This window comes from Shewanella sp. W3-18-1 (assembly GCF_000015185.1).
Taxonomy (GTDB): Bacteria; Pseudomonadota; Gammaproteobacteria; order Enterobacterales; family Shewanellaceae; genus Shewanella; species Shewanella putrefaciens.
In genome coordinates this window covers 519,045-1,441,790 of sequence record NC_008750.1, presented here as the reverse complement: position 1 = coordinate 1,441,790, position 922,746 = coordinate 519,045, and the positions used below count along the sequence as shown (strand labels likewise).

The 922,746-nt window shown below is 45.1% G+C and carries 771 protein-coding genes, 14 tRNA genes, 1 other RNA gene, 16 pseudogenes and 3 riboswitches (2 of these 805 running past the window's edge); of the genes and pseudogenes, 312 read left to right on the top strand and 490 right to left on the bottom strand.

Annotated elements, in window-relative coordinates; genetic code table 11:
* From alaS to recA, 3 genes are all read right to left on the bottom strand, one after another.
* On the bottom strand, positions 1-935 hold the beginning of the coding sequence (gene alaS / locus SPUTW3181_RS06525) for an alanine--tRNA ligase (protein ID WP_041408349.1). Its footprint begins 1,690 nt before the window's first position; the window shows 935 of its 2,625 coding nt (coding positions 1-935); its start codon is at positions 933-935; the stop codon falls past the left edge of the window.
* A gap of 340 nt (positions 936-1,275) precedes the next feature.
* Entirely contained in the window at positions 1,276-1,746 is a 471-nt protein-coding gene (locus SPUTW3181_RS06520; protein WP_413540240.1) for a regulatory protein RecX, read from the bottom strand.
* A gap of 17 nt (positions 1,747-1,763) precedes the next feature.
* Positions 1,764-2,837, bottom strand: a complete 1,074-nt coding sequence (gene recA / locus SPUTW3181_RS06515; RefSeq protein WP_011788615.1) for a recombinase RecA — start codon at positions 2,835-2,837, stop codon at positions 1,764-1,766.
* A 383-nt stretch (positions 2,838-3,220) separates the two neighbouring features.
* Here recA and mutS point away from each other — a divergent pair, with 383 nt between their 5' ends.
* Positions 3,221-5,791: a DNA mismatch repair protein MutS gene (gene mutS, locus SPUTW3181_RS06510; protein WP_011788614.1), complete on the top strand. Its 2,571-nt coding sequence runs from the start codon at positions 3,221-3,223 to the stop codon at positions 5,789-5,791.
* A gap of 96 nt (positions 5,792-5,887) precedes the next feature.
* Here mutS and rpoS read toward each other — a convergent pair whose 3' ends face one another.
* From rpoS to mazG, 11 genes are all read right to left on the bottom strand, one after another.
* Positions 5,888-6,868 (bottom strand): RNA polymerase sigma factor RpoS, encoded by a 981-nt coding sequence (rpoS, locus tag SPUTW3181_RS06505; RefSeq protein WP_011788613.1) that lies wholly within the window; start codon positions 6,866-6,868, stop codon positions 5,888-5,890.
* Between the two features lie 81 nt (positions 6,869-6,949).
* Positions 6,950-7,834, bottom strand: a complete 885-nt coding sequence (locus SPUTW3181_RS06500) for a peptidoglycan DD-metalloendopeptidase family protein (RefSeq protein WP_011788612.1) — start codon at positions 7,832-7,834, stop codon at positions 6,950-6,952.
* 92 nt (positions 7,835-7,926) lie between these two features.
* Positions 7,927-8,562, bottom strand: a complete 636-nt coding sequence (locus SPUTW3181_RS06495) for a protein-L-isoaspartate(D-aspartate) O-methyltransferase (protein ID WP_011788611.1) — start codon at positions 8,560-8,562, stop codon at positions 7,927-7,929.
* Positions 8,559-9,308, bottom strand: coding sequence for a 5'/3'-nucleotidase SurE (gene surE / locus SPUTW3181_RS06490; protein WP_011788610.1), 750 nt, complete (start codon positions 9,306-9,308; stop codon positions 8,559-8,561). Before surE ends, SPUTW3181_RS06495 begins: the two co-directional genes overlap by 4 nt.
* Complete coding sequence (gene truD / locus SPUTW3181_RS06485; protein WP_011788609.1) at positions 9,305-10,387, bottom strand: tRNA pseudouridine(13) synthase TruD; 1,083 nt, start codon at positions 10,385-10,387, stop codon at positions 9,305-9,307. Before truD ends, surE begins: the two co-directional genes overlap by 4 nt.
* A 21-nt stretch (positions 10,388-10,408) precedes the next feature.
* Positions 10,409-10,894 (bottom strand): 2-C-methyl-D-erythritol 2,4-cyclodiphosphate synthase, encoded by a 486-nt coding sequence (gene ispF / locus SPUTW3181_RS06480; RefSeq protein WP_011788608.1) that lies wholly within the window; start codon positions 10,892-10,894, stop codon positions 10,409-10,411.
* Positions 10,895-10,934: 40 nt separating this feature from the next.
* Positions 10,935-11,642, bottom strand: coding sequence for a 2-C-methyl-D-erythritol 4-phosphate cytidylyltransferase (ispD, locus tag SPUTW3181_RS06475; RefSeq protein WP_086022290.1), 708 nt, complete (start codon positions 11,640-11,642; stop codon positions 10,935-10,937).
* Positions 11,643-11,704: 62 nt separating this feature from the next.
* On the bottom strand, positions 11,705-12,004 hold the full coding sequence (gene ftsB / locus SPUTW3181_RS06470) for a cell division protein FtsB (RefSeq protein ID WP_011788606.1): 300 nt from the start codon (positions 12,002-12,004) through the stop codon (positions 11,705-11,707).
* Between the two features lie 99 nt (positions 12,005-12,103).
* Positions 12,104-13,399, bottom strand: a complete 1,296-nt coding sequence (gene eno, locus SPUTW3181_RS06465) for a phosphopyruvate hydratase (protein ID WP_011788605.1) — start codon at positions 13,397-13,399, stop codon at positions 12,104-12,106.
* Positions 13,400-13,604: 205 nt separating this feature from the next.
* A complete protein-coding gene (locus tag SPUTW3181_RS06460; protein ID WP_011788604.1) occupies positions 13,605-15,242 on the bottom strand; it encodes a CTP synthase in 1,638 nt (545 codons plus the stop codon).
* 116 nt (positions 15,243-15,358) lie between these two features.
* Positions 15,359-16,285, bottom strand: a complete 927-nt coding sequence (gene mazG / locus SPUTW3181_RS06455) for a nucleoside triphosphate pyrophosphohydrolase (RefSeq protein ID WP_011788603.1) — start codon at positions 16,283-16,285, stop codon at positions 15,359-15,361.
* A gap of 536 nt (positions 16,286-16,821) precedes the next feature.
* Here mazG and aguA point away from each other — a divergent pair.
* Both aguA and SPUTW3181_RS06445 read left to right on the top strand, forming a co-directional pair.
* Entirely contained in the window at positions 16,822-17,934 is a 1,113-nt protein-coding gene (gene aguA, locus SPUTW3181_RS06450; protein ID WP_011788602.1) for an agmatine deiminase, read from the top strand.
* A gap of 73 nt (positions 17,935-18,007) precedes the next feature.
* Positions 18,008-19,714: an amidase gene (locus SPUTW3181_RS06445; RefSeq protein WP_011788601.1), complete on the top strand. Its 1,707-nt coding sequence runs from the start codon at positions 18,008-18,010 to the stop codon at positions 19,712-19,714.
* Positions 19,715-19,895: 181 nt separating this feature from the next.
* Here the strand turns inward: SPUTW3181_RS06445 and SPUTW3181_RS06440 are convergent, their stop codons facing one another.
* Both SPUTW3181_RS06440 and SPUTW3181_RS06435 read right to left on the bottom strand, forming a co-directional pair.
* Complete coding sequence (locus SPUTW3181_RS06440) at positions 19,896-20,960, bottom strand: methionine synthase (protein WP_011788600.1); 1,065 nt, start codon at positions 20,958-20,960, stop codon at positions 19,896-19,898.
* A gap of 55 nt (positions 20,961-21,015) precedes the next feature.
* Positions 21,016-21,990 (bottom strand): DUF1852 domain-containing protein, encoded by a 975-nt coding sequence (locus SPUTW3181_RS06435; RefSeq protein ID WP_011788599.1) that lies wholly within the window; start codon positions 21,988-21,990, stop codon positions 21,016-21,018.
* A 661-nt stretch (positions 21,991-22,651) separates the two neighbouring features.
* On the opposite strand from SPUTW3181_RS06435, the gene SPUTW3181_RS06430 reads away from it, so the two are divergent.
* The gene (locus SPUTW3181_RS06430; RefSeq protein ID WP_011788598.1) at positions 22,652-27,421 is read left to right on the top strand and encodes a DUF3320 domain-containing protein; all 4,770 of its coding nucleotides are present in this window, start codon (positions 22,652-22,654) and stop codon (positions 27,419-27,421) included.
* Positions 27,422-27,705: 284 nt separating this feature from the next.
* Here the strand turns inward: SPUTW3181_RS06430 and relA are convergent, their stop codons facing one another.
* Positions 27,706-29,913, bottom strand: a complete 2,208-nt coding sequence (gene relA / locus SPUTW3181_RS06425; RefSeq protein WP_011788597.1) for a GTP diphosphokinase — start codon at positions 29,911-29,913, stop codon at positions 27,706-27,708.
* 152 nt (positions 29,914-30,065) lie between these two features.
* Positions 30,066-31,418, bottom strand: a complete 1,353-nt coding sequence (rlmD, locus tag SPUTW3181_RS06420) for a 23S rRNA (uracil(1939)-C(5))-methyltransferase RlmD (protein WP_011788596.1) — start codon at positions 31,416-31,418, stop codon at positions 30,066-30,068.
* A gap of 100 nt (positions 31,419-31,518) precedes the next feature.
* Here rlmD and barA point away from each other — a divergent pair, with 100 nt between their 5' ends.
* Positions 31,519-34,320: a two-component sensor histidine kinase BarA gene (barA, locus tag SPUTW3181_RS06415; RefSeq protein WP_011788595.1), complete on the top strand. Its 2,802-nt coding sequence runs from the start codon at positions 31,519-31,521 to the stop codon at positions 34,318-34,320.
* Positions 34,295-34,894, top strand: a complete 600-nt coding sequence (locus SPUTW3181_RS06410) for a YjaG family protein (protein WP_011788594.1) — start codon at positions 34,295-34,297, stop codon at positions 34,892-34,894. The genes barA and SPUTW3181_RS06410 overlap by 26 nt, the downstream gene beginning before the upstream one ends.
* Positions 34,895-35,155: 261 nt before the next feature.
* On the opposite strand, the gene lldR is transcribed toward SPUTW3181_RS06410, so the two are convergent.
* Entirely contained in the window at positions 35,156-36,055 is a 900-nt protein-coding gene (gene lldR / locus SPUTW3181_RS06405; RefSeq protein WP_011788593.1) for a LysR family transcriptional regulator LldR, read from the bottom strand.
* A 374-nt stretch (positions 36,056-36,429) separates the two neighbouring features.
* On the opposite strand from lldR, the gene SPUTW3181_RS06400 reads away from it, so the two are divergent.
* Both SPUTW3181_RS06400 and recN read left to right on the top strand, forming a co-directional pair.
* Positions 36,430-37,392: an AEC family transporter gene (locus SPUTW3181_RS06400; RefSeq protein WP_011788592.1), complete on the top strand. Its 963-nt coding sequence runs from the start codon at positions 36,430-36,432 to the stop codon at positions 37,390-37,392.
* A 127-nt stretch (positions 37,393-37,519) separates the two neighbouring features.
* On the top strand, positions 37,520-39,178 hold the full coding sequence (recN, locus tag SPUTW3181_RS06395; protein ID WP_011788591.1) for a DNA repair protein RecN: 1,659 nt from the start codon (positions 37,520-37,522) through the stop codon (positions 39,176-39,178).
* A 153-nt stretch (positions 39,179-39,331) separates the two neighbouring features.
* Here the strand turns inward: recN and SPUTW3181_RS06390 are convergent, their stop codons facing one another.
* From SPUTW3181_RS06390 to glyA, 9 genes are all read right to left on the bottom strand, one after another.
* A complete protein-coding gene (locus SPUTW3181_RS06390) occupies positions 39,332-39,826 on the bottom strand; it encodes a phosphatidylglycerophosphatase A (protein ID WP_011788590.1) in 495 nt (164 codons plus the stop codon).
* 15 nt (positions 39,827-39,841) lie between these two features.
* On the bottom strand, positions 39,842-40,798 hold the full coding sequence (thiL, locus tag SPUTW3181_RS06385) for a thiamine-phosphate kinase (RefSeq protein ID WP_041408090.1): 957 nt from the start codon (positions 40,796-40,798) through the stop codon (positions 39,842-39,844).
* Between the two features lie 78 nt (positions 40,799-40,876).
* A complete protein-coding gene (gene nusB, locus SPUTW3181_RS06380; RefSeq protein ID WP_011788588.1) occupies positions 40,877-41,281 on the bottom strand; it encodes a transcription antitermination factor NusB in 405 nt (134 codons plus the stop codon).
* 14 nt (positions 41,282-41,295) lie between these two features.
* Positions 41,296-41,772, bottom strand: a complete 477-nt coding sequence (gene ribE, locus SPUTW3181_RS06375) for a 6,7-dimethyl-8-ribityllumazine synthase (protein ID WP_007646164.1) — start codon at positions 41,770-41,772, stop codon at positions 41,296-41,298.
* Between the two features lie 131 nt (positions 41,773-41,903).
* Positions 41,904-43,007 carry a bifunctional 3,4-dihydroxy-2-butanone-4-phosphate synthase/GTP cyclohydrolase II gene (gene ribBA, locus SPUTW3181_RS06370; protein WP_011788587.1) on the bottom strand — a complete coding sequence of 368 codons (1,104 nt, stop codon included), beginning with the start codon at positions 43,005-43,007 and terminating at the stop codon, positions 41,904-41,906.
* A gap of 65 nt (positions 43,008-43,072) precedes the next feature.
* Positions 43,073-43,729: a riboflavin synthase gene (locus SPUTW3181_RS06365; protein WP_011788586.1), complete on the bottom strand. Its 657-nt coding sequence runs from the start codon at positions 43,727-43,729 to the stop codon at positions 43,073-43,075.
* Positions 43,730-43,740: 11 nt separating this feature from the next.
* Positions 43,741-44,895 carry a bifunctional diaminohydroxyphosphoribosylaminopyrimidine deaminase/5-amino-6-(5-phosphoribosylamino)uracil reductase RibD gene (ribD, locus tag SPUTW3181_RS06360; protein WP_011788585.1) on the bottom strand — a complete coding sequence of 385 codons (1,155 nt, stop codon included), beginning with the start codon at positions 44,893-44,895 and terminating at the stop codon, positions 43,741-43,743.
* 107 nt (positions 44,896-45,002) lie between these two features.
* Positions 45,003-45,452: a transcriptional regulator NrdR gene (gene nrdR, locus SPUTW3181_RS06355; RefSeq protein ID WP_011788584.1), complete on the bottom strand. Its 450-nt coding sequence runs from the start codon at positions 45,450-45,452 to the stop codon at positions 45,003-45,005.
* Positions 45,453-45,652: 200 nt separating this feature from the next.
* Positions 45,653-46,906 (bottom strand): serine hydroxymethyltransferase, encoded by a 1,254-nt coding sequence (gene glyA / locus SPUTW3181_RS06350; RefSeq protein ID WP_011788583.1) that lies wholly within the window; start codon positions 46,904-46,906, stop codon positions 45,653-45,655.
* Between the two features lie 189 nt (positions 46,907-47,095).
* On the opposite strand from glyA, the gene ettA reads away from it, so the two are divergent.
* Positions 47,096-48,763, top strand: a complete 1,668-nt coding sequence (gene ettA, locus SPUTW3181_RS06345) for an energy-dependent translational throttle protein EttA (RefSeq protein ID WP_011788582.1) — start codon at positions 47,096-47,098, stop codon at positions 48,761-48,763.
* Positions 48,764-48,907: 144 nt separating this feature from the next.
* Here the strand turns inward: ettA and SPUTW3181_RS06340 are convergent, their stop codons facing one another.
* The gene (locus tag SPUTW3181_RS06340; protein ID WP_011788581.1) at positions 48,908-49,849 is read right to left on the bottom strand and encodes a LysR family transcriptional regulator; all 942 of its coding nucleotides are present in this window, start codon (positions 49,847-49,849) and stop codon (positions 48,908-48,910) included.
* 195 nt (positions 49,850-50,044) lie between these two features.
* Here SPUTW3181_RS06340 and SPUTW3181_RS06335 point away from each other — a divergent pair, with 195 nt between their 5' ends.
* The 5 genes from SPUTW3181_RS06335 (at position 50,045) to SPUTW3181_RS06315 (ending at position 56,876) form a co-directional block, all read left to right on the top strand.
* Complete coding sequence (locus tag SPUTW3181_RS06335) at positions 50,045-50,968, top strand: MBL fold metallo-hydrolase (RefSeq protein WP_011788580.1); 924 nt, start codon at positions 50,045-50,047, stop codon at positions 50,966-50,968.
* A 154-nt stretch (positions 50,969-51,122) separates the two neighbouring features.
* Positions 51,123-51,824 (top strand): DsbA family protein, encoded by a 702-nt coding sequence (locus SPUTW3181_RS06330; RefSeq protein ID WP_011788579.1) that lies wholly within the window; start codon positions 51,123-51,125, stop codon positions 51,822-51,824.
* A complete protein-coding gene (locus SPUTW3181_RS06325; RefSeq protein ID WP_011788578.1) occupies positions 51,817-52,314 on the top strand; it encodes a nuclear transport factor 2 family protein in 498 nt (165 codons plus the stop codon). The genes SPUTW3181_RS06330 and SPUTW3181_RS06325 overlap by 8 nt, the downstream gene beginning before the upstream one ends.
* Positions 52,315-52,617: 303 nt before the next feature.
* Positions 52,618-53,736, top strand: a complete 1,119-nt coding sequence (locus tag SPUTW3181_RS06320) for an efflux RND transporter periplasmic adaptor subunit (RefSeq protein ID WP_011788577.1) — start codon at positions 52,618-52,620, stop codon at positions 53,734-53,736.
* Complete coding sequence (locus tag SPUTW3181_RS06315; protein ID WP_011788576.1) at positions 53,736-56,876, top strand: multidrug efflux RND transporter permease subunit; 3,141 nt, start codon at positions 53,736-53,738, stop codon at positions 56,874-56,876. Before SPUTW3181_RS06320 ends, SPUTW3181_RS06315 begins: the two co-directional genes overlap by 1 nt.
* Positions 56,877-56,963: 87 nt before the next feature.
* Here SPUTW3181_RS06315 and SPUTW3181_RS06310 read toward each other — a convergent pair whose 3' ends face one another.
* Positions 56,964-58,133, bottom strand: a complete 1,170-nt coding sequence (locus SPUTW3181_RS06310) for a multidrug effflux MFS transporter (protein ID WP_011788575.1) — start codon at positions 58,131-58,133, stop codon at positions 56,964-56,966.
* 142 nt (positions 58,134-58,275) lie between these two features.
* Here SPUTW3181_RS06310 and SPUTW3181_RS06305 point away from each other — a divergent pair, with 142 nt between their 5' ends.
* Both SPUTW3181_RS06305 and SPUTW3181_RS06300 read left to right on the top strand, forming a co-directional pair.
* Complete coding sequence (locus tag SPUTW3181_RS06305; protein WP_011788574.1) at positions 58,276-59,052, top strand: AraC family transcriptional regulator; 777 nt, start codon at positions 58,276-58,278, stop codon at positions 59,050-59,052.
* Between the two features lie 146 nt (positions 59,053-59,198).
* A complete protein-coding gene (locus SPUTW3181_RS06300; protein WP_011788573.1) occupies positions 59,199-59,672 on the top strand; it encodes an NYN domain-containing protein in 474 nt (157 codons plus the stop codon).
* Between the two features lie 105 nt (positions 59,673-59,777).
* Here SPUTW3181_RS06300 and SPUTW3181_RS06295 read toward each other — a convergent pair whose 3' ends face one another.
* On the bottom strand, positions 59,778-62,954 hold the full coding sequence (locus tag SPUTW3181_RS06295) for an efflux RND transporter permease subunit (RefSeq protein ID WP_011788572.1): 3,177 nt from the start codon (positions 62,952-62,954) through the stop codon (positions 59,778-59,780).
* A 13-nt stretch (positions 62,955-62,967) separates the two neighbouring features.
* A complete protein-coding gene (locus tag SPUTW3181_RS06290; RefSeq protein ID WP_011788571.1) occupies positions 62,968-64,206 on the bottom strand; it encodes an efflux RND transporter periplasmic adaptor subunit in 1,239 nt (412 codons plus the stop codon).
* 416 nt (positions 64,207-64,622) lie between these two features.
* Between SPUTW3181_RS06290 and SPUTW3181_RS06285 the strand changes: the two genes are divergently transcribed.
* A complete protein-coding gene (locus SPUTW3181_RS06285; protein WP_011788570.1) occupies positions 64,623-65,267 on the top strand; it encodes a TetR/AcrR family transcriptional regulator in 645 nt (214 codons plus the stop codon).
* Positions 65,268-65,339: 72 nt separating this feature from the next.
* Here the strand turns inward: SPUTW3181_RS06285 and SPUTW3181_RS06280 are convergent, their stop codons facing one another.
* Positions 65,340-65,768, bottom strand: a complete 429-nt coding sequence (locus tag SPUTW3181_RS06280; protein WP_011788569.1) for an OsmC family protein — start codon at positions 65,766-65,768, stop codon at positions 65,340-65,342.
* Positions 65,769-65,975: 207 nt separating this feature from the next.
* Here SPUTW3181_RS06280 and SPUTW3181_RS06275 point away from each other — a divergent pair, with 207 nt between their 5' ends.
* The gene (locus tag SPUTW3181_RS06275; protein ID WP_041408084.1) at positions 65,976-66,815 is read left to right on the top strand and encodes a substrate-binding periplasmic protein; all 840 of its coding nucleotides are present in this window, start codon (positions 65,976-65,978) and stop codon (positions 66,813-66,815) included.
* Here the strand turns inward: SPUTW3181_RS06275 and SPUTW3181_RS06270 are convergent.
* Entirely contained in the window at positions 66,796-67,686 is an 891-nt protein-coding gene (locus SPUTW3181_RS06270; protein WP_011788567.1) for a LysR family transcriptional regulator, read from the bottom strand. The genes SPUTW3181_RS06275 and SPUTW3181_RS06270 overlap by 20 nt on opposite strands.
* A 140-nt stretch (positions 67,687-67,826) precedes the next feature.
* On the opposite strand from SPUTW3181_RS06270, the gene SPUTW3181_RS06265 reads away from it, so the two are divergent.
* Positions 67,827-69,083, top strand: coding sequence for an adenylosuccinate synthase (locus SPUTW3181_RS06265; RefSeq protein ID WP_011788566.1), 1,257 nt, complete (start codon positions 67,827-67,829; stop codon positions 69,081-69,083).
* A gap of 150 nt (positions 69,084-69,233) precedes the next feature.
* Here SPUTW3181_RS06265 and SPUTW3181_RS06260 read toward each other — a convergent pair whose 3' ends face one another.
* Positions 69,234-70,214, bottom strand: a complete 981-nt coding sequence (locus tag SPUTW3181_RS06260; RefSeq protein ID WP_011788565.1) for a chemotaxis protein — start codon at positions 70,212-70,214, stop codon at positions 69,234-69,236.
* Positions 70,215-70,456: 242 nt separating this feature from the next.
* Here SPUTW3181_RS06260 and SPUTW3181_RS06255 point away from each other — a divergent pair, with 242 nt between their 5' ends.
* The gene (locus tag SPUTW3181_RS06255) at positions 70,457-70,882 is read left to right on the top strand and encodes a thioesterase family protein (protein WP_011788564.1); all 426 of its coding nucleotides are present in this window, start codon (positions 70,457-70,459) and stop codon (positions 70,880-70,882) included.
* 73 nt (positions 70,883-70,955) lie between these two features.
* On the opposite strand, the gene SPUTW3181_RS06250 is transcribed toward SPUTW3181_RS06255, so the two are convergent.
* A complete protein-coding gene (locus tag SPUTW3181_RS06250) occupies positions 70,956-72,452 on the bottom strand; it encodes a putative bifunctional diguanylate cyclase/phosphodiesterase (protein ID WP_011788563.1) in 1,497 nt (498 codons plus the stop codon).
* Between the two features lie 34 nt (positions 72,453-72,486).
* Positions 72,487-73,329: an HDOD domain-containing protein gene (locus SPUTW3181_RS06245; protein ID WP_011788562.1), complete on the bottom strand. Its 843-nt coding sequence runs from the start codon at positions 73,327-73,329 to the stop codon at positions 72,487-72,489.
* A gap of 310 nt (positions 73,330-73,639) precedes the next feature.
* On the opposite strand from SPUTW3181_RS06245, the gene yegQ reads away from it, so the two are divergent.
* Positions 73,640-75,007, top strand: a complete 1,368-nt coding sequence (gene yegQ, locus SPUTW3181_RS06240; protein ID WP_011788561.1) for a tRNA 5-hydroxyuridine modification protein YegQ — start codon at positions 73,640-73,642, stop codon at positions 75,005-75,007.
* A gap of 3 nt (positions 75,008-75,010) precedes the next feature.
* The gene (locus tag SPUTW3181_RS06235; RefSeq protein WP_011788560.1) at positions 75,011-75,262 is read left to right on the top strand and encodes a YfhL family 4Fe-4S dicluster ferredoxin; all 252 of its coding nucleotides are present in this window, start codon (positions 75,011-75,013) and stop codon (positions 75,260-75,262) included.
* Between the two features lie 95 nt (positions 75,263-75,357).
* Here the strand turns inward: SPUTW3181_RS06235 and ubiT are convergent, their stop codons facing one another.
* Entirely contained in the window at positions 75,358-75,894 is a 537-nt protein-coding gene (gene ubiT / locus SPUTW3181_RS06230; RefSeq protein ID WP_011788559.1) for a ubiquinone anaerobic biosynthesis accessory factor UbiT, read from the bottom strand.
* A gap of 138 nt (positions 75,895-76,032) precedes the next feature.
* Here ubiT and ubiU point away from each other — a divergent pair, with 138 nt between their 5' ends.
* Positions 76,033-77,034, top strand: coding sequence for a ubiquinone anaerobic biosynthesis protein UbiU (gene ubiU, locus SPUTW3181_RS06225; protein ID WP_011788558.1), 1,002 nt, complete (start codon positions 76,033-76,035; stop codon positions 77,032-77,034).
* 41 nt (positions 77,035-77,075) lie between these two features.
* Positions 77,076-77,951, top strand: a complete 876-nt coding sequence (locus SPUTW3181_RS06220) for a U32 family peptidase (RefSeq protein ID WP_011788557.1) — start codon at positions 77,076-77,078, stop codon at positions 77,949-77,951.
* Positions 77,952-77,975: 24 nt separating this feature from the next.
* Here the strand turns inward: SPUTW3181_RS06220 and SPUTW3181_RS06215 are convergent, their stop codons facing one another.
* Positions 77,976-78,656 carry a hypothetical protein gene (locus SPUTW3181_RS06215; protein WP_011788556.1) on the bottom strand — a complete coding sequence of 227 codons (681 nt, stop codon included), beginning with the start codon at positions 78,654-78,656 and terminating at the stop codon, positions 77,976-77,978.
* A gap of 716 nt (positions 78,657-79,372) precedes the next feature.
* Here SPUTW3181_RS06215 and SPUTW3181_RS06210 point away from each other — a divergent pair.
* The 5 genes from SPUTW3181_RS06210 to SPUTW3181_RS06190 all read left to right on the top strand — a co-directional run bounded on the left by SPUTW3181_RS06210 (position 79,373) and on the right by SPUTW3181_RS06190 (position 87,916).
* The gene (locus SPUTW3181_RS06210; protein ID WP_041408080.1) at positions 79,373-80,731 is read left to right on the top strand and encodes a YjiH family protein; all 1,359 of its coding nucleotides are present in this window, start codon (positions 79,373-79,375) and stop codon (positions 80,729-80,731) included.
* Positions 80,732-81,492: 761 nt separating this feature from the next.
* Complete coding sequence (locus tag SPUTW3181_RS06205) at positions 81,493-84,081, top strand: AAA family ATPase (RefSeq protein WP_227498146.1); 2,589 nt, start codon at positions 81,493-81,495, stop codon at positions 84,079-84,081.
* 329 nt (positions 84,082-84,410) lie between these two features.
* A complete protein-coding gene (locus SPUTW3181_RS06200; RefSeq protein WP_011788553.1) occupies positions 84,411-85,478 on the top strand; it encodes a UDP-2,3-diacylglucosamine diphosphatase in 1,068 nt (355 codons plus the stop codon).
* Complete coding sequence (locus SPUTW3181_RS06195; RefSeq protein WP_011788552.1) at positions 85,468-87,360, top strand: GNAT family N-acyltransferase; 1,893 nt, start codon at positions 85,468-85,470, stop codon at positions 87,358-87,360. Before SPUTW3181_RS06200 ends, SPUTW3181_RS06195 begins: the two co-directional genes overlap by 11 nt.
* Before the next feature lie 124 nt (positions 87,361-87,484).
* Complete coding sequence (locus SPUTW3181_RS06190) at positions 87,485-87,916, top strand: CBS domain-containing protein (protein ID WP_011788551.1); 432 nt, start codon at positions 87,485-87,487, stop codon at positions 87,914-87,916.
* Between the two features lie 112 nt (positions 87,917-88,028).
* On the opposite strand, the gene SPUTW3181_RS06185 is transcribed toward SPUTW3181_RS06190, so the two are convergent.
* On the bottom strand, positions 88,029-89,381 hold the full coding sequence (locus SPUTW3181_RS06185; protein WP_011788550.1) for an NCS2 family permease: 1,353 nt from the start codon (positions 89,379-89,381) through the stop codon (positions 88,029-88,031).
* Between the two features lie 589 nt (positions 89,382-89,970).
* On the opposite strand from SPUTW3181_RS06185, the gene SPUTW3181_RS06180 reads away from it, so the two are divergent.
* Positions 89,971-90,342, top strand: a complete 372-nt coding sequence (locus tag SPUTW3181_RS06180) for a PilZ domain-containing protein (RefSeq protein ID WP_011788549.1) — start codon at positions 89,971-89,973, stop codon at positions 90,340-90,342.
* A 59-nt stretch (positions 90,343-90,401) separates the two neighbouring features.
* Here the strand turns inward: SPUTW3181_RS06180 and radA are convergent, their stop codons facing one another.
* Positions 90,402-91,766, bottom strand: a complete 1,365-nt coding sequence (gene radA, locus SPUTW3181_RS06175; RefSeq protein WP_011788548.1) for a DNA repair protein RadA — start codon at positions 91,764-91,766, stop codon at positions 90,402-90,404.
* 156 nt (positions 91,767-91,922) lie between these two features.
* Between radA and SPUTW3181_RS06170 the strand changes: the two genes are divergently transcribed.
* Positions 91,923-94,310 (top strand): PilZ domain-containing protein, encoded by a 2,388-nt coding sequence (locus tag SPUTW3181_RS06170; RefSeq protein WP_011788547.1) that lies wholly within the window; start codon positions 91,923-91,925, stop codon positions 94,308-94,310.
* A 12-nt stretch (positions 94,311-94,322) separates the two neighbouring features.
* On the opposite strand, the gene SPUTW3181_RS06165 is transcribed toward SPUTW3181_RS06170, so the two are convergent.
* Positions 94,323-95,300, bottom strand: coding sequence for an alpha/beta fold hydrolase (locus tag SPUTW3181_RS06165; protein WP_011788546.1), 978 nt, complete (start codon positions 95,298-95,300; stop codon positions 94,323-94,325).
* Positions 95,301-95,415: 115 nt separating this feature from the next.
* Entirely contained in the window at positions 95,416-96,411 is a 996-nt protein-coding gene (serB, locus tag SPUTW3181_RS06160; RefSeq protein ID WP_011788545.1) for a phosphoserine phosphatase SerB, read from the bottom strand.
* Between the two features lie 79 nt (positions 96,412-96,490).
* On the opposite strand from serB, the gene SPUTW3181_RS06155 reads away from it, so the two are divergent.
* Positions 96,491-97,507 (top strand): AhpA/YtjB family protein, encoded by a 1,017-nt coding sequence (locus SPUTW3181_RS06155; RefSeq protein WP_157037403.1) that lies wholly within the window; start codon positions 96,491-96,493, stop codon positions 97,505-97,507.
* A 186-nt stretch (positions 97,508-97,693) separates the two neighbouring features.
* Here SPUTW3181_RS06155 and deoD read toward each other — a convergent pair whose 3' ends face one another.
* The 10 genes from deoD to SPUTW3181_RS06105 form a co-directional block, all read right to left on the bottom strand.
* The gene (deoD, locus tag SPUTW3181_RS06150; protein ID WP_011788543.1) at positions 97,694-98,404 is read right to left on the bottom strand and encodes a purine-nucleoside phosphorylase; all 711 of its coding nucleotides are present in this window, start codon (positions 98,402-98,404) and stop codon (positions 97,694-97,696) included.
* 91 nt (positions 98,405-98,495) lie between these two features.
* Complete coding sequence (locus SPUTW3181_RS06145) at positions 98,496-99,710, bottom strand: phosphopentomutase (RefSeq protein ID WP_011788542.1); 1,215 nt, start codon at positions 99,708-99,710, stop codon at positions 98,496-98,498.
* A gap of 9 nt (positions 99,711-99,719) precedes the next feature.
* Positions 99,720-101,051, bottom strand: a complete 1,332-nt coding sequence (deoA, locus tag SPUTW3181_RS06140; protein ID WP_011788541.1) for a thymidine phosphorylase — start codon at positions 101,049-101,051, stop codon at positions 99,720-99,722.
* 184 nt (positions 101,052-101,235) lie between these two features.
* The gene (deoC, locus tag SPUTW3181_RS06135; RefSeq protein ID WP_011788540.1) at positions 101,236-102,006 is read right to left on the bottom strand and encodes a deoxyribose-phosphate aldolase; all 771 of its coding nucleotides are present in this window, start codon (positions 102,004-102,006) and stop codon (positions 101,236-101,238) included.
* Positions 102,007-102,412: 406 nt separating this feature from the next.
* Positions 102,413-103,270 (bottom strand): outer membrane protein OmpK, encoded by an 858-nt coding sequence (locus SPUTW3181_RS06130; protein ID WP_011788539.1) that lies wholly within the window; start codon positions 103,268-103,270, stop codon positions 102,413-102,415.
* A 359-nt stretch (positions 103,271-103,629) separates the two neighbouring features.
* Positions 103,630-104,889 (bottom strand): NupC/NupG family nucleoside CNT transporter, encoded by a 1,260-nt coding sequence (locus SPUTW3181_RS06125; RefSeq protein ID WP_011788538.1) that lies wholly within the window; start codon positions 104,887-104,889, stop codon positions 103,630-103,632.
* 176 nt (positions 104,890-105,065) lie between these two features.
* Positions 105,066-105,830, bottom strand: a complete 765-nt coding sequence (locus SPUTW3181_RS06120; protein WP_011788537.1) for a TatD family hydrolase — start codon at positions 105,828-105,830, stop codon at positions 105,066-105,068.
* Between the two features lie 10 nt (positions 105,831-105,840).
* Complete coding sequence (locus tag SPUTW3181_RS22265) at positions 105,841-106,026, bottom strand: hypothetical protein (RefSeq protein ID WP_011788536.1); 186 nt, start codon at positions 106,024-106,026, stop codon at positions 105,841-105,843.
* An 82-nt stretch (positions 106,027-106,108) separates the two neighbouring features.
* Positions 106,109-107,695, bottom strand: a complete 1,587-nt coding sequence (gene prfC / locus SPUTW3181_RS06110; protein ID WP_011788535.1) for a peptide chain release factor 3 — start codon at positions 107,693-107,695, stop codon at positions 106,109-106,111.
* 256 nt (positions 107,696-107,951) lie between these two features.
* Complete coding sequence (locus SPUTW3181_RS06105; protein WP_000854920.1) at positions 107,952-108,599, bottom strand: LexA family protein; 648 nt, start codon at positions 108,597-108,599, stop codon at positions 107,952-107,954.
* Between the two features lie 117 nt (positions 108,600-108,716).
* Between SPUTW3181_RS06105 and SPUTW3181_RS06100 the strand changes: the two genes are divergently transcribed.
* From SPUTW3181_RS06100 to eexS, 7 genes are read left to right on the top strand one after another with little or no spacing between them, the layout of a single operon-like run.
* Complete coding sequence (locus SPUTW3181_RS06100; RefSeq protein ID WP_011788534.1) at positions 108,717-108,968, top strand: transcriptional regulator; 252 nt, start codon at positions 108,717-108,719, stop codon at positions 108,966-108,968.
* A gap of 55 nt (positions 108,969-109,023) precedes the next feature.
* Positions 109,024-109,893 (top strand): hypothetical protein, encoded by an 870-nt coding sequence (locus SPUTW3181_RS06095; protein ID WP_011788533.1) that lies wholly within the window; start codon positions 109,024-109,026, stop codon positions 109,891-109,893.
* Positions 109,880-110,542, top strand: coding sequence for a DUF6475 domain-containing protein (locus tag SPUTW3181_RS06090; protein WP_001158521.1), 663 nt, complete (start codon positions 109,880-109,882; stop codon positions 110,540-110,542). Before SPUTW3181_RS06095 ends, SPUTW3181_RS06090 begins: the two co-directional genes overlap by 14 nt.
* Complete coding sequence (locus tag SPUTW3181_RS06085) at positions 110,529-111,077, top strand: lytic transglycosylase domain-containing protein (protein WP_000848909.1); 549 nt, start codon at positions 110,529-110,531, stop codon at positions 111,075-111,077. The genes SPUTW3181_RS06090 and SPUTW3181_RS06085 overlap by 14 nt, the downstream gene beginning before the upstream one ends.
* Positions 111,074-111,373, top strand: a complete 300-nt coding sequence (locus SPUTW3181_RS06080; RefSeq protein WP_011788532.1) for a flagellar transcriptional regulator FlhD — start codon at positions 111,074-111,076, stop codon at positions 111,371-111,373. Before SPUTW3181_RS06085 ends, SPUTW3181_RS06080 begins: the two co-directional genes overlap by 4 nt.
* On the top strand, positions 111,370-111,903 hold the full coding sequence (locus SPUTW3181_RS06075; protein ID WP_000566753.1) for a FlhC family transcriptional regulator: 534 nt from the start codon (positions 111,370-111,372) through the stop codon (positions 111,901-111,903). The genes SPUTW3181_RS06080 and SPUTW3181_RS06075 overlap by 4 nt, the downstream gene beginning before the upstream one ends.
* 57 nt (positions 111,904-111,960) lie before the next feature.
* Positions 111,961-112,392: an entry exclusion protein EexS gene (gene eexS / locus SPUTW3181_RS21555; RefSeq protein WP_011788531.1), complete on the top strand. Its 432-nt coding sequence runs from the start codon at positions 111,961-111,963 to the stop codon at positions 112,390-112,392.
* 32 nt (positions 112,393-112,424) lie between these two features.
* Here the strand turns inward: eexS and SPUTW3181_RS06065 are convergent, their stop codons facing one another.
* From SPUTW3181_RS06065 to cadR (SPUTW3181_RS06040), 6 genes and pseudogenes are all read right to left on the bottom strand, one after another.
* Positions 112,425-115,994 (bottom strand): conjugal transfer protein TraG N-terminal domain-containing protein, encoded by a 3,570-nt coding sequence (locus SPUTW3181_RS06065; protein ID WP_011788530.1) that lies wholly within the window; start codon positions 115,992-115,994, stop codon positions 112,425-112,427.
* A gap of 3 nt (positions 115,995-115,997) precedes the next feature.
* Positions 115,998-117,386: a conjugal transfer protein TraH gene (locus SPUTW3181_RS06060; RefSeq protein WP_011788529.1), complete on the bottom strand. Its 1,389-nt coding sequence runs from the start codon at positions 117,384-117,386 to the stop codon at positions 115,998-116,000.
* Positions 117,387-117,388: 2 nt separating this feature from the next.
* The gene (locus tag SPUTW3181_RS06055) at positions 117,389-118,333 is read right to left on the bottom strand and encodes a thioredoxin family protein (RefSeq protein WP_011788528.1); all 945 of its coding nucleotides are present in this window, start codon (positions 118,331-118,333) and stop codon (positions 117,389-117,391) included.
* Positions 118,334-118,768: 435 nt separating this feature from the next.
* Complete coding sequence (locus tag SPUTW3181_RS06050; RefSeq protein ID WP_011788527.1) at positions 118,769-119,095, bottom strand: YnfA family protein; 327 nt, start codon at positions 119,093-119,095, stop codon at positions 118,769-118,771.
* Between the two features lies 1 nt (position 119,096).
* A pseudogene (locus tag SPUTW3181_RS06045) lies at positions 119,097-120,004 on the bottom strand (cation diffusion facilitator family transporter).
* A gap of 31 nt (positions 120,005-120,035) precedes the next feature.
* Positions 120,036-120,500: a Cd(II)/Pb(II)-responsive transcriptional regulator gene (gene cadR / locus SPUTW3181_RS06040; protein WP_011788525.1), complete on the bottom strand. Its 465-nt coding sequence runs from the start codon at positions 120,498-120,500 to the stop codon at positions 120,036-120,038.
* Between the two features lie 22 nt (positions 120,501-120,522).
* Between cadR (SPUTW3181_RS06040) and SPUTW3181_RS06035 the strand changes: the two genes are divergently transcribed.
* The 5 genes from SPUTW3181_RS06035 (at position 120,523) to SPUTW3181_RS06015 (ending at position 127,362) form a co-directional block, all read left to right on the top strand.
* On the top strand, positions 120,523-121,428 hold the full coding sequence (locus SPUTW3181_RS06035) for a cation transporter (RefSeq protein WP_011788524.1): 906 nt from the start codon (positions 120,523-120,525) through the stop codon (positions 121,426-121,428).
* 42 nt (positions 121,429-121,470) lie between these two features.
* Positions 121,471-121,836: a hypothetical protein gene (locus SPUTW3181_RS06030; RefSeq protein ID WP_011788523.1), complete on the top strand. Its 366-nt coding sequence runs from the start codon at positions 121,471-121,473 to the stop codon at positions 121,834-121,836.
* Positions 121,837-121,887: 51 nt separating this feature from the next.
* A complete protein-coding gene (locus tag SPUTW3181_RS06025) occupies positions 121,888-123,132 on the top strand; it encodes a TolC family protein (protein WP_008985545.1) in 1,245 nt (414 codons plus the stop codon).
* Positions 123,133-123,210: 78 nt separating this feature from the next.
* The gene (locus SPUTW3181_RS06020; protein ID WP_011788522.1) at positions 123,211-124,230 is read left to right on the top strand and encodes an efflux RND transporter periplasmic adaptor subunit; all 1,020 of its coding nucleotides are present in this window, start codon (positions 123,211-123,213) and stop codon (positions 124,228-124,230) included.
* Between the two features lie 9 nt (positions 124,231-124,239).
* Positions 124,240-127,362, top strand: a complete 3,123-nt coding sequence (locus SPUTW3181_RS06015; protein ID WP_011788521.1) for an efflux RND transporter permease subunit — start codon at positions 124,240-124,242, stop codon at positions 127,360-127,362.
* Between the two features lie 65 nt (positions 127,363-127,427).
* On the opposite strand, the gene SPUTW3181_RS06010 is transcribed toward SPUTW3181_RS06015, so the two are convergent.
* From SPUTW3181_RS06010 to SPUTW3181_RS05945, 15 genes are all read right to left on the bottom strand, one after another.
* Positions 127,428-127,838: a DUF3703 domain-containing protein gene (locus SPUTW3181_RS06010; RefSeq protein ID WP_008985542.1), complete on the bottom strand. Its 411-nt coding sequence runs from the start codon at positions 127,836-127,838 to the stop codon at positions 127,428-127,430.
* Positions 127,839-128,210: 372 nt separating this feature from the next.
* Positions 128,211-128,918: a hypothetical protein gene (locus SPUTW3181_RS06005; RefSeq protein ID WP_011788520.1), complete on the bottom strand. Its 708-nt coding sequence runs from the start codon at positions 128,916-128,918 to the stop codon at positions 128,211-128,213.
* Positions 128,919-129,007: 89 nt separating this feature from the next.
* Positions 129,008-130,081 carry a primase-helicase zinc-binding domain-containing protein gene (locus tag SPUTW3181_RS06000; RefSeq protein ID WP_011788519.1) on the bottom strand — a complete coding sequence of 358 codons (1,074 nt, stop codon included), beginning with the start codon at positions 130,079-130,081 and terminating at the stop codon, positions 129,008-129,010.
* Positions 130,082-130,172: 91 nt separating this feature from the next.
* Entirely contained in the window at positions 130,173-130,514 is a 342-nt protein-coding gene (locus SPUTW3181_RS05995) for a hypothetical protein (RefSeq protein ID WP_011788518.1), read from the bottom strand.
* Complete coding sequence (radC, locus tag SPUTW3181_RS05990) at positions 130,514-131,011, bottom strand: RadC family protein (RefSeq protein ID WP_011788517.1); 498 nt, start codon at positions 131,009-131,011, stop codon at positions 130,514-130,516. Before radC ends, SPUTW3181_RS05995 begins: the two co-directional genes overlap by 1 nt.
* Before the next feature lie 83 nt (positions 131,012-131,094).
* The gene (locus SPUTW3181_RS05985) at positions 131,095-132,750 is read right to left on the bottom strand and encodes a VWA domain-containing protein (RefSeq protein ID WP_011788516.1); all 1,656 of its coding nucleotides are present in this window, start codon (positions 132,748-132,750) and stop codon (positions 131,095-131,097) included.
* Between the two features lie 69 nt (positions 132,751-132,819).
* Complete coding sequence (locus tag SPUTW3181_RS05980) at positions 132,820-133,260, bottom strand: hypothetical protein (RefSeq protein WP_011788515.1); 441 nt, start codon at positions 133,258-133,260, stop codon at positions 132,820-132,822.
* Positions 133,261-133,321: 61 nt separating this feature from the next.
* The gene (locus SPUTW3181_RS05975) at positions 133,322-134,275 is read right to left on the bottom strand and encodes a DUF3150 domain-containing protein (RefSeq protein WP_011788514.1); all 954 of its coding nucleotides are present in this window, start codon (positions 134,273-134,275) and stop codon (positions 133,322-133,324) included.
* A gap of 99 nt (positions 134,276-134,374) precedes the next feature.
* Complete coding sequence (locus SPUTW3181_RS05970) at positions 134,375-135,142, bottom strand: hypothetical protein (RefSeq protein ID WP_011788513.1); 768 nt, start codon at positions 135,140-135,142, stop codon at positions 134,375-134,377.
* On the bottom strand, positions 135,142-136,101 hold the full coding sequence (locus tag SPUTW3181_RS05965) for an AAA family ATPase (RefSeq protein ID WP_000139695.1): 960 nt from the start codon (positions 136,099-136,101) through the stop codon (positions 135,142-135,144). The genes SPUTW3181_RS05970 and SPUTW3181_RS05965 overlap by 1 nt, the downstream gene beginning before the upstream one ends.
* Before the next feature lie 209 nt (positions 136,102-136,310).
* A complete protein-coding gene (locus SPUTW3181_RS05960) occupies positions 136,311-137,327 on the bottom strand; it encodes a YqaJ viral recombinase family protein (RefSeq protein WP_011788512.1) in 1,017 nt (338 codons plus the stop codon).
* 60 nt (positions 137,328-137,387) lie between these two features.
* Complete coding sequence (locus tag SPUTW3181_RS21975) at positions 137,388-137,531, bottom strand: hypothetical protein (RefSeq protein WP_169460295.1); 144 nt, start codon at positions 137,529-137,531, stop codon at positions 137,388-137,390.
* Between the two features lie 82 nt (positions 137,532-137,613).
* Positions 137,614-138,432 carry a phage recombination protein Bet gene (bet, locus tag SPUTW3181_RS05955; RefSeq protein ID WP_011788511.1) on the bottom strand — a complete coding sequence of 273 codons (819 nt, stop codon included), beginning with the start codon at positions 138,430-138,432 and terminating at the stop codon, positions 137,614-137,616.
* 79 nt (positions 138,433-138,511) lie between these two features.
* On the bottom strand, positions 138,512-138,931 hold the full coding sequence (locus SPUTW3181_RS05950; protein ID WP_000795984.1) for a single-stranded DNA-binding protein: 420 nt from the start codon (positions 138,929-138,931) through the stop codon (positions 138,512-138,514).
* Positions 138,932-138,946: 15 nt separating this feature from the next.
* Positions 138,947-139,273: a hypothetical protein gene (locus tag SPUTW3181_RS05945; protein WP_011788510.1), complete on the bottom strand. Its 327-nt coding sequence runs from the start codon at positions 139,271-139,273 to the stop codon at positions 138,947-138,949.
* A 367-nt stretch (positions 139,274-139,640) separates the two neighbouring features.
* Between SPUTW3181_RS05945 and SPUTW3181_RS05940 the strand changes: the two genes are divergently transcribed.
* The gene (locus tag SPUTW3181_RS05940) at positions 139,641-140,243 is read left to right on the top strand and encodes a hypothetical protein (RefSeq protein WP_011788509.1); all 603 of its coding nucleotides are present in this window, start codon (positions 139,641-139,643) and stop codon (positions 140,241-140,243) included.
* A gap of 108 nt (positions 140,244-140,351) precedes the next feature.
* Positions 140,352-141,026 carry an endonuclease gene (locus tag SPUTW3181_RS05935; protein WP_011788508.1) on the top strand — a complete coding sequence of 225 codons (675 nt, stop codon included), beginning with the start codon at positions 140,352-140,354 and terminating at the stop codon, positions 141,024-141,026.
* Between the two features lie 58 nt (positions 141,027-141,084).
* On the opposite strand, the gene SPUTW3181_RS05930 is transcribed toward SPUTW3181_RS05935, so the two are convergent.
* The 12 genes from SPUTW3181_RS05930 to SPUTW3181_RS22335 all read right to left on the bottom strand — a co-directional run bounded on the left by SPUTW3181_RS05930 (position 141,085) and on the right by SPUTW3181_RS22335 (position 154,899).
* Positions 141,085-141,603, bottom strand: coding sequence for a hypothetical protein (locus tag SPUTW3181_RS05930; protein ID WP_011788507.1), 519 nt, complete (start codon positions 141,601-141,603; stop codon positions 141,085-141,087).
* A gap of 19 nt (positions 141,604-141,622) precedes the next feature.
* Positions 141,623-143,896, bottom strand: a complete 2,274-nt coding sequence (locus SPUTW3181_RS05925) for a dynamin family protein (protein WP_011788506.1) — start codon at positions 143,894-143,896, stop codon at positions 141,623-141,625.
* 9 nt (positions 143,897-143,905) lie between these two features.
* Positions 143,906-144,154, bottom strand: a complete 249-nt coding sequence (locus tag SPUTW3181_RS05920; protein WP_011788505.1) for a hypothetical protein — start codon at positions 144,152-144,154, stop codon at positions 143,906-143,908.
* Between the two features lie 241 nt (positions 144,155-144,395).
* A complete protein-coding gene (gene traN, locus SPUTW3181_RS05915; RefSeq protein ID WP_011788504.1) occupies positions 144,396-148,088 on the bottom strand; it encodes a conjugal transfer protein TraN in 3,693 nt (1,230 codons plus the stop codon).
* Between the two features lie 2 nt (positions 148,089-148,090).
* Positions 148,091-149,119: a TraU family protein gene (locus SPUTW3181_RS05910; protein ID WP_011788503.1), complete on the bottom strand. Its 1,029-nt coding sequence runs from the start codon at positions 149,117-149,119 to the stop codon at positions 148,091-148,093.
* The gene (locus SPUTW3181_RS05905) at positions 149,103-150,227 is read right to left on the bottom strand and encodes a TrbC family F-type conjugative pilus assembly protein (protein ID WP_011788502.1); all 1,125 of its coding nucleotides are present in this window, start codon (positions 150,225-150,227) and stop codon (positions 149,103-149,105) included. Before SPUTW3181_RS05905 ends, SPUTW3181_RS05910 begins: the two co-directional genes overlap by 17 nt.
* 10 nt (positions 150,228-150,237) lie before the next feature.
* Positions 150,238-150,750, bottom strand: coding sequence for a S26 family signal peptidase (locus SPUTW3181_RS05900; protein WP_011788501.1), 513 nt, complete (start codon positions 150,748-150,750; stop codon positions 150,238-150,240).
* Entirely contained in the window at positions 150,734-151,081 is a 348-nt protein-coding gene (locus tag SPUTW3181_RS05895; protein ID WP_011788500.1) for a hypothetical protein, read from the bottom strand. Before SPUTW3181_RS05895 ends, SPUTW3181_RS05900 begins: the two co-directional genes overlap by 17 nt.
* The gene (gene traC, locus SPUTW3181_RS05890) at positions 151,074-153,473 is read right to left on the bottom strand and encodes a type IV secretion system protein TraC (protein ID WP_011788499.1); all 2,400 of its coding nucleotides are present in this window, start codon (positions 153,471-153,473) and stop codon (positions 151,074-151,076) included. Before traC ends, SPUTW3181_RS05895 begins: the two co-directional genes overlap by 8 nt.
* Positions 153,473-154,165: a DsbC family protein gene (locus tag SPUTW3181_RS05885; protein WP_001228924.1), complete on the bottom strand. Its 693-nt coding sequence runs from the start codon at positions 154,163-154,165 to the stop codon at positions 153,473-153,475. Before SPUTW3181_RS05885 ends, traC begins: the two co-directional genes overlap by 1 nt.
* Before the next feature lie 210 nt (positions 154,166-154,375).
* Complete coding sequence (gene tnpB, locus SPUTW3181_RS05880) at positions 154,376-154,630, bottom strand: IS66 family insertion sequence element accessory protein TnpB (RefSeq protein WP_011788498.1); 255 nt, start codon at positions 154,628-154,630, stop codon at positions 154,376-154,378.
* Positions 154,627-154,899, bottom strand: coding sequence for a hypothetical protein (locus SPUTW3181_RS22335; RefSeq protein ID WP_071979591.1), 273 nt, complete (start codon positions 154,897-154,899; stop codon positions 154,627-154,629). The genes tnpB and SPUTW3181_RS22335 overlap by 4 nt, the downstream gene beginning before the upstream one ends.
* A gap of 119 nt (positions 154,900-155,018) precedes the next feature.
* Here SPUTW3181_RS22335 and SPUTW3181_RS05875 point away from each other — a divergent pair.
* Positions 155,019-155,521: pseudogene (locus tag SPUTW3181_RS05875) on the top strand (IS4 family transposase); the annotation flags it as partial.
* A 78-nt stretch (positions 155,522-155,599) separates the two neighbouring features.
* On the opposite strand, the gene SPUTW3181_RS05870 reads toward SPUTW3181_RS05875, so the two are convergent.
* The 7 genes and pseudogenes from SPUTW3181_RS05870 to SPUTW3181_RS05840 form a co-directional block, all read right to left on the bottom strand.
* A complete protein-coding gene (locus SPUTW3181_RS05870; protein WP_015066565.1) occupies positions 155,600-155,791 on the bottom strand; it encodes a heavy-metal-associated domain-containing protein in 192 nt (63 codons plus the stop codon).
* Positions 155,792-155,888: 97 nt separating this feature from the next.
* A pseudogene (locus tag SPUTW3181_RS22330) lies at positions 155,889-156,272 on the bottom strand (efflux RND transporter permease subunit).
* Positions 156,263-156,763 (bottom strand): annotated as a pseudogene (locus SPUTW3181_RS22325) (efflux RND transporter permease subunit). Before SPUTW3181_RS22325 ends, SPUTW3181_RS22330 begins: the two co-directional pseudogenes overlap by 10 nt.
* A 16-nt stretch (positions 156,764-156,779) precedes the next feature.
* Positions 156,780-156,869, bottom strand: coding sequence for a hypothetical protein (locus tag SPUTW3181_RS22320; protein ID WP_122040756.1), 90 nt, complete (start codon positions 156,867-156,869; stop codon positions 156,780-156,782).
* A 216-nt stretch (positions 156,870-157,085) separates the two neighbouring features.
* Complete coding sequence (locus tag SPUTW3181_RS05850) at positions 157,086-158,579, bottom strand: efflux transporter outer membrane subunit (RefSeq protein WP_011788495.1); 1,494 nt, start codon at positions 158,577-158,579, stop codon at positions 157,086-157,088.
* Position 158,580: 1 nt separating this feature from the next.
* Entirely contained in the window at positions 158,581-161,772 is a 3,192-nt protein-coding gene (locus SPUTW3181_RS05845) for an efflux RND transporter permease subunit (protein WP_011788494.1), read from the bottom strand.
* A complete protein-coding gene (locus SPUTW3181_RS05840) occupies positions 161,769-163,079 on the bottom strand; it encodes an efflux RND transporter periplasmic adaptor subunit (protein ID WP_011788493.1) in 1,311 nt (436 codons plus the stop codon). The genes SPUTW3181_RS05845 and SPUTW3181_RS05840 overlap by 4 nt, the downstream gene beginning before the upstream one ends.
* 205 nt (positions 163,080-163,284) lie before the next feature.
* Here SPUTW3181_RS05840 and SPUTW3181_RS05830 point away from each other — a divergent pair.
* Positions 163,285-164,435, top strand: a protein-coding gene (locus SPUTW3181_RS05830; protein ID WP_086022277.1) for an IS3-like element ISShes1 family transposase whose coding sequence is annotated in 2 segments (ribosomal slippage) — positions 163,285-163,528 and positions 163,528-164,435 — 1,152 coding nt in all. Because the reading frame shifts where the segments join, the coding sequence is not laid out codon by codon here.
* Positions 164,436-164,687: 252 nt separating this feature from the next.
* Here SPUTW3181_RS05830 and SPUTW3181_RS05825 read toward each other — a convergent pair.
* From SPUTW3181_RS05825 to SPUTW3181_RS05815, 3 genes and pseudogenes are all read right to left on the bottom strand, one after another.
* A complete protein-coding gene (locus SPUTW3181_RS05825; RefSeq protein ID WP_011788492.1) occupies positions 164,688-167,342 on the bottom strand; it encodes a heavy metal translocating P-type ATPase in 2,655 nt (884 codons plus the stop codon).
* Positions 167,343-167,848: 506 nt separating this feature from the next.
* A pseudogene (locus SPUTW3181_RS05820) lies at positions 167,849-168,217 on the bottom strand (ArsR/SmtB family transcription factor).
* A 44-nt stretch (positions 168,218-168,261) separates the two neighbouring features.
* Positions 168,262-169,290, bottom strand: a complete 1,029-nt coding sequence (locus tag SPUTW3181_RS05815) for a cation diffusion facilitator family transporter (RefSeq protein WP_011788490.1) — start codon at positions 169,288-169,290, stop codon at positions 168,262-168,264.
* A gap of 345 nt (positions 169,291-169,635) precedes the next feature.
* On the opposite strand from SPUTW3181_RS05815, the gene SPUTW3181_RS21540 reads away from it, so the two are divergent.
* Positions 169,636-170,334, top strand: coding sequence for an FAD-dependent oxidoreductase (locus tag SPUTW3181_RS21540; RefSeq protein WP_015066563.1), 699 nt, complete (start codon positions 169,636-169,638; stop codon positions 170,332-170,334).
* Entirely contained in the window at positions 170,246-170,614 is a 369-nt protein-coding gene (locus tag SPUTW3181_RS22100) for a hypothetical protein (protein WP_223420022.1), read from the top strand. Before SPUTW3181_RS21540 ends, SPUTW3181_RS22100 begins: the two co-directional genes overlap by 89 nt.
* 40 nt (positions 170,615-170,654) lie before the next feature.
* Here SPUTW3181_RS22100 and SPUTW3181_RS05805 read toward each other — a convergent pair whose 3' ends face one another.
* The 3 genes and pseudogenes from SPUTW3181_RS05805 to cueR (SPUTW3181_RS05800) form a co-directional block, all read right to left on the bottom strand.
* The gene (locus SPUTW3181_RS05805) at positions 170,655-171,008 is read right to left on the bottom strand and encodes an ArsR/SmtB family transcription factor (protein WP_011788489.1); all 354 of its coding nucleotides are present in this window, start codon (positions 171,006-171,008) and stop codon (positions 170,655-170,657) included.
* A 370-nt stretch (positions 171,009-171,378) separates the two neighbouring features.
* Positions 171,379-171,587 (bottom strand): annotated as a pseudogene (locus SPUTW3181_RS21840) (IS4 family transposase); the annotation flags it as partial.
* 183 nt (positions 171,588-171,770) lie between these two features.
* A complete protein-coding gene (gene cueR, locus SPUTW3181_RS05800; RefSeq protein ID WP_011788488.1) occupies positions 171,771-172,196 on the bottom strand; it encodes a Cu(I)-responsive transcriptional regulator in 426 nt (141 codons plus the stop codon).
* 620 nt (positions 172,197-172,816) lie between these two features.
* Between cueR (SPUTW3181_RS05800) and SPUTW3181_RS05790 the strand changes: the two genes are divergently transcribed.
* A protein-coding gene (locus SPUTW3181_RS05790) for an IS3-like element ISShes1 family transposase (RefSeq protein WP_086022277.1) occupies positions 172,817-173,967 on the top strand; the annotation gives its coding sequence in 2 pieces (ribosomal slippage) (positions 172,817-173,060 and positions 173,060-173,967; 1,152 coding nt in all).
* A 22-nt stretch (positions 173,968-173,989) separates the two neighbouring features.
* Here SPUTW3181_RS05790 and istB (SPUTW3181_RS05785) read toward each other — a convergent pair.
* Both istB (SPUTW3181_RS05785) and istA (SPUTW3181_RS05780) read right to left on the bottom strand, forming a co-directional pair.
* A complete protein-coding gene (istB, locus tag SPUTW3181_RS05785) occupies positions 173,990-174,745 on the bottom strand; it encodes an IS21-like element ISSpu15 family helper ATPase IstB (RefSeq protein ID WP_011788485.1) in 756 nt (251 codons plus the stop codon).
* Positions 174,738-176,243: an IS21-like element ISSpu15 family transposase gene (gene istA / locus SPUTW3181_RS05780; protein WP_011788484.1), complete on the bottom strand. Its 1,506-nt coding sequence runs from the start codon at positions 176,241-176,243 to the stop codon at positions 174,738-174,740. Before istA (SPUTW3181_RS05780) ends, istB (SPUTW3181_RS05785) begins: the two co-directional genes overlap by 8 nt.
* Before the next feature lie 399 nt (positions 176,244-176,642).
* Here istA (SPUTW3181_RS05780) and istA (SPUTW3181_RS05770) point away from each other — a divergent pair, with 399 nt between their 5' ends.
* The 3 genes and pseudogenes from istA (SPUTW3181_RS05770) to SPUTW3181_RS05755 all read left to right on the top strand — a co-directional run bounded on the left by istA (SPUTW3181_RS05770) (position 176,643) and on the right by SPUTW3181_RS05755 (position 179,971).
* Complete coding sequence (gene istA / locus SPUTW3181_RS05770) at positions 176,643-178,184, top strand: IS21-like element ISSpu5 family transposase (protein ID WP_011788482.1); 1,542 nt, start codon at positions 176,643-176,645, stop codon at positions 178,182-178,184.
* Between the two features lie 11 nt (positions 178,185-178,195).
* Entirely contained in the window at positions 178,196-178,951 is a 756-nt protein-coding gene (istB, locus tag SPUTW3181_RS05765) for an IS21-like element ISSpu5 family helper ATPase IstB (RefSeq protein ID WP_011788481.1), read from the top strand.
* A 504-nt stretch (positions 178,952-179,455) separates the two neighbouring features.
* Positions 179,456-179,971 (top strand): annotated as a pseudogene (locus SPUTW3181_RS05755) (Cd(II)/Pb(II)-responsive transcriptional regulator).
* 86 nt (positions 179,972-180,057) lie between these two features.
* Here SPUTW3181_RS05755 and cueR (SPUTW3181_RS05750) read toward each other — a convergent pair.
* The 8 genes from cueR (SPUTW3181_RS05750) to traL form a co-directional block, all read right to left on the bottom strand.
* Complete coding sequence (gene cueR / locus SPUTW3181_RS05750; protein WP_011788480.1) at positions 180,058-180,522, bottom strand: Cu(I)-responsive transcriptional regulator; 465 nt, start codon at positions 180,520-180,522, stop codon at positions 180,058-180,060.
* A 25-nt stretch (positions 180,523-180,547) separates the two neighbouring features.
* Entirely contained in the window at positions 180,548-183,043 is a 2,496-nt protein-coding gene (locus SPUTW3181_RS05745; RefSeq protein WP_011788479.1) for a heavy metal translocating P-type ATPase, read from the bottom strand.
* A 408-nt stretch (positions 183,044-183,451) separates the two neighbouring features.
* Positions 183,452-183,841 carry a TraA family conjugative transfer protein gene (traA, locus tag SPUTW3181_RS05740; RefSeq protein WP_011788478.1) on the bottom strand — a complete coding sequence of 130 codons (390 nt, stop codon included), beginning with the start codon at positions 183,839-183,841 and terminating at the stop codon, positions 183,452-183,454.
* Entirely contained in the window at positions 183,838-184,410 is a 573-nt protein-coding gene (locus SPUTW3181_RS05735) for a TraV family lipoprotein (protein WP_015066557.1), read from the bottom strand. Before SPUTW3181_RS05735 ends, traA begins: the two co-directional genes overlap by 4 nt.
* 74 nt (positions 184,411-184,484) lie before the next feature.
* Positions 184,485-185,774, bottom strand: a complete 1,290-nt coding sequence (locus SPUTW3181_RS05730; protein WP_011788476.1) for a TraB/VirB10 family protein — start codon at positions 185,772-185,774, stop codon at positions 184,485-184,487.
* A 2-nt stretch (positions 185,775-185,776) separates the two neighbouring features.
* A complete protein-coding gene (locus tag SPUTW3181_RS05725; protein ID WP_020743644.1) occupies positions 185,777-186,673 on the bottom strand; it encodes a type-F conjugative transfer system secretin TraK in 897 nt (298 codons plus the stop codon).
* Positions 186,657-187,283, bottom strand: coding sequence for a TraE/TraK family type IV conjugative transfer system protein (locus SPUTW3181_RS05720; RefSeq protein ID WP_000667170.1), 627 nt, complete (start codon positions 187,281-187,283; stop codon positions 186,657-186,659). Before SPUTW3181_RS05720 ends, SPUTW3181_RS05725 begins: the two co-directional genes overlap by 17 nt.
* Positions 187,280-187,561: a type IV conjugative transfer system protein TraL gene (gene traL / locus SPUTW3181_RS05715; RefSeq protein WP_011788474.1), complete on the bottom strand. Its 282-nt coding sequence runs from the start codon at positions 187,559-187,561 to the stop codon at positions 187,280-187,282. The genes SPUTW3181_RS05720 and traL overlap by 4 nt, the downstream gene beginning before the upstream one ends.
* Before the next feature lie 288 nt (positions 187,562-187,849).
* On the opposite strand from traL, the gene SPUTW3181_RS05705 reads away from it, so the two are divergent.
* Entirely contained in the window at positions 187,850-188,437 is a 588-nt protein-coding gene (locus SPUTW3181_RS05705) for a hypothetical protein (protein WP_011788472.1), read from the top strand.
* Positions 188,438-188,463: 26 nt separating this feature from the next.
* Here SPUTW3181_RS05705 and SPUTW3181_RS05700 read toward each other — a convergent pair whose 3' ends face one another.
* The 17 genes from SPUTW3181_RS05700 to SPUTW3181_RS05620 all read right to left on the bottom strand — a co-directional run bounded on the left by SPUTW3181_RS05700 (position 188,464) and on the right by SPUTW3181_RS05620 (position 209,786).
* A complete protein-coding gene (locus SPUTW3181_RS05700) occupies positions 188,464-189,099 on the bottom strand; it encodes a DUF4400 domain-containing protein (RefSeq protein ID WP_011788471.1) in 636 nt (211 codons plus the stop codon).
* Complete coding sequence (locus SPUTW3181_RS05695) at positions 189,086-189,646, bottom strand: hypothetical protein (protein WP_011788470.1); 561 nt, start codon at positions 189,644-189,646, stop codon at positions 189,086-189,088. The genes SPUTW3181_RS05700 and SPUTW3181_RS05695 overlap by 14 nt, the downstream gene beginning before the upstream one ends.
* A 9-nt stretch (positions 189,647-189,655) precedes the next feature.
* The gene (gene traD, locus SPUTW3181_RS05690) at positions 189,656-191,479 is read right to left on the bottom strand and encodes a conjugative transfer system coupling protein TraD (protein ID WP_011788469.1); all 1,824 of its coding nucleotides are present in this window, start codon (positions 191,477-191,479) and stop codon (positions 189,656-189,658) included.
* A gap of 48 nt (positions 191,480-191,527) precedes the next feature.
* Positions 191,528-193,678: a MobH family relaxase gene (gene mobH, locus SPUTW3181_RS05685; RefSeq protein ID WP_011788468.1), complete on the bottom strand. Its 2,151-nt coding sequence runs from the start codon at positions 193,676-193,678 to the stop codon at positions 191,528-191,530.
* A gap of 117 nt (positions 193,679-193,795) precedes the next feature.
* Positions 193,796-194,509 carry a hypothetical protein gene (locus tag SPUTW3181_RS05680; protein WP_011788467.1) on the bottom strand — a complete coding sequence of 238 codons (714 nt, stop codon included), beginning with the start codon at positions 194,507-194,509 and terminating at the stop codon, positions 193,796-193,798.
* Positions 194,510-195,700: a nucleotidyltransferase gene (locus tag SPUTW3181_RS05675; protein ID WP_011788466.1), complete on the bottom strand. Its 1,191-nt coding sequence runs from the start codon at positions 195,698-195,700 to the stop codon at positions 194,510-194,512.
* Positions 195,693-196,847 carry an HNH endonuclease gene (locus SPUTW3181_RS05670; RefSeq protein WP_011788465.1) on the bottom strand — a complete coding sequence of 385 codons (1,155 nt, stop codon included), beginning with the start codon at positions 196,845-196,847 and terminating at the stop codon, positions 195,693-195,695. Before SPUTW3181_RS05670 ends, SPUTW3181_RS05675 begins: the two co-directional genes overlap by 8 nt.
* A 9-nt stretch (positions 196,848-196,856) precedes the next feature.
* Positions 196,857-197,225 (bottom strand): metal-dependent hydrolase, encoded by a 369-nt coding sequence (locus tag SPUTW3181_RS05665; RefSeq protein ID WP_011788464.1) that lies wholly within the window; start codon positions 197,223-197,225, stop codon positions 196,857-196,859.
* A 303-nt stretch (positions 197,226-197,528) separates the two neighbouring features.
* The gene (locus SPUTW3181_RS05660) at positions 197,529-198,080 is read right to left on the bottom strand and encodes a MarR family transcriptional regulator (RefSeq protein ID WP_000811851.1); all 552 of its coding nucleotides are present in this window, start codon (positions 198,078-198,080) and stop codon (positions 197,529-197,531) included.
* Between the two features lie 22 nt (positions 198,081-198,102).
* On the bottom strand, positions 198,103-199,188 hold the full coding sequence (locus tag SPUTW3181_RS05655; protein WP_011788463.1) for an ATP-binding protein: 1,086 nt from the start codon (positions 199,186-199,188) through the stop codon (positions 198,103-198,105).
* Positions 199,189-199,210: 22 nt separating this feature from the next.
* A complete protein-coding gene (locus tag SPUTW3181_RS05650) occupies positions 199,211-202,228 on the bottom strand; it encodes a type I restriction endonuclease subunit R (RefSeq protein WP_011788462.1) in 3,018 nt (1,005 codons plus the stop codon).
* Between the two features lie 14 nt (positions 202,229-202,242).
* A complete protein-coding gene (locus SPUTW3181_RS05645; RefSeq protein WP_011788461.1) occupies positions 202,243-203,406 on the bottom strand; it encodes a DUF4268 domain-containing protein in 1,164 nt (387 codons plus the stop codon).
* A 9-nt stretch (positions 203,407-203,415) separates the two neighbouring features.
* Entirely contained in the window at positions 203,416-204,705 is a 1,290-nt protein-coding gene (locus tag SPUTW3181_RS05640) for a restriction endonuclease subunit S (protein WP_011788460.1), read from the bottom strand.
* 6 nt (positions 204,706-204,711) lie between these two features.
* Entirely contained in the window at positions 204,712-207,135 is a 2,424-nt protein-coding gene (locus SPUTW3181_RS05635) for a type I restriction-modification system subunit M (RefSeq protein ID WP_011788459.1), read from the bottom strand.
* A gap of 113 nt (positions 207,136-207,248) precedes the next feature.
* Positions 207,249-208,172 (bottom strand): WYL domain-containing protein, encoded by a 924-nt coding sequence (locus SPUTW3181_RS05630; protein ID WP_011788458.1) that lies wholly within the window; start codon positions 208,170-208,172, stop codon positions 207,249-207,251.
* 321 nt (positions 208,173-208,493) lie between these two features.
* Positions 208,494-208,793: a hypothetical protein gene (locus SPUTW3181_RS05625; protein ID WP_011788457.1), complete on the bottom strand. Its 300-nt coding sequence runs from the start codon at positions 208,791-208,793 to the stop codon at positions 208,494-208,496.
* 87 nt (positions 208,794-208,880) lie between these two features.
* On the bottom strand, positions 208,881-209,786 hold the full coding sequence (locus SPUTW3181_RS05620) for a 3'-5' exonuclease (RefSeq protein ID WP_011788456.1): 906 nt from the start codon (positions 209,784-209,786) through the stop codon (positions 208,881-208,883).
* A gap of 639 nt (positions 209,787-210,425) precedes the next feature.
* Here SPUTW3181_RS05620 and umuD point away from each other — a divergent pair.
* Positions 210,426-210,875, top strand: a complete 450-nt coding sequence (gene umuD, locus SPUTW3181_RS05615; protein ID WP_011788455.1) for a translesion error-prone DNA polymerase V autoproteolytic subunit — start codon at positions 210,426-210,428, stop codon at positions 210,873-210,875.
* Between the two features lie 7 nt (positions 210,876-210,882).
* A complete protein-coding gene (gene umuC, locus SPUTW3181_RS05610) occupies positions 210,883-212,151 on the top strand; it encodes a translesion error-prone DNA polymerase V subunit UmuC (protein ID WP_011788454.1) in 1,269 nt (422 codons plus the stop codon).
* 10 nt (positions 212,152-212,161) lie between these two features.
* Here umuC and mobI read toward each other — a convergent pair whose 3' ends face one another.
* On the bottom strand, positions 212,162-212,605 hold the full coding sequence (gene mobI / locus SPUTW3181_RS05605; protein WP_011788453.1) for a conjugative transfer protein MobI(A/C): 444 nt from the start codon (positions 212,603-212,605) through the stop codon (positions 212,162-212,164).
* 464 nt (positions 212,606-213,069) lie between these two features.
* Between mobI and SPUTW3181_RS05600 the strand changes: the two genes are divergently transcribed.
* From SPUTW3181_RS05600 to SPUTW3181_RS05590, 3 genes are read left to right on the top strand one after another with little or no spacing between them, the layout of a single operon-like run.
* Positions 213,070-214,044: a ParM/StbA family protein gene (locus tag SPUTW3181_RS05600; RefSeq protein WP_011788451.1), complete on the top strand. Its 975-nt coding sequence runs from the start codon at positions 213,070-213,072 to the stop codon at positions 214,042-214,044.
* Between the two features lie 2 nt (positions 214,045-214,046).
* Entirely contained in the window at positions 214,047-214,316 is a 270-nt protein-coding gene (locus SPUTW3181_RS05595) for a hypothetical protein (protein ID WP_011788450.1), read from the top strand.
* A gap of 1 nt (position 214,317) precedes the next feature.
* Positions 214,318-215,559, top strand: coding sequence for a tyrosine-type recombinase/integrase (locus tag SPUTW3181_RS05590; RefSeq protein WP_008305558.1), 1,242 nt, complete (start codon positions 214,318-214,320; stop codon positions 215,557-215,559).
* A gap of 16 nt (positions 215,560-215,575) precedes the next feature.
* Here SPUTW3181_RS05590 and SPUTW3181_RS22260 read toward each other — a convergent pair whose 3' ends face one another.
* The 3 genes from SPUTW3181_RS22260 to pnp all read right to left on the bottom strand — a co-directional run bounded on the left by SPUTW3181_RS22260 (position 215,576) and on the right by pnp (position 219,590).
* Entirely contained in the window at positions 215,576-215,770 is a 195-nt protein-coding gene (locus SPUTW3181_RS22260; RefSeq protein ID WP_000127614.1) for a helix-turn-helix transcriptional regulator, read from the bottom strand.
* 623 nt (positions 215,771-216,393) lie between these two features.
* Positions 216,394-217,299 carry a lipoprotein NlpI gene (gene nlpI, locus SPUTW3181_RS05580; RefSeq protein WP_011788449.1) on the bottom strand — a complete coding sequence of 302 codons (906 nt, stop codon included), beginning with the start codon at positions 217,297-217,299 and terminating at the stop codon, positions 216,394-216,396.
* Positions 217,300-217,490: 191 nt separating this feature from the next.
* Positions 217,491-219,590, bottom strand: a complete 2,100-nt coding sequence (gene pnp, locus SPUTW3181_RS05575; RefSeq protein ID WP_011788448.1) for a polyribonucleotide nucleotidyltransferase — start codon at positions 219,588-219,590, stop codon at positions 217,491-217,493.
* Between the two features lie 195 nt (positions 219,591-219,785).
* On the opposite strand from pnp, the gene SPUTW3181_RS05570 reads away from it, so the two are divergent.
* Positions 219,786-221,834: a putative bifunctional diguanylate cyclase/phosphodiesterase gene (locus tag SPUTW3181_RS05570; protein ID WP_011788447.1), complete on the top strand. Its 2,049-nt coding sequence runs from the start codon at positions 219,786-219,788 to the stop codon at positions 221,832-221,834.
* 76 nt (positions 221,835-221,910) lie between these two features.
* Here SPUTW3181_RS05570 and rpsO read toward each other — a convergent pair whose 3' ends face one another.
* The 14 genes from rpsO to rlmE all read right to left on the bottom strand — a co-directional run bounded on the left by rpsO (position 221,911) and on the right by rlmE (position 235,271).
* Positions 221,911-222,180: a 30S ribosomal protein S15 gene (gene rpsO / locus SPUTW3181_RS05565; protein ID WP_011788446.1), complete on the bottom strand. Its 270-nt coding sequence runs from the start codon at positions 222,178-222,180 to the stop codon at positions 221,911-221,913.
* Positions 222,181-222,308: 128 nt separating this feature from the next.
* Positions 222,309-223,265, bottom strand: coding sequence for a tRNA pseudouridine(55) synthase TruB (gene truB, locus SPUTW3181_RS05560; RefSeq protein WP_011788445.1), 957 nt, complete (start codon positions 223,263-223,265; stop codon positions 222,309-222,311).
* Positions 223,265-223,714, bottom strand: coding sequence for a 30S ribosome-binding factor RbfA (gene rbfA, locus SPUTW3181_RS05555; RefSeq protein WP_011788444.1), 450 nt, complete (start codon positions 223,712-223,714; stop codon positions 223,265-223,267). Before rbfA ends, truB begins: the two co-directional genes overlap by 1 nt.
* A gap of 63 nt (positions 223,715-223,777) precedes the next feature.
* On the bottom strand, positions 223,778-226,420 hold the full coding sequence (infB, locus tag SPUTW3181_RS05550) for a translation initiation factor IF-2 (protein WP_011788443.1): 2,643 nt from the start codon (positions 226,418-226,420) through the stop codon (positions 223,778-223,780).
* A 25-nt stretch (positions 226,421-226,445) separates the two neighbouring features.
* Positions 226,446-227,945: a transcription termination factor NusA gene (nusA, locus tag SPUTW3181_RS05545; protein WP_011788442.1), complete on the bottom strand. Its 1,500-nt coding sequence runs from the start codon at positions 227,943-227,945 to the stop codon at positions 226,446-226,448.
* Between the two features lie 29 nt (positions 227,946-227,974).
* A complete protein-coding gene (gene rimP, locus SPUTW3181_RS05540) occupies positions 227,975-228,430 on the bottom strand; it encodes a ribosome maturation factor RimP (protein ID WP_011788441.1) in 456 nt (151 codons plus the stop codon).
* A gap of 174 nt (positions 228,431-228,604) precedes the next feature.
* Positions 228,605-228,681, bottom strand: a tRNA-Met gene (locus tag SPUTW3181_RS05535).
* A gap of 82 nt (positions 228,682-228,763) precedes the next feature.
* Positions 228,764-228,850, bottom strand: a tRNA-Leu gene (locus SPUTW3181_RS05530).
* Between the two features lie 11 nt (positions 228,851-228,861).
* The gene (gene secG, locus SPUTW3181_RS05525) at positions 228,862-229,197 is read right to left on the bottom strand and encodes a preprotein translocase subunit SecG (protein ID WP_011788440.1); all 336 of its coding nucleotides are present in this window, start codon (positions 229,195-229,197) and stop codon (positions 228,862-228,864) included.
* A gap of 1 nt (position 229,198) precedes the next feature.
* A complete protein-coding gene (tpiA, locus tag SPUTW3181_RS05520) occupies positions 229,199-229,981 on the bottom strand; it encodes a triose-phosphate isomerase (RefSeq protein ID WP_006082720.1) in 783 nt (260 codons plus the stop codon).
* A 194-nt stretch (positions 229,982-230,175) separates the two neighbouring features.
* Positions 230,176-231,513, bottom strand: coding sequence for a phosphoglucosamine mutase (gene glmM, locus SPUTW3181_RS05515; RefSeq protein ID WP_011788439.1), 1,338 nt, complete (start codon positions 231,511-231,513; stop codon positions 230,176-230,178).
* A gap of 80 nt (positions 231,514-231,593) precedes the next feature.
* Positions 231,594-232,427 (bottom strand): dihydropteroate synthase, encoded by an 834-nt coding sequence (gene folP / locus SPUTW3181_RS05510; RefSeq protein ID WP_011788438.1) that lies wholly within the window; start codon positions 232,425-232,427, stop codon positions 231,594-231,596.
* 211 nt (positions 232,428-232,638) lie between these two features.
* The gene (gene ftsH, locus SPUTW3181_RS05505; protein WP_011788437.1) at positions 232,639-234,612 is read right to left on the bottom strand and encodes an ATP-dependent zinc metalloprotease FtsH; all 1,974 of its coding nucleotides are present in this window, start codon (positions 234,610-234,612) and stop codon (positions 232,639-232,641) included.
* Between the two features lie 29 nt (positions 234,613-234,641).
* The gene (gene rlmE, locus SPUTW3181_RS05500) at positions 234,642-235,271 is read right to left on the bottom strand and encodes a 23S rRNA (uridine(2552)-2'-O)-methyltransferase RlmE (RefSeq protein WP_011788436.1); all 630 of its coding nucleotides are present in this window, start codon (positions 235,269-235,271) and stop codon (positions 234,642-234,644) included.
* Between the two features lie 90 nt (positions 235,272-235,361).
* Here rlmE and yhbY point away from each other — a divergent pair, with 90 nt between their 5' ends.
* Entirely contained in the window at positions 235,362-235,661 is a 300-nt protein-coding gene (gene yhbY / locus SPUTW3181_RS05495) for a ribosome assembly RNA-binding protein YhbY (RefSeq protein ID WP_006082725.1), read from the top strand.
* A 78-nt stretch (positions 235,662-235,739) separates the two neighbouring features.
* On the opposite strand, the gene secF is transcribed toward yhbY, so the two are convergent.
* From secF to SPUTW3181_RS05460, 7 genes are all read right to left on the bottom strand, one after another.
* Complete coding sequence (secF, locus tag SPUTW3181_RS05490) at positions 235,740-236,636, bottom strand: protein translocase subunit SecF (protein ID WP_011788435.1); 897 nt, start codon at positions 236,634-236,636, stop codon at positions 235,740-235,742.
* A 2-nt stretch (positions 236,637-236,638) separates the two neighbouring features.
* On the bottom strand, positions 236,639-238,453 hold the full coding sequence (secD, locus tag SPUTW3181_RS05485; RefSeq protein WP_011788434.1) for a protein translocase subunit SecD: 1,815 nt from the start codon (positions 238,451-238,453) through the stop codon (positions 236,639-236,641).
* Between the two features lie 225 nt (positions 238,454-238,678).
* Positions 238,679-239,224 (bottom strand): hypothetical protein, encoded by a 546-nt coding sequence (locus SPUTW3181_RS05480; protein WP_011788433.1) that lies wholly within the window; start codon positions 239,222-239,224, stop codon positions 238,679-238,681.
* A 353-nt stretch (positions 239,225-239,577) separates the two neighbouring features.
* Positions 239,578-240,054, bottom strand: a complete 477-nt coding sequence (greA, locus tag SPUTW3181_RS05475) for a transcription elongation factor GreA (protein ID WP_011788432.1) — start codon at positions 240,052-240,054, stop codon at positions 239,578-239,580.
* 299 nt (positions 240,055-240,353) lie between these two features.
* Positions 240,354-241,172: a DUF4198 domain-containing protein gene (locus SPUTW3181_RS05470; RefSeq protein ID WP_011788431.1), complete on the bottom strand. Its 819-nt coding sequence runs from the start codon at positions 241,170-241,172 to the stop codon at positions 240,354-240,356.
* Positions 241,173-241,209: 37 nt separating this feature from the next.
* Entirely contained in the window at positions 241,210-241,722 is a 513-nt protein-coding gene (locus SPUTW3181_RS05465; protein WP_011788430.1) for a DUF2271 domain-containing protein, read from the bottom strand.
* Positions 241,723-241,737: 15 nt separating this feature from the next.
* Positions 241,738-242,334: a PepSY-associated TM helix domain-containing protein gene (locus SPUTW3181_RS05460; RefSeq protein ID WP_041408025.1), complete on the bottom strand. Its 597-nt coding sequence runs from the start codon at positions 242,332-242,334 to the stop codon at positions 241,738-241,740.
* Positions 242,335-242,732: 398 nt separating this feature from the next.
* On the opposite strand from SPUTW3181_RS05460, the gene SPUTW3181_RS05455 reads away from it, so the two are divergent.
* Entirely contained in the window at positions 242,733-243,437 is a 705-nt protein-coding gene (locus SPUTW3181_RS05455; protein ID WP_014611124.1) for a hypothetical protein, read from the top strand.
* Between the two features lie 213 nt (positions 243,438-243,650).
* On the opposite strand, the gene SPUTW3181_RS05450 is transcribed toward SPUTW3181_RS05455, so the two are convergent.
* The 10 genes from SPUTW3181_RS05450 to SPUTW3181_RS05405 all read right to left on the bottom strand — a co-directional run bounded on the left by SPUTW3181_RS05450 (position 243,651) and on the right by SPUTW3181_RS05405 (position 247,769).
* A tRNA-Gln gene (locus tag SPUTW3181_RS05450) sits at positions 243,651-243,725 on the bottom strand.
* A 43-nt stretch (positions 243,726-243,768) separates the two neighbouring features.
* Positions 243,769-243,853: transfer RNA gene (locus SPUTW3181_RS05445), tRNA-Leu, on the bottom strand.
* 82 nt (positions 243,854-243,935) lie between these two features.
* A tRNA-Met gene (locus SPUTW3181_RS05440) sits at positions 243,936-244,012 on the bottom strand.
* A gap of 2 nt (positions 244,013-244,014) precedes the next feature.
* Positions 244,015-244,089, bottom strand: a tRNA-Gln gene (locus SPUTW3181_RS05435).
* 22 nt (positions 244,090-244,111) lie between these two features.
* Positions 244,112-244,186: transfer RNA gene (locus SPUTW3181_RS05430), tRNA-Gln, on the bottom strand.
* A 48-nt stretch (positions 244,187-244,234) separates the two neighbouring features.
* Positions 244,235-244,319 (bottom strand) — tRNA-Leu (locus SPUTW3181_RS05425).
* A 70-nt stretch (positions 244,320-244,389) separates the two neighbouring features.
* Positions 244,390-244,466, bottom strand: a tRNA-Met gene (locus tag SPUTW3181_RS05420).
* 208 nt (positions 244,467-244,674) lie between these two features.
* A complete protein-coding gene (gene ychF, locus SPUTW3181_RS05415; RefSeq protein ID WP_011788427.1) occupies positions 244,675-245,766 on the bottom strand; it encodes a redox-regulated ATPase YchF in 1,092 nt (363 codons plus the stop codon).
* A gap of 134 nt (positions 245,767-245,900) precedes the next feature.
* Positions 245,901-246,488: an aminoacyl-tRNA hydrolase gene (gene pth / locus SPUTW3181_RS05410; RefSeq protein ID WP_011919752.1), complete on the bottom strand. Its 588-nt coding sequence runs from the start codon at positions 246,486-246,488 to the stop codon at positions 245,901-245,903.
* A gap of 144 nt (positions 246,489-246,632) precedes the next feature.
* Entirely contained in the window at positions 246,633-247,769 is a 1,137-nt protein-coding gene (locus SPUTW3181_RS05405) for an FAD-dependent monooxygenase (protein WP_413540239.1), read from the bottom strand.
* 465 nt (positions 247,770-248,234) lie between these two features.
* Here SPUTW3181_RS05405 and miaB point away from each other — a divergent pair, with 465 nt between their 5' ends.
* The 7 genes and pseudogenes from miaB to SPUTW3181_RS05370 all read left to right on the top strand — a co-directional run bounded on the left by miaB (position 248,235) and on the right by SPUTW3181_RS05370 (position 255,208).
* Positions 248,235-249,659: a tRNA (N6-isopentenyl adenosine(37)-C2)-methylthiotransferase MiaB gene (gene miaB / locus SPUTW3181_RS05400; RefSeq protein WP_011788424.1), complete on the top strand. Its 1,425-nt coding sequence runs from the start codon at positions 248,235-248,237 to the stop codon at positions 249,657-249,659.
* 246 nt (positions 249,660-249,905) lie between these two features.
* Complete coding sequence (locus tag SPUTW3181_RS05395) at positions 249,906-250,955, top strand: PhoH family protein (RefSeq protein ID WP_011788423.1); 1,050 nt, start codon at positions 249,906-249,908, stop codon at positions 250,953-250,955.
* On the top strand, positions 250,945-251,406 hold the full coding sequence (gene ybeY, locus SPUTW3181_RS05390; protein ID WP_011788422.1) for an rRNA maturation RNase YbeY: 462 nt from the start codon (positions 250,945-250,947) through the stop codon (positions 251,404-251,406). Before SPUTW3181_RS05395 ends, ybeY begins: the two co-directional genes overlap by 11 nt.
* 39 nt (positions 251,407-251,445) lie before the next feature.
* Positions 251,446-252,321, top strand: a complete 876-nt coding sequence (gene corC / locus SPUTW3181_RS05385; RefSeq protein ID WP_011788421.1) for a CNNM family magnesium/cobalt transport protein CorC — start codon at positions 251,446-251,448, stop codon at positions 252,319-252,321.
* Positions 252,322-252,363: 42 nt separating this feature from the next.
* Positions 252,364-253,920, top strand: coding sequence for an apolipoprotein N-acyltransferase (gene lnt, locus SPUTW3181_RS05380; protein WP_011788420.1), 1,557 nt, complete (start codon positions 252,364-252,366; stop codon positions 253,918-253,920).
* Positions 253,921-253,930: 10 nt separating this feature from the next.
* Positions 253,931-254,434 (top strand): annotated as a pseudogene (locus tag SPUTW3181_RS22255) (type II secretion system protein).
* A 114-nt stretch (positions 254,435-254,548) separates the two neighbouring features.
* On the top strand, positions 254,549-255,208 hold the full coding sequence (locus tag SPUTW3181_RS05370) for a class I SAM-dependent methyltransferase (RefSeq protein ID WP_011788417.1): 660 nt from the start codon (positions 254,549-254,551) through the stop codon (positions 255,206-255,208).
* Between the two features lie 100 nt (positions 255,209-255,308).
* Here the strand turns inward: SPUTW3181_RS05370 and SPUTW3181_RS05365 are convergent, their stop codons facing one another.
* Entirely contained in the window at positions 255,309-255,809 is a 501-nt protein-coding gene (locus SPUTW3181_RS05365) for a zinc ribbon-containing protein (protein ID WP_011788416.1), read from the bottom strand.
* A gap of 122 nt (positions 255,810-255,931) precedes the next feature.
* Here SPUTW3181_RS05365 and leuS point away from each other — a divergent pair, with 122 nt between their 5' ends.
* The 14 genes from leuS (at position 255,932) to lipA (ending at position 270,021) form a co-directional block, all read left to right on the top strand.
* The gene (gene leuS / locus SPUTW3181_RS05360; RefSeq protein ID WP_011788415.1) at positions 255,932-258,511 is read left to right on the top strand and encodes a leucine--tRNA ligase; all 2,580 of its coding nucleotides are present in this window, start codon (positions 255,932-255,934) and stop codon (positions 258,509-258,511) included.
* A gap of 20 nt (positions 258,512-258,531) precedes the next feature.
* Positions 258,532-259,026 carry an LPS assembly lipoprotein LptE gene (lptE, locus tag SPUTW3181_RS05355; RefSeq protein WP_011788414.1) on the top strand — a complete coding sequence of 165 codons (495 nt, stop codon included), beginning with the start codon at positions 258,532-258,534 and terminating at the stop codon, positions 259,024-259,026.
* A gap of 52 nt (positions 259,027-259,078) precedes the next feature.
* Positions 259,079-260,110, top strand: coding sequence for a DNA polymerase III subunit delta (gene holA, locus SPUTW3181_RS05350; protein ID WP_011788413.1), 1,032 nt, complete (start codon positions 259,079-259,081; stop codon positions 260,108-260,110).
* 9 nt (positions 260,111-260,119) lie between these two features.
* Positions 260,120-260,767, top strand: a complete 648-nt coding sequence (gene nadD / locus SPUTW3181_RS05345) for a nicotinate-nucleotide adenylyltransferase (protein WP_011788412.1) — start codon at positions 260,120-260,122, stop codon at positions 260,765-260,767.
* A gap of 107 nt (positions 260,768-260,874) precedes the next feature.
* The gene (gene rsfS / locus SPUTW3181_RS05340; RefSeq protein ID WP_011788411.1) at positions 260,875-261,204 is read left to right on the top strand and encodes a ribosome silencing factor; all 330 of its coding nucleotides are present in this window, start codon (positions 260,875-260,877) and stop codon (positions 261,202-261,204) included.
* Positions 261,204-261,674 carry a 23S rRNA (pseudouridine(1915)-N(3))-methyltransferase RlmH gene (gene rlmH, locus SPUTW3181_RS05335; RefSeq protein ID WP_011788410.1) on the top strand — a complete coding sequence of 157 codons (471 nt, stop codon included), beginning with the start codon at positions 261,204-261,206 and terminating at the stop codon, positions 261,672-261,674. The genes rsfS and rlmH overlap by 1 nt, the downstream gene beginning before the upstream one ends.
* A gap of 61 nt (positions 261,675-261,735) precedes the next feature.
* Positions 261,736-263,592, top strand: a complete 1,857-nt coding sequence (gene mrdA / locus SPUTW3181_RS05330; protein WP_011788409.1) for a penicillin-binding protein 2 — start codon at positions 261,736-261,738, stop codon at positions 263,590-263,592.
* The gene (gene rodA / locus SPUTW3181_RS05325) at positions 263,589-264,695 is read left to right on the top strand and encodes a rod shape-determining protein RodA (RefSeq protein WP_011788408.1); all 1,107 of its coding nucleotides are present in this window, start codon (positions 263,589-263,591) and stop codon (positions 264,693-264,695) included. The genes mrdA and rodA overlap by 4 nt, the downstream gene beginning before the upstream one ends.
* 16 nt (positions 264,696-264,711) lie before the next feature.
* Positions 264,712-265,776: a lytic murein transglycosylase B gene (gene mltB, locus SPUTW3181_RS05320; protein ID WP_011788407.1), complete on the top strand. Its 1,065-nt coding sequence runs from the start codon at positions 264,712-264,714 to the stop codon at positions 265,774-265,776.
* Entirely contained in the window at positions 265,760-266,605 is an 846-nt protein-coding gene (locus tag SPUTW3181_RS05315; RefSeq protein ID WP_011788406.1) for a septal ring lytic transglycosylase RlpA family protein, read from the top strand. The genes mltB and SPUTW3181_RS05315 overlap by 17 nt, the downstream gene beginning before the upstream one ends.
* Positions 266,606-266,750: 145 nt before the next feature.
* Positions 266,751-267,926, top strand: coding sequence for a serine hydrolase (locus SPUTW3181_RS05310; protein ID WP_011788405.1), 1,176 nt, complete (start codon positions 266,751-266,753; stop codon positions 267,924-267,926).
* 119 nt (positions 267,927-268,045) lie between these two features.
* Entirely contained in the window at positions 268,046-268,312 is a 267-nt protein-coding gene (gene ybeD, locus SPUTW3181_RS05305; RefSeq protein ID WP_011788404.1) for a DUF493 family protein YbeD, read from the top strand.
* A 93-nt stretch (positions 268,313-268,405) separates the two neighbouring features.
* A complete protein-coding gene (lipB, locus tag SPUTW3181_RS05300; RefSeq protein WP_011788403.1) occupies positions 268,406-269,059 on the top strand; it encodes a lipoyl(octanoyl) transferase LipB in 654 nt (217 codons plus the stop codon).
* Positions 269,056-270,021 carry a lipoyl synthase gene (lipA, locus tag SPUTW3181_RS05295; protein WP_011788402.1) on the top strand — a complete coding sequence of 322 codons (966 nt, stop codon included), beginning with the start codon at positions 269,056-269,058 and terminating at the stop codon, positions 270,019-270,021. Before lipB ends, lipA begins: the two co-directional genes overlap by 4 nt.
* Before the next feature lie 69 nt (positions 270,022-270,090).
* On the opposite strand, the gene rimI is transcribed toward lipA, so the two are convergent.
* Complete coding sequence (gene rimI / locus SPUTW3181_RS05290; RefSeq protein ID WP_011788401.1) at positions 270,091-270,588, bottom strand: ribosomal protein S18-alanine N-acetyltransferase; 498 nt, start codon at positions 270,586-270,588, stop codon at positions 270,091-270,093.
* Positions 270,589-270,611: 23 nt separating this feature from the next.
* On the bottom strand, positions 270,612-270,962 hold the full coding sequence (locus SPUTW3181_RS05285; protein ID WP_011788400.1) for a DNA polymerase III subunit psi: 351 nt from the start codon (positions 270,960-270,962) through the stop codon (positions 270,612-270,614).
* Between the two features lie 207 nt (positions 270,963-271,169).
* Here SPUTW3181_RS05285 and dpsA point away from each other — a divergent pair, with 207 nt between their 5' ends.
* On the top strand, positions 271,170-271,637 hold the full coding sequence (gene dpsA / locus SPUTW3181_RS05280; RefSeq protein WP_011788399.1) for a DNA starvation/stationary phase protection protein DpsA: 468 nt from the start codon (positions 271,170-271,172) through the stop codon (positions 271,635-271,637).
* Positions 271,638-271,731: 94 nt separating this feature from the next.
* On the opposite strand, the gene SPUTW3181_RS05275 is transcribed toward dpsA, so the two are convergent.
* The 3 genes from SPUTW3181_RS05275 to SPUTW3181_RS05265 form a co-directional block, all read right to left on the bottom strand.
* A complete protein-coding gene (locus SPUTW3181_RS05275; protein WP_011788398.1) occupies positions 271,732-272,988 on the bottom strand; it encodes a DUF1624 domain-containing protein in 1,257 nt (418 codons plus the stop codon).
* The gene (locus SPUTW3181_RS05270) at positions 272,978-275,122 is read right to left on the bottom strand and encodes a TonB-dependent siderophore receptor (RefSeq protein WP_011788397.1); all 2,145 of its coding nucleotides are present in this window, start codon (positions 275,120-275,122) and stop codon (positions 272,978-272,980) included. Before SPUTW3181_RS05270 ends, SPUTW3181_RS05275 begins: the two co-directional genes overlap by 11 nt.
* Positions 275,123-275,207: 85 nt before the next feature.
* Complete coding sequence (locus SPUTW3181_RS05265; protein ID WP_011788396.1) at positions 275,208-275,498, bottom strand: DUF2607 family protein; 291 nt, start codon at positions 275,496-275,498, stop codon at positions 275,208-275,210.
* A gap of 202 nt (positions 275,499-275,700) precedes the next feature.
* Here SPUTW3181_RS05265 and SPUTW3181_RS05260 point away from each other — a divergent pair, with 202 nt between their 5' ends.
* A complete protein-coding gene (locus SPUTW3181_RS05260) occupies positions 275,701-276,321 on the top strand; it encodes an IS6-like element ISSpu17 family transposase (RefSeq protein ID WP_011788395.1) in 621 nt (206 codons plus the stop codon).
* 134 nt (positions 276,322-276,455) lie between these two features.
* Here the strand turns inward: SPUTW3181_RS05260 and SPUTW3181_RS05255 are convergent, their stop codons facing one another.
* A complete protein-coding gene (locus tag SPUTW3181_RS05255) occupies positions 276,456-276,875 on the bottom strand; it encodes a tetratricopeptide repeat protein (protein ID WP_011788394.1) in 420 nt (139 codons plus the stop codon).
* Between the two features lie 292 nt (positions 276,876-277,167).
* Here SPUTW3181_RS05255 and SPUTW3181_RS21970 point away from each other — a divergent pair.
* A pseudogene (locus SPUTW3181_RS21970) lies at positions 277,168-277,230 on the top strand (integrase); the annotation flags it as partial.
* Positions 277,231-277,498: 268 nt separating this feature from the next.
* Here the strand turns inward: SPUTW3181_RS21970 and SPUTW3181_RS05245 are convergent.
* Positions 277,499-277,575 (bottom strand) — tRNA-Trp (locus tag SPUTW3181_RS05245).
* Positions 277,576-277,923: 348 nt separating this feature from the next.
* Between SPUTW3181_RS05245 and SPUTW3181_RS05240 the strand changes: the two genes are divergently transcribed.
* On the top strand, positions 277,924-278,262 hold the full coding sequence (locus SPUTW3181_RS05240) for a PBPRA1643 family SWIM/SEC-C metal-binding motif protein (protein ID WP_011788392.1): 339 nt from the start codon (positions 277,924-277,926) through the stop codon (positions 278,260-278,262).
* Positions 278,263-278,367: 105 nt separating this feature from the next.
* Here SPUTW3181_RS05240 and SPUTW3181_RS05235 read toward each other — a convergent pair whose 3' ends face one another.
* The 3 genes from SPUTW3181_RS05235 to SPUTW3181_RS05225 all read right to left on the bottom strand — a co-directional run bounded on the left by SPUTW3181_RS05235 (position 278,368) and on the right by SPUTW3181_RS05225 (position 281,415).
* On the bottom strand, positions 278,368-279,297 hold the full coding sequence (locus SPUTW3181_RS05235) for a hypothetical protein (protein ID WP_011788391.1): 930 nt from the start codon (positions 279,295-279,297) through the stop codon (positions 278,368-278,370).
* A 198-nt stretch (positions 279,298-279,495) separates the two neighbouring features.
* Positions 279,496-280,401: a 3'-5' exonuclease gene (locus SPUTW3181_RS05230; RefSeq protein ID WP_011788390.1), complete on the bottom strand. Its 906-nt coding sequence runs from the start codon at positions 280,399-280,401 to the stop codon at positions 279,496-279,498.
* An 81-nt stretch (positions 280,402-280,482) separates the two neighbouring features.
* On the bottom strand, positions 280,483-281,415 hold the full coding sequence (locus tag SPUTW3181_RS05225) for a DUF808 domain-containing protein (RefSeq protein ID WP_011788389.1): 933 nt from the start codon (positions 281,413-281,415) through the stop codon (positions 280,483-280,485).
* A gap of 230 nt (positions 281,416-281,645) precedes the next feature.
* Here SPUTW3181_RS05225 and rpiA point away from each other — a divergent pair, with 230 nt between their 5' ends.
* Positions 281,646-282,308, top strand: coding sequence for a ribose-5-phosphate isomerase RpiA (gene rpiA, locus SPUTW3181_RS05220; protein WP_011788388.1), 663 nt, complete (start codon positions 281,646-281,648; stop codon positions 282,306-282,308).
* Positions 282,309-282,477: 169 nt separating this feature from the next.
* On the opposite strand, the gene SPUTW3181_RS05215 is transcribed toward rpiA, so the two are convergent.
* From SPUTW3181_RS05215 to SPUTW3181_RS05200, 4 genes and pseudogenes are all read right to left on the bottom strand, one after another.
* Positions 282,478-283,668: a class I SAM-dependent rRNA methyltransferase gene (locus tag SPUTW3181_RS05215; RefSeq protein WP_011788387.1), complete on the bottom strand. Its 1,191-nt coding sequence runs from the start codon at positions 283,666-283,668 to the stop codon at positions 282,478-282,480.
* Positions 283,669-283,970: 302 nt separating this feature from the next.
* A pseudogene (locus SPUTW3181_RS05210) lies at positions 283,971-284,840 on the bottom strand (endonuclease/exonuclease/phosphatase family protein); the annotation flags it as partial.
* 12 nt (positions 284,841-284,852) lie between these two features.
* Positions 284,853-286,463 carry an IS1634-like element ISSpu7 family transposase gene (locus tag SPUTW3181_RS05205; RefSeq protein ID WP_011787758.1) on the bottom strand — a complete coding sequence of 537 codons (1,611 nt, stop codon included), beginning with the start codon at positions 286,461-286,463 and terminating at the stop codon, positions 284,853-284,855.
* A gap of 131 nt (positions 286,464-286,594) precedes the next feature.
* A pseudogene (locus tag SPUTW3181_RS05200) lies at positions 286,595-286,912 on the bottom strand (endonuclease); the annotation flags it as partial.
* 773 nt (positions 286,913-287,685) lie between these two features.
* On the opposite strand from SPUTW3181_RS05200, the gene SPUTW3181_RS05195 reads away from it, so the two are divergent.
* The 4 genes from SPUTW3181_RS05195 to SPUTW3181_RS05180 all read left to right on the top strand — a co-directional run bounded on the left by SPUTW3181_RS05195 (position 287,686) and on the right by SPUTW3181_RS05180 (position 292,093).
* Positions 287,686-288,393: a hypothetical protein gene (locus tag SPUTW3181_RS05195; protein ID WP_011788384.1), complete on the top strand. Its 708-nt coding sequence runs from the start codon at positions 287,686-287,688 to the stop codon at positions 288,391-288,393.
* 19 nt (positions 288,394-288,412) lie between these two features.
* Positions 288,413-289,786 (top strand): magnesium transporter, encoded by a 1,374-nt coding sequence (gene mgtE, locus SPUTW3181_RS05190; protein WP_011788383.1) that lies wholly within the window; start codon positions 288,413-288,415, stop codon positions 289,784-289,786.
* 248 nt (positions 289,787-290,034) lie between these two features.
* Positions 290,035-291,123: a methyl-accepting chemotaxis protein gene (locus tag SPUTW3181_RS05185; protein WP_011788382.1), complete on the top strand. Its 1,089-nt coding sequence runs from the start codon at positions 290,035-290,037 to the stop codon at positions 291,121-291,123.
* 196 nt (positions 291,124-291,319) lie between these two features.
* Positions 291,320-292,093 carry a substrate-binding periplasmic protein gene (locus SPUTW3181_RS05180; RefSeq protein WP_011788381.1) on the top strand — a complete coding sequence of 258 codons (774 nt, stop codon included), beginning with the start codon at positions 291,320-291,322 and terminating at the stop codon, positions 292,091-292,093.
* 60 nt (positions 292,094-292,153) lie between these two features.
* Here the strand turns inward: SPUTW3181_RS05180 and SPUTW3181_RS05175 are convergent, their stop codons facing one another.
* From SPUTW3181_RS05175 to SPUTW3181_RS05145, 7 genes are all read right to left on the bottom strand, one after another.
* A complete protein-coding gene (locus tag SPUTW3181_RS05175) occupies positions 292,154-292,864 on the bottom strand; it encodes an RluA family pseudouridine synthase (protein ID WP_011788380.1) in 711 nt (236 codons plus the stop codon).
* 143 nt (positions 292,865-293,007) lie between these two features.
* Positions 293,008-296,232 carry a carbamoyl-phosphate synthase large subunit gene (gene carB, locus SPUTW3181_RS05170; RefSeq protein WP_011788379.1) on the bottom strand — a complete coding sequence of 1,075 codons (3,225 nt, stop codon included), beginning with the start codon at positions 296,230-296,232 and terminating at the stop codon, positions 293,008-293,010.
* Between the two features lie 27 nt (positions 296,233-296,259).
* On the bottom strand, positions 296,260-297,420 hold the full coding sequence (carA, locus tag SPUTW3181_RS05165) for a glutamine-hydrolyzing carbamoyl-phosphate synthase small subunit (RefSeq protein WP_011788378.1): 1,161 nt from the start codon (positions 297,418-297,420) through the stop codon (positions 296,260-296,262).
* A 173-nt stretch (positions 297,421-297,593) separates the two neighbouring features.
* Positions 297,594-298,406: a 4-hydroxy-tetrahydrodipicolinate reductase gene (gene dapB / locus SPUTW3181_RS05160; RefSeq protein WP_011788377.1), complete on the bottom strand. Its 813-nt coding sequence runs from the start codon at positions 298,404-298,406 to the stop codon at positions 297,594-297,596.
* Positions 298,407-298,478: 72 nt separating this feature from the next.
* Entirely contained in the window at positions 298,479-299,096 is a 618-nt protein-coding gene (locus SPUTW3181_RS05155; protein WP_011788376.1) for an FKBP-type peptidyl-prolyl cis-trans isomerase, read from the bottom strand.
* Positions 299,097-299,224: 128 nt separating this feature from the next.
* A complete protein-coding gene (locus SPUTW3181_RS05150) occupies positions 299,225-300,034 on the bottom strand; it encodes a M48 family metallopeptidase (protein WP_011788375.1) in 810 nt (269 codons plus the stop codon).
* 99 nt (positions 300,035-300,133) lie between these two features.
* Positions 300,134-301,429 carry a DEAD/DEAH box helicase gene (locus SPUTW3181_RS05145; RefSeq protein ID WP_041408332.1) on the bottom strand — a complete coding sequence of 432 codons (1,296 nt, stop codon included), beginning with the start codon at positions 301,427-301,429 and terminating at the stop codon, positions 300,134-300,136.
* A gap of 489 nt (positions 301,430-301,918) precedes the next feature.
* On the opposite strand from SPUTW3181_RS05145, the gene SPUTW3181_RS05140 reads away from it, so the two are divergent.
* Together SPUTW3181_RS05140 and SPUTW3181_RS05135 are read left to right on the top strand one after the other, a co-directional pair.
* On the top strand, positions 301,919-303,037 hold the full coding sequence (locus SPUTW3181_RS05140) for a glycerol dehydrogenase (protein WP_011788373.1): 1,119 nt from the start codon (positions 301,919-301,921) through the stop codon (positions 303,035-303,037).
* 217 nt (positions 303,038-303,254) lie between these two features.
* Positions 303,255-304,646: an NAD-dependent succinate-semialdehyde dehydrogenase gene (locus SPUTW3181_RS05135; protein WP_011788372.1), complete on the top strand. Its 1,392-nt coding sequence runs from the start codon at positions 303,255-303,257 to the stop codon at positions 304,644-304,646.
* A gap of 62 nt (positions 304,647-304,708) precedes the next feature.
* Here the strand turns inward: SPUTW3181_RS05135 and SPUTW3181_RS05130 are convergent, their stop codons facing one another.
* The 14 genes from SPUTW3181_RS05130 to SPUTW3181_RS05055 all read right to left on the bottom strand — a co-directional run bounded on the left by SPUTW3181_RS05130 (position 304,709) and on the right by SPUTW3181_RS05055 (position 319,963).
* Positions 304,709-305,536 (bottom strand): cobalamin-binding protein, encoded by an 828-nt coding sequence (locus SPUTW3181_RS05130; protein ID WP_011788371.1) that lies wholly within the window; start codon positions 305,534-305,536, stop codon positions 304,709-304,711.
* A gap of 16 nt (positions 305,537-305,552) precedes the next feature.
* Complete coding sequence (locus tag SPUTW3181_RS05125; protein WP_011788370.1) at positions 305,553-306,590, bottom strand: DUF2235 domain-containing protein; 1,038 nt, start codon at positions 306,588-306,590, stop codon at positions 305,553-305,555.
* Between the two features lie 1,512 nt (positions 306,591-308,102).
* Positions 308,103-308,282: a hypothetical protein gene (locus SPUTW3181_RS21515; protein ID WP_081429787.1), complete on the bottom strand. Its 180-nt coding sequence runs from the start codon at positions 308,280-308,282 to the stop codon at positions 308,103-308,105.
* 121 nt (positions 308,283-308,403) lie between these two features.
* A complete protein-coding gene (locus tag SPUTW3181_RS05110; RefSeq protein ID WP_041408016.1) occupies positions 308,404-308,721 on the bottom strand; it encodes a hypothetical protein in 318 nt (105 codons plus the stop codon).
* Between the two features lie 338 nt (positions 308,722-309,059).
* Positions 309,060-310,178, bottom strand: a complete 1,119-nt coding sequence (locus SPUTW3181_RS05105; protein WP_011788368.1) for an IS91 family transposase — start codon at positions 310,176-310,178, stop codon at positions 309,060-309,062.
* Positions 310,157-311,020 carry a tyrosine-type recombinase/integrase gene (locus SPUTW3181_RS05100; protein ID WP_011788367.1) on the bottom strand — a complete coding sequence of 288 codons (864 nt, stop codon included), beginning with the start codon at positions 311,018-311,020 and terminating at the stop codon, positions 310,157-310,159. Before SPUTW3181_RS05100 ends, SPUTW3181_RS05105 begins: the two co-directional genes overlap by 22 nt.
* A 705-nt stretch (positions 311,021-311,725) precedes the next feature.
* Positions 311,726-312,349 (bottom strand): cob(I)yrinic acid a,c-diamide adenosyltransferase, encoded by a 624-nt coding sequence (gene cobO, locus SPUTW3181_RS05090; RefSeq protein WP_011788366.1) that lies wholly within the window; start codon positions 312,347-312,349, stop codon positions 311,726-311,728.
* Between the two features lie 59 nt (positions 312,350-312,408).
* Complete coding sequence (locus SPUTW3181_RS05085) at positions 312,409-313,980, bottom strand: cobyric acid synthase (RefSeq protein ID WP_227498144.1); 1,572 nt, start codon at positions 313,978-313,980, stop codon at positions 312,409-312,411.
* A gap of 107 nt (positions 313,981-314,087) precedes the next feature.
* A complete protein-coding gene (gene cobU / locus SPUTW3181_RS05080) occupies positions 314,088-314,699 on the bottom strand; it encodes a bifunctional adenosylcobinamide kinase/adenosylcobinamide-phosphate guanylyltransferase (protein ID WP_011788364.1) in 612 nt (203 codons plus the stop codon).
* Positions 314,696-315,484 carry an adenosylcobinamide-GDP ribazoletransferase gene (locus tag SPUTW3181_RS05075; protein WP_011788363.1) on the bottom strand — a complete coding sequence of 263 codons (789 nt, stop codon included), beginning with the start codon at positions 315,482-315,484 and terminating at the stop codon, positions 314,696-314,698. The genes cobU and SPUTW3181_RS05075 overlap by 4 nt, the downstream gene beginning before the upstream one ends.
* A gap of 107 nt (positions 315,485-315,591) precedes the next feature.
* Entirely contained in the window at positions 315,592-316,644 is a 1,053-nt protein-coding gene (gene cobT, locus SPUTW3181_RS05070) for a nicotinate-nucleotide--dimethylbenzimidazole phosphoribosyltransferase (protein ID WP_011788362.1), read from the bottom strand.
* Positions 316,645-316,722: 78 nt separating this feature from the next.
* On the bottom strand, positions 316,723-317,850 hold the full coding sequence (locus SPUTW3181_RS05065; protein ID WP_011788361.1) for a FecCD family ABC transporter permease: 1,128 nt from the start codon (positions 317,848-317,850) through the stop codon (positions 316,723-316,725).
* Entirely contained in the window at positions 317,850-318,731 is an 882-nt protein-coding gene (locus SPUTW3181_RS05060; RefSeq protein ID WP_011788360.1) for an ABC transporter ATP-binding protein, read from the bottom strand. Before SPUTW3181_RS05060 ends, SPUTW3181_RS05065 begins: the two co-directional genes overlap by 1 nt.
* Before the next feature lie 99 nt (positions 318,732-318,830).
* Positions 318,831-319,017, bottom strand: a riboswitch (cobalamin riboswitch).
* A 220-nt stretch (positions 319,018-319,237) separates the two neighbouring features.
* Positions 319,238-319,963, bottom strand: a complete 726-nt coding sequence (locus SPUTW3181_RS05055; protein WP_011788359.1) for a histidine phosphatase family protein — start codon at positions 319,961-319,963, stop codon at positions 319,238-319,240.
* Between the two features lie 272 nt (positions 319,964-320,235).
* On the opposite strand from SPUTW3181_RS05055, the gene metH reads away from it, so the two are divergent.
* A complete protein-coding gene (metH, locus tag SPUTW3181_RS05045) occupies positions 320,236-323,970 on the top strand; it encodes a methionine synthase (protein ID WP_011788358.1) in 3,735 nt (1,244 codons plus the stop codon).
* A gap of 445 nt (positions 323,971-324,415) precedes the next feature.
* On the opposite strand, the gene SPUTW3181_RS05040 is transcribed toward metH, so the two are convergent.
* Genes SPUTW3181_RS05040 through SPUTW3181_RS05030 form a run of 3 tightly spaced genes read right to left on the bottom strand, consistent with a single transcriptional unit; the run spans position 324,416 to position 327,650 of the window.
* Positions 324,416-325,489: a hypothetical protein gene (locus SPUTW3181_RS05040; RefSeq protein WP_157037388.1), complete on the bottom strand. Its 1,074-nt coding sequence runs from the start codon at positions 325,487-325,489 to the stop codon at positions 324,416-324,418.
* Positions 325,490-325,529: 40 nt separating this feature from the next.
* Complete coding sequence (locus SPUTW3181_RS05035; RefSeq protein ID WP_011788356.1) at positions 325,530-327,080, bottom strand: AAA family ATPase; 1,551 nt, start codon at positions 327,078-327,080, stop codon at positions 325,530-325,532.
* Between the two features lie 39 nt (positions 327,081-327,119).
* On the bottom strand, positions 327,120-327,650 hold the full coding sequence (locus tag SPUTW3181_RS05030; RefSeq protein ID WP_011788355.1) for a HEPN domain-containing protein: 531 nt from the start codon (positions 327,648-327,650) through the stop codon (positions 327,120-327,122).
* Positions 327,651-328,702: 1,052 nt separating this feature from the next.
* Between SPUTW3181_RS05030 and SPUTW3181_RS22315 the strand changes: the two genes are divergently transcribed.
* Entirely contained in the window at positions 328,703-330,025 is a 1,323-nt protein-coding gene (locus tag SPUTW3181_RS22315) for a PAS domain-containing methyl-accepting chemotaxis protein (RefSeq protein WP_011788354.1), read from the top strand.
* Positions 330,026-330,148: 123 nt separating this feature from the next.
* Here SPUTW3181_RS22315 and dnaJ read toward each other — a convergent pair whose 3' ends face one another.
* Positions 330,149-331,279 (bottom strand): molecular chaperone DnaJ, encoded by a 1,131-nt coding sequence (gene dnaJ / locus SPUTW3181_RS05020; protein ID WP_011788353.1) that lies wholly within the window; start codon positions 331,277-331,279, stop codon positions 330,149-330,151.
* Positions 331,280-331,407: 128 nt separating this feature from the next.
* A complete protein-coding gene (gene dnaK, locus SPUTW3181_RS05015) occupies positions 331,408-333,327 on the bottom strand; it encodes a molecular chaperone DnaK (RefSeq protein WP_011788352.1) in 1,920 nt (639 codons plus the stop codon).
* 289 nt (positions 333,328-333,616) lie between these two features.
* Here dnaK and SPUTW3181_RS05010 point away from each other — a divergent pair, with 289 nt between their 5' ends.
* The 3 genes from SPUTW3181_RS05010 (at position 333,617) to SPUTW3181_RS05000 (ending at position 335,596) form a co-directional block, all read left to right on the top strand.
* A complete protein-coding gene (locus tag SPUTW3181_RS05010; RefSeq protein ID WP_011788351.1) occupies positions 333,617-334,552 on the top strand; it encodes a DMT family transporter in 936 nt (311 codons plus the stop codon).
* 137 nt (positions 334,553-334,689) lie between these two features.
* Positions 334,690-335,166: a Cys-tRNA(Pro) deacylase gene (gene ybaK / locus SPUTW3181_RS05005; protein ID WP_011788350.1), complete on the top strand. Its 477-nt coding sequence runs from the start codon at positions 334,690-334,692 to the stop codon at positions 335,164-335,166.
* 127 nt (positions 335,167-335,293) lie between these two features.
* Positions 335,294-335,596, top strand: coding sequence for a hypothetical protein (locus SPUTW3181_RS05000; protein WP_011788349.1), 303 nt, complete (start codon positions 335,294-335,296; stop codon positions 335,594-335,596).
* 84 nt (positions 335,597-335,680) lie between these two features.
* On the opposite strand, the gene SPUTW3181_RS04995 is transcribed toward SPUTW3181_RS05000, so the two are convergent.
* The 4 genes from SPUTW3181_RS04995 to SPUTW3181_RS04980 form a co-directional block, all read right to left on the bottom strand.
* Positions 335,681-336,958, bottom strand: coding sequence for a glutamate-5-semialdehyde dehydrogenase (locus SPUTW3181_RS04995; RefSeq protein ID WP_041408005.1), 1,278 nt, complete (start codon positions 336,956-336,958; stop codon positions 335,681-335,683).
* A 12-nt stretch (positions 336,959-336,970) separates the two neighbouring features.
* A complete protein-coding gene (gene proB / locus SPUTW3181_RS04990; protein WP_011788347.1) occupies positions 336,971-338,089 on the bottom strand; it encodes a glutamate 5-kinase in 1,119 nt (372 codons plus the stop codon).
* A 201-nt stretch (positions 338,090-338,290) separates the two neighbouring features.
* A complete protein-coding gene (locus SPUTW3181_RS04985) occupies positions 338,291-339,580 on the bottom strand; it encodes an NCS2 family permease (RefSeq protein ID WP_011788346.1) in 1,290 nt (429 codons plus the stop codon).
* Between the two features lie 175 nt (positions 339,581-339,755).
* Complete coding sequence (locus SPUTW3181_RS04980) at positions 339,756-340,091, bottom strand: winged helix-turn-helix domain-containing protein (RefSeq protein ID WP_011788345.1); 336 nt, start codon at positions 340,089-340,091, stop codon at positions 339,756-339,758.
* 339 nt (positions 340,092-340,430) lie between these two features.
* Here SPUTW3181_RS04980 and SPUTW3181_RS04975 point away from each other — a divergent pair, with 339 nt between their 5' ends.
* Positions 340,431-341,288, top strand: a complete 858-nt coding sequence (locus SPUTW3181_RS04975) for a substrate-binding periplasmic protein (protein WP_011788344.1) — start codon at positions 340,431-340,433, stop codon at positions 341,286-341,288.
* Positions 341,289-341,306: 18 nt separating this feature from the next.
* On the opposite strand, the gene SPUTW3181_RS04970 is transcribed toward SPUTW3181_RS04975, so the two are convergent.
* Entirely contained in the window at positions 341,307-341,738 is a 432-nt protein-coding gene (locus tag SPUTW3181_RS04970) for a universal stress protein (RefSeq protein WP_011788343.1), read from the bottom strand.
* Between the two features lie 63 nt (positions 341,739-341,801).
* Positions 341,802-342,185, bottom strand: coding sequence for an STAS/SEC14 domain-containing protein (locus SPUTW3181_RS04965; protein WP_011788342.1), 384 nt, complete (start codon positions 342,183-342,185; stop codon positions 341,802-341,804).
* A gap of 222 nt (positions 342,186-342,407) precedes the next feature.
* Here SPUTW3181_RS04965 and SPUTW3181_RS04960 point away from each other — a divergent pair, with 222 nt between their 5' ends.
* Positions 342,408-343,832 carry a coniferyl aldehyde dehydrogenase gene (locus SPUTW3181_RS04960; protein ID WP_011788341.1) on the top strand — a complete coding sequence of 475 codons (1,425 nt, stop codon included), beginning with the start codon at positions 342,408-342,410 and terminating at the stop codon, positions 343,830-343,832.
* A gap of 17 nt (positions 343,833-343,849) precedes the next feature.
* Positions 343,850-344,455: a TetR/AcrR family transcriptional regulator gene (locus SPUTW3181_RS04955; protein WP_014611174.1), complete on the top strand. Its 606-nt coding sequence runs from the start codon at positions 343,850-343,852 to the stop codon at positions 344,453-344,455.
* Positions 344,456-344,556: 101 nt separating this feature from the next.
* Here SPUTW3181_RS04955 and SPUTW3181_RS04950 read toward each other — a convergent pair whose 3' ends face one another.
* The 10 genes from SPUTW3181_RS04950 to SPUTW3181_RS04905 form a co-directional block, all read right to left on the bottom strand.
* Positions 344,557-345,363, bottom strand: a complete 807-nt coding sequence (locus tag SPUTW3181_RS04950) for a CsgG/HfaB family protein (protein ID WP_011788339.1) — start codon at positions 345,361-345,363, stop codon at positions 344,557-344,559.
* Positions 345,363-345,758 (bottom strand): curli assembly protein CsgF, encoded by a 396-nt coding sequence (locus SPUTW3181_RS04945; RefSeq protein ID WP_011788338.1) that lies wholly within the window; start codon positions 345,756-345,758, stop codon positions 345,363-345,365. The genes SPUTW3181_RS04950 and SPUTW3181_RS04945 overlap by 1 nt, the downstream gene beginning before the upstream one ends.
* A 10-nt stretch (positions 345,759-345,768) precedes the next feature.
* On the bottom strand, positions 345,769-346,179 hold the full coding sequence (locus tag SPUTW3181_RS04940; protein WP_011788337.1) for a curli production assembly/transport protein CsgE: 411 nt from the start codon (positions 346,177-346,179) through the stop codon (positions 345,769-345,771).
* A 295-nt stretch (positions 346,180-346,474) separates the two neighbouring features.
* Positions 346,475-348,163, bottom strand: a complete 1,689-nt coding sequence (locus SPUTW3181_RS04935; RefSeq protein WP_011788336.1) for a sensor histidine kinase — start codon at positions 348,161-348,163, stop codon at positions 346,475-346,477.
* A gap of 52 nt (positions 348,164-348,215) precedes the next feature.
* Positions 348,216-349,673, bottom strand: a complete 1,458-nt coding sequence (locus SPUTW3181_RS04930) for a sigma-54-dependent transcriptional regulator (protein ID WP_011788335.1) — start codon at positions 349,671-349,673, stop codon at positions 348,216-348,218.
* Positions 349,674-349,784: 111 nt separating this feature from the next.
* The gene (locus SPUTW3181_RS04925; protein ID WP_011788334.1) at positions 349,785-350,984 is read right to left on the bottom strand and encodes an FtsX-like permease family protein; all 1,200 of its coding nucleotides are present in this window, start codon (positions 350,982-350,984) and stop codon (positions 349,785-349,787) included.
* Between the two features lie 10 nt (positions 350,985-350,994).
* Positions 350,995-352,305: an ABC transporter permease gene (locus tag SPUTW3181_RS04920; protein WP_011788333.1), complete on the bottom strand. Its 1,311-nt coding sequence runs from the start codon at positions 352,303-352,305 to the stop codon at positions 350,995-350,997.
* Positions 352,306-352,316: 11 nt separating this feature from the next.
* The gene (locus SPUTW3181_RS04915) at positions 352,317-353,057 is read right to left on the bottom strand and encodes an ABC transporter ATP-binding protein (protein WP_011788332.1); all 741 of its coding nucleotides are present in this window, start codon (positions 353,055-353,057) and stop codon (positions 352,317-352,319) included.
* 96 nt (positions 353,058-353,153) lie between these two features.
* Complete coding sequence (locus SPUTW3181_RS04910) at positions 353,154-353,417, bottom strand: hypothetical protein (RefSeq protein ID WP_011788331.1); 264 nt, start codon at positions 353,415-353,417, stop codon at positions 353,154-353,156.
* 87 nt (positions 353,418-353,504) lie between these two features.
* Complete coding sequence (locus tag SPUTW3181_RS04905) at positions 353,505-354,767, bottom strand: efflux RND transporter periplasmic adaptor subunit (RefSeq protein WP_014611178.1); 1,263 nt, start codon at positions 354,765-354,767, stop codon at positions 353,505-353,507.
* A 621-nt stretch (positions 354,768-355,388) separates the two neighbouring features.
* On the opposite strand from SPUTW3181_RS04905, the gene pyrC reads away from it, so the two are divergent.
* From pyrC to SPUTW3181_RS04875, 6 genes are all read left to right on the top strand, one after another.
* Positions 355,389-356,420, top strand: coding sequence for a dihydroorotase (pyrC, locus tag SPUTW3181_RS04900; protein WP_011788329.1), 1,032 nt, complete (start codon positions 355,389-355,391; stop codon positions 356,418-356,420).
* Between the two features lie 189 nt (positions 356,421-356,609).
* A complete protein-coding gene (locus SPUTW3181_RS04895; protein ID WP_011788328.1) occupies positions 356,610-357,656 on the top strand; it encodes a hypothetical protein in 1,047 nt (348 codons plus the stop codon).
* A gap of 419 nt (positions 357,657-358,075) precedes the next feature.
* The gene (locus SPUTW3181_RS04890) at positions 358,076-358,369 is read left to right on the top strand and encodes a DUF3144 domain-containing protein (protein WP_011788327.1); all 294 of its coding nucleotides are present in this window, start codon (positions 358,076-358,078) and stop codon (positions 358,367-358,369) included.
* A gap of 741 nt (positions 358,370-359,110) precedes the next feature.
* Positions 359,111-359,455: an FRG domain-containing protein gene (locus tag SPUTW3181_RS22075; RefSeq protein ID WP_227498143.1), complete on the top strand. Its 345-nt coding sequence runs from the start codon at positions 359,111-359,113 to the stop codon at positions 359,453-359,455.
* Between the two features lie 1,422 nt (positions 359,456-360,877).
* Positions 360,878-361,690 carry a glutamate racemase gene (murI, locus tag SPUTW3181_RS04880; RefSeq protein ID WP_011788325.1) on the top strand — a complete coding sequence of 271 codons (813 nt, stop codon included), beginning with the start codon at positions 360,878-360,880 and terminating at the stop codon, positions 361,688-361,690.
* A 239-nt stretch (positions 361,691-361,929) separates the two neighbouring features.
* Complete coding sequence (locus SPUTW3181_RS04875; protein ID WP_011788324.1) at positions 361,930-363,984, top strand: toxin-antitoxin system YwqK family antitoxin; 2,055 nt, start codon at positions 361,930-361,932, stop codon at positions 363,982-363,984.
* 278 nt (positions 363,985-364,262) lie between these two features.
* Here SPUTW3181_RS04875 and SPUTW3181_RS04870 read toward each other — a convergent pair whose 3' ends face one another.
* The gene (locus SPUTW3181_RS04870; protein ID WP_011788323.1) at positions 364,263-364,721 is read right to left on the bottom strand and encodes a GNAT family N-acetyltransferase; all 459 of its coding nucleotides are present in this window, start codon (positions 364,719-364,721) and stop codon (positions 364,263-364,265) included.
* A gap of 117 nt (positions 364,722-364,838) precedes the next feature.
* Between SPUTW3181_RS04870 and SPUTW3181_RS04865 the strand changes: the two genes are divergently transcribed.
* Positions 364,839-366,302 carry a PLP-dependent aminotransferase family protein gene (locus SPUTW3181_RS04865; RefSeq protein WP_011788322.1) on the top strand — a complete coding sequence of 488 codons (1,464 nt, stop codon included), beginning with the start codon at positions 364,839-364,841 and terminating at the stop codon, positions 366,300-366,302.
* Positions 366,303-366,311: 9 nt separating this feature from the next.
* On the opposite strand, the gene SPUTW3181_RS04860 is transcribed toward SPUTW3181_RS04865, so the two are convergent.
* The 7 genes from SPUTW3181_RS04860 to fkpA all read right to left on the bottom strand — a co-directional run bounded on the left by SPUTW3181_RS04860 (position 366,312) and on the right by fkpA (position 373,767).
* Entirely contained in the window at positions 366,312-366,695 is a 384-nt protein-coding gene (locus SPUTW3181_RS04860) for an MAPEG family protein (protein ID WP_011788321.1), read from the bottom strand.
* 33 nt (positions 366,696-366,728) lie between these two features.
* Entirely contained in the window at positions 366,729-367,472 is a 744-nt protein-coding gene (locus SPUTW3181_RS04855; RefSeq protein WP_227498142.1) for a type II CAAX prenyl endopeptidase Rce1 family protein, read from the bottom strand.
* A 179-nt stretch (positions 367,473-367,651) separates the two neighbouring features.
* Positions 367,652-368,647 (bottom strand): dienelactone hydrolase family protein, encoded by a 996-nt coding sequence (locus SPUTW3181_RS04850; protein ID WP_011788319.1) that lies wholly within the window; start codon positions 368,645-368,647, stop codon positions 367,652-367,654.
* A 233-nt stretch (positions 368,648-368,880) separates the two neighbouring features.
* Complete coding sequence (locus SPUTW3181_RS04845; RefSeq protein WP_011788318.1) at positions 368,881-369,108, bottom strand: YgjV family protein; 228 nt, start codon at positions 369,106-369,108, stop codon at positions 368,881-368,883.
* Positions 369,109-369,223: 115 nt separating this feature from the next.
* On the bottom strand, positions 369,224-369,661 hold the full coding sequence (locus SPUTW3181_RS04840) for a PaaI family thioesterase (RefSeq protein ID WP_011788317.1): 438 nt from the start codon (positions 369,659-369,661) through the stop codon (positions 369,224-369,226).
* A 226-nt stretch (positions 369,662-369,887) separates the two neighbouring features.
* Entirely contained in the window at positions 369,888-372,518 is a 2,631-nt protein-coding gene (gene exeM / locus SPUTW3181_RS04835) for an extracellular exonuclease ExeM (protein ID WP_011788316.1), read from the bottom strand.
* Positions 372,519-372,996: 478 nt separating this feature from the next.
* Entirely contained in the window at positions 372,997-373,767 is a 771-nt protein-coding gene (gene fkpA / locus SPUTW3181_RS04830) for an FKBP-type peptidyl-prolyl cis-trans isomerase (RefSeq protein ID WP_011788315.1), read from the bottom strand.
* A gap of 154 nt (positions 373,768-373,921) precedes the next feature.
* Here fkpA and SPUTW3181_RS04825 point away from each other — a divergent pair, with 154 nt between their 5' ends.
* The 9 genes and pseudogenes from SPUTW3181_RS04825 to SPUTW3181_RS04785 all read left to right on the top strand — a co-directional run.
* Positions 373,922-374,872 (top strand): WD40 repeat domain-containing protein, encoded by a 951-nt coding sequence (locus tag SPUTW3181_RS04825; RefSeq protein ID WP_011788314.1) that lies wholly within the window; start codon positions 373,922-373,924, stop codon positions 374,870-374,872.
* A 9-nt stretch (positions 374,873-374,881) separates the two neighbouring features.
* A complete protein-coding gene (locus tag SPUTW3181_RS04820) occupies positions 374,882-375,094 on the top strand; it encodes a SlyX family protein (RefSeq protein ID WP_011788313.1) in 213 nt (70 codons plus the stop codon).
* Positions 375,095-375,147: 53 nt separating this feature from the next.
* On the top strand, positions 375,148-375,693 hold the full coding sequence (def, locus tag SPUTW3181_RS04815; RefSeq protein WP_011788312.1) for a peptide deformylase: 546 nt from the start codon (positions 375,148-375,150) through the stop codon (positions 375,691-375,693).
* A complete protein-coding gene (locus SPUTW3181_RS04810; protein WP_011788311.1) occupies positions 375,693-377,096 on the top strand; it encodes a COG3014 family protein in 1,404 nt (467 codons plus the stop codon). Before def ends, SPUTW3181_RS04810 begins: the two co-directional genes overlap by 1 nt.
* A 69-nt stretch (positions 377,097-377,165) precedes the next feature.
* The gene (gene lpoB, locus SPUTW3181_RS04805; protein ID WP_014611191.1) at positions 377,166-377,759 is read left to right on the top strand and encodes a penicillin-binding protein activator LpoB; all 594 of its coding nucleotides are present in this window, start codon (positions 377,166-377,168) and stop codon (positions 377,757-377,759) included.
* Between the two features lie 256 nt (positions 377,760-378,015).
* Positions 378,016-380,649, top strand: coding sequence for an aminopeptidase N (gene pepN / locus SPUTW3181_RS04800; protein WP_011788309.1), 2,634 nt, complete (start codon positions 378,016-378,018; stop codon positions 380,647-380,649).
* 209 nt (positions 380,650-380,858) lie between these two features.
* Positions 380,859-381,077: pseudogene (locus SPUTW3181_RS04795) on the top strand (methyl-accepting chemotaxis protein); the annotation flags it as partial.
* A 123-nt stretch (positions 381,078-381,200) separates the two neighbouring features.
* Positions 381,201-382,811 carry an IS1634-like element ISSpu7 family transposase gene (locus SPUTW3181_RS04790; protein ID WP_011787758.1) on the top strand — a complete coding sequence of 537 codons (1,611 nt, stop codon included), beginning with the start codon at positions 381,201-381,203 and terminating at the stop codon, positions 382,809-382,811.
* Between the two features lie 15 nt (positions 382,812-382,826).
* Positions 382,827-384,518 (top strand): annotated as a pseudogene (locus SPUTW3181_RS04785) (methyl-accepting chemotaxis protein); the annotation flags it as partial.
* A 127-nt stretch (positions 384,519-384,645) separates the two neighbouring features.
* Here the strand turns inward: SPUTW3181_RS04785 and SPUTW3181_RS04780 are convergent.
* Entirely contained in the window at positions 384,646-386,073 is a 1,428-nt protein-coding gene (locus SPUTW3181_RS04780; protein WP_011788306.1) for a GGDEF domain-containing protein, read from the bottom strand.
* Positions 386,074-386,466: 393 nt separating this feature from the next.
* On the opposite strand from SPUTW3181_RS04780, the gene SPUTW3181_RS04775 reads away from it, so the two are divergent.
* The gene (locus tag SPUTW3181_RS04775; protein ID WP_011788305.1) at positions 386,467-387,363 is read left to right on the top strand and encodes a DUF72 domain-containing protein; all 897 of its coding nucleotides are present in this window, start codon (positions 386,467-386,469) and stop codon (positions 387,361-387,363) included.
* A gap of 209 nt (positions 387,364-387,572) precedes the next feature.
* Here SPUTW3181_RS04775 and SPUTW3181_RS04770 read toward each other — a convergent pair whose 3' ends face one another.
* Both SPUTW3181_RS04770 and SPUTW3181_RS04765 read right to left on the bottom strand, forming a co-directional pair.
* Positions 387,573-389,042: an inorganic phosphate transporter gene (locus SPUTW3181_RS04770; RefSeq protein WP_011788304.1), complete on the bottom strand. Its 1,470-nt coding sequence runs from the start codon at positions 389,040-389,042 to the stop codon at positions 387,573-387,575.
* A 211-nt stretch (positions 389,043-389,253) separates the two neighbouring features.
* A complete protein-coding gene (locus tag SPUTW3181_RS04765) occupies positions 389,254-390,096 on the bottom strand; it encodes an AraC family transcriptional regulator (protein WP_011788303.1) in 843 nt (280 codons plus the stop codon).
* Between the two features lie 83 nt (positions 390,097-390,179).
* Between SPUTW3181_RS04765 and SPUTW3181_RS04760 the strand changes: the two genes are divergently transcribed.
* Positions 390,180-390,908, top strand: coding sequence for a GMP synthase (locus SPUTW3181_RS04760; RefSeq protein WP_011788302.1), 729 nt, complete (start codon positions 390,180-390,182; stop codon positions 390,906-390,908).
* A 72-nt stretch (positions 390,909-390,980) separates the two neighbouring features.
* Here the strand turns inward: SPUTW3181_RS04760 and SPUTW3181_RS04755 are convergent, their stop codons facing one another.
* The 5 genes from SPUTW3181_RS04755 to SPUTW3181_RS04735 all read right to left on the bottom strand — a co-directional run bounded on the left by SPUTW3181_RS04755 (position 390,981) and on the right by SPUTW3181_RS04735 (position 396,314).
* The gene (locus tag SPUTW3181_RS04755; protein WP_041408330.1) at positions 390,981-392,663 is read right to left on the bottom strand and encodes a glucan biosynthesis protein; all 1,683 of its coding nucleotides are present in this window, start codon (positions 392,661-392,663) and stop codon (positions 390,981-390,983) included.
* 258 nt (positions 392,664-392,921) lie between these two features.
* Entirely contained in the window at positions 392,922-394,394 is a 1,473-nt protein-coding gene (locus SPUTW3181_RS04750) for a carbon starvation protein A (RefSeq protein WP_011788300.1), read from the bottom strand.
* 112 nt (positions 394,395-394,506) lie between these two features.
* Positions 394,507-395,010 (bottom strand): GNAT family N-acetyltransferase, encoded by a 504-nt coding sequence (locus tag SPUTW3181_RS04745; protein WP_011788299.1) that lies wholly within the window; start codon positions 395,008-395,010, stop codon positions 394,507-394,509.
* A 147-nt stretch (positions 395,011-395,157) separates the two neighbouring features.
* The gene (locus tag SPUTW3181_RS04740) at positions 395,158-395,877 is read right to left on the bottom strand and encodes an LrgB family protein (RefSeq protein ID WP_011788298.1); all 720 of its coding nucleotides are present in this window, start codon (positions 395,875-395,877) and stop codon (positions 395,158-395,160) included.
* Between the two features lie 2 nt (positions 395,878-395,879).
* A complete protein-coding gene (locus SPUTW3181_RS04735; RefSeq protein WP_011788297.1) occupies positions 395,880-396,314 on the bottom strand; it encodes a CidA/LrgA family protein in 435 nt (144 codons plus the stop codon).
* A gap of 122 nt (positions 396,315-396,436) precedes the next feature.
* On the opposite strand from SPUTW3181_RS04735, the gene SPUTW3181_RS04730 reads away from it, so the two are divergent.
* The 4 genes from SPUTW3181_RS04730 (at position 396,437) to SPUTW3181_RS04715 (ending at position 399,894) form a co-directional block, all read left to right on the top strand.
* Complete coding sequence (locus SPUTW3181_RS04730; protein ID WP_011788296.1) at positions 396,437-397,327, top strand: LysR family transcriptional regulator; 891 nt, start codon at positions 396,437-396,439, stop codon at positions 397,325-397,327.
* A gap of 426 nt (positions 397,328-397,753) precedes the next feature.
* Positions 397,754-398,488, top strand: a complete 735-nt coding sequence (locus SPUTW3181_RS04725) for a basic amino acid ABC transporter substrate-binding protein (RefSeq protein WP_011788295.1) — start codon at positions 397,754-397,756, stop codon at positions 398,486-398,488.
* A 7-nt stretch (positions 398,489-398,495) separates the two neighbouring features.
* Positions 398,496-399,176 (top strand): amino acid ABC transporter permease, encoded by a 681-nt coding sequence (locus tag SPUTW3181_RS04720; protein ID WP_011788294.1) that lies wholly within the window; start codon positions 398,496-398,498, stop codon positions 399,174-399,176.
* Complete coding sequence (locus SPUTW3181_RS04715) at positions 399,169-399,894, top strand: amino acid ABC transporter ATP-binding protein (RefSeq protein ID WP_011788293.1); 726 nt, start codon at positions 399,169-399,171, stop codon at positions 399,892-399,894. Before SPUTW3181_RS04720 ends, SPUTW3181_RS04715 begins: the two co-directional genes overlap by 8 nt.
* A 479-nt stretch (positions 399,895-400,373) precedes the next feature.
* Here the strand turns inward: SPUTW3181_RS04715 and SPUTW3181_RS04710 are convergent, their stop codons facing one another.
* The 4 genes and pseudogenes from SPUTW3181_RS04710 to SPUTW3181_RS22070 all read right to left on the bottom strand — a co-directional run.
* Positions 400,374-401,111 (bottom strand): hypothetical protein, encoded by a 738-nt coding sequence (locus tag SPUTW3181_RS04710; protein ID WP_011788292.1) that lies wholly within the window; start codon positions 401,109-401,111, stop codon positions 400,374-400,376.
* 115 nt (positions 401,112-401,226) lie between these two features.
* A complete protein-coding gene (locus tag SPUTW3181_RS04705; RefSeq protein ID WP_227498141.1) occupies positions 401,227-401,520 on the bottom strand; it encodes a hypothetical protein in 294 nt (97 codons plus the stop codon).
* A 190-nt stretch (positions 401,521-401,710) separates the two neighbouring features.
* On the bottom strand, positions 401,711-402,067 hold the full coding sequence (locus SPUTW3181_RS04700; RefSeq protein ID WP_227498140.1) for a DUF6547 family protein: 357 nt from the start codon (positions 402,065-402,067) through the stop codon (positions 401,711-401,713).
* Positions 402,068-402,144: 77 nt separating this feature from the next.
* Positions 402,145-402,315, bottom strand: a pseudogene (locus tag SPUTW3181_RS22070) (glyoxalase superfamily protein); the annotation flags it as partial.
* Between the two features lie 122 nt (positions 402,316-402,437).
* Here SPUTW3181_RS22070 and SPUTW3181_RS04695 point away from each other — a divergent pair.
* The 3 genes from SPUTW3181_RS04695 (at position 402,438) to SPUTW3181_RS04685 (ending at position 405,112) form a co-directional block, all read left to right on the top strand.
* The gene (locus tag SPUTW3181_RS04695) at positions 402,438-403,091 is read left to right on the top strand and encodes an oxygen-insensitive NAD(P)H-dependent nitroreductase NfsB (protein ID WP_011788288.1); all 654 of its coding nucleotides are present in this window, start codon (positions 402,438-402,440) and stop codon (positions 403,089-403,091) included.
* A 311-nt stretch (positions 403,092-403,402) separates the two neighbouring features.
* Positions 403,403-404,047: a DNA-J related domain-containing protein gene (locus SPUTW3181_RS04690; protein ID WP_011788287.1), complete on the top strand. Its 645-nt coding sequence runs from the start codon at positions 403,403-403,405 to the stop codon at positions 404,045-404,047.
* A gap of 303 nt (positions 404,048-404,350) precedes the next feature.
* Positions 404,351-405,112, top strand: a complete 762-nt coding sequence (locus SPUTW3181_RS04685; protein WP_011788286.1) for a DsbA family protein — start codon at positions 404,351-404,353, stop codon at positions 405,110-405,112.
* A gap of 48 nt (positions 405,113-405,160) precedes the next feature.
* On the opposite strand, the gene SPUTW3181_RS04680 is transcribed toward SPUTW3181_RS04685, so the two are convergent.
* Both SPUTW3181_RS04680 and hemG read right to left on the bottom strand, forming a co-directional pair.
* Positions 405,161-405,706 (bottom strand): cytochrome b/b6 domain-containing protein, encoded by a 546-nt coding sequence (locus tag SPUTW3181_RS04680; RefSeq protein ID WP_011788285.1) that lies wholly within the window; start codon positions 405,704-405,706, stop codon positions 405,161-405,163.
* Between the two features lie 33 nt (positions 405,707-405,739).
* A complete protein-coding gene (hemG, locus tag SPUTW3181_RS04675; RefSeq protein ID WP_011788284.1) occupies positions 405,740-406,261 on the bottom strand; it encodes a menaquinone-dependent protoporphyrinogen IX dehydrogenase in 522 nt (173 codons plus the stop codon).
* 468 nt (positions 406,262-406,729) lie between these two features.
* Here hemG and SPUTW3181_RS04670 point away from each other — a divergent pair, with 468 nt between their 5' ends.
* On the top strand, positions 406,730-407,569 hold the full coding sequence (locus SPUTW3181_RS04670) for a TIGR03899 family protein (RefSeq protein WP_011788283.1): 840 nt from the start codon (positions 406,730-406,732) through the stop codon (positions 407,567-407,569).
* A 57-nt stretch (positions 407,570-407,626) separates the two neighbouring features.
* On the opposite strand, the gene cysC is transcribed toward SPUTW3181_RS04670, so the two are convergent.
* The 5 genes from cysC to cobA form a co-directional block, all read right to left on the bottom strand.
* Positions 407,627-408,244: an adenylyl-sulfate kinase gene (gene cysC, locus SPUTW3181_RS04665; RefSeq protein ID WP_011788282.1), complete on the bottom strand. Its 618-nt coding sequence runs from the start codon at positions 408,242-408,244 to the stop codon at positions 407,627-407,629.
* Between the two features lie 64 nt (positions 408,245-408,308).
* Positions 408,309-410,033, bottom strand: a complete 1,725-nt coding sequence (locus SPUTW3181_RS04660) for an SLC13 family permease (protein ID WP_011788281.1) — start codon at positions 410,031-410,033, stop codon at positions 408,309-408,311.
* Positions 410,034-410,036: 3 nt separating this feature from the next.
* A complete protein-coding gene (gene cysN / locus SPUTW3181_RS04655) occupies positions 410,037-411,479 on the bottom strand; it encodes a sulfate adenylyltransferase subunit CysN (protein WP_011788280.1) in 1,443 nt (480 codons plus the stop codon).
* Between the two features lie 82 nt (positions 411,480-411,561).
* Positions 411,562-412,470, bottom strand: a complete 909-nt coding sequence (cysD, locus tag SPUTW3181_RS04650) for a sulfate adenylyltransferase subunit CysD (protein ID WP_011788279.1) — start codon at positions 412,468-412,470, stop codon at positions 411,562-411,564.
* Positions 412,471-412,535: 65 nt separating this feature from the next.
* Positions 412,536-413,369 (bottom strand): uroporphyrinogen-III C-methyltransferase, encoded by an 834-nt coding sequence (gene cobA / locus SPUTW3181_RS04645; RefSeq protein WP_011788278.1) that lies wholly within the window; start codon positions 413,367-413,369, stop codon positions 412,536-412,538.
* Between the two features lie 438 nt (positions 413,370-413,807).
* Here cobA and SPUTW3181_RS04640 point away from each other — a divergent pair, with 438 nt between their 5' ends.
* Together SPUTW3181_RS04640 and SPUTW3181_RS04635 are read left to right on the top strand one after the other, a co-directional pair.
* Entirely contained in the window at positions 413,808-414,689 is an 882-nt protein-coding gene (locus SPUTW3181_RS04640) for a phospholipase A (protein ID WP_011788277.1), read from the top strand.
* Positions 414,690-414,930: 241 nt separating this feature from the next.
* Positions 414,931-416,496, top strand: coding sequence for a S41 family peptidase (locus tag SPUTW3181_RS04635; protein WP_011788276.1), 1,566 nt, complete (start codon positions 414,931-414,933; stop codon positions 416,494-416,496).
* 54 nt (positions 416,497-416,550) lie between these two features.
* On the opposite strand, the gene pbpG is transcribed toward SPUTW3181_RS04635, so the two are convergent.
* The gene (gene pbpG, locus SPUTW3181_RS04630) at positions 416,551-417,519 is read right to left on the bottom strand and encodes a D-alanyl-D-alanine endopeptidase (protein ID WP_011788275.1); all 969 of its coding nucleotides are present in this window, start codon (positions 417,517-417,519) and stop codon (positions 416,551-416,553) included.
* 462 nt (positions 417,520-417,981) lie between these two features.
* On the opposite strand from pbpG, the gene SPUTW3181_RS04625 reads away from it, so the two are divergent.
* Complete coding sequence (locus tag SPUTW3181_RS04625) at positions 417,982-418,320, top strand: DUF2846 domain-containing protein (RefSeq protein WP_198133644.1); 339 nt, start codon at positions 417,982-417,984, stop codon at positions 418,318-418,320.
* 110 nt (positions 418,321-418,430) lie between these two features.
* Here SPUTW3181_RS04625 and lysS read toward each other — a convergent pair whose 3' ends face one another.
* Entirely contained in the window at positions 418,431-419,933 is a 1,503-nt protein-coding gene (gene lysS / locus SPUTW3181_RS04620; protein ID WP_011788273.1) for a lysine--tRNA ligase, read from the bottom strand.
* A 29-nt stretch (positions 419,934-419,962) separates the two neighbouring features.
* A protein-coding gene (gene prfB, locus SPUTW3181_RS04615; RefSeq protein WP_014611215.1) for a peptide chain release factor 2 occupies positions 419,963-421,061 on the bottom strand; the annotation gives its coding sequence in 2 pieces (ribosomal slippage) (positions 419,963-420,985 and positions 420,987-421,061; 1,098 coding nt in all).
* Positions 421,062-421,557: 496 nt separating this feature from the next.
* Between prfB and fdhF the strand changes: the two genes are divergently transcribed.
* Positions 421,558-425,832: a formate dehydrogenase subunit alpha gene (gene fdhF / locus SPUTW3181_RS04610; RefSeq protein ID WP_011788271.1), complete on the top strand. Its 4,275-nt coding sequence runs from the start codon at positions 421,558-421,560 to the stop codon at positions 425,830-425,832.
* A 75-nt stretch (positions 425,833-425,907) separates the two neighbouring features.
* Here fdhF and SPUTW3181_RS04605 read toward each other — a convergent pair whose 3' ends face one another.
* From SPUTW3181_RS04605 to SPUTW3181_RS04585, 5 genes are all read right to left on the bottom strand, one after another.
* Entirely contained in the window at positions 425,908-427,572 is a 1,665-nt protein-coding gene (locus SPUTW3181_RS04605) for a methyl-accepting chemotaxis protein (protein WP_011788270.1), read from the bottom strand.
* A 135-nt stretch (positions 427,573-427,707) separates the two neighbouring features.
* The gene (gene chrA, locus SPUTW3181_RS04600; RefSeq protein WP_011788269.1) at positions 427,708-428,859 is read right to left on the bottom strand and encodes a chromate efflux transporter; all 1,152 of its coding nucleotides are present in this window, start codon (positions 428,857-428,859) and stop codon (positions 427,708-427,710) included.
* Positions 428,860-428,987: 128 nt separating this feature from the next.
* The gene (rlmC, locus tag SPUTW3181_RS04595) at positions 428,988-430,157 is read right to left on the bottom strand and encodes a 23S rRNA (uracil(747)-C(5))-methyltransferase RlmC (RefSeq protein ID WP_011788268.1); all 1,170 of its coding nucleotides are present in this window, start codon (positions 430,155-430,157) and stop codon (positions 428,988-428,990) included.
* Between the two features lie 76 nt (positions 430,158-430,233).
* Positions 430,234-431,409: a glycerol-3-phosphate dehydrogenase/oxidase gene (locus SPUTW3181_RS04590; protein ID WP_011788267.1), complete on the bottom strand. Its 1,176-nt coding sequence runs from the start codon at positions 431,407-431,409 to the stop codon at positions 430,234-430,236.
* Positions 431,410-431,514: 105 nt separating this feature from the next.
* On the bottom strand, positions 431,515-432,021 hold the full coding sequence (locus SPUTW3181_RS04585) for a MarR family winged helix-turn-helix transcriptional regulator (RefSeq protein WP_011788266.1): 507 nt from the start codon (positions 432,019-432,021) through the stop codon (positions 431,515-431,517).
* Between the two features lie 134 nt (positions 432,022-432,155).
* Here SPUTW3181_RS04585 and SPUTW3181_RS04580 point away from each other — a divergent pair, with 134 nt between their 5' ends.
* The 3 genes from SPUTW3181_RS04580 (at position 432,156) to SPUTW3181_RS04570 (ending at position 434,500) form a co-directional block, all read left to right on the top strand.
* Positions 432,156-432,581, top strand: coding sequence for an organic hydroperoxide resistance protein (locus SPUTW3181_RS04580; protein ID WP_011788265.1), 426 nt, complete (start codon positions 432,156-432,158; stop codon positions 432,579-432,581).
* Positions 432,582-432,808: 227 nt separating this feature from the next.
* Positions 432,809-434,230 (top strand): cytochrome c biosynthesis protein, encoded by a 1,422-nt coding sequence (locus SPUTW3181_RS04575; protein ID WP_011788264.1) that lies wholly within the window; start codon positions 432,809-432,811, stop codon positions 434,228-434,230.
* Between the two features lie 84 nt (positions 434,231-434,314).
* A complete protein-coding gene (locus SPUTW3181_RS04570) occupies positions 434,315-434,500 on the top strand; it encodes a hypothetical protein (RefSeq protein ID WP_011788263.1) in 186 nt (61 codons plus the stop codon).
* Between the two features lie 116 nt (positions 434,501-434,616).
* Here the strand turns inward: SPUTW3181_RS04570 and SPUTW3181_RS04565 are convergent, their stop codons facing one another.
* The 5 genes from SPUTW3181_RS04565 to SPUTW3181_RS04545 all read right to left on the bottom strand — a co-directional run bounded on the left by SPUTW3181_RS04565 (position 434,617) and on the right by SPUTW3181_RS04545 (position 442,346).
* Entirely contained in the window at positions 434,617-436,353 is a 1,737-nt protein-coding gene (locus SPUTW3181_RS04565) for a hypothetical protein (RefSeq protein WP_011788262.1), read from the bottom strand.
* A 255-nt stretch (positions 436,354-436,608) separates the two neighbouring features.
* On the bottom strand, positions 436,609-437,394 hold the full coding sequence (gene mtgA, locus SPUTW3181_RS04560) for a monofunctional biosynthetic peptidoglycan transglycosylase (protein ID WP_011788261.1): 786 nt from the start codon (positions 437,392-437,394) through the stop codon (positions 436,609-436,611).
* A gap of 580 nt (positions 437,395-437,974) precedes the next feature.
* Positions 437,975-438,757, bottom strand: coding sequence for a phosphoadenylyl-sulfate reductase (locus SPUTW3181_RS04555; protein ID WP_011788260.1), 783 nt, complete (start codon positions 438,755-438,757; stop codon positions 437,975-437,977).
* Positions 438,750-440,447 (bottom strand): assimilatory sulfite reductase (NADPH) hemoprotein subunit, encoded by a 1,698-nt coding sequence (gene cysI, locus SPUTW3181_RS04550; RefSeq protein ID WP_011788259.1) that lies wholly within the window; start codon positions 440,445-440,447, stop codon positions 438,750-438,752. Before cysI ends, SPUTW3181_RS04555 begins: the two co-directional genes overlap by 8 nt.
* 99 nt (positions 440,448-440,546) lie before the next feature.
* The gene (locus SPUTW3181_RS04545; RefSeq protein WP_011788258.1) at positions 440,547-442,346 is read right to left on the bottom strand and encodes an assimilatory sulfite reductase (NADPH) flavoprotein subunit; all 1,800 of its coding nucleotides are present in this window, start codon (positions 442,344-442,346) and stop codon (positions 440,547-440,549) included.
* A gap of 420 nt (positions 442,347-442,766) precedes the next feature.
* On the opposite strand from SPUTW3181_RS04545, the gene SPUTW3181_RS04540 reads away from it, so the two are divergent.
* Both SPUTW3181_RS04540 and pntB read left to right on the top strand, forming a co-directional pair.
* Positions 442,767-444,293, top strand: coding sequence for a Re/Si-specific NAD(P)(+) transhydrogenase subunit alpha (locus SPUTW3181_RS04540; RefSeq protein ID WP_011788257.1), 1,527 nt, complete (start codon positions 442,767-442,769; stop codon positions 444,291-444,293).
* A gap of 11 nt (positions 444,294-444,304) precedes the next feature.
* A complete protein-coding gene (gene pntB, locus SPUTW3181_RS04535) occupies positions 444,305-445,789 on the top strand; it encodes a Re/Si-specific NAD(P)(+) transhydrogenase subunit beta (protein ID WP_011788256.1) in 1,485 nt (494 codons plus the stop codon).
* 107 nt (positions 445,790-445,896) lie between these two features.
* On the opposite strand, the gene SPUTW3181_RS04530 is transcribed toward pntB, so the two are convergent.
* From SPUTW3181_RS04530 to hldE, 3 genes are all read right to left on the bottom strand, one after another.
* A complete protein-coding gene (locus SPUTW3181_RS04530; RefSeq protein WP_011788255.1) occupies positions 445,897-446,376 on the bottom strand; it encodes a TetR family transcriptional regulator in 480 nt (159 codons plus the stop codon).
* A 152-nt stretch (positions 446,377-446,528) separates the two neighbouring features.
* Positions 446,529-447,356, bottom strand: a complete 828-nt coding sequence (locus SPUTW3181_RS04525; protein ID WP_011788254.1) for a hypothetical protein — start codon at positions 447,354-447,356, stop codon at positions 446,529-446,531.
* On the bottom strand, positions 447,353-448,783 hold the full coding sequence (gene hldE / locus SPUTW3181_RS04520) for a bifunctional D-glycero-beta-D-manno-heptose-7-phosphate kinase/D-glycero-beta-D-manno-heptose 1-phosphate adenylyltransferase HldE (protein WP_011788253.1): 1,431 nt from the start codon (positions 448,781-448,783) through the stop codon (positions 447,353-447,355). Before hldE ends, SPUTW3181_RS04525 begins: the two co-directional genes overlap by 4 nt.
* Before the next feature lie 103 nt (positions 448,784-448,886).
* On the opposite strand from hldE, the gene SPUTW3181_RS04515 reads away from it, so the two are divergent.
* On the top strand, positions 448,887-449,813 hold the full coding sequence (locus SPUTW3181_RS04515) for an LpxL/LpxP family Kdo(2)-lipid IV(A) lauroyl/palmitoleoyl acyltransferase (protein WP_014611229.1): 927 nt from the start codon (positions 448,887-448,889) through the stop codon (positions 449,811-449,813).
* 66 nt (positions 449,814-449,879) lie between these two features.
* On the opposite strand, the gene SPUTW3181_RS04510 is transcribed toward SPUTW3181_RS04515, so the two are convergent.
* Positions 449,880-451,604, bottom strand: coding sequence for a potassium/proton antiporter (locus SPUTW3181_RS04510; RefSeq protein ID WP_011788251.1), 1,725 nt, complete (start codon positions 451,602-451,604; stop codon positions 449,880-449,882).
* Positions 451,605-452,215: 611 nt separating this feature from the next.
* Here SPUTW3181_RS04510 and SPUTW3181_RS04505 point away from each other — a divergent pair.
* The 3 genes from SPUTW3181_RS04505 to SPUTW3181_RS04495 all read left to right on the top strand — a co-directional run bounded on the left by SPUTW3181_RS04505 (position 452,216) and on the right by SPUTW3181_RS04495 (position 457,367).
* The gene (locus SPUTW3181_RS04505) at positions 452,216-454,501 is read left to right on the top strand and encodes a nitric-oxide reductase large subunit (protein WP_011788250.1); all 2,286 of its coding nucleotides are present in this window, start codon (positions 452,216-452,218) and stop codon (positions 454,499-454,501) included.
* 226 nt (positions 454,502-454,727) lie between these two features.
* Entirely contained in the window at positions 454,728-456,281 is a 1,554-nt protein-coding gene (gene norR, locus SPUTW3181_RS04500; RefSeq protein ID WP_011788249.1) for a nitric oxide reductase transcriptional regulator NorR, read from the top strand.
* 171 nt (positions 456,282-456,452) lie between these two features.
* A complete protein-coding gene (locus tag SPUTW3181_RS04495; RefSeq protein ID WP_011788248.1) occupies positions 456,453-457,367 on the top strand; it encodes a L,D-transpeptidase family protein in 915 nt (304 codons plus the stop codon).
* Positions 457,368-457,429: 62 nt separating this feature from the next.
* Here SPUTW3181_RS04495 and SPUTW3181_RS04490 read toward each other — a convergent pair whose 3' ends face one another.
* Positions 457,430-458,257: a M14 family metallocarboxypeptidase gene (locus SPUTW3181_RS04490; RefSeq protein WP_011788247.1), complete on the bottom strand. Its 828-nt coding sequence runs from the start codon at positions 458,255-458,257 to the stop codon at positions 457,430-457,432.
* A gap of 243 nt (positions 458,258-458,500) precedes the next feature.
* Here SPUTW3181_RS04490 and zapE point away from each other — a divergent pair, with 243 nt between their 5' ends.
* Complete coding sequence (gene zapE, locus SPUTW3181_RS04485; RefSeq protein WP_011788246.1) at positions 458,501-459,718, top strand: cell division protein ZapE; 1,218 nt, start codon at positions 458,501-458,503, stop codon at positions 459,716-459,718.
* A gap of 27 nt (positions 459,719-459,745) precedes the next feature.
* Here the strand turns inward: zapE and SPUTW3181_RS04480 are convergent, their stop codons facing one another.
* The 8 genes and pseudogenes from SPUTW3181_RS04480 to SPUTW3181_RS04450 form a co-directional block, all read right to left on the bottom strand.
* Positions 459,746-460,429, bottom strand: coding sequence for a response regulator (locus SPUTW3181_RS04480; RefSeq protein WP_011788245.1), 684 nt, complete (start codon positions 460,427-460,429; stop codon positions 459,746-459,748).
* Positions 460,430-460,478: 49 nt separating this feature from the next.
* Positions 460,479-463,139: a sensor histidine kinase gene (locus SPUTW3181_RS04475; protein ID WP_011788244.1), complete on the bottom strand. Its 2,661-nt coding sequence runs from the start codon at positions 463,137-463,139 to the stop codon at positions 460,479-460,481.
* A 2-nt stretch (positions 463,140-463,141) separates the two neighbouring features.
* Positions 463,142-463,912 (bottom strand): TorF family putative porin, encoded by a 771-nt coding sequence (locus SPUTW3181_RS04470; RefSeq protein WP_011788243.1) that lies wholly within the window; start codon positions 463,910-463,912, stop codon positions 463,142-463,144.
* A gap of 34 nt (positions 463,913-463,946) precedes the next feature.
* A pseudogene (gene kdpC / locus SPUTW3181_RS04465) lies at positions 463,947-464,504 on the bottom strand (potassium-transporting ATPase subunit KdpC).
* Positions 464,505-464,555: 51 nt separating this feature from the next.
* The gene (kdpB, locus tag SPUTW3181_RS04460) at positions 464,556-466,574 is read right to left on the bottom strand and encodes a potassium-transporting ATPase subunit KdpB (RefSeq protein ID WP_011788240.1); all 2,019 of its coding nucleotides are present in this window, start codon (positions 466,572-466,574) and stop codon (positions 464,556-464,558) included.
* A gap of 2 nt (positions 466,575-466,576) precedes the next feature.
* Complete coding sequence (gene kdpA / locus SPUTW3181_RS04455; protein WP_011788239.1) at positions 466,577-468,301, bottom strand: potassium-transporting ATPase subunit KdpA; 1,725 nt, start codon at positions 468,299-468,301, stop codon at positions 466,577-466,579.
* Positions 468,302-468,309: 8 nt separating this feature from the next.
* Positions 468,310-468,390: a K(+)-transporting ATPase subunit F gene (gene kdpF, locus SPUTW3181_RS22310; RefSeq protein ID WP_081429803.1), complete on the bottom strand. Its 81-nt coding sequence runs from the start codon at positions 468,388-468,390 to the stop codon at positions 468,310-468,312.
* Between the two features lie 569 nt (positions 468,391-468,959).
* Entirely contained in the window at positions 468,960-469,955 is a 996-nt protein-coding gene (locus tag SPUTW3181_RS04450) for a LysR family transcriptional regulator (protein WP_025007584.1), read from the bottom strand.
* Between the two features lie 138 nt (positions 469,956-470,093).
* Here SPUTW3181_RS04450 and SPUTW3181_RS04445 point away from each other — a divergent pair, with 138 nt between their 5' ends.
* Complete coding sequence (locus tag SPUTW3181_RS04445; protein WP_011788237.1) at positions 470,094-471,053, top strand: sodium-dependent bicarbonate transport family permease; 960 nt, start codon at positions 470,094-470,096, stop codon at positions 471,051-471,053.
* A gap of 82 nt (positions 471,054-471,135) precedes the next feature.
* Here SPUTW3181_RS04445 and SPUTW3181_RS04440 read toward each other — a convergent pair whose 3' ends face one another.
* Positions 471,136-472,107 (bottom strand): sensor domain-containing diguanylate cyclase, encoded by a 972-nt coding sequence (locus SPUTW3181_RS04440; protein ID WP_011788236.1) that lies wholly within the window; start codon positions 472,105-472,107, stop codon positions 471,136-471,138.
* A gap of 76 nt (positions 472,108-472,183) precedes the next feature.
* Complete coding sequence (gene glnE / locus SPUTW3181_RS04435) at positions 472,184-475,048, bottom strand: bifunctional [glutamate--ammonia ligase]-adenylyl-L-tyrosine phosphorylase/[glutamate--ammonia-ligase] adenylyltransferase (protein ID WP_011788235.1); 2,865 nt, start codon at positions 475,046-475,048, stop codon at positions 472,184-472,186.
* A gap of 225 nt (positions 475,049-475,273) precedes the next feature.
* Here glnE and SPUTW3181_RS04430 point away from each other — a divergent pair, with 225 nt between their 5' ends.
* The 8 genes from SPUTW3181_RS04430 to SPUTW3181_RS04395 all read left to right on the top strand — a co-directional run bounded on the left by SPUTW3181_RS04430 (position 475,274) and on the right by SPUTW3181_RS04395 (position 482,319).
* The gene (locus SPUTW3181_RS04430; RefSeq protein WP_011788234.1) at positions 475,274-476,257 is read left to right on the top strand and encodes a hypothetical protein; all 984 of its coding nucleotides are present in this window, start codon (positions 475,274-475,276) and stop codon (positions 476,255-476,257) included.
* A 13-nt stretch (positions 476,258-476,270) separates the two neighbouring features.
* Complete coding sequence (locus SPUTW3181_RS04425; protein ID WP_011788233.1) at positions 476,271-477,170, top strand: DUF350 domain-containing protein; 900 nt, start codon at positions 476,271-476,273, stop codon at positions 477,168-477,170.
* A gap of 4 nt (positions 477,171-477,174) precedes the next feature.
* The gene (locus tag SPUTW3181_RS04420; RefSeq protein ID WP_011788232.1) at positions 477,175-478,899 is read left to right on the top strand and encodes a polyamine aminopropyltransferase; all 1,725 of its coding nucleotides are present in this window, start codon (positions 477,175-477,177) and stop codon (positions 478,897-478,899) included.
* Positions 478,900-478,977: 78 nt separating this feature from the next.
* Entirely contained in the window at positions 478,978-479,391 is a 414-nt protein-coding gene (locus tag SPUTW3181_RS04415) for a YjfI family protein (RefSeq protein WP_011788231.1), read from the top strand.
* Positions 479,392-479,402: 11 nt separating this feature from the next.
* A complete protein-coding gene (locus SPUTW3181_RS04410) occupies positions 479,403-480,092 on the top strand; it encodes a PspA/IM30 family protein (protein ID WP_011788230.1) in 690 nt (229 codons plus the stop codon).
* Between the two features lie 158 nt (positions 480,093-480,250).
* Positions 480,251-480,904 carry a DUF4178 domain-containing protein gene (locus tag SPUTW3181_RS04405; RefSeq protein WP_011788229.1) on the top strand — a complete coding sequence of 218 codons (654 nt, stop codon included), beginning with the start codon at positions 480,251-480,253 and terminating at the stop codon, positions 480,902-480,904.
* 121 nt (positions 480,905-481,025) lie between these two features.
* On the top strand, positions 481,026-481,355 hold the full coding sequence (locus SPUTW3181_RS04400) for a hypothetical protein (protein WP_011788228.1): 330 nt from the start codon (positions 481,026-481,028) through the stop codon (positions 481,353-481,355).
* Between the two features lie 142 nt (positions 481,356-481,497).
* Positions 481,498-482,319, top strand: coding sequence for a potassium channel family protein (locus SPUTW3181_RS04395; protein ID WP_011788227.1), 822 nt, complete (start codon positions 481,498-481,500; stop codon positions 482,317-482,319).
* A gap of 75 nt (positions 482,320-482,394) precedes the next feature.
* On the opposite strand, the gene SPUTW3181_RS04390 is transcribed toward SPUTW3181_RS04395, so the two are convergent.
* On the bottom strand, positions 482,395-483,906 hold the full coding sequence (locus SPUTW3181_RS04390; protein WP_041407990.1) for an inorganic triphosphatase: 1,512 nt from the start codon (positions 483,904-483,906) through the stop codon (positions 482,395-482,397).
* A 232-nt stretch (positions 483,907-484,138) separates the two neighbouring features.
* Here SPUTW3181_RS04390 and SPUTW3181_RS04385 point away from each other — a divergent pair, with 232 nt between their 5' ends.
* From SPUTW3181_RS04385 to SPUTW3181_RS04350, 8 genes are all read left to right on the top strand, one after another.
* The gene (locus SPUTW3181_RS04385) at positions 484,139-484,819 is read left to right on the top strand and encodes a TIGR00153 family protein (protein ID WP_011788225.1); all 681 of its coding nucleotides are present in this window, start codon (positions 484,139-484,141) and stop codon (positions 484,817-484,819) included.
* Positions 484,820-484,844: 25 nt separating this feature from the next.
* Positions 484,845-486,134: an inorganic phosphate transporter gene (locus SPUTW3181_RS04380; protein WP_011788224.1), complete on the top strand. Its 1,290-nt coding sequence runs from the start codon at positions 484,845-484,847 to the stop codon at positions 486,132-486,134.
* Positions 486,135-486,330: 196 nt separating this feature from the next.
* Positions 486,331-486,879 (top strand): TIGR04211 family SH3 domain-containing protein, encoded by a 549-nt coding sequence (locus SPUTW3181_RS04375; RefSeq protein WP_011788223.1) that lies wholly within the window; start codon positions 486,331-486,333, stop codon positions 486,877-486,879.
* Between the two features lie 248 nt (positions 486,880-487,127).
* Positions 487,128-490,322, top strand: coding sequence for a bifunctional proline dehydrogenase/L-glutamate gamma-semialdehyde dehydrogenase PutA (gene putA, locus SPUTW3181_RS04370; RefSeq protein WP_011788222.1), 3,195 nt, complete (start codon positions 487,128-487,130; stop codon positions 490,320-490,322).
* A 957-nt stretch (positions 490,323-491,279) separates the two neighbouring features.
* The gene (locus SPUTW3181_RS04365; RefSeq protein WP_011788221.1) at positions 491,280-491,777 is read left to right on the top strand and encodes a hypothetical protein; all 498 of its coding nucleotides are present in this window, start codon (positions 491,280-491,282) and stop codon (positions 491,775-491,777) included.
* Positions 491,778-491,813: 36 nt separating this feature from the next.
* On the top strand, positions 491,814-492,164 hold the full coding sequence (locus SPUTW3181_RS04360; RefSeq protein WP_011788220.1) for a hypothetical protein: 351 nt from the start codon (positions 491,814-491,816) through the stop codon (positions 492,162-492,164).
* A gap of 802 nt (positions 492,165-492,966) precedes the next feature.
* Positions 492,967-493,701: a DUF599 domain-containing protein gene (locus SPUTW3181_RS04355; RefSeq protein ID WP_011788219.1), complete on the top strand. Its 735-nt coding sequence runs from the start codon at positions 492,967-492,969 to the stop codon at positions 493,699-493,701.
* A gap of 97 nt (positions 493,702-493,798) precedes the next feature.
* Positions 493,799-493,975, top strand: a complete 177-nt coding sequence (locus SPUTW3181_RS04350; RefSeq protein ID WP_011788218.1) for a helix-turn-helix domain-containing protein — start codon at positions 493,799-493,801, stop codon at positions 493,973-493,975.
* Between the two features lie 109 nt (positions 493,976-494,084).
* Here SPUTW3181_RS04350 and cyaB read toward each other — a convergent pair whose 3' ends face one another.
* From cyaB to SPUTW3181_RS04330, 4 genes are all read right to left on the bottom strand, one after another.
* The gene (cyaB, locus tag SPUTW3181_RS04345) at positions 494,085-494,678 is read right to left on the bottom strand and encodes a class IV adenylate cyclase (protein WP_011788217.1); all 594 of its coding nucleotides are present in this window, start codon (positions 494,676-494,678) and stop codon (positions 494,085-494,087) included.
* Positions 494,679-494,725: 47 nt separating this feature from the next.
* Complete coding sequence (cydC, locus tag SPUTW3181_RS04340) at positions 494,726-496,477, bottom strand: heme ABC transporter ATP-binding protein/permease CydC (protein ID WP_011788216.1); 1,752 nt, start codon at positions 496,475-496,477, stop codon at positions 494,726-494,728.
* Positions 496,474-498,405 carry a heme ABC transporter permease/ATP-binding protein CydD gene (gene cydD, locus SPUTW3181_RS04335; protein ID WP_011788215.1) on the bottom strand — a complete coding sequence of 644 codons (1,932 nt, stop codon included), beginning with the start codon at positions 498,403-498,405 and terminating at the stop codon, positions 496,474-496,476. Before cydD ends, cydC begins: the two co-directional genes overlap by 4 nt.
* Positions 498,406-498,599: 194 nt before the next feature.
* Positions 498,600-499,640 carry a DUF3626 domain-containing protein gene (locus tag SPUTW3181_RS04330; RefSeq protein WP_011788214.1) on the bottom strand — a complete coding sequence of 347 codons (1,041 nt, stop codon included), beginning with the start codon at positions 499,638-499,640 and terminating at the stop codon, positions 498,600-498,602.
* A 466-nt stretch (positions 499,641-500,106) separates the two neighbouring features.
* Here SPUTW3181_RS04330 and SPUTW3181_RS04325 point away from each other — a divergent pair, with 466 nt between their 5' ends.
* The gene (locus SPUTW3181_RS04325) at positions 500,107-501,726 is read left to right on the top strand and encodes a DEAD/DEAH box helicase (protein WP_041407985.1); all 1,620 of its coding nucleotides are present in this window, start codon (positions 500,107-500,109) and stop codon (positions 501,724-501,726) included.
* 102 nt (positions 501,727-501,828) lie between these two features.
* Here SPUTW3181_RS04325 and SPUTW3181_RS04320 read toward each other — a convergent pair whose 3' ends face one another.
* The 7 genes and pseudogenes from SPUTW3181_RS04320 to SPUTW3181_RS04280 form a co-directional block, all read right to left on the bottom strand.
* Entirely contained in the window at positions 501,829-503,397 is a 1,569-nt protein-coding gene (locus tag SPUTW3181_RS04320; RefSeq protein WP_011788212.1) for a methyl-accepting chemotaxis protein, read from the bottom strand.
* A gap of 277 nt (positions 503,398-503,674) precedes the next feature.
* On the bottom strand, positions 503,675-505,051 hold the full coding sequence (gene dbpA / locus SPUTW3181_RS04315) for an ATP-dependent RNA helicase DbpA (RefSeq protein WP_011788211.1): 1,377 nt from the start codon (positions 505,049-505,051) through the stop codon (positions 503,675-503,677).
* 338 nt (positions 505,052-505,389) lie between these two features.
* Positions 505,390-506,277 (bottom strand): pirin family protein, encoded by an 888-nt coding sequence (locus SPUTW3181_RS04310; protein WP_011788210.1) that lies wholly within the window; start codon positions 506,275-506,277, stop codon positions 505,390-505,392.
* Positions 506,278-506,981: 704 nt separating this feature from the next.
* Positions 506,982-507,491: a hypothetical protein gene (locus tag SPUTW3181_RS04300; protein ID WP_014611255.1), complete on the bottom strand. Its 510-nt coding sequence runs from the start codon at positions 507,489-507,491 to the stop codon at positions 506,982-506,984.
* A gap of 360 nt (positions 507,492-507,851) precedes the next feature.
* Positions 507,852-508,859: pseudogene (locus SPUTW3181_RS21485) on the bottom strand (transposase).
* A gap of 112 nt (positions 508,860-508,971) precedes the next feature.
* Positions 508,972-509,433 (bottom strand): SMI1/KNR4 family protein, encoded by a 462-nt coding sequence (locus tag SPUTW3181_RS04285; RefSeq protein ID WP_011788206.1) that lies wholly within the window; start codon positions 509,431-509,433, stop codon positions 508,972-508,974.
* Between the two features lie 514 nt (positions 509,434-509,947).
* Positions 509,948-510,151: a YheV family putative zinc ribbon protein gene (locus tag SPUTW3181_RS04280; RefSeq protein WP_011788205.1), complete on the bottom strand. Its 204-nt coding sequence runs from the start codon at positions 510,149-510,151 to the stop codon at positions 509,948-509,950.
* Between the two features lie 252 nt (positions 510,152-510,403).
* Between SPUTW3181_RS04280 and SPUTW3181_RS04275 the strand changes: the two genes are divergently transcribed.
* A complete protein-coding gene (locus SPUTW3181_RS04275; RefSeq protein ID WP_011788204.1) occupies positions 510,404-512,314 on the top strand; it encodes an ABC transporter ATP-binding protein in 1,911 nt (636 codons plus the stop codon).
* Positions 512,315-512,358: 44 nt separating this feature from the next.
* Positions 512,359-512,820 carry a DUF2390 domain-containing protein gene (locus SPUTW3181_RS04270; RefSeq protein WP_014611257.1) on the top strand — a complete coding sequence of 154 codons (462 nt, stop codon included), beginning with the start codon at positions 512,359-512,361 and terminating at the stop codon, positions 512,818-512,820.
* Positions 512,821-512,857: 37 nt separating this feature from the next.
* On the opposite strand, the gene SPUTW3181_RS04265 is transcribed toward SPUTW3181_RS04270, so the two are convergent.
* The 3 genes from SPUTW3181_RS04265 to SPUTW3181_RS04255 all read right to left on the bottom strand — a co-directional run bounded on the left by SPUTW3181_RS04265 (position 512,858) and on the right by SPUTW3181_RS04255 (position 515,455).
* Positions 512,858-513,268: a GFA family protein gene (locus tag SPUTW3181_RS04265; RefSeq protein ID WP_011788202.1), complete on the bottom strand. Its 411-nt coding sequence runs from the start codon at positions 513,266-513,268 to the stop codon at positions 512,858-512,860.
* A gap of 1 nt (position 513,269) precedes the next feature.
* The gene (locus tag SPUTW3181_RS04260; RefSeq protein WP_041408320.1) at positions 513,270-514,880 is read right to left on the bottom strand and encodes a GMC family oxidoreductase; all 1,611 of its coding nucleotides are present in this window, start codon (positions 514,878-514,880) and stop codon (positions 513,270-513,272) included.
* Between the two features lie 68 nt (positions 514,881-514,948).
* Positions 514,949-515,455, bottom strand: a complete 507-nt coding sequence (locus SPUTW3181_RS04255; RefSeq protein WP_011788200.1) for a hypothetical protein — start codon at positions 515,453-515,455, stop codon at positions 514,949-514,951.
* Between the two features lie 109 nt (positions 515,456-515,564).
* Here SPUTW3181_RS04255 and SPUTW3181_RS04250 point away from each other — a divergent pair, with 109 nt between their 5' ends.
* The 3 genes from SPUTW3181_RS04250 (at position 515,565) to SPUTW3181_RS04240 (ending at position 517,800) form a co-directional block, all read left to right on the top strand.
* Complete coding sequence (locus SPUTW3181_RS04250; RefSeq protein WP_011788199.1) at positions 515,565-516,593, top strand: hydrolase; 1,029 nt, start codon at positions 515,565-515,567, stop codon at positions 516,591-516,593.
* Positions 516,577-516,822 carry a YheU family protein gene (locus tag SPUTW3181_RS04245; protein WP_011788198.1) on the top strand — a complete coding sequence of 82 codons (246 nt, stop codon included), beginning with the start codon at positions 516,577-516,579 and terminating at the stop codon, positions 516,820-516,822. The genes SPUTW3181_RS04250 and SPUTW3181_RS04245 overlap by 17 nt, the downstream gene beginning before the upstream one ends.
* A gap of 90 nt (positions 516,823-516,912) precedes the next feature.
* Positions 516,913-517,800, top strand: a complete 888-nt coding sequence (locus SPUTW3181_RS04240) for a phosphoribulokinase (RefSeq protein ID WP_011788197.1) — start codon at positions 516,913-516,915, stop codon at positions 517,798-517,800.
* Between the two features lie 526 nt (positions 517,801-518,326).
* Here the strand turns inward: SPUTW3181_RS04240 and SPUTW3181_RS04235 are convergent.
* Both SPUTW3181_RS04235 and pepB read right to left on the bottom strand, forming a co-directional pair.
* Entirely contained in the window at positions 518,327-518,836 is a 510-nt protein-coding gene (locus tag SPUTW3181_RS04235; RefSeq protein ID WP_041408318.1) for a GNAT family N-acetyltransferase, read from the bottom strand.
* A gap of 168 nt (positions 518,837-519,004) precedes the next feature.
* Positions 519,005-520,297, bottom strand: a complete 1,293-nt coding sequence (gene pepB / locus SPUTW3181_RS04230) for an aminopeptidase PepB (RefSeq protein ID WP_011788195.1) — start codon at positions 520,295-520,297, stop codon at positions 519,005-519,007.
* Between the two features lie 187 nt (positions 520,298-520,484).
* Between pepB and sfsA the strand changes: the two genes are divergently transcribed.
* The 10 genes from sfsA (at position 520,485) to SPUTW3181_RS04180 (ending at position 529,697) form a co-directional block, all read left to right on the top strand.
* A complete protein-coding gene (gene sfsA, locus SPUTW3181_RS04225; protein ID WP_011788194.1) occupies positions 520,485-521,189 on the top strand; it encodes a DNA/RNA nuclease SfsA in 705 nt (234 codons plus the stop codon).
* A gap of 163 nt (positions 521,190-521,352) precedes the next feature.
* Complete coding sequence (gene dksA, locus SPUTW3181_RS04220; protein ID WP_007644947.1) at positions 521,353-521,796, top strand: RNA polymerase-binding protein DksA; 444 nt, start codon at positions 521,353-521,355, stop codon at positions 521,794-521,796.
* 176 nt (positions 521,797-521,972) lie between these two features.
* Positions 521,973-522,872 (top strand): tRNA glutamyl-Q(34) synthetase GluQRS, encoded by a 900-nt coding sequence (gluQRS, locus tag SPUTW3181_RS04215; RefSeq protein WP_011788193.1) that lies wholly within the window; start codon positions 521,973-521,975, stop codon positions 522,870-522,872.
* 115 nt (positions 522,873-522,987) lie between these two features.
* Complete coding sequence (locus SPUTW3181_RS04210; protein WP_011788192.1) at positions 522,988-524,472, top strand: polynucleotide adenylyltransferase PcnB; 1,485 nt, start codon at positions 522,988-522,990, stop codon at positions 524,470-524,472.
* Positions 524,472-524,954, top strand: coding sequence for a 2-amino-4-hydroxy-6-hydroxymethyldihydropteridine diphosphokinase (gene folK / locus SPUTW3181_RS04205; protein WP_011788191.1), 483 nt, complete (start codon positions 524,472-524,474; stop codon positions 524,952-524,954). The genes SPUTW3181_RS04210 and folK overlap by 1 nt, the downstream gene beginning before the upstream one ends.
* Positions 524,955-525,017: 63 nt before the next feature.
* Positions 525,018-525,812 carry a 3-methyl-2-oxobutanoate hydroxymethyltransferase gene (panB, locus tag SPUTW3181_RS04200; protein ID WP_011788190.1) on the top strand — a complete coding sequence of 265 codons (795 nt, stop codon included), beginning with the start codon at positions 525,018-525,020 and terminating at the stop codon, positions 525,810-525,812.
* A 53-nt stretch (positions 525,813-525,865) separates the two neighbouring features.
* Positions 525,866-526,711, top strand: coding sequence for a pantoate--beta-alanine ligase (gene panC, locus SPUTW3181_RS04195; RefSeq protein WP_011788189.1), 846 nt, complete (start codon positions 525,866-525,868; stop codon positions 526,709-526,711).
* 211 nt (positions 526,712-526,922) lie between these two features.
* On the top strand, positions 526,923-527,450 hold the full coding sequence (locus tag SPUTW3181_RS04190; RefSeq protein WP_011788188.1) for a hypothetical protein: 528 nt from the start codon (positions 526,923-526,925) through the stop codon (positions 527,448-527,450).
* 322 nt (positions 527,451-527,772) lie between these two features.
* Positions 527,773-528,192 carry a curlin gene (locus tag SPUTW3181_RS04185; protein WP_011788187.1) on the top strand — a complete coding sequence of 140 codons (420 nt, stop codon included), beginning with the start codon at positions 527,773-527,775 and terminating at the stop codon, positions 528,190-528,192.
* Between the two features lie 14 nt (positions 528,193-528,206).
* Positions 528,207-529,697 carry a curlin gene (locus tag SPUTW3181_RS04180; protein WP_011788186.1) on the top strand — a complete coding sequence of 497 codons (1,491 nt, stop codon included), beginning with the start codon at positions 528,207-528,209 and terminating at the stop codon, positions 529,695-529,697.
* A 168-nt stretch (positions 529,698-529,865) separates the two neighbouring features.
* Here the strand turns inward: SPUTW3181_RS04180 and SPUTW3181_RS04175 are convergent, their stop codons facing one another.
* Both SPUTW3181_RS04175 and SPUTW3181_RS04170 read right to left on the bottom strand, forming a co-directional pair.
* Complete coding sequence (locus SPUTW3181_RS04175; RefSeq protein WP_014611267.1) at positions 529,866-530,531, bottom strand: helix-turn-helix transcriptional regulator; 666 nt, start codon at positions 530,529-530,531, stop codon at positions 529,866-529,868.
* A 393-nt stretch (positions 530,532-530,924) separates the two neighbouring features.
* The gene (locus SPUTW3181_RS04170) at positions 530,925-531,533 is read right to left on the bottom strand and encodes a DUF2238 domain-containing protein (RefSeq protein WP_011788184.1); all 609 of its coding nucleotides are present in this window, start codon (positions 531,531-531,533) and stop codon (positions 530,925-530,927) included.
* A 154-nt stretch (positions 531,534-531,687) separates the two neighbouring features.
* Here SPUTW3181_RS04170 and serA point away from each other — a divergent pair, with 154 nt between their 5' ends.
* Both serA and ygfZ read left to right on the top strand, forming a co-directional pair.
* On the top strand, positions 531,688-532,917 hold the full coding sequence (serA, locus tag SPUTW3181_RS04165; RefSeq protein ID WP_011788183.1) for a phosphoglycerate dehydrogenase: 1,230 nt from the start codon (positions 531,688-531,690) through the stop codon (positions 532,915-532,917).
* 150 nt (positions 532,918-533,067) lie between these two features.
* Positions 533,068-534,024 (top strand): tRNA-modifying protein YgfZ, encoded by a 957-nt coding sequence (gene ygfZ, locus SPUTW3181_RS04160; protein WP_011788182.1) that lies wholly within the window; start codon positions 533,068-533,070, stop codon positions 534,022-534,024.
* A 62-nt stretch (positions 534,025-534,086) separates the two neighbouring features.
* On the opposite strand, the gene SPUTW3181_RS04155 is transcribed toward ygfZ, so the two are convergent.
* The 3 genes from SPUTW3181_RS04155 to SPUTW3181_RS04145 all read right to left on the bottom strand — a co-directional run bounded on the left by SPUTW3181_RS04155 (position 534,087) and on the right by SPUTW3181_RS04145 (position 542,064).
* Positions 534,087-535,103, bottom strand: a complete 1,017-nt coding sequence (locus SPUTW3181_RS04155) for a two-component system response regulator (RefSeq protein ID WP_011788181.1) — start codon at positions 535,101-535,103, stop codon at positions 534,087-534,089.
* Between the two features lie 154 nt (positions 535,104-535,257).
* Positions 535,258-540,573 carry a PAS domain S-box protein gene (locus tag SPUTW3181_RS04150; RefSeq protein ID WP_011788180.1) on the bottom strand — a complete coding sequence of 1,772 codons (5,316 nt, stop codon included), beginning with the start codon at positions 540,571-540,573 and terminating at the stop codon, positions 535,258-535,260.
* A gap of 132 nt (positions 540,574-540,705) precedes the next feature.
* Positions 540,706-542,064, bottom strand: a complete 1,359-nt coding sequence (locus tag SPUTW3181_RS04145; RefSeq protein WP_011788179.1) for an alanine/glycine:cation symporter family protein — start codon at positions 542,062-542,064, stop codon at positions 540,706-540,708.
* Positions 542,065-542,254: 190 nt separating this feature from the next.
* A riboswitch (glycine riboswitch) is annotated at positions 542,255-542,384 on the bottom strand.
* 421 nt (positions 542,385-542,805) lie between these two features.
* On the opposite strand from SPUTW3181_RS04145, the gene SPUTW3181_RS04135 reads away from it, so the two are divergent.
* The 8 genes from SPUTW3181_RS04135 (at position 542,806) to napB (ending at position 552,571) form a co-directional block, all read left to right on the top strand.
* Positions 542,806-543,477: an ABC transporter ATP-binding protein gene (locus tag SPUTW3181_RS04135; protein WP_011788178.1), complete on the top strand. Its 672-nt coding sequence runs from the start codon at positions 542,806-542,808 to the stop codon at positions 543,475-543,477.
* On the top strand, positions 543,474-546,110 hold the full coding sequence (locus SPUTW3181_RS04130; protein ID WP_011788177.1) for an ABC transporter permease: 2,637 nt from the start codon (positions 543,474-543,476) through the stop codon (positions 546,108-546,110). The genes SPUTW3181_RS04135 and SPUTW3181_RS04130 overlap by 4 nt, the downstream gene beginning before the upstream one ends.
* Positions 546,107-547,318 (top strand): lipocalin-like domain-containing protein, encoded by a 1,212-nt coding sequence (locus SPUTW3181_RS04125; protein WP_011788176.1) that lies wholly within the window; start codon positions 546,107-546,109, stop codon positions 547,316-547,318. Before SPUTW3181_RS04130 ends, SPUTW3181_RS04125 begins: the two co-directional genes overlap by 4 nt.
* A 322-nt stretch (positions 547,319-547,640) precedes the next feature.
* Positions 547,641-547,910: a chaperone NapD gene (locus SPUTW3181_RS04120; protein WP_011788175.1), complete on the top strand. Its 270-nt coding sequence runs from the start codon at positions 547,641-547,643 to the stop codon at positions 547,908-547,910.
* Positions 547,907-550,387, top strand: a complete 2,481-nt coding sequence (gene napA, locus SPUTW3181_RS04115; RefSeq protein WP_011788174.1) for a nitrate reductase catalytic subunit NapA — start codon at positions 547,907-547,909, stop codon at positions 550,385-550,387. Before SPUTW3181_RS04120 ends, napA begins: the two co-directional genes overlap by 4 nt.
* A 53-nt stretch (positions 550,388-550,440) precedes the next feature.
* Positions 550,441-551,175: a ferredoxin-type protein NapG gene (napG, locus tag SPUTW3181_RS04110; RefSeq protein WP_011788173.1), complete on the top strand. Its 735-nt coding sequence runs from the start codon at positions 550,441-550,443 to the stop codon at positions 551,173-551,175.
* Positions 551,172-552,143, top strand: a complete 972-nt coding sequence (napH, locus tag SPUTW3181_RS04105; protein ID WP_011788172.1) for a quinol dehydrogenase ferredoxin subunit NapH — start codon at positions 551,172-551,174, stop codon at positions 552,141-552,143. The genes napG and napH overlap by 4 nt, the downstream gene beginning before the upstream one ends.
* Positions 552,140-552,571, top strand: a complete 432-nt coding sequence (gene napB, locus SPUTW3181_RS04100; protein WP_011788171.1) for a nitrate reductase cytochrome c-type subunit NapB — start codon at positions 552,140-552,142, stop codon at positions 552,569-552,571. The genes napH and napB overlap by 4 nt, the downstream gene beginning before the upstream one ends.
* 198 nt (positions 552,572-552,769) lie before the next feature.
* Here napB and SPUTW3181_RS21960 read toward each other — a convergent pair whose 3' ends face one another.
* Positions 552,770-552,922 carry a hypothetical protein gene (locus tag SPUTW3181_RS21960; RefSeq protein WP_011788170.1) on the bottom strand — a complete coding sequence of 51 codons (153 nt, stop codon included), beginning with the start codon at positions 552,920-552,922 and terminating at the stop codon, positions 552,770-552,772.
* A 93-nt stretch (positions 552,923-553,015) separates the two neighbouring features.
* On the opposite strand from SPUTW3181_RS21960, the gene SPUTW3181_RS04090 reads away from it, so the two are divergent.
* Positions 553,016-553,903 (top strand): LysR family transcriptional regulator, encoded by an 888-nt coding sequence (locus tag SPUTW3181_RS04090; protein WP_011788169.1) that lies wholly within the window; start codon positions 553,016-553,018, stop codon positions 553,901-553,903.
* A gap of 114 nt (positions 553,904-554,017) precedes the next feature.
* On the opposite strand, the gene fusA is transcribed toward SPUTW3181_RS04090, so the two are convergent.
* Complete coding sequence (fusA, locus tag SPUTW3181_RS04085) at positions 554,018-556,111, bottom strand: elongation factor G (RefSeq protein ID WP_011788168.1); 2,094 nt, start codon at positions 556,109-556,111, stop codon at positions 554,018-554,020.
* A 566-nt stretch (positions 556,112-556,677) separates the two neighbouring features.
* Positions 556,678-561,231 carry a biotin carboxylase N-terminal domain-containing protein gene (locus SPUTW3181_RS04075; RefSeq protein WP_011788167.1) on the bottom strand — a complete coding sequence of 1,518 codons (4,554 nt, stop codon included), beginning with the start codon at positions 561,229-561,231 and terminating at the stop codon, positions 556,678-556,680.
* Between the two features lie 121 nt (positions 561,232-561,352).
* Here SPUTW3181_RS04075 and SPUTW3181_RS04070 point away from each other — a divergent pair, with 121 nt between their 5' ends.
* Positions 561,353-562,264 (top strand): LysR family transcriptional regulator, encoded by a 912-nt coding sequence (locus SPUTW3181_RS04070; RefSeq protein ID WP_011788166.1) that lies wholly within the window; start codon positions 561,353-561,355, stop codon positions 562,262-562,264.
* Positions 562,265-562,344: 80 nt separating this feature from the next.
* Here the strand turns inward: SPUTW3181_RS04070 and blaOXA are convergent, their stop codons facing one another.
* Positions 562,345-563,157 (bottom strand): class D beta-lactamase, encoded by an 813-nt coding sequence (gene blaOXA, locus SPUTW3181_RS04065; protein ID WP_011788165.1) that lies wholly within the window; start codon positions 563,155-563,157, stop codon positions 562,345-562,347.
* 367 nt (positions 563,158-563,524) lie between these two features.
* Between blaOXA and SPUTW3181_RS04060 the strand changes: the two genes are divergently transcribed.
* From SPUTW3181_RS04060 to SPUTW3181_RS04015, 10 genes are all read left to right on the top strand, one after another.
* On the top strand, positions 563,525-564,679 hold the full coding sequence (locus SPUTW3181_RS04060; protein ID WP_011788164.1) for a hypothetical protein: 1,155 nt from the start codon (positions 563,525-563,527) through the stop codon (positions 564,677-564,679).
* Between the two features lie 171 nt (positions 564,680-564,850).
* Positions 564,851-565,510 carry a SprT family zinc-dependent metalloprotease gene (locus SPUTW3181_RS04055; RefSeq protein ID WP_011788163.1) on the top strand — a complete coding sequence of 220 codons (660 nt, stop codon included), beginning with the start codon at positions 564,851-564,853 and terminating at the stop codon, positions 565,508-565,510.
* Positions 565,511-565,647: 137 nt separating this feature from the next.
* Positions 565,648-566,427 (top strand): endonuclease EndA, encoded by a 780-nt coding sequence (gene endA, locus SPUTW3181_RS04050; protein ID WP_011788162.1) that lies wholly within the window; start codon positions 565,648-565,650, stop codon positions 566,425-566,427.
* An 8-nt stretch (positions 566,428-566,435) separates the two neighbouring features.
* Complete coding sequence (rsmE, locus tag SPUTW3181_RS04045; RefSeq protein WP_011788161.1) at positions 566,436-567,167, top strand: 16S rRNA (uracil(1498)-N(3))-methyltransferase; 732 nt, start codon at positions 566,436-566,438, stop codon at positions 567,165-567,167.
* A gap of 64 nt (positions 567,168-567,231) precedes the next feature.
* Positions 567,232-568,185: a glutathione synthase gene (gshB, locus tag SPUTW3181_RS04040; RefSeq protein WP_011788160.1), complete on the top strand. Its 954-nt coding sequence runs from the start codon at positions 567,232-567,234 to the stop codon at positions 568,183-568,185.
* Positions 568,186-568,271: 86 nt separating this feature from the next.
* Complete coding sequence (locus SPUTW3181_RS04035) at positions 568,272-569,594, top strand: alkaline phosphatase (RefSeq protein ID WP_011788159.1); 1,323 nt, start codon at positions 568,272-568,274, stop codon at positions 569,592-569,594.
* Positions 569,595-569,745: 151 nt separating this feature from the next.
* The gene (locus tag SPUTW3181_RS04030; protein ID WP_011788158.1) at positions 569,746-570,789 is read left to right on the top strand and encodes a methyltransferase; all 1,044 of its coding nucleotides are present in this window, start codon (positions 569,746-569,748) and stop codon (positions 570,787-570,789) included.
* Between the two features lie 427 nt (positions 570,790-571,216).
* Positions 571,217-572,905 carry a DUF342 domain-containing protein gene (locus SPUTW3181_RS04025; RefSeq protein ID WP_011788157.1) on the top strand — a complete coding sequence of 563 codons (1,689 nt, stop codon included), beginning with the start codon at positions 571,217-571,219 and terminating at the stop codon, positions 572,903-572,905.
* A gap of 168 nt (positions 572,906-573,073) precedes the next feature.
* Positions 573,074-573,451 (top strand): DUF4144 family protein, encoded by a 378-nt coding sequence (locus SPUTW3181_RS04020; protein ID WP_011788156.1) that lies wholly within the window; start codon positions 573,074-573,076, stop codon positions 573,449-573,451.
* A gap of 247 nt (positions 573,452-573,698) precedes the next feature.
* Positions 573,699-574,835, top strand: coding sequence for a site-2 protease family protein (locus SPUTW3181_RS04015; RefSeq protein WP_011788155.1), 1,137 nt, complete (start codon positions 573,699-573,701; stop codon positions 574,833-574,835).
* 21 nt (positions 574,836-574,856) lie between these two features.
* On the opposite strand, the gene SPUTW3181_RS04010 is transcribed toward SPUTW3181_RS04015, so the two are convergent.
* The 5 genes from SPUTW3181_RS04010 to metE form a co-directional block, all read right to left on the bottom strand.
* Positions 574,857-575,945, bottom strand: coding sequence for a GGDEF domain-containing protein (locus SPUTW3181_RS04010; RefSeq protein ID WP_011788154.1), 1,089 nt, complete (start codon positions 575,943-575,945; stop codon positions 574,857-574,859).
* A gap of 157 nt (positions 575,946-576,102) precedes the next feature.
* Positions 576,103-577,518: an efflux transporter outer membrane subunit gene (locus SPUTW3181_RS04005; RefSeq protein ID WP_011788153.1), complete on the bottom strand. Its 1,416-nt coding sequence runs from the start codon at positions 577,516-577,518 to the stop codon at positions 576,103-576,105.
* A 7-nt stretch (positions 577,519-577,525) separates the two neighbouring features.
* On the bottom strand, positions 577,526-579,469 hold the full coding sequence (locus tag SPUTW3181_RS04000) for a MacB family efflux pump subunit (RefSeq protein WP_011788152.1): 1,944 nt from the start codon (positions 579,467-579,469) through the stop codon (positions 577,526-577,528).
* Between the two features lie 2 nt (positions 579,470-579,471).
* Positions 579,472-580,722, bottom strand: a complete 1,251-nt coding sequence (locus SPUTW3181_RS03995; protein WP_011788151.1) for an efflux RND transporter periplasmic adaptor subunit — start codon at positions 580,720-580,722, stop codon at positions 579,472-579,474.
* 354 nt (positions 580,723-581,076) lie between these two features.
* Positions 581,077-583,347: a 5-methyltetrahydropteroyltriglutamate--homocysteine S-methyltransferase gene (gene metE / locus SPUTW3181_RS03990; RefSeq protein WP_011788150.1), complete on the bottom strand. Its 2,271-nt coding sequence runs from the start codon at positions 583,345-583,347 to the stop codon at positions 581,077-581,079.
* A gap of 200 nt (positions 583,348-583,547) precedes the next feature.
* Here metE and SPUTW3181_RS03985 point away from each other — a divergent pair, with 200 nt between their 5' ends.
* On the top strand, positions 583,548-584,453 hold the full coding sequence (locus SPUTW3181_RS03985) for a LysR family transcriptional regulator (protein WP_011788149.1): 906 nt from the start codon (positions 583,548-583,550) through the stop codon (positions 584,451-584,453).
* A gap of 75 nt (positions 584,454-584,528) precedes the next feature.
* On the opposite strand, the gene SPUTW3181_RS03980 is transcribed toward SPUTW3181_RS03985, so the two are convergent.
* Positions 584,529-585,257 (bottom strand): HDOD domain-containing protein, encoded by a 729-nt coding sequence (locus tag SPUTW3181_RS03980; protein ID WP_011788148.1) that lies wholly within the window; start codon positions 585,255-585,257, stop codon positions 584,529-584,531.
* A gap of 694 nt (positions 585,258-585,951) precedes the next feature.
* On the opposite strand from SPUTW3181_RS03980, the gene SPUTW3181_RS03975 reads away from it, so the two are divergent.
* A complete protein-coding gene (locus tag SPUTW3181_RS03975) occupies positions 585,952-586,947 on the top strand; it encodes a hypothetical protein (protein WP_011788147.1) in 996 nt (331 codons plus the stop codon).
* 72 nt (positions 586,948-587,019) lie between these two features.
* Here the strand turns inward: SPUTW3181_RS03975 and SPUTW3181_RS03970 are convergent, their stop codons facing one another.
* A complete protein-coding gene (locus SPUTW3181_RS03970; RefSeq protein ID WP_011788146.1) occupies positions 587,020-588,981 on the bottom strand; it encodes a TonB-dependent receptor in 1,962 nt (653 codons plus the stop codon).
* 107 nt (positions 588,982-589,088) lie between these two features.
* A riboswitch (cobalamin riboswitch) is annotated at positions 589,089-589,323 on the bottom strand.
* A gap of 118 nt (positions 589,324-589,441) precedes the next feature.
* A complete protein-coding gene (locus tag SPUTW3181_RS03965) occupies positions 589,442-590,884 on the bottom strand; it encodes a hypothetical protein (RefSeq protein ID WP_011788145.1) in 1,443 nt (480 codons plus the stop codon).
* Positions 590,885-591,087: 203 nt separating this feature from the next.
* Between SPUTW3181_RS03965 and rihA the strand changes: the two genes are divergently transcribed.
* The 3 genes from rihA to azu all read left to right on the top strand — a co-directional run bounded on the left by rihA (position 591,088) and on the right by azu (position 593,622).
* Entirely contained in the window at positions 591,088-592,044 is a 957-nt protein-coding gene (gene rihA, locus SPUTW3181_RS03960) for a pyrimidine-specific ribonucleoside hydrolase RihA (RefSeq protein ID WP_011788144.1), read from the top strand.
* Positions 592,045-592,063: 19 nt separating this feature from the next.
* Complete coding sequence (rbsK, locus tag SPUTW3181_RS03955; protein WP_011788143.1) at positions 592,064-592,975, top strand: ribokinase; 912 nt, start codon at positions 592,064-592,066, stop codon at positions 592,973-592,975.
* 170 nt (positions 592,976-593,145) lie between these two features.
* Positions 593,146-593,622 (top strand): azurin, encoded by a 477-nt coding sequence (gene azu / locus SPUTW3181_RS03950; protein ID WP_011788142.1) that lies wholly within the window; start codon positions 593,146-593,148, stop codon positions 593,620-593,622.
* A gap of 94 nt (positions 593,623-593,716) precedes the next feature.
* On the opposite strand, the gene SPUTW3181_RS03945 is transcribed toward azu, so the two are convergent.
* The 4 genes from SPUTW3181_RS03945 to SPUTW3181_RS03930 all read right to left on the bottom strand — a co-directional run bounded on the left by SPUTW3181_RS03945 (position 593,717) and on the right by SPUTW3181_RS03930 (position 598,557).
* Positions 593,717-594,907: a DUF3103 domain-containing protein gene (locus SPUTW3181_RS03945; RefSeq protein WP_011788141.1), complete on the bottom strand. Its 1,191-nt coding sequence runs from the start codon at positions 594,905-594,907 to the stop codon at positions 593,717-593,719.
* A 401-nt stretch (positions 594,908-595,308) separates the two neighbouring features.
* A complete protein-coding gene (locus tag SPUTW3181_RS03940) occupies positions 595,309-595,611 on the bottom strand; it encodes a DUF3622 domain-containing protein (RefSeq protein WP_011788140.1) in 303 nt (100 codons plus the stop codon).
* 328 nt (positions 595,612-595,939) lie between these two features.
* Complete coding sequence (locus tag SPUTW3181_RS03935) at positions 595,940-596,506, bottom strand: phosphoribosyltransferase (RefSeq protein WP_011788139.1); 567 nt, start codon at positions 596,504-596,506, stop codon at positions 595,940-595,942.
* 287 nt (positions 596,507-596,793) lie between these two features.
* The gene (locus SPUTW3181_RS03930; protein WP_011788138.1) at positions 596,794-598,557 is read right to left on the bottom strand and encodes an alkaline phosphatase D family protein; all 1,764 of its coding nucleotides are present in this window, start codon (positions 598,555-598,557) and stop codon (positions 596,794-596,796) included.
* Positions 598,558-598,830: 273 nt separating this feature from the next.
* Between SPUTW3181_RS03930 and SPUTW3181_RS03925 the strand changes: the two genes are divergently transcribed.
* Both SPUTW3181_RS03925 and SPUTW3181_RS03920 read left to right on the top strand, forming a co-directional pair.
* Positions 598,831-599,256: an HPP family protein gene (locus SPUTW3181_RS03925; RefSeq protein WP_025007544.1), complete on the top strand. Its 426-nt coding sequence runs from the start codon at positions 598,831-598,833 to the stop codon at positions 599,254-599,256.
* 99 nt (positions 599,257-599,355) lie between these two features.
* Positions 599,356-599,961 (top strand): DUF4274 domain-containing protein, encoded by a 606-nt coding sequence (locus SPUTW3181_RS03920; protein WP_011788136.1) that lies wholly within the window; start codon positions 599,356-599,358, stop codon positions 599,959-599,961.
* A gap of 27 nt (positions 599,962-599,988) precedes the next feature.
* Here SPUTW3181_RS03920 and SPUTW3181_RS03915 read toward each other — a convergent pair whose 3' ends face one another.
* Positions 599,989-601,350: an MATE family efflux transporter gene (locus SPUTW3181_RS03915; RefSeq protein ID WP_025007542.1), complete on the bottom strand. Its 1,362-nt coding sequence runs from the start codon at positions 601,348-601,350 to the stop codon at positions 599,989-599,991.
* 384 nt (positions 601,351-601,734) lie between these two features.
* On the opposite strand from SPUTW3181_RS03915, the gene SPUTW3181_RS03910 reads away from it, so the two are divergent.
* Positions 601,735-602,652: an alpha/beta hydrolase gene (locus tag SPUTW3181_RS03910; RefSeq protein ID WP_011788134.1), complete on the top strand. Its 918-nt coding sequence runs from the start codon at positions 601,735-601,737 to the stop codon at positions 602,650-602,652.
* 99 nt (positions 602,653-602,751) lie between these two features.
* On the opposite strand, the gene lgt is transcribed toward SPUTW3181_RS03910, so the two are convergent.
* Together lgt and SPUTW3181_RS03900 are read right to left on the bottom strand one after the other, a co-directional pair.
* Positions 602,752-603,531 (bottom strand): prolipoprotein diacylglyceryl transferase, encoded by a 780-nt coding sequence (lgt, locus tag SPUTW3181_RS03905; RefSeq protein WP_011788133.1) that lies wholly within the window; start codon positions 603,529-603,531, stop codon positions 602,752-602,754.
* Between the two features lie 162 nt (positions 603,532-603,693).
* Positions 603,694-604,176, bottom strand: coding sequence for a cupin domain-containing protein (locus SPUTW3181_RS03900; protein WP_011788132.1), 483 nt, complete (start codon positions 604,174-604,176; stop codon positions 603,694-603,696).
* 152 nt (positions 604,177-604,328) lie between these two features.
* Here SPUTW3181_RS03900 and SPUTW3181_RS03895 point away from each other — a divergent pair, with 152 nt between their 5' ends.
* Together SPUTW3181_RS03895 and SPUTW3181_RS03890 are read left to right on the top strand one after the other, a co-directional pair.
* Entirely contained in the window at positions 604,329-606,491 is a 2,163-nt protein-coding gene (locus tag SPUTW3181_RS03895; RefSeq protein ID WP_011788131.1) for a TonB-dependent receptor plug domain-containing protein, read from the top strand.
* Positions 606,491-606,952: a TlpA family protein disulfide reductase gene (locus tag SPUTW3181_RS03890; protein WP_011788130.1), complete on the top strand. Its 462-nt coding sequence runs from the start codon at positions 606,491-606,493 to the stop codon at positions 606,950-606,952. Before SPUTW3181_RS03895 ends, SPUTW3181_RS03890 begins: the two co-directional genes overlap by 1 nt.
* 82 nt (positions 606,953-607,034) lie before the next feature.
* Here SPUTW3181_RS03890 and SPUTW3181_RS03885 read toward each other — a convergent pair whose 3' ends face one another.
* The 7 genes from SPUTW3181_RS03885 to SPUTW3181_RS03855 all read right to left on the bottom strand — a co-directional run bounded on the left by SPUTW3181_RS03885 (position 607,035) and on the right by SPUTW3181_RS03855 (position 613,265).
* Positions 607,035-609,140, bottom strand: coding sequence for a heavy metal translocating P-type ATPase (locus SPUTW3181_RS03885; protein ID WP_011788129.1), 2,106 nt, complete (start codon positions 609,138-609,140; stop codon positions 607,035-607,037).
* Entirely contained in the window at positions 609,127-609,465 is a 339-nt protein-coding gene (locus tag SPUTW3181_RS03880) for a YtxH domain-containing protein (protein WP_011788128.1), read from the bottom strand. The genes SPUTW3181_RS03885 and SPUTW3181_RS03880 overlap by 14 nt, the downstream gene beginning before the upstream one ends.
* Positions 609,466-609,482: 17 nt before the next feature.
* Entirely contained in the window at positions 609,483-609,761 is a 279-nt protein-coding gene (locus tag SPUTW3181_RS03875; protein WP_011788127.1) for a hypothetical protein, read from the bottom strand.
* A complete protein-coding gene (locus tag SPUTW3181_RS03870; protein ID WP_011788126.1) occupies positions 609,742-609,990 on the bottom strand; it encodes a hypothetical protein in 249 nt (82 codons plus the stop codon). Before SPUTW3181_RS03870 ends, SPUTW3181_RS03875 begins: the two co-directional genes overlap by 20 nt.
* Positions 609,991-610,026: 36 nt before the next feature.
* Positions 610,027-610,371, bottom strand: a complete 345-nt coding sequence (locus SPUTW3181_RS03865) for an HMA2 domain-containing protein (protein WP_011788125.1) — start codon at positions 610,369-610,371, stop codon at positions 610,027-610,029.
* A 20-nt stretch (positions 610,372-610,391) separates the two neighbouring features.
* Positions 610,392-610,961, bottom strand: a complete 570-nt coding sequence (locus SPUTW3181_RS03860) for a hypothetical protein (protein ID WP_011788124.1) — start codon at positions 610,959-610,961, stop codon at positions 610,392-610,394.
* A 117-nt stretch (positions 610,962-611,078) separates the two neighbouring features.
* Positions 611,079-613,265 carry an OsmC domain/YcaO domain-containing protein gene (locus SPUTW3181_RS03855; protein WP_011788123.1) on the bottom strand — a complete coding sequence of 729 codons (2,187 nt, stop codon included), beginning with the start codon at positions 613,263-613,265 and terminating at the stop codon, positions 611,079-611,081.
* A gap of 292 nt (positions 613,266-613,557) precedes the next feature.
* Here SPUTW3181_RS03855 and SPUTW3181_RS03850 point away from each other — a divergent pair, with 292 nt between their 5' ends.
* The gene (locus SPUTW3181_RS03850; RefSeq protein WP_011788122.1) at positions 613,558-615,222 is read left to right on the top strand and encodes a methyl-accepting chemotaxis protein; all 1,665 of its coding nucleotides are present in this window, start codon (positions 613,558-613,560) and stop codon (positions 615,220-615,222) included.
* A gap of 199 nt (positions 615,223-615,421) precedes the next feature.
* On the top strand, positions 615,422-615,622 hold the full coding sequence (locus tag SPUTW3181_RS03845) for a DUF6435 family protein (RefSeq protein WP_011788121.1): 201 nt from the start codon (positions 615,422-615,424) through the stop codon (positions 615,620-615,622).
* Here the strand turns inward: SPUTW3181_RS03845 and SPUTW3181_RS03840 are convergent.
* Together SPUTW3181_RS03840 and SPUTW3181_RS03835 are read right to left on the bottom strand one after the other, a co-directional pair.
* Positions 615,619-617,229, bottom strand: a complete 1,611-nt coding sequence (locus SPUTW3181_RS03840; RefSeq protein WP_011787758.1) for an IS1634-like element ISSpu7 family transposase — start codon at positions 617,227-617,229, stop codon at positions 615,619-615,621. The two genes, SPUTW3181_RS03845 and SPUTW3181_RS03840, sit on opposite strands and share 4 nt — an antisense overlap.
* A 169-nt stretch (positions 617,230-617,398) precedes the next feature.
* Entirely contained in the window at positions 617,399-617,800 is a 402-nt protein-coding gene (locus SPUTW3181_RS03835; protein ID WP_011788120.1) for a ribosome recycling factor family protein, read from the bottom strand.
* A gap of 264 nt (positions 617,801-618,064) precedes the next feature.
* Here SPUTW3181_RS03835 and SPUTW3181_RS03830 point away from each other — a divergent pair, with 264 nt between their 5' ends.
* The 7 genes from SPUTW3181_RS03830 to SPUTW3181_RS03800 all read left to right on the top strand — a co-directional run bounded on the left by SPUTW3181_RS03830 (position 618,065) and on the right by SPUTW3181_RS03800 (position 627,941).
* Complete coding sequence (locus SPUTW3181_RS03830) at positions 618,065-618,310, top strand: DUF3297 family protein (protein WP_011788119.1); 246 nt, start codon at positions 618,065-618,067, stop codon at positions 618,308-618,310.
* Positions 618,311-618,710: 400 nt separating this feature from the next.
* Entirely contained in the window at positions 618,711-619,241 is a 531-nt protein-coding gene (locus tag SPUTW3181_RS03825) for an SMI1/KNR4 family protein (protein WP_011788118.1), read from the top strand.
* 469 nt (positions 619,242-619,710) lie between these two features.
* On the top strand, positions 619,711-620,643 hold the full coding sequence (locus tag SPUTW3181_RS03820) for a nuclease-related domain-containing protein (RefSeq protein WP_011788117.1): 933 nt from the start codon (positions 619,711-619,713) through the stop codon (positions 620,641-620,643).
* 50 nt (positions 620,644-620,693) lie between these two features.
* Positions 620,694-623,012, top strand: coding sequence for an AAA family ATPase (locus SPUTW3181_RS03815; protein ID WP_011788116.1), 2,319 nt, complete (start codon positions 620,694-620,696; stop codon positions 623,010-623,012).
* Positions 623,002-625,137 carry a UvrD-helicase domain-containing protein gene (locus tag SPUTW3181_RS03810; protein ID WP_011788115.1) on the top strand — a complete coding sequence of 712 codons (2,136 nt, stop codon included), beginning with the start codon at positions 623,002-623,004 and terminating at the stop codon, positions 625,135-625,137. The genes SPUTW3181_RS03815 and SPUTW3181_RS03810 overlap by 11 nt, the downstream gene beginning before the upstream one ends.
* Before the next feature lie 275 nt (positions 625,138-625,412).
* A complete protein-coding gene (locus tag SPUTW3181_RS03805; protein WP_011787758.1) occupies positions 625,413-627,023 on the top strand; it encodes an IS1634-like element ISSpu7 family transposase in 1,611 nt (536 codons plus the stop codon).
* A 495-nt stretch (positions 627,024-627,518) separates the two neighbouring features.
* Positions 627,519-627,941, top strand: coding sequence for an Imm26 family immunity protein (locus SPUTW3181_RS03800; protein ID WP_227498156.1), 423 nt, complete (start codon positions 627,519-627,521; stop codon positions 627,939-627,941).
* Between the two features lie 405 nt (positions 627,942-628,346).
* Here SPUTW3181_RS03800 and gcvP read toward each other — a convergent pair whose 3' ends face one another.
* The 6 genes from gcvP to SPUTW3181_RS03770 all read right to left on the bottom strand — a co-directional run bounded on the left by gcvP (position 628,347) and on the right by SPUTW3181_RS03770 (position 636,325).
* The gene (gcvP, locus tag SPUTW3181_RS03795) at positions 628,347-631,235 is read right to left on the bottom strand and encodes an aminomethyl-transferring glycine dehydrogenase (protein WP_011788113.1); all 2,889 of its coding nucleotides are present in this window, start codon (positions 631,233-631,235) and stop codon (positions 628,347-628,349) included.
* A 122-nt stretch (positions 631,236-631,357) separates the two neighbouring features.
* Positions 631,358-631,747, bottom strand: a complete 390-nt coding sequence (gene gcvH, locus SPUTW3181_RS03790; protein ID WP_011788112.1) for a glycine cleavage system protein GcvH — start codon at positions 631,745-631,747, stop codon at positions 631,358-631,360.
* A 25-nt stretch (positions 631,748-631,772) separates the two neighbouring features.
* Positions 631,773-632,867, bottom strand: coding sequence for a glycine cleavage system aminomethyltransferase GcvT (gene gcvT / locus SPUTW3181_RS03785; protein WP_011788111.1), 1,095 nt, complete (start codon positions 632,865-632,867; stop codon positions 631,773-631,775).
* Positions 632,868-633,121: 254 nt separating this feature from the next.
* Positions 633,122-634,345, bottom strand: a complete 1,224-nt coding sequence (locus SPUTW3181_RS03780) for an FAD-dependent 2-octaprenylphenol hydroxylase (RefSeq protein ID WP_011788110.1) — start codon at positions 634,343-634,345, stop codon at positions 633,122-633,124.
* A 42-nt stretch (positions 634,346-634,387) separates the two neighbouring features.
* Positions 634,388-635,626 (bottom strand): 2-octaprenyl-6-methoxyphenyl hydroxylase, encoded by a 1,239-nt coding sequence (ubiH, locus tag SPUTW3181_RS03775; protein WP_011788109.1) that lies wholly within the window; start codon positions 635,624-635,626, stop codon positions 634,388-634,390.
* 123 nt (positions 635,627-635,749) lie between these two features.
* Positions 635,750-636,325: a UPF0149 family protein gene (locus SPUTW3181_RS03770; protein WP_014611321.1), complete on the bottom strand. Its 576-nt coding sequence runs from the start codon at positions 636,323-636,325 to the stop codon at positions 635,750-635,752.
* A gap of 227 nt (positions 636,326-636,552) precedes the next feature.
* On the opposite strand from SPUTW3181_RS03770, the gene SPUTW3181_RS03765 reads away from it, so the two are divergent.
* The 3 genes from SPUTW3181_RS03765 to SPUTW3181_RS03760 all read left to right on the top strand — a co-directional run bounded on the left by SPUTW3181_RS03765 (position 636,553) and on the right by SPUTW3181_RS03760 (position 637,820).
* Complete coding sequence (locus SPUTW3181_RS03765; protein WP_011788107.1) at positions 636,553-636,855, top strand: cell division protein ZapA; 303 nt, start codon at positions 636,553-636,555, stop codon at positions 636,853-636,855.
* Between the two features lie 115 nt (positions 636,856-636,970).
* A non-coding RNA gene (gene ssrS, locus SPUTW3181_RS21475) (6S RNA) lies at positions 636,971-637,151 on the top strand.
* A gap of 9 nt (positions 637,152-637,160) precedes the next feature.
* On the top strand, positions 637,161-637,820 hold the full coding sequence (locus SPUTW3181_RS03760; protein ID WP_011788106.1) for a 5-formyltetrahydrofolate cyclo-ligase: 660 nt from the start codon (positions 637,161-637,163) through the stop codon (positions 637,818-637,820).
* Between the two features lie 59 nt (positions 637,821-637,879).
* On the opposite strand, the gene folM is transcribed toward SPUTW3181_RS03760, so the two are convergent.
* The gene (folM, locus tag SPUTW3181_RS03755; RefSeq protein WP_011788105.1) at positions 637,880-638,599 is read right to left on the bottom strand and encodes a dihydromonapterin reductase; all 720 of its coding nucleotides are present in this window, start codon (positions 638,597-638,599) and stop codon (positions 637,880-637,882) included.
* Between the two features lie 267 nt (positions 638,600-638,866).
* On the opposite strand from folM, the gene SPUTW3181_RS03750 reads away from it, so the two are divergent.
* Positions 638,867-639,265: a thiol-disulfide oxidoreductase DCC family protein gene (locus SPUTW3181_RS03750; RefSeq protein ID WP_011788104.1), complete on the top strand. Its 399-nt coding sequence runs from the start codon at positions 638,867-638,869 to the stop codon at positions 639,263-639,265.
* Positions 639,266-639,356: 91 nt separating this feature from the next.
* Here the strand turns inward: SPUTW3181_RS03750 and mdh are convergent, their stop codons facing one another.
* Positions 639,357-640,292, bottom strand: coding sequence for a malate dehydrogenase (mdh, locus tag SPUTW3181_RS03745; RefSeq protein WP_011788103.1), 936 nt, complete (start codon positions 640,290-640,292; stop codon positions 639,357-639,359).
* Between the two features lie 283 nt (positions 640,293-640,575).
* Here mdh and argR point away from each other — a divergent pair, with 283 nt between their 5' ends.
* Positions 640,576-641,046 (top strand): transcriptional regulator ArgR, encoded by a 471-nt coding sequence (gene argR, locus SPUTW3181_RS03740; RefSeq protein ID WP_011788102.1) that lies wholly within the window; start codon positions 640,576-640,578, stop codon positions 641,044-641,046.
* Between the two features lie 131 nt (positions 641,047-641,177).
* Here the strand turns inward: argR and SPUTW3181_RS03735 are convergent, their stop codons facing one another.
* Positions 641,178-641,810 (bottom strand): NAD(P)-dependent oxidoreductase, encoded by a 633-nt coding sequence (locus SPUTW3181_RS03735; RefSeq protein ID WP_011788101.1) that lies wholly within the window; start codon positions 641,808-641,810, stop codon positions 641,178-641,180.
* Between the two features lie 106 nt (positions 641,811-641,916).
* Here SPUTW3181_RS03735 and SPUTW3181_RS03730 point away from each other — a divergent pair, with 106 nt between their 5' ends.
* Positions 641,917-642,825, top strand: a complete 909-nt coding sequence (locus SPUTW3181_RS03730; protein ID WP_011788100.1) for a LysR family transcriptional regulator — start codon at positions 641,917-641,919, stop codon at positions 642,823-642,825.
* Between the two features lie 72 nt (positions 642,826-642,897).
* On the opposite strand, the gene SPUTW3181_RS03725 is transcribed toward SPUTW3181_RS03730, so the two are convergent.
* The 5 genes from SPUTW3181_RS03725 to SPUTW3181_RS03705 form a co-directional block, all read right to left on the bottom strand.
* Positions 642,898-643,833 (bottom strand): Dyp-type peroxidase, encoded by a 936-nt coding sequence (locus tag SPUTW3181_RS03725; RefSeq protein WP_011788099.1) that lies wholly within the window; start codon positions 643,831-643,833, stop codon positions 642,898-642,900.
* A gap of 246 nt (positions 643,834-644,079) precedes the next feature.
* A complete protein-coding gene (gene ggt / locus SPUTW3181_RS03720; protein ID WP_011788098.1) occupies positions 644,080-645,792 on the bottom strand; it encodes a gamma-glutamyltransferase in 1,713 nt (570 codons plus the stop codon).
* Positions 645,793-645,967: 175 nt separating this feature from the next.
* Complete coding sequence (locus SPUTW3181_RS03715) at positions 645,968-647,017, bottom strand: ABC transporter ATP-binding protein (protein ID WP_011788097.1); 1,050 nt, start codon at positions 647,015-647,017, stop codon at positions 645,968-645,970.
* On the bottom strand, positions 647,014-648,648 hold the full coding sequence (locus tag SPUTW3181_RS03710) for an ABC transporter permease (protein ID WP_011788096.1): 1,635 nt from the start codon (positions 648,646-648,648) through the stop codon (positions 647,014-647,016). Before SPUTW3181_RS03710 ends, SPUTW3181_RS03715 begins: the two co-directional genes overlap by 4 nt.
* A 77-nt stretch (positions 648,649-648,725) precedes the next feature.
* Complete coding sequence (locus SPUTW3181_RS03705) at positions 648,726-649,733, bottom strand: Fe(3+) ABC transporter substrate-binding protein (RefSeq protein ID WP_011788095.1); 1,008 nt, start codon at positions 649,731-649,733, stop codon at positions 648,726-648,728.
* A 215-nt stretch (positions 649,734-649,948) separates the two neighbouring features.
* Here SPUTW3181_RS03705 and SPUTW3181_RS03700 point away from each other — a divergent pair, with 215 nt between their 5' ends.
* Positions 649,949-650,365 carry a hypothetical protein gene (locus SPUTW3181_RS03700; RefSeq protein ID WP_011788094.1) on the top strand — a complete coding sequence of 139 codons (417 nt, stop codon included), beginning with the start codon at positions 649,949-649,951 and terminating at the stop codon, positions 650,363-650,365.
* An 11-nt stretch (positions 650,366-650,376) separates the two neighbouring features.
* On the opposite strand, the gene SPUTW3181_RS03695 is transcribed toward SPUTW3181_RS03700, so the two are convergent.
* From SPUTW3181_RS03695 to SPUTW3181_RS03685, 3 genes are all read right to left on the bottom strand, one after another.
* Complete coding sequence (locus SPUTW3181_RS03695; protein ID WP_011788093.1) at positions 650,377-650,973, bottom strand: glutathione S-transferase N-terminal domain-containing protein; 597 nt, start codon at positions 650,971-650,973, stop codon at positions 650,377-650,379.
* A 99-nt stretch (positions 650,974-651,072) separates the two neighbouring features.
* A complete protein-coding gene (locus SPUTW3181_RS03690; protein WP_011788092.1) occupies positions 651,073-651,822 on the bottom strand; it encodes a ferredoxin--NADP reductase in 750 nt (249 codons plus the stop codon).
* Between the two features lie 169 nt (positions 651,823-651,991).
* Positions 651,992-652,597 carry a DUF5610 domain-containing protein gene (locus tag SPUTW3181_RS03685; protein ID WP_011788091.1) on the bottom strand — a complete coding sequence of 202 codons (606 nt, stop codon included), beginning with the start codon at positions 652,595-652,597 and terminating at the stop codon, positions 651,992-651,994.
* A 194-nt stretch (positions 652,598-652,791) separates the two neighbouring features.
* Here SPUTW3181_RS03685 and SPUTW3181_RS03680 point away from each other — a divergent pair, with 194 nt between their 5' ends.
* The 3 genes from SPUTW3181_RS03680 to SPUTW3181_RS22060 all read left to right on the top strand — a co-directional run bounded on the left by SPUTW3181_RS03680 (position 652,792) and on the right by SPUTW3181_RS22060 (position 655,258).
* Complete coding sequence (locus SPUTW3181_RS03680) at positions 652,792-653,397, top strand: histidine phosphatase family protein (RefSeq protein ID WP_011788090.1); 606 nt, start codon at positions 652,792-652,794, stop codon at positions 653,395-653,397.
* An 11-nt stretch (positions 653,398-653,408) separates the two neighbouring features.
* On the top strand, positions 653,409-654,899 hold the full coding sequence (locus SPUTW3181_RS03675; RefSeq protein ID WP_011788089.1) for an FMN-binding glutamate synthase family protein: 1,491 nt from the start codon (positions 653,409-653,411) through the stop codon (positions 654,897-654,899).
* A 149-nt stretch (positions 654,900-655,048) separates the two neighbouring features.
* Positions 655,049-655,258, top strand: a complete 210-nt coding sequence (locus SPUTW3181_RS22060) for a hypothetical protein (RefSeq protein ID WP_011788088.1) — start codon at positions 655,049-655,051, stop codon at positions 655,256-655,258.
* Positions 655,259-655,301: 43 nt separating this feature from the next.
* Here SPUTW3181_RS22060 and SPUTW3181_RS03665 read toward each other — a convergent pair whose 3' ends face one another.
* Both SPUTW3181_RS03665 and SPUTW3181_RS03660 read right to left on the bottom strand, forming a co-directional pair.
* Complete coding sequence (locus SPUTW3181_RS03665) at positions 655,302-655,559, bottom strand: hypothetical protein (protein WP_011788087.1); 258 nt, start codon at positions 655,557-655,559, stop codon at positions 655,302-655,304.
* Positions 655,560-655,638: 79 nt separating this feature from the next.
* Positions 655,639-657,435 (bottom strand): ABCB family ABC transporter ATP-binding protein/permease, encoded by a 1,797-nt coding sequence (locus SPUTW3181_RS03660; protein ID WP_011788086.1) that lies wholly within the window; start codon positions 657,433-657,435, stop codon positions 655,639-655,641.
* A gap of 446 nt (positions 657,436-657,881) precedes the next feature.
* Here SPUTW3181_RS03660 and SPUTW3181_RS03655 point away from each other — a divergent pair, with 446 nt between their 5' ends.
* On the top strand, positions 657,882-658,061 hold the full coding sequence (locus SPUTW3181_RS03655) for a hypothetical protein (RefSeq protein WP_011788085.1): 180 nt from the start codon (positions 657,882-657,884) through the stop codon (positions 658,059-658,061).
* Between the two features lie 47 nt (positions 658,062-658,108).
* On the opposite strand, the gene aroG is transcribed toward SPUTW3181_RS03655, so the two are convergent.
* The 4 genes from aroG to SPUTW3181_RS03635 form a co-directional block, all read right to left on the bottom strand.
* Positions 658,109-659,164 (bottom strand): 3-deoxy-7-phosphoheptulonate synthase AroG, encoded by a 1,056-nt coding sequence (aroG, locus tag SPUTW3181_RS03650; protein WP_011788084.1) that lies wholly within the window; start codon positions 659,162-659,164, stop codon positions 658,109-658,111.
* Positions 659,165-659,451: 287 nt separating this feature from the next.
* Entirely contained in the window at positions 659,452-659,781 is a 330-nt protein-coding gene (locus SPUTW3181_RS03645) for a hypothetical protein (RefSeq protein WP_011788083.1), read from the bottom strand.
* A gap of 165 nt (positions 659,782-659,946) precedes the next feature.
* Positions 659,947-661,197, bottom strand: coding sequence for an ammonium transporter (locus SPUTW3181_RS03640; RefSeq protein ID WP_011788082.1), 1,251 nt, complete (start codon positions 661,195-661,197; stop codon positions 659,947-659,949).
* Between the two features lie 10 nt (positions 661,198-661,207).
* On the bottom strand, positions 661,208-661,546 hold the full coding sequence (locus SPUTW3181_RS03635; protein WP_011788081.1) for a P-II family nitrogen regulator: 339 nt from the start codon (positions 661,544-661,546) through the stop codon (positions 661,208-661,210).
* A gap of 296 nt (positions 661,547-661,842) precedes the next feature.
* On the opposite strand from SPUTW3181_RS03635, the gene SPUTW3181_RS03630 reads away from it, so the two are divergent.
* From SPUTW3181_RS03630 to SPUTW3181_RS03620, 3 genes are all read left to right on the top strand, one after another.
* Entirely contained in the window at positions 661,843-662,385 is a 543-nt protein-coding gene (locus tag SPUTW3181_RS03630) for a hydrolase (RefSeq protein WP_011788080.1), read from the top strand.
* 165 nt (positions 662,386-662,550) lie between these two features.
* Entirely contained in the window at positions 662,551-662,802 is a 252-nt protein-coding gene (locus SPUTW3181_RS03625; protein ID WP_011788079.1) for a DUF2999 family protein, read from the top strand.
* Positions 662,803-662,856: 54 nt separating this feature from the next.
* A complete protein-coding gene (locus tag SPUTW3181_RS03620; RefSeq protein WP_011788078.1) occupies positions 662,857-664,221 on the top strand; it encodes a diguanylate cyclase in 1,365 nt (454 codons plus the stop codon).
* On the opposite strand, the gene SPUTW3181_RS03615 is transcribed toward SPUTW3181_RS03620, so the two are convergent.
* Complete coding sequence (locus tag SPUTW3181_RS03615) at positions 664,218-664,811, bottom strand: FxsA family protein (protein ID WP_011788077.1); 594 nt, start codon at positions 664,809-664,811, stop codon at positions 664,218-664,220. The genes SPUTW3181_RS03620 and SPUTW3181_RS03615 overlap by 4 nt on opposite strands.
* A gap of 252 nt (positions 664,812-665,063) precedes the next feature.
* Between SPUTW3181_RS03615 and cutA the strand changes: the two genes are divergently transcribed.
* The 5 genes from cutA (at position 665,064) to SPUTW3181_RS03590 (ending at position 671,492) form a co-directional block, all read left to right on the top strand.
* Positions 665,064-665,387, top strand: coding sequence for a divalent-cation tolerance protein CutA (gene cutA / locus SPUTW3181_RS03610; RefSeq protein ID WP_011788076.1), 324 nt, complete (start codon positions 665,064-665,066; stop codon positions 665,385-665,387).
* Entirely contained in the window at positions 665,384-667,198 is a 1,815-nt protein-coding gene (locus tag SPUTW3181_RS03605; RefSeq protein WP_011788075.1) for a protein-disulfide reductase DsbD, read from the top strand. Before cutA ends, SPUTW3181_RS03605 begins: the two co-directional genes overlap by 4 nt.
* 193 nt (positions 667,199-667,391) lie before the next feature.
* Positions 667,392-669,035 (top strand): cation:proton antiporter family protein, encoded by a 1,644-nt coding sequence (locus SPUTW3181_RS03600; RefSeq protein WP_011788074.1) that lies wholly within the window; start codon positions 667,392-667,394, stop codon positions 669,033-669,035.
* A gap of 248 nt (positions 669,036-669,283) precedes the next feature.
* Positions 669,284-670,429: a galactokinase gene (gene galK, locus SPUTW3181_RS03595; RefSeq protein ID WP_011788073.1), complete on the top strand. Its 1,146-nt coding sequence runs from the start codon at positions 669,284-669,286 to the stop codon at positions 670,427-670,429.
* Between the two features lie 28 nt (positions 670,430-670,457).
* Positions 670,458-671,492, top strand: a complete 1,035-nt coding sequence (locus SPUTW3181_RS03590; RefSeq protein WP_011788072.1) for an aldose epimerase family protein — start codon at positions 670,458-670,460, stop codon at positions 671,490-671,492.
* Positions 671,493-671,608: 116 nt separating this feature from the next.
* Here SPUTW3181_RS03590 and SPUTW3181_RS03585 read toward each other — a convergent pair whose 3' ends face one another.
* From SPUTW3181_RS03585 to SPUTW3181_RS03560, 6 genes are all read right to left on the bottom strand, one after another.
* Positions 671,609-672,013, bottom strand: coding sequence for a hypothetical protein (locus tag SPUTW3181_RS03585; RefSeq protein ID WP_011788071.1), 405 nt, complete (start codon positions 672,011-672,013; stop codon positions 671,609-671,611).
* 338 nt (positions 672,014-672,351) lie between these two features.
* Entirely contained in the window at positions 672,352-673,353 is a 1,002-nt protein-coding gene (locus SPUTW3181_RS03580; RefSeq protein ID WP_011788070.1) for an NAD(P)H-quinone oxidoreductase, read from the bottom strand.
* A 210-nt stretch (positions 673,354-673,563) separates the two neighbouring features.
* Entirely contained in the window at positions 673,564-675,387 is a 1,824-nt protein-coding gene (locus SPUTW3181_RS03575; protein WP_011788069.1) for a sel1 repeat family protein, read from the bottom strand.
* Between the two features lie 212 nt (positions 675,388-675,599).
* A complete protein-coding gene (locus SPUTW3181_RS03570) occupies positions 675,600-678,698 on the bottom strand; it encodes an efflux RND transporter permease subunit (RefSeq protein ID WP_011788068.1) in 3,099 nt (1,032 codons plus the stop codon).
* Entirely contained in the window at positions 678,698-679,864 is a 1,167-nt protein-coding gene (locus tag SPUTW3181_RS03565) for an efflux RND transporter periplasmic adaptor subunit (RefSeq protein WP_011788067.1), read from the bottom strand. The genes SPUTW3181_RS03570 and SPUTW3181_RS03565 overlap by 1 nt, the downstream gene beginning before the upstream one ends.
* 293 nt (positions 679,865-680,157) lie before the next feature.
* Positions 680,158-681,498, bottom strand: a complete 1,341-nt coding sequence (locus tag SPUTW3181_RS03560) for a leucine-rich repeat-containing protein kinase family protein (RefSeq protein WP_011788066.1) — start codon at positions 681,496-681,498, stop codon at positions 680,158-680,160.
* Between the two features lie 186 nt (positions 681,499-681,684).
* Here SPUTW3181_RS03560 and SPUTW3181_RS03555 point away from each other — a divergent pair, with 186 nt between their 5' ends.
* A complete protein-coding gene (locus SPUTW3181_RS03555; RefSeq protein WP_011788065.1) occupies positions 681,685-683,100 on the top strand; it encodes a LysM peptidoglycan-binding domain-containing protein in 1,416 nt (471 codons plus the stop codon).
* A gap of 82 nt (positions 683,101-683,182) precedes the next feature.
* Here the strand turns inward: SPUTW3181_RS03555 and SPUTW3181_RS03550 are convergent, their stop codons facing one another.
* The gene (locus SPUTW3181_RS03550; RefSeq protein WP_011788064.1) at positions 683,183-684,553 is read right to left on the bottom strand and encodes a hypothetical protein; all 1,371 of its coding nucleotides are present in this window, start codon (positions 684,551-684,553) and stop codon (positions 683,183-683,185) included.
* A gap of 373 nt (positions 684,554-684,926) precedes the next feature.
* On the opposite strand from SPUTW3181_RS03550, the gene SPUTW3181_RS03545 reads away from it, so the two are divergent.
* Positions 684,927-687,641, top strand: coding sequence for a DEAD/DEAH box helicase (locus SPUTW3181_RS03545; RefSeq protein WP_011788063.1), 2,715 nt, complete (start codon positions 684,927-684,929; stop codon positions 687,639-687,641).
* Between the two features lie 116 nt (positions 687,642-687,757).
* On the opposite strand, the gene SPUTW3181_RS21470 is transcribed toward SPUTW3181_RS03545, so the two are convergent.
* From SPUTW3181_RS21470 to SPUTW3181_RS03500, 9 genes are all read right to left on the bottom strand, one after another.
* Positions 687,758-688,456, bottom strand: a complete 699-nt coding sequence (locus SPUTW3181_RS21470) for a GNAT family N-acetyltransferase (RefSeq protein ID WP_011788062.1) — start codon at positions 688,454-688,456, stop codon at positions 687,758-687,760.
* Between the two features lie 24 nt (positions 688,457-688,480).
* Positions 688,481-688,903 (bottom strand): LysR family transcriptional regulator, encoded by a 423-nt coding sequence (locus SPUTW3181_RS03535; protein WP_011788061.1) that lies wholly within the window; start codon positions 688,901-688,903, stop codon positions 688,481-688,483.
* Positions 688,904-689,203: 300 nt separating this feature from the next.
* Positions 689,204-692,038, bottom strand: a complete 2,835-nt coding sequence (locus SPUTW3181_RS03530) for a M16 family metallopeptidase (RefSeq protein WP_041407965.1) — start codon at positions 692,036-692,038, stop codon at positions 689,204-689,206.
* 140 nt (positions 692,039-692,178) lie between these two features.
* Positions 692,179-693,021 (bottom strand): sel1 repeat family protein, encoded by an 843-nt coding sequence (locus tag SPUTW3181_RS03525; protein WP_011788059.1) that lies wholly within the window; start codon positions 693,019-693,021, stop codon positions 692,179-692,181.
* Positions 693,009-694,091 (bottom strand): hypothetical protein, encoded by a 1,083-nt coding sequence (locus SPUTW3181_RS03520; RefSeq protein WP_227498139.1) that lies wholly within the window; start codon positions 694,089-694,091, stop codon positions 693,009-693,011. Before SPUTW3181_RS03520 ends, SPUTW3181_RS03525 begins: the two co-directional genes overlap by 13 nt.
* A 63-nt stretch (positions 694,092-694,154) precedes the next feature.
* Positions 694,155-694,892 carry a DUF1566 domain-containing protein gene (locus tag SPUTW3181_RS03515; RefSeq protein WP_011788057.1) on the bottom strand — a complete coding sequence of 246 codons (738 nt, stop codon included), beginning with the start codon at positions 694,890-694,892 and terminating at the stop codon, positions 694,155-694,157.
* A 319-nt stretch (positions 694,893-695,211) separates the two neighbouring features.
* On the bottom strand, positions 695,212-695,742 hold the full coding sequence (locus SPUTW3181_RS03510; protein ID WP_011788056.1) for a DUF1566 domain-containing protein: 531 nt from the start codon (positions 695,740-695,742) through the stop codon (positions 695,212-695,214).
* Between the two features lie 133 nt (positions 695,743-695,875).
* On the bottom strand, positions 695,876-699,247 hold the full coding sequence (locus tag SPUTW3181_RS03505) for a DUF1566 domain-containing protein (RefSeq protein WP_011788055.1): 3,372 nt from the start codon (positions 699,245-699,247) through the stop codon (positions 695,876-695,878).
* A 2-nt stretch (positions 699,248-699,249) separates the two neighbouring features.
* Positions 699,250-700,527 (bottom strand): InlB B-repeat-containing protein, encoded by a 1,278-nt coding sequence (locus SPUTW3181_RS03500; RefSeq protein ID WP_011788054.1) that lies wholly within the window; start codon positions 700,525-700,527, stop codon positions 699,250-699,252.
* A gap of 382 nt (positions 700,528-700,909) precedes the next feature.
* On the opposite strand from SPUTW3181_RS03500, the gene SPUTW3181_RS03495 reads away from it, so the two are divergent.
* On the top strand, positions 700,910-702,388 hold the full coding sequence (locus tag SPUTW3181_RS03495) for a histidine kinase N-terminal 7TM domain-containing protein (protein ID WP_011788053.1): 1,479 nt from the start codon (positions 700,910-700,912) through the stop codon (positions 702,386-702,388).
* On the opposite strand, the gene SPUTW3181_RS03490 is transcribed toward SPUTW3181_RS03495, so the two are convergent.
* The 22 genes from SPUTW3181_RS03490 to orn all read right to left on the bottom strand — a co-directional run bounded on the left by SPUTW3181_RS03490 (position 702,366) and on the right by orn (position 721,909).
* A complete protein-coding gene (locus tag SPUTW3181_RS03490) occupies positions 702,366-704,000 on the bottom strand; it encodes a helix-turn-helix domain-containing protein (protein ID WP_011788052.1) in 1,635 nt (544 codons plus the stop codon). The genes SPUTW3181_RS03495 and SPUTW3181_RS03490 overlap by 23 nt on opposite strands.
* Before the next feature lie 163 nt (positions 704,001-704,163).
* The gene (locus SPUTW3181_RS03485) at positions 704,164-704,700 is read right to left on the bottom strand and encodes an imm11 family protein (protein ID WP_011788051.1); all 537 of its coding nucleotides are present in this window, start codon (positions 704,698-704,700) and stop codon (positions 704,164-704,166) included.
* Positions 704,701-704,923: 223 nt separating this feature from the next.
* The gene (locus tag SPUTW3181_RS03480) at positions 704,924-705,361 is read right to left on the bottom strand and encodes a ClpXP protease specificity-enhancing factor (protein ID WP_011788050.1); all 438 of its coding nucleotides are present in this window, start codon (positions 705,359-705,361) and stop codon (positions 704,924-704,926) included.
* Positions 705,361-705,990 (bottom strand): stringent starvation protein SspA, encoded by a 630-nt coding sequence (sspA, locus tag SPUTW3181_RS03475; protein WP_011788049.1) that lies wholly within the window; start codon positions 705,988-705,990, stop codon positions 705,361-705,363. Before sspA ends, SPUTW3181_RS03480 begins: the two co-directional genes overlap by 1 nt.
* A 96-nt stretch (positions 705,991-706,086) precedes the next feature.
* Positions 706,087-706,785, bottom strand: coding sequence for a cytochrome c1 (locus SPUTW3181_RS03470; RefSeq protein ID WP_011788048.1), 699 nt, complete (start codon positions 706,783-706,785; stop codon positions 706,087-706,089).
* The gene (locus tag SPUTW3181_RS03465; RefSeq protein WP_011788047.1) at positions 706,785-707,999 is read right to left on the bottom strand and encodes a cytochrome b; all 1,215 of its coding nucleotides are present in this window, start codon (positions 707,997-707,999) and stop codon (positions 706,785-706,787) included. Before SPUTW3181_RS03465 ends, SPUTW3181_RS03470 begins: the two co-directional genes overlap by 1 nt.
* Entirely contained in the window at positions 707,999-708,589 is a 591-nt protein-coding gene (gene petA / locus SPUTW3181_RS03460; RefSeq protein ID WP_011788046.1) for a ubiquinol-cytochrome c reductase iron-sulfur subunit, read from the bottom strand. Before petA ends, SPUTW3181_RS03465 begins: the two co-directional genes overlap by 1 nt.
* 363 nt (positions 708,590-708,952) lie before the next feature.
* The gene (hflC, locus tag SPUTW3181_RS03455; RefSeq protein WP_011788045.1) at positions 708,953-709,846 is read right to left on the bottom strand and encodes a protease modulator HflC; all 894 of its coding nucleotides are present in this window, start codon (positions 709,844-709,846) and stop codon (positions 708,953-708,955) included.
* Positions 709,847-709,849: 3 nt separating this feature from the next.
* Positions 709,850-710,992 (bottom strand): FtsH protease activity modulator HflK, encoded by a 1,143-nt coding sequence (gene hflK / locus SPUTW3181_RS03450; RefSeq protein WP_011788044.1) that lies wholly within the window; start codon positions 710,990-710,992, stop codon positions 709,850-709,852.
* Between the two features lie 36 nt (positions 710,993-711,028).
* A complete protein-coding gene (gene hflX, locus SPUTW3181_RS03445; RefSeq protein ID WP_011788043.1) occupies positions 711,029-712,336 on the bottom strand; it encodes a ribosome rescue GTPase HflX in 1,308 nt (435 codons plus the stop codon).
* A 23-nt stretch (positions 712,337-712,359) separates the two neighbouring features.
* Positions 712,360-712,632, bottom strand: coding sequence for an RNA chaperone Hfq (hfq, locus tag SPUTW3181_RS03440; protein ID WP_011788042.1), 273 nt, complete (start codon positions 712,630-712,632; stop codon positions 712,360-712,362).
* Between the two features lie 90 nt (positions 712,633-712,722).
* Entirely contained in the window at positions 712,723-713,649 is a 927-nt protein-coding gene (gene miaA, locus SPUTW3181_RS03435; protein ID WP_041407961.1) for a tRNA (adenosine(37)-N6)-dimethylallyltransferase MiaA, read from the bottom strand.
* A 3-nt stretch (positions 713,650-713,652) separates the two neighbouring features.
* Complete coding sequence (mutL, locus tag SPUTW3181_RS03430) at positions 713,653-715,566, bottom strand: DNA mismatch repair endonuclease MutL (RefSeq protein WP_041407959.1); 1,914 nt, start codon at positions 715,564-715,566, stop codon at positions 713,653-713,655.
* Between the two features lie 13 nt (positions 715,567-715,579).
* Positions 715,580-717,010, bottom strand: a complete 1,431-nt coding sequence (locus tag SPUTW3181_RS03425) for an N-acetylmuramoyl-L-alanine amidase (protein ID WP_011788039.1) — start codon at positions 717,008-717,010, stop codon at positions 715,580-715,582.
* Between the two features lie 8 nt (positions 717,011-717,018).
* Positions 717,019-717,477 (bottom strand): tRNA (adenosine(37)-N6)-threonylcarbamoyltransferase complex ATPase subunit type 1 TsaE, encoded by a 459-nt coding sequence (tsaE, locus tag SPUTW3181_RS03420; RefSeq protein WP_011788038.1) that lies wholly within the window; start codon positions 717,475-717,477, stop codon positions 717,019-717,021.
* Between the two features lie 88 nt (positions 717,478-717,565).
* Entirely contained in the window at positions 717,566-719,065 is a 1,500-nt protein-coding gene (locus SPUTW3181_RS03415) for a bifunctional ADP-dependent NAD(P)H-hydrate dehydratase/NAD(P)H-hydrate epimerase (RefSeq protein WP_011788037.1), read from the bottom strand.
* 293 nt (positions 719,066-719,358) lie between these two features.
* The gene (locus tag SPUTW3181_RS03410) at positions 719,359-719,814 is read right to left on the bottom strand and encodes a hypothetical protein (RefSeq protein ID WP_011788036.1); all 456 of its coding nucleotides are present in this window, start codon (positions 719,812-719,814) and stop codon (positions 719,359-719,361) included.
* Positions 719,815-720,701: 887 nt separating this feature from the next.
* Positions 720,702-720,777 (bottom strand) — tRNA-Gly (locus SPUTW3181_RS03405).
* 6 nt (positions 720,778-720,783) lie between these two features.
* Positions 720,784-720,859 (bottom strand) — tRNA-Gly (locus tag SPUTW3181_RS03400).
* Positions 720,860-720,901: 42 nt separating this feature from the next.
* Positions 720,902-720,977 (bottom strand) — tRNA-Gly (locus tag SPUTW3181_RS03395).
* Positions 720,978-721,098: 121 nt separating this feature from the next.
* A tRNA-Gly gene (locus SPUTW3181_RS03390) sits at positions 721,099-721,174 on the bottom strand.
* A gap of 189 nt (positions 721,175-721,363) precedes the next feature.
* On the bottom strand, positions 721,364-721,909 hold the full coding sequence (orn, locus tag SPUTW3181_RS03385) for an oligoribonuclease (protein ID WP_011788035.1): 546 nt from the start codon (positions 721,907-721,909) through the stop codon (positions 721,364-721,366).
* 112 nt (positions 721,910-722,021) lie between these two features.
* Between orn and rsgA the strand changes: the two genes are divergently transcribed.
* The 5 genes from rsgA (at position 722,022) to SPUTW3181_RS03360 (ending at position 728,937) form a co-directional block, all read left to right on the top strand.
* Positions 722,022-723,086, top strand: a complete 1,065-nt coding sequence (rsgA, locus tag SPUTW3181_RS03380) for a small ribosomal subunit biogenesis GTPase RsgA (RefSeq protein WP_011788034.1) — start codon at positions 722,022-722,024, stop codon at positions 723,084-723,086.
* A 68-nt stretch (positions 723,087-723,154) separates the two neighbouring features.
* Positions 723,155-724,024: an archaetidylserine decarboxylase gene (asd, locus tag SPUTW3181_RS03375; RefSeq protein WP_011788033.1), complete on the top strand. Its 870-nt coding sequence runs from the start codon at positions 723,155-723,157 to the stop codon at positions 724,022-724,024.
* 15 nt (positions 724,025-724,039) lie between these two features.
* The gene (locus tag SPUTW3181_RS03370; RefSeq protein WP_011788032.1) at positions 724,040-724,924 is read left to right on the top strand and encodes a DMT family transporter; all 885 of its coding nucleotides are present in this window, start codon (positions 724,040-724,042) and stop codon (positions 724,922-724,924) included.
* A gap of 69 nt (positions 724,925-724,993) precedes the next feature.
* Positions 724,994-728,200: a mechanosensitive ion channel domain-containing protein gene (locus tag SPUTW3181_RS03365; protein ID WP_011788031.1), complete on the top strand. Its 3,207-nt coding sequence runs from the start codon at positions 724,994-724,996 to the stop codon at positions 728,198-728,200.
* A 14-nt stretch (positions 728,201-728,214) separates the two neighbouring features.
* Positions 728,215-728,937, top strand: coding sequence for a glycerophosphodiester phosphodiesterase (locus SPUTW3181_RS03360; protein ID WP_011788030.1), 723 nt, complete (start codon positions 728,215-728,217; stop codon positions 728,935-728,937).
* 15 nt (positions 728,938-728,952) lie between these two features.
* Here SPUTW3181_RS03360 and SPUTW3181_RS03355 read toward each other — a convergent pair whose 3' ends face one another.
* The gene (locus SPUTW3181_RS03355) at positions 728,953-729,288 is read right to left on the bottom strand and encodes a DUF3392 domain-containing protein (RefSeq protein ID WP_011788029.1); all 336 of its coding nucleotides are present in this window, start codon (positions 729,286-729,288) and stop codon (positions 728,953-728,955) included.
* 396 nt (positions 729,289-729,684) lie between these two features.
* A complete protein-coding gene (locus tag SPUTW3181_RS03350) occupies positions 729,685-731,259 on the bottom strand; it encodes a PAS domain-containing methyl-accepting chemotaxis protein (RefSeq protein WP_011788028.1) in 1,575 nt (524 codons plus the stop codon).
* A 250-nt stretch (positions 731,260-731,509) separates the two neighbouring features.
* On the opposite strand from SPUTW3181_RS03350, the gene SPUTW3181_RS03345 reads away from it, so the two are divergent.
* On the top strand, positions 731,510-731,701 hold the full coding sequence (locus tag SPUTW3181_RS03345) for a bacterioferritin-associated ferredoxin (protein WP_011788027.1): 192 nt from the start codon (positions 731,510-731,512) through the stop codon (positions 731,699-731,701).
* A gap of 254 nt (positions 731,702-731,955) precedes the next feature.
* Here SPUTW3181_RS03345 and SPUTW3181_RS03340 read toward each other — a convergent pair whose 3' ends face one another.
* Together SPUTW3181_RS03340 and SPUTW3181_RS03335 are read right to left on the bottom strand one after the other, a co-directional pair.
* Entirely contained in the window at positions 731,956-732,612 is a 657-nt protein-coding gene (locus SPUTW3181_RS03340) for a thiopurine S-methyltransferase (protein ID WP_011788026.1), read from the bottom strand.
* Between the two features lie 103 nt (positions 732,613-732,715).
* Positions 732,716-733,057 (bottom strand): hypothetical protein, encoded by a 342-nt coding sequence (locus SPUTW3181_RS03335; protein WP_011788025.1) that lies wholly within the window; start codon positions 733,055-733,057, stop codon positions 732,716-732,718.
* A 248-nt stretch (positions 733,058-733,305) separates the two neighbouring features.
* Between SPUTW3181_RS03335 and SPUTW3181_RS03330 the strand changes: the two genes are divergently transcribed.
* Positions 733,306-735,114, top strand: coding sequence for a protein kinase domain-containing protein (locus tag SPUTW3181_RS03330; RefSeq protein ID WP_011788024.1), 1,809 nt, complete (start codon positions 733,306-733,308; stop codon positions 735,112-735,114).
* A 28-nt stretch (positions 735,115-735,142) separates the two neighbouring features.
* On the opposite strand, the gene SPUTW3181_RS03325 is transcribed toward SPUTW3181_RS03330, so the two are convergent.
* The 3 genes from SPUTW3181_RS03325 to SPUTW3181_RS03315 form a co-directional block, all read right to left on the bottom strand.
* Positions 735,143-737,545 (bottom strand): zinc-dependent metalloprotease, encoded by a 2,403-nt coding sequence (locus tag SPUTW3181_RS03325; protein WP_011788023.1) that lies wholly within the window; start codon positions 737,543-737,545, stop codon positions 735,143-735,145.
* Positions 737,546-737,613: 68 nt separating this feature from the next.
* Positions 737,614-741,318 (bottom strand): response regulator, encoded by a 3,705-nt coding sequence (locus tag SPUTW3181_RS03320; RefSeq protein WP_011788022.1) that lies wholly within the window; start codon positions 741,316-741,318, stop codon positions 737,614-737,616.
* 211 nt (positions 741,319-741,529) lie between these two features.
* Positions 741,530-742,924: a PhoH family protein gene (locus SPUTW3181_RS03315; protein WP_011788021.1), complete on the bottom strand. Its 1,395-nt coding sequence runs from the start codon at positions 742,922-742,924 to the stop codon at positions 741,530-741,532.
* 402 nt (positions 742,925-743,326) lie between these two features.
* On the opposite strand from SPUTW3181_RS03315, the gene rapA reads away from it, so the two are divergent.
* Together rapA and SPUTW3181_RS03305 are read left to right on the top strand one after the other, a co-directional pair.
* On the top strand, positions 743,327-746,233 hold the full coding sequence (rapA, locus tag SPUTW3181_RS03310) for an RNA polymerase-associated protein RapA (protein ID WP_011788020.1): 2,907 nt from the start codon (positions 743,327-743,329) through the stop codon (positions 746,231-746,233).
* A 169-nt stretch (positions 746,234-746,402) separates the two neighbouring features.
* Complete coding sequence (locus SPUTW3181_RS03305) at positions 746,403-747,287, top strand: DUF3530 family protein (protein ID WP_011788019.1); 885 nt, start codon at positions 746,403-746,405, stop codon at positions 747,285-747,287.
* A 58-nt stretch (positions 747,288-747,345) separates the two neighbouring features.
* Here SPUTW3181_RS03305 and SPUTW3181_RS03300 read toward each other — a convergent pair whose 3' ends face one another.
* Positions 747,346-748,152 (bottom strand): crotonase/enoyl-CoA hydratase family protein, encoded by an 807-nt coding sequence (locus SPUTW3181_RS03300; RefSeq protein WP_011788018.1) that lies wholly within the window; start codon positions 748,150-748,152, stop codon positions 747,346-747,348.
* A 518-nt stretch (positions 748,153-748,670) separates the two neighbouring features.
* On the opposite strand from SPUTW3181_RS03300, the gene SPUTW3181_RS03295 reads away from it, so the two are divergent.
* Both SPUTW3181_RS03295 and SPUTW3181_RS03290 read left to right on the top strand, forming a co-directional pair.
* Complete coding sequence (locus tag SPUTW3181_RS03295) at positions 748,671-749,666, top strand: response regulator (RefSeq protein WP_011788017.1); 996 nt, start codon at positions 748,671-748,673, stop codon at positions 749,664-749,666.
* 18 nt (positions 749,667-749,684) lie between these two features.
* Entirely contained in the window at positions 749,685-750,659 is a 975-nt protein-coding gene (locus SPUTW3181_RS03290) for a sensor domain-containing diguanylate cyclase (RefSeq protein ID WP_011788016.1), read from the top strand.
* A 69-nt stretch (positions 750,660-750,728) separates the two neighbouring features.
* Here the strand turns inward: SPUTW3181_RS03290 and rraB are convergent, their stop codons facing one another.
* The 6 genes from rraB to SPUTW3181_RS03260 all read right to left on the bottom strand — a co-directional run bounded on the left by rraB (position 750,729) and on the right by SPUTW3181_RS03260 (position 755,316).
* Positions 750,729-751,133: a ribonuclease E inhibitor RraB gene (gene rraB / locus SPUTW3181_RS03285; RefSeq protein ID WP_011788015.1), complete on the bottom strand. Its 405-nt coding sequence runs from the start codon at positions 751,131-751,133 to the stop codon at positions 750,729-750,731.
* A gap of 43 nt (positions 751,134-751,176) precedes the next feature.
* Positions 751,177-751,920, bottom strand: coding sequence for a 1-acylglycerol-3-phosphate O-acyltransferase (locus SPUTW3181_RS03280; protein ID WP_025008625.1), 744 nt, complete (start codon positions 751,918-751,920; stop codon positions 751,177-751,179).
* A 151-nt stretch (positions 751,921-752,071) separates the two neighbouring features.
* Complete coding sequence (locus SPUTW3181_RS03275; RefSeq protein ID WP_011788013.1) at positions 752,072-752,860, bottom strand: metal ABC transporter permease; 789 nt, start codon at positions 752,858-752,860, stop codon at positions 752,072-752,074.
* Between the two features lie 5 nt (positions 752,861-752,865).
* Entirely contained in the window at positions 752,866-753,774 is a 909-nt protein-coding gene (locus tag SPUTW3181_RS03270; RefSeq protein WP_011788012.1) for a metal ABC transporter solute-binding protein, Zn/Mn family, read from the bottom strand.
* Positions 753,758-754,948 (bottom strand): hypothetical protein, encoded by a 1,191-nt coding sequence (locus SPUTW3181_RS03265; protein ID WP_011788011.1) that lies wholly within the window; start codon positions 754,946-754,948, stop codon positions 753,758-753,760. Before SPUTW3181_RS03265 ends, SPUTW3181_RS03270 begins: the two co-directional genes overlap by 17 nt.
* A 77-nt stretch (positions 754,949-755,025) precedes the next feature.
* On the bottom strand, positions 755,026-755,316 hold the full coding sequence (locus SPUTW3181_RS03260) for a hypothetical protein (protein ID WP_011920002.1): 291 nt from the start codon (positions 755,314-755,316) through the stop codon (positions 755,026-755,028).
* Between the two features lie 286 nt (positions 755,317-755,602).
* Between SPUTW3181_RS03260 and SPUTW3181_RS22220 the strand changes: the two genes are divergently transcribed.
* Positions 755,603-755,728, top strand: a complete 126-nt coding sequence (locus SPUTW3181_RS22220; protein WP_041407955.1) for a hypothetical protein — start codon at positions 755,603-755,605, stop codon at positions 755,726-755,728.
* Positions 755,729-755,893: 165 nt separating this feature from the next.
* Here the strand turns inward: SPUTW3181_RS22220 and SPUTW3181_RS03250 are convergent, their stop codons facing one another.
* Both SPUTW3181_RS03250 and SPUTW3181_RS03245 read right to left on the bottom strand, forming a co-directional pair.
* Positions 755,894-757,606 carry a formate--tetrahydrofolate ligase gene (locus SPUTW3181_RS03250; RefSeq protein ID WP_011788008.1) on the bottom strand — a complete coding sequence of 571 codons (1,713 nt, stop codon included), beginning with the start codon at positions 757,604-757,606 and terminating at the stop codon, positions 755,894-755,896.
* A 174-nt stretch (positions 757,607-757,780) separates the two neighbouring features.
* Positions 757,781-758,611 carry a MaoC/PaaZ C-terminal domain-containing protein gene (locus SPUTW3181_RS03245; protein WP_011788007.1) on the bottom strand — a complete coding sequence of 277 codons (831 nt, stop codon included), beginning with the start codon at positions 758,609-758,611 and terminating at the stop codon, positions 757,781-757,783.
* A 408-nt stretch (positions 758,612-759,019) separates the two neighbouring features.
* Between SPUTW3181_RS03245 and SPUTW3181_RS03240 the strand changes: the two genes are divergently transcribed.
* Positions 759,020-759,793: a methyltransferase domain-containing protein gene (locus SPUTW3181_RS03240; RefSeq protein WP_011788006.1), complete on the top strand. Its 774-nt coding sequence runs from the start codon at positions 759,020-759,022 to the stop codon at positions 759,791-759,793.
* Between the two features lie 24 nt (positions 759,794-759,817).
* On the opposite strand, the gene SPUTW3181_RS03235 is transcribed toward SPUTW3181_RS03240, so the two are convergent.
* Positions 759,818-760,717: a TraB/GumN family protein gene (locus tag SPUTW3181_RS03235; protein WP_011788005.1), complete on the bottom strand. Its 900-nt coding sequence runs from the start codon at positions 760,715-760,717 to the stop codon at positions 759,818-759,820.
* Positions 760,718-760,765: 48 nt separating this feature from the next.
* Between SPUTW3181_RS03235 and SPUTW3181_RS03230 the strand changes: the two genes are divergently transcribed.
* On the top strand, positions 760,766-761,074 hold the full coding sequence (locus SPUTW3181_RS03230) for a hypothetical protein (RefSeq protein WP_011788004.1): 309 nt from the start codon (positions 760,766-760,768) through the stop codon (positions 761,072-761,074).
* A 163-nt stretch (positions 761,075-761,237) separates the two neighbouring features.
* A complete protein-coding gene (locus tag SPUTW3181_RS03225) occupies positions 761,238-762,992 on the top strand; it encodes a GGDEF domain-containing protein (RefSeq protein WP_011788003.1) in 1,755 nt (584 codons plus the stop codon).
* 13 nt (positions 762,993-763,005) lie between these two features.
* Here SPUTW3181_RS03225 and SPUTW3181_RS03220 read toward each other — a convergent pair whose 3' ends face one another.
* A complete protein-coding gene (locus SPUTW3181_RS03220; protein ID WP_011788002.1) occupies positions 763,006-763,530 on the bottom strand; it encodes a DUF3016 domain-containing protein in 525 nt (174 codons plus the stop codon).
* Positions 763,531-763,802: 272 nt separating this feature from the next.
* On the opposite strand from SPUTW3181_RS03220, the gene SPUTW3181_RS03215 reads away from it, so the two are divergent.
* Positions 763,803-764,111, top strand: coding sequence for a hypothetical protein (locus SPUTW3181_RS03215; RefSeq protein ID WP_011788001.1), 309 nt, complete (start codon positions 763,803-763,805; stop codon positions 764,109-764,111).
* 31 nt (positions 764,112-764,142) lie between these two features.
* Here the strand turns inward: SPUTW3181_RS03215 and SPUTW3181_RS03210 are convergent, their stop codons facing one another.
* The gene (locus tag SPUTW3181_RS03210) at positions 764,143-764,652 is read right to left on the bottom strand and encodes a DUF4240 domain-containing protein (RefSeq protein WP_011788000.1); all 510 of its coding nucleotides are present in this window, start codon (positions 764,650-764,652) and stop codon (positions 764,143-764,145) included.
* 128 nt (positions 764,653-764,780) lie between these two features.
* On the opposite strand from SPUTW3181_RS03210, the gene SPUTW3181_RS03205 reads away from it, so the two are divergent.
* The 4 genes from SPUTW3181_RS03205 to SPUTW3181_RS03190 all read left to right on the top strand — a co-directional run bounded on the left by SPUTW3181_RS03205 (position 764,781) and on the right by SPUTW3181_RS03190 (position 767,450).
* On the top strand, positions 764,781-765,161 hold the full coding sequence (locus SPUTW3181_RS03205; protein ID WP_041408313.1) for a hypothetical protein: 381 nt from the start codon (positions 764,781-764,783) through the stop codon (positions 765,159-765,161).
* An 82-nt stretch (positions 765,162-765,243) separates the two neighbouring features.
* Positions 765,244-766,041: a response regulator gene (locus SPUTW3181_RS03200; RefSeq protein WP_011787998.1), complete on the top strand. Its 798-nt coding sequence runs from the start codon at positions 765,244-765,246 to the stop codon at positions 766,039-766,041.
* A 146-nt stretch (positions 766,042-766,187) separates the two neighbouring features.
* Complete coding sequence (locus SPUTW3181_RS03195; RefSeq protein ID WP_006079990.1) at positions 766,188-766,460, top strand: HU family DNA-binding protein; 273 nt, start codon at positions 766,188-766,190, stop codon at positions 766,458-766,460.
* 297 nt (positions 766,461-766,757) lie between these two features.
* Positions 766,758-767,450: a TorF family putative porin gene (locus SPUTW3181_RS03190; RefSeq protein ID WP_011787997.1), complete on the top strand. Its 693-nt coding sequence runs from the start codon at positions 766,758-766,760 to the stop codon at positions 767,448-767,450.
* A gap of 80 nt (positions 767,451-767,530) precedes the next feature.
* Here the strand turns inward: SPUTW3181_RS03190 and rimK are convergent, their stop codons facing one another.
* From rimK to SPUTW3181_RS03170, 4 genes are all read right to left on the bottom strand, one after another.
* Complete coding sequence (gene rimK, locus SPUTW3181_RS03185) at positions 767,531-768,436, bottom strand: 30S ribosomal protein S6--L-glutamate ligase (RefSeq protein ID WP_011787996.1); 906 nt, start codon at positions 768,434-768,436, stop codon at positions 767,531-767,533.
* Between the two features lie 160 nt (positions 768,437-768,596).
* Positions 768,597-770,318, bottom strand: coding sequence for a putative bifunctional diguanylate cyclase/phosphodiesterase (locus SPUTW3181_RS03180; RefSeq protein WP_011787995.1), 1,722 nt, complete (start codon positions 770,316-770,318; stop codon positions 768,597-768,599).
* Between the two features lie 9 nt (positions 770,319-770,327).
* Positions 770,328-770,762: a response regulator gene (locus SPUTW3181_RS03175; RefSeq protein ID WP_011787994.1), complete on the bottom strand. Its 435-nt coding sequence runs from the start codon at positions 770,760-770,762 to the stop codon at positions 770,328-770,330.
* Positions 770,759-772,912, bottom strand: a complete 2,154-nt coding sequence (locus SPUTW3181_RS03170) for a CHASE domain-containing protein (RefSeq protein ID WP_011787993.1) — start codon at positions 772,910-772,912, stop codon at positions 770,759-770,761. Before SPUTW3181_RS03170 ends, SPUTW3181_RS03175 begins: the two co-directional genes overlap by 4 nt.
* 308 nt (positions 772,913-773,220) lie before the next feature.
* Here SPUTW3181_RS03170 and SPUTW3181_RS03165 point away from each other — a divergent pair, with 308 nt between their 5' ends.
* Positions 773,221-773,397, top strand: a complete 177-nt coding sequence (locus SPUTW3181_RS03165) for a PA3496 family putative envelope integrity protein (RefSeq protein ID WP_011787992.1) — start codon at positions 773,221-773,223, stop codon at positions 773,395-773,397.
* A gap of 401 nt (positions 773,398-773,798) precedes the next feature.
* On the top strand, positions 773,799-775,154 hold the full coding sequence (locus tag SPUTW3181_RS03160; RefSeq protein ID WP_011787991.1) for a flavohemoglobin expression-modulating QEGLA motif protein: 1,356 nt from the start codon (positions 773,799-773,801) through the stop codon (positions 775,152-775,154).
* A 75-nt stretch (positions 775,155-775,229) separates the two neighbouring features.
* Here the strand turns inward: SPUTW3181_RS03160 and SPUTW3181_RS03155 are convergent, their stop codons facing one another.
* The 6 genes from SPUTW3181_RS03155 to SPUTW3181_RS03130 form a co-directional block, all read right to left on the bottom strand.
* Complete coding sequence (locus SPUTW3181_RS03155) at positions 775,230-776,606, bottom strand: alanine/glycine:cation symporter family protein (RefSeq protein WP_011787990.1); 1,377 nt, start codon at positions 776,604-776,606, stop codon at positions 775,230-775,232.
* A gap of 246 nt (positions 776,607-776,852) precedes the next feature.
* Entirely contained in the window at positions 776,853-778,295 is a 1,443-nt protein-coding gene (locus SPUTW3181_RS03150) for an MBL fold metallo-hydrolase RNA specificity domain-containing protein (protein ID WP_041407950.1), read from the bottom strand.
* Positions 778,296-778,413: 118 nt separating this feature from the next.
* Positions 778,414-779,205, bottom strand: a complete 792-nt coding sequence (locus tag SPUTW3181_RS03145; RefSeq protein ID WP_373973548.1) for a DUF2927 domain-containing protein — start codon at positions 779,203-779,205, stop codon at positions 778,414-778,416.
* An 86-nt stretch (positions 779,206-779,291) separates the two neighbouring features.
* The gene (locus SPUTW3181_RS03140) at positions 779,292-779,525 is read right to left on the bottom strand and encodes a thioredoxin family protein (RefSeq protein WP_014611382.1); all 234 of its coding nucleotides are present in this window, start codon (positions 779,523-779,525) and stop codon (positions 779,292-779,294) included.
* Between the two features lie 343 nt (positions 779,526-779,868).
* On the bottom strand, positions 779,869-780,195 hold the full coding sequence (locus SPUTW3181_RS03135) for a putative quinol monooxygenase (protein WP_011787986.1): 327 nt from the start codon (positions 780,193-780,195) through the stop codon (positions 779,869-779,871).
* Positions 780,196-780,268: 73 nt separating this feature from the next.
* Complete coding sequence (locus SPUTW3181_RS03130; protein WP_011787985.1) at positions 780,269-780,724, bottom strand: GNAT family N-acetyltransferase; 456 nt, start codon at positions 780,722-780,724, stop codon at positions 780,269-780,271.
* A gap of 198 nt (positions 780,725-780,922) precedes the next feature.
* Here SPUTW3181_RS03130 and mscL point away from each other — a divergent pair, with 198 nt between their 5' ends.
* Positions 780,923-781,333: a large-conductance mechanosensitive channel protein MscL gene (gene mscL, locus SPUTW3181_RS03125; RefSeq protein ID WP_011787984.1), complete on the top strand. Its 411-nt coding sequence runs from the start codon at positions 780,923-780,925 to the stop codon at positions 781,331-781,333.
* Between the two features lie 77 nt (positions 781,334-781,410).
* On the opposite strand, the gene SPUTW3181_RS03120 is transcribed toward mscL, so the two are convergent.
* The 7 genes from SPUTW3181_RS03120 to SPUTW3181_RS03090 all read right to left on the bottom strand — a co-directional run bounded on the left by SPUTW3181_RS03120 (position 781,411) and on the right by SPUTW3181_RS03090 (position 789,446).
* Entirely contained in the window at positions 781,411-781,734 is a 324-nt protein-coding gene (locus tag SPUTW3181_RS03120) for an antibiotic biosynthesis monooxygenase family protein (protein ID WP_006084266.1), read from the bottom strand.
* Between the two features lie 160 nt (positions 781,735-781,894).
* Positions 781,895-785,122 (bottom strand): efflux RND transporter permease subunit, encoded by a 3,228-nt coding sequence (locus SPUTW3181_RS03115; RefSeq protein ID WP_011787983.1) that lies wholly within the window; start codon positions 785,120-785,122, stop codon positions 781,895-781,897.
* Between the two features lie 29 nt (positions 785,123-785,151).
* Positions 785,152-786,417 (bottom strand): efflux RND transporter periplasmic adaptor subunit, encoded by a 1,266-nt coding sequence (locus SPUTW3181_RS03110; protein ID WP_011787982.1) that lies wholly within the window; start codon positions 786,415-786,417, stop codon positions 785,152-785,154.
* 10 nt (positions 786,418-786,427) lie between these two features.
* The gene (locus SPUTW3181_RS03105; protein WP_011787981.1) at positions 786,428-787,921 is read right to left on the bottom strand and encodes a TolC family protein; all 1,494 of its coding nucleotides are present in this window, start codon (positions 787,919-787,921) and stop codon (positions 786,428-786,430) included.
* Between the two features lie 330 nt (positions 787,922-788,251).
* Positions 788,252-788,695, bottom strand: coding sequence for a hypothetical protein (locus SPUTW3181_RS03100; RefSeq protein ID WP_011787980.1), 444 nt, complete (start codon positions 788,693-788,695; stop codon positions 788,252-788,254).
* Positions 788,696-788,837: 142 nt separating this feature from the next.
* A complete protein-coding gene (locus tag SPUTW3181_RS03095; RefSeq protein WP_011787979.1) occupies positions 788,838-789,044 on the bottom strand; it encodes a DUF3012 domain-containing protein in 207 nt (68 codons plus the stop codon).
* A 36-nt stretch (positions 789,045-789,080) separates the two neighbouring features.
* The gene (locus SPUTW3181_RS03090) at positions 789,081-789,446 is read right to left on the bottom strand and encodes an STAS/SEC14 domain-containing protein (RefSeq protein ID WP_011787978.1); all 366 of its coding nucleotides are present in this window, start codon (positions 789,444-789,446) and stop codon (positions 789,081-789,083) included.
* Between the two features lie 136 nt (positions 789,447-789,582).
* Here SPUTW3181_RS03090 and arfB point away from each other — a divergent pair, with 136 nt between their 5' ends.
* From arfB to SPUTW3181_RS03075, 3 genes are all read left to right on the top strand, one after another.
* Positions 789,583-790,014: an alternative ribosome rescue aminoacyl-tRNA hydrolase ArfB gene (gene arfB / locus SPUTW3181_RS03085; RefSeq protein WP_011787977.1), complete on the top strand. Its 432-nt coding sequence runs from the start codon at positions 789,583-789,585 to the stop codon at positions 790,012-790,014.
* Positions 790,015-790,132: 118 nt separating this feature from the next.
* On the top strand, positions 790,133-790,567 hold the full coding sequence (gene aroQ, locus SPUTW3181_RS03080; protein ID WP_011787976.1) for a type II 3-dehydroquinate dehydratase: 435 nt from the start codon (positions 790,133-790,135) through the stop codon (positions 790,565-790,567).
* Between the two features lie 54 nt (positions 790,568-790,621).
* Positions 790,622-791,299: an SDR family NAD(P)-dependent oxidoreductase gene (locus SPUTW3181_RS03075; protein WP_011787975.1), complete on the top strand. Its 678-nt coding sequence runs from the start codon at positions 790,622-790,624 to the stop codon at positions 791,297-791,299.
* Between the two features lie 62 nt (positions 791,300-791,361).
* Here the strand turns inward: SPUTW3181_RS03075 and SPUTW3181_RS03070 are convergent, their stop codons facing one another.
* Positions 791,362-792,036, bottom strand: coding sequence for a hypothetical protein (locus SPUTW3181_RS03070; RefSeq protein ID WP_011787974.1), 675 nt, complete (start codon positions 792,034-792,036; stop codon positions 791,362-791,364).
* A 466-nt stretch (positions 792,037-792,502) separates the two neighbouring features.
* Entirely contained in the window at positions 792,503-793,279 is a 777-nt protein-coding gene (locus tag SPUTW3181_RS03065) for a hypothetical protein (protein ID WP_011787973.1), read from the bottom strand.
* A 159-nt stretch (positions 793,280-793,438) separates the two neighbouring features.
* Between SPUTW3181_RS03065 and ubiD the strand changes: the two genes are divergently transcribed.
* Positions 793,439-794,920, top strand: a complete 1,482-nt coding sequence (gene ubiD / locus SPUTW3181_RS03060; protein WP_011787972.1) for a 4-hydroxy-3-polyprenylbenzoate decarboxylase — start codon at positions 793,439-793,441, stop codon at positions 794,918-794,920.
* A gap of 112 nt (positions 794,921-795,032) precedes the next feature.
* Positions 795,033-795,731, top strand: coding sequence for an NAD(P)H-flavin reductase (gene fre / locus SPUTW3181_RS03055; RefSeq protein ID WP_011787971.1), 699 nt, complete (start codon positions 795,033-795,035; stop codon positions 795,729-795,731).
* Between the two features lie 737 nt (positions 795,732-796,468).
* Here fre and SPUTW3181_RS03050 read toward each other — a convergent pair.
* From SPUTW3181_RS03050 to sirA, 12 genes are all read right to left on the bottom strand, one after another.
* On the bottom strand, positions 796,469-797,575 hold the full coding sequence (locus tag SPUTW3181_RS03050) for an LPO_1073/Vpar_1526 family protein (protein ID WP_011787970.1): 1,107 nt from the start codon (positions 797,573-797,575) through the stop codon (positions 796,469-796,471).
* A complete protein-coding gene (locus SPUTW3181_RS03045; RefSeq protein ID WP_041407946.1) occupies positions 797,565-797,750 on the bottom strand; it encodes a hypothetical protein in 186 nt (61 codons plus the stop codon). Before SPUTW3181_RS03045 ends, SPUTW3181_RS03050 begins: the two co-directional genes overlap by 11 nt.
* A 556-nt stretch (positions 797,751-798,306) precedes the next feature.
* Positions 798,307-798,939 (bottom strand): flavin reductase family protein, encoded by a 633-nt coding sequence (locus SPUTW3181_RS03040; protein WP_011787969.1) that lies wholly within the window; start codon positions 798,937-798,939, stop codon positions 798,307-798,309.
* A 17-nt stretch (positions 798,940-798,956) separates the two neighbouring features.
* Complete coding sequence (locus SPUTW3181_RS03035; protein WP_011787968.1) at positions 798,957-800,240, bottom strand: winged helix-turn-helix domain-containing protein; 1,284 nt, start codon at positions 800,238-800,240, stop codon at positions 798,957-798,959.
* 221 nt (positions 800,241-800,461) lie between these two features.
* On the bottom strand, positions 800,462-801,340 hold the full coding sequence (locus tag SPUTW3181_RS03025) for an ABC transporter permease (RefSeq protein WP_011787967.1): 879 nt from the start codon (positions 801,338-801,340) through the stop codon (positions 800,462-800,464).
* Complete coding sequence (locus SPUTW3181_RS03020; protein WP_011787966.1) at positions 801,337-802,371, bottom strand: ABC transporter ATP-binding protein; 1,035 nt, start codon at positions 802,369-802,371, stop codon at positions 801,337-801,339. The genes SPUTW3181_RS03025 and SPUTW3181_RS03020 overlap by 4 nt, the downstream gene beginning before the upstream one ends.
* Positions 802,368-803,657: a nitrous oxide reductase family maturation protein NosD gene (gene nosD, locus SPUTW3181_RS03015; protein WP_041407943.1), complete on the bottom strand. Its 1,290-nt coding sequence runs from the start codon at positions 803,655-803,657 to the stop codon at positions 802,368-802,370. Before nosD ends, SPUTW3181_RS03020 begins: the two co-directional genes overlap by 4 nt.
* Before the next feature lie 10 nt (positions 803,658-803,667).
* Positions 803,668-804,159 carry a nitrous oxide reductase accessory protein NosL gene (locus SPUTW3181_RS03010; protein ID WP_011787964.1) on the bottom strand — a complete coding sequence of 164 codons (492 nt, stop codon included), beginning with the start codon at positions 804,157-804,159 and terminating at the stop codon, positions 803,668-803,670.
* 88 nt (positions 804,160-804,247) lie between these two features.
* Complete coding sequence (locus SPUTW3181_RS03005; protein ID WP_011787963.1) at positions 804,248-804,928, bottom strand: tetratricopeptide repeat protein; 681 nt, start codon at positions 804,926-804,928, stop codon at positions 804,248-804,250.
* A gap of 34 nt (positions 804,929-804,962) precedes the next feature.
* Positions 804,963-805,745, bottom strand: a complete 783-nt coding sequence (locus SPUTW3181_RS03000) for an FKBP-type peptidyl-prolyl cis-trans isomerase (protein ID WP_011787962.1) — start codon at positions 805,743-805,745, stop codon at positions 804,963-804,965.
* A gap of 85 nt (positions 805,746-805,830) precedes the next feature.
* On the bottom strand, positions 805,831-806,271 hold the full coding sequence (locus SPUTW3181_RS02995; protein ID WP_011787961.1) for a rhodanese-like domain-containing protein: 441 nt from the start codon (positions 806,269-806,271) through the stop codon (positions 805,831-805,833).
* Between the two features lie 62 nt (positions 806,272-806,333).
* On the bottom strand, positions 806,334-808,463 hold the full coding sequence (gene sirA, locus SPUTW3181_RS02990) for a dissimilatory sulfite reductase SirA (RefSeq protein WP_011787960.1): 2,130 nt from the start codon (positions 808,461-808,463) through the stop codon (positions 806,334-806,336).
* 544 nt (positions 808,464-809,007) lie between these two features.
* Here sirA and SPUTW3181_RS02985 point away from each other — a divergent pair.
* From SPUTW3181_RS02985 to SPUTW3181_RS02965, 5 genes are all read left to right on the top strand, one after another.
* Complete coding sequence (locus SPUTW3181_RS02985) at positions 809,008-811,137, top strand: heme lyase CcmF/NrfE family subunit (RefSeq protein WP_011787959.1); 2,130 nt, start codon at positions 809,008-809,010, stop codon at positions 811,135-811,137.
* Positions 811,137-811,556 carry a cytochrome c-type biogenesis protein CcmH gene (locus SPUTW3181_RS02980; RefSeq protein ID WP_011787958.1) on the top strand — a complete coding sequence of 140 codons (420 nt, stop codon included), beginning with the start codon at positions 811,137-811,139 and terminating at the stop codon, positions 811,554-811,556. Before SPUTW3181_RS02985 ends, SPUTW3181_RS02980 begins: the two co-directional genes overlap by 1 nt.
* Before the next feature lie 16 nt (positions 811,557-811,572).
* A complete protein-coding gene (locus tag SPUTW3181_RS02975) occupies positions 811,573-812,157 on the top strand; it encodes a TlpA family protein disulfide reductase (protein WP_011787957.1) in 585 nt (194 codons plus the stop codon).
* Between the two features lie 175 nt (positions 812,158-812,332).
* Positions 812,333-812,911 carry a nucleoside triphosphate pyrophosphohydrolase family protein gene (locus SPUTW3181_RS02970; RefSeq protein WP_011787956.1) on the top strand — a complete coding sequence of 193 codons (579 nt, stop codon included), beginning with the start codon at positions 812,333-812,335 and terminating at the stop codon, positions 812,909-812,911.
* Between the two features lie 65 nt (positions 812,912-812,976).
* Positions 812,977-813,267: a helix-hairpin-helix domain-containing protein gene (locus SPUTW3181_RS02965; RefSeq protein WP_011787955.1), complete on the top strand. Its 291-nt coding sequence runs from the start codon at positions 812,977-812,979 to the stop codon at positions 813,265-813,267.
* A gap of 3 nt (positions 813,268-813,270) precedes the next feature.
* Here the strand turns inward: SPUTW3181_RS02965 and SPUTW3181_RS02960 are convergent, their stop codons facing one another.
* The 4 genes from SPUTW3181_RS02960 to uvrD form a co-directional block, all read right to left on the bottom strand.
* Entirely contained in the window at positions 813,271-814,353 is a 1,083-nt protein-coding gene (locus tag SPUTW3181_RS02960) for an AI-2E family transporter (RefSeq protein ID WP_011787954.1), read from the bottom strand.
* Positions 814,354-814,423: 70 nt separating this feature from the next.
* The gene (locus tag SPUTW3181_RS02955; protein WP_011787953.1) at positions 814,424-815,488 is read right to left on the bottom strand and encodes an NAD(P)H-dependent flavin oxidoreductase; all 1,065 of its coding nucleotides are present in this window, start codon (positions 815,486-815,488) and stop codon (positions 814,424-814,426) included.
* An 82-nt stretch (positions 815,489-815,570) separates the two neighbouring features.
* Positions 815,571-816,431, bottom strand: a complete 861-nt coding sequence (gene ubiA, locus SPUTW3181_RS02950) for a 4-hydroxybenzoate octaprenyltransferase (protein WP_011787952.1) — start codon at positions 816,429-816,431, stop codon at positions 815,571-815,573.
* 145 nt (positions 816,432-816,576) lie between these two features.
* Positions 816,577-818,745, bottom strand: a complete 2,169-nt coding sequence (gene uvrD, locus SPUTW3181_RS02945) for a DNA helicase II (protein WP_011787951.1) — start codon at positions 818,743-818,745, stop codon at positions 816,577-816,579.
* 634 nt (positions 818,746-819,379) lie between these two features.
* Here uvrD and SPUTW3181_RS02940 point away from each other — a divergent pair.
* Positions 819,380-820,759 (top strand): biosynthetic peptidoglycan transglycosylase, encoded by a 1,380-nt coding sequence (locus tag SPUTW3181_RS02940; protein ID WP_041407937.1) that lies wholly within the window; start codon positions 819,380-819,382, stop codon positions 820,757-820,759.
* 597 nt (positions 820,760-821,356) lie between these two features.
* Complete coding sequence (locus SPUTW3181_RS02935) at positions 821,357-822,556, top strand: class I SAM-dependent methyltransferase (protein WP_011787949.1); 1,200 nt, start codon at positions 821,357-821,359, stop codon at positions 822,554-822,556.
* Positions 822,557-822,581: 25 nt separating this feature from the next.
* Here SPUTW3181_RS02935 and SPUTW3181_RS02930 read toward each other — a convergent pair whose 3' ends face one another.
* Complete coding sequence (locus tag SPUTW3181_RS02930) at positions 822,582-823,019, bottom strand: NUDIX hydrolase (RefSeq protein WP_011787948.1); 438 nt, start codon at positions 823,017-823,019, stop codon at positions 822,582-822,584.
* Between the two features lie 396 nt (positions 823,020-823,415).
* On the opposite strand from SPUTW3181_RS02930, the gene SPUTW3181_RS02925 reads away from it, so the two are divergent.
* The 5 genes from SPUTW3181_RS02925 to SPUTW3181_RS02905 all read left to right on the top strand — a co-directional run bounded on the left by SPUTW3181_RS02925 (position 823,416) and on the right by SPUTW3181_RS02905 (position 829,110).
* Positions 823,416-824,906, top strand: coding sequence for a helicase HerA-like domain-containing protein (locus tag SPUTW3181_RS02925; RefSeq protein ID WP_011787947.1), 1,491 nt, complete (start codon positions 823,416-823,418; stop codon positions 824,904-824,906).
* A 314-nt stretch (positions 824,907-825,220) separates the two neighbouring features.
* Complete coding sequence (locus SPUTW3181_RS22215) at positions 825,221-825,343, top strand: hypothetical protein (RefSeq protein WP_011787946.1); 123 nt, start codon at positions 825,221-825,223, stop codon at positions 825,341-825,343.
* Between the two features lie 238 nt (positions 825,344-825,581).
* Positions 825,582-826,538, top strand: coding sequence for a TAXI family TRAP transporter solute-binding subunit (locus SPUTW3181_RS02915; protein WP_011787945.1), 957 nt, complete (start codon positions 825,582-825,584; stop codon positions 826,536-826,538).
* A gap of 103 nt (positions 826,539-826,641) precedes the next feature.
* Positions 826,642-828,675, top strand: a complete 2,034-nt coding sequence (locus SPUTW3181_RS02910; RefSeq protein ID WP_011787944.1) for a TRAP transporter permease — start codon at positions 826,642-826,644, stop codon at positions 828,673-828,675.
* 45 nt (positions 828,676-828,720) lie between these two features.
* Positions 828,721-829,110: a DUF1850 domain-containing protein gene (locus SPUTW3181_RS02905; protein ID WP_011787943.1), complete on the top strand. Its 390-nt coding sequence runs from the start codon at positions 828,721-828,723 to the stop codon at positions 829,108-829,110.
* Between the two features lie 92 nt (positions 829,111-829,202).
* Here the strand turns inward: SPUTW3181_RS02905 and SPUTW3181_RS02900 are convergent, their stop codons facing one another.
* On the bottom strand, positions 829,203-829,922 hold the full coding sequence (locus SPUTW3181_RS02900) for a FadR/GntR family transcriptional regulator (RefSeq protein WP_011787942.1): 720 nt from the start codon (positions 829,920-829,922) through the stop codon (positions 829,203-829,205).
* A gap of 283 nt (positions 829,923-830,205) precedes the next feature.
* Between SPUTW3181_RS02900 and SPUTW3181_RS02895 the strand changes: the two genes are divergently transcribed.
* The 4 genes from SPUTW3181_RS02895 (at position 830,206) to SPUTW3181_RS02880 (ending at position 835,961) form a co-directional block, all read left to right on the top strand.
* Positions 830,206-831,444 (top strand): OprD family outer membrane porin, encoded by a 1,239-nt coding sequence (locus tag SPUTW3181_RS02895; RefSeq protein ID WP_011787941.1) that lies wholly within the window; start codon positions 830,206-830,208, stop codon positions 831,442-831,444.
* A 139-nt stretch (positions 831,445-831,583) separates the two neighbouring features.
* Positions 831,584-833,320 (top strand): DUF6351 family protein, encoded by a 1,737-nt coding sequence (locus tag SPUTW3181_RS02890; RefSeq protein WP_011787940.1) that lies wholly within the window; start codon positions 831,584-831,586, stop codon positions 833,318-833,320.
* A gap of 554 nt (positions 833,321-833,874) precedes the next feature.
* The gene (locus SPUTW3181_RS02885; RefSeq protein ID WP_011787939.1) at positions 833,875-835,542 is read left to right on the top strand and encodes an FAD-binding protein; all 1,668 of its coding nucleotides are present in this window, start codon (positions 833,875-833,877) and stop codon (positions 835,540-835,542) included.
* 68 nt (positions 835,543-835,610) lie between these two features.
* Positions 835,611-835,961: a cytochrome c3 family protein gene (locus SPUTW3181_RS02880; protein WP_011787938.1), complete on the top strand. Its 351-nt coding sequence runs from the start codon at positions 835,611-835,613 to the stop codon at positions 835,959-835,961.
* A 333-nt stretch (positions 835,962-836,294) separates the two neighbouring features.
* On the opposite strand, the gene SPUTW3181_RS02875 is transcribed toward SPUTW3181_RS02880, so the two are convergent.
* The 3 genes from SPUTW3181_RS02875 to SPUTW3181_RS02865 all read right to left on the bottom strand — a co-directional run bounded on the left by SPUTW3181_RS02875 (position 836,295) and on the right by SPUTW3181_RS02865 (position 838,305).
* Positions 836,295-836,510 (bottom strand): hypothetical protein, encoded by a 216-nt coding sequence (locus tag SPUTW3181_RS02875; RefSeq protein ID WP_011787937.1) that lies wholly within the window; start codon positions 836,508-836,510, stop codon positions 836,295-836,297.
* A 321-nt stretch (positions 836,511-836,831) separates the two neighbouring features.
* On the bottom strand, positions 836,832-837,806 hold the full coding sequence (locus tag SPUTW3181_RS02870) for a sensor domain-containing diguanylate cyclase (RefSeq protein WP_011787936.1): 975 nt from the start codon (positions 837,804-837,806) through the stop codon (positions 836,832-836,834).
* A 163-nt stretch (positions 837,807-837,969) separates the two neighbouring features.
* The gene (locus SPUTW3181_RS02865) at positions 837,970-838,305 is read right to left on the bottom strand and encodes an FKBP-type peptidyl-prolyl cis-trans isomerase (protein ID WP_011787935.1); all 336 of its coding nucleotides are present in this window, start codon (positions 838,303-838,305) and stop codon (positions 837,970-837,972) included.
* 238 nt (positions 838,306-838,543) lie between these two features.
* Between SPUTW3181_RS02865 and trxC the strand changes: the two genes are divergently transcribed.
* Positions 838,544-838,966 (top strand): thioredoxin TrxC, encoded by a 423-nt coding sequence (gene trxC / locus SPUTW3181_RS02860; protein ID WP_083758251.1) that lies wholly within the window; start codon positions 838,544-838,546, stop codon positions 838,964-838,966.
* 78 nt (positions 838,967-839,044) lie between these two features.
* On the opposite strand, the gene SPUTW3181_RS02855 is transcribed toward trxC, so the two are convergent.
* The gene (locus SPUTW3181_RS02855; protein ID WP_011787933.1) at positions 839,045-840,445 is read right to left on the bottom strand and encodes a DASS family sodium-coupled anion symporter; all 1,401 of its coding nucleotides are present in this window, start codon (positions 840,443-840,445) and stop codon (positions 839,045-839,047) included.
* Between the two features lie 592 nt (positions 840,446-841,037).
* On the opposite strand from SPUTW3181_RS02855, the gene SPUTW3181_RS02850 reads away from it, so the two are divergent.
* Entirely contained in the window at positions 841,038-842,204 is a 1,167-nt protein-coding gene (locus SPUTW3181_RS02850) for an MFS transporter (RefSeq protein WP_011787932.1), read from the top strand.
* 76 nt (positions 842,205-842,280) lie between these two features.
* Here SPUTW3181_RS02850 and SPUTW3181_RS02845 read toward each other — a convergent pair whose 3' ends face one another.
* Genes SPUTW3181_RS02845 through SPUTW3181_RS02835 form a run of 3 tightly spaced genes read right to left on the bottom strand, consistent with a single transcriptional unit; the run spans position 842,281 to position 844,463 of the window.
* Entirely contained in the window at positions 842,281-843,906 is a 1,626-nt protein-coding gene (locus SPUTW3181_RS02845) for a PepSY-associated TM helix domain-containing protein (protein ID WP_011787931.1), read from the bottom strand.
* 5 nt (positions 843,907-843,911) lie between these two features.
* Entirely contained in the window at positions 843,912-844,202 is a 291-nt protein-coding gene (locus SPUTW3181_RS02840) for a hypothetical protein (protein ID WP_011787930.1), read from the bottom strand.
* Between the two features lie 3 nt (positions 844,203-844,205).
* Positions 844,206-844,463 carry a hypothetical protein gene (locus SPUTW3181_RS02835; protein ID WP_011787929.1) on the bottom strand — a complete coding sequence of 86 codons (258 nt, stop codon included), beginning with the start codon at positions 844,461-844,463 and terminating at the stop codon, positions 844,206-844,208.
* A gap of 401 nt (positions 844,464-844,864) precedes the next feature.
* Here SPUTW3181_RS02835 and SPUTW3181_RS02830 point away from each other — a divergent pair, with 401 nt between their 5' ends.
* Positions 844,865-845,752 (top strand): prohibitin family protein, encoded by an 888-nt coding sequence (locus SPUTW3181_RS02830; RefSeq protein ID WP_011787928.1) that lies wholly within the window; start codon positions 844,865-844,867, stop codon positions 845,750-845,752.
* 118 nt (positions 845,753-845,870) lie between these two features.
* Here SPUTW3181_RS02830 and SPUTW3181_RS02825 read toward each other — a convergent pair whose 3' ends face one another.
* Together SPUTW3181_RS02825 and zntR are read right to left on the bottom strand one after the other, a co-directional pair.
* Positions 845,871-847,358, bottom strand: coding sequence for a permease (locus SPUTW3181_RS02825; RefSeq protein ID WP_011787927.1), 1,488 nt, complete (start codon positions 847,356-847,358; stop codon positions 845,871-845,873).
* A gap of 2 nt (positions 847,359-847,360) precedes the next feature.
* Positions 847,361-847,831: a Zn(2+)-responsive transcriptional regulator gene (zntR, locus tag SPUTW3181_RS02820; protein WP_011787926.1), complete on the bottom strand. Its 471-nt coding sequence runs from the start codon at positions 847,829-847,831 to the stop codon at positions 847,361-847,363.
* A 337-nt stretch (positions 847,832-848,168) separates the two neighbouring features.
* Between zntR and purH the strand changes: the two genes are divergently transcribed.
* From purH to SPUTW3181_RS02805, 3 genes are all read left to right on the top strand, one after another.
* A complete protein-coding gene (gene purH, locus SPUTW3181_RS02815; protein ID WP_011787925.1) occupies positions 848,169-849,800 on the top strand; it encodes a bifunctional phosphoribosylaminoimidazolecarboxamide formyltransferase/IMP cyclohydrolase in 1,632 nt (543 codons plus the stop codon).
* A 70-nt stretch (positions 849,801-849,870) separates the two neighbouring features.
* Positions 849,871-851,169: a phosphoribosylamine--glycine ligase gene (gene purD, locus SPUTW3181_RS02810; RefSeq protein ID WP_011787924.1), complete on the top strand. Its 1,299-nt coding sequence runs from the start codon at positions 849,871-849,873 to the stop codon at positions 851,167-851,169.
* Positions 851,170-851,352: 183 nt separating this feature from the next.
* Positions 851,353-851,580: a hypothetical protein gene (locus SPUTW3181_RS02805; protein ID WP_011787923.1), complete on the top strand. Its 228-nt coding sequence runs from the start codon at positions 851,353-851,355 to the stop codon at positions 851,578-851,580.
* Between the two features lie 3 nt (positions 851,581-851,583).
* Here the strand turns inward: SPUTW3181_RS02805 and SPUTW3181_RS02800 are convergent, their stop codons facing one another.
* The 4 genes from SPUTW3181_RS02800 to SPUTW3181_RS22055 all read right to left on the bottom strand — a co-directional run bounded on the left by SPUTW3181_RS02800 (position 851,584) and on the right by SPUTW3181_RS22055 (position 856,781).
* On the bottom strand, positions 851,584-852,387 hold the full coding sequence (locus tag SPUTW3181_RS02800; RefSeq protein ID WP_011787922.1) for an SDR family oxidoreductase: 804 nt from the start codon (positions 852,385-852,387) through the stop codon (positions 851,584-851,586).
* Positions 852,388-852,463: 76 nt separating this feature from the next.
* Positions 852,464-855,043 carry a putative bifunctional diguanylate cyclase/phosphodiesterase gene (locus SPUTW3181_RS02795; RefSeq protein ID WP_011787921.1) on the bottom strand — a complete coding sequence of 860 codons (2,580 nt, stop codon included), beginning with the start codon at positions 855,041-855,043 and terminating at the stop codon, positions 852,464-852,466.
* Between the two features lie 312 nt (positions 855,044-855,355).
* Positions 855,356-856,420 (bottom strand): uroporphyrinogen decarboxylase, encoded by a 1,065-nt coding sequence (hemE, locus tag SPUTW3181_RS02790; protein WP_011787920.1) that lies wholly within the window; start codon positions 856,418-856,420, stop codon positions 855,356-855,358.
* Positions 856,401-856,781 carry a hypothetical protein gene (locus tag SPUTW3181_RS22055; protein WP_014611439.1) on the bottom strand — a complete coding sequence of 127 codons (381 nt, stop codon included), beginning with the start codon at positions 856,779-856,781 and terminating at the stop codon, positions 856,401-856,403. The genes hemE and SPUTW3181_RS22055 overlap by 20 nt, the downstream gene beginning before the upstream one ends.
* Positions 856,782-856,877: 96 nt before the next feature.
* Between SPUTW3181_RS22055 and SPUTW3181_RS02780 the strand changes: the two genes are divergently transcribed.
* Positions 856,878-857,363 carry an Rsd/AlgQ family anti-sigma factor gene (locus tag SPUTW3181_RS02780; RefSeq protein WP_081429807.1) on the top strand — a complete coding sequence of 162 codons (486 nt, stop codon included), beginning with the start codon at positions 856,878-856,880 and terminating at the stop codon, positions 857,361-857,363.
* 78 nt (positions 857,364-857,441) lie between these two features.
* Here the strand turns inward: SPUTW3181_RS02780 and acnB are convergent, their stop codons facing one another.
* Positions 857,442-860,039, bottom strand: a complete 2,598-nt coding sequence (gene acnB, locus SPUTW3181_RS02775) for a bifunctional aconitate hydratase 2/2-methylisocitrate dehydratase (protein ID WP_011787917.1) — start codon at positions 860,037-860,039, stop codon at positions 857,442-857,444.
* A 435-nt stretch (positions 860,040-860,474) separates the two neighbouring features.
* On the opposite strand from acnB, the gene hxpB reads away from it, so the two are divergent.
* Both hxpB and SPUTW3181_RS02765 read left to right on the top strand, forming a co-directional pair.
* A complete protein-coding gene (gene hxpB, locus SPUTW3181_RS02770; RefSeq protein ID WP_011787916.1) occupies positions 860,475-861,128 on the top strand; it encodes a hexitol phosphatase HxpB in 654 nt (217 codons plus the stop codon).
* A 54-nt stretch (positions 861,129-861,182) separates the two neighbouring features.
* The gene (locus tag SPUTW3181_RS02765) at positions 861,183-861,509 is read left to right on the top strand and encodes a DUF2845 domain-containing protein (RefSeq protein ID WP_011787915.1); all 327 of its coding nucleotides are present in this window, start codon (positions 861,183-861,185) and stop codon (positions 861,507-861,509) included.
* Between the two features lie 48 nt (positions 861,510-861,557).
* Here the strand turns inward: SPUTW3181_RS02765 and SPUTW3181_RS02760 are convergent, their stop codons facing one another.
* From SPUTW3181_RS02760 to ampD, 9 genes are all read right to left on the bottom strand, one after another.
* Entirely contained in the window at positions 861,558-863,600 is a 2,043-nt protein-coding gene (locus tag SPUTW3181_RS02760; protein ID WP_011787914.1) for a M13 family metallopeptidase, read from the bottom strand.
* 200 nt (positions 863,601-863,800) lie between these two features.
* Positions 863,801-866,017: a patatin-like phospholipase family protein gene (locus SPUTW3181_RS02755; protein ID WP_011787913.1), complete on the bottom strand. Its 2,217-nt coding sequence runs from the start codon at positions 866,015-866,017 to the stop codon at positions 863,801-863,803.
* Between the two features lie 93 nt (positions 866,018-866,110).
* Positions 866,111-870,574 (bottom strand): EAL domain-containing protein, encoded by a 4,464-nt coding sequence (locus SPUTW3181_RS02750; RefSeq protein WP_011787912.1) that lies wholly within the window; start codon positions 870,572-870,574, stop codon positions 866,111-866,113.
* Between the two features lie 131 nt (positions 870,575-870,705).
* Entirely contained in the window at positions 870,706-872,133 is a 1,428-nt protein-coding gene (lpdA, locus tag SPUTW3181_RS02745; protein WP_011787911.1) for a dihydrolipoyl dehydrogenase, read from the bottom strand.
* Positions 872,134-872,280: 147 nt separating this feature from the next.
* Positions 872,281-874,290: a dihydrolipoyllysine-residue acetyltransferase gene (gene aceF, locus SPUTW3181_RS02740; RefSeq protein ID WP_011787910.1), complete on the bottom strand. Its 2,010-nt coding sequence runs from the start codon at positions 874,288-874,290 to the stop codon at positions 872,281-872,283.
* A gap of 12 nt (positions 874,291-874,302) precedes the next feature.
* Positions 874,303-876,969 carry a pyruvate dehydrogenase (acetyl-transferring), homodimeric type gene (aceE, locus tag SPUTW3181_RS02735; protein ID WP_011787909.1) on the bottom strand — a complete coding sequence of 889 codons (2,667 nt, stop codon included), beginning with the start codon at positions 876,967-876,969 and terminating at the stop codon, positions 874,303-874,305.
* Positions 876,970-877,051: 82 nt separating this feature from the next.
* Positions 877,052-877,804, bottom strand: a complete 753-nt coding sequence (pdhR, locus tag SPUTW3181_RS02730) for a pyruvate dehydrogenase complex transcriptional repressor PdhR (protein WP_011787908.1) — start codon at positions 877,802-877,804, stop codon at positions 877,052-877,054.
* A gap of 509 nt (positions 877,805-878,313) precedes the next feature.
* Positions 878,314-879,165 (bottom strand): beta-lactamase regulator AmpE, encoded by an 852-nt coding sequence (gene ampE / locus SPUTW3181_RS02725; protein WP_011787907.1) that lies wholly within the window; start codon positions 879,163-879,165, stop codon positions 878,314-878,316.
* A 199-nt stretch (positions 879,166-879,364) separates the two neighbouring features.
* Positions 879,365-879,907, bottom strand: coding sequence for a 1,6-anhydro-N-acetylmuramyl-L-alanine amidase AmpD (ampD, locus tag SPUTW3181_RS02720; RefSeq protein WP_011787906.1), 543 nt, complete (start codon positions 879,905-879,907; stop codon positions 879,365-879,367).
* A gap of 318 nt (positions 879,908-880,225) precedes the next feature.
* On the opposite strand from ampD, the gene nadC reads away from it, so the two are divergent.
* Positions 880,226-881,113, top strand: a complete 888-nt coding sequence (nadC, locus tag SPUTW3181_RS02715) for a carboxylating nicotinate-nucleotide diphosphorylase (protein ID WP_011787905.1) — start codon at positions 880,226-880,228, stop codon at positions 881,111-881,113.
* A 223-nt stretch (positions 881,114-881,336) separates the two neighbouring features.
* Here nadC and cadR (SPUTW3181_RS02710) read toward each other — a convergent pair whose 3' ends face one another.
* Positions 881,337-881,744, bottom strand: a complete 408-nt coding sequence (cadR, locus tag SPUTW3181_RS02710; RefSeq protein WP_004364961.1) for a Cd(II)/Pb(II)-responsive transcriptional regulator — start codon at positions 881,742-881,744, stop codon at positions 881,337-881,339.
* A 95-nt stretch (positions 881,745-881,839) separates the two neighbouring features.
* On the opposite strand from cadR (SPUTW3181_RS02710), the gene SPUTW3181_RS02705 reads away from it, so the two are divergent.
* From SPUTW3181_RS02705 to SPUTW3181_RS02650, 12 genes are all read left to right on the top strand, one after another.
* On the top strand, positions 881,840-882,736 hold the full coding sequence (locus SPUTW3181_RS02705) for a cation transporter (protein ID WP_011787806.1): 897 nt from the start codon (positions 881,840-881,842) through the stop codon (positions 882,734-882,736).
* Between the two features lie 3 nt (positions 882,737-882,739).
* Entirely contained in the window at positions 882,740-883,252 is a 513-nt protein-coding gene (gene lspA, locus SPUTW3181_RS02700) for a signal peptidase II (protein ID WP_011787807.1), read from the top strand.
* A 21-nt stretch (positions 883,253-883,273) separates the two neighbouring features.
* The gene (locus SPUTW3181_RS02695) at positions 883,274-884,563 is read left to right on the top strand and encodes an ISL3-like element ISPpu12 family transposase (RefSeq protein WP_011918377.1); all 1,290 of its coding nucleotides are present in this window, start codon (positions 883,274-883,276) and stop codon (positions 884,561-884,563) included.
* An 805-nt stretch (positions 884,564-885,368) separates the two neighbouring features.
* Positions 885,369-885,827 carry a pilin gene (locus SPUTW3181_RS02690; protein WP_011787904.1) on the top strand — a complete coding sequence of 153 codons (459 nt, stop codon included), beginning with the start codon at positions 885,369-885,371 and terminating at the stop codon, positions 885,825-885,827.
* Positions 885,828-885,891: 64 nt separating this feature from the next.
* Positions 885,892-887,601: a type IV-A pilus assembly ATPase PilB gene (gene pilB, locus SPUTW3181_RS02685; protein ID WP_011787903.1), complete on the top strand. Its 1,710-nt coding sequence runs from the start codon at positions 885,892-885,894 to the stop codon at positions 887,599-887,601.
* Positions 887,602-888,051: 450 nt separating this feature from the next.
* Positions 888,052-889,317: a type II secretion system F family protein gene (locus SPUTW3181_RS02680; RefSeq protein ID WP_011787902.1), complete on the top strand. Its 1,266-nt coding sequence runs from the start codon at positions 888,052-888,054 to the stop codon at positions 889,315-889,317.
* Positions 889,318-889,516: 199 nt separating this feature from the next.
* Positions 889,517-890,443, top strand: coding sequence for a prepilin peptidase (locus SPUTW3181_RS02675; protein WP_011787901.1), 927 nt, complete (start codon positions 889,517-889,519; stop codon positions 890,441-890,443).
* Between the two features lie 342 nt (positions 890,444-890,785).
* The gene (gene coaE, locus SPUTW3181_RS02670; RefSeq protein ID WP_011787900.1) at positions 890,786-891,403 is read left to right on the top strand and encodes a dephospho-CoA kinase; all 618 of its coding nucleotides are present in this window, start codon (positions 890,786-890,788) and stop codon (positions 891,401-891,403) included.
* Positions 891,396-892,130 (top strand): cell division protein ZapD, encoded by a 735-nt coding sequence (gene zapD, locus SPUTW3181_RS02665; RefSeq protein WP_011787899.1) that lies wholly within the window; start codon positions 891,396-891,398, stop codon positions 892,128-892,130. The genes coaE and zapD overlap by 8 nt, the downstream gene beginning before the upstream one ends.
* Positions 892,131-892,287: 157 nt before the next feature.
* A complete protein-coding gene (gene yacG / locus SPUTW3181_RS02660) occupies positions 892,288-892,497 on the top strand; it encodes a DNA gyrase inhibitor YacG (RefSeq protein ID WP_011787898.1) in 210 nt (69 codons plus the stop codon).
* 51 nt (positions 892,498-892,548) lie between these two features.
* Entirely contained in the window at positions 892,549-892,953 is a 405-nt protein-coding gene (gene mutT / locus SPUTW3181_RS02655; RefSeq protein WP_011787897.1) for an 8-oxo-dGTP diphosphatase MutT, read from the top strand.
* A gap of 548 nt (positions 892,954-893,501) precedes the next feature.
* On the top strand, positions 893,502-894,038 hold the full coding sequence (locus tag SPUTW3181_RS02650) for a thioredoxin family protein (protein ID WP_011787896.1): 537 nt from the start codon (positions 893,502-893,504) through the stop codon (positions 894,036-894,038).
* A 323-nt stretch (positions 894,039-894,361) separates the two neighbouring features.
* Here the strand turns inward: SPUTW3181_RS02650 and SPUTW3181_RS02645 are convergent, their stop codons facing one another.
* Positions 894,362-895,288, bottom strand: a complete 927-nt coding sequence (locus tag SPUTW3181_RS02645; protein ID WP_011787895.1) for an exopolyphosphatase — start codon at positions 895,286-895,288, stop codon at positions 894,362-894,364.
* A complete protein-coding gene (gene rhlB / locus SPUTW3181_RS02640) occupies positions 895,289-896,608 on the bottom strand; it encodes an ATP-dependent RNA helicase RhlB (protein ID WP_011787894.1) in 1,320 nt (439 codons plus the stop codon).
* A 152-nt stretch (positions 896,609-896,760) separates the two neighbouring features.
* Between rhlB and trxA the strand changes: the two genes are divergently transcribed.
* Positions 896,761-897,087, top strand: a complete 327-nt coding sequence (trxA, locus tag SPUTW3181_RS02635) for a thioredoxin TrxA (RefSeq protein WP_011787893.1) — start codon at positions 896,761-896,763, stop codon at positions 897,085-897,087.
* 212 nt (positions 897,088-897,299) lie between these two features.
* The gene (gene rho / locus SPUTW3181_RS02630; RefSeq protein WP_011787892.1) at positions 897,300-898,565 is read left to right on the top strand and encodes a transcription termination factor Rho; all 1,266 of its coding nucleotides are present in this window, start codon (positions 897,300-897,302) and stop codon (positions 898,563-898,565) included.
* A 51-nt stretch (positions 898,566-898,616) separates the two neighbouring features.
* Here rho and SPUTW3181_RS02625 read toward each other — a convergent pair whose 3' ends face one another.
* The gene (locus tag SPUTW3181_RS02625) at positions 898,617-899,543 is read right to left on the bottom strand and encodes a LysR family transcriptional regulator (protein WP_011787891.1); all 927 of its coding nucleotides are present in this window, start codon (positions 899,541-899,543) and stop codon (positions 898,617-898,619) included.
* A gap of 134 nt (positions 899,544-899,677) precedes the next feature.
* Between SPUTW3181_RS02625 and SPUTW3181_RS02620 the strand changes: the two genes are divergently transcribed.
* Positions 899,678-900,700, top strand: coding sequence for a zinc-binding alcohol dehydrogenase family protein (locus SPUTW3181_RS02620; RefSeq protein WP_011787890.1), 1,023 nt, complete (start codon positions 899,678-899,680; stop codon positions 900,698-900,700).
* A complete protein-coding gene (locus tag SPUTW3181_RS02615) occupies positions 900,697-900,981 on the top strand; it encodes a putative quinol monooxygenase (protein ID WP_011787889.1) in 285 nt (94 codons plus the stop codon). The genes SPUTW3181_RS02620 and SPUTW3181_RS02615 overlap by 4 nt, the downstream gene beginning before the upstream one ends.
* 50 nt (positions 900,982-901,031) lie before the next feature.
* Here the strand turns inward: SPUTW3181_RS02615 and SPUTW3181_RS02610 are convergent, their stop codons facing one another.
* From SPUTW3181_RS02610 to SPUTW3181_RS02595, 4 genes are all read right to left on the bottom strand, one after another.
* On the bottom strand, positions 901,032-901,763 hold the full coding sequence (locus SPUTW3181_RS02610; RefSeq protein WP_011787888.1) for a fumarate reductase iron-sulfur subunit: 732 nt from the start codon (positions 901,761-901,763) through the stop codon (positions 901,032-901,034).
* The gene (locus SPUTW3181_RS02605; protein ID WP_011787887.1) at positions 901,763-903,769 is read right to left on the bottom strand and encodes a fumarate reductase flavoprotein subunit; all 2,007 of its coding nucleotides are present in this window, start codon (positions 903,767-903,769) and stop codon (positions 901,763-901,765) included. The genes SPUTW3181_RS02610 and SPUTW3181_RS02605 overlap by 1 nt, the downstream gene beginning before the upstream one ends.
* An 85-nt stretch (positions 903,770-903,854) precedes the next feature.
* On the bottom strand, positions 903,855-904,526 hold the full coding sequence (locus tag SPUTW3181_RS02600) for a fumarate reductase cytochrome b subunit (RefSeq protein ID WP_011787886.1): 672 nt from the start codon (positions 904,524-904,526) through the stop codon (positions 903,855-903,857).
* 181 nt (positions 904,527-904,707) lie between these two features.
* Positions 904,708-905,433 carry a fumarate reductase cytochrome b subunit gene (locus SPUTW3181_RS02595; RefSeq protein WP_011787885.1) on the bottom strand — a complete coding sequence of 242 codons (726 nt, stop codon included), beginning with the start codon at positions 905,431-905,433 and terminating at the stop codon, positions 904,708-904,710.
* A 454-nt stretch (positions 905,434-905,887) separates the two neighbouring features.
* Here SPUTW3181_RS02595 and prmA point away from each other — a divergent pair, with 454 nt between their 5' ends.
* From prmA to fis, 3 genes are all read left to right on the top strand, one after another.
* Complete coding sequence (gene prmA / locus SPUTW3181_RS02590; protein WP_011787884.1) at positions 905,888-906,769, top strand: 50S ribosomal protein L11 methyltransferase; 882 nt, start codon at positions 905,888-905,890, stop codon at positions 906,767-906,769.
* Positions 906,770-906,943: 174 nt separating this feature from the next.
* Positions 906,944-907,912 carry a tRNA dihydrouridine synthase DusB gene (gene dusB / locus SPUTW3181_RS02585; RefSeq protein ID WP_011787883.1) on the top strand — a complete coding sequence of 323 codons (969 nt, stop codon included), beginning with the start codon at positions 906,944-906,946 and terminating at the stop codon, positions 907,910-907,912.
* Positions 907,913-907,928: 16 nt separating this feature from the next.
* Positions 907,929-908,234: a DNA-binding transcriptional regulator Fis gene (gene fis / locus SPUTW3181_RS02580; protein ID WP_006083371.1), complete on the top strand. Its 306-nt coding sequence runs from the start codon at positions 907,929-907,931 to the stop codon at positions 908,232-908,234.
* Between the two features lie 149 nt (positions 908,235-908,383).
* On the opposite strand, the gene SPUTW3181_RS02575 is transcribed toward fis, so the two are convergent.
* The 18 genes from SPUTW3181_RS02575 to flgH form a co-directional block, all read right to left on the bottom strand.
* Positions 908,384-908,671: a hypothetical protein gene (locus SPUTW3181_RS02575; protein ID WP_011787882.1), complete on the bottom strand. Its 288-nt coding sequence runs from the start codon at positions 908,669-908,671 to the stop codon at positions 908,384-908,386.
* 8 nt (positions 908,672-908,679) lie between these two features.
* Entirely contained in the window at positions 908,680-909,114 is a 435-nt protein-coding gene (locus SPUTW3181_RS02570; RefSeq protein WP_011787881.1) for a pilus assembly protein PilZ, read from the bottom strand.
* A 34-nt stretch (positions 909,115-909,148) separates the two neighbouring features.
* On the bottom strand, positions 909,149-910,066 hold the full coding sequence (locus SPUTW3181_RS02565) for a flagellar motor protein MotB (protein WP_011787880.1): 918 nt from the start codon (positions 910,064-910,066) through the stop codon (positions 909,149-909,151).
* Positions 910,066-910,923, bottom strand: coding sequence for a flagellar motor stator protein MotA (gene motA / locus SPUTW3181_RS02560; RefSeq protein ID WP_011787879.1), 858 nt, complete (start codon positions 910,921-910,923; stop codon positions 910,066-910,068). The genes SPUTW3181_RS02565 and motA overlap by 1 nt, the downstream gene beginning before the upstream one ends.
* Before the next feature lie 22 nt (positions 910,924-910,945).
* A complete protein-coding gene (locus SPUTW3181_RS02555) occupies positions 910,946-911,662 on the bottom strand; it encodes an RNA polymerase sigma factor FliA (protein WP_011787878.1) in 717 nt (238 codons plus the stop codon).
* 9 nt (positions 911,663-911,671) lie between these two features.
* Positions 911,672-912,139 carry a flagellar basal body-associated protein FliL gene (fliL, locus tag SPUTW3181_RS02550; protein ID WP_011787877.1) on the bottom strand — a complete coding sequence of 156 codons (468 nt, stop codon included), beginning with the start codon at positions 912,137-912,139 and terminating at the stop codon, positions 911,672-911,674.
* Between the two features lie 15 nt (positions 912,140-912,154).
* Positions 912,155-913,336: a flagellar hook-length control protein FliK gene (locus tag SPUTW3181_RS02545; protein WP_011787876.1), complete on the bottom strand. Its 1,182-nt coding sequence runs from the start codon at positions 913,334-913,336 to the stop codon at positions 912,155-912,157.
* Positions 913,326-913,652, bottom strand: a complete 327-nt coding sequence (locus tag SPUTW3181_RS02540; protein ID WP_011787875.1) for a hypothetical protein — start codon at positions 913,650-913,652, stop codon at positions 913,326-913,328. Before SPUTW3181_RS02540 ends, SPUTW3181_RS02545 begins: the two co-directional genes overlap by 11 nt.
* Entirely contained in the window at positions 913,621-914,001 is a 381-nt protein-coding gene (fliS, locus tag SPUTW3181_RS02535) for a flagellar export chaperone FliS (protein WP_011787874.1), read from the bottom strand. Before fliS ends, SPUTW3181_RS02540 begins: the two co-directional genes overlap by 32 nt.
* Before the next feature lie 13 nt (positions 914,002-914,014).
* Positions 914,015-915,361 (bottom strand): flagellar filament capping protein FliD, encoded by a 1,347-nt coding sequence (gene fliD / locus SPUTW3181_RS02530; protein ID WP_011787873.1) that lies wholly within the window; start codon positions 915,359-915,361, stop codon positions 914,015-914,017.
* A 296-nt stretch (positions 915,362-915,657) separates the two neighbouring features.
* Positions 915,658-916,470 carry a flagellin gene (locus tag SPUTW3181_RS02525; protein ID WP_011787872.1) on the bottom strand — a complete coding sequence of 271 codons (813 nt, stop codon included), beginning with the start codon at positions 916,468-916,470 and terminating at the stop codon, positions 915,658-915,660.
* Positions 916,471-916,707: 237 nt separating this feature from the next.
* Positions 916,708-917,511 (bottom strand): flagellin, encoded by an 804-nt coding sequence (locus tag SPUTW3181_RS02520; protein WP_011787871.1) that lies wholly within the window; start codon positions 917,509-917,511, stop codon positions 916,708-916,710.
* Between the two features lie 145 nt (positions 917,512-917,656).
* A complete protein-coding gene (locus SPUTW3181_RS02515; protein ID WP_011787870.1) occupies positions 917,657-918,670 on the bottom strand; it encodes a hypothetical protein in 1,014 nt (337 codons plus the stop codon).
* A gap of 12 nt (positions 918,671-918,682) precedes the next feature.
* Positions 918,683-919,600 carry a flagellar hook-associated protein FlgL gene (gene flgL / locus SPUTW3181_RS02510; RefSeq protein ID WP_011787869.1) on the bottom strand — a complete coding sequence of 306 codons (918 nt, stop codon included), beginning with the start codon at positions 919,598-919,600 and terminating at the stop codon, positions 918,683-918,685.
* An 11-nt stretch (positions 919,601-919,611) separates the two neighbouring features.
* Positions 919,612-920,985, bottom strand: coding sequence for a flagellar hook-associated protein FlgK (gene flgK, locus SPUTW3181_RS02505; RefSeq protein ID WP_011787868.1), 1,374 nt, complete (start codon positions 920,983-920,985; stop codon positions 919,612-919,614).
* Positions 920,982-921,389 carry a rod-binding protein gene (locus SPUTW3181_RS02500; protein WP_011787867.1) on the bottom strand — a complete coding sequence of 136 codons (408 nt, stop codon included), beginning with the start codon at positions 921,387-921,389 and terminating at the stop codon, positions 920,982-920,984. Before SPUTW3181_RS02500 ends, flgK begins: the two co-directional genes overlap by 4 nt.
* Positions 921,389-922,507, bottom strand: a complete 1,119-nt coding sequence (locus SPUTW3181_RS02495; RefSeq protein ID WP_011787866.1) for a flagellar basal body P-ring protein FlgI — start codon at positions 922,505-922,507, stop codon at positions 921,389-921,391. The genes SPUTW3181_RS02500 and SPUTW3181_RS02495 overlap by 1 nt, the downstream gene beginning before the upstream one ends.
* A 15-nt stretch (positions 922,508-922,522) precedes the next feature.
* A protein-coding gene (gene flgH / locus SPUTW3181_RS02490; RefSeq protein ID WP_011787865.1) for a flagellar basal body L-ring protein FlgH crosses the window boundary here: on the bottom strand, positions 922,523-922,746 show its 3' portion. The gene runs 439 nt beyond the window's last position; the window shows 224 of its 663 coding nt (coding positions 440-663); the start codon falls outside the window, past its right edge; it ends in the stop codon at positions 922,523-922,525.

The window sequence follows — 922,746 nt, the reverse complement described above, 5'->3', positions numbered from 1 at the left end:
ATAATACGGCGCAGCACATAGCCACGGCCTTCGTTAGATGGCATTACACCATCGGCCACTAAAAATGCACATGAGCGAATATGGTCAGCAATAACGCGTAGTGATTTATTGGATAAATCAGTCACGCCGATAATTTCTGCGGCTTTGGCAATAAGAGCACGGAAGATATCGATTTCATAGTTAGAATGTACGCCTTGCATAATCGCAGCAATACGTTCGATCCCCATACCTGTATCGACAGAAGGTTTTGGTAGCGGCAACATTTCGCCTGAAATGTGGCGATTGTATTGCATGAATACAATATTCCAAATTTCGATGAAACGATCGCCATCTTCTTCTGGGCTACCAGGACGTCCACCCCAAATATGATCACCATGGTCATAGAAAATCTCGGTACAAGGACCACAAGGACCAGTGTCACCCATTTGCCAGAAGTTATCTGAAGCGTAAGGTGCGCCCTTGTTATCACCGATACGAATGATATTTTCAGCGGCCACACCAATCTTTTTATTCCAAATTTCAAAGGCTTCATCGTCAGTTTGGTAGATAGTGACGCACAGACGTTCTTTCGGCAGCTTTAAGGTTTCAGTTAAAAATGACCAACCAAAACAAATCGCTTCTTCTTTGAAATAATCCCCAAAGCTGAAGTTACCTAACATTTCGAAGAAAGTATGGTGACGGGCGGTATATCCCACATTATCTAAATCATTATGTTTACCGCCAGCGCGTACACAACGTTGAGCAGTGGTCGCACGCGTGTAATTGCGTTTATCCATGCCAAGAAACACGTCCTTAAATTGGTTCATGCCCGCATTGGTAAATAAAAGAGTTGGATCGTTGCCTGGCACTAATGAACTACTGTCCACAACCTGATGACCGTGGCTGCGGAAAAATTCGAGGAAAGCACTTCTAAGCTCTGCTGTAGTTTGATACATGAAATCGTCCTGAATTGGATAAGCATTACCAGCTACACCATAGGGCAGCCGCATTTCTATTTGCCCAGCATTATAAGCAGACTAAGGAAAGACAACCAGTCTTGATTGGTGATATACACATCAGGAATTTAATATTTTAGCTTGAATAGGCTACACCAGAGCCACTAGAGGCAAAACGGCAGGATAAGGAATAATTGAAGACAGTGTAGGTTTGTCGCGATAAGGACAATTTTCAAGCAAGTGAGCACAACGAGAAACCAGAAGGCTTCAAAGCCCGTAGGTGATAAGTAGATGAGTGTTTACAGCCTTAGCTTCAAATCATCACTTTTAAATTAGGGCGTTAATCATCTTCGTCGAGATCATTGGGATCTGAATCTAATGCATAACTGATTTGATCGTAGCTAAAGCCTTGGCCCATTAAAAAACGCACTCGTTTGGCCTTTTCCTTTGCGATGAGATCCCGAGCTTTAGAGCCCTTCACTTCTGTCACACGGGGAATGCCGTATTTTTTGGTGGCTTTATCTTTTGCTAGCTCAAACCAGTCACAATCACAATTAACCAAAGCGGCTTCAATACAGTCTTTAGATAAGCCTTTCTGTGCGATTGCTTGGCGGATGCGTATTGCACCGTGGCCTCGACTGATGTGGCTTCGCACCAACAGTTCGGCATAACGAGCATCATTAATAAAACCGGAGGATTCGCAAGCATCGAGTACAGGTTCTATATCGTTTAGTTCGAAACCTTTATCGAGCAATTTATCACGAATTTGTTGGCGGGAATAATCGCGGCGCGCTAGCAGCGCTACCGCGATTTGGTATGCGGACTGACTCAGAATATTTCGCCTGTCTCTAAGTCAATATTACCTTCTGTGCTTTCATCATCAGATGCAGATGATGCTAGGGCACTTGGATTACTTAACAGTAACTCACGTAATGTCTTGTCTATTTCGGCGGCAATTGCTGGGTTTTCAGTCAGATATTTACCCGCATTTGCACGACCTTGGCCAATTTTATCACCTTTATAGCTGTACCAAGCACCGGCTTTCTCGATCAGCTTATGGGCTACACCTAAGTCGACTAACTCACCTGTTCGGTTAATACCTTGGCCGTAAAGGATTTGGAACTCAGCTTGCTTAAATGGAGCCGCAACTTTGTTTTTCACCACTTTAACGCGAGTTTCGTTACCGACAACTTCATCGCCGTCTTTAATGGCACCTGTGCGGCGAATATCCAAACGAACAGAAGCATAGAACTTCAGTGCGTTACCACCCGTTGTCGTTTCTGGGTTACCGAACATCACACCAATCTTCATCCGAATTTGGTTGATAAAGATAAGTAAGGTGTTAGATTGCTTTAAGTTACCAGCAAGTTTACGCATGGCTTGGCTCATCATACGCGCCGCTAGGCCCATGTGAGAATCACCAATTTCGCCTTCGATTTCAGCTTTAGGCGTTAATGCAGCCACGGAGTCGACTACGATAACGTCAACAGCGCCTGAGCGAGTTAAAGCATCACAAATCTCAAGCGCTTGCTCGCCAGTATCCGGTTGTGAACACAGCAGGTTATCAATATCTACGCCCAATTTTTTAGCATAGATTGGGTCTAACGCATGTTCTGCATCGATAAAAGCACAGGTTTTACCTTCACGCTGCGCAGCGGCAATCACTTCTAAAGTCAGTGTCGTTTTACCAGATGATTCAGGACCATAGATCTCAACAATACGCCCCATTGGCAAGCCACCAGCACCTAAAGCGACATCTAGAGATAACGAACCAGTAGAAATGGTTTCGACATCCATAGAGCGATCTTCGCCCAGCTTCATGATAGAACCTTTACCAAATTGCTTTTCAATCTGGCTCAATACCGCTGCGAGTGCTTTCTCTTTGTTTGGATCGACCTTCATTCCTGTTCCCTCATCTAGGCAGCATCTAGGCTGTCAAAAAGTGATATTCAATTTAGTAAAGCGGGCAATTCAAAAAGCGAGGCTTTCTGTCTTAATATGCTGACTAGTATACTGTACAATCATACAGTATCAAGACCTGTGCACGAATTATTTTTCAATGGGGTAATTTCCTTATACTTACGCACTTTTACATTAATATTGGGCAAATAAATTATCATAATAAGGGAATATCTACATTTGGTGGCTTAATTGTCAGTAAAATATTGCTAAGATTGGCGCAACTTATTTTGAGTAGGAATAGCTACAAACTTCCAAGGTTTTACGCTATATCCACACAGATTGATATCGCTTTTAGGGCAGCCACAACGGACGATAACGATTTAATGAATGTAATTGATACCGATGATTTAGAAAAACATACCCCCATGATGCGTCAATATTTGACGATGAAAGCAGAACATCACGATATGCTACTGTTTTATCGAATGGGTGACTTCTATGAACTCTTCTATGATGACGCTAAACGTGCTTCTGAGTTATTAGGCATCTCCCTGACTGCCCGCGGAAAGAGTGGCGGCGATCCAATCCCAATGGCTGGCATTCCCTATCATGCGGTTGAAGGTTATTTGGCTAAATTGGTTCAAATTGGTCAATCTGTTGCAATTTGCGAGCAGATTGGCGATCCCGCGACCGCTAAAGGTCCGGTTGAGCGTAAAGTCGTACGCATAGTAACACCCGGCACCTTAACCGATGAAGCCCTGTTACAAGAACGCCAAGACAATCTTTTAGCCGCAGTTTATCAAGGTAAAGTTGGATTTGGCTATGCGACCCTCGATGTTTCCTCTGGCCGATTTGTGATTGCAGAGCTTGATACAAAGGAATCCTTAGAAGCCGAATTACAACGTACAAATCCAGTCGAAATTCTTTACAGTGAAGATTTTGGTGAACTTGGCTTGCTAAGCCACTTCAAAGGCAAACGTCGTCGTCCCGAGTGGGAATTTGATTACGACACCAGCATCAAACTTTTACTTGCACAATTTGGCACTAAAGATCTTCATGGTTTTGGCATTAGCGATGCGCGTCTATCACTGCAAGCCGCTGGTTGCTTAATGCAGTATGTTAAAGATACACAACGTACTACCCTGCCCCATATCAATGCCATAATTCGCTTTAATCAAGCGGATAGTATAGTACTTGATGCCGCAACCCGCCGTAACTTGGAACTCACCCAAAATCTAGCGGGTGGCCGTGATAATACCTTAGCGGCCGTATTAGATAATACTGCGACAGCAATGGGAAGCCGTATGCTGCAGCGCTGGATCCATCAGCCATTACGGGATCCTAATCAAATTATCGCCCGCCAAACGGCTGTGAATGAATTACTTAAGACAGGCACACATGAACCACTCCATGAACAGCTTAAGGCACTGGGTGACATTGAGCGTATTATGGCAAGGCTTGCGCTGCGTACTGCTCGACCACGGGATTTTGCCCGCCTACGTCAAGCATTGAGTTTATTACCTGAATTACAACAAAGCTTAAGCGTGCTAAATGCACCTCATACCGTCAAACTATGTCAATATTTGGGTGAATTTCCCGAAGAACAGGCCCTACTCGAGCGCGCCATTGTTGATAATCCCCCTATGCTTATTCGTGATGGTGGCGTGATCCGCGAAGGCTACAATAATGAACTTGATGAATGGCGCGGTCTGAGTGAGGGGGCCAGCGACTATTTGGTTCAACTTGAAGCAAGGGAAAAAGAACGTACTGGCATCAATACACTTAAAGTCGGCTATAACCGCGTACATGGTTATTATATTGAAGTCAGCCGCTTGCAATCTTCACAAGTGCCGCTCAATTATCAACGACGCCAAACGCTTAAAAATATGGAGCGTTATATCACGCCCGAACTTAAAGAGTACGAAGAAAAAGTGCTCTCAAGCCAAGGTAAAGCGCTGGCCCTTGAAAAACAGCTATGGGAACAGCTTTTCGATCTTATTCTGCCCAAACTACATGAGTTACAAGCTTTTGCTAGAGCGGCTGCTGAACTCGATGTATTAAGTAATTTTGCCGAACGCGCTGAAACTTTAGGATATATCTGTCCTCAGCTAAGCCAGGATATCGGCGTCCAGATTGATGCAGGCAGACATCCCGTCGTTGAACGCGTCAGTCAAACACCCTTTATCGCCAATCCAGTCACCTTGCACAATCAAAGACGCATGTTGATAGTGACAGGACCCAATATGGGGGGTAAGTCGACTTATATGCGCCAAGTCGCCTTAATCACGCTTATGGCTCATATTGGCTGTTTTGTACCGGCAGAGCGAGCTGTGATAGGGCCTATTGATCGCATATTTACTCGTATTGGTGCATCGGACGATTTAGCTTCAGGCCGTTCAACCTTTATGGTCGAAATGACTGAGACTGCCAATATCCTCCATAATGCAACGGCTCAAAGTCTGGTATTAATGGATGAAATTGGCCGCGGTACATCGACCTACGATGGCTTATCTTTAGCTTGGTCTGCTGCAGAGTATCTCGCCCAACAAATCGGTGCTATGACGTTATTTGCCACCCACTATTTTGAGCTAACCCAACTGCCGGATCTGATGGCTGGTGTCTATAACGTCCATTTAGACGCGATAGAACATGAGGATACCATCGCCTTTATGCATGCGGTACAAGAAGGCGCCGCCAGTAAAAGCTACGGCTTACAGGTTGCAGCACTCGCGGGCGTACCAGCGAAAGTCATTAAGGCAGCCAAACACAAGTTGCAGCAATTAGAAAGTCGCGATCATCAGCTTGAGGGCACAAAAACGCCCATTCAAACCCTACTCGCCCTACCTGAGCCAGCTGAGAATCCCGCTCTAACTAAGTTACAAGCAATAAATCCCGATAATTTAACGCCTAAACAAGCACTTGATTTACTCTACGAATTAAAGCGCTTGAGCTAATCAATTAAATTAAAAAACAAAACGCCCACTATTGTGGGCGTTTTTAATAGGGACTTAAATTGTTTGATCATTACCGTCTTACTTTGCCCAATAACATTAATTTCTAAACAACGCTTCAACAGATAGGCCTTGTGAACCGAGTAAATCACGTAGACGTTTTAAGGCTTCAACTTGAATTTGACGAACACGCTCACGGGTTAACCCTATCTCTGCCCCGACATCTTCCAATGTCGATGGCTCATAGCCTAATAATCCAAAACGACGAGCTAATACCTCTCTTTGTTTAGTATTTAACTCATTGAGCCATTTCACTACCGAGTTTGAGATATCTTCATCCTGTACCTTATAGTCAGGGCCTACACTGTCATCATCGGCCAATATATCGATCAGCGCTTTGTCATTATCGCCCCCCAAAGGCGTATCGACTGAGGTAATCTTTTCATTCAACTTCAACATACGGCTGACATCTGCACTAGGGACTTGCAATTTTTCAGCAATTTCTTCAGCTGTCGGTTCGTGATCCAATTTTTGCGCTAATTCCCGAGCGGTTCTTAAATATACGTTCAACTCTTTAACAACATGAATCGGTAAACGAATGGTGCGAGTTTGATTCATAATTGCACGTTCAATCGTTTGACGAATCCACCAAGTTGCATAGGTTGAGAAACGAAAACCTCTTTCGGGATCAAATTTTTCTACCGCGCGGATAAGTCCTAAGTTCCCTTCTTCGATTAAATCTAAGAGTGCTAATCCTCGGTTGTTATAACGACGTGCAATCTTAACAACAAGTCTAAGATTACTTTCAATCATGCGATTACGGGATTTTTCACAGCCTTTTAAGGCTTTACGAGAAAAGTAAACTTCTTCTTCTGCGCTAAGCAGGGGGGAAAACCCTATTTCACCTAAATAGAGTTGCGTGGCATCAAGATTTTTTTGCAGGTCATCTTGAACCTGTTGTTCTAGTCCAAGTTCTTGAACTAAATCTGTAGCAATATCCTCTTTTTCGAGATCAAACTCTGCGGTTTCAACGGAAAAATCGACTAATTCTTCTGCGGCAGTGCTATTTATACGGCTCATGATCAAATCTCCTAAACCTAATTAAACTGCTTGAACTATTGCAATTTCCTATCCTCCATTTGCCAACAAGGCCCTAAGCAATCATTGCTTAGGCAAATAATTAAGTGGGTTAACAGATTGACCATGATAACGAATTTCAAATCGTAACATTACTTGATCGGTTCCTGTACTACCCATTTTAGCAACTGTTTGTCCAGCGAGAACATGTTGCTTTTCTTCAACTAAGATCTGATCCGTATGAGCATAAGCACTAAGGTAATCTTCACTGTGTTTAATAATGACTAAATTACCATAACCCCTAAGAGCACTACCTGCATATACCACCCTCCCGTCTGCTGCGGCTTTGATGATATCTCCCCTTTGACCTGCGATCTTAATGCCTTTATTCCCCTGCTCATTAGCAGAGTAAGTCCCAACTAATTTACCTCTTACAGGCCATTGCCACTGGCTCACACTGTCAGGCAGTGTCGAAGTAGGAGCAACGATTGAAGGGTTAACATTTTGTTGGCCACTTGTTGCAGAATACGCAGGCTTAGCTTTCTGATCAAGTGTTTTTTTCTGTGAAGCACTTATTTGCAAATTATTATTATTTGATTGTTTTTCCTGAGAATTATTTGATTTTTGACTTTTCAAAGCAGAAGAATATCCACCTAAAGTCTTAGTGTTGGACTGATTAACAATCCGAGGCTGTGTTAAATACAAGATCTGCCCAGGGTAAATAGTGTAGGACTTATCTAATTGATTAATTTTAGCTATTTCAACAAAATCCTTCCCTGCCGCCCATGAAATAGAATAAAGCGTATCGCCTTTTTTTACTTTATAAGAATCGGATTTAAGATGGCCTTTACTGTGTTTTGAGAGGTGGGGAGAAAGACTTTCGACAGGCGCAGGGTGGCTCGCCTGAAAGCTACAGCCTGCAAGCATAAACAATAAGCTGAGGTTTAAAAGTAAACCCGCATTCAACAATAAAAACTCCTCTACTAAGTTGCATTACTGTTTATGATGAGAAACACACTTCCTCTAAACATCACTAACAAGTGATGAAGTTGCAATCCAATTTATGCTAATTCACCATTAACTAATGGCACAAATTTTACCGTTTCAATATTTTCTGAACTAAAACGCTCGCGATGACGGGTGATCCGCATCAATTGCTGTGTGTTCTCTCCCACTGGTAACACTAACACCCCGCCATCGACCAGTTGGGATAAAAGTGCCTCGGGTACTGTCGCTGCGGCAGCGGTCACCATAATGGCATCAAACGGGCTACGGTTAGACCATCCTTGCCAGCCATCGCCATATTTGAATGACACATTATGTAGATCGAGCCGTTTTAATCTTTGCCGAGCTTGAATTTGTAAGCCTTTAATACGCTCTATCGTACAAAGCTCTGGCACTAACTGGGCTAATATGGCGGCTTGATAACCCGACCCCGTTCCGACTTCTAGCACCTTTTTTGGCATATTACTGAGTAATAGTTCGGTCATTCTGGCAACGATATAAGGCTGAGAAATCGTTTGACCTTGACCAATTGGCAAAGCGGTATTTTCGTAAGCTTTATGGGCTAACGCATTATCGAGAAACATTTCACGCGGGGTTTGCGATATCGCCTTTAACACGGCTTGATTACGGATCCCCGCATCAGAAAGCTTTTTAGCGAGATTCACCGCCGATGTTAAGGCAACTCGAGTCATATTTTATCTACCCAATTCTGCAATACCGATAATTGTCTGTAGGCTGTGAGATCAACTGTCAAAGGGGTAATTGACACATACCCATTGGCAACTGCATGAAAATCTGTCCCTTCGGTAGCATCTTGTTCAAGACCTGGTGGGCCGAGCCAAAAAATCTCTCGCCCCGCAGGATCTTTTGTCCGCACTATGCCTTCAGCTTTATGCCTTGCGCCAAGCCGAGTCACTCTAATCCCTTTAATCTCATCAAGCGGTAAATCTGGTACATTGATATTTAAAATTTGATCGCTCGCTAATGGGTGTAATAAAAGTCCCTGCACGATGCGCCGTGCATAAACAGCCGCAGATTGATAATGCTTAAACTCTCGGCCATTGAGAGAAATAGCCACTGCTGGAAAGCCTAAAAATCGCCCTTCCATTGCCGCAGCGACGGTCCCAGAATACAAGGTATCATCACCCATATTTGCACCGGCATTAATGCCAGAAACGACCATATCGGGTTCACCATCACAGAGCTCGCGGATAGCTAAGTGAACACAATCTGTCGGCGTACCATGTACAGAAATATAACCATTATCTAACCTATTAATTCTTAATGGATTAGTCAAGGTTAGTGAGTTACTGGCCCCCGAACAATTACGATCAGGCGCGACTGTCATCACGTTGGCTATTTCAACGAGTGCTTCTGTTAAGGCTTTGATGCCAGGAGCATTTACACCATCATCATTACTAACAAGAATGCGGATCATGATGCAGCGTCATCACTACCGTTAACAGCGTTAGCCTCTGACGTAACTGTTGCTTGCCACTGCTGCTCTTTTACATCCTGATAATTAACCAGTTCCCTAAGTAGAGATGTCGCAAAGCTACCCGCGGGTAAAATAAACTCTAACACTAAACTATCTTCTGTTATTTCGTATTTAAGCCCTTGAGGCTCAAGCAGTAATGGACGACGTTCCTGCTCCAATCCTGCATGTTCCAAACCATAGCAGTCATCGCTAAGCTCACTCATCGCTAAGGTTTCCATCGCCGCGGCTTCGCCTTGAGGCAACATCATGCCACGACCCCACAAAGGTGCTGATAGTTGAATATCTTTTTCAATCAGACGTTTCAACACCACCAGATCCCATTCGGGTGTCACGAAGAAACTTTTGCTACCCGCCAACATCACACAATCACCCGCTAAAGGTTTAGTACCATGGTTGGCTAAGCGGTATGACACGACGGTATTAAACAAGTTTGAGCGCACAGCAGATAAATACATGCTGCGTTTGTTTCTGTCTTTCACTTTTTTACCCGCCAACATTTGGCGTCCCATGACGAGATTTTTACCATCATGGCCAAAACGCTGCTCACCAAAATAATTGGGGACACCGATTTGACTCACTTTCTCAATCCGGCTAATGATATCTTCAGCGTGAGTGACATTACGCAAAGTCAAAATAAAGCGATTACCCAGTAGTGCACCGATGCGTAATTTTTTGCTATGGCGACTACTAGAGAGAAGCGTTAATCGTTCACTGTTAAGTTCTGCCCAAGCGGGAGTTTCTTTACCCGGAATGCGTACACCAAACCATTGTTCAGTAATGGCATTTTTATCTTTCTGGCCCGCATAGGTCACTTCCTTTGGATGCACCTTTGCAAACTTGGCAATCATTTCTGCCACTTGAACCGTATTCAGCCCGTCTTTACGGATATGTAAGAGATGATGTTCCCCTTCTCCTGTTGGGCTAAAGGGCAAAATCTCTTTCACGATAAAATCGCTATTTTGAGTACGTAAATCGGCAGTGCCGAGTGGTTTGCCATATAAGTAATGCAGTTCGCTCATGGGACTTATCTATCTCGTTAATTAATCTTGTTTACGGCTCATCAACACAACTGCTTCTACCGCAATGCCTTCTTTACGTCCTGTAAACCCTAACTTTTCAGTAGTGGTGGCTTTGACGTTAATATCATCCAATTCGGCCATTAAATCGGTGGCAAGCACTTGGCGCATAGCTTCAATATGGGGTGCAATTTTGGGCGCTTGGGCAATAATAGTGACATCAACATTACCTAGTTCAAAACCCCTTTGCTTTGCCAAATCATAGCAATGACGCAATAATACGCGGCTATCAGCGCCTTTATAGGCGGTATCCGTATCGGGAAAATGTTTGCCTATATCTCCGAGAGCCATCGCTCCCAGAATGGCATCAGACACTGCATGCAACACCACATCACCATCGGAATGTGCGACGAGCCCAGTCTCATAGGGTACTTCAACACCACACAATATTAAGGGCCGAACTTCGCCAAATTTGTGAACATCGAAACCATGACCGATACGGATTTTCATTTATTATTTCCTAACTTACTTTAGTAACATGCTAGATAAACTATTTTGCAACGCGCATTAAAAAGAGTTCAGCCAGCTCCAGATCATCGGGATGTGTGACTTTGATATTGTCGGCACGGCCAGAAACCAGCCCCGGCGATATCCCTGCCCATTCCATGGCAGAGGCTTCATCCGTAACCGTTACACCAGCTAGGATTGCCGCTTGAAGATGCATTTTCAACTCAGATGTTGGAAATAATTGCGGCGTCAACGCATGCCATAAATTATCGCGGCAAACAGTTGCACTTATTTCCCCTTTTTGATTAGCACGCTTCATCGTATCACGCACTGGCATTGCCAATATCGCCCCATGGGGGAAATCGGCACGTGACACAAGTAATTTATCGATATCAACCAAGGTTAAACAGGGCCTTGCTGCGTCATGTACCAAGGCCCAACTATCTTCAGGCGCTTTCATCAACGCCGCCAACACTGAATCAGCACGCTCACCGCCACCAAGCACTGTGATAAGTTTTGGATGTTGCGCTTGTGGTAATGCGTAAAAAAATGAGTCATTAGGATGTAGTGCAATAATCACTTGGGTGATTTGTTGATGCGACAATAGTGTATCTAACGTATGGGCAAGAATACTTTGACCTAATACCTCAAGATATTGCTTGGGTTTATCGGCCCCCATGCGGCTACCAATTCCTGCTGCGGGCACGATCGCGACAACGCTTTGGGGATCTGGATTTGCTTTTATCATCATTTGCGGCTGATGTTCTAAATGGGGTCTTTCTTCTAATGCGATATCCATACGCATTCACTCCGTCACTGAGAAGGACTCGATACTGAGCGTTCACCACCCACCACACGGTAGAAAGTTTCACCTTCTTTTACCATACCGAGCTCGTTACGCGCGCGTTCTTCAATGGCCTCAGTACCGCTTTTAAGGTCGATAATTTCTTCTTTCAGCACTTGGTTACGCTCATTGAGCTTATCGTTACCTTCTTGCTGAACCGCAATATGTTTTTGCAAGACAAAGTATTCGGGCAGACTGTTGCTTCCCGACCATAGCCGATATTGCAATAAACCGAGTAGCACTATGAGTGCAATGACAAAAAATTTCATGGAGGAATTAGCGTCAGTATCTTGGATTAATAAAATATACCGCAGATAGTACAACAAAAAAGGCCACCAAGTGGTGGCCTTTTTGCATCAAACGTTAAATTACGCCTGACCTTTGATCTCTTTCAAACCACGGTATGGGGCTTTTTCACCTAATTGCTCTTCGATGCGCAGCAATTGGTTGTATTTAGCCACACGGTCAGAACGACACAGTGAGCCCGTTTTGATTTGACCTGCCGCTGTACCCACAGCTAAATCGGCGATGGTCGCGTCTTCAGTTTCACCACTACGGTGTGAAATCACTGCGGTATAACCTGCTTCTTTCGCCATACGAATGGCCGCTAAAGTCTCTGTCAATGAACCAATTTGGTTAAACTTGATAAGGATTGAGTTAGCAATGCCGTTTTCGATTCCGCGGGTTAAGATTTTAGTGTTGGTTACGAATAAATCGTCGCCCACTAATTGGATCTTGTCGCCCATAATTTGAGTTTGGTAAGCCCAACCATCCCAATCTGATTCGTCTAAGCCGTCTTCGATAGACACGATTGGATATTGATCTGCCAATGATTTTAAGAAATCAGAGAAACCGTTCGAGTCAAAGACTTTACCTTCGCCCGCTAAATCGTATTTACCATCTTTATAGAATTCAGAGGCGGCGCAGTCTAGTGCCAGAGTCACATCGGTACCTAACTTGTAGCCCGCCAGTTCAACCGCTTCTTTAATCACAGCTAACGCATCAGCGTTTGACGCTAAGTTAGGTGCAAAACCACCTTCGTCACCCACAGAAGTGCTTAGGCCTTTGTCGTGTAATACTTTTTTTAACGTATGGAAAATTTCAGCGCCCATGCGCAGTGCTTCACGGAAGGTTTTTGCGCCAACAGGTTGCACCATGAATTCTTGGATATCAACGTTGTTATCCGCGTGCTCGCCACCGTTTAAGATGTTCATCATAGGCACAGGCATAGAATATTGGCCAGGGGTGCCGTTTAATTCAGCGATATGCGCGTATAAAGGAATACCTTTAGATGCTGCGGCTGCTTTGGCTGCCGCTAAAGACACAGCCAGAATCGCGTTTGCGCCTAACTTGTCTTTGTTTTCAGTGCCGTCTAAGTCGATCATGATTTGATCAAGCTCAGCTTGTGCAGTGGCATCTTTGCCTAGTAACGCAGTGCGGATGACACCGTTGACGTTGGCAACGGCGGTTAACACGCCCTTGCCTAAATAACGGCTCTTATCGCCATCACGTAATTCTAACGCTTCGCGGCTACCGGTTGATGCGCCAGATGGCGCTGCCGCCATACCCACAAAACCACCTTCTAAATGCACTTCGGCTTCAACAGTTGGGTTACCACGAGAATCCATAATCTCGCGACCAATCACGTTAATAATCTTAGCCATATTACCCTCGATTTAAGTTTAAAAATAAAAGAAAAAACCAATACCTATGGGAATAAACAGATGCAAATATCGGCAAAAACGTCGTTTATTGTTCCATCTATCGGTGTATCATTTATACACATGGGTACGAGTTCTTTTCATATCAAAGCGGCTTGAGTGTAACAAAAGGCCAGTCCCACTGTCGCGGTTCTGGCCTTAAATATTGTTACTTCAGATCACGTTTTTGGTGTGCGCTCGCTGCGGCAATAAAGCCTTCGAACAATGGGTGACCATCGCGTGGCGTTGAGGTGAACTCAGGGTGGAATTGACCCGCAACAAACCATGGGTGATCTTTTAATTCGATCATTTCTACCAGCTTGCGATCGGAAGATAAACCACTGAACACCATTCCAGCTTGCTCTAAGCGTTCTCTGTACTTGTTGTTCACTTCGTAACGGTGACGATGGCGTTCAATACAGCTATTGCCTTTGTAGGCTTGTGCCGCTTTAGAGCCTTCAAGTAAATGGCACAATTGTGCGCCTAAACGCATAGTGCCACCTAAGTCAGACGCCTCATGGCGTTGCTCAACATTACCTTCCTCATCAACCCATTCAGTGATTAAACCTACTACTGGGAATGGCGTTTCTTTATTAAATTCAGTTGAATGAGCATCAGTCATACCAGCAACATTACGGGCAAACTCAATCAGAGCAACTTGCATACCTAAACAAATACCGAAATAAGGTAGTTTGTTTTCACGGGCAAATTTTGCCGCCAGTATCTTACCTTCAACACCACGCTCGCCGAAGCCACCTGGTACTAAGATACCGTCTAAGCCCTGTAGGACTTCATCGCCTTTAGCTTCTACGGTTTGTGAATCAATATACTTGATGGTCACAGATACGCGGTTTTTAAGGCCTGCGTGTTTTAATGCTTCGTTGACTGACTTATAGGCATCTGGCAGTTCAATGTATTTACCCACCATACCAATCACGACTTCGCCGTTTGGATTAGCTTCTTGGTAAATCACATTTTCCCACTCAGATAAGTCAGCTTCACGGCATTCTAAACCGAAACGCTTAACCACTAAGTCATCCAAACCTTGTGAACGCAGCAGTGCTGGGATTTTATAAATACTATCAACATCTTTTAATGAAATAACCGCACGCTCTTCAACATTACAGAATAGAGAAATCTTCGCGCGCTCGTTTGCTGGAATTGCGCGATCGCCACGGCAAATCAACACATCGGGTGCAATACCAATAGAACGCAACTCTTTTACTGAGTGTTGAGTTGGCTTAGTTTTCACTTCGCCAGCCGCACCTAAGAAAGGCACTAAGGTTAAATGCATGAACAGAGTACGATCGCGGCCAAGCTCAACGCCGAGCTGACGGATAGACTCAAGGAACGGCAAGGACTCGATATCACCCACAGTACCGCCGATTTCGACGATAGCCACATCATGGCCTTCGCCACCTGCTAATACTTTTTCTTTAATCGCATTAGTGATATGTGGAATAACCTGAATGGTTGCGCCCAAATAATCGCCACGACGTTCTTTACGTAGTACTTCTTCGTAAATACGACCAGTAGTGAAGTTGTTACGACGATTCATCTTAGTACGGATAAAACGCTCGTAGTGACCCAAGTCGAGATCTGTTTCTGCACCGTCTTCAGTAACAAATACTTCGCCATGTTGGGTTGGGCTCATGGTACCCGGATCAACGTTAATGTAAGGGTCCAGTTTCATGATGGTTACATTGAGACCGCGGGCCTCTAAAATTGCAGCTAATGATGCTGCTGCAATGCCTTTACCTAGTGATGAAACAACGCCACCAGTAACGAAGATATACCTTGTAGTCATGCTGAACCTGAGAAAATGAGTTTGAAAATACGTGCTTGTAAGAAAGCACTAGGACGGGGCAGTAGTATACCAAAGGCGGCGCGATTCGACAAACACCAATCGGGATAATTTGCCGTTTATCTCGTCTCCGTCGCTTTTACTCGGTCCCAATAGGCATCAAGCTCCATTAATGTGTGCTCTTCCATGCTTTTACCGCTGTCACTGGCCAACTGTTCAACGCCGCGAAAACGGCGTTCAAATTTAAGATTGGCTTGGCGCAACGCTTGTTCAGGATCGACCTTAAGATGTCGAGCTAAATTCACTACGGCAAACAGCAAATCGCCCATTTCGGACTGCACTTTAGCTTGGTCGTGCTCTGGTTGCTTCACCTCATGCAAGACTTCATCGATTTCTTCATGGATTTTAGCGACCACGGGCTCAAGCTCGGCCCAATCAAACCCGACTCGCGCCACCCTTTGCTGAATTTTGATTGAACGTGACAGCGCGGGTTGTGAGCGAGGAATATTGTCTAGCGCTGAAACAATAATATCGGCTTGGGTTTCACCCGCCACTTGCTGTGCCTTTTGTTCACGCTCAATCGCTTTAATCGCCTCCCAATTGGCTTTCATCGCTTTGGCGCTATCGCCAATTTGTACATTTTGCTCACCAAACACATGGGGATGACGACGGGTTAACTTGTCGCTGATTTTCTCAATCACGCTCGAAAAATCAAATAACCCCTGCTCTTTGCCGAGCTGACAATAGAATACGATTTGAAATAACAAATCCCCGAGTTCATCGGGTAACTCATCCCAGGCTAAACGTTCTATGGTATCGGCAACTTCATAGGCCTCCTCTAAGGTAAAAGGCACTATGGTTTGAAAGGTTTGCGCTTTATCCCAAGGACAGCCCGTGTGCGGATCACGCAGTTTTTCCATTATTTTAAGTAGCGGCTCTACATCTGTTATAGACAGTTCCGTTGTAGATGGTTCCGTTGTAGAAGTTTCAGTGAGAGAAGGTTCAGTAGTAGAAAATGAGGTTAATGGCGCCGTGTGGGAAGTCATGCTGATGTCCTTTAAAGATAAATGCTAAAACAGGCTAATACTCAGGAAGAACAAAAAGAATACGCCTCAGCAGTGCTTATTAGCGAAAGGCTATAATAAAGCGATGATGATAAGCTAGGTAAAATAAAAGCGCTATTTTGATGCTGAGATCAGATTTTAGTGCCGTATTTCAACTAAGACTTATTTTAACGAAAGAGCGTTCGCTCCATTTCGTAATTCACTCATCTCGTGAGCAATAAATTGACAAGCTTCCTCCCCTGCAAATTCTCATCTATGTCCTGCATACAAGTATTTAGCGCAAGCTATCTTAAATGATAAGATACGCAGCAATATTTCAATGAAGCTAAAACTCACCGAGTGAAGACCTAACAATTTCGGCCAAACTATTACATGTGATGAATACACATGAGGAGCGCCGCGTGATGAATGCGGTTATTCGATCTATTTATTTGATTATACTAGGCGTTTCTCTATTCTATCGTCCTATATTAGGGCGTACGCCTCTATAGATTTCAGCATTACTGGAGACAAAACTCATGACAAACGTGAATGTGGATGTCACGCCGTTAACGACTAAGCCATCACAAGATGGTTTTTATATGCCCGCCGAATGGGCTGCGCAGCAAGCGGTGTGGATGATTTGGCCCTATCGTCCCGATAACTGGCGCGCAGCTGGTGCCTATGCTCAGGCGACCTTTGCCAAGGTGGCCGATGCCATTGGCGCGGCAACTCCAGTGTATATGGGTGTCCCTAAAGCCTTTTTAGCCGAAGCTAAAGCGGTAATGCCATCCCACGTCACTTTGGTTGAAATGGACAGTAACGATTGCTGGGCTCGCGACACTGGGCCAACAGTGGTTGTAAATGATAATGGCGAATGCCGTGGTGTTGACTGGGGTTTTAATGCTTGGGGCGGCCATAACGGTGGTTTGTACTTCCCATGGGATAAGGACGAGCAAGTCGCACAGCAAATGCTCGCGCAGCATGGTTTTGCCCGTTACAGCGCGCCGCTGATCCTCGAAGGTGGCTCCATCCATGTCGATGGTGAAGGCACCTGTATGACGAGTGCCGAATGTTTGCTCAACGCCAACCGTAACCCTGAACTGACAAAAGAACAGATTGAAGACTTACTGCGTGACTATTTGAATGTTAAGCAATTTATCTGGTTGCAAGATGGCGTGTATATGGATGAGACCGATGGTCATATCGACAATATGAGCTGCTTTGCCCGTCCTGGTGAAGTCATTCTGCACTGGACCGATGATGAGACTGATCCACAATATCCACGCTCAAAAGCGGCGCTAGAGGTGTTGCAAAATACCGTGGATGCCAAAGGCCGTAAGTTAAAAATCCATCTGTTGCCACAACCTGGGCCGCTATATTGCAGCGAAGAAGAATCAAAAGGTGTGACCGAAGGCACTGGCGTGCCACGCACGGCGGGTGAGCGTTTAGCAGGTTCTTATGTGAACTTTTTAATCACCAATCATCGCATCGTGTTCCCGCTGCTTGACCCTGCAACCGATGATATCGCCGCCCAAAAACTGCAAGAAATTTTCCCAGAGCATGAGATTGTGGGTGTGCCAGCCCGTGAGATTTTATTAGGTGGCGGCAATATCCATTGTATTACTCAGCAAATCCCTGCTGGAAAGTAACCCAAGGAGAACAGCATGACGATTGATGTCACTGTTATTACACCACAATTGGCTTTCTACGGGAGGGCGTAAGATGTTTGAAGTCACGGAAGTTTCCATTGCCGAGCTGCGTGCTGCGCTCGAATCTGGCCGTACAACTGCTGTTGAGTTGGTGAAATCGTTTCTCGCGCGGGTTGAGGCCTATGACGGCCCTGCGACAAAGACTAAGCTCAATGCGTTAGTGGTACATAATCCCGATGCGCTGAAAGAAGCCGAAGCCTCAGATGCGCGCCGCGCTAGAGGTGAAACCTTAAGCCCGCTCGATGGTATTCCTTACACTGCTAAGGACAGCTATTTGGTGAAGGGACTGACTGCGGCGTCTGGCAGCCCAGCATTTAAAGATTTAGTGGCCCAGTACGATGCTTTTGCCGTCGAGCGCCTACGCGCCGCGGGTGCCATTTGCTTAGGCAAAACCAATATGCCACCCATGGCGAATGGCGGTATGCAGCGTGGTCACTATGGCCGCGCCGAAAGCCCATACAATGCTGATTATCTAACTGCACCGTTTGCTTCGGGCTCTTCTAATGGTGCGGGCACGGGCACGGCGGCAAGTTATTCGGCTTTCGGTCTTGCTGAAGAAACGTGGTCGAGTGGCCGTGGCCCTGCGTCCAATAATGGTTTATGCGCCTATACACCGTCTCGCGGCGTGATTTCCGTGCGCGGTAACTGGCCGTTAACCCCAACCATGGATGTTGTCGTGCCTTATACCCGCACTATGGCCGATATGCTTGAAGTGCTGGATGTGATTGTGGCCGACGATCCTATCACCCGTGGCGATCTCTGGCGTCTGCAACCTTGGGTCCAAATCCCTAAAGCCTCCACAATTCGCCCAGAATCTTATCTGGCGCTGGCGGCTAGCGCCGATACGCTCAAAGGTAAGCGTTTTGGGGTGCCGCGCATGTACATCAATAAAGATGAATTGGCGGGCACCAGCAAAAATCCGGGCATTGGCGGCCCAACGGGTCAACGGATTCATACCCGCCAATCGGTTATCGATTTGTGGGAAGTGGCGCGTAGAGCCATAGAAGCCGCTGGCGCCGAAGTGATTGAAGTCGATTTTCCGCTGGTTTCCAATTGTGAAGGTGACCGCCCAGGTGCGCCGACAGTGTTTAACCGCGGTATCGTCACGCCTCAATTCCTCCATGATGAATTATGGGAACTCTCAGGTTGGGCGTTCGATGAATTCCTGCGTGCTAACAATGACCCTAAACTCAACAAGCTTGAAGATGTGGTTGGGCATTTGATATTCCCTCATGATCTTGGCACCTTGCCTAACCGTGAAGGAGACTTAGCGGCAGGCATGGAAGAGTATGTCAACATGGCCAAGCGTGGCCTTAAATCCTTCGACCAGATCGACAGTATTCCCGATGGTCTGCGTGGTTTAGAGAAGACGCGTAAGCTGGATCTCGAAGACTGGATGGACGAGCTTAAGCTTGATGCCGTGCTGTTCCCGACAGTGGCCGATGTTGGCCCCGCCGATGCCCATGTGAATCCGGCTTCCGCCGATATCGCATGGAGTAACGGGGTTTGGGTAGCAAACGGAAACCTTGCGATTCGTCACTTAGGCGTACCAACTGTGACTGTGCCTATGGGCGTGATGGCCGATATTGGCATGCCAGTCGGTTTGACCTTCGCAGGTCGTGCCTATGACGATAACAACCTGCTTAAATTTGCAGGTGCATTTGAGTCAACAGGTGACAGGCGCATGATCCCGCCACGTACACCAAAGCTTGGTGAATAAGCGCTAAGACAATGCATAAGCCCAAGCACTAAATGCATGAGCTTAAAAATGAAAACGGGATTGGCATCAATTTGCCAATCCCGTTTTTTTAACGCCGACGTCGATACCCTTTCAACAAAGCTAGACTTATGCTGCTATAAAACATGCTGCTGTAAAAAAAGACAGCAACACTTAACGCGTCTTATCTTAATGCCAAGAGCTCTTTTCTGACGATCTCAGCACCTGCACTCAAGGCGTTGAGTTTACCTCTTGTGACTTGATGGGATAAAGGCGTCATGCCGCAGTTGGTACAAGGATAGAGCTTGTCGGCATCGACAAATTTAAGGGCTTTTCGTAGGGTGTCAGCGACTTCCTCTGCGGTTTCAATCGTGTCGGTGGCGACATCAATCGCGCCGACCATGACTTTCTTACCGCGAATGAGTTCAAGTAGCTCCATTGGCACATGGGAGTTGTGGCATTCTAGCGAAATAATATCAATATTAGACTTTTGCAGCTTAGGAAACACTTCTTCATATTGGCGCCACTCTGAGCCCAAGGTTTTTTTCCAATCTGTATTGGCTTTAATGCCGTAACCATAACAAATATGCACCGCCGTTTCGCATTTAAGCCCTTCAATGGCTCTTTCTAAACACGCAATACCCCAATCGTTTACCTCATCAAAAAATACATTAAAGGCAGGCTCATCAAATTGGATAATATCAACACCCGCCGCTTCTAATTCTTTGGCTTCCTCATTAAGAATTTTGGCAAATTCCCAAGCGAGCTTTTCGCGACTTTTATAATGGTCATCATAAAGCGTATCTATCATGGTCATTGGGCCAGGCAGAGCCCATTTAATCGGTTGCGTGGTTTGCTTGCGTAAAAATTTAGCATCCTCAACAAACACCGACTTTTGGCGGCTCACTGGGCCGACAACCGTGGGCACGCTCGCATCATAGCGATCACGAATTTTAACGATTTTACGTTTTGAAAAATCAACGCCGTTAAGGTGCTCAATAAAGGTAGTGACAAAATGTTGCCGCGTTTGCTCGCCATCACTGACAATATCAATCCCTGCTAGCTGTTGATCCTGTAATGACAAACGCAGTGCATCGTGTTTACCGGTAATTAATTCCTCTCCTTGCAATTTCCATGGAGACCAAAGTGTTTCAGGCTCTGCAAGCCATAAAGGTTTAGGCAAACTGCCCGCAGTTGAAGTAGGTAACAGTGCCTGGTTAAGCGATGTTTTATTAAGTCGTGTTTTCATGATAATGATGCCGTATTGGATTAATTATTGAGCGTGACGATTAGGCGCAGAGCGACTAAAGGTAATTAGCAGGCCATTGTTCAAAAAACGTTTGATAGGGTTTGATAAAGTGCTCCGCTGCAAATTTGCCTTGCTCATTCGCCAATTGGCTACGTTCTGCTCGGTCATAAACAATTTGAGTCAGTGAATGATCCAGATTTTTCAAATTAGGTTGATAGCATTTCCCTGCAACAGCATTGGCGTTATAAATCTCAGGGCGATAGATTTTTTGAAAAGTTCCCATAGTGCTGATGGTGCTTATCAACTCAAGATGGGTGTAATCATTGAGCAAATCACCAAAGAAATAAAAAGCTAACGGCGCCACGCTATTTGGCGGCATAAAATAGCGCACCTGTAAGCCCATTTTTTTGAAATATTGCTCAGTTAAAGACGATTCATTTGGTTGATATTCAACCCCTAATACGGGATGCTGATTCTCAATTCTATGGTAGGTTTTATTATCCGACACACTGAGGCAGATAACCGGTGGCTTATTAAAATTCTGTTTGTAAGCATCAGAATTAACAAAAGACTGAAATAGCTTGCCATGTAGTCCACCAAAATCATCTGGAATACTAAATTTGGCTTGGCCCTTATTATGTTCTGCCAGTAATACGCTAAAGTCATAATCGCGTACGTAAGATGAAAAGTTATTGCCGACAATGCCTTCAATACGTTTATTGGTTTTATGATCAACAATATTGGTTTTCAATACTTCAATCGATGGGAAGGTTTGACCGCTGCCGTCAATATCCAAATTAACGGAGATAATTTCAAGTTCGACAGAATAACGATCGCCTTTAGGGTTATCCCAATGCGCTAAGGCATTAAAACTGTTATCAATCATCTTTAACGCGTTGCGTAAGTTCGCTTGGCGATGACTGCCTCTGGCCAAATTAGCAAAGTTGGTCGTGATACGCGTCTTGTCTGAGGGATGATAATTTTCATCAAGACAAATGCTGTTAATCGTAAATGTAAAATGCTTATTCATAGTGATCCAGTATCCCATTGTCTGATTTCAAACCTGAGTTTATGCCCTGTTCTTCTAGCTTCTAGACCCGACTCTGATCGACATTATTCGTGTTCTGTCTGAGTTTCTGTCCTGAGGTTCTTACTCAGTTGTCTCACAGTCTTTTAAGGGCGACTTGCTTTTAACTTAAGTGCCGATGACTTAAGTCCTGATGGCTTAGGTGCAACTTCAAGCTTGTCTAATATTTCGCTTGGAGTCATTTATACGTGGTTCGGCACATGAACAAAAACGGTTTTATTTCACATAGAACATGAGCCATATTCATGATCAATTAGCATGGCTTTGTGGATTAAATAATTCCGTAGAGCTTAATAGCCCCTAGGAGACTGGCCGATTAAGCAATTTGCAGGCAAAAGGGCATACCCAGAAATGCTGGGACACATTTTTCTTAATTAGGAATGAGGTGAGCAGTAATCTCATGGCGAATAGCACCATCAACTTTAGCTAAACCTAAAAATAATATCCAGCCACTCACTTCCTGCCCGACTTGTTCTTATTATTCTAATAATCCGGAATATTGCTTTTAGAAACAACCATTGATATGGTAGATTTTTAACCAACGCCACCAGCAAAAACCTAGTGAAAACTATTGCTGTTCAGCATATCTCGGAGATGGATTTTTATGGTTGTTGAGCAGCAACTTGAACGTGCGCGTCTGGAATTACTTGATATGGGTCTTCGATCCAACCCTCAGCTAAATTACCGCAGTGGTAGTAAAGCACTCGACATTATTGATGAACAATCTGCCAAGATATTTGAAATGCTGGTTGAGCAAGAAAACACACTCAGCTTTTTACCATTGCCAGAAGCTTATCAACAAAAAATTGCCGACAGCGAAGATGAAGGTTCATTCTTTCAGACCGACGATGAATCGGAATTGCCACCTCTTGATTTATACCTCGAACAGAAAAAGGGAGCGGCCCGCTTCACCGACAAATACCTACAAACCGGATTAGTACCAGCCAAACTTGATAAAGCACTGCTGAAACTAGAAACCGAAGCCCATACTATGCTTCAAGAGCAAGGTGTCGAGGTTCTATATTTAGCACTTGGTTTTTTACAGTGGAATGAACCAACAAACTCATCTGTCTCAAGGTATGCGCCTTTAATTTTAATCCCAGTTCAACTAATGCGATCATCTGCCAGAGATAGCTTTAAATTGCGCTACACAGGTGAAGATCTGGGTTCAAACCTGACCTTAGCTGCAAAACTAAGGACTGAGTTTAAGTTAATGCTTCCCGCTTATTCTGATGAGATGGTAATCACAGATTATTATCAGGCGGTATCAGATGCGATTACAGCGCAACCTTCATGGCGAGTGCATCAGGATAAAATTGGTTTAGGACTGTTCTCTTTTGGCAAGTTTCAAATGTACATGGACTTGGACCCTACTGGCTGGCCGGAAGGAAAAAAACCATCACAGTTACCGTTGATTGGCCGCTTATTTCGTGATGGCTTTCCCCACGATGCAGAGATCAATCCTGCAGATCTGAATCATCCAGAAAAACTCCACTTGGTAAAAGACGCCGATTCCAGCCAGATTGAAGCAATCTTGGCGATGAAGTCTGGCGCGGACCTGATCATTCAAGGGCCGCCAGGTACAGGTAAATCCCAAACTATCACCAACATTATTGCCGAAGCGGTTGCGCTGGGTAAAAAGGTGCTGTTTGTTGCACAAAAAATGGCAGCACTTGAGGTGGTGAAAAAACGCCTTGATGAAACTCATATGGGCTATGCCGTACTCGAACTACATAGTCACAAAAGTACCAAGAAATCTGTGCTTGGTTCTATTGCTGAATCACTTGAGCAAGGTCGGCCACAAACCGCAAACCGAGAGCAAGAGTTTTCAGATTTAGCGGAATCAAAAGCCTCGCTGGATGCTTATGTGCATGCCATCCGAGCCTCTATTCTGCGTAGCGGTATCAATTACATTGAAGCGTTAGGCTCATTGCTGCAATTGAAGACAAAGGATCCCGACAACTCCTTACCAGCCCTCCCCTTTAGCTACTTCGAACAATGGACAGCTGAGGAATACAGTAATGCCAGGAAACTGGTTACAGAATTAGTACAGCAACTAGCACGCATTGGCATACCTGCAGCGCATCCATTTTCGATGTCTGGTCGCACTGACTTTTCACCTTCGTTGCAGCAGGCCTTAACCTCTACCTTGGCAGAAATATGCCCGTTACTTAGCCAACTTGATGTCCAAGCCCAAACTGTCAGTGTTTTTCTTAAGCTAGAGAAACCACAAAGCTTGCAACAAGTCACGCCGCTGATTTCAACTACGAGCTGGCTATCCGAATTACCGGATCTTAAAAGCGTTAAAGTAAATAACCCCATATGGGCTTTAGAAAAAAAGTGGATCGATAACGGCCTGACCTGCCTAGCTAATTTCTTATCACTCAAAGCCAGCTGCGAACAGCACTTTATCACGCAGGCGCTGGATGCAGATTTGCTGAGTATCCGCCAAGGCTTGATTGGCAAAACAGATAAATGGTGGCGTTTCCTGTCGTCCAGCTATCGCCAAGCCAAAGCACAGCTAGCAGGGCTTTGGCTTGGCGCTCTGCCCGCTTCGTCTACTGACTGGCTTACTGCATTAGATACTGCCTTAACTTACCAAAGCGCGAAAAAAGAGTTAACTAGCTACCACACTCTGTTATCTGAAGCTTTTGGCGCGCAGTGGCAAGGCGAATTTTCGGAGCACAGTGAATTAACGCAAATAAACAGCTGGATAAACACCTTTTACACAAAGGTAAACCGCCTTGAATTGTCGCAGTCATTGGCTGAACTGATTGATACGGGCCTTGATAAAAAGCTGCTGCGTGACCATACAAACTCACTGACAGCGCTCTGCACAGGCATATCTGTACAATTGAAAACACTGAAAGAGTTGATACAAATACCCAACAGCAATCCAAACCATGACTTAGCAGCAATGCAATTTACGCAACTAAATGTCTGGTTAGAAGGCTGGAAAAACTCTGCCCTACTTTACGATTTTGCACGCTACAACCAGATTATTAAGGCGTTTGAGCCTTATAACATCAAGGACTTCACTAAATATGCTTACTCATGGCATGCAGCCCCAGACTTGCTAATGACGGTATTCGAACTTAGCTATTATTCTGGTCTGGTTAACTATGCCTATGACAGCTCAGAAGCAATACGGCACTTTGACCGCAATAAACATGAACAAAGCCTACACGACTTTAAACGTATTGATGGTAACAGTTTGTTTTTCGCTCAAGAATTTTTAGTAAACAGCCTGTACGAGCGCTTGCCAAAGAAAACAGCTAAAGGTGAAATGGAATTAGTACTGCGTGAGTTAGGTAAGAAAAAACGCCATATTCCTATTAGGAAATTGCTGGCTGAAGCAGGTAACGTGATCCAGCAAGTAAAACCTATTTTTATGATGAGCCCTATGTCCATCGCCACCTACCTGAAACAAGGTGCGTTAGATTTTGACCTGGTGATTTTTGACGAAGCAAGTCAAATTCCAGCACCCGATGCCTTAGGCGCAATGCTGCGCGGGCGGCAAGTGATTGTGGTAGGTGACAGTAAGCAAATGCCACCAAGCAACCTATTTGGTAAAGCTGTTGAACTGGAAGAGGAAGAACTGGAAAACAGCGCCACCGCAGAAATGGAAAGTATTCTGGCATTAATGGAAGCCCGTGGTGCGGCAAGTAAAATGCTGCGCTGGCACTACCGTTCTCGCCACGATTCACTGATCGCAGTGTCCAACGACCAGTTTTATAAAAACAAGTTAGTGGCCTTTCCAAGCCCAGGCTTTCACCCCGATGCAACAGGACTGAAGTTTCATTATTTACCTGAAACGCATTACGACAAAGGCGGTTCACGCATAAATCCAGGCGAAGTAAAAGCTGTAGTAGCCGCAGTACTGAATCACGCTTTAACTAAACCTCACTTGTCCTTGGGTGTGGTGGCTTTTAGCCTTTCGCAACGTGATGCCATTTTGCTTGAGTTGGAAAAAGAGCGCCGCTTACAGCCTGAAACCGACGAATTCTTTGCACGCCATGCAGGCGGCGACGAGTTTTTTGTAAAGAACTTGGAGAACGTGCAAGGCGACGAGCGCGACGTTATTTTGATCAGTATTTGTTATGGCAAAACCAGCACAGGCCAGCTGAGCCAGAATTTTGGTTTGTTGAATAAGCCAGGTGGTGAACGGCGCTTAAACGTGTTGATCTCACGCGCGCGGCTGGCGATGGAAGTCTTTGCCAACTTTAGAGGTGATGAACTAAAAGTAGAAGCAGATAGTCCTTTTGGCGTACGTTCGCTACAAATCTTTTTGCAATTTGCTGAATCAGGCCAGTTAAACAAAGCCTATGAAAAAGAGCAGGAGCAAAACTTTGCTTTTGGTGCACTGCTACATCAGGCGATCCAGCGTTTGGGGTATCAGGTAGCAACTCGGGTCGGCAGTCAGGGGTATTACATCGACTTAGCCATCAAGCATCCTGAAGACCCCAGTAAATTTGTATTGGCTCTGGAATATGACGGCGCAGGTTATTATGGGGCCACTTCGGCCCGTGACCGTGAACGATTGCGGCAAAGTGTGCTGGAAGGTCTTGGCTGGAGCTTTGAACGCATTTGGTCCACCGACTGGTTTCGCGATCCAGAGGCAGAGTTACATCGCTTGAAAGTATTGATAGATAAAGCCATAACCCAACACAACGAACTGATGGTAGCAATGGCCGCACAAGCCACTAACACCAGACAAGTGAAACACAAAGTTGCGATGCCGGAGGCCGTTGCTGCGCCAATAATGCGGGTTGAAGAAGAACAACCAGAGTTTGAAGCCTGCACTACACCCTATAAAAAAGCCGATGTGTCTAAGCTAAATATTCCCCATGTGGATGATTTCAGCGCCATTCCTTTAAGTATGTTGGTGCATGCGGTGGAGCGTATTGTTGAAACCGAATACCCCATATTCGCCAGTTTAGTGGCCACCCGTTTAGCCAACGCTGCAGGACTGACAAGAGTTGGTGCCAAAATTAAACGCACTGTAGATCAAGCCATAGAAAGCGCCGTTGCCAAAGGGTTAATTAAGTTAGATAAAGACGAAGTGTTATGGCCACAAGGCCGCAGCACAGTCAAATTAAGAAACTGGAACAGCGCCGACACAGCCACCCGCAAGCTGGAAAACGTCTGTGATGCCGAGCTAACCAACGCCTTATTACTGACAGTGCAAGACGCCCATGCCATTAGCGTGACGGATGCCGCTTCTGCAGCTCTGGGCCTATTGGGCTTTCAACGGGCAACAGCTCAGGCAGCTGAGCGAATGAGCAAGTTGGCACAGATTCAGTGTGATAAAAATGTGCTGGTTTGTGAGAATGAGCGGTTGAAAATATCAATAGCCAAGCCTTCGTTGCCCTGAAAAAAGATAAAACATCAATTAGAGAAAAGTGGGAACACCCGTAACACTTTTTATTGCAAGACATCGAATGGGAATAGGCTGCCAATCAAGAAATTAACGAGATGAACGCCCCACGGACGGGGCGGTCGAGCACCACGGACAGACTTGAACAACATCCATGTCTCAGAATGATGAAGAGCCTCCCTGCTGCCCCAATCCTTTATCTCTGCTTCTAGATAGCTTCTCTATATCTTCTATATTGCTAGTGATTTCAAGGCTATTCGCTTCGAAAGGCATTGCTAAACCTAAAGTCGTCTTGCCTCGATCACGCTATCGACCTGAGATAACTTAGATAACACTCGCGATAAACCATCGAGATTATAAAGCTCCAGTTCCAACTCAATTGCGGCAGTCTGGTTTTTAGTATCCGATGAGGAGCTCATGGCCAATACATTGGATTTTTCAGCCGCCAGCACTGAGGTTAAATCACGCAATAAGCCACTGCGATCGTGGGCTAATACCCGCAGACGCATCCGATAACCGCCGGAGTAATTTTCGCCCCAGACCACATCGACACCGCGCTCAGGGTGAACCCGCATCAACTCTTTAACTTGTTCACAATCGGCGCGATGTACAGAAATGCCACGGCCCTTAGTGATAAAACCTAAGATCTCATCACCGGGAACTGGCTGACAACAACGGGCAATATGGTTAAGCAAGTTACCTACACCGTTGACTTCAACCTGACCACGGCCACTGGAGGTCGGCTTATGTTGGCCTTTCTTAACTAATTCTTCGACGGCATCTTCTTCTGACACTTCATCGAGTCTTAAACGGCTCTGAATATGGTTAACCACTTGATGCAGACGCACATCACCGCCGCCAATCGCCGCCAGTAAGTCATCCATGCTCGCCATATTAAAGCGCTCGACCGCGATGGCGGCGTCTTTAATTTTAAGGCTCACCCGCGCCAGTTCAGATTCGAGCATTTCTTTGCCGGCGACAATATTCTTGTCTCTGTCCTGCTGCTTGAACCAATGCTGGATTTTCGAACGCGCCCGCGCCGTACGGATATAACCTAAATTTGGGTTAAGCCAGTCGCGCTTGGGATTGGGTTGTTTCGAGGTAATGATCTCGATCCGCTCACCCGTTTCAACCTGATAGGTGAACGGCACAATACGGCCATCGACCTTAGCACCAATACATTTATGCCCTACTTGGGAGTGAATGTAATAGGCAAAGTCGAGCACGGTTGATCCCTGTGGCAGGTCGACGACTTCACCGCTTGGGGTGAACACATAGACTCTATCTTCAAACACTTGGCTGCGCACTTCTTCAACCAAGTTGCCACTTTCGACCACGTCTTCCTGCCATTGTAGAATTTTACGCAGCCAGTTAATTTTTTCTTCGTAGCCGCTTTGCTTACCGGAATGATTGCCTTCTTTGTATTTCCAATGCGCAGCCACACCCAGCTCTGCATCTTCATGCATGTCTTGGGTACGAATTTGAATTTCAACGGTTTTGCCCTCTGGCCCCACCACTACGGTATGGATCGATTGATACCCGTTAGGTTTAGGGTTAGCGACATAATCGTCAAATTCCCGCGGAATATGGTGCCAAAGCGTATGCACCACACCTAATGCACCATAACAATCCTGCAAACGCTCAGTCACGATACGCACCGCGCGCACATCAAATAACTCATCAAATTTGAGGTGCTTACCCTTCATCTTGCGCCAAATACTGTAGATGTGTTTCGGCCTGCCGTAGACCTTAGCGCGGATATGATCTTCATCGAGTCGTTGTTGTAATTGGCTAACAAATTTTTCGATAAAAACTTCACGATCCAGTCGTTTGCCATCTAACTGCTTAGCGATTTCTTTATAGGTATCTGGATGCAGATAGCGGAAGGAAATATCCTCTAATTCCCACTTTAACTGACCAATCCCTAAACGGTTAGCCAGCGGCGCGTAAATATCGGCAATTTCACGGGCCAGCAGCACGCGAGTTTCTTCATCGGCATTTTTCACTGCCCGTAGCAAACACACACGTTCGGCCAGTTTGATCACCACCGCGCGCACATCTTCGACCATCGCCAGCAACATGCGGCGAATATTGTCGATTTGCGGCTCAGTTGAACGACTATTAGGGTTGATTTTCAAGGCGCCGATGGCGTTCATGGTCACAACACTCGCGACTAAACGCGCCAGCGGCTCACCAAATTTTTCTTTGATAGCCTCTTCAGTCAATAACCCAGCATCGAACACCACAAAAAGAATCGCCGCCTGCAGGGTTTCAATGTCCATGTTTAGCGGTGCGAGGATTTCGATCATCTCTCGGGCACGTTCGAGCAGTTCTCTCTTCGACGCAGGACTCTTGGCAGGTAAGGCATCAACCTGCCCTATCAAGGAGAGCAGCATCTGCGCCTCATCTGCCTGACTGACATAACGAGCCACCCAATCGTCTAGATTAAAATCGGGATCGTTAAAGTGTGCTTCGCGAACAGAGACCATCTAATTTGTTTCCTTATCCGTGCTCAGAGAGAAAGTGGGCACCACTTCGGCTCTCCTATCTTCAGCATTGGCGCGAACTTGTCAAACCTAACTGACCAAATATTCACATTTTTTACGTTATTCAAACGCTTTGCTTACTTTGTCAGCGCAAATTACTTGGTTAATTCAAACAGTGCCATGGCTTCAATATGGTGTGTTTGTGGGAACATGTCGATAAGTCCCAATCGCTGTAATCGGTAACCGCGCTCTAATAGTACAGCACTGTCACGGGCTAAGCTGGCAGGATTACAAGACACATACAGAACTTTACGCGGCTTCATTTTCTTTAGCCATTGCAAGCTTTCAAATGCCCCCGCACGAGCAGGATCGAGCAGTAATTTATCAATTTTTCCCATCCAAGGCTCAAGGGATAAATCTGCACTTAAATCGCCATGATAAAAGGTGAGTTTATCCAGATTGTTAGCTTTAGCGTTCACCCGCGCTTGGCTTACCATCTCGGCAACCCCTTCGACGCCAATCACATCCGCGCCCATTTTCGCTAAGGGCAAACTGAAATTACCCATACCACAGAACAAATCCAAAATGCGCTCATCAGGGGCTGGCGCTAACCAATCCATCGCTTGAGCGACCATGGCCTTGTTAATTTGGCTATTGACCTGCACAAAGTTACCGGGGGTGAAACTTAAACTCACCGCATCCGACTGCGCATTTTCATCTAACAGTTGATAAACAGGTAACACTAACTCGACGCCGACGCCTTGGAATTGGCCTTCGTTATCCTGCAGACAAATATAGATCTGATGCTGCTCGGCAAAGGCTGACAGCTTAGCGAGATCCTTATCGTTTAACGCCTTAGTGATCCGCAGCACGGCGAAGTGACCATTATCGGCGGCAATCAACTCAAGGTGGCCTAAGCTGGCTTTAGCCGACAATTGATTTAGCAACTTAGCAAATGGCACGATCAAGTCCGATAACGGCTTAGCTAATACTTGGCATTGGCTAATAGGCACCACATTACTGCTGCTCGCCGCGCGAAAGCCTAAACTTAAGTGCTTGGTATTTTTATCAAATAAGGTTGCAAGACGGGCGCGGCGGCGATAATGCCAGCCTTCACCGGTTAATGCGGGTGATAAAGCACCGCCTTCAGTACCTGCAAATTTTGCCATAATATCCAGCAACGCGGCTTCTTTATGCTCACGTTGACCCGATAATGACATATGCTGTAAGTCGCAGCCGCCACAAGTATGATAGTGTGGACACTCAGGCTCGACGCGCTCAGGGCTCTGGGCATCGACTTTAATCAACTTGGCACGGGCATAATTTTTCTTTTGTTCGGTGAGCTGTACTGTCACGGTTTCATCGGGCAAAGCGCCGGGAATGAACACGACTTTACCTTGATACTGAGCAATGCCAGCGCCTAAGTGATCGAGCTGATCCACATTTAGCGACAACTTAGCTGACAACTGTTTGGAACTATTTGGTTTTGCTTTAAAAAATTGTGCCATTTCGGCCTCTAAATCAATAAAAAACTGGCAAAGACGGGCCTTTTTCTGGCAGTCTTATAACACTATTATCGTATCTGTTTCAGGAAACACCGCTGCTGCTATGACCCCTGTCAACAACATGACCAAATACAGCCTACGTTCTTGGGTTCTTGTGCTGGCGCTCGCGCCAACAATTTTGGTCGGTCTTCTTCTGGGCAGCTACTTTACCATAAACCGCTTTTATGAGCTCGAAGATACGCTGATTGAACAAGGCAGTAATATTATCGAACCATTAGCAATTGCCAGTGAAGTGGGATTAATAGGAAATGATCGTGAAGCCACTAAAAGGTTACTCGCCGCGGCACAACTCAATAAATCAACCTTAGTCAAATCGATCGCCATTTTCGATATCCAAAATCAACTGTTTGTCACATCCCATTACCACAAAGATTTTGAAATGATGCGCTATAAAGAAGCGCTCACCAATTTACATAAAACCGAAATAGAACATGTTGGCGACAGCCTTATTTTACGAACACCCATTTTTGCGAGTACACCTTCAGCGACTCTCGCTAATGTAGACATCCAAACCGATAACGGTGAATTACTGGGTTATATCTCAGTTATTATCAATAAGGAACGCGCGCTACTCGAACAGCATAGAGCCGCCGTTGCCGCTTTTATCATGGTATTACTGGGCGTTCAATTAAACCTATTATTTACTTTTAGGTTAGTAAAAAATGTCACTCAACCTATTACCGAGATGGTACGTGTTGTCGCAAAAATTCGTGAAGGAAAATTAGATGCGCGTCTAGATGGCAATTTGATTGGTGAATTGGATTTACTTAAACGCGGTATTAATGCCATGGCGTGCTCACTGTCGGAATACCATGATGAGATGCAGCAAAATATCGACCAAGCTACCTCAGATTTACGGGAAACCTTAGAACAAATCGAAATCCAAAACGTCGAGCTAGATTTGGCGAAAAAACGCGCCTTAGAAGCTAGCCGGATTAAATCTGAATTCTTGGCCAATATGTCCCACGAGTTACGTACGCCACTGAATGGTGTGATTGGTTTTGCTCGCCAATTGGTAAAAACACCTTTGCATTCAAGTCAAGTTGACTACATCAATACCATTGAGCGCAGCGCCACTAATCTACTTGCTATCATCAATGATATTCTCGATTTTTCGAAACTCGAAGCGGGAAAAATGGTGCTAGAAAATATGCCCTTCGGTCTTAGAGAAACCCTTGGCGACACTATGACCTTGATTTCAGGCAGTGCTCAAGCGAAGGGCTTGGAGCTTGTGGTCGATATCGCCCCTAATGTACCTGACCATGTGAATGGTGATGCCATGCGCGTATGCCAAATCATCAATAACTTAGTCGGTAATGCCATCAAATTTACCGACTCAGGTAGCGTGCTCGTAAAGCTTGAATTACAAAGTCAATCGGAGGAACAAGTGATCCTGCGCTGTGATGTCATCGATACTGGTATCGGGATCGATGAAAGCCAACAGGACTTTTTATTCCAAGCCTTTGGGCAAGCCGATTCATCGATCTCGCGACGTTTCGGTGGTACAGGACTTGGCTTAGTGATCACTAAGCGTTTAGTTAACCAAATGGGGGGACAAATAGGTTTTACCTCCTCTGTCGATAAAGGCTCAAATTTCTGGTTCACTCTGCCACTGGGGTTAGGTCAATTCCAAATTGGTGATTCGCTACCATTAGAAAAACTCAAAGATAAAACCATTCTTTTTTATGAGCCAAGAGTACTCACCCATGCTGTTTTAAGCCGCCAATTGCGCCTATGGGATACTAAAGTGACACATCATCAGCATATCCCTAACCTATTGACTACACTCGCAAACACCGAAGAAGCATACGATTATATTCTGTTAAGTTGTCATGGTTTTACCGATGCAACGCAATTGGTTGGCACTTTAAATCTTGCGAAAACGAAAACGGACTGTTTAGTCGTACTCTACGATTGCCAAGAGCAAGATGCCTTGAGCAAGTTTATACGACCTAATGCCGATGTCGTGCTATCACTGCCTGTCAGTGAGCATCAACTTGCCCGTAATATGCTCTATCCTCCACTCGAATATGACATACAGGCTCCCATCACAATCTCGGCACCTGCAGCGCGGCAATCCTTAACGGTATTGGCAGTAGATGATAACTTTGCCAATTTAAAACTGATTGATACCTTACTCAATGAATTAGTCACCACTGTTATTGCTGTTAATAATGGGGATGAAGCGGTCAAACAGGCTAAAACTCGTACTTTCGATTTGATTTTTATGGATATCCAAATGCCGGGGACCGATGGCATTAGTGCAACAAAGCAAATACGCCAAGGCTCGATGAACCGCAACACGCCGATCATTGCCGTGACAGCCCATGCCATTGCCGAAGAACGTGAGCTGATTTTAGGCAGTGGCATGGATGGCTATTTACCTAAACCTATCGATGAAGCTGCACTAAAAGACGTTATTCATCGCTGGATCACAAGACCTAAATTCACCCATTTTGACCTGCATACGCTGAACTGGGATCTTTGCTTAACTCAAGCAAATCATAAATCGAACCTCGCCCTTGAGATGTTAAAAATGCTGCTGGACTCACTACCTGAAACGGTAGAGAAAATTCAAACGGCGCTAGGCCAAAATGATCAGGCCACTATGCTCAGTACAATCCATAAGCTGCATGGCGCAAGCTGCTATTGCGGCGTCCCCACCACTCAAAGGTTATGCCAAGAGATTGAATCCGCGTTAAAACGTCAAACCCCTGTGGAAGATCTCGAACCTGAAATACTAGAGTTACTTGATGAGTTAACTAAGGTAGAATCAGCGGTAAAACAAGTGCTATCACAGCTATCAGCGGAAATAACAGATGACCAAAAAAACGGGCTTCTTTAAGCGCCTTAAAGCGTTAGAACTACCTCAAAAACAACTCTTTGCCATTGCTCTTTGTCAGCGTATGTTGCCCAACTATCAACTGTTTTCAGAAGTCTGCGAATTTGGTGATCCCGCAGTATTAAACACAGTATTAGAATTATTATGGCAATCTCAATACGACAATAAACTCAAATTTAATATTGATGTCCATCTACAACGATTAGAAGATAACACACCTGATCCTGTCGACTTTGAAGCCTATGGCGTCTATCCGGCCATGGATGCAGTTGTGGCACTTTCAACATTATTGAGTGCAATTCAAGATAAAAATGAAGAAGATATAATTAATATCAGTAAGTTATCATCCAGTACTGTGGCGAACTATATTGAAGCCATCAGTGATGTTGATCTTGTCGATGATGCCCTAGATGATTTCGTCTTCGCCCATGAAGTGATGGAAGAAGAGAAAGAGTTACAAAATTCTCTGCTCGAAATTATTGAAGAAAATCCAAAAATCACTGCGGAATTGGTAAAAGGTCTACGCAAAGACATCATCGAAGCAGGTGTATCCAATATTGGTATTAGCATCGCCTAACGCCCGTGACCCCATTTGTTCAGGTTAATCCGTGTTATTCCAAAGTGTTAAACCACGTTAAAATAACACGGCATAAAGAAGTCATCATTGGCTTACTACCACAATCCAACAGCAATCCTCGATAAGCAAGATTGCTTATCGAGGCTCGACTCGCGAAGGTTATATAGGCATAAACAAACCATAGACCTACAAAGTCAAATCGCTGATAATTTTCATTAAACAATACCTTGAGCGATGCAAATGCTCAATATCAAAGGCAACTCAAGCCATGGAAAACAATTCTGGCGCCTTCGACTGCATAAACTCAATAAACACTCTCACCTTTAGCGGTTGTTGGCTGCGTTGATGATACAAGATTGAAATCCGTCGCTGCTCACCCACCCATTCAGGTAATAATACTTTGAGTCGGTCCTCTTTAATCTGCTGTTTTACAAACAATTCAGGACCGTACAAAATGCCACCATGATCCAATGCCGACTCAATAGCACCGTGTAAATCCGTCAATGTGAGCTTGGTTGGACCATTAAAGTAGAAGGACTCACCGTTCGGATGCTTTAAATGCCAATTAAATAAGGGCCAGACTTTAATAAGCTGATGCGCTTCTAAATCATTCGGGTGGGTCAACTTAGGTGCCTGTGCTAAATATTCTGGCGTAGCAAATAAACAGTAATCTAACTCACCTAATGTACTCGACACCCATGAAGAATCAGGCTGAGCGCCACCCACAATCGCCACATCAATCCCTTTGTCGATCAAATCAACCAACTCATTACTCTGGGATATATGCAGGCGAATATCGGGATACAAACGACCAAACTCATTAAGAGCTCGGATAAAAATGATAGAGATAATAGAAATCGGCGCGGCAATTCTTAACGTCCCTTCGGGTTTATCACTTCCCACGCCACTAAGCTCATCAAACTGGGCTATGACACTCTGATAACGCTGAAATAAGGCTAAGCCTTCTTCAGTCAACCTCAGTTTACGAGTGCTACGCATAAAGAGTTGCTTATCGAGCTTTTCTTCTAATTTGGCTAACTTACGACTCACGGTCGCAATAGGCATATCCAACTCTTTGGCCGCCTGTGAAAAACTTCCCGCATTCACTAAGTGCACAAAAAGATAAAGAAGTTGTAATTCACTGCCCAAATCATCACTCATATCACATCCCAATTTTTATAGGCTACTTAGGTCTACATAGTTAACGAATTGTAATTCAAACTGTCCATGGTACATCAACTCAAAAGCCGATATTCAGTCATTGATCCAGCTTAAATTGAAGCTTCTTAAGCTTTATGAAAACCCTATTTTAAAGTCGTTTAGGTATATACGACCATAGCTTAATAGTATCGGCTGCCCATGGTATGTTATTTTGCTGGATAATTTACTGCGCTAGCTCGAATATTACCCATTCAATTATCGGTATTTATGTGCGACGAGTGATGTTCAGTACCGATATATATTTTTGAATAAAAATCGTACGCTATGAGTCTGTCTTACACAGGAAAGACCCTATCATAAGGATGAGTGAGGGAATGACATTATTAACCCCGCTGTTTGCCGTCTTCGGGATCATGCTACTAGGTACACTAGTACAAAAATTGAAACTTCTCCCCGTGGAAACGGATCAAGTATTAAACCAATATGTGTACTACATTGCCTTTCCTGCGATCATGCTAATCGCCCTAGCTCAGCAGCCAATTAACGAAATCTTACAATGGGGATTTATTGCAGGCTATAGTGCAGCAATGCTAATTACCTATCTCATTTGTTTAGGTATTTCACTGATAGCCAACCCAAAAAAGCACGCGATTGCGACAATTAGAGCCCTAAATGCCACCTTTGGTAATACCGCGTTTATTGGTATTCCATTACTGATGATTATCTTTCCACAACAACAAAGTGCATTAGTGGCAGCGGCCATTGCTAGCCTGCTATCGGTACTGATGTTTGCAGTCGCGCTAGTATCATTAGAACTTGCCACTAACACTCAAAGACAGCACCATGCCTTAGTGATAATGGCAATGGCGGTAGGTAAAAATCCTATCGTAATTGGCAGTTTGATTGGCGTTGCAATATCCGCCAGTGGCATTCAATTACCATCAGGTCTCGCGCTAATGATCCAGCAGATAGGCAATACCTCAAGCCCCTGTGCCCTTTTTGCTATTGGTATGGTATTAGCAAAAGCAATGCGATATCAAAAAGATAGCAAAATTTTTAGTCTCTCAAACTTTTTAGAGTTAAGTCTAATCAACCTTTTTAAACTGGGTATACAGCCCGCGCTAGTCTACTTTATGCTGAGATACTGCGGTGTACATGGTGATTATCTGATCATGGGCGTTATCCTCAGCGCACTGCCCACTGCAGCTAGCGTTTACTTACTGGCACAGCGTTACAATACCCAAGCTTCAACCAGTGCTCAGGGCATTCTATTTGGCACCTTAGTCACTTTTTTCAGTCTGCCAATATTAGAAAGCCTAGTAAGAACTCATGCATAATCAGTTAATTAAAAATATTTACTGCGATAATGCCGATTATTTACCCAATCCACTTTACTGTATATAAAATCAGTATATACTGTTTATCAATACAGTGGTTTGGTATATTTTTCGACAGGAATTGACTATGCTTTGCCAACTCAGCATTAATAACTTCGCTATCGTCCGTTTTTTAGAACTGGATTTTCGCCCAGGAATGACCAGCATCACTGGTGAAACCGGTGCAGGTAAATCGATCGCCATCGATGCGCTAGGTCTATGCCTAGGCAATCGCGCCGATGCCAGTTGTGTTCGCCCTGGTGCCAGTAAAACTGAGGTCAGCGCCCGCTTTTCCTTAGATGATATTCCGCTAGCAAAGCGTTGGTTAGAAGATAACGATCTTGAACTCGATGATGAGTGTATTTTACGCCGAACCATTAGTAGCGATGGCCGCTCGCGCGCCTACATCAATGGTAATCCAGTACCGCTGACGCAACTCAAATTACTCGGTCAGTTGCTTATAGGTATTCACGGCCAACATGCCCACCATGCAATGTTAAAGAGTGAACATCAGCTCACCCTGCTCGACAGTTATGCCAACCACAGATTACTTATCGACACAGTTGCCGCTAGCTTTCAACGCTGCAAGCAAATTGAGGCCGACCTAAAACAACTCGAAGCCTCCCAGCATGAACGTATTGCTCGTAAGCAATTAGTCCAATATCAAGTGGAAGAACTCGATGAGTTTGATCTTAAAGTCGACGAGTTCGATGAAATTGAACAAGAACACAAACGTTTAGCCAATGGCACTGAGTTAATTGCCACCTGTCAGGCGAGCTTAAATATACTCACAGAGGGTGAAGAGAACAATATAGAGTCACTGCTCAATCGCGTCGTTTCCCTCGCCGAAGATCTGCAAAACTACGATCCCGCATTAAGCAATATCAACACTATGCTCAATGATGCTTTAATCCTAGTGCAAGAAAGTGCAGGCGAATTACAGCACTATTTGAGTAAGCTCGAACTCGATCCGACCCATTTCGCCTATTTAGAAGAACGGCTATCAAAAGCCATGCAACTGGCGCGCAAACACCATGTCAGCCCGAATAAGCTGGCGGAACATCATCTAGCATTAAAGGCAGAGCTCAGCAGCTTAGACAGTGATGAAAGCAAGCTCGAAGAAGTTCAGCAACAAGTCGAGGCAAGTAGAGCAGCTTACCTTAGCAATGCCCAAAAGCTCAGCCAAAGCCGTGCTCGTTACGCCAAGGAACTCGACAAACTGGTGACTCAGTCAATCCACGAACTGAATATGCCTAAGGGTAAATTTACGATCGAAGTCAATTTCCACCCCGAGCAAATGTCAGCCAACGGCAGTGACAATATCGAATTTATGGTAACCACTAACCCTGGCCAACCCTTACAACCGATTTCGAAAGTCGCGTCTGGCGGTGAGCTTTCACGCATAGGATTAGGGATACAAGTGATTACCGCGAAGAAAGTTGCCACACCGACATTAATTTTCGATGAGGTGGATGTCGGGATCTCAGGACCTACCGCCGCAGTGGTAGGCCGTATGTTACGCAGCTTAGGGGAATCGACCCAAGTCCTGTGCGTGACTCACTTGCCACAAGTTGCGGGCAATGGTCATCAACACATGTTCGTCGATAAATTTAATAAGGCAGGCAGTACTGAGACCACAATGAAGTCGCTCGATCGTGAGCAGCGCATTCAAGAGCTTGCAAGACTGTTAGGTGGCGATACTATCACCAGCAATACCCTAGCAAACGCAAGGGAACTGCTGCAATAGTAGTATGGATCAGATAACGAATAAGGTCGCTACACGTTTGAATCTACACACGCCATATCAAAAGCTAAGGGGCTATATCAAAAACTAAAGGCTAGTTGTTGGCCATGTTAACTAACATGTCAGCTTAGCTATCATGTTAGGTTGACGATAATGTTAGCTAACACACCAGACTAGCCCTTGCAGACAGATAAAGGCAAATACACCCGCTAAGACATCGTCAATCATAATGCCAAAGCCACCATGAACTTTGGCATCGAGCCATCGAATAGGCCAAGGTTTGATGATGTCAAAAAAGCGAAATAGACCAAAGCCGACTAACAACCAACCCCAACCTGCTGGTGCCGCTATCATAGTGATGAGTAGCCCAACCACTTCATCCCACACAATCGCACCGTGATCGTGTACCCCCATATCTTTAGCAGCTTGACCACAAATGTAAATGCCTGCCAAAGCACCGAATACAGTCAAACCTAAATACCACCCCAAAGGCAGCGGTGCTAAGAGCAAATATAAAGGGATTGCGGCTAAAGTACCAAAAGTACCCGGCGCCTTTGCGGCGAGCCCACTACCGAAACCGAGTGCCAAAAAGTGGACAGGATTTTTTAATGATAGGCGCGTTAGCACCTGATCCTTTGACAACCATTTCATTAATATGATCTTCGCTTAAAAGTGCTCGAAACCGTGATACGGCGGCGTAAACGGCTCACCATTGCGTTGCAACTTGAGCTTACTGCCCGCACAAATTTGTCCAACACGAACAAACTTTGCCCCCGCATGGCTCAAGGCGGTTTCAAGCGCGCCCTTTTGGGACTCAGGAACCGTAAACAGCAGTTCATAATCTTCGCCACCGGTCAGCGCATAACCTAAGGCATGCTCCTCACTAACGGTATCTTGCATCGCACGGGACAGAGGAATATTAGCCACATCGACAATGGCTCCCACACCAGAAGCCTTAAGAATATGGCCTATATCCGAGATAAACCCGTCAGAAAGGTCGATAGCACTGGAGGCAAGCGAACGCAAAGCTTGGCCCGCTAAAACTCTTGGTGTTGGACGATAATGGCGATTAATCAGGAATTCTTTATGCTCGGCTCTGGCCTGTTGCGCGCCTCGAATGATATCCAGACCTAAGGCCGAATCTCCGAGTGTGCCCGTAACATAGATCCAATCTCCCACTTTAGCACCATGACGAGTGAGTGCCTTACCCTGTGGGACTTGGCCGTGCACTGTGATGTTAATCGCCCGTGGACCACGAGTCGTATCACCACCAATTAAGGCGATGCCATAGTACTCGGCGGCTTCAAACAAGCCTTCACTAAAACCACTTAGCCAGGTTTCATCGACTTCGGGTAGCGTTAAGGCAAGCGTCATCCACGCAGGTTCAGCGCCCATGGCTGCCAGATCAGATAAATTTACCGCTAAGGCTTTATAACCTAAGGCTGCAGGAGGCATATCGGGGAAGAAATGGACATTTTCGACTAAGGTGTCACAGGAGATAGCAATCGACTTGTTTTCTGCGGGTTGCACTAAAGCGCAATCGTCACCGATGCCAAGCTTCACATCACGGCGAGTGGGGCCGCGGTTGCTAAAATAACATTCAATTAATTGGAATTCTTTCACTGTACAGTTTGGCACGACTTACATCGGCCACCTTTGTTAGCAATGAAAAACGGTATCCTAAGATACCGTTTGTCTTTATTACTTGCGTGCAACCAGTTTGTCGAGCAGTCCGTTCACAAACTTATGACTCTCGTCCGCACCGAAAGCTTTTGCCAACTCAATCGCCTCGTTAATCGCGACCTTGTAGGGCACATCTTTACGGAAAGTCAGCTCATAGGTCGCTAAACGTACTATGGCTTTCTCAACAGGAGACACTTCATCGATCGGGCGCTCCAGATGCGGGATGATCAGCTCATCCAACTGGGGTTTCTTCGTTGCAACGCCTGAAAATAGCTCACGAAAATAAGCTACATCAACACCGTCGAGACTCTGCTCAGTTAAAAACTCATGCTCGACATCGGCAATATTATTCCCGCTTAGTTGCCATGAATAGATGGCTTGAACGGCTAAACGGCGGGCCTTGCGGCGCTCAGAAGGCTTCATTATTTTTCCTACTATTACAACTGTTGTTCAAGTTCTTGCAGAACATTGACCATTTCAAGCAGGCTTAAAGCAGCTTCGCCGCCTTTATTACCCGCTTTGGTACCTGAACGTTCGATAGCTTGTTCTATGGTATCTGTGGTCAACACACCGAAGGCAACAGGCAGATCAAATTCTAAAGCAACTTGAGCTAGACCTTTATTACATTCGCCTGCAACAAAATCAAAATGAGGGGTACCACCACGGATCACCGCACCTAATGCGATAATACCGTCGAATTTACCACTGGCAGCAACGCGACGCGCAGCTAGCGGCAACTCAACCGCACCTGGTACACGGACAACAGTGATATTGTCGTCGCTGACTTGGCCAAAACGTTTAAGCGTGTCAAGTGCACCTTCAAGCAAGCTCTCAACTAAAAAGCTGTTGAAACGCGAAATTACAATCGCAACTTTGGCATTTTTCGCTTCGATATTACCTTGAACTATGTTCATTATCTTACCTAAATTTTGCTAAAGCACCCAGCTCGGGGCGAAAAGTGGCGACATGATATCACAGCCAATTGCCCAGAGCCCTATGCAAATTATCAGAAATTGTTAATTTTACTTCAGTGTAACTTTGGGTTTCAGTCCGCCACATACTCAGTCACTTCAAGGCCAAAGCCTGAAAGTGAATGGTAGCGTTTAGGCGAGCTGAGCAGACGCATCTTAGTCACGCCAAGGCTAGCGAGGATTTGCGAACCCACACCCACACGGCGCGACGTCCCCTGCCATTTTGCAGAAACAGGCGCTTGGCCTTGATCTTCGGCTTCAAAGGCTTTCACCTTAGAAAGGATTTCACAGGGATGCTCTTGATTCCCGAGTAAAACCAATACACCACCTTCTGCAGAAATACGCTCCATCGCCTTTTCGAGTGGCCAGCTGCGTTGCTGATCGCGCTCTGAGTGGAGTAAATCGTTGAAAGTATTTTGCAAATGCACGCGCACCAAACAATCTTCTTTCACCTCTCCTTTGACTAAGGCGAAATGCAGTTGATTGTCGATTGTGTCTCTAAAAGTCACCATGTCAAACTCGCCGAAACGGGTCGGTAGTTTGCATTTAGCTTCGCGCACAACCGTGGTTTCTTTGGTATTGCGATACTCGATTAAAGCCGCGATAGTGCCTATTTTGATGCCATGCAACTCGGAGAAAATCTCTAAATCTGGGCGACGTGCCATAGTGCCGTCTTCGTTTAAAATTTCAACGATAACGCCAGATGGTTCAAGTCCCGCAAGACGGGCTAAATCACAGCCTGCTTCAGTGTGGCCAGCGCGGGTTAATACGCCGCCGTCCTGTGCCATTAACGGGAAGATATGCCCAGGTTGCACTAAATCAGCCGCTTTAGCGTCTTTAGCCACAGCCGTTTTTACCGTTACAGCGCGATCGTGGGCCGAAATACCAGTTGTCACACCTTCAGCCGCTTCAATAGAAACCGTAAAGTTAGTCGAGAACTGAGCGTTATTATTCGTCACCATTAAAGGCAGATTTAACTGCTGGCAACGGGCTTTAGTCATGGTCTGGCAAATGAGTCCACGGCCATATTTGGCCATAAAGTTAATCGCTTCTGGCGTGACCATTTCGGCCGCCATGATCAAATCACCTTCGTTCTCTCTATCTTCGTCATCCATCAAAATAACCATTTTGCCTTGACGAATATCTTCGATGATCTCTTCTATACTGTGCAGCGCCATTGTAGGACCTTTATAATGTGACTTGTTATGAAATTTTATCTCTTAGCAGAACGATTGCCAGTGCACTAACGCACAAACCCGGCACGGGCTAACATTTCCATGGTGACGCCACCGCTCTTGCTGTCTTTGCCATCATAATTCATCAAGCGTTCAAGATAACGGGCGATTAAATCCACTTCGATATTCACCTTATCGCCCGCTTGCAGGTCGATTAAGGTGGTTTCACCTGCGGTATGGGGCACTATGGTCAAGCGGAATCGACTGCCGTCCACTTCGTTCACCGTCAGACTCACGCCGTCAATGGTAATGGAACCTTTGTGGGCTATGTAACGCCCAAGCTCTGCGGGTGCGGCTAACCAAAACTCGATGGCTTGCCCACGCACTAAGCGTTGCTCAACCGTTGCAATACCGTCCACATGGCCGCTGACCATATGGCCACCTAAACGCGTGGTGGGAGTAACGGCCTTTTCAAGATTCACTTTAGTGCCCACTTTATAGTTGGCAAACCCGGTTAGACTCACTGTTTCTGCTGAAACATCAGCCACATAACCGTCGGCTAGTTGCTGCACAACCGTTAAGCACACGCCATTGGTGGCAATACTGTCGCCTAAACGCACATCGGTTAAATCCAGTTTGCCGCTCGCCACGGTAAGACGAATATCATCGCCTTTACGCTCCAGTTTTCGCAGGATGCCAACGGCTTCAATAATCCCAGTAAACATGGTTAACTCACTTAATTAAATAAAGAAGTATCAAGCTTAACACTCAAGGTTAAACGGGTATCAGGCCCTATTTTGCGCTCATCGACCAACGTGAGTGCAGGAATGTGTGCCATGGTTTGATAATCGGGCAGTTGCAGCAGATTACGACCATGCCCACCGAGGATTTTCATCGCTTGGTATAGCACTAACTCATCGGCAAGCCCCTCTGCTAAAAAAGCGCCCGCTAAGGTTGCCCCCGCTTCCACCAGCACGTGATTACAGCTTTGGCCTAAATAGCTTAATAGTTCAGGAAGCGAGACGCGACCTTCAATTGCAGGTAACAGGAGGCAACTCACATGGGAGGGCAATTGTGCTTGAAAGTCTGCGGGATAAGCCACGGTCGAGACCAAGAGTATCGGCGATACAATAGCCAAACATGCAGCAGATAACGGCAAACGGGCGCGACTGTCGAGTATGACTCTTAATGGCTGAAGTAATTGCGCCTCGGTTACCCTGTCTTTTAAGCTACCAAGCTCTTGATAACGCACATTAAGCAAAGGATCGTCTGCCAGTATGGTTTCGATCCCCGTAACTAGCGCGCAGGAACGTAAGCGTAAGCGCTGCACATCCCGGCGCGATTCTGGGCCAGTTATCCATTTAGACACACCATTAGACAGCGCAGTTTTTCCATCAAGACTTGCGGCTAATTTTACCGTAACTCTGGGTAAACCTGATTCCATCCGCTTCATAAAGCCTAAATTTAAGGCATAGGCTTCATCGCGATGTAATCCCACATCCACTTCAATGCCGGCGTCGCGCAGCATTTGAATACCGCGCCCCCCCACTTGCGGATTTGGATCTTCTACCGCCACCACCACACGTTTAACGCCAATATTGATCAGCGCCAAGGCGCAGGGCGGTGTGCGACCATAATGACTGCATGGCTCTAAGGTGACATAGGCTGTTGCGCCGCGGGCGCGTTCACCAGCCATACGTAGCGCATGCACTTCGGCGTGGGGTTCACCCGCTTTTTGATGATAACCTTCACCGATGATTTGGTTATCTTTAACGATAACGCAGCCCACACTAGGATTGGGCCGAGTGGTATAAAAGCCTTTGCGTGCCAATTGAATCGCGCGGCTCATCATTTGAATATCGAGTGCGGACCAAGTTATGTTCAAGCTCATGTTCAACCCTGTTGTTAAAGGTTTCGGCTTTCACCTGTCTTATAAATCTGTTTTTTACGTCTGCGACAACTGCACGTCAACCTTCTAAGGCGACAAAAGCTGAATAACTACTTTTGCAGTTTGGCGATGGCTTCGCCAAATTCAGACACGTCTTCGAAGGCGCGGTATACGGAAGCAAAACGTATATAGGCAACTTTATCGAGGTTCATCAATTGTTCCATCATCAAGTTACCCACCATTTCTGACGGCACTTCCCGCTCGCCCGTGGCGCGCAGAGTGGACTTGATTTTGCTGAGCGCTTGCTCGATTTCATCCATAGACACAGGACGTTTTTCAACGGCGCGCAACATTCCACTTTGGAGTTTTTCTTCATCGAAGGGTTGGCGTGAACCATCGCGCTTGATCACCCTAGGCATGACTAACTCGGCACCTTCAAAGGTGGTAAATCTTTCATGGCATTCGGTGCATTCTCGGCGACGGCGCACTTGATGGCCTTCCGCCACTAATCGAGAATCGATGACTTTAGTATCTGTCGCGCTGCAAAATGGACAATGCATTGAGCCTCCTGCCAGTGAATGACGTAAAGCCGTTGGCTTTACTATGTTATCTAAGGTTAGCCTGTTTGGTTTAAGTCTAAGATTTTAGCAATAAAAATGGCCGCTTAATGCGGCCATGGGATTTTATCCTATTTATGGGCTGAGGTTAACCATCTGATGCTTGTTAGGCTCAGCACCACAAAAAGGAGACTATTTACAGATTAACCGTAAACAGGGAAGCGTGCGCACAGTGCCAATACTTGGCCTTTAACACGCTCAATCACTGCAGGATTGTTAGCATCATCAAGGATGTCACAAATCCAGCCGGTCAGCTCTTTCGATTCCGCTTCTTTAAAGCCGCGGCGCGTAATGGCTGGCGTACCGATACGCACACCTGATGTCACAAAGGGTGAACGTGGATCATTTGGCACTGAGTTTTTGTTCACGGTAATGTTAGCACTACCTAAGGCGGCATCGGCTTCTTTACCCGTTAAGTCACGACCAATCAGGTCAACTAGCATTAAGTGGTTGCTGGTTCCGCCAGAGACGATTTTGTAACCGCGCTCAAGGAACACTTCAACCATAGCTTTAGCGTTGTTAACCACTTGCTGTTGGTAAACTTTAAATTCTGGCTCTAGGGCTTCTTTGAACGCCACCGCTTTACCAGCGATAACGTGCATCAATGGGCCACCTTGACCGCCTGGGAATACCGCAGAGTTCAACTTTTTGTACAAGTCTTCATCGTCAGCAGCAGATAAGATCACGCCACCACGAGGACCCGCTAAGGTTTTGTGGGTCGTAGATGTCACAACGTGCGCGTGTGGTACTGGGTTTGGATAAACGCCCGCAGCAATAAGACCGGCAACGTGCGCCATATCAACAAATAGGTAAGCACCTATTTTATCTGCGATTTCACGCATTTTTGCCCAGTCAACGATACCTGAATAGGCAGAGAAACCGCCGATCATCATCTTAGGCTTGTGTTCTATGGCAATACGTTCCATCTCTTCGTAGTCAATTTTGCCAGACTCGTCGATACCGTAAGGAATGATGTTGTACAGTTTGCCAGAGAAGTTAACGGGTGAACCGTGGGTCAAGTGACCACCGTGGGCTAAGTTCATGCCCAATACGGTATCGCCAGGTTTTAACAATGCCATGTAAACAGCGCTGTTTGCCTGTGAACCTGAATGAGGTTGTACGTTAGCGTAAGTTGCGCCAAACAGTTGTTTAGCACGTTCAATCGCTAAGGTTTCAACTACGTCCACATACTCACAACCACCGTAGTAACGCTTGCCTGGATAGCCTTCAGCGTACTTATTGGTTAACTGTGAACCTTGCGCTTCCATCACGCGTGGACTGGTGTAGTTTTCAGAAGCAATCAGCTCAATATGCTCTTCTTGACGCAGAGTTTCATTCTGAATTGCGTTAAACAGTTCCGGATCATAATCTGCGATATTCATATCTTTTTTCAGCATTGCTTACTCCAGCTGCCAATTCTTATAGGTAGGGTTGCGCGGTATTCTACTCGGATCGTGACCACAATCCCAGTATTTGAAACATGAAATTCCTGCAGATAGTGCTTGAACTTGGCTCATTGTCGAGTTGAGTTCGGCGCGCAATCGAGTAGAATTAGCCGCATCATTAGTCACTTAAGATAGAGAAAAATGGCTCAGTTTGTTTACAGCATGCTGCGAGTGGGTAAAGTTGTTCCACCTAAGAAGCAGATCCTTAAAGATATTTCTTTAAGCTTTTTCCCCGGTGCCAAAATTGGCGTATTAGGCCTCAACGGTTCAGGTAAATCCACCCTACTGCGCATTATGGCGGGTATCGACACCGAAATTGAAGGTGAAGCGCGCCCAATGCCGGGCCTCAAGATTGGTTACCTGCCGCAGGAGCCTAAACTCGATCCGACACAAACCGTGCGTGAAGCGATTGAAGAAGCGGTTTCTGAAGCCAAAAACGCCTTAAAACGCTTAGACGAAGTTTATGCTGCCTACGCAGAACCCGATGCAGACTTCGATGCCCTTGCCAAAGAACAAGGCGAACTCGAAGCCATTATTCAAGCCCAAGATGCCCATAACTTAGAGCATATCCTCGAGCGCGCCGCTAACGCCCTGCGTCTGCCGGATTGGGATGAGAAAATCGAAGTGTTATCGGGTGGTGAACGTCGCCGCGTGGCGATTTGTCGCTTGCTGCTTGAAAAGCCAGAAATGCTACTCCTCGACGAACCCACCAACCACTTGGATGCTGAGTCCGTGGCATGGCTTGAGCACTTCCTGCAGGAATATGCCGGTACTGTGGTCGCGATTACCCATGACAGATACTTCCTCGACAATGCTGCTGGCTGGATTTTAGAACTCGACCGCGGTGAAGGTATCCCATGGGAAGGTAACTATTCTTCATGGCTTGAGCAAAAAGATGCACGCTTAAAGCAAGAATCTGCCGCAGAAAGCGCCCGTCAAAAAACCATTGCGAAAGAATTAGAATGGGTGCGCCAAGGCGCTAAAGGCCGTCAGTCTAAGGGCAAAGCCCGTATGGCGCGCTTTGAAGAACTGAATACTAACGATTACCAAAAACGCAACGAAACCAACGAGCTGTTTATTCCGCCCGGACCGCGTTTAGGTGACAAAGTTATTGAAGTGAATAACCTGACTAAGTCCTATGGTGACCGCGTCCTTATTGATAATCTGTCGTTTTCTGTGCCTAAGGGCGCTATCGTCGGCATTATCGGTGCCAACGGTGCGGGTAAATCGACGCTATTCCGCATGCTATCCGGCGCAGAAACGCCAGACAGCGGCACCATTGAATTAGGTGAAACCGTACAACTGGCATCGGTTGAGCAGTTCCGCGATTCGATGAATGATAAAAACACTATCTGGCAAGAAATTTCCGGTGGCCAAGACATCATGCGCATCAACAACATGGAAATCCCGAGCCGTGCCTACGTGGGCCGCTTTAACTTCCGTGGTGCGGATCAGCAAAAAATCATCGGTACACTATCGGGCGGTGAGCGTAACCGCGTGCATTTAGCCAAACTGCTGCAAGCGGGCGGTAACGTCTTGTTACTCGACGAACCGACCAACGACTTAGACGTTGAAACCCTGCGCGCATTGGAAGAAGCGATTCTGGAATTCCCAGGTTGCGCTATGGTGATTTCCCATGACCGTTGGTTCCTCGACCGTATCGCGACCCACATTCTGGATTATCGTGACGAAGGCCAAGTGAACTTCTACGAAGGTAACTACACCGAATACTCGGCATGGCTGAAAAACACCTATGGCGCCGATGTGGTTGAGCCACACCGCTTGAAATATAAGCGGATGATAAAGTAAATCTAGAATCTAGAATCTAGAATCTAGACAAGTGTAAATCTGAGGAGTTTAACTCAAAAAGGTTAAGCTCCTTTTTATTCCATTCAATTTAGGGCGTGAATTTTTCGCTATTTCAAACTGGCACTATTTCAAACTGGCACTATTTCAATTCAAGCTGGCAAAGTAGGCCACCAGCATATCCATCATCACTCTTAAGGCGGGCTGCATATGTTTGCGGGATTGATACACGCCATACACACCGAGGGATTGAGGCATGAACTCAGTTAATAAAGGCACTAACTGGCCCGAATCTAAATAGGGTTTCGCCGCCCATAGCGGTTGCATCGCAATCCCCTCGCCCGCCAGCGTGGCATTAAGCACCACCATGGAATCATTGGCGCTAAAATTACCATTCACTGGCACATTAAACGCCTGCCCTTGGTTTAACTTAGACTCGGGGTTCAGCGCCTGAGCCTGTTTCGCCCCTACATCGGTTTGATAAAAGCGCCACATCACATCGCCAAAATAGGAATAGGTTAAGCAGTTATGCTGAGTTAAATCTTCGGGATGCAGCACGGCGGCGCGCGCGGCAAGATAACTCGGTGCGGCGCACACCACAGACTCACATTCACCCAAGCGCCTCGCGATAAGATTAGGGTCAAGCTCATTAGTGATACGAATAGCCAAATCAATTCGCTCAGCAACCAGATCGACGGTTTGGCTGCTCACGTGGAAATTCACGCTCGCCTGCGGATAACTGGCTAAATATTGGCGCACTACAGGCGCTAAAATCTGATGTGCCATAAATTGTGAGCAGCTAATGCGAAGCAATCCCCGCGGGATCGTCACACCAGCATGACTGACCGCCGGTACTTCGTTAGCCAGTTCGAGCAGTCGATGGCAATAATCCAGCACTTGCTCACCCGCAGGCGTTAAACTGAGGCTACGCGTCGAGCGATGCAACAACCTAGCACCAGACCAGTCTTCCATTTCGCTCAAATAACGGGTCACCATAGAGCGTGACATGTCTAAAGCATTAGCGGCGCTGATCATGCTGCCGCGCTCAACAATAGTCACAAACACCTTAGCCGCTTCGAGTCTGTCCATTACCTATCTCCACTCACTTTCAATCACTCAAAGACTCATTTATAGACTCAAGAACGCACGGTAATTCGTCCGATTGATGCAACAAACATGGGCATTTTAACGCATTTATCTAGTGGTTTTTGCAACCTATACTTTACTCACTTTTGCAACAACTGCAAATCAACGACTTAAATCTTGAATATAAGTGAGCCACAAATGAACACATCGACCTATGCAATACGCAACACAGTTAACGCCACATTGAAGGCCTCATCTAACATCAGCCTAGCTGCCACTTTGCTGCTGGCGGGGCTCAGTGCAGTCAATGCTGCGCCATTGCAAGTGAGCCATTTTAATCCGGGCGAAAATAGCATCTTTGCCGTGTCATCAAGCTTTATCAGCGGCGAACACGAAATGATGTTAGTCGATGCGCAATTTCAAAATAACGATGCCCAAACATTGGTTGATACCATTAAGGCCAGCGGTAAAAAACTGACTCAGGTGTATATCAGCCATAGCGATCCTGACTTTTATTTCGGTTTAGCCGTGATTAAAAAGAATTTCCCCGATGCAGAAATTGTCGCCACTCAAACCACTGTCGATGCCATTAAAGCCTCAATGGAGGGCAAGCTCGCTTACTGGGGACCGATTTTAAAAGACAATGCACCAAAGGAATTAGTGTTACCTAAGGCGATTCACAGTGACACTTTCACTATCGACGGTGAGCAAGTGATTATCAAAGGTTTTAATGATAAACACCCTAAACACACTTTCCTGTGGGTGCCATCGGCAAAAACCATTACAGGTGGCGTAGAAGTATTTGATAACACGCATGTTTGGATGGCTGACACTCAAACTGCCTCTGAGCGTCAAGAATGGCTAGCCCATTTAGATGCAATGGAAAAACTGTTGCCGACTACCGTTATCCCAGGGCACTACTTAGGCGAAGCGCGATTTGATACCCGCGCCATTGGTTTTACCCGTGAATATGTGAAAGCCTTTGAAGTCGCAGCAAAAGCCTCAAAAGATTCAGCCGAATTAATCCAAAAGATGCTGGCGCTATACCCACAAATGCCAGCCGATGCAGGGCTTGAGATCAGCGCCAAAGTTTACATGGGCGAAATGACCTGGCCTATGTAAGCCCAACACACTTTGTAGATCATTTTGTAGATACAGGCACGTAAGTAACTACGTGCCTCTTACACTGTACCAACCTAACAATTTTAATCGATGATTTTAAAAGGCTTTTAGTAACTAACTTAAGTGCTATTTAAGCCCCAAAAGGTTTAACACTATGACTCACCCAACGGCTCATTTAGCAAATTCAACCAACAGCACTCCAGAAACCAAAACGCGCACTCTGCACGCCATTATCGACCCTTTATGTGGTTGGTGCTATGCGGCAGCGCCACTGCTTGATGCTGCAGCAAAAGCAGGGTTTACCATTAAGCTGCACGGCGGCGGTATGCTCACGGGCCCAAGACGCAAACAAATAGATGTTAACTGGCGCGACTATGTTATGCCCCACGATTTGCGTATTGCTGAGCTAACCGGCCAGCCTTTTGGCGAAAACTACTTTAATGGTTTGCTGCGCGATACAACAATCCTACTCGACTCGGCGCCGCCCATTAAAGCCATGCTGGCAGTCGATGCTATGGGCGGCGACAGTTTGGCCTATCTACACTCAGTACAACTGGCCCATTACCGTGATGGCCACAGTGCTAGTGATAAAGGCAATCTCACAAGATTAGCCACAGTGCAGGGATTTAGCCCCAACGCCTTCGCAGCACAATATGCGCAAGCTGAAGACAAACTCGATAAGCATATAGTCGAATCACGGGCGCTGCTCAACCAGATAGGTGGCCAAGGCTTTCCTTCGATAGCGATAGAGGCTGATAACGGCAAAATAATCGCCATTAATATCAACCGCTTTTATGGCAAACCCGCCCAGTGGTTAAGCTACCTTAAAGATCAATTTGGTGATCAAAATGAATAACCCTGATACGGCAATAACCACGCAAACCCAAAAGCATATGATTGAAAAACAGGACTCACAGGCACATTTAACCACTGAAGCCATATTATTAAGGCAAACCGAGGATAATCTCGCCATCGTAAAAAGTACCTACGAAGGACAAAATTCAGCCGAAAACGCCCGTAATCTGAAACAAGCGTTGGCGGAAGATGCGCGCTGGACTGAGGCGGTTGGGTTTCCCTATGCAGGTACTTACATAGGTTTTAGCGATATAGCCAACAATGTATTTGATAGACTAGGAAGCGAATGGGATAACTATCGCGTCATTATTGAAGACTATGTCGCTCAAGGAAATAAAGTATTTGCCTACGGTACTTATAGCGGTCGTTATGTAAAAACGGGCAAAACCTTTAGCGCACGAGTTGCTCATCTTTGGCAATTACATCAAGGTAAAATCATCAGCTTTGAACAGTTTGTGGATAGCCAATCCGTTATCAATGCCATGCAATAATAGAACAAACATCATATAACAAGGCAAGCTCATATCATAAGCTTGCCTTGTAACTTGCCACCTAAAACACCTTAACCGTATTATTCAGTTTTTCAATATATTGCGTTTAACCAACACTGCCATAGTACAAAAAACACCCTAGTCATTCCATTAATTGCCTTAATTGAATGAAAAACACAATTTCTTTCACTTTCGTGAGCTTAACTTTACAAACTTTTACCCAATAAGCGTACGTTATTCACTAGAATAGCCATCATAGTGCTATCGCCCTCTTAACAGCCTTTGTGCGAGATAATCATACAAATGAAAAAAACCATTATTGCCATAACCCTGCTTGCGGTTGTTGCCACAGCAGTCAGTTTTAGTGATGTCCTTCTAGCGGCTAAACCCGAGAGCGCACCACATCTGATGCGTACCGTTCCCGTGGTGACAGGTGAAGTGGTTGAACATCCGCTGACTCAATCTATTTCGCTTATAGGCAAACTCGCGGCAGAACGCGCTGTAGTGATAGCCCCTCAAGTGACGGGGAAAATAAAACAAATCGCCGTCACATCCAACCAAGCCGTGAAAAAAGGCCAACTCTTAATCGAGCTTGATGATATGAAAGCACAGGCCGCAGTAGCCGAAGCCAACGCATACCTCAATGACGAAAAGCGTAAACTTAAAGAATTTGAAAAACTGATCAGCCGTAATGCCATTACTCAAACCGAAATTGACGCACAAAAAGCCAGTGTTGATATTGCACAAGCACGCTTAACCTCCGCCCAAGCAGATTTACATTATCACTCACTGATTGCGCCATTTGCTGGTAAAACGGGGTTAATTAATTTCAGCGAAGGCAAAATGGTCAGTGTGGGAACAGAGTTGATGACATTGGATGATTTATCCAGCATGCGCCTTGACCTGCAAGTTCCGGAGCATTATTTAGCGCAGCTCAGCATTGGTATGCCCGTCTCAGCCACAAGTCGCGCTTGGCCAGGCGAAACCTTTATGGGCAAAGTGGTGGCAATCGATCCTCGCGTAAACGAAGAAACCTTAAACCTTAAGATCCGCGTACAATTTGATAACCCTAAAGATCGCTTAAAGCCTGGCATGATGATGTCATCGACCATCACATTTCCCGCCATATCAGCACCCATAGTGCCAGTCCAAGCCTTGGAATATTCAGGCACTAAACGCTATGTCTATGTCGTTGGCGACGACCATATTGCTAAGCGTACTGAGGTAATTTTAGGGGCGCGTATTGGCGATCAAGTGCTTATTGATAACGGTTTAAAGATTGGTGATAAAGTCGTCGTGCAGGGCTTAGTGAATATGCGCGATGGCTTAAAAATCAATGAGGTTACACTCGGTTCAAAAAATACCGATAGTTCAGAACGAGCAGCAACACCTTCAAATACTAAAGCGACGGAGACCAAATAATGTGGCTATCCGATGTTTCAGTTAAACGCCCCGTCGTTGCAATCGTATTAAGCCTATTGTTATGCGTATTCGGGTTTGTATCTTTCACTAAGCTATCGGTGCGTGAAATGCCCGATGTCGAAAGCCCAGTGGTCACCATCAGCACCAGCTATTCAGGTGCTTCTGCGGCCATTATGGAAAGCCAAATCACTAAAACTCTGGAAGATGAATTAACAGGGATCAGCGGCATAGATGAAATCACCTCTACTACACGTAATGGTAGCTCGCGCATCACGGTGAAATTCCTGCTTGGCTGGAATTTAACAGAAGGTGTAAGCGATGTCCGTGATGCGGTTGCCCGCGCCCAACGTAGGCTCCCTGAAGATGCGAAGGACCCCGTTGTATCTAAGGATAATGGTTCAGGAGAACCCTCTGTCTATGTCAATTTAAGTTCGAGTATTATGGACCGTACACAATTGACCGATTATGCCCAGCGCGTATTGGAAGATAGGTTCAGCCTGATCAGCGGTGTGAGTTCAATTAGTATTTCAGGTGGTTTATATAAGGTTATGTACGTCAAGCTCAGACCCGAGCAAATGGCAGGACGTAACGTGACCGTCACGGATATCACCAATGCATTACGTAAGGAAAACGTCGAAACACCCGGTGGGCAAGTGCGTAATGACACCACTGTCATGTCAGTGAGAACGAAACGTCTATATTACACACCAAAGGATTTTGACTACTTAGTGGTACGCACAGCCAGCGATGGCACGCCTATTTATTTAAAAGATGTCGCAGATGTCGCTGTTGGTGCACAGAATGAAAACTCGACCTTTAAGAGCGATGGTATTGTAAACCTCAGTTTAGGGATTATTACTCAGTCCGATGCCAACCCGTTAGTGGTGGCCCAAGAGGTACACAAAGAAGTCGACCGCGTACAAAATTTTCTTCCAGAAGGAACAAGCCTCGTTGTTGATTTCGATTCAACGGTGTTTATTGACCGTTCTATTAACGAAGTCTATAACACCCTGTTTGTGACGGGCGCCTTAGTCGTATTAGTGCTCTATATCTTTATTGGGCAAGCAAGGGCGACACTCATCCCTGCTGTGACGGTTCCCGTATCACTTATTTCGGCATTTATCGCTGCCAATATGTTTGGTTACTCGATTAACTTATTGACCTTAATGGCATTAATTCTCGCTATTGGCCTAGTTGTCGATGATGCCATCGTGGTGGTTGAAAACATATTCCACCATATAGAAAAAGGAGAAGAACCGCTGCTTGCGGCCTATAAAGGCACTCGTGAAGTGGGTTTTGCGGTTGTTGCCACAACGGCTGTATTAGTGATGGTCTTTCTACCTATATCATTTATGGAAGGTATGGTCGGGCTGCTATTTACCGAATTTTCGGTCATGCTTGCCGTATCGGTTATGTTCTCATCCCTTATCGCATTAACCCTCACCCCCGTCCTTAGCAGCAAATTGCTCAAAGCGAACGTAAAGCCCAATCGCTTTAATCGTTGGGTCGATAGTGGTTTTGCACGAATGGAGAAGGTGTACCGTGCTGCCGTATCAAGAGCGATTCAGTTTCGTCTTATTGCCCCATTAGTGATTTTGGCTTGCATAGGTGGCAGTGCTTGGTTAATGCAACAAGTACCGTCACAACTCGCGCCACAGGAAGACCGCGGTGTGTTATACGCCTTTGTAAAGGGCGCTGAAGGTACCAGCTATAACCGTATGACAGCCAATATGGACATAGTCGAAGACAGACTCATGCCTCTACTCGGTCAAGGGGTATTGCGATCTTTTAGCGTACAAGCCCCCGCTTTTGGTGGCCGTGCAGGCGATCAAACCGGTTTTGTTATCATGCAGTTAGAGGATTGGGAACACAGAGATGTCACGGCGCAGCAAGCCCTTGGTATTATTAGCTCAGCCTTGAAAGATATCCCCGATGTGATGGTTCGCCCCATGATGCCGGGCTTTAGAGGTCAATCGAGTGAACCCGTACAATTTGTCCTTGGCGGCTCCGATTATACTGAGCTATTTAAATGGGCGCAGATCTTAAAAGAGGAAGCAAACGCGAGCCCTATGATGGAAGGCGCTGACTTAGATTATGCGGAAACCACGCCTGAGTTAATTGTGACCGTAGATAAAGAACGCGCCGCGGAACTTGGGATCAGTGTTGATGAAGTCTCCCAAACCTTAGAAGTCATGCTCGGTGGCCGCACAGAAACCACCTATGTGGATCGCGGTGAAGAATACGATGTCTATCTACGTGGTGATGAAAACAGCTTTAATAACGTCGGAGACTTAAGCCAAATCTATATGCGCTCCGCAAAAGGTGAATTAGTCACTTTAGACACTGTGACCCATATTGAGGAAGTGGCTTCAGCGCAAAAACTCAGTCACACCAATAAGCAAAAATCAATCACGCTAAAGGCCAATATCAGTGAAGGTTATACCCTAGGTGAATCACTCGCATTTTTGGAAAATAAGGCGGTCGAATTATTACCTAAGGATATTTCCGTTGGCTACACGGGTGAATCCAAAGAATTTAAAGAAAACCAAAGTAGTATTCTGATTGTATTTGGCTTAGCGTTACTCGTAGCATATCTGGTCTTAGCGGCTCAATTTGAAAGCTTTATTAATCCATTAGTCGTGATGTTTACTGTGCCTATGGGCGTGTTTGGGGGTTTCTTAGGTCTACTGATCACCAGCCAAGGTATCAATATCTACAGCCAAATTGGCATGATCATGTTGATTGGTATGGTGACTAAAAATGGTATTTTAATTGTTGAATTTGCTAACCAATTACGAGACAGAGGTTTTGAACTCGATAAAGCCATTATTGATGCATCTACACGGCGTTTACGGCCAATCTTAATGACGGCCTTCACCACACTTGTCGGTGCTATCCCCCTGATTTTCTCGACAGGTGCTGGCTCAGAAAGTCGTATTGCCGTAGGTACAGTGGTGTTCTTTGGGATGGCATTTGCCACCTTTGTCACACTATTTGTGATCCCAGCCATGTATCGATTAATCTCGGCTGCCACCCATTCACCAGGTTATGTTGAAGCAAAACTCGAAGCGGCCATTAAGGCCCAAGAATTAGCAGCGCAGGAGGCTGCCAAACAACAGGAAAAAACGGCAAAAGCTTGATAACAAAACTGTGATCGAAAACTAAGAGAAACAAAACGTCAGCTCAGATGATAAAAAGCCAAGGTACAAATACCTTGGCTTTTTGATTTATGCCTGAGATGAGTTAATAACCTGCTCGGTACTGACGCGAATACAGAGCCCAGTACAGAGCAATGCCGCCAACGTAATGACGCCTCCGAGATGGTTAATCATGCCCACAAAGCCCAATCCCGCTCCGAGCAAAATATAATAAAACAGTCCAAAGAGTGCGCCAGCAGAGCCCGTATAAGCACGGTAGTTTGCCAGAGCCGAGCTGAGTATGTTTGGAATCGCGATCCCATAAGCAATCACAATCAAGAGCATAGGCGCTAAAAAGTAAACACTATTCAGTCCTATTACAGTTGATTGAAATAGCCAAATACCCAATCCACCGACAAGTGCGATTGCACTGGCTAAGCGAACCAGCCAGACGCTGGTGTGGCCTCGACCTAGCAATATTCTATTAAAATAACTGCCAAGGAATGCGCCAAAGCCTAATAGTAAGCCACTAGTTCCGAAGGCAAGCGTCGATAATCCTTGCGCCTCAAACATAAATGGTGCCAGTGAAAAGTAGCTAAACCACATCAGATTAAACGCTGCCACCAAGAAGGTGTTCTTAATAATCCCGCTGTCGGTAAGCATCTTAAACGCTAACTCACCTATCGCTATTTTCTGGCTATGTGCGGGTTTGGTTTCAGGTAAGGATTTTACCGACAAAAACAACAGCACTATGGCAGAAACCATAAGTGCGACAAACACACCTTGATACCCCCAATACGCACTGAGAACGCTGCCCAGTAGCAATCCGATAACAGGGCTAATTCCAAGTGACATTCCCATCACAGAAAAGACTTTGGCTAATTCTTCTCCACTATAACTGTCACGCATCATAGTTTGGGTAATCACAGAACCCACTGCCGCGCCAAAGGCCGACAATACGCGGGCCAGCAACAACAGGCTAAAATCGCTCACCATCAAGGCTAACGCTGAGCCAATGGCATAACATACTAATCCCGCGAGCATAGCTTTGCGACGACCAATAATGTCGGCTAAGCGGCCCCAGCAAAATACGCCTATGGCAAAGGCAATAAAGTACACAGATAAGGTTTGCGATGCGCCAGCAACCGACACGGCAAAGTTTTCTGCAATATTCGGCAATGCTGGGCTATAGATGGTTTCCATAGCTTGCGGAAATATCATTAGCAGCACAGCGAGCCCTAAAGGGGGTTTTATATTCATGATTTCAATTGAATTTTAGTAAACAAAATGAGTTGGTTTACCGAAATGTCACTCCATACTTGTCAAAGAGGACGCAGTATAGATAAAATCCAAACATGACAATTAATAATACTTAAACAAAAAACATCAAAAATAGGACAAGATGGCTTTTATTCAACCCGATCTGCAATTCAACCCCGACACCTTAGACAACCTAGTGATAGGGATTGCTGCGGATATGGGGGAGCACGATTCAGGCGCACATCACCACAGCAAAGCTCAACTGCTTTATGCTTCTGCTGGCTGTATGAGGTTTTACTTGGCTGATACCCAAGTTGTACTACCGCCAACCCGTGCGGCTTGGCTACCCGCAGGCGTTGTACACCATGTCACCATGCGCAATGTGGCTGCCTATCGCTCACTCTACTTTGAGCCAGAAACTGTTGCGTCTTTGCCGAGTCGAGTCACGATTTTCCATGTTAATCCGTTACTCAAAGCACTCATCGACACTATGTCATTTTGGCCGTGGGACAAACCCAGACAAAGTCAACATAATGCCTTTTCCCTGCTTTGCGAAGAGTTGGAAAATGCTACGGCAGAAAATCTAGTCTTACCTCTACCGCAGGATAAGCGCTTGAAAACTTGGCTTAAGCAACTGCAACAAAAGAAACAACCTGCCAATCTTAAAAAGATGGCCATTGAAATTGGCGCCAGTGAACGCACGATTAGCCGTATTTTTAACGCACAGACGGGAATGGCTTATCAAGCATGGCGCCAGCAATGGCGTTTACTCTCCGCCATTGAACAATTAGCGGCGGGAGTATCGGTGGCGCAGGTGGGCTTTAATTTACAATTTTCCAGTGACAGTGCCTTTATCAGCTTTTTTAAGCAATATACTGGCACCACACCAGCGCAATATTTTAAATCTCCTAGTGTTTAGCGAAATATTAAATCCCCCTCCAATACAACTCAAATGAGGCAGTTTACCCGTTTAACCAAGTGCAAACCCTCCCATTTCGCGGCCTTTAGCGACTTATTGTGTTATAGTGCAAGGACTCTTAGCCCAAATAGCAATATACAAATCCCTTGAAAAAAATCGCTTTATTTGTCGATGTGCAAAACATCTATTACACCTGCCGCGAAGCCTATGGTCGTCAATTTAATTACCGTAAATTGTGGCAACACTTAGGCTATGAAGGAGACATAGTGTTAGCTGTAGCCTATGCCATCCACAAAGGTGACGATGGGCAATTGAAATTCCAAGACGCGCTAAAGCACATTGGTTTTGAGGTAAAGTTAAAGCCGTTTATCCAACGCAGCGATGGCTCGGCCAAGGGTGATTGGGATGTCGGGATCACTATCGATATTATGGAAGCGGCGAGTGAAGTCGATACTGTAATTTTATTGTCTGGGGATGGCGACTTCGATTTATTGCTGCAAAAAATCTATCAAAAATATGGGGTTGAAACTCAAGTTTATGGCGTCCCTACCCTGACGGCAAAATCCTTAAGGGATGCAGCGTCTCAATTTCATCCGATAGATGAGGCGTTACTGCTTTAAGTTAAAAACCGTGACTGTATATTCGACATCAGCACCACAAAGCAAAAGGCCTGTTTTCACAGGCCTTTAACACGATAAACTCACATCAAAATCATAGATAGAAGCTTATGTTTTTTCATGGTGTTGGTTTGTAGAAATACCTTCTAACTGCACGACATTTTTACTGCCTCTCTTTGCCAGTGCGTAGTAGAACAGCGGCGTTAGGATAAGACCAAACACTGTTACCCCTATCATACCGGCGAATACCGCGACGCCCATGGCTTGACGCATCTCAGCGCCCGCGCCAGTGGAGAACACCATAGGCACCACTCCCATAATAAAGGCGATAGAGGTCATCAAAATAGGGCGTAGACGTAATCTTGCCGCCTCTAATATCGCCTCCATAGGTGCCATACCGTGATCTTGTTTCTCCTTTGCGAACTCGACAATTAAAATCGCATTCTTTGTCGCCAGCCCGACCAGCACTATCAGGCCAATCTGGGTGAAAATATTATTATCCCCACCGTAAATCAGCACACCACTAAGGGCTGAAAGCAGTGTCATTGGGATGATTAAGATAATCGCCAATGGCAGGCTTAAGCTCTCATATTGTGCCGCCAGCACCATAAACACCAGCAGGATCACCAGAGGGAACACCAATAACCCAGTATTGCCCGCTAAGATTTGCTGATAGGTCAACTCAGTCCACTCGTAGGTCATCCCTATAGGCAGGGTCTCGGCGAGGATTTTCTCAATCGCCGCCTGCGCTTGGCCTGTGCTCACACCGGGCGCTGGGCCACCGTTGATTTCAGCGGTCGTAAAGCCGTTATAGTGCATCACACGATCGGGCCCCGCACTCTGGCTCACATTGATAAAGGAGCCTAGTGGGATCATATCGCCATTCACGTTCGGCACCTTTAACTGACTTATCTGTTGCGGGCTTTGACGGAACGCCTCGTCAGCCTGCATATTCACCTGATAGGTTCGGCCAAACCGATTGAAATCGTTGACATAGGTTGAACCCATATAGGTTTGTAATGTCTGGAAAATTTGATCGAGCGACACTGCCTGCTGTTTCGCTTTAGTCCGATCGATATCCAATTCAAGTTGTGGCACATTCACTTGATAGCTGGAAAATATCCCCGCTAATTGTGGATCGGCCCACGCCTTGTACATCACTTGTTGGGTCACCTGATACAAGGCCTCATAACCAAGGTTGGCTCTGTCTTGAATTTGCAGACGGAACCCTCCTATAGTGCCGAGGCCTTGCACAGGTGGCGGCGGGAAGATGGCAATAAACGCATCCTGAATGCCAGCAAATTGCTGATTCAATTGGCCTGCAATGGCATTCGCCGACAGTTCAGGACTCTTACGTAACTCAAAATCATCGAGTGCGACAAACACCACGCCTGAGTTAGGACTATTAGTAAAACCATTGATGCTAAGGCCTGGGAAGGCAATCGAGTGCGCCACACCGGGGTGATTTAGCGCAATCTCAGACATCTTCTTGATCACACTATCCGTACGTTCAAGGGATGCCGCATCGGGCAACTGAGCAAAGGCCACTAAGTACTGTTTATCTTGGCCAGGCACATAACCCGTTGGTGTATTGGCAAATTGCACTCCCGTTAACGCCACCATGCCTAAATACACTAGGCCAATAATGCCGCCAAAACGGATAACCTTACGCACTAAGTAGCCATAACCATCGGATGCACGGTTAAATAAACGATTAAAAGGCACAAATAACCAAGCACCAAACAACTTATCCATTAGACGCGTTAAGCCGTCCTTAGGTGCATCATGACTCTTGAGTAACAGCGCCGATAATGCCGGACTTAAGGTTAATGAGTTAATCGCTGAGATAAAGGTCGAGATAGTAATAGTCAAGGCAAACTGTTTATAGAACTGCCCAGTTAAGCCGCTCATAAAAGCCGTTGGAATAAACACCGCCGCCAGCACTAAGGTGGTTGCCACAATCGGGCCTGTCACTTCCTTCATTGCCTTTTGCGTTGCCGCCATAGGGCTTAACCCTGCGGCAATATTACGCTCGACGTTTTCCACCACGACGATGGCATCGTCAACCACGATACCGATGGCGAGCACCAGCCCAAATAGCGACAAGGCGTTTAACGAGAAACCGAGCAGATGCATAAAGGCAAAGGTACCCACCAAAGACACAGGCACAGCCACCAGCGGAATAATCGAGGCACGCCAAGTTTGCAGGAATAGCACCACCACTAACACCACCAGAAGCACGGCTTCGAGCAGGGTTTTTACCACGGCTTCAATCGAGCCACGCACGAAGACTGTAGGGTCGTACACAATCTCGTATTGCAGCCCTTCAGGGAAGGACTTGGCGAGTCTGGCCATTTCTGCGCGCACATCGTCGGAAATCTGAATCGCATTCGAGCCCGATGCTTGGAATACCGGAATCGCCACCGCATCCTTATTATCCAGCAATGAACGCAGCGCATAGCTCGTTGCCCCGAGTTCCACCCGCGCCACATCCTTAAGGCGGATCACCTCAGCGTTTTGACCAACTTTGATGATAATATCTTCAAATTCAGACAGTTCAGTTAAACGGCCTTTCACGTTAATCAAAAGTTGAAAGTCAGCACTGCCACTAGGCTGCGCGCCTAAACTGCCCGCTGCTGCCTGTTGGTTTTGCTCACGCACAGCGGCAATAATGTCCGCAGGCGATAAACCCAGCGCCGAGACTTTATTCGGATCGAGCCAAATACGCAGGCTATATTCCCCTGCACCAAACAAACGTACCGCACCCACGCCTTTAATGCGTGCCAACTCATCTTTTACATTTAGCGCCGCATAGTTAGACAGATACAACATGTCGTAACGATTATCCGGCGATAACAAATGCACCACCATGGTCAAGTCTGGCGATGATTTTTCAGTAACAATACCAAGACGTTGTACCTCCTGAGGTAAACGTGGCATAGCCCTATCCACTCGGCTCTGCACTTGGGTTTGTGCCCTATCGACATCGGTGCCGATGGCAAAAGTGATGGTTAAGGTCATCCGTCCATCAGAGGTCGCTTGGGATGACATATACAACATATCTTCGACGCCGTTGATTTCTTGCTCTAGGGGCGAGGCAACCGTTTCGGCAATCACTTTAGGGTTAGCGCCAGGGTAGTTTGCGGTGACCACTACCGTTGGCGGTACCACCTCTGGATATTCGGTAATAGGCAACTGCCAAACGGCAATCGCCCCAGTGATAAGAAACAGCAATGACAGCACGGCTGCAAATATCGGTCTTTTAATGAAAAATTGCGACAACATAGTGTGTTATTCCTTAACCGCGGCTCGCCGTTTCAACCGCTTGCGCCGTCAAATGATCTTGGTTTTTATCGAGCATTAACTGGGCTTGGCGCAATGCTTCGAGTTTCTCGCTGTCGACCATATCCACCATATTTGGCTCAATTTGCATCTTAGGGCGAACACGCTGCATACCGTTGACGACGATCTTGTCTTCAGCAGCTAAACCTTGAGTTACGATACGAAGCCCTTGAACTTTCTCACCTAAGGTCACGCCACGATATTCGACCGTGCCATCATCACCGACGACCAGCACAAACTTATTATTGAGATCTGTGCCAACGGCTTTATCGTCGATCAAGATCCCCTCATAGGCGCCGCTGCCCGCGGTGCGAAGACGCGCAAACAAGCCAGGCAATAATCTATTGTCTTCATTGTCAAAAGTGGCTCTAACTCGAATTGTGCCCGTCTGCTTATCCATCGCATTGTCAACAAAGTCGACCATGCCAATATGGTGATAATCGCGCTCATTGGCTAAAGCCATATACACGGGGTTATCACCAGCACGAGGATCGTTACGTTTCTTCTCGGCTGTTAGCTTTACGTATTTAAGGTAGGTTTGTTCATCCACATCGAAATAGGCATACATGCTGGCCGTAGAAACCAAGCTGGTTAGCACACTCTGCCCTGCAGTGACATAGTTACCCGTTGTGACGTTGGCGTAGGACACGCGGCCATCAATCGGCGCTTGCACTTGGGTATAAGCTAAATCAAGCTCGGCGCGCATGAGTGCTGCTTTCACCGACGCAACCGCCGCCGCAGTTTGGCGCTTGTTTGACTCACGGGTATCGAGTAATTCTGCAGAAACTGCCTTTTGATCAAATAACTTACGGGCACGCTCCAAATCATTAGTGGCCAGTTGCTCAGCAGAAATAGCGCTAGCAAGATCCGCTTTTAACCGGGCCACTTCCACTTCAAACACGCTTGGATCGATGCGAAAGAGTACGTCACCTTTCTTCACTAAGGCGCCTTCTTTAAAATTTACTGATTCAATGTAACCAGATACTCGTGGGATAAGGGTGACACTTTCTGGTGCCTGTAAACGGCCAGTAAACTCATCCCATTCGGTAACTCGCTCATGCAATACTTGAGCAACATCCACCTTAGGTGCAGTCGGTGCAGGCCCCTGCTGCGTTGTTTGCTCACCACAAGCTGAAAGGACGAAAGCCGCCACCGCCGTTAACATCATTATTCGTAAAGGTTTGTTACTCATCATATTACTATCCTCAAGGTGGCGGGCATTTCACGCTGTTCGAACCACACACATGCCGCTGTGTTACAAACCAAACCGATTAAATACCGACTGGTAAAAAATATTCTGTACTGAACGGTAATATATAGCGTAAAATGACTCTGTCAACAAATTTATGTACCGACTGGTATTAAATTTAAAATACGCATTTACATTACATCTGCAATATTCCATTAGGCAGAAATCCATACATTTGATCCTCAAAGTCTTTTATGAATATTGAAGCGAAACCAACTGATATGGAGTGAATGCAAGACTCAGGTGACACCTTGGATGACTCAGTAAACAACTCTTCTTAGTCAGTCATCTGTCAGTAAGTGTGGCTGGACATGGGCCAAACCCATGTCTATCCTAGGGGCAATTGAGAATGGAGGAGCCTAATGATGTCAACCGTCACCCAGACGCCCTGTGTAGGTCGCCCACGAGCTTTTGACACTGAAGATGCATTAGCTAAAGCCTTAGAAGTCTTCTGGCGCAAAGGCTTTGAAGGTACATCGTTAACCGATCTCACCCAAGCGATGGGCATAAATAAACCGAGTCTTTATGCCGCCTTCGGCAATAAAGAACAGTTATTTCTCAAAGCAATAGAGTTATATGAACAGCGTCCCTGTGCATTTTTCTATCCTGCACTGGAAAAAGAGACCGCCTATCAGGTCGTCGAGTCCATGCTACTCGGTGCCGCTGATTCTTTGGTGGATAAAAGCCATCCTCAGGGATGTTTGATTGTCCAAGGCGCTCTCACCTGTAGTGAAGCAGGGCAAGCTATCAAGGATACGTTAATTAACCGACGCCGCGACGGTGAAATCGCCCTGTGCGAACGGCTGCAACGCGCCAAAGATGAAGGGGATTTACCCGCGGATGCTGATCCGCTCTTGCTTGCACGTTACATAGGCACGGTATTACAAGGCATGGCCGTGCAAGCGACCAATGGAATTTGCCCAAATGAACTGCGTCAAGTAGCAGAGTTGACACTCGCTAACTTTCCACGGAATCACATCAATCATAATGATAAAGACGCTACTTGAGCTTAACGGATTCAGAGCCATTGCCAGAACACCATCCCCTCTGCCTTTGCAGAGGGGATTTTCCACGAATTTTTAGTCTCTAACCGCATGGGTGACAAGTGTGGGACGTAATAGATTGTCATGCACAGGGCAACGATTACACACAATATCTAAAAACTCTCGTTTCTGATCTTCTGAAAGGTCAGCATCAATACTGGCGTTAATGGTAATGTCTTTAAAGCCCACAGGATCTTCCGAAGGCTGGCCTAGTAAACCTGTAGAGTTCATTAGGGCACGCACATTCACATCAAACTGACGTAACTCAATATGCCTTTCCCGCGCCACCATCTTGGCAATCGCAGAAATACAACCTCCCAATGAAAACAGAAAGGTCTCTAAGGGATTTGCTCCTTCATTAGTCGCACTCGGTTGATCTATCACTAAAAGATGCTCACGAACCTGCGCGGTGACTTTCCAACCGCTTGCCATATGGGTGGTGACTTCTACGACTTTATCTGGCATTGCAAAACGCTACATTAGATTTTATTCAATCAGATTATACTAATGATTGATTTAATTAAAATCATCCGCAGAGATCACAAACTCATGAGAAATTTTTTATTAGCCATACATTTCACAAAATAAATATACCGCCCTAATATCATTAGCCTACCTATAAACAGTTATGTTATAAACGCCCTATCTTGAGCAAAGTAAAATGGATGCAAAATGCGGATAGGGAGTAACGTCAGTATGAAAATACAGCGAGCATATAATTTGCGCTTTTCATTTATACTCGCCGCCGTTTTGCTATCTCTTACTCACTTTTATGGTATAGCAATGGCTCAAGAAACAGATGCCATACCCCTAGTCGCTCAAGACAAGACTATTATCTTAGCCGCCGAAGATAGCTGGCCTCCTTTTGCTAATCAGTTTGGCCAAGGTATTTCCCATCGCTTAATCAAAGCCGCTTTTAAACAATCTCAAATTGAAATTAATAGCTTAGTCGTTCCCTATACCCGCGCCTTAATGATGGCAGAGAAAGGTGATGTAGATGGTGTGTTCAATGTCACCCGCGAAGCGAGCACTGAACAACGTTTTGTTTTTGGACAGTTCCCTTTATTTGTTGCAACAGCCTCTTTTTATCAAAAGAAACAAAAATCAATTCTGGCAGACAATAAATGGGCTCTCCCTAGAGGTACAGTTGTTGGGATCGTTAAAAGCTATGAATATGGCGATGATTTTCCTGCGCTCGTTAAACAACAACAGCTTAATATTGTTGCTGTAGCCAACCAACTACAACTCATTAATTTACTATTAATTGGTCGTATAGATACCGCATTGATGTTCGATTTAGTCGCGAAGGATAACCTTCAGACAATGGGCGTTGATGATGAAATCATTCCAATATTTGCTAATCACAGCAGTGATATTTATCTGGCTTTCTCAAAGGAAAATCCACAGGCACATACCCTAGCAAGCCAACTTGATGCTGGTTTATCCCAACTCAAAGCCACTGGCCAGTATGAAAAACTATTCTCATTGAGTCCTATCGCTGCGAGCGAATAATTTCTTGATTCACCCAATATAACAACTGCTTGATAGCTTTAGACAAAATCTGATTTTGACGCACAATATAACCTAAACTCGTTGTAGGGAATTGCGGCAAAGGAGTGACTTTCGTGGTCAAATTCGCTTTCGTATATACAGAAAACTCTGGCACTATCGCTACCCCAAATCCCGCCTCTGCCCAATCGATTTGTGCGTCAACACTGCCAACTTCCATAATCCTATAATTGGGTAAGTTCAAGGAAGGTAGCGCAGGGTCCAATAACTCGCGGGTTCGCGTATCATGGCCTAATAAAATCAAGGTCGGTTGCTCGGCTAAGGGTGTATCCACGGACAGTTTTGTTTGCTGCCATTGCTGCAAATGGTCACCGATGGCACACCATTTAATCTGTTGTAATTCAGTAAAATGCAGTGGTTGACTCTCCTTTTGCGCGATCACAAAGCCTAAATCGGCTTCGGCATTGGTCACTAACTCAGAGGCCTGTGAAGACGTGGTATTAAGCAGTGAAAAGTCAATTCCTGGGAACTCCGCCTTAAAGAGCTGAAACGGTTGGATCAAGAGTAACCGCGAGATAATATCGCTCGCTGCTATGGTGAGAGTGCCTTGGCTAAGATCGTTAATTGCATTCAAATCCGCCTGGCAAATTTGTAATTCCATCAGAGTTTTTTGGCTGCTTTCTAACAAACGAAATCCCGCCTGTGTCAATCGAAAGGGATTACGGTCAATCAACTTTACCCGAGTGGTTTGCTCTAACTGCTTAATATGCAAGCTAACATTGGGCTGAGTCATATGTAGCACAGCGGCTGCCTTACCAAAATGCTTACATTCAGCCAAAGTGACAAAAGTCTTTAACCAATGAAGATCGAGCATTGCACCACCATCCCGACAGAAATAGAGTTAATTATCGCCAATTATATATGAAATTCTTATCAGCACGATAACTATAATTAATTTCTCTTATTCCTACTGAAGGTCTAGCATAACCGCTTAATCAATGAGGAGATGTTGTTATGCCGTCGATCGTGGTTGTGGGTGCAAATTGGGGTGATGAAGGCAAAGGCCGCATCGTAGATTATTTAGCTGCGGATGCCGCTGCCAGTATTCGCTTTCAAGGCGGTAACAACGCCGGACATACCGTCGTCAACGACTACGGCACCTTTAAATTACACCAATTACCGAGTGGCATTTTCAACCCTAACTGCATTGCAGTATTAGGCCCAGGCATGGTGATCAGCCCAGAAAAACTCAGTGTAGAAATTGCTGAGGTACAAGCGACAGGTGTTGAAGTCAAACTGTGTATTTCTGACCGCGCTACTCTATGCTTACCATTGCATGCATTAGAAGATACCTTAGAAGAACAACGTCTTGGCGATCTCGCCTATGGTTCAACCCGTCAAGGGATTGCACCAGCCTATGGCGATCGTGTGATGAAAAAAGGCATTTTAGTTGGCTGGTTAAACCAACCTGAAGTGCTGCAAGAGCGCATTCAATTTATGCTCGACTGGAAATTGCCACAGTTAAAGGCACTTTATCCAAGCTGCGATTTTAATCAAACCGCCGCAGAAATGACTGCATGGTTATTAGACGTGACAGCCCCTTGGCGTCCATTTATTTGTAACGTGACTGAGCCATTAAAAGCATTACAAAAACAAGATGCTAGCTTACTGTTTGAAGCACAATTAGGGGCTGGCCGTGACTTAGTCTACGGCGAATATCCTTACACTACGTCTTCAAACGTGACGGCAGCTTACGCGGGTATCGGCAGCGGTTTACCCGCACTGCGTCCTGAGCGTGTAATTGCTGTCGCGAAAGCCTTTAGTTCATCTGTGGGTACTGGCACCTTAGTGACCGCAATGGAAGAGCAAGACGCCTTCCGCGAAAATGCCAACGAGTTTGGTGCAACAACAGGCCGTCCACGTGATATGGGTTACTTTGACGCTGTTGCCACCCGTAATGGAGTTGAACTACAAGCGGCAACCGAAATCGCCCTGACGAAGATTGATTGTCTTTCTGGTATGAAAGATCTAAAAATCTGTGTTGCCTATGAAGGTGAACACACTGAGAACCCAATTTGGCCACAAACTGCGGCGTTAAGCCCAGTGTATGAACAAATGCCATGCTGGAACGAAGATATTACCGGTTGTCGTACTTTCGAAAGCCTGCCTGTCGCCGCACAACACTATGTTGAACGTATTGAAGAGTTAATGGGTGTGCGCGTCAGTATGGTTTCTGTAGGACCTGAGCGTGATCAAATGATCATTCGCTAGTCGAGCGTTTACCCTACAAAAAAGCCATATTCGCCTCGGTGAATATGGCTTTTTACTTTTATAGCATTCACCATTCAAAAATCACTCAAGACGTTGGTAGCAACTATTTGAATCCCTGATATTCAAATGTCACCGCTAAATGAAATGGTATTACTCTCCGAATACGTACTTATCCATCATACCGACTAAACGGCCAATTTCGGGTTTAGTGATAGTATCATTTGCCCCTAATGAGATAGCTTTAATACGGTTATCTTCACTCATAAGAGATGAAAACATCACAATCGGCATTTGTCGGTACGCCTTAGATTCTCTTAAGCGTTTCACCAAATGCATGCCATCCATGCGAGGCATCTCAACATCCGTAATAATGGCGCTGACAAAATCAGAAATAGAGGCATTATCTTGATCAGCAAGGGTCTCAAATTCCATTAGCATTTCAAGGGCATCACCACCATCTTTGGCTGTGATAATGTTGTAACCTGCGCTGCGAAGGGTATTTTCGATCATCTTACGAATAAAAGCCGAATCATCGACAATTAAAATCGTTTTTGCTTCACGTTTTGCCAGCATTTTTTCGTTAATCACGACACTCCTATCGAGCGTGACATCGTACTTATCCATACTCAGTTCAGGATTAATGTCGGCAATAATTTTCTCAAAATCCAAGATCATAATGAGCATGCCATCACGACGAACTACGGCAACGACACAATCATTTTCACCGGCTTCTAAAAATTGACTCGGTGATTCAACCTGCTCCCACGACACTCGATGAATACTACGAACGCTATCAATTAAAAAACCATTAATCATTTTATTAAAATCGGTAACAATAACGACTTTATGACTTAAATCCGCAGGGGTTGGTATCCCTAACCAACCAGCAAGATCGACTAAAGGGATCAGCTTTTCTCGCAGCGAAAACACCCCAACCATATGCCGCTGGGCATTGGGGTAATCTGAGGTTTCTGGCACCCTAATCACTTCTCTCACTTTGGCGACATTAATACCGTAATGACACACTTTATGCCCACCGTTAGGCAGGACTTTATGCAGATGAAACTCAATAATTTCGAGTTCATTAGTGCCACTTTCAGTCAATATTTCTGATTTTTTAATTTCGTTCATATCAAACTCTCAACCTAGCTAATCAACATGATAAAGATGTTTAATGATCAGTATAGGAAGGGATTTATACATTAGGCATGATAGTGTGACTTTTCGGTGATTTTACTTACTGATAAAGGTGATAAATATAGGTGACTGGGTTTTGTCTCTGTGTATTAGCAGTTTTGTTTATAGGTTTTGTTTTAAGAGATAAGCCGCTAAACTAGCGGGCAATAAAACCCCTCGAAAATAGCCATAACCCCATGCCGAAATTTAGCTCTACGTTTTCCTTCCCTGTACAAATCTATTACGAAGATACCGATTTTTCTGGCGTGGTTTACCACCCTAACTTTTTGAAATATTTCGAGCGTGCCCGTGAGCATGTGATTGGTGCTGAGCGGTTAAATGCACTATGGCAACAAAGTCAATTGGGTTTTGCCGTGTATCGTACCGATATGGTATGCCATGAAGGTGTAGAGTTTGCCGATATTATTGATGTGCGTACTCAGTTTTATTTTGAAAGCAAGTACCGCACTGTATGGCTGCAAGAGATTTGGCGTCCACAGGGTAAAAAGCCTGCGGTTACTGCAACCATTGAGATGGTATGTATGAATAAAGCCCGCCAACTAGCACCTATGCCCGCAGATTTAATCGCCGTCTTAAGCCTTGGTTTCGACTCAAACGAATAACACTAACGTGCACTATATTGCACTATTACGACATTAAGTAACGACTACATAACTGGTTAGATTGAGTGGCAAATTACGTCGCATAATGCAACTGTGCCCAGTTCATTTCAAGCTCAGCAGCACTCATGGGCTTTGCGTAATATAAACCTTGCAGGGTATCAACGCCCATCGCCACTAACCTATCCCTAATCTCGAGCGTTTCAATACCTTCGACAGTCACTTGATAACCTAATTTTTTGGCGATATTGATACTGGCTTCGAGGATATATTCAGATGCCTTATCCCGTTCAAGATCCTGTAAAAAGGCTTTATCAATTTTGACTTCATTGACAGGCAAATGCTTTAAATAAGCCAAAGAAGAATGGCCCGTACCAAAATCATCAATCGCGAGACTAACCCCTAACGCACGAATTTTATCTAGGGTTTCTACGGCTTTATTTAAGTCAGCCATCAGCGTACTTTCCGTAATTTCAATCATTAAAGATTCGGGAGGTAAATGATAATAAGCAAGGCGCGATGCAATTTCTTGGGGTAAGGTTTCACTGTCTAGATCCCGTGTAGAAAGGTTAACCGCTACACATAAATTAATCCCCGCGGTACGCCATTTTGCCTGTTGAGCTAAAACCTGTTCAAGGGCCCATTGACTCACCAAGTCAATCATTCCGGCATATTCAGCCAGAGGAATAAATTCTCCAGGAGAGATAGTCCCAAGCTCCTCATGCTGCCAACGTATTAAGGCTTCGACTTGGGTACACAACCCCGTTTGTATATTTTGCTTAGGTTGGTACACCATATATAAATGATTTTGCTGTAACCCTTTAGGAAGACTATCAATAATTTTGAGTTCTCGCAGTTGCCTTATATCATCATTCTCACTGTAACAGGCAATAGCACTGCGTGTTATACGCGCTTTTTTAAGGGCAAGATCGAGCCTTCGTAACATTTGGCTTGCATCAGCATGATGTGATTGAAGCTGCAAACATCCTATCTGCACACGAACACTCACTGGCGTATCATTGATACGAAAAGGCACTTGTAAACGACCACGTAAATGCAGTAATTGTTCTTCCGTCAGGTTTTGGTCATAGTAAAGAAAAAATTCATCACCGTTTAAACGAGCAATGAATCTAGGATTAAGGCTTAGGGAATATAAACGCTCAGCAAACTGCTTGAGTAAAATATCACCAAAGACAAAACCAAAGAGATCATTAACATAGCGAAAGCGATAAATATCAACTAAAACCATAGTCCCTCGAGTAAGCGGCATCATAGTGGCTAAAGTACGTTTTAGGCCCACTCGATTACTCAGCCCAGTAAGCTTATCTTTACCCATTCCAGCAGGCAGAGCGGTTAGCATCTCATTTAAGGAATCATAAAGCGGTGCAAACTCTTGGGGAACCGCAGAAATGTTAAGGGGCCGACGCTCAATCTTTTGCTGATCAAGTTGACAACATAGTTGAGCCAAAAACCGTTGTTGCAGACGTTGCGAGTGATATTTTGCCAGCAGAATATATAGCACGCCTATCAGGATAATAAGCAATGCTATAGCGATAAATTCCATCCTGATCATACCTAGGCCTCAACCTTAGCGCGCAGCCTAACTGCTATTGGTAACTTTCTCTAATTGAATGGAATTTTTCCATAAACTCATCACTGGCTAACGCATCCGCTGTCACAGGTAATCCCCTAGCAACAAACACATCAAGGCGCTGTTCAAGCTCGGTACCTGCACGTAATTCACCAGTATAAAAAGCGGCTGCACGGATAAAATCTAAGTAAGTGACATGTTCTGGTAGATAAGGCAAATCGGCCCAACGTTCAACTACGGCCATAACGTCAGGTGCAAAGTCCCAACTTTTTAATACTGCGCGCCCAAGCGGGCCCTGCATTTTTCGCACTAAAGATCTTAATTGTTCGATACTGGCAAACAACTCTGGATGTGTCTCAGCCTCGGTAAGCACGGGTAAAGCACCAATATTATGGACTAATCCCGCCAAGGTTAGAGTGTCAAAGTTAAGCCCACTATTGGGTTTACTTTTATTGTACATGTGCAATATAGCGCAAGCTGCGGCAGTAACATCAATCGAAGTACGCCACACTTCATCCATCACTTCCCACACCATTTCATTGGTGGAGATAAAGAGTTGCTCCATCGCCACAGAAGTCGCAATACTTTTGATCTGAATTAACCCAATTCGGGAAACCGCGCCACTAATACTTTCTGCGGGAACACCACGGCTGTATAAAGCACTATTGGCCACTTTGATAATACGAGCTGAAATCGCCGCATCCTGGCCTATCACTTCAGCCACTTGTTTAAGGCTTGCATCTGGGCGCCCGACAACTTCCTGCACCCGCATTGCCACTTCTGGCAAGGTAGGTAACACGAGGACATCCTCTTTTAGTTTTTTTAATAGTCCGACTAACAGTAGATGTTCAGTAGACATCTTAGCTCCCATCAATCTATCAACATATCAACATATCAACATAAACATTGGATAGTTGGAGTATATCAGTTGGCTGTGATGAGATGGGTAGAAAAAGCAGCAGAGGTTAATAATTTGTAAGATGACAGTATTCATTTTCCCCGTAGAACACTTTTCTCACCCATATCTTAAAGATTAAAACGCTTATATTCGCAAAGTGTGAAGAACAACTAAAGTTAGGCGCCGCCATTTGCATAACCCTACCCCCATTGTGTAAAATGCCGCCCCCGCGCACTGCGCCTCTATCGTACTAATCAATTCGAGAGTCATTATGTTTAAACCAGAGCTACTATCCCCTGCCGGGACGCTGAAAAATATGCGCTACGCCTTTGCCTATGGTGCAGATGCAGTGTATGCCGGTCAGCCAAGATATAGCTTAAGGGTACGTAATAACGACTTTAAGATGGAAAACCTTGCCACCGGGATTGAAGAAGCCCATGCGCTCGGTAAAAAGCTCTATGTGGTCAGCAATATTGCCCCCCACAATGCCAAGCTCAAAACCTATATTAAGGACATGGAACCCGTGGTGGCGATGAAGCCAGATGCGCTGATCATGTCCGATCCGGGTTTAATCATGATGGTGCGTGAGGCCTTTCCCGATCAAGTGGTGCATTTATCCGTGCAGGCGAATGCCATCAACTGGGCCTCGGTCAAGTTTTGGCAAACCCAAGGGATTAAGCGCGTGATCCTGTCCCGCGAATTGTCCTTAGATGAAATTGAAGAAATTCGTCAGCGCTGCCCTGATATTGAACTCGAAGTGTTTGTCCATGGCGCTCTGTGTATGGCCTATTCTGGCCGTTGTTTACTCTCGGGTTATATCAACAAACGCGATCCTAACCAAGGCACTTGTACTAACGCTTGTCGCTGGAAATACGATGTACACGAAGCGCAGCAAAACGACAGTGGCGATATTATTGCTATGCCTAATGCGGTACAAATCGAAACGCCAACCACCTTAGGTGCAGGCGCGCCAACGGATCAAATCTTCCTACTACAGGAAGCCAATCGTCCCGGCGAATATATGCCTGCCTTTGAAGATGAACATGGTACTTATATCATGAACTCTAAAGACTTACGGGCGATTCAACACGTTGAACGCCTAACCAAAATGGGCATAGACTCTCTTAAAATCGAAGGCCGTACTAAATCTTTCTATTATGTCGCACGTACAGCGCAGCTCTATCGCCAAGCCATTGAAGATGCCGCATCGGGTAAGACCTTTGATCGTAGCCTGATGAACCAGTTAGAAGGGCTCGCCCATCGCGGCTATACCGAAGGCTTTTTACGTCGCCATGTGCATGATGAATATCAAAACTACGACTATGGTTACTCGGTCAGTGACACACAACAATTTGTGGGTGAACTGACAGGCAAACGTAACCTAGCAGGCCTTGCTGAAATCGAAGTAAAAAACAAGTTTTCCGTGGGTGACAGTGTCGAGCTAATGACGCCGCAGGGTAATATGAACCTAACAATTGAACACCTAGAAAATCGCAAAGCTGAAGCGGTTGAAGCTGGTCTTGGTTCAGGGCACACTGTATATCTGCCCGTACCGAAGGAAGTCGATTTAAGCCACGGTATTTTACTGCGTAACCTGCCCCAAGGTCAGGATACTCGCAACCCACATGAACTAGGTTAAGGTATGGCATTACTGATCGACGATAGCTGCATCAACTGCGACATGTGCGAGCCTGAGTGTCCTAATCAGGCGATCACTATGGGTGAAGAGATCTATGAAATCGACCCTGATCGCTGCACTGAATGCGTTGGTCATTATGATAAACCGACCTGCGTCTCTGTTTGCCCAATTGATTGTATCGACCCCGATCCGAATCATGTTGAGTCGCAGGACGAACTGTTAGTCAAATTTGCAGTGCTAACACAAAAGATCTAGTTATAGGTGCCACTAATCAAAAAGCCCTGAGAGTAAACTCAGGGCTTTTGCTTTATCCCTACCAAACAATATTAATCTCGAAATATCAACACGCCCTAGTTAAAACTGGGGGATTTACTCAGAATCACCGTTGGCTTAGCCTCTATTTGTAATCGCTCAATGATCGCTGCCAGCTTTTCGATACTCAGACGTATCGGCGTTGGCATTGTTGAAAATTCGATACTGAGTAATAGGTTTTTCACCTCAAGCCCCAATTCTGTATCCCCTTCAATATTCAGCTTACGCTGAAAAAATAACGTGTCAGGGTCTTCTTTGGCTGCTGCAACTAACACTAACTCTGCGGAGTTGGCACTAAAGGTAACCTGCGCCTGAGTTAACTCTCTCACTTGCCATTGGCCATCAAAAGTCACTTCAAAATTCAGGTGTAAATCCTCAACTCGAATAGCAACCCATTTTCCTGCTAAAAAGTCCAGTTCATCATCCGCTGCCTGCGAAGCAAGCAAAAGCCCAAGCAATTGGCTAATCACTTTCGCCTTAAGGCTAAAAGGGACTTTTGCGAGGGGAAAACTCATCAACTTAGGTGTAATTTCAAGGAGTTGTTTTGCTAATTTTGCTGAAAAAACAGCGGACATAATCAATATCCTACAAAAATAAAACACGATATGTCCCAGTTTAGCGGGATTTTATGATCTTAAACCTGTTTTAAATCAATTCACCACGATTCAATCTTGCCTAAACTCAGCGGCTATCTATTTATCGGGAGCATAAATATGGAGCTTTTGTGTCCAGCAGGCAATTTGGCCTCACTCAAATCGGCACTGCAAGCCGGTGCAGACGCTGTGTATCTAGGGTTAAAAGACGATACCAATGCACGTTCATTTGCGGGATTAAACTTCACCCCAGCAAAGCTACAGGAAGCCACTGAGCTTACACATATACGCGGTAAGAAAATCTTTTTAACCTTAAACACATTTCCAAAACCAGGTGAAGAACACCGTTGGTATCAAGCAATAGATTTAGCCGCCAAACTCAATATGGATGCATTGATTGTTGCCGATCTTTCTTTGCTCGATTATGCCCATAAACATTATCCGCAGTTGCCACTGCATCTTTCTGTGCAGGCAAGCGCGACCAATCTGGGTGCCCTGAGTTTTTATAAAGACGCCTTCAATATTGCCCGCGTGGTTTTACCTCGGGTGCTCTCGATGAAACAAGTGCGCGATCTTGCTAAAGTCAGCCCCGTAGATTTAGAAGTGTTCGCCTTTGGCAGTCTGTGCATTATGGCTGAAGGGCGGTGTCATCTGTCCTCCTATGTTACTGGGCAATCGCCCAACACGGGCGGTTCTTGTTCGCCAGCCAAACACGTACGCTGGCAAGAAGAAGGACAAGATAGATTAACTCGACTCAATGATGTGCTTATTGATAAATCAGCCTTAGATGAGCAAATGGGTTACCCCGTGGTCTGTAAAGGCCGTTATCTCACCGAAGATCAGGACTCGCCCCAGTATTTACTTGAGTCTCCGACCAGTTTAAACACCTTAAGCCTTCTGCCTGAACTGGCTAAGGCTGGCATAGTGTCCTTAAAAATTGAAGGCCGTCAGCGTAGCCCTGCTTATGTTGAGCAAGTGACTAAAGTCTGGCGTCAAGCCATCGATACCTATCTGGAAAATCCCGATAAATTTCACAGTCAACCCCATTGGGAACAGGCCTTAGCGAAGGTTTCTGAAGGGCAGATAACAACGCTTGGTGCCTACGAGCGCAACTGGCAATAAGCAGAAATGCTCAACCAACAGACTGAAAGTAAGGAAGAGTTATGCGTATTTCCCTAGGACCATTACTGTATTGCTGGCAAAAACAACAGGTCATGGCCTTTTACCAACAAGTTGCAGCCAGCCAAATTCCGCTCGTCTATTTAGGAGAAGCTGTCTGTAGCCGTAGACGCGAACTCAAATGGGGGGATTATTTTGAGCTTGCGCAAATGCTCAAGCAGGCTGGTAAAGAAGTGGTGATTTCAACACTGGCATTAATTGAAGCGTCATCGGAATATACCGAGCTTAAGCGTCAAGTCGATAATGGCGAATTGATGATAGAAGCTAATGACATGGCTGCAGTCTACCTCGCCAAAGAACACAAATTACCCTTTGTCTGCGGTGCGAGTATCAACAACTATAACCGAGCTAGCCTAGATATTTTACATGGCTTTGGTATGCAACGATTTGTGATGCCTGTGGAATTATCTAAAGCTTGGCTACAACAAGTCATACAGAATAAACCCACTTTTGAGGTAGAAGTTTTTGGCCATGGCTATTTACCTCTGGCTCATTCAGCGCGCTGTTTTACTGCAAGACACAAACAACTCACTAAAGACAGTTGTGAAACAATTTGCCGCCAATATAGCAAGGGGCTGCTCGCTCAAACCCAAGAGATGCAGCCGCTATTAAGGCTTAATGGTATTCAAACCCAATCTGCAGCTTGTTTAGATTTAAGCAGTGAAATCGCAGCAATGAATACAATGGGAGTGGATGTATTTAGAGTCTCACCTAGCGGTACAGAATCGATCGTGCGAGCCGAAAGTTTAATCGAAGCCCTTAACACGTCTGAAATGGCACTCAATGCTCCTATAAAGGGTGAACAATGTGATGGTTATTGGTTTGGTGAAGCTGGCCTGACTATTCATCACGCAACCTAGTAACTGACGCCAACTAAGTCAGCCTCAATGATCAACCTTTGGGTTATAGGTTAGTTGACTTAAAAGCAGTACCGTCATCCAACACAATAAACTACCAAGCCCTATCCATTCTAGTAGCGCTGGCCACCATGGTGTGGGTCTTGGAAGTTGTTGCACCATTTCTTGATAGAAAGGCCTATCGCCTTCTGTTAAGCCCAATTCCAATTGCGGCGCGTACAAAAACATCATCATGCTACAGAGCACTATCAAGGCTAATAACCAAGTCCAACGTCCGAATGCAGAACGGCCAACACTGGCCAAGATTAAATAGAATATTGCACTTAGGCTGCCAAAATAAAAAAACCATTTCAGCCCTAAAATATGTAAATGGTATACATTAACGGGGAATAAACCGACCCAAGCTAACGCAAAGAAGGTTAGGGCTAAACAGATAAAAAAAGGATATCCCCAACATGAAGTGACATTCTGTAATGAAGACAAACAATAAAAAACGATACTTAAACTGCCGAAGAATAATCCACCATTTAGGATAACTGCGAAGGGAGAATGTCCATATGTCCCTAATTCACTTAAAGTATGATTGAGAAAGTTGAAATACTGCTCATTTGAAGAATGAAAACCCAATACCGACACAATAATCCCGAGCAATAACCCAAAGATACCAAGAAAACCAAATTTAGTGGCAAGTGCAGAACTCTTTTTCATTTGACGCTTCTTATCGTAACAGTCATAAGTAAATTAGCGAATGGGAATAACATTAACTTACATGGAAATAGAAAGATTTAAAGCGGCACACATCCGCTTTATGATAATTTTTTACTTTCTCCATAATTTTTGATTTTTTAGTCATCCTTAAGCAGAACAATAGCTTCCCAGAAAAACCAATAAAACGATTGAGCATGCCACTACACTGCGCATAAAAATGTAATCTCGCTCAACAGTAACGTCATATCAAGGTTAAAACGGGCCACGCCTGCGGCTGGTCATGCTATTTTGCTATTCCCCTCCAGCAAGTTGGCAATAACGACTAAAAAATCGCCATGGGCTGCATTTCATGTCCTGAACATGATATTTTTTACTCGATCCTGAACAGATCACATAATCGGTGACACGATAATACGCTTATAAAAAGTGCATGAACAATAACGAGCTAACCAATTGATTAATTTAATATAGCATAGTGATAGCTTGATAAAAATGACTATAGACTAAAGTGGAGTACGTAAAAAATAACTATGCTGTTTTGCTGCTTATATCAAACTAACCAGCGAATCGTTTTACATAGGAAGGCGAAGCGAGTAATCTTCCCCCTTCTCGTTTTTGAGTTGAATGAAAATGCACCTTAACTGGCATTAAAAACAGTTTGGACTGCGGCTTATTCAAATTTATTTTGTGCGACTCGTACTTTAAGGTGTACACCATTGGCTACTGAACATAAAAACCGCAATATGAAGACGATACTCACCTTTATCGTCCCTTCGCTGATAGGTCTGCTGCTGTTTATGACCCCACTCAGCTACAACGATGCGATCACTATCCCTATCGCTATTATATCTAAAGCATTACAAAGTGCATTGAGTGAAGTACTCACTTTAATAGTGACTATTATTGTCGTGGCAATGGCTTTGGCCTCATTGCTCACAAAAATAGTTCAACCTAAGTTTGTCCTTAATAACCATTTTCTCAATGGACTACTCAATATTAGCCCTTTATGGCTAACCACTCGTATTGTGGGTGCCGTGTTTATCGTACTCACTTACGGTGTTATTGGCCCTGAAGTGATTAACTCATCAAGCACTGGTGCGCTGGTTTTAAATGACCTGCTGCCAGTGTTATTTTGCGTATTTATATTTGCAGGAATGTTGTTACCGCTACTACTCAACTTTGGTCTGCTCGAACTTTTTGGCACGCTATTAACTAAGATTATGCGCCCCGTATTCAATCTACCGGGTCGCAGTGCTATCGACTGTATGGCTTCGTGGTTAGGTGATGGCAGCGTGGGGATTCTACTCACCAGCAAGCAATACGAAGCACGCTTTTATACCCAGAGAGAAGCCGCGGTTATTGGCACCACTTTCTCCGCAGTATCAATCACCTTCAGCTTAGTGGTGATCTCACAAGTGAAGTTAGAGCATATGTTTGTGCCCTTTTACTTAACCGTGTGCTTAGCGGGTTTTGCCGCCGCAGTGATTGTGCCAAAGTTACCGCCTCTTTCGTGGAAAAAAGATCATTACATCGACGATACCCCCCGTAAACCCGATGATGAAATTATTCCAACGGGGCACAGTGCTTTTTCTTGGGGCTTTGATAAAGCTTTAGAAAAAGCCGCCAGTGCAGGAGGAATTAAAACCGTCTTACATGAGGGTATTAAAAACGTTGTTGATATGGTGTTTGGCATTATCCCCGTGGTAATGGCAATCGGTACTCTGGCACTGATTATCGCCGAACATACGCCCATCTTTAACTATTTAGGTATGCCATTTATTCCATTACTTGAATTACTGCATATTCCTGAAGCGACTGAAGCCTCTAAAACTATCGTTGTTGGCTTTGCCGATATGTTTATTCCGTCGATCCTCGCAAGCTCAATTGAGTCGGATATGACTCGCTTTGTGATTGCGGCGTTATCTGTGACTCAGTTGATTTATATGAGTGAAGTGGGCGCACTGCTGATCGGCAGTAAAATTCCGGTAAACTTTATTGAGTTATTCGTGGTGTTTATCCTGCGTACCTTAGTGACGCTGCCAGTGATTGCGGGTGTTGCTCACTTGCTGTTCTAAGCGCAACATCACCTTTGAAATATCAAGGGGAGTCAGGTTAACTGACTCCCCTTTTTTTGTACTCACTCATACACGAATTGACAGTTTTGATTATATTGTGTGACTAAAGCGTACAAACGCCACTCGTAACCACACAACTCAGTTTTGGACAGAAGTACTTTAAGAATTTCTGGATAGCACTGCTGAGGATCAAACTTGGTCATTTAATTCTTTAAGTGCTGGCTTATGATGAGCCATGGCATTCGCTCACCGACACGCAGCGAGTCCATCCGTGGATGCTCGACCGCCCCGTCCATGGGGCGGACGGTCGTCTCGCCAATCATCATGGCTCACCTGTTTAACATCAGTGTAGCCTGTTTGTTTTAAAGTAGATATGCAACTTGTCTTGGGACAAAAGCTCGTTAGTGGTTTTACTAAATTAGCATTTAACGGATTATCTTGTGTATTACAAAACCTCTAGTCAAGTGGCTAAATTTACTCATCAACTACAATTGGGATTAGGAAGAAACCTTGTTTGTTGGATTAGCCAGTCCTCCTTTTGGATCATATCAATCAAAAAGAAGCCGGACTCATTGAGTTCGGCTTATTTACATCTAGGCTCTGTGGATTATCAAAGAAATGATTCGAGAAGATAATAAATATTATGAATAATTCTATTACTTGTTGATTTTACGCACGTTGTTAGACGACAAACCAATTCTTTACACCTAAATGCAATTGAACTCTATTATACTAGGCTCTTATTTGGCGTGTTAAGGTTAATGATGATGAATGCGGTAGAATCAATAGTAGAGTGGTCCAAGGATAAGCCCGTATGGTGGAATCTAGCACTAAAGGTTGCTCTTGAAGAAGGAGAGCTAAACCAAAACCATATCGATTTTATTTTCAATTTTGCGAAGAGTGTTGAGGGCTTGGAACCGAAACACCCAAACCATGAGCAGTTGTTATCACCGATTGATATATCGGGCTACATGGCCGAAGAAAACTCGGTTCGACTGATTAGCTTGTCTCAAGTTGAAGGTGTTGCTGCGTTAGCGGAAGATCAAAAATTAGATTTTAGAAAAGATGGATTAACTATCGTATATGGAGACAATGGAGCCGGTAAGTCGAGCTATACGTCTATTTTAAAACATGCGTGTTTGACTCGGGGAGCATTGAAACCTATCGCGGGTAATGTTTTCACTTCTGCACCTAAACCTCCTCAAGCTTTACTCACACTCGAGATTGATAACACACCGACAGAATTAACTTGGAGTAATGGGGCATCAAACAATAATGCAGCTAAGTCTATTCGTGTATTCGATACATCTTCAGCACACCACTATTTATCTAATGAAGATGCTTTAGGTTATAAACCAGTAGGTTTGAACTTAATCACAGAGCTTACAAAGGTTGTGGAAAGTATAAAAAATAGAATAAGTGAAGATGTCATGAGTGGTAACGGTTTTGTTGCTATTTCATCGTTAAATTCACAAAGTAAAGCTGCATTGTTCCTTAATCAAATTTCAGAGTTAACAAATGAAGCTGATATTGAATTGCACTGCGCAACTAAGGACGAAATTGAATCTATAAAACCATTGCAGGACGAGCTGGTTAGCGACATGGCCAAATCGCCAGAACAAATCAGAAAGAGTTTAATTAAGCAGCGTAGTTATATTTCCCCTTTACTTGAGTCATACAAAAGACCTATCGAAGTACTCGGTCCTAGTAACTTCGAAGTGTTAAAAAGTTTAGATCTCGACTATCAAAAAAAGAAACAAGTATCTGATGCTTTGAGACAAAAAACACTGAGTGATCTGCCGTTTGATAATATTTGTGATACACAATGGACTGTCCTTTGGGGAGCAGCAAAAGACTTCTTGGTAAAAGAAAATAAAGGCCAGAAATTCCCTCCAACAAAAGGTGATTCCTGTCCGTTATGCTTACAAGATATCCAAGAGACGTCGGCCGACAAACTACAAGAACTCGAAGCTTTTCTTAATGACAAGGCTGCAAAAAATACAGCTGAAGCATTGAAATCGCTAATTCAGGCTAAATCTGTCGTTAAATCTTTGAGTTTGAATATTGCCCAATTTGAAGGTGTATTGAATGAACTTGACGTAATTAAACCTGGGTTAAAAGTTGGGCTTGAGAAATTAAATCAGAGTTTAATAAACAGACAGGCTGTTTTATCAGGTTCTGTGCTACCCGAGTCATTAGACGAAATTAGCTTGTCTCATTTCCAAGCATTGCGGGAAATAGATAAAGAGCTGTTCACGCAAATCGGAGAACTTGAACAGCAAAGCAGTAACAACGAATTTGTGGCAAAAAAACAAGCAAGACTGACCGAATTAACAGATCGAGCCTATGTTGCCAAACACAAAGCAAACATCATAACTAATGTAAGACGGTCAAAAATAGTCGCTAAGTTAAACAAGATCTCAGATCAGTGCGCTACGAGAAGTATATCAACGTTGTCAGCTAGGATTTATTCACAAGGTGTTATAGAGCCACTAAAAGAGTCTTTTGTGAAAGAACTTAAATCCTTTGGTTTTAATAGATTTGACATCAACGTTAAAACAAGAAATAAAGCCGGACAACAGCAATTTAAATTAGAGCTAGCAAACTCAAACGAATCTGTTGTTGGTAAAGTTGCTAGTGAAGGTGAACAAAGGTGTATAGCAATAGCGAGCTTTTTATCAGAAATGAAAGCTGATTCTAGAAGATCTGCTGTTCTATTTGATGATCCAGTGAATTCGCTTAGCCATCAATGGAGTGCAAAAGTCGCAAAAAGGTTAATAGAGGAATCACTAGAACGCCAAGTCATTGTATTTACTCACGACATAGTATTCTACAAGCTACTACTAGAAGCTTCAGATAGCCTAAAGCAAGATAAGGTCAATTGCATCAGCCTCGAAAGATCTAGAAGTAACTCCGGCCTTGTAAGAACCAACCCTCCTTGGGACGCGCTTCCTACATCGAAACGAATTGGAGTTTTAACTACTAAGCTCCAAAAGCTTCGAAAGATTGATGAGACAGGAACAGAGACTGAATTTAGAGAAGCTGCTGCGGTTTTCTATAGTTTTCTGCGTGAAGCATGGGAGCGATTGGTTGAAGAGAAACTATTAAATAAAGTCGTTAATAGGTTCGAAAGAGGTGTGCATCTGCAAAGATTAAATCGAGTAGATGATATTACTAGTGTTGATTTAGAGCGTATTCACCTTGCGTATGATAAATGTTGTATCGACTTTGTTGGTCACGACACAGCCGCAGGCATACGTCCTTGTCCAACTCTCGATGAAGTAGTAGCCGATTTTGATGAAATTAAAGATTACCTCAAACATCTACAAACAGATCGAAAAAGAACTTAAGACTAGCTAACGCTGAAGGAAAGGTGGAATTTACCCCCGTGATACATCACGGGGATTAACCGCATGAGAAGAATGGATAACTTTTAGTATGGCAAAAGCTTATTAACAGGATGCGAATGAGTAAAAGGTCTAAGCAACTTTGGGGCAAAAGTGAGTTAACTCAACCTATCGGCTCTCATTGCATCCTGGCATCCTGATGTGAATCTTGACAAGTTAAGTCCAAGCTAATCCACCTTTTTGTCATCTGCATGTCACTTAAGCTTCATCATTCAGTCAAAGCACGTGACTACTCTCTAAGGTAGTCAACAGCCGCATAGGGTGAATATCAGATGACTGGAGCCAACTACAGAGGGCTTGAGCGCACGCTTAGCCACACACTCAACCATCCCCGCAACCGTCCCAGTAACTATTCCAACAACCCATCCACTATTAATACCGTCTCCTTCTCAACGCCAACCATTTCCAGCTTAATCAATGCAGCTAACAGCCACACTACAACAGTTAACGCCCTTTGGCTCTCGGATATCCATTTAGGCTGTAAAGATTGTAAGGCTGATTATCTACTTAGCTTGCTCACAACTGTGCGCTGCCAGCACTTGTATTTAGTGGGAGATATAGTCGATTTATGGGCGCTTAAACGTAAATTACATTGGCCAGATAGCCACAACAAAGTGCTGCAAAAAATCATCGAGTTGGCGCAAAACGGTACCCAAGTGATTTATCTACCAGGCAACCATGACGAACTGATAAAACCCTATGCCGAGCTTAGCCTTTGGAATATCAAAATTGCCCACCAACATATTCACCAAGGGATTGGTGGTCATAAACTATTGATGCTCCACGGTGATCAATTTGATTCCGATGTCTGTGTCGGTCGTTTTTATGCCATGTTGGGTGATAACTTATACGATTTATTGTTATTTCTAAATCGTCATCTTCACCGTCTACGTGAACGCTTTGGTTACCCCTATTGGTCACTGGCAAGTTACATCAAATCCAGAGTGGGTAAAGCTCAGGTTGCCATTAGCCGCTATCGCCAAGCCGTGATCAACTATGCCCAACACTTTGATGTTGATGGTGTTATCTGCGGCCATATACATCAACCCGAGCTATCAACTCACCCAAGATCGGTTAATAACAGTACGCCAGGTAAGCGTCAGATTATTTACGCTAACGACGGGGATTGGGTCGAAAACTGCAGCTTAATGACTGAAACCCTCACAGGTGAATTACAGCTTTGCCGCTGGAATGAACAAACGCTCAATCTCGATATTCTCAACAGTATCGCATTAGTTCAACAGCCGCCTGAAACGCCCAAAAGCAAACAACAAAAAACGGCTCTGCAACAGGTGCCAAACACAAATACTGGTGAAATTCGCCCAAGGGATGTTGCCTAACATTATGAATCAATTACATAACGCTATAAAACACAATAAACCAGTGCTAAACAGCAGCCTTAGCGATAACAACCAAACGGTGCCGCTGACTGCGTTTAAGGCAAATACCATGATTTTTACCGTCGATAACGTGGTTGAACATAATCTTCCCACGATCAATGGCAAGCCTTGGCTCGCTAAACCCGCCAAAGCCATGCTGCGTTATCTTCTTAATGAGAAAGAATGCAATGATATCGCTAATCAATTTGCCTACTTACAAGGTATCGACTTTGTTGAGCAAGTATTAGCAAGTTTCGATTTTAGCTTTACTGTCCCAGCCAATGAGATTGAAAACATCCCCTGCGAAGGACGAGTCATTATCTTCGCAAACCATCCGATAGGTTCACTCGATGCACTCGCACTGATTAAGTTAATCAGCGAAATTCGTCCCGATATTAAAGTCGTTGCCAACGAACTCCTGATGGCACTGGAGCCTTTACATTCCATTTTGCTCCCCGTACGCAATATGACAGGTGGCACACCAAAACAGCATTTAGAGAATATCCACCAGCATCTGCGTAATGAAGGTGCTGTGCTGATTTTCCCCTCGGGCGAAGTCTCGCGCCTGCGACCCAACGGGGTAAGAGATACCCAATGGCATTCGGGTTTTTTAAAAATGGCCATTTCCTGCAATGCGCCTTTATTGCCTATCTATCTTGATGCCAAAAATTCAGCCACCTTCTACGGCGCATCCATGATTTATAAACCGCTGGCGACACTACTATTAGTCAAAGAGATGTTCAAACAAGCCAAACGCAATATGCCTATCCGCATTGGTGAGCTTATTCCCAACGAAGCCGTGCGTTCGATGGATTTTCCGCTTAAAACCAAAATAAAACTGTTGAAGAATCATTTATATCGAATAGGTAAAGATAAAGAACCGCTGTTTATTACCCAGAGTGCTATCGCTCATCCTGAATCCAGAAGAGAGTTACAAAGCGCATTACAACACTGTGAGCTTTTGGGTGAAACTCAAGATAAGAAACAGATCTACCTCTACCAGCATCACGATAGCAATCCCATCATGAGGGAAATTGGTCGCTTACGAGAAATCGCCTTTCGTGCTGTGGGAGAAGGAACAGGTAAACGCCGTGATATCGATAAATACGACTCTTACTATCAGCATCTTGTCCTGTGGGATAAAGAACTATTCGAAATTGTTGGTGCCTATCGTTTTGCTAGTGGTGATAAGGTGTTAGCTCAATACGGCGATAACGCGCTTTATAGCCAATCCCTATTTCAATATGCGGACTGTTTTATGCCCTATGTCAAACAAGGCTTAGAACTCGGTCGCAGTTTTGTGCAGCCAAAATATTGGGGAAAACGTAGCTTAGACTACCTGTGGTTTGGCATTGGGGCGTTTCTGGCTAAACATCCTGAATATCGTTATTTATTTGGCCCTGTATCCATCAGTAATCAGCTTCCCGGCAGTGCACGGGAAATGCTTGTGCACTTTTACTCGAGAGAATTTGCTCCAACACAAGCTATGGCTGTTTCTATGTCACCCTTTGGGCTATCACAACAGCAAAAAGCACAATTAGATAACTTATATCATCATGATGATTACCAAAATAATTTCAAACAGCTTAAACAAATGCTGGCGAGCATGGGCGCCGCAGTTCCAACGCTTTACAAACAATATGGCGAACTCTGTCGGGCTGACGGGGTTAAATTTCTCGCTTTTGGTATTGATGCCGATTTTGGAGATTGTATTGATGGCCTAGTACTGGTCGATACCCATAAGCTAAAAGGTAAAAAATACCAACGCTACATTGGCGTGCATTTACCTGAAGCTGAGCGCATGTTTATCGCACCGGAAGATGACCACGATGATCAGGACTAGCTTAGCAAAGTACAACTTAATCTTAATGCAGCTAAAGGTTAAGACTTTGTAATAATGAGTTGGATAATTAAACATCACTCTGTTATAAGTATCTGTAATGCAGTGCATTAACAGGGGAAGTACCATGACGATCTTCATCGCCGATATTATGAGTACCCGAGTCGTCACAGTCGAAATGGACGATCGGCTCACTGTGGCAAAGGAAATATTCGATCAAGCAAGTTTCCATCATTTGCTGGTTGTTGATGAGTATCAATTAGAGGGTGTGCTATCTGAGCGAGATCTACTGCGAGCAATTAGTCCTAATCTTGGCAGTAGCGCCGAAACCATCAAAGATTTAGAGACCTTGCAAAAACGGGTGCATCAAGTGATGACCCGTGACCCGATTACAGTGGCTCCTCACATCAACTTGGACACAGCAACTCGCCTGTTACTGGATAACAATATTGGCTGCTTACCCGTACTAGAGAATGGGAACTTGGTCGGAATTGTCACTTGGAAGGATTTACTAAGAGCCTATTGTGAATGTCGTGCTCAAAATCAAAGCGAGTGCTAAACCTTGGCAGCACTCGCTTTTCGACAATAAGGCTTTTCTACAATCAGATAGTAATGTTCAGATAGTAATGTTCAGATAGTGACGTTCAGATAGTGACGTTCAGATAGTGACGTTAAATCGCCCATCCGCCCATATAAAACACAACTAAGCCTAAGGTAATGGCTAATACACCCACCTTTAACTTACGCCATTCACCACTGCAAATACGACCAATCACTAAAGTGACAAAGCCGAGCATAATGCCCGTCACAATATTGCAGCTTAAAATGATAAATACTGCGCAAGTCAATCCCGCCATAGCATCAACTTTATCGTTAAAGTCGAGCTTTGCCACATTACTCAGCATCAATAAACCTACGTACATCAGCGCGGGGGCCGTTGCATAAGCAGGGACTAAGTAGCTCAAAGGCGCGAGGAAAACCATAAACAAAAACAACACGCCAACAATCGTTGCCGTTAAACCGGTTTTACCACCCGCGGCAGTGCCTGCGGCTGACTCGATATACACAGCGGCAGGGGCGCCACCGACTACACCTGCAAACATACTACTCACAGAATCCGATGTCAGTGCTCTACCGCCGCCAACAATATTATCATCTTTATCCAGTAGGTTAGCTTGCCCTGCCACTGCACGAATAGTGCCTGTTGCATCAAAAATAGCTGTCATCACTAAAGCAAGCACAATCGGTAATACCACAGGATTAAAGGCGCCCATAATATCGAGTTGCCCAATTAGTGAATGCTCAGAGGTAAAATCGGGGAAGGCAAATAAGCCTTGGTATTTCACGCTCGGATCGAACACTAAACCAAATACCGATAACGCAATAATGACCAACAGAATACCGCCTGGTACACCACGGCGCTCTAAACCAATTGTCGCCGCTAAACCGATAACAGTAGCGATAACAGGTAAGCTATTAATATCACCTAACTTTACGGGTAAGCCTGAACTATTTGCCACAATCAACTGCACACTGTTAGTAGCAATCAAGAGTAAAAACAAACCGATACCTATACCAGTACCATGGGCAATGCCTTTAGGTAAATTAGCGAGCACCCACTGACGAATGCCTGTCACACTCACAAGCGTAAACGTCACACCCATCAGGAAAATCGCACCTAAGGTGACCGGAATCGACATGCCCTGACCTAGTACCAAACTAAATGCGGTAAAGGCCGTGAGTGAAATGGCGCAACCAATCGCCATGGGTAAGTTGGCCCATAATCCCATCAGCAAAGAACCGAAAGAAGCAATTAAACAGGTTGCAATAAATACAGCACCGGGATCAAATCCTGCTTGTCCCAGCATATTGGGTACCACAATCACTGAATAAACCATGGCAAGGAAGGTCGTTAACCCTGCAATGACTTCTTGGCGAACTGTGCTACCACGTTGATGAATTGAAAAGTAACGGTTTAGAAATGAACCTGAGGATACGGTTGTTGAACTTAAGTGCTCAGACATAATGTAGTTATACCTTGTGATCTCTTAAAATTAGGGTCGATACCAGAGTGTAAAAAACACGATTGGCGACGCTGGCTGCGGCAGATTAGAGCCCCAAATCCATCGAATTTGGGTGAGAGATCCACATCATTTTCCTACTGCGGGAAAAATCCATGATCTGCAAGCAGTGATACTTCGCAATGGCTAAAACACATTAACCATATTGACGCAGCCGTTGTTGGCCGCGGATGATACTGGAATATCCCAAGGATAGCTAAGACATCGCCAGCACTTCGATAAAAAATTAGTGATAAAATCCGAAATCAGTTGTTCAACAAACAACCAAATCTTATGGCATCACTGTCGTTTTAGATCACGGAAAAACCATTAATACTCTGTCAGAACAAGACCAAACTAATCAGATGCACAAAACACCTGACATCAAAACACGCTCACAATTCACTATTAATGAAAATGTAATATGCGATCTAAGTTGGGTTATTGAATAAAAAACGCACTCGCTTTTACAGCCAGATGAATATGACTTATGCTTAGAACTCTCCACATTAAGGCTACCGTTGGTAAAACTATGAAAGGAAAAGAATTGGTTATGGACGAGAGGCGCAAATTTTCGCGGATTTTATTCGCTGCCAGCGCATCACTGCACCAAGGAAACGAGCATTGGCAAACCACCATTCTCGACCTCAGCCTTAATGGCGCATTGGTTGAAGAACCACATGACTTTATTAACTCAGGAAAACCGATTCGGCTAAGTTTTACCCTGCCTGAATCCGATATTGAACTGCAAATGGAAACCGAGTTAGTCCATCAAAGAAACGCCCAGCTTGGTTTAAAATGTAACTTTATTGATGTCGATAGCATTAGCCATCTTAAACGCATGGTTGAGCTCAATCTTGGCGATGCTACTCTGCTTAACCGAGAACTTGCATTTTTTATTGAAGAACACAATAACGCCCATTAAGCGCACTTATTAACCCCAATATAAGCATTGCTTATATTGGGGTGCACTCAACCACTAAGCTAAATCGCCTCTAAGGCTTCTGATAGTTTTGAAACACCGATAACTTCCATCCCTATAGGAGGCTTTTTAGGCACATTAGCCTTAGGGACTATCGCTCGTTTAAAACCATGTTTAGCCGCTTCGATTAATCGCTCTTGTCCATTTGGCACTGGCCGAATTTCGCCCGATAACCCGACTTCACCAAATGCGACCAAATCACTGGGTAAAATCTCGCCACGAAAACTCGATACCATTGCCAGTAATAGGGTTAAGTCCGCACTGGTTTCCGTCACTTTAACGCCACCGACTACGTTAACAAACACATCCTGATCCGACATTTGCAAACCGCCATGGCGATGCATAACCGCCAGTAACATGGCTAAACGGTTTGCATCCATCCCAACAGCCACGCGGCGCGGATTAGACATAGCCGAGTTATCCACCAGCACTTGCAGTTCTACTAACAGCGGACGCGTACCTTCCCACACCACCATCACTAAAGAACCAGACGATTCCTCTTCACCACGGGAAAGGAAGATAGCTGAAGGATTAGCGACTTCTTTTAAGCCGCGCTCTGTCATGGCAAATACACCTAACTCATTGATTGCACCGAAACGGTTTTTGTGGGAACGCAAGGTACGGTAACGACTGTCACTATCCCCCTCAAACATCACTGAACAATCAATACAATGCTCAAGCACCTTAGGGCCTGCAAGGCTACCGTCCTTAGTGACATGGCCCACCATAATCACGGCTATACCATTTTGTTTCGCAAAACGCGTCAAATAAGAAGCAGACTCTCGTACCTGCGATACACTGCCAGGACTTGATGCCACATCACTCATATGCATGACCTGAATCGAATCAACCACAATCACCTTAGGTAATTCTTTTAGGGCAACCTCACAAATTTGCTCGACACTGGTTTCCGATAACATCCGTAATTTATTGGTCGGTAAACCCAAACGATGGGCGCGCATGGCAACCTGCTGTAAAGACTCTTCACCCGTTACGTATAATGCAGGCATTTGTTCAGCCAAATAACAGAGCGTTTGCAACAACAGGGTACTTTTACCGGCTCCAGGGTGACCACCGATAAGAATCGCTGAACCCGGGACAATCCCGCCCCCCAGCACTCGGTCGAGTTCTCCAAAGTGACTCAAAATTCGCGGTAACGCATTCAAATCGATTTGATCTAAGGTTTTGACTTCACTACTACTTGCCCCTGCATAACCTGCAAACTTAGTCCCTCGCCCAGGCGAAGCAGCACCGAGTCTAACTTCGGTAATCGTATTCCATTCTTGGCAGGCGCTACATTGGCCTTGCCAACGAGGAAAGTCTTGCCCACACTCATTACACACGTACGCAGTTTTATTCTTTGCCATAACTCATTAAAATCTGTATAAAATAAATTTAAGTAACTGTGAATACTGCCGACATAAGACTAACACAGCACGGCATATACCCAAACAACCTGAAGATGCTGAAACTCGTATATTCAGGTAGCTTGGGTATTAATAAGCATTAGAAAAGAACCCTATATGAGTTTAGATAACCACAGTGCACTCATCGAACAACTTAAGCCGCTGCTCATGGAACCTAACTTCCAAGAGATTTTCCAGCAGCTAACGATTGATGAAACCAATTCGACACGTTTTCTATTAAAAATGGAACTCAATCGTTTGGCGTCGCCTTGTACACGCATTATCGATCTTAGGGATAAATCTGAGCTTCCCTGCACTGAAGCTATGCTCGGCCAACAACGCCACTTTTTAGATGAACCCGCCAAACATAGTCTTCAAGAAGCCATGTCACTTTATCGTAATCAATATACGCTAGGAGTATATGAATATGTTATCGCGGCTCATCAACAACGTCGCCAAAAATTACGCCAAGGTATACAACAAGCGGATGCTGCGATAGAACCTGAGCCTTTTATGGTGCCAGGCGTTGTTTTGGGAAGTTATTTTAATCGCACTGAAGAACGAATGAATTACAGCATTCGTATTATGGCCTCACAAATTGGACGTGGAGAGCTGCCAGGCATTACAGCCGATCTCTCCGTCAATGGCGCTCGTATTCGACTTCCGGCGAATCATCCATTTGATCTTGATAAACCGTTAAAAGTAAAACTGCTTGAGCTTAGTGAAGAATACTATTATCCAGACCTCCAACTCGGTGTCGACTACGAAATCGTCGACAAACAAACCAATAGTGAGTTTATTTGGTTAAGACTTAAACGTATTAGTGGCACTGAGGCCCTTGGGCAAATGCTCAGCAATTTGATCCGTGGTTACAAATTACGTTATAAATTAGATGTTAACGATGTCCTAGTTACCGCCTCTGGTTTAGGATTGGAGCGCCATTATTTACCGCATTTGCCACATTTACCGCTCTACTTCAATAGCCAAACCCAAGGCTTGAGTCATATGTTACTCAGCCGCGATAACCAACAAATAGTACATTATTTTCAGGATGAAAATGATGTCAGCCAATTACCCGCCATGCTAACGCAAACTAGGCTATCCGCATTACTCAATCATCCTGAAGATCCAGATCATGGATTATTTTTTAGCTTTACTTATAACGCTCAGGGATGCTTATGTTTTTATTCTGCAACCTTAGCAGAGCTAAAAGCTAAGGGCATGATGCCATTATTTTTAGGTTTTGCATCGACAAAACCAAGTTGGCGCATCTTTAAGCTCACCCAAGATAAAATCTACCACGCTAAGGGATACCGTCGCGCTACATTACCGGGGGATGAAGCTAAATACAGCCCCATCGTCGAACAACAACTTGCTCAGTTCAGCCATTTGCTACAACTTGTCGATCTTACAAATGAAGAAGCAAGGGCTGACTATAAAGCTTGGCAAGATAATAGTAATGTCAATGCTCTGAAAACCTTTGCCCAACAAAAGCTAACCACACACCCAATTAAATCCATTTCAATGCAGTTTAGTGAGCGTAGACAAGAAGCCCGTTTTGCTTTTAAAACCTTAGTGAATATTTCACAAGATGAGCTAAAAGCCTCGGGAATTAGCCTAGATATATCCAGTAGAGGTATGCAGTTAACCCTAGATCATCCAACGGAGTTCTCATCGAATAAACCTCTGATGCTCAGCTTTCCAAAGTTACAAACGATTGCGGGTAAAACTCAACTCGATCACCTTCCCTATCGTTTAGTGAGAACGCGAAAAAATGGTGTCACCTTGCATTTAACTGCCATTATGGGTCATACCCCCCATGTAGGGGTCGAGTTTTTAAATAAACTCATTGCCCACAATAAGGAAAAACTCGAACAACTGACACAAAACGATAACGAAGCAAAAGAACTCGCCGATGGCTTAAAAAACATTCTGCTGCATCATCTATGTTCTGTACCCTATTTTGTTGAAAAAACCACTAAATCAGCTCAAATAGCCTGCCTTGGTATTGGTACAGAACAGGATGATATCAGTGCTATTTTTGCTGCTGGCACCTCAGATATACTGCAATACAATTTGGGGCCGCTGCTCAAGGATGGCTTTTTTAAGCGTGATATTCTCGATCCTATACGTCAAATGAAACCCCAACAAGATATGGATTTTATTGAAGTATTCATCCAACTGACACGCCAATCTCGAGGGCAAATCCACCTAAAATGCGTACTAGCAAACGAAATAATTAACACACAAACGAAGCTCGCTTTTATTCATCAGAGTAAAATTGCGGGACGATTTATGGCATTACGCATCTACCGCGGTGCAACGGAAAAACCCGATATGAGCTATCTTCGCCGCGAGCTTGAATATATTAATATTCATGCAAATCACAAAGCTAAACAGCTAGAAGAACAACTATGGCGCATTATTGGTGTGGGGGAATTACTGGATATCACCCAAGAAGTAGAACTGAGATATCCTGCATTACATCAAAAAAGTGTTAATTGATGCTATGCGTAACTAATCCTTTAATACACAAAGATCAAAAGCTAAATACCAGTCACGGATCAACGGAAAATGATCACTTACTGCATCTAAATGGGTCAACATATCCCCATGCCCATAATCCTGTTTAAAACCGTTTATTTTTGATAATAAAGTAAATTTAACCCGTTTGAATCCACATTCGGTAATCATATCGGCGACATCTTCTGGATGACCTAATACAGTGTCATTTTGCCCCGCAATAAACCAAGCTGGCGGCCATTGGGTATTGGCTGCAGCCTTTGCATAATCAAATCCATCATCATGATCACACCATTCACCCCGCACCCAATCGATACTTTGAACTAACGAGGCACGGCTCTCATTATCCATACCAACACGCAATTTATCTGCAGCAAGGTAACCTTGCCCCATCGCTAGACTCGGGGCAAGTCGATTCCAGAAGACATCGACCATCAACCATTTTTTAAAAGACTTTACTCGGATAGTACGTTTGCTGCCGAAAGTGAGCAATGAACGAACGTTTTGTTGTAGCTCTGGGTAACGGGCCAAGCTACTCGCCATTAACACACCGCCCCAAGAATGCGCGCACCAATGCACTTGCGATGGCGCAGTAACAGCAAGATCGTGGCAGGCCTTTTGATGTAAATTCAAAATAAACTGCTGCACTAAAGGGATCTGCTCACGAATAACTTCTCCCTGGCCTAAGGTAAATCCTCGGGTAATCTTGGGAACACTAAGTCCTCTTCCGGCGGTATCAAGCACATAAACGATAAAACCAGCCCTGGCCAAAAAACACCCAAGACCACGACCACTTTGGCTATAAAACACCCTTCCATTAGACATGGCTCCGTGGAGCATTAGAATGGGAGTTTTTGAGAAATGAGGTTTCGCGGGTAATAACTGACGCAGATGTAACTGTCCATCCCGATAGGGAATATAGAGTGAAGTTTGTGAAATGGCTGAAGTCGCACTAGCAATAAACGGAGTCAAAATAAGTCACTGGCAGTTTATTAAGTAGAACTAAACTACCAGTTCACATTGAAAAAACAAGAGTCATTACTCTAACCCCTGTTTTTATATCAATTAATTTCAATAAATGGATAACTTAGTTTTGTAACAAGTAAGGCAACACCCGCAAGTCGAGATGGCGAATATTGGCATCCGCCGCTGCAGCTAACTTAGGTTTAGCATGGAATGCAATGCCAAAATCTGCCGCTTTGACCATAGGAATATCATTGGCACCATCACCAATAGCCACTCTTTGTCCCCGAGGGATATTCCACTGCGCGCTGCAATGCGCTACGACATCAGCCTTATATTGTGCATCAACGACCTTACCCGTCACTGTGCCCGCCAGTTTAGCGTCAGTAATCACTAACTCATTAGCAAAGGCCGCATCTAAATTTAACAGTTGCTTTAAGTGCCCCACAAAAGGTGTAAAGCCACCAGATGCCACCACTAAACGCCAACCATGGGATTTAAGTTCAGCCAGCATAGATTCAAGTCCTGGCATCAATGGTAATTGGTGGCATAACGTCGTAATAATATTGGCATCTGCCCCCTTAAGTTGAGCGACTCGTTGACGTAAGCTCTGCTCAAAATCAAGTTCCCCCTGCATGGCCCTTTCGGTTATTGCCGCCACTTGCTCCCCAACGCCGGCCATCGCGGCTAATTCGTCGATGCATTCGATTTGAATCGCAGTTGAATCCATATCCATCACAAGTAACCCTGGTACACTTAATTTGGGTAAATCAGTATTAAAAACATGCAACTCTGCCAAATCATAGGGAAACATCGTTACCCTATCGGACGATAGCTCAAGGGGTAAAGCAAGTTCAATACAATGCAAAGCCACTTGACGTTTGATTGACGCAATATAAACATGGGGTAACTTGAGCGTACTCGCTAATGCGATTAGCCACTCAGCAAGGGATTTTTGTGCACTTATCTCTTGATAAATAATCCTAACACGCACAAGCGTTCCCGATGGTGGAGTATCAGACTCTTGATAAGCCCCAAAGAGATGCCCTTGGTATTCAAACCGTGGCGAAGGGTTAGTCGCTAACCATAAAAAAAGCGCATCTTGGTTTAAGCTTTCCATAGGACTCGTGTTCTCCAACTATCGGGCTTACTCATAATCCATTATGATTAGGTAAGCGCTCTAAATGTTAAGGGTCAAAGTGTTATATCTTAAAGGGCTTAAGAAAAGCCATAAAATTAGCAGACTACTCCAAATCGCCATTGCCTTGACCTTGATGGTGGGCTTAGTGCAATTGTGGCAGACAAGCCTACTACAAGGTCAGTTGCTTCTAAAGTCCCAAACACAAAAGATGGCCAGATTACTGGTTCAGCAAACGGCTTACGGTGCTGCACCCGCGCTACAACTGCAAAATGATGAGCAATTACAATGGCTAGCAAGTGCGCTTGTTGAAGATCCAAAGGTGATGTCCGCAGCCATATTCAGTGATCAAGGTATTCGGTTATCCTTCGCGCAAAGCATCACCAAAGATGTGTTAGATCCTGATTCAGAGGAAATGGTTCAGCTCCTCAGTAAGTATCCTCCCTATGTAGAACCCGTACTTCAAGAAGGTAAAAACCTAGGTTATGTCGAAGTTAGACTCGATACCAAACTGTTCTTTAACGAAATTAAAGAAGCGCATAGTTTAAATATGGAGCAGCAGCAAATCATGCTGCTGGTTGCAGGCTTAATAGGCATGTTGCTTTCGCGCTCTTTGTCTTTCAAACGTGCCGACTTCGACCGCCGCCGCTTTCGGGTTAAGTTGCGTCAAGCGCCGAAAAAACCTAAGAAACGATCATCAGCTGAAGAGCCATCAGAAAGTGTTAATGATGGTTTGGCGCAAGAGCTAACCGAAGATAAAGCGGTGTCGACCACTGATAATCCACAAGAAAAAGCAGCTAAGCCTACTAAAGCGCCAAAAGCAGTGACAGAGACCAGTGTTGATAAGCCCACCCAGGCAAGCGTGCAAACTAAGGCCGAAAAAACGTCAGAGAAATTATTAACGTTAGAAGCAAGTCGCGAAGTTGAAAACGCGACAAACAATGCGGATCAGGCAACGCCTGTAAAAGTAAAACCTAAAGTTAAAAGTGTCCGTAAGGTAAAACATGCAAATAAAGCAACGACTGAAACCTCGGCGCCCAATGAGCTAAGTGATCTCGACACTGATTCAACAGGTTAATCTCTATTTCGGTAGATAGGACAAATCAAAACTCTAGATAGCTAAACTCTAGATAAGCAATAAACAGCCAATTTCTAATAACCAAACTATTAATAATAAAGTCGAATAGAAAGCGGCTAAAAGTTGGCATAAAAAAGGGTTCGCAATGCGAACCCTTTTTATTAGCACATTCTTACAAAGTAAAATTTACAGTGTAATCGCCGCTTCTAACGTCATGATGATCATGTCATTGAATGTAGTTTGACGTTCTTCTGCAGACGTCTTTTCACCAGTGCGGATATGATCTGATACAGTCACAACACACAGGGCGCGCGCACCAAACTCATGAGCAACGCCGTATAAACCAGCGGCTTCCATCTCTACGCCTAATACGCCCATCTTTTCCATCACATCGAACATTTGTGGCTCAGGAGTGTAGAACAGATCAGCAGAGAAAATATTACCTACGCGGATTTTAGTGCCTTTGACTTTAGCTGACTCGATAACCGCATTCATCAGCTCATAGTTAGCAATAGCAGCAAAATCTTGACCTTTAAAACGTAAACGGTTTACTTGTGAATCAGTACATGCGCCCATACCGATGATCACATCGCGTACTTTAACGTCAGTGCTGATCGCGCCGCAAGTACCCACTCGGATCAGGTTTTTAACGCCATAATCACGAATCAATTCAGTTGCATAGATAGAGCATGAAGGAATCCCCATGCCTGAACCCATGACAGAAATACGCTTACCTTTGTAGGTACCAGTAAAACCTAGCATGTTTCGAACATCAGTCACTTGCTCAACATTTTCTAAGAATGTTTCAGCAATATATTTTGCACGTAATGGATCGCCAGGAAACAAAACTGTCTCAGCGAATGCGCCCTCTACAGCATTAATGTGTGGTGTTGCCATCGAAATAACCCCTGTTTATTTTATTAAGACTTAAGTCTTTGTTTACTGGCGACTCAATGTCAGCCGCCAAATCGATATCTTGTATGTGTAATTAGATAAACGACTCGCCATAGGCCATTGGCTCAAGCTTAAAATGGCTAGCAATGGATTGGCCGATATCGGCAAAGCTGTTACGACGGCCAAGCGATCCTGCTTTTAAACCCGCGCCATAGGCCAGTACTGGTACATACTCACGGGTATGGTCAGTGCCTTGCCATGTTGGATCGCAGCCATGATCAGCCGTTAAAATCAGCAAATCATCTTCACCCAATAATGCGAGCATTTCAGGTAAACGGGCATCGAAATATTCCAGCCCCTTAGCATAGCCCGCAACATCACGGCGATGACCGTAATGGGAGTCGAAATCAACAAAGTTAGTAAACACTATAGTGTTATCGCCAGCAGATTTCACCTCGGCTAAGGTGGCATCAAAGAGGTCTTCAAGACCATTCGCTTTCACTTTTTTAGTGATACCACAGTAAGCATAAATGTCGGCAATCTTACCCACACTCACCACCTCACCGCCAGCCGCTTTCAGCTTGTCTAAAACGGTTTTTGCTGGAGGCTCTAAGGAGTAATCCTTACGGTTACCAGTACGGGCAAAATCACTTGGGCCAGTACCATTAAATGGACGGGCAATCACGCGACCTATGTTATAAGGCGCTAACTCTTCACGGGTGATTTCGCAAAGACGATAAAGATTGTCTAAACCGAAGGTTTCTTCATGGCAGGCGATTTGAAAAACAGAATCCGCCGAGGTATAAAAAATAGGCTTACCAGAACGCATATGTTCTTCGCCTAACTCTTCAAGTATTGTCGTACCTGAAGCATGGCAATTACCTAAAAACCCATCAAGCCCAGCTCTTGCTAAGATTTTATCCGTCAATTCTTTAGGGAAAGAATTTTGATGCTCGCTGAAATAGCCCCACTCGAATAGCACGGGAACCCCCGCCATCTCCCAGTGGCCGCTCGGGGTATCTTTACCTGAACTTAACTCTTGAGCGTGACCATAAGCACCAATCAGCTCAACATTGTCGCCAAAACCAGGCGCAAAGGCTCCCGTACTTTCCATCGCCGCATGGCCTAAGCCTAAGCGCGCTAAATTAGGTAATTTAAGTGGGCCTTCTCGGCCTATATCGGCTTTGCCTTCAGCGCACGCTTTAGCAATATGACCAAAGGTATCGGAACCGACATCACCAAAGCTTGCTGCATCAGCAGAAGCACCGACTCCAAAGGAGTCCAACATCATAATAATGGTACGTTTCATCATTTTTCCTTAAAGATCCGCTGCACGAATGTAAGCGTAGATCTCAGGTGTTTTTTCTGGGGCGGTTTCACCTATGTGAATCGCTTTTTTCACCGCATTTTCCGCTTCTGTAAAGGCAGCTTCAGACTGTGCGTGGATAACGGCAATAGGCGTTGATGAATCAATTTTATCACCAAGGGCACAGACTTGGGTTAAACCAACACTATAGTCTAGTGCATCGCCAGGCTTTCTGCGTCCACCACCGAGAGTCACCACAGCTAAACCAAGCTCTCGGGTATCCATGCTATAGGCATAACCCTTTGCATCGGCAAATACAGGGCGAATAATCTGTGATTGCGGTAGGTACTTACTGTAGTTTTCAACAAAATCGACTGGCCCACCAAGCCCTGAGACCATCTTGCCAAAAATTTCAGCGGCACGGCCGTTATCGAGCACACGATTGAGTTTAGCGCGAGCCTCAGTTTCATTGCTTGCAAGACCGCCAAGGAGCAACATCTCAGCACAAAGGCCCATAGTCACTTCATATAGACGTGGGTTACGGTAAGCACCTGTTAAGAAGTCAATGGCTTCTTTCACTTCAACCGCGTTACCGGCACAGGAGGCTAGCACTTGGTTCATGTCGGTAAGTAATGCTGTGGTCTTCGTTCCCGCACCATTGGCTACAGCAGTAATACTGCGCGCTAACTCTTCAGAAGCCTCATAGGTAGGCATAAAAGCGCCACTACCGACTTTTACATCCATAGCGAGTGCATCTAAATTGCAGGCTAATTTCTTAGACAGAATCGACGCTGTGATGAGGGAAATAGATTCAACGGTAGCGGTATTATCACGGATAGAATAGAAGCGTTTATCGGCAGGAACGAGATCACCTGTCTGACCAATAATGGCGACACCGACCTCTTTAACGACTTTGCGAAATAGTTCGCTTGATGGCTCAGTTTGATAACCTGGAATCGCATCAAACTTATCGAGCGTGCCGCCCGTATGGCCTAGGCCACGCCCAGAAATCATAGGCACATAACCACCACAAGCCGCAGCCATAGGGCCAAGCATAAGGCTAATCACATCGCCCACACCGCCAGTGCTGTGTTTGTCGATAACAGGGCCATTGAGTCCCAATGATTGCCAATTAAGTACAGTGCCAGAATCACGCATTGCCGTCGTCAAAGCGATTCTTTCATCCATATTCATGTCATTAAAGTACACTGCCATACCGAATGCAGCGATCTGGCCTTCGGATACTGCGTTAGTAGTGATACCTTGAACAAAAAACTGTATTTCTGCAGGACTTAGCGCTAAACCATTACGTTTTTTACGAATAATCTCTTGAGCTAGAAACATGATACTGCCTCCAAGATAGGCACTAACAACCCTGTCGCTAGTGCTTACCTTTGCAATGAAACATCAAAACTGTAGCAATATTACAAGTTCATACTATCGAAGTTTTGAGTTTATCAAATAGATTTAGGTCACACTTAATTAGGCTCGCTATAGGCTGATAGTATTAATCAGCGATAGTTTGCGATTAATAACCTTGAGTCGGCTTAGGCGCATCGGCTAATTCTAGTGTGTGTAACAAGCTGTTTAATAAGCTTGAAGCACCAAATCTAAAGGTACGTGGAGACACCCAATCAGCACCTAGAATACGTTCCGCAACACCTAAAAACTCAGCCGCTTGTGCAGCATCACGTACACCACCAGCCGGCTTAAAGCCTACTTGGGTATTCTTCTCGCTGATCACAGTTAACATGATTTCAGCCGCTTCAAGTGTGGCGTTGACAGGTACTTTACCAGTAGAGGTTTTAATAAAATCAGCACCCGCATCGATTGAAAGCTCAGAAGCACGGCGAATAAGCGCAGGATCGGCTAATACACCTGATTCAATAATGACTTTCAATAAGACTTCACCACAGGCTTCTTTACAGGCTTTCACTAACTCAAAACCCACCGTTTCATTACCTTCCATCAACGCACGGTATGGGAATACTACGTCAACTTCGTCGGCACCATAGGCAACAGCAGCACGGGTTTCTAATACTGCAATGGCGATATCATCATTGCCGTGTGGGAAGTTAGTGACAGTGGCGATTTGGATATCTTCAGCACCAATTTCATCTAGGGTTTTACGGGCGATAGGAATAAAACGTGGATAAATACAAATTGCAGCGGTGTTACCTGCTGGCGTTTTCGCCTTGTGGCACAAATCGATGACTTTTTGATCGGTGTCGTCGTCATTCAATGTGGTTAAATCCATTAACTCAATGGCGCGTTGTGCAGCTTTTTTTAAATCAGTCATAATAGCTCTCCAAAAGAAAAATAAATAGAAATCAGTCGCATAAAGCAACGCGTAGAAGTGGCATTATTGTGATTATTTTTATGGCCGGGCCTTCAGGCGATGCCGAGTAATTTGTGTAGGGCAAATTACGTTTTATTAGGTATTCAATCTTGCCTATGCATAACACATACGCATCCTGACACTTAAACTGACTATAAGTGGTCACGACTTGAATCCTTGAAGACCGGAAGAGAGGATACGAATAAAATCTTGTTCCTACTTTTCCGCGAAAAATCCATTTTAGCGCGAGAAAAACACAAACCTTTATATAAACACACTGCTCAAACATTTAATGGGTTTAGATAAAGATTCATGACACATTAAATATGGAGCCGCAAAATGCGGCTCCAACAAGTCTTACAAGATATTAGAACTTGTAAGTTGCAGACAGGTAGTGTGACCAACCTGTTGATTCTAGACCAGTAGCACCATCATCGGTCAGCAAGTAAACATCTTTAAAGCCTTTTAGGCCATAGCCCAGAGCATAACGTTCTGAGTGCCAGTATAGACCGAAGAAAATGTTACCACCGTTAGTTGACTTGCCTTTAACTAATGGACCATTTTCAACTGCAGGCCAATAAGCTTCGTCTGCACCGAATTGGTAATCGATATAACCTTGGAATGATAGGAAGCTCTTATCATCGAAGAAATAGAAAGGCTTGAACCAGTTCGCAGAGAATTGGTAACCGTTCCATTCTTTAGCGTTCATATCGTAGTAACCGTATAGGTTCATACCAGTTTTGCCTAACCAAGGTACGTTTACATCGGCACCAACACCCCAGAATGTGGAGTTAACGCCTTCACCGTTTAGGCCGTCCCAGTTGAATAGAGTAGAGAAGTAAACTTCTTGTACTGGGCCGAAAGACAAATCTTTACCTGTTAATGCATCAATAGATACACGTGGGGCAAACTTCATAAATAGCTTACTAGTTTTAGAACCTGGGTTCTTGTCGCCATTACTAGTTTTTTCATTCGCTAAGTTGAAAATATCAACATAACCATAAAGATCGAAAATACCAGAACGACCACCAAACTCCATTTCTAAGTAGTTGTGCTGATCGCCAGACGCTGGGTTCTCTGGTTTTTCACCGATAGAGTACATAGCGTTGAACTGCATCCACTTGTAATCAGAGCCGTGAAGGTCTGTACGGTCTGCGGCAAATGCGTTACCAGAGATTGCTGCTACTGCGGTAGCGGCTAAAGCTAAAGTTTTAACGTTTTTCATCATCAACCCCATTTATCTTGTTTACTACCATCAAGGGTAGCGTTCTTTTTGTGGCGCTCGCATTTTACCTCGATTAAAAAAAATCTCAATAATCTAGCGTAAAATCACGAACACAAAATTCTTAATTGTGAACAAAGTCGCGACCTATTTTTCACAATTAACCAACCTAACCATGAATTGACGATAGGTAAGGCAGAATAACAACTCAAGTGTAGATGTGATCTGGCCTTAGTAATCGCAAAAACAATTCACGACAGAAATCACTATTGGAAAATGGTTGAATTAACTTGGGTCCAGTCCAGCAATGGGCTGGACCCAGTTTTGGGGAGCGCATCCCCTTAAACTTAGATAGCTAACAATTAGATAGCTAAGAATAAGCCAGCAAGTGTTGCGCTCATTAAGTTAGCTAAAGAGCCGGCGATAACCGCACGAATACCCATTTTAGCTAAATCATGGCGACGGTTAGGAGCCATAGCGCCTAAACCACCCAGTAGAATCGCAATTGAAGACAAGTTAGCGAAACCACACAGTGCAAACGAAATAATCGCTTTGGTTCTGTCAGTCATTGCTAAACCAGTTTCAGCCACAACTAGGCCACCATCAGCGATGTCTTTTAAGTATGGAGCAAAGTTTAAGTAAGCGACGAATTCGTTAACAACGATCTTTTGACCGATGAAAGAACCTGCTACTAACGCTTCGTTCCAAGGCACACCAATTAAGAATGCTAATGGCATGAAAATGTAGCCAAGGATCAGCTCAAGTGTTAAACCTTCAACACCAAACCAACCGCCTACACCACCGATGATACCGTTGATCATCGCGATCAAACCTACGAAGGCTAACAACATAGCACCAACGTTCAGCGCTAAATGCATACCAGATGAAGCACCCGCAGCCGCAGCGTCTAACACGTTCGCTGGCTTATCAGGATCTTCTGGTAATTCATCCATATCGTTCTTAGCGGCTTCTGTTTCTGGGTGCATCAGTTTCGCCATTAATAGGCCACCTGGTGCTGCCATGAATGAAGCGGCAACTAAGTATTCGATAGGCACGCCCATTTGCGCGTAACCAGCTAACACTGAACCCGCGATTGATGCTAAACCACCCACCATGATCGCAAACAGTTCAGACTGCGTCATCGTAGGAATAAACGGACGAACCACTAAAGGCGCTTCAGTTTGACCAACGAAAATGTTAGCAGTTGCTGACATAGACTCAGTACGGCTTGTACCTAATGCTTTTTGTAGCGCGCCACCGATGATACGGATGACCCACTGCATTACACCTAGGTAGTACAGTACCGCGATTAAAGAAGAGAAGAACACGATAACAGGCAACACGTTAACAGCGAAAATAAAACCAAGTTTGAAGTTAGCTAAATCGCCAAACAGGAAGCTAATACCGTTTTGTGCATAACCAATAACGCTAGATACGGCGTCAGATACACTTTTCAGAATATCTTTACCTACGGGAACATACAGAACAAAACCACCGAAGGCGGCTTGAATGGCTAACGCACCACCCACTGTACGTAAATTAATTGCTTTTTTGTTATTCGATAGGAGGAAACCTATCGCAAGTAGGGTGACCACCCCTACTAAACTCATCAATATATTCATTAACCATCACCCTATTGTTAACACTTTTTAATTATGTTGTTAATCAACCTATTTCCGCGTCAGATTATACCCGAGGAAAAGTCGAAAATCGTCGTTTTGATCAAATTTTTGGAGTTTAATTTCAATCGCTTAGTGAAGAATGCTAATGCGACATACACCTGTTTAATTAAAAACAACTAAAGGTCAAACAGTTGCATAGCATTCAACATCAAGTGTTCTGATATTAGAACACTTGATTTTTTTTGCAAATTGGCAATTTTGTCTATAAAAAGAGCGGCATTCGCCGGTTGATTACGTTTTTCAGTAACATTTATTGGCGCCATTGATGGCGAATCGGTCTCAAGCAGGAAATTTTCGAGAGGGAGTTCACATACCGTTTTGAGTAATTTTTTAGCATTGGGGTTCATAATTAAACCACCAATTCCTAACTTGTAACCTAATTTAATATACTCGAGGGCGATTTCAGGACTACCAGAAAAAGCGTGTATTACGCCACCTCGAGGTAATTGATATCTTTTTAAGCAATCTAAAGTCTCTGAATGGGCTTTAACACTATGGACAATAACAGGCAGATTAACGGCTTTTGCTAACCGTAATTGAGCTTCAAAAAAAGCCAGTTGTTGCGGCCAAGTCGCAGAATAAAGTTTATCTAAACCACACTCACCAATAGCAACAAATCGAGAACACCCAATCCATCTTGATACCTCAGATGCTAATGCTTGAAGTGATGCATCGATATCCTGCGGACAGAACCAAGGGTGAATACCCAGTGCAAAGTAGGCTTGATATTGCTCTGCAACGGTAAGTTGTTTTTGCCAATGAGAAGGGGAAACGCCAGGAATAATCAGGTTTTTTATCCCAGCTTGATGCATTTTTAGCACAACATCACTGCGATCCGCATCAAATTCAGCAAAGTCCAAATGAGCATGGGTATCTAGCACAGAAAATGCCTCATTCAGACGTTTTATCAGTAGGCGATGAAACCTGCTTATCTTCCGTCAAACAGGAAGAACGCTTTGAAACCAAAGGAGGATCCTCAAGCCTCGGCATACAACAACGACGATTCTCAGGTGTTAATCCCATCCGATCACACCACCGGATGTAAGCTTGCCATGATTTTGTGATCCAATTAGCCATAACCGCATCCAGAAAAGTAAATTAGATACAAAAATGGCGGTAAATTACCGCCATTTCAACAACTATGATCACCCTAACAGAGTTAATGTTCGCGAGTTTTCGCAAACTCTATATCAGGATATCTTTCCATCGAAAGATTGAGGTTAACCATCGTTGGCGCAATATAGGTCAAGTTGTCGCCGCCATCAAGCGCCAAGTTTTGGCTGCACTTACGGCGAAACTCTTCTAGCTTACGCTCATCTTTACAATAAACCCAGCGGGCAGTCGACACGCTAATGCCTTCATAAATCGCCTCGACGTTATACTCACTCTTCAAACGTCCCACAACTACTTCAAACTGTAGTACCCCCACCGCACCAACAATTAAATCATTGGTATCAAGAGGACGGAATACCTGTACAGCACCTTCTTCAGATAACTGAACTAAGCCTTTTAGTAGTTGTTTTTGCTTAAGTGGATCACGCAGACGAATACGGCGGAACATTTCAGGGGCGAAATTAGGTACGCCTGTAAAACGGAATTTCTCACCTTGAGTAAAGGTATCACCAATACGAATGGTGCCATGGTTATGTAAGCCAATGATATCCCCAGGATAGGCTTCTTCGGCACGCTCACGATCGCCCGCCATAAAGGTCAAGGCATCACTGACGTTAACATCTTTACCAATACGCACATGGTGCATCTTCATACCCTGTTCATAACGGCCTGAACAGACACGCATAAAGGCAACACGGTCACGGTGTTTGGGATCCATGTTTGCTTGGATCTTGAACACGAATCCAGTGAACTTTTCCTCATCAGGCATGATCACCCGAGTGTCACTTTCTCGTGGTAATGGCTTAGGAGCCCATTCCACAATGCCATCAAGAATATGATCAACACCAAAGTTACCTAAAGCAGTACCAAAAAATACGGGGGTCAATTCGCCTTTCAAGAAAGCCGCATGATCAAACTCATTCGACGCACCGCGCACTAATTCCATCTCATCACGTAAATCGGCAGCATAACTACCAATCGCTTTATCAAGATCTGGATTATTAATGCCTTCAATCACACGACGTTCTTGAATCGTATGACCCATACCGCTTTGATACAACACGACTTCATCACGCAGAATATGGTATACGCCTTTAAATTCTTTACCGCTGCCAATAGGCCAAGTAATAGGAGCACAAGCAATATTCAGTACGTTTTCGACTTCATCCATCAAATCGATAGGATCACGGATATCACGGTCGAGTTTGTTCATAAAAGTCACGATCGGCGTATCACGCAGACGAGTCACTTCCATCAACTTGATTGTTCGGTCTTCGACACCCTTTGCAGAGTCGATCACCATCAGACATGAGTCAACCGCAGTCAAAGTACGATAAGTATCTTCGGAGAAGTCTTCGTGACCAGGCGTATCGAGTAGGTTAACGAGGGCGCCACCATAGGGAAATTGCATGACAGACGTAGTAATCGAAATACCGCGGTCTTTTTCCATTTCCATCCAGTCAGACTTTGCATGCTGACCCGATTTTTTACCTTTAACCGTACCCGCTTTTTGTAAAGCGTTTCCGAATAACAGCACTTTCTCGGTAATGGTTGTTTTACCCGCGTCGGGGTGCGAGATGATAGCAAAGGTCCTTCGCTTATTGATTTCATTAAGAAAATCTTGGTTTGCCATGTATAAATTCTTTTAGTTTGTACACGGATTTGTACACACTTTTGGAAGTACTCTCTTTTCAGTTCTTCGCTTGTCAAATCCGTCGTGTTAATCGTAATTGGCCGCTATTTTCGCTGATCTTGACTTTATAAACAATCAATGGTTATCTAATCGGTTACCATTTACTCTCAGCGTGCGCCAATGCTCAGTTGTAGCTGTTTGCAATCGTTGCTTCTTCAGCTCATGAACAACTGTGGCTAAACCACAAATTCCTTCGCTACCAAAAATCGATGATAGCTTGTCGTACTACACCAATGATGGTGCAGTTGCCGTTGATCGGTATTGCAGGGTATTGTGGGTTCAAAGGTTTTAGGTACTTCTGTTCACCATCAATAACCAACTGCTTAAAGGTTGCTTCTTTCGAATCATCCAAACGCGCAACAACCAATGAACCTGAAGAGTACGGTAACTCAGGATCAACAACGATCACTGCTCCCTCAGGTATGGATTTTTTTCCGCTTGGATTTTCCATACTGTCGCCTTTTACGCGAAGTGCGAAACAACCCTCATGTGCTTTCCCAGTGACTTCACGCCACTCCTCAGCATCTTCATGGGCAAATCCCTCCGCTATTTCAGTCCAATCACCGGCCTGAACCCAGTTAATGAGAGGAATTCTTCCCTTAATATCAGGCCCGACTTCTACATTACCGACCCCCAAGCCAATCTCGCCATCACCTGTGGCGAGCCAATGAGCATTCACGCGAAGCGCCTCCGCGATCTGCATGGTGTAACGAGACCTAGCCGATTTACCAGAGCAAATCTGGCTGATCGACTGCTGTTTGATACCAATGCGACGAGCCAACTCAGACTGAGTCACCCCAGTAAGCTGCAAGGCATGGTTTAGTCGTTCGGATAAAGTTTTCATAAGCCCGTATTCTACAAATAAAACTGTAGCCTTTCAACAATTTTAACTGTTGACTTATCTACAGTTTAAACTGTAACATTCAATCTTGTAACAGTTTTTATTGTAACAGGAGACGGTATGGAAGTGTTCAACACGACACAAAAACATCTCCGCCGTGCCATTGACTTGGTCGGCGGGCAATCAGCATTAGCGCGAGCCATCAACTCAAAACAGCAAAACGTCTGGTTTTGGTTGAATAAATCAGGCCGTGTTCCCGCTGAATTCGTTTTACCCATCGAACAAGCTACGCAAGGACAGGTAACCCGATCCCAGTTAAGACCGGACATCTATCCCGAAGGCCAAAGCGAGCTGAAAGCCAGTAACCAGTAGGATTAAGGGCAAGTAATGGTCAGCATTTTACGTAAACACAGAAGCGAGTACCTCCATGCGTGATTATGGCAAGGTCTATACCCGCTTTTGGCTAAAGCAAAACGTTTTGTCCTGGAGTGACTCTGCGAAGTTGCTAGGACTGTATTTGCTTACATGCCCACATTGTAATTTGCTTGGCTGCTTTCGGTTGCCGATTGGTTACGTTGCTTCTGACTTGAACTGGGATGATCAACAGGTTGCCAAGGCTCTAAATGAGTTAGAACAAGATCAGTTCCTGATTCGTTGCGAGGAATCCGGTTGGACTTTGATTCGGAGCTTTCTGAAGCACAACCCAATCGAAAACCCAAACCAAGGTAAGGCAGCCTTTCGGTTGTTTAAAGATGTACCTGCCGACTTCGTTGGTATGGCATCGCTTTTGAAATCTCTTGCCGCTTTTCAAGCTCGGCTACCAGAAGAATTTTCATCATTGTTTATGCCTGATGGCAACCCAGTAAGGGACTCTCAACGGTCGGATGACTCTGAGAGGAGCAATAAACCAACAGTTAAAACTGTTGACCACATACAGTTTGAAGACTTCTGGGATGTACAAATACGCAAAGAAAAAAAAGCGAAAGCCAAAGAAGAATGGCTACGCATGGGCCTCAATGAAGACCATGAACTCGCCTTGGAAGTGCTAACACGCTGGAAAGAGCAACGAGACAACCGATTGCAGTATCAAGATCGGACTAAGACCCCTATGCCACATAATTGGCTTTTAAACCGGCAATGGGAAGACGAGTACGTTCGCATTGATGAAGTACAGCAATCATCGACGAGCCTAAAGGGCAGCAATCACCAATTGAATATTGAAGAAAGCAATCGTCGCATCGCTGAAAGCTGGGCCGGACCAGGTATTAGGGAGGTTCGTTCAAGTGCAGGAGGTTGATAAACGCGAGTTTGCTGAAGTTTGGGGAGCAGCTTGGGCCATGTATGGCAAAAGCGTATCACCGCAATTGCTATCCATCGCATTTGAAGCCCTTCGTGCTTATAGCATTGAAGAAGTGCGAATCGGTCTGACTCGGCATATTCAATCACCGGATACTGGGCAATTTTTTCCAAAGCCCGCTGACGTCATCAAGCATATCGATGGCAACTCGGGTTCAAGAGCCATGGTTGCTTGGAACAAAGTTGACAAGGCTGTTCGTCAGGTTGGCGCTTGGACATCCGTGATGTTTGACGATGCACTTATCCACCGCGTGATTTCAGACATGGGGGGATGGGTTGAACTCTGCAAAGTTGATGATAGGGAATACCCCTTTAAGCAAAAAGAGTTTTTAACACGCTACCAGGCTTACTTGCTGCGGGACGAAGTGGGTGAATACCCAAGGCTATTACAGGGTATTGCAGACCATCAGAACCAGCAAAAAGGATTTGATATGCAAGCGCCTGTTGCCGTGGGTGACTGGTCAAAAGCGGCACAAGTTTACACGAGAGGCATCGCCAATTTTAGCGCAGTGCCTTTGAAAAGAATAAGCCCGAAAGCCATTCAGGCGCTTCTCGGAAATCAATTAGAGGACAAAAATGAAAACGATTAAAGCAAAAACCGTTGCCCTAGTGATAGCCATGTCCGCAAGCACTTCAGTCTATGCGTTTCCGGGCTATCAGTGGGAAAAAGCAGCACAAAGTGTTGGTATTGATCCAGTCATGCTCTACGCCGTTGCCTTGGCTGAGTCCGCCTCACATCGAGGTCTTAACATGACCAGTCCATGGCCATACGCAATTCGCAATGGTTCAAACGCAACCTACGCCAAATCTAAGACAGAAGCGGAGCAACTGTTAAACCAGGCACTTCAAGAGAGTGAAAAATACCAGCTCGATATTGGCCTTATGCAAATCAATTTGCATTGGCATGGGCATCGAGTGAGCTCAGCAGCCGAACTGCTAGACCCCATCACCAACCTTACTGTCGGCTCCAGTATTTTGGCCGAAGCAATCAAGTCTTCACCAAACGATTTAGAGCTTGGCATAGGCCGCTATCACAGTTGGAACGAAGAGCGTGCACGCTGGTATGGGCAAAGAGTGCTTTCTATCTATCGCAATATTTTACATGAACTGGAGGTCCGTCAATGACAACCAATCAACAAGACTTCTATCAATTAAATTTGGCATACCTACACGCAGCACGGGAATTGGCGCGCATTGATCCGCAAGAGGCCGTCTTGCGCTTTGGACTTACACGCGATGTGGTTGATGCGCTGATTAATGCTGGAGTTGACGACCTGCAACGAGTGGCGACCTCATCATTCATGCTGTTTCAACCAAGGGGTAACCAAAGCCAACTGATTGAGATGGTGAAGAGCAAAGGCACAGGTATCACAAGAATCGCTTATTTATTATCAACCCTAAACAACAAGGGGGATGCATGATTGATAACCTGTCCAAAAGTGAGTTGTTTACCCGAGCCTCGCTGCTTATTAAATACGGATTTCGAACCACCATTATCGCGCTCGATACAGGTTTGCCAATCCACATTATCAGAAGACTCCACAAAGAAGTGACTGGCAAGTCACCTTGTCCTGGTCAATTGCCAGAATCTGATGCCATCGTTAAAAGCAGAAGAGCCTTAGTTGAAGGCTCCCTGCTGATGGCGCTTTATGTCAATATTGGTGGTGATAATGTCTACAAGCAATTAAATATCGATGCTTTGATGAAGGCTTACGATGCGTACTTGGTTGCAAGAGAAGAAGCAGATCTTCCAGCTGAGATCCCCTGGAAAAAACTGACCATCAATGAAGGTTGGGTTCTAGCTCGTGATTTAAGATCACAACTAGCATCCTTACACCGGTGTCGATGCGGCAGTCTTTATTTGACGGTATCTCAACAGCGTATTCAGCTTAAATGTCCTGTGTGTGAGATTATGGCCGAGCAAACCACTAGAGCACTTTTTGAGAACTAACATGCTGATGCATGATTTGATTGTGCACCGCCCGTGCACTTTGAGAGTACTAAGAAGATGACAAACTTACTTAAATCTTTACCAGCACGCTGCTGGTTTATATCACTGGGGCTTTTTCTGGCGACTTTGGCTGCGGCTCATTTTTTTCCATCAGAAATATTAACAGCATCAGCCAAGTTAGCGGCTTTACCATTTCTGTTCTGCACCGTCGTTTTTTTCGGCTACTTGGGATTCAAAGCGACCTGTAACCCCATCGGCCTAATAGCCATCATCACGATGCTTTTAGCAATCGCATATTGGCAAGCGAGTTGGACAATTGTTGGTTTGGGACTCTTTTTCATAGCTATTTGTACTGGAATTAGATTCTTGAGTAGCCAAGTTAAAGATTCGGGTAGAACTTTGAGCATTGAAGAAAAATGGTATTGGTATAAGCTCCATTCGTTTTTTGATGGCTTTTATCCAAGGTATCCCAAAAAGCCAAAAAAATAGCCAGCCCACCACAAGCTGGCTACCTTCTATTTTCAGTTCCTTCCTGATGCCTGGTTATAAGCCCTAATATCGATCAAGTTGTTCTGAGCATAATCTCCCGCTAGCGATGCATTTGAGATCACCGCTATCTGCTTATCCACAAATGCTTTATCTTCTTCGGACACACTGTCAGGGATGTAAGCGCCACTCTCATCCTTTTGACGATACTCATTTAGCATTTGCTCCCTTAGACCTAGCATTTCAGGCGACCAACTCGATGAGTCTTCAGAGTTGAATACGCGTCCCGCCAAACCTTCATTGAAAGCTTGAGCGAACACTTGACTTTGAATCGGGGTCAATCCCATTCTCTGCCCTTCGCTGTATGCTTCCTGTTTGAAATCATCGGCATACTGTTCTAAGAACTCACCATATCGATTGTTAACTGCCGCACCAAATGCCCCCGCCAACATGGCTTCAGACTTAGTGCCCCAGTTTACTTCGGAGGCATACTGCGAACTCGATCCACTGTATGCATCATTAAACGCCGTCAATGGATTTTCCAAAGAGGTTCCGGCATCAACGGCGGCTTTTAACCCATCCCAGGTTGATTTGCTGGCCACCGTTGCGTTGTGCAAGAAACCTCGTGAGCCAGGATCTTCAAGCGCTTGTTCTTTGTAACTCTCATAGTCTTCGCCAAAGTGATTCAAGGTATGCAGAGCTGCATCAGTATGCTTGCCACTGAAATCACCAATAGCACTGGCGCTGTTGAAGAACATTTCAGCACCAGAGACTCCGCTATCATCAGCCATAATGCGAGATCGCCACTGAGAGCCAGCTTCACTGTTTAGTCCAGATTGATAGGTACTTGTGTCAGAAGCTACGGCCTGCTGGGCTTGTTGCTGATGCGCATTCAGCTGTCCATCTACACCAGAAAGATTGGTTTGGTAAGCAGATTGAGCCGAATTGAACTGCGTTTGAACTCTTGCAGCACCCTCATAGCCTCCCAGAACACCGGATTCAACTTGGCTTTGAGTGCCACCAAAAGTAGGTGCCGTTGATGACAAGCCTTCATTAGAGCGTGGCTGAATTGATCGTAAATCGGCTCCGGTAGCCATGGCCATAACAGTCATTGCTGCTTGATAGTCATTGTCTCGTTCAGCGGGCGTCGAGGAGTTGCTATAGGTTAAAGACTCCATAGCTGCGGCCACATACGCCTGATTATCATCAGGTAGCAAGCGCTGATACATTGGAAGGTTTTCACGTAATCGGTTACCTGCTTCAACATGCTGGTTCATATAGCGACCTAAATAATCCATGACTTCAGGATTATCCGCTGCTAATCGAGTTAACGTCGCACCATCCGTGTTCCTTTGTCCTGATAGACTGTAGCTGGCCTGATCAAGCTCACTAAAGCGGTTTGATGCCGTGATAACGTCTTGTGCTGAACTCTGAAGTGACTGATAGTCTTGATTAGACAACGACATCTCAACGCCAGAGCGTCTTGAATCTGAAAGGTCCTTAACCATCGCATCGCGAAACTCAGCACGTCGTGAATCACTCGATGCCAAGCTTTGCATCTCCCCAGTGAGCGTATTTGCGGTCGTAGACCGAGAACTGCCTTCTGACGACTCAACTTGGCCACTAAAGTTACCACCTAGATCCAACCCAGCTCGTACCCTTGATAGTTTTGGTACACGAGATGAATCTGGCTTATCCATTCCTGGCAAGTTGCCCTGTGGAGAATCATTGCCGCCCGTACCAAGAAGCCTTCCAAGAAAACCCTTATCAGCAACTTCTTTCTCACCGGGATTAGTAATAGTTCCATCGCCACCGACCCTTAGGCCTCCCGATAACACGCCAGATACCAAGCCACGTACAGCATCTTTTTTATCGTCTCCGAAACCATACCGAGTTTGTAGGTCATCAGTAACCTGATTAACAACGGCGCTAGATGCGGAATTAGAAGAACCGATTTGACGTCCAACTGAAGATAGATTGTCGTAACTTAGCTTTTCACCAAAAGTTCGGCTCATGGTATTGCCAACTTGACGGCTAAAGGCTTGAGTTGCCTGAGTCATGGATTCTTTTGCAGAGCCGACCATTGAACCCACCGCATTTCCGACAGAGAAACTGCTAAGTAGGTTTGACGCGCCGGTCATAGCAGAACCAGTGAGGGCTGAATTTTGGAACATTGACTGTGATTGCATCACCGGGGCATTTTTCGCGACATCTGGACTTGCCATCTTTTCATCAATGGCATCACCGTTTTGAAGACGTCCAGCCAAGTGGGTTGCAGTTATTGCTGAGCCATACACGAGCATGAGCGAAATTGCCGGAACACTCGACGCCAACATGCCGCCAGTAGCTATCCAGGTTTGCAGCACTGAATCCATCTGCATCAACCCAGCAAAAGATGGCACTTCTGTACCTGCAAAGGCATCAAGAGCCGACATTTTCCCTGCAACGGTTAAATGAATATACAGGTTAATGATAGCCATGACAGGCATCCAAAGTTGAATCCAAAGCAGGATTAACAAGTACTTCCCAGCCATTCGCATCCCGATTTGGCCTAGGGCTATCACAAAGGCCATCAAAGGGGTGATGGCGTAAATGAAACCCTCAAAAAACGTCATCATCGGACGAACGATACTTTGGAAAAGAGTCTGCTCCGCCGCCCATTGTGTATTGCGCTGTTCAATCGCTTGATTAACCATAACGGCGGCGGTGAAAGCTTGATCATCCATATACTTGCCCGTCACGCTTTGCTCATAAATAGGCAAAAGCACTGACGCGGTCATGTACTCTTGGGTGTTAACCAAAGCCAAACCAAGGTTATTCAGTGCATTTCGGATCACGTCATCAGTATCCGTTGCTGACGAAGTCCCCAATGAGGCTGACAGAACCTGTTTAAGCCTCGGAATGAAGGTTGATTCTGTCATGAGTTTCAGTTGGCTATAGGCATCGGTGCAGTCCAGATCGCTACTGCTACCACTTAGCATGATGCGTGTGCCATATATGCGCGAATCAAACCTAATCGCAGTCATCGGGTTAGGATCACTCAGCACCTGATCTAGGTTCTTTTGGCCGATGTCGATGCCAATCAAGGTGCATTCTTTGATGTAGTTAAACCACGATTGCTCGATATCTGAGCCACCGACACGATTTGCATCACCCAACCCCGAGCGATCCATCACCTGTTTTCTCACTTTAATCAGTGACTGTAAACTGGATGCAAAGCCGTATTCCGTCATGGCGGGAGTTGAGAACGCCGTTTCAAACAATCGCGTGATTTGAAAGCCGACAGTTGAAATCGTACTGCCTGCGGCAGCAACACCGATGGGCACATTATCAACCACTCGAACTTGTCCCGTGTACGCATCCTCAATGCTCACTCGGGTACTGGGTCCAAACATGGTTGCAAAGACTAGCCATGAGACTAAAACGTGTTGAAAGTTAATGCCACGACCGCCTTGCATTAAGGCCTGAACAGAGACCATCAATACCCCAATGAGCAAGCCAATGCGAACCATTGAAGTAAAGTCGCCTGTACCAGTAATCATCGCGACAGCGTTCAAGACCTGCTCTAAAAATGCCGAATCCCCGATGGAATAGATCTCCCACATGACCTATTCCCCCAGTGCCGTAGATTTAACGGTGTAATAACGCTGTTTGCGAATGGTCTGTATCACCTGGTTAAAATGCGCCAGCAATTCTTGCTCTGAGCCGTATCTTCGCTGCAACGCAGCGTACTCCTCATTGATTTGGCGACGTGCACGTTCAAGGTCTTCCGTTAATAACTTCGCATAGGCATGATCTTCCACACCGGAGGTACTTCTAGCTGCATTGAGCATGTCTTCAACCAATGCTCGGGCCATCTCAACAGCAATAAATGGCGCAGCTCTTGAAGCAAACGACCTAGCAGCCCCTTCATTTAATGCAGAAAGTGTTCGAATCATGCCGCCAATGCTCGCAGGAGCCGAGGTCATAAAAGCCTTTTCGGTGGTGCTAGCTGCCCCAGTATTTCGAGCAAACTTAAAAATAATGCCGTTACTAGAACCTGTACCAAGCAGTAAATTTTCTACCTGGGTTGATAACCCGGTTAGGGTCACGTTAGTGATTGTCGGATTCAGACAGCCGTCTTGTGTCACTGTGTCACATCGGTACATAGCGACGTTACCGCCATGAATTAGATGCTCAATAGTCACTTTATTGCCATTCAGTCTGGTCAGTTTTGGGGCTTTACCTTGACCATCAGCCGCATTAGCCAAATCACCAACAATGATCGAACCAGTCACTGACATAACCGCTTCAAGAAAACGGTCATCCCCCGATGCAAACCAGCTTGATGCCGAGTGACGTTTCAGTGCTCGCCAAACCAAGTTGCCTTTAATCGTTTTGTTCACATCAGATGCCGCGACACTTGAAGCGTTCTCATAAGGGTTCTTACCATTGGACTCACTCCAACTGGTAAAAACGTCTCCAGCCCCTTTAAGTGAGCTCAACATGCTGGCTTCTGTTTGCCCCTTCTTACCAAAAGCAGCCAAGGTATCGTTCACGACTCCCTGAGCCATTTGACAGGAATTGCCAAAATACTCGTTCAACTGCTGGATTTTCTTTTGCAGAGTCTCCATGTGCTGTGAGCATTTCTCACACATAGCGCTGAGCGCCAGTTGGAATGCATATCCCTTGGCATTTGCCGCCACAGAGCGAAGCAATTGAACGAACTGATCAGCATTAACAAATGACAAACTTCCAGCGAACATATCAATGCCGCCACAACCGGCTTGGAATGACGGTGGCACCATAGAGACGAGGTTCTCATTCATGATCCTGTTACGAACAACAACACTTCCTCCAGATATAACGCCACGTCGTTGACTCTCGAATACACCAGGCGCAGTGGTGTTGGTCATTGAACCAAACAACTGATTCATCTCCTGTTGCAAGCTTGCTTGGCTCATAGATGAAAAACCAATCGCACAGGCGATAAGCGATACTCGGAATACTTTTTTCATCGTTATAACCCTCCTTGTGCACGCAGATAGCGAACAAGAAACTCAGGGTCCTGTAATATTTTTTCGTTAAGCTCTTGCGCTGACATCGCGAGTGACACGCCGGGTTGAACAGGTCTGGTGGCATAGTAAGTTTGATCGTCAATCCAACCGGCTTGATGGGCTGCGAGAATGATTCGATTATTGAGCTCATCGAGGCTCATTGCACCTTGGCCAATCGGAGTGATGACATTAGGCGGGTCTACTAAGAAGACCGCTGGAACAGTCGTAACGGACAAGGATTGGGCTTGTCCTGAATCGACTTTGTAATGAGGAAACTCTCCACCAGGTAAAGGCAAGCCATCGACTGCAATAGCAAACACCTCGAAACCATAGTTCAAAGCCATTGATTCGATGATAGGCGCTTGAGCATGGCAGTAAGGGCAATCAGAACGATAGAAGAAGAATAAGCCAGCCCGTTTTGCTACTTCACCTAAAGCAATATCTCGTTGAGCGCCAGCTTCTCGATCCATCCGATTGGCAGCATAGGTAGCCAAGGGTCTGCGACTGATTTCATCCAAAACTGGATCGCCCATGACTACCTGCTGACTAACATCAGCAAACTGTGAGCCCTTATCCATCATGACGCGCTGGAGATACAGATAGGCTCTGACGTTCTCATTCGTCGGCTCATCAATTGCCTTGTCCATGAACGACTGCATGTGCTCACGAAACCAGGCAGCACTGAAAGGCTTTAGCCCGCTCTTACTCGACTCTGCCGCACCAGATTCCGGCTTAATAAGCTCTTCAGCCTCCGCTGGCCCAGGAATGACCTGATACCAAAACCAGCCTTCCTGACCACGCTGATAGAATGGCTCGTCACTGGCATAGGCGGGTAAGATGAATAGAAAGAAAATAATGATTGGGATGGTCACCCATAGGATAAACCAAGGTAACAAAGGCGTTCTCATTGTCAGCTCCAGAAATTTCATAGAGCTAACATGCTAAGGAACGCCGTTAAGGTGATTGGCCAGATAGATGAAGAAATCGTGTGTGTTTCTGACTAGCTGTTATGACCAGTAACAACAGCTAATTTTAACGAGCCAAATTTATGATTGGACCGCTTTGAGCGAAAAGCAGACATTTACGTCAATACAAAGAAACCATGCTCATTTCGCACTTTAATAGTGATTAAAGTGCAGCTTTTTAACTGAAATAGTAACAAAGCGTACACCTTGTAAAAAATAGGTAAATCAGGCACTGCTGTAACCATTTTTGTGGGCGACTAACATTTGATACACAATGTATTCTGAAAAATTCTTAATCAAGAACAGAAAAACCATTGCTATAAATGATAAAAGTACCTAAGTCTTTCTTTTCGTAATACCGTGCTCAAAACAAATTGTTTATCTCGGCGCAAACATGATCACTGCCATGCCTGCGAGCATTAGCACCACGCCAGCCAGATCCCAGCGGTGTGGTTGAATGCCATCTACTCCCCACAACCAGACTATTGCTATTGTTACGTATACTCCGCCATAAGCCGCGTAAACACGTCCAGCAGCCGTTGGGTGAAGCGTTAACAACCAGGCAAATAATGCCAGACTGATTGCAGCAGGTAACAGCACCCAGGCTGAAGCTCCTTTTTTCAGCCACAAGTAAGGCAAATAGCAACCGACAATTTCTGCTATTGCAGTAATGATAAATAAACCTAACGTTGTAATGACGGTCACTTCACTGCACCTTATCCGGGAATTCATCCCGACAATGTTCTTGTGTTAACTCCAGCTCTATCGTGGTATGTGCTAAATCAAACTGCTCCAATGCGTTAGCAATACGCAGCTTAATATCGGCATAATGGTTTGCAGTAAATGCCTTGCTGGCATTGGTTACCACATGTGCGGTGAGTACATGATGTTCACCATCAAGCGACCAGAGATGCAGGTGATGAATGCTGTCTAACTCATCAATTTTCAGCAAAGTATCTTGGATTTCATTTTGCAATTTGCTATCTGGCGCGGCTTGCAGAAATAAACGCGCAGTTGTGCTGAGGTTTCGTAAAACATTAACCAAAATAAATAAGGTGAAACCAATAGAAAGCAAAGGGTCAAGGATAGGCCAATCCACAAATTGCAGCACAATAGCCACAACCAAAACTGCAACCCACCCAAGAACGTCTTCAAGCAAATGCCAATTCAGCACTTTTTCATTCAGTGTATTTCCTTTGCTCAAGCGGTAAGCGGCAAAGCCATTGACTGCAACACCCAGCACAGCTAAAGCCAGCATTCCCTCTGTCACTGGCATTACCGGGTTAGCCAGCCGCGGTATTGCCTCAGTCAGTACCCAAACCGATCCGGCAATCAATACCAAGCCGTTAATTAAGGCGCCAAACAATGACAATCTGCGGTAGCCGTAAGTAAATTGTCGGTTTGCAGACTTTCGGCCAAGCCGGTTCAACAGCCATGCACTGCCAATAGATAAGCTATCACCCAGGTCATGCACTGCATCTGCCATAATTGCTGTGCTGTTGGTTAACCAACCGCCGATAAACTCAATTAGGGTAAAACCCACATTAAGAAAAAAGCCATAGCGATCCGGTTGTCGCTGTCGTCTTTGATATATGAATGGTTGTGCTGGTGCATTAAGACTCACCTATTTATTGCTGATAACAACTTAGTTGGTTTGACTAACGGCTTCATTCAATTGTTTTAAAATACCACAGTGCTCTACCGTGCGCTTCGAGTTGCAGCTAAGACGTAAAGCCTTTAGTTGTTTATTAAGCTGCGTTAAATCCGCTATGCGACGTTCTACCTGCTCGATATGCTGTTCAATCATCTGATTAACATCATCACACTGCGACATTGGCGAGTCATTCAAACTCAGTAACTGACGAATTTCTGCCAAACTCAGATCTAAACTCCGGCAGTGTTTAATAAATAGCAACCGCTCGATATCAGCGTGATCGTAGAGGCGGAAATTACCATCGCTACGTAGTTTCGCCGCAAGAAGCTGCTCCTTTTCATAGTGACGGATGGTTTGCACAGAACAGCCAGAGATTTTTGCCAGCTCTCCAATCTTGATCATCTCGATACTGCCTATTGACTCTATAGTAACTACAGAGTTTAAACTAGGTTTCATATCAACCCAAGGTTTATCGGTTATGAATGCAAAATGCTGTTCCAATGATAAGTGTAGCGAAACGGGCAACAGTGAAAATAGCGCCGTTGATGCACCTGATAAGCATGCAAAATATGCCTACCTTAGTGAATTTAGGGTGCCTAAAATGGACTGCCCTGCCGAAGAGCGTTTGATCCGTATGGCGCTGGAAACAGTTGAGCCCGGTGTTCTGTTACAGTTTGATATCCGACAAAGGCAGGTTCGCGTTTTTCACACGGTGAATGCCAATGAAATTACAACAAAAATGCACAGCTTAGGGCTGGGCGCATCGCTGACAAAGACCGGGCCGGTGAAACCCGAAGAGGTAACGCAGGCCAGACAATCCACAGAATCAGGTTCGCTGCGTGAGGAGTTAATTTTAAAATGGTTGCTGGGCATTAACGCGGTGATGTTTGCAGTAGAGTTTGTGACCGGTTGGCTGGCTCAATCAACCGGGTTAATAGCCGACTCTTTGGATATGTTTGCCGATGCAGCGGTATACGGGGTTGCGCTATACGCAGTCGGGCGTAGTAGCAAGGTTCAATTAAACGCCGCACAGCTTGCCGGCTGGCTGCAATTAATTTTAGCTTTTGGGGTGATCAGTGAGGTGATACGGCGCTACCTGTTTGGTAACGAGCCAGTGTCGACGTTGATGTTAATTATGGGCGCTATTGCTTTGGTTGCTAATGTGATCTGTCTTTCGTTAATTCATCAACAAAAAGAAAGCGGCGCGCATATGAAAGCCAGTTGGATTTTCTCTGCAAATGACGTTATCGCAAATGCTGGGGTGATTTTGGCCGGATTATTAGTCACCTGGACCGGGTCACGCTATCCGGATCTGGTAATAGGGTTCATCATTGGATTAGTTGTACTCAATGGTGCGCGCAGGATTTTACAGCTAAAAGCGTAAGTCGCAATAGCGCTACCATAGCGCTAACTTACTGAGGGATTTATGTTAGGTCGTACATCAGGCTTATTATTACTGTTGCTGATTATGCTGAATCATGCCGTGATGGCCTGTGATGCGTTAGTTATGCATTTGCCTGATCATGCCCATGCCTACACTGACCTGCAACATGAACACTGCCACTCAGATACCCTTTTCGACGTAAGCAGTGAGCAAGTCACTGCACATAACGTTGCACATAACTCTGAGCATGATGCCGACGAACACAGTAATCATGCTCATGTGACCTGCTATATCGCTTTTTTTCAGGGCATGGAACTGCTTAACTTCCGTGACAGTGTTATAGCCGCTACCCAACCAGGGTTAAACCTCATTAGCTATCCCCCACCGGTGCCGCCGCCAAATATCTGATCCTGCTTGTTTATCTTTTTTTATTAACGATTAACTTTCAGGAGCATACCCATGCGTATGACACTAATGCTGCCAGCAATACTGGCGGCGGTATTTTGCGCGCTTCCGCTACGTGCAGAGCCGCAAGCACTGACATTACAACAGGCAATAGATAAAACGCTGCAACACAACCCTCAGCTGCATCAGTTTAAATTTACGCAACAGCGTCTGTTTGCAGAGCGTGATTTGCAAAGCCTTAAACCCGGTTATCAACTCGGTGTAGAGCTTGAGAATGTTGCGGGCACCGGAGAGGCCAGAGGGCTGGCCGGTGCTGAGCTGACAATCGCCTTATCTTCCGTGATAGAGCTGGATAATAAAGCTCAATGGCGCGCTGCGGTAGTAGACGCCAGGCTCAATACTCTTGAATGGCAGCAACAGGCGCAAACCCTGGATGTGCTGGCAGAGCTTACCCGCAATTATATTAATCTATTGGCCAGCCAGCAGGAATTGACACTGACAGAAGAGGCCGTAGCGCTCTCAGAAGCCCTGCTGCAAAGCGCTGAAAAACGTGCTGCCAGCGGTGCCTTGTCAGATGCTGAAATCATGCGGGCAAAGGCGCAACTGGCGCAGGTTCAGATCGGGCGGGACGCCCTGTTGCAGCGCATTGAGCGGCAAAAAATAGCCATAGCACGTTTTTGGGGTGATACCAGCGCCAACTTTAACGTTGTGGCAGGTAACTTGTTTGCTTTTGGCCAAAGCCGCCCTTTTGCTGAGCTGTATCAGCGGCTGCAACAATCGCCGGCGTTAACCATTTTTGCCTCTGAACGTCGGTTAAAAGACGCTGAAGTGCGACTGGCACAAAGCCAGAATCGCGCCGATCTGAGTTGGCAGGTAGGGGTAAGACGCTATCAGGCCAGTGATGATACAGGCCTTACCTTTGGTATCTCAGTGCCGTTATTTGCTGAACGTCGCAATAGTGCAGCCATCGAAGCTGCGCTGGCAGAGCGAAACAATGTCGAGTATCGACAGCAGGATAGCTTACTGATCCTGCATGAACGCTTGTTTGATGCGTACTCGCAACGACAGCAATTTATTACCAGTCACCAACAGTTGGCGCAGTACGTGATCCCCAACCTGGAACAAGCGCTGGATCTTACGCGTGATGCATACCAGCGCGGGCGCTCAAATTATCAGGATTGGCTTAATGCCCAGCAAGAATTGTTGCAGGCAAAAAGACACTTACTGGAAACCGCCACTGCGGTGCTATTGAGCCAGGCGACGATTGAACAGCTTACCGCCGAGCCGGTAACGCAGTAACTGACAAGATTATTGCCCCGCTGCCGCACTTAATTAACTGTGCGACGTGGCAAACAGAACATACAGGAAGATAGCATTATGAAACCACATGTAACACTGGCAATGTTTATTGCAGCCTGGCTGATGCCGATGCATGTAATGGCCGCCAATGAGCAAGAACAAGCTCACGTCCATGCCAAAGAACAAGCGGTAAAGCCGCAATCTGACACTAAGAAAAATGAAGAGCACAAAAAACATGAAGAACACAATGAGCATGAAGGGCACGACGAAAACGACGAGCATGAACACAACGAAACCCTAAGCAGCCGCATTAGTGATGATATGGCTACGGCAGTTAATATTGTCACAGACCGTGCTGACAGCCAGCGATTACGCCAACATCAGGTTGTTTATGGCAAGCTTAGCGCTGATCCAAACCGCATCAGCCATGTTAATGCCCGTTTTCCCGGTATTCTTACCTCGGTGAAATTCTCGCTGGGTGACAGCGTAAAAGCAGGCGATGTACTGGCCGTTGTCGAGTCAAATGAGAGCTTAAATACCTATACCATTAAAGCGCCAATTGACGGCGTTATTATTCAGCGCAGCGCCAATGTTGGTGAAGTCGCACAGCAGCAGACGCTGTTTAGCATTGCTGATTTTGGCGGCCTGTGGGCAGATTTTCGCCTGTACCCGTCACAACAAGATGCTGTCGCGACAGGACAAAAAGTGGTCATTATGGCCGCTGAAACTGAGATTAACGGCGTAATTGCGCATATCATCCCATCATTAACCCAGCCCTATCAACTGGCCAGAGTTAAGCTGGATAACCGTGACGGTAAACTGTCGTCCGGGCAATTGATCGAAGGTGCTGTGATAAGCGGTGAATTCAACGTTGAGCTTGCCGTTAAAAAATCGGCCATTCAAATACTGGACAATAAAAGCGGTGTCTTCGTGAAAAATAATAGCGAATATGTCTTTTCCCCATTGCAGCTTGGCCGTAGCGACATGGATTATGTCGAAGTGATTGCCGGTTTAAAGCCCGGCCAGTTGTATGTCACTACAAACAGCTATCTGTTAAAAGCGGATATTGAAAAATCTGAAGCCGAGCATGATCATTAAGGGGGCACTATGATTGAATCCATGTTGCGCCTGGCTATTGCGAGGCGGTATCTATTTTTAATGCTGACACTGTTGATTATTGCCATTGGTAGCTGGAGCTACCAACAGTTACCGATTGATGCAGTGCCGGATATTACTAACGTTCAGGTACAAATAAACACGGCGGCACCGGGTTATTCGCCACTTGAAGCAGAGCAGCGTATTACCTATCCGGTAGAAACTGCCCTGTATGGCTTACCCAATTTAAGTTATACCCGCTCATTGTCACGCTATGGCTTGTCACAGGTAACGGTGGTGTTTGAAGAAGGCACGGACATCTACTTTGCCCGCAATTTAATCAACACCCGGTTAAGCGCTATCAAGGATATGTTGCCTGAGGGCATAGAGCCTGAAATGGGCCCTATTTCAACCGGTCTTGGTGAAATCTTTATGTATACGGTGCAGGCCAAGCCGGGCGCGCTGCAACAAAATGGTTCACCTTACGATGCCATGGCACTGCGGGAAATCCAGGACTGGATAATAAAACCTCAGCTGGCACAGGTTAAAGGTGTGGTGGAGGTAAACAGTATTGGTGGCTACAACAAGCAATACCATGTGTTACCCGACCCACTGAAACTGCTTAATTATGGCCTGAGTATTAAGGATGTTGAACTGGCCCTGCAAGCCAACAATGACAACCGGGGTGCCGGTTATATTGAACGTGAGGGCATGCAACTGCTGGTACGCTCGCCCGGTCAGTTAACCTCTCTGGATGACATTGCTAATGTCATTATTACGCAATACGACACAATACCGGTAAAGCTGAGTGACGTTGCCGATGTTGCCATTGGCAAAGAGCTGCGAACCGGTGCGGCAACTCAGGATGGTAAAGAAGCTGTGCTGGGTACAGCCATGATGTTAATTGATGAAAACTCACGCACAGTGGCACGCGATGTCGCGCAAAAGCTGGAGCAGATCAAAAGCTCTCTGCCAGAGGGTATTATTGCTGAAGCCGTATATGATCGCACCACCTTAGTGGATAAAGCCATTGCAACCGTCAGTAAAAACCTGCTGGAAGGCGCATTACTGGTGATCGTAGTGTTGTTTATCCTGCTGGGCAACCTGCGGGCGGCGTTAATCACTGCGGCGGTGATCCCGCTATCAATGCTGATGACCATTACCGGCATGGTACAAGCCGGCGTTTCTGCCAACCTGATGAGCCTGGGTGCGCTGGATTTTGGCTTAATTGTTGATGGTACGGTGATTATTGTCGAGAATGCGGTTCGCCGCCTGGCGCAGGCACAGCACAACGGCCGTATCCAACCGCTAAAAGAGCGCTTAAATACGGTGTATCTGGCAACTGCAGAGGTTATCCGGCCCAGTTTGTTCGGTGTGGCCATTATTACTATCGTGTATATTCCTATTTTTTCGCTGACCGGTGTCGAAGGTAAAATGTTTCATCCTATGGCAGCGACTGTGGTGATGGCCCTGTTATCCGCTATGGTGTTGTCGCTGACCATTGTGCCTGCCGCTGTGGCGGTGTTCTTAAATGGTAAAATCAGTGAAAAAGAAAGTGCGGTCATAAGAGGCGCTAAAACCCTGTACGCACCGCTATTAGCGCTGGCACTCAAATTTCGCTGGCTGGTGATTGGTTTGGCCAGTGCTCTGGTTGGTGTGTGTCTGTGGTTGGCGACCACGTTGGGGGCAGAGTTTGTGCCTCAGCTTGATGAGGGCGATATCGCTTTACACGCCATGCGTATTCCGGGCACCGGCTTAGAACAAGCCGTTGCAATGCAGGAAATTCTGGAGCAGAAGATCAAAACCTTTGCTGAGGTTGATAAAGTGTTTGCCAGAATTGGTACCCCAGAAGTGGCGACCGATCCGATGCCACCCAATGTGGCTGACAACTTTGTGATATTAAAACCGCGCAGTGAATGGCCCAATCCGGATAAAACCAAAGCCCAATTGGTCGCTGAAATGGAGGCTGCTTTGGCGACATTGCCGGGCAATAACTATGAATTTACCCAACCTATTCAGATGCGTTTTAATGAACTGATTTCCGGTGTACGAGCTGATCTGGCTATTAAGGTATTTGGCGATGATTTAGATCAGATGGTTACAAGCGCTAATCAAATTCTGCAAGCCGTCAACAAGGTGCAAGGTGCTGCGGATACTAAAGTGGAACAAGTCACTGGTTTGCCAACCTTGTCGGTGATCCCCAACCGAACTGCGCTTGCCCGTTACGGCTTAAATGTGGTTGAACTACAGGACTGGGTATCAGCGGCAATTGGAGGTACGTCGGCCGGTATTCTGTATGAAGGTGACAGACGCTTTGAGCTGATTGTGCGCTTGCCGGAAACCCTGCGTCGCGATCTGGACAAACTGGCGGTGTTGCCGGTGCCATTACCAAATGGGGACTTTGTACCGTTACAGGAAGTGGCTACCTTAGATGTGTCGCCTGCGCCGGCGCAAATTAGTCGTGAAAATGGCAAACGCCGGGTAGTGGTAACCGCGAATGTGCGCGGGCGAGACCTTGGTAGTTTTGTAGAAGAGGTAAAGGCCCAAATCAACCGTGACGTTAGATTACCAGCCGGTTACTGGCTGGACTATGGTGGTACTTTTGAGCAGCTGGAGTCCGCCAGTCAGCGCCTTAGCATTGTGGTGCCTGTTACGTTGCTGCTGATTTTAGGTATTCTGGTGATGGCTTTTGCGTCATTTAAAGATGCGTTGATTATCTTCAGCGGTGTGCCGTTGGCGCTCACCGGTGGTGTGTTGGCCTTGTATTTGAGGGGTATGCCTTTATCAATCTCTGCTGGCATTGGCTTTATCGCCTTATCAGGCGTAGCGGTGTTGAACGGTCTGGTGATGCTGAGCTTTATTCGCGATCTCTGGCGTGAGAAAGGTGACTTGCTGTTAGCGATAACGGAAGGCGCGCTTACCCGGTTGCGCCCTGTGCTAATGACCGCTTTGGTCGCGAGCCTCGGTTTTGTGCCGATGGCGATTAATATTGGCACCGGTGCTGAAGTGCAGCGCCCGCTGGCGACAGTGGTGATTGGCGGTATTATTTCGTCAACCTTGCTGACATTGTTGGTATTGCCCGTGTTATATCATTGGGTGCACAAAAACGATAACCGCAAACAGCAAACGGAATAATCATTAACCTGCTTCGCTGCAGCATTGGGCTGCAGCGAAGAACGTTTTGGCAATAGTATGGGTGTTTATGCTAATACGATTAAAACGATAACCGCGTAAATAGTCAGGCGTATTAAGACGTCCCGCCAAATGGGGCTGTCAGCTAGCAAGGGTTGCAAGTCAGCTGGCAAGGGCACTGGCTTTAAAGCAGAGATATTCGCGCCTCCAGGATTTCCCCTTGGAACCCAACCAAATATAAAACCCGGAACCGTTGCTATCAAACGGACGATCTGACCAATAACCTCGCGATTATCATTGCGTTTAAGCCCAATTCGTAACATCTGCCAGTGCGTCGCTATGTGCGGTATAAAATATCTCTGCCCTAAAATATGCGCTCTTTCAAGAGACTTAAACGCATTGTCTAAATCATTGACTTGTTCAGCCTCCATGGCTGAGCGCATACTGATTTGGTACTCATGTTTAATTTTTTTATTCATTTACTATCACTAAGATAATGAGTCTGCGAAAGAAAAGAGCAATCCTCGATCGCTAAATAAGAGACGCGAAGCATATCACTGATTATTAAATTAAAGCTTAACTTAAGTGTACTCTTTAGAGACTACATACATTAGATAATGATAAGACATAGATTCTATTCTGCACTTTAATGTGCATTAAAGTACAGTTCTTTAACTGGAACAGCAACAAACTGCATACCTTGTCACTAACATAGTTAATTTAGATACTGCTTTCACTATTCTAGTAAATATTAGCAATATGTAAAAAAACTTGAGTTGTGATTGATTAAAATAGTGATGTCCGCTTTTGGCACATAAGTAATATTCATAAAGTGCGAATACTACATTAGCTCACTTAACTGCAAAAACCGTAACCAAAGTTTTAATTGAGCCACTTGGAACCATAACAAAGTACATCTTGCTCCCCATGTATTGCCAGAACTCGGCCTCTTGTGCATATTTTTTTGCTTTTTGGATAGTGACGCTTTCTGGTAACTGGGCTTTAGTTAGCGCAGAACATAGCAGCTTTGAGCACAAAGCCTTCCAAGGATGCTTAGGTACACCGTCTGAAAGCCGTTCCACAAACCGTTCCTGTGCATGACGAGTCACCACGACAGGCCCAATACTTGGCACATTGATGACCTCATCGATTTCTCTCACGGTAGCATTATCGACGCAGTATTCTTCGAAGGAATGGGAGAGCCATTCTTCCCGTTTTTCTACCGATATCTGTGCTTCTTGGTAGCGGGTGAGCAAGAACCTAGTCAGGCTGTAAAGTGAATGCTGAGTTGAGCGTTGTTTCTGTAACTTTTTGATGGCTCCTTTACTGACCCGGATTTGAAGCCCATTACCGCTTCGGTTACTCCCCATCACCTCTTTCACTGACAGTAGGTGATGAATAGCATAAACCTCAGCTGCAATTGGCTTTTGCTGCTCAGGTAGCTTGTCGTATTGCTCACCTAAATCGACCTTTAGCTCACCACCTCTTCGAAGGCCGGTCTTCCAGTAAACCGTAAACTCACCATCAATCTGCTTTGTTAACAGGGTTAATACCATCATATTTGTTTCTCCTATTGGTTATCTATTTTTCATTCTCCATGTTTTTTCAAATATGCAAGGCGCAAAAAAAGGGGCCGAAGCCCCTTGGATCAGATATGAACTTTCGGAAAGCCCATGGCACCGTAAACATTCAGCACATCATTCCAATCCCAACTTTTCACGCCGAGTGACGTTGGTATCGGAGGGATCAACATTTGTGTCAGAATGCCTTTTTGCCAGGCTTTTTTCTTGAGTTCATTCGCTGCATTCAGGCCGGTCTCAGATAGATCATGATCTGCCCAGATGTACAGCATTTTCACATTACTTGGTGGTTCAAACCTAGCAAGTAGCGTTGCATTCACAACCGACCAACATGTTTGTCCCGTTGCTCTGGTAACAGCTAAAGCCGTTTCGATACCTTCAGAAACACCTAGTACCTCACCAGGCTCACCAATCGGAATGGCACCGCCAGTGATTGTTCTGTCACTTGGTATCGGCATCATCTTTTTAGGCTTTTCAACCGGCGCTTTGAATCCATCTTCACTTAGGTAGATCCGATGGAACGTGGCCGAACGCCCTTGCTGCGTAACGATTTTACCTAGCAGCGCTGGGTAGCTATCGATCAACAGACCATCTTCATCATGGTAAGGCAAGCTTGGATGAAACCTCAGCACCGAATCCCATTCAGGACGAAGCCGGGTAACAATGCCACGACGACGCAAGTAGTTCCAAACTGGTTGCGCACGAGTATCTGCAAGAGATAACGTTTCTCCCCAGGTTTGATTCAAGCGATGGATAATCGCTTTGTCCTCTTCCTGCTTTTTAGCCTTCCAATCAACAGCGTTACTCGGTATTGGCCGAGTAGGCGCTTGTATTTGTCCGGGTTGAATACCTAGAACTTGGCCGATTGCTTCAATAGACTGAGCAAAGTTCCATCCATTAATCCAAGACAACAGTTCAAAGCCATCATGAAAGATACCGCAGGTGTTACAAACGCCACCTCCGGTATATTCAGCATCTTTGAACAGCCTAAAGCCATCACGACCGCCATGAACAGGACAAGCCACATGACGGCCTTTTCGAGCAATAGCGGCATCAAGTTCTGGCGCCAACGCCGCCAGTATTTGAAGCCATTGGCCATTAAGATATGGCCTTACTGTTTCAATTTGTAAAGGTAACGCCATATAACCTCCTTAAGTAAAATGCCGACTCCTACCACAGGTGGTAAAAGTCAGCTTGGGTCCTGCATTGAGCCGTTTGGTTAATGCAGGAACGTTAGTCAAGCTGGATACCATGTCGTCTTAATAGCCACATGATGGAATCACGAAGCACATCAGGATCGACAACCGCAGCCATAGCGCAAACACGAAAGCAAAATGGCGCTAATTCGTCATTTTGAATCCACGACAACACATCCTTTCGCAATCGAGTACTGACACGACCGTCTAGCAATACACGGATCGCATCCAATAGAATGCCTTCGCGTAACTGCCAGATTTCCGTGTCAGACCAAGTGACAGGGGCATCATCAAACTCAAATAGAAATTCGAGCTGTGCTGATGTGTGCTGATGGGACTGCTTTTGTGATGTAGGAGAATGGGCAATACGCCCATTCATTACAGATAACCGCGTTCGGCAAGCGAAACGCAGCCCTCGGATGCGACCACGACATGGTCAAGCGTTCGAATATCAACAAGTGACAAGGCGTCACGAAGTCGATGAGTGATGCGTTTATCAGATTCACTGGGTTCAGGATCACCCGATGGATGGTTATGAACCAATATCACTGCTGCTACATTAAGTTCTAGCGCTCGCTTTGTTACTTCCCTTGGATACACGCTCGCTGCATCTAAAGTGCCTTTGAACAGCTCTTCAAATCGAATAACGCGATGCTTTGTATCAAGAAACAGCACGCCAAAGACTTCGTGCTCATACTCGTGCATCAGTGTTTGCAGGTATGAGAACGCCGACGATGGCTGTTCAATTTTTCGACCTTTACTCAATCGACCACGGGCAAGCTTGAGCGCCATATCTAAGATATCCGCTTCAGTCACTTGCTCAGGAACGATGTAAGTACCGGTTTCTTCGCCAGCTAAGAACTTTTTGTTTTTCATAGGAGTCTCCAAAAAAAAGCGGAGACGAACCCATGCCCTGACGGGGACGGAATCGTCCCCGCAGGGTGGTAAAGTTGATGTGGTTACTGAATTAACAGTTGTTGTGTTACTTCGAATAACTCACGCTTCAGATCTTTGACATCGTTAATCACAATGCTTTGAGGAAAGAATTTCTCAACACTGCGTGTTTGAATCCCTATTCCCAGAAGCTCAAAGCCACTTCGTCTGCACCGGTCAACAATGTCATGCGTGGCAGCCCAATCATCTGGGTCACCATCCGTTAGCACTATCATTAGCTTTCGCTTCTGTTTTTGCGCTAACAAACTGTTTGCCGCAAACCACATCGCTTGTGCCATAGGCGTACAACCTCGTGGTTTTTGGTCAAAACAGGCGGCCCGATGTCGAACCGATTGCTTGGGCAATAACGCGATAGAAACTTCCTGATGAATACCAGGAAAATAACTGACCGCAGGTACAACACCCGGTATGCCTTCCAGTGCCATGGCCAAAGCCAAAGCAGCTTCATTGGCAACATGAAAGTACTTTCGATTACCTTCGCCAATGGGCTTACCCATTGAGCCCGATATATCGACAAGCAAGTGCACAGCAGCATTGGGCGCAATGCGAGGTTGCCTTTGAATAAACAATCTCGACTCACCTGCTTGTGAAGCGGCAAGACGATGAGTTGCAACTCGAAGACCGTGCCGTTTGGCATGATTCCGATTATCCTGACTGGACTGAACCATGCCCCTAAGTCGGGCTCGAATTTGAGCCGACTCAGACGCCGATAAGGTCAAGATGGCCTCATCACCCAACATAGCTTGCTCTGCTTGGGGCAAACTGAGAGGTGTGACGCCCTGATGTCCTTCAGCTTGTTCCGACAACACTTCTGCCACTTGGGCAAAGGTATCGGGTTCAAACTGAGCGGCACTGGCCTCTAAGGCTTGTCGCAAATTGTCAGCTTGATCAGAGTTATCTGAATCCCCCGTTTCAGCAACATCCGCCGTTGCAGACGAGTCTGTTTCAGGGATTTGACTGTCACTACTGTTATTGCTGTCATTACTCGCATCTTGTCCAATGTCATTACCGCTATCAGCATCCGACTCATCCTGTGGTGGACGAGATTCGTCTTCCAACATGGCAACGATGGCATCGACAAGTTTTAGCACTTCACCTGTAGATGCCAGGCTAGGCACTGCTGTAAGCATGGCGCTTAACCGGCTCATCGCTGCGGCAGGAAAGAGTTGTCTCACTCTTTCATCAACCGCTTGATACAGAGGTGTCAGCGCTTTCTGACCCAGAAAATGGCATCTCAAGCGGAACAACAACCAGGCTTGCAAGTTAGATGCAGGATCAAGCTGTTCAGGTACACTCATTTGCTGTGTGTCCACCATGTACTCAATCACTTGCGAAATACTGCGCCGGGTTCCGGGGTAATCCTTTGCCAATTCGTTTTCAATGCGAACGTCCTCAATGATATTGAGAAGTGCCTTACGGATCGGCTTGGACGACGCCTTCTGCACCATGTCAAAATTGGTATGCCGAATATGCGCCGCTTCATGAGCCAGATAACCCCAAGCTATCTGTTGATAGTGTGGGTCGTCTGGGTTTGCTGTTGGGATCACAATCCGCTCACCATCGGTAAACGCATCTTGTCCTTGAATAAGCACCTTCACACCAAACTTTTCGCCATAAGCGGCGGCAACGATTGGCAGTGCGTTTTTTAATGGATGATTCATGGGAGTCTCCTAATCATTAGGGGGAATACTCCCTCAGCGGGAGCGTTTCCCCGCTGGGAATATGGATGTTTAAACCTGTGCTTTTAGCTTATCCAGGTCGTATTTTTGACCTAACCAAGCCACCAATTGAGCTGGACTCTCGTGCTGCTCAAATGACGTTTTAAGCTGGTCTAAACTCAGGATGTCATCCAATGTCAGACCGTACTGATCTTGTAACTGAGTAGACACCTCGTGTTGATATTGCAGCCAGGCCCGCTCAAAAGCGGTTTGCTGCAATGCCATGTTTGGAACAAATACCATGGCCGTTACCCAAGCTCCTTGTGCGTCCACATCTGCGATCAAAACAGGATTCTTGGGGATCACGACACTATGTGTTGAGTACGACCGTTGTACTAACGTTCGACAACACGCCACTTCTGGTATCGATTCACTTTCAACCGCATCAGTCACACCACGAAAATGTGCTTCAAACTGGTTCAGTTGGCTGGGGTTATGGATGCTTGATTGCATAATTTCCTCTTACATAGTTCAGAGGACATGCGCCCTTAAGGGCAACATGCCCTCAAGGACGTTAGAAATAAAATGAGTTTGGTACAGTCGAACCAATGTTTGGTCTGACGGTTGGTTGTGGTATTGCACGTAAGTTATCAGCCTGAGCAGAAACTGGCTGCGCGGGTTTAGGTTCAGGTTTGGGCATCAGTTGTCTGATATCCAATTGACCTTCACCGTGCATTCTCATCTTGTCTGGATCAGACAAAATTAAAATGGTCGCCATCAGTTCGTGATAGAGATTGTCTGTCACAGGGCCGGTCTTCGGCAGACGAACAAATAAATTGTCCATCGCTTCAACCATCGGCTGAACTCGATGATCCAGGAATGACAAACCATCCAACTTGTCTCTTAACCGCTTCAGAGGATTAAGGGCTCGCTGACTGATTTGATTCTTTCCTGCAACGGAACGCTCAAACAGTTCATTGGCATCACGAGCCACTTCCCTAAAGAGGGTGTGTCCCATACCATTGACCTTGTCATCTAAGCCACCAGCTTGTTCAGCTGGTTGCATTCGATAGATGGCATAATCGAACTGAAGTCGTTGTTCCACGTCTTCGATGGGTGACAGCGCACGCCGGATTGCATCTGCAAATTCCGGGTGTTTTGCAACCCAGTCAAACGTCACCTGATCATAGTTGTCCAAGAACAACTGCTTGCACTGCGCAAACTCCTGACCGATCCGGTCAAGCTCTGGAACAATCTGATCAATTCGGTCTTCAGGGACGGCATAGCCACCTAAAAACCGCACACCGACTTGCTCACACAAGCGCTGCGCTTCTTTCTTAAGCCTTTCAAAGTTCGCCAATGCCTCAGGGTCGCAAATTTTTTTACTCCCTAAGCTGGCAACATCCTTCGGTGGAAGTTGGCTGCCATTGGCTAGTCTGAAATCTTCAGGCCTTAGTTTTTTTCTACCGCTCCAGATGGAACAGTCGATGTGACAAATCAAAAGTTTGTCGAGGGTTTGAATACTCATAGTGCATCCTCATGCGAGATGGGGACGCACCACTCCCAACAGGAGCAATGGCCCCCCGTTTGGGTGGTAGTAGTTGACGCGCTAATGGCAATATCACTATCAGAAATAGTAATTTTGCGAATCAGGCGACGATTGGTTGAGATCGATTTTCGCAGGCATTAAGTCCAGTGCTTCAGCTATCGGGCGAACCCGCTCTAAATCACTGCCTAAAAGCCTCAATACATCTTTTTCCAACTTCAGTTGGTCGGATACTTCTATCCCCTCAGGACTCGCTACTGTGAGCGAACACAGTGGTGGTAATTGACGCTTAAAGGCCAGTAACAGCAACAACGGCCACGGGCCATCATCAGTGTTAACAATGCCAGCGCCTTCACCTGACACAATGCTGATTTGATTGGTACTAGGTAATCCGCTTTTGCAAAACCCTAATGACCATTCTCCAATCCTGACCTGGTTATCATCAATAACAGCCAAGCCATAGGCTTCAAGCAGCTTTGCCATATCGAATAACGCTTTTTGCGCCAGCGAGATTTGGCCATTGACGTCCTTGCGAGTACGAAACTCCCAACTGACGTTATTGGCGCACGCGACGCTATCAAGCGCATTTGAGAGTTCAAATGGCCGCCCTTGATGATCAATGCCGACTTGTCCAACAAATCGATAACCCTTGTTGATTTTCTCATTGATTCTTCGGTCTGCTTCTGCGTTAGGATCAGTCGAGTCAATCAATCGCTGCTGCGACAATTGACCAGCTTTTCCAAACCGGACTTCAATCTCCTGGGTATTTGATCCAACGTAAATGGCCCATTCTTTGGCTGTCCCATCAGAATGACTGTAACGGTAAAGAGCAAAGCACTTTTCCATCATCAATCCTCCCAGTGGTCACCGAAGACATCAGCGGCAATACGGTGAATGGCTTCACGTTGCTCCAACTCAGCACGAGCCGTCAAAGACCGAACCAGTGCATACTCCACTGCGTTAGGAGCGCCTTTAAAAGCAAGTGTTAACTTTGCCCAGCGCACCAAGGTCCGAGTGGACATGGTGATACTAAGCTCAGCGCCGCCATCCGCGCCCCCAATAAATAGACGGCGAATGTCACCAGCCACTTTCACCATTTTTTGGCGAAAGACTTCTGGCAAGCCCGGCGCAACGTTCTCCAGAATGGCTTCCTCTACAGAAGGCTCTGCATAGGTCGCTTCGATGATTCTAAAGCGATCAAGAAAAGCCAAATTCTGTTGAAGCACGCCTTGATACAAGCCCGTTTGGTCACCGCTGCCCGCACTGTTGCCGGTAGCGATAAAACGAAACTTGTTATGTGGCATGATGATCTCACCGCCATTTTGTGCGATGACCAACGGGGCACCTTCCAAAATGTCATTCAGCCCAGCCAGTTCAGCAGGCTCAGCAAGATCCATTTCATTAATGATCAGTAAATGGCCATGCTTTACAGCCAGTGCCAGCGGTCCATACACAAAGGTCATGTTGCCATTAACCAGCGTGTGGTGACCGATAAGATCGGACAACTCCAATCGACCGTGCGCAGTAATTTGCTGAACAGGCCAATTCAATCGAGAAGCAACTTGGCAAATTAGCGAGGTCTTACCGCATCCCGTGGGGCCTGTAATATACAAACCGTCACCGTCTGGGTGAGACAAGAACGCCAATACGTCACGTAAGTCTTCTTTTCTAAAAACATACTCGTCCTTGCGAACGGGAATGTTTGGATGGGTAGTGTCGGCACCATATCCTTCCAGAACGAAAGCATCAGGAGCCGGGACATTAAACGCTTGATTCACTTGAACCAAAAATGGGGATTGTTCTGTCATGGTAAACCTCATTAGTTTTAACGAGGCCCCATGCCCCAACAGGGAATGAAGTCCCCGTCGGGTGGTGTGTTGATTGTGGTATGGCTGTGTATGTAAGAGTTCAGCTCGCTCTATCATTCGTACCCAGCATTGGCTACGAGTGAAACTGCTTTCTGATGCACTCGATGTAAGCGCATGAGAAAGGAGCCGAAATCGGCTCCAAGTGAACGTTAAAAGTAAAATGAGCTCGGCGAGTCACCTGGCAGAACCAAGTTATCTTGCTCAAGACTGATTTTGATTGGTGTTTCAACGGGCTGCTCTGGCTTATTGGTGCTAATGCGCAACCGCTCTTGTGGCGCTTTTCGGTAAGCGGCTAAAACCTGTTCATCCAGCTCGCCTAACTTATCGGTGGCCAATTGCTTATAGTCCACCGTGCCCGCCATCATGTAGCGGCTGAGTTTGACCCCAGCATAGTCGGCATGAGCGTAGTTACCCATCATGGCGACCAATTTTGACTGGGCGTCTCGCATTTCCTCTTTCAAAGATTTAATGTGATTTTCCAGTCGGACAACTTCGGAATGTGCTGAGCAATACTGCCGAGACAGCGATGTCCAGCGGTATTGGGCTTCACCCTTGGGAACAAAACAATCTTGTTCAGGGCATTTTGACGGTTCTTTTTTGGTCTGTACTAACTCCCAAAACTGAAGCGCTGTTTCTTGCAATTCAGTTAAGAACGCCGCGTCTCGTTGTATTTCAAACTCAATCAGTTGATCCTCAAAATAGAATACCAACCAACCACGCGTGCTATTGGCGACCAGTATTTGATGCTGTACTTGCACCCAATACAACTGGTACGCCTCGCTTTGTTCTCTGTGAGCTTGCACATCCTCAAAAACTGACTGGCAAGGACATTTCAGTTCAACGGGTTCGCCCGCATCGTTGATGCCATCAAAGCTGGCTCGAAAGATTGCGTTATGATCAGCTTCAGCACATAACGGCAGAAGAAAGTCATTATGCGCATTCTCAAATGCTCGCCTTGCTTGAGGCTCCAACCGTATACCGCGAAGCACATTAGGATTATTTGACAGGTCTTCCGGTAATACGAATCCGGTTTTTTCTGCCCATAATCGCCAAGGTGTTTTGTAGGGTGAACGCCCCATAATAATTGGGGCTTCAGATGCCGTAACCCCTGCAATGCGCCACTGGTGCCATGCAGGAGTACGTTGTGATAGGTCGATAACCTTCATATTGCCTCCTTTGAGGGGAGACTCCCCCGAAGGAGAGAACTCCCCTTCAGGGTTAAGTGGTTACTTTGCAGCTTGCGCTAACGCTGTTTGGTGCTGAACAACACTTGCTTGAACCGAATCAATTGCCGCTTTACCGGCTTGAATCGAACCTAAGACAAGGGCAACAACCAATACCAAGCGAAAAAATGAGGCTGATTTAGTCATGGAAGATCTCCAAAAAAAAGACGAGACCTTCCCCCTGACGGGAGAAAAATCCCGCCAGGGTTAGTAAAATGAATGCGTGGCGCTAAGAAGCTAAAGGCTGTGTGAGCGCTTTGGCTGCCTGTTGCTGTGCATTAAATATTTCTTGTTTCGCAAACGTCAGTTCAACACCCTGAAAATGTTCATTGGCATATTCCAATGCACTATTCCAAGCGTTTGAAGCTTCCGCCCGCTCGATAAGCTTGCAAACAAGCCCTCGGGTTCGATCATCAACTTGCTCGGGTGGAATCACCGATGGCTCAACAACGTGTGTTGCTTGGCCTTCGATAATTCGCTCTGCTTCGTCTTGATCGAAAATTCCCACAAAGCCAAACGCAATGCGGGAACACTGGATCATGGATTTATGTCTTAGCATTCGCTTAGTGTGCGTCTGCCATGGACCATCTACACGGTAAGGGCCATTTTTGCCGTTACCTTCAAAAGGCGGTCGATAGACTTCATCCAGATACTCAGTGATTTTGACTGGGTGCGAACGGTCGCGCCGATAGATGATGCATTCCATCCATTCAGGGCATTCTTTCGCGCCATCCAGGGAGACTTTGTTTTCTGAAGTCTTAAACTCCATGCCATCAAACTGGTCGTGTTGATTAATGATGCGAGACCATCCATCGACACCTACCACTGGAATAATCCCAGCTTGTTTATCAGGGAACGCAAAAATCTCTTTGGTGAAAGGGTTCAAGCCGTACTGATCTGCAACCACTAAGAGCGCCATCATCTGCTCATTGGTCGGTGCACTACCGTCACGTTGCTTAAATGCTGTTGCTTTTAGAGTATCGAACAACTTGTTTGGATCGACACTAAAGCGCTCAGCAAAGCGTTGGATTAGCTTTGGTTTTTCCATTTTGGACTCCGACAATCAAAGTGGGAGTCTGCCCCTGACGGGAAAGTACTCCCGGCTGGGTTAAAGCGTTATCGCTCGGTTAAAAATCTGGTTCAGGATAAGTTTGTGCCCAATTAGCTTGGGAGCTCGCATCATCCGCCGGTGATGGCTCGGATGCTTTGTTCACACTATCAAGAAGCAGAAACTCGTCCGCGTCCACTTCAGTCAATCGATGCTTAATGCCATCTTTCTCCCATGAGCGCGTGCGCTGAGGCCCTTGAACAAAAAGCTTCGCTCCTTTTTGGATCAAATCTTTTGCTCTTAGCCCTAACTTAAATCCACCACGATCTCGAAAAACAACCCGATGCCATTCCGTATGCTCTTTGAGCTCATTGGATTGACGGTCGCGCCATTTCTCAGAAGTAGCCAGTGAAATACTGGTCACTAAATCACCTGATGGATAGGCTCGTGTCTCTGGCTCAGCGCCAACGTAGCCTATGAGTGTTACTTGGTTTTTCATGATGTTCTCCTCGTCTTAGTTGAACTCTGTGCACACAGTCGCTTCTACCCGGCTGGGCAAAGAAGACTGACGACGCAGATAGGTTGGTATTTCGAGTAAAGCCATGTCGTACTGATGTGGCTCTTTGTAAAACGCAGATGTCAAACGGGGCATACCAGGAACTTTAGGCACTGCCATTGGACGACGTTTTGATGTTGGTGTGAGCAATCGCTTGATTTGAGTAAGTACAAATCGAAACGGGCGCACGCTTTGACGAGCAAGTAATCGCAAAAGCGACCAGCTCAGTTTTGCAAGCAACATAATGCCTGCGATTTGGATAATAAATCCGAAGATATATTCCATTGGTGACTCCTTAATTTGGTTGTGAAGGAGTCACCCCCAACTGGGGAAAACTCCCCCAGTTGGGTGGTAAAAAGGCGAACCGTAAGGAACGCATGGTTGCGCATGTAAAAACATGCAGGCTATTTGTTTAAGGAGGCTAGCTACCTCTTAGTACCACTGAGAATACTCAGCGGCGGGCTTCCTTTGAGCTCATGCTCTCAGGCGCAGATATCACTGAAACAGATCAGCAATATTTGATATTCAGTGTAACCGTCTTATCCAGACAGGATAGTCAGAAAGATGCTCAATTCTTCCACCTAGCTGAAAGGCCATTACCTCACTGAGGATTAGGCTAGGGACTGATTATTGTCATATCAGGAGCAAACTTATGGCCCAAGCAAAACCCAATTACTCAAAACCAATCTTTGAACAATCATTCACAATTAACAGCTTACAGGCGCAACGTGTCGTTGACCGTGTTTTTAAACGGACGGTCAGTGCGCTTTATGGAATCGATGTCATCTTGCGCATCATTGGCGATGAGAACGAAATTGATGAAGTGGAACAGATCATTAGCCAGTTGATCGAGGATTGCGCTAAGGTGGTAGACAGCGAACAAGCTCGTTTGGACAAACTGATGGAGTCCAACGGCATCGATGAAGTACCTGACTACACCGACCCGATTACCTTCAACGCCAAAATCAGCTCGCCTCAGGTTGGCCAGTTTGTCGGCTTAGTTCGCAAACTCGATGCGTTGATGATCTCAATGGACACACTCTGGTTGTCTAGCGTGCTTAGCAACAAACAACGTGTTGATGGCAACTACGCATGGCAACAGCGCATTATCAAACTTGCACGACGCATTATTGATATCGAAATTCGAGCACGAAAATCAGCCCAAGCTAAGGGTAAAGAAGCAGAAGTTGAACAATCGGTGCCTTTAACCGATGACGATATCACTGAAGAGGAAACAGATACCCCCGCCAACTAGCCAACCAGGCTCCCATCAACCAGCCCCTCTCGAAGGGGCTCTTCATCTTGCTGCATTTTCTATCAAAATCATTAAAATGAATTTAACTGTCATTTTTGGCCAAGCTACATGAATAGAACTGATTTTTTCGTTACTTTCTTTATAGCGTTGTTCGCTATACCTGCAATTGCAGAACACCCCACATCGTTCAGTCAGGCAAAACGATTTGCCCGAGAAATTTACCAAGACAACCAGAGTACGTTTTACTGTGGATGTAGCTATAACAATGATGGTGCGATTGATGCTGCATCTTGCGGATATGAACCAAGGAAGCAACCGAAACGAGGAGAACGCTTAGAGTGGGAGCACGTTGTCTCAGCTTGGGAAATTGGCCATCAACGCCAATGCTGGCAAAATGGTGGTCGTCGGAACTGTGAAAAGAATGATGCTGAGTTTTCTAAAATGGTGTCGGATCTCCATAACCTTGTACCATCTGTAGGAGAACTCAATGGGGATAGATCAAATTTTCGATTTGGCATGATTCCGAATGAACCAAGAGCCTATGGTCTATGTGATTTCGAAGTTTATTTCAAAGACCGTCGAGCAGAACCACCAGCTAACCGTCAGGGTGATATTGCTAGAATTTATTTCTACATGCGAGATCAATACGGCCTAAGACTAAGCAGGCAACAAACTCAGCTTTTTGAAGCTTGGTCAAGAATGGACCCTGTTGATGAATGGGAAATTACACGAGACAATCGAATTAAAGCCTTACAAGGCAATAAAAACCACCATATAAAATAGATAATAAAATAATAGGGGCAGTATGCCCCTATTTTAGATCCCACTAATTAAACTGTATTTATCTTGAAATCTCACTTTGCAACTTAGCTATGAATGGATCTATGGATCTATCGTATTCATTGTAGTGATCAATGCCCGCCATTGAACCATATTCATCGTCAGCTTTTTTTGCAACATTGTTGACCTCCGAGTTTAAATCTGTGAAAACCAACAACGAACCATCAACTTCCTCAAAACTCTCACTATAAGTAGGATTTAACAACCTTACAGTGCTAGACAAATTACCTAAAGCCGCATTAAAACCGGAAACGTCTAAGATCGCATCGGCTTTACTTGAGCCATCCAACTTAACAAGTTCAGACTCTCTATCGCTAAAAGCCTTTGATATTAGCGACTTCCTATTCTCAAGTATTGCTTCTCGTATGAGTTTTTTCCTTAACTTTGTACGAGTAGACTTCGCAGAAGATAGTGTACTACTTGAACTTGAGCTATATGATGGCTCATCATCTTCAGTAACAGCATCATATATTTTTTTTGCCCCCCATATAACAAGAGGAGCAGCGAACCACCAAGCCATAAATACCTCCCATCAAGAGTTAGTCGCTAGACTTAAGAATTAATAACGTGTCATCGATAAGTGAGACACATACATCAACTTCATCAATATCATATTCAACTTTCGCATCAGCCTTTAAATTTTCAATATATTCATCAGTTTTGATGATTAGCTCATCCAAACCAGCTTTGATTGCCTTAGATGTACTATTCCAATACTCAGTTACAGCTTTCTCTATGTCATCAAACACCGACTCTTTACGAATTGCTTCTGCGGCTTTTTTTGCGAGTGATTTTTGCCAACTACCACCAGCTAGTCGATATATTATGTAACCAATTGCCGCAGCAAGAGCAATACCTATGGTAATAGGACCACCGATGGCTGCAACGAATGAAGTTACTGTAGTAACACTTCCAACCAACCCTAAAGACACCAATACTCCAGCTGCCTTTCCAACTAAAATATATGCACCTAAATTACTTGCTATAGTCGATACATATAATGCCATAGCTCCAAGACTTCCTAATCCCGCAAGACCTCCAACAAAAGCCGCTCTCGAGTTAAATGCACTAAACTCTGCACCCAATCCAGATATTTGGGTATCAATTCCTGTAGTTGAGATTGTGGGGGCAGCTTCCTGCCATCTCAGCAACAAAGAATCTAATTCCGTCGATACGGCTTTACCACTAGTCTTTAATGTGCTTTCTAATTTTGTAGTCAAAAGCTGACCAATATAATTGCCTAACTCAGATTGAGCCTCTTTCTTGTCCGAATAGGTGTCATTGATAAGCTCTTCGAGACCTTCAACAGAAGTGTTGTATTTGTAATAGGTACTAATAACATCCAAGTCGTGTTTTTTGTGGCTATTACATGATTCAATGAGAGAGTTAAAATCTTTTATCAACTGAGTAGACAACTCACGAAATCGCGCATCCTTCTCGTTGACCTCCTTAATTCTTTCGAAAGTCTCCGATTTCTTGTTTTTTAGATTTTCAATCTCACTCAATAGCATATTTTCGATATTCTTTAGAATATTAGAAATATACTTATCTACTATTGATTCTTGGTTCAAAGTTAGAGACGAAGCCATTTCGGTGATTTTTCGCAATGTATCACTACGATAGTCATTATTTTCACGCCAAAATGGTTGAACTCGTGCTGTTAGTTCTGAACTTTCTGGTAATTGCGTAATAAATCCATCTTCCATCCATGATGAAAATATTAAATTATCTAGTTGCTTTTTAATTCTCTTGAAGGTTACACGACCTACAGCTTCCACATCATCCCTGCTTATTTCAGAGTGACAATGAGACTGAATGAACATTAAATGATCAAGTGGTTTCTCCTTATCCACTGGTGGTCTCTGCCTGATGATATTTGATGCAAACCCTAAATCACTATCTTTGAAAAACCCGGTATGATTTGAAACAAAAACAACACCATCAGCAAGTTCTACACCACCGAGAGCCTTCTCAGTATCAGACTCATCTGAACCGTTAAGATCCCCTGGGGTATCCAACAACCAAACCGAACGAAGTATCTCGGAATCTGAAAAAACAATTGCGATATAAGCCTCATTTAATACATCATCTTCATGATTGTGTACTCCTAATCTATCCAATATTTCTGAACCACCTTGTTCAATTAAATATTTTTCGACATCAACTGGTGAATGAACCATATGCGGCTTAAAGCCCTTCTTAAACACAGCCACATTTCCTGAAATTGTTTCAGGCTTATCTGATTCGTGCATAAGAAGATTAACAACACATGTTGCTGGTTGGTATTTGGTCGGGAGCAATGACTGATTGATAACAGTGTTAATCAGTGTTGACTTACCTGCATCAAAATGACCAAAACATCCAATTACAGGCTTTCTATTAAGTCCATCTACTACAGCCTCAAGCTGTTCAACCTTACTTTTAAGCCCTATTGAATCGATATATTCATGATTGTAGCAATCGATACTATCTTTCACTGATGAAATAAGCGACTTCGCTGCCTCTACCTTAATTTTGATAGTTTGCTCACCAACTTCTGACATAATGTAATCATCCTCTTTATAAGTGTATTCCGTTAAAATTTCATAATACTTGCTTGGCTGAATCCCAACAGCTGATAAATACCCAGCAATCTTAATTGCATCAGCATTCATTGGTTGACTTTCAATTCTTGAAACAGCCCGTTGATCCAGTGTTCTTCCAATTCCAAAAACCTCAGATCTTGCAGCAACATCACTTTGGGACAAACCCGCATTTTCTCGGCTTGAAATTAAGAAAGTTCTTAAACGCTCATTTAGTTCATCGTGTTTCATTTTTCAGACCTATGATTTCAGCCACTTGTATATACCGTAAGTTCCAGCACCAATCGCCAATGGAGCTGCCGCAGTAATTGCAAGTCCGGCAACCATTCCACCACCAACTACACCACCTATGGCGGCAAGACCGGAAGTGACACCAGCAGCGCTTAAACCTGCAACGGAACCTGCCGCTGATACGGCACCAATTGAACCACCTACACCGCCGAGGCCACCAACAGCACCAGCGACTTTCGCTTTATCTTCCATTTCCATACCAACCTCTAGACAAATATGACTAATACAGCATCAATTTAGACAACTAAGTCTAACATGTCAACACCCTAGACCTATTTGTCTAGATTTTTTACGTTGAATGTAAATTGAGAACTGTACAGCTCAGCACGCAAGGAATACAAATTCCAAGGTTGGGTAATGTTTTCTCAGAAGTTCAATGGTTATTTCATATCGATATAGAAGGCTTTGCATCACAAAGCCTTCTGTTCTATGAGTGCGCTCAATTATTCCCCGAAATTTCTTCCGTCGCCTCCTGACGCAGTTTCTGGGCATCCATTCCGTTTAGCCTTTCAATAGCTCTATCTGCGGCACTTTGACGGTTTCCATCAACGTTTAGCGTACTTCCTGAGCCTGTGAGTCGTTCCAAATCCAGTGACGGTACTTCGGGTAGGTTGCCTGTTATCGATAAGATACCTATCCATTCATCCAGATTGACTTGGCTCCAATCCACCTGGTTTAACTGACTCGCGGTCAATCCTTCACAGTTGGGAGATTTCGCACTGCCCCAACCAAGGCCCAATTGAGGACGTACTTGTTCTTGAATGATCCGTGAAAGTGGCGAAGTAAAGCAGCAATATGACTGCCGTTTTTCAACACAGGCACCTAAGAACTTAGACTTGCAGTAAGAGCCTACATAGTGGCAACTCTTCAATACCCGCTTGGCGTTCATTTCAAACTCACTCTGCTCACATTTCCAGATAAGCTGAATGAGGATCATGGTGACTGAATAAATCATGTAGGCCGTCATAACCGTACTCAGAACCGCGCCCGCAGCGCCACCCAGCGCAAAGTTGCCGCCCGAAACAACACCATCGGCTCCGACAGCACCACCAACGTTACTAAACAGTGCCGATTGCGCCCCCGAACCAAAGGTAGAGCCTACCCATTCAGCCGTTTTGTTGGTCAACACCTGCATGAAGCCAGTCGCAGCTTGCTCCGCTCCCGCGCCAGCAGCCGTTGATGGCCCAGCCCCCATGAGAGAGTCCCATGCAGACACAAAAGGCTCTTGGACCGCACTCCAAGTACTCGTGATTGGCTCCCTAAGCGTATTCCAGGAACCATAGATTGCCGAAGACGGATTCATAGCCATGACTGCCGTATCAAGCTTGTTAACCGCCACTATCATCGTGATGTAGTCCGATAACGACACGCCACTTGGCTTTTCACAGCAATCCACTATGCCACCAACGGCTTTTTTGCACTGGCCAGCATTACCTTTAAAGACCGTACACTCGACGTTATCTTGGCCATCAGCTCCCGTACATGACATATCATTGGTCATAAACTGCGCCGCATTAAGCATCGCTGCGGCTTCTGCAAAGTTAGCCTGCTTGATTGACTCTGGCTCTAAACAATCTGTGCCCATACAGCGAACTGGCCCCTCACAGTTGTATTGAGTTTCCATTCGTGCATTTTGCACTTCAACGCTTTGTCCGCAGTCATACACCAAACTTTGGATATAGCAGAAGCCTTCATGACCAGCCCCGCCTTCAGTGCATTCGGTTCTGACGTACTGGCAGGCCAGGTTTTGCTCCAGCGCGGCACACGTATTGGTGGTCGTGTTTTGTCCGTTATTAACGATGGTTTGTGTATTACCATTGGCATCTACCCAGCTATCTGAGCTGCCCATGTTGAACTCTGGATGAGCAGTCGAAGCATTGTAGGTTGCTCTTGCCCTCCAGCATGAGAGTCCCAGTCCATCAGAGCTGCCGCGACTGGTTAAATGAACAGGAGACGAAACAACCGCTGGATAAAGGCTCCCAAGATTGGCCAACTCGCCACTACCAACCGTTAACCCGTCGATTCGTTTTGTGCCCGTATCCAAACACTGCCACTGCACGGCAGTAAACTGATCCGTTTGCATCAAGCATTGGTCTATGCCCGGATCACTTGATTGATGAACAACGTCCTGTTCTAAGTACTTGCCAGAGAAGGTCAATGAAGCGCTCAGTTTCGCAGGAGCCAAACACTTCTGAACTTCTCGGCTGCAAGTATCGAAATCGACTTTGTTCCAGCCGGATTCACATCTGGAACGAGTAACTTCCTGAGGTTCATGCCACGAAATAATCGACCCATTAACGACCTTACACAATGAACCAACTAAGGTTCCTTTTGGACAGGTCATTTCAGGGTATTTAATGGACGGTTTCGTCTCTGTGACCGTCTCCTTGTTGCCCGTCAATGAGAGTGTCGTTTTCCAGCCATTTGCCTTGGACGGCGACTCGGTGATTTTTATCTCAGTATTTTGATTATCAAACACTCTCAGCGTCGCGTTTCCAGTTTGCATAGTGCTGCTGTGCTGTGGAACAAAACTGAGCGTTTCGGAGCTAAAGCAACCACGCTCAATGGACCAGCTTTGTTGATGGGTTTGGGCGGATATACGTCGTTCTAACTGACACTCAGTAAGCGTGCTGATCTTCTCGCACACCTGGTAATCCGGTACATGCTTGGTTTCAGTAAATGGCGTAATCGTCTGAGTAGGCTCACAAGCTTCAAAACTACTTGGCATAAGGTTGGATACCACACACTTTGGATCGCTGGTTTGCAATCCACAGTCATAGGTATCGGTAAAACGAATGCATTCACCTTTATCATTGGTCTCGGCACATTCTGACGACATGAATCCACAGGAAGGATTCGCTTCAAGCACTTGGCAGGCCTGATTTTCAATCCCCTTATAGCTTTCATCATCCACACTAACTTGAACACGCCGACACAAAGGCGATATGCCAGCCACTGGGCTTGGGGCAAAGTAGGATTCACAAACTGAAACACCATTGACCACCGTACATCCGTTGGTTGAAGAAGGCTGATCCGTGCATTGAATGCTGTAGTCTGAAAACTTCGTCGGGATATCCGCTGCTTGTTCGATACAGGATTGTGGCGACCAACTATCATTCATCACCACCTTGGTTGGATCAAAGCGCACCTTGATGCGTGCATACCCCTCACCACTACCAGTGACCGATACGCGAATTTTTACCGGCACTTCTAAACCTGGTTCTACCGCTTTTAGCCTGGCAGTGAGATCGGTATTTGGATTGCGCTCCCAACTGGTACTGAGCTCGCAGCGACCTGCCGTTTCTGGTGGAAAGTTATTGTTCGGCCCAGACCAGACTTTCTGATCGCCAAGCCACACCTGCATGTAGTCATCCCATTTGGCGTACTCAAGAACGGCTGAAGTAATCGCATCGGGGTTCACGACTTTGAGTGTGATGGCCTGTTCAAACACTTTACAACGGCCACTCCAGTAGTTGTCGCCAATTCGTCCAATCCAAACTTCAAGACATCCCTCACCACAAGAGCGAAGGTTCATTGGTCCTGAAACATGCTCAATAATGCCTGCCGTGTAATCGTGAGTAATAGTGCAGCTGTTAACCGCTGTATTGAGCCTGTCGCATTGCTGGTAATTTGGGCTACCTTCACCTTGAGACTCACAGCCGGGGAAGCTTTGCGTTAATAGATTGGGGGCAGTTTGAACCGCATCAGTTAATGCCCAAAGCGGATCATTGACCATATCTGGCCGAGACCTGTCTTTGATTTGCTGTAGCGAACGAAACGCCTCACCCGTAGCGCCACTTTCGGATGCCATGCTCTCTTGGCGCTGTGTCCCCATTTGATTCATGCTGGCATCAGAGCCATAAACGCCCGTTAAGACATCCAATGAGCCCTGATCCATACCAGGGAAAAGCTCTTGCAAGTTAATGGACTCATTACCACTGCCATTCGGCACCGACAATGTATTGCCATTGAGTGCGGGCATCGTCCAGTTTTGCAGCAATTGCTTACCTTCTTGTTGTCCGCTTAGGCCGGATTGGCGCTGCACATCAGCGGCCACACCATGTAAGGGCAGGCACGCCATAGTGATTGATAAAATACCCGCTAAAACTCGGGTAAAAAGTGTTGGTTTCATGGTTAACCTCCCGAGTTACAGCAGTCTTGCCAGCGCCACAAAATGTAGAGCGCATCTTCACCGGCACCGGGGATCGTTCGCCACTCTCCCCATTTCATGGTGCTTTCACCGATGACATGCGCACTTTCAGTTTCCGGTACAGGGAAGAACATACTCATCTTGTATTGGGATTTCGGCAGCATGGGTTCGATAACAGGTCGGCATAGCGCACTGTTCCCCATTGTTCGCCTTGCAAGACCACGCCTGTGTTGAGCCGCGATTGCTCGCGCTGCTAAATGGCTGGTGTTTTCTGCTAATGAGCCAAAGGCTAAGGTGTGGCCAGATAAGGGATAGAGATGGCCCCAACTGCCAGCACACCAAAACAACTGATCGATGGGTTTACCAAGCGTTGATGAAGCAGCGTCAGCGGTACAAGCAGATATAGCCAATGGATTGGCAACGGCAGCAGCTTCAGGCTGAGTAAAAAAGGCCAGTTCATCGTTCATCCATGTGGGGTCCAATTCGGACAAATACATCAAGTCAAAGTCCATGTAACCATCGGCATTGCAATTGCCATCCATGAACAAATCGAGCATGACCAAAAGCGGAAAGGCGTAATAATGGTAATGGTAGAAAGCGAGATCACCGGTATCGTATTCACCCTCGCCATGACCACCTTGCAGCCGCCTATCACCTAACGGTAAACGAATCCCTCCCAGGGAAGGCGAGCAACCCGGCGTTCTGACCAGTTCAATTAAACGCGCTGGCTCCCACATGCTGGTAACAATACCTGGCCTTGGCACGCCTAAGTTATCTTCACATAAGCAAAATGACTTGTTTGATGCGCCGCTTGGGACACTGCCAGAGCCAAGAGGAAGACCCGCAACTCGGATAGGAAAAATGCATGACCAGCAAACATCCGTCAGCAACTTACCCGACAATAAACCCGCGTCTGGGCAGGTCAGTTCGGCTTTTGCAGGAATAGATGCGCCAAGGACAAACATGACAATGAGAGTCCGCAACAGACGATACGTATTATTGAGCTTTTTCATGAACAAGCTCCTTTGCTGGAATTTCTTCTATTTCAAACGCGAGCCCCTTTGCTTGAACAAACGACGGGGTGACTTGCAAATCAAAGCGCTGCTTTAGCGAGCCATTGAGAAGGTAAACCGGACTGTCCAATGTCTTTTCGAGCGCATTGAGGCGATTCCAGCCTTGGGCACGGTCGAGCTGCGTGGTGATAAGCGTAATGCGGCGCAGTGTCCTATCTTGCGTCTCAAGCCAATGCGCTACTGCGTCCACTTCTTCAGCGTTCGACGCATTAAACACCACAAGCTGCTGAGTAAACGGCAAGGCTTTTAGCGGGTTAATACGCGTTCCTGCTGGGATCAATGTTCGGCCACTGGCATCCAATAGTGACCGCTGCATGACGATGGTTGGATCAACCATTCTTATCCGATACTGCGTGGCTTTGGGTAACTCAGTGAAAGTTTGGCGAGACCAGAATCGCTCAATGGCTTTTTTCTTTAACGCGCCCAAGTCAATCGACTGTAAACGCTGCATCGCCACTTGCATCAAATCCGGTTCTAAAATGGAATGAATAGGACCGCGTTGACCCAATGAACCGGTATTGCCTTTTTCAATTTGACGCTGCAACCAGTCCTTGCTGTAAACCCCTAGTGCACTTGCAGTCACCTTGTCATCTTCTATGCGGAAAATGGCAGGCACGCTAGTCACCCGCCAGTGCACAAAGGCTTTCGGATCGATTCGAACCTGAGGAACAGGATCAAGTCCCACCATCAGCGTATGCCAATCACGGATAGCCGCCCCCAAGTTCTTTCCTTCAGGAATTCCCCGAAACAACACAATAGCGCCGGTAGCACTGGCCTCTTTAAATAGCTGCTTCAGTGAGGAATCTCCCAGTGAGGACGACGCAAATATCAACCATTCATCGTTGTTTTTGAGCGACGCAGGTTGTTCAATCGGTGAAAAAGGCTCGATAAATTCAGATGAACCATCCACAGCACTTTGTAAAATGCTGCGGCTCATTTCGACGATCTTTTTGTCCTCGTCAGACAACGGATAAGGCTCTTGTGCCCAGGACACTTGAACCCAAGCCAATGGCGCAACCAACAAAAATAAGAGGTATAGTCTTCTCATCTTCCACCTCCTACCAAAGCGGCCAAGCGCGACCGACAATCTGCTCGCGCTTAACGGCATTCCAATAGCGGGAGTCGAAACTCGTTGCGGCCTCGCCGGAAAACCAATATTCGTTTTCTTGCAGCATCAATGAACGGCTAAATTCTGTTTCAGCCACACCAAGACGCTGGGCTAATGCCATGCCGGTAGAGACTTCAGCACCGTTCACCAGCACATGCTCAGGCGTCACCTTGACTTCATCCCCTGGCATCCCTGTTAGGCGTTTAAGCATACGAGTACCGTCGTTATATAACGGAGCAAGTCCTTTTGAGTGGAAGGCATACAAACCATCCTTAACGGGCTCTTTATTCCATAGGTCAATCAGATACACCGTGGTATCAGGCAGGCAGCGCTCTTGCTGGGTATCAATACCTATTCGGTAGCGCATCATGGCGTAGGTGCCTACCAAGGCCATGATTAACGCAAGAGCGGCCAACCGGATGAGATATGGCCGCCAAGGCATTCTTTTACGGAGTATCTGCATGAGACACCTCCTTTGAGCCTACTGGCACAAATATGGAATCATCAGCACCCACCACCGCTTGGGCATCCAGCACGATAAAACCGGCTGCTTTTAGCTTTTCAATTTGCTGATTGGTCTGAAGCAACCTGGATTCGATGTCTTGTTCGCTGGCATTGGGGCCCAGTGACAGCACCGCCTCCCCAAAATCCACGACTGCAATGGGCGTACTTAACGCCAACTGGCTGTGGATAGGTTCGAGTGTTTTCATTAAGAGCCAGCTGGTCATTAAACCGCTGCCTGCAATAGACAAAGTAATAGAGGCCATAAATGGCCAAAGCGTGGACTTATTCATAGCCTCGCTCCTTTAACAACTGGGAGATGGCATCAGCAACAGAAAGGCCTTTACGCGTTAACTGCTTAATCGCGTTTACATCTTCTGCACGGGACGAGTACAACAGCTTGTGAAACGGATCGACGATGAGGCGGCCAATCCCGGTGCCCATCTCGGTAATAAAGAAAATTTCGGAATAGACACCAGTGACGGTATGAACGGTTTTCAGGTATTCATAACCGCCTTCACCGAGTGGCAAGCGGCCTTCTTTTTTGAGCGCGTTGATGGTTTCAGCTTTTTGGCCAAGCAGGTACATATTGGCCGAGTTTTCAGCGATGGCTTTACCTGTAGGGCTGTCGTATAAATCGTTGACCGACTGCGTTACCGTTACAGCACTGCCGCCATATTTTCGAAATCGACGGTAACCCGTCTCGATAAACTTACCGACATCACCTTGAGTCAGCAGATCCCAGGCTTCGTCAATGAACACAATCTTGCGACGATCCCGCTCACCTAAGTACATCTCTTGTTGGATTTGGTAGATAAGCTGAAGCAACACCACTTGTTGTAGGTGCTTGCGCCCCTTGAGCTCTTCTAACTCCAGAACAGTGAAACGGTTTTTGAAACGAATATTGTTGTGACCATTAAAGAAACGGCCATATTCGCCCTGTGTCGTAAACGGATAGAGCTGCTCACCCACGTCTTGCACACGACGGTCTTCATGATTTTTTAAGGCCTCAGCCACATCATCAACCAACATGGCACGACCTTTTTTCTCCCAAAGTTCACGGGTCTGACGCTTTAGGTTGGCCATCTGAAAATCAGTTAATGACTGCGTAGGTGCGGCCATTGCAGCCAATAGCCCAACCAGCACATCCGCTTCTTCGTCATAGTCCTCAACAATTTCAAACGGATTCAAGCAAATGCCACTGTCCCGCCCGAACTGTAAGAACTCACCGTCATAGACTTCACACAGCTTTTCATAAGAGCGGCCAACATCAATCACCCAGCATTGGCCGCCTTCAGATAAGTAGGAGGAGATGATTTCGTTCACCAGGAATGACTTACCCGACCCCGATTGCGCCGCGATGCAACAGTTGTAATTACTGCCCGAGTCATAAAGGGACACACTCATGATCTGGCCATTACGGGAAACAAAGTTAATCACTGGCGTGCCCGTGCCTTTCCAATCCGCAAACAAAGGCAACAGAGGGATCACATGCCGTGTCGCCATGGTCTTGAATCGAAACAAGTCGTTCATCGCCTGGCGGTCGGCACCAAATGGCAGGGCATTCAGAAAAATGGGCAAACAGAAGTACTTGTCTTCCATCAGCTCAAATCCGAGTTCTTTGAAATAAGTTCGAGCATTTGAAACAGAGCTGATGGACGCTTCTTCCGTTTGGGAAAACAGCGTTAAGGTCATGTTTGCCCGAATAGGACGATCACCTTCTTGCAAGGCTTCAAAAAGAACATCAAATCCCTTTTTCTTGGCTGCAAGCACCGGCACAAACTTGAGCATCGGGCCATAGGCCTGATTGACCGCCCATTGACGCTTCGTCTCTAAACGAGATCGCATGGCCTCGGCTGAAGGAAAGTGAATGGTGACATTCAGCAAAAAGCTGCCGCGTAAACCGCGACTGCCCGTCATCATATCGCCCGCAAAACTTGCGGCATGACCAAACCAGATCCGCTCAGGCAAGCGCTTAAACGATAAGGTTTTAACTCGGTAATCGCCCAGCATCAGACCTTGGCTATCCACCTTGATAGCTCGGTCATAATCCAACACTTGCTCTCGAAGTGGTTTATCTGCCTCACTGCGGATTGGAGATGGATTGCGCCAAGAAGCATCTTTTCCCCAGTTAAGTTGCGAACTTAATGCCGCGAGCCAATTTCGGTCAGTCATCTCAGTGACGCGAAAACCAACCGTTGCCAGCGCTTGCGAGAAAGAAGCCCGAATCGCGGATGCTCGACTCAACTCACGCTCCGTCGGTATAGGACTTTCCAAAGGCAATTTGCAGGTGACGATCAGTTGAAAGTTGCGTACCTGAGTCTGGGTCGATTCTTCTATCGGTTGAACCGTGCCCCCATCGAGGAAATCCGCACGTTTGCGTATCGACGCCCTGAGCAATGGATCGGATTGACGATGCCGTAAGCCCATCATGCGTTGAAGGTCGGTTTGAATATCAGGCGAGGCGTACAGGCCAAATTGCAGCAAAGTGTCTTTTGGCCAGTCGTTGTTGAGTAGAACATTAACCCTATCTGCAACAGACTCATCACCACCCGGCAATGGGTCACATAGAAAACCAAAGCCAACACTCTGGTCTTCCATGAAAAACAGTTGCTCATCGTCTGAATAGGCCAATACTGGCAACAGCTCTGAAGCGCGTTGCCCTGAATACAGAGAGGCTTTCATTAACGCCCCTCCAACCAAGCAGAAAGATCATAAGGACGGCCTCGACTGATGCGACCATCATTGGCGACGATGAAAGGCACACCTTGAATGCCCAGGATTTGAGCCGTCACCAAGGTACGCTGCATTGGCTCTAAGTTGCAGGCATCATCCTGTTCTAGGTTACCAATCCGGCCATTGAGCAATGCATCGGTGGCCGCTTTCTTGTCACGCGCACAGCCAAGCTGGCGAACCTGACGCTCTGAATCAGGACCAAGCACTGGCACAGGGAGTATTTGGAAGGTGTATTCTTTGGTTAGCGGTAAAGCTTGTTTCAAAAGCTCATGGCAGTGCGGGCATCGTGGATCAACAAAGACCACCACTTTCTTTTTGCCTTCGCCCAGCGTCAGTGGGTTCAAATCATCCATTTTTAAGCCAAGACGACTTAAGTCCAGCGTGTTCCCCGCTTCACGAATTTCTTCAAGACTGGTAAGCGGCTTTTTGGACCAGGCATCATAGAGCGTGCCATCAATGACGAACCGGCCACTGTCTGACATGAAAACAATACGGCCATTGCTTTCGACCGCTTTCATACCCGTGACAGGTAAAGAAACCATGCCGTCAATTTTGCCAACGGGCGACACTTCAGACACAGGTTCAGCTTGAACCAATGGAGACAGCGCAAGCGCCAGAATAATTGGAGATAGTTTTCGCATGAGGAGTCCTCGTTAATGTAAATCGAGGCTCCAGTCTATGCAGTTGTCCTATGTGGACTCGGTTAGATAGATTGAAGAATTGAATACCTTACTAAATAGCTGCTCCGAAGTGTAGATCACCTGCGAAGGTGAACTCAGTGTTGAATGAGCGATCAGATAAGTCTCCAAACCGCACTTTACAGAAGCACTTGGTGGTTTTGAAACCGCCCCCTACAGGTAGATTTCGAGAGGCCTTCTCTCATCAGAAATACAGATCCAAAAGGTATTAACCTTTTGTTCGTGGCACACGCCAGCACAACACTTTGATTTTATCGCGCTGTTTTTGGTGAACAGGAATAATGCGCCACTTACTAACGGTAAATCGGTGTCACTTTCGATAATCGCGGCAAGGCCGTTGATGGACTTTCTAAAATCGACACTTTCACGATACAGATAAATCTCTAGTGAGCTCAGCATGCCTTTCATGATAGCGCACCGATGAGTTCAGCCAGGTTACTTACTGGCGTGCATTGGGGATTGCGCAGTTCGATATCATTGACGAAGAGTGTCATGTTGGCGGTTGCCACTTGGGCCTGATACTGAGTTATCTTTTCAACGACTTCTGCTCTAACAAAACCTTGAGATGCGCCAGTGTTGTTGAGTTGCTGGCGCTTGGCAGAGAACGTTGAGGGATTGAGTTGATTGAGCTTACAAAATGTGAGTGTTGATAATGAACTCGATTCAGATTGCTTGATTAGCGTTTGCCATTATTGGTTGGTGCATCGTTTGCCATTTTAAATCTCCTTATGGTTGGAGACTTGATCTTATTCTGCGTGTTAGGTGATTAGAATGCGCGGTTTATGAGGCGCTTACGCTCGATTTGCAAGTTCGTCGAGGAAAGCAGATATTCAGAGTAATAAGGCTCTGTTTTGCCGGAGAAATACGATTTTGCATCTGGCTTATCAACCTCCCGCGGGAAACCTACTAAGCGGATGATGTTATGGCAATCTATCGTTGTCGCTGGCAGGTGAAGTTGCGATTCAAAGAGTTGAAATCCCATACAAACTTGCAGAAATTTATGGCGGCACAGAAAGCGATTGTAGATGGTTTGGTATGGTCAAGCCTGCTCGCTCTGATCATTCGGCGAAGCGTCTTTCTTCAAATCATGCCATCAGTCTAGCTATTCAAGGCCGCCAAAAATGTGGAAATTTGGCTGTTGCCGATCTTGAAAGCATCAGCCAGCACGCATGGTCAGAAATAGCGGAGAGGATAGATTGGGCGACCCGTTATATAACGAAGAACGCCCAAAAAGCCCAACAGTCAAAAGACAAACAAAACATCACGTTAGATGGGATACTGCATGGGCTTAATTCTTAAGGTCCAGTCTATGAATGAATGCCCTGAATGCGAAATTTAAAGTTGCCTCATTCAGGAGGCAACCGTAAAAGGAAAATACTAATCCCGAGGAGGGAAGCCTGCTTCAATTAGAGCATAGGAGACCTTTTCAACTGATAATGAAGTTTTTACCGTCACCTTACGAGTCGGAGGATCAGTTAAAACTGTAGCCTCTGGGTCTATATCCTTAATTGCTTTAGTTACCGTCCGGGCGCAGCCCCCACATGTCATATTTTCTAAATGAAATTGCATTTATATACCTCCAGTTTGGTTTGAGTACTTCTGATTGTAGGGCTTTCCACTGTTGTAAGGTCAAGGTCTAAACTCATTTCACTCTGATATCTTTTCACTAAAGATTGACTATACTTTCTGCGTTTTTTCTTAATGACAGATTTCTTACTATAACGTAAAACACCGGCGTAAGTAGTAATCCAAAGAAGGTTACACCAAGCATACCGGCAAACACTGCAATACCCATGGCGTGACGCATTTCTGCTCCAGCACCACTAGCTAGTACAAGAGATATCACACCAGCAATAAATACAAGAGAAGTCATCAAAATAGGACGCAAACGTAAGTACGCTGCCTCGAGTACGGCCCCAAGCGGTGATCGTCACTAATTCTCCTGAGTCCTTGCAAAATCAACGATTAAAATGGCATTTTTTGCGGCCAGCCCGACTAAAACAACGAAGCCAATTTGAGTATAGATGTTATTATCACCGTTTAGATCCATATACCGCCAATTGCAGAAAGGAGTGCCATTGGTGCAATAAGCAGCACAGCAAATGGAAGCGACCAACTGTTGTACTGAGCGGCAAGAATCAAGAATGCAAAGAATACCGCCAATGGGAAAATATACAGTGCGGAATTGCCCGCTAATTTTTCCTGATAGGTCAGATCAGTCCATTCGTACGCCATACCTTCAGGTAGATTTTCCTTAACTATTTTCTCAATAGCATCTGTAGCCTGACCAAAAGAATATCCTGATGCAGTACCTCCCGTAATATCAGCGGATGGATAGCCGTTGTATCTCATAACGCGATCAGGATCTGAAGTTAGTTTGATATTGATCAATACTTATAAAGGGATCATATCACCAGCAGAATTCCTGACTTTCAATAATCCAATATCGTCTGCCTGCATACGGAATGGGGCATCAGCTTGAGTTATTACACGGTAGGTACGGCCAAATCCATTAAAATCATTGACGTAAAGCGATCCCAAATTTACCTGTAATACATCAAAAATGTCGGTCAAAGCTACCCCCTGAGATAGTCCGGATCTGCTCCAGACTGATACCTAATACTTTGCAACTTAGTATAAGCTGCAACCGCTCAACTTGCTCCTGCCTTTATTGCCTTTAGTTGTTGCTATAACGATCAGGAGCAGGTAAAAGACCCTGAGCCTCGTAGAACCCAGGGAGTCCTCGTTAGCTTTGCAAGCTCGCCGGTTTTCATACTCATCTACACACGCATGGAGGCGACTGCCACCATGCGTCATTTCTTGGTACGAATATCCAATACCAGTGCCAGTAGGGAAAAACTAACTATCGACTCGCTTGCGCCACACCACTTGGTGTGCTCTCTGTCCACCCGCCTCCCAGAGCCTTGTAGAGCGCGATAAGGTTGCTCAACCGAGCCAGACGCGTACGCACCAACGTCTGCTGCGCGCTGTACAGCGTACGCTGCGCGTCAAGCAAGGTGAGGTTATCGTCCACACCTTCCCTGAAACGTTGCTCGGCCAGGTCATACATGCCCTGACTAGCAGCAACCAGGAATTGCTCTGAACGAATCTGCTCATCAAGTGTTCGCTTGCCGGCAAGGCCATCAGCCACTTCACTAAAAGCAACTTGAATGGACTTCTCGTAGTTGGCGATCTCGATGCGCTTTTTTACGTGCGCCACATCCAGATTGGCGCGCAACGCGCCACCCCGGAAAATAGGCACCGTAATCTGCGGCAAGAAGCTCCAGGCGCGCGAACCCGATTCGAAGAGCCCATCAAGCGATGCGCTTGCCGTCCCCGCCGAACCCGTCAAGCTGATGGTGGGGAAGAAAGCGGCTCGCGCTGCTCCGATACTGGCGTTGGCACCCAGAAGTACCTGCTCGGCCGCGCGCACATCCGGTCGGCGCACGAGCAACTCAGAAGGTAGGCCACTGGGCAGTTCGGTCGGCACGATGCCATCCGGCAGCACTATGGCTTTGTCAAGTTGCTGCGACAGCTCAAGCGTCAGCGGCTGGCCGAGCAGTAGCACTAGCGCGTTTCGGTCTTTGGCCGTTTGACGTGTGTAGTCCGCGAAGTTGGCCTCGGCTGTACGCAGTACAATTTCCGAGCGGCGCACGTCAAGTTGCGTGGCATTGCCAGCCTCGAACAGTTGGGCAGTAAGTTCATGCGAACGCTTTTGCGTGCCGAGCGTCTCGCCTGTTAACTGCAGTAACTCCTGGTCAGCCCGCAACGTGAGATAGGCGTTAGCAACCTCAGAGATCAAACTCATCTGCGTCGCTATGCGAGTCTCGTCCATAGCCAAGTAGGAAGCCAGCGCTTGGTTGCTGAGGCTGCGGATACGGCCCCAGACGTCCAGTTCCCAGGCAGCGGTCACCCCAGCAACCTCGTAACGACGCACGACGTCGGCAGCGCCGGTGTTGCTGAGATCGGCTGGCAGTCGTTCTGCGGCCCCTCTGCCGGATACCCCCAAGTTCGGGAGCACCTCAGCGCGCTGAATGCGGTACAGTGCCTGCGCCGCCTCAACGTTGAGCGCAGCTTTGCGCATGTCGCGGTTGCTCTCCAGCGCGATACCGATCAATTGTTGCAACAGCGGGTCGCGGAAGAAATCTCGCCAGCCGATATCGGCCGCGTCCGTGACTGGGGCCTCTGGCGTCGCTTTCGCCGGTTCTGCATAGGCCGCGCCCGAAGGATATACTATATCAATCGGCGCTGGCGGCCGATCGTACTTGGGTGCCATGGAACAACCGGCTAACGCTATCGCGAAAGCTACCGGTGCCAAGCTCTTGGCAGGTTGTGTGAGTGCGAAAGGTTTCTTCATCTCAAAATTCCTCCTGGCCGTTATGCTTGTCGCTCATACCGACGCGGGCTTGACTGGCTTCACGACGCAACGCCAGCTTGCGCACTACGACGTAGAACACCGGCGTGAGCACCAGACCGAATGCCGTCACGCCCAACATGCCGGCGAACACAGCGATACCCATTGCGTGACGCATCTCGGCACCCGCTCCACTCGCGAGCACCAGCGGTATCACGCCAGCGATAAAAGCCAGTGACGTCATCAGAATCGGGCGCAGCCGCAGCCGCGCCGCTTCAAGCACGGCCGCCAACGGATCGACACCTTCACTCTCCTTGGCACGGGCAAACTCCACGATCAGAATTGCATTCTTGGCTGCCAGGCCTACGAGCACCACGAAGCCAATTTGCGTGAAGATATTGTTGTCGCCGCCCGTAAGCCAAACACCGGCGATCGCCGAAAGCAACGCCATGGGCGCGATCAACAGAACAGCGAATGGAAGCGACCAACTGTTGTACTGAGCTGCCAGGAACAAGAATGCCAACAGCACTGCCAACGCAAAAATGTAGATGGAGGTGTTGCCAACCCGCTTTTCTTGGAACGTCAAGTCAGTCCATTCGTAGGTCATGCCGTCCGGCAGCGATTCGCTCACGATCTTCTCGATCGCGGCAGTAGCCTGGCCAGACGAATAGCCCGGTGCTGGTCCGCCGCTGATGTCAGCTGATGGGAACCCGTTGTAGTGCATCACTCGATCGGGACCGGAGCTACGTGAGATCGTCGCGATCGCGCTCAACGGGATCATGTCCCCCGAAGCGTTCCGCACCTTCAGCATGCCAATGTCTTCAGCCTGCATACGGAACTTCGCATCGGCCTGCGTCATCACTCGGTAAGTTCGGCCAAATCGATTGAAGTCATTGACATAAAGCGAGCCCAGATTGATCTGCAGCGTGTCAAAAACTTCGGTCAGCGACACACCTTGCGACTTGGCCTTTACGCGGTCGATGTCCACCTGCAACTGTGGAGCATTGGCCTGGAAGCTGGCCAACATGTTGGCCAGCTCAGGCGCTTGCATGGCTTTGCCCATGATCTGACCTTGGGCCTGTGCAAGTGCGTCTGGCCCCAGGCCCGCACGGTCTTCGATCTGCAACTTGAAGCCGCCCATTGAACCCAGGCCAGGCACCGGTGGCGGAGGAAAAATCCCGACGAAGCCGTCCGGTATTTGACTGAATTTGCCCATGAGCCTGCCTTGAATGGCGAACGCCGACAACGACGGGTCCTTTCGTTCGTTGAAGGGCTTGAGCATGGCGAACACCAGCGCGGTGTTGGGCTGATTCACTGGGCCGTTGAAGGAGAAGCCGGGGAATGCCATCACGCTTTCGACGCCAGGCTCGGCAAGCGCGATCTTGCTCATTTCCTTGACAACCGCGTCGGTGCGGTCCAGCGAGGCACCAGTCGGAAGCTGGGCGATGCCCACGAGGTAATACTTGTCCTGTGCGGGCACAAAGCCGGCAGGTACCTTATGAAAGCCCAGCCACGTCAACCCCAGGAAACCGACATAGAGCAGCAGCACCACAGCACTTCCGCGAACTGCGCGGCGCACGCCTCCGACATAAGCATTCGAGGCGCTGTCAAAGAAGCGGTTGAAGCGGCGGAAGAAGCCACCAAACAGGCCGTCGATGAGGCGCGTGACTCGATCGGGCTGGGCCGCGCCATGATGCGGCTTGAGCAGGATGGCGGCCAGCGCGGGCGACAGTGTGAGCGAATTGATCGCCGATAGGATGGTCGAGAACGCGATGGTCAGCGCGAACTGGCGATAGAACTCGCCTTGCAGCCCAGACAGGAACGCCGAGGGAATGAAGACCGCCGCCAGCACCGAGGTGATGGCCAGGATCGGGCCAGTAACCTCGTCCATGGCTTTGAGCGCTGCGTCCTTGGGCGACTCGCCAAGTGCCATGTGGCGCTCCACGTTTTCTACCACGACGATGGCGTCGTCCACAACAATGCCGATTGAGAGTACGAGGCCGAACAATGACAGTGTGTTCAACGAGAAGCCGAACATGTGCATTACGGCGAAGGTGCCGACCAGCGAGACCGGCACGGCGATCAGCGGGATGATCGACGCTCTCCAGGATTGCAGGAACAGCACCACCACGATCACCACCAGCAGAATCGCCTCTAGCAGCGTGACCGCTACAGACTGAAGCGAGGCCCGCACGAAGACCGTAGGATCGTAGGCGATCTTGTACTCGATGCCCTCTGGAAAGCTTGCTTGTAGACGATCCATCGTCGCGCGTACCGCGCTAGACACATCTAGTGCATTGGAGCCAGGCGTCATCAGGATCTGAATGCCAACCGTGTTGCCGCCATCAAGTTGGGCGCGCATGGTGTAGTTCTCCGCACCTAACTCCACACGTGCCACGTCGCGCAAGCGTGTAACCTGGCCGTGGGTGCCAGCCTTGATGACGATATCGCCGAATTGCTCTTCGGTGGTGAGACGCCCGAGTGCGTTGACGGTGACCTGAAAGGCAGACGAGGCGTTAGGCTGCTGACCGATAGAGCCGGCCGCAACCTGCACGTTCTGCTCCCGAATGGCGGCGACCACATCGCTAGCGGTCATGCCACGAGACGCAACCTTTTCGGGGTCGAGCCAGACCCGCATCGCGTACTCACCCTCACCACCAAGCAACACGTTGGCGATGCCCGGCAGGCGTGCCAGTTCGTCACGGACGTTGAGCATCGCGTAGTTGGACACATACAGCGGGTCGTAACGATCCCCTGGCGATAGCATGTTCACAACCATCAGGATGTCGGGCGCGGTCTTCTCAGTCACAACGCCGATGCGTTGGACCTCGGGTGGCAACCGGGGTAGCGCACGCGACACCCGGTTCTGCACCTGGATTTGCGCGATATCGGCGTTGATGTGTTGCTCGAAAGAGATGGTGAGCACCATCTTTCCGTCCGTGGACATCTGGGACTGCATGTACATCATGCCTTCCACGCCGTTGATGGCTTGCTCTAGCGGCGATGCCACGGTGTCGGCAATCACTTGCGGATTGGCGCCGGGATAGCTCGCCGTGACCTGTACCGTTGGGGGGGTAACCTGAGGGTACTCGCTCAGTGGCAACTGGAAGTAGCTGATCGCGCCCGCGATCAGCATCAGCACCGAAAGGACGATTGCGAAGATAGGGCGGTTGATGAAGAAACGGGGGAAATTCATTTGCGAGCCTCCGCTGAGCCAGCTGCGCTGTCAGCCTTGACCTGATCGGCCCCAGCCGCCCCAGCGGCCTTGGCAGACTCCGCAGGGACTGCCGGGGCACTAGCCGCAGTCTTAGTCGCGTCGGGAGCGCCGGCGGCCGGTGCTGCCGGCCCCTGCATGGGCACCATGCGCGGCGTGACAGTCATACCAGGTCGTACGAGGCCTTTGATTATGATTTTTTCGCCACCCTGCAGGCCACCGTTTATAACGCGCAGACCGTCGACTACGGGACCCAGCTCAATCGGACGATACTGAGCTTGGTTGTTTTCACCCACGACCAGAACATAGTTTCGGCCTTGATCGGTGCCAACCGCTTGGTCGTCGATGAGGACGGCCTGCCGAGAGCTTGCGGTGGAGAGCTTGGCCCTCGCAAACAGCCCAGGCGTCAGCCGTCCATCAGGGTTGGGGACGACCGCGCGAGCGCGGATCGTGCCGGTACTTCTATCAATCGCATTGCCGACGAAGTCGAGCACGCCCTTGTACGGAAAGTTTCTGTCAGTGCTCAAGCCTACTTGAACGGGCAACGAAGCATGAGTCCCTGAACCAGGTCTCGAGCGGCTCACCACATTGACGTAGGTTGCCTCATCGATGTCGAAATAGACGTGCACAGGATCGATGGACACGATCGTGGTAAGTAGCGTGGCTGCTCCTGCACCGCCGCCGCTGACCAGGTTGCCCTCGGTCACCAGCACTCGGTCCACGCGCCCGGCAATTGGTGCCGATACCCGCGCGTAGGACAGGTCGAGCTGCGCCGCTGCGACTGTGGCCTTTGCCGCCTGTACCTGCGCCTGACGCGCATTGCGTGCGGAGACTGCATCGTCATAGGTCTTCCGAGACAGGGCGCCAGTGGCAACAAGCCGCTCGGCACGATCAAAGTCGGCCTGAGCCTGACTGGACAGCACCTCAGCCTGCCGCAACTGCGCCGTGGCGGTGTCGAGCGCGACTTGGAAAGGCCGTGGGTCAATCTGGAACAACAATTGCCCCTTGCGTACCAGACTTCCCTCGGGCACGCTCACCGCGTCGACGGCCCCCCCCACACGCGAGCGCAACTCGACCACCTTCGGTGCGGCCAAAAAGCCGGTGAACTCAGTTGACGGCGTGATTGTGCGCGTGATGGCCTCAGCCACAGGCACCTGCGGTGCCATCGGTGCGCCAGCTGGTGGTGCTGCTGGTTTACTTTCATCCTTGCCATCTCGGGCAGCCACCGCTATCCCCCCGACGGCCGCGATGACGCTAGCTACCAAAATGATCCTGATTTTTTTATGCATGGAAGTTACCTTTTTTATTACGGGGCTTCGGTCCATCCGAAGCGGTTCGCATATGTTTCTAAAGGCTAGCCCTTACAACCACGTCAAGGTCAAGCCTTTTTCGATGACCATGACGAGCATGGGACTGGACTACAAGCTCTGGATGATCTGATCCAATACTTTTGGACACCACGCTAAGTGAGTAAAATGACTTAACGAGGTGAATATGACAACCCAAAAGACCCGCAAGACTCACACTGCTGAATTTAAAGCAGAAGCCCTTAAACTAGCCGAACGTGTCGGTGTTGCTGAAGCGGCTAGGCAACTCAAAATCTACGAATCACAACTTTATAACTGGCGCTCTGCCATTGAAAAGAAATCGACAACCAGCCAACGCGAAGCAGAACTTGCTGCTGAAGTTGCCAAGTTAAAACGCCAGTTAGCTGACCAAGCCGAGGATTTAGCCATCCTAAAAAAGGCGGCCACCTACTTCGCGAAGAATCAAAAGTAAACCGATTCGAATTTATGCTCGAACACCAGCACCAGTTCCGCCTAAAACCAATGGCGGCGGTGCTTGGCGTGACGCGAAGTGGGTATTATGCCTGGCGAAAATCAAGCAAAGAACCGAGTGCGCGCTTGCTCAAACAGCACAGCCGTGATGAGCAAATCAAAGCTTTTTTTGTCCAGAGCAAAGAGCGCTCAGGCGCTCGGCGTATTCAAGCCGACCTCGCGGAGGATGGGGAATGCGCTGATCTGAAAACCATTATGAACAGCATGACAAGGCAGAATTTAGTGGCTAAAGCTGCGCGTAAATTCAAAACCACAACCGATAGCGATCACCAGCTTCCGGTAGCGCCAAACCTATTGGAGCAGAACTTCGATACCACTGGCCCGAACCAAAAATGGGTCGGTGATATCACGTATCTGATGACAAGCGAAGGCTGGCTGTATCTGGCGGTGATTATTGATTTGTACTCGCGAGCTGTGATTGGCTGGTCAATGAATAATCGTATGACGGCTCAGTTGGCTTGTGATGCACTGACTATGGCATTGTTCCGCCGTGGGTTCCCGAAAAATGTAATTGTTCACAGCGACCGCGGTAGCCAATATTGTTCACATGCCTATCGAAATCTGATTGAAAAACATCAACTTACCCAAAGTATGAGCCGCAAAGCCTGCTGCTGGGACAATGCCTGTGCAGAGAGCTTCTTCCATTCACTGAAGGTTGAGGCGATTCAGTACGAGCCAATCATGGACCGGGAAACCATGCGACAGACCGTTTTTGAATACATAGAAGTTGATTACAACAAAACCAGAAGGCATAGTTCACTTGGCTATTTAAGCCCTGAGAATTTTGAACTGAAACACAGTGCTTAGTTAAGTGTCCAGAGTTAGCGGATCAGATCAGGAACCTTCCGGCCTCCCGGTGAACGCATGAGATGCAGTTACGGCCGAAAGGGACGCATCTGAGCCCATTATCCACGTCCGATCATCCCATCTATTTAAACTCGTTGTTCTAAAGGCATTCGTTTATCGCCTAACATCGATGTTTTCGGAGATCGATTTACAGATGAAGATATGGAAGGGCTTGGCGCCGCAACAACGGCAGTTCAAGCCCTCTGCAATACCTCAATGGGCATCCTGTACGGACACAGAGCTTTGATGACCTCCGTTCTGGCCATCGGCTGGCTCTTGGGCACCCTTAAAGCGGAGTAGGCGCAGCGCATTGAGCGTGACCAAAGCGGTGGCACCGGTGTCGGCCAGCACAGCAACCCAAAGGCCAGTGATACCCAGCACACTGGTGACTAGGAACAGGCCCTTGAGGCCAATGGCGAACACTACGTTCTGGTGGATGTTGGCCATCGTCGCGCGGGACAGCGCCACCAGGTGCGCAACGTCCGTGACGCGGCTCTTGAGCAGAGCAGCGTCTGCGGTCTCTAGGGCCACGTCGGTGCCGCCGCCCATGGCGATCCCTACATCGGCGGTCGCCAAGGCCGGCGCGTCGTTGATGCCGTCGCCGACCATCGCCACCTTCGCGTCGCGCTTCAAGTCGTTGACCAGGCGCAACTTGTCTTGCGGAAGCAACTCACTCTCCCACTCGATATCCAGCTTGCCGGCGATGGCCTGCGCAGTTCTCCGATTGTCACCGGTGAGCATGACCGAGCGCACACCCATCGCCTTGAGCTGGGCCACGCCTTCGCGGGCGTCACGGCGAGGTTCGTCACGCAAGGCCAACAGGCCCATGACATTCTTGCTTGCTTCGTCGAACAGAACCACCACCGTCTTGCCACCATCTTCCAGCTTGGCGATTTCCTGCTGGTGCGCGAGGGTCAGCGTGGCCATCTGCCCTGCATGGACGGGCGATCCCACGGCTAGCTTGCTGCCGTTCACGGTAGCGCGAACTGCCTTGCCCGGGATAGCGAATGCTTCGGTGGCTTGTGGAACCTCCACATCGAGGCTCTTGGCGTGGGCAACGATTGCCTTCGCCAACGGGTGATTCGATCCAGACTCGACGGCGGCGGCGAGCGCCAGTACCTGTTGCTGCTTGGATTGCCCGAAAGGCACGACTTCAGTGATGCGCGGCTTGCCCTCTGTCAGCGTGCCAGTCTTATCGAAGGCGACTGTGCGAACGCGACCAATGGTTTCCAAGGCGTTGCCACCTTTAATCAGCAAACCTCGGCGAGTAGCAACAGCCAGTCCCGAGGCAATGGCCGCCGGCGTTGACAAAACCAAGGCGCACGGGCACGCGATTAGCAGCAAAGCAAGACCACGGTACAGCCAAGTGCCCCAATCACCACCCATGGTAAGCGGGGGAACCACGACGATCAGCGCCGCGATGGCCATCACGGCCGGGGTGTAGTAACGGCTGAACTTTTCGATGAAGCGTGCCGTCGGCGCCTTGGAGGATTGAGCTTGCTCGACGAGCTGGATGATGCGCGAGATGGTGTTGTCCGATGCAGCCTTCTCAACCAGAACTTCAAGCACACCGTCGACGTTGATCGAGCCGGCAAATACGTCATCGCCACCGGCCTTTTGACGCGGCACGGACTCCCCTGTGATCGGAGATTCATCGAGACTGCTTTCGCCGCGGAAGATCTTGCCGTCAGCGGGCACTCGATCACCCGGGCGCACCAAAACCCGGTCGTTCACGCTCAGGGAGGCAGCGGGCACTTCGCGCTGCCCACCATTGGCGTCGAGCAAGACAGCAGTTTTAGGCACCAGAGAAGCCAGCGCTTTAATGCCGGCGCGGGCGCGGCCAGCGGCCACACTTTCAAGCAGCTCGCCGACCGCGAACAGGAACACCACAGCAGCGGCCTCCTCGGCCTCGCCAATCACGAGCGCGCCCAGCGAGGCGACAACCATCAGTGTTTCGATGGAGAACGGGGAGCCAGATATGGCCAGCGCGAAGGCTTTGCGCGCGAACGGGAGTACGCCAGCGATCACGGCAGCGGCGAAGATCCATTCCGCATAGCCGGGGATAAATTGAGCAACTGCATAGGCCGAGCCCATGAGAGCTGCTAGGCCCTGCACATGCTTACCCTTCTTCGTCTGCCACCAGCGTTGAGTGATAGCTGAGGGCACGCGGGCAGGCGCGGCAGGCGAGGATCCATCAAGGCGGCGCACGTCGGAGACGCCGAAACCCAGGCTTTTGATGGTCTTCTCGATGTCGCCAATATGTGTAGGACTTCCAGACGCGAGCGTCAGCTCAAGCGTTTCTGCCGTGAAGTTGATGCGGGCATCTGATACGCCCGCCATGCGAGCAAGAGCCGTTTCAATCTTGCCAACGCAGCTCGCGCAGTCCATGCCTTCCACGTGCATCGAAACGTTGGGTGGGTTACCAGGGGGCTCGCGGCGAGCGTGTGAGGTGTGATCATGTCCACTGCAGGAGCCGTGTTCATGCCCGCCGTTTGTCTTTTGCGTGTGGCCGTGCCCATGATCACCGCCGCAAGCGTGACCATCCTTGTGATCTTCGCTGTGGTCATGTGCATGGACCGATTGGCGCGATACGGCCGCAATCGAGAGCGACGACACTGGCAGTTCTTCCACACCGAACCCCAAAGTTTTGATTTTCTTAGCTACATCGCGAGCAGTGAAGCGGCTTTTCAGATTGCGAGTCAACGTCAGCGTTTCACTAGAAAAATTGACTTGCACGTCCGTCAGCCCATCCATTCGGGAAAGGGCCTTCTCGATTTTGCCGACGCAGCTCGCGCAATCCATGCCCTCCACACGGAAGCTCAGCTGCTCCCTAGCCTTGTCCTGGTACTCCGTTATTTCCCTTGTCATATCTACCTCCAAGTTCTCTGAACACTTTGCAAGTTAGGTTCGCCGCACGCCGCACATACTGCTTAAATATAACAAACACATGAACATACATCCATGTGTTAATCATTAAAAAAGAAGGCTGTTGTCCTTCTGTTTACGATCGTCTGTGGTTGTGGCGTGCGGCGTGCGGCGCACGTGCTTACAGTTTCGACACATTTTCAAAATGCAGATTGAATTTTAGCACACATATGAAGATATGTTCAATTATTTAATTCATGAAGTTAGCATGGTTAATTTCTACGCTCACGATGGGGGGGAGTGAAAGCTGGCGTCGGCTGATGAGGCCCAGGGGATTGAGTGCGGTCAGATTCATACAACCGTCACCCAAACATCACGCATGGGCGAAGTCGCGCTTACTCAGGACTGGGATGGCGCATTACAGTTGCTGACGGGCTGGCACCTCTCTTGCGCAATCGCGAAAATGCCCAGCAAAAAGTAGGCATCTTTGCGTTCGACGCAATTCGCAATCATTCCTCAGAGAAGTGACAGACCATGTCCTGAAACACTTGACTGATGTGCTCATCCGCGATGCCGTAGAAGATATGTTTCGCCTGACGTTATCCACGCACAAGTCGAGCTCCACGCAGGAGCCGCAGATGATGACTGACCAAGAATTGGGATAGATCGAGCGTTTCTGCGATGTCGCCCACCGCGACTGATCCGCGCATGCACTGTAGCAGGATCTTCAGGCGCGATTGATCTCCTAACAGGAGAAAAGTCTCAGCGAGAACAGCGACGTCACTATGAGAGAGCGCCAAGAGCTCTGGGGCCGAACGCTGAGCATTGGTGGCGCAATTCTGAGCATTGTCGCCATTGGCGTGTTTTCGAGAAGTCATGGATTTCTTGTCCCTGAGCTGCCAGCACTACGCTGGCTGCAGCATCAGTGTTGATGACCCGGGACGGAATGGTCGTGCTTATGACCCTTTTCATGGCTGTGGCTAGTGTCATGCTCATGTGGGGTGTGCCCTTGCGGCCCACCTGTCGGCTGCAAGCTGCAAAGGTTCTTTTCACCAGGAGAGTTCCATTCGATCCCGACCGTCACGTGCTCGATGCCAAATTGCTCTCGAAGCACCACCTCTACGCACTTGACCACGGTGCGCGCTTCCTCAGCCACACTAGGGCGAACGTGCAGCGTGGCCATCGTGCGACCAGAGGTAAGCTGCCATACATGCACATGACTGACGGCCGCCAAGCCAGGCACCGCGCCCATCAGGCCTTGTTCCACCTGCTCCGGAGAAGCGTCCTCGGGCGCACCTTCGAGCAAAATGTGGATCGATTTCGCCAGGAGCTTCCAGGCGCTGCGCAGGATCAGGGCTGCCACCAGCACCGACAGGATGGGGTCAATTGGCGTCCAACCAATGAGATAGATGACCACTGCAGCGACGATGGCACCGACCGAGCCCAGCAGGTCGCCCATCACGTGCAGGATGGCCCCCTTCACGTTGACGTGATCGGTCTCTCCGCGGGTCATGATCCACAACACCAGAACGTTTACCAACAATCCAAGCACGGCGACGATCATCATCGGGCCGGCAAGGATGGCGGGCGGAGCTTGCAGTCGCTCCCATGCTTCATAGGCGATCCATGCCACGATCACAAAGAGCGTCACAGCGTTCAGGAAGCCGGCGATGACCTCGAACCGAAGGTAGCCAAAGGTGCGCTTGCTGTCAGCTGGTCGGCGCCCGAACCGGAATGCCGCGTATGCCAGAGCCAGCGCTGCTGCATCGGTCAGCATGTGGCCCGCATCGGCCAGAAGGGCCAGCGAGCCCGACAGCACGCCGCCGACAGCCTCCACGATCATGAAGCCGAAGATCAGGAAGAAGGACAGCAAGACCTTGCGTTCGTTAGCGCCGGTCACTTTTGGAGTGTGGTCATGGTCGTGACCATGTTCATCGTGCGATTGGGACATCAGGGCCTCGCGCAGAAATTAGGTGGTTGACTGTACGTAAAATATAATACATGAACATATGTTTATGCAATGTATTTTTAGCAAACCATACTAAGGACTGCGAAAGATGAGTGGCGGCGATGCGGCTATTTAGTACGCCTATCCTCTTGGCCACACCCTGTGCAGGTCGTCCACAATCAGGTCGTGATGATGTTGGCCCAGATCCAAGTGCTGACGCAGATAGAGGATGACCCGCCGGAAGGTTCGGATGGTCGTGAGCCAGATCGGACGGGGCGCTGGCTGGCCAAAACCGCAGCGCGAGCACCACGCAGGAAAGCGCCTGAAAACATCTAGGAGATTTCAATCATGGACACGAACTTCGACGTCATCGTCATCGTCATCGTCATTGGCGCCGGGCCTGGTGGCGACATCGCAGCGATTCGCGCCGAGCAGTTAGGCATGAATGTCGCCTGCGTCGATGCCTGGAAAACCAAGGAAGGCAAGCCTACCCAAGACGGTACATGCAACAACATCGGGTGCATCCCGTCAAAGGCGCTGCTGCAGTCGTCCAAAAACTTAGACCAAGCCAAGCACCACTTCGGCGCGCTCGGCATCATGTCCACGGGCGAGCTACGCATGGACGTGGCTGTGATGCTGGAGCGCAAGAATCAGGTCGTGAAGTCGAGCAACGAAGGCAAACTCTATCTGTTCCGAAAAAACAAGGTGCAGTTCTTAAACGGTCTGGCGTTTATGACTCGGGCCGCCGTCGGCCTTGAACTGGATGGGCGCGGAGCCGTCGTGGTGAACGGCGAATGGCGCACCAGCGTGCCCAGTATCTGGGCCATCGCCGATGTGGTGCGCGGCCTGATGCTAGCGCACATGGCAGAGGAAGAAGGTGTCGCTGTGGTCGAGCGCAGAAGGTGTCGCTGTGGTCGAGCGCATTGCAGGCCATCGCGGTCATGTCGATTTCAACACGATCCCCAACGTCATCTACACCAGCCCGGAAATCGCCTGGGTAGGTCGCACCGAGCAGCAGCTCAAATACGCGGGCGCAGCATATCGTAGCTGTACATTTCCGTTCATGGCTAACGGTCGCGCGCGTGCATTGAGCGAGACAGCGGGTCTCGTCAAGGTGATCGCAAATCCTACGACAGACGAAATCCTCGGCGTACATGTAGTCGGCCCGCAGATCAGCGAACTTGTGGCTGAGGCGGTCATCGCGATGGCATTCAATAAGGCCTCACTTGCGGTCGATAAGCGCGCTGAACTTCTGATTGATCAGAATTGGACCCGCATTCATCTCATTGAGTGTAGCCGCGGGCGGTCATACGGCCCCAGCTTGTAATAGATCGCAATCCGCATCGCAACGAGCGCTTCGCCCGCGGCTAATCGTCGTTGTGCTCTTCGACGATGTGAGTGGACATGTCCAGCAGCACTTGGTTCACATGCTTGTCGTCCACCTCATAGAAAATTTGCTTGGCCTGGCGCACCCCCTTCACAAGGCGGGCTCCACGCAGCAGCCGCAGGTGGTGACTGACCAGCGACTGCGAAAGCTCGAGGGATTCCGCGATGTCCCCAACCGAGGAGGAACCCTTCATGCAGCACAGCATTATTCTCAACCGAGACGGGTCGCCCAGTAGGCGGAAGGTCTCGGCCAGGATCGTAACGTCATTCTGTGACAAAGAAGCCAGATCGTCGCTTGCACCGCGGGGCGCGTTAACTTGTTTGCGTAAAGTCATTTCTCAAAAATTCCAACTCTCGAACAGCTACTCATGCCGTTCAGAATTAACGAGGCTGCGATAATTTGATCGCACTCGCCGACAAAGATCAGGAGACAGCCTGCGAGCCAAGGCGCGCCGCGTCTATGCGCAGCGAAATCGTCCAAACCAGCAGCGCTCAAAATAGGGCTTAACCTTACAACATAGTAACCCTCAAGTACCCTGTATGTCTAATTTCAATTTTGAGAAGACACCTTGAGCATGCCATTAACAAGTGCTGGTCGTGCCACCGTAGCAGCGATCAGCCTGCCCATCGAGGGCATGACCTGCACGAGCTGCATCGTCCGAATCGAGTGCGCCCTGACCAAGGTGCCTGTCTCTTGATCACATCTCATTGATCAAGAGACTTGGCTAACAGGTAACCTTCAAGGATGGTTTGTGGTAAAACTATCCTTCCCATAACCGCTCCCTGCCGACTCGTCCCGTCCTTTTTGAATCAAACCAACCCACTAATTTTCCGAGACTTATACAAACCCAATAAACACTTGGAGTTCGCTTCGGTACTTTTTTCTTTTCGACTTTTGACCACAGCAGCTTCCAATCACTCACAAACTTACTTGTTAGCACTGATTAAATAAAGTTGACTTTAATCATATGAATTTTAATAAATTAAAAATCAGGCCGCATGCGACCTCATCCTGACGACAAAGGTCTAGCTTTCGAGCTAAACTGCGTATTCCCACCCATGGCGATCACCTAATAACATTGAAGGGAGTCGAAAGTTTAAGGGCAGCTTTCTATGTCCTGCAGATGGGAAGTATCCGCGAGGTAGAGAGCCTTCAGTATTGGGCAGTCGGGTTTTTCATTTCCCGCGCAGCAAGCAGAGAGTGTGGTAAGAATTGATGCCATACGTTGAAATTCTTCAATTTTTAAGGTTAAATCATTAATATGAGATTCAACTATACTTTTAACATCTGCACTCTGACGCGAATGATTTCCCCAAAGAGAAAGTAACTCTCCTGCCTGTGACAGAGAAAAACCGAGATCTCGACATCGACGTATAAAATGTAACTTATAAACATCGGCATCTTTGTAGATCCGATAACCAGCCTCTGTTCTGGAGACTGATGGTATTAGCCCAACCTCCTCATAGTAACGAATCATTTTCGCCGAAACTCCCGATAAGCGGGCTGCATCACCAATGTTCATCTTCACCTCCCAAATGATTTTTACTAATACTGTAGTTAGCTTTAAGTAACATAGTTTCGGGTAACATTTATTGAAGGAAATTTCCTAATCCATTGAACCAAGTAACCATTAACCTGTTCCCAAAAATCTCACCAGCCCCCACCTAACTTCAGGTTAAACCTTCCCCTAACCGGAAGGTCAAGAGAAGTCGATAGATTTTTTGTATGATATTAAAATCTTGATCGTTTAGATTTCCCACATGGTTTAATAATAAATAATTCTTAAAGTTCAAAAATAAATGCCGACTTAATTCATCTGACTCCACTGATCATCTAGTGTTCAAAAAATTATCTACCCATTGAACCATTGCTTTAACCAAATCATCATCATATGCGATGTGCTGACCATGGCGCTGTTCTGGCGAGGGCAGCCTCAAGGTGTCATCGTTCATACTGATAGTTGGACCATTGCAGTTTTGAGAGTCAAATTCATTTATTGAACGTCAACTACCTTGTCCGGTTCGCGTCAATTAACTTGTCCGGTTGACGATGTTTAATTGTCGTTAGCGATAGGCATCTCTGATCTGATCCAATACTTTTGGACACCACGCTAAGTGAGTAAAATGACTTAACGAGGTGAATATGACAACCCAAAAGACCCGCAAGACTCACACTGCTGAATTTAAAGCAGAAGCCCTTAAACTAGCCGAACGTGTCGGTGTTGCTGAAGCGGCTAGGCAACTCAAAATCTACGAATCACAACTTTATAACTGGCGCTCTGCCATTGAAAAGAAATCGACAACCAGCCAACGCGAAGCAGAACTTGCTGCTGAAGTTGCCAAGTTAAAACGCCAGTTAGCTGACCAAGCCGAGGATTTAGCCATCCTAAAAAAGGCGGCCACCTACTTCGCGAAGAATCAAAAGTAAACCGATTCGAATTTATGCTCGAACACCAGCACCAGTTCCGCCTAAAACCAATGGCGGCGGTGCTTGGCGTGACGCGAAGTGGGTATTATGCCTGGCGAAAATCAAGCAAAGAACCGAGTGCGCGCTTGCTCAAACAGCACAGCCGTGATGAGCAAATCAAAGCTTTTTTTGTCCAGAGCAAAGAGCGCTCAGGCGCTCGGCGTATTCAAGCCGACCTCGCGGAGGATGGGGAATGCGCTGATCTGAAAACCATTATGAACAGCATGACAAGGCAGAATTTAGTGGCTAAAGCTGCGCGTAAATTCAAAACCACAACCGATAGCGATCACCAGCTTCCGGTAGCGCCAAACCTATTGGAGCAGAACTTCGATACCACTGGCCCGAACCAAAAATGGGTCGGTGATATCACGTATCTGATGACAAGCGAAGGCTGGCTGTATCTGGCGGTGATTATTGATTTGTACTCGCGAGCTGTGATTGGCTGGTCAATGAATAATCGTATGACGGCTCAGTTGGCTTGTGATGCACTGACTATGGCATTGTTCCGCCGTGGGTTCCCGAAAAATGTAATTGTTCACAGCGACCGCGGTAGCCAATATTGTTCACATGCCTATCGAAATCTGATTGAAAAACATCAACTTACCCAAAGTATGAGCCGCAAAGCCTGCTGCTGGGACAATGCCTGTGCAGAGAGCTTCTTCCATTCACTGAAGGTTGAGGCGATTCAGTACGAGCCAATCATGGACCGGGAAACCATGCGACAGACCGTTTTTGAATACATAGAAGTTGATTACAACAAAACCAGAAGGCATAGTTCACTTGGCTATTTAAGCCCTGAGAATTTTGAACTGAAACACAGTGCTTAGTTAAGTGTCCAGAGTTAGCGGATCAGATCATCTCCTTTCTCATCATTGACGCCTTTTTACGGTAGCTTTCGCCACCTATCTCTAAAATAGTGGCGTGATGCACTAACCGATCAATCGCCGCCACCGTCATCATGTTGTCGTCGAAGATCTGATCCCACCCACTAAAAGGCTGATTTGAGGTGATAATCAAACTGCCCGTTTCATAGCGGTGCGCAATCAATTCAAACAATACCTGTGTTTCTTGGCTGCTTTTTTTGACGTAGCCAATATCATCAATGATGAGCACCGTATATTTGTCCATGCGAGCCAGCACGTCAGTCAATACCAACGCCGCTTTTGCTTGCTGAAGGCTTTGAGCAAGATGGGTAGCGCTAGTGAACTTTACTCGCACCCCTTGCGCCAACAAGGCATAGCCAATACCACAGGCAAGATGGGTTTTACCCACACCACTGGCACCAAACAACAACACGTTCTCGGCTTGATTAACCCACTGCTGTTGATCCGCCAGGGCAATAAGCTGATTTTTATTAATCCCCTCTACCACACTAAAATCAAATTGGCTCAACGGCTTACCCGGTGGCAGTTGTGCTTCGCGGGTATAGCGTTGTAAACGCTTGTGATGACGCTCACCCACTTCGTGTTCACACAAAGCCGCAAGGTAGGTTTGCGGTAACCATTGTTCATCCAGCGCCTTTTGTGCAAGGCCTTCCCAGTGCTGGGCGAAGCTACTTAACTTTAATTCCTTCAAGAGAATCGGGAGGGAGGCAAGATCAGCCATGTTGCACCTCCACACATAACAGCTGATCGTAATCAGCCAGCAGGTGCTGCTTTGCCGTAATGAGTGGAATCACGGCCGTGTCTGTACTAAAGCGCTTATTGCACTGTAAGTTGCTGGGTAATTCACCCCCCTCAATGCTTTTGAGTACGTAACGACCAAGGCTATCTTGGCACTGAGCTGTCGCGGCCAAGTGCAGCAGGCGCACGATGTAACGGCAGGCATCATGGGGATTCAGTGTGCCGTCAACATACTGCCAGATACGGTGGTAGTCCGGGGTGGGTAATAAGTCATCGCGCAGCTGCGAGTAACGGAAGGCCCCCGGCTTTTTAACCAAGGAGTCGATAACATGGCGATAATCGACACTGCGTCCGCGCTGGGTTGTGGTGGCATAAACACGCGGTAAGCTGAGTATCTGCTCATGCCCACTGAACAGATCCAAGCGCTCGTCATACAGCTGAACATACAGCCGCTCGCCGATAAAGCGAGACGGTACGGTATAGGTCACCCGTTTGAGGTCAAAGCTGCTACTGCTGCTAATCAGAACACTGTGCTCCGCATAATCATGAGTGCGCCGTTTTGGCAGTGTCTGCAATAACGGCCGCTCTTGTTCAAAGCGGGTGCGGCATTGCTGGTTAATCTTGGTGACAATACCATCCACGAAGGCTTGATAGGCCTCAAGGGACGTAAAATCAGTATCGCCTCGCAGCAGCAAGGCCTGAGTCATACGTCGCTTTAAATGCCCGTGTGCCGCTTCTATTGTACCGTTCTCATGGCTCTTGCCGGGGTTGTTACGACTGCCTTTGAGTTGATAGTGGTGGCATAAGGCGTCGTACCGAACGGTAAGCTGTTCCTTCTCGGCCAGATTGTTAAAGGCGGCACTCAAGCTGTCGGTGCGGTGTTCAAGGGGTGCGCCACCACTGCGCCATAAGGCATTCTGAAGCCCTGTAGACAAGGCGGTATAGCTTTCACCACCGCAAATGACTTTGGCGTACGTCCAGCCGCTAAAGGCAAGGCGATAGTGGTATAGCAAATGGCAAAATACCTGCCCAAGTATTGTAATCGTAACCCCTTTCAAGAGCGTGAAGTCCGATAAACCCAAACGCCCAGGCACTTTAGTTTGGCGGAACATGACTTCCTTTGCGGGGCCATGTTTGACCTTCCATGCTTTGACACGTCGCTGCAACGTGCGCAGTACGGTGTTGTCATACTGATTGGGGTAGTTGTCGTGAAGGTATTCAAACAACGTGAGCGGCAATAGTTCAGGGTTCGCTTCGAGTAGTGGTACCAGCACCGATGACCAGACCTCAGCAAGCGGGTCTTTGCGAGTGCGCCATTGACGCTTGGGGGTTGGTTCTGTGTTCAGTTCACCGCTGTCTATGCGGCGACCTGATCGCTCTGATAAACCAGACTTTGCCGAAGCGGCAAGCTGGGTTTGACCTTGTTTACGTTCATTCACATATAACCTGATTTGTTGATCTGTGATGGGTTTGCCCGACACGGTTATCTCCTAATGGAATCCGTGACGGACGGTATCAGATCAACCGGCCAACATAGTTGTCGCCGACCGGACAAGTTAATTGTCGTTCAATATTCATTAGAGATCCGATTGCATTTCGAGCTCTATCGAGTGATTTTGCTTCAATGAGTTCAGCAATAGTAAAGAGCACCATAATCATCGCAGCTTCTGGCCACTGTCTAGAATTAAGGCCCATAACTGCGTATTCCAGACCAAGGTTGCCACTGATTCCAGACGAAGCCTGCCACCCATTCCACGCGAAAGCTGCCACTGATTCCACGGCAAAGCTGCCACCCTGGCAGGCTGCCTGATTCCCCCATCAAAACGTCCGGCGCGGGATAACTAACGGTACTCTGCTCCTTTTCATCCGGAGAGGGCCAGATGCCAGCGAAGAGGTTATCCATGCGTAAAATCAAAGAAGTCCTTCGCCTCAAGTGGGAGCGAGGGCTTAGCAACCGACAGGTTGCCGCAGCCTGCGGCATCAGTCGCCCCACTGTGAGCGAGTATCTGCGGCGTGCTGCTGAGGCGGAGCTTGGCTGGCCGCTGCCAGAGGATCTGAGTGAAGCCCAGCTGGAGCAACGGCTGTTCCCGCCACCACCGGATCTACCGGCACAGGTCCGAGGCATTCCAGACTGGCAGCGGATCCACGATGAGCTCCGGGGCAAGAACGTCACCCTGTTCCTGCTCTGGCAGGAGTACCGGGAAGCCAATCCGGATGGCTACCAGTACAGCTGGTTCTGCGAGCACTACCGGGCCTGGCAGGGCAAGCTGGATCTGGTGATGCGTCAGGACCACCGAGCCGGTGAAAAGCTGTTCGTGGACTATGCTGGGCACACGGTGCCCGTCATTGATCGCACCACCGGTGAGATCCATGAGGCGCAAGTCTTTGTGGCGGTGATGGGTGCGTCCAATTACACCTACGCCGAGGCCACCTGGAGCCAGACACTGCCGGACTGGATCGGCTCTCACATCCGGACTTTCGAGTTCTTGGGCGGCGTGCCGGAACTGGTGGTTCCGGATAACCTCCGTTCCGGCGTCAGCAAGGCCCATCGCTACGAGCCGGATCTCAATCCGACCTATCAGGATATGGCTAGCCATTATGGCGTGGCCGTTGTCCCCACACGGGTTCGCAAGCCCCGTGACAAGGCCAAGGTGGAAGGTGGCGTATTGATCGTTGAGCGCTGGATCCTGGCGGCCCTGCGCCACCGTCAGCACTTCTCCCTGGGGCAGCTCAACGCCACCATCCGTGAGCTGTTGGAGAAGCTCAATAGCCGCCCCTTCCGCAAGTTGCCCGGGTGCCGGCTTGATCACTTCAAACAGCTGGACCAGCCGGTTCTACAACCGCTACCCGCCGAGCCGTATGTCTACGCCGAGTGGAAAAAAGCCCGGGTACACATCGACTACCACGTGGCCATCGATGGGCATTACTACTCGGTGCCCTACACCCTGATCAAGAAAGAGGTGGAGGTCCGGATCACCCACAACACCATCGAATGCTTCCACCGAGGCAACCGGATCGCCAGCCACCGGCGTTCGGATCAGAAGGGTCGGCATAGCACCATCGCCGCTCACATGCCGGAGTCCCACCGCCAAGCCGGCGAGTGGAACCCAGAGCGACTGACCGCCTGGGCAGCCAAGACTGGACCGGCAACTGAAAAGCTTATCCGTACCGCGCTGGGGGCAAGAAAGCATCCGCAACAGGCCTATCGGTCCTGTCTGGGCATTCTCCGGTTGGGGCAGAGCTACGGCGGGTCGCGGCTGGAGGCCGCCTGCCAACGCGCCCTGATGCTGGGCAGCTGCCGATACAAGAGCATCGAATCCATCCTCAAGCACCGCCTGGATGAGCAGCCCCTGGAAGAGCAACAAGAACTGGCCTTACCTGACACACACGACAACATCCGCGGCCCTGCCTACTACCACTGAAGGAATCTGACATGTTGAAACATCCCACACTGGATAAGCTCCACGCCCTCAAACTGACCGGCATGGCCGCCGCCCTGGAGGATCAGTCGGCCACCCCCGACATCACCGATCTGAGCTTCGAGGAGCGCCTCGGGCTGCTGGTCGACCGGGAAATGACGGAACGGGACAACCGGCGCATGAGCAGCCGGCTACGCCGGGCCAAACTGCGACACGCCGCCATCCTCGAAGACATTGATTACCGGAACTCACGCGGCCTGGATAAAGGGCTTATCCAGGGCCTAGCCAGCTGCCAGTGGGTGAAGGAACACCTGAACGCGCTGATCACCGGTCCCACCGGGGTCGGGAAAACCTGGCTGGCCTGTGCTCTGGCACACAAAGCCTGCCGGGAGGGTTACACCGCCCAGTACGTCCGCCTGACCCGACTGCTACGGGAGCTGACCATTGCCAAAGGCGATGGCCAATACTCAAAACTCCTGACGGATCTGGCCAAGGTCGACGTGCTGATCCTGGATGACTGGGGGCTGATGAAACTGAGCGCCGAGAATCGGCGAGACTTGCTGGAGGTGCTGGAAGACCGGCATGGCAGGCGCTCCACCATTGCCACTAGCCAATTACCCATCGAGGAATGGCATGGCGTAATCGGTGACGCCACTCTGGCAGACGCCATTCTGGATCGGCTCGTACACAACGCCTACAAGATCAACCTGCGGGGCGAATCCATGCGAAAACAACAGGCAAAGTTGACGGCCACCGAGACTTCGGAGTAAGAAGAGAAACCCCGCGTCGCTACGCTCCGATGGGTGGCAGCCTTGCTCCGGTCCGGGTGGCAGGCTTCACATGGAATGGGTGGCAACCTTCAGCGGTTTACGCACCCATAACTGCCATATACATCCCCTTATTTCTTTTTAATCAGTTTTTCCTCTACAGGACAATCCATTTGCATAATGCGGATTTCAGTTCGCCCCCCCCAGATTATTTAATCTTTGTAGGCGCAGCCGCGCAACAGTCTCCACTAAGGCCATGATCATCTTGATCATGCGATTTCTGGTCATGGTCATGGCCACAACCTTTGTAAGTAGGCTTATCATGATTTAGGTCTTTTTCAACATGCGAATGGTTGCAATCATTATGAACATACAAATGACCATTCGCCTTGTTCAATTCGCCTGATTTCTGAATCTTGCCTCCCACAACCAAGCTTAATTTTTAAATACAACTAGCAGCTTCCTTCCTACTAGAGTTTTACTTTTTTGCGGGACCACTTGCCCAATATGTTTACTATACTGACTACTGAAGACCCTAATCTAACTACAGAGTCAAGTTCAAACGAGGGATATATGAAAATTGGTGAGTTGGCGCGTAAAGCAGGCTGTCCGGTAGAAACGATTCGTTACTACTAGAAAGAAGGTCCACTGCAGGCACCTTTACGAGACATAGGAAATAATTATCGTCACTACGACAAAACCCGTCTTGAAAAACTACTATTCATCCGCCGCTGCCGTTCTCTCGATATGACCCATGAGGAAATTCGCGCTTTGCTGTTAGCAATCAATAATCAGGGTAAAGAATGTGGCCCGATAGATGCAATCATCAACGCCCACCTAATTCACATTCAGCATCGAATCAAAGAATTAGTAGCGTTAGAAGAGCAACGTAAGGAGCTGAATGCTTTTTGTAGCGCTGACCGCAGCATAGATAAATGTTGCATAGTCCAAAAATTGACAGCTGATGAAAGTGATAGCGATCTTTCCTTAACCGCACCAACCAACCATTTAGGGGGGCATTAGTGATGCCACGCGCTTGTTTAAAATGAAAAAAATGTGATGGTGTTAAAACTGCGTAGTCTTACACCATTATGGGCCAATTTAAAGTACTACATTTTGCCGCTCAGCTTATCTCCAGAGCGGCGCTGTACCGCTCCTCCTCGGTTTACGGTGCGGGCTTTGCCCGAAGCATTGGTTAATGTCCTAAGAATAGGACATTCTGACCGCTCATCCCCAGCACAACTCCGGATTAAAACTCGTAGTTTCTCAGTCATTTGACGTATACTTTCCATACGTCGTTCTAAGTCAGCAATGTTCTCCTGAGCCAGGCGTTTAACATCAATGCTCTGGCGAGATTTGTCATTCCATAACGTAAGCAAGCCTTCTATATCTTCCAGAGAGAACCCGAGATCTCGGGCACTACGAATAAAAACCAATCTATGAACATCATTGAGAGCATACTTACGATAACCTGACTCCGTACGCTCGGAGGCAGGGATTAATCCAATTTGCTCGTAATAACGAATCATCTTGGTGGATATTCCTGATTTACGCGATGCTTCTCCGATATTCATAAGCCCACCTTGTTAATGCTCAGCGTTAATGCTCAGCGTCCTCAACCAAAGGAGGCTGGAACCGACGCAGACGCAATGAGTTTCCCAGAACGAACACGCTTGATAGCGCCATCGCCCCTGCTGCAAAAATTGGAGAGAGCAGTATTCCATAAGCTGGGTATAGCAGTCCTGCAGCCACTGGAATCAATGCTGCATTGTAAGCAAATGCCCAAAAGAGATTTTGTCTGATGTTACCGATTGTTGCCTTAGACAATCCAATAGCATTAGGAACTCCCTGCAAGTTTCCTGACATTAAGACAACATCAGCTGACTCCACGGCTATATCTGTTCCTGTACCAATTGCAAGTCCAATATCTGCAACTGCAAGTGCCGGGGCATCGTTTATCCCATCGCCGACAAAAGCAACTTTACCGTAATTTTCTTGCAGTCGACGCACCGCTTCAACTTTGCCTTCAGGTAACACTTCCGCAACCACTTCATCAATATCTAATTGTTTAGCAATAGCCTGAGCTGTATTCGCATTGTCACCGGTAATCATGGCGACCTTGAGACCAAGCTGATGTAATGCCTTTATAGCTACTGGAGTACTTGATTTAATAGGGTCAGCTACAGCAATAATTGCAGCCAACCGACCATCTATAGCAACATAGAGAGGTGATTTCCCCTCATTCCCGAGGCGTTCAGAAATCCGGGAAAAATACGTTACCTCCAATGCTAACTCACGCATAAATCGATCAGCGCCTACTTCTACAAGGCTCCCTTCAACAGTCGCTCGTACTCCCATACCAGTGATTGAATCAAACTCAGTAAGCTCTGGCAGTAAAATGCCGTCTCCTTCTGCCGACTCAACAATAGCGCGAGCAATAGGGTGCTCAGAACGTGATTCAACTGCGGCAACTTTTGCTAATACCTCATTACGTTCAAAACCCTGAGCTAGTTCCAGATCTGTCATGACTGGACGACCTTCAGTCAGAGTTCCGGTTTTGTCTACAGCAACAACTTTGGCATCTTTGAGTAACTGTAGGGCTTCTCCCTTGCGGAATAAAATTCCCATTTCTGCACCACGACCTGTACCAACCATGATAGATGTCGGTGTCGCGAGTCCCATTGCACATGGACATGCAATGATTAGCACTGCCACAGCATTAACCAATGCGAAAGACAGGGCTGGTGATGGACCAAATACTAACCAAATCAGGAATGTAAAAAGTGCTGCCAACATCACAGCTGGAACAAACCACAATGTCACTCTGTCCACAACAGCTTGTATAGGTAACTTTGACCCCTGGGCCTGTTCTACCATCCGTATGATTTGTGACAGCATTGTCTGACCACCAACCGCAGTAGCACGCAACCTCAGTGCTCCTTTCTGGTTCACAGTCCCTCCGACAACTCCACTGCCAACGATTTTTTCCACTGGTATAGGCTCACCAGTTATCATCGATTCATCTATAAAACTGGTACCTTCACTTACCTCTCCATCGACCGGAATCCTTTCTCCCGGGCGAACTTCGATAATGTCTCCAAGCACAACGTCTTTGACAGGAATATCATTCATTACGCCATTACGGAGCACGTGCGCCTCCTTAGCCTGCAAGCCTACTAAGCGTTTGATAGCCTCAGACGTTCTCCCCTTAGCTCTCGCCTCCATAAATCGTCCCAAAAGAATGAGAGCGACAATCACTGCAGCAGCTTCGTAGTACACATTAACGGTACCCTCAGGCAAAAGGTATGGTACAAACGTAGCAACCACAGAATAACCAAAAGCAGCAATAGTCCCGACAGAGACCAGTGAATTCATGTCAGGAGCAAGCCGCGTAAGAGCAGGAATGCCTTTCATGTAGAATCGACGACCTGGAACCACTAAGACTAACAATGTCAATACAAACTGGACGTACCAGCTTTCCTGGATCCCAATGGTATTCATCACCCAGTGTTGCATTCTTGGAATCATGTGAGATCCCATTTCGAGAACAAATACCGGCAGAGCCAGTGCTGTTGCAATAACTAAATCTTTCTTTAATAAAGCCTTCTCTGCGTCCTTTCTTACTTCAGACTCATTACTGACCTGATTTTGGGTATCGATGACACGGGCTTCATAGCCAACTTTTTGAATAGCAGATATGAGATCGTCTATGCCAGCCACTCCGCGAATAGTTGCCCTCTCAGTTGCAAGGTTAACCGTTGCCGCCTTTACACCATCAACCGCTAAGAGTGCCTTTTCAACACGGCCAACACACGAAGCACATGTCATACCTTGCACTGAAAGTTCAACGGATGTTACAGGAACTTCATATCCTACCTTTTCAATTGCTTCGATTAACTTCAGTCGATCAACAGGAGCTTTAAGATGAATATCCGCCAGCTCAGTCGCAAGATTGACACTTGCGTTTACGACGCCTTCAACTTTGTTTAAAGCTGCTTCAACTCGTCCTACACAACTTGCACAGGTCATACCCTCAATAGGTAAGCTAACCCGGGCTTCAGCATTGCTGGAGAGCTGGTTTTTATGAATGCTCATGATGTATTTCTCATTGTTGGTTCAGATATTAAACAGTCTAGGGCTTACCATGATGGGAAGGTCAAGCGTATTATTTTTAACCTCATGAACACAACAAATGAAGCGCCATCATTCCTGATATTCATCCAGCTGTTTGGTAGTGTGTAACTCTAACTCAAAAGAAACGAGCGCCTAAATCTCAAAATATCAGGCTAGTAGCCTGTTTGAATGTGCTCCCTCAAGAAAAGCCCCGCTAACTGCCTTTTGCAGTGGCGGCGCTAGCATTCTTTTCGGTATTCATGGCCGCTGCTTGTAATCAAGCTAAGTGAATGGGAAACCTATTAACTGAAACGCCGTCATGGTAATCGGGGACGGGGTGGGATGACGCCCAAGCCGTCAGAAATCTGGCCGCTTGGGCGTTTTTTATTGTTATAAGGTGCCCAGTAAAACGGCGCTGATTGCTGGAATTGTTGTGCCAATGACTTCTTGAGTGCTAGCAACAACAGGTAAAGTTGCAGACATGACACTTTCAACGACTGTTGGTGTGTTGTAGAGACCCATACCGCCACCAATGCCCAAGGCAAAGGCCATCAAGCTTTGGCGAGCGATACCGCCCACAATACCCACCAGAACCATGGCTCCCGCTACGATCCGTCCCAAAGTACCTTGGGTCCAATCTTTTAGGGTATCCCACACATCGGTGAAAGCATCACCACCGGTGCCTGCAAATGAGGGCTCCGAAATCATTAACGCCATTAAACCAAGCGCACCAATGGTCATTAGGCGCTGAGTCTGAATGCTGCGAACTGCATTTGTCATTCGTTAGTTTCTCCGTAGATACTCAAGTTATCGCGCTTACCATCAGCTCCCGCTGAGGCTGAATCGCTTTGAGTCTGAAGTGGACGTAGCACTGGCGAAACCGTTCGAGGTGCTGACACCCCAATATCCCACCGGCGCGGTTCAATTTCGGTAAACACGTAGCTGGATAAATTCAGATCTCCACGGTCATCCTCCCAAGGCGCAATCCAAATCCGCATTACCCTTGAAGGAATGCGAATAGGTGCAGATTGCTGCGTCTCGGGTAATGCTGGATGGCTCAGCAGTCCTGTCTCTAAATCAGATTGTGAATACCCAGAGGGAGAACCAATTCGAGTCGCCACAGCATCAATCGTCTTGGGTGCAGCGCCATAACTGGTAAGCTCATAGACTTCACGAGCAGATAAACAGCGCACACCGTCAGGCATACCTGGGCATCCATATTCACTACTCCCAAGACCCAATGAACTACAGCCAGACAATAAGGTTGAGCCGACTGCCAATAAAAGTAATCCAGCTTTAGACCACTGTTTTGACTGGTGCTTTGGGTTGTTCTGCATTGATGTCGTCATGGTTAACTCTCCTCTGGATACACATCTTATTGTCTGAAACGGACTTCGATCGGTTAGCAACATGCAGGATTTTTTCATCTTCTTGCACCACCCCCTTGAGAAGTGGCCAACGACAACGAGGCACCACGAGTGACTATGACTTCAATTTTCCTTGCAGCGTCTACCTCTATGACTGGGAACATATTTTCAGCCATGTCCAAATAGAACTTGGCCACTCTATCCAATGCTTTACCTGTGCCTTTAATCGCAGCGCCTTGTAATGCTTCTTGGCTCATGACTTGCTGGTACAGCTGAGTATCACCGGCATTACCCGTCTGAATCGTCGGAACAGGATTTACATCAAATGCGCCAGCCAAGCCCTGAAGGAATCCGGCCATCATCGACTTGGCCACCAGCTGGCCTTGTTTCGACACCAATCGGCCACGAATGCCGGCTTTGCCGTCTTCACCTACAGCATAAGAATCCAGTCGTGTTTCAATGACGCCACCGTCTTCTCTCACACATGAAATGGTCTCGCCTCGCAAATAAGCACGCTCAGAGCTCAAATCACCGTAACCTGCGGCGATCAAGAAACACTCTTTGATATCCGCTCTAAATCGGTTGGGTAAAATGGCTTCCTTTTGAATCCTCAGCAATGCAGGAAAAGGTTCGCGTCTTGCGGACTCGTGAGTAGGTGCATCCAAACCTGTGATCAAAGTACCTGAGATGATGCTGCCCGCCGGTAAATACAAAGGCGGCGCTTCTTGCACAACAACCTCTGGTTCAGCAACCACTTCAGGCTCAATCATACGAATCGTGATTGGCGGCAATGGAACATCCCGTGCTCGTGAACCTTGGCCACTGGCTGGCTGCCGATAGAGCGGATCTGGCAGCGGCGCATTGGCAAAATAGTCGTCTGGGTTAGACGGCAGTGGCTTTTCGTCTTTAGGCAATTCCATGGCAGATAAAGGCACTTCAAAACGGCTATTTGTGCCTTCAACTGCTGCATCACCTCCAGCGCGAACATCATTAAGTTCCGCTCGAAGGCGAACCAACTCCGCATTGACCTCACTTGGTATAGAAGGCGAACCTGGGCTTAGCCGTCCTGAATCGACGTCACGACGCAAGCGCTCAACTTCACGACGTAACTGTTCATTGCGCTCACTGAGTAGTTTTACGTTCGCAGCCAAACTATCGACCCCAACATCACGAGTATTGGTATCCGTAAGAATGTGCCGGATCGTTTCCTGCCGGTTCCGACTGTTCGCGCCATCGTCAGGATTAGGTGAAAACACCATCACCATAAGGATGAGACCACCAGCAATACCTGCAACCGATAGGCCCCGCTTCATGTTCGGGCTCAATTGCTCCCATTGTGCTTTCATCGTTATTCACCTCCTACAAGAAGCGAAGGTCGCTGACTTTCCACCGCTTCTTCACGATGATTGCGAACAACCACATACAACTCAGTCTTTTCGCCCGGCAACAAGATATTGCGAGGCCAGTAGGCGCTTGCCACTATACCTGGTGCATTGCAGGCTATCTCACTGGCTTCTATCGGCTCATCGGCAAAGCTTTCAACCAGTCCTACATAGACGGTGAAGTAATGTCCCGTCACAATTTGCCCCTGTTTAAAACCAAACTTTAAGCCAGGCTGAAAACATTTCGGGCTTGTGTCAGTTTGGCCAGCTAAACGGATGTCATAGCCTTGTGGTAACTCATTTAGTGCAAGGCGTCTGAGTAAATCACGTAAGCTATCGACGTATGGCTGAGCCGTTTCCCAAGTGGCGGCTTTTCGGTTCACGACGCCCTTAATAGGCCACTGCTGACCATCAATAGCTAAGGTGATTTCACGCGGTGGAATACGACGAGGTACTAAGGTGACAGATAATGCGGGAGCTTCCTGACCAGGCGGAGTGATGTAAAGTGAAACCGGTGATTCTTTGTCCGTGGCTACATATACAACATTCCCCTTGATTTGCGTCTGAGCATCACTGGTTGTTCTCACCTGAGGCGATTCAAACGGCGTCACAATCCGATTCAGATGACCAAGTGCTACAGGGATCAGTTCATTAACCCCCGGTGTCATCAGTAGCATTGTTGGCGTATCCGCTGCAACCGAATTGCTTTGAACCGGTGGATTTGCAGTAGCAGACTGCTTCATCACACTGGCTGGTACAATCGGCAATTCCACGTCTGCATAAGAAGCTTGAGATAACAGGACGCCACTCAAGCTCATTGCGATTAAGCTTGGTATCATCCATCGACTAATTTTGGTTCGCATCATTCACCCTCCGGTTTTGCTCTTGGGTCAACTTTTCACGAACTCGCTTCGTTCTAGCTTGCCCCTCATACGTATCCATCCAACTGAGCTTTGGACGGTATTGCTCAATATCGATGTCAAACTCATAGGTGCGAGTTTGGCGCTGTTCATCTCCAGATGGTCCAGAGACCAAGGAATAACCGGTCACAAAGACATGGCCGGTTTCATACTCATACTCCACTTGTCTGGGTTGGAATTTGAGCGTGACTCGGTCTTCCCGGATTTGTCTTGCCTGAATCTCCAGTGCATCGACCACTTGCTGGTACACCGCTGGAGAAAGTAGCGGCTCAATAGCAACCCGGATAAAAGACACATTACCCGGCGTCACGTTGCCCATAAGCTCAGCCAGGTAGAGCCCCCAGGATTCCAAGTAAGGCTGAGTAGCCTGGTTTCGTGACACTTCAGCCGTTTCAGACAAGGTTGGCGGTTGAATGGCTACCACGGTATTGCGAGAAAATGCCGCTACCGCAAGCAGCAAGTTAGATAGCACCAGCACTGCAATCAGGAACCGTTGCCATCGGTTCTCTAATTGCGTGCCTTGCCATGATTTTAAAAACACGTCGAACTTCACGGCAGATAGCTCCTGATAAATGGGTTAGGGATCGTCTTGGCTTTGGTTGGCAACAGTCCGCCCCAGTAGATGGCGTGAAGAATAAAACCATCTGGGCGGCCATCACGAAAACGCCGATAGAGCTTGGTTGTTACCAACCCCAACAGGCATAAAACCAAGGCATTACCGGTAAAAATGCCGATCACTAGCCCCAACAGAATGGGAGCCATCTCATCGGCACTCCAAAGCAGGAAGTGCGGCGGGTCATCGATATAGGATGGAATATTTACAGGTTCCATAGTCACTCCTCGTTGTTTGAATTGAGAAGTGAAGGATGCCTCGGGATTGGCAGCTTCAGTGGTCAGCTAGATGCCGAATTCTTGAAGGTTTTGAGGGTTCTAATCAGACAATACTAACAATTGATCTTTTTGATGCGGTTGATATGATGGGGATATTGGTCGTGTCGAGACCAGCTGCCCACTTTAGCAAACCCGGACGGGACGACATGCATATCAAATTTATTTTTTGCTTAGGTTTTTTCTGCGACCTCGGCAGTGGGCACCGTATTCGCTAATAGGAGAAACTCAATGCAAATTACTAAAATCATTTCCTCTGCCTCGGTTGAACGTTTAAAGCAAAAAGCACGAAAGCTTAAACGTGAAAAATCCATTACACACACTGAAGCACTCGATGAAATTGCAGTATCTGCTGGTTTTAATCATTGGCATCAGGTTGTACAAGCTAATGACGTACTGAAACCATCAGAAGTGGCATTATCTTCTGGATGTGTCATGGCTTTTGATGTCAAAGATGGTATGGATGTCGATACCAGTGATGGGGTTTTAATTAAAGACCACTTATTGGAGATACTTACTGAAAAGCAGCTATTTGAAATTTATGCCAACTCCCCTGATGAGGACGACGAACAAAACAGGCCGCTAAAAGAAACGCTATCGGATTCAGAGCTTCATGAGTATTTTCGAGATGATTGCTCATTCATGTACTTTCGTCTTGCCGAGCCTCATGCAAACAAACCGTTAAAAGAAGTATTGGCTCTTATACGACAGTACTCTTTTTGGATGCCTCAATATATTTGGCTTCAAGGCCACCTTATTGATACTTACCATTTGCCTGCTGAAGACGAGAACGGCAATACCGTAGGCGTAAGGTTTTAGCTCTACAAGATGAGGCCTGATGGGCCTCATATCTTCTTCTGCAAGTGACTTAACGCCAACCCCGCCATCAATGCCAAACCGATGATCAGCGACGGTAACACCACCGGTGGAATAGCCAGTGGGGCGAACAATCCCATAAACAGCAAAATGACACCTGAGCCCAGGATAATCATGCTGTAGCGGTGAATGATAGGGCTCGAAAAATCAAATGTTGTCTTCTTAATCTTCCAGGTCATTAAGCCATCCCACAACGCCGGCAACATGAGAATAAGCGCAAAGGGCAACCAGACCATCAGCAACGCAAATCGAGTGAACACTTGGTACAGCACATCAAAAAATGCCTGAATACGGTCTTCTACCCACACAAACCAAAAGCCTCCCATGTTCTCCATCCCTTTAGAACGAAGTCGCTGTTCTTCAGTGGGGATTAGAAAATCACGCACAGATTGCTCCATCTGCGTATCCACAATCCATGACTGATACCAGCGATGGCTAGTTTGACCAATCCAATAGCTTGTTTGTGCGCCCAATTGGTTTTGGATCATCTGCTTCTCTTTACTGATGACCCGGCCAGTCCAATCACCGGGCACTAACACGCCAATGGCAATAATCTCCAGCATCAGTGCCAGACACAGCAGCCAAACGGACTTATGCTTGCTCATGCCAAACATCCTCTTCTACTCGCGCCAGCATGGCTGCAACGGTTGGCGTCATAATCCGAGCTTTAATCACTTGCTGAAGCCGCTTTGTCGATGTATGGTCACTGACATAACGCACATCAATACGTCCTTCAGCCAAATACGCCATCCGATTTGGACGATTACGAATCCAGGTGTGGAAATACACACCATCCACGGCGGCCCACTCGAAATGGTCAGGATCACGCAGGCGAATCCCCGTTAAAGCACTGGCGGCAGCCCAGGTCAGTGCCTCAATGAAATGCCAAAGGCGTACACTATCATCATCACAACTGACTTCTTCATAACTGCCCAAGCCATTACACAGACACAAATCAAAGATGGAATGGCCATCTAAAGTGAGCGCATCTGTTAAATAGTCCGCCAAACAGTGCACTGAGGCCAAAGCATGAGGCCAGTCGGTTTCAAGTAGTCTTAAGGTTTCCTTGAACTGGGGATTATGTTGCTGCCACTGAGCGAGCATTTCTTTACTGGTAAGTGTTGTCATTTTCAGACAGACAGAATGATGCATACAGACTCCTTATGCTGCCTGTGTAGAGCTGGTTAAAATAGGAATGCGGCCTTTGATCACGCGGCCACCTGAAAGCTTGGCGATGTACTCCAGGTTGGGAAGCTGGCCTAATAACTGCGGTGGAAACATATCGCCTTCTTCCTCCATCAAGCGTTCGCCATGATTGCCGGTAAACAACGCGGGGCTGTCCGAGTTGGACGACATACCTTGAGTTTGCATGATGTACTGCAACCGAGTCTTAGGCAGATTGTCGGTAATGTACTGCTGCGTTTCGGCATCCATCACCCGAAGGGCTATCAAGTTGTTGATGTTACCTAACACCTGGCGAGCCTTAGCTTCACTGCCTGTACGAGCTGCAAAGTCAGCAAAGGTCTGAGTAGCAATTACACAACGCATTTTTGCGCCACGGCCTTTGTTGAGCAGTTGAATGAAGGGATCGTTGACGACTTCAGCCGCCTCATCGATGAAGATATTTACGGGACGATTTTCAACACCATAGTTATAGCGATCACCGGCCACAGCAGTGAGATCGGACAAAAGCAACGAACCAATGGCGCTGCCAACCATGGCGTCAGTTAATGAATCCAAGCCGATATACGCCACTTGGGCATTGTTGATAATACGGCCAGAATCCGTAATTAACCGGCTGTCATCCACATCGTTTGCAATCGGTGATAACAGTGGCCCTAATTCACTTGATGTGAGCATATTGAGCACCGGCATCAGTGAGGCCACCATCTTGGAATAGTGGGTTCTGTCATGCTCAAACATACTCAAAAGTCCTTCCAAATCGGTATTGGCGGCAACGGGCTGAATGCGTTCGTAGTAGAAAAGCAGCATCGCCATGGCTTGTTTAGCCAAGGTATTGGCCTTTTCGGTAAAGCGCTTGATCTCCACACTAAAGTTCGGATACACCTGCTCACCCCAGGCTGTGACGGCTTTTACTACCAAGCCTTCTGGGCCACCTTCCAAGAATCGCCTCAGTGTTTTCAGATCAGGACGTTGTGACGTAAGCAACAGACCTTGCACTATGTTGTTCAATGCCATTTGGCCAAAGGCTTTAAATGGATCAGCACCGGTTTCAGATGGGATTAGTGCCGCAATTCGGCTGGCAATTTCAGTGCCCCGGTTAAAGTTTCTAAGGGGATTAAGCCGTACCGAATGCTCAGGAAAACCCGGATGAAAATACACAAAGCGCTCAGGACTACCGGCGGCAATACAGGCTCGCTGCGCATTATCCTTAAGTTCCTTGTCTCCCTTAGGGTCAATAATAATCACGGCTTCATTACGCAAAATGGCCTGAGTGATCATCGCATCAAAGCATCGGGTTTTTCCGGCACCGGTCGTACCGACAATTAAGGTATGCCCCTCGGTGTGACCAACTGGCTGGTACACATCTTCTTCTTTGGGCTCGACACCATGAATCCAGGTCGAACCCATTTGTTTGCCGTGACCTTGGTTAAGCAAGGTTTGCTTATCCCGCTTTAGGATTTCATAAGCGCGTTGGGCATGGCGTTGGTCCCACTCAAAGCCATAACCTAACCACAATTCATCAGGATGTTTTGCCATTACCTTTTGCAAATGCGACAGCGCCATAAATGCCAATGGTTTGCCTTTTAGCCCCTTCTGCAACTTATAAAGACGGTAAGCCTCAGGCAGGCGATACAACGCCATGCCCGAGGAAATCCCTGTCATCCACCAAAATGGCTCAGGTGGTAGCTCAGTCAGCATTTCTGCGGCAATCGCCCCAGTGGCCCCAACCACCAGCCAACCTGCTGCTGCCATGGCCTCATAGTTCGTGCGCCAGGGCATTTCGTATGCGTTTTCTTTCATTCATGCTCCGCAAAATAACCGTTTGCAATCCACTTAATTTCAAATGGATTAACGTTTAGCGTGAGCGGTAAACAGAACCGTTTCCCCCTCATCAAACTGGCATTGGTCACTGGCCGAGATCCCCCGAAGCAGCTGTCCGGCTGGAATGCCATGCTCCTTGGCGACTTGACGTAAGGTTTGAATCGTGACGCGAATACCATCGGCACTATGATCCACGTCTGGGTAATCGCCATCGGTCAGTAAGATGGGCAAATCTTTCACAAAATTAACCATCTGTTGCCGCTGTGCGTGTTTGGGGTCTGTACTTGAGTTCGCATTGGGCGCAATCGGCGTTTGCTTGCGCTCAGCTCTTGTGGCGAGCTCTTTTGCTTGGGCACTGGTTGTCTCAGTTCGACTCGGACGCTGTGAAGCCTCTTTGTTCTGAATTGCTGCCACTGATTCTTCGTCTTGTTTGGAGATGTCTATCAGTGCAGTAAGCCCCTTAGAAATCGATACTTTCAGTAGTAACCCTTGCTCCTGAACGCCATCCTTCGTAGTCACAGTTCTGGCCTTACGTGTCGGGTTTGCGGGATCTAGTTCAAGCCAATCTAATCGACTGAGTTCAGCAAGTAGTTTTCGGGGGGCACACCAAGGTCTTACGGCATCGGGATAGCGGATCAGGGCTTGCTCACCAACCATAATCAACGCACTGCTGGCCTCTGGGAGCCACGCCAAAGATTCAGGGAGATTCAATGAATCTGCATCGTACTGGTTTACGTTATTTGAGATAGCGCCATCATATGAATTGTTAGGCTTTTCACATCCATCACCCGGAACGTTTTCAGTTGCCTGGTGGTTATTAACATCACTAGCAAGACGAAGTTCATCATCTTGGTCGGACGGTTTTGTTGATGGCGACTGTGCCGAATTGCTATGTTCGATTGATGATGACGCTTCAGGCAAGTCTGGATGCTCACTGGAACGACTCTGAGGTTCTGCTTGTGTTTGCTGTGTTGCTTCCCACTCAGATTTGCTAAACAGTGTCACGCTACTTGGTACATTCGAGCTGAACAATAAATCGGCCTCAGATATATGCAGCATGGGTAACCAGATTGGCTTGTCGTCTTTGATCAGCACTTCAGGGGCAAGGCTTTCATATCGCTCATTTGAGGCTGATTTTGTGGCCAATCCCCGCTCAATGAGGATGTCCGCAAGGGTATCGGGATCTCTTGGAATGCCAGGTATCTTGTCTTTGGCCAATAGCTCAATGATGTCCTTAGCCGCGCTTTTCCAAACCAGGTAAAGATGGGTTGATTGATTGGATTTTTGTACCCAGACTCTGGCGTCTCGCTGATTAACTAACCACTGAGAACTGGCAAGCAATCGCCTCATGGCATCAAGTAGATAGCGTTCGACTGGGACACCAAGGGCGTTGTCGTCAACGGAAATTCGTTGAGCTTTCAGGTCTCGCTGGACACTGGTTTGGTCAGCTTCAATGACCAGTTTAGACAGGACATGCTCGGGATCGGTATTGCCAATTGCTTCTAGCATGGCTTGCAAAATCTCTGGGCCCGGCTGGGTTAACCAGGCGAGCAACTCAGGTGTCATCACCCGGTTTAACACCAGAATTGAAAATTGCTCGTGCCGCTTGCACCGTCCGTCGCGCCAGCGAATAAAATAGCGTTCAATGCTGTTATTTGTGGTCCATTGAGATAAGGTTTCTAAAAAAGGGTTCCACTGATAGCGTCCATCTTCGTCAGTGATAGACAAGTCTGAAACGGGCTTACCAATATCATGGAACAAACCGCCTAATGCCGCCGCAACACGCCACCTTGGCTCTAGCTCTTTTTTCTCAACCGGTGTGCCACTGGCAACAAAGATGATCCCTTCAGCTGCTTGTGCCGCCCAGAAAGCAACTTCCAAAGAATGACGTAATAAACCACCAGCGCCACTGTGATGATGATGCTCAGAAGCTGGCAACAAATGAACATAAGCAGCCAGATGATCAATGCAGGGCTGAATCAGCTTTTGAAAATCACGCTGGTTGAAGCCAAGTACCTGGCGCAGTTTGGCAATTAGCTCGTCTTGTGTGGACTGCAATTCCTCGGGTGACGCAGCAGGCAACCCCTTCAGAAATGGCGGATAGCGTGGAATGTCTGCATCCAGTTGAGATGACAGCTCTGGTATTGCTTTGGCTTGAAAAAATAGTTTTTTGAACATGATGAACCTCCGACACGATAGTGTGAAGGTTCAATCTGCTGTTGCCGGTTCATTAGACTCAAAAATCCGATATGTATTAACACATATGCCATAAAATGCCCGAGAGAGCTTATCAAGCTAAGGCGTATTTCTACTTGGCCTTTTAGTTTTTTTTCCAACTCTCCTTTTGGGTTTTTCAATCGGTGTAAAAGCTTCTTGTAGGTGATCGCGAAACCATCGGCGTCGCTCAACTTGGCGAAACTCGTTCAAGACAAACCGATAGTCACACGAGCCAAGACGATCACCACAACCACATGGACACGGTAATTTATTTGCCTCACGCTTGCGCAAACCTAACGCTTTCAGTGCCCGTAGAACTGATGCTTTACCATTGACATTGAACAACTGAGAATAATCATCAATCAGGCCTTTCTCACCATGGTCCAGTTCGCCATAGGGAAAGTTGCCAAATTCAACCCTATGGGACACCGAATAAAGAAACCTGACAACAATCTTTTCGAAAAAGGTTGTCAATGACGAGTCGGTTTTCAAAATTGACTTAATTTTCAGGTCTGAGCCAAGACAAAATGATCCATCAGAGTAAGTATGGAAGTCCTGATTACGAGGAAAGTAACCAGCGGTATCAAACACCACTGGTAAAGCCCTAGGATAATTACTTGGGCATATAATCCTTAGAGAAAATGTTCGCTCTATAAACCGACTTCCAGCTAGCTGTGCTTTTAACAGATACTCTCCCTGCAACTCAACCTTATCTGCATGGACATCTACCAATCTAATGTTCGGATAGGCCGAGAGAAAAGCCTCTAGGCCTACAGCCTTCCAGTGCTTCATCTATTGCTTAAACCATGGCTTTGGATCAGATGATTGAATTGCGAAAGTTGGTTTTGCTGTCACCGCAGGAATCCCCAAGAGACGTGCTACCGAACTTGAATCAAGCTTCAGATCCAAACCATTTTGCGCCGCATTTACTATTCGTTGCGTATCATCACTTGAGCAAAGAGCACTAAAATCAGCTCTAGCTTGATACAGCCATTTATAAAAGTTTTCTTGTAATCGGTATTGAGCAGATTTTTCGTCATACCACTTGTCTGCAAAATCTTCGGCTGGGTTAACTGGGTTCGGAATCATTGGCGCTTGTGCAGAAATATGGTCATCCATCTCGGAGAGCACCGTATTCAACGCTGAAGCCAAATCACTTTCACCTTTATATGATTTAGCTGCCAATGTAGTGATGATTACCGATATTGGCTTACTATCCTCATTGTTTTTGAACATAGTGTCACGATGACGCTTCAATAATTGGATCACCTGTTGTAAGGGTGTCTTCCATTGATAATATGGCAGACTATCTATACTGGCTTTAAATCGCATTTCACGTTCGTTTATTACTAACCGTGCCGTCTTCATGCGCGTTTCAAACCATCGAGCATATCCTTCAGGATTGCTGATACGCCAATTTTCATCCACAACTGCATAAGTGGAATCTGTGTTGTCGGTAATCGAAACTGCAAGCTGAGACACGTTTTGAGCCAAGTTTTCATCAAACTTAGAGTTTTCGACCATCCGCTTTTTCAACAGTCCTCTTCCTGTATCACTCTCTGGCACACACGGAACTATGTCCATGTGAAAGCTAAGCCCATCGGCATACTCTAAGCGCCAACAACGTTTCTTCTCGGCTAGCTCTTCCTTAATGCCTCTGGCGTTTCGATAAAGCTCTAATTCATGACCGACTAGGTGCTTTAGTTGCTTTTGAGTGATAGACGTTTTATCCAGGCCACGCCGAAGATTGCACCCCATATCTAGGTCATACTGTTCTTCTGAATCGGGCCTAATCGCCGTACCTAGACGAAAGGAACCTTGAGAAAACACGTGGGGATCAAAATTCACGCATGTTGACTCTGGGCGATGTAACCAATCACCTAGATCCTTATAGCGTTTTTCAGCCTTTTCATAAGCACTGTCTGGTAGCTCAATTTTTTCCAGAATTGTGTTTAGAACGTCGTTACTTTTAGTATTACTCATGTAGATCTCCTCGAAGCTCGACTGCCATTACGAATTGTTGTGTTTTTATGTCGTGGTCATAAATAAGCCATGGCATATCAGCCTTAGGCATTCTGGCCCGTCCTAATTCGACGGCACACGATACTGGCATCACAGGAAAAATTTGCAGTGGCGTGGCAGCCCCGTGTGTATTTTTGATTTCAACAATCAGCTTTCTTATGCACTTTCTGAACAAGGAGAGCTGCTGCTTTGACTGCATGAAATCATTATGAGGCTGCTTGATAGTCACTTCCCAAATCGATGTATCTGGCCCTAGAACCCCAGTAATTCGCTCATGCGACACATGGTCACTCAAAGAAAGTAGCAGGGCTGGCTTTCCCTCCATATTTTGAGGTCTGTTGATGATGTACTCAAAATCATCTGAACAGTCTTGCCAAAACCAGCCTTTAGGCTCTCGATGCAGCTGATAAGTCTCAACCTCAATTTTGTCGGTAAGCAAAGCGCCAAGTTTTATTAACAATGGTTGAGGAGCTAACGCGAACAATGAAAAATGCTTACAAGAATCTTCTTCGATGATCGATGAAATTTTACTTTGAAAACGCTTCGTTAGGTGTTGCGACTCTGCTTGCCAATATTGTTCAGAGTGATCCTTCAGCTCTGATACCATGGATAGGGTCACTGGCTTTTCAGTTGCCGGATACCAATTCGGAAACATTGCCTCAACACAACCGTGATAATTAATCGGTGATCTTTCAGTTCCAATATTGGCACCATATAAAACAACATTTGATTTGCGATCAGGAGCAATGCCTGTGAGGATTTCTATACGTTGCTCATGCTGCATTTTCCAACTAATCAAGAGGTCGGCTGGATACCTATCTTCGCTGCCTTTCTGGTCAATTTTTTTGTGACAGTCATAGCACAGCAACATGAGGTTGCTGACGTCATTCAAACTGGTTGGCTTAGTTTTAAAGAGTCCCCAACCACGAGGCCCATTCTCAGAAAATGCGTAAATATGAGCATTTTGAGAGACATTGACCGATTCCTGAGTCACCGCTGATTTGTATAGCAATTTATTACACCCGCTAAACTGACAACGAGCAGCGGCACGAGCCCAAAGTTCTCGCTCAACTTTACGGTCTATGGGTCTTGTGACTTTAGCGACCATTCAAAACTCCTATAGTTTGCCAATTAAAGGAAGTGAGCGCGGTGTTGTCGCATCACAGAGCAAATGGCTGACATAAGCACATCCAGCGATTAGCCCAAGCCCGCGAAGACACTTATCAATTGCCTCTTCCGGTTGCCACTCATACAAATGTTTGAGACCAACACCTAGTGCAGTTAACACCAATAGACTGTGGCAAAACTGGCGATGGTGAGGGTTACCCAAAGAGGGTTCCAGAATATCTGGAAGCTTGCCAAATAGAGAGCCAACCGTAATGGCAGTTACAGGATGGTGACTGACAGCTTGTTTTTTGTTGTCCGCTAGGGCAACGGTTAAACCAACCGCAGCCCCGACGACCAAATGGGTTTTACCATTAGCCAAACTATTTCTCCTTCCTGACGCCTTTAAAAGGCGTTTTGTCAGATGTCTTTACATCCATGAATCGACCAGTATCAGCATCTCGCTTTACCCAATGTCCGCTTGGCGTCTGAGTCTGAGATCTACCTTTAACGGCACCGTTTCTGTGTCCGTCACCTGATGGGGGATTTGTAGCCATAAAGCCTCCTATTCTGCTTAACTTAATCACATTTATCAGATATTAATAAAAAAGATCCAAAGGATCTGATCAAATAATAAACTTATATTCTGATTAACGCAAGCAGATTAACCAGAAAACCAAAAAAACTACACAATTGATCGGTAGACAAATTCCAGTCCACCTGACTCTGCCACTTCTTTTTGACCTAACACAAGACCTGTAGCATGAAGCTTCTTTAATCGACCACTGGCATTCTGTGCTGAAATGTCAAAGTGCTTAGATACATGTGACGAAGTCACTGTCTTTTTTGCAATAACAAAATCTAGAAGCTCTTTGACAGTCGCACTGAGTTTTACACCAAGCACTTCGTAACCGCTATCGCTCTTGACTAGAAGAGGTTGATCCTTGGCTGTAGCGCCATAAGACCAATTATCCAGAAGGTCACGACTCGGTACATTAGAAAGGTAAAAACCTTTTTCTCCTTTCAATGCTTTAGCCAACGAGATTACACTTTCACGAGGAAAAGAAGCATCAGTGAATCGAATGCCTTCCAAGCTGATAGCAAAAATATCGCATGATGGGTGACCATCAACGATCTTTTTAATCTTCACATAGGCTTCACTACCTTCATCGTTACCAAAGGCATGGTCAGAACCTACGACTTCTGAAAGAAGAATTTTATGAGTTAACTGTTTCATCTGCTTAAGTTGACACTATTTATCAGAAATTGTCAACATAGAAGTCAAAACAGATGTGGGTTCCTGTGATAGGGACCAACCCTCGATCTTCAGAAACATTGATAAGTTGTCCCTTCGAGTATTCCAAAGCCAATGAGAAAGTTAGCTGCCTAATAACAATGATAACTTTCTCTTTGCTAGCGTGCTCTCGACTACTCTTAAAGCCTAGCCCCCGGCCTTTACCAAAGCGACTAACCTCACCAGATGTAAATGCTTTTTGAACGAGCGCAATGTCATTCTCAACACTTTCCGCTGAAAACTGTGCGTACAACTTCGGATGTTCACTTTGTAACGTTGTTCTCAAGGTAGCGGCAATACCTAAACCAGAGTCGGATATGACTGTTTGAATATGCTTTGGTTTATTATACGGTCGATACACTTGCAGACCTGCTAGTCCAGGTATTTTGGATTCACTGTGATCAGTAACGTTGCCTACAAGCTCTGAAAAAACAGTCTTAGCCGCTAAGAAATAGCTAACTGAAGAATGCTCTACAAACCTGTCGCCCAAACGAATTACAAGCTCCTTGTTTTGGGTTGGCTGTGCAATTTCTCCTAGTTCGACCAAGGTATCGCTATTATCCCGATAAGTTTTAGCAGCTGACAAAACGGGCCTTTCAGGAAGACAAGTGACACTTTGATTAAGATAATCAAAGAAGCCATTTCTGCTGAAAAAACTGTGAGTATTAGGACATGCTGTAGTATCCATCACCACATCTTTACCATTCGCAGTAAGCTGATTCGCGAGAGCAAGAAAACGGGCCAATGCTATCAGCAAAAACTTACAATCGATGCCGAATCTAAATGTTATCTTGTTTGCATCTTTTTGATACGCAAGCTTACCGATAGCACTCTCAAAGGCTTTATCATCAATCCAACCTGTAGCGAAATCAATTTCCACATGCTGAGCCCGTATCAAGCACCATTCATGATTTGAATTTTTCACAAACGTATCCTGGTTTTTGTGAAGAAACGAGTTCACTTGAGACTTATCCAGTCCCAGCTCCTTGGCAATTTGACGTCCTTTCAGGCCTGGTGACCCATTTAACAACTCTGAGACTGCCTTCAGCAAACCATCACTCCTTTCTTCCTACCTACATACCTACCATTCGTTGCATACTTTGCGTCCACGACGCTTTAAATGCTGAATCTCCTGCGAACAACTTGTAGAGCTCAAGTTCATCTTTACGGCGTTGCAGCATAATTTCCTTGAGCATTTTTTCGAAAGCCAAATCTCGATTATGAGGATCTGGGTTGTTTTTGTATTTAGATTCGAAATCTGGGTGATTGCGGATACTCTCAGCGATGTTCACAAACTTAACTTTTTGCTCTTCAGGTGTGGCACTCCAGCCCTGGAACCATCGCTCATTAAATGTGCGAATGATTTCATCCAGCGGGTCAGTTTCTTTTTCACCGCCATGCGCCCCACGTGGGTTCGGATTTTGAGGATCAAGCTCCGCTTCTTGGTCACTAAGTTTAATGCTGTGGTTAAGCTTCACACGTTGCAAACCGTATGAACTCAGATCGACAGAATCAAGAAGCTCATCAATAGCATCTGCATCAGGATCTTCCACTTTCAATTTCGGTATTAAAAACTTCAGGAACCAAAACAGTTTTTCCCAGCTGACCATTTCATAAGGCATGATAGAAGCCATCTGCCCATAGATTTTAACGAACTGTTTGGCTTTAATCTTAAAGTCCACTTTAGCTTCAGCTTCAAGCTCCAGCTCATGGTCGAACCGGGCTGCTGCAACATCAATGATTGGGCTGAGTGTTTGGGCGTCTTCATTCTTGAAATAACGCGTCACAAAGTCTTCAACCTCATACCACTCGTACACACCGACATCGTCCATTTCATCTTTCAACTCGTGCAGTACGTTTATATCTGTAGCTTGGGACAATGAAGTTGCTGTGTAGAAAGGATCGAATGCTGACTGAATATCTTCAACCGAGTTGAAAAAATCTAAAACAAACAAGTCTTCAGTTTTTTTACCCCATTTTGGCGCACTTCGATTGAGACGAGATAATGTCTGTACACACAAGACACTGGCGAGCTTCTTGTCCACATACATGGCGCAAAGCTTAGGCTGGTCAAAGCCTGTCAGATACTTGTTCGCAACCACTAAAAGTCGATACTCATCGGTATCAAACATATCTTTGGTATCTGACTCGGCAAAACCATTAATATCCGCTTCGGTATATTCAATACCGTCAACTTCTTTGATTCCTGAGAAAGCAATGGCAACTTTAAACGGGTTTCCTTGCTCCTCAAGTATCCGCCTAATCGCTTTGTAGTATCGAATGGCCGTCTCAATATTTTGAGTGACCACCATTCCCTTACCTTTACCTTTGAGCTTTTTCGCATTCACGACATGTGGAACAAAATGCTCCAGCATAATCTCTGCCTTGGTATCAATCGTTTGCTGGCTTCGCTCTACATAAGCTCTGAGTTTTTTCTGCGCCTTTTTGGTATCAAACTCAGGGTTATCAGCGATTGATTTCTCAATCTCATAATAACTTTTGTACGTCGTATAATTTGCCAGCACATCCAAGATGAAGCCTTCTTCAATGGCTTGTTTCATCGAATACAAGTGAAACGGCTTGAAAGAGCCATCTTCTTGGCGTTGACCAAATTTCTCCAAAGTGCTGTTTTTTGGTGTCGCTGTAAATGCCAGATACGATGCATTCCCGCGCATCTTGCGCGATTTCATCGCCTGAAGGATTTTATCCTGAGCATCTTCTGCCTCTTCGATTTCAGACTTGCCCATCGCTCGGTTCATATTGTCATGCGCCGAACCAGACTGTGAGCTGTGTGCTTCATCGATGATCACCGCAAAGCGCTTGTCACTAAGATCGGCGATACCATCAATAATGAACGGGAATTTCTGAATCGTCGTTATAATGATCTTTTTGCCATTCTCCAGCGCCTGCTTAAGCTCAGATGACTTGTTCGCCGGGGCAATAATGTTCTTTACTTCAGAAAACTCTTTAATGTTATCCCGCAGCTGCTTGTCCAATAGGCGTCTATCGGTGACCACAATCACAGAGTCAAACAACGGCTGCTCCAGGCTTTTTCCACCGGCCACATCAGACGATGCAGGATAGGTTTCAATTAACTGATAAGCAGCCCAGGTAATCGAATTAGACTTACCTGACCCGGCAGAGTGTTGAATTAAGTAAGTCTGACCGACACCGTGCTGGGCGGCATGGTCTACCAATTTTCTCACCACATCCAATTGGTGGTATCGAGGAAAGAATAAGGTTCGCTTTGGTAATGGATCTTTGCTTGACCCATCCAGACGCACAAAATGCTGAATAATATTCGCCAAGCTTTCTTTAGTGAATACTTCTTGCCATAGGTATGCCGTTTTATGGCCAGTTGGGTTAGGTGGATTACCCTGTCCAAGATTGTGTCCTTTATTGAACGGCAAGAAGAAGGTACTGCCACCTGATAACTTGGTGGTCATATACACTTCGTCGGTATCGACCGCCATATGCACTAGGCAGCGGCCAAAGGTCAGCAAGGCTTGCGTTGCATCTCGATCATCTCGATACTGCTTTTGGCCGTGATAACGTGCTGTTTGCCCCGTCCATGCGTTCTTCAACTCCAGCGTTATCAATGGTATTCCGTTGATAAACAATACCATGTCGATTTCTTGTAGGGGATTTGCCATGGAATAGCGCACTTGGCGAGTACAACTAAACACATTGTCTGCAAAGTTTTGCTTTACCTTCTCACTACTGCTCGCCAAAGGGGCTGGATAGAGCAAATTGAAATGAGCATCGTCTACGCTTAGCCCTTTCTTAAGTAAATGCAGAATGCCATGCTTCTTAATCAGTCGGTCAAATCGTTCAAGTAACTTACGCTGCCAATCTGAGGGGTTGTTCTTTTGCAGTTTGGCCAACTCTTCTTCTTGTGTCTTTTGCAGAAACTGCCAGAAAAAACGCTCATCAATGGCATATTGCATATTAAAGTCACTAGCAGCACCAATGAAGTATCCAGCACCCAGTGACTGCTGACTCAGCCCCTCTTTGAGCTCTTCAGTACTGATCCCAGCCAGACATTTCTCAATGGCCGACTCTAATGCTTGTTCATTGGTTTGACTGACCATAATTGTAAGTTCCCTTAATCAAAATTCTTCTGTTTCATTGCCTCAGCCGCTTTTTGCAGCGGTCCTTTCAAGGCTTTTTCTAACTTTGTCATCTGCTCTAAGTGCCACGCAACCGCTTGGGGCCAAGTCTCTTTGTTAAACCCATCAGCTTTGGTCGAAAACTGGATACGGCAAGATTTCTTCTCATCCAGTCTCATCCACTCAAGTTCTGCACCAAAAGTATGCTCAATGTCTTGTTTGGACTGACTCAACAAATCAAAAAGGTATTTATTCTCTTCGGTAACCCCACGGCTGATCCAAAGCTCTACTCGAAGCTCTTTTTGCAGAAATATCAGGTTATACGGACACCCACTTAGCCCTGAGCCTGCTGATAACCAATGATCTTTGCTTGGGCTAATATTGTTATAGAGTTGGCAAGAGCTTTTCTGAAACGCCTCTAAGGCACGCTCCCAGTACTCGCGACGCACGGTATGGCGGTTTTTTAGTACCACTTCGGTGGTTTTTTCTTCCGCTTCCTTAGCATTAATACCGATCATCAACTCTTTCGCTTCTGGCGTTGGGATGATCTGGTCAATATTAATCAGTAGCTGTTCACCCAGTGAATAAGGAGTGATTTTGAAGCAGGCAATGCTAATGCCTTGACCCAATAACCATAGCGCTGTGCTGGTCACTTCCTTGCGAAAGTTTGCCGCAACCAACATAATGCGCTGGCTGTTACCCAGGTTGAGTTTTAACTCATCGAGATCGGGCGCATCCAAAAACTCACATATTCTCGCCGAAGCACTTGAAGGGGTATTTAACAGGTCAACCTCTCCTGCTACAGGCTCATAGCGGTCTAAGTACTGCTGGTAAATTTCAACTATTTGCGCTTTGGTTAAACTTGCACAGTACGAGGCATATTTAAGCGCCTGCCACACCACATCTCGGCCACTGTCGTCCAGCTTGTTTTCAATAATGACCAAGTTGCCATCTTTATCCAGTGCCAGTAAATCTAGGCGTTCACGGGTATCATCAAAGCCATCAAACTCCTTTTGAATAATCAGTAGCTCTTCACCCAGTGCGGAAGGCTCGTGTGCCAACCATTCCTGAAGATGCTTGCGCTCTGTAAAGCCCAACTCACTGAACTTCTTTGTCCTAACAGGACTGATTCTGTTGGTTTGATGATTTACCGTGAACATAATCGCGTCCTATTGCTCAATCATTTCTGGGGTGATTTTTATTTTCCCTGTCACGGCGCTGTTGATCAGGGAGGTTTTGTATTCTTTGAGCTTTTCGATTTGTGCAAATAGCAACTCAATGCCTTCATCAGAAGACTTCATAAAAGCGCTGACGTAGTTAGCTATTTCTTTTTGCTCTTCAATGGGCGGAATAAACAAGTCAACCTTTGAAAAGTTGTCAAAATTTAGGTCTTGACCATCTCTAATGAAACTTGCTGTCTGCTGCAAAGCTGCGATGTAAGAGGGTAGCTTTAATAAATACCCATAGAAAGAAGGATCAATTTCATCTAATGCTCTCAGGACTACATAGGAGGACCGGATACATCCTTGCGACCAGGCACGCTCTAAGCCGCCTTGGAAACTTCTCATGCTGATTACAAAGTCGTCCTTTTCGACGTGCTTTCTTTTATCTAAATGAAACTGAATTTTGACAACGCGTTTACCCGTTAACTCTTCATACTGGTCTTGCGGTATAACACCATAAGCTTGAGTTGCAGAAAGCTGTACGTCATCTTTCCAAGCCCGCTCTTTTCTTTGAGTAAATACAAACTTGCTACGACGGACTTCCCAATGCGCTGGAACCTTACCAATCCAATCCACACCGGAGTCTTTCATTGGCACATTGGGGTCAAGCCCTTGGGTCACCGCCTGTTGGATGATGATCTGCTTACGCTCTTTAAGCAGGCTAATTTGCTGTTCTTTGATAGCTATAGCTTCGTCTACTTGTGCTGTTTTCTTTTCGAGGTAGTTGGCAATAAGGGATTGTTCTTCTAGAGGTGGAAATACCAGCAAGCTATTCGCAATATGGTTAAAACTAATTGTTTGTCGTACCCCTGAACCCAATAGCTTCATGTAAGCAACATCGTATCTGTGCAAAAGATATTTGAAATACTGCTTTTGCAGTTCTTCCTTTTCTTTAATGACGATATATCCTGCACTAACAACCACATCGATTTCTGAAAGAGCAATTCTCAAACTAATCAAGTCGTAATTTAGATTTAACGGATTTATTAAAAACTCACCAGATAATACCTCCTGATAAGAGGCTTTAGTGCTCAGTAATATCTTTTCATCATCTTTTGTAACAACTTTTCCAAAACTAATAGCACCGCTATTCAAGCTCATATTTGGCCGATGCTTCTTTTCATAAAAGAGATGCTTTAACTTTCTAATATCCCAGTGTTCCGGTACATCACCAATCCAGCCCTCGGTAGAGTCCTTGTAAGTTTGATATTTAGGCATTTCAGCAATATTTATCATAACTGCTTACCCCTGAACCTTTTCTACTGCGACGCCCAATATCTGCGCAATAAGACCTTCGGCTTTTTGTTCTAGGTTGATAATATCGGTTGCGACCTCCTCTAAACTACGCAGCGGTTTATGACGGTAGAAATACTTATTGAAGCTGATTTCATAGCCAATTTTTACCGTATCTAGGTTTATCCATGCTTCATCAACATGAGGCTTCACTTCGTCTAGGAAGTACAGGTAAATGCTTTGCTTCAGTGGGACAGATTCTGTGTCACGCAGGTCTGAGTTGGTCTCGTAAGTAATGAACTCGCCTTTTTTGCCGCCTTCTGTTGTAGGAACGGGGTAATAACCAAAATCTGGCAGGTCAGCGACTTCACACTCATAGCGCTCCAGCAGGTCGTTTAATTTATCACCCGTTAATTTAACGATCTTTTTCACCACTTTCTTGGCGGTTTCGTCATACCAGCTCACCGCGTTCAGGATGGCATTTTTCTCAGGTGCTGAAAGCTTAATAGCATGGGCTTTTAGCGATTTATCAACTTGGGTTTTAAAACTATTGAAGTCATCAAATTCAATGCTACCGATGTCAGCCATCAGCGTTTCTGCCGTTTCAAGCAATGCTTTAAGCGCCAGCCAATGTTTCACATCGAGCAGTTTTGCTTTAGCTTTGGCATTGAGACTGATGTCGTTATCTTCACACCAAGAAAGAATGTCTTTCTCAATGGATTTCAAGAAGCTCTTTTTCTTTTCAGTACCATAGCCAGTTTTTTCGTAAACACGTTCGCCGTGCTCTGCGTACACGTACTCCATCACTTCACTAAGCTGCTTATCAAAACGCAGTGGGGCTATTGCGTCTTGAGTGAACTTGGCTCTTCGGCGGTCTGGGCGCTCGATAGTGACTTTGTAATAGCCAAAGTCGTCATTGCTAAACACTTTGCTGGCTATGCCAACAGGATCATTGTTTGCATCAAGTGCTCTTTCAACGCCCACACACGCGAGGTAAGTATCGGTAATTTCCGTGATGTGCGCAGGCGCAAATTCGCAGTTTTTGTTACCTAAGTTCTTACGCAACTTACGGTATAGCAAGCTAGCATCAATCAGTTGCACCTTACCTTTACGTGCCTCGGGTTTATTGTTGTTCAACACCCAAATGTAAGTGGTAATGCCGGTGTTATAGAACAGGTTATTAGGTAACTGAACGATGGCATCTAGCATGTCGTTTTCAATGATGAAGCGACGAATGTTACTTTCGCCACCGCCCGCATCACCGGTAAAGAGCGATGAGCCATTATGAACAGAAGCAATCCGGCTGCCTAATGGGCTTACGCTTGGATCTTTCATCTTGTTGACCATTTCCATTAAGAAGAGCAGCTGGCCATCACTTGAACGTGGCGTGGCATCCACCACTTCGAGATTTCCCCAATAGTCTTTCAGGCTAACCTTAAAACGCGGGTCAATCACATCACTGCCGTCTTTAATGTGCTTCTGTTCAGACGCCCAACTCTTACCATATGGCGGGTTAGACAACATAAAGTCAAAGCGTGAAGCCGCGAACTCATCGGTAGACAAGGTTGAGCCTACTTTGATGTTCTCAGGGTTGTTGCCTTTGATCATCATGTCCGATTTACAAATCGCGTAGGTCTCGTCGTTGATCTCTTTGCCGTAAAGGTAAACATCACGGCTGTCGTTAGGGTATTTCTCTTCAATGAAGTTTTGAGATTCAGTCAACATACCACCACTACCACACGCAGGATCATATACTGTCATGGTAAGCGGCAACTGGTCTTTCACAGGGTCAAACACCAGGTGCGTCATCAGTTCAATAACTTCACGTGGCGTAAAGTGTTCGCCTGCTTCTTCATTGTTTTCTTCGTTGAACTTGCGGATCAACTCTTCGAACACATAACCCATACCCAGGTTAGTAAGGGCTGGCATCTTGTTGCCATCCGGGTCTTCGACCGTTTCATGAGTTAAATTGATGTAAGGGGAAACAAACTTTTCGACGACATCAAGAAGGACTTGCTTTGAGGCCATGTGACGAATTTGCGATTTAAGGTTAAAGCATTCAATGATCTCTTTAACATTATCGCTAAAGCCAAGCAGGTACTCTTCAAAGTTGGCGAGTAATATCTGTTGGTTATTTGTTGCGGTGTTGAATAGGGATTTCAGCGTCCATTTAGATGTATTGTAAAAGACATAGCCACTGGCCGCCTTCAATGGTTCATCATCAAGCTCCGTGGCTTGCATCTCTTCTTTTTGGAACTTTACCTCTTCAAGCACCGCTTCTTTGGTGGGTTCAAGTAACGTATCTAAACGTCGTAATACCACCATAGGTAAAATCACATCACGGTACTTACCGCGAACGTACACATCCCGTAAACAGTCGTCGGCAATATTCCAAATAAATGAGATGAGCTTGTTATGTACACTATGATCCATTTTCTTTTCCTGTTCAGTGTTGGTTGCACCCCACTAGGTTGCTGCAACGGCTTCACTATAAATTTAAAATTCTGTTCTTTATGTAACGTCTCAATGGTCGCTACATCGTTCGATTAACTTGTTCTACCCGGCGCAATACTTAAGTTTGTGACACCATAAAGAGCCTGGCTGTTACGCAACCAAAGCTGATACTCAAAGCCCATTAATGAGTGTTCCGTAGAACAATCCACATGCCATTGGCGTAGCAAATAGCCAGCGGTTGCTGCTCTAATCTCAACCTTTAGAACGCCACCCGTCATGCCATAGTCCAGCTCTATCGCTTCGCTGTGCTCAATACGTGGGTGTGGCACTAACTCAAGCTCTACAAATCTGTTCCATTGCCGGTCTTGGGTTTCGAGCTCCGTTTCAGACAAAGTGGAATCTTCAAGCACAACCGCAGCTTTAATGCGGGTCAATACAAAGTCACGGAACTCACCATGCTTGCGGTCAAAACCACGAACATGCCAACGCAGGCCATTGTCCACCAGCGTATGCGGTACAATTTCACGCGTTGTTTCACCGCTCGATAACGACACATAGGTGATGCTCAAGGCTTTGCCTTTGTTTATGGCCTCGGTGACTTTCGCCACTATCGATAAACTCGGCTTGTTGAGGTGATAAGGCGCTTCACAAGCAAGGGGTGGTTTTACCTTGCCAGTGAAGCCATCACCGTACCCTTGGCTAATGGTTGCCAGTGTTCTCACAACGTCGTACTCGAACAATGGGGCAAAAGCTTCACCACGCTTATGCAATTTGAGCTTTTGGTCATACTCAATGTTGCCTGGTGCAAGCTCTCGGTACATTGTGAAGTCTTTCGTTGCTTGTGCAGCGGCTATGCTGAAGCGATCGACTAAATCCGCCCGTACCGCTTCTCCCTTAAACAATAAGGTGAAATCGATGTGGGCAATGCGATCCCTGGTTGCTTGTGGCAACTGCGCTATCTGCGAAAGCCTATCTGACTTCGCCACTACCGTTTGTTTCAGACCATCATTTGTCATGCGTCTTGTTTATCCAATTCAACCAGATTCTTAATACTCTGCTTATAAAGTAAGGACCGTCATGGCGTAATCACATTGAATAGTGTCACTCAATGCTGCTCTTAATCCGCAATGACTTAGCAATCTCTAACGGTTGAAGCTGGACAGATGGTCATAAAACACTGAATAGGCTTCAACCTAATTAATTTTATTAGGTATCATCCTATCACAAATTATTTTGTAGGGAAGACTAAGCGGCAACTTTTTGATCTGGATTGCAATTGCCGCTCAGGTATGGGCGTGAAGACCTTGTTTGGTGCCATCGATGATAGTTGCTATCAATCAATGCGCTACCCGAACCAGTGACACCACGATGTTACCGCGCTGAGATCCCCCTTTGTCCGACTCTGTAGACATCAGGACTCGTTGCTCACTCTCTCGAACGCGCCTGGCAACTTCTGCCTGGGCAGGCAGCAATGGCAGCATCCCTTCAGCAATCGCGTCTGGTGCAGACTCTTGGCCACAAGACATCAAGTGCTTCCATGGATCTTTAAGAAAGCGCTCGAACGTGATGCCAAATTCAATGATGCGGGCAGAGACGAAGATTTCGCCCCAGTATTCAATGTAGGTGTCTTGGTACATGGAAAGATTCCTCTTGTTGGTTAAACCATGAGTTCACTTTCCATTTTCCAGAGGTTTTCAAATATGCAAGGCTTACCTTGTAGAGAGCTACAAAGCTTTAAATCGATTACGGGCATCTTTGTAGTCATAGTGGGCATGTTCTGAGCCACGATGATACAAATCATCCAGGTAAGTTTGTTCCTGCGGCAACTCGTCTTCGCTGATTTCGCGCCACCAATGTTTGTTGGCACCTTTAACACCGTCATGCCAGCGGTAACCACGCTCTTTCAAATAGTCCTTTACGTCAAACGGCGCACCAAACGCACGAACTAACACAGTTCGCCTGTCTGCTTCAGACAACAAGTTTGCAACGGACTCGGGCAACAAATGGAACAACCAGGCCATCGCGAAACAATCAGTTGCAGCTCGGTGTCCTTCATAAAACCAACCTAAGCGAAGCAGCAGGTACTCAAGCTTTCGACTTTCAAAACCCAGCGCCTTCCAATCTATGCCACTGGCTGAACAGGCCCAAGATAGATGTCCTAATGCAGCAAACCGCTTTTCAAAGAAAGGACGATCAAACTGCGCATTGTGTGCAACCACCAGCGGATCATCGGATAACCAACTCGCTACCAGTGAATCATCAATGTGCTGGCCTTGAACCATATCATCGGTAATACCGGTTAACTCGGTAATCAGCTCGGGGATTGGCTTGCCGGGATCTTCATACAGGCTGATCACATCAACAATCGACACAATCCGCTTAGCAGAGGGGCTGTAAAGCACCTTAACCATACCAAGCTCAATAATGGACTCGTCATCGGCAGACAGTCCGGTTGTCTCTGTATCGAGCAGCACCATTGGCCGTTCATCACCGACCACAGGAGAAAGTTCAAGTGGCCAAGTCTGCGGCTCACGCGTTAATGGAATACGCTCCAGCAATCTAAAATCTTCTGGTCTTTCTGGGATATCCGCGAGGCGCTCTAGCGGAAATGGCGCAGGGGCTCTTGTCATTGATGGTTCCTCTTCAATTCTATTGTTCGCTTTGGGTTATTTAACTGTGCCACAGGTTGTACAAAATGCACCTTGGATACCTCAGCGTTTTTTTAATCTTTCTACTGGGTGAACCTATGTATGAAGGCTTTGACTAAGCCTTTCAGAAAGCCTTAGCTAAACCGTTTAGGTAACCCTTACCGATACCCTTTACGTATGGCTTAGCCAACCCCTTTTCAAACGGTTGAAAAAGGCTTTAACTGAGTTCGACTGAGCATTTTAATGATGCTCCTGACTTCGCTTTAAGCCAGTAAATTCAATACGAAGCAGAATTTTACTAACTGTTTTTAAACCCTTTGCAAAGGGTTCAACAAGCCTTGTTTGACGGTTACTTGACCCATGCGTTAACCAGTAGCAGTAACAGGATCAGTAACAGAAACAAGAGCAGTAGGCAGAAGCAGTATTGTCCAAGCCTTGCAGGCTTTGGCGAGCGCGAGCAATCCCCACATCTAGTTTTTCATCACAAAAAAGAAATCACCCACGACACAACGTCTTACTCGAACAACTACAGTTTTACCTACAATTTTACTTGTAGAAATCAGCATAGCATTAGATACTGTATAAACAAACAGTACTAATTGTGATTTTTCGAGGTTCGTCATGAGTGTCTCGCTGATAGGCCGTAGCGGCGCACTTGCCTTCATCAAAGCCAAGCGCCTTCGTATTCCATTGTTTATGGAACGTGTTTCTGCTGGTTTTCCCTCACCAGCGCAGGATTATGTTGAGCAAACGCTCGACCTTAACGAGCTGTGCATCAAGCGACCGGCTGCAACGTTCTTTGTGCGTGTTGAAGGTGATTCAATGATTGATGCCGGGATTCACCCAGATGATATTTTGGTGGTTGATCGCTCTGTCCAAGCCGAACACGGTGACATTGTCATCGCGGGTATCCATGGTGAACTCACGGTAAAGGAGCTTCAACTAAGGCCGTGCGTCAAGTTGATCCCAAGAAACCAAGCGTATGAGCCCATCCATATTCCTGAAGGGACAGAGTTAGAGATATTTGGCGTGGTTACCAATGTGGTGCGAAACATGCGCCGCAAGTCGTGACTAGCCCATGCCTGTATTTGCCTTGGTGGACTGCAACAACTTTTACGCCAGTTGTGAGAAGCTGTTTCGTCCTGATTTAAAAGATACGCCGGTTGTGGTGCTGTCCAACAATGACGGCTGCGTGGTTGCACGCTCGCGTGAAGCTAAGTTACTCGGTATTAAAATGGGCGTACCCGTTTTTCAAATAAAAGCTGAAATGCAGCGCAATGGTATTTTGGCATTCTCGTCCAACTATGCGCTGTATGCAGATTTAAGTAGTCGAGTGATGCGCACTTTGGAAGAGATGGCACCACGAGTAGAGGTTTACTCCATTGACGAAGCGTTTTTGGACTTAACCGGTATTGAGTCTGCCATATCTCTTGTCGAGTTCGGACAACAAGTGCGAGAGCGCATAGGCCACTGGATTGGGATCACCGTCTGTGTAGGGATTGCACCGACTAAAACACTCGCCAAACTGGCAAACCATGCCGCTAAAAAGTATCCAGCCACTCAGGGCGTTGTAGACCTGACCAATCCAGAACGGCAACGTCGATTGCTCGCATTAGTTCCGGTTGATGATGTTTGGGGCGTTGGTAGACGGCTTTCTAAGCGTTTAAATACGTTGGGTATCACCACAGCCTTAGACCTCGCCAATGCCTCTCCTAGAGCCATCAGAGACCAGTTTTCGGTGGTTTTAGAAAGAACCGTCAGAGAGCTCAATGGTGAGTCGTGCATTGAACTTGAAGAGATCCCGCCAACTAAGAAGCAAATCGTCTGTAGCCGTTCATTTGGCGCAAAAGTAACGCAATTTGAATTGTTACGTGAGGCCGTATGCGAATACGCAACCCGCGCCACGGAGAAGCTACGCAAAGAACAGCAGCAAGCCAAAGTGATGACCGTGTTCATACGAACCAGCCCCTTTAAGGACAACGAGCCGCAGTACAGCAATTCCGCATCCGGTGAGTTACTGATCCCCAGTTGCGATACGCGGGATTTTATCGAGCTGGCCAATCACTTACTCAAGCGAATTTGGAAGGATGGTTTTCGTTATGCCAAAGCGGGCGTCATGCTGTCTGACTTTTACGATCCTAGCATGTTTCAACCAGGACTATTCGATGACGTATCGACCCGCTCTAATAGCCAACAGTTAATGTCTGTATTGGACACCATTAACCAAAGCGGTGCCGGAAAGGTTTTCTTTGCTGGACAAGGTACGAAGAAAGATTGGTCGATGAAGCGAGAGCATTTGTCTCCCGCCTACACAACACGCTGGGACCAGTTGCCGAGAGTGAAGTAGCGCAGTTAACTCAATAGGCATTCACTCTGCGACGCAGCATGTTGAGCTTATCTACTTGGCGTCGAACATCACTGAAGAATTCTTCTTTCTCCATGGCCAGCGCTAACTCCCATTCTTTGGCTAGACCTTGGCAGTCCAAAAATGCGTATCTCAGCTTCGTCTTTGAAATACGCAGTCCCTTACTAAAGACCACGCGCTTGCCTCGTTGACCGTGAAAACTGTTGATGTACCACTCTATGCCAAAGCCATACTTAAAGTCTCTGATACGGACACCAAGCAGGCCCCAATCTTTAAAGGGCTCATTCTCTCGAACCTTGTAATGGGTAACCCAAAAGTCATCAACTTCAGCTCTTGCCAGTGCTTTTAGCCTGTCCGTTTCTTGCTGAAGTAAATCTGATACCTCTGCTTTCCATTGTTCATTGACGATTTCTACCAAACCAATTTCCTCACCCAATTAACCCCAAAAGCCAAAACCACTATCCGTTTGGCTTTTGGATCGAAACGCCAAACGTAAAACTACCGTCACAATCACTGTTTGGCGTCTCGATATAAATCAACTCGCGCAATCCCATACCTGACAAGGGATACAGCCCGATTTCACTTAAAAACGCCTAAAAAGACGTATCGTCATGAAGATACAAACCGTTTGGCGAGTTCAGGCCAGAATGCAAACGACGTTTGGCGTCTCGATTTTTTTGGCTCAGTCATCCGCCGCCAAACAGCGCCTATTCTCATACTTTTGCGAAAATGCAATAGGCAGATAGATGAAAGGATTTGTCACCTTTCTGCCCACCGCCAATGCACCGAATCCTGATAATGACATTTGAGTGAACCGCCAGAGCACTTGGAAATGCCCAAGCGTGGCCAGTGCGGTTGATTGAAAACCGTTAGAGCACTTTGAGTGCACAGGAGATAAGTATGTTTGTACTAGGCGTAGATATCGGTTACTCAAACCTGAAGCTGGCAATTGGCCAATCAGGCAGTGAACCGAAAACCATTATTCTGCCTGCGGGTGCCGGTCCTGCGGATCGTATGCCAGAGCGTATCGGTGGAGGCGATGATGAAACTTGTTTGTATGTATCTGTCGATAATGAGCGTTGGGCCGCTGGTGTGCCTGCTGGACGCCTTCAAGGCTGGGAACGAGAGCTTCACCCGGAATATCCGACCACAAAAACCTATAAGGCGCTTTTTCATGCCGCCTTGTTAATGGCTGAAACTGAGTCCATCGATTTGGTTGTCACTGGATTACCGGTTTCCCAGTTTCATGAACCACAACGTAAGTCTGACCTTGTGCAGCGTTTAAAAGGTGTCCATCAAGTAACGCCTAAGCGCAGCATCACAGTTCATGATGTCAAAGTGCTGCCGCAGCCTGCCGGTGCCTATATGGATCTGGTTCAAACAGGTGGTGATTTGGGCTTGATTGAAGAAGGTCGCGTCGTCGTCATAGATCCCGGCTTCTTCTCTGTTGACTGGGTTGCCCTTGAGGCCGGAGAAATTCGCTACAGCTCATCAGGAACCAGTCTTCAGGCAATGTCCGTGCTACTGGAAACGATTGATAAGCTGATTTCAGAAGATCATGGTGCCAAAGTCGGAATGGATCGACTTGAAAAAGCCATGAGAACCGGCGACTTGCAGGTCCTGCTATTTGGAGAAAAAGTCGATATTTCACCTTATCTGAATGCTGCCACGAAAAAGGTAGCGCCTATTGCTCTCACAGCCATGCGCCAATCTATGCGCGACGAAAGCATTAATGCGGACTTGGTATTGATCGCTGGGGGTGGAGCCTTGGCTTATAAGGAAGCGGCCAAGGAGATTTTTTCACGAAGCAAGATCATCGTGCCGGAACAGTCTGTTTTGGCGAACGTCCGAGGCTTCTGGTTTTATGGGGCCTGATCATGAGAGTTGTCGTCAACATTCCCCCAGGGAGCCACCCTGAACTGCTCAAAGAATTAGAAAAGACGCCGCCACGGGAACGCGCTGAGCGTCTGCGGATGCTGGCCACCTTTGGGTTAATTCACATGAGCCAACCCAATCTATCCACGATATCTGTACCGGTGGATGGCATTGCACCAGATGGTGAAGTTACTTCTATGAGTACAGCGCCAGAACCCAAAGAAGAATCACGTAAACAATCATTAAAATCCAAACTAGGGCTGGGCTTATAACATGGCGTTATCAGTTAGCTGGCTCGATGCCAGGTTAAATAAAGAAGCAAAAGAAACCGTAGTAAAAGCCGACCGTGATGGGCTAAGTGCTCGGGTATCGCCCAAGGGCAAAATTGTTTTTCAGTTTCGTTATCGTTTCGATGGCAAGCAACAGCGGGTAGACATTGGTACTTACCCACTTATGAAGCTTGCTGAAGCTAGGAATGAGCTGGATAGGTTAAGGGCGGTACTCGACCAGGGCAGAAACCCCAAGCTCTACCTACAGCAGGAACGGGCCAAGTATTCTGCCAATCAAAGCTTCGAATCGATTTTTCGAGACTGGATAGACTCTGCCGGTAAGCAAGGGCTAAAGGAGAAAACGTGGCACTACCAAAAACGCAGCAGTGAAATATATTTGCTGCCCCGACTTGGCAAGTACCCATTAACTGACATCAATGAATTGTCCTTGCGAAACTGTCTTCGTGAGGTTTCGGAGTCGTCCCCTTCAAACACAGAACGTCTGGTGTCTGTGCTGCACAAGTTTTATGACTGGCTGATTGATGAACAAATTTTGGAAATTAACGCTGCCGCTGGGATCACAGCAAAAAAGGTTGGCGGTAAAAAAGGCAAACGAACTCGGGTGCTAAATGACAACGAGATCAGGATACTTTGGCGCTATTTGCACGAGTCAAAAATCACTGAGAAGAATCGCATCTACATAAAACTGCTTCTCTTATTGGGCGGTCGCAAGGGCGAACTCATTCAAGCTGAAAAGCATCACTTTGACTTGCAATCTGCAATGTGGACAGTGCCCATAGAGATCCGCAAACAAGGTGAGAAAATTGGAGCGCCGATCATGCGGCCATTGATAAGGCCTGCTATTGAGCTGATTGAACTAGCGATGCAGATGAGCAAATCAACTTACTTGTTTCCCGCGAACGGACAAGAAGAGCTTGCCACAAATGGCTTTGATACCACTATTCCTAACAATGTGAAAATCTGGGCTCGCAGGTCGCTTGGTATTGAGATGGAACACTGGTCTATGCATGATCTTCGCAGAACGATGCGAACGCGAATGTCTGCCATCACGACGCAAGAAGTTGCCGAGTTGATGATTGGCCACAGCAAAAAAGGGTTGGATGCTATCTACAACCAATATCAGTACCTGGATGAAATGCGTCATGCTTACGACGTTTGGTATCAACAGCTAGAAACCATCATCGAGCCGACAGGCTTTCCATTCAACTGGCGTTTCGGACAGTAAAATAAAAGAAAGAGGCTCAGTCCTCTTTCTTCTCATACTCCTCCAAGTCTTCAATGTGCCAAAGCTTGTTTCGTGTATTTCGGTTGATACGAGGTTGCGGCAAGCTGCCATCTTTTATTCTTCGCCAGAGCGTCGTATAGCTAATGTGGTAACGAGCCATCACTTCGTAAGACGTTAGAAAAGGGGTTACCTGGTGCGCTACTGCTGTCATCTGCATTCTCCTGAAAATCAATGTAAAGCTATCATCGCCTGATTAATCACTTGTTGATGGTCAGAAAGATGCATGATTTGTTCAGAAGATCAGGTCCATACAAATGAACTTTTAGGACAGCAGGAAAGCAACCGTTAACCAATTCGACCGGCAAACAATTAGAGATAATCGCGAACGTCTTACCATCATTTCTCGATTTTTAGCAGGAAAAATATAGGTAAGTTTTGGCCAAAACCCAGTCGCTACAAGGCCTACAGCTAGGGCTGTGTCATGGAATTTCGCTAAAAACGGTAAATATGGCGATTTGTACTCAAGTTTGTACACACTTTCCGAGGTTACGCTTGAACATCATTGAAAAGCAAAGAAACGAGAAAAAGACAAAAAGCCTTTAAATTCAGTACGTAGAGATGTGATAGTGGTGTGCAATGAAAGGTGGTTTTAAGCGTTGAAAGGCTGGGCGGCATCAGGGTGCGATATGATCGCGAAGGTGCGACGTTTATCCACCTCTACTTTATTGCCTGACATATTAACCTATGCACTAGTATCGCTAAAAAGGCGCAAATTATAGCGCCTCAGTTCTCACTTGGCTAGGCAAAGCCCGAGATGAGCCCGGGCAGAGGAGGTTATTTTGTGTCTTCGAGCAAACCTTTAACTTTTGCTAGCTCAATACGGGCATATCTGTGTTCAACAAAATCATAGATATTAGTCGCGAGTGTAAGCCGTAAGTAATTTGCTGCATCTTGATATTGCTTTTGCTCTATCGCCATTTTTGCAAGATAAAAATACGCTTCACATAAACGCTCTGCATATTCTTTTGGATGAGTTAAACCTTCTTTGGCTGCATTAAACACATCATCACGGCGCTTGTGTCCTAAATAATAATCGACAATAACCGTTGACCATACTCCGTTATCAAGATTCTTACGATTTTCTAATAACCGCTGTTTGGCTTGTTCGTGATTATCTTTGGACTCTATCAAATATAACCACAATGCACGATAACCGTCTTTATTATCACCAGCATAAAAGGCTTGCATATCTTTAATGGCCAGCGCATTTCGATCGCCATAGTAAAGTGCTATCCCACGGTTTAGATAGGCATAATCGTAATTAGGAGCAAGTTCCAATACGCCATCGAAAGCTTCATAGGCGCTGTCATACTCGCCCTCTTGGGTATAATAAATCCCAAGAAAATTATACGCGTCAGCAAGATCTGGCTGCAGTTTAAGTGCTTGCATAAAATCGATACGCGCCAATAGCCTTAAACCTACACTGTCGTATATTACGCCGCGATCATAATGAAATCTGGCTCTCTGTTCATTTGTCAGTTCGACGGCAGATAAAATCTCATTAAGCTTAGCGAGTGTGACCTCGACTTTATAGTCAGGCATCACAGGCGCTACGACTAACTTGCCTTCAAGATCATTGTGGTTATCTAAAGGGGACTGAGTGGTCGTCGCACATCCAGCCAACATCAGGCTGGCACCCGCCAGCACAGCAACAACAGCGGTTCTAATTTTAAGACTCATCCATTTCTACCTTTTTAGATTCCCAACACATGCAGAAGAGTATTCATCATAGCAATCCCACCAGAGGACTTCTATTAACGAATAGCATTAATCACAATTATATTAAATTCGACCCAAGAAAAAGGAGATCAATTGATCTCCTTTCTATGCAATCACTTAAAAGCACATGGAATATTGAGCCTATGGCTCAGTTATTCTGCTGCAGCTTCTTTCGTTTGTGCTTCTTTGATTGACAAGCGTACACGACCTTGACGATCCACTTCCATTACCTTAACAGCAACTTCTTGGTTAAGTTCAAGGTGATCAGACACGTTAGCCACACGTTCATCACTGATTTGTGAAATGTGTACTAAACCATCTTTGCCCGGCAGAATGTTCACGAATGCACCGAAATCAACGATACGGATCACTTTACCATTATAGATACGGCCCACTTCGACTTCTGAAGTGATTTCTTCAATACGGCGGATAGCTTCTTTGGTCGCTTCACCATTTGAAGAGGCAATTCTTACCGTACCATCATCTTCCAGCTCAATCGTAGTGCCAGTTTCTTCGGTCAGAGCACGAATAACTGCGCCACCTTTACCGATAACATCACGGATTTTCTCTGGGTTAATTTTGATTGTAGTGATACGTGGAGCATGATCAGAAATATCATCACGGTGCGAACCAATCGCTTGATCCATCACATTTAGAATATGCACACGTGCGCCATAGGCTTGTTGTAGTGCAATTTCCATAATTTCTTTGGTGATACCTTCGATCTTGATATCCATTTGCAGTGCAGTAATACCACCACGGGTACCCGCCACTTTAAAGTCCATATCACCTAAATGATCTTCATCACCTAAGATGTCTGAAAGTACGACAAAATCATCGCCTTCTTTTACAAGGCCCATAGCAATACCCGCTACAGAAGTCTTGATAGGTACACCCGCATCCATCAGCGCAAGGGAAGTACCACAGACAGACGCCATAGAACTTGAACCATTAGATTCAGTAATTTCAGATACAACGCGCACGCTGTATGGAAATTCTTCTGCCGATGGCATCACAGCGTTAATACCACGCCATGCTAACTTTCCATGACCGATTTCGCGGCGCTTAGGTGAACCCACCATGCCGGTTTCACCAACAGAGTAAGGAGGGAAGTTATAGTGCAACATAAAACGATTAGTGCGCTCACCCATGATGCTATCGATCTTCTGTGCATCACGTTCAGTACCTAAAGTACAAGTTACTAAGGCTTGGGTTTCGCCGCGAGTGAACAAGGCGCTACCGTGAGTACGTGGCAATACGCCCGCTAATACACTTAACGCACGGATCATATCGGGTTCACGACCATCGATACGCGGCTCGCCACGAATAATACGACCACGAACGACTTTCTTCTCTAAGCTGCCCAGTAAATTGTCTACTTCACGTAAATCAATATTTGGATTGCTTGCTAATAACGCTTCTTTCGTTGCAGCTTTAACTACAGCAACTTGAGCATAACGATCTTGCTTAACTTGGATTTTATACGCATCGCCTAAACCCGCTTCAGCCAACTCTTTAATTTGAGCAACAAGCGTTTCATCTTGCACTGGCGCAGTCCAATCCCACATTGGTTTACCCGCTTCAGCTTTAAACTCAGCAATCGCGTTAATAACCACTTGTTGTTGATCGTGACCATAAACAACAGAACCTAACATCACTTCTTCTGGTAATGCTTGGGCTTCTGATTCCACCATTAACACTGCACTTGCTGTACCAGCAACCACTAAGTTCAATTGGCTCGTTTCAATTTGAGCCACTGTTGGGTTCAATACATATTCACCATTGATATAACCGACACGAGCTGCGCCCAAAGGACCGCTAAACGGGATACCAGAAATGGCCAATGCAGCAGAAGTACCAATCATAGAGATGATATCTGGCTCAATTTGTGGGTCGACAGATACAACTGTGATGATAACTTGAACTTCGTTTTTGAAACCATTAGGGAAAAGAGGACGAATTGGGCGGTCAATAAGACGAGCAATTAATGTCTCATCTTCTGAAGGACGACCCTCACGCTTAAAGAAACCGCCAGGAATTTTACCTGCTGCGTAGGTTTTTTCTTGATAGTTAACAGTCAGAGGGAAAAAATCACGACCGGCTTCGGCTTCTTTTTTACCAACAACAGTGACTAACACTGTTGTGTCACCCATACTTGCTAACACAGCGGCATCAGCTTGACGCGCTATAACGCCTGTTTCCAGGGTGACTGTATGTTGACCATACTCAAAACTCTTTACAATTGGATTCACGTGACCCATTCCTTAATTAATGACCTTGAATTACGCGCGTAAGTATACTGCAATTAAGGACAATAGATAAAGAGCAGATAATGATGACAAAGACCTATCTTTTCACTAAAGTGGACAAATTGATAAAGAGTTGTACTTCAAACTGATACGGAAAATCTACCTTATGGTGAAAAACAACAATAAAGGACAAGCTTTATGACGGGTCGCTTTAAATCCCTAACATGGAAGCAAACTAACCTCGTTGTTTTTACTGCGTTATTTTTTGCCATCGCTATTTTTATAGTTGAAATAGCCCTTGTTGTATTATCAACAAAACAGCAGCTCACCACCACTCAACAAGAATTACTTAATTCAGTTGAGCAACCCGCGGCTAATGCGGTATGGGCTCTTGATGACAACTTAGCGAGACAAACCCTAGAAGGCGCCATCAAAGTTGAGCATGTTGGCTCTGCCGTTATCGAACTTGATGATGGTTCAATGTTTGTCTCTGTCAGCAATACTAAAAGTAATAATTCTCAGACGTTTGTAACGCTGAGTAATAAACTCTTCGATGAATTAAAAGAAATATCCCGACCTTTGTACCGCCCCTTCTATTTTGAAGGAACACAAAAACAACAGCTCATCGGTACACTGACTCTTTTCTATGATACTCAAGAGCTAACAGACACTCTCTTTTCACAACTCAAACTCGGTTTCTTCGCAACTTTGGCGCGAGCCCTCTTACTCACCCTCGTGTTATCGGTTGTATTTCATCGTTTTCTAACCCAACCCATCGCGAGGATCAGTGAAGCTATTGATAAAATTGACCCCGACTCACCGGATGAAAATCTGCTTCCAGTGTCCAATGCACACAAAGATGACGAGCTCGGTTTAGTGACGTCAAAATTTAATCAGATCCTTATTCAATTTAGTCAAACGCAATCAAAACTACGTAAGATGGCAACAAGAGATCCGCTCACAGGACTGCCAAACCGTACACTATTACTCGAAACGATTGCCGTTACTATCCAACGGTCGCGTGTACACAAACGTAGCTTTGCACTCATGTTTATCGATTTAGATCGTTTTAAAAATATTAATGACTCTCTCGGTCATGCACTCGGCGATCAATTTTTAGCTCGTATTGCACGCATTCTTGAGCGTGTTGTCGGTGATAAGGGAACGGTGTCACGCCTAGGTGGCGATGAATTTGTTATTTTAGCCGATGCCGTACATTCACCCGACCAAGCTGCCGACTTTGTCGATAAACTTCTTGTGCAACTTAATGTGCCCATTCAATTGAATGAACATGCGATTCACCCAGCGGCATCCATTGGCATTTCAATTTACCCCGAAGATGGCAATAGTGCCGAAGATCTAATCCGTCATGCCGATATCGCCATGTATAGTGCAAAAGCGGCCGGTTCAAATCAATGGGCCTTTTTTAAACAGCAAATGACAGAGCGTGCTGCGGTAAGATTGCGCACCGAGGCATCACTACATGATGCTTTAAAAAATAATGAATTTCTGCTCTATTTCCAGCCTAAACTAGACCTACAAACAGGTAAAGTCACTGGCTGTGAAGCCTTAATTCGTTGGCAAAAAGATGGTCGCTTGATTAGTCCTATGTCATTTATTCCTGTTGCAGAAGAAACAGGGATCATTATTCCTATTGGCCGCTGGGTGATAGAGCAAAGCTGTAAAACATTAAGGGAATGGCAAAAAAAGTATCACTTCGCGATCCCCATCGCTATTAATGTTGCATCACAACAATTTGCTGATGCAAGTTTAGTATCTGATATCAAACAAATGGCGTTGCGCTACCAAATTCAACCAGAGTTACTCGAAATTGAGATTACAGAAACCTCATTAATGAATGATATTGAGTTGGCCATCAATAAGCTTGAGCAACTCAAGTCGGCAGGTTTTGGTATCGCCGTTGACGATTTTGGCACAGGTTATTCTTCGCTATCCTATCTACGTCATCTCCCCATCACCACTATGAAAATCGACCGTTGTTTTGTATCCGATTTACCGGAAGACAGCGCAATTGCATCGACAATTTTGATGTTAGGTAAGCAACTTAATCTGACCATTGTGGCAGAAGGGATTGAAAATGAATTACAGTTAGACTGGCTTAAGGAAAACCAATGTCAGATAGGCCAAGGGTTTTATTTTAGTCAGCCATTACCGCAAGCAGAATTTGAAACCTTATATATCGCAAGCCAAACTGCAACAATCACAAGTATCGACAGCAGAGCATAGGCAAAACGGTATAACTTAATCTGCGCGCAATAAAAAAGGAGGCTAAGCCTCCTTTTTTACGTTAGTCGACGTGAGATTAACGACGTAGACCTAACTTTTGGATCAGTGCAGTGTAACGCTCAGCATCTGTACGCTTCAGGTAAGCAGTTAACTTACGACGCGCGCTAACCATGCGTAACAGACCACGACGTGAGTGGTGATCGTGGATGTGCTCTTTGAAGTGATCTTGCAAATGGTTGATTTGTGCAGTTAACAAGGCAACTTGAACTTCAGTTGAACCTGTATCGTTTTCGCCGCGGCCAAATTCAGCCAGGATTTTTGCTTTCGCTTCAGTACTTAGTGACATGTGTCTCTCCAAATATATAGTATGAATCTCTAGCCGATCACTAACTCAGCCAGAGGGCGCGCTATTCTACCCATAATCCAACCCTAGCGCAATAAAAAGGCGGGCGTATTTCGAATTGGCAGAATGAATTAATCTGTGACTATCGGCTCGTCATGGATCACTATGAGCCGTTTCGGCGCCAAAAGGCCATCATCATTCATTGCACCAATACCAACGAATCGATGCGCATCCCCTAAGGTGATACGCACTAATGTGTCAGCTTTTAGACCTGTCACACGTACCGCTTGGCCTTGCATCAAATAAGCCGCACTCGCTTCAGGCACATTGACCTCAGGAAAGTCAGCCACTGCCGTATCCATGGGTAATAAGAGAGGATCGAGTAATACACTCGGATCTATCTGTTGTTCATGTGCTTGGGTGACAAGTGCTTCGAGCTGTTCTAGTGTAACCATTTTGGCATAGGGATACTGTGCAACTTGAGTTCGTCGCAACATAATCACATGGGCGCCACAACCTAACATTTCACCAAGATCATCAATGATGGTGCGAATATAAGTCCCTTTAGAGCAATGAATGTCTAAGGTCAACTCATCACCTTCAAGACTGATGAAATTAAGCTCAAATACCGTAATAGGGCGAGATTCTCGCGGCACTTCTATGCCTTCACGCGCATATTTATACAGAGGCTGCCCCTGATATTTCAGCGCGGAATACATAGAAGGCACTTGCTGAGTGTCACCACGAAAGTGCTCAAGCGCACTCAGTAGTTGCGCCTCAGTAAATGTAACTGGGCGCGTCTGAACCACTTCACCATCTGAATCACTGGTATCGGTACGCTCGCCCAGTTTTGCTGTCACTAAGTAACGTTTATCAGCATCTAATAAGTGCTGGGAAAACTTAGTCGCTTCACCTAGGCACACTGGTAACATACCTGTCGCTAACGGATCGAGTGCACCCGTATGCCCGGCTTTATTCGCATTAAAAAAGCGCTTTACCCTTTGCAAGGCAAAGTTAGAACTCATGCCAGTGGATTTATCCAGTAACACTATCCCATCGATAAAACGGCCTTTCGGACGACGAGCCATTAATCTTTACCTTTTGTATCATCTGTATCGTCGGTAGCGCCCTCATCCTCATTAAGGACTTCATCTGCGCTACCAAACTGCTGTTGTTTTGCCTTGTCTTGGTTGATGACTTGGCTAACGAGGTTAGACATACGCATCCCCTCAACCAATGAACTGTCATAAACAAAACGTAGTTCAGGCATAACACGCAGCTTCATACGGCCCGCCACTAAGGTGCGGATGTAGGGGGCGGCGCTGATCAAAGCGTTGAGCTTTTCCTGCACCACTGCTTTATCTTCTTCAAAGAAGGTCACAAAGACTTTGGCGTAGCTGAGATCGCGTGAGACGTCTACGTCATTTACGGTAACAAAGCCAATACGAGGATCTTTCATGTCGCGTTGTAGCACCTGAGCAAGTTCTTGCTGAAGTTGCTGTGCTATACGACGTGTACGACTGAATTCTTTTGCCATAATATTTGTACCATAGCTAATGTCATTAAATCGAAAGGGCGGCTAATGCCGCCCTCCTTATCGTTAAAGTGTACGTGCCACTTCGACGGTTTCGAATACTTCGATTTGGTCGCCTACGCGAACATCGTTGTAGTTCTTAACGCCAATACCACATTCCATACCATTGCGAACTTCGGCAACGTCATCTTTAAAGCGACGTAAGGATTCGAGTTCACCTTCGAAGATAACCACGTTATCACGCAGTACGCGAATAGGTGCGCTACGCTTGATGGTGCCTTCAGTCACCATACAACCGGCGATTGCACCAAGTTTCGGCGACTTGAACACATCACGTACCTCAGCCAGGCCGATAATTTGTTGTTTGAATTCAGGAGACAGCATACCTGTCATCGCCGCTTTCACTTCATCAATCAAATTATAGATTACGCTGTAGTAACGTAGGTCAACACTTTCACTCTCGATAACCTTACGTGCTTGTGCATCAGCACGCACGTTAAAGCCAACCATGATCGCGTTAGACGCTGCCGCTAAGGTTGCGTCGGTTTCGGTCAGTGCACCTACACCGCGAGCGATGATGTTCACTTTCACTTCGTCGGTAGACAAACCCGTTAATGAGTCTGTAATTGCTTCGAGTGAACCTTGAACGTCCGCTTTCAGAACGATGTTCAGCTCTTTCACTTCGCCGTCTGTCATGTTCGCGAACATGTTTTCTAGCTTAGATTTTTGCTGACGCGCTAATTTAACATCACGGAACTTACCTTGACGATACAGGGCAACTTCGCGAGCTTTACGTTCGTCACGTACGACGGTTGCTTCATCACCGGCTGACGGTACGCCAGACAGACCCAGAATTTCAACAGGAATTGATGGACCCGCTTCAGTGATTGAACGACCGTTCTCGTCTTTCATTGCACGGATTTTACCGTACTCTAAACCACATAGAACGATATCACCTTGGCGCAGTGTACCTTCTTGAACCAGAATCGTTGCAACAGGGCCGCGACCTTTATCCAGTTGGGATTCAATCACCACACCCGCAGCCATACCATCACGTACCGCTTTAAGCTCTAATACTTCAGCTTGCAGCAAGATACCTTCAAGCAGATCATCAACACCTTCACCTGTCTTAGCCGATACGAAGGCGAACATGTTATCTCCGCCCCAATCTTCAGACATCACGCCGTGTTGTGACAGTTCGCTCTTAACGCGATCGATATCCGCTTCCGGCTTATCCATCTTGTTCACGGCCACGATTAATGGCACGTTACCGGCTTTAGCATGTTGAATAGCTTCGATAGTTTGTGGCATTACACCGTCATCGGCAGCCACAACCAGTACCACGATATCCGTTGCCTTGGCACCACGAGCACGCATGGCGGTAAACGCGGCGTGACCAGGAGTATCAAGGAAAGTAATCATGCCATTTTCGGTTTCAACATGGTATGCACCGATATGCTGCGTAATACCACCGGCTTCGCCAGCAGCCACTTTAGCGCGGCGAATATAGTCGAGTAACGAAGTCTTACCATGGTCAACGTGCCCCATGATAGTTACAACTGGCGCACGAGATTCTAGCTTGATGCCATCTTCGTCATCACGATCTTGCAGCACTTGGTGCTCAAGTTCATTTTCACGGATAAGCACCACTTTGTGACCCATTTCTTCGGCAACTAGCTGGGCAGTCTCTTGATCTAACACTTGGTTGATCGTAACCATTGAGCCCATTTTCATCATCTGTTTGATGATTTCAGTCGCTTTAACGGCCATTAAATGCGCCAGTTCAGAAACGGTCACTGTTTCACCAATACGCACATCACGGCTTACGGCAGCGACTGGCTTGTTAAAGCCATGGGCCATAGACTCAGGCGCAGTACTGCGGTTGCGCATATGCTTTTCACGGCCATCACGCGCATCTTTGCCACCACGTTTTTTAGCGTTGCTCTTATTACGAGCACGACGTCCACGTTTTTCTTCATCCAGATCAGAGGTATCTTCAGCGGCACGAGCCACTTTAGAGGTAGTGATGTGATGATCGCCGTTTCTTTCGGCTTCTAGACGCTGACGTTCTTCTTCTGCCCAACGCTTAGAGTTTTCTTCAGCTAACAAACGGGCCTTTTCAGCCGCTTTCGCCGCTTCTTCATCTTGCTTACGTTTAGTTGCTGCTTCTTGAGCCGCTTTAAGACGTTCAGCCTCTAGACGCGCTGCTTCTACTTCTGGTGAAGACTCTTTAGTCACTTTTACTTCTGCCGCCGCTTTGGCCTTTGCCTTGGCTTCAGCTTCTGCTTTTGCCTTAGCTTCTGCCTCAGCTTTCGCTTTGGCCGCTTGAGCCGCTTCCGCTTCGGCCTTTGCTTTTGCTAATGCTTCAGCTTCGGCTTTCGCCTCTTCTTCTGCTTTTAGCACTGTGTCATTCACATCGCGTTTAACAAAAGTACGGGTTTTACGCACTTCCACTTTAACGTCTTTAGATTGACCACCATTACCCGCCACGCTCAGGGTTGATACCGTTTTGCGTTGCAGCGTCATCTTAGTCGGTGCACTATCAGCACCGTGCTGCTTTTTCAGATAATCGAGTAACTGCTGCTTTTCGGCTTCAGATACGTTATCGGCTTGGCCTTTCTTAATTCCTGCCTGAGAGAATTGCTCTATCAGACGTTCAACACTTTTACCCACTTCCGTGGCCAATTTCTCTACGGTAGTATCTGCCATCAGTTAAATCCCCCTGTTGATCGACTTATGCTTCTTCGCCAAACCAACAGATGTTGCGGGCAGCCATGATGAGCGTACCTGCTTTTTCTTCTGTCAATTCTTCAATTTCGATCAAATCATCAATGCCTTGTTCAGCCAAGTCTTCTAGAGTCACAATACCTTTGCTTGCTAAAACATAGGCTAAGTGTCTTTCAACACCTTCAAGTGCTAACAACTCATCACTTGGCTCCACACCATCCAGTGCTTCTTCAGAAGCGAGCGCTCTTGTCGAGATCGCAGCTTTTGCACGTTCACGTAAAGCTTCAACGAGATCCTCGTCGAAACCGTCTATCGCCAATAATTCAGACACAGGTACATAAGCGACCTCTTCAAGCGACGTAAAGCCCTCATTCGCTAGTACTTGTGCAAAATCTTCATCGACATCCAGTGAATTAATAAACAGACTCACCACTTTGGCACTTTCAGCCTGATGTTTCTTATTCATGTCTTCCACTGTCATTACGTTCAGTTCCCAACCCGTAAGTTGAGTTGCTAAACGTACGTTCTGGCCATTACGTCCAATGGCTTGTGCCAAACTATCAGCCTCAACCGCGATATCCATTGAATGGTTATCTTCGTCGACGATGATAGAAGCTACATCAGCTGGCGCCATGGCATTGATCACATATTGTGCTGGATTATCATCCCACAATACGATATCAACACGCTCGCCACCCAGTTCATTTGATACTGCTTGTACACGTGCGCCGCGCATGCCAACACACGCACCGATAGGATCGATACGGCGATCATTCGACTTAACCGCGATCTTAGCGCGTGCGCCTGGATCACGGGCTGCGCCCATGACTTCGATCAATTCATCAGCGATTTCAGGTACTTCAACACGGAAAAGCTCAATCAGCATTTCGGGTTTAGTACGGCTTAGGAATAATTGTGCACCGCGAGCTTCTGGACGTACTGAGTACAATAATGCACGCACACGGTCACCAGGGCGGAAAGATTCGCGTGAAATTAAATCTTCACGGAACAGCACGCCATCAGCATTATTGCCTAAATCGACCACGACACTTTCACGGGTTGCTTTTTTCACAACGCCAGTGATCAGTTCGCCTTCTTTATCTCTGAACTGCTCAACCACTTGAGCACGTTCAGCTTCACGTACCTTTTGTACGATCACTTGTTTGGCGGTTTGAGTCGTAATGCGGTCAAATACAACAGACTCGATATCGTCTTCGATAAACTCACCCGGTTGAATATCCGGATTTTCATAACGAGCCGCCTCAAGCGTAATCTCGCGAAATGGGTTTTCTAAGGCTTCACCGTGATCATCAACGACCATCCAACGGCGGAATGTCTCATAGCCACCCGTTTTGCGGTCAATCGCAACGCGGACATCAATATCGCCATCGTATTTTTTCTTGGTTGCAGTAGCCAGAGCGATCTCTAGCGCTTCAAAAATTTTCTCGCGTGGAACGGCCTTTTCATTTGAAACCGCTTCAGCGACTAGCAGGATCTCTTTATTCATCTCGTCTTGCCTCGTTCACCTTGAAACTATCAAAACTTAGCGATTACGTTGCCTTTACGGATATTATCCAGGGCGACAACTAGCTCTTTACCATTCACATTCAGTGAGAGCATTTGCCCTTCGACCTTTGTAATGGCGCCTTTTAAATTACGACTGCCCGCGACGGGCATAGTCAGTTGAACTTTTACATCTTCCCCTACATAGGCTGCATACTGCTCGGCAGTAAACAATGGCCTATCCACACCAGGTGAAGAAACCTCTAGGGTATATTCGGTCGAAATAGGGTCTTCAACATCAAGTACAGCACTGACTTGGCGGCTGGTATTAGCACAATCTTCGATATTGATACCATTTTCACCGTCGATGAACACGCGCAGTATTGAATGTTTACCCGCTTGAACATATTCAATGCCCCAGAGTTGAAAGCCTAATGCTTCCACAGGCACTTTGAGCATTTCTGCCAGTCTGGATTCTAATGTTGCCAAAATTGACCCCCGGAAAAAACAAAAAAGGGCTAAATAGCCCTAGTAAAACGTCGTAAAGAATATATACGACAAATTTAAAAGTCCTAGATAACAAAAAACCCCGTAATCACGAGGTTTTTAGTGTCAAGAACCTGTAAACCATAACGAATTCAAACACTATTCGTTACTAGGAGCTGGTTGCGGGGGCCGGATTTGAACCGACGACCTTCGGGTTATGAGCCCGACGAGCTACCATGCTGCTCCACCCCGCGTCAACTGTGTGCAAGTATATTGACTATCGTCTTTTCTTGCAATAACTAAGACTGAACTTACATCGTCAATCTTAATTATATTTGGTGCCGAGAGCGGGACTTGAACCCGCACGACCGTTAGGCCACAGCCACCTCAAGGCTGCGCGTCTACCAATTTCGCCACCTCGGCGACACCTTTTACTAGTCAGGAATTTTTGTTTCTGACTTTTCAGTTCCATCTTGAACAGGTTGAGTGACCTGTTCAGTATCTGAACCTAAATTTTTCCATGAATCTTCATTTTTTGCGTGGTTTGCACTTAAGTTACCGATAATCAGACTTAAGGTAAAAAACGCAATGGCAAGAATCGCCGTAGTGCGTGTCAGAAAATTACCTGAACCGCTTGAACCAAACAGAGTACCTGATGCACCGGCGCCAAACGAGGCCCCCATGTCAGCTCCCTTACCTTGTTGAATTAAAACTAGGCCAATTAACCCTAATGCAACCAACAAGTAAATAACTAGTAGAACTTCATACATATTATGCGCTCATCGCTATGGTACACAGACTTAAAAACTCGCTAGAGTTTAAGCTAGCACCGCCAATCAGTCCACCATCAACATCAGGTTGGGCAAATAAATCTGCAGCATTACTCGGCGTCACACTACCACCGTAGAGAATCCTGATATTTTCTCCGATAAATGGAGATACTTCAGAGAGACGTTTGCGAATAAACGCATGAACTTCTTGTGCCTGCTCTGGTGTAGCGCTTTTACCTGTCCCTACAGCCCATAGTGGCTCGTAGGCGATAATGGCGTTATCAAAAGCCATAGTGCCATTTTTCTGGATCACTATATCCAACTCTTCCGCAATTACCTCGAAGGTACGTCTTGCTTCACGCGCTGGACCTGACTCTCCCACACACAATATTGGGGTTAAGCCGTGCTTTTGTGCAGCGGCGAATTTCTCCGCTACAATATTACTCGTCTCTCCGTACATACGGCGACGTTCTGAATGTCCGATAATCACATATCGACATCCTGAATCTTTTAGCATCTGACCTGAAACTTCTCCGGTATAAGCGCCAAAGTCGTGTTGACTTAGGTTTTGTGCGCCCATCCTAACAAGTGAACCGTCTAACGCTTCCTTGTTTGCTTCTAGCAGTTGCCTAACGCTCTCTAGATAGATAGAAGGCGGGCATAAAACCACTTCAGCTGAATCATTTTGGAGCTTAGAGGCAAATTTTTTGAACAACTCTTGTGCTAATGCTGCACTGCCGTTCATCTTCCAATTGCCAGCTACCATAGGACGTCTGAGTGCCATCACTGTCTCCTCTGAAAGCGGCGTGAATAATAGCGAACCACTTATTAAGTTACAATAGCTAAATTCGATTTTTTTCAGTTACCTTGTCGGGATGCTTACTTTTTACACGACCAAGCTATTTTCTGTTCATTTGTGCAGCTAACACCTTCATTTTAAATTGGTATCAGCCGCACTCATTACAAAATAGGAAAATATTAGCTTGCCGATTTTACCGCATCCGCAATCAAATTTGCGTGCGCCAATACTGCACTATGATCGTCACCTTCCACCATGACACGGATCAAAGGTTCAGTGCCTGACTTACGTAATAGCACACGACCACGTAAGCCCAATTGAGATTCAACCTGTGCCTGCACCGCTTTAACTTTATCAGACTTTAGGGGATCGTGTTCGCCTTCAAAGCGCACATTGACTAACACTTGGGGTAGCATTTCCATCGCAGAGGTCAATTCTTCTAGCGTGGCATTCTGACGACGCATGGCCGCTAACACTAAAATCCCCGCAATAATACCGTCACCCGTCGTACCATGGTCAAGGTTAAGAATATGCCCTGAGTTTTCACCACCGATGCGCCAGTCAAGTTCTTTAAGTAGTTCCATCACATAACGGTCGCCCACTTTCGAACGCGCAAAGGGGATATCTAATGCTTGCAAGGCGAGATCGAGCCCAAGGTTTGACATTAACGTACCAACAACACCACCGCGTAATACGCCACGGGATTTCGCATCACAGGCTAGAATATATAAAATTTGATCGCCGTCGATGACTTCACCTTTGCTGTTGACCATCATAATACGATCACCGTCACCGTCGAGTGCGATACCTAAATCGGCACTTTCGGCCAAAACGGTTTCACAAATCTTGCCCATGGACGTTGCGCCCACTTTATCATTGATGTTCATCCCGTTGGGTTTATCACCAATGGCAATAACCTCGGCGCCTAGCTCACGAAACACAGCTGGCGCTATGTGATAAGTTGCACCATGGGCACAATCGACCACAATTTTTAGCCCAGTTAACGTGTGTTCTGCAGGAAAATTACCTTTGCAATACTCAATATAACGGCCACGGGCATCTTCAATACGCGATACCTTCCCCAATAGATGCGACTCAACACAAACGAGGGGCTTTTCAAGCTCGGCTTCAATTTCTAGCTCTAGGTTATCGTCTAACTTACTGCCGTCGGTGGAGAAAAACTTAATACCGTTATCGTAATACGGATTGTGTGACGCGCTGATCACCACCCCAGCTTCGGCGCGAAACGTACGCGTCAAATAGGCTACAGCTGGCGTTGGCATTGGTCCCATTAACATCACATTAAGGCCTGCAGCAGAAAGGCCCGCTTCTAATGCTGACTCAAACATATAACCAGAAATACGGGTATCTTTACCTATAATCACCTTTTTGGTACCACTGCGGGATAACACACGCCCCGCCGCCCAACCTAACTTAAGCGCAAGCTCAGGCGTCATTTGACCTGAACCGACCTTTCCCCGAATACCGTCAGTTCCAAAAAATTTACGTTCTTTCATATCGCTCCACAAACTCAAATGTGTCCCAATGATTTGGGATCATAATATTAATTAAATGCTTAACGAGAGCATAACGATGCTTAAAAATACGCTTGTGTCGCTTGTAACACCTTGAGCATATCCACAGTTTGCGCAACATCATGCACGCGAATGATATGAGCGCCTTTTTGGGCCGCTATCAAAGCGCCAGCAAGGCTCCCAGCAAGACGTTCTGAGGTCGGTTTTGCTAAGAGATTTCCTATCATGCTCTTACGAGATAATCCTATTAATATCGGTAAATCAAACTTGGAAAAATGGTCTAGTTTTGCCAGTAATTCATAGTTATGTTCTAAACTTTTGCCAAAACCGAATCCCGGATCGAGTATTAATAACTCACGGGAGATCCCCGCTCGCAAACAAGTCTCAATCCGTTCAGTTAAAAAGGCAGAAACGTCTTCAATAACATTATGGTAAGTCGGAGAAAACTGCATGCTTTGGGGGTCACCTTGCATATGCATCAGACATATGGGGACTTGCAACTCTGCGGCGGCTTCAAGCGCTCCAGGTTCCATCAGGGCGCGCACATCGTTAATCAAATGTGCGCCTGCAGCAACAGCTTGACGCATCACTTCAGCTTTACTGGTATCGACCGAAATCCACACATCGTGGTGCGCCGCAACATATTTCACTAACGGGATCACCCGCGCAAGCTCATCGGCTAAGCTCACCTCGGCGGCACCCGGTCTTGTCGACTCACCGCCAATATCAATCATTCCCGCGCCTTGAGCCACCATATCATCGGCATGTTGGCAGGCTAATTCATAGGAAGAATATTGACCACCGTCGGAAAAAGAATCGGGAGTGACATTAAGAATACCCATCACAATGGGCGAAGATAATGCGAGGCGTTTAGTGCCAGCAATCAGTTCAAACACGCATTTACTCCTGTAATACGAACACGTACGATTTTACTCGCTGGCATCACTTGCGTCATTACTTTTAAGCTATCACTTTCTATTCGAACTAACTAATGTCAAAGGACAAATATCTGTCGTGATAGACAATATTAATGACAGTGCCGTCAAATTGCTAACAAGGTAAAACAAGAAAACCCCTTTACGGGGTTTTCTTTGGTTTCACAACACGTTATTTAGCTGGAGATTCATCAGGAGCTTTCAGTTCTGGCTCAACAGGTGCTGCAATAACACTGTCTTCCGCTTTCGCAGCTGGTTCACCATGGCCATTGCCTTTATCGTTAGAACCATTGTCATCCACTTGCCAATCGGCAGGCTGACGCACTTCCCGACGATTCATCAAATCATCAATTTGAAGTGAATCAATGGTTTCATACTTCATCAAGGCTTCTTTCATTGAGTGCAGAATATCGAGGTTATCCGTCAATATCTGTCTCGCTCTGGCGTAGTTTTTGTCGATAAAGACTTTCACTTCTGCATCGATAATAGTTGCCGTTTCATCGGACATGGCTTTGGCTTTACCCATACTACGGCCTAAGAACACTTCGCCGTCTTCTTCGGCATACAGCAATGGACCTAGCTTGTCCGAGAAGCCCCACTGAGTCACCATGTTACGCGCAATAGATGTCGCGTATTTGATGTCCTGTGATGCGCCAGTCGACACTTTGTCGCTACCGTAAATGAGTTCCTCTGCTAAACGACCACCGTAAGCGACTGAAATTTGGCTTTCTAACTTGCGACGGCTTTGACTGACTGAGTCTGCTTCAGGTAAGAAGAAAGTCACGCCCAGTGCACGACCGCGAGGAATGATAGTCACCTTGTGCACAGGATCGTGCTCTGGCACTAAACAACCCACAATCGCATGACCCGCTTCATGGTAAGCGGTCATTTCTTTTTCGGCTTCAGACATCACCATAGAGCGGCGCTCAGCACCCATCATGATTTTATCTTTTGCACGCTCAAATTCTTCCATGCCTACAACTCGGCGATTTCCGCGAGCCGCAAACAGGGCAGCTTCGTTCACTAAGTTAGCTAAGTCAGCACCCGAGAAACCTGGTGTACCACGGGCAATAACGCTTGCCTTTACATCTTCTGAAAGCGGAACTTTACGCATATGCACTTTCAAAATCTGCTCACGGCCACGAACGTCAGGTAAGCCAACGACCACTTGACGGTCAAAACGCCCCGGACGTAATAGCGCAGAATCGAGTACGTCTGGACGGTTAGTCGCCGCGATAACGATAACGCCTTCATTACCTTCAAAGCCATCCATCTCAACCAGCATTTGGTTCAGTGTTTGCTCACGCTCATCGTGCCCCCCACCTAAACCCGCACCACGTTGACGACCGACCGCATCAATTTCATCGATGAAGATGATACAAGGTGCAGACTTTTTCGCTTGTTCAAACATGTCACGCACACGGGATGCACCGACACCAACAAACATTTCAACGAAATCCGAACCCGAGATAGTGAAGAAAGGTACTTTAGATTCGCCCGCAATGGCTTTTGCCAGCAAGGTTTTACCTGTACCAGGAGGACCCACCATCAGCACGCCCGTTGGAATACGGCCGCCCAACTTTTGGAATTTAGTCGGATCGCGCAGGTAATCAACCAGCTCTTTCACTTCTTCTTTCGCCTCGTCACAACCCGCAACATCGGCAAATGTCGTTTTAATCTGATCTTCGCTCATCAGTTTGGCTTTGCTCTTACCAAAGGACATAGCGCCTTTGCCACCGCCGCCTTGCATCTGGCGCATGAAGAAAATCCATACCCCGATAAGCAATAACATCGGGAACCAAGAGATGAAGATTTGGGTTAAGAACCCTGATTCTTCGGCTTCTTGCCCCTTCATAGTGATGCCTTTACGATCAAGATCATTAATTAAATCTTGGTCATATAACGGCATGATAGTAGTGAATTTTTCACCAGTCCGTTTAGCACCTTCAATCGTACGTTGATCGCTCTTAACCTCGACCGTAGCAACCTGCCCATCACGAACATTGTCTAAGAAGGTAGAATAATCCATCTTCTGCGATGACGAAGAAGAGGGGGAGTAACCCTGAAACACTGACATCAGCACAACGGCGATGACAACCCAGAGTATTAGATTTTTTGCCATGTCACTCAAATTACTAGACCTCATAAAGTCTTGCGATGATTAACGCTAGAGTACTACAACTTGTACCCTGTCGCCACAAGATAGACTTCCCGGGAACGCGCCCGCGAAGAGTCCGGTTTACGTGTTTTAACTACTTTAAACGCTTCTTTAACCGCTTTCATGTATTCGTCAAAGCCCTCCCCCTGAAAGACTTTCACCGCAAAACTCCCATTAGGTGCCAATACTTGATGACACATATCTAAGGCGAGTTCCACTAAATACATAGCACGCGGTTGATCGACACCGTCTGAACCACTCATGTTAGGCGCCATGTCTGACAACACAACGTCAACCTTATCTGCACCGACGCGGGTAAGCAATGCTTCAAGGACTTTTTCTTCACGAAAATCCCCTTGCAAAAAGTCTACCCCAACGATGGGATCCATGGGTAAAATATCACAGGCGATAACCTTTCCCCTATCTCCAACCAACTTAACCGCTACCTGTGACCAGCCACCTGGTGCTGCTCCCAGGTCGACTACCGTCATACCAGGGCGAATAAGTTGATCCTTTTGCTGAAGTTCTTCAAGCTTAAACGCAGCGCGAGAACGCAATCCCCGTTTCTGTGCTAGTTTGACATAATGATCATCAAAGTGTTCCAGCATCCAGCGATTGGAACTGGCCGTACGTTTTTTACCTGACATTTAAAATCCGCAACAATTGAGAGTTACACAAGGGCTATATAAGGGTAGAATAGCCGTTTTTCAACAGTAACTCAGCAAAAGTTGGTAGAAATGAACTTAACAACCAAACAAAAACAGCATTTAAAAGGTCTAGCGCATCCGCTAAAGCCAGTGGTGCTGCTTGGTGCCAATGGATTGACTGAAGGTGTACTCGCTGAAATTGAAAGCGCACTCGCTTATCATGAATTGATTAAAGTGAAAGTAGCCTCTGCCGACAGAGAGCTAAAAAATGCCATCGTTGATGCCATAGTACGTGAAACTCAATCCGCAAAAGTGCAACTTATTGGTCATATTCTGGTGATTTATCGTCAATCGCCGGAAATGAAGATTGCTCTGCCAAAGGCAAAGTAATTTTTCTTAATTTTTATTGTGTTAACAAAGAGGCCACTCAATTGAGTGGCCTCTTTGTTTTCACTTTACGTTGAACGATTAAGGCGTATCTGAAATGACTTGCACCTTATAATGCTCTGGCGATAAACCTAACAGTTCAGGTAATGAAGTACCAACAGAAATAGATGAGAATGTTCCCGTTAAAATACCGATAAACATGGCAATCGAAAACCCCTCCAGCGGCCCACCACCCATGATCCACAGTGCACCAACCGTCATTAAGGTGGTCCCTGATGTCACCATAGTGCGGGAAAACGTCGCCACAATCGCTTGATTATTAATCTCTTGAATCGCAAGTTTTGGCTTAGCAATTAATAACTCACGAATACGATCAGCAATGATAATCGAGTCATTTAAGGAATAGCCTAAAATCGCCAGCACAGCAGCGAGCACAGTTAAATTAAACTCCATCTGCGTCAGCGCAAAGAAAGCAAGCACAAAAATCACATCATGCACTAACGCGAATAGTGCACCAGAAGCAAGCCGCCATTCGAAGCGATAACTTAAGTACCCCAAAATACACAGCATAGCGACTAGCAGTGCTAAACCACCCTGCTCTGCCAATTCTTTACCTACCTGCGGGCCAACAATACTGGTATTTAGCACTTGTATCTCGCCCAGTGGCGCTAAGGTTTGCGCAATATCCACATTGCTTTGTGCAGTGTCAGCATAACGTAACACCCAACGCCCCGGCTCACTGGCCGAAACCACACTGACCTCTTGTTGATAAGCAGCGTTGAGTAAAGGTTGCAACTCACTGCTGGTAATTTTTCTATCGATCTGCACTTCGGTGACCACACCACCGGTAAAATCTAAGCCCCAGTTAAAGCCCTTCACGCCGATAATGGTTAACGATGCCAGCATTAAAAAGATCGAAATCGCGCTCGAAATATAGCGCCACAGAGTTAATTGACCCGTTAGATTGATATTTTTCATGGTTATACCCTCACATGACGGCTAGCATCACGTCCATAAACTAAGTTGATCAAGGCCCTTGAAGCAAAGATACCGGTAAACATGCTGGTCAATAGACCTAGACCTAAGGTCAAGGCAAAACCTTGGATCGGACCGTTACCAATGGAATAAAGCACAACAGCGGTGATCATCGTGGTGAAGTTAGCGTCGAAAATGGTAGAAAATGCGCTATCAAACCCAGTATCAATCGCCAGCGCGAAACTGCGACCTTCTTTTAACTTATCTTTTATCCGCTCGAAAATCAGCACGTTAGTATCAACCGCCATACCCACAGTTAACACTAGGCCGGCAATACCGGGTAAGGTCAATACAGCGCCAGGGATAAGCGCCAGTAAACCAAACAGGATCACCATATTGCTAATCAGTGCAATATTTGCCACCCAACCGAGACGGCGATACCAAAGCGCCATAAACAACAAGGTAATACCCATACCCAAACCGAGCGCGGCAAAACCGTTTTCAATGTTTTCAGCACCTAATGTCGGACCAATGGTGCGCTCCTCAACGATAGTCACAGGCGCCGTCATAGAACCCGCTCGCAGTAACAGAGCTAATTGTTGTGCTTCTTGGTAGGTGCCCGCACCAGTGATGCGAAAACGATCCCCAAGCTGAGATTGAATGGTCGCGACGCTGATAATTTCTTGAGTTTGCTTGGCTTTACCTTGCTCATCACGGCTGTATTCACTGTAAGACGTCGCCATAGGCTTACCAATATTGGTACGGGAAAACTCGGACATTTTCTGCCCGCCGACACGGTCAAGATTTATGTTCACCTCGGCCATACCCATCTCGCCTATGCTTGCCCTCGCATCGACAATATGATCGCCACCCAGCACTGGTGTGCGACCAACATAAACCGAATTACCTGACTTATCTTTAAGTACCATAGCATTCACAGAGCCAGACTCTTTCACCTCGAAGAAAGCCAAGCTCGCTGTAGCACCAATCACGTTTTTAGCGGCGGCAGGATCTTGTACTCCAGGCAATTCAATCCGAATTCGGTGCTCGCCTTGGCGCTGCACTAAGGCTTCAGTGATGCCAAGTTCTTCAATACGACTACGCATAACCTGCAGGTTTTGCTGCACGGTTAAATTACGCAATTTCGTTTGTTCTTCTTGGCTCAACTTAATCTGTAAACCAGCATCATCTGCATTAGATGACTGCCAATTGGGATAGGACTGTTTCATCATCTGACGCACGGCCGCGCGAGCATCATTATCAGGCAAGGTTACATTCAACTGGCTGCTTTGATCCAAATGCACGCTAGCGCCACGAATGTTCTGCTCACGGATAAATTGGCGTAGTGAATCGACAAGTGCTTCTGCCTGAGTTTGATACACAGGTTCAACATCCACATCGAGTAAGAACTGTACGCCACCGCGTAAATCGAGCCCCAGCTTAATCGGCTGAAAGCCTAAGTTTTGTAACCAACTTGGCGCCGCACTGGCAAGGGATAAAGTCAACTCTTTTGGCTCTGTCACCATAGAAGAAACCAAAGTTTTGACTAAGGTTTGTTGGCTATCCTCATCGAGGACAATTAAGGTTTCACCATTCTTTTGGTCGATACGTTTTACCGTCACGCCTTCAGCTTGCAGCTTATCTCGAAGGGCAACAGGCGCGAGTGTTAACCCCGCCTTCGCGCCCACTTGCACTGCGGCATCCTCACCATAAAATGTTGGCAAGGCACTGAATAACATCACAATGAGAGTAACAACCAAGACTACGTATTTCCAGGCTGAATAGTGATTTAACAGCCGTTGATTGGGTTTTCTTTCCATGGGATTAACTCGCTATTTATCGCTCAGCATTTGAGTCAAATCGCTAAACGAACATATTGATATCAGTCCGAAACATGTTATTAAGTACCAGCAGCTAAGCTCGTAAGGCTCAAGTCATCACGCCCTATTTAGCCACAAACAAAAGTTTCGGTGAGAACAAAAATGCAATGGCATGCAAGCTCAACGGGAGCAGACTCCAGTTGATGGCACACCTAAATAGGCGAATTAAGCGGCTTGTTGGCTAAATCGATATTGAAGATTTGAGACTTTCCAACCCGAGATTCGCGCAGGGGAAGATACAGCCGAAAGCGTCCAATCGGATGTGATATCAAGCTTGGGCAATTCCACGATATTAGGCGCGGATTCTGAAGTAAAATCCAGTGCGAGCAAATATTCCGGCTTGACCTCTCGCACATCGTGCTGGGCAAGACTGATAAATCGCGCCGAATTTATGGGGGCAAAATCTAAGTCGTCCGAATGGCTAACATAATCAGAACTCGGACAAGGTGATGGCAAGGATGCCAAATTTGCGCTGGCTAGATTAATATCATGAGTATTCAATGAACTGCAGTTTTCAACAGTTTGCGCATTAGATAGGGCTATGGGGCTTGTATCTGAAGGGCGATGAGGAGCAGTGTTTGGTTTTAGATTGTGTGTTGATACATGCTGCATCAAAACATGCTGGTGAGTTGCATCACTGCGCTGCACATAGGTTTTTTGAATATTGGCAGCCGAGTGGGCAATCAACATGATCGCCACGCAAACTAACATCAATCCCGTCCACCAATGCTTTACCAAAGCTTGCCCTCTTAAAACACAAGAAAAATCATTAAAATTAAAATAACATTTTAGCTGATGATGAAAAAAGTGGTTCTAAATACGCAAAATCAACAATATATCTATATGCTAATGTTGATATCGCGAGCTTTGCAGCTTAAGTAAAAACTGACCAAGAGACAAATTAATCTTTATCCATCTTATCTATTTATTCTTGACCAAAGCCATGGATGAAGGTGCCAGTTCAAGTCCTAAACAAAGATACACACTTTAACTAGCGGATAACAAAAACCGCCCAAAGGCGGTTTGAGAACAGCAACGAGCCACACTCAAGTATGTTAAGCAGGCTATATATATTGTACGGAGATGATTTCGTAATCGGTTACTCCGCCTGGAGTGGTAATAGAGACCTCATCACCTTCATTTTTACCCACAAGACCACGGGCAATAGGTGAATTAACCGAAATCAGATTCTCTTTAATATTAGCTTCATCGTCACCGACGATACGATAAGTCACTTCAGCATCGGTATCTAGGTTTAAAATGGTGACTGTGGCGCCAAAAATAATCCGGCCGTTATTCACCATCTTAGTCACATCGATGATCTGCGCATTAGAGAGTTTTCCCTCAATATCCCGAATACGGGCTTCACAAATACCCTGCTCTTCACGGGCCGCATGATATTCCGCATTTTCTTTTAGGTCACCTAATTCTCTGGCTGAGGCAATCGCTTCAGTGATTTTTGGGCGACGCTCAAACTTGAGAATATCTAACTCTTTACGCAGCTGCTCTGCACCGACAACTGTCATAGGAACCTTAGTCATAACTTCTTTCGTCTCCTTTAAAACAAAAGCAACCCGTGCCAACGCTGAGGTCAGCACAGTCAAATGAAGGTGGAATTGCGCTATTCTAATCGTTATGCGCTTTTGATGCATCAAGAACGATGCGTTGACGCAGCTTACCCAACCTGAAGCAGAGTTACCAGCATTGAAATTCAAATCTGTATATCTAGGGAAGTTTCGCACAAATTTTAGTATGGAATGGCAATAAAAAATGCCCACTCGCCATTAAGAGAGTGGGCATAAATACTTAAAATTTAAACCTCAAATAGCAGTTAACCCGCCTATTCAAGCCCCGCCTCGAAGGTTAAAAATATTTCGCTTACGGTTTTATCAGCAAGGGATTTATCTGAATTCGGGCGCTCAATCGCCGCATGTAAGAGATAACGTCCCGCTGAAGGTAAGGTCATTGAAATTTTACCTTCTTTATCTGAGGTGAATTCGATTTCTTCTGGCTTGTTACGATATAAGCTACCGTCTTTCATAATGGCGACTTTTACGCCTTCAACAGGCTTACCATCGAAAACAAATTGCAATATAGCGGCTTCATTTTCAACGATATCTGCAGGATGGGTTACAGGCACTAGCTCTAAAAACTCGCCTTTAGGCTTTAACACTTCATCGGTTGGCTTATTACGTGTTACGTAGGTTTCAACCCGCGACACATTTAAGGCACTTTCAAGATCATAGGCCCCTTTAGGCATAGCCGCTGCCGTTGATTTTTTATCTAAGCGACTACGGACAACGCCCTCCTTTCCCTTGACTTTATATTGAGAAAAATAACGCGGAGATACTTCTTTTTCAAACTTATAGGTACCATCTTGTGTTAACTGCACATCGAACACCGATTTACGCCCTCCAGTGTAACTTGAGCTTGGAGACGTTGATTTTCCGTTGGGCTGTAATACCCTTACATCGCTGGCAGTATAAGGTTTATCCATCATAAAAACTTGATTACTGGCCGACACATCGGAAGTGATCCACACAGCCTCTTGGCTTTCGGCGGAAACATTAAAATGGCTAGGTAGAATCCATCTGTCATGGCTGCTTGCCAAAGGGCTAATGCAGAGCGAGGTGAATAATGCAATCAGACGTAATTTCATATTTTTTCCTTAAGTTAAACAATCAACTATAGCGAGCTTAGCGAGTCATTCCGCTTAAGCGGATATCGATAATGCCAGTTTCAGTTGTTGCAGGGATCTGTACCGAAAAGTCCCCCGCGCTCAAATCAATATTTTGACGCACTAAATCACGCCCCCCATGCTCACGCACCACTTCAACAAAGAGTGTGTAAGTACCAAGTTCTATGGATTTACCAGCGTCATCTTTTAGATCCCAATCAATTTTGTATCGGCCTGCTGGACGGGTAGCTGACGCGATACCATCCACAAAACTCATATCTTCACGCCCCGCTTTACGCCACCAGCGACGGATATCTTTTAGCCATTTATACCCTTCATTCCATACCCATAGACTTAAGGTTTTAACAGGTTGCCCTTGGGCGTTTTCAACCCATACAGCAACATAAGGCCTATGGTATTGCCCTTCGGTAATTTCAGGTAAAGTCAAATCAACTGTCATTTTCGGCGCAGCAAATGCCGCTGAGCTCATTAACATTGCACTGGCTGCAATGGTGCAAATAAGATAACGCATACTCGCCTACACTCCTTATGGAACAAAATAAACATACACAAGTCCGCAGCTTCCGCTGACTAACACCATGTATAGCAATGATTTTTTAAGACGTTTTGTTTGTGGAAGCAAAAGGTAAGCCCCCGTCAGCGAAAATAAGATAATGAGCACTGCACTCAGATCGAGTATCCAAGCCCAAACGGTCCCGGTGTTTCGCCCCTTATGCAAATCATTGAGTACCGCCACAACACCATAATCAATGCTTTCGACATAGGCTTTTGCATCAAGTAAATCCAGTGTCACACTGCGATAGGTTCCAGGCCCTTTATTGACGAGGCTAATTTCATCTTCACTGATATCAGCGCTCACGATATCCATCGCCCATTCACTTTTTAGCCAATGCCCAGCGGCTAAACGCCACTGTGGATCTTGCGCATCGACAGGGAGTAAATAACTAGGAATTGCAACTTGCTCACGCAAAGGCTCCTGATCTGCTCCTGAAAACCAATTTGGATGGTTTAATGTTATTCCTGTTACCGCGAAAAACAGCATCAGCAATAATAACGCCATAGAAACATAAACATGGATAATACGGGCATAGGATAACGATGACTTACTGACTTTTAATTTCAATGACACATTCTCTAAAAGAGACCATATTGAATTGAACCTCAAAACTTCAATATCAGCCTTTATTACGCAACAGGGTTTACGATTGCATTAAACAAAATTAATGGCCCGAAGATTAAATGATATTTATTATCAAACAGTACCAAGTTTACAAACTTTACATATTGAGTACTGAAAAACCACTTTTTCACAGTTGGTTGATTTAATTGTTAAGAATAGCCCTCTTCAAACTCACTCCATGCAACATCTGTAAAAATAGCCATCTTAAGAGGCCATTAAATCAACATTATCACCATTTCAGAATGTTAAAATTTACCTTTATCACCTCTCGTTTACCCCGTCAGAATCGGCTACAATTCCGCCGCCGGTGACTTGCTGGTACTTCCAAAGGAAAATTTATCTTGAGTACATCTCTGCTCAAAAAACTGCGTTGCCTACACATTGTTTTGCTCGCAATGATGCTTAATGCCTGTGTCGCCCCCCTCTTATTAATGTCACCTCAAGGTCAATTGATGTGGGCATTACTTAAACCCCTTGTCGGTTTAAACCCTAATGATGTCGGACTGTTTGAACAGCCATTGATTAAAGATCGTATGAAGTCACTCTTAGGTGATAAGTATGAAACAACCGTGTCACTGTTAAAAACAGCAGATAAAATACAGCAAGAAGGGCCGTTATTTTACCTTGTATCCACTTACACCCCTGTACCAGAAATGGCCGAGAAAGCCGGATTTGTATGGAACTCGGATACTAACCAAATGGCAGTGATGCTGCTAACCGGTGGCTCACCCAAAATTATCTCTGAGCAGTTTACGGATCAGGCTGAGAAACTCGTTCCTAGTTGGCCAAAAGAACTCGCCGACTATACCGATCCGCAAAAACTGCAGCAAAAAGTGATTGAAGCAGGCACAAATCAAGTACAACAGCAACTAGATGTAAGCCCTGCTGAACTTAATGCAACCAAAGCATTAGCAACTGGGGATGTTAAGGCAGTTCAAGACGCAGTCATTACAACTCCAGTAACAGAAGCCGCAACCACGATAACCGCTCCAATTGTTCCAGCAGAAATAACGCAACCTGTTATACCTGAAGTAAAAAAACAGTAAATATAACAACCAGAGTGGCCTATTCATGGGCCACGCTGGTATAAACACTGTTTATGAATTCTTTAACTTCCACTCAATAAAGTTAATCTACTGAATTTAAAAAAGTATTATACAGAGTAAAGATAAAGATCATTGCAGAAGAGAAAGTGGGAATAATAGCGGATATTGAAACTCAGAAAGCAAAAAGCCCGTCATAGGACGGGCTTTTTATTATGGCTGGGGTACTAGGATTCGAACCTAGGGATGCCGAGATCAAAACCCGGTGCCTTACCACTTGGCGATACCCCAATAAACTTTTTACTTTTATCTTCTCTCGAAGATGACATTTTGATGGTACGGGAAGAGAGACTTGAACTCTCACACCTCGCGGCACCAGAACCTAAATCTGGCGTGTCTACCAATTTCACCATTCCCGCATCAAAAATGTACCAAAAATGCTCATAAAAACAGCTCTGGATTTTTCCCAGATAAATCAAAAGATTTAACATGGATTAAATATGGTAGCAATGGCGGGACTTGAACCTGCGACCCCAGCATTATGAGTGCTGTGCTCTAACCAGCTGAGCTACATTGCCAATGGCTGGGGTACTAGGATTCGAACCTAGGGATGCCGAGATCAAAACCCGGTGCCTTACCGCTTGGCGATACCCCAAACAACTTAAGAAACTAAAAAATGGCTGGGGTACTAGGATTCGAACCTAGGGATGCCGAGATCAAAACCCGGTGCCTTACCGCTTGGCGATACCCCAACTAAACTCTGTTTCAAACATCCGCTATCGCCGATGTCTTTTAAATAATGGTACGGGAAGAGAGACTTGAACTCTCACACCTTTCGGCACCAGAACCTAAATCTGGCGTGTCTACCAATTTCACCATTCCCGCACAGTCTCAATTTTACATCTTGAAAGGATGCTAGCAACTACCTAGTAGCAATAACCTCATCTTTAAAAGATGGTAGCAATGGCGGGACTTGAACCTGCGACCCCAGCATTATGAGTGCTGTGCTCTAACCAGCTGAGCTACATTGCCACTTCGGTATTGCACGCCCCTCGTAGCGAGGAACGGGGCGTATTATGCTTATTCGATCTATCTAGGTCAACAGCTTTTTTTCGCTATTTCCCTTAGCTTAAGCTATTCGGCTATTACTTCACCAAACTGAGCAACAGATACGCTAAATTGCGCCCTATTGCCCTTATCTAGTCTAATTTACGAATGCTTAGCCATTGAATAATCGTGCTTATACGTTAAACAAGAAATGCATAACATCGCCATCTTTCACGATATAAGTTTTACCTTCAACGCGTAGTTTGCCCGCTTCTTTGGCACCAGCTTCCCCTTTGTAGGTAATGAAGTCTTCAAACGCCATCACCTGCGCACGAATAAAGCCACGTTCAAAGTCAGTATGAATAACGCCCGCAGCTTGTGGAGCACTCGCTCCTACAGGAATAGTCCAAGCGCGAACCTCTTTTACGCCAGCAGTAAAGTACGTTTGCAGATTAAGTAACTGGTATCCCGCACGAATAACGCGATCTAAACCTGGCTCTTCTAACCCAAGATCGGCCATAAACTCATCGCGCTCCTCGATTTCCATCTCAGCCAGTTCAGATTCAATCGCCGCACACACGGCAACAACAATGGCATTTTCTGTCGCCGCAATGGCGCGAACTGCATCTAAATGCGGGTTATTTTCAAAACCATCTTCCGCCACGTTGGCAATGTACATTGTCGGTTTTAAGGTTAAGAAGTTAAGGTAAGCAACGGCTTCCAATTCTTCTTTTGATAAATCCATTGAACGCAACATTTTGGCTTCATCGAGCACTGGACGCATTTTTTCTAATACTTCCACTTCAAACTTAGCGTCTTTATCGCCACCTTTAGCCCGTTTTTGCTGACGCAGAACGGCACGCTCTAAACTGTCTAAGTCAGCCAAGGCTAATTCAGTGTTAATCACTTCAATATCGCCCGCAGGATCAACCTTATTGGCCACGTGAACAATGTTGTCATCATCAAAACAGCGCACAACATGACCGATTGCATCGGTTTCACGGATGTTAGCTAAGAACTTGTTACCTAAACCTTCGCCTTTAGATGCGCCAGCAACTAAGCCTGCGATATCCACAAACTCCATCGTTGTTGGCAATACACGTTGGGGATTGACAATTGCAGCTAACGCATCCAAACGTGGATCTGGCACAGGTACCACACCCGTGTTAGGTTCAATAGTACAAAACGGGAAGTTAGCCGCTTCGATGCCAGCCTTAGTTAACGCATTAAAAAGCGTTGATTTGCCTACGTTAGGAAGACCAACAATGCCGCATTTAAAACCCATATGCTTACCTTTCTCTCAATTATTAGCTAGCAAGTCACACTCACCAGCGAGTTTTAGTTGTGCTACCCAATGGCAACACATGACTGAATCATAAAACTGTTATAGTGACATTCGGCATTTTGCCAAATATCACTCTACTCCGCTTTGAAGGAGTGTAATCTAGTCATGGCTTTAACCATGTTTTCTTTATATAAAATTTCAGTGGAACGTACCGCCTCATCAATAGCGGCCTCAATAAGCTCTTGCTCTTTCGCAGGTGCTTTACCGAGTACGTAACCACTGACTTGGTTTTTATCGCCGGGGTGACCAATACCTATGCGTAAACGATAAAAATTTTTATCGTTAGCCAATTTAGCAATAATATCCTTTAAACCATTGTGGCCGCCATGGCCACCACCCAACTTAAATTTAGCGACACCAGGCGGCATATCAAGCTCATCGTGGGCGACTAAAATTTCTTCAGGCGTGATACGAAAAAAATTAGCCAAAGCACCTACGGCTTTACCACTTAAGTTCATATACGTCGTTGGGATCAACAAGCGAACATCTTTACCCTGTAGTACCGCTCTGGCGGTTAAGCCAAAATATTTGCTGTCAGGGACTAATGTTACGCCGCAAATTCGAGCTAACTCTTGAACATACCAAGCGCCCGCATTATGGCGGGTCTGAGCATATTCGGCCCCCGGATTAGCAAGGCCCACTATTAATTTTATTTCGCTCATGACACTCAAAATCGTTATTTGGTCGATGGCAACCAGCATAAAATATCATCAGTGCTGGCCATAGCTGCTAAAAACGCGGCATTTTAGCACTCAAAGCCAAAGTCAACAAATGCCGTGTACTTCTGTTGGGGAAAAGCCAAATAACTAAAGCCCCATAGCGTATTTAAGTACGATTTTTTTGATGGGTGAATTGATGTTAGCCAGCTTTAACGCGCCATTACGTAACAGTTTAAGCGGCAAAATATCGTTACTAAATCCTGCGTAAAACATGTCCATAGTCGTCATCATTAATTGGTTATCGCGGTAACGCTGACGTTCATATTGAGCAAGAACCGTCTGGTTCCACCAAGATTGATCTTGAGCTAACGCCTCTTTTATTACCGCTAAAAGTGCTTCAACATCTTTAAAACCAAGATTAACACCTTGGCCCGCTAGCGGATTAATGGTATGGGCGGCATCCCCTAGAATCACCACATTATTAGCATAATAGCGCTGAGCATGGCGACGAGTGAGGCCAAAACTGCCTTTATTCTCAACGGTGAAATCAGCGTCCAAACGCGCAGGGAAATGCACTCTTATCTGCTCTGCGAGCTGTTTGTGATTAAGCTGCATTAACTGTTTAATTCGATTGGCATCGTCGTACCACACCAGCGAAGCGTTATTCCCTGGCAGAGGTAATAAAGAACGTGGCCCTTTAGGCGTAAACTGCTGCCAAGTCACATCCTGCTGCCCCTGCGCAGTCTTGATATTGATCAGCATGGCCGATTGAGCATAATCCCAACCTGAAATACCAATTCCCGCCCACTGGCGGACCTGTGAGTTTGCACCATCAGCCCCAACCAATAACTTAGCCACAAGTTTAACACTTGATTGTAAGCACACACTCACGCCATCAGCTTCTTGAGCAAACGCAGTCACTTTATCGGGACAAAATAACGTGATGCTATTCAATTGGGCCATTTGTTGCCACAGGGCAAGTTGGATTAAACGGTTTTCTACTATATGGCCTAAATGGCTGGCGCCAATTTGTGAACTGTGGAATTGGGTGATGCAGCCATCGAGCTCCCAAGTTTCTAAGCCTAGATAAGGCGCGTTACGCATTTTAAGCAACGTGTCCATAGCACCTAAGCGTTCAAGTAATGCTTCAGAAGCCACACTAATAGCAGATACACGAACATCTAACGGCTGTTCGGCATGATAAGCCTCTGGCACCAAAGACTCTATGACCGCGACTTTCAGCCCCATTTGTGCCAGTCCAATTGCGGTAGCGGCACCGACCATCCCCCCACCCACTAAAATGACATCAAATAGGATCACATCGCCACAGTGTGTATCGGACACGACCTGTGTAACTGCATGTTTAGTCTCGCTCATCTTAGTGACCACGGTTTATTCCCTTCTTTATATTTGTGTCCAATACGGCTAGAAAATGTTGGACAGAGTATCAAAGCATGTCGATTATGCCTTATATCAAGATATCACGGAAATGTTCAGCATCTTTCGCACCTAAATTCAAGATAACATGAGCATTCAAGTGTGCAACTGCTTGATGATAATGGTTAATGCCCAACCTATCCGCGGCATTAGTCACTATTGGTAACAACGCCAGTAAAAACCTACCATTAATGTGGGTACCCAAAACAATAAAAGCGAACAGGTAAAAGTGCGGACAAAGCTGGTCAGCAGCTATAACTGCAGGTAAAATGTCGCGCTATTTTTACTGGGCATCTTAGGGCGATACAACTGATGAGTAAGAAACTCCATATTAAAACTTGGGGCTGTCAAATGAATGAGTATGACTCATCCAAGATGGCTGATCTGTTAGGCGAATATCAAGGTTACACCTTGACTGAAGATGCGTCTGAAGCCGACATTCTCCTGCTCAACACTTGTTCTATCCGTGAAAAAGCGCAGGAAAAAGTGTTTCACCAACTAGGGCGCTGGAAGACACTTAAAGATAAAAATCCCAATTTGATCATTGGTGTGGGTGGTTGCGTTGCCTCGCAAGAAGGTAAAGCCATTAAAGACAGAGCACAATGCGTCGACATTATCTTTGGTCCACAAACCTTGCACCGTTTGCCCGATATGATCGAGCAAGTACGCCGCGGTGACAAAGCCGTTATCGATATCAGCTTCCCTGAAATCGAAAAATTTGACCGTCTTCCAGAGCCACGCGCCGAAGGCCCAACGGCGTTTGTGTCTATCATGGAAGGTTGCAGCAAATACTGCTCATTCTGCGTGGTACCCTATACTCGCGGTGAAGAAGTCAGCCGTCCACTGGATGATATCATTCTTGAAATCGCCCAATTAGCAGAGCAAGGAGTGCGTGAAGTCAATCTACTCGGCCAAAACGTGAATGCCTATCGCGGTGCGACTCACGATGGTTCAATTTGTAGCTTTGCGGAATTACTGCGTTTTGTTGCAGCAATTGACGGTATCGACCGTATCCGTTTTACAACCAGTCACCCTATTGAGTTTACACAGGATATTATCGACGTTTACGAAGATACCCCTGAGCTTGTGAGCTTCTTGCACTTACCAGTACAATCGGGTTCTGACCGTATTCTCACGGCAATGAAACGCGGCCATATGGCGATTGAATATAAGTCTATCATCCGCCGCCTACGTAAAGCCCGTGAAGGTATTCAAATCAGCTCAGATTTTATCATTGGCTTCCCTGGCGAAACCAAGGAAGATTTTGCCGATACTATGAAGCTGATTGAAGAAATCGGTTTTGACCACAGCTTTAGTTTTATCTACAGCGCACGTCCGGGTACGCCAGCGGCAGACTTACCCGATAATGTCGATATGGAAGAGAAAAAACAGCGTCTGGCCATTCTGCAAGACCGTATCACCCAGCAAGCCATGCGTTATAGCCGCCATATGATGGGCACGGTGCAACGTATTCTGGTAGAAGGTCCATCGGTAAAAAACCCAATGGAACTACGCGGCCGTACTGAAAACAATCGGGTAGTGAACTTTGAAGGTTTGCCTAAACACATAGGTACCTTTGTGGATGTCGAAATCGTCGACGTTTACACTAATTCATTACGCGGTAAGTTTATCCGTGGTGAAGATGAAATGGATCTGCGTCGTAGCCTGCGCCCTGCTGAAATTTTGGCCAAGCGCAAGCAAGATGATGAACTGGGTGTGACTCAATTTAAGCCATAAGCTTTACATTGGATGAAACAGTACATATACCCAAACAACCTGAAGATAAAGGATTCAGGTAGCTTGGGTATAATAAAGAAGGGCGACTTAGTCGCCCTTTTGCTTTTACACACTTTTGTTTAAGTCTACCGAGGCAATTGCTATTTTCCGTTAGCAATTATCGGCTATGGCTCGTAAACTGAAATTGTATTGCAATGGTTAACCAACCTCGTACCTTACTTTCTTATTTGCTATTGGGAGTGCTATTTGTCCAGTAAATTAACCACAATGAATCTGTATCTCGAACCTGCAGAAACACGCCGTTTGGCATCACTTTGCGGCCCATTCGATGACAATATCAAACAGATAGAACGTCGCGTAGGCGTAGAGATCGTTAGAAAAAACAACCACTTTCAAATCACTGGATTACCACGAAATTGTCTAAGTGCTAATAACTTACTTAAGCAACTTTATATCGAAACCCAGACTGTAAAAGGTAGTACGCCAGATCTCGAGCCAGAGCAAGTCCACATTGCCATTCAAGAGGCCATTTCCCTTGAACAGGATGACAGCGGTGACGATAAAGCCCTGCAGATTAAAACCCGCCGCGGTGTGATTAAACCGCGCAATCCAAACCAAAGCGCTTATGTGGCAAATATTGTGCGCCATGACATTACCTTTGGGATTGGGCCTGCAGGTACAGGCAAAACCTACCTTGCGGTTGCAGCCGCAGTCGATGCATTGGAGCGCCAAGAAGTGCGCCGTATTTTACTCACTCGCCCTGCGGTTGAAGCGGGTGAAAAACTCGGCTTCTTACCCGGTGACTTAAGTCAAAAGGTCGATCCTTATTTACGCCCACTATACGATGCGTTGTTTGAAATGCTCGGCTTTGAAAAAGTAGAACGCTTAATCGAGAAAAATGTAATTGAAGTGGCGCCACTTGCCTATATGCGCGGTCGTACCTTAAACGATGCCTTTATCATTCTCGACGAAAGCCAAAATACCACCATAGAACAAATGAAAATGTTCTTAACCCGCATCGGTTTTAACTCTCGTGCGGTGATCACGGGCGACATCACTCAAACTGACTTACCTAAACATATTAAGTCGGGACTGCGCCACGCAATTGAAGTGTTAAGCCAAGTCGAAGAAATCAGCTTTAACTTTTTTGTCTCCCAAGACGTTGTGCGTCACCCTGTGGTAGCACGGATTGTTGAAGCCTACGAGGCCTTCGAGCAAAAAGAGCAAGCCTTAAAAGCAAAGAAAGAAAGCCACTACCAACAACTGCAGCAGGAAGCATTAAAACATGAGTCTTGAGCTAGCATTAGATGTCCAATATGCAACAACAAGTGATTGGCTGCCCACAGAAGAGCAGCTTATGCTTTGGGCAAAAACAGCGATTGGCAACGGTATGGATAGGGCTGAATTAACAATTCGCATTGTCGATAGCCGTGAAAGCCAAATGCTAAACAGTACTTACCGCGGCAAAGATAAACCGACCAACGTACTGTCATTCCCCTTTGAAGCACCAGCAGAAATTGAACTTCCTTTGCTTGGGGATCTTGTCATTTGCGCCGCAGTCGTTGAAAATGAAGCCCGTGAGCAAAATAAAACCCTAGAAGCCCACTGGGCACACATGGTTGTACATGGTTGCTTGCATCTGCTAGGGTATGATCACATTGAAGATGAAGAAGCTGAAGAGATGGAGTCGTTGGAGACTCAACTCATTGAAAGCTTAGGTTTTACCAATCCATACAAGGAACAATAATTAACTAAGATAAGATCTGTCGAGGTTAATGAGAAAACTATGAGTGACGATATCCCCCCGAGTACGAACGCCCATAAGAAAGGCTGGTTTGATAGAGTAAGTCAGTTATTCCAGGGCGAACCTCAAAATCGTGAAGATCTAGTGGATGTGATTGATGGTGCGGAGCAGCGCGATTTGATCACCCAAGATACCCGCGAAATGATCAAAGGTGTATTAGAAGTTTCTGATATGCGTGTTCGGGATATTATGATCCCAAGAGCGCAAATTGTTGCAATACAAATCGATAACACTGTAGAAGAATTGCTCTCAACCGTTATCGGTTCAGGCCACTCGCGCTTCCCTGTCGTCAATGAAGATAAAGATCATATCGAAGGTATCTTACTTGCTAAAGATTTGATCCCATACGGTTTCTCAAACAGTGATGAGCCGTTTTCCCTCAGCCGCGTGATCCGTCCCGCTGTGGTTGTACCAGAAAGCAAGCGCGTCGATGTGTTGCTTAAAGAATTCCGTTCACAACGCTACCATATGGCGATTGTTGTCGATGAGTACGGCGGCGTATCTGGACTTGTAACCATCGAAGATATTCTGGAAGAAATCGTCGGTGAGATTGAAGATGAGTTCGACCACGATAGCGCCGAAGAAACCGAGATCCGCAAAGTCGGCAATACGGTTTATATGGTAAAGGCTTTAACGCCAATTGAAGATTTTAACGAAGAGTTCAATACTGATTTCAGCGATGAAGAATTTGATACTGTCGGTGGCTTAGTCTCCCATGCCTTCGGCCATCTGCCAGAGCGTAACGAAAGTATCATAATTGAAGGCATTGAATTTAAAGTTATCAATGCTGACACTAGGCGTTTAATCCAACTCAGAGTTAAACTCCCCGATCCTAATATTGGCGAAGACGTAGAATAACTCTCTGCGTAAAAATAACTCTCCGTGTAAGAAGAATGATCCGTGCTAACTAACATTCGGGCTTTTGCCCAACAAAAGTCCCGACTGAGTGCGTTACGACTCGTACTGGCGTTTATTTTAGGCGCCAGTACGGCGCTTTCCTTTGCGCCTTACTCCCTTTGGATAATCTATCCATTTGCCATGGCGTTAGCCCTTTGGCAGAGTGAATCCTTAAGCCCTAAAGCGAACTTTTACTATTGGTTAAGCTTTGGATTTGGCTGTTTTGCTGTCGGGATCAGTTGGGTGCATGTGAGCATTGATACCTTTGGTGGTATGCCGCTTATCGCCTCCATCGGCTTGATGGCCTTATTAGCCTTGTATTTATCCTTATATCCCGCAATAACAGGATGCGCGCTCTCGTGGCTGAGTCAGGGTAAAATCAACCCATTTTGGCGTAATCTTGCTCTGTTCCCTGCCCTTTGGACCTTGACTGAATGGGCTAGAGGTTGGGTGATGACAGGATTCCCTTGGCTTTGGGCAGGTTACTCTCAAACCCAAGGCCCATTAAAACCCCTTGCGAGTATTATTGGTGCTTTAGGACTCAGTTTTCTTATCGCTATATTGTCAGGTGCTTTAGCCCTTTGTTTTGCTAAACGCTTTAAAAGCTTATTACTTTTAATCCCCATTATTGCATTGGCGGCTTGGACCGCCCCCAAACTTTCCGAAATTCATCCTACGGGTGAAACAGTTAAAGTCGCATTAGTACAAGGCAATATTCCCCAAAGTATGAAATGGGAACCCGAAGCGCTGTGGCCGACGCTATTAAAATACATGGATTTATCCCGCGAACATTTTGATGCAGACATTATTGTTTGGCCCGAAGCGGCGATTCCAGCACCTGAATCCAGGGTGCAAGACTTTTTAGATAATGCCAATAAAGTCGCTAACCTAAATGACACCTCGATCATCACAGGCATTATTAGCCATCAACATAATGAGTTTTATAATTCATTAATCGTGCTTGGTAATCATAGTCAGAAACAACAAACCGCTCCTGACTATGAGGGCGATGGCAGCAATCAATTTAAGAAACATCACCTACTACCAATTGGCGAGTTTGTGCCCTTTGAAACACTACTGCGCCCGATTGCCCCTTTCTTTAATTTGCCCATGTCTTCCTTTGCAAGAGGCGAATATCAACAACCTAATTTGAGTGCCCTAGGACATAAAGTTGCACCCGCTATTTGCTATGAAATCGCCTTCCCTGAGCAGTTACGCGATAGCGTCAATCAAGGGACCGATTTACTCTTAACTGTCTCTAACGATGCTTGGTTTGGTACTTCAAATGGTCCATTACAACATATGGAAATAGCCCAAATGCGTGCCATTGAATTAGGCCGACCTTTGGTGCGCGCCACCAATAATGGCGTCACCGCCGTCGTTGATGAAAATGGCAATATCACCGCTGCGCTGCCTCAATTTGAAACGGGCGTGTTGCGTGCCACTATTCCACTGGTCGCAGGCCAAACCTGGTTTGCTAAAATGGGTCAAAATCCCCTGCTGATACTCTGTGGCTTACTCGTGCTTTTTGGCCTTCAACGATGCTTCAAAGCACGATAGGATTTAGACTATGTACCTTAATGTCAATAATAAAAAAACGGCAGGCTTTACCCTGATTGAACTGGTTATAGTCATTATTGTCCTTGGTATTTTGACGGTAATCGCCGCACCGAAATTTATTGGCTTAAGCAAAGAAGCTCGGGAGAAAACCTTGCTCTAACTTCAGGCCAGTGTCAAAACGGCAAACACGTTAGTCTATTCTAAAACCCAAATGTCCAGCCTTAAGAGCCAAGCAGTAGTGAATCGTGACGATATTATTGATATCGATTTAGATGGTGATGGTACGGCAGAGACGCGTCTTAAATGGGGTTATCTTGATAATACCGATGTAGAAAAATGGATTACATCAGATGATAAGCTCATTATTCAGTATCAAGGGATTGATATCACTTATATAGGTTACGATCTTAACAACAATACATTAGTGAATGATGATCAATGTTATTTCCGTTATACTCAGGCAACGGATGCCAATACCCCACCTCTGTATGATCTCAATCTACAAGGCTGTTAAACTGCTTATAATCTGCCTAAAAATAAATTAGGAAACGCCCTCGTTTCGCGCTAGAGTGCAGCATCATTCGCGGCCGAGTTCTATTGCCTCGTATCATTTTACTAAGGCAAATCTATGGCTCCCTTAAGGATCCGCTACCAAACCCATGAGTTTGGTGTCCTCGATATTCATATTCGTACCCTAAGAGATAATCAGGAATTTGAAGATATTAATGGCGAGGCAGAAAAGCTCGGTATCTCATCTGCAACTTGGCCATTATTTGGCATAGTCTGGCCATCTGAGCAAGTTCTCTCGCATCATATGTTGGAGTACCCAATTGAGGGTAAACGCATTTTAGAAGTAGGTTGCGGTATAGGGCTCGCCAGTCTAGTACTGAATCATAGGCTCGCCGATATCACGGCAACTGACTATCACCCAGAAACAGGCAGCTTTCTTGCACAGAATGTAGCCTTGAATAAGGGGCGTACTATTCCCTTTGTACGAACGGGTTGGGCAGATGAAACATCAAAATTAGGGTTATTTGATTTAATTATCGGCAGTGATCTTTTGTATGAGCAGGAACATGCAGACTTGCTTTCGCAATTTATTGAGCAACACGCCAAACCTATTTGCGATGTGATTTTGGTCGACCCTGGTCGCGGCAATCATGCAAAATTCAGTAAACGTATGGTGACCTTAGGTTACGAACACTCACAACATAAACCCATTCACACTGAATTTTTATTAGCGCCTTTCGGTGGGCAAATCCTCAGCTACTCTCGAACCAACAGTTGATATTGCCTAGTGAATGCAAATATGAGCAATTTAGGTCTAATCAATCCCAAAAAAAACGACGCTGAGGCGTCGTTTTAACTGCATAACATCATCACCTTGGTTAAGGTGTTAGCGGCTCGCGGGTAAATTCTTCATTATCACATTCAGGACAATCTGGAATTTCGCTGGGAAATTCGATGCTCATTTCATGGCCACAATTGGTGCAGACCATAATACCTTGATTAACAATATCACCGCTCTGGTAATAACCGTGGTGTTTAAAATCCTGTGTTAACTCATGCCATTCCACTTGGCTACGATCAGTAATCTCACTTAACCAATGCCAGAGTGTATTTTCCAGCACGATTAAACTGGGACTATGGCTGAGACTATCGGCATTTTGTTCTCGAAGAAAGCTGGCAATATCACGCTTTAAAAATTGTTCCACCAAAGCAAGCTCATCTTCTTTGGCCTGTTCTTTTAGACGCAAAAACTCCTTACCTTGTGTGACAGATTTAAATAAATTCTTTGCAGTCAGCGTGTTATCTTCTGCAAATTGCGATTTCACCTCGGTAATTAAGGCTTGGTACAGTCCTAGTAGTTCGCCACTTCTCTCATTCATAACCAATACTCCTTCATAGGAACCTTTTTAATGCATCACTTCTAGTTTATTCTATGCAGATCTTATTCGCGCCGATATGGCGTTAGATCAAATAAATAGGCGGCACTGCCGGAAATAGAGTGATGCAAGAGCAATATAATCCCTCAGAAATTGAAGCCTTAGTGCAAAAGCACTGGCATGACAACAAAACCTTCGAAGTCACTGAAGACGCAAACAAAGAAAAGTTTTATTGCCTTTCGATGTTTCCCTATCCTTCTGGCCGACTCCACATGGGACACGTTCGCAACTATACCATAGGTGACGTCGTTGCGCGCTTCCAGCGTCTTCAAGGCAAAAATGTGCTGCAACCAATTGGTTGGGACTCCTTTGGTTTGCCTGCAGAAAATGCCGCGATTAATAATAAAACAGCACCTGCGCCATGGACCTATGAAAACATAGAGTACATGAAAAACCAGCTAAAACTGCTAGGTTTTGGTTACGATTGGAGCCGTGAAATCGCCACTTGTACCCCAGAATATTATCGCTGGGAACAATGGTTCTTCACTAAGTTGTACGAGAAGGGCCTAGTCTATAAAAAGACCGCTTCCGTCAACTGGTGTCCAAACGATGAAACCGTGCTGGCGAACGAGCAAGTACAAGACGGTTGCTGCTGGCGCTGTGATACCCCTGTGGAACAAAAAGAAATTCCACAGTGGTTTATTAAGATCACTGCCTATGCAGAAGAATTATTAAACGATATCGATACCTTAGATGGCTGGCCAGAACAGGTCAAAACCATGCAGCGTAACTGGATTGGTCGCAGTGAAGGCGTAGAAATGACCTTCGGCGTGGCAGGTCACGATAAAACCTTCGATATCTACACCACGCGTCCAGATACCTTAATGGGCGTGACCTATGTGGCGATTGCCGCAGGTCATCCATTGGCAGAAATCGCCGCGCAAACGAATCCTGAGCTTGCCGCCTTTATCGATGAGTGCAAAAACAGCACAACATCTGAAGCCGAACTCGCGACTATGGAAAAACGCGGTGTCGCTACAGGACTTTTCGCCATTCATCCCATCACTGGCAAGCAAGTGCCGATTTGGGCCGCTAACTTTGTGCTGATGAACTATGGCACAGGTGCCGTAATGTCAGTTCCTGGGCACGACCAACGTGACTTTGAATTTGCAAAAAAATACGGCCTAGCGATTGAAGCTGTGATCAAGCCTGTTGATGGCGAAGTCGATATCAGTGAAGCCGCTTACACCGAAAAAGGCATTCTGTTTAACTCTGGCGAGTTCGACGGTTTAGACTTTGACGCCGCCTTTAATGCCATCGCTAACAAGTTAGTGGCAGAAGGTAAAGGCAAGCGCCAAGTCAACTATCGTCTACGCGATTGGGGTGTTTCACGTCAGCGTTACTGGGGCGCACCAATCCCTATGGTGACCTTAGCTGACGGCACTGTGATCCCAACACCTGAAGATCAACTGCCAGTATTGCTGCCAGAAGATGTGGTGATGGACGGGATTCAAAGCCCAATCAAAGCCGATAAAGAATGGGCCAAAACCCAAGTGAACGGTCAAGATGCACTGCGCGAAACCGATACCTTCGATACCTTTATGGAATCCTCTTGGTATTATGCCCGTTACTGCAGCCCGCAGGCAGACGAAATGTTAGATCCCGCTAAAGCCAACTACTGGCTACCCGTAGATCAATACATTGGTGGTATCGAACACGCTTGTATGCATTTGTTATATTTCCGCTTCTTCCACAAGTTGCTGCGTGATGCGGGTCTGGTTAACTCTAACGAGCCAGCCAAACAATTGCTGACTCAGGGCATGGTGTTGGCTGATGCTTTCTACTACATCAACGAAAAAGGCGCCCGTGTGTGGGTTTCTCCTTTAGATGTAGCGACCACCGAAAAAGACGACAAGGGCCGTATCACTAAGGCTATAGACAAAGACGGCAACGAACTGGTTTACACTGGTATGTGCAAGATGTCTAAGTCGAAAAACAACGGTATCGACCCGCAGGTGATGGTTGAAAAATATGGCGCAGACACTGTGCGTCTATTTATGATGTTCGCCTCACCGCCAGAATTAACCCTGGAATGGCAAGAGTCTGGCGTTGAAGGCGCACACCGCTTCATTAAACGTCTGTGGAAGCTTGCAAGCGAGTATATCGCCCAAGATAACAGTGAAGCCTTAGATGTCAGCAAGTTAACAAGCGAGCAAAAAGCGCTGCGCCGTGAAGTCCACAAAACCATTGCCAAAGTGACCGACGATATCGGCCGCCGTCAAATGTTCAACACTGCGGTTGCCGCCGTAATGGAACTGATGAACCACCTGCAAAAAGCGCCACAAACCACAGGCCAAGACAGAGCCATTATCGGTGAAGCCTTATCTGCGGTCGTGCGTTTACTGTACCCCATTATTCCACATGTGAGCTTTACCTTGTGGAATGACTTAGGTAATACAGGCAGCATCGAAGACAGCCAATGGCCGGTTGTTGATGAATCTGCCTTGGTAGAAGACAGTAAACTGATTGTGGTACAAGTGAACGGTAAAGTTCGCGCTAAAATCACTGTTGCCGCCGATGCGGATAAAGACTCAGTTGAAGCCTTGGGTATGAATGATGAGCATGTGATCAAATACCTAGATGGCCTGACAGTACGTAAAGTGATCTATGTACCAGGTAAACTGCTCAGCATAGTGGCAAATTAAATAGGAAACCGCGAAAACTTATGCTAATTAAACGGTTAGCTTTCGCAATTATCGCACTGGTCATTATGACCAGTGCTGGTTGCGGTTTTAAGCTCCAACGAAGTTATCAGATCCCAAACGTGCTCAATCAATTAAGTTTGACTAGCCCGGATGAATACAGTGAACTCACCCGCTTAGTGCGTGAGCGTTTGCGCCTGAACAACGTTAAAGTAGTTGATGCTGCTAATGATATTCCCGTGTTAAGGTTGATAACAGACTCGTTAGAGCGCTCGACACTATCGCTTTATTCCACTGGGAATGTGGCTGAATACGAGTTAATTTACTTTGTAGAGTTTGCCGTAGCCTTACCCGGTAAAGAGGCGCAACCCTTTAGGGTTGAAATTCGACGTGATTACTTGGACGACCCCCGCACCGCATTGGCTAAGAGTCGTGAAATGGAACTGCTAGTCAAAGAAATGCGCATTCAAGCTGCCGATCGTATTTTACAATCGATGGCAAGTATTGAGGTAAATTAATGCGGAATGACAATTAAATGCGGGTTTATCATTAATGCTGGACTACGACTAAATGAGAGTTTATCCAGATCAACTCTCTCGCCACCTCAATCAACTATTGCCCTGTTACCTGATTTTTGGCGATGATCCTTGGTTAATTGAAACAACTAAGGATCAAATACGCCAATTGGCTAAACGCCAAGGTTTCGATGAAAAAGTCCAACTGATCCAAGAAACGGGCTTTAATTGGAATGATCTCACACAGGAATGGCAGGCTATGAGTCTGTTTTCCAGTAAACGCCAGATAGAACTTACACTTCCCCAAGCTAAACCCGGCGCAGAAGGCTCGAGTACATTACAATCCCTATTACAGACGCCCAATCCTGATATGTTACTGATTATCGAGGGGCCAAAACTGTCTAGCGAACAAACTAACAGCAAATGGTTTAAGACTCTCGATGCCCAGGGTATGTATATTCCCTGCGCAACGCCCGAGGGGGATCAGTTTATGCGCTGGCTCGACTCACGCCTTCAGCACTTTAAGCTACAACTGCAAAATGATGCCCGCGCTATGCTGTATTCACTGTATGAAGGTAACTTACTCGCAGCCGATCAAGCCATGCAACTATTGCAACTGTTAAGCCCGACCAAACCCGTTAGTGCAGATGAACTCAGCCACTATTTTGAAGATCAGTCCCGCTTTACCGTGTTTCAACTCAGTGACGCGCTACTGCTCAATAAACAACAAAGTGCACTGCATATGTTAGCCCAACTTAATGGTGAGGGTACTGCTTTACCTATCTTGCTATGGACCTTATTCAAAGAGCTAAACCTGCTACTCAATCTCAAAAATGAGCAAGCGCAAGGCATAGCGTTGAATACTCTTTGGGGAAAACATCGTATTTGGGATAAGCGTAAACCCTTGTATCAAGCGGCTTTGCAACGACTAACACTAGAGCAAATTGAGTATATGCTTGTATTTGCATCCAAGATTGAGCTTAATTTAAAACAACAGGGTAAAGAAGATTGGACGGGGCTTAGTCATCTTTGTCTGTTATTTGACCCTAAAGCCCATCAACATTTGGCCCATATAACCTTAGATTAAGTAAAGAATATGCGTATTGGTATTTTAGGCGGCACCTTCGACCCCATACATTACGGCCATATTCGCCCTGCAATAGAGGTGAAAGAGGCGCTAGGCTTAGATAAAGTACTGCTAATGCCCAACCATATCCCGCCCCATAAACATCAGCCCAATTTATCCACAGCGCAGCGCCTCAAAATGGTGGCCGATGTCTGTGCAGAGTTAGCGGGATTCGAGCTTTGTGATATCGAGGCCAATCGAGATACCCCTTCTTATACAGTCGTCACCCTCGAACAACTGAGCACACAATATCCAAATGCTGAATTGTTTTTTATTATGGGGATGGACTCATTTATCCACCTACAAAGCTGGCATAAATGGCAACAAATATTTGGATTTGCCAATCTTGTGCTATGCCAGCGTCCGGGCTGGCACTTATCAAACGAACACCCTATGCAGCAAGTACTCATGGAGAGAAGTGCAGCAATAGATACACTCAAAAATCCCCCCCAAAAACATTACCCCATCCATGGCCGTATTTTCACCGTTGATATTACACCTCAAGATATCTCATCCACCCAAATACGTTCAGCGTTAGCCATAGGAAAAATCCCGACGGATGCACTTATGCCTGTCACCTTGAATTACATTCAAAAACAACAACTTTATTTGTCTTAACCTAATTATCTCCCTAGATATCGCAAACAGGGCAGCCGATCCAATGTATTCCGTGGTCTAACACTGATATACTACCGCGCTATTTAAAATTAATGAGGTAAGTCAGCGTGCAGAGCGCGGAATTAAAACAATTTGTTGTCGACAAGATCGATGACTTGAAAGCCAGAGATATCGTTGTGATTGATGTTAGCAAGCAATCTAACATTACCGATTACATGGTCATATGTTCAGGTACATCAAAGACTCACGTTAAAGCTATCGCAGAAAACCTAGTCGTTGAAGCAAAAGCAGCAGGCATTCCACCTATTGGTGTTGAAGGCCGTGACAGCAGTGAATGGGTACTTGTAGACATGGGTGATGTGATCCTGCACGTTATGCAAGATCAAACCCGCGACTTCTACCAGCTCGAAAAGCTCTGGTCAGAAAAGCAAGCCTGATGAAGTTGCAACTCATCGCCGTTGGAACACGGATGCCCGATTGGGTTACCCGTGGTTTCGAAGAATACCAGCGCCGCTTTCCCCGTGATATGGCGCTGGAGCTTATCGAAATACCCGCCGGAAAGCGGGGAAAAAATGCCGATATCGTTCGTATCCTGCAAAAGGAAGGTGAGCAAATGTTGGCTGCGATTCCCAAAGGCAATCATATTGTTAGCTTAGATCTACCCGGTAAAAACTGGACAACCCCAGAACTTGCAACTGCGCTGAGTAAATGGCAACTCGATGGCCGAGATGTCAGTTTGCTTGTTGGTGGACCAGAAGGTTTAGCGCCAGCATGTAAAGACGCTGCCCACCAAAGTTGGTGCCTCTCGGCATTAACCCTACCCCATCCGCTTGTGCGGATTGTGGTTGCAGAAAGTTTATACCGCGCGTGGAGTGTAAACACGAATCACCCTTACCACAGAGAATAGTGGGATCTTAATGTTAACGAGTGCCAACTACCCGTTATGGGATCAGCCGGAGAAAGCATAAGTGTCGCCAAAAAAGCGGATAACAATGCATGATCACGCCGCCGAGGCGTCACTCTTTAAGCGCCGTGCGCTATTCACTTTTTGCTGTGTAGTCGCCCTATTAAGCGTATTGGTGACCAACCTTTATCATCTACAGGTTGAATCCTATAAGGATTATGAAACCCGCTCTAACGATAACCGTATTCGTGTTGTCCCTATCGCCCCCAGCCGTGGTTTAATTTACGATAGAAACGGTATACTCCTAGCTGAAAACCAACCCTTTTATTCCCTCGATCTTATCCCCGAAAAAATCTCAAAAATGCAAGAGACCTTAGATGAGCTAGGCAAGCTCATTGAGATCAGCGAGGAAGAACGAGAAAACTTTACCGAAGCGCTGAAATTTCATCGCCGCTTTAAACCACTCACACTTAAAAACCAGCTTACTGAAGAACAAGTGGCGATTTTTAGTGTTAACCAGCACAGATTTCCCGGTATTTCTGTCGAAGCAGGGCTAAAACGTAATTATCCTTACAATAGCCAATTAACCCATGTGCTCGGTTATGTGGGAAAAATTAATACCCGTGATCGCGCCCAGTTAGAACGTAGTGATCTATGGAAAAACTATGCTGCAACCAAAGATATTGGTAAGCAAGGGATTGAAAAGTTTTATGAATCATTACTACATGGTATTCCGGGCCATCTCGAAGAAGAAGTGAACAACCGTGGCCGCACAATCCGCACCTTAAAAATTGTGCCGCCAGAGCCTGGGCAAGATATATATCTAACAATCGATTTAAAACTGCAGCAAAAGGCAGTGGAGTTACTTCAAGGACATAAGGGTTCTATTGTCGCGATAGATCCAAGAGATGGCGGCATTTTAGCATTAGTATCAAGCCCAAGTTATGATCCAAACCAATTTGTTCAAGGTATTAACAGCAAAGATTACAATGATTTACTCAATGATAAATCTCGACCTTTGATCAACAGGGCAACCCAAGGACAGTATGCCCCCGCATCAACGATTAAGCCGATGGTTGCCCTACTCGGCTTGGATGAAAAAGTCGTTACTGAACATACTCGCATTTGGGATCCTGGATTTTGGCAAATCCCAGGTGTAGAACGTAAATATCGCGATTGGAAGCGTTGGGGTCATGGATGGGTTAACGTCTATAGTGCGATTATAGAATCCTGTGATACCTACTTTTATGAGTTAGCTTATAAAGTTGGCGTCGATGCCATTGCGCGTTTTATGGAACCTTTTGGCTTTGGACAAAATACCGGAATAGATATTTTTGAGGAATCCGCAGGTAATATGCCCTCTAAGGATTGGAAACGCTTAAAATACAATCAAGCCTGGTATATAGGTGACACCATTTCAGTTGGGATCGGCCAAGGTTATTGGACAGCAACCCCATTACAACTGGCCAATGCTACTGCCATTTTAGCCAATAAGGGGCGTCGTTTTCAGCCGCATTTACTCAAATCTATCAAGGATAATACGGCAAAAATTGACACTCCAGTTAATGAGTTACCGCCAATAGAACTTAAGAATGCTCGTAACTGGAATATTATCAATGAAGCGATGCGCCAGACGGCTCATAAATCTCGTTTCACCGATGCAAACTATTCAGCTGCAATGAAAACAGGAACGGCTCAGGTAATTGGCGTAGCTGAAAATACAAAATACGATGCGGATAAAATTGCAGAACACTTTCGTGATAATGCATTAGTGATTGCTTACGCCCCCTTTGAAGATCCTAAAATCGTACTCGCAGTCGTCATGGAAAACGCGGGTTGGGGTGGTGCGAATGCAGGTCCAGTTGCTCGTGCCATGCTGGATGAATACATGCTTAGAGACACTTGGAAACCAACGCCATGAGTGCCCATACACAACATCAGAATATCTGGCAACGTCTGCATATCGATCTTCCCCTATTACTTGGTTTGTTTGCCGTAATGGGGTTTGGACTGTTTGTTATCTATTCAGCAAGTGGTGAAGATCTAGGCATGATGGAACGCCAGTTATTTCGAATGGTGCTATCACTGGTCATTATGTTTATTATGGCACAAATCAATCCTGAAGCGCTGAAACGCTGGGCGCTGCCTATTTATTTAGCAGGGATTGTTTTGCTGCTCGGCGTACATTTTTTCGGCGAAATTAATAAAGGCGCACAACGCTGGTTGAATTTAGGTTTTATGGAGTTCCAACCTTCAGAACTGATTAAACTCGCCTTTCCTATTACTATGGCTTGGTATATTAGTAAGTTTCAACTTCCCCCTAAAAAGCGCTATTTGGCGGGAGCTGGAGTCATTTTACTTGTACCTACGCTACTTATCGCAAAACAACCCGATCTTGGAACATCCATTTTGGTTGCCGCTTCAGGCATATTCGTATTGTTTTTATCGGGCATGAGTTGGGCTATTGTAGGTACCTTTGTCGCCGCTATTTTGGCCTTTTTACCTATCCTTTGGTATTTTTTGATGCACGACTATCAACGAACTCGTGTACTGACCTTACTCGATCCTGAGCAAGATCCGCTTGGTGCGGGTTACCATATTATTCAGTCAAAAATTGCCATTGGTTCAGGAGGCCTCTGGGGCAAAGGCTGGCTTGATGGCACCCAATCTCAGCTTGAATTTATCCCCGAACGTCATACCGACTTTATTTTTGCCGTCATAGGTGAAGAGTTTGGTTTAGTGGGCAGCATTATCCTTCTCATCATGTATCTCTACATTATTGGTCGCGGATTAGTCATCGCATCCCGCGCACAAACCAGTTTTGCAAGATTGCTCGCGGGTAGTATCACATTGACTTTCTTTGTTTATGTTTTTGTGAATATTGGTATGGTTTCAGGTATTCTGCCTGTAGTAGGTGTGCCGCTTCCCTTGATAAGTTATGGTGGCACCTCAATGCTGACATTGATGACAGGGTTTGGCATTCTAATGAGCATTCATACCCACAGACGTTTTGTCGATAGATAATTTTAGGGACTTTTTTATGCTTATTCTTCGAGCTTATTTAGCTCCATTGGGTTTACTTTGTTTAAGTTCGTGCCTTATTGCATGCTCAACCCCGAGCGACACAGTACAAACTCCCGCTGGTGAACAAGCAGTTGAAGCCGTCAGAGCTCCAACGCCAATACTTCCAGAGGCGTTGCAAGAAGAGTTTATCCAAACTCAAATGCAACAGGGATTCACTCGCGAGGAAACTATCGCCTTTCTTAATAAGGCCAACTATAACCAAGCGGTCATCGATGCGATAACGCGTCCTTGGGAAGCAAAACCTTGGCACCAATATTATCCCATCTTCTTAACCGAGAAACGCTTAGAAGCTGGACTCGCCTTCTGGAAAAAACACGACGCTACGATTGCCAAAGCAGCAGCAAAATACCAAGTAGAACCCGAGATTATCGTTGCCATTATTGGCATTGAAACCTTCTATGGGCAGTACACAGGCAACTATCCGGTTATTGATGCGCTTTATACCTTAGGGTTTTATTACGAACCGAGAGCCAGCTTTTTCCGCAAGGAATTTGGCGAGTTGATGAAGTTGGTCAAAGAAGAACATTTAGATATCAATAGCCTCAAGGGCTCCTACGCTGGCGCCATGGGCTACGGACAATTTATCCCCTCCAGCTATCGTCATTATGCCGTTGACTTTGATAACAGCGGTAACCGTGATTTATTAAAAAGTCCTGAGGATGCCATTGGCAGTGTGGCTAATTATTTCCACGAACATGGTTGGCAGGCCAATGCACCTGTTGCCTTACCCTTAGTCAACAAGAGTAAATCAGCACCCAAAGCTAAAGTATGGGCTGGGGAAAAACTTAACGATAGCGTCGCAGACATTCTGAGTCCGACCTTAACCTTAGCCAATGCAAGAAACTTAGATATATCCCAAAAAGCCTTGCTAATTGAACTCAAACAAGCAGATCAAACTGACTATTGGCTTGGCCTTAATAACTTTTATGTGATCACTCGCTATAACCGCAGCCCTTTATATTCCATGGCCGTTTATCAATTTAGCCAACAATTAAAAGAACAGCATGCCTCTAAAAAATAACTGTCCACTGCTTTTAGCTTTGCTCATATGCTTCACACTTGCAGCTTGCTCTTCAACACCCGACAAGGCGAGTACCAATGTAAGCAAGAAAAATATGGACCCCAATAAGGGGCGCTATTCGCTAAAAAATGACAAAATGCCACTCAATCCACCGAATGTGGATCACGTGCCAAATGCAACGCCCAAATATGAACCCTATAGCCGCAGGGGAAATAAACCCTACACGGTTTATGGCGAGTCATACAATGTGATGAATACGGGTCAAGGCTTTACCGAAACAGGAAGAGCCTCTTGGTATGGTGAAAAATTTCACGGTTATGAAACATCCAATGGTGAACCTTACGACATGTATTCCATGTCGGGGGCACATAAAACCTTACCCCTGCCAAGTTATGCGAAGATCACTAACTTAGAAAACAATAAGCAAGTGATTATCCGCATTAATGATCGCGGCCCGTTTCACTCAGATCGTATTCTGGATGTGTCCTATGCAGCAGCCTATAAACTCGGCATGCTTGCCACTGGTACGGCCCGCATTAAACTCGAGGTGATTTATATCGGTAGTATTGCAGGTACCAGTTCAGCCATTGCCAGCATCAACGACACTGGCAATCACTACATTCAGTTAGTCGCCTCTAAGGATCGCGCCAAACTGAATAAAATAGCAAAAGAACTTGAGCGAAAATATCAAGTTAAGACCCGAGTGCAACCCGTAAACAATATGTTTAGGCTACAACTCGGTCCTATCGGCCAAGCGGAACTCGCCGATAAGATGCTTAATAAAGTTAAACAAGACGGATATCCTGAAAGCTATATAGTTCATGAGTAGTAAATTAATTAGCCTAAGATATCGATTTAACTGAAAAATACCACAAATGAAGGAACCTTCACTAAAAACCCCTGTCGAAGGGTGGTATACTCGCGAAGCTATTTAGCCCTTTTCATTCAATACAACCAAAAGACGTGCCAAGTTAATGATGAATTTTGTAAAAAGTCCCATTAAAACATTGCTGCTAATTTCTAGTGTCTCTCTCCCTGTTTATGCTGCGCAGCCTATTGTTACACCTGATGCACCCACTGTTGCCGCCAAGGCTTACGTCTTGATGGATTACTATTCGGGCCAAATTATTGCAGAAAGCAATGCCTATGAGAGCCTAAACCCTGCCAGTTTAACTAAGATGATGACCAGTTATGTTATTGGCCAAGAAATTAAAGCAGGCAATGTCTCCCCTGAAGATGATGTGACCATCAGTAAAAATGCGTGGTCTAAAAACTTCTCTGATTCTTCTAAAATGTTTATCGAAGTTGGCAAAACCGTAAAAGTTGCAGACTTAAACCGAGGAATTATCATCCAATCAGGCAATGATGCCTGTGTTGCCATGGCTGAGCATATCGCTGGAACCGAAGGTGCGTTCGTCGATATGATGAATTCATGGTCAAAACAGCTTGGGATGCGTGATAGCTACTTTGAAAACTCACACGGCCTTGATTCTGATAACCACAAAACGACTGCTTATGATATGGCATTGTTAGGTGCCGCACTTATTCGAGACGTGCCTGAAGAATACCGTGTATATAGTGAAAAATTCTATACTTTCAATGGGATCAAACAATATAACCGCAATGGTTTATTGTGGGATAACAGTATGAATGTGGATGGCATTAAAACTGGCCACACCTCTGGAGCGGGTTATAACTTAGTCGCTTCGGCAACCAAAGATGGTATGCGCTTGATCTCTGTCGTGATGGGTACACAAAGTGAAGCCGCCCGTAAAGCAGAAAGCAAAAAACTGCTTACCTATGGCTTCCGTTTCTTTGAAACGATTACGCCATATAAAGCAGGTGATAACTTTACCACTCAACAGATTTGGTACGGTGATAAGAGCACTGTCGATTTAGGCGTTGCAACTGATACACCGATCACTGTCAGCCGTGGCCGCGCAAAAGACTTAAAAGCCAATTTTGAGCTAACTAAACAATTAGATGCACCGCTGAAAAAAGGTGAAACTGTAGGTCGACTATTTTTCCAACTAGATGGAAAAGACATAGCACAATACCCATTAGTCACCTTACAAGAAGTGAATGAGGGAAGCTGGTTTAGTAAATTAGTTGACTACTTTAAACAGCTGTTTTCTGGATGGTTTAGCTAAGCTAAATCACAAAAATAAAGCTACCTCAGGGTAGCTTTATTTTTTTGGGGAGTGCATACCCCTTGAATCGGGTATAATCGTCGCCATATACAAAGAACTACAGGTTAAGAGCACTGATTATGTTAGATACCAAATTTGATGAATTAATGGATTTTCCCTGCGCCTTCCCATTCAAAGTCGTAGGTGATGCCCATGAAGCTTTAACGGATAGAGTCGTAGCCGTCGTTCAAAAGCATGCTCCTGGTGATTATGCTCCTACAACCAAGGCATCAAGCAAAGGAAGCTATTACTCAATCACTATTCGCGTCACTGTCACCAGTAAAGATCATATTGAAACTTTGTATACCGAACTTGCCGCTATTGAAGGTGTTCGTCGCGTCCTGTAAGTATTCCTCAAGGCTGTAAAATGTGATCTATCTTACATTTATGCGCAAGAGGCGTATAATGACGCCACTCAATTTTAAGGGGAGAGGTTGCCCTTGCAAGACACGACTTTACATATCCGACATCTAGGAAAACAAGATTACGAATCAGTTTGGCATGCCATGCAGCATTACACTGACACTCGTAATAGTGAAAGCCCTGATGAACTGTGGATAGTAGAACATCCACCCGTGTTTACCCAAGGCCAAGCAGGTAAGAGTGAACATATCTTAAATGCTGGCGATATCCCCGTTATTCAAGTGGATCGCGGTGGTCAAGTGACATATCACGGCCCAGGGCAATTAGTGGTTTATCCTCTTATTGATATCAAACGTAGTAAAATCGGCGTCCGTCAACTCGTGACCCATATAGAACAAAGCATTATCAATATGCTCGCTAAGTATGATATCCAAGCCTACGCTAAGGCTGATGCACCAGGCGTTTATGTTAATGAACGCAAAATTGCCTCCCTTGGATTGCGCATCCGCAGAGGTTGTTCATTCCATGGATTAGCCTTAAATGTCGATATGGACCTTGCCCCATTTCGCCGAATTAACCCTTGCGGTTATGCCGGCCTTGAAATGGTACAATCCAAAGCGCTTGGCGGACCGCAAACCGTGACAGAAGCAGGCGAACAACTCACTATTACTTTTAGCCAATTATTGGGCTACCAACATCTAGTTCATCATCAAGGATTAGCAGCGTCATGAATAGGCCAGAACGTTTACAGCCCGGAGTCAAATTAAGGGATGCCGATAAAGTATCTCGTATTCCGGTTAAGATTGTGCCCTCCGAGCGCGATACTATGTTACGTAAACCCGATTGGTTACGGGTAAAACTCCCCGCTTCGAATCAACGTATCTTAGATATTAAACAAGCCCTACGTAGCAATGGCTTGCATTCTGTATGCGAAGAAGCCTCCTGCCCTAACCTCGCGGAATGCTTTAACCACGGTACAGCGACCTTTATGATTCTGGGTGCAATTTGTACTCGTCGTTGCCCATTTTGTGATGTTGCCCATGGCCGCCCTTTAAAACCCGACGCCGAAGAGCCAGTTAAATTGGCACAAACGATCCGCGATATGAAGCTTAAATACGTGGTTATCACCTCGGTAGATCGTGATGATTTACGTGATGGTGGGGCGCAGCATTTTGCCGATTGTATTCGAGAAATCCGCAAACTGAACCCTGCGATTAAGATTGAAATCCTCGTACCGGATTTCCGTGGACGCATCGATGCAGCATTAGATATTTTAGCAACTGAGCCGCCTGATGTGTTTAACCACAACTTAGAAACAGCGCCAATGCATTATCGCAAAGCCAGACCCGGTGCTAACTACCAGTGGTCACTCGATTTGCTAAAACGCTTTAAAGAACGTCATCCAAACGTGCCAACAAAATCTGGCCTGATGATGGGACTGGGTGAAACCAACGAAGAGATCGCGCAAGTACTGCGCGACTTACGCGAACATAAAGTTGAAATGCTGACCTTAGGCCAATACCTGCAGCCGTCTAAATTCCACCTGCCGGTTGAACGCTATGTACCGCCAGCAGAGTTTGATGAACTTAAAGCCTTAGCCGATGAATTAGGTTTTACCCATGCAGCCTGTGGCCCATTAGTGCGTTCAAGCTACCATGCGGATCTGCAAGCACAAGGTAAAGAAGTTAAATAACCTATTGTTTAATATTACTTTGTACAAAAAACAGCGCCATTGCGCTGTTTTTTTATTGCGTGAAATAGGTTATTCAGAGGTGATGGTGAAATCCATCAAAATCGCATCTTCTCTCCCATCATCTGCACTGTAGTAACCTTTACGCCTGCCAGACTCAGTAAAGCCTATCTTTTGGTATAAAGCACGGGCCGCAAGATTAGACTCTCTCACTTCAAGCATCACCACCACAGCACCAGAGGTTTTTGCAGCTTCAATCACTTCGCTCAATAATAATTTGCCATAACCATAACCTTGGTGCTCAGGGGCTAAGCAAATATCCAGTAGGGTCACTTCATCGAGGATCTGTTGGATAATGGCAAAACCAATTAACGTTTCAGCAGACATTTCTCCCGCTAGCGATAAACCATATACGCGGTATAACGTGCCAAAACAATCGGCTAAATTGCCTTCGCTCATGGGATGAGAATGTGCGCTTACTTCAATTGAAGCCATTTGCGGTACATCCATTTGCCCAAGACGCACTAAAGTTAACTGTGGGTTTAATATTTTAGAGTCTTGAATATTCACACATTAAGTTCCGAAGCAGTGATTTATGCCTTACTGTGTTGCTCACGCCATTGACAAATCTGTGACCATAAGGCGCGTTTAGCCTCACTCCCAACAAGCAAACTCGCTAGTGGCTCAGAGACTAACCAAGCTGTACGAGGCCTTACTTTATGGCGACGCAAATCCCAAATAATTTGCTTTCCTTTATGGATCTGACAATCAAAATCACATTCATCTGGCGTAACGCCAATTAACTCAAGCACTTGCTCAATAAGCGTCTGGGCTTGCGGCAACGCACCATCGGCATCCCAAATGACTTGATAGGGCTTAACCTTAGTGTCACGTATACGCCAAGAGGTAATCGCCATGGCTTCTAAATAAGCTGATTTATTCATGGGTTCGTTAGGCTCTTCACTCGTAAGTCACAATGGCGTAAGAATACCAGTTATGCGTTGTTAATGTTACTAACCTTATAAACTGTGACTGTGCGAGAAAATTTCCAATCTACTTATGCGATTTATTAAATCTGTTTTAATCGCTTTATTTGAAGCCATGACCTGTTATTCTTGGTCCATTGAGTAGGGCACTGAAAGGAAAATACCATGATTAATATCGGCATCAACCAAACAAACAGAGAAGAAATCGCCGCAGGGCTAAACCAACTATTGGCTGACAGCTACAGTCTTTACCTTAAGACCCATAGCTTTCACTGGAATGTCACAGGCCCAATGTTCACTAGCTTACACTTACTGTTTGAGCAGCAATATACTGAGCTTGCTTTAGCCGTTGACCTGATCGCCGAGCGAGTACGGGCACTGGGAGCCAGAGCATTAGGCTCATATTCAGCCTACGCCTCCTTGACAGAAATCAAAGAGGATCAAGGGGTAACCAAGGCTGAAACCATGATCCGCGAGCTACTTAATGATCAGGAAATCGTTATCCGCAATGCACGGGCACTTTATCCACTCGTCAGCAAAGCTAACGATGAAGCAACCGCCGATCTACTGACCCAACGCATTCAACTTCACGAGAAAAATGCTTGGATGCTACGCAGCTTACTCGCAGAGTAATCGCTAAATAGATTATTGCTCTGACCAAAGCAAAAAAGCCGCCAAGTAAACACTTGGCGACTTTTGCCTTTAAAGCTTGATCACGCAAAATAGATTAGAGGTACTTAATCCAAGCTTGAGTGCTGTGTTTTTTATACTCGCTAAATCGCTTAACGGGATAATACAATGCGATGGCTAATACGCCCGCGATAAACCAAACCCATCCCATGTTGTTCACGCCAAAGTACTCACCATGGTTTGCGCCAAAGATGAATTTCGCTAAAGTATAAAGCAGTAACAGCACGTACAAATGCAAGATATAGAAGAACATAGGGACTGAGCCAAACACAGACAACCCATTACCGACTCGCGCTAATCTCCCACCCACTTTCCCACTTGATGCAAAATACCGCTCAAAGGCCACTAAGCAAAAGAACATGCCGCCTAAAGTCACCAGTAAAAAGCTTAATGATGGCGGGTATTTCGTTAAGTTAAATACCGACATCAAGGTTTCACCCAAATGTGCCCCCGACTGCCAAGGCAAGGTTTCGCCATAAAGGTTAAACCCACGTAGCACCGCAAAAAGTACCCAACAGCTGATCCCTAAAAACAACAGCTTTTGCTGGCGAGCTAATGCATCAAGATGGCTCCCGTTCGGCTTATTACTAAAAAGTGGCCCTGCAACATAACCCAGTAAAATCACTCCAATCCAAGGCAGCACGGGATAACTCACCTTAACCCTAAGCGCACCTTCGCTGACGAGATAGCCGCGGTCGTGCAATATGGTCCACAGACCGTAAGCCCACTCATTGGGCTGAAAACCAATAGGCGTCAACAGATTATGGCCAAAAACAATCGCAAATCCTAAAAGGGCCATCCAAGGTCTAGGCAGGTTTATCAGTGCAGCGAGCGCTAACATACTCAGACCAATCACCCAAATCACCTGTAACCAAAGGGTGTAATAGCTGACCATCCAAGAGAGGTTAGAGAAGTTAATCACTAAAATTTCCAGCGCGATTAAAAACAGCCCGCGTTTAATCAAAAACTCCCGTGCTGAACGTGGCTCACCATGGCTACGATTGGCATAAAGCCATGCAGAAACCCCGGTTAAGAACACAAAGACCGGGGCACAAAAATGGGCAGCAAAACGACTCAGAAAAAGCCCCCAAGAGGTCGAACTCAAATCCATAGGATCGCTCACCTGCATGTGAAAGAAAAACCGCTCCCTCACATGGTCGAGTAACATGATAAGCATCACCATACCGCGCATCATATCGATACTATTGATCCGGGTGCGGCCAATAGAATGACCCCGTTCTTGCTCGGTAAAACCTGAAGATAACGCTGGATTAGCACTGATATTAGAATTCATAGCTGACACTCACTTTAATGCTACGTGGCTCACCCGGCACGGCCCAAAGAGCGGAATAGCTACTCGCGATGTAATGTTCATCCAGTAAGTTATCCAGATTCACACCAAGGCTTAAGTTGTCGCTTAAGTGGGTGTTCATAAACAACCCAACTAACTGATAAGAAGGCAATTGAAAGCTAGGATCGGCAGAATCGCCGAGGCGCGAATCAATATAGCGCCAACTTAATCCCAAATGCCCATCAATGGAAAAATCATTGAGATCTTGTTTCAACAGAATACTTGCGGTTTGTTTAGGCACGTTAACCAGTGGACTTCCTGCGGGTATTTGTACGCCAAAGTCAACATTCAAAGTATCGTTGGCTGTACGCGTATTAAGATAGGCATAGGATAGTCTGCCTTGTAATGACTCAGTCAGATCGGCCGCGATATCTAATTCAAGTCCTGTACTTTTCGCTTCCCCCAAAGTAGCCGAAAACCCTACATTCACAGGATCTGAGGTTAAAATATTGCTCTTTTTGGCATCAAACACGGCTAAACTACCATTTATGGCAAGGTCGTTAAGCCAAGCAGCATTAAACTTCATGCCCAGCTCTACAGATTGACTTTCTTCAGCTTCAAATGGATTCCCCGCATAGTCAGTTCCTGAAAGCGGTAAAAATCCTTCAGAGTAAGAACTATAAAAATTTAATGCATCTGACCACAAATAGACGAGACCCACTTTAGGGCTAACCCGATTATCGGTTTGTTCCGATAGCGTCTCTTTAGCCGTTTCACGAATATCTTGCTGATAACTATCAAACCTCAGTCCTAAATGTAATTTCCACTTTTCAGTTAAATCCATTTGATCTTGAAGATAAGTGCCCCATGCCTTCTGAGTTTCCTCATTCTCATACAGTAAACTTACCTCAGGTTGAACGCTGCCATATTGCGGCTCAAAAATATCGATGGCATATTCGCCTTTTTTGCCTCGATAGCGATAAAGCCCCGTCTTCAGGTTGTAGTGGTAGGCATCGGCACCAAGCAGCAAATTATGACGAATAAAACCCGTATCAAGATGACCACTTAATTCAAGACGAAGGGAATTATCCTCTGAGGCATAATCCCTATATCGATGCTGGCGAGTCAGTGTTCGGCCATCATCAAACAAGGATTGACGCCCCGCTGCCAGCTCAGCATCGGAGGAAAATCCCTTTAAGGTGGAATCGCGATAGTTATAACCCGCCGTTAATGACCAATCATCATTTAATTCATAGTCATAGGTCAGTTGATGCCCAGTGGCATTCACCTTCGTTGCGCCATCATTAGGCTCACCTAGATAACGTGAACGCGGCACTGTCTTGATATCGTTATTGAGTACGATAAAACCGCGGTCAAATAACTGCTCCTGTTTAAGATACTCAAGCTCATAGAGTAATGAGGCTTTATCGGAAACCTGCCAACGTACAGAAGGCGTAACGATTTTCTTATCACTAAACACATAATCACGAAAACTATCGTATTCCTGCCAAGCGCCATTGATCCGAAACGCCACAGACTCGGTTAAACCAGAGGTAACATCGCCTTCTAACCGATATTGGTCGAAACTCCCAGCCGATGCCTTTAAATAACCACTGCTTTCATATTGGGGTTTCTTAGTCACGATATTGACTGTGCCACCAGGTTCAGAACGCCCATAAAGCGCAGAACCTGGGCCTTTTAATATTTCCACATAGGCGACATTAGACAAATCCCTATGGCCACTAAAGCCTCGTCCACCATTAAAGCCATTAATTAAATAACCCGATGGCATATTTTCATTGCCCGGAAAACCGCGCAAAGAAAAACTATCCCATAAACCACCACCATTATTTTGCCGCGCTACACTGGCAGAATAATCCAGAACATCCTGAAACCTTGTCAGGCCCGCATCTTTTATTAATTGTTCATCCAGCACACTAATCGCTTGGGGAAGTGCCTCTGCGGGTACATTACCACGGTAGGCTTGACGATAATGGATACTTAAACGCTCAATATCTGAATCGGTAATTTGTTCATTCGATTGAAGCTCCTTCGCGGCAAACACCATTGGAGAATTGAACGCAACGAAAGCGCCCAGTAAAAGCGCTACGCGCTTTGGGAAAGCTAAATAAGTCATTTTCACTCCGAAAATAAACAGCATCAGCGCCTTAGTAAAACCAAGACACTACAAAATCAATAAATTAATGAATTTAATCAGAAAATTAAGCTGTTATCGGTGGTGCACGACTATTAAAGAAACGACTAAACAGTTGTTCAAAGGAAACGACTTGAAACTCAACGCGGATATAGCTTTGTTGAGACAGTTGGAAATGAAAGGGTGTACTCGTTAACGCATGTTGTGTTTGGTGTTGATGTAAGCAAAGCGCACAATGGGTTGTTGAGTCATCTTTTAAATGGGAAACACTGTGAACAGCCGAAGCCACAGACAATAGCACCAATATGGCAACAAGCCATATCGCTAAGGTGCGTCTTGTGTGCATCACACTGTTCAAACCATACTTCCTCACATAATTTGGCAGGCGATTGTATGTTAAGAACAACTAAAGTTGCAAATCGATTTACCTAAGACACAGGGCACAAATGTTACAAGAGGTATATGAAATAAGGTAAAAATAAGCAGGCAGATCAACTGGCTCTGTCGCAAACTGAGGAACGAGTTTATCATGAGCGATGCTCTCTTAACTAACATCATCAATGTCGCTAAACTTTTCTGGACGCCATTTCCCAACAGATATCATCATGCAAGCCCTACGATATTACCTGGCCTATAAACTGAGTTACCGTGAAATTGAGGAGATGTTCGCTGAACGTAATATCCATTTTGACCACTCAACACTGAACCGTTGGGTTATCAAATATGCGCCGCAACTCGAAGCCGTATTCAGGAAGAGAAAGCGTCGAGTATCAGGGTCGTGGCGAATGGACGAAACCTACATAAAGATTAAAGGTCGCTGGGTTTACTATTATCGCGCCGTGGATAAATACGGTGCTATTATTGATTTTTATTTGAGTGAGACCCGTGATGAACCCGCTGCTCGGGCGTTTTTCAATAAAGCTATCAACCAACATGGCTTACCTGAAAAGGTCGTCATTGATCAAAGTGGGGCGAATGCTGCGGCATTAGACACCATTAATATTCGTCTTTGGCTGTCTGGTTGCATGTTGTTTATGATTGAGGTTTTAGCCATAAAATATCTGAATAATATTGTTGAGCAAAGTCATCGAAAAGTGAAAGGTAAAATGATCAATGTTTGGGTTGGAAGTCTTGGGAAGGTGCCGAATCAACGCTTGCTGGCGTTGAACTTTGGTTCATGATAAAGCAAGGGCAAATGAACACCACCGAAAAGATGACACCATGGGAACAATTTTATTCTTTAGCCGCATAATTGTATCTGAGGGATCTTGCGCCCTCAAATCTTAGCTGCAAGCTCTCAGTTTGCGACAGAACCCTATTTTTTATACGATTTAAAAAAATCAAAATATTTTTTGTTATAGCCTTGAAAGGCTCTGCCTTTCCCTCTTGCATATGCTTTTGAAAAACACTCAAAAGCATTATCCTTATCTTCCAGCTCGAAATATATTACCCCTAAATCAATTAGCTCTGACGTTCCATACTCAGGAATGTTATATTTAAATATCTCAAGAGCCCACTTCTTTGCCTCAAGATATTCTTTTTTTAAGAAATACACACCACATATGCATGAAATTAACCACCGAGCCTCTTCCGATTTATATTTATCAACAATGGCCTCTTCTATATCAGTTAATGCCGAAAAATAAACCTCCAATGCTTTGTTAAAATCCCCCTTATCTTCAAAGGAATTCCCAAGCTCGATTTTTTTAACAATTTCAGATTCAATGCCCCCCATAAGAACCTCGTTTTAAATCAATGGCTTTAAATATGTTTGCCCTAACATAGCACCTTGCGATCTGTTTATAGAGTAATGATCAAGGTAATAGTTATTTGAGTCCAGCATCCAGTTTCTAACCTCAGGAGCTCTTGCTCCATATCCTCTTCCGGTACTGTTCCACCAACTTACTGCATCGACTCTATGAGACATATCTGCTTCTCGTAGTGGACGCCATACACCTTCCTAGGGTTCTGTCGCAAACTGAGGAACGAGTTTATCATGAGCGATGCTCTCTTAACTAACATCATCAATGTCGCTAAACTTTTCTGGACGCCATTTCCCAACAGATATCATCATGCAAGCCCTACAATATCCAGACATTGAACGAACGTTCACATTTCACGACATCAAAGCGAAAGGCATCTCTGACTTTGAAGGAAACATTCACGACAAGCAGCAATTTAGTGGGCATAAAACCGTTGGCCAAGTGAACGTTTATGATCGCAGAACAGAGATCGTGCCAACGATCGGCAGTATTAAGAAGTGAATCGTTATTCAAAAAGCTGATTAGACATTTCTAACAACTTTTCTAACAAAAATAAAAACGGCTCGCATATTTCTATGCAAGCCGTTGTTTTATTTGGCAGGGGTGGCAGGACTCGAACCCGCAACCATCGGTTTTGGAGACCGCTGTTCTACCAATTGGAACTACACCCCTGTTGACGTGGGGCATTATGCTAAAAGCACTCTCAAAGGTAAAGGACTTTTTATGACAAACCTCATTAACTGAGGATTTTTCAAACAAGTTTTATTATGTATGTTGATTTAATTAGCATAACGATGAAAAACACACCATGCCAGCCTACCAAGTGGCGTTGCACTGCAACCTTGAAGCGAACGGATAAATCCCTCCATGCTAAATAAGCTGTATCTAATGGTGAGATGCCCGAATAAAGCGTCGTCATAAACGCAGTTATCGAAAAAATATCTGAGTTCGATTTATAAAATCGGTGTTTTATAGTATAAGCATCGTCAATTTCATACACAGCTCCACGGAACCCCCTTCATGTCTGACAAATTTTTCTTTAAAGGTCGTAGAACGCCTAAGCCAAAGCATGAAAGCTATGGCTACAACACTAAACGTGCCGCTAAACCGGGAACAGAGGCTTTTCCCCTGCAATTAATCGTTACCGACGAAGCACGTAAACTTGAAGTTGCCGCTATTGTTGCCGAGCATCAACTGTTCGCTAATATTGAAGTCAATGCCGATGTACAAGAAAACATTATTGAATTAGAAGGTTTATTAAATAAACCTAAAACAACCACCTTTGAGAAAAAGCCGAACCGTAATGAGCCATGCGCCTGCGGTAGTGGTCAAAAATTTAAAAAATGTTGCGGTAAATAAATCCGAAGTACATCACTTTAATAGGGTCTTTTTGCTGCCACGAGAATAAGCCCCTTTTCACTTCTCTTTTCCCGCTAAATCCTATTTAAACCATTAATAGCTCGGTTAATCCTCAATTGGTGAGATAAAAATTCGCTGTAAATCGTTATTCCATAACTGAATAATTTTGCGGGTCTTTTCTTTATTCCAAAAACACTTGCCAAATAAAATCAGCCCTGCGCCTTCTAAATCACGTTTATCTTCAATGGCAAATTGCTTTAATAGTTTTGCCTTTACCCCATCGATAGGAATACCTATATCTTTACTGTCTGCGGGATTGAGCCAATTCATGGTTGGATCCGTATGTGAAATCGTCCCCCAATACATATGAGGCTTATTATCTGTGGGATCGGCATCGGCAAAATTCACAAATAGATTCTTTGCCCGCCAACGGTATTTACGCTCACTATCTGTATATACCCAGAGGTTGGATGTGGCTAAATCGGAACCACGCAGTAAACTGTGGAGCAACTTTTCGAGCCCTTGGCTTGGGACACGTTTTTCTTTGAGTGGGGTATCTTTTGGCGTGTCGACCTGATATTGCATCGGGGCTTCTTGCACTGTGTCAGCGTTAACCTTTTTTACTTCAATATCCGCAATCTGCGCTGAATTAAGTATGGTTTTATCTGCGTGTTCCTTTGACTTGGCAGTGCTAGATTTAGCTATTCTCGGTTTACGGCTAAAATCGATCATCAGCGCATCGGCATCCACCAGCTGTTGATGCACTTCGATAGCATCTTGCTCTTCTCGGGATTTTTGTGCCGAAGGTTTAAATTCAATGCAATCAATTTGATGATAGCGGGATCCAAAGCAGGCAGCTTTGCCATCTTTTGAGGCTTTACGGAAATAGGCTTTACCGCCACAGGCAGGGCAAAATAACCTTTGACGCAGACGCTCAATATCCGCTTCGGACAAGTGCTGAAACGTAAATACGCTGTATGTCACTCGAATTGCGTCGCCTTGCTCTACATCGAGTTCACAAATCGCATCTAACATAGCGCCCCTCTCCCTTTTTATGGCTTAAGTATTTTTGAGCTTAAAGCCATGTATTAACCCCGAACGTCACTAGTCCTAATAAAAACAACATCCCAATGACTCGGTATATCAAGCCCAAAGTGCTGGTTCCCTGTGAGCTAACATTGGAGTTAAGTGGATCCGCTTTCAACTTAGCCCGAGTTTCCTTGGTATTCAAAATCATCCCGTTACCTCATTGTCCTGTTCAAAATAGCTCGCCAGTCGAACCGTGAGGTTTTGAGTAAGCAACTGAGTATTCGCTTCTAATGATGCCAGATAAAATGGCTTAAGTTTGTCGATTAACTCGCTAAAACAATGCTGCGCTGCCAATGCATCTAAGGCGGCATAAACAATTTGTGTAGAGGTTAGAGGTACCTGTTGCCAATTCGATAGGGTCACTTTTTTAGGCTTATCGATACGCTTTTGCAGTAACGTGGCGACCAGTTGACGAGTACCCATTTCTTTACCCGCCCCAAGCTGTGCTAGAACCCAGTTCAAATCTAACCTCGGCGTGACATTAATCCCCCACTCCCGCGTTAATGCTTGACCGTCACTTCTAAGGCCAACACCCACTTTCAAAATATTCTCATCCTCAAGCACAGGTTTTAATAACCCTAACTGCTCAGCTAACAGCGCATGTTGAAACAAATAGCAGGTGTCATGGGTCGCGATTTGGATCAAACTTAAGGGATGCTGCACTCCGCGCTCAAAACTTGCGCGAGTTTCGGTATCAAACCCAATGACACGCTGCTTGCTTATGCTTTGCAGCACTGTTGTTAATTCATCAGGCTGAACCACAATAACTCGCGCGCCCTCAAGCTCGAAAGGGGCTAATTGGGATAACTCAATATCATCAAGACGAGTGATAAGTGCAAGCTTTTGTTTAAACCACAATAACTTAAGCTCAGGCCCTATTAATTTAGGCAAAGCATCTACTGCAACTGAAGTATCAGACTGTGCTGCTTGGACCAAATAGGCGCTACCCGCCGCATCCATTACCGCAATCAAACCATCGGCATTCTCGCCTAGCTCCTGACGTAGCCAAGCTAACTTATTGGGTGAAAGGCAATACTTCATTAACTTCATGACACCGTCCTTGAGAGCTTAAAGAATAACTTCCGTTAGAAACCATTCCTATATCGAACTATCTTCCACCAAAACTAGCAATTAACTACGCAGCTTTTGAATTCCCGCCATAAGAAAAACAGCAAGAGCCCCCGCAAGCACACCAAATAACCCGTTAAGTATGCTAGGGGTGAGAACCGCCAAGACAGGGCCGAGAACACTGATTGCAGCAATGGCTTGTTGCGCATGGTGAATTTGCTCACCGATGATATGCAAACCATGGGTTAAAATCCCACCACCCACCATAAACATGGCTGCCGTGCCAATAATCGTTAAACTTTTCATTAATATGGGGGCGGCGCTCAATAAACCAAAGCCTAATTTACGGTTCATTTGAGTTAATACAGAGGCACCTTCACGTTGACTCAAGTACAACCCCGCATCATCCATTTTGACAATCGCTGCCACTAAGCCATACACGCCTATGGTCATCACTATGCCAATAATTGCTAAGGTAAAAAACTGTGTCGATAACGATCTATCCGCCACTATACCAAGGGTGATGGCAATAATTTCCGCCGATAACACAAAGTCGGTACGAATCGCCCCTTTAACTTTTTCGGCCTCGTAGGTGGCGATATCTTTAATCTCTGGTAACTCATTCTCTACTTGGCTTTGGTGTTGCTGCTGGCCTTTTCTATGGCTATAGCTGTGATGCAGTTTTTCAAAGCCTTCGTAACATAAAAACAGTCCACCAAACATTAATAAAGGGGTGACAGCCCAAGGAATAAACGCGCTGATAAGCATTGCTGCAGGTACTAAAATCAACTTATTACGGAACGATCCCTTGGCCACCGCCCACACGACGGGTAATTCACGATCGGCGCTTACGCCCGTTACTTGCTGGGCATTAAGCGCTAAATCATCTCCTAGTACCCCTGCGGTTTTCTTTGCGGCAACCTTACTCATCACAGCCACATCATCTAAAATCGATGCGATATCATCGAGTAAAGTTAATAAACTCGCCCCAGCCATAAAACTTCCTTAATAAACGCATTCTGCTTTTGTCATAGTAACTTAGTTAGATTGAGTGCGTATAGTGAAATGCTTTTCATCTTAACTGCTTAAGTCGCTTACATTATTTCTAATCTAGAAATACCATGAATGCAGATCACACTGGCAATGGAATTGCCCCACATTATCTGCCGGAAAAGAGTATACTAATCGCAGAATTTTTTACTCATTTGCCGTTACAGGATGTCAACATGACTCAAGATGAAATGAAAAAAGCTGCTGGTTGGGCCGCGCTTAAGTACGTTGAAGAAGGCAGTATTGTCGGTGTAGGTACAGGTTCGACTGTAAACCACTTTATTGATGCACTCGCTACCATGAAAGATGATATCGAAGGTGCGGTTTCAAGCTCGGAAGCATCCACTCAGAAAATGAAAGCGCTAGGAATTCCCGTTTATGACTTAAACAGCGTCGATCGTTTATCTGTCTATGTAGACGGTGCCGATGAAATCAACGATCGTATGGATATGATCAAAGGTGGTGGCGCAGCATTAACTCGCGAGAAAATTGTCGCGGCTGTAGCTGAGAAGTTTATCTGCATCGTTGATAACACTAAACAAGTCAACATATTAGGTGAATTTCCGCTACCCGTAGAAGTCATTCCAATGGCTCGCTCTTATGTCGCTCGCCAATTGGTAAAATTGGGTGGAGATCCTGTTTATCGCCAAGGTGTTGTGACCGATAACGGCAACGTAATCCTCGATGTGTATAATCTTAAAATCCTTAATCCAAAAGAATTAGAAAGTCAGATCAATGAGATAGTCGGTGTAGTGACTAACGGTCTGTTTGCCAAACGCGGTGCGGATGTGTTACTCGTTGGCACCCCTGATGGCGTAAAAACGTTTACTACCAAATAAGTTAAGTGCAAAAATCCTATCACAGTCACAAAGCTGCTGATTGTAAAAATACGCTGTAAAAATGCCAGCCACTTTATTCAAGAGCTGGCATTTTTTTATGATTCTTTTTATAGCTCAATGTTATCTAACTAAGTTGCCCATCGCAGACAGCTTATATCAAACGCTTGGCTTACCAAGCTCTGGCAACTAGACCTTTTAAGTAGAATCCTTCTGGGAAGGCGCTACCGATAGGGTGATCGCTCGCTTGGCTTAAGCGTTCAATAAACTGGATTTCACGTTTCGCATCGAGCGCGGCATCGGCCACGATTTTTTGGAACAGATCCGCAGGCATTAATCCTGAGCAAGAGAAGGTCAATAACACACCGCCCGGATTCAACAACTGTAATGCAATCATGTTGATGTCTTTATAACCACGGCAAGCCCCGTTTAACTGCGCTTTGTTATCGGCAAACTTAGGCGGGTCGAGCACAATCACATCAAAGGTTTTGCCTTCATCACGGTACTGGCGCAGCAACTTGAACACATCGGCTTCGTTGTAATGCACATTGTCATCACTCAAACCGTTCACTTGCATATTGAGGCGCGCTGTCGCCAAGGCTAGAGAAGACACATCGACGTTTTCAATACTGGCAGCACCTGCTTTCGCAGCGTACAGACCAAAAGTCCCCGTGTAGCAAAAACAGTTCAATACCGATTTATCTTTGACAAAACGGGCGGCAATGGCGCGGTTATCACGTTGATCGAGATAGAAACCTGTCTTATGGCCTTTAATCACATCGACGGCGATCTTGATGCCGTTTTCTTCGATAATCACTGGCATTTCTGGCAGAGTGCCGTGCAGTAAACCCGTCACAGGCAGCAGACCTTCTTTCTTACGGGAATCCACATCAGAACGCTCATAGATAGCACAATCTGGATATTGCTCAGCCAATAACTCGACTAAGGTATCGCGCCATAAATCAGCACCTGTGCTCAGTAACTGGCACACCAGCACATTGGCATATCTGTCGATGGTGATCCCAGGCAAACCATCGGACTCGGCGGCCACTAAACGGTAACCCGTTAAACCCTGCTCGCGGATTAGATCGTTACGGCCGATTTGCGCCCGCTGTAAACGTCTGGCAAAAAACGCGCGATCAATTTCTTCTTCGCGATCAAAAGTCCAAATCCGCACTTGAATTTGCGACTCAGGCGACCAAGCACCACGACCTAACCAATGACCATCATGCGCGACCACATCGACTGTCTCACCCGCTTCAGGTTTTCCCTTAATGTTATGAATAGCATTGGAAAATACCCAAGGATGGCGACGCTCGAGCGACTTCTCGCGGCCGGGTTTAAGTTTGATTCTGATAGCCATAGTTGCCTTTAAAAATAGGGCCGCCACTAAAAAAGGGCTGCTGTCTAAAAATGGGAAACGGATGATATACCCAATGCCACCTAAGTGCGAGTACCGAACACGCCGCAGCGCTTATTTACCATCATCCACGGGTGGCCGATCATACCTTATTTTAACAGTTAATTCTGAATGATATTCATGCGAAATGATGTTGGAATGGTTAATGAAACAACGCTAACAAAACCGTAGCGAGGAGATGCCAGCGCGATAAAGACAACTGACATGATTTGAAATAAGACGAATTAATCAGTAAACACGAAAACTTAGCTACGTAGCGCTAACTCAACAATGACGGGCGCATGGTCAGTACTGTAGGCGTCGCGTTCATATTCAGGTCTGACTAAGTGTCTATCGCAGGTTTGATAATCTACGACTTGCGCTAAACTGCGGCCATGGCTCGCATCAAACTCACTCGAAAGCAAAATATAATCCAGCACAGAACCTTTGGGGCCATAGTAATGGGTCGCCGCTCTGTGTTCCCTATGGTAAGCGGTATTGCCAGTCAAACTGTCCCTCAAGTTCGCTTCAATAAATAACTCATAGGCATCCTTAAGTTGATACTGAGCAAACACCGCCGCTAATGCCGCATCCGATAAATGCCCAAGGCCAGCGGCTTTAATGTCATTACTGTGAATGCTATCGCCCTGTATCGTTAACGCATCTAAGGCGCCCATCGACAGGCTGTCATTAAAGTCCCCCATCACGATAACTGGATGTTTAGATTCTTGCCTACGTACCAATATGCCATTGAATAATAATGCTGCTTCTGCGCCGCGCTGCATGGTGGATGCCCAGCGGCCTAAGGCTTGCTCTGTGAGTAATTGGGTTTCTGAATGCAGTTTCATGCTTGCTGCGGGAGCCAAGTTATCTAACCCAAGTGGCTGATGTTCAAATAGCTTAGGCTCGAGTGCTAATCCGGCACGTTTTGACTTAAAGTGCACCACATAATAGTCACACTTGCCGATGTGTGGCACTTCAACGGTTGCGCGCAGCACCTTACGGCTAAAGGCAAATTCACTCGATAATCCCATGGCTGCCACTAAACGTGCATCAGGTTCGACACTGCTGATTTCCACTATAGGATAACGGGAGGCAAGCGCGACCACAGGGCTGCGATAAATGTAATCCGACATTCCGCAGCTAATTTAGGAATAAACTACCTCATAGAATCTACCGAGTAATTTGAGTAGTTGTGTTTGGTGATCTTGAAGTCCAGTGATGAACCTTTGGCCGTTAATCTCTAGCGTATCTATGCCTTCGAATTGCAAGAAGACCCAACGTGCCGTCGGTCTGGAGGTCGTCTTGTTCTTTACCATACTTGGGAAGAACGCTTCGGTTTGTGCGAGTTGTTCTCTGATTTTGTGTTCTAAACTAGCGTAAACAAGCAAGCTCAACGTCATTATCATTAGCAACGCTTCAATGCGCTCAGGCTTTTTCAAGAAGATGGAAGAGGTTAAAAACTCAGGGCTTTTTAGAAAACGGAAGCCGCGCTCGACTTTTTGTTGCGATTTGTAATGTGCTAGAAGAGCCGCCATGGTGAGTGCTTCATTGTCGGTGTCATTCGTCGCGAGGATAAACATGCCTACTTTGAGCTTAGCCAGTTTTACTTTTTCTAGGTCGGTGAAGGGGGCGGCTTCGATAAAGTATTGGTATCCTGTCGGTGCTTCATCTGTCTTTGGGCGGCCCGAATGAGAGTAAGTCGGCTGTTTGATGAGAGTGCCTTGTTCAAACCCAAGTAAGTCACATTGTTTCTTGAAATCGTTAAACGCTAATTCTGCGTCAACTTCACAAGCGAATGGTTTTTTACTTAGCTTTTCCAACGCTTTGATTTCTTTTGCTATGTTTTTCTCTAAGTTCTTGAAGAAAGTGATTTCTTCCCGCTTGGTGGCCTGTTCACTGTGAACGAGCAACCAACGTTGATTGACCTTTCCGTAATCCGAGTCTATCCAACATCCTGAGTAGCCATGACCGATAGTGCTTAATTGCTCTGGCTCTAGCGCAAGTAGTGCTTGTTTTGCGAGCTTGATGGTCATGGGGACACGGGTAATGAATTTTTGATTTTGCTCATCTAGCGAGGAGATGCTTTCTTCGGTGTACAAAGCGGCATCAGCGATAAAGTAACGACTATTTTGCGCGGCTTTTAGGCAATGTATGTGTCTTTTAGTGACTTCAGCGAATGCCTTGGCATCATTGGTGTTACCACTCAGTGCTTGCATGTAAACAGGAATACCTGCTTGGTTTTCACAGATGAGTTCAAGCACGACTTGGTTAAGCTCTGGCCTATGATCCCGACTATAACCTCTTACAAGCTTAATCACGTTGGTGTTTTCATCTTGTGCATACTCACCATCAACGTGGAAGCTAGTGATATCAAGATGAACAGAATCGGTCGTCAAGCCCAGTTTATCAACAACACGCTCAGCAATAACCTGATAGAGCGCTGAGACATCGGCTTCGTATAGAGCATCTAATGTGCGGCCTAGTACATCATCAGTCAGGTGGTGTGCTTCAATGTCTTTGGCGAGTAGCTTAGATACAGGCTTGGTCTTAAAAAAGTCCGAGAACATGTGCAGTGTTCTGCTATGAAAGCCAAGTCCATTTAGGAGCATGGCCAATACCGCGTCACCATGAGAAACATTGTGGTCAGAATATTTTGGGATAACGGCATCTATCATCCGTGGCAGGCCAATTTCGTGACAAAAGGCGGCAATGAGACCAAGGTGATCTAAGCGTTTAATAACAGGATGGGTAGACATATTTTGAGACCGTCAAATAGCAGTAATAGATCAAAACTGTCGATCGCGGTCAAGATGGTGTCGTAGTTTTTATGAAAAGCTGATCGCCAGATCACACTATTTAAATTCTGGAATTAGCTGCGGAATGACGGGTAATCACTGATAAGAGTTGGCTCATCAACGACCGCAAAATACCCTAGACCTTGCTCGCGAGCGATTCGTTTGAGCGGTTCAGGGCTAAACACTTCTTGAAATCCGACAATATCGGGCTGGCGATGTGCGAGAAACTCACTCAACCACTGACACTTTTTCTGCCATTGCCCATGGCTATAGATATTTTCAAAATCATAGTAAGCCAAAGGCGGCTCAATAAAATTAAACAGATTGATACTGGCGATCTTGATATTCGCGGTGCGCTTATGATCGATAGGTGCAGCCACTGATTCCAACTCATCGATATTGTGTGCCACAGCTTAATCCCCCAAAATCTGAATACAGCAAACTCTCTTAATCTGACTTAATCTGACTTAATCTGAATGAGCACAATGACTCACCGCAGGCCGACAAGGGTATACCCGAAGTGCACTAATGCCAAATCCCCCATTTTAGATAAAGTCTTAACTCATCTCTGGCGACTCAAATACACCTTACTGAGATAAGTCATACCGTTAAAAACCACAATTCAATATCACAGTTAAATCCGACAACAAAAATCAACCGCTATCAGCCAAAAAACAAACAATCAAACAACAATGATTAGCACGCAAAACCACCAGCACTCCCAACAAAATCACGCAAGCCCAAGAATGATCATAAAATTAACTTTTACTTAAAGTGTAAATTCAAACAAAAACATATGTAATAACATGTGCGGTTGACTTTACATTTCAGTCCCTTAGAATGTGGCGACTTTAATCATTGCGGAGACCCACTGTGGGCACACACATAAGCGACAGTAGATGCCCTGTCCAAAAGACAGGATTTAACGCCTAGCACTAGCCCGCAATATTTGCTGCTACCTGCTAAGCAGGGTAGTAGTGTGAACCATTCTTCACTCAGCCTCCCCCAAAATATCAATCACAGACAATAAGCCTGAGCCTATGGCTGCGCTTTAGCAATTCCAGCATTTTGCTGGGGTTCAGTTATGTGTATTTATTGCATCTCAAAGCAAGTTTTTTGCCTCAGTGGACTTCGTTTTCCCTATGGATTTACATCTATGGGTTTACATCTGAGGAGCCTAAATATGGCTTACATAAACAACACATCAATTTTGCGATCGTTATCCTGCGCAAGTATCAGCTTGTACTACAGCATGAGTGCGGCGGCATCCCATCTCGAAGTAGATGATCCCGCCCTCGCGGATCGCTGTGAATTAGAAATGGGCTGGCAACAACCTAGGTCGGATCATGCTCGCACACAATTAAACGCGGCCACGACTTGCAGCCGCAATCAATGGGAATGGCATTTAGGATTAGCGTCCAATGCCAATGACGATATTCGTGAGGAGCAAGCAGAAGTCGGCATTAAGCTACCACTCAACGTAAACTCCCACTCAGATCCAGAGCAGCAACAGGATGATTGGCACAGCGCACTGGTAATCAACTTGCAGAAAAACCTCGATGCCAGTAACGAATTAGCCACCGAAGTCTTCGGCATTTTTGGCAAAACCTTAAGCGATTCTGATGTCAGTCTCTATGCCAATTTAGGTTTTACCCATGAATTTAATCAATCAACCCAATTACTGGTGGGTATCGCGGCAGCGTATGAACTCAGTAGTCACCATCGCGTGATAGCCGAGATTTATCAAAAAGAATTGAGCGAGACTGCCTATCAGTTCGCCTATCAACACACACCGCAACAACAGCTACAGCTGGAATTGAGCTTAGGCAATGCCCTTCGTGGCAACGCGCTGCAACTTGGCGCAGACATCACCTTTTACTTTGGTCACTAGATCGTTGGGAGAATGAGCTATGAACATGAATAACAGCAAAAACAACACTAAAAAAATCATCCATAATCTGCAAATGATTATCGAGCAACGCAGTGCAAGCGTCATGGCTGAATTAGCCGAAAAACGCCACCCTGCGGATATTGCAGCCGTATTTAACGTCTTTAATCAAGCTCAACAAGTCCTATTGTTGCAACTGGCCTCACCTAAGGTTTGCGCCAATCTGTTTCGCTATCTGACCGATGAATTGCAAGCCAGCTTAGTACAGCAATTAGATAAAACCACGCTATCTGCGCTACTGGTTCACATGGCAGCAGATGAACGTGCCGACCTCTATAATCTGCTCGATGAAACCCAGCAAGCGGCGATTTTACCTGCGCTAGCATTGGCCAAACGGGAAGATATGCGCACCCTCGCCGCCTATGATAAAGCCAAGGTTGGTGCGGTGATGACGTCAGATTACACCTTACTTAATAGCCGCCACACGGCTGGCGAGGCCATAGAGGCGCTACGTACTGAAGCTAGTGATAAGGAAACTATTTATCAAACCTATGTGGTGGATATGTTAGGCCGCTTGATAGGCACAGTCTCTTTAAGGCAATTACTACTCGCACAACCCGATGAGCGAGTGGTCGATTTTATGAAGCCCGATCCTGTTGCGCTTGATGCCAACGCCCTGCGCGAAGAAGCGGTGCAGATGATTGCTCACTATGACTTAATGGCACTTCCCATTATCAATGGTAAAGGTCAATTGGTCGGCATTGTTACCTATGACGATGCAATGGATATTGCCAGTTCGCAGGCGGATCTTGAATTCACCAAAACCGCAGCTATAGGCAATATCGACCACAATCTAAAAACAGCCAGCATAGGGTTACTCTATCGTAAACGCGTATTTTGGCTAGTGGTTTTGGTCTTTGGAAATATTTTCTCAGGCGCAGGCATTGCCTATTTTGAAGATACCATTGCCAGTTATGTTTCATTGGTCTTCTTCCTACCACTACTTATCGATAGCGGTGGTAATGCAGGCTCGCAATCAGCCACCTTAATGGTACGCGGTCTAGCCACTGGAGAAGTTAAAATAAAAGACTGGTTATCTATGCTAGGGCGCGAATTATTTGTCGCCGGATTATTAGGAGCCAGCATGGCAGCGGCAGTGTCCTTGCTAGGGTTTTGGCGCGGCGGACCTGAAATCGCACTGGTTGTGGCACTCACAATGCAAATTGTGGTGATTATTGGCAGCTTGATTGGTATGTCTCTGCCTTTCTTACTGAGCAAATTAAAGATGGATCCTGCGGCCGCGAGCGCGCCACTCATCACCTCCATCGCCGATATCATAGGTGTAATAGTGTACTTCAGTATCGCCACTATGGTGCTCGACTTACCTATGCCCTAAATCATTCGTGGGCCGAATAAACAACCCTTATTCGGCTCACTTTTGGGTTAATTCTGATTGGCTTGGTCTACATCATAAATGTGCTAATTACACCTAAAATATAAGCACAAACATTAATCATGGGTTAATATTCTAACATCACAATAAATCTAACTTATTCTTAATATTGCTATATTTGCAATAGAACCACTAATGCAAGTCTATAAGCAGTAGCGATAACAACACTAATGAAGTGTTTAGAGGTCTTTATGTGGTTTAACTCTCAGCTAAAAACAGAAAATAAAATTCTCCGGCAACAACTCGTCGAACAGCAGCGTACACATCAAATTGAAATCGATGAGTTGAAAGCCATCATCCGCGAAAACGAAATGATGCAGCAGCAATCCCGCCAAAACTCAGATCTTTTTACCGAAGTGATCGCTTGTCAAAATCAAGGCGGAGAAATGTTAAACGCGATTCGCGATGGATTAGCCAGCAGCGCATCACTACTTACTGAAGAAAAAGAATCCTTATCTGAACTCGATAAAATTTTTGATCAAACCCGCATTGCCATTACTAACTTAGGTTCTCGAGCAACTTATATTAATGAACAAGCAAAACAAAGTATGCATGCGGTCATGGAGCTCGATGCTACAACCGCCTCTATTAATCAATTTGTGGCGGCTATCCAAGGTATCTCTGAACAAACAAATTTACTCGCCCTGAATGCTGCCATCGAAGCTGCACGAGCAGGTGAAGCTGGCCGTGGTTTTGCCGTAGTAGCCGATGAAGTGCGCCAGCTTGCAAGCAAAGCCCATGAAGCGAGTAGTCAGATAGAAAAGCTTGTGAAACAAATAGTTTTCCAAGCAAATGAAATTAAAAATATTGTTGATAATAACCAAGCCAGTGCCGTTGATATTGCAGCCTCATCGACTCAAATTGGCCAAGTCGTTGAAGATGTACTTCAACGCTCACATCAAATGCAGCATGTGATCCATAATGCCGCAACCGCCTCTTTTTTGAATACCACCAAACTCGATCATGCGGTTTGGAAAAGCAATGTTTATCAATTAATTGAACAACCACAACATAGCCATGATGTAAACTCACATACCGAATGCCGTTTAGGTCAGTGGTATTTTAAAGGCTTTGGCGCAGAAAATTATCAACACTTAAGTAATTTTAAAGCATTAGATGCCCCACATAAGGCAGTACATGAGGCAGGCAAAGCCGCTCTACATGCAAGACATACGGGTAACTTAAGCGATATGGTCAAACAATTACATCAAATGGAAGATGCAAGTATGCGCGTAGTGCACTATATCGATAATCTAATGCGTGATGTGTACCAAGCATAAAATTGAAGCAGCGATACCAACAAAGATAACCTTAAGAGCACGATAATCGGTGCTCTTTTCTGAAAACCGATATTAAATTTTAATCTTATAAACCAAGCTAATAGCTATACTTGATAAAAAATACAGTTTCTCTCTTTAATCGTTTTAGAGCAGGCAGTCAGACTCAATTATAACGTACTAATTTTTAGGGTTATTAATGAAATTTGCCACAAGAATACTGCTACCAATCTTAGTGTTGATCGTGCCTACCATCATGGCCAATCCACTGAATATATATACCGAAGAATGGTCACCGATCAGCTTTTCTGTTGATGGTAAACCCGATGGTTTAGCTGTACAGGTCGTACAAGAAATTCAAAAACGCATCAAGAACCAAGACCCAATTAAGGTTGTGCCATGGGCTCGAGGTTGGAAAATGCTGACCGAGCAACCTAATACTGTGTTATTCACTATGACACGCACGACAGAAAGAGAGCAGATGTTTACTATGATTGGCCCAGTTGCAATTGGGACGACTAATTTTTATGCTCTAAAAAACAGTGGGATAAAAATTACCAGTTTAGAGGATGCGAAGTCAGCCAAAGCGATTGGCGTTTACCGTGCCTCAGTTGAAGAGCGAATACTCCTCGAACAAGGGTTTACCAATATTGCAGCGTCTTCTACTCCGCTTTTAAGCGCTAAGCAGCTCATAAAACACCGTATCGATCTCTGGTGTAATGCTAATTTAACAGCACCAAGCATACTTACGGAGGCGGGTGCCAGTATTGATGATGTTGAATCCCTTTTTACGATTAGTGCTAACCATCTATACATTGCTTTTTCTCGCGGCACCGCCAATGAAGTGATAGAACAATGGAAAAATAGCCTAGTAGCGATAAAAGCAGATGGCACTTTCAAAACGATTTATCATGCTTGGCTCCCCATGGATGAACCGCCCATGCAAACCGAACGGATAGGACCAGCCCACTAACCACTAAATTCAACTATTCTACACTCTATATCTCTTTTACTATCACGTTCAAATCGTCCCTTAGAAAGGACACTTACAAATCCAATCGATACGCTCGCCTGTTATTGGATGGTCGAAGGCTAGGCGAGTCGCATGCAGCATTAACCTTGTATGATGTAGAGCATAATCGTTGTCTGTTATCTTCTCACCTACCCCAGCATACAGATCACACCCCAAAATCGAGTGTCCCAATTGCTGACTGTGGATCCTAAGTTGATGAGTGCGGCCAGAAACGGGGGTAAATTCTACCCGAGTAGCAAAAGGTTCCGGTAATCGTTCAAGCACCCGATATTCGCTGATCGCAAGCTTACCTGTGCTGTGGCAAATTTTTTGTAGCGGGAAATTGTCGACATCTTTAGCGATCGGCAGATTAATCACCCCACTGTCGTCAGTGAGATGCCCATGGAGTAATGCGGTATAGCGCTTCTCAACCGTGCGCGCCTGAAACTGTTTTGTCAGCAAACCATTAACCGTTTTATTCAGTGCCACCAGCATGATGCCAGAAGTGCCAAAATCGAGTCTGTGTAGTAGCGTGGCCGTCGGAAAATCCTGCACTAAACGATAATGCACTGAGTCGAGATTCAGCGGATTCTTCCCCGATAAACTCAATAATCCGCTCGGCTTATCAATCAGCAGAATATCGCTATCTTGATAGAGCACACGTATTTGCCCGAGGCAAGGCGGCGCAATAAAAGTATCGACTTGGGTAATGCTATCTTCGGGATCGGACATCGTTTTCTCAGACAACTAAAAGGGAAATTCAGTGAGCAAAATATTCAAAAACGGAACCATAAAGTAAAACCGCAATGGGCCTAAATGATAAGGCCGTATAACCTCGGTTATACGGCCTTATTAAATGACATCAACAGTAATGCTTATTCAGCTAATACGCGTTGATGCAATTCTTGCACTGATGTCACATTGGTACGGTCATCAGCAGCATGGGCCATACAGGTGGCAAATGCAGCATTCATGGTCGTCGTGTAGTTCACTTTGTAACGCAGTGCACCGCGGCGCAATTGACGAGAGTCTTCAATCGCTTGACGACCTTCAGTGGTGTTGACGATATAAGTGTATTCACCGTTCTTGATGCGATCGAGAATGTGTGGACGACCTTCATGTACCTTGTTCACTAAACGTGGGTTAATGCCCGCTTCACCCAGAATAATGGCTGTACCATGGGTCGCATCGATTTGGTAACCGAGCTCAATTAACTTAGCCGCTAAATCAGCAACGCGTTTCTTATCGCTGTTTCGCACAGACAATAATGCACGGCCCGACTTAGGCACCTCTGCTGTGGCACCTAACTGCGCCTTAGCATAAGCTTCGGCGAAGGTATCACCCACGCCCATCACTTCACCGGTAGAGCGCATTTCTGGGCCTAACAGTGGATCAACACCTGGGAACTTGTTAAAGGGCAACACCACTTCTTTCACTGAATAGAAAGGTGGGATCACTTCTTTAGTGAAGTTTTGCGACTTCAAGCTTTGCCCTGCCATCACGCGCGCCGCGATCTTAGCTAAAGGCACGCCCGTTGCTTTCGACACGAATGGCACAGTACGGGCTGCGCGTGGGTTAACTTCAATCATATAGATTTCGTTATCTTTCACGGCAAACTGTACGTTCATTAGGCCAACGACACCAAGTTCCATTGCTAACTTGCCGACTTGCACGCGCATGCGATCTTGGATTTCTTGGCTTAAAGTGTATGGCGGTAAGGAACAGCCTGAGTCACCGGAGTGAACCCCAGCTTGCTCGATATGCTCCATGATGGCGCCGATAACTACAGTTTCACCGTCACAGACTGCGTCGATATCCACTTCGATCGCATCATCTAAGAAGTGGTCTAACAGTACTGGCGATGCGTTAGATACGCTTACGGCTTCGTTAAAGTAGCGCAGTAAGTCCTGTTGGTCGTAAACGATTTCCATCGCACGGCCACCCAGAACATAGGATGGACGCACCACCAGCGGATAACCGATACGCTCAGCGGCAATCACTGCACCTTCAACTGTGGTCACGGTATCGTTTTCAGGTTGCTTCATCTCTAAGCGTTGAATCGCCTGCTGGAAACGCTCACGGTCTTCAGCGCGATCAATCGCATCTGGGCTAGTACCAATAATTGGCACACCAGCGGCCTCAAGGGCGCGAGCCAGTTTCAGCGGCGTTTGGCCACCGTACTGCACGATAACGCCTTTTGGCTTCTCGATACGGACGATTTCTAATACGTCTTCTAGAGTGACGGGCTCGAAGTACAGACGATCTGAGGTGTCGTAGTCGGTTGAAACGGTTTCAGGGTTACAGTTGACCATGATAGTTTCATAACCGTCTTCACGCAGTGCTAATGCCGCATGCACACAACAGTAATCGAATTCGATACCTTGACCGATACGGTTTGGACCACCACCTAATACCATGATTTTTTCACGATCAGAGGGATTGGCTTCACACTCTTCCTCATAGGTCGAGTACATATAGGCCGTGTCAGTCGCAAACTCGGCCGCACAGGTATCTACACGTTTGTAGACAGGATGCAGGTCGAATTTATCACGCAGCTTACGCACTTCAGCTTCATTCACCCCTAATACATCGGCTAAACGCGCATCGGCAAAGCCTTTACGTTTCAGCTTACGCAGTAAATCATAATCCAGCCCCGCCAAACCCGCCTCGGCAACAACGCCTTCGAGTTTAATCAGTTCTTCAATTTGCACGAGGAACCAAGGGTCGATATTGGTCAGACGGAAGATTTCATCAAGGCCAAGACCCGCACGCATCGCATCGGCAATGTACCAAATACGGTCACAACCGGGTTCTTTTAGCTCGAGGCGAATACGTGACATCGCTTCAGGTTTAGACATATCAGTGATAGGGTCTAAACCGTTACGGCTAACCTCTAAACCGCGCAAGGCTTTTTGCAATGACTCTTGGAAAGTACGGCCGATGGCCATCACTTCACCCACAGATTTCATCTGTGTGGTTAAGCGGTCATTCGCGCCGGCAAACTTTTCAAAGTTAAAGCGTGGCACTTTAGTCACAACGTAATCGATAGCAGGCTCGAATGACGCTGGCGTGCGACCGCCCGTAATGTCATTCATCAGCTCATCAAGGGTGAAACCGACTGCTAACTTCGCGGCGATTTTTGCAATCGGGAATCCCGTGGCTTTCGATGCCAGCGCAGATGAGCGCGATACCCTTGGGTTCATCTCGATGATCACCATACGGCCATCGATTGGGTTAATACCAAACTGTACGTTTGAACCGCCCGTTTCAACACCGATCTCACGCAGTACGGCCATAGAGGCGTTACGCATGATTTGGTATTCTTTGTCTGTCAGAGTTTGCGCGGGTGCAACTGTGATAGAGTCGCCGGTGTGCACGCCCATAGGATCGAAGTTTTCGATAGAACAGACGATGATGCAGTTGTCGTTACGATCACGAACCACTTCCATCTCGTATTCTTTCCAACCGATTAAGCTCTCATCGATTAGCAGCTCTTTGGTTGGCGATAAATCTAACCCTTGAGAACAGATTTCTTCAAACTCTTCCTTGTTGTAGGCAATACCACCACCCGAGCCACCCATAGTGAATGAAGGACGGATAATACAAGGGAAACCGACTTGCTCGAGCACACCGTAGGCTTCTTCCATGCTGTGGGCGATACCCGCACGTGGACACTCTAAGCCAATGCTCTTCATGGCTTTGTCGAAACGGCTACGATCTTCGGCTTTATCAATCGCATCGGCAGTCGCGCCAATCATTTCAACATTAAATTCCGCTAAAACACCTTTGGCTTCGAGTTCTAATGCGCAGTTCAGTGCGGTTTGGCCGCCCATGGTTGGCAGAATCGCGTCAGGGCGTTCTTTGGCGATAATATTGCGGACCACTTCCCAGTGAATTGGCTCGATATAAGTCGCATCGGCCATTTCAGGGTCGGTCATAATAGTGGCAGGGTTAGAGTTCACTAGAATGACGCGGTAACCTTCTTCACGCAGTGCTTTACAGGCTTGGGCGCCTGAATAGTCAAACTCACATGCCTGACCAATGACAATCGGGCCTGCACCTAGGATAAGAATACTCTTTATATCTGTACGTTTTGGCATTGCTTCTCTCTTCTCCTAGCTTGCGTATTACTTAGCGTTCTGACGGTATATGTCGATTAGATCGATAAAGTGATCGAACAGCGGGGCGGCATCGTTCGGACCAGGGCTCGCTTCAGGGTGACCTTGGAAGCTGAACGCAGGTTTGTCCGTCAGATGAATACCTTGCAGTGAACCATCAAATAGCGACTTATGGGTCACTTTAATGTTGGCGGGTAAAGTCGTTTCATCGGCAGCAAAACCATGGTTTTGGCTAGTGATCATCACGTTACCTTGCTCGATATTGCTCACAGGATGATTTGCACCGTGGTGACCAAACTTCATCTTTAAGGTTTTTGCACCCGAGGCCAGCGCGAGTAGCTGATGACCTAAACAGATACCGAAAATTGGCGTGTCGGTTTTCAGGATCTGCTGAATCGCTTCAATCGCGTAATCACATGGCTCTGGATCGCCAGGGCCATTCGAGAGGAATACGCCATCTGGGTTCATCGCTAACACTTCTGCGGCAGAGGTTTTAGCAGGAACCACGGTGACGTCGCAGCCGCGATCCACCAACATACGCAAAATGTTTTGCTTAACGCCGTAGTCGTAGGCTACTACTTTGTATTTAAGCTCATTTGCTGGCGTATCTTCAGGTAAGCCGCCCACTAAACGCCAGCTACCTTTACGCCATGGATAGGCAGTTTTAGTCGTGACTTCTTTAGCGAGATCCATACCCTTTAAACCGGGGAAAGCTTTGGCAGCGTCAAGGGCTTTTGCTTCGTCTAAGTCTGCACCAGCCATAATACAACCGGCTTGGGCACCTTTTTCACGGAGAATACGCGTTAACTTGCGGGTATCGATATCTGCTATGCCAACGACATTGTTCGCTTTGAGATAATCACTTAAGCTTTGTTGATTGCGGAAACTACTTGCGATGAGTGGAAGATCGCGAATGATAAGACCACAAGCGTGAACCCCATAGGATTCTATATCTTCATTATTGGTACCAGTATTACCAATGTGGGGGTAGGTTAATGTTACAATCTGGCGTGAGTAGGATGGATCAGTTAGAATTTCTTGGTAACCTGTCATGGAAGTGTTAAAAACAACTTCACCAACAGAGAGTCCATCGGCACCAATTGCTGTGCCAGTGAATACGGTTCCATCTTCGAGTACGAGTAAGGCAGACTTTGTCAACGCGACCTCCATAAAGAGCCAAGCCACTGAAATATAATGTTTTTATGCTGTTTTAAGATACCAATTTCCGCTGTTTTACGAAATTTTGACAAATTCCAGCGAGTTTACAGGAAAAACGCGAAACCGTCCACCCATTGGTAACTGGGTGCAAAAAAAAACGCCATATCGGCGTTTTTTAATATGAATTAATTCAAACCTAAAACCTGCTGCATATCATACAAGCCCGGTTTTTGCTCCACGACCCAACGGGCTGCGCGCATGGCACCGTTAGCAAAGGTCATACGACTCGACGCCTTATGGGTGATCTCTAAACGCTCACCGATATCGGCAAACATCGCAGTATGCTCACCCACTAAGTCGCCAGCACGAATGGTCGCAAAACCGATAGTCTCACGATCACGTTCACCGGTAATTCCTTCGCGGCCATACACTGCACATTTCTCCAGATCGCGACCTAAGGTTTTAGCAATCACCTCACCCATTTTCAGAGCTGTACCCGATGGCGCATCTTTTTTATGTCTGTGATGACCTTCGATTATTTCGATATCGGTATAATCGCCCATGACCTCTGCGGCCAGTTCAAGCAATTTCCACATTAGGTTGACACCGACTGACATATTTGGCGCCATGACTACAGGTGTTTGCTCGGCAAAGGCATTAATCTGTATTTTTTGAGCTTGATTGAAACCCGTTGTGCCGATCACCATGGCTTTCTTATGGCGAACACACCAATCTAAATGGACAATACTGGCGTCTGGTGCGGTGAAATCAATCAGTACATCAAAGTCATCAGTCGCATAATCAAGCGAATCCATAATGATGACATTCAACTTACCCACGCCCGCCAACTCACCCGCATCGATACCCACTAGACTTGAGCCTGCACGTTCTATTGCCGCGCCCAGAAGAATGTGCTCTTGATGGTAAGCCGCCTCAATAAGAGTGCGTCCCATGCGACCACCCGCACCGACGATTGCAACTCTCACTTGTCCACCCATTTCACTCTCCTCAAACTGGTTCATCTATCCCATAAGAAAACGCCTAAGACAGGCTTAGGCGTTTCAATCACATTAGACGATGTCTAACAACTCAACTTCAAACACTAAGGTCGAGTACGGAGGAATTGATGCGCCTGCACCACGCTCACCGTAAGCTAAATGGTGTGGAACATATAACTTTAACTTAGTGCCTACAGGCATTAGTTGCAGTGCTTCAGTCCAGCCAGCGATTACGCCAGAGACTGGGAACTCAGCCGGTTGGCCACGTACCACTGAGCTATCGAACACATCACCATTGATGAAAGAACCATGGTAATGAGTACGCACTGTGTCTTCGTAAGTAGGTTTCGCGCCACTACCTTGGACTAATACTTCATATTGCAGACCAGAGTCAGTCACGGTTACGCCTTCACGCTTAGCGTTTTGCGCTAAAAACGCTTCGCCTTCTGCAGACGCAGCTGCAGCAGCTTGCTCTTGAGCAGCTTGAATTCGACCGCTGATTTCAGTGAAGGCAACTTGCAAGTCCTGCATAGATACTGCACTTTCTAAACCGGCAAACGCATCGGCTAAACCTGCTTGAACGGCAGGGATATCCACACCATCAAAAGAATTAGCGGCCAGTTGCTCACCCATTTGACGGCCTACGCCGTAGCTTGCTTGCTGTTCAACAGTACTGAATTTATCAGACATAATTAACGACTCTCAATTATCAGTGGAATTTTGCGCGCCAGTTTAGCATAGTTCGAAGGCTTATGCTGATAAACTGACTGCTTATTTAACTTTCTGGGCTAACTCATTATAGAAATTGTCTATTATTGTTATTTAGGTGCAACACACTGGTTTTTAACATTGACCTTTGCGCTTTGATATAGCGGTTGCATTTGGCTTTGAAGTTGTTGCAACTGAGCAATACGGTTGCTGTTTGATGGATGAGTCGATAACAATTCAATACCTTGGCTTCCTCCCGCTTTCGACATATTTTGCCATAGTTCAACACTTTGTGCGGGATCAAAACCTGCACGCGCCATCAACTCTACCCCCATCACATCGGCTTCACTTTCTTGGGCTCTACCAAAGGGCAAAATAACCCCAACTTGGGCACCCAACCCCAGAGCTGACATATACAAGTCACGATTCGACACTCCACTCGCCCCCAACGCTGCATCGGCTATTTGCATGCCAACGCCCGTTAACTGCCCACGGGACACCTGTTCGTTCCCATGTTGCGCCAGTACATGGGCAACTTCGTGACCAATAACAGTGGCAAGCTGATCAGGACCATTAGCGACTTTAAGTAATCCGGTATAAACACCGATATGGCCTCCCGGCAAGGCAAACGCGTTGACTTGTTCAGAGTCAAACAATACTACATCCCAGCGTTGGGTCTGATCTGGCAATACCGCCGTAATGCGGCTAGCCACACAATTAACATATTGTGTCAGCTTTTTATCGTTACTCACCTTCAGTTGCTTTTTCATCTCTTCAAAAGAGGCATCACCCATCTGCTGCATTTGCGCTGATGAATACAACAGAGTCTGACCCCTTCCTGTTGGCGATTTTGTGGTTGCACAGGCCGATAATCCGAGCATGACAGTGATCACCATCAAGCTTAATCGTTTTGATTTCATGTAGAACTCTCCCAAATCCTTTGATCACATGACGAAGTCTTTTCAGGACTCTGCGAATGAAATGATTTTACTGAGATAAGGCCGATAAGCCAAATGGGATTAGCGTTTACCTTTAAACTCGCTAGCCTTGTGCTTATTTATGCTACGGCGGTTGGCCTGTTTATCCCGCGGTGGCCGCTTACGTTCAACCTTACCATCACTGGCTTGTTCACTCGGCTTATCTGTTACCGGAAAATCAGCCAATAATGTCAGCGGTAACGCTCGCTCGGTTAAACCGCGAATCGTTGTTAAGGTTGCCATTTCACCATGGCATACAAGGGAAATCGCCAGCCCTTTGGTGCCCGCTCTCGCAGTACGGCCGATTCGATGTACATACACAGGCGCACTCATGGGCAAATCAAGATTGACCACCACAGGCAAGGCATCGATATGAATGCCGCGCGCCATCAAATCTGTCGCCACTAATATTTGAATGCGTTTGGCTTTAAAGTCGGCCAAGGTTTGGCTGCGCACCGTTTGATCTTTCTCACCGTGTAGTGCAGCGACTTTCATCCCCGCTTTTGCGAGCCGTTTAGCGACCGCATCAGCATCATCACGGGCGCTAATAAACACCAGCACCTGCGGCCATTGATATTGTTTTAGCAGGGCAATCAATGCCTGTGTTTTACTGCCCTTATTCACCAAATAGAGCTGTTCTTCAATATGGGGGACGACTGAATTAGCCTTGTGGGCTTGAACGCGTAATGGATCATTGATCAGCAATTGACTCGCCAATGTATTCAAAGCCTCGGGCAGCGTGGCTGAAAAAAGTAAGGTTTGCTTATGTTTGGGCATCAACGCAATCAACTTTTGCACATCAGGCCAGAAACCCATTTCCAATAGACGGTCTGCCTCATCCAAAACAAGGTGCTTTATCGAGTCGAGGGTAATGTGGGATTGCTTACATAAATCCAGTATACGCCCAGGGGTTGCCACTAAAATCTGAGGCCGCTCTGCAAGCTCAATTAATTGATTATCGATGTCCACGCCACCGCAAAGGGTTTGAATTTTCATCGCCCCTGACAAAGGCTGCGCCACAGCTTGCAGTGCCAGGGTCACTTGTTGCGCTAACTCTCTTGTTGGCACGAGTACCAATGCTTGAGCCGTTATCAGTGCTTGAGCCTGCTGCTCTAAAACCGACTGCAATAAGGGCAAACCAAATGCTAAGGTCTTGCCACTCCCCGTTTGCGCCAACGCTAACACATCACGCCCCGCTAATATGGCAGGAATAGCCAATTGCTGTACCAGAGTAGGACACTGCAGCATCGCAGGTAATGCCTTAATCAAGGCCGAATTTAAGCCAAGTTTGGTAAAAGTGAGTGACTCAGAGGATGACGAAAATTCGGAGAAGGTCATGACAACACCGGATAAAAACATGGGAGCGAAAGTCTACTGAGTGTCACCTAATAATACCAATTTAGTTTAAGGGCACTTGTTTAGAGGAACTTATTTAAAAGAACGTGTTTAAGCGTTTTTACGTAAACCTTTTTTGCCTAAGGCATTATTTAAGCACAGATATAATAAGCTTTCCCCTATTCTCACTCTCACCGCACTATTTTGATCTATGCATTTTGACCGTTTCGCGGAAACACTGTAACCACTTGTAAATAAAATAATAAAAGTAAACTCAAAGGCGTACAGTCCTTCCACTAAAAACGTCAACATAAAAGACGTTAGTAATATGTTAACTATAAAAATAAGTTATAAAAATCAAAATAAAACAAAAATACAGCAATTTACTCTGGAAAATAAAAATATCACCGATACTTTGCCTAATACATTAAATTGGGTGTATGTTAGAGTCAGATTGAAAGGATAATCCATTATCAGTGCCAAGGAGGCTCTATGAGTACTGTCATTCCACGTACCGTCACTTCCCCTAAAAAATTTATTATCGGCAAGGGCCTATTAGCTCAAATGCATGATTATGTTAAGGACTTTGGTGACAATGCTTTTATCATCTGCGATGAATTTATCCTCAGCCGCGTGAAGAATGAAGCGGTCGCTGGGCTAGATCAAAATGGGATCAGCAGCCACCTCGAACAATTCAACTATGAGTGCAGCGAAGCCGAGATAAAGCGCTTAGGCGCGCTGGCAGAGCAGCATCATACCAACGTCATTGTTGGAGTTGGTGGTGGAAAAACCTTAGATGCCGCCAAAGCCGTCGCCTTCTATCAAAAACGGCCTGTCATCTTGTACCCTACAATTGCCTCAACCGATGCGCCTTGTACTGCACTTGCAGTGATCTACTCCGAAACCGGTGAGTTTGAACGCTATCTGTTTCTGCCACAGAACCCAGATGCTGTCGTTGCCGACACTGCTATTATCGCCGCGGCTCCGGCCCGATTTTTTGCGGCAGGCATAGGCGATGCACTGGCAACCTATTTTGAAGCTCGTGCCTGCTATCAATCGGATGGCGTCAACCTAGTCCTGAAAAAGCCTTCCCGCACAGGGCTGGGATTGGCCCAACTTTGTTATCAGTTACTGACTGAAAATGTTGAAGCTGCTATGGACGCAGTTAAAAACAAAATAGTCACACCTGCGCTAGAGCAAACCATTGAAGCCACCATCTATCTCAGTGGTGTTGGTGCAGAAGCAGGCGGGTTAGCCGCCGCCCATGCCGTAAATAATGGTATGTCAGCGGTGGCAGACTTACATAAAGCTCAGCACGGCGAGAAAGTCGTCTTTGGGCTGCTAACTCAGCTCGTGCTCGAAAATGCCCCCAAAGCCGAAATCGATAACGTTGTCCGCATTATCAAAACAGCGGGACTACCGCTCACTCTCGCAGATTTAGGGCTGAAAACCTTTATCGAGGCCGAGTGGCGCAAAGTGGCTGAGATAGCCTGTGCTGAGGGCGATACTATGGGCAATATGCCGATGAAATTAACCGCAGATGACGTCTATCAAGCCATGATAGCCACCAATGCCATGGCTGAACGCTATAAAACAGCTGAAGCTTGTTAACCGTAACAATATGACGTGTACACCGTAGGTAGCAACCATCTGATTTTATTAATTAATACTACTTGAATAGTTCCTGCTGCCACACGAGTTTACCGCTCATCCTAGGCTTCCTTGCCACATAATCAATGGCAAGGGAGTCCACAACAAACAAGACATTTCCACCCTCGATGCCAAAGCTGGCATTTACGCTCTATTTGTTAAACGCTTGGAGGCACATATGGCTTATGCAACAACCAATCCCTTTACGGGAAAGCTCATCAAAGAATTTCCAAATGCAACAGATACCGAAGTCACACAGGCGATAGAATCCGCCCATCAGGCATTTTTAAGCTGGCGAACCACTCCCTTTGCCGACAAGGCCGCAATACTATCTAAGGCAGCGAAGATCCTCAGAGACAACAAGTCCAAATACGCCAATCTACTGACCTTAGAAATGGGCAAGGTCACAGCAGAAGCCGAAGCTGAAGTTGAACTGTCGGCGCAAATTTTCGAATACTACGCCGAACATGCCGAGCGACTGCTGGCACCGCAAAAACTGCCGGTTGCCGATCCCGCCGAAGGTGAAGCGATACTGGTTAACGAACCGCTGGGTGTATTATTGGCTATCGAACCTTGGAACTTTCCCTACTACCAAATTGCGCGCATCTTAGCGCCGCAGCTTGCCGCCGGAAATACCTTACTACTCAAACATGCATCCAACGTGCCCCAGTGCGCAGCGGCCTTTGAAGGCTTAATGCGCGATGCCGGACTGCCCTCAGGTGCATTCCAAAATCTGTATGCCACCCGAGAGCAGATAGAACAGATCATCAATTCGCCCAAAGTGCATGGTGTTGCGCTCACGGGATCTGAAGATGCGGGATCGATCATTGCAGCTCTGGCGGGTAAGGCACTGAAAAAATCCACCCTAGAACTGGGTGGTGCAGATGCCTTTATCGTACTTGAAGATGCCGATCTGCCTAAAACCATCGACTGGGCAGTGTTTGGCCGTCACTGGAACGCGGGACAGGTCTGTACATCATCTAAGCGGATGATCTTAGTTGAAGCCATTTACGATGAATTTATGAAGGGCTATATCAAGGGGATCGAAGCACTAAAAGCGGGCGATCCTATGGACTCGGCCACTACGCTGGCACCACTGTCTTCCCAAGGCGCGGCCGATGAGTTGAAGCAAAAAATCCGTGATGCCGTAAAACACGGCGCAACCGCGACCGAAGTGGGTCCTAAAGTGCCGCAGCAAGGCGCCTTTGTACAGCCAACAATACTGACAAACCTGACGCCAGATAACCCCGCCTACTATTGGGAATTCTTCGGTCCTGTGTCCAGTATCCACAGAGTAAAAGATGAGCAAGCGGCGATTGCCATCGCTAATGACTCGCCTTTTGGATTGGGTGGCTCAGTGTTTACCGCCGATACCCAACGCGGGCTCGCGGTCGCTAAGCAGGTTTCCACAGGCATGATGTTTGTCAATCATCCAACTATGGTCAAGGCCGACTTACCCTTTGGTGGGGTTCGCCGCTCAGGTTATGGCCGCGAGTTGATCGATTTAGGATTGAAAGAGTTTGTAAACCACAAGCTGATTAATGTGGTTGATATCAACGCACCTTTCTAAACGCTTAGAAAATAGTGGCATCAGACTAAACGCCTGACGGAATAATCTGTCAGGCGTTTTATTTAACGTGCTTTATCCAAGGCATCACATAAGGCTTGAACGCCAAGTAATGCTCTGGGCGTCGCACGGTGCAATAAATCGGCATTGAGTTGATAAATATGCTGATTTTTAACGGCAGGAATTTCTGGCCATTGGCGCCAATCAACCCCTTTCACATTGCCTTCCTCTTCACTTTGTAAAATCACATCTGGTAAAGTCAGTAACACATTTTCTAAACTCACCTGCGGATAATCGCTATCGGCATCGTAAAACACATTTTGTCCATGGCACACACTCATAATCTCTTGGATCCAACTGTTTTTAGAGACTGTCATTAAGGGGGTAGACCAGAGTTGATAAAATACCTTAGGTTCTGATTTTTTAGCATTTTCAACCCGCAATCGGATAAGCTCAGCGCGATAAGCGGCCGCAGCCTTGCTTGCTTCTTCAACATGCCCCGTAAGTTGGCCTAACTCTTCAAGCTCCTTGGCGACGCCTTCTAAGGTTTTAGGATCGCTACCATAAAGATTAAATCCTAACGTCCTAAGCTGGTTGATATCTTCGGCTTTATTACCCGAATCCCACACCACAATCAGATCGGGATTAAGCTCTAGTACCCGCTCCATTTGAATGCCATAGTAACCGCCAATACGCGGGATCTTTTTTGCAGCCTCAGGATAATCCGCATAATCGGTTGCGGCCACAATCGTATCGCCCGCGCCTATGGCATAAAGCATTTCCACCGCATGGGGAGAGAGCGCAATAATGCGTTTAGCGGGCTGCGCCAGTACATCAGTCGAACACAACAGATATAGACAGAAAAACAGCCCAATAACGCCTTGTATATACATATTATTCCTTAAGTGGTTAATTGATTAGCTCAGTCGGCCAGCCATAGCGATCCAAGTAAACTTTTAGATTTTTTGGCCGATATTGGGGGTCTCGCTCCCAGCGGATTTTCACTGAATGGTGCAGTAACACAGGAACAGTCGAAGGATCCAGTGGCCGCAAGTACGCCTGCTTTATCCGATAAAAACTGCGCCGTGAGTCATGTAAAGTCGCGAGCGGATTAGGATGTAAACTTGCCGTTAAATGTGGCTCTAGGCTTAAATTAAATTTCTGCGCCTCGGATATCATCCACAACAGTGCAATATCCGACAGCAATGAGCCGTCTTTATCAGGTTTATAACTGCCGCCAATATTGCTATGGGCACCCGCAAACCACACTTGCTGCATGTCCATATTGTCGCGTAGTTGCCAAATGGTCGGCTCAAAATCACTGCGGTGTTCATCTATGGCTAAGGCATGACGGGCAACGCGCACATTGCGGCCAATTTTAGTATCGTAAAACTCGTCTTTATCTTCGAACAAGCCTAAAAACGAGATAGGGATCCCCATAGCACCCACGGTATCCCACACGCCAACAAACTTGATTTCCCGAGATTCATGACTGTATCTCGCTCTAAACTCGAGGGATTTTTCACCATCAGGCGCAAAGGGCGCACTGCTTTTTTTATAGTGGTCGAAAGCTTGTTGAATCAACGCCGCATCGGGACGTTTGAGTATGCCGCAGTTATTAATCAAGCCACACAGGCAACGCACTGTGTAAGCACCACGACTAAAGCCAAAGAGGTAAATCTCATCGCCGGGGGAATAGTTTTGCACTATATAGCGATAACCATCCATGATGTTTTTATGTAAACCGCGCCCTGTCGCACCACCGATGGTTTGATCGTAATAGGAACCCACACCCCAGTCATAAAACACTTGCTGGGGTTTGCCGTCACTGGCCAAGGGGCTAATCGCCCGCGCGAGGCGCAGCACATTGGTTGGGAAATCGACCTTAAGATCTTTCTCGGGCCGATTCCAAGTCCCATCGGCACAAATCACAATACGTTTATTCATCGCATCATCCTTGAGTCACAGATGCCCAATCTCACAGGTAAAAAGCTGTCGATACAGACGCTAACGGGTTTTACCAAGGAATAACAGCCTCGCTATCCTTGTTTGCTGGCGATTCAAGGCGTTAAAAGCTCATCTTGCTTTACATGCTAACATCGCGGCAAAAAACCTATAGTGACATAAAAACCTAAGCTGACAAATTAGAACAATAAGATGCCGCTACAGTTTGCATATGTAATGTTCGTTTAACAAGCGTTGGACAGAGGAGCGTTAAATATAGAAGGGCTAATATCACTAAATGACTTATTGCTTAGTTATTAAATGCAGGCTCCTATTGAAGGGCGAACCATGGTATTTGCTCGACGACACGGTGATGGCTCACCTATTTAGCATTGACGTAGCCTGTAGACTTAAAAAGCTTATGCTGCACGCTTTGGGACAAAAGTGCACGAATAGTACGATTGAGTGACTTATAACTTAAGCTGTAGGGAACTTAATGCATAGGCCCCGACTTATAGGTTTGCCATGCCATTTGCTCGTCGACTCGGTGAATAGAAACCTAGGGTTTCTGAGCTTATGAACGAGAGCCATGGACGGCGAACTGGCAGTTAAACAGGGATGTTGTTCAAGTCCATCCGTGGATGCTCGACTGCCCCGTCCATAGGGCGGACGGTCGTCTCGCAAATCACCATGGCTCACCGTTTTGGCTTTAGCGTAACCTGTAGATTTAAAAGACATACGCAACACAGTTTTGGACATATTCCGAGTTAAAGCATTAACTCTAACTCGTCAGTTTCGTATAAAAATTTCTATGGATTAACGCCCGCCTAAGGGGCTGACAACGCATTACCACTAAACTCAAACGAAACAACTGCAACCACTACGGCTCATTGGGACTGGAAACGCCACGCGTTGACAGTCCATCTTGAGGCGTTTGTTATGAGCCGGACTTGAGATAAACACCCACTTCTCTAAATTGAGATTTCAAATCCAACATTTGTATGTGAGCCAGTACTATTTGGAATAGATTGAACACTGCTGCTGCAAACATGCACCCAGCCACATAGCCAGACCACATTTGTTTGTCAGGCTGATATAACGTGCTGAAAGATATAACAAAGAAAATGAGACTAGAGAAGCTTAATAGGTATTCATTACAACTATATAGGTACGAATTTATCGAGTAGTCATATTTGATTGTGACTTTTCCACCTGCTCGAGCCAACTTTAGGTGAAGTGAATTGCCTACATTTTTATAAGATAAATGATTCTTATCAAGTATTTGCTCTACTTTTTCCAACATTCTTCAATGTCCTCCATGACCATTGATTTAGCAGTACCACTAGCGTTGGTACTGCAATTTCTACAACGATTACTGCAAGATGTGTTCAATATGTACGAGACTCATAACGCTTTGCCAAGGGGCAAATGCGAACGTCGTTGGGCGAAGCCCTGTGAGTATTTGTCCCAGCCGCGATTTTTAGCGGCGAACTTAGGCAACTTGTTAGTAGCATATTATGCAACGCTGTTTGATTTTGAAGGCGAACGTTTTTTTAGTATACCTATAGCCAGAAATACTATTGAAGAAACTAAAAATATACCCGAACCAAAAAAGTCTTGCTCTATAACGTTATAGGCCAACCCTAAAAGCATGATAAAAGCTGCTCCAAAATAATACGAAATACTTTTTTTCATTACACTTCCTTTTAATTTAGATTCGATGCTCATTTACTACTAACGCCCCGCTAAACGGCGAGCGTTAGCGAGTCCGGTGGAGGCCACGCCTTTTGTGGCCGGAACGAATTTGAGCGGCTTGTTATAAGGCATTTTGGCACTCACTGTGAATTTTCCCGCACAAAGCCGAAGCCTCTTCGTACTGGATGCCTATTATTTCAGGCACTACTGCCCTGGAAACAGCGCTCGCACCATGTAATAGTTCTCGAAGGCTTCCAAGACATGCAATCAAAGTGCGCTCCTCATCGGTGCTCAATGAGGCCGGCCACTTCTTTACAACCTCTATCAGGTCGGGCTTTTCGAGACCAAACAATGTGGGGCATTCAAAATCCCACTTATCAATCCAATATTGGATCGACTTGAGCAAGGCTTCCTTTTCTATGGCAGTGAAATTCATCATGACTTATAACGTCTTAGTATTTATGCGCTGCGCTGTTTGCAGGGCATAAATCGCTTGTTGGACTTGGCCGCTGCCACATCCGTGTAAATGGGTATGAATGATGCTATAGGAATTTGCTTTTTTGCGGTAGCGGTTTTTTATACAGTTTGATGGGTAATCACTTGATATCGTTTTAGCTTTCTCATTCTTTTACGCTAACTTTCGACTGATTATTGACCTTGGTTGACAGCATTTGGGCCCCGCATTCAGGCTGACACTCACACCCTATCCCCTCACTGGCTTACCCCATAAGACTGGCTGCTTTTCGCTGTCGGTTACGCTACGTCTTGAGGGAGGGGTTATCCTGACAGGCATATTGGCTGACTTTGGTTGTTAATCATCACTAATCCCTGCTGTCTTATCAGCCCAATAAACTGTAAATGACCTAACTGGCATTGCGGACATGACCACAAACAGTCCTCCTTAACTAAAGGACTCACCAATACCACCTGCGGCTTACGTAATTGCGGCTGGATAAGCGCGAGCTTTTTACGGCGGCAAGCGTTGGCGAGAAAACCAAAGTGTCTCACTCGCATCAGCCCTTTGGGCAACACATGTAATAAGTAACGGCGGATAAACTCATCACAGCTTAGCCGCATTTGCTTATGCTGCTGACCGTCACGATAGTCCTTGTAGTAAAAACTGACATGCTCTGCGGTGACGTCGGCAATTCTTGATTCATGCAGCATGCCTTTACGGGTATAACGCCCGAGATATTCCACCACGGTTTCAGCGCGGCTCAGACACGCTTTGCTGTAAACACACCACGGTTTTGCCATTAAGGTGTCAGCCGCAGGGATAGCCAGCTCATGTTGTCGAAGCACCCGTAATAACTTGGCCCGATACACGGTGGACAAGGCTTTCACCGGAAACAGATAATCCGTTTTCACGCTATGCCAATCTCCCGCTGACGTCAGCACCCCACCCGGGATTAAGCAATGCAAGTGAATATGCTGACTCAAGGTTTGCCCCCACGTGTGCAGCACCATAGTGCAACCCAATTGACCCTGAAGGTGTTTTCGCTTCATACCAAACTGCGCAAGCGTCTGCCACACCGACTCAAACAGGGCGCTGTATAGCGGCTTGGCAGCGTAGTGCGCCAAGATGTTCAACTCGTGGGGTAAGGTAAAGACCAAATGGAAATAGCGACAAGGCAAGACTTGCGCCTGTTGCGCAGCAATCCATGCTTGTGTCTGCCTTCCCTGGCAACGAGGACAATGCCGGTCACCACAGGAGCAAAATACCTGCTGCTCATATTGGCAAGTATCACAACGCCATTGCTGTATGCCTAAGGTTTGCGTGCGACACTGCTGAATATGCTGGCAGACTAAGGCTTGCTGTTCGGTCAGTTTATGCTGCTGTTGGTAGTGGGCTAAGTGCTGATGAAGGATATCGCTTAAATGGTAGGTGGTTGCCATTGCATCCCCCCAAGACTTGCTAGCAAGTCACACCCTTGATGACCCAATTCCGGCGACCAATGCAAGTAGCGCTCGGTGGACTTAATACTGTGATGACCAAGTTGGGCCTGTAATTGATGAAGGGGCATACCCGCTTGTAATTGATGGGTCGCATAAGCATGCCTTAGGCTGTGTGGGCTGCACGGCTTAGTGATACCCGCTAAGCGAGCCGCCTTCGCTAAGGCTTTACGAAAGGTCGACTCATGCAGCGGATAAACCACATCATGATAGGTCGAGGCAAACAACCATTCGACGGGATGATACGCTTGCCAATACTGACGCAACAGGGTGAGTAAGGTCGGTGAAATAATCACCCAGCGGTCGCAGGCCCCCTTGCCTTGACACACTTTGAGCAACTGCCGCTGCCCATCGATATCAGCAACCTTAATATGGGTTAACTCACTGACGCGTAAACCACAACCATAACACAGCGCCAACATGGCGCGTTGTTTCAGGCTTTGACAGTGGTACAGCAGTGCCGCGATATCTTGGCAACTCAGCAATTGCGGCAGTTTGTGCGGACGTTTAGGTAAACTTAGCTGAATCGTAAAGTCACGTTTTAGGACATGTTCATAGAAAAAATGAATGCCATTAAGCTGTAACTTTAAGGTGGCTCTGGAATGATGCCGCTCAAGATTTAAGTAACGGAAATAAGCCGTAAGCTGCTCATCCGTAATGTTATCGAGCGGTTGGTTGGCATACTGCTGCAGTTGGGTGATGGCATACAAATAAGCGTTACGCGTACGGGCCGAGTAACCACGTAAACTAATCTCATCATGGAATTGTTGCAGAAGTGATGACATGGTAGACCTCCTAGGTGAGGGATTATCCCTAGGAGTAAGTGTGGAGCAGTGGATCGTTTTAGGCTCCGCGCAGCGGCTTAGTTCAACATTTTATTAGTGCGCATGCGCGTTTACCTCATTAGACCAGTTAAAACGCGCAAAGTTAACTATCTGTATGTAAAGAACTTATCAGCTTTCTATCAAATACACCATCTGGAAAAACGCGCAAACTAATGAGTGTAAAAACACTCAAAAACATCTAAATTTAAATATGACTGTATACCCATACATTGTTAGTCGATTTCTGGTAAGGCAAAACATAGGCAAATAGATAAAAATTTGTATAGCAGCAGGAGTGGGAATTTTTGGTTGAGCTAACGAGGCGAAACACGGAATGGGGCAATAGCTTTTTAGCTAAACGAGCAGCGAGAGGGTTAGTTAAGATTGGCATTGGTGTACCAGTGACCGTTGGCGACATGGATGTCGCCGTCGAGCCTATAGGGATATATTTACGGCGTGTCACTGGGGAAGCAATGACAATTAATACGGAATGCGCGTAACTCAACTGTCTTGCTTTGGGGCATTAGCTTTTTAGCTAAACGAACAGCTAGAGGGTTCGTTAAGATTGCCATTGTTACACCAGTTATCGTTGGCGGCATGGCCGCCATTTTATATCTGCCCAATATGAATAAAATATCTCTTTATGGTGATAACAACACACTCAGTTTAATAATCAAATCCCGGCTGCGCTTTTATTCCGGCTTCAAAGGCATGTTTAATCGGTTGCACTTCGCTGACAGTATCAGCCAGCTCGATAATCGCGCGATGACAAGCGCGGCCCGTAATAATCACATGCTGCATGGGTGGACGATTTTTAAGTGCGCTAAGCACACGCTCCACATCTAAATAGTGATAGCTCACCATATAGGTGAGTTCATCGAGCATCACGCAATCTATGCTCTCATCTTGCAGCAGCTTTTCGGCGGCTTCCCAAGCGAGTACAGCGGCGGCGGTATCTTTTTCTTTATCTTGGGTTTCCCAAGTAAAACCTGTGCCCATTACATGAAACTCAACCCCTGCGCCTTCGAGTAAATTGCGCTCACCGCACTCCCAAGTGCCTTTGATAAATTGCACTACCGCGGCTTTTTTACCGTGACCGACGGCGCGGGCCACTGTGCCAAAACCTGAGGTCGATTTGCCTTTACCGTTACCGGTTAACACCAGTAGAATCCCCTTCTCCTCTTGGGCAGCGGCAATTTTAGCATCCACACCGGCTTTCACTTTCTGTTGGCGAGCCTTGTGGCGTTCGGCCTTGATTTGCGCTTGTTCGTTGTCGTTCTGTGCTGTCATGGTCTTCTCTTCACTCTGCTGCTAAAAATGTCTGCTTTTAAAACTTATGCTTCTAAAACTTATGCTTCTAAAATTGGCTGTAATTTTTGCATGTCTAAATGCTCGGCTAACACATCGGCTAAACGATCGAGTTGCTGCTCACGTATTTTATTGATATCTATCGCCTTAGCATCGTTTAATCCCGCCCAGCGCAAAATCAACTGACACGCATCCGGGCTATCAAACAGCCCATGTAAATAAGTGCCAAGGATTTGCCCGTCATCACTTTGCAGGCCATCGGCAAAGCTCATAGATGTGGAATCAGGGATTAACTGCAAGGGTACATTCGTTTGTTCAAGCCTAGGGATAAGATAGCTTGATTCACCGCAGTGGATTTCATAGCCCTTAACAGCAACCTTTTGCCCAAGTAACGTTAGCTCACCGCTCACTCGCCGTAACTGTTTTTCGGCTTTGAGTTCTGTGCTCAGCGGTAGGTAGCCAAGTCCAACGGTATCACCCGCACTGTCTTCAATGCCTAAGGGATCGGCAATGCTTTGGCCTAGCATTTGATAGCCGCCACAAACGCCTAGCACTTTTCCGCCGTAACGCAGGTGTGTGGCGATATCTTTATCCCAGCCTTGCTGGCGTAAAAAGGCCAAATCCGCGCGCACATTCTTACTGCCGGGCAAGATCAATACATCAGCGGCGGGCAGATGAGTGGAGTGACTCGCGGCTTGGGTTTGTAATGACACATAGTCAAAATCGATATCGGGATGCAGCCGCAGCGGATCAAAATCCGTGTGATTACTGATCCTTGGGTACACTAATACCCGCACTTTTAAGCGGCTGTTAGCGCCTTTGGTCGGCGAGCTTATCAGCGCATCTTCGGCATCGAGATGTAAATCATGCAGATAAGGCAACACACCTAAAACAGGCTTTTTTGTATAAGTTTCAAGCCAATCGAGGCCAGATTGCAACAGGCTAATATCGCCACGGAAACGGTTGATCACAAAGCCCTTTACCCGTGCTTGTTCAGATTCTGATAACAAGGCCAAGGTCCCGACCAAATGGGCAAATACGCCGCCCTTGTCGATATCGGCAATGATAATCACAGGACAATCCACAACTTCGGCAAATCCCATGTTGGCAATATCACCTTCACGCAGATTGATCTCCGCCGGACTGCCCGCGCCTTCAACCACTATGGTTTGATATTGGGCCGTCAATCGCTCGAAGGACTCCAGCACAGCACCAAGCGCCATAGCCTTGTAATCCTTAGATTTAGGCCCAAAAAAGGCCGAGGCTTCGAGTGTCGTCAGGGCTTTGCCATGAACGATAATTTGCGCGCCCGTGTCCGAGCTTGGTTTAAGCAGTATGGGATTAAAATCGGTATGGGGCTCAAGATAACAGGCCACGGCTTGTAAGGCCTGTGCGCGGCCAATCTCGCCGCCATCAATAGTAACAGCGCTATTGAGTGCCATATTTTGCGGCTTAAAGGGCGCAACCTTAATCCCCTGACGAGCGAGCAAACGACAAATGCCTGCGACTAAGGTGCTCTTGCCAGCATCCGATGTTGTGCCCTGCACCATCAAGACTGCCGCGCGCCGAGGTGAATTAATATTGGCGGTATTGTCTATAGTGAAAGAAGACATTGTATTTACAGAAGGCATAGATTAATGACTTACTTAAGTTTGCGGTATTAACATCCAAGCTAAGCCCCAATACTCATGCAAAGCCGTTATAAACGCATCGATTAAAGCTAAAGTGGTTTTAGTGTTAAGGGTAAACCTGCAACCACTAAGGTAACATTGTCCGCTAAGGTCGCCACGGCTTGGTTTAACCAGCCAGCTTCATCCACAAATTGTCGGCTTAACGCACCTAAGGGTACTATGCCGGAGCCAACTTCGTTACTGATTAAAATCACTACACCTTCAAGCTCGGCAAGGGAATCGACAAACGCATTCTTCTCGTTTTGCCAAGATATCAGCGGATCAAGGCTCGTGTTTTTAGTCGCAATGTCCGCGGCGAAATACCCTTCTGTAGGAATCGGTTCATCTAATTCGGGGTAACAAGCGAGTAACTGGTTAGTTAACCAAAGCGTTAAACAATCCACAAGGATCACACGCCCAGGTTTTGCTAAGTGCTTCAATTGCGTTGTCAGCGCGAGGGGTTCTTCAATTAATTGCCATGCAATACCATCATCTGCACGGTCTTGTTGGTGTTTCACTATACGTTCAGTCATTTCGGCATCCCGTGCTTGCGCTGTAGCAACAAAGCACGCATCAAATCCCAGCGCCGTATATTGGCGCACTAAGGATTCGCCGTAACGGCTCTTGCCGCTACGGGCACCTCCTACGACTAAATGGATCACAGAATACTTCCAACAATCAGCAGCACAAGATAACAAACAATCTCGCATATTTGTTGTGCCGCGCCTAAAGTATCGCCCGTGTATCCCCCAATCTGACGCCTAAAAATAACGACAATCAAACGGCGTAACCCGATCATCACCAACAACAATGAGAGGGCTGCTAATCCCTTAAGGAATAACAACACCAATACACCGCTGGCAACCAAGATAAATAGCTCATTAATGCCTTGATGCTGAGATAGTGGTTTAGATTTGCTGGTTTCATCATCGCGCACATATTTTTCGGTAAAAATAATGCTCGCAGCAACCACGCGACTCACTGTATGCGCCACGATAAGCGCCGAGCCTGCAACCACGGGATCATAAAGTGCCAATTCAACCAACAATTGCCATTTCAGCAATAACGCTAATATCAAGGCGATAGCGCCATAACTACCAAGCCGCGAATCCTTCATGATCCGCAGTTTATCTTCTGCCGTCCAACCACCGCCAAAACCGTCGAAGGTATCGGCTAGGCCATCCTCGTGGAATCCACCTGTCAGTAAAACGCCAACTAACATGGCTAACAGCACTGATACCCCTGCAGGAAGCCAATTCTGTGTTAACCAAAAGACAATCGCACTTAACAGGCCAATTAACAGGCCCACTAAGCCAAAATAACGGCTCGCCTTATTGAGTTTATCGCTATCAACCTCAACCCATTTAGGCATTGGGATGCGGGTAAAGTAGCCCATAGCAACTAAAAATAAATCTATTTCTTTGTGCCAGCTTTCGCGTTCTGACATAAAGCATCCTTAGTGAATCCACACTTGCTGCAAGGTTTAAAATTAAAACGGTTGGCTAAAAAGTTATTATTTTAAATAAGTAAAATAAACAGCTTAGCTGATGCATATCATACAACAGCCTCAATCCCCGCATCACTAAAACTCGCCATTTGATTGTAAAAATTTACTGCTGCTTGGATAAGCGGTAGAGCCAAGGCTGCACCAGTGCCTTCGCCTAATCTTAGGCCAAGCGATAGCAAAGGTTTAGCCTGCAAAAATTCTAACATTCGCAGATGGCCTTGCTCTTCTGATTGATGGGCAAAAATCAAATAGTCGCGCACATTAGGCGCTATTGTTACTGCGACTAATGCAGCGGCAGTCGCGATAAAACCATCCACAACCACCAGCATGTTACGCTCGGCGGCGGCTAACATAGCGCCTGTCATCTGCACAATTTCAAAACCACCTAAACACGCCAACACTTCTTTTGGTCCAGTTAACGCACTTTGATGTAGCAATAACGCTAGCTCAATCAGCATCAATTTTCGCGCTAAGGTTTCTTGATTAATGCCAGTACCACGGCCAACACAATCAATCACATCGAGCTGCATTATCGCCGCCATAATCGCAGATGCGGCAGAGGTATTGCCTATGCCCATCTCGCCAAAGGCCACCAGATTACAGCCCGTTTGGTGGTGGCGTTCAATCAAATCACGCGCCATCGCAAAGCCTTTATCGACGGTTTCCAGCGCCATGGCAGGCTCTAAATGAATAGCGCCAGTTCCAGCGCCAAGACGTTGATCAATAATGCCTTTAACCCCTTCGATAGGCGTTAAAATACCGCAATCGATCACTTCGAGCTTAAAGCCAACTTGCCGACAAAAAACATTAATTGCCGCACCGCCATGGGCAAAGTTTTGCACCATTTGGCGCGTCACTTCACTAGGGGCAATGGAAACGCCTTCTGCTGCAATGCCATGGTCACCCGCAAACACCAGCATGGTGGGATTCGCTATATATGGCTGATCAGCACCCTGTATGCGAGCTATTTGTAATGCTAAGGATTCGAGCTGCCCGAGGGCGCCAAGCGGCTTAGTCTTAAGATTTATTTTCTGTTGAATCGACTGTTCTTGTACTTTGCTCACAGGGTTAATTTGAAACGACACGGCTGATTGAGACATTCACACTCCACTTGCTAATCCAAATTTAATCACTACGATGCATTCCATGACTCTTTTCCATAGGTCGTAAGCATTAAATTAACGGGTTACTTTTCGCCGCCGCAGGATAATCAAAAAGAAAAAACTCCCTATGGCGGCAGTAATAATACCCACGGGTAACTCTTGATTGCCCAACAAACAACGTGCTAAGACATCAATCCACACCAAAAATAATCCCCCCACCAACGCGGTTAATAATATTGATTGACGACCAGGAAATAATAACCGCACTGTGTGGGGGATCATTAAACCGACAAAACCAATGCCGCCGCAGGTGGCAACCAATACGGCGGTAATCAAGGAGCAAAGCAGCAACATATTGAGCCGCAGCTTAGGCACATTCACCCCTAAGGTATGGGCGGTTTCGTCCCCTGCTTGCAACGCCATGATCTGGCGCTTCATCCCTAAAATAATCACCAGACTCACGCCTATCACTAAACTCGGCAGCACTAGCAACGACCAACTGGCCTTAGCGAAACTGCCTAAACTCCAAAAGAGCACTGATGCCGTGGCCTGTGGACTGGCGAAATACAGCAGCAGACTCGTTAATGCGCCAAACATAAAGGAGGTTGCCACACCAGAAAGCAACATGCGCTCCACTTGGCTATTAAGCCCAAGCCCAGACAAGGCAAGCACAATTAACACAGATAAGCTCGCACCGATAAAAGCGCCAAAGGGTAAGCTAAACCAGAGCTGCCCAGCAAAAGCACCCGAGCCGCTAAAAATACCTGAGCTTGTTATTAATGCTGAATGTTCAAATAAACCAGAACCGGTAAAAATCGTCAACATCACCACAGCGCCAAAGGACGCGCCAGAGCTAATGCCAAACAAATAGGGATCGGCTAACGGGTTGCGGGTCACGGTTTGCAGCACACTCCCCGCCATTGACAAACCCGCCCCCGCCACAAAAGCCAGTAAAATGCGCGGCAGTCTTAGTTCCATCACAATGCGCTCAGTCATACCATTGGCTTGAACAGGATTCACCACATTATTTGTAAATACTTGAATAACTTCTATAAAGCGGATATTTGCCGCACCAAAGCTCGCCGCAGCAATAGGGGTGAGCAAAGTGATGATGCCCAATACAAGCAGCATCAGTTGTTGTCTCGTCAACGGTGTCACAATACGCCCCAAATATGAGATGAAATGTTGTTTATTCCTCGACATCATCCGCCCTCGCCTCGCTCGTTCAGGCCATGAGCCACATGGTGGTAACCATAAAAATAACTGATTAAGGGCTTTTTATGTTGTGGATGGGGCGATACCTGAGCACACACGCCGAACACATCACCAATGCGCGCCTCTGTTAATACTTCGGTTGGCGTCCCCATAGCGCTGACTTCACCGTTATGGATCAACAACAAACTGTCGCACAGGGCACTGGCTAGATTAAGATCATGAATAGAAGCAATCACGCTGATCCCAAGACTACGCACTAATTCGAGGATCTGAATTTGATAGCGCACATCGAGGTGGTTAGTTGGCTCATCTAGGATTAAAAGCTGCGGCTGCTGCACTATGGCGCGGGCAATCAAGGCGCGTTGCTTTTCACCACCAGATAAGTGCTCATATTGTTGATACCTCTTATGGCTCAAGCCCACTTTATCTAAGGCCTGAGCAATGCGCTCAGCATCCCTACTGGAATTGGTATCGAACATGCCCTTGTGGGGCGTCAAGCCCATGCTAACCAATTGCTCTGTGGTTAGGTCAAAATAATGCGGTGTATCTTGCTGCACGACGGCGACACGGCAAGCAAACGTCTTGGGCGATAAGAGCTCAATATCTTGATCAAAAAGGGTAATTTTGCCCTGAGTCGGGCGCACAAATCGATACAAACACCGCAGCAAGCTAGACTTGCCCGCACCGTTAGGCCCAATCAAACCCAACATCTCCCCCGTAGGCAACGAAAAGTTAATATTGGATAGAATGGTTTTGCCACCGATACACCAGCTTAACTGGCTGACATCGAGTGCGACACTCTGGCTCGTTGACGGACGAGTGTTACTTTCACTCAAACTATGGCTCATTTGGAGTGCAGAGAGTTTCACCAACGCGGCGCTCCTAGCGAGTCCAAACCTAGATTAAAAAAGGCTATGTACATTGTTATCTGCTCCCTCGAGTCACCCGCTCGAGAACTAAGGCTGCACGCAGCGATAACAGAAATAGGCAGGTCTCCTGACTTGTAGGGAAAGAAGGTTCTAGGTTCTAGGTTCTTCTTTTACTACTCACAGTTGCGGGTACAGTTCGGGCTGACTGATAAGCAGTGCCCCGATTCCCTATTATGTTTGGGTTGATATGCGCTTTGTTCACAACGCCATTGAGAATGAAAACAACGGAGCGATTCGAACAAGAGAGTCTATTCCCAACACCTATTTCTGCGACGTTATCACTCATTGCGCATGTAATACGCTATCTCGTTCAAACGTCAGGAAAAAGCATTATCCTACATCTATCCCATTAGGCAATGCTGTTTAAATCAGAATATTTTCATGTCAGCTTATTCTCGCCAAACGATCACGCCTACACCATAGCGCCTAGGTCGTGAAATAAGGCCTCAACACCTGCGCCCACTCGGCCAATCTAAACGCCAATAGCAGGCACCCTGTTCATCTTGCAGCACATTAATGCTCACCACTGCCGCCACGGGTAAATCAAGCTGACTATAAAACCCCACCGCCCGTTCAACCCCAAGGGCGCGAGCCATTAAGTGACGGATCACCCCGCCGTGGGTCACAACCCACACTTTGGTAGCAGGCATATAGTCACCGCGCTCATTAACGGCACTGTTTTCATTACCCATTTTATGTGAGTCGAGGGTAAATCGTTCAAACTCGGCGGCGAGTATCTGATCAACCGCCCCATTCACCCGCGACTCAAAACTCGCCATAGTTTCACCATTGGGCGGCGGCGTTTGCCAAGGATTTTGCCAATACGCCGCTAAGCGTTCGCCCTCTTGTTGATACACTTCATCGAGCCGACAACCGTCCCAATCACCAAAATCAATTTCCTGCAAACCCGACAAACACTGCGCCTGCAATGGCCTAGTGACTGATACCAACGCCGCTGTCGAATGCAGCTCGGCGGCGAAAGCGTGGGCAAAATCGGCGCAGCGGCGTGAAGTCGAGCTATAAATCGCGCTACACACGCTGGCCTGCGCCTCAACCGCTGCCGACATTTGTTGCCAACCCTTTTCGCTCAAAGGCACATCCACACGCCCCCGCAAGATGGCGCCGCCTTCACACTCTCCGTGGCGTAACAATAAAAGCTGCACTTGTTTCATATATGCCTTTTTAGTTAGGGACTAGATGCTAGGAACTCAAGCCGAGGGCCTAAATTCTAGATTCTCGATTCTCGCTCCTAATGCCTTTGACTTTCATCTTGCCCTGACGATCATAAGTCGCGTATTATGGACGTCTATACGTTTAAATGTCCAAAAACATTTTATAAAAACAAGTATCCAAAAACAAATGTCGATAGACCAGAATAAAATGCACTTTGCATAACAAGGGTCGATGCTTGGACTTAACTTAGCTGTATTTAAGGTAATTATTTATGACGATACCCTCAACCAAAGCCGGCCAGATATTAGCAGACATTCGCAAACAGCTTGCAGAGCGCATTCTGATCTTAGACGGTGCCATGGGCACAATGATCCAAGGCTACAAGCTGGAGGAAGAGGACTATCGCGGCGAACGCTTTAAGGATTGGCATACCGATGTTAAGGGCAATAACGACCTGTTAGTGCTCACGCAGCCTCACATTATCAAACAAATTCACACCGACTACTTAAACGCCGGTGCCGATATTATTGAGACCAACACCTTTAACGCCACGACTATCGCCATGGCCGACTACGACATGCAGTCGCTGTCAGCCGAAATTAACCGCGAAGGCGCGCGCCTCGCCCGTGAAGCCTGTGATGAAGCCTTTGCTGCCACAGGCATTCCACGCTACGTCGCCGGTGTGTTAGGCCCCACTAACCGTACGTGTTCTATTAGCCCTGATGTGAACGACCCTGGCTATCGCAACGTCAGCTTCGATGAGTTAGTGACCGCTTACAAAGAATCCACTAAGGCACTGATTGAAGGCGGCGCGGATATCATTATGGTCGAGACCATATTCGATACCTTAAACGCCAAGGCCGCGCTGTTTGCGATTGAATCCGTATTCGATGACTTATTTGGTCAGCATTCTAAAGACAGACTGCCGATCATGATCTCGGGCACCATTACCGATGCATCAGGCCGCACACTGACAGGCCAAACGACCGAAGCCTTTTACAATTCCCTTCGCCATATCAAGCCCTTGTCTATCGGTCTTAACTGCGCCCTTGGGCCAAAAGAGCTGCGCCCCTATGTGGAAGAATTGTCACGTATCAGCGAATGCTATGTGTCGGCGCACCCAAACGCGGGTCTGCCGAACGAGTTTGGCGGCTACGATGAAACCCCAGAAGATATGGCGAACGTGATCGAAGATTGGGCGCGCGAAGGCATGCTCAACATTATCGGCGGTTGCTGTGGTAGTACGCCTGAACATATTCGCGTTATTCGTCAAGCAGTTGAAAAATATGACCCTCGCGTCTTACCCGACATTCCGGTTGCCTGCCGTCTTGCGGGTTTGGAACCACTCACTATCGACGCCCAAACCCTGTTTGTGAACGTGGGCGAGCGCACCAACGTCACAGGTTCTGCCAAGTTTTTAAAGCTGATTAAAGAAGGCAAGTTCGAGCAAGCGCTTGATGTCGCCCGTGAACAGGTTGAAAGCGGCGCGCAGATCATCGATATCAATATGGACGAAGGCATGCTCGATGGCGTGGAGATCATGCACAAGTTTTTAAACTTGATTGCCTCTGAGCCGGACATCAGCCGCGTACCGATTATGATCGACTCCTCTAAGTGGGAGGTGATTGAAGCTGGCCTCAAATGTATTCAAGGCAAGGGGATTGTTAACTCGATTTCCCTTAAGGAAGGCGAAGCCAAATTTATCGAGCAAGCTACCTTAGTGAAACGCTACGGCGCGGCAGCCATTATCATGGCGTTCGACGAGCAAGGCCAAGCCGATACTAAGGCGCGCAAGATTGAGATCTGTACCCGCGCCTACCGCGTGCTGGTCGATAAGGTCGGCTTTCCGCCAGAAGACATTATCTTTGACCCGAATATCTTTGCGATTGCCACGGGTATCGATGAACACGATAACTATGCCGTCGATTTTATTGATGCCATTAAAGCAATTAAGGCCACCCTGCCCCATGCGATGATTTCGGGCGGCGTGTCGAACGTGTCGTTCTCCTTCCGTGGTAACAACCCAGTGCGCGAGGCGATCCACGCGGTATTCCTGTACCATGCGATTAAAGTCGGCATGGATATGGGGATTGTGAACGCGGGTCAGTTAGCCATTTACGATGATATCGACCCCGAGCTTAAAGAGCGGGTCGAAAACGTGGTGCTTAACTTGCCCTGCCCAGTTGAAGGCTCGAGCAATACAGAGCAGTTACTTGAAATCGCAGAGAAATTCCGCGGTGATGGCGCGCAGGTGGGTAAGAAAGAAGATTTAGAATGGCGCTCTTGGCCAGTTAATCAGCGTTTAGCCCATGCGCTCGTTAAAGGCATCACCGAATTTATTGATGAAGATACCGAAGCCGCTCGCCAAGAAGCGAAACGTCCACTCGATGTGATTGAAGGCCCGCTGATGGACGGCATGAATGTGGTCGGCGACTTATTTGGCTCGGGCAAGATGTTCCTGCCACAAGTCGTTAAGTCTGCGCGGGTGATGAAAAAGGCCGTGGCTTACCTCAATCCCTTTATTGAAAAGGAAAAAGTCGCAGGTCAGTCTAATGGCAAGATATTGATGGTGACCGTAAAAGGTGACGTGCACGATATCGGCAAGAATATCGTCGGCGTAGTGCTCGCCTGTAACGGCTTTGAGGTATTCGATTTAGGCGTGATGGTGTCGGTAGAGCGAATTCTCGACGCCGTGAAAGAACACAATATCGATATCATCGGCATGTCGGGCCTTATCACCCCAAGCCTTGATGAGATGGTGCATAACGTGAAAACCTTCCACCGCGAAGGCTTAACTATTCCAGCAATTATCGGCGGCGCGACTTGCTCAAAAATCCATACAGCGGTAAAAATCGCGCCCCATTATCCCCATGGCGCTATCTATATTGCCGATGCGTCCCGCGCTGTGCCAATGGTCAGCAAACTGGTGAATAACGAGACACGCCAAGCCACCATTGATGAAACCTACGCCGAATACGACGATATGCGCACTAAGCGTTTATCCCAAGCCAAGCGTAAAGAGATTGTTTCACTGGAGGCCGCCCGTGAAAACCGCTGCCAACACGACTGGGCCAATTACACCCCATTCAAACCCAATGTGCTCGGTCGCCAAGTGTTTGATGATTATCCATTAGAAGATTTAGTTGAGCGTATCGACTGGACACCGTTTTTCCGCTCGTGGGAGCTGCACGGCCATTACCCTGAAATCCTCAGCGATAAAGTGGTCGGCGTTGAAGCGCAAAAGCTGTTCGCCGATGGTCAGGCCATGCTTAAAAAAATCATCGAAGAAAAGTGGCTCACGGCGAAAGCGGTTATCGGCTTATTCCCAGCCAATACCGTGAATTACGACGATATTGAGCTGTATACCGATGAGTCGCGTACCACAGTTGAAATGACCACCCATCACCTGAGGATGCAGCTTGAGCGGGTCGGTAACGATAACTTCTGCCTTGCCGACTTTGTAGCGCCAAAAGATAGCGGCGTCGCCGACTATATGGGTGGTTTTGCGGTCACTGCGGGCCATGGGATTGATGAACATGTGGCACGTTTCGAAGCCAACCACGATGACTACAACGCCATTATGCTCAAGTGTTTAGCCGACCGTTTGGCCGAAGCCTTTGCCGAACGGATGCACGAACGGGTACGTAAAGAGTTTTGGGGTTATGCGGCCGACGAGCAGTTAAGCAACGAAGCCTTAATCCGCGAGAAATACAAAGGCATACGCCCCGCACCGGGCTACCCAGCTTGCCCAGACCACACAGAAAAAGGTTTGTTATGGGACTTGCTCAAGCCCGATGAGACCATCGACTTGAATATCACCGAAAGCTACGCCATGTTCCCTACCGCTGCGGTATCGGGCTGGTATTTCGCCCACCCAAAATCCCGCTATTTTGGTGTAAGTAACATAGGCCGCGATCAAGTGGAAGATTATGCGAAGCGTAAAGGGATGACTGTAGCTGAGACAGAGAAATGGCTGGCGCCAGTGCTTGACTATGATCCTGAATAGAGAGTGATCCTGACTGATTTTTAGAAATAGTCAGGATCTTTATTACGCTAACGCGGTTTGAGATCTAAGATCGGTCTTGCGACCGAAAAGGTCGTGGAATTCCATTCCACACCAGGGCAAGAAGGGGATCAACAGCAATCCCCCTCTTGCATCTCCCCTTGCCGCCCCTAGCGAAGTTACATGCATTAGGGACTAGCCTTGGTCTTATGGATAAATTGCTATCGCTTCCGATGGTACATCCTGTACCCCGAAAGCTAGCCGGTCATCCATGACCGGACTCACGCAATTTATTCCAACGCCCCGCGGCAACTTCGCAGGGGATTGGTGAACTTCTGCTACTTTTGTGTTACTTGCTAGCCATTCAAAGCAAACCGAGTAATGTTTACTACCAGTTTTAGAAATTTAACAATGGATGACTCATTAAATTTCACATTATTATTTCAAATTACAGCTTAACAACTGGTGTAGAGATAAACCAAAAATAAAAAATCTCACCAATTAATTTCCAGAGCGGAATTAAGCAAGCAGGACTCAAACTTGAAATATCCATACTAACAACTTTGCCATCCTTAATATCCTTTTTTATTAAAGAAATTAAGGAACTAGTACTAGCTGTCAAGTTATGGGAAATATCTAGCCTATTGTTTTCAAACTCAGCTAATCTTTTTAAAAATAGAGGACAAGAAAACGCACCATATAAACCCCTCCAGTATTCTGAAAAACTATTTTCATCTTTAAAAACTTCTTTGTATTTATGCCCCCGTTTAAAATCATAATACAAATAGCTTTCTAAATTTATAGTCGTAGCGTTAGAAATAAAATCAACTGGCATTCTTTGAGTACTATTAGCCTTATTATCAATGACATTTAACGGAATTAAATTTTCAACCTCATGACAATTTAAAACATGCAATCTATCTCTTATCTTTTTCGATTCAAAAAAATGTATTAATTTTAAAGCAGTTACACCATCATTACTTTGGGGGTGTTTTTTATCACTATCACAAATTGCAAATACATTGTAATTAGTTGTATACAAGATAGAACAGACCTCATGAGAGCGATCGCCTCCACCATGTACTGGCACAAAGTCCAAGTTGTAATTATCACCTCTAAACAACTTATATGATTCCATTACAAGGTTGTAAACCACAATATCATCAACATCTTCAACAATTAAATTCGAACGTCCTAAAAATCTATCGATCGAAGTAACACTTCCCTTGTAATCAAATAAATTAACGACAAACAACTCACTAAAATCGCATTCAAAATCAAAAGAATTATCAACAAAAATAAATCTTATAGCAAAATCTTGTGCTAAAAAATCACCAAGAAAAGTAATTTTATTTAGCGATTTTCTAAAAATTGTTTTTGAAAACAAACTAATATCATTTAAGCAAATTATTTTTTCCAATGTATCTCTATCTGAAACAACACAATGATGTCCATACGCTATGGTTTGCGCTAATTTTTCTAAAAAAAGTAATAAATATTGTGATTCTGGATTTTTAGTCACCGACTCGACTATCGATTTATCTAGTTTTATAATCATATTATTAATAATCAAAAAAACCTAATGGCCAGTTATTAAGAAAACCGTTTTGGTCAAAATTTGCAGAAATTATTTTAGTCTCTCGACTTTCTCGATCTTGTTCAAAAAGGGAAACCCCTATCATATCATTAGCGATTTTCCCTTTAGATATTAGATTACCCATTTTAGATATTATTGATTCACTATGAGTTTCTATAATTAATTTAAGTTCGATACCATTATTATTTGCAAGTTCAATTGCATTTATGAATACAATTGAAAGCGACGCCTGCATCTTAGGATGCAAATGTAACTCAGGTTGCTCAATCGCAAATATATAACTATTTATTTTTCTACTTCTTTTTGAATTTTCATATCCAGATGATACTGCCCATAATTGAATAATAATAGGTAACACTTGTGAAAAACCAAATCCCATATCAGAAATATTATCACTCAAATCTGAATCGGCATACTGAAGATTAATTGATATATGATTAGAGTTCAAATCTACATTTATAACAAAACCAAATTCACTTTTTGTCCACTTATTAAGTTCCTCCCTCCACTTACCAGTAATATTAGATATAAACATACCTATATTATCCCCACGATGGTCTAACTCGTCGATACTTAAATCTTGATGCCTATAATATCTTGCCGTTGAAGTTCTTAATGGTGCAATATATCTAACGCCTAACAACTCATTGGTCATAGAATCATTTATATTTGCACTATTCTCTATAAGATAATAAAGATCAGCCAAACCAGATATAAATCTGAACTTTTTTGAATTAACATCCCAACTTAATGTTTCTTTTTCCCACTTTGCAGTTGAGTTCATTTTCCTTAACAAAGCTAATTTATTATTATCATTAACTGAATTTCGTAAAAATCTTGTAGCCATAGCTTGCAATTTGTTACTACTCGAACTACCTGAGTAGTTTTTAAAAAGCTGAACAACTTGATTGAATAATGCTGTACTTATTTGCTTGCCTTTTGCATCAACCAACCCTGAAGAAGGTGATATTAAAATCGGAAGTAAATTATCAGTATCAGTTATCTGATACTTTAAATCATGTTTTTTTAACGGCCATGACAACCTATCAGATGAAATATCAGTAATCACACCATCCTCATCAAACTTAAAAAAAATCGTATGATTATACATTTTAACTTGATAACTTGCCGTATAACAACTTAAACCACTATTAGACCTCATCATGCCTATTTTACATATCAACTCCACTGGTTCTTCATTAATAAAACTGTGATGATACTTTTTCCTATTATAAGAAAGTTGGAATGTAAAAAATAGTTCATCCTCATTCTTCACTTCACCATTAAAAAATTTTTTATGAATTGCTGTATCAAAAGAACCAAAATCAATATATAAACCATTCCACAGTATAGGCCCTCGAGTTTTCTTTTCAACACTTTGCCTGAGCAATGGAAATATCCTTAGAAAAGTACTTTTACCCGAACTATTGTTTCCAACAAGTATATTAATTTTCTTTAATTCAAAGTCACCACTATCCCTAAGGGACTTAAGACCTTCTACTTTTATTTTTTGCATCAAATAATCCAAAGTAAATTTAAATTTATTAAAACCTATCTAATCTGACCCTAATGCTTTATCTGTAGCGGTCACCAATTCAGTAATAAACCGAATACATTTATCCACTTCATCACGTTTTATGATTTGAGGTACACCAATTTCAACTTGAGCACGGTGTACCGCATCTCCACGCTTTTTGAGCCAAGTATTAAGGGTTTCTCTCGCTTGTTTAGGTATATAATTCGGCCATTTCCAATGCTCTGTAACATCAATCCCGAAAAACTCTTCAAAAATTTGCTTCGTTTTAGCAGAGTCTGGGTTATGAAACATTTTCAAGCGAGTAGAAAACTGCTGCTCCATAAAGTTTCCAATTTGACACCCTTTTAGTGCACCAAACTTGTTGTTGAAAAGTTCTGTAGCAACATCTTCTACATAGGTTTCCCAAGCCGTCATAGTCATGATCAAAGCGGCTCTTTTCAGTGCCTCTGGAACAGCCTTTCCTTGACCAACATTAAGGTTGTCATAGCATTCGATTAATACTCGCGCATCACCAATTGCACGCTTAAATGTATTTAGAGCAACAGACATTAAATTCCTTAGCTAAATAGCAGTTATATTAATAACTATCTGACTTTTAATAAAAATTATGAATAAACACTAATGCCAAGAGTTACGCCAATCCCCTGCGAAGTTGCCGACGGGCGTTGAAGAAAATCACGTGAGCGAGGCATGGATGCCGAGCTAGCTTTCGGGGTACAGGATGTACCATCGAAAGCGTTAGTGATTTTCGAATAAGCGCTAGGCCAGTAACCAATGCATGTAACTTCGTTAGGGGCGTCTTGGAGAATCCAAGGAGGATAGGACGAGCAGTCCTCCTTGGTCGGGTGTGGGTTGAAGACCCACGACCTTGATTCACCTCGGCCGTTAGGCCGCAATAAACAAATAACCGCGATAACATTGCCAATTCGCAGCGCCAAGCAAACCAGCACTATCAAAACGCTTCAGCTTTGTCGTTCGACAACAAGCCCCGCCATAGCTACCGCACTTAGCCAACAGCCGTTAGCCAAGGGATTGCACTGCTCTTTTCTAGATTCTAGGCTCTAGCACCTAGCACCTAGTGTTAGAAACTCATCGCATATTGTTCAGGAGGCGTTTCTTGCGAAATAAAGATACATCTTCCTGATGCAAGTGAACTTAACCATGGTCACGATTAAGTTTCATCCTTGTTAAAACTTAAGATAGCGTTCTGATTAGGCCATGTCTACCACTTTCACATTACAAATTAGATAGTTAAGTGATAACTAATTTTCATCCTCCCTTTACAGACCAATATCAAAGCGTATTCAGGATAAGTAGTGCAAAAACACAGAAGTAAACGCAGAAATGGCTGGTACCAACCGTTAACGATTTACACCTAAACAAAGGGGATCTCAATAAGAACTGCGCTTGACTAGCTTCATCAGCCTATTACAGAGACAAGTTGCTATTTGGTATATTGCGATTATATTGCCCCATCTGTAACACGCTGATCTATTTTGTCTATTTTTACGTACCTACGTACAGTTAAAGACCGCAATACACACTATACTAAGCAGCATGCCACCAAAAAGTGATTTTAGTACTTCGCTTTGGAAATCAATATGATCATATTTAATAAGCGCTTGAAGGAAGAGAATGAGCAGTTGAAAGAAGAATTACTTTCAATGCAACAGGTAAGGGAAAGCCTTGATAGCGAGATGTTAGCATTAACACTTGATTCAAATGGAAAAATTACCGTAATCAACGCAAACTTTACCCATGACATGTTATTCCAAAATACCTCACCCGTCGGGCGAGAATTAATCGATCTTGTGCCTCAACGAGCCAGAAGTACTAATCACTTTAAGTTAATGTGTGATGCATTAAAACGCTGTGTACATTGGGCTGGCGCCCTACAAATTACCAAAGGCGATGGCGAAGAAGCCTGGTTACGGGCAATTATACAGCCGGTGAAAAACAGTAAAGGCCAAGTTAAACATATATCTGTATATGCAAATGACCTCACCCGTACCATCAAAAACTCACAGGAACACCAAGATTTAACCCAAGCCTTACAACGCTCTACGGCTGTCATCGAATTTAATTTGGAGGGTATAGTTCTCGCGGCAAATGATAATTTTTTACAGGCCATGGGCTATAGCCAAAATCAAATTATTGGCAAACATCACAGAATGTTCTGTGAGCCTGAAGAATATAATTCTCTAGAATATAAACAGTTTTGGGAACAGCTTCGTCAAGGTAAATACGTTGCGAGCCGCTTTAAACGTCTTGATAGTTATGGTCGAGAGGTTTGGCTAGAGGCATCCTATAATCCGATTTTTGATAGTTACAAAAAACTGTATAAAGTCGTTAAATTTGCAACGGTAATCACTGAGCAAGTCAATCGAGAGCAAGCCATATCCGAAGCGGCCGATATTGCCTATGGCACCTCAAAACAAACGGATGATATGGCACAAATGGGCAGTAAAGTGCTACAAGAGACTGTCGAAGCCATGCACAAACTGACAGCGCAAATGGACACCGCAGCCCAAGGAATTGCAGCCTTAGATAAACAATCGCAAATGATTGGTGAACTGGTAAAAAGTATTAGCGGCATTGCGGATCAAACAAATTTACTAGCCCTTAATGCCGCGATTGAAGCTGCACGAGCAGGTGAACAAGGACGAGGATTTGCTGTGGTTGCCGATGAAGTACGGCAGCTCGCCTCTCGTACCAGTAAGGCAACGGAGGAAATCGTCGAGGTGGTTTCGCAAAATAAAAAGTTAACCGAAAATGCAGTTAACATGATTGAAGAAGGTAAAAAACAAGCACAACACGGCTTAGCACTTTCGACGCAATCCGGTGAAGTAATGTCAGAAATCCAAGACGGTGCTCAAAAGGTGGTAAATGCTGTAGGCCAATTTACGAATCAATTAACCAATTGATAGTAGAAAATACAGTTTAAAAAGCTGATATCCGAATATAAAAAGCCCCGCAGTGTTTAACACTGCGGGGCTTTTTTCATCGAGTGCCGCGGCTCATAGCGACACGTCACTCAACGGGTTAAGTTAGCTATTTAGATCTTGGAAGAACTTTTTCACGCCATCGAAAAAGCCCTCAGCCTTTGGGCTGTGCTTCTTTGACTCACCCGTTAAGGTGGCTTCAAATTCGCGTAACAGTTCTTTTTGACGATCATTTAGGTTAACTGGCGTTTCCATCACCACTTTGCAGAGCAAATCGCCTACAGCATGGCTACGCACCGATTTAACCCCTTTACCGCGTAAACGGAACATACGGCCCGTTTGTGTTTCGGCAGGGATCTTAAGGCTCACTTTACCATCCAGTGTGGGTACTTCAATTTCACCGCCAAGGGCGGCTTTACTGAAGGATATCGGCACTTCGCAGTAAAGGTTGTTACCATCACGGACGAAAATCGCATGTTCACGCACACTCACCTGAACATATAAATCCCCTGGAGGCGCGCCAAATTCACCCGCTTCGCCTTCACCTGCTAAACGAATACGGTCGCCCGTATCGACGCCGGCAGGGATCTTAACCGATAAGGTTTTGCTCTTTTCAACACGGCCATCGCCATGACACTTAGAGCAAGGATCTTTGATGATCTTGCCGCGGCCATGACAGGTTGGGCAAGGTTGCTGCACCGTAAAAAAGCCTTGGCGCATTTGGACTTGGCCTTGACCATGGCATGTCGTACAGGTACTTGCCGATGTGCCTTTTTTCGCCCCGCTGCCATCACACAGATCGCAGGTTGCCAGTGTTGGAATACGCAGTTCTTTCGTCAGGCCTTTAACCGCTTCTTCCAGTGATAACTCTAGGTTGTAACGTAAATCTGAGCCGCGGGCCGCTTGGCGTTGACCGCCACGACGTCCACCGCCGAAAATATCGCCAAAGACATCACCGAAGATATCACCGAAATCGCCCTGCCCACCACCGTAACCACCGCCACGATTGGGATCCACACCCGCATGACCAAATTGATCATACGCCGCTTTTTTATCGGTATCGGTCAGGATTTCATAGGCTTCTTTCGCTTCTTTGAAGCTAGCCTCTGCGGCTTTATCGCCTGGGTTACGATCGGGGTGAAACTTCATGGCCAGACGTTTATAGGCCTTTTTAATTTCACGTTCGCTGGCGTCACGACCAACGCCTAATACTTCGTAATAATCTCGCTTTGACATAATCTCATGCTTCTGGGCTTAAGTTGAACGAACGGGCGTTAGGGTTTCCCCGTAACGCCCGCCTAGAATTAACTATTTAAAATCACATTTGAAATCAGTTATTTGAAATCAAACCTTGATTCAAACAATTACTTCTTGTCGTCTTTCACTTCTTCAAATTCAGCATCGACAACATCATCGGCAGCAGCGTTAGCCTGTTTGCCCGCATTGGTCTCTGCACCACCTTGGGCTTGAGACTTAGCTTGAGCAATTTCCATCAGCTTAGCAGACGCTTCGATTAATTCTTGGCTTGCCTTTTCAATGGCTTCTTTGTCATTGCCTTTAGTGGCAGTGTCAACAGCGGCCATTGCAGCTTGGATTTTCTCTTTATCTTCGCTTGGCAATGCATCACCCGCTTCTTCTACTTGTTTCTTAGTCGCGTGGACTAAGCCATCAGCTTGGTTGCGTGCTTGCACTAGCTCTTCGAACTTCTTGTCTTCATCTGCGTGCGCTTCAGCATCACGTACCATTTGCGCCACTTCTTCTTCACTTAAACCAGAAGAGGCTTTGATGGTGATGTTTTGTTTCTTGCCGGTTTTCTTGTCTGTCGCAGACACATGCAGAATACCGTCGGCGTCGATGTCGAACATCACTTCAATTTGTGGCTGGCCACGTGGTGCTGGCTCAATACCGTCTAAGTTGAACTGACCTAATGACTTGTTCGCGCTCGCTTGCTTACGCTCACCTTGCAGTACGTGAATCGTCACTGCACTTTGGTTGTCATCGGCGGTTGAGAACACTTGCTGTGCCTTAGTCGGAATAGTCGTGTTTTTCTCAATCAACTTAGTCATCACGCTGCCCATGGTTTCGATACCCAGAGACAGTGGCGTCACGTCTAACAGTAATACGTCTTTCACGTCGCCTGACAATACACCCGCTTGAATCGCAGCACCTACAGCTACCGCTTCGTCTGGGTTAACGTCTTTACGAGGTTCTTTGCCGAAGAAGTTTGTCACCGCTTCTTGAACCTTAGGCATACGGGTTTGACCACCCACCAGAATCACTTCGTTAACGTCTGATACGGATAAATCTGCATCCGCCAGAGCAACTTTTAATGGCTCTAATGTGCGGAGAATCAAGTCTTCAACCAGTGATTCCAACTTAGCACGAGTGATTTTAATCACTAAATGCTTAGGACCTGTTGCGTCTGCCGTGATGTATGGCAGGTTCACTTCAGTGTGGTTGGTGCTTGAAAGTTCAATTTTTGCTTTTTCAGCCGCTTCTTTCAGACGTTGCATTGCTAATGGATCTTTACGCAGATCTAAGCCTTGCTCTTTCTTGAATTCGTCAGCTAAGTAGTTGATCAAACGGTTGTCAAAGTCTTCACCACCTAAGTGGGTATCACCGTTAGTTGCCAATACTTCAAATGTTTGGTCGCCATCGTTGCTGTCGATTTCGATGATAGAGATATCGAATGTACCACCACCTAAATCGTATACCGCAACAATGTTGTCGCCTTGTTTCTTATCAATACCGTAAGCTAATGCCGCTGCTGTGGGTTCGTTGATAATACGTTTAACATCAAGACCTGCGATACGACCCGCATCTTTAGTCGCTTGACGTTGTGAATCGTTAAAGTAAGCAGGTACGGTAATAACCGCTTCTGTCACTTCTTCACCTAAAAAGTCTTCTGCGGTTTTCTTCATCTTTTTCAAGATTTCAGCAGAAACTTGTGGTGGTGCCATTTTGTTGCCACGCGATTCAACCCAAGCATCACCGTTGTCGGCTTGGATGATTTTGAATGGCATAATGTTCACATCACGTTGAACTTCGTCATCTTTAAAACGACGACCAATCAAACGCTTAATCGCGAAGAATGTGTTAGTCGGGTTAGTCACTGCTTGACGTTTTGCAGGCGAACCGACAATGGTTTCATCGTCTGTATAAGCGATGATTGACGGGGTTGTGCGATCGCCTTCAGCATTTTCTAACACACGCGCTTTGCCACCATCGAGGACAGCTACACAAGAGTTTGTTGTGCCTAAGTCGATACCAATAATTTTACCCATGAGGTCCTCCGAAAAATTTCATTCAATCTAAATTTGTTTAGTTGGTTTTGATATGGGGCCGGACGCATTGTTTATCAAGTCCATTGTTGGCCGCCTTCTCTGCCTTAACACCTATATTGGGACAGGGAATTTAATTACAAGGGCCGATAAAAAAATTTTCTTACTTTATCTTTTCCATATACGGAAATGGATAAAATATTTCATCCACTAAAATACGCTTGCTTATCCACCATAGCTGTTATTCAATCTGCCCACATTTGGTAGATGTTTATCTAAATAAGGTAGCAGAGTGAAGTCTTCGAATTTAGCGTATGTGTACGGCATGGCCGCAGTCTTCCTCTGGTCCACAGTGGCCACGGCTTTTAAAATAGCCTTAAGCTATTACAGTCCGCTGCAACTGGTGTTTGTTGCCGTACTCACTTCGATTATTGCCCTTACCAGTATCTTGGCTTGGCAAAAAAAGCTATCTTTACTTAAGCAACAATTTTTACGCAGACCCATGTTTTATCTGGTAACAGGGCTAATCAATCCCTTCCTCTACTATGTTGTGCTATTTAAGGCGTATTCTTTACTGCCCGCGCAGCAAGCTTTATCACTTAACTACACTTGGGCGGTATTACTGCCGTTACTTGCCGCGCCTTTGCTAAAGCAACATTTGCGTAAAAGCGACATTGCGGCAGCACTGATTGCCTACACTGGTGTGTTTATTATTGCCACTGGCGGCGATATCAGCGGCTTTAGCTTTGATAGCCCGCTGGGGATCGGCCTTGCGCTGACCAGCACGCTACTCTGGTGCCTATATTGGATCGTCAACACTAAAGATCAAGGTGATCCCGTGGTGAGTTTATTGCTCAGTTTTCTCATCGGCTTACCTTTTATTGCCATGACCTTAGTGTTAACAGATGCGCTACCCAGTTTTAGTCTTAAGGCGATATTTGCTGGTATGTATGTGGGATTGTTCGAGATGGGCATTACCTTCGTGCTCTGGTTAATGGCGCTGAAAACTGCCACTCGCACCGCGAACATCAGCACTATGGTGTTTTTATCCCCGGTGATGTCGATTGGATTTATTGCCTGGATTTTGCAAGAAACCATTGCAATGACGACCTATCTTGGCCTTGCTTTTATTTTGTCAGGGATGATGTTGCAGCAACTTTTACCCCGTTATACCGAGCGTAAACGTAGTGGAAAACCTGAAGAGGTCACGCCAAAGATAATGGAGTAATTTACCGCCATTATCTAAATCGATTATTGGTGCATGATGACGCCACTTTTTATATCACTCCGATGTAAAAATGCGTTGGCTAACATTTTTATCTTACGTTAAAGGCTAATATCCCCCGTTTTGTGAAGGAGTATAGAATGACACCTGCTGTTCGACTGGTGAAAAAAGCCAAAATTGCCTTTGAAATTTTAGAATATAGCCACGATCCACACTGCGCCGCCTATGGCGAAGAAGCCGCCAACACTCTTGGGCTTAATCCTGCACAGGTATTTAAGACCTTACTGGTCGCCATCGACAAAGCCCATGCGCCAATCGCCGTCGCGCTCGTACCCGTCGATCATCAACTGAATCTTAAAGCCGTTGCAAAATGTTTAGGGCAGAAGAAATTGCAAATGGCTGATGCTGAACTCGCGCAAAAATCATCGGGTTATCTTGTGGGTGGTATCAGCCCGTTAGCACAAAAGAAGCGCCTGCCAACCTTGATTGACCAAAGTGCACAATCCTTTGATCACATTTATGTCAGTGCAGGACGTAGAGGGCTTGAGATTAGTTTATCCGCCAACGAGTTGGCTCAACTCTGTAATGGTTCATTTGCCGATATAAAAACACTTTAATGTAAGCCTAATGGGTTGAATATCACAAAATTAACAATAATTTAACCCAGCACATTAAAGTGTTTGAAAAAGCCGTGATATCCGTCTATAAATTGTACTGAGCGACAGTTGGACTAAGGACAGTCAGATGGAAAAATCAACACAATGGAATCCAGAAAAAGGCATAGGCCCCGTTGGCTGGGTTGCCATGCTGCTTTGTATCACGCTTTTTATCTATGAGCATTTTTGGGGAAATGGTTTTACGACTATGGTAGTTATGCTCTACTGCAGTTTTTTGCTCCCCTCGGTATTACTTACCCGCAGAGTGCAAGAAAGGTACTTTATTTATACCTTGGAATATATCAGTGCCTTTCGTAAGTTCACCATAATGATGACGGTAATCTTTCTCTGTGTGTGGCTACTCGCCACTTATACCCCTCTTATTCGCTAAACCTATCCACAAAAGATTTAATCGCGCATATTCACAATAAAAAGCCATTGATGTTATCCATCAATAGCTTTTGTTTACCGTCTTTTAAATACGGCTGGTGTAATCGCCCCAAGCTAACCATTTATAGGTGGTTAATGCCTCAAGCCCCATTGGGCCGCGGGCGTGCAACTTTTGCGTGCTTACCGCAACTTCGGCACCTAAACCAAACTGGCCACCATCAGTAAAACGCGTGCTGGCATTGACATACACAGCGGCTGAATTCACTTGGTTCATAAAGTGCGCCGCAGCATGAATATCATCGGTCAGAATCGCTTCCGAATGCCCACTAGAATAAGTACGAATATGGTCAACGGCAGTATCGATATCAGCCACGACTTTGATGCCTAAGGTGAGTGACAACCATTCAATGCCAAAATCCTCAGACTGAGCAAGCATCACATCAAACCCTAAACCATCGAGAAGGGCAAAACTTGTCTCACAGACTGAAAAACGCACACCTAAACGATGCAAATACTCGGCAACTTGCGGTACAAAGCTGCTCGCCACGCGCTCATCCACCAGCAAGGTATCGAGCGCATTACACACGGTCGGACGCTGCACTTTGGCGTTAGCAATAACATCGAGGGCACGTTGTAAGTCAGCATTTTTATCGACATATAAATGGCAAATGCCAATGCCGCCTAAGATCACCGGAATGGTCGCTTGCTCAGCACATAGGCGCTGCAGAGCTTGACCGCCGCGCGGCACTATCATGTCAACATATTGATCGAGCTTTAGCAGTCCCGTCACTAAGGCTCTATCAGGCGAATCAATAAATTGCACCGCATCTATGGGCAAACCTTGGGCGACAATCGCGCTGCGGATCACATCACTAATAAGTTTATTCGATTCAAGGGTTTCTTTACCGCCACGGAGGATCACCGCATTACCAGTTTTAAGGGCAAGCACCGCGATATCCACGGTCACATTAGGCCGTGCTTCATAAATCACCCCAATCACCCCAAGCGGTACACGGCGGCGAGTCAGCCTTAACCCGTTATCCAATAACTTACTGCCAAATTCTTCACCGACGGGATCGGCAAGGCGAATGACATCGCTGATGTCACCGATAATGCCCGCAAGGCGCGCATCATCGAGCAATAATCTGTCGATCATCGCCTCCGTTAATCCATCGGCCTTAGCAGCGGCAACATCCTTAGCGTTAGCCGCTAAAATGGCCGGAGAGTTTTCCGTCAGCGCATCGGCAATAGCCTCGAGCAAATCGGCCTTTTGACTCGCCGTTAAGTTGGCTAAGGCATAACTTGCCTGTTTGGCATTAGCGCCAAGTTGCTGTAAATACTGCGCTTGATTCATTTCACTCAAAACAGACCTCGCTTATAGGACCACCATGTCGTTTCGGTGCACTATTGCGTCACCATAATCGTAACCGAGTACTGACTCGATCTCGTCGGAATGTTTACCCGCAATCAAATTCAAGGCTTGACCACAATACCTCGTTATCCCCTTAGCAATTACTTTACCTTGTTGGTCAACTAATTTCAGTGTTGCGCCGCGCTCAAATTCGCCCTTAACCCCAATAATACCTTTAGATAATAAGCTACGGCCCTTATCGGTAACGGCTTTTACCGCGCCAGCATCGAGCACTAAAGAGCCTTGAGTCGCAGGGCCCGCCAATATCCACTGTTTACGGCTTTCGAGCGGGTTTTCAATGGCACTAAAGTGAGTACCAACGGACTCTTTACCAACCACTTTTTTAATCACATCGGGGTGATGACCAGAGGCAATCACCACCTCAATCCCTGCACGGCGAGCAATATCCGCCGCTTCCAGTTTAGTCGACATACCGCCCGTACCTAAACCCGATACAGACCCCCCCGCTAACATCCGCAGACTGTCATCAATCTTCACCACCTGCGAAATCAATTTAGCATTCGGATTAGTGCGCGGATCGGCATCGAACAACCCCTTTTGATCCGTCAATAAAATCAATAAATCAGCATCACACAGCAGCGCCGCGCGGGCCGATAAATTGTCATTATCACCGACTTTAATCTCATTGGTAGCCACGGCATCATTTTCATTAATGATCGGGATAATATTATTTGCTAACAATGCATTGAGTGTATCTCTAGCATTGAGATAACGTTCTCTATCCTGCAAGTCGGCGCGGGTTAGCAAGAGTTGGCCCACATGCAGCCCATAAATACTAAAGAGTTGTGCCCAAGCGAGGATCAACTGACTTTGCCCGACAGCGGCTAACAATTGCTTATTGGCCATAGTGTCGGGCAGTGTCGGGTATTGGAGATGTTCACGCCCAGCGGCAATTGCCCCTGAAGTGCATAAAACGACTTCGACCCCTGACTTCATCAGTGCAGCCATTTGACGAGCCAGCTCAACCATATGGGCTTTATCTAGCTGTTTACTGCCAGAGGTCAGCACACTCGTTCCCAATTTCACTACCACGCGGCGATACGCAATCTCACTTAAGTTCATTATTCATTTGTAAAAAATAACCGAACAATCCTTATACCTAATCCGCTAGATAATTGGTAGCGAGGAGTGATTAACTCGAGATAAATTTTCGATTTTGCTCATAATCACGCAGTAAAAAGGGCCATCGATTAGATGACCCTCAAAAAATATTGCCTATTGTAGACAATCTAACCCACTAGGCTAGCTCACGATTAAACAGCATCAAGCATAGACAAACTTAGCCACAAATAATGCCGCTAACACGATGATACCCACATTGAGATCGCTAAAGCGACCCGTGAGTATTTTAATCGCCGCATAGGAGATAATCCCCAGCGCAATCCCCGATGCAATAGAGAACGTCAGCGGCATTAAGATACACACCACCACCACAGGCGCGGCTTCAGTTAAATCTTCCCACTCAACATGCACAAGGCCAGACATCATTAAAATAGCCACATAAAACAGGGTGCCCGCTGTTGCATAGGCCGGAATCATCCCCGCCAATGGCGATAGGAACAATGCAGCAATAAACAATAATCCCACCACCACAGCGGTTAATCCTGTACGCCCTCCCGCACTCACTCCCGCGGTACTTTCGATATAGCTTGTCGTGGTGGAAGTACCACAAGCGGCACCAGCGATAGTGGCTAAACTGTCTGCGGTCAAAGCACGATTTAAACGAGGTAAACGACCTTTCTCATCGAGAAAACCACCGCGTTGGGCAACCGCAACTAAGGTGCCTGATGTATCAAATAAATCCACAAACAAGAAGGCAAACACGACTGATAGCATCGTGACTTCAAAGACTTGGGATAAATCCATCTTCATAAAGGTCGGGGCAATTGAAGGCGGCATAGACACTATGCCGTTGTAATGCACATCACCAAAGATCAATCCAAGTCCGGTGATAATTAAGATGCTTAAAATTACCGCCGACTTCATTCCCCTTTGCACCATGGCAATAATCAGGAAAAAGCCCAATACTGCCATTACGGCCGGAAAAGTAGTAATATCACCCATAGTGACTAAGGTCGCAGGATTAGCAACAACAATGCCCGCACTTTTAAGACCAATCAGCGCAAGAAATAAACCAATACCAGCGGCAATACCTAGGCGTAACGACACGGGAATGCTGTTAACAATCCATTCACGAATACGCACTAAGGACAAGATTAAAAAGCAAATTCCCGATAGGAACACGGCACCTAAGGCTGTCTCCCAGCTATAACCCATTTCACCCACAACCGTGTAAGTGAAAAAGGCGTTAAGCCCCATTCCCGGTGCTAATGCAATCGGATAATTAGCCATTAATCCCATGACTAAACAACCAATTGCTGCTGCAAGGCAGGTGGCAACAAATACTGCCCCGTGGTCCATGCCTGCATCGGCTAACATCATTGGATTGACAAAAATGATGTAGGCCATCGTCATAAATGTGGTTAAACCTGCAATAGCTTCCTGCTTGAGGCTCGTTTGATTTTGTTTTAGTTTGAACAGCTTTTCTAACATGGAACTGGGTTCCTTTTATTTTAAGTAGGTAGGGTATTTAAATGTAAGGAATATGTAGCGCGATTACATTTGCGGCAGATTATAAGGAGTTTAGGCTGGTCAGGCCACAACATTGGCGAGGAATAGTTAACTCCATCAATAGCGGAGAAATAATACATAAGTATGAAGTGATGGCTCACAACGCCTGATTATCGATAGTGACGACGCCAATAATCTCGGCGATCTCCGCTAAATGGGTATCGACCCATGCACTGCTGATCGGTCCCCAAGTGAGGATGCGATAATAACCCGCGTTGTTGCGACTCCCTTCCTGTATAAATTCAACGCGGATACCAATATCCTCAAAGGCAGCAATAGCATCCTGCAATGTACGGCGCGGCATTCCAGTTAACTTGTTGAGAGATAATAAATTATGACGCTCGTCATCCATTAAATGTGCGAGATATAACTTACGTAGAAAGGCTTTATTTTGCTTTGAAACCGCTGGCGATACGGATGCTGACACTGGCATAGGATGACCTGTCGAGATGTAAAAGTAATTATCATCAAAACTACTTTATATTCAGTTAATAACGCAATAGCCAGTCCTAAATAGTTGGCATTAAATATAGCCAGATCACACAGTGCAATACTGCGGATTAATTTGAATAAAACAACTTGTATTTTCCCCCTGATAGCTGTTATTTCTAGTCTCAGACGTTGATACCCAAACAACCTAAAAATACGAATACTTTGAGGTTGAGGTTGAGGTTGTTTGAGTATAGATAAACTACACTTACTCATGTGAGTCATCGATTGGCTTAGCGAGTCTCAATCCCAGCTGCGAGAGTCCGTGGAGGCATAGGTGATAATGACACTTGATAAAGACAAACCTCATCACTCAGGCATTCGATATAACCACTATAAATTGATGGGGTTAATGGCGCTTTGCAGTTACCAAACCGGCAATACAGCCGAGCTGAGTATTGGTGTTAGCCTCTCTATTCCTCCTTATGTTATTCAAGAAACTAACAGTGGACTCGAACTCGAATTACTCTACCAAGCACTCGCGGTTAAGGGACATAATGCCATCATCCACTACCTTCCTTTGGCGCGCACATTTCATGAGCTAAAAGAAGGCAAACTCGATGGTATTATCAATATAAAAGAAGGCATGTTAGATAATGTCTTTTATTCTGATGTGGTCATTAGCTATCAAAACTGTGCCATTAGCCTCGAATCAAATCGATTTAATATCAATAGCATAAGTGATTTAAGTGACAAACAAGTCGTCGCTTTTCAGCGTGCATCAAGCATGTTAGGAGAAGAGTTTGGCCAAATGGCTAAAGCCAATACTGGCTATAAAGAACAAGCTCGACAACTACAACAGGTTTATATGTTGATGAAGCATAGAGCCGATGTGGTGGTGATGGATAAAAATATTTTTAAATACTATTTAAAGCAGGCTTATCTGGATGGGCGATTGAACAGCAAGGAATTACAACAACAAGCCATTTGCCACAAAGTATTCCCCCCGACTGAATATCGTTTTGCATTTCTGAGCGCACAAATTCGGGATGATTTTAATGCGGGTCTTAAGCACATTACCCAAGACGGTAGCTTGCAAGCATTACAGGAAAAATACCGCCGCCTCATGTCCCTAGAACATGAAGCGGAGGCATCAACCAAAATAATAGAACGTAACCCCATCGGAAATGATGCGCTCTAACCGCCGCCAATAGAAAAATTACTTAACGACAAGCACAGGACATACCGCGCCATTTGCCACAGCTTCAGCGACATTAGTATGTAAAAAGTGTGATAACCCACTCCGTCCATGACTGGCAATCACCACCATGCCAATATCTTTACCGTTCGCTTCCTCTAAAATTTGATCGACAGGATCACCACGGCGGATCAAAGTACTAATTGGAAGATCCGTTTTTAGTTTATCTAGCAATGCTTGCATTTTATTGGCCGCCGCATCTTCCATACTCTTAGCCAGCTCTTCAGGTGTGATGGATAAAATCATAAAGTTTTCATCACCAATAGGCTGCTCAACCACGTGTAGAATTTTTAGACCAACATTATACAAATTAGCCATTTCAATAGCATAACTTAGTGCATGGGCCGCAGTTTCCGAGAAATCTGTGGGCCAGAGTATTTGACCTTTACGCATAATCTGTACTCCTTCTATGGCGCAACTGAATTACTAAGTGAAGGTAAAACTTAGGTAATAGAACTAATCTCGTAACCAAGCTACCGCATCACCATTATCGACAAAAAACCTTACCTCAGCAGGCGTAAACCAGTTTGCCAACTTAGCCAACACTTCCTGCAATGTTGTCTTACCGACAATGGCAATTTTCTCGAAATGGCGAATATGCTTCACCCCAAGTTTAATATCGTCCCAAGCGGCTTGTAGTTCCAAGCCATCCAACTCAGTGACATCAACCAAGGCGAAGATATCGGGATCTTTTACGCCTGCCAGTGCCGATTCCAACACGGGCACCATCCTTTCGTAGTCTTGGTGAGTTAAGGTACCAATAGCTTTAAAGGCAACGAAAAAATCATCATCACCATAACGCTCAATACCGATCGAAATTCCGTGCTTTAACAAAGTCATACATACTCCTTATGTGAGAACCTTTGATTCAGTGTAGAAGCTAACGCTATAACAAGCCGTGATCTTGCTCAAAAATACACCAGATATCTTGCGCTGCCTCAACAAGCAAGCTAGGATAAACCGACTAATCAGTCGGTACTTATTTAAGATTCAATTGTAAGAGTTGAATCTTAAATAAGTACCCAATAAGACTTGCTTACCACTTAGCAAGGATCAACCACTATGAATATGGCTACTGACCACCTTAATACCTCACCGCTGACTCAGTTGCTCCAACGTCAACGCAGCAGTTACTTCACCAATCCGAACCCCGATTACGCTACGCGAGTGGAGCAATTAACTCGACTTAAAGCGGCCATACTGCAATTTCAAACACCCTTGGTCGATGCCTTAAGCCAAGATTATGGCCATAGATCGATTGATGACAGCCTAATATCTGACATTATGCCAGTCATTAACAACATCAATTACTGTTTGAAAAACTTAAAAAAATGGCTCAAACCTAGTGTTCGTCATGCAGGGATCTTACTCGCTCCTGCCAACGTCACTGTGCATTATCAACCTTTGGGGGTTATCGGCATTATCGTGCCATGGAATTTCCCCGTGATGCTGTCGCTTGGCCCACTTGCCGCCATCATTGCCGCGGGTAATCATGCCATGCTCAAAATGTCTGAATTTACCCCAGCGACCAATCAAGTGATCAAACAGTTATTGGCACAGGTTTTCGATGAATCCTATGTCGCGGTCATCGAAGGTGAAGCGGATATTGCCGCCCAATTTTCTGCCCTGCCCTTCGATCACTTGCTCTTTACTGGCTCCACTACAGTGGGTCGCCATGTGATGCGCGCCGCTGCCAATAACCTTACCCCTGTAACACTCGAACTGGGCGGTAAATCGCCTGTGATTATCGCCCCTGATATGCCGCTTGAGACGGCAGTAGAACGAATGATTTACGGTAAGTGTCTAAATGCAGGGCAAATCTGTGTCGCCCCTGATTATGTACTCTGCCCTAAAGCCAAAGTGGATGGCTTTATCACGGCCTACCAAGCTAAGTTTCAATCCATGTACGGTACGATTAACCACAACAAAGACTATGGCAGCATCATTAATACACGTCAGTTTGACCGCTTGATGACAGTGCTCGAAGACGCCAAAGCAAAAGGCGCCCGTGTTATTTCTGCGACTGACGAAGTCATAGATAGCCAAAACCGCAAAATTGCGACTCAGTTGATAACGAACACCACTGAAGACATGCTATTGATGCAAGAGGAAATATTTGGTCCATTGCTGCCAATTATTGGTTATGACTCGCTAGATGAAGCGATTCAATACATCAACCATAAAGCCAGACCCCTAGCACTTTATGTAATGAGTTTTGATAAGCCTACGCAGCAAAAAATCCTCCAGCAGACCCATTCTGGCGGTGTTTGTATCAATGAAACCGTGTTTCATGTCGCGGCAGATGACGCGCCCTTTGGCGGTATAGGCCCGTCGGGCATGGGGCATTACCATGGTAAAGAAGGCTTTTTGACCTTCAGCCATGCTAAAACCGTACTCAGCCGTGGCCGATTTAACACGGGTAAGTTTGTGCACCCACCCTATGGCACTTTTATCCAACGCATCTTAATGAAGCTATTTTTGCGCTAGTCATTGGGGGATAAATCTTGAATAAGCCAGCCACCACGCAACCAATAAAAATGATGACAGATAAACGCCAAGCCATTCTCGATACCGCCTTAGTACTCTTTGTCAGCCAAGGATTTCATGGCACGTCCACCGCCTCAATTGCAAAACATGCAGGCGTCGCTACGGGCACCTTGTTCCATCACTTCCCTTCCAAGGAAGCCTTGATGGAATCTTTGTTTCTTACCATAAAACAAGAGTTTGCCGATGCTTTACTGTTAAACAGCCCTAAAAGTAATGATCTTAAACACAATGCATTGCAGCTTTGGCAAAGTGCGATTGATTGGTCGCTAGAAAATCCTGTCAAGCAACTGTTTTTTCAGCAATATTCTATGTCACCTATGATAGCGGCTCAGGTGCGCGATCAAGCGATGAACGGTATCTTAGGTTTTATTAGCGAACTGATTAAACAGGGACAAATGATGGGATTAATCGCCCACTATCCCATTGAACTGATGGTAGAAAACTGTCATGGACAATATCTGGCGGCCACACGCTTCTTTATCGATAACCCACATTTAGGGACAAATAAAACATACCGAGATGCCAGTTTTGAATTGTTTTGGAAGGCCATGCAAGCGGACTAACATAGCCCAATATCAGGCTATTGACTCTCAATTGCTGCCTTAGGTAAACGCTGGGGTCTACAGCTAAACTCCAGCGCTTATCCTAATTTCGGCGCACGTACTTAACTCTGACTCAACTCCTGCGCTTTTTCGGCTGGCTGGGTGACTTGAGTTGGGCTCCAGTAACCTTGTTTGATGCCCTTATCAATCATCTCAGCGACCGCCAATTCAATGGCCTGCAACACACAAAATTGCACTGGTTCATTGGTAGTAAAACCGACTTCTGCCTCGGCAAGGCGATTTAAACTCGTGTAACGGAATAACCCCGCACGCATTTCTTGGGATAAAACACGCTTACTGGTTGAGACTGACATCATCACTTTACCCGTGTGCACATCGACCGCACGCAGATAAATCGTCACCAGATCTTCACGGTACATTTCAGAGGCACCAATGCCGTAATACTCAACGCCCGCACCTCCCGTACTGGTGTTAGTCTCATAGCTGATGATCCCACCTTCAAGCAACAATCTGGCAGTAGACAATACAGGTACGTCATCACCCTTAGTTCCCGTTTGTTTATTGCTGATCTTGCGCTCGGTAAGCAAATTTTGCAGCCCTTCACGCTCCACAGGTGTAAACCATTTAGAGTCGAGCAAAGTCTGCATCAACATCGACGTTGCGCCCTGAGTAACCGCGGTCGAAAACGAACTCACGTTAGCCTGTGGTTTATATTGTCCCGTTTGATCGCGAAAGGAATATACAGCGACAGGAATGGGGAACTTAGGCCCAGGCTGAGCTTGTAATCCACGCATCACTTCACTTAAAGGGTTAACCTCGGCAGCCGTGATATTCAAATCAGGTTTAGGGATCAAACTGCAGGCCGACAGGCTTAATAACCATAAACTCACTAACACTAAACGAGCCATTAGCTAAGACCTCCAAACGTCGGCATTTCTATCACTGTAATTTCACCAGTTTGAGTGTTAGTGATAGTTAACATCACGCCATTACCCGTAGAAGCCACCTCAATACGAAAATCCCCAGTATCATAAACGCCATCTTTGATCTCACCATCGGCCACACCGCGGGTGATGGAGTTAATAATGTTACGCTCTAGGGATTCTTTAAAGCGGGTGACAAAGTCCTTCTCGGTCGAGCTAGATTTATTGTCATTCTGGGCTTGGGCTTTATTTAATAGAAAAGTCCCATTTTGTGGATTACCGCCAAAACTGGGATTAATGGGGGTGTAAATCAATTCAGTGGCTTGACCACTGCTCGCCACATATAACGTGACAAGGGCAAGTAACGTCCTGTATGTCATTATTTTTATCCTAAAAATCGTCCGATGTTCCTGAAAAATCACCTGTTATGGCATTGGCTCTGATTTGCGCTAAATAATCAATCGTGAGCAAAATCGCCTGCTCTGCACTCTCTTTAACTGGATTTGCACGACGGCCAAAATGGGTGGTGTAAATCCGAGTCCCGTTTACCTCTAAGGTTAAAACAGTGCCAGCCTGTGGAAACACTGTCTCATACAGAGTGACGTTAACGCCTTGGGTAAAGGGCAGTTCACGCCAATAGCTTGAGTAGTAAAAACCAAAGTCTTTACCAAACCGAGTCAAGGTTCTATCTATTACTAAGCCACTAATTTCAATGTCGTTATCGGCAAAAGTGATAGGGGAAGTTAACAGCAGGAATGGACATAAAACACAAGCAAGCAGACGCTGTTTTAACGGTTTCACATATTCCTCCTTTAAGCTGTTAATCGAACCTTAAACATTGCACTCACCACGGTTAAAACAAGATGAGTTGTAGCGCAAATTTTCGATAAAACAGGTTAACAGGGTTAAAGATCTCCCGTCATTACACTGAGGGACAAATTAGCCCGAAGAGCTAAGGTAAAAATGCAAAAATAGCCCATTTGGGTAATGTGCCAAGCGGCCACGGAGGATAGGAGTTGTGTTTAAACAAGCGAAGAAAATAGGCAATAAAAATGTGCCTTAAACGTGTATGGCGGTGTTATTTAAAACACTGGCATTATTGTGGCAACCATAGTCGAACCAACAGGCCACCGTCACTGCGATTATGCATGCTAATACAGCCATCGTGGGCTTCAATAATTTCACGACACAAAGGTAAACCTAAGCCTGTACCCGATTGTTTTGTTGAGTAAAATGGTAATAGCGCCTGCTCTAATACTTCGCCAGACATACCTGCGCCGCGATCCTCAATCGCAATACTGAAACCCGCGCCATCTACTAAGGTTTGATATCGAATCGATAAGGTGACGTCCTCGGGGTTTGAACCAGATTCATGGGCATTTTTCAGTAAATTAAGGAGCACTTGCTCCATCTGTCCTTGGTCAAAATAGCCATCGATCTCAGGCAAATCATCCTTAAGTTTAAAGGGATAATGCTGGGTTAACTGGGCGGTAAATTGCGCCCAACTCACCTGACACCGCTGTGGAAGCGGCAACTTAGCGAAGCGAGCATAGTTGAAGATAAACTGACTTAAATGATTAGTGCGATTCTCAATCGTATCGAAAATTAAGGTTAACCTAGGATCATCTATATCTTGAGTGAGTAGACGGCCCGAATTGACCATAGAAGCAATGGGCGCGACGGAGTTATTGAGTTCATGGCTAATAATGCGGATGACTTTTTTCCACACAGCCACCTCTTGGCGATTGAGTTCTCGAGTCATCTGTTTGAGCAAGATTAAGTTATGCTGTTGGTTATTCAATAAAAACTGACCACGGCTGATATACCAAGTTTCCATCTCATCTTCGCCCATGGCAAAGAGGCCGTTCTTTTCATGTTTAAGTGCTAAGGCCAATGCCTCGGGCAAATCCACCAGTAATTCATCTAAGCTCAAGCCTTCCATTCTGCCCTTTTTATGAAATAGGTGACGCGCGGCATCATTGGCGTAAATGAGCCGTTGATGGTCATCGAGCAATAACATCACATTGGGGGAACTCTGAATCACCTTATCCAGCAATAACTCACGTTGATAAATGTATTGCCTTTCTTGGCGCAATTTAGCCGCGCTATGATTAAATAACTGCGCTAAGGTTTTGAGTTGCCCTTCACCATGTTCAGGAATACTCACACTAAAATCATTATCACTAAAATTGAGCAAGCCGACTTCAAGGGAATCTAAACTGCGGCCAAGATGTCGAGTCAACCAAGCAATGCCTAAACCACAGACACAGCAGGCGAACAATAACACCATCAACCCCTCACCTAAGGTCAAACTAGCGGCAGGTTCACTGGCGACTATCTCGGCGGGCGCAACAGAGGATACGGGGGCTTTAGGCGGTAAAATGGATAGTGGCTCGACACGTAAAGGCTCAACAATATGAGGCATAGAATTAAATGCCCCTTCTTTAAGCTGTTCTAAGGTAAAAAGTTTTATCTGTAACTGTGCTTGTTTAAGTTGTTCAAGCTTTTGCAGTTCAGCCTTAATCTGCTCTGCCCTTTGGTGCGCTTGCATTGCTGCGGCCTGCTGCAATGGCTCACTATTGTTAAGGGCGAGTTCGATAGACGCGAGGTTTTTTTCAAGCTCAGCAAAGTCAAAGACGACATTATTATCAGGGGTTTTAATCGCCTGAGGCGTGGTAACAACTGATGCCTCGGATAAAATATATTTCACCAAGGCAAAGCTCAATAATACGCCAAAGGCACAGCACGCTATTGAATAAATGATAATTTTAGTTCGAATTAACACTCATATTCCTTAATCGATAGCCTTCATCTATAACCTAGCGCCTGCGCTTAGCCTATGACTTATCTAAACCAAATTTATCCATTCGCCGATACAGCGCCTGACGACTGAGTCCAAGGGATTTTGCAACTCTCGCAATCACTCCTTTATGCAAGCTCAGTGCAGCTTCGATTTCTTCTCGGCTCACATCAACCGATTCATTGGAAAATACAGTATTAGCGGGGATAGAAGCGGATGCATAAACGGGCTTAGAGTACTGTTCACCCATTTCAGGCTGAGGATCAAATTGCCGCTGCTCAGAAACAGCCGAAACACTGGAAGAAGATTTTATGGCTCTCGCAACAGGTGCCAAACCAAAGTCAGTTTCCGTCAACACATGACCTTGTGCTAGTAATACGGCTCGCTTACAGGCGTTTTCAAGCTCTCGGACATTTCCCGGCCAGCGGTGGTGCAATAACGCCTGAAGCGCAGGTTTACTCAAGCTAAAATCGCTACCGATAAAATGCTGTACTAAAGGTAAAATATCATCGGTGCGTTGATTCAGCGGTGGCAATGCCAGTTCAATCACATTTAAGCGGTAGAATAAATCCTCACGGAATCGCCCTTCGGCGATATCTTGGGCCAGATCCGCATTGGTCGCACTGATCACCCGCACTTTTACTTTCTGTGTTTTATGGCTTCCTAAGCGTTCAAATTCGCCGGTTTGTAGCACCCGCAATAATTTCACTTGGCCAGATAACGGCAAATTACCGATTTCATCTAGAAACAGCGTGCCGCCGTCTGCCGCCTCAAAACGACCAATACGCGCTTTAGTCGCGCCAGTAAAAGCGCCAGCCTCGGCACCAAACAGCTCGGCTTCTAATAAATCCATCGGCAAAGCACCGACATTGACCTTGATAAAAGGTTTGTTTTTTAAGGGTGAATTGGCGTGGAGAATATCGGCGAGTTTGTCTTTTCCCGCACCATTGGGGCCTGTGATCAACACAGATACATCGGAGCGCGCCAATTGCAAGGCTAAGTCAATACAACGCTGCATAGCACCGCTGCCAAAGACGATACCGCAGAGATTAGCATCGGCGATCGCCACTTGCCGTTGATGATTCACCCGCTCCAAGCGGTGGTTAGCACGGGAGAGTTTATAGAGCGCAATCAGATTAGTGATGCTATTGAGTACTTTAGCATCATCCCAAGGTTTACCCATATAATCGGCGGCGCCCGCTTTAACTAATTCAACCGCCGTTTCGAGTTGCGTCCACGCTGTCATTAAAATAATGGGGAGATCCGCTTGCTGTTCACGTAGGGCATAAAAAAGCTGTCGTCCCTCCTCGCCTGAAGTGGTATCTCGGGTAAAGTTCATATCTTGAATGACAAGATCGACCTCCTGAGTCGTCAGCACTCCAAGGGCTTCTTCTGGAGTATGGCAAGATAAGACTCGATAACCATTCAACTCAAGCATTAAACCCAGTGCTTGGCAGATGGCGTGATTGTCATCGACGATAAGAATGGTATCCATAATTCTCAGTTCAGCCCCAAGTAAAACCCATTAACGGTAAAGTAACAAAAAGTGCAATAACATCCTATTGTTATCGCACCTTTCCTAGCTTGAATCTCCTCCAATATGCCGCTATACAGTGCGAGTTGCCGTTGCTGGCGAAATATTTGCCGCCTTACGCGCCGGTAGATAAACCGCCAGCGTAGTGACCATAAATAAGCCTGCCACAGTAAATATTGGATAACTTAACGTCAACATAGGTAGGCTATAGATTTTCATTAACTGTTGCCCTAACTGTATCGCTAACAAACCACCCAACACGCCTCCTGCTAAGCAAATCAAATAATTCTCAACAAGGAAGTAATTGATAATATCCCGCTTCTTCGCGCCCAGTGCTCGGCGTGTGCCTATTTGCTTAGTGCGACGCTGGATATTAAACATCACCATACCCGTTAACCCGAGAGAAGTGATAAGTAGCAATAACACCACCATCATAGTCAAGACTGTGATCATCAATTGATGGTCGCGGTATGAGCCCTCTTTTAAGGCCTCAATGGACTTGAATCCATCGAGTACTCGATTAGGATTCTCCGCCAGCAGTGCTTTTTTTATCGCGTCTTTAAGCTCTGCGTGATGCTCAGGTTTTGCCCGCACCATATAAGAACTGCTGCCATAATCCACATTTTGAATAATGCTGTTTTCAAGGCTATTACTGTCAATCCATGCGCCTTGTAATTTCTCAACGACGCCAATCACTGTGATCTGCGCATCTTTACCTTCGTATAACACTTTACCCAGTGCCGATTCATCTGGCCAAATCGCTTTTGCTAACGTGCTGGTCATTATCGCTAATCGGCTGGGGCTATCGAGATTATCCTTAAGTTCATGGGGATAAAAATTACGTCCCTCAATCAGTTTAATCCCTAAGGTATTAATGGTGTGATCTGTCCCTAAATACATCGCAAATTGCGGTGTCGATTTAACACTATCAGGATCTGGCCCAAGCTTTAAGCTACTTGACCAACCACCGCCACTCAAGGGCAGCATGTTAGTTGAGGTCGCATCAATCACATTGGGTAAACCCCGTAAAATTTGTTGATCGATTTTGTTTTGCGCGGTTTTATCAATCAATGGATCGAAGTTGAACAAGCTAAAGGTCAAAACTTCTGACTCTTTAATCCCCGAATCACGCTGCATCAGGGCTAAACGCTCTTGAATAATAAAGCTCGCGTTCGCCACAATCGCCACTGACAAAATAATTTGAATAAGCAGTAAGATTGGACCGCTTTTACTGCGCAATAAACTGCTGAGAATAGGTTTAATATGCAACATAATAAGTCCCCTACTGGCTTTTAAGATAAACGCTAGGCTTAGTGCGACACACCACCCACGCAGGATACAAACCAGCCAATAACGCTGTGCCCACCGCAATACTTGGGGTGATAATCCACATACTTGCCGATAACTGGGTTAACCCCTTCGCGACCTCAAACTGGGCCGATAACCCATAAAGCGAAGCATAGGCCCAAGCCAGTCCCAGCAAACCACCGAATAAACCAATCATGCCCACTTCAACCATATATTGAGCGAAGATTTGACCTCGGCTAGCGCCAATGGCGCGGCGTACACCCACTTCGGGCGCGCGCTTGAGAAACTTGGTCAGCATCAAACCTAATATATTGACTAAACAAACACTTAAAAACAGAACACTCAAACCGACCAAGATTTTATTGTCTTCTGGCACCACATGATTGTATTCAAGCCAAGTTGCCACATCGGATACTTTGACTGAATCAGCGGCAGATTTATTATCCGTAAAACGGCCTAGGGCTTTTTGTTCCGCCACATAATTGCTGAGCCAAGAACGGTAACTGGCTACTGCGTCTTTATTGGGCAACTCAACCCAATAGAGCAACCACACTTTTTCAGAGTGAAGGCGATCGCTGTAGCTATTCATCGGCTCAAACTTCCAACCCGAAGTGTTACCCCATATATCAAACTCTTCGATAGGCGTCAGCGAAAACGGCACAAAAATTTGTTCCGTGTCGTTAAAGGCGCCGTTAGTGGGATCATAATATTTAGGCTTAGGATCCCAGGATTTAATTACTCCAACCACTTGATAAGGTTTACGATTAAGATAAACCACTTTGCCAACACTGTTTTGACCCGCAAACAACTTTTGATTGAGTTTATCGTTAATCACCACTTGATAAGCAGGCTCAGTGTCCACCGATTTATCCCACGCATTACCGTATAAAAATGGCACGTCAAACAGCTTAAAAAAGTCACTGTCCGTCACCCGAATGCTTTCTAAAATAGGCGCAAAATTAACATCGTCCGTTTGCACTGCCATCCCAGTGCGAAACATCGCAGCTTGGCGTTTAGGTAAGGTATTGTTGCGCAGATTCATCGCGTCTTGGTAAGTCACTAATGAGTTTAACTCATCCCAAGAATCGGGACCTTGGCTCCAAAGCTGTACCGCATTTAACTCGTCAGAACGTTCACCCGCAGGGTTAAACGACATCATCTTATACACGTTTAAGGTAGTGATAGTGATACCGATACCAATGGAAATCGCCAACACCATCAACATTGACAACACTGGGGTTTTCTTAATGCTGCGCCACGCTAAATCAACATAATAAAAAAACATAATGCGTATCCTTAGTCTGCGTTAGCGACAAGTTTGTCTAGTGGATCTGTCGTCGCAATTTGTGCGCTGCCACGGGGCTGATACATCGTAAAATCACACACTTGGCCATCGACAATTTGAATATTGCGTTGGGCGCGACGAGCGAGTTCAGGATCGTGCGTCACCATAATGATGGTCGTGCCCGCTTGGTTGATATTTTCAAGTAATTCCATCACTTGACGGGCCATTAGGCTGTCGAGGTTTCCTGTGGGTTCGTCGGCGAGCAGGAAGCGTGGCTTACCCGCCAATGCCCGAGCTATCGCCACCCTTTGTTGCTGTCCGCCCGACAACTGCGTAGGTAAATGCTTGAGGCGTGAAGCTAGGCCCACTTGCTCTAATGCCTCTTGTACGCGGCGTTGACGCTCCTTGGCATTAAAGCCACGGTAGCGCAGCGGCACTTCAATATTCTCAGCTAAGTTAAGATCGGGAATTAAATTAAAACCTTGGAAAATAAAGCCAATTTTCTCATTACGGACAGTAGCGCTCTTGTTATCGCTCAAGTTAGACACGTTAATCCCATCGAGAAAATAATCACCATGGGTAAAGCCTTCGAGTAAACCTGCGATATTTAAAAAGGTGGTTTTACCTGAGCCTGAAGGACCCGTTACCGCGACAAATTCGCCTTCGTTCACCTCGAGGTTAAAATCGCGCAGGGCGTGGGTTTCAACGAGATCCGTTTTAAAAACCTTGCTCACATTCTTCATTGATAACATATTAGTTTCCTTTAATAATCAGTGTTCTCTGCGCGTAAACAACTCGATAAAACGCGATGTATATTTATTTTTCAATTAAGCTATGGCATCACAGAGTCAGCCGAAAAAGGGCTGAACAACACAATCTAAAAACCATACAAAGGCTTGGATCATCAAATCCGTAGATGCAACCGACACCTCACCCACCTGATGTACATCCTCCAAGGGATCAATCCATTCCAACAGATTAAGCCCAAGAAAAAACCAACTATTGGCCTCACCGATACTTAGCTCAACGGCAATCACTAACAATGCTAATGCCAAAACTCCAAACACTTTAGATGACATCAACACGCTAATATTTAAGGGGTTATGTCGCATATCTGGCTCCTATTTAATGCATGGCGCTGTACTTTTATTGCTCACCTAAGGGACTCAACTGATTAGGGATGCCTTGTTTCGCATGATTCAGTTCATTCTTACCTGCTCAGCACGATTAAAGGGATCGAGGCTTGAGATCACCCACTCATCTCCCGCTTTACCGCCATCCAGAACTTCCACTTGGCTCAGGCTCGTACTACCCAGTTTTATCGCACGGCGGGTCGCTAAATCGCCTTCGACTTGATAAGTTTCCTCCCCGCCACCGCTGGTCATAAAGGCGCCGCGTTTTACCATCAGTACATTGGGTCTGTGCTCTAATAACACTCGGGCCGAGATACGTTGATTCTGACGCAGTTTCAGGCTGTCATTTTGATCAAATTGCACCCTTGCGGTCACTTCACGGTTACGCACTTCAGGGGAAATCGACGATAACTTGCCCATTAACTTAATACTGCCAAAACTCAACTCGACTTCCATACCTAAACCTAAATCGTCGGCATAGCTTTCTGGCACGGCCAACTCAGCTTCATAGGCGCTTAAATCCACGACGGTTAAAATCGGTTGGTTGGCACTAAGACGGGTTTTCTGCTCGGTGATCCAGTTGCCGATAATCCCATTAACGGGTGCGACAATATTCAAGGCTTCGACTTGGCGTTCTAGTTCACGCACCGCGAGGGTTTGACGTTCAACTTCGAGGGCTTTATTTTTTACCTCAAAAGTTAAGGTATCTTTCGTTAACGCGACTTCTTGCTCGGCATGTTTAAACTTCAGCTTGGCTTTGTGTAAATCATCTTTGCCCTTTTCATAATCAATCTGGCCAATAAGTTGGCTTTGAATCAGCAGCTCACCTCGACGACTTTCTCGCTCGGCCGCCTCAAGATCGACCGTAGCCATATCTAAGGTTTGATAAGCTTGTAATTGATCGCGTCTCGCATCTAACTTAGCGCGCTCTAACGCACTTTCCATGCCCGCTAATACGGATTTGGCTTGCTCTAGCTGATTAGTGAGTCTTGGACTATCGAGTTTGGCAACCACATCGCCCTTATTGACTGTATCGCCAGGATTACTCAGTAGGGTCACTGTACCTTCTTCGGTGCTATACAAAATCGGCGCATTGGCCGCCACAATTTTACCTGTGGTCGCCACATCGCGGGTTAAGGTTCCCACATAAAGTGTTGCCGTGGTGATATCGCTACGGCTTAAGGATTTGCTAACACTATCAGAGCCTAAACTTGCCCACACTAAGGCGCTAACTAATAAGGCGCAGCCGCTAATTAACAGAGGTAATTTAAGACGTTTAGTGGTGGATGGCACAAGTACTGTATCTTGGCCGCTAGTATCTTTAATCATGGCTTTACTCGCTTCCCTGTTGGAATCATCAGTGCCGGAACGCATCAACGGACACTATTGGAAATCTCTACCCTAGAGTTAGCAAAGCCTATGCCAAACAAGTAAAATCATTTACTTTCATAATCTTAATAAAAAATCGCAGATAAAAGTGTCCGCGGACACTGGGGCTTTTATTTAAAAGTGTCCGCAGCAGTGAAATGAAAAGTGTCCGATTGAGGAAAGCGGTTCCTAGAATCTAAAACCTAAAGCCTAGGACCTATACCCAAACAACCTGAAGATGCAGGATTCAGCGGGAATTTAACGCACTTTAGGCAAGGCGGTTATTTGCAGACCTAGCGGGCTAAGTTAAAAATAACCAACGCAGCATAAAGTACGTTAAAACCCGCCGGGACGGAGCGCCTAGGGCACTCCACTTCCGTGTTGCATCAATTTAAAAGGTGGCCGACATTCTGTCATTGATGCGCCTTGAATTGAAGCACCCTAGGCGCTCTGAAACTCGTATCTTCAGGTAGCTTGGGTATAAATTTATTAACCGAAAAATCCGAGTTTCCCTTTACAGTAAAATCCTTGCCACATAAGATCCCGCCACCCTCGCAGCAAAAACGATCAAAAGAAAACCCTATGACTACAATAACAATCACTCGCCCAGACGACTGGCATATTCATTTAAGAGACGGCGCCCAACTTAAAGATACAGTGCGCGACATCAGCCGCTATATGGGCCGCGCCATCGTCATGCCAAACTTAGTGCCCCCCGCTATCGATACCGAAACCGCACTGGCCTATTACGATCGCATTAAAGCGCAGGTGCCAGCGGGCTCACAGTTCGAACCTTTGATGGTGTTGTATTTAACCGACAAAACCAGCCCTGATGAAATCCGCAGGGCCAAAGCCTCGGGTAAAATTGTTGCCGCTAAACTCTACCCAGCGGGCGCAACGACTAACTCAGATTCCGGCGTGACCGATGTGAAAAACATCTATCCCGTACTCCAAGCCATGCAAGAAGTCGGCATGCTGTTTTTAGTCCACGGTGAAGTCACAGATTCAGCCATTGATATTTTCGACCGCGAGCGCGTCTTCATCGAAAATACCTTAAGTAAAATTGTCGCCGATTTCCCAGCGCTTAAAATCGTGCTTGAGCATATCACCACCAAAAATGCAGTCGATTTTGTCACTCAAGCCTCTGATAATGTGGCCGCGACTATCACAGCCCACCATTTGCTGTATAACCGTAATCACATGCTGGCAGGCGGTATTCGTCCGCATTTTTATTGCCTGCCGATTTTAAAACGCAACACCCACCAGCAGGCGTTGTTAGGTGCAGCGGCAAGCGGCAGCAAGAAGTTTTTCCTCGGTACAGATTCAGCGCCACACGCCAAGGATAAGAAAGAAGCAGCCTGTGGCTGCGCGGGTTCCTACACGGCTCATGCCGCCATTGAGCTGTATGCCGAAGCATTTGAGTCGGTCAATGCGCTGGATAAACTCGAAGCGTTTGCAAGCTTTAACGGCCCAGATTTTTATAATCTTCCACGCAATAGCGATACCATCACGCTGGTCAAAAAGTCATGGGATGTCCCTGCCACTTACCCGCTTGGCGATACTAACGTAGTGCCTATTCGTGCTGGAGAAGCCATTGATTGGCAAGTTGAGTAAGCCTTAAGTCTTTAAAATCAAGTCGCCTACGGGCGACTTTTTATGTATACCCAAGCTACCTGAAGAGTCGAGTTTCATCTTCAGGTCGCTTGGAGATATCAGTTGATTTTGATTTTTAATTCACAATCGGCTAGTGTCTTTGCCTTTAGAATACGGCCCTTACTTATCACCTTTTAAGAGAAAATCAGTATGCCCACAAGGATGTTATTCTCCGTTTTATCTTCAAGCCTATTGCTGAGCGCCACGATCTCTTTGCCGACCTTTGCGGCCAATGAATTAACGGGGATCTGGCAGGGACAGTTAGGTAAAAGCAAAGTCAGAGTTTGTTTTAATCAATATGGAACAGGCAGTTATTACTATCAACGCTACTTAACGCCGATAAGACTCGAGCAGCAAGATGAACTGTGGAAAGAAGAAGGCAATACCGGAAATTGGCAGTTTGATAGTGTCACGCCACAAAAACTGAGCGGCCATTGGTTTAAAGATACCGCGAGTAAATCGTTACCAGTGCAACTTGAGCGAGAAATCAGCCCAGATAAGGTCGAGGATTGTGGTGCCGATGCTTACAATCTACCGCTAGAAACCACGCCAAAACTCAGCCGAGGTAAATGGCAAAGCTACGAAAATATTGAGTATCGCCCGCTGACTTTTGGCACAGATGTAGGTATCGAATTTAAAGGCCCACAAACGGGTATCTTGGCAATTAATCAATGGCTTGAACATAAGCTCACCGATGAAGCCCAACTAGCACAAACCTTTGACACTCGCCGCAGAATGCTGGCACAAATGGGCAGTTTTGTAACTGACGAAACCTTTGCCGAACCGATTTTTATGAATCAACATTGGCTCAGTGTGCGCCTATATCGCTGGGCCGCAGGTTATGGCGCCAATGGTATCAGCCAAGAATTTGTGAGTTTCTCCCTTACCGACGGCAAACCTTTCCACCCGTGGCAATGGTTTCTCGCCGATACGCAACCACAAAGCATGCTCGAGGGTATGAGTCATCCTTTACCTCCTGCATTAAGGGACAAATTGTTTGCTGGCAAAGCACCGGACGCAGAATGCCCCACATCAGACGGCTCGGGATATTACCAGCTCACCCTTGAGCCAAAGGGTATCAAATTCTGGGAAACGCCCCGCGGCGATGGCTGTGAAAATGAGTTTATCCTAAGCCCGCAAGAAGCCATGCCCTATGCCACCCAATGGGGACAAACACAACTTAAGCTATTGGAATAGTGTACTTAACTGAGAAAATATTAGAGGGCAAGCAAGCTATCATGGCAATGATAGTGAGTGCGATGAGAGTTGCGCAATGATAGTAGCGCGACGACAAGCACTCTTTCCCTCCCGACACAGCAATCCATTTCGAGCTAATTCATTTCAGTAAGGATGAACCGATTGAAGTGATAGTGGTGTTTAAGGTTAATAATGGGCTTATTCAAGCCATCTGGAGTTTTGCAACTAACTGAAAAGTGTTACGCCTATCCCAAATTGAGTTTAGGCACATTATGTTAGTGTGATATCAACGCATTCTGTGAGATCTGCGACTGTCCCTCTGTCGCAAAATATCTTAGGGTAAGTAGCAATAACCAAAAGGGTGAAAACACACCACACGCCCTTTCTTTAGCCACTTTGCCCAACAATAGGAATTGCTGATGTCTGATAACGAAAAAGCCTTTTACGACCGTGCCTCTGAGTTGATAAAACTCGCGAACAAGCAAAACCAGAGCACCGAAATCCAAACTGGTGAGGTCAGCGCTTCTTTTATGTGGGCCGTCGCCCGCTATAACGCTTGGTTTGGTTCCACCAGCTTTGAAAGCAAAGAGCAAATGCAGGCCAAAAAGCAGGAAATGATGGACTATTATATGGAGCGCTATAAAGAGATGCTCGACGTCAATCTGGAAGATTATATCGAGAATTTCGACCACTACCGCGCAACGCAGAAGTAATGACTTCCCCCACTCCGAGAATCAAGATTCTCGGAGTGTTTAGTTTACAAATCTAAGCCTTCATTATCCAAACTGTATTAGGTTAGCTTTGGTATTGGCTGCCTAGGTAATAGACTTATAACTATTAAGCCTAGCTGACCAACGTCGTGGAGCTTCACCCTGATTTGTTAATCAAGAATCGACCAAGAGGGAATTAACAGCAACTCCCTCTTTAAGAGAGTGATTAGTTCTTTATTTTTGTATGCATAGAATTAATCACTTTCATTCCAGTGACACGCCATAAACTCATCCTTGAGGGCTCGACGGCGGCATCCATGCCGCCAACGGTCACTTACATGCAAGTGCTTAATTTCGTCAACACTTGAGTAGTCTGTAGCTAAATGACTCATATCTCCGTAAACACCTTAGTAACCAGTCTCATACTCCAATAAAAATCACCTAACGGCTCAGAATGTGCCCCCGAGCCTACGCCATCTTCCATGATGTCGCCACGTAATTTTTATCAATATATTTCAACAACTTAGCAGAGAATAGCGTATTCCTGTAGTGCAAGGTGATTACAGCTCATCTTAATAATCAGAAGGAGTTGCACCAGAACCGTCTTTTTGCAAAGCTAGGTTGTCGAGTTCTATGAGTAAATTCATAGTCTTTCTTATTAAATAGCCAAGTTTAATATACCACTACAAATGGAGTTGCAAATTGCCGAACTCGGATACAGAAAACCAGCAAGTAATATCGTGTGTGGCTGATGCCATTAAATTAGCAAAGACAGAAACTTCAAATAACTCTAAGAAATGGTGGTTTAGGGGACAATCTAACGCCCGCCACAATCTTGTACCTAGTTTATTTAGGCCAATAGACGGAAAATACTATGATGAGAACATGCTCATCGATGAGTTTGTAAGGATGCATCCAGAAGCAAGAGAACGTCATACCGATGTTTTAGAGCTTCTTACTTATGCCCAACACTATGGCTTACCGACAAGACTTCTCGATTGGACGGAAAATGTATTAGTTGCTCTTTATTTTGCGTGCTCAACAGAAAATAACCTTGATGGTAAACTCTTTTTTTACCCGATTTTGTAGACGATATATTTGATTTCGATTATTAAAACTTTGATTTTGGTAAAATATTCCTTACTAAATTAATAGAATATAATGATGCAGATGACTTTGAAAATATATTTAAACAGGCCGCATCTTCCATCCGCGAAGATCATCTTAATTTTTTAAATGACCAGATTTTATTTAATGAATTACGTTTTGATGATTTTTTAGCATTAGAGAGAAAGTATCACGGTCCATTATCGAATAAAGGAGTTAATTTAATTTTTAACACCGAAGGCAGTGGAACAGGCCGTTTAATAAAACATGCTGGATTCATGTACACACCAAAACGCCTTAACAAACGATTAGTCACACAACAAGGTTGCTTTACCTGCCATACAGGTAAAATATTGTATAACCAACAATATGTTAAAGTTAACGATGAATTTGATAAATTTTCACATTCCTTCATTATCCCAGCTAAGTTCAAGGAAGATATATTAAATGAACTTAAATATTGCGGAATATACGAAGCAACTTTATTTCCTGAACTTGAATATCAAACGAAACATATTAAAAGCTATTCACTGTTTGAACAAAGGTGGTAATTCTAGCTAAATAACACTTTACAACGTTCTAAATTAAGAAACTGAACTTATAGAACTTTTATGCCTTAATAATGTACCAATAACACCAGAGCCTAAGGAATACACCATCCCCTCGGAGTTGCCGCAGGCGAATAGGCAAATTGCGTGAGTCCAGCCATGGATGGCTGGCTAGCTTTCGCAGGTGCAGGGACGCATCCTTCGGAAGCGATAGCAAATTTGACAATGGGCACAAGGGGCTTTCAACTCCGTTAGGGGCGTCATGGAGCATCCAAGGAGGATAGGACGAGCAGTCCTCCTTGGTCGGGTGTGGGGTGAAGCTCCACGACTTTGACTTTGACTTTGACTTTGACTTTAGAAATACATCAAATCAACTATCAGACATACACAGGGATTAACCAAATTAAGCACTATCATGGAAGTGACCGTCCGTGGCATGGTCGCTTATTCACATCCATGTGATCGCGACATTAGTATGTCCTATACAGCAGATGCCACGTTCGAGCATACATGGACGACTATTTTAAAACCAAAGTCGGCGTGTCACTGGAATGATAGTGCTTAATGGATATGCGGAATTAAAGCTCCACCAATATTTACAAACGCACGAAGGATTAAGTTGGCATCCCAACTAAACTGCGGACAAAACTGAGTATTCATGATCTCACGCTGCGGTAGATTGCATTAACTCACCAAAAGATTTTTTGTTTACGAAAAAGTCTTAACCAAACATATCCTCATTGATCAAAATAAGCTGAAAGAGCAAAATGCGCCTCTTGAAGCCGTATGCCAATTCGACTAATGCTCCTGTGTCTATGGCAAAATTAAATGTGTTGATTATGTGAAGGTAGGTGCAATGGATAGCTCAATATTAGTTTTTGATTCAGGTTCAGGTGGACTGACTGTCGCGGCCGAAATAAAAAAGAGAATCCCCAACATACGGCTGAGTTACGTCTCTGACGCTGGCTTTTTCCCGTACGGAAAAAAGCCGCACGATATACTTAAAAAGCGAATTTTAGACGTTATATCCAAAGCAAGCTCACTGACTCAACCCGATATCATCGTTATCGCCTGCAATACAGCGAGTACCATTGCGCTAGACTTACTTCGTGCTGAACTCAATATACCTATTGTCGGCGTTGTCCCTGCGATAAAACCTGCCGCTTCGTTATCAAAATCAAAGGTAGTGATGGTACTTGGCACTCACACCACGGTGAACTCAGCTTATGTGAAGATGCTGATCACTAATTTCGCCACAGAATGTAAGGTTTTAGTAGAAGACTCTGAAGCGCTGGTTCTCGCCTCAGAGCAAAAACTTCTCGGCAATGGGTTTGATCCCGACATTGTAACCCAGGAGATTCAGCGTATTTTTAGCAAACCCGATGCGTTTAATACCGATGTATTAGTGCTGGCTTGTACTCACTTTCCACTTATCAATGCAGAAATCAAAAATGCCCTTCCCCACCACGTTACCGTCATTGATTCTGGATTAGCCATTGCTAATCGAACGCACTCATTGTTGAAAATCGAGCACCAAACGTGTAGCCCGATACTCGATCCAGAAATAACGTTTTACACCACTGGGAATGTAGATTCAGAACAAGCGAAACAAAGCAAAATTGAAGCACTGCTTCAGTGCTCCATTAAATTTAAGCAGCTGTTATTGTAATATTTTTAGCTCATTTTTTTTTAACCCGTTGTCAAAGAAATCTAAATGATTACCCTAAAAGACACCCGCGAAATAAATGCTATATCGCATCGCTGATTGTTAAATGTTGGATCTTAACAGGCCGCTATTGCGGCCTTTTTTGTATCAGCCACTTCCTGAAGTGCTTGTCTTCGCATAAAATTCGGCCCGTTTACTGGTGCGCATGAGGCGCAAGTTATCGGTATAAAAGGTGTAGTTAAATGGAACTTTCGATTCGCAGTTTATTCACTGCAGCGGGCATGGTGTTGTTATCCTCTTTAATGGTTATTCCTGCGGCAAGCGCTGCGGGCAAAGCCGTCCATCCCACTGTCGATTTACCGAATGGCCAATGGCTTAATTTCCACCAAAAAGACAATCAAGTATGGAGCGAAATGTCCGACGGCGATGCGCCCGGCGTACATCTTGATGATTATGGTGCGGCTGAAATTGTGGCCGTTTTTTACTATGACTTTGATAAGGGTGGCGACAAAGAAGTCGTGGTCATGCTTAAAGATGCTGATGGTCAGCATTTACGGGGTTATGGTTTTGAGGATTCAAAGCTCACTAAACTGCCACGCCTACAAGTGGTGCTGGATGAAGTCGCCCCGACGTTATCGTCTTTTACCGTCAGCGACACCCGCAAAGTGTTAAACCAAATTCCACCGCAGCAATATCGCATGACCTATGATGTTGAGGCGATTGAAGATCCCGCCATTAAAGCGATTATCGATGGCTCAACCAAGCTCAAACCAACCTTAATCGGCTATCGCAATGCTAAAGGTTTACCTGCCGATGTGAAAACCGCAGACGAATATAAGTTACGTTATCCCCTCACCCGCAAAGATAAAGATGCCCAAGGCCGCGAGCATCAATACAGTTTAGTGACTCACTTTTATCGCAATGATTTTCGCGAACAACAGGGCAGTTTTGTGTTGGTGAGCGTTGCCTTTGAAGCCGATGATGTAGACTGGCTAAACAGCGGTGAGGGTGAGATCCCAAAAACGGGCCCAGCTTATGATTACATGAATCTCGGTGGATCTTGGGCTGGACTTGCGCTTGAAAGTCATTATGCCCAAGGTGTGCTCGATGGCCCCTATATCGCCTACGATAACCGTAATGCCAATATCATGTTGAATGGTCAGTACAAACAAGGCAAAAAAGTCGGTAAATGGATGGAGGCTGACGGCCAAGCAAGCTATTGGGAAGGTGAATATCTTGACGGTAAAAAGCAAGGTAAATGGATTGCACAGTCCATGTTCGATGAGGCAGATAACTACGGTTTTGCCCATTACAATCAAGGAGTGCTCGATGGCCCCTATGAAATCTATGAGCCCGAATATGGCGCAGACACAGGAGATAAGCGATTGTCTGAAAAAGGCATTTATCGCAACGGCGTCAAAGACGGTGAATGGCTTGAGAGCAATGGCAATAAAGGTCACTATCAAAACGGCATTAAACATGGCCCTTGGGTAGATAAAGTCTCGCTTGGCGAATACCGCAACTATGTGGGTCAGGGGGCTTACCTTGATGGCAAGCGCACTGGCCCTTGGGTATTTAAAACTGACAAGAAGTCACGGATCGAAGTGACTTATCTCAATGGGTTACGCGAAGGTGAAGAAAAACTAATCAGCGATGAAAATGTGCTCTTTGCCAATAAGTATTATAAACAGGGCCTGCTCGATGGTCAGAGTATTTGGTACTCAGCACAGGATGTCGTTAGCGGCATTAGGCACTATCGCAAAGGTGAGTACCATGGCATGCAGGCTATTTTTGATCCTAACCACAATCATAGGCTTATGGAGTTAAGTCATTATGAATATGACGAAACCCTGCCAGTCAAACCCTCTCAGGACGAGTGCATTATGCGAGAAAACCCCTATAGCAATGACTGTAAGGATATAGTGAATTCCTCCTATAGAAATACGCCATCGCTAAAGCACGGAGAGCAATATTATTATGATAGTAAAGGAAAATTATATAAATTTTCTGACTACCATCATGGCAATCTCATCAGAGAATTTGAATTCGATGGAGAGGGGCGTGTCCAAAAGTTACAAAATAATGAACAGGGGCAAGACAGTCAAATCAGCATCCGCTATAAGAAGGATGGCGGTTATTCACTGTCCAACTACAGCGACAATGAGCAACGTGGCTGGACATATGAAATCGATAACAATGGTCGGTTGCAATCCCTGAAGTATTACCACGATGGTGAAAAAAAGGGCTTTAGCCTCCGCTATAACCCAGATGGTAGTTATTCATTTACTGAAAAGTAAACAAGGAAAAGACGGCCCTAAATTTCTGTAAGAACCCACAATAAAAAGATCGGGTATAGCTTTATATAGGCGGTATATAGCCGGCACAGTAAAACCCGTGCATAGACTGATATGGTTATCGCCACGATTAACCACAATCAACACTAACAGCCAAACCCAATAGTGAAAAAATCCTAATGCTAAAAGCCCTTTAGCATTAGGATTGAAAGGATTTTAGACTATCAAGTCACTGATAATAAATACATTAATAAGCTAGCCCGTTAATACGTTTATGAAAGTTACAGCGGCATTCTGTACTCAATAACGCCCGGTTTTTCACCAATCCAGTTATAGAGTTTTTGCGCGGTTAAATTTGTTTCCTGTGTATGCCAGTACAGGCGCGCGCAGTTGTGTTCAATGGCCGCTTGCTTTACATACTCAATCAATTGTTTTCCAACATGTTGCCCCCTTGCCGTTGGGGCAACAAACAAGTCTTCAAGATAACAATAATCCGTTTCGGCCCAAGTAGAACGATGGAAAACATAGTGCACAAAACCGAGTAAGTTTTGGCCCTCTCTTGCGACGGCGCAATAAATGGGTTCTTGGTCATCGAAAAATCGGCGCCACGTGGCTTGGGTGGTCGCTTCTGATAACGCCACTTTGTAAAAAGTCTGGTAATCACGCCAGTGTGGTAACCAGAGTGAATAGTCCGTTTCTTGAACCATATCAATGGTCACTGTTAGTGATTGGCTGGACATTAGTGTACTCCTTGAAATTAAGTAAATGGTCTCAGTTTTACTGAAGCAAGATTCTAGATTCAATTGTGGTACCGCATAAGGTACACTTTTTGCATTTTCTACAGTACCAGTTAGCAAATGAAAAAACCTCAATCCAATTTCCCTCACTTGCAACTCAAAGATGGCATCCTCAAAGATCAGCTTTATCATGCGTTTAGAGAGGCCATTCTTGATGGACGTTTACATCCTAGAATGAAGCTCCCATCCAGCAGAGCCTTGTCGGAAACCATGCAGATTTCACGTAACTCAGTACTGCAAGGGTTTGAGCGCCTGATTGATGAAGGCTATCTGCTGACTAAACCGGGATCGGGCACTTATGTGTCAGATACCATCCCCGATGAACTGATCGATATTCCCAACAGCTCCCGAGAAAGTGCTCAAGCCTTTGATTCCAATGTAGACATTAATCCACAGTTAATAGAAATGGCGCGACTGAAAGCGAAGGGAAATACGGACCACAGCCATAGCATGCTTAATATTGGCGTCGGATGTGTCGATCTTTTCCCACACCAACTTTGGGGACGGCTGTTAGGCCGAGTTTGGCGGCAATCGCGTAAAACCTTAGGTAAATCAAACCATAGCGCGGGGTATTTGCCGTTGCGTGAGGCGATAAGTGACTATGCGCGTTCGACCCGCGGCCTCAATTGCACACCTGAGCAGATCATCATAGTCAATGGAACTCAGCAGGCCATTAACCTCACGGCGCAAGTCCTCCTCCAACAGGGAGATGAAGTCTGGCTTGATGAACCTGGATATGATGGCGCTTTAGGCGCATTTCTCTCACAAAATATGCGAGTTCGTCCTGTGAGTGTTGATGTTGAGGGTACAAATATTGCCGATGCGATACAGCGGTATCCTGCAGTGAAACTGGCTTTTACCGCGCCCTCACACCAATTTCCCCTCGGTGGCATGCTAAGTCTGCCACGACGATTGGCCTTACTCGATTGGGCCGCTGAGCAGAGTAAATGGATTTTAGAGGATGACTATAACGGTGAGTTTCGTTACAGCGCCCGCCCAATACAGGCATTACAAGGGCTCGATAAATACCAAAGGGTGATTTATGCAGGCACCTTTTCCAAGATGCTACTGCCCGAATTGCGACTCGGCTTTTTAGTAGTGCCCTCTAAACTGGTACAGGCTTTCCAGCTAGCAAAGCACTACGCCGATACGCACACGGCTCACCTAGAGCAAGCAACATTAGCGCTGTTTATCGCCGAAGGACATTATGCGCGGCATGTTCGCCGAGTGCGAAAAGCCTGCTTAGCGCGCCAAACGGCGCTAATCGCGGCAATTGAGCAGTATCTGCCTGACAAATTGTCCGTTCAAACCTCAGACTCAGGTATTCATCTGGTCTGTTGGCTAAAGGGCGATTTGACCGAAGAAAAAGTGATCAATAAATGCCGCCAACTCAGTTTAGGTGCACAGCCTTTGTCTCGATATTGCCAAGCGCCCTATCCAAAGCAAGCAATCTTACTGGGCTATGCCGCTCATACGCCTGATGAGCTGCGGGAAAGTATCAAAAAACTGGCGCAGATCCTTTAATATCCAAGCTTAAAAAGCCTGAAAGAAAATCCCGAAAGCACTGAAGATGGCAACAAACCATGTGAGGGATCTTAAGGTGCCTTTGTTGGCAAGATAGAGGATGTGATACACAAAGCGGGCGCCGACATGGACGATGGCGAGCCACTCAGTGGTGGGATTCACTTTGCCCGTGGCGATAACCACTAATACGGCTAGGCCAAACACCAGCAATGATTCAAAGGCATTTTGATGTCCCGCTAAAGCGCGAGCGCCAAAACCGGTTAGCTGTGCTTGCTGAGCACGGGGATGATTATTATCGTAACCACCCGCCTTTGCCATAGCCCAAGCCACTGGACCTTTCGCAAGATATGGCAATAACATAGCGATAAATAAGCAAATAAGTAGGGTGTTCATGGGTGTGCTTCCTTTTTTATAATGCTTGAGCTTTTATACAAATTGGCCAGCAAAATTCACCAGATTATGCGCTAAGATGGGGAAAACTAAGCTCCCCGTTCTTTCCCTTAACCACAGTAAAATCAAGCCATAAAAGCCAGTTAATGACATCGACATCAGAGAGAAATGAAATTCGCCAGCGTTATACATAAGACCATGAATAAGACCGAATAACAGCACTAATAGCAATCCAGCGACATTTATTTGCGCACCCAACAGGTTTATTCGACTCGATACTATGGCTAACGAGACAATATAGAGCAGTACGCCTCGAAACATAGGTTCTTCATCAAGCCCTGGCATTGTCGCCTGGTACCAAAGTTCTTCAGCATCATAATCTGGGCCATTACCCAGAGTGTAAGACAAGAGTAATTGCAGCACGATAAAAAACATAATCACAACAAGGGAGGGAATAACGGCGCCGCGATGTTGCTTAAACGTAAAACCTGCCTCGGCAATTTTAAATTGTTTCTGACTTAAACATAATGCGAATAATGCCAGCACCCAAAGTAGGATTGCTGCAATTTTACCGCCCCAATTCCATTGTAAATCAGTAAAATAATCATTCAATGGGATCCATTTCCCACCATTAAAAAGCGCAACGCCATAAAGAAAGATCAGTGCCAGCGCCACCATAATCCATACAAAATTAATTTTAACTATGCCTTTACGCTCAAGCACAAATGCTATTAGAGCGACAATAGCGACATTAATCATTATCGAAATCAATAAATCCAAAATATTCTCTCCTTAGTTTTGTTATTGATCATTCTTCATTGGTTCAGAAATTGTGTTCCGTTAGCGGGCGTTAAATACTTAGCCCAGTCGCCTGAGCGGTAATATTAAGCAAATAGGCAAGTCGTGGATGACGCGTAGATAGAAGAGTGCAACTCATTCACTAAGTGCACTCATCTGAGTTAACCACCTAGATATTTCGAGAAGAAATCTAAACTGCGTGACCAAGCAAATTCGGCGGTCGTTTTATCATACCTTGCGGTGGAATCATTATGAAAACCGTGGTTCACCTTGGGGTAAAGGTAAGCAACATAATCGGCTTTATTGGCTTTTAGCTGCGCTTCATATTCTGCCCAAGTGTCATTAATCCGCTGATCAAGCTCAGCAAACTGCAGCATTAACGGCCCTTTTACACGGCTACGCAGTTCGGGTGCGGCGGGCGTACCGTAGAAAGAAACACCAGCATTAAGATCATCTGGAATGGTGGCGGCTAACATATTGACGATATAGCCACCAAAACAAAAACCCACAGCGCCGAGTTTGCCACTACTTTGGGGGTGGGACTTTAAAAAGAGTGCAGCGGCAATAAAATCTTGCTCCATTTTGGCGCGATCCAAATTGCTTTGCATCGCACGGCCCGTATCGTCATTGCCCGGGTAACCACCGAGGGAGTAGAGCGCATCGGGAGCGAAAGCAATATAGCCTTGCGCCGCTAAACGGCGGGCAACATCTTCAATATAAGGATTAAGACCACGATTTTCATGCACCACAAGTACCACAGGGGCTTTTTTATCGGTGTCGTAAATCAATGTTTCAGCAGGTTTACCATCCACTTCAATCTTAAGCAGGCTGCTAGGTACCACCAAATAACCGCGCCCCTCACCATAGCCATTTGGAGAAGGAAATTTTACATAGCTGGCTTTAATACTGGGATCATTAAAGGAAACTTGTTCGGCTAAGGCATAGTTAGGCAGCAATGCGCTGGTAAGGCTTGTCAGGGTAAAACCGAGCGCCACCAGCCCAGCAAGACGAGCCATAAACTCACGACGATCGATAATACCGTGGGCATATTCGTCATACCAATCGAAGGCTTCTTGTGGAATAGGTTGTTGTGGATTAGTTGTAATCGCACTAGATTGGCTAGCGGTGGGGTGAGGCTGCGTTGGTCGCTGTGTCATAGATAAAACTCCATTAAACAAGCTAACCGCAGGTATTGATCTTACCTAGCTTGTGGTTCTTAGTGTTAATAAAGAGTAAAGGATTAAACACAACGAAGGCAAGCGTATCGAGATAAGGGCTGTTAGCCAGTAAGCACCATAAACTGCTATCGCAAAATTTATGGGATGAGGAGGTTTAGCTCTCGAGTATTTCAAAACACTGCCTAAGCAGCATAAAAGGCAAGACAATAGCGTTAAACCTCACGGTAAAGCTTAACGAGATAATAAATATCAATTAAAACAATAAAAAAGTTAACTAGAGCAACGGGGTAGGCATCAATTGCCACCCCATAAGCGACAAATAATGCCGCGCCAATAAGATTCCACCAGCGCAGCTTTTTGATATTCGACATCATCAATGAGATAGCAACCACAACCGATGCTAGATAACCTACCCATTCCCAAATTGTGGCGCTCTCCATAGAAACTCCTAATCTCGCTGCAGTTATATCCTTGAATAAGTGTCCTTACATCATAGCTTGCTCGCAAGAATTAGGCATATAAACACACGTGTTTAACAGGATTAAAGAAGCACTCTTAGCGTTTTACCACCGCCGCCGTCATACGAGAGATACAAGTTAACTCACCTGCACTGTTGTGAATTAAAATTTCCCAGACAGAGCTACGTTTTCCTAAATGAATTGGCTTAGCGGTAGCGGTTAACAATCCATTACGAGAAGCCCTAAGATGGTTAGCGTTAATCTCTTGCCCCACACAATAATATTGCTCAAAATCCACTGCAAAATTAGCCGCATAGCTGGCAACCGTTTCAGCAAGTGCCACATTTGCGCCACCGTGCACTATCCCTAATGGATTATGGACTGCGGGTGTTGCAGGCATCGTTGCCTTTAAGTAGTCATCACCGATTTCACTTATCTCAATCTCTAGGGTTTGCATCAAGGTGCCTTTCCCCCCCATGCCAGCATCTAAACGAGTGCAATCTTCTAAGGTGATAGGTCTAAACCAAATACTCATTTCAACATCCTAGTGAAAAAAACCAGTAGCTAGTTTACTGTGAAGTGAATGAAGTTCAACTGATTAACAAATACCACATACGCAAAAAAACGTAAGGAAAAAACCTTGAGTGAACCTTGCAGTTATAACCCTCCAACACGAAAGCATTCAGAAGCACATAAAAAAGGGATGGTTATCCATCCCTTTGTTTGAGTTTAACTCACTGATTATACTTGCTCATTATCGCCTAAACTGAACGGCGACGGCGTTGTAATCCGAATAACGATACTAAAGCCAAAGCTAAGTAACCTAGCGCGCCACCATCATGCTTAGGCTGAGGCGCGGGTTCTGGTTCCGGCGTTGGAGGCACAACTGGCGCTGGATAGCTTAAGGCGATAATCACAGGATCATGATCCGATGCTGAAAAGGCATTTTCAGATTTAGCTAAATTACCTGAATATTTCTTACCGTATTCAAACAGGTTAGATTCAACTGAGTTAATATGCCAATCTTCAATATCCACTAAGCGTTTAGCGAGGCTTGTATTGGCTAAGGCGTGGTCTAAATTACCTAATTCACCATTGTAACTATAAGAGTAAGTCGCCACGCCGTGGGCTTGGGTATTTAAGTTGATAAGACCATAGCCCTTATCAATCTTACTCCCTTGACGCTCATACACCTTACCACCCAGAGTGGTCCATGAAGCTGTGACTATGTCACGCTCTGATTTACTGGCATCAAAATCGGTCAGCACACGGATAGGATCTTCCATACCGTAAGCATTCATATCGCCGATAACCAGTAAATCGCCTTTCACATCTTTTAACGCTTCACCTAATACTTTGGCCGCAGAAACACGGAAAGCGTTACATTTCCCCTGTTGATCGGCAGGATCGACAGATTCTTCAAAATTAACCCAATCTTCTAAACAGCCCGAACCTTTTGATTTTAGATGATTCACCACCACAGTTAATGGTTCATTATGGATCTTAAAGGTTTGCGCTAAGCTGTGGCGTTGATAAGCATCGTTACCTGGGTTTGTCTCAGTCTTATCCGCTTTAGTGCGAGTCACGCTACCAGCCGTTGCATGTTGCTCTGGTGTCTCGATAACGCGAGCAGCCCCTTCTAGAGTGACTTTACCCGCACGATAAAGCATACCCACAGTAATGGCATCGCTACCAAAATACTTACCATCGTACTTATCAGCATCAGCCAATTCGATAAAACTATAAGCATTATCCGCTGTTTGCTTCTCGTTCAGTGCGTCGACTAAGTTTTTAAGTGCGCTCTTCTCACCAAAACCGTTATTAGCAATTTCCATTAACCCGACGATATCGGCATTCATGGCAGTAATTGCACTCACGATTTTTGTACGTTGTAACAGCATTTCTTCTTCAGTTAGCGCGCCACGGTTACTGCCTGAAGGATTTGTATCACCACCCACAACATCATTAAAGAAGTTTAAGACGTTGAAACTGGCTACGCGGATATCCCCTTTTGTTGCCACACTTGGTGCGTCAGTTCTATCGTCACCACGGATAAAATCACCTGCGGTAATGGTGTTAGTGGCAACTAATCGATAAGCCCCATAGCTATAGCCAATGACACCTTGCAAATTAGTCAGTTGATCGCCTACACGGATATAACCTGTTTCCACGTTAAAATCAGGGAAATATGGGATCACGCCATTAGCGGGTTTATAATCCGACTCGATAAAAAGCTGATTGTCGAGGTTTGATTTCGCCAGTGCTATTGCTTCAGGGGAAAGTGCTGGATATAGCTGTGTTGGTTTCATTAAAGGTGCTTTATATGAAACTAACATATTGTTACGGCTACTCGCATAGTCAAAGCTGAAGGTACGGCTGATCTTAAGATCGCTACCCGCATCTAAAACCACATTCATGCCTTCGTAACGCTCTAAGGCTTGAGCCAGTGTTTCACCATCGGCAACATAGAAAGGTGCCGCAGCAGGGATACCGACCTTAGCACCAACCTCAAATTTTTTATCCGCTTTGATATCGATTTGGGTTAAGCCAAAATACTCTTTAACCTTACCTTGCACACAGACTTCAACCCCTGGTTGGATTGCTTCTGGTGCCGCTTCGCCGAGGAAGACAAATACACCATCAGAGGTATAGGGTGAGTTATCGCCTTTAATTTCTTGAAGATAGAAACCTTTAAATAAACTTTCACCACGGGCAGTAACAACACCACGTACTGTCACTTCAGTTTCAGATTCAAATGCCCCAGCAGGCACAAGTGGACTCGACTCACCCGCGCCTTGTACTTGATAAATAGGCACAATTTTAGCGCCACTGCAGCTAAACACCGGAGCTTCAGGTTCTGCGGGTTTTTCTAAGGATCCTAAACCGGTAAAAGTATCTTTGGGTAAGAGTTCCCATTGCGCGGCATTAAATACGGTATTGGCAACGAGGGCATCGAGTTTACGTTGTAGTGTAACATCAAGCCCCCACCCCGTTGGCGTTGGCACATCGCCAATAATATCGACAACGGCGCCATCTTTCATTAAAGCAACCGCATCACCACCATTAAAGCTTAAACTACCAGAGAAGCTATCAACGCCTTGAGCAACAGTAATAGTACCGCTAGTATTTAAAATAACTTTTGTCGATTTTGCCGCAATGGTTTGACCATCTAAGGCCACCATATCGGTTGCATCAGTTGCACCATCTTTATAACGAACCAGTTTATAACCTGCCAAATCAATCGCAGTATCACCGCTGTTATAAATTTCAATCGCCTTATTATTAGAGCTACCTTCTACATACTCTGTAATCATCACTTCAGCACTTGCCATCATAGGCAAAGCGGCTGCAACAGCTAAAGAAATAGCCGTTAATTTATTAACATTATCCATATTATCAACCCCATTATTATAATATTGCCGCTAACTTCTATTAACGTGCTGGCGGATTATTTCAGAGTTGACGGCGTAAAAAAAGGGGGCGAGATCGCACATTGCCAATGTAACATATTGATGAATATGCAATTATACACATGACATTGTTCATTAGATGGAACAAGCTAATAAATCAAAAGTATTAGCCAAATAAAAACAATCAGTAAGAGCAATACATATAGACTCAATTTAGATTGTTAAATGACTAAATTATCACCAACAGGTAAATATTATATTTCAATGAAAACTTCCAGAACGCCATACTCAATAAAATATAAAGAACGTATCTCCTTAAAATACGAATACTTTAATTAAAGCTAAAAAAGCTGATGACTTTATTAAAGTCAATAGGATAAAAAAATACCGCTCAGTGAGGAGCGGTATTTTTCATGTGCACAATAAGAGCACTTATTAAAACACTAAGAGATGTAATCTATTACTTCTTAGCGGGCTCAGCAGCAGGTGCTGCTTGCGCTTTCTCAATTGATTTCAGTTCAACTTCAAAAATGAGCGTTGAATTGGGTGGAATAGTGCCATTATCACGCTCACCGTAAGCTAACTCAGCAGGGATAACAAACTTATACTTAGCACCAACAGGCATTAATTGAAGCCCTTCAGTCCAACCGGGAATAACGCGATCCAGTGGGAACTTAATCGTTTGGCCACGCTTGTATGAGCTATCAAACTCTTTACCGTCGAGCAGTGTACCTACATAGTCCACTTCAACGGTATCTTCAGCAGCCGGTTTTTCACCTGAACCCGGCGTCAAGACTTCGTATTGTAAGCCTGATTCAGTGGTAACAACTCCGGGCTTAGCCTTGTTTTCTTCAAGGTACTTTTTACCCTCTTCGATATTTTTCGCAGAAATCGCTATCGCTTGTTCCTGACGTTTATCATTCAACTTTTTATCCAAACCTTGCAGAAGGGTTTGCATCTCTTCTTCTGTTAGCTTGAGTTGGTCGTTCAAACCATTCGTAAAACCAGTGACGATCAGAGAGCGATCAACGGGTAGGCCTAATTCTTCTTGCTCTTTAATATGGCCTGACATGTAACGACCGATGGAAGCGCCTACACTGTAAGCTTCTTTTTGAGCTTCTGTCGTTAATTCAACATTTGTGCCTACGTCTGTTGCTTTTTCTTCTTTATTACAAGCAGATAGGCCAATCACAGCCAATGCAACTAACGATAATTTATAAATCGATTTCATTAAAGCTTCCTCAGCATCCTCAAGCGGTTACAATAACCTAAGCGCGATAACTTTATACTAGTTATCTTGGTTATACCAACTAGATTCTTTATGGGTTAATAGTGATTAATCTCACTTTCTCGAGACTAGAGACACCGACTTTAGGAGCAAGTTCATGAAGAAAATTCTACTGCTGGTTCTTTGCACAACTTTTCTGACTGCTTGTCAGCCTAAAGCTGAAGATATTCAAGTGCTCACTACTGATTCAAGTTATAGCGCCAGTCTGTCAAACAATGGCAAATTTGCCCTAGTCGCCACCCAAAATAATGGTGTGCAATGCTGGGATCTCACCAGCCACACCTTAAGGTATCAGTGGATACATGGTGATATTAATACAGGGGTAACAAGTACGGCGATATCACCTAATGGACTTTATGGGGCATCATTAAGCCGAGATTCAGTTGCATTATGGACAATAGCCGACGGAAAATCATTCGGTTGGTGGTCATTACCCTCATCGGGAGAAAGTGTCGCTGTCGCAGATAATGGCGCCCTACTGATAGGATTAAACGATGGCAGTGTTATGTCGCTTAATGCTAACAAAACTGCACTGATTAAATTTCTTGGGCATACCGAAAGGGTCAACAGTGTTGCACTCTCTGCCGATGGTCGTATAGCCTTGACGGGGTCAAATGATATGCAGGCCATACTATGGCAGGCACAAACCGGACAACCTATCCACACTTGGGATATTGGCAGTCGAGTGACTAAGGTGGCACTGAACGACAGTGGCAGCTTAAGCTTTACCAATGGCAGTACTAATGAAGCAAAAATATGGGACAATGCAAGCGGTAAGCTTTTAAATCAATTAAAGATTAACCGTCGACAAATGACCTTTTCAGCGGTACGTTTTACTCAGCAAGACAGCCAGTTGTTAACGGGAACTCCCGCCCGTGAAGTCATACTCTGGCAACGAGATACGGGCAAGCAAATTGGTAAATGGCAAGTTGCGCTCACTAAAAACAGCCAAACACGTGGAGCCGTTGTATACTCTGTGGCAATTCGAGATACCAATAAAGTCGTTAGTATCAGTAGCCAAGGCTTAGTCGAGACTTGGCAACAATAGAGGTTAGTCATGCAAGGCGTACAAGAACAGATTGAAGAGCTACAAACTAAATTGGCTTTTCAGGAACTCACCGTCGAAGAATTAAACCAAGAAGTGATAAAACTCAATAGACTGGTGGCCTATCAACAGCATCAAATTCAACTGTTGGTGGGTAAATTACAAGCAATGGAACCGAGTAATATTGCGACGCAAGCAGAAGAAACGCCACCACCACACTATTAATGTTCACCCAATTTGTTCACCCTAAATAGCAAACGAATATCCAGGGATATGCGATGTTTAGAGATGAGAAGTTAAAAGAGATGTCTGCCCCGCTCCCAATAGCGCAGTATGGCGAAGCCATATTAAGGCAGACCGCCATCGAAGTCCGTCAATTCGACGCCAAACTGACTCACTTAGCCGAACAAATGTCAGCCAGTATGATGGCCGCTAAAGGTGTGGGTATCGCGGCGCCTCAGGTGCATAGTCCGCTGGCGATGTTTATTATGGCTTCTCGTCCCAATGCTCGTTATCCAGACGCCCCTCATATGGCGCCTGTCGTCGTTGTTAATCCACAAATCCTAAACGTATCGGATGAACTCAACGCAGGGGAAGAAGGCTGTTTATCGGTTCCAGAACAACGGTTTATCATACCAAGACATGACAGAATTGAAGTACGCTATCAAAATTTACAGGGTGAATGGCAACAGGCGGTACTTTCGGGATTTATTGCGCGGATTTTTCAGCACGAATTTGACCATTTGCAGGGAATAACCTTGCTTGAGCGCTCACATATACCCATAGACTCAAAATACACAGTAACGGAAGGTAATGCTCAATAATGAAACCCACCTTCAGCACATCTTTCATTAAGCCTGTCATCACATCCATATTTGCAATCAGTTTTGCGCTGGGTGTAAGTGGCTGCGCCTACAACAGTATTTTTATTAACTATCCATCGCAAATCGCGCCGATAAAACAAGAACTCAATAGCGCAACACCGATGGCGGACATCAATAAACTCGCGAGTAATATTCAAGGTAACGACGGCTTACTCTACGCCCAAGAAGCAGGCCGAGTCGCACAAGTTGCAGGAGATTTTGCCAATAGTAAAAAATATTATCAGCAAGCCATCAGTGCCTATACCGCCTTCGATGATAAAGCCAAAATTAGTGCTAGTGACTTAGGTGCAACAGCCAGTAGCTTAGTCTTAAACGACAATGCCATCCCCTACCGAGGACCGGGTTATGAGCGCATTATGCTCCATCAATATCAAGCCCTTAACTATTTGTTCAGTGGTGATTTTCAAGGTGCGTTAGTCGAAGTTCGTCGCAGTAATGAGCTACAAGGCTCTGAACAAGAACGCTATGAAAAATCACAAAAATCGGTACAGGCTATGGCTAATGGTACTGTGGATGCCGAGGTCAATCGCCTTGGGCAAGCAGCAGGCACTATCACAAGCTCCTTCTTAAACGCCTACAGTTATTACACTACAGGTGTGCTTCACGAAGTCTTAGGTGAACCCAACGATGCCTTTATTGATTACCGAAAAGCGGCGCAAATTACCCCTGATAATACCTATTTACAACAGGATTTAGTTCGCCTCGCCAAACAACTTGGTATGCCACAATACGATGAATTTAAACGACGTTGGGGTGAAGCAACTTTACCTAAGCCGAACGAAGGGCAAGTTATCCTTATGGTTGAGCGCGGTTTTGTCCCCGAAAAGCAAGCGCTTACTGTGCCATTTACCATACATGGCAACTGGCAAACCGTATCACTTGCAACCTATGGCCCAAACAATACTTTTGTACCAGAGACGCAAATTCAGGGTTTGGGTACAGTGCTAAAAACGGAACCCATTGCCAATATTGATGCCTTAGCCATCACTGCACTAAAAGAAGATTTACCTGCAACACTTGTGCGTCAAGTCGCCCGTGTCTATGCAAAATCAGAAATGGCCTATCAGATAGAAAAAAGTGGTCGACCAGGGAATAATGCCGCCGATATTGGCAGCATAGCGATGCAAATCTTTAACGTAGTAACGGAACAAGCGGACCGTCGCAGTTGGTTGACGCTCCCTAAACAAGCACAAATCGGCAGGCGTTATCTCAATGCAGGGGAATACACTTTGCAATTAGATAAGGCGCCGCCAGCTAAAATTGACATTGCAGCAGGCAAAACCACCTTAGTCTGGGCAATTGATACTGGTAATTACACTCGAATTTATTCAATAATCATTTAACCTAGCGGTGAAGACTTTTGGATAAAACGAGTGTCATTAAGTTTATACAATCACAAAATGGAACTGACTATGAAACAATTTAAACTGATTTTTGTGCTGGCTGCCGTAATGGGCCTGGCTGCATGTCAATCTAAAGTCGAATATGGCGATGCGACTGAAGTTGAAACCGTCAACGCAAACTTTGGCTCAACCGATCTTCAGGCTATTGCAGCTAAAATGGTCGATAGCATGATGACTTTCCCTCCTATCGTGGCAATTACGGCTAATAACCGCCCGATTTTATTTGTTGATAGCATCAAAAACAAAACGTCTGAACATATTGATACTGAGTCAGTTACAGACTCTATCAGCAACAAATTACTGCGTTCTGGCAAGTTCCGCTTTATCGATATGACTAAAGTTGACTCCGTTCGCAAACAGTTGGACTACCAAAACAATACTGGCATGGTTGATCCATCTACAGCTATTAAATTCGGTCGCCAAATTGGTGCTCAATACATGCTGTACGGCAATCTATCTAGCATAGTGAAGCAAGATGGCAGCACCAAAGATGTTTACTATAAAATGACCATGCGTTTAATGGATTTAGAAACAGGGCTGATTGAATGGTCTGACGAAAAAGAAATCCGTAAAACGAAATCTAAGTCTTTCTTAGGTATGTAATTATCACGCTGAATACCCAGCAGTAATTAACATTCATACAAAAGCCAGCATCATTGCTGGCTTTTTTTACATTTTTAACATTGGTTATCCAAGGTAAATAAGGTAGTGTACTCGGCCAAAATACACTGCGATGACTGCGCCCCAGCCCCGCTATAGCGTGAACTATTATTAACCGCTAAAGTAACTGGCGCGATTAAAAAAGCGTCGCACATCTCAAACGTAAACAAGAAAAACAAATCGTTGAAGGATTTATGTTGTGAATTTGTTTAAAACTAGCCTAATTGCCTTAACCTGTGGCGCATTAATGTCATGTGCCACCCAAAGCACGCTTAATACAGGCCCTAGAGATGCCAGCCCGTATATCAGCCAGTATCAGGCAAGCCTGCGATCGCAGGTAATTTCAGATGTCCGCTATGAACTGGATTTTCAACTGACAGGTGAAACAGAATTCTCTGCCAGCACTAAGGTCACTTTTCGTTTAAGTGAAGTACCAAAACAGCTGAGTTTAGATTTAAGCAAAGCCCAAATAAAACGCTTTACTATCAACGGCACTGCCGTTTACCCCAACTACAATGGTGCCTATATCAGCCTAAATCCACGTTTACTCACCTCGGGCGAGAACACGGTGGAAGTACAATTTACCCGCGCACACAGCACCAATGGCGAAGGCTTACATCGTTTCCAAGATCCTGTCGATGGAAAGGTCTATCTTTATTCCCATTTTGAACCCGCTGCTGCCCAGCAAATGTTTGCCGTATTTGACCAGCCCGATCTCAAAGCCAATTATCAAATTACCGTTACGGCCCCTAAAGATTGGCAAGTGATAAGCACGATGCGTGAAACGAGCGTCACCCCAGCAGGCGCCTTTAATCGCTGGGAGTTTCCGCAAACCCCCAAATTAAGCCCGTATAATTTTTCGATGCATGCCGGACCTTATCATATGTGGCAAGATAACTCTGGCCGCTATCCGATGCGATTATTTGCAAGGGAATCAGTGGCAAAACAAGTTACGCCAGAAGATTGGTTCACCTATACCAAACAAGGATTGACCTTCTTCGATAACTACTTTGGTATCCCTTATCCCTTTAAAAAGTATGATCAACTTCTCGTGCCTGATTTTCTCTATGGCGCAATGGAAAATGCAGGCGCAGTCACCTTTGCAGAAGATCATTTTCTTTACAAAGCTGCGATGACAGCGGATCAAAAGCAGAGTTTGGCAAGTGTTATCATGCACGAAATGGCACACCAATGGTTTGGCGATCTTGTCACCATGAAATGGTGGAATGGCCTGTGGTTAAACGAAAGTTTTGCCTCTTTTATGGGGATGCTAGCGACCCAAGAAGCAACCGAATTTACCAATACTTGGCGTAGTTTTTACGCCCAAGGTAAACAAAAAGCCTATGAACAAGACAGCTTAGTGACGACACATCCCATTGAAGTGCCTGTGGCTACCACCCAAAATGCCTTCGATAATATTGATGCCATCACCTACCAAAAGGGGGCATCGACCCTAAAGCAATTACAACACTTATTAGGTGATATGGTATTTAGGCGTGGTGTAAGCAACTACCTAAAAGAGTACAGCTATAAAAATGCGGAACTTGACGACTTTATCAATAGCCTAGCCAAAGCTGCTGGCCGTGATTTAAAGGTATGGACGCAGGAATGGCTCTATAGTGCTGGAGTCAATACCATCAAAGCCGACTATCGCTGCGAAGGTAATCGTATTACTGAATTTAATCTATTACAGTTCCCCGCCAGTGCCGACCTTCCCACATTGCGTGAACAAAAGGTTCAAGTCGCTTTATTTACTCAAGGGCGATATGACCTCAGAAATGAGATTACCGTCCCCGTCACTTATAAAGGGGCTCGTACCGAAGTCAAACAACTGGTCGGCGAACGCTGCCCCGATTTAGTGTATCCAAACTTTGATGATTGGGGCTTTGTTAAAGTAGCACTCGATGACAAATCCTTTACTACGGCAAAACAACAACTGAGTAATGTGTCAGATCCCCTGCTACGCTCCATGCTCTGGCAGAGTCTCTGGGACAGTGTGCGTGAAGGCCATTTAAGTTTAGAGCAATACCTCAGCACAGTATTTGTAAATGCACCAGCAGAGGCGGATTACACCGTTGTCGGTCAAATTATTTCGAGTCTATTGAGCTCAAAAGAATACCTCGCGCAAATCGCACCCATTCAACAAAATTATGCCGAAAATGCAGTGAAAGGCTTAACTCAAATGAGCCTTAGAAAAACCATGGAAAGCAGGGGCGATAATGATTTCCAGCGCCGTTGGTTTAATGCCTATATAAAACTGGCAAGCGATCGCGATTCACTGCGCCATCTCGCACAACTGTTAGATGGGACTTCGAAAATTAAAGGTTTAACCCTAGATCAAGATTTACGCTGGGCAATTATTACTCAGCTGAATCGCTATGACTTCCCTAATGCCTTGCAACGCTTAACTCAAGAAGCGGCAAAGGATAACTCAGACTCAGGCCAGAAAGCCGCCCTTGCAGCAGAGGTTATCCGTCCAGAAGCAACAGCCAAACGCCGCTGGTTAAGTAAAGTCCACTTAGATGCATTGCCTTTCGCTAAACAGCGTATCGTGATGGAAAACTTGTACCCTGCGGAGCAAAAACTGCTCAGTGCTGCCACGGCAGAAGAACGCTTGGCAAACCTTATCGATATGGATAAAAAGGGGCCGGTCTTTATGCGTAGCTATAGCCATAATTTGATCCCAACCGACTGCAATTACACAAGTATTGCCGCATTGGATAAAGTGCTGGATAGCCAGACAGGTTTAACCAACCTCACCCGCCGCGCCTTGCTCGAAAAGCGCCAAAGAGAACAGCAATGTGTACAAATAAAAAATAAAATGACCCATTAAGTTTGATTAAAGAACCATACTATTAAGAGGCTCCTAGGAGCCTCTTTTTATATTTGGAGATAAAGCTACATTAAAATGAGTGTCTAATTCTTAGGCTCAATCACGATCACATATCCTTTAAATATTTCGTTACCTATTAAGGCGTTGACATTTTCAGCCGCTATACTCAATAGACGTTAGAGTGCTAACGGAATATTAAGGAATGAAATATGCGATCCACACTTAAAACTCGCCTACTTTTCAGTAGTCTTTCTGCCGTTTTGATCACTGTTGCTGTGTTAGTGAGCATTTCAAGTTACTTTATTCGCAATAATGCATTAGAAAATACTCGACATGAAATCGACCAACTGGCAAACACTTTTGCTCAAGGTATCGGTTTGTGGATGCAGGATAGGAAAACGGCTATTACTAGCCTTAAAACCGTCATTCCGCAGCTAATTCCAGAATTTAAATAGTGTGATCTGGCGATCAGCTTTTCATAAAAACTACGACACCATCTTGACCGCGATCGACAGTTTTGATCTATTACTGCTATTTGACGGTCTCAAAATATGTCTACCCATCCTGTTATTAAACGCTTAGATCACCTTGGTCTCATTGCCGCCTTTTGTCACGAAATTGGCCTGCCACGGATGATAGATGCCGTTATCCCAAAATATTCTGACCACAATGTTTCTCATGGTGACGCGGTATTGGCCATGCTCCTAAATGGACTTGGCTTTCATAGCAGAACACTGCACATGTTCTCGGACTTTTTTAAGACCAAGCCTGTATCTAAGCTACTCGCCAAAGACATTGAAGCACACCACCTGACTGATGATGTACTAGGCCGCACATTAGATGCTCTATACGAAGCCGATGTCTCAGCGCTCTATCAGGTTATTGCTGAGCGTGTTGTTGATAAACTGGGCTTGACGACCGATTCTGTTCATCTTGATATCACTAGCTTCCACGTTGATGGTGAGTATGCACAAGATGAAAACACCAACGTGATTAAGCTTGTAAGAGGTTATAGTCGGGATCATAGGCCAGAGCTTAACCAAGTCGTGCTTGAACTCATCTGTGAAAACCAAGCAGGTATTCCTGTTTACATGCAAGCACTGAGTGGTAACACCAATGATGCCAAGGCATTCGCTGAAGTCACTAAAAGACACATACATTGCCTAAAAGCCGCGCAAAATAGTCGTTACTTTATCGCTGATGCCGCTTTGTACACCGAAGAAAGCATCTCCTCGCTAGATGAGCAAAATCAAAAATTCATTACCCGTGTCCCCATGACCATCAAGCTCGCAAAACAAGCACTACTTGCGCTAGAGCCAGAGCAATTAAGCACTATCGGTCATGGCTACTCAGGATGTTGGATAGACTCGGATTACGGAAAGGTCAATCAACGTTGGTTGCTCGTTCACAGTGAACAGGCCACCAAGCGGGAAGAAATCACTTTCTTCAAGAACTTAGAGAAAAACATAGCAAAAGAAATCAAAGCGTTGGAAAAGCTAAGTAAAAAACCATTCGCTTGTGAAGTTGACGCAGAATTAGCGTTTAACGATTTCAAGAAACAATGTGACTTACTTGGGTTTGAACAAGGCACTCTCATCAAACAGCCGACTTACTCTCATTCGGGCCGCCCAAAGACAGATGAAGCACCGACAGGATACCAATACTTTATCGAAGCCGCCCCCTTCACCGACCTAGAAAAAGTAAAACTGGCTAAGCTCAAAGTAGGCATGTTTATCCTCGCGACGAATGACACCGACAATGAAGCACTCACCATGGCGGCTCTTCTAGCACATTACAAATCGCAACAAAAAGTCGAGCGCGGCTTCCGTTTTCTAAAAAGCCCTGAGTTTTTAACCTCTTCCATCTTCTTGAAAAAGCCTGAGCGCATTGAAGCGTTGCTAATGATAATGACGTTGAGCTTGCTTGTTTACGCTAGTTTAGAACACAAAATCAGAGAACAACTCGCACAAACCGAAGCGTTCTTCCCAAGTATGGTAAAGAACAAGACGACCTCCAGACCGACGGCACGTTGGGTCTTCTTGCAATTCGAAGGCATAGATACGCTAGAGATTAACGGCCAAAGGTTCATCACTGGACTTCAAGATCACCAAACACAACTACTCAAATTACTCGGTAGATTCTATGAGGTAGTTTATTCCTAAATTAGCTGCGGAATGTCGGTTAAAAGAACCATAGAAGCCGATCCCAGTGTGCAAGTGACACCCTATTTGCTTCAAGCCCATAATGCGATGGGGTTTGCGCTCACTTATTTTGGCGATGAACAAGGTGAAATGTACCGCCAAGATCCTGCACTCAATACTGCAAATTACGATCCTAGAATTCGGCCTTGGTATATGGACGCTAAAGCTGCGAACGCTATGGTTATGACAGCACCTTATGTCAGCGCAACGCTGAAAAAACAAGTCGTCACTATTGCTGAGCCAGTTATAGTATCAGGCCGACTTTTCGGTGTTGCGGCGGCTAACTTAACAATCGATCAGCTAACAGATGCTGTGCAGCGCTTACAAGTACCAGGCAAAGGCTACACTGTTATGGTCGATAATGCTGGACTCATTATTAGTCACCCCAATAGCCAGCTTAATACCCAGCAAATGGATAAAATAGATAGTAATTTTACCTCTGGCTGGTTATCCAAAAACGCAAGCGCCAATACGATGGAAGAACGCTATTTAGATGGCGCAACCAAACTGGTGTATGTTGCCGCCGTTCCTTCGACCGACTGGGCGCTGATTTTCGTGATGGATAAGCAGGAGATCATGTCACAGGCAACGGATCTCGCCTGGTGGATGTCAGTGATGGGGATCGCACTTTTAATTCTATTTGGTTTGATTTTAATTGGTATTTTTAAAATTCAGTTTAAAGATCTCGAACGCGTTGCCCAAGCCCTTAATGATATTGCCGAAGGTGATGGCGACTTAACCGTACGAATTCACACCGCAAACAGTCACGATGAAATAGGGATGTTGGCTTCAGGTTTTAACCGCTTTGTGGAACGTCTTCATGGCATGATCTCCCGCATGCATAAAATTGCGGGGCAACTTGAGTATCAAGCCCAAGGCAGCAGTGCTTCTGCGACGGATAATAGTCAACGTATTGCCGTTCAGCAGGATGAAGTGACAATGGTTGCGACTGCAGTTACCGAAATGGCCAGTGCAACCGAAGAGATAGCCAGTAATGCGGAGCATACTGCGCAAACGGCACAAAATGCAGTTAGTCTTTCTAATCATGGCCAAAAACAAGTAGTACAGAGCCAGCAATCCATTCGCAACCTTGCGAATGAGGTGGAAACCGCAGGCCGTATCATAGGTGAACTTAATGAGCACTCGCAGAAGATCAACAGTATTTTGTTGACTATTAGTGGCATTGCAGAGCAAACCAACCTGCTCGCCTTAAACGCGGCGATTGAGGCTGCAAGAGCTGGCGAACAAGGTCGTGGTTTTGCCGTGGTTGCCGATGAAGTGCGCGTATTATCGCAACGAACACATTCATCAACCCAAGAAATTCAAGCCATGATCGAAACCCTACAACAAACGGCAGCCAAAGCCGTAAAATCGATGACACAAAGTCATGGAATGGCAGAAACCAGTGTTGCCGATGCCAATTCTGCTAGCGAAAGTTTATTGCAAATAAGTAAAGCGATTAATGATATTTCAGATATGGCGAGCCAAATTGCCACTGCCGCCGAGGAACAAACCTCTGTCACCAGTGAGATAAACCGCAATACAGAGTCTATTCGTGAAGTCTCTGAAAATCTCTCAATTGAGGCGCAAACCTCTATGGTTCAAGCACAAGAACTCGCCCATTTAGCGGCTTCGCTCCAACAGGAAGTAAACCGCTTTAAGCTATAAGAAAGAAAAATCTTCTGATAAAACAATGCCCGACAATGGATAACATTATCGGGCATTGTTTTAATCACTAAGTTTTAATAACTAAGTCTTATTCATTAACCAATAATTGATGCTTTAACATCAAATGTTAAATGACTTTTTTAGCATTAGTGGGGTGTAGCTCGAGCGGCAGTATCGTATCAACAAAGATAGATCTTAAACCTTGATATGCCATCTCAATACGATTACCACCGTTCTTTTTGGCCTTATACATAGCCGTATCTGCACAGGAAATCAGTTGTTTCTCATCGATACCATGTTCCGGATACATAGCAATGCCGATGCTAGGTAATATTTGAACTTGCTGATCAATAAGCTCAAAGGGTTGATTAAGTACTTGTAAAATCTTTTGAGCCGTTACTAAGGTATTTTTAGCAGAATCAACTCGTTCGAGTAAAATCACAAATTCATCGCCACCAAAACGGGCAACTGTATCAGAGGCTCTCACACAGCCAAGTATACGCTGCGCTGTCACTTGCAGTAATAAATCCCCAACACTGTGTCCATAGGTATCATTTACCCACTTAAACTTATCAAGATCCAAATACAGTAAGGAAAAATAACTCCCTTCCCGATGAGCCCGAGATAGGGCTTTTTGGAACCGATCGTAAAACAACGCTCGATTCGGTAATTGAGTTAATTGATCATACAAAGCAATATGCTCTAGGCGAGCTAGCATTTGTCGACGTTCAATAGCAAAGGCTATTTGGGTTGAAACAAACTCAACTAACTCATAATCTTGATATGTATAAGGTGCAGAAGTCGGGTCGGTATGCATCATTAACGCACCAATAACCCCTTTTTGTAACTTAAGCGGTACGCCAAGCCAGCTTAAACGGCTATTACCTAACTCGGCTGCGGCGCCTTTTGGATACTCGTTTAAGCTAATAGGGCAAAGTAATATCGATTCTGCATTTTGGATCACTTGTTCAGTAAATACGCGAAAACTTTCAATGTCTACAGCCGAGTTTTCTTGGGTGCTAACCCGATACGGAAAACTAAGCTCTTGTAAATCTTGATCATAAAGTGCAATAGCAAAATTCTCTGCAGGGAGTAACTTTGCCATAATTTGGTGAATATGTTGGTATAGTGCCAGTAAATCCTCTGTCACATGCACAGCTTCTGAGATTTCATACAAGGCCGCCTGTCTACGCTCGGCATTTTTTCTCTTCGTAATATCTCGAGCAACAGCGACACGCTGCTGATGGTCCTCTGACCAACGAGCAGACCAAAGAATATCGACTATTGAACCATCTTTTCGCACATAGCGATTTTCAAAGTCAACCTTAAAACGACCATCCATAATTTCTTTAGCTGTCGCTAACGTGCGCTCTCTATCTTCAGGTAATACAAGCTCTAGCATCTGCATACCAATCATTTCTTCTGGGGTGTAACCAAAAATTCGTTCTGCTCCTGCACTAACAAATTCAAACCGCCCCGTTTTATCGACAACACAGATCGCATCCAACAGCAGATCAATAAACTGACTTAGGGAAGTGTATTCATCATTATTCACGCAGATCTCCAATGACATCCAGAAAGCAAGTGTCTTTATTGGCTAAAAAGTTAACTAAGACATATACTTAAATCTAAATAACCTACAAATTAGCTTAACCTTATCCGTCTTTGCATAGAGTGATTTATCAACTTGTTTGCTTATTCCAACAATAACACACTATTAGAGTAGGTTAATTTGCAAAACCAATCCATTCTCTATTGGCTTTAGGTTGCCATTCACTGATATCGGCAAACAAAGATAGTCATAACAACAATACATGACTCTTTTGAACATACTAAGTTGTTTGATATAAATAGATGATTAATCCATTTTAATGATGCTAGAGATTTGCGATTGAATTCATTAAGCTCACCACCTTATCGTCCCAGACAGTTGCGTCTGGGGTTAGCGATGTGGTCACATCAAAGCTGGCAAGACAGTGTTTACGGCCATCAAACTAAAGCAACAGAACGGCTCGCACACTATGCTCATATTTTCAATTCTGTTGAAGGTAATACCAGTTTTTATGCCACTCCAGCACCACAAACCGTTTTAAATTGGCACAGTGCGACTCCCGATAATTTTCGCTTCACGTTCAAATTGCCTCAACGTATTACCCATCAGAAACAGCTTCAAGATTGTAATCAAGATCTGCGGGATTTTTTCCATATTATGGCGCCATTAATCGAGAAAACAGGCATATGGAAAATCCAACTCCCCGCTCATTTTGGGCCTGAACAACTTCCAGTATTGGCACGATTTTTAGATCACGTTCCCCAAGGATTGACCTATGGCGTCGAAGTCAGGCACTTTGCATTTTTTGCCAAAGGTGATGCAGAGCGAACACTCAATCGATTGTTAATAGATAAAAAAGTCAATCGAATCATTATGGATAGCCGACCCGTATTTGCCCTACCGCCTTTCAATGAAACCATTATTGATGCCCACAAGAAAAAACCACGAGTTCCAGTGCACCCAATAGCCACAGCGAATAATCCCGTTGTACGCTTTATCGGCCAAGCCGACGGTACGCTGGCTCTGCTGACACAACTCGGAACCACAGCTTTACCTAAGGATAATGATGCCTTTTTTACCCATTGGCTTAAGCAACTCACACTCTGGTTGAACGAAGGCCGTGAGCCCTACTTATTTATTCATACCCCAGATAATCAAACTGCACCTGAACTCGCCGCTCGTTTATATCGCAAACTGCAGCTCCACATTGCAGAGCACATTCAACTCGCCGACATCAAACTGCTTGAGAAAAAAGCAGAGGAAAAGAGTGCACAAATGGGGTTAGATTGGTGAAAACTCACAGTCAACACGATGACGGATATATACATTTTTGATGTGCTAGAGTGTGTGGACGCTTCAGGATTATTCCTGTCGCAAGTGAACTCACTTTTCTGCAAGGTAACGTCCGTGCAGTACCGTTATTCAACATAAACGGTACTCAATGCTGCACTAAATACTGCGAAATTTATCGTCAAGCTGCTGCGCACAATCCAATTATTGCATTAGCCAAACATTGCATTAGCTAAAATAAACATACCACCAGAAAGTAGAATGGTAATCGGCAGGGTAAGTAACCAAGCAAGCATGATCTGCTTAATTGTCTGGCTTTGTAAGCCCGAACGATTCGCCACCATAGTGCCCGCTACTGCGGAAGATAAAATATGGGTCGTAGAAACAGGCATACCAGTCAGACTCGCCACCCCGATGGATGCCGCGGCCGTGACCTGCGCAGCGATACCTTGGCTATAGGTCATGCCAGATGAACCAATCTTTTCACCCACGGTATACACAATTCGGCGCCAACCGACTAAGGTGCCACAACCCAATGCGGTTGCAATCGCGATAATGACCCACAAGGGAGCATATTCAGTGATGATAGTCAGATCTTTACGCCACTTGGCGAGTGAACTTAATTCTTTTTTAGGCAGTTCGAGCTTGGATACTTTACGGGCCGTATCGTCGATACAGAGCAATAAACGGCGTACTTCACGGCGCTCTTCAACCCCCATCTCTTTAAAAGTGGATACTTTGCCCAAATGACGATCGAGTTGTGACATCGCAGGTAACACTGTCTCTGCCGAGCAATGAGTCAACATATTATCGGCAACATGGATATCAGCCTTAAAATCAACCAGCTCACCAATAGCGGTCTGATTACGATCATAAATAGCCATAATACGCCGATTCGCATCCTGCGTTCTTTCTAAGTCATAGGGCTGACTATTCATATTGAGGGCAAAATATGCAGGAGCCATACAGATCAATACGAGCATGACTAGGCCAATCCCCTTTTGACCATCGTTAGAACCATGGGCAAAACTGACCCCCATGGCAGATACAATTAAGCTGACCCTCGCCCAAAATGGTGGATGCTTTTTGCCATTGATTTGGATTTGTTCATCGGGTGTTCGGTGGATTTTATGTTTTTGCCAAATCGATTTCATCAGCAGTAAAAAAAACGCTGCCATCACAAAACCTAATGTCGGAGAAATGATCAGAGACAGCATAATCTGCGTGGCTTTAGTGGTGTTTATGCCATGTAAGATCGGTTGATCGTGTAGCCATGCAAATGCTCCACCCACTCCCATTATCGAGCCTATTAAGGTATGCGAACTTGATGCAGGAATGCCAAAATACCAAGTGCCTAAGTTCCAAATAATCGCCGAAACTAAGAGGGAAAACACCATTAATAACCCTTGGGTAGAATCCATGCCTAGTAAGGAATCGACAGGTAACAAATGCACTATCGCATAAGCTACACCTAAGCCACCTAATAATACGCCCGCAAAATTAAATAGCGCAGAGGTTACAACTGCAAGATTAGCTGGCATCGCTTTAGTATAGATAACCGTTGCCACCGCATTGGCCGTGTCGTGAAAGCCATTGATAAATTCATATGCAAGTACAAACAGCACCGCTAACACTAAACCAACAGACCATCCAAAACCTAACGTCGTAAATATTTCGAACATAAATAGCTAACCTATGACAAGGACGCCACAGATTACGCCCAAGTTTGGGGTCTTTTACAGTGAAAAATTATTTAGATTGTCAAAAAGTGAATGAGTCCTCAATAACTCAGTAGCATGCTTGCAATTAACACTCGCTTGATTTTTATTCGGCCCAATGAATATCTGTGCAGCAAAAAGAGGGAACACATTGATTCGATATTAGAGAAGCCATTTAAATAGAGTGCTCGTTACCATGAGTCGTTATCCCATGATCACCTAACCGAAATCGCTGTGGCGTCATCCCAAAACGCTCCTTGAAGGCTTTGATATAGGATGAATCATTTTGATAACCAATTTGGTGGGCCACATTCTGTATTGATAGGTCAGTGGCCAATAGTGATAGCGAATAGATCAGCCGTAAATGTTGACGCCATAATACAAATGAACAACCAAACTCCCTCACAAATAACCTCGACAATGTTCGTTCCGATGCTCCAACCATCTCCCCCCATTTTACTAAAGAGAAATCTAAAGCTGGCATTTGAGTTAAGTGCTCAAAAATCAATTTTAGGCGCCTATCTTGCGGTATCAGTAACTTAAAAGTCTGCCCTCCCGCACTATTAATTTGATCGTATAACACCTCAAGCAAACGTAATATTGGCGCCGGTGTCATTGGCTCAATGTTCATTGAGGTATTTAATGCACATTGTTTTCTGAGCGTTAACACTAACTCCCTTAGAAAAGCACTCATAGCGACAGGTTTAATCGTGGCGCCATAATCTCGACCATACATAGGATTCAGATAGACGCCAATAAAGCAGGTATGAGCAATCGCAACAGACTCATGTACCACTCCTGCTGGCACAAAAAGCGCTGTGGTATGGGGAACTAAAAACAGTGCCCCATTTGCCTCTGTCTGTAACAGGCCTTGAAGCGGAAAAATAAGCTGATGCCAACAGTGCTGGTGTAAAACATCCACATACCCCTTTTGCATCTCAATCGTTTTTACAAATGAAGGCATATTAGGCGCTTGCTCAATAATGGCGTTAATCGAATCGAGTTGGCGACTTAGCATTATTACTTGTCCATATGACGTTATTCAGCCAAATAAAAGAATTGTAGCATAGCGTTATCCCACAAAAGACACAGGAACACTCAATGCATATTCATTGCATTATCCATGAAAGTTATGAAGGTCCAGGCTATTTTAGCGATTGGGCCGCAAGCAAAAACTACAGAATGAGCTTTAGCAGAGTCTATTTAGATGAATCTCTACCCGAAAATAGTGATGGTTTTGATCTGTTAATTATCCTCGGTGGCCCCCAGTCTCCCGCCACATGCCAAAGCGATTGTCCATATTTTGATAGTCAAGAAGAACAAAGACTTATCAGGCAAGCTATCCAAACAAATAAAGCCGTTGTGGGGGTTTGTCTTGGAGCACAGTTAATCGGTGAGGCATTAGGTGCCCGTTATCAAAAGAGTCCACATGCCGAGATTGGTTACTTCCCTATTGAACTGACTGCGGCAGGAAAAAGTGATATTAACCTTAAGACATTTTCGACAACTGAAGTGGTCGGCCACTGGCATAACGACATGCCTGGCCTTACGCCCGATTGCGAAGTGCTAGCCACAAGTGAAGCTTGCCCGCGGCAAATTGTACGTTACACAAATTTAGTTTTTGGATTTCAATGCCATCTTGAATTTATCAGTAGCCAATTAGCACCATTAATTGCCCAAGAAAATGCTTTTTCTTGCACACAGAAAATTCCATATATTCAAAGCCCTGAGTTCATACTGGGGCAATCAACGGCTAGGATGAATCAGTTGCTGGGACATTTTTTAGATAATCTAGTCTTAGCCTATCAAGCCGTATATACCCCTAAGTAAAAAGTGGCTAAAGCCAAAACAAAAATGCCAGCTAAGTTAGCTGGCATTTTAGATTAATGACTCACAAATCGCTTATTGCAGATGGCCCGCGTTATAGAGTTCACGATCATCCTTAGCGGGCGGATTCCACTGATACATCCAAGTCTCAGACAGTGGTTGACCATCGACTTCTAAGTAAACTCTTAGGTTAATTGGCTCAACGCTGTCCTCTGGAGGCACTACATCAAACATAGCACGATAGCCATTAATCGATGCTAAAGGACGTGCTGATTCGATTTCTACACGGCCTTGTGAGGTACTGATCACCGCTTTTACTTGAGTATCTTTGCCTAACATAGGTAAAGTGCCACCAGCAAAATCGATAACAAAGCGCTTACTGTAATATTTGCGCTTCTGACCAACCACACCACCTAAACCAGTGAAAGTATCAACAACACGGGCACGAGGTGATTGCACAGGTGGAATGCCTCCCCAATACATGTTGTAGCTATAAAGCAACTCTTGACCTGGTAAAATAGGCTCTGCAGGGTTCCAAAATGCCACTATGTTATCGAAGGTTTCATCCAGCGTTGGGATTTCCACTAGCTGTACAGAACCTTTACCCCAACTTCCCGTAGGTTCAATCCATAAACTTGGACGTTTTTCGTAGAAAACACCGTCATCCTGATAATGATCAAAATTACGATCGCGCTGCATTAAACCAAAACCTCTTGGATTTTCATCGCTATAGGCGTTGAATCGCAGATTTTCTGGGTTAGCGAGTGGACGCCAAATCCATTCGCCACTCCCTGTATGCATTGCTAAGCCATCCGAATCGTGGATCTCTTGACGCCAGTCATAACCAGTACGGCGATCGTTTTCACCCACCATATACATACTGGTTAGTGGCGCGACACCTAAACGCTCAATCGCTTTACGGGGATAAATCGCCGCATCGACTTTCATCTTCAAACGCTCACCTGGCTCAATGTCAAAACGGTAAGCGCCAGTCACACTTGGAGAATCTAACAATGCATAGACGGTGGCAATATTCGAGCCTGGTTTAGGTTTCTCTAACCAGAAATGAGTAAACATTGGAAACTCTTCAGGTTTTGGTAATGCAGTATCAACCGCCAAACCACGGGCTGATAAACCGTATTGCATCTCTTGACCTACTGCTCGGAAATAACTCGCCCCAAGGAAAGCCACCACATCACGCTGCCAATCGGTATTAAACTGCATTCTAAATCCAGCAAAACCGAGATCTTTAGGTAGCTGACTTCCTTTCACTTTAGACTTGCCGTAATCAAACATCGATGGTGAGTATTCGATAAGTTTGGCCTTACTCTCATCTAACTCATAGATATGTACTGGCGTATCAAAATACAAACCTAGGTGAAATAATTCGGCACGAAACTCAGAATCCTGATCACGCCACATTGCCGCTTTTTTCTTAAAATGGAACTGCTGGTAATCATCCCAGCTCATCCCCTGCAGGCTTTTAGGCAGTTCGCCCTTGTGACTAACATAGGACTCAGCAGCAAGTGTACGAGCATGACCCTTAAGCCATGCATAACTGAACTCTTCGCCCTCTTGCGGCGCGCTCGCCTTACCTGCAGCGCAGGCGGAAAGACTTAGCAATACACTACAGGTCAGCAATACACTGCCAACCATACGTTGCAAACGTCCACGAGTAGATTGAATTTCAACTGATGACGGCATAGCCATCAATTCACGGTTAACATTTCTTTGTTCGGGAAATAAATTGGGTTGCATAAGCAGACTCTGAATTGGTGTAACTTCCTGACACTTCGCTGCACATATAAGCAATATGCAATGACTGCCCTGTGGAGAACTGTTGATGACAATGATAACCATACCTTTATCTCCATCAGTTCGCCAGAATCTAACATAATTTCAGCACAATGGAATACGGCACGGCGGCTATTTTCAATACTGCCGTCAGTTTATGAAAATAGTATTAAAAAGGGCTACACAATGTAGCCCTTAATAAACGGTTAATCACAAACTGAATTACTTCAGATCAACAGCCACTTTACGTCTGTTATGGGCAATAATCAGCGCTACGAGGCAGATAACGCCCACCGCAATCCCCACAGGTTGGCTCAAAGATTGAGGTAAACCAAGCCCTATGCCCGCGGTAACGATATAGGAAACCGTCACACAGGTTCCAGCGATGGCAGGCAAACTCACAATCCAATGGAAAGTGCCTCTATCGAATAAATATTTCGTCGCTAGCCACAGTACACTGGTCGATAACAACATATTTGAGAAGGCAAAGTAGCGCCAAATCAATGAAAAATCGATCTTAGTCATAAAGTAAGCAATAGTAAGGATAGGTGCTGCGACTAATAAACGATTACGCATACTTTGTGGAATATTAAATGCGTCAATTATCGTTAAACGTAAGGATCTGAAAGCAGTATCTCCTGAAGTGATAGGGAATACAGCCACAGCAATAATCGCCATCACGCCGCCCAGTACACCAAGATAGGTTGTCGCCACTTGGTTAACCACTAAGCCCGGACCACCTTGATCCAGCAGGCTCTTCAGTTCAACATATCCACCTGGGAAAGCGGCAATACCCGCCGTTGCCCAGACACATGCCACAATACCTTCAGCAACCATAGCGCCATAATAAACAGGACGAACGTATTTCTCGTTGGTTAAACAGCGGGCCATAATCGGTGCTTGAGTCGAATGGAAACCACTAATTGCACCACAGGTAATAGTCACAAACAGCAGTGGCCATACAGGTAAACCATCTGGGTTAGGCTCGAGTAAGTCATTGTTATAGTGGCTATGGTCAAAATAGGCGAACACATCCCCCATTTCTGGTAACTGCGGAGCATGGAGCATTAATGCAACTGCAATTGAGGTGGTCATAACGACCATTAATAAACCAAATGCGGGATATAGCTTGGTAATAATTTTATCAATCGGCAACATAGTCGCTAAAAAGTAATAAGCTAAAATCACTAACACCCAGAAGGTATTATTACCAAAAATAGTGTCTTTAAAGTAATCGAGATTACTTAAAAGCCCCGCAGGACTCATAATAAATACCACACCCACAAAAAACAGCAACATGGCAGTAAAGAGCAGCATCACGCCTTTAAAATAGATATTAAAGTAATGGCCTGCAATTTCCGGCAGACTCTTACCATCTTCCTTAATACTGAGTACGCCCGAAAAATAATCGTGTACAGCACCGCCAATAATATTACCAAGCACAATCCACACTAAAGCAATTGGACCATAGAGAGCACCCAGAATAGGACCAAAAATTGGACCTACCCCAGCCACATTGAGGAATTGGATCAAAAACGCTTTGACGGGGTGAACAGGAACATAATCCACGCCATCTTTAAATCTGGCTTGAGGAGTCAGTGCCTTAGGATCAATACCCGCTTGGCGTTCAACAAATGGACTGTAAAACCGGTATGCAAGCGCTAACAGCACAAGACAAATGAAGAAAATTAACATTATTTAATTACCCATACTTTAGTGGGAGATGATTAAATGACGAGTTTCATTGAGTTATGCCGTGAGGTCAAGCAACTCAGCATTAGACTAAGGTAGGGTTGCTAATACGAAATCAGCTTAATCTCAGTTCAAGCAAGGCCTGAGTATCTTCGCTTTCTTTGATTTGTTGACCTGTCAAAATAAATCCCTGCCGAAAAAGTGCCCGTAACGAGGCATGATTATGCTTAGCGACATGGGCGAATAGTGGTCGAACTGAAGTGAGGGGCAAAAATACCTTCAATGCCTGAGTCGCAATGCCCTGCCCCCAGTATTCACGCCCGATCCAGTAACCGAGCAGTGACTGCCCTTTGTGTTGAAAATTGACGATATTCCCCACAAGCCTCCCGTCAACCCAAATAGCACGAGACAACACTTGCTTGCTATACAAAATATTCTGTTGCCAATGGGCAAAAAAGGCTTCGCGCTCCCGAGGTGGAAACTGAGCAAGGTGATGGGCTATGGGATCACTTTGATGGCTAAAAAATACCTCAAGATCACTGATTTCGATGGCTCGCAGATTGACGCTTTGCGTTGTTACAGAATGCATTTCTGGATCCGTTTGTGCACCGTTTCCCATTGCTTTACCTCCCTTTCTATCTCAATAAAAGACAGCATGCCACATTCTCGGTGATTAAGCTCAAGCAAAAAAATAGACGCATAACCGAGAATAAGTTAGCGTCCGAAGAGGCAAAATTGCCGAAATTGAAGTTTTAAAATTGACAGACTAAATAAAAATCAGCGCAAAAACGGGCGCCCCTAATACCATAGCAATACCGATAAAGATCATGGTTAAACTCGCTATTACGCCTTCTTGCTGACCAAGCTCAGTCGCTTTAGCCGCGCCGGCACCATGGGCGGAAGCTCCCAGTGCAACCCCTTTACCTAAAGAAGTACGAATGCGCATTAGTTTAAATAAGGGTTCGCACACTAACATCCCAATAATCCCCGTGATCAGTACCATCATAGCGGTCAGCTCTGGCACACCACCAAAGGCGCTCGTTGCCTCCATAGCAAAGGGGGTTGAAACCGAACGAACTAATAAACTTTTAGAAAGCTCGGCAGGTAAAGGAATAAATTTGACGAGCAACCACGTTGATATCATTCCCAAAAATAATCCAGCAACAACACCAAGGGTGATAGTGAGTGGATACTGACAGATTAATTTGCGCTCACGGTAAATAGGCAGTGCAAAAGCAATTGTTGCGGGAGCTAACATCGCCATCAACCAATGGGTATATTCAAAATAAGTGGGTAATGGAATGTTTAGATTAAACACCAGCAAAATGATCATCACAGGCGCAAATACTATGGGTGCAAGCCACCATACTTTATGGTGCTTGTATAAACTTTTAGCTCCGTAGTAACAAAATACCGTTAACAATAAACTGATTAAGGCTAAAACGGTTTGCGACATTAGAAAATCCATCACTTTTGAATCGGCCATGGCTAAACAACCTTAGCATGGCGACGAGCATGCTTTTTGATATTCAACTGGCGTTCAAAACGAAACACTCTATCCACAACAAAGCCCGTTCCCACCATCACACAGATACTCCCCATGACAAGCGTAAACATGATATTGACACCATACTGCTCAAACAGCCCTTCGTACTTGATAACCGATATCACAGGTGGAATAAAAAACAGTAATAGCTCACCAATTAACCAAGCAGCGCCAAGCTGTACAGCACGCTCAGGTATCAATTTTGATATAAGTAAAATCAATAAGATACCTAATCCTAGTACACTGCCAGGTAGGGGTAAGTGCGCCCAAATAGCAAACCAATGACAAGCAAGAGACAGTAAACAAAAGAGACCGATTTGGATTAACAGCAAAGCCCCATGACGACATCGACATATTGTGGCTTGTAGGAATGACATGATGTTCTCAATCAACACTAAATTTCTATAACACCATTTTACCGCTTGTCTATTCAATAAAAAAAATGAATATTAAGAATGTAATCCATGAATTTAAAGAATGAAGTTAACAGTGAGGCATAATGGATCTAAAGGTTATCCGCTATTTTATTGAAATTGTTGATGCGGGCGGTTTCGGTAAAGCCTGCGAAAAAGTGCACCTAACTCAGCCAGCGCTTTCTAAAGCCGTGCGTCAGTTAGAGGAAGAACTCGATCTCACCTTGCTTGAACGTGGCAAACGTGGCACCCAAGTTAAACTCACCCCAGCAGGAGAAGTTGTCTACCGCCACGGAAAAGACTTACTCGATGGCCGCAAACGCATGTTAGCGGAGCTTGCTGCGCAACGTAATTTAAGCGCAGGAGAGCTTAACCTCGGTTTAGCCCCCCTAGGCAGCGCCGAAATTTTTGCCCCCATCATTGCCAAATACCGCCAGCAGTACCCACAAATTGAAATGCATTTGCTCGTGCGTGGTGGTGTAGAACAAACTTCGGCGATTCAAAAAGGGGAAATAGAACTGGCTACCGGTATTATTGATTTCGATGATGGCTATGATGGTATCCGCGTATTTAACGATCCAATGGTGGTCGTGCTCCCCAAGGAAAATCCATTAGCCTCCAGAGAACATCTATTCATTACCGACTTAAACCATCAGCCCCAAGTGATGTTTGAAACTGAATATACACTTTATCAATTAGTTCTAACGGCTTGCCAAGCGGCAGGATTTACCCCTCAAAATATCACTCGAGTCAGCCAAGCTGATTTCGGCATTGCTTTAGTCGCGGCAGGAACGGGCATTATGGTGCTGCCACGCTCAATTGCGCGGCGCTACAGTGTCTCAGGGGTAGTCAATATTCCCCTAGCGAGTGACGAATTACGCTGGGAACTATCACTCTTCTGGCGTAAGGAGCAAGTTCTATCCTTTGCAGCCCAAGCCATGATCAATTTGGTTAAGAAACATTTGGCGAAAGCCTAATCGCCCCATAAAAAGTGATCTCACTTTGTTCTATCCAAGCTAATCCATTAGAGTGAAATTGCATAAATTCACAAAAACCTTAATAAGAGACACCATCAAAACAGGCCAGTTTTCACCGCGACAAAGGATAAATACAGATAACAATATCTATTTAACCAATGTTTAAATAAAAACATTAAACCAAATAGTTAATTGAAAAATATAAACTAAAATAAAATAAATTCTCTATAACAACCATTCAACCTCTTGAGTACAATTTAAACACAGCCCCTATTGGTTAAACCGTTTCTACGACCACCTTATGAAGCGCTCTTTTTTAAAATGAATTTATAGTCACATTTAAAGCATAATTATTGACACGCTAATTACTTATGCCTATAGTCGCCACACTGCACACTGATAGTGAAATCGACAAGAGAGTTTTAAATGAAAAAATCCATGTTATTAGGCGGCCTGACCTTAACTGCCACCTTGTTGTTAGCTGGATGCGGAAAAAGCGATGACGTGTTAGTCGTTGGTACTAATGCCGCCTTCCCTCCTTTTGAATATGTTGGCGGCCAAAGTGGCGATGAAATCAAAGGCTTTGATATCGATCTGGCCAAGCAAATCGCTAAAGATGCAGGCAAGACGCTCAAAGTCGAGAACATGAAGTTCGATTCACTGATCGTCGCACTCAATTCAGGCAAGATTGATTTTATCGCCTCAGGTATGACGATAACCGCTGAACGTCAAGCAAACGTCAACTTCTCTGACCCTTACTACGAAGCGACTCAAGTGGTACTCGTCAACAAAGATAACGATAGCATTCATACACTTGAAGATATTAAAGGCAAGCACTTTGCGGTGCAGTTAGGCACAACTGCTGACATTATGTCGAAAAAATACACCCAAAATATCACCGCCTTTAATACGGGTTTTGAAGCCATCATGGAGCTTAAAAATTCAAAGGTAGATTTAGTGTTATTCGACAGCGAACCTGCCGCTAACTATCTGGCTAAAAATCCTGAATTAAAGATGATCAAACTGGATTTTCCTGCTGAGTTTTATGGCTTTGCCGTGTCAAAAAAGCAACCAGAACTGCTAGCGAGCATCAATAAAACACTGGCTAACATGAAAGCTGACGGCCAATATCAGACGCTCGTTTCTACCCATATAAAGTGATATCAGCATGATAGACGCAATTAATACCTCGCTGTTTAGCCCGATTGGCGAAGATGGCATGATAGGCATGCTGCTGATATTAAATGGTTTAAAAGTGACGTTAGTCGTCACTTTCTTCGCCATGTTATTAGGCGCAGTGTTAGGCATTGGCACCACCTTTATGAAGATGTCGTCTAAGTGGTATATCCGCTTCCCCGCCAATCTTTATGTCGGTGTGATCCGTGGCACCCCAGTAGTTGTGCAATTAGTGATCCTTTACTTCATCGTGCTTTCAGCCTTAGATGTCGATAAGATCACTGCCGCCATTATCGCTTTTGGTCTCAATAGCGGCGCGTATATTTCTGAGATAATCCGCGCAGGGATTCAAGCCGTTGATAAAGGCCAAACCGAAGCGGCACGCTCACTTGGCTTGTCCCAAGCAATGACCATGAAGTCGATTATTCTGCCCCAAGCGATTAAGAATATTCTGCCAGCACTGGGTAATGAGTTTATCGTGCTCCTCAAAGAAACAGCCGTCATTGGCTTTATCGGTGGCGTCGACCTTATGCGCGCCGGTGAAATCATCCGTAGCCGTACCTTCGAGGACAGTGTGCCCTTATTTACCTGCGCACTCATCTACTTATTCCTAACCTACAGCTTCACGTTCGTGCTGTCGAAATTTGAAAAGAGGTTGAAACAAAGTGATTAAGATAACCAACCTACATAAAAACTTCGGCGATAACCAAGTGCTTAAGGGGATTAACGAGCATATTCGGCTCGGCGAAGTAGTAAGTGTGATAGGCCCTAGTGGCAGCGGCAAGAGTACCTTTTTGCGCTGTATCAATCTGTTAGAGCAGCCAAGCCAAGGCGATATCGAGATTGAAGGTCAATTGATCACAGCGCCAAACGCCTGCGTCGATAAACTGCGGCAAAAAGTGGGCATGGTGTTTCAAAACTTTAATCTGTTCCCCCATAAAACTGTCATCCAAAACATCACTTTAGCGCCCATTAGTCTAAAACTGATGACGCCAGATCAAGCCGAGACCAAAGCCCTCGACCTACTGGCACAGGTTGGTTTAAGTGACAAAGCCAATGCTTATCCCGCTAGTTTATCGGGCGGCCAAAAGCAAAGGGTCGCCATTGCCCGCGCATTGGCCATGGAACCAGACTTGATGCTATTTGATGAACCGACATCGGCACTCGATCCCGAAATGGTCGGGGATGTATTAGACGTGATGAAAGACTTAGCGCTAAAGGGCATGACCATGGTCATTGTCACCCACGAAATGGGCTTTGCGCGTGATGTATCCGATCGGGTGATCTTTATGGACGGCGGTTATGTAGTCGAATCTAGTCCGCCAGATGAGCTATTCACCCATCCGAAAGAAGCCCGTACCCAAGCATTTTTAAGCAAAGTATTGCGTTAGCTTAAGCGGCTTAAGTCCTGTCCCTCATGCTCACTGTCATGACCTTTATAAGTACGTTCAGTGAGCAAAGGATTCAAATTAGGATCCCAACATTCAACGTTCATGACAAAGACTAAATTAGACAAGTCAGGATACAATCATCTTTCACAACACCATAAAAATTATGCCTTTGAATTAATAGGTATTGAACTAAAGCTAAATAGCCGTTTATCTGTTCAGGGAGTTTATTGTCATTGTGTCTCCAGCGACACGCCATGAATATGTCCTTATAGGCTCGACGGCGACATCCATGTCGCCAACGCTCACTGGTGACCCAATGCCAATTTTAACTACCAGTTTTGCTATATATACGTAAAAAGCTAGTAGACATAAATAGGTTAGAATTCTTGCTCTAATCTATGATTTTCGAATTAAAATTGCTATGGATTAACGCCGCGCTCTGGACAAAGCGCAGCGTAGGTTTGTCCCAGAGCGCCTTGTTATGCGCTTGCCGCTTCACTTAAATCAATCTCCATTGGAATCTGATATGAATTTGTGTAAAGGCTAGCTTTAAATGATGCCCTCGGCGTGATCAGGACTTTTCCATCTTTTACTGAAATTGTACCGACCAGAGGAAATATATCCGATGGTCCCTTAAGATCAACAAACCTTTTAGTGAAAGTAGCACCTGTTTTGTGGTTAATGTATTTTACAAGCCCATGAGATGCTTCGCCATTTGGGCGTAATCTATATGAAACCAGAACCGAATATGACTTAGTATGTTTTGCCTTAACCGGAAGCTCGACCGCAGAACCAAATCTTTCCACCTCGTTTGAAGCAAGCTTGATTTTTTCGGTTTTTTCTATGCTCAACTTACAAAGGTGCTCAAGACACTCAAAGGTACTGCGAATTACAAATTGTTCAAGTTCGGACTCATTTAATGATTTTAATTTCTCAAAATTTACACCACAGTCTATATACCTAAGCCACTTTTCTGGTGTTCTATCAGAAAAAACCATCGTGCCTTCTGGAATAGCATTTGTGTAGTTTACATATAGGTGATCGAATTCTCCGAGGGATAATCCATTTGCACCAAGTATTGTGGCTATACGAGCACCCCAGTAATGAAGCAGCTTAGGAAATTTGAAAAAGCTAGAACAACTCGAAGGTAGACTTTTACCTGTCTCATATAGGGAGTCGCTAGCGTAATACCTAATATCTATTAATGCTTTTTCCATTTATATATCCGATCTCTCTTCACGCATAAGCCGAAAACAGCTGCTTTGTAGTGGATTGTTTTGCGGTAGCGTAGCAAAACAAGGAACAAAAAAGCCATCAGGCTGGTTTGCATTGTTATGTGTTACTCACAGAATGGACAAAATAGTTGTTCATGAAGTCTAGTGGATTAATATTGGAGCTAGGTAGTAGAACCGTAACTCTACCGTGCTTTTGACATTCTATTTCTTGGAAGCCACCTTCTGCTTTTAAAGTAGTGATTTCCAGATCGCTCCAGCCGCACCAAGGACAACATTTTATCTCAGCTTCAGTGATAGCAGCTATTTCCTGCTCCCAGTTACACTCTCCGCAATGGACTTTTCGAATCGTTCTGGCTTCTATGAGGTTTATTACTTTGGGTCTTTCGATCATTAAGATTCCCTTACACATAACGTTGGGTATAAGCGGATCCGCGTTAGCGAATAATAAATCAAGCCATCCATTTTAAACCAACAACATAATGCACTTTTGGTTTGCATTCAACCAGCGATGACTTTGTTAAGCAACTGAAATCATTCAGTTGTGCAGGGTGTCCATTGGAAGCAAGATATTCCGATAATACCTATTCTTGCTCCCAATTATCTCCTTCTCGGCGGCAAACATAGTCATAGTAAAGGGTGGAACCAAAGGGCTGAAATTCCATCTCAATGCCGTTTTCGTAATACTGACCATTTTCGCAGTCCATTCTGTCATTAAGTCGTACTAAGGCATCATGAATACCACCATGTCTAGCATTAATAAGCATCTTGACGAGAATCTCTCTTTGCTGGACAGTTAGTGACTTTAAGAACTCATTTATTTCTGAATTTTCCTGCCTGTTTGGATAGCTCCCTTCTTGCAAGACCCATTTTTCAAATACTCCATCATGTAACTGAGCAAACTCGTCAACAAAGCTTTTCCACAATTCAACTGAACTCATTTTTTCTCCTGAGAGCATAACGCAGTACCCATGCGCGTGAACTTGTGAATGCCGCGGGTCTCGAATGCCTCACTCTGTTATGTGTCTGCAGCTTCATTAAACAAAATCCTGTTTGAAAACGGATCTGTTACAGTAAAGCAACGATCGCCCCAAGGCGCATCTTCAATACTAGGTTTGTTGTATTTATATGGCTTAGAAGTCACATGAGCAAACAATTTATCAAGTTCACTCACATTCACAAAAATCTTACAGCCAGGAGTTTCAAATTTTTTTTGAAACTAATACCTGCTTTGATCACATTGTTTTTTACTTAAACCTGCTTAAAATGCTGCCATTGAATTTGTATTCCTTAATGATTTGGAGCCGTTACATGAGTGATTTAAGTTTCTTCGCCAAAAAGCGCTACACCACTAAGGCCTTTGATCCAACTAAGACGATTCCTGCGGAGAAAATAGCAGAAATCAAAACCTTATTGCAGTTCAGCCCATCTTCAACCAACTCACAGCCTTGGCATTTTGTATTAGCAAGCACGGCAGAGGGTAAAGCTCTAGTTGCCCAAGCAACTGAAAATTACGCCTTTAACACTCAAAAAATTCTTAATGCATCCCATGTTGTCGTGCTTTGTACTCGCACCCAGTTAGATGAAGCGCATTTGCTAAAAGTACTTGAGCAAGAAGCAAAAGATGGTCGGTTTGCTAATGAAGAAGCCAAGCAAGGTCAACATAATGGGCGCTCATTTTTTGCCAATATGCATAAATATGAACTGAAAGATGCCCAGCATTGGATGGAAAAACAAGTCTATTTAGCGTTGGGAACCTTAATGCTCGGCGCAAGCGTGTTAGATATTGATGCGTGTCCAATTGAAGGTTTTGATGCCACTAAACTGAACCAAGTTTTAGGTCTGCGGGAAAAAGGCCTATGTGCTTCAGTGGTCGTTGCCCTCGGTTATCGCTCAGAGGAAGACTTCAACGCTAAGTTACCTAAATCACGTTTAGCACAAGACGTTATCTTTACCGAGATCTAAAAACGGCTTAAGTTCTTCAAAGATGTCCTTGATTTAATTGAATTTAAATAAGGACATTTTTTATTATTGCGTTTGCTAATCTACAGCATTCCTCTTCTTATCGACTAATGCTTGCAAGTCGGAAGCGCGTTTAAGCCAGATTGCTCTACAATCCATCTTTGCCTACACTTTTGCTCTATGGCATAGTCTAAATGCAATCATATTTTTGTTGCACCTAGCGAATACCAATCCAACGCTGAAAAACAATAGCCTCAAAGCACAAGCTTTATAACACTGTTTTGCAAACAACAACATAGGATGGAAAAGTCAGTATGTTACTTGCTAAACCTTCGCTCAATGCAGAAGCACAATCGGCAAGATTATCCGCCACCAAAGGTGATAATCCACTGATTTGGCCCCTTCTCTCCGTATTGCAAGCCTCTAATCAAAGCTGGAAAATCCACCACCTCGCGACTGAATTACAAAGCAAAGGATTGATTCATCCACTGGATGAGAATCCAGGTAACGATTTGTTTAAGCGAAACTTCTTATTGATGAATGCCCTATTTGAGTTACAAGAAATCCTGCTTCCTCGGCAGTGGCTTCAAGTGAAGGCTATGGATATTCAAATTTTTCGTTTAGTACCATCCAACGTCAATCTACTGATGATGGAAGAAACATCGCTTAGAGAATATTACCTTGACTGGAACAACTACGACACAAGCGAAAACGTGGTCAGGGAGCTATTAGAAGCCTTCTGGACCAGTTACAAAAGCTATATTGGCCTTAACATTAACCTCATGAATAAAGGGCATGCTCTTAGCGTATTTGAATTAGATGAAAGCGCCACTGCGCGGGATATTCGCAAGCAATGGCGCCGCTTGGCCCTTAAGTGGCACCCCGATAGACCAGACGGCGATGCAGCAAGATTTCGTGAAGTCTGTGAGGCTTGGCAATCACTAAGGGATATAGCTTAGAAACGTGATGTAACCATTGCTAAGCCACGGTGATTTAGTCCTCTGTCATCTCTACCAATAAATGTGATCCTGTTTACAGTCTTGTAAATCTAAGGGGGAAACCTCCTGTGGGATCACAGATTTAGTCTAATATCCTCAACGCAATTCAGCGATAATTAAGTCTTCCAATTTAACCTGAAGCTATACGCCGACAGTGCGATATCCGTCTGGCTTCGATGATGAAGCTTAACTGATCTGTTTTAGGTTTATAATCACGCAGAATATCAATATCATTCATTCAATCTAACCGACTTTGAGGAAAATATGATTAAACCATTAACCTTGGCTGTAGCCTTCATTTTGGCACCACTAAGTGCATTTGCGGCCAACTTTACCGAAGGTACTCATTACACCCAAATTTCGGATAAAGCCCCTAGCGCTGAACCTAAGTTAACTGAGTTTTTCTCTTTCTATTGCCATAATTGCTTTAATATGGAAACTAATTATCTACCTGATATAAAAGCAAACTTAGATAAAAAAGTGGCATTTGATAGCAAACATGTCGACTTTATGAATAGCGATATTGGCACCGAAGTCATGCGCTCTTTGGCCGTGATCCAAAACGTTGATAATGTTGATAATAAAGATGCCTTAACCCATGCCATGTTTGCAGCAATCCAAGGTGAAGAAGGCGCAAACGGTCACGATCACAGTGCGCCAGGGCATAAACACGAGCCGCAAATCAACAACCGTGATGATATCAAACAAATATTTGCTAAATTTGGCATCGATGCCGCTAAATACGATGAACTTGCCGATAGTAAAAATACCAATGAAAAACTCGCTCTATGGCGCGCACAGCAAAATCAGTTCAAAGTAGAAAGTGTGCCCGCGTTTATTGTCAATGATAAATACGCTGTTAACTTAAGCAGTATCAAAACCTTAGATGAATTAATTAGCTTAATTAACTATCTTGCTATTGAAAAAGATGCCCAAGCACCTAAAAGTTCAGGCGGCAGTTTAACTTGGCTATTCCTCGCCTTTGCAGCAGTCATTGGATTAAGCCGCCAAAAGCGAATCCGTTAAGTAAAAAAATGGCCTCCAACGGAGGCCATCTCTTCTCAAGACCACAGATTACTGCCTAATAAATTCAATAATATGGGTTGCTGCCAGCACGATATGTACAATTAAAAAGCCAATAAAAGCCTGTGCACAAATAAGATGATAACCACGCCAGTCCATTGCGATTGGTGTACCTTGATATACAAACCACACAACACCAGTCAACCCCGTTGCGACCAGCAATAACATTCCAATGCCTTCAACCACACTGAATAACCCTTTGCCGCCCGCAACAGGGAACTTACCTTTGATTACACCAGCGATATCTTGTTTCAGTTGTGCCCAATCCCCCACTAGCCAACCAAAATACGAGCGCCATTTTCCATTGAAGGTATTGTGAAGTAAGAATAATAATGCAAGAACCGTACAGACCAATCCTAAGTAAACATGCAGGTAATCCCAAAAACTGGCATTTTTTCTCAGGCTTCGTCCTATAAAAATCCATGGGCTAGTACATACCAATACCGCACAGCAAGTCGCAAGCCACACATGTAAATGGGTTATCAATATACGAAACACGTTGCCGAATTTTACTGCCGCAGTCGGTTTATCCGTCATGATCCATGCCCTTAAACTTATAGCAAGCCACTTTTATGCTTGATGGATTTGCTCACCAAACTCGTTTACTTTCTGCCAATCTGTATATTCAACATTGGTAACTGGATCCGTCGGCCCCTTAGTTAACCACATAATAAAACGAATAATATTCCTATCTAAAGCGTTATAGCCTTGATAGTTCAAGTTACCACCAAACACTTGCAATAACTGAGGTCTCCAAGTCGTTTTGCTTAAAAAAGCCTGCATATAAGGATTAGTCTCAGGCGTATTTTTTTCCGGCTTACGCGCCACTAAGCTAACCGAGAAAAAACCACTTACTTTTTGTGTTAGTAGTTTTTGATGCTTTTGAATAAATTCATATAACGTCGGATTATGTTTACCATGGCGAATACTGGCGCCAATAATGATTTTGTCGAACGACTCCATTGCGGGCACAGCCTTAATATCGGCGATAACAACCGAATTGCCTAAGTCCTTAAGTTGCTGCGCTAGCTGATTAGTGATCTTACGGGTTTGACCGTGAACACTAGAGAAAATGATCAGAATTTTTTTCACTTTAGCCTCGATTCATCTCAACAAAAATAAGAAAAAGCGGCCTGAAAAATGATAGTGAAAGGCGGCTTAGATGGATAACGCAAAAAGCAAACAGCCTATTACGAGATTGCATACTAGGTGATTTAAATATCAATTTACATGAAATAGATCACGGGGTTAGCCCCATAGGGCTTATGCATACACAGTAATTTTAGCTTGCTCACAAAAATAGACTCGGTAATAAATTGAGAATTCAAAAATGACCTTGCATCGTTACCTCATAGTACGTCAATAGACTTACCATGATTCCGCAATTCACCTTAGCCAACGAGTATCAAAATTTAAGATTTCAACATAATAATCGTCAATAGATTGGGTTAATATAGCCAGAACCGTGATTAAGGATTCGCTATTATCTAAGCAAAATCAGCTTTGGTAAGACAATTCACTTAACTCCCTATATCAGCATACAAACAAGGATTGATTCGGATGAAGGACTCAGACATTTTAATGCTAGCAGAAGAAGGCGAGTCAGCATCCGAGGTATCCGCTCGCAAAAAAGCCCTGCTACTCGGTCGCCAATTAGGGCTCGCCAGTGAGCAAGAATATCGCCCCGCGAACGCTTCAATAGCCGAACGTGCAGAACATAGAGCCCGCAAGTTATCGAGCCAATATCAGGCCAATGTGGAAACCATTTTCGCCTTAGCCCTTAGTTACACCCACTCAGATGTCACTGGGGTCGATCTCGATCCCGATTGGAGTCATCAATTCTTCTTGATGGCGGAACAAATCCATAACCGTAAGATGCAAGATTTGTGGGCTCGGATATTGTCGAGCGAGATAGTGAATCCGGGAAACTTCAGTCTACGTACCTTAGCGCTGCTCAAGCAACTGACCCACAGGGAAGCACAAATTCTTGAAAAAGCCCTTGGCATGGCGGCTAAAGTGAATAATGAACAACGTCTTAAACTGATCAGTGGTTATCGGTTATCTGGGGGGATTGGGCAATACTTTAGAAAAAACACCACAGTAAATCTTGGCCTATCTCAATTTGGCCTGCCTTATTCCAGTATTTTGACCTTAGTTGATGCGGGTATTTTGCACAGTAGCGAGTTTGAAACTGGGCTTCTTAATAGCAAAACCCCAATCCAATTTACCATGCCTAGTATTCAAATGAAGTTAACACCTAAGAGCGGCCATTTACTATTCACTTATTATCGCTTAACCCCCATAGGTGATGAACTGGCTTTACTTGTACAACCCAAAACAGATCAAGAATACGTAAAAGCACTGCAACTACTATTTGCCAAAGATTTCAAAATAGAATAGGTATCACACCCTAAAAAGGAGCAAAAAGCTCCTTTTTAGCAAGGTAAAGGCTAAATGTTAAGCGACTGTCTTTGTCTTATCGGTATTGATGACATTGATCGCAGTTAAATAATCGATTAAGGCACGCACTTGGGTCGCTAAATCACCTTTGCTGGTATCTATGGTTAATTCCGCGGCCAGTGGTGCTTCATAGGGCGATGAAATCCCTGTAAAATTGCTGATCTCGCCACTGCGCGCTTTAACGTACAACCCCTTAGGATCCCGCTGTTCGCACACACTTAATGGCGTCGACACATGCACTTCAATGAACTGCCCCGCAGGAAAACGGGCGCGAATACCATCACGTTCTTCGCGAGTCGGTGATATAAAAGCAGATAACACCACAAGCCCCGCATCCACCATCAATTTAGCCACTTCGCCAACACGGCGCAGGTTCTCGTCACGGTCCTCAACCGTAAACCCTAAGTCTTTACACAGGCCATGGCGCACATTATCGCCATCGAGCAAATAAGTGTGGAATCCCGCCTCAAATAAGGCCCGCTCTAATGCACCAGCCAATGTTGACTTGCCCGCGCCAGAAAGTCCGGTAAACCAAAGTAGCACAGGGTTTTGACCTTTCTGCTCGGCTCTGGCGGCTTGGTCTACAGGATGTTGATGCCACACGATATTTGTCATAAAAACTCCTCAATCCCCATGTTGACTAACCGCTAACATAAGGGCTATAAACACAAGCTAATCACTAAAATGGAAAGATGATCGGCACCATAAATATCACTATCAGGGAATACAGCACAGATAACGGCAATCCAAGGCGGACAAAGTCACTAAAGCGATAATTACCCGCATTAAACACCATTAAGTTCGTTTGATAGCCATAGGGTGAAATAAAGCTCGCACTGGCACCAAAGACGACCGCCATAATAAAGGGTCTTGCATCGACACCATAATTAAGCGCAATCGCGTAGGCAATAGGGAACGCCAGCGCTGCCGCTGCGTTATTGGTCACCAGTTCAGTCAGTAACAAGGTCATAAAATACACACCTACAAAGGCACCAAAGACCCCATAACCATTGATTACACTCAATAATCCTTGGGCTAAGTTGTTCGCAAGGCCTGTACTCATCATCAAATTAGCAAGACCAAGTGCACTGCCAACAATGATGACAAGTTCAAATGGAAAACGGCGTTTCAGCTCAGACAGTGTGACAGCGCCGATGGCAAAATAACTCAGCAGCAATATCACTAAACCTTTAGCCAATGGCAATACGTCAGTAACACTCAGGACGATCGTTGCCGCAAAGCCCAGCAACACCCAGCGACCACGATGACTGTCTAAACGCACATTCAAATCTAAACCGCTGATCGCCGCAAACTCTGAACTTAGCTTTGCGCTATTGCTAAAACCATCACCTGGTGTCAATAACAACACATCACCGGGTTGCAGGATTATGTCACCAAGCCCACCCTTTAGTGGGTGATTTCCACGGCGAATAGCCATCACAGCCGCATCGAACTGCTCACGAAAACGCGTTGCTTTTAACGAACTGCCCACTAAACGAGATGATGGCGCGAGTACGGCTTCAACTAAATTTTGTCCCTTAGCTTGATGCTTACCAAACCAATCTAAACCATCGAATTGATGCAATAACTCGACCGATTCCACCGCGCCACTGAAACGCAGCACGTCGTCCGCTTGTAATACTAACTGGGGCGGCACAGGGCAAATACAAATGCCACTGCGTTCTAATTCAACGAGATATAACTTTTTCAGCGCCCTAAGTTTGTTATCCACCACACTGCGACCAACCAAGGACGAACCTTTCGCCACATGGGCTTCGAGCAAATAAGGTAGCGTTTCTTCGTTTGAATCTTCTCTTCTATCAGGCAGAATATTCGCCAGTAAGGTCAGTAACAGCATTCCAGCCACTAAAATAATCACAGCCACCGGCGTAAACTCGAAGAACCCTAAGGCGGGTAAGCCAGCGTTTTCTACAAAGGAGTTCACAATCAGGTTAGTCGAGGTACCAATCAGGGTCAGTGTGCCGCCTAAAATTGCCGCATAATTTAGTGGCAACAATAGCTTAGCTGGCGCGTGTGCCTGATTGCGGCGCACAACACCGATAAGCGATGCCACCACCGCAGTGTTGTTAGTGAAAGACGACAGCAAAGCCGTCGAAAAACCGAGTTTTGCCATTGTCATAGGCAAAGAACTATTACCTATGACTTGACTCAACTTTCCCAGCAAGGACGTTTTTTCTAACGCCGTCGCGGCCAACACCAACAGGACAAGTGTGACTAAGCCAATATTGGTAAAGCTTGTTAATGCGGTATCGAGCGCAACCATGCCCAAGAGATAACAGAGCAAAAATGCAAATAAAAACAATACCGCTGGGTTGATACGGCCGCTAATTAAGCCAGCCACAAGCCCTATCAAAATAATCGCTAATTGCCACAAGTCACTCACAAATTAAGCTCCAAGCTGAGTGATATCTATCGCTTGCCAATGGGGGAAGTGTTTACGCACTAAGGCATTAAACTCGACTTCAAAGGCACTAAATTGTGACGCTGTTTGCTTGTTAATATGTTGACCCGACACCACCATCACCGCGGCAACCGTCGCATTAGTAAGACGGTCGATTAAGATCATTCCGCCCGTATCACGCACTAACGAATAGGCATCAAATACTATGTCTTCGGTCAGTTCTAAGGTCACACGGGCAATCGCGTTTAACCCAAGCGTGTCCGTCGCACTGCGCGCTAAGGTGTTAACATCAACCACATAATCGATAGCTGTTACAGAGGCTTGCGTCTTCTTACCGGCCACTTTGATGTCGTATAACTGACCGAGTTGTAATGGCTTTTCATCCATCCACACTATATCAGCGCTGATCAGGTTAGCGACGGCGGGAGCTGAGTCGGGTTTTGCCAGTAAATCGCCACGGGAAATATCAATTTCATCTTCCAGCGTGATAGTCACAGCCTGGCCTGCAACCGCTTCCTCTAGATCACCATCGAAGGTGACAATACGTTCAACCTTGCTGCATTTACCCGATGGCAACGCGACTAACTCGTCGCCGACCTTGATGATGCCAGAGGCTAACGTGCCCGCAAAACCGCGAAAATCTAAGTGAGGACGCGACACATATTGCACAGGGAAACGCACGGGCAATGCACTGAGTTCGCGTTGAGTATCAATGGTTTCTAGCAGTTCAAGCAGTGTTCCGCCTTGATACCAGTCACTTTGGGTACTGCGCTCAACCACGTTGTCACCATTAAGCGCGGATAAGGGCACGAAGTGGATATCGAGATTACCGAAATCTTTAACGAAATCCGTAAAATCGGCACGAATACGATTGAATACTTGCTCATCAAACCCCAGCAAATCCATCTTATTCACGGCAACCACAAAGTGACGAATACCGAGTAATGACGCGATAAACGCATGGCGCTTAGTCTGAGTCTGCACGCCGTAGCGGGCATCGACTAAAATCACCGCTAAATCACAGGTCGATGCACCTGTCGCCATATTGCGAGTGTACTGCTCATGCCCTGGCGTATCGGCGATAATGAACTTGCGCTTATCACTTGAAAAATAACGGTAAGCCACATCGATTGTAATGCCCTGCTCGCGCTCTGCTTGCAGACCATCCACCAGCAAAGCTAAGTCAATCGCTTCACCTGTGGTGCCCATCTTAGCGCTGTCGCTTTTTAAGCTCGCCAATTGGTCTTCATAGATCTGCGCGCTATCGTGTAGCAGGCGGCCGATTAAGGTACTTTTGCCGTCATCCACACTGCCACAGGTTAAAAAGCGCAGTAAGCCTTTGTGTTGCTGCAGGGCTAGATATTCTTTCACACCATGGAGGGTAATTTCTGCCGCCATGAGATTGGTTTTATTGACCGCTTTGTCCATCTTATTCTCACTCTTGATCTGCTTGGCTGAAGGTCGCACTGACTAGCGCCACCTTCGCGAAATAGGGTTAACCCTGAAGATATTAGAAGTAGCCTTGACGCTTCTTCTGCTCCATCGAGGCACTTTGATCTGAGTCGATCAATCGGCCCTGGCGTTCGCTTGAACGGGTTAACAGCATTTCTTCAATAATCTTCTCTAGACTGTCGGCCTCGGAATGCATGGCGGCCGTGAGTGGGTAACAACCTAAGGTTCTAAAACGTACCACTTCTTCTTTAATCTGCTCGCCTTCGGCTAATTGCATCCGCTCGTCATCGGCCATGATTAACTGACCACCGCGCTCAACCACTTTACGTTTAGCTGCAAAGTACAGAGGCACTAACTCAATGTTTTCTTGATAGATATATTGCCAAATATCCAGCTCAGTCCAGTTAGATAACGGGAACACGCGAATACTTTCGCCCTTGTTCACTGCGCCGTTATAGGTGCGCCACAGTTCTGGACGTTGGTTTTTAGGATCCCATCTGTGGTGACGGTCGCGGAAAGAATACACGCGCTCTTTGGCGCGAGATTTTTCTTCATCGCGACGAGCCCCACCGAAAGCCGCATCGAAACCATATTGGTTAAGTGCTTGCTTTAAACCTTGGGTTTTCATGATGTCAGTGTGTTTCGCACTGCCATGGTCGAAGGGGTTAATCCCCTGCGCCAAACCTTCTGGGTTAATGTGCGTCAGTAACTCGAAGCCAAATTTCTTTGCCTGCGTATCACGAAACGCGATCATCTCTTTGAATTTCCAACCCGTATCGACATGCAGCAACGGAAACGGGATCTTGCCCGGATAAAAGGCTTTACGCGCTAAGTGCAACATAACGGAAGAATCTTTCCCGATGGAATACAACATCACAGGATTATCGAATTCGGCTGCAACTTCACGAATGATCTGGATGCTCTCGGCTTCCAGTTGTTGTAAGTGGCTTAGTTCACGCCCGGCCATACTATTCTCCGTTTACCTAAAATTTGCTGCATTGATACAGCATGATTACTTAATTTTATAATTTGCTAATTTATCGATACTTTTGCAGTCTGAGTCAGTTCATGTTGGTATTGTGCGTTGTCGATGGATTCTGGTGTGAACCAATTGAGCGTCTCAGAAAGCGCGACCACTTCACCTATGATCATCAAGGCTGGCATGTGTAATTCTGGATCGGCGGCAAGCTGTTCAAGCTCACCTAAACTGCCGATAAAACGACGTTGTTCATTCGTTGTGGCCTTTGACACTATCGCCACAGGTGTTTCTGGGCTTCGGCCCGCATCGACTAAACCTTGGCGAATAATGCTGGCGTTCAGAATCCCCATATACACGACTAAGGTATTGTTGGGATTAGCATAACCTTGCCAGTCCATAGGGCGACTCTCTAACTGACAATGGCCAGTGATAAAAGTGACGCCTTGGGCGTGGTCTCTGTGGGTTAGGGGAATTCCCGCATAGGCTGACGTGCCGCTGGCGGCGGTAATGCCGGGGATGACTTCAAACTCCACCCCAGCTTCAACTAAAGTTTGTAACTCTTCCCCCCCGCGGCCGAAAATAAAAGGATCGCCACCTTTAAGGCGAACCACATTTTTACGGGTGTAGGCTTTAGTGACGAGTAACTGATTAATCTCGTCCTGTGCGGCGCTATGCTTGCCCGCACGCTTACCTACAGCAATCTTCTCAGCGTCTTTGGGAATAAGATCGAGGATATCTTGGCTGACTAAAGCGTCGTATAGCACTGCATCGGCGGTTTTAAGGATACGCCATGCCTTTAACGTCAATAACTCAACGTCACCGGGACCAGCCCCCACCAGCCAGACTTTGCCTTTGGCCGCTTGGCCCGGTAAAGAGAAAATTTCCATCAGAATCCCCAAGATCACTTTAGTCTGTAGAAATATAGCGCGTCTTATATTCCATAATAAATAGATAATTATTAGTTTTTATATCATTTAGGAATATAACTAATATCATCATTAGGGAGCAACAACGGAAAAACAGGTCTATTTAAAATAAAATACAAGTAGAGATTAGGTAACACACTAAATTTAAATGATTTTTAATTTACAGCATTCATGGTAAACGCTATTGTGACAAGGGTATATCCATCATTTTGGCACTATGTTAGTGCGAAAAATTCTACCTAAATGTCATATTTTGAGGAAAACTCACTTTTGCTTAACCCAACTGATGCTGATGCAACTAACAGTTCCTTCAACCAATCACCGTAAATTCATTAACTAGTGTTAAGCTGACAAATCGAGCGTTACAAGTACGATCAACAAACACATCAAGGAGGGTAAATGAATCTGTTTTATAAAAATATCCCGTTAATAGGATTGCTAATGTGCTCAGGGCTAAATGCAGAATCATTGGTAGAAGGACGCGTTAAAGATGAACTTGCTACTGCAGAACGTCCATTTGTGATCACCCCGCATCATGTCAATTATTTACTGCCAGCGACCTATAATCCTGATCCTAATATTGCTCCTTTTCTTGAAGAAATGGCTCAAGATCCCTATACCTTAGATAAATTTGAGGCTAAGTTTCAGATAAGCTTTAAATTTCCGGTTTGGTACAACGTATTTGGTGACAATGGGCATCTATTCTTTGCTTATACCAATCAATCCTATTGGCAAGTGTATAACAAAGAAACCTCTTCACCCTTTCGCGAAACCAATCACGAACCCGAAATATTTATGCTGTTTAATAACGATTGGAAAATTGGCAGTGTGACCAATTCTTTTTGGGGTTTTGGTGCCGTACATCAATCTAATGGTAAATCTGGCCTACTTTCTCGAAGCTGGAATCGGATTTATGGCACCATGATTTTTGATGCCGGTCCACTCGCTTTCGCAACCAAAATTTGGTGGCGTATTCCCGAAGATGAAAAAACCGATCCCTATCAGACAAGCGGTGATGACAACCCAAATATTGAAGACTATGTAGGCAATGCCGAATTTATCGGTGTTTATGGCATTGATGAACACAGATTCACCCTCACCCTCAGAAGCAATCTACAAGATATCGATCGCGGCTCAGCAGAGCTCACGTGGAGCTATCCAATAGTGGGGAATTTACGTCTGTATACCCAATATTTTAATGGCTATGGAGAAAGTTTAATCGACTACAACTATCACAACCAACGTATTGGAATAGGGATTTCGCTTAATGACATCCTCTAATACCCATAATATTAACTCTCTGTTTATTCAGCGGTGAAATATTCAATGTGATGGGTATAAAGTGACGAAGTACAAAAATTAGCCATAATTTCATACTGACTCAACCAATCTGCTGTTAGATTGCTCAATCGGGCTAGCTCCAAAGGATGGATAATATGATTTTCATTGAAAATAATCGAATTTCCACCGATAGTCGCTCACCTTTTTAGCAGTAAAAGGCATTGTAAGATCACGGAGGAGTATGGGTTTTAACTATCGGACTATTGTTAGTTTTCTGACAGTTATCATTATCGCGAGCTTAATTAGGCTCGCGATTTTTGCTATGCCCGAACAAGAACGAACTCCCGAATTGAGTGCTCAGGAAGTACGCCAAGACCTCTATGTTTTGCTGAGTCAAATTGAGCAATACTCCGCTTTCTATGCCCTTAAACCCAATGATATGGCTCAACTATTGACTGATACTGCAGCCTATATTGCTGAACAATATCAAGATATTGTCTCCAATGATCGTTTTGCAGCTGAAGTCACTAAGCTACTCAATCGCATCAAAGATCCTGGTGCTCAAGTGCTAAATTTTGAAGATAAGAGCGGAGATTTACCTTTAACACTCAGGCCCATAAATGAACAATGGCTTGCTTTAGATACTAAAAATAGTCCGATTAATTCTGATTTTCCCTTTATAAGCCACATTGATGGCTTACCTATGAACAAATGGATATCGGCAAGCCAAGCCTACTTACCCGAGCCATCGAAAGATAGCCAAGAAATGCAGCTACCTTGGCTTAAAAAACTCAACCTATTGCGGGAGGATTTAGGGCTTAGTCTTAAACCTTATGTGGTCGTCACTTTAATGAATGACAATCTACAAACACAGCAGGTTACGATGGTATTAGCCCCTAAACAAAAAAATCAACCTGCACCAATCGTTGATAGGGATAATGAAACATTACCACTGGTTTTTGATGCATTTCTAACCCCACTCACCAAATCATCCCCCACAATATCATCTCAATCCGTTTATAAGTTAGAAAGTATCAACACAACTACAGCAAGGCTTAAAATCGACGATCTATATACCTTCGAATTAGATAAAGAGCTACAACAAGAGCTGCTCAAAGGTATGGAACAGGCATTATTAGTAATCGATCTAAGGGAAGCGAGTGGCTTTAGCCCTAAACTGCTTACCATGCTGTCACGCTATCAAGATATTGAATCTGGTAATACGCCACTTAGCACTCGACAGTTCTCCTCAAGCATCATGGGGTTTGCTCACTATCGACGCTCGGCAGCGTTCAGAAACGATTACCTACAACCGCTAAATTTTAAACCTTTAGAATCCTTAGGATTCAGTGCGCCAAAACTTAAAATACTCACTCGCTATTTACCGCAAACCGATAAAGACAAATTCAGTCCTTGGTTTGCTCGCACTAAACCAGATGTAGAAGCGACTGGAAATAACCAACTAGTGTTACTGATAGGGCCCCGTTGTCGACAAGAATGTGAGTGGATAGCTCATCGTACTAAAACTTGGTCGAGAGTTAATTTAGTCGGTGAGAGAACCTCTGGTGACTTTGCTCGGCAATACCACTTTACCTTACCTAACAGTAGATTAAATGTCCGATTAAGCAGTTCTCTAACCTATGACTCCAAAGGGCAATTGCTCTCTGGTAAAGGGACTGAACCTGATATTTCATTGCCCCTAAATCATGATATTGAATGGCAGGGGTTAGTGAGTTTAGTGAAAACATCAACATCCAAACCAACTCAACATGGGTTAAAATCCAAGCTAGCCCATTCAGTTAACTGACAATAAAAAACCAGCAATTAGCTGGTTTTATCAACGACCCAATGCAATGTAAGACTAGGTCCCACTGACCTTGGCTATCTGCTGAGTACTTCGCTGTTTTTTATACTGCTTAGCTTCTGTAGGTATCGGTGTCACCTTACCCGTTTCTAACCAATTACGTAAACGGTTTGCATCGGCTAGATGGGTATATTTGCCGTAGGCATCAAGCACAACAAAAGCCACTTGACGTTTTGCCATTTCAGTACGCATCACTAAGCAATGGCCTGCGGCATTGGTAAAGCCCGTTTTTGTAAGATGAATATTCCAGTTATCTTTGTAAACCAAGCGATTTGTATTACGAAAATCTAAACTGTACTTAGGTTTGCCAAACGTCACCGTTTTCTTCTCTGTGGCACTCAACTCACCAAGCATAGGGTATTTCTCACTCGCTTTAAGCAGAACGATAAGATCGCTCGCACTAGATACATTTTTATGAGATAAGCCCGTCGGTTCAACATAACGAGTATTTTTCATACCTAATGCTTTCGCTTTGGCATTCATCGCCTTAATAAAGGCCTTATGTCCACCGGGATAATGATGAGCAAGGCTTGCAGCGGCGCGATTTTCTGAAGACATCAAGGTCAACAACAACATCTCTTTACGGGTAATTTCGCTACCGATACGTACCCGAGAGTAAACACCACGCATTTCTTTGGTATCGCTAATATTAACAGCGAGCTTCTGATCCATTGGCAATTTGGCATCTAACGTCACCATAGCCGTCATTAATTTAGTCACAGAGGCTATTGGCATAACAGCATTAGGATTACTCGAATAAAGGACCTCATTGGTTTTGAGATCAACCACCAAAGCACTGTTCGCCGCGACTTCTTGTTTATTTAAAACAGGCTTTGCTGAGGCAGATGATTTAGAAGCGGTACTTTTCGTAGTGACAGAGGCCGATTCGGCACAATATGCTGTCGCGGCAACAGTACAACTGCTGCAGACAAAGATAAAACTACTGAGTAAAGATCTGATCTTCATTTAAGTTTCACTAAAAATAGAAAAGGATCACATGTGCTAACGCACGCGGCTTGCCCAAGTATAAGAGGTATATGCAGAAAGGAATAGAATGAAACTAAACTTTTATCTGTGATATCAGCAATTTCCATCTAGCGCCATAGTTCACGCACCAGCTTAACCTATTATAAATTTCGCATTTAAAAGTACTCAAAATCATACTTTTTAACTAGCTTAGAGATTAATGCTAAAAAACAGCACTTTCAAAGTTAAATGCTTCAATGTAAAAATTATTAATAATTTTTTAACTTTTATATGAGTAAAGATTAATTTTTGCAAATCAATCATCTGTTCCCAGCCTGAAATCAACCAAACACCGTCAAGGCATCTTAGTCATCACTCTGCCCAACAACAATGAAACAAAACTTAACACCAGATTGAAAATTGACAACATCCCCCATAGTACTTTGATACAACGTAAGTTATATCGCGAAAAAACCGGCTGACAATAAAACAGGAATTTATATTTACCGTAATAGTTTTGTCGGACAAGCACTCAAGAAAAACATTTATATCAATGGTGAAATGATTGGTGAATCAGCCAATAAGGTATTTTTCTACAAAGAAGTTGAACCTGGCGAGCAAACGCTTTCAACTGAATCTGAGTTTAGTGAAAACGATTTAAAAGTTTCAACAGAAGGCGGTAAAAACTACTTCTTTGAGCAATATATCAAAATGGGTGTATTTGTCGGCGGTGCAGGACTAAAAGCCGTCTCTGATGCCGAAGGGATGAAAAACGTTCAAGAATGTAAATTAGCAAAATAGTCATTACTTCCCCCTTGAATCGCACATATAAAAACCAGCCAAAAGGCTGGTTTTTATATTTATCCAATGCAAATTGGGTCGCAGGTTTTATCTGCAACCCAATGAATCACTTAGGCTTGTGGGCGCATTGCAGGGAATAGGATCACATCACGGATTGTATGAGTGTTAGTGAATAGCATCACTAAACGGTCGATACCAATACCTTGACCCGCTGTTGGTGGTAAACCGTGTTCCAGTGCAGTGATATAGTCCGCATCGTAGAACATGGCTTCATCGTCACCCGCGTCTTTGGCATCAACCTGCGCTTTAAAGCGGCTGTCTTGATCTTCAGCATCATTTAACTCGCTGAAACCGTTAGCTACTTCACGACCACCGATGAAGAATTCAAAACGGTCGGTGATGAAGTGATTGTCATCGTTACGACGTGCCAGTGGCGAAATGTCCGCTGGGTAGCCAGTGATGAAGGTCGGTTGCATTAATTGCCATTCAGCAGTTTCACCGAAGATTTCTTCTAATAGCTGACCACAGGTCCAGAACTTCTCGATCTTGATACCTAGGCTGATAGCCAATTCACGCATAAATTCGAGATCTTTCACTTGCTCGTAGGTCATGGCTTGGATAGTCGCGTTATCAGGATTGTACTTCTGAATCGCTTCTAACATGCTCAGACGGGCATATGGGCCGCCGAAATCAACGGTGTGCTCGCCGTATGGCATTTGCGCACTGCCTAACAATTCGATCGCGATTGAGCTTAACAGTTCTTCGGTTAAGTCCATCAAATCTTTGTAATCAGCGTAAGCCATATAGAATTCCATCATAGTGAATTCTGGGTTATGGCGTGGCGACAGACCTTCGTTACGGAAGTTACGGTTGATTTCGAACACACGCTCAAAACCACCGACCACTAAACGCTTGAGGTATAGCTCTGGCGCGATACGCAGGTACATTGGCATGTCCAGCGCATTGTGGTGCGTGATAAATGGACGGGCTGAAGCGCCGCCAGGGATCACGTGCATCATTGGGGTTTCAACTTCCATGAACTCTTTTTTGATCATGAAGTTACGGATAGCTGCAACCACTTTTGAGCGCATCACGAAGGCTTGACGAGATTCTTCGTTAACGATTAAGTCAACATAACGTTGGCGGTAACGGGTTTCTTGGTCGGTTAAGCCGTGGAATTTCTCTGGCAGTGGACGCAGTGCTTTGGTCAGCAGTTGGTACTCTTCCATATTGACGTACAGATCGCCTTTACCAGACAAGTGTAACTGACCAGTTACGCCGATGATGTCACCGATATCCAGACCTTGGTAACGATCCTTCAGATCCGCTTGAACGCCCTTTTCAGCATAAGCTTGGATACGACCAGACACGTCTTGAATTACGAGGAATGGGCCACGTTTTGCCATGATACGACCAGCAATGCTGGTTCTAAAACCTAAGGCTTCGAGTTCTTCCTTAGTGTTTTGGCCGTATTTCTCCTGTAACTCAGCCGCTTTATGGGTGCGACGGAAGGTATTAGGGTGAGCATTAGCGCTACAATTTGGGCGAATGCTGTCTAGCTTGGCACGACGCTCGGCGATCAGTTTGTTTTCATCTTGTACTTGTTCAGTCATGTTATTTCTCGTCTATACCTTTGAATTGATTACAGCCCTGATTTCAAACTGGCTTCGATAAACTTGTCCAGATCGCCATCGAGTACCGCTTGGGTATTGCGCGTCTCCACGCTAGTACGTAAGTCTTTAATACGGGAATCGTCCAATACATAGGACCGAATTTGGCTGCCCCAGCCGATGTCAGATTTAGCGTCTTCGGCCGCTTGCTTTTCAGCATTTTGCTTATGCATTTCTAATTCGAACAGTTTGGCTTTTAACTGTTTCATCGCCGAATCTTTGTTCTTGTGCTGTGAACGATCGTTCTGACACTGCACTACCGTGTTGGTCGGTAAGTGGGTAATACGTACCGCTGATTCGGTTCGGTTAACGTGCTGACCACCCGCACCCGAGGCGCGGTATACGTCGATACGTAAGTCAGCAGGGTTTATATCGATGGTGATATCATCATCAATCTCAGGGTAAACAAATACCGAGCAGAAAGACGTGTGGCGACGACCCGAAGAGTCAAATGGCGATTTACGCACTAAACGGTGCACGCCAGTTTCGGTGCGTAACCAACCGAAAGCATATTCACCAGTGAATTTAATGGTCGCACCCTTAATGCCCGCCACGTCACCATCGGTCACTTCCATCAATTCAGGGCTGAATCCATGGGCTTCACCCCAACGTAGGTACATACGCAGTACCATGTTGGCCCAATCTTGAGCCTCAGTACCGCCACTGCCCGACTGAATGTCTAAGTAACAGTTTGAGGCATCCTGTGGACCAGAGAACATACGGCGAAATTCAAGATCAGCAAGGCGACTTTCTAAATAATCCAGCTCTTTGGTGGTTTCATTGAAGGTGTCTTCGTCTTCTTCTTCAACGGCCAGCTCGAGTAGCCCTTCGACATCCTCAAGACCTGAGTCCATATCGTCGATTGTTTTTACTACGGCTTCGAGGCTTGCACGCTCTTTGCCTAGGGCTTGGGCGCGCTCAGGCTCGTTCCACACATCGGAACTTTCAAGCTCACGGGTAACTTCTTCTAGACGCTCATGTTTAGCATCGTAGTCAAAGATACCCCCTAAGAAGCTGCGTACGCTCGGCAAGCTCCTTAATTTTGAATTTTACTGGATTAACTTCAAACATGAATTTTCAACTTCACTTTATTTGGCCGCTTTAATTGATTTCCCATTAAAGGAGGCGGTGATTAACAGTATTTGCGACCGCGCATTTTAACCTAACAACGCCAGTAAGCCTAGGACGTGTTGATGTTTCGAGGTTAAATTTTGTGCTCGATAAGTCAGTTAACACTGTGATCTTAATTAATTTTGGCTAAGCATTCCCTGAGCTAGGTATCAAGATCTGCTCAAGTGACCCTAAGTCTTTTAAGAAAATGTGCCGAATATCAAGGGGGATAGTATTTAAAACACGATTTTTTGCTAAGAGCATCACAATCAACACTCAGTACAAACCTTGCACTGCACAGTCTTAAATCAGTTTGTGATTAATGCAGCAATTCCATCTTAAACTTGCTGCGTACATAAGCATCTTCAAAACTACCCTAGGTATACTCAAATCAACCTATGCCTGCAGCCTCGCGCGATAGCAGCCAAGTTCCCTACAAAATATAAAAGGCCATGGGATGATAGAACTTCAAATTGATGACCAAGTGCTGTTGGTTAACCCAAACAACACACTACTGCAAGCGGCACATAATGCTGGGATAACCATCCCCAGCCTATGCGATCAAAACGCGGCCTCACAGCAATTAGTTACAGATAAAAACAATCAAAAACATGATGATAAACAAGCCTGTAACTTATGCGTGGTTCAAATTGAAAATGCCGATGCAAGCCTTCGTTGCGTACGGGCTTGTGAAACACCCGTTGAGATGGGAATGCGGGTAATCACTCAATCAGCCTACCTTAGTAAAAAGCGTAAGCAAGCACTCAACAATATCCTAAGCGACCACTTTGCCGATTGTGAGGCACCGTGCCAGCAGGCCTGCCCAGCGGGTGTCGATGTACAGAGCTATTTATATCACATTGCCCAAGGTAACCATACGCAAGCCATTAAAGTTATTAAACAAACCTTGCCATTACCCTTATCTATTGGCCGTGTCTGCCCAGCATTCTGCGAGGCCGAATGTCGGCGAGGAAGTGTCGATGAACCTATCGCCATTCGCCAATTAAAACGTCACGCTGCCGATTTAGATTTAGCAGAAGGTGAAAATGGTGGTATGAGTTACGTCCCTGAACGCCAAGCTGAAACGGGTAAAAGGGTCGCCATTATCGGAGCGGGTCCTGCGGGATTAAGTGCTGGATACTATTTATCAAATCAAGGGCATAGCGTTGAGATATTTGAAGCAATGCCCCAAGCGGGCGGCTGGCTACGTTACGGTATTCCTGAATACCGTTTACCCAAAGCGATATTAGACAAAGAAATAGACTTACTTTGCCGTAACGGATTAATGATACACACTCAAACCCGCCTAGGGCATGAGGTACATCTAACCCAATTAGCTAAAGATTTTGATGCCATCTGCCTTGCTATTGGCGCCCAAAAAGCCGTGCCGATGGATTATCCCGGTAGCACACTTAAGGGATGTTATTTAGGCGTGGATTATTTAAAAGACCATTGCCTCGAAAAATCGTTACCACTAGGCAAAAAAGTAGCCGTCATTGGTGGAGGAAATACCGCTATCGATTGCGCTCGCACTGCAGTACGTGAAGGCTGCGATGTCACTTTAATCTATCGTCGTACCCGTGCTGAAATGCCTGCAGAAGCCTATGAAGTCCATGAAGCTGAAGTTGAAGGGGTCAAATTTCACTTCTTAACGAATCCGATTGAAAACCATAGTGATGCAGATGGCCATGTCTGCGCGGTCACCTTTGCTAAAATGGCACTTGGTGAAGCCGATGCTTCAGGCAGGCGAGCACCGATTAATACGGGGGAAACCTTTACCCAAGACTTTGATACTGTGATAGCCGCGGTATCACAAACCCCAGATATGAGTTTTCTGCAGGATCCTGCGAGTCATTTAAGCCAAGGAGAAATTGCTCTTAGCCGTTGGAATACCTTTATCGGCTGTGAGCACACTATGTCTGCGGGTATTGAAAAACTGTTTGTGATAGGCGATTCTCGCCGAGGCCCAGCCACCGCTGTTGCCGCCATTGGTGATGGACACAAAGCGGCACAAGCCATTGATAAAATGTTGAAACAAGGGCTAAGCTGCGAACTGTATAGCGGTGAATTTAATTCATCTAAAGCGGTTAGTCACAATAGTAAACAAGATCAAATAGCACAGGATCTTTATCCTAATATTCAGCGTCAGGCACGCTTAAAAATGCCCGAGTTAACCGCTGTACAACGGCTCCTGAATTACAGTGAGGTAGAACTAGGATTCGCACCTGATGCGGCCATGCAAGAGGCGGCACGCTGTTTAGAATGTGCCTGTCAGGCCAATACAAATTGCAAACTAAGAGATTATGCGACTGACTACAAAGTTGAATCAAAACAACTAAACACCGATTTTGCTCGTCAATTTGTGGTTGATAAATCAAGCCCTTTTATCCAATTTGATGCCAATCGCTGTATCAGTTGCGGTAAATGTGTGGATGCGTGCAACCAACAAAGTGGGCACTGCGTCATTCAATTTGCCTATGATTCTTACCAAGCACTCCCCCAAACGGAAGATCTGACCCAAGAACGCCGCGCCCCCAGAGTCGGCTTTAGTGCATCCATGGCGGATAGCCAATGTGTTCAATGTGGTAATTGCGTCCAAGTTTGCCCTACAGGTGCCTTAGTTGACGCCCGAGACAAACGCCAAGGGGATAAGACATCACTCAAAACCGCTTCCACTATCTGTACTTACTGTGGTGTTGGATGCAGACTCGACCTCAAAATCGATGAAAATACCCATCGCATCCGTCATATCGAAGGTAATAAGGACTCAGTCGTTAACCAAGGTATGTTGTGTGTTAAAGGCCGTTTTGGTTTCGATTTTATTCACAGCGAAAAACGCCTGACCACTCCACTCATCCGTAAAAACGGACAACTCCAGCCTTGTTCTTGGCAGGAGGCTATTGATTATATCGCCAAAAACTTGACCGATATAAAGCAACAATATGGCAGTAATGCGCTGGCCAGTCTCGCCTCCGCGAAGGCCACAAACGAAGATAACTTTGTACTGCAAAAGTTTGTCCGTAGTGTACTTGGCACCAACAATATCGACCACTGCGCCCGCCTGTGCCACTCATCAACCGTCACAGGCCTGCAACAAAGTATTGGCAGCGGCGCTATGACCAATGATATTCCGAGCATCCAAGACTCTGATGTCATTTTTATTTTAGGTTCAGATACCACCAGCGCGCACCCCATTATTGCGTCCAAGATAAAGCAGGCGGTGACATTACATGGGGCAAGATTAATCGTTGCCGATCCTAAACGTGTCGCTATTGCCGATAACGCTGAACTCTATGTCGCCCAAAGGCCCGGCACGGATGTGATGCTACTCAATGCTATTATGGCGGAAATCATTCGTAACGAATGGCATGATAAAACCTATATTGCCGAGCGCACAGAAGGTGTGGACGCACTATACGCGGAGCTTGCTAAGGATGATTACTCCCTAGAAAACGCCGCACTTATCACTGGCGTTAATGCAAGTGAAATTGCCCAACTCGCACGCATCATCGGCACCGCTGAAAAAACAGCTATTTACTATGCAATGGGGATCACTCAGCACACCACAGGGCATGACAATGTTACCGCTATTTCTAACCTGCAACTCTTGTGTGGCAATATAGGTATCAAAGGGGCGGGGATTAACCCACTACGTGGCCAAAGTAATGTGCAGGGTGCTTGTGATATGGGCGCACTACCTAACTATTTTACTGGCTATCAAAAAGTGACCGATATTCATGCCAAAATGCGCTTTGAGGCCTATTGGCAAACTCCGCTCTCTGGTGAGATTGGTGTTACAGCAACCCATATGATGCATGATATTTCCAAAGGGAAAATCAAGGCGTTATATGTAATGGGGGAAAATCCAGTATTAAGCGACCCAGATCAAGCCCATGTGCTAAGGGCGCTTAACCAAATAGATTTTCTCGTGGTGCAGGATATCTTTCTAACTGAAACCGCAGAACTAGCTCATGTCGTATTGCCAGCCGCCTCTTTTGTGGAAAAACGCGGTCACTTTACCAACACAGAACGACGGGTTCAGCGGCTTGAGCAAGCTCTGCCCGCACCAGGGGTAGCATTGCCTGATTGGCAGATTGTGCAGAAAATTGCTAACGCGATGGGCGCGAATTGGAATTACATCCACGAAGAAGATATATGGCATGAAATTAATGAATTAACACCACAGTATCGTGGTATTCGTTGGCAACGATTAAGTCAGCAGGATAATGGTGACTTTCCTCAAGGTATTCAATGGCCCTGTCCAGATGAAGACCATCCCGGAACCCCCATTATGCACCAAAACCAATTTACACGCGGCTTAGGCAAATTTACGCCTGTCAGTTACCGCTTACCCGCCGAAATGCCCTGTAGTGAATATCCACTAACACTTTCAACTGGGCGATTATTGGAGCAATTTCATACAGGTACATTAACGCGTAAAACACCAGGACTCGATTTACTCGGCTCACCTAAGGTGATGATTTCCGTCTATGATGCCGAGAGGCTCGGGATTAGTAATGGCGATAAAATTAAACTCACGACACGCCGTGGTGAGATTGAAATTGATGCCTTTGTGACTAAACGCGCCCAAGCTGGCGTGCTATTCCTACCTTTCCATTTTGTCGAAGCGGCAGCCAATAAGCTCACCATCAATGCCCTTGATCCTGTTGCTTATATTCCCGAATATAAAGTGTGTGCAGTCAAAGCAGAAAAGGTAACGAGTTGCGGCTAAATCAATTTTAAGCGCCGAATAAAAAACGGGAGATAAGATGTCTCCCGTTTTTATGCTTATCAATTGACTGAAGGGTTAAATCTTAAACTGTCCGACTAATTTACCTAAGTTAGTCCCCTCCTGCGATACGGTTTGACTAATTCTGGCCGCATCTTGGCTAGAATGGAGTAACTCGTTCACAATTTCTTGAATAGCATATACATTGCGATTAATTTCCTCGGTAACAGAGCTTTGCTCAGTAGCCGCAGTCGCAATTTGAGTACTCATATCATTAATGGCCGTTACCGCTGAAGTCACAGAACCTAAACTTTCAGAGATAGCACGGGAAGACGCTACCGAACGCACACAACTTTGTTGGCTGTCCTCCATCGTTTTCACCGCTTGGGCGACAAGTTTATGCAGCGCAGATAACATCTCGTTAATTTCTAAAGTGCTAGCCTGAGTACGGCTGGCGAGATTACGCACTTCATCGGCCACCACCGCAAAACCTCTACCCTGCTCACCTGCACGGGCCGCTTCAATTGCCGCGTTTAATGCTAACAGGTTGGTTTGTTCAGCAATACCACCAATGACCGAAAGCACACTGTTAATCTTCTGGGATTGCTCACTTAAAGATTGAATGCTGCCCGCCGCGTGATTAATTTGCTCCATCAAACCTGCGATTTCTTCTAGGGAAGCATCAACACAGCGTTGAGCATTAGCAACATCCCCCGTGGCAGCTTGAGTCGCTTCTGCCACTTGCGTGGTATTTTGCGCAACTTCACTGGCAGTGGAAGACATCTCAGTGATGGCTGTCACCACTTGATCGGTTTCATTGTTATGGCTGATAAGCTGGCTTGACATCACTTTCGTTTGATCGTGAATCGCATTCGCCGCCTCTTTTACTTTCGTGGTCGCACTCGCTACATCCCCAATAATAGTCTGCAGTTTATCAACAAAGAGGTTAAAGGATTGGCCTAATTGGGCAATTTCATCTTCGCCTTTTACGAGAAGGCGCTTAGTTAAATCGCCTTCACCCTTAGCAATATCATTTAGATTTTCAGCCATTTTTTGAATGGGCACCACCATACGGTGTGCGGCTATCATGATGATAAAGGCTGTAAACCCCGTGAGTAACAGTGCAATGAGTAGCAGCCCATAGGATTTATCCACCATTTGCTCTGTCACTGTGATGCGATAATCTTCGACTACCGCTTCGATATCATCAATATAAGCCCCCGTTCCTAACATCCAATCCGTGCCGGGCACCATAGTCACATAACTGAGTTTCTCAATTTGTTCGTTAGTATTAGGCTTTTGATAGTAATAGGAAAAGTGACCATCACCTCGCTGTGCAGCATTAAGCAAACCGACAATAATTTTGGTTCCGCGGGGGTCTGTCATGTCAATTTTATCTTGCCCTTCCAGTGCGGGTAGCAGGGCATGGAAAATATTTTTACCTTTAGAGTCGTATATAAAGAAATACCCTGCGCTACCAAAACGAATATCCCGCAGGGCTTGATTGACATTACCTTGATCTTTTAAAGATATCTGGTACTGCACTATTCCTGCGGCAATTTCCGTCGCTTCTTTTATTTGTTGTTTACGTTCACCAACGAGTTTAGTTTTAAAGGTAACCACTTCATCATCAAGTGCCTCTTTCTCGACATAGTAAGAAACAGACATCAATATCAGTAAAGTTAAGATCAGGGGAAACAGAGATAACAATAGTAATTTATTGCGCAAACTAAAATTCGACATGCTTAATTACTCCGGGGGGATAAAACTTATAATTGTTGTATGTGCGAAGTATAGCCAAAACTGGGCAATTTCTAAGCGTCGAAGATAACAAATCTACATAAATTTTGTAAAAGTACCTTTTAACTGACTAACTTATCACAAAGAGGTAGTCACTATGCCAAAGATGCAAAAGCCTAAAACTAAAAATAACACAGGGGGTTTAAATAGCTTCAATGCACCAAAACCGAGCAATACCAAGGCCATATCTTGCCCAGATAACACAGCTTGGCTAAAAACAGGTTGATAAAGTGCAGCCGCCAGCAGTCCCACAACACAAGCATTTACCCCCGCGATTGCACCAGCGATTTTGGGTCTTGCGGCAATGGCATGCCAACTTTTCAGCCCCACCAACATCAATAAAAATCCGGGTAAAAAAATGGCGGCTGTCGCAATACAAGCCCCAATAAAGGGATTGTCTAACATCACCTCGGCGCCAAGAAAGCTAGCAAAGCTAAACATAGGTCCAGGGACTGCCTGTGCGAAAGCGTATCCCGTTAAAAATCGATCACTGCTAAGCGTGTCGCCAACGGCGGTTTCAAGCAGAGGCAGCACAACATGCCCCCCACCAAACACAAGGCTACCCACGCGGTAGAACTCGCCAAAAACCCATGCTTCGGGTCCCATATTCACTGCAAAAAAGCTACCGATAAGCAAAGCGACAAATAACAATAGATAGAAGTAATTTAAGCGAATGGGGGCTATAGGATTCTGCTCATTCCCATCCTGAGCACTCAGTAAACGTACGCCCAAAATAGCTGCAAGTAGTAACACCCCTATTTGTGTCCACATAAAGGGGGCGATCAGAATAGCGGCGGCGCTGAACAGCATTAACATCTGAGCGATTTTACGCTGGCAAAACTGTTTAAACATGGTAAGTACTGCGTCTGCTACCACCACAACGGCCATCAATTTCAGCCCGTGGATCATGCCCTGCATATAATGGTTGCTCAGCCAAGCGGCTGTCGTGACAGCAAGTAAATACATCAAGATGAAAGAAGGTAGGGTAAATCCGACAAAAGCGGCTAGCGCACCAATGAGCCCTCCTCTTTGATAACCAATAGCAAAACCCACTTGGCTAGAGCCCGGTCCAGGCATGAATTGGCTTAACGCAACAAAACTGGCATAACGTTTATCATCGAGCCACCCCAGTTCATTCACAAAAGTGTGTCGAAAATACCCAATATGAGCGGCAGGCCCACCAAAACTCATCAAACCTAAGATCAAAAAACGCAAGAAAATTTGCAACATGATATGTGGTCCGTCTATGCCTAAAGTGTTGACCTAACGTATTAAAGAGTATGTCACTAAAAAGACATTTTGATGAAATACATAAAAGATGCCACTGACGTCACCGACAACCAGCACCATTGATACTGTTAATCCTTCACTAACATGGCTAATACTTCGAAGTGATCTGTGTGCGGAAATAAATCAAACAGTTGCACTTTAGTTAAGTGATAACCTTGAATGTGCTCGAGATCTTTAGCTAAGGTCTTTGGGTTACAACTGGAATAAAGAATCGCCCTAGGCGCAAACTCGCTTAAGGATTGACACAATGCCTCTCCAATCCCGCGCCGTGGCGGATTGACAATAATCAAATCGGGCTTATCGGCGGCGTTTTTGCCCTGAGCAAAATCAGTTGAATCAAGCGCCATAAATTGCACCTTCTCAAGCCCCATCAAGTTAGCCGATATTTGTGCACAACTAATGGCCTCTGCTTCAATTTCAATGCCTGTAAGCGCGATATCCTTAGTCGCACAGTGCAAGCCAAAGCCACCGACTCCGCAAAAGAGATCCCAGAGCGACTTAGGAGCAAACTCAGCAACCCACTCACGGGCTGTTTGGTATAACTGCGCAGCGACTTGAGGATTGGTTTGGAAAAAACTTTTAGGTCGAATAAACAAAGGCACATCGTTAAAACGCTCTTCGAGGCGGGTATTTTCAGTTAAGAAAATTTCCTCATCCCCCTCAAGGATCGCCATATGAATAGGCTGAATATTGACTGAAACCACGTTAATTTGTGGGTATTCGGCCAGTAATGTAGGCAATGCTCTCTCGATACGCTCAATACTATTGTGCGAGCGCAATACAAAACGCAGTAGATATTCGCCGCGAACTTGGCTACGCGTTAGCAGAATAAACTTAAGCTCACCCTTCGCTTTATCAACACGATACGGCGGAATACCCGCCTGCTGTACAAATTGCGTTAAACGGTGCAATAACTTTTGCATATCAGATGGATAGAGTAAGCAATCACAAAGACTTACCGCCTCACCACTTGGACTAACAATCCCAAGTACAGGTGCATGAGCCGCACCTAACACCACCATTTTGGCTTTATTGCGAAAAGCCGTCGCCTCGCCAGTCACTGGAGGGTAAAAAATAGCTGCGGATGGTGCCACAAATGGTTTGAGTAATTGCTGTAATTCTAGGGATTTAGCCATCAACTGTTGCGCCATAGGCACTTGAATATGGCGACAGGATTGACACTGACCTCGATTAAAATAACCACATTGCTCGACGGTATTTACAATAACAGCGCTCACAGCAGTTCCTAGATATCAATAAAAAGCGCCACACTGTAGCGTTTTTACAGGTAAAAATCACCCAAAGTCACGCGATTCAGCTCAAAGTGAGTGAGTCAACATCGGCGATAGGTTGACGTTTACCTATAGCACGCTCAATCCATTCAAGCACTTCTTCAGAGGAACTTCGAAAAGTCGTTAACTTACCGCCATATAAACTTAAGATACGTGGATGGGATCGTGATGTTTGCATCAAGGTGTCCCGCGGGCGCTCAAAAGCATGACCAGTTTGTTTAGGTAAGACTCTTACACCACAAAATGTGCCGATTATCTTCGCGTTAAGTGCTTTGATGTCAGGTGCCAGTGGGAAATAATACCTATAGATACCGAGGAGATAATTCACCTCAGATTCAGTCACTTTTAGAGGTTCATCTAATGAGCTAAGTTGAGTTTCCGTCGTGCCAACCAAGGTCTTACCATACCAAGGCATCACAAAAATGACCCGTTTATCGAAACAAGACTCAAGGTATAAAATACCATCGGGTGCGGGGATATCGAGTAACAGATGGGCCCCTTGCACCCAGTCGAGCTCAACACCCGCCAACGGAGGCGACACTTTAGCGATGACCTCATTCACCCAAGGGCCTGCAGCATTGATCACTAAACTCGCCTGCACTTGCTGAATATCGCCTCTATGACGAAAACTCAACTGACAACATTGAGCTTGATGCTCGAGCCATAAAAACTCGGCTTCGGCATAAACCTCGGCACCCAGAGTTTGAGCACTGCGCGCTACAGCTTGGGTCAACAATTTATCATCGGTCTGCGCATCCCAATATTGGAATACCGCTTTTAATCCTGAAAGTTTTAACCCCTTAAAACGGTGCCAATGCACGGCGGGAACGGATTTAAATTGCCCCAAGGCATCGAACTCACTCAAAAGCGCATACAAACTCAGGCCAGCCCGTATCGTTAAGGGACTTCGTTGACTGTCGTCATAGACAGGAATGTAAAAAGGAACAGCTTTGACGAGGGTAGGCGCAAACTTGAGGAGATTACGCCGCTCAAGCAAAGACTTACGAACTAAGTTAATTTGCCCGGTTTCTAAATAACGCAAACCACCGTGGATAAGCTTGCTGGAGTTAGCCGAAGTTTGCCCACCAATTTCCCCTTTTTCAATTAAGAGCGTCGAATAGCCTGCTGCTGCCGCATATTGGGCAATGCCTACGCCGCTAATCCCGCCACCAATAATGGCGATATCAAAAGAAGCCATAAATATCCCCTAAATAATGCTGCCATAACCAACGCATCCATACGTTACACCTTGATGATGCTTTGTCGCCGTTAGGCTTTAATATGGCAATCGGTTGAATTGGGATCAAATATCTTGGTCAACACTGGCATGTAATTGCTTAAGGGCTTTATCACAAAGTGCTTTTAAGGCTTTAAGCTCACTCAACTCGCCCCCCACTTTACAACGCATTAAATGGGGAATGTCACTCGCTTGAGATTTAAGTGCGATGCCCTCTGGCGTTAAATCCAATACTCGCACCCGCTCATCTGACTCACTGCGACCTCGGCGCACTAATCCTTTCGATTCAAGACGTTTAAGCAAAGGTGTTAAGGTGCCTGAATCGAGAAACAGTTTATCTCCTAAGGTTTTAACACTAATCCCCTGTTCTTCCCATAGCACTAGCATCACCAAATACTGTGGATAGGTTAAATCCAACTTATCCAATAAAGGACGGTAGGCTCGTACCATCGCATTGGCGGCACTATAGAGTGAGAAACACACTTGATGCTCTAAACATAAAGCATTGTCTGAATTAGTATTTTCGCCAAGATCAGTGGGATAAACTTGGAGATGAGATTCATGTATCGGCATCTTGAGGCTCAGAAATCAAATATATTGCGCACAATATACTTGCATTCACATTAAAAATCGAATTATAGTTAGGCACAATTAGATTGTGCACAATCAATTTACTCATTCAATCCGAAACTTGAAAGGTCAATACGATGAAAACACTTTATGAAACACGTGCAACAGCAAAAGCGGGTCGTCAAGGTCAAGTCAGTACTGATGATGGCTTACTCGATGTCGCCCTTGCTTATCCTAAAGCCATGGGAGGCAGTGGGCTTGCCACCAACCCAGAGCAACTCTTTGCCGCAGGTTACGCGGCCTGTTTCTCTAATGCGGTCTTACACGTTGCTAAAATCGGTAAAATTAATATTACGCAAGCCCCTGTTAGTGCCGTTGTAGGAATCGGTGCAAATGAAACGGGCGGTTTTGCTCTTACGGTTGCTTTAGAAGTCAGCTTAGATTTGCCGCAAACGGAAGCCGAGACTTTAGTTCGCCACGCCCATCAAGTCTGCCCTTACTCTAACGCGACTCGAAACAATATTGATGTGAAACTCAGTGTCAACGGCACAGAATTAAACTAAGTAATCAGTATCATCCCAATCATAAAGCACCATTTTGGTGCTTTATTTTTATCCCGATAAGCTCAAATACAGCCAAAAGAAGATCTGCCAGAGTTCCCAAAAAATGGTTAATCGCGAGTTAAGTAACACTTCTTATTATCCAATTTAATCAAATGAATGGAATTAAGTAGAGTAAGTGCTAATTTAACCGTTCTATGATCCACTAACCCACATTTGTGGGAGGCGCTATGACAAAATACCTATCAAGATTCTCTTTTCTCTGCTCCCTCATGTTTGCGCTACTCTTTATCAGTCCAAGTTGGGCCAACACAGATACGCCAAACACGGATAACACTTGGCACTATGTGAATGAACAGGGCGAACTCAAAATAAAGCTCTATTTTTTCTGGTCAAAAACCTGTCCGCACTGTGCAGAAGCACATCCTTTTATCGACTCATTGCCACTAAAGTATCCTTGGATAGAACTTGAGTCTCATATGATATCCGCAAAAGGCGTGCAAGATATTTGGCAAAATATCGCTTCAAAAACAGCGACTGAAGCGCGTTCAGTCCCCTATATGGCAAGCTGTGAAAAAGCGATCGTAGGCTATTCCAGTGAAGCGGTAACAGGAGAGTTTCTCGTTAATCGGTTGAAAAATTGCTATTTATCACTGGGCGGCACACTGAGTGAGGCGGATATGCCCACCAAAGGGGTTGCGAGTACAGCTGCAAATACAGAGAGTAATGAGCCACTTTTTGGCACCTGTGGCAGCGATACTGGGAGTGGTACTTGTGATGCAACTAGCCTTAGCGAACCCGAGGTTCAACCTGTCGAATTGCCATTAGTGGGTGTTGTCACCCCAGAAACTATGTCACTGCCCTTACTCACACTAGTGCTGGCAGGTGTCGATGCCTTTAACCCTTGCGCCTTCTTTGTTTTGCTATTTTTACTGTCAATCATGGTCAATGCAAAGAGCCGCAGCCGTATGTTATTAGTCGGCGGCATCTTTGTGTTCTTCTCTGGTTTTATTTATTTCCTGTTTATGACCGCCTGGCTCAATATCTTTAAGCTACTCGGTGCTGGCAGTGACGGTGGCATGATCATCTTCGCGGCGGGTTGTTTAGCGTTAATCGCGGGTGTCATTAACGTGAAGGATTACTTTTTCACTAAGGGAGACGTGACCCTATCTATGTCGGCGGAGAATCGTACTAGCCTGATAAAACGTATGGGGAAACTCTCTAATTCAAGCAGCTTGGGCGCATTGATTTTAGGCTCGACTGTACTGGCCATTCTAGCTAACACCTATGAACTGTTATGCACCGCAGGTTTCCCGATGATCTATACCAGCGTGCTATCTATGCATAACCTGCCCGATTTTGAGCGTTATATGTATTTGGTTTTATACAATGTTGTCTATGTGATCCCACTGGCAATTATTGTTATCGTATTCAGTGCTACCTTAGGTAAGCGTAAGTTAACTGAAAAAGAGGGCCAAACCTTGAAACTCATGTCAGGGGTGATGATGTTTGGTATGGGTGTCGCCCTCGTTATCGACCCTACGTCGCTGCAAAATGTAGGTCTCGCGCTAGGATTAATTTTAGGCTCACTTGGGGTCACGGCCATTATTGTAATGAGTAGAAAATTCCTTGGCTCTAAGAAGGCTGGCTAACAAATGTGCAAAACAGGGCAAATTCAGCTAAAGTAAATCCTGAGTTTGCCGATAGACAGGACTGGCTCATCACTGAGGTTAATTATGTCAATTTCACTAAACACTCAAGCAATCACACCTAATCTAGAAAATGGTGCTATTGGAGTTAAAGTCGCTCAATTAGCCAAAGAGCAACAAAAGGTTGAAGGGCAGATTGCAGTAGATTTAATTCAAGCCGCAACACCGCAACCTGTTGGTAATACTGGCCACAATATCAACACAACAGCCTAGTCCTTAGTTTCTTAAGGATAAATAAAAAAGCGCCTTAATCAGGCGCTTTTTTTATGGCAATTGACCCGTCCTAAATAGCGTTGACACTTTTCAAACGCATTTAGGAGTGTAATGACTTACTTGTTATCGCTGGTCTTTGAATTAACGACAGAACCTAAAACGATTCCCTGCTTATTCACGTCAAAACTCATTTGAATCCGCATATTGTAATCTTTTAGCATTTGCACTTCTTCAGGGATTGGCTCACCACTCATTTCTAACAGCGTAATGACCGGCGTAAACATCTTGCCATAGTCTGCTGAAAGGCTATACATGCCATTGGCCGACAATTTTTCACTCGCCAATTTGTTTGCAAGCGCCAAGCCTTTATCACCACTATAAACCACTAAATGCTGACCTTTGATGGCCAACATTGGCTTAATGCCTAATTCAGGTGGCAACATCAGTAATGGGGATAAATCAGTAGCATCACCATTCTCAGCAAGTTGAACCTCTGCCAACATAGGCGCAAATGGCTTCACCATATTAAATAACATTGCGGGATTATCGGCACTTAAACTCACTAAGGCATCTAAACTCTCTAGCTGAGGTTCAGACTCTTGCGTCCCCATTTTGTAATCGAGTAATGAAACACTCATGCCTTTTACGCCATTCGCCATCCCCGTAAACATACCTAGCATAGCAGGGCTTTGTTGGCTCAGTTCAGCTTGCAAATCGGCCAATGGTGCGCATGTTAATTGCGGTTTTTGTAAATCATCCCACACGGCAGTCAGTGATGGTGCAACTTCGTTAACATCAAAACCCAGTCCAAGAGAGAAAATAGTGCTATCAATATTCGCTAAATGAGCAGGGATAAAACCACGCATTTTTTGCAAAGCGGTAAGGATAGGCTGGTTTTTCGTTTCCACCACAAATGAGGCTGCCATATGGCTTTCTTTTTCAGTCACAGAAAAAGCCGTTAAACCAGCAACTGTCCGTGGCCAATTGCCAGCAATCGCAGTTAATTCAGCACGACATTCTGGCGTTCTTATTTCAGCTAATGGATCTTCACCGTTGTTTTCATCGGCAAATAACTTAGTTAGCTGCTTAGAAAGCATATTGCTATCGGGTGAGGTTAAGGCTTTTACAATTTCCACATGGTTGATAAAGCTAATGCTATCATCCATAAAACCGTGGGTTTTAATGATCTCTTGCAACATACCTGATGCAGCCAAAGATTGTGGCGCTTTCTTCAATCCTAATGCCATTTCTAATAATTCAGGTTCAGTCACTGAAGTACTAAAAGTCACAGTAAGAATGCCATCTTTATGGGCAAATAGCAGATCCGCCTTTTCAGATGAGCTCTCATCGGATAATGCATAGGCGCGGTAATCAACACCACCAATCTGACGCATTTCATGGGTAACACCACTGTCTTTTTCGGCTTTATCTAAAACAGCCCAAAATGCAGCGACTTGATCCACATCGATTTTAAGGACAGGTAAGGCACCTAACGTATAAAAATAAGGTTTGATTTCATCTGGAAAACCAAAGGTTTTAAGCAGTAAGGCAGGTTCTTTAATTCCTTCCATATACTGCTGATAAACGCTGACAAAAAACTTGCCCATTGGGTTGTCTAATTCGCCTAACTCAGCAAAAACATCCGTTGGATATTGCTGATAATTTCCAGAAATAGACTGTAAATACGCTTTTAACGGGAATGGCTTTAATTGGCCTGAAAACACCGGTGTGTCAGCAGGCACATAATCAAGCAACGGATTTGCAGAGACACTAGAGCTTGTTCCATGCTGAGTGTACCAATACGCGCCTGCACCCGCTGCTATAATTGCCGCAGCTATCACAATCTTTTTCATCTAAAAACTCCATTTAAGTACATATAATTTTGTCAGTAATACCCTTAGGTATTTAAAAGCACATTCACGTTTACACCTGTTCGATAAAGGCAATGTAAAACGAAAAATCAATTGTCCTCCGTTGAGTAACAATAAATATTGCACTCTTACAAGACGCAAAATTTGCCCGATAATTTAGCATTAATCAGGGCTATTGGCTAACAGCTAAGATTTAGTCAGTAAAAACAATTAAAAAATAAACTCGATTAGTTCTGCTTATTCAGCACCGTGTACTTTATTAAGGGTCACTTCACCAAGTTGACGCATTTGTTTACGGATCCAAGCTGATCGCTGTTCAACATAAGATGAAGGAGGAGAAACCTTATAGCGCCATGGATTAGGTAGCACGGCAGCAAGTAAAGATGCCTCATAACGGGTGAGTTTTGCAGCAGATTTGCCAAAGTAATACTGAGCGGCAGCCTCTGCCCCGTATATACCAGGGCCAAATTCGACAATGTTTAAATACACTTCAAGAATGCGTGACTTATCCCAAATCAGTTCCATGAGTAGGGTGAACCAAGCTTCTATTCCTTTACGCAAAAAACTGCGGCTAGACCACATAAATAGATTCTTCGCAGCTTGCTGACTCAGCGTACTGGCACCGCGTACCTTACTCCCCTTCTGGTTATATTCAAACGCAGCGCTGATTGCGGCTAAATCAAAACCCGTATGATCCGCAAATTTTTGATCTTCTGCGGCAATCACCGCCAACTGTAACTCAGGGGAAATTTGCCCAATAGCCCGCCATTGATGACGAACCTCAGTGATAGTGTCAGGCGGAAACAAAGCGCGTTCAATTCGCCAAGTCCACATAGGCGGATCGACAAAACGCAAAAAGACGACGATAAAGATCGAGCTTAACCACAGCCAAAATACAATCTTAACTAACCAAGAAACTAAGCGCTTAAAGCCACGCTTACTTGGCTTGGGGGCGGGATGATTGGTTCTATTTACTCGGGGATGATTGACATGATCCCGCATCGCATACAAAGGTGCGGTCATTTATATCGTCTCATTAAAAAAATCATTAATATTAACTTGTTATTTAAACAGATGATTAATCCATTCTTCACGACTTCACTCAAGGCGATAAAAATAGCCGCTCAGAAACAAACGATTATATTGTCACAACCTGCGCAATAAGCCGAGTCAAAAATGGTAATGGGCATATAGGAACGAAAAATTAAGGAATGATAACCAGTTAACGTCTAAGAACACACTGGATTCAACCTCGGCAGCTTTGACAGCAGCTCGCCGAGGTGAAATAACCGATTAACGAGCGCTAGCAAGCCAATCAAATTTATGCAGTAAAATCTCCCAAGACTATCTATGGGGACTTCAAAATATAGTTCATACCCAACAAATTGTGCATAAGTCTGTGAATAAAAATGTACAATTTTTTTCAACAACAGAAACACATTGGTTAACTATATGAAAATCAATCTAACTCACTTTAATGACGGCAGAATGACAACCCAAATTTTGTAACTATTAATTCGCTTCAAAATCAAACAATAAAAGACCATAAATAAAAACACCCCGAGCAAAATCGAGGTGTTAAGTTTTTAACTCAATAAGATAGTTAGATTTCGTAGTGCAGACCACACTCACGTTTTAGGCCATTAAAGCGGGTTTCTTCCTCCGTCATGCCTAATTCGAGTGGTTTACTCGAATGGGTATCCCCCACAGAAACATAGCCTTGCTCCCAAAGTGGATGGTACGGTAAGTCAAATTGCGTCAAATAGAGGTGCACATCTTTATTCGACCATTCGATAATTGGCAGTAACTTAAAGCGTGTGCCATGGATAGCTAATATCGGCAGCGCCTCACGGGTACTGGCTTGACTGCGTCTAAGCCCCGCAAACCAAGTGCCGACTTCAAGCTCGGCTAAGGCGCGTTGCATAGGCTCAACTTTGTTTAAACGGTTGTATTGCTCTAGCCCGTCTAACCCTTGCTCCCACAACTGACCAAAGCGTGCCTCTTGCCATGCCGATGTCATCACTGCTTGGTACACTTTTAAATTCAGCGATAAACGCTCTGTCAGCTCGTCGATAAACTGATAAGTCTCAGGGAATAAATAACCCGTATCCGTGAGGATAACCGGAATATTCGCCTGTGCCTGACTCACCATATGCAGCATTACAGCGGCTTGGATCCCAAAACTTGAGGACAGAGCATGATTACCGGGCAAATAAGTTAAGCCCCATAGCACTCGCTCTTGCGCGCTCAATCCACCTAAGAACTGATTAATACGTTCAAGCTCTATCGCTTGCTCAGCCTTAGGCGCACTCAATAATGCCTTGAGTTCGGCAGCGCTGACCACTGTCGGCACTGTATCACTGGTTTTATGCTCAAGATCAGCCATGAAAATCCTTAGCGGCATCGATCACCGCCTTCACTACGCCCACGCGGACAGTGAAGTTACCAAAGGTTTCGCCAGCATCACGCTCAACGGCGTAGCGGCCAAACAGGGTATCCAATTCGGCGAGAATGTCCGCCTCTTGGATATTTTCTCTGTGCATCTTGTTCAGGCGAGTCCCTTCAAAACTTGCACCTAAATACAAGTTATAACGACCCGGCGCCTTACCCACAAGGCCAATTTCAGCGGCAAATGGACGGGCACAACCGTTAGGACAACCCGTCATACGCACCACAATCGCTTGCTCGCTAATGCCGTGTTTTGCCTGCAGCGCATCGATGTGATCGATAAACTCAGGGAAATAACGCTCGGCTTCCGCCATCGCTAATGGACACGTCGGCAACGCCACACAGGCAATAGAGTGACCGCGGGTTTGTGTCAACACTTGGCCAAGTAGACCGTGTTTGCGGGCTAAGCCTTCAATGGTGGCTTTATCTTCCGCCGCGACGCCTGCGATGATCATGTTTTGATTCGAGGTCATGCGGAAATCGCCCTTGTGGATCTTAGCAATTTCACGCAGCCCCGTTTGCAACGTTTGCCCCGGTAAATCTTTAATACGACCGCTTTCGATAAATAAGGTTAAATGCCACTTACCGTCAACGCCTTCGACCCAACCATAACGATCGCCGCGATCGCCAATCACTACATCGCGCTTAGGTTCAAATTTCACCCCAGCACGGGCCTCGACTTCGGCTTTAAACTTCTCATAGCCATGGTCGACAATAGTGTATTTAAGGCGCGAGCGCTTACGATTAGAGCGATTACCCCAGTCGCGTTGCACTGTCATCACAGCTTCGGCAAATTTCATCACATCTTCAGTTTTGATAAAACCAAAGTCGTCAGCCAGACGTGGGAAAGTTTCCACTTCGCCATGGGTCGAGCCCATGCCGCCACCCGCAGTCAGGTTAAAGCCAACCAGCTCGCCATTTTCGGCCACGGCGATAAAACCTAAATCGTTCGTGTAAACGTCAACATCGTTATCGGGAGGCACCGCAACCGCCATCTTAAACTTACGTGGCAAATAGGTTTTGCCATACACAGGTTCAACGGTTTCATCTTCCGTGGTCAGTAACTTTTCTTCATCTAACCAGATTTCGGCGTAGGCGCGAGTGTGTGGCAGCAGATGATCTGAGAGCTTTTTCGCCACCGCATAGGCCTGCTCATGCAGTTTAGATTCCACCGGATTGGGGTTACACATGACGTTACGGTTAACGTCACCACAGGCAGCAATCGAATCCAGCGCCTGCCGATCTAAGTCTTGAATAATGGTCTTCAAGTTACGCTTAGGAATACCGTGGTATTGGAAGGTTTGACGGGTCGTCAAACGAATGCTGTTCGAGCTGGTTAAGGTCGAGGCAATTTTGTCCACACCTAACCATTGCTGCGGCGTACAAATACCACCAGGTACGCGGGCACGCAACATAAAGCTATATAAAGGCTCGAGTTTTTGCTCTTTACGTTCGTTACGTAAATCGCGGTCATCCTGCTGGTAGAAGCCATGAAATTTGATCAGCTGCTGATCGCCATCGCTGAAACTGCCTGTCACAGAAGAATCTAAACCTTCTTTGATGGTCCCGCGCAGGTAATCACTGTCGGTCTTTAGGTATTCGTTTAACGCTAACTTTTGCTCACTCATGGCAACTGCCTCTTAAAATTGGGTTCGCTGGCTGCACAGGTCATCACGTGTGCAGCTTTGGCTATTCTTATGCGTTTCTTATCTGCGCAACGGTTGAGATTAATACACGTCTTTTTGGTAGCGTTTATCGCTGCGCAGGGTTTCAAAGTAGGCTTCTGCAGCCTCAATATTCAAACCACCGACTTCAACCGCCACCTCAATCAAGGCTTGGTGAACATCCTTTGCCATCCGCTCGGCATCACCGCAAATGTAGAGATGTGCGCCGTTTTGCAACCATTGCCACAGGGCTTGGCCTTGTTCTTTAATGCGGTGCTGCACATAAATCTTATGGGCCTGATCGCGGGAGAATGCCACATCGATACGGCTGAGATCGCCATTTTTCAAATACTGTTGCCACTCGGTTTGATACAGGAAATCCTGCTCAAAGTGTGGATTACCGAAGAATAACCAGCTATCACCTTGGATCCCTTGTGCTACGCGCTCCTGCATAAAGGCACGGAACGGCGCAACCCCCGTGCCAGGTCCAATCATGATCACCGGTGTTTCTGGGTTTTCGGGTAAACGGAAGTGCTTATTAGGCTCAACATAAACCTTAACTTGCGTGCCTTCCTGCGCTGAGGCTAAGAAGTGTGACGCGCCGCCAAAACGTGCTGAGCCGTGGCGCTCATCTTCCACTAAGGCCACCGTTAAGTGGACTTCTGTTTCAACTTCGCTTTGACTTGAGGCGATAGAGTAAAGTCTTGGCGTTAATGGACGCAGTAGTTCAAGCAGTTTTGCTGCATTTAAGGTTACTGAGTTATTTGATAACGGATACTGAGTGACTAAATCGGCAAATTGATGCTTAAGGATAAAGTGGCGCACTTGTTCTTTATCTTCGCTCAATGCCAGCAGCTCAGCGCTGCCGCTCAATTCGGCCCAAGCTTTGACTAATCCAGGATATAACTGAGTCAGCTCTTTCCTATCGACCAAGACTTGCTTAAGGGTCAAAGATTCTTTTTCGACAACCACTTCCTCATCACCAGAGAGTGACAGTGCAGTTAAAATCTCCTCAACTAAGGCTTCGTTATTACTAAACCACACACCGAGGGCATCACCCGCTTGATAGGTTAACCCTGAGTCGCCAAGGTCAATTTCAACATGGCGTACATCTCTGTCTGATCCACGGCCAGTAATTTTCTGGCTCACAAGCACTTCGGCGCTATAGGGGTTTTGCTTAGTAAATTCACTTTCGCCAATCGCTTTGGCCGTGCCGATGGATACCACACTGGCGGACGAGGTTTCGATCAGCGGCTTAACGGCCTCTAATACATCGGCGTGCCACTGACCCGCGGCAGCTTCATAATCCACATCGCATTCAATCAAAGGTAACAGTGACTTAGCACCCAGTACTGCTAAGCGGGCATCGAAGTCTTTACCTGTTTGGCAGAAGAACTCATAGCTAGAATCCCCCAGCGCGAGCACTGAGTAATGTAGATTGTCTAACTTAGGGGCACGTTTCGATGCTAAAAACTTGTGTAATTCAATCGCATCATCCGGCGCTTCACCTTCACCATGGGTGCTGACCACCAGCAAAAGCACAGCTTCTTGCTTTAATTGGCGAACATTGTATTCGCCCATTGAAGCCAGATTGACCGCATAACCTTGCGCCTGCGCCTTATCGGCGAGCGCTTTGGCGACACCACGGCCATTACCCGTTTGGCTGCCATAGAGAATCGTCACTGTTTGAGCCGTTTGCGCCTGCGCAACAGGCGCTAATTGACCCGCATTGGCAGTTGCAGCAAGATAGCCACTCACCCAAGCCAGTTGCACTGCACTTAACTCAGAAGTGAGTTGTTTTAGCTTCTCGACTTGTCCTTGAGACAATGGCGAAGCTAGCGATGAAAGTTCTTTTAACAACATGAGACGGCCCTATGACAGTGTAATGTTCACCAGCTTATCGTGGTTTAAGAAAAGCAAAAAAGAATAAAATTTGATTTTTAATTCCATTTTGGAATATACAAAGGGCAAAATTTAAGCTACAAAAGTGTGCGCTGGTTAAAAGTTTTTGATACGACCAGTACAGAAACGACTAGCTTGAGAAATATGCGCTTGTGTCAAACCAAAGTCTTGCCACAATGGTATGAGCCTGCTGTACAGTGACCTCTGTTGCTCGCTGAGAAGTTTGTTTTGAAAGCACAAATTTCACACTCAAGATTTAATGCGCTAACTTGCCGCAATCAAATAGACGAGTTAACTCTTGTTGCTGCCTAGCCCTACCTAGGTTTAGCGCAGGGGAAAGTACTCAGGCAGAACGATTATATAAACCACCAGGGAGTAGTCATGCAGATTGGAATACCGAGAGAGAGTCTCGCCGGTGAAACTCGGGTCGCCGCGACCCCTGCCACCGTTGAGCAGCTTAAAAAGCTCGGCTTTGAGGTTGTTATTGAGGCCAATGCGGGTCAACTGTCAAGCTTCGATGATGCGGCCTTTGAAGCTGCGGGCGCGAGTGTAACTAAGGATGTCTGGCAAGCGGATCTCATTTTTAAGGTCAATGCACCAAGCGATGTTGAAATTGAACAAATTAAAGATGGTGCGACGTTAATCAGTTTTATTTGGCCCGCTCAAAATCCTGAGTTGGTTGAGAAGCTATCTAAACGTAACATCAATGTCATGGCAATGGACATGGTGCCAAGGATTTCCCGCGCCCAGTCACTGGATGCCCTCTCCTCAATGGCAAATATCGGTGGCTATCGCGCCGTTGTTGAGGCCGCGCATCAATTTGGCCGTTTCTTTACTGGTCAAATTACTGCTGCTGGTAAAGTGCCTCCCGCCAAAGTATTAGTGATTGGTGCTGGTGTAGCTGGCCTTGCCGCCATTGGTACAGCGGGCTCACTGGGTGCTATAGTGCGCGCCTTCGATACCCGCTTAGAAGTGGCTGAACAAATCGAATCTATGGGTGGCCAGTTCCTTAAACTGGATTTTGGTAACGAAGAAGGCGGTTCATCGGACGGTTATGCTAAAACCATGTCGGACGAATTTATCGCCGCCGAAATGGCGCTGTTTGCCGAGCAAGCCAAAGAAGTCGATATCATCATCACTACTGCGCTGATCCCTGGCCGTCCTGCACCTAAGCTCATCACCAAAGCCATGGTCGATAGCATGAAGAGCGGCTCTGTAATCGTCGATTTAGCCGCTGCGACGGGCGGTAACTGTGAATACACCCAATCGGGCGAGCTATTTATTACCGCTAACGGTGTAAAAGTCATTGGTTATACTGACCTTCCCGGTCGTCTACCAGCGCAATCATCACAACTTTACGGCACTAACTTAGTCAACTTGATGAAGTTAATGTGCAAAGAAAAGGATGGCACAGCCAGCATCAACTTCGATGATGTGGTCATGCGCAATATGACGGTGATAAAAGAAGGTGAAGTGACCTTCCCACCACCGCCGATTTCAGTCTCTGCTGCGCCAGCAAAACCTGTCGCAAAAATCGAACCTAAGAGCACAACGCCAAAAGCTCCCTCAAAACTGAAATATGTGCTCGCCGCCTTAGGTGCGCTAGGATTCGCCGCTGTAGCATCGGTTGCACCGCCAGAGTTCCTATCTCACTTCACCGTTTTTGTGTTGTCCTGCGTGGTTGGCTATTACGTAGTGTGGAACGTATCCCACTCTCTGCATACGCCTTTAATGTCAGTGACTAATGCTATTTCAGGCATTATCGTGGTCGGCGCCCTACTGCAAATCGGTCAGGGTTCAACTTTGGTCACTGTACTGGCATTTATCGCCGTGCTGATCGCCAGTATTAACATCTTCGGTGGCTTTACTGTCACTCAGCGTATGCTGAAGATGTTCCGTAAGGGTTAAGGGGGTATAACGTGTCTCAAGGACTGGTAACAGCAGCTTATATCGTTGCCGCCATTCTCTTCATCTTCAGTCTCGCAGGACTGTCGAAGCAAGAAACGGCAAAAAATGGCAACTTGTTCGGTATATTAGGTATGGCAATCGCCCTATTGGCGACCATTTTCAATCCTGATACTAATGGTATCGCATGGATCTTAATTGCCATGGTAATCGGTGGTGCCATTGGTATCCGTCTCGCATTAAAAGTTGAAATGACTGAAATGCCAGAGTTGGTGGCCGTACTTCACAGTTTTGTGGGTATGGCCGCGGTATTAGTGGGTTTTAATAGTTTTATCGACTTACATCCACAGGACGTTTCACAGGTCGTGGTTGCCGTAGGTGGTGATATTAATACCACGCTAGCGGCAGTGCAGGATGCCCTTACTAAAGCAGCCGACACCGCCAGCAAAGCGCATCTCACAGGCGCTATGCTTAATATTCACTTGGTCGAAGTCTTCCTTGGGATCTTTATCGGTGCGGTCACCTTTACAGGTTCTATCGTGGCTTTTTGTAAGTTGCGCGGACTGATTTCTTCTAAACCGTTAATGCTGCCACATCGCCACAAACTCAACTTAGTCGCCGTGCTAGTGTCTTTCGCACTCATGGTGTACTTCGTTCAGACTGGCGGCACTATGCCGGCATTGCTACTGATGAGTCTAATTGCCTTCGCCTTTGGCTGGCATTTAGTGGCATCCATTGGCGGCGCAGATATGCCAGTGGTTGTGTCTATGCTGAACTCCTACTCAGGTTGGGCAGCGGCAGCGGCGGGCTTTATGCTATCGAACGACCTCTTAATTGTAGTCGGCGCCTTAGTGGGCTCATCGGGTGCAATTCTGTCTTACATTATGTGTAAAGCGATGAATCGCTCGTTCATTTCTGTTATCGCGGGCGGCTTTGGCACTGATGGTGTAGCCTCATCTGGTGATGAAGAAATGGGCGAATACCGCGAAACCAACGCCGAAGATGTGGCGGAAATGCTGAAAAATGCAACCTCGGTCATCATCACTCCAGGTTACGGAATGGCAGTGGCACAGGCACAATATCCTGTTGCGGAAATCACTCAAAAACTACGTGATCGCGGCGTGAAAGTGCGTTTTGGTATCCATCCTGTGGCTGGCCGTTTACCCGGTCATATGAACGTACTGCTCGCGGAAGCGAAAGTCCCCTACGATATCGTGCTCGAAATGGACGAAATCAACGAAGACTTTAAAGACACAGATGTCGTGCTCGTTATCGGCGCAAACGATACGGTTAACCCCGCAGCGATGGAAGATCCTGGTAGTCCCATCGCAGGTATGCCAGTACTCGAAGTGTGGAAAGCGCAAAATGTGATTGGCTTTAAGCGTTCGATGAACACAGGTTATGCCGGCGTGCAAAACCCACTGTTCTTCAAAGAAAATACCCAAATGCTATTTGGAGATGCTAAAGCCAGTGTTGAGGCGATTCTAAAAGCCCTGTAACAAGTGTTTTTCAATCCAGTAAGGGGAGCTATATCGCTCCCCTTATTTTTTAATCTCAAGCGTAAAAAAGGAGCCATTCGGCCCCTGTTTTACACCAATCAGATGATTTATGCCGCTTTAGCGATATCAAAGTTTGATAACAACATCATAGCAGTACGGCCCAATAAATGATTGATTGTACGATCGCCCGCTAAGCCTAGCTCTGAAATCGCTTGCTGACGAGCTGAACTCACCGCTCTAAAGAGGGTAATTTCATTATTTGCACCACCACAAAGACTAAAAAACAGTCTCAATACCGCACGATAATGTTCTTCCTGCATTGCCTGCATCCATGATGTTTCCAATGCCTCTTGGCTAGAAAAATCCAGAGCCGCAACAAATAGATTGCCAATACGACTATCTAAACGAACCAGAAAATCGCTTTTGCGCGGAAAATGATGACTAATGCCTGTACGGCTAATACCCGTAGCTTCAGATAACGTAGTATAAGACATTGTCTCAAAGCCAATAGTCAAAATCTGCTTTAACGCTTCATCCATAATTTGATTAATGGTTTGCTCAGTTTGTACCCGCGAGCGTTTAGCCATAGTAAAGTCCCCTTCTTCTTTTTCTGGGCGCAGAGCTTACCAAAGCATCTCAGGGATTACTGCTATCTAAAGGGCTAAAACGAGTGTATTTCACTTTTGTTCAGCTAGGGTTCAGTTTTAAACAGGGGGTTTGGCCTGTTTTATTTACATATTCACAACATTGAATTTTGTACCAACCAGTCATGGGCTTTTTCTTCTCCCATAAGCAAAATGAAGGTAGGTTTTAAGTAAAGGCCAAGTTCGGATTTACGCCAAAACAGGTATTCAGGAAGGGATTGCAGAACGCTTCCCCCAAATGTTCGTTGGATTAAACTCGAAAACTCATTCAACGTTCGAGGTTCTAATTGGTCAATTTTAGGATAAAAGTCTGCCAAAAAATCTCGATAACGAGCATATTGTCCAACCTGTGCCGGGCTGTATTTATTTAACACTTGTATCATCATTGGCGCACTCCAATGGGACATATTATGCGCATTTGTTAATGCGGCAAGATTACGCCTATGGTATTGCTGCCATGCAAGGGCAAAGTTATTATTTTCCCTCGCTATGCGCCAAATTAAATAAATATCAGCTAAGGATTCATGCTGATAAGTACTTAAATCATTTGGTAATATGCTTCCTTGCAGAGCAATGTTCTCAAGGTGCCCTAACTCGTGCCATAGCGTTAGCAGCGACTGTTCTCTCAGATCTAACTGGTAGGTCACACCGTCAATATTGACCACTTCTATTTGGGGTGTTTCTTGCTTGTTTACGAGGATTAATCCAGAGAAATGACTATCATCAACAGGTATCACCATAGCACTTCTAAAACCGATATCACGCTTGAATTGCTCAAGCGTATCGGGTAACTGTGTTCGCACAGATGCCGGAAGTGTATCGAGACATTTGTTTAACACCGACAAAGGACAAATTAAAGCCTGCTTATCCGCGATAGGCACCCAAGACAGGCTTGAAACCAATGTCAGAACAATTAAACTCACTGATTAGCCATAATATTTTGGATAATGGCCGTTGTTGAAATACCATCTTCAAACCCAAGTACTTGTACTTGACCACCAGCGGCAATCACTTCAGCGCCACCCGCAATATCTTCAATTTTATAATCGCCACCTTTGACCAAGAGATCCGGCAGCAATCTGGCGATGATCCGCTGCGGCGTATCTTCACTAAAAGGCACCACCCAATCGACAGAAGCTAAGCCTGCGAGCACTGCCATACGACGATCAACCTGATTAACTGGACGGCCTTCACCCTTGAGGCGTTTAACCGAGGCATCATCGTTTACTGCGACAATTAAACGATCACCTAAAGCTTTAGCCTGCTTTAGGTAACTCACGTGACCCGCATGCAAAATATCGAAACAACCATTGGTCATCACCACACGTTCACCGCGCAGTTTGGCTTGCTCTAAGGCGTAGGCAAGCTGATCTTCACTCACCACACCAAAACCCGATTCTCCATGGTGCAAAGCTAAGGCTTCGATAAGCTCGATACGACTCACGGTTGAAGTGCCAAGTTTTCCGACCACCACACCCGCAGCCGTATTTGCAATAGCACAAGCTTGGGGTAAATCGGCCCCTGCGGCTAATGAGGTTGCTAAGGCCGAAATCACAGTGTCGCCAGCCCCCGTCACATCATAGACTTCGCGGGCAACGGTTGGGATGTGTAATTCAGGCGCATTAGCAGTCACTAAGGTCATGCCCTTTTCAGAGCGGGTCACTAAAATGGCATCGAAATGATGTTCTTTGAGTAAACCACGGGCTTTTTCTAGTAGATCGGCTTCAGAGGTCACCGTACCCACAACAGCTTCAAACTCGCTCATATTTGGGGTAATGAGTGACGCGCCATGATAACGACCAAAGTCACTGCCCTTAGGATCGACTAATACCATCACACCTTTAGAACGCGCTAAGGCAATAAAATCTCGCGGCTGATCGATAGCGCCCTTGGCATAGTCGGACAACACCACCACATCGATAGAGTCGAGTAAGGCTTCGGATTGCTTAAGTAAACGCACGCTATCGGCCTTGTCGAAGGCTTCTTCGAAATCGAGGCGAATAAGCTGCTGATTACGTGATAATACCCGCAACTTAGTGATAGTTGGTTTATCCGCAATACTTAACCATTGGGGTTCAACCCCTAAGGTTTGCACACCGAGTGTTAAGGCTATGGCGGTATCATCTTGGCCAACGAGCCCTGCAAGTTGGACTTGGCCACCTAAGGTTGCGATATTGAGGGCCACGTTGGCCGCGCCACCCGGTCTGTCTTCAACCTGATTAATCTTCACTACAGGTACGGGTGCCTCAGGGGAGATACGTCCCGTAGGGCCAACCCAATAACGGTCTAACATCACATCGCCGACGACTAACACTCTGGCTTTTTCAAATGCTGGCAGAGAAACCTTCATAGCGCTCTTATCTTCATGCAGAAATTTAACCGTGATTGTACCTAATTTTCAGTAAAAATTGAGTTAGAATAAGCAGTAATTTTCAAAACGAGTGAGTATTTTTGTGGTCGAGAAAGCCGAATTTTCATCTTCTTTATATCATCCCAAGCATTGGCCCATGTGGTTTGGCGTATTTTTGATGCGTTTAACTCAGTTTCTACCACTGTCTTGGCAGATGAAACTGGGTAAGGGGTTAGGTCGCTTAGTGATGAAATTTGCCGCTGGCCGCACCCATACCGCACGCCGCAATTTAACCCTTTGCTTCCCAGATATGTCTGACACTGAAAGGGAAAATCTGCTCAAACGTAACTTTGAAGAAACGGGTAAAGCCATTTTTGATACGATTAATGCGTGGTGGTGGTCCGATGAAAAAGTGCAACAACACATGAGTATTAAAGGCAAAGAATACGTACAAGACACACTCGATGCCGGCCACGGAGTCATCCTTTTTGCCGTGCATTGTTTACCGCTAGAAATGGGGGCACGTATCTTTGGCCAATTTCAACCCGGTGTTGGCGTTTATCGCCCACACAATAACCCAGTCATGGAATATCTGCAGGTCGAGGGGCGTTTACGTTCCAACAAAGGTTTGGTCTCTAAACGGGATTTACGCCAAATGGTGCGCTGCCTACGTAATCCCGATGTAATTTGGTACACAGCCGATCAGGACTTTGGCCGTTCAAGTGCCGTATTTATTCCCTTTTATGCCATGCCTGATGCGGCAACGATTACGGGCGCGACGACCTTAGCCAAACTCGGTAAAGCTAAAGTGCTCCCCTTTTTTGTAGAGCGTACTGAAGGTGATGAAGGTTATCGAATTGAAATCATGCCACCGCTGGATAATTTCCCCGGCGAAGATGAATTAGCTGATGCCATTCGCGGTAACAAGATTATCGAGTCCATCATAGATAAAAACCGCGCCCAATATATGTGGTTGCATCGCCGCTTTAAGACTCGTCCTGATCCCACTGATAAATCTGTATATCAGTAACCTAACACACTTTTTAACACAAAAATGCCAGCAATTAAGCTGGCATTTTTTATAGGCCCTAGAATGCTAGGTTTCTGGCGGTAAGCGAATCCCGATATTCGTCACTTTGCCTTCATGCAATCCTGCAACAACCCAGTGTAAAGATTGCCATTGGAAATGATCCCCTATGACCGGATGTGCACCAAGCTCAGATGCCACAAGATCAGCCACAGTCATCTCACTCGCCTCCTCATCTAAGTCCAAACCATAGATAGGGGCCAGATCAGCTAACTTGACATCAGTCTCAATAAAGAAATCACCGAAGAAACGTGGAACTTCCTTAGTTTCAGGTGCTTGGCTAAAAAGATGGCTTAATGCATCTAAACTTCGCTCCTGACCTAGAACACAGAGTATATCTCCCGCCTCTAAGCAAGTACTACCAGAGGGATGCAATAGTTTGTCTCCCCTAAAAACAGCCGCAATACGCGTACCATCAGGCATCGATAACCGTTTTAAGGGCTCACCAACACACCATTTATTTTCGCTCAAACAGTAAACAAAGACCTCCCATTCACTACTCGGATAAATTTCAACACCCGAGCGTGAAATGGGGAGCGGCTTTGGGGGCAGTTCCACCTTTGCCAAGCGCGCTGCCGTGGTTAACGAAGCTCCTTGGATCAGCAGCGAGACTAGCACGACGAAGAAAGCTAAGTTGAAATATAACTGAGCCCCTGGCAGGCCCGCCATCATAGGAAATACTGCTAAGATGATCGGTACAGCGCCGCGTAACCCCACCCAAGAAATAAACCAACGATCCCGGCTACTAAAGCTTTTAAAGGGCAATAAGCTCAGCCACACAGCCAGAGGACGGGCGAATAAGATCATCCCAAATGCCAAGGCAAAACCAGGCAGCAAAATATCAAATAAATCAGAAGGGGTAAGTAGCAAGCCTAAGACAAGGAACATACCGATTTGGCTGACCCAAGTCATACCATCGAGTACGTTTAAAATAGAATGACGACCACGAGTGGGTTTATTACCGAGGAATAATCCGACTAAGTAAATGGATAAAATGCCACTTCCACCCAACTTGTTAGATACAGCATAGATAATCAGTCCGCCACTTAAGACTAAAATTGAGTAAAGCCCCTCTGCAAGCTTACTTAAATTAACCAGTTTCCATAGCAGCCAACCACCGCCTAAACCTAAACAAATTCCCAAACCAAACTGTTTAATAAAGCTTACCAGCATAAAACTAACCGAAAGCTCAGTATCAACATTAGCCAAAATAGCAATTAATGTGACGGTTAAAAATACCGCCATAGGATCGTTACTACCGGACTCAATTTCCAAGGTTGCCCCAACCCGCTCATTAAGACTTCGTCCTTTAAGTAAGGAAAATACCGCTGCCGCATCAGTCGAGCCCACAATAGCCCCAACCAGTAACCCCTGCAGCCAATGCAAATCAAACAACCATGCGGCCATCAAGCCAGTAATACTGGTGGTAATCGCAACGCCAAAAGTCGCCAAGGATAATGCAGGCCATAGCGCCACCCTAAAACTGGCTACGCGCGTGCGCATACCGCCGTCGAGCAAAATAATCGCTAAGGCTAAGTTACTGACTAAATAAGCTGTGGAGTAATCATCAAATTGGATACCACCAAGACCATCTTCACCAGCCAAAATACCTACAGCAAGGAAAATCAATAAAATTGGAATGCCTAAACGGGAAGACATAGGACTAAGCAAAACACTCACTGCTGCAAGCAAGGCACCGATCAGAAAAAAACTATTGATGGAATCTGCATCCACACATGCCTCCTTAAATACAGGTTGTTTAGTTAAACGATAGACAAATCACCGAGGTTAAAAATGACTCAACTTACAATTTTTATGATTTTATATTAGCACAAAAATAGCGAATTATTGGAGCGTTAAATATTAAATTTCAATCATCTACAGACAAATAGCTTCAACAGTAACTTTGTATTAGCTTTGATGTAAAAACCAGTAAAAAATTCTAAATTCACGATAACACCAACAACCCAATAAATTGCAATTAAAATAGCTAAATATCAATACATTAAGAAAACAACCATTCAATTAAAACCCACCTCATTGACGTTAAAACCAAGCAATAACGCAATAGAAACCCCGATATACTATGAAAATTAGCACAAACAATAAAAATACCAATAAAAATAGTAAGTTCTAGGATAAGAAGCCTAAATACGATTGTTTTAAAGACACAACTCAATAAATAGTGTCATAAAAACAATAATTGTCATTATGACACTTTAAAAACGTATCAAAAAGACACTCATACAATAAATATTCATTTAATTTCAATAGGATAAATGTTGGCACATTTCCAGCTATAGATAACACAAAGGTATCAAAATGACGTTGTATTAAGGGGATTTATGAGCAAACAAAAACTCACAGTAATTGCACTATTATTAGTGTTAATTGCTTCATTTACGGTACTGCTTAGTATTGGCAGTGAAATTTATCGAGAAAAACCACCCATACCAACAGCCTTTACCGATGCCAGTGGACACACAGTGTTTAGTGGACAAGATATAGAACAAGGCCAATTAGTATGGCGATCTATGGGAGGTCATCAACTGGGTTCCATTTGGGGACATGGTTCTTATGTTGCCCCTGATTGGACCGCCGACTGGTTACACAAAGAAGCGGAGGCTTGGCTCAACATACGCGCAATGGAACAATATCAACACCCCTTTGAACAACTGACTAATCCTGCAAAGGCTGGTTTAGAACAGGCACTAAGGGATGATTTGCGTCGTAATACTGTAGAACAACATGCTGATGGCACGAGTATTATCAGATTATCTACAACACGAGTTGAAGCCATTAATAAGGTCAGCCAGCACTACCTCTCATTGTTTGGTAGCGATCCTGAGCTAAAAAACTTACGCGAGCAATATGCAATGAAAGAAGGCACTGTGCCCGATCTTGCCCGCCGTGAGCAACTCAATGCTTTTCTCTTCTGGGGGGCGTGGGCCGCAATCACTGAACGTCCAGATGCTTCATATACTTATACAAATAACTGGCCCTTCGATCCGCAGCTAGGCAATACCCCAACCTCGGATAATATTGTTTGGTCAATCCTCAGTATTGTCACTTTAATCGCAGGAATTGGTGGCTTAATCTGGCATCACGCCAGTGGTAAACACGAAAGCCTACCTAAACCTGCCGAGCAAGATCCACTATTCTTGGCTAAACCAACCGCCTCACAAAAAGCGGTTGGTAAATACTTTATTACCGCTATTGGCCTCTTTCTACTACAAATTTTACTCGGTGGTATTACCGCCCACTATGCGGTAGAAGGTCAAGAATTCTACGGTTTCCCCCTTGCAGAAATCCTCCCCTATTCAGTCACTCGTACTTGGCATACTCAATTAGCAGTATTCTGGATTGCCACTGCTTGGCTAGGCACAGGATTATATATTGCCCCAGCATTATCAGGTCATGAGCCTAAATATCAACGCCTCGGTGTTAACGTGCTATGGGTCGCCTTAGTCATAATTGTAGTTGGTTCAATGGCTGGTGAGTGGATGGGAGTACAGCAGTACTTTGATCTTGATATGAATTTCCTTTTCGGCCATCAAGGTTATGAATACATAGATTTAGGCCGCGTATGGCAAATACTATTGTTAATTGGATTATTAATTTGGTTGGCTCTAGTCACTGCGGCAATGAAACCCGCGCTCAAAGTCCAAAGTGAAATGCGCCCCGTTATATGGGTACTTTACGCCTCCTGCGTCGCTATTGGATTATTCTATGGCGCAGGTCTTTTTATGGGGAAACACTCTAACCTCGCGATTGCCGAATATTGGCGTTGGTGGGTGGTGCATTTGTGGGTTGAAGGCTTCTTTGAGACCTTCGCCACCGCCGTTATCGCCCTGATGTTAGTGCGTCTTGGTTTAATACGTGGTCGCAGCGCCAACAGCGCCGTACTTTTTACCACTGTGATCTTTTTAACTGGCGGGCTCATTGGCACCTTACACCACCTCTATTTTACCGGAACACCCACATCCGTTATTGCTTGGGGTGCGATTTTCTCCGCATTAGAAGTAGTCCCATTAGCCATTATTGGTTTTGAAGCGATGGAAACGTATCGCCTACGCAAAGCCAGTCACTGGATGCAAAGATATCATTGGGCCATTATGTTCTTTGTCGCTACTGCGTTTTGGAATTTAGTTGGGGCAGGCATACTTGGGTTCCTAATCAACCCACCTATCGCCCTTTATTACATACAAGGCTTAAACACAACGGCAACCCATGCTCATGCGGCATTTATGGGAGTATACGGTATGTTAGGCATGGGCTTGATGCTCTTCTGTCTACGCGGATTAACAGGCAAGATGCAATGGAATGAAAAAATGCTAAAAGGAGCCTTCTGGAGCCTCAATATCGGTCTTGCCGCTATGGTCTTTATGTCACTGCTACCTGTGGGCATTACACAATTCTTTGCCGTCATCGACCATGGATATTGGTATGCTCGCTCGCCTGAGGTTATCCACAGCCCATTAGTCGAACGACTCGTCTGGATGCGCATGTTTGGGGACGTTATTTTCAGTGTCGGCGGTTTGTTGATGGGAGCATTCCTATTCGATCTGATTAAAAAAGCACTGAATAAAACACCGCAAGTTCAGCATGAATTACTCGAACCCAATCGCTAACGCCCTCTTTTAAACTTGTCCAAGGCATCATTTACGATGCCTTGGACTTATAGTTTAACAGCGGTGAGTCTAGCCACAGTCAGTCTAGCCACCATGCATCAAACTGGATTTTATTGCGTCGGTTACATAATAACTCAACTTACCAGTTCAAAGCAGACTGGCATTGTTTAAACTACCTGTGTCAATATCACAATTATTTATACCCACTGGATACACTGGAGTTTGTATGGCATTAAGTCAAACCGAACTGACCCGTATTGCCCTTGATATCACTTCAGGTTTAGGTCATAGGGATCGTTTCTCACGTTTACTGGATACCGTAAGACAAAATCTCCACTGTAATGCCGCGGCACTGCTCACTTTCCATGGACAATACTTTACGCCACTGGCGATCAATGGCTTAAATGACGATGTGCTTGGTAGACGATTTATCCTCAGTGAACACCCTAGGCTTGAAGCCATCGCAAGGGCGGGGGATATAGTGCGTTTTCCCGCTGATAGTGAATTGCCCGATCCCTACGATGGTTTAATTCCGAATCAAGCTGACCAACTAAAAGTACACGCCTGCATTGGTCTGCCACTCTTTTCCAATGAACGTCTTATCGGGGCTGTCACTATCGATGCGTTTGATCCCCTTCAATTTGATCAATTTAGCAATACCGAGCTACGCAGTTTAAGTGCTATCGCAGCCGCCTCATTAAGCAATGCATTATTGGTAGAAAAACTTGAGCGTTTGGCCCTTAATAGCCACGCCAGCCATACAGAAGAAAATGCCCCAAACTTGAATACGGATGGCGAACTCATTGGTCATTCTCCCATCATACAAAGTCTAAATCGAGAAATCGAAGTCGTTGCCCACAGTGATCTCAATGTATTAATCCTAGGCGAAACAGGTACAGGAAAAGAATTAGTCGCTCAAGCCATACATCAAAAATCAGCAAGAGCGACTAAAGCCTTAGTCTACCTAAATTGTGCCGCCCTCCCCGAGTCGGTCGCAGAAAGTGAACTCTTTGGGCATGTTAAGGGCGCCTTTACTGGTGCAATAAGCCATCGTAGTGGCAAATTCGAAATGGCGGATAAAGGCACTTTATTTTTAGATGAAATAGGTGAGTTACCACTCACACTACAAGCAAAATTACTGCGGGTACTGCAATACGGTGATCTACAAAGAGTAGGAGACGATCGCAGCCTAAAAGTCGATGTGCGGATTATTGCTGCTACCAACAAAGTGCTTAAAACTGAAGTGCTAGAAGGACGCTTTAGAGCCGATCTTTACCATAGATTAAGCGTATTTCCCCTATTAGTGCCCCCACTACGGGAGCGTGGACAAGATATCACACTACTAAGTGGTTTCTTTGCCGAGCGTTACAAGCAAAAGCTTGGGATAAAACAACTCAATTTTAGTCCCACTAGCTTATTACTACTCAACCAATACACTTGGCCTGGTAACGTACGAGAGCTAGAACATGCAATCCATAGGGCAACGGTTCTAGCTCGCGTATCCGCCGAAAATGGCTGCTGCACCATTGAGCCACAGCATTTTGACTTACCACTGAAACTCAATCCCCTCGAAACGAGCCAATCAATAGCGACTAGCGATGTGTCCGCACGAGAAACGAGGGAATTTTTAAACTTAACGCTTGCGACTGAGTCATTTCAGAGCGATTACATTAAACGCGTCTTTGCTACGCAAGATAACAATTGGGCCGCCACAGCAAGGATATTGGGCGTCGATCCTGGCAATCTACATCGCTTGGCTAAGCGTCTAAAGTTAAAATAAGTGATAAATACGCTGTACGGATCATATTTCAGTTGAAATAATGTTCAAAATAAGGAAGGATGCGAGCTTCGCGCGCCAGAGCATGTTGCCCGTCAATTTGCCGCGCTATTTTAGGTAGAGAAAGCAGCGTTCAACACGCTTTTTTATTAACAGGAATCGTAGTATCCGCTTATGAGTATGCTTCGCACCACAGCTTTATTATTGACTTTAGCGTTCCCAAGTCTCTCCGCTTTAGCAACGGAATACCCTTTACCGCCGCCTTCAAGTCGGTTAGTTGGCGAAAACCATTATTACACTGTGCCAGAGGGTAAACACACCCTAGAAGATATCGCGGCTCAATTCCAGCTGGGTCTAAGTAACTTGATGGAAGCCAATCCTGGTGTCGATCCATTCTTACCCAAACCTGGCAGCCAGTTATTAATTCCACACCAGTTAATTCTGCCAAACGCCCCGCGTGAAGGCATTGTGATCAACGTTGCGGAAATGCGTTTGTACTACTACCCGAAGGGCAAAAAGACCGTTGAAGTCCTGCCTATTGGTATTGGACAAATTGGCAAAGATACGCCAGAAAACTGGGTGACTAGCGTTCAACGTAAGCGTGCCAATCCTACGTGGACACCAACACCACGTATCCGCAAAGAATACGCGGCAAAAGGCGAAATTCTCCCCGCGGTATGGCCAGCAGGCCCTGATAACCCAATGGGCTTATATGCGCTCTATATTGGCAACTTGTATGCTATCCATGGTACTAACGCCAGCTTTGGTATTGGTTTACGCGTCAGTCAAGGATGCGTGCGCTTACGCCACGAAGATATCGAGCATTTATTTAAAACAGTGCCTGTCGGCACTCGTGTACAATTTGTTAATCAACCGATTAAAGCGACAGAAGAGCCTGATGGAAAACGCTATTTAGCGGTACATCAACCGCTATCGCGTACTATTGCAGAGTTTGAATCAAATGAACCTGTTGCTATCTCCTTACCCAAGGATATCGTTAAGTTTATCGCGAAGGCGGATACCGATTCATCTGTGATTAAAAAACTGCTTGATGAACGTACTGGCGTGCCCACCGTTATCAATCAGTAATACTGCACAGCTAAAAAAATACCCGCTTATTCGCGGGTATTTTTTATCTATAAATAGATTTTTCAATCACATAATGGTGCACAAAGTGCTAAAAAGTGCGTCATCGCCGCGCTATTGGCCAAGATCCGTTGATCAAAATTTTGCAGTGCAGGGGTTTCGGTACAAGCCCCGACTCTTGCACCACTGCGGACCAAGCAAGCCTCAAATGAAGTATCGAAGTGGTTGAAGATCAAACCATCCTTTACAGGACAACCGTCTATCTCACCATCGGGTGCAATAGGGAAATATCCCCCTAAAGTGTCGCGTAAATCGAGGCTAAAACGCCCAGGTACTTGGCTTGGTTCAAACGAATACACATAGGCTTCATGGCTTAACACATCTTCATGGCAAGTTAAAATCCCTTCTCGGCTCGCAGCAATCAGTAACTGTGCATGTTCGAGTAATAATTTACCTTCTATTGATGTGGTTTCATTCGCCTTTGGTTTACCATTTTCAAACACAAATCCACGGTTAGGGTTTTCACCGAATTTGTTGAATCTATGGCCGCGATTAAATCCTGTTGGATTAACGAGGGGCAGTAAACTTAGGTTAACGCGCTCAAATAACTCGGAGGAAGCCTCACTTAAGAAGTGCAATAACCCCCATGGCCCAGCGGATTCTTCACCGTGAAAACCAGCACTGATTAATAAAGACGGTAAGCTCGATTTAGCGGCAGGAGATTGATACAAGCTAACCTTATATTTACCTACTTCACCCAATACCTTCTCAACCATGCCCAAACGGGACATTTCTTGCTCAAGCAGTAGATAAAAATTATCAATATCAGTGCTTTCACAGTTAAAAATATCGCTTTTCCACTGAAAGGATTCGAACGGAGATCTGCTTACCATATCTTGTACTTATGCCAGAAAAAGAACTGTGCCATCATAGCAGTTCTTTTAGAAAACTGAATGATATTCAACTGAATTCGATGAAATCCGACGAGTCTCTGACTTTACCCTACGCCTTACCAATACTCACAAAGTAAAGTGCGACATTTTTAACCAAGACAGGCAGAATAATCCCCCGACTTAGCAGCTAAGCTGTCTGCGTGGTGACGGCTTGAAAAGGTGAGAGTAAACTAGATTGTGAATATGGCTAATACTATGCTTTTAAATCAAAAAATCACTAAAAATACCAACATATCTCCACTGGCCATTTACCAAGCTCAAGTTGGCGTAAATTTGGTTGTAGATCCTGCCCAACAACAGGCCGTTTTCGCCCTAGAAGATTTATTCCATCAATTGACTTCACCCACTAAAAATAGCTGCCAGCAACAGTACTCGCAGATTAAAGGTCTGTACTTGTGGGGCGATGTCGGTCGGGGCAAAACATTTTTGATGGATTTATTTTTCGACTGTTTACCAACAGAGGGAAAGTTAAGACTGCATTTTCACCGATTTATGGCGATGATCCACCAAGCATTACGCGAACATTCGGGTAAACGAGATCCCTTAACTGTGATTGCCAAAAATCTAGCGAAAGAGTGCAAGGTGCTCTGTTTTGATGAGTTTTTTGTCTCAGATATTGGCGATGCCATGATACTCGCAGGGCTGTTTGAGTGCCTATTCAAACAAGGTGTGGTCTTGGTCGCCACATCAAATATCCCCATAGAGCGCTTATATGAAAACGGCTTAGCCAGACACAGATTTTTGCCCTGTATCCAACTGCTGCAAACACATACGCAAATGCTGCACCTTGCAGGCAATCAAGACCATAGGATACATACTGATTCGATAGCTGATATCAGCGCCTCAACGTCCCTAAATATAGGTCTTAGTGGAACGCTCAATTTCGAGCAGATATTTGACAATATTGTGAATAAATTAGCCCCAAATACTCCCTTCGTAAGCAATACCAGCCTTACCATCTGCAACCGTGAAATCCCAGTTATCCGCGCTACATTAGCCCACACAGACAACTCAATTGCTTGGTTCGACTTTCATGCTCTCTGTGACGGCCCAAGATCCCAGCTCGATTACATCGAAATCGCAAGTCGATTTAAAATCGTAATGGTAAGCGGTGTCCCTAAACTAGGCGGTGAAGTCAAAGGTTGGATCCGCGCCCGCGGTACCGAGGATGGCACAGGAGAAAACCAAGCTGCCGCGACAGGCGAGCGTAAACTCTCCTATGCCGTCAACGACGACCCAGCACGGCGCTTTATCAGTTTAATTGATGAACTGTACGATCAACATGTCCGTTTATATCTGAGTTGCGATGTACCACTCAATGAACTCTACCAAGGTGGCGCGCTTAGTTTCGAATTTCGCAGAACCTACAGTCGATTAATCGAAATGAGCCGCAGCACTTAAGGTTCAAAGTAAAAATATATCTATAACCTATAGCTCAAAATATAAACGATAACCGACACCAGGTTCAGTCCGCATATACTGAGGCTCACTCGGGGAATCGCCTAATTTTTGCCTTAAGTGACTGACCACAATTCGTAGATAATGTGTGTCTTCTGTGTGGGCTGGCCCCCAAATTTCCTTTAGTAGCTGAGTCTGAGTAACAACGCAGTTAGGTGACGACGCCAATTTAGACAATACCGCGTATTCCTTGGGTGTGAGTTCGATAACTTGGTTATCAACTTTCACTAACCTACGACTTAAATCAATCTGCAACTTACCATCATCTAATATGGGTAATTTTTCAGGTTTGATATGGTCCCTTAAAATTGCCCGCACCCTTGCCAGTAACTCTTCCACACTAAAGGGTTTAGTTACATAATCCTGCGCGCCTGCATCTAATGCTGCGACTTTTTCCTTATCTTGATTGCGAACCGACAATACAATCACAGCAACATCGGACCATCCCCGTAACTCCTGTAGCACTTGATGGCCTTCCATATCCGGCAAGCCTAAATCCAAAATCACTAATTCAGGTTGCTGGCGAGCGACAGCTGAGAGTCCTTGCTGACCATTTTCTGCCTCAGTAACATCATAACCTTCACTGGCGAGTGCAATCCGCAACATGCGGCGTATTTGGGTCTCATCATCGATAACCACGATTTTTATTGCCACGTCTCTAGTCCATTCTGTGGTTTAGTAAGGATATTTTGACTAAAAATGATTAGCCAGGAACAGGGTAGTCTAACGGCAATTCAACTTCAAAACGAGTGCCTTGCCCCTGTAGGCAATCGGTAACGCGAACACTCCCCCCGTGTGCAGCTATCATGCCTTTACAAATAGCCAGCCCCATACCTGTGTTCTGTTTTTTCTGATCGCCATCGGCAACCACATAAAACATATCGAAAATTTGATCCCTATGGCTGACGGGGATCCCCGGCCCTCTGTCTTCAATGGCAATACAGCAACGGTGATTGGAAATGGTTAATTCAATACAAATAGGCTCTTCTGGTGGTGAAAATCGAACGGCATTCTCTAGAATGTTAAATAATCCTTGTTCGATCAGCGCCGCATGCACAAAGAGGAGTGGGGGTTCTTTTTCTCTGTGATATTCAACGATTGCGTTAGGGAAATAGCGTTTAAGCCTACCAAGTACGCTGCCAATAATGTCATCTGCCGAAACCCAATCACGCTCTATGCTCAAAGTGCCATGACCTAGGCGTGTCATGTCGAGTAAATTTTGGATATAGCTGTCCAAGCGACGGCTTTCTTGCAAAATAGTATCGAGTAGCTCGTTTCGGTCGGCCTCTAGCAATTGCTTATTCAATAGTTTTAAGCTCTCCGCCGCCCCCATCATAGCTGAGAGTGGTGATTTTAGATCGTGAGATACTGATGATAATAATGCCGAACGTAACTGCTCAATTTCTGTTTTCACCCGTGCCGATTCAAGATCTGACACTAACTGAATACGCCGCCAAGTATTAGCGCCTTGCTGTAACATGGCAAGAATAAGCTCTCTATCAAACGGACTGAGTTCGTTGACTGTGGGTTGCCAATCTAAAATCGCCGCGCCAATCGTCGTACCTTCAAGTTCAATGGGGAACACACTGACACCCGATGCGCTCAAGGTATCGCTCAAACGCCCCGCAGCTTGCCCATGGCGCAGGGTCCAATCGATTGCCGCCAAATCGAGGTCGTTAAATGGCGTATTCAGCAGCGGTAAATAGGATCGCTGACCGTCTTTACGCTGCAAAACAATATAACAATCGGCATTCACTGAACCTGTAATCTTGCATCCTATCGTTTGCCAAAGGGCTTTTTCATCATCGGCGACCGATAATTCTTGGGCGACATCCTTTAACGTTTCTGCATAACGATTTGACTCGCGCAGTAAAATAAACTGGTTCCTGATCCGAGAAGCGGCCGGGCCGCTGATAAGCCCGATAAAAACCAAAAAGATTAAGGTGGCAATGTCATCCTGGCTATTCACATTCATAGTGAATTTAGGCTCAGTGAGAAAGAAGTTAAAACTAAAAAATGACCATACCGCCGTCGCCATCGCAGGCCGAGCGCCATAGGTTAAGCCAATGCTGACAATCAAGAAAACATATAACAACACCAGATTGCCATTACTGAGCCAAGTATCTAAAAATGCCACCAGCGGGAAAATAACCACCACACCAATCAGCCCAAGAATATGGCCTCGAAGATCACCAAAACTGACTTTAGGCTTGATAGGGTCTCGTACTTGTACTTGACTGTCGGGGGCGTGATATACGCTGACTTCAACGGGTAAACCAGATTCAATCAAGCGTTGGTAGAGCCTTTTACGCCACCAAGGATAGGTGCGTTTCACACCCGCGCCGACTAACACTGTATTAATTCGATGTAGGGCTATGTAGGGTAAAATGGCCTGATAACTGCTCGTGCCACGTAATACTTCGGTCTGCGCACCGAGTTCTTTGGCTAAGGCAAAGGCCTCATTTAGTCTTTTTCGCTGATAAAGGCCCAGCGCTTTACCTGTATCGACCCAAAGCACTAACCAAGGAATTTGCCGCCGCTCAGCAATCTGCCGACCTATGCGGATCAAATATTGATGATCACTGCTGTTACTCACTAAAACCAACAATCTGTCTTTGAGAACAAAATCTGTTCCCTGTGCTTTGGCATCGAGTTCACAAATCAGTTTTGCATCGACTCGCTCTATGACTTTTTTCATTGCCAATTCGCGCAGAGCCGTCAAATTCGAGACCGAAAAAAAAGCATCTAAGGCTGAGCGAGCATACTCCGGCAGATAAACTTTGCCTTGCTGTAAGCGTTCGATAAGTGTTGATGGCGGTAAATCGACAAATATAATTTCATGGGCTTCATCAAGGAAGCGATCAGGTACGGTTTCCCGTACCCGCACTTGAGTAATTTGCAAAACCAGATCATTCAAACTGACCAAATGTTGAATGTTAACTGTGGTATAGACATCGATACCCGCAGCCAATAATTCTGCGACGTCTTGATAGCGCCGTTTATGGCGACTACCGGGAACATTCGTGTGGGCCAGTTCATCGACGAGGATCAGCTTAGGCCGACGAAGCAGCGCCGCATCTAAGTCAAATTCTGTTAAACGATTATTGTGATAATCAATGGGTTTACGCGCCAATACCTCAAAACCTGCTAGCATGGCCTCGGTATCGGCACGCCCATGGGTTTCCACCAGTCCAACCAGCAAATCGACACCTTGTTGGGCTATTTCCCTTGCCGCACTGAGCATTGCATAGGTCTTGCCCACGCCAGGTGCCGCCCCAAGAAAAACCGTCAGTTTACCTTTATCATTTTGCTGTATCTGACTTAAGAGCGCATTGGCTTGCTGTGTTTGACTGATTGGAACCACGATTAGAAACTCCTTGAAAGACTCACTAGCCAGCGCGCATCACACAGGGACTGGCACTGACTCTGCGATAAATCCGTATCGACATAACCGACACTCAACACATCCTGCTCAGTCATATTGAGGTTCAGCCCCACTCGCCAATCCCAATAGTGGTTATTGTCTGCGACCATAGAGCCTAAGAACTGCGCCATATCTTGCTGGGACGCAAAAAAATTACTCCCAAGATGCAGAGCGAGGCTTACATTAGAGAACAGTTGCGGCTCATAGCTTACGTAGACATACTGAAAATCGTCCACATTCTCGCCGAAATAATCAGGAGAATAAACCAACCCTAACTTAGCATCGGCGTAGCTTACCACAGCATAAATTTCGTTATAACTCAGGTCGGTATCGTCCTGCGAGTATTGATAACGTATCACGCCTAGGTCCGTTGTTAAGCCATTATCCCAATCCTTGGCCCAGCCAGCGGACAAGTCGAGTTCTAAACTTCCATCTCCAAATTCGATGTTACTGCCCCAAAGCGAGCCATACCAGCCAGAATCATGGCTTAAGGTATACCCTGCTTGAACTGCTGGTCCTTCATCGGTTTGAGAAATACCGCGAAACGCATAATCACTGGTAAGCATCACACTCCCTTGGCTCTGCCAAGAGGCATTGCCCCCTTGAGCCTCAGTGCTGGCAAGCGCGCCCATAGAGAGTGAAGATAACGCCATCATCACACCCGCGCAAAGGCACGAGCAACGCGAACAAAGAGCCGACTTAATCGGTAACATAAAAATGTATCCTTAAATTCAGTAGAATATTGTTTTATTGAGCGTGTTTAGCCATCTGGTCGAGAGCGAGGTTGAGTTTGAGCACATTGACGCGCGCTTGCCCAAAAATGCCCCACTGCGGTGGTTCGATAAATTGCGCCACTAAGGTCAACACTTGTGGTTCAGCTATCTGTCGAGCCTGAGCCACACGCGCGACTTGCAGTTTGGCCGCTGCGGGAGAAATATGAGGATCCAACCCCGCCCCCGATGTGGCGAGTAAATCCACAGGGATATCAGCGGCCTGAACGGATTCTCTGGCTTGGATTTCTTAGCTCGTTGCCATCACACGTTCACGTAACGCTGGGTTACTCGGCGCAAAGTTACTACCACCTGTCGCCATAGGATCGTAATCAACAGCGCTCGGCCGACTATAAAAATAGGCAGGATTAACAAAGGGCTGAGCGATAAACTCAGAACCCATAGCGACATTATCCCTGTGGATCACACTGCCCTTAGCTTGTACGGGAAATAAAGCGCCACCGAGCTGAGTCACAGTGCCGGTATAGACAACGCCACACACAAATAACAGGGCTAGACTGGCTCTCAATCCCATAACGGCATGCTGGGTTTTAGTGGTATATACGATTGAATTCATTACTGTCTCCTAGAGCATAAGGGCAATGATTGAGTCGAGCGCTTTAATGCCGACAAAGGGCAAAATCACCCCACCTAAGCCATAAATCAGCATGTTATTTCGCAGTAATTTTTCTGCACTTATGGGTCTGAGCTTGATGCCTTTTAATGCCAATGGAATTAAGGCGGGAATGATAAGAGCATTAAATACGAGCGCTGCGAGTACGGCTGAGGTTGGGCTGTGAAGCTGCATCAGATCCAGTGCACCAATCGCAGGCAAAGCCCCCGCAAATACCGCTGGAATAATGGCAAAATACTTAGCCACATCATTGGAGAGGGAAAATGTAGTCAAGGCGCCACGGGTGATCAGCAATTGTTTTCCGACTTCAACGATAGCCAGTAATTTAGTGGGATCAGAATCCAAATCCACCATATTGCCAGCTTCTTTAGCGGCTTGGGTACCTGAGTTCATCGCAAGACCTACATCGGCCTGCGCCAATGCTGGCGCATCGTTAGTGCCATCCCCCACCATAGCCACTAATCGACCTTTGGCCTGCTCTGCACGAATAAGGGCAAGTTTATCCTCAGGTTTAGCTTCAGCGACAAAATCATCAACCCCAGCCTCGGCGGCAATCACGCCAGCCGTTAGCGGATTATCCCCTGTCACCATGATGGTCCGTACACCGAGCGCTCTTAAACGTGCAAACCGCTCCGCAACGCCTGGCTTAATCACGTCACTTAAGGCTATAACCCCTAAAATGTGCGTACCACTGGCAACGACTAAAGGAGTACCCCCCTGCAAAGCCACTTTACGGATAAGCGCGTTAACAGATTCAGGCCAGTGAATTTGATGCTGCTGCGCCCAAAACTGCATCGCATCGCCCGCGCCTTTAATGCCTTGAATACCATCGGTTAAAATCACCCCAGAAACCCGAGTCTCCGGCGTAAATGGGATAAAAGTCGCATCCGTAGGTTTGACGGGCAATACCGCGCCCAAATCTATGGCCAATTTGAGTACAGATTTCCCTTCAGGGGTGGGGTCATCGAGGGAAGACAGCACCGCCGCATCACGCAACATCTCAGCTGCAATGCCTTTCACGGGTAAAAATGCGGTCGCTTGACGATCACCGAAAGTGATAGTGCCAGTTTTATCCAGCAGTAACGTATCGATATCCCCCGCAACTTCCACGGCTTTACCCGATTTAGCGACCACATTGGCGGCTAAGGCACGGTTCATGCCGGCAATACCAATAGCGGGTAACAAGCCACCAATCGTCGTTGGGATCAAACACACTAACAGCGCAATTAACATAGTGTAATCAAGGCTTGCACCGACGAAACCCGCCATGGGTGGCAAAGTCACCACCACGATAAGGAAAACCGCAGTCAATGATGCAAGTAGCACAGTCAACGCCGTTTCGTTCGGTGTTTTCTGACGCTTCGCCCCTTCGACCAGCCCTATCATACGATCTAAGAAGCTATTCCCAGGATCGTTGGCAACCAGCACGGTAATTTCACCCGTAAGTACCTTAGTGCCGCCAATCACACCGGAATGATCTGTGCCTGCTTCACGCAGCACAGCCGCAGATTCACCGGTAATCGCCGATTCATTGATAGTGGCTATCCCTTCGATGATTTCACCATCGGCAGGAATATAATCACCCTGTAAAACCTTCACCTTATCGCCTTTGACAAGCAAAGTTGCGGATACTGATTCCAACTCACCGTGGCGTATGCGCCGAGCCTGCAAGGCCTCTTTCGCCGACTTTAAGCTAGCCGCTTGTCCACGCCCCCTTGCCTCTGCCACGGATTCCGCAAAGTTAGAAAACCACACGGTAAGCAAAAGAATAAGGGTCGTGGCTAACTCAAAAGTAACAGTCTCGCCATTGAAGAACTTTTGTCCTGTGATCAATGCGGCGAGTAAAGCACCCACCAGCACCACGAACATCACAGGATTGCCAGCCATACTCACTAAGGACATTTTCTTTACAGCACCAAAGGCAGCTTGCTTCACGCCGGCGCTATCTAATATTTGAGCAGGTTTATGCATGACTATTTCTCCAGACTCATAGTGGCAAGTTCTAAAGCTTCGCCAATAGGCCCTAATACCGCCGCTGGTAAGAAAGACAGGAAGTTAATGATTAAAATCACGGCAATAAGGGTGAAACAAAAGGTGGGACTCTCGAGCTTCAGGCTCGCGTTACTGTCGGGGCTCACTCTTTTACTCGACATCATCCCCGCAATCGCCAGCGGTAAAAACAGTGGCAGGTATCGACCAAGCAGTAAGGCGATAACGCAGCTGATATTCCACCAAGGTGTGTTATCACCTAAACCTTCAAAACCCGAACCGTTATTAGCAAAAGCGGAGGTATATTCGTAAAAGACTTGCGAAATTCCATGAAAGCCGGGGTTGCTGTTGCCCGTAATACTCGGGATCGCCACACTGATCGCCGTCAAACCTAAGACGCATAAGGTAGGTAAAACTAATAGACTTCCCAAAAGGGTGATTTCACGGGTTTCGAGCTTACGACCAAATATCTCTGGCGTACGGCCAATCATCAATCCCGATAAGAAAACAGCAATCCACACATAAACGATAAAGTTAACAAAACCGCAGCCAATACCGCCCCATATCGCATTGAGCAACATGCCTGATCGCGTCATCAATCCCCCTATTGGATTGAAGGAATCGTGCATGGCATTGACCGAACCGTTAGAGGTTTGTGTGGTAAAAGAAGCCCATAGCGCCGATAGCTCAGGTCCAAAGCGAACTTCTTTACCCTCCATATTAGGCCCTTGGGCGCTTAATCCCGCAAAGGCGGCGTTGGGTTGCAACTCGCTGTACACAGTTGCCCCAAGAAAACTGACGCTCAATAGACCCATTGCCACCAGAGCCATCAAGGTAAATTTTTTGCGTCTTAGCATGCCGCCCGCCATAAAAACGACGGACATAGGGATCAACACTAAGGCAATGGTCTCGATTGCATTACTGACTGGCGTTGGGTTTTCCAGCGGGTTACTGCTGTTGGGACCATACCAGCCCCCGCCATTAGTGCCTAACTGCTTGATGGCCACCATAGAAGCAACGGGGCCAATCGGAACGACCTGCTCAGAGATAGGTGATGCTGAATCTAAGGTGTTCACTTTTTGCGCACCGTCAAAACTACTCGGTACGCCTTGCCAAGTCAGTAACAGCGCCACAATAGCCGCTAATGGCAGCATAAGTCTGAGCACACCGCGCACTAGGTCAACATAATAGTTACCCAGATTTCGAGCCTCGCCCTCTTTGGCGCTGTCATTATTCAACCCGCCTAACATTCCCCGCAAAATCGCCACACAAACCGCCAGCGCCATGGCTGGAGTGACAAATTGCAGCGTGACAATGACAAATCCTTGGGACAGATAACTAAGCTGAGCCTGCCCAGAATAGTGCTGTTGATTGGTATTGGTGAGGAATGACACCGCAGTGTGCAACGCCAGATCCCAAGATAATGGCCCTATGCCATCGGGGTTAAGCGGTAACACATGTTGGAATTTAAGGATAAGAAACGCCAAAATACCAAGTACTAAGTTGCTGATAAGAAACGCCGCACCATAGGATTTCCATGTCATCCCCGAATGGGCATTTACGCCGATAGCCCGATAAATCCACTTTTCAATAGGATTAAATAAACGATCTGAAAAATGGGACTGACCAGAGAAAACCCCTGTCATATAGGATCCCAACAGCCATGCGAGCCCAAGCGCAGTAGTAAAAATAAGGGTAATTTCAAACATAACGACTCCTAAAACTTATCAGGGGCAAACATTGCCACTGCTAAGTAAATGAAAAGTGCTATGGAAAGTATTAGAAATATCCAGTCCATATAATTTGTCCTTAAGAAATTGAGTAACGGGACAAATATATGAATTAACGGTGTAAAGTCTCTAGAGTTCAAATGACTAATCCCGTAAAGAATACGTAAAAATCATCAACTATCAGAGAATAAACATGATGAGGAACATGTAAAATTAGTGTGTTTTTTGCGGATGATAAAGTCACTCAAACAGCAGAATATCAATTAGGATTCTATTGCCAATTAACAATAAGTTATCATTCCAAGCCAAAGCTGATTGAATCATCATAATCAGTGGTAATTAAGGCCGCAAAAAGCCATAGAATTAGCTGTAAAAGTAAAATAAAAAAGCCATCATTCTTTTGCCGAGTTTATTTTTATCACGATGACTCATATCGATAATAGGCGGCAAATGAATCAGGCTGTTTATACCGATGATATAAATCAATTAAGTTTTTTGTAATCTGCTGAGCTGATTGCCAGCCAATAGCGCATCGCCAAGATTCAGTAAAACCCAATTATTCATATTTCATCATCCTATCAAGATGAAAGTCCTATTAAATCTTGCTATCACTAAAAAAAGTTCAGCTAGATTCCCCCTACCTAGATAGACTTGCAGGATTAAAATGCATGCTAAGCTGCTGGATATCCGTAGCAACCCACTCTGGTTCAATACATTCGGCCAAGTGCGCTGCCATAAAATCCACTAACTGCATGGCCGCATAGGGTAAGCGGCGATCTTTACGACCAACCAGATACCAATTACTTTCAAGAGGAAAACCAATAACAGGCAAAACCGCTGGTTTTTCACGCCCTTCTTGCAGTGTGTGTGCTGATATGACGGATAATCCTAAACCCGACGCAACGCTCAAACGGATGGCTTCATTGCTCTCAATTTGCATCGTATCGCTTAGGGTTATGCCTTGAGCACTACACCAAGACTCAAACATCAAGCGCGTGGCTGAGCCTGGTTCGCGCACGATAAAACGCTCATGTTTAAGCTCATTAAAATTCACTTGCTCGCGGCCCACCGCCCAGTGATCTTTAGGCACAATCAATTGCAGTGGGTTTTTAATGATGCGCGCGGATAACACATTATCACCACTTGGTGGATGGCTAAACAGATATAAATCATCTTCTTGGCGTTCAAATCGGCCTAACACATGGGCACGATTACCAATATTTAAGGTCACTTTAACCTGTGGAAATTGCCGATAAAATGCACCTAAAATCCGTGGTAATACGTATTTTGCAGTGGTGACTATGCCAATATTGATATGACCAACGCTGCCACCTTTAGCCTGCTGCATAAAGGCTTCAACATCCTCAAAACGACTTAAGGTATCGCAGGCGGCGCGATAAAGTTCATTACCTATCAAAGTAGGCAACATGCGGCCATCACGGCTCTCCAGTAATGGCTCGCCCAACACATCGGCCAGTTTCTTAAGTTGCAATGACACTGTCGGCTGAGTTAAATGTAAAACCCTTGCTGCTGCGGAAATATTGCCAAGCCGAACAACCTGCACATAGACCTGCAATAAACGAAAACTTAAGTGCCGCAATTTAAATGGGGTCAATGACGAATGCTTTTCCATAGATAATGTTCTATACCTAAGTGGTAAACAATTTATTTTCCAATATAACCAATTAGGTTCAAAATCACCAGCCATCAGGATCACTCGACCACTCACCCTGTATAGCAGGGTGTAAAAGTCAAAACTAATGAGATACTTATGCCCGATATTGTGATTGCTTTCTTCGCTTTAGGTTTATTAGCTGGCCTCGTAAAATCAGATCTTAAAGTCCCCCCAGCTATTTACGAAACCTTATCCATTCTGTTGATGCTGACTTTGGGATTAAAGGGAGGGATGTCACTCCATGGGCACACCCAAAACTTAGTGCCTAGTGAACTCTTAGCCGTCATTGCGCTAGGTTTAATCATTCCATTAGTCCTATATCCAGTATTAACCCAACTGGTACGCATAGGCCGCACCGATGCCATTAGCATTGCCGCCCATTATGGCTCAGTGAGTGCGGGGACTTTTGCGGTGGTCATGGCGATCGTGGAAAATACCGGACTCACCTTAAGACCAGAAACAACACTGTATTTAGTGTTACTCGAACTGCCTGCAATTATTGTGATGCTCTGGCTACATCGATATTTAAGTGCTAAAAATGCTACAGAAACAATGCCTAAAGTGGAAGCACAATCAAATGTATTGCACGAGGCTTTAACCAGCCGTGGTGTTGTCCTTCTGCTCGGTGGTGTCGCTATTGGTTGGCTCTATGGCCCAAATGGGCTGGCACCAATAACGCCCGTGCTACTCGGTGGCTTTAAAACCTTATTGGCCTTATTTTTACTCGAGATGGGTTTAGTCACGGCCAAGGTATGCTTACCTCTGCCCCTCAAACAATGGCGCCTACTCGTATTTGCGGCGGTGGTTCCTTTCGTTTTAGCCTGGTTCGGCATTGGTGTGGGTGTATGGCTAGATCTACCCGCTGGCAGTATTTTAGTATTAGCGGGCTTAAGTGCTAGCGCATCCTATATCGCGGCACCTGCAGCCATACGTGCCGCAATCCCTGAAGCCAATATAGGCTTAGCAATGCTAGCTTCTCTTGGGATCACGTTTCCAGTTAACGTATTAATTGGCTTACCTTTATATCAACATTGGGTCATGCTCATTACGGCTTAACGCCGGTGTTTAGTTTTTCGCCTAATCAGATCCAATGAAAAGGGAGACATTATTGTCTCCCTTTTCATCTGGCATAAGCAATTTAAGATGCATCACTGTGATGTGCGGCTTTATTCTGATACATGGCTTTATCGGCGGAATCTAACAGATCCTCTAAGCCCATATCTGAATCCGGCGTCCAATGGGCGATACCTATGCTGGTCGCCAATCGATGTTGCTTAGGATGCTGTTGATTATATTGCTCAAGTAACTGCGTAAAGCGCTCGATGACCCGATTAACTGTATCTCTATGCACAAAACTTAACAGCACCACAAACTCATCGCCGCCAAGCCTTGCGATCACATCCGACTCCCTAAAAGCAGTCATTAAGATATGGGCAAAATCATATAACACCTGATCGCCCTTACGATGACCAAAGCTATCATTCACTTCTTTAAAAAAATCGAGATCGAAGAACACTAAAGCCGCCTCCGATTCAGTGCGTCGACAACTCGCTATGGCCTGATGTGCTAATAACTCAAATCCTCGACGATTTGAAATGCCCGTTAAAGGATCTAAGGTATTCTGCGCGATAGATAATAACTCGGCCTCAACCATTTGGCCGAGATCTGTCAAGGTTTCAATATCTTCTTGGCTAAACTCCCGAGGTTCAGTGTCATTTACACATAGTGTTCCTACTCGGTAATGATGATTTATCGTGAGTGGGTAACCTGCATAAAAACGAATAAAGGGTTCTTGTGCCACAAAAGGATTATCACAAAACCGCGGATCGAGAAGAGTATCGTTAATAATAAAAATACCCTCATAGTTTATTGCGTGGGCACAAAGGGAAATATCCCGTGATGTTTCAGTTATTTCAAGTCCTTGGCGAGATTTAAACCACTGGCGCTGAGCATCTACAAGGGTAATGACACAAATTGGCAACGAAAAAATTCGCCGAGTCAGGCGAGTGATACGGTCGAAGCGCTCCTCTGCATCGGTATCTAACACATTGAGAGCTCGCAACGTGGCTAAACGTTGCAGCTCATTTTCTGGGATGGGAGGTAATTCCATGGCACTCTCTAATAGCTGCTCTGCATTAAACTTTAGACCAAATCCCCCGACCTAGAGAATTTGAATAGACAAAAGTTTACGATTCAAGCACGGCTCGATAGATGTTCAGTACCCGCTCGGCATGTTCTGCAACCTCAATGTAAGGCAACTGCCCCGACTTTTGCTGTAGTGTAAGTCGGTGATTCTCATCCCTTAGCCAACAATAGGATTGAGTTAAATGTTGCGCACTCATAATAGGTAAAAGCGCAAGTTCGGCTAACACAGCAAAAATTCGCACATTATCAGACCAAATCGATAGTTCTGGATACTCATGGGCATTAGCAAGCACAAGATACTGAGCAATAAATTCAATATCGGCGATTCCACCAATGCTTTGTTTTAAATCGAATTGGCCTTCAGTCACTTTTAACAAATGATCACGCATCTTCTGGCGCATCTCACGCACGGCTTTTTTAAGCTCCGCTTTATCCCTCGACTGTTCTAACACTGAGGCTCGGATATGACTAAACTTAACCGCTAAACTATTGTCACCAAAAACAAAACGTGAGCGAACTAAGGCTTGATGCTCCCAAGTCCAAGCCTCATTAGCTTGATATTCCCCGAAGCGTTCAATCTCACTGACCATCAACCCCGAGGCGCCAGAGGGGCGCAGACGCATATCGACCTCATACAATTCTCCTGATGTGGTGCGAGTGGAGAATAAATGCAAAATGCGTTGGGCAAGTTTAAGGTAAAAATGTCCTACTTCTATCGGTCTATCGCCATTAGTTAGGCTGTTTTCCATATTTTTATGGGCTTCGTATAGGAATACCAAATCCAGATCCGATCCATACCCAAGTTCAATACCGCCTAACTTACCGTAACCAATAACGGCAAAACCAGTATCACTACTCTCAAGATACCCAGGCACACCATGACGTTGCGCCACCTGTTGCCATGCTTGCATCACAACCTGCTCAATAATAGCTTCAGCTAAAAAGGTTAAATGATCACTGACTTGCATCACAGGTAATACGCCTGTGACATCGGCTGCGGCAATCTTAAGTTGTTGTGAAAGTTTAAATTGTCGCAGCGCCTCCATTTGCTGCTCCATATCATCTTCCGGCACCCTAAGCAGATATTGGCGCAACTCGCTGGGATAATCGTCCAATGAAGTGGTGTCGTACAAATGCGCGGGATCGATAAGCTCATCCAATAACATAGGAAATTTAGCTAACTGAGTCGCAATCCAAGGACTTGCACAACACAAGCTCACTAATTGTTGACGCGCACCAGGGTTTTCGCATAAAAGCTCGAGGTAAGTGGTGCGCGTTAAAATCTGTTCAAGTACCTTAGAAACGGGTTCGAAGGCCGCCGACGGACTGTGTTGATTGAGAAGCTCCTCCAATAATCTTGGCATTAATTTATCTAAAGTTTCCCGGCCTCGAGGTCCAATAGATCGCTTTATCACCGTTTCACGCCAACAGCTAAGCATAGGCCATAGCTTGTCATCTTCGATCTGTTGCTCGGCAAACAATGCAAGTGCATGATCATCCTGCTGTACATTCCACAATTGCACAGTCCAATGCTCTGTTTTTTCTTCCCCTTCTTCACCCCCAACGGTCGCTTTAAAATGACGGTGTATTTTCGCCATTGCCGCTTCAATATGACTGCGTAACTCAACCTCATTTGCCATATCGAGTACATGACATAATCTTGCCCAATCGAGGGGATTATTCGGTAAGGTTTGAGTCTGTTTATCATCAATCGCTTGTAGTAGATTTTCGACTCGGCGCAGCAGCAAGTAACTGTGTTTTAATTCGTCCACCGCCAGGTATTCAAACTGCCCAAGACTATAAAGCGTGTCCATAGCGCCAAATAAACTCTGTTGGCGAAGTGCTGGCTCTCTTCCACCGCGAATAAGTTGAAAACTTTGCACCACGAATTCCACTTCTCGAATACCGCCAGCACCGAGTTTGATATTGTCAGTTAGCTGACGACGACGTACCTCTTGAGCGATAAGCTGCTTCATTTTTCGTAGGGAGTCGATAGCCGAAAAATCAATATAACGGCGGTACACAAAGGGGCGAAGTAAACTGTGTAGTTCATCGGAAAAATGATTCCACGGACCAAGTGCGCGGGCTTTAACCATGGCATAGCGTTCCCAATCACGCCCCTGCTCTTGGTAATAATCCTCAAGTGCACTAAAACTCACCACCAGTGGACCACTCTCACCATAAGGACGCAAACGCATATCGACTCTGAAAACAAAACCATCGACCGTTATTTGATCGAGTAGATTGACAAGCCTTTGCCCCATACGAATAAAAAATTGTTGGTTATCTAAACTCCGACGGCCACCAAGGGTTTCGCCATGCTCGGGAAAAGTGAAAATCAGATCGATATCCGAGGAAAAGTTAAGCTCACGACCACCGAGTTTCCCCATACCTAAAATCAGCAGCGGTTGCGGATTACCAGCTTTATCCATTGGTGTGCCATATTGCGCGCACATCTCTTTGTAAAGCCAATCGCGGGCACAGATCACTAACGCTTCAGCCAGTGCAGATAAATCGAGAAGGGAGGTTTCTAAACTGGTGTAATCTAAAAAATCACGCCAAGCTAAGCGTACCATTTGATAATTACGAAAACGACGTAATACGGATTTAGCCATATCCTCGCTAGTCGCATTACTTAGCAACTCATGTAATTCAACATCATAATGTTTACGATTAACATCCGTTAAGTCTCCCATGAATAGTCGATTAATCCATTCGGGATGTCTACTTAACTGCGCGGCCACATAATCACTTAACCCCAGTACCGTTTTTAATTCTTGTTTAGCTGTTGGTGTCAAATGTGACAGCCCATCGGACCATACATCCTCTAGCCGCTGCCAATGGCGCTCTGCGGTTTGTGTGATGAGTGTAGACAATGACTTCTTACTGTCTTTTTGCATGGTCATAATAATCCCTAACAAATTAAACTATCGACATATTATGTCGTAAATGATATAGATTGACATGTTCAACGAGACTTGCAGCTACCTGATGTAACACACAAATAAAGGAATGCCCTTTTATCAGTGCTGTTTAAGGGTACTATAACCTGTGCAACAGGCATATTGGGCAAGAGGATTATTATTTGCCCGCAAGTATTTGAGTTTTATTTCAACCCTTTTGGAGACAACATGGCAGGAATGCTAAGGCATGTTCTCATATCGATACTCTTGATTACGGTGACTTTATCCTTGACGGGATGTGGTGATGATAGACCGGATAAAATAGCTAAGTATCAACAACTCACTGAGCAGCGTCTCGCGTCGCTCGGCACTATGCTCGATGACGGGCAATTGCGTAACGCCAATCTGCTAAAACAATACAGCACACTGTTAAAACAGCAAAAACCCGATTTAGCACCACTGCTTGATGAACTAGCGAAGGATTCAGGCCCCAAAGGGCCTATGTATACATCACTAAAACGTCGCTTAGAAGAGTCTAAAAATGCGGCAAATTTTGCCGATCTCGATCAGCAATTAGCCGAAGCTGAAAACCTCTATCAAGCGGCAGATCCGAGCCTGTTTAACGATATGCTGTCCGATCCCGTTAACGTGGTTGCCGATATGTCCGAGGGTAAGCTCGCCCGCGTAAATGCGATTAGCCGTGAAGCCGCAGCATTAGCCAATGGCGCAGAAGACTTTGGCCCTGGTAGCCAACTTGTTGGTAACCCTGCCTACGGCAGTTGGCAAACCGATTCCAGTGGTATGTCATTTTGGGCTTGGTACGGCATGTATTCCATGTTCTCAAATATTTTTAATCGTCCCATTGCCTATGATCGCTGGTCAGGTAATCGTGGCTATAGTTATTACAATGACGTAGGCCGTTATCGCTATACCTCACCAAAGCAAGCCGATGCCCAAGCGAAAACATTTGAACGAACTAAAAAACGATTTGACTCTCAAGGTAAGCTTTTTGATAGTCCCTATGCGAAACCACGTACAGGAGCCACAGCATTATCCCGTGAAAGCACGAGTACACCCAAAGCCAATACAACGAGCGCGAGTAAAAGTTCTGCGAATAATTCAAGCAGTAAGTTCCGTTCAAACTATTCTAAAGACAGTAGTTTCCGTAATTCCAGCAATCGTACGACCCGCAGTGTGCGCCGGGGCAAGTAACTAAGGATTTCCAATGACACTATTTCAGGATTTCGGTATCACATCAGAGCTAGTCACGATACTCGCTATCGATCTTACTATTGCAGTTATCTTGCTAACCTTAATGCGTTATTTGCAAGGCTGGAGTGTAAAAGTTAATAGCAGCAAAGAACTCGCCGAGCGAGATAATTTTGCCTTTGGTATCAGTACCGCTGGCGCAGTTGCGGCTCTCGGCATTGTATTAACTGGGGCAATAACAGGGGCAGCAGCTCACTCCTATATGACCGAGGCGATAGGCATGATCGCCTATGGACTGTTTGGTTTAGTACTAATCAAGCTCGGACGTTTTTTGCATGATAAAATCGCCTTAAATGAACTGGATAAAAATCAGCAAATCATTAAAGGAAATATTTCTGTTGCCATCGTTGATGCAAGCGCCGCCATTGCGACCGCCATTATTATCCGCGCTGTTTTGCTCTGGGCTGAGGATTTAACGGTCGATACTTTCATCGCAATTTTCAGTGCATTTGCGATTTCGCAATTAATGCTAGTATTACTGACTCGCTGGCGTGAAAACCGTTTTGCAAGCCGCAACCAAGACTCTTCTATGCAACATGCGCTCGAACAAGGACACACTGCGCTGGCGATTCGCCACGCGGGCTACATGATTGCAATGGCATTGAGCTTTAATGCCGCAAGTCATTTTATTATTTTTAATCCAACAGCATACGTAACAAATGTGATTGGCTGGTTGGTATTTTCAATCATTATGCTGATTGTGCTTTCACTACTGATATTTGTGGTGAAAAAATTAGTCTTGGCTCGCATCGATTTGGCTAATGAAGTGGAAAGACAGCACAATATTGGTATTGCTGCAGTAGAAATGGCGATCAGTATCGCTATCGCGCTTATTCTTACGGCACTGATGGCCTAATCGAATGCAAGAAAACAGTTTAGCTCCCTTAGCGGCTAAACCTAGCCGCTTAGGTTGGTTTGACGATGTCCTATTATTGGGCATTATGGCCGTATTAGCAGGCTGCGGCCTGATTTACGAATATCTACTGTCACATTATGCGGGGCGTATTTTAGGTGCATTAGAAGCGGCCATCTACACTATGATTGGCTTGATGATCGTTTCTATGGGATTGGGGGCCTTTGCTGCACGTAAAATCCGAGATGCCTTTACCGGTTTTGTCATATTAGAACTCACAGTCGCACTTTGTGGCTCACTCGCCATTTTAATCACCGCGGCGGTGATTGGTTTTGGTCAACAACTGCCTTTAATCATTGCAAGTACATTAGGGTTACCACCGGATCAATTACCGGATGGCGGTGTGATAGGTACGCTGCAAAAACTCAGTGAATACTTACCCTATATGTGGGGTGTGTTGCTAGGCTTGATGATTGGTATGGAAATCCCCCTTATCGCAAGGGTACGCCAATCCCTTTCTGATGAACATTTGCTCCATAATGCTGGCACTATTTATGGTGCTGATTACATAGGTGCAGGCATAGGTGCCGCCATTTGGGTGGGTTTTATGCTTGCCATTGATATTCAGCTCGCCGCCGCCTTAACCGCCAGTTTTAACCTATTAGCGGGTTTTGTGTTTATCTGGCGATTCTGGCCGAAAATCCGCCAAGCTAAACTGCTGTTAATCGGGCATCTTGTTGTCACAGGCGTCTTGTTGGTGTTAGCGATACACGGCCCACGCTGGGAGCAAGAATTTAACAATCTGCTTTATAAAGATAAAGTGGTTTATAGCAAGGCAACTCGATTCCAACAACTGACGTTTACTGAACGCCTACGGGGTAATGGATTAGCACCTGTATATGCTTTATATATCAATGGCCGTTTACAATTTTCGAGCATAGATGAGCACATCTACCATACATTTCTCGTGCATCCCACACTCGCCGCCAGTGCCCGCCATAACAAAGTACTCATTATTGGCGGTGGTGACGGGCTTGGATTAAAACAAGTACTGCGTTGGCAACCGGAGCAGGTTACCCTACTCGATCTTGATGCTGATCTGGTTAAGTTATTTAAGTCACCCGATACAGATATGCCTGAAAATTTAACTCAAGCTATGCTGGCATTAAATGGCGACGCACTGAATGATCCCCGTGTCACAATCATCAATGATGATGCCTTTAACGGCGTCGATAAACTAATTGCCACAGGCGTTAAATACGATGCCATTATTGTGGACTTACCCGACCCGAGCCACCCCGATCTCAATAAGCTGTACTCAGATTATTTCTACCGTAAATTAAAGGAACTAATGAGCAGTGATGGCGCACTGACTGTACAGTCAACCTCGCCTTATCATGCTCCTAAGGCCTTTATTTCAGTGGCAAAAACCTTAGTTGTAGCTGGATTTGACGTTAAGCAATATCACCATAATGTCCCCAGCTTTGGCGAATGGGGATGGAGCATTGCTACTGCGGGTGGAAGGGATGCACAGTACAGGCTTGCGCAGTTAACGGAATTCCCTATCAAAGATGATTGGCTCACATTAGGACTTGTGAAGGGCGCATTTGAGTTTCCAGCTAACTTTTATCTGGATGCTGTCAATATAAAACCCAATGAATTAGGCTCATTACAGTTGTACCACTACCATTTACAGGCTTGGTCTGAAAACCAAGGAATCGATCTTTTTTAACGGAGAAAGATAGTGCTTGACATATTATGTCTTGGTGCTATCTTTGAACACAGACATAATATGTCAATAAGGACAAATATGAATATCCATACCCTTGCCAATCACCTCAACAGTCTTGGCAATAACAGCCAAACAGGCTTTCAATTTGATTGTTATCCGATTGATGGCGAAGTAGAAGTGTTGCAAGTGAATGTGGTCGGCCGTGAAGAAATCCCGGTATTCGTATCGGTAACGGATAACCAAATTCTCTGCATCAGTTACCTGTGGGGCGAGAATGAAGTAAACCAAGAACGTCGCAGTGAAATGTTTGAAACTATGCTAGAGCTCAACATTCCAATGCCTTTGTCAGCCTTTGCAAAAATCGATGACAAATACGTAGTTTACGGCGCGCTATCACTACAATCTAGCATGCTTGAAATAGAGCAAGAATTAGCAGTTTTATCTGATAACTGTTTAGAAGTTATTGATGAATTGGTCGACTATCTGAAATAAGGAGCCACAAAATGGGCATTCTGAATAAAATTTTAACAGCGTTTCGCGGTGGTGCCACCGAAGTTGGCCAAAGCATCGTTGACGCAAACTCAACCCGTATTTTCGAGCAGGAAATCCGTGACGCCGAAAAACACTTAACCAACGCTAAACGCGAACTGACCGATGTGATGGCAAAAGAAATGCAGGCCAGTCGTGAAATCGATCGTTTGAAGCGTTCTATTGCTGAACACGAAGGCTATGCAACTCAAGCGCTGGATAAAGGTAATGAACCTCTCGCGATTGAAATTGCAGAGAAGATTGCACAGTTGGATCAAGAGTTATCCGAGCAACAAAGTGCAAACGATAGCTTTAGTGCCCATGCTGCACGCTTGAAAGATTTAGTGAAAAAAACCGAACGCCAACTGTCTGATTATCAACGTCAGTTGAGCATGGTTAAAACCACTGAAAGCGTTCAAAAAGCCACGGCAACGATTACCGACTCTTTTGCTTCAAGCAACTCTAAACTGCTGAATGCAAAAGATTCATTAGAGCGTATCAAAGCACGTCAACAACAGTTTGATGACAGGCTAAAAGCCGCAGAAACTTTAGCTGAAGAAAGCAGCGATAAATCACTGCAAGCTAAGTTAGCTGAAGCTGGCATCGGTGAGCAAAAATCCAATGCAAATGCAGTACTTGACAGGATCAAGGCTCGCAAAAGCTAAGTAAAGAGTGACCGAATGCCGAGTATCGATGGGATCATCACCCCCTATTGAACTCGGCATTTTTTGTTTCAACCATTAAATAAGCTCACCTTCGTCAGTGATTATCCGCAGCTATTCGCTTATCACGCAGCACACAGGCAAAGTCAGCAGGAGTGAATATGGGATTTTTTAACAGTATTTTTGGTACAAAAACGCCACCACAACGTGAGCTCAATCATCCATCCCAGCTTAATGTGGGTGATATGATCTCAATGGATGATAGTTTTGCCCTACCAACACAATTACGAGGTCAACAGCTTAAAGTCGAAGCTGTTAACACCTATGAGTTCGAGCGTAGCCAACAAGCCGAATGGGTGCTTAAGGGGCATGGTAGCGATACCATTTATTTAAGTATTGAAGAAGACGATGAAACCTACCTCGCGTTGTCCATTAAGATCACCCGTAACCAAGTTGAACAGATCTTTGATTTAGAACAATTTAGCACCATATTCGATGAGCCTGGACACGCCGAATTAGCCACTCAGGTATTATCATCTGAACTTAATACTCAACTTGAGCAATGGCTTGGAAAGCAATACCATCAAGTGACTTTTGCCGCCTTTGGTTATTTCCACCGCGAAGATTACCGAGGCCTAAAGCCACCCCAAGATGCTAATGGCAATACGGGCGAACCTTTTGAATATTACTTGCTACTCAATGATGATGAGAGCCGTGCAATCGAAATTGAAGTTTATGAAGGTGGCGATACCGATGTGGTATTGACCCTATACCGCCCTCTTACTGATATTAGGGAATACTGGCCTAGTAAGTAGCGGCTAGAATAAGATAAAGTGCGTGGCACGCACTTTATCGCTAATCTCAATACACTCCTTGTATAATTAACGCCAGCGTGAAAGCGTGATGCAACCAGTTGATAGCAATAGGTAATACGCAATGAGTAAAACAAAAAATCCACTTCCCGAACAATGGCTAAAAAATCAACAGGCGGCAAAAGCAACTCAAGTCGCTTTTGATCTTGATGAAAAATTTCAATACTCCATCCGTAAAGCGGCACTCGATGCAGGTGTGAGTCCTTCTGACCAAATCCGTACCATTTTAGGTTTAAGTGTATCCAAACGCCCGACCCGACCACGCCTCACCGTATCACTCAATGCCGATGACTATGTTCAACTCGCCAAAAAATATGGGCTAAGTGCTGAGGCGCAACTTGAGATAAAACGTCGTGTACTCGATGATCTAGTGCATTTTGTGGATAAGACCTAGCACATCCTACCTTGACAATGATTTGATGACAGGCACAGTCTGCTAAGTGATAAAGACGCCATTTATCACAAACACAATTTACTCGTAGCATAAAGTCTTTTACTTTAGAGATTTATCGCACTTTAAAGGGATCATGTTTACCATGACAGATAAAACACCATGGTCGCTCCGTTCGCTTAATGGCCCATCACCTATTGAGCTGGCGATGATGTTGTTATCCCTACTGTCGGTGATCATCGTCCTCGTCATGACCTTTGTCCGACTCGACACTGAAACCTATCGTTTACTCTTTTTTATTGATACCAGTGTCTGTCTGATTTTTATGGCCAACTTTTTTGTGGGTTTATTCCGTGCTCGCAATAAGACGTTTTATCTACGCCATCACTGGATTGACTTTATTGCAAGCATTCCAGCAATAGAAGCACTACGTATCGCGCGTGTTTTCCAGATCCTACGAGTGATCCGTTTGATCCGCATGAGTAGCTCACTGCTATTACCGCTGATAAAACAACGAAAACAAGCCACCTTAGCCAGTCTATTAGTTGCCATGGTAACAATACTTACCTTCGCTTCCATCATTATTTTAATTGTTGAAAGTGGCACTGAAGGTGCCAATATTCAAACGGCTGAACAGGCGATTTGGTGGGCTCTAGTGACTATTTCTACCGTAGGTTACGGAGATTATTATCCGGTAAGTACAGTCGGGCATATTGTTGGTGGTCTGGTTATTGTTAGCGGCGTCAGTTTCTTCGGGGTTATTTCAGGTTATATGGCATCGGTATTTGTCGCACCCGATGAAACAGAGCAGCAAGAACGTCAGGATGCCCATAAGGCCGAAATCAAGTCTGAGCTTGAACTCGCACTCCTTAGGATGGAAGAGAACCAAAAGCAAATTGAAGAAAATCAGACTAAAATGTTGCAGCAAATTACAGAGTTAAGACAAGCCTTAGAAAATAAAAAATGATAATTTTCTGTTTGAAAAAATCTCAATAAAAAGGGCTCAATTTTAAGCCCTTTTACCCACCTAAACTGCGCTCTGCTACCAATATGTTTTTTGCTGCATAGCATTACGTCTTGATGATTCCATCGCAAATAATAAGCTTTGCTGTTTATCTTCAAGCCACTCACTTAAATCAATACCTAGCTGCTGTGCGGTCAAATTTAAGACGCGATAGTTAGCTAATGTTTTAACTCCAAGTACAAGATCCTGCCAAGGGGCACGAAAAGCGTCGCGAGATTCAGCCTCGTACAAACTGCCATATACCTGCCCAACAAGTAGCCCTTCATCCAAAACAGGAGATACCCGCAAATAGTCATCACAATCCATCGACTTATCAGGCGACATAATATCGAGTATCGCCTGCCAAGAGGCTTGCTGAACACAGTCAGCGTGCTGCCGCAAATCTAACCTACCCATTAATGGAATACGCCCTGCACTGACACCAAGTAAAATATCAACAATAGCTAACTGCAATTGCCCATATTCAACTTGCTGCCATAACAAGGGCAACTGTTCAGCCAACTTAAGCGCGGCTAATCGTATCTGTAGTTGCCGTGTCAGTGCCATATTGTCCGTCAGCTTTGTCATTAAACATTTTTGACTGCCGAGCAATGCCGTCAGGGATTGCGCTTCTTCAATAAAAGCTAATTGCTTTTCGATATGGGTAAACAGATGTGACAATCTGACATCAAGTAACCCAAACTGATTTAAGGTCATTCGTAGCAAGCGAATACAAGCTCTCATCCGCCACCAAAGCGCCACGCAGGCTTCGTTATCTTGCTCTTCTACAATCATGCCTTCTAAGAGTTGCCAACGCTCGAGTGCTGTCTCAAGTAAAACCTGACAAGTAGTCGTTAATGCTTGCTGATGGGATTGATGAAGATTCACCTCCTCCGGGATTGGCAGAGGCAAAAATGCTAACGCACTTAAAGCCAATGGCGTAGATTTGCCCGCAAGATGATATCCCCGCTGCGCTTTACTCGCTTTGCCCAAACGAACAGGAACAACATTGGCGACTTCAGAAGCAAGAGTAAGTAAAGCCTGTGTTTCACCACTGAGTAGCTCAAACTCTAATTCACACAAAGCCTCCTGCTTACCATTCGCTGTAATTTCTCCGGTGTCCAACGCCACTTCAACTAAGCTACCACCAACCTGAATATGCCAAGCTCGGCGATAAAAATCGGTGTGAAATACACAGGAAAGTTGGGCCTGAGTTGTGAGCAAATCCGCATCTACAGGCCAAATTTCAGCAGGGAATAAACTTAAATCAGGGCTATCCCCCTCAATAGTGACATTATACTCTGGGCGGGAATGGATCCCGCCCACCACTTGCCCTGCAGTTTTGATGGTTTGTTCTTTATGCGCATCGTAGCCTCGTACTCTTAATCCCATGTGCCATTTTCGCAACTGTAGATCAGGAGTATCGAAGTAGCCATTGACCAAACGGCGTTGGCCCTGAGGGATAGCGTTATCGAGGCTATCTAATTTATTTATCAGGAAATCTTGATATTTAGGCAGGAAAAACAGTTTTAATTCTATCTCAGCACTCATTGCGTAACCGCTCATTTTGTCATCAAATATTCATCAATGCGTCATTTTTGGTTCATAATGTCACAAATGTGTCATAAAAAACCCGTAGGATTTGGTTTTGCAGTTGGTATATAACCCGTTAGAATAAAGCTGTGGTTTTTTCTTCAAAAAACACAGTTTCAATACGCGGACGCATAGGTTAACATGCGCCCGCTTTTTCCAATCATGGAACAATCTAAATAGGTAAACGGCAATGCCAGTAAACTCTATTTTGGGCGTGTTTGCAAAATCGCCAATTAAGCCTCTTCAAGAGCACATGGACAAAGTCTACGATTGCGCATCGTTACTGGTCCCCTTTTTCGAAGCCACTATCACAGGTAACTGGGATAGTGCAGTTCAACTACGCAAGCAAATTAGTTTAGCAGAAAAGCAAGGTGACTCGCTGAAACGTGAAATTCGCCTCACTCTGCCAAGCGGTTTGTTTATGCCGGTAGAACGCACTGATTTATTGGAACTTTTAACTCAACAAGACAAAATCGCTAATAAAGCAAAAGATATCTCTGGTCGTGTAATCGGCCGTCAACTGTTAATCCCTCAGGTCATGCAAGTCCCTTTTATTGCTTATCTACAACGTTGTATCGATGCAGTAGGTTTAGCAAAAGAAGTCATTAACGAACTCGAAGATCTATTAGAAACAGGTTTCCGCGGTCGTGAAGTGGATTTAGTGGCAAAAATGATCAACGAACTCGATATCATCGAAGAAGACACTGATGATCTACAAATTCAGTTACGCCGTCAGTTATTTACCTTGGAATCTGAATTGAATCCTGTCGATGTGATGTTCCTCTACAAAACGATTGAATGGGTCGGTGGTCTTGCAGATCTCGCCGAACGCGTCGGTTCGCGTCTTGAGCTTATGCTGGCTCGCGTTTAACAAATAAGGTTATCAAGGTATCAATATGGTTGATGCAGGTATTGAGGTGGCTAACGTTTTAGTCACCAATGGCCCGTGGCTTATTGCCGTTGCGGCTGCATTTGGTTTTCTCATGGCGTGGGGTATTGGCGCGAATGACGTTGCTAATGCGATGGGAACCTCCGTCGGTTCAAATGCAATCACGATAAAACAAGCGATTATTATCGCGATGATTTTCGAATTCGCGGGTGCTTATTTAGCCGGTGGCGAAGTCACCAGTACGATACGTAACGGAATTATCGATCCCAATTACTTCACGGACACACCTGAATTACTGGTTTACGGTATGATAGGTTCGCTGCTTGCTGCAGGTATTTGGCTAGTCGTGGCTTCAGCCCTAGGCTGGCCAGTATCAACAACTCACTCTATCGTTGGTGCCATTATCGGCTTTGCTGCGGTAGGTGTCGGGAGTGATTCGGTCTCTTGGGATAAAGTAGGCGGGATTGTTGGCTCATGGGTCGTTACCCCTGCAATTTCTGGTTTTATCGCATTTATCCTGTTCCAAAGCACCCAAAAACTCATTTTTAACACTGATGATCCTCTGAGCAATGCAAAACGCTATGTGCCTTTCTATATGGCATTTGCAGGCTTTATCATGGCATTAGTGACTATTTTGAAGGGATTAAGCCATGTAGGTATCAACCTTAAGGGTGCTGATGCCTATTTGTTAGCCGGCGCAGTAGCGATAGCTGTGGGTCTTTTCGGTAAGGTAGCAATTTCTCGTTTAAAAATGAGTGATAAAACCAGCCGTCAAACAATGTACGCTAACGTTGAGAAAGTGTTTGCTATTCTTATGGTCGTTACCGCTTGTTGTATGGCTTTTGCCCATGGTTCGAACGATGTTGCAAATGCCATTGGCCCATTAGCGGCGGTCGTTTCTGTTGTGAATAGTGGCGGTGAGATTGCTGCTAAATCTGCTTTAGTCTGGTGGATTTTACCCCTTGGTGCTGTGGGTATTGTGATGGGCTTAGCGATCTTCGGTAAGCGTGTAATGCAAACTATCGGTAAAAACATTACTCACTTAACACCAAGCCGTGGTTTTGCTGCAGAGTTAGCTGCCGCCTCAACAGTCGTTATTGCATCCGGTACTGGTTTACCTATTTCAACTACGCAAACCTTAGTGGGCGCAGTTTTAGGCGTAGGCATGGCACGTGGTATTGCGGCGATTAATCTCGGTGTAGTGCGCAATATTGTTGTATCTTGGGTTGTGACTTTACCTGCTGGTGCGGGTCTATCAATTGTCTTCTTCTTTATTATTAAAGGTATCTTTAATTAAGAAGATGTAAAGCGTCTACAACTTTAAAATTGTAGAAAAGCATAAAACAAACAGGAATAGCTAGCATGGATGCCGCAAAGTTGAGGGAAGTCTATGACTTCCCTCTTGCATTGCAGGCATCAAATCCATAGCATGTGTTCACTATTTCGTTGATGAGAATACAAAAGTGTTAAGACTCCTGACTCTGGTGGGAATGATGTTGCTATCTCCCAACCTGCTGGCCGAAGGCCAATCCCGCTACATCTCGGATAACGTGTTTCTTTATCTTTTAAATGGTCCAAGTACAGATTATCGTATTTTAGGTTCCATTGAAGCGGGTCAACCTGTTACCTTTTTAAATGAAACCCAAGGTGATTATTCAAAAATAATTGATCACAAAGGCCGAGAAGGTTGGGTACTTACCAATTTAATTAGCTCGAATCAAAGTTTCCGTGAGCAAGTACCAGTCTTAAAAGATGAATTAGCTAAGGCAAAGGCGGAATTAGCAGAGGTGTTTAATTCAAAAGATAACCATGCTGGTGAGGTTATCGAATTAAAAGCCAAGCTGAGTGAGCTGGAAAATACCTTGGAACAAACAATTAAAGAACGGGATAATTTAAAAGTCGCTGTTGATCGAAGCGCCCAAGATGAGCGCTTCGAATTGTGGCGTCAGGGTGGATTGATTGCAGGGGCGGGGTTAATTGCGGGTATGATTTTAGTCTATCTCCCCAGACCACAACGTCGTAACAAAAAGCGTTGGATGTAATTCTGGACCTAATCAATATCGAGCAAAAAGCCAGTGTTTTAAACCACTGGCTTTTTGTCAATTAAGCGTTACATCAATTCATTTACGCCTCAGTTAAACATTCTTCACATTCTTCCTCTCGATAGTGTTGTCCGTCACATTTTGCTTGTATAATCTGCGCGCGCAAACCTTCATATTGTATACAAAATATCAAATGCGTTTCGCGCCTCCCTATTTGTTTCAACAATAGCGCCCCAATAACGGCCAAGATGGAAGCGATAACTATGTTCAAAGCGAGTGAAGTGCTGGCAGGCCGCTACGATTCTGCCAATCTCGACGAACTGTTCAAAGCTATCAGCGACAACTACATTGTCGATGAAGAACAATACTTGTCAGAGCTAATCAAACTAGTGCCCTCCAGTGATGAAGCCATAGAGCGTGTCACTCGTCGAGCTCATGAACTGGTCAACAAGGTTCGTCAATTTGAGAAAAAAGGCTTAATGGTTGGCATTGATGCCTTCCTGCAGCAATACAGCCTAGAAACACAGGAGGGCATTATCCTGATGTGCTTAGCCGAAGCGCTGTTACGTATTCCCGATGCCGCCACCGCAGATGCGCTAATTGAAGATAAGCTTTCAGGCGCTAAGTGGGATGAGCATATGAGTAAAAGTGACTCAGTGCTGGTTAACGCATCGACCTGGGGCCTGATGCTCACGGGGAAAATTGTTAGTTTAGATAAAAAACTCGATGGCACCCCAAGCAGCCTACTCAGCCGTTTAGTCAATCGTCTCGGCGAGCCCGTGATCCGTCAAGCCATGATGGCAGCGATGAAGATCATGGGTAAACAGTTTGTCCTTGGCCGCACGATGAAAGAAGCGCTCAAAAACAGCGAAGACAAGCGCAAATTAGGCTATACCCATTCCTACGATATGCTGGGCGAAGCGGCGTTAACTCGCAAAGATGCCGATAAATACTATACCGATTACGCCAATGCGATAACCGAACTCGGTGCTCAAAGCTATAACGAAAATGAATCACCGCGCCCAACTATCTCCATCAAACTATCGGCACTGCACCCACGTTACGAAGTGGCCAATGAAGATCGTGTTTTAACTGAGCTGTACGATACAGTGATTCGCCTGATTAAGCTGGCACGTGGCTTAAATATCGGTATATCTATCGATGCTGAAGAAGTCGATCGCCTCGAGTTATCACTGAAACTGTTCCAAAAACTGTTTAATTCTGAAGCCACTAAGGGCTGGGGATTACTGGGTATCGTTGTTCAAGCTTACTCTAAGCGCGCCCTGCCTGTGCTGGTATGGTTAACTCGCTTGGCGAAAGAGCAAGGCGATGAAATCCCAGTGCGTCTGGTAAAAGGTGCCTATTGGGATAGCGAACTTAAATGGGCGCAGCAAGCTGGCGAAGCCGCTTATCCTCTCTACACTCGTAAAGCCGGTACCGACGTATCTTACTTAGCCTGTGCACGTTACCTGTTATCGGATGCGACTCGTGGTGCTATCTACCCACAATTTGCTAGCCACAATGCGCAAACCGTGGCGGCGATTTCCGATATGGCGGGCGATCGTAACCATGAGTTCCAACGCTTACACGGCATGGGACAAGAACTGTACGACACTATTTTATCGGAAGCTGGCGCGAAAGCGGTACGTATCTATGCGCCTATCGGTGCCCATAAAGATCTGCTGCCCTACTTAGTCCGTCGCCTGCTGGAAAACGGCGCGAATACTTCGTTCGTCCACAAACTAGTCGATCCTAAAACCCCCATCGAGTCATTAGTGGTACATCCGCTAACAACACTGACGGGCTATAAAACCCTGGCTAACAACAGAATCGTTTTACCTACCGACATTTTCGGTAGTGATCGCAAAAATTCCAAGGGACTCAATATGAACATCATTTCCGAATCTGAGCCATTCTTCGCAGCCTTAGACAAATTTAAAAATACCCAATGGCAAGCGGGCCCTCTGGTTAACGGTAAAACCTTAACTGGTGAACATAAAACGGTTGTTAGCCCATACGATACCACTCAAACCGTGGGTCAAGTGGCCTTTGCAGATAAAGCTGCTATCGAACAAGCACTGGCATCCGCCGAAGCGGCATTTACCTCTTGGGCACGTACGCCAGTAGAAACCCGTGCATCTGCACTGCAAAAGTTAGCGGATTTATTAGAAGAAAACCGTGAAGAATTGATCGCGCTTTGTACCCGTGAAGCGGGCAAGAGCATTCAAGACGGTATCGATGAAGTACGTGAAGCCGTTGATTTCTGTCGTTACTACGCAGTACAAGCCAAGAAGATGATGGCAAAACCTGAACTGCTTCCAGGCCCAACGGGTGAACTGAACGAACTGTTCCTCCAAGGTCGCGGTGTGTTCGTCTGTATCAGCCCATGGAACTTCCCATTGGCTATCTTCTTAGGCCAAGTATCGGCAGCCCTCGCTGCGGGTAACACTGTCGTAGCTAAACCTGCTGAACAGACTTCAATCATTGGTTACCGTGCAGTGCAGTTAGCACACCAAGCGGGTATTCCTGTCGAGGTGCTACAATTCCTACCGGGTACTGGTGCGACTGTGGGTAGCGCAATTACGGCCGATGAACGTATCGGTGGTGTATGCTTTACCGGTTCAACTGGCACAGCAAAACTGATTAACCGCACACTCGCCAACCGCGAAGGCGCGATTATTCCATTAATCGCCGAAACTGGCGGTCAAAATGCCATGGTGGTGGACTCAACCTCTCAACCTGAGCAAGTAGTGAACGATGTGGTTTCATCGTCATTCACCAGTGCGGGCCAACGCTGCTCGGCGCTGCGCGTACTCTTCCTCCAAGAAGATATCGCTGATCGCGTGATCGATGTGCTGCAAGGTGCGATGGATGAATTAGTGATTGGCAACCCAAGTTCAGTGAAAACCGACGTAGGCCCAGTGATTGACGCCACCGCCAAAGCTAACTTAGATGCCCACATCGACCATATCAAGCAAGTCGGTAAGCTTATCAAGCAAATACCACTGCCTGCGGGCACTGAAAATGGTCACTTCGTGTCGCCCACTGCGGTTGAAATCGATTCAATTAAAGTGCTAGAGAAAGAACACTTTGGCCCAATCCTGCATGTGATCCGTTATAAAGCGGCAGATCTTGGCAAAGTGATCGATGAAATCAACAGCACAGGTTTTGGCTTAACCTTAGGTATCCATAGCCGTAACGAAGGCCATGCCTTGGAAGTTGCCGACAAAGTGAACGTGGGTAACGTCTACATTAACCGTAACCAAATCGGTGCTGTGGTGGGCGTACAGCCTTTCGGTGGTCAAGGTCTGTCAGGCACAGGCCCTAAAGCCGGTGGTCCACACTACTTAACCCGTTTTGTGACTGAAAAGACCCGCACCAACAACATCACCGCCATCGGTGGTAACGCCACGTTACTGTCACTGGGTGATAGTGAAGAATAATATCTCTCACCAGTGAGAATTGAACAAAAGCCAGACTGAGTCTGGCTTTTTTATTTACATTAATAAAAATCAAAATCAAAGCAGCCTCACTTAACAGCTTGATTTTTAATAAAAAATCCAACAAAGAGGACTGCTCATCCTATCCTCCTTGCTATTGTTTTCACAAACAGACAAGACACACCTAGCAAATTTACATGCATTAGACACTAGCATCGCAGGGAGGTGAACTGCTGTGGCCTCTGTGTCAGCAGTTAATCCTTAAAGAGTTATGGACATCCCATTTTTTAGCTAAAAGATTAAGTACTTGCATTCCAGTGACACGCCGTAAACTCATCCCTGAGGGCTCGACGGCGGCATCCTTGCCGCCAACGGTCACTTCCATGCAAGTACTTAATCTCGTTAATTCCCGAGTATACCTGTCGCTAAATTTAACAATGGGAATCTCGTTAAACCTAGAAATGACCACTTATCTCATTCATGACAACAGGATCTCGTGAAGTGCATTAATGCACTAGAACAACCCGCCGAGCTCACACTATTTTCTTCAACACGCTGCAATAACTTAGCAGGGGATCGGTGAACTTCCGTGACAGCAGAGTTAACTTCTCACATTGAAAGAGTTATGCATGCCCTATCTCTTTTCTGATTCGCTAAAAGATTAAATACTTGCATTCCAGTGACACACCATAAACTCATCCAAGAGGGCTCGATGCCCCCCCCTTTAAAAGCCTTTTTGCGGGGGCGCAGCAGGGCCTGTCGCGGTGTTATCTACTTTCGCACTCAGTTATTGTCTTAACCATCTGCTCTGCAATAGCATCGATCACTAGCTCGCAAAGCCGATGGCATGTCATCGAAATACTTCACCAAATTTATATATAAACTTATATATAAATTTATATATACTTCTGTCGTTTTTATGATATGTTTTACATATATTTATCAATTGGTGTGGCATCTATGAATGTAGTAATGGTTTTTACAAGTAAGCCTTTGGAAACGATGTTCAATGAGGGAGGATCTGGGTATTGGTCTGCAAATAGAGCAAGATTGGAGAGTTGTTCATATATTGTAGCTACAAAAAGCAATACTTTACGTGAACATTTTCCAAGTAATACTGATATCAAACAAGGTTCTGCATTTGTTGTGGGTAAGATATCGAATATAGTTAATTCACCAGAAGCTAATCGATTGACCATTCAGTTCAGTGAGTATGCAGAAATCAATATTCCTAATGTTTGGACCGGGAATAGGAATCCAGTTGCTTATTCTAATATAGAAGAACTTAACGACAAATACAGTATAGATATGTCTAAACTCGAATGGAAAAAGTTTCCTGAAGATAATATCAACTTAGTTCCAGACGTGAAGCCACTTACCATGAGCGAAGCTAAGGCTGGGTTAGCTAAGTCTCTGGGGATCGACCCATCCTGTATTGAGATTAAAATTACAGCATAAATAACTAGTGTGTTTTTAAATAAAAGGACGATTTAAATGCAATATAAAAATATCAAAGATGAACTGGAAAATGTCATTAAATCTGCTGAAGGTCATTTTTTATCAGCGTATCAGATCTGTCAAAAATTAGAGAATAACTATCCTAATTTATGGTCAAGTCTTGTTTATGCCTATCCATCTTTAGATCCTAACACCCCTATGGGTGAGGGCACGGGATTGCAGTACTCTCCGGCATCATTTGTTGCTAACGCATTAAAATATTTCACAGCTAATAGTGCAATTTCAGGGCTAAGACAAGAAACTTTGAAATGTGAGGGAGTTAATTTTGATGGTGTTGCTCCTGGTTTTACCGGCAACATAGTTGGGATTTGGGCCATCAAAATTTAACTCTTAAAAAGATAAATGTATTCCCAAAAAACTGGACAGGCGCAGATCTTTAGAGATTAATAGCTCGCACAGTTGCGTCAGGAGTTCACCTTCCCCTCTGAGTTGCCGCAGGGCATTTACGTTTGTTGCGTGAGCGAGGCATGGTCGTTCTCGTGCATCTGATCCATAGGGAAATGGGAAATGTCAGAATGATGTATGGAACATCATTGACCATGCACTTCACGACATTCGAGCATCCTGCCTATCAGATGCCGAGATAGCGTCAGTCGAATCAGGGACGAGCGTCTGACGCGATAGCATTAGAACACTTAATGCCCAAGGGGCTTTCAACTCCGCTAGGGGCGTCTTGGCTGATGTGAAAACGATGAGCAAGGAGGATAGGACGAGCAGTCATCCTTGGTCGACTCTTGACTAAACTCTTGATTAAAAAACAGGGGGTGAAGTCCCACGACTTTGACTCACCTCGGCCGCAATGCCGCAATCGAACGACGGGAAACAACGGTCAGAGCCAAGCGTCTAACGCGATAGCATAAGGACGCTTAATGCCCAAGTGGCTTGCTTCGAGATATGACCAGTACAAACGCACTTTTCTAACTAACTTACCTGACAAGAATTTCTCCCAAACTGAGTCTCACCCTGCGAGAGGCTTCAAAACCAATGTGAGCGGCTTCAAATTGTGAATAGGATGGATTTCAAAGTGATACGAGGGGATTGCGCCTAGAAGATAAAAGCCTTCATAATCACTGTGCAATTGGACTTGATGATGTTTGACTTCGGCTTTTGACTTTAAAATAAGGTAGCTATGACATTTTCGCTGTTAGATATTTCTGCATTGGTGTGGTTTATCGTTTCTTGGGCTGGCTATACCGCTTTTGCGCGGCGTAAAGCAAGGGATACTAACTGCATCGCCCGTGGATTACACAAGCACAGGATTTATTGGATGCTTGAAGTGATGACCCGTGGTGTACGTGTAGGTGATGCTGCGCTACTGGCGAACCTTGAGCGCAATATTGCATTTTTTGCGTCAACGACGCTGTTTGTACTCGCGGGTGTACTTACCTTATTTGCGCAAGTAGAGCGTCTTGAAAGTGTTATTGCGACCATCCCTTTTGCCGCGCCACCCAATCATGCACTAGTGCAAGTTAAGCTAGCTCTACTTGTTGGGATCTTTGTGATGGCCTTTTTCCAATTCACTTGGTCAATGCGCCAATATGGCTTTGTAAACGTCATGATTGGTGCGGGCCCATTAGATGCTGATGGTTCAAACGAAAATCTTAGGGGCTATGCAAGGCAGATGGCCACAGTGCAAGATCAGGCCGCCCATTCCTATAACTATGGTCTACGGGCCTATTACTTCTCCATGGCGGTGCTTTGCTGGTTTGTTCACCCTACCCTCTTTATTTCAGCTAGCTTATTTGTGGTTATTACTTTATATCGCCGCGAATTTAAGTCTCGCGCAGTGATGGCAATTACCGCTGCAAAGGGGCATTTAGGTGCGGAGTATGAAACTCGCGAGGCCAAACGCCAACAAAGCTGACTCCATGAACACCACAGTGCGAGCAGTTAAGCACTGTGGTTTTATTCTTGTCCTATACTCTTGTAGTTATATTTCAACCAACATATGAGAGTACGCCATGAGTGAGCAATTATTAACCTTAGATGAAGTTTGCAAAATGCTGGATAAAACCCCAACGACCATTAAACGCTATGCCCGGGAAAATTTGCTTTCCAGTGTTCAAGAAAATGGTGAATTGAAATTTCCTGAAGCAGAAGTAAAACGTTATTTGGCTTTTTCTCAACGCTTAGGTTAGCTTTCACGCTTTCCTTAATTTGAATAGCCACTGCTACGCAATACACAGCAACACGGAGTATAAATCCAAAAGGATTTGATTTTATCCTCGCAAGCATCCTTAACTTAACTCAAAATGTCCTTAGGTTCAGTGCTTGCTTTAGTTCACGGTAAGATAAAAACTCTCGCTGTGTTTCACTCAGTCCTAAATCTTCAGCAAGTTGCAATAACTTAACTTCATACATGGCTAATAAGGATTCATCATTAGTCATTATTGCCAACTCTGCAAAATCCCCCAGACCTTCAAGATGATCGACTGTCAGGTGAAACTCACCGAGAAAATAAATACTGCGGCGCTTTTTCATTTCGAGCACACACTCATAGCCTAAGGTATGCAACATACTCTTGGCTTTAGTCGCATCAGTAATATTCACGGCTTCGCAGCGGTCCTTTTCTGGGCCTTTCACTATCCACAGCATAATACCAGAAGGCTGCATCTCACGGATGCATAAGCTCTTATGTTCAGATTTTAAAGACGCTGAAGGCAAGTCAAAGTAACAATCATGCTCAAGGTTATCCTCAAGCATCACCTCGGGGGATTTAGCGTGTAACCGCGCCCAAAACATTTCGCGATCGGTCAATCGATACTTAAGTTCTACCTCAAACTTGCCATTAAAATGGGCATCGATTTGTGGTGCAAGACTTTCAGGTATCACACTATTCATAAAATTTGCCTCAGTGTTTAACGCAAATAACGGCCGACTAAAGGTGATTAACCAAGACGCTTGTAAAGGGCCTGATAGGCAGGGCAGTTTTGCATCAAACTTTGGTGGCTACCTGAGGCAATAATCTTGCCCCCATCCAGCAGATGAATTTGATCCATCTTCGCCATCGCAGTCAAACGATGGCTAATCATTAATAAGGTTTTATCCTTAGCAAATTCAAATAGTAAACTTAAAATTTCCCGTTCAGTGCGTTTATCCAGTCCTTCTGTCGGCTCATCTAACAATAACAGTGGTGCATCACGCAACAGCGCCCTTGCGACACCAATACGGCGCTGCTCGCCCCCAGAAAGTTGGCGCCCACCTTCACCAATCCACATATCCAGCGGCTTATCACCCGTAAGCAACGCACCTAGCCCTACACGTTGCAATACCTCAACCAAACGCGCGTCGTGGGCGGTGCGTTTTTCACCATCAATAACAGGTAAGGCGAGCACGAGGTTTTCCCTCAGCGTACCCGCAAACAGATAGATCCGCTGACTGACGACGGTTATCGCATCCCTAAGACCACGCTCGCTATAGTCTGACAGTAGATGACCATCAAGCTTAATATCCCCTTGCTGCGCTTGCCATTCACGGGTAATCAACGCTAATAGACTCGATTTACCACACCCCGTAGCCCCCAATAGCGCCACTTTTTGTCCGGCTTTTATCTCAAGGGACAAACCTTGTAGCACGCTTTGGCCTTCCCTATAACCAAAGTGAATATCTTCAATCTGTAATGCGCCTGAATGTGCCCGAAGGCCATTATCGGCAACAAATTGAATATCAGCCTCTTGTTCGGTGATTTCATTAATCCGCGTTGCGGCAAGTACACAGCCCGAAAGATGCTGAAATGCGCCAGCAATTGGCATCATCATTTCAATACACGCCATGGTCGCAAACACCATCAGTGCGAACATGGGCCCCGGCGGCACGGCATCACCCACCCCATTGGCAGCTAAATACAGCATCATAATAAGGGCTGAACCCGTGGAGAGGATCAACATGGCTTGGCTTAGCGCCGTAATATTGGCCATCGCGCTCTGGCTTTTAAACAGACTTTCCTCTGCTTGATTGAGCCTCTGCCGATATCTATCGTTCGCACCAAATAGGCTGAGTTCGGCTTGGCCTTGTAACATATCCAGTAACTGCACCCGATAATGACGCTTAGTCTCAAGCATAGTTCTGCTCGGTTGATGTCCCAATCGGTAAAACAGCAAGGGCATCACAAGCCAAACGGCGACTAAGAATAAACATAAACTCAGCGCAAGTTTAGCGTCAAACCATGCTAAAAACAGATACAAAAGCCCCGTCATCATCAATGACGCCGCCATGGGCGTGAGGAGTCGCAGGTATAAGTGATCGAGGGTATCGATATCGGCAACTAAGCGGTTAAGCATGTCACCACGGCGAAGCCCTTGTAGGTTCTTAGCACTTAGAGGCAAAAGTTTTCGCCATGCCCAAACCCGAAGCTCAGTTAGTAACTTAAAGGTTGCCTCATGGGTCGCTAAACGCTCACCATAGCGACTCGCAGTGCGAGCAATGGAGAGGAAACGTACCCCACCAGCAGGGGTAAAAAAGTTGAATGCTTGAGAGGTGACTATGGTTAAACCTGCGACTGCGGTGGCCGAAAGAAACCAACCTGACAGTGACAGTAACCCTATACCAGCCATTAAGGTGATCAGCGTTAGCAGCAAACCTACGGACATCATCAACCATTGACGCGAGAACAGACGAATAAAAGGGATCAGCACTTTCATTGGCCAGCTCCTTTGGCCGTATCTAGAACACCATCGAATGAAGCTCCTTCTTGGGTGATCGTATCTAAAGGCACAAGCTCGATATCCGCAATAGACTCTACATTCTCACGCAACATAGTTCGAAATAACCCATCACTTGTAGATAAGGATGCAAAATTACCCTGTTGCACGATTAAGCCCTTATCGAGCACAAGAATAGTATCCATTTGATCTAGTTGATCTAACCTGTGGGTCACCATAATACACATCTTACCTAGCATCGCCTGATTAAGGGTTGAACTCACTAGCTGCTCACTTCGGCTATCCAAACTTGCGGTAGGTTCATCAAGTACAAATAGACTTGCTTTTTGCCCTAAGGCTCTGGCGAGGGCGAGCCGCTGAGCTTGACCAACGGATAAACCCGAAGATTGCTCACCGATAGGCGAATCTAAACCTAAGGTTTGTGCCTTAACATATTCAGCGATATTGGCCTTAGTTAACAAATCCCAAATCTGCTCATCCGTCATTGAAGTATCAGCCAATGCGACGTTGTCACGCACTGTACCGTGAAATAACTGCGGCTCCTGCCCAAGCCAAGCTAAATGCTGTCGCAGACTGGCAAGATCGATTGCAGATAACTCATATCCATTGATCAGTAAATGCCCTTTGTAGGGTAAAAATCCCAGTAAGGCATTGAGTAAACTGGTTTTACCCGCTCCGCTTGGTCCCACTAATGCTAAGCGGTCATTAGCTTTTAGCTCAAAACTCACAGGGCCTAATAATCGCGTACCATCAATACTAAAGACTTCAAGATTGCCCCCTTTAACAGTATCGATACCCTTTAGACTCATCTTGCCTGTGGTCTCAGATTCTGGATGTTCAAGTAAGGTGATTAAGGCTTCGGCAGCACCAATGGCCTGCGCCTTAGCATGATAATGGGTGCCCATATCCCGCAGCGGTTGATAAAACTCAGGGGCTAAGATCAGAATAAACAAACCCGTAAACAAGCTAAAAGGAATACCTCCTAGCTCAGAACTCGTATCGGTAGTGATATTGGCGTGAGGCCCGTAATAGCCAAAATCTAAGTGACCTAAATAACTAAAACCAAAGTAAACCGCTAATACCGCAATCGATACCGCTGCAAAAAACTCTAATACCGCCGAGCTTAAAAAAGCCATGCGCAGTACCGACATAGTGCGACTGCGAAACTCCTCTGACGCTTTAGCGATCACCTTAAGTTCTGCATCACCACGGTGGAATAGTTTCAAGGTGCTTAAACCTTTTAATCTATCCATAAAATGTCCACTTAGTCTGGCCAATGCATTGAAGTTTTTGCGATTAGCATCGGCGGCGCCCATACCGACCAAAATCATAAATAATGGAATTAAAGGAGCGGTTAACAATAGGATTAAACCTGCGGCCCAGTTAATAGGGAAAACGGCTGCAAGGATCAGAATAGGGATAAATCCTGCTAAGGTAATTTGTGGTAAATATCTGGCATAAAAGTCTTGTAAATCTTCAACTTGCTCTAAGACTATACTGGCCCAACTCCCCGCTGGTTTACCTTTAATAAATGCAGGGCCAAGTTTAGTGAGTTTATCTAAAACTTGCGTACGTATATGGCTGCGTAAACGCTTGCCCGCCTCAAAACTTGCCCGCTCACGACCATAGGCAAGCAATGATCGCAGCAAGATTAAGCCAATCAAGGCTATAAAATAGGGGATGTAACTGCTGGCATTAATGGCAACGGACGATGCTGTATCCGCAAGGGGGAGAAGCTTATTACCGATAATCACGCCATCGAGAATAGTGGCAATAATAAACGCCTGAGCCACCATAGCAATTGCACTTAGCATCCCAAGCCATACTGATAATTTAAGAAACAAGCCACAGGCTTTTTTTTGCGACTTAAGCCAGACAATAAGGGATTTTTCTAAGGACTTATCCATGGTGCTCCAACAAGACAACGATTAAGCGATTTGCATTGGACATTCGCTAGGCTAACAACTCAGTTTAAGACACTTGCAAGACAGAAAAAGTTGCGATAGGAACGCAGTATCGCAGGCATCCGCAATAGATGAAACCCTGTAGGAGGCTTTTGTTAACCGATTCACAAAAACGAAATAATTTAACAATTTACAAATTAAGCACCGTATTTTACTAACACATGCCAAAGCAATTTGAGTTCATGGGCGACCAGAGCGCGATTTCCGCGTTCACGCCAATGTTGGGGGAAATGATATAAATCCCTCGCAGCAACACCAATAGCATAGGCATTAACCCTATCTTCTATCGCAATACACTGAGCGAGTGATGGCATAGTAGGGCCACGAAAATCACTTGGGATTTGTTCCGTATGTAAGCTAAAACCTTGGTGATATTGCAGTTCAATATCATACCTATCACACATTTTACTCAAAGTGTCGCCAATATCCGTCCCCTTAAAACTCGGATCAGCCACCAGCATGGCGATATCCTCATCGAGTGATACATCACCGTGGATCTGCGCTTCAATATAATGATCGAGGTTACTTGATAGTGGCCGCTCAAACCGTGACATCAAAGAAGCATTGAGTTGATGCCCCAAATAATGGATCACATTCAGCGGCTTGAAGTCAGTTTTGCCTAAGGCATAGTGACGCTCAAAGCTTTCCGTTAACAGCGCTGCTAAAATATCCTCAAAACAACCTAAAGTTCCCTTCTCCTTTGGATTGCGATATGAGTCAAGGTAGGAAAAGGTAGCCCGAGACATCACTTCTGTATGAGTCAATAAATAACAACTGCCAAAGCGAGGAGCTGGGCCATCCTGCCACATGCTCAAATCTAAGGCGCCATATTTAGGTCGGGATTTTGTTCCTTTATACACATTGCCAAAGAGTTGGTTTTCCCAATGATCCCGTGGGCCACCTAATTCAGGGGATAACTGACCATTAGAAATATGAGTCTCGAACTGGCTGCGATATTGACCATCTCGGAGCAAGCCTTCGGCTACCGTCATGCCGCGGCTATCAATTCTATCGGGATGAAAATGTAACGCGACACGGCCACAGCTTACTAATTGCTTAAGTGCTAACTGCATTTCATGCGTAGGAATATTGGACATCTGCTGCACGTTTTTAATGACGGCAACGGCCTGCTCACTTCGCCCTCGTGCAAGGCGTTCAATATGCTGTATCGCTGTCATAGTTCACCTGTAATGAGGCGTATAATCAACTCAAGAAAATCCCATCCTAAAAGTAAAATGGCTTGGCAATCAAGAAACACAACCTCAAGCCCTATCTCACCTTAGGAAATATCCACTTATTTCAACCTAGGTATAAAATCACTGCAACCTATTGTGGGCATTTGTTAATTCTACTCCAAGACAAACCACTTAAAAGCAATCAAATTAACATAAGCGTGATCTTTCACTAAATACAGAACAACACCCTAACTGGTATAAATTCGCTAAATATCAATAAATGGGAATAAAGCGTGGCAAGTGGCCACACGCTTTAACAGCTATCTTTTATATATCTAAGCCATATTACAGGGGGACTTGGCTTTATTCGATGGCACTTAAGGGCCTGATCCTGTAAGCTGCACGCCCGCCAGCGAACCCTGGCCATTGACCACAAATGCAGCAAAGTGTTGCCACAAGAGACCTATCTATGAGTTTTACCTCCCTGGGCTTATCGGCCCCGATACTTAAAGCCGTCGCCGAACAAGGTTACGACACACCTTCGCCAATCCAAGCGCAAGCTATTCCCGCTGTGCTCCAAGGCCAAGATGTGATGGCGGCAGCCCAAACTGGAACAGGTAAAACAGCAGGCTTCACCCTTCCTTTGTTAGAGTTGCTCAGTAAAGGTCAAAAAGCCCAAGCGGGACAAGTTCGCACCTTAGTATTAACACCCACACGTGAACTTGCGGCACAGGTTGCTGAAAGTGTCGAAACCTACGGCAAATACTTACCCTTACGCTCTGCGGTCGTCTTTGGTGGCGTCCCGATCAATCCGCAAATCGCAAAATTACGCCACGGTGTCGATGTATTAGTCGCGACACCCGGTCGATTAATGGATCTGTACAATCAAAAAGCGGTGAAATTTAATCAACTTGAAATACTCGTATTAGATGAAGCCGATCGCATGCTCGATATGGGCTTTATCCGAGATATCCGAAAAATTCTCGCTATATTACCTAAGCAACGCCAAAACCTGATGTTCTCAGCCACCTTCTCCGATGAAATTCGCGAGTTAGCTAAAGGCTTAGTGAACAATCCAGTCGAAATTTCGGTGACACCGCGCAATGCTGCAGCGACCACAGTCAAACAGTGGGTTTGCCCTGTTGATAAAGGCCAAAAGTCGGCACTACTCACCCAACTTATTAAGCAACACGACTGGCAACAGGTATTAGTGTTTTCACGCACTAAACACGGTGCCAACCGTTTAGCTAAAAATCTGGAAGAAGCAGGGATTAAAGCTGCGGCAATTCACGGTAATAAAAGTCAAACTGCTCGTACTAAAGCTTTGGCCGATTTTAAAAATGGTCAAGTACGTGTATTAGTCGCAACCGATATTGCGGCCCGCGGCTTAGATATTGACCAGCTGCCACAGGTCGTTAACTTCGACTTACCCAACGTGCCTGAAGATTATGTCCATCGTATTGGTCGCACTGGTCGTGCGGGCGCTTCGGGCCAAGCGGTATCATTGGTCAGCAGTGAAGAAATCAAATTACTTAATGATATTGAACGCCTTATCAACCGTATCCTCGACCGTGAGGTCGTTGAAGGCTTTAATCCAGTACATCCACTGCCTGAGTCACGCTTAAATTCGAGCAGTAAAAATAACACAGTAAAAACCATTCCAAGTCGTCGCAATCACCGAAGTGCAGGTCAGGCTGCACCGAGAGCGGGTTCAGGACGTGATGGCTATAAAGCTGAGGACAAAAAAGAAGGTGCGCAGCGCCAACAACATACACCATCGCCCAAAAGTAACGAGCATAAAGATGGTCAACGCAGCGGTGATGTCGCTCGTGGTCACAAGCCAAACGACAAGAATCCCAGACACAGCGGTGAAGTCAGTAGCGCTCCTCGCGGCGATGCTAAACCTCGTACACCACGTTCAAACGACGGTCGTGCGAATAGCACTGGCGCCAATCGCCCAAGTGAAGGCCGTTCAGGCTCTGGCGAAAATCGTGGCCAATCGGGTGACAATCCTTACGCCAATGGCCCAAAGAAAAACACCCGTCGCCCCAATAACGGTGCAAGTCGCCCAAGAAACACCCAAGATTAGTCCGTCTTTAACAAGAAAAACGACTTAGTATCAAGCTCAAACAAACGCCCAAATCCACGCGAATTTGGGCGTTTGCATTTTTACAATCCTTGCTTATTTATTTCATACCTTACGGAAGCGCTCTACCAGCTCGTGCAATTGTTCTGATGTCATTTGTAGATTTTTGCCACTTTCACTGACCTCTGTGCCTTGCTCTAATGAAGTACTGGCAAGCTCAGAAATAATCACAATTTGTTGATTAATATCTTCAGCAACATGGGCTTGTTCTTCCACCGCAGCAGCCATTTGCACCGCCATAGTGGCGATACTCGTCACTGCAACACTAATGCCTTCTAATGCCTTTTCAGCTAATCCGACTTGAGCAACCCCCTGTTCAGTATCTTTACATCCATTTTGAGCAATCAATACTGAGGCTTTAGCTTTGGTCGAAAGCAGTTGAATAATATCATAAATTTCTTTAGTTGATGCGGTAGTTCGCGACGCGAGCAGCCTCACTTCATCGGCGACCACAGCAAAGCCTCGGCCTTGATCACCTGCTCTTGCAGCCTCAATTGCAGCATTAAGGGCAAGTAAGTTGGTTTGTTCGGCGATCTGTTCAATTAATTGTGCCGCGCCCACAATTTTATCTGTCTGATCGGCAAGATCCGCCACCGACTGGCTAATATCATTGACGGTTTTTTGTAGCTGCTGCATTGCACTACGTGTTTGTCCTGCCACCGCAGAACCAGAACAGGCTAACGCATCAACATCGCTGGCTTTGGTTGCGGTATCCTGCACATGTGACGATATTTCAGCAATCGTTGTCGTCATCTGATTCATGGCGGTCGCAACTTGTTCTGTTTGCACTTGCTGCTTACGGATACAGTCCGTTGATTCTACAGATAAATGCATCACTTGATCCGATTGTGAGGCCACTTTAGTCGAGGCATCTTCGATCCGAGTTAACACTGTATTTAAATGGGCTGATTCCGCTAATACCGCAACCTCCAACTGCCCCAATATTCCACGATGTTTTGCATAGGAAGCAACTGCAAGTGGGTCGGTAAAAGGGGTTGGCAGTAATTCCACAAGGTGAGTAAGTGTGCTGTTTAAACGATATACTCCCAAACCATAGCTAAGTAACGCTGTGATAAGAAAAGCAATAGACGCTTCTGTTGGGCCTAATCGCCACCATAGCAGTAATGAAATAATCATAGCGATCGCAGGTAGGCTTACCCAACGAAGATTAGCCATCAGGGTTGAAAGACTGCTTTGAGGATTTTTTCCTGCATTGATTGCCGTGTATAAACGCTCTGCATGGGCTACCTGCTCTCGACTTGGGACTGAGCGAACCGATTCATACCCCACTACACGTCCATGTTCCGTCACTGGAGTCACATAGGCATTAACCCAATAATAATCCCCATTCTTACAGCGGTTTTTTACAAGCCCCATCCAAGGTTTGCCCTGCTGTAAATAGCTCCACATCGTCTTAAATGCCGCTTCAGGCATATCAGGATGTCGAACTATGTTATGGGGTTTGCCAACTAACTCTTCACGACTAAAACCACTAATGGAGATAAATGCATCATTACAATGCAAGATAGTGCCCTTAATATCAGTAGATGAAATAAGCTGCTGTTCCTTCGGAAATGTTCTTTCATTTCCTGTAATGGGCAAATTTTTACGCATTTGTGACACTCTCCTTAGTGAACCACAACAGGGACTACATCAACTAAATTTTGTTTAAGATTGGAATGACTGATAAAAATTTAGCAGCTAAATCAGGCTTTGGTAGGACATAAAAGATTAATTTAGAAAAAAAAGCCAAATAGATGTGCAAACTAAGAATAGCGAATATCTGAAGGTGCAACTTGATATAAAAAATGAAATTGAGCCCCAAAGCTCAATTTCATTTAGTGATTAATCAACAATAGCGGATTAACAAAACCTCACAGCAAAACCAAGCTTACTTCATTGGCCAAGCGCGGTAAGATTTACCTTTAATACGCCCGCCAGTCAGTTTGTTCAGTGCTTTCTTGGCAACCTTACGATTAACGGCCACATAGGCGCGGTAATCGGTCACTTGGATTTTACCCACCTGTGAGCCTTCGATACCGTTTTCGCCCGTCAGTGCGCCTAAGATATCCCCTGGACGCAGTTTTTCCTTCTTACCGCCATCGATCTGCAGAGTGATCATGGTTGGGGCTGCAGGCGTGCTACCGAGCAGACTTTCAGATGGCAGTGATTCGCTGGTGATTTCGCGCTCTAAGTACTCTTCTAACAAGGCAATCTTGTAACCGTCTTGGTCGTTATAGAAGGTATAAGCGGCGCCTTTACTGCCCGCACGGCCAGTACGACCGATACGGTGAATGTGCACTTCGGTGTCATAGGCGACATGATAGTTAAACACGGCATCCAGCGCATCGATATCTAAACCACGGGCGGCAACGTCGGTCGCCACTAAGACACAGGCACTCTTGTTGGCAAATTGCAGCAAGGTTTCGTCCCTGTCTCTTTGCTCTAAATCACCGTGCAAAGCCAATACGCTAAAGCCTAAACCTTCAAGCTCATCGGCCACTTTTTGGGTTTCGCGTTTAGTGTTACAGAACACCACCGCGCTTTCAGGCTTATGTTCTAACAACAATAATTGCAGCGCTTGCATACGCGCCTTGTCATCATCTAAATGATAGAAATGTTGGGCTATGCTCAAGCTGTCGTGATTACCTTCGACTTTAACCATGCTTGGGTCATACATGATTTGCTTAGCAATCGATTGAATTTGCTCAGGGAACGTCGCGCTGAATAGCAGCGTCTGACGCTCACGCGGGGCTTGTTCGATAATCGCATCGAGGGCGGGTTGGAAACCCATTTCTAACATGCGATCAGCTTCATCGAGCACTAACATGTTGAGATTGCTTAAATCTAAGCGATTGCGATCTAAGTGATCGACGATACGGCCAGGCGTACCCACAATAATGTGCGCGCCGTGTTCCAGCGAGCCAACCTGTGGCCCCATAGGTACACCGCCGCAAAGTGTCAGTACTTTAACGTTGTGAATACCACGGGCAAGGGTACGGATTTCCTGCGCCACTTGGTCGGCCAACTCGCGGGTTGGACATAACACTAAGGTTTGAATGCGAAAGCGTTTAACGTCTAACTTGTTCAGTAATCCTAAGCCGAAGGCGGCCGTTTTACCCGAGCCAGTTTTACCCTGACCTATCACATCCTGCCCCGCTAAAATGGGTGGCAAACTTTGCGCCTGAATTGGCGTCATCTCGTTGTAGCCCATAGAAGAAAGGTTCTCAAGCAGTTCGGGTTTTAGCTTAAGAGTCGAAAAAGCCATTGATGGATTAGGCTTAGTATCAGAGTTGCTCAAGGTGAATATCCTGTGGTGGGTAACGAAGCGGCTACTAGGTTACTGAAATTGCGTTACTTATCGATTAAACTGGTCTATCAAGATTCAGGTTAGTTTTAGGCTAGCTTGAGTTTAGATTTAAGCTCTAGGCTCGCTCAACCCAAAAGCACGGCTATTGTAGCAACAAAGCGCGGCTTTTGCCTCAAGTCCTTAAGCAATAGACATAGCTTGCGTGAACAGCAACAAAAAGCCCTGTAGGAATACAGGGCTTAAACTTAAATTTAGGCTTGGATTTAGAATTAGCTCAGCACGGCAGATTTAACAAATTACGCGATCTGGCCGAAACGCCCTTCTTGATAATCGCGGATCGCCTGCTGAATTTCCGCTTGGGTGTTCATCACAAAGGGCCCCATCTGGACGATTTTTTCACGGATAGGTTTACCCGCAAATAGTAACATCCCAGCGCCGCGCTCATCGGCTTTAAGCTTAAGCACACTTTGGCTATCGAGCACTAAAAACTCGCCCTGATGATGTTGATTTGAAGCAGATGACCAGTGTGAATCCTCACCCTTACTCGAATCGCTTTTATATAAGCCACCTTGGTAAAGGTACAAGGCGACAAACTCATGTTGAGACAAATCGAGCGTGGCCTCAGCATTTGGCGATAGACTTAAATCAGCAATAGCAGCCTCACCCGCTAATCCTTGAATAGCCGCACTAATAAGCGGCTGATCTTTAAAGCCCCAATCACCCGCTAAGGCTTTCAAGGTTGCGCCAGTATCATTGGTCGCTTCAACGCTCGCGCTACCCGCAGTATCTTGATACTTCGCAGGGCGCAGCTTGTCTTTGGCGGGCATATTGACCCAAATTTGGAATCCATGCAGACCATCAACTGCATCGGCCAGCGGCATTTCAGAGTGTACTACTCCGAACCCGGTGCTCATCCACTGCACATCGCCGGCACGAATCGCCTTCACATTACCCATTTGGTCGCGATGCTCAAAACCGCCCTTACGAATATAAGTGAAGGTCTCCATCCCGCGATGGGGATGTGCGGGGAAGCCGCCAATAAAATCTTGTTCATCATCGGATTTTATTTCGTCGATCATCAAGAAAGGATCAAATTTAGTCGTCACAAAATCGGCGACACGGCGAATATTGACCCCATCGCCATCCATCGCGGCTTTGGCGGAAAACTGACTTAATACTTTCATTGCTGCTCTCCTATCGGTTGAGCAAAGCGATACGTGAAACGCCAAGATCATACGGCTAACACAAGACGCAAACGCTTTGCTGATGGAGGCAGAATAACAAGGAAGTTTACAAAAGAATAACGCGAAATCACGGCCTAAACATTCGAAAAAATAGAAGGGTAGGTTGCTGATATCCACTCACACAGGTTTGCCATGGCATTGACTCGTCGACTCACAGACAGTCCGTTCTTGGGGCGGACGGTCGTCTCGCTAATCACCATGACTCGCCTTTTTGGCATTAGCGTAACCTATAGATTTAAAAGACATACGTAACACACTTTTGGACAGAAGTACTTTAAGAATTTCTGGATAGCACTGCTGAGGATCAAACTTGGTCATTTAATTCTTTAAGTGCTGGCTTATGATGAGCCATGGCATTCGCTCACCGACACGCAGCGAGTCCATCCGTGGATGCTCGACCGCCCCGTCCATGGGGCGGACGGTCGTCTCGCCAATCATCATGGCTCACCTGTTTAACATCAGTGTAGCCTGTTTGTTTTAAAGTAGATATGCAACTTGTCTTTGGACAAAAGTGAGCTAGGTTCTAAGCTCTAACACATAAATTTCGGATAAAAATTTCTATGGGTTAACACCCCAAATGGGAGCACACTAAAATAATAGCAAAGTGAAGGAAGCCTGCATGTTTGTTCGAGCAAGAGTGGTTGTTATGTGCTTACCACTCGAACACCTTCGGATTCTAGACGCACAGTTAGTAGCTTTTTTGCTAAAGAGTGCAACTTAGCTTGATCTATAGATTTTAATCTGCGTTTCCCCAAGCGTTTATCAAGCATAGCAAGTGACTGAATTAAAGGATCTTCAGAAGATATAGACTCATCAATGGTAAGATCGTGCACGAAACTCCAGCAAGCCTCATAAACATCTTGCCTTGATAGTTCACCGTACTCCATTTCGCCGTAAAACTTTTTCTGGTGTGCAGATATATGCTCAGGAACTGGTGAGTCTGTAACCCACCGTCCATCCTTAAAATGGTAATCGCCAGCAGCGCGATTCCAGAATGCTCTTGTACAGAAATTAGCGATAACTTCCTTATCAAGTGTCAGCCAAGCGTGACCACAAGTACAATTACCATATCTTGTGCTGAAAATAGCAACTCTCCCACCAAGGGATTGAGAAAACTTGTCTTCTACCAGCGATTTCAACTTACTCCATTTCACCAATAAAACTCCTTTAAGCACACAACGTTAAGCACACAACGACAGAATTAAGCCGCGACGCGAAGCGGCGTCTGCTTGAATGAATTGTCAGAGGTAAAAAATCTGACCATCTAAAAAATCTAAAAAATCTAAAAAATCTAAAAATCTGGCCATCCATTTTAGATCAACAACATAATGCACTTTCGGTTTGTCTACAACTTGTACTAACTAAAATGGAGTAAATGAGAGTCATCAAAAGTTGAAGAGCTAAAGCTAAGGCATGAAAATGAGCTAACTCATTAAAAATGTTGTATTTAAGACATGCTAATCCACCCAATAAAACAAATGGGTAGTGATGGGTTTGGTTAAGCAGGATTACAGTTAGTTGCTGTGAAAGTGCTGACAGCTTGCGGCAAAGTGCCGTCGTCGCTTTTCTAGATGTTCGCAGTAATCAGTGAGTTCTTGCAGCGTACCCACCGGACCGCGAAATAGCTTGCCAAACTCAGTAGTGAGCTTGAGCCAATTGTCATGTGAGATATTTAATCTTGCCAGTAACTTAGCACTATTCTCACTGATTGCCCCACGTTTGTCGCTTCGAATAATTCGGCCTGTATCATCGACCAATTCAAGGTAGTCCGATAATAAAAACGCAATGCCATTGGGCTGGTTGTCGCGCTCATTAACGATAAAAGGCAGTAGATTTTTAGGCTGCTCACCTTTCAATGCGGCCCGAATACGCAGTTGAATACTGGTATGGTCGGATTGTTCTGGTGTATCAGCCAGTTGGGCTCTAATGGGATTCAAATCAACGTAGGCCATGCAGGTTAACATTGCGGCTTCATCGAGTAGAGCTTGATTCTCTATAAAAGAAATAGGTAAATCGCCCTTCCCAGAAACGACCTGTACAGTTATCTTCTTGATTCGTTTGTCTTGCGATGGGTTCGTTGAGGCAGCGCATAAACCAACTGATATCACATAATCGACTGCGATAAATGGCAATTGCATGCCTTAACCTGTTGACCTCATGGCCTCAACCAACTCACCTTTAGCGAATTTTTGCGTTAATTCATCGCCTTTAAACTGCTTATGCCACTGCTCAAGTACTTCGTGGTCAGTCCAACGATTCGCGCTGTCGATATCGACCCGCTGCACCACATGGAGATGATTCGACCCTCCCGTTCATTTACAAGAGTGCAAAGGCGGCCACATCAATAGCAAAAACCGCTTCGAGTTCAAACAGTAACGATTCTACCCAAGCGCGGAGATGGTCATAATTTTTTCCAGAATAGGCATCATCGCCACACAAAAGGCACGCCGAACAACGCGGCTACAGCAATGATAATAAGGTGTGTCTTCAAGACTTATCTGAGTTCTGCGAGGGCGCGGCATACAAACCTCCTTGTTTAATGCTTAACCAAAGCATAGTCGGAGGTTTATTGAAGCGCCATTAAGGCTGGGTGTCCATTTTGGCCGTTTTGGCCGAGCTATTTTGGCCGACTTGTTAAGCGGTGGTGGTACGAGCCAACCACTCGCTCATTGAATTTGATACCTTTTTAACATCACTACCATCATGATGGAATATCCATACTGAGAAGTTGTCTTCTGGGTCTAAGTACAATAGATCACCGTTTTCTTCTGCAACAACAAACCCATTGGCTACTCTGTTTATAGGGAGCTTACCCTCTGATGAATGAACAAACTCACTGTTCGAGAACTCTTGGTAGCATTTTAAATATAGTTCCAATTGTCGATGTGCTGGAGCGTTGCCTACTCCTGACATTTCAATGTTTTCACAAAGTAACTCTTCGTCAAAAAACGCCCAGCACCTTCCCTCGAAATCTGGGTACTCATCTGGGAATTCGTTAAAGCAGTAATCTTCGCCAGCGTCGATACCTGCGACAAACTCAAGATAATCGCTTGGCAATTCTATGCCTCGTTCTTTTTGTAATTCAGAGATTTTCACGATTCTTCCTTTTCGCTTAACGTCTTCGTATTTATGCGCTGCGCGTTAACCTCATTAGACCAGTGAAACGCGCACAGTTAACTATCTGTATGAAAAGAACTTATCATTTTTCTATCAAATGCACCATTCGAAAAAACGTGCAAAATGGCAGGATTCTATGTGTGAACCTGAGGAGGCAAGTCTGATTCACTGTAACGATGTTTGTAATCCCTCATGGTCAGGTCTTACTTTTTAGTATCTATTACTTTTTGTATCTCAAGTTATCAGACAACAAAGGGCTAATCTTTAAGCCGTTGAGGCAAATAGCTTTTTAGCAGAACGGGCAGCGAGAGGGTTAGTTAGGATTTGCATTATTACGGAAGTGACCGTCGGTGGCATGAATGCCACCGTTGAGCCCTCAGGGAAGCTTATTTTAAAAACAATAGGCGGCGTGCCACCAGAGTAATATTGCAAATCGACACTGCACATCGGAGAATCTTTTACGAATCTAATTTTCTGGACTGCCTAGCGAAACCTAGTCCGGCTTAAACACCCCTATCACAGCACCTGTGGCTTTTTCTGCCACCTTTTCATCGGTTTGCTGTTCACGGTAATCACACTCTGTGCATTCAACGGTTTCGATGCCGTTTTCTTTGTAGAGTAAAATGCTGTCTTTGGCGCTGCATTTTGGGCACTTAGCACCGGCTACAAAACGCTTTTTGATTTTAGTGTTTGTCATAATAGATAAAGACCAGATAGCAGGGCCAAGGGACTCGGCCGAAGAAATTGGCGCTATTTTGCCACACTGATGATTGAATGCCAGTGTTACCTGAAAGTATGAGGCCTTAGGTCGATGTGATGCAATTCGCTAAAGATCATCCTGAAAAGTCGAATAATTGTCCGAGTTATCGGGTCAGGCTGTGGTTTGAAACTGGGTTGTACGCTATTATCTGTGCCCTGACGAATTTACGTTCTAACCAAGTTGTAGTTAATGATCAGCATCAACCAAGCGCAATTAATCCGTGGCAGCAAAACCCTGCTAGATGAGACCTCTCTCACGATTTATCCCGGCCATAAGGTCGGTTTAGTCGGTGCTAACGGCACAGGCAAATCCTCACTGCTCGCATTAATTTTAGGTCACTTAAGCCTAGATAAAGGTGAATTTAGTCTGCCTTCTGGCTGGCAAATTGCCACTGTGGCCCAAGAAACCCCTGCGCTCGACGTCTCGGCACTGGAATATGTGATCGATGGCGATAGCGAATATCGTCAATTAGAAGCCCTATTACACAAGGCTCAAGAAGATAACGACGGCAATGCCATCGCACTCTTACACGGCAAAATCGACGCTATCGGCGGTTATGCGATTCATTCGCGTGCAGGCTCATTGTTAGCGGGTTTGGGCTTTAGTGAAGCCGAGCAAAGCAATCCGGTGAAAAGCTTTTCGGGCGGTTGGCGTATGCGCCTCAACTTAGCCCAAGCGCTACTGTGCCGCTCTGACTTATTGCTCCTCGACGAACCGACCAACCACTTAGACTTAGATACCATGTACTGGCTCGAAGGTTGGATTAAGTCCTATCAAGGCACCCTGATTTTAATCAGCCATGATAGGGACTTTATCGATGAAATCGTTGATGAAATCGTCCACGTTGAAAATCAAAAACTCAATTTCTACAAAGGCAATTACAGTGCCTTTGAGCGCATTCGTGCCGAACGTATGTCGCAACAACAGGTCGCCTTCGAACGCCAACAAAAAGAACGTGCGCACATGCAGTCCTTCGTTGACCGTTTCCGTTACAAGGCAAGTAAAGCCAAACAAGCGCAGAGCCGCTTAAAGGCACTAGAGCGCATGACTGAGTTGTTGCCGTCTCAAGCCGATAGCCCCTTTTATATGGAGTTTCGTGCTCCGGAAGCCCTACCCAATCCGCTGATTAAGATGGAGCAAGTCGCAATAGGCTATGGCGACAAACCCATCCTGAGCAAGGTGCATTTAAACTTAGTGCCGGGTGCACGCATTGGTTTACTCGGCCGTAACGGCGCGGGTAAATCGACATTAATCAAGCTGTTATCGGGTCAATTATCGCCAATGACAGGTTTGTATGAACCTAATCCTGGCGTTAATATTGGCTACTTCGCCCAGCACCAAATCGAATTTTTACGCCTCGATGATACGCCAATGCAGCATTTAATGCGTCTGGCGCCCAATGCCAGAGAGCAAGAATTACGCAACTTCTTAGGCGGTTTTGGCTTTAACGGCGATATGGCGCTTTCACCTGTACGCCCCTTTTCTGGCGGCGAGAAAGCCCGTTTGGTGTTGGCGCTATTAGTTTGGCAACGCCCTAACCTATTGCTGCTCGATGAACCCACCAACCATTTAGACTTAGAGATGCGCCACGCCCTGACAATGGCATTGCAAACCTTTGAAGGCGCAATGGTTATCGTATCCCATGATAGGCATTTACTGCGGTTAACCTGTAGCGATTACTATCTGGTGGATCAAGGTGAAGTACGTGCCTTCGACGGCGACTTAGACGATTATCACCAATGGTTGCTCGATGCAGCGAAAGCCAGTACCAATCAAACGAGCAATAGCGACGACACCAAACCAGCGGCTGATAAGAAGATACAAAAACGCCTTGAGGCCGAGATCCGCCAAAAGGTATCGCCGCTCAAGCGTAAGCAAACTAAGTTAGAAACCGAACAACAAAAGCTGAGCGAACGCCTCGCCGAGCTAGAACACTTGCTGGCCGATAGCGAATTATATGACCAAGATAACAAAGCCAAGCTAACCGCTGTATTAACGGAGCGAACGAGCTTGACGCAAACCTTAGAAGACAGTGAAATGCAATGGCTAGAACTGCAAGAAGAAATTGATGCAATGGAACTCGAAGTGATAAACCAGTAGGGACTACAAACATGATCACCACCCCCAATATACAAGGACAATGTATGCAAAATCCATCCAGACTAGACGGCCAAATTTGGGATTGGTGTGATATGAGTTATGGGCACAATAAAGCACTGTGCCTCGAATTGCAGGATAGCTGCCAAGTGAATGTTAACCTGCTGCTACTGGCGCAATATTTAGATCTCACGCTTGATGTTACAGGGCCAAGGCAATATAGCACTGAGCAATGGCAAACATTGACTGCCGCCGTAAAGGAATGGGATGAGAAGTTTCTTTCTCCCTATCGCCGTTTACGTCGCCTTGCCAAAGCAAGTCTGAATAAAGATGAATATCAGCAAATGCTTGATGTTGAGTTGATGATGGAGCGTAAGGCACAGCGCACCATCACTTGTGCTCTGAGAAGGCTTAATCCACTAGGATTAAAGACTAACCTAGTGAGCTACCTAAGTTTATTCGGGTTAGGCGAAGCCGATGTAAAACAGTTAGCGCTACTCACACCTTAAATTTATACGCCTAGATAAAGCCATTACCTCACAGAGCTTAGGCGCTTCGACCTTGGGGATACCTTTTACAGTTATCCTCAATAGTCAACCAACTGACCTGACTCTCAGTATAAATATGGTAATGTGGCCTGATGCGATTAGGATCATCTAAGCTCGCTATTGTTAAGGTGACATAATCAGGGTATTGGGTATGCCGATAGGTCAGCGAGCAACCACACTCCTTACAAAAACCGCGCCTAACAAACTCAGATGATGCAAATTCAGTCACCACACCATTAAGCCAAGTGACTTGAGCAAACTTAAAATCCATCCAAGCGCCAAACACTGACCCCGTACTCTTTTGACACATACGGCAGTGGCAATAATCCGCATCAAAGGGTTCACCATCGAGCCGATAACGAATCGCCCCACACAGGCAACCACCTTCTAAAAGGAATTCTTCAGTCATACTAAACCTTGTCCCCTACACTGAGTTTTGCCGCGAGTCTCTCTGCTAGTTTGCTCGCATTACGTGCCGTAATGCCATAAATCGACAATTGTGGATTAGCACCTAGGCTCGTCGGAAAGATAGAACCATCCATTACCGACAAGTTTTCTAAATAATGTGACTGTCCATCACTGTCAACCATCGCAAGTTTTTTATCTTCACCCAAAGGACATCCTCCCATCACATGGGCCGATGCCACCACAGTGCGCAGTGGCGCGAGCGACATCTGGGCAATGCTTTCTTTGGCCTCTTTCCATGAAGACAAATAGGGCATGCCATCGCTAATCGGTAACACTCTTAACGCGCCCGCAGAGAATTGTAACTCGGCCATACTGGCAAAGGCGCGTCTCGCCGCACGCCAAAAAATATCGGTCAGAGGATAATCTAAGGCAAAACCTGTTGATGTTAAATGCACTTGCCCCCCCTGACTCTCGGGGTGATAACCATCACGCACAAGGGCGATAGTCACCTGTAATTGATTAAATTGTGACATTAGCTCAGCGTGGCTCATGCCATAACCTAAGGTTTTAGAGGCAATGAGTATGGGATGTACAGGCGGTACTTCGAGCTTATAACCCAGCTCCCCCTCTGCACCATTTTTCCAAACAAACTCATCGGAATAAATGGATTGCGGTGCACCACTGTGAGCATTAATCGCATCGGCAAACACGCCACCAGAGAGCAAAGTTGGATGTAAAAAGGTGCGTTTACCCAAAAGCTTGTGGGGATCGGGCACTTGAGAACGCATTAAAAGCGCTGGAGTATGAATGGCGCCAGCACTCAAGATGTAATGTTTGGCCTTAAATAACAACTCAATGGCGGTTGGCCTTAAGTTCACATCCTGTGCCTGTGCCTTTAATGCAAAAACATGACCGTTATGATGCTCAATGTTCACCACTTTTGCGCGACTTACCAACTGTGCACCTTTATCTAGCGCCGCGGGAATGGTGGTCACTAACATAGATTGCTTGGCATTCACTGGGCAACCCATACCGCAATAGCCGGTATTCCAGCAACCCGCTACATTACGCTTAATCACAGTGTAATCCCAACCAAGATTAATGCAGCCTTGCTTTAACGCTGCATTATTGCGATTAGGTTCATAATTCCATTGGTGGATATTTAGGCGCTGCTCCATTTGCTCAAACCAAGGGGCTAAGCTTTCTGATGTTAATCCAGCGACGGACTTATTTTGCTCCCAAAAGGCTAACGTCTCAGCCGGAGTACGAATCGAGGTCGTCCAATTTACCGTTGTCGAACCGCCAACGGCGCGGCCTTGGAAGATACCAATCGCTTTGTCGGCGGTTTTCATGGCGGCCGCTTGTTGATATAAATTCGGGTAAGCGACGCGCTCTTCCATATCAAAATCACTGGAAGATTTAAGCGGCCCCGCTTCAACCATGATGACACTCAGTCCTGCTTGAGTAAGAATTTCAGCCGCGACACCGCCCCCTGCACCCGTGCCAACAATAATCACATCAGCTTCAAATTGCTGGTTTGCCTGCAATAGGCTCGCATCTATATGCTGCCAACCTGAATTTAAACCATTCACTATGGGATCGATGATTGCCAACTTGAGCGCTCCAGTGCTACGGGTAACATTTTGATTATTTGCGTTTAATGCCAACATTAACAGAATCGTTATTTGAATAACTCAGGCTTGGCATAATGCAGACGACTCCAATGCTCAGGGCAGGCGTAGTAACTTGCCATCACTAATTCCCGTAGTCCTAAATAAGCCGTCTGTAGTAAGGAAAAATAGCTATGGCGCCAACTTTCTAGCATTTCTGTTAATTCAGCAGGAGAACGCATTAATAGTGGCGTCATGCTAGAGGTTAATAGCAGTAGCCCAAGCCGATTCTCGAGCATATCGAGTAATTCAAACAACTCAATTTGCTGCTCGGCTGGCAACACATTAATTGACTCTTTTATGGCATCTAAGGTTCTATTTTGAGCCACTAACTTGTGAGTCGTCACATCGGGGAGCGCCCCGTCGAGCATCACAGGTAAGAGTACACTAAATAGCAAACGATAATCCTTACCTTCACTATCATCGGGTAAACTGAGTTCAGGGGAATAGAGATTAACCCCTAAGGCTAGCACTGCAGTACCTGCAAATGCGCCCAGTAAAAAGGTTCTTCGTTTCATCGCTATCTCCTGAATATCAGCATAAAAAACAATTGTGTTACACTAAGCGCGAATTCAAATTAAACATACGTTTTAATTTTCAGCAATAGCGGTGCCTAGATAAACTCTTATGCCAAATTCTTTTATGCCACCTTGGTGGGCCAAGAGTCCACATATACAAACGATTTTGCCCGTATTGACGAAAGTCGCCAAACCGGCACTGACAAGGCAGCGCCTCGAATTGCCCGATGGTGACTTTATCGATTTAGATTGGCAGGATGTCCCGCTGCAGGGTAAACCAATAGTCGTGATCATCCATGGATTAGAGGGCAGCGCGGCATCCCATTATGCGAGGCGCATACTGCTGAGCTGTAAAGAACAGCAACTCTCAGCCGTTGTGCATCATCACAGAAGTTGCTCGGGCGAAGCCAATCGTCTCGCTCGCAGTTACCACAGTGGTGACACAGACGATCTGCAGTTTAGCCTATCAACACTACAACAAACGTATCCGCAATCCCCGTTATTAGCTGTAGGTTACAGTTTAGGTGGAAATGTACTCACTAAGTACCAAGGCGAATATCAAGATAGCAGCTTATTAACTCGGGCCGTGGTTGTCTCAGCCCCCTTGCAATTATCAGCTTGTGCAAAACGACTCGAACATGGCTTCTCTAAGGTTTATCAAAGCTACCTTATCAAGCAATTACAAAAAAAAATAAACCAAAAACTCGCCGATCCTGATTTGGCAAACACTCTGCCATTAAGCCGATGGCAAGTCGAGCAGCTTAATACTTTTTATGACTTCGACGATAAAGTCACGGCACCACTCCACGGTTTTAATGGCGTTGATGATTATTATATTCGCGCTAGCGGCCTGCCCTTTGTTAACCACATCACTAAACCCACACTGATCATACATGCCAAGGATGATCCCTTTATGACTGACGATGTGATCCCACATCCAAGCCAAATATCTGAGCATGTCGAATACGAATTACATTCCTATGGAGGCCATGTTGGTTTTATCGAAGGCGGTACACCATGGAAACCACGCTTCTATCTTGAACGTCGTATTTTAGCTTTCTTACGTGGCAACACCCTATTCGACGAACGCTTGTCTGATAACATTGAACAAGGAAAAAACCATGCTCATCCCCTATGATGTGCTTTTACAGCTACCGAAGGAAACACTGGCAAATCTTGTCCGCGAATACCTATTTGGTCAAGTAGAAGATGGCAGTTTTGCGAGCCTAGATGAACAGGAAATGTCCTTGGCCATAGCCCAGTGCCAACAAGCGCTTAAGCAAGGAAAGCTGCTCTTAGAATATAGCGAAGATGACGAGTCTTTCGCGATACGACCTGCGGATCAAATAGCAAAACGGCAAGATTGACCAGCCCTACCCCTGTACCGTATAAATAGAACTCGCGGTTTTATCGCTTACCCATAAGCGGCTCTTTTGGTTCCTAGCTAGGTAGAAAAAATGTCAGCAAAACATCCCATTATTGCAGTTACAGGCTCTTCAGGCGCAGGAACCACTACGACAACCACGGCCTTTAGCCATATTTTTCGCCAACTTGGAATAAACGCAGCTTTCGTTGAGGGGGATAGTTTCCACCATTTTACCCGCGCCGAAATGGAAGTGATGATCCGTAAGTCCCAAGCAGAAAACCGTAATCTTAGTTATTTTGGCCCAGAAGCCAATAACTTTGCTCGCTTAGAGCAATGCTTCAGCGACTACAGTGCAACAGGGCAAGGGGAAACTCGCAGTTATCTACACACCTTTGATGAGGCTGTCCCCTTTAATCAAATGCCCGGCACTTTTACCCAATGGCGGCCACTACCTGAAAATACCGATATGCTTTATTACGAAGGGTTACACGGAGGTGTCGTCACGCCAGAAGCCAATGTCGCCCAACATGTCGATTTGCTTATCGGCATGGTACCCATTGTCAACTTAGAATGGATCCAAAAAATAATCCGAGATACTTCAGAGCGCGGTCATAGTCGTGAAAAAGTCATGGGCTCGATTGTGCGCAGTATGGACGATTATATTAAGCATATGACACCGCAGTTCTCTCGCACCCACATTAATTTTCAGCGAGTACCCACGGTTGATACCTCTAACCCATTCAGCGCCAAAGACATTCCAAGTTTGGATGAGAGCTTTGTGGTGATCCGCTTCCGCGGTATTAATAATGTCGATTTCCCTTATTACCTGAGCATGATCCAAGGCGCGTTTATGTCACGGGTTAATACCTTAGTCGTGCCCGGCGGTAAAATGTCCTTAGCGATGGAGCTTATTCTTACGCCCTTAATTAAAGACTTAATGGAAAAACGCCAACAACTTAATAGTCCTGAAACGAACTAAAACCTTACCGATTCTCAAGTGAGTTTGACCAAAGGTTAAGGAAATAAAGTCTTTTTTTGCAATGGATTAAGTTTTATTTAAGCCATTAACGCTAACCTTGCTCGCATCGGGATTTCAGGCGAAAGAACGATAGTTGGCATACTCTTGGGAGTTAATTCCCCCATCTTGATCTGTTGATTCCCTTGAGTATGTCAGCAACCTCTCTGAACAGTTAATTCCGCCTCCATGCTTGATCTGTTGATTCCCTTGAGTATGTCAGCAACCTCTCTGAACAGTTAATTCCGCCTCCATGCTTGATCTGTTGATTCCTTGAGTATGTCAGCAACCTCTCTTTAAGACTTGCAAGTTAATTCCGCCTCTATGCTCGATCCTTGAGAATGCCAAGAGAGGTTCTCGGAAAACAGAACGTTCGTAAACTCACTCACAGAACGCTGCGCTCACCGTAAGGGCAAAGCCCGTTCGGTAAACCGTGAGTCACGAAGTGACGCTCTGTAACGGCAAGGCCGCGTACCGTTATCCGAGCGGCCTAGCAGGCCGAAGGCCGTTCTAGATTCTTATACATCACCATACACTCTAAGGCGATGCCCCTAGGTGAGCAGTAGATTGATTCCTCTTCTAAACCTTCACCACCAAAACCACAGTGGCGATAAAAATCCACTGCATTCAAGGTCGATTCCAACCTGAGCTGGGCAATCCCCTGATTAAACGCCATTGTCTCAATAAACTTAAGCAGTGCCTTACCTACCCCAAGCCCCATAGCATCAGGGGAAACAAACAGAGCTTCTAACTGGGCATAGGGTTCATCCAACATAACAGTGCCGACCACAGTCTTTACCTGCAACGCATTATCAGAGATCTCTGCCACATAAAAATGCGCCTCGACGATACGCCTAAATTGCTCGGTCAGTTCGCCTGCGGTCCAAATCAACAGATCGCCCGCATCATAAAATCCGGTGCAGCCTTTATTGATGGCCGCATTGCGGATATCCCAGCATGCTTGTGCATCGGTTTTAGTTGCTTTTCGAATCGTAATCATCAGATTTTCCAATAAAATATCTCCCCATAACATGCCATGAAGCGACTCAATCACCAAGTAAACTCTTGATCTCAAATGTGACTCAACAAAAAACCGCCCGAAGGCGGTTTTAAATAACGCGACAGAAGCTCAATGGATCTGTGCTAGCGTATTTTCTGATGGTTTAACTTAGCCTTTAATCAATTCGCTAATAGTCAATACGCCATGAGTCGTAGCGCCTGCGCCCCATAGGGCAGAAGCTGAATCTTCAAATGCGGCGGCGAGATCCACATGTAACCATTTAGCTTCGGGTGACACGAAACGCCATAAGAAACCAGCGGCATTAGAGGCACCACCTGCACCGCCACCTTTCACCGGACGACTATTAGCCGTATCAGCGTAAGCCGATGGACACATTTCTTTGTGCCAAGGGTCTAGCGGCAGCGGCCATACGCGCTCAGCAACACTTGTCGCTTTTTGCTGAGCCAGTTGCAGCACATCGGTCTGTGGCGAAAAAATTGCGTTATAGTTTGAACCTACCGCCATCACTGCGGCGCCTGTTAGGGTCGCCGCATCGATAATAAAAGGCGCTCCAGTAGCAGAAGCCGCTTGTAAACCATCGGCCAACACTAAGCGCCCTTCAGCATCGGTGTTCACCACTTCCACTGTCACGCCATTTTTGTAAGTCAGGATATCGCCTAACTTATAAGCGCGGCCGCTGATCAAGTTTTCAGCACAGCAAAGGAATAACTTAACCCGTTTATTCAGCCCCGATTTCATTGCTAAACCGAGTGCTGCAGTTACAGTGGCGGCGCCGCCCATATCGCATTTCATGCCGAGCATGCCTTCGGAGGCTTTAATGCTGTAACCGCCAGAATCAAAGGTAATCCCTTTACCCACAAGCGCGACAGACACGGGTGCATCGGCGGCTAATGGATTGAAGTCTAATTCTAACATTGCTGGCGGACGCTCACTGCCGCGACCCACAGCATGGATACCAATCCACTGTTCTTCGAGCAGTGCTTCGCCTTCGATAATCCGATAGCTCACCTTATCGCCACCAATATCGGCTAACCATCTTGCTGCTTGTTGAGCAAGTTTTACGGGTGAGAGGTTTTCAGGCGTATCGTTGATCAATTGACGAGCAAAGGTTGCCACATCGAACCTGCGTTGTAATTCTGCTTGAACAGACTCATCACCACACCAGTGGATTTGATAGCCGGTTTTGGCGGTTGCGAAACCTTGGGCAAATACCCACTGGCTATTGAGATCCCAAAGCTGTCCAGCTAATACCACACTGCTAATACCTTGACTGCGTAGTTTGCGGGCCGCCATTTGAATTTGACGCAGCTCATCGCCACCCGCTAAATGAATTTGTGCACCGTCGGCACTATAAGTCACATCAGCCTTACCCCAATAGGCGGCTGGTGCTTCTTTGGTTAATTGCACTTTCATCAATTCAGTTACTTTTAGTTCACTCATTAGGGATCCTTATTTTTCGATTCGTTTTAGAACATCAATCAGCAATCAGAACAAACTTTATGGCGGCAGTTTACTGCTAGCAGGCGATGACTCAAAGCGATTGGCGGAAGTTACTCAGGTAAAATCTGTAAACATTTGCGAAATTTGCTAGTCTTGCCGCCTGAGTATTCTCAATACAGGTAGTAGCATGCAGTTCGAACCCGCCTTGCAGCAGGGCAGATTAGTTAAACGCTATAAGCGCTTTCTTGCTGATATAAAGCTCGCCGATGGCAGTGAGATGACAATCCATTGCCCTAATACAGGTTCAATGCGTAACTGTCTCTTCCCCGGAGAAGCCGTGTGGTTTTCAACCTCAGCTAACCCTAAACGTAAATATGCATACACGTGGGAGTTAATGGGCACACCCAATGGTGGTTTTATTGGCATACATTCAGGTAGTGCAAATGCCCTAGCCGAAGAAGCCATACATAGCGGCATTATCAAAGAACTGACGGGTTACGACACTTTAAGCCGTGAGGTGAAGTACGGCGATGAAAACAGCCGTATTGATATTCTGCTTCAAGGTGCTCAAAAACCAGACTGTTACATAGAAGTCAAAAGTTGTACTTTACTCGAAGATGGACAAGGATTTTTCCCCGATGCAGTGAGTTTACGCGGCCAAAAACATTTGCGTGAATTGATGCATATGGCAAATCTTGGCCACCGCGCAGTGCTGTTATTTGTAGTACAGCACTCAGAAATATTCAGCGTTGCGCCTGCAGCACACATTGATCATGAATACGCTAACCTACTGAAAAAGGCGACTTTATCGGGTGTTGAAGTATTGGCATATCGCTGCGAAATGTCACCAACAGAGATACGCCTAGCCCAAGCCTGTCCAGTCCGAGTATGATGTTAACGGTCGGTAAAATTGAAATTCATTTCAATTAGCGAATTGAATCATAAAATTCATTCAAGGCGAGTTGAAAAATTTGCCTCGATGTAAAGATTCTGATATAGATAGCGGCCGTTCTTAAGGACGCCCTACAAACGCAAATGATTACAGGAGATGCGTTATGCCTGAAGGCACCAAAAAACTTGGCGTACTCGCTATCGCAGGTGTAAGTCCCTACCAGGAAAAGCCGGGTGAGGAGTATATGAACGCTAAGCAACTGGGTCACTTCAAGACTATTCTTGAAGCTTGGCGCAATCAGTTGCGTGAAGAGGTCGACCGTACTCTCAGTCACATGCAGGACGAGGCAGCAAACTTTCCCGATCCTGTTGACCGTGCTGCACAAGAAGAAGAGTTCAGCCTCGAACTTCGTGCTCGTGATAGAGAACGTAAGCTGATCAAGAAAATCGAAAAGACACTGCAAAAAATCGAAGAAGACGATTTCGGCTTCTGTGATTCCTGCGGTATCGAAATCGGCATTCGCCGTCTCGAAGCGCGTCCAACAGCCGACCAATGTATCGACTGTAAAACGCTTGCAGAGATTAAAGAAAAGCAAATGGCTGGTTAATCGGCTGAGCTAAACAAGGCGGGGATTTCCCCGCCTACTTGTTTGTTAAAATGAGTTCATCAAACTCGTTCGAGTACAACTCACTTCATTTTATTCTGTTATTCGCTTTTATCTTGGTATACCCCTAAAATACCTCCACTTTTGTCGGTGCGACTTTCAAACTGAATCTTGATGCTATGCCAAATCCATTGACACCTTTTTTAGCCAATAAGCCCTATGTTGGCCGCTTTGCACCTTCGCCTTCAGGTGCGCTGCATTTTGGTTCGCTTATCGCCGCCCTTGGCAGTTATTTACGCGCTCGCTCACAGAAAGGTAAATGGTTAATTCGTATCGAAGATATCGATCCGCCGCGGGAAATCAAAGGGGCAGCAGATGAGATTTTACGCACCTTAGAAGCCTATGGCTTTGAATGGGATAACTCGCCGTTATACCAGAGCCAACGCACTGAGGCCTACCAAGCACAAATTGACCATCTGCTCACTCACAACGACGCCTATTTATGCCAATGCAGTCGTAAACATATTCAGGCTATGGGGGGAGTTTATGATGGGCGCTGCCATCGCTTATCTAAACCACACTTATCGGGGGCGGTACGTATTGTAAACCGTGCTCAAGTAGCCCAATTTAATGATAATTTGATGGGAAAAATCTGTGTCGATAGCCATTTTGCCGCAGAGGATTTTATCATCAAGCGCAGCGATGGCTTATACGCCTATCAACTCGCGGTTGTACTTGACGATGCTTATCAAGGTATTACTGAAGTGGTGCGTGGCTGCGACTTAATCGAAGCCAGTTGTCGCCAACTCAGTTTGTATCAAACCTTTGGCTTAACCGCTCCCGAATGGCTACATTTGCCCTTAGCTTGCTTGAGTCCTGGGTTTAAGCTTTCAAAACAAAATCATGCACAGGCTATCGATAAACAATATCCACAAAAGAGCCTTAATGCAGCACTGGCATTTTTGGGGCAAGCCCCAGTAGAAGCCCAAGGTTCGTTGGCACACATGCTCGACCAAGCCGTGGCACAATTTCAATTATCAGCGATCCCAAAACAGCCTGAAATATTGATCGAATCCTAATGATGCCAAATCGCATAAAATCCTCCCCACACGAGAAAGTGCACAATGCCGCAATTTGTGTCTCCAGTGGGCTAAGTCAAGCATTGCTATATACCCATTAGGCGGCATTTGGTATATGATAGCCGCCAGATTTTTTAATCACATAACAGATCACATTTCGAGGTGTCCCATTTTTCGCCGTATCAGCCAATTCTGCAAGCAGCTATTTGAAGACGCGCCTAAAACGACCGCTCCAACTCCAGCTCAGATCCAATCTCAAGCGTCAGAAGCTTCTTCTAACGCCTTAAGCCTAGAGTTAGTGCCCAGAGATGCCCACTCCATCTCGCGCAAGCAAATTAGCGAAAATGCCCTTAAGGTATTATACAGACTGAATAAATCAGGATTTAAAGCCTATTTGGTCGGCGGCGGTGTGCGTGATTTACTCCTCGGACTCGAGCCTAAAGATTTCGACGTTGTTACTAACGCAACCCCAGAAGAAATCAAAAAACTGTTCCGCAATTGCCGAGTCGTCGGCCGCCGTTTCCGTCTCGCCCATATCGTCTTTGGTCGGGATGTGATTGAAGTCGCCACCTTTCGTGGTCACCATGGCGAAAGCAATGAAAAAATTTCCAAAGCCAACGCAGAAGGCCGCTTACTGCGCGATAACGTCTATGGCGAAATAGATGAAGATGCCGAGCGCCGCGACTTTACTGTCAATGCCCTCTATTACGATATCAGCGATTATTCTATCCGCAGCTACGGTGGCGGCATGGCTGATCTCAAGGCGGGTACCTTAAGATTAATCGGCGATCCTGAAACACGTTATCGTGAAGATCCCGTTCGTATGCTAAGGGCCGTACGTTTTGCGACTAAGCTCAGTATGAATATTGAGGACGTGACCGCAAAACCCATTAAACAATTGGCGCCACTGCTCACAGATATTCCTGCGGCACGCATGTATGAAGAAGTGCTTAAACTTTTCTTTGCTGGCAAAGCCTTAGCTAACTTCGAAATGATGCAAGAATACAAGTTATTCGCCCCCTTATTTCCTCAGGTCGATGCCCTATTAAAAGAAGATCCAAAGGGTCCTGCGATGAAAATGGTGCAGGCCATTATGAAAAGCACTGACTTACGGGTAAATGAGGATAAACCTGTTACTCCCTCATTCTTTTATGCGGCCATGCTTTGGTATCCACTGCGTCAACGTGCTGAGGATATTGCCGTTGAAAGTGGCTTAACTTTATATGATGCCTTTTTCGCAGCAATGGGCGATGTGATGGAGCAGCAATGCCAAACCATTAGCATTCCACGTCGCTTTAGCACACCCTCAAAAGATATTTGGCAATTACAGCTACGCTTTGACCGCAGCCAAGGCACTCGTGCTTTTAAACTGATGGAGCACCCTAAGTTTAGAGCCGCCTACGATCTACTCTTGCTCAGAGGTGAAGTCGAGGGGGGGAATGTTGCCAAAAGTGCTGCTTGGTGGCAGCAGTTCGTTGAAGCCGATGAAACCGAGCGCTTGACTATCGCTCGTAGTGGTAATAAGTCATCGGGGAATCGCAATGCTCCTCAGCGTCGCCGCCGCAGATCAAGTACGACTAAAGCCAAAGCAGCCGAATAATGACCCGCGTTTATGTTGCATTAGGGGCTAATCTTAATGATCCCAAAACGCAATTGGACAATGCCGTGATAGCATTGTCCAACCTTGCTCAGGGCAACAGTTTGCTTGTCTCACCTTACTATCACTCCACCCCGATGGGCGATGTGGTCCAACCCGATTATATCAATGCGGTGGCAAGCTTTGAGACAACATTAACTCCACTCGCCTTACTCGATGCATTGCAATATATCGAAAACACCCAAGGGCGAGTACGTAAAGAACGCTGGGGACCAAGAACCTTAGATCTTGATCTGCTGCTATATGGCAATGAGTTTATTGATGAGCCTAGGTTAAAAGTACCTCACTACGGTATGAAAGAACGCAGCTTTGTGCTTGTTCCACTGGCCGCGATTGCTCCAGATCTTATCCTGCCCTGTAACACAGTCCTAAGTAGTCTTATCGACAAAAATATGTTGGCCGAGTTACAACAACTGGGGCATTGATCATTGAAGTCCGTCTCCAGTTAGCTTATAACACCACTTCTATTTGGTTTGAAGATCATCCATATGTCTAAAATTACTAGCTCAACCCTGTTGAAATACAAACAGGAAGGTAGAAAATTCACTGCACTGACAGCCTATGATGCCAGTTTTGCTGGCGCGTTCGATAGCGAAGGTGTAGATGTGCTACTCGTCGGTGATTCTTTGGGAATGGTCCTGCAAGGCCATGACGATACTCTCCCAGTCACGACAGCAGAGATCGCTTACCATACTCGCTGCGTACGCCGCGGGATAGAGCGAGCGTTACTGATTGCCGATATGCCTTTTATGAGTTACGCCACGCCAGAACAAGCTATGATTAACGCCACCGAGCTGATGCAGGCTGGCGCCAACATGGTCAAAGTTGAAGGCGGCCATTGGTTACTCGAAACCGTCACTAAACTCACCGAACGCGGTATTCCTGTTTGTGCCCACTTAGGGTTAACGCCTCAATCTGTTCACGTTTTTGGTGGTTTTAAAGTTCAGGGGCGCGATGCCGAAAATGCCCAGCGAATTCTCGATGAGGCCAAAGCATTAGAAGCCGCAGGCGCCCAATTACTCGTCGTAGAATGTATTCCAGCACCATTAGCCACAGCGATCACCCAAGCCCTAACCATTCCAGTCATTGGAATTGGTGCTGGAGCATCGACCGATGGTCAGATTTTAGTGATGCATGATGTATTAGGTATTTCAAGTGGTTATATTCCACGTTTTTCGAAAAACTACCTAAAACAAACGGGTGAAATCCGTTCTGCGGTGCGCGCTTATATTGAAGAAGTTGCCGCTGGCACCTTCCCCAGTGCAGAGCACACATTCAGCTAAATAGTGCCGAGCACATATTCAACTCATTTTAGGTTTTAGCAAGGTAAGGCTTAATGATCACAAGCGCCCATATCGATGATATTCGCACGCAAGTGCGCGCATGGCGTGCCAAGGGCGAAACCGTCGCCTTTGTGCCAACCATGGGGAATCTTCATCAAGGACACATCACCTTAGTCAAAGAAGCTGCACAAAAATGTGACCATGTGGTGGTATCCATTTTCGTCAATCCAATGCAATTTGGGCAAAACGAAGATCTCGATGCCTACCCACGTACTCTGGCCGCCGATAGCGAAGCACTCACTACGGCGGGAGCAGAACTCTTGTTTACTCCGACCCCCGCCACTATCTACCCTAAAGGTTTAGCACAACAAACCTTTGTCGAAGTACCGGGTATTTCAGAGGTGCTTTGTGGCGCATCCCGTCCTGGGCATTTTCGCGGTGTTGCTACCGTTGTCTGCAAGCTATTTAATATAGTGCAGCCGGATGTCGCTTTCTTTGGCAATAAGGATTATCAACAACTGTTAGTGATCCGCACTATGGTTGAAGATTTATCATTACCCATTGAAATTATTGGTGTTGATACCATACGTGAAGCCTCTGGCTTAGCCATGAGTTCGCGTAATGGCTATTTAACTCGCGATGAAAAAGCGGCAGCACCTGCGCTTAAAAAAGCACTGGATGCAATGGCGGCAGGCATCAAGCAAGGTGAAACATTTGAGCAAGTAACAGAACAAGCTAAAGCGAGTTTATATGCAGCAGGCTTTACTCCTGATTACTTAGAAATTCGCCATGCACACACCTTAGCAAACGCCGAACCAGAGGATAAAGCGCTGGTGATTTTAGCGGCGGCTTATCTCGGTAAAGCCCGTCTTATCGATAATTTAAGATTCGATCGCTAATAATAAATATCTGTAAAAAGGAGCTTAGGCTCCTTTTTACCCTTTATGGCTTGATGTGACTGCAACTTCCCTGAAACCTCCATTTTAATCACTGAAAAGATCCACTGCCTAAACTGGTTTTCTCGCCAAACTTACACCATAGTATTAAACAAACCACAACACAGGTTTGATGAATAACCTATGTCACTAATATACAAGGATTTGTAGCCGAATGGCAAAGTTGATATTGACTCTCATAGGCCTTTTGTTGTCAAGCATGACTCAGGCAAGCATTATCTATAAATGTTATAAGGGCGATAAAGTGGTTTTTAGTCAAATCGCTTGCCCGCAGGAATATCGTCAGCACAAAATCGAGTACCAGTTAGGCGTCACAACAGAAACAGATTCAGATAAACGGGATATTCCTGTCGATCCTTTACAAGCATTACTGAATAATCAAACGATTACCAAAGAAAAACTGCTACAACTGCTGGATAGTGAAATATATCGACTTAAGCAGGAAAACAGCTATTTTGAAATCCTACGCGCCAGTGAATTACAGAAATTAGAACGCAAACGTTACTGGCAAAATAAAGAAAAAAATGATCCTGAATACATCAATGAACTGAACGAGATTAACTCTCGCTTCAATGCATTAATGGTGAACAATAACAGTGCAATGCAGCAACTCAATGACCGAAAAAGTCAAATCAATAACGAAGTCTCTTCTGAAAACTTGAAAGACTCTAAACAGCACTGATTCACATAGAATGTTGTACTTATTCTATCGATGAGCTATTAAAAATTTGACCTTATTGATAGGGCTGCTTCACAATAAATACAACTTAACTACTAGGACAACTAGGTTAGGCTCCATAAATAAAAACACGTCAATAAACAGATAAAACTCATTTAATCAATACGATATAAATACAGTTCTCTTTTACCTTCCGTTAACCCTTTCTAGAATAAATACCCTTTTGACCAATTGCGACATGTTCATCGGGCTCGTATCTTCAAGTCTGAATTTGGGATGTAAGCGGTGTTAAGCAGCCCAAGATATTTGATGCAAGGAGTCACCCGTGCCAAATACCCCTATACGCTTTTTGGTGCTGCTACTCTTGCTCTGTAGTTGTATGACCTCAGCACAAGGGCTGAATGTCAACGAGTTACCCGTAACCCTTCAAGCATTACTAGAACGCTCCGGTCGCGATAACCTTATCGAGCTGGTTCAACAAGGTAATGCCAACCAAGGATTACTGTTCCAATCAGGTAGCGATAACAAAGCCGATGTCACACAAGTGGGCAATGATAACGATGCGCTAATTACACAGATTGGTTCAAACAATGAAGTCCAACTACTGCAAGTCGGCAGTCAAAATACGGCAACAGTGACACAAATTGGCAATGACAATCTCGTGCAACTGAACCAACTAGGAAGCGGCAACTTTTCGATTCAACAGATTGCAGACGGTGCTGCAATCTCAATAACTCAATATTAAACAGGGAGCGTCACATGAAATCACAAGCTAAAAAATCACTTATTGCTTTGGCCATTGCAACAGGTTTAAGCGGTCAAGCCTTTGCAGCCAGTACAGTGAGTGAAATTAGCGTAGTACAGTCAGGCCAAGGCCAAGACACTTTAGTTTCACAAACGGGTGCCCTTAATGCTGCTGCGGTTGTGCAAACAGGTACAGATCAAACCGCTACCGTAATCCAAGACGGGCTATGGCATGAAGCGGCTATCAACTCCGCAGGTACTGACAATAAAGTCCAGATAACACAACAAGTTGACTGGCATGTGGCCAGTGCCAATGTTGAGGGCAACAGCAACTTTGTTAATGTTTCCCAAGACGGTTTCTATAACCAAAGCAGCAACGATGTTACTGGTAACGATAACACCGTCGTAGTGAGTCAATTAGGCGAATTAAATGAAAGCCAAGTTGAAATCACTGGCGCTCAAAACACGGTATCTGTTGAACAAGAAGGTGATACCAACTTTGCAGTTTTCCGTGTTCAAGGCAGCAATAACGACGGCGACATCAAACAATACGGTGACAATAACCAAGCAGGGGTCATTGCACTTGATTTAACCGCTAACGTAGGTAACAACAACGACGTGTCTGTTGAACAAGTGGGTAACAATAACTTTGGCGCGGCTAAAGGCATTGCAGGCGACAACAATAGCGTTGATATGGTTCAAAAGGGTGATAACCATGTTGGTTTTGTTTATGCACTAGCGGGCAGCGATAACGATATTGCCATGGATCAAAAAGGTCGTGGCAACACCGCTTATCTTGCTATGACAACGGGTGACGACAACAGTATTGATATTACCCAAAATGGTAGCGGCAACACTATCGGTGATACTTTAGTGGCCGATATCCAAGGTGATGATAATGATATTACTATCACCCAAAAAGGCGATGTTAACGGTGCAGAGTTCCAAGTATGGGGCGATAGTAACGATGTAGATTTACAACAAAGAGGCGATGCTAACTTCGCCACCTTTGGCGCATACGGTACAGATAACGACTTCGACTTATCTTCTAAAGGCAATTACAACGAAATCGTTGCCTTCGCAGAGGGTGAAGACAACAGTATTGAAGTCGACCAAAAAGGTGATGCGAACTTTGCTTATGTCGATGCAGTCGGTAACGATAACGAAGTCGATGTTGAGCAAAATGGTAATCAAAACGAGAGCATAATTTCTATTGCAGGTAACAATAATGCCGATGCAACTGCACTTCAAAAGGGCGATCTTAACCTTATTGATTTGATTATCAAAGGCGATGAAAACACGGCACAAATTGCCCAATCAGGTAATAGAAACTGGGTCGGTGGTGACGATAGTGCCTCATTCACAGTTAAAGGTGACAACAACAGCCTATTGATCGCTCAAAAGGGGAATGACAACTTAGTGTTGGGCTCTCAAGCTGGCAATAACAACAGCATCAGCGTGAACCAATCAGGCAATATGAACATTGCCACTGTAGTGCAATACTAATAAATACTGCTAAACCGCCATAGCTAACTCTTTGGTGTTGTTTGATAAAATGGTATAAAAAAAGCGGGAATGTTTACATAAACATTCCCGCTTTTCTATTTTGATATGCCAGCAATCATTAACATTAACCACTCAAAGCAACAGGCAAATGACCACACCCTTTGCAGGTTAACTACATAGCTCAAAGTGAGTTTGATAGGTTTGCGCCCAACGTAAAAGCTCAACCCGATTACGAGACTGGGTCTTGCGGAAAATAGAGGAAATGTGTGCTTTTACTGTATGTTCGCTGATGCATAACCTATGGGCAATTTCTTTATTCCTTGCGCCACTGGATACAAATTGAATAATGGTACGTTCACGGGATGTCAGCATCTGCAGCATAGCCACAGTATCGGAGGGCATCTCATTATTACCCTCTAACTTTTGTACGACACGGCGAAACATTTTGCTTAGCAACGTTCTATCGTACCAAAGCTCCTCTGCCACCATTTTACGTAAACCCGTTAACATCAGATCCATACGTTGATCGGCAAATAAAATACCTCGAATGCCGAGTAACATTGCAGATTCTTGGTCTAAGGAGTCTCGCTCAACTTGATACAGCGCCACAGGAAAATGTGACACTAAACGCGAAGCCAGCAAAGGAATTCCTTTGTTATCTAATGCTGAACCTTTTTGGGTGATCAGATAAAAACTACGACGGCTTTTATCTAAATCCAATTCTGCTGCGTGCTTTACAATACGCGTTTTCAAACCTATGGATTCAGCGAGTAACGCTAAATGACATGGCGCGGCCATTTGGTGTAAAAAAACCAATTCATTAATTGTGCTCAATGACTCTCCTCCCTGAAAAGTATTCTCTTATTGCAAAATGGTCTGTTTGACTCGTCTTCTAGTTAGATTTCTCAACATTCCATTAACCTGGTTGATTCTGACTAGTTAACGATTGAAAAACATCACCCAAATGTACTATTCCCTGTTTAGCCATAGTAAGTTCGACTAACACACCATCGAAAAACGGGTTATGAGTTAAAACCACTCGTTAAATCCACAGCCTCACAGCACTTGCACTGTTAAACTAGGATGAGCCGCCCCAAGTTGCAACATAAATTAAACATAAAGGTTAGTGCAAAAGTATGACAACTCTATGTCGTCATACTTTCATCAGATGTGTTAGCGGGAGGAAAATCTTACCACTCAAATAAACCGCATCATTCACCAGTCATACTAAGTGCTTGGTGTAAGTGCTGCTATTTGCTTATCTTGAAAACGAGACAACAAAGTCAGTGCTACTATCGCGCCAATAAGGGCAAAGAACATATCCGATTGAGTGTCCCATACATAGCCTTGAGTTCCCAAAAAGGCTTCTGCACCTTCGCCAGTGGCCACAGCAACCCACCATTCGATCAGTTCATAAAACGCCGAAAATGCGAGCACAAAACACGTCGCAAGAAACGCGCACCAAGCCCCTGGTTTTACCGCTTCGTTGCGCAGCATAATTTCACGGGCGAGCATGGCTGGGATAAAACCTTGGGCAAAATGCCCGACTTTATCGTAATTATTACGTTCCGAGCCCATCCAATCAGCAATAGTGTCAAACAACGGCACTTCAGCGTAAGTGTAATGAGCGCCCACAAACAACACACAGCAATGTATTAAAATTAACAAATACGCCAAAGGTGTTAGCGGAAAACGGTTACGGGTAAAAAATAAAATCGGTACTGCGACTAATCCAGGTAAGGCTTCGAGCAACCAAGTAAATAGATCTGCGGGTTTTATCGCCGACCATATTAAAACTGAGAGGTAAATACCGCACCATGCGATTTTGTTATTCAATGTTTCTTCCTCTTATGCGATATTGTTCTAAATTTAGAATATTAACTTTAGCCATCTAGCCCTCCACACTGAGCAAAAAAAGTGCTACTTTGGTGGGTGAAGGTTGTCAGCATATCATAAGAAACATTTCTATTAATTAGAGGGTACCCATATCATGGCGAAACATTCGCTGGACAAGGATAAGATCAAGATCCTGCTGTTGGAAGGCGTCCACCAATCCGCGGTCGATGTATTTGAACGTGCGGGATATACCAATATCGAATATCACAAAGCCTCTTTAGGTGATGAAGCCTTACTTGAATCCATCAAAGATGCGCACTTTGTAGGGCTTCGCTCGCGTACTCAGTTAACTGCCGAGGTGCTGAAACGTGCCGAGAAGTTAATCGCGATTGGTTGTTTCTGTATTGGTACTAACCAAGTTGATCTTGCCACCGCCGAATCCCTTGGTATTCCTGTATTTAACGCGCCATTTTCAAACACGCGCAGTGTTGCTGAGCTAGTAATTGGCGAAATCATTATGCTGATGCGAGGCATCCCTGAGCGTAATGCCATCGCCCACCGTGGCGGTTGGATGAAAACCGCTGCAGGCAGCTACGAAGTGCGTGGTAAAACCTTAGGTGTAATTGGTTACGGTCATATTGGTACTCAGCTTGGCATTCTGGCGGAAACCTTAGGTATGCGCGTGGTGTTCTTCGATATCGAAGACAAACTGCCGCTAGGTAACGCACAGCAAATCCATTCAATGGAGCAACTGCTGGCGCAATCTGATGTTGTAAGTTTACACGTCCCTGAAACACCACAAACCAAAGATATGATAGGCGCACCTGAGTTTGCCGCTATGCGTAAAGGTAGCATCTTTATCAACGCCTCACGCGGTACAGTAGTCGATATCGATGCCTTAACGGTCGCCTTAAAAGAACGTCACCTCGCGGGCGCCGCAATCGATGTGTTCCCCGTCGAGCCACAATCCAATGACGATGAGTTTATCACTCCTCTACGTGGTTTAGACAACGTATTACTCACGCCGCACGTCGGTGGTAGTACGGCTGAGGCTCAGGAAAACATTGGTATTGAAGTGGCTGGTAAGTTAGCGAAATATTCAGACAACGGCTCAACCGTGTCTGCGGTTAACTTCCCTGAAGTGTCGCTGCCAACGCATAAAGGCACCTCACGCTTACTGCATATTCACCAAAACCGCCCTGGCGTACTGATCAAGATCAACCAAGCCTTCTCAGAAAAAGGCATCAACATCGCCGCCCAATATCTGCAAACTACCGCAGAAATTGGTTATGTCGTGATGGAAGTTGATACCACTCAAGCAGAAGAAGCCTTAGTTGAGCTCAAAGCGATTGAAGGCACACTGCGTACCCGCGTACTGTTTTAAGATATTAATCCAACCGCATACGCGTATCGGCTAAAGTACACATTAAGGCGCATATATCATTCACAGATATGTGCGCCTTATGCTTTTGAGCCAACTGGAATTCCGTTACAATCTAGCCTCTCACATCGTCTTCATTTTCAGGATCTCGCTATGACTATTTCAGTTTCTACACCCCATTGGGATCTGGACGCTACCTTGCCTCCACTTATGCTTGCCAACTTATCTCATATGGGCCTAATCAAAGTCGTTGGAGAACAAGGCCGTAGTTTTATCCATGGCCAAGTGACCACAGACATCAGCTCATTGGCCACGGATCAATGGCGCTGGGGCGCCCATTGCGATCCTAAAGGTAAAATGCTGGCCAGTTTCAGAACCTTTGCCATCCAAGAGGCACTCTTTATGTTGATGCCAAAGGGTGCTATCGAAGTCGATTTACCCCAACTACAAAAATATGCGGTATTTAGCAAAGCTACCTTAAGCAATGCATCCGGTGAATGGACTTTACTCGGCGTTGCCGGCGAACAAGCCTGCCAATTTGTGAAACAGCATTTTGGTGATATTCAGCAAGAACTCACACTCATTGAAAATGGTGCGATTTTAAAAGACGCGGATAGATTTATTTTGGTTCTGCAACCAGAAACCGCAAACACCCTCGTTGCTAAGCACACAGTATTTGATGCCACCGCTTGGCAAGTATTAGAAATTGCAGCGGGTTATCCTAACCTTGCCGCCAGTCATGCCCACCAGTACGTACCACAAATGTGTAACCTGCAAGCTGTTAATGGTATCAGCTTTAATAAAGGCTGCTACATGGGACAAGAAACCGTCGCCCGCATGAAGTACCGCGGCGGAAATAAGCGCGCACTTTACATTCTCCATGGCACAACCTCGTTAACGGTGGATCTGGAAACTAGCCTTGAAATTGCGATGGAAGACGGTTATCGCAAAGGGGGGCAAATCATTGAATTTGTGCAACGCGGTAATCAAGTATTGCTGACTGCCGTACTGGCTAACGATACCGAAAATGACGCTAAACTGCGTTTTGCTGACGATGAGCAATCAAGCTTGACAATTCAAGCCTTACCTTACTCACTAGATGAAGCATAACCCTTTATTTTATAAACGATAAAGGCGCCATGTGCGCCTTTATTTTCACTAAGATTTAATCCTCAATGCTCTAAATAGGTATCTCGAATCGCAATGACTTCTGGCAGGATTTGTTTAAATGCCTCCACCAGCTTAGGGTCAAAATGCTTACCGGCTTGGTTTTCGAGTAACTCCATTGTTGCCTCTATGGTCCAAGGCTGTTTATACGGTCGCTGGGATGTTAGTGCATCGAACACGTCCGCAATCGCGGTGATACGGCCTTCAATTGGGATATTCTCACCCATTAACCCATTGGGGTAGCCTGAACCATCCCATTTTTCGTGGTGAGTCAAGGCGATACGACGGGCCATTTGTAATAGAGGGTCGCTATGCTCACCGATAATTTCTGCACCTATGGCGGCGTGCTGTTGCATAATTTCCCATTCTTCAGGGTCTAGCTTACCCGGTTTTTTTAATACGGCATCGGGTGTACCTATTTTGCCTATATCATGCATCGGTGCTGCATTATAAAGCAAGTCGCAAAAAGTCGTTGGTAAACCAAGCCTTATCGCAAGTAACCGCGCATAGTGACTCATACGTACCACATGTAAGCCTGTTTCATTATCTTTATATTCTGCGGCACGGCCAAGGCGACGAATAATTTCGAAACGCGTATCTTCTAGCTCTTGTGTTCTTTCTTTAACTTGCTGTTCTAAAAGTCGCTTTTGATCATACAATGCAAGATGCGTTTTAACTCGCGCCTTAACAACTGGCGCACTGACAGGCTTAGTAATGTAATCGACTGCACCCAACTCAAAACCTTGGGTTTCATCAGCCACTTCAGATAATGCGGTAACAAAAATAACGGGGATATGGCATGTCAGTGGCTCTTGTTTTAATAACTTACAAACCTCATAACCATTCATTCCCGGCATCATTACATCCAATAAAATGAGATCCGGCAAGGATTTAGCGACAAGTGCCAACGCCCTAGGTCCATCAATAGCCACTTTGACTTTATAATCTTCTCCAAGAATACCCACTAAGATGTCGATATTCTCGGGAGTATCATCAACGACTAATATTGTTGCCTTATCCATTCACAACCTCGACTTATGCCAAATAACAAACTATTTTGTCCGCTCTTTTACCAACGCTATTCCATAGCCGATATCAAACACAGGCACATATTCGACACGTCATCCATGGCATTAAGTTTCGGCTTATTGAGCTAGCCTTCCATCTTGATGTGCATCATTGGGAATGCGAATTTAACTCTGCTAAAACCTCGTCAATCAAGTCCACCGCTTCATCAAATTGATATTGATTAATCATCGCCAGTACCGGGCTTAATTGTTGCCATAACTTGGTGCTCACTTGGGGTTTTAACGCATTAATCAGCTCCACAGCCTTAGCATCGGCCTCTTCTAAACTCTGACGTAAGTGTTTAAGCGCTATGATTAACTGTTCAGAGGAGAGTGGCTCTATCCCAATCTCAGAAATGTCCTCTAATTCAGGCTTTACTTTTTCGATAGCTTCACAAATAGAGGCAACCAGTTTTTCAATCTGCTCAAGCTCGTCCTGATAAGGCTGATTTTCACTCAAATGCAATTCTAATAAACGAGCAAGTTCAACTAATTTGCTCGAACTTAAATTACCAGCAAGCCCTTTGAGCGTGTGGGCAATACGTACGGCATCCTCCTGTTTATTTGCACTAACAGCCTTACGAAGCATCTCCACAACATTACGCTGACTGCTTACAAATCGATCAAAAATCCGTTGATACAAACGTGCAGAATGCTGGACAAGTTGCAATCCCCTATCAATATCTAACTCGGGATGCTCTGGCCATTTAAGCATAGTTGCTGGATCAGTATTGATAGGTTTATTTTTAATATCATTAACTTGTGCGTTTTCTAATAAGGTCGATTGCGACTTATCATCTCCAAGATATTTTAATAAGGTTTGATACAGAATATTGACTTCGATAGGTTTAGCGATGTGGTCATTCATCCCTGCTCTTAAGCACATTTCTTTATCGCCAGCCATGGCATTTGCGGTCATAGCGATAACGGGGAGATGTGCCAACTCAGGCCGCTGCCTTATTGCCATTGTCGCTTGATAACCGTCCATCACTGGCATTTGGCAATCCATAAGCACTAAGTCATAACTTTGCTGAGACAGTTTATCTAAGGCAATTTGCCCATTCGTCGCAATGGATAAAATAATACCCACTTGCTCCAAAAACTCTGTGGCGACTTCAAGATTCATCTCATTATCTTCAACTAAGAGGACACGCTTTCCTTTAAGTGGCAGTAAGAGTTGGGGATCTAACGCTTCATTATGCCGCCTCACCGGTAAGATTCCGGCCCTACCTAGGGCATTCATTATGCCATCAAGCAAGCGTGAGGCACTGATAGGTTTGCTGATATATCCCGCTAATCCAAGTTGCTCTATTTGTGTTAAAAATTCATGGTTCGCATGGGCAGACACCATTAAGATCCGCGGTGCGGCTTTAGCCTGCTGTTGGATCTGCCGTGCAGCTTCTAGCCCATCCATACTCGGCATCTTCCAATCAATTAATGCTACGGCATACTCATGCTGTATACATCGACTAACAGCCTCTTCGCCTGTGCGCACTGTATCAACATTGAATCCCATGCTCTCCAGTGCCGTACGCATAATGTCTCTAGCCGTCGCATTATCATCGACCACTAACACCGACATGCCTTCGAGCTCTTGACCTACCGTCAACTTTTGACCACTGGAAATTTGCAGTTTCACCGTGAAATAGAAAGTACTGCCATGCCCAAATTGACTCTCAACGCCAATATTACCTCCCATTAGCTCCACTAGCTGTTTACAAATGGCTAAACCTAGGCCTGTACCACCGTATTTACGTGTCGTGGAAGTATCCGCTTGGCTGAAAGATTTAAACAGTTTGGCTTGCTGTTCATCGGTTAAGCCTATGCCGCTATCGCGTACACTAAAGCGCAGCGTCACATCATCATTCTGTTGCTCGACCAAGTTGATAGAAAGTAATACTTCCCCTCTTTCAGTAAACTTAATCGCATTGTTCATCAGGTTGATCAGCACTTGCCCTAAGCGTAGCGAATCGCCAAACAAATGCCGTGGCACATTGGGCGCAACTGCAAACAATAACTCAAGTTGTTTGTGAACCACCTTCTCCGAGAACATATCACTGAGATCTTCGAGCATGGTATCGAGTTGAAAAGGAACGGCGTCAATATCCAGCTTACCGGCTTCGATCTTAGAAAAATCGAGGATGTCATTGATAATTGAGAGTAATGATTGTGAGGCTCGCTCAATTTTCTCCACATAGTTTTTCTGTTTTTTATCGAGCGCGGTCTGTAAACACAGCTGTGACATACCAATAATGGCATTCATTGGCGTGCGTATTTCATGGGACATATTGGCCAAAAAGTCCCCCTTTGCCTTACTGGCTGCATCGGCTTCTTCTTTAGCGATAAGCAGTTCATCTGACAACAGTTTAAGCTCGGTCATATCCACCATGCTGACAACTGCAGATTCAAATTGGTGATGACAGTCAAAAAGTGCGGAAACATTAACCGTCATCCACATTGGCTCACCGGAGGGGCGAATAAAACTACGTTCTCCACGATAGTGATCGACTTTACCATCAGCAAGATCTTTAAATTGTGCTTTAGCAATCTCTCTATCCTGTGGGCTAAGGACATCAAATATGGGAATATTACGTAATTCCTCACGGGCTCGTCCTATGTCTTCACAGAATTGGTCATTACAATCCAGAATCAAGCCCTTAGCATCGATATTGATAATACCTATGGTTGCACCATCAAAAAGTGCCCTAAAGTGCGCTTCACTTAAGGCGAGTTCTTGCTCCATAGTTTTACGCTGAGTGATATCCATAACGTAACCATTCCAAATGATCACATCATCACTCTCTACGTGACCACTCGCACCAGCCTCCATCCAGCGTATACTGCCGTTAGGATGTCGATAACGAAACTCGCGGATCCACTGCAACTTATCGTCACTCTTACCCGCTAAGGCACGAACAACCTCAGGCCTTTCCTCATCAAAAATACGCTCTGCAATAATATTAAAATCATTCATTAAATTATCGCGTTGCAACCCTAGCATCGGCAGTGCGGCACCAGAAAGAAAGGTAAATGCGCGATCAGAGGGAGAACGCCAACGCAACTGGTACACAGTACAAGGAATCGATTCAGTAATATTGGTCAGCTGCTGACGTGAGGCTTCAAGCTCGACAGACACGAGTTTGCTCTCGGTAATATCATCAATACTGCCATCAAACCAAAGTGGGAAGCCCTCTTCGTTATAGCTCGCTTTACCCTTTTCATGCACCCAACGGATGCTGCCATCGCGGTGGCGAATACGATATTCCACCTCAAAGGTTTCTTGCTGTGCCAATGCCTTATCAATATGCTGATGACACAGAGGACGATCTTCTTCCAGAATCAAAGATGAGAAGTTACGTTGGCGGTTTTCGATAAACTGACTTGCCGCATAACCCGTAATATCGGCGATATTGTCACTGATATATTCCATCACCCATACCTCGCCGATACGGGTACGGTAAACAGCACCGGGAATATTCGCCACCAAACCGCGAAAACGTAGCTCACTGTCACGGATTTTTTGTTCGATGGCTAATTTCTGAGTCATATCGCGAATGGAAGCAGCGACCTGTCTACTGCCATCCACATCGGCGGGGAGAATACTTAAGGCAATTTCAGCAATAAACTCGTTACCATCGGCCTTTACAGCACGGACATGACGCGCATTTGCCATGCTTCTATCGCGGCCATCACGTAAAAACTGTTGCCGATAACGCACATGTTCACTCCCTAGTGCTTGGGGCAATAGAGCTTCAACTTGCAGCCCTAACATGGCCTCAGCATGATAACCAAACAGTTGTTGGCAACGACTATTGCTAAAGATGATTTCACCTTTTTCATCAACAATCAGCATGGCTTCTGGTGCGGCTTCAAGCACGGCATTTGACCAAGCTGCCGCTGAAAACTGCTCTGTCACATCGGTAAAAAGCATTTCTACCGACATTAATTCGCCCGTCTCTGACACTAAGGGCTGCATAAAGACATCGAGGCGCCTTAAATGGCCTTGAGCATCAATCATTTCAACTTGGTGCGAAGGCACATTTTGGCCTTTTAAGGCCAAATCTGTGTATTGCCAATTTTTTTCATTCAGTGGATTTACCGAGAAAAGCCGTTGATATTTTCGCTTTAATAACTCAGGTGCAATGCCAAGTACTTTCGTCACACCATCACTCACTTGGGCCAACTGCCCTGAAGGTTCGAGTGAACAGTAAAAGGATTTATCACTCATACCGTCAATTAAGCGAGCAAAGCGGTTACCACGGGAGTCGATAATGGCCTGTTCACGCTCAGCTAATAGCTCGGCCATTTGATTAAAGGTCTGGCTTAAGGTCACAATTTCGCTCACCGCACCTTTAGGAATAACAAGTTGCTGTGCTTTACCTTGACCAAAGGCGAGAATGCCTGATTCCAGTAACTCTAATGGTCGGGTCAGGCGTTTTGCAGTTAAATAGCAGGTCAGCAATAACAGCAAGGTTAACAAACTTAAATCCAGCACAATGGAGGCAATATCATCGAGTAAAGCCGTAAATAACTCCTGTTCTGGCACCATAACGACGACGCGCCATTTCAATTTAGGCACAGTTGCAACACTGGCAAGATAGCTAATCCCCTGCACATCAACAAACCTTGCCTGTCCATCGAGATTTTTCTCTTGGAGTAACCAAAAGTCCCCATTGTGTTTCATGCTCTTATCGAGCCACTGCGCCGAGGTTGTGGACAGTATTTTGTCTCTATCGGCATGAAAAATGAGTCGTTCCTGATCGTCTAATATAACTAAGCGATTCGACGCAACACCTAGTTGGCTAGGTAATCTATCGAGGGCGAGATCGACAGTAGCCACACCAAAATAATGATCTAAAACGCCAAAAGGGGCGGAGTAAGTGACCATAAGGACATTGCCAGCACCTTCATCAAAATATGCCTTAGACCAATAGCCATTGGCTTGATTAATGGCATTCGTCCACCAGTCCCAAGAACCATCGGTGTAATCATAGCCCTCGGCACCAATATCGAGGTAATGCAACGCCTCGCCAGCGCGGTATACATAAGGAGAAAAGAGTTTTCGATTAGGAAATACATCGGGTTTAAACGCAACAGCAGTACCAAAAAAGTCTGGGTTTCGCTCCAAACGATTCATCAATACCTGTTTGACGTTATCGATATCATTAAATCCCTCTTTATTAGATAAAAAACCGATAAAATCTGCCAGTCCTTGGGTGTTCGCTTGGGCATGTTCGAGGATAAGTTGTAACCGAGAAGCCGAATGGCTAGCCTGCTGTTCTAATTTTTCATAGAGCGTTTTTTCTAATGCTTGATATTTAAACCAAGAGTTTACGCCATACACACCCGTCATAATTAAAATCAAAGGCAAGGCGATGTGAGATAAAATTCTACTGCGGAAGGTACGAAGTTTACTTCTATCCATAGCATCGCCCCAAAGTCATCGAGTTTAAAAGCACACGTCGTTAAACAGCACTTATATAAAGTAAACGAAGAACCATGAGGCGACAATCCTTAGCGTTAAAATAATGTGAAGTAATTTATTGTTTTAACAGCACTAATAAATAGTCTCTACGTTGCGGCTTGGGAGCATTCGCGCAAAGTAATGTTGAGTCTCGGCAATAATGATATGACGCAAACCCACAATAGCAATCAAATTAGGGATAGCCATTAGGCCATTGACAGTATCGGCTAATAGCCAAATCACATCTAATTTGATAAATGCTCCTCCCCCGATTAAGACAAGAAAAACCACTTGATACACACGTAAGCCGCGCTCACCCACCAGATAGTACCAGCAGCGTTCACCATAATAATGCCAACCTAAAATGGTCGTAAAAGCAAAACAAACGAGGGCAATTGTCACTAAATATTGGCCGACAACCGCAGAGCCCCCGAGGGCAAATGCCGCGCTAGTCATTGCAGCGCCCGCGGTATCACCGCTCCATACACCTGTAATAATCAGCACTAAGCCCGTCATAGTACAAATGATGATGGTGTCGAAAAAAGTGCCCGTCATACTGACAAGCCCCTGCTCTACTGGTTCATTGGTTTTTGCCGCAGCTGCTGCAATGGGAGCGCTGCCAAGACCCGACTCATTCGAAAACACCCCCCGAGCAATACCAATTTGAATGGCTTGAGCAACCGTCGCGCCTAAAAATCCGCCCGCCGCAGATAATGGGGTAAATGCCGATTCAATCACAAGACCAAGCGCAGGCATAATCTGATCGGCAAAACTAATCAATATCCACAAACAGGCAAGGATATAGCCAATCGACATAGCAGGCACCAGCTTTTGTGCCACATTCGAAATGCGCTTAACGCCCCCTAACGTGACAGCCGCAACCAGCATAGTTAACACCACAGCCGTTAACCAAGTCGGCACCTCAAAGGCAATCGTCAGCGCATCGCTGATGGCATTCACCTGTGCAAAAGTGCCAATACCAAAAAACGCTACGCCAACGCCAAAAAGTGCAAATAACTTTGCCATCCAATGCAGACCAAGGCCACGCTCGATATAGTACATTGGGCCACCTGCTATCTGACCTCTCGCATCGGTTGTTCGATATTTTACCGCCAACATACACTCGGCATATTTAGTCGCCATACCAAAAAAGGCCGCCAACCACATCCAAAATAAGGCCCCAGGCCCTCCCATTTTGATCGCCGTCGCCACGCCAACAATATTACCGGTACCAATCGTGGCTGATAACGCAGTACAGAGTGCGGCGAAGGAGGATAAATCACCATGGCCTTTGGCGGGTTTAAATAATAGTCCGAGCGCCATAGGCAAACGAAAAACTTGGATAAGCTTTAGCCGCGCAGTGAGATAAATCCCTGTGCCAACTAATAAACAAAGTGTGATAGGACCCCATACAATACCGTTTAGGCTGCTGAGCAAGACTTCAAAACTCATGATATTCCTCAATTATTAAACAACTTAAATTAATAAGGGAGGAGGAAAAGAAATGGCTGAGACACAAACACATGGCATGCTTAGTGCGCTTTTTCACCTGTGTGGATCGATCTGTGGCATAGACAACATACCCATTTCAACTCACTCAACCTAAAAAACGCCCACGACAAACGACAGGGACTGTGCAGTCATCCTCTCCTCTGTCCTTTTGCCTGAGCGTTTCGCGTCGCATCTTCATTAAGAACACGGCGACACTTTCGCCTTCGGCGCCACCTTTCCACACTATCAAGTGTAGCGGTAGTCTCTCCAGAGGCTCGTCCAGTAGCAGTCCACGCCTTACGGCACCTGAAAGAGTGCTTTGCTTCTCATCCCTGCAACTGATTTTAAAAATCGAGTGTGGGATAAAAAGACAAAGTTGCCTCGTCGGTGTGGGGTTAATTCCCCACTCTCCTGCTACCTTCATCCGAACGGATTGTTAACTCAATATCAGCATATTGATTTAACAGGGCGCACAGCATGCAACAAACCCGTTAAGAGCTCAAGCCTGTTTGCTCACAGTTATTGACCCACACGCCTATTTGGTGAATTTTTGAGCACACTTGTTTTTCGGTATTTGAGATAACATGGTTACACTGGCCAAATCTAAAGTGAACTTTTTAATAGAAATATCAGTATCTATGTGAATACAAATTGCTTTATGTTTATCCTTTAGCTTGTCACGAACAATAAGGAACAGTTCAAATGACGGAAGTCGCTAAACTCATTCAGATCAGTAAAAGTTTTCGCGATGGAGAACTGCGCCATGCCGTACTGCAATCGGTTGACTTAGCGATCCACAAAGGTGACACAGTTGCGCTCACAGGGCCTAGCGGAAGTGGAAAGAGCACTTTGCTAAATCTTATTGCAGGCTTTGAAACACAAGATTCAGGTGAAATATTCCTTGAAAATAAATCAACTAAAAACTGGCAAGATAGTCAATGGAGTCACTTTCGACGGCAATCACTGGGGGTCGTATTTCAGCAATTTAACTTACTGACACCACTGAATGTAAAAGATAATATCGCGTTTTCCCTCAACCTTATCCAGCAATCATGGTCGCCTTGGTGTGATTATTTAGTGGATAAACTGGATCTTACACCACTGCTACAACGGCAGATTGAAGCGCTATCCGGTGGACAACAACAAAGAGTCGCCATTGCCCGTGCCTTAGCCCACAAACCCAGTTTGCTGCTTGCCGATGAACCCACGGGTAACTTAGATGACGTGGCGGGTAAGCAAGTGATGTCACTACTTTGTGAACTCGCAAGGGAAAGCCACACCAGCATTTTGATGGTCACCCATAGCGAGGAATGTGCGGCCTTTATGCAAAAACGCTGGCATTTATCCCATGGTGCCGTGGCAATTTCAGGATGACACGCGCCTTGGAAACACAAATCATGGCTAAAAAAACCATCAAAAACCAAGCGCTCATTAGTGGCAAACTAAGGCGAATAAGGCTAGGTTTACAGCTATTCTTGGCCCATTATCGCCACGCACCACTCCAAGCTGGCGCCACATTGCTAGGGATTGCACTTGCCGTAACGCTGCTTATTGGCGTCAAAGCGACCAATGACAACGCGATTCGCAGTTATAGTGAAGCCACCGAACTCCTAAGCCAACGAGCGGATGTATTACTGACTGCGCCAATAGGACAAGATACCTTAGACGAATCCGTATATTTCGCCCTAAGACAAGCAGGGCTCAGCCAAAGTCTTTCCGTGGTTAATGGTCGAGTCGCTGGTAAAGATGGTCAGTTTTGGCAAATTGAAGGCAGTGATTTAGCGGCAGCACTCACCTTACAGAAATCCCAAGCCAATAAAGAAAACGATACTCACACTCCCATGCAAGATCTCCCCCTTGCCGCACTGTTAAGCGGCGATCCTGTGGTGGTGATGAGCCAAAGTTTAGCTGGACAGATTGCCCCCAATGGTCAGCTTTACCTAGCGCAAACGACCCTAGAGGTTATCGCTATCGATGATAAATTTGGCCTAGGCAGCGCCATTTTAGCGGATATATCCCTTGCCCAACATTTGCTTAATCTTAACGGGAAACTCAGCTATATCGCCCTGTTTAGTGAACGAGACAAACTCCCTGCACTAAAATCCCAACTCGATAAATTGGAGATTACACCACAAAAAGCCAGCTTTAATCAGCAGGATCAGGGCCAAGCGCTTATCGCTCTCACTCGCAGTTTTCATTTAAACCTCAATGCCATGAGCATGCTGGCATTCGTAGTCGGACTCTTTATCGCGTACAACGGCGTACGCTATAGCCTGATGAAACGCCAAAAGTTACTGGTTCAGCTTCTGCAGCAAGGAATGGAACGCAGTGTCGTGATGGCGGCGCTGATGGTTGAACTCGTATTACTCGTGGTTGTAGGGGCATGCCTTGGGTTTATCATCGGATTACAGCTTAGCCATTGGTTACAACCTATGGTGGCAATGACATTAGAGCAAATGTATGGCGCCCATTTACTGCCAGGTATTTGGCAATGGACATGGTTATTTGAGGCGATAGCACTCACTTTTGTGGCCGCGTTAGCCGCTTGCTTGCCTTTATATTTAGACTTAACGAGACAATCACTGGCCCAAGGGGCTAATCGCTATCAACTCACCCAAGCCCATCGAAAAACCCACAGTAAACAGTTTATTTGTGCTTGCATTTTATTAAGCCTTGCAGCCCTGCTATTTCCCTTTAGCCAAAGTTATGATGTGAGTTTAGTGCTACTCGGCATAGTCACCATAGCGATCCCTTTGCTGTTACCGCTATTACTACATTGGGGAGTCAGCATATTACAGCCCTTTGCACGCCAAGGTCTCTGGCAATACCTGCTCGCAGAAACTCGCGAGTTAATTGCCCCGCTCTCCCTCGCTATGATGGCAATTTTACTCGCCCTCAGCGCCAACGTATCGATGAATACCTTAGTCGGTAGTTTTGAGCAAACCCTACGCGCTTGGCTGGAAACCAGATTACATGCCGATCTTTATATCCGTCCACCGAGTCATCGCATTGAAGCAATACAAGCCCAACTGGCTAATGATCCAAGGGTAAGCGGGCTTTACCAGCAATGGCAAATAGACGCTCAACTTACGCTTAATAGCGCGAATAAAACCTCAAGTGAGCAGGCGATTCCAGTCAATCTATTAAGTCGCGATGATTATTCAGTGCGTTATACCAGTGCACTTAAAGAAAGTTTACCCACACTTTGGCAATCCTACTTTGAAAAACCCTATTTACTGATTAGTGAACCTCTCGCGATAAAATATGGTTTACAACTTGGGGATACTGCCGAGCTTGATGTGCTCGATAAAACGGGCCTATCGGATAATAACAAGCTGATTATTGGCGGAATTTACTATGATCACGGCAATACCCGAAATGAAGTCATTATCAGTCAAAACCTGTGGCAAAAAGCACAATTACCGATACAACCTATTAGCCTCGCGGCAAGTTTTTATGGCAAAAACCAAGCCAAGATAAGCGATACAGACCTTGATAAACTCGAAGCCCAATTAGCACAAGAGCTTGAATTATCAAGAGCACAAATCTACAGCCAGACCAAAATCAAAACCCAAGCCATTGCGATGTTTAAACGCACTTTTTCGATTACCTTAGTGCTCAACAGTTTGACGTTAATTGTGGCGGCCATTGGGCTTTTTAGTGCCTGCTTAATGTTAACGCAGGCAAGGCAGGCGCCACTGGCCCGACTATATGCATTGGGCGTAAGCCGTAGAGCATTACGTATAATGGTTTTTGTCCAAATGTTGATTGTGGTACTTATCACCTGTTTACTCGCAATGCCAACGGGTGCGCTTTTAGGGTATCTGCTTATCCATAAAATCACGCTGCAAGCCTTTGGTTGGACAATCCATATGATTTGGGATTGGCTCGCCTACGGTCATGCTATCCTTATTGCGCTCATTACCTGCACTCTGGCCGTACTTCTACCCTTATATTGGCAAACCCGTAAACCCTTAGTGGCGAGTTTACAGCAGGAAACTTTATGATGAAAAAGCCAAAAAAAAGGCAGCTGATAACGCGAGTAAACCCAACAATAGCCAAAACCATATTTTATGTTCTGATAGGGCTAATGCTGACAACTGGCTGCGATAAATCCCCTTCCACACAGAACAATCCCTCAAAATCTATGGGGAATGTGCTAAGCAGTACATCAGGTAAGGCGTCTTCAAATAGCGAGATATCCTTTGCGCCCGTCATCCAAGGTTACCGTTTCGAGTTTCCGCGAGATCACTTAGCCCATAATGATTTTAGGCAAGAATGGTGGTATCTGACCGCAAACCTAACCACAGAGCAGGGTGAGCAACTCGGCGCCCAGTGGACACAATTTAGAATTGCCCTTAACGCTGCAAATGCCCATAGGGAAAATGAATCAACGTGGGCAAGTCGGCAATTATATTTCGCCCATAGCGCCTTAACCTCAAACCATACTCACATGGCTCACGAAAAATGGTCACGCCACCACAAAGAGCTTGCCGATGTTCAAGCAATCCCTTATCAGATCCGCTTAGATAACTGGACATGGAAGAGTGAGAATACGACATTATTCCCCGCAATATTAAGCGTCGAAAATGAAGATTTTAGTTATCAACTTAAGCTTGATAGCCAAGCACCTCTGCAATATCAAGGTGATAACGGTTACAGCATAAAAAGCCGTGACGGTAAAGTTGCCTCCTATTATTACAGTCAGCCCTTTATTGATATTTCAGGTGAAATTATCCGTCACGGCAAAGTGGAGCACGTAACGGGTAAAGGTTGGCTCGATAGGGAATGGAGCTCACAATTTCTCACTAAAAACCAACAGGGTTGGGACTGGTTTGCCCTACGACTAAACGATGGTTCTGCACTGATGTTATTTCAATTACGGGATGAGTTACCGCATGAATCAAAAGGGAATAAATCTATTTCAGCATTTTATAGTGCAAGACGCATGTTTCAAGATGGTACAGGCCGCAATATTAACTCTACTGATCACCCCAATGGCATTCAAATGACGCCACTCGAATGGCAATCAACCGTCAATGGCAACTATCCTGTTAGTTGGCAAGTTAAAATCCCAAGTGAGAATATTGACCTTACGATTAGACCACTAAACCCTAATAGCGCCATGCCTCTTTCAACCCCTTACTGGGAAGGCCCTGTGCAACTCACCGGCAGCCATACTGGTGTGGGTTATATGGAACTAACGGGGTATTAATGCCTTATATACTAAGCAATGTGAATGCGCCATCCATACCTAGAGAGCCAACTTCGTAATGCCCAGTATTCCCCTCCCCAATACTGGGCATAACACTTACGACGTAGTGACATCGCCACCAGTGACAACAGAACTAACCGCTTAAATATCAAACTGGGAGTTAGATCACTCGAAAAACTTTGATCCCGATCGACTATCGCTTTCAATACCTCTTGTGAGGTATACCCACATTTTTTATCAGGTCTAGACTCGCAGAAATCAGCACTTAGTTGTCCTTTAAAATCTTCGCAACTGAGTCAAAACCACCTAAAGGTCACCCGCGATGAGTCAGGAATACCATATTACTAGCCTTGTGGTACATGCAGCCCCCAATGCCTTGCAGCAGGTTGAAGCAGATATTAGTGCCTTATTGGGCTGTGATATTCATGCCATCACACCTGAAGGTAAATTGGTTGTCACCCTTGAAGGGAGTAGTCAAAAAGCCATTCTCGACAATGTTGAAGCTATTAATGCCCTGTCCGGCGTGTTATCCGCCAGTTTGATTTACCACCAAGTAGAACCCTTAGAACAAATGAGTGAGGAAATATTATGAGCATAAGTCGCCGCGAGTTTCTCAAGGCCAACGCAGCCCTTGCCGCTGCGACGGCCGTTGGCGTGACGCTTCCCGTGAAAATGGTTGAAGCCGCCGAGTCAGATAATATCAAATGGGATAAAGCGCCCTGCCGTTTTTGCGGCGTAGGATGTAGCGTATTAGTCGGCACTAAAGCGGGTAAAGTCGTTGCCACTAAGGGTGATCCAGAAAGCCCTGTTAACCGTGGCTTAAACTGCATTAAAGGTTACTTCCTGTCGAAAATCATGTACGGCAAGGACAGATTAACCACGCCACTGCTACGGATGAAAGACGGCAAATACCATAAAGAAGGTGAGTTTACCCCTGTTAGCTGGGATGTCGCCCTTGATACTATGGCCGCTAAGTGGAAACACAGCATTGCCACTAAAGGCCCGACTTCTGTCGGTATGTTCGGTTCAGGCCAGTGGACGATTTGGGAAGGTTACGCCGCTTCCAAACTGCATAAAGCGGGTTTTTTAACCAATAATATCGACCCTAACGCGCGCCACTGCATGGCCTCGGCTGTGGTTGGCTTTATGCGTACCTTTGGTATCGATGAACCTATGGGTTGCTATGACGATTTAGAAGCCGCTGACCACTTTGTGCTTTGGGGCGCGAATATGGCCGAGATGCACCCTATTTTATGGGCACGTTTATCTGATCGCCGTTTAAGCAGTCCGAGTTGCCGCGTACATGTACTCTCTACCTTTGAGAATCGCAGCTTCGACTTAGCCGATAACCCTATGGTTTTCCATCCGCAATCAGATCTAGTGATCCTCAACTATATCGCCAACTACATCATTCAAAACAAAGCTGTAAACACTGACTTTGTCACTAAACATACTCAATTTGCCTTAGGTGTTGATGATATTGGCTATGGTCTGCGTCCAGATCATCCATTAGAGAAGAAAGCCAAAAACCCTGGCAATGGTAAATCAACCCCAATTAGCTTTGACGAGTACGCTAAGTTCGTCAGCACTTATACGCTGGAATACGCGGCTAAGATGAGTGGTGTGGAGCCTGAAAAACTCGAAACCTTAGCCAAAGCCTATGCCGATCCCAAGGTGAAGGTTATGAGTCTTTGGACCATGGGGATTAACCAACACGTACGTGGCGTATGGGCAAACAATATGCTCTACAACCTCCACTTACTGACGGGCAAAATCGCGACTCCCGGTAACAGCCCATTCTCATTAACAGGTCAACCCTCTGCCTGTGGCACCGCCCGTGAAGTCGGCACCTTCGCCCATCGTCTACCCGCTGACATGGTTGTGGATAACGATAAGCACCGTGCTATTACTGAAAAAATGTGGCAAGTGCCAGAAGGCACGATTCCACCAAAACCGGGTTACCACGCGGTACTTCAAAGCCGTATGCTCAAAGACGGTAAGCTCAATTGTTATTGGACAATGTGTACCAATAACATGCAAGCAGGCCCCAATATCAATGAAGAAATGTATCCAGGCTTCCGTAACCCTGAAAACTTTATCGTGGTATCCGATCCTTATCCTACGGTAACTGCCATGGCGGCGGATTTAATCCTGCCAACGGCAATGTGGGTAGAGAAAGAAGGGGCCTACGGTAATGCCGAGCGCCGCACCCATATGTGGCATCAACAAGTCAAAGCGCCAGAAGGGGCAAAATCCGATCTGTGGCAATTAATGGAATTTGCGAAACGCTTTAACGTGTCAGAGGTGTGGCCTGCAGAGCTTATCGCCAAACAGCCAGAATACGCAGATAAGACCCTGTTTGAAGTGCTATTTGCCAACGGCGTGATCAACAAGTTTCCAACAACCGATTGCAAGGCTGAATTAAACGATGAAAGTCAGCACTTTGGTTTTTATGTACAAAAAGGCATTTTCGAAGAATATGCCGCCTTTGGCCGTGGCCATGCCCATGATTTAGCCGACTTTGACCGCTACCACGAAACCCGCGGTCTGCGCTGGCCAGTGGTCAATGGTAAAGAAACCCTGCGCCGTTTCGTTGAGGGTAGCGATCCTTACGTCAAAGCAGGTGAAGGCTTTAAATTCTATGGTAAACCAGATGGTAAAGCAGTGATTTTCGCCCTGCCCTATGAGCCTGCAGCGGAAGAGCCGAACTCAGAATACGATCTGTGGATGTCAACTGGCCGCGTGCTCGAACACTGGCATACAGGTTCAATGACAGCACGGGTGCCTGAACTCTATCGCGCTTATCCCGATGCACAAATCTTTATGCATCCAGAAGACGCCAAGGCTCGTGGTCTACAACGTGGTGATGAAGTAGTTGTCGCCTCTCCCCGTGGTGAGGTCAAAACCCGTGTTGAAACCAAAGGCCGTAACAAACCGCCACGCGGCGTAGTGTTTATGCCCTTCTTCGATGCGCGTCAGTTAGTGAACAAGTTGATTCTGGATGCAACCGATCCACTGTCAAAAGAAACTGACTTTAAGAAGTGCCCAGTCAAAGTGATGAAGGCTTAAGCCCTCATTTTTGATAGCGATTAGCTCATTTGATAGCAATTAAGGAGTCTAAGGTGAGTCAGCAAGTTAAGAGTGCATTCACAGCCAAACAAGTCAACCGTCGCCAATTTTTGGCAACGACGGCGAAGGCTGGCTGTGTGATGGGACTCGTGGGATTAGGCTTAACGGCTACGGCAAAAAGCCAAGGCCAGCTCGCCCCTCAAGCTTGCAGGCCGCCAGGTGCCCTTGAAGAAGGCGATTTTCTCTCGGCCTGTGTGCGCTGCGGTTTATGTGTTGAGGCTTGCCCCTACGACACACTATCGCTGGCACGCTGGTTCGATGGCGCAGCCACTGGCACGCCATTCTTTACCGCACGGCGCATTCCCTGCGAGATGTGTGAGGATATTCCCTGCATAAAAGCCTGCCCATCGGGTGCGCTTGATCCTCAGCTTGAACACATTAACGATGCCAAAATGGGCATTGCGGTACTGATAGATGAGAAAAACTGTCTTAACTTTAAAGGATTACGCTGTGATGTCTGCTACCGGGTTTGTCCGTTAATCGACAATGCCATCACCTTAGAGCGCCAGCGCAACAACCAAAGCGATCACCACGCCATGTTTTTACCCACAGTCAACAGCGATACCTGCACTGGCTGTGGCAAATGTGAACATGCCTGTGTACTCGATATTGCAGCAATCAAGGTGCTACCTACGGCATTAGCCCTAGGAAAAACCGCAGAGCACGATACTTACATCAATACAGAAGAAACCACCCTAGAGATGTTAAACAAGGGGTTAGTGCTATGAAGATGAAGACACCAGCGCCTCAATCTAAGAGCACAAATATCTTGGAAATACCTTTTGCCGCGGCTGCAGTTGCGGAACTAGGTTGGTGGCGAGCCCATAAATATCTGCTGCTACGCCGCTTAGTGCAACTAAGTCTTTTCGGTTTATTCGCACTAGGGCCTGTCGCAGGTATTTGGATTCTCAAGGGTAACCTATCGGCAAGTCTATTGCTTGATACTGTCCCTCTGGCTGATCCCTTAGTGGCTTTGCAGGTACTAATGACGGGACATATCCCTGAATTTAGCCTGCTTATTGGTGCTGGGATTATCGCCTTATTTTATGGCGTAGCAGGAGGAAGGGTATTTTGCAGTTGGGTCTGTCCAGTTAACTTGGTTACAGATACCGCGAGTTGGCTAAGACGTCGGCTTAATCTACCTCGCACTAGTGAACTACCTCGTAATTTACGTTATTACCTACTCGCACTGGTACTCTTGTTGCCCTTGATAACAGGCTTAACGGTTTGGGAATGGATTAACCCAGTCCCAGTACTGTATCGAGCAATATTATTTGGCACTGTCGGTAGCTTGTGGCTCCTTGTGGCTATCTTCCTGCTCGATCTATTTATCGTCGAGCGCGCTTGGTGCGGCCATCTTTGCCCTGCGGGAGCCCTGTTTGGTCTTTTGGGCAAACTCAGTCCAATTAAGATCGCCGCACTGCAAGCCAAAGATTGCAACAACTGCATGGATTGTTTTGCCGTTTGTCCTGAAAGACATGTGTTAAAACCTGCACTTAAAGGACAAAACCCGGTGATCTTAAGCCAAGATTGCACCCAATGCGGCCGCTGTATCGATGTCTGCGCCAAGCGTGTATTTAGCTATCAGCATCGTTTCACTTTTGCTAACGCTCACTCTAATACTCAATCATCCACAGAATCTACATTACCCAATATTCGTCAACACATTGCCACCAAGGCGGAGAATGACCAATGAAAAAAATACTCACCTTAGCTGCCATTGTTGTCGCTATCGGCGGCTGCACAGGCCAGAAAGCAGACACTAATTCAGCACCTGTTACCATCAATTCACTCGCTGGTACTTCAGCAATTACCGATATTCGTCCCGCCGATGCTATGCCCGTTTTTCCTACTCGTGGCGCAGCACTCGAACGTAGCTTTAGCGACCAACCTCCGCTTATCCCTCACAAAGATGATTACAAAATTACCTTAGATAAAAATGGTTGCTTAAGCTGCCATAGTTGGGAAAAAGCTGAGCGAATGAAAGCAACACCGGTTGCTAAATCACACGTTATTGATGATAAAGGCAACTTAAACGGACAAAATTATTTCTGTACCCAGTGCCATGTCGCTCAGGCAGAAAATAAAGCACCCTTAGTCGAGAATAAGTTCTCAAACCAATAGACGATACTCCCCTGCCCGTAAAAGCCACTGATATTCAGTGGCTTTTTACTTTCAAAGCCTTGGTGAACTGAGTTTTGATAGCTACACCTTGATGAGAGCCGCTAAATGCTTGGAATACAGCGCAGAGAAAATATGAGTGTCAGGAAAGGTAAATGGGGGTAGGAAAGAGCGTAATGATGATAAAAAGTAAAACCCAGCCTAGGCTGGGTTTACTTGTTGTTTTGCTTTATGCAAATTACCCACTGAAGCCGTTTGTGCTGCTTGTGTCACTTTCACTTTTTGTGCATCCTTTGCCACAGGCATAGCCGCCTGCCACAAAGCACCTACCCATAGACTTGAAGTTGATTTCATCGGTATTCCCCTGTTTTGTTAACAAGGTCAAAGTAATACTTAGGCTATCATCAGTAAAATGAATTAATGCCATAATATGGATTCCATTTAAGCATGAATATTCCAATCAAGACCTTACAGTGTTTTCTGACCTTAGTGGAAACCGAAAACTTTACCCGTGCAGCACAAAAATGTTTTATCACCCAACCAACGCTTAGCAAGATCATCCAAAGGTTAGAGGAAAGTCTAGGAGAAACCCTGCTGATCCGTAACAATCAAAAGGTAGAGCTAACCCAAGCTGGACAGCTTTTTGAACATAGTGCGAGAGAGATCCTAGGCCAATGGCATAGGCTACAAGAAGACATGAGTAACTTAAGTGGACTCAAATCAGGGCGATTGCGATTAGGTGTATGTCCTATGATGAGCAGTCTGATTATCGGTCTGCTGACGAGTTATCGTAAGCGTTATCCGGGTATTGAACTGCAGATGTATGAATACGGTGGATTTGGCTGCGAGCAGGCACTGCTGAATAACAGTTTAGATATCGCCTTTACTGCGCTACCAACAACCCATGAAACAGAGCTAGTCAATCAACCCTTAACCAAGTATCCATTACTCGCTTGTTTGCCAGAGGGACATCCTCTAGCCGATAAATCCCAAATCAATTGGCAAGATTTCGAACCCTATCCTTTTATCCTTTATAACGAGGATTTCTCCCTCGCTAAGCTGATAAACCGCCTCAGTCGTAAGGCTGGTGTGCAATTGAATATTGCCTTTCGTAGCGGTCAGTGGGATTTTCTAGCGGCTATGGTGGAGGCCGATATGGGCGTTGCCATTTTACCTGAGCCTATCTGTCATAAACTCACTAGTAGCAAATTAATCTTCAAACCAATGCAGCCCGCTATGACATGGGATCTCGCACTAATTTGGCGCCAGAGTTTACCCTTAACACCCGCTGCCAATGCGCTGCTGGAATTGAGTAAACAAAAGACCGAATCCTAGAAACCGTCTACCGTCTACCGTCTACCGTCTACCGTCTACCAGAATGTACGCCCATAAAAAAACCGCTGCTAGCCTAGGGCTTAGCAGCGGTCTCTATTCGTGTTGAGTTAAGAATTACTTCTTAGCTTCAGCAGCTTTACGCTCTTTAACTTGCTCAACTACTTTTTCAGCTACGCTGTTTGGACATGGTGTGTAGTGTGAGAACTCCATAGAGAACTGACCACGACCAGAAGTCATTGTACGTAGAGTACCGATATAACCGAACATTTCTGATAACGGTACGTCAGCCTTAATACGAACACCAGTCACACCTGCGATTTGGTCTTTGATCATACCGCGACGACGGTTTAAGTCACCGATCACATCACCCACGTTGTCTTCTGGGCTGAACACGTCAACTTTCATGATTGGCTCAAGAAGTTGTGGCTTAGCTTTAGCGATAGACTGACGGAATGCCGCTTTAGCAGCGATTTCGAACGCGATAGCTGATGAGTCAACTGCGTGGTAAGCACCGTCAGTTAATTCGAACTCTACGTCTAACACTGGGAAGCCAGCGATAGTACCCGTGTTCATCATGCTCGCAAAACCTTTCTCAACTGCAGGCCAGAATTCCTTAGGAACACTACCACCCACAACTGAAGATTTGAATACGAAACCAGAATTTGGCTCACCAGGACGGATGATGTATTCAATCTTACCGAATTGACCAGAACCACCAGATTGTTTCTTGTGGGTGTATTGGTCTTCAACCATTTGAGTAATGGTTTCGCGGTAGGCCACTTGTGGCTCACCTACGATCAACTCAACGCCGTAAGTACGCTTCAAGATGTCAACTTTGATATCTAAGTGCAGTTCACCCATACCTTTAAGGATGGTTTCACCTGAATCTTCGTCTGTTTCTACGCGGAAAGATGGATCTTCAGCGATCATCTTACCGATAGCGATAGCCATCTTCTCGCTACCACCTTTATCTTTTGGCGCTACTGCGATAGAGATTACAGGCTCAGGGAACACCATGGCTTCTAATGTACATGGGTGCTTAACATCACACAGAGTGTGACCCGTTTGCACGTTCTTCATGCCCACGATAGCGATAATGTCACCAGCTTCAGCCGATTCAATTTCGATACGGTCGTTTGCGTGCATTTCGCACATACGGCCGATACGTTCAGTCTTACCAGTCGCACTGTTAAGAATGGTATCGCCTTTCTTCAAACGGCCAGAATAAACACGTACGAAGGTCAGAGCACCGAAACGGTCGTCCATAATTTTGAACGCTAACGCTTTCAATGGCTCATCGGCAGAAACGATAGCGTGTTCGCCAGTTTCGTTACCTTCTTCGTCTGTTAAAGGTTGTGGATCAACTTCGTTTGGCGCTGGTAAGTAATCAACAACAGCGTCTAGAACCAGTTGCATACCCTTGTTCTTGAACGCAGAACCACAGTATGTTGGGAATAAAGCCATTGTACGAGTACCCTTACGGATACAACGTTTCAGGTCTTCAATCGATGGCTCTTCGCCTTCCATGTAGGCTTCCATCAGATCGTCATCTTGCTCAACAGCAGATTCGATCAGCATTTCACGGTATTCTTCAACTTGATCAACCATGTCAGCTGGAACGTCTGTCACACTGAAGTTTTCTGGTAAACCTGAATCATCCCATATGTAGGCTTTACGGGTTAATAGGTCAACAACACCTTTAAACTCGTCTTCGATACCGATAGGCAGAACCATAACCAGTGGGTTAGCCGCTAAAACATCTCTAGTCTGCTTAACAACACGCAGGAAGTCAGCACCCATACGGTCTAACTTGTTTACGAAGATGATACGAGCAACTTCAGATTCGTTAGCATAGCGCCAGTTAGTTTCTGATTGAGGCTCAACACCGCCGCTACCACAGAATACACCTATACCGCCGTCGAGTACTTTCAGAGAACGGTAAACTTCAACGGTGAAGTCAACGTGCCCTGGGGTATCAATAACGTTGAAACGGTGTTCTTTCCAGAAACAGCTTACTGCTGCTGATTGAATGGTAATACCGCGCTCAGCTTCCTGAACCATGAAGTCTGTTGTAGATTCACCATCGTGTGTTTCACCAGCTTTGTGAATTCTACCAGTTAGCTTAAGAATACGCTCGGTGGTCGTGGTTTTACCCGCGTCAACGTGAGCGAAGATACCAATGTTTCTGTATTTGGATAATTCGGTCATGATTCAACTTTAATGATTAGTTTAAGAAGTAGACGGAGTATGCGACAAACCACCGACACACCGCACATCAGATTATTTTAGGCGCATATTGTAAATTGGAACCCAGTTCTGCGCAAATGACTCTTGCAATTTTTCACGATAAAGTCGTGGTAAATTTTAAAAAAATTTGCACAAATACAAACAAAAACAACCAAGTAAAACAATTTAGCCTAAATTTTAGACAATCAATAAAAATACCTAAAAATATAGCTTTGCAAATGATATTGATGTTTTTCCGGTTTTTTATGCCTTGTATATAAGCTAAATCGCCTAAAAATATGACCTCGAACGGCTTAAGACTTAGCAAGAATGCTCATCATATGACGCATTACCTAAAACAATGAGGTAGGCATTTTATCGACAGCACATCCTTTGAAGCAAAATAGGGCATCACCCCAAGATTTGGTCAGTATAAAATCCAACACTAATACCGAGTGACCATCAAGTCTTTATGGTAATACTGGTTAAATCAGATAAAAAATACCCGCCAAAGGCGGGTATTCGGAGTATCAGATTTTATTTAGCGTTTAAGCGTCGACGGGCGATACCACAAAGAGTAAATCACCTTGAGACACTTGTTGACCATTGCTGTTCAGAATGCGCTCGATGCGATACTTCTGATCCTCAGGATAGAGTATGGCGCCTTGACGGTTAAAGCCAGCCAAGTTGACCTGCGAGAACATCTTCATCGCTTCAGTTAACGCTAAGGTTTGCTCAACGGTAACAATATCACCTTCTTTCACGAAATCAGGCTCACCCGGTGCAGGAGAGGTATAGAAGATACCCGCGCCTTGGGCTAATACTTTCAATTCGTTACTTTCGCCCACACGTAAAGACTCTGTATCAACACCCACTGTTTCAGCTGCCGCTTCCATTTCTGCGATAAGCGCAGGAATATCAAGTTCAGCCATAAAGCGTGGTAGATAGTTAGTGTCGTATACGCCTTCTTTGAAGGTACCGTCATTTAAGATTAGCTTAAGTAACGGAATGTTAGTTGCGATACCTTTCAGCACTACGCTATCCAGATAAGCATGCAGCTTGGCAATCACATCTTCACGGTTTTCACCGCGCATAATGATTTGCGCAATCAAGCTATCATAGTATGGCGAGACTTCTTTGCCTGGTGCAGCAATTGAGATGATTTCCACATCAGGATGCTCTGGGAATACACACTCAGTGATCTTGCCAGGATTTGGAATAAGCTGCAGTATGCCATGGCTATCGAGCGCCGCTTTTTCAGCAGTCACACGTACTTCCATCGCATAGCCAATTTCCTTCGGCTCTAGATGCTCGATTGAACGGCCCGCAGCGATATCAAACTGTGCACTCACAATATCGATACCAGAAGTGGCTTCCGTTACTGGATGCTCTACCTGTAGACGGGTGTTCATTTCCATGAAGTACACTTCGTTTGCATCTAAGTTATAGATGAACTCAACAGTACCAGCACCCATATAATCAGTCGCATCACCTAAAGCACGGGTGTAATCCAACACCTGTTTTTTAAGCTCATCCGGCAACATGGTTGAGCCAGATTCTTCGACGACTTTTTGGTTGTTACGTTGTACCGAACAATCACGCAGACCTAACACTTTGGCGTTGCCGAACTTGTCACGCAATAACTGCACTTCGATATGACGCAGTGAGGTTACATATTTTTCTAAGTATAAGTCGCCATTACCAAAAGCTGCAGCCGCTTCGGTCGCTGTCTTTTGGAATAGGCCAATCATATCCTCAGGGCGTTTAACAACCTGAATACCTTTACCGCCACCGCCTTGTACGGCTTTCAGCAGCACTGGATAACCAATTTCACTCGCCACGTTAACCGCTTGCTCAGCATTGGTCAGAATACCGTGAGAACCTGGCACGACTGGTACATTTTGCGCTTGAGACGTTTTAATCGCGTTCGACTTATTACCCATAGTGGTCATTGAATGCACGCTAGGACCGACGAAGTTAACACCGTTATTCACACACAATGCAGCAAACTGCGGGCTTTCTGATAGGAAACCAATACCAGGATGCAATGCATCAACCTGTTCATATTCGGCCACTTTCAGCACAGAGTATGCGTTCAAGTAACTTTCATCCGATGTGTTACCACCGAGACAAACTAACTTATCGGTCTCTTTGAGCATGTCCGCTGGCACTGACGTCATATCAGGATCCGACGCCACTAATACCACATTGATATTATTGTCATGCGCCTTACGAATAAGTTTTACAGCTGTACAACCACGGGCGTGAACCAATACTTTGTTAATAGGCTTCATTAACTTACGTGGATCGTTCTGCACGATCACTTCTTCTTCAACAGTAGCTTCAACCACTAAGGTCGACAGTGCATTGATGATCACATCGTTAATTTTTGCCGAAGGCATTGGCATCAGAGGATCGATACCTGCTAACTGAGAGTCTAAATTGTCGCTGAATGGGTTATGGACTAAGCCCGCCATTGCGCCAGGTACTTTTGACAAGTAGTTAGACAGCGTTGCCGTTGATGGTAAGTAAGCTGGCACCACCATTTGACCTGCGAATGGCATGTTAGTACCAGACAGATAGTAAGTTTGCACCAATGGGTGAGTCACAAAACTCGCCTGCGCACCACCGGTACAGTCACCAAAACCAAACATCAGTACTGGCAATTCGTTATCACGAATAAAGCGCGTGATACGATCGTTCACCACAGCCATAGAGAAAAGTGCTGCCGCGCCTTCTTTCGTCTGCATACCGCCAGAGCTAATAAAGCACACAACAGGTAACTTACGCTTAGCACACTCAATCAGCAGCGCAGAGAATTTCTCGGCGCTCGCCATATCGAAGGCACCCGCTTGGAATGCGGTGTTAGAGACAGCCACGCCCACACGGACTTTTTGGCCTTTCTCTTTAAAATCCGCAATACCAGTGATTAGACCACAAGGACGTATTCCTTTATCTAAAGCATCTTCAATCGATAAACGGAAACCTGGGAAGTTCAATAAGTTAGCCGACATTTTGTCGCCGTTAATCTCATCAAAACGGGTAAAGAATTGCTTGATGACATTTTCCCATGTCATATTGCCTTTACGCTTTTCGTCCCGCAGTACTTTTTGGATCAATAGATCCTGATAACCCATGGTCAAGCGGTTCCAGAAGTCTTTACGGCGACCGATACGCACAGGGTTTATTGCACCAGTGTATTTGCTAGTGTCACTTTCGCTATCAAAATATTCTGGTAGTAGGCGCTCGAAGAAGTAAGTCAGCACCACGAACAAACTGTCATTGAGCTGTGGGAAACCCACACTCTTCCACTGCTCTACACGTACCAACAAGTCGGCACGGTTAGATTGCCCCATAAAGTACTTAAGCCACTTGTAAAATTTGGCTTTATCGTTAGCGGTGTCCTGCGTCGACAGTGCATGATCAATTGACTTATGCAGCAGATTGTTCACTGAGTTACGTGACAAACTCTTAGACATCATAGCTTCTTTAGCGATTGACGCTAAGCTGCCCACCACGTTGTCGTAAAGTGAGTTAAAGATCAGGATGTTATGGCATTGCCATATAAAATCTTCACGCAGTTCTTCGTTTACCACCACATCCAGCACAGTCAACTGGTTCAACTCAGGCCATTTAGCTTGAGTGACTGACTTAGGTAGATTTTCTAAATGCTGAATAAGCCCTTTAAAGTTATTGGCCGCATTGCTCTTCCAACGGTGATATAAGGACCAACCGATGTTAAATAACAGCGCCTTACGGGCTTTTTTATAGTTTTCTTTTGGTTCACCCAAAATTAAACGGGTTAACATATTACGTTCGGTCGATACTTCATCACGCTTAGCAACAAAGTTAGCCCAAAGCTTGTTTAAATCTTCGTCATAAACCAATTTATCGGGGCTAGACAACCAAGCTTGGAATACCCGATCCTGCTCTTGCTGGATGCGCGTTAACAAGTCGCCTTCAGGCACACTGACCCGCGACAAGCGGCCATATTGTTCCTGAGAAATAGAATGAATACGACTGCGTAACGTAAGATAACGCAGATAGCGATAGGCACTACCGAACAGGTTATGGTGATTGGTTGGGCTGGTTGCTACCGCCAATTCTGCGTTCAATTCTAATGCCATCAGGTTTTTAGATGGATTAAGGAAACGCATTAAACTACGGTCATAATGCTCACGTAAATCCTTAGATTCACGCACAAAATTCATTGCGGCACGTTCAACAGTTTCGATACTACTGATAATAGCGCGGCGCAAGTTATGCTGACGCTCATCACGATCGCTCGGTGAAAAATCGATAATGCCATCAATACAGCCGGAGGTATAAAGCTCTTCTGGCGATACACCAACAGATTTTGCGCATTCTTGCCAAGATAAATTGTACTTACGGGCAATACTTTGCAGACCCTGTGGCTGAATCGTGTTGAAAATACCATCGCGCAGCGATAACAGGATGTTCGCCGCCGCTAATGGAATCGCGCCACCTGAATAACCCGCACCGATAACGATACCGACTGTAGGCACGTCAACGTTAGCACTCTCGGCAATCGCCTTAGAAATAGAATGAGCTTGGTTTTGGCTGTTAGCAATTTCGCCAGCATCCGCTCCTGGGGTATCAATTAAATAGATAATTGGCATAGACAATTCGGCAAAATGACGAATTGCTTTACAGGCAGCGTAGTGATGCTCAGGCATCCAAGCACCGTTCGCTGTGGTGCGCTCTTGAGCGATAAAACCAACACGGCGAGTACGAGAACCGAAATTAAGCTCAATTTCGGCACTGTAAAAAGAGCCTAAGTGAGTTTCAGTGATCAATCGGCCTTTAAGATCGGCGATGATACGCTTAGCCCCTGGGCGACCTTTATCTTGAGTCGGCAGGATAACCTTAGCAACGTAACCATCAACATCTAATGATGCTAAATCTTTTAAGTTTGCCTGAATGGCATCTTCACTTAAAAGACCTTTAATTTCTTCCGTTAAACTCTGTTTGCTGTGTTTTGGAAACAGAGAAAAATCCTTTGCCAAATGCTCGGCTTGTAAAAAAAGCGGGTCGGGCGTTTGGGCTTGAGTCATGTGTGTGGGCTGATTTTTGCTGGTCATCAAAAGATCCTCTGCTTAGCCTCTGAAAATTTTTAGCCAATAAATATAACTTTGTTATCCCGCCAAATGCCATTAAACTGCATAAGACGCTATGTTCCATATATGAGACAGTGGGAAAAACATGCCAGATTTAAACGGTATGATGCTATTTGCAGCCGTAGTTAGAGCAAAGGGATTCTCCCAAGCTGCACGTGAAACCGGCCACCCAAAATCCACCATTAGTCGCAAAATCGCGCAGCTTGAAGAACAACTTGGCGTACGATTATTACAGCGCGACACCCGTAACCTGAGTTTGACCCAAGTCGGGGCACTCTTTTATCAACACTGTGATTCCATTCGCAATGAGGTAGAAGCGGCCAAGGCAGTTATCGAGAATACTCACGATGATGTGTCAGGATCATTACGAATTGCAATCCCGGTATCATTTAGCCAAGAATTAATCGCTAACCTCTGTAGCGGATTTATGCGTTTATATCCCAATGTGGAATTAGATGTCCAGTTTACTGACAATGATATAGGTTTAGTCGGTGAAGGATATGACATCGCTATCAAATATGGTCCACTGCAATCATCGGACTTAGTGGCAAGATTATTGTTTGAACGCCAGCCCATTTTAGTCGCAAGTCCGAGTTATCTAAAACTCAGGGGAACGCCCGCAACACCACAGGAACTCAGTCAGCACAGTGGCATTTTATTAGGGACTTCACGCTCAGCACCTATCTGGCCCCTCGGCAAAGGGCCACGAAAAACTATGGTGAACTTCCAACGTAAGGTGCGAGTCAATAGCCCTATCATGGTAAAGCAGTTAGCCATGGATGATTTTGGCATTGCCATGCTATCTAATTCTGCTTGTAAGACAGAACTCGCCAATGGACAGCTAGTGCCAATCTTACAGGAATGGCCGATTGAACCTTTTAAGGTTTATGGGGTTTATTCGAGTCGACGCCAACTGGCAACCAATATCAGCGTGTTTTTGGACTTCTTTGTAAAACGCTTTAGCAGCCAAGAAAGCCTGCAATCGTTAATGGGCTAAGGGTTTACCCATTAATAACAAAAAGCCTAGATTATCCCACTAGGCTTTTTGTTTTCATCTGTCACCCATAACACAGTTGATTAGGGGATAATCTTTTCCTGCCTGAGTACTTCTTTTGTAATGGCTTGGCGCAGTGCCAAACCATCCGCTGATGGCATATCCATATTCATTGCAAAAAACCATACATTATCATCGAGTTCTACCCAACCGACCCACCAACCAATGCTCGGTTCGGCCCTTACGGCATAACCCGTTTTTGCGCGGATAATATAGTCACTATTGGCTTCAGTCAGCATGGCTTGCTTAACAATACGCTGACTTCTCTCGGAAACATGCAACTTGTTATGATAAAGCCGACGTAGGAAATCGATTTGCTCTTTGGCTGAGATCCGAATGCCTCCATCTAACCAAAAACTGTCTAAATTGCCTGAGATATCCTCATTGCCATAATCAAAAACAGCGATCATCTTCCCCATGCGAGCATCACCTATTTGGCGAGCAAACTCTTGGTAGATGGGCACAACCGAATACTTCATGGCGCTAATCAAATTATGGTCACGATTCCAGGCGGCAATATCACGATTTTTACCATCCCACTTAAAAACTTGGTGCTCATCTTTCACCATCCCTAAATCGAGAGCAATCAAACTGTTGGGAATTTTAAACGTCGATGCAGGTAAAAAACCTTGATTGGCGCGTTTAAGATTATTAGTGAATCCCTGTTGTTTATTTTCATTCCATAACACCACCACGCCTTTAGCTTGGTGCTGAGTAAAACTGGCATCCAAACTGCGGGTTTCTTGCCACTCTTTTTGGGGCGAGCTAGCAGCAAAAACAGGGGAAGCTGAGATGGAGGACATCACCAATACCGCCGAGATGACGAACAAACGCATAAAATCTCCTTGAAAAAACAAACAATCCAACAAACTAAAAAAGTGATTAAGGCTATCACTTAGCACTACAGCATGCCCTAGCAAACTGCTGACCAATTGTGGCAAAAAAGAGGCAGACTAGACCCTATTGCACTGTTGCACTGTTGCACTGTTGCACTGTTGCACTGTTGCACTGTTGCAGATGGATTAATGCCAGATCCACATGATTTGTGATAGAAGATATTGGTATAAGATCACAAAGATCACTGGGCTTAACTTTATTACCCTCAGCTTGTAGTGCATACTTTTTGGCATAAGAGCCTATCTACACGAAAAAATAATCATTATTTCCAATGAATAACGTCTAATCACTACAGGGAAGCCAAACATGTTGAAGCCAGTGTTAACACTCATCCTCACCACCAGCTTAATGACTACAGCCAGTGCCGTGCAGTTATTTGGTGACGTTGAAGTTTCCCGCCTACCCACAGCAGAAAAAACCATAGGCGACGTAGTCACTCGCTATCAAGCACTTGACGATGGTCTGGCTCAACTGAGCTCAAAGAAAAACGAAGTTGACGCCACCCACTTAGCAGCGCGCCAAGGGCACAGATTGTGGCAACAAGCTGTCCGCGATGTACAGTCAGGGCATTTTGACGACCGACCTTTATACTGGGCTCGCCTTGCCATGCTTAATAGTCTAAAAACCACCAGCGCCAACTTTAAAATGGCCGATTGGCAACAAGACATACTAATGAGTGCGGTTGAAAAAGCCTCACGGGGGTTTAGCGATATTCAATATGGTGATGATGTCCAAATCAAAATATTCCTCACGGGTTTCGATCCTTTCTTCCTCGACAAAGATATCACCCAGAGTAACCCTTCCGGTCTAGTCGCCCTCGCCTTGGATGGTTTTCGCTTTGAAATTAATGGGAAAACGGCGCAAATCGAAACCGCTATGATCCCTGTACGTTTTGAAGATTTTGACCAAGGTCTTATCGAATCGCTATTGAGCCCGATTTATCGTGATCCTAAAACCCAATTTGTGTTCACCGTTAGCATGGGCCGAACTGATTTTGATATCGAACGCTTCCCTGCTCGCAATCGCAGCGCAGCGGCACCCGATAACCAAAACGTACTCACTGGCGGCACGAAAACCGCGCCCGTTGCCCCTAAGCTCAATGGCAAAGATTTTATCGGCCCCGAATTTGTGGAATTTTCACTGCCCGTCGCCGCCATGCAAGTCAAAGATGGCCAATGGAAAGTCAATGATAACCATACTGTCACAACCCTTACCCGCGGTGAATTTAGCGCGACATCATTAAACGAACTGCAAAACGAAACCTCAGTCGAAGGCTCTGGCGGCGGTTATCTTTCTAATGAAATCTCCTATCGTGCCATAGTCTTGCAGCAAAAGTTTAATAGCCATGCCAAGGTCGGCCACATTCACACACCAAGAGTCAAAGGCTATGACGCAGATACCGAGCAAGCGATCGTTGAACAAGTGCGCACTATGGTGATGCAAGCGGCGGCGAGTTTATAACAAAGCCACACTTCCTGAAACTGACTGAAACTGGCTGAAACTGACTGAAACTGACTGAAACTGACTGAAACTGGCATTGTTAGATAGCGTTCGCTATGATGCGAACGCTTATAATTGACTAATTTAAGCACGCAATTTTTACCTTAACCGACGAGATCCAAAGCTCACCCTATGCTGAAACCCGCTGACTTACTCAATGCCTTACGCCGTCGCAGCAGTGAAGCCCTTGCACCGCTAACAAAATCGACGTATTCAGCCTTAGGCCAAAGCCAAGGTAAGTTTCAGGTTATAATGAGTCCACCAGCACAAGATCCGGCAAAGGCGCATATTTTCACCGGTTCATCACGCCCACTCTCGACACTACAAATTCAAGTACTAGAGCGAATTGAAACCTGTTATCAAACGGCCGAAATGACGCTTAAACGTGCATTCCCTCGCCCAATAACGCAATTTACGCTCAGGGGAAAAAGTGCAGGCACAGCCCATTTACAGCAGAACAGATTAAGATTCAATCCCGTATTACTGCGGGAAAACAGCGAAGCTTTTCTGACAGAGGTCGTGCCCCACGAAATTTGTCATCTACTGTGTTTTCAGCTTTTTGGTAAAACCAAACCCCACGGTAAAGAATGGCAATCTTTGATGTTAACGGTATTTAAGGTCAATCCAAAGACTACCCACAATTTCAACACCACCTCAGTTGCAAGCAAAGAGGTTGAATATCGCTGTGCCTGCGGACCGATTCGACTCAGTATTCGCCGCCATAACAAGGTTCTACGCGGTGAAAGTCGTTATATCTGTAAACGCTGTAAGACCCATTTAACTGCTATCTAATTAAATCTTGGCCTAACCACTTTTAGCTTAAACACCCCTAAGTACGACTCAATTTGCATAAGCGACCGTCTTTCCCTTACCATCACGCCATAAAAGACGAGCCAGAGGCTCGCGTTGTATTTGTTATTTTGGGATAAATGTTGAACAAAGCCTCTTTAACCGTTTATTCACGGCGACTTTTGCTGTGCTTCATCACTTGGTCGGTGACCCTATCTGTCCCCACAAGTGCATCACCATCACACCCCAATAGTTTCAGCCAAGCGAAAACTAAGTCGCAGACGCTTTATGCTGGCAATCGTCAAGGTATGCTGCCCGCAGTCAGCTTTTATTGCGGCTGTGACATTCAGATTAAAGGCAAATCGTGGAAACCCGATCTCACCAGTTGTGGTTACCAAGTCCGTAAACAGGAAACTCGTGCTAACCGTATCGAGTGGGAGCACATAGTGCCCGCCTGGGAATTTGGCCATCAACTCCAATGCTGGCAAAAGGGTGGTCGTAAAAACTGCGCCGATAACAGCAATGAATTTAATAAGATGGAGGCAGACATGCACAACTTAGTGCCCGCCATAGGTGAAGTGAATGGTGATCGCAGTAATTTCCGTTTTAGCGAATGGAACGGTAAAGCCAATCAATATGGTCAATGTGCTATAGTTGTCGACTTTAAGAATCGTCAGGTACAGCCACCCGCGAATACCCGCGGTAAGATAGCCAGAACCTACCTGTATATGCAGCAGACCTATGGTCTTAAAATTGCCTCTAGCCAATTAAAATTGTTTAAGGCATGGGATAAAACCTATCCAGTTGATACTATTGAGTGCCAACGTGATAACGCCATAGCGCAGGTTCAAGGCAACCATAACCCCTTTGTGCAGAATGCCTGTAATGCGCCACCACAGCGTCAACAATTAGCCGAGTAAGGTCGACAATGAGAGTCCCAAGAATTTATCAACCTCAGCCATTAGCTATCAATCAACTGCTGAACTTAGACGAAGATGGCGCGGCCCATATCGGCAAAGTGTTACGCATGGGCAACGGTGAAAATATCAGTCTATTCAATGGCGATGGCAATGATTATCTTGCTGAAATTGTTGATGCAGGTAAAAAGCATGTCACAGTAAAATTGCTCTCCTGTGAGGCAAATTTATCAGAATCGCCACTCAACTTGCACTTAGGCCAAGTGATTTCCCGTGGCGATAGAATGGAGTTCACCATTCAAAAATCCGTCGAGCTTGGCGTGAATACGATTACGCCGCTGTTTTCTGATCGCTGCGGCGTGAAACTCAACGGTGAACGCCTAGAGAAAAAAATTCAACAATGGCAGAAGATCGTCGTGAGCGCCTGTGAGCAATCGGGACGCAGTCAAGTGCCCGTGGTTCGCCCAGCGATGGACTTACACGATTGGTGCAGTGAGCCGACCTCGGCACTTAAACTCAATCTGCATCCACGTGCCGCACACGGTATCAATGGCTTAGATTTGGCCCATACCCGCGTGCGTTTATTAATTGGCCCTGAAGGCGGTTTGTCGGCGGAAGAAATCGCCATGACAGAAACCTATCAGTTTACCGATGTGTTGCTTGGCCCCAGAGTGCTACGCACCGAAACCGCCTCGCTCACCGCCATTACAGCACTGCAACTTAGATTCGGTGATTTAGGCTGATCGACAAGCAACACCTAATTAATACTTTTTTGCCTGCGAACGGCGACAAATAAGGAACAGATTAATGATAAAACTCGGCATAGTGATGGACCCCATCAGTGAGATCAACATTAAGAAAGACTCCAGTTTTGCCATGTTAATGGCCGCGCAGGAAAGAGGTTATCAGCTGTTTTATATGGAAATGGCCGATCTTGCCATGGTCAACGGTGTGGCTATGGCCAATATGCGCCCGTTAACTGTTTTCAATGATGCAAGCAAATGGTTTGAACTCGGCGAAGCTACAGACACGCCGATGAGCGAACTCGACGTGATCCTAATGCGTAAGGACCCGCCATTCGATACTGAGTTTATCTACGCAACTTACATGCTTGAACGCGCCGAAGAACAAGGCGTATTGATCGTTAACAAGCCACAAAGTTTGCGTGATGCTAACGAAAAACTGTTTACCGCCTGGTTTAGCGAATTCACTCCAGAAACGATCGTAACCCGTGATGCCAAACGTATCCGCGCTTTCCACCAAGCGAAGGGCGATATTATTCTTAAGCCTTTAGATGGCATGGGTGGCACCTCGATTTTCCGCGTGAAGCAGGATGACCCAAACCTTGGTGTCATCATCGAAACCTTGACCAGTTATGGTCAACAATATGCGATGGCGCAAGCCTTTATCCCTGAGATAACCCAAGGCGATAAACGCATTTTAGTGGTCGATGGTGAGCCAGTGCCTTACGCCTTGGCGCGTATCCCAATGAAAGGCGAAACCCGTGGTAACTTAGCTGCTGGCGGTAGCGGTGTAGCCCAGCCTTTATCCGACAGCGATTGGGCGATTGCCCGTGCCATTGGTCCTGAGCTTAAAAAACGTGGACTGATTTTTGTCGGGCTAGATGTCATTGGTGACAAGCTGACTGAGATCAACGTGACTAGCCCAACCTGTATCCGTGAAATCCAAGCGGCATTTGATGTCGACATCACAGGTATGTTAATGGATGCTATTGAGGCGCGCGTTAAAGCCTCAGCTTGATTGAACTAATATGTTAACTTATAAGAGTTTGTTGTTCTAAGGCGCTATGAATTAGCTAGCGCCAAGCCACTTTCTAGGGATGTGATATGAGTTTCACCAAAGCGCCACTCTTGTTGCTCGGCATAGGCTTATTGCTATCGACTTCGACTTGGGCAAACATCGAAACAGGCCCAACAAAAGCACCATCTCGCCCGAAAAATATCGTCATTATGATAGGTGATGGTATGGGGCCTGCTTATACGAGCGCCTATCGTTACTACAAAGATAATCCAGATACCGAAGAAGTCGAACAAACCGTATTCGACCGTTTACTGGTGGGTATGGCGAGTACCTATCCCGCCAGTGTCAGTGGCTATGTTACCGACTCTGCGGCCGCCGCAACCGCGCTCGCCACAGGCGTTAAATCGTATAATGGGGCGATTTCAGTTGATACTCAAAAGCAACCACTACCGACCATACTCGAAAAAGCCAAATCCCTTGGCTTAAGCACAGGCGTAGCTGTTACATCACAAATCAACCATGCCACGCCAGCGGCATTTTTGGCCCATAATGAAAGCCGTAAAAACTACGATGCGATAGCACTCAGTTATTTAGAAACTAATGCCGATGTATTTTTAGGTGGCGGTCAAAAGTATTTTTCACCCGAGCTGCTAGCGCAATTTACAGCTAAAGGCTATCAACACATCACCCGTTTTGATGATCTCGCCACTATCACCCAACCTAAAGTGTTAGGTCTGTTTGCCGAGGTGCAATTGCCTTGGGCCATTGATGAAAAAGAAGCTAAAAAACTCAGCACCTTAACCCAGAAAGCCCTTAGTTTACTCTCACAAAATGAACAAGGGTTTGTACTCTTAGTTGAAGGGAGTTTAATCGACTGGGCGGGCCATAATAATGACATAGCGACTGTGATGGGGGAAATGGATGAGTTCTCTAATGCCATTGAAGTGGTTGAACAATTTGTTCGCCAAAATCCAGACACGCTAATGGTCATTACCGCCGACCACAATACTGGAGGTCTATCGATTGGTGCCAATGGTAACTACAACTGGAATCCCGAAATTCTGCGAAATATTTCCGCCAGTTCAGACACCTTAGCCTTAGCCGCCATTAGCGGAGATGAATGGCAAGCTGATCTCGCCCGTGGTTTAGGATTTGAGCTTAGCGAAGAAGAAGTGACCAAATTAAATGTTGCCAGAATGCAGGGGTTAGAAACCATGGCCATCGCGATCCGCCATGTTATCGATAAACGTACAGATACAGGATGGACAACTGACGGCCACACAGGTACAGATGTACAAGTCTTTGCTGCAGGTCCTGCATCAGAGCTGTTTAACGGCCATCAGGACAATACAGATATTGCCAATAAGATCTTAAGTTTATTGCCAAAACCGAAGAAATCCAAAAGTTAAGCTTTTGGCCCTTCAACACCTGACACTAAAGGCAACTGCATAATAGCGTTGCCTTTTTTATCACCCTTTGCTGAAACTCTTGGATGCAAACTGGCTGAATGACGAATAACGGGTATAATGCCCACACTTCAATCTATTGGTGTGAGCCACTGTGTTAACCAATCCATCGCAAGTTATCATTCGCAATCAAGACAGCCTAAACCAACATAAAGTGTTAGTGCTCAACCATGAAGCCGATCTACTGCCCAAAGCCCTGCTCGATGTCGCGGCCTCGGTCGATGCCCTCGCCTTGGATTATCACCATTATTTACACTTAGTGCCGCACGCGAATTCAAAACTGCGTTGCTACTTCGGCCACGAACTGCCACATCAAGACCCAATTAAACCAGAAAAGTACGATACGGTTATCGTTTACTTCCCCAAGGCTAAACCCCTAGCGCCTTACCTATTTACCCTCGCCGCCAATCATCTTGTACCTAATGGCCAACTGCTAGTCGTAGGGGAAAATAAAGGCGGCATTAAGTCTTTAGTTAAACTCTTGCCTGAGTATTTTGCGACGGGGATGAAGCTCGATAACGCCCGCCACTGCCTGCTATTTGGTAGCAATTTAGAGGGCCGCGCCCCGGCAATGAAACTCAGCGACTGGGTCAGCCAGTATCAACTCAGCACACCACAGGGTGAGATCAGTATCTGTAACTTAGTGGGGGTATTTAGTGAAAAACGCCTAGATCAAGGCACAGAATTATTGCTATCACACCTGCCCACACTCTCGGGTCGAGTGCTCGATTTTGGTTGCGGTGCTGGTGTGATTGCCGCCGCCTTACTCAAGGCACAACCGCATCTATCCTTGGAATGCATTGACATTAATGCCATGGCGTTAGCATCTTGTGAACTCACGCTTGCAGCCAATGGTATGACAGCTAAAGTTTACCCCTCTGATGGACTCGCTCAAACCACAGGAAAATTTAACGGTATTATCTCTAACCCACCGTTTCACGATGGTCTAACTAGCACAACTAATATAGCGAAAAATTTCGTTACAGACAGTGCAAAGCAATTACAGCATAACGGTATTTGGCAAATTGTTGCCAATCGCCACTTACCTTACTCTGATATCATTGCAGCAGAATTTGGCCAGTTAACAGTCCCCGCCGAAAACAATAAATACAAGCTGTATTACTTTCAGCAACAATAAGTCTCTACCTAATACCTAAGCGACCGAAAGAAACACGTTGCAGCATCTTCTGGTCGCTTAAAAACATTTGCACTGATTTGTGAAACGGCTCACCCATCGATTTGCTACAACTAATGCAGCATTGACGCTGTTTTATCGCACCTAACATAGGTTTTTAACTATTGAAATATAAAATATTTGTTAAGTTAAAAATAAGCATAACCCTCGAAAAATGTGTTCATTTAAGATAAACCGCCAGAGATTACACTGCATAACGTCAAACATATCGTATAAAAAACTATTTAAAAACCAGCACATAGACTAAAAAAACAATAAAACAACATTTGCTGTTTTTAGCGTCAAAAAGGCTTCTTTGCACAAAGTCTCTACTGTTATACTCGAAACAGTATTTCCAACAATAATAAAACAAACTGGTAGGAAGCTCTCTATGTTGCCACCTGAACTTCTTGAGTTAAGCAGTGATAAAACAAAGGCGGAATTGCGTGTTATCCCAAATAACCACGGCCCTGTTACCCGTGAAGACATCATGCAACTCTTGTCCTTACCAGAATTCTCATCCCTGTTTCCACTAGAGCCTTCCATCAATAAAACTATCACTCAGATTAATGCTCTATGCCATCAAGAGGATGGTAAATTTGAACTATTTGCTGAAATAGCAGAACGGCGTAACGGCAGTGTTACGATTGACATCAGCCCAGATAAAATGCACGCCAGCATGACGCTTACAGCCGCTTGGGGTGGTAAAGCCGTTGATTTACCTGAAATCCTCACTCAACTCAAAAAACACAATGTATGTATGGGATTGAGTAAACTCAAGATCCAAGCATTAATGCAAAAACTCAGTAAGCTCAAGCCAGGTGAAAGCTGTCAAGGGGAGATTGCACAAGGTAAGATCCCCATTAATGGGAAAAATGCCATATTAGAACGTAAGGTGGCCCTCGCTCGGGAACGCTTACTACAACCACAAGAGCGCGCTGATGGTACCGTAGATATGCGTAATCTTGGCTCAATGATCATGGTAAAACCCAATGATATATTGATGGTTAAACATCCCGCGACAGAAGGCACTCCTGGTTACAATATTAAAGGCGAAGTGCTCAAACAAAAGCCGGGCAAAGATAATGTATTGCAAGCTGGGACAGGAACTGATTTTCACCCCAAAGATCCCAATAAACTTATCGCGACAGTTGCAGGCCAACCCGTAGAAACCCGAACGGGTATGAATGTGGATGATGTACTGCAGCTCAAAGATGTGGATATCAGTACAGGCCATGTCACCTTTAAGGGGAGTATTTTAATTACGGGTGATGTACATGAGGGCATGCTAGTCAAAAGCTCTGGTGATATTACCGTAATGGGATTTGTGGATTCTGCCACCTTAGATGCAGAAGGTGATGTTACTGTAAGCAAAGGCATTATCGGCAGACAGATTAAAGCAAATGAATTTTCAACGAAGATCAATGCCCAAGGGCAAATCAGTGCACAATTTGTTCAGTATTCTCAACTGATTGCTAAAGGTAATATCCTCATTACCAAACAGTTATTACACAGTAATACTAAAACTGCCGCCAGCTTAACAGTAAGCGATGCCAGTGGACGCCGTGGTGATCTGGTGGGTGGTGTAGCCCAAGCCGAAAAAGGTATTAAAGCTGTTGTCATAGGTGCGACCGCAGGCACAAAAACAGAACTTTATTGTGCAATGGAACAAGCTGAGCTAAAACAAAATCTGAAATTGCTCGAAGAAGGTGTTCAAGCGATGGTGGTCGCCAGTTTAGATATCGAAGCTCGCCTCAATAAGCTACCACCCAAATCAGAATGGCAAGATGATCCCGTGATGGTTGAGCAGATAAAGATGATGCTCGATGAGAAAAATCGCATTTTAAATGAGCGGTCTCGGGAAGAACTTGAGTTCGATACACTTAAACAAGAAGTCGAAGGCTATTATGAAAAATACCGTGTTGAGGCCCTTAAGCACGTATTCCTTAATGTGGAGTTTCATATAGGACCTGCCAATCATCGTACAACAAGGGAACATGGAACTTGTTGCATAGCTAATATTAACCAAGAAATTAATTTCGACTATAACGCCAAAGCCAAGACTCCCACACCAAGCTAATCGCCAATATAGACGTAAGTGCGCTTACGTCTATATTAATCCAATCTAAGCATGGCATACTGCCTAGCAATGGCATGACTCCTATTGTTTTATTCGATCCCAATATTGTCATGCGACTCAGCCATGGCCTCAAACTTTAGGGCTTGGACTTTCGTCACAGGAGCGATAATGACCAGCGTCAAGATGTCGGACATTGAATGGCCCGCCGTAGTTAAGCTCATTCAAAATGATGAACTGCTTTATCTTGCCCACCAACGGGATTGGTTAGAGCTAGCCTGCCTTTATCAGCATCACTTTACTGATAAAGATCAATTGCTTGATAGTAAAGGCCACCGCTACTATATCAATGCAAATTCCCGCACTGTTTATGAAGATCCTATCGGTGAACTCCCCACATTACTCCAACAGGAGCAACTGCTACCATTAACAGAATTTATCAAATGGGTGCAAAACCATGCCAAAGCCTTAGGACACTGCTGCGTAGCTAAACTTGCCTTCACCACGATTAGCCAAGGAATAGAAATCGTACGCACTCTAGATGAATAGATTGATATTAATCATCTTAGCTATCTGTTCATGCTTTGGGATTTTGACGTCATGGGATATATGCTAGTTTTTTGCGCTAAAAAACGCTTGGATCTTAAAAGCTAATATCCTCGCTATAAATTCACAGGCATAATTTGTCAGAACCGAAATCGCATTAACGGCGCACACGCCATGTTTTCTGGTCCAGCAATACGAATTACAGTAACGGATTGCCTTAGGTAAAAACCACCCTCAGATACACGAACAAATGGAACCCAAATTGGAACTACTTAAGATTGACTGCTTAGGCAAACAACTGCGTTTAGAAGGCTCCCTCGCAGGATGGCAGCAACTATTCTGGGACAACAACTTAGTCTCACAAAAATCTGCCTCTATTGATAATGGCGGACTCAGAATACATGAATTTGAACTCAGCCAATTTAACAGCCCACTGGTTACCGAAGGCGGAGAACAAAGTTCCCTCGAAGCTAAAATCATCATTAGCCTTGAAACCGATTTAGTCTGGCAGCCATTTCGCTTCGATTATCGCCTGCTACAGGATGACGAAGTCATAGCCCAAGGAACACGTACCGAAAAAGATATCGAAAGACAACATCCTGAAATCCCTATCGTTAAACAACAAAAGTTAAGCATTGTTGGGCTGGCATCCCTTGGATTTAAATTATTAAAAAGTGCCAAAGTAATTAAAGTGGCACTAGCCGGAGCCAGTGTTGCTGCCTATTCTTGGCTATTTTCGTTTCAGTTTGCACTGGCATTGATCGCCTGTTTAGTATTTCACGAATACGGCCATATCCGCGCGATGAAGTATTTTGGGATGAAAACCAAGGGAATTTACCTGATCCCTTTTATGGGTGGGCTCGCTCTTTCCGATGAAAAAATTAATACACGTTGGCAAGATGTCGTGATATCCATCATGGGGCCCACTTTTGGCTTATTCATGTCTATAGGCTCATTGATTGCCTACCACGCTACGGGCAATGTGTTTTTTGCGGGGCTTGCAGCCTTTAATGCTCTACTTAACTTGTTTAATTTATTGCCTATTTTGCCATTAGATGGCGGCCATATTTTAAAAAGTATTAGCTTTTCAATGAACAGTGTAATGGGGCTTATCGCCTGTGCGGTAGGAGCCGCTTTTGGCGTTTATGTTAGCTACACCTTTGGTTTAGCATTACTCGGTTTTTTACTGTTAATAGGCAGTTTGGAAATTATCTTTGAATGGCGAACTCGCCATCAAAGCCATTTACTACCTCTCGATAGATATGGGCAAATCTTCTCAACTATCTGGTATTTACTGACTGTCGGCGCCTTAGTAGGTATTATCTGGCACTTAGCTGGAACAGGTGACGATATGCTTAGCCTGCCACTTAAGATACTGCAAAGCTAATATCTGCACCGCCCCGTGTGGTCACGGGGCTGATGCCTGCACAACACAATTTCGACCTTGTCTTTTACCACGATAAAGCGCTTCATCAGCACGTGCTAACGTGCTGTGCCAATTTTCATCCCCTAAAACGGCAACACCGAGTGTCATCGTCACAGGTATAGTTTGCTCTTCAAAGCTGAGGTGGCTACAAGCAACAATTTCGCGTAATCGCTCAGCGACTTTCATCGCTTCTATTATATCCGTATTGGGTAACAGCAATAAAAACTCCTCTCCTCCCCAACGTGCAACTACATCATATTCCCTCAACACTCCCTGTAATAAATTAGCGACATTAACCAACACATGATCGCCAGCAGCATGACCATAGCTATCATTAATACGTTTAAAATAATCAATATCACATAAAACTAAGCTCATCGATGCGTGCGTACGTAATGTTCTTGCCGCTTCTCGATCAATAAGTGCAGTTAAGCTCCGGCGGTTAATCAGCCCTGTTAACTCATCTGTATTAGCCACATTACGTAGCGCAGTAATGGCTGACATTACAATTTGTGAATACGCATAGGATACACCGGCGAGCAAAGCACACGCACCGAGCACATTGATATGGCGAAATAAACTAATCATTTCATCGGAATAAAGATAATAAGGCTCGTAATCAATAAACCAAATATCACAAATAAGAAAGAAGACTATGATGATCAAAGCTTGTATTAGTTTATAAAATAATGGCTTAAAAATACTTGCAAATGATGGTGGTATAGTCGCAAGAAGATAATATTGAAATCCAGCATCAGCACCTAAAATGAGTACTGACGATAGAGATTGACTAAATACCACCACCCAAGACCACTGAATAATTGGTGGTAATTGTTTAGGGTGAGAGTGAGCACAGTAGCTTAACCAAAGGTGATAGCTTAACCCTAAGGTATAAATAAATGCTAAAGGCCATACGGATAAAAATACAAACAGGATGGCAAAAATGCCATTTATGGTAATAGAAAATGGCCTAATACCATTGAGTAGTTGCAGTGCTTCTTGGGATGCCGCAGCAGAATGGGCACTAAGCTCGTCATCTTTTGCTCCAGTCGTTGTAATCAAGCTCTGCATACTAGCCCCCAACTGATTGTAATTTACCTCTACATTATATAGTAGCAAGTGTTTGGCAAATCAGATGAAACCATATTCGTTAATAACCTCACTGACCAATCAATAATATAAAGCCGCAGCAACAAGAGTTGCTGCGGCTTTATATATAAAAACAAAATTAGTTAGAAATCTGAGCAATCTCTGGGGCGATATCGCTCCCACCAAGGGCTTGGTAGAGCGTTGCTTGGGCCGTCAGTTGGTTATAGCGGTTTTCGAGCAAAGACGCCTCCGCTGCACGTCGATTTTCTTGGGCATTAATCCAATCTTGAATACCTATCGCACCATGGCGATACTGGCTTTCATAAATGGCCTCGACCGCTACCGCAGCATTATACTGTTGCTGTAATTTGTCTCCTTGATAAGCAAATTGCTGCTTAGCCGAGATGGCATTATCAACATCCTCAAAGGCGGAATACAGTGTCTTACGGTAATTTACGACTGCAGTTTGATAATCAATTTCAGCAATGTCGTTATTAATTTGCATTTGATTCCACTGTAAAAATGGCAACACTAAGCCTGCACCTAAACTACCCACGGGATTGCGCAATAATTCTTTTAACTCTGAGGTCGACTCCCCCACACTGCCAGTTAAACTCAAACTCGGAAAGTAACGGGTATAAGTCGCATCTTTACTGGCGAGTGCTGAACGTAATTGATATAAAGATGCCTTAACATCAGGGCGTCTCACCAATAGATCCGCTGGCATCCCCACGGCAATCTCCGGCACTGCAACATCAGGTAAGGCGTTAATCTCAACGAAAGCCTCTCCAGGTGCTTGATTCAGTAAAATGGCAAGCGCATTTCCCGCCTCCGTTAACTGTTGGATAAGTTGACTATGGGATGCCTCTTGTCCCGCTAGGCTACGCTTAGCCTCTAACACATTGACTTGAGTCACCGCTCCAGAATCATACTGACGCTGGGTTAATGCCAGTGTTTGTCGACTGTGGTCAATACTGCGGCTGCTTAAAGCAATCCTTTGATTTAAATAGCCCATCTTCCAATAAAGCGATGCTGTAGTTGCCACTAAACTTTGAGTGGTACTTTCTCTATCCTCCGCACTCGCTAATGCCGACCACTGAGCTTGATCCATCTCTGCCGAGACTTTTCCCCATAAATCGACTTCATAACTGACTGAAAGCTTGGCCTGATAGCTCTTGGTTGATTCGCCACCATCCAGGGGGTTACTGCGCGATGCAGAAAGGTTTGAGGATAACTGCGGGTAAAGTGCATCTTGGGCAAGCCCTGCCTGTAAACGCGCCTTACGTAGTGTCAAGGTTGCAAGGGCTAAGTCATTGTTACTGCTTAGCACTTGGCTTACTAACTTATTAAGATCTGGCTGCTGAAACTGCTGCCACCAAGGATCAACTCTCACCTGTTCGTTGACCTGTGTATGCTGCCAATGACTTGGTATCGTCAACGCGAGGGGCTCAAAGTCTGAGCGCATAAAACTACCGCAGCCGCCGAGTAATGCAACACCTACAGCGATGGCGCAAGTACGTAACATAATTTTACGATTTAATATTAGATTATTCATGGTGTTATTACTCTCTTGCTAAGGCGTCAACGGGATCTAATCGCGCCGCGTTGCGGGCGGGTAAAAAGCCAAATAGCACACCGATTAACGTCGAACAGGCAAAAGCAGCGACAATCGAGGTAGTGGAATAAATCATTTGGAAACTACCTCCCGTTTGAGCAAACACCACGCCAATTAAATAGGCCAAGGCGATACCTAAAGTGCCACCACATAAACAGACCAACACAGCTTCAATCAGGAACTGACGCAAAATATCACTCTGACGCGCCCCGACTGCCATACGTACACCAATTTCACGAGTACGTTCGGTTACCGAAACCAACATGATATTCATCACCCCAATCCCGCCCACAATCAGGGATATCACCGCAATTGCCGAGATAAGCAAGGTCATCGTTGCCGTCGTTTTTTCAATATTCTGTCTAATTGCATCCGTATTAATAGTGAAAAAATCCTCTATTCCATGGCGCATTTTCAGCAAAGTTATAATGCCCTGTTCAGCGGCATTACTCGGCACCGATTCATTGAGTCTTACGGTGATACCATTCAGGTAGTTTTTCCCGACAATACGTCCCGATAGCGTTGTATAAGGTAGCCACACATTCAGTGAATCACTTTTACCAAATACGCTGTCTTTAGGTTCAGTCACACCAATAATCCGCACGGGTAGATTCCCGATAAAAATCACCTCACCAATAGGTGAACTACGAGGGAATAACTCTTTACGAACCTTATCGTCAATCACAGCATCTTGAGCAAGCGATGAAACACTATCTTCATCCCAGAACTGCCCCATAGCCAGCTCATAACCTCGTACCCTGAAGAACTCTGGGCCAACACCATTCACGACCGTGGTAACCGCTTTATTGCCATAACGTAACGTCATACTTGAATCAACGGTTGGTGTAACACTGTCAACGTAAGGTAAGTGTTTCAATGCATCGGCATCTTTAACAATTAAGGTTTTCACTTTTCCTGAACGGCGATCACCAAACCCAAAGCCTGGGCGAATATCAATCGTATTAGTCCCCATTGAGCTAATGCTATTAAGAATTTCTCGCTGGGAACCTTCTCCTAATGCAACCACGGAAACAACCGAGGCAATACCAATAATAATGCCAAGCATAGTGAGAAAGGTGCGTAATCTGTGAGTCGACATGGCAAGTAGCGCCATTTTGAACGCTTCAACATATCTATCCCACGAGGCCACTCGAATACGGTTATTTATCTTAGTGACAGCCGTATCGACGTGCTTTGGTGCCTTCGTTTTACGTTCGTCACTGATAATTATGCCGTCCTTAATTTCAATAATCCGGTCGGCATATTGGGCTACATTCATATCGTGGGTTACGATAATGATGGTATGACCATCGCTGTGAAGCTCTTGCAGCAATTGCATCATTTCTTCACCGCTGTGGCTATCCAATGCACCCGTGGGCTCATCGGCAAGGATCACATCACCGCCATTCATCAACGCACGGGCCACACTGACCCGCTGCTGCTGTCCACCACTGAGCTGATTAGGTTTATGATCGAGTCGGTCACCTAATCCTAAGCGAGTTAATAAATGTTCGGCTCTGTCTTTTCTGGCACTTCGTTCTTTACCTGCATAAACCGCAGGAACTTCCACGTTACCTATCGCAGTAAGATCGCTAAGCAAATGATAACGCTGAAAAATAAAACCAAAATGTTCACGCCGTAATTGAGCTAACTCATCGGCATCCATGGTGGAAGTATCTTGTCCATTGATAAAGTACGCCCCCTTCGACGGTTTATCTAAGCAGCCAAGAATATTCATTAGGGTCGATTTGCCCGAACCAGAGGCGCCGACAATGGCAACCATCTCGCCACGTTCAATCGTTAAGTTCACATCTTTTAGTACGGTAAGCTGCTGTTCTCCCGCCTGAAAAGTGCGATAACAACCTGAAATTTCAAGTAATGCGGCACTCACAATTAAAACCTCACACTAGGTGGGCGGCGCAGTTTGCTGCTCTCTTCCGATGAAGGCATACCCAGCACAACTAAGTCGCCTTCATTTAAACCTGAGGTAATTTCGGCATTAATTTTGTTGTTAATACCTACGGTGACATCCACGTATTGCACTTGATTATTCACTAATACTGGTACTTGATACTGAGGCCCACGATGACGCTTAGGTTCGCTAGACTGCGTATCTTTGTCTTTATCTAGCTGCGGTGCAGTTTGCTTATCCCTTGGCTTAATCCGTAAGATTTGTGAAGGCACGAGTAATGCGTTCTCTGCTTTAGCAAGCACAATTGAAATCTGGGTTGTCATTCCAATACGTAAAGTACGATCTGGATTTTTCACATCAAATAAACCGTAGTAGTAAATAGCTTCTGTCGTGCTTGAGCTTGAACTTGAACTACTACTGCTCTCCATTGAAGTCGGTCCCGGCTCAATTGCCCTAATGGTCGCGTGATAGGGACGATTAGGTTGTCCAAGAATCGTAAAGTAAACAGCTTGGCCAGGTTTAACGTTGATAATATCAGCCTCTGATATTTCAGCCTTGACGGTCATAGTATCAAGCTGTGCCATTTCAACTATGGTTGGTGTCGTTTGATTCGCGTTAACGGTTTGCCCAACTTCGACAGCAGAATATACAACGGTGCCATCCATAGGCGCGGTAATTTTGGTATAACCTAAATCAATCTTGGCACTATCAACTTTAATTTCAGCCTGTTGTTTTTGAGCCTCTAATTGTTCTATTTCAGCTTGATAAACAGTCAAAGTTGCTTCTGCCGCTTCATAAGACGCTCGAGAACTAGCATTATCTGCTAGCATTTGTTGTTGACGAACAAACTCAAGTTTGGCTTGCTGTATTTGTGCTTGCTTTGCACGATATTGAGCATTGATAATTTTCAGTGAGGCTAAAGCTTCTTTGATCGTATTCTGTTGTGCCAAGCTGTCGATTTGAGCAATTAAATCGCCTTGCTTAACCTCATCACCTGACTGTACAAACAAACTGTCAATCTGCCCCGACACCTGTGCACCAACACTGACTTGCTTTAATGCCTGTAACGTACCATTTGCAAGCACTGTACTTTCAATATCACCGATATATACCGCTTCTGTAACATAGGCTGGCGGTGTTTCTGGTTTATACCACAGGGAAAATGCTCCCCCACCAATGATAATAAGGCCGCTAATCACAATCAGCAGTTTACGCTTTGAGGATTTTTTCATCGGTATATTCACATCCAATAAACTAAAAAGCCGCAAGCATATTGCTCACGTAGAAAGATTAAATTATGTAGGTAGTATATAGAGTTAATATAAGACAGTAGACGAAGGAAATGTCGTTAACAGGTAAAGATTTGCAAATATCTGTGTAGATAGTTACAAGGCAAACACGGTTGAGTGGTGCTTAGGCTGTAATGCCAATTTAGTGCGATACCGAATCGACGGGTTGTAGATTATCGGGGTCTATATTCCTCAAACAGGCGAAACATGGTAAGTCGATAACTCAAGGATTAAAGCGGATGCATAAACATCCGCCTTCTATCTTATTGATATTATTGATAATCAATAAGTGAACAATTAACCTAGTCGGCGACGTAGTTCCCGTGTGGCATCGACCATGTTTTTTAAGGCGGGTTCGACTTCATCCCAAGTGCGGGTTTTTAGGCCACAATCTGGGTTGACCCACAGCTGACGTACGGGCACTTTTTGTGCCGCTTTCTCGATTAAGTGCACCATGGCCTCCACACTTGGGGTGTTTGGCGAATGAATATCATACACACCGGGGCCAATTTCATTGGGATATTCAAAGTCTTCGAAGGCGTTGAGTAACTCCATCCGTGAACGCGAAGTCTCGATAGTGATCACATCGGCATCCATGGCAGCAATCGCGGCAATTGTATCGTTAAACTCGCTGTAACACATGTGGGTGTGGATTTGAGTCTCATCAATCACCCCAGCAGCGCTGAGTTTAAAGGCATTCACCGCCCAATCTAAATAGGCTTGCCACTCACTTTGTTTCAATGGCAGACCTTCACGGAAGGCGGGCTCATCGATTTGTATAATGCCAATACCGGCATTTTGTAAGTCCACCACTTCATCACGGATCGCCAGCGCCAGCTGAGTCGCAATCACATCGCGGCCGATATCTTCACGGGCGAATGACCAATGCAGAATCGTCACAGGGCCAGTCAGCATGCCTTTTACAGGCTTGTCGGTGAGACTTTGGGCAAACTCGGCCCAATCAACCGTCATCGCCTTTGGACGACTAACATCACCATAGATCAACGGCGGCTTAACACAGCGTGAACCATAGCTTTGCACCCAACCATTTTTGGTAAAGCCAACGCCCGCAAGCTGCTCACCAAAATATTCCACCATATCGTTGCGCTCGGCCTCACCATGAACCAGCACATCGATACCGAGTTTAAGCTGGCGGTCGATAGTATCGCGGGTGACTTGTTGTAATTGCTCAGTATATTGTGCATCACTCAGCTCGCCCTTGCGCCAGCGACTGCGTAGTCCACGGATTGCCGGTGTTTGTGGGAAGGAACCAATGGTGGTGGTCGGCAACAGAGGTAAACGGTATTTCTGCTGCTGCACTGCTTGGCGTACGCTGAAATCACTGACGCGCTCATAATCGGCAGATGTCAACGCGGCAACGCGGGCAATCACTTGACTGTCGGCGGCCTGCGCTTTCGCCTCACGGCGTGCCAAACAGGTTTGCACAATCTCTTTTGCCGCGACCGATTCAGGTGCCAGTAGCAATTGGCGCACATTGGCCAGCTCGAATAATTTCTGCTTCGCAAACGCGAGTTGTTGACGCAGCGCGGGCTCAAGCGTGGCTTCCACCTCTAAATCCACAGGGCTGTGCAGGAGTGAGCAAGAAGTACCGATCCACAAGCGATCTCCGAGATCACGGGCAACCGCGCCTATGCGTTCGGCAATCAAATCCGCCTCTGCCGCCCACACGTTGCGGCCATTGACCACACCCGCCGACAAAATTTGATCTTGACCAAGCGCATTAGCAAAGACTGCCAATTGATCCGGCGCTGTGACTAAATCGATATGCAACCCCGCGACCGGCAAGGCCGATACCAGCGCTTGATGGTGTGCGATACCGCCGTAATAACTGGTAAGAAGGATCTTCACCTTCGCAGTGCTGAGGGCTTGATACGCCTCAGTGATCGCCGCTTGCCATTCACCATCTAACTCCAATGCGAGAATAGGCTCATCGAGCTGTACCCATTGCACACCCTGAGCAGCAAAACGCGCCAAAATGTCAGCATAAGCAGCTAATAAATTGGGTAATAAGCTTAACTTATCAAACTCTTGGCCCACAGTTTTAGCAAGGAACAAGTAGCTAACAGGGCCGAGTAGCACAGGTTTGGCTTTATAGCCTAGCGCTTGCGCTTCGCTGACTTCCTCAAAAAACTGCTCATAGGCAATCGAAAACACTTGGTTTTGGCTGAGCTCAGGTACTAGATAGTGATAGTTAGTATTGAAATACTTGGTCATTTCAGAGGCTGGCGCATCTTGGCCCGTTGGCGCTCTGCCGCGGGCAACACGGAATAAAGTATCGAGATCGATTGCTCCTTCACCACGATGACGCTCAGGAATGGCATTTAAAGTCGCGCTTAAGGTCAGCACTTGATCATAAAAGGCAAAATCACCTACGGGAACTTGCTCAATGCCAGCAGCAGCTTGCCACTGCCAATGGTTGCGGCGAAGTTCACTCGCCACTTCACGCAATTGTGCCTGAGTGCTCTCACCACGCCAGTATTTTTCTAAGGCAAATTTCAATTCACGACGACGCCCGATACGGGGAAACCCAAGACTATTTAATTGCATACCATATCTTCCTTTATTTGAGATAAGCCATATTCGGCACTTGCACCCACCAGATTGTTTTCTCTTGGCACTTTTCAGCATTTCAGCCTTGATAAATAACAATGGGCGTCTGGACGTCTAGAAGTTTATTGTGTTAGTCTCTATCCCAGCAACCGAATTGATTTCAAGCACAACATGAGTGAAATTCACTTGGAGTGAACATGATCGAACTAAGACACCTGCGAACCTTAATGGCCCTGAAAGAAAGCGGCAGTTTGGCGGGCGCGGCCAAAAAACGTTTTGTCACTCAATCCGCCCTCTCCCACCAGATTAAGGAGTTGGAACAACGAATTAACTCACCCATTTTTGTGCGTAAGAGTAAGCCACTGTCATTCACCCAAGAAGGTGCACGCCTGCTGCATCTGGCCGAAGAGATTTTGCCTAAGGTGTTAGAAACCGAGACAGATTTGAAGAATGGGCTGGAAACCGAAACCAATCAGTTGCGCGTCGGCATTGAGTGCCATAGCTGTTTTCGCTGGTTAATGCCTGTGATGGAGCAATTTAGGCAAGATCATCCAGCAGCCGAGTTAGACTTGTCGAGCCGTCACCTGTTCGACTCGCTCAATGCCCTAGAAATGGGTGAACTGGATATTGTATTAACCTCAGATCCTGTGCCTGGGCATTCACTCGCCTACCAGCATTTGTTTGATTTTGAAGTGAAGTTAGTGGTTGCAAAAGATCATCCCTTAGCAAAAGAAGCCTATGTCACCCCTAAGCAATTAGCACACTTGCCTATTATCAGTTATCCGGTGCCGTTGACGCGTTTAGATATTTATCGCCACTTTTTAGAGCCTGCGGGCATAGAGGCGGGCGAGCAAAAAACCTGTGATTTAACCATGATGTTATTGCAACGCATCGCCTGTAAAGACGGCATAGCCGCACTGCCAAGTTGGTCGATAAATGAAGGACATGGACTGAGTCTCGCCACGGTAAAACTCGGCCAAGAAGGCTTAAAACGCCCGCTATTTGGCGCCTATCGCCGCCACAGCGCAAACTCAGCATTGATCCAAAATTGGTTACAACTGGTGGCAAGTGAAGGTTTATCCCGCCAGCATAAATCGAATTGATTCAGATAGTAAGCCCAATAAAAAGCCTGCGAATGCAGGCTTTTTATTGGGCTAATATGCTATCAAATCTAAAAATTACAGCGGATTCATTAATAGTCCACGCATAGATAAGATACGGCGCAGAATTAACCCTGGAGAATTGGGATTTCTAGTCTGACGTAGATTATGGGCAATCATAAATTCTTGACGCAGATCCTGATCTAAATCTAATGATTCAAACGCTTCTATGGTTAAGGTTTGCTGCTGTTTATCAATCAATGACTTAATTACACTTAATGGGAAAGATTGCTCAGCACTAGCATTAAGGTAAGCAAATGCGGTGAGCGCAATAATTTGGCCAAAAACACTAAAGAGCGCTAAGGTTTGTACTTCATCGGGATCAACCTCAACGCCTTCCATACCCACCAAACTGTCTACCGCATCAATCGCAATACTTTCTGTTAATTTCCAATAACCTTGAACTAACTTTTTATAGGGCTGCGGTAGCTCATCGAGGCGTTCTTTAAGGTAGAAAGTGAAAGCATAACGATAAATATTGACCTGCCCTAAACGGATCAACGCTTCTTTTAATGAGCGAGATTTGTGATTTGCCACCACGGCCGCCTGCGCAGAATTACTACGCATTAACATATGTGCCGCCAATGCAGGGTCACTCGAAATAATATCGATCACATTACGAATATCGCCTTCGGCAAGGATCGCTTTTTTAAGGGGAATGAGAATTCCTCTCCGGCCAATCACTTGCTCTTCATTTGCGATGATCGCCCTAACTTGAGTAAAAACCTGTTGCTCAAGATCAGTCATAAGACACTTTTCACCTGTTTACTAAAAATTAAGATGATTCGATTACGACCCATATCATACCCAAAATTCAAAGAATTTCAGCACTTAGTCATTGATTGTGTAATGAAGATAACCATAAATTAATATGGTCATCGGTAACTCAAAGTGACCGCACAAAAAAATGTTTTGTAATCCACTGTTTTAAAAGGCTTTAACTTATACCCGATCCACATTAGTCATACCATTAAGTAAAACACCTCAACACCATTTCTACAACAAAACCAACTTGGTTATAGTTAAGTTACAGCCCATGTTGCTCAACATCTGCACACAAATACAGCGATAACAGCAACCCTAAAAGCTAATCAAAAATAAACGGCTAAACTGAACTCTATCCTGAAAAAACAAAAGCTAAAAACATCAGCACAAATAAACATAACGCATTGAAAAGTAACCACTAACTTCCTAAAAAATAACTTATATTCAAATTAATGCTGAATAACAATCAAAGAAAATAAGTTTAAAACCACCAAAAGATCACAATTACACGCTAAACTCATATCAAAAAACAATCAAATGTGACTAAAATCAACAAAAACAATCTATTTGAAAAGAAAAATTAACTTAAGTATTATGGATAAAATGCGTTTTTTTTGCTCAAAACTCAGAAATGGCAAGCGTTTTGACTGTTTCAGATAACTTAACGGAGAGAAAGATGAGATACAGTAAATTTACAATTGCTTTGTTATGCTTTTTTGTAAGTAACTCGTTCGCCATAGAATTGATAACAACAACTGAAACTCAAGCTGTAAATGAGATCAAGCAAGAATTTGACATTGATAATTTGTTGATATCTGTAAATAATCGATTATCTGAGCATCAACAAAATGAGTATGATTACAAATTACTACTTACAAATATTAAAAATGAAAAAGAGAATTATAATAAAGCAATATTAGAGTTGCCGAATGCAATTTTAAAAGATAATAACGCTAGCAATTATTTCAAACAAATTGAAACCTTAGTTAAAAACATTGACTCACTTGAAAAACAATCTGTCAGTGATGAAATTAAAAATAAAGAAAATTATCAAGAAATATTAAAACAGTACGACATTATCAATAGTAAACGCTTACAGAAAATAGAACAGCTTTCTTCATTAAAAAAGAAAATCGTAAATCGTATTATAACTGAATTATCAAGTGCTGAAAATGTTAAATCTATTGACTTAGAAAGCTCAATGACCTGTTCTAAGTTTCAATCTATAAATGATTGTTTAAAAGACACTGAAAAATATACTGTTAAAAACACTATCAATTCAGATCCTTTCCTTAGCGATAAAAGTGTTCTTCTATCATATAAAGTAATTGATGCAAGTATGAATATGAATGGTGAATTACACTATAAAGTTAATATGACTTTTAAACCGTCATATAACAATAAAATCGAGTCTATGCTCAATGACAAACTTGGCCTGAAGTCTACAGTCGTCACACTGACTAGCAATGTCGATGCTGATTGGTATGTTGATGGTGCTAAAGTAGGCACTGGCAAAAAGGTAAGCTCTGAAGTCACCTTGGGTAAACATGGGATCGTTGCATCCTATAAAACAATGAAAAAATCTACGGTAGAAACAATCGAAACATTAGAATCAAATCTTGTTTTCAACTATTTATTTGATGATATAGACAATCAATCTGCACTTAAGTAATAGGCATCATTTAAGCGTAAAAAAGCCACCTTAAAAATTATTTAAAGGTGGCTAAATATATTTTCTAAGTAATTAGAAGCGATAACCTAAGGTTAGACGGATATCACGGCCTCGGCCAGAATAATAACTATCCCACAAACCACCACCATAATAACCTGAGCTAACATATTCTTTATCGAACAAATTATCGACGCGTAGACTCGCTAACCAAGCATCACGATTATAATTTAAGGCTAAATTACCGAGCACATAACTTGCCAGCTTATCGCCTTCATTAGCATTATCGCCTTCAATAAAACGATTACCCGTATAAATCGCCTCGGCAAACACTTGGAAATGCTCGGCGAAATCCATACTGATATAACCACGTCCAGTATGTTTTGCCACCCAAGACAGTGCTTTACCATCATTCACCCCATCGGTAAATTCGGCATCGATATAGTTATATTCAAGCCCTAATTGCAGTGCTTGAGTGATCTGCCAATCCCAGTCTGCGCTCGCACCATAACGGCGTGAGGCATCGGCATTGACGTTCGCGCCTTGGAAACTACCACCAACAGGTTTTTCCGCACTGGGGTCGAAGACAATTTCATCTTCTAAATCGAGGCGGTATAAGCTTACGCGCAGGCTTTGGCTAGCAACAGTCCAATCCCAACCCGCCTCATAGGAGCGGCCCGTCTGCGGCTTTAGGCCATAGACATCTTTCGGGGTGTAGGCTTGCTCATCGACCTTAGCGAAACGGAAGTTTTCATCGCCGCGTAGATAGAATCGGTGCTCGGCGCTTGGGCGATAGTTTAGACCGAACTCGAATGCAGTGGCATCTTCATCTAAATCAATACCATTTGGATAGACATTGCCATCGACTAACTCGTCGGTCACCCGCGCATAACGTCCACCTACCACATAGCTTAAGCTGTGGCTTAATGGCACTGTGGCCTGTACATAAGCACTTTGCATTTCTTGCACATTGCTACGCGCCATAGTGTTATAGTCGGCCTTACCACGGCTAAGATCTAAACCTGCCACTAGATTTAGCTCACCTTGGCGAGTGGTGTAATTTGCTAAGGCCTTAGGACTAAACATTAAGAGAGAACGGGTATTATGACTACCTGCCCCCCAGTTCAGCGAGGTCACTAAGGTATCGCTATAATCCAGATCCGCCGCTAAGGCCCAATTTGGGTTAAGCTGATGCTCATAACCACTGCGCGCCGCTGTGGTCATCTCATGGACATATTCGCTTTTATTGGAAGATTGACGAGGGTTTTGTTTAAATTGATCTTTGGTAAGTGAACCGGGATTTTCACGGTCATCATCGTAATAACTGGTTTCAACAAAAAAAGCATCTGTATCAGTTTTATATTGAATACGGCCTAAAATTGAGCCAGTTTCATTGGCATTATGCTTGCGATAGTTATCACCTTGGTTGTAGCTACCTGTAAAAAAGTAACGCCAGTCTTTATTGATGGCGCCAGATATATCACCGCGACCTTCATAGGTATCAAAGCTGCCACCCGATAATTGCACACTGCCGCTAGTGTTTTCGGGTGACTTAGTCACAATGTTAATCACCCCACCGACAGCTTGGTCGCCATAAAGCACACCCGCACTGCCCGATAAAATCTCAATACGTTCAACAAGGTTAAGCGGAATCGCATTGAGGCTTGGCGCAGCGATATCGATATTATTCAGACGACGGCCATCGAGTAAAATCAGTGTATTGTTAACAGCAGTGCTGGCGCTAAAACCGCGCATCGCAAAGCTAGTCCCAATATTATTATCCGAAATTTGAATACCGCTTCGACCGCGTAGTACATCAGTCAAACTCGTTGCACCGCTCATTTCAATTGCAGCGGCATCAATCACATTCACATTGGCAGCAATGTTTAGCGGGGTATTGTCTGTACGGCCAATCACGACAAGATGCTCATCGACTCTAGCGGTATGGGTATCGTCGGCCGCCAGAGCGGGCGCGATAATTGAAAAACTGCAAAGGCTGCCGATCAGCAGCGCGATTTTAGTTGGATTTGTTCCCATTTTACCTTTAACTCCTACAAGGAAAACGGGGCATTGACGCCACGATACCGTTGATTAAGCGTAAATACTGACGGTGATTATCGCATTTTGAGATCTGCCCACCGAAATCTCAAAAACACCTTTAGGGCCGGTCTCCGGACTTAGGCTATGTTAATCCATTAAAAGTTGGATTAACGCGAGACTGACCTTTCACATTCTGATTATCGGGTTCTGTCTTGAACTCACTTATCAAACGCGGTCTTCTCTCACCTTTTACCGTTGCGGGGGCAGTGCCAGAATCTCACTGGCTTCCCGATTATCTCGCGGCTTGAGCACGCAAGCACCTCAGAAGGTTGACTAAAAATTTGATATATAGGGCTAAAGAAACGTCATTCATTTCTTTATACCTATCTACTCTACATCAAGCGCGAGCATTATAGACGTCTATACGGATGAAAGTCCATTAAACTCAAACAAGCACCTATTCGCTAAACGACCACATTTTAACTTCAGGATTTGGTCTTTCTTTACTCAAAATGTCCTGACGCTGCTCCTGCGTTTCACATTGTGTTGGAGCCGAAAAATCGAGGGGCTTAATCACGAGTGAATCGGCAACCTTTACAGAAGATGTAGCAAACGTATCGGTATTCATCGACCAAGATACCCACTCTCCTTTTTCACTGAGCCCGACATAACCATCATCTGTTGCACCTAACCAAGTTAATCGCGGAATGCTTGCTATTAACTTCTGGACATTTTCGAGATTAGCTCGATAGCCTACTGGCACGACCTTACCATCTGGGCGAATAAACACAAATGATGCTTGCCCGCTGATAATACGGCTCCCTTCCTGCCAATATTGATTGAGAATGTCTTGGGCATAATGAAAACCATACAGATAAGCGTAGTCAGTATCGTCGACGATAATTTGCGGTACAGCATTGTCACGCAATAACAAAAAACCTGTATCTACGCTAACAATACTGCTCACACCTTTAATTCCCGTTTGTTTGAGCCAATCGATACCGCAGTTCGTTGAATTACCCCAAAAGTGCGCCTCACCCGTAGGACTTAAGATGGCAAAGGCACAGCGATTTGTCGTAATACTGGCCACATCCTGTAACGCACCGCGAATAGGATAAACATCACTACTATGCCCCCAAGTCACGACAGTGCCATCCTTTTTCAAAGCAGCAAAGGTACCATGAGTGTACTCGACGCTGACGACATCCTTAAGTTGCGGTAGCAGCTTTTTCATATTGGTAGAGCTTTCAATTTTTCCCCAAATCACAGTACTACCGTCTTTTTTTAGTGCCGTAAAACTTCGCCCTGCAGCAACGATATCAATTACATCAATAAGCTGATCCTGCACATGTAAGCTATTACCACCATACGGGCCATAACCCCAAGTGTGTACTTTGCCATTGGCATCTAGAGCAGCAATGGCCTCTTGATTGGCGAACAACTTGGTAATATTGGTCATGCGGTTTTGTAGTGCTTTGTCGAGGCTCAATTTCCCCGCATTACCCCAGTACACCACAGTGCCATTCTTACGCAGCGCAGCAAAGCCGTCCTTAACTGGCACAATTTGGATGACATCTTTAAGTTGATCTGTCACTTCACGGCTATCGCCGCCGCTAAAACTGTTACCCCAAGTGATCACATCGCCATTTTGGGTGATAGCTGCAATAGCCATATTATTTGCTATAACGGAGGCTAGCGTGGGTAAATCACAGGGAATATGACGGTATTGTGGACTCGGTTTTTCCTTCAATTGAATGAGTTTACCGTTATCAAACTGCACTAATGATTCGTTATTGCTTTCAATTACAGCCGTAGGTTTAGGGTCGCTACAGCCTGCGAGTTGTACAACAACCATGCCCGCTAGCACAGCCATTGGCCAAGAGATTCGATTAGCTCGCATTACTATTTCCTTGTATTTGTTGTATCGCTCAATTTTTACAGCACTCAATTTTTACAGCAATAAAATGCGCGCGATTCTAGCAGCTTATCGCGAAAAGGCGCAAAAGTTCACACTTTGCCTCTTGAGTCGAATAATCTAACTTCCTCAAAATATTAAGCATGCTACTCTAATGCACCACAGTATCTGTTTAAAGGAGTAACAGTATGACTCGCCCTATTATTCTGGATTGCGATCCCGGCCATGACGATGCTATCGCGCTTATATTAGCTTTAGCTCACCCAGAGCTTGTTCCCCTTGCCGTCACAACTAGCGCAGGCAATCAAACCCCAGATAAAACCCTCAATAATGCCTTACGGATCTTAACGCTGTTAAATCGCGGTGATATCCCTGTGGCCGGTGGTGCGATCAAACCTTTAGCCCGCGAACTGATTATTGCCGACAATGTTCACGGGGAAACAGGACTCGATGGTCCTGTATTACCTAATCCAAGTTTTAGCCCTCAACCCATTACCGCAGTGGAGTTAATGGCGCAGCAAATTCGCCACAGTACAAAACCTGTCACATTAATTCCCACAGGGCCGCTGACAAATATCGCCCTATTGCTGGCTAGTCACAGTGAATTACACCATAAGATTGAGCGCATAGTGCTAATGGGCGGCGCAGCCGGTGTCGGTAATTGGACCCCAGCCGCCGAGTTTAATATTTTTGTCGACCCCGAAGCCGCCGATATTGTATTCAAATCAGGTATTCCCATTACCATGTGTGGGCTCGATGTAACCCATCAGGCGCAGATCATGGATGAAGATATTGAGCGCATTCGCGCGATTCAAAATCCCATTGCTCAGTGCGTCGCCGAATTATTGGATTTCTTTATGATTTACCACAGAGATCCTAAATGGGGCTTTATTGGCGCGCCACTGCATGATCCCTGCACTATTGCTTGGTTGCTTAAACCTGAACTATTTGAAGCGCAAGATTGCTGGGTCAGTATTGAAACCCAAAGTGAGTTGACCCTAGGCATGACAGTGGTTGATCGCTATCAGCTTACAGGTAAAGCCGCCAATGCTACGGTATTATTTGGGCTCGATAGGCAAGGTTTTGTCGATTTGCTCGTAGAAAGTGTCAGTGTTTATGACCCAACTTATCTCAATCGCAAATAACAACGACAGAGGATCGTCTATGAGTCAAATACTCATTATCGGCAGTGCCAATGCCGACCATGTGATGAAATTTGAATACCTACCCGCCGCAGGACAAACCTTGATGAGCCGAGAATACCGTCTTGAACACGGTGGTAAGGGAGCAAATCAAGCGGTTGCCTGCGCACGTTTAGCCAAGCCAGATACGCACATTGATTTTATCTGCCGCTTAGGCAAAGACAGCGTCGGCGATGATATGCTCCAAAGCTGGCTAAAAGACGGCATTAGTGCAGAAGGGATCACTCAAACATCCAATATGAGTACTGGAACGGCCATGATTTTTATCGGTGACAACGGTGAAAATACCATTGGCGTTGCCGCAGGTGCTAATGCGGAGCTGTTACCTGAAGATTTAGAAAATTATTATGCCCTATTTGCGAATGCACAGTACCTGCTTATCCAGTTAGAAACCCCATTGACGACGGTAGCGAAAGCGCTACAAATGGCGAAAAGACTGGGCGTTACGACAGTATTAAATCCTGCTCCAGCCAAAGTATTAGGACCTAATTATCTTCAATGGGTGGATATTATTACCCCAAATGAAACCGAAGCCGCGGCACTGACTGGCGTCGAGATTAATCACCTCGATGATGCGCATCTTGCAACACAATTGCTGCATCAACAGGGCGTAGGTATTGTGGTTATCACTTTAGGGGCAAAGGGTGCTTATATCAGCAGTCCTCATTTTACCGGGCTCATACCCGCCATCAATGTACAAGCCGTTGATACCGTTGCGGCGGGTGATACCTTTAATGGTGCTTTAGTTGTCGGGTTAAGTGAGGGAATGTCGATTGATGCTGCCGTGGGATTTGCCAATGCCGCCAGCGCCATGACGGTGACTCGCCAAGGCGCACAACGGGCCATCCCCTACCGCCACGAAGTCCCTAACTAGGCACTCATTTGTGCGACAGATTGTCGCACTGTACGGCTTTCAGTCGAAAGTTGTATATACATAATTTACTAAACTAATTCATTCCCATTTAATACAAATTGGCTATTCTTTCAGCGCATGGTTGAGCCAAAACGGCTCAACTTCCCCTTGTTTAAATAAGGAAGTACCAGATGAAAGCAAAGAGCACCTCTTTACGTAACCTAACCAGTGTGAGTCTTTTAGGTTTAGGATTATTCGTCGCGAGTCAAGCGAGTGCCAATGAATGTGAGTTGAAGATTGCTGCCACTGATGCAATGCAATTTGACACAAAAGAACTGTCAGTCCCTGCGAGTTGTAAAGAAGTCACCCTCACTCTGACACACACAGGCACCCTACCAAAGGCTGCCATGGGCCATAACTGGGTATTAACAAAAGCCGCTGATATGGCAGGTGCCGCTAATGATGGAATGAGTGCCGGTGCCGATGCTGCCTATGTAAAAGCAGATGATACTCGCGTAATAGCACACACTGGATTGGTAGGCGGCGGTGAATCAACTTCAATCACCTTTAGTACAGAAGGAATGGATGCCGCGGAAGATTACAAATTTTTCTGTAGCTTCCCAGGCCACTGGGCAATTATGCAAGGCAGTTTTAAGCTAAAAGAATAAAGTGCATAGATTGAGCTAGGCTCGCGTTCACTTTACAAAAAAGCGGATCTTAGGATCCGCTTTTTCTATCTTAGGACGGGATAGCCGTAAGTTTTTAATGCCTAGGTTGAATAACAAGCGGGGAAAAAGTCGTCATCGCATTGCCATTAGCACCATTCAAGTTAGGATAATCCAGCCCTTCTTGTAATGTGTAATATACGTCGACAAAATCATCGTCATTAGTAAACCACGCATCTGGCATCGCACTTAGAATACCATTAGTGATTTGTGGGATCAGTGCATAGCCCTGAGCTTCAGGATCGGGGATGGATTTTAAGATCTGCTCAGCCGCTTCCAACAACTTAGTCGCCAGCACTTTATAGTTAGTGCCATCATCGTGCTCCATTAAAATCACATCCGCAGCAGCCCAGCGATAACGCTCCCAATGAATAATGACTTGATTTGGATAATAAGTCGTATCTGCATAATCTAAATAGGGCATTTCGACAATATCGAGCACTGGTTTATCGCGACTCGGGTCAACTCCTGTCACTATGGCATAAATCTCGGCAGCCCCAGAAATCCAAGGTTCATGATCATCCTTCAAAGATATCTGCTTGATCACTGTAGTTGAAATAGGTTTATCGGCGACCGCTTTACTTGATGAACGGTTCAAAAAGGCCCTGTCACCTTGTTTAACTTGTGCTTCGGCAAAAGTAGATCGCATCACCTTTAATCCAGCAATAAAGGCTTTTTTACTATCAATACCAACCACAAACACTGGCTGCTGCGGCAGGTTATACACATCTAACTGATGCACCTGTCCATAAATATCAAAGGCTTCAATATAATCCCACTGACGCTCGTCTCCCTCAGGTTCAAAGGCAAATAAGGGCAATTCTCCTTGCTGCCAAGCCCCTAACATAGTCGCATCTGCCAAACGCACTTGTACCAACGAATCCGCTTGCGCACTTAAGTTTAGCCCTTTCGCCCGGCGGATAGAGGCATCGGCTTTGGTCATCACCTGACTATTAAGCGTATGTTGGGATAGGATTGCATCAGCATTCACTGCTAGCTGATACTGGTTTATTTCCATCTGTAAAATAGGTTCAAGCTGCGCATATTGATGGCTTAGATCTAATGCTAAAGCTCTTTTAGTATTGGTTAACTGAGTTTGTGTATTTAACATCGAATCGTCTAGTGACACCTGTAACAATCGCAACGCCTCTGTATCTAGGGTCTGGCTATAACTCATGGAGGTCCAAACTGACAAACACAGCAATAAACTGGATTGAAGTCGTTTCATAGGAGTTTCCTTACCGTTAAAAAGTTAAACGTGCGTTCGAATTCCCTACATATGAACACAGACCCGAATCCAAGTAAATTAAATGATAATAATTATCGTTAATTATTAATGGTATAGAATACGTAATCGCGCTGAAGTGTTATCAAAACAAGGTAATAGCGATATCGATATTGAATAGACTAGAACAAGCTAAATACTCGGGAGCACACTAAAAAGAGGAAATGAGGTGAAATGAGGCTATCAGCTCAATGTAGAGCAGAACAAATTAGCGCAGAATAAAAACACAAAAGACGGAACCTAAGATCCGCCTTTTATTGTTGATAGCCAGAATGACTCATCCAGAGCATCAATGCCGCTTTAGGGTCACTCTCGCTGATAAGACAAAAATAAACGAATGAGTGTTACTCTTCGTCGAAATCATCTTCATCAAGATCATCGGCATCAGTTGCCGCTTCAGCCGCTAATGCTGCCGCTAATTTTGCTTTAGCTTGTTTCTCTGAACGACGTTTATTGCGCTCAGTTAACGTACCTAAAAACACTTGTAATTCAGTTAAACCCCAAGCTTGTGCTTCGGCTTCGGTCGCAAAACCATCGTGACTTTTAGACACTACGGTTTTAGTGGATGTCATGCGACGTGTGATTTCAGTTTTCCAACCATTATCGCCCTGTGTTACGCGAAAATCGTATTTTTTACCCTTGCTCATTCTGCTCTGTTTCCTAAATGATGCTTGTCACGTTTGTCTTATCAAGCGAACCAAACGCTCATCATAAAACAAAAGGAGCGCAGTTTACTTGATTTCAGCCTAGAAAGATCGCTCGAGTGAAAATATTCATGTTAGCTTCACATATTCATCTATCGTTCTGACACTGAACATCACGACCTCAGCTTTGCAATACCACTAAGGTCAATTTAACTCTGCGGCCTAACATTTCTAAAATCCAGTCACATACTAGCTTGGCAAGTTTGGCCTAAATAAGCAAAATGCGCTAACGGCGACCGCTAACGCATTTGTATTGATATGAATTTTAAAATTATTTAAAGAGGTGCTGAATATTCTTTAAATCACCTTTTCCTTCAGCAATTTCTTCAGGCGTTAATCCCGTGACTTCATGGGGGAACACTAACCAATCTTCAGAAGCGTGGATGTAATAATCTGGTTTTAAAGGCACGGCGGTATTTTTCGGTTTGTAGTAAGGGCAAGCAATACGGATATCCTGTGGCATGTTTAAGCGCATAAGCTGGCTTAACTTTTCCTTTAATGCATGGATGCTACGGCCTGAATCAAACACATCATCGACAATCAATAATCCATCACTGGCATTTGCATTTTCAACGATGTAATGCAGGCCATGCACTTTGATTTCTTTGCTTTGCTTGTCGGTACCAATACCATAGTAAGAGGAAGTACGCACGGCGATATGGTCAGTTTCTACTTGTTTAAAATCGAAAAACTCTTGAACTGCAATCCCAATTGGAGCCCCGCCACGCCATATACCCACGATAAACTGCGGACGAAAACCACTCTCATACACTTGTGAAGCTAATAAAAATGAATCTTCCAGCAGTTGCTGTGCGGTAACAAAATACTTTTCTGACATGACACCGTCCCCATCGCGATTATTTATTTTTAGGTGGCTAAAGCGAATGCTTTTTACCTAGTAGGTCTGTTCGGCGTCCAAAACACGAGAACAGCATTCTCTTCACAAGAGTCCTAGCAAGTGTAGGCAGCCGCCGAATTTTGGGAGCGAATTTTATACCAAAAAAAACCGCAGTGCTGCAGTAATAATAAGAACTTGGGCGGTAACAGCCATTTATTTTGTATTTTTAGGATGAAACTAACAAAAAAGGCCACCCTAAGGTAGCCAACATAGAACACGCCAAGGCATTAACTCACAGGATTAATCGTGTGCTCACCTGCTTTCGTCACCGCACTGTAACTACGCGCCGTTGCAAGTTGGAAATCCTTCGACAAAATCGTGTCCACATAATGCCAATCGCTGCGCACCGCATCGGGAGTGAATGTCAGCGTCATAAAGCCGCGGTCTTTTAAGTTGGTGTACTTAAGATCTGGCACTAACTCGACAATCGCCGCTTCGGTTGCCGGGATCTGTTCTGCAGGGAGATTCAAATAATACTCAAGCCCCGGCGAGGATACCGAACTCGTCGCAAACTCCACACCAACAGTATCGCCCTTCATATCTTTAAGCTCACTCGCCCAAGCGTTATGGGTATCACCCGCAATCACCACTAGGTTGAGATTTTTCGATTTAGCCGTACCTAAAATCACTTCACGCTCATAGGCATAACCATCCCAGGCATCCAAGTTATAGGGAATCGATGGCAATTGCAGCAGGGCTATCACTTCTGGGGTTAATAAGGCTTGGTTGGCTTGGAGATATTGTAATTCTTGGGCCGTTAAGGTGGGATCATTGGCCGCTGCACGCGCCGCTAACTTAGCTAAAGCCCCTAACATAGCAAATTGGGGAATGCTCATCTGCTGAGTCGCAATCGCCGCAGGTAATGACATTTTACCCATTAACACTTGCTGACCTAACACCTGCCACTTACCCGTTGCCTGTAATAATGTACCTTGCAACCATAATAACTGTGTCAAACCTAATAACGTGCGCGAGGTTGATGTCACATCCGTAAGAAAACGCTCGCCATCAAAGGTGCCTGTAGTGGCATCCATATAATCAGCATAATCGAGCTGTTTATCCCGCGCTAACACGCGAGTATCGAGCATATGTAAATCCACTAAGTTACCGTAACTAAAGCTGCGGTAAATCTCCTCATGGTTGCCTTCACGCCACGGGCGAATGGGCAGCCACTCAAAATAAGCCTGTAATGCCGCTTCTTTACGAGCAGTAAAATCCCCTTCATCTTCGTTGTGATTTTCAGCACCATCACGCCAGGTATCGTTAGCGACTTCATGGTCATCCCATACCGTGATAAAAGGCACTTTGGCATGTAATTTTTGCAAACTCGCATCGGTGCGGTACTGGCCATAACGGGTACGATAATCGCTTAAGCTCAATAACTCATTGGCGGGAAGCACTTCTCGGCCCAATTCTGCCGCATGTTCACTGGCATAACCACCGCGAGGATATTCGTAAATGTAATCCCCTAAGTGCACCACAGCAGCTAAATCGGTCTGCGCCGCCGCTAACTCATACACGTTAAAGTAACCCGCAGGGAAATTAGAACAAGAAAGTACGGCTAACTTTACTGAGCTGACTTCACCTTCTGGCAAAGTTTGGGTTTGACCTAACGCTGAAGTTTTATCCCCCGTCTTAAAGCGGTAAAAATAGTGTTGCCCTGCACGTAAACCACGGGCATCCACTTTAACCGTGTAATCACGGCTGGCATTAGTCACCATTTCACCCGTGGTGACTAACTGTGAAAACGCCGCATCACTCGCCACTTGCCAACTCACTTTCACATCACCTTGTGACTCGGGTGTTACACGAGTCCATAGGATAACGGCATCATGGGCTGGATCGCCGCTGGCTACCCCATGAAGAAATTGCGCGGGGACAGCATTATCATCATTATCACTACAGCCCATCAAGCCGTAGGAAATAACAGCAACGCCAACACCTTTGGCCGACATAGCCAGAAAATCACGACGAGTCACGGTACGATTCATTATTATTCCCTTGTTAGATTACGCTTCACATTTACAGGTATGAGGTCTAATGAGGCCAAGATTGTGGGACATAACTGTTACATATTGGTGACATCCTAATAATCCATTTAGGATCTCTATCAATTCAAATGGTTATACTAGGCGTTCTACTTTATTGATGCAGGACTAGCACAGTGGGCGAAGAAGCTGCTAACATCGAACTACGCTAAATTCAGCCCGTTTTATAAGGCATAAGACAGATGCTCGCGAACCGCAAGGAAGGAATTTAATATGATGAAAGTCAGCGATATTATGAGCCAAAACACCATCTGCATTAGCGATGGCGCCAGCCTAAAAGATGCCCATCATCTCATGCAAACCCGTAATGTTCGCCATCTGCCCGTCATTTCTGAAACCGATGGCACCCTTGTAGGTATACTCACCCACAAAAAAATGATTGCCAGCGTGCTGTCTATGCTCAATAAATACGGCCAAGGGGCACTCGATCGCAAAGAACGCTACACACCGATTAACACTGTTATGGAAAAAGAATTCCAGCACTTAACTGCCGATGAGCCTTTAACCGTTGTGGTGGAATATTTTATCGAGAACAAACTTGGTTGCCTGCCCGTCGTCGATGCCGATAAAAAAGTGCTCGGTATCGTCACTTCATCGGACTTTATTAAGCTGTGCCGTACCCTGCTGCAACAGCAAGCGTAACGTTTTACGCTCCTTTTCTTCTATGTCAGCCTTTTACTACGTAAAGGCTGGCGTTGTATTTTTTATAAACTGTATTTTCTATAAAAAGAAAGGATTCCCTTGGCTAAATTACTCTCACAAGAACAATTTATTCGCGCCTATGAATGCGCAGAATTTGGCTGTTTTGCCAATCAACAACAACTCGCCAAATTACTCGCCGATCCCGATTACGACTTTTTACATCAAGACAGTACCTACTTTGGCAAAGCGGCGACACAAATCACCTGTATCAGTGACTTACAAAGTATGGAGGAAGTGCATTTTGTCGCGGCCAACTTGAATTGGGATGACGATGATCCCGACATAGTCAGGGCGATTATCGAACATCCACTCTGCGATGCAGGTACCGCCTTATTACTCTACTGGTACGGACAAGGCTTTTATTACTCCACGCCAGAGACGCTCGACACACCTTTTGGACAGCTATTCAAAACCATAACCGATAGATTTATTGAGCGCGGCTATGCCAGTTATAAAATCCATTTTGACCCGATTAAAGAATGTTTTATGCCTTCATTAGAAGACGTTCTTACTAGAGGATTCCAAATTCCAGGGGCTATTTTTGCCCCTTATAGCACTATGGAAATCGAAACCTATGAAGGGCACCCAAGGTATCTACAATTTAAAAATGAACTGCTGAAATCGGGTAAATGGGGCAAACAATAAGCGTTGACTTTTTGATATCAGAACAGTTTAAGCTGGGGTTACTGGCGGAATACGCGTAAAACGCTGCCAGCGACCCGAGCGCCAACGCTGCACCATAATCAATCCACGCACCCATTCATCTGCCGCAACGGCAAGCCAAGCAGCCAACACGCCATAACCTAAATGCAAGCCAAAGAACCAAGCCAATAACACGCCAATGCCCCACATACTAAAGAGACCAATCCGCACGGGGAATGCCACATCACCGGCGCCCTTTAAGGCCGAGATAATCACCAGATTAAACACTCGTCCGGTTTCAAGGGCGATGGAACCTGCGAGCAATAACGCTGTTAGTTGGATAACTTCTTCGTTTTCACTCAACCAGCCGACAATAACGAATCGCTGCCAGTAGAAGAGCAATACTATGGTCAATGAAGCAATAAAACCCACCAAACAGTAACGCTGCACCCGAGTGGTGATTTCATCGAACCATTGTTTACCCACATAATATCCAGTCTGGATTTGCGTCGCCTGCCCGAGTGCGACTGCAAAACAATAGATAAAACGGCTAATGTTCAAGCCATAGGTATAGGCCGTGAGCGATAAAGTACCCATCTGACTGATAAAGTAGATAATCGTCATTTGCGCCATATTGTAAGACAGCATCTCACCCGCATTAAGCAGGCCAATGCGCATCACGCGCCAATAAGTGCTGCGCGGTAAGAGCTTAAGTCGTTGCAGCGGCAGCGGGATTTGCTTATGCCGGATCACCATCAGCATAATAAAGGCACCGATAATCTGGCTGGTCACAGTAGAAATCGCCACCCCTGTTACCCCGTATACAGGCAAACCAAAGGGAGAATACAGGGCAATATAATTGCCTAACACATTCATCAAGCCCGTGCTCGAGGTGACTAACATGGCCGAGCGGGTAAAGCCATAACTACGCAAAATAGCGGCGAAGGCAATGTTCATCACTAGCCCTATGCTCAAGCTGCCGCAAATGACTAAATAATCGTATCCAAAGCCTGCAACCTCATGCTCAAGGGCGAATAAACCGATAATGCTCTTAGCACCTAAAAACATTGAGGCGCCCATCACCACGGCTAAGCCGAGACTCAAAGCAATGCTTGCAACACCAATATCAATCGCCTGCTGCGGTTGTCCCGCACCATTGTGTTGACTAATCAAAATGCTCGCGCCCGTGCTCACCATCATGGACATCACCATCATAAAAAACATCAACTGAGTGGTGAGCCCAACCGCAGCAACCGCATTATCGGAATAGTTGCTGAGCATAAAAATGTCACTTATTCCAAGCAAGGATTGCAGCAAGGTCTCGATAAAAATAGGCCAAGTCAGCGCCACGATACTCATGCGCTGCTGCAATGTTTTGGGTGCTTTTGCCACAGAAATGCCTACTAAATGGAGAATGAAATCGTAAGAGAGTTTTTGTTCAGTTTTACCGCTTATGTCGCCAATCCCCAAAATAACCGAGAACGACCACATGCGTCACTAATCCATAAATAACACTTTAATGTTACTTTTTTGAAAATTAATTTCACAAAACAAGCGTTATTCAGTTAAAACCAGACTGACAGCCGGATTTAGGCGGAAATTTAAGCGCATTAACACTAACAGTCAATTGTAATGGTAATTTTATTACCATTTATTTTTTATAAGGTCTGACAAGGTCACTACCATTTGTATGATACGAGGGATAAACTCCCGCAAGCGACGCAATTTACCGCAGCGGAACAGCGCAGTAATACAATCGAATTTTAGGAGAACAAAATGAGCCAACTCTATTTGGAAGAAGGAATTAAACAATTAGTCGGCGAATTTATTGCAGCAGGTTGTCCATCGGTGCGGGCCCAAACAATAGCAGAACGTCGCCAAGGTTATATTGCCAGTACAGTACTGGCAGGTGAACCTGAAGAGGTATTTGAGGTTCGCTCAGTTTCAATCGATGGCGCAGAACTCACCTTATTTAAGCCTTCGGCGGCAAACAATTTACCCGTTGTCATTTACTACCATGGTGGCTGCTTTGTCAGTGGCGGTGTTGAAACCCATAATCAGCAACTGCGAAAACTCGCCAATGATGCAGGAGCATTGGTCATTGCCGTTCATTATCGCCTCGCTCCTGAACACGTTTATCCCGCCGCCCACGACGATGCCTTCCATGCCGCCGAGGTTATCTATCAACATTGTTCACAATGGGGTGGCGATAAAAACAATATCACCCTAATGGGCGACAGTGCGGGCGGCCATTTAGCCTTAGTCACTTGCCTGCGTTTAAAAGCCAAAGAGCAATGGTTGCCACAAAAACAAGTACTTATTTATCCTATGCTCGATGCGACTGCCAAAAGCCAGAGTTATAGTGATAATGGCGAAAAATACATTATCACCCGCGATACCTTGCTCACGGGATTTGATATGTACCTCGATTGGCACCCTAGAACCGACGTTGAAGCCAGTCCACTGCGCCGCGATGACTTAGCAGGCTTACCCGAAACCCATATCATCACCGCTGAGTTTGATCCGCTTGTCGATGAGGGGGAGCAGCTATTTAGACATCTATTAGAGGCTGGCGTAAATGCCCATTGCCGCCGTTATCTTGGAGTGATCCACGGCTTCTTCCAACTCGCAGGAGTGAGCCGCTCCGCTCGGGATGCCATGGTGCAGATAGTCAATATTGTGAAAAAATCCTAGCGATCTCCTTAATGGCTTAGGTTTAATACGATTGATATAAATAAAAAAGGCTTCCTATTGAAATAGAAAGCCTTATTCTTACCCCAATGGTATTAGGACTTATGTCCGCGGCTTTCGATACGCCAATAGCAGCAAGACGATACCCACAGCTAAAAAAGGTAAGCTAAGCAGTTGTCCCGCACTGAGCAGTGTTTCTGTGTAAGCCGCTTGGCTCACTTTAATCGACTCTATGCCTATTCTTGCACTAAATACCAAAACCAAAAATAAGCCAAATATTGCCCCATGCCTTTGTTTAATCTGCGTATATTGATACAAAGCATACAAACCAATAAAGATAGCTAAATAAGCAAAAGCCTCATAGAGCTGCGCCGGATGCCTTGGCAACATGTCAACACGGTTAAAAATAATGGCCCAAGGCAGAGTCGTGGGTTCACCTAAAATTTCTGAGTTGGCAAAGTTCGCCATACGCACAAAAAAGCCAAAAATGGCAGTCGCAATCGCCAGCCTATCCAATAAAAAGAGGAAGGGCAGCTTCACCTTACGTTGGTAATAATATAAGGCCAATATTGCCCCGAGTCCCCCACCATGGCTGGCAAGCCCACCTTCCCAAATCGCCAAAATCTTCAATGGATGGGAGAAGTAGTATGCGGGATCGTAAAAAATACAATGGGCTAAGCGCGCGCCAACAACAATACCAACCACACAATAAATCAGCAGATTATCAAGGGATTCGAGATCGAGATGTTCCTTGATATACATTCGCTTCATCACCTGAAAACCCGCAGTGATCGCCACAGCAAACAAGACACCATACCAATGTATTTTGACTCCCATAAACGAGATTAATACAGGATCGGGCCCCCACACTAAGTGTTCCAAATTCAATTACTCCATCACACTTGCTACATCGAGGTAGGCTAAAAAAACTTGTTTTACGTGGTTAAACACTAATAGACAAGTCCTATTACGCCATTATTGGAATATCCAGCACAATAAGGTTGTTTTATGCCCAACAACCTAGGTCATGTTAACAATTAAACTTTAACAGTGCTCACTTCTACTAAGTCGCAGAATAATATCTCTATGCTGCGGATATTGCGCTAACAATGTTTCTTGGCTAAATAACTCGAAATCTTCGAAGGTAAACCCAGGGGACACCATACAACCCACCAGTGAAAATCCCGCTTGATTCATGGCTGAACCAAAAATACAGCCCTTAGGCACTAAAAACTGTGGGCGCTCACCCGCCGCTAAATCGAGCCCTAATTGCGCGGTCGTTAATTCGCCATCGGGAGAAATCATATAAATCGTCAATGATTGCCCCGCATGGAAATACCACATCTCGTCAGCCGTGAGGCGATGAAAATGCGACACTTCCCCCGTTCGCAGTAGAAAATAAATGCTGCTCCATAGTGCACGATTGTCATCAAACAGCATATCAGAACGGTAGGATGAGCGGTAATATCCACCTTCAATGTGCTGCTCTAGTGCTAAATGTTCAATAAATTCATCTGCGGTCTGCATACTCAATACCTCTGAAAAAAGATCCTAATCAAATTTTTATCATCTCGTTTATACGTGTTTTAAAAAGATGTTAAAAACACGATCCACATCAAATAATAACCATTCTCATTCGCATACTATGGCGCCACTTTCTATTTTACGGAGAAACGAGAGTGAAACCTACTTATCTGGCCACAATCTTAGCCATTTTACTCAGCCCACAACTGGTGGTCGCTGAAGAAGTTGATAGCGCTGAAACAGCAAATATTGAACGTATGAGTGTTATCGGAGTTAGGCAGCGGCTAGAACAAGCAGGAACATTAGCCAATACCATAATGAAAACCGAGGTGATTAACGCCACCACGATTGAAAACAAAAATGCCGTTAATTTATCAGAAGCGATTGATAACTCGCCGGGAGTAAAGGTTTCTAACGAATGCTCAATGTGTGGTGTTAAACGCATTATGCTGAACGGTATGAAAGGCGAGCAAACCACGATTTTAGTCGATGGCTTACCTGTACATACCATGATCTCGGGCTACTATGCCGTAGATGCTATCCCTACCACAGGGATAGAACGTATTGAAGTTGCCCGTGGGGCGGGCGCGTCATTAATTGCTCCCGAAGCGATTGGTGGCACGATCAATATTATCAGCTACGAACCCACAGAAAATGGTGCCGAACTCGATGTATCTGCGGGTGAAAATGGTTATCGGAAAATGGGCTTCCTAGGTAAGGGAGTGAGTGAAGATGGCCGTACCCGTGCGACTTTAGTTGCCCAATACGATGATAGAGATCAGTTTGACGCCGATCATAACAAGGTCAACGAAGCGCCGCAGCAAGAAAACCGCAGCCTAACCGCCAGAGTGTCACAGGACGTCACAGACACAGACAATCTCGTGTTACGTATTGCCAATATTCAATCAGAAATTTTTGGTGGGCCTATGTTAGGGAGCACCTTTGCCGATGGCACAGCCTCAAGCATTGGCAATGTATTATCCGGTTTTGACGATCAATTTAGTGAACCACAACAACTGTTTGAAGATGGGGATGTTCGCAAACCATTTACAGGTAAAGCATGGGAAACCACTGAATGGATCAAAACAGAGCGCAATGAGGCTTCATTAGCTTGGCTTAAAGAATTCAGCGATGACTGGAATATGCATTTAGCCGCAAGCTATGCCGAACATAAGCAAGACTCATTCTATGAAGGTTTTGATTATACCGCCGAAGACAAAATGTGGTTCTTCGATGCGCGTTTTAATTATCTACTGACAGAAAACCAACTACTGACCTTTGGCGCGGATTTACGCACCGAAGAAATGCGCTCCCACTCCCGCGCAGGCAGCGCCAACCCCAATTATGCTTCTGACTCCTTTGATTATGATGTGAAAGGGGTTTATATACAGGATACATGGCAAGCAACTGAAGCACTCGAAATTGCCATGGCACTGCGTTACGACACTATCACCGCCGATTTTACCGATCCTAACAAACCGGGTACTGAACTCGATGAATCCATTCTGTCCCCACGACTGGATGTACGCCTACGTCACAATGATGAATGGACCTCTCGGGTCTCAGCAGGACGAGGCTATCGTGCCCCACTTTCCTTCTTTGAAACCGACCACGGCATATTAGACGGTTCACTGGGTTTTGACATTGATATCGACGAGTTAGAACGCTCAAACTCAGCCAGCTATGCATTAAGTTATGAAGGTGAAAAACTCACCTCTACCGCCTCTATCGCATGGACAGAGGTGGAGCATCTTGCCGCATTAACCACCAATGACCTTGGTATTCCATTACTCACTCAGCTCGATGAAAAAGCGACGGTGATCACCAGCGATATTGCATTAGGCTACCGCTTAACCGATGACATGACATTAAGCCTAACGGCTGAGCATTTTGATTACGATTCGGTATTCAAATCATCCTATGCAATTGCACCAATAGAGGAAAGGCTTACGCTCACCTTTGACTTGGATGTCAACGATTGGGAATTCTTCGCTAATGTTGTTTGGGTGGGCAGTCGTGATTTATCCAAATATGGTTATGAAGGTTACAACCGTTTAGATGCCAATGGTCAAGTCGATCCTGACTCTAAAAAGACCACGGATGCACCGTCTTACCTCACAGTAGACTTACGTGTTAGCTATCAGTTAAATGAATATCTGTCCCTTTACAGTGGTGTCAGCAATTTATTTGATTACACCCAAGCGGGTGATGAAGAAACACCGCTTTTTTACGATGCTGAAGGTGCCTTTGACGTGGGATATATCTACGGACCGCTGCGTGGCAGAGAGATTTACGCCGGCATGAAGTTAGCCTTCTAATGTTACGTCAAATCATATTAGTGCTAGTTTGCTGCGCCGCGCCTCTACAGGCGGCGCAGCTTACCCGCGACTATCAGTTTCAATCTCTGCGTGACCAAAAACTCACTCACCTTTCCCATCTTGAGGGCCAGCCTACGGCAATCATGTTTTTTGAGCCTGAATGCCCTTGGTGTATCAAACAATCCGTAGTACTCAAAAAACTACAGCAAGATTGTGGTCAGCCTATTCACCCTGTTGCACTGGGGGTGAATGGCGATCATTTAACACTAAAGCGTGCCCTATTCCGGCTTAATTTTCCCTTTGAAGCCTACCGCGCACCGCCAGAGTTACTCAAAGAAATGGGCGGCATACCCGCAACCCCGATCCTACTGCTGTTAAATGCAAAGGGAGAGTTGGTGAAGGGATATCGCGGTTTTACCAGTGAAGATGAGCTAAAAGCACAACTCTGTCCCGCTGTATAATATAAAGCCGTAAAAGCTAACACCTGTAGGGGTATTTGCTTTTACGGCTAAAACGCGATCAACTTGCTTTCTAACGATGATATTAGGCCGTATTAGTTATGCGGCGATTTCCCCGTAAGGCATTGAGCAAAATACCAATAGTCGTGCCATTGTGTAATATAGATGCCGCTACAGGACTGAGTAAACCAACGGCAGCAGCGCCTAGTATTCCTGTGTTAGCCCTCAGTGTTAACTGGTAGTTATCATGGATAAGTGCCATAGATAAATTCGCTAATTCCTTCGCATCGGCCACTCGGGTAATGTCATCCTGCAAGAGCGCAATATCTGCGGATAAACGCGCAATATCAGCCCCTTTTTGCATGGCAATACCAACATGAGCCCCCGCTAACGCAGGCGCATCATTAATACCATCCCCCACAAAGGCAATATTGCACCCCGATTGACTCAGTCGCTCAATGATCTCGGCTTTATCTTCTGGCAATAGCTCTGCATACACTTCATCGATACCAAGATCTTTGGCAAGCTCCAAGGCACGATCCTGCTGATCGCCAGTAAGTAACAGTATTCGTTTTACCCCTAATTGCTTTAAGCGATGTATGGTTACTGCGCTTTCATCACGAATGGCATCCCTAAGTGCTAAAACACCGATTAATACACCACCAAATCCAATATAAAGTAAGGTTTTACCTTCACTGTATAATCTTTCAATTTCAGTAAGATAAGGTGTTACATCAATACACTCATCTTCTTCAATAAAATGCCGAGAACCGACAACAATACGTTTCCCATCAATTTCACTCGCCACACCGTGGGAAACGATAAACTCCACTTCAGAGTGATCAAAATGTCGACCATCAATGCTTTGTGAAGCCTCCACTACCGCCATGGCCAACGGGTGAAAATAGTGCTCCTCTACTGAGGCTGCCAGCCAGATCAAATCATTCGCAGAATAGGTACTATCAAACGCCACAGAGTCGGTCACATCAAGATTACCTTTAGTAAGCGTACCCGTTTTATCAAAAATAAAAGTGTCTGCCTGAGCGAGTCGTTCTAACGCTGTAGCCCCTTTGATTAAAATCCCGTTTTTACCTGCACGATACATGGCCGATTTAAATGCCACTGGTGTAGCGAGCTTTAATGCGCAGGAATAATCGGCTTGTAAAACAGCGGCACTGCGCTGCCAGTTACCAGAAACTAAATAAGTAGCACCTGCTAATGTGAGTACTCGGGGCACCAATTTATCGGCTAATGATGAAGCCTGAAGTTGGACGTCACTTTTGGCTGTGAGCGATTGTTCGACATAATCCGCAATACGCGCCGCCGCGGTTCCCACACCGACATGCTCTGCGTAGATCCTCAATCTGCCATCTTCCACAACCGTACCCGACAATACGGTATCACCCCGTTTTTTCCGGGTTGCCATACTTTCGCCTGTCATTGAGGCTTCATTAACATAAGCCTCTCCCCCAAGCACAGTACCGTCTACAGGCAGCACAGCACCTGCACCCACGATCACGGTATCGCCGACAACCACTTCATTGGTTGCCACTTGGATTTCTACACCACTGCGTTCAACCCATACAAATTTATCCGAGGGCTGCAACAAGGTTTTCAGCATATCGTCAGATCGACGAGCGATAGAGTCTTCGAGGTATTCGCCTAACTCCAACATAAAGGCTGTGGTATTAGCAGCAATATAATCACCACTGCCAAGGGAGATAGTCACGGCCAAGGCTTCTAGCGCATGAGAAGTTAACCCTTTACTCACAACATCCTCAGCACCATGCCTTAGCACAGACAATGCCGACAATAGAGAGACGGGCAAGCGCATCGATATAGGTAAAAAATTCACACTGATTAATGTCGCAAGATTCAGCAACAGTCTTTGGGGGGCGGGGTGGCTCTCTTTATTTTGGCCATCACCCGCAACCAAAATGACAGGCTTAACCTGTAGCACTCGGCTGGCTAATTTCTCAATCGATATTTTAGACGCGTTATAGCTAACAATTAAGGAACGAGCTTTGGGATTAAACCTCGCAGAATACACCTCATCGAGATTCTCAATGGCCAATGCTAAACCTTTGAGCTCTTGGCTATTCGTTGCTAAAGAATAACGCCATCGAACCCGATTAGTGCAATGGTGGACTAAAGCTAATGCTTTAAATACTGCGGCATTATTGTTCATCATCACCAGTCTGGACTGCCATTTCAGCTTGGATATCTGCAACCTGTTCTTTAAGTTCTTCCATCCCGCCAGCAATATCGGTATACAGTTTTACGGCTGAACGAACAATTTTCTCGCGCATCTCATCGTTGCTCAACACATAAGCAGCCGTTGCGCCAAGTAATGCACCTAGTAAAAACTGATTACTGGTATTGTTTTGTATCGCACCGAGTAGCCCCTTGCTTTTTTTGCCGCCTGCGGCACTTGCAAGTAACTCTTCAACTGTCATACCCGCTGGGATACTTCCTTGAAATTGCTTTTTTAACTGTTTGTTTTTCTTTTTGCCCATGGTTCGATACCTCGTTATTAATCCTTGATGAGTAATTCAATACTTGCGATACCTGCGCCACCACCCAATAGCAATAACAGCGCCTGCTCATACTCTTTCACTTCTACCGCATTCGCGACCCCCATGCCCACCGCAGTCGCGACACCACCCTGTAAGGCACGTTTCAGCACTTTTTTTGCTTTAGGCTTGGACTTTTTCTTTTTAGCGCCATCCGTCTGTTGCAGCGCAGTGAGTAATGCTGCGGCCACGGCTCCACGAATAAAAAAATTACTTAACTCATTGGTTTTTAGTGTCATCTCCTGACTCCTCAGTTTGAGATTTCACCTCTTCTGCGTTATCAGTTGCTTCGAGTTTATGTCGCAATTTAGCCGATGTTTGCTCTAATGATTCGAGGCTCGACGCCGTTGACTCATAAAGTTTCTTCTGCGCTCGCTTAACATAAGTTTTACTATTACTTTTTTGCGCCAGTTTAACCAAGGTCGCGCCAGTAGCAGCACCGAGTAATAAGGTTAATATTGGATTCATTTATCTCTCCTTTGAACAAAAGCAACGGAATGAGTGTTAGGTATTTTGCATCTTAAACCACTGAAAATGCTGTTCTACTTCATCTAACAAAGCGATGACATTGGGCTTATCTTCCGCTTTCAACAACGATTCCCACAATGATGCACTGAGCACTTTAGTGTCATACTCCACAACACACGAACGGGCTAACATATTAGGGCGTATCGACTTAACCCCAGGTATTGACTCCATAAATCGAAGTAACTGTTGTGTGTGCTTAAACCCCTTTAAATTCAAATTATCGGGAAGATGGCTTTTTAGTTTGAATCGGATCCTGCCCGGTACATGGTGAGCAACGAGAATGTGTTCAGTCAGCTCTCGCAATTTTTCAAGTTTATTCATGCAATATCATCAATGGGTGACTAACGAAAAGTATTCTTACGGTGAATGAATACATGGGTTGCCGCCGCGGCAATAAAACACCATCCCGTAATGGCATGCCAGCGTTTAAATCCGGAATACACAAGCCCAATGGATAATGGCAGGCTAATAATGGCGGCGGTTTTGGCGAATCGATTAATATCTCGACGCCGAGCATGTTTTCTAGGGCGTGAGATTTGATGGTGGTTTATATCTAATGAGATGGGCGCCTCAACCTGCCCCACGAAATTCTCTATCAACTGCGTTAGTTTTTGTTCCATTTCAGCCTTAGGATATGACGGCTGATAGGTGAGAATAAGACTGCGCGCAGACCAATTAACCCGAACCGCCAGTGTTTCGGGCAACGCTTCGAGTTGCTGTTGCAACAGGCTTAAGCAGGTTAACTTCTCGGAAGGAATTTTAAGACGTAAGCGGCCATTAACTGATGACACTATCATGTTGGTATCCCAACCTAGATAAAAATCCATATCGAACAGAATAAAGCAGCCCAATATTTGTGGGCAATAGCCTGTTACATCACAACATTGATGTAAGTCATAAATATGGAACATTTATTTTAAGTGGGCCTGAAGCCTAATGCGGGAATTCAAATTCTTTAAGGTGAAGCCATAAAAAAAGCGAACCCTAGAGTTCGCTTTAGATACCGAGTTATCAGTCAATAAATCAGGTTAATTAGCCATTTTAGCTTTACGGGCTTGATGCAGTTTTTTATAGCTTTCAATAAGCCTTAAGTGCGGCTCAATACCCTCAAGTTGCATACTGGTCTTGGTTAGTCCGCTAAAGCGCACTTTACCTGTGACACTACCGACCACCTCATTCATCACTTCCTCACCAAACATACGGGTGAAATTATGGATAAAGTCTTCGAGTTCGAGGTCTTCATCTAAGGTCACTTCCAGCACGGCATTCATCGCTTGGTAGAACAAACCACGTTTAACCGTGTTATCGTTAAATTGCAGGAACTCACCGACCAACTCAAGGGCTTCTTCATGCTCACCGAGTGCCAAATAAATCAATATTTTCAGCTCGATAATCGTCAGCTTACCCCACACGGTATTTTCATCAAATACAATGCCGATCAGGGTACGAATATCCGTATAGTTATCGAGTTGGCTTTCTTCTAAACGGTTAACCAAATTAGCCAGTTGTTTAGTGCTTAATGAATGCAGATTTAAGATATCTTCACGGTACGCCAACGCCTTGTTGGTGTTGTCCCAAATCAAGTCATCAACAGGATAAATCTCAGAATAATCAGGCACAAGAATACGACAGGCCGAGGCGCCTAAATCGGTAAACTCAGCAATATACACCTCTTTCCCTAGGTCTTCTAAGATGCCGAATAAGCGTTCCGCTTCTTCTTCGTTAGTGCCGGAGAAATCCCATTCGCAGAACTCATAGTCATGCTTGCTGCTAAAAAAGCGCCATGAAATCACGCCCGTTGAGTCGATAAAGTGCTCAACAAAGTTTTCAGGCTCAGTCACCGCCATACTGTTAAAAGTGGGTTTTGGCACATCGTTTAACCCTTCAAAACTGCGACCTTGCAGCAATTCCGTTAGGCTGCGCTCTAACGCCACTTCAAAGCTTGGGTGCGCGCCGAAAGAGGCAAATACACCACCGGTTTTCGGATTCATCAAAGTGAGACACATTACCGGGAACTGGCCGCCGAGTGAGGCATCTTTTACCACCACGGGGAAACCTTGTTCTTCTAAACCGTTAATGCCAGCCAAAATGCTAGGGTATTTTTCCAGCACAGACATAGGCACATCGGGCAAGACAATTTCTTGCTCAATGATTTGCCGTTTAACGGCACGTTCAAAAATTTCTGATAAACACTGCACATGGGCTTCGTTAAGGTTATTTCCCGCACTCATACCATTGCTTAAGAAGAGGTTTTCAATCAGGTTTGACGGGAAGTAAACCGTTTCACCGTCGGATTTACGGGTATAAGGAATCGCACAGATACCGCGCTTGATATTGCCCGAATTGGTGTCAATCAAGTGCGAGCCGCAAAGCTCCTCATCTGGGTTATAAATCTCTAAACAATAGTCATCCAAAATCCCCGCTGGCAGCGAATCGTCTTCTTCTAATGCAAACCACTTTTCATTGGGGTAATGCACAAATTCGCTATTGGCGATCTCAACGCCAAAGAACTGATCGTTATAGAAAAAGTTATTGTTTAACCGCTCAATAAACTCACCGAGTGCCGAGCACAGCGCGCTTTCTTTGGTTGCGCCTTTGCCATTGGTGAAACACATTGGCGAGGCTGCGTCGCGGATATGCAATGACCACACGTTCGGCACAATATTGCGCCAGGATGAGATTTCAATCTTCATGCCTAGATCGGCGAGCATCGCCGTCATATTGGCAATGGTCTGCTCCAGCGGTAAATCTTTACCCAAGATATAAGTGCTGCTCTCACCCTCTGGATGCCCCATCAGCATAGCGTTTGCATCGGCATCGAGGTTTTCAACGGTTTCAATCTTAAATTCTGGCCCCGTTTGTACCACTTTTTTAACGGTACAACGGTCAATCGAGCGCAAAATACCTTCGCGATCTTTATCGGAAATATCTTCGGGTAGCTCAACCTGAATTTGGAAAATCTGGTTATAGCGATCTTCAGGATCAACAATATTATTTTGCGACAGGCGAATATTATCCGTTGGAATATCACGGGCTTTGCAATATACCTTCACGAAATAGGCCGCACACAGGGCTGATGACGCTAAAAAATAATCAAACGGACTAGGGGCAGAACCATCACCTTTGTAGCGGATCGGCTGATCGGCGGTCACGGTAAAATCATCAAACTTGGCTTCAAGTCTAAGATTGTCGAGAAAATTAACTTTGATTTCCATTGAATATGATTTCCACTAAATATGTGAGTCTGTAGCAGCCATTAACCAAGACGCTTCATCGGTAATGAGTCATTAGGGGTGAATTATCGGTGTTTTTCGCCCATTAGTCTTGGGTTAATTATGTTAAACAAATTCGACGAGGGATTTACAGGGGTAAACCTGTCATCAAGGTAAGCTAAAAGCAGGCTTTTAGTCGGAGTATGACAATTTTGTTAACCTCAGCACTAAGAAAGAGAGAATATTAGCTATACTCCCCGCAGTAAAAGCGATGTTCATCTTGGAGTATTCAGATATGCCTCATTTTAGTCTACGTAATAAATTACTATTATTATCGCTGTTCCCCCTGCTCTTTACTTTATGTGTCCTAATGACTGTCACTTACTATGTCGAGCAAGACGCCCTCGCCGATGAAGTCACTATCTTTAGAACGAAACTGATTGGCGAGCGTAAAGCACAAATCAAAGAAGCAACCGAAATTGCCGCCGGGATAATACAATACCAACTGTCGTTAAAGGAAAATGGCAACGTAAACCAAGCACTGCGTGATATTCGTTTTGGTAGTGCAGGCTACTTTTTTATCTATGATTCCCAAGGCAAGAACCTCTTCCACGCCGTGATGCCCAACCTCGAAGGGCAAAATAAAATCGATATGACAGATCCTCGCGGCACAAAAATTATTGTCGGTTTACTCGATGCCGCTAAAAATGGCGATGGCAACTTCTCCTTTTATTTTGAAAAACCTAACACCAAGGAGCAAATAGAAAAACTCGGTTACTCCATGATGATCCCAGGCACTGACTGGATGTTAGGTACTGGAGCCTATATTGATGATATCGACGCGGTCGTTGAGGATTATCGCGCCACAGCAACTGAACAAATGATGAGTAAATCCTTTGCAATTCTGTTGATTGCGCTTGTCCTTGCTGGTATCACCGCTTTTATCATCATGATCACAACCCATCGTATGGTCACACCGATTAAAAATATGGCCGATAACCTAAACGATATCGCCAAAGGCGAAGGCGATTTAACCAAGCGCCTTACCGTCAAAGGGGAAGATGAAATCGCCAAACTCGGTCAATCGTTTAACCTGTTTGTCGATAAACTTCAAACCATCATAGGCGATGTCGCCAGTGCAACGGCCAAAGTTAAATCGGCAGCGAATGCGATTCATGACCAAACCAAAGCCATGTCGAGCCAGCTTATCAGCCATAACAATGAAACAGACCAAGTGGTAACGGCCATTACTGAAATGTCATCCACAGCAAGCGAAGTGGCACAAAATACCACCCAAGTGGCGGAAGCAACCCAAGCCGCAACAGGTGATGTCGCCAACGCTCAGCGTTGTGTCGATGCCTCATTAGAGGAAATTGCAGGCTTGATGGAGCAAATCAATAATGCCGCGGGTAGTATTCAATCCTTAAGCGAACAGTCTAAAAAAATCAACAACGTGCTGTCAGTGATCGGTGGTATTGCTGAGCAAACAAACCTATTGGCATTAAATGCTGCTATCGAAGCGGCCCGCGCGGGTGAGCAAGGTCGAGGTTTTGCCGTGGTGGCTGATGAAGTGCGTAACTTAGCGAGCCGCACCCAATCAAGCACATTAGAAATCAATGAAATGCTCTCTGAACTGCACAAACTTGTCGCACAGGCCGTAAAAACAATGGAAGAAAGTCAGCAAAGCTGCGTGCGCTCGGTAGACTCTTCTCGCGCTATCTCTGAAAGCCTTGGCTCAGTCACATCGGCAGTCACAGCAATCAACGATATGAGTACCCAAATTGCCACCGCAGCAACGGAGCAAAGCTCTGTCACCGAAGAAATTAACCGTAATGTGTACGCCATCCAAGAGATTGTGAATGAGTTACTCCACTCTAGCGAAGATGCCGCCAGAGTGAGCCAAACCGTATCACAGGAAGGAACAAACTTAGGTAAGCTCGTCGGTCAGTTTAAAATTTAAAGCTATGTCGCAATGGGTTGCGAAATCAGAATGAAAAGTAGCAACCCATTGGTTTATTTAAAATGCGAAGACTCAGCCTTACAGAGGCCAATGCCTGCGGATAATAATTGCTGAGTACTGCTTTTATTTTCAAAAAGTAAAACTTAATTCCCATTGCCTACGTATATAAACCCAAATACCCCACCCATTAGAAATAGCCATGTTTTCAATTTTTAAAAAAGATCCCTTAAAAAAATTAACACAGCAATATAACGCTAAACTGGAAGAAGCGATGCATGCCCAGCGAAAAGGCGATATTAGATCCTACTCAATGCTGACCGCAGAAGCCGAGCAAATCGAAAATCAAATAAAAGTGTTAGAAACAACAAGCCATAAATCCGACATTCCGCAGCTAATTTAGGAATAAACTACCTCATAGAATCTACCGAGTAATTTGAGTAGTTGTGTTTGGTGATCTTGAAGTCCAGTGATGAACCTTTGGCCGTTAATCTCTAGCGTATCTATGCCTTCGAATTGCAAGAAGACCCAACGTGCCGTCGGTCTGGAGGTCGTCTTGTTCTTTACCATACTTGGGAAGAACGCTTCGGTTTGTGCGAGTTGTTCTCTGATTTTGTGTTCTAAACTAGCGTAAACAAGCAAGCTCAACGTCATTATCATTAGCAACGCTTCAATGCGCTCAGGCTTTTTCAAGAAGATGGAAGAGGTTAAAAACTCAGGGCTTTTTAGAAAACGGAAGCCGCGCTCGACTTTTTGTTGCGATTTGTAATGTGCTAGAAGAGCCGCCATGGTGAGTGCTTCATTGTCGGTGTCATTCGTCGCGAGGATAAACATGCCTACTTTGAGCTTAGCCAGTTTTACTTTTTCTAGGTCGGTGAAGGGGGCGGCTTCGATAAAGTATTGGTATCCTGTCGGTGCTTCATCTGTCTTTGGGCGGCCCGAATGAGAGTAAGTCGGCTGTTTGATGAGAGTGCCTTGTTCAAACCCAAGTAAGTCACATTGTTTCTTGAAATCGTTAAACGCTAATTCTGCGTCAACTTCACAAGCGAATGGTTTTTTACTTAGCTTTTCCAACGCTTTGATTTCTTTTGCTATGTTTTTCTCTAAGTTCTTGAAGAAAGTGATTTCTTCCCGCTTGGTGGCCTGTTCACTGTGAACGAGCAACCAACGTTGATTGACCTTTCCGTAATCCGAGTCTATCCAACATCCTGAGTAGCCATGACCGATAGTGCTTAATTGCTCTGGCTCTAGCGCAAGTAGTGCTTGTTTTGCGAGCTTGATGGTCATGGGGACACGGGTAATGAATTTTTGATTTTGCTCATCTAGCGAGGAGATGCTTTCTTCGGTGTACAAAGCGGCATCAGCGATAAAGTAACGACTATTTTGCGCGGCTTTTAGGCAATGTATGTGTCTTTTAGTGACTTCAGCGAATGCCTTGGCATCATTGGTGTTACCACTCAGTGCTTGCATGTAAACAGGAATACCTGCTTGGTTTTCACAGATGAGTTCAAGCACGACTTGGTTAAGCTCTGGCCTATGATCCCGACTATAACCTCTTACAAGCTTAATCACGTTGGTGTTTTCATCTTGTGCATACTCACCATCAACGTGGAAGCTAGTGATATCAAGATGAACAGAATCGGTCGTCAAGCCCAGTTTATCAACAACACGCTCAGCAATAACCTGATAGAGCGCTGAGACATCGGCTTCGTATAGAGCATCTAATGTGCGGCCTAGTACATCATCAGTCAGGTGGTGTGCTTCAATGTCTTTGGCGAGTAGCTTAGATACAGGCTTGGTCTTAAAAAAGTCCGAGAACATGTGCAGTGTTCTGCTATGAAAGCCAAGTCCATTTAGGAGCATGGCCAATACCGCGTCACCATGAGAAACATTGTGGTCAGAATATTTTGGGATAACGGCATCTATCATCCGTGGCAGGCCAATTTCGTGACAAAAGGCGGCAATGAGACCAAGGTGATCTAAGCGTTTAATAACAGGATGGGTAGACATATTTTGAGACCGTCAAATAGCAGTAATAGATCAAAACTGTCGATCGCGGTCAAGATGGTGTCGTAGTTTTTATGAAAAGCTGATCGCCAGATCACACTATTTAAATTCTGGAATTAGCTGCGGAATGACGGATAAATAAACCTTCAAAGCAAAAAACTCAGCGGACAAACTACCAAGAGTCAGCTTGAAAACGTGCCAATCTGGCCTCTGTGACAGTGCATTGAGTCAATTGCATCAACTCACCTAAGGTAATCGCAGGGTTGTCTGTGATAAGCCGAATCAGCTTAGCGTCTAATGGTTCAAGTTTGTCTGCATACTGTAGCAAAGCTGACTCAAGCTTTTGAATAAGATAACGAAATGCACCATCAGCCATCAGTCGCTGCTCGGCTTGTAAATGGGCGGTGCAGGATTGGATCTTGACCGCTGCGCCAACAATGCACCAATTCCTCGAACGCCGCACACGCTTAAGCTCGCAATCATACTGAGTTGCAATCGCTTGAGCTTGTTTAACCGCCTCGCGCCCAATTCGATGAATAAGCGAGGGCAGTAAGATAGTAATGTCGTCGTTCATAACGCGTGATGAATAACTGTTGGTTTATCGAATACTTTCATGGCAATTGGGCAAGGTCGGCTCGACTTAACATTCAAGCGCCATAAAATACCTAGCGCGAAAGTGTAGCACTGTATCCAAGCAGGATAATAAGGTTCTCTAACAAATGCTGCCCATACTTATCCCATGCAGCGCAATCAGTCACAGTTAAAGTCTTGAGCGTTGCGCTGGGATTGCCTACAATAGCGCACGCTTTTTCACTATAGACAATGACAGATCACGACCATGACCGACACAACATCATTACCCGCTTTACCGGATCGCCTTTCCGTTAACCCACGCAGCCCACACCATGTGGCAGAAATTTTCGAGCACGATATCGGTATTAAGCTCAACGGCAAAGAGCGTTTTGATGTCGAAGAATATTGCATCAGTGAAGGTTGGGTAAAAGTGCCAACAAAATCATTGGACCGTCGCGGCCAACCACTTTTGCTAACAGTAAAAGGCACAGTTGAAGCGTTTTATCGTTAAGCCGCTAGCCGTTAAGCCTTAGCGCAATAGCGGGATCATAACAACGGCCAATTAGATTGGCCGTTTTTGTTTGCCCAGCAGCAAATGATACTAATTCAATACTACTTGCTGAAACTGCACGAGTGCAGTTAACTACCATTCGGAACAGCTATCCAGTCGGTTTTTGGCGAAATGGATTAAATCAAACAGCAGTATGCATGTCTACTTATTTGAATATCATCAAGTTTATTTGGGGATTGGCTAGAGAAAAGCGTTAGAGAGAGGAGAAATAATTGATGTTTCGGTAGCTCCAATATATAAAGGTCCTTCCAGAATACCGGCAGGTATAACAGTAAACGCTCAAGGTAGTGGTGGTTCCTTTGAAAACATTACTCTTCTTAATCCTCGTGGAATGTAGATCATGACCCTATCTGTATTAAATAGCATTTTAACTCCCCCTAACTTCCCTAATGACTCTGGGATTGGTAACGTTTGGCCTTCTATAGATGAAGGTCTTAGTTTTCCTAGGGATTATATTGCGTTTATTAATCATTATGGCACAGGAAGAATTGCCGATTTTATTGCGATATTCAATCCATTTACTACAAATTATGACCTTGATTTTTTTGAGCAGAAGAAAACAATTATTGAGGATTTCAATTACCTTAATAATGAAGACCCAGAGTATTTTAAATATAACCTCTATCCAAAAATTAATGGCCTTTTACCAATAGGCGTAACGGATAATGGTGATTGCATATTTTGGGTTGTTTCCGATCTAAAAGACAGTGATACATGGGACACAGCAATAATCGCATCTAGATCGCCAGATGTAGAATATTTTGATGAAAATATAACCTCTCTATTGTCTGGTTTATTGTTAAGAAAAATAAGATCAGGATCATTACCTAATAGTTTCCCTCCTAAAAATGTTACCTTTGAAAAAATTTAAACAAAAAATAAATGGTCATCCGCAATAAATCATGGACCGCCACGGCCAACCACTGTTACTCGCAGTAAAAGGCACAGTTGAAGCGTTTTATCGTTAAGCTTTAGCGCAAAGAGCGGGAGCATAACAACGGCCAATCTGATTGGCCGTTTTTATTTGCCTACCTAACACCGAAGTTTCAACCTTATGTTTATCTTCCGCCAAATGATCACAAGTTGTTATTTAAAATAAGCTTTTGTGACAAAACGCATTGATTAAACCGTATCGTGCAGGTTAAAGTGTGGCCACTGAGGGAAAACACAGAGTCACACTCGAACACCAATATCGAGCACGCTATTTAGGGATGAAGAAGCAAATCAGTTATCTGCCTCACCCCTCTTAACAGCCACCTCTGTCACCCAGCTAAATCAGCACAGGGGAAGCCTGTGTAAGTAATGGAATTAACGATCCCTTTATTACGGCAAGGATGTAAATGACAGATTTCGGCAGCAACCTATTATCCGTTGTAATTATTCTATCCAGCCTGTTTGTCGGCGCAGGAGTATTACATGTATTTCTTCGATACCGCGATGCAACGCTAACCCTGCCCGTTGATCGTGAGCAGTTAATCCGCATTCCGGCCTATGGATTACAACAGCAAATCCAAGATCTGCAATTAGATTTAATGGGCTACATGATGATGGGAGCCGTGATTTTTTGCTTCCCCTTTGCACTCAACAGCATTCAAGCACATATCGCCGTAGGTAAATTCCCTTGGATATTAAGCATCACAGCGCTAATGGGCTTAAGCTATTGCAGCTTTAAAACGTGGAAACTCTTTTCCAAACTCACCAAATTACGCCTCGGGCATACCGCTGAAATCGCCACCGCCAATGAGCTTATCGGCTTACAAGCCTTGGGTTATCAAGTGTTTCACGATGTGCAAGCCGACGGCTTTAATATCGACCACCTCGTCATCGGCAAAAATGGCGTATTCGCGATAGAAACCAAAGGCCGCCATAAGCGCAATAAAGACCTACGCCAAACCAATGGCAATGGCAATGGCAATGGCAATGGCAATGGCAATGGCAATAAAGGCTATCAAGTATTTTACAAAGACGGGCGCTTAAACTTCCCCTCATGGACTGAAACCAAACCCATAGAACAAGCCGAACGTCAGGCCAAGTGGGTCAGTCAATGGTTAACCAAAGCCACAGGCTCCCCCGTCGCCGCCACCCCAGCCCTAGTATTCCCCGGCTGGTATGTCACCAGTCAATCGAAACCACCGTTCCCGATCCTTAACCACAAACAATTAGTCGGAACGATCCCAAAACTGAAAACCCAAGATCTTACCCAGCAACAAGTCGACACCATCATCTACCAAGTCGCCCAAAGATGCCTAAGTAAAAGTGAGGTAGGGAAATAAAAATTTTTACTCTGACTGTTTATTAAAAATATATTGAAGAGGCAAATACCGTGTATTTAGAAAGTCTAACTATAAAAAATTACCGAAAATTTAGCTCTACAGATAATACTATATGCTTCGTAAAGCCGAAGCCCATCGATAAGAGAACTGAAGAAGAACAACCGAAGCCAGTGATATCGCCCTCTACAACCTTAATCATTGGTAAAAATAATGCTGGTAAAACTACGGTAGTTAATGCATTAACAATGCTATGTCAGAATAAGCAGCCATCAACCTCAGATTTTAATCTCTCTTATCTAAACGAATTATTCAATAAATACATAAGAAAATTTGAAGCTGATGAAAGCACAAAATTCGAACACCTAGAAACTCCTAATTTAGAATTTACATTAATTATTAAAATTGACTTCAATGATCAAGATCTAATGACTCATCTTGCACCTTTTATATCAATTAGTGAAATAGATAATGGTGAAGCGATTAGCATACGTATCATGGTTAAAATATCACTTGCCGAAGAGTCAACATTTAAAGAAGAAGTTAGAAATATTTTTAAAGCAACCGATTCAAATGGAAATAAGCTGTCGGATAATCAGCGTAGAGATAAATTCTATGCGCTACTTTCGAAAGCGACTAGTGTGATTAAAAATGAAGGAAATCTTTACAAAGTTGATTTTATTGATTGCATTGGTAATGTTGCAGAAAAGTTTTCCATTAATCATCTGATAAGTGTTAAAGAAATCAAAGCCAACCGTCATCTTAAAGAAAATGTGTTAAGCACTGTTTTTAGTAAGATAGTTGAATTTCAGTTCAACAATGATGCAAGTTCTCGCTCAAATTTGGAGGCTAGCGTTCAAGATATAAATCAAGTTATATCTAACAATGTAGGTTCTAAAAGTACCGAAATATCTAAAGTATTAGGTGAAGTTGAAAGTCGTAACAAAGTTGATATGGATCTTTCAGGTAATGTTACTTATTCGACGCTAATTAAAGGACTAATTAAATATAATTTTATGGATGGTGATGATTACATTCCTGAAGATCAATTTGGCTTAGGTTATATCAATCTTTTAAATATTATCGGGGAGATTATCCACTTCGTTGATAGTTATGAAGATAAAAGTCATTTAAGTCACATTAATTTACTTTTTATTGAAGAACCAGAAGCATTTATGCATCCTCAAATGCAAGAATTCTTCATAAAGCGTATTGATAATGCGGTAATGAAAGCACTTGAAATCGCAAATAAATCTTCAAAATTAGCAAAAACATTACAATGCCAGATTGTTATCACTACTCATTCATCTCATATCGTCAACAGTAAGATCCACAGTAGCAATACTTTCAACAATCTTAATTACTTAACCACAATAAACAAATGTACAAAAGCTATTAATCTTACGGATAATACCATAGTACCTTTTGATAATATTGATTCAACAAAAGATCTTAACTTCATAAAAAAACATATAAAATATAAAGTTTCAGAGTTATTCTTCTCTGATGCCATTATATTTGTTGAGGGAATTACCGAAGAGACTTTACTAAATTATTTTTTGGAAAAGCATCCAATTCTTAGTAACTATTACATTTCGGTATTCAACATAAATGGTGCTCACGGTAAATTGTATCTACCTCTGGCTGAAAAGCTTAGTGTTCCCAGCTTAATTGTGACTGATTTGGATATTAAGCGCGAAGAGTGCGAGAAAGGCATAAAGCATAAAAATAATAAATCATGTAGTATATGTGGTCAAAGACCTAAAGATGGCGATAACCCATATATAGAAGGAACTGAACCAAAGTACGTTCAAATTACTAACCTTAAAGGGCGCACAACAACTAATTCGACGATTAAAGAGTTAAACTTTAGGCTTAACGGCATATCAGAAAAAGCCGATTTTCTTGATGGCATAAAATTTATAGAAGGAACTAATTTTTATGTTGTTTTCCAAAAAGACCCTATTGAAGAACAGTACGCAACTAGTTTAGAAGAAGCTTTAATCTTAACCAATTATCAAAATGATATGATCAATGAAGTAATTAGACAATGCAAGCCAGAAATATATGCTGATATTATAAATGATGGAGGAAATGAATCACGAAAAAATATACTCAATAACTCTTATAAACTACAAAATAAACTTTCAGACAGTAAAAGTGAGTTTTCCAATAAGTTACTTTTTAGTTTGCTCTCCTCAGAAAATAGCGACCTTTCACCAAACTTACCCAAGTACTTAAATGATGGTTTAGATTGGTTAGCTACTAAGCTACAAACTAATGATAGCGCTTTATCTATGCCTATTAATGCCAATGCCGAAGTACTAAGTGGTATAATTGAGGATCTGGAGGCAATTGATCATGACGCATAATGAAATTGCTGAGCTAGAGGTACAGAAAGCTATAAATAATAGTATTGATAATTTTAAAAGCTTTCGTTTCAATGCTGGAGCTGGAGCTGGTAAAACTTATGCACTAATAGAAACTCTGAGATATGTCACAACCAATAAAATAGTGACTACCAAAAGCCCACAAAAAGTAGCATGTATTACCTATACTAATGTAGCAGTGAATGAAATAAAAAGTCGATTGGGAAATTCAGATATTGTACAAGTTTCAACTATTCATGAAAGATTATGGGATATAATAAAAAATGCTCAGCCTGAGCTATTGATATGTCATAAAGAAAAAATCATATCTGTTTTAGACCAACATAATAATGAATTAAATAACATTAATAACAAAAACACAAAAACCTTTGCAAAATTAACTACCGAAGAAAAACTAGAGTTCATTTCACTTGCAATAAAAACTAAAGACTTGTTCTATAAATCAGAAAAGTTAAATGCGACAGCATTTAGGGATTATTACAAAAAAAATATTGAAGAGAATAAATACAAACTTTTAGATATACATCTAAAAAACATAGAAAACTTTAAAAAAATCGTCAAGATTATTTATAAAATTGAAAAATTAGAAGCCTGTTTGGAAAGAATTTCCACAGGTATAGAAAATCGTGTAAATTATGACAGCAAGGTAAACTTGGATAGACTTCATTACATGAAGTTTAGCCATGATACACTTCTTGAGTATGGATTAAAGTTAATTAATACCTACCCTACTTTATGCCGCATCATTATTGATACCTATCCTTATATATTCATTGATGAATATCAGGATACACATTGTAATGTAATTAGTTTTTTTAAAACCATCAATGAATATGCTAATAAAAAAAATAAAAAATGGATGGTAGGATATTTTGGAGATACAGCACAGAATATTTATAATGATGGAGTTGGTCGAAAAATTGAAGAACTTCATAGCGGGCTGATTAATATCCAAAAAATATTCAATCGTCGTTCGCATCAGCAGATCATTGATATTGCCAATAAAATTCGTGCCGACAATATAGTTCAAAAACCTATCTTTGAAAAACGAAATGAAGGCTCAGTAAAATTTTATTACCATGACTCAGAAAACAAGCAGACAATTGCTCAACAATTCTTATCTGAGTATCAAACTGATCTTTTTAATGTCGATAGTGAAACAGAAGTAATAAATACTGAAAGTAAAAAAATTCATTGCTTGGTATTAACAAACAAACTGATGGCAAGTTTTAATGGTTTTGGTGATGTTTATGATATATATCAAAATTCATCAATTTATTTCGAAAATCTAAATACTCAAGTGTTATCCCAGCAATTAGAAAAGTTACATCCAACAATTTTAACGATCTACTATCTGATTAGTCTTTACCAAGACTTACAGAAGAGAACGGTATCCTACTTCGATATTTTTGGATCATCAAGTAAAAATCTAACTTTCGCGAAGGCAAGTTTGATCATACAAGAATTAGAAACAGATAAACTGACATCATTAGGTGACTGGATAGATTTGATTACTGATCGGCTTAAAAATAGTACAGCTAAAGAGACTCTATCTAAAATATTAATAAATCGAGTTCATTATGAACAAGATAAGGTTACTTCATCTGATATATTCCGCGACACGTTGATGAGTAGGATTAATAGTTTAATGAGTGATGATTCTGAGGAAGATGATAAAGCAAAAGAAAAAATATTAAGTATTTTAAATCTACCAATCAAGTCATTAGTAAACTGGGTTAATTTTATAGATGGTATTGAAGCTGATGATATTAGTTATCATACGTATCATGGCACTAAGGGGGAAGAGTATAATAATGTTGCCATCATCCTTGAACATAGCTTTGGTAATAAGAATAGAGATAAGTTTAAAGATTATTTTCTAGTTTTACAGCAAAGCACGGAAGAAACACAATTCTTATTTACAGACCCTGTTGAGGAAGAAAAGCATATTAATACGCAAAATTTGCTTTATGTTGCTTGCTCTAGAGCAATAAAAAATCTCAGAGTACTGTACTTAGATGATATATCGGAAATACAAGAGGGTATTAAGTCTATTTTTGGCGAGTTACAAGCTTGGCCCGTAGTTGAAAATCGAAAACCTGCGTGATTTTTATGCATGAAAAATAGGGTAGACATTACGCGTCACTCAACGGTTACACCAGAACTGGCATTGTTGCACCAGTGACCTTCTAAAACATGGATGTTTTAGTAGAGCCTACAAGGATGTATTTACAGCGTGTCACTGGTGTAACCGTCATTCCGCAGCTAATTCCAGAATTTAAATAGTGTGATCTGGCGATCAGCTTTTCATAAAAACTACGACACCATCTTGACCGCGATCGACAGTTTTGATCTATTACTGCTATTTGACGGTCTCAAAATATGTCTACCCATCCTGTTATTAAACGCTTAGATCACCTTGGTCTCATTGCCGCCTTTTGTCACGAAATTGGCCTGCCACGGATGATAGATGCCGTTATCCCAAAATATTCTGACCACAATGTTTCTCATGGTGACGCGGTATTGGCCATGCTCCTAAATGGACTTGGCTTTCATAGCAGAACACTGCACATGTTCTCGGACTTTTTTAAGACCAAGCCTGTATCTAAGCTACTCGCCAAAGACATTGAAGCACACCACCTGACTGATGATGTACTAGGCCGCACATTAGATGCTCTATACGAAGCCGATGTCTCAGCGCTCTATCAGGTTATTGCTGAGCGTGTTGTTGATAAACTGGGCTTGACGACCGATTCTGTTCATCTTGATATCACTAGCTTCCACGTTGATGGTGAGTATGCACAAGATGAAAACACCAACGTGATTAAGCTTGTAAGAGGTTATAGTCGGGATCATAGGCCAGAGCTTAACCAAGTCGTGCTTGAACTCATCTGTGAAAACCAAGCAGGTATTCCTGTTTACATGCAAGCACTGAGTGGTAACACCAATGATGCCAAGGCATTCGCTGAAGTCACTAAAAGACACATACATTGCCTAAAAGCCGCGCAAAATAGTCGTTACTTTATCGCTGATGCCGCTTTGTACACCGAAGAAAGCATCTCCTCGCTAGATGAGCAAAATCAAAAATTCATTACCCGTGTCCCCATGACCATCAAGCTCGCAAAACAAGCACTACTTGCGCTAGAGCCAGAGCAATTAAGCACTATCGGTCATGGCTACTCAGGATGTTGGATAGACTCGGATTACGGAAAGGTCAATCAACGTTGGTTGCTCGTTCACAGTGAACAGGCCACCAAGCGGGAAGAAATCACTTTCTTCAAGAACTTAGAGAAAAACATAGCAAAAGAAATCAAAGCGTTGGAAAAGCTAAGTAAAAAACCATTCGCTTGTGAAGTTGACGCAGAATTAGCGTTTAACGATTTCAAGAAACAATGTGACTTACTTGGGTTTGAACAAGGCACTCTCATCAAACAGCCGACTTACTCTCATTCGGGCCGCCCAAAGACAGATGAAGCACCGACAGGATACCAATACTTTATCGAAGCCGCCCCCTTCACCGACCTAGAAAAAGTAAAACTGGCTAAGCTCAAAGTAGGCATGTTTATCCTCGCGACGAATGACACCGACAATGAAGCACTCACCATGGCGGCTCTTCTAGCACATTACAAATCGCAACAAAAAGTCGAGCGCGGCTTCCGTTTTCTAAAAAGCCCTGAGTTTTTAACCTCTTCCATCTTCTTGAAAAAGCCTGAGCGCATTGAAGCGTTGCTAATGATAATGACGTTGAGCTTGCTTGTTTACGCTAGTTTAGAACACAAAATCAGAGAACAACTCGCACAAACCGAAGCGTTCTTCCCAAGTATGGTAAAGAACAAGACGACCTCCAGACCGACGGCACGTTGGGTCTTCTTGCAATTCGAAGGCATAGATACGCTAGAGATTAACGGCCAAAGGTTCATCACTGGACTTCAAGATCACCAAACACAACTACTCAAATTACTCGGTAGATTCTATGAGGTAGTTTATTCCTAAATTAGCTGCGGAATGTCGGGTGTAACAGTGCGAAAGCCTGCGGCAGGCAATTAGGAAATGCCCTAACATGAAGCCACTGCAAAGCCCATTCGCAGCACACCATTCGACAGAAACAATTCTTCTGAAACCCATTCAGCTAAACACAACTAAACCTCAAATTGCAGGCAATAAAAAAGCGAACCGCTAAGGGTTCGCTTTTCATCAAACGTTAGACCTGAATAACGTAACTATCCAGCCCTTACTCGTAGTCTTCCATCGGCGCACAACTACACATTAGGTTGCGGTCGCCGTAAACGTCATCAATACAATTCACGGTTGGCCAGAATTTGTTAGCGATTTAAGATGGATACTCGCGATTTAAAGTGGGTGGCACGATTTACTGCACGATTTAATTTAAGATCGGTGACACAATTTAACTAAAGTAGAATGTTATGATTGAGGTGATAAGATACTGAGTCATGATCTTTCTATTCTAAAAGGTAAAATATTGTGAAAATGAGATATCAAGAAGGTGATATTTTTATTATTCCTACAGAGGGCAAATTTGCCATCTGCCAAATTGTTTTTGCCCCAAAAGGGAAGTTTAAGCAAGTCATAGGTTTCTGCGTCCTATTTTTACAGGATAATAAAGTTTTTAAAAGTGATGACGTACTTCGCCCTCTTCCTATCATGGATATGGGGAAAGAGATGAAAGTTATATTTACTGGGAATCAAAATGTAAAAAATGGTTCTTGGGAGATAATTGGACATGCAGACCTGACCGAAGATAAAGACGAGTTAAGGATCTTTAATTACGCAGGAGGGCTATATAAGGGAGAGGAAGAAATTAAACGAATCCCTGTCTCTGAGTATAATAACTATACCTCAATGGAGGTGTATGGTTTCGAGCTTGTTAATAGCTTATTGGCAAGCCTGTAACACCTCCGTTTTATCAGCCAGCGTCTCGTATTTGGAATATATCAGAACAAGCATAACTCTGTACTAAACCGTTACACCAGAATAGGCATTGTTGCACCAGTGACCTTTTAAAACATAGGTCTTTTAGTAGAGCCTACAGGGACGACTAATGTTTACATTATGGGCGGCGTGTCACTGGTGTAGCGAATATAAGAGCCTGCAGCAGGCAACAAAAAAGCGACCTTTCGGTCGCTTTTTTATGCTTCAAATTCGCTGAAGCCAACTACATCATAATTGCGTTGCTGGCGAAGCTAATGCAAGGCGGATTGAAAGCTTTCGCGCGGAGTTGACTGGTGTCAAACTCTCTATTTCGAGCTATGCGAAAGCCTCATTCAACGCCGCAGTAGCTAGCCTAAGCAGCAATTATTACTCGTAGTCTGATAATGGTGCACACGAACACATCAAGTTGCGGTCGCCGTAAACATCATCAATACGATTCACGGTTGGCCAGAACTTGTTAGTGCGCACTGCTGCACTTGGGAACACGGCCACTTCGCGGCTGTATGGACGCGTATCGAACTCTGGGTCCATAATATCGGCCATAGTGTGCGGTGCGTTGTGCAGCGGGTTGTTGTCCGCTGGCCATTCGCCCGATTCCACTTTGGCGATTTCAGCGCGGATTGACACCATAGCGTCGATGAAACGATCGAGTTCCACCTTAGACTCAGATTCCGTTGGCTCAATCATCAGGGTTCCCGCAACCGGGAAGCTCATGGTTGGCGCGTGGAAACCGTAGTCATTCAAACGCTTAGCGATATCCATTTCGGTCACGCCTGAGGCTTCTTTCAGTGGACGTAGGTCGATAATACATTCGTGCGCGACGCGATCGTTACGGCCACGGAACAATACTGGGTAGTGTTCCGACAGCTTCTTCATCACATAGTTAGCATTTAACAGCGCAGTTTGGGTCGACTTTTTAAGACCGTTTGAACCAAGCAGCTTAATGTACATCCAGCTTATTGGCAGAATGCCAGCACTACCGTAAGGTGCAGCCGATACGGCGCCGTTGTTGTCGCTCACGCGGCCCGGTTTCACCACAACGTGACCCGCAACGAATGGGGCTAAGTGTGATTTCACACCTATTGGGCCCATACCTGGACCACCGCCGCCGTGTGGAATCGCGAAGGTTTTGTGCAGGTTAAGGTGTGATACGTCGGCACCGATAAAGCCAGGAGACGTTAAGCCGACCTGTGCGTTCATATTGGCGCCATCTAAGTACACTTGACCACCGTGCTGATGCACTATGTCGCAGATTTCGCGGATAGATTCTTCATACACACCGTGGGTCGATGGGTAAGTAATCATAATGCAAGACAGGTTTTCGGCCACTTCGGCAGCTTTCGTCTTCAGATCTTCTAAATCGACGTTACCTTGCTTATCGCACGCCGTCACCACCACTTGCATACCGGCTAATTGTGCCGATGCAGGGTTAGTACCGTGAGCAGATTGCGGGATTAAACAGATGTTTCTGTGCGCATCGCCACGTGACTCATGGTATTTCTTGATGGCTAACAAGCCAGCGTATTCGCCTTGCGCACCAGAGTTAGGTTGGATACACACGGCATCGTAACCCGTTACATTCACTAACCATGAAGACAGTTCTTCGATCAGCTGAGTGTAACCTTTGGCTTGATCCAGTGGGCAGAAGGGGTGCATGTTGGCAAATTCTGGCCAGCTTACGGGGATCATTTCAACCGCTGCGTTTAACTTCATGGTGCATGAGCCCAATGAAATCATCGAGTAGTTCAGAGCTAAGTCTTTACTTTCGAGACGCTTGATATAACGCATCATCTCGGTTTCGCTTTGGTAGCGATTAAAGGTTGGGTGGCTTAAAATCGCATCTTGGCGCACGAGTGCAGCAGGAATCGATTGGCTACCTTGGGCGACGATTTGCGCGTCTAACGCGGCAACATCTAAACCATGGCCGGCACCTAAAATTACATCGAACAGGGCGTCGATATCGGTGCGCAGTGTCGTTTCATCTAAGCTCACGCCCACAGTGCCATCGGCATCAAAACGTAGGTTCATTTCAGCGGCCAGTGCGCGCGCATTCACGGCAGCAACATCTAAGCCTTTGATGCTGAGGGTATCGAACCAAGTGCTGTTGACTAAGCTCACACCCTTCGCTTGTAAACCGGCCGCTAAAATATCGGCGAAACGGTGAATACGTGAAGCGATAGTTTTCAGGCCATCAGGGCCGTGGAATACGGCGTAGAAAGACGCCATGTTCGCTAACAGAATTTGTGCAGTACAAATATTTGAGTTGGCTTTTTCGCGGCGGATATGTTGCTCGCGAGTTTGCATCGCCATACGCAGTGCACGGTTACCACGGGCGTCTTTTGACACACCAATGATACGGCCAGGCATAGAGCGTTTATGTTCGTCACGGGCCACGAAGAAGGCAGCGTGTGGACCACCAAAGCCCATTGGCACGCCAAAACGCTGCGCACTACCGAAGACCACATCGGCGCCCATAGCGCCCGGTGATTTCAGTAACACTAACGACATGATGTCAGCAGCCACAGTTACAATCACATTCTTGGCGCGCAATTCGGCGAATAATTCAGTGAAGTCAGTGATTTGACCGAAACGGTTAGTATATTGGAACAAGGCACCAAACAGCTCATGGTTAACGGCCTCAGATGCAGGGCCTACCACCACTTCAAAACCAAAACACTCAGCGCGGGTTTTCACTACGTCTAAGGTTTGCGGGAACACATCATCGGCAACGAAGAAGATATTGGCTTTTTTCGCTTTAGAAACCCGCTTGGCCAGCGCCATCGCTTCGGCAGCCGCGGTTGCTTCGTCAAGCAGTGACGCTGAAGCCAAATCTAATCCGGTTAAATCCATCGACACTTGTTGGAAGTTTAGAATGGCTTCTAAACGGCCTTGGGCGATCTCTGGCTGATAGGGCGTGTAAGCCGTGTACCAACCTGGATTTTCTAAGACGTTACGCAAAATCACATTCGGGACTTGGGTACCGTAGTAACCCATACCAATGTAGCTTTTGAAGACTTGATTTTGTTTCGCTAAACCACGAATGTAAGCAATGCCTTCGGCTTCGCCGCAGGAATCACCAATGCTCAACTCTTGGCTTAAACGGATCGACTCAGGCACGATTTGCGCGGTCAAATCATCCAGTGACTCGGCACCAACATAGTTCAGCATGGCTTGCTGTTGACTGCTATCAGGGCCGATATGACGACGTAGGAATAAATCGTGCTGTTCTAACTGAGTGAGGGTTTGCTTGGTCATGTTAAACCTTGTTCCAGATTTGCCGTAACTCAGGACTGTAGGGTACTGATTAACGGGCTATTGTTATGTCAAACTTGTGCTAAAACAAACGAAGCCCCTAAGGGCTTCGTTAGCGTCGACGATTATTCTTCGTCGATAACAGCTTGGTAACCTTCTGCATCGAGCAGTGCGTCAACTTCTGTTTCATCAGAAGGCATTACGCGGAAGAACCAGCCTTCGCCGTAAGCGTCGCTGTTAACGAGTTCTGGAGAATCTTCCAGCGCTTCGTTCACGGCAATCACTTCGCCAGAAATGGGGGCATAAATGTCAGACGCCGCTTTTACTGATTCAGCTACGGCACAGTCATCACCCGCCGTCACAGTGTCGCCCACTTCTGGGAGTTCAACGAAAACCATATCACCTAACAGCTCTTGGGCGTGCTCAGTGATACCAACTGTGTAGCTACCGTCTTCTTCCTTGCGGATCCATTCGTGTGAAGAGGCGTATTTCAGTTCTGTCGGAATATTGCTCATTGTTCTTGGTCCTTGTTCCGTTTTTTTAAAATGCTTGTTTACCGTTGCGCACAAAGTTTGGCGCCACAACTCTAACAGCCACACGTTTTTTACGCATTTCGACTTCTGCCGTATCCCCAATCTGGTTAGGAACACGCGCCATCGCAATAGAATAGCCCAATGTTGGCGAGAAAGTCCCGCTGGTGATCACGCCTTGGTGCTCAACACCCGCTGCATCGGTGAAAAATACTGGCATATCATGGCGTAACACGCCCTTTTCTTCCATCACTAGACCGACTAATTTGTCGGTTCCGGCATCGCGCAGGGCTTCAAGCGCCTTGCGGCCGATAAAGTCACGGTCGGTTGGTTCCCATGCGATGGTCCAGCCCATGTTGGCGGCCAATGGGTTGATGGTTTCGTCCATATCTAGGCCGTAGAGGTTCATACCGGCTTCGAGACGTAGCGTGTCACGGGCACCTAAACCACAAGGTTTAACCCCTTGATCTAACAATGCTTGCCACAAGGCTTGGGCTTCATCTTCTGGGACGATAATTTCGTAGCCCGCTTCACCTGTGTAACCTGTGGTCGCAATAAATAGCGAGCCAGCTTGCTTACCGAAGAATGGCTTCATACCTTCGATGGCGGCGTTTTGGTCTGCGCTGAATACGGCGGCGGCTTTGGCTTTTGCATTCGGGCCTTGAACAGCGATCATCGCCAGTTCAGGGCGCTCAGTCACAGTGATATCAAAACCTTGGGATTGCTTGGCGATCCACGCTAAATCTTTTTCGCGGGTCGCGCTGTTGACGACAACGCGGTAGAAAGTGTCGGTGAGGTAGTAAGTAATGAGGTCGTCGATGATGCCGGCATTTTCATCTAACATGCCACTGTATAAGGCTTTACCTGGCACTTTAAGTCTAGCCACATCGTTTGCGAGCAACTTACGCAGGAATGCACACGCGTCGGTTCCGATCACATCAACCACAGTCATGTGGGAAACGTCGAACATACCTGCATCTTGGCGTACTGCGTGGTGTTCTTCGATTTGGGAGCCATAGTTGAGGGGCATATCCCAACCGTGGAAGTCGACCATCTTAGCGTTTGATTCTAAGTGCTTGTTAAACAGAATAGTTTTATTAGCCATTGTTATCCCTTTTGTGCGGCCTTTTTCAGGTCTCTGCCTAGTGTAGGGTGTAGATACTAGGGTCTAAAATGCGGCGAAATTATACCTTGCGTCACAAATTTGTATACAGGATATTTTTCTAATCCGAAGCCAATGTCATTAGATTTTCTCATCTTCAACATGTAATTTTTTTACATGCAAAAACCAGATTTGCGCAGCTTGCAGCCAAATTGCTGATATTGTCAGCAATTCTGATCACATTAGCGCAACCGAGGCTAACGACATAACTTAGGCAGCGACGACTTATTGCCCATGGCCTGTTGCATGAACACTGTTTTCAGCCCAGAGACATTATCAACGAGATTTAATCCCAAATCGCGAATGGCCTTTTTGACCGGATTTGAACCTTCGAATAGGCGTTTAAAGCCTTCCATCGCCGCAATCATCTCCATCGCATCGGCCTTGCGCCAACGCTCTAACGCACGCAAGTGTGCATAGTCCCCAATATCCTTACCTGCTGTATGTAGCTCACTGACCACTTCGATAATACTGGCCGCATCTAAAAAGCCGAGGTTAATCCCTTGGCCAGCCAGCGGATGAATCGTATGAGCCGCATCGCCTGCTAATAACAGGCGGTGACGGGCAAAATGGCGGGCGTAGCGCATTCGCAATGGGAAGGCTTGGCGCTCACTTTCAAGCTTGCAAATCCCGAGGCGGCCATCGAAGGCGGCGGTTAAGCTACGCTCAAATTGCACTTTGTCCATCGCCAGTAATTCAGTGGCGCGCTCGGGCGGTACCGACCAGACGATGGAGCAGAGATTGTCTTCATACAAAGGTAAAAATGCCAAAGGGCCGTCCTGTAAAAACACTTGGCGGGCGGTGGCAAGGTGCGGTAATTCCGTACGGATAGTTGCAACAATCGCGTGATGACCATAATCCCAAAACGTCAATGGGATCTTGCACTGCTCACGTACCCAAGAATTGGCGCCATCGGCGGCGATCACCAAGGCTGCACTAACACTTTCGATTTCAGAATCGGCGCTATCGGCTAAGGTCAACCAAGCCTCACGATCACCAAAGGCAATGCGCTCGAGGCGGTGGTTTTGGATATGGGTAATATTGTCAAACTCACTGGCACGTTTGGCGAGGGCAAAGCTAATGGCGTCGTTTTCGATAATCGCGCCGAGGCTAGGCTCACTGATACTACTGGCATCGAAGGCAATTTTGCCAAAACCGTCTTTATCCCACACCGCCATTTTTTGATAAGGCGTGGCACGGTTTGTATCTAAGTATGTCCACGCACCTAAGTGTTCCAATAAGCGTTGACTCACCTTATTGATGGCACTCACCCGCAAACGCGGTTCGCCGACAACGGCCTGCGTATGGCCCGCATCGATAACGACGACATTTAAATCGGCCTGCGCCAATCCAATCGCGGTGGCGAGTCCCACCATGCCGCCACCCACAATGGCAATGTCATAGGCTTGTGAACTTAACATGGGTACATCCTTTTCGCGTTGCGATACCAGTAAATTGCTGTGTTATTTCCAACCCATCGCTTTTTGAGCGACGGGGGTTTTGAGTGGCGGAAACCAAGACAAGAGCCGTAATCCTAAATTACGCCCAAGGGCCAAGGGCCAGTATTGGTTGGAGAAGCCACGAACTAAAAATTCGATATTACGGATAGTGGTGTTTCTGTCGTCCTCGCGGGCATGAAGGTACGCATGGGTCACAGCGGCAGAGCCGATATCCTCCCCCTGTACTAGCGCCGATTTGACCACCTCAAGCAAGCTGACTACATCCCTTAGCCCTAAGTTAAAGCCTTGCCCTGCAATCGGATGCAGCGTCTGCGCCGCATTGCCGATAAACACACATCTATGGTGGATTGGCCTTGGCATATAAGACAAATTAAGCGGATACGCATGGCGCGCGCTAACATCGATAAACGTGCCCGCACGATAACCAAAGGCCTGTTGCAGCGCCGCTAAAAATTCGGCCTTAGGCACGGTTTGCATCTGCTTAGCCCGCGCATTATCGAGGGCCCATACGAGGGATAAACGCGGTTGGCCTTGGCTATCGCCCATAGGTAGCAGTGCTAAGGGACCTGTCTCGGTAAAACGCTCGTAGGCCCAATGTTTTTGAGGCCTATTGGTTGGCAAATCAGCGGTTTGAATATTGGCAATAATCGCAGTTTGCTCGAACGCCACTTGGGTAATGGGCAGATTAAAACTGCTGCGCACTTTAGATTGTAAACCATCGGCGGCGACCACAAGTTTGGCGTGAATGCGCTCGCCCGTATCAAGCACTAAGGTGTGGCCTTCGACTGCGGCTTCTACTTGGTCAAGCTTAGCGGGGCAGTAAAGTTTAACCTCGCTCTTATGTAACTCGTTAAACAGCACTTGGCCGACACGTTCAAGCTCGACTACTTGGCCTAGGGCATCTAAATGAAACTGTGCCGCATTTAACTCTGTCATACCAAAATGGCCGCGATCCGACACATGGATATTTTCAATCGCCGTGCCCAAATGGGCGAGCTTTTGCCATAAACCTAAGCGGGATAATTCAAAGACAGAACCATGGGCAATGGCAATAGAGCGGGCATCGAATCCGGGGTGTTGCTTATCGGGAAGGTGTGCCTCAACTAAGGCAACAGAAAGTGGGGCTGTTGTGTGGGAAAGGCGCGCGAGTGCCAACGCCAAGATTGCCCCCGCCATGGCACCGCCTACAATCGCGATGTCGACGTTTTGAACTGAAGTATCCATGTGATTCGTTACCGTCATGGGGATCTCATTCAAGCTATGGCATGATCCTAAAAAGTAGAACCATGTACTAAAAGGCTGAATCTGCAAATGTTGGGGAAGCGTATCAACCTTTTTACATCAAATTAGTTCACTCGTCAGGCATTAGTGAACAACAGCGGTGTCGTCATCCTCACCGTGCGGGATCTCTGGGCCGAATTCCGAATAACACATAATGGCGGCGATTCGCACAAACTCCAGCAACTCGATATAGGCAGTTTCAGACTCTTCATCATCAACGACATCAAATTCTACTTGGGCTATTTCGGCTAAATCCTTAATCACTTCACGCACTTCAACTGAGGCCTGATTAAGTTTTGGCTGAATAATAGCAATACCCGTTAAGAAACTTTGTGCCCAAAGGGATAGCGCCTCTACACGTTTACTGAGCGGTTCTTCCTCTTCGGGTAGTAAAGGAGTAAAACCAAATTCAAAGTCCACTAAACGCGCAACCGAATCTTGGAATAACTCACACACTAATTGATGTAACTGCGCAGGCAGTGGTTGACCATCGTTCATCAAGTCGAATAAGGGCTTAATCCACATATCGCCGGTTTGCTCTACGCCACCGCAGATTAAACCCACGAGGGCACCGTGAACTTCCACGGGATGCTGACCAATTTCAGCCGCATCTAAGGCTATTTTTAAGCTCTCGATGCGTAACGAAGGAGGGGTAGCCATATCAGATTCCAATAAGAATTTTCCAGCAGCAATGCTAGCAGAGATAAAGACTTGAACCAATACTGAATCCTGTTTATGCCAAAATCACCAGTAGATTTTTGGCAACTGCTCACACAAGCAGCAAACACAACGGTGAATACACAATCCATTTGCAGCTTACCTTGCACTTTTAAGATCAGCCCTATATAGTCCGGCCTATCGATGCCAATAAAAGGATCATCCGCAACATGAGTAATAGTGCAGTTGAAATCACCCTGCTTGGGCGCACCTACTCTATCGCTTGTCCTAAAGGGCAAGAGGATGCCTTGCGTATAGTGGCAACTGGGGTTGAGCAACAGCTTACCTCTCTGAAAAATCGCACTAATAGTTTAAGCCGTGAAGAAATTGCTATTATGGCGGCGCTGAATATTGGACACGAGTTGTTCCAAGAAAAGCAAAAAAATAAAGATTATATGAAACAAATGGATGACCGCATTAGTCTGTTGCAGTCAACCCTCGAGAATGCCTTAGTTGAGCGTTCAACTAAATAGATTTAAACTGTGCAACTTGGTTATTTAGCCACTCAATTTCAGACAAGAGTTGTACAGTGAATAGTTAAACTGACCTATACTCTTAGGGCAATGTTTAACGATTCGATACCGTTTTTGCTCCCTGGGGTGCAGGCCAACTGGTAATGTCCCTGTGCCGATAATTTTGATCTCAGGGTGAATGCTTTACTGACATTGAGCATGCTCGGCTCGTACCGAGAAGCCTTAGGAAGTAATCATTTACCCGCCTTGAACCTACGGTTCAAGGGCTACACCGGTAGCGGCATTCTGGGGAGCATCTTAATTCTATGTCTACATCAGCCAAACTTTCTTATTTCAGCGTCCAAAACAAAACGGCACACCTTGCCGATGATGCTGCAATCCATTTAAAAGCAAGCCGCAATCAGTTACGCAAAACTATCCGAGCAGCCCGTAATGCCCTGTCCGCAACAGAGCAAAACAAAGCAAGTCTCTGTGCCAGCCAGAAAATGCTCAATGAATTGCAGGCTAAAAAAGCACAGCATGTGGCCTTGTATTTAACTCACGATGGCGAACTTGCTACACCACCGTTGATCCATGCACTATGGCAATTGGGCATAAACACCTATCTCCCAAGGCTGCATCCCTTTAATGCCGGACAATTGTTATTCTTGCATTACACCGCAGATACCCTGATGCAACCCAATCAATTCGGCATCTTAGAACCTAAGTTAGATGTGCGCGCCATTATCCCCGTGACAGCGCTAGATGTGGTTATCACGCCCTTAGTGGCTTTTGATTTAATGGGAAATCGTATGGGCATGGGCGGCGGCTATTACGATAGGACGCTGGCAAACTGGCAGCTTAAAGGTAAACCTTTGCCTATGGGTTACGCCCATGATTGTCAGCAAGTTGCGAGTTTGCCCTGCGAGCATTGGGATGTACCTTTACCTATTATCATCACCCCAAGTCGTGTGCTGACGTTTTAAAAAAGAAAGTGCTAGGTAATTAGATTCTAGGGCCTAGGACCTAAAATCTAGATTCTTTTTTACCTTAAATGCCGACCACCATCGACATGATGGCTGCGCCCCGTGACATAGCGGCTATTTAGCAGATATTCCACTAAATCGATAATCTCTTCATTCCCCGCCTCTTTTGGCAGTAGTGCTTTAGCTAAGGTTTTTTGCTGATAGGCTTCATCATCGCCTTGATTAAATAGGATCATCGCTGGCGCAATCGAATTGACTTTCACTTCGGGGGCGAATTTAGCCGCAAAGGACAAAGTTAAATTATGTAGCGCCGCTTTACTGCCGGCATAAGCGATATGTTTAGCACTGCCCTTTTCGGCCACATAGTCGGTGATATGGATGATATCGCTGGCACCAATCTCCTCTTCTGCACCTGCTTGCAACTGCGATGCTAACGCCAAATTCAATTGATAAGGTACGCTTACGTGCACCTGCATCATCCGCTGTATCACTTCGCTGGCAGTATAGGTTTGACTGCTATCCGCCAACCAATCCGAGGCGTTATGGATAATGGCGCGGATCTTTGGATACTGGCTCAATTGATCAATTAAGCCTTGTACCTGAACATTGTCGTAAAAGTCACATTGGATTATAGTCGCGCCCAAAACCCGCAGCTTATCAATACTCGGATAATGGCTACGATAGGTGCCAATCACACTATGACCTTGGGCAAGAAGATGTTTGGCTAAGGCGTAACCTATGCGTTTACCCACGCCTGTGATGATGATGGGAGATGTCATACCTATCCTTTTGAGTCGTTATTTGTCAGGCTTTACCTTGTTCACTTAAAAATCAGCAATCAAGTTAAACTGATGAATAACCAAGATGTTACTGCACTCATTTGAATTTAACCTAACAAAAAGCCAAATGAGATGCTGATCTGTTCTACAATCGCTTCGATCTAAAACCCTTTATGCTGCGTATAGGGTAAAAGAAAACTGAGCCTTAAGTTCTCAAGCCGAGAACTTAGACCAAGTATTGTGATCACGTCATCAGAGGTAAACCCAATGGAACTGCGGATTTTTTACGATGGTAATTGTCCATTATGTAGCGCCGAAATGCGTCAACTGAAAGCACGCGATCCCAAGAACTTAATTACGCTAGAGGATTTAAATGCACCCGACTTTAGCGAGCGTTTCAGCCATATCGATAAAGACTTTGCTAATACCATACTCCATGGCGAAACCGCAACGGGCGAAGTGTTACTCGGGTTAGATGTCACTTGTAAAGCGTGGGCGCTCACAGGCACGCGCGCTTGGATCCAGCTATTACGTTTGCCTGTGATCAAACCCATTGCTGATTGGTGCTACCTCAGATTCGCAAAGCACAGATACCGCATCTCCTATTTACTGACGGGCAAAGCCCGCTGCGATGATAACTGCCAAATTCCCACTAAGCGCCGCTGATCGACTGAATTAGCTTGAGAAAGTGTAAAATGTAGGCATAAAAAAACGGAGCGCAATGGCTCCGTTATTCATTCGTCACAATCTAAAAAGATTATTTAACGAAATCAACGCCTAGTTTGATATCGCCTTTCAGCGTATCTAACATAGAATCACGGGCGTTAGCTTCAAATGCACTCACTTCACCGTAAGGCAGTACTTTTTCGATACCGTTTTTGCCTAATAGCACAGGTTGTGCGAAGAATTCAGCGTGTTCGCTGCCGCCATCAACGTAGGCACATTCAACGACATTCGCTTCGCCTTGCAGACCACGAACCAGAGACATACCGAAACGGCAAGCCGCTTGGCCCATAGACAGAGTCGCGCTTCCGCCACCTGCTTTAGCTTCAACCACTTCAGTACCCGCGTTTTGAATGCGTTTAGTTAAAGAAGCGACTTCTTCATCGGAGAAAGTCACGCCTTCAACTTGAGACAGTAATGGCAGAATGGTCACACCGCTGTGGCCGCCGATCACGTTGATTTTAACGTCAGCAACGTTTAAGCCTTTTAATTCAGCGATGAAAGTTTCAGAACGGATAACGTCCAGAGTGGTCACACCGAATAGACGGTTCTTATCGTAAACACCTGCTTTTTTCATCACTTCAGCAGCGATAGCAACTGTCGTATTCACAGGGTTAGTAATGATACCAACAAGTGCTTTTGGACAAGTCGCAGCCACTTTTTCAATCAGATTGCGAACAATGCCCGCGTTGATATTGAACAGATCTGAACGATCCATACCAGGCTTACGTGCAACACCTGCAGAAATGAGTACAACGTCAGCGCCCACGAGGGCAGGCGTTGGATCTTCACCAGCAAAACCTTTGATCTCAACCGCAGTTGGAATATGGCTCAAGTCAACCGCAACACCCGGAGTCACCGGTGCGATATCGTATAGAGACAGTTTAGAACCCGCAGGCAATTGAGTTTTTAACAGTAGGGCAAGAGCCTGGCCGATACCACCAGCAGCACCAAGTACAGCAACTTTCATAGTTATCTCCGTTATTTCTCGGATATGTGTGACATGGATCTAGTTTCCGTTGGCGTCACATTACTGGAATGTCACAACAATTTCAATTATCCCTTAGTCGTGGGAGAAAAGAATTACGGAATAAAGTAGAACAATCACTCTATTCTATGCATTAAAGTGCGAAACATAAGCATAACCCCACTTAACAAGTGAATTTTTATTCAACCAATCTGGTTATTTGTTGACAATTTTTCTAAAAATATTCAAAATGGGCCTGTTTTTTTGAATAACGAATAATAACATTATGCAAACGACCAAGAATCAGGATGACCTTGTTAGAATTTTTAAGTCGATTTTAAAAGAAGAGCGCTTTGGCTCTCAAAGTGAAATCGTCGCCGCCTTGCAAGCAGAAGGCTTTGGCAACATCAACCAATCAAAAGTATCGCGGATGCTCAGCAAGTTCGGTGCTGTGCGGACTCGTAACGCTAAGCAAGAAATGGTGTATTGCTTACCAGCCGAGTTAGGTGTCCCCACTGCGGGAAGCCCCTTAAAGAATTTGGTACTCGATGTTGACCACAACCAAGCTATGATAGTTGTACGTACCAGTCCGGGTGCTGCACAGTTAATTGCTCGTTTATTGGACTCAATCGGTAAACCTGAAGGGATTTTGGGGACGATTGCTGGTGATGACACTATCTTTATTTGTCCATCGAGTATCCAAGATATCGCCGATACCTTAGAAACGATCAAATCTTTATTCAATTATGCAGAATAAAAAAACAGGTCAGTTCGCTGACCTGTTTTATTTTACCTGTGCATTTTTAAGTACATAACGGTGCAGTTATATGTCTACTGTCCCTATTACGTTACACATTCCAGCACAGTATCTAACTCACCATCGTCATATCAATAAGCCACACTGATGCGTTGGTTTGGGTGAGTGCCCTTTTCAGCCTCATCTAGCATGGCTTTGGCGTAATCAGTGACCGAAATACGGCTTTGACCATTGGCATCGGTAAAAAAACTGTCGCCACCAACACGATAGGGGCCCTCACTCTCTCCTGGGTAAATCTCAGCGGCAGGGCTAACAAATGTCCAATTGACCGTTGTATTGGCTTCTCTAAACACCTTTAATGCTTCAACCGCCGCTAATGCTTCGCTCTTGTAAGCTTCGGGAAAATCAGGGGTTGATACTAAAGTTACACCCGGTGCGACTTCTAAACTCCCTGCACCACCCACCCATAATAAACGCGGCACTTTGGCCTTAGGCAATATTGCTAATAAATGAGTGGCTGTTCCCGCCACTATTTCGTGGTTTTGTGCGGCACGGCCACCGATCGCGGCGATCACGACATCCTGATTGGTAAAGCTATCAGCAACAAGTGGCTGATTTAAATCCACGGTACGCACTGCCGCATTCGTTGTTGGTAATTTACTTGGATCACGAACCAGTGCGGTGACTTCATGCCCTCGGCTTAGTGCTTCTTTTAAAATTGCACCACCAATCCAACCTGTTGCACCTAAAATTGCGATTTTCATTTTGTTACCTTATTCAGATGGTTTACATTGGATTCAGTTTACTTGGGATATTTCACGTGATAAATATCGATAAATGAGCAAGATTGTTTCAGATTGGGATACTAATATGGATAAGATTGCCGCAATACGCAGTTTTGTCGAGGTGGCAAACTGTGGAAGCTTTACTAAGGCCGCCCAACACCTCGACCTAAGTCGACTACAGGTTTCGCGTCATATTCAAGAAATTGAGCAATGGCTCAATTTACGCTTATTACACCGAACGACCCGTAGCGTAAGCCTAACGCTACAGGGGGAAGAGACCTTGCAGTATTGCCAGCGCTTGCTCAGTGAAGTTGCCGCAATGGAGAGCCGTGCACATAGTCATAATACTGAACTTGTTGGAAGCATCAGAATCGCAACCCCCATAGGGCTGGGGCAGCACAGTCTGTTTGATGTTGTCGATCGCTTTATCAAACTACACCCTAAGGTCAATATCCAACTGGCCATGTCAGACAGTTTTGCCCAATTGGTCGATGAACGGGTTGATGTGGCACTGCGATACACCGAACAGCCCGATGAGAATTTGATTGCGCGGCGTTTAATGATGATAGATGCAGTGGTTTGCGCTGCACCAACTTATCTTGCTAATACAAGCCCCTTAAACGAACCAATTGATTTACTAGCACATAATTGCCTTGTCCACACGGCGCAGCACAGTTGGCATTTTCTAAAAGAAAAACAAAGTGAAGTCATCAAAGTCACTGGTAACCTCAAAGCCAACGATATGGGGGTATTGGTTAGCGCAGCACTGAGGGGGCACGGCATTGTACGTCTCCCCTGTGACTTGGCCAATCAGTACCTTGCCAGTGGCCAACTTCAGGAAGTTTTACCCGACTTTACGACTCCAGGCCAAACTCTATGGGCCGTCTATTTATCCCGAAGTTATCAGCAGATGTTAGTCAGAGCGTTTATCGATTTCACCGCTCAGCAGTGGCAACTCGATATCAAGAAATGGACACCCGCCCATCTGATTTAAACACAAAAAACGCACTTAATGCTTGAGCATCAGTGCGTTTTATTCGTATTTGCTTAAATCGCGTGAGAAGGCTTATTCGTCAAACTGCAGCATAAAGTCTAATGCGGGCGCGAAGAAAGACGAGCCTGTCATCGCCTTAGTAAAGTGCATTAAGTGATCGTGGTTTCCCTCACCATCACCAAACATCATGCTATGCAGCATTTGTTCAAAATGATTCGGTGTACGACAGTTAGAAATAAACATTAAACCTTGCTGCTTGAGCGAGCCATAGGGCATGCTTTGACGCAGAATTTCCATGGACTGACCATCGTTATATTTAAGATTCACACGTTTGATATGACTCGTTAGCGGCTTGTCTTCCGATTCATATTCAATATTATCTTGCTTAGTACGCCCGATAATATCTTCTTGTTTTTTAACCGGTAATCGATTCCATTTACTCAGATTATGGGCATATTTTTGCACATGAATATAGCTGCCGCCCTTAAACTCAAGATCTTCATCTCCTACAAGTGCCACTTCCTGACGGTGACGACCTTTGGGATTTTCAGTACCGTCAACAAACCCTGTCAAATCGCGGCTATCCATAAATCTAAAACCGCGTTCTTCTTCGACTAATTCCACTAAATCTTCAAACATTTGACTAATTTCGTTGGCAACCAAATGCAAAATATCGTAACGGTCACAGCGAATATGCACGAATAAATCGTATTCGATTGCAGGCGCTTCACGGCTTCCAACTTGCATCGCAGGAAAAGGTTTGAGCATTGCTGGACGCGAATCTGGATATAGGCTATCCCAATAGTTAGCGCCAATAGCCACAAAGCCATTGAATGCACTATCGGAATACTGATCTGTCAGCTCATAAATATACTGCGCGACGTTGGCAATACAGGGACGTAATTGAGACTCAACATTATCATTCGCAGTAAACATCAAATAAATACTATGTAAGTTCCCCTCTGCACACACACCCAACTGTTCACGTGGCATATTTTGGATATCCATCTGGTTATGACCCTTTTTATAAATTCATTTTCGGCAATATTATCCGCAACTTTACCCAAAAATGACATTAAGTAACGCACAGTTTGCTCTGATCTGTTTATGATAATGCCAATAGCGGAGCATTATCCCCCAAGACCCTTAAACATAAAAATTGACGAGACCATTAAAGTCTCGCCAATCAGTTTAATCGAATCAATGAAGTCAGGTTCACTCAGTGTTGAGTTTACCTTAGCATTTATATTAGTGTTAATAGCCTGCGGCGTGACCATCCTTGCGACTCTCAGATGCCGCACGATATACACCCGTTTCGGCATTAAATCCAATGGCTTGATAGCCGCCAAAATCACCAAGACTATCACGCAACACATGGCCTTTCTTAATTAACTCACGGCGGGTTTCTACCGGGAAACCTGATTCCAGACTGACATAACCACCATCATGCATGACTTCACCCGTTGGCTCAGTGGAGCCAGAATGTAAAATTCTGGGAGCATCGCCCGCTTCTTGCAAGTTCATTTTAAAATCAATGAGATTGACTAATATTTGAGCATGCATTTGTGGCTGGGTTGCGCCGCCCATCACACCAAAACTCAGCCAAGGCTTCCCATCTTTAGTCACAAAAGCGGGAATAATGGTTTGGAATGGCCTCTTACCAGGGGCGTATGAATTAAAACGCCCCTCTGTTAAATCAAACATTTGCCCACGATCCTGCAATACAAAACCAAGATCTGGTGGTGTCATCCCAGAGCCCATACCACGGTAATTACTCTGAATGAGTGACACCATATTGCCATCTTTGTCGGCGGTAGTTAGATAAACCGTATCACCATGTTGTAATGCTGGATTTCCAGCATCAACGCTTTTAGCGGCTTTATTAGGATTGATTAACTTAGCGCGATCATAGTTATATTTCTGTGAGATAAGCTCTGTAACGGGGACTTTGTTAAAAGCCATATCTGCATAAAACTTCGCCCTGTCGGCAAAGGCGAGTTTTTTAGCCTCAACAAATAAATGTACGTATTCAGGACTATTAAAGCCCATAGCAGCAACATTAAAGGGCTCCATCGTTTTAAGGATTTGCAGCGCAGCAATACCCTGTCCATTGGGCGGCAATTCCCACACATCGTAACCTCGGTAATTGACCGAAACTGGATCAACCCATTCACTCGTATGACTCGCTAAATCATCATAACTTAAATAGCCACCTTGAGATTTCATATACTTATCTATACTTTTGGCGATATCCCCTTTATAAAAAGCATCGCGCCCATCCTTGGCAATTTTTTCATAAGTATTAGCAAGCGCAGGATTTTTAAAGATTTCCCCTACGGCTGGCATTTTGCCATTTGGCATATAGGTTTCTTTAAAACCGGGGAATTGAGCAAGCTTTTTACCGCTGCCCTCAAGGTAATAGGCAATCAACTCGGAGACAGGGAAACCTTCGCGGGCATAACGAATCGCTGGCGCTAAGTTATCGGCCATTGGTAACTTGCCGAACTTATCGTGCAGTTCGAACCATCCATCCACCGCGCCGGGAACGGATACGGGTAGCGGCCCCAAAGGAGGCAAGTAATCTAATCCGAGGGATTTTAGCTTCTCTAGCGTTAAGGATTTGGGGCTGCGACCAGAGGCATTAAGACCATAGAGACGTTTATCTTTCGCACTCCACACAATTGCAAATAAATCACCACCTACACCGGAACCTGTCGGTTCAACTAACCCTAGCATCGCATTGGCGGCAATAGCCGCATCAACAGCACTACCGCCTTGTTTAAGAATATCGATCGCAACCTGTGTCGCTAAGGGTTGGCTTGTCGCCGCCATCCCTTGGGTTGCATACACTTCAGAACGAGTTGCAAAAGCTTTACCTGTGATCCTATCCATGGCCATCACTCCTGAAGACAATATCGCAGTTGTTACAATAACGAGGGTACAAATTAAATTTATTTTTTTTAGCATAAATCCTCCGAAACCGGAGGTTTAAAGTAACAAGGATGGTTGAAAATATCATCATCCAATACTGCGTAGACCCAAGTTAAACGTAAGCAAAAATGTCTTACTTTCATTGGCTATGTGGTATCAGCATCCAATAAATACTCATTGCTTAAATTGGGTACCCACATTTTAAATATGCTTAAGATTCAAATAGCACTAATGAATGCGGTTCTGTCGTCAATCCTACTTTTTGGCCAATGGTAAGTTGCATCATTTGGCTACGAACCTCCACATAATAGGCATGGGAGGCTTCTTCAACCTTCACCCAATAATGGCAAAAAGTGCCTAAGAAACGTCGCTCCGTAATAGTGCCAACACCCTGCTCATCTGCTGATAATGTCAATTGCTGCGGTCTCAAGAAGATCTGTCCACGATACTCATTCGGAAATGGTAAAGGTGTAAGACTGGTTAAATGCCCTATTGGTGTTGTAACTCTGTGCCCATCGACTACTGAAGCAGGTAAATAATTGCCACTCCCCAAAAAGTCAGCCACATAACGGCTATTTGGCGTGGCATACACAGCCTCAGCACTGCCATATTGCACTATAACCCCTTGATTAAATATGGCTAAAGTATCAGCAAACACAAACGCCTCATCCTTACTGTGAGTAACAAATACCGCACTGACATTACGTTGTTTTAAGATGCTGCGAATTTCAGCCATCATCTCGTAGCGCACTTGAGCGTCGATATTGGAAAAGGGTTCATCAAGCAGCAATAACTGCGGCTCATAGGCCAGCGCACGAGCAATCGAAACTCGCTGCTGCTGACCACCCGATAATTCATGTGGATAGCGTTTTGCTAAACCATCAAGTTTAACAAGGCTTAACATATCATCTAAACGTGATTGACGCTGAGCCCCTGATAACTTAGGTACACCGAATAAGATATTTTCTGCTACGGTCAAATGCGGAAAAAGTGCATAGTCTTGGAAAATCATACCAATGCCACGTTGCTCACTAGGCACAAATGTCTTTTGACCACTCACGAGCTTGCCATTAATCAAAATCTCGCCTTGACTGATCGCCTGCAATCCAGCGACAGCCCTTAACAAAGTCGTTTTTCCACAGCCACTAGGCCCTAACAGTGCAAGAATTTCTCCTTGAGCAAGATCTAAACTTAAGCCTTTGAGCACTTTCTGGCCCTGATAATCACTATGAACTTGGTGAAGGGTGAGCGTACGAGTCATCCGCTGTGTTGCTCCAAAGAACGATTTAAATAAATGAGAGGCACTAAGCCCACGATGACAATCACAATAGCAGCTAGAGCGCCATGTTCCAGTTTTTCATCGGACACAAACTGAAAGACATGAGTTGCAAGATTTTCAAACCCAATCGGCCTTAGCAGCAAAGCGGCTGGCAGTTCCTTCATGCTTTCGATAAAAACCAACAACGCAGCGGCAAAAATCCCCTTTGAGAGCAAGGGTAAATGTACTCGACTGAGTAGTCTTATTGGACTCTGTCCCATTGTTAAACTCACCATATCTAATGATGGTGAGATGCGCTTGTAGCTACTTTCAATGCTCCCGATTGCGATGGCAATAAAGCGCACGCAAAAAGCAAAAACCAAAGCCACTACACTGCCCGTGAGTAGGAGTCCAGGACCTTTGACACCGATATACTCAGCCAGATCGTTAATTCCAAAATCGAGCAAAGTTAACGGCACTAATACTCCGATAGCTAACACAGTACCGGGCAAGGCATAGCCTGTTGATGCTAAACGTGAAGGTAATGTATCACTGCGCCTTGGGCTGATACGACGCACAAACATCAAGAACAAAGCTATCAAACAACAGAGTATGCTGGTGACTAACGCAAGACTAAGGCTATTAAGACTCAATTGCCAAAAACTTGAATCCCAACTTTTTTCAAAATAACCAATAGCATAGGTTACTAAAATCCCAAAAGGTAATAAGAACGATAGTAAGAGTACTGTTCCACAAAAAATGAGTGCATACACAGTTTGTTTAGTGGTAAGTCGATATAAATCAGTAGTCTGAATACGTGACTGTTTTTGAAATAGCTGCTGTTTACGGCGCGCAAATCGCTCGACTCCAATGAGCATAAAGATCACCAGTAAAATAATGGCTGACAATTTCGCCGCAGCAGTCAGATTACCGTAGCCGAGCCATGTATCGTATACCGCAGTAGTTAAAGTGGGCACAGCAAAATAGCTTACAGTCGCAAAATCTGCCGCGGTTTCCATCGCGACCAAAGCAACTCCCACGGCGATTGCGGGTCTTGCCATTGGCAAAGAGAGACGCCAAAAGCTCTGCCATGAAGAACAGCCCATAATACGAGAGGCATGGGCTAAGCTTAGGGACTGCTCCATAAAAGCGGTGCGCGCTAAAAGATAAATATAAGGAAAAAGTACGAGCGACAGCATACAAGCTGCACCGCCTAAGGAACGAATATCAGGAAAAAAGTATTCTTGAGATGAACGCCAATCAAAGAGTAAGCGCAGCCCTCGCTGAACAGGCCCTGCATAATCGAGTAAATCGGTATATACATAAGCAACAATATAGGCAGGCATAGCCAAAGGCAGTAACAGCGCCCACTGCAAATAACGCCTTCCAATAAATTCGCAGCGAGCCACCAACCAAGCGCAGGGTAAAGCGAGTAAAAGCGCACCCACACTCACCCAAAAAATCAGTAATAAGCTGTTGATGATATAAGTGGGTAACACAGTTGCCATTAAGTGGTCAAACACTGCCTCATCGGGCTGAAATGCTTGAAATATTAAGGCAAAAAGAGGCAATACGAGTAATGCTGCCACGGCATAACCAGCAAGCGACCAGCTTCTGGCTAATCCTAAAATCATGTCAATCCTTAAAAAGTCACAGCGCCAATAAATGGCGCTGGCTTTAATATTAATGCAATGCTTTTAATAACAAGCAACTACAAATCAAACTGTACTTCATCTAACAACTTCACCGCGGCTTGATGATATTCAGCAAGTTTGAAAATAGGCAGTTGATCAACCTTAAACTCTCCCCAAGAAGCCACAAGCGGCGATGGTGCTACATTGGCTTTGACTGGATACTCCATGTTTACATCAGCATAGGCTTTTTGCGCGATATCGGCCGATAAAAACTCCATTAATTTAATCGCGTTTTCTTTATTAGGCGCATGGCGTGTTAATACCATACCTGAAACATTCACATGGGCGCCGCGATTGGCTTGGTTTGGAAAATTAATCACGACAGCTTCCGCTACAGTTTTTTGCTCAGGATCCTGCAACATATTGCCATAGTAATAGCTATTGCCTATCGCAACATCACACAATCCCTCTTTAACAGCGGCAATTTGGCCTCTATCGTTACCCTGTGGCTTACGTGCTAAATTAGTTTTCACACCTTGCAGCCAAGTTTTTGCTTCAGCCTCACCATGATGCGCAATCATTGATGCCACTAACGCAATGTTATATGGATGTTTACCGCTTCGAGTACAAATTTTTCCTTTGTACTTGGGGTCGGCAAGATCCTCATAGGTTAATTGCTGCGAACCAGCACGATCCTTTGCTGTGTATAGGTTTCTGACTCGCATAGTCAAAGCATACCATTGACCATCAGGATCACGATATTGTGCGGGGATATTGCTTTCGAGTGTGGGCGTTTTAACGGGAGAAGTGAGATCTTTTTCGACTAATTCAACTAGGCGAGAAAAATCAGAGGTCAATACTAAATCAGCAGGAGATAAGCGGCCTTCACGGGCAATGCGCTCTGCAATACCATCTTTCGCAAATACGACATTCACGCCAATGCCAGTTTCCTCAGTAAAACGCGCAAGGATTGGCTCCACTAAAAATGCTTGGCGATAAGAGTAAACCGTTAGTTTTTCATCCGCAAACGCTGATTGCCCAACGGAAATTAACCCAACTAACGCAGCATAAGTTACCAATTTCATTATCTATTTCTCCCCAATATTGTGATATCACTCGCCAGTATTTTTATGCATTTTAATGATAATAGTTATCACTTATTTCAGAGTAATAGATAGTCAACCACAGAGCAATAGCAAGTTTAACTTTTTGTTTTTAATAGATTTAACCTTAAAACTGGCGATTATCTCAAATCAAACTAAACTGAACCTTAATTTGTCAAAATCCATGGGGAACAAATATGTTGACCATACTCCTGCTAGTCGTAGCAACACTGATGTTATTTGGATTAAGCACACTCAAGAGCCGTAAAAAACAGCGAAAATACCGCAGTAAAACGACATCTTATACGGCAGAAAAAGTACCTATAATCCAAGAGCACCGTTTTCATAGTGTTAGCATAGTAAGCAATGGTAGTGGTTGTGAAAAAGTGAATGCGCTATCAGGAAAACGTTTTTTATCCAAAGAAGCCCCTGAACTGCCGATGGAAGAATGCACCCAAGCAAGTTGTCAGTGTCGTTATCAACACCATCAAGATAGGCGTCAAGTTGGCCATGATCGTCGAGTGGATTACGGTGTCACTCGGGAGTTATACGGCGCTTTTGGTGAGCAAAATCGCCGTGACAATCCAAGGGGAAGGCGCGTAACTGATTGCTAAGCCTTTTCAAACTAGTGAGGACGAGTTTCAACGAATGCAGGTAAATCTCGCATGTCACTAAACCAAAGTGCCGTAGCGGGTGCAACTTTTCGCCAATCAAGCTCTGGATGTCTAAAGTCCATATAATCAAGTAGGCAAATTAAGGCTAACTGTGGCGCTTGCACTGTAGCTTGGGTGATTACACTTTGATGCTCCATCTGCATTAAACCGCGGAGCAACGCCTGTTCAAATCGCGATGTCCAAAAGACTGATCTCAAACCTTCATCTTCACGCATTTGCTCTTGACGTAATTTTACCGCGCTATCGATCAATCCTTTTATCATAGAGAACTGGCACTGCAATACCCAATGACTATTGGGCACACCAAACATATGTTGTTCGCCAAGTTCAGCATCCAAATAACGCATAATCACTTCGCTATCATACAGAGGTATACCATCATTCGTGATAAGACACGGGATTTGGCCTAGTGGATTGGCATCAAGCAACTCAGCGGTATTCTCAAAGGGGTTTACAGTAACTTCTTCAATATCCTTAATATTTAAATAACGAATTAGCGTTCTAACGCAGCGGGCATAGGGGGATGCCTGAGAGCACAGCAACTTCATCAAAAATATCCTTCTCTTGTTGGAATCATCATTTACCTTAAAAAAACACTTTTAATACTAGTTAAATCAGTATGTTGAGGCCACTTGTAAATAGCGACATTACCAGTATTTTTCAACGGTAATTTGTCCAGGCGCACGGCGTAAATTCTTAGTAAGACCTTTATCAAGTAGAACAGACTGAGCACCGCTAATCATGCCAGGATTACCACAGATCATCACCTGAGAATCCTTCATACTCAAGGTTAACCCTACTTGATGCTCTATTTCTCCTGAAGCTAAACCTTCTGGAATGCGACATTGCAATGCACCATCCACAGCTTCGCGAGTCACGCATAAGCACAGAATAAATTGGTTTGGATACTGCTGTTCATAGCTGCGTAATTTGTCGAGATACGCTAAATCTTTTGCCTCTCTCACCCCGTACACAAGCACAATCTTTTCAAAACGCTGCCAAGGTTCCGCGGTATCCAACATCGAAAGAAATGGGCCAACCGCAGTTCCTGTCGCTAAAAACCATAAATGCTTTCCTTGACCCTCCCCCTTAGGAATTTCATCTAAGGTCATAAAACCCGTTGCTGTCGAGCTAATATCAATCTCATCGCCTATGGTTAAGTGTTGTAATTGAGGCGATAATTGTCCTTCTTCTACCGCGACCGCAAGTACTTCTGCATAGGGTTTATCGGGCGAGTTTACGAGCGAGTATGCTCTAGCGACACGTTTTTCGTCTTGTACTTGGCTAAGTTTAATAAACTGACCGGGAATAAATGGTGTCAGTGCTGCAGCAATGCGCAGTGAGAATAATTTATCATTCCAATCAATACGTTCAATAATTCTTCCTCTAATCCACATAAGCCATCCTCAAGTAAAATCTTGAACAGATCTCTAGCATATACCCAAGTTACCTCAAGATGCGAATTTCAGGAATAGGGAGATTTAAACAACACTATGATTCGCTGTTAATAAAAAACCCCTTTTAATAAAGGGGTTTAGGGTAAGTTAAATGCAAAAGCTATTGGCATTATGTGGCAGCAGTCTGACTGTTATCGTTTTTCTTATTAAAGCTATCTCTAAAAGCTTGTAAGCCCTCTTGTACCAGAGAATAAGTTTTATCAACGCCATCAGCAATATCGCCTTGCAGCACTTTAAGACCTGATAAAATCTCTCTTGCATCCTTAAAACCACTATCTATAGCGCCACCAATAATGGTCATAAAACTATCGAGCTGTTCATCGAAACTCATTCTTGAGTTCTGCTGCTGGTGGATACTAAAAAACTGCGTTGCAAAGCTAACAATGCGATCGGCCGTCGCCTCTGGCGAAGTGTCAACGCCATTGTCATAAGCCGTTTGAATGGCATTCTCACCCATGCTCGGTGCTAACTCTTTGTTTATCGCCTCGATTGCTGCGCGATAGAGTAAGACCATAGACTTATCACCAGCCTTGATATTCACATCCTGCTGTGCGGATAAAATGGCCTGATTCATCAGATTCTTACTTGTCTGTTGTGCCGTGAGCTTAGAGGGGGCTGCTGCCGCTTTAGATTCACTCGCCTCGTTATCTTTAGGGACATTTTTATGGGGCAAAGATGTGCTCTGCTGAGTCGGAGCGGATTTATTGATTTCCATGGTAGCTATCCATTCAATTCGGGTCGACCTAATTATCGACCAAAATTTGAACAACTTTAGTAATTTTTAAAATTACACTATTATCAAGCCGTAACGCTATGATAAAACCAATATAAATTGGTGGTTATTTTTAAAAGTACCTATTCACCAATCACTAAAATGCTTATCTAAATCGATAAAAAGGATGTAATGCAATGGCAGCATGTCATGACATCAATCAGTTTAATTTTCAAGTAGTAGTGAGTTTGACAAATCGTCGTTTCATCCCTTATCTGTCACCCATTAAGCTATTAACTGGTTTTTTGTTATTGCTCTGCTTTGCTGCGTCTTCCATAAATCAAGCCGTAGCAGATACAAGATTGATCGTCCTAGTAAGACATGCTGAAAAGATTAACCTGCAGATTGATGATCCCCAGTTATCTCCTCAAGGAGAAATGCGAGCCGTAGCCCTTATTACTGCCTTAAATCGTACACCACTATCTCAACTTATTGCCACGCAGTATCAACGCACGCAACAAACGCTGTCTCCCATGAGTAATGTACGTCATTTACCCGTAACTATAGTGCCTGCTCAAAAACCTATCGAAGAGCATATCCAACAAATCGTTGAACAAGTCTATGCGGTAAAGGGAAATTCATTAATTGTCGGGCACTCCAATACTATCCCGCTTATTATCAAGGCATTGGGTGGACCCGAGATCAGCGCCATCAATGAAGATGATTACAGCCAACTTTTTTTGCTTTCCATCGGTGATAGTCAAGCTGCAAGTCTAATTGCTACACGTTATGGACAAGAATAAAGGATCACAAAATGAGTGAACAACATTGGTTTATGTGGGGGCTAGATCTGTTTTCTGGATTATTTTTAATCCTAATAGGATTCGGTGTACTTGCCCTTTTCTACATGTATATCGTCGATAAGATGCAAACAAAACAAGCCATCAGACACAACTATCCCGTGATAGGCCGTTTTAGATACTTATTTGAAAAGCAAGGAGAATTTTTTAGACAATACTTCTTTGCCCAAGATAGAGAAGAACTGCCTTTTAACCGTGCTGAACGAAGCTGGGTATACCGCGCCGCGAAGAATGTGGACAGAACAATTGCCTTTGGTTCGACTCGCCCTTTGGATAATGCTGGCACAATTATGTTTATGAACACAGCCTTCCCTACCCAAGATGAAGATATCACGCCAATTTACCCTGTCACTATCGGCCCTCACTGCAGAGAACCATATACCACTCAAGCCATTTGCCATATTTCAGCGATGAGTTATGGTGCCCTCTCACGACCCGCAATTACCGCACTATCACACGGAGCTGCACTCGCGGGTTGTTGGTTAAACACCGGTGAAGGTGGTCTAAGTCCCTATCACCTCAAGGGTGGCTGTGATCTTGTTTTTCAAATCGGTACAGCAAAATATGGCGTACGTAATGAACATGGTCACTTAGACGATGCAAAACTCAAATCCATTGCCGCCCATCCAGAAGTTAAAATGTTTGAAATCAAAATGAGCCAAGGAGCAAAGCCTGGTAAAGGCGGCATACTGCCGGGCATAAAAGTCACCGAAGAAATTGCCCATATTCGCGGTATTCCTCAAGGATTGGATTCCATTAGCCCCAATGGTCATATCGAATTTAAATCCGTGGGCGATATTTTGGACATGATCGCCAGAGTGCGTGAGGTAACAGGTAAACCCACAGGAATTAAAGCCGTACTCGGTGATGTTCAATGGCTGGAAGACTTTTGTAATGAAATTGAGCGCCGAGGTGAAGATTCCGCCCCTGACTTTTTTACCTTAGACAGTGCTGACGGGGGAACTGGTGCAGCACCACAGTCTTTGATGGACTACGTAGGTTTACCGCTTAAAGAAAGTTTGCCGATATTAGTTGATATTTTGATCCAACGGGGTTTGCGGAAACGAGTAAAAATTATCGCATCCGGTAAATTGATCGTGCCATCAAAAGTCGCTTGGGCATTAGCACTAGGTGCCGATTTTATTGCCTCTGCTCGCGGTAATATGTTCGCCCTTGGATGCATTCAAGCTTTACAATGTAACAAAGATACCTGTCCAACAGGAATAACGACTCACAATAAAAAGCTACAACAAGGCCTAAACCCAAGGGATAAATCTACGCGTGTCGCCAACTATAACCGCAACCTACATCACGACCTAGGTTTGATTGCTCACTCCTGCGGCGTGAAAGAACCAAGGCAGCTTAAACCTTCCCACGTTAGGATAGTGCTAGACAGTGGTCTGTCTGTTTCCCTTGATAAATACTATTCCCACATGGATCAGTAAGAGAAGTCGCCAAAATTTCGTGCTTATACAACTTTCGACTACACTGGGTAAGTGGAGTATATTTGAATGCGTATCACAAAAGGGGTAAGATCCGTGAGGTATGGCATAATTAAAATGCTAAATCGGCATCACACAATTGAGGAAACACTTTGAAATCAAGCTTTGGAAGCCAACTGCCCGCCAGTAAAACTGTAAGCACGAGCTGTAAGAGCTGTAATCGCTTGACCGAAATCGAAGGCGAGCTTGTGTGTTTTCGTGAAGGGCAGATTATTAGACTCACCCTTATAGATGAATCGACAACTAAATTAAATTTGTTATGCGAAGGCTGGAAAGGGGGAAAACTGAAGGGAATGTTGTAAATCGTTTCCCTATCTTCCCCTGCAGTTGTATCAACAGCGATATCTAATGCATCCCTATTGATTCTCTATGAGAGATGTTCATATCTCGGATCACGCCGACGAGAGGTATTTCTTCATTCATTTTGGCCAGCGTAAGACGTCTTGTCGTGACTTTTAGCCCTGCACTGAGTTCTGCATGAATACGTTGTAGTGAATCATAATCCACACCACGTTTTTTTAAGGTCGCCATAATTGCAAACCAATCAGTGGCGACTTTCTCTTCTTTGCCTTCAATATTGACTCTAAGTGAAATATTCTCCATGCCACACCTCTACCGATTGATTGATGGCTCTTGAGTATAGAGATCTGAAGCTGAATAAAGACTGAACTGTATTGTGCAATTAAACATCCACTGGGGCTTGTGATTGCTCATTTTGTATTCGCCACAATTTCGCGTATAACCCTCCCATATCCAGCAAAGAAGCATGATTACCTTGTTCAACTATCTTACCTTGGTTCAATACAACAATTTGATCGGCATCCACAATTGTCGAAAGTCTATGGGCAACCACTAAGCTAGTATGCCCTTTAGCCACCTCACGTAGCGCCGATAAAATAGCCTGCTCAGAACGACTGTCCAGTGATGAGGTTGCCTCATCAAACACTAGCACCGGCGATCCCTTAAGAATGGCTCTGGCGATAGCGACTCGTTGCTTTTCTCCGCCAGATAGCTTTAAGCCGCGCTCACCCACTTTAGTATCCCAACCTTGGGAAAGTGAAGCGATAAACTGTTCTAAGTGTGCGAGTTTAATGGCATTTCGGACTTCATCATCACTCGCGCCAGGGCGACCATAACGAATATTCTCAACTAAGGAATCGTTAAAAAGTACAGTGTCCTGCGGTACAATCGCGATCGCACGCCGTAGTGCATCTTGAGTCAAATGACGAATATCTTGACCATCGATCTTAATCGCGCCTTGATCAACATCATAGAAACGAAAAAGGAGTTTAATCAGTGTCGATTTACCTGCTCCACTATCACCAACAACCGCAACTTTTTTACCCGCAGCGACCTTAAAACTCACATCCCGCAGAATAGGTCTATCATCATAGCTAAAGTTGACGTTCTCAAAAGAAAGCTCACCTTTTGATGGCTGAAAATCGAGGGCATTTGGTGAGTCGATGATCTTAGGATATTTATCAAGCAGGCTAAACATACGTTCAATATTAGCTAAGGCACCCCGGATTTCACGATAAACAAAACCGAGAAAATTTAATGGCATAAAGAGTTGCATCATAAACGCGTTAATTAATACAAAATCACCCAATGTCATTTCGCCATAGGTGACACGATAAGCCGCTAGCGCCATCATGGCCGTCATCGCTAATGCAATAATTAAAGCCTGCCCTCCATTTAGGGCAAAGAGCGATAAACGGTTTTTTCGCTTCGCCACTTCCCATTGGTCCAGAGCTTGATCATATCGCTCAGACTCATATTTCTCATTATTGAAGTACTTTACAGTTTCGTAGTTCAGTAAACTGTCTATAGCCCTTGTGTTGGATAGCGAATCAGCTTTCGCTGCATCACGCACATATTCGGTGCGCCATTCAGTCGCAATAACGGAAAAAAGGATATAAGCCAGTACAGAGAAAAAAGTAATTGATGCAAAGGCGACACCGTAATTAAAGAAGAAAATACCAATCACCATGGCAATTTCGAGTAAGGTTGGCACGATATTGAATACCATAAAGCGCATTAAAAAACTCACACCACTCGTGCCGCGCTCAATATCCCGTGATAAGCCCCCCGTTCTTCGCTCTAAGTGAAAATCTAAATCTAGCCGATGCAAATGATCAAATACCGCTAACCCCAAACGTCGGATAGCTCGTTCAGTGACTCGACCAAATAGCGTATCGCGTATTTCCCCAGTAATAACAGTCAATAAACGCACCGCACCGTAAGCAAGCACTAGGCCAACAGGAACACTTAATGCCTGTATTGTTTTATCGTCATCTAAAGTATCGACTAACTGTTTAAGGATAAATGGTAATGCGACACTGGCCAGTTTTGCGACGACAAGACAAGACATTGCCAAGGTAATACGACCTTTATATTCAAGCAAATAGGGCCAAAGTAACTTGAGGACATGCCAGTTTAGCTTATCTATTGGACCTTCAAAATATGATGTTGGACGCATATGACTTAACCTTAAATGAGTTAGGCCAATTGTAACAGCAGATATCAACATTGGGTGAAATCAAACCGACAAAGCTTGAACAAAATCAATCAGATTTATCTGACAGACAATCAGAATTGGGGCAGATAGACTCGTTAATCGTAATGTCATTCCTACGACTTATAAGAGACATACTATGTAAAAATTTATCAACAGCACCCATGAACACATTTAACTCACAAAGAATAAACTTATCGATATGCAACCCCCTAAAATAAGCGTTATTAGTGAGATTTATAGTGTTGATTATTTTTCAAAATTTACCCAAAATGCCATTGGGGTTGGTGATGAAAAGCCACAAAATTTGCTAATCTCAAGACGCTAGATAGAGCGGTATAAGCGCAACTGACTTATATCTGGCGGTAATATTAAGATAACTCAATTAAATCAAGATCAAAGGAAGCTTTATGTTGGATTCCGCTAAAGTTCAATACCCGCCATTACCACTGATCCAAACTTGGGTGTGGATGATGATAGAATCAGGCAATCCAGAAATTCAGGACAAAGGTCGAAACAACCTGATTGCCGCCTTTGGTAGCTTAGCCAAAGCAAACGAATATTTAGCCGAAATAAGCAATAAATCATAAAAATAAAGGCGCTGAAAAGCGCCTTTATTTTGCTTACTGACCGACTTTTAGGCCTTGCGGCGCTCAATCACACTTTGGGCTAATACAGCCAACAAACGCTCAGTGTCATCCCAACCAATACAGGCATCGGTAATGCTTTGGCCGTAGCATAAATCTTGCCCCTCAACTAGATCCTGACGCCCTTCCACTAAATGACTCTCGACCATAACGCCAAAAATAGCTTTATTGCCTGCGGCAACTTGGTCAGCCACATCTTGAGCGACTACCATTTGGCGCTGATACTGTTTACTACTATTAGCATGACTAAAGTCGATCATCACATTATCGGGTAATTTGGCTTTTTGTAGCTGCTCACTTATCTGTGCGACATGGGGCGCACTGTAGTTAGGTTCGCGTCCACCACGCAAAATAATATGGCAATCGGGATTCCCCTTAGTTGACACAATCGCAGAATGACCAAACTTGGTGACAGAAAGAAAATGGTGTGGTGCATTTGCAGCACCAATCGCATCAATGGCGACTTTAATCGTACCATCAGTGCCATTTTTAAACCCGACAGGACACGAAAGCCCCGATGCCAACTCTCGATGTACCTGTGACTCAGTTGTACGCGCACCAATGGCTCCCCAACACATTAAGTCGGCCATATATTGTGGCGTGATCATATCAAGGAACTCTCCCGCCGTTGGCATACCACTATCATTTAAATCCACTAATAATTTTCGGGCGGTACGCAGTCCATCATTCAGTTTAAAACTGTTATCCATATAAGGATCGTTGATCAACCCCTTCCAACCCACAGTCGTTCTTGGCTTTTCAAAATACACTCGCATCACAATCTCAAGTTGATCTTTATAATGCTCGCGCAGAGAAGCAAGACGCTGACCATATTCCAATGCGGCTTTAGGATCATGGATAGAGCAAGGGCCGATTACCACTAAAAGGCGATCATCATTTTTCGCTAAAATATGGTGAATACTTTGACGGGCATTAAATACGGTGGCAGAGGCTTTTTCGGAAGCAGGAAATCGTTCAAGAATCGCAATGGGAGGAAGTAATTCTTTGATTTCTTTAATGCGAACGTCATCGTTTTGGTAATGCATAATTTACTGCTCCAACTCTGGTGTCTTAGGCTATTTCTATCGCTGCAATACGGGATCTCAACGGCAATACTGAGTTCAATTTATCCAGTCTGAAGCGCTAATGCAACCAAGTTGTTTCTATTTCAAAAAATCATGCATAACCAATTGTTTTTATATGTTTTTAAAAGTGATAATTTAAAATATATCGGATAAATCACAGTCATGGTGAGTAAAATCGAATAAGGCGGTGGATCCACAGGTGAAGTCTTTTAAGGTATTGAACAATGAAATCACTCAGCTAAAAGCCATTATTTTTTAGGGGAATCCACTTTAATATATAGCTCTCGCTGCTGATACTGATAGGGTCGATATGTACTCTCACCACAGGAAAAATGGCGATAGGGTTTTGTCATCAACACACAGCCAATAGGCAGAGCCTGTAAAATTTGGATCTGCTCCTGTCGACGAAGCGATTCTTGCCACTCAAAGTCTTTAAGCACTTGATCTCGCACAGCAAAGGCGTCAAATGGCTCACTCGAACGCGTCACGACCACTTGACCCGCCATCACAGGCATAACGAATAGGGTGATAAGGCTCAGTAAGACATAGCGTTGCACAATATTTGCAATCAAATTCATCAGTCACTCCTTAAATTTATCGCTGCATGATTTATCACACTTCTTACTCTGTAAAATTTAAAAAGCCTCACACTTGGCTTGGATTACCCATAAAAAAGCAGAGCACTAAGCTCTGCTTTACTATCCCCTGATCCTGTTATGGCATCAAGTCATATCAGTGAGTTTTTAGCTGGCATTTTTTACTGTCACAAACTCAGGATAAGCGTCGATACCGCAATCGGAAGCATCCATACCGTTATATTCTTCCTCCTCAGAAACTCGAATACCCATAGTCATTTTGATGATAGACCATACGACAAATGAGGAACAAAATACCCAAGCAAAGATAATCGCAGCACCAGTTAGCTGTGCCGTAATGGTTGCATCAGCATTCGATAAAGGTACGCACATCAGACCAAGAAAACCTGCCACACCATGAACTGAAATAGCCCCGACAGGATCATCAATCTTAACGCGATCTAATCCGACAATGGAGAACACCACTACACCACCAGCAACCAAGCCAATGACGCCCGCCATTAAAAATGAAGGAGATAAAGGATCGGCAGTGATTGCGACTAAACCCGCTAGAATACCGTTTAAAATCATTGTTAAGTCTGCTTTCCCCCAAATCATTTTACATACAATAAGGGCAGAAATAGCGCCAAATGCCGCGGCAGTATTGGTATTCATAAACACTTTTGCCACTGAACTTGCGTTTTCAGCATCAGACACCATAAGTTGAGAGCCACCATTAAACCCAAACCACCCCATCCACAGAATAAACATACCTAAGGTTGCCATGGGTAAGTTAGAACCAGGAATGGGATTGACTTGACCATTAGGGCCGTATTTACCTTTACGAGCGCCGAGTAAGAGCACCCCAGCAATTGCAGCTGCAGCGCCAGTCATATGCACTATGCCACTACCTGCAAAATCAACAAAACCGAGTTTGGCAATAAATCCTTGGCCCCATGTCCAATACCCTTCAATAGGATAAATCACCCCAGTCATGACGATGGCGAAACAAAGAAACGCCCATAACTTCATGCGTTCAGCCACTGCACCTGAAACGATTGACATCGCCGTTGCCACAAACACCACTTGGAAGAAGAAGTCAGACTCTAACGCATGGCTTGCATCAGCAGATTGTGAACCGATTAAAGTGCCGATGGAGGGTATCCAACCGCCCTCGGTATTATCGACATACATAATGTTGTAGCCGACTAAGAGGTACATCACACAGGCAATTGCATAAAGAACCACGTTTTTAGTTAAAATTTCAGTAGTATTTTTTGAGCGTACTAAGCCCGCTTCTAGCATGGCAAACCCCGCAGCCATCCACATGACCAAAGCACCTGAGATTAAAAAATAAAAGGTATCAAGTGCAAAGCGTAGTTCTGTGACTGTAACGCCTAATTTTGTTAATTCTTCCATTATCAGCCCCTTATAGCGCTTCAGAGTCGAGTTCACCCGTACGGATACGGATAGCATGTTCTAAGTCAACGACGAAAATTTTACCGTCGCCAATTTTTCCCGTATGAGCTGCTGTGGTAATAGCCTCTATCAGCATGTCGAGATTTTCAGCCTTTGTGGCAATTTCTAATTTTACTTTCGGCAAAAAATCCACTTGATATTCAGCACCACGGTACAACTCTGTGTGCCCTTTCTGACGGCCAAAACCTTTAACTTCGGTCACCGTCATACCTTCAATACCAATTGCGGCGATAGCTTCACGAACATCATCCAACTTAAATGGCTTGATGATAGCGCTGACTAGTTTCATCCTGACCTCCAAAAAACACGATTGTTATTAACTTGTATCAAAGGTAATTCAATCATCAGGCCAATAATTTAATATATTGATTTATAATATATTTAATACAAACAGACCTTATATTGCGCTTAAAAATGCACCACATTTGTGCATAACACTTAGCAACGCACTCTTTTAGTGATCTGTTTAAGTGCAGAACTATTCGACCTTATGCCTATTGGTAACCGTGGGGAATTAGGGTTTACTGATACAGCGTGATATGAAAAAAAACGCCGTCATAAACTAAAATGCAAAAGGAAGGCACAATGTTAAAACCCGAAGAATGTGTGCTTGTCATCGTGGATGTGCAGGGAAAACTCGCTCAGATTATGCAAGGTAGTGAACAACTCCACCAGCAACTCCAAACCTTAATTCAAGGCGCGCAGTTGTTTGAAATCCCCATTTTATGGCTAGAGCAACTCCCAGATAAACTCGGCGCAACTAGCCCAGAATTACAAACATTGCTTGAAAAAACCAACATGCCTATCGCCAAAGCACATTTTAGCGGTTGGCGCTGTGATGAATTTAAGCAAGCGTTAATTCAAACTGAACGTAAACAAATCATCTTGGCAGGGATAGAAACCCATGTGTGTGTTTATCAAACCTGCTGTGATTTACTAGCGAACCAATATTCGGTGCACTTAGTCGCAGATGCTGTCTCATCACGAAGTGAGACTAACAAGCAACTCGGTATACAAATGATGACGAATAAAGGCGCGCTACTCACCAATGTGGAATCATTGCTATTTGAGTTACAACACCAAGCCCAAGGTGAACGCTTTAAGGCACTATTAAAGCTGATTAAATAACCTACTGGACCATTTATTAACATGGGATAATTTGCAGGATTTTATAGGTCACTTTCCTTCATCTATATTTACTGTATGTTATCCCCTCGCCCTCCCTTCACACTCACCAAGCAGTTTGTGATAACATCAGAGCCTATTTCGTATTGACATCAGCAAGGTAATATAATGAATCCCATTATTGCCATCTTAAAAGAGCACAATATCAGCGACGCCAAAATTAATGCGCTATTCCAAACCTTAACAGAAAATCCGTTTGCTGCCATGGCAACGATTAGTCAGTTGGGGATCCCACCTGAAAAATTACAGCAGCTTATGGCGCTGGTAATGCAAAAGCCTGCGTTGATCAAAGAGGCGGTACTGGAGCTCGGTTTAGACTTCGCCAAAGTGGAAGCTGCAAAGGCGCAATTTCAGCAATAACCCTCTACCTTTAAATACAACACCGCAAGAACAAGTGAAGTAAGGATTATGCTCATGCCAACTATCGGCACCGAAAAATATACTGCTGAATGGCTTGCCCTAGTCAACAACCTCTCCAGATCTGATGCAGGGCAACTAGAGCACCTTATTCATCAAAATCAACATGCCCTTAGCGATACTTTTTATCAAGCGATGATGCAAGACAGTTCAGCATCTGAATTCTTGTCTAATGATTTAGTACAAAAACGCTTAAAAGCATCAATGCAACAATGGTTGACGGATATGTTTCAAAGTCAGACGACCGAGCATATTCAAGCACTCGTTGCACAACAGATAAAAATTGGTGAAATTCACGCCCGAATTGGTGTACCAGTACACTTAGTACTCAATGGCGCTCGCTACCTAAAAACAAGAATCACCCAGTTAACCAGTCACGCACTTGCATCCCATGCAAGTATCTTGATTGATTTGGCAATGGAGATAATGAGCCAAGCGTATTCTAACTCACATGAGCGAAATTCCCGCTCAGAGGAAGCCTATCGCTTACATGCTATTGCACAAAACATTGCCCATGAAAAAGATAAACAACGTGCCGCGTTCCTAGATTGGGAAAACAAAGTCATGTTTGATTGCGCAAGTGGTGTTGATGCAGCGCTACTTCAGCCATTATATTCTTCTGAGTTTGGTTTATGGTTTCGCCATAAAGCAGAGCACGCTTTTGCGGGCGCGGAGGAGATAACACTGATTAATGACGGTATTAACCATATTGATAATGTGTTGCTACCTCTTTTAGCATTACCCTCCTTACAAGCCGATACCAAAAAGCTCCAATGCCTTCGTGAATTGCGCGAGCAATCTAAATCTATCCGTTACTATCTTGATCTTTTATTTGAGCAAAATCGAGAGGTTGAATCTGGTCGTGATGTTCTTACGCGGTTGTTAAACAGAAAATTTCTCCCCGCAGTGATGACGAAAGAAGTCAGCTATAGTCGGCGCAATAAAAGTCAATTTGCGATACTTGCTATTGATATTGACCATTTTAAAACCGTAAATGATTCCTATGGACATGAAGGCGGTGACCTTGTATTGCAACATCTGGCGGCATTACTGAGTAATACAGGTCGAGGTGGAGATTATTTATTTCGCCTCGGTGGAGAAGAGTTTCTAATGTTGTTAGTCGATATAAACGCCAGAGAAGCGGCTCTCTCGGCTGAAAATATCCGACGCAAAGTTGAGCGTGAAACCTTTTTACTGCCACACAATCAACAACTACAAATTACAGTCAGTATTGGTTTAGCAATGTATGATGGGCATCCAGACTATCAACGATGTTTACGGGCTGCTGACGATGCGTTATTTGCCGCTAAGCGCGCTGGCCGTAACTGTATTATCACCGCGATAGACAAAGCTGACAGCTAAATCTTAGGATCCTTTGGATCTATGTCTTTATCTGAAACTTGGTGGATCCTTGGCTTTGGCTCGAGAGGATCCTCTTTATGCTCAAAATCGCCCTCGTAGGTATTTCCCTGAGCGGGTTTATCCTGTTCAAAAGGCGAGTGTCCAAATGGGTTAGATCCCGGGTCTTGTGTATGCTGACTAAATGGCCCTTCACCAAAACCGCCCTTCATTCCACCATGCAATCCCGCAACCACGCGTAACTGCATACGTTTAAAGACCAAAGCAGCAATAGGGCGACGAGTTAACGGCGTTAAAAGCAATAAGCCAATAAAATCCGTTACAAATCCGGGTATAACCAACAACACACCCGCCATCGCTAGCATCATGCCTTCGACAATTTCTTGCCCAGGTGCTTCGCCCCTTGTGAGCTTTTGTTGCACTTGCATTAAAGTACTGATCCCTTGGCTGCGCACCAGAGATACCCCAAGTATCGCGGTAAAGAGAACTAAGCCAATGGTGGTCCACGTTCCTAACACTTCACCAACACGTATTAGCACCGATAGCTCAACCACAGGGATCAGCACAAAAAGTAAAAATAGAATGAATAACATACCGACCTCAGTTTTATCTCACTATCCGTTTTTATCCGATTATCCGTTTTTATCTCACTATCACTGTAAACTAAATGGGGGTTGTCCGGTCTTAAATCAAGTCATCAGTACGAGCATAGTCCACATCGGAATGTAATTTAGCTCACCCTTTTGTTAACGCGTTAATGTATGAGACCATGAAAACACGTAAAGTAGCTTACCCCAACGGGCTTAAGTGAAGTTTAAGATTGTTAAGGGACGATACCCCATACCATGCAAGATCAATATTTAGTGGTGAGCACTACCTGCCCAGATGAGTCACTGGCCAACACCTTAGCATGCGCCTTAATCGAGTCGCGTATTGCCGCGTGTGTGCATATATCGGCGCCAATTCGTTCTATATATTCGTGGGAGGGGAAAATCTGTGAAGAGCAAGAAATTAGCTTACACATTAAATGTTTACAAAATCGTTATGCCGAGTTAGAACAACTTGTGCTAACACTCCACCCTTACCAAGTACCTGAAATAATTGCCGTACCTGTGACTCACGGGCTACCAGCTTACTTAGATTGGATAAAAGATAACACGCAGCCATGAAAAAACTACTTAGCCTTATCTTCACCTCTTTATTGCTCCTCGCTCCGTTAACCTATAGCGAGGGCGTTTTAGCAAACACCTTTGGTTTTTTAAAAAGTGAACCAGAACTAATGCCCGTCGATAAGGCATTTGTTTTCGATTACAAGCAGGAAGGAAATCAAGTCAAACTCAATTGGGTTATCGCCGACGGTTACTATATGTACCGCGATAAACTGGTATTCTCCGTCAATGGTGCCGAATTAGGCACCATCGCCTTACCCCAGGGTAAACCCCATACCGATGAATATTTTGGCGAACAAGAAGTCTATTACACCTATGTAGATATTCCTGTTGGCCTAAAGCAAGCCGATGAAAATAGTACACTCACTGTTACCTTTATGGGATGTGCCGAAGGCAAACTATGTTATCCGCCCACAAAGCGCGAAGTGTCCCTTAAAGCCGTAGCTGCCAACGACGGTATTCTAGCCAATGGTGACGCGACAAAGACTCAAGCAGTCAGTCCAGATAAAACCACCCAACCTATCACTCAACAAGACACCCTAAGCCAAATGCTATCCAACGACAGCTTAATTTGGACCTTAGTGATCTTTTTTGGCTTAGGTATTGGTTTAGCACTGACGCCCTGCGTCTTTCCTATGTACCCCATTTTGTCTGGCATTATTGTCGGCCAAGGACAAAAACTCTCAACGGCAAAAGCTTTTACCTTGTCCATGGCCTATGTACAAGGTATGGCAATTACTTACTCACTTCTGGGCTTAGTTGTCGCTTCAGCCGGGATGAAATATCAGGCCGCACTCCAACATCCTGCTGTGTTAGTGGTATTGGCTATCCTGTTCTTTGTTCTTAGCTTATCGATGTTTGGCCTTTATGATTTAAAACTGCCATCACGCTGGCAGGAAAAAATGAACTCGGTATCAAACAGTCAAAAGGGTGGCAACTTAGTTGGCGTATTTTTGATGGGAGTGATTTCGGGTCTAGTGGCATCTCCTTGTACAACGGCTCCACTGTCGGGTGCATTAGTCTATGTGGCGCAAACGGGTGATTTACTCCAAGGCTTCTTAGCGCTTTACGTACTCAGCATGGGAATGGGCGTGCCCTTATTGATCATTGGCACCTCTGGCGGTAAATTGCTGCCGCGCGCTGGAGCATGGATGAATATCATTAAAACCGTGTTTGGTTTCCTTCTCATAGCAGTGTCCATTGTGATGCTTGGCCGTATTTGGACTGGCGTCATTTCCGATGTGCTTTGGTCACTTTGGGGCATTAGTTTCACTGGCTACTTGATGCACCAAAACAAACTGAGCACCTTTAACTGGAAACAGACTGTCCGTTCGGTACTGTTAATGCTGACTCTCCTCGCTAGCTTCTCCTATGGTTTTCAATCAGTAATGAGGCATTTTGGTTTTAGCCATAATCCTGTGGGGGTCGCGGTGACGTCCGAAGAATCCCATGGCTTCAAACGCATTAAGTCAGTAGAAGATCTAGATCGCGAAATCACGGCGGCAGTGGCCGAAGGCAAACCTGTGATGTTAGATCTTTATGCTGATTGGTGCGTTGCCTGTAAAGAATTTGAAGCCATAACCTTTAAGGATGCAGAAGTCTTAAATCGCATGAATAAAATAGTGTTATTGCAAGCCGATGTGACTAAAACGGATGCTGTGGATGTCGCTCTTTTAGAAAAATACAATGTGCTCGGTTTACCAACTCTGTTGATGTTTAACGAGCAGGGCGCGCAAAGGGAAGATTTACGCGTGACAGGCTTTATGGGGCCTAAAGACTTTGCGGCCCATTTAGACCACCTAGTAAAATAAAGGTAACGCCTTATAGAACATAATGTTAAGCAAAGCCCCAAGATAAAATTATGGTAGTTTGGGTTTAAACACTGCTTTGACACAACCACAAAGAAAAGCGGACTTTTTTAATTAAAAGTCCGCTTTTTTATCGCTCTGTCATCGATTTCTTATACAATTCATTCTTATTGTGGACTTTTTAAATTGGAGCATTATGGAACCGGCTATCCTTGTCATCACACTCGTCTGCGGCATGCTCGTCAGCAGGATAGGACTCCCACCTCTCATCGGCTATTTAGTGGCGGGCTTTGTGCTGTTTGTTTTAGGCATAGAAAAAGAAAGTCTGCCACTACTGCAAGAACTCGCAAACCTCGGGGTTACCCTATTGCTCTTTGCTATTGGCTTAAAACTGGATATTCGGAGTCTATTCAAAGCTGAGGTTTGGGCGGGTTCGAGCATACACTTAATACTATCAATGCTAATATTTGTGCCCATTCTTAAAATCTTAGGCCTTATCGGCTTAAGTCAACTGACTAGCCTAAATATTGAGCAACTTACCCTACTTGCTTTTGCCTTAAGTTTTTCAAGCACCGTATTTGCCGTAAAAGTATTGGAGGATAAGGGGGATATACAATCTCTCTATGGTCGTGTTGCCATTGGTATCCTGATTATGCAGGATATTTTCGCCGTACTGTTTTTAACCATTTCCAAGGGAGATGTACCTTCGGTCTGGGCTTTTGCATTACTCTTATTACCACTGGCTAAGCCGCTTATTTACAAAGCCTTTGATCGTGTAGGACACGGTGAACTATTAGTGCTTTTCGGACTGGTGATGGCACTTGTGGTCGGTGCTTGGTTATTTGAAGTCGTGGGCTTAAAACCTGACTTAGGCGCCTTAATTATCGGGATCCTACTCGCTGGACATAAAAAATCCTCTGAACTCGCAAAATCCTTATTCTATTTTAAAGAACTTTTTCTTGTCGCCTTCTTCTTAACCATTGGGCTCAATGGCTTACCTTCGGTATCCGATATCGTGCTCGCCGCCCTTTTAGTACTATTAGTCCCGTTAAAAATTCTATTATTTGTCTATATTCTTACCCGCTTTAAGCTACGCTCGCGTACCTCGATGTTAGGATCGTTTAACTTAGGTAATTTCAGTGAGTTCGGTTTAATTGTTGCCGCGGTGGCCACCAGCAAAGGCTGGTTACCTTCGCAGTGGTTAGTCATTATTGCAGTGGCTTTAAGTTTTAGTTTCTTACTCGCAGCTCCACTCAATGCGACTGTCGGCAATATCTATCAGAGATTCCAACAGCGGTTGGTTAGATTTGAAAAACAGCCATTACACCCAGAAGATAGGCCAATCGCCATTGGCAATCCCCGTTTCTTAATTCTAGGAATGGGTCGTATTGGTAGCGGTGCCTACGATGAGCTACGTAACAAATTTGAGGGTGAAATCCTTGGTATCGAACATAAGCAAGAATTGGTGGATTTACACAGAGCCAACGGCCGCAATGTGGTCAAGGGCGATGCATCAGATACCGACTTTTGGGAAAAACTCGACCATGCACCCAATCTCGAACTCGTACTGCTCGCCATGCCACACCATGCAGGAAATATGTTTGCAGTTGAACAACTCAAAAAACTCGATTATCAAGGCAAAATCAGTGCGATAGTTCAGTACAGTGATGATGCCGATGCATTAAGGGCATCTGGTGTGCACAGTGTTTATAACTTGTACGAAGCCGCTGGTGCAGGTTTTGTCGACCATGTTATCCATGAATTACTGCAAGCCTCTGATAAAACAACACTCGAAGAGCAAGAAGCATTAAAGCCAAGTACATTAAACAATGTGAGTTAACAAAGCATTAGATAGGCTCAGAGGAATACCACTGAGCCTATCGCACTTGTAATTTACTATTCTTTACAAATCAAATGGCTACATCACTTATATAAGATGATTAACTTGTACTCAAGAAGACTATCGATTTTCTCTTTTCTCTCCATCGCAATAACGATACAAAATCTCAGTTACATAGCCGACTCAGTCGTGATATAAATCGAAGACAAGAACGAAATTAGCTCAGCTTTTTTGGAAGTTTTCACAGCATGTCAAACCCTGCGCAGCGCGCCACTAAGTTATTTGTCCAAACCTTTGGCACTAAAGCCGATGATTTATATCAAGCCCCAGGCCGAGTCAATTTGATCGGTGAATATACTGATTACAACGATGGTTTTGTATTACCAGCAGCCATTAATTTTCATACCGTTATTGCGGTTAAGCGTCGTGAAGATACCAAGTTTCGCGCCGTTACCGATGCCTTTCCTGGACAACTCAAAGAGTGGACCTTCGGCCAAGAGGGGCATATTGATCCGGCTGATGGCTGGGTGAATTATCTAAAAGGACTCACAGCGGCCATGGCTCACACAGGCCTATTAGCAAAAGGACTGGATTTAGCCATAGTGGGTGATGTTCCTTTAGCCGCGGGTTTATCTTCTTCAGGGGCGCTTGTGGTTGCTTTTGGCACCGCAATCAGTGATAGCAGCCAACTACACTTATCCCCCATGGCAGTCGCGCAATTAGCCCAGCGTGGTGAGCATAGATATGTTAAATCGGCCTGCAGCATTATGGATCATATGATCAGTGCCATGGGTGAGCAGGACCACGCTTTACTGATCGACTGTTTGGATCTCGACAGTGAAGCCATTTCGATCCCCGAAAATTTAAGCCTTATCATCATAGATGCTCATATTGAAAAACAGCGTTTAGCGGCCACCAATCAACAACGCCGCGATGAGTGTGCCCAAGCTGCTGAATATTTTGGTTTAGATGCATTGCGCCACTTGGATTTGCGTCAGTTAGAAAGTGCTAAAGATAAATTAACTGACACTCTATATCGCCGCGCCAAACATGTAGTGACCGAGAATAAACGCACTCAGAGTGCTGCGCGCGCACTCGAACAAAATAATATCACTAAATTTAGCCAGTTAATGGCGCAATCCCATGTCTCACTCAGGGATGATTTTGAAGTGACCCTGCCCGAATTTGACACCTTAGTTGACATTGTTGGCCAAGTGATAGGGGTACGTGGCGGCATACGTATGACAGATGGTTGTGTCGTGGCTTTAGTGGATCATGAACTTACCGATGAGGTCGTTGCGGCTGTGGAGCATGATTTTTTCGAGAAAACAGGGATCGATGCCACAGTCTATTTATGTTCTGCAAGTGCTGGAGCGGGTCGTATCGATAACTAGTTGCTCACAAAATACAGAAGGAAGCGAAATGGTACGTTTCAGTGTATTAGAACCTTGGACGGATCCCCGCGGTGGCGAAATCGAACGAGTACGGATAGACAATGGAACTCTTGCATTAGAAGTTATCAGCTTAGGCGGTATTATTCGCTCACTTTGGACACCCGATAAACATGGGGAACGTGGCAATATTGTACTTGGTTGCGATAGCGTCGAAGATTACCTCACCCAAAATGCCCATCTTGGTGCCATTACTGGCCGTTTTGCTAATCGCATTGCTAATGGCAAAATGCACTATCAAGGGCAAAATTATCAACTGGATATTAATCAAGCGACGAACTGTTTACACGGAGGACGTGAAGGTTTTAATCGCAAAGTCTGGCAATTAGGTACACTCCCCGATGGAGTACGCTTAACACTAGTTAGCCCCGATGGTGACATGGGGTTTCCTGGTAATTGTACTGTGCAATTAGACTATCGCTTAGCGGCCAATAACCTCTATGTCGAAATGTTAGCCTCTGTAGATAAGCCTTGCCCCGTTAGTTTGACTCAACACAGTTACTTCAATCTTGATGGCTCGGATACTAACTACAACCACTTTATGCAAGTGGATGCCGAGCGTTATCTGCCCATAAATGATGTTAGCATTCCTACTGGAATCGCGAGCGTTGAAAACTCTATCTTCGACTTACGTCAAGCCGTACGTCTCGGTGATAAACTGCATTCAGCCGAACTCGCTAGTACCCATGGCTACGATCACTGCTATTTGATGAATAATTCCGAAGGTTCCCTTGCACGCTTTGGTTGTTTAAGCAGCCCCGTGAGCGGCCGCGCTATGACAGTATTTACCAATCAACCGAGTGTCCAACTTTACTGTTCCAATTTTTTAAAAGGGACGTTAGGCCGTCATCAACAGGTTTTCAATCAACACCATGGCGTATGTATAGAACCTCAAATGCCGCCTGATTCACCAAACCAACCCCATTTATGTGGTGATAATGTCTGGTTAGTACCGGGGGAAATTTACCACCATATTAGTCGCTATCAGTTTGATACTTATGCCTAATAATAAAGATTGTGGATTTAGAAAAGCAGATTGGAAAAAATATAAAAGGTAGGGATAAGGAATAAAATAATGGCTATTTTATTCCTTACAGCATTTGGCTCTAGGCCAACACTGTGTTAATCATCAAAATCATCGCCCCAGTCATCATCAAAATCTGCACCGATAGCATCGGTTTCAATTTCAGGCTCAACTTCAGGCTTCGCCTTACGTACAGGAGCGGTCTCTTTGACATTATTAAGATCAATACGAGCTTGATGTTTGCTCATAAATTGAGATCTAGCCGCTTTCCATGCTCCACCAAACTTAGCCTCAGCAGCTTTTAACGCAGCCTCATCTAAGTCATATAGGTTCACTTTAACAATATCTTCCACGTACTCAACAATGGCGTCACGCTCTGTATTGTATAGGTAGATTCGTCCAGGAGAGGCGTCTGGCAGTTGGTTGTCATGGACGACAATCGCATTGCCTTTCGATGTTCTCAGCTCACCATACCAAACTTGTTTCTTTGCTGTGTTATACATATATGCCAATACCCTTAAATCAACACATACACCATGAGTTTTTTAGTCTGAATAAGCGAAGTGTCGCTTGCTTTGATCCACAAATAGCGCCGGATTGTCTCTGACGTTTTCAAGTGGGTATTTTTACAGAATATTTCCGATAATCAATGCCTCATACCATGAAATTTTCACTTATTACGTATTAATTTCAGCCAAAGTCCCCAAAAAGTTGCGGCACTAACGACTTTAGTCGAAAAAACCATCGCTGCCAGTTTTTATTCAGCCCTTTAATCCATCAAAAGACTGACTAGGACAGCTTTACTGTAAAATTCATCCTAATCGCTCACTTGCCGTTTTAATCAAACCAATGTGAGAACCACTTTTCCCCTATGCTCGCCAGACTCCATCAAAGCATGCGCTTTAGGAGCCTCATTCAACGGAAAAGTTGCAAAAATATTAGGCACTATTTTATGACTATCCAAAAGCGGCCATACGGTTGTTTGCAATTCATTGGCGATTGCGGCTTTAGACTCCACACTCTGCGGTCTTAAGGTGGAACCTGTCCAAACGATGCGCTTTGCCATTAAGCGAAAGAGTTCAACCTCGGCTTTAGGGCCACGCTGCATGGCTACTGACACCATTCGCCCATCCATTGCAAGAGCTTGTAAATTCAAGTTGATAAAGTCACCACCCGCAATATCAAATACCACATTTACTCCTTTGTCTTGCGTGAATGCCATCACGGCTTCAACAAAGTTTTGGCTTTGATAGTTAATCACCTCATGGGCACCTAGACCCAAGCAGTAGTCGCGCTTTTCATCCTTGCCTGTGGTAGCAATCACTTTGGCTCCTAACGCACTTGCAAGCTGAATGGCTGTGCTACCGATACCGCCAGAACCGCCATGGATGAGCACAGTTTCACCTGCTTTTAGCCCCGCACGCATAAACAAATTGCCCCATACGGTGAACAAGGTTTCCGGTAATGCAGCAGCCTGAACATAACTAAAATCAGTTGGTATTGGTAAACAATGGGCAGCATAGGTCAGCGCATACTCACCATAACCACCGCCCGGAACTAAGGCGCATACCTTATCGCCGATTTGCCATTGGTTTACGCCGTCACCCAGAGCGCAAATCTCCCCTGCAACCTCAAGCCCTATAATGGGCGATGCCCCTGGCGGAGGCGGATATATACCGACTCTTTGCTTGATATCAGGCCCATTCACCCCTGCAGCATGCACACGAATAAGCACTTGTCCTGCCGAAGGGATAGGTAAAGGGGAGCGAGCGAGCTGCATCACCTCAGGTGCACCAGCTTGTTCAATATGGATATGGACATAATCATTAGGTAAAGCTGACATAGAATATTCCTTTAGCGAAGGTAACGGCTTAACTCTTTTATATGCGAATAGTTAACTAAGACATTGCACAAAACTCGTCAATTACCGCGTGAAAACGGCAGGAATTAACGCGTAATGAGAGGAACAATATTTATTCGATACAAAAGACCTGACTGGAAGTTATTGGGGCTAAGCTAGCGCAATTTCAAACCCGATTACCACTTTTATTCGCTATCTCGATAAATTTTGTAGTGCTTGCACTCTCGCCTTAGCTTGAGTTTCATAATCATTTGAAAAACCTGCAGCAAGATCAATACTCATCTGGTAAAGGGCGAGCGCACGACCAAGATCTTTATCCCCACTATCTGCATTCTCAAGTAAGGTCGCCAATTGAAAATACGCCGTACCCATAATGTTATTTTGAAGACCTTGTTCAGCACCGTAATTAGCGACTTTCTCTAGTAAATATCGTGCTTTAGCCACATTTTTATATTTATCTGTCATTAAAATATTGGCAAATTCAGCAGCACTATATAGATCCTGCTCAGCGGCAATATCCCAAAACTCCTCGGCCTGTTTAAAATCCTCTTTAAAGTAATAATAGGTTTCAGCAGCGCCCTGGGCTAAATCAGGTTGAGTTTTAACACTTTTACGATAATTATCCAGCGCTGCGGTGGTATCAAAATAGGGCGAGCAAGAAAACACTTGATAATACGCCATCGTGCTGACGGCTTGAGGTATTCCCTGCTTAGTCAGTTCAGTTAACGCTTGCCATGCTTGCTGCTCACGGATTTTTGCTTGGCCAGTATTCACTTTACCCAGAGGAATGACGGATAAGGGTTGATTAATTAACTCCAGTTGAGCTTGAATATCGCCAAGCTTAGCAGCGCGCTCTAACCAGTACTGGCCATCTTTAATGTAGCCCCAACGAGCCCGTTCTCTAAGCCAGTTGATTGATTCCATATCCCCTGCCTCACCCAATTCGCGATACAAGACTTCAGCCTTGGCTTTATCCCCTTTAAACACATGCTCAATGCCTGAATCGTAAATCTTGGCTAACTGTCTTTTATCTTCAAGACGCGCACTGCGCTGTAAGCTGTTGAAGCGGGATTTTGCAGAATCGTAAGGATAAAGCCGTAAATCGGCCTTGATGTAGGTAAACTCGGTGCCATCGGGATAACTTACCTTGGCTTTTCTGTCCAAGATATGGATATTCACAGCATAATCTTCAGCAATGTGAGGGGTAAAATTCACCCGTGTTACCCGTTCATCGGTTAAACGGATACGCCTCGAGTGTTGCAAACTCCATCGGTCAGAAACCTCGCGCTGCAAACTGCTTTTCAGCCCAACATCAAAGGGCTGCTTATCCTCGGGGGCATAACTGTAAATAGGATAATAAATTGGTGAAAAGGAGATAGTGGCGTCATTGCTATCAACGCTGGCCGCATCAGCTTCCTTTAAGGTGGGTATCAAGTCAAAAGACTGCTTAAAAGCATCTTTTTCAAGGGCTTCATCTTTCACCTTGGCGACAGGTAACTCAGCTAAATACTGCTTTTCCAAGGATTGCGCTTCCTGCCACAAGCGATGACTGGGCAGAAGTGACATATTCAATTGAATGTTAGTCAGCTGCCACTCACATGACCCTCCGCCCTGCAACGCAACAGATTGGGTAAAATGACTGGCACTGTGCAAACTGGTGACCACTTGCCGCAATTGAGAAGTCGTACCTTTGGTGCGCCACTGGGGATTAGCGATATCACCACTGGGGAAATACATCTCTTTCTCGGTGCAAATTGATGAATAATAAAAACCGATAAGCTCTAGCTCAGTATCAGCGGGAAGCGAGCCAACGAGCTCAATACGAGGGCTGTCCTTGGGGACACTTGTCTGACTCACTCCTCGCTTATTGGTAAATAAATCCCAAATAGAGGCAAAGGACTGAGGGGAATAAAAGCTCCCCACTAAGGCGCACCCAAGCACAGTCAGGCCTAAGCCTAGTGGAGTCAATCTCGTTACTAATCTAGGTACTAATTTAAGTACTAATCTGACACCCATAATACCAGTCTTTCATTGCTGATGAGTCTTTACGCTATTCACGCCATAAACCTAGCGGAGTCTACACAATTGCCGACTCAATTCAAAACTGGTCAGCGAATACCCCAACTGCAATCACGCCGAGCGCAGTCTAGCAATAACCGCAATCGCCATGGAAGGCGTGAATGCCATTTATGCAGGAGCAATAAATGGCATTGCCTAAAGTGCGTTACTTAATCATTAAAATCAGCCGCTGAATCCTGCATCTTCAGGTAACTTGGGTATACATCCCTTGCCTTTAACTCGGCCATAGCGACATAGGCCACAGGCACTACAAATAATGAGAAGAAAGTGCCTGCTAATAAACCACCCACTAAGACCAAGCCTATATTGGCTAACCCTAACGAGCCAGGGCCCGAGGCCAGCGCTAAGGGAATAGCACTTAAAATCATGGTGAGTGAGGTCATAAGAATCGGCCTTAAACGCGACTTGGCACTGCTCAGCGCCGACTCAATCGCGCTAAAGCCTTGAAGTTGCTGCTTGTTGGCAAATTCCACCAGCAAGATACCGTGCTTAGTCACTAGCCCAACTAGAGTTAGTAACCCAATTTGTGAGTAGATATTTAGACTCTGACCAAACAAGGTCAAGGTCAGCAGCGCACCAACAATACATAAGGGAACTGTGAGCAGAATGATTAAGGGATCGACAAAACTTTCAAACTGCGCAGCCAAAATCAGATAGATAAACACCAGTGCCAACAAAAATAACGACTGAGTACCCGCCTGTGAATCCATCAGTTCCTTTATTACACCATTGTATTTAAAGCCCTGAGCATCGGTGAGCAGGGTTGGTAGCTGTTCGTCTAAGTAGGCTTTGATTTCATCGGTGGAATAACCGGGCATAATATCCGCCGTCAACTCCGCGCTATCGAGGCCCATAAAGGTCTTTATATTAGATTCTGCGGTGGTCTGATTAATCGACACAAACTGTGACAGTGGCAGAGCCTGACCTGATTCAGAGGTGACATAGAGTTTATCCATTACCCTAAAATCACTGAGCTTATCTAAATTAACTTGCACTTGAATGGGATAGGTAAACCCATCGGTAGCGTGTAAATCCGCCGCTTTTACTGAGCCTAAAAATGTCGAGAGTGCATTCGTTACATCGCCATAGCTCACCCCAGAGAGGATAATGGCATTACGATCGATAGATAGATCGTAGCGCAGTTGATCCCTTAGTACTGAGTTACCCACATTCGTTAAACCCGGGTAATCCTCCATAAGCTTTTGCACCTTGGCAGCCGTCTCACTCAACTTATCCTTGTTACGGTCTAAGGTCGTGAGTTCCAAGCGTACATTGGTAGCAATATTTAGGTTATCTGCCGAGCGGATGCTGAAGGACATATTATAGGCAGAAACGCTTTCCTTCGATTTAGCGATCAAATCAGCGATCACTTCATCTATCCCCTCACGACGCTCCCCCCAAGGTTTAAGCAGCACATGATTGACGGGCTCACCCTCGATATAGGACAGATTCGCCCCCACCGCAGGATGGCCGTCAATCACACCATTAAGCTCGCTATTATGGTCCAAATGATACTGCCGCCCCACGCCCGTAGGGCCATTAGCCGCCACATCGATAAAGCCTGAATCCTCTACGGGCAAGAGTATCTTAGGCAACTGCCAATAGGCGATGCCCGCAAGACCCATAAGCACCAAGGCCATCCCGAGCATTTGGCGCTTACGGGTAAACCATTTACTGAGTTCATTGATATACAAATGATTTAACTGCTGCAGCGCACCTTCGACTCGGCTAAACCATTTAGGCTGCTGCTCAGTGGTATTGATAAGATAAGCACTCATCATCGGCGATAAGGTCAACGCCACCATGCCGGAGATAATCACAGCGGCAGCTAAGGTGAAGGAGAATTGCCTAAACAGATCGGCGGTTAAGCCAGACATTAATCCAATCGGCAAATAAACCGCGGCGAGCGTTAAGGTCATGGCAATGATTGGGAAGATGATCTCCTGACACCCATTAATTGCGGCATTAAAGGGGGTTTCACCATTTTCGATATGGCGATAACAGTTTTCGACGACCACAATGGCATCGTCCACAACAAGGCCAATAGCCAAAATAATTGCCAGAATCGTCAATACATTGATACTAAAACCGAGGGCCGACATCACCGCAAACACCCCAATTACGCACACGGGAATGGTAATAATCGGGATCGATGCCGCCCGTAAGCTCCCTAAAAATAGCACCACAATCAGCGAGACCAAGATCACCGCTTCAATCAACGCAGCAAAGCCTTCATCGATAGCGGCTTCAATAAAATCCGCTTGATTGTAGGCCAAGTTCATTTCTAAGCCTTGGGGTAAATGTTTCTGCATACGTGCAATTTCGGCTTTAATGTTCGAAGCCACAGTCACGGGATTAGCGTTGCTCAGCGGCAAAATCTGCAATGACATTGCACTATGTCCACCAATCGACAACAGACTCGGCGATAAACTCTCCTCGCCCATCACCACCTCAGCAACATCGGATACGCGGATGATCTTGCCGTCGCTGACCTTGATCACCAGATCCTTCACATCTTCTAGCGTCTCAACTTGATTCAAAGGGTTAATCGAGAAATCCCGCGACTTCCCTTTAATGGCACCCGAGGTAAAACTGGCATTGTAGGAGCCTAACGTGCCCACCACATCGGCGGCCTTAATGTTGAGTGCCTTCATTTGCTCAGGATTAAGCCAGACTCTCACTGCTTTTTGTGATCCTCCATAGGGCCCCCACACAGCGCCAACGCCTTGAACTTGTTTGAGCTGCGGCACTAATTGCTGGCTGATGTAGTCGTACATCGCCTGTTTTTCCATACCTCCAGTATTCACAAAGGTGATGATATTACTGGCAGAATCGGTAGCCGAAGTATCGTCTGTCACTGTGGGCTTATCTATCATGCTCTGGGGGAAATCGTTAATCCCTTCAACGCTACTACGCAACTTATTCATTAAGTTGGTGTATTCAATATCGGTAGTGTCATCTTTAAATTTAATCGTTAACGAGCAGCGGCCCTCACTACAGTCGGTCGACATGGTATCGACTTTATCTAATCCAGATGCGGCAGCAACCAACTTATCGGCGACATTGCTCGACATAAAATCGGCGCTAGCCCCTGCAATCGATGCATTTACCGATGCCGAGTGAGTCGTGTGCTCAGGGAAATATTGAATATCGAGTTTGTGAAAGGCAATTAACCCCAGTAGAACAGCCATAATACTGAGTACAGAAGCAAATATAGGGTGACGAATACAAACCTCAGGCAACCGCATTACTTAATCTCCACTGCGCCAGAAGTCGCTGTATTCGGCAAGGTTTGTTTATCTTGAACAATCTTAATCGTGCTATCGGACTTAAGATTTTGCATACCGGTTTTAACCACTAAGTCACCTTCAATTAAGCCTTGAGTCACTATGGCATAACCGTCATTAGTGTTATGAGCTAACTTAACCGATTGTTTTATTGCTGAATCTCCCCTTACTAACCAGACAAAACGCTCTTCATTATTCGCAATAATTGAATTTTGTGGCACTAATAGGCGTTGAGTGCCTTGACTATAATACTGCTTAATATTGGCAAACATGCCGGGCGCAAGCTTAAACTCTGCGTTATCAATCGTTGCATGGATTTCGACACGCCCAGCACTTTCATCAATTGCAGGAGCCACATAATTCACTACCCCATTAAAAATCTGTGTTCCATAGGCCTCAACGGTGACATCCACCTCTTGTCCCTTTTTCGCTTTACCGAAATCGTTTTGACTGATGGCATAACGCACTTCAACAGGATGTAAGCTGTAGAGCGTGACAAGGGCAGTTCCCGCACCAATTTGGCTACCAATTGACTGGCTAAAACTGGTTAACTGCCCATCAAAGGGCGCCTTGATTAAGTAGTCATTCATGATCGCTTGCTTTTGGCGAAAATCCGCATCAGCAAGATTGACGTTTTCCCTGAGCTCATCCACATCCTGCTTCGCCAAAGCAAAAGGTTCTTTGATCAGCAAATCTTCAACCCGTTCAAGTTTGGTTTTGGCAAGCGCTAAGGTACTTTTGGCCTTATCTAAATCCGCTTTAGCCTTAGTGTTATCCAACTCGGCTATGACCTGTCCTTTAGTCACCTTGTCACCATTGCTAAAGTGAATAGCACTGATTTTTTCGCTCGCGTTGAAATTGAGTATCGCCGAGTCAATAGCGTTAATTTTGCCCACTTCCTTCACTACATCGGCAAAAGTCGCAGCTTTTACGGCCTCCACTGTGACGGGAATAGCCTCATTTTTATCCTCTGCGGCAGTAGCTGAGGGTAAATTGATGGCAAATATACAGATGAGCAATAATGATAAAAACGCAAAAAACAGCGCCTTTGAATAAATATGTATATTATTTTTTGCAGAAAAAAGAGGAGAAATACGCGCTTGTTGATTCATTTTTTGTTTAAACATAATGTGTAAAACCTATCGTTTTTACCATTTAGCGGACATCCTATCCGACAACAAACCGGATTGAGCCTAAGATCGTTAACCGCACGGCATCTATACGCTTTCGCCATCGTGCGGCACATAGCCTAAAGGCATTATCCAGATTTACGCTAGTAAAAAACGAAACACAGAGTCAAACAAAACAGCCACTTAACTAAAGAACTAACAATTAAAAAGCGAAACACACAAAAACCTAAAAAAACCATTAAAACTGCAACAGATGTAAAATCACACTGTTTATACTGAGCTCCTAAGCGTCAGCCCCCCCTAGGTATTACATTTAAAAGTGTATGTTTTACCGCACTAAAACTCGGACGCAGCCCTAAATCAGCGACCATACACCTCTCTTTAATTGCCGTTAACTGCGCATAATCTGCTGGATTGACATGAGCATCGGCATAGGCCAACAGATCTTCGATTAAACAGCCTAATGCTCGTATTTCAATTTTCTCCATCGCCAAGCGTTCAACATCGGTTAACTGTCGTAAATTAGACGCTGCACCAAAATCCCCAAAAAGTAACTTCATCTCTTTATTAATCACAATATTATGGGCATATATATCGCCATGGCTTACCTGCTTAGCATGCATATGTTCCATAACATCAGATAACTGATATGCAATTTTTATAATATCGGTAAGGCTAAATTGGCTATCCGCGGTAAAGGTATCGCGGGTACAAGTGTCTAAGTTTGGCGGTAACCCTAAATTACGAAATTCTTCGGGAATAAGCGCCATCACTAAGCCCAATTGATCTTTTTGGCTAATGTGCGCTACCACCTTGATAAGGCAAGGATGATCTCCCGTGGTGAGGCAACAATCTAACTCATCTGCGGGATAACCATCGCTTGTCACTTCGCCCTTAAACAGTTTGACAGCAACATGCGCCGAGCCCGTCGCTTCAATCATAGATTGAGTCAACCATTGACCATGGTAAATCACACCAGAGGCACCTTCTCCTAGCTTATCAGTCAGCTTTAGCTCATCGAGGGTAACATTAGCAACTGTCGCGACATCGGCGTGGGGATCGACCAAAGTATGGCTAAAAGGATTACCCGCAAAGGCGAGCCAAGTCAGCTTAGGTAAGCTCAGTAACCAAGCAGGTAGCGCCTGCAGTTGATTGGCCGAAAGACGCACTAATTCTAAGTTACGGCAATTAGCCATCGACTCGGGCAAAGCCGTTAAACAATTGCCCGCCAAGGCTAATTTTTGCAGACGCTGTAAATCTCCCATTGCCAAAGGCAGGGTTTCGATCTGATTATCGGTTAAGATAAGCCAGCGAGTTTGTAATGGTAAAGATGCCTCAGGCACTGTCTTGATGCGGTTCGCCTTAAAACCAATCATCTCTAACCTTGGACAACGTCCTAAAGCCTCGGGTAAATGCTCAAACCGATTATTGGAAGCAAACAATATCTTCAGTTTGGATAAACGATACAAATCTTGAGGCAGCGCACTTAATTGATTATTCGATAAATCGAGGATTTCGAGTGTATCGGCTAAGTCAAAAATCTCCTGCGGAAACTCAGTTAAATCTTCAACCAACTGTAAACGCGTGATCCCTTGTAATTGCCCTGCTCTTAACTGCGCTAACGTCTGCACATGACTACCTAAATCAGTGAAAAATCGCGCTTATGTTACCGCATTTATTGAAAAATCTAAAAGCTAACCCACAAACCAAACTCGACTCAAGCTGTACAAAAAACGCACATAACTATCCAGAAACACAAAAACAGATTAGCATGTGCACAAATATTGAAAGCTAAGTCACCTAATAACAGGACTATCATGCGGAAACATTTTCGCCAAATGCACGCTTTTGCAGTGCTTATGCTAGCCATGCTAACGGCCCATCTCAGTGGCTGCGTAGCCACCTCGGCGGATAATGCGCCAACAGAATTCACTACCACTACGCCTGAAGAAATAGGTAAAAGTGACCATTCAGCACAAGAGACCAGCGATACACCTGAACCCGTTGAAGAACAATACAGCGACGTATGGGAAAAAATTCAACATGCGCGCACTATTGACGTACACGATGAAGCAGAAGTACGTAAACAACGTAAATTTTTTGCTGATAAACAAAGATTTATGAATCAAGTTGGTGACCGTGCAGAGCCTTTTTTGTATTACATCGTCAGTCAACTAGAAGCCCGTAATATGCCGCTTGAATTAGCCTTATTACCTATTGTTGAAAGCGGTTATAACCCACTAGCGCAAGCCAATGGTCCGGCGGGTTTATGGCAGATGATTCCTGCAACTGGTCGCAATTTTGGCCTGACCATTAATTCCGCTTATGATGGTCGTAAAGATGCGCTGGCCTCAACTGATGCCGTTCTCGACTACTTACAGCACTTATACGATACCCTAGGCAATGACTGGATCAACGCTGTAGCGGGCTATAACAGTGGTGAATTGGTTATAAAATCCGCAATAGAAAGAAACAAAGCAAAGGGAAAGCCAACCGATTTTTGGTCACTTAATATCCCTGCAAGACAAGTACAAACAGTCCCTAAGTGGCTCGCTTTTATTCAAATTATTCGCGAGCCTAGCCATTACAACTTAAAAGTGCCTCCCATTGCCAATCGCCCTTTCCTTGAGCGACTCCCCGCACCTAATGGCGTTGAAATTGGCCACATTGCCAATGCGGCGGGACTCACTAAAGCAGAGTTTAAAACCTATAACCCTGGTTTCCGTCAAAATGTGATCCCCAGTAAAGGCAAATATCAAATAGCCCTTCCCATTGAAAACATCGGTGCCTATCAGGAAAATCAAGATAAACTCTATGCCCAAAAAAGATATGACAGCCAAAGTTACATCGTCAAATCGGGTGATAGTCTAGGTGCTATAGCGGCTAAGTTTGATATCTCAGTGAGTGAGTTAAAACAGGCGAATAACCTCACATCAGATAGGATCAAAGTAGGCCAAGAACTCACGCTATTAACCCCTTTGGCGGCTAATGATAAAGAGACTAAAGTTGCCCCAGCAACGCCTAAAACAAGCAGTAAATCTAGCGCCAAGGTCACTGAAACAAAAGCTAAAACGACGGAAACAAAAGCGGCTACTTATAAGGTAAAATCCGGTGACTCACTGGATAAAATCGCCCGTAAACATAAAGTCAAACTGGCTGATTTAATGAAGTGGAACCAGCTAAATGCTAAGAGCATTATTAAACCCGGCCAAGAGCTAAAGCTATCCGAGTAATATAAACACTGGATTAATAAAAAGCGCTACCTAGGACCTAGATAGCGCTTTTTTTATTTGCTTAATAACCTTATGTGAGTAATTACAGCTTAATGAGGTTATAACCAAAGCTGGTAGAAGGATCTTTATTCAGCACCATAGTCACATTGTCTTCATTGCTGAAATCCATTAAGTCGGATGCATAGACAACGGTTTTAGTACCGTTTTCCACGGCGATGACCTTAATGGAATATTCGCCAGCAGGCACAGTCAATGACTGAGGGCTCGCTGGATTGACCGCAGTGATCTTATTTGCAGCCGTTTCAATCGTGTCATTCGCCTTTAAAAAATACACGGTTAGATTGCTTTTATCGGCAAAACTCACAATATCGAACTTCACGCTATAGGGATTTGGCGTCTGAGTTTGCTTCATCTCTATCGCCTTCACTTGGCTGCCCTGCTCATTCGTTTGCTCATAGATGAAGATGGTTTTAATGTCATCTTGGTTAAGGGTGATAAGCACATTATCGAGTAATTTAGTTTGCGTACCGTGGTCGAACACACTCACACCAAAATCATTAAACTCAGCACCTTGATAGCTAGTCACCCCAAAAGATGGCACTTCGCTAAACAGGGTTTCTTGCTTACTGCTGGCGACTTTCACATCAATAATATGCGAGCCTAAACCGTTAAAGACGCGATAATCGACACTCGCTTCTAATGCCACATGATTGCGAACATTGGTAGTTGAATCGACACTGTCTAAGGTGATTTTGGCATCCGAAGCACCAAAACCTTCGCGGATAATCAACTTATAGGGCACCTTTGAACTGAATTTAATGTTAGCCGTTGTATAAGCAACATTGGTTGTTCCCGCGGGTGTGAGATAAACCTTATATTCACCTGTATCCATCATTTGCGGCTGCGACACTTCACCATAAGCCACACTACCTAACATCACGGCATCGGCAAAGGTTTGGGTCGACTTAGCAACATAGGCGTCAAAGGCTTGGGCATGTACAGCGGTATTGGCAATCAAGAGCTGCATTTTACTGTTTTCAGCCACTTCGTTGAGCTTATCGAGTTCAGTGCGAGAATAGTTGATATTAAGTAATTTAGGTTCGGCAAAATCACCATGTAATACAAAGAAGTGATCCGTTGCCGCTTTTAATTCAATATTCTCTTTGTAAATAGAAATCTCTTTATTGGAGGCGTCTTTCCCCATCACCTCAATTGCAGATACTCCAACTGTCGACGTAAAACGGGGCATCGCATCACCATAGATCACACTTTCATAGGTTTTGTCGGCAACTTTGAGCGCCGTTGCGGTACTTCTAGCAGAAGCATTGTAGAATTGCACATAAGTGGTGTTTTGTTCAGAACTCCCTTCATCCTTATCATCTGATCCACATGCCGTAACGGCTAAACACGCCACGGTAACAGCAACCCATTCCTTTAATTTACTTTTTATCATTATATCCCTCATAGACTGACGAAAAATCAGGTTTAGTCTACGCAGATATAGCGCCACAACAATGGCTGATAGATATAAAAATAAGAACAATTTTTTCACAAAATCAAACACATAACAAACATTTCAATAACAATGAAAATAGTGATACAAACCACACTTTATGAGGGTTAAATTGATACAAATGCGTGAGCGGATACTTTTGTTCACAAGTAAAGCCCCCCTCTGTGCAGGTGAGTGCGGGCATTTTTTAACAGTTCGCAGAGGAACCTACGCTCTCTACGGCTAAATCATCCAAAGACAGTACACAACTTGTCCGCCCTATTGGATTAGGTTACCCTCACATCGCCAATGACGTTTCTAGGATGAATAGCAGTTGCAAGGAATTTTAAACTACTACAAACAATGTTTTCAGCATGATAGTGCTGAAATAAACCTCTGGTCGACCCATAAACTTGCAGAAAAAGAATGGTTATTACTCGAAAAAGCAGACGAGTTAAGCAGTGGCTTTCTTCCTCGTTTACCCCTGCCATTTTCGCCAGCTTCTGCATTATTGGCCCGCAGTGCCTTGTATTTACGTGAACGCGTGTTATTACATTGCTGTTTGTTTTTTTGTGGCACCGTCGAACTCAATGGTGAAAAACGAAAAGTAGTGACACCGCTATTGTATAGGGAATGCCAACTACAAGCTGATGGCGATAATATTTACCTAGAGAGCAATAACACCTTATCTGGCAGCGGATCATTCACTATCAATGAAGCTCTATTAGAAAAATTAGTCGTTGAAGGACATAGCCTAAGCCAAGATTTACGCGATAATCCAACGGATGTCAGTGGCTGGATAGCTTGGCTACGAGCTGGCCAAGCCGATGTTGATACCAGTCATTTATTGCATTTTCCCAAGCTGATCGATGAGGCTGAATTCACTAGTTTATGCCGTAAACGTGGGCAGTTTATGGTTAGCCGCAGCCAAATTATTCTTGCAGAGCGTTCGTTGGCAAGTCGCGGCATATTGCACGAACTGGACAAACTAATAACAGCACCTGAACCATCAGCACCGCTTAAAGCACTATTCGCAGGAACACAACAAACAACATCAATAAGCACCAGTGTAGACACGCAAGAGGCTTATCTTCCAGGGCTGTTAAGCCGCGCGCAAATTCAGGCCTTAAAGATTGCGGCCAATCATACTTTGGGACAGATCTCAGGCCCACCGGGAACAGGTAAGAGTTACACCATCGCTACAGTGGCGGCAGAACAGGTATTAAGGGGCAAATCTGTCCTTATCGTCGCGCACACTGATGTGGCTGTTGATGTGATTGCCGATAAATTGCAACAACAATTCCAGCTAGGGAGCAGCCTTATCCGAGCAGGCTCGCCGCAGTTTATAAAAACACTAAAAAACCAGATTGATGAAATGCTTCATGGTCAGCACCCTGCGTCTGATGAAGCCGTCTCTGATAGGTTGCTACTCAATGTAAAACAGCAACTTAATACTGTGACTCGCGAGCAAGTCAAGATGGAAGCGGGCTTTATACGTCATTGCCGCCATGCCATACGTCGCGGCCAAAAACTGGCGACCTTACAACAAGGACAATCCCGCTGGCGCTTAGGATTTTACAACTGGGCTTACCGTGCCGGTATAAAAAGGTTTGCCCAGCAATGGAATGAACTCGATAAATTAACGGCCCTCATCGCGCAAAAAGAAAGCTTAAGCCTCAAATACTTACAATTGGCCACTCACTATCGATTAAACCAATTACTCAAACATAAGCGCAGTACACTGATGAGTTTTGCCAGTGCGTTACGCGCCCGGCAGTCCGCTAAGCAACTCGACGGTTTCTACAAGACGGATTTTGATGCCTTAAAACAAACCTTTCCCATTTGGTTATCTAGCCTTGCCAGCTTACATAAAGTGCTCCCTATGGAGCAGCAAATGTTTGATTTAGTAATTATTGATGAAGCCACTCAAGCCAATATTGCCGCATGTTTACCCGCCTTGCAGCGAGCAAAGGCGGCATTGGTGGTGGGAGATAGCAAACAGCTGCGCCATTTCTCGTTTTTATCCCGCGCAAAACAAACCCAAATCCAGACCCAGCTCGGACTTGCTGCGGATTGTCGCGGCCTAATGAGCTACCGTGATGCCAGTATGCTCGACTTAGTATCGCAATCCCTTACTAGCCAATCCCAAGTGGTATTTTTAAATGAGCATTTTCGGAGTAAACCTGAGCTGATCCAATTTAGTAATCAGCAGTTTTATCAAGGCATGCTGAAGATTATGCAGCACAGACCTTGCACAAGTTCAGGGCACTTACACAGAGTCCACGTTACTGGCAGCCGTGATAGTAAGGGCATTAACGCCATAGAAGCTGAGGCATTAATTCAAAAGTTAGCTCAACTGATTGATGAACAAGAGAATGTATTAGTGCCTTCCAGCATTGGTGTGCTCTCCTGTTTTCGCAATCAGACGGAGTATTTATCTCAGCAAATCCTCACGCGCTTTAGCGCACAACAACTCGAGCGTCACCAATTACGGATTGCCACGCCCTTTGGTTTTCAAGGGGAAGAGCGCGATATTATGCTGCTGTCGTTTAGCATTACGGCCAACGACAGCCGCGCCGCTGTGTATTTAAATCGAGCCGATATGTTCAATGTTGCCATCACCCGCGCTAAACAAATGCAGTGGCTATTTTTATCGGTACAAGAGCATGAACTCCCCAACAATAATTTACTGGCAACTTACTTAGCATCGGCGGGCCAATTTCAAGCGGCACACAATTATGTCGATGCCCTCGATAGCTTCGGCCAGTCGGTGGCGCAGGCGATTGAAGCAAAAGGCATAACAGTCTGGCGCGCCTACCATATGGCGGGGCTAGAACTGGATATTCTGTGCCGCTATGGTAACCAATATTTAGCAATAGATTTAATCGGTTACCCAGGGCCATGGGCGGACTTTTTCGATATTGAACTGTATAAACTCTTACAGCGCGCGGGGATTAAACTTATCCCCGTCAGCTACGGGTTATGGTGCCAACAGCGGGAACTTTGTATCCAACATATTTGTCAGCAATTGGGAATAACGCCCGCCTAAGGAGCAGACAACACGACCACCAAACTCAATCACAACAGCCGTAACCACATCGCAGTTCAATGGGACTGGAAACTCCACTCGTGGACAGTCCCTTTTAAAGTCGTTTATCTACGTGGTTAAAATTCGATGTACAACCTTAGCATATCTTTGTGCTGTATACCGTTTTCAAAAATGGGTTCCGGATAATTTGCTAAGAAATGCTCTTTCACAACAGAGTCAACTCGAAAACCTATGCGCTGATAATATGTCAGTTGATAACCGAACGTACCTGTACCCAACTCCACTCTATGTATTTTTTTGTTAGCTAACTCGTTCAAAGCAAGCTTTATTAAACCAGAACCAATACCTTGCTGCTGATGGTCAGGATAGACTGCAATGTTAAATATCTCTGCTGTGCTAGCACAGATTAATTTGGCAATACAAGCACCGACAATCTGTCCATTATTCTTCGCTACGTAGCACCACGAATCACTTAGATATGAGCGAATGCTTTGCTCCGAGGGATCGGCTTCAAGCAAAAGCTGGATAGGAATTTCTGTTGATTCGACTTCTAAATATTCCATTTTTACCTCAAAGCACAAAACGCCTAAGGGACGGGAAACACTACCACCAAACTCAATAATAACTATAACCACATCGCAGTTTAATAGAACTGTAAATGACACTGTGTCATTTTGCTTAGTTTTGTCCCCGAAACAATAATCCGAAATAACATACCAAGCAGCCCTGTCAGGCATGGAACTTAGCCAGTACTCTAGGTCATCTTTTGCAGACTGATTTACAGTCTTCTTTAAAGGAGTCAACAGTTCTAACATATATCCTCTGTGAAGCTTAACGTCTTAATCATGCGCACGCGGCTGATAAATCGCTTTTATCCTGTTTCGCAACCAAGTGATTTTGGGGTTGTGGCTGTTTCTCTTATGCCAAATCAAGGTAAAAGGAATGGCGAGTTTATCAAGATATTCGTCGCTTAACGGGATGGGGCGACTGACTAAGTCAGGGTGTAATTGGCGAGCATATTGTTCGCAATATTGTGGCGCAATTGCCATCATGTTGTGGTGAGGCTCTGCCGCGACAAACAGTGACTGCTCAAAACAGGCCAAGGTCAGCACAATATTGCGAGTTAACCCAAGCTCAATAAGCACATCATCCAAGGCCCAAGTTTCGCTCTTTTCCCACAAGATATTGATATGCGAATATTTAAGAAAGGTGTCTATATTCCACTCTTCCTGCAAGGCGGGATGATCGCGGCGTAAATACACCTGAGGAAGATCGGTAAATAAAACTGCACAATAGATATCGAAACATATACCTCACCCCATTAGCCATCTCACACATAAGTTGCGCCTAGCCTAGTTTCACTCGCACAGATCTGTGAGTGGCATTTTCGACAACAGGTATTTCCATTGACGACCTATTGGAGGGCATAACACCACGAACGAGAAAGAAAAGTTGGTAACAGAAGATAGAGGAAGAAAGAGGTAGAAAAATATCCCCTGCGGTTTGCTACCACAGGGGATATGTCGGTGAATGATCAGTCTACTATTCTATGAGCCCAACACTCATTGCTGAGGTTCTGCCGATGCAGGAAGGACTTGGATCATTAAACTGCTATCGTCTTGCAGATATTGCTGCGCCAATTTATTAAGTTCTGCAACTGTCATCTGCTGCGCTAACGCTTGCCTTTGTTTAAAGGCAGTAAAACGACCGGGATGACTCTGGGCGGTTGAGGTGAGATCTAACCAAAAACCATTGGTTTGCGGCGCAGCTTGCATCCACTCAAGTACTGGTTGGCGGGCTCGATTAAGTAAGTCCTCACTGATCCCCGAAGGCGCTTTAACTTGCTTAACTGCGGCGGTGAAATACTCGGCAACCGTTGGCAACATAGCTTGAGTCGTCACGCTAAACAAACCTAAGTAACCATAACCGCTGGCATTGAAATCGTTGTAAGAAAAGGCCGATGGCGAATAACTCGCGCCCGCTTTCTCCCTCACGTTTTCCGTTAATAGAATGCTTAGCACTTGCTCCAGCAGACCCAATCCCACATGTTGACTCAAGTGAGTCATATCCGTTGTAGGCCAAACCATGGCAAGTGCCGCCATATCCAGTTGACCATAATGGGTTAATGTTTTCTGAACGGGCACTTGTGGAAACACAGGTAGTATCGTCTGACCATTTGCAATAGGGCTACGCTTAATGGCGCCAAGCGTTTCGGCCACAGCAGCAATGGCACTCGCTTCGTCAAAAGCGCCCACAATAGCGAGTTCAATCGCCCCTTGCTCGACGGCCGAATGGAAACTCGGCGCTAATTCTCCAAAGTGACGTTTGAGAATTTCTTCAGGCTCACCATAACCATAGCGTTTATCACCATTATGAGAGATACGGGCAAACTGATTAGAAAACTCAGATTGTGGGTTGCTATGAATACTTTGTTGCTCGGCAATCACTTGTTCACGAAACAATTGCTCAGCCTGCTTATCCATACCTGGCTCAATTAAATAAGCCGTCATTAAGCCAAGCTGCGTGCGTAGCTCTGCGGCATTAGTGCTAATCTCGCCGCCAAAACTTTGCTCACGCAGGCCTAAGTTGATGGAAATATCTTGCCCAGCAAAAATATCCTGCAGACTGTCATAATCATGGGCCTTGAGCCCACCCTGCACAAACGCACTGTTAAACAGATAAGACAAACCATCCAACTCAGGGAATGGCACTTCACCAAAGCCAATGTTTAGGCTGACCAATGTGGTGCCTTTGTTAAAGTTGGTAGGCTTAAGATTAAGGCGCACGCCATTGGCAAATTGCAGTTGGCGAATCCCCGTTTCCTTATCGCGACTGTCGGCAACTAACTTGCCTTGCTCGCCAAACTGAGTATAAGCAAACTCATCAATCGCCTTGATTGCTGGTGCGCTCACCGCTTGTTTACGGCTTTTCTCGTAGCTGGCGATAAGCTGTTTTTCAGCATTTTCAATGGGCTTATTGCTCGTCAGATACAAATACGGCGTGGCGTTCCATGTTTGATTAAACACTTGGCTTAGCTTTTGCGGTGTCACTGTTGGCATTATTTTTTCAAAAAATGCGAGCTGCCAATCGGGTTCGACAGGGACGCGATTGCCCGCCACCGAATACACTAGACTCTCGGCAATATTCACACTGTGAATGGTACTGCTACCCGCGACACTTAGCTGATATCCCTTATGCATACGTTTGATTTGCTGGTCAATTTCCTGCTGGCTAAAACCAAACTCTTTTGCTTGACGCAGGGTTTTCTCCAAGAGTGCGATTCCCTCTTGCCAGTTATTTTCCTGCGTACCTAGGCTCATTTGTGTGCCATAGGCAATATCAAACTGCGGCCCAACCTGCAGGTTTACACCATATAAACCTTGGCTATGCAGTAATTGCGACTCCATACGACGATACAAGATGCCGTGGGCAAGCTCGAGCAACATTTCCTGCTCCCGCACATCAGGGCTATCGGTAATCGCTGAGATGGGTTTTAGCATGCCAAGGGAAACTGACGTTGACAGACTTGGATCAAAAAATGCCGCCGCATCGACACTTTGGCGCTCTGCGACAGTACCAATAGCTTGTTCCTTGGTTTTAGCGACCAAAGGCGCGGCTTTCCAACTGGCAAACTGTTTTTTTATCTTTTGTTCTACCGCGGCCACCTCGATATCACCCACGACAATTAAAGTGGTGCGTGAGGGTGTATAAAAACGCTGATATAAAGACAGCAACGCCTCGCGATTGGCATTACTGATACTGTTCGCCTCACCCACAGGGAAGCGCTTTGACAACAATGTGTTTGGCATTAAAAACTGTAATTGATGACGGTAATTCTCAAGATCCGCACCGCTACGTTCACGCAGCTCAGACAACACCACCGCTTTTTCACGCTCAATTAGCGCAGGATCGAGTAATAGATTACTGGCAATTTCTCGCATTAAAAACAAAGCGGTATCGACTTTATCTTGGCTATTACTCGGCAAGTTAAATTGATAGACCGTCTGCTGAAACTCTGTCACGGCATTGGTATCGGCGCCAAAACTCAGGCCAAGGCGCTGCAAAGTAGGGATCATCTCCCCCGCGGCCAATCCGGTCGAGCCATTAAAGGCCATATGTTCAAGAAAGTGAACTAACCCTTGCTCGGTATCTGATTCCACCAAAGAGCCCACATCCACCCGCATCCGCACTATGACCGCCTGCTCCGGCGTCTTATTGCTCACCAATAAATAACGCATGCCATTAGTAAGTTCACCAGTATGGATGCGTCCGCTCATAGGTAAATCAGCAGTCCCCATCCACAGCGGATCTTCGCTCGCCTGCAGTGGCAACGCCATACTCAAAAGCGCCAGCAGTAACCACTGACGTACAAAACGAATTACCTTGAAATTGTTCATTAAAATTCGCACTTTTCCCCCAAAATCAAACAAAAACCTAGGAAGCGCACACCTACGTTTTAGATAAAATAAGCTTTCACTATAGTACTTAAAGCACTTTAAGTCACAAAATCAATACCTTATGCCGTACCAAAAATAGTTTATCGCCTTGAAATATAGTCAGAATATGCTGAAAAATATTGCGTAAGGAAGGAAAGCTGACTAACTGAGCAACGCCACTGATCATATGATTCATCAAGACGATAGCTCACCCCTTGATATTGCCACTCCAAGGGTAATATTAACGTACCACGATTTAGCTGCAGATAAGTTTGCGCATTCGCCCCCGAAAAAGTATCCACCCAAATCAGGCGATTTAACCAAGTGCAGGCTTTTTCCAACAGCCCTCGGCTTTGGGTCGTGGCGGTAATGCTCTGTAACCCTTTATCGCTCAATTGCACTTGCAGCATAATCTCTGCTGTTTCATCGTCAAAATACACAGGTACGGGCAACAAGTGCTTGGCCCTGTCTTCTAACCGATGACGCTGCTCGACCGCGCTCCCTTGGCACAATGTTTGCCAATGCGCTTGTTCGGCGCTGCGGCCAATTAATAAGGGATGCGATAACACGTTGGCACATTCGCTTTCTTGCCAACTGCATTGGCTAAAGTAGCAGCGGGCTTTGTCTAAGTCGCGCTCGGTATTGAGGTAATACACGCCAAGGTTATATTGAATATCGCTATCATAGGGATCGAGCTTAGCGGATAACAGCCAATAATGGCCGCCTAAGCCTTTATCTTGCTTAACTAACCCATTGTAATAAAGCGTACCAAGATTAAGGTAAAGCAAGGCACTTTCGTTGTCAGGAAGACAGCTTAAATACTGAGCCTCGGCTTGTTGATATTGCTGGCGCTGCTCATAACTTGCACCTAAGTTAACACACGCATCGGCACTGCCTTTGGCTATCGCACGGCGATACCACGCTGAAAAACCTAACGCGGCCAATCACTTTGTTCATATAACTGCAACAGTGTTAGGCAAGGCGCTTTACCTTGATAACAGCGCAAACGATGTTGATTTTTGGCAGAAATTGGCACTGGCTGTGATTCACGCGTCTTCTGCTGTAAGTAGGCTAGGCTGCGCTGCATAATGGCTTTATCTTTGGGGTAGTAATCAATATCGTCGATTTGTTGCAACCGCGCTTCGGCGTACGCCACGGCCTCGGTTTTATCTAAACCAAACAGCGTAATAAAGCCCAAATACTCATCAATATGCGCAATGATGTTGTCTTGCCATATGCGGGCATCGAGCAGTTCAAATCGGATCACCTGCGGCCATACTTTGGCGGCACTTTGCACATCACCGCGCGCAAGGTATTGATCGATTTGGTGCTCTAATAACAAAGCAAAAAAGTCATCAATCACAATGCCTTTGCCACCACCATTGTCGGTAAGGTAAATCGGCACAGCCGAGAGGGAGTCATCATTCTTGACCCGCTTCGCCCATTGCAAGCAGCGCTGTTCGCTTGGCCAATCTGCCCATGGCCACCATGGCTGGCTCGCTTTTAGCTGATGATCCAATTGCTGAAACTGCTCAAGCTGTTTTGCCATACGGTTTTTCAGCCAAGCACTGAAGGTGATGCTTTGCTCAGCGGTGCTACTTTGCAATAGCGTTTGTAACTCAGCACTTAAAAAAGGCCGCTCCTGCTTAAAACGAAAGCGTTCGTTCAGTAATGCAAGGCGACTTTTAAGATAGTCCTGCTGTGAAAACTCATTTTGATTTTGCAGCACTTCTTGCAATAACTGATGATCGTAAGCGAGATAAGGCAAGGGCCAATAGGCTTCACCTTGGCACAGTGCCAGCGCATACTGTTTCTGCGCCCGAGCCATTACGCGGGCATATTCGCCCTCTTCAAGGTTTAAGTAGTAGGGCACGGGCATAGGAGATAGAGGATCACTGTCCCCCGCTGTTGCCGCACCACGCTCTGGCATGCTCAGCGCGTAAACCACAGCGCCAAGCAGCAATACGCCAAGTAACACCAATCCAAGCTGTATTGTTAGTTTCACTCGCAGCATCCGCACCTACTCAGCCTTTTTAGCCCCTAAAATGCGCTACCAAGACGCACTGCCAACAACCAATTACTGTCCGGCTCGCACCAAACGGACGTGGCGGCCCTCGCCCCGATTGGAGCCGTATGCACCACCATTGTTAAAACCGACATAACCACTGTCGAAGTAAACTCCCCACGCGTAGCCACTGTGGTCGGTATTGGGCGAAGATGACCAGAAGAAACCTACTATAGGCGTGTTTGGAAAGGCATTAATATTAATTTTGGGATTGCTAAATTCATTGCCATGGCAACTCCCATCAGTATCAGCAACAAACTTACCATTGGGGCGTGCTGAGGGTGCTCGACCTGCCGAGCATTGCACCAGAGTATCTAACTCATCGACAGTGGGTACCCGCCAGTCGCTGTGGCCTGCATAGCTAAAACTGATTGCGGTTTTCAACGCATCATTCCAGTTCATCTCCATGGCCACACCGGCACAGGTACTGCCTGTCCATTGCTGTCCAAGGCTGCAACGCATCCAGATAAGGTTGGTTTTGGTATCGGTAATGGTGCCATTGCCGTTATCACGATAGCGCCCATCAATAAGCGCTTTAGCTGGGGCGCTGGCAGCCTTGGATGCGGTATTACTAGCATATTGGGCTTGGCATGCCTCAGTGATCGCTTTTACAGCGGCATCATGGGTTATGCCCTGCAATTTTTCGGCTAAACAACTAACATAATCACTGGCCTGCGCCAGTTTTGATAAACACAAAAAACCACACAGAGATAAGAAAAATAATACAGTCAGAGTTCGTTGACTACTCATAAGCGATCCTTGTTATTAATTAGGTTTTGGCTACCTTTTAGCTGGTGAAATAATCCGCAATATCTACCACCAGCAATGCCAAGTCGTTTGGGTATAACGGCTAAGCGAAAACACTCCATAAATCCCACCAAAGGTCTGTGCAGATAACAACTTAACCGAGCCTTAAGCGCCGCGTGCCGCAGAATTTAATTAACCCAAAATAGTGCGAGGATGTGCCAGAGTGCGTGAGTGGAACGACTAAAGTGATGAGTTTAGTTTTAGTCATACGGCTCACCACTGATAAGCCTTAATTACAACACCACAGGTCAAAAGCTAATTACTATCCGCCTCGCACCAAACGGACGTGGTAATAGTGGAACCTAACGTCGAGGTAGACGCTACCACTGTTGAATTCAACGATCCACGATGTGTGATTACCATAGTTGGAACTGTGCGAAGACGACCAATATCCACTAGGTGACGTATTGGGAAATATTTGGCTATTAATTGCAGGGTGATGACAGCGGTATTCAATAATTGAAGCCAGTTCATTTTTATTAGGCAAGCGCCAATCACTATAGCCTGCAAATAGATTATCTTTGGCTTGCAGGGCAGATGCAGGCCAATTGTAAGTCGTTGCATTATCTATACAATAACTGCCATCCCACGTTTGCCCCAAACTGCAACGCTGCCAGATTAGCCCAGTGGTTAGATGGGTGACTGTGCCATCGCCATTATCAGTAAACTCACTACTCGGTGTGGTCGCTTGAATAGCCGAGTTTTCAATACCAGAACAGAGTTCGCTAGCATAGACTTGCATTTCCACAATAAGCAAAAATATCCAAAGTAATAACTTATTAAAATTGAGCATTAACATATTTCCTTAAACAAAAGCATCCTGTTTTAGCAATACTACGAAGCTAGGGCCTTTTCCACCTGTTGCAACCTTTTGAAAAACAGTATTTCTGCTACTTACAACACGTCCAACTAAAATCTATTAACAATTACTGTTCGTTACGAACTAGGCGTACAAAATTGTTACCACTGCGATACATTTCGACACCACCATAAGAAAACATGACCATCCATGAATTTCCTGCGTTTGGAGCATTGCGTACTGAGGTCCAATATGAATCAAACGGTGTGGTGATAGGGAAATTAGGGAAGTAATCTAAATCAATTGCAGGATTTGCTCTTCCATTATGAACAATACCCATCAATTCTTTGACCGTTGGCAAACGCCAATCGCTGGCGCCACATAGCCCTTGGCTATTGACCGCATTAACAAAGGCTGCGGTATCACAATCACTGCCTTGGCAGGTGCCACCGTTTTGCGTGCCAGCATTACCACCATTAGTGCTGTTATCGGGGTTATACCAGCTGTAGGTATAGTTGGCATCGCGTAGGCCGCCGCTGCCCGCGGGTTGTTTGACTTCCCAAATTAAACCTGTGTGGTTATCGCGCACGCAACTCCATTCGCTGGCGCTTTCGGGTAATGGGTTACCGCTGTTATCGAGCTTGGTAAAATCAAAGCCTGCCGCGCCACCACCGACTTTTTGCAACTGGCCGTTGCGCGCGAGCGCATCGCGGCCATACTCGGCATCTTGGCCCTCATAACCTTGTACAGGGCAATCCAAGTAGTTATTGCTACCATCGGCGCACCAGTCGATGCCAGTATCATTAAGTTTGCCGGTGGGCTGGGCCACTCTGCGGGTAACGAGTTGCACTTGATTACTTAAGGGGCTTTCTTTATGTGCGCCTTGGGTGGTGGCCACCATAAAATACGCAGTATCGGCCGTTAACCCAGTAAAGCGGTACTCAACTGCGCCTTTTACCGATGTGCGCCTTGCCCCTTTTAAACTGGCGTAGTTGGCAATATCGTTTAAGTCGGTAAAGCTTTCTTCGGCGAGATACAGATTGACTGTGCTGCCCTGTTCAATATTGCGCCAATTGAGGGTAATGCTGGCGCTGCCATCGGTTTCAATTTGATAACGCGGTTGCTCAAGCATTGGCGTACGTAGGCGCTCACCCACCGCAACTGTTTGGCTGACCGTGGTTTCAATCCCCGCTTGGGTGACAACGGTTAAGGTGACGGTAAAGCTACCTTCGGCGTAGATATGTTCGACCAGGGTTGAACTGGTTTCTAACACCGCTGAGCCATCACCAAAGTCCCAACGATAGGTGACAATCGGGTCAAGGTTTGACTGCACTATTTGAGAGATATCAAACCCAATCACATAGCCACCGTTATCGACGGGCATTTGCACTGTGCCAAAACCAACATTGCTTACGGCTGGCACAAAACTAATTTTGTGGGTAATCGCGTTAGTGGAGTGGCCATCAATTAGAACCAATACGGGTTTATCGCCCTCACGATAAATATGTTGGTAGCTGATCAGCGCCTGAGCATCACTTAGCTCGGGTTTTAACTTGAGGCTATTTGCTAATTTATCGTTGTCTTCATAAATGGTTGCACCTGACTTAGTGCCATTAAACCAAGTATTAGCATACCAATCGCCAGCGCCACATCTTGTATCGTAGGCGTCAGCCATTGATGTATTTGCTATTTGGTAATCGACATATTTCAAGTCGTTTAATAGGGTGCGAGTACATAAAAAGCGGCTGGCATAGCCACGCTGATTGGTGTCAATAATCTTGGCTTCATAGAGAGATTGAGGCGGCACATTACCACTCATTAACCAAGGTGAACGAGTGGTATCGAACATATTTGGGCGTGAGAGTGCAACCTCAATATCCAACTGATCAAGGTGTTCTAAAGCAATAACCGTATCTTTAATCACATTGGTATTACTGAGTTGCTTAACTAATTCACGCGCGCCATTATTTGCCACACGATAGATATCCACATGGCTTTGCATTGCTCCCAGCGGGTTTAATTTGCCGTCGACCAAAGCAACTGACATTTTGCCCGGTGCCCAAGCTAAATCCCAAAGAAAAGGCAATAGCTTGTTGGCAATGCTGTTACCAATGGAGACCCCTTGGCTAAGTTTGCCAGTGACATGATAAATATGTGCTCGGCCATCACTTCCCGTCATGCGTTGCAGCGCGTATTTAGCTAATATGGTTGCACCGTCGGCACCGTCAAAAACTTGCTCCGCCATTTCGGCGCTGGCTTCTACGCCAAGCTCAAAAATTGTGCTGATCATTTTTTGCGGATCGGCTTTAAGATCTTGATAAATATCGCTCGAATTTAGTACTAACGAGGAAAGCAAAATCACGACTCGCGCTTGGTTTAGATCCTTAATTTGAGCTTCAAGGGATGTAATGATCTCCTTTTGCCCCTTTGCTTGCGCGATCATTAATTGTTGCCGTAATCCCTTTTGATAAGCGGCTAATGCTTGCCCGAGTGGCTCCATAATATATTTAGCAATAATGATTTCGGCCGTCTTCGGATCAGCACCTTTGAGGCTTTCGGTAAACTTTTTAGCGCCAAATTTAATTAACTCATCATAGGAATCACCTGACACTTTACCTGCATCAATATCAGCTTTTAATAATCGCTGGTATTGCTGCTTTAGGGTGCCTTTTATTGGTGAGTCCTCATCCACCTCACCGGTAATAACTTGCAGTTTTTCGAGACCCGTGAAAATGATTTCACTGTCGTGTAGGGTATATTCCAGCCAAGGGTAATCGGCCGCATTAATATTTGCATCATCAACAAAGTTGCTAAGGATATCCCGTGAAAGTTTTACATAGTCAATAAAATGAGCGTATTTATTCCAGAACTTTTGCTCTCTTGCATTTCTGACGTAATCGGCAAATCGGGCAAACCTATCTAATGATTGTTGAAACTGGTTGCGTTTCTTAGCTGTTGATATTGGCCCTCCAGTGACGGTATTGGCGGCAATATCAACAACCACTAACGTATTTAATGCCAATAGCGAGACCATATCGGCAAAGTCTTCTCCTTCCATGCTTTCATTATCATAATACTCATTCACCAAGCCCACTAAGCTAACGCCTTTTAGGGTCAGCTCAGCATTTTGCCAACCGTTAGCCGTTGGCAGTACCTTAGGTAACTCAAGCTCAGTGCTTTCGTATTTTCGCTGCGGCAGCTTTAACTCAACCTTAGGGAAAAAACCATCTAGTTCAAGATCGGCCACATCAAAGTCGATACGTTGACTAGAAGCGCTCACTAAATGACGCCCTGTTTGATATTCGGTTTTAGGATCGTAACCGCGCAATAAATAATAGGTGAGGTAACCGCTATTAACGGTCAATTTGCCTGAATCATCTAAAGTGAAATTAATATTGTCATTTAAACGGTACTGCGTTTGCGCTTGTGCACTTCCCATTGCCATGGTGATGGCAAACATACACATACTGGCTGCGACTTTGAGTTTAAACCCTTTCATCCTTATTCTCCCGCCACCAATAAACCATCAACATTTAAAGAACTGGCAATGCGCTCAGAAATGATCGCCGCCACTGCGCTACAGCTTCTATCCATTGGGCAAGGATTACCGTTTTGTAACTGCTCGCTAAGCTCACTCACTAATTGCGGGAAGGTTTGATGCGCGCGTATACGGCGGTTGAGTTCTGCTCGGTCGGTAAAATCAGCACCGTAAAAATGGTTGCTGCTTAACACAAATACCACTGCACTGCTTTCTACCGTCACCTCAGTGGTTGGTTCATTGGCGAGTTTTAGCCCTAGCATTAAGGGCTCGCCAGTTTGATCAATTAGCGTTAACAATTGATTTTGCTCGGGTAACGTGGCGATACTTGCTTCGGCTAGGTTTTTATCGAGGGATTTGGCGTAGGCATCGTTTACTAAAAACAAGGGTTGTTGCTGTTGCTCAGGGCTTAAGGCTTGAGTACCTATCTGTACATTGGTGAAATTTGCCGCTAATGCAAAATGGGCTTTTATGCTGCAATCAGCCGAGCCACTTTGTATAACATAGGTATTCTCCTTTAAGGTGCCATCGCAGCCACTCACGGTATCGACTCGATAACCTGCATTAGGCGTAAGGGTAAAGGATGCGCTTTGACCATGGTTTACCAGTTGGCTTTCAGGCGAAATAATCCCACCTTCACTCGCACTGGCGGTAACGGTATAAGCAACAGGGGTAAAGCTAGCGTTAACCGTACAAGCACTCGTCACTGGTGAGCTGGTATAAGTATTACCGCTTAAGTTGCCCTCGCATCCCGTCACATTGGCGATGACAAAACCCGTTTGTGGGGTGAGAGTAAATTGCCCTTGCTGACCATACTCTAGCTGCAATTGCGTCGGAATAATCTGGCCGTTGCCCGTGATCTTTGTATCTATTTGATAGCGATTACGCGTAAAAGTGGGAGTAATTTGGCAACTTTGCTGCACATTTTTAACCTGATAACTATCGCCTTGTCGCTCACCATCACAGCCAGTGATCTGGTCGATGGAATAGCCTGGGTTGGCGCTAATAACAAAGCTGGCTGAACCGCCTTTGTTGAGTTCAAGCTGTGCGGGCAATATCGAGCCGCCCTCTGAGGCGACCGAACTGATGGTGACCCGAGTAACGCCACCACCATTATCCGGTTGCTCTGGTGAAGGATTAGCTCCTGCGTCATCTCCGCCACAGCCAGAAAGTATGCCACTGAGCATGGCAAACAAGGCTATCGAAAATACCTGTGTAATTGATTTTTTTGCTCGAATCACGGTTATTCCCTTTTCTGCTTTATCTGTTATTGCCAAGCCAAAATCCACCAAGTGCTATCGTGATACTCAACAGCCCATTGAGCATTGAAATAGCGGTCTCTCGCGATAACAGATTAACGACTGAAAAATAAAGAACTTGTATGTGAACTCAGCGGGGGATTGAACGCAATCACCTTGGCGTATTAGTCCGAATAGTTGGCGTAAAAGTGCGAATAAATCATGCGGTTTAGGTGTCAGTCTTTTGTTTTATGCTTATTTCTTTCTTGTATTGATGACGTTAAGATAGGCGCGCATTTGTAGAAAAATGGATACTGAGCAGATATGCGTCAGTTAGCCGCGTGTGATTGTTGTATGGGTTACGGCGTATTGAGAAGGCGTTAGCATGTTTGCTGATTTTACGGTTTTCAGTTGGGTATTGTTCGTTATCTCCGCGCTATGCCTCATCCTTGCTGGGGCGACACTTAAAATCCGTTATCAAGCGGTCACGATTTGGTTTATTGGGCTGCTGCTGGCTTACGCAATTCAAGCCTTTGGTTATGCTTTTGAACTGACAAGCCATGAGCTAGATTCAATTAAATTTTGGCTCAATATTGAATTTGTAGGTGCCTGCTTTATTCCTACCTGCGTAGTCTTGTTTGCGGTGAGTTATCAGACCCGAACCTCGCCACCTTTATGGCTAGTGAGCAGTTTGCTTTCGATCAGTGCCATAGTGCTATTAGGCCAATTAACCAATGATTTGCACGGCCTAGGCTTTAATATTATCGGGCTAGAAAAAGTGGATAACATCACTGTCACGACCAATCATTTAGGATGGCTGTACTTAGCTTATTCGCTCTATATTCATTTGGCCGTTATCGTGAGTGTGATTATTTTTATTCGCTGCATGCAAAATACACATCCGGTGTTAAGGCCACAGATTTTACTCATTCTGGTCGGCATTACCCTAACTTGGCTGAACTATATTTGGACGCTTTTTGGCAATACCCCCTACGGCCTTGATATAGGTACTTTTGGTTTTATCTTTTGTACTATCGCCTTTGCGATAAGTGTGTTTCGTTATGACTTAATTAAACTCACCCCGATTGCACGGGATCAAATATTTCACCAAGTTGAACAAGGCTATATCGTGATTGATGAGCAATCGCGCTTAATTGACTATAACCCAAAGGCAAAAGCCTTCTTGCCAGCACTATCGACGGGGAAAATAGGTCAGCCATTAAGTGGTTTTATTGACCCATCGCTGGTGGCTGATAACCAAACTAAGGTGATCAGATTAGACGATGGTAAAAGAGTCCAAGTACAGCGTTCACTCATGGGAAAAAACGCCGCCATGGCGATTGGCAGTGTGATTATGCTGTCCGATGTAACCGAAAAAGAGCAACTGCTCGAAGAAATGGAAAGAATCGCCAATACCGACTCATTAACGGGCTGCTATAATCGCCATGCATTACATTGCCGACTTAAACAACAGATTATTGAAAGTCGCCACCAGTTAACGCCCCTTTCTATTGTTGCCTTGGATATTGTCGGCTTTCGTAAAGTGAATGAAGTTCACGGCTATACCGTTGGCGATATGCGCCTAAAACAGTTAAGCCATATCCTCAGTCATCACTTACCCAGTGATGCCATATTAATTCGTTATATTGGCGATATTTTTATTATTATTTTACCCAGCTATCGGTTAGAGGATGCCAATCAACTCGCACTGCAACTAGCAGATAAAGCCAAACAACTTGCCTCACTTGCTATCAGCACTTTTTGTGTTCAACACCACTCTGAAGAAAGCGATCGACAAGTCATTGATCGCCTCTTAGGTGAGGCTATGCAATTAAAAAAAATTAGGCCAAGCTTGGCGGTTTAGTGCTTGCATCCTTTTTAAATTGGCTGGGCGTTACCCCATATTCCGCTCTAAAGACGCGGCCAAAGTAATTTTGACTGGTAAAGCCTGCATAGTAGGCGGCTTCTTTAACGGTATGCCCCGCAACTAAAGCATCCTTAGCGATTTGTAATTGGGTTTGCTTTAAATATTGGGAATATGACAAACCAAATACGCTTTGTACCCGCCGCTGCAATGAGCGGCTACTGGTATGAAACTGCTGTGCGACAAACTCAACCGTCAATTCCTGTGTAGTAATGTGTTGATCGATCACTAACCTTAATCGTTTAGCGAATTGTTCATCGAGGGTTTCTACTGTACTTAGCACAGGCGTTGAAGTGGATGCTTGCACAGAATTTATCGCTAAGGAAAGCGATAACATTTGCTGCTGCACAAGGCGCCTATTTTCAATTAAAGCATTTAACCTCACAACCAATAATCCGGGATCGCTGTTTTTGCTGACGTAATCATCGGCATAACACTGCCATGCCTGTAAGCGTTGCTGCGGATCATCAACCGCAGTTAACATCACAAACGGAATAGCGGTATATTCAGGTTGATGTTTGAGTGTTGACAACCAACTGGCCGCATCGCCATCACTTAACTGGGTATCACATAGGATTAATTCTGCGCCCTGTTCATCTAACTCATATTGCGCTCCTTGCCATGTTTGGCAAAGAGTGAGCCGAAAATCCGCCGCTAAGTGGTAATAAAGCCAATCCATAAACTCAGGGTCGCTCTCGACGATCAACACTTTAGCTTTGCTCTCATCGGCAACATGGTGCTGTAGATATCTGAAATCCGGCGTAAATTGCGGTAATTCATAAACAGTCGCTGGTAGGCATAGCGTATATTGCGCTATTGATTGTGAGCTATGCAGGCAACAGAGTTCCCCCCCATTTTCTTCCACCTGTTTTTTTAGCAGCAGGTAGCTGTCATCGGCATATTCTTCCCGCGTAGCCTCGACTTTGCCCGTTAAAGTCAAGCGAAGCCCTTGCTTTGACTCTATCTCAAGTACATAGCCTGCTATGCCCGTCGATTGTCTGATGTCCTGACAAAACTTGCTGAAGACTTTTTCTAACAGTTCAAGATGGGTTTGAACAAGCAGATCGGGGATCTCACTGATATGAATGGGTAATGGTTGTTGGCTCTTCGCCTTTTCGAAACTTAACTGATTTTTTAGCCAAGGTTGCAACAAAAATGGTGAGGATAACATCTGGCGAGATGACTCATTCCATTGCCTTGTACTCTCGAGTAACTGATTGATGCGCAGTAATAATGCGTTCATCTCATCAGTATGGGTCTGAGTGTTGGCAATATAGGGGGCTAACCAAGTGACATTTTTTGTTATTTCAGTAAATAGCTGACCAAAGGTGCGCTGTTCACATTCACGTTGTTGTGTAAGTGATTGTATTGTTTTATTAGCCTGAGTAAGTTCAACCTGAAATGACTTCACCTTTGCTTTGTATGTGCGCGTTAACTTGGCCAAATAGAAAGATAAAACCAAGATGATAGTGAGAGAAAGAACCCAAGAAAATGATGACAACAGTGCTTCTCCAATAGACACATGTAGCGATGGGATAGTAGCCATTCCCATGGTGAGGATTTCTTTATTTATGGCAATCAACTTTAGTAGTTCAATATCACATTTTGATATCAACGAATCGCTCAACTACACCACTTAAGCACTTCAACATGATGAGCAAAGATAAACTAGCCCCCGAGATAGAATATTGAACATCATCAACTAAAATCATAAATCACTCACTAATATATTTAAATTCAAACCCTTTAAGTTTTTCGCATTGTTCTTTAACTGTATTGTTCACAATAATATACCCATGTTTTTCTTTTAACGAAAAAATTGAAGCACTTCCGACCTTATTCATATCAATAATGAGATTTTTTATTGTCATCCACAGTCGATTACCATAATTTTTGTAGGAAATGTGGGATCTGACAAAATCGACACATTCATAACAGGTTAGAACCTGTAAGGCATAAAAATGACTATTTACCCTGCCCTCGCTATCCATAATAACCGCAGGGATTAAATTAATTTCTTTACCCAATTTATCTTTAAATAAATCAAAAAATCGCTGACTAACGAGAGGTAAGCCTAAGGTAGGTAAAATATCATATTGGTTAACGATATCATCCAGACAGTCTACATCATAATACATGTTATCTATTTTGCTTGAAGTCGATTTTAATGCATCAACATAAGAAATAGCATTTTTATCCGAGTAACAGAAATAAATATCTTTATAATAAAACTCCTGCATTTTAAAAAACATATATTCCTCTTTATATCTTTGCCTATTTATGAGTAGCCCTAGTAAACAGACTGTTATTAATTTAAATAAAATCAATATATTATATAATTATGTTAGCCATTAAAATAGCTATACGCGCTTTTCTGAACATTAACCAAACATATTAAAGTTTAGTAAGGGTACAAAAAAGCCAGTCATATGACTGGCTTAGTTTTAATCTTAGCAATACATGACAGTGAATTAACTACTTTACAACAGTTAAGTGACTGCGACGCTTAGGAGGCTGATCTGTCGGATCCTTTGGTTTATCCGTTACATCAACAACAGATAAAACTGATTCGGCTTCATCCTCCATCAGATATGCATCTTCAACATCGAAAACAGTACCAGCACCATTTTCTCGGGCATAAATAGCAATAATCGACGCCATTGGCAGCAATACCTGTTGAGGTACGCCACCAAAACGCGCATTGAACTCCACAAACTCATTGCTAATTTGCAAATTGCCCACAGCGCCAGCAGCAATGTTTAACACTATCTGGCCATCCTTCACATACTGCTGTGGTACTTGGGTGCCTTTAACAAAGGCATCAACCACAACGTGAGGCGTTAATTGGTTATCCATCAACCAATCGTAGTAAGCCCTAAGTAAATAAGGACGATTTGGAGTCAAAGATTTCATTACATGCCCATACGCATTTCGCGTTCAGCTTCAGTCAAAGAAGCTTTAAACGACTCACGTTCAAAAATACGTGTCATATAGGCTTTGATGTCTTTCGCTACGCGGCTGTCTAACTCGATGCCTAATACTGGCAAACGCCATAATAGTGGGCCGAGATAGCAATCCGCTAAACCAAATTCTTCACTCATGAAATAGGGCACTTCGCCAAACACAGGAGCAATAGCAACCAAACTTTCAGTCAACTCTTTACGAGCGGCTTCAGCACGATCACCTTTGCGAATGCGATCAACCAGCGCATACCAGTCAGTGTCTATGCGATGCATCATCAAGCGGCTTTGGCCGCGTGATACCGGATAGACTGGCATCAAAGGGGGATGAGGGAAACGCTCATCCAAATATTCCATGATAATGCGTGATTCGTATAAAACGAGTTCACGGTCTACCAAAGTGGGCACTGAATTATAAGGATTGACTTCAAGCAAATCCTCAGGCATTTCATTAGGGTCGACCTGTAAAACATCAACAGTAACCCCTTTCTCAGCTAACACGATACGTACTTGATGGCTATACAGATCATCAGCACCTGAAAACAGTGTCATGATAGAGCGTTTGTTGGCAGCAACAGCCATTGATACCCTCCAGAATCGAAATAAAACAAAAGTAAACGAGGGGCAAAGCCCCCCGTTTACACTATGCGGATATTACATTTTACCCGTTATTAGTGCCTAGTGTACATCTTTCCAATACTCTTTCTTCAAGAGGTAGGCCACAATAAAGAATATAAATAGGAATCCGAGTACCCACCATCCCATCGCTTCACGCTCTAGTCTAACAGGTTCAGCCGAATAGACTAAGAAGCCCGTGATATCACGCACCGCTTGGTCATACTCTTCTGCGTTTAATTTACCGCCAGTCACCACAATACTGCCATCTTCTTGCTTAACAGGCGTGCCTTGCAGCTCTTCGAGCACATGTGGCATACCGACAGATGGAAATACAGTGTTATTCACACCAAATGGGCGACTAGGATCTTTATAAAAACCCTTTAAGTATGAATACACCCAATCTTCACCACGAACACGAGCAACTAAGGTTAAATCAGGTGGAGTAGCACCAAACCATTTAGCCGCATCTTTAGCAGGAATAGCGCTTTGCATCAGCTCACCAATTTTAGCATCGGTAAACATATACTTGTTACGCATATCATCAGCAGAGATACCAATATCATTCGCTACACGCTCATAACGCTGATATTGAGTGCTATGGCAACCTGAACAGTAGTGTTGGAAAAGATCCACACCACGCTCTAGGGAAGCTTTATCATGTAAATCAACTTTTGCGTCTTCTAAATGTACATTATGTCCGCTCGCGGCCATCGCCAGCGTCGGCAACAAGGTAACTAATGCAATCAATAATTTTTTCATTAGTGTGTCAACCTCGCTGGAACAGGTTTAGTTTTTTCGTTCTTGCTGTATAACCACAGCGCCAAGAAGAAACCAAAATAAGTAACAGTAAATATTTGCGCAACAATCGTTAGGATTGGTGTAGCAGGAACAACACCTAAGTAACCTAACACAATGAAAGAAATTGCAAATTGTGCAATGTTCAACTTGTGCAGCGTACTACGGTAGCGCACTGACTTAACCTTACAACGATCTAGCCAAGGCAATACGAACAACACAGCAATCGATAGCCCCATCATCACTACACCACCCAGTTTGTCGGGTACTGCACGTAAAATGGCGTAGAAAGGAGTGAAGTACCACACTGGCGCAATGTGCTCAGGTGTCTTCATTGAGTTTGCCGCTTCAAAGTTTGGCTTTTCAAGGAAGTAACCACCACCTTCAGGCATAAAGAACAACACATAACAGAACACAATCAGGAAGCCCGCAACACCCATAATGTCTTTAACTGTGTAGTATGGGTGGAATGGGATGCCATCGACTGGCCAACCGTTCTCGTCTTTGTTCTTCTTGATTTCAATACCGTCAGGGTTGTTTGACCCTACTTCGTGCAGTGCAATTAAGTGTAAGAACACTAATACGACTAACACTAATGGCAGCGCGATAACGTGCAGCGCAAAGAAACGGTTCAGTGTCGCGCCAGAGATCACGTAGTCACCACGGATCCACAGGGTTAAGTCATCGCCAATAACAGGGATTGCACCGAACAGAGAGATAATTACCTGCGCGCCCCAATATGACATTTGACCCCATGGTAGCAAATAACCCATAAAGGCTTCGGCCATCAACACGAGGAAAATTAACATACCGAACAGCCACAGTAGTTCTCTGGGCTTCTGATATGAACCGTAAATTAAACCACGGAACATATGTAGATAGATCACAACGAAGAAGGCTGATGCACCCGTTGAATGCATATAACGCAGCAACCAACCGTACTCAACATCACGCATAATGTATTCAACAGAAGCGAATGCGCCTTCTGCGGTGGGTACGTAATTCATGGTTAGCCAGATACCTGTCAGTAATTGGTTAACCAATACCAACATTGCTAACGAACCGAAAAAATACCAAAAGTTGAAGTTTGTTGGTGTAGCATACTGACCCACATGACGGTTATAAGTCGCCGTCATTGGAATACGTGCATCAATCCAATTAATTAGATTCTTAACCATTACGCCACTCCTTTATCTACACCGATAATCACGGTGCCATCATCAACGTATTGATGTGGAGGGACAACTAGGTTCAATGGAGCTGGTACGCCTTGGAAAACGCGACCAGCCATATCGAACTTAGAGCCATGACATGGACAGAAGAAACCAGAAGTCACACCTTCAACTTGCTCACCAAATGAATCAGGTAAGTAAGTAGGTGAACATCCTAAGTGTGTACAAATACCGACAGCAATAAAGAACTCTGGCTTAATTGAACGCAGAGGATTCGTTGCATAATCAGGCTGCTGCATTTCTACAGAAGCAGGGTCTCTTAACTTATTATCGTGTTTTGGTAGGGCGTTGATCACATCGTCAGTACGACGGACAACCCATACAGGTTTTCCACGCCATTCAACACGGATCAGCTGACCTGGCTCTACTTTACTGATATTTACTTCGACCGGCGCACCTGCAGCTTTCGCTTTGGCACTCGGATTCCATGACTTGATGAAAGGAACCGCTACAGCGACGGCACCAGCACCACCTACTACGGCGGTTGCGGCTGTCAGGAATCTGCGACGTCCGGTATCGACTGGCGCATTGCTCATCCACTTATCTCCCAGAGGGTGTTGGAATTTTTGTTTTTCAAAGACTTTCCGCCCGGGTCATCACCATGGGCAAAAATCGAAGTTTGAAGCGGGGCTCATTATAGCTAAAAATTAGAAGCAGATCATAGTGAAAAGACGCAAGTAAGTTAGGGAGATTGCGTGTTTTTTAAAAAAAGTTCAAAAAAAGCACAACTATTAACCTATTTCTATCCACATGAATGGTATTTGGAACATGAAAGGATTGAGATCGGCATAAAGCATACTTTACTAATATGCATTAATTCCCCGATTTTAACTCTATCAACTTGAGATAAAAAATAGGCCCTGCAAAACAGGGCCTATTAAAATGAGCTTTATATCGTATTACTTCTTAGGTGATGTACTCTTCATATATTTGAAGAACTCACTATCAGGCTCTAAGACCATGATATCTGAATTACCAGAGAAACTTGCACGATAAGCCTCTAAACTACGCATAAAACCAAAAAATTCAGGATCTTTGTTGTAAGCATCAGCATAAATCTTTGCGGCTAATGCATCCCCTTCACCACGAATAGTGAGTGCTTTACGTTCAGCTTCAGCAATCTTAACGGTGACATTAGCGTCAATAGTCGCACGGATAATTTCAGATTGCTCTTTACCCTGTGCTCTATGCTCTTTTGCCACTGCCTGACGTTCGGCACGCATACGTTGATAGATACTGTTACTGACGTTCGCAGGTAAATTGATTTGCTTTACACGTACGTCAACAACCTGAATACCTAAGTCTTTTGCACTTTCAGATGCATTTGCGAGCGCATCGTTCTGCAATTCATCGCGCTTACCTGAAACAATTTCTCTGATAGTGCGGCGACCAAACTCAGTACGTAAATCGTTGTTTATCTTACGTTGTAATAGCGATTCTGCATTCGCTTTAATACCACCATTTGTGGACAGGTAGTATTTTTCGAAATCATAAATGCGCCATTTAACGTAGGAATCCACCATCAGATCTTTCTTCTCTGAGGTAACGAAACGATCCGCAGCACCGTCCAATGTCTGAATACGAGCATCAAGTAACTTAACTTTATCAATCACTGGCACTTTAAAGTGTAATCCAGGACCGAAAACGCGAGTCATAGGTTTGCCATCAACGTTATCTTTCACGATTTCGCCGAAACGTGCGACGATAGCTCGCTCACCTTCACTCACAACCATCACAGAAGATAGGACAACACCTAAAACGATGGCGATAAGAATAATACCTAATCTACCCATGAATTAATCCCTCCCTTGGCGAGTACGATCATCGCGGGACGGACGTCCACTCAAAGGCTCACTACTAATGCGAGTCGTTGATACAGATGAAGAATTGACATTCTGCTGAGGTTTAGGCTCAAGTTCAGGTGTCGCAGGCTTCTCTTTCATTAACTTATCTAACGGCAAGTACATCAAGTTACCATTGTTCTTAGCATCAATAAGTACTTTGTTTGTCTCTGTCATCACTTGTTGCATTGTATCAAGATACAAACGCTTACGGGTTACCTCTGGCGATGCTTGATACTCAGGTAACAACAACTCGAAACGAGCCACTTTACCGCGAGCCTCTAAGATTTCACGTTCTTTATAAGCATTAGCTTGTTGTGCCATGCGCTCAACTTCACCACGCGCTTTAGGTTCAATCTCACGGGCATAAGCTTCAGCTTCACGAATAAAACGCTGTTCATCTTCCTGGGCAGAAATCGCATCATCGAAAGCATCTTTCACTTCTTCAGGTGGACGTGCCGGTAAGAAGTTAACATCCACAACCGAGAGACCCAATTTGTATGGTTCAAGGATACGTTCTAATTCTTTCCACGTATCGCGGCGAATAGCATCACGACCCGTCGTTAAAATATCATCCATCTTATTGTGACCAATCACATAACGCAGGGCGCTATCTGTTGCTTCACGTAAGCTGGCGTTCGCATCGACAGCACTGAACAGGTATGAATAAGCATCTAAAATTCGATACTGTACATCGAGTTCTACCTTCACGACGTTTTCATCGGACGTCAGCATACTACCAGACGCAGGAATAGAGCGAACCGATTGAATGTCGACGGGATAAATTTCATCAATAAAAGTCGCTTTCCAGTGAAGTCCTGGCCCAATCTCACCAATGTGTTTACCAAAGCGCAATGCCACACCACGCTCGGCCTCTTTAATTGTATAAAAACCCGAGAGTCCCCAAACAGCTAAAGCAATGGCAAGTATGATGATTAAGCTTAGCGAACTAAAAGATTGGCCTGAACCAGTCCCTTTGCCGCCAAAGCGCTTTGAAAGATTACGAAAAACCTCATCAAGGTCCGGTGGTCCTTTGTCGTTACCACCTTTATTTCCCCAAGGATCATTACCCTTGTTACCGGGCTCATTCCAAGCCATTTAGCACTCCATAAGTGGATGAAATAAATTAGATTATTAACAAACAGCCTTTTCTATCGACGCATCGAAGATAAAGGTTTCTAACTCACCCTGACTCTGTTTAGCTAACCGGCGCCAATCGGCGTCCGATAAACGAACAGACAAAATACAGTTCCCCAGATCGTCGTACTCTTTCTGCTGTATCGCATCCAGTCGATAAAACTGGCCAAGATAATGTCCAGCAGTTGCCGGAATTCTAAGTGTAAGCTCCCTAATCACCTCACCGATAAGCTCGGTAATCGCTTTCAACAGCAAATCAAATCCCAAACGCTTCTGTGCTGAAACCCAAACTCGAATGGGTTTGCCTTGATCATCATACTCAATTCGAGGCGTAACATCTTCGAGTAAATCGATTTTGTTACACACAATTAATTGCATAACTTCATCGGCTTCGATGTCTTTCAGGACAGATTGCACTTGTTCAAAATTATCCGCCATATTTTCATCTGCACAATCAACGATATGCAGCAATAGTTCGGCCTGACGTGTCTCTTGCAATGTCGCCTTAAAAGCGGCAACGAGATCATGTGGCAAATGGCGAATAAATCCAACGGTGTCAGCTAAAATAACGGCACCATCGGGTAAATCTAACTTTCTAAGCGTTGGATCGAGCGTAGCAAATAGCTGATCTGCGGCATAAACATCGGATGAAGTTAGCGCATTAAATAACGTAGATTTACCCGCATTTGTATAGCCGACTAATGACACAGTTGGCATTTCACTGCGTTTACGTGCTCGTCGGCTCTGCTCACGCTGTTTATCAACCCGCTCTAAGCGTTTATTGATATTTTTAATGCGGCCCCTGAGAAGGCGTCTATCGGTTTCGAGTTGAGTTTCCCCAGGACCACGTAAACCAATGCCGCCTTTTTGACGCTCAAGGTGAGTCCAACCTCGCACCAGACGAGTTGACATGTGGCGCAATTGCGCTAGCTCCACCTGCAACTTACCTTCGTGGGTTCGTGCACGCTGGGCAAAAATATCAAGAATAAGCGTAGTGCGATCGAGTACACGACACTGACATACTTGCTCAAGATTACGCTCTTGAGCTGGACTCAACGCGTGATTGAAAATAACCACATTCGCCTCAGTAGCAGCCACAAGTGCAGCTAACTCTTCGGCTTTTCCAGATCCCACAAAAAACTTACGATCTGGAGAGCGTCGACTTCCAGTAATGACCCCGACAGAGCGTGCTCCAGCTGATTCAACTAATAGCTGCAGTTCGACTAAGTCTTCTCGGCGTTCCTCATCGGAAAAGTCGATATGGACAAGAACCGCTGTTTCTCCCGCCTCATAACGATCAAACAAGAAGCAAACTCCTCAAATAACGCTTATTCGCCACTAGGTACATCGTCTTGCGGACCATATCCACCCTGGGCATTTTGGTGACCAGTGACATTGAATGGGCGAGCAGGAACAACCGTAGAAATAGCGTGCTTGTATACCATTTGGCTCACTGTGTTTTTCAACAGAATGACAAATTGATCAAACGACTCTACCTGTCCTTGGAGTTTAATGCCGTTTACTAAGTAAATTGATACAGGAACGCGCTCGCGGCGTAGTGCGTTCAAAAATGGGTCTTGTAAAGATTGCCCCTTAGCCATTTTATTATTTCCTTTTTAATTTATAAAAATAAATCTATATCAGTGAAGTTTTTTGTTTAGTTTTAGTATTATACAGCAAGGGCTAATAAGCTAGCGGCAATGACGCATAAGTGTAACTAAATTCCCCTCAGCACCACTTTCAAGCCAATTTAACTCTGGCCAACTACGTAACCATGTTAATTGACGCTTCGCTAATTGCCTAGTAGCTGCAACTGCTTTTTCGACCATAGTATCATAGTCGAATTCTCCATCGAGATGTTGCCAACATTGCCGATATCCAACACAACGCATTGATGGCAAATCTAAATGTAAGTCTCCCCTTGCCTTAAGTTGAGTCACTTCGCCAATAAAACCTTGCTGTAACATTATGCGAAAACGCTGCGCAATTAAGTCATGTAATACTTTACGCTCTCGCGGTGCAATGGCAAATTGCACCACATCGTAAGGTAAAGGTGCAGACTTAGTCTGTGTAAGCTCAGTTAAACTCTTACCGCTTATTCTATAGACTTCCAGCGCTCTTGAAAGCCTTTGTGGATCATTAGGATGAATTCTTTCCGCCGACACGGGATCAATATCCCGTAATTGGTCATGCAAGGTTTCCCATCCTTTCGCATCAGCCTCTGCCTGAATGTCGGCACGAATGGCGTCATCGGCACTCGGAAGCGGTGATAACCCTTCTAATAGAGCCTTAAAATACATCATGGTTCCACCAACGAGTAATGGTGTTTTCCCCATGCGAATAATTTGCTCAATTTCAGCTAAAGCATCTGCTCTAAAATCGGCGGCAGAATAGCTCTCGCTAGGATCGCGAATATCAATCAATCTATGTGGCCCGCGCGCTAACTCCTCTATAGAAGGTTTTGCACTACCAATATCCATACCGCGATAAATGAGTGCAGAATCAACTGAGATAATCTCGCAGTTATGGTTTTCGGCTAATTCTAGTGCTAAAGCCGTTTTTCCAGAGGCAGTAGGCCCCATAAGAAATAACACTTTAGGCAGCAATTCTGTATTCACTTATTACTCTTCTAGCCATGATTGCCAAGGTAAAGATATCGCTTGATTGGCAATATGCTGTCTTGTTTCATCCGTTAGCAAGGAAAAAGCCGCCCAGATTTCTGGTGCCGACACAAATCCACTTAAACTTTGTTTTGCCAACCACTTAGCCAATGCATTGGGCGATGGCGTTTCAAAACGCAGCGATTGTAACCACTCTGGTATCAGCTTCGCTAATTGGCTTTCCCTCAGATATGGGGGCACTTTTTTAATTATCAACTGCTGGTAACGAATTGTAAGTTCTAAGCCTATTTGACGTATTAATTGCTCATTTTCATCGAGCAATGATTGCCAGTCTGGATCGGCTACAACTGATACCGGCATCAACAATGGTTGACCAATGAGACCCGTTGCCAGCTTAGCTTCTATTTCTTGGGCGCGAGTTGCCAATGCGACTGATTTTATGGGTAAAAGACGAAGATGATTTGCTTCGACGACGACCCAATATTGGCCATCTAAAATAGGTGGCATAGGGGCTACTGGCTGATAATCTTTATCTTTTACGTTATAAGATGGTGTTTGCAATAAAGCACCATAACTCACTATTGCCGACTTTGAAGGTAATTCAGCGCGCTGCCGAGCTTCACCACCTGAAAAACTGCGGTAATGGCTATCTCTTGGCTGTGCCATACTGCCAAAAGCATTTTTCTGGATGCCAAAACCTGAACGAACTGATGTCACGGCTTGCGCTTGGGAAGACTCAGTGAATCGCTCCTGAGAAGCCGTAACAGGGCTTGCGTCTCGAATACGTTCAATCTTGTCAGTTTGATCACTGATACTTGCAAGTTCAAATAATCCTGAGGGTTCAATCGCCTTAGTGCACTGTGTATCCATACATGCAGCTTCAGGTTCGGTTAAATTACCATTGTCCGTAAGGCAGAGTTCCCCCGCCTCTTCGAGGGCCGATTGTAATGCTTGTAAAATATAATCATGGACATAACGACTCTGATGAAATCGAACTTCATGCTTAGCGGGATGCACATTCACATCCACCTGATGGGGATCAATTTCTAACATCAACACATAACCGGGTTGTTCAATTTCGGCTTTGTGTGCAAAAGCTTGGCGCACTGCATGATTCACTAAACGGTCGCGAATTAAACGACCATTTACATAAAAATAGTGAGTGTCCGTTAACACGGTCGACCAAGGCGATTGTAAATAACCGCTTAGTCGTAAATCATCGTGTTGGCACTCAATTTTTAAAGCGTGTTCCGCAAACTGTCGCCCTGACACCTGCGTTAAACGCTGTAAGTATTGGGCTTCATTTACCGCTGGGCGGTAATTACGCACAAGTTTACCATTATGCGTCAGCGTAAAATGGATATCGCCACGCACTAGAGCAATACGCTTTAACCACTCGTCAATGTGAGTAAATTCGGTTTTATCACTCTTTAAAAAGCGCCGTCTTGCTGGGGTATTAAAAAATAAATCAACGGCTTCAATTGTGGAGCCTACGGGATGTGCTGCTGGCATAATTTTAACTGCCATATCAACACCTTCCGCATAGGCTTGCCATGCTTCGGTTTGTTCAGCAGTGCGAGAGGTTAAAGTCAAACGTGAAACCGAGCTTATACTCGCGAGCGCTTCGCCGCGAAATCCAAAACTGAGTATGGCCTCAAGATCATCCAATGAATGTAACTTTGACGTCGCATGGCGTGATAAGGCCAAGGTCAGTTCTTCCTTAGGAATTCCGGAGCCATTATCCCGAATTTTAATCAGCTTACTGCCGCCTTTATCGATTTCAATATCAATTCGAGTCGCACCCGCATCAAGGCTATTTTCAACCAACTCTTTAACCACTGAGGCGGGCCTTTCAACCACTTCGCCCGCGGCGATCTGGTTGGCTAATTGCGGCGGTAAGATCTGAATACCCATAGATTTTTCCATTCTAACTCTCAGGAATAACGAGCGTTTGCCCTAGTTGCACTACATCGGTTTTCATCCCATTCGCACGTTTAATACTCGACATTGGGACTTGATAACGCTGCGCAATGGCTGAAAGCGATTCACCGCGGCTGACTTTATGTTTGACCGTACCAGAAGATCTAACACTTGGCCTTGAACTTATTCCTGTAGATGCTGATTTAGAACTAGATATAGGACTCGGCCTTGCCCCATTTTGTTTGGCTATCAGAGTATCTGCCGGCGGATTGCTATGGAAATATCGGCTAACCCCTTTATAAATAGCTGTTGCAATACTTTCTTGGTGTTGGTGACTGGATAAGAGTCGCTCTTCCTTAGGATTAGAAATAAAGCCAGTCTCAACCAAAATTGAGGGGATATCCGGTGACTTTAGCACTGCAAAACTGGCTGATTCGGGCCGACTTTTATGCAACGTCGTCACAGCGCCTAAATCCTTGAGAATATCCCCCGCAACCGCATGACCAATAGCCATAGAACTGTTCATCGACATATCGAGTAATGTCATAGCAAGATATTGTTCATTATCGGTATTTTGGATAATTTCCCCCGCACCGCCAAGTAGTTCAGAATGCTTTTCTTTTTGCTCCAACCAGCGACCAATTTCACTGTTTGCACGACGCATAGACAATACCCACACAGACGCACCGCGAGGATTGGGCGAAGTAAACGCATCCGCATGGATAGAAATCAGCAAATCAGCTTTACTGTTGCGGGCAAGTTCAGAGCGCTTATTTAAATTAACAAAGTAGTCGCCACTGCGGATCATAACGGCACGCATTCCAGGGGTGTCGTTAATTTTACTCGCAAGGCGCCGAGAAATTTCGAATACCACTTTTTTCTCATAAAGGCCCGATGGACCAATTGAGCCGGGGTCGTCACCACCATGTCCAGCATCGATAGCAATTACAATATCGCGGGAGGATTGCATACTTTGAGTAACGGACTTTTTAACTGGGGTTGAGCTGGCGGCAGGTGGTGCCAGTGTGACCGTTTTATCTTCAAGGTCAACTACAAGACGATTACCATAGGGAGCCGTAACGGGAAGTGAAAACAAGTTAGCATTAAGAGGCTTTACAAGGTCAATCACCAAACGCAAATCACCCTTCGTTGGAGATTGACTAATGCGCACCCCTTTAACGAGCTTGCTGTTATTGTCGATATTTTTAAGGGTGAGTTTAGTTGAAGTCTTTTTAAGATCGACCACTAAACGGTTAGGCCCTTCTATTGAAAAATAGGTATAGTTCGGCGCTTCACTGAGATCAAACACTACACGGGTCGATTCAGGGGCAGCCCAAATACGCACACCTTCTAATCGATTTGCCCCATGGGCAGATACAGTAAAAAAAGTGCATAAAAAAAGAGTAATAAGATGAAAATAATGATTAATTTTAGTCATTGTTGTTTTTATTTTATCGCAGCTAATAACTTTTCACCTGATTTAGACAGGGCTTGAATATGGATTTCACGGCCCGAATTTACATAACTCAAATGCAAATGGATATCGGCATCTGGCAGTAAACCTTCCCCTTTATCGGGCCATTCCACTATGCAAAGACTCTTATCTGAAAAGTAATCGCGGATCCCCATAAATTCGAGTTCTTCAGGATCGTTGAGGCGATACAAATCAAAATGATAAATTTCGACACCGTTAAGTTCATAAGGTTCAACGAGTGTGTATGTAGGACTTTTTACCGCCCCTTGATGACCAAGCCCTTGAATTAACCCTCGACTCAGTGTCGTTTTTCCTGCGCCTAAATCACCCGTTAAATAAAGAGTTAACGGCGCTTTAATATAGCGAGCCAGTTGCTGCCCTACCGCAATAGTGTCGTCTTCATTATTTAAGAAAAAGGTTAACTCTGTCATTTCCGCTTATATCACTGCTGTTAGTAATGGAGGAAGCAACTCAAGCACAAAAATCAACCATCTTCAGCACTTGAGTCTCACATATCGCCTAGAGTAAATCACTATTCACTAATTGGCGAATAAAAGGCATTAAATCACTTGCTAACATACCGCGCTCACCCTGTGTAGCCGCAAGATCGGCAGCACAACCATGGACAACTACGGCGACAATTGTTGCCTGCATATTATCCATACCTTGTGCCATGAGCGCGCCTATAATACCAGATAACACATCCCCACACCCACCACTTGCAAGGCCGGGATTACCCACAGGTGCAACGACCATGGTTTTACCATCATAAATCACAGTTCCTGCGCCTTTTAATAACACAACTCCACCATATTTTTGCTGCATTGCAAGCACCGCAGCAAATCTATCCTGCTCGATTTCAGCGACAGAGCAACCAAGTAAACGAGCAGCTTCACCGGGATGCGGTGTCAGTACCCAGTTACTTTGACGACGAGGTTCATGGCTAAGAAGATTTAACGCATCGGCATCTAGTACACAGGGTTTATCACTCAACCCTGCTGCCTTAAACAAATTATAACCCCAGTCATGCTTACCCAAGCCTGGCCCAAGTACTATGACCTGCGCCCAACCGAGGCGAAGATAGACTTCCATATCAACCAGATCGCAGCCCCAAAACATCAATTCAGGGCGAGAAACATTCACAGTGAGTTGATGTTCAGGACGGCTAATTACAGTTACAAGCCCTGCTCCTGCGCGCAAACAAGCCTCACTCGCAAGACGGATCGCACCTGCCATACCAAAGTCACCACCAATAACAGTGACCTTGCCTGACTGACCTTTATGACTATCTCGTGCCCGAGCCGCAAAGTAATCCTTCAGGATTTCACGCCCAACACGTTGCGCGCTGGATTGGGTAAAAAATGGGGTTAAACCTAATTCGGCAAACTCGATAAGTCCACTATGATGCCGTGCTTTACTGGTAAGTAAACCTTGCTTGACCCCCCCAAAACAGAGAGTAACATCTGCCATTACAGCAACATTAGCCACAGCACCTGTATCCGGATTAATTCCTGAAGGCAAATCGAGGCTAAGCACCCAAGCTGTACTTTGATTAATAGCATTAATTAATTTAGCGGTGTCATCACGCACTTCACCTTTCACACCCGTACCTAATAAACCATCCACGATGATTTCAGCTTGTGAAATCAGATTAATATCGATTTCTTGAGTTAAACCACCTTGGTTAACGTAAGCAGTGAGTGCACGCTCATACTCCACACTACCTGTCGTTTTAGTCAGCATCACAGAAACAGTATTACCCGCTTCGAGTGCGAGGCGTGCACAGACTAAGGCATCAGCACCATTGTTACCACTGCCAACAAGCATAAGCAGAGGAGTTGATGCTGTACCATGCTCTGTTGCAATATGTTTTGCTAAATATTGAAACGCCGCATATCCCGCCCTCTCAACCAACTCATAAAGTGTCGCTGCACCCTGTGAAACAGCGAGTAATTCAGCTTCCCTAACTTGTTGCTGGGTATAAAGCGCTGTGGGTAGTCTAGATAAATCTTGTGCCATAGAGGATCTCCTGCGCTATTAAGAATGAATTTCAAGGTGAGACACTGTAAATTTGCCACCAAGCTCTTAAATGATGGCAACCTATCAATCTGATATCCCTGTTGAGAAAGTCGAAGTTAAAATCAACCAATAGTCCAAGAAAGTAGCAAAATTTGCTTTATAAAATCATGACATAAATCAGTTGATGCGCGAAAATGCGCTTAAAGTCTCGCAATCCACGAATTTGCGATGCATATAAAGACAACAAAGCCAGCACTATGCTGGCTTTGTTGAGAGAATGGCGTGCAGGAGATCTAGATATCATCCATCCGAATGGTGCTATGCACTAGACGTTGCTGTTGCGTTTTTTCTACGCGGATCAAATTGGCTAACGCATTACGCGCATCTTCCGCAGTGGTTGAGTTAACGGTTTTTTCTAACAAGCCTATCAGACGATTTTCTAAATCTAAGTGCAAATTGAGCACATCGTCTTCATTCATGTTTGCAGGCAACATAGTATCTTGGCAACGCTTAGTAAAATCTTCAAAAGTAAAGTCTTTATACCAAGTATCAAGAATACGATGTGGTGCTTCGTCCATATAGTCGCGCAGTTTCTCAGCCATGGTTTTTTGGTGCGACTCAAAATACTCTAGCATCATTTTAACTCGGGCCGAGTCGGCTTGATTGATAAGACGGCCATAGAGTTGCGCCATATCTAAGCGGCAATTTGCCACATACTCAAGTAGATCACGTAATTGTTGAATACGCATATAAAGCACTCCACTGTCAGGCCAACAACTTGGCGCTATTAACTTTGTCTGGAACCATTATGTAAGTAAACGCATTACGATTATTTGAACAAGGTCATAATTTGCCTTTCCAAAATACATCTAATTTAGGAAAACTTGAAGAAACACAGCGCAGATCACGCATTAAACTCTGTGTTTTATTTTCCATAAAATGAAAAAACAAGTTAAAAAGAAAAGGTTTGCTCGCAGCCTCACCAACGCTTGCATCCATCACAGACTAAAACTGTTGCTAAAACCCGAACTTACTCACTGTGACTGATAGAGTGCTAGCTTGAAGAACCGCAAAATTAGGTACATCAACAAAATGTAGATTGATTATATTTATGAAAAGATTTGATAAAAAAATTGGAGCGACCTGATTTTGATCAAGAGCGGTTCGAACCGATGACCTATACCTTGGAAAAAAGAAGGTATCGCCATATTAAGAGCGCAACTGAGCTAATGTTGGATTGACATTTAAAGATTGGAATATGGAGCGACATGATTTTAATCAAAAGCGGCTCGAACCGATGACCTATACCTTGGAAAAAAAGAAGGTATCGCCATATTAAGAACGCAACTGAGCTAATGTTGGATTGACATTTAAAGATTGGAATTTGGAGCGACCTGATTTTGATCAAGAGCGGTTCGAACCGATGACCTATACCTTGGAAAAAAGAAGGTACCGCCATATTAAGAGCGCAACTGAGCTAATGTTGGATTGACATTTAAAGATTGGAATTTGGAGCGACCTGATTTTAATCAAAAGCGGCTCGAACCGATGACCTATACCTTGGAAAAAAAGAAGGTATCGCCATATTAAGAACGCAACTGAGCTAATGTTGGATTGACATTTAAAGATTGGAATTTGGAGCGACATATCGGGTTCGAACCGATGACCTATACCTTGGCAAGGTATCGCTCTACCAACTGAGCTAATGTCGCATAATTTGGAGCGACATATCGGGTTCGAACCGATGACCTATACCTTGGCAAGGTATCGCTCTACCAACTGAGCTAATGTCGCATAATCTGTATTAATGATCTGGTGAATCACTAAGTTTTAATTTGGAGCGACATATCGGGTTCGAACCGATGACCTATACCTTGGCAAGGTATCGCTCTACCAACTGAGCTAATGTCGCATAATTATCGCTGTCACATTTGCCTTCAACATTCACAAAGGTATCGCTTATCAACCTTTATCAACTGAGCGAATGTCGCATAATCTGTATTAATGATTTGGTAAATCACTAAATTTTAATTTGGAGCGACATATCGGGTTCGAACCGATGACCTATACCTTGGCAAGGTATCGCTCTACCAACTGAGCTAATGTCGCCTTTTGCATCGCTGTTACATTTGCCTTCAACATTAACAAAGGTATCGCCTATCAACCTTTATCAACTGAGCTAATGTCGCGTTCAATCTAAATGACTAGAACATCCGTTCGCATCAAAAAGTCGAGGCCGCATTATATGAAAAATTCATGCGGCTGCAACCCCTTCTTTCAGATTTATCTGCTAATCGGTCAAATTTTAAATACTTTGCTGCGGTAATACTGTAATTCTGCAATCGACTCTTGGATATCTTGTAGTGCTTGATGGGTATTTTGCTTCTTAAAGCCCTCCATAATTTCTGGACTCCAGCGCTTGACCAGTTCTTTTACTGTGCTCACATCAAGATTGCGATAATGGAAATAATCCTCCAGTTCGCGCATATAGCGATTGAGGAAACGTCGGTCTTGACCAACGCTATTGCCACACATAGGTGAAGCGCCCTTAGGCACATATTGCTCTAAAAATGCAATGGTCTTTGCCACAGCTTGCGCTTCATTATCTTGGCTCGCTCGAACGCGATCAATCAGTCCAGACTCACCATGATGCTTTTGATTCCAATCATCCATTGCCGCAAGCACTTCATCTGGCTGATGGATAGCAATTACGGGGCCCTGACCAATAATATTGAGTTCTTGATCCGTCACTAAAGTGGCAATTTCAATAATTCTGTCGACATCAGGTTCTAGCCCCGTCATTTCAAGATCGATCCAAATGAGATTATTTACATTCGCCGTCATAAATCAGCCTTATCATGTCAGTTAGCCTAAATTCAGGCTTTTTTATTCAAGAGCGTGTATCATACTGCTTTTTTCCAACACAAAAAATAATCTAATTGACGAAGACGAATCAGTGAGTAAAAAGAAACCCCTAAGCCAAGGTCAATTACGCCGTATGCGCGCTAATCACGAGAAACGACTCAATCGTGACAGCGGTGAAAAAAATACGCCAGAGCTACAGGATAGTTCACTTGGTGCCGAACAGAGCGGCACTGTGATTTCCCGTTTTGGCCAACATGCCGACATCGAAACCGAAGACGGCCAAATAGTACGATGTAATATTCGCCGTACGATTAATAGCTTAGTCACTGGTGACAAGGTCGTCGTACGCTTAGCGATTGAGAGCCAAGCAAATAGTGGCATTGCTGGTATCGTTGAAGCCGTACATCCGAGACGATCTTCACTTACGCGTCCCGATTTATACGATGGCGTAAAAATTATCGCTTCGAATATCGATCAAATCTTGATTGTATCTTCAGTGTTACCCAGTTTTACCACCCAAATTATCGACCGCTATTTAGTCGCCGCCGAAGATACCAATATTCCACCTATCATTATTTTAAATAAAATTGACCTATTAAATCCGCAAGAAGCACCGGTAATCGAAGCTGCACTTAAACGCTATCAGGACATTGGTTATCCTGTGTATAAAGTCAGTAGCAAGTTAGGTGAAGGTATCGATACCATCAAAGGTTTACTTAAAGACAAGGTCAGTGTATTTGCCGGACAATCTGGTGTAGGGAAATCTTCGATAATCAACGCGCTACTACCTGATGCAGACTTATTAGTGGGTGATGTGTCAGATAACTCAGGCCTAGGGCAACACACCACCACCACAGCTAAGTTGCTACATTTAGCCAGCGGTGGCGATTTAATTGACTCACCCGGTGTACGCGAATTTGCGCTTTGGCACTTACCTGCTCAACGGGTTGGTTGGTGTTTTATTGAATTCCGTGAGTTTCTCGGTGGCTGTAAGTTCCGTGATTGTAAACATGGTGATGATCCCGGTTGTGCATTAAAAACTGCGGTGGATGAAGGTAAAATTAGCGAAGATCGCTTCAACAATTACCATCGGATTATCGCCAGCCTTGATGAGCAACGCCATGCTCGGCATTTCCGTGCGGCCACCGATGAATAACGACTGATTGATACATAACAACGGTCTCAGTAAAATTTGAGCAGTAAAGTAAGAAGAAGGAATTAAAATTGGATAAAGTCAAAATTGCTCTGCAGTACATGCTGCCAAAACATTTATTATCACGTCTAGTGGGTAAACTGGCTGCGGCTGAAGCGGGCACGTTAACAACTGCGGCGATTAAATGGTTTATCAAACAATATAAAATCGACATGAGTGAAGCGGCACAAAGCGAGCCACAGGCCTATAAAAGTTTTAACGATTTTTTCACCCGCGCATTAAAACCGGGGATTCGTCCGATAAATCAACATACGCATATTATGGTGCATCCGGTTGATGGTGCCGTTAGCCAACTTGGTCCAATAAAAGAAGGTCGAATCTTCCAAGCAAAAGGTCATCATTACTCATCTCTCACTTTACTTGGCGATCAAGCTCAAGATGCCAAACGTTTTGAAGGCGGGGATTTTGCGACAATCTACTTAGCACCGAAGGACTACCACCGAATTCACATGCCGATAAAAGGTACATTATCAAAAATGACCTACGTTCCCGGTGAGCTGTTTTCGGTTAATCCGCTAACAGCAAGACATGTACCCGGCCTTTTCGCCCGTAACGAACGTGTGGTCGCCATTTTTGAAACCGAACATGGCCCATTAGCCATGGTATTAGTCGGCGCCACTATCGTTGCCAGCATCGAAACCGTCTGGGCAGGCACAATCACGCCACCGACAGGTAAGCAAGTCTTTACTTGGGAATATCCCACGGTTGGCCCTGATGCCATCACCTTAGACAAGGGCGATGAAATGGGTCGCTTTAAGTTAGGCAGTACTGTCGTCATGTTATTTGCTAAAGACGCTATCGATACCTTCGCTGAAGGAGTGGAAGCCGAAGCAGTTACACGCATGGGTCAAGCCTTTGCTAATCTTAATAATCCGAAGTAAACGGACTAACCGTTCTTGGGGTCAATAACGAAACCTTCGGGATTAATTGAATTACACTTAGCTGTGCTGATGTTTGGTGGCACAGCTTTGTTTTCAAAATTAATTCCATTAAGTGCCCTTGATATCACCTTTTGGCGTTGTATCGTCGCAGCACTGATTTTGGCTTTATTGATTAAATTCAGCCGAAAACCACTCAGCTTAGAACACAAACACGATTACCTGATTGCTATTGCACTCGGTATTATTGTCAGCCTCCATTGGGTGACTTACTTTGCCGCCATGCAACTCTCCTCCGTCGCTATTGGCATGATTGCCTTCTTCACTTATCCAGTAATGACTGTTATCGCTGAACCGCTATTGACTGGTAATAAAATCAAGTTAATCGATATGATAAGCGGGATCCTCGTTTTTATTGGCGTTATCTTACTGATACCTGAAGCAAATTTTAGTAATGATACAACCTTAGGTATCGCGATTGGTATTCTCTCTGCCATGTTATTTACCGCACGAAATCTGCTCCAGAAACGCTACTTTACTCAATATAGCGGCCCGCATGCGATGTTTTACCAAACCTTAGTGGCGGCGATGTTTCTTATGCCTTGGCATGAAACGCCCCTGAATAGCATCACATTGGATGTATGGGAATTAATCATTTTACTGGGCATCGTATTTACGGCTGCGCCACATGCATTATTTACTTCTGCCCTAAGGCAGTTAAGCGCAAAAACCGTTGGCCTCGTTTCGTGTTTACAGCCTTTTTATGGTGCAATGCTAGCACTGATGATTTTAGGTGAAACCTTAAATCTTAATACGCTTCTTGGGGGGACTATCATAGTCGCTACCGCCATCTTTGAAACCCATCAATCCCATCAATCACTAAGACGAAAAAAGAGGATCTGAAACATACCCATTTAGCCCTATTTTGGGCTAAGATGAGAGCGTCTTTTGTCCCTAAGTATATCTGCCTATATGCCACGTATTTTATTGTTCATTATTGTTTTTCTCTCATTTTCTATCCAAGCCAACTCTCCCCTACAGTTGGATAAACGTCTTGGACTCAATAATAAAAATCAGCAGCAAACCGCAGGTATTGATGAGCAAATTACAGAGTTAAAGAACAACATAGATAAGCTGGCAGCCAATGCAGCCAGTTTTCAACAAGCACAATTGGACTTTGAAGATAATAAAAAAGAAATTAACCAAAAGTTAAAAGAAGCCTCAAAACCCTTAAAACTCAAAAAAAACACCGATCTTAGCCAGCAAGCATCAATCGCTTATTCACACCTTTCAGAGCTCAAAGAAAGCGAGGCTGCATTAGGTAACCAAGTTAATGAATTGCTGCAACGCCACAATCTTTTACCCTCGGTGATTGCGACTGCCAGACAAAATGTGGTGCAGAATAAAAAAACGGAGTTGGCCCCCTTAGACACCCCTTCGGGCGAGTTACAACAAACCCAGCGACTCTTCTTTGAGCAAAGCCTTGCAACTAGTGAGGCTGAGCTAGCGAGTAGTCAAAAGCGCATCGAATTAACTCAACTAAAATTACAGTTAGTACGCCAACAATTAATCCAACAAGAGGCGCTCATTGAAACAATCAATAAGGCAATTAATAAGCAGCGCCAGCAGCAAACTGATGCAACGCTTGCCAAAAACCTAGTCGATACGGATAGCAAAGAGTTAGATCCTGTTACACGCAATATTGCTGATACCAATCAAATTTACGGTCAGAAACTACAAACATTAACCTTACAAATTAATAATGTAGTTGAGCAACAAGAACAAGCCGAGATCCAATATCAGTCTCAAGCTAAGCAGCTCGCCAATATTCAAGAGCAAATTACTTGGGTCAAAATGAACTCAGCTTTTGGGGAGCGTTTTTTGCAAATGCTGCAATCGCTACCTAAGCCTCCAAACCATGAAAAGCTGCAAACCTTGATCGCCGATGCGCGCTTAGACAGATACCATTTAGAGCAGCAACAAGCCCTGAATGACCAAGAGTTAGAACAATCAGGACTCTATAATGACAGTCAAATTAAGCTGTTAACTTCCCAACAAGCGCTTATTGCACAGTTAATGCAAAGCTATGACCAATATTTAAGTGAACTTGGCAAACTTAAAGTTAATTATCAGCAACTTAGCCAGCAAAATCTTACCCTAAAAAATACGCTAAATGAGCACTTATTTTGGGTTCCCAATGCTGCCAGCATCAATAAACTATGGTTTACCGATGTGCAACGCAGCACGATTTGGTTAGCCCAAACAGCGCAATGGGGACAACTCACGAAAGCGTGGCAAGAGCAAAATGATTATTGGTCTTGGTGGATTATATTGCTGATACTTTGTTTAATGACCCAAGATCTGGTTACTCCTAAATTCAATCAGCTACTAACACATTACACCACCTATGTTGGCAATGTGACGCAAGATAAGTTTATTTATACCCTAAAAGCCCTGCTTTGCAGTGTTTGTTATGCCTTGATAAAGCCATTACCCGTTGTGATTGCGGGATTGATTTTTTATCAGTCCGAACGCAACTTCGTGCAGGCTATTGGCATGGGAATTTTAGTTATTGGATTAGTTTACCTACTGTATCGTCTGATTTTTGTACTGGCTCTTGATAAAGGCGTGCTTGTCGGTCACTTCAGACGTCCTTCAAAACTAATTCAAGCGGGTCAATTTAGATTAAAGCACTTTGTATTAGTGGCTAGCCCACTACTGGGTTTAATGGGTTTTACTGAAGTACTCGATGCATCCTTGGTTCGTAATAGCATAGGGCGCGGGGCATTTATTCTTTTTTGTATTATTTTATTCTTGTTATATAAAGATATTTTTGTGTTAAATCGCCAAAATATCGATTCTAAGATGGACGGTAAAAACAAAAAACTCCTTCAAAAAATGCTTTGGGCTTTGTTAATTGTTGTACCTCTGTTCAGTGCTGGACTTGCATTTAGAGGCTATTATTTCACCGCGTTTCAAATGTTGTTACAACTACAACTCTCCTTAGTATTAGGTTTGGGATTCTTACTCTTATATCAACTCATCAAACGCTGGATGCTGATTGAGCGCCGACGCATTGCGTTTGATCGCGCAAAAGCTAAACGTGCAGAACGATTAGCTCAAAGAGAAAAACACGAAACACACCATCTCTCAAGTGATGGCCAAGATACCTATGAAGAACCCGTTGTCGACTTGGAAACGATTTCGAGCCAATCATTAGGCCTTGTTCGCTCATTACTTTTACTGGCCTTTTTAGCCAGTTTAATTGGCTTGTGGACTCAAACCCATACGGCATTATTCTCCTTCCTTGATGGCATAACATTGTGGACAACCAACACGAGTGTCAATGGGGTAGAGCAACAACTACCTATCACAATGAAATCCCTCATGTTTGGTTTAATTGTGGTTGGCTTTTCATTAATGGTCGCGACAAATCTGCCCGGCTTGCTAGAACTGATGATCCTCCAACGGCTCGAGCTTTCACCCGGCACCGGTTTTGCTATTACCACAGTCAGCCGCTATTTAGTGGTCTTCTTAGGGTTATTGATCGGCTTTTCAAACCTAGGGATGGAATGGTCCAAACTGCAATGGTTAATCGCGGCGCTCTCACTTGGTTTAGGTTTTGGTTTACAAGAGATTTTTGCCAATTTTATTTCAGGTTTGATTATTTTATTTGAAAAACCCGTACGGATTGGCGATACCGTCACTATCCGGGAGCTAACGGGCACCGTCAGTAAAATCCAAATCCGCGCGACCACGATTATCGATTGGGATAGAAAAGAAATTATCATTCCAAACAAAGCATTTATTACTGAGCAATTAATCAATTGGTCATTATCAGATCCTATTACTCGGGTTATTGTCTATGTGTCGGTGGCACGGGATTCTGATCCCGCAAAAGTCGAAGCAACCCTCTATCAAGCAGTGCAGGAGTGTGAAGATGCACTCCCAACGCCAGAGCCTGAGGTCTGGTTCGCAGGCTTTGGTAAACATACACAAGACTACGAGGTACGCGCCTATGCTAAAGAAATGTCGTCTCGCTGGCCTCTACGCCATGATTTGCATAAACGAATTACCAGAAAGCTGAAAGAAAACAATTTAGAACTCGCCTACCCTCAGATGGAAATCCATATCAAAAATGGTCAAAATCGGGATCAGGTCGGTATCATTAGAAGCTAACAGGATAGTAGAAAATGCTTATTTTTGCTCACCGCGGTGCTAGCGGTTATCAGGTCGAAAACACCTTAGCCGCAATGGCAAAAGCACTAGAACTAGGTGCAAAAGCAATTGAATTAGATGTACATAATGTTGAAGGCGAGTTAGTGGTCTTTCACGATAGACGCCTAGATAACAAAAGCTCGGGTACGGGTGTTATCCATACTGTGACTAAAGATTATTTGGCTGGGATAAACGTAAAGGGCGAACCCATACCAACATTGTGGCAAATACTGGAACTGATTGCCGGACGCTGCACTGTCAATATCGAATTAAAAGGGATAAATACCGTTCAGCCCTTAGTCGACTTATACCCAAAAGTGTTGAGTGAACTAGGATTTACTGAAGATCAGCTATTAATATCCTCCTTTAATCATCCCTATCTAAGTGACATTAAGCGCGCATTACCTCAGGCTCTAGTTGCCCCACTACTCGCCAGCATTCCACTGGATGGGGCTACAGTAGTGAGCCAACTTCATGCTTACTCTTTACATTTAGATGTCAGTTTTATCAGCCAAGCACTCGTGGACGATGCTCACCAAAGGGGCGCAAAAGTGTACGTGTATACTGTAGACCATAGCGATGATATTCATGCTCTAAAGCAAATGGGAGTTGATGGTATTTTCAGTAATTATCCCGATCGCGCTATGGAGGCTCTCACTCAAACACCCTCGCTCAATTACCAAGGCTACTTTGAGTAAGCTTCAGTGACAAGATCAAGCTTGGTTGTTTCGCTGAGCCCAATAACCGATAAAAATAAACATAGAAACAATTAATAGAAACATCCAATGTGGTGGCATGGCAACAATATGCCTAGCTACCCAAGGTGTTGTTTTTATGATTAAAAGACCATAACCAAAAGCGTTTAGAATGATAAAGACGAAAGTGCGCAGTACAAAAGAATATCCTAAGAGATGACGTCTTAAAATGCGGTTTACATCCGCGGAAAACACCAAAATCAGGCACACTACCATAGCGGTGGCAATATCAAATGCCCAAGGGCGAAGCATATTACCCAATTGGGCGATAATGGCGACTAACTGTTCAAACATAATATTCAACCTAGAAAGCTGTTCTCAAACCATAATACTGGCTAAGACAGTGTATTGAAAAATAACAATAACAAGCATAAAGGGAGATGCTGTGAGGCACAAGTGACTCTTACTCTCCAAAGCAAATGCACTCCATCGCCAATGAATTGGGGGCAAAATTCCCCCAATCTAGTTTGAGTCAATGATAATCCTGTCAATGTTGCAAGCCTACATAGTGGATGAGCTGATCTTAAACGAGCGCTCTCTTAAAACCCCACAGTCACAACTATAGTGATGACCATCAAGTAGCAGATGAACGATCACTATAACCAACCAATTGATTTTTAATAGCTATTAAAATAAAAAAGGCAATAGCCACGCTTATTGCCTTTATACTACCGCATTTGATTAAAGCAATTAAACCTTAAAACTACGCTTTAAGAATTGACCAACTAATACCGAATGGGAATCCATTTCTTGAATAACATCATCATTTAAACTCACCATTTCACTGCCAAGCTGATGACTTAAATGGGTAAACTGCGCCGTATTCACCACACTTCGGTTCATTTCATTCGCCACACTCGATTGTTCTTCCACAGCACTAGCAATGTGGTGAGTCATATCGGTGATAGTCGCGATGGCTTCACGAATCGTTTGTAGCGCAGCCCCCGCCAGATCGGCAGTCGAAATACATTGTGAGGCCGCCACTAAGCCATGCTGCATACTCTCAACGGCCTTACTGGTTCCTTGCTGCAATAAGCTAATCATGCTGTGAATTTCTTTAGTTGCATCATGGGTACGTTGCGCTAATGCACGCACTTCATCGGCCACCACTGCAAATCCTCGCCCCTGCTCTCCGGCTCGAGCCGCTTCAATTGCCGCATTCAGCGCCAGTAAATTAGTTTGACCCGCAATACTCTGAATCACGTCAAGCACAGTACCTATATCTTTACTGTGGCTTTCTAATTGAGTAATCACCTTAGCAGTCTCCTGTAACTGCTCAGCCATAGCCTGAATAGAGCTAATCGTACTTGCAACCCTTTTATCACCATTAATGGTTTCGGCCGATGCCATTTGAGACGCACTGGCGGTATCGGCGCAATTGGATGACATATCCCCTAACGTGGCGGTCATTTGCTGCATGGCAGTAGCAACTTGTTCTATTTCAGAAAGCTGAGACTGACTCGTTCTCTGGATTTCTTTTCCCTTAGCCGCCGAAACTTTAGCCTGCTCAGCGACGTTATAGCAGGAGTCTGATGCGCGGCCAAGAATCGACTTAAGCTCTGAACTCTGCATTTGTAGGGCCAAATCTATGGCGCCAAGATCATCACAGTTACCACTATAAATATGTGCCATCAGAGGGCTATCGTAGATCCGCTTCGCTTTTTCAACTAAGGCATAGTAGCGACCAAGCACGAGATGCCCTCCCACAAGCAATACAATGAAGCTAAAGATAAAAGCAATAAATCCAACCAATCCAACTTCAATCGCTAGGTACAAAACAGGTAGCAAAGCAATTAAAGCGATCAGCAGTAACTTGGTTGGCATACTTAGGGTAAGCTTTAATGCCTTGATACTGCCTGTTTTATTCAATTCACTATAGGCAGCTTCTGCTCGCTTAACTTGCTCGCGACTAGGCTTAGTACGTACCGATTGAAACTCAACGACTTGGCCATTAATGGAAATAGGTGATACATAAGCATCCACCCAATAATGATCGCCATTGGCACAACGGTTTTTGACGATGCCCTTCCATGGCTCCCCTTTTTTGATTTTTTTCCACAGATCTTCAAATGCCTGTGGTGGCATATCCGGATGACGAACCATATTATGGGTCTGGCCTAACATGGCATCGAGCTCATAACCGGAGACCTTACAAAATGAGGCATTCGCGTAGGTGATATGACTCTGAGTATCCGTGGTCGATAATAAAATCCAATCTGCCGGATAGTCATATTCACGCTGTGTAACTGGTAAGTTTTTTCTCATGATCACCTTATGGAATAACGATTAATATTTTTAGTCATCCATGAGGCATCACCCTGAGCAGTTGCTTATCTTTAATTAAAATTGCCACTCCATTTCTAGGCACTGAGCCAAGAGAATAGCCTAAAAAATGTGCGCAGAGTAACAAATCATTAAACTTTCTAGCACTCTCTTATATCCTTTTTTAATACTGTATTGCATTTGATAAGCGTTTTCATTTAGAATTAGACCAATTCATTTTGGAGACTAATATATGTACGTTTGTCTTTGCCATGCCATCACAGATACGCAGATTAAAAACGCGGTAAGCCAGGGCGATAGTTCCCTTGCCGATGTGAAAAAGCGTTTAGGTGTTGCAGATCAATGTGGCAAATGTGCAAGAATGGCCGTACAGATAATCCAAAATCAATTGGAGCTAGAACCTAAATATTATGAAGTGGCGTAAGTCATTTAAAGTTAAGTTTTAAATAGCAAAAAAACCGTTAAATATTAGTCGTTATAATCACAACACGCCTTACGACTGTATCTCACCAATCCGCAGACCAAACGGTTGTCATTAGCGCGACTTATCCCCATAAAAATATTTGTAAACCTGCCTATCAACACATTAACTTTTAATCAAAAACACCTCATCAAACTCAAGCTTTAATTAATAAAACATTATTATTCAATGAGATGTATTCAAAATCTAATATCGTGCTATTTACGTTTCAAAAGATAGGCGGCTTCATTTAACCAAGGAACCTCTTTTTTAACGAATCGAGGGTTATCGGCTAATACATCTTGGCAAGCGAGTGCTTGGATCTCAAAATCATCGGTTAAATGGGCTTCAATCCAATTGGGCGACACAGCAAATGGCGGGCCGTTTAAGGTTTCTTGTGGATAATCTAGGGTAACAAGCAAACCAAGGCTGCCGCTAGGTAATAAATTGGCCAGTTGCTTAGCATACTGTGCGCGCATCTCTTCGGGCCAAGCAATTAACGCCGCACGATCATAAAATGCCGTCACATCTTGGGTAATGCGCTTAGGTAAGGTGAAAATATCACCCTGATACAAACTGACTTGCTCGGTTTGATAGTGTTGATGCTCACCCTCAACAGTTTGTGTCATCTCGAGTTGGTTATCGCTAAAGAACTGCTGCACCGCTAATTCATTCAACTCACATCCTATAACTTGGTGCCCCTGCTCTGCCAAGAAACACATATCTAAGGATTTACCACACAAAGGCACAAACACTTTAGCCCCGGCAGGCAATGCTAACCGTTGCCAATACTGAACGAGGAAGGGATTAATATCCTGTTGATGAAAGCCTATCTGCTGCTTGTACCACTTTTCATGCCAAAAACCGGGTTCCATAGGAATATCTCAAATAACGAAAGTAGCCCTACTCTAATGGCATTTCCAAATAGATGCAAAACCGCTAATGTAAGCAACGCTTCCTCGCTGTGTAAAAACTAACTTACTGATCTAACGCCTCTTGCACCTTACGAAGCCATACACAGTTATCGCATTGACACTGACGACGAGATAGATGATGTGGACTCAATGAGGAATCAATAAAATCAACAGCGATCAGTAATTGCTGTTTTAACTCAGCAATCGATTTTTTCTCCACTGCAACCAGTTCATCATTTTGGTTCATCCAAATACATTCCATACCCTGATGACAGGTTAAACATTGCTCATCACTGTCATTAAAAAACACGGCATGGGGACAATGGGTGACTTCCATCGACTGTAAAATACGCTTACGTGGATATTCCAATAACTCGATCAATAACGCTTTATATTGGGTGGGCATATGCCCTCCTTTAATGCACTCTGTCTGTGGGTTTTCTTAACCAAAATTTATCCCATCCAATGCCACAAAGATTACCTATAGTTGCCACTATTTAACTTGATATAAGTCAAAGTCAGCGACGAAATGATGCGATAGGCAGCCTATGACTTGCGCTAATACCTAAGCAACCTCAAAATGCAAGTTCCACTTCACTCGATAGCGATATTTCCGCTCAATACCGGTGAAGTGGCAAAATAAGGAGCAGAATTTTGCAAACACCCCAGTTACAGCATTTTTACATTTCTGAAGAGCAATCTATTTATTTGCTCAAAGCCAATGATGCCCGCAAGCACAAGGCGTGGATCCGTCTATGTAAACAACAATTAAGTAAACTGGGTTATTCCGATATTGAATTCATCGGCAAAGGAGCTTATGGCTTCGTGTTTGCGGGTATTAATCTGGAAGGTGAAGCCCATGTATTTAAATTTTCAAGGATTAACCTTCCACAACATATTCAGGATAGGCTCGAAGAAGAAGCCTTTATGCTGTCCTTACTCACACACCCTAATATACCCAGAGCGATCAAATTTGAGCGAGTTGGTAGACAAGGTATTCTTGTGATGGAACGCGCTAAAGGAGAAGATCTTGAGCAACTTTGCCGTCGTTTAGGTGCACTTCCCGCTGCGATGGTAATGAGCATTGCTCGCCAACTCGCTGATATTCTTTATTATCTACGCACAGGTAAACCACTGGTTCATGGCGATATCAAGCCATCAAATTTAGTCTACGATATCCAAAGTCAGCATTTGTCTTTGATCGATTGGGGATCGGCAGTATTTGCCCAACGCGATGAATATAATAAGCCAGTTGAAGACAATGTAATGGCACTGATGTCGAGCGATCAGCAACATACCAATGCCCGCATGGGTGATGTGTATTTTATTGGTGAAGAACAGCTTAATGGCGGACTCTCAAGCCCACGCTTTGACGAACAAGGTGTGGCTGCCACCTTATATGCACTCGCATCAGGACAAGCAAGCCGCTTCGGCGCTCAAGTTATTCCTCCCACCAGCATAGGTTTACCCGTGGAACTCGCTCGTACCTTAGAAGGTATGCTCAGTAGCGATCCTCAGCAGCGTATTATTGCTGGCGATTACTTTTTAAAGAGCATGAGACACAGCCACCGATTGCATTTGCCTGAGTTGCCTAAAACTGAATTACAGGGCGAAATCCCCGTATGGGTACAATCCCGCGACAAAGATGTAGAAACGGTTAGCTATAGCTCACGTAAATCCTTTTTAAAGGAGCATAACGCTCAAGATCCTATCGCTAAGATGGATGATATTCAGCTCGAAAAGTATTATCGAAACTTTTTAGCGGGCATGGGGGATACCGAAAAGGGGTTTATCGCTGCTGTTGGTCGTTTGGCTCAATACCCTATCGTGGGAGGGCTGGCAATTCACTGGCGGGAAAGTGGTGTGTTTATCGATTCAAATCTTGCCATTTATGATGCTCAACAAAAAAGTGCCTTGGTCATCGCGGTCAATAATATGGTGACGCTAGCGCGAGGGATTAAACGTATCGGGGTTTTTAAAGCCTGTTTCTTTAACGCAAGAGACACGCTGCATATTGAACGGGCTAGCACCAATGAGCCTTTTGTCGCCAGTGCCGATCAGCAATTACCTTTTGAAGTCGGCGATGTGCCCACCCTAGAAGATAAATCACGCTTACATTCCTACTTTGAGGATGGTAAAGATCCCGATGAAAACCTCGAATTACCCGTCGAAATAATGGAAGAACTGGCGCGTATCAACCAGATCCATCATACAGGTTGCATCATTTTTGAGGCGCTGCCGAATCACTTAAAAATTCACAGTTACTTAAAGCTACTCAATCCACGTAAACAGGCCGCATTTCGTGCTAGCCTAGATCGCATTTTGCACCATGTGGGTAAGATCCAAGGTCATGGTGTCTCTGGTTTTATGAAATTGCCCTATAAAAATACCCGTCGCTTTACTCATCTTGAGCGTCAAGCTGATCACTTTTATCCCAAAAATCCAAAAGAAATAGGCGCCTAATCGCGCCTACTTCAACACTATCTTGAAGTTAAATCGGTGCGCCTGGCGGTAATATTAACGGCTTAGCAATGAGCTTGGCCTTGGCATCGGTTAGCCCCTGATTGAATCCCTGCTGCAGCCAATTATAATGGGCTGCACGATTCATATTCGCTCGATTTGCCTTAGCTTTTAATTGTTTAATCGCAAACTGAGCGCGATCGTTCATTACCGCTTTTACCTCAGGGGAAGTGTGCGGATCGTGCAGCGTTGCCAGTACTTCATCAATCACGACGGCATTAACCCGCATCCATACACCCTCGATAAGCCCAAGCTGATTTTCTTGGTACAGCGTGGCCGCAAATAGTTTATCCAATAAACTGGCTACTGAAAGCTGTTCATTATCCGCCATCGATGCTTGGCTCACACGGTTTAAACGCTTCGGCATCAATAACAAACTAACCGTATGGCGACTAAATCCCTCTGCCATAGCTAAAGGATCACTTATTGCACCGAGACCCGAATCAAAGGATTCGCGAGTAGTGCGATAATTCCCCGCCTTAGGTACTAAGCTATCGAGCAAAAGCGGAGGTACAGTTAAACTAGTTGCATCTAAGGTTTTTAATAATGTATCTAATGCCGTTAGCTGTAACTGTGGAGCGATATAACTCCAGCGACTGCCTTCACCAATGGACTGATAATTGTAGTCAGTGCCACCAATAAACTTAGCAACTGCATCAATTTGGTAACGCGTTAGCAAATAAATAGGCGCAAAGGCATCGGCTAATTCCCCTAGCGGTTCACTAGGATGTAGCGCTGCACTGGAAAAACCTTCAATGGCTTTGGTACGAATTTTATCGAGCATCACCAGTTGAGCAATAGGATCTTCCCCACTATCCCACAGGCTTGCATAGGCTTGGCTAGCATCCTTTTGGCGTGAATCGCTCTCACCGATATAACGTAGCCCTTTTTTCGCGACCTCCGCTAATAACTGAGTTTGGAGATTTTTTTGTGCAATAGCATCCCCTTCATCACTGTAACCATAGGTAATTGCAAAATAATCCCAAGGGCCAATCCCAGTCGTATAAGGGGCTGAGATATCAATATCATTGCCCTTTAGTTGGATCTTAGGATGAGGGTAATCCATCACGGAGGCATCCTGATTGGTCGAAGCTGCAAAGTTATGATCTAGCCCCAAGGTGTGACCCACTTCATGGGCCGCCAATTGTCGAAGACGCGCTAAAGATAACTCTGTGGCAGCTTGTTCTGCCGCGACCCTATCCCGCCAAGCTGCGGTTAACCCTTTGGCAATGAGATAATCCTGACGAACGCGCAAGCTACCCAGCGTAACTTGACCTTTAATAATTTCACCCGTGCGCGGATCGGTTAACGCCGCGCCATAGGACCAGCCCCGAGTTGCTCTGTGCACCCATTGGATCATGTTGTAACGAATATCCTGTGGATCGGCATCCTTTGGCAGTAACTTCACTTGAAAGCCATCGATAAAACCCGCTCGGGTAAATGCACTCTCCCACCATCTGGCACCATCAAGTAAGGCAGAACGAATAGGCTCAGGTACACCGGGATCAAGATAATACACTATCGGCTTAACCACTTTGCTTGGTAAAGGGCCTGGCGTCAGTTTCTGCAAACGGTGCCTTAACATAAATCGCTGTACGAGAGGTTGATCAAAATCGGTCGCATAATCCTGATATTCATCGGATAAATAACCACTCATCGGGTGATAAGCCCTTGGTTGATAACCCTCATCGGGGAGTTCAACGAAAGAGTAACGCATCCTAACTGACATCAGAGTGCCATCGGGAGTGACCTTAGCAACCTCTTTCCCTGCAACAGCATTATGAAACGTAAGCTGGACATCAACATCGGCATTTCTTTCAAAGGATTTGACTCCAGCAGGTAAGATGGCTGAGCGACTCAAATCGAGCTGATAATCCCCCTGTGATGTTTGCTTCAACACCGAAGATACGCCATGTAAATCATTGAGAACGAGATTATTTATCGCCACAAAATCAGGTTTACCCTCAATGACCTTCCCTTGCCATAACACTGAGTCCGCAAAGGCTTCTTTAACCGCCCTCTGCTCTGCTATATCGAGGGTATTAGCACGATATTGGGTATTGAGTTGCTTAAGTATTATGTAGGGGCCTTGCCGCTCAAACTGCACCAAACGGGTTTGACCAAGCTGACCGCGATCTAAGCCTATATCATTTGAACCAACGCCCTCAGGGAGGCTAGTGACTAATAAGAAGGGCTGATTGAGACGATCGACTTCAAGGTATAACTGTCCCTGAGACGTTTCGTAGTAAAGGTTAAGAAACCCTTTAGCCTCTTGGCTCTGTTTAATGATCTTAGTGCTAGGTTCGCTAGCCGCGACACTCATAACAGGTAAGCCTAAAAGAATTAAGGCTAAGGCAAAGTTATAGGGTTTCATGCTTCCTCCTAATAGTGCTGGCTGCAGGGCGTATGCCTTGCGAGGCCATCACTGGCCCCAAGCAAAAATCAACTATGCTGGTTCTTGTGCTGGATCCAGTGATTTAACGTCTCAAATAGCTCATTGAGCACTATGGGTTTAGTAATATGGGCGTTCATTCCCGCTGCCAAACTTTTTTCCCTATCGCCTGACATTGCATGGGCGGTCATCGCAATAATAGGCAGTTCTTCTGGACTATAACGCTCACGCAACGCCCTTGCAGCCGTTAATCCATCCATCACTGGCATTTGAATATCCATCAACACCGCATCAAAGGGACGGGAATCGATAATATCCAACGCGACTTGACCATTATCGGCTAGCACCACTTCATAGCCTGCGCTCTTAAGTAATTCAGTCGCCACTTGTTGGTTGATAAAGTTATCCTCTACCAGCAACACTAAACCTGTATGCTCGCCAACGTCAGTTTCTTCCATGGACTGAACCACATTTAACCTCGGCTCATCGGCAAAAGCGGCGATGATCTCATCAAACAAACTAGATGCTTTAAAAGGTTTTTGCAGCACAGCAAATACGTTGGCGCTTTCCACCTCATACTGCAAAGGTTCTGCAGAGTAAGCCGTCATCATAATAATTACAGGGCGCTTATCCAGCCTGCCTTCAGCGACCATAGTATCGATAGCACTGATCACATCACTGCCATCCATTTCGGGCATCATCCAGTCGAGCAATAATAAATCGATAGGATCCCGTGACAGTTTATACAGGGCTTCGGCGCCACTGGCGGCGGTATCCACTTCAAAGTGGAAATCCCGCATCACAGCAGAATAGATTTGCAGTGCAGTTGGATTATCATCAACTACTAACGTACGTAAATTATTGAGTTTTTCAGGTACGACTAGCGGCTCAACCTTAGCTTCTTCGGCAATTTCAAAACTGATGGTAAAACTGAAGGTACTGCCGACGCCAAGCTCACTTTGTACTTGCATCTTACCGCCCATCATAGACACGAGATGCTTACTGATCGATAAACCTAAACCTGTGCCCCCATATTTACGCGTCGTGGAACCATCGGCTTGGGCAAAGGCATCGAAGAGTTTTTCCTGCTGGTCTTTGCTAATACCAATACCGGTATCTCGCACCCAGAATTTAAGGGTAATGCGATGATCTCGCTCGCCGACATCCTCACAACCCAGTTCAATTTCACCCGATTGGGTAAATTTGACCGCATTCGATAATAGATTTATCAGCACTTGGCCTAGACGCAGCGGATCGCCCTTAAGAATAAGCCCTGCGGTGACGGGGGCATAGAGTAAGAGTTCAACCCCCTGCTCCTGAGCCTTGAGCGCATTAAGATCAAGCGCATGGTCAAGCACTTTATCCAGTGGAAATGGCACCCGCTCAAGCTCAAGCTTACCCGCCTCAATTTTAGAAAAATCAAGAATATCATTAATAATTCGTAATAATGATTGGGCAGAGAAACCCGCCTTTTCGAGATAATCTTTTTGCTGCGGCGTTAATGAAGTGCGCTGCGCTAACTGCAACATACCGATAATAGCGTTCATTGGCGTGCGGATCTCATGGCTCATATTCGCCAAGAACTCACTCTTGTAGAGGTTTGCCAGTTCCGCATCTTGTTTGGCTTCTAACAGGGCAACTTCATTACTCTTTTGTCTGGTAATATCTTTATGTGTCCCCAGCATCCGCTTAGGTTGACCATCGGCGGTAAATTCCACCACCCGACCACGACAAAGCACCCAATGATAGGTACCATTCTTGCCTAACAGTCGAAACTCAATTTCATAGGCATCAACCGGATCTTGTAAATACTGGTTACGATATTCCTCCACCCGAATACGATCATCAGGGTGAGTTAAATGATCAATTGCCGATACCAACGCTGGGAACTCATTTGTTTTATACCCCAGCATCGAATAATACGCGGGGTTACAGATGATTTGCTCAGAATCTAAATACCAGTCCCACAATCCATCCTCTACCGCATCCATAGCTAAGTGATAGCGTTCTTCAGATAAGCGTAATTGTTCAGCAGATTCATATTCTCGCGTCACATCACGCCATACGGCGATTAATCCGAGCAACTCACCGCGGCGGTTATAAAATGGCAATTTGAGAGTATCGAGTAACACGGGTTTACCCGCCAACTCGACCTTTTCTTGATAACGCAGCGGTGTACGATCTTTAAGTACTTGTTGATCTTCGGCGCGAATACGGATCCCCATTTCCGGTGAGGTAAGATCCTCTGATGATAGGCCAATCATCTCACTCTCGGTGTAACCCAGCATGCGCTCTGCAGCCTTGTTACAACCTAGGTAGTTGCCTTCTTTATCTTTGAAGACAATAGCCTCAGGAATCGAATCAAGGAGCGAACGCAGCAGTGCATACTCACGTTCACGACGCTCAGTGGTGTCTTTCAAGCGCTCAGTACGCCGCGCCACAAGTTTATCGAGACGCTTATTCTGCTCAGCAAGATGATGAGTATATTGTTTATTTTCTTCAAAAATCCGACTCACCAACAAAAACCAAGGCTCCCAACCCTGAGTAATTTTCTCAGGCGGTTTGCGCGGTTCTTGAGAACATCCCTCAAGGTGCGACAAAAGACGTGATGCAGGACTAACAAAAGAACGACGCGTTTGCCAATGCACGATAGTCACCAGCACTGAGAGCGCAATCACCACTAAAATAAACGTCAGTTGCAATTTTTCCCACGAATCTTGGAATAGGTCGTCTTCATCTTGTAAGTACAACAAACGCCAAGGCGCGTTATGTAAGGCGACTGAGTGGATATAGTAGCCATTACGGATCATGCCTTCATGGGCATCGAACAGTTCAGACTCAGGTAAAGAATGTAATTCAGATGGAATGCGCTGACTGATGTGATACACCCGATTAATATCGGAACTGTCAAAATCACTGTGGGATAAAATATTGTTCTGTTGATCGAGCAAAATCACAGTACCGGGCATTCTAAAATAAACGCGGATTTGCCGCGCAAGTGAAGCAAGGGTCATATCTAAGTTAATAGAACCAATAAACTCATCATCTAGATAAATTGGAACGCCCAAAGTAGTGAGCAAACCTTTGCCCGTTGAATCAATGTAGGCCTCACTCCAAAACACACTGCGCTGCGGGTTCATCGCTGGAGTCGCATACTGGAACTGTTTCTTATTGAGGAGTTCATCCCTAAATCGCAAATCATCATTGGTCCAAGGAAAATAGGACATGATTCTTTGTCTGGATAAATAATAAATAGCTGACGCTTTAGGGGCGGCTTCTTTCGCGACGGGAAAAGACAAAGATAATTCAAATAACATCTCAAGTTCTTGATAAAACTTGTCACTACGACCATCAAGCGATCCAGCACCAGTAATCCTTCCCATATTAGTGAAAGGCTTGCCTCCCTTGGCATAACTGGGCTCAAGGGTAAAATATTGACCACTTTCGTTAAATTTACCGTACTCAGGTAAACGGTCTTTCCGAACTAGCTCACCTAAGCGTAAATGATCGACTGCAACATCACGCAGACTTTTTACGGCACGAATACTCGACTCAAGCAACAGATCAATTTGCAACACATGTCGTTCAACTTGCTCTTCACGCTGTTCCATCTGCTGGGTTTTCTGGCGGTCAAAAAACACCCACGCAGTTAATAACGACATGACGATAACGCCTATGTACGTATAAAAAACGGCACGGTTGTAATTCTTTTGGATCGGCGATTTTAGTTGAAGATCCGGCTCACTCGATTTCATCCACTACCCTTGATTGCAGCGCTTTATTTTAGCTCTCTGTGACAAAAGCTATAGGGCTAATATAGTAGCAGGAAGAAACCACCAATCACATTAAATAATTGCCGAACTAATGCTATCCATGCCCATGATTCATCGATTAAAAAAGTGTAAATGGGTGCAGAAAAACAAAGGCCTCAAAGACGAGGCCTTTTGGTCATATTCAAGGGTTCAGTTAAAGGTGTTCTTCGGCATATTCAGCCAAACGTGAACGTACAACCCCATTGAGGTACAAGTTAGCACTACCTTCAAAGTCTTTAAAGCGCTCAACAATGTAGGTCAGCCCTGAGGTAACGGCAGTTAAATAATTAGAATCGATTTGCGCTAAGTTACCGCAACAAATCAGCTTTGTACCTTCACCCATACGGGTAATCATAGTTTTAATCTGCGAAGCTGTGAGATTTTGGCACTCATCCAATAATACAATTGAGTTTTGAATCGAGCGGCCACGCATAAAATTAATCGACTTAAACTGAATATTGGCCTTTTCCATAATGTAATTGAGGCTGCCCGTGGGATTCACATCATTCTTGTGCAGCACTTCTAAGGTATCTGTGATGGCGGCGAGCCACGGCATCATTTTCTCTTCTTCTGTGCCGGGTAAAAAACCAATAGACTCCGCTATTTCAGGCGTGTTACGGGTGACTATCACCTTGTCGTAGCGGTTACGCTCAACCACAAGCTCAAGGGCTGCAGCCATAGCAAGCAAGGTTTTACCACAACCTGCGGGGCCCGTTAAAATCACGAGTTCGATATCGGGATCGAGTAGCGCCTGTAATGCCATGCCTTGATAGACATTTTTCGGTTTAACCCCCCAAGCCTCAAGGTTTTTCATCCGCTCACGACCTAAATCTAAAATATGTAGGTGCGTGTCGGTGCGCCCCGTGACTCGGCCACAAAAATCCGACTCTGTATCGATAAGGTATTGGTTAATATAAAATTGATCGTTTTCCAGATCCTTAAGTGGCACTTCATGGATAATATGTCTGCCATGGCGCTCGGTAGAAACTTTATTTAAATGTTCCCAAAAATTGCCTTCAAATTGGTAAAAACCTTTACTGAGGAAGCGAATATCATCAATCAACTGGTCGGTACGGTAATCTTCCACTAATTGAATGCCAGCACCTTTGGCTTTAAGGCGCATATTGATGTCTTTAGTGACTAATACGACGGTACGTGGATGGTGGAGGTTTTGTAGGTGAAGTGCAGTGTTGATAATGCGGTTGTCATTTCCATCCCCCGGCAAGCTGCCTAAGGTAAAATCAACAAGGTGATCGGGGAAAATAGAGAGCGCTCCTATCGCATCGGCATGACCCTCTCGACTCGGCAGTGGTACACCATTAATAATCTGCTCAGGTGTGGTATCACCTCCTAGGGTATCCTCCAACGCCCTGATGGCCACCCTAGCATCCCGACTCACATCACTCTTTCGATCTTTTATCTGGTCTAGCTCTTCTAGCACTGTCATCGGAATGACCACATCGTGCTCTTTAAACGAATAGATCGCCAAAGGTTCATGCAGTAACACATTGGTATCCAGTACAAACAACTTTCTGTCGTCTTGTTCCATGGCGCCTCCATAGTGCTTGATTGATGTCTACGCTACATCCTGTCTCACGTTAGATTGCATGGCTCCTGTCATTAGCTTAGATAAGGTTAGAATGATCTTTAGGTTCAAACATCTAGCTCGAAAAAAGCTAAAGGCTTAAATTAATACTGGCACCAAACTCACCAAAGCTCAATTAAGTTTGCCATTGTTTAAGTCTGTGACTCGAGGGCAGTGTAGGTCCCTCGATATGACAGTAGCATGACAAATCGATGGCCGACTACGACAATTTTCTGACTTGTTCAATTTGTAATCTAGCGTTGGGGGAATTAGGCTCTAACGGGTGAGAGGGCGATTCAAATATTGCCAGTATTGGTATAACATACGCGCCCTTTGTTAAAGTCCGCCCAGAAATGAGAATTTAAGATGCCGTTCGCCTTAGGTCAACGTTGGATAAGTGATACCGAGTCAGAGCTTGGTTTAGGAACTGTGGTTCAAGTAGAAGGCCGTATGGTCACTGTGTTATTCCCTGCAACGGGTGAGAATCGCATGTTCTCCCGAGCAGAAGCCCCTCTGACACGCGTCACCTATAATCCCGGCGATACGGTTGAAAGCCACGAAGGTTGGAGCTTAACCATTGAAGATCTTACTGAAAAAGACGGCTTAGTGATTTATCACGGTATTCATAGTGAAACGGGCGAGCAAGTTACTCTGCGCGAAACCTTGTTAAATCACAATATTCGCTTTAATAAACCCCAAGACCGTTTGTTTGCTGGCCAAATTGACCGCCTCGACCGTTTTGGTGTGCGTTATCAGTGCCAAATGCTACGCCATAAACTGGCAACCTCTGATTTACTCGGTCTGCAAGGTCCGCGAGTTGGCCTTATCCCACACCAAATGTGGATTGCCCATGAAGTCGGCCGCCGTTATGCGCCGCGGGTATTACTCGCCGACGAAGTGGGTTTAGGCAAAACCATTGAAGCAGGCCTGATTATTCATCAACAACTGTTGACCGGTCGCGCCGAGCGAGTACTCGTTATCGTCCCTGATACTCTGCGTCACCAGTGGTTAGTCGAAATGCTACGCCGTTTTAACCTGCGTTTTTCAGTGTTTGATGAAGACCGTTGTGTGGAAGCCTACGCCGACCATGACAACCCTTTCTATACAGAACAGTTAGTGATTTGTTCACTCGAATTACTGCGTAAAAAGAAACGCCTCGATCAAGCCTTAGATGCCGATTGGGATTTATTAGTCGTCGATGAGGCGCATCATTTAGAGTGGACCGAAGAAGCACCAAGCCGTGCCTACCAAGTGGTTGAAGCTTTAAGTGAAGTCGTGCCCGGCGTATTACTATTAACGGCAACGCCAGATCAACTCGGCCACGAAAGCCACTTTGCGCGTTTGCGCCTACTCGATCCAGATCGTTTCTACGATTACGATGCTTTCCTCGCCGAAGAAAACAGCTATAAAGACGTCGCCATTGCAGCAGAAGCGCTCGCAGGCAACGCAAAATTACCCGATGCAGCGATTAATAGCCTGACCGAATTGCTCAGCGAAAAAGACATAGCGCCGAGCATTCGCTTAATCCAAGCCGACGGCATAGATAGTGATGTACAACAAGCTGCCCGTAGCGAATTACTACAAGAACTGCTCGACCGTCACGGCACAGGTCGCGTGCTCTACCGTAACAGCCGCGCCTCGGTAAAAGGCTTTCCAAAGCGCTTTTTTAATCCGCATCCCCAAACCATGCCAGAGCAATACCTCACGGCTGCGCGTGTGAGTAGTATGATGGGCGGGCATAAAACCTTAGAGGCTAAAGCGGCGCAAGCCTTAAGCCCTGAAAAACTGTATCAAGAATTTGAAGATAACAGCGCTAGTTGGTGGAAATTCGATCCCCGCGTGGATTGGTTGATCGCGTTTTTAAAATCCCACCGCAGTAAGAAAGTGCTTATCATCGCCAGCCAAGCGGAAACCGCACTCAGCCTTGAAGAAGCTCTGCGCACCCGTGAAGGTATTCAAGCAACCGTATTCCACGAAGGCATGTCGATTATCGAGCGCGATAAAGCGGGCGCTTACTTTGCCCAAGAGGAAGGTGGCGCACAGGCGCTGATCTGTTCTGAAATTGGCTCAGAAGGTCGTAATTTCCAGTTTGCCAGCCACTTAGTGCTGTTCGATTTACCGCTCAACCCTGACTTACTAGAACAACGTATCGGGCGTTTAGATCGTATCGGTCAAAAAAATGATATCCAAATTCACTTGCCCTACCTTGAGGATACCGCCCAAGAACGCTTAATGCAGTGGTATCATCAAGGGCTCAATGCCTTTGAACTCACTTGCCCGAGCGGCCATGTGCTTTACGCTGAATTTGCTGAAGATTTGCTCAATGTACTTGTGGGTGATGACGCGGATGAACTCACGAATCTGCTCAATCACACCCAGAGCCGCTATAAGGAACTCAAACACGCCATGGAGCAAGGCCGCGATAAGCTGCTGGAAATCAACTCCCACGGTGGCGATAGAGCAAAGGCCATTGTTGAGCGTCTTGCCCAAAACGATGAGAACACCCAACTCATTGGATCAGTGATCCGTCTATGGGACATTATTGGTGTCGATCAAGAGGATAAGGGTGAGAATTCCATTATCCTGCGCCCGAGTGAACATATGATGTTCCCAACATACCCTGGCTTGCCAGAAGATGGCGTAACTGTGACCTTTGACCGCGACACAGCACTTTCGCGTGATGATATTGCGCTGATCACCCAAGAACATCCATTAGTGCAAACGGGCTTAGATTTGATCACAGGCTCAGAAACGGGCACTACCAGTGTCGCAGTATTGAAAAATAAAGCCCTCCCTGCTGGCACATTATTCTTAGAACTCATCTACATGGCCGATGCTTCTGCGCCTAAGTCGAGCCAGTTATACCGTTACTTACCACCCACACCTATCCGCATCTTGCTGGATAAAAATGGGAATGATCTGTCGGCCAAAGTGGATTACGCCAGCTTTGATAAGCAACTGAGTGCGGTAAATCGGCATATCGGCGGAAAGTTAGTGACTGCATCACAACCAATCTTGCATCCACTGTTTGCCAAAGGTGAAGAATACGCACAGGCCGCTGTAGATGAGTTAGTGATACAAGCGCGTGAGAAAATGACAACACAACTCACGGGAGAATTAGACCGCTTAGAGTCCCTCAAAGCCGTCAACCCCAATATTCGTGAAGAAGAGTTGGAATATCTGCGTAACCAAATGCAAGAGCTCAACACCTATCTTGACGCCAGTCAGCTACAGCTTGATGCCATTCGTATGGTATTGGTCAGCCATGTGTAAACACACAGCCAGATAGACTTAGTACTTAAAATAACGCCCAGCGTAATTATACTCTGGGCGTTTTTATTTTAAGGATGACACTATTATCTAAAACATCGCCCACTGATAAGTGTTCAGGTTATACTCAAGCGAAGTAATTTGTAATACTACACAGTGGGTTATCCATCCTATGGCACACATCTTTTTAGCTTTTTGGGTTTTGTTCTTAAGCCTGATGACGTTACCTTGCCTAAGTGCAGAGCCTAATACGTCCACTGAAACTCCTAGAACTAACCCCACGAGGAACTATCTACCCGCTAATGAAGTAAAACAAATCACCATAGATAACAAACCCTATGAATTATTAGTTCGCCCATGGGAAGGAAAAAAGAAACTCGGCGCAACCATTATTTTACCCGCTACCAATGGTACGGCTGATTCCCCCGGCCTAATGGCATTTTTGCGCCGTAATATTAATCCTGCAGGTTGGGCAAGCTTAAGTTTAACGCCGCCCAAAGAATTGCCAGCCCCCAATTTTGCAACTGCAGCAGCGGAAGTCACCACCGCTGGGGCAGCACAATTAGCAACACCATCCAATAAGCCCAGTCAGAAAATTAAACCTGAAGACAGCAATAAACACCTACAAGAACAAGAAGAATTTTTAATTAAAACCATGTCACAGCTCGATGGCATAGGTACAGACTATCCGGGTAAGCGAGTCCTTATTACTGCGGAACAAAGTGCGGGAATATTGATAAGCCTACTAAGCCAAAAGAAGATTGCCGATCCCGACGTATTGATTGTCATTAATCCCTACAATGAAGATGAGACACGCAATCAAGCCATTGCAGAAAAACTGGCTAAACTCACGATGCCAATCCTAGATATTCAATCGCCCGATGGCCACCCTGCCTCACTAGAGACAGCCGAACAACGCAAAATACTGGCTGTGACATTAGGCACACCAAACTACCGCCAAACTACGCTAGTACTCAACTTAGATAATGAAAGTGCTTGGCAAAATTGTTTGAACACGATCAAGGGGTTCGCCGCCAGAATGAGCGGCGCACACTGAGAGATAGGTTTTTACGAAATATCTCATCTATTCCTAAGTGCGTTCAACATTCCCAGTATTACCAACCAGACTGGCGATCCTGATAAGGTTTTTCAGGATCTTTAAGCTGCCGTACCGCTGCAATAGTACGATTTTTGCCTAACAAGAGCCGAATTTGGCTCAATGACTCACGGCTTAAGAGGCTACGTACTGAGGCCGTCCAACTCCTATTAATGCTGAGCTTAATCGCCGCGGTAGCATCGGGTGATGTCTTGATTAGCTCTCTGGCTAATTGCTCTGCAGCAGCCATTGGCTGCTCAGATAACTGAGTGACTAGTCCAAGAGCGAAGGCTTGTTCCCCTGAAAGAACCTTAGCAGTCAAACTTAATAACATCGCTTGATCTTTAGGCATAATTTGCCTAAGTGAAACCAATCCCGCCATATCGGGTACTAGCCCCCATTTAGCTTCCATAACCGATAACTGGCTGTCATGGCTAGCGATGCGGATATCTGCGCCGAGCGCAATCTGCATACCGCCACCAAAGCAACATCCATCAAGCACGGCAATAACAGGGATAGGTAATCGCTGCCAGCCAAGGGAAACGCGTTGGGCGAGATTGGCGTTTCCGGGTAACCATTTAAAGAGCAATTTCACCGCTTGCATCGGTGCTGACATAACACTTTTAACATCAAGCCCTGAACTAAAGTTTCCACCAGCGCCTGAAAGAATAACCACTCGAATGGCTCGATTCTTCTGAATTTTTTTAATTGTTCTATCTAATTCGCTAAACATTAAATAGTTAATCGCGTTCATTTTTTCAGGACGATTAAGCTGCACATAGGCAATGCCATCGCTGATAGTGACTTTTACACATTGGGTACTCATCAAATATTCCGTTACTGGTCAGTCCAGAACAAATGTTAACACATTTGGTCTAATCCACTAAAAGATATAACATAAACCTTAATTTTGACCTTAGTCAAAATATTGTCAGCCTTAATAAATTTTGGGTAGTGTTTATGTTAGGCTGTAACAACTAAACCTGATAACTACAACTATCAGCAACTTACGCAATTTATACCCCAATTAGGGCATAGATTGGTGGTAATCACACACTCTGATGGCAAAATCTAGGTTAATAAATACCAGCACAAAGCATATCAGCGGTCAAAAATGATATGAATACTGCAACGCTTTTTACAGCTAAGAACAAGAGTTTATTCAGTTACATATAAAATTCATTGAGGAATTTATCCCCATTAATTAGCCATATTAACTAATAAAATCTGCAAGTTATAAATAGAAGATATAAATCAGATTTGCCCGAAGACCGCAATTCATCCGTCGGACCTGAAAATAAGTGTTATCTTCAATAAATGGGCAAATAAGGATCACCAGTCAGCATGACAATATCTGTACTCATCTGTGACGATTCCGCTATGGCGCGCAAACAAATGGCTCGCACCCTACCAAAAGAGTGGGATGTGGAGATTACTTACGCCACCAACGGTGCCGAAGGGCTAGACGCCATACGCGCAGGTAAAGGAGAGGTCGTCTTTCTCGACCTCAATATGCCTGTGATGGATGGCTATGAAGTACTGCAAACGGTACAACAAAACGACCTCCCCGCCCTTATTATCGTGGTTTCAGGCGATATTCAAATCAAAGCCCATGAACGGGTAAAAGCACTAGGTGCATTGGATTTTATTCAAAAGCCCGTTAGTGCCGATGCCATTAGTAATATCTTGCAGGAATACGGCATTCTGACTCTGACGCAAAAAGCGCTCGAAGATGAAACTCCGATGATTAAGGTGGATATGCGCGATGCTTGCCAAGAAATAGCTAACGTTGCCATGGGGCGCGCTGCCGATCTGCTTGCCAAGTTACTCGATGTATTTGTATTGCTGCCTATTCCAAATGTGAACGTACTTGAGGTGAGTGAACTCACCATGGCTCTAAAAGCAACAGAGGAAAGTTCAACTGTTTCAGCTCTTTGCCAAGGGTTTATTGGCGCAGGCATTGCGGGTGAGGCTCTACTGCTATTCCATGATTCCAGTTTTCAGGATATGGCAAAACTAATGAGACTCGCCGATCCTGAAGATAAAAACACCGAAATTGAAGTACTTATCGATACTGGTAACGTGCTAATTGGTGCATTCCTGAACGGGATTTCCGAGCAACTCGATATGAAATTTAGCCAAGGGCATCCAGTTGTGCTTGGACGCCACTGCACAGTCAATGATCTTATCCACGATAATTCAGAAAAATGGCAGAGAACACTCGCAATGGAAATAAACTATCGTATTGAAAACCATGATATTCAGTGTGATTTATTATTGCTATTTACTGAAGACTCGATCCCGACACTCAGCTATAAACTTGGCTATTTACTCGATTAACCAGTTGGATTTAACTTTATGTCAAACGACCAAAGCGCAATGAACGAACTACACTGGCTCATTGATATGGTACAAACCATTGAAGTAGGCTTGGTGGTGTTAGATCGGCATTACAATATCCAACTATGGAATGGCTTTATGGAGAATCACAGCGGTGTTTCTCCAAATTCAATCAAAGGCCAAAACGTATTTACGCGTTTCCCCGATCTACCCGCAACTTGGTTAAAGCAAAAAATGGAATCGGTTTTTATGCTCAAAAACCGAGCATTCATCAGTTGGGAGCAGCGCCCATACGTGTTCCAGTTTAAAAATTACCGTCCTATTACTGGTCGCGCTGACTTTATGTACCAAAACGTAACACTCCTCCCGCTGGCCTCCTTAACGGGCAAAATCACCCACATCAGCGTGATTGTGTATGATGTCACTGATATTGCCGTCAACAAGTTACAGTTAAAAGCGGCAAACGAACAACTCGAACGCCTAAGCCAAACCGATGGACTCACCCAACTGCATAACCGTCGGCACTGGCAACTATGCCTAGAGCATGAATTTGACTTATATGCTCGCTATAACGATATCCCGAGCCTAGTGATGATAGACATAGATAACTTTAAATACATTAACGATACCTATGGTCATGTCGCTGGGGATAAAGTGATCCAACATATAGCCCATATTCTCAGCCAATCTTTACGGGAAACCGATTGCGCAGGACGTTATGGAGGGGAAGAGTTCGCAGTTGTTATGCCAAAAACCAGCGGTGAAGATGCCTTACATTTTACTGAACGTCTACGGGAAAAAATTGCTGAGTCGACCATAGTGTATGAGAGCCTAAAAATAAAAGTGACTGTCAGCTTAGGGGTGTGCGAGATAGGCAAGCATATTAGTAGTAGCTCAAGTTGGATTTCCTGCTCTGATAAAGCACTATACGAAGCAAAGCAAAAAGGTCGTAACTGTAGTGTACTACATACTGAAAAAACAATAATCACATGATTTTAAAGACAATAAAGCCCATCTCAATGGGCTTTATTGTCTTTGTGGATGCTTAACACTTAATCTAAATTAATGCGGAAATCCGTCATCTTCTTCGTCTTCATCCTCGTCATCCATATCATCGCCAACAAAATAAGTGCCCCAACCATCGTAGTCCACTTTCTGTTTAGCGGCTAACTGTAGCAATTGCTCAGTCGCTTTATCAATTAATGCTACATCTAACTTATGGTGAGCCACTGCATCGAAACAGAAGATCACAGAGCCATCTTCTAACTCCATTTCTTCGGCATCGTTGACTTCAAAGCCCAGTTTAAAGGCATCTACTGCTGCTTTTTCGAGGCGATCAAAGTTGGTTGATGAAAAATGATGCTCAATCACATACTCCGCATCAGGCTCAGAGCCATCATCGAGTAGGGCTTGCACTATGTCGCGATTCTCGGCAAGTTGTGCTTTTAACTGACTTTCAATAGACATAAACGTGTCTCCGTTAAGATAAATCTGGCTCAAATTGAGGCTATTATACGCCATCATCCATAGGAGTTTTACCCATTAATGTTGCCGCTTCTCGGTTTATCTCATTAAATTTTGCCGACATACTGTCATAAATTTGTGCAGAAAAAGCTTTAACATCCGCTTTGTCTATATCCGCAGTGGGTATTGGCGCCATCATTTCGATAATAACAACCCCATTATCCCAACGATTTAAATTAATATGGCTCTGACAGGAAGCTAACACGGGCACAATTGGGACACCTGCTGCAATCGCTGTATGAAAAGCCCCCGCCTTGAAGGGTAATAAACCACGTCCTCGAGAACGGGTGCCTTCAGGAAAAATCCATACAGATAAACTTTTTTGCTTAATTTTCTCAACTGTCTTCGCCATCGTATCAAAGGCACTGTGTCGATTTTTCCGATCGATGAGAATATTGCCCGACAACCAATAAATTTGGCCAAATAGTGGCATCCAAACCAAACTTTTCTTACCTAAGCTAACCGTGCCCTTAGGAACGGCCTTAGTGTGAGTAAAAAGATCGAAGTTATTCTGATGATTTGCTAAGAAAATATAGGGGCCATCCTGCACCTCTTTATGCCGACGAACGATCACTTTTATCCCTAGGATCGGTGCAACAGAAGAGAAGATCTTGGCGAACATATGTACATTGTCACGGTGTCGAGGTCTGAGTAAACACACCAATCCACCAAAAATAAAGGCAAGCAACAAAGACACCGCCAACAGCATAGATCTGACGATTAACAGCACAGCATACTCCAACGATAAAATTGGCGACAGTATAGCCAGCATGGCCTATGGACTCAATATATTGTTTACATCTGTAAGCCGATTCGCTAACAAAAAAAAGCCCATCAACTCATTGTAAATACAGTGTGTTGATGGGCTTTAATTTCAACATCTAATGTTTAGAGGCGATTTGAGCAGAAAAAGTCCCTAATTTAGCTAACCACCAACGAAATACCAGCGCACTTACGGCCAATGTAGCAACAATCGCCGCACCGCTGGGTAAATCGAAAGCTGCTGAAAGCACGAGTCCGAGTAAATAGCCAATTAACCCCACAAGGTAGGCATAAAATAATTGACCTTTTCCACGGTATTTATTCAGTGCTAGCGCGGGCAAAATTAAGGTGCTGAAGACCAGATATACACCAACAAGCTCAACTGAGAGGGTGATAACCAGCGCAAATAACAAATAAAATCCTGCACCATCAAGGATTTGAGGGCGCAGAAAAAATGTTAATAGCACAACAGCATAAACCACAGTAGGTAAGATTAACTGTGGCCAACTGACCCATAGGATCTGCCCTGACATCAATTGTTTTAGTAACTCAGCCCCATGGGGGTCGTTTGCCAACAACAACATAGCTGCAACCGCTGACAACACGTAAAAACAACCAATCATCGCTTCTAGCTCATCCGCCATACGCTTAGATAACCAAGCAATAAACCCTGCGCCTGCAAGGGCAAACACCGCTGGCATCCACACATGAGAAAAAGGTATATCTTCTACCCTGTGATCCATATGAGCGACGATGGCTCCCAAAGCCGCCACTTGTGCTATGGCCAAATCAATAAAGATAATGCCACGCTTTAGAACTTGTCTTCCGAGTACAACATGAGTCGACAGCACTAAAACCCCAGCAGCAAATGCTGGCAGCAAAATCGACATCAGCTCCAGATCAAACATAGGCGTTATTTCACTCCATTTAAGAGGGAAATCACACTGTCATAAAGGCTGAATAGATCCTTACTGCTATCATTACCACCCACTGACATGGGTAGCATTAGCACTGGCAAATGGGCTTTTTCACCTAACCATTTTGCACCGCGCTCATCTTGATAAGATGCCACAACAACGGCCAAAATATCACCTTGCTCAGCGCGCGTTAACAAGCTAGCTAAATGCCCGCTAGTTGGTGCTAGACCAGGTTTAGGTTCTAAATCAGCCACTTGCTCTATACCAATCCAGTTAAATAAGTATCGAAAACTAGAATGGTAAGCGATCACTTTTTTACCCTGTAACCCTTTTGCTTGCTCTTCCCAACGCGGAATGGCAGCTTGCCAGCGCGCGGTAAAATCCGCTAAGGACTGTTGGTAATGAGCTTCACTCGCAGGATCAAGCTGAGCCATCTTACTGGTTAAAGCTGTGGCAACCTGAAGCAAACGCATAGGATCAAAATGCAGATGCGGATTTCCTTGGGCGTGTACATCCCCCATACTACGATCAACACTGGCTAATTTATCTAGCGTCTCAATGTGATCGGCAGCAAAGAATAGGCCCTTTTCCGTTGATTGCACCTTAGCGTTTGCCGATTTCATTTGTAACATAGGTAACCAACCTACCTCCAAATCAGCCCCCGCACAAACCACAAGATCTGCTTGGCGCATTTTAGCAATTAAACTCGGGCGCGCTTGCACTTGGTGAGGATCCTGTAATGCCGTTGTCGCAGAATAGATATTAGCCGTGGGCGCTAATTCCTTCGCCAAGGCCGCATACTCAGGTTCACAGGCAAACACATTCAGCTCAGCATGGGCCAACCCCATATAAGCTGCAGAGAGTGCTACTGCAGCCAATTTCACTAATTTAGAATTGATGCGCACCGTGAGCCCCCAACGTCATAATATACTGAATAGTAAAGATGTTATCGTCTTCAAAGCCATCAAAATTCGTCCCTTTTTGATTAGTATACTGAAAACGAACCGTCGAGAAATGGCTCGAATGCCATGCCAGTGTGACCTCTGATTCCTTCAACTTTTGTGCATGAAAATGATCACCATGGAGTTCTTGAGTATCAACTTCACCATAACGCACTCCAGCAGACCAACTTGGTGTAAATTGGTACACACTACTCAAATACCAACCTTGATGATAATCCTTGCTCGGAGCATCTTCTGGATGCAAATCTACAGGCGTAAAATCCGTCACACGGAAATATTCACCGCTCAAGGTTAAATTTTGGTATTTGTAGTTACCGTTAGGTGCCCACTTATAAACAAAATCAGCCCCATAGGTATTTTTACCCGTATAAGATGCCGCATGGCTATGATCATGTCCTTCTTCATGTTCATGTTCATGTTCATCTTCATCTTCTTCACCTTCCTCATGGGCGGTCACTTGACCATTTTCGTTACGCAAGTAACTTAAACCTGCCTGCCATGAGCTGTTATCGCCAATGTCACCACCGATTTTGGTGTATAAAGTGTAAACCCCGACATTTTCAAATTCACGCTCACCATGCTCATCGGCTGCCCGTAAACTTTCTCCTTTAAAGGCTTCTACACCCATAGTCCAATAAAGATCGGTTGGAGCAACAAAGTTTAAGCGCACACCATCATCAAAGTAGTGACCACCTAAAAAGGCACGGTAGGCGATAGGACGATCGGTGAAAGAATCAGTATGTAAGTGTTGGTTATTAAGGTAGCCAATATCCGATAAAAAACGACCACCACGAATAGAAAATCCCCCTGGCATCGCCATCGTCTGGATAAAGGCTTCTTCAAGGTTGAGCTCACTCTCACCATCATGGATTTCAACAACGGCAGTCACCTTGCCATAGAACATATCATCAATATTGGCACTCATGGCTAATTCAGTTTCACCTAGACCAAAACCTTCAGAGGTTTCAGATAAAGGCCGTTCGCCCGTTTGGTAATAACCATTTAATACCGCGCTAATATTAGGGTTGGTCAAGCTAGAATCAGCGGCAAACAACGAAGGTGAAGCAAACGCGCAGGCTAATGCCACCAAAGAAACTTGGGTGTTAAAAACTGTCATAATATCTCCAAAATACAACAAACGCTCGATGGTGAAAACCATCAAGAAATACAATAAGTTAAAATATGTAAGTTGATTTAGAGTAAAACAGGTGGAGCGCGACTACGATAAACACTGATGTGTTTTGAGAGGAAAACCGGTAGAACAAACTCAACAACATCAAACCGCTGTACGGCTAAATTAAGCACCAGTGGTTGAGTCAATAAGATTTTATTAAATTGATGCTGGTGGAAGCAGAGGGTGCAGTGAGTCTTAGCACCATCATCAAGGTGCGTCACACTATGGGCTGAGGCAGCAAAAGACAGCAAAATCAATAGGGCCGCAAGCCATATTGAAATCATGCGTCTAATGTGACTTGGAAGTCTCACTCAGTCATCCCCATAGTTAAAAAGTGGCACAAGTTTATGTCAGGCGCATAGTAAGTTGCAATAAGACAACCTACCGCCAATACGTTACAAGATATTTGTCTTTGATATGTTTAGGTTAAAAACCGCGAGAAATACCCGTTAAGCGGAACAAACTCTCATAAAATAGGCTATTTAAGATTAGCTTAAGTGAGTGTAACTATAGTGTATTTAGTTTTATGTCGATGAAAGCTCCTCAGTGAATTCTCGGCATTCGTCTCTTTTTCCATCCACCAAAAGGCAACTAGAAATGCTAGCATTTTTCCGTGAAAACTTAGGAATTATCTTAGGTATAGTGATTTTCGGCGCATTAATTTTGGGCGGGATTTACTACGTAGAGCATTCGTTAAAGAGCCAAGAACAAGTTATACAATAACACTTAGCATACACTCTGAGCCCTAGGTTAAGGCTCAGAGTTTAGTTTTACTTTGACTATTGACACTATTATGCAAGCCTAAAATCAGGCCCAATCCATGGTAACAAACAATCAACCCACTGCGATACCATTCATTTTAAGCACTAGCGATGACAACCTCAGCACCTAACCTAAACCAATAATCTCTCCAGCCTCATCAATATCAATCTTGAGATAACCTGGCTTTATACCAAGACCAGGCATTGTCATCACATTGCCCACTAATGCTGTAACAAAACCCGCCCCCGCATTCAGCACTAAAGCGCGGATTGGCACAATAAAATCTTTCGGGACGCCCTTTTGCATAGGATCGTGACTAATCGATAGGGGTGTTTTTGCCATACACACAGGTAAATAAGCATAACCGAGTGAGGTAAACTCCCTCACTTGTTGCTTAGCTTCATCCGAGAGACTGATGCCCGCCGCACCATAACCAACCTCAGCTAAAGTGGATAACTTAGCCTCTAAAGAAGCATCATCCGGATATAACAACCTAAACTGGCTCTGAGTGTCAGCGGCGCGAACCACAGTATATGCAAGTTCAATAGCCCCCGCTTCACCTTGGCTAAAAGCATCACTGACCTCACAACCAAATGCCGCAGTTTGGTTAACGGCGTTGATTAACCATTGCAACTCAGCTTCGGTATCCGTGGCAAAGCGATTGATTGCCACGACGACGGGAATGCCATAGCGTGCCACATTGTTAATATGCCAGTGTAAATTAGCAAATCCTGCCTCTAGACGAATCTCATCAGGAGTATTGATATCTGTGTCTGACTCAATACCGCTATTTGCCTTAAGCGCTTTTAATGTCGTCACTAACACCGCGGCACTTGGGACTTGCCCGGACTGACGCACCTTGATATTACAGAACTTCTCGAATCCCATATCGGAACCAAAGCCCCCTTCGGTGATCACATAGTCCACAAGTTTTAAAGCGATATCATCGGCAATAATCGAGGAGTTTCCGTGGGCAATATTGGCAAAGGGGCCTGCATGAATGAGGCATGGTGCGCCATTTAAGGTCTGCATCAATGTGGGTTTAATCGCATCCACCATAATCGCCGTCATAGCGCCTGCGACCCCTAAATCTTCTGCGCTTATCACCTGCCCTTGGCGATTAAGTGCTAGAACTAATCGCCCAATGCGGGCCCGCATATCCGCCAAATTAGCGCTCAAGGCCAAAATAGCCATTAATTCAGATGCAGCCGTAATATCAAAACCAGACTCATATACAGGACCGTTGTTTTCCCCCAGTCCAACCTGGACCTGTCGCAGACAACGATCATTATGGTCAAGCACCCTATGCCAGCGGATCTGCGCAGGATCGATATCCAAAAAGGCTTGTCCAGATTGCGCCTCAAATTCCACTTTACCTAAACGTGACTCATGGAAAAGCCTCGCCGCAATCGCGGCGGCACCTAAATTATGGGCACTGCTGACAGCATGAATATCACCCGTTAAATGCAAGTTAAGTTCCTGCATAGGTACAACCTGTGCATAACCGCCACCCGCTGCGCCACCTTTGACGCCAAAGACGGGCCCCATACTCGGTTGGCGAATGCAGGCACAGGCTTTTTTACCTATGGCCTTTAAGGATTGAGTTAGCCCAATACTTGTCACTGTTTTACCTTCACCGTGGGGTGTTGGGGTGACAGCAGTGACAATAATCAGTTTTCCCCGACTTTGACCCGCTAAACGCTGCTGAACACTTAAATCTACCTTAGCTTTTGTGCTACCAAATAGAAGCATTTCTTCCGGTAATAAGCCTAACTCTGCGCCAAGCTCTGCCACATTTGTTAAACTGGCACGGCTTGAAATCTCCATATCGGTCAGCATGCGTCGGTTTCTCCTTTGAAGTATTCCGGATAAATAGGTGTGATTGTAATAAACAACATCGCTTGAATATGGCGGATATTAGGTGATTGATCTTAAGAGATACAGTCGCCGAAAAGGTTAATTACTGATTTCTTATAAGCAAACAGCGCCATCGGCGCCGTTTATTGTTTAATACTAAAAATATATTTCACCGCTCAGATGTGGACGGCGACCTTTACTGTCTCTAAGCTCAAACACCCAATTATCCTCGTTTTTCTCATAACCAAACCCGACCTGTGCAGGCATTAAGAGTGGCAGCTTAAATGTCACATCGACAGTGAATGGGCGAGTACCAAGTTCAGGCATTAACTCAGCCAAACAGCGGGCTTTAGACCACATACCATGGGCGAGTACGCGATCAAAGCCAAATCGCTTTGATAACAATGGATGCAAATGGATCAAGTTATAGTCACCGGATGCCTTTGCATACCGACGGCCCAGATCTTCCCCCAGCTCCCACGCTTGCGGAGCATCCCATTCCATTTCAATCGCCTTAGGTGGGCGAACGCGGCGACCTGCGGTTTCAATACGATATAAATAGGTCGAGAGTGATTCCCACACTAACTCCTCACCAACATACACTTTAGAAACAAATTCAAACTCCAAGCCTGAATCCGTTTCACGACTTGTCGTTAACGCACACTCAAAGGAATATTTTTCGTTGACTGTGGTTGGACGATATACTTGGATACGGTTTTTAAGGTGGATCATGCCAAGTAATGGAAATGTAATACCATCATGGGTAAAAATCACCGCGTGTAAACGAAACGCCATCACGTATAAATAAGTTGGAGGTAGCAGGTTACCATCAAACTGGAAACCACAAACTTGGGCGTATTGACTCACTTTTGCTTCTGAGACGGTAACATCAGGTGCAGTCACTCTAATGTGAGGCAATGGCTGTTGATCCCAACCTGGTTTGCGGCCAAAAAATATCTTGCGATAAAGAGAAAGCAGCGACGGCATCGCGTTCAACTCAACACAATATGCATTATTCAAGTCTGTGTACCTTTTAATTAACTATCCCTTAGCACAGATAGCCATAAATTACCTCGCTCAGACGGGTGACATCTGATAAATCAAGCTAAAAACGAGTGTAAAACGGGCTGTGCTGCGTCTTAAAAAGGGTGATGCAGACTCTTTGAATGGACAGCGAAAGAGTCAGGTTTGTTGAAAACGGCGTGATTATAACCTAGGGGATAGAGATCTGTGTATCCCTAAGTTTAGTAGGAATATTTACCATCAATAAAATCATTGTGTTAGCTAATTTTATGAGTGAATAAGTAAGCTAACTTGAAAGATAATACCTACAGAGTGCGAAAATATTTCGTCTGTGCCACACTATTACCCCACACTCTTTAAGTTAATTTACACGTGCAAGATAAGAATTTTGATAAGCTCGCGCACAAGTTTGCGAAAAATATTTATGGCACCCCAAAAGGGGAAATTCGTGCAGCCGTGTTATGGCGAGATCTCAGCTCTGCGTTAGCCCCATTTGGCGATAAAAAACTCCGAATTTTAGATGCTGGCGGTGGCTTTGGTTTCTTTAGCCAAAAGCTGGCACGCCTTGGCCATGAAGTCGTACTTTGCGATATCTCACAAGAGATGCTTATCCAAGCCCAAGCACATATTGATGCCTCTACCGAGCCTTTAAATATTGAGCTTATCCATGCCCCTATCCAAGCATTATCAGTTGAACAACATGGTGTTTTCGATCTCATACTGTGCCATGCCGTAGTTGAATGGCTTACCGATGCCCAGCGTACGATGGAAGGATTGCTGACGATGCTAAAACCCAATGGGTTGTTTTCACTGATGTTTTATAACAAAGAAGCAATGCGTTTCCATGCCTTAATATCAGGAAATTTTGACTACGTGGCCGCAGATCTTAAAGTAAAGAAAAAAGTGAGGCTAACCCCCACACACCCGCTTTATATTCAAGAGGTTAAGCAATGGTTTATGGATTGGGAAATGACGTTAATAAGCCAATCTGGGGTGAGGGTTATCCACGATTACTTGAAAAAGAGCCAAGCTGCAGATTTTGATTACCAAAAACTTCTGCAGATGGAACTCGAATATTCCCAGCACGAGCCGTATATATCACTTGGCAGATATGTCCATTTCTTAGGTATTAGTCGAGGAACATAGCACCTCGACTGAACCAACGTGATGTTAAAGACAAGTATCACTCCAACAGGCGGTCACCTTAGCACCCGCCTGTTTAAGTAACTGCACAACACTCTTATCACCCACAACATGACCAGCCCCAATCACCACAAATAACGGTGCTGGCACATCACTGACATCCATAAGCTTAAGAATACCCTCGGCCATTGTGTGATTTCGCTGCCATAGGATCTTATCTATAATTCGAGTATCACCCTCGCCGCCCATCTGTTCTTGCATAATAGTATCAAGTTCGGTCTCGTCACCCGAACGCCACGCCGTTATCAGCGATAAAAGCTCATCATCCGACACACTAATCGCATCTCGCACCATAGACCACTGCTCTTGGCTGTCGAACGTAGCTAACAACTGAAATTGAGATTCTGCGGTTTCCAGCTCAAACACTGGCAGTGTTTTATTACGAGCCATCAACTGTGCATCAACACCATAATCAGTGCTATAACCTAAGCCATTGTAACGTAAGAGATTGAGTTGAGTCGCCTGTAACCAAGGTGCAAATGATTGAATTGACTGACATACACTTGCTCTACTCGCACAGTAAAGCGTCATACTCTCAACAGTTTGCTTATCGCGGTTCTGCCAATCTAAGCCCTTAGTGCCATCTGCCATCCCATACTTTTGCAATAGCGCGCGGCTATCGACTTTATTCATATCGACTTCAACCACTAACCCCTTGGCTTTGCTAAATGCTGTTTCAATTTGCTCAGGTAAGGGATAAAAATCGCGATTACCAATATGAATTGATCCCAACAAATAGGCACTTTTACCCTGCCACTGCACTTGATAAAACGGCGGTTTATCGCTTGGTGCCGCAAAAATTGCGGCATGAAAAAATAATGTCACACAACTGATTGCGGCGATGAGTCGTCTGTGGCTTGTTGCCATATCCTTTGCCCCTTATAATTCCTGCAAATTTTACAATGAGACGCTGTTATGCCACACACTAAGGTTATAGAGCAACTGAAAGAAAACCTTCAAACCGCCTATCGCCAAGCCATAGATGCCGACGCTAAATTAGATGAACTGAAAAAAGCGGGCTATGGAAAATTCACCAGCATCTTTACGGCAGATCAAGGATTTATCATTTCGAGTAATCGTTTTTTGCCCTACGTGCAAGAGCTTGTTGATGATTTAACCACATTAGAGAGCCAACCGACGCTCGATCCTGTCGCACTTGAAACCTATGTGCGCCAATTAGGTATCCTATTGAAAACGCTTCAGGTCTTTAAAAAACAGAGCTAACTTATTTATCTAAGCGCTAAAATTTTTCGTTAAGTTTAGCGCTTTCCCTTTCTTCTTTACCCTGTTAGCACCAGAGAAAGCCCCTTTTAACGCCACAAAAATTGTCATCATTTTGTCATTTCTAAGTCATAGACTCCGCAAACACAGACGAAGGGGCTGAATAATGACAAGTTTAGATCTCGCTAAAGAGCTTGATAAAATAATTTCTAAAGGGGCTATCAGTCCATTATTCCAGCCTATTTTCAATATATTAGAACACAAGATCCATGGATTTGAGGCCCTAAGTCGCGGCCCAGAACACAGCCCATTATATTCACCCGCTCCCCTTTTTCAGACCGCCGAACATCAGGGTAAACTCAGTGAACTCGAAACCCTCTGTCGACGGATTTCACTTGAGCAATTTAAATGTCGTCAGTTTCAGGGGCGACTATTTATCAATATCTCGCCCAAGGCACTGTTGGATCCCAGCTACCCCAAAGGCTTGACACTGCAACTATTGCAACAGCTTGGGATTTCACCTTCACAGGTAGTGATTGAACTCTCGGAGCAATATCCTGCGGATGATATAGACCTGCTTAAATCCTGCTTAAATCACTATCGTAGTCAAGGATTTATGACGGCAATTGACGATTTAGGTGCGGGATATTCTGGCTTAAGACTCTGGTCAGAACTGTCACCGGATTATGTGAAGATTGATCGTCACTTTATCCATCAGATCGACTCAACCCCAGTAAAACAAGAATTTGTGCGATCTATTGTTGAACTCTGTCAGAGTTTAACCTGTAAAGTGATAGCCGAAGGGATTGAAACTCAAGAGGAATTAGCAGTACTTAAACAACTTGGCATTGTGTATTGCCAAGGTTATTTACTCGGTCGTCCTGAGGCTATGCCCTGCAGAGCAATGAAAGCCACCTTAGTTCCCAATAATACCCAAGCACAACCCCGATATAGTGAGTCAGCAGAAAGCCTCTGTTGCGGTGCCGTTACCGTTCTACCAAACCTAAAGCTTAAACATCTAAGTGATACTTTTATCTCCCAACCTGCACTGCAAGCAGTTGTTGTGGTTGAAGATCAAGTACCCCAAGGTATTATTAGCCGTGCAACATTACTTGAGCTTTTTAGCACCCCCTATGGTCGAGCATTACATGAAAATCATGCCGTTAGTGAGGTCATGGATCCTCAGGTACTGCAAATAGAAGCCAATGAGCCCCTTTCGACTGTTAGTCAGCTACTGACGTCAGAAAGTGCAAATACCGTGGCACAGCAATTTATTATTCTGCGCCGTGGCAAATTGCTCGGCATTGGTCACACCAAAGATCTATTACAGCGCATAACTGAGCACAGAATTAAAATGGCACGCCATGCTAATCCACTTACGGACTTGCCGGGAAATGTGCCTATACAAGAAGAGCTAAAGCGACTAAGAATTCAACAAAAGCCTTTTTACCTCGCTTATTTCGATCTGTGTCATTTTAAACCCTACAACGATATTTATGGTTTTTGTCGTGGTGATGAAGTGATTTGCGAAGTGGCCAATTTATTAATGAAATATAAAAGTGATAACTGCTTTATTGGCCATGTGGGAGGCGATGATTTTGTGATAATTAGTACATGCGATCAAATCGTAACTCGTTGTCAGCGGATATTGACTGACTTTGAACACCATAAACAATTGTTCTATAGTGCCGAACATTGGCAAGCACAACAAATGCTGGCAGATGATAGACAGGGGCAAGCCTGCTACCACAAACTTATAAGCCTATGCGTTGGCTTACTCTCGCCGGAACATACCCATAATTGCAATGAACATAGCTTGTCCACGCTGAGTGCAAGGGCAAAAAAACAGGCAAAATCCGCAAGTAATGGATTTTGCCTGTTGGAAAATAATGCACTCAATCCACACGCATTAATCGCTTAAGATGGCTTTACATCTAAATCTTAGGGGCGATGGTCTTTTTTAACCAGTCGTTTAGCATCTGTGTTTCATACATAAAAGGTTTATCGTTTAAGGGCTGAATACCCGTTAAAAACCCCATATCAGATAATTTTTCATCCCCAGCAACGATCACTTTATCATTCTCTAACACCTGGTAGCTAAAGGTGATTCGTGGTGGGTAAATATCCTTCACAACCCGTAAATCATTTGCCGTTGCACCAAATGTTGGACGCATATCCCCCGCTAAATCCACATCGGTAACCATCATTTCAAGCTTTTGATTGGGTTTTAAAATTTTAGCGGCTTCTTTATTGATATTCTTGGTTAAGGTCTCAAATAAGCGAGTCTCATAACGGGATTGAACTTCCCCCGATGATTTAATATCGCGAAAATCCTTCGGATTTTGCCAAACAATTTTCACCACACCATCTTCCGTGACAGGATGGGTTGATGTTTCATCTGCGGCCCACACTGCACTGCAACTTAATACCCCTGCGAGTAAAAGGAATTGAACTTTCATGCTTGCCTCCTAGGCCTAATCATTTCTATATTGACAGTACAAAATCTAACCTGAACTAAAGCTTAACGCAAAACAGTCTCAAGAACATAAAATAAACACAAGCATTTGTATAATAAACAAAATATTTTACTTTGCTGTAAATTGACACGTATCTTTTTGTATCGACACTGCACTAAGTAAGTGCAGCGTTATAAATTTGTGATCATTTTGCGCGCATCTTGATTAAAAACACGTTATTCTTCGCCTATTGTTTATATGGCTACGATTAGAAAATGAAATTCCCCGTTGTACCTGTGTTCATTCTTATTCTTTTTACCTGTTTCGCCAGTGCGATTTGGTTTATCTCCCCAGACAGTAAGGATGACCATCACCAAACTTGGTCATCCTTTATCTACACCCATGGGTATGACTCTGGAAAATACAAAAAAACAGATAATTTTGATCATTATGATGCCTGCCGAGATTTTGCCCGGGTGCAATCTTCTCTCTATGATAATGTCCCTTGGGAATGTGGTTTAAATTGTGAATTTGATCCACGCAAGCAAGGGTTTCAATGCAAAAAAATGAAAAATGACAATTAAGGCCTATTCCACAGAGATTAATGATTAACGTTTAAAATGGAAAACGGGCACTTAACTCAGGATATTGCTGTTTAAGATCCTTAGGTTTAGTGCTAAATTTTTTACCAACAGGAGTCGCTTTACCCGATGGCATAAAAGGTAACTCTTGACCCGTCCTATCTTCATATAGCTGCCCAGCAATTAAGTCGTACTCATCGACAAAGGGATAGGCATATCCGTCTTTCTCTGGCCATGCGGATAAACGCGCTAGGCTATCAGGATGTGTAATAACTGCATCATAACGCTCTTGCCCTAAAGAAATAAGAAAACATCTAAACTCCGCAAAAGCATATTCAGAATCACACCCAGTGATAATATAAGCCGCTCCCCATACTGACCATAAATAGCTACGCCGCATCTGTTGGCTAAATATTTTATCGAAAGCTTTTAATTCTTCATTACTGAGTTCGGTGAGTTTTTGCTTGAGTGCCTGCACTAAAGATTCCTGTGGTTGTGCAGCCTCAGTACGCGTAACCAATGCCCAAAATTCAACTTCTGTCATAACCTAAACCTATTAACTATACCCAAGCAAAGGCAATATTCTACATGATAATGCGGTTATACTGGACTCAGTTCAGCGCTTTTCCTACACTGCCTCATCCTAAGACCACGAAATCCATCAGTCATTCAATGCCTAAACGTCTCATTTTACTCACAGCGCTCTATTGCCTCTTTAGCATAGCCGCACTATGGCGAGCAATAACAACCCAATCCTTTGATTTATTTACCTTAGGAGTGCTTCCCGTACTAGTTGGTATCCTGATGCGAGCCCCTTGGTCAAGCCTAGTGCTTAAAATCTATCTTGGAATGCAAACCCTCGGTTTTTCAGCACTTGGTATCACTGCGGTGATTGCCTACCGTATCACACCAGAAGACGTAAAAGTGTTCTTTGCAGGTAAGCAAATTCCGATGCTACCACTTGTTATCGGCATAATTGCTATGTTGTTAGTACAATATTGGGCTGCATTTTCTAAAGTCACTTACCAGTATTTAAGTGGTAAAACAGAGTAATAGCGGATTTATTGCTAAGCTGTTATTTATAGCGTAGCTTAACAATCCTATAAAAGACCCTCAGCTAATACCGACGAAAACTATGAGTCATCTATCACCCAACGAATTATCCATTCTCTTAGTAGAGCCTTCGGATACGCAACGCCGAATCATTATTCAGCATCTACAACAAGAAGGGATTGTCAGCATTCAAACGGCTGCAAATATCGAAGAGGCTAAAGCCGTGGTTGGCCGCCATAAACCCGATCTCATCGCCAGTGCAATGCATTTCGAAGATGGCACTGCCATCGATCTACTCAGCTATTTACGTGTAAATAGTGACTACAAAGACATTCAGTTTATGTTGGTGTCGAGCGAATGCCGTCGCGAGCAATTGGAGATTTTTAGACAATCAGGCGTAGTCGCTATCTTACCTAAGCCTTTCCATGCCGAGCACTTAGGTAAAGCCCTGAACGCGACCATCGATCTATTAAGCCATGATGAACTCGATCTTAGCCATTTTGATGTACATGATGTGCGCGTTTTAGTAGTCGATGACAGTCGTATGGCGAGAAATGTCATCAAACGAACTATTGGTAATTTAGGAATAAAGCTCATTACCGAAGCAGAAGATGGCGCACAAGCTATTGAGTTAATGAGAAATAATATGTTTGATCTGGTCATTACTGACTATAACATGCCCAGTATTGATGGATTAGCATTGACCCAATTTATTCGCAACGAGAGCCAACAATCCCATATCCCTATTTTAATGGTCTCCTCAGAAGCCAACGATACCCACTTAAGCAATGTATCACAGGCAGGCGTCAATGCTCTGTGCGATAAACCCTTCGAACCTCAACTCGTCAAGCAGCTCTTATTTCAACTGTTAGAAGAATAAAACCTAAGTCACGAACCGAGTAAATATTCTCCAATTTACCGCGTTTCATTCTATTCTCTGGCAGTAAAAGGCTTTCAAAGTATGAAGCCTTATGGCATGTTAGGCACGCTTACTTAAATAATCTACGGAAAGAAGAGACAACAAAGATGAACAAAACTGAACTTATCGCTAAGATTGCGGAAAATGCCGATCTAACAAAAGTGGAAGCAGCACGCGCATTAAAGTCTTTCGAAGCGGCTATCACCGAATCCATGAAAAATGGTGACAAAATTTCTATCGTGGGCTTTGGCTCTTTCGAAACGGCCACCCGTGCAGCTCGCACAGGTCGTAACCCACAAACGGGTAAAGAAATCCAAATTGCAGAAGCAACTGTGCCTAAGTTTAAAGCCGGTAAAACCCTACGCGATAGCGTCAATTAATTCGTAGATAAAACCATTCGTGATGAAACGCCTCCTACTTTGTGAGGCGTTTTTTTTTGCGCAAAACTCAACTCGAAATGACGATTTATTGCACAACGACAGTGCGTGCCTGCTCCATTTTCATGCACACCCAAAAGCACAACTGACAAACATTTTTATAACATTATGTTTTCCATAAGATTGTAATAATGGCATACGATTAGCAACTCACTCTTCAGAAAAAAACCAAGATGCACCAGTGCCACCAACAAAATGGGCATAAGTGAATCAATAAATACATCAATCGAGGGGATGAGCATGAGAAAATCACTGTATAGCGTTTTAGCCTTATCGACAGGAATGTTACTGACATCCAATGCCTTTGCTGCCGTGTCAGCCAATATAGGGGGTACATCAAATTACCTATGGCGTGGTGTAACCCAAACTGACGATGCGGTAGCCATCCAAGGTGGAATTGACTATAGCCATGATTCTGGATTTTATGCAGGCACATGGGCATCGAATGTGGATTTTGGTGATGAAACAAGCTATGAGCTCGATCTTTATGTGGGTTATGCAGGTAATATCACTGAAGATATTAGTTACGACATAGGTTATCTCTATTATGGCTATCCTGATGCACCTGGAAGTATCGACTTCGGCGAACTCCATGGTGCTGTTACTTGGAAATGGATTGAGCTTAGCTACTCCCATGTCATTAATGCTGGAGATGATGTAGCAGCATCGCCTTTAGATAATAAAGATTTGAGCTATCTTGCGGCTACTGTATCAATACCACTTACTGAAAAGGTGAGCTTATCAGTGCATTATGGTTATTCAACGGGCGATGTAGTTGAAGCTTGGTTTGGTGAAGATAACTACGCCGACTATAACGTGACGCTAAGTGCAGATACTAGTGTGGGAACCGTATCCTTTATGGTTGCAGATACAGACTTAACCGATGACGATACTAAAATTGTTTTAGGCTATTCCTACAGCTTTGACCTCTAAGCTTTACTATCTACCCCGAGCGAGTACAAGTTATCAAAACGCCACCTTAAGCGGTGGCGTTGTGCTATCGCAATGATCCATTAAGCAATGATTGGCCTATTTGTTTTACGCGCTGCAACCATTTTCTCGATATATTCAACTATCGGTTCAGTGACTGAAATCCCTGTGGTTTGTTCAATACCTTCAATGCCAGGTGCCGAGTTCACTTCAAGAATTAAAGGGCCACGGTTAGAGCGTAAAATATCCACACCAGCGACAACAAGCCCCATGGCCTTTACGGCTGCAATCGCCATCTTACGCTCGACGGAGGTGATTTTTACCGTTTCACCACAACCGCCCAAATGAAGATTAGAGCGAAAATCTCCTTCTGGTCCTTGGCGTTTCATCGAAGCGACAACTTTATCACCTACAACAAAACAGCGAATATCGCTTCCGTTAGACTCTTTAATATATTCCTGCACTAAGATATTGGCTTTCAATCCTAAAAAAGCTTCGATCACGCTCTCTGCCGCGGTTTTCGTCTCTGCTAACACAACACCAATACCTTGAGTACCCTCAAGCAGTTTAATCACTAAGGGAGCACCTCCCACCATATTGATTAAATCAGGAATATCATTAGGTTTATTCGCAAACCCCGTAATTGGCATACCTATCCCTTTACGAGAAAGCAACTGCAATGCCCTTAACTTATCACGGGATCGGGCTATCGAAATCGAGTCATTAGCCACAAATACACCCATCATTTCAAACTGACGTACCACTGCACAACCATAAAAAGTCACACTTGCATGGATTCGAGGAATGATTGCATCGAATCCAACCAACTCCTGTCCCTCATAATGAATACTGGGTTTGATCGAGTTGATATTCATATAACAGTTCAGAGTATTGATCACAACCGCTTCATGGCCACGACTCTCACAGGCGGCGACTAAACGTTGCGTTGAATACAGTTGAGGAAACTGGGATAAGATACCTATTTTCATTACGGAATGACCCACTTAAGCACAGTGAATAAAGAGTTCTGACACAACAAAATTCGGCATCAGAAAAGGGGGGCTGATATTTGTCTATTGCTCAGTGTAAAGCAAGAAAATATTCCTCACCAGATGAAAACGGTTTACAGGAATGACCACTGGATAAGGTTCACAATTTTGTGAGTAATGGTGTAATAAATTTTGCCTCAAAGTCTATTGCCTCTAAGGGCCGAGAGAATAAATATCCTTGCAAAATATTACAATTGCGAGCCGTACAAAACTCCGCCTGTTCCAATGTTTCCACGCCTTCTGCGACAGAAATAACATTAAAACCATAGGCAAAATTAAGTAATGCGGCTAATAATCGAGTGTCTTTTTCATCTTTATCGTAGGATGCGATAAAGCTTTTATCTATTTTCAATACACTGATAGGGAATAATTTGATGTGTTCTAAGGATGAAAATCCTGTACCAAAATCATCGAGGGCGAAACGAACACCAAGTTTAGCGATTTGATCTAAAACTTTAGCGTGTTCATGGGGATCTTCAATCAAACAATTCTCAGTAATCTCTAACTCTAGTGCTGTAGGAGGTAAACCCGTTAATTCCAGTGTTTGGATAATTTTACTCAGCAAATCAATCTGCGCTATTTGTGAGGCTGATAAATTTACCGCAATGGTGAAATCACGCCCAATGGGTTTTAGTTGTGTCAGCCAAATCTGAGCTTGTCTACAAGCCTCCGCGAGAACCCAATCCCCAATCTCCTCCATCAGGCCCATCTCTTCTGCAATAGGGAGAAACTGATCCGGTGCGATAACCCCGTCTTTAAGATGCTGCCAACGAATAAGTGCTTCCATACCGACCATTTGATGGGTCAAAGAATCAACCTGTGCTTGGTAATACACCTTAAATTCATTCTGTCTGAGTGCAACCCTAAGACTTGACTCGATATGATTGCGATAACGCACCTCTCTATCTAAGGCTTCAGAATAAAATTGGATCTGATTACGCCCCATTTTCTTGGCGCGGTACATCGCAATATCGGCACATTTCATCAACTCGGAACTGTCTGATGCAGCCTCGTTATAAAAAGCAACGCCAATACTGGCACCAATCAGCACATCATTATCCCCGAGGCAAAAAACCTCCTCAAATGCCTTAAGCAGTCGATTAGCCACTATCATCGGAAAATACTTGTAATCATCATCCGTCACCAGGACAACAAACTCATCGCCCCCTAAACGAGCAATGACATCACCATCCCGCAGAACCTCACTTAAGCGAGAGGCCACTTTGACTAATAAGATATCGCCAGTCTGGTGACCTAATGTATCGTTAATCGCTTTAAAATCATCTAGATCGAGTAGAATTACCGCTAAATAATTGTTACTCCTTTTGGCTCTAGCTATGGCTCGATTTAAACAAAGCTCGAACCCATAACGGTTAACGAGTTTCGTCAGCGAATCATGCTCCGCTAGCTCTTTCAGTTTTTGATGGCTATTACGTAGTGCTAATGCCATTGAGGCTCGTTGTTTGGCGTAACGAATAGCTCGGGTAAGAATACGGGAATTAACTTCATCTTTGAGTAAGAAATCCTGAGCACCCAGTTCTATACAGCGCTGGGCTAACTTTTCATCTTCATAACGGCTGAGCATCACGACTACGGTTTGGTCTTGAGTCATCGCATTGAGTTTAATCAGCACTTCGAGGCCATTGGCATCGGGCAGCATGTAGTCCAATAAAATGCCATCAAAATGGCGTTCTAACGCTAGGTTTAATCCATCGAACGCACAATTTGCCTCAATGACATTAAACGCTAATTTTGACTGCCTCAATGCTCTGATGACCGCGGTTCTATCCACTTCATCATCATCGATTAGTAGTAAATCCATATGCCCATCCTATGCCGATGGAAGCTCAACAATACGCCAGTAACCTTCCAACATATTAAAAATATTATTAAAACCGTCTTTTATATCCGTTTTCACCATATAGCCCGCCACATGATGACTATAGGCTTTCATCCGATCTTCATCGGTACTTGAGGTGGTTAACATAAAAACCACAGAGGAAGAAAGTGTTGGATCGGATCGAAGATGCTCAAGAAACTCAAAGCCATTCATCCTCGGCATATTTAAATCCAACAGTATGAGATAGGGCCCCTTAATCGCCTCGGGATTAGTCAGAATATGTAACGCCTCAAGTCCGTCTCTGGCGCGTATCAAAGGATTCAATAAGCGAAGCTGCTTCATTGCACGCTGAACAGCCATATAATCAACATCATCGTCATCGACCAGTAAAATTGTCACTTGAGTGTAGCTATTTGAACTGCTCATAAAACCTCCTTGTTCACTATACGTACTGGCCAACTGAATCGAAAACGACAACCTCGTCCCTCTGATTCTAGTTTGATTTCTCCCCCTAAGCTTTCTATGGTTTTTTTTACCAGTGATAAACCTAAACCACTCCCCTCTACTTCATCCCTTGGTTTAAGCGTCTGAAACATTTCAAATACTTTCCCATGATAAGCCTTTGAAATACCTGGGCCATCATCAACAACACTAAACCAATATACATCCCCTTTGGGTTCACATTGCACTTTGATAACACCCGTGTCTCGATCGTGGTGTTTTATGGCATTACTCATTAAATTTCTAACAACCAACTCCAAAAGTGTTTTGACTGTCTTAAAGTTTGGGAATTCCCCCTCTAGCAATAACTCAAATCCCTGTGGAGGAGCGACTAACTCAAACATATCCTCAATTAACTGCCGCGCATCTACCTCTACAATTTCAGCATCAACCCGACCAATTCTGGAAAACATTAATAATCCATCGAGTAGCAAGACCATGCGATGAATCCGATTTTGAATTAATCCTAAGTACTTTTGGACATTTTCATTCGTATTATCAACAAGATCTTCCGCCAACCAACTCGTCAACTGTTCAATCCCCCTTAAAGGAGACTTAAGATCATGGGATGCAATATAGGCAAAACGATCGAGTTCTTGATTAATACGCTCAAGTTCTTTTGTATGTTGAGCTCTTTGAATTTCCACACGTTTGCGTTCTGACACATTATTGATTGTCGCGAGTATAGAGAGCCCATTACTAAAATGGATTGGTGTTAAGCCAACCTCAATCGCTAATCGGCTACCATCCTTGCAACAGCCAAATAAATCGTCCCGCATAGACATATTTTTTGCGATAGGCTGGACCAAATAATTACTCATATGCTGCTGATGTATATCCCACAATCCCTTAGGCAGTAGCATATTGATTGAATGCCCAAGCAATTCTTCTCTGGCATAACCAAATAAGCGTTCGGCATGAGTATTGACTAAAGTGATCACGCCTGTTCTATCAATCATAAATAGGGCGCTTGGCGAGGCTTCAATGACTAATCTAAATCGTTTCTCGTTGGCGATAAGTTCAGATGTCAACCTAGATTCTTGATAACGATTACGCGCCATCACAACCACGGAGTAAAATAACGCTAATATAAAGCCGCACCCAATCAATTGGAGCCAAAAACTCTGGGTTTGCTCCGAACTAGAAATAAAGGCTGATTCTGACGAAATATCTAAACGCCATACTCGGCCTTCAATGATTGCCGTTTGTGATTGATAAAAAAGATCCTGCGGACTAGGTAACAATTTATTGCTAGTAAACATTAAACTTTCAGCGTTTGCATTTTCCCCATCGTAAATAGCGAGTGTTAAACCCGAAAATCTATTTCCCATAATCCCTTGCATCAAATCATCCATGCGAAAAGCTGCATAAATTACACCGACGGCACGCTGTTTTCGCTCCTCATCAGTAGTCGCTTGCCCTTGATATAAGGGTAAATACATCAAAAAACCCGATTGGGTATTATCTTGGGTTTCCTGAACTAATATCACCTTTCCTGAAATTGTCGGCATCCCTGTTGCTATAGAACTGAGTATGGCAGAGCGTCGATTCGTCTCTGAACACATGTCAAAACCAAAAGCCCTCTGGTTACGCCAATCAAAGGGCTCTAAGTATTGAATGACGCAATAGAGATCGCGCTCTCCTTGGGGATAAACGTTATATTCACTAAACCCTTCAGTTCGAACTTGATTGACATGCGCCTCCAAGGTTTCAGGAGTCAGTAAGGGAGTGTAACCAAAGCCTTGAATACCTGGGTAATATTCAATCAAACGCGCATTTACTACGTAGGTCTGCCACTCTTCTCTGGTCACGCCATCAGAGGCAAGAAATAACCCAATCCCCCCCCGTAATACCTGCTCATACACTATCATTCTGCTGTTTACGGCTTCAATTAGCTCCTGCACATTATTATTAAAACGCTCTTCTCCGCGATCTCTAAGATATACCTCTAAGACATACCAAGAAACGCCCATGAAAAACAATGCAGCCGTGATCACCATCCAACTGGAACTTAGGACGCTGAAATAAAAATTTTTAGGAGAGTCAAAGTATTTAGGAAAGTCATCCTTGTGCATATATGCCATCCCTAGCGAATCATTAATCATCAAAGTGTTGTTGTAGTTGTCAATTAATTCAAGTTTGTCTGAGTATTTAAGTAGGGATTAGTCAATAAATTAACAATAAAGTATCAGGTATTCAGTCACAAAATAGAGTTAAATTACAGGAAGACTGCTATATAAAAATGTCATTATTATTACCACAAGCGACAGTATGCGATTCAACCAATGGGAAGAAATTTTTACTCTAATTCACAAAATTTTTTGCTTTTCTGCCACACTATTTTTAGATAGAAAGTCTTTAGGAACAACATGAGGAATTCGTTATGGCTCATATTATTGAAGTCGTGCCCAACGATACTGAAATTGAGGCGATGACCACCCCTAGAAACAGCAAAGCAGCCGAAGCCATGCAGCATAAGCGTGAAATCAAAAAACGCTTAGAAGATTATCTCGAACGCGCAGAACTTCGACGTGCATTAGGAGACGACGAATTTTTTTAAGCCCGGCTAATACCATTATGCTTACGCTACAAACCGACAAGCATAGATATTTTGCTCGATTATAGACAAGTATCACCCAGTACTTCATCGGCTGGGTGAGCATTAATTTTTAGTACCACCAACCTTATCATTTTGCCTTTTTATGTCTTGGTTTTAATGAGAAGCCATCCAACCTTTATATAAATAAGTATAAGTTCCTCATCCCAGCGCCAAACGCGCCAGCGTTCATATCGCAGATCCTGTGTAGAACTTTTCACCGAGTGATGCTTTAAATCGATGAAAAATTGATTATTTAATCTAAAATTTTTAACATCAGCCTAGCAGAGCCATAGGAATCAATAGGGTTAAAGGCTATGATTATGTCAATTTCTATTGCTTAAACAGCCCGCAGGATGACGGAAATGTCAGAGTCGTTAGCCCAGTACCAACAAGATCTACGCCGCTTTTCCGATGAACTCATTCGTATCCAAACTCCCATAAAAATCCTCGATGCGATTAAATGGCCAAGGGAAATGGAAGAGCGTTTTCTATCAAACAAAGGTTCTTCACTTCCAGCGATTAAACAAGACTTCTATCAAAACATAGCATTACCTTTTGACCCTATAAAAACGCAAGCTGAACTTATCGCCCTGAAACAGGATATTCATAGACGTTTAGGTAAACGGGACAAACTTGGAAAATTATTAGTTGCCAACGTCGATCAATATCGTCTCGTTGTCGATATGTTAGGCCACAGAGGTACGCCGACCTTTGGTAAACTCAGTCAAGAATTATACGGCAGTGCAAACCATAGATTGCATGGCGATCGCCATACCCTGCGTCAGTTGGGCGATAAACTGAGTTATATATTCTCGCTGCCCGCAGCACGACATATGAATAAGCATCACCCCAAAATTATTAGCGCACCGGAAGCCGTCCATGTACTAAGTCAGCGTTTAGAAAAGTATTTCCATAGCGATGATATGCGTGTTCGCCTCAGTGACGGTATTGTTTCGGATGCCGCAGTGGGCGGCGATACCGTTAAACTCAACAGTAAAGCGATGTTCAGTGAGTCAGACCTCAATGTATATGAGGTTCATGAAGGCTGGGTACATGTTGGTACAACCCTTAATGGCAGAGCCCAACCCCACGCAACTTGGCTCAGTGTGGGGTCTCCACGTGTAGCGGCAACCCAAGAAGGGCTCGCTGTATTGCTCGAAATGTTGACCTTAAGCTCCAATCCAGGCCGAGCTCGGCGTATTAGCGACCGTGTTGCGGCTGTCGATATGGCGGAAAATGGTGCAGACTTTATCGACGTGTTTAACTATTTTAGAGAATTAAATCTCAGTGCAAAGGACAGCTATAGGGTCACTCAAAGGGTTTTCCGTGGCGGTATGGTAGAAGGGGGGAGCTTTTTCACTAAAGATATTTCCTATGTCCGCGGTTATGTAGAAAATATTAACTTTATTCGTAGTGCAATTACATCAGGCTTACCCGAGCTCATCCCTATGTTGTTCTTAGGGAAATTGGCGATCGAAGATATCCCTGTGTTGTATCAAGCCTGCCAAGAAGGGATTCTGACCCCCCCAAAATACCTACCTCCTATGTTTGATAACTTTAGCGGTCTTTACGCATGGTTTGGTTTTGCCTCTGGCCTAGCTGGAATTGATTTAAAAGGTGTGCAGCGTCACTTCACTCGCTTATTTAAGGATGTCCCCAACGTATCTCCTGCCTACGAGTTATTTGATGATACAGAGTTTGATAACAACTCAGACTAATCGCGTAACCAACTCGACTAAAAAGCTCACCAATATGTGAGCTTTTGGTTCGAAAACACTCAGTCGCATCGGCAATTAAGTGCGCACTTTTGCCGTCTCTTCTGCGCGTTTTTTAATAAAGTATTCTCGCGTCAAACCGAAAACCACAGGACTCAACAGCACTAAAGCAATAAGGTTCGGAATAGCCATCATAGCGTTTAAGGTATCCGCTAATAGCCAAATGAAATCTAAAGAACTCACCGCACCTAAGGGAACCGCAAGCGTCCACAGTAGGCGAAATGGTTTTATTGCTTTAATACCAAAGAGATATTGCACACACTTCTCACTATAAAAACTCCAACCAATAATGGTTGTAAACGCAAAAATAGCCAGAGCTACAGCGACAATATAATTCCCCATCGGTAAGGCGTGGGAGAAGGCGTAGGAAGTCAATGCGGCACCATTTTCACCTGAAGTCCATGCTCCTGACACCACAATCGCTAGTCCCGTAATAGAACAAACAATAATGGTATCGATAAAGGTGCCAAGCATAGCAACAAGCCCCTGCGCTACAGGGTTATTCGTTTGCGCAGCGGCATGGGCGATAGGCGCACTTCCTAAACCTGCTTCATTGGAAAACACACCGCGAGCGACACCGAAGCGAATGGCAGCCCAAACTGCCGCCCCCGCAAAACCACCTTGGGCAGCAACTGGATTAAACGCACTATGAACAATCAAGGCAAATGCAGCAGGCACCTCTTCAATATGCATAGCTAACACAGCTAAACCCGCGGTAATATAAAAAATTGTCATAAAGGGCACTAACTTACCCGCTACATCGGCGATACGTTTAATCCCTCCCATCAATACTGCACCAACTAACAGCATCATCACCACGCCCGAAGCCCAAGCGGGAATCCCAAAGTTACTGCTTAACGCATCTGCAACTGAGTTTGCCTGTACTGTATTACCAATACCAAAACCAGCAAGAGAACCAAAAATCGCAAATAATGTGCCTAACCAAGCCCACTTCTTACCAAGGCCATTTTTGATGTAATACATAGGCCCACCAACATGGTTACCATGGTCATCAACTTCACGGTATTTCACCGCTAAAACGGCCTCTGCAAACTTAGTTGCCATCCCCACTAACGCTGTACACCACATCCAAAATAAGGCACCAGGGCCTCCAATAAAAATCGCGGTAGCAACCCCCGCAATATTACCTGTACCAATAGTGGCTGAAAGTGACGTCATCAACGCATTAAAAGGGCTCACATCTCCTTTCACATTTTTATCTTTATCGGGAATTCGCCCAGACCAGAGTAGCTTAAAACCTGTACCTAATTTAAGAATGGGCATCAATCTAAGCCCGAGAGAGAGAAACAAACCCACACCAAGGATCATCACCAACATAGGTGTGCCCCAGACAAAGCCATTAACTAGGCCAACAAATTCCGTAATTGCTTCCATTCAAACCTCGTGATTGATTGTTATAGTTATAGTTTTATTAGCTCTGCAAAATTAGGTTTGACCTAATTGAGACTATTTAATGAGCCAATCTAGATAGCCTCAATCCAGATTACAACGAATGATTAACAATTGGAAACCTAAATAATGGATAAATTTATTCGGTACCATACCTAAGGCGCGTTGATTTATAAGCAAATAAGACGCCCTATTCTTACTAAATAGGGCGTTACAAAGAAGGGCATAAACTTAAGAGGTGATCCACATTAACCGCGGCAATGCAGTTAAATCCAACTTATCACCATATGCAGCTATCGCAATATCCTTAGGTCTAGTTTTAGGATCTTGGTTAATGACATCGACTAACCCCTGCTGTGCCTCGGGTTCGCCATGGACGAGAACTAAGGGGGGCTGATCATCAAAGTGGTGATACCAATGTAATAACTCAGCCTGATCCGCATGGGCAGATAGCCCACCTACCGTATGTAGCTTAGCGGCGACTTTAATACTGTTACCGTGAATGGTTAGCTCTTCTGCGCCATCGACTAAAGCACGCCCAGGAGTGCCTCTGGCTTGATAGCCACAAATAATCACATCACATTCAGGGCGCCATAGATTATGTTCAAAATGGCTACGAATACGCCCACCATTACACATCCCGCTCCCTGCAATAATAATCAGCCCCTTGTGTATATCATTTAATGCTATTGATTCTTCGGTGGTTTGAATAAATTCAACGTTTGACAGCAGTGGATGCTTCCCTGGTGACTGGCGAGTAAAATGCTTAAAGTCTTCATCCATCAACTGGTAGTTATTAACATAGACGCGAGTCGCTTCAATCGCCATTGGGCTATCAAGGCAAATTCTCCAACGGGATAGATCCCATTCCTTGGCATATAAATGAAAAAGATAGAGTAACTCTTGTGCTCGTCCGACTGAGAATGCGGGTAACAAAATATTACCGTGGCTTTCTGTCACCGCCTTCGTAAAAATGGCTTTCAACTCTGCTAAGGTATCAGTCCAACTCCGGTGAAAACGATCACCATAGGTACTTTCCATTAGCACTAAATCGGCCGTATCAACTAAGGTTGGATTATGTAAAATCGGCATACCTGCACGGCCAAGATCACCACTGAAAACAATTTTTTTCTGCGACTTACCTTCACCTAACCAAATTTCAACTAAAGCCGAACCTAAAATATGCCCCGCATCCGACAAACAAATATCCACATGGGGGATCACGTTTATCACTTGGCCGTATTCTAAGGGAATAAATTGCCTCATCACTTGTTCGACATCTTCAACGGTAAATAAGGGTTCTAAAGGCTCAAGATCGTGCTTAGTCCGTTTTTTATTAGTACGTTCCGTATCTCTGCTCTGCAGCATAGCAGCATCTTTAAGCATAATGGCACAAAGTTCAGCCGTCGCTTTATGAGTATAAATAGGCCCATCAAACCCCGATTTGACTAACAGAGGTAAACGTCCAGAGTGATCGATATGGGCATGACTCAGCACGACAGCGGAAATAGACTCGGGCTCGAAAGTGAAAGGGTCGTGATTACGCAATTCATCTTCTTTACCGCCCTGTATCAACCCACAATCGAGTAATAAATGTTCATGATCGACCGAGAGTAAATGGCACGAACCTGTCACTTCTCTCGTTGCCCCTAAAAACTGCAGTGTCATTCGCATAGTGTCCCTCCACCGTGTTTACCTCTTATTAAAGATAGACTATGCCCTTATTCCTAAAACAAAAAGGATTAATTAATCACATACGAGTAATGTCAACTTTAGGAGTAACACACAGTAGTTAATAGCCGAGTAAGGGGTACAATTTACCTTGTCGCACCATTTTATCGGCATTCATAATTGTGCCATCATGCTGCCATTGGATGAGCAAGTTCAACAAAGGTTGTTCAACCTCAGCGGCTGTCATCCCAGCGTGAATCAGTGGACTATAGAGTAGTTTTAGGAGAATAAAATCCAGCCCTGTGAGCAAATCCTGCTGGGTTTTATCGTTAAAAATGGAGGGAAACACTTTTTCTGAGTCATTGGGTAATCCAAGTACTTGGGTCATTTCTTCCACAATACAAGCCACTAACTTACCGTGCATTTTTGCTTGATCGACGGGAATGATGATCCAAGCACGTTCAATTTGCTGCAAAGAATTGAGGGCAAATTTTGCCATGCAAACTGAACCATGGATATTTTGCACAGCACTTTGCCCCATTAAGCGCACTATCTCATTCGCCCACAGGGATTGACGGGTAAATACTAAGTGCAAATTAGCCTTTTCAAGCGAATCGACTAAGCGAATATCGTGACCCGTAATCTCCGTTAAATGGCTTAAATGCATCTGCACTAATTGAGTGTGCAGAGCACCATCGGCAACTTGATGTTCAATAAAAACCCGTATTGGTACCTGCCATTTACGAACTCTGTGTTTATAAGTGTCATATTCATTATTTAACGCAATATGACTGAAAGCTTGGCGGATATAATCTGGATTTTGCCAACGGGTCTCTCGTTCTAGTACTTTGCCGATGGACTGTGCTGGGTCAGCCGCCGATAGGGGAAAGATTCCAAACCATGCACTCAACATAACATAGTGTATACACTGACTTATGTACCGCACAATTCTGCAACGCTTTTGCATTGAATATGATCCCAGCATTCATTCTAGCTGTGTTAGTCTCGCAGCCATTCTTCGATATCGGCTCTACTCGGCACTGAACCGCTATGCACTAGCTCCCCATCGATAACGACTGCGGGAGTTTTTGTTACTTTAAATTTCACTAAACTCTGTGGATCAGTATCTTTTTTAACGATCAGATCGACGGCCATTTCCTCTGATATATCTTTGAACATTTCCTCAGTTTTTTTACACTTATCGCAATCACCTAATACGCTAACCCGTTTCATATTATTTCCTTGGAGATACAGCATTGCAGGATTTTCACCTTGAGAGTTCCACCTAATCCCTAGTCGAGCTTTAGGTAGATACAGCAACATGATGCGCTATAAAGTGATTATTTGCTTACTTAAATTTGCCTATTACGAGGGCCAGTTAATATTTTGAAATGACCTTGTATTCGTTCGAGCAAATTCTTGGCTGAGAATCGAGGAATGAAGCGAGCTGGCCCACTCAAATAATGAGCCACTCGTATGAAGATAGTTAGCGCACAGCCTGCTGTAGTGCCTTTATGCGGACGCTATATGTGTCTACGATGAAAGTCAGCTTAAGTGGAATTAGCACGCCCTAGCACTAAGCAATAATTTGGTGGTAAGTTTCTACATGATATGACTCAACCAATTCGGGCATCACTTGATGGAAATAATGTTGAATCGCGTCTTTAGCGCAGTGTTCATCGAAGGCGGTAATATCGACAAACTTTTCTACAAACGTCACGCGGCGCGGCTCATCACGGCTCACATTGAGCTCGTAACGAATACAACCCGCTTCGCGGCGCGTATCAGGAATAAGGCTCGCGAGCGCAGCGATTAGCGCTTCGGTTTTGCCCTCTTTAGCCAGAAAACTCGCCACGCAGGCAATTTGTTGTTGATTGATTCTATAGTCCGTTGAAGTCGACATCTCAGTTCCTTATTGGCTTAATGTTGAATGCTTATGTTGATAATTGATGTAGATAACTCTTATTGATAGCCGCTTATGCTGATTGATAGCGCATATCTAAATGGGGAATACCATCTTCTAAATACATCTCAGAGCAGGCGACAAAGCCGAGTTTTTGATAGAAAGCTTTGAGGTAATCTTGGGCGCCAATTTGGATCCCCGCATCGGGCCATGTCGTCAGTGCTGATTCAATGGCTTGCTGCATTAAAGGCATTGCCAGTCCTTTGCCTCGTCCCGCTGGCGATACCACCACACGACCAATACTCGCCTCTGGATAACTCAATCCCGGCGGCAAAATGCGCGCGTAGGCAAGCAGTTCCCCGTCAGGCGATAAGCCAAATAAATGCTGGGTTTCTGGGTGCCTATCCTTATCGTCAAGCTCTGGATACGCACAGGCCTGCTCGACGACAAACACATCAACTCTAAGTTTTAATATGTCATACAGCATATTAATATCTAATTGGTTAAAAGTTAGATTATTCCAATGCACGTGATACTTTCTCCCCAGAATGGCTTAAATCGGACGCAGTCTAACATGCTTTTTTGCCGTTAAAGAATGTCTGAATTGCCTTAATTCACAAGCCTCTATAAGCTTGAAAAGCTAACAGGGTGAAAAAGACCTTGGGTTTTCCTGATATCGTTAGCAAAGTAAAACTCAACATTTAATCTTAATTTTGGAGAAAACCTAATGAGCTTAATTAAAGAGTTCAAGGCTTTTGCGTCCCGCGGCAATGTGATCGATATGGCCGTTGGTATCATCATAGGTGCCGCATTCGGCAAAATCGTCTCGTCCTTCGTGGCCGATGTCATCATGCCACCGATTGGTATCATCCTAGGTGGTGTGAATTTTAGTGATTTGAGCATAGTGCTTCAGGCAGCCCAAGGTGATGCGCCTTCTGTGGTGATTGCCTATGGCAAATTTATTCAAACCGTTATCGACTTTACGATTATCGCCTTCGCGATTTTTATGGGGTTAAAAGCCATTAACACCCTAAAACGTAAGGAAGAAGAAGCGCCTAAAGCACCACCCACACCGACCAAAGAAGAAGAGTTGTTGTCTGAAATTCGCGATCTATTGAAAGCTCAACAAGAAAAATAATCTCAAACTTAAGTGTCACGCATAAAAAACCCATCTCTAGAGATGGGTTTTGTTCTTTACCTCAGCGAGATAAGTGATTACTCAGCTTCAATGTGTACAGTTTCACTGTAATCTTGCACCACTTCGGCCACCCGAATGCGATAGGAGTTAAACAAACAAGGCACTATACCCGTTTGCTCGGCAATGCTGTGAGCCATCTGATTACGCCATTGGGTGATCGAAGCTTGGTCTTCCCAAAACGACAAACTCAGCACTTTGCCATCGTCGGTTAAACTCTGAAAACGTTCGATCGAGATCAGTCCCTTACGGCCTTCTAAATATTGGCGCATTTCAGCCGCCACGTGCAGATACTCTTCCTTCCCTTCCTTTGTCGGGATGACTTCAAAAATTACCGCGATCATAATGTTCTCCAGAAATGAATGTCCTTAATGTCGACCCTAAGACTAGCCTATCTATCGCTATTTAGCTCACTGATTTTTAGAGTTTTAGTCAATCTGATAACCCTGTCTACAACGAAGGCAATAACCCGAAACATAACCAGTTATTGCCTACGATGACGGCTTACTTGTGGCTAATCTGTAGCGAATCAAGCTCATCAATGCGCTTATCGCCGCGATATAGCCAGCGATACAAGGTCGGCAAGACGAGTAAGGTCAGCGCCGTCGAGCTAAACAAGCCACCGATAATCACCACTGCCAAGGGCTTTTGGATCTCACTGCCGACACCCGATGACAATAAAATAGGGATCAAACCTAAGGCTGAGGTCAGTGCCGTCATCAATACGGGGCGCAAGCGCCCAACTGTGCCCTCATAAACACAATCATAGAGTGCTTCGCCGCTTTGCCTGCGCTGATTAATCGAATCCACCAGCACCACACCGTTGAGCACCGCCACCCCAAATAAGGTGATAAAACCAATAGAGCTAGGCACAGATAAATAAGTACCACTGACATACAGGGCCACTATGCCGCCAATCAAAGCTAAGGGCACGTTCGCCATGATGAGCAACACTTGCTTGAATGAACCAAAGGAGAAGTACAACAGCAAAGCAATCAAGGCGATAGAAATCGGCACCACTAGCATCAACTTCTGCTGCGCTCGCTGCTGGTTCTCATATTGGCCGCCAATGATCACTGTATATCCCGCAGGTAAATCCGCCTTTGGCACTAGGGCATAAATATCTTTCACGACCGAGCCCATATCGCGTCCTGCCACGTTGGCCTGCACCACAACACGGCGCTGCACATCGTCACGGCGAATATTCGGCGGCGCCATTTCCACTTCGACGCTAGCGACTTCCCCTAAGCGCACTGTGGCGCCATTTGTACCACTAAGTAATAAGTCTTTAATCGCATCAGGGCTTTGGCGAAACTCGGCCGCGAGTCGCACATTGATATCGTATCTGGCATTGCCATCGATCACTTGCCCTGCACTCGTGCCGCCAATACCTTGGCTGACGAGGCTCATCACTTGATCAACACTGATGCCGTAACGCGCCAATAACTCGCGTTTTGGCCGCACGACCAATTGCGCCTCGCCGCTCACTTGCTCAAGCGACACATCCACGGCACCGGGAATTTTCGTGACGAGATCGGTAAGTGCTTGGCCTTTCTGTGACAATACTGCTAAATCAGGGCCGAAGATTTTAATCGCTAACTGGGCTTTTACCCCCGAAAGTAATTCATCTACCCGAGTCGCAATCGGCTGCGAGAAAGTCAGCAAGAGTCCAGGGAACACGCTGAGTTTTTCCTCCATCAAGCGTTGCAGTTCCAAGCGCGAGCTTGCCGACTGCCACTCTGCTATCGGTTTCAAGCCAATATAGACTTCAATATTACTCACAGGCTCGGGATCGCCGCCCAGTTCAGGCGCACCAATGCGGCTCAGGGCATATTCCACCTCTGGAAACTCCAGCAAGATGGCTTCAAGCTTAGGTGCGACTTGGAGCGAAGTACCTAAACTCGCCGTTGGTGCCAGCGTGACCCTTAAGTTAATCGTGCCTTCCTCCAGTTCAGGCACAAATTCGGTACCCAGCCTTGGTAGCAATAATAGACTCAAGCCGAACATCACCAAGGCGCTGAGCATCACCACCTTTGGCCTAGCAAGCGTTGCCGTCAGTAACTTGCGATAAGCGGCATCCAGTGGCGCTAAAATCACACTTTGTTTAAGCAGCACACCGCGCTTAAACAGATACACGGCAAGGGCTGGCACGGCAATCAGCGCCACCAGCAGCGCCGATATCATTGCCAAAATGATACTGACCGCCATCGGCTGGAACAATTTGCCCTCAACCCCTTCAAGGGCAAATAATGGCGCAAATACGACGATAATTATGGCGGTGGCGAAGAAGATTGGACTACACACCTCTTTTGCCGCGAGCATGATGCGCACAGCCATATTGGCCTGCTGACCACCGTCCTCATCGCTATGATATGGATCTATTTCACCGTCCGCCCGAGTTCTTGCCTCTTGCAAATGTCGACGATCGGGCTGGGTTAAGTGTTTGAAAATGTTCTCCACCATCACCACAGAGCCATCGACTAACATACCAATAGCCACAGCTAAACCGCCGAGCGACATCAGGTTTGCCGACAATCCATAATAGGACATCACCATAAGTGCGAGCCCGATAGACACTGGAATCGACAGCAACACCAACAAGGTCGCGCGCATATTGACGAGGAACAACGCCAAGATCACCACGATAAACACAAAGGCCATTAGCAGCGCATCGCGCACTGTGGTCACAGCCTTATCGACCAGATCCGCTTGGTCATAAAACACCTCAAAGGACACGCCATCGGGCAATGCCTGCTCAATAAGGCTCACCCGCGCACCAATATCGTCAATCGTCGCCTTAGTGTTAGCCCCCATACGTTTGAGCACGACACCAGCCACCACTTCACCGAGATTTTGCACTTGACCAGCTTCATCACGGCGCGTCATAGTCACAGCCCCGACACGGATCTCGCTACCGAAATCCACCTGAGCGATATCGCCAATACGCACTGGCGTACCGCTGGCTTCGGTCAGAGGGATCTGCGCGATCGCCGCTAATCCCACGTCTCCTGCGGGCAACATGCCGTAACCGCGCACCACAAGTTGCTCTTGGCCTTGGTCCATAAACCAACCGCCAGCGTTACGGTTATTGCTCTCTAATGCCTCGGTAACTTGCGCCATCGACAAGCCATAGGCACGCAGTTTATTCGGCTCGACCTGCACTTGGTATTGGCGCACATAGCCACCAAAAGACAAGACTTCAGTCACGCCGCCCACGGGCATCAATATCAACTTCACCAGATAATCATTTAAGCTACGCAGCTCGGCGGCATTAATGCCAGAGTTAGGTTCTGCGCGCAGAATATACTGATAAATCTGCCCTAATCCCGAAGTATTCGGGCCGATTTCAGGCACTCCGACGCCGCTTGGGATCATCTCCCGCGCCGCCTGCAACTGTTCAAACACTTGCTGACGAGCGAAGTAAATATCTGTCCCCTCGGCAAATACCACAGTCACAATCGACAAACCAGTACGCGATAACGAGCGCACCTCAATCACCGCAGGGAGGGCGTACATGGCCGATTCCACCGGATAACTGATGAGCTTTTCCACCTCTTCTGCGGCTAAGCCTTCGGCCGCAGTATTGATGGTCACTTGCACGTTAGTCACATCGGGAAAGGCATCGAGATTCAATTTTGGCAGCATGGCCACACAGCCCACAATCACGGCGAGCAGAGCCAATACCACTAACAGCCGATTTTTAATCGCGGCTTCGATTAACTTTTGCAACATAGAAAATCTCCAAAATGAGGGCGCTCATATTAGTGGGCGTGAATATCAAAGCCCGCTTTCGCCTGCTCGGATGCCAAGAAGAACGCGCCAGCCACCACGACATTGCGCTGTGCCTGTTTGGCTTTTTCAAGCTCAGGTCCACGCACTAGACTCAGACCGCGTTGACGCTGCACCACTTCTACCTCAATGGACTCGAAGCCATCCTCATCTTGAATAAAAATCTGCCAATCGCCATCGCCGCCACGGGTCAACGCCGCATCGGGCAGCACTATGCCACTGCCGTTTGGATCGGTAGTAGAGCCAGCAAAGTACAATTCAGCAAATTGCCCCGCATGCAACACATGATCAGGATTGTGCATACTCACCAGCACTTGCTCGGTGCGCGTTACGCTGTCGAGTTCATGGGAGCGACCTATGATCTTACCTGCCAACGTCTTATCCCCTACTTGCACTAAAGCTGAACTGCCAACCTGGATATGCGTAGTTTGAGTTGGGGTTAACTGCGCCTCAACCCATAAATAGGATTCATCGGTCAGTTGCATTAATGGTGTGCCCGCGCTAAACACTTGACCTAGCATGGCGATATCCTGCTGCACTCGGCCGTCAATTGGCGCTAAGAGTTGATAACTGCCTATGGCTTCGGGTGTCGATTCCAGTGCACGAATTTGCGCGGGCGTCATCTTAATGGCCTCTAAAATTGCCCGTTTAAGTTCGGCATCCACCTGCGCCTGCATCCGCCGACTGACGCTAACCGCACCTTCACTCATGCGTTTGACTCGACTCCATTCGGCAGCGGCATTAATGTAGTCCGCCTGTGCCTGCGCAACGGCTGCGCCACCCAAGGTAAGTAAAGGCTCACCTTTTTTCACTTCTTGTCCCGGCACCACATGGCGCGCCAACACGCGCACATCGAGCTGCGGCGCAAGGGTCGCGGTTCGATCGCGATCCACCACTAAGGTCGCCGTCGCCCTGATATCCAGATTCAAATTGGCGATATTCAAGCTATCGCTCGACAAAGGTAACAAGCTAATCCCCGCCAGGGCTTGCTGCGCTTCGGTCAATTTCAGCGCCTGTTCGCCGTGTTCATCCGTCGACGCCATTTGCGTTACCGAATCGCCGCTTTCCTTAGCGACGGGGGCGTGATCACCGCCAGCCAATACAGGCTGAGCGAGAAATGCCAGCGTGCTCAGCACGAATAATGCGAGCGCAATTTTTGATAGGTTAAACCGACGCTTTTCAGGCGTCATTACAGCATCCAGTTGAAGGATATTTTCGTGGTGAGTATTTGAATTCATTATTGTGACCTCATGGGTTTACTGTGCGTGCGGCGGCATTAGATGTTATCGAAGGAGCTGCATTTAGCTTTTCTATAATGAGCTTTTCGATAAAAGGCATAAGCTGGCCGCTTTCGCCCATCCAAGTTAACCAACTTTGATAGATAGCCGTTTCTAGGTTCAACCCCACCAAATAACTGGCGGCCAACTGACGACGGCTCTGTAAGTACTCGCTAGTACTCACATCCCCCGCCTGCCATTGTTGGCTTAAGGATTTAGCGGCTTTAGCACCTGACACTTGCACTAACTCGCGCCAGTCTTGGTAACGTTCGAGTAAACGCGGTAACGCATAGAGGAATTGTTTCTGCTTAGCGGTAAGTACTCGCTCACGGGCAAGATAGCCTTGCTCCGCGATAGCGATGCCCTTATCGGCTACGGCTTGCAACTCACTGTAGTTATTGCGAACTTGTAGAGGAATCGACACGCCGACACCGAGCTTATTGTCCGTGCCCTCCTTTTCAGCGCCTAGGCTAATAGTCGGGTCAGCTGAAGCTTCCGCTTTGACTTGCATGACATTAACTCTGGCGAGCAGCACTTGCTGATAAGCACTCGCCAGGGCTGGCAAGGCTGATTTAGAGGTGCCCAACTCGGCCGCTGGCGCTTGCTTAGCCTGAGTCACAAAGAAATGGATCTCCTTGATAAATTCACTAAAAGCGAAATTATTATCCCCCAGTAATTCAATTACTTTGCCATCGGCCACTAAGGCCACCTGCTCGGCTAAGGCGTAGTCGGCAGTGTTAGAGGCGACTTCGAGTTGTATCAATTGCAGCTCGACGTTGGATAAATCCCCCGCCGCCAATCGCTGCTCAGCAATATTGAGCTGCGCCTTGGTGAACCTTAATTGCTGCTCGGCAAAGGTCAGCGCCTTACGGCTTTGCGCCTGTTCTGCCAAGGCCAGTAAGCGTTCGGCCAACATTTGGCTACGCTCTAACCCTATGTCCGCTAACAGGATTTGCGCTTCAAGCTCGGCACGCTTTGTCGCCACGCCGCGCTTGTCGCCCCAATCGAGGGTTTGACTCAGCCCTAAGCTGTAGGCATCTGTATCAGCATTTTGATAATTAAGCCCAAGCTCTGGGTTATACACAGCGCGATCTGCCGCCTGAATGGCCAGTTTGGCCTGTTGCTGCCTTACAAGTTGCGCCTGAACCTCAGGTAACTGATTGAACTGTGTGAGTAACTCAGGCAACCATTGGCCAAAGTTGACATGTGCCGTGTCGGTTTCTTTGGCGGGTAAACCCAGTGATTGCGCCTTAAATGCCTCAACTTCAGAGGCTTTGATTTCAGGGGCATTAGCTTCAGAGGCTTTGGTTTCAAGGACCTTGACTTCCAGGACGTCGACTTCAAGAGAGTCATTTTCTGCCGCGAGGGCAAAGGCTACCAATCCGGCGGCCAATACTAATCCGCAGCTAAACAAGCCCGATCTAAACAGACAAACTAAAGTACGGGCGAGAATCGTTTTTTTCATCGCAAATCCTAACAATATCGAATGTGGATCGGCTGACTTTTGCGCCCAAAGCGAAACGGCTAGATGTGAGCTTGATTTCAATAGCTCAATGCAAAGCAATCATATCGTTCTGGGCATGGCAAATAAGCGCCGATCGAATCATCCCGCCAAGCAATACAGTACGCGGCTAAAAGGCCGATGACGGCTCCAACAGTTAACGCTGCTGAGCATCAGTTCAAGCGTATCTTTTGGGGGATGAACATAACGGGCTTATCACGCGGTCAAATAGAATGAGATCCAATCAGATGACTCAATCGTCCTAGGCCGAGAAATAAGCAGAATATTGGAGAATTAAGCGATAGGAGGACGATCTTTAGGTAAATTATCAGGCGGGAAATAGGATACATCGGTAGGCAGATAGACGCTTTCTAACGCCTGTACAGGCTGACTCACTGCCTGAGATAACAGCGCCACATGACCGCCATGGCATTGGCAATCGAGGCATAGATCAAAATCTTGTATTTCAGTGGTTTTCACTAAGTGGGAATGAAATCCGTTGCTTTGGTTTTCACCCGCGTGATGACTGGTTAAACCCGTGGAGTCCGCAAAGCCTAAGGCTTGCTCGCTTGGACAAACACACTCAATACATTGGGTCAAAGTGGTCACTTGAGCACTAAATTGCAGATGGGGGTGATTCTCAGCTTCTTCCGCACCATTGCCCGCATGTAACTGATGCGCACCCAAATTAGCGCCAGCAAATTGCAGCACGATAATGGCTATCAGTAGGGTCACCATTCGAGTAAAAAATGGCTTAGCGGTAGAATTCAAATATCACCTATAGCAAATAACGGATAACGGAACATCTGACCCGTATCATAAACATAAGTTCACAGCCCGCAAGCAAAAGCCGCCAAGCTGTGATCTATTACCACTCAACTTACTTAAATACACAGTGCTTAGCGTAATCAGCAGCTTCGTTAGCAGTCCAATCGCCAGATGGCTTATTTTTCATCTGTTTACACCAAGCATCGCTACCCACTTCTGGCGCACAGGCACTCAGCCCAGCCGTAAAAGCGATAACGTACGCAATGGCACCCAGTTTGGTGCATAAAGGCTTGACCGCCAGAGATTTCAACAAAGACATATTTAATTCCTTATAAACAAAGCCCATCTTAGGCAATTAATTATTCGAACGCTTAGTGATCCAAGCAATCGCTTTGGCTTTCTGTTCAAGCGGAAACCAAGCCACTTCGCCCTGCATAAAAGGCCCAAGTAAGCGCAGCGCATTTCCCACCCAATCAGGGCCACCCACAAACACTAGCGCTTCAAAATTCGGTAACTGAACTTCACCACTGCCGGTCAGCGACTCAAATTCCCAGCCCTCGAGTAACACATCCGCCTCAATATACAGGCAAACTTGGCCCCAATCCTTACGATAGCTCTTAATCGCTGGCTGTAAACGGGTCCGATAATCGGTGGAGGATAGTCGGCCACTGGCAAAAAGACTGATAACACCCTTAGCAATATCGGGGATTTGGCATAACATAGAGGCACTCCGAATCGAGAACACTTTTGCAGGCAATGGCTTTAGCCAATGCAGCGGCAAAGAATGCGCCCGATGATAACAAATCTATTGGAAAGCCATAAGTCATTATTGATGGCTTCTCAATCCATGCTGAAAAATGCCTAAGTTTGCCATGATAAAAATCTCAAACCGTGTGGAACTTCAGGAAAATGAAATCGAGTGGCAATTTATCCGTTCGAGTGGTGCAGGCGGCCAGCACTTAAATAAAGTGTCCACCGCTGCGCAGCTGATTTTCGATATTAAAAGCTCATCATTACCCGAGTTTTACCAAGAACGCTTACTCAACAAGGCGGATCACCGCATCACTAAAAGCGGCAAAATCATTATCAAATGCCAAGCGAGCCGCAGCCAAGATGCCAACCGCCAAACCGCCTTGGAGCAATTTATCGCCTTAGTTGCCAGTGTCGGTGAAGTGCAGAAAAAACGCATCCCCACCCGCGCCACTAAGGGCAGCCAAACGCGTCGATTAGAAACCAAGAAACAAAAAGGTGCCACTAAGGCCATGCGTCAACAGAAGAGTGACTATTAACTTTAATAACAGATAATGCAAAATCGATTTGAACAGGTTAAGTTAGTGGCCTATATGCAAAACTGAAATCCATTTATCCCTGCATTAATCCCAAGGCATGTTCGTGAAGGAAAGCGCAATGAGTCACAAAATTTTGCTCGTTAATGGCCCTAATCTCAACCTCTTAGGCCGCCGCGAGCCCAGCGTTTATGGTCATCAAACCTTAGCCGATATAGTGGCAACGCTAAACCAGCAGGCGCAACAGGCGGGAGTCGAGCTCGAGCATATTCAGTCCAACGCCGAATTTGAGCTAATCAATGCGATTCATGCGACCGATGCGCAGATGATCATTATCAACCCCGCCGCCTTTACCCATACCAGTGTCGCCCTGCGTGATGCCATGCTTGGGGTGGCAATTCCTTTTTTTGAAGTGCATTTATCCAATGTGCATGCCCGTGAAGCCTTCCGCCACCATTCCTATTTTTCCGATAAGGCGATAGGCGTGATTTGCGGTTTTGGTGCTCAGGGTTATGAGTTTGCACTGTCGGCGGCCATTAAACAACTTAAGGGCTAACGCCAAGCATTAGGCTATTTTGAGTGACCCATAGCCTGAATTAACGAGGTCAAAATGATATTAATTACTGGCGCTAGCAGCGGACTAGGTGCAGCTCTCGCGGCACTCTACGCCAAAGAGAATGAACCACTGACACTCACAGGGCGTAATGCTGAGCGGCTGCATACCGTCGCCAATGCTCTGACACCATTCTCAAACCGACCCATTGCAGCGGTGGCTGCAAATTTAGCGGATGTACAGAGCGTTAACAGTCTATTTGATAGTCTCACTGCAATCCCCAAAACCGTTATCCACTGTGCAGGTAGTGGCTACTTTGGCCCGATTGAAACCCAAGATGTGAACGCTATCCAAGCGCTTTTAAATAACAATATTACATCGACCATTCTATTGGTGCGGGAATTAATAAAACGCTATAAAGATCAAGCCATCACTCTCGTCATCGTCATGTCTACCGCAGCACTTGCAGCTAAGGCCGGAGAGTCGACTTATTGCGCCGCAAAATGGGCGGTACGAGGATTTATCGAGTCGGTACGTTTGGAATTAAAGCACAGCCCGATGAAGTTGATTGCCGTGTATCCCGGAGGCATGGATACAGGCTTTTGGCCCAGTAGCGGTAAAACTTTGGATACCTCAAGCTTTATGTCGGCAGATGAAGCAGCAACTATGCTCAAACAAGCCTTAGTTGCCACAGCGCATGGCTATATCGCCGATATCAGCATACAACGCGGCTAACCAAGTGAGAGTAATTGACAAGCACCCTGTATACGAATAGTTCTGAAATTTATTAGAGTAATTTAGATATCGAGTTTTTCATTGGAACGTCTGAAGTGCTTTTTAATATTTTTCGATATTCTTGGCTTCTTAACTATCATTTCTGGCAAATTAAAACGACGACGCTCATTGTTCACTAACACTTCGGGCATATTAGCTTCACAATACTGTGCAAATTGCTCCAAATACATCCGAGAATATGCCCCATCTTCAATAGTTAGAGGTTCATCTAGTTCGAGTCGCTTATGTTTAACCCAAGGCTCCAGTGAGTACCAAGTAGACAAATACATAGGTCCCCAAACATTCATAAAATGATTACGGGAAATCAAATTATGTAGCGCCATATAGCCAATTCTCTGCAATTTCACGCTCACGTCCTGCGCAGCGGTGAGCTCTTCCGAAGTCCAGTTGCATGCGAACTCTTTAGTAGTATGGCCGCCCTCACTACATTGACAATAAGCCACGCGCTTGTGGGCGTTCGTAAGCACACGAATAGCGGGCTTTAATATATCCATTTCTGCCATAGCCCAACGCAGAATGTCTGCATCACGAGAAAGAGCTGACTCTTTAATATTTTTAGAACCTTGACGGAGGCTATATAGCAATAAAGCTGTAAGGAAAACCATTAAGATGTTGGTTAGGCCTGAAACGCCATTCCAGTCAAAAGTGCTGAGTTGAACTTTAAAATCATTAAACACAACAATATCCTATAAAATGTTAACGACAAAAAATAGTAAATAACTTGAATATTTATACTGAAAAAAAGCCAGCGCGAGATCGCTAACATTTTTCGAACTCACCTTGTTCATATAATGAGCCGAGATAGCACGTTAACCCCTCATGACAGACTCAGAACAAATTTGTTTTGGTTGTTGATTAATCATCGAGTCCAAAAAATGTAAATTCATTCTCTCACCGAGAAAAAGCTTCTCCGATTTATAGTAATGAGTTATTAATCACTCCAAAAGAATATTTTTTTGTGCTCTATAATAATGGGCAATGAGTACAAAATATCAAAATTAACAAGATAAGATATCTAAATCCATAATTACTGCCCAATAAACGCTTAAAAATTTTATAACAATCTAGCACTATTCATAATCGAGTACAGAGTGCTTTATTCTTTTAAAAGAAAAAAGCAAATTTCTATCAAGATTTGAAATCTTATTGACGGAACTGTTCTTGGTAGGTTTTACTATTCCAATCAAAGGCATAAAGTATACCTTGCCACTCGTAAAGAGTACGGCCATCCTGCTGCACTATTCTGGCATTGGTTGGCAAAGTAGACACGGTACGGGCACGGCGCTGTTGAATTGAAGCACTATCTGGAGTGCTTGTTTGGCTACCAACACTCGCAGGCATACTCGATACCATCCGACCTTCTCCTGGCGCATATTGCATACTGGTTGTCACCCGCACAGGGGTTGAAACTGCAACAACTTGATCGTCATAGGCCATTGGAATCGAAAACCCAATGCTCGAATAAGGCGAATTGCGATAATCTCGGGCGTAATTATCCCGTAAATAAGCTTCACGATAGTATGGGTAGCGAGTATTCCAGCCCCAATCATTATTCCACTGGGTATTCCAACCATAACCAAGGTTCCAGCCAGAATGCCATCCCGTTGCTAACCCCAACCCTAGGCCCAAGCCCCATGGATTGTAATAGCGATACTTATGTTTGTGGCGGTAACGCTTATCATAGCGTTGATCCGCATGATTGATATGACGGCTATAGCTATCGCGAGACTGAGCATAAGACTCAACGTGATCCGAATAGTCCCGATTTCCAGCAACTGCATTGGCGGATACACACAACCCACTCAAAAGTGCAGTCCCACCCACAAGCGACCAAGTCCCCCACTTTCGCAGCCATTGATAAGCGCCATGGAGCTGACTTTGGCAACACTTTTTTTGAGTAAACGCTAAGGGAATATTCATAAGCACCTCGAAAGATAAAGCGTAAGCGAGCTAGACTATTGCCTACGGAAGCTTATTTTACGCTTCTAAAGCTTGAAGATCACTGAATAGGTTAACCCTAAAACAGAAAAATGCTATAGTGCGCGCCACATGGATTTTCACTGCAGAGGCTATTTCCACATGAGTTTTAAGGATTTACGCAGCTTTATTGATCACTTAGAAGCCAATGGCGAACTCAAACGCATTAGCTACCCAGTTGATCCTCATTTAGAAATGACAGAGATCGCCGATCGCGTTCTGCGCGCTAAAGGCCCTGCACTCTTGTTTGAAAATCCCAAAAATCACCACATGCCCGTGCTGGCAAACCTGTTTGGTACGCCAAAACGTGTAGCTATGGCGCTCGGCAAAGACGATCCTTTAGCCCTACGTGAAGTGGGCGAACTGTTAGCCTTTTTAAAAGAGCCCGAGCCGCCACGCGGTTTTAAAGACGCGATCGCTAAGATCCCTATGTTCAAGCAAGCCTTGAATATGCCGCCAAAGACAGTGCGTAATCCGCCTTGCCAACAAATCATCAAAACTGGCGATGAGGTCGACTTAACCCAATTACCTATTCAGCATTGCTGGCCGGGCGATGTCGCACCGCTGGTGACATGGGGCTTAACCATCACCAAAGGCCCGCGTAAGAGTCGCCAGAATTTAGGTATTTATCGCCAACAATTACTGGGCAAAAACAAGCTGATTATGCGCTGGTTATCCCACCGTGGCGGCGCGTTAGATTTTGCTGATTTTAAAGAGCAATTCCCCGGTGAACGCTATCCGGTTGTGGTCGCACTTGGCGCCGATCCTGTAACCATTTTAGGTGCCGTCACCCCAGTCCCCGATTCCATGAGCGAATATGCTTTTGCCGGTTTACTGCGCGGTGAACGCACCGAAGTCTGCAAAGCATTAAGCTGTGACTTAGAAGTGCCCGCCACCAGTGAAATCATCCTCGAAGGTTATATCGACCCAGAGGAATTGGCGGAAGAAGGCCCCTACGGCGATCACACGGGCTACTACAACGAAACCGATAAGTTTCCAGTATTTACCGTTACCCACATCACGCAGCGTAAAGATGCCATCTACCACAGCACTTACACTGGCCGTCCACCGGATGAGCCCGCTATGCTGGGGGTTGCCTTAAACGAAGTGTTTGTACCGATTTTGCGTAAGCAATACCCTGAGATCGTTGACTTTTATCTGCCGCCTGAGGGTTGTTCGTACCGCATGGCAGTGATCTCCATTCGCAAACAATATCCGGGACATGCCAAACGAGTGATGATGGGCGCTTGGTCTTTCCTGCGCCAATTTATGTACACTAAGTTTATTGTCATCGTCGATGAAGATGTGAACTGCCGCGATTGGCAGGATGTGATCTGGGCGATCACCACCCGCATGGACCCTAAACGCGATACCGTGATGATCGAAAACACCCCCATCGACTACCTCGATTTTGCCTCACCCGTTGCGGGCTTAGGCTCAAAAATGGGACTCGATGCCACCAATAAGTGGGAAGGTGAAACTAATCGCGAATGGGGCACGCCCATCGTGATGGATCCAAAAGTAAAACAAAAGATCGACTCAATCTGGGATGAGTTAGGCATAGACGACAGCCCAACCCTATAATGCAGCTTAAGCAGAGTCTCAAGTACCGACTTAAGCCAAGAAAATAGGCCGCTAACGGCCCTAATGCGACACCTTAAACACAACACATTGAGAAAGGTGCAAAGGAAGTTTGATGAAAACCATACGTTGTAAGATAGAGAAAGTAAGCCCATTTAACGATGCCGTTTATCAAGTATTGTTAAAGCCAGAAACCGCCTTCGATTTTCAAGCGGGACAATACTTATGTGTTGTTATGGGTGATAAAGATAAACGCCCCTTCTCTATCGCATCAGCGCCCAATGCCGAGTTTATTGAATTACATATTGGCGCCGCCGTCAGCGAAAGCTATCCAATGCAAGTGGTTGAGCGTTTAAAAACCAGTAGCCATATCGATATCGAAGCCCCAGGTGGCGAAGCCCACCTACGCCACGAAAGCCTACGCCCTCGCCTATTAATCGCCGGTGGTACTGGGTTTTCTTACATTAAGAGTATCGTCGAGCACCAAATCGCCCTCGGCCAACAGGTTGAAACGATGCTGTATTGGGGTTGTCGCACCCAAGATGCCATGTATTTTGAAACCATCGCCCGCCAGTGGCACGACGCTCACCCTTGGTTACACTTTATCCCTGTAATCGAAGAAGCCCCCGCCAACTGGCAAGGTAAAACCGCCAATCTGTTAGCGCAAATCAAACTAGATTTTGTCAGCTTAAATGGTTACGACATCTATATCGCCGGCCGTTTCGATATGGTCGGTGCGGCACGGGAAATCTTCCGTGAGATGGGCGTAGAAGAAGCGCATCTCTACGGTGATGCGTTCGCGTTTATCAAATAACGCAATAATTTGTTAGCTTGGCAGGCTAACCTTTGTCAGCATAGGCTTAAATAATAAACCCCAGTTTTTACTGGGGTTTTGTTTTTACGTTACGCCGTATTTCACTTTAAATACGGCCTGACGGCCAAGAAAATCTACATATCCAAACTTCGTTTGTTATTTTAAATCAAAGTCAAAGTCGTGGGGCTTCACCCCACACCCGACCAAGGAGGACTGCTCGTCCTATCCTCCTTGGATGCTCCAAGACGCCCCCAACGGAGTTGAAAGCCCCTTGTGCTCATCTGCAAATTTGCTATCGCTTCCGAAGGATGCTTCCCTGCACCTGCGAAAGCTAGTCGGTCATCCATGACCGAACTCACGCAATTTGCCTACTCGCCCTGCGGCAACTCCGAAGGGATGGTTAACTTCTGTAGCCTCGGTGCTGGCTGTAAATCCGGAAAGAGTGTGCCCAAAGATCTGTGCCTGTCCGATCTTTCCCCTTATCTTTCAATCGCAAAGTGGGTATCAAATGTATGCCTGTCCGCTCTTTCAGTTGTTCTTCCTATAAATCAAAAGGCACGCATCTCTCCTTAACTATTGAAATATCCTAAAAAATCGATCACCGAAATAAAAAATAACCTAATCCGCGCGCTTTACCTCCAACCAGTGCTCGCTATAGTTAATGGAGCAAAAGTGAATAAGAATGGCAGTAATGCATCAGAAGCACTATTGAGTTTGGATATCCATATTTCTAGGTATTAATTAAGCGGGGGTAACTGATTGTCACACCTTTGTGCATTAGAATGGGCTAAAACCTTTCCTACTGAAGTTAATTGGAATGAAGTATTTATAGAGTCCCACCAAGAGCGCAACAGTCTCAAATTTTCTCTCTTTTCCCACTGTTCCATAAAAGAGTTGATATTTTGTTGCTTTATTTGTGCATCGTTTAGATAGAGATCATACACATCAGTTATCGCTTGCAACTGAACAGGAGATAAAGCCACAGGAACAGTATGAGTAAGGCCATTATAAACAAGTTTTTGAATCAAAATAGTATCTTGAATTCGCGACTTATCACTAAAAGGCAGCCTTACAAACTCATCACTTAAGCTATGTTCAATCAGCAGATCATGTGGCAAATTGTTGATTCGCAGTATTTCAAGTGCTTGAGAGTAACTATCTGAATTTTTCTTGATACCAACGTCTACATAGACTGACAGTGATTCAGGATAATATTGCTTCATTTTTTTCAAACTACCAAATGAATTTACCCGAACAGCATTAAGAACATCTAAGTGATCTAGCCACTCATTGCCGTTCGGTAATTTATTGTAAAGGATTTTACCAAACAGGCCATCGAGCATATCTAAGCCAATATTAATATCACCTGTAGCTGGAACAAATGTTGTAACAGAATGAGCAACAGTTAAACCTAGCAAAGCTTCATCCGAGATTTCATCCACAATTTCAACTGCACGAGTAATTCCAGCACGTATAGTGCGATTTTCACCTTTCTTAAATCTGTGAACTAGTAGTTCAGATAGCAAGTCGTAATCTGCAGCTCTCTCTGTTGCGGCGGCAGCTTTCTGGGCATCAACAAGTAGCAATTGGAAGCTGGGATCTGCGAAAGCTTGCATTGCGCCTTCAACTGAATTCATTTTAAGCATTAAGCTATTTTCAAATTCTTCTACCCTCGAAATCGCAATGTTTAGGGCTTCGTGAGTGTATTCCTTTTTTAGTTGCAAATTCATCTCTTGATAAATTTCACGAGCACGCTTCTCATCAATTCCCATATTGACTACAAGCTGTTCAGCTTGAATATTAGTGGAACTATCACCACCTTTCTGACTTTGCCTACTTGTCATTTTTATCGTTCCCTATGTGAAAATTGCCTCCTACCTGGATGTTTGTCGAGTTCTTACCACCTTTTTGAACTTGCTTATTATTCTTCGATACAAAAAACCAACCGATGACTGCCAGTGGTATTGCAATAGCAATCCCACTGAAAAGCCATTCTTTATTTTCGATTATCCAACTCATGTTAACTCCGTCTGTATGTTGAAATACTCTGAGTTATAACCCTTGTATAACCTGCATGCACATTTATCGCCTCAAACCAGTGAAGATTATTCCACTGAATTTTCTTGATAATCTAATACTTAGTCGATGTTGTCTAGTTCAATTTATAGCCAAAAGTGTCAAGCTCATTATCTTGCCAACTTTTCAAAACTCACAAACAACGCACAAAACCAAGAGATACACCTTCCCCTGCGAAGTTGCTGAAGGGCGTTGAAGAAAATCGCGTGACGCAGACAGGACGTCTGCGTAGCTTTCGGGGGGAAGGGACGCCCCATCGTAAGCGTTAGCTATTTTCGAATAAGCACGAAGCCACTAACCAATGCATGTAACTTCGCTAGGGACGCCGGGGGATTTCCAAAAGGGGAATAGGCGTTTTTTCCCTTTTGGTCGGGTGTGGAGTGAAGCCCCACGACTTTGACTTAGACTTAGATTTTGATTTTGATTTAAAAAGTTAAACTAATGCCCAAAACTCAAACGAAGTTTGAAAACCCAAAGCCCTGCGGCGCCTGAGCCCCCCCTACACTTCTGGTCGATGCAAATCGAAACGTAACGCTTCGGAGATCCCATAATAGGCGGATGGGCCACCAGCACGTAAAACGGGCTCGGCAAGGGCAGTTTGATAAATCCCCTCGGCATTGAGTAAATGCTTGGCAATATGCACGGCCACCACTTCACCTAACACTAACCAAGTATCAATCTTGTCGCCATTAGCGGCGGTTAACTGGATACATTGGGACAATTTACATTCAAAATTCACTGGGCTTTCAGCCACTAAATCGGCCTTAACAATAGTGCCCGCTTTGGCAGTGAGCCCAGCAAAGCTAAACTCATCTTGACCGCGTGGCAACATGGCAGAAGTTTGATTCATCTGCTCGGCAAGGCTGCGAGTGGTGAGGTTCCACACAAACTCCCCTGTCTCGATAATATTAGCGACACTGTCTTTCCAGCCTGTGCTGGCAAAACCTATGATGGGTGGTTTGTAATTGAAACAATTGAAAAAACTGTAAGGCGCGAGATTGCGCTGTCCTGCTGCACTGCGTGATGAGATCCAACCGATTGGACGGGGAGCAATAATGGCATTTAAAGGATCATGGGGTAATCCATGGCCCTTTTGGGGTTCATAAAAATAGTGAAGGTCAGCGTTTGTCATTCCCTTAATCCTAGTGTTTACAGTTTCACTTGGGTGTACTGAGTCCAAGCCAAAACTTGTCCCATTTGAGGGACTATCCATACAGCGGTGTGCTCATTTTGATAAACGCGGTAGTAAAATAAATCTTCATCGCGGATATCATGTTTACGGATCTCACGGTAAAAGTGCATGGCAGAAGGGCTCACTTCATCCGGTTTTGTCAGTTCTTTTTGCAGCACTTTAACATGAAACACATCGACCTTTAACTCATCTATAGTGGTTTGATATTGCTCAAACTCCCCCCGAATGGTGTATTTAATTGGCGTGGTTAAACAGTCTTGATCTGTGATGCAGGAGGTGGAGTAAAATTTGCCTTTTTTCTCCCCTTCATAGACGAGCGACATGCTGAGATCGGTACGAACCAGTAACTCTCCCGCGACAGGGAAATAGATATCGGCATGATAATTATGCTCAAGTAATTCGCCAGAACTCTTATCATCAATGGGAAGCACAATGCGGTTATAACGAATGCGTTGCTCCATCTTTTTACTGAGCGGAATAAACTCCGCCATATTCAATCCAGCAGGTTTTGCATCTATCGCCGTAATATTGATGATGCCATTGCCATTACAGGCTTTGGCATCCAGCTCTGGGCAAATGGCCATCGAATAGTTTTTACCATCGGTTGAAGCAAATGCACTAAAATAGTTAAGGTTATTGATATGGTTGCCTTCTGGCGCCAAATGTTTTTGCCACCACGAAGGATGTAAATGTTCCTCACCGCTGATATAAAGCATGTGGGCTGTGCCCAATGTGCCGCCAATATTTAAACTAATGTACTTATCGGCATGCCATTTCGCGATACGTTTCACTACAGCGTGGTGATCGCTCACATACCAGATCCCCCCTAAAATCACACACAGTAGCAAAATGCCTGCAACTTTTGTCCAAATGGATACTCCGACTATGGCATCGCGAATCGCATCGGCATCGTTAATGGCCAACATTTTTACATGGGATTGTTCAGACACATGTAACTGATACCCACGGCGTGCCACGGTTTTAAGTTGCACTTCGGTATAGGGTTCAAGTTTTTTACGTAAGGTACTAATACATTGCGTTAAAGAGGTAGGAGCAACCACCCTTTCAGGCCAGCCTACCTGTAGCAATTCTTCCTTAGTAAAAATGGCCTTCGTGGAGGATAACAGCAGAACTAATACCGCCGTTTCAGAGAATGTCAGACTGATGGTTGCGCCATTCACATGATCGACTAATTCCTTAGCCTGTTCATCTAACATTAAATATGATGTGATTTTATGCATGTTAAACGCCTGAAAGATCAGCCAATACTGATAAAGTTTGATTACATTAGCAACATGCAATCATCATGTGACATTGTTTCTTTCCAAGAAAACGATGATATGCAATCACCAAATCAAGATGGTTTATTTTACCTTTTAACAACATATAAGAGTGTGACTCTATACTCAGTTTAGTCATTGTTTAATAAGTACAAATGTAAACTAATAGAGATATCGCTAAATTAAATGTCTTGATGGTTAAATATCCAAAAACACCCAAGCAGTAATAGGCCAATCCAACACATTAATAAGCCATACATTAACGGTAACCCTATTCCAGTTTGTGCGATTAATGCGAGACTACTTTTAGCGGCTAAGGTCTCTGATTGACCTGCGAGTAAATTTAAAGCGCGGAATAAATCGCTCGGGTTTAGTAGGATTAACACATTGAATAAAGTGCGATTGAGTGTATCAGCCAATCCCACTAATGCTGTCAACAACACTAAGTCATATATCAGCACTAGCGCAAACCATAACACTAGCAATATGCCTAGGGCTTTGGCCTTTTCCCTTACCATTAAGCTTATCCAGTAACCGAGTAATACAAACACCAGTGATAACAAAATTCCACTACTTATCAAATGGATAAATCCAATAAGTATCGATAATCTAATGTGTACCTCGCTAAGCATCCCCAAGATAAACCCTGTAATCCCAAACCCCAAAATACAGGCAACGGCTAATACACTGGCATGGCCTAACAATTTGCCACACACAATATACCAACGGGCTAGCGGATAAGTGAGCAGTAACAGCAAAGTACCGGATTCCTTTTCCCCAACAAAACTGTCGTAGCTCAATAGAATCGCGCCCAAGGGAAGCATAAATACCGATAAGGTCACAAGTCCCGACAGGATCTGGGCAGGCTCGAAGATCACTAAGCTACCGGATATCGAACTCCCCATAAAACCGACACTCAAGGAGAGCAGTAACAATATTCCCGTCATCATCCATAACCAGCGGTTACGCAAATTATCCTTAAACTCTTTTGCGGCAATAGTGACAATAAGGCTCATGGCACTTAAATGGACATTCTCCTGCAAAACACACGCTTGTTTCATGCCACGCACTCCCGTTTGGTCTGCTGCATTAATGCTTTTGTGGGATTGGTTCTCAGTGAAATATCTGCCGATAAAGTGTGGGATGACGGAGCATCAACCTTATCCATGTAGTAATGAAAAATATCCTGCAAACTGGGCGGTTCGACTGAAAGCGTATCTAACTTGAGTGTTTGTAATAAATGCGTTAATGCAACAGACTTTTGTACCACAGGAACGCTTAACCTTATTCCTTGGGGTGTTGAAGTCGATATGAAAGGGGTTAATACGGGATCGACTAACACTTGCTGCCTTTGTGCATTAGAGATGGCATGCAAGGTAATACATGCGGGTAGCGCAGTCGCCTCGCGTAGGGAGGTTAAATGACCCGAGGCGAGCATATGTCCTTGACCTAAGATCAAGGCGCGATCCATATTTTCCTGTACTAAACCTAGCTCATGGGTACTGATAATAATCGCACAGCCCTGCGACTTTAATTGCGCCATTTTTTGATAAAGAAACGCCGATGCCAGAGGATCTAAGCCGACTGTCGGTTCATCTAACAGCAATACTTTAGGCTCAGCCAATATCGCCTGTGCGAGCCCAAGACGTTGCCGCATCCCCTTGGAAAAAGTACTCAAACGCTTATCTTTAGCGGCCTCTAAACCAAATTCAGCAAGTAATTCATGTACTCTATGCAAGGCAACGCCCTTAAGCTTAGCGAAATATCGCAGTAGCTCATTGGCGGTCATATTGTCATAAAAACTCACATTTTCAGGTAAATAACCTATTGATAAACGCTGCCTTAGATTCATCGACCTCATATCTTGCCCTTGCACTTGGATCTGCCCCTTTGACGGGGTCACTAACCCTAAAATCAATTTCAATAGCGTAGATTTACCCGCGCCATTGTGGCCAAGAAGCGCAATCATTTGCCCCGCTAACACATCAAAACTCACCTCATCTAGCGCCTTAAACTTGCCATAGCTTTTACTGACATTTATCGCTTTAACAACATTTGCATTCGACGAGCAGGTCAAAGTCTGATAATTCATCGCGAACCTCCATCAATCAGTGAGACAGTACTTGACCGCATAAGGGGAAAACTATCACTTATACCACTCGTCATTTGGGGCTGAAATTGACGTTCCACCCAACGCAGTAGTAAAACAACGGGGCTTTCCATCAACAGTTTGGCTTCAGGATAAAGCCAAAACAGTTTGTCTAAACTGTCATTCGGCCTATGGGCAATATCCCCTAATCCATCGCCATTCAGATCCCAGCCCTGATATTCGGACCAGTAATTCCCCTGCCCCTGATAACTCCATTCAAGTTGGCTTTCACCGACATATTTGACTTGGGTTTGATTGGCTATAATACGATTGTGCCAAAGGCGATTTTCCTCTCCGCCCATGGCCATACTGATCCCGGTATCGCTGTAGCTAAACTCGTTATCTTGAATACGGTTATGTTGAGCGGCGTAAATAAAAATACCTTTCCCTTCATTGCCAAGCTCCACAGTACCCTTAGGGTTATGAATTTGGCTGGCAATATTGGCTTGCACATAGGATGCCTCAGTAATGTTGAGCAAAATACCAAAGTCCCGCGCCTGGGTAACACGGTTGTGGTGCAGGTAAATATGGGTTGAATTCATTAGGGCATAACCGCCATCGACGGCAATCGCTTGGTTTTGCCACGCTTCGTCGGCTTGGGTATACATGTAGTGAATGCCATATTGCAGCTTAGCGAATTGATTTTCATAAATGCGGCTTTGGGTAACAGACTCTAAATACACACCATCACGGACAAAAATCAGCTGATTTCGGTCAATTTGTGGCGAATTAACATGCTTAAGATAAATACCATCTCCCCGATCAAGCACATAAATAGCACCGTTGCCACTAATGCTATTGTCCGTGATGGTGGGCGAGTTTAGCTGTTCGCCATAAATGCCAAAACCATCACCCACCAAGCGATTCCCCTTAATCAGCACATTATCCGCCCCTTGTTTTAGTAAAATAGCGGCATCACGGTAATACAGATCCCGTCCCCAATGGCGGATATTTAGCCCCTCAATACTCACCTGAGGCGCCTCAATAATCAGCGCACTCCCTTGGCGCAGTGCATCTAATGTCGCGCCCCTTTCTCCCTTTAGCGAAATGGATTGCGTCACCTTAAAGGAGCCTTCATACACCCCAGTGGCTAACACTAAGGTGTCACCAGCTTGAGCTTTGTTAAGGGCAAGGGTGAGTGAATCTGTATCTGTTACCCGAAGGAGTGCTGCCCAACTAGCAAAAGAGGCAAAACACAGCAGCCCAATCAGCAATAGACGCAGCTTCATCATCACAGCCTTATTTATCACCCGCGAGCAGTTCTAAGGTGATGTCATCAAAACTCAGTACGCGACCACCATATTCCTTGGCAAAGGCTTCGGCAGCAGCGCGAGTGCTAAAAGGTGCAACGGCAGGTCCCATCACGGCTTTCTTAGTCGTACCGTAAACATAGAAGGCATTTTTAGCATCGATAAAGGCGCCATCATCAGGCTGATCCCAATCGGTCTTGCCCGCGTCATGCACCATCATGTAGTCAATTTGACGTTTGTTCTCACTCTGCAATGCAAAGTTGAACATATCGCGAACCGAACAAAACTTAGGTACTGTCTTCTCAGCCTTGAGGTGCACTTGCCCTTTAGGCCCGGGATATTTAGTGATCACCATGCCACATAAATGACAACGGTCATGCTCGTGGATCATCTCGGCTTTATGAACATGGTCTGTGGCCTCGCTTTTATTACAGCCAAATAGCAAAGGCACTAACAGCAACAATGCATAGTATTTCTTCATCCTATTTATCCTTTTATTAAAATATCAACACCTCGCCAGATGCCTTGCAGGGACAGATCGTTACGGCGAGGGTTGATAGAAACGGGTTTCATCTTTCATTCATTTTGCTTTGTGCTTTTGCAATCGCATTATTGATTGCTTCACGGTTGATACTGTCCCCATTGTGTTTGAGCAAAAGCTGCCAATGGTCAATGGCCTCTTGGTTACGAGCATGTAAGTAAGCATCTGCCGCGAGTAACATATGGGTTTGAGGCTCAAAGGGAGAGAGTGCTAATGCTTTGGCAATCACCTCTTGGGTTTCAGGTGTCATTTGCCGAAGCTCGCGGTAATAAAGCGCGTTAGCTTTTGCCCCTAACACTTCGGCATCTTCTCCCCCTATTTCGAGTAATTTATCCAAGGTCCGCACCGCATCTGAGTACAAACCACCCGCACTGTATGCCTGAGCTAATGCCATAAGTGCCAAGGTATTTTGTGGCTCACTCTGAGCCCAACGACTGGCTTTGGTGATTTCGGCCGCCACTAAATAGTCAATATTTTCATCAAGCCGACCTTGATCCCAATCCCTAAAACGGCCTGTTTGACTGTAGATAGCAAGGGTAAGCAGCACTAGGACGATTCCCATCGCAAAGGGCACTTTGCTCGACATGTTTGGCAACTGTGCTATTCCCATTACTAGGTTTAGACGCATGTGCTGCCAGTAAATGTAAGCAACAAACACCAGTAAACTGATGCCAATGCCTAGTCCTAAGCTCACCATTCCAGTCTCCATTTCACTCTCCAAACAACTCGTTTTAGGAGCCTGATTAACCGTGTGCAGGCATCATCTTTTTATTTTTCATCTCTTTCATTTCGCTGGGTTTCTCAATATTTTTCAGTTCAATTTCAAAGATAAGTGCTGACTCAGGTGGGATAATGCCTACAGCTTCAGCGCCATAGGCAAGGCTTGCGGGTACCACAAAACGGTATTTAGACCCCACAGGCATCAACTTTAATCCCTCTTCCCAGCCGGGGATCACTGACATTAATGCAAAGCGAGTAGGCTCTTTACGTCCAACCGTATTTTCAAACTCAGTCCCATTGATAAGAGTGCCAACATATTCCACTGTGACCACATCTTCTGGATTGGGTTTATGACCTTTACCTTGGGTTAAGACTTCGTATTGAAGACCAGAGGCGGTAACTTTAACGCCAGACTTTTTTTGATTTTCAGCAAGATATGCCGCACTTGCCTTTTTGGTTTCTGCCATTTGTTTTTCAGCAACGACGGCTCTTGCTGCATTGAGTTGTTCTGCTCTTTGGTTCAGGTAGGTCAGCACTTCTTCGTCGGTTAATTGCTGTTTATCTTTAAGCGCATCCACAAAACCTTGCACAACTAAGTCGACATTGACCTCTGAGCCCAATTCAACTTGGTTGTAGACTTGGCCTGAAATGTAATTACCAATAGAAGCACCAATGCTGTAGGAGGTTTTATCTGCATCGGTTTTCAGACCTGTGCCTGCAAAACTGGCTACCGAAACAAATAATGCGGCGCAGGTCGCCACTGTAATGCTTTTGGGGATAAAAGAAGCTGGTATACGTGTTTTCATATTATGTTCTCTACAATGTTAACCCTGTGGGTTTCGCCTTTTGGCCCTGCAAACCAAACCGATAAAACATCGGCCTTGTGTGTTACTAAGGTTTTTCTGTTACTCGCCCAGACATACGCCAGCCATAAATACCATCGGCCATATGACGCACACCGGTGTAACCTAGCTTCATGGTTTCTCTCGCCGCCATATTGCTGGTGGTGCAAAGGCGGTTAGCGCAGTAAAACACCATGACCGCATCTTTATTCTTTGGAAGTAACTCTCTCCAATTCTGAACATTGAAAAAAACCGCTCCGGGGATAAAACCTTCTGCCCATATCTCCAGCGTATTTACGTCGAAAAAATAAACACCTTGCTTGCCAACCAAGGTCTCCGCTTCCATCATCGAAATAGGATTTAATTGGATTTCGTTATAGGGCACTTCAGACATTTCAGAACCTCCACCAGCTATCACTGGCAGGGCTATCACGCCTAAGGCCAACACCATCAATGTTCGGCTTACACTTTGACGAATCACGTTATGCATAATTAGGCTCTCATATTCCCCGACACCCTAAGGTGTCGGGGATAACTAGGACTCAAGTTAAATTATATTTTCTTCGCACTCAGCGCCTTACCATCAATAATGGCTTGGGCTTGGGTCACATAGGTCAAGGCGGCATCTAAGCGTTTTTGTGAGTAACGCGCACCATGAACACCCCATGAACCATCGGCTTTAATCAGCTTGAGGACATCTTGAGCTTTATCGGTTAACAACAGCACTTGCGTCTTATCTTCTACCGATAACTTGGCCATATTGGGCGACTTATCGATGCTAATAAGGGCTTTTTCTACTTTGGCATAGGCTTCTTTCACAGGTTTTTGCCACTTCTGAACTCTGCCGTAGATTTCCTGTTGATCTTTAAAGTGCAGACCCTCACCTAACTTAGATTGGAATTGGCTATGGCAACCTTTGTTATCCACCACATCGTGATCAGAAGCGGATGTGCGAGCACAAGTCCACATGAGATCGAGGTAGTTATGGCCATTTTCGTCCTTCGCTACAGTCCAGCCTTTTGTGGATGAGTCGCGAGACTTACCTTCAGGTGGATTAAGGGTTTTACGTAGCGGATCAACATCAATTTTCCACATATGTGATTTACGGACGTTGTCAAAGCCTGCGACATCAGGGAACTGGATCGCCGTGAAGTTTTCACAACTACCCATGTTTGGCATATGGCAGCTTTGGCAGGTTTGTTTGCTGTGAGTCTTGGTATTACTCGCAATTTCGGCCTGTGCCGTATGGCAATCGGTACATTCTTTGATGATTTTGGGTTTGGTAATACCGGATTTCCAATCTCCATCCGTCACTTCGTGTGGGTCGTGACAGGTAGAACAACGCATGCCTTTATCGTAGTGAGATGAGGCAAACATTTGCGAACCTTCTGTACCACAGGATGGGCAAGAAGATTTCATCTTCACGTTAAAGGCATATTCCAGTTTATCTTTACCCTGCGGCGTTTCGGCTAACTCTTCAACAAAGTTGAAACGCTGGTGACAACGCTCACAGTTAGACGGCATACCACCACCGATACCACCATCTAAATGACCACCTGCACCATGACACTCTTCACAGGTAATACCTTTAGAAATAGTATGTTTTTGTAATTCTTTAGGATTACCTAAAGCTGCAAAAAACTCATCCTTCGTTTTAAAGTCAAACTTAAAGGAGTGGCACATTTCACAATAGGAACTGGCTGGCTGGAATAAGAATTCCTTCTCATATTTAGCGCCATAGGAGCTCATACCCCATTGGTGTGAACCACTTCCGCCAAAATCTTCCATTTTAGTTGGAAAGTCAGGAATAACTTTCTGGATTTTCTTTGCCATTTCAGGTGTTAACCATTCAGCCCAACCACGGGAGAATTGGTTACCACCAGCGACCATAGTACCAGTGCCATCTTTAAGCAAACCGTCCTTCACATGGTACGTTCCGCGTACTAAGTAACCGTCGATAAAGCCATATTTTGTTCTTGGCGTACCTACAGTGGCATAAATCACATCTGGAGTAATACCGTCTGGCAGGATAGAGGTATCCTTAGTGCCATACATGGTTTTATCTAGATTGTTTTCAACCTCTGGATGCTCCCCAGGGAAACGAATCGTTTTTGAATGGCGTGAACGTCTCCATTTCTCATACTGTGGACCATGACACTCACCACATTTTTCAGGGCCAACAAACTTGTTGGGAAAATCTAAAATCGATTTTGCGCCTAAACGGTATTGTAGGGCCTTGGGACGTTGACCATCGTTATAGGAACTGTAACGCACCGCAGTGCCATCCGTTGAATTCACTTCTTTACTGTGTTTGCTGTAAGCAACACTGTCACCACCGTGTAAATATTCTTCACCACGATCACTGACTTTATAAGTGCCCTTTAATCGCCCTTCTGCGTCATATTTAAAAACGGGGTGATTTTCAAATAAAAAATCAAACAACTCTTTTTCTTGAACAATATAATCCTGTAGTGTTTTAACACCACGAGATTGTTCCATTAAATTTTCAGCTAAATTGGGATTAGCCAAAATATCTTGAGTATAGTGGGATTGCTGTTTATTACCCACTCCAGGAACCACCTTATTATCCGATTTAGCATCGGCAGCGATTGAGATGGTACTTATGGCAGAACCTAAACCAAATAGCACACTGAGTGCCACCTTGGATTTCCATCGTTTCATCATTCACTCCTAATTATCATTAGTTTTATATTTTCCACTGAACCTAACTGCTCACTGAACGACATAAACAATTGACCAGTGATGGCATAATGGAGACAAAAAACCATGAAAAATCAGAGCTAGAGCACATTAAATACCCGCTGATAAATAAAGAGGAATAAAAGCGACAAAAGCATATAAAATACAAACACATAAATCTAATCAAACACTTGTTTTTTAGAAGTAAAAAAGCCTGTTTTAGTTATAAAAAAAACTAAAAATAGATTTTATTTTTCAAAAATAATTAAGGATGGGATGGAGTGAATTAATAACGAATAAGATCACATTATCAAATGCAAAATTCGACTAATCTCAAAATGAACCGTGATGCAAATCAGTCGTCAAATGATATTTGAACAATGTGTTCAACCAAGACTGATATGAAATTTAAATATTAAATAAAACTTATTAAAGCAATAAAGTTAAAAGCTTAAAATCACATGAACAAAGTAACTATCAACACTCTTTTATTTTACCGCGTTATCATTATTCTAAGGAATAATAAATGACAACTATGGTTCCAGAGATTGGGCATATATTATTGATCATCAGTAGCGTATTGGCATTATTTTCTGCAATACTACCACTAATAGGGATTAAACAGCATAATGCCTATCTGGTTGGGTTAAGTCCGGTACTCTTTAGAACCATATTTATCTCGGTATTTTTTTCACTTCTTTGCTTAATTTATTGCTTTGTCACTGATGACTTTTCTGTTGCTTATGTTGCAAACCACTCGAATAGCCAATTGGCATTGGGCTATAAAGTGGCCGCCGTTTGGGGCAGCCATGAAGGGTCAATGCTCTTCTGGATATTTACGATTGCTCTTTGGGGCGCAATCATCAGTTATCACGTGAAGATAGCGGATTGCACTCAGGATAAGGCCACCGATAGCTACCAAGACACCCTGTATTTTGCGAGACTGTTGGCTATTCTGGCGTTAGTGATCCTTGGTTTTAACCTATTTTTACTCTTTACCTCTAATCCCTTTGCCCGTTTATTACCTAACATTCCAATTGAAGGGCGAGATCTTAACCCCATTTTGCAAGACATAGGCCTCATATTACACCCCCCCATGCTCTTTCTTGGCTATGTAGGCCTTACGGTTTGCTTTGCCGCAGCGTTAGCATCACTGCTCGGTGGTGGCTTTAATACTCGCCAAATTAACTATTTACGACCTTGGGTATTATTAGCGTGGGTGTTTCTCACAGGCGGCAATGCCTTTGGATCTTGGTGGGCCTATAACGAACTGGGTTGGGGTGGTTGGTGGTTTTGGGATCCTGTCGAAAATGCCTCCTTTATTCCTTGGCTTGTGGCAACAGCATTAGTGCATTCCCTCATTCTCACTCAACGTACTCATGGCTTTAAACTGACGACTTTACTGCTGTGCTTATTGGCATTTTCACTCAGTTTACTCGGCAGCTTTTTGGTGCGCTCCGGCATAGTGCAATCGGTACATGCCTTTGCCGCCGATCCTACCCGTGGCATGTCAATCCTCTGCTTATTAGTGATTTTTGTTGGTGCAGGGTTACTGATTTTTGCGCTCAAAGCGCATCATTTAAAACAGGATGTGACTTTCGCGCTTTTTAGCAAGGAAACACTGTTACTGCTCGGGATCGTTATCTTAGTCGTTGCCGCGTTTTCCGTGTTACTCGGCACATTTTACCCTTTGATCTATGAGCTACTGGATTTAGGCACACTTTCAGTGGGCGCCCCATATTTCAACGCTATATTTGTCCCCCTCACTTTCTTGCTTGTCCTGTTAATGGGCATTGCGCCCTTAGTGCAATGGCAAAAAGTGCAATGGCAAAAAGTGCAATGGCAAAAAGTGCAATGGCAAAATGCCTCAAAGACTCGTATTACTTCCCTGCTCATTCCTAGCCTAATGATATTAGCCGTCGCAGGCTGGGTAAGTTTACAAGCCGCCTCGGGCAGTAGCTTATTTTTACTCCTTGGCACTGCCGCGGCACTTTGGTTGCTGGTGTGTTTATTGCTCACGATATTGGTAGCCTCGGGATTGGGTAGACGAGTATATGCCCGTCAATTAACCCAAAACCGCAGTGAGCACGGCTTAAATCCTCCCGTTAAGTCATCAAAACAAGGGGTTGTCGCCATGCTATTCGCCCACTTGGGGGTGGCTATCACTATTATAGGAGCAACATCCGTCTCCTTTTTTGAACAGGAAGCCCTGCTACGAATGGGGCCTGGTCAAGGTAAGCCTTTGGCGAGTTATGTCTTAGTTTATGAAAGCACAGAGAATGTTGAAACCAACAGCTTTACCGCCATTCAAGCCAATATCAGTATCCGTGATGCAGCGAATGATGAACGGGTTTTAGGCTATATCACACCACAACGACAAACCTTTAAAAGCAACGGGATGGAAATGTCCCACGCGGGTATCGACCACGGTTTATGGCGGGATATTTATGTGTCTATGGGGCTGCAATTAAGTGATAACGAATACCTTATCCGTATCAGCTATAAACCCCTCGCGAGTTGGATCTGGCTTGGCGCCCTATTAATGATGCTGGGCGGGGCAATTGCCGCTTGGCCTACTCGCCGCTTTAGCTACCAAGCTGATTTAACAACCTTAGTTAACCTATCCCATCACAAACCACAGGAGACGCTTGCCTAATGAATCCAATATTACGCTTTTTAGTCTTACTGCTCCCTATCACCCTATTTGGGATAGGAACCACATCCTTATCCATGGCGCAGGAACAGTCCATATCTGGCCTTTCCCACCAGCAACAGGCAATGGATATCAGTAAAGTGCTGCGTTGCCCTATGGCGACGAATCAAACCCTATTTGAATCACAAGCACCTATCGCCCATGAACTCAAAGCACAAATATTCTCGATGCTGGAACAGGGGCAAAGCCAAGATGAGATTATCGATTTTATGGTGCAGCGCTATGGTGAAAAAATCCGTTATCAACCTGAATTTAAGGCATCCACGTCCGCACTTTGGCTTGGGCCACTGCTGTTATTAGTGCTTGGTGTTGGGCTTTGTTTTGCTTTGATAACCCGAAAAAAAACACAATCGTCTATTTGAAATAAAGGATAACCAGATGAAATTACGCTATTTCCCCTTTGTTCTACTGGCGTGTTTTGGCCTATTTTCTAATAGCAGCCCAGCACACTCATTAGACAATAAACTCTACAGCACGGGTGAGCCTCTTCCTAAACCTCAAGTTATGACGGGCTTTATAGAGATGCAGCACGCACGCGGCGTACCAGAAGTCCCCTTTATTGATGAATCAGGGCAAACTCAAACCCTAAAACAACACCAAGGAAAATTGGTTTTGGTCAATCTTTGGGCAACTTGGTGTGCCCCCTGTTTACGGGAAATTCCAGAACTCCAAAAACTGAAGCAACAATATCAAGGGAAAAATATCGCCATCATCCCTATCTCTATCGATGAAGAACCTAAAGATGTACGCCCTTTTCTTAACCAATATGGCTTTAGCGGCTATGCCACTTGGCTTGACCCAAAGCAAAATGTTGAGCAAATCATCCCTGCGAATGTCGTCCCAGCGAGTTATATTTTTGATGCTAAAGGTAATCTTGTGGGTTTTGTACGGGGTTATTTAGATTGGAGTGATAAAGATGTTGGCCCTTATCTTGATCAACTGATTGCAAAATACGGCCAATAATCACCAAGTAACACAGGCTCACAATATATTTCTCCATTCGGTCATCCGCCAATATTTGCCGAAACCCGCTGCTACCCATTTGGCTGCGGGTATTTTTATATTCGCCCCATCTTTGTATTCTGCGGTGCGTTTCTTTAAAATTGTCGCCAAACTTTTTTATATCAAGGCACATCAGATGAAACTCACCCGCTTAACTCAACCTATTTATGACCACTTATATCGTGATATCAGTGATTTTCGTCGCACCTTCGATTTACCCGTTAATGATGTTCATTCCTTAGATGACAAGGCAGACACCCTACATACTTCACTGATTATTGAGGAGTTAACTGAGCTTGCCGAAGCCGATAGCCGTACCGAACAGGCCGATGCCATAGTCGATTCTGTATATGTGTTAATGGGACGTTTAGTGCATTTGGGCGCGCAAGCAATGACGGACAGACTCGAAATCAGTTACCTGATTGACTTGTTGCTTTGCGTGGCTCATAACCGTGAAATCGACTTTATCGCCTGCTGGGATGAAGTGCATTCGAGCAATATGAGTAAAGTGTGCCGTAACGAGCAAGAACTGGCTGAGACTATTGCCTTTTATGCCAAACAAGGTGTTGAAATTGTCGGTAGTCAGCAAGGTGATTTTATCATCGCCAAATGCGCTAAAGATGTGGAAATGGCAGGTAAAGTCGTTCGCCAAGGCAAAGTGTTAAAATCGGTTTACTATCGCCCAGCGGATTTAACAACACTGGTTAAAGCCTAAACGCTGTCGAGTCGACTCTACGGCAGCGCAGGCTTTTCAATGATATTTATCACGGGGAAATTCGTATGAATCCAGCGAAAGTGGTGCGTGCCGAGGTTAAGCAATTAACGGATTTACCCAATATTGGTAAAGCCTGCGCTACGGATCTGCGTCTACTCGGCATAGAGACGCCAGTGCAATTGCTTGGGAGAAATCCCTACGAAATGTACCGCACACTCAACACATTAACAGGGGTAAAACAGGATCCTTGTATGCTCGATGTGTTTATCTCCATCACCCGTTTTATGGCGGGTGATGATCCTAAGCCTTGGTGGAATTACACCGATGAGCGGAAAAATACCTTAGCAGCAAATTGAGCCTTAGCTTTCTGCCTGTTTGTCCATTGGTATCGTTTCAGGTTCTTCCCTTAGCCATTCCCGCCAAATGGCTACCAGCAAGGCCATCAGTACTGGACCGACAAATAAACCAACAAACCCCATGGTTTTCACCCCACCGATCAGACCGAAAAAAGTCGGTAAGAAAGGTAATTTAATCGGCCCACCAACAAGATTTGGCCTTAGGGTTTTATCGACAATAAACAGCTCTATACTGCCCCAAAGGAATAAACCGACTCCGGCGGTCATATCACCAGTGCCGACAAGATAGAGTGAAATCAAGGTAAACATAGTGGGCGCACCGCCGGGGATCAGCGCCATAAATGCGGTTAACACCCCAAAAGCCACAGCCGAAGGTACACCCGCAATCCAATAGGCAATACCGAGCACTATGCCCTCACCAATGGCAATAAGCGTCATACCTATCACGGTAGAACTAACCGTTGCAGGCACCACGCGGGAAAAACTGTGCCAACGGGCAGGCAAAACACGTTCACCCACAATATCGAGCTGTTTCGCAACATGTTCGCCATCTTTATATAAGAAAAACAAAGTGATCAGCATAAAAAGTAAGGTCAGTAACAGCCCTAAGGTGTTCCAGCCCAATTGCAGTACCCAACGGGAAATACCACTTAAATTTTGACCACTGATGGCGCTGATTATTTTACCCAACTCGTGGGGTTCACCGATAAACTCGTGCCATTGCAGGGTGAGCCACTCTCCTATCAAAGGTAATTCTTTGATCCAGACAGGCACAGCAGCACCATGCTGATTCGTGTGGACGAGCCACTCAACCCAGCCCCTAATTTCATGTAAAGCATAGGAAAAAACGAACGCAAGCGGGATAACCAACCCTAATACAATCAGCACCAAAGCAATCGTCGCCGCCAACGCTGAACGACCACGGCATTTTGCCAACAGTTTTTGATAAAGCGGCCAACTCGAAAAACACACAATCAAGGCAGCTAAGGCGGGGACTAAAAAGTCGATAAAAAAGAATACACCGGCACATAAGAGCAAAATCAACAGAGTTCGACCAATTGCGGCATTACTGAAAATCGGTGTCATAACTAAACTGTATCCTTTACTTCAAAGCATTAACTCATAGGTTTGATATTCTATTTCTAGAAAGCAGATTTTATGACACTTCTGCACTCAACCAAATCCCCAACGCCAATTGTTTTGTAAGCTCTGCGGCGGGAATCGCCTGACAGCCAGTTGCATTTTGGCCGCACCAGAGCGGACTAAAATCGCCAAATCCCTGTTGTTCAGCGGCGCTTCGCAATCCAGCGATAGCATTCGAAGCAAGCGGAAAATCCGGTACCGCACTATTGATAGGCCCAAGTTCGGCCATAAAACGGTTTACAATACCGCGGGCAGGGCGGCCAGAAAATAAATTAGTGAGCGCCGTATGTTGCGCAGTCTCACTTTGCAGTACTGCGCGGTGAATTTTAGTGGTAGTGCATTCAGGACAGAGTAAATAGGCCGTACCCACTTGCACCGCCGACGCGCCCATTGCCATCGCAGCGCGCACCGTTTTAGCATCGACTATCCCGCCCGCGGCGATAACAGGTACATCAACGGCGGCAATAATCTGTGGCAATAAAGCAAAAGTACCAAGCTGCTCGGTGAGATCGTCCGATAGGAAATGCCCCCTGTGCCCCCCAGCCTCTAAACCCTGAGCAATAATGGCATCTACCCCACGCGCTTCTAACCATAAGGCTTCTTCTAAAGTGGTTGCGGTGGAAATAACCTTGGAACCCCAAGATTTAATCTCCAGCAACAAGTCTTCATTCGGTAAACCAAAATGAAAACTCACAACTTCGGGCTTAAATTTAGCTAACACTTCTGCCTGAGCACTCGTGTATGGCGCACGTTGTGCTCCCGCAGCTTGGGTATCAGGATGGATACCCAATTCAGTAAAATAAGGGGTGAGTTGTTTAAGCCATGCGGCTTGTTTCGCCGCTTGCGGTTCAGGTTCGTGGTGACAAAAGAAGTTTACGTTAATGGGTTTAGTTGTGTGGCTACGGATCAGGCTAAGTTCTGCATCTAATGTCTCAAGGGATAACATTGCACAGGGCAAAGATCCCAACGCGCCCGCCTGTGATACCGCAATCGTTAAGGCACTGCCTTGGACACCCGCCATCGGCGCTTGGATAATGGGTAACTCAATTCCAAATAGTCGGGTTAACTGGCACGGCATACATCACCTCCTTTGATAGTGCTCCTGATAAAACTGAACAACTTAGCCTTAGCCGTAAACAAAAATCGTGAACGACAAACGTTTAGATTAGATAATCAGCCCCCAAGCCAACAAATAATGCGAGTCCCGCCCAGTTATTGTTAAGAAAAGCCTTAAAACAAGGGGCGCGTTCACGACCAAAAATCAGCATTTGTTGGTAAGTACTAAAGCCAACAAAAGTCAGTAAACCAAGGCCATAGAGTAAACCGCGCTCAGCACTCCAACCCGCAGCAATAAAACAGACTAGTGCAGCAATCTGAAATAAGCCTATGATTTGGCGGTCATATTTACCGAACAAAATGGCAGTGGATTTTATACCCACCTTAAGATCATCGTCCCTATCAACCATGGCATACATAGTGTCGTAGGCAACTGTCCAAAACCAATTCGCCGCAAATAACCACCAAGCCTCCATCGGTACTTCACCCGTCTGCGCGGCATACGCCATAGGGATAGACCAACTCCACACCACGCCTAAAAACATCTGCGGCATATTAGTAATGCGTTTGGTGAAGGGATAAATGATAGTGAGGATAATGCCAACAACGGATAATTTAACCACTAATCCATTGAGTAATAAGACTAAACCAAATGCAGATAAACCTAAGACGACAAACAGTATCAAGGCTTCTTTAGTACTGATTTCGCCACTGGCCAGCGGCCGAGATTTAGTGCGCTCCACAAAAGAGTCAAGATCGCGATCGGCATAGTCGTTAATAATGCAGCCACAGGCACGCATGATCACCACGCCAATAATGAATATGATCAATACCTTAAGATCGGGCATACCACCCGCCGCTAACATCAGCGCCATCAAGCATGGCCACATCAATAATAACGTACCGATAGGACGGTCGAGTCGAGTCAGACGGGAATACACGTCCCACTTCTGCTTTAAATTCATTAACGAGGTACTCCCACGCCTAATAATCTACCATTTTCGCCTTCATCCCTATGGGTTAGCATCATATACCTAAGCTAACCCTGAACGCGAATTCCCACCCAAAAACATTGTCACAAAAGAATGACACTCACCCATCATTTCAAGCTTAAAGCGCTTCTAAACGAGCGTAAGCCACCACTAACCATTTACTGCCAAAGTCGGTAAAACTAACCTGAACTCTGGCCTGTGCGCCGCTGCCTTCAAAGTTGGTGACCTTGCCTTCACCAAATTTAGGATGATTGACTCTCTGTCCAACATTAAAGCCCGTATCATTTGCCGCTGCCGACTTTTGAGTGCTAAAACGATTATTTGCCATGGGAGTGGAAACCTGCGCCTTAAGGCGAATTTCATCCACATATTGCGGCGGGATCTCTTTGATAAAACGCGACGGCCGCGCGTAATCTTCCCGGCCATAGATACGGCGCGATTCCGCATAGGTAATGTAGAGTTTTTCCATCGCGCGGGTCATGCCCACGTAGCAGAGACGGCGTTCTTCATCGAGTCTGTCGCCCTCTTCGAGCGCCATTTTACTCGGGAAAATCCCTTCCTCGACTCCCGCCATAAACACCATGGTAAACTCAAGCCCTTTGGCCGAATGCAGCGTCATCAGTTGCACCGCATCGGTAAAGGCATCGGCCTGCCCTTCACCCGCCTCAAGCGCAGCATGGGATAAAAAGGCGTTAAGCTCGCCCATATCCTCAAGCTCTTCAGGCATTTCAAAGGTACGTGCCGCCGTGACGAGTTCTTCTAAGTTTTCGATTCTAGCGTGGGCTTTCTCGCCCTTTTCGGCTTCATACATGGCCTTAAGGCCCGACGCTTGGATCACAGTGTCGGCCATGCGATACAAGGCCATATCCTGCGTATCTTCCTGTAGAGTAACGATTAAATCCATAAAGCCACGCACCGCACTGGCTGCACGGCCGGCAAGTACTTTTTCATCCAGCAGCCTTAAACACGCTTGCCATAACGTAAGCTCTTGTTGGCGCGCCGTAGTGCGTAAAATATCTAAGGTGCGATCGCCTATACCACGGGGCGGCGTATTCACCACCCGCTCGAAGGCGGCATCATCATTTTTATTACTGATGAGGCGCATATAGCCCATGGCATCTTTAATTTCTTGACGCTCGAAAAAGCGTAAGCCACCGTAAATACGATAGGCTAAGCCTTTGTGTAATAAGGCTTCTTCCAATACCCGCGACTGAGCATTCGAGCGATATAAAATTGCGCAATCACTGAGGTTACCGCCCTTTTCATGCCAATCATTTATCCGACCGACAATAAAGCGCGCCTCATCCATTTCATTAAAGGCGCAATAGAGCGAAATTGGATCGCCATCGGCTTCATCCGTCCATAACTCTTTGCCCATACGCTCGGGGTTATTGGCGATTAACGCGTTGGACGCTTTAAGAATATTCCCCTTAGAGCGATAGTTTTGCTCGAGGCGAATGGTGGTTGCGGTAGGAAAATCCTGAAGGAAGCGATGCAGGTTTTCAACCTGAGCGCCGCGCCAGCCGTAAATCGATTGGTCGTCATCACCGACTATCATCACATTGGCAGTTTGACCGGCAAGCACGCGGATCCACGCATATTGGATCGCGTTGGTATCTTGGAACTCGTCCACCAAAATATGCTTAAAGCGTTCTTGATAATGGGCCAACAAATGCGGCTTATTAAGCCATAACTCATGGGCACGTAAAAGGATTTCGGCAAAATCGACTAAACCTGCGCGGTCGCAAGACTCTTGATAAACCTGATAGATTTTTAACAGATTTTGCTCAATGGGAAAACCGATGGCATCGATATGTTTAGGGCGTAATCCTTGGTCTTTTTTACCATTGATATAACCCTGAGCTTGGCGTGGAGGATATTGTTTCTCATCCAAATTCAGGCTTTTAAGAATACGTTTGATCAAGCGCACTTGATCGTCAGAATCGAGGATTTGGAAGCTTTGCGGTAAACCCGCATCTTGGAAGTGAGTGCGCAACAAGCGATGTGCCAAGCCATGGAAAGTGCCAATCCACATGCGGCCCATATTGGTACCAGCGACTTTTTCAACTCGTTCGCGCATCTCAGCCGCAGCTTTATTGGTAAACGTCACCGCCAGAATCGAGTACGGACTCTGCTGTTCAACCTGCATCAGCCACGCAATACGGTGGGTCAACACCCGAGTTTTACCACTGCCCGCGCCCGCCAACACTAACATGCTAGATTGCGGTGCCGCGACAGCCTCGCGCTGCTTATCATTCAGGCCGTCTAGTAAAGAAGATACGTCCATTCTCGCCTCCAAAAAATCGAGGGGGCATTATAACAGAAGAAAACCCGCCTGCGCGCTTGATCCACAATACAAGAGCCACTAGACGAGAACCATAGGACGAATAACAAGTTGCCGCATCTTGCTTTGCACTTGTGTTGTAATGACGACATTGATTAAGCACTGTCATTCCCGCAATGCTTGTGGGCAGGAATCCAGCTTTTCGGTAACAGATCTTTGTTTTTAGGGTAGGAATTGAACAAATGCAAGGCCGTATTAATGACTCATAGAGAGGGTGTTCATCATTCTGTTTCAGCGATTAAGCACTGTCATTCCAGTGACACGCCGTGAATATGTCCCTATAGGCTCGACGACGGCATCCATGCCGTCAACGGTCACTTACATGACAGTGCTTAATCCTATTAACCTTTGCGTATCTCTGCTAGCCAGCAAAGGATGATAAAGCTAAAACGATATCAAATAATTACCCATCAAAAGGCATAAAAAACCACTACCGCAAAAAAGCAAATTCCTATAGCATCATTTATACCAATTTACATGGTTCTAACAGCGGCCAAGTCCTACAAGCGGTTTATGCCCTGCAAACAACGCAGTACATAAATACAAAGACGTTAAGCAATAAAACGGAAATCACACATTGATCGAAGAAGACTATAAAGAAGGATGGCGTCAACACTTTCCAACTTACCATTTTGATGAGCGAGATATCGCACTGGAGGAGTATAAAGTTGCAGCTAAGAACCTTGAGTCAGAAGAAAGGGTTTTCCTAAATGCATCAAATGTGACGCTTGTTTCGTCCGCAGCTTTAGGCTCATTATTAGTAGGTTCATCAAACCAATTAATAACCGTTTTTAGTGGTATCATTCCTCCGTACATTATTTCATTAATTTTATTATCCATAATTATTGGCTTTTCTTTTATTAGTCTAAAGTATTTTTCAGATCGGCAGCGAGCAATAGTTTTTTCTGGGAGGAAAGTCATTATTTTGAGGCGAATGTTAGGGTTAAGCTACGGAAATATCCAACTTCTCCTGCCTAACTGGAGAATCGAAGGTGCTGACCAACCACTTGCTCTGAAACTATTTCCTGGATGGCTGACATATGCAGCTTATCCATTTTGGATGATATCAATTATTTCAAGCTCTGTAGTATTATTTTTGAGCGCTTATTTTATTAAGCAGAACCCCAATGTTATTCCGGAAGAATTTAACTCTGCGTTTATTTTACTAATGGGATTTTTCTGGTTTTTATCTGCAATGATGATCTATCGATTATCGTTACTTGATACTCATGAAACATCTCGGCTTATATTTTATAAATTTATTTCAAAAAATATAGGTTTACCGTTAACTGAAAATATTGAATACATCGCATACCGAGCTAAATTAGCAGCTCATGAAACTGATAGACTTAAAGTTTCTACGCTGAATATTAAGAAATTCCTTATCTTCATTGAAGATAGAGACTTTTACAGTCACTCTGGAATTAGTTATAAATCGCTTGCACGGAGTATATTGGGGTTGATGAATATAAAGCCAAAATCCGGTGGCTCAACTATTGTACAACAACTCACTCGGACTCTATTTATTTCAGATTTAAGTAAAACAAAACGGCGTAAATTTATTGAACTAGCATTAGCCCCTTGGGTTACGAGCGTATTTAGTAAAAAAATTATTCTAGATATTTATATTTCCTCCGTACGTTTTGAGAGGGGATGCTTTGGTGTTGTTGAAGCTATGAATCACTTTTGGGGGAATGTTGAACATAATCCTACTAATGCACAGGCTTTTTTTCTTATAGAGAGAGTGAGCAATATTCGCTCTAAATTACTCGTCAATAAAATAATTGATACAGCTAATTCAGCAAAAGAAAAAAGACTATTAACTCATGATGACATAAGTAGTCTTTTTGATTTATATTCTGATGCGGTGACAAATGGAAAAATTACAGCGAATAATACTGAATTACGTAAATTGGCTAAAGGCTTAAACTTAGTTTGCCTAGACACCCATTGTTAAATTTTGCGTTAGCGGGGACGAAGAGTGAAACAGAGGGTAAAACAGGACATCCACCACGCTTTAATGCGTTAAGTGACCAATAAACAACTCAACAATCGACGGAATATCCCCTCGAAGTGACCGCAGGGCATTAGCGTTCGTTGCGTGATCGAGGCATGGTCGTTCTCGTGCATCCATGCACTTCACGACATTCAGGCATCCTGCCTATCAGATGCCGAGATAGCGTCAGTCGAATCAGAGATGAGCGTCTGACGCGATAACATAAGTGCGCTAATTGCCCAAGGGGTTTTCAACTCCATTAGGGGCGTCATGGCTGATTGTTTATAAATAGGAAGGAGGATAGGACGAGCAGTGCTCCTTGGTCGAATTTTAATTAAAACATCAGGGGGTGAAGCCCCACGACTTTGACTTTGATTAAATAATTCAAACAAGAGTTGGGACTGTAACAGGAGTAGCAGTGCTTAACACGACTACCTGAAATAGATAGTAATGCATCGAAACTCAACCCTCCTTCTCGATGAGAATAACTTTAGGTAGCGGCGGATCGCGGTTAGAATACTCATCCTGTTTTTCTTGGTTACTTTTTCGGAAACAATCATGTCCCATTCAGCGCTTAATTCTTTTGATGATTTTTACCAGCTTTTGGCTGACAGCTTGGCGAAGAATAGTCTGATCAAACTATTGTTGAGTAAGTACCGAGGGGCAGATAAAAGCCTGCAGCGCATCACGATTCGGCCGATCAGTTTGCAGAATGAACCTATGCTGTCATTTGTGTATCAGCATCAGACGAATCACATCACTAAAAATCTGAGTTATGACGATGGCTTAGCTAGCATAAAACAGCTACTCGGTAGCGATTTTAAGAGCGCCCACTTAGCCACGGCGCAGGCAGAGGTTCAGCTTGAGATCAGCAAAAAAGGCAAAGTCCAAATCAGTACACATAATGTTAAACAAACCGTCGCGGCGCCGTTAGAACATGACCGTGAGAAAAAGCGTTTTGTGGATATTGAACGACCCTTTCTCACTAAGCTAGGTGTAACTGACAGCCAGCATAATGTGATCCCTGCGATGTCGCGTAAATGGAAACAAATCAATAAGTTTATTGAGGTTTTCAGCCAAGCACTCGAAGCCTCACCCCACAAGAATAACCAACCGATCAATGTAGTCGATTTTGGTTCAGGCAAAGGTTATCTCACCTTTGCAATCCATGATTATCTTCGCCATAGCCTTCATAATGATGCGCAGGTGACTGGAGTAGAATTACGTCAAGCCTTAGCCGATTTATGTAATGAAACGGCGGCAACGCTGGATCATCAAGGATTGTCATTTGTCTGCGGCGATGTGAGAACCCATGCGCCTAAGCAAACCGATGTGATGATCGCGCTGCACGCCTGCGATATCGCCACTGACTATGCGATTCATTATGGTATCCGCGCCAATGCCGACATCATCATGTGTTCACCTTGCTGCCATAAACAAATTCGCCCGCAGATGCACAGCCCAGAATTGTTTAAACCTATGCTGCAATATGGGGTGCACATGGGCCAACAGGCTGAAATGGTGACAGATTCATTACGTGCGCTATTTTTGGAAGCCAATGGTTATGCGACTAAGGTGTTTGAATTTATCAGCCTAGAACATACCAATAAAAATAAGATGATTTTGGCCGTTAAAAAGTCGCAGCATAACCCGAAAGACAGCGCCGCAATACTCGCGCAAATAGCAGACATTAAAGCCTATTACGGTATCAAGGAACACTGCTTAGAAACTTTACTCGCGCAAACCCAAGCCGATTAACAGCCGGCGGTTTACTGGCAAAGCATTAGAACTTGGCACTCACCACAACCCCGTTGAAATTGAGGCAATCTTTAATTCTTTGCTGCTGAACCGTGCTAAGGGTGTCGATATCGTGGAAGGCGAACGCTGAGTGTTCGTGACTTAATTGGATCGGCAATAGCTCGTCTTCTACCCCATCTTTTGCCACTTCAGGCAACAGTAATTCGCATCGAAAAATAAAGGCTTGGGACTGATAAGCGCTGTGATAATACACACCGCTCAAATAGTTCACCCGCACACTTAAGCCTAATTCCTCTTGGCATTCACGCACCAAGGCCTCGTGAATCGTTTCGCCTGGTTCGAGTGCGCCGCCGGGTAAACCCCAAGCAAAATTACCGTAATTGGCCTTAAGCAACAGCACTTGTCCCAGCGCATTGGTAATAACCGCGTGGCTGCTCAATCTAAAGGTATCGTTAAAGGCCACTCAATTATCCTTGCATGTCTGTTCGGTACGAATTGAAGCTTCTTTCTGTGTCACGCCAACGCTTCGCATTCCTTAACTCTTTGCTTAAACCGCTTATAGCATCAATACCGATTTCACCGTTAAATATCTCGATGCTAATCCTTATTTCGCTGCTGTCCTGTTTTAACCATTTTTACGTGATTGGTTTTATCACAATTTGCCACGTAACTTAAGCGATTCGCCCTTTCACGACCTCTCACTGACCTTTAACTTAATCCCTCATGTTGACATAAATACCGCTAAGGCCAACACTCAATGGTGAATTTTCATACAAACATATAATGACACAACAGTGGGTTAGATAAGAGCAGTGCAACAACGCCAGTATCTGCCCTTCAGTTAAGATAAGGAATCATCTTGAATACTCTACTCCTTGGCAAAGGTGAGCAACAGGTTCACTTACATCTTAAATACGCTAATCGTCACGGACTCATTGCGGGCGCGACGGGTACGGGAAAGACAGTATCATTAATGAGTATCGCCGAAGGGTTTTCGCGCCAAGGCGTGCCAGTGTTTATCACAGATGTTAAAGGGGATATTTCTGGCCTAGCGCTCATGGGTACACCCAGTGAAAAACTGTTACAAAGGGCGGCTAGCATTGGCATTGAGGATTATCAAAATGAGGCCAACCCTGTAGTATTTTGGGATTTAGCCGGTGTTCAAGGGCATCCTTTACGCACCACTGTCAGTGAAATGGGCCCGACCTTACTCAGCCGAATTTTAGAACTGAATGACACCCAAAACGGTATTTTGGATATCGTCTTCCAACTGGCTGACGACCAAGGATTACTGCTGCTCGATTTAGATGATCTGCGTGCTATGCTGACACTGGTCGCTGATGAGCGCAAAGAAATCTCGGTTAAATATGGTCTGATCAGTGCCCAATCCCTCGCGGCGATTCAACGTGCCGTTTTAGGGTTAGAACGTGATGGTGGCAAAGACTTTTTCGGTGAACCAGCCTTACAGCTTGAAGATTTAATGCGTACTAATTTACAAGGGCGCGGCATCATCAATTTACTCGCTGCGAATAAACTGATTTTAACGCCACGTTTATATTCAAGTTTTCTATTATGGTTACTCTCCGAGCTATTTGAAAACCTGCCAGAGGTTGGCGATCTTGATAAACCTAAATTGGTGTTTTTTATTGATGAGGCACATCTCCTCTTCGAGGGTTGCCCGCCCAGTTTATTAAAGCGTATTGAGCAGATCATGCGCCTTATTCGCTCAAAAGGTGTTGGCGTTTATTTCTGCTCACAATTCCCTGATGATGTCCCCAATGAAATCCTCGGTCAATTAGGTAATCGTATTCAACATGCGCTGCGGGCCTATACGCCAAGGGATCAAAAGGCGGTCAAAACCGCCGCTGAAACTTTTGTCCCCAACCCTAAACTGGTTGTCAGCGAGGTGATATCTCAACTCGCAGTGGGTGAAGCCTTAGTCTCAATGCTTGCCGATAAGGGCGCACCCACTATGGTAGAGCGCGCCTTAATTGCTCCGCCCCGCTGTCGCATGGGGCCAGCAACGACTGAAGAACTAAAACAAATCCGCGCGCAGAGTCCAATTGGCGGTAAATACGATACGTTAGTCAACCGCGAATCGGCCTATGAATTACTCCACCAAAGACGAACAGAAAACGCCGCCGCCACTAGCGCACCGATAATAGAAGCCACACCCCATCATCAGGCCGATGAACAAGGTTGGTTTAGCGAGCTTATTTTTGGCAATAAACGCCGACAAGGTTTAGCACAGACCCTTTCTAAACAGGCGGCGCGTACCGTTGGCAACCAATTAGGAAAACAAATTTTACGCGGGATACTCGGTGGCATATTAGGGAAGTCCTCCCGTTAGTTTGGTTATTATGCAATACAGTGCCACCGATCGCATATTTTATAGACAAGTTAACACTACCATTAGCGCTAATTATTCTAAGCATGGAGTGGATCCTACTGCGGATTTCAGTGATAAGATTATTTTGCGAGTACAGCTCAAAGAGGCAAACAAATTCAAATAAATTATCAATGATTTTAAATGATTGTGATTTAAAAATGTTGTAATTCGAGATTTAACGTTTCGCTTTAATCAGGACATCATGGAATAGGTTCAATGCGTATGGCTTACATGATTAGCCTGATGAACAACCACAAAAGTACATGGAGTTAGCTATGAGTAAAGAGCAAAAAAATCGCAAAGAGTCCAAGAAGCAGCCGTTAATGTCTGCAAAAGAAAAAAGAGCAGCAAAACACGCTAAAAATGCTTCAAAAGGTTTCTTAGATAACACTAAATAGTGTCCTGTTATTAAGGGAGTCATCCTCAAATAACACAAATAGGGTTAACTTAGGTTAGCCCTTTTTATTGCCTTATACCAATCAGCAATCAAACCTCCGTTTTATCATGTAACAACTCCGCTATCGACTATAGCCTAATTGACCTTTTTTAGGTTTTATGCGGTTATATTAAGCTGATTATGCTATTCCCTACTCGAAAGAACCTATATAACACAATAAAAAACAAGGATATTTCAATATGAAAATCAACAAACATTTTGTCGCCATCGGTGCAGCAATCACACTCTCTCTCAGTGCTGCCACTATGGCCGCAGCCCCTGCATTTATCAACATACTCACAGGTGGAACCAGTGGTGTTTACTATCCTATAGGTGTGGCCTTGTCTCAACTCTATGGTAGTGGGATCGAAGGTGCTAAAACCTCTGTTCAGGCAACAAAAGCCTCTGTAGAAAATCTTAATCTACTGCAATCGGGTCGTGGTGAATTAGCTTTTGCATTAGGTGACTCAGTGTCAGCCGCCTACCAAGGTGATGTTGATGCAGGCTTTAATAAACCTTTAGATAAAATTAGAGTCATTGCCGCGGCTTACCCTAATTACATCCAAATTGTTGCCAATAAAGAATCGGGTATTAAAACCTTAGCCGATTTAAAGGGTAAGCGCATCTCCGTTGGCGCCCCTAAATCGGGGACAGAACTCAATGCCAGAGCCATTTTTAAGGCTGCTGGATTAAGTTACGCAGATATGGGGAAAGTAGAATTTTTACCCTATGCAGAATCCGTTGAATTGATCAAAAATCGTCAATTAGATGCAACGCTACAATCATCAGGTTTAGGTATGGCGGCAATCCGCGATCTCGCCGCTACTATGCCTATCAACTTTGTCGAAATTCCTGAGGATGTCGTACTCAACATAAATAATCCTGCCTATCAACATGGTGTCATCCCCGCCTCAACCTACGAAGGTCAAACGACGGATGTGTCTACCGTTGCGATAGAAAATTTACTGGTTACCCATAATGGCGTCTCAGATGATTTAGCCTATCAAATGACTAAAATTATGTTCACGAATCTTGAACGTCTCGGCAATGCACATTCCGCAGCCAAAACCATTAACCTCGAAAATGCAACGAAAAATCTACCCATTCCACTACATCCTGGTGCTGAGCGTTATTACAAAGAAGTGGGCGCGCTCTAAATATTTTGTGCGACCTATTTACTAATACACATTGGGGATATTAACGACATTAATATCCCCAATGCTGCACCACCCTCTGTAGTCTAATGCTGTGAGGCATAATATGAGCGATCCACAACAAGGTTTGGGTGCCAATACTGGCGACTGGCCCAAGGCGCTGTTTTATACAGCCCTCATTTTCTCCATTTTTCAGATTATTACTGCTGCGTTTCATCCTGTATCCACCCAAGTATTGCGGGCAACCCATGTTGGCTTTTTGCTACTTGTGGTTTTTTTAAGTTATCCCGCTGTGGGGAAATCTCGGCCATGGCAACCCTTAGCTTGGTTACTCGGCATTGCAGGCATGGCAACTGCGGCCTATCAATGGGTTTTTGAAGCTGATTTGATCCAACGCTCAGGCGAACTCACTGATGCGGATATGGTGATAGGTATTATTCTGATTGTCTTAGTATTTGAAGCTGCTAGACGGGTAATGGGTTGGGCACTCCCGATCATTTGTTGCATTTTTTTGGCTTACGGTTTATTTGGCCAATATCTTCCAGGTGAATTAATGCACCGTGGTTATGGAGTTGACCAAATAATCAATCAATTAGCCTTTGGGACTGAAGGTTTATACGGTACGCCAACCTATGTATCTGCAACGTATATTTTCCTGTTTATTCTGTTTGGAGCTTTTTTAGAACAGGCGGGAATGATCCGATTATTTACCGATTTTGCTATGGGATTATTTGGCCACAAACTGGGTGGCCCAGCAAAAGTTGCTGTGGTGTCATCCGCCATGATGGGCACTATTACGGGCTCAGGCGTTGCGAATGTGGTGACTACCGGACAATTTACGATCCCCCTAATGAAACGCTTTGGCTATCGTCCCGCATTTGCCGGTGGCGTTGAAGCAACCTCCAGTATGGGCAGCCAAATTATGCCGCCCATCATGGGCGCCGTCGCGTTTATTATGGCTGAAACCATTAACGTGCCCTTTATTGAAATTGCTAAAGCCGCACTGGTTCCTGCATTACTGTATTTCTGCTCCGTATTCTGGATGGTGCACTTAGAAGCCAAACGCGCCAATCTTTCAGGCTTACCTAAAGATCAGTGTCCCGATCCTTGGGCGGCAATAAAAGCGCGTTGGTATCTGCTTATCCCGTTGCTTATTTTAATTTACTTGCTATTTTCAGGCAGAACACCGCTATTCTCAGGCATGGTGGGTTTAGCACTTACCTCAATCGTGATTTTAGGTTCAGCAATCGTATTAAGGTTGCCATCAAAGGCGATGCGTTTTGCATTTTGGATAGCCTTAGGTGTACTTTGCGCTGGTTTTTTCCAACTCGGCATTGCCGTTGTATTTGCGGTTATCGCCCTATTAGTTGCGGTATGTTGGTTTATTAAAGGCGGCAAAGAAACCCTCGTTATCTGCTTGCATGCATTGGTAGAGGGTGCTCGTCATGCGGTGCCTGTGGGTATCGCCTGTGCCCTCGTAGGTGTCATTATCGGCATAGTGTCACTCACTGGTATAGCTTCTACTTTTGCCAGCTATATATTGGCCGTAGGGCAAGATAACCTCTTCCTATCACTTGTGTTAACTATGCTCACTTGCCTTGTTTTGGGCATGGGTATTCCGACTATCCCAAACTACATTATCACCAGCTCAATTGCCGCGCCTGCCCTACTGGATTTAGGCGTGCCGCTGATTGTGTCCCATATGTTTGTATTCTATTTTGGCATTATGGCAGATCTAACCCCTCCCGTAGCGTTAGCTTGCTTTGCAGCGGCTCCCATTGCTAAGGAATCGGGGCTTAAAATTAGCCTATGGGCAATTCGTATCGCGATTGCAGGCTTTGTGATCCCTTTTATGGCGGTATACGACCCCGCCTTAATGTTACAAAGCGATAGCTGGTTAGCCACGGGATTTGTCGTGCTTAAAGCAACGGTAGCGATTGGTATTTGGGGCGTGATATTTACGGGTTTCCTGTTACAAAAACTCTATTGGTGGGAACGTCTTATCGGCTTCCTAGCCGGTGCAAGTTTAATTCTTGCTACCCCACTGAGTGATGAAATTGGCTTTGGTCTCGCACTCTTGTTTATCCTGCAACACAGTTGGCGCGCCAGAAAACTAAAACGCCTTATGGAGCAAGGATAAGCCTTTGGGATCATTAAAAATTAAAGACACAAAGAGGAAAAAGAAATGCTAGGCCTATGTTTTGGCCTAGCTGGCACGCTGTGGGCCCAAGTGCCCACAGACAACTTCACCTTGGCATGGAACCACAGCATAGAAAAAATTCGCTGGGAGGAAGACTATAACGTCACGCCACAAGGATTAGTGTTGGTCGAAGCAAGAGTGAAAGGTACGGGTGCAGGAATGGAAATCCCAGATGATGCCTATCTTAAAAATGGCAGCTGGCATTATCATCCAACATTACCCATTTTGCCGACATTAAGATTAGGGAGAATCCCTGAAGCGGGTGACTATGACATCTGTATCGAAAGCCAGTGCAACGCCATGAGTCACTGGATTGGCGCTCCAACGAAGGAGGAAGCAATGGTTGAGCTATGGAGTTGTGGCGCTTTGCTTTAAAAATCAAATGAAAATACCCATCAGTTCAGACAGGTATTCCATCTTTTTTTCACGTATAGCGTGGTTTTAATCGTGGTGAAACAAGGGTAAAGCTAGGCTTGCTTATTTTTATATTTACGCTCAATTTCTCGAAGGCGAACATTAAAATCCTCGAGATGAGCCAGCATTTCAGCTTCTGCTTTATCTTCATCTTTAGCGACAACCGCCTCAACAATCACACTGTGTAACCCTAGAGGATGGATCTCATCTGTTGGTGGCTCATATTTCATAGTCTGATTACGTAATAAAATCAGTAAAGATTTAACAATGGCCTCTAAAAACCGATTACCCGACATTTCGGCTAATAAATAATGCACTTGTGAACGCAATGTAACGGTATCAGGGTAAGCACTGGTATCATTTTCATGGCGATCGGCTTCTAACAAGATTAAGGCTTGCTCTGGCGTGCAATTTTTAGCAGCCATTCTAGCCACTTGCGGCTCAATCAGCATACGCGCTTGGCATAGTTCAGGTAATGAGAGTTTCCCCATCATAAACAAATCGTGGCAAGCATCACTTAAGCGCTCGAAAGTTAAGTGCTTAACAAACGCACCGCCCGTAGCACCTTGACGAATCTCTACCAAACCTCCCGCTTCGAGGCTTTTAATTGCCTCCCTTATTACGGTACGGCTAACTTGAAATAGTTCGATCAATTCACGCTCGGAAGGCAGTTTATCACCCGCTTTATAATCACCGCCTAAAATAGCATTTTTGAGTTGTTGTCCAACTTCACTCGATGCTTTTATCTGCTTAATTGGCTTGAATATATGCACTTGATTATCCCGAATATGCTTAATGCGCCCATCTTACCATAAACCGACTCATTCACGCAGAAAAAGTATCCGCGTACATCCTATATTAGTGATTAAAAAACAAACACTTTTGTTGATCTACGTAACATCTGTACGAATTTCGTAACTTGTTTCTCATATTCATTCTTACCTCGTTGTGGATAAAGGTTATACGTCATACATTTCACCTAAAGATATTAAAAATGATCTTTTACCTAGCCTAGACATTTCAGCTCTGGGCTAACTTAATAAAATAAGGAAAATGATGATGAACAAATCTTATTTATCTGTGCTGGTACTATCAGCCTTAGCCGTTCCTGCTATTGCGGATACCAGCATTGACCAAATGTTTAGCCAAGGTACGTTAAAAGGGGAATTTCGTTTATTTGATTTTACTCGTGACTTTGATAATACGACGAATACCAAACACGATACGTCATTTGGTGGCCTGTTTTATTACAATACAGCCAAAGTAAATGGTATTAGTTTTGGTACTAGCTTCGCATCTGCAAATCCAGTTTGGACGAATGATTCTGATGATGTCTACGGCCTAGTGGCACGTGATGCCAAAGGAGATCATGACAACGTAAACCGTTTACAAGAATATTTTGTTCAAGGTGAATGGTGGAATACAAAACTTAAATTAGGTGCCCAAGAACTGCGCACTCCAATGATGAATCCCCATGATATTCGCGCTATTCCACGTACTTTCCGTGGTTTTTCAGCAGAAAATAAAAGTGTTGATAATCTGACACTTTCTGCACTCTATATCACCGACTCTATGGGTTGGTCCGATAATAGCTTTATTTCTGTAAAAGACGCGGTACAAAACGAATTAGCAAGGGCTGGTGTTATCGCCGATGTCGCGGATAATCCAGTGTATGCCCTTGGCGCCAAGTATCAACTTCCCTTTGAAACCATTAAAACTGAAGTCGATCTCTGGCACTACCGCATGGAAGATGTTTTCAATCAAACCTATGCCAAAGTGAAGTTGTCCAGTCAGTTAGGCGCAACCAACGTTTATTTAACACCCTCCTATTTAACGCAAGAAGCAACAGGAGATAAAACTGGTGGTTCACTGGATACCTATCAATATGGCTTCCATTTAGGGGCAAAATTTGCGGGAACGGATATCACCTATATCTATGCCAAAACAGGCGATGACACAGTACTCACCCCTTGGGGAGATGAAAAAGTGGTTATCCAGCAAGTAAACCAATCAGCAAGAGCCGATGAAGAAGTTAATGCTTTAAAAGTCGCCTATGACTTTGAAAAAGTGGGCATGAGTGGATTAGAGGCCTATGCATTTTATGGTCAATATGATGTGCCAACGGGTACGGCAAAAGACTTTAACGAAACGAACTTTTCAATTACCTATAAATTTTCTGGTGCATTATCAGGCCTAGGTCTTAGAGCACGCTATGCCATGATCGATGTTGATCAAGGCGAAGACTATGATGATCTGCGTTTATATATCACTTACAAATTTGTTTTAGGTCAATAGTCACAAGTTCAACTCCCCTGCACCAAAATTAATGCGGGTGTATCAGCCTAGTTAGATACACCCGATTTTTACACCGCAAAATATCCCCTCCCCAATAATTAGTTGCGGTGAATACTTTGACTTAAGGATTGAGATAAAAATGAAAAAAAAGAATTTATTACTGATTCCAGCCGTAACTATTTCTTGTTTTTTATTTGGCGGGTGTGGAAATAACGATAATGCCGAAATCTCCATACCACAATTAACCCCTGCGAAAACAGGAACACTGAATATATGCAATGAGATAGCGGCACAATATCATTTCAAAAATACCGTCATCACTGACTCAAAAATGATTGCGGCTGGCAATGTTGAATATAACGCGACTGAAAGTTATCGCGCTCCAGAACATTGTTTAGTCAAAGGCTATATGAATGAAAGGATAGGAACGGGTATCGCGGGTGATACTCGCTATGCGATTGGCTTTGAAATGCGTTTACCCACTAACTGGAATGGCCGATTCTATTATCAAGCCAATGGTGGCCTCGATGGTTCAGTCGCCAAAGCGGTGGGTAGATTGCTCTTCTCTGGAGGCCCAGATTCAGCGGCACTGAATGAAGGTTTTGCCGTAATAAGTTCAGATATGGGCCACCCCGCCCCTACACCACATTTTGGTCTAGATCCCCAAGCAAGGCAGGATTATGGCTATAATGCCGTAGCCGAATTAACACCAATGGCGAAAAACTTAATTGAAAAAGCCTATGGTAAACAACCTGATAGATCATACTTCGCAGGTTGTTCTAACGGCGGTAGACACACTATGGTTGCCGCAAGCCGTTATGCCGATATGTATGATGGCTTCCTTGTTGGAAATCCAGGCTTTAATTTACCCCAGTCCGCCGTTGCTCAATTGTACGGGATCCAAGAATATTCAAAACTGGTTGAGTTTGATGGCGCAGATATTTTAGCCACACTGCAAAAGGCAATTACGCCTGAAGAATTTTCACTCGTTTCTCAAAAAGTCTTAGAACAGTGTGATGCCCTCGATGGGCTCAATGATGGAATGATTGCAAATACCTATGCTTGCCAAAAAGCATTTGATCTCGAAAGGGATATTCCAACCTGCTCAAATCTGAGGGACAACACTTGTTTAACCGCCAAGCAAAAGCAGGTTCTAGGCAATATAATGGCAGGCCCGCACAATAGCAAAACGGGTGAAGCCATTTATGCTGATTTTCCCTATGATGCTGGGATAGGAGCTAAAGATTGGGCCAATTGGGAATACTCTATGGCGCTAACTAGAGACTCTGGTGCTGTAGGGTTTATTTTTAGCTCACCGCCAACCCCTTTTAATGGTGAAAGTGAACAATCCAGTTTGGATTTTATCCAGTCATTTAGCATGGATGATGATGCACAAAGAATTTATGCAACCGATTCCATTTACGCTGAATCTGGCGTTGATTTTATGACACCACCTCACCCAACAGACCTGACGACACTCAAAAATCGTGGCGCTAAGATGATGATTTTCCATGGCACATCAGATCCTGTATTTTCAGTAAATGATACCGTGAACTGGTATAACGACTTAGGAAATGCAAATGCTGGACACGCACAGACCTTCGCCCGCTTATTTCTAATCCCTGGTATGAATCATTGCGGAAAAGGCCCTACAACCGATAAATTTAATATGGTGCGTACATTGGTCGATTGGGTTGAAAAAGGCGTAGAACCGCAAAGTATCACCGCGGCAGTACGTGCAGAAAATACTGAATTGCCTAGTGATTGGTCGAAAAGCAGGACTCGAGTCCTATGTCCCTACCCCCAATTCGCAAAATATAACGGCATAGGTAATATTGAAGATGCCGCTAACTTTACCTGTGTAACACCTGAATAAGATCCAAAATATCACCTCAAAAATGCCATCTCGAAAATCACGAGATGGCATTTTTCCTCAAGATATAAGTTACCCCTTACCCCACACACACACCGCCCAATGGGGAATAAAACTGTCACGATAAACACTCTTTACCCCTCTGTTACCTGTTGAAATTCAAACCCTATTTCAAAACAAATTAATAACAAAAAGCATTTTATGGCATCCATTTTATTCAGGTCTTTGAATTTATCGAAAGCGTCATCTCGCAAAAATCACATACAATTCTTTAATATAGAAAACCCTATATTAGATTGTTTTAAAAAGAATAATTATATTCACAGCTCAAAACTCCAGCGTTTTGTGAAGCACTGCAAAGATGTAATGAATAACACTTTTGGTTTATGGTCATATGTCATACATTTAAAGGTATGTTGTTAACGAGTGAGAATTTCATCACTGTCACACAACAGCACTTTTAGGTTTTAAAGAAAGAAAACATATGTGGTTATAAATAGATCCAGTGTCGTTGTTAGGGAGGAACTCTTTAGCAATGAGGGCCAAAGGAGTATTAAATGAGTAAAGAATCGAAAGAAATTGATCAGTACACTGCTAGCGTCCTTCAAAACGGTATATCTCGAAGAAGTTTTCTGACTCGAGCAGCAGTCGGAAGCGGTAGTTTAGCCTTTGCTGGTCTTGGTATTGGTTCTGCTAGCGCTGCACCACTCCAAGTGGGGACTGAATATGGTGAGATTGGTGGTGCAACATTAAACTTCCTACCTAAACCAAAACCTATTGCAGACAAAGACATAGCAACAACACAAACCTTTGATGTCGTTGTTGTTGGTGCAGGGGCTTCTGGTGTACCCGCGGCACTTTCAGCAAGAGAAAGTGGCGCCACTGTAGCATGTTTGCAAAAGCAAGCCATTCCAGTTTCTCAAGGAAACACAGGATCAGGGATCGATCTCAAAAACAGCGATAAATCTGCAATCGAAGCTTTAGTTAGCCGTTTAATGGCTGATAACGCCCACCGTTCTCATCCTGGCCTGTTAAGACAATGGGCGTACAACTCTGGTGAAGCCGTCAATTGGGTGATGGACCGAATGAAGCAAGGTGGCGGCCAAGTTGTAGACCAAGGAACAAAAGTACAACACGGTATTCGCGGTATTGCTGATGAAGGCGATCGTCTAAGCTTTGTCACTTCTTTCTGTGGCCCTAAACCCTATACCACGGGTGATGCTATCCGTGCACTCGCCAAAACAGCCGAAAAAGCAGGCGTTAAATTCTTCTTTAATACGCCAGCACAACAGTTAATCCAAGACGAATCAGGGAAAGTCATTGGAGTTATAGCTCAGACTCGTGATGGTAAGTATCACAAATACATGGCTAAGAAAGGCGTTATTCTGTCATCAGGTGACTATCAAAATAACAAAGCTATGTGTGACTTTTTTATTCCTGAACTGAAAAATTTTGAACGTAAACAAATGGATCGTACTGGTGATGGTTTTGCCATGGCCTATTGGGCGGGCGGTGTTATCGAACCCGTTGGTCACACCAAAATGTTGCATGACTTCGATGCTGGTCCAGCCTCCATGTGTGACATGCCATTCTTAGCGGTTAACCGCAAAGGTGAGCGATTCGTTAATGAAAAAGTTGAAATGTCACTAATGAATAACTATCTGAAAGATGAGCAGAACGCTGGTCATTACTCTCAGGTATTTGATTCCGACTATATGACGCAAGCGAAGGATTGGCCTGGTCGCCTCTACTCTCCTGAAGAACTTAAAATTTACATGCCAGACGTTCCTGGTGAAAAAACAGGGGTATTCCCCTCTTTGATCAACACCCATTCTGCTAACACCTTAGAAGAATTGGCCGTGAAGCTGGAATGCGATCCAAAAACCTTTGTTGCTAACGTGAATCGCTATAACGAACTGTGCAAAAAAGGTAAGGATGAAGATTTCGGTAAACCTGCAAGCAAAATGGTGCCAGTCGTCAAACCGCCATTCTACGGTATTCACCGCCGTATGCGCATTTCCACTTTGTGCTCAGGAATTCTTGTTAACGAAAACCATCAAGTGCTTGATGCTGATGGTAAAGAAATTCCTGGTTTATTCATTGTTGGCAACCTCGGAGCCGGCTTCTATGGTGGTGTTGACTACCCATTAACCGTATTCGGTTTGTCTTTGGGTCGCTGCTATACCTTTGGTTACTTAGCTGGCAAGTATGTAGCAAAACTATAGAACGCAAAGTCATCAATAATGGATGCCTTATATTTTGGCATCCAGTAAATGAATAATGGGATCAAACAATGAAAAACGTAACGATTATATTTGCTCTTGTTTTGGGCATTTTTGCTGGCAGCGCAATAGCTAAAGAGAAAGAGAGTGTTTTACTCGATCAAATTCATATCGCGAAAGGAGTGAAATGTGCAAGTTGCCATGGTGCAGAAGAGCGACAAGCAGTACCAATGCTTAAATGTGTGCAATGTCACAACACTAAAAAGTTAGCGGAAAAAACGGCGGACGTGAAACCCACCAATCCCCATAAAAATCGCCACTTTGACACCGAAACTGACTGTAGTAAATGCCACCATATACACAAGAAATCTGAAAACTATTGTGTCAGCTGTCATCAACCATTTAACTTTGTAACACCATAAGTTAATAACACGACGAAATGATCAACCCCTGAAAACCACCTTTTATAGGTGGTTTTTTATTATAAAAACTTAATATTTAAACAATGAGATTAAGATTAAACTAATATTCACCACCAACTGACTATATGTTTCTCATGTTGAATCACATAAAAAATCGGATAAAGTATGAAACATTATAAAGTGAAGAAAGATTAGATAATATCGAGAGGTGTATGCATAGAATAGTATTTTAAAAACAAAGAGAAAGACAACATCTAAGAGTTAAAACCATAGTCATTTATAAAATATTATTAAACTATTATTGTCACAAATGACTACCCGCTATATTAACCGCTAATATATTGGCACCAACTCCTTAAATAAAGTGATACATTCTTCAATAAGTTCAAGCGACACAGGTTGTTCAAACACACTCAACATCTTAGTGTGCTCGTTATCATCACGAAAAATTTCGACTATAAGCTTATCATCAATATAAAACTCAACACCAATTCCATTACGAATAACATCATCGCTTATAATCAGCGCTTTTAAATTTTTACCAGACATGTTAACGACATTCCTTAGGAATACTAAAATAGGGTATTACTGCCTTACAATGTAAATAAGTGAAACTTATCGCCATATACTGTGAATATTTTATTTTACCATAATCATAAAAAAACCACACTGAGATCGGCACTGTTCATTAAAAATATTTTTATCTCATGGAATTACACCAAGCATAATGTATTGTCACAACATTTTATTAGGTGATTTAGTGATGGATTAACAATACGAAAATATAATATTAATAACATTACAGAATATTATATAAAAAGTGCATCTAATAATTTAACTTGACAAAAATCGAGCCGGAAAACATTTCTACTAAATAATCTTCCTATAGAAACAGTACCCATTCTTACCTTGACGTTTAACATCATACATTGCCATATCTGCACGCTCACAACTGTCAGTAAAACTGTCGCCATCTCCAAAAATATCGATACCAATACTCAGACCGATCTCTACTTCAAGCCCATCTAACAGAAAACGCTGTCGATAAACATCAAGCAATGATTGGGCAAGTTGAGTCAAAGAAGCAATCTCCGATGAAGGATGCAAGATCACAAACTCATCACCACCAAATCTTGCTATCTGTGCATACTCCCCAGCATGCAACACTAAGGTATTCGCTACATGTATCAGTAAGCTATCGCCAAACTTATGTCCATGGCGATCATTTAATGCTTTAAATCCATCAAGATCGATAAATAGTAATGCTCCACCAGCATCAGACAGTAACAATTCATCAAAGGCTTTAGTAATGGCTTGGCGATTCAACAAATTGGTTAATGGATCACTGTGGGCCAGTTGCGCTAACCCCATTTCATAGCGTTTCTCTTGGGTGATATCGATATGGCTACCCATCATTCGCAGTGGTGTACCATCGGCCAAGCGCTCAACAATTCGACCACGATCAGAGACCCAAGTGACGCTGCCATCTTTATGCAACATTCGGTACACTGCCTGATAATAATCAGACTTGCCGCTGACGTGATCTTCGAAGACTTGTATAACCCACGCTTTATCTTCTGGGTGTAATTTACTTTTCCAGATATCAACATGGGCAGCCAACTCTTCTGGACTAAACCCGAGCATTTCCCCCCAGCGCATATTGAATATAGTTAAATTTCCGCTTGGAATATGCTGCTCCCAGAGACACAAACCATTACCATCAAGCGCTGCAAATAGCTTTTCTTCTGCACGATAATTCAATGCCGATAAATGGGCATTTTCGCTTTTTAGCTGAGCAATTTCTGCTTGAAGTTGCTGAATTAACGCTGTGGTATCCGAATCCACGAGAATATTTTCCTTAATTCGTCATTCCCGCGAAGGCGGAAATCCACTGATGAGATAAATGCTATTTCAGTGTAAAACACTCTTTGTAGTAATACATCGAAAGCGTGTACAACAAAAGTAGCAATTTCCCTCAGCGTTGCCACACTAACGAATCAAGTGTCTTTTAGTCGCGCGTTAGCACCTCAAGCAATTCGATTTCAAAAATAAGATTTGAATGAGGTTTGATATGTGCCCCCACTTGACGCTCACCATAGGCAAGGTGGGCAGGTACTAACAACTTACGTTTTCCCCCAATTTTCATGCCCATAATACCTTGATCCCAACCTTTAATAACACGGCCAGTACCAATAACACACTGAAATGCTTGTCGACGATCATAGGACGAATCAAATTGAGTGCCATCTTCTAAAAAGCCGCGGTATTGTGTGGTGATCAGTGCACCTTTTACTGCCTCTTTACCCTCACCAACGACTAGATCTATTACTTCTAATTCCGCCATTTTTTCGCTCTCTTTTCTTTTTCGTATTTTATTGATTACGCGATAGTCACTTGGCACCGGATTTTATCATCGACGCTCACGGTTGTCGGCGCTATTGCAGCATTTTGGCTGAAAATGCACACTCATGCCATCCTTCATCACAAGTACACGGTTGGTGATTACATCAACACCCCCTTTAAATATCCGCCCATTAGCCCAATATATGAAACATACAGACGTTTTATTTTGGAGCTTTGCCATGATTATTGCTTGCCCCCATTGCGATACGTTAAACCGCGTTCCCAATGAGCGCTTAAACCAGCATCCGACTTGCGGTAAATGTAAGCTCAGTGTCTTTACAGCAGCACCAATTGAACTCACTAGCGCAAACTTTACCAATCATGTCACTAAATCTGAACTTCCCCTTGTTGTCGATTTTTGGGCAAGCTGGTGTGGGCCCTGTAAAAGTTTTGCTCCCATATTTTCTGAGGCAGCTAAAACGTGGGAACCTCAATTTCGGTTCGGAAAAATTAATACTGAACAGCAACAATCCCTCGCGGCTCAGTTTAATATTCGCTCTATTCCAACCTTAATGATTTTCAAGCAGGGGCATATACTCGCCCAACAAGCTGGGGCTTTGCCAAAATCGGCTTTCGATCAATGGTTAACAAGTTATCGCTAATATCCATAAATATCGTCCATAAAAATACCCAGCTAAGCGCTGGGTATTTTATTGTACATATAAGACTAGATAACGACGTTATACATCCCAGAAGGTATGGGCGATAATCCCTAATACAATCATACTGATAAAGTTAATTATCATACCCACCCGCACCATTTCTGATTGCTTAATATGACCAGAGCCATACACGATAGCATTGGGTGGCGTCGCAACAGGCAGCATAAAAGCACAGGAAGCAGCGATACCAATCAAGACAGATAACATCACAGGGGATACACCTAACGCCTCTGCAATAGCGGCAAAAACAGGCACTAACAGTGCAGCACTCGCCGTATTACTGGCAAATTCCGTTAACATCACCACGAAAGCGATTACCGCAAAAACGAATAATGACATATGGGTGCTGCCAAAAATATCCGTCATCCAGTGCGCTAAAAAGACACTCGTTCCCGTGGTTTTAAGCACGGCACTTAAGGTTAAACCGCCACCAAAGAGAATTAATACACCCCAATCGGTTGTCGATTCAATCTTCTTCCAACCAACCAATCCTAAGCCTGAGAGTAAAACAACGGCTCCCAAGGCGACTATGGTATCAAACTGAGAGATGCCCCCTAACGCCTTGGCTAAAGGCACACTGAAAATCCAGCAACATACAGTCGCAAGGAAGATAAGAAGGGTAAATTTACCTTGGAAAGTGAGCTGTTGATCTTCAAGATTAAGATCGCATTTCACCGATAGATCTGGCTTAAAGTACCAGTACAAAGCAATCAACATCATCGGCATCATCAGAATCACGGTTGGAATACCAAACTTTAACCAATCACTAAAACTCAACCCTGCCTGAGCGGCTGCAATCGCATTCGGAGGGCTACCAACCAAAGTGCCAATTCCACCGATGTTGGCCGAGTAAGCGATACCAAGCAGTAAAAATACGTAAGTGTTGTGGTATTTGTCGCGATCTAACTGCTGCAAAATCCCTAAGGCTAGCGGTAACATCATCGCTGCTGTCGCAGTGTTACTTATCCACATAGATAATAATGCTGTCACACCAAATAACATCAAACAAGCTATGCTGAGTTTCCCCTTTGAGGCTAGCAACAGCTTTTGTGCGATTAAGGTATCAATTTTTTGATGATGCAAAGCCGCGGCCAACACGAAACCACCAAAAAATAAATAAATAATAGGGTTAGCAAAATTACTCATGGCCTCTTGGGTTTGAAATACCCCAAAAAACACAGCAAGTATAGGGACTAAAATCGCTGTAATGCTGATATGAATAGCTTCTGTTAGCCACAGAACTGCCGCAAATACCAGAATGGCTAGCCCAGTATTGACTCCTTGCTCGAAGGGTAAACCATAGTAGAGTGCAAATAATAGGATGATATCAATCGCTAAAATCAGCATTTTTTTCTTATCTAGCCCCGCTGTTGCAGGTGTCTTATTTGGTGGAACTGTAGTTGATTGCGTTAAAGACATGGTTACAACCTTAATACCATTACATTTGGGTGTAAATTTATGGCATAGATCACACACGACAAAGCGCTTTATTTTGTAGCTTTATCACATCAAAACAACAAACTTTGTCGATAAAAATCGCAAAAAAGCCATTTACGCGACAAAAATCACCAAATACTGATCTGAAGTTGTGTTTTTAATTTTCAAACGCATAAATATCGAGCAAATGCTTATGGGTGTTGTAATTGAATAAATATTTTAAACTGTGACACTAATCACACTTTGATTTTTTAGCAAGGTGATAACCAACGAAATTAATTATCCCTTCTGGCAACTTACAAGTTGTAGGGGAGTTATTGTCCACTAAACCAAGTTTGGCGTTAAATTGAATGGGAATACTGCTGATCATGCACTAAAAACGGCTTCTCAGTTGAAAAAACGGACTATCAATACAGCATTATTTCAAAAAAATAACATCAAACCCTCAATATCTATATGAATAGTAAACACAAATATTATTGACCAACACAGTTAATCTAACTCACTTTACCCTGATAAGAATAAATCCTAAAGTCGCGACCTTAAACACTGTCAGTTGTCTTTGGTGCATTTAGTGGAAAATATTGTTTTAAACCAATCAACCCAAAAGAACAGCTTATTTGTCCCTGTGGCAGGTTTAAGTTTGTTTGCATTGGCATCTGGGTATTTGATGAGTTTGATCCCATTGTCGCTCACCTTTTTTGAGCTCAATACTTCACTTGCCCCATTACTTGCCAGTATTTTTTATTTGGGTTTGTTGTTGGGTGCACCTTGCATTGCTCCCATTGTCGCCCGTATCGGCCACAGTAAAGCCTTTATCCTTTTTTTGAATATCCTGCTTTGCAGCGTTGTCGCTATGATCTTAATCCCTCAAAGTGGCGTCTGGTTAGCCTCTCGACTCGTGGCTGGGTTTGCCGTAGCGGGGGTGTTTGTCGTTGTTGAATCATGGCTCTTAATGGCTGATACCCAAAAGCAACGCGCTAAACGGCTCGGACTTTATATGACGGCACTCTATGGCGGCACAGCCATAGGACAATTAGCTATAGATTATTTAGGTACGGCAGGGAATCTCCCCTATTTAGTCATCATGGGATTATTAGCGGCAGCCAGTTTACCCGCATTACTGGTCAAACGAGGGCAACCTATCGCAAGTGAGCAACAGTCGATGTCACTGTCTGGACTAAGAAATTTAAGCCAACCTGCCATTGTGGGATGTTTAGTTTCCGGATTATTACTCGGCCCTATCTATGGTTTACTACCTATCTATGTAGCAATAGATATGGCACTTGATCGACAAACAGGGCTATTTATGGCCCTCATCATCCTAGGCGGGATGCTAGTACAACCCTTAGTGAGTTATTTATCGCCTCGAGTCAATAAAAGTGGCTTGATAATGGGCTTTTGTCTGCTGGGCACCGCCGCATTATTTCTGCTGACTCAGTATTCAAATATGAGTTTAATCATTGGGTTTCTACTGCTTGGTGCCAGTGCATTTGCCCTTTACCCTATTGCGATCAGTTTAGCTTGTGATGACTTGCCAGCAAGCCAGATCGTTTCAGCGACTCAAGTGATGCTGCTGAGTTATTCAATAGGTTCTGTGATAGGCCCATTAGCTGCCAGCGGCTTTGGACAAATGGAGTATGGTTTACTCATTTATTTGGGCATATGTTGCGTTCTAACCAGTAGTTACCTTTTTGCTCAATTGGTCATAAACACTAAACCCCGTTTTTCCTCCCTATAATGTTTTTAACTTCCTTACGAATATAATGTTGCTTGGGGCTCGCACCATAGCGAGCCCCTCTCCTATACCGATTTAATTACTGTGCTTGTTGACTAAGCTCATTTTCAACTAAAGATTGCTTAACAGGTAATGCCCAAACACTATCCTGAGGGCCATGCAGCGCACGTTGACGAGTTAATCGATAACCATAAAAGAACACAGCACTAAAGGCTAAAGCGACTAAATCAACACCTAGCGTTGCCATGGAATAAGGCGCCCATAGACCCAGTTGTGGAAATACAAATGCCAATAACGAAGTGAATGGCATCGCGAATGTAGCAATAGCACAGAGCGGCAAAATAAGTAGCGCAGCCCGTGCAGCACCCCGCCAAAAAGCGTAGGCCACTAAAAGCACAAAAACCGAATAATAGGCTGATAAATAAACATAATTGATATTACTAAAATAGGAATAAACCCATTTACCCAGCAGCATGCTGACCGCGAGCGCAGCGACCGATCCTAAACAAATCCCAACGGTAGCACTTGCCATCAACCGACTCGCATGGGACTGCTCAGCGGCTTGTTTTTTACGGCGTTTTTCAAGCCAAAGTAAATTACCGCTATAAAACAAAAATGCCCCACTTAAGCCTAAAAAGAAATATACCCAGCGCCCAAGATCACCACCAAAACTACCAAAATGTAATCCAAAAAAGACTGCCACAGTCCGCGACCAAATCCCCTCTTCGCTCGGATCAAAAGTACTATTGGATACTGTCAGGGTATAAGGATGCATATAGAGGTAATCAGTCACTGGTCCACGCATAAAGCCGTTAGGGTTGTACAAACCTAAGCGTAAAGTGGCACGGGGATTATCCAGATTCATATAGGTCATTTCATTGACTTGGTATTCGGGTGCGAGTTGCTTAACTTTCGTTAGCACAGTTTCAATACGCGGTAACTCGGTCAAAGAATAGAGAGTACGATCAGGTGCAGGTATCGCAAATAGGGGCTTATCTCCATAGACGAGGTGTTTTAAACCATCATAAAGCTGATCGTGAAAAGCAAACACAATCACAGTTAAACTGATCACTAAGTGAAAAGGTAAGCTCGTGATACCGATAAGATTATGCACATCAAGCCAAAAGCGGTTTTCGCCCTTGTTTTTACGCAGCGCAAAAAAGGTTTTAGTCAGGCTAGGTAAAAGAAAGATCACACCAGAAACTAATGCCAAGAAATACAAAAATGCGGCGACACCAAGTACATAGACACCCGCCTGGTCATGACCAACCTCACCCGCAATGCCTGCTGTACGGTGCAATTGGTCAACAAGTTCCGCTAACTCGCTTGGGGTACTCAATTGGGTCAACAATTGCCCTTGTTCATCTAAACTGGCATGCCAAATTTGGTTACTCATACTTAGCTCACGTTCAGAGCCTTGCTGATACCACGTCATAGGCGATTGATGTTCATCATGTAAACTCAGGCGGAACCCTGTCTTAGCCTTATCATCCCGGGCTAGCACTTGAGTGACTAAATCATCCAGTTTTTCAGTGGGAACCTGAGGTAAAGTCAATGCTGGAGGCGTAGACCAAGCCTCAATCGCCCCCTTAAACATAGTGAGAGCACCAGCATAAAAACCGATAAACAACACTATTCCAGCAATAATCCCTGTCCAAGTATGGATGGATTGATAGATCCGTAACACATCACTACGTACTTTCATCCTGATCACCTAAAACTATACAAAGTTACATAAACCAGAATGTTAAATAGGCCTAAATACCCAACAGCCCGCCAACCGGTTCTAAATAAAAAGCTAAAACTAACAATCAATAACCATATAGGAGAGATCAGCCACATATTGAATTGCACTTTCACGGCGGCATCGATACCACCAGGGCCAAACCATGCAAACAGACCGACTAAACCTAACGCTAAGGTAAATCCTAAGATCAATCCTGCTAGGGTTTTAGTCCACCAATCAGGCTGTAATTTTTCCGAGTCACTTAAGCGGGCCATTTCCTATTTCCTATTCAAAATCAATGATAAAAATGGCACTAAACCCATCAGTAATATAAACAGAGCCAACCAAGTGAAAATTGCAGAACTTAAGGTAAACAAACTCAACCACCCCACAAGACAGCTAAGCGATACAGCATAGGCCAAATAACGCCAAGGGCGCTTCGGGAGAGATTGATTTAGAAGTGCTTGTTGCTTATTACTCAGATAAAACAGTAAACAGGCAAGCACACTAGCCAACACTAAAATAAGCTGCAACACGCGATTAATTCCTTAAAAAACTTGCGACTGACAACCCACATTAGACCACTGTCAAATAAACCAATGTGATTGACTAGATAGACAGCCATTGGCTTAGATAAGTAAGTACTAACATGATGAAATTCATGGGTAAATCTATTTAATCCGCGCGATACTAACTTTATTGATAACAATTCGCAATACCATTTACACTTTAAGAGATGACTCTGTAATTGCCATCACATTAAACCGTTTTGTAATGAGATTATTGCTACAAATACACCTTTAAGTTACATTTTCTTGCAAAAGCATAATCATTCGAAAATATCAAAAAAACCTTAGTTTGCGCCAATAAATACCCATTGGAACAAATTCATTGGAATATTAAGCTAAATACATCACTTACAAGCAAAGGAAGCTAAATGATTAAAAATGAACTGAACTTACCTAGTACTATAAATCTCACCAAAATAATTCCTATCCTTATTCTGTTAATCCTATTTATCTCATTATTCGGGAGTTGGTACACAGTCGATCAGGGTGAACGAGGTGTGGTGCTTCGCAACGGTAAAATTATTGGTACCGCAGAGCCTGGACTAGGATTTAAAATTCCACTCATTGATACTGTGGTCAAAATATCGACTCAAACCCATACCACTAGCTATACCTCACTACAGGCCTATAGTCGCGATCAACAACCTGCGACACTGAATGCATCCGTGACCTTTAGCGTCCCACCAGACAAAGTAGAAGAAGTGTACGCTAACTTCAAAAGTATCGATGCCATGGTTGCACGTTTGCTTGATCGCCAAGTACCTACCCAAGTGGAAAATATTTTTGGTAAATACACCGCAATCTCCGTGGTACAGGAACGGATAAAGTTTGGTATTGATGTCACCAATGCCATCACTAATTCGGTCAAAGGCCCAGTAGAAATCACCTCAGTACAGATTGAGAATATCGATTTTTCAAATGCCTATGAAAAATCCGTTGAAGACAGGATGCGCGCTGAAGTAGAAGTACAAACTCAGCTACAGAATCTTGAAAAAGAGCGCGTGAGCGCGCAAATTGCTGTGACTCAAGCACAGGCCGAAGCCGACTCACAATTAGCTCGCGCTAAAGCCGAAGCGGAAAGTATCCGCATAAAAGGTGATGCCGAAGCCTCTGCCATTAAGAGCCGCGCCGAAGCACTGGCACAGAATCAAAACTTAGTTGAACTGACCAAGGCGGAAAAGTGGGACGGTAAGTTGCCAACCACTATGCTGCCGACCGGTACACTGCCGTTTATCGACGCCAAGAAAGCCAACTAATACCAGTAAGTTGGCAAATCAAACCCATAAAAAATCCCCTGTGTTAGCAATAACACTGGGGATTTTTTATTATCAGCGGAAAATTAAGCGCTGATGTTAAAGGATAATATGATTCAGATTAAGAACAGCAATCGCTGCGACGTAGCCAACTACGGGGAATTTTCTCAAATACGACTTTAGCCATTAACAATGCAAGGACTATTCCCGATATGGCAACCAACCACTCAGGCAACATCTGATGTTCTTCACCAATTTGCGGCATCACCACAAAGCCAAAAGTATCAACCAGATAATTGACTAACATACCCGCAACTAGAGCCACGCCAAGTACGCCGCCAAGATATCCCCACAGCGCACGTTTACCAAGCTCTTTACCAACCACCCCCAAAGTCGCAATATTGGTTGCGGGGCCCGCCATCATAAACACTAAAACTGCGCCCGGTGACACGCCAGCCAGTAATAATCCAGCAGCAATCGGTGTCGATGCAGTGGCACAAATGTACATAGGCACTGAAACCAACACCATCACCAGCATCGCCAGGATACCATCGCCCCATTTCGCCAAAAAGTCAGCGGGCACATAGGTTTGTACTAAGGCCGCAAAGAATAAGCCCACTAATAACCATAATGTGGTATCACGCACTAAATCCGTTGCCGCATATTTAAGGCCAATACCGACACGGCTTAATACCGATTCAGACTTCAACTCAGTCGCCATATCTTGGGTTGATGCGCAGCAGCTTTCGCCATCAGGCTTGTCATTCGTTTGCGCGCTTGCACTGCCGCAGCAGGCGCCTTTTTTCACTACGACTATTTGTTCAGACTCTGTGGTTTGGCTGCCACAGCATGAACCCGCGCTTTTTGCTTTAGCAGCGTTAACCTTGACCACAGAACCCATAGTCTGAACAGATCCCATGGTTTGACCGCCAACAGCCATAACACTTGAAGACCCCGCCATTAAGCTCGGTGCCGCCATAGGCGTCATTTTGATCTTCGGCTTTGGCTCGGCTGCAGGTGCATCAACACCGTCATTACCACAGCAGGAAGACTTTACGGGCGTTATCGCAGGCGTAGTCGATGAGCAGCAGCTTTTAACCGCTTCGGCTTGTACCATCTCTGGCTGAGCCACTGATTTTGAGGCGCAGCAAGACGCCACACCCTCTAATGGCTTATCTGATTGAGTTTCTACCTTAACCACTGACTTGCTATCGTCATCATCACGGCCAACCAATAAACCCGCGACAATGGCGCTAGTGATCGCCGCAATTGGGCGCACTATCGCCATAAAAGGGCCGAGTAACACGTAGGAAACGGTCACCGAATCGACGCCCGTTTCAGGGGTGGAGACTAAAAAGGAAGTCGTTGCCGCCTTAGATGCCCCTGAGCGGCGCAGCCCGACAGCCGCGGGGATAACGCCGCAGGAACACAGAGGTAAAGGCGCGCCCAATAACGCTGCCTTTACCACGGTTTTAAAACCATGTCCGCCGAGCTGTTTTTGCATCCACGCCATAGGCACAAATACTTTTAATAACCCCGCCAAAATCAAGCCCAGTAACAACCAAGGCGCAGAGTCTAAAAACAGATCGATAAAATTCTTCAGTAACATAATTAATTCCCTGACTTTTCTAGGGTTGTGGTGCAATCTGCACCATGATCATGCTCAACGCGTACTCGCTCGGTACTCGACTCCAGCGCTTCTAAAATCGAACAGTGTTCGGCGCTACGCGGCCCGCCACAGCAGGCATCCGACAGGCTCTGCAAACTGGTTTGAAAATGCAGTAACTCGGCAATCTTAACCTGCACCTGCGCCAACTTGAGGTCGACCATGCCTTTTACATCGGCACAAGCCCAGTTGGACTTGTCAAGATCGATAGACAACAGCTCGCTAATTTCACTCAAGGTAAAACCCACAGCCTTCGCCCGCAGGATAAAACGCAGCCGCGCAGCATCTGCCTCGGTATACACGCGATAACCAGACTCAGTGCGGCTCGAAGGCGCGAGTAGGCCGTGCTTCTCGTAAAACCTCAGCGTATCGGCCTTAACCTCACATAAATCGGCCAGCTCACCAATTCGATACATAGCTTTATCCTTTGCAAAGTTGACCTTAAGTTAACAATCTCAACTCAATAGGCGGAGTATAAACCTTGGAGCCTACTCCAAGGTCAAGGGGTATTTTTAATTTATACCGCACTCAGAAACCACTCCACTTTGTTCTGATATGAATATTGTGAAATCACGCAGAAAAAACACCCGTAAATGCCGTTTTACGGTAGAATACGCGCGCCGTGATGAAGGGATAAAAAGTTAGCGAATAACGCAAATAGGACCAAGGGGCTTTTGGAAAGCGGTACAGCACTAAGGCTGTTCTGTTTTCCGAAAGATCCTTGAAACTAAAATAACTGGACCCTGTACCCAAATGACTGCTGCAAATAATGCCAGACCCATTCGTCGCGCGCTGTTAAGCGTTTCAGATAAAACCGGAATTCTCGAGTTCGCCAAAGCACTTCACGCCCAAGGTGTAGAATTGTTATCGACTGGCGGCACCGCTCGCCTGTTAGCGGATAACGGCGTGCCTGTTATCGAAGTATCTGATTACACAGGACACCCTGAGATCATGGACGGTCGCGTTAAGACGCTGCACCCTAAAGTGCACGGCGGCATTTTAGCGCGCCGCGGTCTTGATGAAAGCGTGATGGCCGACAACAATATCAATGCCATCGATCTGGTTGCGGTTAACCTTTATCCCTTCGCTGAAACGGTCGCTAAAGCTGGTTGTACCTTAGAAGACGCTATCGAAAATATCGATATTGGCGGTCCAACTATGGTGCGCGCGGCGGCGAAAAACCATAAAGATGTGACTATCGTGGTGAATGCGGCCGATTACTCACGCGTTCTGGCTGAAATGACGGCTAACAATGGCAGCACCACCCATGCGACGCGTTTTGATTTAGCGATTGCCGCCTTTGAGCACACTGCGGGTTACGATGGTATGATCGCCAACTACTTCGGCACTATGGTTCCAATGCATAGGGTTCCAGCCCACAGCACGGACGAATGTTTCGAAGACTCCCTATCCGTTGATGGCTCAAAGTTCCCACGCACCTTCAACACTCAATTAGTGAAGAAACAAGATTTACGCTATGGCGAAAACAGCCATCAAAAAGCGGCTTTCTATGTTGACACTAAAATTGATGAAGCTTCTGTGGCTACCGCGATTCAGTTGCAAGGCAAAGCCTTGTCTTACAACAACATTGCCGATACTGATGCGGCCCTTGAGTGTGTAAAAGAGTTCAGTGAGCCCGCCTGCGTTATCGTTAAACACGCTAACCCTTGTGGTGTCGCACTCGGTAAAGACCTGCTGGACGCCTACAACCGCGCCTATCAAACTGACCCAACATCTGCTTTTGGCGGCATTATCGCCTTCAACGGCGAATTAGATGCCGAGACGGCCAGCGCTATCGTTGAGCGTCAATTCGTTGAAGTGATTATCGCCCCAAGCGTCAGCCAAGCGGCGCGCGATGTGATTGCGAAAAAGACCAACGTGCGTTTATTGGAATGTGGTCAGTGGAACACTAAGACCCAAACCTTAGACTACAAACGCGTTAACGGCGGCTTGTTAGTGCAAGATCGCGACCAAGGCATGGTTGGCTTAGACGACATTAAAGTCGTGACTAAGCGTCAACCCACAGAGAGTGAACTGAAAGACTTAATGTTCTGCTGGAAAGTGGCGAAGTTCGTTAAATCTAACGCCATCGTTTATGCCAAAGACGGCATGACTATCGGTGTCGGCGCTGGCCAAATGAGCCGCGTTTACAGCGCTAAAATCGCCGGCATCAAGGCCGCCGATGAAGGGCTAGAAGTGGTCAACTCAGTGATGGCCTCCGATGCCTTCTTCCCCTTCCGCGACGGTATCGATGCCGCTGCGGCGGCAGGCATTAGCTGCATCATTCAACCGGGTGGCTCAATGCGCGATGCTGAAATCATCGCTGCTGCAGACGAGCACGGCATGGCTATGGTGATGACAGGCATGCGCCACTTCCGTCATTGATAACAACTTAAATCAAACTTGGCCCTAGCGATTAGGGCCTTTTCCTTTGCGATATGTGGGAGTTTTAACCATGAAAGTGTTAATCATTGGTGGCGGCGGCCGCGAACATGCCCTAGCTTGGAAAGCCGCTCAATCGGCTCAAGTTGATACCGTTTATGTAGCACCGGGCAATGCGGGTACAGCCCTAGAACCTAATGTAGAGAATCTGGCCATCAGCGCCACCGACATCCCTGCTCTGCTCGATTTTGCCAAAACTAATCAGATTGAACTGACCATAGTCGGCCCTGAAGCGCCGCTCGTTATCGGTGTCGTCGATGCCTTCAACGCCGCAGGTTTAGCGATTTTTGGCCCAACTAAGGCGGCAGCGCAGCTTGAAGGTTCAAAAGCTTTCACTAAAGACTTTTTAGCCCGCCACAATATTCCAACGGCGGGTTATAAAAACTGCACTGAGATCAGCGATGCCAAAGCCTTCGTGCGTGAATTAACCGCCACCACTGGCTACCCTGTCGTCATCAAAGCCGACGGCTTAGCCGCGGGCAAAGGCGTGATCATTGCCCAAGACCAAGCCGAAGCCGATGCCGCTATCGATGACATGCTCGCCGGCAACAAGTTTGGCGAAGCGGGTTCGCGCGTGGTCATTGAAGAATTCCTTAAAGGTGAAGAAGCCAGCTTTATCGTCATGGTCGATGGTAAAAACATTCTGCCCATGGCCACCAGCCAAGATCATAAGGCCCGCGATAATGCCGACCATGGTCCAAATACCGGCGGCATGGGCGCTTACTCGCCAGCACCTGTGGTAACTCAAGCGGTACACGATTGGACTGTGGCCAACGTCATTCGCCCAACGGTTGATGGTATGGCGGCTGAAGGCAATGTCTACACAGGCTTCCTGTATGCGGGTTTGATGATAGCGCCCGATGGCAGTGCCAAAGTGCTCGAGTACAACTGCCGCTTCGGCGATCCCGAAACTCAGCCGATTATGATGCGCTTAAAGTCTGATTTAGTGGAACTTTGTTTAGCCGCCACCCGTGGCGAACTCGATAAAGTGACTGCCGAATACGACGAGCGTGCGGCCGTGGGGGTGGTATTAGCCGCAGGCGGTTATCCCGATGAGTATCGCAAAGGCGATGTGATCGACGGTTTAAGCCTTGGCGATAACAACGGCAAAGTCTTCCATGCGGGTACTGAGATGAAAGACGGCCATGTAGTCACTAATGGCGGCCGCGTATTGTGTGCAACAGCATTGGGTAATACAGTTACCGAAGCACAAAAAGCGGCCTATCTATTGGTCGATGAAATCCACTGGGATGATGTGTATTTCCGCACCGATATTGGCTACCGTGCCATTGCCCGTGAACAGCAGGGCTAGCAGTTAATCGACTTTAGCGCTGAATGAGAGCCGACTGTATATGTCGGCTTTTTTATCTCCAAATGATGGCTGTGAGCCGTTTAATTTTCACCCAAATGTGAACCAGAGCACACTCATAGAAGCGGATGGCGCGCAGTATCTAAGGTCTTGTTTCTCTTAGAATCAAAATAATGGGGTTAATATATGAGTTTTTCGATAAAAGATCTGATTTATCAAGGTGAAAAATCCGGTGTGCATAACTGGCAGACTCTCGAAGGTATGAGTTACTACTGGCACCCTGACTGGTTACATATTGCAGAAGATATGACAGGCCATAAGGCAACTGCAGCTATCGATATCAATGGGGAAAAGGCAACGCAAAGTGAGGCTGAACAAGCCATAGTCCAGCACCTTAATAACCGCGATAAATAGGTACTAACGCCCAGAAGCGATAGCCTTACGGGCAATTTTATCGATTATCCCTGGGGCTATCAACTTAAGCCAACGGCCAACACGGCCACGTAAGGATGTGATCAACAATCGATCTCGGGCGGTAATCACAGGCAGCATCATTTCAGCACATTGCTGCGCGGAGAGAATTTTTGATTCTTGCATGGGGGATTTGCCTAAGGGTTTACCTTTACCATCAAGCGCACGTTTGTGAATTTCTGACACAACAAAATCAGGACAAATTACCGTCACAGCGACGTTATCATCCGCTAATTCAATCCGTAAAGAATCGAAAAAACCAATCACAGCATGTTTAGAGGCAGCATAACCGCTACGAGTGGGAACGCCCGTCAAACCAGCCAAAGACGCGACTACAACTATTTGACCTTGACGAGACTTTAAATAGGGTAAGGCAGCATGGGTTAAGTAAACCGGACCAAGGTAATTCACCCTCATAATATCTTCAAGAACAGAGAGTTGGGTTAGTTCATCGAAGCGTGACCACATGGTCATACCTGCATTATTGATCAAGATATCAAGGTGCCCATAATGGGCTATGGAGGCAGTGATTAACGCTTCGCATTGTTCTTGGCTAGCGACATCAGCGGCAAAGACAAAGGGAGCTGGGCCATAATTGGCAATGTCTAAGGCGAGTGAGGCAAGCCGTATTTCATTGCGCGCACTCAGTACAAGTTGGCAACCGACACGGGCTAATGCCACCGCAAGGGCTCTACCTATTCCTTCAGAGGCGCCTGTAATAATGACGACTTTTCCAGTGAGTCCATCCATAACACTACCCTATGTTGCAAAAGCGTTAACCTAGAATCGGGTAAACTGACATAATCGGACTAAAAGCGCAAATTCATCATGCGCGTTGTGCTAAACCCATCTCATATTGCTCACGATACAAGCTGAGTGGTTGTGGGCGCCCTATTGCATACCCTTGGGCATAATTAATCCCTATAGTTTGTAACCTATCAATAATATCTTGATTTTCAACGAACTCAGCAACAGTTTCAATGCCCATCACACGGCAAACATCCTGAATCGATTTAACAATGGCGTAATCTTTAGCGTTTACGGCTAAGTTTTTGATAAAACAACCATCGATTTTCACATAATCCACAGGGAGTTCACGCAAGTAGCCGTAGGAGGCAAAACCACTACCAAAGTCATCCAACGCGAATGAAAAACCGAGTTTTCGTAACTGTTTGAGCATTTCCATGCCGCGGTTTCGATTTTGAATCGCCGTAGTTTCGGTAATTTCAAAACAAATACATTGGCTTGGAATATCAAATACCCTTTGCTGTTGGGCAATATATTCCACCATCCCTTCAGCACCAAGGCTATTGCCTGAAAGGTTAATTGAAATACAATGATCTGGCCACAGGACTGGATGTAAAGACAACCATAAAAAAGCCTTTCGGATCACTTCTTTATCTATTTCTGGCATCAGCTTAAATCGCTCTGCGGCAGCAATAAACTGTGCAGGGGCTAAAATGCGACCACAGGGTTCCTGTATTCGCAGTAGGATCTCCATCCGTTGCCGTTGTGGACCCGTTCCTAAGCCTCTAATAGGTTGGTAGTACAAAATAAGTTCATTTTCTTCAATGGCTTGAGCAATCCTTACCGCCCACTTAGGTGCATTTCGTTGGTAGGTGAGCTCTTTATCTTTATCATCATAAATATGGATTTGATTCGCCCCCTTCGCTTTAGCAGCAAGACAGGCAATATCAGCATCTTTCAACAACTCTTGGGCATTGATATAAGGTGCACGACCAAAGGCGACACCGATACTTAAGCCAACTTTATAATTGCAGTTTTTATCATTTAGCACTTGTAATGAGACTTGAGCACTGATCTGCTTTAACAACTGCACCACAGATAAAGCACTGCGATTACAAATCACTAAACCGAACTCATCCCCACCAATCCGCCCCAATAACTCCTGTGGACCAAGGCAGGCTTGCATCACTTTAGCAACCATGGCCAACATGCGATCCCCTGCCGCATGGCCACAACTGTCATTGATAAGCTTGAATTGCTCTAAATCGAGATAGCATACGGCAATGGCTTTGGCGTTGTCAGCAAAACTCAGCAGTCGCTCATCGAAGGCCTGACGGTTAAGCAGTAAAGTAATACTGTCAAAATCGGCTCTTTTTTGTAACTGGCGCTTCAGTAACTCTTCTTGAGTAATATCGCGTAATATCACTACGGTGCCGACGATTTCTTTATCGTGATTGCGTAGATTACTGATACTGCGCTCCATAATCCGAGGTGTAGCGGTTAATAACTTGATTTTCTCGACCTGTGGCGCAGTCTCTCCGAGACGAATACAGGTAAATACAGCCTGATTTAACTGTTCTCCTGCTTTTAATAAACTAGCAAGTGTCTGATTAATCGCATAACAACTTGCCATATTCAAAAGTGATTCTGCCCGAGGATTCATATAAATGACTCTGGCGTCCACATCGGTTAAAATGACCGCTTCGGCAATCGATTCTAAAGTGATTTTAGCTCGTTCTTTTTGCTGATAAATCCTCGCTAATAAACTATTCACTCGACTAGCCAGCACTTCTAATTCTTCATTACCGTCTGCGGTTACAGGCTGATAAACGCTCGCCATAGGATCGATTAACGCCAATTGTTGCATCAGATTCTTAAAAGGTTTGAGCAAACCTCTTCGTAACCAGATATAACCTAAACCAACAATAAAGACGCCAAGCAGAATAAAACCCATCGATACCCAATCGAGTTTAAATCTCACCTCTCGAAAAGGCCCATCGGAAAATTGAACTTGCAGATAAATGGGGGTGTTTTTTAATAAACTGGGAACTTCAATCACCTCACTGTGAACCCCTTCTATCGTTGGGAGCACCGAAGCTGCGTGACTCATAGACACCTTTGACACTAACAATGCCTGAGCATATTCAAGCAAATCGTTATCTGCCAAATGGCGCACAAGTAACACATACTGATTGGGAGCAGATTTTACCGCTGTAACGACATAAGCCTGATTACCAATTAAATATGCCCCTTCGACTCTTTGATCATCGGCCTCAGTCACCGCTGTCGCAATTTCCCGTAGGTTATCATTTGGAAAGGCTCGCTCATTAGGAAAGAAGGTCTGTAGCTCCCCCTGGCGTAAGATATACCAACTGAGATTGGCAGACATTGAACTAGCGTGCCAAGAGGATTCGAGATCTTTAAGCTGAGTATTGTCTAGCTGCGATAAAGGTAACGCATAGATATTGGTGAGAAAGCCCAAACGATCGACATCGATTTGGAATTGCTGCTGGATATTAGCAAGTTCACGGTTAGCACTGTCTTGACGTAATAACTCTACACGATGGTCATACCAACTACCTAAACAATAGGAGACTAAAACCACCGCTGGAAGACAAAAGCCCACTATAAATATCAGTATTTTCTTGCCAATGTGCATCTTTTACCACGGCTTATTAAGACTAAGGGCTTCGCACTATCCTTCACTGTGCCATGCAACATATCCCATTTACGAATAGTATTAAACATCACTTAGCTTTATCCGTTGCTAAAGTAAGCAATAGCATGCAATTAATTCTATTTTACCCTTTTGATTTAACGCATTAATTCATTAAATAAACACAGTAAAAACTTAATTCTGACTATCTGTTCCCAACTGGCTTAACTCAACACTAGCACTATTATCAATTTATCTTAAAGAGTAGACACAAAAAAACAGGCCCATTATGGGCCTGTTACAGAACACAACTTATTACTTATGGTATTGTTTTGATTGTGCATGTACAGCTTTAATAAAAGCACCAGCATGTTCAGGATCCACATGTTGATGGATACCATGCCCTAAGTTGAACACATGGCCAGTTCCTTCACCGTAACCCGCTAAGATTTGGCTCACTTCTTCTTCGATACGTGGAATTGGCGCATATAACATGGATGGATCCATATTGCCTTGCAGTGCCACTTTATGACCGACACGGCGACGAGCATCGGCAATATCAACTGTCCAATCTAAGCCTAAAGCATCACAACCGGTTTCAGCCATGGCTTCTAACCATAGACCGCCGCCCTTAGTGAATAGTGTGACAGGGACTTGGCGACCATCGGCGAAACGAGTCAGGCCATCAACAATTTTCTGCATATAGCGCAATGAGAATTCACGATAAGCCGTGTGCGATAACGCACCACCCCATGAGTCAAAAATCATTAATGACTGGGCACCGTTAGCCACTTGAGCATTCAAATACAAAATTACAGAATCAGCTAACTTATCAAGCAACATATGCAATGCAGCAGGCTCGGCGTAGGCCATCTTCTTGATTTTTTCGAAGGTTTTACTTGAACCACCTTCTACCATATAAGTCGCAAGCGTCCAAGGTGAACCAGAGAAACCAATTAATGGCACGGCACCATTTAACTCACGGCGAATCGTGCTCACAGCCTTCATCACATAACCGAGTTCATCCTCAGGATCTGGGATTGAAAGCTTTTTAATCGCATCGATAGTGTCTGTGGGGCGCTCAAAACGTGGACCTTCACCCGCCTCAAAATACAGACCTAAGCCCATAGCATCAGGCACTGTCAGAATATCGGAAAATAGAATAGCAGCATCAAGTTCATAACGACGCAATGGCTGCAAAGTCACTTCACAAGCTAATTCGTGGTTTTTACATAGAGACATAAAGTCACCCGCTTGTGCGCGAGTCGCTTTATATTCAGGGAGATAACGGCCAGCTTGACGCATCATCCAAACGGGGGTCATATCGACAGGCTGTTTTAGTAGGGCGCGTAAATAACGATCATTCTTTAATTCTGCCATTTGGCTTGATTCCTAGACTTATTGAGATCCGCTGGGTCGGTAGTTTAGCATTTACGCGAATAATGTAACCAATATGAGCTAATTTATGTGAGCTAATCCCCATCATTGACGTCCATTTAGCCAGTTCAATCCAAAATGTTAGCCAGATAACATACTGTTTAATAATCAAACCAGAAGTCACAGTCAGACAGAAAAAAGTTGCGCCAGTTCCCTGCCTTTGGTATAAAAAGTCTGCGCTAGCAAGAACAATCAAGAAGCTCGTCGCATCGAGCCTGCTATATACTTTACTCGCCCAACGATAGCTTTCTATCGTTGGGCTTTTTATTTCTATTTTTTCATACAAAACAGCCTGTTTGTTCATTTGGTTCTTTATCGCAAAAGCCAATAAAAAGGGTTGATCGAATCCAGACTTATCCCTACATTAGGATCATGTGCTAGCAGCTAAATGGAATGCATCATGCTGAGAAAACTTGAAAAGGCAGAACGAAAGTGGGGCGGTTCAAATAAGCTTATAGATCAATGGCTAGAAAATCGCCGCAAACTACTAGTGCATTATTGTCAGATTGCTGGCCTACCGCCCTACGGCAAATCCGAAAAATCTCTCCCCTCTTTAGAGCATGTTAAGTCCTTCTGTGATCTGTTAGTGGATTATGTTTCTGAAGGCCATTTTGAAGTGTACGACCAAGTCGTTACCGCCTGTGAAAAATTTGGTGCATCGAGTAAAACTTTAGCGCAACAAGTTCTACCAAAAATTACTCCTACCACAAGTGCGGCATTAGATTTTAATGATAAATATGCCGAAGCTCAGGATGATCATGTCTTATATCAACTCGATAAAGACTTATCTGACCTTGCCCATACCATGGAAACCCGTTTTGAACTTGAGGATGAACTCCTTGAGGTCCTGTATAACAAGCATTCAGAGCAAACCCAACAGGTATAATTCATCCCACAACGAATGCTCTTTTTCAGACAATAAAAAAGCCAGCGTAAGCTGGCTTTTTTATTTTATATCAATTAATTACACTGCAGTCTGGAAGATCACTTCCGCTGCTTTTTTCGTGTAAGAATCGATTTGGTCGAAGTTCAAGTAACGGTAAGTGTCAGCCGCCGTAGCATCCAACTCTTTCGCGTATTCTTGGTATTCTTCAACCGTTGGCAGACGACCCAATAGCGCTGCAACTGCCGCTAATTCCGCAGAAGCTAAGTAAACATTCGCGCCTGTACCTAAACGGTTAGGGAAGTTACGGGTAGAAGTCGACACCACGGTTGCACCTTCGGCCACACGTGCTTGGTTACCCATACACAGTGAACAGCCAGGGATCTCGATACGCGCACCGACGCGACCAAAAATCGCGTAATAGCCTTCTTCGGTCAGTTGATCTCTGTCCATCTTAGTCGGTGGCGCAATCCACAGACGCGTTGGCAATGTCTTAGCGAACTTGTCTAACATCTTACCAGTCGCACGGAAGTGACCAATGTTAGTCATACAAGAACCGACAAACACTTCGTCAATCTTCGTTTGCGCAACAGATGACAGTAATACTGCATCGTCTGGATCGTTAGGCGCACACAGGATTGGCTCTTTGATCTCGTTCAGATCGATTTCGATTACTGCAGCATACTCGGCATCTTTATCGGCGCTCATCAGTTCAGGATTCGCTAACCACTCTTGCATGCCTTTGATACGACGCTCTATCGTACGACGATCACCGTAGCCTTCGGCGATCATCCACTTCAGCATAGTGATGTTCGAGTTCAGGTATTCGATGATTGGCTCTTTGTCTAACTTGATAGTACAACCCGCTGCAGAGCGTTCTGCTGATGCATCAGACAGTTCGAATGCCTGTTCAACTTTCAGGGATTCTAAGCCTTCGATTTCCAGTACACGACCAGAGAAGATGTTCACTTTACCTTTCTTCTCAACGGTCAGCATCCCGAGCTCAATGGCTTTAAGCGGGATAGCATGCACCAGATCACGCAGTGTGATACCCGGTTGCATTTGGCCCTTGAAGCGCACTAATACGGATTCAGGCATGTCGAGCGGCATAACGCCAGTCGCGGCAGCAAACGCCACTAAGCCAGAACCTGCTGGGAATGAAATGCCGATAGGGAAACGCGTATGTGAGTCACCACCAGTACCGACTGTATCTGGTAGCAGCATACGGTTTAACCATGAGTGGATAACACCGTCACCTGGGCGCAGTGATACACCACCACGGTTCATAATGAAGTCTGGCAGCGTATGATGTGTGTTAACATCAACTGGCTTTGGATAGGCCGCTGTGTGGCAAAATGACTGCATCGTCAAATCGGCACTGAAACCTAAACAAGCTAAATCTTTTAGCTCGTCGCGGGTCATAGGACCTGTAGTATCCTGTGAGCCCACAGACGTCATCTTAGGTTCGCAGTATTGGCCAGGACGCACACCCGCTACGCCGCATGCTTTACCGACCATCTTCTGCGCCAGCGTGTAACCTTTACCTGTATCGGCGACATCCTGTGGACGTACGAATACATCAGATGCTGGTAAGCCTAAGACTTCACGAGCCTTGTCAGTTAAGCCGCGACCAATGATCAGTGGAATACGGCCACCTGCACGGACTTCGTCTAACAAGACTTCTGTTTTTAAGCTGAATTCTGAAATGACTTCATCGCTGCCGTGGCGCTTAACAATGCCAGCATAGGGGTAAATGTCGATAACATCGCCCATTTCCATTTTGCTCACGTCAAGCTCAATTGGCAGGGCGCCCGCATCTTCCATCGTGTTGAAGAAAATCGGCGCAATTTTACCGCCTAAACAGAAACCACCAGCACGTTTGTTAGGGACGAATGGAATATCATCGCCCATAAACCACAGCACTGAGTTAGTCGCTGACTTACGCGATGAACCCGTACCCACAACGTCACCCACATACACCAATGGGAAACCTTTGGTTTTCAGTTCGTCTAATTTCTTGATTGGACCTACGCTACCAGGTACATCAGGCTCGATACCGTCGCGGGCGTTTTTCAGCATCGCTAACGCGTGCAATGGGATATCAGGACGTGACCAAGCATCGGGCGCTGGAGACAAGTCATCGGTGTTGGTTTCACCAGAGACTTTGAATACTGTCAGGGTCACTTTGTCCGCTAATTTTGGACGGCTTAAGTACCAGTCTGCATTCGCCCAAGCTTCAACCACTTGCTTAGCAAACTCATTACCTGCTTCCATTTTCTCAACCACATCGTGGAAAGAGTCAAACATCAGTAGGGTATGAGCTAGGGCTTTAACGGCCAATGGTGCGAGGGCTGGATTATCCAACTGCGCGATCAGAGGTTCAATGTTATAGCCACCTTGCATAGTGCCTAATAACTCGGTAGCACGCTCAGCAGATAGGATGGGTGAAGTCACAGAGCCTTTGGCAACCGCATCTAAGAAGGCCGCTTTCACATAAGCCGCTTCATCAACACCGGGGGGAATTCGATTTTCGAGCAGGTCAAGGATAAAAGCCTCTTCACCTGCGGGTGGGGTTTGAACCAATTTAACCAGTTCAGCCACTTGATGTGCATCTAATGGCTTAGGGACTACGCCCTCTGCAGCACGTTCTGCGACGTGTTTACGATATGCTTCTAGCACGGCAACATTCCTCTTTGTTTGGCGCTCTAACAACGAAACTGCACGTCTTCTTTATTGAAGCTGACAGTCCGACATGATCGACCCGTATTTCCGGCCAGCAGTATACTACAGCTTTGCAAAAGTATGAATCAGGTCACACTCAGCGAAAGGCGAAATAAGGGCTAAACCCGGCGGTATAAACAAACTTACGGGAATAATAAAACAAGCGAAATTAGACAATAGTTTGAAAACAGACAAAAAATCATAAGCTACAAAGAGTTAACATAAGTTAATCAATTTAAAATCGAACGATTATTTTTTTGCACACCAATTCCTTTCCACCAAAAATATTTCTCAACTTTGTGTATTTAGGCTTTGAAGATGGCGAGCCTTAAACATACACTCAAGCTCCCAGAGCATAACGCTTAGTTATCATTCCCATCCTTTGGAGTAGTAATGACATCCCTTAGTATTCAAGCCGTTATTTTTGATATGGATGGCGTGTTAATTGATTCAGAACCCCTGTGGCAACGTATTGAATACGATGTTTTATCCGCACTCGGCGTCCCTGTCACTATCGAAACGATTCAGCAAACCACGGGGCTGCGTATCGACCAATGTGTCGATTATTGGTATCACAAGGCGCCTTGGGCCGATTACGACAATACTAAGGTCAGCAAAGCCATAGTTGACAAAGTTGCTGAAGAAATTCGGCAAACCGGTGAACCTATGCCTGGCGTTCAGCAAGCAATAGCATACTGCCAAGCCAAAGGATTAAAAATAGGCTTAGCGACCTCATCACCAACAGCTTTGATTGACGCAGTGCTGGCAAGACTTAAGCTCAAGAGCCAATTTATGGCAGTAGAATCAGCAGAGGCGCTCACCTATGGCAAACCACATCCCGAGGTTTATCTCAATTGTGCGACCGCTCTAGGGGTCGATCCACGTTATTGCCTTGCCATCGAAGACTCTTTCAATGGCCTGATTGCGGCCCGCGCCGCCAATATGCAAACTGTTGCTATCCCTGCGCTAGAGCAACGCGGCGAGGCCAAATGGATAATTGCTCACCACCAATTGGAGAGTTTGTCTGAGCTAAACAAAGTGTTATAGATAAGAGCAACCCAAATTGATTTGAGAGACTTGAATCACCGCGAGGACAAACTGATGAAGTATTATGTGTTGTTAGCCCTCTGGACGGCGAGTTTACCCGCCTTAGCTACAGATTCCATGCGCTGTAAGCAATTCGTTATTAGCGTTGGCGATCCTCTGGACATAGTATTAGAAAAGTGTGGTCATCCCAGCGAAGCCAAAGAATACAGCCAACCGGCGACTTATCGAAACTCCGCGGGCGATATCGTCGTCGATCCGAGCAAGTTACCGATTGAGTATACTGAATGGATCTATGATTTTGGCCCGTCAAGATTGATGCGGCGTATTTATGCCGCCGATCAGAAAATCGAAAAAATAGAAACCTTAGGGTATGGGCATTAACCTAAGCAAAAAGCCAGACATTGTCTGGCTTTTTATTAACTCAATCTGTTACCAGATTTTCACCCTTTCATTGGGTTCTAAATACATCTTATCGCCTTCTTTCATCTCGAAGGCTTTGTAGAAGGCTTCGATATTACGTGGTGTGCCCATAGCACGGTAATGGCTTGGAGAATGGGGATCGGTCAGTAAACGACGACCCAACTCTTCATCGCGATAATTACGGCGCCACACTTGAGACCAGCCAATAAAGAAGCGTTGCTCACCCGTTAAGCCGTCAATCACAGGGGCAGGCTGACCGTTTAGACTCATAATGTATGAGCGCGCAGCAACGGTTAATCCACCTAAGTCACCAATATTTTCGCCTAAGGTTAAGTCACCATTAACAAATTTGCCCGGCAGTGCTTCGTACTGGGAATATTGTGCCGACAATTGCTTACCGCGTTTTTGGAATTCTTCTCTGTCTTTATCCGACCACCAATCACGCAAGTTGCCATCACCATCATACTTAGCGCCTTGATCGTCGAAACCATGGCTGATTTCATGGCCAATCACAGCACCAATACCACCGTAGTTCACCGCATCATCGGCTTCCATATTGAAGAATGGTGGTTGCAAAATAGCGGCTGGGAATACGATTTCGTTACTGACAGGACTGTAATAGGCATTCACTGTTTGTGGCGTCATATGCCATTCAGTGCGATCGATTGGTTTACCTAACTTGTTGATCATGTCTTGATATTCAAACTTAGCATAGCGCAGATAGTTGCCCACTAACTCGTCAGCTTTGATATCTAAACCTGAATAATCTTTCCACTTGTCTGGATAACCGATTTTATAGGTAAACTTAGCCAGCTTTTCCTGAGCGGCGACTTTGGTTTCTGGTGTCATCCACTCCAGTTCGTTAATGCTAACCTCAAAGCCTTTGATCAGGTTTTTGATCATAGTTTCCATACGCGCCTTGGCTTCTGGTTTGAAGTACTGCTTCACATACTCCTCACCCACTAGCTCACCAATCACAGTATCGGCACCGTCAACAGCCTTTTTCCAGCGCGGTTGTTGTTCTTCGATACCCATTAAGGTTTTGCTCTTAAAGGCGAAGTTCAAATCAACAAAGTTTTTGCTCAGCAACTCAGCATAGCTATCGACTAAGTGGAAGGTTAAATAATCTTGCCAAGCAGAGACTGGAAAGGTATCAAAGCTCGTACCCAGTTTTTCAAAGTAAGAAAGCTGGCGCACAATAACTTCGGAGGCCTTATCGCCTAAACCGGCACTGTTAGCAAAGGCATTAAAATCAAAAGATCCCATCAGTTTTTGCAGTTCAGCGCGATCTAATTTGTTATAGACTTTATTTGCATCACGAGACTCAACGCGACTCCACTGGTTTTTGGCAATCATCATCTCGATATCTGCCACATTTTTCGCCGCACGTTTAGCGTCTTTGTAACCCGCTTCAGTCAATAAATCAGTCACATACTTGGCCATCGCTTGGCGATTGGCCGCAAACTTAGGATCATCTTTAAGATAATAATCGCGATCTGGCAGCGTGAGGCCAGATTGACTTAAATACACCGCATATTGAGTCGAGTTTTTAGCGTCATTATTAACATAAAAGCCGAAAGGGATCCCCGCTCCGCTCGTCAATAATTTACCCATCACAGCAGGTAAATCTGCATGGGTTTTAGCAGCGGCAATATCGGCAAGTAAAGGATTAAGAGGAGTCACCCCTAGGGTTTCAAGCAAATCCGTGTTCATAAAACTGGCGTTAAAATCACCAATTTTTTGCTCATTAGAGCCAGGGGCAGCATTCTTTTTGGCGGCAGCTTCATCGATGATTTTTTTCAATGCATCTTGGCTTTGATCATAAAGTACAGAAAATGCACCGTAATTTGACTTATCCGCAGGAATGGGGGTATTGGCAAGCCATTTACCGTTCACGCTGTAATAAAAATCGTCTTGATGACGAACGGAGGTATCAAAATTTTGTAGTTCAATGCCAGAAACCGCTGCAACTTCAGTTTTAGGCTCGCTGCTGCAAGCAACCAAGCCTAAGCTCAAGGCGATGCCCAGTGCCAGTGTACTAATCTTTTTCATTGTTTTCCCCAGCTTACATTGAGAGTGTTATTATTTTTACCCACAAACCATACCATCTTGCTATAGTCCGCAATAGCAAGATTTTGTAAAAGGTTATGACACTTTCACCCACTTTGTTTCGATTTTGTTTCGATTATTTCTCAAAAAATCAGGGCATAACTCATGTTATGCCCTGATTTTATTGCACAGCTAAATCGCTTTTAAAAGTTTTTACCCACAAACAGATAGAAAGATCGATCTCCAAAATCGGTGATCCCAAATCCTAATGCTGCTGGCCCCAATGCGGTATCAGTCCCAACATATAGACTTGATGCATAAATCAGATCCGTCAATGAAACCTCACTGCGCTCAAACCAAACATTTCCAGCCTCTAAACTCCAACCAAGATAGAGAGGATAATCCGTCATACCGAGGGCATCACGCCCAAGATCGTATTGGTAAATAAAAGCACCAAATAACTTATGTGCCCCAGTAAGCGAGTCTTTATGGTAACCAGAAAGATTTAAGAATCCGCCCAGATCAGATAGATGAAGTGTATTGATACCGTCATTATTGTTGGTCGCAATAGAAGTCTTACCCACAAAAGCATGATTGCCTACACTGAGAGCACCTTTCCAATCCGCTTCTATCTGTACACTATAATTATTTTCATTGTTGTCGATAACATCATCAAAATCTTCATTACGAACATAGACATTCAGCGTGATTCGATTTCCTGATGTTGGGAAACTAATGCTATCTAAGCTATCGTAGCCAAACCTCAAGTAGGCACCATAGGAGCTGAAGTCTAAATCATCAATTAACCAAGCATCATTTTCTATCGTGCCTTTTTCACCAACAACACCCAATTCAATACTTCCCTGAAGGGTATAGTTATAACCAATACCTAACTCAACAGTATGGGTTTTCTTATCGAAAATTAAGACGCGGCTATTATTATCAAAAAGATCCCAATTACGGATATCGTATTGATATCTGGCCCGACTAAAGAACTCCTGATCCCTATCGAGTGGTTGATAAAATTCAGTGGCAAATAATTTTTCAAATCCCAGTTTGACTTCATTGCGCCACTCACCACCATTGAACGTTAAATCCGTCATAGTGTATGCCATATCAAAACTGATGGCTGAATCGGCGTTAAAATCATCCTCCCAATTAAAGCCTAACTGAAAATAATTCGGTCCCCAAGACTTCGCTTTAGTCGTCACTGTGAGTATGCGCCCCTCTTCTCCTTCAACAAACTCAGCATCAACACGTTCAAATTTATTCAGAGAATAAATGCGTTTTAATGCTTCATTTAATTCATCTTTAGAAACGGTTTGCCCCTTCTGCAGATTTAACGTTTCTTTTAGGAGGTTTAAGCTGACCTTCGATTGGTTATCAAATACAATTTCGTGAATAGGATGCGACACATCCGTCATCAAGGTTTTGCCTTTAACTCTTTTCGCATCAACATAAGCAGCATATTCATCTGGGCTCAAACTCAAGCTGCTCAGTTTATCGAGATGGTTATTTGCCGCTTCTTTGCCGAGGGTTAATGCTAGAGGCATGATAGTAAAATCGGTTGTACTTAAGGCATCAATAGCGGGACGAATTAGCACATCTTTATCTGTTAATAGCTGTTTTTGCTTCTCGGTGCTAGCGTTGGTCAGAAAGTTTGATAACTGATCGAGTACCGCTATGGTGCTGTATAACTTATCTTTTTTGACTAGAGGTGAACCAATATCGACGGCAATAATAATGTCGGCCCCCATGGCTTTAACTACATCCACAGGCATATTATTCGCAATTCCCCCATCTACGAGCAGTTTACCCTCAAATTGTGTAGGTTGAAGCGCACCAGGCACAGTCGCAGAGGCTTGCATCGCATTCACTAGGCTACCATGGCTAATGATCACGGGTTGACTCGTTTCCAAATCAGTTGCCACCGCGCGGTAGGGAATCGCTAAATCATCAAAATTTCCAAATTGTTGTACTAAATCAGTTGATTGCCTGAGTAGCTGTGACATTGTCTGCCCCCGTAACACACCACTTGGCGCCCTCACTTCACCTTCGTTGTAACCGATATTAAGGGGAATATTGTAACGATCGCGTAACTGTTTATCCCTAAAACTCAAAATATTCCGGGGGATCGTATCCGAATAGCCACTATCCCAATCAACGCCCATCATAATACTTTCAACTTCACTGGCGCTGTAACCAAGCGCATACATTCCTGCGACATAAGCGCCGATACTCGTGCCCGCAATGTAATCCACAGGGATATTATGTTCCTCTAATATTTTAAGTACGCCCACATGGGCTGCACCTTTCGCTCCACCACCACTGAGTACTACCCCAATTTTAGGTCGCTCAGCTGCAATTAAGGGGGTAAATAACAAGCATAAAAAGAGGGAAGCGAGTATTCGGCGCATCATTAAGGATCACTTTTTATAGGATAAAATTCGCGTTATATTAACAAACTTATGCATTTAACCGTCAGTCATATTTTATCTGAACCGATGAGTTCATTAATCGTGAACTCTATTAGCTGCAGCGATATATAACTCAAAATCTCTCACCGACATAGGTTTTGCAAAATAGTAACCTTGGATAACATAACAGCCTCGGCTGAAAACCTGCTCTAACTGTTCTACCGTTTCAATCCCCTCGGCAACGACATTTAATTTAAGATTGCGTGCCAGTTCAATAATACTGCTGACTATCGCTTGGTCTGCAGTATTCGTCGCAATATCAATAAGGAATGATCGATCAATTTTTAGCGTGTTAACATCAAAATGCCGCAAATATGCCAGTGATGAATACCCTGTTCCAAAGTCATCAATTGCGACTTCAATACCTAAGGACTTTAGTTGATTTAAATGACTTTTTGCGACTTGCAGTTCCTTCATTAATACACCTTCGGTAATTTCTAACCCAAGGGATGAAGGCGGCATCTGAGTTTCTAACAAAATTTGTTGAATACCCTCGATAAAATCAGCTTGCCGAAAGTGCACCGCTGAAATATTGACCGACAACTTAAATGGCTCAGAATACGCTTTAATCCACTTAGCCCCATGCAAACAGGCTTGTCGTAATACCCAGCGATCAATATCAACAATAAGACCACAGGATTCCGCTACCTTAATAAAGATATCAGGACGAATAAATCCTTCCTGTGGATGGCGCCAGCGGATCAAGGCCTCCATGCCAATAAATTTATCCCCCTGCACAATATCAATCTGCGGCTGGTAATAAAGCTCAAACTCTTCGCGCTCAATCGCTTTTCGTAAATCGGCTTCTAAACGTAAATGGTATAAAGCCTGCGCATTACGTTCTGATGAATAATATTTGAAATTACCCCGCCCTTCTTCCTTAGCATGATACATAGCAAGATCGGCATTTTTAATAAAGGCCTCAGGTTGAATGGCATCATCAGGCCAAATACTAATACCAATACTGGTGGAAATATAAAACTCCCGACCGAACAGCTTAAAAGGTGCCACTATCTGTGCCAATAAACGCTCAGCAATATGATTAATCTCATCGATATTACTTGCATTCCTAAGCAAAATAACGAACTCATCACCACCAAAACGGCAGAGTAAATGTTCACTGGAGATACAGGATTGAAGTCGGTTTGATGCTTCAACTAAAAGCGCATCTCCCATACTGTGACCGTAGGAGTCATTAACATGCTTAAATCTATCAAGGTCGAGAAAGAGTAGCGCCAGTTTTTCTCCCGTCTGCTGCGCGACTTGTATCGACTGCAATAATCGATTCGAAAACAATGAACGATTGGGCAAGCCTGTTAACACATCATAATTAGCGAGGCGCCTTAAATCGGCTTCTGTTCTTTTACGTTCAGTAATATCTGAAAACACCACAACATAATAATGTTCTTTAATATTAGCCGTTTGCATCATCGAAACATTGAGCCATACAGGACACAAATGCCCCCTTTGGTTAACTAACTCTCGCTCTCCCGTCCAAGAGGTTTCGGTGTCTAGCAACTGTTTAATCTCGTAGGATAAACCATCATTCATCCGCAAAAATTGCGAAAAGGATAAGCCAACTAAATCAGTGTCGCCTGAACCAATAATCTGCTGTGCGGCATGGTTAGCAACCCGTATATTTTCATTGCTCTCTAAAATCAACACGCCTTCTGAGGTGTTTTCAAAAGCTTGGGCAAGTAATTTCACTTCATCCTCAAGCAGCCTCTGCACCGTAATATCACTGTAAATTCCTGCTGCACGTTCAATCTCTTGGGTATGCTTATTGCGACTAATGGGACGACCCCTAACCCTTAACCACCCCCAATGACCCTCTCGGTGCTGATAACGGTATTCCGCCTCAAATCGATCGACCTCACCCACCAGCATACTGTTCCACTGAGCAAGGACTTTGTCTCTATCCAGCTGGTGTATCGGTAAATCCTCTAATGAAACGATAATTTCATTTGTATGTTTTCCAAGTACAGATCCACGATTATCAAGATGAAATTTTTGAGTGTCTTTATGCCACTCCCAAAGATCGGAGTCACTCCCGCGCAATGATTGCCTTAATCTATCGTCACTTTCAGTTAACGCCTGATTCATCAGCATAAAACTGTTCACCTGCCGCTGCCGATACCAAGCGAAGCTAAGGGCGATGGCCAAAAGCAGTAACATTAAAAGACCTTTAAAGCCTTGGGATAGCCACCAGTGCTGCTCAACATAAAATGAGTATGAAAACGGCTTGTTAGACCATATCCCATTAACTTGGCTTAAAATATCCAACACATACTCACCGGCCGCCAAGCCCGCAAGATTGATTTGAGATTCTCCCTGCAGTAAAACGTAATTATCGTCCTCTCCCTGATAACGCAATCGGTATTTAAACTGCATGGGTGAATCATCAAGATAATCAAGATTAGTGATCTGTAAGCTCACAATATTGGCATCGGGCTTTATCACCATCATGGGCTGAGGGAGTAGTGACACCTCAGTGAGGTCATCGTAATACACCGAAACCGACTCAAGCATGACATGGTCATCATTAATTCGGTTTATCAGCCTATCAACATCCAGTCGCATAACACCTTCTGGCGTGCCTAGATAGAAACCGGCCTGTGGGGAATAAAAATAGGCTCCTTCATTCATCTCATCGGATATAAACCCATCCCTATGATTAAAGATGGCAATATTTCCGGTCTCAACATCTTGACGGATCAATGAGTTAGCACAGCCAACAAGATTTGACTTTGGCGTTTTTTGAATAAAAAACACCGAACTGCAGTTTAATTGCCACTCAGTGGTCAGCGATTTAAGTTCTTCTGTATGTTGATGATATTCAAATAACCCTTTCTCGTAGGAACCAAACCACATCACACCAGATGACATTTCCTCAATATGGCTCACTGTTGGCGGTGTAGCTAAGGCATTAAACAAAAGTCGCTGATCATGAAACTCGTCTTGAGCATCGATATAACCAAAGATTTTTTTTCCGCCTAACCAGAGCTTTCCGTCCGAAGCACGATACATAGTGCGAATAGTTGGGCGTGTAGGTTCGTTGGTATTATTAGAGGGTCTATCTATATCAAAGGGGCGAGGTTCAGATAAACCAGACTCCCAATAATACAATCCTGTGGATGTGGCGATCCAAATACGCCCTTTTATCTGTGGATCTTTATAGGTTTTATAAATCAGCTTATTTTTAAATCCGTCTTGGCCACTGGCCCATTGGGAAAAACTGTTGCCTTGTAAGGTTTGCTTATCGACAACAAAAAGCCCTCCCGTGGTCGATATCAATAAGTTATGTTCACCAAAATCATTAATATCATAAATGCTTTGATGTGGTTCTAATCCATTAATCGGAATATCCACTGCTTTTTGGCTATGCTTGCCAATAAAAGCCAAATTTGAGGAGCCTAGCCATACGCCATCATTATTTGCATATATGGACCAAGTCATTGCATCGCTCAACTGATAAGGTTGATCTGCGGTATAAGTCTCGAGGATAAAATCCGGCGACGAGGCCAACAAAGCTAAACCATCCCCAGAACCGCCAACCCACATAAGCCCTGAACTATCAAACAACATGGCCTTCAGTATTTCCATGTTAGCCTGAGCCTTGAGTTCTTTCTGATAGTTTTCAACTTGACGAGTTTCGGGTGACCACTTCAGCAGACCCACACGACTGGTAAACCACAAAAATCCTTTAGGATCTTCAACAATTGAAGTGCTCCATTCGGGTAATTCTGGCACTGGCACAATTTGACGGCTCGCCAACTCAAACTGATAGACCCCTCGCCCCGTCGCAATCCAAATTCGCTGTTTTGTATCCTCAAGCATATCGAGAATACTCCCCATGGTTTCGGTCCAATGATAATGGAATACCGACTCACCATTTTTGTCTAGCAGGACTAACTGCTGTTGACCTGCCACTAACATTTCACCATTTGGTAGTGGAAGTAACTTACGCCAAGGAAGATCGCGATTAACTGGTAGCTGAGTAATCACTGACAATTCAGTTTTTGCGGGGGAAAAATCGTAAATATATCCAGCATCGGTCAACAACAACCACGTTTGGTCATCTTTACGAATAGCGGAAAGAAGTGCTCCTCCTACGTACTGTGGAAAAAGTTTGACTGAGCCAAAGGCAGTAAATTGATTATTCAGAATATTGTAAAGATAAATAGTGGAATGCGTACTGACGAGTAAATGGTTACGATCAACATTCACCACTGAGGTTAAAAAATCATCCGCTAGGCGAGACTCAAAACCAATTTTATCAATACGCCTCACTTTAGCGTTACTGACCCTATAGAGTCCTTGCTCAGTCGCCGCCCAAACAAAACCATAATAGTCTAAGGCTAAGCCGCGAATACTTGTGGCAGCCAAACCGTCCCTATCGGTAAAGACTCGCTGCACAAAGCCGCCCGCCCAAACCGAGTGGAAGCTAGTGAGCACAAGAATGAAACATGCCAGAAATGTTTTAATTATTTTTATCTGCATTTGACGACTCGTATTAGTACTCTAGCAGTTCAACTCTATCAATTCACCCGCTCGTTTACATTAAAGTTACATTTTACGCGACGCAATAAAAAAGCGCCTTGAAGGGCGCTTTTTCAAAAATGAAGGTCAATTTACTTTTTCTTTGCCTTTGGATTTGGCAAGTCAGTAATCGAACCTTCGTACATTTCAGCCGCTAGGCCTACTGATTCGTGCAGCGTTGGGTGAGCGTGAATCGTTAATGCTAAATCTTCAGCATCACAACCCATTTCAATCGCTAGACCGATTTCGCCTAACAGTTCGCCACCGTTCACACCGACAATTGCACCACCGATAACGCGGTGAGTATCTTTATCGAAAATCAGCTTAGTCATACCTTCGCTGCAATCTGACGCAATCGCACGACCACTTGCTGCCCATGGGAAAGTCGCAGTTTCGTAAGCAATACCTTGCTCTTTCGCTTCTTTCTCAGTCAAACCAACCCAGGCCACTTCAGGGTCTGTGTAAGCAATTGATGGGATCACTTTTGGATCAAAGTAATGCTTCATACCCGCGATCACTTCAGCCGCTACGTGGCCTTCGTGCACGCCTTTGTGAGCCAACATTGGTTGACCAACGATATCACCGATAGCGTAGATGTGCGGTACGTTAGTACGTAATTGCTTGTCTACGTTGATAAAGCCACGCTCGTCGATCTTAACACCCGCTTTGTCAGCGTCTATCAGCTTGCCATTAGGTGTACGGCCGATAGCGACTAATACCGCATCGTAACGTACAGGTTCAGCTGGCGCGCTCTTACCTTCCATGGAAACGTAAATACCGTCTTCACGGGCTTCTACCGCGGTGACTTTAGTTTCGAGGATCAGGTTGAATTTCTTCTTGATTTGCTTAGTGAATACGCGAACGACATCTTTATCAGCCGCAGGGATCACTTGGTCGAACATTTCAACCACGTCGATTTCACTGCCTAAAGATGAATACACAGTACCCATTTCTAAACCGATAATACCGCCGCCCATCACTAACAACTTGCCTGGAACTGCTTTCAGTTCTAATGCGTCAGTCGAATCCCAAATACGTGGGTCTTCGTGGGGAATAAATGGCAGTTTGATTGGGCGAGAACCTGCAGCAATGATCGCTTGCTCGAAAGTCACTTTAGTCACAGTGCCATCTTCAGCAGTCACTTCTAGCGTGTTAGGGCCAGTGAATTTACCAAAACCGTTAACCACGTTAACTTTACGCATTTTGGACATGCCGCCCAAGCCGCCAGTTAATTGGCCAATGACTTTTTCTTTAAAGCTACGTAACTTATCTAAATCGATAGTTGGCTCGCCGAAGACCACACCATGAGCGGCAACCGCTTTGGCTTCTTCGATAACTTTAGCAACGTGCAATAAGGCTTTAGATGGGATACAACCCACGTTAAGACACACGCCACCTAAAGTGCTAAAACGTTCAACTATGATGGTTTCCAGACCTAAGTCAGCAGCACGGAAAGCCGCAGAATAACCTGCAGGACCTGCACCTAATACCACTACCTGAGTTTTGATTTCGTTACTCATGTTTTCCTCTAATTCTCATTCAATCCGTTGGAGGAGTTATCCTGCCAACCGAAAATGCGCCAGCGCGTAAGGTGGGCGCATTTTAACCTGTGTTTGATACTGATCACAATAAACAAAAGGCTGCTCAAGTTGAGCAGCCTTATATGTTTACAGAATCAAAGTACGAATATCGGACAGAATTCCTGACAGGGTCACGCTAAAGCGTGCAGCCATGGCACCATCGATCACGCGGTGATCGTATGATAGCGACAGTGGCAACATCAATTTAGGCTCGAACTCTTTACCATTCCACTTAGGCTTAATTTCAGATTTAGACACACCTAAAATCGCCACATCTGGGTAGTTAACGATAGGCGTAAACGCCGTACCGCCAATACCACCTAAACTTGAAATGGTGAAACAGCTGCCCTGCATATCAGCAGATTTCAGCTTGCCATCACGGGCACGGATAGAGATATCAGCCAGTTCACGAGATAACTCGATAATGCCTTTCTTATCCACGTCACGCACGACTGGCACAACCAAACCGTTTGGCGTATCCACCGCCACACCGATGTGGAAATACTTCTTCTGGATCAGTGATTCGCCATCAGAGCTTAAGCTCGAGTTGAACACTGGGAACTGTTGCAACGTCTTAGCCACCGCTTTCATCATAAAGACTAAAGGCGTGATCTTATAATCGGCTTTCTTCTTCGCCGCTGCGTCGTTTTGCTGCTTACGGAACTCTTCCATTTCAGTGATATCAGCTTCATCGAACTGAGTCACATGCGGAATAGTCACCCAGTTGCGGTGTAAGTTAGGGCCAGAGATCTTCTGGATACGGCTTAATGGAATTTCTTCCACTTCACCAAACTTACTGAAATCCACTTTAGGTGCTGCAATCACTTGCAGACCACCGCCATTGCCAGCGCCGACTGACGTTGCCGCAGTTGCTTTCGGACGCGACAGTTCGTATTTCACATACGCCTGAACGTCTTCTTTCATAATGCGACCTTTACGGCCAGAACCAGTGACTTGGGTGAGATCCACACCAAATTCACGGGCTAAACGGCGTACCGCAGGCGATGCATGTACCGCACCAGTCGACACAGGCGCACCTGCACTTGGATGATGCGGCACTGGCGGACGGCTTGCAGGTGCTTGAGCAGCAACTGGCGCCACTTCTTGCACTGCTGGCGCTTGAGCAACTGGCGCAGGCGCAGCGGCTCCAACAGCAGTCGTTTCAACGGTAGCTATCACGCTACCTTGAGAAACCTTATCACCCACTTTAACGGTTAACGACAATAGTTTGCCGGCAAATGGCGCTGGCACTTCCATGGTGGCTTTGTCAGTTTCAAGGGTTATTAAACCTTGGTCGGCCGTGATCATATCGCCCACAGACACTAGCACTTCAATCACATCGACATTGCTTGCATCGCCAATATCTGGCACTTGAATTTCTTTTACCGTAACCACACTTGCAGTTGGAGTTGCAGAAGCCGGAGCCACTGGCGCTACCGTAGCGGCAGGAGCCGCCTGAGCGGCAACGGTTGGCGCACTTGCTGCCACAGCAGGAGCTGCGCCACCCACTTCAAGCATGATGACTAAAGAGCCTTCCGACACTTTATCGCCAACGGCTACTTTGACTTCTTTTACCACACCAGCAAAAGGTGAAGGTACATCCATGGTCGCTTTGTCAGTTTCGAGAGTAATTAAACCGCTATCAACCTCAATCTTATCACCGACGGCAACCAGCACTTCGATAACCGAGACATCAGTGTCGCCACCGATATCTGGCACAGCCACTTCAACGACTTTTGTCTCAACAGCTTGAGTCGATGTCGCTGCTGGTACTGCGGGAGCAGGAGCCGCTTGAACCGGTGCAGCTGCTGGCGCGGATGATGGTGCCGCAACTGGAGCAGGATCGGCAGCTGCCGCGCCCGCTGCTTGCATCATAGCAATCAAAGTACCTTCAGAGACTTTATCACCCACAGCCACTTTTAACTCGGCTAACACACCGGCGAAAGGCGCAGGAATATCCATAGTCGCCTTGTCGCTTTCAACGGTAATAATCGATTCATCGGCCGCGAGGGTATCACCCACAGCGGCACAAATTTCGATCACTTGCACTTCGTCGCCGCCGATATCAGGAACAAAAACTTCTTTTAATTCAGCCATTTTCATTGCCTCTTACGCGTACTGTGGATTGATCTTGTCAGCGTCGATACCATATTCTTTAATGGCGTTTGCTAACACATCGACAGGTAGCTCTTTACGATCAACCAGTGATTTCAGCGCTGCAATCACGATGAACTTAGCGTCCACTTCAAAGTGGTGACGCAGATTCTCGCGGCTGTCTGAGCGACCAAAACCGTCAGTACCTAACACTTTGTAATCGGTTGGCATGTAAGCACGTAACTGCTCGCCATAAATCTTCATATAGTCAGTCGCCGCAATCGCAGGTGCATCACTTGAAATCACTTGGCTGATATAGGCTTGTTTTGGCGTTTGCGTTGGGTGCAGCATGTTCCAGCGCTCAACAGCTTGGCCATCGCGGGTCAACTCGTTGAAGCTGGTCACGCTAAATACGTCGGCAGTAATACCAAAGTCTTTCGCTAATGCTTGCGCCGCTTTACGAGTTTGCTCAAGGATAGTGCCACAGCTCATTAACTGAACTTTACCTTTGCCTGATCCTGAAACAGTTTCCAGCTTGTAAATCCCTTTAACGATACCTTCTTCGGCACCTTCAGGCATTTCAGGCTGAACATAGTTTTCGTTCATTGTGGTCAAGTAATAGAAGATATCTTCTTGATTTTCACCGTACATACGGCGAATACCATCTTGCACCACAACGGCAATTTCATAACCATAAGTTGGGTCGTAAGAAATACAGTTAGGGACAGTGTTTGCCAATACATGGCTGTGACCATCTTGATGCTGTAAACCTTCACCGTTCAGGGTTGTACGGCCTGAAGTACCGCCCACTAAGAAACCACGAGCACGCATATCACCCGCAGCCCATGCCATGTCGCCAATACGTTGGAAACCGAACATTGAGTAGTAGATATAGAACGGGATCATAGGCACGTTGTTGACTGAGTAGCTAGTCGCTGCCGATACCCATGAAGACATAGCGCCGAGTTCGTTAATCCCTTCTTGCAGAACTTGACCAGTTTTATCTTCGCGGTAGTAAGCAACTTGGTCAGAATCCTGCGGAATATATTTTTGGCCTTCGTGAGCATAAATGCCCACTTGACGGAACAAACCTTCCATACCGAAGGTACGCGCTTCGTCAGGAATGATTGGCACAATGTTTTTGCCAATTTTCTTGTCTTTCAGCAGCGCTGTCAGTACACGAACGAATGCCATAGTCGATGAAATTTCACGGCCATTTGAGCCCTGTAAAATCGAATCGAAAATCTTCAGTGATGGGATTTCAAGCTCTTCGGTGAACTTTTGACGACGTTGTGGCACGCTACCATGCAGCGCTTCACGACGGCTCATCATGTACTTCACCTCTTCCGAATCAGGACCTGGATGATAGAAAGGTAAGTCTTCTAATTGGTCATCTGGAATGGGGATATTGAAACGATCGCGGAAGTAACGGATAGACTCGATACCCATTTTCTTCACGTTGTGAGCGATGTTTTTACCTTCACCCGCATCACCTAAGCCGTAACCTTTTACAGTCTTAGCTAAAATCACCGTTGGGCGACCTTTGGTTTTTTGCGCGTGATCTAAGGCTGCGTACACTTTCACTGGATCATGACCACCACGGTTTAAGCGCCAAATGTCATCGTCTGACATGTTCGCTACCATTTCGGCTGTCTCTGGGTACTTACCGAAGAAGTGCTCGCGAGTATAAGCGCCACCTTTGGCTTTACAGTTTTGGTATTCACCGTCTACGGTTTCTTCCATTAACTGTAATAACTTACCGCTAGTGTCACGGGCCAATAATGGATCCCAGTAACGACCCCAAATAACTTTAACCACTTCCCAGCCTGCGCCACGGAATTCGCCTTCAAGTTCTTGGATGATCTTACCGTTACCACGTACAGGACCATCAAGACGCTGTAAGTTACAGTTAACGATAAAGACTAAGTTATCTAATTCTTCACGGGCCGCTAAACCAATCGCACCTAAGGCTTCTGGCTCATCACACTCGCCGTCACCTAAGAAACAGTAAACGGTTTGTGCTGAACAATCTTTCAGGCCACGGTCAGTCAAATATTTCAGGAAACGCGCCTGATAAATCGCTTGGATAGGACCTAGGCCCATAGAAACCGTTGGGAATTGCCAGTAATCCGGCATCAGTTTTGGATGTGGGTATGAAGACAAGCCCTTGCCATCCACTTCTTGACGGAAGTTAGCCAGTTGGTCTTCCGTTAAACGACCTTCTAAGAATGAACGCGCATAAATACCAGGGGCAATATGGCCTTGGAAATACACGAGATCGCCGCCGTCTTTTTCATTCGGTGCGCGGAAGAAGTGGTTAAAACACACGTCATAGATAGTCGCGCTTGAGGCGAAACTGGAGATATGACCGCCTAATTCTAAATCTTTCTTAGAACCACGCAGCACCATAGCTAAGGCGTTCCAACGGATGATGGCGCGAATGCGACGTTCCATCTCTTGGTTGCCCGGCATATGCGGCTCTTGACCCGCAGGGATAGTGTTTAGATAAGCGGTTGTCGCGTTGTAAGGCAAGTGAGTGCCGTTACGACGGGCTTTATCGATCAACTTTTCTAATAAAAAATGTGCGCGTTCTGGGCCTTCTTGTTCCAATACGGCTTGCAGGGCATCAACCCATTCCTGAGTCTCTAACGGATCTACGTCTTGTAGCATATCTTCAGACATGACACTGTCCTTCTCTATATACATGATAATGAATGGTGTTTGCGGCATATTCCGATTTAGCTCAGTGCTAAATCTCAGGAAATTAAGCGCCACTCTTTAAGCGGCGCAAGCTTCGCTGCAACCGGCTATCTTCTTCCCGCACAGATAACATCACCTCTTCGATGTAACTTAAATGTTCATTCGAGGCTTCTCTGGCGGCGTCGGGATCGCGGCGAACGATAGCAGCGAGCAAAGCCCGTCTATGATCGTTTGCCATGGTAGAAGCTTCTTCGCGGCGGCTTAAAAGCTCCAAATTTTGCGCCACATTTTTATGCAGCACAGGGGTTAAACTGAGTACGAGATGTAACATGGCCACATTATGTGACGCTTCGGCCACAGCACGATAAAAATGTACAATCGCGGCGGCTTTTTGTTCGATAATACTTGCGGCTTCAACTTCGAGGATCATACGTTTGATATTTTGCATATCGGCGTCGGTACCACGCAACGCGGCAAAATAAGCCATCATGCCTTCAGTCGCATGACGGAACTCCAGTAAGTCATATTGACTTTCTGGATCGGAATTCATCAGTTCAACAATAGGATCGGCAAGAGTCTGCCAGAGTTGTTCTTTGACATAAGTACCGCCACCTTGACGGCGCATTAACAGTCCTTTTGCCTCAAGCTTTTGAATCGCTTCACGCAAAGAAGGTCGAGACACTTCAAACTGGATCGCCAGTTCGCGTTCGGGCGGTAATTTCTGACCGGGCTTTAAACTGCCCTCTAGGATCATTTGCTCTAATTGCGCCATGATCACATCAGAAATTTTTGGCTGATTAATTTTACTATAGGCCATTTGGCACTCAGCTCCGTTGTAAATTGGTCTTACCAATTTTTTTGAGTGAGCGCACTTTATCAAATCAGACTTTTGATGTCCAGATTGAAAATCAACCTAAAATGGTGATCTTGCTCAAAACTGGCGATCTTATTCAAAAGCACTCACGATGTGAGAGCATAGCCTAAAAAAAGAGATATGGGGTCAGACCATTTAACAACAGAGCAGACTCCGCCCTGCTAGGCGCTGCAAACAATGCAGCGGATAGGCTCTAGATTCTAGGTTCTAGAAGGAGCACTTAAGTCGTCATCCTCGCGAACGACTGCATGGTCTATTTTGTTCCATACAAAATATGACATTTCCCCCCTCCATGGTGGGCAGATACAGAAGGTAGAATAACACAGGAGCAGTTATCGATGCGGGGATCCAGCTTTGTGTACTTACGCTCTCTAGGATCTAGAAGGAGCACAGCGACGCCCTAGCAGCGAAGCGTCCTAGATTCTCGATTCTCGCAGCGCAACGTCCTTCTTTTAACTCACCAATCCGAAAATGGTCAATAATGAAACAATTGCAACCATAAGTGTAAAGTTACGTTTACTCAACACTAATAACGCTAGGGTCGATTGTACACAAATAGGTGCATCAGAAACCTCAGGTAAAGGTTGCGCAGCCACTGCCGTTTCAGTAATCACCCTTCTTGCACTGGTATTAAAACGTAGCGCGTTATTACGCCATGCCGTTAATCCCTCACTAAATTGCCCGCTTAATGCATAGCCAAAGGCAAATAGCCGGCTCGGAATCCAATCTAAAACGGCGATAAACTCATCCACTAAAGGTAAATTAAGGGATTTTCGCGCATTTTCTTCAGCATAATACCGTACTGTGCAATAGAGCACTGTGCCGACGGGCCCAAAGAAAATCAAAAACAGTGCTACAGCGCCATAATAACGATAGTTAATCCATGCCACACTCTGGCCAACCTTAGCCCCTAAATCCTTTTCAGATACCGCATCTAGGCATTCGCTACAATCAAGCTCTGCGGCATAAAGATAGCAGGCTTGCACATCCGAACGACAAGCGGCTTGCATATATTTTTTAAAAATTTCACGTTGTTTCAGGTGATTAAAACAAATTGCCGCCACAAAAACCCAAAGCGCCAAACTGAGTATTCCCCAAAACATTCCTGCAACTAACCAAGATAAGACATACACCACCAAAGCAGGCAACACTAGAGCGAGTGCCATCATAGGTGTGGTCAAAGACGCTTTATCACCAAAAAACGTCATCTGATAAGACTGTAGCAATCGATCAAATTGCCACGACGAGGGAAGAAATTTAAGTCGCTCCACCAAAATGGCGACTAACAATGAAAATAATGCCATCGGTCGTACTCCTTGTATAAAAAACAGGACGGGCTGGTGCCCTGCTAGATTCTAGACCCTAGATTCTAGATTCTAGAAGAATCGCTTAAGCCGTCATCCCCGCGAACGCGGGGATCCAGCTTTATGTACTTAAGCTCGAAGTTCTAGACTCTAGATTCTAGAAGGAGCGCAGCGACGCTCTAGCAGGACGAAGTCCGCCCTAACAGCGCAGCGCCCTTAAATATCTTTCCCAATCAAAACTTTGCCCGGGATCTGTTTTACGTAATGGTGCTATATCACAGTGCCCAACAATCCGCTTAGTATTTAATAATGGATATTCAATCAACAATGCCTGTGTTAACTCAACCAAACGCACATATTGGGCATCAACGTAAGGCTCAGTATCCGTCCCTTCAAGCTCAATACCAATAGAAAAATCATTACAATTTTCCCTTTCGCCATAGCAAGATACGCCAGCGTGCCATGCCCTATCGTGACAACTGACATATTGTACACACTCACCATCACGGCGGATCAAAAAATGTGCTGATACTTGCAAGCCCGCTAACTCAGTAAAACTGTCATCGGCACTGGTATCTAAACACCCTTTAAATAATTGATCAATATAAGGTAAACCAAAACAGCCCGCCGGCAAGCTAATATTGTGGATCACCAATAAACTCACTTCAGCCTCAGGGCGTTGATTAAAATGTGGCGACTCACTGCGCCGAGCGGCGCTATACCACCCAAACTCAAAGCTCATTTTTACTCCTTAAAAGCAGGACGGGCTTCGCCCTGCGAGGACGCTGCAAAGAACGCAGCGGATAGATTCTAGAAGGAGCAAAGCGACGCTCTAGCAGGACGAAGTCCGCCCTAGCAGCGCAGCGTCCTAGCCCCTAAGCCGTCATCCTCGCGAATGCGGGGATCCAGCTTTATGTACTTACGCTCTAGCAGCGTAGCGTCCTTCTTAGCTTTCAGCGCAGCATCCTAGCACCTAGCGGCGCTGCCATGATAATCTTAACGCCATATGCAAGTAGGCAATCTCAGTTATACAAGAATGCAAAATGCAAGGAATCAGATTATGTTAGAAAACGATATTCGCCACGCCGTTAAAACCGCCCTTAATGAAGACTTAGGCGGAACCGATATCAACGAGCACACAAAAGCCATTGCCTATGGTGATATCACCGCCCTACTTATCCCCGCCGATAAATATGCCGAGGCAACCTTAATTACCCGTGAAGAAGGCGTATTTTGCGGTAAAGCATGGGCAGAGCAAGTGTTTAATCAATTAGGCGGCGAAGTCGCCCTCCACTGGCATGTTGACGATGGCGATTTAATACTGCCAAATCAAGTGTTATGCGAACTATCAGGCCCTGCCCGTAGCATACTCACGGGCGAGCGCACTGCCATGAACTTTATACAAACCTTATCTGGCGTTGCCACATTAACTAAACACTATGTCGATAAATTGGCAGGCACTCACACTCGCTTACTCGATACCCGCAAAACCATTCCCGGCCTGCGTACCGCTCAAAAATATGCCGTCACCTGCGGTGGAGGCAAAAACCACCGTATTGGCTTATTTGATGCATTCTTAATTAAAGAAAACCATATCATGGCCTGTGGCGGCATACGTCAAGCCGTTGATGCAGCCCGCAATTTACATCCAAACAAACCCGTCGAGGTTGAAGTGGAATCATTAAGCGAACTGGCGCTCGCACTCGACTCTGGCACAGATATTATCATGTTAGATAATTTCGATATCACTATGATGGTCGAAGCTGTTGAACTTAATAATCAATATCGCGCTAACGGCAAAGCCAAGGGCGCAAAACTCGAAGTCTCTGGCAATGTGACTTTAGATACCCTAGCCGAATTTGCCAAAACCGGTGTGGACTATATTTCAGTAGGCGCACTCACAAAACATGTACGCGCATTAGATCTGTCGATGCGACTGAAAGGCTAAAAGCGAAGAAGGACGCTTCGCTGCTAGAATCTAAGCGCTCCTTCTCGTCATTCCCTCTCCTTCACGTCATTCCCGCGAAGGCGGGAATCCACAGTAATATCTTTAGCCTGCTTAGTTTTGAAAACCTTAAAAAATCGGGTAAGCGGATTAAATGGTTGATCTTACCTTTGCATGAGAGTGAGACAGACCGGCATCTCATCGGATTATCTGGTTGATGCTTCACCTACTGCTGGTGCATGTTTCCTTCGCTAATTCCAGCAAGAACCCCACACGCCTCAACTTCCCGGTCATCGTTGCAACTCGCTCTCAGTGAAACGAGTTGTTTCTCAAGCGCTTGCAGAGCGGTTATCTGCGACCGCACATGAGAGATGTGATCATCGAGCAAGGCGTTGACGGCGGTACAAGGCTGATGAGGGTCGTCCTGATAGCTCTGTAGTTCGTGAATCTCAGCCAGTGACAGGCCCAGGATTCTGCAGCGACGGATGAAGGCCAGCCCCTCACCATGCTTCTCGGTATAGACACGGTAACCGTTGTCCTGCCGATCAGGCGGCGGCAACAAGCCCTGCTGTTCATAGAAGCGGATCGTCTGTGTTTCGACCCCTACCAACTGCGCCAACTGACCAATGCGCATCAGCCTCCTCCCCAACGGATTCTTTACTCTATTGACCTTATAGTGACTTTATAGTTTTAAATGGTACCACAACATTGTTCAAGTGGAGTCGTATCATGAGCAAATCCTGTGGTGGCGCCTGTGGCGGTGATGCAACGTCCGCAGCGGATACCGATATACAGGCCTCCTCCGAGGCGCCAGGGAGATGGGTCAGTGTTTATGCCGTGCCGAAGATGGACTGTCCATCAGAAGAACGAATGATTCGCCTAGCCCTGAACGGCTTTGAGGAGATTCGGGCGCTGTCCTTCGACTTGTCGAACCGCCGGCTGAAGGTCGTGCATGACGGCGAGGTCGAGCCCGTCACCTCGAAACTGAAGACCTTGGGGCTAGGCGCCTCGCTTCAGGAAACCGTCGCTGCAAATCCGGAGACCATCAAGGCCGCCGAGTTTTCGGCAGCTTCTGCTAAGCAAGAATCCGGGACCCTGCGCTGGTTGCTCGGCATCAATGCACTTCTGTTCGTGGTGGAAATGACTGCCGGTCTGATCGCCCAGTCCACCGGCCTGATTGGAGAATCCCTGGACAATTTTGCCGATGCGGCGGTGTACGGGCTTGCCCTTTATGCGGTTGGACATAGCGTGAAAATGCAGGTACGTGCCGCGCATCTTGCTGGTGTACTGCAACTGATCTTGGCTGTGGGCGTGCTCGTAGAGGTGGTGAGACGCTTTGTATTCGGTAGTGAGCCTGAATCGCTGGTGATGATGGCTATCGCATTCGTCGCATTGATTGCCAATACCAGTTGTCTGCTGCTCATATCCAAACATCGGGAGGGCGGGGCGCACATGAAGGCAAGCTGGATATTCTCGGCCAACGACGTGGTGATCAACCTGGGGGTCATCACCTCCGGCGCTCTGGTCGCGTGGACCGGGTCCAATTATCCGGATCTGATTATCGGCACCATCGCGGGGGTAATTGTACTTAACGGTGCTAGACGCATTCTGGCGCTCAAGGATTAAGCAATGTCCATTTTTGGCAAACATCTGTCACCGTACGCTCTGTTGTCCATCTCCGGCCTGCTGGCAGCGTCTGATCAGGCCGTAAAATGGCTGGTGCAACAATCAATGGCATATGGCGAGTCTATTTCAGTGACCTCATTCTTTAACTGGGTACACGTATGGAATACCGGTGCCGCATTCAGTCTTTTTGCGAATGGTGGAGGCTGGCAGCGCTACTTTTTTATCGGAATCGCGGTAGTGGTCTCGATTTTTCTGATCAAGCTGATCCTTGAAAATCGTCATAAAGGAGAAGCCATCGCTTGCAGTCTTATCCTCGGTGGCGCCATGGGCAACCTGATTGACCGGGTCTTTCGCGGCTATGTTGTGGATTCCTTTGATTTCTATTGGCGAGACTGGCATTGGCCGGCCTTCAACCTGGCTGATATTGCAATTGTCCTCGGTGCCTTACTTTTAGTTTCCAGCAGCTTGTTGGGTAAAAAAGCAAACACCAATGCCGAGCCGGATGGATCTGACTGACACCTACGCCTATACAACACCATGACCGAACTTCCCGACAACATCCTTCACCTGCCGCAATACCAAGTACTGGGCTGCAAATCAACCGACGACGAAATGCACTTCCAGGTGGACGTGCCCGATCCCATCGCCTGCGAGGAATGCGGCGTGCAGGGTGAGTTCGTACGGTTCGGCAAGCGTGACGTTCCCTATCGTGATCTGCCCATCCACGGCAAGCGGGTCACTCTCTGGGTGGTCCGCCGCCGATACACCTGCCGGGCCTGCAAGACAACATTCAGGCCCCAGCTACCGGAGATGGTGGACGGATTCCGTATGACACTGCGGCTGCATGAGTACGTGGAGAAGGAATCCTTCAACCACCCCTACACCTTTGTGGCGGCACAGACCGGCCTGGACGAGAAGACGGTGCGCGACATCTTCAACGCCCGCGCCGAGTTCCTGGGGCGCTGGCACCGCTTCGAGACGCCCCGCATCCTGGGCATTGACGAGCTATACCTGAACAAGCGCTACCGCTGCATTCTGACCAACATTGAGGAGCGAACCCTGCTCGACCTGCTGGCCACCCGCCGCCAGAACGTGGTGACCAACTACCTGATGAAGCTGAAAGACCGGCAGAAGGTCGAGATCGTCAGCATGGACATGTGGAACCCCTACCGGGCAGCGGTCAAGGCTGTGCTGCCCCAGGCCCGTATCGTGGTCGATAAGTTCCATGTGGTGCGCATGGCCAACGATGCCCTAGAGAGAGTGCGCAAGGGCCTCAGAAAGGAGCTGAAACCGTCCCAGAGCCGGACTCTCAAGGGAGACCGGAAAATCCTGCTGAAACGCGCTCACGAAGTCTCAGACCGGGAGCGCCTCATCATGGAGACCTGGACAGGCGCGTTCCCGCAACTGCTGGCCGCCTACGAGCACAAGGAGCGCTTCTACGGCATCTGGGACGCCACCACACGGCTCCAGGCAGAAGCCGCCCTGGACGAGTGGATAGCCACCATCCCGAAGGGCCAAAAGGAAGTCTGGAGCGATCTGGTCAGGGCAGTGGGAAACTGGCGCGAAGAGACCATGACCTACTTCGAGACGGACATGCCCGTCACCAACGCTTACACGGAGTCCATCAACCGACTGGCCAAGGACAAGAACCGTGAAGGGCGCGGTTACTCCTTCGAGGTGATGCGGGCACGAATGCTCTACACCACGAAGCACAAGAAGAAGGCACCGACTGCGAAGGTCTCTCCTTTCTACAAGAAAACCATCGGTTACGGACTGCCGGACTTCGCAGAGGAACTCAACTACGGAGTCGATCTATCAACCATCTGAGGGTGGTATCAGATTGATGGGGTGAAGGTGCCCCATCAACCATTAAATCCGTATACCCAAAAAATCAAAGCTGGATCCCCGCATTCGCGAAGATGACACAGATACAAGCTCTCCGTATCCGCGAGGATGACATCTATACTAGATCCCCACGTTCACAAAGATGATGGCTTAAAAGCATAAGAAGCCTGCTCTGCTTTTATAACGACGTTTGGCGACTATATATTGACACCCACCACACCGACGCCATTTGAACCTATTTTGTCAATTTTTTGTTAGAACTTATCTCATCACACTGTCAAGTCCTTAGACAAATTAATCATTTAATTAATACTTTATACTTAAAGTTGTTTCTATTTATTTAACTTTGTACTAACTTTTACTGAGGTGAGATGGCCAAAAGTCAACCAGCCTAAGGTGAGGTGGTAAAAGGAGGAATCTACGTTTTTTATTAGATCCCTGATTTGAACAAATCTCCCGCGCGAAAGTGAAGCAAAACCGGATAACGGATAACGGATAACGGATAACGGTAGGATAGAACAGTAAGCAACAGGGTAAAACCGTAAACAGCAAGATGATATGGCAACTAGTAATGTTGCAGGTAAAGGGCGAATTCGATAATACCAAGGTGAGTCGATAACCTATAAATCGCAAAACCTAAATATTACCAAACCCTTATAAGTCGCAGCACGTCATAGCATCTGCCATAAGCAACTTAATGGTATATTTAGTTATATTTCCGTTATGTTTGCATTGTGGTAAAAACAAATTAACTCTTTAATTATCAATGCATAAGCTGGAGATAAATATGAAAGGTCTAACGTTAAAAACAGGGTTAAATCATAAGGCTAAAGGTTTTACCCTAATCGAATTAATGATTGTTGTTGCCATTATTGGTATTTTGGCCGCAATCGCATTACCTGCGTATCAATCATACGTGAATAAAGCAAAATTCTCGGAGGTTATTGCTGCAACAGGTTCAGCTAAAACAGCTATTGATGTATGTGCTCAAACAGTCAAAGCTGCAGACTTAGAAGCAGATTGTCTAGCTGCTGGTAATAATGCTGTTGGTGCAATGGTTGGTCAATATGTTGCTTCTGTTACAGTAACTCAAACTGGTGGAGTATTTACAATAACGGCCACATCACAAGATATTGGATCAGCCGCTGCTGATTATAGGTTAGTAGGTACAGCTACCGCTGGTGTTGGTGTTGACTGGGAAATAGATAAAACAAATTCTACCTGCGTTGCAGCAGGCTATTGCTAATATATTAATCATTGTTTTTAGGCATACTTTAGGGTATGCCTCTCTTTTTAGGCAAAAAGTTTATATGCCAACAACAGGCCTTCATCTTGGTTTATCCACTCTCTTTATCCGTAAGGGGCTGCTAAATGAAGAGCAGATGGCTGGGGCTATTGCAAAATCCCGTCATAATAAACAAGGATTAGTGGCTACCTTAGTACAAGGCCAGTTAGTCTCATCCCGCACCATTGCCGAGCTTTGCTATGAAGAATATGGCACACCGCTACTGGATTTAGCGGAATTTGATATACGAGCCATTCCCGAAGATTTTTTAAATAAAAAACTGATTGAAAAACACCGCTGTTTACCGCTATTTAAGCGCGGAAATCGCCTCTATATCGCCACCTCTGATCCCACCAATATTACCGCCCTTGAAGATTTTCAATTTAGCGCTGGCCTGCATGCCGAAGCGATTTTGGTTGAAGAAGATAAGCTCGCTAAAGCCCTTGAAAAAATCCTTGAAGAAGATATTACCAGCCTCGACTTGGGCGGCATGGATGAAGCGGCGCTGGCGGGGATAGAAATTACCGATACCGATAGACGCAATGAAGAACCGACAGGCGATAGCAGTGACGATGCGCCCATTGTTATTTATATCAATAAAATTTTAACCGATGCGATTCGTAAAGGTGCCTCCGACTTACACTTTGAACCCTACGAAAAACGCTATCGCATCCGTTTTCGGATTGACGGTATTTTGCATGAGGTATCAGAGCCGCCTATTAGCCTTGCGGGCCGTTTATCCGCCCGTTTAAAGGTGATGTCAAAACTGGATATTGCCGAGCGGCGCGTACCACAGGATGGCCGAATTAAAATGAAGCTCTCCCGCACTAAGTCTATCGATTTTCGGGTTAGCACCTTGCCTACCCTGTGGGGCGAAAAAATTGTAATGCGGATCTTGGACTCCTCCTCCGCACAACTAGGTATCGAAAAACTCGGCTACGAGCCCGATCAAGAAAAGTTATACCTTGAAATGCTGGCTAAACCCCAAGGGATGATTTTAGTCACAGGACCGACGGGCTCGGGTAAAACCGTTTCCCTCTACACGGGGTTAAATATCCTCAATACCGCCGAGCGCAATATTTCGACCGCTGAAGATCCGGTAGAAATTAACCTTGAGGGGGTCAACCAAGTTCATATTAACCTAAAAGCCGGGCTGACATTTGCCTCAGCGCTACGCTCTTTTTTGCGCCAAGATCCCGACGTGGTGATGGTGGGTGAGATACGCGATCTTGAAACCGCCGAAATTGCTATTAAAGCCGCACAAACGGGACATTTAGTGTTATCGACCCTACACACTAACTCGGCCGCCGAAACCTTAACCCGTTTAATCAATATGGGCGTACCTGGATACAATATCGCCAGCTCAGTTAACCTTATTATTGCCCAGCGCCTTGCCCGCAGACTTTGCCCAGAATGCAAACAAGCAGAGGTGATCCCCGAACATGAACTCTTACGTTTAGGTTTTTCTCCTGCACAAATTACCCAGGGTTTTACTACCTTTAAACCAGTGGGGTGCGAACATTGCTCTGGTGGTTATAAGGGACGGGTGGGGATTTATGAAGTGATGAAAATGTCCGATGAAATTGCCCGTACCATTATGGAAGGCGGCAACTCGTTGCAAATTGCTTCCCAAGCCAAAGCACAAGGTATGCGCGATTTACGTCAATCGGGTTTATTAAAAGTATTACAGGGCGTCACCAGTATTGCCGAAGTTAATCGGGTGACGAGTTTTTAACAGCGCGGCCTCTAAAAACAGGACGGGCTTCGCCCTACAAGCGCTCGGGTTCTAAGCTGTCATCCTCGCGAATGCGGGGATCCAGCTTTTAGTTTTTAAGGTTTTTCAAAACTAAGCAGGTTAAAGACATTACTATGGATTCCCGCCTTCGCGGGAATGACGGCAGTCGAAAGCGGTTTTTTATATAAACTAGGGTTTATTTCGCCATTTATACTCATTAGAACCTAAACTTAGAGCCTAAACTTAGAACCTAGGTTCTAGCAGCGAAGCGTCCTAGATTCTAGCAGCGAAGCGTCCTAGATTCTAGCAGCGAAGCGTCCTAGATTCTAGCAGCGAAGCGTCCTAGATTCTAGCAGGAGCGCAGCGACGCCCTAGCATCCTAACAGGGCGAAGTCCGCCCTAACAGCGCAGCGTTCTTATTAGCTTTATTCAACCTAACAGGGATTATTTATGGCTACGGCAACGACAGTAAAAAAGCCTCGCCCAAAGAAGATTGAGCCCAAAAGCCAACCAAAGATTTTTACCTTTGAATGGAAAGGCACTAACCGCGATGGAAAAAAAACGGGTGGTGAGTTAAAGGGTGCAACGGTTGCAGAGGTAAAAAGCCAGCTCAAATCCCAAGGAGTAAATCCTAAAGTCGTACGAAAAAAAGCATCTCCTTTCTTTGCCCGTAATCCTGATATCAAGCCCATGGATATCGCGATGGCAACTCGCCAGATAGCGACTATGCTGGCCGCCGGCGTTCCGCTTGTGACCACAATAGAAATATTGGGGCGTGGCCATGAAAAACTCAAAATGCGCGATCTGTTAGGGACAATTCTGTCAGAGATTCAATCGGGTATTCCGCTATCAGACGCCCTGCGCCCCCATAGGCGTTATTTTGATGATCTCTATGTAGACTTAGTGGCAGCAGGTGAACACTCAGGTTCGCTCGATGCGGTATTTGATCGCATTGCAACCTACAGGGAAAAAGCGGAGCAGCTAAAATCTAAAATCAAAAAAGCCATGTTTTATCCCGCCGCCGTTGTGGTCGTCGCTATTTTAGTGACCACATTGTTATTACTATTTGTCGTACCTCAGTTCGAAGATATTTTTAAAGGATTTGGCGCTGAACTCCCCGCCTTTACACAGATGATCATTGGTATCTCGCGCTGGTTGCAAAGCTCTTGGTATCTCTTTTTCATTGCGATTACGGTGGGGATTTGGTTATTTGTCCGTGCCCATCGCAATTCACAAATGGTTCGTGACCGTGTTGATGAATTTGTACTTAAGATCCCTGTTATCGGCGAAATTCTGCATAAGGCAGCCATGGCGCGCTTTTCTCGTACCTTAGCCACCACCTTTGCGGCAGGTGTGCCGTTGATTGATGGGATGGAATCCGCGGCGGGAGCATCGGGTAATGCCGTATATCGCAAAGCACTTTTAAAAGTACGCCAAGAGGTGATGGCTGGTATGCAAATGAACGTCGCGATGCGTACTACGGGTTTGTTCCCCGATATGCTGATCCAAATGGTGATGATTGGTGAAGAGTCTGGATCGCTAGATAATATGCTAAATAAGGTGGCTAATATTTATGAAATGCAAGTCGATGACGCTGTGGATGGTTTATCGAGTCTAATTGAACCCATTATGATGGTGGTGATTGGCACCCTTGTGGGTGGTTTAATTGTGGGAATGTATCTCCCTATCTTCCAAATGGGAAATGTCGTAGGCTAAGAAGGACGCTACGCTGCTAGGGCGGACTTCGTCCTGCTAGAGCGTCGCTGTGCTCCTTCTAGAATCTAGCACCTAGAATCTATAAGGGCGTAGCCCATCCTAGCAGCAGCGCTTTTTGTAGCGTTCTAGAAGCGAAGCGCCCTATTTTCCAATAACATCATAAGTAACTTTTCATAAGTAACTTCTCATAAGTAAGAGTATGACTGAATTTATCACTTTATTAGGCCAATCTTTTGAACAGAGTCCTTGGCTCTTCGTCACCTTAAGCTTTATTTTTGCCGCGACTATTGGCAGTTTTCTGAATGTGGTCATCCACCGACTCCCTATCATGATGAAGCGTGAATGGCAGCAGGAATGTAATCAATATTTACAGGAATACCATGCGGATATCGTTAACCAAGTCGGTATCGATAGGCTTAATAAACCCATAGATAGCTATCCCGAAAAGTACAATATTGTGGTGCCAGGCTCAGCTTGCCCTCAGTGTAAAACCGCCATCAAACCTTGGCATAATTTGCCAGTTCTCGGTTGGTTAATCCTTAGGGGGAAATGCGCCGCCTGTCATGCACCTATCTCGACCCGTTATCCGATTATTGAATTAATCACAGGTTTACTGATCGCAGCTTTAGCTTGGCATTTTGGCCCAAGTTGGCAATTTGTTTTTGCGTCTTTACTCACCTTTGTATTGATTGCGCTGACAGGTATAGATCTGGATGAAATGTTGTTACCGGATCAGTTAACACTGCCCCTACTGTGGCTTGGGCTATTACTCAATTTACACCATACCTTTGCTAGCCCAACGGATGCCATTATCGGTGCAGCCACAGGCTATTTAAGCCTATGGTCAATTTTCTGGGTGTTTAAGTTACTCACAGGCAAAGAAGGTATGGGCTATGGCGACTTTAAACTGTTGGCCGTTTTTGGTGCTTGGCTTGGCTGGCAAATGTTGCCACTGGTGATTTTACTCTCCTCATTAGTGGGTGCTGTTGTGGGCATTGGCATGATTATCAGCAAACGTAATCAGATGGATAACCCTATTCCCTTTGGCCCTTATATTGCCGCCGCAGGCTGGATTGCACTGGTTTGGGGAAATCCCATCATCGATTGGTATTTAGGGACACTATAACTGCTAGAAAAGCCGGACAGGCCACACCCTATGAGAAATAGAGCGGGCTTCGCCCTGCTAGAACACTGCAAACAGCACAGCTGCTAGAATCTAGACCCTAGATTCTATACGTCCTTAGTTCTTAAGCTGTCATCCTCGCGGATGCGGGGATCCAGTTTTGAGTATTTGAGGTCTTTTAAAACTAAGTAAGCTAAAGATGTTACCGTGGATTCCCGCCTTCGCGGGAATGACAACCATGGGGGTGCAGCGGCTAGACTCTAGCAGGACGAAGTCCACTCTAGCAGCGCTAGCGTCCTAGCTTCTAGCAGCACAGCGTCCTTCTTAGCTTATCAAGAGAATTTTATGTCTAAATTTGTTGTTGGTCTTACAGGTGGGATTGGCAGTGGTAAAACAACTGTCGCCAATTTATTTGCCGCAGAAGGCATTACATTAGTGGATGCCGATATTGTTGCCAGAGAGGTTGTCGCTAAAGATTCAAAGGGACTTAAGGCAATCGTTGAACATTTTGGTACTGAAATGCTAACCCCTGAAGGCGAACTCGACCGCGCAAAACTGCGCGAACGTATTTTTAACCAAAGTGCAGAGCGGGAATGGCTAAACCAATTATTACACCCGATGATCCGCCAAGAAATGCTCGAACAAGTAAAAAATGCCACTTCGCCCTATGTAATTATGGTTGTGCCCTTGCTATTTGAGAACGGGTTAGATAGGTTAGTCAATCGGACTTTAGTGGTGGATATTTCACCAGAATTGCAAATCAGCCGCACCGTAATACGGGATCAAGTTGATGCAGCTCAAGTGAATAACATCATTAATAGCCAATGTAGTCGGAGTGAAAAACTCGCCAGAGCCGACGACATTATTGATAATCAGGGAGAGATATCAGCCTTAAAACGAGAGGTGCTAGCATTGCACCAACGCTATTTACAATTATCCGGTATTGATAACGCCCATGACTGACTTAGTTTACGAACAGCCATTAAACGAGAAAATTCGCAGCTATTTACGGCTCGAATACCTCGATAAACAGCTGCGTACTAATCTCAATCATGACCACCAACATAGATGCTTCTATCCGCTGTTTTCGCTATGTGAATTATCCGAACGCTGTGATTACCGCAATGAAGTCTTAAAGGATATTGAGCGTCATCTGTTACAACTCAATAAATGGCAAGAACTCGAACAAGCAGACCACCAGCAGATCAACTTTTATATCAATGCCCTTACCCAAGCCCGTGAGTTACTTCAAAAACCAGAGCGGTTCGGCAGTCAACTCAAGCAAGATCGATTTTTATCCGCTCTACGACAACGATTTGGTATGCCTGGTGCGTGTTGTAGTTTTGACCTACCCCAGCTACATTTTTGGTTAGCCAAACCTTGGGAAGAAAGACAACAGGATTACCTTGCTTGGATAGCACATTTTGACCCACTGCTCACCCCCATTACCCAACTACTTCAACTCACCCGCAGCACGTCCATTTTTAATAATGCCATTGCCCATGCCGGTTTTTATCAAGGCGATAGCAACCAAGCTTTATCCTTAGTTCGTGTTAAACTTGATGCTTCACAGGGGTGTTACCCCACTATTAGCGGACATAAAAATCGCTACGCCATTCACTTTGTCCAGTTTGATCAACAACGTCACTCCGATAAACCCATCGATTTCTTACTAGCGACCTGTGTCTGAAGCCTTTAAACTATCAGCACTGTGAGATGTTAGACCAATCGTATTAAATAGCCGCATTCGTTATCGCCTCACGTTGAGTTTCCATAACGTGATAGGTCGTTTTTTATAGGCTACCCATACCACATACATCAGGCTTATACATACAGAGACGCACATTATGCCATTAACCGTTAAATGCCCCATTTGTAAAACCCCCGTTGAATGGGCGCCACAATCTGAATTCAAGCCCTTTTGCAGCGAGCGTTGTAAGCTGATCGATCTTGCCGACTGGGCATCTGAAAAACATGCCATTCCTGTAAAATCGGAGTTCGATCTTGATGCCTTAGACGAGTTCGACTTAGATGAAGACGCGTTCTTTAAGGAATAAACACAACAGGATGCCACAGGCAATCACACACACTCATTAGTAGAAAATATTATGACAAAGCGTATTCATGTTGCCGTAGGTATTATTGTTAACAAGGCACAGCAAGTTTTACTCGCTAAACGGCCAGATCATTTACACCAAGGAGGTAAATGGGAGTTCCCTGGAGGAAAAGTTGAGACGGGTGAAAGCGTTACCCAAGCGTTAATGCGTGAACTAAAAGAAGAAGTCGCTATAGAGGTCATCTCCAGCGAGCCTTTTATGGCGCTTAGCTACGATTACCCGGACAAACAAGTCCTGCTCGATATCCATACTGTTATCCATTTTACGGGGGAAGCCCAAGGCCTAGAGGGCCAGCAAATTGCTTGGGTAGAAAAACACGATTTGATCAATTATGACTTCCCCGATGCGAATAAGCCTATATTGGAAAAATTGTTAGAAAATGCCTTGCCCTGCTAGGACAAAGCTAAGAGTACAGCACCTAGATTCTCCTCACTGAGTGGAGAATCTAGCAAGCAGTGTATGCCACTTCTCCACTAAGCCATCATCCTCACCTAAACTGTCAACCTCGCACTTAAACTATCATCCTCATACTTAAAAACTGTCAACCTCGCACTAAAAAAACTGTCATCCCCGCGCAGGCGGGGATCCAGCTTTTAGTTCTCTAGTATTTTAAAACGAAAAGAAATGACTATGGATTCCCGCCTTCGCGGGAATGACAAGCATGAACACCTAGCAGAAGCGTACGACTGCCGAGTCTATTTTGTTCCATACACAATATGACCTTTTCATAGGCTATGCTGATCAGATGCAGGGGTGAATAGCGCAGGAGCAGTTATCAAGCGATGTTCTCACAGCGAAGCTGTCCTAGCAGCCTAGTGATCTTCTTTACATTAGCGATACGTGATCTGGCTTGCAGCAAATTAACAATTGCCTTTTAGAAAATCGAGATTGATGCTTGAATGCTGAGTCACCATTTCTTTTTTCTTCGATTTCGAGGGCATATCATGCACAATAATGTTAAAGCATTACTCGCCACTACAGCCTTATTTTTTAGCTGTCAGGTATTAGCCAATAGTGGCTGTGGATTTGAAGAACAACAACAGGGCTTAATTGCAACCTGCAGTGAGGAGAAACAAGAAGTGATTTTAACTGGTATTGTTGAAGCGCAACATTTAGTGAATGATCTCAATGAGTTTACTGAGGGCTATAAAAGCTATCAAGTTGATACAGCGGCAATCGCCCCACTCAAAAACATCAAAGAACCGACAGAAATCATCGTGATCATCGGTACTTGGTGCCCAGATTGTCACCGTGAAACACCACGTTTTATTCGCATAATGGAAGAAGTCGCGAACCCCAATATTAAAGTGACCTATATTGGCGTGGATCGCACTAAGAAAGATCCCGAAGGTTTAGCCGCTAAATACGAATTTACTCGTATTCCAACATTTATTATTCAGCAACAAGGCAAGGAAATTGGCCGCATTATTGAGCGCCCAACAACTTCGCTTGAAAAAGATTTGGCAGAAATATTGAAATAGCTCTTTGAGATAGCTCTTTGAAATAACTCTTTGAGATAGATTTTAGAACTAGATCCTAGAAAAAGTAGACCGAGTTTAGCCCCGCGAGGACACGGCAAAAAGTGCAGGTTCTAGGTTCTAGGTTCTAGGTTCTAGGTTCTAGGTTCTAGGTTCTAGGTTCTAGGTTCTAGGTTCTAGGTTCTAGGTTCTAGTAGGATAATAGCAACATCCTCGCACTTGAACAGTCATCCTCGCGAACGACTGCATGGATGCAGAAGGTAGAATAACGCAGGAGCAGTTATCGATGCGAGGCTCTAGCAGCGAAGCGTTCTAGGCCATGAGTACTAAATTGCTTCTTCAAGGATCCGCTGCGCTAACATTATTAATACACCCTCACGTAATGCGCCACCCGATAGGCTTAGATGCTCAATACCCAATAGCTCAAATAGTGCTAATAGGATCGCAACACCCGCGGCAAAGGTCGGAGCACGTTCGCTACTTAAACCATGGATCCCCAAAAGCTGCCTATCCTCTTGAACGAGAATTTCAGCCTTTAGCTGATTAAGCACTTCAAGGGTGATGGTTTCAGATTGCTCTCGATGTAATAGTACTTCAACCACAGATTGCACCGCGCCAGAGGCTCCCACTACACAATGCCAACCTAAGTCACGCAGTGTCTTCCTATGCTCAGCCAGAGTGACTAAAACCTGCTGTTTCGCATCATCAAAATCTAACTGTTGAAAAGGCATATTACTGAAAAATTGGCGATTATAAGTCACGCTTCCCATAGGCAAGCTGGTTTTAAACAACACTTGATGACCATCGCCAATAATAAACTCAGTACTGGCACCGCCAATATCGATCACTAAACGCCGCCCTTGCCCACAGGTGGTAGCCACCATACCTTGGTAGATAAGCTCGGCTTCGCGCATCCCAGAGATAATCTCAATGGAATGCCCAAGTAAAGGCAATGCACGCTCATTAAACTCATCGGCATTACTGATACTACGAAGAGTGGCGGTGGCGATGACTGCGACATGATCTTGATGAATTTTATGCTGTGTCAGCATCTGCGCAAACATGGCAAGACAATCGAGACCACGTTGCATAACCTCTGGATTTAACTTGCCATCCTCACCAATACCTTCAGCTAATCTTACCTTACGCTTATATTTTGCAATAATATGTGGCTGACCGCCTTTTGTCTTGGCGATCAGCATATTAAAGCTATTAGAGCCTAACGTAATTGCGGCATAAGCGGGTGTTGGCATTTACGAGTGTCTACGTGTCCTGTCATGGCGAGGTGGACGTCCACCACTACGATGGGCGCCCTGTGGACGACCAGCTCCTGCACGCTCGCGTAGGTTACGCGTACCCGCAGGATGTTTACGCGGGATCTTAACTGGCGCAGGAATATCCTCTAACAATGCCGAGCTATCATAATTACTCACAGGGATGGAGTGATTGATATAACTTTCGATTGCCGGCAAGTTCAGCGCATATTCTTCACAGGCAAAGCTGATGGAAACCCCTTTATTACCCGCGCGTCCTGTTCGACCAATTCGGTGTACATAGTCTTCACAATCGTCAGGTAAGTCATAGTTGTAAACATGGGATACATCAGAAATATGTAAGCCACGCGCAGCAACGTCTGTCGCGACTAGGATATCCAATTGGCCACTAGTAAATTGCTCCAGAATGCGAATACGCTTTTTCTGAGGAACATCACCTGTTAACAATCCAACGCGATGACCATCTCCTTCGAGCCAAGACCATAAATTTTCGCAGCTATGCTTAGTGTTTGAAAATACAATGGCTTTTTCAGGCCAATCTTCTTCAATTAAGGTCAGCAACAAGCGCATTTTATCTTCTTGGGAAGGATAAAAAACTTCTTCTTTAATGTTCTTAGAGGTTTTTTCGTCGGGCGCAATATCCACTTTGACCGGATCATTCATATGATCATAGGCCAGTTCTTGCACCTTCATCGAGAGGGTTGCCGAGAACAGCATATTGAGCCGTTGATTGGCATCAGGCATACGCCTAAATAGGAAACGGATATCCTTGATAAAGCCCAAATCGAACATGCGATCCGCTTCATCTAATACGACAGCTTGAATAGCCGTTAAGCTGATAATGCCCTGACGCACATAATCGATGATGCGCCCAGTAGTACCAATCAAGATATCAACACCTTGATCTAATACTTTGCGTTGTACATCATAGCTTTCACCACCGTAAACAATTCCCACTTTTAAGCGGGTATGTTTAGCCAATAAAATCGCATCTTTAGCAATTTGAATAGCCAATTCACGAGTGGGTGCCATGATAATGGCACGGGGTTGATTTATCTGACGGCCTTCTGGTATTGGCGTCGATAATAAATGATTAAATGTAGCAACCAAAAAAGCCATCGTCTTGCCAGTGCCCGTTTGAGCCTGACCAGCGATATCTTTTGATTGAAGTAATACGGGTAATGATAACGCCTGAATCGGCGTACAAAATTCAAAACCGTTCTCTGCAAGAGCCTGTTTTACCTCTGGATGTAGAGGAAGGTCGGCAAATTTTTGGGTAGATAAATGTGTTTCGCTCATAGCGCAAGCATACCATTTGGGGTTGCAATAAGATACTCGATCGTTTGAAATAGCCACATTGTAAAAAGGTAACTTGAAAAGCTATTTTTCACCCCCAATATACATGGTAAGCCATTAACAAACCAGCAATGGCAACCAAACTGGAGAACATCATGAGCGATAAAATTATATACCTGAGTGACGACGGCTTCGAAAACGACGTATTAAAGTCTGATTTACCTGTGTTGGTAGACTTCTGGGCTGAGTGGTGTGGTCCTTGTAAAATGATCGCTCCAATCCTCGATGACGTTGCTGAAGAGTACGCAGGCCGTGTCACTATCGCTAAATTAAACGTTGACCAAAACAATGTTTCTCCGGCGAAATATGGCGTTCGTGGCATTCCAACATTATTATTATTCAAAAATGGTGAATTAGCGGCCACTAAAGTTGGTGCACTTTCAAAAACGCAATTAAAAGAGTTTATCGACGCACAAATCTAATTTGCAGTCGTCTTGAGTGACCTCCGGCACAAGCTATAAATTAATTGTGCCGGAATTTCCCTAAATTTCTGGACGCCCCGCTTTGTTAGTGCTACTTTAATAACCAGATTCTTTCTAACTAAACCACTTCTCGCTCGTCAATCACTATCCTGAATCACAAACTTTACTGATTGATCGCGGTAAGCTTTGTCGCGTAACACAAGACCCCCAAAATGAACTTAACTGAATTAAAAGACACGCCGATTTCTGACCTAGTCTCGCTAGCCGAAAATATGAAACTCGAAAATATGGCCCGCGCTCGCAAGCAGGACATTATTTTCTCAATCCTTAAAGCCCACGCCAAAAGTGGAGAAGACATTTTCGGCGGTGGGGTATTAGAAATACTCCAAGACGGTTTCGGCTTCTTACGCAGCTCAGACGGATCTTATTTGGCTGGTCCAGACGATATTTACGTCTCACCGAGTCAAATTCGCCGCTTCAATATGCGAACGGGTGACACCATTTTTGGTAAGATTCGTCCACCAAAAGAAGGTGAACGATATTTCGCTCTACTGAAAGTCAATGAAGTTAACTTCGATAAACCAGAAAACTCTCGCAATAAAATCCTATTTGAAAACTTAACCCCACTCCACGCCGAAGAACGTATGCGTATGGAGCGTGGAAATGGCTCAACTGAAGATATCACTGCGCGTATTCTGGATTTATGCTCACCGATTGGTAAAGGTCAACGTGGTTTGATCGTTGCACCACCAAAAGCCGGTAAAACGCTATTACTTCAAGGTATTGCTCAAAGCATCAGCTACAACAACCCAGAAGTGGTGTTGATGGTATTGCTGATCGACGAACGCCCAGAAGAAGTAACAGAGATGCAGCGCCTCGTTAAGGGCGAAGTTATCGCATCAACCTTCGATGAGCCAGCCAGCCGCCACGTTCAAGTGGCTGAAATGGTGATTGAAAAAGCAAAACGCTTGGTTGAGCACAAGAAAGACGTCGTTATTTTACTCGACTCAATCACCCGTTTAGCCCGTGCTTATAACACTGTTATCCCGTCATCGGGCAAAGTGTTAACTGGTGGTGTGGATGCTAACGCCCTACACCGTCCAAAACGCTTCTTTGGTGCGGCACGTAACATCGAACACGGCGGCAGCTTGACCATTATCGCCACAGCCTTGGTAGATACGGGTTCTAAGATGGACGAAGTGATCTACGAAGAATTTAAAGGTACAGGTAACCAAGAGCTACATTTGTCACGTAAAGCGGCAGAAAAGCGCGTGTTCCCAGCCATTGACTTCAACCGCAGCGGTACGCGTCGTGAAGAAAAACTCACGACTCAAGAAGAGCTGCAAAAAATGTGGATCCTGCGTAAAATCCTCAATCCTATGGATGAGGTTAGCGCAATGGAATTCTTAATCGATAAATTGGCGATGACCAAGACTAACGAAGAGTTCTTTACCGCCATGAAACGCACTAAGTCTTAAATCTCAGTGAGTCTCTAAGCTAAAAGCCGCATTATGCGGCTTTTTTGTTATCTAAGATTTTTTCACTGCTAATATTTTACTCAAGTTTTTACTTAGAGCCAGTGTTCGCTGCCGGAGCATTTCCCGCAGTAAGAGCACGACGGGCGTGACATGTTCACGTCCTGGGCACACTAAGTACAAATCGACGGGCTCCCCCTGATACTCAGGCAACAAACGTACTAATCGCCCTGAGATTAAGTCATCGGCCAGATCTAGACTCGACTTAAATACCAACCCTTTGCCAGCAACAGCCCAACGGCGGGCAATCTCGGCATCATTAGCACTACGATTGCCCGTGACACGCACTTTGAATTCTTGACCATCACGCCTAAATAGCCATTGATCGTGGGTGCGATCATCTAACTTATAAAACAAGCAATTATGCTCAACTAATTGTTCTAATGAATCAAGCACACCAAACTTGGCGAGATATTCAGGTGAGGCACACAAAACACGATCAACACTACAGATAGGAAAAGCCACTTGATTAGAATCCTGCGGTTTTCCATAGCGCACGGCGACATCAATTTTATCGTGGTAAAAACTGCTGATATTGTCGCCAAGGTGCAAGCGCACTAGCAGTTGAGGGAAATCGAGCAAAAACTCGTCGAGCCAAGGCACAAACAGATTACGGCCAAAGTCTGAAGAAACCGAAAGACTTAAGGTGCCGGATATTTTACCTTTATCACTGGCGATAGCCTGTTCGCCAAGTGCTAAATCGCTTAGCGCACGTCGGCAATGAATAAGATAACGTTCACCTTGCACAGTCAAACGTAAGCTGCGTGTAGTGCGGATAAATAAACTAGTATCAAGCTGTTTCTCAAGCCGTTTTATTGCAGCACTGGCAGAAGCTGCCGAGATATCCATCTCGGCTGCTGCGGCAGATATATTACCGCAATCAGCGACTCGCACGAACAAAGCTAAATCATTAATTAGCATGATTATCAAAAATCCTTTGAAAAAATTACAAACTTTATCCTGTTTATCTCTTGGCTAATCTTCCACACAATGGCTACACGATACAAGTACACTCAAACAAGTAGACTCCAGCAAGTACACCCAGAGGAATAAACATGAAAGCCATTGGTTACCAGACAGCAGGTGCAATAACAGCGCCCAATGCATTAGAAAACATCACGCTAGCCGAGCCAACTGCGACAGGTTTTGACCTTTTAGTGGAAATCAAAGCCATTTCTGTCAATCCGGTTGATACAAAAATCCGTGCATCTAGCTCAGCGCCTACTGGCGAATACAAAATTATCGGCTGGGATGCGGTCGGTGTCGTCAAAGCCGTTGGTGAGAAAGTCAGTCTTTTCAACGTTGGCGATGAAGTGTGGTATGCGGGCGATATCAGTCGCAGCGGAAGTTATGCAGAATATCAATTGGTTGATGAGCGAATTGTCGGCCATAAACCTAAAAGTTTAACCTATACCCAAGCCGCGGCATTACCTTTAACGGGGATTACGGCATGGGAGATTTTATTCGACCGTTTAGCTTTACCCCAAGATGGTTCGGCAACTGACGCCCGTATTTTAATTATCGGAGCGGCCGGCGGTGTGGGTTCAATCATCACTCAGCTTGCAGTAAAACTCACAGGTGCAGAAGTCATAGGCACTGCATCTCGTCCAGAATCCGCCGCTTGGGTGCATAAGCTTGGTGCCGATGCTGTTATCAACCACACCAGGCCACTTTCAAAGGAACTTGCCAATATTGGCATTACTGATGTGACCCATGTGATTAGCTTAACCCAAACCGATCAGCATTTTGATGAAATAGTACAAGTGCTTAAGCCGCAAGGAAAACTGGCGCTCATTGATGATCTTAAAGGCCCATTAGATGTGATGAAACTTAAGCGTAAAAGCTTATCCTTACACTGGGAGCTGATGTTTACCCGCAGCCTTTATCAGACCGAGGATATGATTGCGCAACACCACTTACTCAACCGCTTAAGCGCGCTTATTGATACGGGTGAATTGCAGAGTACATTCGGGGAGCACTACGGCACCATTAATGCCCAAAACTTAATCAAGGCTCACGCTCAGATAGAGTCTGGCAAAGCTATCGGTAAAATTGTTTTAGAAGGTTTTAACCAATGAAAATAACAGTATTTGCCCAAATCATAGCGAATCAAGGCCAAAGCGATACGCTATTTAAGATACTCAAACAACTCGTGACAGACACTCATACCGAGGCTGGCTGCATCGAATACAAACTGCATCACTCATTAGATGATGAAAATATCTTCTGGATATACGAAATTTGGCAATCCCAAGCCGCACTGGATGAGCATATGGCGAGCACGCACTTTCAAGCATTCGTCGCTCAAACCGCAGACATCATAAATCGAGCTGACATTCACAAAAGCTACGCCTGCTAATCAACAAAAAAGCGCCAAACACGTTGGCGCTTTTCATCATTTATCACTTATCAAATCAACGTCATTGCCATTTTTCGACGTAAATAGGCAATTTGCTGCATATGCGGTAAATCTTTTGGACAGTTATCCTGGCATCCGAGCAAGGTCATACACCCAAATACACCATCTTGATTGCCAATCACATGGTAAAAATCCTCTGCTGATCGGGCATCGCGACTGTCCATCTCGAAACGGGCTATTTTCATCATGCCCACAGCGCCGACAAAAGTGTCCCGCATTTGCTTAGTAGCACAGGCAGAAACACAAACGCCACATTCAACGCAGCGTTCTAGCTCATACAAGCGCGCAGCTTCGTCAGGATCCATAGGATCTTCGAGTCGATGCACATTGATATCATTAGGTTTAGGATGTAACCATAGCTTTAAGCGTTCGGCCAGTTCACGCATAAACTTACCCGTATTGACCGATAAATCACCAATCAATTCAAAGCCTGGCAGCGGCATTAAAGTGATTTCGCCCTTAGGGTATTTGGCCGTTAAGGTGCGGCAAGCTAGCGTCGGGAAACCGTTGATCACCATAGCGCAGCTACCACAAATACCTGCACGACAAACAAAATCGAATTGTAGCGAGGTATCTTGCTCTTCCCTAAGTTTATTAAGGGCAATAAATACCGTCATCCCCGGTGTTTCGGTGATCTGATAACGTACCATTTTCGGCTTATCGTTTGGCTCCTGCGGATCATAACGAAAGATATTAAAGGTTAACTGGCGACCTTGGCTCATTATGATTTTTCTCCTAACGCATTGGCTGATGGTTTTTTTAACGTGTCACTTAAACGTTCATTATTAGGTTGCAAACTCTCGGGTAACTCAAATGGCATAAGGGCTCGCTGCCTTTGATAGCGATCTGTATCATCACCCAGCCCTGCTAAAATCTCAGCGATTTGCTGCTCACGTTTTTGGGTATCGGGATGCACTATGGCGTTGTCGATCCCATAACCGCGATAGCCAGGCGGTAATTCCATCTTCATCACATCGAGGGCTTCATAATTAAGCATGGGTTCAAGTGCATTGGGATCAGGCCAGCTTGCCAACGTGCGATTCAGCCAATCTCGGTCATTTCGCTGCGGGTAATCCTCGCGAGCATGGGCGCCGCGGCTTTCGGTACGCGCTGCTGCGCCGCAGGCTACGGTTAACGCGACTTTCAACATCCGCTTGACCCGTAATGCTTCGACTAACTCAGGATTAGCGTGACGTTTTTTACACTTAAGCCCGAGTTTACGTGAACGCTCGAGCAAGACTTTAAGCTCGGCAACCGCTTTTTCAAGCTCGGGGCCATTACGGAATATCCCCACGTAATCCATCATAATACGCTGCATTTCATGCTTAAGCTCGAAGGGGCTCTCTGTGCCGTCCCCTTCGATTAACGTATCGATTTCATCTTGCACTTGCTTCATAAACTTTTCAGCAAGTTGGGTATTGATTTCTAAACTGTTATTTTCACAAAAATCAGCAACATATTTACCGATAATCATGCCCCCGACCACAGTTTCGGCTAGCGAATTACCGCCTAAACGGTTAAAGCCGTGCATATCCCAACAAGCCGCCTCACCCACGCTAAATAACCCTTTAAGCTGTGGACTTTCACCTGTGGCATTAGTCCGAATACCGCCCATAGAATAATGCTGAGTTGGGCGTACAGGAATCCAATCTTTAGCGGGATCAATACCCAGAAAGTTCTCACAAATTTCCTGTACTTCCCGAAGGTTTGTTTCAATATGTTTACGACCTAAGAGGGTAATATCGAGCCATAAATGTGGTCCATAAGGACTGTCAACCCCTTTGCCTTTACGCATATGCTCTGTCATACGGCGTGATACTACGTCCCGCGATGCCAACTCTTTTTTATCGGGTTCATAGTCTGGCATAAAGCGATAACCATCTTTATCGCGCAATAAGCCACCATCACCACGGCATCCCTCTGTCGTGAGAATGCCCACAGGTACAATAGCCGTCGGATGGAATTGCACGGCCTCCATATTACCTAAGGTCGCAACACCAGTTTCTAAAGCGAGCGCGTGCCCTACACCTTCACAGATAATGGCGTTTGTTGATACTTCATAGATACGGCCATAACCACCAGTAGCAATGGTGGTGGATTTAGCCACATAAGCACGCAGTTCACCCGTAATCAAACAACGAGCCACTACGCCGTGACAGCGTTTGCCATCGTGAATAAGCGCCAAGGCTTCAACACGTTCATGGACGGGAATGTCCATAGAAATCGCTTTGTTGTCCATCGCATACAATAATGAGTGACCAGTCCCATCTGCGGTGTAACAGGTTCGCCACTTTTTAGTCCCGCCAAAATCACGGGCGTTGATAAGACCATGAGCTTCCTCGGCCTCATGGAGAGTGACCTTTTGCGCATTGACTATCACTTCTCTCGGGCCAGCACTCACCCTTGACCAAGGCACGCCCCAATTTGCTAATTCACGCACGGCCTTAGGTGCACAATGAGCAAACATACGCGCCACTTCTTGATCGCAGCCCCAATCGGAACCTTTTACAGTGTCTTGAAAGTGGACATCTTCATCATCACCCATCCCCTTAACGGCATTCCCTAAACTCGCCTGCATTCCCCCTTGTGCCGCCGCCGAGTGTGAACGTTTCGCAGGAATAAGCGATAGAACTAAGGTATCCAGCCCACGCTCTTTCGATGCAATGGCGACCCTTAAACCGGCAAGCCCGGCTCCTACCACTAATGAATCGGTATAAATCAGTTTCACGCCTGCTCCTTAACGGGATTTGCTATTATTGTCGGGTTTTCTCTCATAACACATCAACTACAACTATGTTTTTCTTAGAATTTATTTAACTTGCGTGAGGTAAAAATGCCAGCAGCGATGCAATACCCACTGATACAAATACCACGCTGATAATTGTCTTAAGTTTTCGTAATCGGGCACGACTGTTGAGATCCCTCGCTGCGCCCCATTTCAAAGCCACACGATAAATACCAATGGCAGCATGTAACTCCACCGTCAACAGTAATGGCAAGTACAACATCCACACACCTTGGTTCCATATGCGATTAGCACTGCCTTGGGGGCCAATAGTTTCGGGGGCAGATCCAATCAGCCACAGATGTACAGGAAGCAGCAATAAAATCACCACACCGGTAATCGCCTGCCAACGCCACAAGCGAGTATCGCTGTGCTTGATCACCTGCATTTGTTGGCGTAGCGCCCTTTGTTGCTGCAAACTCATAGGCAGTTTTTGTAGCGCCACAAGCACATGAATAAAAGCCAAAACAGCAATACCAATGGCGATACACGTCACAACCCAAGGATAGCCATGACCATCAGAAGATAAAAAACTCAACTCCATCATGCGCGCAACCCAACTCATCGCATCCGCACCGAACAAAATCGATGACACTAGCACTAAATGGGTCCACAAAAAGACAGCAAGAATGACGCCCGATAAACTCTGGCTTAAATCCAGCCACGCACTCCATTTTTTGATTTTTAAATTAATCGACATTTCACGCCCTCGCCCAGTGAGCTAACCCCAGTAAATCCAACGCTAAAAGTTAATATCGCTCACAAATCCATCACAGAACCTGAGACAGATCAATCAACAGAGAAATAATTAACCAAATGCTTAAATATTAGCTGTGAAATAACATTCTGCTTTACGGACATAGTGGCGATAAGCCCAATCCCTACTGGGGGACAAATGGCTGCACGGGAAGACTTAATTCACTTCCAATAAAAAGGTAAGAAATTAAGCTCGCTGTACCTAGACATATTAAATAGATAATCAAGACCTTAACCACTTTACGCAGACTAGAACGCTTGGTCGTTAATCCCCACTTCACCGACACGCGATACAAACCAATCATGGCGTGTATCACAACGGCAGGGAGTAAAAGTGCATACAGTAGCCAAGCATTATTGTGATACACACGCTCAGCCGATAAATGTGGGCCAATTTCGGGATTAGTTATCATGGTAAAAAGATGTACTGGCACAAGGAAAAATAAAATAAAACCCGTGATGAGTTGCCAAAACCAAGCATGGGTATCTTTGTGTTTAATTCCCCCTAAATGTGAACGAAGCGCGCGCCACTGACCTAGCTGGGCAGGGAATCGTCTAAGCGCGACCGCAGCATGGACAATCACCACGAGTAACATAAATACAGAAAATATTTTCGTCACTATAGGAAAACCATGGCCAGTACTACTAAACATGCCCCCCTCAAGGAACTGTACTACGTGGTAAAACGCCTCTTTACCGAGCAGAATGCTCGACTCAAAATGCATATGCAGCAATAGAAAACACCCAAGCATAAGACCTGTGGCACTCTGTAATTTATCTGCCCTAGCCGACCATGGGTGTCCTAGTGCGGGTGTATTCACGCGATTGTGGACTCGAGTTACGCTTGTCATCTTGCTTATACCTATGTGTTTATTGTTGGCACCTCTGGGCAAGCTACACCATAGCAGCAACAAAAATCGCCGTTCAGCGTCACAGATTTAAAGCGTGAGCTACCTCACTCGACAGAATGCAACTCTTAGAAGAAGATCACAAAACACACATTCAAACTAAACAAAGGTAAAACCAATTAACCAATAAATTTCATATGGTTATATTAAAAAATAAAACTGACAATTCGCTTTTTAACACTAATACTGACTCACTCGCTAACACCTTGTCTGGACAGATAAAAGCGCAATAACGCAATCACCAGCAACAAAACGCTACGCGATGGTAGCCCTCCCTACGGCTTAGCTAAAGCACGTTAAATTCCAGCTCAATCCTGCATTTTTAAGCAGTTTGGGTATACAATAGCGCCATATTTCACCCCTTACCTTTTGAACGCTTAGTCACAGGATACCTCCCATGCCTTGGATCCAACTCCGCATAAACACCAATAGCGATGATGCTGAAACCATTAGCGACTTACTCATGGAAGAAGGTTCAGTCTCAATCACCTTCGAAGACGGAAAAGACACACCGATTTTTGAACCTAAACTGGGCGAAACCCCATTGTGGCGTGATACTGTGGTCGTCGCGTTGTTCGAAGCGGACACCGACCTCACCCCAACAATAGAAATGCTAAAAACCCTGCCATTTTTAGGCGACAACTTCAGCCATAAAATTGAGCAGATTGAAGACAAAGATTGGGTGCGCGAGTGGATGGATAACTTCCACCCTATCCAATTTGGCTCTCGTTTATGGATTTGCCCAAGCTGGCGCGAAATCCCTGATCCAACCGCAGTCAATGTTATCCTCGATCCAGGTCTAGCCTTCGGCACCGGCACTCACCCAACCACTGCACTGTGTTTAGAGTGGTTAGACAGTCTAGATTTAAGCAATGAAGAAGTGATCGACTTTGGTTGTGGCTCCGGTATCTTAGCCGTGGCCGCACTAAAACTTGGCGCGAAAAAAGTCACAGGTATCGATATCGACTATCAAGCCATTGACGCCTCACGTGCTAATGCCGAGCGCAATAATGTCGCCGACAAGCTGGCGTTGTACTTACCTGAAGATCAACCCGCCGATCTTAAGGCAGACGTATTAGTGGCTAACATCCTCGCAGGCCCACTGCGTGAACTTGCTCCACTTATCGCTGAACGGGTAAAAAGTGGTGGTAAATTAGCACTTTCTGGCCTCCTCAAAGAACAAGCGCAAGAAATCTCAGACTTTTACAGTCAATGGTTCGATATGGACGAAGCAGCTCACAAAGAAGACTGGAGTCGCTTGACAGGTAAGCGTAAATAGCAGTAATGCCATGGCCTAACATGCGCCACGGCTGGCTTCGGCTAATTTTGCTAATTACTTCTCAACGCTTAAAAGTCAAGAAAAAAAATTGCGCCTAGGTCATTTATTGACCTTTTCACGGCCAACAAAAAGGGCTACTATAGCGCCCCTTTGAAGAGCTAAGGTGAATCATAAATGCAGATTGGACCCTATCAACTGAAGAATCAGCTGATCGTGGCACCAATGGCAGGTGTCACCGATCAAGTCTTCCGTAATCTCTGTCTTCGTTATGGCGCAGCCCTTGCGGTGTCAGAGATGCTTTCATCTAATCCTGATGTTTGGGAAACAGATAAAAGCCGCCAACGCATGATGCATTCTGGCGAGGAAGGTATACGCTCAGTGCAAATTGCAGGGGCCGATCCTGATTTAATGGCACAGGCTGCTCAGTTCAACGTTGAACAAGGCGCCCACATCATTGATATCAATATGGGATGTCCTGCAAAAAAAGTGAATAAAAAGCTGGCTGGCTCAGCACTGATGCAAAACCCACCCTTAGTAAAAGCCATTTTACAAGCCGTGGTCGCCGCAGTGAATGTGCCCGTCACGTTAAAGATTCGCACAGGTTGGGCTCCAGAACACAGGAACGGTGTTCAAATCGCCCAGATTGCTGAGGATTGTGGTATTGCCTCACTCGCCGTTCACGGCCGTACGAGACAATGCATGTACAAAGGCGATGCCGAGTACGACACTATTAAAGCAATCAAACAGAATGTCTCGATTCCTGTTGTCGCCAATGGGGATATCGACAGTCCGGAAAAGGCCCGCTTCGTGCTGGACTACACTGGTGTCGATGCTCTGATGATAGGACGGGGTGCTCAAGGACGACCTTGGATTTTCAGAGAAATCCAGCACTACTTGGAAACGGGTAATAAGCTAGCGCCCATTGAGGTTGCCCAGCAACGAGAAGTTATGCTGGAACACCTCACCAAACTGTATGATTTATATGGCGAATATAAGGGCATCCGCTTCGCTAGAAAACATATGGGATGGTACCTAGACCAAGAAGCTCAGCGCCAATTTAGGGCTGACTTTAATCGGCTGGAAACCGCTGCAGAACAGTATTCCCTCGTGGAATGTTATTTTGATGAATTAGCACAGAATTAATAAAGAGCAGAATAGAATGTTTGATCAGACAACTAATACAGAAGTTCACCAGCTTACCGTTGGCAAAATCGAAACCGCAAACGGCACTATCAAGCCCCAGTTATTACGTGACGCAGTGAAACGTGCCGTAACTAACTTCTTCGCACAGTTGGACGGTCAGGAAGCACAGGAAGTTTATGAAATGGTGCTAAGCGAAGTAGAAGCGCCTCTGCTTGACATCATCATGCAACACACTCGTGGCAACCAAACCCGCGCAGCAAACATGCTAGGTATCAACCGTGGTACTCTGCGTAAAAAATTGAAAAAATACGGCATGAACTAATCCGCAAGGGTTAAGCTGTCGTATTGAAAAAGGGTTTCTCATTAATGAGAAGCCCTTTTTTGTATTATCAGTTTAAATATAAGGGTGTACTGCACCGAATAATATTGGAACAGACTGAGTGAAAATATCTTATCAACACCTAGCCCGATTTAAAGCAAGAAGAAAAAATAGACAACGAGAAAGAAGGAACTGAGTGCGCCAATCACCACAGGATAAATGAGGTAGGCATCTTGGGCTCTTGCGGCACGTATAAAGCATAAATGGGCAAGAAAATAGTTATATATAAAAATCATAACGGAAATCATAACACCATTACTAAAGCGCAATGTGTTGATATTGATAGCGATAACAATGAGTAATAGCCAGTTTAGCAGGATAAGATAAAGGAATACTTTTTGTAGCTTATCTGAGCCATTACGATTAAAAGATGCAGCCATTGCATGCCCTATATTTTGGCTCGTAATTTAATTGCGTCGATTAAATTTTGAACCTCGGTATCGTTACCATTAATCCAACGAGCACCCAAAAATTTTAAATGACCTTTAATTGAGTGTTCTCGAGTGACTTCACATAGGACTCTATATTGATCAAGTTCAATATAGAATTTCATCCCTATGGATAATGGTTCACTGCATAAAATGCCAACACCGCCAATACTAATGTCTTTTATGTTCGCGGTACCGAGTGGCGTGAGGATAAACCAACGAGTCGTTGATAAGTTAACCGTTAAGCCATCACAGGCAAACGCTAATGGCACTCTTTTATCATGTCGTAGGCTGAGTCTCTGATGAGTTCGCCGATTATCAAACTCAATAATTTGATACTCAAGCGTAGGTTCAACCTCATCCTCAGAATGTACAAACTCTTCATACATATTCATAGTCATACCTAACAAATGAGTACAAGTGCAAACACTAATGTGCGATAGTCTGTCGTTTTATATCGTTAATGCTAATACCGTTCTGGATAGTCTCGTTAGGCGCGCCTATCATGCCCCTTAATAACTGCTCGGCAGAGGAGGTTAAAATAAGCGCCTCAATTCGACGATTAGCCGCCGCAGCAGTATCCGAAGTAATATAAGGAACCTGATCTGCCATACCTGTTACCTGAATCACCTGATCACGCTTAACACCACCACGCTCAAGCACTCTTCGTGCTAATAGTGCTCTTTCACTCGATAACTCCCAATTGGTAAATAAACTGCCGGCATAAGGCGTGGAGTCGGTATGACCAGAGATAACCATGCTGTTGGTGATATTTTTTAAAATTGGCCCTAAAGATAACAGTAACTCTTCAAAATAGGGCTGCATCTGCGCACTGCCGCGAGTAAACATAAATCGATTAACATTATCATGGATCAAAATACGGATACCCTGGGGGACTATAGTGACAGTGATATTCTCCGCCATACTCGAACTTTGTACGACTCGATTCAATTGCCTTGCTAAAACAGTGAGTTGTTCCTGAGTATCAAATTGACCAGGGATCAGTGCGCCCTCCTCAATACCTTCAGCGCCAGCACGTGGAGAAGGGTGAGAAGGTATAATAGTGGGAGCAATAGACATATTTCCTTCCAGATCAATGATCGAGGATGATTGGCTTAGCTCAAATGGATTTATCGGTCCCGTTGGATTCATATCCCCACGCAAATATTGCACTATCATAGTTCGCTCTTTTTGATCGGCAATTTGCATGATCCACAGGACCATGAAGAGCGCCATCATCGCGAGAGTAAAGTCGGCAAAAGCCACTTTCCACGCCCCACCATGACCATGATTACGCTTTCCGCGCTTTCGCCGCTTGATAATAATCGGCTCATTTTTATGGAGCATTAGCTTCTCTGCCCCTCCATCCAACGCTCTAATTCTATAAACGAGGGACGATTCTCACTTTGTATTTGCTTACGCCCTGCATCAATCGCCATCATAGGGGGTTTCCCTTTGGAAAAGGTCACTAAAATAGCGGCAATGCAACGTAACTGTGCTGACTTGCGATCGACTAAATGCTCCAATGCTTTAGCCATAGGATCGAAAAAACAATAACAGGCAAAAATACCGATAAATGTTCCAACTAATGCAGCAGCAACTTTGACACCAATCATGGTAATTGGCCCGTCAATATTTGACATAGTGATAATAATACCGAGTACAGCGGCTAAAATACCAAAACCAGGCATGGCTTCACCCACTTTGCTAAATGCTTCCGATGGCCTTAGTCTGTCCTCTTCTATTCGATGGATCTCCTCTTCTAATATATGTTCTAAATCATGGGGAGATATTTTTCCGATAGATTGTACGCGTAAGTTATCGATTAAGAACTGAAGAACATTTGGGTGCTTTAGCACCGCTGGATACATTAAAAAAATTGAGCTCTGTTGTGGGTTTTCTAAATGTTCATCGAGCACTTTTAAACCCTGAGATTGGATCTGGGCCATTAAAGTGCCCATTAAAGGAAATAATTGAGGGTATAGCTCAGGATCTTCTTTTCCTTTATTAAATAGCTCTTTTAATTGCTCCAGCATTTCTTTTAGTACTGATTGTGGATTAGCAATAATAAGCGCCCCAACTCCAGCACCCATAATGATTAAAATTTCAGCAGGCTGCCATAATGCAGCCAACGCACCACCAGCCCAAGCATATCCACCAAATACTGAAGCTAAAATAATTAACAGCCCAACTAGTTTACTCATTACGATCTTCTCACTTCTAACTTTAGCGCTGCAATATTGTTTTTAACTGTGAAATTGCTGATTTATGTAACTGACAAATACGTGTTTCTGTTAACCCTAATGCCATGGCAATTTCTTTTAAATTCAGCTCATGATGATAGTAAAGCGACAGGATTAACTGTTCTCTTTCATTTAATTTTGAAATAACTTTGATCAAGGTCTGCTTTAGCATCAATTGTTCAACATCATTGCCTCTATCGACCGGATGTTCGCCCACCAACAACAATTCATCTAAGCTTTTCATCGACTCCGCTTGTGTGGAATATAAGCGTTCTCGGTAATCTTCAGCACTAAGACCTAATGCACTGGCAACCTCGAGATCGCTAGGTTCCCGTCCCATTTCACGGCTCAAGCGTCTAACAACATCATTCAGTTCATGGGCTTGTTGCCTAACAGGGCGAGGACGCCAATCTTGCCTTCTTAACTCATCCAATATTGCGCCGCGGATACGTTGTCCCGCGAAAGAAATAAATCCGTTATCGAGCTCTCCAGGATAGCGACGCGATGACTCAAGCAAGGCCATCATCCCTATTTGTTCCATATCCTCAAGCGATAACATGACGCCACAGTGGCTACGCATCTGCGACACGATACGTTTAATCAGTGGTAAATATTGCCGAATAACCTGTTGTTCAGATTGCCGTTCTTCGATTGGATAATCACAGGTTTGTTGATATGCAAGTTGGCCATCTGTCGTCATATCGGCCCCTTACTGGATCACCATACGGGTAAAAAGTACTTCATCAATATCTGATGGCAATTTGTTATCAGATAGCACTTTCACCATCAAAATAAGGGCTTCAGCCTGCAAACCATCGAGCTGATCCAAATGATTTAACTGTTCAAATGTTTTACGTGAAAACATTTTCATCATGGCGTTACGAATGAGGGGATCGGCCTCAACTAACACTGTTTTCATATCGGGATTGTAACTTTTCAATGACATTTCAAGCAGCATGTAATGGGGATATTTATCCCCTGGTATCGATATCACAAACTTTTCTAATGGGTAAAACTTTGCCACAGGCACAGGTTCGACTTCAGGTTCAGAGGCAAAAAGCTCTGTTAACTTCCAATCGGCACCATTTATCCCAATCCATAACGCCCCAGCAGTCCAGCTAATGAGTACAAAAAATGCTAGGGTAATTTTTATTACACGCGATTTTACAATTGCCATTAAACAACTCCGGCATTAAGCCAATAAATCTAATTGAGATTTCTCTCTGGTCATCACATCGGCGCCATTTTCCATTGCGGTTTCAGGTGCTATCGATGAAGCAAATAATGCTGTTTCCTGCTGCTGTTGTTGAGATCCGCCTTGGCCAACATCCACATCAATTTGACCACCATGATCCATGGCTAAATCCATTCTTAGGCGCTCTAATCCATTGAGTAAGGCATCACGAATGGCGGGATTGACCGCATGCATATGCACCTGTAAACGATCGCCTTCTAAGCGAATATTAAGGTCAATCTTTCCAAGCTCTGGCGGATCTAACCTTAACTCCGCTTTTTTAATGTGTTGGTCAACTTGGAACCGAAGATGTTCTCTTAGGGGAGTCAGGATCTCCTGTGCTTGCTGCGCCAATGAAGCTGTCGGTGTTAACGATACTGGCCCCCATTGTGTTGCACTTGCAGCCTGTGTACTCACAATCGGCTGAGTACCAATGGCATTAATATCTTTCGCTTCATGGCCCCTGAGTTCTGCCAACACACGTTGGAACACAGAGGTATCGGCCTTCAAATGGTCAAAACGACTAGAGTCTGAGAAAGGAGTCGTCATTGCATCCTTTGCCAATGCACTACTTATTGGGGAAATCTCGGTACTCATACTGGCAGGTTGAGAAGCGCTTCCGACAAGCGCCATAGATGACGCCATACCACTGCTAAATAGCGCGCCTCTTTGTGAGGCAACTGATAGCCCAACTAAAGATGCGGAGGTTTGACCTACAGATTCCGTTTTAGATGCTTCAATCGGCAAAGTTACAGGAACAAGCGGAGCAACAACCGTTGGAGTGGTAAGACTGTTCAGAGACGCGAATGCAACATCATCGAGGCGAATAGACGTTGAGTTAATCTCAGCCTCGCTATTGAACATTGCCCCCTGAGTAACAGCATCCACACCAGTAAAAGGTGCTGATTCAACTAAATTATTAATATGTTGATTCAAAAAGGGGTTATAACCACTTTCTTGCGATTGTTCAGTGGTGATATCCAACGAACGCTCCTGTGGCATAGATTCAGCAGAGGGTTCTACTGGTAATGCCAACAACGTAAAGGATTCCGCTTTATCTTGATCCACTGCACTTGTCACTTTAGTCGTCACATTAGGATTTGTTCCCATATGACGAGTTGAAAGAAGATCAGAGATCATCTAAAGCTCCACTCACTTGCGTTAATTGATAGGCGGCTAAGCCCGATTGTTGTTCCCTAAAACGGCTCATCTCAACGGCTAATTCATCACGCGCCAAAATCAGCTCCTGTAGTACTTGGGCATGTACACGTTTTAGCGCCTCACGGGCTAACTTCTGCTCGGTATCACGGGCCTCACCCGCTTGTTGCAGTGCTTTAATCAAAGCGATATTCACTTTTTGGACGTTAGTCCAATCCTGAGCATCGGCATATTGACGTAAAGCATGCCCAAAACGCGCCCACTGCTTAATTGAGATTTGTCCACCCTTCTCTGACATTCGTAATCACCTGAGTAATAGGAACCAAGGCTTCAGCACTGTTTTCAACACTGGCACTGACAAGCTGACGGCTACAAAAGTCATAGAGGCGGTGTAGGCTGATAGCAACCTCACCACCGTTCTCAAGATCGAGCATTGAGTCCAATCCATGAACGATATTGAGGCATTTATGAATACTCATGCCTTTAGCTTCAAACCGTTGATATTCCATATGGCCTGCAGCACGCTCTAGCTCTTCCAATAACCCATCAAGCAACATACGCACCATATCATGGGGCGTTGCAGCAGCAACTTGTGCATCTAAAGCGGTTTGCTTGTAGGCATTAAATGGATCGTACTCATTTAACATTTATAACAACTTCCTATGAAAACAACTGACTAGCAGAATTAAATTGGTTAATGGTAGATTCCATCGCCGTAAACTGAGCCAAATAAATTTGGTATTTTTGATTCATTTGATAATCATGGCGCGCCATGCTGTCATTCACGCTTTTGATCTGTTTATTTAGTGCTTCCTGCTTTTGATCGATATAGCCATTAAACTGGGTAAAAGGTTTTAGGGTCTTTTCGATACTTTTGACATAGCTGTCTGGGCCCGTAAACATGGCTTGTACTTTTTCAGGATCACTTTTAAAACTATCGGTCAGCTTAGCATCGTCAATTTTCAGTTTTCCATCACGACCTATCTCGATCCCGATATCAGACAAACGCATCCCATTAGCAGCCGTTGCAAAAACCGAATCACGTAATCGAGACTGGAGTAAGCGGATAGAGGTATCCCCTTTCAACACACCAATTTGTGCTTCACTCACTGCGGTGGTTTTATCTTCCTTATCTTTATCGGAAGTACCTGAATCAGAAGTTTTAACGCCCATAGAACGGGTTAATTGATTAATTTGCGTCATTAAGGAATTAAATGAATCGACAAAATCCTTAACCGCTTTCTTATTCGCTTCAAAATCGTCTGTAACTTTAATCATGCTGCTTTCACCAGCCGCATGTACCTTAACTAATTCGAGGCTAACGCCATCAACCACATTTTCTAAGTAGTTACTGCTACTGGTAATATTGATACCATTTAATGTGAGTTCAGCATCTTGTGCCACGCGACGTTCTGTCATGCCCCAGTCGGCGCCATTAAACTCGACCTTCATTTGATTCGCGACGCCCGATTCCTTTGAAGACAGCATAAACTCGATTTGATTACCCGTGCGCACCAGTGACGCTTGCACACCAGGATTGCCCGCTTGTTTATTGATCAGATCCCGTAACTGAGACACAGAAATAGCCGCACCGCCATTAACCGTTGCTAAATCAATTTCCATACGCTTAGTCGGATCGCTACCGACTTGAATACTGATCACGCCCGATGTTGGTAACAACTCGTTTTCTGAGGAATAGGCTTTAGTCAACTGATGGGCTTGTGCAAGTTTATGTACACTCAGGTCATAGTTACCCTTTGGCGCATCGGATTTAACTGTTGCAGTCGCATTTTCGCCCGTCACAGTGGCAATTTTACTTTTCGCCGCATCGCCACCCAGTTCACTTAGCTTGGTGGCCATTTTCTTCATATTATTTTCGAGCAGCGTATAGGCATCTAACTGTGTTTTGCTTGCTGTTAGTTTGCCTTTGTAAAGCGTATCTTTACCGGCGCGATCTGCACCTATCAGTTGTTGAGCAAATTGTGCCGCATTCATACCTGAAATCATAACTACCTCCAACAAATTGAAAAGCAAAACACATGCCAAGGTAAACGCTTTGTTTTTTAAGCAGATTAAATAGATTTTATCGCTAAAAATAACAACTCACTTCCGTAGCTCAGTGTCAAACGGAAAGCCTACTTCCACTACTGAATCTGAAACAGCGATTGCGACACCATTGCATTGGCATATTTGGATGGCTTAAATAATAAAAATGCCAGTCAGCTTAGCTCACTGGCATTAACGCTAAATCTGCAACCTTAGGTTAAGCCAAGTAAAATAAGGCTAACGTAGATTGAGCTAGATTAACGCAGTAGACCCATCACTAAGCCAGTATTTTGGTTAGCAGAAGACAGTACTGTAGTACCTGCTTGAACCAGCAGTTGGTTACGCGTCATATTGGCAGATTCAACCGCAAAATCGGCATCCATAATACGGCCAGCAGCCGCTTTGGTGTTTTCAGTGACGCTGGCTAAGTTAGCCGCTGTATGGCCAAGACGGTTAATATTGGCACCTAAAGTTGAACGCTCAGTACCCACGGTTTCAAGAAAGGTATCAACAAGTGCAATAGCAGCATTAGCAGTACCGCCAGTTAAGGTACCTGCAACCGTTTTAGGAATGGCGCCTAACTTCACATCCAGTGTTTCTGCGGTTCCAGCTCCAATTTGGAACTTCACGCCAGTACCAGTAGTTAACACACCTGTATCAAATAATTTATTACCCGCATAGGTTGTATTTTCCACGATACGTGTAATTTCAGCGTTTAATTGAGTAAATTCATCATTTAGCGCTGTTAAATCGGCTGCTGAGTTCACACCGTTAGCCGCTTGAGTCGCCAATTCTTTTTGACGATTGGCAATGGTCGTTAACTCTTCTAACGCACCATCAGCAGTTTGCAGCATAGAGGTCGCATCTGAAATATTACGTGAGGCAGTTTCCATACCTTTCACGTTTGCATTCATACGGTTAGCAATTTGCAGACCTGCAGCATCATCTGATGCACTGTTGATACGTAAACCTGTTGATAAACGCTCCATCGCGTTAGTCAGTAAGTTATTGCTTTTGTTTACAGCGCCCTGTGCAACGATTGAAGCGTAATTAGTGTGAACACCTAACATATTAATTCTCCAGAAAATAACAGTTGTCTTGTTTAGACCTGAATTCAGGTATAACTCAGTAAGGCGACAGCGACTGCAGATAACTAAAACCAATATTCAAAAAATATCGTGTATAACAGTAAAAAGATCAGGGTGAGATACTATGTGCTCATCACGATAAAGATGTTAGGGCATAAAAAATGCCAGCAAGCTAAGCTCACTGGCACTCAAGACTAAAACGGCTTTAATTCAGCCTAATTAGCGCAGTAAGCCCATCACTAAACCCGTATTTTGGTTAGCAGAAGACAGTACTGTAGTACCTGCTTGAACCAGCAGTTGGTTACGCGTCATATTGGCTGATTCAACCGCAAAATCGGCATCCATAATACGGCCTGCTGCGGCTTTAGTGTTTTCAGTCACGCTGGCTAAGTTAGCCGCAGTATGGCCAAGACGGTTAATATTGGCGCCTAAAGTTGAACGCTCAGTACCAACAGCAGCAAGGAATGTATCCACGAGCGTAATCGCTGCGTTAGCACCTGTTGTTAGATCACCTGCTGCTAATGCAGCGTCATCGATAGCTGTTGTTGTAACGGCCAATGTTTCAGCCGTTCCTGCGCCAATTTGGAAAGTCACACCCGCTTCCAACTTAGTGAACAGGTTATTACCAGCATAAGTTGTATTATCGAGAATACGGGAAATTTCTTTGTTTAGCTCTTTAAACTCAGCATCCAATGCAGTTAAATCATCTGCTGAGTTCACACCGTTAGCCGCTTGGGTCGCCAATTCTTTTTGACGATTGGCAATGGTCGTTAACTCTTCTAACGCACCATCAGCAGTTTGCAGCATAGAGGTCGCATCTGAAATATTACGTGAGGCAGTTTCCATACCTTTCACGTTTGCATTCATACGGTTAGCAATTTGCAGACCCGCTGCATCATCTGATGCACTGTTGATACGTAAACCTGTTGATAAACGCTCCATCGCGTTAGTCAGTAGGTTATTGCTTTTGTTTACAGCGCCCTGTGCAACGATTGAAGCGTAATTAGTGTGAACACCTAACATATTAATTCTCCAGAAAATAACGGCTATCTTGGTTAAACCTGAATTCAGGCATAACTCAATAAGGCGACACAAATCCCTCAACACTAAAACCCAAAATCGTATTTTCAAAAATTAAATGCGCTAACTTGGGATTCAACTCAAAAAATTAGAGTAGCAATGCGCTAACTTGCTCACGGTTGGTATTTCCCTGCGCCATTAAAGATGTCACTTGATAGGAAAAAGGATAGGGTTGCATAAATTTATGCAAATGCTGGAGTTCAACCTTAGGCTGACTGGATGCGGTCAATTGCTTAACCTTTGCGAGTAATAAGCGATGGGAAGCGTTAATTTCCTCTATTTGTAATGTCACTTTTTTCTCAACCTTAGCGATTTTAGCTAAGGTGATTTTTAACTTTTCAGTATTATCAAAATGCCATTCACGGGGATCTTGCCAACTAAATATCTCTTCAAGTGGAATATTTCTTGGCTCACCAGCAGGGAGTCTTTGGCCCTCACCGACCATTAAAATCCCACCGCAAAGCTTTGTCCAAGTGTCATCCTGCGCCATAAATACAGTGTCATGGGGGGATGAACGATCAATACCAATCCCGATCGAAGCTAATACGGGCCCTATTATCTCTTGTAGCGCTAGGCGATTTTTATTTGCTGGTAAAAGCAAATGCAATGTTTGCTTTTCAGTAAATAGCGTTATGCGTTCATCGCGGTTCTTAGGCGAGGTGAGATCCACCCGCCTAAACTTAAAAAGATGCAAAGCGGCAGGCTGGGATACTGAAATCAAATTGAGATGATGATCGAGTAAACGCTTGCCTTGGTAGTGAGGTTTTATTTCAATAAGTTGACGCCTCACTTCTTCAGCTCTGTTTAAGGTATCCTCAATAATCGTATTCTTATTAAATAGGCAGGTTTGTAACTGCTTATTAAGCTGCCCCATTAACTGCTTAGCTAAGATTAAACTCTGTAATACAACTTGCGAAGCACTGATATTATGCTGCTCTTGAGTCACTTTAGCCCAACGACCATAGGCTTCTAACCTATGTTTAGGGATAGGCCGCGCCTTAGGGATGCTGCGCGGTGAAGCCGATATTGGTGCAACATATTGAGACGTTACCGTCTGACTTTGGTGTAATTGAGTAAGCGACTCACCGATCCCTTTGATCATTTAACTCATTACCTACATATGATTGAAAAGGGACAATTGACTAATCTGCACAAACGTTTGTTGAGTGATTTTTAATGCGGTTAGCTTCACATTGAACTCCGCGGTAGCGGCAGCATAATCAAGCTCCTGCGTTTCACCGATCACTTGCTTGCTAAATAACACCATCTCTTCATGGGAGCTTTTCACTAACGCGAGATTATTCTGCTTGCCACCAAAATCTGTAATAGCCGCGCCTATGCTATCTAAGGTTTCACTTAAGGCGGTTTGTATTCCATTAGCGGCGGCACTAAAGGCGGGATCGCTTGGCGACAAACTCGGATCCTTCAACACACTAATATAATCCATTGTTTGGTTTAGAATATCTTGCCCTGCATTAGAAAATAATAACTGCTCAGCGGTGACATTAGCCGTTGTCCATGAAGAATTTGAAGTTTGCACTGTTCTCTGATTGGCATCACCTTGATACACATATCGACCAGTAGCATCTTTAACAACGGGGATTTTATCAATCACATTACCTGAAAAAAGATAATTACCTGACTCATCTGTAGCATTAATATTATCCACTAAGCCTTTTAAGAGTTCTTCCATTTCTGAAGCATAGGAAGCTCTATCTTCTACCGAAAGGTTTGAGCTATTGGTGGCAATACTGATCTCTTTCATCCGTTGCTGCGTCTCAACCATACTGGATAAATAGGTTTCAGAGCGGCTCATACTGGTACTTAACGAGTCGATATTTTTAATGTATTGCTGCACTAATGCTAAATCGCGCTGGTTATCCATTACCCTAACAACGCCGATAGGATCGTCAGAAGGCGCCAATATCGAAACGCCTTTAGAGAGCATTTGATTCAAACGTGCGACATCATACGTTGTGTTCTGCAAACTGTTTAAATTATTAGTGTAGAGATTTTGCATTGTTACACGCATGGATAATGTCCTTAAAAGCTACTTAGCATAGTTTGAAACAGCTGATCCGCAGTGGAAATCACCTTGGCATTGGCCATATAAGACTGCTGATAAATGATCAGATTAATCCCTTCTTCATCGGGATTAACACCGCTGGTACTCGCCCATTGGACTTGTGCATCTTTTTGCAAATCCACACTGGTTTTGGCAAATGAAATAGCCTGGCGAGAAGCAGAACCCAATTGGCCGACTTTGCTGGAAAAGGATTCCGCTAAGCTGGTACTACTGCCAAGGCTAGTAAAACTCAGTTCCTTATTGGCCAACTGCACTAAGGCTTTCAAGTTTGTGTTATCTCCTTGGGTGCCATCCTGACCAAAGGCAAGTTTATCAGGCGTAAAACCAGCAGTTAGCGATAAACTCCCACCAGGATTATTGGCTTGATACGTAAAGAGATCCTGTGATGGTGTTGCACCATTTAAATCAGTACCAGAAGCGAGAATGGAATTGAACTCGGTTGCCAACATCACCGCTAATTCATCAATATAGGCTTGAGAGTCAGCAAGTTGAGTATCACGATAGTTAAGTAATGCCCCTAAACTGCCGCCCGCAGTCTGATCGACGTTAAACTGGCTCGCCCCAAATTGAATCGATACTAGATTATTTTTAGGGTTAGCAGGATCAGGTGCGCTGGTCAGTTTAGCCGCGGTATTTCCAGTCAATAACGGCTCACCTCGGGCCAGCGAGATATTGAGCATACCTTGGCTATCTTCAACGACACGAATATCGATAATAGCGGCTAAGTCATCAATGGCCGCATCGCGGCCATCCTGCAGTGCAGGTGGAATTGTACCTGTCACACTGGCAGCCTGAATATCTCGATTGAAATTAGCAATGATAGCAAGTTGAGAGTTAATCTCTTTAACCGATGTCCCCAGTTGCCCATTGATCTGATTACGCTGCGAGTCAATATTATCGTTAATCGCATTCACTCTTTGAGCGACGGCCTTAGCCTCATTGAGCACACTTTGTCGGTAAGCGATTAAATTAGGCTGCTCCATAGAGGAGTTTAATGCTGCAAATAATTGGTCAAGACCTTTTGAAATATTATTTCCATCTGCACCAAATACTTGTTCAGCCTGACGCAAATAGCTGCTTTGCACTTTAGAAAAGCCAACGGCACTCGTGGTTTGCCACAATTGGGCGACCTCGTACTGATCTGAGATCCGCCGAACACCATCCACAAACACACCCGCGCCAGAGCCATATGCGCCGCCACCAACTGAACTTAGCATGACTTGCTGACGTGAATAACCTGCAACCATAGCATTAGCGACGTTATTTGACGTCGCATTCAATGCCGCCATACTTGCCAGTAAGCCAGACTTACCAATATTCAACATGCTCATTTAAAATCCTTCACAATGGGCCGCATTATAAGCGCAGGCTGCATTGCTGTAGTTGTCATCTGTTGAGGATCAAAGGCGACCGGATCTTTCTCGGACTGAAATGAACGTGATAGCTGCTTAGTCATCACTTCTGCTAATCCCATACCATTGACTTGGCTCAAGCGATTTGCCAACTCCGCATCATGTAAGTCTTGATAAAGGCCATTATTACTTTTGGCCGTTAAAGGATTATCTTCATCGGCCATCGCGTCGGTGGCGGAACGCATCTGTTTAAGCACGGTCTGCAGGAACTGGGCTTCAAATTGCTGGCTAACCATCTTTAGCGCGCCCTGCTCACCATTAGCCTTTATCAGCTCATCGGCATTGAGCTTACTTAAGTAACCGTTTGGATTTTCAACTTTCATTAGATCACCACCAAATCAGCTTCTAAGGAACCCGCTTCGGATAAGGCTTCCAGGATAGCCATCAAATCCATTGGAGTAGCACCTAAACTATTAACTGCTCTCACAATCTCCTCGATTGACGTGCCCTCTGGCCACACAAACATCCGTTTATTACCTTGCTCAACCAGCACTTGGCTATCGTTAGTGACGACGGTTTCTCCCGCTGCATTGCCAAGATAAGCGCCATTAGGTTGGCTGACATTTTGGCGCTCGACAATCGTCACTGTTAAGTTGCCATGGCTTACGGCGGCTTTTCTTGCAACTACATCGCCCCCCATCACCACAGTACCTGTACGACTGTTAAACACGATCCGGGGTGAACGTCGGCCTTGGTCAATCTTAAGTTCTTCAAGCATGGACATAAATGTCACACGCTCTCGATTCGATTTAGGTGCATGTATCAATACCTTGGCATGATCTTGTGCACGCGCGACATCGGGACCAAAGAGTTCATTCACTGCGCGCTCAATATTTCGAGCCGTTTTAAAATTGGGATCTTTCAGATTTAAAATAATGTCTTCATTATCACTAAAGTTACTTTTGATGGGCGCCTCAAGTAAGGCGCCATTGGGAATGGTGCCAACAGTTGGGACATTGACAGTCACAGATGACCCATTACGACCCGCGGCAGAAATACCACCGACAACGAGGTTCCCCTGTGCCACCGCATAAATTTCGCCATCGACAGCACGTAGTGGCGTCATTAATAAAGTCCCCCCTTGGAGGCTCTTCGCATCACCAAGGGATGAAACGGTCACATCCAAGGACTGACCAGGGCTCGCTAGGGAGGTAATAGTGGCATGCACAGCAACAGCGGCAACGTTCTTTAATTTAGGATCGGTTTTATCATCAATTTGTACGCCAAATTGTTTAAGCATATTAACAACAGATTGACTGGTAAATTTGACTTGAGAGCGATCACCCGTGCCACTTAAGCCAACAACTAAACCGTAGCCTACCAGTTGGTTATCACGTAGCCCTTGTACATCAACAATATCCATCAAATAGCGACTTTGACTTTGCTCTTGAGCCTGTAATGTTCCACTAACCAAAAGTAGCAATAATAAACAACGTAGCATTACAAAAATCCTTGGTTAAAGCGGGAACCATGGGCTATTAAAGTAGCGAGAAGCCCACCCCATAGCATTACTGTCGGCAATAGCGCCTTGACCACCATAAATAATTCTGGCATCGGCAATACGCTGCGATGATATGGTGTTGTTATTGCCAATATCATCGGTACGTATGATGCCAAGCAGGCGTAAATATTCATCGCCTTGATTTAATCGCAGCCATTTTTCACCACGGATCAACAAGG

What these genes read in the sequence shown, in the direction of transcription:
- SPUTW3181_RS04440 (WP_011788236.1), bottom strand. Translation starts at nt 472,107, where the DNA reads ATGGAATTACCTCCCATCCCAGAAAATGAGCTGCAACGTTTAGCCACG.
- SPUTW3181_RS04405 (WP_011788229.1), top strand. Translation starts at nt 480,251, where the DNA reads ATGGGATTTTTTAACAGTATTTTTGGTACAAAAACGCCACCACAACGT.
- murI (WP_011788325.1), top strand. Translation starts at nt 360,878, where the DNA reads ATGGATAGCTCAATATTAGTTTTTGATTCAGGTTCAGGTGGACTGACT.
- napH (WP_011788172.1), top strand. Translation starts at nt 551,172, where the DNA reads ATGAAGATGAAGACACCAGCGCCTCAATCTAAGAGCACAAATATCTTG.
- SPUTW3181_RS03305 (WP_011788019.1), top strand. Translation starts at nt 746,403, where the DNA reads ATGGCACACATCTTTTTAGCTTTTTGGGTTTTGTTCTTAAGCCTGATG.
- rlmE (WP_011788436.1), bottom strand. Translation starts at nt 235,271, where the DNA reads ATGTCAGGTAAAAAACGTACGGCCAGTTCCAATCGCTGGATGCTGGAA.
- SPUTW3181_RS03880 (WP_011788128.1), bottom strand. Translation starts at nt 609,465, where the DNA reads ATGGGCAAAAAGAAAAACAAACAGTTAAAAAAGCAATTTCAAGGAAGT.
- SPUTW3181_RS04640 (WP_011788277.1), top strand. Translation starts at nt 413,808, where the DNA reads ATGAATCTGTTTTATAAAAATATCCCGTTAATAGGATTGCTAATGTGC.
- SPUTW3181_RS06305 (WP_011788574.1), top strand. Translation starts at nt 58,276, where the DNA reads ATGGCTTTTATTCAACCCGATCTGCAATTCAACCCCGACACCTTAGAC.
- SPUTW3181_RS05960 (WP_011788512.1), bottom strand. Translation starts at nt 137,327, where the DNA reads ATGAAGGTTATCGACCTATCACAACGTACTCCTGCATGGCACCAGTGG.
- SPUTW3181_RS05650 (WP_011788462.1), bottom strand. Translation starts at nt 202,228, where the DNA reads ATGGTCAGTCAAACCAATGAACAAGCATTAGAGTCGGCCATTGAGAAA.
- ggt (WP_011788098.1), bottom strand. Translation starts at nt 645,792, where the DNA reads ATGCTAAAAAAAATAAATTTAATTTGTACCCTCGTTATTGTAACAACT.
- tsaE (WP_011788038.1), bottom strand. Translation starts at nt 717,477, where the DNA reads ATGACAGAGTTAACCTTTTTCTTAAATAATGAAGACGACACTATTGCG.
- SPUTW3181_RS05465 (WP_011788430.1), bottom strand. Translation starts at nt 241,722, where the DNA reads ATGCGTTATCTTATTTGCACCATTGCAGCCAGTGCAATGTTAATGAGC.
- recN (WP_011788591.1), top strand. Translation starts at nt 37,520, where the DNA reads ATGCTTTGCCAACTCAGCATTAATAACTTCGCTATCGTCCGTTTTTTA.
- SPUTW3181_RS06180 (WP_011788549.1), top strand. Translation starts at nt 89,971, where the DNA reads ATGGACGAGAGGCGCAAATTTTCGCGGATTTTATTCGCTGCCAGCGCA.
- SPUTW3181_RS04965 (WP_011788342.1), bottom strand. Translation starts at nt 342,185, where the DNA reads ATGACTTTGTTAAAGCACGGAATTTCGATCGGTATTGAGCGTTATGGT.
- SPUTW3181_RS03810 (WP_011788115.1), top strand. Translation starts at nt 623,002, where the DNA reads ATGACGCATAATGAAATTGCTGAGCTAGAGGTACAGAAAGCTATAAAT.
- SPUTW3181_RS04725 (WP_011788295.1), top strand. Translation starts at nt 397,754, where the DNA reads ATGAAAAAATCCATGTTATTAGGCGGCCTGACCTTAACTGCCACCTTG.
- deoA (WP_011788541.1), bottom strand. Translation starts at nt 101,051, where the DNA reads ATGTTTCTAGCTCAAGAGATTATTCGTAAAAAACGTAATGGTTTAGCG.
- SPUTW3181_RS06220 (WP_011788557.1), top strand. Translation starts at nt 77,076, where the DNA reads ATGCGTATTTCCCTAGGACCATTACTGTATTGCTGGCAAAAACAACAG.
- dapB (WP_011788377.1), bottom strand. Translation starts at nt 298,406, where the DNA reads ATGGGTGGACAAGTGAGAGTTGCAATCGTCGGTGCGGGTGGTCGCATG.
- rbsK (WP_011788143.1), top strand. Translation starts at nt 592,064, where the DNA reads ATGAGTCAAATACTCATTATCGGCAGTGCCAATGCCGACCATGTGATG.
- SPUTW3181_RS02600 (WP_011787886.1), bottom strand. Translation starts at nt 904,526, where the DNA reads ATGTCGATTAATTTAAAAATCAAAAAATGGAGTGCGTGGCTGGATTTA.
- bet (WP_011788511.1), bottom strand. Translation starts at nt 138,432, where the DNA reads ATGGAAAAACCAAAGCTAATCCAACGCTTTGCTGAGCGCTTTAGTGTC.
- SPUTW3181_RS04970 (WP_011788343.1), bottom strand. Translation starts at nt 341,738, where the DNA reads ATGCGTAAAGGTCAAATACTCTGGCCCACAGATTTCTCGGAAACTGCG.
- SPUTW3181_RS02890 (WP_011787940.1), top strand. Translation starts at nt 831,584, where the DNA reads ATGAAAAAAAAGAATTTATTACTGATTCCAGCCGTAACTATTTCTTGT.
- gluQRS (WP_011788193.1), top strand. Translation starts at nt 521,973, where the DNA reads ATGCCAAATCCATTGACACCTTTTTTAGCCAATAAGCCCTATGTTGGC.
- SPUTW3181_RS03695 (WP_011788093.1), bottom strand. Translation starts at nt 650,973, where the DNA reads ATGAAGTTGCTGTGCTCTCAGGCATCCCCCTATGCCCGCTGCGTTAGA.
- SPUTW3181_RS03495 (WP_011788053.1), top strand. Translation starts at nt 700,910, where the DNA reads ATGTTTGCTGATTTTACGGTTTTCAGTTGGGTATTGTTCGTTATCTCC.
- cydC (WP_011788216.1), bottom strand. Translation starts at nt 496,477, where the DNA reads ATGAAAGTGCTGATCCCTTTTATTCGTCTGTTCTCGCGTCAATGGTTG.
- radA (WP_011788548.1), bottom strand. Translation starts at nt 91,766, where the DNA reads ATGGCAAAGAATAAAACTGCGTACGTGTGTAATGAGTGTGGGCAAGAC.
- SPUTW3181_RS02540 (WP_011787875.1), bottom strand. Translation starts at nt 913,652, where the DNA reads ATGTCAGAGAAGGGTGGACAAATCTCAATTAAGCAGTGGGCGCGTTTT.
- SPUTW3181_RS02525 (WP_011787872.1), bottom strand. Translation starts at nt 916,470, where the DNA reads ATGTTAGGTGTTCACACTAATTACGCTTCAATCGTTGCACAGGGCGCT.
- SPUTW3181_RS03925 (WP_025007544.1), top strand. Translation starts at nt 598,831, where the DNA reads ATGAAAGTCAGCGATATTATGAGCCAAAACACCATCTGCATTAGCGAT.
- hemE (WP_011787920.1), bottom strand. Translation starts at nt 856,420, where the DNA reads ATGGCAGAATTAAAGAATGATCGTTATTTACGCGCCCTACTAAAACAG.
- SPUTW3181_RS03770 (WP_014611321.1), bottom strand. Translation starts at nt 636,325, where the DNA reads ATGGCTACCCCTCCTTCGTTACGCATCGAGAGCTTAAAAATAGCCTTA.
- SPUTW3181_RS06170 (WP_011788547.1), top strand. Translation starts at nt 91,923, where the DNA reads ATGAGTTTAGATAACCACAGTGCACTCATCGAACAACTTAAGCCGCTG.
- SPUTW3181_RS05235 (WP_011788391.1), bottom strand. Translation starts at nt 279,297, where the DNA reads ATGTTAGATGCGATTTGTGAACTCGATGTAGAGCAAGGCGACGCAATT.
- SPUTW3181_RS04850 (WP_011788319.1), bottom strand. Translation starts at nt 368,647, where the DNA reads ATGACACAGCGACCAACGCAGCCTCACCCCACCGCTAGCCAATCTAGT.
- rihA (WP_011788144.1), top strand. Translation starts at nt 591,088, where the DNA reads ATGACTCGCCCTATTATTCTGGATTGCGATCCCGGCCATGACGATGCT.
- metE (WP_011788150.1), bottom strand. Translation starts at nt 583,347, where the DNA reads ATGCAATTAAATAGTCTTGGGTTTCCCCGTATCGGGCGTCGTCGTGAA.
- SPUTW3181_RS05980 (WP_011788515.1), bottom strand. Translation starts at nt 133,260, where the DNA reads ATGCAATCAAGCATCCATAACCCCAGCCAACTGAACCAGTTTGAAGCA.
- SPUTW3181_RS03900 (WP_011788132.1), bottom strand. Translation starts at nt 604,176, where the DNA reads ATGCAGACCGCAGATGAATTTATTGAACATTTAGCACTAGAGCAGCAC.
- SPUTW3181_RS03265 (WP_011788011.1), bottom strand. Translation starts at nt 754,948, where the DNA reads ATGACAGTTTTTAACACCCAAGTTTCTTTGGTGGCATTAGCCTGCGCG.
- SPUTW3181_RS03195 (WP_006079990.1), top strand. Translation starts at nt 766,188, where the DNA reads ATGAACAAAACTGAACTTATCGCTAAGATTGCGGAAAATGCCGATCTA.
- SPUTW3181_RS06400 (WP_011788592.1), top strand. Translation starts at nt 36,430, where the DNA reads ATGACATTATTAACCCCGCTGTTTGCCGTCTTCGGGATCATGCTACTA.
- SPUTW3181_RS02520 (WP_011787871.1), bottom strand. Translation starts at nt 917,511, where the DNA reads ATGTTAGGTGTTCACACTAATTACGCTTCAATCGTTGCACAGGGCGCT.
- hflK (WP_011788044.1), bottom strand. Translation starts at nt 710,992, where the DNA reads ATGGCTTGGAATGAGCCCGGTAACAAGGGTAATGATCCTTGGGGAAAT.
- SPUTW3181_RS04775 (WP_011788305.1), top strand. Translation starts at nt 386,467, where the DNA reads ATGTGGTCACATCAAAGCTGGCAAGACAGTGTTTACGGCCATCAAACT.
- SPUTW3181_RS05145 (WP_041408332.1), bottom strand. Translation starts at nt 301,429, where the DNA reads ATGACCTTCTCCGAATTTTCGTCATCCTCTGAGTCACTCACTTTTACC.
- SPUTW3181_RS06430 (WP_011788598.1), top strand. Translation starts at nt 22,652, where the DNA reads ATGGTTGTTGAGCAGCAACTTGAACGTGCGCGTCTGGAATTACTTGAT.
- SPUTW3181_RS04540 (WP_011788257.1), top strand. Translation starts at nt 442,767, where the DNA reads ATGCAGATTGGAATACCGAGAGAGAGTCTCGCCGGTGAAACTCGGGTC.
- SPUTW3181_RS03320 (WP_011788022.1), bottom strand. Translation starts at nt 741,318, where the DNA reads ATGAAATCGAGTGAGCCGGATCTTCAACTAAAATCGCCGATCCAAAAG.
- SPUTW3181_RS03570 (WP_011788068.1), bottom strand. Translation starts at nt 678,698, where the DNA reads ATGCGGTTGCCTGAGGTTTGTATTCGTCACCCTATATTTGCTTCTGTA.
- SPUTW3181_RS03705 (WP_011788095.1), bottom strand. Translation starts at nt 649,733, where the DNA reads ATGAAATTGGTAACTTATGCTGCGTTAGTTGGGTTAATTTCCGTTGGG.
- SPUTW3181_RS04735 (WP_011788297.1), bottom strand. Translation starts at nt 396,314, where the DNA reads ATGTCATTCCTACAAGCCACAATATGTCGATGTCGTCATGGGGCTTTG.
- SPUTW3181_RS03590 (WP_011788072.1), top strand. Translation starts at nt 670,458, where the DNA reads ATGGTACGTTTCAGTGTATTAGAACCTTGGACGGATCCCCGCGGTGGC.
- nadD (WP_011788412.1), top strand. Translation starts at nt 260,120, where the DNA reads ATGCGTATTGGTATTTTAGGCGGCACCTTCGACCCCATACATTACGGC.
- SPUTW3181_RS05110 (WP_041408016.1), bottom strand. Translation starts at nt 308,721, where the DNA reads ATGATGAATTTCACTGCCATAGAAAAGGAAGCCTTGCTCAAGTCGATC.
- ubiU (WP_011788558.1), top strand. Translation starts at nt 76,033, where the DNA reads ATGGAGCTTTTGTGTCCAGCAGGCAATTTGGCCTCACTCAAATCGGCA.
- sfsA (WP_011788194.1), top strand. Translation starts at nt 520,485, where the DNA reads ATGCAGTTCGAACCCGCCTTGCAGCAGGGCAGATTAGTTAAACGCTAT.
- SPUTW3181_RS03110 (WP_011787982.1), bottom strand. Translation starts at nt 786,417, where the DNA reads ATGAATTCAAATACTCACCACGAAAATATCCTTCAACTGGATGCTGTA.
- endA (WP_011788162.1), top strand. Translation starts at nt 565,648, where the DNA reads ATGTTGAACAAAGCCTCTTTAACCGTTTATTCACGGCGACTTTTGCTG.
- traA (WP_011788478.1), bottom strand. Translation starts at nt 183,841, where the DNA reads ATGACAAATGCAGTTCGCAGCATTCAGACTCAGCGCCTAATGACCATT.
- SPUTW3181_RS05925 (WP_011788506.1), bottom strand. Translation starts at nt 143,896, where the DNA reads ATGAAACACGATGAACTAAATGAGCGTTTAAGAACTTTCTTAATTTCA.
- SPUTW3181_RS05255 (WP_011788394.1), bottom strand. Translation starts at nt 276,875, where the DNA reads ATGGGGGGCATTGAATCTGAAATTGTTAAAAAAATCGAGCTTGGGAAT.
- truB (WP_011788445.1), bottom strand. Translation starts at nt 223,265, where the DNA reads ATGGCTCGTCGTCCGAAAGGCCGTTTTATCGATGGGATAGTGTTACTG.
- ampD (WP_011787906.1), bottom strand. Translation starts at nt 879,907, where the DNA reads ATGAGCTTTGAGTTTGGGTGGTATAGCGCCGCTCGGCGCAGTGAGTCG.
- SPUTW3181_RS02780 (WP_081429807.1), top strand. Translation starts at nt 856,878, where the DNA reads ATGCTGAGAAAACTTGAAAAGGCAGAACGAAAGTGGGGCGGTTCAAAT.
- carB (WP_011788379.1), bottom strand. Translation starts at nt 296,232, where the DNA reads ATGCCAAAACGTACAGATATAAAGAGTATTCTTATCCTAGGTGCAGGC.
- SPUTW3181_RS05570 (WP_011788447.1), top strand. Translation starts at nt 219,786, where the DNA reads ATGACGGGTCGCTTTAAATCCCTAACATGGAAGCAAACTAACCTCGTT.
- SPUTW3181_RS05205 (WP_011787758.1), bottom strand. Translation starts at nt 286,463, where the DNA reads ATGTCTACCCATCCTGTTATTAAACGCTTAGATCACCTTGGTCTCATT.
- SPUTW3181_RS21975 (WP_169460295.1), bottom strand. Translation starts at nt 137,531, where the DNA reads ATGACTAAATCAGCCTCATTTTTTCGCTTGGTATTGGTTGTTGCCCTT.
- SPUTW3181_RS06295 (WP_011788572.1), bottom strand. Translation starts at nt 62,954, where the DNA reads ATGTTGTCGCAATTTTTCATTAAAAGACCGATATTTGCAGCCGTGCTG.
- rho (WP_011787892.1), top strand. Translation starts at nt 897,300, where the DNA reads ATGAACTTAACTGAATTAAAAGACACGCCGATTTCTGACCTAGTCTCG.
- SPUTW3181_RS06365 (WP_011788586.1), bottom strand. Translation starts at nt 43,729, where the DNA reads ATGTTTACTGGGATTATTGAAGCCGTTGGCATCCTGCGAAAACTGGAG.
- SPUTW3181_RS02960 (WP_011787954.1), bottom strand. Translation starts at nt 814,353, where the DNA reads ATGACACCGATTTTCAGTAATGCCGCAATTGGTCGAACTCTGTTGATT.
- SPUTW3181_RS05310 (WP_011788405.1), top strand. Translation starts at nt 266,751, where the DNA reads ATGATGAATTTTGTAAAAAGTCCCATTAAAACATTGCTGCTAATTTCT.
- umuD (WP_011788455.1), top strand. Translation starts at nt 210,426, where the DNA reads ATGAGTGTCTCGCTGATAGGCCGTAGCGGCGCACTTGCCTTCATCAAA.
- SPUTW3181_RS05125 (WP_011788370.1), bottom strand. Translation starts at nt 306,590, where the DNA reads ATGAATAAACGTATTGTGATTTGTGCCGATGGGACTTGGAATCGGCCC.
- fusA (WP_011788168.1), bottom strand. Translation starts at nt 556,111, where the DNA reads ATGACCGAATTATCCAAATACAGAAACATTGGTATCTTCGCTCACGTT.
- nrdR (WP_011788584.1), bottom strand. Translation starts at nt 45,452, where the DNA reads ATGCATTGTCCATTTTGCAGCGCGACAGATACTAAAGTCATCGATTCT.
- SPUTW3181_RS05150 (WP_011788375.1), bottom strand. Translation starts at nt 300,034, where the DNA reads ATGAAATCAAAACGATTAAGCTTGATGGTGATCACTGTCATGCTCGGA.
- SPUTW3181_RS04415 (WP_011788231.1), top strand. Translation starts at nt 478,978, where the DNA reads ATGAATATCCATACCCTTGCCAATCACCTCAACAGTCTTGGCAATAAC.
- SPUTW3181_RS06315 (WP_011788576.1), top strand. Translation starts at nt 53,736, where the DNA reads ATGTGGCTATCCGATGTTTCAGTTAAACGCCCCGTCGTTGCAATCGTA.
- SPUTW3181_RS04250 (WP_011788199.1), top strand. Translation starts at nt 515,565, where the DNA reads ATGCCAAATTCTTTTATGCCACCTTGGTGGGCCAAGAGTCCACATATA.
- SPUTW3181_RS04820 (WP_011788313.1), top strand. Translation starts at nt 374,882, where the DNA reads ATGCAAGGCGTACAAGAACAGATTGAAGAGCTACAAACTAAATTGGCT.
- SPUTW3181_RS02690 (WP_011787904.1), top strand. Translation starts at nt 885,369, where the DNA reads ATGAAAGGTCTAACGTTAAAAACAGGGTTAAATCATAAGGCTAAAGGT.
- ubiD (WP_011787972.1), top strand. Translation starts at nt 793,439, where the DNA reads ATGAGTTTTAAGGATTTACGCAGCTTTATTGATCACTTAGAAGCCAAT.
- SPUTW3181_RS04420 (WP_011788232.1), top strand. Translation starts at nt 477,175, where the DNA reads ATGCAAGAAAACAGTTTAGCTCCCTTAGCGGCTAAACCTAGCCGCTTA.
- SPUTW3181_RS02570 (WP_011787881.1), bottom strand. Translation starts at nt 909,114, where the DNA reads ATGAATATGTATGAAGAGTTTGTACATTCTGAGGATGAGGTTGAACCT.
- SPUTW3181_RS06205 (WP_227498146.1), top strand. Translation starts at nt 81,493, where the DNA reads ATGATGATGAATGCGGTAGAATCAATAGTAGAGTGGTCCAAGGATAAG.
- SPUTW3181_RS04710 (WP_011788292.1), bottom strand. Translation starts at nt 401,111, where the DNA reads ATGGAAAAAGCATTAATAGATATTAGGTATTACGCTAGCGACTCCCTA.
- SPUTW3181_RS04270 (WP_014611257.1), top strand. Translation starts at nt 512,359, where the DNA reads ATGCAAAATCCATCCAGACTAGACGGCCAAATTTGGGATTGGTGTGAT.
- SPUTW3181_RS05840 (WP_011788493.1), bottom strand. Translation starts at nt 163,079, where the DNA reads ATGCATAAAAAAATCAGGATCATTTTGGTAGCTAGCGTCATCGCGGCC.
- aroG (WP_011788084.1), bottom strand. Translation starts at nt 659,164, where the DNA reads ATGCATTACCAAAACGATGACGTTCGCATTAAAGAAATCAAAGAATTA.
- SPUTW3181_RS04925 (WP_011788334.1), bottom strand. Translation starts at nt 350,984, where the DNA reads ATGTTGCATATTAAACCTATTCTCAGCAGTTTATTGCGCAGTAAAAGC.
- SPUTW3181_RS03035 (WP_011787968.1), bottom strand. Translation starts at nt 800,240, where the DNA reads ATGCATAAAATCACATCATATTTAATGTTAGATGAACAGGCTAAGGAA.
- SPUTW3181_RS02500 (WP_011787867.1), bottom strand. Translation starts at nt 921,389, where the DNA reads ATGAAAGTTGAAAATCCAAACGGTTACTTAAGTAAGCTCAATGCCGAT.
- SPUTW3181_RS04325 (WP_041407985.1), top strand. Translation starts at nt 500,107, where the DNA reads ATGAGTTTTACCTCCCTGGGCTTATCGGCCCCGATACTTAAAGCCGTC.
- SPUTW3181_RS03710 (WP_011788096.1), bottom strand. Translation starts at nt 648,648, where the DNA reads ATGATTTTAGGATTAGCCAGAAGCTGGTCGCTTGCTGGTTATGCCGTG.
- SPUTW3181_RS05645 (WP_011788461.1), bottom strand. Translation starts at nt 203,406, where the DNA reads ATGTTCACGGTAAATCATCAAACCAACAGAATCAGTCCTGTTAGGACA.
- SPUTW3181_RS05195 (WP_011788384.1), top strand. Translation starts at nt 287,686, where the DNA reads ATGGCTTACATAAACAACACATCAATTTTGCGATCGTTATCCTGCGCA.
- SPUTW3181_RS03805 (WP_011787758.1), top strand. Translation starts at nt 625,413, where the DNA reads ATGTCTACCCATCCTGTTATTAAACGCTTAGATCACCTTGGTCTCATT.
- SPUTW3181_RS03160 (WP_011787991.1), top strand. Translation starts at nt 773,799, where the DNA reads ATGTCAGAGTCGTTAGCCCAGTACCAACAAGATCTACGCCGCTTTTCC.
- SPUTW3181_RS05705 (WP_011788472.1), top strand. Translation starts at nt 187,850, where the DNA reads ATGCAAATTACTAAAATCATTTCCTCTGCCTCGGTTGAACGTTTAAAG.
- lpoB (WP_014611191.1), top strand. Translation starts at nt 377,166, where the DNA reads ATGAAACAATTTAAACTGATTTTTGTGCTGGCTGCCGTAATGGGCCTG.
- SPUTW3181_RS04840 (WP_011788317.1), bottom strand. Translation starts at nt 369,661, where the DNA reads ATGAGTATTTGGTTTAGACCTATCACCTTAGAAGATTGCACTCGTTTA.
- SPUTW3181_RS03025 (WP_011787967.1), bottom strand. Translation starts at nt 801,340, where the DNA reads ATGAAACAAGCGTGTGTTTTGCAGGAGAATGTCCATTTAAGTGCCATG.
- SPUTW3181_RS06435 (WP_011788599.1), bottom strand. Translation starts at nt 21,990, where the DNA reads ATGAATAAGCATTTTACATTTACGATTAACAGCATTTGTCTTGATGAA.
- SPUTW3181_RS03155 (WP_011787990.1), bottom strand. Translation starts at nt 776,606, where the DNA reads ATGGAAGCAATTACGGAATTTGTTGGCCTAGTTAATGGCTTTGTCTGG.
- lpdA (WP_011787911.1), bottom strand. Translation starts at nt 872,133, where the DNA reads ATGAGTAACGAAATCAAAACTCAGGTAGTGGTATTAGGTGCAGGTCCT.
- SPUTW3181_RS02515 (WP_011787870.1), bottom strand. Translation starts at nt 918,670, where the DNA reads ATGATCAAAGGGATCGGTGAGTCGCTTACTCAATTACACCAAAGTCAG.
- SPUTW3181_RS03345 (WP_011788027.1), top strand. Translation starts at nt 731,510, where the DNA reads ATGTACGTTTGTCTTTGCCATGCCATCACAGATACGCAGATTAAAAAC.
- SPUTW3181_RS04635 (WP_011788276.1), top strand. Translation starts at nt 414,931, where the DNA reads ATGGGTTTTAACTATCGGACTATTGTTAGTTTTCTGACAGTTATCATT.
- SPUTW3181_RS02750 (WP_011787912.1), bottom strand. Translation starts at nt 870,574, where the DNA reads ATGCAGATAAAAATAATTAAAACATTTCTGGCATGTTTCATTCTTGTG.
- SPUTW3181_RS05930 (WP_011788507.1), bottom strand. Translation starts at nt 141,603, where the DNA reads ATGGCTTGGTGGTTCGCTGCTCCTCTTGTTATATGGGGGGCAAAAAAA.
- SPUTW3181_RS03175 (WP_011787994.1), bottom strand. Translation starts at nt 770,762, where the DNA reads ATGAGCAGTTCAAATAGCTACACTCAAGTGACAATTTTACTGGTCGAT.
- leuS (WP_011788415.1), top strand. Translation starts at nt 255,932, where the DNA reads ATGCAAGAGCAATATAATCCCTCAGAAATTGAAGCCTTAGTGCAAAAG.
- SPUTW3181_RS22260 (WP_000127614.1), bottom strand. Translation starts at nt 215,770, where the DNA reads ATGACAGCAGTAGCGCACCAGGTAACCCCTTTTCTAACGTCTTACGAA.
- mobH (WP_011788468.1), bottom strand. Translation starts at nt 193,678, where the DNA reads ATGTTCAAAAAACTATTTTTTCAAGCCAAAGCAATACCAGAGCTGTCA.
- SPUTW3181_RS02910 (WP_011787944.1), top strand. Translation starts at nt 826,642, where the DNA reads ATGAGCGATCCACAACAAGGTTTGGGTGCCAATACTGGCGACTGGCCC.
- rlmD (WP_011788596.1), bottom strand. Translation starts at nt 31,418, where the DNA reads ATGGCACAATTTTTTAAAGCAAAACCAAATAGTTCCAAACAGTTGTCA.
- purD (WP_011787924.1), top strand. Translation starts at nt 849,871, where the DNA reads ATGAAAGTGTTAATCATTGGTGGCGGCGGCCGCGAACATGCCCTAGCT.
- napB (WP_011788171.1), top strand. Translation starts at nt 552,140, where the DNA reads ATGAAAAAAATACTCACCTTAGCTGCCATTGTTGTCGCTATCGGCGGC.
- SPUTW3181_RS05270 (WP_011788397.1), bottom strand. Translation starts at nt 275,122, where the DNA reads ATGACTTATTTAGCTTTCCCAAAGCGCGTAGCGCTTTTACTGGGCGCT.
- recA (WP_011788615.1), bottom strand. Translation starts at nt 2,837, where the DNA reads ATGAAGGTCGATCCAAACAAAGAGAAAGCACTCGCAGCGGTATTGAGC.
- SPUTW3181_RS05700 (WP_011788471.1), bottom strand. Translation starts at nt 189,099, where the DNA reads ATGAGCAAGCATAAGTCCGTTTGGCTGCTGTGTCTGGCACTGATGCTG.
- SPUTW3181_RS02795 (WP_011787921.1), bottom strand. Translation starts at nt 855,043, where the DNA reads ATGCACATTGGCAAGAAAATACTGATATTTATAGTGGGCTTTTGTCTT.
- SPUTW3181_RS03200 (WP_011787998.1), top strand. Translation starts at nt 765,244, where the DNA reads ATGAGTCATCTATCACCCAACGAATTATCCATTCTCTTAGTAGAGCCT.
- SPUTW3181_RS06105 (WP_000854920.1), bottom strand. Translation starts at nt 108,599, where the DNA reads ATGAAAACTTTATCCGAACGACTAAACCATGCCTTGCAGCTTACTGGG.
- SPUTW3181_RS03845 (WP_011788121.1), top strand. Translation starts at nt 615,422, where the DNA reads ATGTTTTCAATTTTTAAAAAAGATCCCTTAAAAAAATTAACACAGCAA.
- fre (WP_011787971.1), top strand. Translation starts at nt 795,033, where the DNA reads ATGAAAACCATACGTTGTAAGATAGAGAAAGTAAGCCCATTTAACGAT.
- carA (WP_011788378.1), bottom strand. Translation starts at nt 297,420, where the DNA reads ATGGAGGTCGCGTTGACAAAGTCTGCCTTACTCGTACTCGAAGATGGA.
- SPUTW3181_RS06235 (WP_011788560.1), top strand. Translation starts at nt 75,011, where the DNA reads ATGGCATTACTGATCGACGATAGCTGCATCAACTGCGACATGTGCGAG.
- SPUTW3181_RS03835 (WP_011788120.1), bottom strand. Translation starts at nt 617,800, where the DNA reads ATGAACGACGACATTACTATCTTACTGCCCTCGCTTATTCATCGAATT.
- SPUTW3181_RS03580 (WP_011788070.1), bottom strand. Translation starts at nt 673,353, where the DNA reads ATGTCAGCTTTACCTAATGATTATGTCCATATCCATATTGAACAAGCT.
- SPUTW3181_RS04845 (WP_011788318.1), bottom strand. Translation starts at nt 369,108, where the DNA reads ATGGAGAGCGCCACAATTTGGGAATGGGTAGGTTATCTAGCATCGGTT.
- SPUTW3181_RS05035 (WP_011788356.1), bottom strand. Translation starts at nt 327,080, where the DNA reads ATGCAAAAAATAAAAGTAGAAGGTCTTAAGTCCCTTAGGGATAGTGGT.
- SPUTW3181_RS06495 (WP_011788611.1), bottom strand. Translation starts at nt 8,562, where the DNA reads ATGACTCGAGTTGCCTTAACATCGGCGGTGAATCTCGCTAAAAAGCTT.
- SPUTW3181_RS05065 (WP_011788361.1), bottom strand. Translation starts at nt 317,850, where the DNA reads ATGTCGAGGAATAAACAACATTTCATCTCATATTTGGGGCGTATTGTG.
- gcvH (WP_011788112.1), bottom strand. Translation starts at nt 631,747, where the DNA reads ATGAGCAATATTCCGACAGAACTGAAATACGCCTCTTCACACGAATGG.
- SPUTW3181_RS05155 (WP_011788376.1), bottom strand. Translation starts at nt 299,096, where the DNA reads ATGTCTGATAAATTCAGTACTGTTGAACAGCAAGCAAGCTACGGCGTA.
- greA (WP_011788432.1), bottom strand. Translation starts at nt 240,054, where the DNA reads ATGACTAAGGTTCCTATGACAGTTGTCGGTGCAGAGCAGCTGCGTAAA.
- SPUTW3181_RS05695 (WP_011788470.1), bottom strand. Translation starts at nt 189,646, where the DNA reads ATGCATCATTCTGTCTGTCTGAAAATGACAACACTTACCAGTAAAGAA.
- SPUTW3181_RS05725 (WP_020743644.1), bottom strand. Translation starts at nt 186,673, where the DNA reads ATGCGAACCAAAATTAGTCGATGGATGATACCAAGCTTAATCGCAATG.
- cueR (WP_011788488.1), bottom strand. Translation starts at nt 172,196, where the DNA reads ATGAACATTGGTGATGCAGCCCGCTTATCGGGAGTTTCGGCGAAAATG.
- SPUTW3181_RS03970 (WP_011788146.1), bottom strand. Translation starts at nt 588,981, where the DNA reads ATGGGAACAAATCCAACTAAAATCGCGCTGCTGATCGGCAGCCTTTGC.
- SPUTW3181_RS04545 (WP_011788258.1), bottom strand. Translation starts at nt 442,346, where the DNA reads ATGTTGTTAAAAGAACTTTCATCGCTAGCTTCGCCATTGTCTCAAGGA.
- SPUTW3181_RS02615 (WP_011787889.1), top strand. Translation starts at nt 900,697, where the DNA reads ATGAAAATAACAGTATTTGCCCAAATCATAGCGAATCAAGGCCAAAGC.
- SPUTW3181_RS02705 (WP_011787806.1), top strand. Translation starts at nt 881,840, where the DNA reads ATGAGCAAATCCTGTGGTGGCGCCTGTGGCGGTGATGCAACGTCCGCA.
- SPUTW3181_RS05985 (WP_011788516.1), bottom strand. Translation starts at nt 132,750, where the DNA reads ATGAATCATCCATTAAAAAACGCACTGCCAATCGTTGCCGCCGCTTAT.
- SPUTW3181_RS04760 (WP_011788302.1), top strand. Translation starts at nt 390,180, where the DNA reads ATGCATATTCATTGCATTATCCATGAAAGTTATGAAGGTCCAGGCTAT.
- SPUTW3181_RS03095 (WP_011787979.1), bottom strand. Translation starts at nt 789,044, where the DNA reads ATGTCTTTGTTGAAATCTCTGGCGGTCAAGCCTTTATGCACCAAACTG.
- SPUTW3181_RS21540 (WP_015066563.1), top strand. Translation starts at nt 169,636, where the DNA reads ATGGACACGAACTTCGACGTCATCGTCATCGTCATCGTCATTGGCGCC.
- SPUTW3181_RS03730 (WP_011788100.1), top strand. Translation starts at nt 641,917, where the DNA reads ATGGATAAGATTGCCGCAATACGCAGTTTTGTCGAGGTGGCAAACTGT.
- SPUTW3181_RS03515 (WP_011788057.1), bottom strand. Translation starts at nt 694,892, where the DNA reads ATGAGTAGTCAACGAACTCTGACTGTATTATTTTTCTTATCTCTGTGT.
- SPUTW3181_RS04490 (WP_011788247.1), bottom strand. Translation starts at nt 458,257, where the DNA reads ATGGTAAGCAGATCTCCGTTCGAATCCTTTCAGTGGAAAAGCGATATT.
- nosD (WP_041407943.1), bottom strand. Translation starts at nt 803,657, where the DNA reads ATGAAGCTGCGTCTATTGCTGATTGGGCTGCTGTGTTTTGCCTCTTTT.
- hflC (WP_011788045.1), bottom strand. Translation starts at nt 709,846, where the DNA reads ATGGGTAGATTAGGTATTATTCTTATCGCCATCGTTTTAGGTGTTGTC.
- mutT (WP_011787897.1), top strand. Translation starts at nt 892,549, where the DNA reads ATGACAAAGCGTATTCATGTTGCCGTAGGTATTATTGTTAACAAGGCA.
- norR (WP_011788249.1), top strand. Translation starts at nt 454,728, where the DNA reads ATGGCATTAAGTCAAACCGAACTGACCCGTATTGCCCTTGATATCACT.
- SPUTW3181_RS03010 (WP_011787964.1), bottom strand. Translation starts at nt 804,159, where the DNA reads ATGAAGAAATACTATGCATTGTTGCTGTTAGTGCCTTTGCTATTTGGC.
- rapA (WP_011788020.1), top strand. Translation starts at nt 743,327, where the DNA reads ATGCCGTTCGCCTTAGGTCAACGTTGGATAAGTGATACCGAGTCAGAG.
- SPUTW3181_RS03230 (WP_011788004.1), top strand. Translation starts at nt 760,766, where the DNA reads ATGCCACACACTAAGGTTATAGAGCAACTGAAAGAAAACCTTCAAACC.
- SPUTW3181_RS03585 (WP_011788071.1), bottom strand. Translation starts at nt 672,013, where the DNA reads ATGTATAACACAGCAAAGAAACAAGTTTGGTATGGTGAGCTGAGAACA.
- SPUTW3181_RS03340 (WP_011788026.1), bottom strand. Translation starts at nt 732,612, where the DNA reads ATGGAACCCGGTTTTTGGCATGAAAAGTGGTACAAGCAGCAGATAGGC.
- SPUTW3181_RS04145 (WP_011788179.1), bottom strand. Translation starts at nt 542,064, where the DNA reads ATGAGTTTTGAAGTCTTGCTCAGCAGCCTAAACGGTATTGTATGGGGT.
- SPUTW3181_RS03680 (WP_011788090.1), top strand. Translation starts at nt 652,792, where the DNA reads ATGGCAGCATGTCATGACATCAATCAGTTTAATTTTCAAGTAGTAGTG.
- SPUTW3181_RS02915 (WP_011787945.1), top strand. Translation starts at nt 825,582, where the DNA reads ATGAAAATCAACAAACATTTTGTCGCCATCGGTGCAGCAATCACACTC.
- flgL (WP_011787869.1), bottom strand. Translation starts at nt 919,600, where the DNA reads ATGCGTGTAACAATGCAAAATCTCTACACTAATAATTTAAACAGTTTG.
- secF (WP_011788435.1), bottom strand. Translation starts at nt 236,636, where the DNA reads ATGAAAAATATCAATCTAACGGGTCAATTAACTCTGTGGCGCTATATT.
- zntR (WP_011787926.1), bottom strand. Translation starts at nt 847,831, where the DNA reads ATGTATCGAATTGGTGAGCTGGCCGATTTATGTGAGGTTAAGGCCGAT.
- SPUTW3181_RS02625 (WP_011787891.1), bottom strand. Translation starts at nt 899,543, where the DNA reads ATGCTAATTAATGATTTAGCTTTGTTCGTGCGAGTCGCTGATTGCGGT.
- SPUTW3181_RS03275 (WP_011788013.1), bottom strand. Translation starts at nt 752,860, where the DNA reads ATGTTTGATCTGGAGCTGATGTCGATTTTGCTGCCAGCATTTGCTGCT.
- SPUTW3181_RS06035 (WP_011788524.1), top strand. Translation starts at nt 120,523, where the DNA reads ATGAATGCAAAATGCTGTTCCAATGATAAGTGTAGCGAAACGGGCAAC.
- SPUTW3181_RS03715 (WP_011788097.1), bottom strand. Translation starts at nt 647,017, where the DNA reads ATGACTCGTACGCTCACCCTTCACCAAGTTCATAGTGATTATCAGGGC.
- SPUTW3181_RS04025 (WP_011788157.1), top strand. Translation starts at nt 571,217, where the DNA reads ATGTTGCCACCTGAACTTCTTGAGTTAAGCAGTGATAAAACAAAGGCG.
- SPUTW3181_RS05135 (WP_011788372.1), top strand. Translation starts at nt 303,255, where the DNA reads ATGGCTTATGCAACAACCAATCCCTTTACGGGAAAGCTCATCAAAGAA.
- ygfZ (WP_011788182.1), top strand. Translation starts at nt 533,068, where the DNA reads ATGACTATTTCAGTTTCTACACCCCATTGGGATCTGGACGCTACCTTG.
- SPUTW3181_RS03250 (WP_011788008.1), bottom strand. Translation starts at nt 757,606, where the DNA reads ATGCTGACCGATATGGAGATTTCAAGCCGTGCCAGTTTAACAAATGTG.
- SPUTW3181_RS05240 (WP_011788392.1), top strand. Translation starts at nt 277,924, where the DNA reads ATGTCTGACAAATTTTTCTTTAAAGGTCGTAGAACGCCTAAGCCAAAG.
- SPUTW3181_RS05185 (WP_011788382.1), top strand. Translation starts at nt 290,035, where the DNA reads ATGTGGTTTAACTCTCAGCTAAAAACAGAAAATAAAATTCTCCGGCAA.
- SPUTW3181_RS03940 (WP_011788140.1), bottom strand. Translation starts at nt 595,611, where the DNA reads ATGAGCAAGGGTAAAAAATACGATTTTCGCGTAACACAGGGCGATAAT.
- SPUTW3181_RS03135 (WP_011787986.1), bottom strand. Translation starts at nt 780,195, where the DNA reads ATGTCGACTTCAACGGACTATAGAATCAATCAACAACAAATTGCCTGC.
- traD (WP_011788469.1), bottom strand. Translation starts at nt 191,479, where the DNA reads ATGAAAGAAAACGCATACGAAATGCCCTGGCGCACGAACTATGAGGCC.
- SPUTW3181_RS03050 (WP_011787970.1), bottom strand. Translation starts at nt 797,575, where the DNA reads ATGACAAGTAGGCAAAGTCAGAAAGGTGGTGATAGTTCCACTAATATT.
- SPUTW3181_RS03985 (WP_011788149.1), top strand. Translation starts at nt 583,548, where the DNA reads ATGATCGAACTAAGACACCTGCGAACCTTAATGGCCCTGAAAGAAAGC.
- mltB (WP_011788407.1), top strand. Translation starts at nt 264,712, where the DNA reads ATGCTTATTCTTCGAGCTTATTTAGCTCCATTGGGTTTACTTTGTTTA.
- fliS (WP_011787874.1), bottom strand. Translation starts at nt 914,001, where the DNA reads ATGTTAAATGAGTACGATCCATTTAATGCCTACAAGCAAACCGCTTTA.
- mutL (WP_041407959.1), bottom strand. Translation starts at nt 715,566, where the DNA reads ATGGGTATTCAGATCTTACCGCCGCAATTAGCCAACCAGATCGCCGCG.
- SPUTW3181_RS06335 (WP_011788580.1), top strand. Translation starts at nt 50,045, where the DNA reads ATGAACACATCGACCTATGCAATACGCAACACAGTTAACGCCACATTG.
- SPUTW3181_RS05055 (WP_011788359.1), bottom strand. Translation starts at nt 319,963, where the DNA reads ATGAAACAAGTGCAGCTTTTATTGTTACGCCACGGAGAGTGTGAAGGC.
- SPUTW3181_RS03465 (WP_011788047.1), bottom strand. Translation starts at nt 707,999, where the DNA reads ATGGTTAAGAATCTAATTAATTGGATTGATGCACGTATTCCAATGACG.
- SPUTW3181_RS04255 (WP_011788200.1), bottom strand. Translation starts at nt 515,455, where the DNA reads ATGAAACGAAGAACCTTTTTACTGGGCGCATTTGCAGGTACTGCAGTG.
- SPUTW3181_RS05940 (WP_011788509.1), top strand. Translation starts at nt 139,641, where the DNA reads ATGGCCCAAGCAAAACCCAATTACTCAAAACCAATCTTTGAACAATCA.
- SPUTW3181_RS04320 (WP_011788212.1), bottom strand. Translation starts at nt 503,397, where the DNA reads ATGCGTAAAAATTTGCCCATTACAGGAAATGAAAGAACATTTCCGAAG.
- SPUTW3181_RS03830 (WP_011788119.1), top strand. Translation starts at nt 618,065, where the DNA reads ATGACCGACACAACATCATTACCCGCTTTACCGGATCGCCTTTCCGTT.
- SPUTW3181_RS06100 (WP_011788534.1), top strand. Translation starts at nt 108,717, where the DNA reads ATGGAAGTGTTCAACACGACACAAAAACATCTCCGCCGTGCCATTGAC.
- eno (WP_011788605.1), bottom strand. Translation starts at nt 13,399, where the DNA reads ATGGCTAAGATTATTAACGTGATTGGTCGCGAGATTATGGATTCTCGT.
- mazG (WP_011788603.1), bottom strand. Translation starts at nt 16,285, where the DNA reads ATGACTTCCCACACGGCGCCATTAACCTCATTTTCTACTACTGAACCT.
- SPUTW3181_RS04575 (WP_011788264.1), top strand. Translation starts at nt 432,809, where the DNA reads ATGACAAAATACCTATCAAGATTCTCTTTTCTCTGCTCCCTCATGTTT.
- SPUTW3181_RS03075 (WP_011787975.1), top strand. Translation starts at nt 790,622, where the DNA reads ATGATATTAATTACTGGCGCTAGCAGCGGACTAGGTGCAGCTCTCGCG.
- SPUTW3181_RS04390 (WP_041407990.1), bottom strand. Translation starts at nt 483,906, where the DNA reads ATGAGTGCTGAGATAGAATTAAAACTGTTTTTCCTGCCTAAATATCAA.
- SPUTW3181_RS06310 (WP_011788575.1), bottom strand. Translation starts at nt 58,133, where the DNA reads ATGAATATAAAACCCCCTTTAGGGCTCGCTGTGCTGCTAATGATATTT.
- SPUTW3181_RS06340 (WP_011788581.1), bottom strand. Translation starts at nt 49,849, where the DNA reads ATGGACAGACTCGAAGCGGCTAAGGTGTTTGTGACTATTGTTGAGCGC.
- aceE (WP_011787909.1), bottom strand. Translation starts at nt 876,969, where the DNA reads ATGTCTGAAGATATGCTACAAGACGTAGATCCGTTAGAGACTCAGGAA.
- SPUTW3181_RS21515 (WP_081429787.1), bottom strand. Translation starts at nt 308,282, where the DNA reads ATGAAAAAAAGTATTTCGTATTATTTTGGAGCAGCTTTTATCATGCTT.
- ychF (WP_011788427.1), bottom strand. Translation starts at nt 245,766, where the DNA reads ATGGGTTTTAAATGCGGCATTGTTGGTCTTCCTAACGTAGGCAAATCA.
- SPUTW3181_RS05100 (WP_011788367.1), bottom strand. Translation starts at nt 311,020, where the DNA reads ATGTCATCACTTCTGCAACAATTCCATGATGAGATTAGTTTACGTGGT.
- SPUTW3181_RS03105 (WP_011787981.1), bottom strand. Translation starts at nt 787,921, where the DNA reads ATGAAAAAAACGATTCTCGCCCGTACTTTAGTTTGTCTGTTTAGATCG.
- SPUTW3181_RS03625 (WP_011788079.1), top strand. Translation starts at nt 662,551, where the DNA reads ATGAATCCCATTATTGCCATCTTAAAAGAGCACAATATCAGCGACGCC.
- SPUTW3181_RS22315 (WP_011788354.1), top strand. Translation starts at nt 328,703, where the DNA reads ATGATCATATTTAATAAGCGCTTGAAGGAAGAGAATGAGCAGTTGAAA.
- SPUTW3181_RS03415 (WP_011788037.1), bottom strand. Translation starts at nt 719,065, where the DNA reads ATGGCACAAGATTTATCTAGACTACCCACAGCGCTTTATACCCAGCAA.
- SPUTW3181_RS21960 (WP_011788170.1), bottom strand. Translation starts at nt 552,922, where the DNA reads ATGAAATCAACTTCAAGTCTATGGGTAGGTGCTTTGTGGCAGGCGGCT.
- SPUTW3181_RS03555 (WP_011788065.1), top strand. Translation starts at nt 681,685, where the DNA reads ATGCGGAAACATTTTCGCCAAATGCACGCTTTTGCAGTGCTTATGCTA.
- SPUTW3181_RS06285 (WP_011788570.1), top strand. Translation starts at nt 64,623, where the DNA reads ATGATGTCAACCGTCACCCAGACGCCCTGTGTAGGTCGCCCACGAGCT.
- secD (WP_011788434.1), bottom strand. Translation starts at nt 238,453, where the DNA reads ATGGAAAGAAAACCCAATCAACGGCTGTTAAATCACTATTCAGCCTGG.
- glnE (WP_011788235.1), bottom strand. Translation starts at nt 475,048, where the DNA reads ATGACCATGCAAAAAGACAGTAAGAAGTCATTGTCTACACTCATCACA.
- mtgA (WP_011788261.1), bottom strand. Translation starts at nt 437,394, where the DNA reads ATGACCGCACCTTTGTATGCGATGCGGGATCATGTCAATCATCCCCGA.
- SPUTW3181_RS05850 (WP_011788495.1), bottom strand. Translation starts at nt 158,579, where the DNA reads ATGAAGAAACCTTTCGCACTCACACAACCTGCCAAGAGCTTGGCACCG.
- SPUTW3181_RS05215 (WP_011788387.1), bottom strand. Translation starts at nt 283,668, where the DNA reads ATGGCTATCAGAATCAAACTTAAACCCGGCCGCGAGAAGTCGCTCGAG.
- SPUTW3181_RS04075 (WP_011788167.1), bottom strand. Translation starts at nt 561,231, where the DNA reads ATGACCAGCAAAAATCAGCCCACACACATGACTCAAGCCCAAACGCCC.
- SPUTW3181_RS03140 (WP_014611382.1), bottom strand. Translation starts at nt 779,525, where the DNA reads ATGAAACGGGTTAGCGTATTAGGTGATTGCGATAAGTGTAAAAAAACT.
- SPUTW3181_RS04930 (WP_011788335.1), bottom strand. Translation starts at nt 349,673, where the DNA reads ATGGATACCATTCTTATCGTCGATGACAATCACGCCATCTGCCAAGCA.
- SPUTW3181_RS04210 (WP_011788192.1), top strand. Translation starts at nt 522,988, where the DNA reads ATGATAGCCGCCAGATTTTTTAATCACATAACAGATCACATTTCGAGG.
- SPUTW3181_RS02595 (WP_011787885.1), bottom strand. Translation starts at nt 905,433, where the DNA reads ATGACAAGCGTAACTCGAGTCCACAATCGCGTGAATACACCCGCACTA.
- SPUTW3181_RS06200 (WP_011788553.1), top strand. Translation starts at nt 84,411, where the DNA reads ATGACTGGAGCCAACTACAGAGGGCTTGAGCGCACGCTTAGCCACACA.
- SPUTW3181_RS02620 (WP_011787890.1), top strand. Translation starts at nt 899,678, where the DNA reads ATGAAAGCCATTGGTTACCAGACAGCAGGTGCAATAACAGCGCCCAAT.
- SPUTW3181_RS03505 (WP_011788055.1), bottom strand. Translation starts at nt 699,247, where the DNA reads ATGAAAGGGTTTAAACTCAAAGTCGCAGCCAGTATGTGTATGTTTGCC.
- SPUTW3181_RS04395 (WP_011788227.1), top strand. Translation starts at nt 481,498, where the DNA reads ATGACAGATAAAACACCATGGTCGCTCCGTTCGCTTAATGGCCCATCA.
- SPUTW3181_RS03615 (WP_011788077.1), bottom strand. Translation starts at nt 664,811, where the DNA reads ATGTTATTCATTCTATTTTTACTTTTTGTGCTGATCCCTGTGGTTGAG.
- mdh (WP_011788103.1), bottom strand. Translation starts at nt 640,292, where the DNA reads ATGAAAGTTGCTGTACTTGGTGCTGCTGGTGGTATCGGCCAGGCTCTT.
- ybeY (WP_011788422.1), top strand. Translation starts at nt 250,945, where the DNA reads ATGAGTCTTGAGCTAGCATTAGATGTCCAATATGCAACAACAAGTGAT.
- SPUTW3181_RS03485 (WP_011788051.1), bottom strand. Translation starts at nt 704,700, where the DNA reads ATGTTTTTTAAAATGCAGGAGTTTTATTATAAAGATATTTATTTCTGT.
- SPUTW3181_RS05180 (WP_011788381.1), top strand. Translation starts at nt 291,320, where the DNA reads ATGAAATTTGCCACAAGAATACTGCTACCAATCTTAGTGTTGATCGTG.
- SPUTW3181_RS05275 (WP_011788398.1), bottom strand. Translation starts at nt 272,988, where the DNA reads ATGAATTCTAATATCAGTGCTAATCCAGCGTTATCTTCAGGTTTTACC.
- SPUTW3181_RS06270 (WP_011788567.1), bottom strand. Translation starts at nt 67,686, where the DNA reads ATGCTCGATCTTCATTGGTTAAAGACTTTTGTCACTTTGGCTGAATGT.
- SPUTW3181_RS06025 (WP_008985545.1), top strand. Translation starts at nt 121,888, where the DNA reads ATGCGTATGACACTAATGCTGCCAGCAATACTGGCGGCGGTATTTTGC.
- SPUTW3181_RS04680 (WP_011788285.1), bottom strand. Translation starts at nt 405,706, where the DNA reads ATGACGGATAAACCGACTGCGGCAGTAAAATTCGGCAACGTGTTTCGT.
- SPUTW3181_RS05895 (WP_011788500.1), bottom strand. Translation starts at nt 151,081, where the DNA reads ATGAATAAGTCCACGCTTTGGCCATTTATGGCCTCTATTACTTTGTCT.
- SPUTW3181_RS04740 (WP_011788298.1), bottom strand. Translation starts at nt 395,877, where the DNA reads ATGGCCGATTCAAAAGTGATGGATTTTCTAATGTCGCAAACCGTTTTA.
- SPUTW3181_RS06190 (WP_011788551.1), top strand. Translation starts at nt 87,485, where the DNA reads ATGACGATCTTCATCGCCGATATTATGAGTACCCGAGTCGTCACAGTC.
- SPUTW3181_RS06260 (WP_011788565.1), bottom strand. Translation starts at nt 70,214, where the DNA reads ATGAACGAAATTAAAAAATCAGAAATATTGACTGAAAGTGGCACTAAT.
- SPUTW3181_RS05600 (WP_011788451.1), top strand. Translation starts at nt 213,070, where the DNA reads ATGTTTGTACTAGGCGTAGATATCGGTTACTCAAACCTGAAGCTGGCA.
- argR (WP_011788102.1), top strand. Translation starts at nt 640,576, where the DNA reads ATGCAAACGACCAAGAATCAGGATGACCTTGTTAGAATTTTTAAGTCG.
- SPUTW3181_RS03910 (WP_011788134.1), top strand. Translation starts at nt 601,735, where the DNA reads ATGAGCCAACTCTATTTGGAAGAAGGAATTAAACAATTAGTCGGCGAA.
- miaB (WP_011788424.1), top strand. Translation starts at nt 248,235, where the DNA reads ATGAGTAAGAAACTCCATATTAAAACTTGGGGCTGTCAAATGAATGAG.
- SPUTW3181_RS06065 (WP_011788530.1), bottom strand. Translation starts at nt 115,994, where the DNA reads ATGTGGGAGATCTATTCCATCGGGGATTCGGCATTTTTAGAGCAGGTC.
- SPUTW3181_RS05735 (WP_015066557.1), bottom strand. Translation starts at nt 184,410, where the DNA reads ATGACGACATCAATGCAGAACAACCCAAAGCACCAGTCAAAACAGTGG.
- petA (WP_011788046.1), bottom strand. Translation starts at nt 708,589, where the DNA reads ATGAGCAATGCGCCAGTCGATACCGGACGTCGCAGATTCCTGACAGCC.
- SPUTW3181_RS06095 (WP_011788533.1), top strand. Translation starts at nt 109,024, where the DNA reads ATGCGTGATTATGGCAAGGTCTATACCCGCTTTTGGCTAAAGCAAAAC.
- pepB (WP_011788195.1), bottom strand. Translation starts at nt 520,297, where the DNA reads ATGAGTGAACTAAAAGTAACTGAATTGATGAAAGTGCAATTAACCAAA.
- SPUTW3181_RS04495 (WP_011788248.1), top strand. Translation starts at nt 456,453, where the DNA reads ATGAGTATGCTTCGCACCACAGCTTTATTATTGACTTTAGCGTTCCCA.
- SPUTW3181_RS04810 (WP_011788311.1), top strand. Translation starts at nt 375,693, where the DNA reads ATGAAACCCACCTTCAGCACATCTTTCATTAAGCCTGTCATCACATCC.
- infB (WP_011788443.1), bottom strand. Translation starts at nt 226,420, where the DNA reads ATGGCAGATACTACCGTAGAGAAATTGGCCACGGAAGTGGGTAAAAGT.
- fdhF (WP_011788271.1), top strand. Translation starts at nt 421,558, where the DNA reads ATGATAGAACTTCAAATTGATGACCAAGTGCTGTTGGTTAACCCAAAC.
- SPUTW3181_RS04765 (WP_011788303.1), bottom strand. Translation starts at nt 390,096, where the DNA reads ATGCTAAGTCGCCAACTCGATTCGATTAACGCCATTATTGAGCAAGCG.
- SPUTW3181_RS05315 (WP_011788406.1), top strand. Translation starts at nt 265,760, where the DNA reads ATGCCTCTAAAAAATAACTGTCCACTGCTTTTAGCTTTGCTCATATGC.
- SPUTW3181_RS03245 (WP_011788007.1), bottom strand. Translation starts at nt 758,611, where the DNA reads ATGCCGTCGCTGCTTTCTCTTTATCGCAAGATATTTTTTGGCCGCAAA.
- coaE (WP_011787900.1), top strand. Translation starts at nt 890,786, where the DNA reads ATGTCTAAATTTGTTGTTGGTCTTACAGGTGGGATTGGCAGTGGTAAA.
- SPUTW3181_RS02875 (WP_011787937.1), bottom strand. Translation starts at nt 836,510, where the DNA reads ATGTCTGGTAAAAATTTAAAAGCGCTGATTATAAGCGATGATGTTATT.
- SPUTW3181_RS03150 (WP_041407950.1), bottom strand. Translation starts at nt 778,295, where the DNA reads ATGCGAATGACACTGCAGTTTTTAGGGGCAACGAGAGAAGTGACAGGT.
- SPUTW3181_RS02800 (WP_011787922.1), bottom strand. Translation starts at nt 852,387, where the DNA reads ATGGATGGACTCACTGGAAAAGTCGTCATTATTACAGGCGCCTCTGAA.
- SPUTW3181_RS03065 (WP_011787973.1), bottom strand. Translation starts at nt 793,279, where the DNA reads ATGAATATTCCCTTAGCGTTTACTCAAAAAAAGTGTTGCCAAAGTCAG.
- SPUTW3181_RS05945 (WP_011788510.1), bottom strand. Translation starts at nt 139,273, where the DNA reads ATGGAATATATCTTCGGATTTATTATCCAAATCGCAGGCATTATGTTG.
- SPUTW3181_RS05825 (WP_011788492.1), bottom strand. Translation starts at nt 167,342, where the DNA reads ATGACAAGGGAAATAACGGAGTACCAGGACAAGGCTAGGGAGCAGCTG.
- SPUTW3181_RS04310 (WP_011788210.1), bottom strand. Translation starts at nt 506,277, where the DNA reads ATGAAAGTATTAAGTCAGTTTTCCGCCAAAGCCGCGATGGATGGCGAT.
- SPUTW3181_RS05000 (WP_011788349.1), top strand. Translation starts at nt 335,294, where the DNA reads ATGGAAAAATCAACACAATGGAATCCAGAAAAAGGCATAGGCCCCGTT.
- SPUTW3181_RS04920 (WP_011788333.1), bottom strand. Translation starts at nt 352,305, where the DNA reads ATGTTTTTTTATTATGTTGATTTAGCGTGGCGCAGCATTAAGAAAACC.
- SPUTW3181_RS02695 (WP_011918377.1), top strand. Translation starts at nt 883,274, where the DNA reads ATGACCGAACTTCCCGACAACATCCTTCACCTGCCGCAATACCAAGTA.
- SPUTW3181_RS03190 (WP_011787997.1), top strand. Translation starts at nt 766,758, where the DNA reads ATGAGAAAATCACTGTATAGCGTTTTAGCCTTATCGACAGGAATGTTA.
- SPUTW3181_RS04150 (WP_011788180.1), bottom strand. Translation starts at nt 540,573, where the DNA reads ATGGATAGAAGTAAACTTCGTACCTTCCGCAGTAGAATTTTATCTCAC.
- SPUTW3181_RS06075 (WP_000566753.1), top strand. Translation starts at nt 111,370, where the DNA reads ATGATTGATAACCTGTCCAAAAGTGAGTTGTTTACCCGAGCCTCGCTG.
- SPUTW3181_RS05405 (WP_413540239.1), bottom strand. Translation starts at nt 247,769, where the DNA reads ATGGTCGGTGCCGCTACCGCAATTGGACTGGCACAAATGGGGCTGAAA.
- SPUTW3181_RS05975 (WP_011788514.1), bottom strand. Translation starts at nt 134,275, where the DNA reads ATGAGTATTCAAACCCTCGACAAACTTTTGATTTGTCACATCGACTGT.
- SPUTW3181_RS02985 (WP_011787959.1), top strand. Translation starts at nt 809,008, where the DNA reads ATGACAACTATGGTTCCAGAGATTGGGCATATATTATTGATCATCAGT.
- aceF (WP_011787910.1), bottom strand. Translation starts at nt 874,290, where the DNA reads ATGGCTGAATTAAAAGAAGTTTTTGTTCCTGATATCGGCGGCGACGAA.
- SPUTW3181_RS02880 (WP_011787938.1), top strand. Translation starts at nt 835,611, where the DNA reads ATGAAAAACGTAACGATTATATTTGCTCTTGTTTTGGGCATTTTTGCT.
- lldR (WP_011788593.1), bottom strand. Translation starts at nt 36,055, where the DNA reads ATGAGTGATGATTTGGGCAGTGAATTACAACTTCTTTATCTTTTTGTG.
- SPUTW3181_RS03725 (WP_011788099.1), bottom strand. Translation starts at nt 643,833, where the DNA reads ATGGATATCCAAAATATGCCACGTGAACAGTTGGGTGTGTGTGCAGAG.
- nadC (WP_011787905.1), top strand. Translation starts at nt 880,226, where the DNA reads ATGTTAGAAAACGATATTCGCCACGCCGTTAAAACCGCCCTTAATGAA.
- aguA (WP_011788602.1), top strand. Translation starts at nt 16,822, where the DNA reads ATGACAAACGTGAATGTGGATGTCACGCCGTTAACGACTAAGCCATCA.
- SPUTW3181_RS03510 (WP_011788056.1), bottom strand. Translation starts at nt 695,742, where the DNA reads ATGCTCAATTTTAATAAGTTATTACTTTGGATATTTTTGCTTATTGTG.
- fliL (WP_011787877.1), bottom strand. Translation starts at nt 912,139, where the DNA reads ATGGCAATTGTAAAATCGCGTGTAATAAAAATTACCCTAGCATTTTTT.
- SPUTW3181_RS03675 (WP_011788089.1), top strand. Translation starts at nt 653,409, where the DNA reads ATGAGTGAACAACATTGGTTTATGTGGGGGCTAGATCTGTTTTCTGGA.
- SPUTW3181_RS02805 (WP_011787923.1), top strand. Translation starts at nt 851,353, where the DNA reads ATGAGTTTTTCGATAAAAGATCTGATTTATCAAGGTGAAAAATCCGGT.
- gcvP (WP_011788113.1), bottom strand. Translation starts at nt 631,235, where the DNA reads ATGACCAAGCAAACCCTCACTCAGTTAGAACAGCACGATTTATTCCTA.
- cobA (WP_011788278.1), bottom strand. Translation starts at nt 413,369, where the DNA reads ATGGAAATTTTCTCTTTACCGGGCCAAGCGGCCAAAGGCAAAGTCTGG.
- cadR (WP_004364961.1), bottom strand. Translation starts at nt 881,744, where the DNA reads ATGCGCATTGGTCAGTTGGCGCAGTTGGTAGGGGTCGAAACACAGACG.
- prfC (WP_011788535.1), bottom strand. Translation starts at nt 107,695, where the DNA reads ATGGCAAACCAAGATTTTCTTAATGAAATCAATAAGCGAAGGACCTTT.
- SPUTW3181_RS05370 (WP_011788417.1), top strand. Translation starts at nt 254,549, where the DNA reads ATGGCTCCCTTAAGGATCCGCTACCAAACCCATGAGTTTGGTGTCCTC.
- SPUTW3181_RS05285 (WP_011788400.1), bottom strand. Translation starts at nt 270,962, where the DNA reads ATGAATAAATCAGCTTATTTAGAAGCCATGGCGATTACCTCTTGGCGT.
- folK (WP_011788191.1), top strand. Translation starts at nt 524,472, where the DNA reads ATGACCCGCGTTTATGTTGCATTAGGGGCTAATCTTAATGATCCCAAA.
- dnaK (WP_011788352.1), bottom strand. Translation starts at nt 333,327, where the DNA reads ATGGGTAAAATTATTGGTATCGACTTAGGCACAACAAACTCTTGTGTA.
- SPUTW3181_RS03005 (WP_011787963.1), bottom strand. Translation starts at nt 804,928, where the DNA reads ATGGAGACTGGAATGGTGAGCTTAGGACTAGGCATTGGCATCAGTTTA.
- lptE (WP_011788414.1), top strand. Translation starts at nt 258,532, where the DNA reads ATGCTAATTAAACGGTTAGCTTTCGCAATTATCGCACTGGTCATTATG.
- SPUTW3181_RS04400 (WP_011788228.1), top strand. Translation starts at nt 481,026, where the DNA reads ATGAGTAAAACAAAAAATCCACTTCCCGAACAATGGCTAAAAAATCAA.
- SPUTW3181_RS04275 (WP_011788204.1), top strand. Translation starts at nt 510,404, where the DNA reads ATGATCAGCATCAACCAAGCGCAATTAATCCGTGGCAGCAAAACCCTG.
- pilB (WP_011787903.1), top strand. Translation starts at nt 885,892, where the DNA reads ATGCCAACAACAGGCCTTCATCTTGGTTTATCCACTCTCTTTATCCGT.
- SPUTW3181_RS02675 (WP_011787901.1), top strand. Translation starts at nt 889,517, where the DNA reads ATGACTGAATTTATCACTTTATTAGGCCAATCTTTTGAACAGAGTCCT.
- SPUTW3181_RS04235 (WP_041408318.1), bottom strand. Translation starts at nt 518,836, where the DNA reads ATGATTACGATTCGAAAAGCAACTAAAACCGATGCACAAGCATGCTGG.
- SPUTW3181_RS04605 (WP_011788270.1), bottom strand. Translation starts at nt 427,572, where the DNA reads ATGTCGAATTTTAGTTTGCGCAATAAATTACTATTGTTATCTCTGTTT.
- SPUTW3181_RS05630 (WP_011788458.1), bottom strand. Translation starts at nt 208,172, where the DNA reads ATGACAAATGATGGTCTGAAACAAACGGTAGTGGCGAAGTCAGATAGG.
- SPUTW3181_RS02825 (WP_011787927.1), bottom strand. Translation starts at nt 847,358, where the DNA reads ATGTTACTGAAGAATTTTATCGATCTGTTTTTAGACTCTGCGCCTTGG.
- SPUTW3181_RS05175 (WP_011788380.1), bottom strand. Translation starts at nt 292,864, where the DNA reads ATGTCCGATCCCGAAGATAGCATTACCCAAGTCGATACTTTTATTGCG.
- blaOXA (WP_011788165.1), bottom strand. Translation starts at nt 563,157, where the DNA reads ATGCGTTTGTTCGTCATCTCGGCGGTATTGGTGATGTCCTCCATCTCA.
- SPUTW3181_RS05030 (WP_011788355.1), bottom strand. Translation starts at nt 327,650, where the DNA reads ATGTCTGTTGCTCTAAATACATTTAAGCGTGCAATTGGTGATGCGCGA.
- pyrC (WP_011788329.1), top strand. Translation starts at nt 355,389, where the DNA reads ATGACTACAATAACAATCACTCGCCCAGACGACTGGCATATTCATTTA.
- rlmH (WP_011788410.1), top strand. Translation starts at nt 261,204, where the DNA reads ATGAAGTTGCAACTCATCGCCGTTGGAACACGGATGCCCGATTGGGTT.
- traC (WP_011788499.1), bottom strand. Translation starts at nt 153,473, where the DNA reads ATGAAAGCCTCTCTGTATTCAGGGCAACGCGCTTCAGAGCTGTTGCCA.
- SPUTW3181_RS05950 (WP_000795984.1), bottom strand. Translation starts at nt 138,931, where the DNA reads ATGAAAAACCAAGTAACACTCATAGGCTACGTTGGCGCTGAGCCAGAG.
- deoD (WP_011788543.1), bottom strand. Translation starts at nt 98,404, where the DNA reads ATGGCAACACCACACATTAATGCTGTAGAGGGCGCATTCGCTGAGACA.
- SPUTW3181_RS04005 (WP_011788153.1), bottom strand. Translation starts at nt 577,518, where the DNA reads ATGAATAATCTAATATTAAATCGTAAAATTATGTTACGTACTTGCGCC.
- hldE (WP_011788253.1), bottom strand. Translation starts at nt 448,783, where the DNA reads ATGAAGGTTTCTCTGCCAGCATTTGAAAAAGCCAGAGTGTTAGTCGTC.
- SPUTW3181_RS06460 (WP_011788604.1), bottom strand. Translation starts at nt 15,242, where the DNA reads ATGACTACAAGGTATATCTTCGTTACTGGTGGCGTTGTTTCATCACTA.
- ftsH (WP_011788437.1), bottom strand. Translation starts at nt 234,612, where the DNA reads ATGAGGTCTAGTAATTTGAGTGACATGGCAAAAAATCTAATACTCTGG.
- SPUTW3181_RS03550 (WP_011788064.1), bottom strand. Translation starts at nt 684,553, where the DNA reads ATGATAAAAAGTAAATTAAAGGAATGGGTTGCTGTTACCGTGGCGTGT.
- SPUTW3181_RS02895 (WP_011787941.1), top strand. Translation starts at nt 830,206, where the DNA reads ATGATGAACAAATCTTATTTATCTGTGCTGGTACTATCAGCCTTAGCC.
- SPUTW3181_RS05910 (WP_011788503.1), bottom strand. Translation starts at nt 149,119, where the DNA reads ATGAAAAAGCTCAATAATACGTATCGTCTGTTGCGGACTCTCATTGTC.
- relA (WP_011788597.1), bottom strand. Translation starts at nt 29,913, where the DNA reads ATGGTCTCTGTTCGCGAAGCACACTTTAACGATCCCGATTTTAATCTA.
- SPUTW3181_RS02885 (WP_011787939.1), top strand. Translation starts at nt 833,875, where the DNA reads ATGAGTAAAGAATCGAAAGAAATTGATCAGTACACTGCTAGCGTCCTT.
- SPUTW3181_RS04245 (WP_011788198.1), top strand. Translation starts at nt 516,577, where the DNA reads ATGCTCATCCCCTATGATGTGCTTTTACAGCTACCGAAGGAAACACTG.
- SPUTW3181_RS05260 (WP_011788395.1), top strand. Translation starts at nt 275,701, where the DNA reads ATGTCGCTAAACTTTTCTGGACGCCATTTCCCAACAGATATCATCATG.
- SPUTW3181_RS04430 (WP_011788234.1), top strand. Translation starts at nt 475,274, where the DNA reads ATGGCAGGAATGCTAAGGCATGTTCTCATATCGATACTCTTGATTACG.
- SPUTW3181_RS02650 (WP_011787896.1), top strand. Translation starts at nt 893,502, where the DNA reads ATGCACAATAATGTTAAAGCATTACTCGCCACTACAGCCTTATTTTTT.
- ubiA (WP_011787952.1), bottom strand. Translation starts at nt 816,431, where the DNA reads ATGAATTTAAAGCAGAAGTGGGACGTGTATTCCCGTCTGACTCGACTC.
- SPUTW3181_RS04470 (WP_011788243.1), bottom strand. Translation starts at nt 463,912, where the DNA reads ATGTTACCGATTAAGTCGGCTCTTTGTTCGCGTTGCTCGTGCCTTTGC.
- orn (WP_011788035.1), bottom strand. Translation starts at nt 721,909, where the DNA reads ATGACGGCGAATGTAAATAATCTCATTTGGATCGATCTTGAAATGACG.
- SPUTW3181_RS05805 (WP_011788489.1), bottom strand. Translation starts at nt 171,008, where the DNA reads ATGACTTTACGCAAACAAGTTAACGCGCCCCGCGGTGCAAGCGACGAT.
- SPUTW3181_RS05660 (WP_000811851.1), bottom strand. Translation starts at nt 198,080, where the DNA reads ATGAAACAGTTAACTCATAAAATTCTTCTTTCAGAAGTCGTAGGTTCT.
- SPUTW3181_RS03295 (WP_011788017.1), top strand. Translation starts at nt 748,671, where the DNA reads ATGACAATATCTGTACTCATCTGTGACGATTCCGCTATGGCGCGCAAA.
- SPUTW3181_RS03470 (WP_011788048.1), bottom strand. Translation starts at nt 706,785, where the DNA reads ATGAAAAAATTATTGATTGCATTAGTTACCTTGTTGCCGACGCTGGCG.
- SPUTW3181_RS03630 (WP_011788080.1), top strand. Translation starts at nt 661,843, where the DNA reads ATGTTAAAACCCGAAGAATGTGTGCTTGTCATCGTGGATGTGCAGGGA.
- SPUTW3181_RS06125 (WP_011788538.1), bottom strand. Translation starts at nt 104,889, where the DNA reads ATGAATATATTGATGAGTTTAGTAGGGGTGGTCACCCTACTTGCGATA.
- SPUTW3181_RS02760 (WP_011787914.1), bottom strand. Translation starts at nt 863,600, where the DNA reads ATGAAAAAGATTAGTACACTGGCACTGGGCATCGCCTTGAGCTTAGGC.
- nusA (WP_011788442.1), bottom strand. Translation starts at nt 227,945, where the DNA reads ATGAATAAAGAGATCCTGCTAGTCGCTGAAGCGGTTTCAAATGAAAAG.
- SPUTW3181_RS04425 (WP_011788233.1), top strand. Translation starts at nt 476,271, where the DNA reads ATGACACTATTTCAGGATTTCGGTATCACATCAGAGCTAGTCACGATA.
- SPUTW3181_RS03115 (WP_011787983.1), bottom strand. Translation starts at nt 785,122, where the DNA reads ATGTTGCAAAAGTTAATCGAAGCCGCGATTAAAAATCGGCTGTTAGTG.
- SPUTW3181_RS04120 (WP_011788175.1), top strand. Translation starts at nt 547,641, where the DNA reads ATGAGTCAGGAATACCATATTACTAGCCTTGTGGTACATGCAGCCCCC.
- tnpB (WP_011788498.1), bottom strand. Translation starts at nt 154,630, where the DNA reads ATGAAAGGCATGCTGAGCTCACTAGAGATTTATCTGTATCGTGAAAGT.
- dbpA (WP_011788211.1), bottom strand. Translation starts at nt 505,051, where the DNA reads ATGGCTTTTTCGACTCTTAAGCTAAAACCCGAACTGCTTGAGAACCTT.
- SPUTW3181_RS04860 (WP_011788321.1), bottom strand. Translation starts at nt 366,695, where the DNA reads ATGAACACCCTACTTATTTGCTTATTTATCGCTATGTTATTGCCATAT.
- umuC (WP_011788454.1), top strand. Translation starts at nt 210,883, where the DNA reads ATGCCTGTATTTGCCTTGGTGGACTGCAACAACTTTTACGCCAGTTGT.
- lipA (WP_011788402.1), top strand. Translation starts at nt 269,056, where the DNA reads ATGAATAGGCCAGAACGTTTACAGCCCGGAGTCAAATTAAGGGATGCC.
- SPUTW3181_RS02545 (WP_011787876.1), bottom strand. Translation starts at nt 913,336, where the DNA reads ATGATCTCTGATCTTCTTTCAACTCGTCATATGGGAACAAATCCTAAT.
- SPUTW3181_RS05130 (WP_011788371.1), bottom strand. Translation starts at nt 305,536, where the DNA reads ATGTATATACAAGGCGTTATTGGGCTGTTTTTCTGTCTATATCTGTTG.
- SPUTW3181_RS03800 (WP_227498156.1), top strand. Translation starts at nt 627,519, where the DNA reads ATGAGATATCAAGAAGGTGATATTTTTATTATTCCTACAGAGGGCAAA.
- dpsA (WP_011788399.1), top strand. Translation starts at nt 271,170, where the DNA reads ATGATTAATATCGGCATCAACCAAACAAACAGAGAAGAAATCGCCGCA.
- cutA (WP_011788076.1), top strand. Translation starts at nt 665,064, where the DNA reads ATGCAAGATCAATATTTAGTGGTGAGCACTACCTGCCCAGATGAGTCA.
- SPUTW3181_RS22215 (WP_011787946.1), top strand. Translation starts at nt 825,221, where the DNA reads ATGAGTAAAGAGCAAAAAAATCGCAAAGAGTCCAAGAAGCAGCCGTTA.
- SPUTW3181_RS04905 (WP_014611178.1), bottom strand. Translation starts at nt 354,767, where the DNA reads ATGATTAAAGATACTAGCGGCCAAGATACAGTACTTGTGCCATCCACC.
- SPUTW3181_RS05730 (WP_011788476.1), bottom strand. Translation starts at nt 185,774, where the DNA reads ATGAAAGCACAATGGGAGCAATTGAGCCCGAACATGAAGCGGGGCCTA.
- SPUTW3181_RS04280 (WP_011788205.1), bottom strand. Translation starts at nt 510,151, where the DNA reads ATGACAAACACTAAAATCAAAAAGCGTTTTGTAGCCGGTGCTAAGTGC.
- mscL (WP_011787984.1), top strand. Translation starts at nt 780,923, where the DNA reads ATGAGCTTAATTAAAGAGTTCAAGGCTTTTGCGTCCCGCGGCAATGTG.
- SPUTW3181_RS22055 (WP_014611439.1), bottom strand. Translation starts at nt 856,781, where the DNA reads ATGAACAAACAGGCTGTTTTGTATGAAAAAATAGAAATAAAAAGCCCA.
- zapD (WP_011787899.1), top strand. Translation starts at nt 891,396, where the DNA reads ATGACTGACTTAGTTTACGAACAGCCATTAAACGAGAAAATTCGCAGC.
- SPUTW3181_RS02905 (WP_011787943.1), top strand. Translation starts at nt 828,721, where the DNA reads ATGCTAGGCCTATGTTTTGGCCTAGCTGGCACGCTGTGGGCCCAAGTG.
- SPUTW3181_RS04180 (WP_011788186.1), top strand. Translation starts at nt 528,207, where the DNA reads ATGAAATCACAAGCTAAAAAATCACTTATTGCTTTGGCCATTGCAACA.
- SPUTW3181_RS06000 (WP_011788519.1), bottom strand. Translation starts at nt 130,081, where the DNA reads ATGGCGTTACCTTTACAAATTGAAACAGTAAGGCCATATCTTAATGGC.
- nlpI (WP_011788449.1), bottom strand. Translation starts at nt 217,299, where the DNA reads ATGAGTCTTAAAATTAGAACCGCTGTTGTTGCTGTGCTGGCGGGTGCC.
- SPUTW3181_RS03490 (WP_011788052.1), bottom strand. Translation starts at nt 704,000, where the DNA reads ATGGGAATGGCTACTATCCCATCGCTACATGTGTCTATTGGAGAAGCA.
- SPUTW3181_RS06280 (WP_011788569.1), bottom strand. Translation starts at nt 65,768, where the DNA reads ATGCCAGATAAAGTCGTAGAAGTCACCACCCATATGGCAAGCGGTTGG.
- SPUTW3181_RS03660 (WP_011788086.1), bottom strand. Translation starts at nt 657,435, where the DNA reads ATGCGTCCAACATCATATTTTGAAGGTCCAATAGATAAGCTAAACTGG.
- SPUTW3181_RS03620 (WP_011788078.1), top strand. Translation starts at nt 662,857, where the DNA reads ATGCCAACTATCGGCACCGAAAAATATACTGCTGAATGGCTTGCCCTA.
- SPUTW3181_RS05845 (WP_011788494.1), bottom strand. Translation starts at nt 161,772, where the DNA reads ATGAATTTCCCCCGTTTCTTCATCAACCGCCCTATCTTCGCAATCGTC.
- SPUTW3181_RS05590 (WP_008305558.1), top strand. Translation starts at nt 214,318, where the DNA reads ATGGCGTTATCAGTTAGCTGGCTCGATGCCAGGTTAAATAAAGAAGCA.
- ribD (WP_011788585.1), bottom strand. Translation starts at nt 44,895, where the DNA reads ATGAGCTTGAACATAACTTGGTCCGCACTCGATATTCAAATGATGAGC.
- ispD (WP_086022290.1), bottom strand. Translation starts at nt 11,642, where the DNA reads ATGATGATAAAAGCAAATCCAGATCCCCAAAGCGTTGTCGCGATCGTG.
- SPUTW3181_RS04060 (WP_011788164.1), top strand. Translation starts at nt 563,525, where the DNA reads ATGTTGAAGCCAGTGTTAACACTCATCCTCACCACCAGCTTAATGACT.
- SPUTW3181_RS04890 (WP_011788327.1), top strand. Translation starts at nt 358,076, where the DNA reads ATGTCTGATAACGAAAAAGCCTTTTACGACCGTGCCTCTGAGTTGATA.
- SPUTW3181_RS04355 (WP_011788219.1), top strand. Translation starts at nt 492,967, where the DNA reads ATGACATTTTCGCTGTTAGATATTTCTGCATTGGTGTGGTTTATCGTT.
- SPUTW3181_RS04585 (WP_011788266.1), bottom strand. Translation starts at nt 432,021, where the DNA reads ATGCCGATACATGAATCTCATCTCCAAGTTTATCCCACTGATCTTGGC.
- holA (WP_011788413.1), top strand. Translation starts at nt 259,079, where the DNA reads ATGAGAGTTTATCCAGATCAACTCTCTCGCCACCTCAATCAACTATTG.
- SPUTW3181_RS06245 (WP_011788562.1), bottom strand. Translation starts at nt 73,329, where the DNA reads ATGTCTACTGAACATCTACTGTTAGTCGGACTATTAAAAAAACTAAAA.
- SPUTW3181_RS02680 (WP_011787902.1), top strand. Translation starts at nt 888,052, where the DNA reads ATGGCTACGGCAACGACAGTAAAAAAGCCTCGCCCAAAGAAGATTGAG.
- barA (WP_011788595.1), top strand. Translation starts at nt 31,519, where the DNA reads ATGACCCCTGTCAACAACATGACCAAATACAGCCTACGTTCTTGGGTT.
- flgK (WP_011787868.1), bottom strand. Translation starts at nt 920,985, where the DNA reads ATGAGCATGTTGAATATTGGTAAGTCTGGCTTACTGGCAAGTATGGCG.
- arfB (WP_011787977.1), top strand. Translation starts at nt 789,583, where the DNA reads ATGCCTAAGTTTGCCATGATAAAAATCTCAAACCGTGTGGAACTTCAG.
- SPUTW3181_RS04410 (WP_011788230.1), top strand. Translation starts at nt 479,403, where the DNA reads ATGGGCATTCTGAATAAAATTTTAACAGCGTTTCGCGGTGGTGCCACC.
- chrA (WP_011788269.1), bottom strand. Translation starts at nt 428,859, where the DNA reads ATGTTGCAAATTTTCTTGCGTTTTTTGATCTTAGGTTTGATGAGTTTT.
- SPUTW3181_RS05635 (WP_011788459.1), bottom strand. Translation starts at nt 207,135, where the DNA reads ATGGATCATAGTGTACATAACAAGCTCATCTCATTTATTTGGAATATT.
- SPUTW3181_RS03855 (WP_011788123.1), bottom strand. Translation starts at nt 613,265, where the DNA reads ATGGAAATCAAAGTTAATTTTCTCGACAATCTTAGACTTGAAGCCAAG.
- gcvT (WP_011788111.1), bottom strand. Translation starts at nt 632,867, where the DNA reads ATGGCTAATAAAACTATTCTGTTTAACAAGCACTTAGAATCAAACGCT.
- SPUTW3181_RS03235 (WP_011788005.1), bottom strand. Translation starts at nt 760,717, where the DNA reads ATGGCAACAAGCCACAGACGACTCATCGCCGCAATCAGTTGTGTGACA.
- SPUTW3181_RS02830 (WP_011787928.1), top strand. Translation starts at nt 844,865, where the DNA reads ATGATTAAAAATGAACTGAACTTACCTAGTACTATAAATCTCACCAAA.
- SPUTW3181_RS04565 (WP_011788262.1), bottom strand. Translation starts at nt 436,353, where the DNA reads ATGAAAAAGATTGTGATAGCTGCGGCAATTATAGCAGCGGGTGCAGGC.
- SPUTW3181_RS04870 (WP_011788323.1), bottom strand. Translation starts at nt 364,721, where the DNA reads ATGTCCAGCCAATCACTAACAGTGACCATTGATATGGTTCAAGAAACG.
- SPUTW3181_RS03300 (WP_011788018.1), bottom strand. Translation starts at nt 748,152, where the DNA reads ATGAGTACCCAATGTGTAAAAGTCACTATCAGCGATGGCATTGCCTAT.
- istB (WP_011788485.1), bottom strand. Translation starts at nt 174,745, where the DNA reads ATGGCTGATCTTGCCTCCCTCCCGATTCTCTTGAAGGAATTAAAGTTA.
- SPUTW3181_RS06010 (WP_008985542.1), bottom strand. Translation starts at nt 127,838, where the DNA reads ATGAATAAAAAAATTAAACATGAGTACCAAATCAGTATGCGCTCAGCC.
- SPUTW3181_RS05105 (WP_011788368.1), bottom strand. Translation starts at nt 310,178, where the DNA reads ATGGCAACCACCTACCATTTAAGCGATATCCTTCATCAGCACTTAGCC.
- SPUTW3181_RS05480 (WP_011788433.1), bottom strand. Translation starts at nt 239,224, where the DNA reads ATGTTAGTTTGCGTGGCGATCATGTTGATTGCCCACTCGGCTGCCAAT.
- ybaK (WP_011788350.1), top strand. Translation starts at nt 334,690, where the DNA reads ATGACACCTGCTGTTCGACTGGTGAAAAAAGCCAAAATTGCCTTTGAA.
- SPUTW3181_RS03145 (WP_373973548.1), bottom strand. Translation starts at nt 779,205, where the DNA reads ATGTTGAGTGCATGGTTTGGAATCTTTCCCCTATCGGCGGCTGACCCA.
- SPUTW3181_RS22265 (WP_011788536.1), bottom strand. Translation starts at nt 106,026, where the DNA reads ATGGCTAATTGGATCACAAAATCATGGCAAGCTTACATCCGGTGGTGT.
- SPUTW3181_RS21470 (WP_011788062.1), bottom strand. Translation starts at nt 688,456, where the DNA reads ATGTTAGAACTGTTGACTCCTTTAAAGAAGACTGTAAATCAGTCTGCA.
- ubiT (WP_011788559.1), bottom strand. Translation starts at nt 75,894, where the DNA reads ATGTCCGCTGTTTTTTCAGCAAAATTAGCAAAACAACTCCTTGAAATT.
- SPUTW3181_RS03765 (WP_011788107.1), top strand. Translation starts at nt 636,553, where the DNA reads ATGAGTAATAGTGCAGTTGAAATCACCCTGCTTGGGCGCACCTACTCT.
- SPUTW3181_RS03780 (WP_011788110.1), bottom strand. Translation starts at nt 634,345, where the DNA reads ATGTTAAGTTCACAAGCCTATGACATTGCCATTGTGGGTGGCGGCATG.
- SPUTW3181_RS05920 (WP_011788505.1), bottom strand. Translation starts at nt 144,154, where the DNA reads ATGGAAATGGAAGATAAAGCGAAAGTCGCTGGTGCTGTTGGTGGCCTC.
- SPUTW3181_RS04590 (WP_011788267.1), bottom strand. Translation starts at nt 431,409, where the DNA reads ATGGCTTCTTTTGATATCGCCATTATTGGTGGCGGGATTAGCGGCGTA.
- SPUTW3181_RS05995 (WP_011788518.1), bottom strand. Translation starts at nt 130,514, where the DNA reads ATGAATGGGCGTATTGCCCATTCTCCTACATCACAAAAGCAGTCCCAT.
- rsmE (WP_011788161.1), top strand. Translation starts at nt 566,436, where the DNA reads ATGAGAGTCCCAAGAATTTATCAACCTCAGCCATTAGCTATCAATCAA.
- sirA (WP_011787960.1), bottom strand. Translation starts at nt 808,463, where the DNA reads ATGAAACGATGGAAATCCAAGGTGGCACTCAGTGTGCTATTTGGTTTA.
- SPUTW3181_RS02575 (WP_011787882.1), bottom strand. Translation starts at nt 908,671, where the DNA reads ATGGCTGCATCTTTTAATCGTAATGGCTCAGATAAGCTACAAAAAGTA.
- SPUTW3181_RS03935 (WP_011788139.1), bottom strand. Translation starts at nt 596,506, where the DNA reads ATGTCAGAAAAGTATTTTGTTACCGCACAGCAACTGCTGGAAGATTCA.
- SPUTW3181_RS06145 (WP_011788542.1), bottom strand. Translation starts at nt 99,710, where the DNA reads ATGAAACGTACCATTATTATGATGTTGGACTCCTTTGGAGTCGGTGCT.
- SPUTW3181_RS06055 (WP_011788528.1), bottom strand. Translation starts at nt 118,333, where the DNA reads ATGAGAACGCCTTTGTTACCTTGGTTTATCCTATGGGTGACCATCCCA.
- dnaJ (WP_011788353.1), bottom strand. Translation starts at nt 331,279, where the DNA reads ATGTCAAAGCGAGATTATTACGAAGTATTAGGCGTTGGTCGTGACGCC.
- SPUTW3181_RS03090 (WP_011787978.1), bottom strand. Translation starts at nt 789,446, where the DNA reads ATGTTATGCCAAATCCCCGATATTGCTAAGGGTGTTATCAGTCTTTTT.
- fkpA (WP_011788315.1), bottom strand. Translation starts at nt 373,767, where the DNA reads ATGAAATCGATTTATAAATTATCGTTAGTTGCATTGGCTGTGATTGGC.
- SPUTW3181_RS03930 (WP_011788138.1), bottom strand. Translation starts at nt 598,557, where the DNA reads ATGAATCGTACCGTGACTCGTCGTGATTTTCTGGCTATGTCGGCCAAA.
- folM (WP_011788105.1), bottom strand. Translation starts at nt 638,599, where the DNA reads ATGACATCTCCCATCATCATCACAGGCGTGGGTAAACGCATAGGTTAC.
- SPUTW3181_RS03825 (WP_011788118.1), top strand. Translation starts at nt 618,711, where the DNA reads ATGACCCTATCTGTATTAAATAGCATTTTAACTCCCCCTAACTTCCCT.
- pth (WP_011919752.1), bottom strand. Translation starts at nt 246,488, where the DNA reads ATGAGCGAAATAAAATTAATAGTGGGCCTTGCTAATCCGGGGGCCGAA.
- SPUTW3181_RS04750 (WP_011788300.1), bottom strand. Translation starts at nt 394,394, where the DNA reads ATGTTAATTTTCTTCATTTGTCTTGTGCTGTTAGCGCTTGCATACCGG.
- SPUTW3181_RS06215 (WP_011788556.1), bottom strand. Translation starts at nt 78,656, where the DNA reads ATGAAAAAGAGTTCTGCACTTGCCACTAAATTTGGTTTTCTTGGTATC.
- gshB (WP_011788160.1), top strand. Translation starts at nt 567,232, where the DNA reads ATGATAAAACTCGGCATAGTGATGGACCCCATCAGTGAGATCAACATT.
- SPUTW3181_RS04570 (WP_011788263.1), top strand. Translation starts at nt 434,315, where the DNA reads ATGTCAATTTCACTAAACACTCAAGCAATCACACCTAATCTAGAAAAT.
- SPUTW3181_RS03605 (WP_011788075.1), top strand. Translation starts at nt 665,384, where the DNA reads ATGAAAAAACTACTTAGCCTTATCTTCACCTCTTTATTGCTCCTCGCT.
- SPUTW3181_RS04155 (WP_011788181.1), bottom strand. Translation starts at nt 535,103, where the DNA reads ATGGATAAGGCAACAATATTAGTCGTTGATGATACTCCCGAGAATATC.
- SPUTW3181_RS05230 (WP_011788390.1), bottom strand. Translation starts at nt 280,401, where the DNA reads ATGAAGTTAATGAAGTATTGCCTTTCACCCAATAAGTTAGCTTGGCTA.
- SPUTW3181_RS04745 (WP_011788299.1), bottom strand. Translation starts at nt 395,010, where the DNA reads ATGGGAAACGGTGCACAAACGGATCCAGAAATGCATTCTGTAACAACG.
- cydD (WP_011788215.1), bottom strand. Translation starts at nt 498,405, where the DNA reads ATGGATAAGTCCTTAGAAAAATCCCTTATTGTCTGGCTTAAGTCGCAA.
- cobT (WP_011788362.1), bottom strand. Translation starts at nt 316,644, where the DNA reads ATGTCTCAATCAGCCGTGTCGTTTCAAATTAACCCTGTGAGCAAAGTA.
- SPUTW3181_RS03325 (WP_011788023.1), bottom strand. Translation starts at nt 737,545, where the DNA reads ATGAAACCCTATAACTTTGCCTTAGCCTTAATTCTTTTAGGCTTACCT.
- SPUTW3181_RS06030 (WP_011788523.1), top strand. Translation starts at nt 121,471, where the DNA reads ATGTTAGGTCGTACATCAGGCTTATTATTACTGTTGCTGATTATGCTG.
- pbpG (WP_011788275.1), bottom strand. Translation starts at nt 417,519, where the DNA reads ATGAAGATCAGATCTTTACTCAGTAGTTTTATCTTTGTCTGCAGCAGT.
- prmA (WP_011787884.1), top strand. Translation starts at nt 905,888, where the DNA reads ATGCCTTGGATCCAACTCCGCATAAACACCAATAGCGATGATGCTGAA.
- SPUTW3181_RS03100 (WP_011787980.1), bottom strand. Translation starts at nt 788,695, where the DNA reads ATGGTGACCCTACTGATAGCCATTATCGTGCTGCAATTTGCTGGCGCT.
- SPUTW3181_RS05620 (WP_011788456.1), bottom strand. Translation starts at nt 209,786, where the DNA reads ATGACAAGAGCCCCTGCGCCATTTCCGCTAGAGCGCCTCGCGGATATC.
- ettA (WP_011788582.1), top strand. Translation starts at nt 47,096, where the DNA reads ATGGCTCAGTTTGTTTACAGCATGCTGCGAGTGGGTAAAGTTGTTCCA.
- SPUTW3181_RS04090 (WP_011788169.1), top strand. Translation starts at nt 553,016, where the DNA reads ATGAATATTCCAATCAAGACCTTACAGTGTTTTCTGACCTTAGTGGAA.
- SPUTW3181_RS04895 (WP_011788328.1), top strand. Translation starts at nt 356,610, where the DNA reads ATGCCCACAAGGATGTTATTCTCCGTTTTATCTTCAAGCCTATTGCTG.
- SPUTW3181_RS03890 (WP_011788130.1), top strand. Translation starts at nt 606,491, where the DNA reads ATGTTACGTCAAATCATATTAGTGCTAGTTTGCTGCGCCGCGCCTCTA.
- galK (WP_011788073.1), top strand. Translation starts at nt 669,284, where the DNA reads ATGTCAAACCCTGCGCAGCGCGCCACTAAGTTATTTGTCCAAACCTTT.
- SPUTW3181_RS02765 (WP_011787915.1), top strand. Translation starts at nt 861,183, where the DNA reads ATGAAGTATTATGTGTTGTTAGCCCTCTGGACGGCGAGTTTACCCGCC.
- SPUTW3181_RS06290 (WP_011788571.1), bottom strand. Translation starts at nt 64,206, where the DNA reads ATGATGAGTAACAAACCTTTACGAATAATGATGTTAACGGCGGTGGCG.
- SPUTW3181_RS03355 (WP_011788029.1), bottom strand. Translation starts at nt 729,288, where the DNA reads ATGTTTGAACAGTTAGTCGCCATTATCGCCCAATTGGGTAATATGCTT.
- SPUTW3181_RS06185 (WP_011788550.1), bottom strand. Translation starts at nt 89,381, where the DNA reads ATGTCTGAGCACTTAAGTTCAACAACCGTATCCTCAGGTTCATTTCTA.
- SPUTW3181_RS05670 (WP_011788465.1), bottom strand. Translation starts at nt 196,847, where the DNA reads ATGGTCGCTAAAGTCACAAGACCCATAGACCGTAAAGTTGAGCGAGAA.
- SPUTW3181_RS03850 (WP_011788122.1), top strand. Translation starts at nt 613,558, where the DNA reads ATGCCTCATTTTAGTCTACGTAATAAATTACTATTATTATCGCTGTTC.
- SPUTW3181_RS04125 (WP_011788176.1), top strand. Translation starts at nt 546,107, where the DNA reads ATGATGAAAAAGCCAAAAAAAAGGCAGCTGATAACGCGAGTAAACCCA.
- SPUTW3181_RS03215 (WP_011788001.1), top strand. Translation starts at nt 763,803, where the DNA reads ATGAAATTCCCCGTTGTACCTGTGTTCATTCTTATTCTTTTTACCTGT.
- cysN (WP_011788280.1), bottom strand. Translation starts at nt 411,479, where the DNA reads ATGGACAAAGCGGTCAATAAAACCAATCTCATGGCGGCAGAAATTACC.
- SPUTW3181_RS04135 (WP_011788178.1), top strand. Translation starts at nt 542,806, where the DNA reads ATGACGGAAGTCGCTAAACTCATTCAGATCAGTAAAAGTTTTCGCGAT.
- ispF (WP_011788608.1), bottom strand. Translation starts at nt 10,894, where the DNA reads ATGAAAATCCGTATCGGTCATGGTTTCGATGTTCACAAATTTGGCGAA.
- cueR (WP_011788480.1), bottom strand. Translation starts at nt 180,522, where the DNA reads ATGAATATCGGAGAAGCATCGCGTAAATCAGGAATATCCACCAAGATG.
- rpoS (WP_011788613.1), bottom strand. Translation starts at nt 6,868, where the DNA reads ATGAGCCGTATAAATAGCACTGCCGCAGAAGAATTAGTCGATTTTTCC.
- ftsB (WP_011788606.1), bottom strand. Translation starts at nt 12,004, where the DNA reads ATGAAATTTTTTGTCATTGCACTCATAGTGCTACTCGGTTTATTGCAA.
- serA (WP_011788183.1), top strand. Translation starts at nt 531,688, where the DNA reads ATGGCGAAACATTCGCTGGACAAGGATAAGATCAAGATCCTGCTGTTG.
- SPUTW3181_RS05965 (WP_000139695.1), bottom strand. Translation starts at nt 136,101, where the DNA reads ATGACAGAACAATCCCCATTTTTGGTTCAAGTGAATCAAGCGTTTAAT.
- SPUTW3181_RS04240 (WP_011788197.1), top strand. Translation starts at nt 516,913, where the DNA reads ATGTCAGCAAAACATCCCATTATTGCAGTTACAGGCTCTTCAGGCGCA.
- SPUTW3181_RS05595 (WP_011788450.1), top strand. Translation starts at nt 214,047, where the DNA reads ATGAGAGTTGTCGTCAACATTCCCCCAGGGAGCCACCCTGAACTGCTC.
- SPUTW3181_RS03885 (WP_011788129.1), bottom strand. Translation starts at nt 609,140, where the DNA reads ATGATGAACAATAATGCCGCAGTATTTAAAGCATTAGCTTTAGTCCAC.
- cysC (WP_011788282.1), bottom strand. Translation starts at nt 408,244, where the DNA reads ATGACAAATATCGTGTGGCATCAACATCCTGTAGACCAAGCCGCCAGA.
- cadR (WP_011788525.1), bottom strand. Translation starts at nt 120,500, where the DNA reads ATGAAACCTAGTTTAAACTCTGTAGTTACTATAGAGTCAATAGGCAGT.
- SPUTW3181_RS03700 (WP_011788094.1), top strand. Translation starts at nt 649,949, where the DNA reads ATGTTGACCATACTCCTGCTAGTCGTAGCAACACTGATGTTATTTGGA.
- SPUTW3181_RS02975 (WP_011787957.1), top strand. Translation starts at nt 811,573, where the DNA reads ATGAAATTACGCTATTTCCCCTTTGTTCTACTGGCGTGTTTTGGCCTA.
- ampE (WP_011787907.1), bottom strand. Translation starts at nt 879,165, where the DNA reads ATGGCATTATTTTCATTGTTAGTCGCCATTTTGGTGGAGCGACTTAAA.
- SPUTW3181_RS04910 (WP_011788331.1), bottom strand. Translation starts at nt 353,417, where the DNA reads ATGCGACATAACCCCTTAAATATTAGCGTGTTGATGTCATCTAAAGTG.
- SPUTW3181_RS05885 (WP_001228924.1), bottom strand. Translation starts at nt 154,165, where the DNA reads ATGCGAAAACTATCTCCAATTATTCTGGCGCTTGCGCTGTCTCCATTG.
- SPUTW3181_RS02995 (WP_011787961.1), bottom strand. Translation starts at nt 806,271, where the DNA reads ATGCATAACGTGATTCGTCAAAGTGTAAGCCGAACATTGATGGTGTTG.
- SPUTW3181_RS03840 (WP_011787758.1), bottom strand. Translation starts at nt 617,229, where the DNA reads ATGTCTACCCATCCTGTTATTAAACGCTTAGATCACCTTGGTCTCATT.
- SPUTW3181_RS05640 (WP_011788460.1), bottom strand. Translation starts at nt 204,705, where the DNA reads ATGATAAATATTGCTGAAATGCCTAAATATCAAACTTACAAGGACTCT.
- SPUTW3181_RS04695 (WP_011788288.1), top strand. Translation starts at nt 402,438, where the DNA reads ATGAGTGATTTAAGTTTCTTCGCCAAAAAGCGCTACACCACTAAGGCC.
- purH (WP_011787925.1), top strand. Translation starts at nt 848,169, where the DNA reads ATGACTGCTGCAAATAATGCCAGACCCATTCGTCGCGCGCTGTTAAGC.
- SPUTW3181_RS06275 (WP_041408084.1), top strand. Translation starts at nt 65,976, where the DNA reads ATGCGGATAGGGAGTAACGTCAGTATGAAAATACAGCGAGCATATAAT.
- SPUTW3181_RS03335 (WP_011788025.1), bottom strand. Translation starts at nt 733,057, where the DNA reads ATGCCCACCCAATATAAAGCGTTATTGATCGAGTTATTGGAATATCCA.
- SPUTW3181_RS03410 (WP_011788036.1), bottom strand. Translation starts at nt 719,814, where the DNA reads ATGCGTATTCAACAATTACGTGATCTACTTGAGTATGTGGCAAATTGC.
- SPUTW3181_RS05870 (WP_015066565.1), bottom strand. Translation starts at nt 155,791, where the DNA reads ATGCAATTTCATTTAGAAAATATGACATGTGGGGGCTGCGCCCGGACG.
- SPUTW3181_RS06130 (WP_011788539.1), bottom strand. Translation starts at nt 103,270, where the DNA reads ATGAAAAACGTTAAAACTTTAGCTTTAGCCGCTACCGCAGTAGCAGCA.
- rpsO (WP_011788446.1), bottom strand. Translation starts at nt 222,180, where the DNA reads ATGTCACTAAGTACTGAAGCGAAAGCAAAAATCCTGGCTGAATTTGGC.
- glyA (WP_011788583.1), bottom strand. Translation starts at nt 46,906, where the DNA reads ATGCTGAAAAAAGATATGAATATCGCAGATTATGATCCGGAACTGTTT.
- SPUTW3181_RS03315 (WP_011788021.1), bottom strand. Translation starts at nt 742,924, where the DNA reads ATGGAACAAGACGACAGAAAGTTGTTTGTACTGGATACCAATGTGTTA.
- SPUTW3181_RS04960 (WP_011788341.1), top strand. Translation starts at nt 342,408, where the DNA reads ATGAATATGGCTACTGACCACCTTAATACCTCACCGCTGACTCAGTTG.
- traL (WP_011788474.1), bottom strand. Translation starts at nt 187,561, where the DNA reads ATGGAACCTGTAAATATTCCATCCTATATCGATGACCCGCCGCACTTC.
- SPUTW3181_RS06020 (WP_011788522.1), top strand. Translation starts at nt 123,211, where the DNA reads ATGAAACCACATGTAACACTGGCAATGTTTATTGCAGCCTGGCTGATG.
- nusB (WP_011788588.1), bottom strand. Translation starts at nt 41,281, where the DNA reads ATGAAGCCTTCTGAGCGCCGCAAGGCCCGCCGTTTAGCCGTTCAAGCC.
- SPUTW3181_RS04690 (WP_011788287.1), top strand. Translation starts at nt 403,403, where the DNA reads ATGTTACTTGCTAAACCTTCGCTCAATGCAGAAGCACAATCGGCAAGA.
- kdpF (WP_081429803.1), bottom strand. Translation starts at nt 468,390, where the DNA reads ATGGACTGGATATTTCTAATACTTTCCATAGCACTTTTCATTTACTTA.
- kdpB (WP_011788240.1), bottom strand. Translation starts at nt 466,574, where the DNA reads ATGCATAAACCTGCTCAAATATTAGATAGCGCCGGCGTGAAGCAAGCT.
- SPUTW3181_RS05085 (WP_227498144.1), bottom strand. Translation starts at nt 313,980, where the DNA reads ATGTCTTCTTTCACTATAGACAATACCGCCAATATTAATTCACCTCGG.
- SPUTW3181_RS05675 (WP_011788466.1), bottom strand. Translation starts at nt 195,700, where the DNA reads ATGAGTAATACTAAAAGTAACGACGTTCTAAACACAATTCTGGAAAAA.
- SPUTW3181_RS02845 (WP_011787931.1), bottom strand. Translation starts at nt 843,906, where the DNA reads ATGAAAGTACGTAGTGATGTGTTACGGATCTATCAATCCATCCATACT.
- SPUTW3181_RS04385 (WP_011788225.1), top strand. Translation starts at nt 484,139, where the DNA reads ATGCCAGTAAACTCTATTTTGGGCGTGTTTGCAAAATCGCCAATTAAG.
- SPUTW3181_RS04670 (WP_011788283.1), top strand. Translation starts at nt 406,730, where the DNA reads ATGAAGGACTCAGACATTTTAATGCTAGCAGAAGAAGGCGAGTCAGCA.
- SPUTW3181_RS02555 (WP_011787878.1), bottom strand. Translation starts at nt 911,662, where the DNA reads ATGACGACAGATGGCCAACTTGCATATCAACAAACCTGTGATTATCCA.
- cysD (WP_011788279.1), bottom strand. Translation starts at nt 412,470, where the DNA reads ATGGCCGGGCGTGAACTAAGCCACTTACAACAACTGGAAGCCGAGAGC.
- SPUTW3181_RS04720 (WP_011788294.1), top strand. Translation starts at nt 398,496, where the DNA reads ATGATAGACGCAATTAATACCTCGCTGTTTAGCCCGATTGGCGAAGAT.
- SPUTW3181_RS05075 (WP_011788363.1), bottom strand. Translation starts at nt 315,484, where the DNA reads ATGTCAGAACGCGAAAGCTGGCACAAAGAAATAGATTTATTTTTAGTT.
- SPUTW3181_RS05970 (WP_011788513.1), bottom strand. Translation starts at nt 135,142, where the DNA reads ATGATGGAAAAGTGCTTTGCTCTTTACCGTTACAGTCATTCTGATGGG.
- SPUTW3181_RS04755 (WP_041408330.1), bottom strand. Translation starts at nt 392,663, where the DNA reads ATGCAACCCAATTTATTTCCCGAACAAAGAAATGTTAACCGTGAATTG.
- SPUTW3181_RS03220 (WP_011788002.1), bottom strand. Translation starts at nt 763,530, where the DNA reads ATGAAAGTTCAATTCCTTTTACTCGCAGGGGTATTAAGTTGCAGTGCA.
- hfq (WP_011788042.1), bottom strand. Translation starts at nt 712,632, where the DNA reads ATGGCTAAGGGGCAATCTTTACAAGACCCATTTTTGAACGCACTACGC.
- trxA (WP_011787893.1), top strand. Translation starts at nt 896,761, where the DNA reads ATGAGCGATAAAATTATATACCTGAGTGACGACGGCTTCGAAAACGAC.
- SPUTW3181_RS03640 (WP_011788082.1), bottom strand. Translation starts at nt 661,197, where the DNA reads ATGGAAGAATTAACAAAATTAGGCGTTACAGTCACAGAACTACGCTTT.
- SPUTW3181_RS03530 (WP_041407965.1), bottom strand. Translation starts at nt 692,038, where the DNA reads ATGAACAATTTCAAGGTAATTCGTTTTGTACGTCAGTGGTTACTGCTG.
- SPUTW3181_RS03975 (WP_011788147.1), top strand. Translation starts at nt 585,952, where the DNA reads ATGAGATACAGTAAATTTACAATTGCTTTGTTATGCTTTTTTGTAAGT.
- traN (WP_011788504.1), bottom strand. Translation starts at nt 148,088, where the DNA reads ATGAAACCAACACTTTTTACCCGAGTTTTAGCGGGTATTTTATCAATC.
- yegQ (WP_011788561.1), top strand. Translation starts at nt 73,640, where the DNA reads ATGTTTAAACCAGAGCTACTATCCCCTGCCGGGACGCTGAAAAATATG.
- SPUTW3181_RS04975 (WP_011788344.1), top strand. Translation starts at nt 340,431, where the DNA reads ATGACACTTGATAAAGACAAACCTCATCACTCAGGCATTCGATATAAC.
- panB (WP_011788190.1), top strand. Translation starts at nt 525,018, where the DNA reads ATGTCTAAAATTACTAGCTCAACCCTGTTGAAATACAAACAGGAAGGT.
- SPUTW3181_RS06320 (WP_011788577.1), top strand. Translation starts at nt 52,618, where the DNA reads ATGAAAAAAACCATTATTGCCATAACCCTGCTTGCGGTTGTTGCCACA.
- SPUTW3181_RS06265 (WP_011788566.1), top strand. Translation starts at nt 67,827, where the DNA reads ATGCCGTCGATCGTGGTTGTGGGTGCAAATTGGGGTGATGAAGGCAAA.
- SPUTW3181_RS04865 (WP_011788322.1), top strand. Translation starts at nt 364,839, where the DNA reads ATGAAAAAACCTCAATCCAATTTCCCTCACTTGCAACTCAAAGATGGC.
- SPUTW3181_RS03860 (WP_011788124.1), bottom strand. Translation starts at nt 610,961, where the DNA reads ATGTTCCATATTTATGACTTACATCAATGTTGTGATGTAACAGGCTAT.
- sspA (WP_011788049.1), bottom strand. Translation starts at nt 705,990, where the DNA reads ATGGCTGTTGCTGCCAACAAACGCTCTATCATGACACTGTTTTCAGGT.
- panC (WP_011788189.1), top strand. Translation starts at nt 525,866, where the DNA reads ATGATCACAAGCGCCCATATCGATGATATTCGCACGCAAGTGCGCGCA.
- SPUTW3181_RS04790 (WP_011787758.1), top strand. Translation starts at nt 381,201, where the DNA reads ATGTCTACCCATCCTGTTATTAAACGCTTAGATCACCTTGGTCTCATT.
- SPUTW3181_RS02935 (WP_011787949.1), top strand. Translation starts at nt 821,357, where the DNA reads ATGTCCCATTCAGCGCTTAATTCTTTTGATGATTTTTACCAGCTTTTG.
- SPUTW3181_RS04360 (WP_011788220.1), top strand. Translation starts at nt 491,814, where the DNA reads ATGCAATATAAAAATATCAAAGATGAACTGGAAAATGTCATTAAATCT.
- SPUTW3181_RS04035 (WP_011788159.1), top strand. Translation starts at nt 568,272, where the DNA reads ATGAGTTTCACCAAAGCGCCACTCTTGTTGCTCGGCATAGGCTTATTG.
- rhlB (WP_011787894.1), bottom strand. Translation starts at nt 896,608, where the DNA reads ATGAGCGAAACACATTTATCTACCCAAAAATTTGCCGACCTTCCTCTA.
- eexS (WP_011788531.1), top strand. Translation starts at nt 111,961, where the DNA reads ATGACAAACTTACTTAAATCTTTACCAGCACGCTGCTGGTTTATATCA.
- SPUTW3181_RS03655 (WP_011788085.1), top strand. Translation starts at nt 657,882, where the DNA reads ATGTTGGATTCCGCTAAAGTTCAATACCCGCCATTACCACTGATCCAA.
- SPUTW3181_RS04020 (WP_011788156.1), top strand. Translation starts at nt 573,074, where the DNA reads ATGACCAGCGTCAAGATGTCGGACATTGAATGGCCCGCCGTAGTTAAG.
- yacG (WP_011787898.1), top strand. Translation starts at nt 892,288, where the DNA reads ATGCCATTAACCGTTAAATGCCCCATTTGTAAAACCCCCGTTGAATGG.
- SPUTW3181_RS03575 (WP_011788069.1), bottom strand. Translation starts at nt 675,387, where the DNA reads ATGGGTGTCAGATTAGTACTTAAATTAGTACCTAGATTAGTAACGAGA.
- SPUTW3181_RS03350 (WP_011788028.1), bottom strand. Translation starts at nt 731,259, where the DNA reads ATGAGAAAAAACTTACCAGTTACACAGCGTGAATATGACTATCCGGCA.
- SPUTW3181_RS04010 (WP_011788154.1), bottom strand. Translation starts at nt 575,945, where the DNA reads ATGCAGAGCTTGATTACAACGACTGGAGCAAAAGATGACGAGCTTAGT.
- SPUTW3181_RS03120 (WP_006084266.1), bottom strand. Translation starts at nt 781,734, where the DNA reads ATGATCGCGGTAATTTTTGAAGTCATCCCGACAAAGGAAGGGAAGGAA.
- fliD (WP_011787873.1), bottom strand. Translation starts at nt 915,361, where the DNA reads ATGATTTCAGGTATGAATGCGGCACAATTTGCTCAACAACTGATAGGT.
- rraB (WP_011788015.1), bottom strand. Translation starts at nt 751,133, where the DNA reads ATGTCTATTGAAAGTCAGTTAAAAGCACAACTTGCCGAGAATCGCGAC.
- SPUTW3181_RS03945 (WP_011788141.1), bottom strand. Translation starts at nt 594,907, where the DNA reads ATGAAACGACTTCAATCCAGTTTATTGCTGTGTTTGTCAGTTTGGACC.
- SPUTW3181_RS04130 (WP_011788177.1), top strand. Translation starts at nt 543,474, where the DNA reads ATGACACGCGCCTTGGAAACACAAATCATGGCTAAAAAAACCATCAAA.
- SPUTW3181_RS03565 (WP_011788067.1), bottom strand. Translation starts at nt 679,864, where the DNA reads ATGTTTAAACAAAAAATGAATCAACAAGCGCGTATTTCTCCTCTTTTT.
- SPUTW3181_RS06085 (WP_000848909.1), top strand. Translation starts at nt 110,529, where the DNA reads ATGAAAACGATTAAAGCAAAAACCGTTGCCCTAGTGATAGCCATGTCC.
- ribBA (WP_011788587.1), bottom strand. Translation starts at nt 43,007, where the DNA reads ATGGCGCTGCACAGTATAGAAGAGATCATCGAAGATATTCGTCAAGGC.
- SPUTW3181_RS05815 (WP_011788490.1), bottom strand. Translation starts at nt 169,290, where the DNA reads ATGTCCCAATCGCACGATGAACATGGTCACGACCATGACCACACTCCA.
- SPUTW3181_RS02565 (WP_011787880.1), bottom strand. Translation starts at nt 910,066, where the DNA reads ATGCTCCATAAAAATGAGCCGATTATTATCAAGCGGCGAAAGCGCGGA.
- SPUTW3181_RS04350 (WP_011788218.1), top strand. Translation starts at nt 493,799, where the DNA reads ATGAGTGAGCAATTATTAACCTTAGATGAAGTTTGCAAAATGCTGGAT.
- rpiA (WP_011788388.1), top strand. Translation starts at nt 281,646, where the DNA reads ATGACTCAAGATGAAATGAAAAAAGCTGCTGGTTGGGCCGCGCTTAAG.
- SPUTW3181_RS03750 (WP_011788104.1), top strand. Translation starts at nt 638,867, where the DNA reads ATGGAACTGCGGATTTTTTACGATGGTAATTGTCCATTATGTAGCGCC.
- SPUTW3181_RS04685 (WP_011788286.1), top strand. Translation starts at nt 404,351, where the DNA reads ATGATTAAACCATTAACCTTGGCTGTAGCCTTCATTTTGGCACCACTA.
- SPUTW3181_RS02980 (WP_011787958.1), top strand. Translation starts at nt 811,137, where the DNA reads ATGAATCCAATATTACGCTTTTTAGTCTTACTGCTCCCTATCACCCTA.
- SPUTW3181_RS05905 (WP_011788502.1), bottom strand. Translation starts at nt 150,227, where the DNA reads ATGAGAAGACTATACCTCTTATTTTTGTTGGTTGCGCCATTGGCTTGG.
- SPUTW3181_RS04445 (WP_011788237.1), top strand. Translation starts at nt 470,094, where the DNA reads ATGCCCGATATTGTGATTGCTTTCTTCGCTTTAGGTTTATTAGCTGGC.
- proB (WP_011788347.1), bottom strand. Translation starts at nt 338,089, where the DNA reads ATGAACTTAAGTGAGATTGCGTATCGCCGCGTGGTAGTGAAATTGGGA.
- mgtE (WP_011788383.1), top strand. Translation starts at nt 288,413, where the DNA reads ATGAACATGAATAACAGCAAAAACAACACTAAAAAAATCATCCATAAT.
- SPUTW3181_RS04985 (WP_011788346.1), bottom strand. Translation starts at nt 339,580, where the DNA reads ATGTTAGAAAAGCTGTTCAAACTAAAACAAAATCAAACGAGCCTCAAG.
- SPUTW3181_RS04380 (WP_011788224.1), top strand. Translation starts at nt 484,845, where the DNA reads ATGGTTGATGCAGGTATTGAGGTGGCTAACGTTTTAGTCACCAATGGC.
- deoC (WP_011788540.1), bottom strand. Translation starts at nt 102,006, where the DNA reads ATGACTGATTTAAAAAAAGCTGCACAACGCGCCATTGAGTTAATGGAT.
- SPUTW3181_RS03205 (WP_041408313.1), top strand. Translation starts at nt 764,781, where the DNA reads ATGCCTAAACGTCTCATTTTACTCACAGCGCTCTATTGCCTCTTTAGC.
- secG (WP_011788440.1), bottom strand. Translation starts at nt 229,197, where the DNA reads ATGTATGAAGTTCTACTAGTTATTTACTTGTTGGTTGCATTAGGGTTA.
- SPUTW3181_RS04265 (WP_011788202.1), bottom strand. Translation starts at nt 513,268, where the DNA reads ATGACTGAAGAATTCCTTTTAGAAGGTGGTTGCCTGTGTGGGGCGATT.
- SPUTW3181_RS04950 (WP_011788339.1), bottom strand. Translation starts at nt 345,363, where the DNA reads ATGGCTCGTTTAGTGTTAGTGAGTTTATGGTTATTAAGCCTGTCGGCC.
- SPUTW3181_RS03165 (WP_011787992.1), top strand. Translation starts at nt 773,221, where the DNA reads ATGGCTCATATTATTGAAGTCGTGCCCAACGATACTGAAATTGAGGCG.
- cyaB (WP_011788217.1), bottom strand. Translation starts at nt 494,678, where the DNA reads ATGAATAGTGTGATACCTGAAAGTCTTGCACCACAAATCGATGCCCAT.
- SPUTW3181_RS02970 (WP_011787956.1), top strand. Translation starts at nt 812,333, where the DNA reads ATGAAACTCACCCGCTTAACTCAACCTATTTATGACCACTTATATCGT.
- SPUTW3181_RS04450 (WP_025007584.1), bottom strand. Translation starts at nt 469,955, where the DNA reads ATGGAAAAGCATTCGTCATTGACCCCATTTAAATTGCGGCACTTAAGT.
- SPUTW3181_RS03225 (WP_011788003.1), top strand. Translation starts at nt 761,238, where the DNA reads ATGACAAGTTTAGATCTCGCTAAAGAGCTTGATAAAATAATTTCTAAA.
- ribE (WP_007646164.1), bottom strand. Translation starts at nt 41,772, where the DNA reads ATGAACATAGTTCAAGGTAATATCGAAGCGAAAAATGCCAAAGTTGCG.
- rbfA (WP_011788444.1), bottom strand. Translation starts at nt 223,714, where the DNA reads ATGGCAAAAGAATTCAGTCGTACACGTCGTATAGCACAGCAACTTCAG.
- dksA (WP_007644947.1), top strand. Translation starts at nt 521,353, where the DNA reads ATGCCTGAAGGCACCAAAAAACTTGGCGTACTCGCTATCGCAGGTGTA.
- SPUTW3181_RS02645 (WP_011787895.1), bottom strand. Translation starts at nt 895,288, where the DNA reads ATGCCAACACCCGCTTATGCCGCAATTACGTTAGGCTCTAATAGCTTT.
- SPUTW3181_RS03980 (WP_011788148.1), bottom strand. Translation starts at nt 585,257, where the DNA reads ATGACTGATCTTGAGCAACAGGTTTTTACTCAAGTTAGGGCGATCATC.
- SPUTW3181_RS03210 (WP_011788000.1), bottom strand. Translation starts at nt 764,652, where the DNA reads ATGACAGAAGTTGAATTTTGGGCATTGGTTACGCGTACTGAGGCTGCA.
- SPUTW3181_RS05745 (WP_011788479.1), bottom strand. Translation starts at nt 183,043, where the DNA reads ATGAGCATTCATAAAAACCAGCTCTCCAGCAATGCTGAAGCCCGGGTT.
- trxC (WP_083758251.1), top strand. Translation starts at nt 838,544, where the DNA reads ATGATTATTGCTTGCCCCCATTGCGATACGTTAAACCGCGTTCCCAAT.
- aroQ (WP_011787976.1), top strand. Translation starts at nt 790,133, where the DNA reads ATGAGTCACAAAATTTTGCTCGTTAATGGCCCTAATCTCAACCTCTTA.
- cobO (WP_011788366.1), bottom strand. Translation starts at nt 312,349, where the DNA reads ATGACAGCACAGAACGACAACGAACAAGCGCAAATCAAGGCCGAACGC.
- SPUTW3181_RS03180 (WP_011787995.1), bottom strand. Translation starts at nt 770,318, where the DNA reads ATGGATTTACTACTAATCGATGATGATGAAGTGGATAGAACCGCGGTC.
- SPUTW3181_RS04700 (WP_227498140.1), bottom strand. Translation starts at nt 402,067, where the DNA reads ATGAGTTCAGTTGAATTGTGGAAAAGCTTTGTTGACGAGTTTGCTCAG.
- SPUTW3181_RS02840 (WP_011787930.1), bottom strand. Translation starts at nt 844,202, where the DNA reads ATGGCCCGCTTAAGTGACTCGGAAAAATTACAGCCTGATTGGTGGACT.
- SPUTW3181_RS04015 (WP_011788155.1), top strand. Translation starts at nt 573,699, where the DNA reads ATGGAACCCAAATTGGAACTACTTAAGATTGACTGCTTAGGCAAACAA.
- SPUTW3181_RS04980 (WP_011788345.1), bottom strand. Translation starts at nt 340,091, where the DNA reads ATGCCAGTGTCAGCATCCGTATCGCCAGCGGTTTCAAAGCAAAATAAA.
- lysS (WP_011788273.1), bottom strand. Translation starts at nt 419,933, where the DNA reads ATGACTGAACAAGTACAAGATGAAAACAAACTGATCGCCGAGCGTCGT.
- SPUTW3181_RS06390 (WP_011788590.1), bottom strand. Translation starts at nt 39,826, where the DNA reads ATGAAATGGTTGTCAAAGGATCAGGTGCTAACGCGCCTATCATTAAAA.
- SPUTW3181_RS03965 (WP_011788145.1), bottom strand. Translation starts at nt 590,884, where the DNA reads ATGCGAGCTAATCGAATCTCTTGGCCAATGGCTGTGCTAGCGGGCATG.
- azu (WP_011788142.1), top strand. Translation starts at nt 593,146, where the DNA reads ATGAAAGCAAAGAGCACCTCTTTACGTAACCTAACCAGTGTGAGTCTT.
- SPUTW3181_RS04055 (WP_011788163.1), top strand. Translation starts at nt 564,851, where the DNA reads ATGCTGAAACCCGCTGACTTACTCAATGCCTTACGCCGTCGCAGCAGT.
- pdhR (WP_011787908.1), bottom strand. Translation starts at nt 877,804, where the DNA reads ATGGCCTATAGTAAAATTAATCAGCCAAAAATTTCTGATGTGATCATG.
- SPUTW3181_RS06410 (WP_011788594.1), top strand. Translation starts at nt 34,295, where the DNA reads ATGACCAAAAAAACGGGCTTCTTTAAGCGCCTTAAAGCGTTAGAACTA.
- SPUTW3181_RS05470 (WP_011788431.1), bottom strand. Translation starts at nt 241,172, where the DNA reads ATGAAATTACGTCTGATTGCATTATTCACCTCGCTCTGCATTAGCCCT.
- SPUTW3181_RS04190 (WP_011788188.1), top strand. Translation starts at nt 526,923, where the DNA reads ATGGCAAAGTTGATATTGACTCTCATAGGCCTTTTGTTGTCAAGCATG.
- kdpA (WP_011788239.1), bottom strand. Translation starts at nt 468,301, where the DNA reads ATGTTTGAAATTACCCTTATTTTTACTACTGCGCTTGGGCTCGCATGG.
- SPUTW3181_RS05140 (WP_011788373.1), top strand. Translation starts at nt 301,919, where the DNA reads ATGAGTACTGTCATTCCACGTACCGTCACTTCCCCTAAAAAATTTATT.
- SPUTW3181_RS04505 (WP_011788250.1), top strand. Translation starts at nt 452,216, where the DNA reads ATGAGCAAACAAAAACTCACAGTAATTGCACTATTATTAGTGTTAATT.
- istA (WP_011788482.1), top strand. Translation starts at nt 176,643, where the DNA reads ATGCCAGCGAAGAGGTTATCCATGCGTAAAATCAAAGAAGTCCTTCGC.
- mutS (WP_011788614.1), top strand. Translation starts at nt 3,221, where the DNA reads ATGAATGTAATTGATACCGATGATTTAGAAAAACATACCCCCATGATG.
- SPUTW3181_RS06080 (WP_011788532.1), top strand. Translation starts at nt 111,074, where the DNA reads ATGACAACCAATCAACAAGACTTCTATCAATTAAATTTGGCATACCTA.
- SPUTW3181_RS06440 (WP_011788600.1), bottom strand. Translation starts at nt 20,960, where the DNA reads ATGAAAACACGACTTAATAAAACATCGCTTAACCAGGCACTGTTACCT.
- SPUTW3181_RS04365 (WP_011788221.1), top strand. Translation starts at nt 491,280, where the DNA reads ATGAATGTAGTAATGGTTTTTACAAGTAAGCCTTTGGAAACGATGTTC.
- SPUTW3181_RS03360 (WP_011788030.1), top strand. Translation starts at nt 728,215, where the DNA reads ATGCTTATTTTTGCTCACCGCGGTGCTAGCGGTTATCAGGTCGAAAAC.
- SPUTW3181_RS02965 (WP_011787955.1), top strand. Translation starts at nt 812,977, where the DNA reads ATGAATCCAGCGAAAGTGGTGCGTGCCGAGGTTAAGCAATTAACGGAT.
- SPUTW3181_RS05625 (WP_011788457.1), bottom strand. Translation starts at nt 208,793, where the DNA reads ATGTACCAAGACACCTACATTGAATACTGGGGCGAAATCTTCGTCTCT.
- radC (WP_011788517.1), bottom strand. Translation starts at nt 131,011, where the DNA reads ATGAAAAACAAAAAGTTCTTAGCTGGCGAAGAAACCGGTACTTACATC.
- SPUTW3181_RS04730 (WP_011788296.1), top strand. Translation starts at nt 396,437, where the DNA reads ATGGATCTAAAGGTTATCCGCTATTTTATTGAAATTGTTGATGCGGGC.
- SPUTW3181_RS04530 (WP_011788255.1), bottom strand. Translation starts at nt 446,376, where the DNA reads ATGGCTAAACGCTCGCGGGTACAAACTGAGCAAACCATTAATCAAATT.
- SPUTW3181_RS06330 (WP_011788579.1), top strand. Translation starts at nt 51,123, where the DNA reads ATGACTCACCCAACGGCTCATTTAGCAAATTCAACCAACAGCACTCCA.
- SPUTW3181_RS03865 (WP_011788125.1), bottom strand. Translation starts at nt 610,371, where the DNA reads ATGAATAAACTTGAAAAATTGCGAGAGCTGACTGAACACATTCTCGTT.
- zapE (WP_011788246.1), top strand. Translation starts at nt 458,501, where the DNA reads ATGGCTAATACTATGCTTTTAAATCAAAAAATCACTAAAAATACCAAC.
- SPUTW3181_RS04825 (WP_011788314.1), top strand. Translation starts at nt 373,922, where the DNA reads ATGAAGAAAATTCTACTGCTGGTTCTTTGCACAACTTTTCTGACTGCT.
- cysI (WP_011788259.1), bottom strand. Translation starts at nt 440,447, where the DNA reads ATGAGTGAGCAAAAGTTAGCGTTAAACGAATACCTAAAGACCGACAGT.
- SPUTW3181_RS03685 (WP_011788091.1), bottom strand. Translation starts at nt 652,597, where the DNA reads ATGGAAATCAATAAATCCGCTCCGACTCAGCAGAGCACATCTTTGCCC.
- dusB (WP_011787883.1), top strand. Translation starts at nt 906,944, where the DNA reads ATGCAGATTGGACCCTATCAACTGAAGAATCAGCTGATCGTGGCACCA.
- SPUTW3181_RS03690 (WP_011788092.1), bottom strand. Translation starts at nt 651,822, where the DNA reads ATGTGGATTAGAGGAAGAATTATTGAACGTATTGATTGGAATGATAAA.
- SPUTW3181_RS04875 (WP_011788324.1), top strand. Translation starts at nt 361,930, where the DNA reads ATGGAACTTTCGATTCGCAGTTTATTCACTGCAGCGGGCATGGTGTTG.
- tpiA (WP_006082720.1), bottom strand. Translation starts at nt 229,981, where the DNA reads ATGGCACTCAGACGTCCTATGGTAGCTGGCAATTGGAAGATGAACGGC.
- motA (WP_011787879.1), bottom strand. Translation starts at nt 910,923, where the DNA reads ATGAGTAAACTAGTTGGGCTGTTAATTATTTTAGCTTCAGTATTTGGT.
- napA (WP_011788174.1), top strand. Translation starts at nt 547,907, where the DNA reads ATGAGCATAAGTCGCCGCGAGTTTCTCAAGGCCAACGCAGCCCTTGCC.
- SPUTW3181_RS03875 (WP_011788127.1), bottom strand. Translation starts at nt 609,761, where the DNA reads ATGACACTAAAAACCAATGAGTTAAGTAATTTTTTTATTCGTGGAGCC.
- SPUTW3181_RS05365 (WP_011788416.1), bottom strand. Translation starts at nt 255,809, where the DNA reads ATGAATGAGAGAAGTGGCGAACTACTAGGACTGTACCAAGCCTTAATT.
- SPUTW3181_RS04770 (WP_011788304.1), bottom strand. Translation starts at nt 389,042, where the DNA reads ATGTTCGAAATATTTACGACGTTAGGTTTTGGATGGTCTGTTGGTTTA.
- SPUTW3181_RS02865 (WP_011787935.1), bottom strand. Translation starts at nt 838,305, where the DNA reads ATGGCGGAATTAGAAGTAATAGATCTAGTCGTTGGTGAGGGTAAAGAG.
- def (WP_011788312.1), top strand. Translation starts at nt 375,148, where the DNA reads ATGTTTAGAGATGAGAAGTTAAAAGAGATGTCTGCCCCGCTCCCAATA.
- SPUTW3181_RS03600 (WP_011788074.1), top strand. Translation starts at nt 667,392, where the DNA reads ATGGAACCGGCTATCCTTGTCATCACACTCGTCTGCGGCATGCTCGTC.
- SPUTW3181_RS02755 (WP_011787913.1), bottom strand. Translation starts at nt 866,017, where the DNA reads ATGATGCGCCGAATACTCGCTTCCCTCTTTTTATGCTTGTTATTTACC.
- hxpB (WP_011787916.1), top strand. Translation starts at nt 860,475, where the DNA reads ATGACATCCCTTAGTATTCAAGCCGTTATTTTTGATATGGATGGCGTG.
- SPUTW3181_RS03365 (WP_011788031.1), top strand. Translation starts at nt 724,994, where the DNA reads ATGCCACGTATTTTATTGTTCATTATTGTTTTTCTCTCATTTTCTATC.
- SPUTW3181_RS04330 (WP_011788214.1), bottom strand. Translation starts at nt 499,640, where the DNA reads ATGACAGCGATACAGCATATTGAACGCCTTGCACGAGGGCGAAGTGAG.
- corC (WP_011788421.1), top strand. Translation starts at nt 251,446, where the DNA reads ATGAGTGACGATATCCCCCCGAGTACGAACGCCCATAAGAAAGGCTGG.
- SPUTW3181_RS03645 (WP_011788083.1), bottom strand. Translation starts at nt 659,781, where the DNA reads ATGAATTTGATTGCAAATATTGTGCAACGCTATGTCTTACTGAGCCTT.
- serB (WP_011788545.1), bottom strand. Translation starts at nt 96,411, where the DNA reads ATGGAAAGCTTAAACCAAGATGCGCTTTTTTTATGGTTAGCGACTAAC.
- SPUTW3181_RS04375 (WP_011788223.1), top strand. Translation starts at nt 486,331, where the DNA reads ATGTTGCTATCTCCCAACCTGCTGGCCGAAGGCCAATCCCGCTACATC.
- rimK (WP_011787996.1), bottom strand. Translation starts at nt 768,436, where the DNA reads ATGAAAATAGGTATCTTATCCCAGTTTCCTCAACTGTATTCAACGCAA.
- SPUTW3181_RS02495 (WP_011787866.1), bottom strand. Translation starts at nt 922,507, where the DNA reads ATGCTACGTTGTTTATTATTGCTACTTTTGGTTAGTGGAACATTACAG.
- SPUTW3181_RS02955 (WP_011787953.1), bottom strand. Translation starts at nt 815,488, where the DNA reads ATGCCGTGCCAGTTAACCCGACTATTTGGAATTGAGTTACCCATTATC.
- SPUTW3181_RS04070 (WP_011788166.1), top strand. Translation starts at nt 561,353, where the DNA reads ATGCCAGATTTAAACGGTATGATGCTATTTGCAGCCGTAGTTAGAGCA.
- SPUTW3181_RS06325 (WP_011788578.1), top strand. Translation starts at nt 51,817, where the DNA reads ATGAATAACCCTGATACGGCAATAACCACGCAAACCCAAAAGCATATG.
- SPUTW3181_RS06015 (WP_011788521.1), top strand. Translation starts at nt 124,240, where the DNA reads ATGATTGAATCCATGTTGCGCCTGGCTATTGCGAGGCGGTATCTATTT.
- SPUTW3181_RS05900 (WP_011788501.1), bottom strand. Translation starts at nt 150,750, where the DNA reads ATGCAGATACTCCGTAAAAGAATGCCTTGGCGGCCATATCTCATCCGG.
- SPUTW3181_RS03735 (WP_011788101.1), bottom strand. Translation starts at nt 641,810, where the DNA reads ATGAAAATCGCAATTTTAGGTGCAACAGGTTGGATTGGTGGTGCAATT.
- SPUTW3181_RS05680 (WP_011788467.1), bottom strand. Translation starts at nt 194,509, where the DNA reads ATGAAGCACTGGAAGGCTGTAGGCCTAGAGGCTTTTCTCTCGGCCTAT.
- putA (WP_011788222.1), top strand. Translation starts at nt 487,128, where the DNA reads ATGGAAGCGATAACTATGTTCAAAGCGAGTGAAGTGCTGGCAGGCCGC.
- SPUTW3181_RS03870 (WP_011788126.1), bottom strand. Translation starts at nt 609,990, where the DNA reads ATGAATCCAATATTAACCTTATTACTCGGTGCTGCTACTGGCGCGACC.
- SPUTW3181_RS04705 (WP_227498141.1), bottom strand. Translation starts at nt 401,520, where the DNA reads ATGATCGAAAGACCCAAAGTAATAAACCTCATAGAAGCCAGAACGATT.
- SPUTW3181_RS03045 (WP_041407946.1), bottom strand. Translation starts at nt 797,750, where the DNA reads ATGAGTTGGATAATCGAAAATAAAGAATGGCTTTTCAGTGGGATTGCT.
- SPUTW3181_RS03635 (WP_011788081.1), bottom strand. Translation starts at nt 661,546, where the DNA reads ATGAAACTAGTCAGCGCTATCATCAAGCCATTTAAGTTGGATGATGTT.
- istB (WP_011788481.1), top strand. Translation starts at nt 178,196, where the DNA reads ATGTTGAAACATCCCACACTGGATAAGCTCCACGCCCTCAAACTGACC.
- SPUTW3181_RS03170 (WP_011787993.1), bottom strand. Translation starts at nt 772,912, where the DNA reads ATGCACAAGGATGACTTTCCTAAATACTTTGACTCTCCTAAAAATTTT.
- SPUTW3181_RS06195 (WP_011788552.1), top strand. Translation starts at nt 85,468, where the DNA reads ATGTTGCCTAACATTATGAATCAATTACATAACGCTATAAAACACAAT.
- SPUTW3181_RS03000 (WP_011787962.1), bottom strand. Translation starts at nt 805,745, where the DNA reads ATGAAAACACGTATACCAGCTTCTTTTATCCCCAAAAGCATTACAGTG.
- surE (WP_011788610.1), bottom strand. Translation starts at nt 9,308, where the DNA reads ATGATCCGCATTCTTGTTAGTAATGATGATGGTGTAAATGCTCCTGGC.
- SPUTW3181_RS03820 (WP_011788117.1), top strand. Translation starts at nt 619,711, where the DNA reads ATGACAGATTTCGGCAGCAACCTATTATCCGTTGTAATTATTCTATCC.
- SPUTW3181_RS05935 (WP_011788508.1), top strand. Translation starts at nt 140,352, where the DNA reads ATGAATAGAACTGATTTTTTCGTTACTTTCTTTATAGCGTTGTTCGCT.
- SPUTW3181_RS03665 (WP_011788087.1), bottom strand. Translation starts at nt 655,559, where the DNA reads ATGGAGAATATTTCACTTAGAGTCAATATTGAAGGCAAAGAAGAGAAA.
- SPUTW3181_RS22220 (WP_041407955.1), top strand. Translation starts at nt 755,603, where the DNA reads ATGCTAGCATTTTTCCGTGAAAACTTAGGAATTATCTTAGGTATAGTG.
- SPUTW3181_RS05225 (WP_011788389.1), bottom strand. Translation starts at nt 281,415, where the DNA reads ATGGCTGGGGCGAGTTTATTAACTTTACTCGATGATATCGCATCGATT.
- SPUTW3181_RS04915 (WP_011788332.1), bottom strand. Translation starts at nt 353,057, where the DNA reads ATGTTATCAATGAAGAATGTGAGCAAGGTTTTTAAAACGGATCTCGTT.
- uvrD (WP_011787951.1), bottom strand. Translation starts at nt 818,745, where the DNA reads ATGGACGTATCTTCTTTACTAGACGGCCTGAATGATAAGCAGCGCGAG.
- SPUTW3181_RS04580 (WP_011788265.1), top strand. Translation starts at nt 432,156, where the DNA reads ATGAAAACACTTTATGAAACACGTGCAACAGCAAAAGCGGGTCGTCAA.
- SPUTW3181_RS04555 (WP_011788260.1), bottom strand. Translation starts at nt 438,757, where the DNA reads ATGGCTGATCTTGAGCATAAAACCAGTGATACAGTGCCGACAGTGGTC.
- rodA (WP_011788408.1), top strand. Translation starts at nt 263,589, where the DNA reads ATGAGTGCCCATACACAACATCAGAATATCTGGCAACGTCTGCATATC.
- SPUTW3181_RS03520 (WP_227498139.1), bottom strand. Translation starts at nt 694,091, where the DNA reads ATGCTGCGAGTGAAACTAACAATACAGCTTGGATTGGTGTTACTTGGC.
- SPUTW3181_RS06060 (WP_011788529.1), bottom strand. Translation starts at nt 117,386, where the DNA reads ATGAAAAAAGTATTCCGAGTATCGCTTATCGCCTGTGCGATTGGTTTT.
- SPUTW3181_RS03290 (WP_011788016.1), top strand. Translation starts at nt 749,685, where the DNA reads ATGTCAAACGACCAAAGCGCAATGAACGAACTACACTGGCTCATTGAT.
- SPUTW3181_RS03020 (WP_011787966.1), bottom strand. Translation starts at nt 802,371, where the DNA reads ATGAATTATCAGACTTTGACCTGCTCGTCGAATGCAAATGTTGTTAAA.
- metH (WP_011788358.1), top strand. Translation starts at nt 320,236, where the DNA reads ATGACGATACCCTCAACCAAAGCCGGCCAGATATTAGCAGACATTCGC.
- SPUTW3181_RS06255 (WP_011788564.1), top strand. Translation starts at nt 70,457, where the DNA reads ATGCCGAAATTTAGCTCTACGTTTTCCTTCCCTGTACAAATCTATTAC.
- SPUTW3181_RS03760 (WP_011788106.1), top strand. Translation starts at nt 637,161, where the DNA reads ATGTCTACATCAGCCAAACTTTCTTATTTCAGCGTCCAAAACAAAACG.
- exeM (WP_011788316.1), bottom strand. Translation starts at nt 372,518, where the DNA reads ATGGATAATGTTAATAAATTAACGGCTATTTCTTTAGCTGTTGCAGCC.
- ybeD (WP_011788404.1), top strand. Translation starts at nt 268,046, where the DNA reads ATGTTAGATACCAAATTTGATGAATTAATGGATTTTCCCTGCGCCTTC.
- truD (WP_011788609.1), bottom strand. Translation starts at nt 10,387, where the DNA reads ATGAGCGAACTGCATTACTTATATGGCAAACCACTCGGCACTGCCGAT.
- SPUTW3181_RS03040 (WP_011787969.1), bottom strand. Translation starts at nt 798,939, where the DNA reads ATGACAAACGCTGACCTTCACTATTTTTATGAACCCCAAAAGGGCCAT.
- glmM (WP_011788439.1), bottom strand. Translation starts at nt 231,513, where the DNA reads ATGAAAGAACGTAAATTTTTTGGAACTGACGGTATTCGGGGAAAGGTC.
- SPUTW3181_RS02855 (WP_011787933.1), bottom strand. Translation starts at nt 840,445, where the DNA reads ATGTCTTTAACGCAATCAACTACAGTTCCACCAAATAAGACACCTGCA.
- lspA (WP_011787807.1), top strand. Translation starts at nt 882,740, where the DNA reads ATGTCCATTTTTGGCAAACATCTGTCACCGTACGCTCTGTTGTCCATC.
- SPUTW3181_RS03995 (WP_011788151.1), bottom strand. Translation starts at nt 580,722, where the DNA reads ATGAAAAAATCCTCAAAGCGTAAACTGCTGATTGTGATTAGCGGCCTT.
- SPUTW3181_RS03480 (WP_011788050.1), bottom strand. Translation starts at nt 705,361, where the DNA reads ATGAAATCTTTGACTCCAAATCGTCCTTATTTACTTAGGGCTTACTAC.
- SPUTW3181_RS06250 (WP_011788563.1), bottom strand. Translation starts at nt 72,452, where the DNA reads ATGATCAGGATGGAATTTATCGCTATAGCATTGCTTATTATCCTGATA.
- SPUTW3181_RS06005 (WP_011788520.1), bottom strand. Translation starts at nt 128,918, where the DNA reads ATGATGGTATTAACCCTGTTAACAAAGCAGATTGATGGTGAGTTTACG.
- fis (WP_006083371.1), top strand. Translation starts at nt 907,929, where the DNA reads ATGTTTGATCAGACAACTAATACAGAAGTTCACCAGCTTACCGTTGGC.
- SPUTW3181_RS03425 (WP_011788039.1), bottom strand. Translation starts at nt 717,010, where the DNA reads ATGACTAAAATTAATCATTATTTTCATCTTATTACTCTTTTTTTATGC.
- yhbY (WP_006082725.1), top strand. Translation starts at nt 235,362, where the DNA reads ATGAACTTAACAACCAAACAAAAACAGCATTTAAAAGGTCTAGCGCAT.
- ubiH (WP_011788109.1), bottom strand. Translation starts at nt 635,626, where the DNA reads ATGACGGTAACGAATCACATGGATACTTCAGTTCAAAACGTCGACATC.
- SPUTW3181_RS06445 (WP_011788601.1), top strand. Translation starts at nt 18,008, where the DNA reads ATGTTTGAAGTCACGGAAGTTTCCATTGCCGAGCTGCGTGCTGCGCTC.
- SPUTW3181_RS04945 (WP_011788338.1), bottom strand. Translation starts at nt 345,758, where the DNA reads ATGACATACAGGACGTTACTTGCCCTTGTCACGTTATATGTGGCGAGC.
- SPUTW3181_RS02610 (WP_011787888.1), bottom strand. Translation starts at nt 901,763, where the DNA reads ATGAGCCAAGGTCGCCAGTTAACCTTTAATATCTTTCGTTATGATCCG.